686 protein-coding genes, 6 tRNA genes, 1 rRNA gene and 1 pseudogene (1 of these 694 running past the window's edge) are annotated in these 786,110 nt (G+C 67.7%); 378 read left to right on the top strand and 316 right to left on the bottom strand.

Annotated features, from left to right (window positions below; all coding sequences use genetic code 11):
- Together rrf and FBZ87_RS07955 are read left to right on the top strand one after the other, a co-directional pair.
- Window positions 1–92: ribosomal RNA gene (gene rrf / locus FBZ87_RS07960) — 5S ribosomal RNA — on the top strand; the annotation flags it as partial.
- 85 nt (window positions 93–177) lie between these two features.
- Window positions 178–254 (top strand) — tRNA-Met (locus FBZ87_RS07955).
- A gap of 93 nt (window positions 255–347) precedes the next feature.
- On the opposite strand, the gene FBZ87_RS07950 is transcribed toward FBZ87_RS07955, so the two are convergent.
- From FBZ87_RS07950 to FBZ87_RS07920, 7 genes are all read right to left on the bottom strand, one after another.
- On the bottom strand, window positions 348–974 hold the full coding sequence (locus tag FBZ87_RS07950; RefSeq protein ID WP_145609748.1) for an ECF-type sigma factor: 627 nt from the start codon (window positions 972–974) through the stop codon (window positions 348–350).
- A gap of 166 nt (window positions 975–1,140) precedes the next feature.
- Complete coding sequence (locus FBZ87_RS07945; RefSeq protein WP_145609747.1) at window positions 1,141–2,166, bottom strand: helix-turn-helix transcriptional regulator; 1,026 nt, start codon at window positions 2,164–2,166, stop codon at window positions 1,141–1,143.
- A gap of 122 nt (window positions 2,167–2,288) precedes the next feature.
- Window positions 2,289–5,141, bottom strand: a complete 2,853-nt coding sequence (locus tag FBZ87_RS07940) for a protein kinase domain-containing protein (RefSeq protein ID WP_186454638.1) — start codon at window positions 5,139–5,141, stop codon at window positions 2,289–2,291.
- A gap of 16 nt (window positions 5,142–5,157) precedes the next feature.
- Window positions 5,158–7,983 carry a serine/threonine-protein kinase gene (locus tag FBZ87_RS07935; RefSeq protein WP_145609745.1) on the bottom strand — a complete coding sequence of 942 codons (2,826 nt, stop codon included), beginning with the start codon at window positions 7,981–7,983 and terminating at the stop codon, window positions 5,158–5,160.
- Window positions 7,984–8,127: 144 nt separating this feature from the next.
- Window positions 8,128–10,173: an alpha/beta hydrolase domain-containing protein gene (locus FBZ87_RS07930; protein WP_145609744.1), complete on the bottom strand. Its 2,046-nt coding sequence runs from the start codon at window positions 10,171–10,173 to the stop codon at window positions 8,128–8,130.
- A 56-nt stretch (window positions 10,174–10,229) separates the two neighbouring features.
- Window positions 10,230–11,414, bottom strand: coding sequence for an AGE family epimerase/isomerase (locus FBZ87_RS07925; protein WP_145609743.1), 1,185 nt, complete (start codon window positions 11,412–11,414; stop codon window positions 10,230–10,232).
- Window positions 11,415–11,577: 163 nt separating this feature from the next.
- Window positions 11,578–12,804 carry an ROK family transcriptional regulator gene (locus tag FBZ87_RS07920; protein WP_145609742.1) on the bottom strand — a complete coding sequence of 409 codons (1,227 nt, stop codon included), beginning with the start codon at window positions 12,802–12,804 and terminating at the stop codon, window positions 11,578–11,580.
- A gap of 365 nt (window positions 12,805–13,169) precedes the next feature.
- Here FBZ87_RS07920 and FBZ87_RS07915 point away from each other — a divergent pair, with 365 nt between their 5' ends.
- The 4 genes from FBZ87_RS07915 (at window position 13,170) to FBZ87_RS07900 (ending at window position 23,010) form a co-directional block, all read left to right on the top strand.
- Window positions 13,170–18,035: an alpha-2-macroglobulin family protein gene (locus tag FBZ87_RS07915; RefSeq protein WP_145609741.1), complete on the top strand. Its 4,866-nt coding sequence runs from the start codon at window positions 13,170–13,172 to the stop codon at window positions 18,033–18,035.
- A gap of 20 nt (window positions 18,036–18,055) precedes the next feature.
- Window positions 18,056–20,152 (top strand): penicillin-binding protein 1C, encoded by a 2,097-nt coding sequence (pbpC, locus tag FBZ87_RS07910; protein ID WP_246134288.1) that lies wholly within the window; start codon window positions 18,056–18,058, stop codon window positions 20,150–20,152.
- A gap of 72 nt (window positions 20,153–20,224) precedes the next feature.
- Window positions 20,225–21,862: an alpha-L-fucosidase gene (locus tag FBZ87_RS07905; protein ID WP_246134287.1), complete on the top strand. Its 1,638-nt coding sequence runs from the start codon at window positions 20,225–20,227 to the stop codon at window positions 21,860–21,862.
- Window positions 21,863–22,077: 215 nt separating this feature from the next.
- Window positions 22,078–23,010, top strand: a complete 933-nt coding sequence (locus tag FBZ87_RS07900; RefSeq protein ID WP_186454637.1) for a glycosyltransferase family 2 protein — start codon at window positions 22,078–22,080, stop codon at window positions 23,008–23,010.
- 222 nt (window positions 23,011–23,232) lie between these two features.
- Here the strand turns inward: FBZ87_RS07900 and mgrA are convergent, their stop codons facing one another.
- Both mgrA and FBZ87_RS07890 read right to left on the bottom strand, forming a co-directional pair.
- Window positions 23,233–24,276 carry an L-glyceraldehyde 3-phosphate reductase gene (gene mgrA, locus FBZ87_RS07895; RefSeq protein ID WP_145609738.1) on the bottom strand — a complete coding sequence of 348 codons (1,044 nt, stop codon included), beginning with the start codon at window positions 24,274–24,276 and terminating at the stop codon, window positions 23,233–23,235.
- Window positions 24,277–24,424: 148 nt separating this feature from the next.
- On the bottom strand, window positions 24,425–26,113 hold the full coding sequence (locus tag FBZ87_RS07890) for a methyl-accepting chemotaxis protein (RefSeq protein ID WP_145609737.1): 1,689 nt from the start codon (window positions 26,111–26,113) through the stop codon (window positions 24,425–24,427).
- 312 nt (window positions 26,114–26,425) lie between these two features.
- On the opposite strand from FBZ87_RS07890, the gene FBZ87_RS07885 reads away from it, so the two are divergent.
- Entirely contained in the window at window positions 26,426–30,253 is a 3,828-nt protein-coding gene (locus FBZ87_RS07885) for a LamG-like jellyroll fold domain-containing protein (protein WP_246134286.1), read from the top strand.
- A 46-nt stretch (window positions 30,254–30,299) separates the two neighbouring features.
- Here FBZ87_RS07885 and FBZ87_RS07880 read toward each other — a convergent pair whose 3' ends face one another.
- Complete coding sequence (locus tag FBZ87_RS07880; RefSeq protein WP_145609736.1) at window positions 30,300–31,982, bottom strand: methyl-accepting chemotaxis protein; 1,683 nt, start codon at window positions 31,980–31,982, stop codon at window positions 30,300–30,302.
- A 188-nt stretch (window positions 31,983–32,170) separates the two neighbouring features.
- Window positions 32,171–32,662 carry a MarR family winged helix-turn-helix transcriptional regulator gene (locus FBZ87_RS07875; protein WP_145609735.1) on the bottom strand — a complete coding sequence of 164 codons (492 nt, stop codon included), beginning with the start codon at window positions 32,660–32,662 and terminating at the stop codon, window positions 32,171–32,173.
- A 146-nt stretch (window positions 32,663–32,808) separates the two neighbouring features.
- On the opposite strand from FBZ87_RS07875, the gene FBZ87_RS07870 reads away from it, so the two are divergent.
- The 4 genes from FBZ87_RS07870 to FBZ87_RS07855 all read left to right on the top strand — a co-directional run bounded on the left by FBZ87_RS07870 (window position 32,809) and on the right by FBZ87_RS07855 (window position 36,280).
- Entirely contained in the window at window positions 32,809–33,192 is a 384-nt protein-coding gene (locus tag FBZ87_RS07870) for a tautomerase family protein (protein ID WP_145609734.1), read from the top strand.
- On the top strand, window positions 33,189–33,884 hold the full coding sequence (locus FBZ87_RS07865; protein WP_145609733.1) for an SDR family NAD(P)-dependent oxidoreductase: 696 nt from the start codon (window positions 33,189–33,191) through the stop codon (window positions 33,882–33,884). The genes FBZ87_RS07870 and FBZ87_RS07865 overlap by 4 nt, the downstream gene beginning before the upstream one ends.
- Window positions 33,885–34,125: 241 nt before the next feature.
- Window positions 34,126–35,463 carry an LLM class flavin-dependent oxidoreductase gene (locus tag FBZ87_RS07860; RefSeq protein WP_145609732.1) on the top strand — a complete coding sequence of 446 codons (1,338 nt, stop codon included), beginning with the start codon at window positions 34,126–34,128 and terminating at the stop codon, window positions 35,461–35,463.
- Window positions 35,464–35,608: 145 nt separating this feature from the next.
- Entirely contained in the window at window positions 35,609–36,280 is a 672-nt protein-coding gene (locus tag FBZ87_RS07855; RefSeq protein WP_145609731.1) for a hypothetical protein, read from the top strand.
- A gap of 38 nt (window positions 36,281–36,318) precedes the next feature.
- On the opposite strand, the gene FBZ87_RS07850 is transcribed toward FBZ87_RS07855, so the two are convergent.
- Window positions 36,319–37,155: an oxidoreductase gene (locus FBZ87_RS07850; RefSeq protein ID WP_145609730.1), complete on the bottom strand. Its 837-nt coding sequence runs from the start codon at window positions 37,153–37,155 to the stop codon at window positions 36,319–36,321.
- A gap of 136 nt (window positions 37,156–37,291) precedes the next feature.
- Between FBZ87_RS07850 and FBZ87_RS07845 the strand changes: the two genes are divergently transcribed.
- On the top strand, window positions 37,292–38,209 hold the full coding sequence (locus FBZ87_RS07845; protein WP_145609729.1) for a LysR family transcriptional regulator: 918 nt from the start codon (window positions 37,292–37,294) through the stop codon (window positions 38,207–38,209).
- An 11-nt stretch (window positions 38,210–38,220) separates the two neighbouring features.
- Here the strand turns inward: FBZ87_RS07845 and leuA are convergent, their stop codons facing one another.
- The 3 genes from leuA to FBZ87_RS07830 form a co-directional block, all read right to left on the bottom strand.
- A complete protein-coding gene (gene leuA / locus FBZ87_RS07840) occupies window positions 38,221–39,888 on the bottom strand; it encodes a 2-isopropylmalate synthase (protein ID WP_145609728.1) in 1,668 nt (555 codons plus the stop codon).
- 537 nt (window positions 39,889–40,425) lie between these two features.
- Window positions 40,426–42,555 carry a TonB-dependent siderophore receptor gene (locus FBZ87_RS07835; protein ID WP_246134301.1) on the bottom strand — a complete coding sequence of 710 codons (2,130 nt, stop codon included), beginning with the start codon at window positions 42,553–42,555 and terminating at the stop codon, window positions 40,426–40,428.
- A 177-nt stretch (window positions 42,556–42,732) separates the two neighbouring features.
- Window positions 42,733–43,395 carry a TetR/AcrR family transcriptional regulator gene (locus tag FBZ87_RS07830; RefSeq protein ID WP_145609726.1) on the bottom strand — a complete coding sequence of 221 codons (663 nt, stop codon included), beginning with the start codon at window positions 43,393–43,395 and terminating at the stop codon, window positions 42,733–42,735.
- A 77-nt stretch (window positions 43,396–43,472) separates the two neighbouring features.
- Here FBZ87_RS07830 and FBZ87_RS07825 point away from each other — a divergent pair, with 77 nt between their 5' ends.
- A complete protein-coding gene (locus FBZ87_RS07825; RefSeq protein WP_186454636.1) occupies window positions 43,473–44,456 on the top strand; it encodes an MBL fold metallo-hydrolase in 984 nt (327 codons plus the stop codon).
- A 51-nt stretch (window positions 44,457–44,507) separates the two neighbouring features.
- On the opposite strand, the gene FBZ87_RS07820 is transcribed toward FBZ87_RS07825, so the two are convergent.
- From FBZ87_RS07820 to FBZ87_RS07800, 5 genes are all read right to left on the bottom strand, one after another.
- A complete protein-coding gene (locus FBZ87_RS07820; RefSeq protein WP_145609724.1) occupies window positions 44,508–45,482 on the bottom strand; it encodes a hypothetical protein in 975 nt (324 codons plus the stop codon).
- A gap of 43 nt (window positions 45,483–45,525) precedes the next feature.
- On the bottom strand, window positions 45,526–47,559 hold the full coding sequence (locus FBZ87_RS07815) for a S9 family peptidase (protein WP_145609723.1): 2,034 nt from the start codon (window positions 47,557–47,559) through the stop codon (window positions 45,526–45,528).
- 124 nt (window positions 47,560–47,683) lie between these two features.
- Window positions 47,684–49,255, bottom strand: a complete 1,572-nt coding sequence (locus tag FBZ87_RS07810; RefSeq protein WP_145609722.1) for a S10 family peptidase — start codon at window positions 49,253–49,255, stop codon at window positions 47,684–47,686.
- Window positions 49,256–49,504: 249 nt separating this feature from the next.
- Entirely contained in the window at window positions 49,505–51,088 is a 1,584-nt protein-coding gene (locus FBZ87_RS07805; protein ID WP_145609721.1) for a S10 family peptidase, read from the bottom strand.
- 85 nt (window positions 51,089–51,173) lie between these two features.
- Window positions 51,174–52,163: an NAD-dependent epimerase/dehydratase family protein gene (locus FBZ87_RS07800; protein ID WP_145609720.1), complete on the bottom strand. Its 990-nt coding sequence runs from the start codon at window positions 52,161–52,163 to the stop codon at window positions 51,174–51,176.
- Window positions 52,164–52,260: 97 nt separating this feature from the next.
- Here FBZ87_RS07800 and FBZ87_RS07795 point away from each other — a divergent pair, with 97 nt between their 5' ends.
- The 3 genes from FBZ87_RS07795 to FBZ87_RS07785 all read left to right on the top strand — a co-directional run bounded on the left by FBZ87_RS07795 (window position 52,261) and on the right by FBZ87_RS07785 (window position 55,164).
- The gene (locus FBZ87_RS07795) at window positions 52,261–53,160 is read left to right on the top strand and encodes a LysR family transcriptional regulator (RefSeq protein WP_145609719.1); all 900 of its coding nucleotides are present in this window, start codon (window positions 52,261–52,263) and stop codon (window positions 53,158–53,160) included.
- Window positions 53,161–53,263: 103 nt separating this feature from the next.
- On the top strand, window positions 53,264–54,115 hold the full coding sequence (locus FBZ87_RS07790) for a 2,4-didehydro-3-deoxy-L-rhamnonate hydrolase (RefSeq protein ID WP_145609718.1): 852 nt from the start codon (window positions 53,264–53,266) through the stop codon (window positions 54,113–54,115).
- Window positions 54,116–54,336: 221 nt separating this feature from the next.
- Window positions 54,337–55,164, top strand: coding sequence for an NAD-dependent epimerase/dehydratase family protein (locus FBZ87_RS07785; RefSeq protein ID WP_145609717.1), 828 nt, complete (start codon window positions 54,337–54,339; stop codon window positions 55,162–55,164).
- 4 nt (window positions 55,165–55,168) lie between these two features.
- Here FBZ87_RS07785 and FBZ87_RS07780 read toward each other — a convergent pair whose 3' ends face one another.
- From FBZ87_RS07780 to FBZ87_RS07765, 4 genes are all read right to left on the bottom strand, one after another.
- A complete protein-coding gene (locus tag FBZ87_RS07780; RefSeq protein WP_186454635.1) occupies window positions 55,169–57,199 on the bottom strand; it encodes a M13 family metallopeptidase in 2,031 nt (676 codons plus the stop codon).
- 34 nt (window positions 57,200–57,233) lie between these two features.
- Window positions 57,234–58,964: an ankyrin repeat domain-containing protein gene (locus FBZ87_RS07775; RefSeq protein WP_186454634.1), complete on the bottom strand. Its 1,731-nt coding sequence runs from the start codon at window positions 58,962–58,964 to the stop codon at window positions 57,234–57,236.
- Window positions 58,965–59,160: 196 nt separating this feature from the next.
- Window positions 59,161–59,234, bottom strand: a tRNA-Gln gene (locus FBZ87_RS07770).
- A 70-nt stretch (window positions 59,235–59,304) separates the two neighbouring features.
- Window positions 59,305–59,378 (bottom strand) — tRNA-Gln (locus tag FBZ87_RS07765).
- Window positions 59,379–59,805: 427 nt separating this feature from the next.
- Here FBZ87_RS07765 and FBZ87_RS07760 point away from each other — a divergent pair.
- The 5 genes from FBZ87_RS07760 (at window position 59,806) to FBZ87_RS07740 (ending at window position 65,584) form a co-directional block, all read left to right on the top strand.
- Window positions 59,806–60,840, top strand: a complete 1,035-nt coding sequence (locus tag FBZ87_RS07760) for a Ppx/GppA phosphatase family protein (protein ID WP_145609714.1) — start codon at window positions 59,806–59,808, stop codon at window positions 60,838–60,840.
- Between the two features lie 105 nt (window positions 60,841–60,945).
- Window positions 60,946–61,674 carry an RlmE family RNA methyltransferase gene (locus FBZ87_RS07755; protein WP_145609713.1) on the top strand — a complete coding sequence of 243 codons (729 nt, stop codon included), beginning with the start codon at window positions 60,946–60,948 and terminating at the stop codon, window positions 61,672–61,674.
- A gap of 233 nt (window positions 61,675–61,907) precedes the next feature.
- Window positions 61,908–63,383 (top strand): IMP dehydrogenase, encoded by a 1,476-nt coding sequence (guaB, locus tag FBZ87_RS07750; RefSeq protein ID WP_145609712.1) that lies wholly within the window; start codon window positions 61,908–61,910, stop codon window positions 63,381–63,383.
- Window positions 63,384–63,487: 104 nt separating this feature from the next.
- Window positions 63,488–64,879, top strand: a complete 1,392-nt coding sequence (locus tag FBZ87_RS07745; RefSeq protein ID WP_145609711.1) for an RsmB/NOP family class I SAM-dependent RNA methyltransferase — start codon at window positions 63,488–63,490, stop codon at window positions 64,877–64,879.
- 150 nt (window positions 64,880–65,029) lie between these two features.
- On the top strand, window positions 65,030–65,584 hold the full coding sequence (locus FBZ87_RS07740) for a GNAT family N-acetyltransferase (RefSeq protein WP_246134285.1): 555 nt from the start codon (window positions 65,030–65,032) through the stop codon (window positions 65,582–65,584).
- 10 nt (window positions 65,585–65,594) lie between these two features.
- Here the strand turns inward: FBZ87_RS07740 and FBZ87_RS07735 are convergent, their stop codons facing one another.
- The gene (locus FBZ87_RS07735; RefSeq protein WP_145609710.1) at window positions 65,595–66,281 is read right to left on the bottom strand and encodes a GNAT family N-acetyltransferase; all 687 of its coding nucleotides are present in this window, start codon (window positions 66,279–66,281) and stop codon (window positions 65,595–65,597) included.
- Window positions 66,282–66,347: 66 nt separating this feature from the next.
- Window positions 66,348–67,343 carry an alpha/beta hydrolase gene (locus FBZ87_RS07730; RefSeq protein WP_145609709.1) on the bottom strand — a complete coding sequence of 332 codons (996 nt, stop codon included), beginning with the start codon at window positions 67,341–67,343 and terminating at the stop codon, window positions 66,348–66,350.
- A gap of 193 nt (window positions 67,344–67,536) precedes the next feature.
- Here FBZ87_RS07730 and guaA point away from each other — a divergent pair, with 193 nt between their 5' ends.
- Window positions 67,537–69,099, top strand: coding sequence for a glutamine-hydrolyzing GMP synthase (gene guaA / locus FBZ87_RS07725; RefSeq protein ID WP_145609708.1), 1,563 nt, complete (start codon window positions 67,537–67,539; stop codon window positions 69,097–69,099).
- Between the two features lie 312 nt (window positions 69,100–69,411).
- Here guaA and FBZ87_RS07720 read toward each other — a convergent pair whose 3' ends face one another.
- Window positions 69,412–70,995, bottom strand: coding sequence for a carboxylesterase/lipase family protein (locus tag FBZ87_RS07720; RefSeq protein WP_246134284.1), 1,584 nt, complete (start codon window positions 70,993–70,995; stop codon window positions 69,412–69,414).
- Window positions 70,996–71,310: 315 nt separating this feature from the next.
- On the opposite strand from FBZ87_RS07720, the gene FBZ87_RS07715 reads away from it, so the two are divergent.
- The 6 genes from FBZ87_RS07715 (at window position 71,311) to FBZ87_RS07690 (ending at window position 77,159) form a co-directional block, all read left to right on the top strand.
- The gene (locus tag FBZ87_RS07715; protein ID WP_186454633.1) at window positions 71,311–71,763 is read left to right on the top strand and encodes a nuclear transport factor 2 family protein; all 453 of its coding nucleotides are present in this window, start codon (window positions 71,311–71,313) and stop codon (window positions 71,761–71,763) included.
- Complete coding sequence (locus FBZ87_RS07710) at window positions 71,760–73,226, top strand: MFS transporter (protein WP_145609706.1); 1,467 nt, start codon at window positions 71,760–71,762, stop codon at window positions 73,224–73,226. Before FBZ87_RS07715 ends, FBZ87_RS07710 begins: the two co-directional genes overlap by 4 nt.
- Before the next feature lie 17 nt (window positions 73,227–73,243).
- Complete coding sequence (locus FBZ87_RS07705) at window positions 73,244–74,395, top strand: Gfo/Idh/MocA family protein (RefSeq protein ID WP_145609705.1); 1,152 nt, start codon at window positions 73,244–73,246, stop codon at window positions 74,393–74,395.
- Between the two features lie 58 nt (window positions 74,396–74,453).
- The gene (locus FBZ87_RS07700; protein ID WP_145609704.1) at window positions 74,454–75,506 is read left to right on the top strand and encodes a sugar phosphate isomerase/epimerase family protein; all 1,053 of its coding nucleotides are present in this window, start codon (window positions 74,454–74,456) and stop codon (window positions 75,504–75,506) included.
- A gap of 235 nt (window positions 75,507–75,741) precedes the next feature.
- Window positions 75,742–76,752 carry a sugar phosphate isomerase/epimerase family protein gene (locus tag FBZ87_RS07695; RefSeq protein WP_145609703.1) on the top strand — a complete coding sequence of 337 codons (1,011 nt, stop codon included), beginning with the start codon at window positions 75,742–75,744 and terminating at the stop codon, window positions 76,750–76,752.
- A gap of 14 nt (window positions 76,753–76,766) precedes the next feature.
- Window positions 76,767–77,159 (top strand): C-glycoside deglycosidase beta subunit domain-containing protein, encoded by a 393-nt coding sequence (locus FBZ87_RS07690; protein ID WP_145609702.1) that lies wholly within the window; start codon window positions 76,767–76,769, stop codon window positions 77,157–77,159.
- A gap of 68 nt (window positions 77,160–77,227) precedes the next feature.
- On the opposite strand, the gene FBZ87_RS07685 is transcribed toward FBZ87_RS07690, so the two are convergent.
- The 3 genes from FBZ87_RS07685 to FBZ87_RS07675 all read right to left on the bottom strand — a co-directional run bounded on the left by FBZ87_RS07685 (window position 77,228) and on the right by FBZ87_RS07675 (window position 80,724).
- The gene (locus FBZ87_RS07685; RefSeq protein WP_145609701.1) at window positions 77,228–78,610 is read right to left on the bottom strand and encodes an MFS transporter; all 1,383 of its coding nucleotides are present in this window, start codon (window positions 78,608–78,610) and stop codon (window positions 77,228–77,230) included.
- Window positions 78,611–78,634: 24 nt separating this feature from the next.
- Complete coding sequence (locus tag FBZ87_RS07680) at window positions 78,635–79,402, bottom strand: hydroxypyruvate isomerase family protein (protein WP_145609700.1); 768 nt, start codon at window positions 79,400–79,402, stop codon at window positions 78,635–78,637.
- 86 nt (window positions 79,403–79,488) lie between these two features.
- Window positions 79,489–80,724 (bottom strand): MFS transporter, encoded by a 1,236-nt coding sequence (locus tag FBZ87_RS07675; protein WP_246134283.1) that lies wholly within the window; start codon window positions 80,722–80,724, stop codon window positions 79,489–79,491.
- Between the two features lie 299 nt (window positions 80,725–81,023).
- Here FBZ87_RS07675 and FBZ87_RS07670 point away from each other — a divergent pair, with 299 nt between their 5' ends.
- The 3 genes from FBZ87_RS07670 to FBZ87_RS07660 are packed head-to-tail and all read left to right on the top strand — an operon-like array spanning window position 81,024 to window position 85,120.
- Window positions 81,024–82,133, top strand: coding sequence for an LLM class flavin-dependent oxidoreductase (locus FBZ87_RS07670; protein ID WP_145609699.1), 1,110 nt, complete (start codon window positions 81,024–81,026; stop codon window positions 82,131–82,133).
- Window positions 82,130–82,690: an NADPH-dependent FMN reductase gene (locus tag FBZ87_RS07665; protein WP_145609698.1), complete on the top strand. Its 561-nt coding sequence runs from the start codon at window positions 82,130–82,132 to the stop codon at window positions 82,688–82,690. The genes FBZ87_RS07670 and FBZ87_RS07665 overlap by 4 nt, the downstream gene beginning before the upstream one ends.
- A gap of 27 nt (window positions 82,691–82,717) precedes the next feature.
- The gene (locus FBZ87_RS07660) at window positions 82,718–85,120 is read left to right on the top strand and encodes a beta-glucosidase family protein (RefSeq protein WP_145609697.1); all 2,403 of its coding nucleotides are present in this window, start codon (window positions 82,718–82,720) and stop codon (window positions 85,118–85,120) included.
- A 48-nt stretch (window positions 85,121–85,168) separates the two neighbouring features.
- Here the strand turns inward: FBZ87_RS07660 and FBZ87_RS07655 are convergent, their stop codons facing one another.
- A complete protein-coding gene (locus FBZ87_RS07655) occupies window positions 85,169–85,975 on the bottom strand; it encodes a TetR/AcrR family transcriptional regulator (protein WP_145609696.1) in 807 nt (268 codons plus the stop codon).
- 561 nt (window positions 85,976–86,536) lie between these two features.
- Here FBZ87_RS07655 and FBZ87_RS07650 point away from each other — a divergent pair.
- The 3 genes from FBZ87_RS07650 to FBZ87_RS07640 all read left to right on the top strand — a co-directional run bounded on the left by FBZ87_RS07650 (window position 86,537) and on the right by FBZ87_RS07640 (window position 91,214).
- Entirely contained in the window at window positions 86,537–88,825 is a 2,289-nt protein-coding gene (locus FBZ87_RS07650; protein ID WP_145609695.1) for a TonB-dependent receptor, read from the top strand.
- A gap of 62 nt (window positions 88,826–88,887) precedes the next feature.
- Window positions 88,888–89,535, top strand: a complete 648-nt coding sequence (locus FBZ87_RS07645) for a gluconate 2-dehydrogenase subunit 3 family protein (protein WP_145609694.1) — start codon at window positions 88,888–88,890, stop codon at window positions 89,533–89,535.
- Entirely contained in the window at window positions 89,532–91,214 is a 1,683-nt protein-coding gene (locus tag FBZ87_RS07640; protein WP_145609693.1) for an FAD-dependent oxidoreductase, read from the top strand. The genes FBZ87_RS07645 and FBZ87_RS07640 overlap by 4 nt, the downstream gene beginning before the upstream one ends.
- Here FBZ87_RS07640 and FBZ87_RS07635 read toward each other — a convergent pair.
- Complete coding sequence (locus FBZ87_RS07635) at window positions 91,211–91,621, bottom strand: nuclear transport factor 2 family protein (RefSeq protein WP_145609692.1); 411 nt, start codon at window positions 91,619–91,621, stop codon at window positions 91,211–91,213. The two genes, FBZ87_RS07640 and FBZ87_RS07635, sit on opposite strands and share 4 nt — an antisense overlap.
- Before the next feature lie 245 nt (window positions 91,622–91,866).
- Window positions 91,867–92,247: a winged helix-turn-helix transcriptional regulator gene (locus tag FBZ87_RS07630; protein ID WP_145609691.1), complete on the bottom strand. Its 381-nt coding sequence runs from the start codon at window positions 92,245–92,247 to the stop codon at window positions 91,867–91,869.
- A gap of 74 nt (window positions 92,248–92,321) precedes the next feature.
- On the opposite strand from FBZ87_RS07630, the gene FBZ87_RS07625 reads away from it, so the two are divergent.
- Window positions 92,322–93,302 (top strand): SDR family oxidoreductase, encoded by a 981-nt coding sequence (locus tag FBZ87_RS07625; RefSeq protein ID WP_145609690.1) that lies wholly within the window; start codon window positions 92,322–92,324, stop codon window positions 93,300–93,302.
- 82 nt (window positions 93,303–93,384) lie between these two features.
- On the opposite strand, the gene FBZ87_RS07620 is transcribed toward FBZ87_RS07625, so the two are convergent.
- The 3 genes from FBZ87_RS07620 to FBZ87_RS29125 are packed head-to-tail and all read right to left on the bottom strand — an operon-like array spanning window position 93,385 to window position 94,876.
- Window positions 93,385–94,053, bottom strand: coding sequence for a peroxiredoxin-like family protein (locus FBZ87_RS07620; RefSeq protein WP_145609689.1), 669 nt, complete (start codon window positions 94,051–94,053; stop codon window positions 93,385–93,387).
- Between the two features lie 54 nt (window positions 94,054–94,107).
- On the bottom strand, window positions 94,108–94,728 hold the full coding sequence (locus FBZ87_RS07615; protein ID WP_145609688.1) for a glutathione S-transferase family protein: 621 nt from the start codon (window positions 94,726–94,728) through the stop codon (window positions 94,108–94,110).
- Entirely contained in the window at window positions 94,721–94,876 is a 156-nt protein-coding gene (locus tag FBZ87_RS29125) for a hypothetical protein (protein ID WP_186454632.1), read from the bottom strand. Before FBZ87_RS29125 ends, FBZ87_RS07615 begins: the two co-directional genes overlap by 8 nt.
- 115 nt (window positions 94,877–94,991) lie before the next feature.
- Here FBZ87_RS29125 and FBZ87_RS07610 point away from each other — a divergent pair, with 115 nt between their 5' ends.
- Both FBZ87_RS07610 and FBZ87_RS07605 read left to right on the top strand, forming a co-directional pair.
- Window positions 94,992–95,888: a LysR family transcriptional regulator gene (locus FBZ87_RS07610; protein ID WP_145609687.1), complete on the top strand. Its 897-nt coding sequence runs from the start codon at window positions 94,992–94,994 to the stop codon at window positions 95,886–95,888.
- A gap of 90 nt (window positions 95,889–95,978) precedes the next feature.
- Window positions 95,979–96,758, top strand: coding sequence for an enoyl-CoA hydratase/isomerase family protein (locus FBZ87_RS07605; protein ID WP_211106871.1), 780 nt, complete (start codon window positions 95,979–95,981; stop codon window positions 96,756–96,758).
- A 57-nt stretch (window positions 96,759–96,815) separates the two neighbouring features.
- Here the strand turns inward: FBZ87_RS07605 and FBZ87_RS07600 are convergent, their stop codons facing one another.
- Genes FBZ87_RS07600 through FBZ87_RS07590 form a run of 3 tightly spaced genes read right to left on the bottom strand, consistent with a single transcriptional unit; the run spans window position 96,816 to window position 101,579 of the window.
- Window positions 96,816–98,894, bottom strand: a complete 2,079-nt coding sequence (locus tag FBZ87_RS07600; protein WP_145609686.1) for a beta-galactosidase — start codon at window positions 98,892–98,894, stop codon at window positions 96,816–96,818.
- 48 nt (window positions 98,895–98,942) lie between these two features.
- Window positions 98,943–100,556 (bottom strand): alpha-L-fucosidase, encoded by a 1,614-nt coding sequence (locus FBZ87_RS07595; protein WP_186454631.1) that lies wholly within the window; start codon window positions 100,554–100,556, stop codon window positions 98,943–98,945.
- Window positions 100,557–100,562: 6 nt separating this feature from the next.
- On the bottom strand, window positions 100,563–101,579 hold the full coding sequence (locus FBZ87_RS07590; RefSeq protein WP_211106870.1) for a LacI family DNA-binding transcriptional regulator: 1,017 nt from the start codon (window positions 101,577–101,579) through the stop codon (window positions 100,563–100,565).
- 193 nt (window positions 101,580–101,772) lie between these two features.
- On the opposite strand from FBZ87_RS07590, the gene FBZ87_RS07585 reads away from it, so the two are divergent.
- Complete coding sequence (locus tag FBZ87_RS07585) at window positions 101,773–102,117, top strand: L-rhamnose mutarotase (protein ID WP_145609684.1); 345 nt, start codon at window positions 101,773–101,775, stop codon at window positions 102,115–102,117.
- 60 nt (window positions 102,118–102,177) lie between these two features.
- Here the strand turns inward: FBZ87_RS07585 and FBZ87_RS07580 are convergent, their stop codons facing one another.
- A complete protein-coding gene (locus FBZ87_RS07580) occupies window positions 102,178–102,984 on the bottom strand; it encodes an IclR family transcriptional regulator (protein ID WP_145609683.1) in 807 nt (268 codons plus the stop codon).
- A 227-nt stretch (window positions 102,985–103,211) separates the two neighbouring features.
- Between FBZ87_RS07580 and FBZ87_RS07575 the strand changes: the two genes are divergently transcribed.
- Complete coding sequence (locus FBZ87_RS07575; RefSeq protein WP_145609682.1) at window positions 103,212–105,986, top strand: TonB-dependent receptor; 2,775 nt, start codon at window positions 103,212–103,214, stop codon at window positions 105,984–105,986.
- An 86-nt stretch (window positions 105,987–106,072) separates the two neighbouring features.
- Here FBZ87_RS07575 and FBZ87_RS07570 read toward each other — a convergent pair whose 3' ends face one another.
- Window positions 106,073–106,375, bottom strand: coding sequence for a putative quinol monooxygenase (locus tag FBZ87_RS07570; protein WP_145609681.1), 303 nt, complete (start codon window positions 106,373–106,375; stop codon window positions 106,073–106,075).
- A gap of 32 nt (window positions 106,376–106,407) precedes the next feature.
- Window positions 106,408–107,424: an NADP-dependent oxidoreductase gene (locus tag FBZ87_RS07565; protein WP_145609680.1), complete on the bottom strand. Its 1,017-nt coding sequence runs from the start codon at window positions 107,422–107,424 to the stop codon at window positions 106,408–106,410.
- Window positions 107,425–107,515: 91 nt separating this feature from the next.
- Between FBZ87_RS07565 and FBZ87_RS07560 the strand changes: the two genes are divergently transcribed.
- The gene (locus FBZ87_RS07560; protein ID WP_145609679.1) at window positions 107,516–108,442 is read left to right on the top strand and encodes a LysR family transcriptional regulator; all 927 of its coding nucleotides are present in this window, start codon (window positions 107,516–107,518) and stop codon (window positions 108,440–108,442) included.
- Here the strand turns inward: FBZ87_RS07560 and FBZ87_RS07555 are convergent.
- Window positions 108,437–109,066, bottom strand: a complete 630-nt coding sequence (locus tag FBZ87_RS07555) for a TetR/AcrR family transcriptional regulator (protein ID WP_145609678.1) — start codon at window positions 109,064–109,066, stop codon at window positions 108,437–108,439. The genes FBZ87_RS07560 and FBZ87_RS07555 overlap by 6 nt on opposite strands.
- A gap of 124 nt (window positions 109,067–109,190) precedes the next feature.
- On the opposite strand from FBZ87_RS07555, the gene FBZ87_RS07550 reads away from it, so the two are divergent.
- The 5 genes from FBZ87_RS07550 to FBZ87_RS07530 all read left to right on the top strand — a co-directional run bounded on the left by FBZ87_RS07550 (window position 109,191) and on the right by FBZ87_RS07530 (window position 112,535).
- The gene (locus FBZ87_RS07550) at window positions 109,191–109,625 is read left to right on the top strand and encodes a YybH family protein (protein WP_145609677.1); all 435 of its coding nucleotides are present in this window, start codon (window positions 109,191–109,193) and stop codon (window positions 109,623–109,625) included.
- Window positions 109,626–109,783: 158 nt separating this feature from the next.
- Complete coding sequence (locus FBZ87_RS07545; protein ID WP_145609676.1) at window positions 109,784–110,185, top strand: YciI family protein; 402 nt, start codon at window positions 109,784–109,786, stop codon at window positions 110,183–110,185.
- Window positions 110,186–110,283: 98 nt separating this feature from the next.
- Window positions 110,284–110,865, top strand: a complete 582-nt coding sequence (locus FBZ87_RS07540; RefSeq protein WP_145609675.1) for a TetR/AcrR family transcriptional regulator — start codon at window positions 110,284–110,286, stop codon at window positions 110,863–110,865.
- 110 nt (window positions 110,866–110,975) lie between these two features.
- Window positions 110,976–111,464, top strand: coding sequence for a hypothetical protein (locus FBZ87_RS07535; RefSeq protein ID WP_145609674.1), 489 nt, complete (start codon window positions 110,976–110,978; stop codon window positions 111,462–111,464).
- A gap of 147 nt (window positions 111,465–111,611) precedes the next feature.
- Window positions 111,612–112,535 carry an alpha/beta fold hydrolase gene (locus FBZ87_RS07530; protein WP_145609673.1) on the top strand — a complete coding sequence of 308 codons (924 nt, stop codon included), beginning with the start codon at window positions 111,612–111,614 and terminating at the stop codon, window positions 112,533–112,535.
- Window positions 112,536–112,569: 34 nt separating this feature from the next.
- Here the strand turns inward: FBZ87_RS07530 and FBZ87_RS07525 are convergent, their stop codons facing one another.
- On the bottom strand, window positions 112,570–113,016 hold the full coding sequence (locus tag FBZ87_RS07525) for an acetyltransferase (RefSeq protein WP_145609672.1): 447 nt from the start codon (window positions 113,014–113,016) through the stop codon (window positions 112,570–112,572).
- A gap of 98 nt (window positions 113,017–113,114) precedes the next feature.
- Window positions 113,115–114,041 carry an alpha/beta hydrolase gene (locus FBZ87_RS07520; protein ID WP_145609671.1) on the bottom strand — a complete coding sequence of 309 codons (927 nt, stop codon included), beginning with the start codon at window positions 114,039–114,041 and terminating at the stop codon, window positions 113,115–113,117.
- A gap of 153 nt (window positions 114,042–114,194) precedes the next feature.
- Here FBZ87_RS07520 and FBZ87_RS07515 point away from each other — a divergent pair, with 153 nt between their 5' ends.
- Together FBZ87_RS07515 and FBZ87_RS07510 are read left to right on the top strand one after the other, a co-directional pair.
- Entirely contained in the window at window positions 114,195–115,079 is an 885-nt protein-coding gene (locus tag FBZ87_RS07515; RefSeq protein ID WP_145609670.1) for an AraC family transcriptional regulator, read from the top strand.
- A gap of 117 nt (window positions 115,080–115,196) precedes the next feature.
- The gene (locus tag FBZ87_RS07510; RefSeq protein ID WP_145609669.1) at window positions 115,197–116,060 is read left to right on the top strand and encodes an oxidoreductase; all 864 of its coding nucleotides are present in this window, start codon (window positions 115,197–115,199) and stop codon (window positions 116,058–116,060) included.
- Window positions 116,061–116,069: 9 nt separating this feature from the next.
- Here the strand turns inward: FBZ87_RS07510 and FBZ87_RS07505 are convergent, their stop codons facing one another.
- Entirely contained in the window at window positions 116,070–117,764 is a 1,695-nt protein-coding gene (locus tag FBZ87_RS07505; RefSeq protein WP_186454630.1) for a carboxylesterase/lipase family protein, read from the bottom strand.
- Between the two features lie 202 nt (window positions 117,765–117,966).
- Between FBZ87_RS07505 and FBZ87_RS07500 the strand changes: the two genes are divergently transcribed.
- The 6 genes from FBZ87_RS07500 (at window position 117,967) to FBZ87_RS07475 (ending at window position 126,704) form a co-directional block, all read left to right on the top strand.
- Complete coding sequence (locus FBZ87_RS07500; RefSeq protein ID WP_211106869.1) at window positions 117,967–119,226, top strand: Gfo/Idh/MocA family protein; 1,260 nt, start codon at window positions 117,967–117,969, stop codon at window positions 119,224–119,226.
- A 95-nt stretch (window positions 119,227–119,321) separates the two neighbouring features.
- Window positions 119,322–121,955 carry a glycoside hydrolase family 3 C-terminal domain-containing protein gene (locus FBZ87_RS07495; protein ID WP_211106868.1) on the top strand — a complete coding sequence of 878 codons (2,634 nt, stop codon included), beginning with the start codon at window positions 119,322–119,324 and terminating at the stop codon, window positions 121,953–121,955.
- 7 nt (window positions 121,956–121,962) lie between these two features.
- Complete coding sequence (locus FBZ87_RS07490) at window positions 121,963–124,194, top strand: alpha-amylase family protein (RefSeq protein ID WP_145609666.1); 2,232 nt, start codon at window positions 121,963–121,965, stop codon at window positions 124,192–124,194.
- Window positions 124,195–124,225: 31 nt separating this feature from the next.
- Complete coding sequence (locus tag FBZ87_RS07485; protein ID WP_211106867.1) at window positions 124,226–125,167, top strand: VOC family protein; 942 nt, start codon at window positions 124,226–124,228, stop codon at window positions 125,165–125,167.
- A 29-nt stretch (window positions 125,168–125,196) separates the two neighbouring features.
- Window positions 125,197–126,018 carry a biopolymer transporter Tol gene (locus tag FBZ87_RS07480; RefSeq protein WP_246134282.1) on the top strand — a complete coding sequence of 274 codons (822 nt, stop codon included), beginning with the start codon at window positions 125,197–125,199 and terminating at the stop codon, window positions 126,016–126,018.
- 101 nt (window positions 126,019–126,119) lie between these two features.
- Window positions 126,120–126,704, top strand: a complete 585-nt coding sequence (locus tag FBZ87_RS07475) for a hypothetical protein (protein ID WP_145609665.1) — start codon at window positions 126,120–126,122, stop codon at window positions 126,702–126,704.
- A gap of 9 nt (window positions 126,705–126,713) precedes the next feature.
- Here the strand turns inward: FBZ87_RS07475 and FBZ87_RS07470 are convergent, their stop codons facing one another.
- Window positions 126,714–129,737: a ligand-binding sensor domain-containing diguanylate cyclase gene (locus FBZ87_RS07470; RefSeq protein ID WP_211106866.1), complete on the bottom strand. Its 3,024-nt coding sequence runs from the start codon at window positions 129,735–129,737 to the stop codon at window positions 126,714–126,716.
- 280 nt (window positions 129,738–130,017) lie between these two features.
- Here FBZ87_RS07470 and FBZ87_RS07465 point away from each other — a divergent pair, with 280 nt between their 5' ends.
- From FBZ87_RS07465 to FBZ87_RS07455, 3 genes are read left to right on the top strand one after another with little or no spacing between them, the layout of a single operon-like run.
- Window positions 130,018–132,522 carry a zinc-dependent metalloprotease gene (locus FBZ87_RS07465; protein WP_211106865.1) on the top strand — a complete coding sequence of 835 codons (2,505 nt, stop codon included), beginning with the start codon at window positions 130,018–130,020 and terminating at the stop codon, window positions 132,520–132,522.
- A 53-nt stretch (window positions 132,523–132,575) separates the two neighbouring features.
- Entirely contained in the window at window positions 132,576–133,700 is a 1,125-nt protein-coding gene (locus FBZ87_RS07460; RefSeq protein ID WP_145609663.1) for an alpha/beta fold hydrolase, read from the top strand.
- Window positions 133,701–133,734: 34 nt separating this feature from the next.
- A complete protein-coding gene (locus tag FBZ87_RS07455) occupies window positions 133,735–134,412 on the top strand; it encodes a cupin domain-containing protein (RefSeq protein ID WP_211106864.1) in 678 nt (225 codons plus the stop codon).
- On the opposite strand, the gene FBZ87_RS07450 is transcribed toward FBZ87_RS07455, so the two are convergent.
- From FBZ87_RS07450 to FBZ87_RS07435, 4 genes are all read right to left on the bottom strand, one after another.
- A complete protein-coding gene (locus FBZ87_RS07450; protein WP_040849108.1) occupies window positions 134,413–134,961 on the bottom strand; it encodes a DUF4199 domain-containing protein in 549 nt (182 codons plus the stop codon).
- A 104-nt stretch (window positions 134,962–135,065) separates the two neighbouring features.
- On the bottom strand, window positions 135,066–135,560 hold the full coding sequence (locus FBZ87_RS30025) for a helix-turn-helix transcriptional regulator (RefSeq protein ID WP_145609662.1): 495 nt from the start codon (window positions 135,558–135,560) through the stop codon (window positions 135,066–135,068).
- An 87-nt stretch (window positions 135,561–135,647) separates the two neighbouring features.
- Window positions 135,648–136,562 carry a pseudouridine-5'-phosphate glycosidase gene (locus FBZ87_RS07440; RefSeq protein ID WP_145609661.1) on the bottom strand — a complete coding sequence of 305 codons (915 nt, stop codon included), beginning with the start codon at window positions 136,560–136,562 and terminating at the stop codon, window positions 135,648–135,650.
- 8 nt (window positions 136,563–136,570) lie between these two features.
- The gene (locus tag FBZ87_RS07435; protein ID WP_145609660.1) at window positions 136,571–137,677 is read right to left on the bottom strand and encodes a carbohydrate kinase; all 1,107 of its coding nucleotides are present in this window, start codon (window positions 137,675–137,677) and stop codon (window positions 136,571–136,573) included.
- 264 nt (window positions 137,678–137,941) lie between these two features.
- Here FBZ87_RS07435 and FBZ87_RS07430 point away from each other — a divergent pair, with 264 nt between their 5' ends.
- From FBZ87_RS07430 to FBZ87_RS07415, 4 genes are all read left to right on the top strand, one after another.
- Window positions 137,942–140,575 carry a tyrosinase family protein gene (locus FBZ87_RS07430; RefSeq protein ID WP_186454629.1) on the top strand — a complete coding sequence of 878 codons (2,634 nt, stop codon included), beginning with the start codon at window positions 137,942–137,944 and terminating at the stop codon, window positions 140,573–140,575.
- 78 nt (window positions 140,576–140,653) lie between these two features.
- On the top strand, window positions 140,654–141,049 hold the full coding sequence (locus FBZ87_RS07425) for a hypothetical protein (RefSeq protein WP_145609658.1): 396 nt from the start codon (window positions 140,654–140,656) through the stop codon (window positions 141,047–141,049).
- Between the two features lie 240 nt (window positions 141,050–141,289).
- Window positions 141,290–142,795: a S10 family peptidase gene (locus FBZ87_RS07420; RefSeq protein ID WP_088871246.1), complete on the top strand. Its 1,506-nt coding sequence runs from the start codon at window positions 141,290–141,292 to the stop codon at window positions 142,793–142,795.
- Window positions 142,796–142,867: 72 nt separating this feature from the next.
- Window positions 142,868–143,557 carry a DNA-3-methyladenine glycosylase I gene (locus FBZ87_RS07415; RefSeq protein ID WP_145609657.1) on the top strand — a complete coding sequence of 230 codons (690 nt, stop codon included), beginning with the start codon at window positions 142,868–142,870 and terminating at the stop codon, window positions 143,555–143,557.
- On the opposite strand, the gene FBZ87_RS07410 is transcribed toward FBZ87_RS07415, so the two are convergent.
- Genes FBZ87_RS07410 through FBZ87_RS07385 form a run of 6 tightly spaced genes read right to left on the bottom strand, consistent with a single transcriptional unit; the run spans window position 143,554 to window position 149,552 of the window.
- Entirely contained in the window at window positions 143,554–144,618 is a 1,065-nt protein-coding gene (locus FBZ87_RS07410; RefSeq protein ID WP_145609656.1) for an ABC transporter ATP-binding protein, read from the bottom strand. The two genes, FBZ87_RS07415 and FBZ87_RS07410, sit on opposite strands and share 4 nt — an antisense overlap.
- 9 nt (window positions 144,619–144,627) lie before the next feature.
- Window positions 144,628–145,470, bottom strand: a complete 843-nt coding sequence (locus FBZ87_RS07405; protein WP_145609655.1) for a carbohydrate ABC transporter permease — start codon at window positions 145,468–145,470, stop codon at window positions 144,628–144,630.
- On the bottom strand, window positions 145,467–146,354 hold the full coding sequence (locus FBZ87_RS07400) for a carbohydrate ABC transporter permease (protein WP_246134281.1): 888 nt from the start codon (window positions 146,352–146,354) through the stop codon (window positions 145,467–145,469). Before FBZ87_RS07400 ends, FBZ87_RS07405 begins: the two co-directional genes overlap by 4 nt.
- On the bottom strand, window positions 146,351–147,631 hold the full coding sequence (locus FBZ87_RS07395; RefSeq protein WP_145609654.1) for an ABC transporter substrate-binding protein: 1,281 nt from the start codon (window positions 147,629–147,631) through the stop codon (window positions 146,351–146,353). The genes FBZ87_RS07400 and FBZ87_RS07395 overlap by 4 nt, the downstream gene beginning before the upstream one ends.
- Complete coding sequence (locus FBZ87_RS07390; RefSeq protein WP_145609653.1) at window positions 147,631–148,806, bottom strand: PLP-dependent transferase; 1,176 nt, start codon at window positions 148,804–148,806, stop codon at window positions 147,631–147,633. The genes FBZ87_RS07395 and FBZ87_RS07390 overlap by 1 nt, the downstream gene beginning before the upstream one ends.
- A complete protein-coding gene (locus FBZ87_RS07385; RefSeq protein WP_145609652.1) occupies window positions 148,803–149,552 on the bottom strand; it encodes a FadR/GntR family transcriptional regulator in 750 nt (249 codons plus the stop codon). Before FBZ87_RS07385 ends, FBZ87_RS07390 begins: the two co-directional genes overlap by 4 nt.
- A 160-nt stretch (window positions 149,553–149,712) precedes the next feature.
- Between FBZ87_RS07385 and FBZ87_RS07380 the strand changes: the two genes are divergently transcribed.
- Complete coding sequence (locus FBZ87_RS07380) at window positions 149,713–150,090, top strand: DUF427 domain-containing protein (RefSeq protein ID WP_145609651.1); 378 nt, start codon at window positions 149,713–149,715, stop codon at window positions 150,088–150,090.
- 15 nt (window positions 150,091–150,105) lie between these two features.
- Here FBZ87_RS07380 and FBZ87_RS07375 read toward each other — a convergent pair whose 3' ends face one another.
- Window positions 150,106–151,053 (bottom strand): LysR family transcriptional regulator, encoded by a 948-nt coding sequence (locus FBZ87_RS07375; protein WP_145609650.1) that lies wholly within the window; start codon window positions 151,051–151,053, stop codon window positions 150,106–150,108.
- Window positions 151,054–151,299: 246 nt separating this feature from the next.
- On the opposite strand from FBZ87_RS07375, the gene FBZ87_RS07370 reads away from it, so the two are divergent.
- The 6 genes and pseudogenes from FBZ87_RS07370 to FBZ87_RS07345 all read left to right on the top strand — a co-directional run bounded on the left by FBZ87_RS07370 (window position 151,300) and on the right by FBZ87_RS07345 (window position 162,519).
- The gene (locus FBZ87_RS07370; protein ID WP_145609649.1) at window positions 151,300–154,239 is read left to right on the top strand and encodes a TonB-dependent receptor domain-containing protein; all 2,940 of its coding nucleotides are present in this window, start codon (window positions 151,300–151,302) and stop codon (window positions 154,237–154,239) included.
- A pseudogene (locus FBZ87_RS07365) lies at window positions 154,239–155,234 on the top strand (nucleoside hydrolase); the annotation flags it as partial. The gene FBZ87_RS07370 and the pseudogene FBZ87_RS07365, both read left to right, overlap by 1 nt.
- Before the next feature lie 101 nt (window positions 155,235–155,335).
- Window positions 155,336–156,652, top strand: coding sequence for an NCS2 family permease (locus FBZ87_RS07360; RefSeq protein WP_211106863.1), 1,317 nt, complete (start codon window positions 155,336–155,338; stop codon window positions 156,650–156,652).
- 29 nt (window positions 156,653–156,681) lie between these two features.
- On the top strand, window positions 156,682–157,806 hold the full coding sequence (locus FBZ87_RS07355) for an adenosine deaminase family protein (protein WP_145609646.1): 1,125 nt from the start codon (window positions 156,682–156,684) through the stop codon (window positions 157,804–157,806).
- On the top strand, window positions 157,803–159,122 hold the full coding sequence (locus FBZ87_RS07350) for an MmgE/PrpD family protein (protein ID WP_145609645.1): 1,320 nt from the start codon (window positions 157,803–157,805) through the stop codon (window positions 159,120–159,122). Before FBZ87_RS07355 ends, FBZ87_RS07350 begins: the two co-directional genes overlap by 4 nt.
- Before the next feature lie 175 nt (window positions 159,123–159,297).
- Window positions 159,298–162,519 (top strand): VIT domain-containing protein, encoded by a 3,222-nt coding sequence (locus tag FBZ87_RS07345; protein WP_186454628.1) that lies wholly within the window; start codon window positions 159,298–159,300, stop codon window positions 162,517–162,519.
- Here FBZ87_RS07345 and FBZ87_RS07340 read toward each other — a convergent pair whose 3' ends face one another.
- The gene (locus FBZ87_RS07340) at window positions 162,520–163,593 is read right to left on the bottom strand and encodes an SDR family oxidoreductase (protein ID WP_145609643.1); all 1,074 of its coding nucleotides are present in this window, start codon (window positions 163,591–163,593) and stop codon (window positions 162,520–162,522) included.
- A 119-nt stretch (window positions 163,594–163,712) separates the two neighbouring features.
- On the opposite strand from FBZ87_RS07340, the gene FBZ87_RS07335 reads away from it, so the two are divergent.
- The 4 genes from FBZ87_RS07335 to FBZ87_RS07320 all read left to right on the top strand — a co-directional run bounded on the left by FBZ87_RS07335 (window position 163,713) and on the right by FBZ87_RS07320 (window position 165,511).
- On the top strand, window positions 163,713–164,099 hold the full coding sequence (locus FBZ87_RS07335) for a winged helix-turn-helix transcriptional regulator (RefSeq protein ID WP_145609642.1): 387 nt from the start codon (window positions 163,713–163,715) through the stop codon (window positions 164,097–164,099).
- Window positions 164,100–164,338: 239 nt separating this feature from the next.
- A complete protein-coding gene (locus tag FBZ87_RS07330; protein WP_211106862.1) occupies window positions 164,339–164,719 on the top strand; it encodes a nuclear transport factor 2 family protein in 381 nt (126 codons plus the stop codon).
- 49 nt (window positions 164,720–164,768) lie between these two features.
- Window positions 164,769–165,128, top strand: a complete 360-nt coding sequence (locus FBZ87_RS07325) for an ArsC family reductase (RefSeq protein ID WP_145609641.1) — start codon at window positions 164,769–164,771, stop codon at window positions 165,126–165,128.
- 188 nt (window positions 165,129–165,316) lie between these two features.
- Window positions 165,317–165,511 (top strand): hypothetical protein, encoded by a 195-nt coding sequence (locus FBZ87_RS07320; RefSeq protein ID WP_145609640.1) that lies wholly within the window; start codon window positions 165,317–165,319, stop codon window positions 165,509–165,511.
- Window positions 165,512–165,648: 137 nt separating this feature from the next.
- Here FBZ87_RS07320 and FBZ87_RS07315 read toward each other — a convergent pair whose 3' ends face one another.
- Window positions 165,649–166,749, bottom strand: a complete 1,101-nt coding sequence (locus tag FBZ87_RS07315; RefSeq protein WP_145609639.1) for a hypothetical protein — start codon at window positions 166,747–166,749, stop codon at window positions 165,649–165,651.
- 795 nt (window positions 166,750–167,544) lie between these two features.
- Here FBZ87_RS07315 and FBZ87_RS29120 point away from each other — a divergent pair.
- On the top strand, window positions 167,545–167,709 hold the full coding sequence (locus tag FBZ87_RS29120; protein WP_186454627.1) for a hypothetical protein: 165 nt from the start codon (window positions 167,545–167,547) through the stop codon (window positions 167,707–167,709).
- Window positions 167,710–167,774: 65 nt separating this feature from the next.
- Here FBZ87_RS29120 and FBZ87_RS07310 read toward each other — a convergent pair whose 3' ends face one another.
- The gene (locus FBZ87_RS07310; RefSeq protein WP_145609638.1) at window positions 167,775–168,725 is read right to left on the bottom strand and encodes an ROK family protein; all 951 of its coding nucleotides are present in this window, start codon (window positions 168,723–168,725) and stop codon (window positions 167,775–167,777) included.
- Window positions 168,726–168,963: 238 nt separating this feature from the next.
- Here FBZ87_RS07310 and FBZ87_RS07305 point away from each other — a divergent pair, with 238 nt between their 5' ends.
- From FBZ87_RS07305 to FBZ87_RS07295, 3 genes are all read left to right on the top strand, one after another.
- The gene (locus FBZ87_RS07305; RefSeq protein WP_145609637.1) at window positions 168,964–169,677 is read left to right on the top strand and encodes a hypothetical protein; all 714 of its coding nucleotides are present in this window, start codon (window positions 168,964–168,966) and stop codon (window positions 169,675–169,677) included.
- Between the two features lie 207 nt (window positions 169,678–169,884).
- Window positions 169,885–170,199: a hypothetical protein gene (locus FBZ87_RS07300; protein WP_145609636.1), complete on the top strand. Its 315-nt coding sequence runs from the start codon at window positions 169,885–169,887 to the stop codon at window positions 170,197–170,199.
- A 340-nt stretch (window positions 170,200–170,539) separates the two neighbouring features.
- Window positions 170,540–171,610: an OmpA family protein gene (locus tag FBZ87_RS07295; protein WP_145609635.1), complete on the top strand. Its 1,071-nt coding sequence runs from the start codon at window positions 170,540–170,542 to the stop codon at window positions 171,608–171,610.
- Between the two features lie 269 nt (window positions 171,611–171,879).
- Here the strand turns inward: FBZ87_RS07295 and FBZ87_RS07290 are convergent, their stop codons facing one another.
- Window positions 171,880–172,542 (bottom strand): LuxR C-terminal-related transcriptional regulator, encoded by a 663-nt coding sequence (locus FBZ87_RS07290; protein ID WP_004272649.1) that lies wholly within the window; start codon window positions 172,540–172,542, stop codon window positions 171,880–171,882.
- Between the two features lie 617 nt (window positions 172,543–173,159).
- Here FBZ87_RS07290 and FBZ87_RS07285 point away from each other — a divergent pair.
- The gene (locus FBZ87_RS07285) at window positions 173,160–173,882 is read left to right on the top strand and encodes a response regulator transcription factor (RefSeq protein WP_246134280.1); all 723 of its coding nucleotides are present in this window, start codon (window positions 173,160–173,162) and stop codon (window positions 173,880–173,882) included.
- Window positions 173,883–174,142: 260 nt separating this feature from the next.
- Here the strand turns inward: FBZ87_RS07285 and FBZ87_RS07280 are convergent, their stop codons facing one another.
- From FBZ87_RS07280 to FBZ87_RS07270, 3 genes are all read right to left on the bottom strand, one after another.
- Entirely contained in the window at window positions 174,143–174,895 is a 753-nt protein-coding gene (locus FBZ87_RS07280) for a protein phosphatase CheZ (protein ID WP_145609633.1), read from the bottom strand.
- A gap of 71 nt (window positions 174,896–174,966) precedes the next feature.
- The gene (locus FBZ87_RS07275) at window positions 174,967–175,839 is read right to left on the bottom strand and encodes a 23S rRNA (adenine(2030)-N(6))-methyltransferase RlmJ (RefSeq protein WP_145609632.1); all 873 of its coding nucleotides are present in this window, start codon (window positions 175,837–175,839) and stop codon (window positions 174,967–174,969) included.
- A 118-nt stretch (window positions 175,840–175,957) separates the two neighbouring features.
- Complete coding sequence (locus tag FBZ87_RS07270) at window positions 175,958–176,671, bottom strand: transglycosylase SLT domain-containing protein (RefSeq protein WP_186454625.1); 714 nt, start codon at window positions 176,669–176,671, stop codon at window positions 175,958–175,960.
- Between the two features lie 466 nt (window positions 176,672–177,137).
- On the opposite strand from FBZ87_RS07270, the gene FBZ87_RS07265 reads away from it, so the two are divergent.
- Window positions 177,138–178,466 (top strand): methyltransferase, encoded by a 1,329-nt coding sequence (locus tag FBZ87_RS07265; protein ID WP_145609630.1) that lies wholly within the window; start codon window positions 177,138–177,140, stop codon window positions 178,464–178,466.
- A gap of 30 nt (window positions 178,467–178,496) precedes the next feature.
- Here FBZ87_RS07265 and FBZ87_RS07260 read toward each other — a convergent pair whose 3' ends face one another.
- From FBZ87_RS07260 to FBZ87_RS07245, 4 genes are all read right to left on the bottom strand, one after another.
- Window positions 178,497–179,222, bottom strand: a complete 726-nt coding sequence (locus FBZ87_RS07260; RefSeq protein WP_145609629.1) for an LrgB family protein — start codon at window positions 179,220–179,222, stop codon at window positions 178,497–178,499.
- Complete coding sequence (locus FBZ87_RS07255; protein WP_211106861.1) at window positions 179,219–179,656, bottom strand: CidA/LrgA family protein; 438 nt, start codon at window positions 179,654–179,656, stop codon at window positions 179,219–179,221. Before FBZ87_RS07255 ends, FBZ87_RS07260 begins: the two co-directional genes overlap by 4 nt.
- 139 nt (window positions 179,657–179,795) lie before the next feature.
- Entirely contained in the window at window positions 179,796–180,914 is a 1,119-nt protein-coding gene (locus FBZ87_RS07250) for a hypothetical protein (RefSeq protein WP_145609628.1), read from the bottom strand.
- A gap of 61 nt (window positions 180,915–180,975) precedes the next feature.
- The gene (locus tag FBZ87_RS07245; RefSeq protein WP_211106860.1) at window positions 180,976–181,491 is read right to left on the bottom strand and encodes a MarR family winged helix-turn-helix transcriptional regulator; all 516 of its coding nucleotides are present in this window, start codon (window positions 181,489–181,491) and stop codon (window positions 180,976–180,978) included.
- Between the two features lie 88 nt (window positions 181,492–181,579).
- Here FBZ87_RS07245 and FBZ87_RS07240 point away from each other — a divergent pair, with 88 nt between their 5' ends.
- The 13 genes from FBZ87_RS07240 to FBZ87_RS29115 all read left to right on the top strand — a co-directional run bounded on the left by FBZ87_RS07240 (window position 181,580) and on the right by FBZ87_RS29115 (window position 198,034).
- Entirely contained in the window at window positions 181,580–182,719 is a 1,140-nt protein-coding gene (locus FBZ87_RS07240; protein WP_145609627.1) for a serine hydrolase domain-containing protein, read from the top strand.
- 367 nt (window positions 182,720–183,086) lie between these two features.
- Window positions 183,087–184,796, top strand: a complete 1,710-nt coding sequence (locus FBZ87_RS07235) for a DEAD/DEAH box helicase (protein WP_246134279.1) — start codon at window positions 183,087–183,089, stop codon at window positions 184,794–184,796.
- Window positions 184,797–184,878: 82 nt separating this feature from the next.
- On the top strand, window positions 184,879–186,492 hold the full coding sequence (locus tag FBZ87_RS07230) for a peptide chain release factor 3 (protein ID WP_145609626.1): 1,614 nt from the start codon (window positions 184,879–184,881) through the stop codon (window positions 186,490–186,492).
- 136 nt (window positions 186,493–186,628) lie between these two features.
- Entirely contained in the window at window positions 186,629–188,029 is a 1,401-nt protein-coding gene (locus FBZ87_RS07225; protein ID WP_145609625.1) for a flavin monoamine oxidase family protein, read from the top strand.
- Window positions 188,026–188,418 carry a VOC family protein gene (locus tag FBZ87_RS07220; RefSeq protein WP_145609624.1) on the top strand — a complete coding sequence of 131 codons (393 nt, stop codon included), beginning with the start codon at window positions 188,026–188,028 and terminating at the stop codon, window positions 188,416–188,418. The genes FBZ87_RS07225 and FBZ87_RS07220 overlap by 4 nt, the downstream gene beginning before the upstream one ends.
- 170 nt (window positions 188,419–188,588) lie before the next feature.
- Window positions 188,589–189,125, top strand: a complete 537-nt coding sequence (locus FBZ87_RS07215; protein ID WP_145609623.1) for a flagellar basal body-associated FliL family protein — start codon at window positions 188,589–188,591, stop codon at window positions 189,123–189,125.
- A gap of 228 nt (window positions 189,126–189,353) precedes the next feature.
- Window positions 189,354–190,433 (top strand): flagellar motor switch protein FliM, encoded by a 1,080-nt coding sequence (gene fliM / locus FBZ87_RS07210; protein WP_004271642.1) that lies wholly within the window; start codon window positions 189,354–189,356, stop codon window positions 190,431–190,433.
- Entirely contained in the window at window positions 190,430–191,377 is a 948-nt protein-coding gene (locus FBZ87_RS07205) for a DUF6468 domain-containing protein (RefSeq protein WP_145609622.1), read from the top strand. The genes fliM and FBZ87_RS07205 overlap by 4 nt, the downstream gene beginning before the upstream one ends.
- Before the next feature lie 179 nt (window positions 191,378–191,556).
- On the top strand, window positions 191,557–192,339 hold the full coding sequence (locus tag FBZ87_RS07200) for a MotE family protein (protein ID WP_145609621.1): 783 nt from the start codon (window positions 191,557–191,559) through the stop codon (window positions 192,337–192,339).
- Window positions 192,340–192,422: 83 nt separating this feature from the next.
- Window positions 192,423–193,085 (top strand): protein phosphatase CheZ, encoded by a 663-nt coding sequence (locus FBZ87_RS07195; protein WP_145609620.1) that lies wholly within the window; start codon window positions 192,423–192,425, stop codon window positions 193,083–193,085.
- A gap of 64 nt (window positions 193,086–193,149) precedes the next feature.
- Entirely contained in the window at window positions 193,150–193,839 is a 690-nt protein-coding gene (locus FBZ87_RS07190; protein WP_186454624.1) for a flagellar motor protein MotB, read from the top strand.
- Entirely contained in the window at window positions 193,836–194,594 is a 759-nt protein-coding gene (locus tag FBZ87_RS07185; RefSeq protein WP_145609618.1) for an OmpA/MotB family protein, read from the top strand. The genes FBZ87_RS07190 and FBZ87_RS07185 overlap by 4 nt, the downstream gene beginning before the upstream one ends.
- Entirely contained in the window at window positions 194,591–198,034 is a 3,444-nt protein-coding gene (locus FBZ87_RS29115) for a tetratricopeptide repeat protein (RefSeq protein WP_186454623.1), read from the top strand. Before FBZ87_RS07185 ends, FBZ87_RS29115 begins: the two co-directional genes overlap by 4 nt.
- 17 nt (window positions 198,035–198,051) lie before the next feature.
- Here FBZ87_RS29115 and FBZ87_RS07170 read toward each other — a convergent pair whose 3' ends face one another.
- The 5 genes from FBZ87_RS07170 to FBZ87_RS29630 form a co-directional block, all read right to left on the bottom strand.
- Complete coding sequence (locus FBZ87_RS07170; protein WP_145609617.1) at window positions 198,052–198,507, bottom strand: STY0301 family protein; 456 nt, start codon at window positions 198,505–198,507, stop codon at window positions 198,052–198,054.
- Window positions 198,508–198,641: 134 nt separating this feature from the next.
- On the bottom strand, window positions 198,642–199,415 hold the full coding sequence (gene fliP / locus FBZ87_RS07165) for a flagellar type III secretion system pore protein FliP (RefSeq protein ID WP_186454622.1): 774 nt from the start codon (window positions 199,413–199,415) through the stop codon (window positions 198,642–198,644).
- On the bottom strand, window positions 199,412–199,759 hold the full coding sequence (locus tag FBZ87_RS07160) for a FliO/MopB family protein (protein ID WP_246134278.1): 348 nt from the start codon (window positions 199,757–199,759) through the stop codon (window positions 199,412–199,414). The genes fliP and FBZ87_RS07160 overlap by 4 nt, the downstream gene beginning before the upstream one ends.
- A gap of 4 nt (window positions 199,760–199,763) precedes the next feature.
- Entirely contained in the window at window positions 199,764–200,096 is a 333-nt protein-coding gene (locus tag FBZ87_RS07155) for a hypothetical protein (protein WP_145609616.1), read from the bottom strand.
- The gene (locus FBZ87_RS29630) at window positions 200,093–200,506 is read right to left on the bottom strand and encodes an EscU/YscU/HrcU family type III secretion system export apparatus switch protein (protein ID WP_342780896.1); all 414 of its coding nucleotides are present in this window, start codon (window positions 200,504–200,506) and stop codon (window positions 200,093–200,095) included. Before FBZ87_RS29630 ends, FBZ87_RS07155 begins: the two co-directional genes overlap by 4 nt.
- Before the next feature lie 383 nt (window positions 200,507–200,889).
- Between FBZ87_RS29630 and flgB the strand changes: the two genes are divergently transcribed.
- The 8 genes from flgB (at window position 200,890) to recA (ending at window position 208,449) form a co-directional block, all read left to right on the top strand.
- Window positions 200,890–201,297, top strand: coding sequence for a flagellar basal body rod protein FlgB (gene flgB / locus FBZ87_RS07145; protein ID WP_145609615.1), 408 nt, complete (start codon window positions 200,890–200,892; stop codon window positions 201,295–201,297).
- Window positions 201,298–201,370: 73 nt separating this feature from the next.
- A complete protein-coding gene (gene flgC / locus FBZ87_RS07140; RefSeq protein WP_145609614.1) occupies window positions 201,371–201,781 on the top strand; it encodes a flagellar basal body rod protein FlgC in 411 nt (136 codons plus the stop codon).
- A 27-nt stretch (window positions 201,782–201,808) separates the two neighbouring features.
- Window positions 201,809–202,114, top strand: coding sequence for a flagellar hook-basal body complex protein FliE (fliE, locus tag FBZ87_RS07135; RefSeq protein ID WP_145609613.1), 306 nt, complete (start codon window positions 201,809–201,811; stop codon window positions 202,112–202,114).
- Window positions 202,115–202,248: 134 nt separating this feature from the next.
- Window positions 202,249–202,527 (top strand): flagellar biosynthesis protein FliQ, encoded by a 279-nt coding sequence (gene fliQ / locus FBZ87_RS07130; protein WP_004272109.1) that lies wholly within the window; start codon window positions 202,249–202,251, stop codon window positions 202,525–202,527.
- Window positions 202,527–203,288, top strand: coding sequence for a flagellar biosynthetic protein FliR (gene fliR / locus FBZ87_RS07125; protein ID WP_145609806.1), 762 nt, complete (start codon window positions 202,527–202,529; stop codon window positions 203,286–203,288). Before fliQ ends, fliR begins: the two co-directional genes overlap by 1 nt.
- Window positions 203,289–203,301: 13 nt before the next feature.
- On the top strand, window positions 203,302–204,384 hold the full coding sequence (gene flhB, locus FBZ87_RS07120) for a flagellar biosynthesis protein FlhB (protein ID WP_145609612.1): 1,083 nt from the start codon (window positions 203,302–203,304) through the stop codon (window positions 204,382–204,384).
- A 116-nt stretch (window positions 204,385–204,500) separates the two neighbouring features.
- Entirely contained in the window at window positions 204,501–207,068 is a 2,568-nt protein-coding gene (locus tag FBZ87_RS07115) for a hybrid sensor histidine kinase/response regulator (RefSeq protein WP_145609611.1), read from the top strand.
- A 304-nt stretch (window positions 207,069–207,372) separates the two neighbouring features.
- The gene (gene recA / locus FBZ87_RS07110) at window positions 207,373–208,449 is read left to right on the top strand and encodes a recombinase RecA (RefSeq protein ID WP_145609610.1); all 1,077 of its coding nucleotides are present in this window, start codon (window positions 207,373–207,375) and stop codon (window positions 208,447–208,449) included.
- Window positions 208,450–208,538: 89 nt separating this feature from the next.
- Here the strand turns inward: recA and FBZ87_RS07105 are convergent, their stop codons facing one another.
- Window positions 208,539–209,030: a DUF2867 domain-containing protein gene (locus FBZ87_RS07105; RefSeq protein ID WP_145609609.1), complete on the bottom strand. Its 492-nt coding sequence runs from the start codon at window positions 209,028–209,030 to the stop codon at window positions 208,539–208,541.
- A gap of 147 nt (window positions 209,031–209,177) precedes the next feature.
- Between FBZ87_RS07105 and FBZ87_RS07100 the strand changes: the two genes are divergently transcribed.
- The 6 genes from FBZ87_RS07100 to FBZ87_RS07075 all read left to right on the top strand — a co-directional run bounded on the left by FBZ87_RS07100 (window position 209,178) and on the right by FBZ87_RS07075 (window position 218,544).
- Complete coding sequence (locus tag FBZ87_RS07100) at window positions 209,178–210,227, top strand: hypothetical protein (protein WP_145609608.1); 1,050 nt, start codon at window positions 209,178–209,180, stop codon at window positions 210,225–210,227.
- Window positions 210,228–210,445: 218 nt separating this feature from the next.
- A complete protein-coding gene (gene alaS, locus FBZ87_RS07095; protein WP_145609607.1) occupies window positions 210,446–213,103 on the top strand; it encodes an alanine--tRNA ligase in 2,658 nt (885 codons plus the stop codon).
- 154 nt (window positions 213,104–213,257) lie between these two features.
- Window positions 213,258–214,103 carry an AAA family ATPase gene (locus FBZ87_RS07090; protein ID WP_145609606.1) on the top strand — a complete coding sequence of 282 codons (846 nt, stop codon included), beginning with the start codon at window positions 213,258–213,260 and terminating at the stop codon, window positions 214,101–214,103.
- Between the two features lie 211 nt (window positions 214,104–214,314).
- Complete coding sequence (locus FBZ87_RS07085) at window positions 214,315–214,902, top strand: hypothetical protein (protein ID WP_145609605.1); 588 nt, start codon at window positions 214,315–214,317, stop codon at window positions 214,900–214,902.
- A 334-nt stretch (window positions 214,903–215,236) separates the two neighbouring features.
- Entirely contained in the window at window positions 215,237–216,925 is a 1,689-nt protein-coding gene (locus FBZ87_RS07080) for a methyl-accepting chemotaxis protein (protein WP_246134277.1), read from the top strand.
- 140 nt (window positions 216,926–217,065) lie between these two features.
- On the top strand, window positions 217,066–218,544 hold the full coding sequence (locus tag FBZ87_RS07075) for a methyl-accepting chemotaxis protein (protein WP_145609604.1): 1,479 nt from the start codon (window positions 217,066–217,068) through the stop codon (window positions 218,542–218,544).
- 68 nt (window positions 218,545–218,612) lie between these two features.
- On the opposite strand, the gene FBZ87_RS07070 is transcribed toward FBZ87_RS07075, so the two are convergent.
- Window positions 218,613–219,920: an ABC transporter substrate-binding protein gene (locus FBZ87_RS07070; protein ID WP_145609603.1), complete on the bottom strand. Its 1,308-nt coding sequence runs from the start codon at window positions 219,918–219,920 to the stop codon at window positions 218,613–218,615.
- A 284-nt stretch (window positions 219,921–220,204) separates the two neighbouring features.
- Here FBZ87_RS07070 and FBZ87_RS07065 point away from each other — a divergent pair, with 284 nt between their 5' ends.
- From FBZ87_RS07065 to FBZ87_RS29620, 5 genes are all read left to right on the top strand, one after another.
- On the top strand, window positions 220,205–221,398 hold the full coding sequence (locus FBZ87_RS07065) for a vWA domain-containing protein (protein WP_145609602.1): 1,194 nt from the start codon (window positions 220,205–220,207) through the stop codon (window positions 221,396–221,398).
- Window positions 221,399–221,623: 225 nt separating this feature from the next.
- Window positions 221,624–223,075, top strand: coding sequence for an NADP-dependent isocitrate dehydrogenase (locus tag FBZ87_RS07060; RefSeq protein ID WP_145609601.1), 1,452 nt, complete (start codon window positions 221,624–221,626; stop codon window positions 223,073–223,075).
- Window positions 223,076–223,492: 417 nt separating this feature from the next.
- Entirely contained in the window at window positions 223,493–223,852 is a 360-nt protein-coding gene (locus FBZ87_RS07055) for a GcrA family cell cycle regulator (RefSeq protein WP_004272076.1), read from the top strand.
- 161 nt (window positions 223,853–224,013) lie between these two features.
- The gene (locus FBZ87_RS07050) at window positions 224,014–224,289 is read left to right on the top strand and encodes a BrnT family toxin (RefSeq protein WP_145609600.1); all 276 of its coding nucleotides are present in this window, start codon (window positions 224,014–224,016) and stop codon (window positions 224,287–224,289) included.
- On the top strand, window positions 224,273–224,665 hold the full coding sequence (locus FBZ87_RS29620) for a helix-turn-helix domain-containing protein (RefSeq protein ID WP_145609599.1): 393 nt from the start codon (window positions 224,273–224,275) through the stop codon (window positions 224,663–224,665). The genes FBZ87_RS07050 and FBZ87_RS29620 overlap by 17 nt, the downstream gene beginning before the upstream one ends.
- An 85-nt stretch (window positions 224,666–224,750) precedes the next feature.
- On the opposite strand, the gene FBZ87_RS07040 is transcribed toward FBZ87_RS29620, so the two are convergent.
- Together FBZ87_RS07040 and FBZ87_RS07035 are read right to left on the bottom strand one after the other, a co-directional pair.
- On the bottom strand, window positions 224,751–225,974 hold the full coding sequence (locus FBZ87_RS07040) for an NADP-dependent isocitrate dehydrogenase (protein WP_145609598.1): 1,224 nt from the start codon (window positions 225,972–225,974) through the stop codon (window positions 224,751–224,753).
- A gap of 243 nt (window positions 225,975–226,217) precedes the next feature.
- On the bottom strand, window positions 226,218–226,802 hold the full coding sequence (locus FBZ87_RS07035; protein WP_145609597.1) for an LOG family protein: 585 nt from the start codon (window positions 226,800–226,802) through the stop codon (window positions 226,218–226,220).
- A 243-nt stretch (window positions 226,803–227,045) separates the two neighbouring features.
- On the opposite strand from FBZ87_RS07035, the gene FBZ87_RS07030 reads away from it, so the two are divergent.
- The 3 genes from FBZ87_RS07030 to FBZ87_RS07020 all read left to right on the top strand — a co-directional run bounded on the left by FBZ87_RS07030 (window position 227,046) and on the right by FBZ87_RS07020 (window position 229,412).
- Entirely contained in the window at window positions 227,046–227,549 is a 504-nt protein-coding gene (locus tag FBZ87_RS07030) for a c-type cytochrome (protein ID WP_145609596.1), read from the top strand.
- 7 nt (window positions 227,550–227,556) lie between these two features.
- Window positions 227,557–228,246, top strand: a complete 690-nt coding sequence (locus FBZ87_RS07025) for a cytochrome b/b6 domain-containing protein (RefSeq protein WP_145609595.1) — start codon at window positions 227,557–227,559, stop codon at window positions 228,244–228,246.
- A gap of 155 nt (window positions 228,247–228,401) precedes the next feature.
- Window positions 228,402–229,412 (top strand): LysM peptidoglycan-binding domain-containing protein, encoded by a 1,011-nt coding sequence (locus tag FBZ87_RS07020; protein WP_145609594.1) that lies wholly within the window; start codon window positions 228,402–228,404, stop codon window positions 229,410–229,412.
- A 97-nt stretch (window positions 229,413–229,509) separates the two neighbouring features.
- Here the strand turns inward: FBZ87_RS07020 and FBZ87_RS07015 are convergent, their stop codons facing one another.
- Together FBZ87_RS07015 and FBZ87_RS07010 are read right to left on the bottom strand one after the other, a co-directional pair.
- Window positions 229,510–229,818 (bottom strand): hypothetical protein, encoded by a 309-nt coding sequence (locus FBZ87_RS07015; RefSeq protein ID WP_145609593.1) that lies wholly within the window; start codon window positions 229,816–229,818, stop codon window positions 229,510–229,512.
- A 36-nt stretch (window positions 229,819–229,854) separates the two neighbouring features.
- Window positions 229,855–230,319, bottom strand: coding sequence for a hypothetical protein (locus FBZ87_RS07010; RefSeq protein ID WP_040849383.1), 465 nt, complete (start codon window positions 230,317–230,319; stop codon window positions 229,855–229,857).
- Between the two features lie 239 nt (window positions 230,320–230,558).
- On the opposite strand from FBZ87_RS07010, the gene FBZ87_RS07005 reads away from it, so the two are divergent.
- Window positions 230,559–231,818, top strand: coding sequence for an FAD-dependent monooxygenase (locus FBZ87_RS07005; protein WP_145609592.1), 1,260 nt, complete (start codon window positions 230,559–230,561; stop codon window positions 231,816–231,818).
- On the opposite strand, the gene FBZ87_RS07000 is transcribed toward FBZ87_RS07005, so the two are convergent.
- Complete coding sequence (locus FBZ87_RS07000) at window positions 231,815–232,528, bottom strand: helix-turn-helix transcriptional regulator (protein WP_145609591.1); 714 nt, start codon at window positions 232,526–232,528, stop codon at window positions 231,815–231,817. The genes FBZ87_RS07005 and FBZ87_RS07000 overlap by 4 nt on opposite strands.
- 104 nt (window positions 232,529–232,632) lie before the next feature.
- On the opposite strand from FBZ87_RS07000, the gene FBZ87_RS06995 reads away from it, so the two are divergent.
- The 3 genes from FBZ87_RS06995 to FBZ87_RS06985 all read left to right on the top strand — a co-directional run bounded on the left by FBZ87_RS06995 (window position 232,633) and on the right by FBZ87_RS06985 (window position 234,316).
- Window positions 232,633–233,190 carry a DUF5655 domain-containing protein gene (locus FBZ87_RS06995; protein ID WP_145609590.1) on the top strand — a complete coding sequence of 186 codons (558 nt, stop codon included), beginning with the start codon at window positions 232,633–232,635 and terminating at the stop codon, window positions 233,188–233,190.
- A complete protein-coding gene (locus tag FBZ87_RS06990) occupies window positions 233,177–233,686 on the top strand; it encodes a hypothetical protein (RefSeq protein WP_145609589.1) in 510 nt (169 codons plus the stop codon). Before FBZ87_RS06995 ends, FBZ87_RS06990 begins: the two co-directional genes overlap by 14 nt.
- A 126-nt stretch (window positions 233,687–233,812) precedes the next feature.
- Entirely contained in the window at window positions 233,813–234,316 is a 504-nt protein-coding gene (locus tag FBZ87_RS06985; RefSeq protein ID WP_040849387.1) for a hypothetical protein, read from the top strand.
- Window positions 234,317–234,442: 126 nt separating this feature from the next.
- Here the strand turns inward: FBZ87_RS06985 and FBZ87_RS06980 are convergent, their stop codons facing one another.
- Window positions 234,443–235,264 (bottom strand): DUF2189 domain-containing protein, encoded by an 822-nt coding sequence (locus tag FBZ87_RS06980; RefSeq protein ID WP_246134276.1) that lies wholly within the window; start codon window positions 235,262–235,264, stop codon window positions 234,443–234,445.
- A gap of 298 nt (window positions 235,265–235,562) precedes the next feature.
- Between FBZ87_RS06980 and ccoN the strand changes: the two genes are divergently transcribed.
- The 13 genes from ccoN to FBZ87_RS06915 all read left to right on the top strand — a co-directional run bounded on the left by ccoN (window position 235,563) and on the right by FBZ87_RS06915 (window position 247,075).
- On the top strand, window positions 235,563–237,044 hold the full coding sequence (ccoN, locus tag FBZ87_RS06975; RefSeq protein ID WP_145609588.1) for a cytochrome-c oxidase, cbb3-type subunit I: 1,482 nt from the start codon (window positions 235,563–235,565) through the stop codon (window positions 237,042–237,044).
- Between the two features lie 15 nt (window positions 237,045–237,059).
- Complete coding sequence (gene ccoO, locus FBZ87_RS06970) at window positions 237,060–237,785, top strand: cytochrome-c oxidase, cbb3-type subunit II (protein WP_004274100.1); 726 nt, start codon at window positions 237,060–237,062, stop codon at window positions 237,783–237,785.
- Between the two features lie 10 nt (window positions 237,786–237,795).
- The gene (locus FBZ87_RS06965) at window positions 237,796–238,002 is read left to right on the top strand and encodes a cbb3-type cytochrome oxidase subunit 3 (protein ID WP_088871312.1); all 207 of its coding nucleotides are present in this window, start codon (window positions 237,796–237,798) and stop codon (window positions 238,000–238,002) included.
- A gap of 9 nt (window positions 238,003–238,011) precedes the next feature.
- Window positions 238,012–238,905 (top strand): cytochrome-c oxidase, cbb3-type subunit III, encoded by an 894-nt coding sequence (gene ccoP / locus FBZ87_RS06960; protein ID WP_145609587.1) that lies wholly within the window; start codon window positions 238,012–238,014, stop codon window positions 238,903–238,905.
- A gap of 335 nt (window positions 238,906–239,240) precedes the next feature.
- Entirely contained in the window at window positions 239,241–240,791 is a 1,551-nt protein-coding gene (gene ccoG / locus FBZ87_RS06955) for a cytochrome c oxidase accessory protein CcoG (protein ID WP_145609586.1), read from the top strand.
- Window positions 240,792–240,824: 33 nt separating this feature from the next.
- The gene (locus tag FBZ87_RS06950; protein ID WP_246134275.1) at window positions 240,825–241,340 is read left to right on the top strand and encodes a FixH family protein; all 516 of its coding nucleotides are present in this window, start codon (window positions 240,825–240,827) and stop codon (window positions 241,338–241,340) included.
- A gap of 19 nt (window positions 241,341–241,359) precedes the next feature.
- Window positions 241,360–243,768, top strand: coding sequence for a heavy metal translocating P-type ATPase metal-binding domain-containing protein (locus FBZ87_RS06945; RefSeq protein WP_145609585.1), 2,409 nt, complete (start codon window positions 241,360–241,362; stop codon window positions 243,766–243,768).
- Entirely contained in the window at window positions 243,765–243,929 is a 165-nt protein-coding gene (gene ccoS, locus FBZ87_RS06940) for a cbb3-type cytochrome oxidase assembly protein CcoS (RefSeq protein ID WP_004274417.1), read from the top strand. The genes FBZ87_RS06945 and ccoS overlap by 4 nt, the downstream gene beginning before the upstream one ends.
- Window positions 243,930–243,954: 25 nt before the next feature.
- On the top strand, window positions 243,955–244,170 hold the full coding sequence (locus FBZ87_RS06935; protein WP_145609584.1) for a hypothetical protein: 216 nt from the start codon (window positions 243,955–243,957) through the stop codon (window positions 244,168–244,170).
- 55 nt (window positions 244,171–244,225) lie between these two features.
- Window positions 244,226–244,756, top strand: a complete 531-nt coding sequence (locus FBZ87_RS06930; protein WP_145609583.1) for a mismatch-specific DNA-glycosylase — start codon at window positions 244,226–244,228, stop codon at window positions 244,754–244,756.
- A 189-nt stretch (window positions 244,757–244,945) separates the two neighbouring features.
- Complete coding sequence (locus FBZ87_RS06925; protein ID WP_186454621.1) at window positions 244,946–246,172, top strand: GGDEF domain-containing protein; 1,227 nt, start codon at window positions 244,946–244,948, stop codon at window positions 246,170–246,172.
- A gap of 120 nt (window positions 246,173–246,292) precedes the next feature.
- Window positions 246,293–246,595, top strand: coding sequence for a flagellar motor switch protein FliN (fliN, locus tag FBZ87_RS06920; protein WP_186291285.1), 303 nt, complete (start codon window positions 246,293–246,295; stop codon window positions 246,593–246,595).
- Between the two features lie 36 nt (window positions 246,596–246,631).
- Window positions 246,632–247,075 carry a PaaI family thioesterase gene (locus FBZ87_RS06915; protein WP_145609580.1) on the top strand — a complete coding sequence of 148 codons (444 nt, stop codon included), beginning with the start codon at window positions 246,632–246,634 and terminating at the stop codon, window positions 247,073–247,075.
- A 33-nt stretch (window positions 247,076–247,108) separates the two neighbouring features.
- Here FBZ87_RS06915 and FBZ87_RS06910 read toward each other — a convergent pair whose 3' ends face one another.
- The 4 genes from FBZ87_RS06910 to FBZ87_RS06895 form a co-directional block, all read right to left on the bottom strand.
- On the bottom strand, window positions 247,109–253,222 hold the full coding sequence (locus FBZ87_RS06910; protein ID WP_145609579.1) for a beta strand repeat-containing protein: 6,114 nt from the start codon (window positions 253,220–253,222) through the stop codon (window positions 247,109–247,111).
- A gap of 530 nt (window positions 253,223–253,752) precedes the next feature.
- Window positions 253,753–254,445, bottom strand: coding sequence for a Crp/Fnr family transcriptional regulator (locus FBZ87_RS06905; RefSeq protein ID WP_326485930.1), 693 nt, complete (start codon window positions 254,443–254,445; stop codon window positions 253,753–253,755).
- Between the two features lie 199 nt (window positions 254,446–254,644).
- On the bottom strand, window positions 254,645–255,169 hold the full coding sequence (locus tag FBZ87_RS06900; RefSeq protein ID WP_145609578.1) for an isoprenylcysteine carboxyl methyltransferase family protein: 525 nt from the start codon (window positions 255,167–255,169) through the stop codon (window positions 254,645–254,647).
- 9 nt (window positions 255,170–255,178) lie between these two features.
- Window positions 255,179–256,282, bottom strand: a complete 1,104-nt coding sequence (locus FBZ87_RS06895) for a type III polyketide synthase (RefSeq protein ID WP_246134274.1) — start codon at window positions 256,280–256,282, stop codon at window positions 255,179–255,181.
- Window positions 256,283–256,528: 246 nt separating this feature from the next.
- Here FBZ87_RS06895 and FBZ87_RS06890 point away from each other — a divergent pair, with 246 nt between their 5' ends.
- A complete protein-coding gene (locus FBZ87_RS06890; protein WP_145609577.1) occupies window positions 256,529–256,939 on the top strand; it encodes a hypothetical protein in 411 nt (136 codons plus the stop codon).
- Here the strand turns inward: FBZ87_RS06890 and FBZ87_RS06885 are convergent.
- From FBZ87_RS06885 to recG, 3 genes are all read right to left on the bottom strand, one after another.
- Entirely contained in the window at window positions 256,902–257,255 is a 354-nt protein-coding gene (locus tag FBZ87_RS06885) for a hypothetical protein (protein ID WP_145609576.1), read from the bottom strand. The genes FBZ87_RS06890 and FBZ87_RS06885 overlap by 38 nt on opposite strands.
- Before the next feature lie 219 nt (window positions 257,256–257,474).
- Window positions 257,475–258,203 carry a class I SAM-dependent methyltransferase gene (locus tag FBZ87_RS06880; protein WP_145609575.1) on the bottom strand — a complete coding sequence of 243 codons (729 nt, stop codon included), beginning with the start codon at window positions 258,201–258,203 and terminating at the stop codon, window positions 257,475–257,477.
- A gap of 95 nt (window positions 258,204–258,298) precedes the next feature.
- A complete protein-coding gene (recG, locus tag FBZ87_RS06875; RefSeq protein WP_145609574.1) occupies window positions 258,299–260,380 on the bottom strand; it encodes an ATP-dependent DNA helicase RecG in 2,082 nt (693 codons plus the stop codon).
- Between the two features lie 254 nt (window positions 260,381–260,634).
- Here recG and FBZ87_RS06870 point away from each other — a divergent pair, with 254 nt between their 5' ends.
- The 3 genes from FBZ87_RS06870 to FBZ87_RS06855 all read left to right on the top strand — a co-directional run bounded on the left by FBZ87_RS06870 (window position 260,635) and on the right by FBZ87_RS06855 (window position 265,163).
- Complete coding sequence (locus FBZ87_RS06870; RefSeq protein ID WP_145609573.1) at window positions 260,635–260,925, top strand: succinate dehydrogenase assembly factor 2; 291 nt, start codon at window positions 260,635–260,637, stop codon at window positions 260,923–260,925.
- A gap of 37 nt (window positions 260,926–260,962) precedes the next feature.
- Window positions 260,963–264,646, top strand: a complete 3,684-nt coding sequence (gene mfd, locus FBZ87_RS06865) for a transcription-repair coupling factor (RefSeq protein ID WP_246134273.1) — start codon at window positions 260,963–260,965, stop codon at window positions 264,644–264,646.
- A gap of 292 nt (window positions 264,647–264,938) precedes the next feature.
- Window positions 264,939–265,163, top strand: a complete 225-nt coding sequence (locus tag FBZ87_RS06855; RefSeq protein WP_186454619.1) for a hypothetical protein — start codon at window positions 264,939–264,941, stop codon at window positions 265,161–265,163.
- A gap of 26 nt (window positions 265,164–265,189) precedes the next feature.
- On the opposite strand, the gene FBZ87_RS06850 is transcribed toward FBZ87_RS06855, so the two are convergent.
- On the bottom strand, window positions 265,190–265,750 hold the full coding sequence (locus FBZ87_RS06850; RefSeq protein ID WP_145609570.1) for a hypothetical protein: 561 nt from the start codon (window positions 265,748–265,750) through the stop codon (window positions 265,190–265,192).
- Between the two features lie 275 nt (window positions 265,751–266,025).
- Between FBZ87_RS06850 and FBZ87_RS06845 the strand changes: the two genes are divergently transcribed.
- Entirely contained in the window at window positions 266,026–267,318 is a 1,293-nt protein-coding gene (locus tag FBZ87_RS06845; protein ID WP_145609569.1) for an O-acetylhomoserine aminocarboxypropyltransferase/cysteine synthase family protein, read from the top strand.
- 23 nt (window positions 267,319–267,341) lie between these two features.
- Here FBZ87_RS06845 and FBZ87_RS06840 read toward each other — a convergent pair whose 3' ends face one another.
- Window positions 267,342–268,211, bottom strand: coding sequence for a DUF2189 domain-containing protein (locus FBZ87_RS06840; RefSeq protein WP_145609568.1), 870 nt, complete (start codon window positions 268,209–268,211; stop codon window positions 267,342–267,344).
- A 266-nt stretch (window positions 268,212–268,477) separates the two neighbouring features.
- Between FBZ87_RS06840 and FBZ87_RS06835 the strand changes: the two genes are divergently transcribed.
- Window positions 268,478–269,332, top strand: coding sequence for a hypothetical protein (locus tag FBZ87_RS06835; RefSeq protein ID WP_145609567.1), 855 nt, complete (start codon window positions 268,478–268,480; stop codon window positions 269,330–269,332).
- 203 nt (window positions 269,333–269,535) lie between these two features.
- On the opposite strand, the gene FBZ87_RS06830 is transcribed toward FBZ87_RS06835, so the two are convergent.
- From FBZ87_RS06830 to FBZ87_RS06820, 3 genes are all read right to left on the bottom strand, one after another.
- Window positions 269,536–269,949: a VOC family protein gene (locus tag FBZ87_RS06830; protein WP_145609566.1), complete on the bottom strand. Its 414-nt coding sequence runs from the start codon at window positions 269,947–269,949 to the stop codon at window positions 269,536–269,538.
- 113 nt (window positions 269,950–270,062) lie between these two features.
- Window positions 270,063–270,479 (bottom strand): thioesterase family protein, encoded by a 417-nt coding sequence (locus FBZ87_RS06825; protein ID WP_145609565.1) that lies wholly within the window; start codon window positions 270,477–270,479, stop codon window positions 270,063–270,065.
- 63 nt (window positions 270,480–270,542) lie between these two features.
- A complete protein-coding gene (locus FBZ87_RS06820; protein WP_186454618.1) occupies window positions 270,543–271,604 on the bottom strand; it encodes a serine hydrolase domain-containing protein in 1,062 nt (353 codons plus the stop codon).
- Between the two features lie 182 nt (window positions 271,605–271,786).
- Between FBZ87_RS06820 and FBZ87_RS06815 the strand changes: the two genes are divergently transcribed.
- On the top strand, window positions 271,787–272,749 hold the full coding sequence (locus tag FBZ87_RS06815; RefSeq protein WP_145609563.1) for a 3-keto-disaccharide hydrolase: 963 nt from the start codon (window positions 271,787–271,789) through the stop codon (window positions 272,747–272,749).
- Between the two features lie 12 nt (window positions 272,750–272,761).
- On the opposite strand, the gene FBZ87_RS06810 is transcribed toward FBZ87_RS06815, so the two are convergent.
- Both FBZ87_RS06810 and FBZ87_RS06805 read right to left on the bottom strand, forming a co-directional pair.
- Window positions 272,762–273,685 (bottom strand): alpha/beta fold hydrolase, encoded by a 924-nt coding sequence (locus FBZ87_RS06810; protein ID WP_145609562.1) that lies wholly within the window; start codon window positions 273,683–273,685, stop codon window positions 272,762–272,764.
- Between the two features lie 37 nt (window positions 273,686–273,722).
- The gene (locus FBZ87_RS06805; RefSeq protein ID WP_145609561.1) at window positions 273,723–274,385 is read right to left on the bottom strand and encodes a DsbA family oxidoreductase; all 663 of its coding nucleotides are present in this window, start codon (window positions 274,383–274,385) and stop codon (window positions 273,723–273,725) included.
- Between the two features lie 297 nt (window positions 274,386–274,682).
- Between FBZ87_RS06805 and FBZ87_RS06800 the strand changes: the two genes are divergently transcribed.
- The 5 genes from FBZ87_RS06800 to FBZ87_RS06780 all read left to right on the top strand — a co-directional run bounded on the left by FBZ87_RS06800 (window position 274,683) and on the right by FBZ87_RS06780 (window position 280,909).
- Window positions 274,683–275,114 carry a hypothetical protein gene (locus FBZ87_RS06800; protein WP_145609560.1) on the top strand — a complete coding sequence of 144 codons (432 nt, stop codon included), beginning with the start codon at window positions 274,683–274,685 and terminating at the stop codon, window positions 275,112–275,114.
- Window positions 275,115–275,237: 123 nt separating this feature from the next.
- Complete coding sequence (gene gltX / locus FBZ87_RS06795; RefSeq protein WP_145609559.1) at window positions 275,238–276,584, top strand: glutamate--tRNA ligase; 1,347 nt, start codon at window positions 275,238–275,240, stop codon at window positions 276,582–276,584.
- Window positions 276,585–276,641: 57 nt separating this feature from the next.
- On the top strand, window positions 276,642–278,015 hold the full coding sequence (gene cysS / locus FBZ87_RS06790) for a cysteine--tRNA ligase (RefSeq protein WP_145609558.1): 1,374 nt from the start codon (window positions 276,642–276,644) through the stop codon (window positions 278,013–278,015).
- 84 nt (window positions 278,016–278,099) lie between these two features.
- Window positions 278,100–279,539, top strand: a complete 1,440-nt coding sequence (locus FBZ87_RS06785; protein ID WP_145609557.1) for a tetratricopeptide repeat protein — start codon at window positions 278,100–278,102, stop codon at window positions 279,537–279,539.
- A 521-nt stretch (window positions 279,540–280,060) separates the two neighbouring features.
- Complete coding sequence (locus tag FBZ87_RS06780) at window positions 280,061–280,909, top strand: hypothetical protein (RefSeq protein ID WP_145609556.1); 849 nt, start codon at window positions 280,061–280,063, stop codon at window positions 280,907–280,909.
- Window positions 280,910–281,082: 173 nt separating this feature from the next.
- Here the strand turns inward: FBZ87_RS06780 and FBZ87_RS06775 are convergent, their stop codons facing one another.
- Window positions 281,083–282,171: a tetratricopeptide repeat protein gene (locus FBZ87_RS06775; RefSeq protein ID WP_145609555.1), complete on the bottom strand. Its 1,089-nt coding sequence runs from the start codon at window positions 282,169–282,171 to the stop codon at window positions 281,083–281,085.
- 809 nt (window positions 282,172–282,980) lie between these two features.
- Here FBZ87_RS06775 and FBZ87_RS06770 point away from each other — a divergent pair.
- Complete coding sequence (locus tag FBZ87_RS06770; protein ID WP_186454617.1) at window positions 282,981–283,370, top strand: VHL beta domain-containing protein; 390 nt, start codon at window positions 282,981–282,983, stop codon at window positions 283,368–283,370.
- Between the two features lie 64 nt (window positions 283,371–283,434).
- Here the strand turns inward: FBZ87_RS06770 and FBZ87_RS06765 are convergent, their stop codons facing one another.
- Window positions 283,435–285,141 (bottom strand): methyl-accepting chemotaxis protein, encoded by a 1,707-nt coding sequence (locus FBZ87_RS06765; protein WP_145609553.1) that lies wholly within the window; start codon window positions 285,139–285,141, stop codon window positions 283,435–283,437.
- Window positions 285,142–285,566: 425 nt separating this feature from the next.
- On the opposite strand from FBZ87_RS06765, the gene cimA reads away from it, so the two are divergent.
- Window positions 285,567–287,189 carry a citramalate synthase gene (cimA, locus tag FBZ87_RS06760; RefSeq protein WP_145609552.1) on the top strand — a complete coding sequence of 541 codons (1,623 nt, stop codon included), beginning with the start codon at window positions 285,567–285,569 and terminating at the stop codon, window positions 287,187–287,189.
- Between the two features lie 31 nt (window positions 287,190–287,220).
- Entirely contained in the window at window positions 287,221–288,027 is an 807-nt protein-coding gene (locus FBZ87_RS06755; RefSeq protein ID WP_145609551.1) for an RNA methyltransferase, read from the top strand.
- Window positions 288,028–288,039: 12 nt separating this feature from the next.
- Here FBZ87_RS06755 and FBZ87_RS06750 read toward each other — a convergent pair whose 3' ends face one another.
- Window positions 288,040–288,909, bottom strand: coding sequence for an AraC family transcriptional regulator (locus tag FBZ87_RS06750; protein ID WP_145609550.1), 870 nt, complete (start codon window positions 288,907–288,909; stop codon window positions 288,040–288,042).
- Window positions 288,910–289,041: 132 nt separating this feature from the next.
- On the opposite strand from FBZ87_RS06750, the gene FBZ87_RS06745 reads away from it, so the two are divergent.
- From FBZ87_RS06745 to FBZ87_RS06725, 5 genes are all read left to right on the top strand, one after another.
- On the top strand, window positions 289,042–289,992 hold the full coding sequence (locus FBZ87_RS06745; RefSeq protein ID WP_246134272.1) for an alpha/beta fold hydrolase: 951 nt from the start codon (window positions 289,042–289,044) through the stop codon (window positions 289,990–289,992).
- Between the two features lie 62 nt (window positions 289,993–290,054).
- Window positions 290,055–291,749, top strand: coding sequence for an amidohydrolase (locus FBZ87_RS06740; protein ID WP_246134271.1), 1,695 nt, complete (start codon window positions 290,055–290,057; stop codon window positions 291,747–291,749).
- 55 nt (window positions 291,750–291,804) lie between these two features.
- On the top strand, window positions 291,805–292,659 hold the full coding sequence (locus FBZ87_RS06735) for a tetratricopeptide repeat protein (RefSeq protein WP_186454616.1): 855 nt from the start codon (window positions 291,805–291,807) through the stop codon (window positions 292,657–292,659).
- 2 nt (window positions 292,660–292,661) lie between these two features.
- Window positions 292,662–293,426, top strand: a complete 765-nt coding sequence (locus tag FBZ87_RS06730) for a tetratricopeptide repeat protein (protein WP_145609546.1) — start codon at window positions 292,662–292,664, stop codon at window positions 293,424–293,426.
- Between the two features lie 106 nt (window positions 293,427–293,532).
- Window positions 293,533–294,231: a peroxiredoxin-like family protein gene (locus tag FBZ87_RS06725; protein WP_145609545.1), complete on the top strand. Its 699-nt coding sequence runs from the start codon at window positions 293,533–293,535 to the stop codon at window positions 294,229–294,231.
- Between the two features lie 54 nt (window positions 294,232–294,285).
- Here the strand turns inward: FBZ87_RS06725 and FBZ87_RS06720 are convergent, their stop codons facing one another.
- Together FBZ87_RS06720 and FBZ87_RS06715 are read right to left on the bottom strand one after the other, a co-directional pair.
- Complete coding sequence (locus FBZ87_RS06720; RefSeq protein ID WP_145609544.1) at window positions 294,286–294,894, bottom strand: hypothetical protein; 609 nt, start codon at window positions 294,892–294,894, stop codon at window positions 294,286–294,288.
- On the bottom strand, window positions 294,891–295,721 hold the full coding sequence (locus tag FBZ87_RS06715; protein WP_186454615.1) for a MerR family transcriptional regulator: 831 nt from the start codon (window positions 295,719–295,721) through the stop codon (window positions 294,891–294,893). The genes FBZ87_RS06720 and FBZ87_RS06715 overlap by 4 nt, the downstream gene beginning before the upstream one ends.
- 301 nt (window positions 295,722–296,022) lie before the next feature.
- On the opposite strand from FBZ87_RS06715, the gene rpsD reads away from it, so the two are divergent.
- Window positions 296,023–296,637 carry a 30S ribosomal protein S4 gene (gene rpsD, locus FBZ87_RS06710; protein ID WP_145609542.1) on the top strand — a complete coding sequence of 205 codons (615 nt, stop codon included), beginning with the start codon at window positions 296,023–296,025 and terminating at the stop codon, window positions 296,635–296,637.
- Between the two features lie 93 nt (window positions 296,638–296,730).
- Here the strand turns inward: rpsD and FBZ87_RS06705 are convergent, their stop codons facing one another.
- Together FBZ87_RS06705 and FBZ87_RS06700 are read right to left on the bottom strand one after the other, a co-directional pair.
- Window positions 296,731–297,285, bottom strand: a complete 555-nt coding sequence (locus FBZ87_RS06705; protein WP_211106859.1) for a cytochrome b — start codon at window positions 297,283–297,285, stop codon at window positions 296,731–296,733.
- An 18-nt stretch (window positions 297,286–297,303) separates the two neighbouring features.
- Window positions 297,304–299,799 (bottom strand): cation-translocating P-type ATPase, encoded by a 2,496-nt coding sequence (locus FBZ87_RS06700; protein ID WP_246134270.1) that lies wholly within the window; start codon window positions 299,797–299,799, stop codon window positions 297,304–297,306.
- A gap of 247 nt (window positions 299,800–300,046) precedes the next feature.
- Here FBZ87_RS06700 and FBZ87_RS06695 point away from each other — a divergent pair, with 247 nt between their 5' ends.
- On the top strand, window positions 300,047–300,436 hold the full coding sequence (locus FBZ87_RS06695; RefSeq protein ID WP_004272924.1) for a VOC family protein: 390 nt from the start codon (window positions 300,047–300,049) through the stop codon (window positions 300,434–300,436).
- Between the two features lie 476 nt (window positions 300,437–300,912).
- Complete coding sequence (locus FBZ87_RS06690; RefSeq protein WP_145609540.1) at window positions 300,913–301,929, top strand: sulfotransferase family protein; 1,017 nt, start codon at window positions 300,913–300,915, stop codon at window positions 301,927–301,929.
- A 28-nt stretch (window positions 301,930–301,957) separates the two neighbouring features.
- Here the strand turns inward: FBZ87_RS06690 and FBZ87_RS06685 are convergent, their stop codons facing one another.
- The 6 genes from FBZ87_RS06685 to FBZ87_RS06660 form a co-directional block, all read right to left on the bottom strand.
- Window positions 301,958–302,248 (bottom strand): hypothetical protein, encoded by a 291-nt coding sequence (locus FBZ87_RS06685; protein WP_145609539.1) that lies wholly within the window; start codon window positions 302,246–302,248, stop codon window positions 301,958–301,960.
- Between the two features lie 389 nt (window positions 302,249–302,637).
- On the bottom strand, window positions 302,638–302,976 hold the full coding sequence (gene grxD, locus FBZ87_RS06680; RefSeq protein ID WP_004272927.1) for a Grx4 family monothiol glutaredoxin: 339 nt from the start codon (window positions 302,974–302,976) through the stop codon (window positions 302,638–302,640).
- A 218-nt stretch (window positions 302,977–303,194) separates the two neighbouring features.
- Window positions 303,195–303,431 (bottom strand): BolA family protein, encoded by a 237-nt coding sequence (locus FBZ87_RS06675; protein WP_040846404.1) that lies wholly within the window; start codon window positions 303,429–303,431, stop codon window positions 303,195–303,197.
- A 149-nt stretch (window positions 303,432–303,580) separates the two neighbouring features.
- A complete protein-coding gene (gene purL, locus FBZ87_RS06670; protein WP_145609538.1) occupies window positions 303,581–305,800 on the bottom strand; it encodes a phosphoribosylformylglycinamidine synthase subunit PurL in 2,220 nt (739 codons plus the stop codon).
- Window positions 305,797–306,486, bottom strand: coding sequence for a phosphoribosylformylglycinamidine synthase subunit PurQ (gene purQ, locus FBZ87_RS06665; protein WP_145609537.1), 690 nt, complete (start codon window positions 306,484–306,486; stop codon window positions 305,797–305,799). Before purQ ends, purL begins: the two co-directional genes overlap by 4 nt.
- A 202-nt stretch (window positions 306,487–306,688) precedes the next feature.
- Window positions 306,689–307,882, bottom strand: coding sequence for an acyltransferase family protein (locus FBZ87_RS06660; protein ID WP_246134298.1), 1,194 nt, complete (start codon window positions 307,880–307,882; stop codon window positions 306,689–306,691).
- A 289-nt stretch (window positions 307,883–308,171) separates the two neighbouring features.
- On the opposite strand from FBZ87_RS06660, the gene FBZ87_RS06655 reads away from it, so the two are divergent.
- Window positions 308,172–309,563 carry an NAD-dependent succinate-semialdehyde dehydrogenase gene (locus tag FBZ87_RS06655; RefSeq protein WP_145609535.1) on the top strand — a complete coding sequence of 464 codons (1,392 nt, stop codon included), beginning with the start codon at window positions 308,172–308,174 and terminating at the stop codon, window positions 309,561–309,563.
- 59 nt (window positions 309,564–309,622) lie between these two features.
- On the opposite strand, the gene galA is transcribed toward FBZ87_RS06655, so the two are convergent.
- Window positions 309,623–312,169 carry a beta-galactosidase GalA gene (gene galA, locus FBZ87_RS06650; RefSeq protein ID WP_186454614.1) on the bottom strand — a complete coding sequence of 849 codons (2,547 nt, stop codon included), beginning with the start codon at window positions 312,167–312,169 and terminating at the stop codon, window positions 309,623–309,625.
- A gap of 142 nt (window positions 312,170–312,311) precedes the next feature.
- Between galA and FBZ87_RS06645 the strand changes: the two genes are divergently transcribed.
- Window positions 312,312–312,542, top strand: coding sequence for an AbrB/MazE/SpoVT family DNA-binding domain-containing protein (locus tag FBZ87_RS06645; protein WP_145609534.1), 231 nt, complete (start codon window positions 312,312–312,314; stop codon window positions 312,540–312,542).
- A 2-nt stretch (window positions 312,543–312,544) separates the two neighbouring features.
- Here the strand turns inward: FBZ87_RS06645 and map are convergent, their stop codons facing one another.
- Together map and FBZ87_RS06635 are read right to left on the bottom strand one after the other, a co-directional pair.
- Window positions 312,545–313,324 carry a type I methionyl aminopeptidase gene (gene map / locus FBZ87_RS06640; protein ID WP_145609533.1) on the bottom strand — a complete coding sequence of 260 codons (780 nt, stop codon included), beginning with the start codon at window positions 313,322–313,324 and terminating at the stop codon, window positions 312,545–312,547.
- Complete coding sequence (locus tag FBZ87_RS06635; RefSeq protein WP_145609532.1) at window positions 313,324–313,545, bottom strand: ParD-like family protein; 222 nt, start codon at window positions 313,543–313,545, stop codon at window positions 313,324–313,326. Before FBZ87_RS06635 ends, map begins: the two co-directional genes overlap by 1 nt.
- A gap of 187 nt (window positions 313,546–313,732) precedes the next feature.
- Here FBZ87_RS06635 and FBZ87_RS06630 point away from each other — a divergent pair, with 187 nt between their 5' ends.
- The 5 genes from FBZ87_RS06630 (at window position 313,733) to FBZ87_RS06610 (ending at window position 320,526) form a co-directional block, all read left to right on the top strand.
- Window positions 313,733–314,695 carry an ImuA family protein gene (locus tag FBZ87_RS06630; protein WP_145609531.1) on the top strand — a complete coding sequence of 321 codons (963 nt, stop codon included), beginning with the start codon at window positions 313,733–313,735 and terminating at the stop codon, window positions 314,693–314,695.
- Window positions 314,696–314,699: 4 nt separating this feature from the next.
- The gene (locus FBZ87_RS06625) at window positions 314,700–316,397 is read left to right on the top strand and encodes a DNA polymerase Y family protein (protein WP_145609530.1); all 1,698 of its coding nucleotides are present in this window, start codon (window positions 314,700–314,702) and stop codon (window positions 316,395–316,397) included.
- 162 nt (window positions 316,398–316,559) lie between these two features.
- Window positions 316,560–319,820: an error-prone DNA polymerase gene (locus tag FBZ87_RS06620; RefSeq protein ID WP_145609529.1), complete on the top strand. Its 3,261-nt coding sequence runs from the start codon at window positions 316,560–316,562 to the stop codon at window positions 319,818–319,820.
- Between the two features lie 50 nt (window positions 319,821–319,870).
- Window positions 319,871–320,125, top strand: coding sequence for an antitoxin (locus tag FBZ87_RS06615; protein WP_244909402.1), 255 nt, complete (start codon window positions 319,871–319,873; stop codon window positions 320,123–320,125).
- Window positions 320,125–320,526, top strand: coding sequence for a type II toxin-antitoxin system VapC family toxin (locus FBZ87_RS06610; protein ID WP_246134269.1), 402 nt, complete (start codon window positions 320,125–320,127; stop codon window positions 320,524–320,526). Before FBZ87_RS06615 ends, FBZ87_RS06610 begins: the two co-directional genes overlap by 1 nt.
- A 5-nt stretch (window positions 320,527–320,531) precedes the next feature.
- Here FBZ87_RS06610 and FBZ87_RS06605 read toward each other — a convergent pair whose 3' ends face one another.
- Entirely contained in the window at window positions 320,532–321,098 is a 567-nt protein-coding gene (locus tag FBZ87_RS06605) for a MarR family winged helix-turn-helix transcriptional regulator (protein WP_145609527.1), read from the bottom strand.
- A gap of 276 nt (window positions 321,099–321,374) precedes the next feature.
- Between FBZ87_RS06605 and FBZ87_RS06600 the strand changes: the two genes are divergently transcribed.
- The gene (locus FBZ87_RS06600; protein WP_145609526.1) at window positions 321,375–322,172 is read left to right on the top strand and encodes an SDR family NAD(P)-dependent oxidoreductase; all 798 of its coding nucleotides are present in this window, start codon (window positions 321,375–321,377) and stop codon (window positions 322,170–322,172) included.
- Window positions 322,173–322,176: 4 nt separating this feature from the next.
- Here the strand turns inward: FBZ87_RS06600 and FBZ87_RS06595 are convergent, their stop codons facing one another.
- The 3 genes from FBZ87_RS06595 to FBZ87_RS06585 form a co-directional block, all read right to left on the bottom strand.
- Window positions 322,177–323,649 (bottom strand): esterase/lipase family protein, encoded by a 1,473-nt coding sequence (locus FBZ87_RS06595; RefSeq protein ID WP_145609525.1) that lies wholly within the window; start codon window positions 323,647–323,649, stop codon window positions 322,177–322,179.
- Between the two features lie 41 nt (window positions 323,650–323,690).
- On the bottom strand, window positions 323,691–325,994 hold the full coding sequence (locus FBZ87_RS06590; RefSeq protein WP_246134268.1) for a TonB-dependent receptor: 2,304 nt from the start codon (window positions 325,992–325,994) through the stop codon (window positions 323,691–323,693).
- A gap of 298 nt (window positions 325,995–326,292) precedes the next feature.
- Window positions 326,293–328,620 (bottom strand): TonB-dependent receptor, encoded by a 2,328-nt coding sequence (locus FBZ87_RS06585; RefSeq protein ID WP_145609524.1) that lies wholly within the window; start codon window positions 328,618–328,620, stop codon window positions 326,293–326,295.
- 349 nt (window positions 328,621–328,969) lie between these two features.
- Between FBZ87_RS06585 and FBZ87_RS06580 the strand changes: the two genes are divergently transcribed.
- The gene (locus tag FBZ87_RS06580; RefSeq protein WP_145609523.1) at window positions 328,970–329,614 is read left to right on the top strand and encodes a hypothetical protein; all 645 of its coding nucleotides are present in this window, start codon (window positions 328,970–328,972) and stop codon (window positions 329,612–329,614) included.
- Window positions 329,611–329,892, top strand: a complete 282-nt coding sequence (locus FBZ87_RS06575; RefSeq protein WP_145609522.1) for a hypothetical protein — start codon at window positions 329,611–329,613, stop codon at window positions 329,890–329,892. The genes FBZ87_RS06580 and FBZ87_RS06575 overlap by 4 nt, the downstream gene beginning before the upstream one ends.
- 21 nt (window positions 329,893–329,913) lie before the next feature.
- Here FBZ87_RS06575 and FBZ87_RS06570 read toward each other — a convergent pair whose 3' ends face one another.
- The 7 genes from FBZ87_RS06570 to FBZ87_RS06540 form a co-directional block, all read right to left on the bottom strand.
- The gene (locus FBZ87_RS06570; RefSeq protein WP_145609521.1) at window positions 329,914–330,216 is read right to left on the bottom strand and encodes a type 2 periplasmic-binding domain-containing protein; all 303 of its coding nucleotides are present in this window, start codon (window positions 330,214–330,216) and stop codon (window positions 329,914–329,916) included.
- A gap of 68 nt (window positions 330,217–330,284) precedes the next feature.
- Window positions 330,285–330,746: a hypothetical protein gene (locus FBZ87_RS06565; protein ID WP_145609520.1), complete on the bottom strand. Its 462-nt coding sequence runs from the start codon at window positions 330,744–330,746 to the stop codon at window positions 330,285–330,287.
- 23 nt (window positions 330,747–330,769) lie between these two features.
- Window positions 330,770–331,201: a hypothetical protein gene (locus tag FBZ87_RS06560; protein ID WP_145609519.1), complete on the bottom strand. Its 432-nt coding sequence runs from the start codon at window positions 331,199–331,201 to the stop codon at window positions 330,770–330,772.
- Complete coding sequence (locus FBZ87_RS06555; RefSeq protein WP_145609518.1) at window positions 331,202–331,615, bottom strand: hypothetical protein; 414 nt, start codon at window positions 331,613–331,615, stop codon at window positions 331,202–331,204.
- Between the two features lie 132 nt (window positions 331,616–331,747).
- Window positions 331,748–332,179 (bottom strand): hypothetical protein, encoded by a 432-nt coding sequence (locus FBZ87_RS06550; RefSeq protein ID WP_145609517.1) that lies wholly within the window; start codon window positions 332,177–332,179, stop codon window positions 331,748–331,750.
- Window positions 332,176–332,814: a lysozyme family protein gene (locus FBZ87_RS06545; protein WP_145609516.1), complete on the bottom strand. Its 639-nt coding sequence runs from the start codon at window positions 332,812–332,814 to the stop codon at window positions 332,176–332,178. The genes FBZ87_RS06550 and FBZ87_RS06545 overlap by 4 nt, the downstream gene beginning before the upstream one ends.
- A 219-nt stretch (window positions 332,815–333,033) precedes the next feature.
- Window positions 333,034–333,936: a LysR family transcriptional regulator gene (locus FBZ87_RS06540; protein WP_145609515.1), complete on the bottom strand. Its 903-nt coding sequence runs from the start codon at window positions 333,934–333,936 to the stop codon at window positions 333,034–333,036.
- Window positions 333,937–334,165: 229 nt separating this feature from the next.
- Here FBZ87_RS06540 and FBZ87_RS06535 point away from each other — a divergent pair, with 229 nt between their 5' ends.
- Window positions 334,166–335,296: an FAD-dependent oxidoreductase gene (locus tag FBZ87_RS06535; RefSeq protein WP_246134267.1), complete on the top strand. Its 1,131-nt coding sequence runs from the start codon at window positions 334,166–334,168 to the stop codon at window positions 335,294–335,296.
- A 55-nt stretch (window positions 335,297–335,351) separates the two neighbouring features.
- Here the strand turns inward: FBZ87_RS06535 and FBZ87_RS06530 are convergent, their stop codons facing one another.
- Entirely contained in the window at window positions 335,352–337,025 is a 1,674-nt protein-coding gene (locus FBZ87_RS06530; RefSeq protein WP_145609514.1) for a S53 family peptidase, read from the bottom strand.
- A 121-nt stretch (window positions 337,026–337,146) separates the two neighbouring features.
- Window positions 337,147–338,352 carry a citrate synthase family protein gene (locus FBZ87_RS06525; RefSeq protein WP_145609513.1) on the bottom strand — a complete coding sequence of 402 codons (1,206 nt, stop codon included), beginning with the start codon at window positions 338,350–338,352 and terminating at the stop codon, window positions 337,147–337,149.
- 109 nt (window positions 338,353–338,461) lie between these two features.
- Here FBZ87_RS06525 and FBZ87_RS06520 point away from each other — a divergent pair, with 109 nt between their 5' ends.
- The 3 genes from FBZ87_RS06520 (at window position 338,462) to FBZ87_RS06510 (ending at window position 342,106) form a co-directional block, all read left to right on the top strand.
- The gene (locus FBZ87_RS06520; RefSeq protein WP_145609512.1) at window positions 338,462–339,820 is read left to right on the top strand and encodes a CoA transferase; all 1,359 of its coding nucleotides are present in this window, start codon (window positions 338,462–338,464) and stop codon (window positions 339,818–339,820) included.
- A gap of 112 nt (window positions 339,821–339,932) precedes the next feature.
- Complete coding sequence (locus tag FBZ87_RS06515) at window positions 339,933–340,505, top strand: hypothetical protein (RefSeq protein ID WP_145609511.1); 573 nt, start codon at window positions 339,933–339,935, stop codon at window positions 340,503–340,505.
- Window positions 340,506–340,516: 11 nt separating this feature from the next.
- Window positions 340,517–342,106 carry a PepSY-associated TM helix domain-containing protein gene (locus FBZ87_RS06510; protein WP_145609510.1) on the top strand — a complete coding sequence of 530 codons (1,590 nt, stop codon included), beginning with the start codon at window positions 340,517–340,519 and terminating at the stop codon, window positions 342,104–342,106.
- Here the strand turns inward: FBZ87_RS06510 and FBZ87_RS06505 are convergent.
- Together FBZ87_RS06505 and FBZ87_RS06500 are read right to left on the bottom strand one after the other, a co-directional pair.
- The gene (locus tag FBZ87_RS06505) at window positions 342,103–342,564 is read right to left on the bottom strand and encodes an acyl-CoA thioesterase (protein ID WP_145609509.1); all 462 of its coding nucleotides are present in this window, start codon (window positions 342,562–342,564) and stop codon (window positions 342,103–342,105) included. The genes FBZ87_RS06510 and FBZ87_RS06505 overlap by 4 nt on opposite strands.
- Window positions 342,565–342,677: 113 nt before the next feature.
- Window positions 342,678–344,339, bottom strand: coding sequence for a long-chain-fatty-acid--CoA ligase (locus FBZ87_RS06500; RefSeq protein ID WP_145609508.1), 1,662 nt, complete (start codon window positions 344,337–344,339; stop codon window positions 342,678–342,680).
- A 302-nt stretch (window positions 344,340–344,641) separates the two neighbouring features.
- Here FBZ87_RS06500 and FBZ87_RS06495 point away from each other — a divergent pair, with 302 nt between their 5' ends.
- Window positions 344,642–345,934: an outer membrane beta-barrel protein gene (locus tag FBZ87_RS06495; RefSeq protein WP_145609507.1), complete on the top strand. Its 1,293-nt coding sequence runs from the start codon at window positions 344,642–344,644 to the stop codon at window positions 345,932–345,934.
- A gap of 36 nt (window positions 345,935–345,970) precedes the next feature.
- Window positions 345,971–346,414 carry a septal ring lytic transglycosylase RlpA family protein gene (locus FBZ87_RS06490; protein ID WP_145609506.1) on the top strand — a complete coding sequence of 148 codons (444 nt, stop codon included), beginning with the start codon at window positions 345,971–345,973 and terminating at the stop codon, window positions 346,412–346,414.
- Between the two features lie 74 nt (window positions 346,415–346,488).
- Here FBZ87_RS06490 and FBZ87_RS06485 read toward each other — a convergent pair whose 3' ends face one another.
- From FBZ87_RS06485 to FBZ87_RS06475, 3 genes are all read right to left on the bottom strand, one after another.
- Complete coding sequence (locus FBZ87_RS06485) at window positions 346,489–348,138, bottom strand: ankyrin repeat domain-containing protein (protein WP_145609505.1); 1,650 nt, start codon at window positions 348,136–348,138, stop codon at window positions 346,489–346,491.
- Window positions 348,139–348,308: 170 nt separating this feature from the next.
- Window positions 348,309–348,701, bottom strand: coding sequence for a hypothetical protein (locus FBZ87_RS06480; protein ID WP_145609504.1), 393 nt, complete (start codon window positions 348,699–348,701; stop codon window positions 348,309–348,311).
- 31 nt (window positions 348,702–348,732) lie between these two features.
- Window positions 348,733–349,356: a hypothetical protein gene (locus FBZ87_RS06475; RefSeq protein WP_145609503.1), complete on the bottom strand. Its 624-nt coding sequence runs from the start codon at window positions 349,354–349,356 to the stop codon at window positions 348,733–348,735.
- Window positions 349,357–349,803: 447 nt separating this feature from the next.
- Here FBZ87_RS06475 and kdpF point away from each other — a divergent pair, with 447 nt between their 5' ends.
- From kdpF to FBZ87_RS06415, 12 genes are all read left to right on the top strand, one after another.
- Complete coding sequence (gene kdpF / locus FBZ87_RS30195) at window positions 349,804–349,890, top strand: K(+)-transporting ATPase subunit F (protein ID WP_145609795.1); 87 nt, start codon at window positions 349,804–349,806, stop codon at window positions 349,888–349,890.
- A gap of 42 nt (window positions 349,891–349,932) precedes the next feature.
- Window positions 349,933–351,660, top strand: coding sequence for a potassium-transporting ATPase subunit KdpA (gene kdpA, locus FBZ87_RS06465; protein WP_145609502.1), 1,728 nt, complete (start codon window positions 349,933–349,935; stop codon window positions 351,658–351,660).
- Between the two features lie 52 nt (window positions 351,661–351,712).
- On the top strand, window positions 351,713–353,869 hold the full coding sequence (gene kdpB / locus FBZ87_RS06460) for a potassium-transporting ATPase subunit KdpB (RefSeq protein ID WP_246134266.1): 2,157 nt from the start codon (window positions 351,713–351,715) through the stop codon (window positions 353,867–353,869).
- A gap of 16 nt (window positions 353,870–353,885) precedes the next feature.
- The gene (kdpC, locus tag FBZ87_RS06455; RefSeq protein WP_145609501.1) at window positions 353,886–354,497 is read left to right on the top strand and encodes a potassium-transporting ATPase subunit KdpC; all 612 of its coding nucleotides are present in this window, start codon (window positions 353,886–353,888) and stop codon (window positions 354,495–354,497) included.
- Between the two features lie 110 nt (window positions 354,498–354,607).
- Window positions 354,608–357,310, top strand: a complete 2,703-nt coding sequence (locus FBZ87_RS06450; protein WP_186454613.1) for a sensor histidine kinase — start codon at window positions 354,608–354,610, stop codon at window positions 357,308–357,310.
- Between the two features lie 26 nt (window positions 357,311–357,336).
- A complete protein-coding gene (locus tag FBZ87_RS06445; RefSeq protein ID WP_145609500.1) occupies window positions 357,337–358,038 on the top strand; it encodes a response regulator in 702 nt (233 codons plus the stop codon).
- 203 nt (window positions 358,039–358,241) lie between these two features.
- Window positions 358,242–358,745 carry a PTS sugar transporter subunit IIA gene (locus FBZ87_RS06440; protein WP_145609499.1) on the top strand — a complete coding sequence of 168 codons (504 nt, stop codon included), beginning with the start codon at window positions 358,242–358,244 and terminating at the stop codon, window positions 358,743–358,745.
- Between the two features lie 107 nt (window positions 358,746–358,852).
- On the top strand, window positions 358,853–359,641 hold the full coding sequence (locus tag FBZ87_RS06435; RefSeq protein ID WP_186454612.1) for a CBS domain-containing protein: 789 nt from the start codon (window positions 358,853–358,855) through the stop codon (window positions 359,639–359,641).
- A 160-nt stretch (window positions 359,642–359,801) separates the two neighbouring features.
- A complete protein-coding gene (locus tag FBZ87_RS06430) occupies window positions 359,802–360,359 on the top strand; it encodes an EF-hand domain-containing protein (protein ID WP_145609497.1) in 558 nt (185 codons plus the stop codon).
- Window positions 360,360–360,582: 223 nt separating this feature from the next.
- Window positions 360,583–363,012, top strand: coding sequence for a glycoside hydrolase family 2 TIM barrel-domain containing protein (locus FBZ87_RS06425; protein ID WP_145609496.1), 2,430 nt, complete (start codon window positions 360,583–360,585; stop codon window positions 363,010–363,012).
- A gap of 22 nt (window positions 363,013–363,034) precedes the next feature.
- Entirely contained in the window at window positions 363,035–364,435 is a 1,401-nt protein-coding gene (locus FBZ87_RS06420) for an alpha-L-fucosidase (RefSeq protein ID WP_145609495.1), read from the top strand.
- Window positions 364,436–364,499: 64 nt separating this feature from the next.
- Complete coding sequence (locus FBZ87_RS06415; RefSeq protein ID WP_246134265.1) at window positions 364,500–366,776, top strand: glycoside hydrolase family 31 protein; 2,277 nt, start codon at window positions 364,500–364,502, stop codon at window positions 366,774–366,776.
- A gap of 55 nt (window positions 366,777–366,831) precedes the next feature.
- On the opposite strand, the gene gstA is transcribed toward FBZ87_RS06415, so the two are convergent.
- Together gstA and FBZ87_RS06405 are read right to left on the bottom strand one after the other, a co-directional pair.
- Window positions 366,832–367,446: a glutathione transferase GstA gene (gene gstA, locus FBZ87_RS06410; protein WP_145609493.1), complete on the bottom strand. Its 615-nt coding sequence runs from the start codon at window positions 367,444–367,446 to the stop codon at window positions 366,832–366,834.
- A gap of 127 nt (window positions 367,447–367,573) precedes the next feature.
- Window positions 367,574–368,446: an NmrA family NAD(P)-binding protein gene (locus FBZ87_RS06405; RefSeq protein ID WP_145609492.1), complete on the bottom strand. Its 873-nt coding sequence runs from the start codon at window positions 368,444–368,446 to the stop codon at window positions 367,574–367,576.
- A gap of 145 nt (window positions 368,447–368,591) precedes the next feature.
- Between FBZ87_RS06405 and FBZ87_RS06400 the strand changes: the two genes are divergently transcribed.
- Window positions 368,592–369,494 carry a LysR family transcriptional regulator gene (locus FBZ87_RS06400; protein ID WP_145609491.1) on the top strand — a complete coding sequence of 301 codons (903 nt, stop codon included), beginning with the start codon at window positions 368,592–368,594 and terminating at the stop codon, window positions 369,492–369,494.
- Between the two features lie 35 nt (window positions 369,495–369,529).
- Here the strand turns inward: FBZ87_RS06400 and FBZ87_RS06395 are convergent, their stop codons facing one another.
- Window positions 369,530–369,922, bottom strand: coding sequence for a COG4315 family predicted lipoprotein (locus tag FBZ87_RS06395; protein WP_145609490.1), 393 nt, complete (start codon window positions 369,920–369,922; stop codon window positions 369,530–369,532).
- 234 nt (window positions 369,923–370,156) lie between these two features.
- Here FBZ87_RS06395 and FBZ87_RS06390 point away from each other — a divergent pair, with 234 nt between their 5' ends.
- A complete protein-coding gene (locus FBZ87_RS06390) occupies window positions 370,157–371,572 on the top strand; it encodes a DHA2 family efflux MFS transporter permease subunit (protein WP_145609792.1) in 1,416 nt (471 codons plus the stop codon).
- Between the two features lie 246 nt (window positions 371,573–371,818).
- The gene (locus tag FBZ87_RS06385; protein WP_145609489.1) at window positions 371,819–372,202 is read left to right on the top strand and encodes a hypothetical protein; all 384 of its coding nucleotides are present in this window, start codon (window positions 371,819–371,821) and stop codon (window positions 372,200–372,202) included.
- A 39-nt stretch (window positions 372,203–372,241) separates the two neighbouring features.
- Here the strand turns inward: FBZ87_RS06385 and FBZ87_RS06380 are convergent, their stop codons facing one another.
- Window positions 372,242–373,132, bottom strand: coding sequence for an SMP-30/gluconolactonase/LRE family protein (locus tag FBZ87_RS06380; RefSeq protein WP_145609488.1), 891 nt, complete (start codon window positions 373,130–373,132; stop codon window positions 372,242–372,244).
- 238 nt (window positions 373,133–373,370) lie between these two features.
- Here FBZ87_RS06380 and FBZ87_RS06375 point away from each other — a divergent pair, with 238 nt between their 5' ends.
- The 6 genes from FBZ87_RS06375 (at window position 373,371) to FBZ87_RS06350 (ending at window position 379,975) form a co-directional block, all read left to right on the top strand.
- Window positions 373,371–374,597: a TCR/Tet family MFS transporter gene (locus tag FBZ87_RS06375; RefSeq protein ID WP_186454611.1), complete on the top strand. Its 1,227-nt coding sequence runs from the start codon at window positions 373,371–373,373 to the stop codon at window positions 374,595–374,597.
- 304 nt (window positions 374,598–374,901) lie between these two features.
- Entirely contained in the window at window positions 374,902–376,071 is a 1,170-nt protein-coding gene (locus FBZ87_RS06370) for a response regulator (RefSeq protein ID WP_145609487.1), read from the top strand.
- 55 nt (window positions 376,072–376,126) lie between these two features.
- Entirely contained in the window at window positions 376,127–378,832 is a 2,706-nt protein-coding gene (locus FBZ87_RS06365) for a response regulator (RefSeq protein ID WP_145609486.1), read from the top strand.
- A 60-nt stretch (window positions 378,833–378,892) separates the two neighbouring features.
- Window positions 378,893–379,180 (top strand): type II toxin-antitoxin system Phd/YefM family antitoxin, encoded by a 288-nt coding sequence (locus FBZ87_RS06360; RefSeq protein ID WP_145609485.1) that lies wholly within the window; start codon window positions 378,893–378,895, stop codon window positions 379,178–379,180.
- Complete coding sequence (locus FBZ87_RS06355) at window positions 379,177–379,599, top strand: type II toxin-antitoxin system VapC family toxin (protein ID WP_145609484.1); 423 nt, start codon at window positions 379,177–379,179, stop codon at window positions 379,597–379,599. The genes FBZ87_RS06360 and FBZ87_RS06355 overlap by 4 nt, the downstream gene beginning before the upstream one ends.
- Window positions 379,600–379,765: 166 nt before the next feature.
- On the top strand, window positions 379,766–379,975 hold the full coding sequence (locus tag FBZ87_RS06350) for a hypothetical protein (protein ID WP_145609483.1): 210 nt from the start codon (window positions 379,766–379,768) through the stop codon (window positions 379,973–379,975).
- A gap of 21 nt (window positions 379,976–379,996) precedes the next feature.
- Here FBZ87_RS06350 and FBZ87_RS06345 read toward each other — a convergent pair whose 3' ends face one another.
- The 7 genes from FBZ87_RS06345 to FBZ87_RS06315 all read right to left on the bottom strand — a co-directional run bounded on the left by FBZ87_RS06345 (window position 379,997) and on the right by FBZ87_RS06315 (window position 386,668).
- Entirely contained in the window at window positions 379,997–380,227 is a 231-nt protein-coding gene (locus FBZ87_RS06345) for a hypothetical protein (protein ID WP_145609482.1), read from the bottom strand.
- A 109-nt stretch (window positions 380,228–380,336) separates the two neighbouring features.
- Complete coding sequence (locus FBZ87_RS06340) at window positions 380,337–381,482, bottom strand: endo-1,4-beta-xylanase (RefSeq protein ID WP_145609481.1); 1,146 nt, start codon at window positions 381,480–381,482, stop codon at window positions 380,337–380,339.
- Window positions 381,479–381,913, bottom strand: coding sequence for an ATP-binding protein (locus FBZ87_RS06335; RefSeq protein ID WP_145609480.1), 435 nt, complete (start codon window positions 381,911–381,913; stop codon window positions 381,479–381,481). Before FBZ87_RS06335 ends, FBZ87_RS06340 begins: the two co-directional genes overlap by 4 nt.
- Window positions 381,914–381,920: 7 nt before the next feature.
- Window positions 381,921–382,265: an STAS domain-containing protein gene (locus FBZ87_RS06330; protein WP_145609479.1), complete on the bottom strand. Its 345-nt coding sequence runs from the start codon at window positions 382,263–382,265 to the stop codon at window positions 381,921–381,923.
- A complete protein-coding gene (locus tag FBZ87_RS06325) occupies window positions 382,252–383,493 on the bottom strand; it encodes a PP2C family protein-serine/threonine phosphatase (protein WP_145609478.1) in 1,242 nt (413 codons plus the stop codon). The genes FBZ87_RS06330 and FBZ87_RS06325 overlap by 14 nt, the downstream gene beginning before the upstream one ends.
- A complete protein-coding gene (locus FBZ87_RS06320) occupies window positions 383,490–384,827 on the bottom strand; it encodes a DUF3131 domain-containing protein (RefSeq protein WP_145609477.1) in 1,338 nt (445 codons plus the stop codon). The genes FBZ87_RS06325 and FBZ87_RS06320 overlap by 4 nt, the downstream gene beginning before the upstream one ends.
- A complete protein-coding gene (locus tag FBZ87_RS06315) occupies window positions 384,824–386,668 on the bottom strand; it encodes a glycosyltransferase family 2 protein (RefSeq protein WP_145609476.1) in 1,845 nt (614 codons plus the stop codon). The genes FBZ87_RS06320 and FBZ87_RS06315 overlap by 4 nt, the downstream gene beginning before the upstream one ends.
- Before the next feature lie 369 nt (window positions 386,669–387,037).
- Between FBZ87_RS06315 and FBZ87_RS06310 the strand changes: the two genes are divergently transcribed.
- Together FBZ87_RS06310 and FBZ87_RS06305 are read left to right on the top strand one after the other, a co-directional pair.
- Window positions 387,038–387,889 carry a hypothetical protein gene (locus FBZ87_RS06310; protein ID WP_186454610.1) on the top strand — a complete coding sequence of 284 codons (852 nt, stop codon included), beginning with the start codon at window positions 387,038–387,040 and terminating at the stop codon, window positions 387,887–387,889.
- Window positions 387,883–389,187: a DUF3131 domain-containing protein gene (locus tag FBZ87_RS06305; protein ID WP_145609474.1), complete on the top strand. Its 1,305-nt coding sequence runs from the start codon at window positions 387,883–387,885 to the stop codon at window positions 389,185–389,187. The genes FBZ87_RS06310 and FBZ87_RS06305 overlap by 7 nt, the downstream gene beginning before the upstream one ends.
- An 88-nt stretch (window positions 389,188–389,275) precedes the next feature.
- Here the strand turns inward: FBZ87_RS06305 and FBZ87_RS06300 are convergent, their stop codons facing one another.
- The gene (locus tag FBZ87_RS06300) at window positions 389,276–390,856 is read right to left on the bottom strand and encodes a S10 family peptidase (RefSeq protein ID WP_246134264.1); all 1,581 of its coding nucleotides are present in this window, start codon (window positions 390,854–390,856) and stop codon (window positions 389,276–389,278) included.
- 259 nt (window positions 390,857–391,115) lie between these two features.
- Here FBZ87_RS06300 and FBZ87_RS06295 point away from each other — a divergent pair, with 259 nt between their 5' ends.
- On the top strand, window positions 391,116–392,153 hold the full coding sequence (locus FBZ87_RS06295; RefSeq protein WP_145609473.1) for a Tim44 domain-containing protein: 1,038 nt from the start codon (window positions 391,116–391,118) through the stop codon (window positions 392,151–392,153).
- Window positions 392,154–392,175: 22 nt separating this feature from the next.
- Here the strand turns inward: FBZ87_RS06295 and FBZ87_RS06290 are convergent, their stop codons facing one another.
- Both FBZ87_RS06290 and FBZ87_RS06285 read right to left on the bottom strand, forming a co-directional pair.
- Window positions 392,176–395,697 carry a CHASE domain-containing protein gene (locus FBZ87_RS06290; protein WP_145609472.1) on the bottom strand — a complete coding sequence of 1,174 codons (3,522 nt, stop codon included), beginning with the start codon at window positions 395,695–395,697 and terminating at the stop codon, window positions 392,176–392,178.
- Between the two features lie 164 nt (window positions 395,698–395,861).
- Window positions 395,862–398,081, bottom strand: a complete 2,220-nt coding sequence (locus FBZ87_RS06285; protein ID WP_145609471.1) for a methyl-accepting chemotaxis protein — start codon at window positions 398,079–398,081, stop codon at window positions 395,862–395,864.
- 272 nt (window positions 398,082–398,353) lie between these two features.
- On the opposite strand from FBZ87_RS06285, the gene gatB reads away from it, so the two are divergent.
- Both gatB and FBZ87_RS06275 read left to right on the top strand, forming a co-directional pair.
- Window positions 398,354–399,808, top strand: coding sequence for an Asp-tRNA(Asn)/Glu-tRNA(Gln) amidotransferase subunit GatB (gene gatB, locus FBZ87_RS06280; protein WP_145609789.1), 1,455 nt, complete (start codon window positions 398,354–398,356; stop codon window positions 399,806–399,808).
- A gap of 209 nt (window positions 399,809–400,017) precedes the next feature.
- Window positions 400,018–400,109 (top strand) — tRNA-Ser (locus FBZ87_RS06275).
- A gap of 101 nt (window positions 400,110–400,210) precedes the next feature.
- Here FBZ87_RS06275 and FBZ87_RS06270 read toward each other — a convergent pair.
- A complete protein-coding gene (locus FBZ87_RS06270; protein ID WP_145609470.1) occupies window positions 400,211–400,576 on the bottom strand; it encodes a DUF4180 domain-containing protein in 366 nt (121 codons plus the stop codon).
- Window positions 400,577–400,797: 221 nt separating this feature from the next.
- On the opposite strand from FBZ87_RS06270, the gene FBZ87_RS06265 reads away from it, so the two are divergent.
- Window positions 400,798–401,109, top strand: coding sequence for an alkylphosphonate utilization protein (locus FBZ87_RS06265; RefSeq protein ID WP_145609469.1), 312 nt, complete (start codon window positions 400,798–400,800; stop codon window positions 401,107–401,109).
- Window positions 401,110–401,118: 9 nt separating this feature from the next.
- Here FBZ87_RS06265 and FBZ87_RS06260 read toward each other — a convergent pair whose 3' ends face one another.
- Window positions 401,119–402,576 (bottom strand): S41 family peptidase, encoded by a 1,458-nt coding sequence (locus FBZ87_RS06260; protein ID WP_145609468.1) that lies wholly within the window; start codon window positions 402,574–402,576, stop codon window positions 401,119–401,121.
- Between the two features lie 160 nt (window positions 402,577–402,736).
- Here FBZ87_RS06260 and FBZ87_RS06255 point away from each other — a divergent pair, with 160 nt between their 5' ends.
- Window positions 402,737–403,237: a MarR family winged helix-turn-helix transcriptional regulator gene (locus FBZ87_RS06255; protein WP_186454609.1), complete on the top strand. Its 501-nt coding sequence runs from the start codon at window positions 402,737–402,739 to the stop codon at window positions 403,235–403,237.
- A 134-nt stretch (window positions 403,238–403,371) separates the two neighbouring features.
- On the opposite strand, the gene FBZ87_RS29460 is transcribed toward FBZ87_RS06255, so the two are convergent.
- The 3 genes from FBZ87_RS29460 to FBZ87_RS06235 form a co-directional block, all read right to left on the bottom strand.
- Window positions 403,372–403,959, bottom strand: a complete 588-nt coding sequence (locus FBZ87_RS29460; protein WP_211106858.1) for a helix-turn-helix domain-containing protein — start codon at window positions 403,957–403,959, stop codon at window positions 403,372–403,374.
- Between the two features lie 356 nt (window positions 403,960–404,315).
- A complete protein-coding gene (locus FBZ87_RS06240; protein WP_145609467.1) occupies window positions 404,316–404,573 on the bottom strand; it encodes a hypothetical protein in 258 nt (85 codons plus the stop codon).
- Between the two features lie 135 nt (window positions 404,574–404,708).
- Window positions 404,709–406,652: a lytic transglycosylase domain-containing protein gene (locus FBZ87_RS06235; protein ID WP_246134263.1), complete on the bottom strand. Its 1,944-nt coding sequence runs from the start codon at window positions 406,650–406,652 to the stop codon at window positions 404,709–404,711.
- A gap of 117 nt (window positions 406,653–406,769) precedes the next feature.
- Here FBZ87_RS06235 and dapA point away from each other — a divergent pair, with 117 nt between their 5' ends.
- Together dapA and smpB are read left to right on the top strand one after the other, a co-directional pair.
- Window positions 406,770–407,663: a 4-hydroxy-tetrahydrodipicolinate synthase gene (dapA, locus tag FBZ87_RS06230; RefSeq protein WP_145609466.1), complete on the top strand. Its 894-nt coding sequence runs from the start codon at window positions 406,770–406,772 to the stop codon at window positions 407,661–407,663.
- A gap of 22 nt (window positions 407,664–407,685) precedes the next feature.
- Window positions 407,686–408,156, top strand: a complete 471-nt coding sequence (gene smpB, locus FBZ87_RS06225; protein ID WP_145609465.1) for an SsrA-binding protein SmpB — start codon at window positions 407,686–407,688, stop codon at window positions 408,154–408,156.
- Window positions 408,157–408,221: 65 nt separating this feature from the next.
- Here the strand turns inward: smpB and FBZ87_RS06220 are convergent, their stop codons facing one another.
- Together FBZ87_RS06220 and FBZ87_RS06215 are read right to left on the bottom strand one after the other, a co-directional pair.
- Window positions 408,222–408,872, bottom strand: coding sequence for a uracil-DNA glycosylase (locus FBZ87_RS06220; RefSeq protein WP_145609464.1), 651 nt, complete (start codon window positions 408,870–408,872; stop codon window positions 408,222–408,224).
- Window positions 408,873–408,913: 41 nt separating this feature from the next.
- A complete protein-coding gene (locus tag FBZ87_RS06215) occupies window positions 408,914–409,498 on the bottom strand; it encodes a LabA-like NYN domain-containing protein (RefSeq protein ID WP_145609463.1) in 585 nt (194 codons plus the stop codon).
- Between the two features lie 272 nt (window positions 409,499–409,770).
- Between FBZ87_RS06215 and folK the strand changes: the two genes are divergently transcribed.
- From folK to FBZ87_RS06170, 9 genes are all read left to right on the top strand, one after another.
- The gene (gene folK, locus FBZ87_RS06210; protein ID WP_186454608.1) at window positions 409,771–410,262 is read left to right on the top strand and encodes a 2-amino-4-hydroxy-6-hydroxymethyldihydropteridine diphosphokinase; all 492 of its coding nucleotides are present in this window, start codon (window positions 409,771–409,773) and stop codon (window positions 410,260–410,262) included.
- 169 nt (window positions 410,263–410,431) lie between these two features.
- Window positions 410,432–410,815 (top strand): DNA-directed RNA polymerase subunit omega, encoded by a 384-nt coding sequence (gene rpoZ / locus FBZ87_RS06205; protein ID WP_145609462.1) that lies wholly within the window; start codon window positions 410,432–410,434, stop codon window positions 410,813–410,815.
- Window positions 410,816–410,950: 135 nt separating this feature from the next.
- Window positions 410,951–413,131 (top strand): RelA/SpoT family protein, encoded by a 2,181-nt coding sequence (locus FBZ87_RS06200; RefSeq protein ID WP_145609461.1) that lies wholly within the window; start codon window positions 410,951–410,953, stop codon window positions 413,129–413,131.
- Between the two features lie 209 nt (window positions 413,132–413,340).
- Window positions 413,341–413,898, top strand: coding sequence for a DUF2062 domain-containing protein (locus FBZ87_RS06195; RefSeq protein ID WP_145609460.1), 558 nt, complete (start codon window positions 413,341–413,343; stop codon window positions 413,896–413,898).
- A 1-nt stretch (window position 413,899) separates the two neighbouring features.
- Window positions 413,900–414,682 (top strand): pyridoxine 5'-phosphate synthase, encoded by a 783-nt coding sequence (locus tag FBZ87_RS06190; protein WP_145609459.1) that lies wholly within the window; start codon window positions 413,900–413,902, stop codon window positions 414,680–414,682.
- Window positions 414,682–415,149 carry a holo-ACP synthase gene (gene acpS / locus FBZ87_RS06185; protein ID WP_145609458.1) on the top strand — a complete coding sequence of 156 codons (468 nt, stop codon included), beginning with the start codon at window positions 414,682–414,684 and terminating at the stop codon, window positions 415,147–415,149. The genes FBZ87_RS06190 and acpS overlap by 1 nt, the downstream gene beginning before the upstream one ends.
- Before the next feature lie 59 nt (window positions 415,150–415,208).
- The gene (gene lepB / locus FBZ87_RS06180) at window positions 415,209–415,985 is read left to right on the top strand and encodes a signal peptidase I (protein ID WP_040845561.1); all 777 of its coding nucleotides are present in this window, start codon (window positions 415,209–415,211) and stop codon (window positions 415,983–415,985) included.
- A gap of 4 nt (window positions 415,986–415,989) precedes the next feature.
- Window positions 415,990–416,709 (top strand): ribonuclease III, encoded by a 720-nt coding sequence (rnc, locus tag FBZ87_RS06175; RefSeq protein ID WP_145609457.1) that lies wholly within the window; start codon window positions 415,990–415,992, stop codon window positions 416,707–416,709.
- Window positions 416,710–416,821: 112 nt separating this feature from the next.
- Window positions 416,822–417,985: a M23 family metallopeptidase gene (locus FBZ87_RS06170; RefSeq protein WP_145609456.1), complete on the top strand. Its 1,164-nt coding sequence runs from the start codon at window positions 416,822–416,824 to the stop codon at window positions 417,983–417,985.
- Here FBZ87_RS06170 and FBZ87_RS06165 read toward each other — a convergent pair.
- Window positions 417,972–418,808, bottom strand: a complete 837-nt coding sequence (locus FBZ87_RS06165) for an AraC family transcriptional regulator (RefSeq protein ID WP_145609455.1) — start codon at window positions 418,806–418,808, stop codon at window positions 417,972–417,974. The two genes, FBZ87_RS06170 and FBZ87_RS06165, sit on opposite strands and share 14 nt — an antisense overlap.
- A gap of 133 nt (window positions 418,809–418,941) precedes the next feature.
- Here FBZ87_RS06165 and FBZ87_RS06160 point away from each other — a divergent pair, with 133 nt between their 5' ends.
- Both FBZ87_RS06160 and FBZ87_RS06155 read left to right on the top strand, forming a co-directional pair.
- A complete protein-coding gene (locus FBZ87_RS06160; protein ID WP_211106857.1) occupies window positions 418,942–419,709 on the top strand; it encodes a siderophore-interacting protein in 768 nt (255 codons plus the stop codon).
- A gap of 16 nt (window positions 419,710–419,725) precedes the next feature.
- Window positions 419,726–420,364: an MSMEG_1061 family FMN-dependent PPOX-type flavoprotein gene (locus FBZ87_RS06155; protein WP_186454606.1), complete on the top strand. Its 639-nt coding sequence runs from the start codon at window positions 419,726–419,728 to the stop codon at window positions 420,362–420,364.
- Between the two features lie 3 nt (window positions 420,365–420,367).
- Here the strand turns inward: FBZ87_RS06155 and FBZ87_RS29615 are convergent, their stop codons facing one another.
- Window positions 420,368–421,681 carry an SIP domain-containing protein gene (locus FBZ87_RS29615; protein ID WP_246134262.1) on the bottom strand — a complete coding sequence of 438 codons (1,314 nt, stop codon included), beginning with the start codon at window positions 421,679–421,681 and terminating at the stop codon, window positions 420,368–420,370.
- Window positions 421,682–421,923: 242 nt separating this feature from the next.
- Window positions 421,924–422,949 carry a glycerophosphodiester phosphodiesterase gene (locus tag FBZ87_RS06140; RefSeq protein WP_145609453.1) on the bottom strand — a complete coding sequence of 342 codons (1,026 nt, stop codon included), beginning with the start codon at window positions 422,947–422,949 and terminating at the stop codon, window positions 421,924–421,926.
- 426 nt (window positions 422,950–423,375) lie between these two features.
- Here FBZ87_RS06140 and era point away from each other — a divergent pair, with 426 nt between their 5' ends.
- The 4 genes from era to cueR all read left to right on the top strand — a co-directional run bounded on the left by era (window position 423,376) and on the right by cueR (window position 429,129).
- Window positions 423,376–424,263, top strand: a complete 888-nt coding sequence (gene era / locus FBZ87_RS06135; protein WP_244909422.1) for a GTPase Era — start codon at window positions 423,376–423,378, stop codon at window positions 424,261–424,263.
- A 102-nt stretch (window positions 424,264–424,365) separates the two neighbouring features.
- Entirely contained in the window at window positions 424,366–426,855 is a 2,490-nt protein-coding gene (locus FBZ87_RS06130; protein ID WP_145609451.1) for a heavy metal translocating P-type ATPase, read from the top strand.
- 79 nt (window positions 426,856–426,934) lie between these two features.
- The gene (locus FBZ87_RS06125) at window positions 426,935–428,722 is read left to right on the top strand and encodes a tetratricopeptide repeat protein (RefSeq protein WP_186454605.1); all 1,788 of its coding nucleotides are present in this window, start codon (window positions 426,935–426,937) and stop codon (window positions 428,720–428,722) included.
- On the top strand, window positions 428,719–429,129 hold the full coding sequence (cueR, locus tag FBZ87_RS06120) for a Cu(I)-responsive transcriptional regulator (protein WP_145609449.1): 411 nt from the start codon (window positions 428,719–428,721) through the stop codon (window positions 429,127–429,129). The genes FBZ87_RS06125 and cueR overlap by 4 nt, the downstream gene beginning before the upstream one ends.
- Here cueR and FBZ87_RS06115 read toward each other — a convergent pair.
- Window positions 429,114–429,650, bottom strand: a complete 537-nt coding sequence (locus FBZ87_RS06115; protein WP_246134261.1) for a DUF3237 domain-containing protein — start codon at window positions 429,648–429,650, stop codon at window positions 429,114–429,116. The two genes, cueR and FBZ87_RS06115, sit on opposite strands and share 16 nt — an antisense overlap.
- A gap of 157 nt (window positions 429,651–429,807) precedes the next feature.
- On the opposite strand from FBZ87_RS06115, the gene FBZ87_RS06110 reads away from it, so the two are divergent.
- The 3 genes from FBZ87_RS06110 to FBZ87_RS06100 all read left to right on the top strand — a co-directional run bounded on the left by FBZ87_RS06110 (window position 429,808) and on the right by FBZ87_RS06100 (window position 430,978).
- The gene (locus FBZ87_RS06110; protein ID WP_145609447.1) at window positions 429,808–430,200 is read left to right on the top strand and encodes a DUF1801 domain-containing protein; all 393 of its coding nucleotides are present in this window, start codon (window positions 429,808–429,810) and stop codon (window positions 430,198–430,200) included.
- Window positions 430,201–430,370: 170 nt separating this feature from the next.
- Window positions 430,371–430,637 carry a ribbon-helix-helix domain-containing protein gene (locus FBZ87_RS06105; RefSeq protein WP_145609446.1) on the top strand — a complete coding sequence of 89 codons (267 nt, stop codon included), beginning with the start codon at window positions 430,371–430,373 and terminating at the stop codon, window positions 430,635–430,637.
- Complete coding sequence (locus FBZ87_RS06100) at window positions 430,634–430,978, top strand: type II toxin-antitoxin system RelE/ParE family toxin (protein ID WP_145609445.1); 345 nt, start codon at window positions 430,634–430,636, stop codon at window positions 430,976–430,978. Before FBZ87_RS06105 ends, FBZ87_RS06100 begins: the two co-directional genes overlap by 4 nt.
- Before the next feature lie 144 nt (window positions 430,979–431,122).
- On the opposite strand, the gene FBZ87_RS06095 is transcribed toward FBZ87_RS06100, so the two are convergent.
- A complete protein-coding gene (locus FBZ87_RS06095; protein ID WP_145609444.1) occupies window positions 431,123–431,464 on the bottom strand; it encodes a hypothetical protein in 342 nt (113 codons plus the stop codon).
- 32 nt (window positions 431,465–431,496) lie between these two features.
- Window positions 431,497–433,701 carry a putative bifunctional diguanylate cyclase/phosphodiesterase gene (locus FBZ87_RS06090; protein WP_246134260.1) on the bottom strand — a complete coding sequence of 735 codons (2,205 nt, stop codon included), beginning with the start codon at window positions 433,699–433,701 and terminating at the stop codon, window positions 431,497–431,499.
- 222 nt (window positions 433,702–433,923) lie between these two features.
- Between FBZ87_RS06090 and recO the strand changes: the two genes are divergently transcribed.
- The gene (gene recO, locus FBZ87_RS06085) at window positions 433,924–434,709 is read left to right on the top strand and encodes a DNA repair protein RecO (protein WP_145609442.1); all 786 of its coding nucleotides are present in this window, start codon (window positions 433,924–433,926) and stop codon (window positions 434,707–434,709) included.
- Window positions 434,710–434,771: 62 nt separating this feature from the next.
- On the top strand, window positions 434,772–437,021 hold the full coding sequence (gene parC, locus FBZ87_RS06080; RefSeq protein ID WP_145609441.1) for a DNA topoisomerase IV subunit A: 2,250 nt from the start codon (window positions 434,772–434,774) through the stop codon (window positions 437,019–437,021).
- Between the two features lie 80 nt (window positions 437,022–437,101).
- Here parC and FBZ87_RS06075 read toward each other — a convergent pair whose 3' ends face one another.
- Window positions 437,102–439,615 carry a glycoside hydrolase family 9 protein gene (locus FBZ87_RS06075; RefSeq protein ID WP_145609440.1) on the bottom strand — a complete coding sequence of 838 codons (2,514 nt, stop codon included), beginning with the start codon at window positions 439,613–439,615 and terminating at the stop codon, window positions 437,102–437,104.
- Window positions 439,616–439,948: 333 nt separating this feature from the next.
- On the opposite strand from FBZ87_RS06075, the gene FBZ87_RS06070 reads away from it, so the two are divergent.
- Window positions 439,949–440,542, top strand: coding sequence for a CPBP family intramembrane glutamic endopeptidase (locus FBZ87_RS06070; protein ID WP_145609439.1), 594 nt, complete (start codon window positions 439,949–439,951; stop codon window positions 440,540–440,542).
- Here the strand turns inward: FBZ87_RS06070 and FBZ87_RS06065 are convergent.
- The 3 genes from FBZ87_RS06065 to FBZ87_RS06055 form a co-directional block, all read right to left on the bottom strand.
- Complete coding sequence (locus tag FBZ87_RS06065) at window positions 440,539–441,000, bottom strand: hypothetical protein (RefSeq protein WP_145609438.1); 462 nt, start codon at window positions 440,998–441,000, stop codon at window positions 440,539–440,541. The two genes, FBZ87_RS06070 and FBZ87_RS06065, sit on opposite strands and share 4 nt — an antisense overlap.
- A 220-nt stretch (window positions 441,001–441,220) precedes the next feature.
- Window positions 441,221–441,955 carry an arginyltransferase gene (locus tag FBZ87_RS06060; protein WP_145609437.1) on the bottom strand — a complete coding sequence of 245 codons (735 nt, stop codon included), beginning with the start codon at window positions 441,953–441,955 and terminating at the stop codon, window positions 441,221–441,223.
- Window positions 441,956–442,136: 181 nt separating this feature from the next.
- Window positions 442,137–443,282, bottom strand: a complete 1,146-nt coding sequence (locus FBZ87_RS06055) for a flagellar motor protein MotB (RefSeq protein ID WP_145609783.1) — start codon at window positions 443,280–443,282, stop codon at window positions 442,137–442,139.
- A gap of 204 nt (window positions 443,283–443,486) precedes the next feature.
- Between FBZ87_RS06055 and FBZ87_RS06050 the strand changes: the two genes are divergently transcribed.
- From FBZ87_RS06050 to FBZ87_RS06040, 3 genes are read left to right on the top strand one after another with little or no spacing between them, the layout of a single operon-like run.
- Complete coding sequence (locus FBZ87_RS06050) at window positions 443,487–444,347, top strand: alpha/beta fold hydrolase (RefSeq protein WP_145609436.1); 861 nt, start codon at window positions 443,487–443,489, stop codon at window positions 444,345–444,347.
- Between the two features lies 1 nt (window position 444,348).
- Window positions 444,349–445,383 (top strand): YheT family hydrolase, encoded by a 1,035-nt coding sequence (locus FBZ87_RS06045; protein WP_145609435.1) that lies wholly within the window; start codon window positions 444,349–444,351, stop codon window positions 445,381–445,383.
- Window positions 445,384–445,421: 38 nt separating this feature from the next.
- Window positions 445,422–445,811 (top strand): VOC family protein, encoded by a 390-nt coding sequence (locus FBZ87_RS06040; RefSeq protein WP_145609434.1) that lies wholly within the window; start codon window positions 445,422–445,424, stop codon window positions 445,809–445,811.
- 49 nt (window positions 445,812–445,860) lie between these two features.
- On the opposite strand, the gene hemB is transcribed toward FBZ87_RS06040, so the two are convergent.
- On the bottom strand, window positions 445,861–446,883 hold the full coding sequence (gene hemB / locus FBZ87_RS06035; RefSeq protein ID WP_145609433.1) for a porphobilinogen synthase: 1,023 nt from the start codon (window positions 446,881–446,883) through the stop codon (window positions 445,861–445,863).
- A 293-nt stretch (window positions 446,884–447,176) separates the two neighbouring features.
- Here hemB and FBZ87_RS06030 point away from each other — a divergent pair, with 293 nt between their 5' ends.
- The 3 genes from FBZ87_RS06030 to FBZ87_RS06020 all read left to right on the top strand — a co-directional run bounded on the left by FBZ87_RS06030 (window position 447,177) and on the right by FBZ87_RS06020 (window position 449,287).
- Window positions 447,177–448,295 (top strand): enoyl-CoA hydratase/isomerase family protein, encoded by a 1,119-nt coding sequence (locus FBZ87_RS06030; protein ID WP_145609432.1) that lies wholly within the window; start codon window positions 447,177–447,179, stop codon window positions 448,293–448,295.
- Between the two features lie 277 nt (window positions 448,296–448,572).
- Complete coding sequence (locus tag FBZ87_RS06025; protein WP_145609431.1) at window positions 448,573–449,046, top strand: MarR family winged helix-turn-helix transcriptional regulator; 474 nt, start codon at window positions 448,573–448,575, stop codon at window positions 449,044–449,046.
- A gap of 31 nt (window positions 449,047–449,077) precedes the next feature.
- The gene (locus FBZ87_RS06020; protein WP_246134259.1) at window positions 449,078–449,287 is read left to right on the top strand and encodes a DUF6898 family protein; all 210 of its coding nucleotides are present in this window, start codon (window positions 449,078–449,080) and stop codon (window positions 449,285–449,287) included.
- A gap of 116 nt (window positions 449,288–449,403) precedes the next feature.
- On the opposite strand, the gene FBZ87_RS06015 is transcribed toward FBZ87_RS06020, so the two are convergent.
- A complete protein-coding gene (locus FBZ87_RS06015; RefSeq protein WP_145609430.1) occupies window positions 449,404–449,847 on the bottom strand; it encodes a Ros/MucR family transcriptional regulator in 444 nt (147 codons plus the stop codon).
- A gap of 574 nt (window positions 449,848–450,421) precedes the next feature.
- Here FBZ87_RS06015 and rpiB point away from each other — a divergent pair.
- The 12 genes from rpiB (at window position 450,422) to FBZ87_RS05955 (ending at window position 461,508) form a co-directional block, all read left to right on the top strand.
- Entirely contained in the window at window positions 450,422–450,856 is a 435-nt protein-coding gene (rpiB, locus tag FBZ87_RS06010) for a ribose 5-phosphate isomerase B (RefSeq protein WP_145609429.1), read from the top strand.
- Between the two features lie 71 nt (window positions 450,857–450,927).
- A complete protein-coding gene (glyA, locus tag FBZ87_RS06005) occupies window positions 450,928–452,208 on the top strand; it encodes a serine hydroxymethyltransferase (protein WP_145609428.1) in 1,281 nt (426 codons plus the stop codon).
- A gap of 45 nt (window positions 452,209–452,253) precedes the next feature.
- Window positions 452,254–452,715 (top strand): transcriptional regulator NrdR, encoded by a 462-nt coding sequence (gene nrdR, locus FBZ87_RS06000; protein WP_145609427.1) that lies wholly within the window; start codon window positions 452,254–452,256, stop codon window positions 452,713–452,715.
- 77 nt (window positions 452,716–452,792) lie between these two features.
- A complete protein-coding gene (gene ribD / locus FBZ87_RS05995) occupies window positions 452,793–453,911 on the top strand; it encodes a bifunctional diaminohydroxyphosphoribosylaminopyrimidine deaminase/5-amino-6-(5-phosphoribosylamino)uracil reductase RibD (RefSeq protein WP_246134258.1) in 1,119 nt (372 codons plus the stop codon).
- 77 nt (window positions 453,912–453,988) lie between these two features.
- The gene (locus FBZ87_RS05990; protein WP_145609426.1) at window positions 453,989–454,588 is read left to right on the top strand and encodes a riboflavin synthase; all 600 of its coding nucleotides are present in this window, start codon (window positions 453,989–453,991) and stop codon (window positions 454,586–454,588) included.
- Complete coding sequence (gene ribB, locus FBZ87_RS05985; protein ID WP_145609425.1) at window positions 454,585–455,721, top strand: 3,4-dihydroxy-2-butanone-4-phosphate synthase; 1,137 nt, start codon at window positions 454,585–454,587, stop codon at window positions 455,719–455,721. The genes FBZ87_RS05990 and ribB overlap by 4 nt, the downstream gene beginning before the upstream one ends.
- A 29-nt stretch (window positions 455,722–455,750) precedes the next feature.
- Window positions 455,751–456,215 carry a 6,7-dimethyl-8-ribityllumazine synthase gene (ribH, locus tag FBZ87_RS05980; RefSeq protein WP_145609424.1) on the top strand — a complete coding sequence of 155 codons (465 nt, stop codon included), beginning with the start codon at window positions 455,751–455,753 and terminating at the stop codon, window positions 456,213–456,215.
- A 259-nt stretch (window positions 456,216–456,474) separates the two neighbouring features.
- Window positions 456,475–457,032: a transcription antitermination factor NusB gene (gene nusB / locus FBZ87_RS05975; RefSeq protein WP_246134257.1), complete on the top strand. Its 558-nt coding sequence runs from the start codon at window positions 456,475–456,477 to the stop codon at window positions 457,030–457,032.
- A gap of 34 nt (window positions 457,033–457,066) precedes the next feature.
- Window positions 457,067–458,146 (top strand): thiamine-phosphate kinase, encoded by a 1,080-nt coding sequence (thiL, locus tag FBZ87_RS05970; protein WP_145609422.1) that lies wholly within the window; start codon window positions 457,067–457,069, stop codon window positions 458,144–458,146.
- A 159-nt stretch (window positions 458,147–458,305) separates the two neighbouring features.
- The gene (locus FBZ87_RS05965) at window positions 458,306–458,758 is read left to right on the top strand and encodes a flagellar basal body-associated FliL family protein (RefSeq protein ID WP_088871458.1); all 453 of its coding nucleotides are present in this window, start codon (window positions 458,306–458,308) and stop codon (window positions 458,756–458,758) included.
- A 2-nt stretch (window positions 458,759–458,760) separates the two neighbouring features.
- Window positions 458,761–459,249 carry a GNAT family N-acetyltransferase gene (locus FBZ87_RS05960; protein ID WP_145609421.1) on the top strand — a complete coding sequence of 163 codons (489 nt, stop codon included), beginning with the start codon at window positions 458,761–458,763 and terminating at the stop codon, window positions 459,247–459,249.
- A gap of 135 nt (window positions 459,250–459,384) precedes the next feature.
- Window positions 459,385–461,508, top strand: a complete 2,124-nt coding sequence (locus FBZ87_RS05955) for a sodium-translocating pyrophosphatase (RefSeq protein WP_145609420.1) — start codon at window positions 459,385–459,387, stop codon at window positions 461,506–461,508.
- 90 nt (window positions 461,509–461,598) lie between these two features.
- On the opposite strand, the gene FBZ87_RS05950 is transcribed toward FBZ87_RS05955, so the two are convergent.
- Window positions 461,599–462,084 (bottom strand): outer membrane protein assembly factor BamE, encoded by a 486-nt coding sequence (locus FBZ87_RS05950; protein ID WP_145609419.1) that lies wholly within the window; start codon window positions 462,082–462,084, stop codon window positions 461,599–461,601.
- Window positions 462,085–462,331: 247 nt separating this feature from the next.
- Here FBZ87_RS05950 and FBZ87_RS05945 point away from each other — a divergent pair, with 247 nt between their 5' ends.
- The 8 genes from FBZ87_RS05945 (at window position 462,332) to FBZ87_RS05910 (ending at window position 467,990) form a co-directional block, all read left to right on the top strand.
- Window positions 462,332–462,892 carry a ubiquinol-cytochrome C chaperone family protein gene (locus tag FBZ87_RS05945; RefSeq protein WP_186454603.1) on the top strand — a complete coding sequence of 187 codons (561 nt, stop codon included), beginning with the start codon at window positions 462,332–462,334 and terminating at the stop codon, window positions 462,890–462,892.
- A 63-nt stretch (window positions 462,893–462,955) separates the two neighbouring features.
- Window positions 462,956–463,606, top strand: coding sequence for a YceD family protein (locus FBZ87_RS05940; RefSeq protein WP_145609417.1), 651 nt, complete (start codon window positions 462,956–462,958; stop codon window positions 463,604–463,606).
- Window positions 463,607–463,844: 238 nt separating this feature from the next.
- A complete protein-coding gene (rpmF, locus tag FBZ87_RS05935; RefSeq protein WP_081486680.1) occupies window positions 463,845–464,036 on the top strand; it encodes a 50S ribosomal protein L32 in 192 nt (63 codons plus the stop codon).
- A 36-nt stretch (window positions 464,037–464,072) separates the two neighbouring features.
- Window positions 464,073–465,146, top strand: a complete 1,074-nt coding sequence (gene plsX, locus FBZ87_RS05930) for a phosphate acyltransferase PlsX (protein ID WP_145609416.1) — start codon at window positions 464,073–464,075, stop codon at window positions 465,144–465,146.
- 29 nt (window positions 465,147–465,175) lie between these two features.
- Window positions 465,176–466,150, top strand: a complete 975-nt coding sequence (locus FBZ87_RS05925) for a beta-ketoacyl-ACP synthase III (RefSeq protein WP_145609415.1) — start codon at window positions 465,176–465,178, stop codon at window positions 466,148–466,150.
- Between the two features lie 292 nt (window positions 466,151–466,442).
- A complete protein-coding gene (locus FBZ87_RS05920; protein ID WP_145609414.1) occupies window positions 466,443–466,754 on the top strand; it encodes an integration host factor subunit alpha in 312 nt (103 codons plus the stop codon).
- A gap of 48 nt (window positions 466,755–466,802) precedes the next feature.
- Entirely contained in the window at window positions 466,803–467,570 is a 768-nt protein-coding gene (locus FBZ87_RS05915; RefSeq protein WP_246134256.1) for a MerR family transcriptional regulator, read from the top strand.
- 343 nt (window positions 467,571–467,913) lie between these two features.
- Window positions 467,914–467,990: transfer RNA gene (locus FBZ87_RS05910), tRNA-Pro, on the top strand.
- 58 nt (window positions 467,991–468,048) lie between these two features.
- Here FBZ87_RS05910 and FBZ87_RS05905 read toward each other — a convergent pair.
- The gene (locus FBZ87_RS05905) at window positions 468,049–468,381 is read right to left on the bottom strand and encodes a hypothetical protein (RefSeq protein ID WP_246134255.1); all 333 of its coding nucleotides are present in this window, start codon (window positions 468,379–468,381) and stop codon (window positions 468,049–468,051) included.
- A 215-nt stretch (window positions 468,382–468,596) separates the two neighbouring features.
- Here FBZ87_RS05905 and cutA point away from each other — a divergent pair, with 215 nt between their 5' ends.
- Window positions 468,597–468,929, top strand: a complete 333-nt coding sequence (gene cutA, locus FBZ87_RS05900) for a divalent-cation tolerance protein CutA (protein ID WP_186454601.1) — start codon at window positions 468,597–468,599, stop codon at window positions 468,927–468,929.
- Between the two features lie 2 nt (window positions 468,930–468,931).
- Here cutA and FBZ87_RS05895 read toward each other — a convergent pair whose 3' ends face one another.
- Window positions 468,932–469,390 carry a CoA-binding protein gene (locus tag FBZ87_RS05895; protein ID WP_145609412.1) on the bottom strand — a complete coding sequence of 153 codons (459 nt, stop codon included), beginning with the start codon at window positions 469,388–469,390 and terminating at the stop codon, window positions 468,932–468,934.
- Between the two features lie 104 nt (window positions 469,391–469,494).
- On the opposite strand from FBZ87_RS05895, the gene FBZ87_RS05890 reads away from it, so the two are divergent.
- The 7 genes from FBZ87_RS05890 to FBZ87_RS05860 all read left to right on the top strand — a co-directional run bounded on the left by FBZ87_RS05890 (window position 469,495) and on the right by FBZ87_RS05860 (window position 474,755).
- Window positions 469,495–469,992, top strand: coding sequence for a PaaI family thioesterase (locus tag FBZ87_RS05890; RefSeq protein WP_145609411.1), 498 nt, complete (start codon window positions 469,495–469,497; stop codon window positions 469,990–469,992).
- Between the two features lie 285 nt (window positions 469,993–470,277).
- Window positions 470,278–470,739 carry a 50S ribosomal protein L13 gene (rplM, locus tag FBZ87_RS05885; RefSeq protein ID WP_004273148.1) on the top strand — a complete coding sequence of 154 codons (462 nt, stop codon included), beginning with the start codon at window positions 470,278–470,280 and terminating at the stop codon, window positions 470,737–470,739.
- A gap of 3 nt (window positions 470,740–470,742) precedes the next feature.
- Entirely contained in the window at window positions 470,743–471,225 is a 483-nt protein-coding gene (rpsI, locus tag FBZ87_RS05880) for a 30S ribosomal protein S9 (protein ID WP_050898408.1), read from the top strand.
- 226 nt (window positions 471,226–471,451) lie between these two features.
- A complete protein-coding gene (locus FBZ87_RS05875; protein WP_145609410.1) occupies window positions 471,452–472,066 on the top strand; it encodes a hypothetical protein in 615 nt (204 codons plus the stop codon).
- 133 nt (window positions 472,067–472,199) lie between these two features.
- Window positions 472,200–472,967: a Crp/Fnr family transcriptional regulator gene (locus FBZ87_RS05870; protein WP_145609409.1), complete on the top strand. Its 768-nt coding sequence runs from the start codon at window positions 472,200–472,202 to the stop codon at window positions 472,965–472,967.
- Between the two features lie 156 nt (window positions 472,968–473,123).
- On the top strand, window positions 473,124–473,540 hold the full coding sequence (gene arfB / locus FBZ87_RS05865; protein ID WP_246134254.1) for an alternative ribosome rescue aminoacyl-tRNA hydrolase ArfB: 417 nt from the start codon (window positions 473,124–473,126) through the stop codon (window positions 473,538–473,540).
- A 9-nt stretch (window positions 473,541–473,549) separates the two neighbouring features.
- On the top strand, window positions 473,550–474,755 hold the full coding sequence (locus tag FBZ87_RS05860; protein WP_145609407.1) for a BaiN/RdsA family NAD(P)/FAD-dependent oxidoreductase: 1,206 nt from the start codon (window positions 473,550–473,552) through the stop codon (window positions 474,753–474,755).
- Window positions 474,756–474,812: 57 nt separating this feature from the next.
- On the opposite strand, the gene FBZ87_RS05855 is transcribed toward FBZ87_RS05860, so the two are convergent.
- The 3 genes from FBZ87_RS05855 to FBZ87_RS05845 form a co-directional block, all read right to left on the bottom strand.
- Window positions 474,813–475,721, bottom strand: a complete 909-nt coding sequence (locus FBZ87_RS05855) for a sterol desaturase family protein (RefSeq protein WP_145609406.1) — start codon at window positions 475,719–475,721, stop codon at window positions 474,813–474,815.
- A gap of 185 nt (window positions 475,722–475,906) precedes the next feature.
- Window positions 475,907–476,905: an SAM-dependent methyltransferase gene (locus tag FBZ87_RS05850; protein WP_145609405.1), complete on the bottom strand. Its 999-nt coding sequence runs from the start codon at window positions 476,903–476,905 to the stop codon at window positions 475,907–475,909.
- A gap of 37 nt (window positions 476,906–476,942) precedes the next feature.
- Window positions 476,943–477,593 carry a LuxR C-terminal-related transcriptional regulator gene (locus tag FBZ87_RS05845; RefSeq protein ID WP_145609404.1) on the bottom strand — a complete coding sequence of 217 codons (651 nt, stop codon included), beginning with the start codon at window positions 477,591–477,593 and terminating at the stop codon, window positions 476,943–476,945.
- Between the two features lie 535 nt (window positions 477,594–478,128).
- On the opposite strand from FBZ87_RS05845, the gene galU reads away from it, so the two are divergent.
- The 3 genes from galU (at window position 478,129) to pgmG (ending at window position 482,003) form a co-directional block, all read left to right on the top strand.
- Complete coding sequence (galU, locus tag FBZ87_RS05840) at window positions 478,129–478,998, top strand: UTP--glucose-1-phosphate uridylyltransferase GalU (protein WP_145609403.1); 870 nt, start codon at window positions 478,129–478,131, stop codon at window positions 478,996–478,998.
- 263 nt (window positions 478,999–479,261) lie between these two features.
- Window positions 479,262–480,581, top strand: a complete 1,320-nt coding sequence (locus FBZ87_RS05835; protein WP_145609402.1) for a UDP-glucose dehydrogenase family protein — start codon at window positions 479,262–479,264, stop codon at window positions 480,579–480,581.
- A gap of 30 nt (window positions 480,582–480,611) precedes the next feature.
- Window positions 480,612–482,003, top strand: coding sequence for a phosphoglucomutase/phosphomannomutase PgmG (pgmG, locus tag FBZ87_RS05830; RefSeq protein ID WP_145609401.1), 1,392 nt, complete (start codon window positions 480,612–480,614; stop codon window positions 482,001–482,003).
- A 58-nt stretch (window positions 482,004–482,061) separates the two neighbouring features.
- Here the strand turns inward: pgmG and FBZ87_RS05825 are convergent, their stop codons facing one another.
- Window positions 482,062–482,988 (bottom strand): CPBP family intramembrane glutamic endopeptidase, encoded by a 927-nt coding sequence (locus FBZ87_RS05825; protein WP_145609400.1) that lies wholly within the window; start codon window positions 482,986–482,988, stop codon window positions 482,062–482,064.
- Window positions 482,989–482,999: 11 nt separating this feature from the next.
- On the bottom strand, window positions 483,000–484,403 hold the full coding sequence (locus FBZ87_RS05820; RefSeq protein ID WP_246134253.1) for a D-alanyl-D-alanine carboxypeptidase family protein: 1,404 nt from the start codon (window positions 484,401–484,403) through the stop codon (window positions 483,000–483,002).
- A gap of 528 nt (window positions 484,404–484,931) precedes the next feature.
- On the opposite strand from FBZ87_RS05820, the gene FBZ87_RS05815 reads away from it, so the two are divergent.
- The 3 genes from FBZ87_RS05815 to clpA all read left to right on the top strand — a co-directional run bounded on the left by FBZ87_RS05815 (window position 484,932) and on the right by clpA (window position 488,419).
- Window positions 484,932–485,492 carry a phasin family protein gene (locus FBZ87_RS05815; protein ID WP_145609398.1) on the top strand — a complete coding sequence of 187 codons (561 nt, stop codon included), beginning with the start codon at window positions 484,932–484,934 and terminating at the stop codon, window positions 485,490–485,492.
- A gap of 261 nt (window positions 485,493–485,753) precedes the next feature.
- Window positions 485,754–486,098, top strand: coding sequence for an ATP-dependent Clp protease adapter ClpS (clpS, locus tag FBZ87_RS05810; protein WP_040843733.1), 345 nt, complete (start codon window positions 485,754–485,756; stop codon window positions 486,096–486,098).
- 5 nt (window positions 486,099–486,103) lie between these two features.
- A complete protein-coding gene (clpA, locus tag FBZ87_RS05805) occupies window positions 486,104–488,419 on the top strand; it encodes an ATP-dependent Clp protease ATP-binding subunit ClpA (protein WP_145609397.1) in 2,316 nt (771 codons plus the stop codon).
- A 123-nt stretch (window positions 488,420–488,542) separates the two neighbouring features.
- On the opposite strand, the gene FBZ87_RS05800 is transcribed toward clpA, so the two are convergent.
- On the bottom strand, window positions 488,543–488,962 hold the full coding sequence (locus tag FBZ87_RS05800) for a response regulator (RefSeq protein WP_145609396.1): 420 nt from the start codon (window positions 488,960–488,962) through the stop codon (window positions 488,543–488,545).
- 240 nt (window positions 488,963–489,202) lie between these two features.
- On the opposite strand from FBZ87_RS05800, the gene FBZ87_RS05795 reads away from it, so the two are divergent.
- The 3 genes from FBZ87_RS05795 (at window position 489,203) to FBZ87_RS05785 (ending at window position 495,791) form a co-directional block, all read left to right on the top strand.
- A complete protein-coding gene (locus FBZ87_RS05795; protein WP_186454600.1) occupies window positions 489,203–493,090 on the top strand; it encodes a sensor histidine kinase in 3,888 nt (1,295 codons plus the stop codon).
- Between the two features lie 132 nt (window positions 493,091–493,222).
- The gene (locus FBZ87_RS05790; RefSeq protein WP_145609394.1) at window positions 493,223–494,650 is read left to right on the top strand and encodes a M20/M25/M40 family metallo-hydrolase; all 1,428 of its coding nucleotides are present in this window, start codon (window positions 493,223–493,225) and stop codon (window positions 494,648–494,650) included.
- Window positions 494,651–494,792: 142 nt separating this feature from the next.
- Window positions 494,793–495,791, top strand: a complete 999-nt coding sequence (locus FBZ87_RS05785) for a glycoside hydrolase family 18 protein (RefSeq protein ID WP_186454599.1) — start codon at window positions 494,793–494,795, stop codon at window positions 495,789–495,791.
- Here FBZ87_RS05785 and FBZ87_RS05780 read toward each other — a convergent pair.
- Window positions 495,788–496,411, bottom strand: a complete 624-nt coding sequence (locus FBZ87_RS05780; protein ID WP_145609392.1) for a helix-turn-helix transcriptional regulator — start codon at window positions 496,409–496,411, stop codon at window positions 495,788–495,790. The two genes, FBZ87_RS05785 and FBZ87_RS05780, sit on opposite strands and share 4 nt — an antisense overlap.
- A gap of 108 nt (window positions 496,412–496,519) precedes the next feature.
- Between FBZ87_RS05780 and FBZ87_RS05775 the strand changes: the two genes are divergently transcribed.
- Complete coding sequence (locus FBZ87_RS05775) at window positions 496,520–497,953, top strand: MFS transporter (protein WP_145609391.1); 1,434 nt, start codon at window positions 496,520–496,522, stop codon at window positions 497,951–497,953.
- 90 nt (window positions 497,954–498,043) lie between these two features.
- Here the strand turns inward: FBZ87_RS05775 and FBZ87_RS05770 are convergent, their stop codons facing one another.
- Window positions 498,044–498,736 (bottom strand): Spy/CpxP family protein refolding chaperone, encoded by a 693-nt coding sequence (locus tag FBZ87_RS05770; protein WP_145609390.1) that lies wholly within the window; start codon window positions 498,734–498,736, stop codon window positions 498,044–498,046.
- Window positions 498,737–498,963: 227 nt separating this feature from the next.
- Here FBZ87_RS05770 and FBZ87_RS05765 point away from each other — a divergent pair, with 227 nt between their 5' ends.
- The gene (locus FBZ87_RS05765) at window positions 498,964–501,678 is read left to right on the top strand and encodes a DUF3369 domain-containing protein (RefSeq protein ID WP_145609389.1); all 2,715 of its coding nucleotides are present in this window, start codon (window positions 498,964–498,966) and stop codon (window positions 501,676–501,678) included.
- A gap of 162 nt (window positions 501,679–501,840) precedes the next feature.
- Here the strand turns inward: FBZ87_RS05765 and FBZ87_RS05760 are convergent, their stop codons facing one another.
- From FBZ87_RS05760 to FBZ87_RS05745, 4 genes are all read right to left on the bottom strand, one after another.
- Entirely contained in the window at window positions 501,841–502,668 is an 828-nt protein-coding gene (locus tag FBZ87_RS05760) for a ProQ/FINO family protein (protein ID WP_186454598.1), read from the bottom strand.
- Between the two features lie 591 nt (window positions 502,669–503,259).
- Window positions 503,260–503,670 carry a helix-turn-helix domain-containing protein gene (locus FBZ87_RS05755; RefSeq protein WP_044560789.1) on the bottom strand — a complete coding sequence of 137 codons (411 nt, stop codon included), beginning with the start codon at window positions 503,668–503,670 and terminating at the stop codon, window positions 503,260–503,262.
- A gap of 663 nt (window positions 503,671–504,333) precedes the next feature.
- Window positions 504,334–506,229, bottom strand: a complete 1,896-nt coding sequence (locus FBZ87_RS05750; RefSeq protein WP_145609387.1) for a methyl-accepting chemotaxis protein — start codon at window positions 506,227–506,229, stop codon at window positions 504,334–504,336.
- Window positions 506,230–506,416: 187 nt separating this feature from the next.
- Complete coding sequence (locus FBZ87_RS05745) at window positions 506,417–507,658, bottom strand: acyltransferase family protein (RefSeq protein ID WP_211106855.1); 1,242 nt, start codon at window positions 507,656–507,658, stop codon at window positions 506,417–506,419.
- Between the two features lie 173 nt (window positions 507,659–507,831).
- Here FBZ87_RS05745 and FBZ87_RS05740 point away from each other — a divergent pair, with 173 nt between their 5' ends.
- Window positions 507,832–508,701, top strand: coding sequence for a LytR/AlgR family response regulator transcription factor (locus FBZ87_RS05740; protein ID WP_186454597.1), 870 nt, complete (start codon window positions 507,832–507,834; stop codon window positions 508,699–508,701).
- Between the two features lie 245 nt (window positions 508,702–508,946).
- On the top strand, window positions 508,947–509,906 hold the full coding sequence (locus FBZ87_RS05735) for a PAS domain S-box protein (RefSeq protein WP_145609385.1): 960 nt from the start codon (window positions 508,947–508,949) through the stop codon (window positions 509,904–509,906).
- Between the two features lie 17 nt (window positions 509,907–509,923).
- Here the strand turns inward: FBZ87_RS05735 and FBZ87_RS05730 are convergent, their stop codons facing one another.
- Window positions 509,924–511,147 (bottom strand): acyltransferase family protein, encoded by a 1,224-nt coding sequence (locus FBZ87_RS05730; RefSeq protein ID WP_145609384.1) that lies wholly within the window; start codon window positions 511,145–511,147, stop codon window positions 509,924–509,926.
- Window positions 511,148–511,280: 133 nt separating this feature from the next.
- Here FBZ87_RS05730 and FBZ87_RS05725 point away from each other — a divergent pair, with 133 nt between their 5' ends.
- Window positions 511,281–512,195 carry a LytTR family DNA-binding domain-containing protein gene (locus tag FBZ87_RS05725; RefSeq protein WP_145609383.1) on the top strand — a complete coding sequence of 305 codons (915 nt, stop codon included), beginning with the start codon at window positions 511,281–511,283 and terminating at the stop codon, window positions 512,193–512,195.
- A gap of 12 nt (window positions 512,196–512,207) precedes the next feature.
- Here FBZ87_RS05725 and FBZ87_RS05720 read toward each other — a convergent pair whose 3' ends face one another.
- The 3 genes from FBZ87_RS05720 to FBZ87_RS05710 all read right to left on the bottom strand — a co-directional run bounded on the left by FBZ87_RS05720 (window position 512,208) and on the right by FBZ87_RS05710 (window position 515,083).
- Window positions 512,208–512,807, bottom strand: a complete 600-nt coding sequence (locus FBZ87_RS05720) for a hypothetical protein (RefSeq protein ID WP_145609382.1) — start codon at window positions 512,805–512,807, stop codon at window positions 512,208–512,210.
- 99 nt (window positions 512,808–512,906) lie between these two features.
- Entirely contained in the window at window positions 512,907–513,896 is a 990-nt protein-coding gene (locus FBZ87_RS05715; protein WP_145609381.1) for an alpha/beta hydrolase, read from the bottom strand.
- Window positions 513,897–513,907: 11 nt separating this feature from the next.
- Window positions 513,908–515,083: a glycosyltransferase family 4 protein gene (locus FBZ87_RS05710; RefSeq protein ID WP_145609380.1), complete on the bottom strand. Its 1,176-nt coding sequence runs from the start codon at window positions 515,081–515,083 to the stop codon at window positions 513,908–513,910.
- Window positions 515,084–515,395: 312 nt separating this feature from the next.
- On the opposite strand from FBZ87_RS05710, the gene FBZ87_RS05705 reads away from it, so the two are divergent.
- From FBZ87_RS05705 to FBZ87_RS05675, 7 genes are all read left to right on the top strand, one after another.
- Complete coding sequence (locus FBZ87_RS05705) at window positions 515,396–515,824, top strand: VOC family protein (protein WP_145609379.1); 429 nt, start codon at window positions 515,396–515,398, stop codon at window positions 515,822–515,824.
- A gap of 161 nt (window positions 515,825–515,985) precedes the next feature.
- Window positions 515,986–517,071, top strand: coding sequence for a serine hydrolase domain-containing protein (locus tag FBZ87_RS05700; protein ID WP_211106854.1), 1,086 nt, complete (start codon window positions 515,986–515,988; stop codon window positions 517,069–517,071).
- A 129-nt stretch (window positions 517,072–517,200) separates the two neighbouring features.
- Window positions 517,201–517,584 (top strand): YciI family protein, encoded by a 384-nt coding sequence (locus tag FBZ87_RS05695; protein WP_145609378.1) that lies wholly within the window; start codon window positions 517,201–517,203, stop codon window positions 517,582–517,584.
- A 4-nt stretch (window positions 517,585–517,588) separates the two neighbouring features.
- Window positions 517,589–518,863: an RNA polymerase sigma factor gene (locus FBZ87_RS05690; RefSeq protein ID WP_145609377.1), complete on the top strand. Its 1,275-nt coding sequence runs from the start codon at window positions 517,589–517,591 to the stop codon at window positions 518,861–518,863.
- A gap of 103 nt (window positions 518,864–518,966) precedes the next feature.
- Window positions 518,967–519,437, top strand: coding sequence for a VOC family protein (locus tag FBZ87_RS05685; RefSeq protein WP_145609376.1), 471 nt, complete (start codon window positions 518,967–518,969; stop codon window positions 519,435–519,437).
- Between the two features lie 34 nt (window positions 519,438–519,471).
- Window positions 519,472–520,005, top strand: a complete 534-nt coding sequence (locus FBZ87_RS05680; protein WP_145609375.1) for an SRPBCC family protein — start codon at window positions 519,472–519,474, stop codon at window positions 520,003–520,005.
- Window positions 520,006–520,073: 68 nt separating this feature from the next.
- On the top strand, window positions 520,074–520,625 hold the full coding sequence (locus FBZ87_RS05675) for a type 1 glutamine amidotransferase domain-containing protein (protein ID WP_145609374.1): 552 nt from the start codon (window positions 520,074–520,076) through the stop codon (window positions 520,623–520,625).
- Window positions 520,626–520,742: 117 nt separating this feature from the next.
- Here FBZ87_RS05675 and FBZ87_RS05670 read toward each other — a convergent pair whose 3' ends face one another.
- A complete protein-coding gene (locus FBZ87_RS05670; RefSeq protein WP_145609373.1) occupies window positions 520,743–520,970 on the bottom strand; it encodes a hypothetical protein in 228 nt (75 codons plus the stop codon).
- A gap of 451 nt (window positions 520,971–521,421) precedes the next feature.
- On the opposite strand from FBZ87_RS05670, the gene FBZ87_RS05665 reads away from it, so the two are divergent.
- The 7 genes from FBZ87_RS05665 (at window position 521,422) to FBZ87_RS05635 (ending at window position 525,666) form a co-directional block, all read left to right on the top strand.
- Window positions 521,422–522,000, top strand: coding sequence for a sigma-70 family RNA polymerase sigma factor (locus FBZ87_RS05665; protein WP_145609372.1), 579 nt, complete (start codon window positions 521,422–521,424; stop codon window positions 521,998–522,000).
- A gap of 342 nt (window positions 522,001–522,342) precedes the next feature.
- Window positions 522,343–522,498, top strand: a complete 156-nt coding sequence (locus FBZ87_RS05660) for a DUF3309 family protein (RefSeq protein WP_004274473.1) — start codon at window positions 522,343–522,345, stop codon at window positions 522,496–522,498.
- 42 nt (window positions 522,499–522,540) lie between these two features.
- Window positions 522,541–522,831, top strand: a complete 291-nt coding sequence (locus tag FBZ87_RS05655; protein WP_145609371.1) for a hypothetical protein — start codon at window positions 522,541–522,543, stop codon at window positions 522,829–522,831.
- A gap of 28 nt (window positions 522,832–522,859) precedes the next feature.
- Window positions 522,860–523,096 carry a hypothetical protein gene (locus FBZ87_RS05650; RefSeq protein WP_145609370.1) on the top strand — a complete coding sequence of 79 codons (237 nt, stop codon included), beginning with the start codon at window positions 522,860–522,862 and terminating at the stop codon, window positions 523,094–523,096.
- A gap of 341 nt (window positions 523,097–523,437) precedes the next feature.
- The gene (locus tag FBZ87_RS05645) at window positions 523,438–524,013 is read left to right on the top strand and encodes a helix-turn-helix transcriptional regulator (protein ID WP_186454596.1); all 576 of its coding nucleotides are present in this window, start codon (window positions 523,438–523,440) and stop codon (window positions 524,011–524,013) included.
- A 91-nt stretch (window positions 524,014–524,104) separates the two neighbouring features.
- On the top strand, window positions 524,105–524,317 hold the full coding sequence (locus FBZ87_RS05640) for a SlyX family protein (RefSeq protein ID WP_004274585.1): 213 nt from the start codon (window positions 524,105–524,107) through the stop codon (window positions 524,315–524,317).
- A 257-nt stretch (window positions 524,318–524,574) separates the two neighbouring features.
- Complete coding sequence (locus FBZ87_RS05635) at window positions 524,575–525,666, top strand: NAD(P)H-dependent flavin oxidoreductase (RefSeq protein WP_145609368.1); 1,092 nt, start codon at window positions 524,575–524,577, stop codon at window positions 525,664–525,666.
- A 51-nt stretch (window positions 525,667–525,717) separates the two neighbouring features.
- On the opposite strand, the gene FBZ87_RS05630 is transcribed toward FBZ87_RS05635, so the two are convergent.
- The 3 genes from FBZ87_RS05630 to FBZ87_RS05620 form a co-directional block, all read right to left on the bottom strand.
- Complete coding sequence (locus FBZ87_RS05630; protein ID WP_145609367.1) at window positions 525,718–526,137, bottom strand: hypothetical protein; 420 nt, start codon at window positions 526,135–526,137, stop codon at window positions 525,718–525,720.
- Between the two features lie 207 nt (window positions 526,138–526,344).
- Window positions 526,345–529,272 (bottom strand): TonB-dependent receptor, encoded by a 2,928-nt coding sequence (locus tag FBZ87_RS05625; RefSeq protein WP_145609366.1) that lies wholly within the window; start codon window positions 529,270–529,272, stop codon window positions 526,345–526,347.
- 528 nt (window positions 529,273–529,800) lie between these two features.
- A complete protein-coding gene (locus tag FBZ87_RS05620) occupies window positions 529,801–531,417 on the bottom strand; it encodes a carboxylesterase/lipase family protein (RefSeq protein WP_246134252.1) in 1,617 nt (538 codons plus the stop codon).
- A gap of 195 nt (window positions 531,418–531,612) precedes the next feature.
- Here FBZ87_RS05620 and FBZ87_RS05615 point away from each other — a divergent pair, with 195 nt between their 5' ends.
- The 8 genes from FBZ87_RS05615 to FBZ87_RS05580 all read left to right on the top strand — a co-directional run bounded on the left by FBZ87_RS05615 (window position 531,613) and on the right by FBZ87_RS05580 (window position 540,620).
- Window positions 531,613–532,533 (top strand): alpha/beta hydrolase, encoded by a 921-nt coding sequence (locus FBZ87_RS05615; protein ID WP_211106853.1) that lies wholly within the window; start codon window positions 531,613–531,615, stop codon window positions 532,531–532,533.
- Window positions 532,534–532,722: 189 nt separating this feature from the next.
- Window positions 532,723–533,739 (top strand): sugar kinase, encoded by a 1,017-nt coding sequence (locus FBZ87_RS05610; protein ID WP_145609363.1) that lies wholly within the window; start codon window positions 532,723–532,725, stop codon window positions 533,737–533,739.
- A gap of 26 nt (window positions 533,740–533,765) precedes the next feature.
- Window positions 533,766–535,232: a mannitol dehydrogenase family protein gene (locus tag FBZ87_RS05605; RefSeq protein WP_145609362.1), complete on the top strand. Its 1,467-nt coding sequence runs from the start codon at window positions 533,766–533,768 to the stop codon at window positions 535,230–535,232.
- A 196-nt stretch (window positions 535,233–535,428) separates the two neighbouring features.
- A complete protein-coding gene (locus FBZ87_RS05600) occupies window positions 535,429–536,274 on the top strand; it encodes a 2-keto-4-pentenoate hydratase (RefSeq protein ID WP_145609361.1) in 846 nt (281 codons plus the stop codon).
- A gap of 23 nt (window positions 536,275–536,297) precedes the next feature.
- A complete protein-coding gene (locus FBZ87_RS05595) occupies window positions 536,298–537,293 on the top strand; it encodes a TRAP transporter substrate-binding protein (protein ID WP_145609360.1) in 996 nt (331 codons plus the stop codon).
- A 4-nt stretch (window positions 537,294–537,297) separates the two neighbouring features.
- Window positions 537,298–537,822: a TRAP transporter small permease gene (locus FBZ87_RS05590; RefSeq protein ID WP_246134251.1), complete on the top strand. Its 525-nt coding sequence runs from the start codon at window positions 537,298–537,300 to the stop codon at window positions 537,820–537,822.
- Window positions 537,823–537,826: 4 nt separating this feature from the next.
- Entirely contained in the window at window positions 537,827–539,107 is a 1,281-nt protein-coding gene (locus FBZ87_RS05585) for a TRAP transporter large permease (RefSeq protein ID WP_145609359.1), read from the top strand.
- A 196-nt stretch (window positions 539,108–539,303) separates the two neighbouring features.
- Window positions 539,304–540,620: a carbohydrate porin gene (locus tag FBZ87_RS05580; protein WP_145609358.1), complete on the top strand. Its 1,317-nt coding sequence runs from the start codon at window positions 539,304–539,306 to the stop codon at window positions 540,618–540,620.
- An 18-nt stretch (window positions 540,621–540,638) separates the two neighbouring features.
- Here FBZ87_RS05580 and FBZ87_RS05575 read toward each other — a convergent pair whose 3' ends face one another.
- Window positions 540,639–541,667: an oxidoreductase gene (locus FBZ87_RS05575; RefSeq protein WP_145609357.1), complete on the bottom strand. Its 1,029-nt coding sequence runs from the start codon at window positions 541,665–541,667 to the stop codon at window positions 540,639–540,641.
- Window positions 541,668–541,767: 100 nt separating this feature from the next.
- On the opposite strand from FBZ87_RS05575, the gene FBZ87_RS05570 reads away from it, so the two are divergent.
- On the top strand, window positions 541,768–542,691 hold the full coding sequence (locus FBZ87_RS05570) for an AraC family transcriptional regulator (protein ID WP_211106852.1): 924 nt from the start codon (window positions 541,768–541,770) through the stop codon (window positions 542,689–542,691).
- A gap of 86 nt (window positions 542,692–542,777) precedes the next feature.
- Here FBZ87_RS05570 and FBZ87_RS05565 read toward each other — a convergent pair whose 3' ends face one another.
- From FBZ87_RS05565 to FBZ87_RS05545, 5 genes are all read right to left on the bottom strand, one after another.
- Window positions 542,778–544,079: a hypothetical protein gene (locus tag FBZ87_RS05565; protein WP_145609355.1), complete on the bottom strand. Its 1,302-nt coding sequence runs from the start codon at window positions 544,077–544,079 to the stop codon at window positions 542,778–542,780.
- Window positions 544,080–544,216: 137 nt separating this feature from the next.
- Complete coding sequence (kduD, locus tag FBZ87_RS05560; RefSeq protein WP_145609354.1) at window positions 544,217–544,990, bottom strand: 2-dehydro-3-deoxy-D-gluconate 5-dehydrogenase KduD; 774 nt, start codon at window positions 544,988–544,990, stop codon at window positions 544,217–544,219.
- Between the two features lie 14 nt (window positions 544,991–545,004).
- On the bottom strand, window positions 545,005–545,850 hold the full coding sequence (gene kduI, locus FBZ87_RS05555; RefSeq protein WP_145609353.1) for a 5-dehydro-4-deoxy-D-glucuronate isomerase: 846 nt from the start codon (window positions 545,848–545,850) through the stop codon (window positions 545,005–545,007).
- Between the two features lie 84 nt (window positions 545,851–545,934).
- The gene (gene uxaC / locus FBZ87_RS05550; RefSeq protein ID WP_145609352.1) at window positions 545,935–547,353 is read right to left on the bottom strand and encodes a glucuronate isomerase; all 1,419 of its coding nucleotides are present in this window, start codon (window positions 547,351–547,353) and stop codon (window positions 545,935–545,937) included.
- A 166-nt stretch (window positions 547,354–547,519) separates the two neighbouring features.
- Window positions 547,520–548,635, bottom strand: coding sequence for a LacI family DNA-binding transcriptional regulator (locus FBZ87_RS05545; protein WP_246134250.1), 1,116 nt, complete (start codon window positions 548,633–548,635; stop codon window positions 547,520–547,522).
- A gap of 280 nt (window positions 548,636–548,915) precedes the next feature.
- Between FBZ87_RS05545 and FBZ87_RS05540 the strand changes: the two genes are divergently transcribed.
- Complete coding sequence (locus FBZ87_RS05540; RefSeq protein WP_145609351.1) at window positions 548,916–550,268, top strand: pectate lyase family protein; 1,353 nt, start codon at window positions 548,916–548,918, stop codon at window positions 550,266–550,268.
- A gap of 64 nt (window positions 550,269–550,332) precedes the next feature.
- Here FBZ87_RS05540 and FBZ87_RS05535 read toward each other — a convergent pair whose 3' ends face one another.
- The 4 genes from FBZ87_RS05535 to FBZ87_RS05520 all read right to left on the bottom strand — a co-directional run bounded on the left by FBZ87_RS05535 (window position 550,333) and on the right by FBZ87_RS05520 (window position 554,908).
- On the bottom strand, window positions 550,333–550,980 hold the full coding sequence (locus FBZ87_RS05535) for an invasion associated locus B family protein (RefSeq protein ID WP_145609350.1): 648 nt from the start codon (window positions 550,978–550,980) through the stop codon (window positions 550,333–550,335).
- A 216-nt stretch (window positions 550,981–551,196) separates the two neighbouring features.
- Complete coding sequence (locus tag FBZ87_RS05530; protein WP_145609349.1) at window positions 551,197–552,213, bottom strand: 2-oxoadipate dioxygenase/decarboxylase family protein; 1,017 nt, start codon at window positions 552,211–552,213, stop codon at window positions 551,197–551,199.
- Window positions 552,214–552,227: 14 nt separating this feature from the next.
- Entirely contained in the window at window positions 552,228–553,751 is a 1,524-nt protein-coding gene (gene amaB / locus FBZ87_RS05525; protein ID WP_211106851.1) for an L-piperidine-6-carboxylate dehydrogenase, read from the bottom strand.
- A gap of 44 nt (window positions 553,752–553,795) precedes the next feature.
- Window positions 553,796–554,908: a saccharopine dehydrogenase family protein gene (locus FBZ87_RS05520; RefSeq protein WP_040849010.1), complete on the bottom strand. Its 1,113-nt coding sequence runs from the start codon at window positions 554,906–554,908 to the stop codon at window positions 553,796–553,798.
- A gap of 103 nt (window positions 554,909–555,011) precedes the next feature.
- On the opposite strand from FBZ87_RS05520, the gene FBZ87_RS05515 reads away from it, so the two are divergent.
- From FBZ87_RS05515 to FBZ87_RS05485, 7 genes are all read left to right on the top strand, one after another.
- On the top strand, window positions 555,012–555,464 hold the full coding sequence (locus FBZ87_RS05515) for an Lrp/AsnC family transcriptional regulator (RefSeq protein ID WP_211106850.1): 453 nt from the start codon (window positions 555,012–555,014) through the stop codon (window positions 555,462–555,464).
- Between the two features lie 406 nt (window positions 555,465–555,870).
- Window positions 555,871–558,867, top strand: a complete 2,997-nt coding sequence (locus FBZ87_RS05510) for a TonB-dependent receptor domain-containing protein (protein ID WP_246134249.1) — start codon at window positions 555,871–555,873, stop codon at window positions 558,865–558,867.
- 170 nt (window positions 558,868–559,037) lie between these two features.
- Window positions 559,038–560,942 (top strand): tetratricopeptide repeat protein, encoded by a 1,905-nt coding sequence (locus tag FBZ87_RS05505; RefSeq protein ID WP_145609345.1) that lies wholly within the window; start codon window positions 559,038–559,040, stop codon window positions 560,940–560,942.
- 175 nt (window positions 560,943–561,117) lie between these two features.
- On the top strand, window positions 561,118–564,435 hold the full coding sequence (locus FBZ87_RS05500; protein ID WP_145609344.1) for a transglutaminase family protein: 3,318 nt from the start codon (window positions 561,118–561,120) through the stop codon (window positions 564,433–564,435).
- A complete protein-coding gene (locus tag FBZ87_RS05495; RefSeq protein WP_246134248.1) occupies window positions 564,428–566,986 on the top strand; it encodes a circularly permuted type 2 ATP-grasp protein in 2,559 nt (852 codons plus the stop codon). The genes FBZ87_RS05500 and FBZ87_RS05495 overlap by 8 nt, the downstream gene beginning before the upstream one ends.
- Entirely contained in the window at window positions 566,964–567,941 is a 978-nt protein-coding gene (locus tag FBZ87_RS05490; RefSeq protein ID WP_145609343.1) for a transglutaminase family protein, read from the top strand. Before FBZ87_RS05495 ends, FBZ87_RS05490 begins: the two co-directional genes overlap by 23 nt.
- A gap of 45 nt (window positions 567,942–567,986) precedes the next feature.
- Window positions 567,987–568,568: a YdeI/OmpD-associated family protein gene (locus FBZ87_RS05485; RefSeq protein WP_145609342.1), complete on the top strand. Its 582-nt coding sequence runs from the start codon at window positions 567,987–567,989 to the stop codon at window positions 568,566–568,568.
- A 53-nt stretch (window positions 568,569–568,621) separates the two neighbouring features.
- Here the strand turns inward: FBZ87_RS05485 and FBZ87_RS05480 are convergent, their stop codons facing one another.
- The 3 genes from FBZ87_RS05480 to FBZ87_RS05470 all read right to left on the bottom strand — a co-directional run bounded on the left by FBZ87_RS05480 (window position 568,622) and on the right by FBZ87_RS05470 (window position 571,797).
- Window positions 568,622–569,884, bottom strand: a complete 1,263-nt coding sequence (locus FBZ87_RS05480) for a hypothetical protein (protein WP_145609341.1) — start codon at window positions 569,882–569,884, stop codon at window positions 568,622–568,624.
- Between the two features lie 118 nt (window positions 569,885–570,002).
- Window positions 570,003–571,280, bottom strand: a complete 1,278-nt coding sequence (locus FBZ87_RS05475) for a hypothetical protein (protein ID WP_145609340.1) — start codon at window positions 571,278–571,280, stop codon at window positions 570,003–570,005.
- 79 nt (window positions 571,281–571,359) lie between these two features.
- Window positions 571,360–571,797 carry an EamA family transporter gene (locus tag FBZ87_RS05470; RefSeq protein ID WP_145609339.1) on the bottom strand — a complete coding sequence of 146 codons (438 nt, stop codon included), beginning with the start codon at window positions 571,795–571,797 and terminating at the stop codon, window positions 571,360–571,362.
- Between the two features lie 100 nt (window positions 571,798–571,897).
- Here FBZ87_RS05470 and FBZ87_RS05465 point away from each other — a divergent pair, with 100 nt between their 5' ends.
- A complete protein-coding gene (locus tag FBZ87_RS05465) occupies window positions 571,898–572,245 on the top strand; it encodes a TfoX/Sxy family protein (protein WP_145609338.1) in 348 nt (115 codons plus the stop codon).
- Window positions 572,246–572,248: 3 nt separating this feature from the next.
- On the opposite strand, the gene FBZ87_RS29110 is transcribed toward FBZ87_RS05465, so the two are convergent.
- Window positions 572,249–572,806, bottom strand: coding sequence for a hypothetical protein (locus FBZ87_RS29110; protein WP_186454594.1), 558 nt, complete (start codon window positions 572,804–572,806; stop codon window positions 572,249–572,251).
- Between the two features lie 257 nt (window positions 572,807–573,063).
- On the opposite strand from FBZ87_RS29110, the gene FBZ87_RS05455 reads away from it, so the two are divergent.
- The 3 genes from FBZ87_RS05455 (at window position 573,064) to FBZ87_RS05445 (ending at window position 575,621) form a co-directional block, all read left to right on the top strand.
- Window positions 573,064–573,903: an isopenicillin N synthase family dioxygenase gene (locus FBZ87_RS05455; RefSeq protein WP_145609337.1), complete on the top strand. Its 840-nt coding sequence runs from the start codon at window positions 573,064–573,066 to the stop codon at window positions 573,901–573,903.
- 93 nt (window positions 573,904–573,996) lie between these two features.
- Window positions 573,997–574,833 (top strand): nucleoside triphosphate pyrophosphohydrolase, encoded by an 837-nt coding sequence (gene mazG, locus FBZ87_RS05450; protein ID WP_145609336.1) that lies wholly within the window; start codon window positions 573,997–573,999, stop codon window positions 574,831–574,833.
- An 11-nt stretch (window positions 574,834–574,844) separates the two neighbouring features.
- On the top strand, window positions 574,845–575,621 hold the full coding sequence (locus FBZ87_RS05445) for an SDR family NAD(P)-dependent oxidoreductase (protein WP_186454593.1): 777 nt from the start codon (window positions 574,845–574,847) through the stop codon (window positions 575,619–575,621).
- Window positions 575,622–575,773: 152 nt separating this feature from the next.
- On the opposite strand, the gene FBZ87_RS29105 is transcribed toward FBZ87_RS05445, so the two are convergent.
- From FBZ87_RS29105 to FBZ87_RS05440, 3 genes are all read right to left on the bottom strand, one after another.
- Complete coding sequence (locus FBZ87_RS29105; RefSeq protein ID WP_186454592.1) at window positions 575,774–575,914, bottom strand: hypothetical protein; 141 nt, start codon at window positions 575,912–575,914, stop codon at window positions 575,774–575,776.
- A gap of 62 nt (window positions 575,915–575,976) precedes the next feature.
- On the bottom strand, window positions 575,977–576,225 hold the full coding sequence (locus FBZ87_RS30190) for a DUF6265 family protein (protein WP_422394465.1): 249 nt from the start codon (window positions 576,223–576,225) through the stop codon (window positions 575,977–575,979).
- Window positions 576,222–577,247, bottom strand: a complete 1,026-nt coding sequence (locus tag FBZ87_RS05440) for an alpha/beta fold hydrolase (protein ID WP_186454591.1) — start codon at window positions 577,245–577,247, stop codon at window positions 576,222–576,224. Before FBZ87_RS05440 ends, FBZ87_RS30190 begins: the two co-directional genes overlap by 4 nt.
- A 373-nt stretch (window positions 577,248–577,620) precedes the next feature.
- Between FBZ87_RS05440 and FBZ87_RS05430 the strand changes: the two genes are divergently transcribed.
- Both FBZ87_RS05430 and FBZ87_RS05425 read left to right on the top strand, forming a co-directional pair.
- A complete protein-coding gene (locus FBZ87_RS05430; protein ID WP_145609334.1) occupies window positions 577,621–578,421 on the top strand; it encodes a glycosyltransferase family 2 protein in 801 nt (266 codons plus the stop codon).
- Window positions 578,422–578,424: 3 nt separating this feature from the next.
- A complete protein-coding gene (locus FBZ87_RS05425; protein ID WP_145609333.1) occupies window positions 578,425–579,126 on the top strand; it encodes a hypothetical protein in 702 nt (233 codons plus the stop codon).
- On the opposite strand, the gene FBZ87_RS05420 is transcribed toward FBZ87_RS05425, so the two are convergent.
- The 14 genes from FBZ87_RS05420 to dusB form a co-directional block, all read right to left on the bottom strand.
- The gene (locus FBZ87_RS05420; protein WP_246134247.1) at window positions 579,123–581,537 is read right to left on the bottom strand and encodes a S9 family peptidase; all 2,415 of its coding nucleotides are present in this window, start codon (window positions 581,535–581,537) and stop codon (window positions 579,123–579,125) included. The two genes, FBZ87_RS05425 and FBZ87_RS05420, sit on opposite strands and share 4 nt — an antisense overlap.
- A 50-nt stretch (window positions 581,538–581,587) precedes the next feature.
- A complete protein-coding gene (locus FBZ87_RS05415; protein ID WP_145609332.1) occupies window positions 581,588–582,601 on the bottom strand; it encodes a hypothetical protein in 1,014 nt (337 codons plus the stop codon).
- A 112-nt stretch (window positions 582,602–582,713) separates the two neighbouring features.
- Window positions 582,714–583,565: an inositol monophosphatase family protein gene (locus FBZ87_RS05410; RefSeq protein ID WP_186454590.1), complete on the bottom strand. Its 852-nt coding sequence runs from the start codon at window positions 583,563–583,565 to the stop codon at window positions 582,714–582,716.
- A gap of 167 nt (window positions 583,566–583,732) precedes the next feature.
- Window positions 583,733–585,391 carry a chaperonin GroEL gene (gene groL / locus FBZ87_RS05405; RefSeq protein WP_145609331.1) on the bottom strand — a complete coding sequence of 553 codons (1,659 nt, stop codon included), beginning with the start codon at window positions 585,389–585,391 and terminating at the stop codon, window positions 583,733–583,735.
- A 150-nt stretch (window positions 585,392–585,541) separates the two neighbouring features.
- Window positions 585,542–585,829: a co-chaperone GroES gene (locus tag FBZ87_RS05400; RefSeq protein ID WP_145609330.1), complete on the bottom strand. Its 288-nt coding sequence runs from the start codon at window positions 585,827–585,829 to the stop codon at window positions 585,542–585,544.
- Between the two features lie 129 nt (window positions 585,830–585,958).
- A complete protein-coding gene (gene hflX, locus FBZ87_RS05395) occupies window positions 585,959–587,338 on the bottom strand; it encodes a GTPase HflX (RefSeq protein WP_479684993.1) in 1,380 nt (459 codons plus the stop codon).
- A 112-nt stretch (window positions 587,339–587,450) separates the two neighbouring features.
- Entirely contained in the window at window positions 587,451–587,699 is a 249-nt protein-coding gene (hfq, locus tag FBZ87_RS05390; RefSeq protein WP_040843434.1) for an RNA chaperone Hfq, read from the bottom strand.
- A gap of 145 nt (window positions 587,700–587,844) precedes the next feature.
- Complete coding sequence (locus FBZ87_RS05385) at window positions 587,845–588,540, bottom strand: HAD family hydrolase (RefSeq protein WP_246134246.1); 696 nt, start codon at window positions 588,538–588,540, stop codon at window positions 587,845–587,847.
- Between the two features lie 2 nt (window positions 588,541–588,542).
- Window positions 588,543–589,415, bottom strand: coding sequence for a D-amino-acid transaminase (locus FBZ87_RS05380; RefSeq protein ID WP_145609328.1), 873 nt, complete (start codon window positions 589,413–589,415; stop codon window positions 588,543–588,545).
- Window positions 589,416–589,479: 64 nt separating this feature from the next.
- On the bottom strand, window positions 589,480–590,883 hold the full coding sequence (ntrX, locus tag FBZ87_RS05375; RefSeq protein WP_145609327.1) for a nitrogen assimilation response regulator NtrX: 1,404 nt from the start codon (window positions 590,881–590,883) through the stop codon (window positions 589,480–589,482).
- Between the two features lie 17 nt (window positions 590,884–590,900).
- Complete coding sequence (locus tag FBZ87_RS05370; protein ID WP_145609326.1) at window positions 590,901–593,252, bottom strand: sensor histidine kinase NtrY-like; 2,352 nt, start codon at window positions 593,250–593,252, stop codon at window positions 590,901–590,903.
- Window positions 593,253–593,588: 336 nt separating this feature from the next.
- On the bottom strand, window positions 593,589–595,043 hold the full coding sequence (gene ntrC, locus FBZ87_RS05365) for a nitrogen regulation protein NR(I) (RefSeq protein ID WP_004271807.1): 1,455 nt from the start codon (window positions 595,041–595,043) through the stop codon (window positions 593,589–593,591).
- Window positions 595,044–595,046: 3 nt separating this feature from the next.
- Window positions 595,047–596,171, bottom strand: coding sequence for a two-component system sensor histidine kinase NtrB (locus FBZ87_RS05360; RefSeq protein WP_145609325.1), 1,125 nt, complete (start codon window positions 596,169–596,171; stop codon window positions 595,047–595,049).
- Window positions 596,171–597,262, bottom strand: a complete 1,092-nt coding sequence (gene dusB / locus FBZ87_RS05355; protein ID WP_145609324.1) for a tRNA dihydrouridine synthase DusB — start codon at window positions 597,260–597,262, stop codon at window positions 596,171–596,173. The genes FBZ87_RS05360 and dusB overlap by 1 nt, the downstream gene beginning before the upstream one ends.
- A 252-nt stretch (window positions 597,263–597,514) precedes the next feature.
- On the opposite strand from dusB, the gene FBZ87_RS05350 reads away from it, so the two are divergent.
- Together FBZ87_RS05350 and FBZ87_RS05345 are read left to right on the top strand one after the other, a co-directional pair.
- Window positions 597,515–598,690 carry a bifunctional 2-C-methyl-D-erythritol 4-phosphate cytidylyltransferase/2-C-methyl-D-erythritol 2,4-cyclodiphosphate synthase gene (locus FBZ87_RS05350; RefSeq protein ID WP_145609323.1) on the top strand — a complete coding sequence of 392 codons (1,176 nt, stop codon included), beginning with the start codon at window positions 597,515–597,517 and terminating at the stop codon, window positions 598,688–598,690.
- Between the two features lie 4 nt (window positions 598,691–598,694).
- Window positions 598,695–599,198 carry a CinA family protein gene (locus FBZ87_RS05345; protein ID WP_145609322.1) on the top strand — a complete coding sequence of 168 codons (504 nt, stop codon included), beginning with the start codon at window positions 598,695–598,697 and terminating at the stop codon, window positions 599,196–599,198.
- Window positions 599,199–599,205: 7 nt separating this feature from the next.
- Here FBZ87_RS05345 and FBZ87_RS05340 read toward each other — a convergent pair whose 3' ends face one another.
- Complete coding sequence (locus FBZ87_RS05340) at window positions 599,206–599,982, bottom strand: alpha/beta hydrolase (protein ID WP_145609321.1); 777 nt, start codon at window positions 599,980–599,982, stop codon at window positions 599,206–599,208.
- A 207-nt stretch (window positions 599,983–600,189) separates the two neighbouring features.
- On the opposite strand from FBZ87_RS05340, the gene FBZ87_RS05335 reads away from it, so the two are divergent.
- Both FBZ87_RS05335 and FBZ87_RS05330 read left to right on the top strand, forming a co-directional pair.
- Window positions 600,190–601,191 (top strand): MBL fold metallo-hydrolase, encoded by a 1,002-nt coding sequence (locus tag FBZ87_RS05335; protein WP_145609320.1) that lies wholly within the window; start codon window positions 600,190–600,192, stop codon window positions 601,189–601,191.
- A 4-nt stretch (window positions 601,192–601,195) separates the two neighbouring features.
- Window positions 601,196–601,858, top strand: coding sequence for a hypothetical protein (locus FBZ87_RS05330; protein WP_145609319.1), 663 nt, complete (start codon window positions 601,196–601,198; stop codon window positions 601,856–601,858).
- Between the two features lie 216 nt (window positions 601,859–602,074).
- Here the strand turns inward: FBZ87_RS05330 and FBZ87_RS05325 are convergent, their stop codons facing one another.
- The 11 genes from FBZ87_RS05325 to eno all read right to left on the bottom strand — a co-directional run bounded on the left by FBZ87_RS05325 (window position 602,075) and on the right by eno (window position 614,606).
- Entirely contained in the window at window positions 602,075–602,803 is a 729-nt protein-coding gene (locus FBZ87_RS05325) for an SDR family NAD(P)-dependent oxidoreductase (RefSeq protein WP_246134245.1), read from the bottom strand.
- 106 nt (window positions 602,804–602,909) lie between these two features.
- Window positions 602,910–605,063 (bottom strand): alpha/beta hydrolase family protein, encoded by a 2,154-nt coding sequence (locus tag FBZ87_RS05320; protein ID WP_246134244.1) that lies wholly within the window; start codon window positions 605,061–605,063, stop codon window positions 602,910–602,912.
- 138 nt (window positions 605,064–605,201) lie between these two features.
- Window positions 605,202–605,447 carry a hypothetical protein gene (locus tag FBZ87_RS05315; RefSeq protein WP_145609318.1) on the bottom strand — a complete coding sequence of 82 codons (246 nt, stop codon included), beginning with the start codon at window positions 605,445–605,447 and terminating at the stop codon, window positions 605,202–605,204.
- An 8-nt stretch (window positions 605,448–605,455) separates the two neighbouring features.
- Entirely contained in the window at window positions 605,456–605,917 is a 462-nt protein-coding gene (locus FBZ87_RS05310) for a type II toxin-antitoxin system RatA family toxin (protein ID WP_088871565.1), read from the bottom strand.
- A gap of 5 nt (window positions 605,918–605,922) precedes the next feature.
- Window positions 605,923–606,915, bottom strand: a complete 993-nt coding sequence (gene lipA, locus FBZ87_RS05305; RefSeq protein ID WP_145609317.1) for a lipoyl synthase — start codon at window positions 606,913–606,915, stop codon at window positions 605,923–605,925.
- A 237-nt stretch (window positions 606,916–607,152) separates the two neighbouring features.
- Complete coding sequence (lpdA, locus tag FBZ87_RS05300; protein ID WP_145609316.1) at window positions 607,153–608,553, bottom strand: dihydrolipoyl dehydrogenase; 1,401 nt, start codon at window positions 608,551–608,553, stop codon at window positions 607,153–607,155.
- A gap of 120 nt (window positions 608,554–608,673) precedes the next feature.
- Window positions 608,674–609,987 carry a pyruvate dehydrogenase complex dihydrolipoamide acetyltransferase gene (locus tag FBZ87_RS05295; RefSeq protein WP_145609315.1) on the bottom strand — a complete coding sequence of 438 codons (1,314 nt, stop codon included), beginning with the start codon at window positions 609,985–609,987 and terminating at the stop codon, window positions 608,674–608,676.
- 114 nt (window positions 609,988–610,101) lie between these two features.
- Window positions 610,102–611,514, bottom strand: a complete 1,413-nt coding sequence (locus tag FBZ87_RS05290) for a pyruvate dehydrogenase complex E1 component subunit beta (RefSeq protein WP_145609314.1) — start codon at window positions 611,512–611,514, stop codon at window positions 610,102–610,104.
- Window positions 611,515–611,536: 22 nt separating this feature from the next.
- Entirely contained in the window at window positions 611,537–612,550 is a 1,014-nt protein-coding gene (gene pdhA / locus FBZ87_RS05285; RefSeq protein ID WP_145609313.1) for a pyruvate dehydrogenase (acetyl-transferring) E1 component subunit alpha, read from the bottom strand.
- Between the two features lie 207 nt (window positions 612,551–612,757).
- Window positions 612,758–613,129, bottom strand: a complete 372-nt coding sequence (locus tag FBZ87_RS05280; protein ID WP_004272474.1) for an FtsB family cell division protein — start codon at window positions 613,127–613,129, stop codon at window positions 612,758–612,760.
- Between the two features lie 196 nt (window positions 613,130–613,325).
- Window positions 613,326–614,606, bottom strand: a complete 1,281-nt coding sequence (eno, locus tag FBZ87_RS05275; protein WP_145609312.1) for a phosphopyruvate hydratase — start codon at window positions 614,604–614,606, stop codon at window positions 613,326–613,328.
- Window positions 614,607–614,853: 247 nt separating this feature from the next.
- Between eno and FBZ87_RS05270 the strand changes: the two genes are divergently transcribed.
- A complete protein-coding gene (locus tag FBZ87_RS05270) occupies window positions 614,854–615,180 on the top strand; it encodes a hypothetical protein (protein WP_145609311.1) in 327 nt (108 codons plus the stop codon).
- Entirely contained in the window at window positions 615,177–616,538 is a 1,362-nt protein-coding gene (locus tag FBZ87_RS05265) for a DUF6438 domain-containing protein (protein WP_145609310.1), read from the top strand. The genes FBZ87_RS05270 and FBZ87_RS05265 overlap by 4 nt, the downstream gene beginning before the upstream one ends.
- Window positions 616,539–616,607: 69 nt before the next feature.
- On the opposite strand, the gene kdsA is transcribed toward FBZ87_RS05265, so the two are convergent.
- From kdsA to tpiA, 4 genes are all read right to left on the bottom strand, one after another.
- Window positions 616,608–617,447: a 3-deoxy-8-phosphooctulonate synthase gene (kdsA, locus tag FBZ87_RS05260; RefSeq protein WP_145609309.1), complete on the bottom strand. Its 840-nt coding sequence runs from the start codon at window positions 617,445–617,447 to the stop codon at window positions 616,608–616,610.
- A gap of 78 nt (window positions 617,448–617,525) precedes the next feature.
- The gene (locus FBZ87_RS05255; RefSeq protein WP_145609308.1) at window positions 617,526–619,157 is read right to left on the bottom strand and encodes a CTP synthase; all 1,632 of its coding nucleotides are present in this window, start codon (window positions 619,155–619,157) and stop codon (window positions 617,526–617,528) included.
- Window positions 619,158–619,262: 105 nt separating this feature from the next.
- Entirely contained in the window at window positions 619,263–619,670 is a 408-nt protein-coding gene (gene secG, locus FBZ87_RS05250; protein WP_145609307.1) for a preprotein translocase subunit SecG, read from the bottom strand.
- 124 nt (window positions 619,671–619,794) lie between these two features.
- A complete protein-coding gene (tpiA, locus tag FBZ87_RS05245) occupies window positions 619,795–620,544 on the bottom strand; it encodes a triose-phosphate isomerase (protein WP_145609306.1) in 750 nt (249 codons plus the stop codon).
- Window positions 620,545–620,858: 314 nt separating this feature from the next.
- Here tpiA and FBZ87_RS05240 point away from each other — a divergent pair, with 314 nt between their 5' ends.
- On the top strand, window positions 620,859–622,742 hold the full coding sequence (locus FBZ87_RS05240) for a peptidylprolyl isomerase (protein WP_186454589.1): 1,884 nt from the start codon (window positions 620,859–620,861) through the stop codon (window positions 622,740–622,742).
- A 6-nt stretch (window positions 622,743–622,748) separates the two neighbouring features.
- Complete coding sequence (gene trpE, locus FBZ87_RS05235) at window positions 622,749–624,275, top strand: anthranilate synthase component I (protein WP_145609304.1); 1,527 nt, start codon at window positions 622,749–622,751, stop codon at window positions 624,273–624,275.
- 144 nt (window positions 624,276–624,419) lie between these two features.
- Here the strand turns inward: trpE and FBZ87_RS05230 are convergent, their stop codons facing one another.
- Both FBZ87_RS05230 and FBZ87_RS05225 read right to left on the bottom strand, forming a co-directional pair.
- The gene (locus FBZ87_RS05230; RefSeq protein WP_145609303.1) at window positions 624,420–624,623 is read right to left on the bottom strand and encodes a heavy-metal-associated domain-containing protein; all 204 of its coding nucleotides are present in this window, start codon (window positions 624,621–624,623) and stop codon (window positions 624,420–624,422) included.
- 36 nt (window positions 624,624–624,659) lie between these two features.
- The gene (locus FBZ87_RS05225) at window positions 624,660–625,769 is read right to left on the bottom strand and encodes a divergent polysaccharide deacetylase family protein (protein WP_145609302.1); all 1,110 of its coding nucleotides are present in this window, start codon (window positions 625,767–625,769) and stop codon (window positions 624,660–624,662) included.
- 279 nt (window positions 625,770–626,048) lie between these two features.
- Between FBZ87_RS05225 and FBZ87_RS05220 the strand changes: the two genes are divergently transcribed.
- The 6 genes from FBZ87_RS05220 to lexA all read left to right on the top strand — a co-directional run bounded on the left by FBZ87_RS05220 (window position 626,049) and on the right by lexA (window position 631,131).
- Window positions 626,049–626,672, top strand: coding sequence for an anthranilate synthase component II (locus FBZ87_RS05220; RefSeq protein ID WP_145609301.1), 624 nt, complete (start codon window positions 626,049–626,051; stop codon window positions 626,670–626,672).
- Window positions 626,669–627,736, top strand: a complete 1,068-nt coding sequence (gene trpD / locus FBZ87_RS05215; protein ID WP_145609300.1) for an anthranilate phosphoribosyltransferase — start codon at window positions 626,669–626,671, stop codon at window positions 627,734–627,736. The genes FBZ87_RS05220 and trpD overlap by 4 nt, the downstream gene beginning before the upstream one ends.
- Window positions 627,733–628,548, top strand: coding sequence for an indole-3-glycerol phosphate synthase TrpC (gene trpC / locus FBZ87_RS05210; RefSeq protein ID WP_145609299.1), 816 nt, complete (start codon window positions 627,733–627,735; stop codon window positions 628,546–628,548). Before trpD ends, trpC begins: the two co-directional genes overlap by 4 nt.
- A gap of 1 nt (window position 628,549) precedes the next feature.
- Window positions 628,550–629,041 carry a cyclic pyranopterin monophosphate synthase MoaC gene (gene moaC, locus FBZ87_RS05205; RefSeq protein WP_145609298.1) on the top strand — a complete coding sequence of 164 codons (492 nt, stop codon included), beginning with the start codon at window positions 628,550–628,552 and terminating at the stop codon, window positions 629,039–629,041.
- Between the two features lie 15 nt (window positions 629,042–629,056).
- The gene (locus FBZ87_RS05200) at window positions 629,057–630,256 is read left to right on the top strand and encodes a molybdopterin molybdotransferase MoeA (RefSeq protein ID WP_145609297.1); all 1,200 of its coding nucleotides are present in this window, start codon (window positions 629,057–629,059) and stop codon (window positions 630,254–630,256) included.
- 152 nt (window positions 630,257–630,408) lie between these two features.
- On the top strand, window positions 630,409–631,131 hold the full coding sequence (gene lexA, locus FBZ87_RS05195) for a transcriptional repressor LexA (RefSeq protein ID WP_145609296.1): 723 nt from the start codon (window positions 630,409–630,411) through the stop codon (window positions 631,129–631,131).
- A 38-nt stretch (window positions 631,132–631,169) separates the two neighbouring features.
- On the opposite strand, the gene FBZ87_RS05190 is transcribed toward lexA, so the two are convergent.
- Window positions 631,170–633,236 carry a ComEC/Rec2 family competence protein gene (locus FBZ87_RS05190; protein ID WP_186454588.1) on the bottom strand — a complete coding sequence of 689 codons (2,067 nt, stop codon included), beginning with the start codon at window positions 633,234–633,236 and terminating at the stop codon, window positions 631,170–631,172.
- Between the two features lie 390 nt (window positions 633,237–633,626).
- Between FBZ87_RS05190 and gltX (FBZ87_RS05185) the strand changes: the two genes are divergently transcribed.
- The 4 genes from gltX (FBZ87_RS05185) (at window position 633,627) to FBZ87_RS05170 (ending at window position 637,608) form a co-directional block, all read left to right on the top strand.
- Window positions 633,627–635,033 carry a glutamate--tRNA ligase gene (gene gltX / locus FBZ87_RS05185; protein ID WP_145609294.1) on the top strand — a complete coding sequence of 469 codons (1,407 nt, stop codon included), beginning with the start codon at window positions 633,627–633,629 and terminating at the stop codon, window positions 635,031–635,033.
- 112 nt (window positions 635,034–635,145) lie between these two features.
- Window positions 635,146–636,465 carry a citrate synthase gene (gene gltA, locus FBZ87_RS05180; RefSeq protein WP_145609293.1) on the top strand — a complete coding sequence of 440 codons (1,320 nt, stop codon included), beginning with the start codon at window positions 635,146–635,148 and terminating at the stop codon, window positions 636,463–636,465.
- Between the two features lie 19 nt (window positions 636,466–636,484).
- Window positions 636,485–636,709, top strand: coding sequence for a hypothetical protein (locus tag FBZ87_RS05175; protein WP_145609292.1), 225 nt, complete (start codon window positions 636,485–636,487; stop codon window positions 636,707–636,709).
- Between the two features lie 191 nt (window positions 636,710–636,900).
- Entirely contained in the window at window positions 636,901–637,608 is a 708-nt protein-coding gene (locus FBZ87_RS05170) for a 2-phosphosulfolactate phosphatase (RefSeq protein WP_145609291.1), read from the top strand.
- Here the strand turns inward: FBZ87_RS05170 and FBZ87_RS05165 are convergent.
- Window positions 637,593–639,011 (bottom strand): aminotransferase-like domain-containing protein, encoded by a 1,419-nt coding sequence (locus tag FBZ87_RS05165; RefSeq protein ID WP_246134243.1) that lies wholly within the window; start codon window positions 639,009–639,011, stop codon window positions 637,593–637,595. The genes FBZ87_RS05170 and FBZ87_RS05165 overlap by 16 nt on opposite strands.
- A gap of 115 nt (window positions 639,012–639,126) precedes the next feature.
- On the opposite strand from FBZ87_RS05165, the gene FBZ87_RS05160 reads away from it, so the two are divergent.
- Window positions 639,127–640,047, top strand: a complete 921-nt coding sequence (locus FBZ87_RS05160; RefSeq protein ID WP_145609289.1) for a DMT family transporter — start codon at window positions 639,127–639,129, stop codon at window positions 640,045–640,047.
- Between the two features lie 40 nt (window positions 640,048–640,087).
- Here the strand turns inward: FBZ87_RS05160 and lpxB are convergent, their stop codons facing one another.
- The 15 genes from lpxB to rpsB form a co-directional block, all read right to left on the bottom strand.
- Window positions 640,088–641,281 (bottom strand): lipid-A-disaccharide synthase, encoded by a 1,194-nt coding sequence (gene lpxB / locus FBZ87_RS05155; protein WP_145609288.1) that lies wholly within the window; start codon window positions 641,279–641,281, stop codon window positions 640,088–640,090.
- Window positions 641,278–642,108, bottom strand: a complete 831-nt coding sequence (locus tag FBZ87_RS05150; RefSeq protein ID WP_145609287.1) for an LpxI family protein — start codon at window positions 642,106–642,108, stop codon at window positions 641,278–641,280. Before FBZ87_RS05150 ends, lpxB begins: the two co-directional genes overlap by 4 nt.
- Window positions 642,108–642,896 carry an acyl-ACP--UDP-N-acetylglucosamine O-acyltransferase gene (gene lpxA, locus FBZ87_RS05145; protein ID WP_145609286.1) on the bottom strand — a complete coding sequence of 263 codons (789 nt, stop codon included), beginning with the start codon at window positions 642,894–642,896 and terminating at the stop codon, window positions 642,108–642,110. Before lpxA ends, FBZ87_RS05150 begins: the two co-directional genes overlap by 1 nt.
- Before the next feature lie 12 nt (window positions 642,897–642,908).
- Window positions 642,909–643,391: a 3-hydroxyacyl-ACP dehydratase FabZ gene (gene fabZ / locus FBZ87_RS05140; RefSeq protein ID WP_004273206.1), complete on the bottom strand. Its 483-nt coding sequence runs from the start codon at window positions 643,389–643,391 to the stop codon at window positions 642,909–642,911.
- Window positions 643,375–644,415: a UDP-3-O-(3-hydroxymyristoyl)glucosamine N-acyltransferase gene (gene lpxD, locus FBZ87_RS05135; RefSeq protein WP_145609285.1), complete on the bottom strand. Its 1,041-nt coding sequence runs from the start codon at window positions 644,413–644,415 to the stop codon at window positions 643,375–643,377. Before lpxD ends, fabZ begins: the two co-directional genes overlap by 17 nt.
- A gap of 73 nt (window positions 644,416–644,488) precedes the next feature.
- Window positions 644,489–645,022: an OmpH/Skp family outer membrane protein gene (locus FBZ87_RS05130; RefSeq protein WP_186454587.1), complete on the bottom strand. Its 534-nt coding sequence runs from the start codon at window positions 645,020–645,022 to the stop codon at window positions 644,489–644,491.
- A 131-nt stretch (window positions 645,023–645,153) separates the two neighbouring features.
- On the bottom strand, window positions 645,154–647,484 hold the full coding sequence (gene bamA / locus FBZ87_RS05125; protein WP_145609283.1) for an outer membrane protein assembly factor BamA: 2,331 nt from the start codon (window positions 647,482–647,484) through the stop codon (window positions 645,154–645,156).
- 13 nt (window positions 647,485–647,497) lie between these two features.
- Window positions 647,498–648,640, bottom strand: a complete 1,143-nt coding sequence (rseP, locus tag FBZ87_RS05120; protein ID WP_145609282.1) for an RIP metalloprotease RseP — start codon at window positions 648,638–648,640, stop codon at window positions 647,498–647,500.
- 209 nt (window positions 648,641–648,849) lie between these two features.
- Window positions 648,850–650,079, bottom strand: coding sequence for a 1-deoxy-D-xylulose-5-phosphate reductoisomerase (locus FBZ87_RS05115; RefSeq protein ID WP_145609281.1), 1,230 nt, complete (start codon window positions 650,077–650,079; stop codon window positions 648,850–648,852).
- Window positions 650,070–650,963: a phosphatidate cytidylyltransferase gene (locus tag FBZ87_RS05110; RefSeq protein ID WP_246134242.1), complete on the bottom strand. Its 894-nt coding sequence runs from the start codon at window positions 650,961–650,963 to the stop codon at window positions 650,070–650,072. Before FBZ87_RS05110 ends, FBZ87_RS05115 begins: the two co-directional genes overlap by 10 nt.
- On the bottom strand, window positions 650,950–651,687 hold the full coding sequence (locus FBZ87_RS05105; protein WP_145609280.1) for an isoprenyl transferase: 738 nt from the start codon (window positions 651,685–651,687) through the stop codon (window positions 650,950–650,952). Before FBZ87_RS05105 ends, FBZ87_RS05110 begins: the two co-directional genes overlap by 14 nt.
- Before the next feature lie 62 nt (window positions 651,688–651,749).
- Window positions 651,750–652,307 (bottom strand): ribosome recycling factor, encoded by a 558-nt coding sequence (gene frr, locus FBZ87_RS05100; protein ID WP_246134293.1) that lies wholly within the window; start codon window positions 652,305–652,307, stop codon window positions 651,750–651,752.
- A 2-nt stretch (window positions 652,308–652,309) separates the two neighbouring features.
- Window positions 652,310–653,032: a UMP kinase gene (gene pyrH / locus FBZ87_RS05095; protein WP_277907494.1), complete on the bottom strand. Its 723-nt coding sequence runs from the start codon at window positions 653,030–653,032 to the stop codon at window positions 652,310–652,312.
- 383 nt (window positions 653,033–653,415) lie between these two features.
- Entirely contained in the window at window positions 653,416–654,333 is a 918-nt protein-coding gene (gene tsf, locus FBZ87_RS05090; RefSeq protein WP_145609278.1) for a translation elongation factor Ts, read from the bottom strand.
- Between the two features lie 283 nt (window positions 654,334–654,616).
- Entirely contained in the window at window positions 654,617–655,396 is a 780-nt protein-coding gene (gene rpsB, locus FBZ87_RS05085; RefSeq protein ID WP_040843524.1) for a 30S ribosomal protein S2, read from the bottom strand.
- Between the two features lie 257 nt (window positions 655,397–655,653).
- On the opposite strand from rpsB, the gene FBZ87_RS05080 reads away from it, so the two are divergent.
- Window positions 655,654–656,238, top strand: a complete 585-nt coding sequence (locus tag FBZ87_RS05080; RefSeq protein ID WP_145609277.1) for a hypothetical protein — start codon at window positions 655,654–655,656, stop codon at window positions 656,236–656,238.
- A 23-nt stretch (window positions 656,239–656,261) separates the two neighbouring features.
- Here FBZ87_RS05080 and FBZ87_RS05075 read toward each other — a convergent pair whose 3' ends face one another.
- On the bottom strand, window positions 656,262–657,152 hold the full coding sequence (locus FBZ87_RS05075) for a LysR family transcriptional regulator (RefSeq protein ID WP_145609276.1): 891 nt from the start codon (window positions 657,150–657,152) through the stop codon (window positions 656,262–656,264).
- 108 nt (window positions 657,153–657,260) lie between these two features.
- On the opposite strand from FBZ87_RS05075, the gene attM reads away from it, so the two are divergent.
- Window positions 657,261–658,052, top strand: coding sequence for an AttM family quorum-quenching N-acyl homoserine lactonase (gene attM / locus FBZ87_RS05070; RefSeq protein WP_145609275.1), 792 nt, complete (start codon window positions 657,261–657,263; stop codon window positions 658,050–658,052).
- On the opposite strand, the gene FBZ87_RS05065 is transcribed toward attM, so the two are convergent.
- Window positions 658,043–658,957: an alpha/beta fold hydrolase gene (locus FBZ87_RS05065; protein WP_145609274.1), complete on the bottom strand. Its 915-nt coding sequence runs from the start codon at window positions 658,955–658,957 to the stop codon at window positions 658,043–658,045. The two genes, attM and FBZ87_RS05065, sit on opposite strands and share 10 nt — an antisense overlap.
- 110 nt (window positions 658,958–659,067) lie before the next feature.
- Here FBZ87_RS05065 and FBZ87_RS05060 point away from each other — a divergent pair, with 110 nt between their 5' ends.
- The 3 genes from FBZ87_RS05060 to FBZ87_RS05050 all read left to right on the top strand — a co-directional run bounded on the left by FBZ87_RS05060 (window position 659,068) and on the right by FBZ87_RS05050 (window position 662,230).
- The gene (locus FBZ87_RS05060) at window positions 659,068–659,523 is read left to right on the top strand and encodes a winged helix-turn-helix transcriptional regulator (protein ID WP_145609273.1); all 456 of its coding nucleotides are present in this window, start codon (window positions 659,068–659,070) and stop codon (window positions 659,521–659,523) included.
- An 83-nt stretch (window positions 659,524–659,606) separates the two neighbouring features.
- Window positions 659,607–661,421, top strand: a complete 1,815-nt coding sequence (locus tag FBZ87_RS05055; RefSeq protein ID WP_145609272.1) for a DUF4153 domain-containing protein — start codon at window positions 659,607–659,609, stop codon at window positions 661,419–661,421.
- A 191-nt stretch (window positions 661,422–661,612) separates the two neighbouring features.
- Window positions 661,613–662,230, top strand: a complete 618-nt coding sequence (locus FBZ87_RS05050; protein WP_425465726.1) for a hypothetical protein — start codon at window positions 661,613–661,615, stop codon at window positions 662,228–662,230.
- A 6-nt stretch (window positions 662,231–662,236) separates the two neighbouring features.
- Here FBZ87_RS05050 and FBZ87_RS05045 read toward each other — a convergent pair whose 3' ends face one another.
- A complete protein-coding gene (locus tag FBZ87_RS05045; RefSeq protein ID WP_145609270.1) occupies window positions 662,237–663,163 on the bottom strand; it encodes an AraC family transcriptional regulator in 927 nt (308 codons plus the stop codon).
- Window positions 663,164–663,310: 147 nt separating this feature from the next.
- Between FBZ87_RS05045 and FBZ87_RS05040 the strand changes: the two genes are divergently transcribed.
- Window positions 663,311–664,354: an SDR family oxidoreductase gene (locus FBZ87_RS05040; RefSeq protein ID WP_145609269.1), complete on the top strand. Its 1,044-nt coding sequence runs from the start codon at window positions 663,311–663,313 to the stop codon at window positions 664,352–664,354.
- Window positions 664,355–664,394: 40 nt separating this feature from the next.
- Here the strand turns inward: FBZ87_RS05040 and FBZ87_RS05035 are convergent, their stop codons facing one another.
- Both FBZ87_RS05035 and FBZ87_RS05030 read right to left on the bottom strand, forming a co-directional pair.
- Entirely contained in the window at window positions 664,395–665,291 is an 897-nt protein-coding gene (locus FBZ87_RS05035; protein ID WP_145609268.1) for an SDR family oxidoreductase, read from the bottom strand.
- 18 nt (window positions 665,292–665,309) lie between these two features.
- Window positions 665,310–666,203 (bottom strand): SDR family oxidoreductase, encoded by an 894-nt coding sequence (locus tag FBZ87_RS05030; RefSeq protein WP_145609267.1) that lies wholly within the window; start codon window positions 666,201–666,203, stop codon window positions 665,310–665,312.
- Window positions 666,204–666,296: 93 nt separating this feature from the next.
- Here FBZ87_RS05030 and FBZ87_RS05025 point away from each other — a divergent pair, with 93 nt between their 5' ends.
- Window positions 666,297–667,139, top strand: coding sequence for a helix-turn-helix transcriptional regulator (locus FBZ87_RS05025; protein ID WP_145609266.1), 843 nt, complete (start codon window positions 666,297–666,299; stop codon window positions 667,137–667,139).
- On the opposite strand, the gene FBZ87_RS05020 is transcribed toward FBZ87_RS05025, so the two are convergent.
- From FBZ87_RS05020 to FBZ87_RS05005, 4 genes are all read right to left on the bottom strand, one after another.
- Window positions 667,140–668,339, bottom strand: coding sequence for an MFS transporter (locus tag FBZ87_RS05020; protein ID WP_145609265.1), 1,200 nt, complete (start codon window positions 668,337–668,339; stop codon window positions 667,140–667,142). It lies immediately after the preceding gene.
- A 431-nt stretch (window positions 668,340–668,770) separates the two neighbouring features.
- Window positions 668,771–670,366, bottom strand: coding sequence for an ABC-F family ATP-binding cassette domain-containing protein (locus tag FBZ87_RS05015; protein ID WP_145609264.1), 1,596 nt, complete (start codon window positions 670,364–670,366; stop codon window positions 668,771–668,773).
- A 135-nt stretch (window positions 670,367–670,501) separates the two neighbouring features.
- Window positions 670,502–670,589: transfer RNA gene (locus tag FBZ87_RS05010), tRNA-Ser, on the bottom strand.
- A gap of 156 nt (window positions 670,590–670,745) precedes the next feature.
- Window positions 670,746–671,387: an aspartyl/asparaginyl beta-hydroxylase domain-containing protein gene (locus FBZ87_RS05005; RefSeq protein WP_145609263.1), complete on the bottom strand. Its 642-nt coding sequence runs from the start codon at window positions 671,385–671,387 to the stop codon at window positions 670,746–670,748.
- A 179-nt stretch (window positions 671,388–671,566) separates the two neighbouring features.
- Here FBZ87_RS05005 and FBZ87_RS05000 point away from each other — a divergent pair, with 179 nt between their 5' ends.
- A complete protein-coding gene (locus FBZ87_RS05000) occupies window positions 671,567–673,417 on the top strand; it encodes a DUF885 domain-containing protein (protein WP_145609262.1) in 1,851 nt (616 codons plus the stop codon).
- A 565-nt stretch (window positions 673,418–673,982) separates the two neighbouring features.
- On the opposite strand, the gene FBZ87_RS04995 is transcribed toward FBZ87_RS05000, so the two are convergent.
- Window positions 673,983–675,143 carry a hypothetical protein gene (locus FBZ87_RS04995; protein WP_145609261.1) on the bottom strand — a complete coding sequence of 387 codons (1,161 nt, stop codon included), beginning with the start codon at window positions 675,141–675,143 and terminating at the stop codon, window positions 673,983–673,985.
- A 90-nt stretch (window positions 675,144–675,233) separates the two neighbouring features.
- The gene (locus FBZ87_RS04990) at window positions 675,234–676,103 is read right to left on the bottom strand and encodes a LysR family transcriptional regulator (RefSeq protein WP_145609260.1); all 870 of its coding nucleotides are present in this window, start codon (window positions 676,101–676,103) and stop codon (window positions 675,234–675,236) included.
- Window positions 676,104–676,239: 136 nt separating this feature from the next.
- Between FBZ87_RS04990 and FBZ87_RS04985 the strand changes: the two genes are divergently transcribed.
- The gene (locus FBZ87_RS04985) at window positions 676,240–677,430 is read left to right on the top strand and encodes a cupin domain-containing protein (RefSeq protein ID WP_186454586.1); all 1,191 of its coding nucleotides are present in this window, start codon (window positions 676,240–676,242) and stop codon (window positions 677,428–677,430) included.
- Between the two features lie 72 nt (window positions 677,431–677,502).
- Here FBZ87_RS04985 and FBZ87_RS04980 read toward each other — a convergent pair whose 3' ends face one another.
- The 4 genes from FBZ87_RS04980 to glsA all read right to left on the bottom strand — a co-directional run bounded on the left by FBZ87_RS04980 (window position 677,503) and on the right by glsA (window position 680,790).
- Complete coding sequence (locus tag FBZ87_RS04980) at window positions 677,503–677,934, bottom strand: hypothetical protein (protein ID WP_145609259.1); 432 nt, start codon at window positions 677,932–677,934, stop codon at window positions 677,503–677,505.
- A gap of 85 nt (window positions 677,935–678,019) precedes the next feature.
- A complete protein-coding gene (locus tag FBZ87_RS04975; RefSeq protein WP_145609258.1) occupies window positions 678,020–678,481 on the bottom strand; it encodes a hypothetical protein in 462 nt (153 codons plus the stop codon).
- On the bottom strand, window positions 678,453–679,622 hold the full coding sequence (locus FBZ87_RS04970) for a hypothetical protein (protein ID WP_145609257.1): 1,170 nt from the start codon (window positions 679,620–679,622) through the stop codon (window positions 678,453–678,455). Before FBZ87_RS04970 ends, FBZ87_RS04975 begins: the two co-directional genes overlap by 29 nt.
- Before the next feature lie 112 nt (window positions 679,623–679,734).
- On the bottom strand, window positions 679,735–680,790 hold the full coding sequence (glsA, locus tag FBZ87_RS04965; protein ID WP_145609256.1) for a glutaminase A: 1,056 nt from the start codon (window positions 680,788–680,790) through the stop codon (window positions 679,735–679,737).
- A 228-nt stretch (window positions 680,791–681,018) separates the two neighbouring features.
- Here glsA and FBZ87_RS04960 point away from each other — a divergent pair, with 228 nt between their 5' ends.
- Window positions 681,019–682,722: an Hsp70 family protein gene (locus FBZ87_RS04960; protein WP_145609255.1), complete on the top strand. Its 1,704-nt coding sequence runs from the start codon at window positions 681,019–681,021 to the stop codon at window positions 682,720–682,722.
- Complete coding sequence (locus FBZ87_RS30020) at window positions 682,719–684,437, top strand: J domain-containing protein (RefSeq protein WP_145609254.1); 1,719 nt, start codon at window positions 682,719–682,721, stop codon at window positions 684,435–684,437. Before FBZ87_RS04960 ends, FBZ87_RS30020 begins: the two co-directional genes overlap by 4 nt.
- 14 nt (window positions 684,438–684,451) lie before the next feature.
- Here FBZ87_RS30020 and FBZ87_RS04950 read toward each other — a convergent pair whose 3' ends face one another.
- Both FBZ87_RS04950 and FBZ87_RS04945 read right to left on the bottom strand, forming a co-directional pair.
- Window positions 684,452–685,414 (bottom strand): SRPBCC family protein, encoded by a 963-nt coding sequence (locus tag FBZ87_RS04950; protein ID WP_145609253.1) that lies wholly within the window; start codon window positions 685,412–685,414, stop codon window positions 684,452–684,454.
- Window positions 685,411–685,758 carry an ArsR/SmtB family transcription factor gene (locus tag FBZ87_RS04945; protein ID WP_145609252.1) on the bottom strand — a complete coding sequence of 116 codons (348 nt, stop codon included), beginning with the start codon at window positions 685,756–685,758 and terminating at the stop codon, window positions 685,411–685,413. Before FBZ87_RS04945 ends, FBZ87_RS04950 begins: the two co-directional genes overlap by 4 nt.
- Before the next feature lie 182 nt (window positions 685,759–685,940).
- On the opposite strand from FBZ87_RS04945, the gene FBZ87_RS04940 reads away from it, so the two are divergent.
- Window positions 685,941–686,651 (top strand): hypothetical protein, encoded by a 711-nt coding sequence (locus tag FBZ87_RS04940; RefSeq protein ID WP_145609251.1) that lies wholly within the window; start codon window positions 685,941–685,943, stop codon window positions 686,649–686,651.
- A gap of 141 nt (window positions 686,652–686,792) precedes the next feature.
- Here FBZ87_RS04940 and dcp read toward each other — a convergent pair whose 3' ends face one another.
- Complete coding sequence (gene dcp / locus FBZ87_RS04935) at window positions 686,793–688,934, bottom strand: peptidyl-dipeptidase Dcp (RefSeq protein ID WP_422394467.1); 2,142 nt, start codon at window positions 688,932–688,934, stop codon at window positions 686,793–686,795.
- Window positions 688,935–689,152: 218 nt separating this feature from the next.
- Complete coding sequence (locus FBZ87_RS04930) at window positions 689,153–689,560, bottom strand: DUF2000 family protein (protein WP_145609250.1); 408 nt, start codon at window positions 689,558–689,560, stop codon at window positions 689,153–689,155.
- Between the two features lie 13 nt (window positions 689,561–689,573).
- On the opposite strand from FBZ87_RS04930, the gene FBZ87_RS04925 reads away from it, so the two are divergent.
- Window positions 689,574–690,464 carry an AraC family transcriptional regulator gene (locus FBZ87_RS04925; protein WP_246134241.1) on the top strand — a complete coding sequence of 297 codons (891 nt, stop codon included), beginning with the start codon at window positions 689,574–689,576 and terminating at the stop codon, window positions 690,462–690,464.
- A 43-nt stretch (window positions 690,465–690,507) separates the two neighbouring features.
- Here FBZ87_RS04925 and FBZ87_RS04920 read toward each other — a convergent pair whose 3' ends face one another.
- The 5 genes from FBZ87_RS04920 to FBZ87_RS04900 all read right to left on the bottom strand — a co-directional run bounded on the left by FBZ87_RS04920 (window position 690,508) and on the right by FBZ87_RS04900 (window position 696,645).
- Window positions 690,508–691,455, bottom strand: a complete 948-nt coding sequence (locus tag FBZ87_RS04920; RefSeq protein ID WP_145609248.1) for a LysR family transcriptional regulator — start codon at window positions 691,453–691,455, stop codon at window positions 690,508–690,510.
- Between the two features lie 127 nt (window positions 691,456–691,582).
- Window positions 691,583–692,914 carry an amidohydrolase gene (locus FBZ87_RS04915; RefSeq protein ID WP_211106849.1) on the bottom strand — a complete coding sequence of 444 codons (1,332 nt, stop codon included), beginning with the start codon at window positions 692,912–692,914 and terminating at the stop codon, window positions 691,583–691,585.
- Between the two features lie 24 nt (window positions 692,915–692,938).
- Window positions 692,939–695,185 carry a TonB-dependent receptor gene (locus FBZ87_RS04910; RefSeq protein ID WP_186454584.1) on the bottom strand — a complete coding sequence of 749 codons (2,247 nt, stop codon included), beginning with the start codon at window positions 695,183–695,185 and terminating at the stop codon, window positions 692,939–692,941.
- Between the two features lie 207 nt (window positions 695,186–695,392).
- A complete protein-coding gene (locus FBZ87_RS04905) occupies window positions 695,393–695,986 on the bottom strand; it encodes a hypothetical protein (protein WP_145609245.1) in 594 nt (197 codons plus the stop codon).
- Window positions 695,987–696,018: 32 nt separating this feature from the next.
- Window positions 696,019–696,645: a LysE family translocator gene (locus tag FBZ87_RS04900; RefSeq protein WP_145609244.1), complete on the bottom strand. Its 627-nt coding sequence runs from the start codon at window positions 696,643–696,645 to the stop codon at window positions 696,019–696,021.
- 132 nt (window positions 696,646–696,777) lie between these two features.
- On the opposite strand from FBZ87_RS04900, the gene FBZ87_RS04895 reads away from it, so the two are divergent.
- Window positions 696,778–697,161 (top strand): thiol-disulfide oxidoreductase DCC family protein, encoded by a 384-nt coding sequence (locus FBZ87_RS04895; RefSeq protein WP_145609243.1) that lies wholly within the window; start codon window positions 696,778–696,780, stop codon window positions 697,159–697,161.
- Window positions 697,162–697,948: 787 nt separating this feature from the next.
- Window positions 697,949–698,407, top strand: coding sequence for a hypothetical protein (locus FBZ87_RS04890; RefSeq protein WP_145609242.1), 459 nt, complete (start codon window positions 697,949–697,951; stop codon window positions 698,405–698,407).
- 145 nt (window positions 698,408–698,552) lie between these two features.
- On the opposite strand, the gene FBZ87_RS04885 is transcribed toward FBZ87_RS04890, so the two are convergent.
- From FBZ87_RS04885 to FBZ87_RS04870, 4 genes are all read right to left on the bottom strand, one after another.
- Window positions 698,553–700,796 (bottom strand): molybdopterin-dependent oxidoreductase, encoded by a 2,244-nt coding sequence (locus FBZ87_RS04885; protein WP_145609241.1) that lies wholly within the window; start codon window positions 700,794–700,796, stop codon window positions 698,553–698,555.
- Between the two features lie 89 nt (window positions 700,797–700,885).
- Window positions 700,886–701,419, bottom strand: a complete 534-nt coding sequence (locus tag FBZ87_RS04880; protein WP_145609240.1) for a GNAT family N-acetyltransferase — start codon at window positions 701,417–701,419, stop codon at window positions 700,886–700,888.
- 14 nt (window positions 701,420–701,433) lie between these two features.
- Window positions 701,434–701,826: a RidA family protein gene (locus tag FBZ87_RS04875; protein ID WP_004272210.1), complete on the bottom strand. Its 393-nt coding sequence runs from the start codon at window positions 701,824–701,826 to the stop codon at window positions 701,434–701,436.
- 112 nt (window positions 701,827–701,938) lie between these two features.
- The gene (locus FBZ87_RS04870) at window positions 701,939–703,123 is read right to left on the bottom strand and encodes a YdcF family protein (protein ID WP_145609239.1); all 1,185 of its coding nucleotides are present in this window, start codon (window positions 703,121–703,123) and stop codon (window positions 701,939–701,941) included.
- A 270-nt stretch (window positions 703,124–703,393) separates the two neighbouring features.
- Between FBZ87_RS04870 and FBZ87_RS04865 the strand changes: the two genes are divergently transcribed.
- The 3 genes from FBZ87_RS04865 (at window position 703,394) to FBZ87_RS04855 (ending at window position 707,251) form a co-directional block, all read left to right on the top strand.
- A complete protein-coding gene (locus FBZ87_RS04865; RefSeq protein ID WP_186454583.1) occupies window positions 703,394–706,096 on the top strand; it encodes a M1 family metallopeptidase in 2,703 nt (900 codons plus the stop codon).
- A gap of 207 nt (window positions 706,097–706,303) precedes the next feature.
- Complete coding sequence (locus FBZ87_RS04860) at window positions 706,304–706,732, top strand: response regulator (protein WP_145609237.1); 429 nt, start codon at window positions 706,304–706,306, stop codon at window positions 706,730–706,732.
- Window positions 706,733–707,005: 273 nt separating this feature from the next.
- Window positions 707,006–707,251, top strand: coding sequence for a hypothetical protein (locus FBZ87_RS04855; RefSeq protein ID WP_088871635.1), 246 nt, complete (start codon window positions 707,006–707,008; stop codon window positions 707,249–707,251).
- Window positions 707,252–707,473: 222 nt separating this feature from the next.
- Here FBZ87_RS04855 and FBZ87_RS04850 read toward each other — a convergent pair whose 3' ends face one another.
- The gene (locus FBZ87_RS04850; RefSeq protein ID WP_145609236.1) at window positions 707,474–707,869 is read right to left on the bottom strand and encodes an acyl-CoA thioesterase; all 396 of its coding nucleotides are present in this window, start codon (window positions 707,867–707,869) and stop codon (window positions 707,474–707,476) included.
- Between the two features lie 134 nt (window positions 707,870–708,003).
- On the opposite strand from FBZ87_RS04850, the gene parE reads away from it, so the two are divergent.
- On the top strand, window positions 708,004–709,992 hold the full coding sequence (gene parE, locus FBZ87_RS04845) for a DNA topoisomerase IV subunit B (protein ID WP_145609235.1): 1,989 nt from the start codon (window positions 708,004–708,006) through the stop codon (window positions 709,990–709,992).
- 114 nt (window positions 709,993–710,106) lie between these two features.
- Here the strand turns inward: parE and FBZ87_RS04840 are convergent, their stop codons facing one another.
- The 4 genes from FBZ87_RS04840 to FBZ87_RS29100 all read right to left on the bottom strand — a co-directional run bounded on the left by FBZ87_RS04840 (window position 710,107) and on the right by FBZ87_RS29100 (window position 717,865).
- Window positions 710,107–713,493, bottom strand: coding sequence for a beta strand repeat-containing protein (locus FBZ87_RS04840; RefSeq protein WP_145609234.1), 3,387 nt, complete (start codon window positions 713,491–713,493; stop codon window positions 710,107–710,109).
- Between the two features lie 41 nt (window positions 713,494–713,534).
- Window positions 713,535–714,905, bottom strand: a complete 1,371-nt coding sequence (locus tag FBZ87_RS04835) for a tetratricopeptide repeat protein (RefSeq protein WP_246134240.1) — start codon at window positions 714,903–714,905, stop codon at window positions 713,535–713,537.
- Window positions 714,906–715,186: 281 nt separating this feature from the next.
- Window positions 715,187–717,496: a beta strand repeat-containing protein gene (locus tag FBZ87_RS04830; RefSeq protein WP_145609233.1), complete on the bottom strand. Its 2,310-nt coding sequence runs from the start codon at window positions 717,494–717,496 to the stop codon at window positions 715,187–715,189.
- A 204-nt stretch (window positions 717,497–717,700) separates the two neighbouring features.
- Entirely contained in the window at window positions 717,701–717,865 is a 165-nt protein-coding gene (locus FBZ87_RS29100; protein WP_186454582.1) for a hypothetical protein, read from the bottom strand.
- A 754-nt stretch (window positions 717,866–718,619) separates the two neighbouring features.
- Between FBZ87_RS29100 and FBZ87_RS04825 the strand changes: the two genes are divergently transcribed.
- The 5 genes from FBZ87_RS04825 to FBZ87_RS04805 all read left to right on the top strand — a co-directional run bounded on the left by FBZ87_RS04825 (window position 718,620) and on the right by FBZ87_RS04805 (window position 724,711).
- Window positions 718,620–720,257 (top strand): DEAD/DEAH box helicase, encoded by a 1,638-nt coding sequence (locus FBZ87_RS04825; RefSeq protein ID WP_145609232.1) that lies wholly within the window; start codon window positions 718,620–718,622, stop codon window positions 720,255–720,257.
- Between the two features lie 30 nt (window positions 720,258–720,287).
- Window positions 720,288–720,530 (top strand): Lrp/AsnC ligand binding domain-containing protein, encoded by a 243-nt coding sequence (locus FBZ87_RS04820; RefSeq protein WP_004273252.1) that lies wholly within the window; start codon window positions 720,288–720,290, stop codon window positions 720,528–720,530.
- A 284-nt stretch (window positions 720,531–720,814) separates the two neighbouring features.
- The gene (locus FBZ87_RS04815) at window positions 720,815–723,094 is read left to right on the top strand and encodes an LPS-assembly protein LptD (RefSeq protein ID WP_246134239.1); all 2,280 of its coding nucleotides are present in this window, start codon (window positions 720,815–720,817) and stop codon (window positions 723,092–723,094) included.
- A gap of 101 nt (window positions 723,095–723,195) precedes the next feature.
- Window positions 723,196–723,798, top strand: coding sequence for a glutathione peroxidase (locus FBZ87_RS04810; protein ID WP_145609231.1), 603 nt, complete (start codon window positions 723,196–723,198; stop codon window positions 723,796–723,798).
- Window positions 723,799–723,946: 148 nt separating this feature from the next.
- Window positions 723,947–724,711, top strand: coding sequence for a hypothetical protein (locus FBZ87_RS04805; RefSeq protein ID WP_145609230.1), 765 nt, complete (start codon window positions 723,947–723,949; stop codon window positions 724,709–724,711).
- A gap of 62 nt (window positions 724,712–724,773) precedes the next feature.
- Here the strand turns inward: FBZ87_RS04805 and FBZ87_RS04800 are convergent, their stop codons facing one another.
- Entirely contained in the window at window positions 724,774–727,332 is a 2,559-nt protein-coding gene (locus FBZ87_RS04800) for an intermembrane phospholipid transport protein YdbH family protein (protein ID WP_145609229.1), read from the bottom strand.
- A gap of 336 nt (window positions 727,333–727,668) precedes the next feature.
- On the opposite strand from FBZ87_RS04800, the gene FBZ87_RS04795 reads away from it, so the two are divergent.
- From FBZ87_RS04795 to flgH, 5 genes are all read left to right on the top strand, one after another.
- Window positions 727,669–728,145, top strand: a complete 477-nt coding sequence (locus tag FBZ87_RS04795) for a peptidylprolyl isomerase (RefSeq protein ID WP_004272662.1) — start codon at window positions 727,669–727,671, stop codon at window positions 728,143–728,145.
- Window positions 728,146–728,437: 292 nt separating this feature from the next.
- A complete protein-coding gene (gene flgF / locus FBZ87_RS04790; protein WP_145609228.1) occupies window positions 728,438–729,157 on the top strand; it encodes a flagellar basal-body rod protein FlgF in 720 nt (239 codons plus the stop codon).
- A gap of 37 nt (window positions 729,158–729,194) precedes the next feature.
- Complete coding sequence (gene flgG / locus FBZ87_RS04785; RefSeq protein WP_145609227.1) at window positions 729,195–729,980, top strand: flagellar basal-body rod protein FlgG; 786 nt, start codon at window positions 729,195–729,197, stop codon at window positions 729,978–729,980.
- A 25-nt stretch (window positions 729,981–730,005) separates the two neighbouring features.
- Window positions 730,006–731,010, top strand: coding sequence for a flagellar basal body P-ring formation chaperone FlgA (flgA, locus tag FBZ87_RS04780; protein ID WP_145609226.1), 1,005 nt, complete (start codon window positions 730,006–730,008; stop codon window positions 731,008–731,010).
- Between the two features lie 11 nt (window positions 731,011–731,021).
- Window positions 731,022–731,777 carry a flagellar basal body L-ring protein FlgH gene (gene flgH / locus FBZ87_RS04775; RefSeq protein WP_145609225.1) on the top strand — a complete coding sequence of 252 codons (756 nt, stop codon included), beginning with the start codon at window positions 731,022–731,024 and terminating at the stop codon, window positions 731,775–731,777.
- Between the two features lie 235 nt (window positions 731,778–732,012).
- On the opposite strand, the gene FBZ87_RS04770 is transcribed toward flgH, so the two are convergent.
- Together FBZ87_RS04770 and FBZ87_RS29095 are read right to left on the bottom strand one after the other, a co-directional pair.
- Window positions 732,013–733,488: a methyl-accepting chemotaxis protein gene (locus tag FBZ87_RS04770; RefSeq protein ID WP_145609224.1), complete on the bottom strand. Its 1,476-nt coding sequence runs from the start codon at window positions 733,486–733,488 to the stop codon at window positions 732,013–732,015.
- A 284-nt stretch (window positions 733,489–733,772) separates the two neighbouring features.
- Window positions 733,773–733,949, bottom strand: a complete 177-nt coding sequence (locus FBZ87_RS29095) for a hypothetical protein (RefSeq protein ID WP_186454581.1) — start codon at window positions 733,947–733,949, stop codon at window positions 733,773–733,775.
- Window positions 733,950–734,040: 91 nt separating this feature from the next.
- On the opposite strand from FBZ87_RS29095, the gene FBZ87_RS04765 reads away from it, so the two are divergent.
- Window positions 734,041–734,901 carry an AraC family transcriptional regulator gene (locus tag FBZ87_RS04765; protein WP_246134291.1) on the top strand — a complete coding sequence of 287 codons (861 nt, stop codon included), beginning with the start codon at window positions 734,041–734,043 and terminating at the stop codon, window positions 734,899–734,901.
- Window positions 734,902–734,945: 44 nt separating this feature from the next.
- Here FBZ87_RS04765 and dksA read toward each other — a convergent pair whose 3' ends face one another.
- The gene (gene dksA, locus FBZ87_RS04760) at window positions 734,946–735,365 is read right to left on the bottom strand and encodes an RNA polymerase-binding protein DksA (protein WP_004272667.1); all 420 of its coding nucleotides are present in this window, start codon (window positions 735,363–735,365) and stop codon (window positions 734,946–734,948) included.
- 245 nt (window positions 735,366–735,610) lie between these two features.
- Window positions 735,611–736,033 carry a flagellar assembly protein FliX gene (locus FBZ87_RS04755; protein WP_145609222.1) on the bottom strand — a complete coding sequence of 141 codons (423 nt, stop codon included), beginning with the start codon at window positions 736,031–736,033 and terminating at the stop codon, window positions 735,611–735,613.
- Window positions 736,034–736,351: 318 nt separating this feature from the next.
- On the opposite strand from FBZ87_RS04755, the gene FBZ87_RS04750 reads away from it, so the two are divergent.
- The 6 genes from FBZ87_RS04750 to sciP all read left to right on the top strand — a co-directional run bounded on the left by FBZ87_RS04750 (window position 736,352) and on the right by sciP (window position 742,217).
- The gene (locus FBZ87_RS04750; protein WP_338424076.1) at window positions 736,352–737,509 is read left to right on the top strand and encodes a flagellar basal body P-ring protein FlgI; all 1,158 of its coding nucleotides are present in this window, start codon (window positions 736,352–736,354) and stop codon (window positions 737,507–737,509) included.
- The gene (locus FBZ87_RS04745) at window positions 737,509–738,024 is read left to right on the top strand and encodes a rod-binding protein (RefSeq protein ID WP_145609221.1); all 516 of its coding nucleotides are present in this window, start codon (window positions 737,509–737,511) and stop codon (window positions 738,022–738,024) included. The genes FBZ87_RS04750 and FBZ87_RS04745 overlap by 1 nt, the downstream gene beginning before the upstream one ends.
- Window positions 738,021–738,515: a flagellar protein FlgN gene (locus tag FBZ87_RS04740; protein WP_145609220.1), complete on the top strand. Its 495-nt coding sequence runs from the start codon at window positions 738,021–738,023 to the stop codon at window positions 738,513–738,515. Before FBZ87_RS04745 ends, FBZ87_RS04740 begins: the two co-directional genes overlap by 4 nt.
- A 302-nt stretch (window positions 738,516–738,817) precedes the next feature.
- Window positions 738,818–741,022, top strand: coding sequence for a flagellar hook-length control protein FliK (locus tag FBZ87_RS04735; RefSeq protein WP_186454580.1), 2,205 nt, complete (start codon window positions 738,818–738,820; stop codon window positions 741,020–741,022).
- Between the two features lie 25 nt (window positions 741,023–741,047).
- On the top strand, window positions 741,048–741,740 hold the full coding sequence (locus tag FBZ87_RS04730; RefSeq protein WP_145609218.1) for a flagellar hook capping FlgD N-terminal domain-containing protein: 693 nt from the start codon (window positions 741,048–741,050) through the stop codon (window positions 741,738–741,740).
- Between the two features lie 120 nt (window positions 741,741–741,860).
- Window positions 741,861–742,217, top strand: coding sequence for a CtrA inhibitor SciP (gene sciP / locus FBZ87_RS04725; RefSeq protein ID WP_425465725.1), 357 nt, complete (start codon window positions 741,861–741,863; stop codon window positions 742,215–742,217).
- A 48-nt stretch (window positions 742,218–742,265) separates the two neighbouring features.
- Here sciP and FBZ87_RS04720 read toward each other — a convergent pair whose 3' ends face one another.
- From FBZ87_RS04720 to FBZ87_RS04705, 4 genes are all read right to left on the bottom strand, one after another.
- Window positions 742,266–743,474, bottom strand: coding sequence for a hypothetical protein (locus FBZ87_RS04720; protein ID WP_145609217.1), 1,209 nt, complete (start codon window positions 743,472–743,474; stop codon window positions 742,266–742,268).
- 212 nt (window positions 743,475–743,686) lie between these two features.
- Window positions 743,687–745,075: a ribosome biogenesis GTPase Der gene (gene der / locus FBZ87_RS04715; RefSeq protein WP_145609216.1), complete on the bottom strand. Its 1,389-nt coding sequence runs from the start codon at window positions 745,073–745,075 to the stop codon at window positions 743,687–743,689.
- Between the two features lie 12 nt (window positions 745,076–745,087).
- Window positions 745,088–746,518, bottom strand: coding sequence for an outer membrane protein assembly factor BamB family protein (locus FBZ87_RS04710; RefSeq protein WP_246134238.1), 1,431 nt, complete (start codon window positions 746,516–746,518; stop codon window positions 745,088–745,090).
- The gene (locus FBZ87_RS04705) at window positions 746,515–747,171 is read right to left on the bottom strand and encodes a tetratricopeptide repeat protein (RefSeq protein WP_186454579.1); all 657 of its coding nucleotides are present in this window, start codon (window positions 747,169–747,171) and stop codon (window positions 746,515–746,517) included. Before FBZ87_RS04705 ends, FBZ87_RS04710 begins: the two co-directional genes overlap by 4 nt.
- A 537-nt stretch (window positions 747,172–747,708) precedes the next feature.
- On the opposite strand from FBZ87_RS04705, the gene FBZ87_RS04700 reads away from it, so the two are divergent.
- Window positions 747,709–750,156: a Tex family protein gene (locus FBZ87_RS04700; protein ID WP_145609214.1), complete on the top strand. Its 2,448-nt coding sequence runs from the start codon at window positions 747,709–747,711 to the stop codon at window positions 750,154–750,156.
- An 89-nt stretch (window positions 750,157–750,245) separates the two neighbouring features.
- Here FBZ87_RS04700 and FBZ87_RS04695 read toward each other — a convergent pair whose 3' ends face one another.
- Both FBZ87_RS04695 and FBZ87_RS04690 read right to left on the bottom strand, forming a co-directional pair.
- On the bottom strand, window positions 750,246–750,776 hold the full coding sequence (locus FBZ87_RS04695) for a hypothetical protein (RefSeq protein ID WP_145609213.1): 531 nt from the start codon (window positions 750,774–750,776) through the stop codon (window positions 750,246–750,248).
- An 82-nt stretch (window positions 750,777–750,858) separates the two neighbouring features.
- On the bottom strand, window positions 750,859–751,536 hold the full coding sequence (locus FBZ87_RS04690) for a response regulator (protein WP_186454578.1): 678 nt from the start codon (window positions 751,534–751,536) through the stop codon (window positions 750,859–750,861).
- Window positions 751,537–751,799: 263 nt separating this feature from the next.
- Between FBZ87_RS04690 and FBZ87_RS04685 the strand changes: the two genes are divergently transcribed.
- The 3 genes from FBZ87_RS04685 to FBZ87_RS04675 all read left to right on the top strand — a co-directional run bounded on the left by FBZ87_RS04685 (window position 751,800) and on the right by FBZ87_RS04675 (window position 753,410).
- The gene (locus FBZ87_RS04685; RefSeq protein WP_145609211.1) at window positions 751,800–752,138 is read left to right on the top strand and encodes a hypothetical protein; all 339 of its coding nucleotides are present in this window, start codon (window positions 751,800–751,802) and stop codon (window positions 752,136–752,138) included.
- Window positions 752,139–752,253: 115 nt separating this feature from the next.
- The gene (locus tag FBZ87_RS04680) at window positions 752,254–752,571 is read left to right on the top strand and encodes a hypothetical protein (protein ID WP_145609210.1); all 318 of its coding nucleotides are present in this window, start codon (window positions 752,254–752,256) and stop codon (window positions 752,569–752,571) included.
- Window positions 752,568–753,410 carry a class I SAM-dependent methyltransferase gene (locus tag FBZ87_RS04675; RefSeq protein WP_246134237.1) on the top strand — a complete coding sequence of 281 codons (843 nt, stop codon included), beginning with the start codon at window positions 752,568–752,570 and terminating at the stop codon, window positions 753,408–753,410. Before FBZ87_RS04680 ends, FBZ87_RS04675 begins: the two co-directional genes overlap by 4 nt.
- 7 nt (window positions 753,411–753,417) lie before the next feature.
- Here the strand turns inward: FBZ87_RS04675 and pssA are convergent, their stop codons facing one another.
- Window positions 753,418–754,371 carry a CDP-diacylglycerol--serine O-phosphatidyltransferase gene (gene pssA / locus FBZ87_RS04670; RefSeq protein ID WP_145609209.1) on the bottom strand — a complete coding sequence of 318 codons (954 nt, stop codon included), beginning with the start codon at window positions 754,369–754,371 and terminating at the stop codon, window positions 753,418–753,420.
- The gene (locus FBZ87_RS04665; RefSeq protein ID WP_145609208.1) at window positions 754,371–755,063 is read right to left on the bottom strand and encodes a phosphatidylserine decarboxylase; all 693 of its coding nucleotides are present in this window, start codon (window positions 755,061–755,063) and stop codon (window positions 754,371–754,373) included. The genes pssA and FBZ87_RS04665 overlap by 1 nt, the downstream gene beginning before the upstream one ends.
- 357 nt (window positions 755,064–755,420) lie before the next feature.
- Between FBZ87_RS04665 and FBZ87_RS04660 the strand changes: the two genes are divergently transcribed.
- On the top strand, window positions 755,421–755,843 hold the full coding sequence (locus FBZ87_RS04660; RefSeq protein WP_145616127.1) for a response regulator: 423 nt from the start codon (window positions 755,421–755,423) through the stop codon (window positions 755,841–755,843).
- A gap of 1 nt (window position 755,844) precedes the next feature.
- Here the strand turns inward: FBZ87_RS04660 and FBZ87_RS04655 are convergent, their stop codons facing one another.
- Window positions 755,845–756,201, bottom strand: coding sequence for a DUF1428 domain-containing protein (locus FBZ87_RS04655; RefSeq protein ID WP_145609206.1), 357 nt, complete (start codon window positions 756,199–756,201; stop codon window positions 755,845–755,847).
- A gap of 159 nt (window positions 756,202–756,360) precedes the next feature.
- Here FBZ87_RS04655 and hrpB point away from each other — a divergent pair, with 159 nt between their 5' ends.
- A complete protein-coding gene (gene hrpB / locus FBZ87_RS04650) occupies window positions 756,361–758,868 on the top strand; it encodes an ATP-dependent helicase HrpB (RefSeq protein ID WP_145609756.1) in 2,508 nt (835 codons plus the stop codon).
- 43 nt (window positions 758,869–758,911) lie between these two features.
- Here hrpB and bla read toward each other — a convergent pair whose 3' ends face one another.
- From bla to FBZ87_RS04615, 7 genes are all read right to left on the bottom strand, one after another.
- Window positions 758,912–759,919, bottom strand: coding sequence for a class A beta-lactamase (bla, locus tag FBZ87_RS04645; protein ID WP_186454576.1), 1,008 nt, complete (start codon window positions 759,917–759,919; stop codon window positions 758,912–758,914).
- A gap of 99 nt (window positions 759,920–760,018) precedes the next feature.
- On the bottom strand, window positions 760,019–761,125 hold the full coding sequence (gene spbR, locus FBZ87_RS04640) for a SpbR family protein (RefSeq protein ID WP_145609204.1): 1,107 nt from the start codon (window positions 761,123–761,125) through the stop codon (window positions 760,019–760,021).
- A gap of 215 nt (window positions 761,126–761,340) precedes the next feature.
- Window positions 761,341–762,120, bottom strand: coding sequence for a DUF6969 family protein (locus FBZ87_RS04635; RefSeq protein WP_145609203.1), 780 nt, complete (start codon window positions 762,118–762,120; stop codon window positions 761,341–761,343).
- A gap of 15 nt (window positions 762,121–762,135) precedes the next feature.
- A complete protein-coding gene (locus FBZ87_RS04630; protein ID WP_145609202.1) occupies window positions 762,136–762,798 on the bottom strand; it encodes an ABC-type transport auxiliary lipoprotein family protein in 663 nt (220 codons plus the stop codon).
- On the bottom strand, window positions 762,795–763,763 hold the full coding sequence (locus FBZ87_RS04625; RefSeq protein ID WP_040846323.1) for an MlaD family protein: 969 nt from the start codon (window positions 763,761–763,763) through the stop codon (window positions 762,795–762,797). Before FBZ87_RS04625 ends, FBZ87_RS04630 begins: the two co-directional genes overlap by 4 nt.
- Window positions 763,764–763,784: 21 nt before the next feature.
- A complete protein-coding gene (locus FBZ87_RS04620) occupies window positions 763,785–764,540 on the bottom strand; it encodes an ABC transporter ATP-binding protein (protein WP_145609201.1) in 756 nt (251 codons plus the stop codon).
- 66 nt (window positions 764,541–764,606) lie between these two features.
- Window positions 764,607–765,746 carry an MlaE family lipid ABC transporter permease subunit gene (locus tag FBZ87_RS04615; RefSeq protein WP_145609200.1) on the bottom strand — a complete coding sequence of 380 codons (1,140 nt, stop codon included), beginning with the start codon at window positions 765,744–765,746 and terminating at the stop codon, window positions 764,607–764,609.
- Window positions 765,747–765,966: 220 nt separating this feature from the next.
- Here FBZ87_RS04615 and FBZ87_RS04610 point away from each other — a divergent pair, with 220 nt between their 5' ends.
- Window positions 765,967–766,482 (top strand): adenine phosphoribosyltransferase, encoded by a 516-nt coding sequence (locus FBZ87_RS04610; RefSeq protein ID WP_145609199.1) that lies wholly within the window; start codon window positions 765,967–765,969, stop codon window positions 766,480–766,482.
- Window positions 766,483–766,644: 162 nt separating this feature from the next.
- On the opposite strand, the gene FBZ87_RS04605 is transcribed toward FBZ87_RS04610, so the two are convergent.
- Window positions 766,645–767,424 carry an ABC transporter permease gene (locus FBZ87_RS04605; protein WP_145609198.1) on the bottom strand — a complete coding sequence of 260 codons (780 nt, stop codon included), beginning with the start codon at window positions 767,422–767,424 and terminating at the stop codon, window positions 766,645–766,647.
- Window positions 767,421–768,230, bottom strand: coding sequence for an ABC transporter ATP-binding protein (locus FBZ87_RS04600; RefSeq protein WP_145609197.1), 810 nt, complete (start codon window positions 768,228–768,230; stop codon window positions 767,421–767,423). The genes FBZ87_RS04605 and FBZ87_RS04600 overlap by 4 nt, the downstream gene beginning before the upstream one ends.
- A 210-nt stretch (window positions 768,231–768,440) precedes the next feature.
- Between FBZ87_RS04600 and FBZ87_RS04595 the strand changes: the two genes are divergently transcribed.
- The 11 genes from FBZ87_RS04595 to FBZ87_RS04545 all read left to right on the top strand — a co-directional run bounded on the left by FBZ87_RS04595 (window position 768,441) and on the right by FBZ87_RS04545 (window position 776,315).
- The gene (locus tag FBZ87_RS04595) at window positions 768,441–769,076 is read left to right on the top strand and encodes an ATP-dependent Clp protease proteolytic subunit (protein ID WP_416235224.1); all 636 of its coding nucleotides are present in this window, start codon (window positions 768,441–768,443) and stop codon (window positions 769,074–769,076) included.
- A gap of 114 nt (window positions 769,077–769,190) precedes the next feature.
- Complete coding sequence (locus FBZ87_RS04590) at window positions 769,191–769,925, top strand: hypothetical protein (protein WP_145609196.1); 735 nt, start codon at window positions 769,191–769,193, stop codon at window positions 769,923–769,925.
- Window positions 769,926–770,061: 136 nt separating this feature from the next.
- On the top strand, window positions 770,062–771,261 hold the full coding sequence (locus tag FBZ87_RS04585; protein WP_145609195.1) for an MFS transporter: 1,200 nt from the start codon (window positions 770,062–770,064) through the stop codon (window positions 771,259–771,261).
- Window positions 771,262–771,376: 115 nt separating this feature from the next.
- On the top strand, window positions 771,377–772,504 hold the full coding sequence (locus FBZ87_RS04580) for a catalase family peroxidase (RefSeq protein ID WP_145609194.1): 1,128 nt from the start codon (window positions 771,377–771,379) through the stop codon (window positions 772,502–772,504).
- On the top strand, window positions 772,501–773,040 hold the full coding sequence (locus tag FBZ87_RS04575; RefSeq protein ID WP_145609193.1) for a cytochrome b: 540 nt from the start codon (window positions 772,501–772,503) through the stop codon (window positions 773,038–773,040). The genes FBZ87_RS04580 and FBZ87_RS04575 overlap by 4 nt, the downstream gene beginning before the upstream one ends.
- A 30-nt stretch (window positions 773,041–773,070) precedes the next feature.
- Entirely contained in the window at window positions 773,071–773,637 is a 567-nt protein-coding gene (locus tag FBZ87_RS04570; protein ID WP_145609192.1) for a sigma-70 family RNA polymerase sigma factor, read from the top strand.
- Window positions 773,634–774,446 carry an anti-sigma factor family protein gene (locus FBZ87_RS04565; RefSeq protein WP_145609191.1) on the top strand — a complete coding sequence of 271 codons (813 nt, stop codon included), beginning with the start codon at window positions 773,634–773,636 and terminating at the stop codon, window positions 774,444–774,446. The genes FBZ87_RS04570 and FBZ87_RS04565 overlap by 4 nt, the downstream gene beginning before the upstream one ends.
- Before the next feature lie 136 nt (window positions 774,447–774,582).
- Window positions 774,583–775,041: an SRPBCC family protein gene (locus FBZ87_RS04560; RefSeq protein ID WP_145609190.1), complete on the top strand. Its 459-nt coding sequence runs from the start codon at window positions 774,583–774,585 to the stop codon at window positions 775,039–775,041.
- Window positions 775,034–775,372 (top strand): ArsR/SmtB family transcription factor, encoded by a 339-nt coding sequence (locus FBZ87_RS04555; RefSeq protein WP_145609189.1) that lies wholly within the window; start codon window positions 775,034–775,036, stop codon window positions 775,370–775,372. The genes FBZ87_RS04560 and FBZ87_RS04555 overlap by 8 nt, the downstream gene beginning before the upstream one ends.
- 138 nt (window positions 775,373–775,510) lie before the next feature.
- Entirely contained in the window at window positions 775,511–775,870 is a 360-nt protein-coding gene (locus FBZ87_RS04550; protein ID WP_145609188.1) for a hypothetical protein, read from the top strand.
- Window positions 775,871–775,970: 100 nt separating this feature from the next.
- Window positions 775,971–776,315: a hypothetical protein gene (locus tag FBZ87_RS04545; RefSeq protein ID WP_145609187.1), complete on the top strand. Its 345-nt coding sequence runs from the start codon at window positions 775,971–775,973 to the stop codon at window positions 776,313–776,315.
- Window positions 776,316–776,365: 50 nt separating this feature from the next.
- Here the strand turns inward: FBZ87_RS04545 and FBZ87_RS04540 are convergent, their stop codons facing one another.
- Window positions 776,366–777,298 carry a bestrophin family protein gene (locus FBZ87_RS04540; RefSeq protein WP_145609186.1) on the bottom strand — a complete coding sequence of 311 codons (933 nt, stop codon included), beginning with the start codon at window positions 777,296–777,298 and terminating at the stop codon, window positions 776,366–776,368.
- Window positions 777,299–777,629: 331 nt separating this feature from the next.
- On the opposite strand from FBZ87_RS04540, the gene FBZ87_RS04535 reads away from it, so the two are divergent.
- Window positions 777,630–777,959 (top strand): hypothetical protein, encoded by a 330-nt coding sequence (locus FBZ87_RS04535; protein ID WP_145609185.1) that lies wholly within the window; start codon window positions 777,630–777,632, stop codon window positions 777,957–777,959.
- Window positions 777,960–777,995: 36 nt separating this feature from the next.
- Here FBZ87_RS04535 and FBZ87_RS04530 read toward each other — a convergent pair whose 3' ends face one another.
- The 7 genes from FBZ87_RS04530 to FBZ87_RS04500 all read right to left on the bottom strand — a co-directional run.
- Window positions 777,996–779,024, bottom strand: a complete 1,029-nt coding sequence (locus FBZ87_RS04530; protein ID WP_186454574.1) for an agmatine deiminase family protein — start codon at window positions 779,022–779,024, stop codon at window positions 777,996–777,998.
- Window positions 779,025–779,149: 125 nt separating this feature from the next.
- Complete coding sequence (locus FBZ87_RS04525; protein ID WP_145609184.1) at window positions 779,150–779,980, bottom strand: ABC transporter permease subunit; 831 nt, start codon at window positions 779,978–779,980, stop codon at window positions 779,150–779,152.
- Complete coding sequence (locus FBZ87_RS04520) at window positions 779,977–780,888, bottom strand: ABC transporter permease subunit (protein WP_145609753.1); 912 nt, start codon at window positions 780,886–780,888, stop codon at window positions 779,977–779,979. The genes FBZ87_RS04525 and FBZ87_RS04520 overlap by 4 nt, the downstream gene beginning before the upstream one ends.
- Window positions 780,889–780,985: 97 nt before the next feature.
- Window positions 780,986–782,113, bottom strand: coding sequence for an ABC transporter ATP-binding protein (locus FBZ87_RS04515; RefSeq protein ID WP_145609752.1), 1,128 nt, complete (start codon window positions 782,111–782,113; stop codon window positions 780,986–780,988).
- Between the two features lie 363 nt (window positions 782,114–782,476).
- Entirely contained in the window at window positions 782,477–783,559 is a 1,083-nt protein-coding gene (locus tag FBZ87_RS04510) for a polyamine ABC transporter substrate-binding protein (protein WP_145609183.1), read from the bottom strand.
- Between the two features lie 205 nt (window positions 783,560–783,764).
- Window positions 783,765–785,588, bottom strand: coding sequence for a monovalent cation:proton antiporter-2 (CPA2) family protein (locus tag FBZ87_RS04505; protein ID WP_145609182.1), 1,824 nt, complete (start codon window positions 785,586–785,588; stop codon window positions 783,765–783,767).
- Window positions 785,589–785,706: 118 nt separating this feature from the next.
- Window positions 785,707–786,110: the 3' portion of a glutathionylspermidine synthase family protein gene (locus FBZ87_RS04500; RefSeq protein WP_145609181.1), read on the bottom strand. It continues 769 nt past the right edge of the window; the window shows 404 of its 1,173 coding nt (coding positions 770–1,173); its start codon lies beyond the right edge, outside the window; its stop codon occupies window positions 785,707–785,709.

Here is a 786,110-nt window from a genome sequence, read left to right as displayed (position 1 = left end):
TACACCCGATCCCATCCCGAACTCGGCCGTGAAAACCCCCAGCGCCAATGGTACTGCGTCTTAAGACGTGGGAGAGTAGGTCGCCGCCAGGTCTATCAGTCGCACACATCGCGCCCAAGCCGCCCTGCCGCTCAACAGACCCTCATCGCAATGCCCGCCTCCCCCAGCACCCATTCCCGCGGGGTGGAGCAGCCCGGTAGCTCGTCAGGCTCATAACCTGAAGGCCGCAGGTTCAAATCCTGCCCCCGCAACCAAATCCCAAAACCCCCGCCCGCATTGCGCAGGCGGGGGTTTTGCTTTTTTGGCCCCGGGCGATCGCATCGGAACAGGAAACCGGCTGGCGGCGCTCAGGCCGGTTCCAACCGGGCCTTGTCGCCATGGCCGGCGCCCCCTTCGGCATCCATGGACCGCCCGGCATCCATGGACAGGGTGTGCAGCAGCCATGCGCGGGCCTTGGTCCAGTCGCGCCGCACAGTGCGGTCGGTGATGCCCAGGGCTTGGGCGGTTTCCAGTTCGCTATAGCCGGCGAAGAAGCGGCATTCCACCACCCGCGCCAGGCGCAGGTTCAGGGAGGCCAGACGGCCCAGGGCGTCATTCACTTCCAGGATGCGGGCGTCACTCTCGGCAGACCCGTGCGCCAGCAGGTCATCGTCCAGGGGCAGGGCCGCGGCCCCGCCGCCCCGCTTGGCGGCTAAGCGGTCGCGGGCGCGGTTCACCAAGACATGGCGCATGGCCAGGGCGGAGGCGCGCAGGAAGTGGCTATGGTCGTTGAAGCCGGCGGTCCCGCGCAGCTTCAGGTAGGCCTCATGGATCAAGGCCGTGGTCTGCAAGGTGTCGCTGGCCGGCAGGCGCCGCCGTTCCCGTCGTGCCAGGCGATGCAGGTCCTCATAGAACAGCGGCAGCAGGGCGTCGGCCGTGCGGACGACTTCTGGATCATCGCTGGGGACGATCAAATCCTGGAGGGTGTCGGACATGGGGCGGGCGGGGGACATGGGGCGGGCGGGGCGGCGGTGGCGTGGGGTGCGGCGGACGGCCGCCACAGGGCTAGCATAGCCACACTCTACCGCGGTGCACCAACATCCGCGCCCCTTCCGATGGCAGACCCCCGTTTGGTCAAGCCGGCCCCTTGATCCCCCTATCCTACCGCAGACCCCGTCGCCACGCCCCCGGCGGCTTGCCGACATGCTGGGTGAAGACGCGGGTGAGGTGGGACTGGTCACTGAAGCCGCAGACCATGGCGATCTCCACCAAGGGCATCGTGGATTCCGCCAGCAGGCGCTTGGCATGTTCCAGCCGGCAGGCCGTCAGCCAGCGATGCGGCGTCTCCCCCACCGACTGGCGGAAGGCCTGCAGGAAATAGCCCGGGGATAGGCCCAACCCCGTTGCGATTTCCCGCAAGGACCGTCCATCCTGAACGGAGGCCAGCAGCATTTCCTTGGCCAGCCGTTCCTGGCGTGGGCTGAGGCCGCCCCGCGCGCGGACCTGGTGTTCCAATCCACCATAGCGCTGGGCGATGTGGGTGCAGAGCGCGAGGATGACGTGTTCCACGAAGAACGCCCCGCCGGCACCGTGCTCAAGGGCGGGCAGCAGACAAGCACCCAGGCGCAAGGCGTCCTCGTCCACCTTGCCGCCGGGGCAGGCGAGGGTCGAGATGAGCCGGGCGTCATAACGCCGGGACAGCTCGTTCAGCGCCGCCCGGGGCACGCAGATCGCCAGCATGTCGAAGGCGGTGGTCATCAGCCAGCGCGGCCGCTGTTCCAGGTGTACGATGGAGACCCCGCCGGCGGCATAGGCGTTGACGGGCGCCTCCCGTCCCTCCCGCCAGGCGCGGTGGTGGGGCAGGGGGGCCAGTTGCAGCAGGACGAGGAAGGTGTCCTCCGGATCGAACGGCAGGGTGGGACGGTGATCGTCAGCCGGCGAGTGCAGGCGCGTGACGCTGAGGCTGGCGTCGGCATGACGGCAATCGACCGACAGGCGGGGGCCTGCCGGCAGATGAAAGCGCCGCGCCAGTTGGGCGATCTGGCCGCTGGTCTTGTGGCCCCCGAGGCCGGCGCTGTCGCTGACGGACAGGTCCGCGGCATCGTCGGCGCCTCCGTCGGCGGGAAAGGGATGGGGCAGGCTCAAGGCGGCCGCTGGATAATCGGTCTGAAGGGCGGGATACGACATGTCCGGGACTTCCTTCCAGGTGGCGCCGAGGTTCCTTTGCTGGGCACTCTGTTCGGCGGGATAACTCACCCGAAGGAAAACCCGGCGGCCGGATCAAACCGGACAGGGGGCATATAAATTTTTTAATGGGCCTGGTTCTTCTCCTCGGCGGCGGCCACCGCATCGCGGGCCTGGCGGATGAGCGGGCTGTCCGGCGTGTCGGTGCGTTGGGCGTCAGCCAGCGCCGTGGCCGCGTCTCGTGCGGCGCCCGCCCGGTCGCCCGCGGCCAGGCGCACCGCGCTGCGGGTCAGCAGCAGGCTGGTGTGGATGCGGATATTGTGTAAGGCCTTCACCTCATCGTAGGCCGCGAACGCTCGCTCCGTATCCGACATTGCCGCCGCCTTGTCCCCCGACCTCAAGGCCAGGACGGCGCGGCCGGCCCAGGCCAAGGCCACGTTGGGCGAAGCCGGCTGCACCCGCCCCTGCAACGCCAGGATGGCATCGAAGGCCCGGCTGGCGCCGTCCTGGTCGCCGTCCTGTAGCAGGAACCAGCCCAGTCGGCCTTCCGCCTCAAGCAACTCGAAGCTGCCGGGTTCCGCCTCCGCAAAGTCGGCGGCGGCCCGGGTCAGCAGTTCCCGGGCCTCGCTGGCGCGCCCAACCAGGCCGTAGGCCCTGCCCAACTGGGAGCACAGCATGCGCAGCATGCTCTCATCGGTCCGGCGCTTCTCGAAAATGGCGCGCAAGCGCTCCAGGATAGGAATGGCCTGGTCGGCACGGCCCTCATTGGTCAGGGCCTCGGCATAGGCCTGCCACACCATCTCCGGCAGCTGATCGGCGCTCGCCTCCCGTGGCACCACCTTGGTCAGGCTTTCGAACAGGGCCATGGCTTCATCCCGCCGTCCTTCCCGGTGCAGCAGCGTGGCCAAGCGAGCTTGGGCGGTCCAGTAGATGCCGCCTTGCCCCACGGTCTCCAGCGCCACCGCAGCGGCCCGCTCATAGCTCTGTTGGGCCTCGTCCAGCCGGCCCGCAGGTTCCAGGGCGTTGGCCCGGTTGATCAGGATATAGACCAGGGTGACGTTGTCGCCGCTCTGGCTGAAGCGTGCCAGGGCCTTGTCGTATAGGGCGATGGCGCCGGCATAGTCGCCCATCCGTTTGTGCAGAATAGCGGCGCTCTGCAGCGCCGAGGGATAGAAGGGGTGGTCCGGCGCGTGCTGTTCGTAAAGGGCCACCGCTTGGTCGACATATCCACGTCGGACCGCGACGGTGCCGGGGGCGCCATGCAGCGCCTCCGCCTTGCATAGCAGCCAGTAGGCACGCACCGCGGATTTATCCTGAGCGGACGTACGGAGCAGAGTATCCGTCTTGGCCAGCAGGTCGTTTGCCTGGGGCAGGTCGCCGGCCATGATGGCGTTCCACGTCTGCCGCAGCATCATCTCGATGACCAAGGGGTGGCTCTCGCCATAGACCCTGCGCGCTAGCGTGGCCCGCTTTTCCACAACCTGCGCGGTGCGCTCCGGATCGCTCAGCGCGGTATAGAGGTCGCTGGTGATGCCATAGAGTTCCAACGCCAGTTCCGGGTCCTTGGCGAATTCCCGTTCAATCCGATCGACACCCAGGTCCAGCAGCTTTTCCGCCGTGACGTCGCGGCGCTGCTTGTCCTTGGGGAAGCCGGGGTCGTGGCCGGCATAGAGGCTGAGCACGAAGGCCTTGATGGTTTCCGCCCGGGTTACGGCCTTTTGCGCCCGCAAATACTGCCAGGTGACGCCGCCCAAGCCGCCCAGGACGACCAGGGCCAGCAAGCCGGCGGCGGCCAGGGGCAGGCGATGACGTTTCATGAGGCGCCCTAAGACATAGCGCCGAGACCCCGACCGGGCGGTGACGGGCAGGCCGTCGCGCATGCGCTCCACATCCCGTGCCAGGGCGTCGACGGTCCCGTACCGCTGGCCCGGCTCCTTGCGCAGGGCCTTCGCGACGATGGCGTCCAGGTCCCCTGCCAACTTCCTCACTGGCACCGGCGGGGCGCCATCGGACCGCGCGGCGAACTGGGACAGGGGCGGCGGCACCTCCTGCAAGGCGGCGCGGACGGCCAGCGCCAGGGGCATGCCCTCCAGCGTCCAGGGCCGAGCGCCGGCCAGCAACTCATAGAGCAGCATGCCCAGGGCGTAGGCGTCGGTGGCCGTGCTGACCGGGCCGCCCAGAAGCTGCTCCGGCGCGGCATAGCCGGGGGTGAGGGGCGCCAACAGGGTCTCGGGGCTGCCTTCCTCGCCGCTGACGATGCGCTTGGCGATGCCGAAATCCAGCAGCTTCACCTGCCCCTGGGGCGTCACCAAGACGTTGCCGGGCTTCAGGTCCCGGTGGACGATCAGGTTGCGGTGGGCGTAGGCCACCGCGTCGCAGACAGCCAGGAACAGCGTGAGCCGGCCGTCCAGCCCGATCCCGCGATCGCGGCACCAGGCGGTGATGGGCTGGCCCTCCACCAGTTCCATGACCATGTAGGGCTGGCCGTCATGCAGCCCGCCGTCCAGGATGCGGGTGATGGCCGGGTGGTCCAGGGTGGCGAGGATCTGCCGTTCCGCCTGGAAGCGGTCGATATGGTCGATGGCATCCCGCCGGATGAGCTTCAGGGCCACCTGCTGCTCGAAATGGCCGTCGGCGCGTTCCGCGCGATAGACCTCCCCCATGCCGCCCCGGCCGATGACGCCGATGATGCGATAGGCGCCGACGCGCTGGCCCGGCGCCAGGCTGGCGAAAGGCACGGCCGGGGCCGTCCCGGGTGGGTCGAAGTGACCCGGACCCTCAAGCGCGGGCCGGTCCAGCCAGGTCTCGTCACGGACCATCTGGTCCAGCAGTCGTTCCAACTTAGCCAGCAGCCCGGCGTCGCCCCCGGTCAGATGCAGCAGGGCCATCGGCCGCTCGGTTGCGGGGAGGTCCAGCAGATGGTCCAGGGCCGCCTCTATGTGTTCCCAGTCCTGGGTCGCGTTCGTCGACATGTCCATAGGCATTCGCTCCCCCTCACGCCCCGGCCGCGATCACGGCGTTGCGCGCCTGGCGGATGGCGGGGCTGTCCGGTGCGTCGGTCCGCTGGGCGTCGGCCAGCGCCAGAGCCGCGTCCTGCCGAGCCCCTGCCTTGTCGCCGGCGGCAAGGCGCACCGCGCTGCGGGTCAGCAACAAGGTGGTGTGGATGCGCACGTCGTGCAGGGCACGGATTTGCTGATAGGCGGTGAATCCCTGGTCCACCGCGGCCTTCGCCGCCGCGATATCGTCCGAAGCCAACGCCAGGCGGGCCCGGCCGGCCCAGGCCAGCGTTGGCGCGATGGAGACCGTGGCCATCGGGTCCGCTTCGGCCACGATCCCGTCGAAAACCCCAGCGGCGCCGGGATCACCCTGGTCCAGCAGGAACCAGCCCCACCGGCCGCGCAAATCCTGCGCCTCTGGATTGGCGGGGGTGGCGGCGTAGGCGTCGAGGGCCTTCTGGAACTCGCCCCGCGCCTGCCCGGCCCGGCCCAGCTGATCATAGGCCTGCCCCAGCAGGGCATGGACCCGCCGCGCCGTGGCGCCCAGGCCGCCGGTCGTCATCAGGCGTGCTTCAAACTCTTCCAGAAAGGGAAGAGCCTCGGCCGCCACACCTTCAACGATGAAGCGTTCGGCATGGATGAGCCGGGCGATGTTGGAATAGTCCGCCGGCGACGGCGGGTTGCTGGGCAACACCTCCAGCATCTTGGCGAATTGTGCCATGGCCTCGGCCCGCGACCCCCGCAGCTCCAGCATCCGGGCCAGCTGCGCGAGACTCATCCAATAGGGCGCGGAGACGCCCTGGGATTCCAAGGCCAAAGCCGACACCCTTTCCAGGTTCTTGCGCGCGTCATCGAGACGCCCGGTGCGCTGCAACACGCTGACTTGGTTATAGAGCAAGGTGATCAGGGTGTCGTTGTCTTGCTCGGTGGCCGGCAGGGCACTGAAATGGTCCAGGGCTTGCTGGAACAGGGCCGCGGACTTTTCGAAATTCCCGACCTGTGCCTGCGCCAGTCCCGCCGCCTGCAACGCTGTCACATGGAACAAATGGTCGGGCGCGTAGCGTTCGAAGGATTTCAGTGTCTCATCCAGGGCGGCTAGGTGCGCGGCGCTGCCGGCTTCCTGCTTGGACAACATCTGCGCCTTGTTCAGCCACCAGCGCGGGCGGATGTCCTCTGCGCTCTTGCCCGCGGCGCGGAGCAGGACGTCCGTCTTGTCCAAAAGCCGTTGCGCGGAGGCCAGGTCGCCGGCTCGCCATGCGTCCGCACATTGGGCCAGCATGGCGTCGATGACGATGGGGGTCGCCTCACCATACGCCTCGCGGGCGGCGGCGACCTTTTTCTCGATTATTTGCGCCGCCCGGTCGCGGTCATCCAAAGCCTCGTAGAGCTGGGTCGTCAACGTGTACAATTCGAGCTCAAGTTCGGGATCGCCCGCGAACTCGCGACCGATGCGGTCGGCGCCCAGGTCCAGCAGCTTTTCCGCCGTCACGTCGCGGCGGTTCTTGTCCTTGGGGAAACCGGGATCGCGGCCGCTGTACAGGCTCAACACGAAATTCTTGATGGTTTCGGCGCGATTGGCCTGCTGTTGCGCTCGCAAATATTGCCAAGTGACACCGCCCAGGCCCCCCAGGATGGCCAGGGTGAGCAGGCCGGCCGCCGCCATGGGTAGCCGATGGCGCTTAACGAAGCGGCCCATGACATACAGCCGGGATCCGGTGCGCGCGGAGACCGGCCGCCCCTGGCGCATGCGCTGGATGTCGCGGGTCAGCTCGTCGACGGTCTGGTAACGCTGGCTGGGCTCCTTGCGCAGGGCCTTGGCGACGATGGCGTCCAGGTCGCCCGTCAGATCCTTCACGGGGACTGGCGGGGCGCCATCGGACCGTGCGGCGAACTGGGACAGGGGCGGCGGCACCTCCTGTAAGGCGGCGCGGACGGCCAACGCCAGGGGCATGCCTTCCAGCGTCCAGGGCCGCGAGCCCGCCAGCAATTCGTAAAGCAGCATGCCCAGCGCATAGGCGTCGGTGGCCGTGCTGACCGGGCCGCCCAGAAGCTGCTCCGGCGCGGCATAGCCGGGGGTGAGGGGCGCCAGCAGGGTCTCGGGGCTGCCACCGTCACCGGTGACGATATGCTTGGCGATACCGAAATCCAGCAGCTTCACCTGCCCCTGGGGCGTCACCAGCACGTTGCCGGGCTTCAGGTCGCGATGGACGATCAGGTTGCGGTGGGCGTAGGCCACCGCGTCGCAGACAGCCAGGAACAGCGTGAGCCGGCCGTCCAGCCCGATCCCGCAATCGCGGGACCAGGCGGTGATGGACTGCCCCTCCACCAGTTCCATGACCATGTAGGGCTGGCCGTCATGCAGTCCGCCGTCCAGGATGCGGGTGATGGCCGGGTGGTCCAGGGTGGCGAGGATCTGCCGCTCCGCCTGGAAGCGGTCGATATGGTCGATGGCATCCCGCCGGATGAGCTTCAGGGCCACCTGCTGCTCGAAATGGCCGTCGGCCCGTTCCGCGCGATAGACCTCCCCCATGCCGCCCCGGCCGATGACGCCGATGATGCGATACGCGCCGACCCTCTGGCCCGGCGACAGTCCATTAAAGGGAGGCGGTGCGATGCCGTCGGCAGGGCCAAGGGCGGCGGGCCGGTCCAGCCACGTTTCATCCCGCTCTGCCTGCGCCAGCAGGGTGCGCAATTCAGCCAGGACGATGGCGTCATCGCCGGCCAGACGCAATAGGGCGGCCGAGCGGCTGCTCGTGGGCAAATCCAGCAGCTGGTCCAGCGCCGCCTCGATGTGGGGCCAATTGGTCTTGGCGGTCATCGACATGGATATCCCTTCCCGGTGAACAGCGGCAATTTTCCACCATATCCGGGTAGGGATATTGGAATCCCTAGATTATTCCGGGAATGAGCGTTGCGCTCGGCGAAGCGATTTTTCCCACCGGGCGCTCACGTCGCGACCAGGTGCGGCTCAGCCGGGAAAGAGATAGCCGCAGCCGGCATCGGCCGGGTCGTGGGCCATGACGCGGTCGTACAGCGCACCCTGGTCGGCCAGCAGACTGTCCGCCTCCTCCGCCAGCACCCAGCCGGCGGCGACCTCGCGGGCGATGGCGGCCTTCGCCTTGTCCAGGAAATCCTGGCGGGTGGAATAGCGGGCGGCCAGCGACGGCCGAGGATCCTGGGCGGCCGCGCGCTCCGCCTCCGTGCGGGCGAAGGGCACGAAAGACCCATCGAAACGGCCCTGGTAGGCGCCGAAGCCGGTCTCCGGCGCCCGCAGGTTCCAGCCGGTGTGCGTACCCAGCGGCACTTCCAGCTCCACCTGTCGGATGCCGCCCCGATCGTTGCCGTCGGCGTCGGGCGCGGGCACGCGGGTGGGATAGGGCTGGCCCCGCGCCGGGGGCACGGTATCGGCGATGCCCTGCGTATAGCGCGGACCGAAATCCAGGCGCGGCGGCATCAGGGGGCTGAGCGGCGGGGTGAGGCCGGGCACCTTGGCGAAGGCGGCCTTGTAGGCGTCGGCGCTGATCAGGGTGCCGTCCGCCAGCGTGGGCACGGCACTGTCCGGCGGCGCCGCCTTGCCCTGCACCCAGTTGTCCAGCGCCACCACCAGTGCGCGCTCCACCGGATAATGGTTGGTGGTGTTGACGCAGGCGGTGTATGGCCAGCGCTCATGGCTGCGGCCGACGTAATGCTGCGACCCCGCCAGCAGGTAGATGCGGGCGGACGGGTCGATGGCGGCGTCCGCCTCGCCGTCCGGCGTGATGTGCAGCAGGGAGGCGGAGCGGTTCCAGTACTCCGCCGAGGTGTTGGCGAAGATCATCTTGGGCAGCGGCCCTGCCGCCCGCGCGCCGTCCAGCAGGGACCCGGTCTGTTTCGTCACCGGGTCGGTGGAGGGCGTGGTGGTGAAGGGGAAGGCGTCGGAGAAGTAGATCTGCTCCACCAGCGGGCTGAAGTGGCGGGTGGCCATGCCGAAGCGCTGGTTGAAGGCACCCTTGCCGGCGCCGGGCACCTGGGCATAGGCGCCGTCGAAGGCTGGGCGGCCTTCCTCATCCCGGTTCCAGCCATTGTACAGCATGGTATCGATGACGCGCCCGGACTGCGAGATGCCGAAGATCAGGGCGCGGTCCAGCGGCTGCTGCCCGCCGAAGGGCTGGGTCTTGAAGAAGGACAGCAGGTCGCGGATACCGGCCAAGCCCACGCCCACCACGTAGGGATCACGGGAGGGGACGACCACCTCATAGATTTTGCCGGTCTGGAAGCCGCCCTTCATGCGCACCTCCACCGGCAGGCCGCCATCGGGGTTGTCCACGAAGGTCCAGGCGCTGCGCGCGATGGGATGACGCGGCGCGTCCGGTGCGTCCCGCTCGGTCAGCACGGCGTCGGGGGCGCCTTCGGTGGCGAAGGGGTAGGGGACGCCCTTCATGCCGACGTAAGCTGCGGCCTCGGCCGGTTTATCGACGATGAACTCATAGGCCGCCTTGCCCAGGATGGGCTTGCCGTCCTTCTCCCGCGCCACGGGCGGCTTCAGGATGAAGGGCTTGTCACCGGGGCCGCCCGGCTGCACGTCCCAGGTCCAGGCGGACCACAGCAGGGTATAGCCGCGCTTGAAGAAAAAACCGTTGCCGGTGTCGGCCAGGGTGGTGGGGTCGTTGTGCGCCGGACCGTGACCATTGACCTGACCCAGGGCCGCGATGCCGCCCCGGTTGTTGACGTCATAGAACAGGGCGCCGTTGCGGCCGGCCGCGTTGGTGGGGCGCAGCATCAGGAAGTCGGTGGCGAAGACGACATGGCCGTGGCCGTCCTTGGGCGCCAGGCCCAGGTCGGTGATGCGCGCGTTGGCCGGCAGGGCGGGGTCCAGCGCGATCCAGGCCGTGCCCCGGATCTTCTCGTAGGGGCCCACGGTGCCGAAGGGGATGCCATCGGCCAGCACCGTGCGCTCCGTGATCTCCACCCGCTCCACCGCCGCCAGGGCGGGCGTGGCCGTCAGCAGCCCCATCAGGACGATCAAATGCCGCATTGTCACTGCCCCAGTTATTGCTTGTGCGGCGAGGCTAATGCGGTGCTGGGCCGGGATCAACCGGGATAGCCCGCCGTGCCCAGCGCCTGGTCCAGTTCCTGGATGGCGCAGACGATGTGGTAGAAGCTGCTGGCGGGGGCGGCCTCTTCGACGAAGGTGCCGTCCGGGTTCAGGCGGTCGCGCCACAGGCCCTTCACCGGCGTGTCGAAGTATTTCATCAGGCCGCGCCCGCCGTTGGCGGCCATGGTCCAATAGGTGTCGCTGCGGTCGGCGTCGTCGCGGGTGGCCAGGGCGGCCAGCACGGCGCACTTGATGCGTTCCGTCTGCGGCCACAGGCGGGCGACGGGGTCGTGGGGGGTCAGGTCGTCCAGCAGGGCGTTCATGGCCACCTCGCGCGCCGGGTCCACGCCCGGCCCCTCGCCCACGGCGATCATGCGCCAGGCGGCGTCGGACGCCGCCTTGTTGCCGGTCAGGGCGGCCCAGCGCAGCATCAGCCACGACCATTCGAACTGGTGTCCCGGCTCGACGATGCGGCCGGGCGTGCCGGCCTGGGGCCGCCAGTCGCCGTCGAAGAACTCCTTCAGCCCGCCCATGTCGTCGTCGATGAAGCGGGTGAGCGCCAGGCCCACGATCTCTTCCGCCAGGTCGCGCCAGCCGCTGTCGCCGCCCTGCTCCATCCAGGCCAGCGACGCCTCCAGCATGTGCATGTGCGGGTTGGACAGCAGCGGCAGGGTGCGGGGATGGCTCTCCTCGAACCCGCCTTGGGCGTGGTGCAGGGTGTCCAGCAGCCGCTGGCGCAAGGCCACGGCCATCTCCTCCGCCCTGCGGTTCTCCGGCGTGGCGCTCTGCGCGGCGGCGAGCGCGAACAGGGCGAAGGCCTGGTCGTACAGCACCACGGTGTCGTCCAGGGCGGTGCCGTCCGGCGCCACCTTGGTGCGGAACAGGCCGTCGGGCCGGCGGTAATGGTTGAGGAAGAAGGTCAGGCCGTGCTCCGCCGCCTCGCGCACCGGGCCGTTCCAGCCGGACTTGGCGGCGACGGAATAGGAATAGACCTGGCGGGCCTGCACCCGGGCGCGGCGGGCGTCGTTGGTCGGCTTGCCGTCCAGCCCCAGCTTCTCATGGAAGCCGCCGTTCACCCGGTCCGCCCCCACCTCCCACCACAGGGGGTAGGCCTGCTCCACCAGCCAGGCCTTAAGCTGGCCGCGCACGGCGGCGGCGTCGAGGAGAGCTGCTGACGGCATGCGAACACCCTTGGTATGTGGGCCTTTTATTCTCTTTTGCCGTTGTCCCGCACGAGGCAATCGTTACGGCCGGCCACCGAGGCGGACCATAAAGCGGTTCGTTAAAAATTAAAATTGAAATATTAATCTTTTAGATGGTTCAGAGCTGCCCCGCGAGGGCCCATCAGGCGGCGGCCGTTTTCATCAGGGCGGTGCGCGACGGCAGCAGGCGGTCGTTGAAGGGCAGGATGGCGGCCCCCACCGCCGGCGCGTCCATGGCGGTGGCGGCCCGGTAGACCGGGGCAATGACCGGGATGGTGCCGGCATGGGCCTGCAGCCGCTCGGTGATCAGCTGGGCCAGACGGTCCAGCTGGGCGGTGGGCAGGCGCCCGCCCAGGAAGACGGCTTCCGGGTTCACCAGGCAGCTGACGGCGATGATGGGCACGGTCAGCAATTCCGCCGCTAGGTCCAGCCACTGCGCGACCAGAGCCTGCCCGGCGGCGTCCAGGCCGGCCAGTTCGTCCGGCTGGCACAGCGGATAGCCGTTGGCCTTGAGGAAGCCGAACAGGGCCGACAGCGACACCGCCTCCTGCAAGGAGGTCGCCGGCGTGCGGGGGGAGGAGACCGGCAGGAAGCCGATCTCACCGCTGCGGCCCTGGGCGCCGCGGAAATATTGTCCATCAATGACCATGCCACCCCCCAGGCCCCGGCTGATCAGGATGTAGAAGAAGCTGGGATCGCGCAGACCGTGCCCGAACTGCAGTTCACCCAGGGCCGCCGCCGCCGCGTCGTTCTCCAGGAACACCGGCAGGGGCAGGATGGCGGAGAACAGCCGGGCGACGTTGACGGTGTTCCAGGCTTCATAGCTGGCGGGGCGGTTGGGCAGGTTCACCCGCCCCAGGTCGTCGGGCATGGCGACCCCGATGCCGACGATGCGGTCCTGCGGGAAGGTGCCGCCAGCCTGCAGGGCGTCCACCTGTTCCTTGAAAAAGGCGGTCACGGTGTCGGGCAGGGGAAATTCCACGTCCAGGGTGGCGCGATGGCGCACCTGGCCCAGAAGGTCCAGCACCAGCACGGTAACATGGTCGCGGTCGATATTGACGCCAATGGAATAGCAGCCGTCGGGGTTGATGGCCAGGCGCATGGCCGGCTGGCCGCGCGCGCCGTGCAGGCGCCCCACTTCCATGATCAGGCCGTCGTTCAGCAGGCGCTTGGTGATGTTGGCGATGGCCGGCGCCGTCAGGCCGGTGATGGTGGCCAGCTCCGCCCGGGTGATGGGGCCGCTGACGCGGATGGCCTGCAGCATGACCCGCTGGTTGTGATCCCCCGCCCGCTCCAGGTTCGTGCCCGACAGGCTGGCGCCCAGCGACGGGTGCAGGTCGGCGGTGCGGGGGGGCACAGGCGCGGACATCCGGGCAATTCCTTATTTAAATTTACAAGTTTATGGGCCGGGATGGTGGGGCATCGTCCGTCCGGACACAATGCGCATTTTCAAGGATGCCCTCACCGCGACTCCGCCCGGGAAACCAGGATTAGGACAGGCCGCCGCCGTCATCCTTTCCACCCGCCCAGCCCGCTTTGTGACCCCTCAGGTGGGCTTTCACGCGTTCCGGATCGTGGCCCGTGGAATGGCAAGCTGGCTGCGCGTCATAACCCTGATGGCGATGAACGCTATGATTGCGGATCCGCCTTGACGCCGCCACAAAGCCGCCGCAACGATCGACCGGCGCGGCACTTCCGCCGTCCGCATCCTCCCCTCATATCCCGGGGTCTCGCATGAGACGCTGTGCCGCGTTCGCCGCCCGCCTGGTCACCGCCGCCCTGGCCTTGGCCGCCCCTTTTATGTGCGCGCCCGCACTGGCCGCCGGGCCCCTGGCGCCCTCGGGCAACTTGGCGCAAAGCGACACCGACGCCACCGGCGCCTGCGTCTGGTTCAACGGCGCACTGGCCGAGAACCATGGCGACCTATCCGGCTTCGTGGCGGTGGAGCCGGTGGGGGACGTGGCCGTCACCGCCAATGATCGCCAGCTGTGCGTCAGCGGGCTGGAGCCGGGCAAGGCCTACACGGTCACCGTCCGCGCCGGCCTGCCCGCCGCCGATGGCAACACCCTGCCCAGGAACCTCACCTTCCACCTGACGATGCATGACCTGCCAGGCAGCGTGCGCATCGCCGGCACGGGCTATGTCCTGCCGCGCGTGGGCAACGCCGGCGTGGCCGTGGAGACCGTCAACATCGCCCGGGTGACGCTGGGCCTCTATCGCGCGCCGGAAACGGCGCTGGCCAACCTGTCCCTGAACCAGGACCCGACGGGCTGGAGCGTGGAAAGCCTGGTGAACGACAAGGTGCGGCCCGTCTGGACCGGCACCATGGAGACCAAAGGCGCGCAGAATAAGCGGACCATCACCAACTTCCCCCTGGACCAGGTGCTGAAGGACCGCCAGCCCGGCGCCTATCTGCTGGTGGTCGAGGATGAGAAGCTGGCGAAGGACCGCGACAACGCGACCTATGACCAGCGTGAGGCCCGCACCGCGGCACGCTGGCTGGTCGAGACGGACATGGCGCTGACGGCGTTGACCGGGGGTGACGGCCTGACGGTCGTCGCCCGCTCCCTGGCCAAGGCCACGCCGCTGGCTGGCGCCCGGGTGGTGCTGCTGGCGCACGATTCCGGCACCTTGGGCGAGGCCAAGACCGACGGTGACGGCATCGCCCGTTTCCCCATGGGGCTGCTGCGGGGCAAGGGCGGGGCGCGTCCGGCGCTGGTGGAGGCCTTCGCCGGTGGCCCCTCGCTGATCCCCTTCGCCAGCACGCCGGCCGACTTCGCGGCCCTGTCGCTGGAGCGGGCCGCTTTCGACTTCAGTGCCCGCGGGGCCGACGGCCGCCCGGACCCGGGCCCGTTGGACGCCTATGTCTATACCGAGCGCGGCGTTTACCGGCCGGGCGAGACCGTGCACGCCGCTTTCGTGCTGCGCGACGCCCAGATCCGCACCGCCGCCGTGGACATGGTGGCCGCCGTGGTCCGCCGCAGTGACGGGGTGGAGGCCGCCCACCTGACGGCCAAGTTGAGCAGCGGCGCCGGCACGGTCGATATTCCCATCAGCGCCGCCGCCCCGCGCGGCGAATGGACCATCAACCTATACGTCGCCGGCGGCGATGCGGTGGTTGGCAGCGGCACCTTCGACGTGCAGGATTTCGTGCCGGAGCGGCTGAAAGTCGCCATCGGCAAGCCGGCGACTCCAGCGCTGGCGGCGGGCCAGCCGGCCACGATGCCGGTGGAGGCGCGCTTCCTCTATGGCGCCGCCGCTGGCGACCTGCCGGTGGGGGGCGAGGTGCGGCTGGAACGCGATCCCAAGCCCTTCGCCAAATGGTCCGACTTCGCCTTCGGCCGCGATGACGACAAGTTCGAGCCGCAGACGGCCCCGGCGGTCGATACCCACACCGACGGCGCCGGCAAGGCGTCGGTGGAATTCCCGGTGCCGGAGGCCGGGACCGCCACGGCCCCCCTGCACGCCGTCATTACCGCCGCGGTGGTGGAGCCGGGCGGGCGGGTAACGCGCGACCAGATGGCCCTGCCGGTCACCTATCGCGCCGGCTTCGTGGGCATCCGGCCCCTGTTCGCCAACCGCCGGGTGCGGGAAGGGGGCAGCGCCGACTTCGACATCCTGGCGGTGGACGCCGCCGGCGTGCCGCAGGCGGCCAAGGGCGTGCGCTATGTCCTGGCGCAAGCCGACCGCCACTACACCTGGTATCGCAGCGGCTTCCAGTGGTCCTACAAGACCAGCGTGCAGTACCGCACGGTGGCCAACGGCACGCTGGATCTGGACGGCGCCAAGCCGGCGCGCATCAGCCAGCGCCTGGAGTGGGGCGAATATCGCCTGCTGGTGGAGAATCCGGCCACCGGCGCCGTCACCACCCAATCCTTCTACAGCGGCTGGTACATGGCGGGCGCCAGCACCGACGCGCCGGACGTGGTGCCCTCCGCCCTGGACAAGGCGGCCTACGCGGCGGGGGAGACGGCGCACCTGCGCATCGAGCCGCCCTTCGCCGGCCAGATGCAGGTGGCCATTGCCGGACAGGAGGTCCGCATCCTGGCCACGCGCGCCACGGGCGCGGAGCCGGTGACGGTGGACATTCCCGTGAAGGCGGAATGGGGGGCCGGCGCCTACGCCCTCATCTCCTTCATCCGGCCGGCGGACAAGGATGTGGGCCACCAGCCAGTACGGGCCGTGGGCCTGGCCTGGATTCCGGTGGATTCCGGGGCCAAGGCGCTGGCGGTCAGCATCGACGCGCCCAAGACCCTGCGTCCCCGGCAGAAGGTCGATGTACAGGTGACGGCGGCGGGGGCCAAGGCCGGTGCCTACGTCACCGTGGCGGCGGTGGATGAGGGCATCCTGCAGCTGACCCGTTTCCGCAGCCCCGACCCGCTGGCCCATTTCTTCGCCAAGCGCAAGCTGGGGGCGGAGATGCGCGATGATTACGGCCGCCTTCTGGAAAGCCAGGCAGGGCAGACCGGCGTGCTGCGCCAGGGCGGTGACGGCGGTTCACCCGGCGGGGTGGGCCTGCCGGTGGTACCCACCCGCACCGTGGCCCTGTTCTCGGGCCTGGTGGCGCTGGATGACAAGGGCCACGCCAAGGTCACGCTGGATATTCCCGACTTCAACGGCAGCTTGCGTCTGATGGCGGTGGCCCTGGACAAGGACCGCATGGGCATGGCCGAAGGCGCCATGACGGTGCGCGATCCCGTGGTGGCGGAGGTCATCCTGCCGCGCTTCCTGGCGCCCAACGACACCGCCGCCGGTACGCTGTTGCTGCACAACCTGGAAGGGGCGGCGGGCGACTACCGCGTCACCCTGACAGCGGACGGCGCCCTGAAGCTGGCGGGGGATGCGAAGCGCACCATCACGCTGACATCCGGCCAGCGGGTGGTGCAGCCGGTGGCCCTGGCGGGCGGCCCGGCCGGCATCGGCGGCCTGACCCTGGCGGTTGAGGGGCCGGGCGGGGTGAGGCTGGAACGGTCCTGGCCCATTACCATCCGTCCGGCGGAGGCGCCCATCGTCATGGCCGAGCAGCGCCAGCAGGCCCCGGGCGAGGCCTACACCCTGCCGTCCAACCTGCTGGACCTGTTCTTGCCCGGCACGGGCAGCGTCGCCCTATCCTATTCCAATCTGCCCGGCATCGACGTGCCCGGCCTGATGAAGGACTTGGACCTCTACCCCTATGGCTGCACCGAGCAGACCACCAGTCGCGCCTTGCCGCTGGTGGCCTTCCGCGATCTGGCGCGTCAGTTGGGCCTGGAAGGCAACGTCAAGGATCCGGACAACCGGGTGAACACGGCCATCGATCGTCTGCTGCAACGCCAGGACAGCACCGGGGAGTTCGGGCTGTGGTCCGCGGGCGACGGCCTGGGCGGACCCTGGCTGCAGATGTATGTGTTCGATTTCCTCACCCGCGCGCGGGCCGCCGGCTATTTCGTGCCGGACGTGGCCATGCAGTCCCTGGCCGACTGGGTGACGCAAGCGACCGACCGGGGCGTGGACGCGCGGGGGGCGGACGGCGAGGCGATGGTCTACGGCCAGTACCTGCTGGCCCGGAGCGGCCACGCCACCCCGGCCAACCTGCGCTACATCCATGATGTGACGGCGGAGCAGTTGTCCAACGGCCCGCTGGCCTACGCCCAGCTGGGGGCCGCCCTGCTGGCCGCCGGTGATAAGGCACGGGCGGAGGTGGCGTTCGAACGGGCGCGCAAGCACTTGGGCCAGGGCTCGCACGACTATTACAGCAGCCCGCTGCGCGACGCCGCCGCCACCCTGGCGGTGGCGGCCGAGGCGGGAAACGCCCCCCTGCAGGAGGCGGCACTGCACCTCGCGCTGCTGAGCCTGAAGGAGCCCTGGTATTACAACACCAATCAGAAAAGCTGGCTGCTGCTGGCCTCGCAGGCCATCCTGGCCAAGGGGCAGCCCATTTCCCTGACCACTACCGGCTATGCCAAGGCCGCCACCGGCCGCGCGCTCAGCTACAGCCCCACGCCGGCACAGCTGGCCGCCGGCTTCGGCGTCGTCAACAGCGGTACGGCCGCCGTCTGGCGCACGGTGCAGATGCGCGGCGTGCCCAAGGAAAGCCCGGGCCCGGTGTCGGAGGGCATCAGCCTGACCAAGGAGGTCTACACCATGGATGGCAAGCCCGCCGGCACGGACCACGTCGCCCGCAACACGCGGCTGGTGGTGGTGCTGACCGGTGTGCTGCAGCAGCATGTGAAGCGCACCCTGGTGACGGTCGATCCCCTGCCGGCGGGGTGGGAGATCGAGAGCGTGCTGCGCCCGGCCAAGAAGGGCAGGAAGGCGTTGGATTGGCTGAAGAACCTCAGCCGCGCCGCCGTGGCGGAGGCGCGCGACGACCGCTTCGTCGGCGTGCTGGACGCTGGCCAGCCCTCCTGGATCTACCGGGACGAGGATGAGGACGAGGATGGCGGTGGAGAAGCGGACGAGGATACCGGGCCCAGCCAGAATTTCCGCTTCGCCTATGTGGTGCGGGCGGTGACCCCGGGGCAGTTCGCCCTGCCGCCGGCCTCCACCCAGGACATGTACGACCCGGCGGCCATCGCCCGCACCGCGGCCGGCCGGACGGTGGTGGACGCCGTGCCGTGACGCCGGAATGGCGTGCCCGATTGACCCGCTGGGGGCTGGCCCGCCAGGGCTTCGTCCCCTGGGGGACACGCCTGGGCGCCGGGGTGCTGGCGCTCGCCCTGCTGGTCGTGGCGCTGGACCGGCTGTTCCCGCCGGACCTGCGGCGCTGGCAGGAGCGGTCCACCCTGGTGACGGACGAGGGCGGGGAGGTGCTGCGCGCCTTCATCACTGCGGACGGCGCCTGGCGGCTGCCCATGAGTGCCACCGAGGCCAACCCCATCTATTTGGCGATGCTGCTGGCCTATGAGGACCATCGCTTCTATCACCATCCCGGTGTCGATCCGCTGGCCCTGGCGCGGGCGGCGGGTCAGGCCTTGCGTCACGGCCGCATCGTCTCCGGCGGGTCCACCCTCACCATGCAGGTGGCGCGCCTGCTGGAACCGCGTCCCCGAACCGTGGTGTCCAAGCTGGTGGAGATGGCCCGGGCCCTGCAGCTGGAGGCGCACTATTCCAAGACCGACATCCTGGGCATGTACCTGACCCTGGCGCCCTTTGGCGGCAATCTGGAAGGCGCGCGGGCGGCATCGTTGGCCTATTTCGGCCGGCCGCCGGCGGCGCTGACCCCCGGGCAGGCGGCTTTGCTGGTGACCCTGCCGCAATCGCCCACCAAGCGCCGGCCGGATTTGGCACCGGCGGCGGCCCGGGCCGGGCGCGACGCCTTGTTGCGCCGCATGGCGGCCAAGGGTGTGCTGAGCCGGCAGGCGGCGCGCGAAGGCATGTCGGAGCCGCTGCCGACGGACCGCCGGCCGCTGCCGTTCCTCGCGCCCCACCTGGCCGATCGTCTGCGCCGTGCCGCGCCGCCGGGCAGCGTCATCGCCAGCACGCTGGACGCCGGCCTGCAGCGGCGGGTGGAGGCCACGGTGCGGGGGACCCAGGATACGCTGGAGCCGGCGGCGGAGGTGGCGGTCCTGGTGATGGAGATCGGCAGCCGCAAGGTGCGCGCCTATGTTGGGGGCAGCTTCACCGGCCCCTTCGGCCAGGTGGACATGGCGGCGGCGCCACGCTCCCCCGGGTCGGCGCTGAAGCCCTTCCTTTACGGCCTAGGGTTCGAGGCGCTGCCGCTGCATCCCGAGACACGCATCAACGATGTGCCCACCGTGTTCGGCGACTACGCGCCGCGCAATTTCGACGGCGGGTTCCATGGCCTGGTCACGGTGCGCGAGGCCTTGCAGCAGTCGCTGAACGTGCCGGCGGTGAAGGTGCTGGATCGGCTGGGGCCCGCCCGCTTCCTGGGCCGCTTGCGTGAGGTGGGGGCGCAGGTGATGTTGCCCCGGCCGGACGCAGCCCCCGGCCTGCCCCTGGCGCTGGGTGGCCTGGGGCTCAGCCTGGCCGATCTGACCAATCTCTACGCTGACCTGGGCGATGGCGGCCAGGCCCGGCCGCTGGTGCTGACGCCGTCGGAGGCGCCGGGGACCAAACGGCCGGCCAAGCGGCTGATGGGCGCGGTGGCCGCCTGGTACGTGGCGGACATCCTGTCGGGCACGCCCCGGCCGGATGGGCGGGCGGCGGTCGGCGAGCGCTGGGTCGCCTACAAGACGGGCACGTCCTACGGGTTCCGCGATGCTTGGGCGGTCGGCTTCACCCCGACCCATGTGGTGGGGGTCTGGGTGGGGCGGCCGGACGGCACGCCCCGGCCCGGCGCCGCCGGCCGCGACATGGCGGCCCCCCTGCTGTTCCGCCTGGTGGACCTGCTGCCCGACCGGGGCACGCCGCCCGAGCCGCCACCCGGGGTGCTGGAGGCCGGCCCAGGCCACGCCCTGCCGCCGGCCCTGGCCCTGTTCGATCGGGGGACGCCTGGTGGCAGCCTGGCCGCGGCCGCCGCCCCGCTGCGCATCGCCTTCCCGCCGGATGGCGCGGAGGTCGAGCGCACGCCCGGCCGCGACGGCGCGCCCGTGCCGGTGCCGCTGGAGGCTCTGGGCGGTCGGCCACCGCTGCGCTGGCTGGTCAATGGCCTGCCGCTTCCGGACAGCGCGAGCGGGGAGGGGGCGGATTGGATTCCCGATGGCATCGGTTTCGCCGACATCGCCGTCATCGACGCCGCCGGCCAACGGGCCAAGGCGACGGTCCGGGTTCGCTGAGCGGCGCGGATATGCGAGGCTGGCCCGTTTGGTGATGAAGGCCCATTGATGACGCAGGAGGACCACCGACCCATGACGCGCCCCTCCATCCGCTGGCGCCGCTCGTGGCACGCCATCGGCCTGCTGGCGATGATCTGCCTGCCGGCCCCGGCCCTTGCCCAGGGTGTGTCCCCCACCGCAGTCGCGCTGACCCCGGCGCAGAAGGACGCGGCCTGGCGCCAGGGCTCGGCCAAGGCGGCGCATGAGCGCGAGGTTCTGCTGAAGAAGGTGGCGGCGGGCGATGCCGCCGGTCCCTTCCGCCCGGACTGGGAATCCCTGAGGACCTGGCGGGTGCCGGAATGGTATGCGGATGCCAAGTTCGGCATCTTCATCCACTGGGGCGTCTATTCCGTGCCTGCCTTCGGCAGCGAATGGTATTCGCGCCGCATGTACATCCAGGGCAGCAAGGAATACCAGCATCACCTAGCCGTCTACGGCACCCCGGACAAGTTCGGCTATAAGGACTTCATCCCCCTGTTCAAGGCGGAGAAGTACGACCCCCGCGCCTGGGCCGCCCTGTTCCGGGCGGCCGGCGCCCGCTACGTGGTGCCGGTGGCGGAACATCATGACGGCTTCGCCATGTACGCCACACGCCTATCCGACTGGTCGGCGCTGCGCATGGGGCCCAAGCGCGACCTGATCGGCGACCTGGTGCGGGCGGTGCGGGCGCAGGGACTGCACCTGGGCCTGTCCTCACACCGGGCGGAGCATGACTGGTTCTTCGGTGAGGGGCGCAAGATCCCCTCCGACGTGAACGACCCGCGCTACGCCGACCTCTATGGCCCGGCGGAGGCGCGGCTGACGGCGGAAGACACGGGCGATGCCCAGCTGACGGGTGACTTCACCTATGTCTCGCAGGCATGGCTGGACGACTGGACGGCGCGCACGGCGGAGCTGGTGGAGGATTACCACCCCGACCTCATCTATTTCGACTGGTGGATCAGCCACCCGGCTTTTCGCGCCACCCTGCCCAAGTTCCTGGCTTATTATTACAATACCCAAGGGCGGCGCGGCGCCTCGGCGGTGGTGAATTACAAAGAGGGGGCGCTGGCGGCGGGCAGCGGCGTGGCCGACGTGGAACGGGGGCTGATGCCGGACATCCAGCCCCGCGTCTGGCAGACCTGCACCTCGCTGGGCGACTACAGCTGGGGCTATATCGAGGGCGAGCAGTACAAGTCGCCGGAGCGGATCATCCATCTGCTGGCCGACATCGTGTCCAAGAACGGCAACCTGCTGCTGAACATCGGTCCCCGCGCCGACGGCACCATCCCGCAGGAGGCGCAGGACAGGCTGTTGGCCATAGGCGCCTGGCTGAAGACCAATGGCGAGGCGATCTACGGCACCCGGCCCTGGCGCCAGTTCGGCGAGGGCCCCGCCCGGATGGCCAGCGGCTCGTTCAAGGAAGGGCAGACCGACAGGCCTTTCGGACCCGGGGACTTCCGCTTCACCACCAAGGGCGACACCCTCTACGCCATTGAGCTGGGCTGGCCCGAGGGCGGGGAGGCCACCATCCACGCTCTTCCGGCCGGTGTGGCGGTGAAGGCTGTCACCTTGCTGGATGGTGGGGCCGGCCAGGCCCTCTCCTTCCATCAGGATGAGGATGGTCTGCATCTGGCGGTGCCGAAGCGGGCACCGGGTGACTACGCTTTCGTCTACCGCATTGAACGCTAAGTCGGGGCCCGGCCAAGGGCGGGCCGTCGCAAATTTGTCATTATTATGCAATGTGGGTTAGGGCGAAGGGGTGATGGTCCCGCCATTCGGAGGCGACTTATAAAATACCTGGAATAAACCACGCGCGGCGCCCCCGCTTTACAAACAATATGCCAACAATAAAATTTGCGGATGATTGGCAGTGGCGTGGGCAGGCGACACGGATAAGGCAAGGCGTGGATGCAAACCCGCCTCGTGTCACCATTTGCGCCATCGTCAAGAACGAAGGCGCCTTCCTGCTGGAATGGGTGGCGTACTACCGCCTGTTGGGCATCGAGCACTTCGTCATCTATAACAATAGCAGCACCGACGATACGCGCGCCGTGCTGGACCGCATCGCCAGCCGGGCCGGCATCACCGTCATTGACTGGCCGTCCGCGCCCAGCAGCAGCGCCCTGACCCACTTCGAGGCACGGGATCTGGTCCTGTCGCTTTCCGATCTGCGGGAGTTCAACTGGTGGGGCGACATGAGGGTGGGGCCGCAGTTGCGGGCCTACAATCATTTCGTGACCTACTACGCGGCGGAGACGGACTGGGCCCTGTTCATCGACGCCGATGAATTCGTCGTCAGCCGGGCGGGGCTGCCCTTGCCCACGCTGGCGACCTCCTACGGCCGGGATCCGGCTGTGGGGGCGGTGGCGCTCAACTGGCGGTATTTCGGATCCAGCGGTCACCAGGAACCCGATGGGCGCCTGGTGATCGAGCGCTTCACCCGCTGCGCTCCGGCGACGTACCACGGCCATGTCCATATGAAGAGTCTGGTGCGGACCGCGGCGCTGGATCGCATGATCATCCATTCCGGCCGCCTGCGGGATGGTTTCCACTATGTCGATGACGGAGGGCAGCCGATCACGTTGCGCGACGACGGGTTCACCCCCGCCATTTCCCATGACCGGCTCTACATCCACCACTACTCCGTCAAGTCGCGGGCCGAGTTCGAGCGCAAGCGGGCGCGGGGACGCGCCCAGGTGGCCGATGGCCATCCGCACAAGCGGGAACAGTTGGATGACGAGTATTTCCGCCGTCAGGACCTGAACGACGAAGAGGACCGGACGCTGTTACACCAGGCGCCGGCCGTGAAGGTGGAGATGGCGCGTCTCCTGGCCTGACCCTGTGGGCCCGACATGGCGCTCCTTTCAGACAAAATATCCCTGAGGCGTGCAAGAACACCCCCCGCCACCTGAGGTAGCTTTCCCTTGCGGCGACGGGATGTCCCCCACTCCCCATCACCCGTCGCTTTCCTCCCCATGGGCGGTACCTGCGGCCCCCCGCCCGCACCGCCATACTGGATGCCCGCGCCCCGTCTGAGGCGCGGGCATCTCTTTATTTGCTCACTCCGGCGTGCTGGCGTCGGAGGAGCGCTGCCAGATGTTCAGGCCGGTATCGACGGCGTGGGCGTCGATTTCCGCCAGTTCCGCGTCCGTGAACGCCAGGTTGTTCAGGGCGTCCAGGCTGTCGTCCAACTGGGCCACGGTCCGGGCACCGATCAGGGCGGAGGTGACGCGGGGGTCGCGCAACACCCAGGCGATCGCCATCTGGGCCAGGGTCTGGCCCCGCCGCTCGGCGATGGCGTTCAGGGCGCGCACATGCTCCAGCGCCTCGGGGGTCAGCAGGTCTTCCTTGAACGACCCGCCCTTGGCGGCGCGGGCGTCGGCCGGCACGCCGTTCAGGTACTTTTTGGACAGGAGACCCTGCGCCAGCGGGGAGAAGGCGATGCAGCCGATGCCGCTGCCCTCCAGCGTCTCCAACAGACCGCCCTCGATCCAGCGGTTCAGCATGGAATAGCTGGGCTGATGGATCAGGCAGGGCGTCCCCATTTCCTTCAGCAGGGCGGCGGCCTTGGCCGTCATGTCGGCTGAGTACGAGGAGATGCCGACGTACAGCGCCTTGCCCTGGCGCACCACCTGGGCCAGCGCGCCCATGGTTTCCTCCAGCGGGGTGGTCGGGTCCACCCGGTGGGAATAAAAGATGTCGATATAGTCCAGGCCCATGCGGCGCAGGCTCTGGTCCAGGCTGGCGATCAGGTACTTGCGCGATCCGCCGATGCCGTAGGGGCCGGGCCACATGTCGTAGCCGGCCTTGGTGGAAATGATCATCTCATCCCGGTAGGGCTTGAAGTCGCCAGCCATCACCCGGCCGAAGTTCTCCTCGGCCGAGCCGTAGGGCGGGCCGTAATTATTGGCCAGGTCGAAATGGGTGACACCCCGGTCGAAGGCGCGGCGCAGGATGGCGCGGCCGGTTTCGAAGACGTCGGCGCCGCCGAAGTTGTGCCACAGCCCCAGCGAGATGGCGGGCAAATCCAGGCCGCTGCGCCCGCAGCGGCGATAGGGCATGGTTTCGTAACGGTCGTCGGCGGCGCGATAGAGGGACTGCATGTCGTGGGCTCCAGCTATGGGGCGGTAACCGGTGGCACCATACGGGGATCGCCGGCGCCCTCCAAGGCGGGAGTTGGTTAAGGCCACTTGGCCGCAAGCGAAGACGGAAAACCTGAGCCGCGACTGCCGCCCGGCGATTGGGGGTGGACTAAGCCGCCTTCACACCGCTGATGAACGTCGCGATCTCACGGTTCAGTGTTTCCGCCCGGCGGGATAGCTGGCCCGACGCGTTGACGATCTGGCCGGCGGCGTCGCCGGTGGTGATGGCGGCGTGGTTCACGTCGGTGATGGTGGTGGAGACGTCGCCCACGCCCTGGGCCGCCTCGTTCACGTTGCGGGCAATCTCGTTGGTGGCGGCGGTCTGTTCCTCCACGGCCGAAGCGATGACCACGGCGATTTCCGACAGGGTGGCGATGGTGCCGTTGATGTGGTCGATGGCGCCCACGGTGCGGCCGGTCAGGGCCTGGATCTCGGCGATACGGCCCGCGATCTCATCCGTGGCTTTGGAGGTTTGCGTCGCCAGCGACTTCACCTCGTTGGCGACGATGACGAAGCCCCGGCCGGCGTCTCCGGCCCGTGCTGCCTCGATGGTGGCGTTCAGCGCCAGCAGGTTGGTCTGCGACGCGATGCCGGCGATCAGCTGGGCGATGCCGCCGATGCGTTGCGCGGCGTCGGCCAGCTGGGCCACGGTGGTGCGGGTGTCCTCCATCTCCACCTGCGCCTTGTCGGCGATGTCGCGGGAATGGCTGACCTGCTGCGCGATCTCCTTCACCGACAAGGCCAGCTCCTCCGTCGCGGCGGCCACCGTCTGCACATTTAGCGCCGCTTGATGCGAGGCGCTGGCCACGGCGCCAGACCGCTGGTTGGTCTGGTCGGCCAGGCCGGCCATGGATGTGGCCGTGGCCTCCATCTCCGTCGCGGCGCTGGCCAGCAGGTGCACCAGGTCGGCCGACTGCGCCTCGAAATGGGCGACCAGGCCCTCCAGCGCCTCCGCGCGGCGGGCCTTGGCCTGCTGCTCGGTGGCCTGGGCGGCGCGCAGGCGGTCAGCCTCCCGCGCGTTGTTGCGGAACACCAGCGCGGCGCGGCCGATGTCGCCGATCTCATCCCCCCGGTCGGCGCAGGGCACTTCGGCCTCCAGCTTCCCGTCGGCCAGCGCGCGCAGGCTGCCCACCACCAGCGTGATGGGACGCAGCAAGCCGTGGCGGGCCACCAGCCAGCCCACCGCCAGGCCGGCGGCGATGCCCACTGCCGCGAACAGCACCATCAGGCGGGTGGCCATGCGGGCCGCGCGCTGCGCATGCTCATTCACCGCGACGGAGCGCTGCTCCAGCGTATCGACCAGCGCCTTCATCCTGTCCTGCAAGGCGGCGACATGGGCGCGCGAGTCGTGGATGGCGTCCACCAGGCCAGTGCGGGAGCCGCCGCCACCGTCGCGGGCCTGTCGCACCTTGTCGAACAGCGTCGCCATCACCGGGGCGTAGTCGGCATAGGCCGCGCGCACCGCGTCCAGCTGCGGCCGCTCATCCGGGGTCACCAGCTTTTCCAGGGCGTCCAGCCGGCCCTGCAGGGTGGCCGTGGCCACGTCCCTGGCCTTGGCCGCGTCCTCCCATTCCTCCGGCAGGGCCAGTACCCGGTATTCCAGCCGGTTGATGGTCGACAGCTCCCGGCTCATGCGGGCGCTCAGGGTGGCGGCGTTGCCGGCGGCCTGAATCTCGGTGGCGTTGTCCGCCATGGTGCGTAACCCGAGCAGGCCGGCGGCGGCGATGCCGCCCGCCGCCAGGGCCATGGCAGCGACGATGATGACAATCTTCCACAGGATTCGGATGTTGGAAAACATCAAGGGCCTCCGGGTTGTCAAGATGATGTGAAGTATTGGAAGGCGGCCTTAAGCGTTCATTAATTAACGTATTAATGTTGCTTGTTTGCATTGATGCGCGTCCGTTTCTTTCTGGCTACCCCAATAGGCGAGCCTTTTTCTTTGAGCCTGGATGCAGGTGGCGAGGGCTGGGGCGGCACGCCAACCCCTGCGGCGAAGCGACCCGCTTCGGGGCCGAAACCGGTAATTGCCACCGGTGTCAATTATGGCTTAGCCTTGCTTCCGACCAAAAGAAGCCGGCGCCCTGACGTGCCGGGACCCAGGGGAGGGATCATGTCCGGGATGACCAAGGCCAGCCGGGCGTTGGCTGCGTGCCTGCTGTCCACAACTATCCTGCCGCTGCCGGTGCGTGCGGCTGCCGAGGCCGGCGGCCTGCTGTTCCGCGTATCGGCCGACAGCGGCTTCGTCGCCGATGTCGCCGGCGGGCAGGCCGTGCCGAATTTCCAGGACAAGGTGAAGATAGTCCCCACCGGTGTGTCCGGCGGCGCCATCGAGTGGCCGGACGATGGCGTGCTGGCTTGGGACGCGCCGGGCAACATCTACGCCCAGCGCGGCACGCTCTCCTTCTTCTGGCGGTCGCGCTATCCGATGGGGGTGGCGCCCTTCGTCATCTTCCGCGTGGGCTTCGCCGACCACACCAGCTGGGACATGGCCTGGCTGCGCATTGACTGGAACGGCCACGGCTTCGACGCCTTCGTCACCGATGCCAACCTGGCGCGCACCCGCGTCTCTTTCACACTGGACACGCCGCCGGCCCCCGACGCCTGGACCCACATCGCCTTCGCCTGGGATGAGACGACGGGCGTGCGCCTGTATCTGAATGGCAAGGAAGTGGCGCGCCAGGATGCCAAGGGCGATTACGACGTTGGGCTGGACCAGTTCGGCTTGGCCGGACGCACCATTTCCCCCCACCAGGTGCAGAGCCGCTACAGCTTCATGCGCGGCGGCGATGTCGATGAAATCCGCATCTACGACCACATGCTGGCGCCGGCCGACATGGCGGCGTTGGCGCGCAACGAGATGTTGGGCGCGGCACCCGGCCCCGGGCCCGACGCGGCCACGCGCCAGGCCTGGCTGCATCGCTATGGCTGGGAGGACAAGGCGCCGCCCCTGCTGACGGCGCCGGTGACAGCCATCCGCAAGGTCGAGTTCGCGGATGCCAAGGACAAGAAGGAATGGATGTGGAAGGCCACCGACGGCATCAGTGAGACGACTTGGCCGGGTGTCTACAACCGGTCCCGCCTGCCCGGCCGCAATGACTATTTTACCCTGCCGGACTGGAACACCTATGTGGAGGGTGGACAGGCGCTGGACCTGGCGCTTCCCGATGAACCCTTCAATCGTGTGGAGATAAGGGGGGCCGCGTACGGCAGCCTGGACTATGCCGGCGCGGACGGCGCGTTCAGGCCGCTGGCCAAGCGCCGCCAAGGGCCGGTGCGCACGGTGGACCAGTTCGATAGCCGGCGGGGCGGGCGCCTGCGCTTCACCAACGTGGCCCAGGAAACCCCCATCCAGGAGATCTGGGCCTACAACGTGACCGAGGGGGCGGAGCCGCAGGGCACGATGAAGCTGAGCTACACCATTCGCGCCGATGCGGCCCCCGACTATGACAACCTGGCGGCCTTGCGCGGCTACATCGCCGGCCGCTATCCGGCCAACGAGCGCAGCACGGTTGTGGCCCTGCCCAACGAGGCGCCGGTGCGCAAGCGGGCGGCGGAAGCCGGCGCCAGCATGCCCATCGTGCATGTCCTCATCCCCTCCGGCTTCGGCGATCCGCCGGTGGCGCAGCCGTTGATGCGCGCTTGGGCCTATGGCTGGGAGAATATGCACGACGGTCTGGACGGCATCGCCATCGACCTGCCGGCGCTGAGTGTCGCCCCGGGCAAGGACGGGCTGATCCCCCTGAACATTCAGGTCAAGGACCCTATCTGGCCGGATCGCGACTTGATCGATGTGTCGGTCTCGGTCAAGCCGGGCCAAGCGCGCACCCTGTGGCTGGACACGCGCGATCGCATCCTGACCAACGACAGCCTTTACCTGACCGTCGCCTCGGCCGCCCCCGACTTCACCGCCCACAGCCTGGACGGCGCCCGCATCCGCCTGGTGTTCAAGGATCGGGAGCAGGCGAAGGTGGAGCACATCGCCGACCGCCTGAACCAGGTGAAGGACAACTGGGGCTTCCTGGTGGAGGAGCACACCACCTCCAAGCGCCAGCGCCTGTACCGCCGCCTCTTCGGTGATGTCAGCGACCTGCTGCGCGTGGATCCGGACAACCTGCTGGGCCGCTATTACTGGGCGGACATGAGCTATGGCGCGCAGGGCTGGCCCGCCTTCGCCCAGCCACAGGCGCCGGCCGGCGTGCCCCTGTGGGCCTTCCGCCAAGTGGAAGACATGAAGCTGGTGCGCCGCTTTGTCGATTGGTGGATCGATGAGCGCCAGGTGCCCTACGGCGATTTCGGCGGCGGCATCTCCGACGACACCGACCTGACGGAGCAGTGGCCCGGTTTGGCCCTGATGGGCGTGGAGCCGGACAAGATCAACGCCTCGCTGCGCGCCCTGATCGACGCGCAGTACCGCAACGGCATGATCACCAACGGCCTGGGCACGATCGCCACCGATGAGCTGCATTCCTATGAGGAAGGCATCAACAGCAACAGCGAAGCGCTGTACCTGAACTGGGGCGAGCCGCGCACGGTGGAGCGGCTGATGGCCACCACCAAGGCGCTGGCGGAGCGCATCATCCTGCCCAATCCCAACGGCCATGTGCACTTCGCCACCAACTGGTTCAGTGGCACCCAGGCTTACCGTGAGGGGCCGTGGGAGTGGCAGAAGCCCCATTCCTTCATGATCACCCATCCCGCCATCCTCATGGGCATCTACAACGCCAACCCCAAGGCCCGCGCGTTGATCCAAGGGCTGGCCGACGGCTATCTCGCCCACGGCAAGCCGGGTGGCAAGGACGGCACCCTGTCTTTCCCCGCGGAAATCAACTGGCGCACGGATGCGGAGCGGGATGGGGACCTCGCCAAGGCGGTGGGGGAGGTCGGGGCCATGCAAACCTTCTGGGCCAGTTACCGCTGGACCGGTGACGCCAAGTACCTCAGCCCCATCCTGTCGCGCGTGGCCCAGGCGGGACCGCGCGCCATCGATGAGCTGAACGAGAACGCCATCGACGTGCTGGGCCGCCGTGACGACTGGGGCAAAGCCATGACCGCCAAGGCCGACAAGGCCGGGCCGGCGACCCTGCGGGGCGACAGCGGGTTCGCGCCCTATATTGCCTGGCAGATGACGGGTGACAAGCGCTGGCTGGAGGAGTTGCACGCCGCCGCCATCCAGTCCAAGTCGCAGACGATGTACATGAACACCGAAGGGCACTGGTGGTCCGACCGGGTGGACCTGCCCAACGACGTCCTGCAGCGGGAACGCCTGGGCGGCGTGGCGCTGCGCCGCAACTATCTCTACCCTGGCCACACCGTCAGCTGGCGCTTCGCTGAGCCGGATGGGGCGGAGCAGGTGGCGATCCTGCTGCCGGGCGCCACGCGCGACCATTTCAAGGTGGTGGCCTACAACCTATCCGACCGGCCGCAGGCGGCGCGCATGACCACCTGGAACGTCACCGCCGGCCACTGGCGCATGGTCAGTGGTGCGGCGACCGGAGAAGGTGACGCCATCACCGGTGAGGCCACGACCAAGGCGGTGGATCTGGAACGCAGCGCCGGCGTGGACCTGGTGTTCCAGCCGCATCAGACCACGGTGCTGGAGTTCACGCTGGACCAGGCGACCACGCCGGTGGAAACCCGGCCCGACCTGGGCATCGGCCGGGACGATGTGCGAGTGGAAAAAGGCGTGCTGCACGCCACCGTGCACAGCCTGGGCGGGGCCGCCGCGCCGGCCGGCATCCTGTCACTGGTCGACGCCAGCGGCACGGTGGTGGCGACGGCGCCCGTGCCGGCGCTGGCGGCACCCCTGGATCTGGTGCCGCGCACGGCGGAGGTGACGCTGCCCTTGCCCAAGAGCTTCAAGGCGCAGGGTGCTACCGTGCGGGTGGGGCTGGACCAGCCGGAACTGACACTGGCCAATAACGTGGTGTCGCTGCCCTGACAGGTGAACCCGGCGGGGGTGATCGCCCCCCCGCCGGGTTCCGTTATCAAGCCGCCTTGATGGCCGCCAGGAAGCGGCTGACGTGGTCCTGCAGCACGCCGGATTGTTCCGACAGGTCATGGGCGGCGCCCAGCACCTGGGTGGCGGCGGCACCGGCCTGGCCCGCGGCTTCTGTCACGGCGCCCAGCGCATCTGCCACGCCTTGGGTGCCGGTGGCGGCCTGGCCCACGTTGCGGCTGATTTCCGTGGTCGAGGCGCCCTGCTGTTCCATGGCGGCGGCGATGGAGGTGGAGATGCTGTTGACCTCCTCGATCACCGCGCCGATGGCCTGGATGGCGGTGGAGGTGCGGGATGACACCTGCTGCACCGCCGTGATCTGGGCGGCGATGTCCTCCGTCGCCTTGGCCGTCTGGTTCGCCAGGCCCTTCACCTCCGCCGCCACGACGGCGAAGCCCTTGCCGGCCTCCCCGGCGCGCGCGGCCTCGATGGTGGCGTTCAACGCCAGTAGGTTGGTCTGTTCGGCGATGGTCTGGATCAGGGTCACCACTTCGCCGATGCGCTGGGTGGCATCGGTCAGCCCGGCGACGGTGGCCATGGTTTCGCGCGCGTCCGCGCTGGCGCGGCCGGCGATGGCCTGGGCGTGCACCACTTGGCGGTTGATCTCCGCGATGCTGGCCGCCATCTCCTCGGCTGCCGCGGCCACGGTTTGGACGTTGGCGGTGGTCTGGCCCGCGGCGGCGGCGGCACTGGCCGACTGGCGGTTGGTTTCCTCCGCCACGCCGGACATGCTCTGCGCGGCGGTGTCCAATTCGGCGGCCGCACCGCTGAACTGGCGCAGGATGTGGGAGGATTGGCGGTCGAAATCGCTGACCAGGCTGTCGATGGCGGCCACGCGGCGGGCCTTGGCCGCCTCCGTCTCCCGCTGCGCGGCGGCCAGGCGCTCGGCCTCCACCAGGCCGTCGCGGAACACCTGGACGGCGCGTGCCATGGCGCCGATCTCATCCTGGCGGTCGGCGCCGGGGATGGCGGTGTCCAGCTGGCGGTGGCTCAGCCGCGTCATGACGGCTGTCAGCTGACGGGTGGGGCGGCCGGTGGTCAGCACCATGATGGCGCCGGTGGCAAAAGCCACGGCCAGTGCCGTGGCCAGCGCCAGCAGCGTGCCCAGGCGCGAGATGCCAGTGGTGCGGCTCAGCTGGGCGTAAGCGTCCTGTCCGGCGCGGTAGTTCAGGTCCGCCGCCTCGGTCAGCACCTTGACCAGGGCGCGGGTCTGCTCGCGGTTTTCGCCGGCGTACAGCTTCAGCGCCGTTTCCCGGTCGCCTTTGTGCAGGGCGTCGATGACCTGGGTGGAGGAGGCAAGGAACCGCGGCCACAGTTTGTCGAACTGGTCCATCTGCGGCCGCTCGATGGTGATCAGCGGGTCGTAGGCCCGGCGGCCCTTGGCCACGCGGTCCAGTTCCTGGGTCACCGTCTTTTCCTGTTCCGCCCGGGCCGCGTCATCGGTGGACAGCAGCATGCCCTGCTGGAAGCGGCGGGCCTCAAGCACGCCCTGCAGCAATTCATTGCTGGCGACGATGGAGGGCAGGGCGTCGGTTCCCAGGTCGGCGGCGGCCGCCTCGATGCGGGAAAGGCGCTCCAATGCGAACAGCCCCAGGCCCAAGGTCACCAGCAAGACCAAAGCGAAGGCGGAGAATATACGGGTGCGCAAGGAAAGATCGACAAGACGCGGCATGGCGGCTCCTGAAGCGGATTGCGCTGGGGCCCCTGTCCATTTCCCACAAGAGATACCCCATTGTAGGAAGAGGACATGGGGTGCACCTGTCCAATTGCTACCCCCGTTAACCTTGTATCCTGTCGCGCGCCGGCGGCCTGCGGCGTTCTGCCGCTATCTTGCTATCAATTACATGGCATTTTATTCAATCAGAACTGATCGGAACTGGTGGTGTTACTAGGCGCTTCCGACAGTTCCGCCGTTTCCACCTGGCGCAGCACGGCGCGCAGGGTCAGGGCGTTGTCGCCGCCGAAGGCGGACTCAAACCGCGCTTGCGCCGCTGCCCATAGCGGCTGGGCCTGGGCGATCAGATCCTGCCCCTCCGCCGTCAGCACCAGCACCCGGCGGCGCTTATCCGCCGGCGTGATCGTCAGGCGCACCAGGTTGCGCTTCTCCAGCGGGCGCAGCAGGTGCCCTAGGGTGGACCGATCCATGGCCAGCAGGGCCGCCAAATCCTGAATGCTTTTGGGTCCATGGCGGTTGAGGCGGGACAGGATGGAGTACTGATTAATGCCCAACCCCGTGGGCGCCAGGGCGGCGTCATAGAACTTGGTCAGGCGGCGGGAGGCCTGGCGCAGGGCGGCGCAGTTGCACTGCGTGGGTTCGGACAGGTCGGCGGCAAGGGGGGCGGTGTTAGGCATGAATGGTCCTGGTGGAGACGGGCACCAGCGTATCAGGCGCGCCCGCGGCGGCGCTGTCAACGATCATATGGGCAATTACCCATAAATGCGGCATGCTCGTATTTGGGTGTCCCGCTGAGGGCCGCCCACAACCGGAGGAACATCCCATGCCGCTCGCCCGCATCGACTTGGTCAAAGGCAAGTCCGCCGAATACCGCCACACCATCGGCGAGGTGATCTATGAGGCCATGCTCAGCACCCTGAACGTGCCCAAGGATGACCGTTTCCAGATAATCACCGAACATGGTGACAGCGACTTCGTGGCCGACGCCAATTACCTCGGCATCCACCGCACCCGCGACACGGTGATCATCCAAATCACCCTGAACCAGGGCCGGACGCTGGAGGTGAAGAAGGCCTTCTACAAGGCGGTGGCCGATGGCCTGCACGCCCGGCTGGGGCTGCGGCGCGAGGACGTGTTCATCAACCTGGTCGAGGTACCCAAGGAGAACTGGTCCTTCGGCAACGGTGAGGCGCAGTACGCATCATGACGGGGAAATCGGCACTGATTGTTGGCGCGGGCAAGGGCATTAGCGCTTCGCTCGCCCGCCTGTTGGCCAGGGAAGGGTTCCGCGTGGCGCTGGCCGCACGCAACACGGACAAGCTGGCGGACCTGGTGGCGGAGACGGGGGCGCAAGCCTACGCCGTCGACGCCGCCGAACCCGAGGCGGTGGCCCGCCTCTTCGAACAGGTCGACACCGACCTGGGCGTGCCGGAACTGGTGGTGTTCAACGCCAGTGCCCGTGCCCGCGGGCCGGTGCAGGACCTGAACCCTGCCCAGGTCCTGGAATCCCTGCGCGTCTCCGCTTACGCCGGTTTCCTGGTGGCCCAGGCGGCGGCGGTGCGGATGCGCGTGCTGGGCCGGGGCAGCATCCTGCTGACCGGCGCCACCGCCAGCGTGAAGGGCCTGGCGGGTTCCACCCCTTTCGCCATGGGAAAGTTCGCTTTACGCGGCATGGCGCAAAGCCTGGCGCGCGAGCTGGCGCCGCAGAATATCCACGTTGCCCACTTCGTCATCGACGGTGGCGTGGCCAGCAGCTGGTCCAAACCCGGCGAAGACGGGCCGGCGGACAAATGGCTGGACCCTGACGCCATCGCCCGGGAATACCTGCACATCCACACCCAGCACCGCAGCGCTTGGACCTGGGAGGTGGAATTGCGCCCGTGGGTGGAGAAGTTCTGACCTCAGCGTCCCTGGGCCTAGGTCCAGGGACGCTGTAGGCCGCGACGGCGGCCGCCGGAGCATTCTGGGGAGCGGAGCGGACCGGAATGTGAGGACGAGCCAAGGCCACGGATGTGGCCGCCCGACGTTTGAGGGAACACGACTGGTTCCGGCGCCACTCAACGGTCTCATTGAGAAGACTCGTTTGTGTGGCGCCGGTCCCGCCCGGATGCTGACCGCCTTGATTTCAGCGGAGGCGATCATGAGTGCGGGCAAGCAGTTGAAACTGGGTTTCATCCTTCACGGCGTTGGCCGCACCTGGGGTGACTGGCGCCATCCGGACGCCCAGCCCGACGCCAGCACCAACTTCGCCTTCTACAAGCGCCAGGCGCAGGTGGCGGAGAAGGGCAAGTTCGACTTCCTGTTCGTGGCCGACAGCGTCTACATCACCGAGAAGTCCAGCCCCCACTATCTGAACCGGTTCGAGCCGCTGACCATCCTGTCGGCGCTGGCCGGCGCCACCAGCCATATCGGCCTGGTCGGCACCCTGACCGTCAGCTACAGCGAGCCCTATAACGTGGCACGCCAGTTCGCCTCGCTGGACCATATCAGCGGCGGCCGGGCGGGCTGGAACGTGGTCACCAGCTGGCTGGAGGGCAGCGCCGCCAACTACAGCAAGGCCCAGCACCTGGCCCATGACCAGCGCTATCGCCTGGCGGCCGAATACCTGGATGTGGTCCAGGGCCTGTGGGACAGCTGGGAGGATGACGCCCTGGTCCATGACAAGGAAAGCGGCGTCTTCTTCGACCCGAAGAAGCTCAACACCCTGGACCATAAGGGGGAGTTCTTCCAGGTGAAGGGCCCCCTGAACATCGCCCGATCGCCCCAGGGCCAGCCGGTGATCTTCCAGGCCGGCGCGTCGGAGGACGGCAAGAACTTCGCCGCCAGGCACGCCGACGCCATCTTCGTCGGCCAGGATGATCTGGCGGAGGCGCAGGCCTACTACGCCGACGTGAAGGCGCGGGCGGCCGGTTTCGGCCGCGACCCGGAGAAGGTGTTCATCCTGCCGGGCGTGGCGCCGGTGGTGGGCGCCACCGAGGCGGAGGCCGAGGCGAAGTACCAGGAACTGGCCAACCTGGTGTCCATCGAGAACGCCCTGTCCATGCTGGGCCGGCCGTTCAACGACCACGATTTCAGCCAGTACGACCTGGACGCGCCCTTCCCGGACGTGACCGCCGTCGGCCTCAACAGCAACCAGAGCAGCGTGTTGAAGATCGTCAGCGCCGCCAAGCGCGACGGCCTCACCCTGCGCCAGGTGGCCCAGCGCTTCGCCACACCGCGCGGCAACTTCGTCGGCACGCCGGAACAGATCGCCGACAAGTTCCAGCAGTGGCTGGACGCCAAGGCCGCCGACGGCTTCGTCTTCTTCGAGGCGCTGCCCAAGCAGCTGGACGTGTTCGTGGAGACGGTGGTGCCCATCCTCCAGGACCGTGGCCTGCTGCGGCGGGAGTATGAGGGCGAGACCTTCCGCGACAATCTGGGGTTGGAGGTTCCGGTCAACCGCTTCACCGCGCGCAAGGCGGAAAAGGGCGCGGCGTAGGCAAGTGGTGGCGGGCAGGAGGCAGGTTTGCGCGGCGCGACCCAACCCCACCTCATGATCCCACGAAAAGTTGTATCTACCCGGAGATATTGCGCCCCCGCCCTTGGGATGGACATGCTGCGCCATCCATAGAGGGGAGTGGCTTATGGGCAAAGCATATGCTGTCGGGGCTGTTATCGCCGCCACGCTGATGGCTGGTCCAGCCTTCGGACAGGCGACCGCCCGCCCTTGCGGCGTGGAGGAGGCGGCCGGCCCCGCCTGCCTGATGGCCCACCAGAACATCGCCGCCTTGCCGGGGGGCGACATTTATTGGCACCTGGACACCTTCCCCTCCAAGGCGGCGGCGGAGGCGGTGGCCAGCAAGACGGGCAGCGTCGTCGCCGCCTTCGGCAAGGTGTGGCTGTTCACCATCGAAGGGAGAGGATGGCGGCCCCCGCAGGGTGGTACGCACGTGGCGGACATCGGGCCCCTGCCGGTGACCTCCGCTGCCTCCTATTCGGCGGAATATCTGCGGTCGGTCTTCACGCCCGGCATGACGGCGCCCCTGCATGTGCATTCAGGGCCGGAGGCCTTCTATGCGCTGACCGGGGATACATGCCTGGAGACGCCGGCCGGTGCCCGGCAGGAGCGGGGACCGGGCAACAGCCTGGTCATCGAAGGTGGCCCGCCGATGCTGCTCATGGCCATCGGCACGGCGCCGCGCCATGGCTTCGCCCTCATCCTGCACGATGCCGCCCGGCCGCCGACCACCCTGATCCAGGATTGGCAGCCGCAAGGGCTGTGCGCGCAGCAGTTCGCGCGCGATCAGGCGCAATAGCGACGGGGCGGCCCTCCTCGAAGGGTCGCCCCGTCTGCTCACGCGCCGGCCGGAAAGTCGGTGGACAGCGCCACCTTCCGCCACTGCGCCAGTTCGCCGGCCACGAAGGCGTTCTTCTTCTCGATGGCGGCCACCGTGTCGCTGCCCAGTGGCAGGCGCACGGGCGGCTGCGGCGCGTTCACCAGGGCGATGAAGGCCTGGGCCAGGCGGGCCGGATCGCCCGGCTGGGCATGGTTGGCGCCAGCGGCGAAGTCGCGCATGCCGCCCACCGTGGCGTGATAATCCTCGATCTGCGCCTTGGTGCGGGCCAGCGACTGGTCATCCAGGAAGTCGGTACGGAAGAAGCCGGGCTCCACCACGGTTGCATGAATGCCTAGGGGGGCGACCTCCAGCGCCAGCGCCTCGGTCAGGCCTTCCACTGCGAACTTGGTGGCGCAATAGGGGCCCCAGCCGATGAAGGACTGATAGCCGCCGATGGACGACAGGTTGATGATGTGACCGGCGCGCTGGCGGCGCATATGCGGCAGCACGGCGCGGGTCACGGCCAGCAAGCCGAAGACGTTGGTGGCGAACAGGCGTTCCACCTCCGCCCCGCTGGCTTCCTCCACGCCGCCCAGCAGCCCATAGCCGGCGTTGTTCACCAGGATGTCGATGCGGCCGAAGGTCTTGATGGCCTGTTCCACCGCCGCCTGGGCCTGCGCCTCGTTGGTCACGTCCAGCTTGGCGGCCAGCAGGCGGGGAAGGGATCCGAAGCGGGCGGTGACGGTGGACGGGTCGCGGGCGGTGGCGACCACGGCATCGCCGGCGGCCAGGGCCTGCTCGGTGATCAGGGCGCCGAAACCCCGGGACGCCCCGGTGATGAACCAGACACGCATGATGCTCTCCTTTGTTTGGGGGCCGGAGCCCAGTGCCGCCGGCTGACGAAGGGAAAGCTAGCGCCGCGCATCTGATGAATTAATCCAAGGAATTTGCGTTAGCCTGATGAGACAACTTCATCAATAATATCGGCCTATGAAACGCATCGATCCGGCGGAGCTGTCCGTCTTCCTGGCCATCGCCACCCATCGCAGCTTTCGCAAGGCGGCGGTGGAACTGGGCGTGACGCCATCCGCCCTCAGCCACGCCTTGCGCGCCATCGAGGAACGGCTGGATCTGCGCCTGGTCAACCGCACCACGCGCAGCGTCGCCCTGACCGAGGCGGGAGAGCGGCTGTACGTCCGCATCCGCCCGGCCTTCCTGGACATCCATGACGCCATCGAGGATTTGAACAGCTTGCGTGGCCAGCCCGTGGGCACCTTGCGCCTGAATGCCTCGCAGGCGGCGGCGCGGCTGGTGCTGCTGCCCCTCGTGCTGCGCTTCCTGGCGGCCTTCCCCGACGTGCGGGTGGAGATGGTAGTGGATGACGCGCTGGTCGATGTGGTGGCCGGCGGCTTCGACGCCGGCGTGCGCTTCGGCGAGAGCATCGCCGGCGACATGATCGCGGTACCTTTAGGCCCCCGCCAGCGCTTCGCTGTGGTGGGATCGCCCACCTATTTCGAACGCCATCCGGTGCCGGCCACCCCGCACGATCTGCGCGGCCTACCTTGCATCCGCTACCGCTTCCTCAACGGCGTGCTCTATCGCTGGGAATTCGAGCGGGCGGGCGTGGCGCTGGATGTGGAGGTCGATGGCCCCCTGACCCTCAGCGACCAGGATCTGATGGTGGACGCGGCCTTGGCCGGCATGGGCCTGGCCTATGTGTTCGACGCCCGGATAACCGAACTGGTCGCGTCGGGCCGCCTGGTGCGGGTGCTGGAAGACTGGTGCCCCTATTACCCCGGCCTGTTCCTCTACTACCCCAGCCGCCGGCACCTGCCCGCCGCCCTGCGCGCCTTCATCGATTTCGCGCGGGCGCCGGGGCAGGGCCGTCCGCAAGCGGGACGGCCCTGAACCCTGGTTGCTCAGCCCACTCCGTTGGCGGCGCTGAGCACGGCGCGGACGGAGGCGGTGGCGACGTCGGTGTCGATGCCCACGCCGAAGACCTTGCGGCCGTCGCCAGTGCGGCATTCGACGTAAGCCGCGGCGCGGGCGTCGCCGCCGTGGCCGATGGCGTGTTCCTGGTAATCCACGATGTCCAGGTCCACGCCGCAGTCGGCTTTCAGGGCGGCCAGCACGCTGGACAGCAGGCCATTGCCCCGGCCGCTGATGCTGCGTTCCTCGCGGCCCACGCTGATCCGGCCGGCGAACACGCGCTCCTTGCTGCCGGCGGTGCCGGTCTCCTGATAGTCGATCAGTTCGAAACGCTGCAGGCCGGTCAGGCAGTAGGTGTCCTGGAAGATGGACCAGATGTCGGCGGCAGTCAGCTCGCGGCTGGTCTCGTCGGCATAGCCCTGGACCACCCGGCTGAAGTCGATCTGCAGGGGGCGGGGCAGCTTGAGGCCCTTGTCCTGTTCCATGACCCAGGCGATGCCGCCCTTGCCCGACTGGCTGTTGACGCGGATGACGGCCTCATAGCCACAGCCCAGGTCGGTGGGATCGATGGGCAGGTAGGGCACGTCCCAGAATTGATCGTTGCGGCCGGCCTGCGCCGCGAAGCCCTTCTTGATGGCGTCCTGGTGCGATCCGGAAAAGGCGGTGAACACCAGCTCACCGGCATAGGGGTGGCGGGGGTGCACCGGAATCTGGTTGCAGTACTGGACCGTCTGGACGACCGACTGGATGTCGGAGAAGTCGAGGCCCGGGTCCACGCCCTGGGTGTACAGGTTCAGGCCCAGGGTCACCAAATCGACATTGCCCGTGCGTTCGCCATTGCCGAACAGGCAGCCCTCGACACGGTCGGCGCCGGCCTGTACCGCCAGTTCCGCCGCGGCCACGCCGGTACCCCGGTCGTTGTGGGGGTGGACGCTGATGATGACGCTGTCGCGGCGGCTGATCTGGCGGCAGAACCGCTCGATCTGGTCGGCGTAGATGTGGGGGCCCGCGGCTTCCACCGTGGCCGGCAGGTTCAGGATGACGGGCTTGTCCGGCGTGGGTTGCAGCACGTCCAGCACCGCCTCGCACACCTCCAGGGCGAAGTCGGGCTCAGCCGTGCTGAAGGTCTCGGGCGAGTATTCGAAGATCCAGTCGGTCTCGGGATACTTCTCCGCCTGCTCACGCATGATGGTCACGCCCTTGACGGCGATGTCCTTGATGCCCGCCCGGTCCATGCCGAAGACGATGCGGCGCCAGGCGGGGGAGATGGCGTTGTACATGTGGACGATGGCGCGGGGGGCGCCGCGCAGGCTCTCAAACGTGCGCTCGATCAGGTCGCGCCGCGCCTGGGTCAGCACCTGGATGGTGACGTCGTCGGGCACCTTGCCGCCCTCCACCAGGCTGCGCACGAAGTCGAATTCGGTCTGCGAGGCGGAGGGGAAGCCGACCTCGATCTCCTTGAAGCCGATCCTCACCAGCATGTCGAAGAAGCGCTGCTTCTTCTCCGCGTCCATGGGGTCGATCAGGGCTTGGTTGCCGTCGCGCAGGTCGGTGGACAGCCAGCGCGGCGCCCGGGTGATGGTGCGTGACGGCCAGGTGCGGTCGGGCAGGTCGGCGTGGGCGAAGGGGCGGTACTTGGTGGAGGGATCGCGCAACATGGTCAGGGCGTCTCTGCTGCAATGTATTCAGTCGGGGGGTGAATACGGCCAAGGGTACAGCCGCCGGATGGCCGTCAGGCCCGGCGACCGCCGGTAAGGAGCAGGCGCGCGGCGAGGGTCAGCGGCTGGGCGCTGGCGGCGGCGATGCTGGTCTTGGCAGAAGAGCCCCTGGGGGCGACGTGACACGACATGTGGTAAACTCACGAACCTTGCGCAAACTTATGACGAAATCCCCGGTCCTCTCAGGAGGCCGGGTTCATAAGAAGCAGCAGGGTGGTCGTGGTGTCGGTCATGATGCCCAGGATAAAAGCGGCATCGGCCGGGCGTGTCAAGCGAACACGCTCATGAAATTTCAAGGGCAGCCATGCCCCAGCATCAAAGAATCGATGCCGGGGGCGCTGACGACAATCTTTGGTCGCTCGGCCTGTGACCGCAGGCGCCGGAGTGAGCACCGGAGGAGCGGAACGAGGGCGGCCAAAGGCTTGGACGGGCCTGCCGGCGCCCGAGGAAAACGAACAACTCCGGCGCCTGAGGACCTCACAAATCAAGCGTGGCGGAGAAGCGCACCGTGGCCGGCATGCCCGAGTAGAGCGTGGGGCCGCCGGTGGCCCAGTAACGCTCGTTGGTCACGTTGTCGGCGTTGACGCGCAGGGTCAGGCCATTCCCCTGCACCTGGGTCTTGTAGCTGGCCCCCAGGCTCAGCGTCGTGTAGGCGGGCAAGGTGGCGCGGTTCTGCGCATCCGCCGCGCGATCGCCGGTGTAGTAGACACCCGCGTTCAGGCCGACGCCGTCCAGGAGGTCCGGATGGTATTCCGCGAAGATGGAACCGGACCAGCGCGGCGTGTTCTCCACCCGCCGGCCATCCTGGTAGACGCTGCCGGTGTTCTCCTGAAGGGCGTTCAGGTACTGGCCGCTGACCATGATCGACAGGTCGGGCAGCACCTCCCCCTGGACGGAGGCTTCGACGCCCTGATGGATGGCCTGTCCGTTCAGGACGTAGGTGTTGTGGATGTCGGTGTAGGCCAGGCCCCGGTCGATGTGGAACCAGGCCAGCGACATCATGGCGCCGCCCACTTCCATGCGGCCGCCCACCTCCACCTGCTTGCTGACCACGGGGTCCAGGATGGTGCCGGCGTTGGTCGTGCCGTCGGGTGCCGTGCCCGCGCTTTCCAGGCCCTCGATATAGGTGGCGTACAAGCTGGACTTGGGCGTCAGCTTGTAAACCAGCCCGGCGGTCGGGGTGACCGTCTGCACGGCATAGTTTCGGGCGGCGGAGGCGGTGTCGTAATCGACATAGCGGGCGCCGGCGATCAGCAGCCAGTGATCGCCCAGGTGCGCCATGTCCATGACGTAGCCGCCGGTATCGATGTTCACGCTGCCGGCGTTCAGCTTGGTGGTGGTGAACTTCAGGCTGTCATAGGGGATGGTCAGCGGGTCGTACAGGTTCTGCTTCACCGCCGTGTAGGATTGCTGGTGCTGGTCCTCCTGGGTCTGCCGGTTCCGGCTGAAGCCCACCAGCAGTTCGTGGCTGACCGGGCCTGTGTCAAGCTTGCCAGACACCTCCAGCCGCAGGTTCTGGTTGCGATATTCCTGGTCGGGCGTGTACGTCCCGCTCACCGTGCCGGCGCCGGTGGCCAGGTTGATGGACCCTAGGTTGGCGATGGTGCGCTGCCGCCTGGTGGAGGCGACGCCGAATTCCGCGCGGGCCGACCAGTCGTCGGTGATGGCGTAATCGGCGCGGCCCACTACGTTGGTGGCCCAGGTGTTGTAGGGCGCGTTCAGTGGGGCGAAGCGCAGGCTGGGGTCCGGGATGGACGGCAGGATGATGGTGCCCCCGTTGCCGCCCTTGGCACCCACCGCGCTGGGCAGGGTGATGCCACCCGGCTCATCCATCTCACGGCGGTAGTATTCGGTGTCCAGCTTGAAGGTCAGGCGCTCATTGGCGCGCCAGTCAAAGGCGCCGCTCATCAACCAGCGCCGGCCGTCCACATCATTCACCGGCGTGCCGATGCGCGAGGCATAGCCGTTGATGCGGGCGCCGTATTCGTTGTGGTCGCCGAACTCCCGCCCAATGTCGAAGCCGCTGCCGAAACTGCCGTTGTTGTCGCCGTTCAGGGTGAAGCTGGTGACGGGGTCGGACCCCGCCCGCTTGGTCACCACGTTGACGATGCCTGACGGTGTGCTGATACCGTAGTACAGCGCCGACACGCCCTTCAGCAGTTCAACCCGCTGCTTGTTCTCGATGGGGATGGGCCCCAGGTTGATGATGGGCAAGGACCCGTTCAGGCGATAGTTGGTGCGGGCGTTCATCAGCACGCCGCGCGAGACGAAGTTGTTGCTGGTCAGGGGGCTGGTGGACTGCTGCGTCACGCCGGGCGTGTTGCGCAGCGCGTCGTCCAGCCCCTGCGCCCCCTGCGCGTCCAGCAAGGCGCGCGGCAGGATGGCGACGGTCAGCGGCGTGTCCAGCAGCGACTGATTCCGGAAGGCGCCGACCTGCACCACCTCCGCCTTGAAGGAGGGGGCCTGCGTGCCGCTCACGATGATGTCGTCCAGGGTCTTTTCCTGGCCGGCGTCGGTGGCGGCGGCCGTCGTGTCCACGGCAGCGTCCATCGCTTCCGTGGCCTGGGCCCGCAAGGGGGCCTGCATCGCCGCCAACAGGGCAAGCATCGACACGGCGCACTTTTTCATCGTGTTTCCATTATTCAGTCAGGATCGGTCGGCACCCTGATACTGATAATGAGAAACGATCGCAACATCGATTTTAACAAGATCGTTAGGCGCTTTTGGCGGGGGCGGGGATGAACCGGCGCTCGGGACCGATCAGGTCAGGAAGGGATTGGCGCCTCAAGGTTCGTGCGGATTGGAAGCGGGTTGCTCCCTCCCCAACTCCGCAACAGCTTCCCGGGCGGCCAGTTCCGCCCGCCTGCGCATGTCCTGCTCCGACGGAGCCGGCAGCCCAAGCAGCACACGATAGTCATCGAGACCGACCAACCGCTCGAAGAAATCATGGCCGATCTTGCGCCGTCGCTCCGCCGGCACCCCGGATGTCTCGGCCCGAGTTGACAGGAAAGAGTCCAGCCTTTCGACGTGTGCATTGATCAGGCCATCGTATGCCAGCGCACCAAGGTGTGGAAATCGTCGTATCTCGGTCATGACGACCCGGAGCAGGTTGGTCGTCTTCGCGCCACGAATACGCTCCTGGAACATCACGCCGACAAAGAGAAGAATGTCCGCGAGCGACTTCTTCAAAACATCTTCGATCCTGACCGACTCTTCCATATCGGCCGGGTGGCACGCGCTTTCCATTACCGCGGCGAACAGATCGTCTTTGGTTCGAGCATGGCGGTACAGCGTCATGATGGAAACGCCAGCCTCACGGGCGATGCTCTCCATTCCACTGCCCGCATAGCCGTCCCGCACGAACGCCTGCTCGGCGGCCGCCACGATCGCAGCGCGCTTGCGCGCCATCACCTTCGCTCGCGGATGATCGGGGGACCAATCCCTCATGCGTGTTGACTCCTAACGATAGTCGTCATTATCGTTGTAGCGATAATATGCGTTATTGTTACACGAAAGGCAGATCAATGGCTCAAGCTATCGAAGGCGGGAACGCGCTCTTGGCGCGGATGCGCCGCCGCCCGATCAACAGCACGCTGATCGGGCTCGCGATAGTGCTCATGGTGGCGCTGCTTTCGTTCGCCTGGACTTTCGCTCCGATCCGGCTCGACGTGCCGCAAGTCGATGTCGGGGCGCTGCCGTCAGCCACGCCTCCGGCGGCCATGTCGATCAGCGTGATGCCGACAGGGACATACGAAACCCCCGCGGCGTTGGCATTTCGGGGCGGTTCGTGGAGCGAGAAGCGCGCATTCGCCGCGAGCGGCGTGCTCGTGCGGCATCCCAAGGGAAACCTGCTGATCGACACGGGGTTCGGGCGGAATGTCGAGCAGCAACTCAAACTGCTGCCATCGCTCCAACAGTCGCCTCACCACCTTGGCACGCCCATCATCGATCAGTTGGCCGGGGTGCAGGCCGACACGATTACCGCGATCATTCCAACCCATGCACACTGGGACCACATCAGCGGCGTGGATGATTTCCACGGTATACCCGTACTGGTGGATGATGCCGGCCAGCGCTTTATCGACTCGCATGGTGAGGGTACCGAGGTGCTCAACAGCTTCCACGCGGTCAGCTATCAGGCCTATCACTTCGACGGCGGTGCCTATCTCGGTTTCCCAAGCAGCCATGATGTTTACGGCGACGGCTCGGTCGTGATCGTACCGGCGCCCGGCCATACGCCGGACTCGGTCGTCGTCTTCGTCAACTTGCCCTCGGGGAAGCGCTATGCCTTCGTCGGTGATCTCGTTTGGCAGATGGAAGGGCTGGCGCGGCCGGCGGAGAAGCCTTGGATGATGCGGTTCCTGATTGGCGAAAACCGCTCCGAAATACAGACGGCCATCGCGCGCATTCGCGCCGCAACCGCGCTCTATCCCCAGATCACGGCCGTTCCCGCGCATGACGGTCGCGCGTTCAGCTCTATCGCCGTCTATCCGGCGTCAACCCGCTGACGTGGTAAAAGTCGTTTGGCGCGCCGGATGCAGGGGGTGCATCGGCATGGATTATTTCGCCGCGGGTGTCCCGCCGTCTGCGGCGAGGGTGCTGGTCTTGAGGCTGTCCAGCATGTGGGTGGCGATGGTGGCGCGCTGCAGGCTGCCGGTCGCGTCCGGGGCGACGGAATAGAGCCCCTCCAGATAGGCCCTGTCCGCCGGGCTCAGCGACCGGACCCGCTGTGCCGATGGGCAGGCGTCGGAGAACAGGCTCAGGATGCTGGGCAGGGGGTTGCACTGGTCCACGGCGCTGGCCGGCTGGGCCAGGACCAGCATGGCCAGGTAGTCGGCCAGGCTGCCGAACGTCTCTCCCTCGATCTTGGTGGTGTCCACGATCACGACGATATTATCGAAGACGCTGGCCATGTCGTGGGACAGCCGGCTGCCGCCGTTGCCGTGGAACTGGTCCTTCAAGGGATCGTCGGAATGCATGCCTGAGGCGTAATACGGGTCGTCCACCACGGTGACGGCGCCGTCGCGCACGGCGGTCACGTACCATGCCTGGATGGCCTGGGTGACCTTGCTCAACGCCTTGGTCTGGTTGACGAAGTGATAGCCCAGCAGGAATGAGCGTTTATCCGCGACGGCATCCATCACGGCCTGGGGCGTATCGGAGAAGATGATCTCGATATCACGCTTGCAGCCGTCCCGGGTCGGCGCGCCCACTTGGCCCGCCACCGTCTTGATGCGGGTGGTGAGAAATGCGGCCACGTCGGCCGGCACGTTGATCGCCTCTGGACAGACGGGACGTTCCCACCGGGTCAGCTGGTTCAACCGGGGGGAGGGATGACCATGGTCCTGGACGAAACCTTCCGTCGCCTGGGTCAGCGTCTCGACGGTGAAGCGGTTGCCGGTGATGGTGACGGTGGGTGGGCTGTCGGCGGCGGTTTGCGCCGCCGCCAGCAGGGATAGGGTCGGCAGGGACAGGAAAAGAAGCAGGGCCGCCGCCATGCCTACCCGATGCGCCCGCGCCCAACCCCCCGCCATACCCATCACCCCCCCGTGCCCCATTACTTCCCCCGTCACACGCTTACTTGGCCGCCAGCGCCGCCTGCAGTCCCGGCGTGAACTGCGCCCCGTCGGGCACGGTGATGCTGGAGCCCTTGAAGGCGGCGCCGAAGGGCTCCGCCCGGCCGCCCAGGCAGGCGCCCAGGAACTGTTCGGCGGCGGCGTTGAAGGCGATGCTGTTCTCCGGCCGGGCGAAGCCGTGGCCCTCGTCGGGGAACAGGATGTAGGTGACGGGGATGTTCTTCTCCTTCATCGCCTTCACGATCTGGTCCGACTCCGCCTGGTTGACGCGGGGATCGTTGGCGCCCTGGCCGATCAGCAGCGGCTTCTTGATATCCGCCGCCTTGAACAGGGGGGAGGCGTCGTGCAGCAGCTGGCGGCCGTCCTCCGTCGTCGGGTCGCCCATGCGCTTGTAGAACTGCTGCTTGCCCGCCTCCCAATAGGGCGGGATGGTCTTCAGCAGGGTGGCCAGGTTGCTGGGGCCCACGATGTCCACGCCGCAGGCGAAGGCGTCGGGGGTGAAGGTCAGGCCGGCCAGGGTGGCATAGCCGCCGTAGGACCCGCCCATGATGGCCACCTTGTCCTTGGTGGTGATGCCCTGCTTGACCGCCCAGTCGACGGCGTCGATCAGGTCGTCATGCATCTTGCGGCCCCATTGCAGGTTGCCGGCGGTGATGAAGTTCTTCCCGAAGCCGGTGGAGCCGCGATAGTTGACCGACAGCACGGCATAGCCCCGGTTGGCCAGCCACTGGTGATAGCCGTTGTAGCCGTAACCGTCTCGCGCCCAAGGGCCGCCATGCACGAACAGCACCATGGGCAGGGGCTGGTCGGGATGCCCATCGCCCTTGCCGTCGCTGCCCGCCGGCAGGGTGAGGTAGGACACCAGCGTCAGACCGTCGCGCGCCTTGATCTCCACCGGGTGCATGGCGGCCAGGTCGGCACCCTCCAGCTCCGGCCGGTTCACGAACAGCTTGGTCAGGGTGTGGGCCTTGCGGTCGAAGCGGTATGTCGCCGCCGGCGCCGTGACCGGATCCACCACCACGGTCCAGGCGCCGTCGTCGTCGGTGCGGCTGGTGACGTGGATGTCGCCCTTCAGCTGAGACTTCAGGAAGTCCAGTTCCGCGCCGATCTTGGGATCCAGCGCCGTCCATTCCGTGCGCAGATAGTCGATGGCATAGGCCTGGATCACCCCCGTCTTGGGATCGGCCAGGACGTCGCCCACATCGGCCTTGTCGCTTTGGCCCACCACCCGGGTGGTGCCGGTGGCGGCGTCCTGGGCGATCAGCGCGGCGGTGTCGCGGCCGCGGCTATCGATCCAGTACAGCGTCTTGCCGTCCTCGGTATAGCCCAGGGGGTTGGTGGTCAGGCTGTCATCCAGCCCGACCGCACCCAGCGGCTGGGCTTCAACCTTATTGTCGGCCACGCGGAAGAAGTCGGTTCCGCCATCGGGCCGCGACTTGGCCGCCAGGCGCAGCTTCAGGGACTCGTCCGCGACGAAACCGGCATAGCCCTCGTTCTTGAACACCAGGGTCAGTTTGCCCTTGGCCAAGTCCAGGCTGTAGACGTCGAACCACTTGGGATCGCGGTTGTTCAGGCCAACCAGGATGCGGTCCTTGATGTGGTGGCTGGTGCCGATGATGTCGACGCGCGTCTTTTCCTGCGGCGTCAGGGTGCGCTGTTCGCCCGTGGCGACGTTGACGCCGTACAACACGAAATTCTCGTCCCCGCCCTTGTCGTTGACGAACAGGATCATCTTGCCGTCGGGGGACCAAAAATGCTGGCGGATGGGGCGGGTCTTCTCCGCCGTCAGGGCCTTGGCCTTGGTGGGGTCGCTGGCGGGGGCCACCCAAATGTTCAGCACGCCGTCGCGCGGCGCGATCCAGGACAGCCATTTGCCGTCGGGGCTCAGCTTGCCCTGGGTGCGGCTGGGGTTGCCGAAGAATTTGGCGCGCTCGATCAGGGGGGCGGCCGGGCTGGTGGCCGGCGGGGGCGGGGCCGCCGCCGTGAGGGAGGTCGTGCCCAGGATCACGGTCAATGCCAGAACGGCAGCGCGCATCGCTTACCCCAATCGTTGTTGGCCGCCGGCATCCCGGGGGACGTCGGCGGCGGAATGGATCGAAGATGAGGCCAAGCCCATCACCGGGCAAGTGCTTGTTGGGCCAGGGTAAAGCGGTCCGCTCTTATGCGCCGCCCGAGGTAGCCTTATCGTAGAAGGCATCCAGGTCGACGACCAGCTGCTTCAGCGCGTCCGGGTTCAGGTAGATCATGTGCCCGGACGGATAGTACTTGAACGTCACGTTCTTTCGCTGCGCCGGTTCCAGCGCCATGTGGTTGATGTCGTACTCCGTGTTGAAGAACGGCGTCGCCATGTCGTAATAGCCGTTCAGCGACAGCAGCTGCAGGTGCGGGTTCTGGCGCATGGCCAGGCTGAGGTCCAACGCTACGTCCGGCACCTCCAGCTTGCCGACGTTGGGCACCTTGTGGTGCCAGTCCCACTGCTCGTTGGCGTCGTCGGACCCGGCACGATACTCCAGGTCCGTCTTATAGCCCAGGTCGCCCGCCAGATAGGCGCGCAGGCTGGAGATGAAGGCGCTGTTGATGGCGCTGTCGGAGGGGTCGTACTCCGGCCCCTCACCGGCGGCGTCCGTGTCCACGCCCAGGAAGCGGCTGTCGAAGCGGCCCACCGTCTGCCGCTTGTCGCGCAACAGCTCCTTCTGGAAGCGGAACAGGTCGATGCGCAGCTTGGCGCGCTTCAGGTAGTCCGGAGACAGGCCGGTGAAGGTGGCCAGCTGCTTGGCCACGGCGTCCTCTTCCTCCGCCGATATGGTCTGGCCCTTGGCCAGGGCGGCGGCATAGGGGCCGCGCGCGAAGACACGCGCCTGCTGCACGAAGGCGGCCAGGTCGGCCGGCTTGTTGGGGATGCGGTTGTGGTACCAGGCGGTGGCGGCGTAACTGGGCAGGAAGGCGATGTAGCCCTCGTCATAGCCCGGCTGCAGGATGCCGTAGTTCAGGATGGACGACAGCAGGATGACGCCGTTCAGGTCCATGCCATCCTGCTGCAGCCGGTTGGACAGGGCCGCCGACCGCGTGGTGCCGTAGGACTCCCCGAACAGAAATTTGGGGGAGTTCCAGCGGTTGTTGAGGCTGACATAGCGGCTGATGGCGCGGGCGAAACCGTCCACATCCTGGTCCACGCCCCAGAAATCCTTGCCCTTGGCTTCACCCAGGGGGCGGGAATAGCCGGTGCCGATGGCGTCGATGAACACCAGGTCGGTCTTGTCCAGCAGGCTGTCGTCGTTGGCGGTGAAAGTATAGGGCGCGGGGGCGTTGTTGTCCGGGCTGGCCGTGCGCACCCGGATGGGCCCGAAGGACCCCATGTGCAGCCACAGGCTGGCCGAGCCGGGGCCGCCGTTATAGAGGAAGGTCACCGGCCGCTTGGCCGCCGGTGCGCCCTCGGCCGTGTAGGCGACGTAAAAGACGCTAGCCGTGGGCTTGCCGTCATTGTCGCGGATGGTCAGGGTGCCGGCCGTCGCCTGATAGCGGATGCTCTTGCCCTTGATGGTGACGGTATGCGACGTGGTCTTGGCCGTCTCGGTCACGGGTGCCCGGGCGGTGGCCGCCTCGATCTGTTCCGCCACCTTGCCCTTGGGCGCGTCGTCGTCGCCGCCCTTGTCCTTCTTGTCATCAGCCCATCCGGCCACGGCGACGGAGGTCAGCAGCACTGCCGTCAACGCCACGATCGTCTTACGCATCCCCAAGCTCCCTGTTGCGGGTTGTCATCAAATTGTTTGATGTTTGATGGCAAGCCCGCTGTCCAGCCCGTTGCTTGGGGGGCGACATCGTGACCTTATTTTAGTGTTCCCTCATGCGCCGGGCGCCAGCATCCGCTGGCTTGGCTTCCTCGCTGCGCCCTGCGGTGCTCGCTCCGGCGCCCGCAGTCGCGGGCTACCAGCGGCATGGCTCCCATGCCGCTGGCTGGTCGCGGTGCCTCTTGGGAAGCCTTACGGCGCGGCTGGCGCCGCCTTGTCGTAGAAGGCGTCCAGGTCGGCCACCATCTGCTTCAGCGCCTCGGGGTTCAGGTACACCATGTGGCCGGAGGGGTAATACTTGAACGTCACGTTTTTCCGCTGCGCCGGTTCCAGCTCCATGTGGCCGATGTCGTATTCCGTGCCGAAGAACGGGGTGGCCATGTCGTACCAGCCATTCAGCGACAGCAGCTGCAGGTGCGGGTTCTGACGCATGGCCTGCGCCAGGTCCAGGGCCACGTCCGGCATTTCCATCCGCCGGTTCTCGATCTTGTGGTGCCAGTCCCACTGGCCGATGGCGCCGTCGGCGCTGCGGCGATAGTCCAGGTCGGTCTTATAGCCCAGGTCGCCGTTGATGTAGGCGCGCTGGCTGGAGATGAAGGCGCTGGTGACCGCGTTGGAGGAGGCGTCGTACTCCGGTCCCTCGCCGGCGGAATCGATATCCACGCCCAGGAAGCGGCTGTCCAGGCGGCCCACCGTCTTGGCCTCGTCACGCAGCAGTTCCTTGCGGAAGCGCTGCAGGCTGACGCGCAGCTTGGCCTGCTTCAGGAAGGGGACCGGCAGGCCGGTGTAGGCCGACAGCTGCTTGGCGACAGCGTCCTCTTCCTCCGGGGTGATGTCCTGGCCCTTGGCCAGCGCCACGGTGTAGGGGCCGCGCGCGTAGTCCCGCACCTTCTGCAGGAAGGCGGCCAAGTCGGCGGGCTTGTTGGCGATGCGGTTGTGGTACCAGGCGGTGGCGGCGTAGCTGGGCAGGTAGGAGATGAAGATGTTGTCGAAGCCCGGCTGGCGGATGCCGTAGTTCAGGATGGACGACAGCAGCACGACGCCGTTCAGGTCCATGCCGTCCTGCTGCAGCCGGTTGGCCAGGGCGGACGAGCGGGTGGTGCCGTAGGACTCGCCGAACAGGAATTTGGGCGAGTTCCAACGGTTGTTGATGGTGACGTAGCGGTTGATGGCGCGGGCGAAGGCGTCCACGTCCTGGTCCACGCCCCAGAAGTCCTTGTCCTTGGCGTCGCCCAGCGGGCGGGAATAGCCGGTGCCGATGGCATCGATGAAGACCAGGTCGGTCTTGTCCAGGATGCTGTCCTCATTGGCGGAATAGACATAGGGCGCCGGCGGCGTGTTGTCCGGCGCGCTGGTGCGCACGCGCACCGGCCCCAGCCCCATGTGCATCCACAGGCTGGCCGAGCCTGGGCCGCCGTTGTAGAGGAAGGTCACGGGCCGCTTGGTCGCCGGCGCGCCCTCGGCCGTGTAGGCGACGTAGAACACGCTGGCGGTCGGCTTGCCGTTGTCGTCCCGGATGGTCAGGGTGCCGGCGGTCGCCTGGTAGCGGATGCTCTTGCCCCGGATGGTGACGCTGTGGGCGCTGCTCTTGGCCGTCTCCGCGATGGGCGCGCGGGCGGTGGCCGCCTCGATCTGCTCCGCGATCTTGCCCGGCTTGGGCGCGTCTTCGCCGCCCTTGTCCTTCTTGTCCTCGGCCCAGCCTTGGGTCGCCGCGCCGGTCATCAGCACCGCGGCCAGCGCCGCCGCCGCCCATTTCGCTCCTGCCATCTTTTTCATTCCCTGCTCCTGCCCATGGATTTTGTATCCAATAAAAATTTGATGGTGGAAGCAGGTACGTTTGTCCAGCCCGGACCCTGCGCCGTCACGCCGGCACACACCCCAAATCCGTCAGGGCGGCGGCCACCGCCACGTCCAGCGGCGTATGGGGCTCGGCCCCCAGGAAAGCCTTGAGCTTGGCGTTCTCCAGCCGCACCGGCCGCTGCCACAGGTAACGCATCTCCCGCATTTCGCGGAACACGGTGACGAAGGGGGAGGCCAGGGTCACCAGCCACCAGGGGAAGGCCGTGACGGCCGGCCGCGCGCCGCCCCGCGCCACCACCACACGCTGGATGGATGCCGCCATCTCCGCCCCTGCCTCCAGCCAATGGCCGCCGAAGTGAAAGGTCTCGAAGGTCGCCAGCTCGTTTTCCCGCGCCAGCAGGCGGGCCACCGTTTCCGCCACGTCGGGCAGATAGGCCCAGGCGTGGCCGACGGCGTGTGGGCCGGGGTAGGGAATGGACGTGACCGCCTTGCCTGGTTTCACCAGCCCCTGGCCGAACCAGTTGTTGCCGGCGTGGGGCCCGAAGAAGTCGCCACAGCGCAGGATCAGGACGCGGGCACCCTCGGTCGATGCCTGGCGCAGCCGCCGCTCCATGGCCACGCGGATGCCGCCTTTCACCGTGACTGGGTTCTGCGGCGACTCCTCGGTCAGGTCGGGCTGGGCGTCGGGGCCGTAGTTGTACACTGTGCCCGGCAGGACGATGCGGGCGCCCACGGCCTTGGCGGCGGCGATGGTGTTGTCCATCATGGGCAGCACCAGCTTGTCCCAGTCCTTGTAGCCCGGCGGGTTCACGGCATGGACGATGACATCGGCGCCGGCGGCGGCCCGGGCCACGTCGGCGGCGTTCATGGCGTCGCCCTGGATCCACTGGGCGGCGGCCAAGTCCGGCCGTGACCCGCGACCCCCCGCTCCCTGGCCCCTTGCCAGGGCCTTCACCGTCCAGCCATCGGCCAGCAGGCGGGCAGCCACGGCACCCCCCACGCCGCCCCTGGCCCCAATCACCAGAACCGTCTTGCCGTTCGTCGTCGCCATCTTTTCCTCCGTCGGCGTCATTGCGATGCCGGGAAGGTGACGGGTCGGATAGATAAACGGAATTGCGTAAGGCCGTTGAGTTGATATACGTAAATTTATGGCTAAGCACGAACCCGGTTGGGAACTCTACCGCTCCTTCCTCGCGGTGCTGCGCGAGGGCAGCCTGTCGGCGGCGGGGCGCGCGCTGGGGCTGACTCAGCCCAGCGTCGGCCGCCATGTGGAGGAGCTGGAGCGCACGCTGGGCGCCACCCTGTTCACCCGCTCTCCCCAAGGCCTGACGCCGACCGAGACGGCGCTGGAGCTTCGCGCCCATGCCGAGGTGATGGCCGCCGCCGCGGCCGCCCTGTTGCGCGCGGCGTCGGGCCCGGCGGATGAGGTGGCGGGCAGCGTGCGTGTCACGGCCAGTGTGGTGGTGGGGGTGGAGGTGCTGCCCCCCATCCTGGCCGCCTTCCGCCGCGACCATCCCAAGGTGGCGATTGAGCTGTCCCTGTCCAACGAGACGGAGGATCTGCTGCGGCGCGACGCCGACATTGCCGTCCGTATGGTGCGCCCCACGCAAGGCGCGCTGGTGGCCCGGCACCTGGGCGTCATCGCGTTGGGGCTCCATGCCCACCGACGTTATCTGGAAATGCACGGCACCCCGGCCTGCTGGGACGATCTCGCCAGCCACAGCCTGATCGGTTTCGATACCGAAACGGCTGTCATCCGCACCCTGCGCGCCCGGGGGCGGTATTTCGGCCGCGAGCATTTCGCCTTCCGCGCGGACAGCGACGTGGCCCAGCTGGCCGCCATCCGCGCCGGTTTCGGCATCGGCATTTGCCAGGTGGGGCTGGGACGCCGCGACCCTGACCTGGTGCACCTGCTGCCCGGCACCCTGGGCTTCGACCTCGACACCTGGCTGGTCATGCATCCGGACCTGAAGTCCAGCCGGCGCGTGCGTCTGCTGTACGATCATCTGGCGCAGGGCTTGGCGGATTACATCCGCAACGGCCAGTAACGCGGGGGGCGCCATGAAAGGATCGGCATTGCCAGCGGTGTCAGATTGGAAGAAAACTGCGACCGCTAACAGAGCGCCTTTCTAATCAGGGACAGGACTTCCCATGAAGCTGCTGCGTTACGGCCCGGTGGGCCAGGAGAAACCCGGCCTGCTGGATGCCGCCGGCCAGATCCGCGATCTCTCGGGCCATGTGGCCGACATCGGCCCCGCCCAGCTGTCGGCCGGGGGCTTGGCCGCCCTGGCGGCGCTGGACATCGCCAGCCTGCCCGTCGTGTCCGGCAGCCCGCGCCTGGGCGTGCCCTACACCGGGACGCCCAAGTTCCTGGCCGTGGGCCTGAACTACGCCGACCATGCCGCTGAATCCAACCTGCCCCTGCCGAAGGAGCCGGTGCTGTTCACCAAGGCCATCAGCTGCCTGAACGGCCCCAATGACGATGTCATGTTGCCCAAGGACAGCGTGAAGAGCGATTGGGAGGTGGAGCTGGGCATCGTCATCGGCAAGACCGCCCGCTATGTCGACGAGGCCGATGCGCTCAGCCATGTGGCTGGTTACGTCCTGGTCAACGACGTGTCCGAGCGTGAGTACCAGATCGAGCGGGGCGGCACCTGGGACAAGGGCAAGGGCTGCGACACCTTCGGCCCCGTCGGTCCCTGGCTGGTGACGGCGGATGAGATTGCCGATCCGCAGAACATCGACCTGTGGCTGGACGTGAACGGCGCCCGCCGCCAGACCGGCAACACCAGCACCATGATCTTCGGCGTGGCGACGCTGGTCAGCTACATCAGCCGCTTCATCACCCTGCAGCCGGGCGACCTGATCACCACCGGCACCCCGCCGGGCGTGGGCATGGGCGTGAAGCCGACGCCTGAGTACCTGAAGGCCGGCGACGTCATGCGCCTGGGCTCTGACCTGTTGGGCACGCAGCAGCAGACGGTCGTGGCCTGGCGCCGCTGAGCGCCGCCGCGGCGTATAGGTGCACAGCGGCAGGGGGTTGTGACTCATGCCGCTGTAGGCCCCAAGTGGGGCCGCCGGAAGTTTCCGGGGAACGCAGTGGACTGGGAACTGAGGAAGCCTAGCCGACGGATGTCGGCGCCCGGCGATTGAGGGAAACGTTCCTGGTATAGACGGGGGGCGGGGAAACCTGTCCCCCGTTCGCTTTTTGGGGTTCCGCCACCATGCGCGTCCTCGTCACCGGCTCCTCCGGCCCGCTGGGCGCCGCCATCGTCCGCCAGGCGCGGACGCGCGGCTGGACGGCGCGTGGGCTGGACGTTCGGCCCGGCGCCACCACGGATATCCAGGCTGACGTGGCCGATGCCGACGCGTTGGCACGGGCGGTCGAAGGCCAGGATGCCGTCATCCACGTCGCGGCGCTGCATGCGCCCCAGGTGGGGCGGCTGCCGGATGCCGACTTCCACCGCGTGAACGTCCGGGCGACGGCGACGCTGCTGCGCCTGGCGGCTGAGGCTGGGGTGGGGCGCGTCGTCTACACCTCCACCACCTCCCTCTACGGTCACAGCCTGGTGCCGCCGCCGGGTGGCCTGGTCTGGGTGGATGAGGGGACGCCCGTCCGGCCGCGCGACATCTATGACGAGACCAAGCGGGCGGCTGAGGACCTATGCACCCAGGCCGGCCCCCGCTACGCCCGAGGCCTGGCGATCCTGCGCATCGCCCGCTGTTTCCGCGAGGCCGTCCCGGTGCGTGCCGCCCACCGTCTGCACCGGGGGCTCAGCATGGCCGACGCCGCAGCGGCGCATGTGCACGCGGCGGCGGGGATCGTGCCCGGCACCTTCCTCATCTCAGCCCTCACCCCCTTCCAGCGGGAGGATGCCCCGGCGCTGGCGACGGAGGCCGCCGGGCTGATTCGCGCCCGTCTGCCCCGGGTGGCGGCCCTGTTCGACCGCCGGGGCTGGCCGCTGCCCGCGCGGCTGGACCGGGTGTACGACGCCAGCCGCGCCGCCGCCGTGCTGGGCTTCCGCCCACGCTTCGATTTCTCGCGGCTGTGACCGCCTACCAGATCCGCACCCTGTCTTCCGGCCGCAGGTACAGGGGGGCGCCCGGTCCCACGCCAAAGGCCTGATACCAGCCGTCGAGGTTGCGCACGGCCTGGTTCACGCGGCAGGTGTCCGGGGTATGGGGATCGTTGGCGACGTCGTTGCGCAGCGCCTCCAGCCGGCGCTTGCCCCGGCGCAGCTGCGCGAACGCCAGGAAGAAGCGCTGGTTGCCCGTCAGGCCATTGACCACGGGCGCTTCCCCCTCCGCCAGGGCGGCGTGGTAGGCCTCAAAGGCCAGTTGCAGGCCGCCCACGTCGGCCAGGTTTTCCCCCAGGGTCAGGCGGCCGTTGACCGTCAGCCCCGGGGCCACCTGACAGGTGCCATAAAGGCTGACCAGGCGGTCGGCCAGCGCCGTGAAGCGGGCGGTATCCGCCTTGGTCCACCAATCGCGGGCGTGGCCGGCCGCATCGAACAGGCGGCCCTGGTCGTCGAAGGCATGGGTCAGCTCATGCCCGATGATAGCCCCGATGCCGCCGTAGATGACCGCGAGGTCGGCCTTGGCGTCAAAGGCGGGCGGCTGCAGCAGGGCGGCGGTGAACACCACCGTCATGGCCGCGCCGTCGTTGTAGGCGTTCACCGTCTGCGGTGTGATGGCCCATGCTTGCGGGTCCACCGGCTGCGCCAACCGGCGCCGGTCCTGCTCCCAGGTGAAGGCCGTGGCCCGCACCACATCGCCGTACAGGTCGTCCTTGCGCATGACCAGACCGTCGTACCGGTCGCCCGTGGCCGGCGCGCCGATCAGGACGCGGTAGGCGTCCACCTTGCGCGTCGCCTCGGCCTTGGCTTGCCCCGACATCCAGGCGGAGGCGGCGATGCGCTCCTTCACCGTGGCCTTGATCCGGTTGACCAGCGCGGCCAGCGTCGCCTGCGCCGCGTGATCGAACCAGCGGGCGGTATAAAGCCGCCCTACCGCGTCGCCCAGGGCGCCCCGGCTGTGGGCCATGTCCTTCCAGCCGCCGCCCGACACCTGGGCCAAGGCCTGGCGCCAGCGGGGCGGCGGCGCCTTCTTGCCTTCCACCGTGCGGCCATGCAGATCGAACCAGGCGTCGGCATACTCCTTGGCCAGGAACGGCGCCGCATTGTCCACCAGATGGAAGGCGGCCCAGGCGCGCAGCACCGGCAGGGGCGTGACGGCGAACAGGTGCGCCAGGGCCGGCAGGGCGGTCCGCTCCACCACCACGATGCGATCCACGCCGCCCAGGCCGGCGGCCGCCAGGTACGCCGTCCAAGGAAAGCCGGGCGCCATGCGCGCCAGTTGCGCCGGTTTCATGGGGTTGTAGATGGCGCGTTCGTCCCGCTGCTGCGCCGGGGTCCAGCTGGCGGCGGCGATGTTGGTTTCCAGCGCCAGGATGTCCTCGGCCCGCGAGTCCGCCTGCGGCCACCCCGCCAGGGTCAGCAGCCGGGCGATGTAGGCGCGATAGGCCGCGCGCCGGGGTGCGTTGCCTGCCTCCGTATAAAAGGCCCGGTCCAGGCCACCCAACCCGCCCTGGCCCAGGTACAGGGCGTGGCGCGCGGCGTCGCGGCTATCGCGATCCACCGATAGCTGGAACCACGAACCGTGCAAACTGGCGTTGGCTTGGCCCATCACCTCCGCCAGTGCCGTGCGGGTGGCGGCCAGGCGCAGCCGCATCAGGTCGGGGTGCAGGGGCCGTCCGCCCAGCGATTGCACCCGGGCCTCATCCATGAAGGCGGCGTAGTAGGCGCCCACCTGCGCCGTCTCGCCGTCCGCCGGCGCTTCCGCCTGAGCGGCGCCCTCCAGCAGCTCGTGCACCCGGGCTTCGGCGGTTTCGGTCAGCTGGGTGGCGGTGGAATAGCCGGGGCGGTCCGGCGGTATGGCCACCTCATCCAGCCAGCCGCCATTGGCGTGGCGGAAGAAATCCTGTCCCGGGTCGACCTCAGGCGCACCGCCCGGCCAGGGCGACGGCCGGGCGACTGTCGCCGCGGGCATCGCCATGACCAGGCAGAGGACAACAACGGGAAGGCGCATCGGCTGCCACCACAGGCGGAAGGAGGACACCATTCTAGCGAGGGGTCCATTCTTCCGCCGCCATCTCGATCACGTCGGCGGCATCGTCCAGGCCCCGGCGCCGGGCGGCCTCAGCCGGCGTTTGGCCCAGGGGGTTGCGATAGGTGGGATCGGCGCCGAAGGACAGCAGCAGGTCCGCCAGCTCCACCGCCGTCTCCTGGTTATCCGGCAGGCAGAACAGGGCGGGCTCGCCCGGGCGGTCCTGGCGGTTGGCGCGGTCAGGCTCCTCGGTCAGCAGCGTCCGCAGCCGATCAATTTTGCCAGCGAAACATAGCCCTCGGAAATTGCGGCTGTGCCCGGCCAGGAAATCCACCATCTCCCGTTGCCCATGATAGACGGCGTGGGTGAGGGGGCTGCCGCCATAGCGCCCATCGAAGGGATCGACCTCCGCGCCCCGGGCGATCAGCAGCCGCGCCGCCGCCACCGCGCCGGCATGGGCGGCGAAATGCAGGGCGCGGCAGTTGTGGTCGTCGGCCACGTCGGGCGACATGCCCAGGTCCAGCAGGACCTCCACCATGTCGGTGCGGCCGGTGTCGAGGGCGACCTTCACCGGGGCGATGGCCCGCAGGAACTCCGGATGCGCCTCTGCCAGCAGGCGCAGGGTGGCGGTGTCGCCGGTGGCGACGGCGGCCACGAACACCTCGTCCTCGGTCAGTTGCGGACGCCGCGCGCCGTGCCGCACCAGCAGGTCCACCATGGCGCCATGGCCACCCATGACGGCATGCTTCATGACCGGCTGGCGGGAGTAGAAGTTGATGTCGTCTGCCCTGGCGCCATGCTCCAGCAGCCATGCCGCGCGGCGCGGGTGGTTGCTGGCCACGGCATTGCCCAGCAGATAGGCGACGGCGCTGCGGGATTTTTCCCCGCCCAGGGCCTGGGGCGCGGGGCCGGTCCATTTGGCCGTCTCCCCCCGCCGGACCGATCGCGTCCACAGGAACTCTAGCCACCGGATCGAATCCTCGGCCAGCGAGGTGTTGTATAGCGCCTGGGCGGCCAGGGGATCGGCGCCACGGTCGATCAACAGCCCGGCAAAGGCCTCCGCCTGCGGGTGCGGCGCCTGGCCGCCTTCGCCCTCACCAATAACCCCGACCAGGGGCGTGAACTCGGGGCTTTCCGACCAGCCGGCATCCGGGTCGGCGCCGGCGTCCAGCAGCAGGGTGGCGAGGACCAGCGCGTTGGGCTCCACGGTTTCCAGGGGCAGGCGCGCATAGGCCAGGTGGGCCAGGGGTGTCCAGCCGTCGAAGTCGCTGCGGTCTCGCGCCAGGGCGGGGTCCTTGGCCAGGAAGGCGCGCACCGTGTCCAGGTCGTGCGCCACCACCGCGGTGTGGATGCTGGCCCGCGCGATCTCCGGATGCCGCGCCAGCAGGCGGGCGGCCACAACGCCCCGGCTGCCGCCATCGCGCTCATAGTCACCCCATTTCCGGGTGGCGGGATCGGTGCCGTAGCGGTTGACCGCCTTTTCCAGGAACAGGCGGACGCGCTCTTCCATGGTGCGGGCGCGGTCCGCCAGCTCCTGCGTCAGGGCGGCCCAGGTGGGGAAGCCATGCTCCCGCGCCAGCGCGTGCTGCACCTCGCGCAGTTTGGGCGCCGTGGCATGCCCGGGGAACACGATGAGGAAGCGGGCGATGGCGTCGGCCTCGCCGGCGCCTATGGCCTTCAGCCAGCGCTTGGCCTCGCGGCGCAGACCGTCGATGGCCGTGCGGTCAGACAGGGTGCGGGAAGACATGGGACCTTCCTTCCGAAAAACGCCCGATGTCCGCTTCATGGGGCCGGAAGAAGGGATATGTGAGGTACGGTCGAAACCGACTGGGTGGAGGCTAGGCCCCCTTGCCGCGGACAGGTGGCGCCCCAATGCGCACTGGCATTGAGAAGACGTCGAACGCCGCCGGATGTCAACAGGGTGGGAGGACAGCAGAGCCGTTTGGCTGGGGGACTTGGATTCGAACCAAGGTTGACGGAGTCAGAGTCCGTAGTCCTACCGCTAGACGATCCCCCAGCAGGACGGGCCGCGATGGCGCCTGGATCGGCGCCGGTGCTCAGGCAAGCGGAGCTGTCGCGGAAGAGATTGGCTGGGGGACTTGGATTCGAACCAAGGTTGACGGAGTCAGAGTCCGTAGTCCTACCGCTAGACGATCCCCCAGCAGAACGAACGCGGTGGCGCTGGCCACCATGTCCGTCGGACGGCGCGGCTTATAACACCCCTCTTTGGGGATGTGTAGCCCTTTCTTGGAAATTTTTTGACGGTCCGGTCAGGAAGCGGGGCAAGGAGCAGGCTGCAACGGGGTGGGCGCCTGGGAACGGTGAGGCGACGGGGGGATGCAAGGCCCATCCATGGTCGAATTGCGGGGCGCAGACGCGTGCGCGAGGGTGGTGGTGCGGCGACGCTCTCATAGTCTAGAGTGATACCCGTGTGCCGCAGCGGCGCCGGGGCGCCCCCGAAGACCATCCGGTCCAGGGCGGCTGACCGGGTTGCCGGCTTGGCGGCGGTGATGCCCCCGAGGGGCGCATCCAATGGCCGTGCCTGATGGGCGTGTCCGCTGGATGTGAAGGAAAAGGCTGGTTCGGCGATGAGTGAGACGGGCGTTCAGCCCCTGCCGGAAACCCGCACCCCCCGGGGTGCTGGCCCGGGTGAGCCTGTGCGGCGGCCGGTTCTGGCCGCCTTGGACCTTGGCACCAACAACTGCCGCCTGCTGATCGCCCGTCCGGGGCGGGAGGGCTTTCGCATCATCGACGCCTTCTCCCGCATCGTGCGGCTGGGGGAGGGACTCAGCCGCACCAACGCCCTGTCGGACGAGGCCATGGCCCGCACCGTGGCGGCCCTGAAGATCTGCGGCAACAAGATGCGCCGGCGCGGCGTCACCGACGTGCGCGCCGTGGCGACGGAGGCCTGCCGCCGCGCCGCCAACTGCGGCACCTTCATCGACCGCGTGGCGGAAGAGACCGGCATCCGCATCGAGATCATCTCGGCGGAGGAGGAGGCGCGGCTGGCGCTGGCCGGTTGCGCCGCCCTGCTGAACCGTCGCATCCCCCGCGCCCTGGTGTTCGACATCGGCGGCGGCTCCACCGAAATCATGTGGCTGTCCTTCAACCGGGGCCGGCCCACGCTGATCGACCAGGTCTCCGTGCCCCAGGGCGTCGTCAGCCTGACGGAGACCTTCGGCGGCGACCGCGTGCTGCCCGAGGCCTATCGCGGCATGGTGGACACGGTGGGCGCCGCGCTGGCCGACTTCGACGCCCGCAACGACATCCGGCGCGAGGTCGCGGCCGGCCGGGTGCAGATGCTGGGCACGTCCGGCACCGTCACCACCCTGGCCGGCATCCGCCTGGGCCTCACCCGCTATGACCGGTCGCAGGTCGACGGCTCCTGGCTGGGGCTGGACGAGGCGCGGGCGATCAGCAAGTCGCTGCTGTGCCTGGACTATGCCGGTCGTTCCGCCCATCCCTGCATCGGCCATGACCGGGCCGACCTGGTCATCGCCGGCTGCGCCGTGCTGGAGGCCATCTGGGAACGCTGGCCGGTGGAGAATTTGCGCATCGCCGACCGGGGCGTGCGCGAGGGCATTCTCACCGAGTTGATGGCTGCCACGCGCGGGAGAGGTTGAGGTTTCACTTGCCTTTGGCGGCGCCGGCACCAATATGCGCCGCTTCGAATCGATGTCGAGAGATGACGGGGCCGTGGGCCCGGTCCGCCAAACCGGGTGTTCACCATGACCAAGTCCAAAGGCACGGGTAGCCAACTCAGCGGTCGCGGCCTGACCGTGCGCGTGAAGACGGCGGCCAAGCGTTCCGTCTCCTCCGCCCGCTGGCTGGAGCGCCAGCTGAACGATCCCTATGTGGCGGAGGCCAAGAAGCGCGGCTATCGCTCGCGCGCGGCCTTCAAGCTGCTGCAGCTGGATGAGAAGTATCACCTGCTGAAGCCCGGCACCCGCGTGGTGGACCTGGGTGCCGCCCCCGGCGGCTGGACCCAGGTGGCGGTGGAGAAGGTGCGCGGCGCCAAGGTCGTGGGCCTGGACATCCTGGGCATGGAGGACGTGCCCGGCGCCATCACCATGCAGATGGACTTCCTGCTGCCCGAGGCGCCGGACCAGCTGAAGGCGGCCCTGGGCGGCCCGGCCGACGTGGTGCTGTCCGACATGGCGGCGCCCACCACCGGCCATCCCAAGACCGACCACCTGCGCATCATGGCCCTGGCCTACGCGGCCTACGCCTTCGCGGCCGAGGTGCTGGCCCCCGGCGGCGCCTTCGTGGCCAAGCTGTTCCAGGGCGGGGCGGAGCGCAGCCTGCTGGACCTGCTGAAGCGCGACTTCGCCGTGGTGCGCCACGCCAAGCCGCCGGCCAGCCGCGCCGACAGCTCGGAAACCTATGTCGTCGCCACCGGCTTCCGCGGCGCCACCACCCGGCGCGACGATGACGCCGCCGAGGGTGGCGAGGACTAAATCCTTAACCTTTCCACCCCGCGAGGGGTGAGGCGCGCGCAAGTCTGCCATGGCGGATTTGACCCATATGTGGTGGGTTCACAAGCGGGCAAGCGCGTGTATAGTGCATCGAACCTTAAGCCCTGGATGACGCGGCCGGCCCCATGTGTGGGGGCGGACGGGTCGTCCCATACCCGTATCTGACGCCCGGGCCCGCCTACGTCCCATGGCCGGCCCGACTAGGGAGATGGTTCATGACCCGTGCGCTCCAAATCCGCGAAGCCCTGACCTTCGACGACGTCCTGCTGGAGCCCGCGGCGTCCAGTGTGATGCCGGCCGAGGTGGACACCCGCACGCGGCTGACCAAGACCATCGAACTGGGCATTCCCCTGATGTCCGCCGCCATGGACACCGTGACGGAATCGGCCCTGGCCATCGCCATGGCCCAGGCCGGCGGCATGGGCGTCATCCATCGCAACATGGATATCGAGCGTCAGGCCGAGGAAGTACGCAAGGTGAAGCGCTTCGAGTCCGGCATGGTGGTCAACCCCATCACCATCGCGGCCGACGCGACCCTGGCCGACGCCCTGGGCCTGATGGCCCGCTACCGCATCTCCGGCATTCCGGTGGTGGAGAACGGTGGCGCCGGCAAGCTGGTCGGCATCCTGACGAACCGCGACGTGCGCTTCGCCACCAACCCGCACCAGCCCGTGTCGGAGCTGATGACGCACCAGAACCTGATCACCGTGCGCGAAGGGGTGGGCAAGGACGAGGCCAAGCGCCTGCTGCACACCAACCGCATCGAGAAGCTGCTGGTGGTGGACGACAGCTACCGCTGCATCGGCCTGATCACGGTGAAGGACATCGAGAAGGCGCAGTCGCACCCCAACGCCTGCAAGGATGAGAAGGGCCGCCTGCGTGTGGCCGCCGCCACCGGCACCGGCCCGGACGGCCTGGCCCGTGCCGAGGCCCTGTTCGACGCCCAGGTGGACGTGCTGGTTGTCGACACCGCCCATGGCCACTCCAGCAAGGTGGCCGACCAGGTGCGCGCCGCCCGCGCCCTGTCGAACTACACCCAGGTCATCGCCGGCAACGTCGCCACCGGTGACGCCGCCCGCGCCCTGATCGACGCCGGCGCGGACGCCATCAAGGTGGGCATCGGTCCCGGGTCCATCTGCACCACCCGCATCGTCGCCGGCGTGGGCGTGCCCCAGCTGACCGCCGTGATGGACGTGGTGGACGCCTGCCGTGAGCGCGGCATCCCCGTCATCGCCGACGGCGGCATCAAGTATTCCGGCGACCTGGCCAAGGCCATCGCCGCCGGCGCCGACGTCGCCATGCTGGGCAGCATGTTCGCCGGCACGGACGAAAGCCCGGGCGAGGTCATCCTGTACCAGGGCCGCAGCTACAAAAGCTATCGCGGCATGGGCTCGGTGGGCGCCATGGCCCGCGGTTCCGCCGACCGCTATTTCCAGGCCGAGGTCACCAACACCCTGAAGCTCGTGCCCGAGGGCGTGGAAGGCCGCGTGCCGTACAAGGGCCCGGTGGGCAGCGTGATCCACCAGCTGGTGGGCGGCCTGCGCGCCGCCATGGGCTACACCGGCAACGCCACCCTGCCGGAGATGCAGCAGAACTGCCGCTTCGTGCGCATCACCAACGCGGGCCTGCGCGAAAGCCACGTCCACGACATCCAGATCACCAACGAGTCGCCGAACTACCGTCCGGGTTGATTTCCGGCGGCGTCGCGCCTTGATATTCGGAGCCGGCTGCGTTCAATGCGAACCGCAGCCGGCTCTGTTGTTTTTAGACCGCTCCAGAAAGAAGAAGTTCCGCGATGACTCCGACCGCCCGCCTGCAGGCGGCCATCGACCTTCTGGCGGAGGTGCTGGCGACGCCGCGTCCCGCCGATGCCGTGGCCAGCGCCTTTTTCCGCGCCCGCCGCTACATCGGCGCCAAGGACCGCACTGACGTGGCCGAGAAGGTCTACGGCATCTTGCGGCGCTGGGCCCGGCTGCACTGGTGGCTGAGCCGGTCAGGCTATGGCGGAGAGGGCCAGCCGGCGGTGGATGCCCGCGCCCTGCTGATCGCCGATGAGCTGCTGACCCGGGGCCGCAGCGCCTCTTCCGTGGCGGAGCATTTCAACGGCGGCAAGTTCGCGCCGGCACCGCTGGAGGCGCATGAGCGCGCCCTGATCCAGGCGCTGGAAACCCACACGCTGGACCATCCGCAGCAGCCTGATGCCGTGGTGGCGGAGGTGCCGGACTGGGCGGCGGATACCCTGCGCAATGCCCTGGGCGAGCGTTTCGTGCCGGAGATGCAGGCCATGCTGGGGGCGGCCCCCATGGATCTGCGCGTGAACCCGGTGAAGGGCACGCGGGAGCAGGCCTTGGCGGCCTTGGCAAAGGCCGGCGTGCAGGCGGAGCCGACCAAGATCTCCGCCCTGGGCATCCGGGTGCGCAACCGCTTCCCCATCGCCACGCTGAAGGCCTTCCAGGACGGCCTGCTGGAAATCCAGGACGAGGGCTCGCAGCTGGTGGCCTTCGCCGCCAATCCGCAGCCGGGCCAACAGGTGGTGGACTTCTGCGCGGGCGCCGGCGGCAAGACGCTGGCCATCGCCGCCATGATGAACAACAAGGGCCGCGTGGTCGCATGCGACGTGCTGGACGGCCGGTTGAAGCGCGCGCAGGAGCGGTTCCGTCGGGCCGGCCTGCACAACATCGAGACGCGGCCCATCAAGTCGGCCCGCGATCCCTGGGTGAAGCGGCACAAGGGCCGGTTTGACCGCGTGGTGGTGGATGCACCCTGCAGCGGCACCGGCACCTGGCGCCGCAACCCCGACGCCCGCTGGCGCCAGCTGGGCCCCGGTCTGTCGGAGCTGCTGCCCCTGCAGGCGGAAATCCTGGACAGCGCCGCCCGCCTGGTGCGCCCGGGCGGCCGCCTGGTTTACGCCACCTGCTCCCTGCTGCCGGAGGAAAACCAGGACCAGGTGACCGGTTTCCTGGCCGGCCATCCGGACTTCACCCTGCTGCCCATCACCGAGGCCTGGCCCGAGGGCATGGGCACCCCGCCCAGCACCAACGGCATGCTGTCGCTGTCCCCGGCCCGCCATGACACCGACGGCTTCTTCGCCGCCGTCATGGTGCGCAAGGAGGCCGCCGCCGGCGCCGCCATCGCTGACGAGGCGGAAGGGGTAGAGGAGGCGGGCGAGGACGCTGCCGAGGCCTGACACCCGCCTAATCCCGCCCTCTCGCCACCATACTTGTTTCGTTTGGCGTGTCCCCCTCTGGCGGGGCGCGCGCTTCTGCGGCAGGATGGTGGGGACGGTAACGGGAACGAGGGGCGGTGCATGGCTCACGGTCCGGCGGAAATCGGTTTGGTGCGGCCTGCCACCGTGGCGGACGCCGCGGCCATCGCCCGCGTCCATGTCGCCAGCTGGCGCACGACCTATCCGGGGCAATTGCCTGACGATTACCTGGTGGGCCTGTCGCCCGAGGCGCATGCTCAGCGCTGGCGCGGCCTGCTGGCCGGGCGCCAGCGCCGAACCTTCGTCGCCATGGGGGAGAACATCGCCGCGGACGGCCTGCCGGCCACGGGCGTGGTGGGCTTCGCCACCTGCGGCCCCCAGCGTACCGACATGCGCGGGTATGAGGGTGAATTCTATGCCATCTACCTGTACGACCACGCCCAGAACCAGGGCCACGGCCGCCGCCTGATGGCCGCCATGGCGACCGAACTGATGAGTTCCGGCATGCGCTCCGCCTGCGTCTGGGTGCTGCGCGACAACCCCGCCCGCTGGTTTTACGAACGCTTGGGGGGAAGTCGTCTGGCGGAACAGCCCATCACCTTCGCCGGCGCCCGCCTGACCGAGGTCGCCTACGGCTGGCTGGATCTGGCGCCCCTGGCCCGGCTGTCGTCGTACAGCGAGGGGTGAGTGGTTAGGGTCAGAGCCGCCGCAGCACGATGAAGTGCACAGCCCGCCGCACGCGGAAGCCCAGCTTTTCATAGATCCGCTTGGCGCCCTCGTTCTCGGTCTTCACGTGCAGGAAGGGCGTCTCGCCTTCAGCGACGATACCGGCGGCCACGGCGCTGACCAGGGCCAAGGCCAGGCCCCGGCCCCGGAAATCCGGATCGGTGCAGACGGCGCTGACCTCGCGCAAGCCGGGCAGGCGCATGCGCTGGCCGGTCATGGCCATCAGCCGTCCGTCCGGGCTGCGCAGGCCGAAATAGGCGCCCATGCGGATGGTGCCGTCCAGGAAGGGCCCGGGCTCCGTCCGCTTGGCCAGGTCCACCATGTCGGGCACGTCGTCGGCGGTCAGGCGGATCAGCGGCATCGCGGGCTGCGGTGTCAGGGTCTCGCACACCATCTGGTCCACCTCCCGCGCGCGCAGCACCTGCCAGTCGCCGGGCGGGATGTCCAGGGCCGCCGGGCTGACCAGGCCGATGCCCCGGCCCGATGGCACCAGGGCCGCCAGGTCGGCCAGCGCCGCCGCCGTGGGCTCGCCCAGGCCGGCGAGGGGGGAAATGTCGTCCTGATAGCGTGCGGCCAGGCCATGGACCTGCCCAAGGGACTGGTGGGCTATGGTCAGTGCGTTCCAGACGGGATTGTCGAGCGGGCTCAGGTCGGCCAAGGCGGGGTCCCTCAATCGGTTTCGCTATGGATGGGGATATACCTGCCTGGGCGCAAGGGTCGGTTGCTAATTCCCCGGCGCCGCCTTGTGGATGAAACCGGTGATGGCCTCCATCACGCCGGGCGCCAGGGGCAGGGTGGGGTCGGCGTATGTGGCGATGTTGGCCTTGGGCTCGGCCGGTGCTGCCTTCAGCATGTGGTTGGCGCCGGGGATGATCGCCAGCGTGGCCGCCGGTTGCGCCTGGGCCAGCAGGCGGGCGTCATCGACCGTCACCTGCAGGTCGGTGTCGCCCTGCAGCACCAGCAGGGGCACCGTCAGGGCCGCCGCCGCTTGCGTCGGGCTGACGGCCCCTTGGGAGATGACATAGGGCTGGATGGCGGGGCGGTAGAGCATTCGCAGGGCCGGCGGCACATCCTCCACCGTGCGGCCTTCCTTCAGCGCCGCCTCGATCGCCGCCACCTTGTCCAGGATGGCGGGCGGGGCGCCGCGGTCACGGATCTGCTGCAGGCGGATGTCGCCGAAGGGCCGCCCGGCGCCGGACAGCGACAGCACGCCGCAAACCGGCACCTTCTCCTTGGCCAGTTGCGCCGCCGCCAGGGTGGCGATGGTCGCCCCCTCCGAATGGCCCAGCAGCATGACGCAGCGCACCCGGGGTTGACGCGCGAGATAGCGAGCCCAGGCCGCCATGTCATCGACATAGGTCGAGAAACGCAGCTTGTCCTCGCCGGGGCAGGCGGCGGCACTCTTGGCGATGCAGCGCTTGTCAACCCGCAGACTGGCGACACCGTCGGCGGCCAGCCCTTGGGCGATCAGCTTCAGCACATTGCCGCGCACTGTCAGCAGGGTGGAATTGCCGTCGCGGTCCGCGGGGCCCGACCCCGCCTGCATCAGCACCGCCACCCCCTTCCAGTCCGCCGGTCGCATCAGGGAGCCGTAAAGGGATGAACCGCCGCTGTCTTCCAGGCTGACCTCGGTATCGGACGTGTCGGGGGATTGGGCCCATGCCGTCGGCGCCGTGAGGATCAGGGCCGCGGCCAGCAAACGGCGGGGGAAGGGACGCATGAATGCTCCACGGGAGGGTTATGTTTCGTTATTTAGCAAAATAACAAACCAAAGTCCAGCCGGTCCCAATCCGGCCGGTCCGTTCTCCCGCGTTCGGCGCGGGGGCCCCTTGCCTGTCCAACGCTTGCCGTGGCGGGGTGCCTTGGACTAGCGTGCGGCCACCCTCGCAACCCCCAATGATAGGGACAAGCCCATGGCCACAGAGACGACGTCCGATCGGGTCCTCATTCTCGATTTCGGGTCGCAGGTGACCCAGCTCATCGCCCGGCGGGTGCGCGAGGCCGGGGTGTACTGCGAGATCCACCCCTATTCCATGACCGAGGCGGCCATCCAGGCCTATGGGCCCAAGGCCATCATCCTGTCCGGCAGCCCGGCCTCGGTGACGGAAGAGGGCAGCCCCCGCGCCCCCGGCATCGTCTTCACCAAGGGCGTGCCCGTGCTGGGCATCTGCTATGGCCAGCAGACGATGTGCGAGCAGCTGGGCGGCAAGGTCGAGCCGGGGGAGACCCGCGAATTCGGCCGCGCCTTCGTCGATGTGAAGGAGCCCTGCGCGCTGTTCGAGGGCGTGTGGCAGGTGGGGGCCCGCGAGCAGGTGTGGATGAGCCATGGCGACCGCGTCGCCAAGCTGCCGGAAGGCTTCCGCATCGTGGCGACCAGCGAGGGCGCGCCCTATGCCATCATCGCCGACGACAGCCGCCGCTTCTACGCCGTGCAGTTCCATCCTGAGGTGGTGCACACCCCGCACGGCGACGCGCTGATCCGCAATTTCCTGTTCTCCGTCTCCGGCCTGTCGGGCAGTTGGACCATGGCCGCCTTCAAGGCCCAGGCCATCGAGAAGATCCGCGCCCAGGTGGGTACCGGCAAGGTCATCTGCGGCCTGTCCGGTGGCGTCGACAGCTCGGTTGCCGCCGTGCTGATCCATGAGGCCATCGGCGACCAGCTGACCTGCATCTTCGTCGACACCGGCCTGATGCGCGCTGGCGAGGCGGATGAGGTGGTGACGCTGTTCCGCGACCACTACAACATCCCGCTGGTGCATGTGGACGCGGCCGACCTGTTCCTGGGCAAGCTGGCCGGCGTCAGCGACCCGGAGGTGAAGCGCAAGACCATTGGCGCCACCTTCATCGAGATCTTCGATGCCGAGGCCAAGAAGATCGGCGGCGCCGGCTTCCTGGCCCAGGGCACGCTCTATCCCGACGTGATCGAGAGCGTCAGCTTCACCGGCGGCCCCAGCGTCACCATCAAGTCGCACCACAATGTGGGCGGCCTGCCGGAGCGCATGAACCTGAAGCTGGTGGAGCCGCTGCGCGAGCTGTTCAAGGATGAGGTGCGCCGCCTGGGCGTGGAACTGGGCCTGCCCAAGGCCTTCATTGGCCGCCATCCGTTCCCGGGCCCGGGCCTGGCCATCCGCATCCCCGGCGAGATCACGCCGGAGAAGCTGGAGATCCTGCGCAAAGCCGACACGGTCTACCTGGAGGAGATCCGCAACGCCGGCCTGTACGATGTGATCTGGCAGGCCTTCGCCGTGCTGCTGCCGGTGCGCACCGTCGGCGTCATGGGCGACGGCCGCTCCTACGACTACGCCTGCGCGCTGCGCGCAGTGACCTCGGTCGACGGCATGACCGCCGACTACTACCCCTTCAGCCATGAGTTCCTGGGCCGCGTGGCCACCCGCATCATCAACGAGGTGCGCGGCATCAACCGCGTGACCTACGACATCACCAGCAAGCCGCCGGGCACGATCGAGTGGGAGTGAGCGGGGCGTAGGTTCGGATACCTCCGCGGTTCAGATCGCGATATCGGCGGGGTGGTTTTGCCGATAGACACCGATCGATGTCCAAGGAGACGGGGCGGCCCATCAGCCGCACGATACCAAGGTGCAGTGGTACCCATGGCCAGGACCACCGCCCTTGTATGTCGATATCAGTCTTGTCGTGAGACGGCGTGGCGCCGGTGGTTGAACTTCTATAGCCCTCTTCCTTGAGGGCGAGCTTGAGATCAGGCGCTTGCCTGCTTGAACAGCTGGAACATATTTGAGGGCTCCCGCTGTTTTCCGACTTCGACTTGCTTAAAAAAGCGAAAGCCGGCCGCCGGAGGCGACGTAGTCCTTGAATGCCGCGAAGCGCGCCTCGCTGGAGACGCCCAGGCGCGGGCCGGTGGTGTCGCCCAGGCCCATCACCGTCGGCGCGCCGATTGCCACCCGAGGCCACGGGGCACCGGGTAGGGTGGGATCGCCTTGCGTCATGAAGGCCAGCCAGTGGGCCTGGAGCGTCCTTGAAACGGCGCGATCCCGGTCGGTGAAGGTGCGGCCGCCCTTGTCCAGGGCGCCCATTACATAGGGCACCTCGGCGGTGTGGAAGGCGCCGAAGTCCTGGCCGTCGACGGTGGCAGGGTAGGGATGATCATAAAGGTAGGCGTAGACCGTCTGCCCGCCGGCCGCCCGCGCCTGGGCCCACAACACCATGCCGGCCATGTAACGGTCCTGCGCCAACAGTTTGTATGAGGCGCGCGCCTCGCCATCGGTGGCATGGGGGTAAAGCGCCAGCAGGCGCCCGGCGGACGTGCCATAGCGCTCATGGACCAGGGCGGTGAAGTCGGCGGCCGTCAGCTGACTGTTGCCGAACAGGGTGCCCTCGTCGGCGTTGAAGCCGGTCATGACCGGCACCTTGCTCGCCACCGGAGCCGCCGGATTCTCTGGATCCCCGGCGACGACGATGGTGTCCAGGTTGGGGGCGAACACGATGGCGGGTATCGATGGTTTGGCGCCGGGTTTGGGCGGCGGAACGTTGGCGGCCTGCTGCACCGCATCGGCCGGCCGGGAGCGCAGCTCGGCCAGCGACCGGGCGCCCATCTTCTCCGCGAACGAGACGCCTGTCGCCTCCGCCTCGGCCAGCGATGGCATGTGGATGCCCATGGCCGAGCCGCTCTGCGCGATCGCGCGTTGGAACAGGCCTTTGGCAAGCGGTGACATCATCAGGTCATTGACCGAGGCGGCGCCTGCGGACTGGCCGGCGATGGTCACGCTGTCAGGATCGCCGCCGAACTTGGCGATGTTGGCGCGGACCCATTTCAACGCCTCGATCATGTCGAGCAGGCTGTAGTTGCCTGAACTGTGCAGGGCCGATTCCCGGGTGAGGTCCGGGTGGGCCAGGAAACCGAACACGCCGAGCCGATAGTTTATGGTGACGACGACCGCGCCGTTGGATGCCAGGCCGCCGCCCTCGTAAACCGGGACGGTGCCGGACCCGCTGCCGAAGCCGCCCCCGTGTATATAGACCAACACCGGCAGCTTGCCGTGGGCCGGGCGCGGCCTCCAGACGTTCAGGTAAAGGCAGTCCTCCGACACCGGGCCTTGGATCAGGAACTCCGACGTGAAGGGCCCGAATTTGCCAGGCGGGCCCTGGTAGCAGGCCGGCGACGCCTGGGTGGCGTCGCGCACCCCCTGCCATGCCTTGGCCGGCAAGGGATCATGCCAACGCAGGGGGCCCACCGGGGCCTGGGCGTAGGGGATGCCCAGGAATTCGTCGACCACGCCTTTTTCCGCACCGCGGATTTCACCGGAGTTGAGCTGGATGGTCGGCTGGGCCGACGCGGCGGCCGGCAACAGGAACAGGGCGACGGCCGCGCCCGCCAACATCTTGTACGCCCTCACGAGTAGCGCCTCCCGATTTTTATAATGGTGATGGTTTACAACAAGGTGGCTTTCGCGACAATCGATAAGAATAAAAATTCTTATTATGATAGGCATGAACCCCGCGCGGACTTGGCCCTTGGGAGGCGCGCGGGCGGGGAAAAAAAGCCGCCACCTCCCACTGTGGGAGGGGCGGCGGGGGGAATGCTGGGATGGGAGTGAAGGTCGCCAGCCGGATCATGATAGCGCATGTCATATAGAATTATAATCTGAATTCATGTTATGGCTTGTGAAGCGCTGCTGGGCGGCGCCACGACAATAAAGGGGAGGAGCGACATGCGTTGGTACCGGGCCGCCGTGTTCTGCGGGATGGGGATCTTGGGCGTCGCGGCGGCGGCGCAGGCGGCGGACGGGGGTGGTTGTCCCCCCGGCCAGGCCATGAAGCGGGATGATCCTGCGAAACTGTTCCAGGACTTCGCGACCCAGCTGCTGGTGCGCAAGGACGCCCGCGGCGCTTATGAAACCTTCGCCGCCGCCGATATGGTCCAGCGCAACCCGCCGTTCGGCGCCACCCGCGACAGCACCATCGCCCAGTGGGAAAAGATGACCGGCTTGCCGGACTCGCGCTTCGTCATCGAGACGGTGGCCGTGGACGGCGACGTCGGGGTGATTCATTTCCGTGGCAAGCTCAAGGCCGGGGAGGCGGGCGCCGTCATCACGCAGCACGACCGCCTGCGCTGCGGCAAGATCGTCGAGGAATGGGCGGAGTTCAGCGCGGGGGCCAAATGACCGGCGTGGCTTCGGCCGGCCCCCGGCCCAGCGCGGCGTCCGCCATCGATCAGGCCGCCGCCATGTCCCCAGGGCGCCGGAAATCGGCCCTGGTCATCGTCGCCGGCGCGTTCATGATGGACTTGATCGACCTCACCATCGTCAACGTCGCCTTGCCCTCCATCCAGCGCGACCTGGGGGCTGGGCCGGCGGCGATGCAATGGATGGTGGCCGGCTATGCCGTCGCCTTCGCCGTGTTGCTGATCACGGGCGGCCGGCTGGGGGACACACACGGCTACCGCCGTTTGTTCATGGTGGGTGTCGCCGGCTTCACCGTGACATCGCTGCTGTGCGGCGCGGCGGCCAGCCCGGTCCTGCTGGTGCTGGCGCGCCTCGCGCAGGGGGCCGCCGCCGCCTTGATGCTGCCCCAGGTGATGTCGCTGATCCAGGTGATGTACCCGCCGGCGGAGCGTATCGGCGCCCTGGCTATTTTCGGCGTGCTGGGCGGGCTGGCGGCCGTCCTCGGGCCCATCCTGGGCGGCCTCCTGATCGAGGCCGACCTGTTCGGACTGGGCTGGCGGCCCATCTTCCTGATCAATGGCCCCTTGGGTGTGGCCGGCCTGATCGGCGCCTGGCGGGTCCTGCCGCCCGGGCGGTCATCGCGGGCCAGCGGCGTGGACGTCCTGGGCACGCTTCTGATCGCCGCGACCTTGCTGGCCGTCATCCTGCCGCTGATGCAGGGGCGGGAGGCCGGCTGGCCTTGGTGGTGCCTGGTGTCGCTGGCCGTGGCGCCCCTCCTGGGCTTGCTGTTCGTCCGGCATGTCCGGCGGCGATCGACGACGGGAACCGCCCTGGTGGACCCCGGCCTGTTCGCCAACCGGGGCTTCACCGTCGGTGTGTGCATCTCCCTCTGTTTCCAGGCGGTGACGGCGGGGTTGCTGTTCATCCTGACCCTGACGCTGCAATACGGCCTGGGCTGTTCGCCGCTGGAGACGGCCTTGGTGCATGTGCCCTACGCCGTGGGCGCCTCGGTGGCGATCGGCGTCGTCGCCCGGCGGGCGCTGCCGCGCATCGGCCTGCGTCTCATCGGCATTGGCGTGGTGATCATGTTCGCCGGCCTGGTAGCGCTGTTCGCCCTGATTTCGGCGCAGGCGCCCCTGGTGGCGATTGGCGGCGCGTTACTGGTGACGGGAACGGGCATGGGCTTGACCGGCGGTCCGCTGGGACCTGTGACCTTGTCGGATGTCGACGTGGCCCATGCCGGTGCCGCGTCCGGTACCATGAAGGCGGTCCAGCAGTTGGGTGCCGCGTCCGGTGCCGCGTTGATCGGCAGCCTATATTTCGCCCTGGCCCGCGATCTCGATCCCGATCACGCGCGCCGGAGCTTCCTGGCGACCCTGCCCCTGGTGGCGGGGCTGTTGCTGGTCGTGGGCGGGATGGTCACGCGCCTGCCCAAGGATCTGCGGGTTTTCAGCAAGACATGACCGGAAGGGAGGAAGGGATGTCCAATGCCGTTCTGCGCCTTGGCCTCATCGGTGGCGGCCCGGGCAGTTTCATCGGGCCCGTTCACCGCATGGCGGCGGAGCTGGACGGCCGGTTCCGCCTGGTCGCCGGTGCGTTCAGCAGCGACCCCGACCGGTCGCGCCAGGGGGGTGCTGCCTACAGCGTCGATCCCGCGCGGGCCTATCCCAGCTACGCGGCCATGATCGCCGCCGAGCGGGAGCGGGCCGACGGCATCGACGTTGTGGCCATCGTCACCCCCAATCATCTCCATGTGCCGGCCAGCGTCCACGCCCTGCACGCGGGCCTGCATGTCATGTGCGATAAGCCCGCCGCACTTACCCTGGCGGAAATGCGCGACCTGGCGGAGGTCGCCGCCGGCGCGCGCGGCCTTTATGCCCTGACCCACACCTACACCGGTTATCCCTTGGTCCGCGAGGCCCGGGCGCTGGTGGCGGCGGGCCGCATCGGCCGGCTGCGCAAGGTGGTGGTGGAATACAGCCAGGGTTGGCTGTCCACTCGGGTGGAAACCACGGGCCTCAAGCAGGCCGATTGGCGGACCGATCCGGGCCGCTCCGGCGCTGGCGGCTGTATCGGCGACATTGGTGTCCACGCCTTCAACCTGGCGGAATTCGTCACCGGCGCGCTGGTTACCCGCCTGTGCGCCGACCTGTCCATCCTGGTGCCGGGCCGGCGCCTGGATGACGACTGCAACATCCTGCTGCGGTTCGATGACGGCACGCCCACCGGCGTGCCGGGGGTGCTGCAGGCCTCCCAGATCGCCGCCGGCGACCGGAACGGTTTGCGCCTGCGGGTCTTCGGCACCGAAGCCGGGCTCGACTGGTCGCAGGAAACCCCGAACACCCTGACCATCAACGGCCTGGACGGCCGGACCGAGGTGCTGCACGCCGGCGGCGGGGCCGTGGGCGCGGCGGCGCAGGCCGCCACCCGTCTGCCCATCGGGCATCCCGAGGGCTACATCGAGGCCTTCGCCAACCTGTACCGCGATTTCGCCGCCGCCATCCATGCCGGCCGCCTGCCCCCGGACGGCACCTTGCCCGGCGTGGACGCCGGCTTGCGCGGCATGGCCTTCATCGAAACGGCCGTGGCCAACAGCGCCGCCGGCGGCGGCTGGGTTCGGCTGGCCGTCTGAGGGCCTATCTGACGGGACCTGATCTGACGGGACCTAATCTGACGGGAAAGGAAAATCCATGCGAACCATCAAAGGGCCGGGCATCTTCCTGGCGCAATTCGCCGGCGATGCCGCCCCCTTCAACAGCCTGGCCGGCATTGCCGCCTGGGCCGCGGACCTGGGCTTCAAGGGGGTGCAGATCCCCAGTTGGGATTCCCGCCTTTTCAACTTGCGCCTGGCGGCGGAAAGCCGCGACTACGCGCAGGAAGTCACGGGCACGCTTGCCGCCCACGGCTTGGCCGTGACGGAACTGTCCACACACCTGCAGGGGCAGCTGGTCGCCGTCCATCCCGCCTATGACGCGCAGTTCGACGGCTTCGCCGACCCGTCGGTGCGCGGCAATCCGGCGGCGCGGCAGGCCTGGGCGGTGGAGCAGATGCGGATGGCCGCGCGGGCAAGTGCCAACCTGGGGCTCACAGGGCACGCCAGCTTTTCCGGCGCACTGGCCTGGCCTTACCTCTATCCCTGGCCGCAGCGGCCGGCGGGCCTGGTGGAGGAAGCGTTCGCCGAACTGGCGCGGCGCTGGCGGCCCATCCTGGATGCGTTCGACGACGTCGGCGTGGACGTCTGCTTCGAGCTGCACCCGGGGGAGGACCTGCACGACGGCGCCACCTTCGAGCGCTTCCTGGAGGCCGTTGGCCAGCACCCCCGTGCCAATATCCTGTTCGATCCCAGCCATTTCGTGCTGCAGCAGCTCGACTATCTGGCCTTTATCGACCTCTATCATGAGCGGATCCGCGCGTTCCACGTGAAGGATGCGGAGTTCCGGCCCAACGGGCGGTCGGGCGTCTACGGCGGCTATCAAGGCTGGGTCGACCGGCCAGGTCGCTTCCGGTCGCTGGGCGACGGCCAGGTGGATTTCAAAGCTGTCTTCTCCAAGATGGCAGCCTACGACTATCCCAACTGGGCCGTGCTGGAATGGGAATGCGCCCTGAAGCATCCCGAGGACGGTGCCCGTGAAGGCGCGCGCTTCATCCAGGACCACATCATCCGCGTGACCGAGCGGGCGTTCGACGATTTCGCCGATGCCGGGGGCGACAGGGCGCTGAACCGCCGCCTGCTCGGGCTGTGACCGGGCGCATCATTTGCGGGATGATTGATTTTCCAGAATAAGAATAATAATATTGATACCAATATCGTTCTGTGGCGGTCCCTGCCGGTTTTCCGGCGCACGCGGCTGCCATGACCGGGCGACGCGCGCGGGGAGGCGCGGGTTCGCCATCCGGAATCCAAGAGATCGGGCTCTGGCCTGAGACCGCCGTCCAAACCGGCTCCCGGCGGGGCCGCATCTGACAAGGACAGCCTTCATGTCGACGTACGACATCAAGCGGGGCGTCAGCCTCTACAGTTACCAGGAAGAATATTTCCTGCGGCAGAAGTCGCTGGAAGACCTGATCAAGGTGTCCGCCGAGATGGGCGCCAACGGCATCGAGCTCATCAGCGAGCAGACGTTCCCTGATTATCCCAACCCCCTGGACCCGTCCGTCTACGACAACTGGCACGCGCTGATGGCCAAGTACGGCACGACGCCCGTCTGCCACGACTTCATGCTGGACTATAAGAAGTACAAGGACCGGCCGATGCCGTTCGAGGAGCAGGTGGCCTCCTGCAAGGTCGACATCGACCATGCGGCCCGCCTTGGCTGTCCCTACACCCGCGCCCTGGTGTCCATCGATCCCAAGGTGCTGGTGGCGTGCGCCGATTATGCGGAAAGCCGCAACGTGCGCCTCCTGATCGAGGTGCATGCGCCGCTGCACTTCGATCATCCCTGGATCATCCGCCATGCCGAGGCGTTCGAGAAGTCGGGCTCCGACTACCTGGGATTCCTGCCGGACATGGGCATGTTCCTGTTCGCCTTCCCGCCGGTGTGGAAGGAGAAGTTCATCCGCGACGGCGTGCCCCAGCACATCGCCGACTACATCTGCAAGGCCTACGAAGACCGGGTCCTGAGCGAGTACGTGATCCTGGAGGTGGAGAAGATGGGCGGTGTCGGCCCCGCCATCGGCATGGCCACCACCCTGCGCCACAACGCGGCGTTCGAGCCCAAGCGCATGCTGGACCACATGGACCGCATCTGGAACATCCACGCCAAATTCTATGAGATGACGGAGGATTTGGTGGAGCCGTCGATCCCGTATGACGAGATCATCCGCGTGCTGAAGCAGGGCGGCTACAAGGGCTACATCTGTTCCGAATATGAAGGCAACCGCTGGATCCAGGACGCCTTCCCGGTGGACTCCATCGAGCAGGTCCGCCGCCAGCAGGAAATGTTCAAGAAGCTGATCGGTGAGCCGCAGGCCGCCGTCGGCGCCGCGTGAGGGGAGGGGCCACCATGTTCGACAAATACATGATCTGCGAGGACGGTTTCGGCAACGTGGTCGAGGGCGGCCAGGTGGTCGGCTTCACCTTCCTGGCCCGGCTGCCCTACTACCGCGGCATCGGCCTTTCCATGGTCGAGGACATCGGGGTCATCATCGATGGCGAACCGGTTTCCCGCCAGGACGTCCGCTTCTCCGTCCGCGGACGCACCTGGACGCTGGACGAGATGGAGACGGAATACACGGAACGCTGGAACTTCGGTGAGAAGGCGGCGGTGACGGTGCTGCGTCCCGACGGCCTGGCGCCCGGCCGGCATCGCCTGCAGCTGTCGGAGCGTATCCGCGTTTCCTATCTTCCCTTCGTGCCGACCACGCGCGACACGAAGGAACTGGTGATCCCGGCATAGCCCTTCCATTCCATGCCGGTACTGGGGCGCGGCGGCTTGACCGTCGCGCCCCTTTTCTTGCGCCGGTTTCAGGCCTGGGCGCGCTTGGGTATGGCGGGATAGAAGCTGATGCAGATGATCTGCAGCACCAGCACCAGGAGTGCCGGCACATAATACAGCGCGTGCACCATGTGCACGGCCCCGTCGCTGACGGCGGCGGGATTGTAGTCGACCCACGCCAGTCCATAGGCGATGACGGCGCCGCCCAGGGCCATGCCGATCTTGGTCGACAGGCTGATGCCGGCCGACAGCAGGCCCTCATGCCGCACGCCGAAATGGGCTTCGTGATAGTCCACGGTTTCAGCCGCCATGGCGAAGATCGCCGTCATGGTGACGCTGATGAGGACCGAGGCCAGAATGTAGATCGCCAGGAACAGCCAGGGCTGGCCTTCGGCCAGGGGCAGGACCAGGTACAGCCCCGTGGCCGCGATCAGCACCAGGCGGTTGCCCTGGCGCATGCCGAAGCGGCGCAGATAGGGCGGTGCGATCGCTGACCCGATCAGCAGGGTGCCGGAAATGGCCGGCAGCAGGATGGAGATCATCCACGGCTGGTGCAGGACATTCAGGACGAAATACGCCGTCACCGCCAGCACGGCACCGAAGCGGATGAAGTTCAGGATGGTGAACAGGAACACCACCAGCCAGGCGCGGTTGCGGACCATGTTCGCGACGGCGGACAGGGTGGCGGGTGGTTCGTCCCCCCTGTCATGGACGACTTCGCGGCAGTTGGCGAAAAGGTTCAGGATCAGCGCCACCGACACGCCGGCCGCCAGCAGCGCGGTCAAGAGGAAGCCCTGGGCCTTGTCGCCGCCGCCCAGCGCCGTCACCAGGGGCATGGTGCCTGCCGTGGCGAAGATGACCGACAAGGCCGTGCCGGCGGAGCGCAGGCTGCCGACCTGCACCCGTTCCCGCTGGCGCGCCGTCATCATGGGCAGCAGCGCGCTGTAGGGAATGTTCACGACGGAGAACAGCAGGCCCAGGATGATGAAGGTAGCGCCGGCCCAGACCAGCTTGCCGGTGTCTCCCAGGGGTGGAACGTAGAAGACGGCCACCGAGAACAGGCCGAAGGGCACCGCGCCATAGAGGAAATAGGGCCGGGTCCGGCCCCACCGGCTGCGTGTTCTGTCCACCAGAAGGCCGACCACCGGGTCGATCCCGGCGTCCAGCAGCCGTGACAGCAGGAACAGCGTGCCGACGACGCCCACCGGCAGCAGCGCCACGTCGGTATAGAAATAGAGCAGGAAGGCCCCGACCATGTTCCAGCACAGGCCGAAGGCGAAGTCGCCGGCGCCGTAGCTGATCTTGGCGCGCCAGGGCAGGGCGTCGCCCGTGGCGGTCGGGATGGGGGCGTCGCCGGTGGCCGGATGGGCTGGGATCGGGGCGGCGATGCCGCCCCCGGTGTGCGTGGACATCGCCGTTGCTCTCCCCAGGTGAGGTTACAGGCCCAGCGCGGCGCGGGCCGTCGCCAGGGTCTCCAGGGTCGGGCCCTCGGGCTTGTATTCCAGGCCCACGGCACCGGCGTAGCCCAGGTCCCGCAGAACGCCGACATAGCGCGGCCAATCCACCGTGCCGTTGCCCGGCTGATGGCGCCCGGGAACGTCGGCGACCTGGATGTGCCCCACCAGGTGGAAACGGCCGGCCAGCACCTGGGCCGGGTCTTCCCCCATCACGGTGGAGTGGTACATGTCATACAGCAGGCGCAGGTTGGGGCTGCCGACCTCCTCCACCATGTCCAGCCCTTCGGCCGTGCTGTCGAGGAACATGCCCGGATGCTCGACGCGGGTGTTGAGCGGTTCCAGCAGCAGCAGGATGCCGGCCTGTTCGGCCAGGGCGGCCGCCTGCTTCAGGATGCCGACGGCGATGTCATGCTGTTCCTGGCGCGACACGTCCGGCCTCGTGAAGCCGGACGCCACCACCAGGGCCGGCGCGCTCGCTTCCTTGGCGGCGCGCAGGCTGTCACGCACCGCCGCCAGGAATTCCTCGTGCTGGGCGGGGTCGATCAGGCTGCGCCGCGGTTCGACGACCATGCTGGCCAGCCGCACCCCGGTCTCGTCCAGGGCGCGGCGCACCGCCGCCAGGGGTTTGTCCCGCCACAGGTGGAACTCCACCGCCGTCAGCCCCGCAGCCTTGGCGGCATGGATGCGGTCGGGAAAGGACGGGTGCTCGGCGGCGAACAGCCACTCGATGCAGGCGGCCAGGTACATGGGGAAAACTCCTCGGTTGGGAAGGGGCCATCGCGCGCCCCGTCATGGGGCGGCTTCATGGCCGAATTGGTCCGGCGGGGTGCGCGTCAGGGCACCGCGTCCAGGGGGGATGGCTTGGCGCTCAACAGGGCCGCCAGGGCGGCACCGGCGGCGGCGAGGGCCACGAGGCCCATGGTGACGAAAGCGGCCTGTACCGTTCCGTTCGTCAGCGCCTTGGCGCCGGCGACGACGAAGGGGCTGGTGAATTGGCCGAGGAAGAAGCAGGAGGCCCAGATGCCCATGCCGCGCCCGCGATGGGCGAAGGGCAGCACGCCCTGTGCCCAGGCGATGAGGGATGGCACGGTCATGCCGGCGCCCATCTGCTGCAGCAGCAACAGGGCCAGCATGATCCTGTAGTCGCCCGACAGCCCGACGCCGGTCAGGCCCACGCCCAGCAGGGCGAAGAAGCCCGCCAGCTGCAGCGCCGTGGCGCGCTTGCCGAGGTAGCCGAACAGCAGCGTGCCGATGGGGACGCCGATGCTGGCCACTGAGATCAAGGTGCCCACCCTGCTGGGGCTATCGACGCCCACCTCGCGGAACACCAGGCCGCCCTGGATGATGAAGACGTAATAGATCGTGGAGGCCAGCAGGGTGACGGCGCCGTACAGTGCCACGGCACGCACCGGGAAGGAGGGGACGGGCCCGTCACCTTCCGCCGACCGGGCCTGGGGTGTGGTGGACTTTTCCGGCTCGAAAATCAGGACGTACATGCCCAGAAAGATGGGCAGGGCGATGAGGTAGATGAGGAAGACGCCGTTCCAGCGCAGTTCGGTCAGCACACCGGACGCCGCGATCACGGCCGGCGCCAGGGCCGAGCCGGTGACCCCCTGGATGACCAGCCATTTGCGCCGACCCGCCGGGTCGTAATAGTCGGCGATCAGCGTGTTGACGATGGTCAGGATCGCCGCTTCCGCCACGCCCAGCAACAGGCGGGATGCGATGACGGCATGAAGGCCGTCCAGAAAATAGGGCAGGGCGCCCGCGATGCCGTACAGCAGCGTCGACCAGACCAGCAGCGGCCGCCGGCCCAGACGGTCCACCGCCAGCCCGGCGAAGGGGGCCAGCACGGCGATGGCCAAGCCCGGCGCGGAGACCAGCACCGGCACCAGCAGCGACGCGTTCGCGACATCATGGAAGTGGTCCAGGATGGTTGGCACGGCCGGGGCCAGCGAGATGATCGCCAGGATGGGCAGGAACCCGCTGATCACCAGGATGATGCCCTGTCCCAGACCGGCCTTGCGCTGGGCGCCCTCTGTCGGCGCGATGATCGCCCGATCCACCATGAATTTCCTCCCTGCGGCGTCGCACGCCATAACAGAATTATTATTTTGAAAATAATGAGGACGAGGGAACTGTTTTGTCAACGCGGGAGTCGGTCGCGGCGCACCGAAACCGTTTTTTTCCTCGCATGGAGCCATTTTTTCGGAGGGGCGGCCGGTTTCGATTGACGGCAAGCGATTTCGTCGGTTACAGATTAAGAATAACAATTCTAATTTATGTGCCGAGTTCGGCTTGAGGGCCGACGGCCGGACCGCGACGGGACGGTCCCACGCCGGAACAGGGCGACCTAACGGAGGAAACAGTGCGCTTCTCGACCTTTCTGAACGCCCGCTCCATGGGGCCGGAGCAAGACCGCGCCGTGATGCTGGGCATGATCGACCATGCCGAACGGGCCGAGGCGTCCGGTTTCGACGCCGTCTTCCTGCCGGATCATCATTTCACGGGCTACATGCCCATGGCGTCCGATCCCTTCCTGTTCGCCGCCTACCTTGCGGCGCGCCTGAAGCGGGTGCATTTCGGCTTCTCCGTCACCACCGTGCCGCTGCATCACCCCGTGCGCTTCGTGGAACGCATCAACATCCTGGACCAGCTGACCGAGGGGCGGATTCTGGTCGGCGTGGGCAGCGGCACGACGCCGGAGGAGATGATCGGCTTCGGCGTGAACTACAAGGACGCCTCCCGCCTGGCGGAGGAGAACCTGGCCATCGCCGAAACGCTATGGGCCAAGGCCGCGCATGACGCGCCGGTCGTCTTCGACAACGGCCATTACAAGGGCGAGGTGGTGCAGCGGATCGCGCCGGTGGCCTACACCCCGGGCCATGCCAAGCTGATGCCGGTGGCCATGAAGGAGACCAGCGCCCGGCGCGCGGCGGAGCACGGCTGGCCCGCCTTCATTCCGGCGTTCACCCCGCCCCGGATTGGCGGGACGGAGCCCATGGTCCATGTGCGCAAATACTTCACCGCCTATCGCGACATGCTGATGGCGGCCGGCCACGCGCCCGAGGTCGTGGCCCATGCCCTGTCCTGGTCGACGCACACCTACCAGTGCGTGCACGTGGCGGAGACCGACGCGCAGGCCCGCCGCGAACTGGAGGACATCCTGACCGTCTACCAGGAAGCCGTTGACCGCGAGGCGGCGTTCAACGCCAAGGCCGAGGCGACGGAGGCCAACAAGAAGACGGACCGGACCCCCAACGCCCTGACGGAAGACTGGATCGGCACCTGGTGCCTCTACGGCAGTCCCGAGACGGTGATCGAGCATCTGCGGCCCTACCAGGAACTGGGCATCGGCAACATCCTGTGCGGCATGCTGACCGGCCCCCTGACCGAACGGCGCATGGCCTACGCCAACCAGACGCTGGACCTGATGGCCCGGAAGGTCATTCCGGCCCTGAGGGGGGCCGGGCGATGAGCCGGCCGCTGATCGTCGGCTTCGGCGGCACCACCCGCCCGGGCTCATCGGGCGAGCGCATGGTGGCGGCCGTGTTGTCGGCCGCCGCGGCCCTGGGGGCAGAAACCCGACTTTTCGGCGGCGCCGACCTGGCGGCCCTTCCTCACTTCGCGCCGGAGAATCGCCAGCGCACGGCGGAGCAGCGCGATTTCGTCGACGCGGTGCGCGCCGCGGACGGCCTGGTCATTGGGTCCCCCGGTTATCACGGCGGCGTCTCCGGCCTGGTGAAGAACGCCATCGACCTGCTGGAGGACTTGCGTGACGACGACCGCCCCTATTTTGACGGGGTGCCGGTCGGATTGACGGTCACGGCGGCCGGCTGGCAGGCGGGCGGCGTGACGCTGACGGCGTTGCGCGGGATCGTTCACGCGATGCGGGGGTGGCCCACCCCGCTGGGCATCGCCGTGAACACGGTGGCGCAGAAGCCCTTCGATGCCGAGGGGCATTTGGTCGACGCCGGCATCCTGGAGCAGGTCCAGGTCCAGGCCCAACAAATCATGCTGCTGGCTGACCTCTGATCGCCGGCGCCTTGGGGGAATTTTCAAATGTCTGTCGATTTGCCGGATGATCCCGTCGCCATCGCCCCGCTGACGAGTGGCCGTGACATGTGGTCGACGGCCGAACTGCCCGGCATCCGTTCCATCAAGATGGCGGACGGCCCGATGGGCATCGCCTCGGGCCGGGTCGATGAGCGGGACGTGGCGGCCCTGACGCCCTGCGGCACCGCCCTGGGGGCCAGCTTCGACGCCGACCTGGTGGCCCGCGTGGGCGCCATCGTGGGCGATGAGGCGCGGCGCCTGGGCGTGGACGCCGTGCTGGCGCCGAACCTGAACCTGCAGCGCAGCCCGCTCTGCGGCCGCGCGTTCGAGCTGTTCGGCGAGGACCCCTATCTCGCCGGCGCCTTGGGCGCCGCCTGGATCGCCGGCCTGCAGAGCCGGGGGGTGGGGTCCGTCGCCAAGCACCTGGTGTGCAACGACAGCGAGACCGATCGCGACAGCATGAACGCCGTGGTCGACGACCGCGCCCTGCGCGAGGTTTACCTGCTGCCGTTCGAAATGGCGGCGACGGCCGGCTGCGTCGGCATCCTGGCGGCGTACAACCGCCTCAACGGCCATTATTGCGTGGAACATCGCCAGCTGCTGAGGGATATCGTCAAGGGGGACTGGCGCTATCCCGGCTTCATCGTGTCCGACTGGTTCGGGGGCCGCGACACTGTGCGTTCCGCCCTGGCGGGACTGGATCTGGACATGCCCGGTCCCGACCGGGTGCTGGGGACGAAGTTCGCCGCCGCGGTGGCGGCCGGCACGGTGCCGGCGGATCGCCTGGCCGACGCGGCGGGCCGCGTGGCCGGGGCAGTGCGGGCCATCGACGGGCTGCCGCGCGGCAAGGCCGTTGCCGACCCGGACGGCGTGCTGGTCGAGGCCGCCGCAGCCGGCTTCGTGCTGCTGAAGAACGAGGGGGACGTGCTGCCGCTGGCGCCGACCGCCGTGCGGCGGCTGGCGATCATCGGCCCCAACGCGACCAGCCCCTGCCTGCAGGGCGGCACCTTCGCCAAGATCGCGGTGCGTCCCGACTTCGTCACGCCGCTGCGCGCCATCCGCGAACGCTTCGGTGACGCCGTCGAGGTGGTCTATGAGCAGGGCGTGGCGCCGGAATACCGCCTGCCGCCCCTGAGCGTCACCCCCGCCCGAGACTTGGGCGATGGGGCGTCGCGCGGCATGACGGTGGAGTTCTTTGTCGGCGATGGCGACGGCGAACCCGTGTTCGCGGAGACCCGCGACACCAACTCGCTGACATGGTTCGTCGGGCTGCCGGGAACGGATCACCTGAAGCAGGCCGGCCGCATCCGGGCCAGCGGCTGGTACGTGCCGGAACGCGACGGCGCGCATCGCATCCACATTGGCGGCACGGGCAGGCTGCGCCTGGCCGTGGACGGCCGCGAGGTGTTCAGCGGCGGCGGGCCGGTGGCGCCGTCCGACCTCATGGGCATGCTCAAAGGCGGGGACAGCCAGTCGGTGGTGCTGGACTTGGCCGCCGGCACGCCCGTGCTGCTGTCCTTCGAGGTGGCTTACACCCCGGCGCGGGCCCAGGGCCTGTGGTATGGCATGGCCGGCCCGGACCTGCCGGCCGAGATGCTGGCGCGCGCCCTGGCCGCGGCGGCACGGGCGGACGTCGTGTTGCTGATGCTGGGTGAGACGGCGGACGCCGGCGTGGAAAGCAAGGACCGCCCCGGCACGTCCCTGCCGGCCGCGCAGATCGAGCTGCTGCATCGCCTGCGGGAGGTCAACCCCAATATCGTGGCCATATGCAACGTGGCCCACGCCTTCGACCTGTCCTGGGAGGAGAAGGTGAGGGGCCTGATGATCACCTGGTACCCCGGTGAGCAGTATGGGCCCGCCTTGGCCCAGGTGCTGGCCGGCGACCGGGAGCCTGGCGGCCGGCTGCCCCTGAGCATCGCCCGCCAGGACGGCGATTACCCTGCCTTCGGCCTGAAGCCGGAGGCGTCGGGCGACGTGCCCTACCGGGAGGGACATCTCATCGGCTACAAAGGCATGCAGGCCGCCGGCACGGCGCCGCTGTACGCCTTCGGCGCCGGCTTCGGTTATACCCGGTTCACGGTATCCGAGCCCTCGCTGACCCCCACCGCCGATGGCGGCGCCATGGTGGCCGCGAGGGTGCGCAACGTCGGCCCGCGTGCGGGCAAGGCGGTGCTCCAGGCCTATGTCGCCGGGCCGGACGGTATCCGACACTTGCGCGGCTTCGCCAGCGTCGTCGTTCCGGCGGGGGAGGAGGTGCCGGTTCACCTCACCCTGCCGTCGCGCGCCTTCGCCCACTGGGACACCTCGGCGGGCGGCTGGCGGACGGCCCCGGGCCGGCACGACGTGACGCTGGGGTGGAGCAGCCAGGACCTGCCCGTGCGGCTGGTCATCGAGCGGACGACCGCCTGAAAGGCCGGATGGCGGCACGCGCGGCGGCGGGGCACGCGGGATGGGCGTTCAGCCCGCCTTGACCTTAGTGCTGGGCCGGCCGCGCGGCTTGCGCTGGGGAACGGGTGCTGCGCCGTCGGTTCCGTGTTTCATGTCGGCCTGCGGGGCGGGATCGACCGAAGAAGCCGGCTGGCCGCCGTCATGGGCGATTGCCGTGGTGGCGCGGGGCTCGGTCATGAGATAGGCCGCGAAGGAATGGGTGAGGTCGCGCTTCAGCTGTTCCCATTCCCACGCGTCCCCCTGTTCCCGGTTCGACCCCAGTCCCAGCACGCGGGCCAGGGCGGAATACATGATGTTGAACCCCGCCTGCACCGCGCGTTCCGGGTCGGGGTGCGCGATATCATCGCGGTATCTCAGAATCGCCAGCTTGATGTCGGCGATGGCCGCCTGATGGGACATCTTGCCCAAGCGGGCCACCACCGGGTCATGGTTGGCGCGCAACATCATGGCCCTGAGGATGTCCGCATGATGGCGCAGGTGCTCCGCCATGCCCGCGGTCAGCGCCGCGACCAGGTCGTGCAGGTTGCTCGTCTCCAAGGCCACCCGCGCGATCAGTTGTCGCTGTTCGTGCTGGATGTCCGTTTGAACACGCTCCTGCACCACGCGGATCAAATCATCCTTGCTGTCGAAACGGCAGTAGATCGAGCCGACGGACACCTTCCCCACACGACTGACGTCGGTGAGGGTGAATTCATCGTTGCCATGGATCTTCAGCAGCTCCTGCGCCGCCGCCAGCATCCGTTCGTACGAGGCCTTGCTGCGACTTTGCACGGGCTCGCGCTGCGGGCCTGGCTTCACCGCTTTCCGTTCACTCATAAGCTCCGCTTTCCCCAAAAGGCTCGTGGTGATTTGGAATCATAGCGCTGATACCATTTTCGGCCGCCTGCCGGAAACCGCAATGACCTGTGCTCAACCATGCCCGAAAAATGGCGTGGCGGCAAACCGGCCGCGGTTGGCCGCGGTTGGCCATCGCCACCTGGATATCGCAATGGGCGCCGCCAAACCCGCCGTGCGTGGCTCTAAGAATATAATGGTGATTCTGATATGTGCGACGCAGCATAAGTTTTTTGAGAGTGGGGGATATCCTTTACCCTCGCGACGGGTGGTGGCGCCGTGTGGCGGAATATCGGCGGATATTTGGTTCAGTTAATTGATTACATTGCGCTATTTTCTGCGTTTCCACGGTGCGTGATCCCGTGCCCCGGCATCTGCCGCGCCGTGCCCGCCGGCCTGCGATCCGAAGTGTGGCCATTGCGATGGATTGGCCCTGGACAAGAACCATAATCCAGGTTCTAATTATCTCCAACAAATGCGGGGAGGAATGGATGGGCCGGTAAACCGTCGGACACCTTCCCGACATCACAGGGGAGGGTGTCCATGAAACCATCGATCAAATTGCTGCTGCGCGCCTCGACGGCGCTGTTCCTGACGACCGGGGCCGCCATGGCGCAGACCGCACCGGCGTCCACCGGCGCCAACGCCGCCGACACCTCCCTCATGGAAATCGTGGTCACGGCCCAGAAGCGTAGCGAAAGCGTGCAGCAGGTGCCGATCTCGGTGACGGTCATCGGCGCCGACCAGCTGGCTCGCCGGGGCGTGCAGTCGGTGCAGGATCTTTCACAGGCCAGCGCTTCGTTGGAATTCACGGCACCCACCGCCGCACCTGGCGGCGGGGGCTTCGTTCGTGGCATCGGTACCAACCAGGTGGGCAACGCCACGGCCGCCAGCTCCGTCAGCATCGTGCTGGATGGCGTGGTGCTGGGCAACGTGCCGGTTTCGGATATTTTCGATACGGAGCGGGTGGAGGTGCTGAAGGGCCCGCAGGGCACGCTGTTCGGCAGTTCGGTGTCGGCCGGCTTGGTCAACATCACCACCAAGGCGCCCGTCCTGGGTGAGACGTCGGGCTATGTTACCACGGAATTCGGCCTCACCGGCCTGGGCTCGGGATATTCCCGCGACGTCGTGCGCGCCGCCCTGAACGTGCCGGTGACCAGCAATTCGGCGCTGCGCCTGGCTGCGCACTTCTACGACAACTCCGGCCTGACCAACGACACGGTCACAGGCAAGGATGAAGACCAGAGCAACTACGGCATCCGCGCGCGTTACCTGGCCCAGCTGTCCGACAAGCTGACGTTCAACCTGATCGGGGACTACAACAAGACCGACGACAGGGATCCGGGCGGCCTGATCTATCGGGCGGCCACCGCCGGCTCGCCGCTGGCCCAGGCCCTGGACGCGTGCGGCATCGTGCCCTCCGCCTCCAACACCAGCCAATGCAACCAGCAGGGGCTGTATGACCGGGCGCAGATCGGCGGTGTGTCGGGTCAGTTCGATCTCGACCTGGACGGCATGACGCTGACCTCCATCACCGCCGGGCGCCGCCTGCACGACACCACCGCCGTCGACCTCATCGGCATCACGCCGTCGGTGGCGCGCCAATACATGCAGAACTGCAATTTCTCGGACTGTTTCCCGGTGGTGGCGCTCTACGCCGGCACTACGACCACGCCGCAGGTGAACAATCGTTCCCTCTTCTCGCAGGAACTGCGCCTGACCTCCTCGGACAACCGGGACCTGGAATGGGTTGGCGGCTTGTATTACCAGCGCACCGCCCTCGCCGGTTCCAAGCCGGGGTTGCTGCTCATCCACCCGGCGGCCGTGGGCATGGACCTGACGGCGGCCAGCGGCACGCAGGCCATCCGCGCCGATAGTGAGGACTATGCCGCCTTCGGCAACGCCACTTGGTACCTCGAGCCGGGAACCCGGCTGATCGGGGGCTTGCGCTTCACGCATTCCCGCGTTCATGAGGAGGAGGCGGACCCCATCAACGCCGGCGTGCCGGACACCTTCGCCGCGACCGGCTACGCCAACGCCGCCACCTGGCGCGCGGGCGTACAGCACGATTTCGACCGGGACACGATGGCCTACGCCACGGTCTCCACGGGCTACAAGGCGCCGCAGATCAACGACCAGCTGACCACAACCGACCATACCCTGGACCCCATCAAGGCGGAACGGCCCATCGGGTTCGAGGTGGGTGTGAAGAAGACCATGTTCGATGGGCGGCTCTATGTTGATGCCGACCTCTTCTATACCGATGTGAAGGACTTCCAGACGCAGTCGTGTGTTTCGGGCATCAGCGGCCTGAACTGCTCCAACATCAACGTGTCGAGCGTCGTCACCAAGGGCTTCGAGTGGGAAATTTTCGGCCACCCCTTCGCGGACACGACGGTCAACGTTTCCGGTATCGTCAACATCGCCGAATACCCGCAGGGCTTCATCGGGGCCGACGGGTCGGACATGTCCAACAAGCAGCTGAACTACGCGCCCAAGTTCAAGATGACCATCTCGGCCGAGCGGCAGTTCACCCTGTCCGACACCTACAGCCTGGTCCTCGGGGCTGATGCCACCATCCGGACCAAACAATCCATGTATCTGTCGGCGGACCCGACCTACGTCGTTCCGGGCCAGACCATCTTCAACGCCCGGCTGACCCTGAAGTCAGAGGACGACTGGTCGGTGGGCCTGTTTGGCCGCAATCTGGGTGACAAGGTCTATCCGACCCAGCTCTACCCCACGACGGCGTTCGCCAAGGGTGGGCTGTGGCAAGTGATCGACCCCAACGCGCGCCGGGTGGTGGGAATACAGGCGGAAGCCAAGTTCTGAACCCGGGCTCGCGGCGGTACGGGGCTCATCCGCCGCCGCCGAACCCCTCTGGAGGATAGCCCATGGATCAAGGTAAGCGGGATGCACGGGGCACCGGCCGGCGCCAGTTCCTGATGACCATGGCGGCCGCTGGCGCCGCGCTGACGCCCACCACCCTTTGGGCCCAGGTCAAGGCTGGCGCGGACGCGTCCGCCGTCAAGGCCTTGGCGCCCTCTCAGCGGGCGCTGCTGGACCGGGTGGCCGATTTGACGATACCCGACAGCGACACGCCCGGCGCGCTGGCGGTGGGGGTGCCGGCCTTCGTCACCCTGGCGCTGGCCCATGGCCTGGAGGGGGCCGGCGCGCCCGTTCCCGCGGCCCGCTTCACCGGCGGCGCGGCTCCGGACGGCGCCACCGTGCTGGACTGGCTGACGTTCGAGCTGGACCTGAAGACGGGTGGCGCCTTTCTGTCGGCGGCACCCGCCGCCCAGATGCGGGCGCTGACGGCCCTGGATAGCGCGGCCTATGCATCCGGTGGCCCACCCGGTGGCGACGCGTCGCCCTGGCGCCTGCTGAAAGGGCTGATCGTCACGGGATACTACACCTCCGAGGCGGGCGCCTCGCAGGAACTGCAATACGACCTCGTACCGGGACACTGGGACCCGGATGTGCCGGTGGGCCCCCATGCGCGGGCCTGGTCTAACGATTGGACGGCGGTGGACTTCGGATGAGCACTGAGTTTGACGCGATCGTGGTCGGTTCCGGGATCACCGGGGGCTGGGCCGCCAAGGAACTGACGGAGAAGGGCCTGAAGGTCCTGATGGTCGAACGCGGCCGCATGATCGAGCACGGCAGCGGTTATGTGACCGAAACCCTGGCGCCCTGGGAAATGCCTTTCCGGGGGGAGGGCGACGCGGCGCTCTATGCCCGCGATTTCGCCGTCCAGTCCAAGAACCGGCATTTCACCGAGTTCACGCAGAACCATTTCGTGAACGACAGGGACAACCCCTATTCGGTGGCGGAGGGCACGGAGTTCAACTGGTGGCGCGGTTACCAGCTGGGCGGGCGTTCGCTGACCTGGGGCCGGCAATCCTACCGCATGAGCGATTATGACTTCGGCGCCAACAAGAAGGATGGCCACGGCAGCGACTGGCCCATCCGCTATGCCGACCTGGCGCCCTGGTACGACCATGTGGAACGCTTCATCGGCGTGTCCGGCCAGGCGGAGGGCGTGGCCTCCTTGCCCGATGGTGTCTACCAGCCGCCCATGGCCCTGAACGTGCTGGAACGCTACGCCAAGGGGATCATCGAGCAGCGCTGGCCCGACCGCCGCCTGACCATCGGGCGCACTGCCAACCTGACGCAAGAGAAGGAGGGGAGGTCCGCTTGCCAATATCGCTCCATCTGCGCGCGCGGCTGCTCCTACGGCGCCTATTTCAGCACCCAGAGTTCCACCCTGCCGGCGGCCCAGAAGACCGGCAACCTGACCCTGGTGACCGACACGGTGGTGGAGCGGGTGGATTACGACGCCCGGACGCGGCGGGCGACCGGCGTCTCGGTGCTGAACGTGAAGACGGGGGAGCGGCGGCGGCACACCGCCCGCATCGTCTTCCTCAACGCCGGTGCCTTCAACACCAACCACGTGCTGTTGCGCTCACGGTCCGATGCTTTCCCCGCGGGGCTGGGCAACTCCAGCGGCCTGCTGGGCACCCACATCATGGACCATGCGACCACGGTGGGGGCCGTCGCCCTGTTCGACCGCTTCCAGGACCGCACGACCTATGGCAACCGCCCCACGGGCATCGTCATTCCGCGCTTCCGCAACCTGGACCGGCAGGAGGGTGATTTCCTGCGGGGCTACAGCTTCCAGGGCGGCGCCTTGCGTAGCACCTGGACGCGGGCCAAGCGCGAGGCGGGCGTGGGTATGGACTTCAAGGCCGCCATGCGCGGCCCCGGCGGCTGGCGCATGGTGCTGGTTTCCTTCGCGGAAAGCCTGCCGCGGCCGACCAACCGCCTGACGCTGGATCCGGTCAAGACTGATGCCCTTGGCGCGCCGCTGCTCAAGATCGACTTCACCCATGGCGAGAACGAGCGGAAGGCCCTTGCGGATGCCGGCCGCGAGGCCAGCGCCATGCTGACGGCAGCGGGCGGGAAGGTCGTCCTGTCGTTGGACCGCCCCGGCGTGGGCGGCAGCGCCATCCATGAGATGGGCGGCGCCATGATGGGCGACGACCCGCGCGCTTCCGTCACCAACCGCTGGAACCAGCTGCATGACGTGCCCAACGTCTTCGTCAGCGACGGTGCCGCCATGGCCTCATCGGCCTGTCAGAATCCGTCGCTGACCTATATGGCGCTGACGGCCCGCGCCTGCGATGCCGCGGTGCGCCTGTTGCGGGAGGCTAAAATCTAGGGTGTGCCGGCGGATCGCTGAAACTCTTCGGATGTCTCGTCGAGGAAGACGTACAGCGCCGCGATTTGGCCATCGCGGACTGTGATGACATCCCAGCCGGTATAGTCGGGTGTTTCACCGCGCGGCCCTGAGCCCCAGGCCAGCCGCCCGGCATCGTGCAGCACCTGCGCCTTGCCCTGCGGGGTGTAGACATAGTGCGGATGCGTCGCCCGAAGATCACCGGCGAATTTGTTGATCGCCTCGCGCCCGACGATCACGCCGGGTGGCACGTAAAGCACCCCATCCTGTGCCCAGAGCTCGTCGATTGCCGCGCGGCGGCGCGCATCGTCGCCTTCGCCGAAGACCTCCTCGAGGTTCCGGTAAAGCAACGCGCGGATGCGCTCCTCGGATTCATTGGATTGCATCATGACATGTTTCCTTGAGAGGGCGACCGAACCTCGGCCAGGACACCCTTCGCATTCGTATCGAACGTGCGTCGGTGCCGGTAATAGATACCAATGGAACGATGTGACCTATAGTAGGGTAATTTAGCACCCAATGTTTCACGGGCGGAACAATGGCGCGTGAAAACCGCGGCCGGTTGTGTCGTGGCCTGACCGGGTAGATACACGCGACCATCTTTGGACGGGCCGGAACCCAGGCGCTCATCGGTCTAGTCCGCCAATCGGTCCTGGTAGCGCAAGGCCCAATCGTGCAACGCGCTGAAGGTCGGCATGAGGTCGACGCCGGCTTGTGACAACGCATACTCCACCCGTGGAGGCACCTCGGGGTAGGCGGTGCGAATGACGATGCCGTTGCGCGCCAAGTCACGAAGCTGCTCGGTCAGCATATGCTGTGTGATGCCCGGCAGCGCGCGGCGCAGTTCGCCGAAACGCATCGGGCCGGCGACCAGGCTGCAAACAATCTCGATCTTCCATTTGCCGGTAATGGCCCTGATCGCCCGCTGGAAGCGCATGACCTCGATACGCTCCGGTCCCGTGCACCCGTCGCATTCGTCACCGTACGCGCGCGGCTCGATAGTCTGCTTTTCCATATTACCTCTCAAAACCCATCCTACTTGTCCTAATTCATCTGTCTGGCCGAATGTGAGGGCAAGGAGAAGGCGAAATGAGCAAGATTCTTGTCACGGGTGGTTCGGGGTTCCTCGCCGGCCACTGCATAGCGGCGGCGCTGGCGGCGGGGCACGAGGTTCGCACAACGCTGCGCAATCTCGACAAGGCTTCGCAGGTCCGCGCCATGATGGTGACGGCAGGTGCGGATCCCGATCACGGGCTTACGTTTCATGCCGCCGATCTGGGCCATGACGACGGTTGGGATGCCGCCGCCGCAGGCTGCGACTATGTCCTGCACACCGCGTCGCCCTTTCCGCCCGTTCAGCCGGAAGACCCCAATGATCTGGTCATACCGGCACGCGATGGAACCTTGCGCGTGCTGCGCGCGGCCAGCCGCGCCGGAGTGAGGCGTGTTGTCCTCACCTCCTCTTTTGCCGCGGTCGGATATGGCCCAGCACTGCCAGGCCATGTCTATACGGAGGAGGATTGGACCCCCGTTGATGCACCAAACCAACCTTACATTCTGTCCAAAACCATCGCGGAGCGCGCGGCATGGGACTTTGTGGGGGAGGTCGGGACCCCGGAACTGAGCGTCGTCAACCCGACCGGAATATTTGGGCCGGCGCTCGGGCCTCAGCTCTCCACGTCGATGAACATCATCAAGGGATTGCTGGATGGCGCCTTTCCGCCTGAACTGCCGGATATGTGGTTCGGCGTGGTGGACGTGCGCGACGTTGCCGACCTGCACCTACGGGCCATGACCCAGCCAGCCGCGGCTGGTGAGCGCTTCATCGCGGTAAGCGGCGAACCCCTGTCCCTGCTGGAGGTTGCCACCATCCTGCGTGAATGTTTTGGGGCCTCAGCCACCCGGGTCCCCAGGCGCGCCGCCCCTCCCTCTCCCAACGCGAACCGTCGGCGTTCCAGTGGTATCAAGGCGAGACAACGGCTCGGCTGGTCGCCGCGGCCGGGGAAGGAAGCGATTGTCGCCAGTGCTGAAAGCCTGATGCGGCTCAAATTGCTGCGGACATTCGACTAGGACCGCGTTGGGGCCGGCGTGCCTTCGAGGGTTGCTTCCTTGACAGGAAGCAGAGCCGGCCGCTGACCCGGCCGGCATATGCTCAGGCGTTCACGGCGCGACGCAGGGCCGGCACCATGTCCTCGGGCTCGGGCCGGTGGGTGTAATCGGGATTGACCTCGGCATAGAGGATCGTCCCATCCGGCGCGATGACATAGCGGGCCGGCATCGGCAGCGTCCAGCTCTGGTCGCCGTTGAAGGCCGGAAGATCATTCTTCAGGCTCTTGTAGAGATCGACGAGATAGCCGGGCAGCGCGAAGCGAAGGCCGAAGGCGGCGGCCACGTCGTTGTGTGTATCGGACAGAATGGGGAAATTGAGCGCGTTCTGACGGACGGACTTGCGGCTGTTCACCGGCAACTGCGGAGAGATGGCGACGAGGCTTGCGCCCAGCGCCTCGAACGCCGGCAAGGCCACTTGAAGCGCTTGCAGCTCCATATTGCAGTAGGGGCACCACACGCCGCGATAGAAGCTCACCACCAGCGGTCCCCTGGCCAGCAACGCCGCCGATGAGACCGGCTTGCCATCGGGATCGTTCAGCGTGAAGGGGGGCGCCTGATCACCGGCCTTAAGCGCACGGGTGGCGGCGCCGCTGGCGATCAGCTCGGCGGTCGCGCGGTGCATGGTCTCGATCACCGACGGCGGCACGTTGTAGGGCGGCTTGCCGGCTTCGAAGTCCGCCTTGAAGGCGTCGAGCTTGGATTGCAGGGACATGGGACATCTCCGTGAAGCGGGCGGGGCTCATTCCCCGCCGGAATTGAGTGAGCGTCAGGCGGACGGCAGCAGGGCGTTGACGCGGGAGAGGGCACGCTGGACGGCGGGCCGTGCCGCGATGTCGGCGTACCAGCGGGCGACATGGGGCGTGTCCTCCAGCCCGACGCCGGCGAACTCGCGCCGCCACAGCCAGCCGAAATGGGCGATGTCGGCGATGGTGAACGCGTCGCCGGCGGCGTAGCGATGCCGCGACAGCACCCCATCCAGTACGGACACGGTGCGTTTGGCCTCACCCAGGAAGCGCTCTATCGCGATCGGCTGCGGCTCGGCCGCGAAGCGCTGGAAGAAACCTGACTGGCCGAACGCGGGACCCAGCCCCGAGGCATGGAAGAACAGCTGCTCGAACACCCGGGCCCGGCCCTCGCCCGAGGGCGGCAACAGGCGGCCGGTCTTTTCGGCGAGATGGACCAGGATGGCGGCGGACTCGGTCAGGACCAAATCGCCATCGACCAGCACGGGCACCTTGGCGTTCGGGTTGAGTGCCACGAAATCGGGCGCCTTCTGCGCGCCCTGGCGGACGTTGACGGCATGCAGCGCATAATCAAGCCCCAGCTCCTCCAGCGCGATCGGCACCTTGATGCTGTTGGGCGTGGCGAAGGCGTAAACCTCAAGCATGACGGGATTCCTTGTGACGCAGCCCGGCGCGCAGGATCGGCGCGGCCAGCGCGACGAGTGCTGGAACCGGGCTGCCGGTGATTTGAAAGGCGAGGATCCCGTCCAGCAGGGACGGCGCGGCGGCGGTTCCCATCAGCCAACGAACCATGATCTCGATCTCCTCACCCCCTTCGGCCCATCCGAAGGCACGCCATAGGTGCCCGTTCGACACTCGACGGGGCAGTGGGCCCTGGGCGATAAAGCTCATTCCAAGGAGGAATGGCATGGACCGATATCAGGCAATGGCGGCGTTTGTCCGCGTGGTGGAGACCGGGTCCTTCTCAGCCGCCGCACGGCAGCTGAATGTCGGCCAGCCCGCCGTCTCCAAGACGATCGCCCAACTGGAGGACCGGCTTCAGGTCAACCTCCTGATCCGCTCGACCCACGGACTGAGTCCGACCGAGGCGGGACACCGGTTCTATGAGCGGGCCAAGGCCGCCATCCGGGAGGCTGACGAGGCGGACCTGGCCGCCCGCGGTGCGGGGGCGGGGCTGTCCGGTATCTTGCGCGTTTCGGCCGCGACCACCTTCGCCCGCCTGCACATCGTGCCGGTGCTGCCGCGCTTCCTTGAACAGCATCCCGAACTGGAGATCGACGTGATCCTCGACGACCGCGTCATCGACTTGGTGGCCGAGGGCATCGACGTATCGCTCCGGATGGGCGCGCTGCCCGACTCATCCGCGGTCGCGCGCAAGCTGGCGACGGGCCCGCGCTCCGTATTGGCCACGCCGGCCTATCTGGCGCGCCGGGGGGAACCGCAGAGCCCCGCCGACTTGGCCGGACACGAAGCCGTTATCCACAGCCAGTTGCCCAGCGTGTGGTGCTTCACCCGCGACGGCACCGAAGCGTCGGTCTCCATGCGCGGGCGCGTCAAGGTGAGCGCGGCTGAGGGGCAGCGGGCGGCGGTGCTGGCCGACATGGGGCTGACGGTCGCCTCGGACTGGATGTTCGCGCCTGAGCTGGCCAGCGGCGCGGTGCGCCGGGTGCTGGGGGACTGGACCCTGCCCTCCCTGGACCTGTGGGCGGTCTTCCCCGGGGGGCGCATGGCCAGCGCCAAAGCGCGCGAATTCGCCCGCTTCGTGGAAGGGGTGATGGCCGAGCCGTATTCCACGCTGGAATAAGCCATATCGCCCCACGGCCTCGTCCGCCCCGCCGTTGGATGGCTTAGCTAATCCGTCAGGCCGCCGCTTCCGGACGGCTTGAGATCAAGGATGAGCACCATGGCCAAGTTCGAGACCTATCGCGACGCTTTCCCCAACGCCCGGCTGACCCGCAAGGACAATGGCGTTCTGGAAGTCGCCCTGCACACCGATGGCGGCAAGCTCGTCTTCAACGGGCATACACATGAGCAATTCGTCGAGCTGTTCCACCAGATCGGTGAGGACCGGGACAATCGCGCCGTGATCCTGACCGGCACGGGCGACGCCTTCATGGACATGATCAATCCCGAGGGCTTCGACTTCTTCACCCCCCAGGGCTACGACAAGATCCTGCGCGAGGGCCGCAAGGTGCTGTCCAATATCCTCGACATCGAGGTGCCCATGATCACCGCGCTGAACGGTCCGGTCCTGCTGCACAGCGAATACGCGCTGCTGACCGACATCATCCTGGCAACGCCGGACACCGTGTTCCAGGACAAGCCGCATTTCGAGTTCGGCATCGTCCCCGGCGACGGCATGCACCTGTTGTGGCCGCATGTGATCGGCTCGGTCCGGGGGCGCTACTTCCTGCTGACCCGCCAGATGCTGGACGCCCAGACGGCGAAGGACTGGGGGGTGGTCAACGAGATCGTGCCGGCGGACCGCCTGCTCGCCCGCGCCCATGAGATCGCCGACGGTATCGCCGCGCTGCCGCCGCTGACCGGCCGCTACACCCGCATCGCGCTGACCCAGCAGCTCCGCCGCCTGATCGATGAAGGCACCGCCTTTGGCCTGGCGCTCGAGGGCATCAGCGCCGCCGACGTGGCGCGCCGCATGGCCGCCCAGGGCTAGAACCACGGCAGCCGCCCGGCAAGTGCCGGGCGGCTGGTTCCAGCGGCCGCTTCACCTTCAGGGCAGCAGTTCGGCTTCCCAAGGACCCAGAACCAGGGTGCCATCGTAGCGACGATTGCTGACAAGCCCGGTTTTGGCGCCCGTGATGGCGACGTGCTGCGTCTCCCGCGTCGTGTTCACATACAGCGTCCGTCCATCCACGACGCGGGCGTAAACCCCATCCGGGGTCTGCGGCCCCTGATGAACGCCCGCCAGACCATAGGCGTAGGCCAGGACCGGCGCCATGGCGGCGGGGGCAGGTTCTGTCCCCAGGTACAGGGCGGTGCCCTTGCCGAACTTGTTGATGGTGATGGCCGGCGTATGGTCGGGGGTGTTGTCGAAGGTCGCCAGCACCGTCGCCGTCGTCGGCGCCAGCACTTCATAATAATGAGTGGTGGCTGCCGTCGATGACGACCCTAGGCTGTAGCTCAGCGGTGCCTCCGACCGGTAGAACGCGTTGGTCTTCAGCCCGAACACATCGGACAGGCGGCCCGGCAGGGGCGTGTCGAACCATTGCGCATGCTCGTCCACCTTGGCCGAATAGCCGGTCATCAGCACCGTGCCGCCGTTCTGGACATACTCCCGCACGGCCTTCGCCGACGCCGGGTCCATCACATAGTCGGCGGGAATGACCACCAGCTTGTAGGGCGCCAGCGTGTCGTGCCCGACGTTGATGATGGCGGTATCGATGTTGGCCTTGAACAGGGGCTCGAACGCCGCTTGCACCATGTCGCCGTAGGCGCCCTGGAAATACTGCCGGGTGGTGCTGGACGGCCCGTTGGGGTGAGAGGCGATGGCGGATTCGAAGGAATAGGCGATGGCCACCTCGGGACGGGTGTGGCGCGGGAAGCCGTAGCGGGAGAGGCGCTTGAACTCCCCGGCGATGCGGCCGAACTCGTCCACCTTCCAGGACGGCGTGCCGTCGTGATCGACCAGGCCGAACAGGGCCTGCTCCTCCCCGCCCAGGTGACTGTTGAAGGTCCAGGCCAGGATGCCTTGCGCACCCATCAGCAGCCCGAGATAGGCGTACATGCGGCTGCGGCCGGGCGTGCCATAGTCGCCGCCGCCGCCGGCCGTGAACTCGTTGAACCAGATGGGGGTGGGCAGGTCGCCCTTGGTCATCAGCGCGTTGAACGCCCCGCTTATGGGGTCGGCGGGGTAAAACCCCTCCGCGCCGTAGGAGACGTAGGATTTGTAGGTCGCCAGGTAATCGAAGCCGCGCCGTGGCGCATAGTCCCAGAGGTTGGAGATGGTGGGCAGGTCCGGCATGGCGCGGCGGCGGATCGCGTCCAGCTCCCGAAGGCGATCCACGGTGACGTCGGACCAATAGCGGTGCAGGTCGAGGAAGCGTTCCGCCGGGCCGGGGCCATCGGCCAGGGGCAGGTCCACGTCCGAGAAATCGTTGAGGCGGCGCGACCAGCGCTGCGTCGCCCAGGCCTTGTTCAGCGCGTCGATGGTGCCGTACTTGGCGCGCAGCCAGGTGATGAAGCGCTGGCGGTCGGCCTCGGAATAGGACATGAAGCCGTTGCCGATTTCATTGTCGTATCCCACGGCGATGACCGCCGGGTGGTGGGCATAGCGCTTGGTCATCGCCTCGGCCAGGATGCCGGCCTCGCGCACGTAGTCCGGATCGCTGATGTTGTCCATGTAGCGTTCCGCCGGCGGTAGCCGCGCACCCGCCTGGTTGACGATATCGACGCCGGGATAGGTCCGGTGCAGCCAGATGGGGGCGGGCGTCCCGGGGATGTCCAGGATCACCCGGATGCCGGCGGCGTGCATCTTGTCCAGTACGGCGTCGAACCAGTCGAAGGTGAACTTGCCCTGCGCCGGCTCGAACGAATCCCATGACAGGTCGCCCATGCGCACCACGGTGAAACCCGCGTGTTTCATGATGGCGATGTCCTGGTCGATCTGCGCCGGCGTGCGGTCGATCGGCTGGTAGCAAGCGCCGACGAATAGCTGGTTCGGGCCCGGCCAGCTGGCGGGTACCTCGGACTCCCCCGCAGTGGCGGCGGCCATCGATGCGGTGCACAACAGGGTGGTCAGCAGCGCGCGCAGCGCCTGGCGCCGGAAACCGGCTGGAAAACGCGATGTCATCTCTGTCTCACACGATCTGTTCTGGCGCCCGTGCCGTCGGGCCGGCGCTTATCGGATGCGGAAGGCGGGGGTGAAGGTCGGCCGCTGGTCCGGCAGGGTCACGCTGACGCCGTCGTCGGTCTGCTTGAACTCCAGGGCGCCGCCGCCCAGCAGGTCGACGCGCTGGACGGGGCGGGCCGCCGGCGTCAGGGTCCGGATGGTCAGGGACTTCCCGGCCGGCCATTCCTGGGCATAGGCGTAGAGCGTGTCGCCCTTCACCGTGAACCGGATGTCTTCCGCCGTGAAGGGGCGCAGCTTGGCCTCGTTGAACTTGCCGGCGGCCACTTCCGTCGGTCCTTCGCCGTAGGTTTTCCAGGGGCGGGAGTCGAAAATCCCCTCGCTGTTGACCGCCATCCAGCCGACCAGTTCCTCCAGGATGCCGCGTTCCAGCTCATCGATGGTGCCATCGCTGCGGACCGGGACGTTCAGCAGCAGGCAGCCGTTCTTGCTGACCACATCCACCAGGCGCTGCACCACCTGATGCGCGCTGAGGTAGCCCTTGCGTTCGTACAGGGGGCGGCTGTAGTGCCAGTCGCCCAGGCATGTGTCGGTCTGCCAGGGTTCGGTAACGATGTGGTCGGCAAATCCCCGCTCGATGTCGGCCACCACGGCGCGGCGCTGCAGGTCCGTCAGTTCCTTGCAGTTCACGACCACATCCACCGCACCCTTGCGGGCCAGACTCTGGTTGTAATAGTGGGCGGTGGCGCGCAGGCCGTAGTCGCCCAGGGGCAGGCCGGTATCGTCGAAATAGACCAGGTCCGGCTGATAGCGGTCCATCAGATCTTGGCACCGCTTCAGCCAAGTCTCGGCGAAGGCCCGGTTGGGGGGCACAGACTCGTTCCAGATGCCGTCGTGGGACTCGTGCCAGGCGTTCATGGCGGCCAGGTCGGTGATCCCATCCGGGACCACCATGTTGCGTCCCGTATAAAGGTTCTGGGGGTCCAGTCCCTGCCACCATTTCCCGGCCCCATCGGCCTTGGTCAGGCGGAAGGCGTCGTAGCGCTGGCCCGCCCGGGGACCGGTGGCGTCATAGCCGTAGGCCGTCTGGTACCAATGCCAGGCATGGCTCGCGTGGTTGCTGACGCCGAAGCGCAGGCCGTGTTTGCGCGCCGCGGCCGCCCAGCCGCCCACGATGTCCTTGCCCGGGCCCACCCGCGTGGCGTTCCAGGCATGGTGGCGGGAGTCGAAGTTGTCGAAATTGTCGTGGTGGCAGGCCATGGACACCAGGTACTTGGCGCCTGCCGCCTTGTAGAGCTTGGTCAGTTCCTCCGGATCCCACCGCTCCGCCTTCCAGCGGTTGATCAGCTCCATGAAGCCGAATTGCGTGGGGTGCCCGTAGGTTTTGACATGGTGTTCGTAGCTGGGGTCCCCCTGCATGTACATGCGGCGGGCGTACCAGTCGCCAAACTCCGGCGCGCACTGCGGTCCCCAATGGGCCCAAATGCCGAACTTGGCATCGCGGAACCAAGCCGGCGCCTGGTACCCGGCGGCCAGGGAATCCCAGGTGGGCTCGAACGGGCCGGCGTCGGCGCGCGCCTTGGCGGAGGCCGGTGCGGCGGACAAGGTGAGGGCTGAGACCGCGCCAGCATAGCGGACGAGGTCACGACGCGTCGGGCTTACCATAAGCAGCTATTCCTTCGAGAACCGGATGGTGGAGGCGCGCGCCATCAGGCGCGGCGGCACGAGATCGACCTGGGGTGGCGGCGTGGCGTTCTTGCTGCGGGCCAGGCTGGTGGCCAGCTGGGCCACGCGCCGGCCGATGGCTTCGGCGCCCTGGTCGACAGAGGAAAGGGGGATGCGCAGGAAGTCGGCGTAGGAAAGGTTGCCGCAGCCGATGATGGCGATGTCGTCCGGGATGCGCAGTCCCGCCTCCAGCACGGCGCGCATGGCACCCAGGGCGGAGGGGTCGTTGTAGCAGAACAGTCCGTCCGGGCGGGGGGACAGCGCCAGCAGGCGGCGTGTCGCGGCATAGCCGGCCTCCTCGCCCCGGTGGTCGCCCGATGGCCCCAGGTCCATCACCAGATCCGGCGCCGCCGCCAGCCCGTGCTGGGCCAAGGCCTGTCGGTAACCGGACAGGCGCCCCGCCGCCGTGCTCACCTCCGGCCCGCGAAGATGGGCGATGCGCCGGCAGCCTTGCGCGATCAGATGCGCGGTGGCCAATGCGCCCACCGCCTCGTCGTCATTGCCGACGAAATGGGCCTCGGCCCCCGCGAAGCGCCTATCCAGCAGAATGTGGGGCGTGCCCCGCCGCTCGATCTCCCGCAGGCCATCCATCGTCGTCTGGGTGGAGGCCAGCACGATGACATCCACCTGCCGGGCCAGCAGATTCCGGATCTGCTGCCGCTCCGCATCCGGCTCCTCATCGGAGGAGGAGATCAGCAGCCCGTATCCGTGGGCCCGGATGTCGTTGGAGATGGCTTTGGCGATGCCCGCGAAGAAGGGGTGGAGAAGGTCGGGGACGATCAGGCCAATGGTCCAGGTCTGGCCCGTGACCAGCGACCGGGCCATCAGGTTCGGCTGGTATCCCAGCTCCGCCACCCGCTCCAGCACGCGGCGGCGTGTCGCCTCGCCGATGTCCGGGTGGGCGCGCAGCGCCTTGGACACCGTGACGACAGACAGCCCCAGTTCCAGCGCGATGTCTTTCATGCGGGCGGTCAAGATGCGCGCCTCTCCCCATAGCATGCCGGCGCAGCCTTTCGGCCTGTTCGGACGGCAGTTATCGTTAACTTTATCGATTAAGCATATTTATAACAAGTTCATTTTCTGAAAAACTGTTGTCGGCGGCTGGCCGTCATGCGCACTGGTTTCCCGGTGCGGGACTTGAGAGGAAAAGACCTCGATGAACCGTCATGTCCTGATGTTGGATTTGAAATCCGATCCCGTCCTGATCGAGCGCTATCGCCAGTGGCACGCGCCCGGCCAGGTGCCGCCGGCGGTGGTGCGCGCCATCCGCCAGGCCGGCATCCTCGAGATGGAAATTCATCTCTGCGGCGATCGGCTGGCGATGATCGTGGATGTGACGGATGACTACGACCCGGCGGCCAAGGCCGCGGTGGACGCCGCCGATCCGGATGTCCAGGCCTGGGAGGCGCTGATGGACACGTTCCAGCGCCGCTTGCCCTGGGCCAAGGCGGGTCAGAAGTGGGTGCCGGCGGATCGTATTTTCAGCTTGGCCGAACAGTGATACGGGGCCGGCGACGGCCGCTCCCCTGCGGGGCCTCCGTCGTCGGCATTGTTCCCACCGTCAAAGGGAAGGCGTGGGGTCCGGCTTGGCGGGCATGTACCCAAGCGTCGCCGAGATATTGGCGGCGGCGACCCTCAGCAGTCCCTGGGCCGTTTCAAAATCGACCTTCTGCGATCCATCGATCAGCGCCAGGAAGGGAATGGTCAGCGCGCCGACGATATCCCGATCAAACCCGAACACGGGATAGCTGATGTCGGTCACGCCGTGGGTGATCGGGCTCTTGCGATGGTCGAAACCATCCCGCCTGATGATGTCCAACCGCTGGCCTAATTCCTCGCGGTTGGCCGACACGCCCTGCATCGCCTCCGCCTCGGCGACGATGCGGTCGGCCCGTTCCGGCTTGGAAAAGGCCAGGATCACCTGACCCGAGCAGCTCTTGAGCATGTCGATCGCCGCACCCAGCCGCAGCGAAAACCCCCGCGTGCCCGGATTCTCTTCCCGCGCGATGACAAGCCCTTCGCCGCCGTTGGGGACAACGAAATGGCAGGATTGCCCCGTCTCGATCGCCAGCCGCCGCATCTCGGGCAGGGCGGCGTGCAAAAGGTTCTGCGTCGGGGTCGCGCGATAGGCGAGGTCGAGCAGCTTGTAGGCCGCCGTATAGCGGTCCGATTTAGCGGACTTCTGAAGATAGCCCAGCTGTTCCATCACGATGACGACGCGGAACAGCTCACCGACCGAGCGATTGAGGTGCGCGGCCATCTCGCTGACCAATGCCCCGTCGCGATGCTCCGCCAGCATCTCCAGGATTTCAAACGCCTTTTCTATGGCCGGCGCGGCATAGGTGCCTTTAGGGCCCGCTCGGGTCATGTGGTTCCCCCTGATCATCAACGCGGTCGCGTCCCATCGATAGCCCACATTCCGGCGGCTCGAAAGCCTCGGGTTTCCTTGATCCTGGCGCCACGGCGGGCGTCGGCCGCCCAAATCCGAGGGACATCCCCGGCAAAAACACCCTCAAAATTTGTATTGCATATATGATAATTGAATTGTACTGGTGAAAATCATTCCGAGCATAAAAATCATCAGGGAGAACGCACATGTTGCGTGGGCGCCATTCATCGAAACTCGTGCCGCTGCTGGTCGGCTTGCCGTTGCCGCTGGCGTTGATCTGGTCCGCACCCGCCATCGCGCAGACGGCCGCCAGCGGGGCTCCGGCGCAGACGCCGGCCGCCACCGCCGGCACGGCCTCGGCGAACGATCAGGGGGACCTGAACGAGATCGTCGTCACAGGGGTCCGTGCCAGCTTGAAATCGGCGGAGGCGATCAAGCGCGACGCGCCGGAGATCGTCGATTCCATCGTCGCCGAAGACATCGGCAAGCTTCCCGACCGCAATGTCGCCGAAGCGTTGCAGCGGGTCGCCGGCATCCAGATCCAGCGCAATTACGGTGAGGGCAGCTCAGTCGCCATCCGGGGGTTGACCCAGGTGCGTACCGAGTTGAACGGGCGGGATATTTTCACCGCCGGCGGTGTCGATATCCTCAACCTCGAAGACGTGCCGGCAGAATTGCTGGCGGGCATCGACGTCTACAAGAATCCGTCCGCCGAACAGATTGAAGGGCAGCTCAGCGGCGTCATCAACTTCCGCACGCGCAAGCCCTTCGACTTCGACGGCTTCAAGTTCGCTGGCGGGATCACTGGCAATTATTACGACTTGGCCGACAAGACAGGGCCATCGGGCTCGGTGCTGATGAGTGATCGCTGGAACACCGGGATTGGCGAGATCGGCGTGCTGGCCGACATTGCCTACCAGAAGGATTATTTCCGCGACGACCAAATCACGACGGAACCCTTCTACACCCTGAACCAGAGCCGCAATCCTGACGGCAGTTTCGTCAACCCCTCGGATGCCGCGACGGCGGCGGCCATGGGCCGGTCAGGTCAACTTACAACCATTCCGCACGGCGGCGGCCTGAACAAGAATTACGGCAACCGGCAGCGCTTCGGCACGGACGTGGCCTTGCAGTGGAAGCCCACGGACACCTTGGATTTTACGGGCGAGGTACTGCGCAACAACTACAAGTTCAACATCCGGGGCAATGCCTTCTTCGCCACGACCGGGGACGGGCCCATCACACCGCTACCGGGCGCCGACTTCAAATTCGCCAGCAACGGCGATTTCATCAGCGGCACCTGGGAGGACGTTCCCCTGGGGTCCTACGCCAGCCTGACGACGCGCGATTCGACCACGACCGACTATTCCTTGAAGGCGCATTGGACCCCGACGTCGAACCTGGAGATCACAGCGGATGGCCAATACATCCGATCGGACACCAGCCAGAGCAATTTCATCGTCATCACCAATGGCCCGAACACCGTCTTTCACCAGAACATATCGGGTGACGTGGCGTCGTTCTCCACCATTCCGGCCAGCCAGACCACCAATGCCGCGCTTTACTCCAACAACGGATTCCTCGACGACTTCTCCAATTCCGTGGGCGAGGAGAAAAGCGGCCGGCTTGATGTCAAGTACAGCTTCGATACCGGCATTTTGAAATCACTGCGCGCCGGTTTCCGGTACACGGACAGGACGAATTCGACCCGGGACACCGGCTATCGCTATTCCAGCGTCAACGGCCGGGGCGGGCTTGAGAATTACGACTTGAGCGACATCTTCCGCGGCGACGCGAATGTGTTCGGCAGCGTGGTCACCTTCCCACTGGAGACCATCGGCAATTACGCCAACACGCTGACCGCCTTCGGGCTCAACGGCGCGCCGCCCTTCCTGCCCAGCGGCTCAAACGCGCAGAGCCAGCAAACGTATGCGGAATATGGCGCAGCCTATTTCGACGCCAGCCCGCTGTCCATCCCGCTGGACGGCAACATCGGGGTGCGGATCGTCCAAACCAATCTGGGTGTCTCAGGGTACTACCAGCAGGTGCCGCAGATCGCGCAGCCGGACGGATCGACGGCGACGGGCAATCCTCAATACGCCGCCATCGCGTTCCAGGATTCCTATACCAAGGCCCTGCCCAGCCTGAACTTGCGCTATCACCTGACGGATGCCCTGCAGCTCCGCCTGGCGGCGTCAACCAACCTGGCCGCCCCCACCTTTTCGCAGTTGAACCCCAGCCTGACGCTGACCGAGCCTGGGCCGTCGCAACATGCAGAGATCCATACCGCGACCGGCGGCAACCCTTTGCTCAAGCCGATGACGTCACGCAACTTTGACGCCTCGCTGGAATGGTACTTCTCGAGCCAGGAGTATGTGTCGGTCGCCGGCTTCTACAAGAAGATCAACGGGTACATCCAGACGGCGATCACGCCGCGCGACATCACCTTCCCCGACGGCAAGACATACACCTACCAGGTCACGTCCTACACCAACGCGGCCGATGCCGAAGTGAAGGGGGCCGAATTCTCGTTCCAGCAGTTCTTTGATTTCCTGCCCGACCCGCTGGACGGTCTCGGACTCCAGGCGAACTTCACCTATGTCGATTCCCAGGCGCCCAGCCCGGCGACGTCCGGCCCCGTCACCAGCGTGCCGCTCGAGCTGTTGTCGAGATACAGCTACAACCTGATCGGCATCTATGAGAAGGGCCCGCTGTCACTTCGGCTCGCCTACAACTGGCGCAGCAAGTTCGTCGAGACGACGGCGGGTGTGGGCACCGGTAACCTTCCCATCTTCGACCAGCCCTATGGTCAGCTCGACGGCTCCCTGACCTATCAGGTCACCCAGAATTTCTCGCTGGGCGTTGACGCGCGCAATATCAACAACGCGCTCAAGCTGTCGTATTTCGGAATTGCGACGCGTCCCCGCACCGCGACGATCTCGGACCGGCGCCTGAGCTTCACCGCGCGCGTCACATACTGACAAGTTATAAATGGAGGACGGCCCAGTTCGATCCATCAGGACTGATCTGGGCCGTTTCCTTGAGATACGGTCCCTATGACGGGGCATTATCCGTCCAGCAGGGACCGCTCGTTCGCGGCGTCGTATTTTCGGACATCGCCTGTCATCCGGCCCTGCCACTTCCCCACGAACGCCCTCGTGTCGGGGGCGTCGAGGTGGGCGGAGAGGGAGGCCTGGTCGCGCCAGCGTTCGGCAACCAGCAACCGGCCTTCGCTTTGGTCATCCACCGCGACGGCGTAGGACAGGTTGCCCTCGCGCTGCCGGACGGACCGCGAGAGCACCTGGATATCGGCGGCGAACTCCTCCATCGCGGAGGGATCGACCTGAACATGGCCCATCACGATCAGCATGATCGCATACTCCTGGGGTTCCGCTTTCCCGCTCAGGCAACGGTAAGGACGATCTTGCCTTGGATATTGCCGCAGGCGGCACGCTCATGCGCCTGGGAGGCCTGGGCGAGCGGGAAGGTGCTGTCGAGCACGACGCGGACGGTGCCGTTGTCGAGCAGACGGGCGGCCTGAGCCAATTGCGCGCCGCTGGACCGGACCTGCGTGGTCGATACCGTGATGCCCAGCGCTTCCGCTTCGCTGTGGCCGGTGAAGCCCAGGGGATAGACGGGGAAAAGCGCGCCGCCCCGTTTCAGGGTGCGCAGGAAGCGGCCGGTATCGGGACCGCCGACGGTGTCCAGCACCAGGTCCGCGTCGCGCACCACTTCCTCGGCGGGCGTCCGGGTATAGTCTATGAACTGGTCGACGCCCAGGTCGCGCATCAGGCCTTCATTCTTTCCGGACGCCACGGCGATGACGCGCGCGCCCTGCCACTTCGCCAGTTGCACGGCCAGATGGCCGACACCACCGCCGGCCCCGTTGACGAGCACCGTCCGGCCGCGCAACGGCACCGGCTCATGCCTGTAAGGTTGAAACGGGTTCGGCTCGTCGTGCCCCAGTTCGATCAGGAACTGCCAGGCGGTGAGCAGGGACATGGGCGCGCCGGCCGCGTGGATGTGATCGATGCCGGCCGGCTTGCGGGCCAGATCCGATACCGGGACGCTGACATAATCGGCATAGGCCTTGCTGCCTTCCATGACATTATGGGGGAAGCGCACCATGGCATAGACCTCATCGCCCACGTCGAAATCCCCGACATCGCCGGCCACGGCGGCGATGACACCCGATATGTCCGACCCGAGGGTCAAGGGGAAGGTCGGGTGCGGCTGCCATTCGGGGGGAAGGGAACGATAGCCGTCCCGCAGGTACCAATCCGGCGGGTTGAGGCCAACGGCATGGACCTTGACCAGCACCTCGCCGGGCGCGGGCGTGGGACGGGGCGCGTCCTCATAGCGCAGCACCTCGGGCCCGCCGAATTCGTGCAGCCGAACCGCTTTCATCGTGTCGCTCATGACGCATTCCTTTCGTGCTTTCGAAGCTAAGCCATAGTTTGACCCCTAGGCACGAATTGACAATTGGGCTGGAGGTGGCTTCAGTATTTCCATGAAGGAACAAATCGGACTTGAAAGGCTCACCGGGCTGATCGCCTTCGCCCGTGTCGGGTCGCTGGGCAGCTTCACCGCGGCCGCCCGCTCGCTGTCGATTTCACCATCGGCGGTGAGCAAGAGCGTCCAGCGGCTGGAGCAAAACCTGGGCGTCACCCTGATTACCCGGACGACACGCTCGCTGACCCTGACGCCGGAGGGCCGTGACCTGCACGAACGCGCCCTGCGGCTGCTGCGGGACGCGGAGGAGATCGAGCAGGCGGCGAAGTCCGCGCGGTCGGCGCCCTCGGGAACCTTGCGTATCGCCGCGTCCCTGCCCATCGGCATCCATGTGATCGCGCCGGCGCTGCCGGCGTTCCGAGCGCGCCATCCCCAGGTGCTGGTGGACCTGCGCCTGAGCGACCAGTTCGTCGACCTGATCGAGCACGGCATCGACCTGGCCGTGCGGATCGGTGACCTACCGGATACGCGGCTGCTGTCGCGGCGGCTCGCGCCGCACCGGTTCTGCTGCTACGCATCGCCGGCCTACCTGGCCGCCCGGGGAACGCCGGCGCATCCGGACGATTTGGCGCGGCACGACACCGCGGCTCTCCGCTACCAAAGCTCCGGGCAGATGTTGCGCTGGCCCTTCCTGATCGGGGATCGCGAAATCGAGATCGTGCCCGCGTCCGGCATCGTCATGGACGCCAGCGAGGCGCTGATCGCGGCGCTGGTCGCCGGGGGCGGCATCGGCATCAGCGCCGACTTTGTCGCCGCCCCTTACGTGGCGCGTGGCGAGCTTGTGCCGGTGTTGTCCGACTATGCGGTCGAGCGGCACAACATCACCGCCGTCTGGCCGGAAAGCCGCCGCGCGAACCCGGCGGTCCGGGCCTTCCTGGCCCATTTGCAGGATGCCCTGCCGACGGCGGGCGCGGGCGGCTCATGACGGGCGGCGGGACGGCAGAAGCGTTTCCAAGATCATGGATTTGCATTCTATGAGGGCGGAGCCCGTCTTTTCGACGCGCATGCGCAGCAGCGCGCCCTCCCAGCTGTTCAAAATGAACCGTGCCAGGGAGGCTGGCGCCAGACGGCCGTCGATGGCGCCCTGGCCTTGCGCTTCGGCGAGGCAGCCCTCCAGCGCCTTGGTCCAGGCATCCCAGTGCTGGACCAAATGCTCGCGGATCAGGGGGCTGTGGTCGGCGGCTTCGGCGCTGAAGTTGCCCAGCAGGCAGCCACGGGCATAGCCGCCGGCCGTGAACGCCTTAATCCGGTCATCGAAATAGGCGCCCAACCGGGCCAGGGGGGGCAGGTCGGAGTTGGCGAGGAACGCGCGCAACCGTTCCAACCCCAGATCCGAATAGGCGTCGAGGACTTCGGCCCCGAAGGCCTCCTTGCTGGCGAAGTGATTGTAGAAGGACCCCTTTGGGACGTCGGCCCTTTCCACGATGCCCTGGATGCCGGTCGCCGCGAACCCGTCGGCGTGGATGGCCTGCAAACCAGCGCGGATGAGGTTGTCGCGGGTGTCCGGCTTGGGTTTCGGCCCCCGGCGGGCGGATGGTCCAGAGTTCATTGCAGTGCCCTTGATTAATTTAAGACGACCGGTCATATTTTATTTACCGCCCCCCAGCCGGCGCTGTCAAGGCAAGCGCCGCCGCCCGGGGCACAGGTCTAAATCGGAACAAGGAACGAGAACCATGAGCGATCAGCACGGCACACCGGCCGTCAGCGCCGCCGACATTGAAGAGATCCGCGCGCTTTTTCTGCGCCAGGCCACCGCTGAAAACGCCCACGATATCCAGATGATGGACACCGTGCTTGCCCACACCCCGCCCGGGCAGCCGGATCCCGTGAACTTCGTGGCCCGCGCGTATCGCTTCTGGGGGCGGGCGGCGGTCATCGACCATTTCCGCGCGGTCTTCGCCGGAACTTGGCGCTTCGAGCCTGATGAGGATGCGATCCGCATCCTTCCCCTGGGTCCGGACGTGGCCCACATCTATGCGCCCACCCGCATCACCGTTGGCCCCGCCGGTCAGGAAGGGACGACCCACACTTTTCTGGTCAACGAAGTCGCGATCCGCACCGCTGACGGTTGGCGTATCTCCGCCATCGTTCCCGTGCCGGCCCAATGACAGCTCTTGATCCACGCGGTCGGTCGCAGGCTTGAGGCTGGCTCCCGCCGGGCGAGCCTGCCCATGAAAATGTGCCGGACGGTGTCGGCGGCGGGACACGTCATTCGTCGTTTCGATACAAGGCCGGCGGGGCCGGCTCCAACCCCAGGAGGCAGGCGATGCGTGTGATGGTGCTGGTGAAGGCGACCGAAGACAGCGAAAGGGGGCTACCCGCGAAAGAGTGGATGGCCGAGATGATGGCGGCGATGGGAAAGTTCAATGATGACTTGCGCGACGCCGGCATCCTGGTGATGGCCGATGGCCTCAAGCCCAGTTCGCACGGCAAGCGCGTCGCCTTCGACGGTCCCGGCCGTTCGGTGATCGATGGGCCTTTCGCCCCGGCCGCCGCGTTGGTTGCGGGCTTTTGGCTATGGGAGGTCAAGGATATGGCGGAGGCGGTCGCCTGGGTGAAGCGCTGCCCGAACCCCATGCCGGGACCGAGCGAGATCGAAATTAGGCCGCTGTACGAGATGGCGGACTTTGAGGACGCACCGGCGCCGGAGAGCGCTGGGGACCGGTAACCGGGCATTTGGGTTGTTGGACCGGGGAGGGGCATGGTCAGCCACCTTCCCCATCATCAGTGCTTGACGTGCTGCCTACTAGTAGGTAGTTTTGGCGCATGAGCACACCATCCTCTACCGCCGATGAGATTTTAGCCTGCGCGCGGTCGCTGGTCATGGCGGGCGGCTACAACGGCTTCAGCTACGCCGATATCGCCGCCGTCGTCGGCATCCGCAAGGCCAGCATCCACCACCATTTCCCCAACAAGGTGGATCTGGTCCGCACGCTGGTCGCCCGCTATCGGGAAGAGGCGCGGACCGGGATCGCGGACTTGGAACGCCATGTCCCCGACCCTCTTGGACAGCTCCGCGGCTACGCGGGGTATTGGGAGGGATGCATCACCGACGCCAGCGCGACCTTCTGCATTTGTGCTTTGTTGGCCAGCGAGTTGCCCATCCTGCCGGAAGAGGTGGCGCTGGAAGTCCGGGCTCATTTCCGCTTCCTGTCGGCTTGGCTGACCTCAGTATTCGAGCGGGGGGCGCAGCAGGGCCAGCTTCGCCTCAGCGGCACGCCGCGGGCGGAGGCGGAGGCGTTCATGGCCGCCGTCCATGGGGCCATGCTCTCCGCGCGGGCCTACGGCGACCCGAAGATGTTCGGGGTCGTCACGACACCCCTGCTGGACCGGCTTTCCGCCCGATAGGGATGCCGCCCTGATGCCGGGCGGCATCTTTGTGCGTCCAAGGTACCTACCTACTAGTCGGATGTTTTCCGGCAACCGCAATTCCCCTTTCCGAATTCATGGAGATCGACATGTTTGGAATTTCCCCCCTGGGCTGGGTGCATACGCTCGGCAGCCTCCCCGCCATTCCGCTGGCCCTGTACATGTTCGCCCGTCACGGGCGGATCGTGCCGCGGTCGGGGCCGGGCGCCGTCTATTTCGTGTCGATGCTGATTGGGGGGCTCACGGTGTTCCTGGTCGCCCACCAATCCGTCAGTTACGGCATCGCGGTGGTGACCATCCTGCTGTTGCTCGCCGGATATGGGGTCGGGCGCGTTCCCGGCCTGGGGCGTGCCGCCACCTATCTGGAGACGGTTTTCCTCAGCCTGACGGCCTTCCTGCTGATGGTGCCGACGGTCAGCGAAACCCTGCGCCGCGTCCCCGATGGCCACCCCCTGGTCACCGACCTGAAGTCGCCGCTTCTGCTCGGCGCGCAGGCGGGCCTTTTCGCCGCGCTGGTCATCGGCGTGACCGTCCAGGTCATCGTCCTGCGCCGGCAGGGCAAGGCCGCCGTTTCCTGACATCCGCCGCCGCAGCAGCAAAAAGCCGGCAAGGATGGTCCAAACGAAGTATGGGCTTACAATCGGGGGGGCGCGAACCGGTGTAGGGATGGCGCGGACAAATCCGGAGAGGGCTGACGCCCCTCTGTTTCGCGAGGATTACCGCCCATGCTGAAACTGTTCGCCGCGAGTGTGGCCGCCCTGTGCTGCCTGGGCCTTGGGGCCGCTGAGGCCAAGGTCATGCCGTTCCCGCCCCCCTGCCACGCGCGGGAGGTTCCGACCAACGGGACCACCCTGCACGTCCGCGTTTGTGGCGCGGGGCCCGCCGTCGTCCTGGTGCATGGCTATGGCGAGACCGGTGACATGTGGGCGCCACTGGCGGCCGACCTGATGCGCGATCACACCGTGATCGTGCCCGACCTGCGCGGCATGGGCCTGTCAGCGCGGGCCACCAGCGGTTTCGACAAGAAGACGCAAGGCCAGGACATCGCGGGCGTGCTGGACGCGCTGGGTATCGGCAAGGTCGACCTGGTCACCCACGACATCGGCAACATGGTGGGCTACGCCTTCGCGGCCCAGAACCGCGATCGCGTCACGCGGTTCGTGCTGATGGACGCACCCATTCCCGGCGTCGGCCCGTGGGATGAGATCCTGAAAAGCCCCTTGCTCTGGCATTTCCGCTTCGGCGGGCCGGATATGGAACGGCTGGTAGCGGGGCGGGAGCGCATCTACCTTGACCGTTTCTGGAACGAGTTCTCCGCCGACCCGCGCAAATTCGACGACGCCTCGCGCCAGCATTACGCGGCCCTCTACGCCCGGCCCGGCGCCATGCATGCCGGGTTCGAGCAGTTCAAGGCCTTCGACCAGGACGTTAAGGACGACCAGGCCTTCCTGGCGCAGGGGCCGCTCAGCATGCCGGTGCTGGCCATCGGCGGCGACCATTCCTTCGGTCCCACCATGGCCGTGGTGGCGCGCGCTGCCGCCAGCAATGTGCAGGAACTGGTCATCCCCCAGTCTGGCCACTGGCTGATGGAGGAACAGCCGGCGGCGACGGTCGCCGCCATCCGCGCCTTCCTGGACACCCATGGGTGACGCCCAATGTGGCGTCGGGATGTGATCTTGGCCGTCAACCGCCCGATCGCAAATGAATGAGCGGATAGCTCCGCCCCTGGCCATCGAGGGCGGAGCGTCCGGTGGGGCGGAAGCCCAGCCGCTCATAAAAACCCACGGCCTGGCCGTTCTGCTCGTTCACATCGGTGGTGAGCACGGGGTGCAGGGTCAGGGCATGGGCCACCAGCCGCCGCCCGACCCCGGTACCCCTATGGTCGGGATCGACAAACAGCGCCTCCATATGCGCGCCGTTCAGCAGCATGAAGCCGAGGGGCCGGTCGGCGGCATCGACGGCCAGCCATAGCGGGGCCGTTGGCAGGAAGCCAGCCACCTCCGCATCAATGGCTACTTTGTCCGCCGGTGTCAGAAAGTCATGCGTGGCGTCGACCGCCCGGCGCCAGATGTCGAGGACCCTGGCCCCATCGCGGGGTTCGGATGGTCGGATGGTGGTAAGGTTGGTCAATGAATGCCCCCTGGGCCGTCGTGAATGGCCGGGGAGGACACATGCTCCGTCGCTCGGCTGTCGCTGACGGCCGTCACTCCGGCCCAGCGGCGGCGCTATCACAGCCCGCCCTGGCCGGCGAGGTTCCCGGCGAAGAACGCGGAAAGCTTTTCCACCGCCGCCGCGACGGGCACCTCCCTGTCATAGAGGTCAACGTGAGTGGCGCCCTCGATCCAGGCCCATTGCTTGGGTTCCCGCGCCAGGCGGAAGGCCTCCTGCGCCATCCAGGCGGTGACCGCCTCGCTGCCCACCACCAGCAGCAGGGGGCGGGGCGCGATCATGTCGATGAAGCGGAAGGCGTCGAAGGCGGCGATGCGGTCGATGCTGCTCCAGGTCAGGGTCTTGGCGGAGCGGGGGTGCCGGCCGCGGTCGGTGCAATAGTACTCATAGCCCTCAAAGGCGTGCAGTCCCTGCGCCAGGGCCTCTTCCGCCGTGGCGGGGAACAGGGGCAGGGCGCCCACGCTATTGCCCCGCCCTTCCGCCGTGCGGGCCGTGGCGGAGGCGTCCAGCATCTGCCGCAGCACAGCGGGGGATAGCGTGCCGTCGGCGCCGTGGCGGAAATGGCGGCCGATATCCGCGGCGCTGACCGTCGCCACCGCGCGGATACGGGTATCGGTGGCCGCCGCCGCGATGACGTAGCCGCCCGAAGCGCAAATGCCCAGGGCGCCGATGCGGGCCGGGTCGACTGTGTCCAGCGCGCTCAAATAGGAGGCGGCGGCCTTGAAGTCCTCCACCCGTTGCGCCGGGTCTTCCAGGCCCCGGGGCTGGCCTTCGCTCTCGCCCTGGTGGGCGGCGTCGAAGGCCAGGGTGGCGAAGCCTAGGTCCGCCAGGTGACGGGCGTAGAGGCCAGCAGTTTGCTCCTTCACCGCGCTGCCGGGGTGGCCGACGATGATAGCGGGGCGCGGCTGCGCTGTGGGGGCGTCCGGCATGTAAAGGTGCGCCGCGATTTTCAGGCCGGCGCTGGGGAAACTGACATCTTTTCTCATGGCGTTCTCATGGGAAGACTCCATTTCAGCTGCCCCATTAGGATCAGAGAACCAGCTGGGGGCGGTAGAACGGGCCTGCCGGATGAATGCATGATCCTGCCAAAATGGAGAGGATCACACACAGATGTCCGCACATGCGCTATGGTTGCCGGCATGGACCCCTTCCTGCTGACCGAGCTGCAACGGCTGATGACCCGCCATGGCAAACTGGACGCCCCGGCGTTCCAGGCGCTGCCGGGCCTCACCCTCCTGTCGGCCACCGCGCCCACGCCGCCCATCGCGGAGGTCAGCGAACCGGTGTTCGCCCTGGTGGCGCGCGGCGCCAAGCGGGTCTGCCTGGGCGACCGCGTCTTCAGCTATGGCGCCGGCCAGTACCTGATCGTCTCCGTCGACCTGCCGTTGGAGGCGCACGTAGCCGAGGCCTCGATTGAGGCCCCCTACCTGGGCCTGGGCATCACCCTGCGGGCCGAGGCCATCGCGTCGCTGTTGCTGGAGGTGGGAAGCGGGCCGGTGCCCAAGTCCGGCCCGCCCGGCATCGCCGTGAGCGACCTCAGCGATGACTTGGTGGAGCCCGTCATCCGCCTGCTGCGCCTTGTGGATCGGCCGGCCGACCTGTCGGTGCTGGGGGCGGCCATCGAGCGCGAAATCCTCTGGCGCCTGATCAACGGGCCGCAAGGCGCCATGGTCCGCCAGATTGGCCTCGCCGACAGCCGCATGGCCCAGATCGGCCGCGCCATCCGGTGGATTCGCACCCACTTCGCCGAGGCTTTCCGCATCGAGGATCTGGCGCGCTTGGCGGGCATGAGCGTCACCTCCTTCCACCGGCATTTCCAGGGCGTCACCTCCATGACTCCTATCCAGTATCAGAAGCAGATACGGCTGCAGACGGCGCGGTCGCGGCTGATGGCGTCGGCGGAGGACGTGGCCGCCATCGGCTTCGCCGTGGGCTACGACAGCCCCTCGCAGTTCAGCCGGGAATACCGCCGGCAGTTCGGCCAGGCGCCGGGGCGGGACGGGAAGCGGCTGCGGAGGGAGTGATGACAGCGCCGGCAACGAAGTGCCACGGGCCTATGTCGCCTTGGCGGTTGGACGGGGATGGGGGTGCTGCTTTAGGGTGGTGGCCCCTGGTACCGATCCCATTCCGGAGCGACCCACATGGCTGACACCCGCACGCCCGCCTTGGAAACCCCCGTCTGGCTCATCACCGGCTGTTCCACCGGCTTCGGCCGCATCCTGGCGCAACGGGTGCTGGCGCGCGGCTGGCGGGTGGTCGTCACGGCGCGCGACGCGGCGCAGGTGATCGACATCGTGGCGACAGCCGATGACCGGGCCATGCCGGCGGCGCTGGACGTCACCCGGTATGACCAGATCGACGCCGTGGTGGCGGCGGCGCAAGAGCGGTTCGGCCGCATCGACGTGCTGGTGAACAACGCCGGCTACGGTTACCAAAGTGCGATCGAGGAGGGGGTGGAGGCTGAGATCCGCGCCCAGTTCGACACCAACGTCTTCGGCCTGTTCGCCATGACGCGGGCGGTGCTGCCCCTGATGCGGGCGCAGGGCGGCGGGCGCATCCTTAACATCACCTCCGTCGCCGGCCTGGTGGGCTACCCCGGTTCCGGCTACTACGCCGCGTCCAAGCACGCGGTGGAGGGCTGGTCCGACAGCCTGCGGGCGGAGGTGGAGCCGCTGGGCATCGGCGTCACCTGTGTCGAGCCGGGGCCCTTCCGCACCGACTGGGCCGGCCGTTCCCTGCGCCAGACGGCCAGCCGCATCCCGGATTACGCCGACACGGCGGCCAAGCGCCTGGCCGCCACCAAGGACATCAGCGGCACCCAGGCCGGCGATCCCGTGCGGGCCAGCGACATCATGATCGAGATCACGCAGCGGCCGATCCCGCCCCGCCATGTGGTGCTGGGCGCCTGGGGCCAGGATGCGGTGGTGACGCGGCTGCGCCAGCGGCTGGAGGAAATCGAGGGCCAGCGCGACCAGGCGCTGTCCGCCGATTTCCCCAATCCTTGACGCGGGCGCTCACACCCCCATCGCCTGCCACATCTCCCGCTCCCGCCCATCGGGATCCAGGGCCACCTGGCACTGGCTGTTCAGCAGCATGACGGCGCGGTCCTTGGTCTCATACCGGGGCCAGTCCGGCTGGCCGGCGGCGGTGGGCACGCCGCTGCGGGCGAAGCTGGTGAAATAGCCGCTGACGGCCTTGGCGGCTTCCACCAGGCCGGGGCCGTCGCCCTGCAGGTCCGGCATCTCCGTGTTCAGGAAGGTGATGGAGATGTCGATGGCATGCCCGGCCCGCAGCGTCCAGTCCGTGCCCTTGATGGGCACGTTGGACTGGAAGTCGTTGCGGTAGCGGTAGACGGGGGCGCTTTGCGCCGCCTTGCGGTCGGCCAGGGTGGCGGTGCCGGCGCCCATGGACAGGGCGGTTTCGATGGCGATGCCCTGTTCCACCGGCGTGGCGTTGGGGCGGGTTTGGCGGTAGGTGGCCAGGATGCGCTCCGCGTCCGGGCCGAAGCGCTGCTGGGCCCGCGCGGTCAGGCGGGCCGCGTCCATGTGGAAGAACTCCGGATGGTCGCGCTCGAAGAAGGCGGCCTCGTCCCGCATGTTGCCGATCAGCAGGGGAATGCCGGCCACCATCGCGGGTGCTGCCGGGTCGAAGGGGTGTTGGGGCAGGACGGTCCCGTCCACCACCGGGCCCCAGCCGCCGGGCCTGGGCGCGCGGTTGGCCGCCAGGCTGGGCTTGGGCGTGGGATGCCCTGCCTGCCACTCCTTGGTGGCCACGGTCAGGGGGCCCTGGCCCTTCTCCGCCGCCAGCTGCAGATCAATGAACTTCTGCGCCGGCACGTCGTGCAACTTGGCGAAATCCTTCGGATGGATGTCGAAGGCGGCCAGCACGCGGCGCGCCGTCTCCGTCGCCACGTCCTTGGGCAGTCCGCGCAGCAAGGGGCCGCTCTGCATCCCCGCCTTGTGGTACAGGCCCTGGGCGGCTGGCATGCCCATGATGGCGCAGGTCTTGGCGCTGCCCCCGGACTCGCCGAACACCATGACGTTGCCGGGGTCGCCGCCGAAGGTGGCGATATTCTCCTTGATCCAGCCGAGCGCGGCGATGATGTCCAGGATGCCCTGGTTGCCGGAGGTGGCGTAGTCCGTCCCGCCCAGTTCGCCCAGGTAGAGATAGCCCAGCAGGCCCAGGCGGTGGTTGGTCGCCACCACAACCACGTCGTAGGTGGCGGCCAGGCGGGCGCCGTCCTGGATGCGCTGGCCGCCGCTGCCGGTGGTGAAGCCGCCGCCGTGGCAATAGACCATGACCGGCCGCTTGGCGCCATCGTTCACCGCCGGTGTCCACACGTTCAGCACCAGGCAGTCCTCACTGTAGGCCGGCTCATGCTCGCCATACGTCGTGCCGGGGCCCTGCATGGCGGGCGGGCCCAGGCGGGTGGCGTCGCGCACGCCGGTCCAGGGTGTGACCCTGGGCGGGGCCTTGAAACGGTTCCTGCCCGAGACCGAGCCGGCGTAGGGGATGCCCTTGAAGGCCAGGGCGCCCCGGTCGTGCCCGCCCCGGAGTCGGCCGGCCGACGTTTCCACTTCCACGAAGGGGCCCACCGTCTGGGTGAACCAGACGCCATCGTCCGCGCGGGCGGGGATCCAGAAATAAGGGGCGGCGATGGTGGCGGCTCCTGCCTGCAGCAGGGCGCGGCGATTGAGGGATAGGGCCATGATTTTCCTCCCGGTTTTATTCTTGTGCGACTTGGGTGCCTGGGCCGCGTCGAGGGGCCGCGTCGAGGGAAGGTGGCGGGCCGGGGCAGGGGATGCCGCCAGCCGGTCCCTTTTCAACGCGGGGCAATCGGCGTATGAATCTATGATAACGGTAACATAAAAACCGGGAGGAACAATGAGCGTCCGGAGGACAGGACCGGGAATGCCCGCACGCATTCCAGGGGCCGGGACCGATCCCATTTCCCTCGACAGCGCCACGACCGATGGCAGTTCGGGCGCCAGCGAAATCGGTATTTCCCGCCGTCTTCTCATGGGGTTGGGGGCTGCCGGCGCCGGCACGCTGCTGATGCGCCCGGCCATCGCGTCACCCACCGCCGGTCCGGCGGAAGGGGAGGGGGTGGGCTTCGCCGTCGTCGGCCTTGGCCGATTGTCGCAGGGGCAGATCCTGCCCGGTTTCCGCAACGCCAGGCGGGCCAAACTGGCGGCCCTGGTCAGTGGGCATCCCGACAAGGCGGCGCGACTCGCCGCCAAACACGGGGTGGCCAAGGACGCGATCTACACTTACGAGACTTACGACCGCATCGTGGACGACCCGCGCATCCAGGTCGTCTACATCGTCCTGCCCAATGCCATGCATGCGGAGTTCACCATCCGCGCGCTGAAGGCCGGCAAGCATGTGCTGTGCGAGAAGCCCATGGCGACCAGCGTGGCGGATGCGGAGGCCATGATCGCCGCCGCCAAGGCCGCCGGCCGCAAGTTGATGATCGCCTACCGCTGCCATTATGAGCCGCTGAACTTGGCCGCGATGCGCCTGATCCGCTCAGGCAAGCTGGGCAAGCCGCGGGTGGTGGTCACGCAAATGGGGCGCCAGGCCTCGCTCAGCGATCCGGCGGACGTGTGGCGACTGGACATGAAGATGTCCGGCGGTGGTGCCTTGGCCGACATGGGCATCTACGGCATCAACGGCGCCCGCTACCTGCTGAATGAAGAGCCGGTGGAGGTGCGCGCCTGGGCGCAGACTGACCGCAATGACCCGCGCTTCCGCGAGGTGGAGGATCTGATCGCCTGGCAGTTCCGCTTCCCCAGCGGCGCCGTTGCCAACGGGTCCACCAGTTTCGACTACGCCCCCACCATGTCCTACCAGGTGGAGTGCGCGCAGGGGCGGCTGGTGGCGGACCCCGGCGCCTTCTACAACGGCAACCGCCTGACGGTGCAGACCGGCTACCAGTCGCAGGTGCAGGCCATCCATGAGATCGACCAGTTCGCGCGTGAGATGGACTGGATGGCCGACGTGGTGCGGGGCAAGGCGCCGCTGGTCTCCACGGGCGAGGAAGGCCTGCAGGACATGCGGTTGATGAAGGCCATCCTGGACTCGGTCGCCCAGGGCGGCGCCACCGTGTCGACCGCCTTCGGCTACACCCGCGCGGTCGACCCGGCCAAGGCCGTCGATGTACCGGCCTGACCGGCGACCGTAAAGCGTAGCTGTCTTGATGGGGCGGTCATATTCCCAGGACCGTTCCGGACTTAAAATGATAACGCTAACAATGGGAGGGGCGGATGGGTCGTTCTGTGTTCGGGGTCGCCATGCGGGCGGCCCTATTTGTGGTGGCAGGCGCGGGCGGCGTTCATGCGCAGGAGGCGGCCAAGCCGCCCTACCTCGACCCCAGCCTGCCGGTGGAACGCCGGGTGGATGACCTGGTCAGCCGCCTGACGCCGGAGGAAAAGGCGGCGCAGCTGACCAACCAGGCCCGGGCCATCCCGCGCCTGAACATCCCCGCCTACAACTGGTGGAGCGAGGCGCTGCACGGTGTCGCCCGCAATGGCGAGGCCACGGTGTTCCCCGAGCCCATCGGCTTGGCCGCGACCTTCGACCCCGACGCCATCCGCCAGATGGGGGTGGCCATCGGCACCGAGGCGCGGGTGAAGTTCAACCGCGTGGAAAAGGCGGGGGCGGAGCACCGCATCTACCAGGGCCTGGATTTCTGGTCGCCCAACATCAACATCTTCCGCGACCCGCGCTGGGGCCGGGGGCAGGAAACCTATGGTGAGGATCCCTACCTGACCGGCAAGCTGGGAACCGCCTTCGTCCAGGGCATGCAGGGCGACGACCCCAAATATTATCGGGTGATCGCCACCGCCAAGCACTACGCCGTGCACAGCGGGCCGGAGCCGACGCGCCACGAGGTGGACGTGACGGTCAGCAAGCACGATCAGGAGGACACCTACCTGCCGGCCTTCCGCGAGTTGGTGACGACGGGCAAGGTGGCCTCGGTCATGTGCGCCTACAACCGCGTCAACAGCCAGCCGGCCTGCGCCAGTGACTTCCTGCTGACCGACCAGCTGCGCAAGCGCTGGGGCTTCACCGGCTATGTGGTGTCCGATTGCGACGCCATCGCCGACATCCAGCGCGGCCACCATTACACCAAGACCCTGGCGGAGGCGGCGGCCGTGTCGCTGAAGCTGGGCGTGGACAACGACTGCACCCAGTACAACCGCCCGCCGGATGAGCCGGATGATTTCGACCTTTACCGCGACGCCATCACCCAGGGGCTGGTGTCGCAGGACGTGGTGGACACCGCCCTGCGCCGCCTATTCACGGCCCGCATGCGCCTGGGCCTGTTCGACCCGCCGGCCAGCGTGCCCTATGCCCAGGCGGATGACACGCAGCTGAACTCGCCGGAGCATGTGGCGCTGGCCCTGCACCTGGCCAATGAGTCCATGGTGCTGCTGAAGAACAACGGTGTGCTGCCGGTGAAGCCCACGGTGAAGACGATCGCCGTCATCGGCCCGCTGGCCGACCAGGTGGACGTGCTGCTGGGCAACTACAACGGTCAGCCCATCCACCCGGTGACGGCGCTGGACGGCATCCGCGCCGCCTTCCCCAACGCCCAAATCGCTTACGAGCCGGGCAGCAACTTCCTGCGCTCCGCGTCCACCATCCCAGGCAGCGCCCTCAGCGGTCCGGATGGCAAGCCAGGCTTGAAGGGGGAGTACTGGGGCAACCCCGACTTCAGTGGCGCCCCGACCGTGACCCGCACCGACGGCACCCTGAACCTGGACCGCGACATGACCCCGGTGGTGGAGGGCGCCGCCATTTCCGCCCGCTGGACCGGCTTCGTCACCGTGCCGGCGACGGGCGAGTACAACATCGGACTCAGCGGCGCCAACGCCACCCTGTGGGTCGATGGTGTGCAGGCGGTGAAGAACGGCGACCGCCAGCGCACGCCGCGGATGAAGGCCCTGCATTTCGAGGCCGGGCGCCGCTACGCCATTCGCATCGACCAGACGCCGGCCAAGGGCCCCGTCATCCGCCTGGTATGGAACCCTGTGGTGGCCGACCCGCTGAACCGCGCCGTGGCAGCGGCCAAGGCGGCCGACCTGGTGGTGGCCGTGGCCGGCATCAGCTCCGCCCTGGAGGGGGAGGAGATGACGGTGACCGTCCCCGGCTTCAAGGGCGGCGACCGTACCAGCCTGGACATGCCGGCGGAGGAAGAGACCCTGTTGAAGGCGGTGAAGGCCACGGGCAAGCCCATGGCCCTGGTGCTGATGAACGGGTCCGCCCTGTCGGTGAACTGGGCCGCCGCCCATGTCGACGCCATCATCGACGCCTGGTACCCCGGTGAGCAGGGCGGCATGGCCATCGGTCAGACGCTGTCGGGCGTCAACAATCCCTCCGGCCGCCTGCCGGTGACCTTCTACAAGGGCGTGGACGGCCTGCCGCCCTTCGAGGATTACAGCATGAAGGGGCGGACATACCGCTACTTCACCGGCACGCCGCTGTACGCCTTCGGCCACGGCCTAAGCTACACCACCTTCGCCTACACCCCGCCGGCCCTGTCGGCCGCCACGCTGAAGGCGGGCGAGACGCTGGGCGTGGATGCCCAGGTGCGCAACGCCGGCGCGGTGGCGGGGGATGAGGTGGTGCAGCTGTACCTGGGCTTTCCGCAGGTACCGGGCGCCCCAATCCGGGCCCTGCGCGCCTTCGCCCGCGTCCACTTGGCGCCGGGTGAAAGCAAGAAGGTCCACTTCAACCTCGCCCCCCGCGACCTGTCCAGCGTGACGGAGGCGGGCGACCGGGTGGTGACGGAGGGCCGCTACACCCTGACCGTGGGCGGCGGCCAGCCCGGCACCGGCGTGCCCGGTGCCACGGCGGGCTTCACCGTGGTCGGTACGGCCCCGCTGGCGGAGTGAGGGGAGGATGGAGACCAACCGCCGAGAGTTCGCCCTGATGGCCGGGGCGGCGCTGGCTGCCTTGAATGCCGGCACTGCCTGGGCGGCGCCAAGGCCGGGGGCGGGCGCCTACCCGCCCGACGCCTGGCACCAGCGCATGAAGCGCATCGTCCACGTCAATTTCAACGAGCGCGACCCCGAGACTTTCGACGTCGGGAAATGGGTGGACTACCTGGCCTCATGCCAGGCGCAGATGACTTATCTCAGCGGCACCAACGTGGTGGCCTTTTATCCCACGGGCCTGCCCGACCTGCCGGTCAGCGCCTGGCTGAAGGGCCGGGACGTGTTCGGGGAATGTGTGGCGGCGGCCAAGGCGCGGGGCATCCGCGTCATGGGCCGCTTCAGCATCGATATCGCCAAGAGCCAGCTGGCGGACAGGCATCCCGACTGGTTCTGCCGCACCCAGGATGGCGCCCTGGTCCGCCGCTCCCTGGTGGGGGCGCCGGACGACCCGTCGGCCTCGTCGGAGTTCGCGCCCACCTGCCAGTTCAGCGACTATTACACCCAGTTCGTGCCGGCCCTGTTCGATGAGGTGCTCAGCCGCTACCCCATCGACGGCATCTACAGCAACGGTTGGCCCAGCCCGGACGCCGTCGTCTGCTATTGCCCCATCTGCCGCACCATCGGCGACCCGCACAGCCGGGCGTATGAGGATGCTTTCCTGAAGCGGGCGGTGGATCTGTGGGGCCGCTACGACGCCCTGGTGAAGAAGCATGACGCCCGGCTGATCTTCACCGGCAACCTGGGCGGCGGCTTCCGCGGCGGCAACCTGGACCTGTCGGCCCTGGCCGCCACCGCCCCCTGGTTCATGGCCGACAACCAAGGGCGCGGCGGCATCGGCGCCCCCGCCTGGGATGCGAGCCAGCAGACCCGCATCGGCAAGGCGATCGTTGGCAATTCCCCTGCTGGAGAAGGGGGTGACCGCCCCGTCACCAACATCACGGCGGGGTATGAGATCGCCGGCGACATCCGCTGGCGTAACGTCACCGGCAACGCGGTGGAGGTGCGCTCGCGCATCCACCAGACGCTGGCGGCGGGCGGGGTGGTCCATTACCACTGGCTGGGCTATCAGCAGGGCTTCATCGAGGACCGGCGCTGGCAGAAGGTGGGGCGGGAGGTGCTGGCCTGGCAGGCCGCCAACGACCGTCATTTCCACAACCGTCGTTCGATCGCCAGCGTGGCGCTGGTAGTGTCCCAGCGCGGCAACCGCCTGTACGATCCGCCGGCGGGCACGGACGCGCTGGACGCCGTCCAGGGCATGTACCAACTGCTGACCGAGGCGCGCATCCCTTTCGACGTGGTGCTGGATCGTGACCTGAACGCGGCCACACTGGGCCGATACCAGACCCTGGTACTGCCCAACATCGCGCTGATGGGCGACGCCCAGGCCGCTGCCGTGACGGCCTTCGCCAAGGCCGGCGGCAGCGTGCTGGCGACCTTCGAGACCGGGCTGTATGACGAAACCGGGCGGCCGCGTGACGACTTCGCCCTGGGCCCCTTGTTCGGCATGCGGCGCGCCGGCAAGCGCGAAAGTTTCGGCCAGGGGGCCACGCCCAATCAGCCCCGCTTCCCCGGATCCAGCGCCATCCAGCGCATCGAGCGGCGCCATCCCATCCTGGCGGGGTTCGATGAGACGGATTGGATCCAGGGCTCCAGCTGCCGCGTGCCCATCACCATCGACGGCCCGCCCCTGCTGACCCATGTCGCGCAGTATCCCTGGTACCCGACGGAGGGCGTCTACAGCCGCCAGCCGCACACCGACCAGCCCACCCTCGCGGTGCGCCAGGCGGGTGGGGCGCGTCTGGTGTACCTGGCGGCGGATGTGGAGGCCGGCTACTGGCGCTCCGGCGCCGCCGACCTGGGTGATCTTGTCACCAATGCCCTGCGCTGGCTGGCGCCGGCCCCGCCCATCACCGTGCAGGGCCCGGGCTTGGTGGAGGTGTTCGGGTGGGAGACGGAGCCGGGTTACGCCCTTCACCTGGTCAATCACACCAGCCCCGGTTTCCGCGCCACCGCTGCCCGTGGGTTGAACCCGCTGGGGCCGCAATTGGTGCGCATGACCCTGCCGTCACCAAAGCCCATCCGGCAGGCGAGCCTGCTGCGCGCCGGCCAGCCGCTGCCCTTTCGACAGGAGGGGGCGGTGGTGGAATTCACCGTGCCCAGCCTGGACGAATATGAGGTGGTGGCGCTGGAAATCTGATCTTCAACGTAAAACAAAACAGGGAGGAACCATGAAAGGAACCATCATCGCCGCGCTGGCGTTTGCGGGCTTGTGCGGCATGGCGCAGGCGGCCACCCCTGGGGGTGCAGGAGGGGCGCGGCCGCCCATCGTCGCCGTCTCGCATCTGGCGATCTACGCGGCGGACATGGCGAAGTCGGAGGCGTTCTACGTCCACGACCTGGGCGCCACCAAGCTGCCGGATCCGGAAAACCCGGCCGGCGTGCGCTATTACTTCAGCCCCACGCAGTTCGTGGAGGTGCTGCCCCTGCCGGCGGGGTACACCGGCATCAACCGCCTGGCCCATGGCGCCTTCAACACCCCCGACGTCGCCGCCATGCGCGACTATCTGATCGCCAAAAAGATTGCGGTGCCGGGCAAGGTGCAGCAGGGGTCGGACGGCAGCCGCTGGTTCGACGTGACCGATCCCGAGGGCACGGTGATGCAGTTCGTGCAGGCGCCGGCCACGCCGCCCAGCATCCCGCCCAACGCCCTCTCCAATCACATCATGCATTTCGGCTTCATCGTCCATAACCGGGCGCTGGAAGACGGTTTCTACCAGCAGATTCTGGGGCTGCATCCCTATTGGGCGGGCGGGATGGAGGATGACAAGCCCACCTGGATTTCCCTGCAGCTGCCCGACGGCCGCGACTGGATCGAATACATGGTGGTGGGCACGCCGGACACGAAAGGCATCCCGCCCGACCTATCGCAGGCCACCCTGGGCGTCTTCAACCACTTCGCCCTGGCCATTCCCAACGCGGAGGCCGCCTACACCCTGCTGTGGAACGGCGACCGGCTGAAGGGCCAGGACAACCTGCCCAAGATCGGGCGCGACGCGAAGTGGCAGATGAACCTGATCGATCCCGACGGCACCCGGGCGGAACTGATGGAACTGCATGCCATCGGCACGCCCTGCTGCACCCCGTTCGGTGCACCCGATCCCGAGAAGTGAGCGGCGTCCTCAAGATTGGGAAGAACGAGATGAAGCATCGCATGATTGTACTGGCCGCCTGCCTCATGGTCATCCTTCCGGCGGCGGCGCAAGAGGTGCCCGGCACTTCGCCCGCCAATAGCGCGCCCGGCACGCCCACGGCGCCGGACTGGGCCTATCCCGACTATCCCGGCCATCGTCAGGTGGCCCCGCCGGCGGGCTTCCACCGCCCCACGCGCGTTGAGGCCCAGCCCATCGGCCTGTTCGATGGCCAGGCGGACGTGGGCGGCACCCTGGTGCCGGGCCAGGGAACGGTCCAGGACGGCCGCTACACCGTCACCTCGGCCGGCTACAACATGTGGTACGGCCGGGATGAGTTCCGTTTCCTGTGGAAGAAGATGTCCGGCGACGTGTCGCTGGCGGCGGACGTCGCCTTCCCCAACCAGGTGGGCTACGGCGACCGCAAGGCGCTGCTGGTCATCCGCCAGAGCCTGGACGACGACGCGCCGGAGATGGTGGTGGGCCTGCATGGCACCGGCATGTTCCACATCGCCTGGCGTCCGGCCAAGGGGGCCGAGATGGTGGACATGGAATATAAGGTCGGCAGCCGCGGCGCCCTGAAGGGAGAGGCTGTCGCCGGCCTGGTCACCCTGCATCCCCAGCGCATCGGCATCGAGAAGAAGGGCGACGCCTTCACCCTGTGGGTCAGCGAGCAGGGGGAGCCGATGCACCCCTACGGCGCCCCCATTTCCCTGAAACTCACCGAGCCCTTCTACGCCGGCATCGGCTTCGTCTCCCACCTGCCGACCACAACGGACACAGCGGTGCTGTCCCGGGTGGTGCTGGAGAATGCGGCCGGGAAGGTACGTTAGGCGGGCATGCTGGCCCGGATTATCTCGTCAAGGGAGATTCCGGGCCAGGGTGGCCTGTGCCAGGCTGGAGCCAGATTGCGACCATCCCGGAAGGACCGCCCATGACCGCCCTGCTTCCCGCCGAGCTTGCCTGGTACGCCACCGGCCGCTTCTACGGCACCAAGGACGGGGAACTGGCCGACTACGGCTATTTTCTGCACCTTCCGTTCGACGGGGTGCCGCTGTTCGACGGCACGCCGTCGGAGAAAACAGCGCATTTCACCTTCGCCGCCCGGCCGTTCAAGGCGGCGCAGGTCGACAACGGGGCGCTGACGCTGGGCCTGGATCCGGTGGGGGAGTTCTCGCTGTATCTGCAGCGCCGGCCGGCGGCCACCTTCGATAACCCGGCCTCGTTCATGGAGGGCGAGCGTATCGCCACGTTTCGCCGCGCCAGCCTGGCGGTGGGCACCACCGTGGCGGTCGCCGTCGGCGCCACGCCGGCGCCGGTGTTCGCCACCAACGTGTTTTCCGCGCGCCTGGTGGCCAGCGTCCCGTTCGACTTCGCCGGGGACCGCCATGACCTGGCGCATCATATCGGCCGGGGCATCACCCAGTTCGGCACCGCCGCCGCCACACCGGTCACCCCGCCGCCGCCCGGCTATGACGTGGTCCTGCCCTTCACCGGTTCGGCCATCGCCCTGGGCTGAACCCGGCTCTCACTCCGCGGAGCGTGTCATCTCCACCCGGTTGCGGCCGGATTGCTTGGCGACGTACAGGGCGGCGTCGGCGCGGGCGTAGAGGGCGTCCAAATCCTCGCCGTCGCGCAATTCGGCCAGGCCCAGGCTGGCGGTGACGCGGATCGTTGCGCCGCCATCGGTTGCCACGCGTTCGTCGCTGATGGCCTGGCGCAGGCGGTCGGCCAGCAGGCGGGCGCCGTGGGCAGCGGTGTGGGGCATCAGCAGCGCGAACTCCTCCCCGCCGATGCGGCCCACCAAGTCGGTGGAGCGCACATGGCTGGCGAGGACGCGTCCCGTGAGGGCCAGCACGGCGTCGCCGCCGGGATGGCCGTGGGTATCGTTCACGCGCTTGAACTCGTCGAGGTCCAGGATGGCCAGGGTCAGAGGCGTGCCATGACGACTGGCCAGCGCGATCATGTCGTGCGCCCGCTCCATGAAATGGCGGCGGTTGGCGCAGCCGGTCAGCGGGTCGGTGGTGGCCAGGTGGGTCAGGCGGTCGTTGGCGGCGCGCAAGTCCGCGGTGCGGTCGGCGATCTGGTTTTCCAGTTCCGCCTGCCGTCGGCGCAGATAGCTGGTGCGCCAGCGCACCAGCAGCGTCACCGCCACCACCGTCAGCGCCACCGCCAGCAGGCGCAGCCACAGGCGCTGGTACCAGGCCGGCATCACGCGCAGGGGCAGGGTCAGGTCCCGCTCCGTCCACACGCCGTCGCGGTTGCTGCCCCGCAGGCGCAGGGTGTAGTCGCCGGGCGGCAGGTTGGTGTAGACGGCCAGGCGGCGGTTCACGTCCGCCTCGATCCAATCGGCGTCATACCCCTCCAGCCGATAGGCGTAGCGGTTGCGGACTGGGGCGGTGTAATCCAGGGCGGCGAATTCCACCGCCAGGCTGTTGGTCTCGGGCGTCAGCACCAGGGGACCGGTCGCGCCCACCCTGGCCACGGGCATGGGGTGGCCGCCCACCCGCAGATCGGTGATGACCACCGGGGCTGGAAAGCGCCAGGCGGGCAGGCTGCCTGGGCGCACCACGGTCATGCCGCCCTTGGACCCGAACAGCGCCTCCCCCGCCGGGGTGGCGGCGCTGGCGCCCACGAAATAGTCGACCAGGGCGGAACCGTCGGCGCGGCGCACCGCGCGGACCTCCAGCGTGTCGGGATCGATGCGGGCCAGCCCGTCATCGGTGCCGGCCCAAATGACGCCGTCGCCGTCCATGGCCAGGCTGCAGACATTGGCGTGGGGCATGCCCTGGGCCAGACCGAAGTGGCGGAAGCGCGGCCTGCCATCGGCGTCCCGGCCGGTCATCAGCGCCAAGCCGCCGCCGAAGGTGCCGACCCAGAGGCGGCCCTGACGGTCCACCAGCAGGCTGCTGACATAGGGGTCCGGCAGGCCCTGGGGGTCGCCGGGGGCCGGGGGGATGCGTTCCACGGCGCCGGTGGCGATGTCGATGTGGTTCAGGCCATTGCGCGTGCCGACCCAGAGGTCCCGCCCGGCGCCGGACAGCAGGGCGCGGATGGTGCGGTCGGATAACTGGGCCTGGTCGGCCGGCGTGGCGCCGAACACCAGGCGGCCGGGCGTGCCGCCGGGACCGTCCAGCGTGTAGCCGCGCAGCCCGTCCTCCTCCCCGCCTACCCACAGCATGCCGTCGCTGACGATGAGCGACATGGTGGCGGCGGCCGGGTCGCGGCCGCCGGGCAGGGTGACGCGCCGCACGGCACTGGCCGCCGGATCGGCGCGGTACAGGCCCCGTCGCGTGGCGATATAGACGCGACCCGCCTCATCCTGTGCCAGGGAGAAGACGATGTCGGGCGGAAGGGCGTCTTCCGGCTGGCTGGGATCGGGGCGCAGGGCTGCCACCCGACCCGCCATCGGATCGACGACATCGATGCCGCCGTCGAAATAGCCCAGCCACGCGCGGCCATCCCGCGCGGACAGCAGGGCGAACACGTCGCTGGCGCTCAAGCCTTCCCGCCGGCTGCCGCCGAAGACGGTGGCGACCAGGCCGGCGTCGTGCGGGTGATAGCTGAGGCCGCCGGTGCCCCCCACCCAGATTGAGCCGGCGCTGTCCCGCAGCAGGGCCCAAATGTCGTCATGGGCCAGGCTGTTGGGCTGGGCGCGGTCGTGGCGTATGGGGCGCATGGCGCCGGATCGGGTGTCGATGGCGATAATGCTGCGGTTGCGCAGGCCCACCCAGATTTCATGCGGGCCCGAGGCGCAGATGGCGGAGATCCAGCCCGTCAGCTCGGTGGCGGCCGGGTTGACCGCCCGGGGGACGGCACCTGGCCGGTCTATGGTGTAGAGTCCATATCGAATGGTGCCGACCCAGATGCGGCCCTCGCCGTCCTGGAACAGGACCGAGACGTTCGTTTGCGGCGTCTCGCCCAGCGCCACGGCCGTGAAGCCATTGCCGCCGGGCTTGCGGTAGGCCAGGCCTTGCGCCGTCCCCACCCACAGGCCGCCGGCGCCGTCGCGCAGCACCGCCTGCACCCGGCCAGCGGGCAGGCCGCCCGCTTCCGGTGCCCCGGCGCGCAGCACGGTCACCGCCCGGCTGTCGATGTCCAGGTGGCGCAGCCCGTCGTCGGTGCCGATCCACAATCCCCCGGCACCATCGTCGGTGATGGCTCCGATGTCCGGCCGCCCGTTGATGGCGCCCAGGGGGATGGTCTCGAACCGGTCGCCGGCGGCGTCATACAATGACAGGCTGTTGGCACCCACCCACAACCGTCCCTTGGGGTCGATGAACAGGCTTTTGATGAAGTCGCTGGGCAGGCTGCCCGGCACGTCCTGGCTGGCGGTGTAGCTTTTGAAGCGATAGCCGTCCCAGCGGGCGAGGCCGCCCTGGGTTCCCACCCAGATGAAGCCGTCATGGTCCTGCGCCAGGGCGGTGGGCACGGGATGGGGCAGGCCCTGGTCACGGCCGTAATTCTGAAACACCGTTTCGGCCAAGCCGGACCAGCGTTCCGCCGGCGCCGCGCGGGTAAGCGACGGCAGGGCGACAAGCCCAAGCAGCAAGACGACACGGCACAGCCGCAATCCGCTGAGGACCAACCCACTTACGCGCTTAACGCTCAAGATGCTGCCGCCCATCGTCCGTTCGACATCGGAACCATAACAGGTATGACGTGTCTTAGCACCGGCGTGTCGCTACCAACACGCTATCTTCTGGTCAGGAATAATGGATATCCGTCGGATACGAAAAGGTTTTTCAAGGGACTAATTCAGCCAACCCTTGTGTGGTGGCCGCATTTCGGCACATCGTGCGTCCAAACAGGGGACTATTGGGGGACATCCGTTGCGCACGTCATCGCTGGCCGTGTGGGCCGCCGTGTTGGTCTTTTCCACAGCACCCGTCTCCACAGCACCCGTCGCCTTGGCGGCGGTACCTGCCGGGGCGCCGTCCGGGCCAGCCGCGGCCTTGCGGGATCTGCCGGCGCAGGACGGCCTGCTGCCGGTGCGGGTGGACAAGGCCGCGGGCAAGATCTTCCTGACCCTGCCGGCGCCTGCTGCCGACGGCGTGATGGCGCGGTACCTCTACACGCCGGCGCTGCGCACCGGCCTGGGTTCCGCCCCCACCTTCCTGGACCGGGGGCGCATCGGGCAGACGCAGGTGCTGGCCTTCCGCCTGCTGGGCGCCAAGGTCGCCATCCAGTTCGAAAACCCCCGCTTCCGCAACCCCGCGGCGTCCGGCCCCAGCGCCGACTTCGCCACCTCCATCGTGTGGATGGGGGACGTCGTGCCCTTGCCCGACGGGCGGGTGGCGGTGGACATCGCCAAGTTCCTGACCGCCGACATGCTGGGCATTGCCAAGTCGCTGGGGCAGGAGGGCGATGCCATCGGCACCGGTGGCGCGCCGCAGGGGGCGGGCAAGGGCTTCAGGCTGGACGGGGGCCTCAGCGCCGCCGATCCCACCTCGCTCAAGCTGTTCCCTGACAATCTGGAGGTTGACGCCATCCAGACCTACACCTCCGACCATCCGGGAGCGGAGGTGGAGAACATCGCCCCGGACGCCCGGCAGGTCAGCTTCACCGTCCATCACAGTTTCGTGCGCCTGCCGGCCCCCGGCTTCACCCCGCGCGCCTTCGACCCGCGCATGGGCGGCTTCTCCACCCAGGCGGTGGATTACGGGCGGCCCCTGGGCCAGGACGTGGTACACGATGTGGCCAACCGCTTCCGCCTGGAAAAGGTGGACCCGTCCGCCGCCCGCTCCCGCGTCAAGAAGCCCATCGTCTTCTACCTGGACCGCACGGTGCCGGAGCCCATGCGCACCGCCCTGCTGGAGGGCATCAACTGGTGGGCCCAGGCCTTCGAGGCCGCCGGCTACATCGACGCCTTCCGGGCGGAGCCGCTACCCGACGGCGTGGATCCGATGGACGTGCGCTACAACATCGTCAACTGGGTGGACCGCGCCACCCGCGGCTGGTCCTACGGGCAGGAGATCGTGGACCCGCGCACGGGTGAGATCGTGAAGGGCATGGTGGTCCTGGGCTCCGAACGGGTGCGGCAGGACATCCTGATCTTCGAAGGCCTCGTGGGGGCGGACAAGGTGGGGACCGGCGGGCCGAACGACCCGGTCCAGGTGGCGCTGGCCCGCCTGCGCCAGTTGGGCGCGCATGAGGTGGGGCACGCGCTGGGCTTCGCCCACAACTTCGCCGCCAGCACGCAGGGCCGCGCCTCGGTCATGGATTATCCCGCCCCGCGTATCGGTTTGGTCGATGGCCATCCTGACCTGTCGGACGCCTATGGCACCGGCGTGGGCGCCTGGGATAAGGCGACGGTGGATTGGCTGTATGGGACCGCGCCCACCGGCCAGGACGACCAGGTGGCGGCCGATGCCAAGGCCGCGGCGGCGGTGGCCGCCGGCCTGCGCTATGTGCAGGATGACAATGCCCGCCGCCCGGACACGGCCCAGCCTTGGGGCGGCCTGTGGGACGACGGCGCCGATCCGGTGGCGGAGCTGACCCGCCTGATGGGCGTGCGTCGTGCCGCCATCGACCAGTTCGGCCTGAAAGCGCTGGCGCCGGGGGAGGCGGTGGCGGAGCTGCGCCGGCGCTTCGTGCCCATATGGCTGCTGCACCGCTATCAGGTGAACGCCGCCGCCAAATCGGTGGGCGGCGTCACCTTCGCCTATTCGGTGAAGGGCGACGGTCGGGAGGTGTCTGCGCCCGTGCCGGCGGAAACCCAGCGTGCCGCCCTGTCGGCCCTGCTCTCCACCCTGTCGGCCGACCAGCTGCGCGTGCCGGCCGGCCTGTTGCCCCTGCTGTCGGCCGCCCGCAACGGCAGCGACAACCGCCAGTTCGATATCGAGCTGTTCGCCACCGCCGGCGGGCCGGTGTTCGACCCGCTGGTGGCGGCGGACGTCGCGGCCTCCGTCACCCTCAACACCCTGCTGGCGCCCACGCGTCTCGCCCGGCTGGCTGCACAGCACGCCGCCGATCCGCAGGCGCTGGGGCTGGCTGAGGTGCTGGAGCGGCTGACCGCCGCCGTGCTGCCGGACAGGAGCGATGCCGTCAGCCGCCGCGTCGCCTATCGCGCCATCGTCACCATGGCCCAGGTGGCCCGCCGTTCCGGCACCACGCCGGAGGTGGCGGCCCTGCTGGACCAGCGGGTACACGAGGTGGCGGAGACCCTGGCCAAAGGCCGGGGCGATGCCGACGAACGCGCCTGGGCCCTCAGCCTGTCGCGCCGGCTGCTGGACCCACAGCAGGCGGACAAGCTGCTGGCCGACCATCCGCGCTCGGTGGAGGTGCCGCCGGGCGACCCCATCGGTGGGGAAAGCGACTGGATGGATTTGCCCTGACCGGGACCGGCCGCTAGCCTGCACCCCAAAATCTTTGAACGGAGGGGAAGTGCATGCGTGGTCCGAGTCTGAAATCCGTCGCCATCGCGGTGGCCATCGCCACCCTCGCGGTACCGGCCCTGGCGTCCCTGCCGCCCGACACCCGCGCTATCCTGGGCACGGTGGGCAAGGTGGTCTCCGCCAATGGCATCGACGAGGCCAAGGCGGTGGAGATCGGCGGCATCCAGCAATGGATCACCGTGCGCGGCAAGGACAGGCGCAACCCCATCCTGCTGGTGATCCACGGCGGCCCGGCGGCGCCCGAGCTGCCTACCCGCTATCTGTTCGAGGCGCCGTGGACCGACTATTTCACCGTGGTGGAGTGGGACCAGCGCGGGGCGGGCAAGACCTATCTGCTGAACGATCCGGCCAAGATCGCACCCACCTTGAGCGCCGACCGCATCGTGCGCGACGCGGAGGAGCTGGTGGGCTATCTGCGCGCCACCTATGGCAAGCAGAAGGTTTTCGCCATCGGCCACTCCTGGGGCACCATCATCGGCCTGAGCCTGGCCGCCCGGCGGCCCGACTGGCTGTACGCCTATATCGGTGCCGGCCAGATCATCGACACGGTGGCGGCGGAGAAGGTCAACTACGCCTGGGTGCTGGACGAGGCGAGGCGGCGGGGCGACGCCCAGGCGCTGAAGGAGCTTGAGGCCATCGCCCCCTATCCGGAAAAGGACGGCAGCCTGCCCATCGATAAGCTGGGGGTGGAGCGCAAGTGGTCCGTGAAGTTCGGTGGCCTGACCTATGGCCGCGACAATTACGACTATTGGGAAAACGCCGAAAAGATTTCGCCGGACTATTCCGATACCGACTTCAAGGCCATCGACCAGGGCAGCGGCTTTTCCCTGCCCAAGCTGCTGCCCGACCTGGCCGGGGCCAATTTCACCAGTCTGACGAAGCTGGACTGCCCCCTCATCATCTTCGCCGGCCGGCATGACTACACCACGCCGTCGGAGCCGGTGCAGGCCTGGTTCCGCAGGCTGTCGGCGCCGTCCAAGCGCTTCGTCTGGTTCGAGAACTCCGCCCATATGATGTATGGCGAGGAGCCGGGCCGGGTGCTAGTCCACCTGGTGCAGGACGCCCGGCCGCTGGCGGCGGCCGTGGGCGACGTGGCGCCAGAGGCGGATGGCCCGTGAGTGGAGGGGGCCACGAGGTGACGGAGGATGCGCGATGATGCGGCTGAATGACGATCTTGCCGTGCGTACGGCGGTGCATGCCGGTGGCATGGATTGGGTGCCCAGCCCATCGCCGGGCGTGGGGCGCCGTATGCTGTCGCGCATCGGGGATGAGAAGGCGCGCGCCACCTCCATCGTCCGCTATGCCGCCGGCAGCCGCTTCCCCACCCACGGCCACCCAGGCGGGGAGGAGTTCCTGGTGCTGGATGGCGTGTTTCAGGATGAAACGGGCGATTTCCCCGCCGGCACCTATGTCCGCAACCCGCCCGGCACGGCCCATGCCCCCGGTTCCGTCCCTGGCTGCGTCATCTTCGTGAAGCTGTGGCAGTTCCGGGCCGATGATCAGGCCCGCGTCGTCCTCCAGCCCGGCGAGGGGGCGGCGTTGCCCGTCCGCCCCGGCGTTGAGCGCGCCCTGAGCCTGTTCGCCGACGGGCATGAGGAGGTGCGGCTGGAGGACTGGGGGCCGGATGCCGAAGTGCGTGTGACCAATCCGCAGGGCCTGGAACTGCTGGTCGTGGCCGGCGGCTTTATGGAAAAGGGCGAGGCGTTCCACTCCCAGTCCTGGCTGCGCCTGCCCGCCGGCCAGGACCTGGTGGTCCGTACCGGCGGGCAGGGCGCCCGTGTCTGGTTGAAGGCCGGGCCGCTGCTGCACCCCGATGTCTGCGCCTTCTGATCAGGCCAGGACCGGCGCGCGCCGGGCGGGCCAGAAGCGGCTGTTGCGCAGCAGGCCGGCGGAAACCAGCGACACCAGCACGCCGACGGGGAAGATCTCATTGAAGGTCAAGGAGAGGCGGTAGAAGGGGTTGGCGTATTTCGCCCTCATCTTGTCCATCTCCGCCGTCAGGGCGGCCAGGGCCTCGTCCGAGGCGCCCTTGGCCTTCTCCTGGCTGATCATGGCCTGGGCGTAGTCGTTGACATAGTCCATGTGGTTCAGGGCCTGCGTCACCTCCCACGCCAGGGCGTAGATCACCCCGCCGACGACGCTGATGCCCAGGCCCAGGAACAGGGCGGGCCAGAAACGGATGACGCCGCCCAGGGCGGTGTCGCGGTGGCGCTTCACCGCCAGGAAGATGGTGCTGAGCGCCACCAGCATGGTGGCGTAACCCAGGGCCATCTCCACGGCCATGGGCAGGTGGCCGTGCGGAACCGTGGTCAGCACCCCCATGGCCAGGCCGGAGATGAGGCCGGCCGCCAGTCCGTAGGTCAGGATTTTGCGCAGCATGCGAAGGCCCCTTTGGTTGCGTGTGGTCCGTGCCCCTCAGTGCCCCGCGATTCCGGCCGCGGGCAATCGCCCAAACGGGTGATTTGGCCGGAATCACCCGTTATTCAGGGCACTAGACCCAACTCGCGGGCGCGGTTGACGGCGTCGGTGCGGCGTTGGGCGCCCAGCTTCTCGAACAGGCGGGCCAGGTGCGTCTTCACCGTGTTGGGTGAGATGTCCAGCACCAGCGCGATCTCCTTGTTGGAGCGTCCGGCCGCCAGCTCACGCAGCACGGCCATCTCGCGCGCGCTGATGCCCAGGCCGGCCTGGGCCTGGACGTTGCCCTCCGCCGGCAGCGGCGGGGCGGGGCGCATGAGCCGCATCCCAACCATCACGCCCAGGGCCAGGAAGGCCGCCGCGATCAGGAGGATATAGATGTCGTCGGAATGGGCGCGGGCCAGGCGCTGGTAATCCAGCCACTGCAGGACCGCCGTGCCCACGGCCAGCGCCAGGCCGTAGATCGCCACGCGCCGCGCGGCCGGCAGCCAGTCCGCCCGGCGCTGGAACGCCACCCGCACTCGCTGCGGCAACAGGCGCTGCGGCAACACGGGACGGCGCATGGCTTTCCTTCAGGCTGATCGGACCATTCGCCATGAAGGTCCGCCGGGGGCCGCCCCGCTGTCAAGTTGGCCCCTGTCAAGCGGGCCTCAGCCAGCGGCGTAGGCCACGGCGATGCGGGCGGCCAAGGCGGCGTTGTTCTTCACCAGGGCGATGTTGGCCGTCAGGCTACGGCCCCCCGATAACTCATTGATGCGGGCCAGCAGGAAGGGCGTCAGGTCCTTGCGGCTGATGCCCCGGGCTTCGGCCTCCGCCACCGCGTCCGCGATGGTGCCGTCGATGAAGGCGGGGTCCAGGGCGTCGGCTTCCGGGATGGGGTTGGCGATCATGATGCCGGTGCCGCAGCCCAGGTCCCGATGCAGGCGCATGGTGGCGGCGATCTCCTCCGCGCTGTCCAGGCGATGGTCGGCCTTGTGGCCGCTGCTGCGGGTGAAGAAGGCGGGAAAGTCGTCGCTGCCATAGGCGATGACGGGCACGCGCTGGGTTTCCAGGAACTCCAGCGTCTTGGGGATGTCCAGAATGGACTTCACGCCGGCGCAGACCACGGTGGTGGGCGTGCGCCCCAGCTCCGTCAGGTCGGCGGAGATGTCGAAGGTGGCCTCCGCCCCGCGGTGCACGCCGCCCACGCCGCCGGTGGCGAACAGGGGGATGCCGGCCAGGTCGGCGAGGCGCATGGTGGCGGACACCGTGGTGCCGGCGCTGCCCCGCCGCACCATGACGGCGGCGAGATCCCGGCTGGACGCCTTCACCACGCCCTTGGCCTGGGCCAGGTCCTCAAGCTCCGCCACCGTCAGGCCGGCGCGGGCCACGCCCCGCACCACGGCGATGGTGGCGGGCACGGCGCCGTTGGCGCGCACCACATCCTCCACCGCCAGCGCTGTTTCCAGATTGGCGGGATAGGGCATGCCGTGGGTGATGATGGTGGATTCCAGCGCCACCACCGGCCGGCCGGCGGCCAGCGCATCGGCGACCTCGGGGCTGAGGACGGGCTTCAGGAGAGACATCGGGGACCTCAAATCGTCAGGCGGTGCAGGTTGGCGGCCAGCAATTGCGGCGACAGGCCGGGATGGACGCTGGCTTTGCTTTCGGTGGTCAGCGCCCCCACCAGGGCGCCCATCCTGGCGGCGGCCAGCAGGCCATCGCCGGCCACCAAGCGGAACAGGGTGCCGGCGATCATGGCATCGCCGGCGCCGGTGGTGTCGACGGGCTGGGCGGGTATGGCCGCGAAGGTGGCGGCGCTGTCGTCGCCGGCGACGGCCGTGCCCTGGGCGCCCAGGGTGACCACGGCGCCGGCCGCCCCACGGGCCCTCAGGCCATGGGCCGCCGCCTGGGCGCCCTCCAACCCCTCATGATGGGTGCCCAGCAGGGCGTTGGCCTCGTCCAGATTCATGAACAGCAGGTCGATGCCCGCCAGGTCCCGCGGCAGGCGCGCCAGCTTGGGGATGGAGACAGCGTCGATGGCCAGGTGGAACCGGGCGCCCCGCCGCCGCGTGACCAGGGCCGCCACCGTTTCCGCCGGCAGGTTGCAGTCGGCGAAGACCCAGTTGGCCGCTGCCAGGTGTGGCCAGGCGCGGTCCAGCAAGGCGGGGGTGAACAGGTCGAAGATGCGCATGTCGGCTGCGGCCACCGCCAGGTCGCCATCCGGGCCCAGGATGGCGGCGTATTCGGCGGTTGGCGCCTCTGCTGTCGCCGCCGTCTGGCTGACATCCACGCCGAGGCCGCGCAGGTGGTTCAGGATTTCGCGGCCGGCCTCATCCTCCCCCACCAGGGAGACCAGGGCGGTGGGCACCGCCAGGCGGGCCAGGTTCTCCGCCACGTTGCGGGCGACGCCGCCGGGGCTGCGCACGCCGGTCACGGGGTTGGAGGTGGCGGGCACCAGGGGGGCCAGCGCTTGGTACTTGCGGTCCAGCACCGCCCCGCCCAGGCAGACCACGCGGCGCCCCGCCGGCAGGATATAGCCCCGGCCCAGCAGCCGGCCTTTCTGCGTCAGGCTGACCACGTGGGCGGCAATGGTGGAGCGGGCCAGGCCCAGGGTGTCGGCCATGTCCTGCTGGCTGACGAAGGGGTTGGCCTCGATGGCGGCCAATACCGCGCGTTCCTGGTCGCTAAGATCGGTCATGGGGTGTCCGGCTGGCGAGATCACAAGGGGTTATAAACACATGTTCTCAAAAAAACATATGTTTTGGTGCGACCTTGATCATTCCCAGGACCGTGGTGTCAGTTCTCTCAGGTTGAGTATCTCCATTGTAAGAACTCGTTACATAATACCCTCTTGGCCGAACGAGCGGCGGCATCCATACTCCAGGTTGTTAATTTAATTATTAATGCGTTCATGGCGGGTAAATTGCCGGACGCTCTGGAGGGGGACGGGATGCGGCGATCGATGAAGGCGATAGCCCGGCGGGTCAGCATGTGCGCGGCCGTGGCGCTGGGGGTGGGGCTGTCGGCAACGGCCGGCGCGCAGACCGCGGCCGATGGCGCGAGCGCGCAGGTGGAAATCCTGGTCCATGGCGATGCCCGGACGGGCGCGCACTTCGACTATGTTACCTGGGCGCCCAGCCCGACGTTGGTGCGTGTCCGCCCCGGTACCCTGCCGCCGGGGGCGACCGTCACCGTGGTGCTGACCAACGCCGCCGCCCCGGCCGAGGGCAAGGGCCATGTCAACTTCGCCCTCACGGCGGACGAGTACAAGAAGGCGGTGGAGGGCGGCGGCGCCAAGGACCAGATCATCCTGACGCTGAAGGGCGACGGTACGCCCCAGCCCATCGTCGTGGCCGGTGACTTCCCGCACTTCAGCCGCGACGACAAGGACACCGCCATCGTCGCCCACCAGGGCACAGCCACGGGGCCGGTGATGGGTGGCGCCCAGGTCATGGTGCGCGTGCGCCGCAATGAGGAAACGCTGAGCGCGGAGGAGCGCAGCCGCTTCCTGTGGGCCCTGGCGGCCCTGCGCTTCCAGAAATCGCCCGACCCGCGCTGGCGCGACACCTACACCTTCCTGGTCGATATGCATGACATCGGCGCCCGCGGCTTCGCGGAACCGGCGGACATCGGCTATCCGGACCAGGAGCACAAGGCGGCGGCCTTCGTCGCCTGGCACCGCGCCTTCCTGCTGGAGCTGGAGCGGGCGCTGCAGAAGGTGGACCCCTCGGTCACGCTGCCCTACTGGCCCATGTACTACTCGCCGGGCAAGGATGGGGCGACGGTGTTCCATGCCGACTTCACCGGTGCCAATACCGTGGCCGGCGATCCGGACTTCATGGCCACGGACCTGATCCGCTTCGACGCCGGCAACCCGCTGTACGGCTGGAACATGCCGGGCCGCGGGCCGCTGATGCGCTGGCGGCAGGACCGCAACAACGTCAAGCTGTTCAACACGCCGGGCATGCTGCTGGACAAATCCAAGGCGGGGCTGAAGTCCAACTATTCCTTCATGGCCGGTTCTGTCGAGGCCAACCCCCACAACATCGGGCACGGCTGGTCCGGCGTGTGGATGTCCAACTGCATGATCTCGCCCAGCGACCCCATGTTCTGGCCCTTCCACACCTATTTCGACTGGCTGTGGGCGGCCTGGCAGCAGCATTACGACCGCTTCCGCTCCGACGGCGCAGACCCGGCGCAGTACTGGCCCAACGACGCCTATGCCGACGGCAACCCCAGCAACAAGACCAATCCGCTGGGCCACCACCTGCGCGACACCATGTGGCCGTGGAACGAGGAGATTCAGCCCAAGCCGGTTGAAACCTTCAGCGCCCGCCGGCCGCCGCAGACGGTGGGCGGGCCCTTCGCCCCCTCCGGCGTGCCGGGCCTGTGGCCACAGACGCCGGCCAAGCCCACGCCGGGTGAGCTGATCGACTACGCCGGCTATGTCACGCCGGATACCGACGCCGGTGTGGGCTATGACAACCTGCCCTGGTCACCCAAGCAGCAGAGCCAGCCCTTCCAGGGCGACGTGGCGCCCACCGCCACGGCCATGACCACCTTCCTGGCCAAGGACCGCCCGGTGGCGGAACGGGTGGAGCAGGCCGCGCAGGTGGATCTGGCGGCGGCATCCGACGCGTCGGCCAAGTCCGCCATCCAGGCGGTGGCGCTGGCGACGGCCGAGGATGCGGAGGTGCGGGCGGCAGCCCTGGACATCCTGGCCCGCGTCGACACGGCTTACGCGGTGGAGACGGCCTACAAGGTCGAGGGTGACGCCAAGCACCCCACGCTGGCTCATGCGGTGGAACGGGTGCGCGCCATGGAGATGTTTGCCAACCGTCCGGTCGACATGCCGGCGGAAACGGCGCCGCCGCCCGCGCCCAAAACGGTGTCGGTGCTGGACAAGGGTCTGTACGCCACCGCCCGCAACGGCGTGCCCGACAACAACCCGTGCGTCGTGGGCGGCCTGACGGTGGAACTGCAGCACTTCCTGGCCAAGTCCACCGACGCCGTGCGCATCTTCCCGCAGGATGCGGCGGCCTTCGTCGCCTCTACCAACCTGTTCGAGGCGGTGCCGGCCGCCAACAGCCGCCATGTCCATGGCAAGGCCAACGCCAGTTGCGCCACGCCCTTTGACAAGGCGGTGACCCTGGACACCATGCGCCGCCTTCTGAAGGCGAGCGCTACGACGCCCACCAGCGCGGGCATCGACTGGTGGAAAACCAAGGCGCTGGCGGCCACCGTGCTGTCCCACAGCGGCGACGCGGCCACCATCAGCCTGGTGAAGGGGCTGGCGGCGGACGCCAAGGCCACGGTCGATGCCCGCGCCGCGGCCGTCAACAGCCTGCGCCACCTGAACGAAGCGGCCTTTGAGGCCGTGGTGGGCAGCCTGGACCGGGACAGGACGGCCCCGGCGGAGCTGAAGGCACAGGCCATCGCCGCCGTCGGCGCCTATGTCCTGGACCATGGCCGCGATCTGCCGCCGGATCAGCGTGCCCGCCTGGCCCGCCTGCTGGACACCCTGCCGGCGACGTCACCGGCGGAGCAGGCGGCGCTGAAGACCGCGCGGCGCATGCTGACGCTGGCCGCTGGCTGACCCAACCACCCCATCCGGCCGGACGGCGTCGTGACCCGCTTACCTCGCCGCCCGGCCCGCACATGAAGGAACATCCCCATGGCCAACCCGCCGACCTTCGCCGACGTGCAGACCATCCTGTTCACCATCACCGCGTCCCAGGACGATATCCAGGAGCGGATCGAAATCTACGGCCGCCACGATGCCCAAGGCCGCTATAGCTGGGAGACCGAGCCGGAACTGCTGGCCTCCATCGCCAACCCGTACGGAAAAGGCGACGTCCAGCTGATTCCGGACAAGCCTTACGCCACCATGAGCGATGAGCAGATCACCCAGCAGTGTCCGCTTGTGTCCAAGCTGTCACCGGGTACCGACGGCAGTCCACCGGCCATGCCGCCCCTTAGTCCCGCCACCGCCCGGCGCCATGCCACCGCCGATGAGCTGGCGACCATCCGCAACTGGCTGCGCACCATCCCCTATCCGCGTGGCTTCTGAGGCCCGGCGACCGCGACTCACCTGGCCTATTTACGGATACGATATCCCGGGCGACGGCGGGCCGGGCCCCCGCCGGTTGCGCTCGGTGCCGCCATGGGGCCATTCATCAACCCAGGGTCCGGTGTAACTGGCACCCCGATGCCGCAGGGAATGCCACGGGCTTGCGGGGTCGGTGGCGACCATGGTCTAAAAGTCGCCATCAGGCACAAAGATGCCGACCGATCAGGGGGACCATCCTTCATGCGCATCACTACGTTCGTCTCGTGCTTCGCCCTGCTGATGGCCATGGGCGCGCCCACCTATGCCGCCGACAAACCCGCCGACAAGCCGGGCAAGGAGGCGCCGAAGGATGACGGCGAGCTGGCGCCGTTCCCGGCCCCGAAGTCGGTCAAGCAGACGGCCACCATCGCCGGCAAGCGCGTCGAGTACACGGCCACCGTCGGCTCCCTGCCGGTGAAGGACGAGAAGGGCAAGACCATCGGCGAGGTGGTGTACACCGCCTACACAGTGGCCGGTTCCGGCGCCGCCGCGCGCCCGGTGACCTTCGCCTTCAACGGCGGCCCCGGCGCCTCCTCCGTCTATCTGAACCTTGGCGCCATTGGGCCGAAGCAGGTGGCCTTCGGCAAGGCCGGCGACAGCCCGTCCGACCCGGCCATCCTGAAGGACAACGCCAACAGCTGGCTGGACTTCACCGACCTGGTCTTCATCGACCCCATCGGCACCGGCTTCTCCCGCACCAAGGTGGATGAGGAACAGACCAAAAAGGCCTTCTACACGGCCGATTCCGACATCCATTACCTCAGCCGCATCATCTATGACTGGCTGCTGACTAACAACCGCCTGACCAGCAAGAAGTACCTGGTGGGCGAGAGCTACGGCGGCTATCGCCTGCCGCGCCTGGCCTATTACCTGCAAAGCCGCATCGGCGTGGGCGTGTCGGGCATGACCCTGGTGTCGCCCTACCTGGACCCGCCGGCCATCGGTGAGGCCGACGCCCTGTCGCCCCTGCCGTGGATGATCAACCTGACCGCCATGGCCGCCGGCAATTTCGAGCGCCAGGGCAAGCCCCTGAACGAGACCACCATGGGCCCGGTCGAGAAGTACGACCGCACCGAGTTCATGCAGGATCTGATGGCCGGCCCGCGCGACAAGGCCGCCACCGACCGCCTGTCCGCCAAGGTGGCGGAGCTGACCGGCCTGGATCCCAAGCTGGTGCGCCGCATGAACGGCCGGGTGGACATCGGCACCTACCTGCGGGAAATCCACCGCGCCGACGGCAAGGTGGGGTCGGTCTACGACAGCAACGTCACCGCCTTCGATCCGTTCCCCTCCAGCGCCGAGGCCCGGTACAACGACCCGCTGCTGGACGGCCTGATCGCGCCCACCACCTCGGCCATGGCCGACTTCGTCACCAACCAGGTCGGCTGGAAGGTGGAGGCGCGCTACAACGCCCTGTCGTATGAGGTCAACAAGCTGTGGGACCGGGACGACACCGATAATCCCGTCACCGACCTGCGCAAGGCCATCGCCAACGATCCCAAGATGGCGGTGACCATCGTCCACGGCTGGAACGACCTGTCCTGCCCCTACTTCGGCTCGCGCATGCTGATCGACCAGATGCCGACCTATGGCGTGGCGGAGCGGGTGAAGCTGCGCATGTACCCCGGCGGCCACATGTTCTACGCCCGCCCCGACAGCGGCGCCGCCTTCCGCAAGGACGTGATGGCGATGTACGACGCCAAGTAAGATTGAACCTGATGTAAAGTGAACGCCGGCCGGGACACGCTCCCGGCCGGCTTTTCATTTGGGGGGATGGGCATGTCGGATTTCGATGCGGTCGTGGCGCTGGCGGCGGCTCGCCATGGTGGGCTCGAGGCGCTGGAGGCCAAGCTGGCCGACCACCGGTCGCGCACCGCCGATGCCATCGCCGCCATCCCCGACGCCCGCATCCTGGCGGAGATGACGCGCCACCTGTTCCAGGGCGGCTTCTCCTGGAAGGTCATCAACGCCAAATGGCCGGGCTTCGAAGAGGCGTTCGATGGCTTCGACGTCCATCGCTGCGCCGCCATGTCGGAAGAGTGGTTCGACGCGCTGTTGAAGGACACGCGCATCATCCGCAACGCCGCCAAGGTGCGAGCGGTGCAGGTGAACGCCCAGTTCCTGCTGGACCTGGCGGCCGAGCACGGCAGTGCGGCCCACTTCTTCGCCGGCTGGCCCGACGCCGACTTCGTGGGTTTGCTGGAGGTGCTGAAGAAACGCGCCAGCCGCCTCGGCGGGGAGACCGGCATGCGCTTCCTGCGCACCTTGGGCAAGCCCGCTTTCATCATCACCCAGGACGTGGTGACGGCCCTGATCCGCGAAGGCGTGCTGACCAAGGCGCCGGGCGGCAAGGGCGACATGGCCAAGGTGCAGCAGGCGTTCAACACGTGGTCGGCGGAGACCGGCCGCGATCTGACGGCCCTGAGCCGACTCCTGGCGATGAGTGTCGAAAGCGGGCCATACCACTAAGACAGGCGGGCGCCGCTCACCGGATCGAACAGCAGCGGCGCGCCCGGCGGTGCGACCAGGCCCACAACGTCACCTGGCGCCAGTGGGCGCGGGTCCATAGTGAACAGCTTCAGGCGTTGGGGGCCGAGGGCCAGGTGTACCACCCGGCCGGTGCCCGTGGTCTCCACCACGTCAACGCGGACAGCCGTGCCCTCGGTTGGATCAGTCAGGGCCAGGCGCTCCGGCCGCAGGCCCAGGGTGAGGGTGGTCCCCGCCGCCAGACCGGCGGGCGGGGAGACGTGGGCCAGCGTCTGGCCCTCCACCACCAGCGCGCCTTCGGGCGCCAGCGTCGCGTCCAGGAAATTCATGGGCGGGGAGCCGAGGAAGCCGGCCACGAACAGGTTGGCGGGGTTGTCGTACAGATCCTGGGGGCTGCCCACCTGCTGGATGGCGCCGTCGTTCAGGGCGACGATGCGGTCGGCCATGGTCATGGCCTCCACCTGATCGTGCGTGACATAGACGCTGGTGGCGCCCAGCTCACGGTGCAGCTTGCGGATCTCATAACGCATCTGCTCGCGCAGGCGGGCATCCAGGTTGGACAGGGGCTCATCGAACAGGAAGGCCTTGGGGTTGCGTACGATGGCGCGGCCCATGGCCACGCGCTGGCGCTGGCCGCCGGACAGAGCCTTGGGCTTGCGCTCCAGCAGGCCGGTCAGGCCCAGCTTGGATGCGGCGGCCTCCACCGCCGCCTTGATTTCCGCCGGCGGCAGGCGGCGCTGCTTCAGGGCGAAGCTCATGTTCTCCCGCACCGTCATGTGCGGGTAGAGGGCGTAGGACTGGAACACCATGGCCAGGTCCCGGTCCTTGGGCGCCACCTCGTTCACCCGCCGGCCGTCGATGCGGATCTCGCCGCCGCTGGGCTCCTCCAGCCCGGCGATCAGGCGCAGCAGGGTGGACTTGCCACAGCCCGACGGCCCCATCAGGGCCACGAACTCGCCCTCGCGGATTTCCAGGTCCATGCCCCGCAACACCGGGCCGCCGCCGTAATCCTTGCTGACGTTGGAAAGCGTGATGGTGGCCATGGGGTTGGGTCAGCCTTTCACGGCGCCGGCCGTCAGGCCCTGCACCAGATAGCGTTGGATCACCAGGAAGAAGGCGCCGACCGGCAGCAAGGCCAGCACGCCGGCCGCCATCATCTGCCCGAAATCGACCGAGAATTTGGAGACGAAGCCCAGCAGCCCGGCGGGGAAAGTGCTGACGGCAGCGGAGGAGTTCAGCATCAGGCTGAACAGCAGCTCGCTCCACGCCGCGGTGAAGACGAAGCCGCCGGTGGCCGCCAGCCCGGGCAGGGTCAGGGGCAGGATGACCCGCCGCAGGGCCTGGAAGCGGGTGGCGCCGTCCATCATCGCCGCCTCCTCCAAATCCTTCGGAATGGCCTCGAAGAAGGACTGCATGAGGAAGGCGGCGAAGGGGGTGTTGAAGGCGGTGTAGACCACCACAAGGCCCGTCAGGCTGTTGGTCAGGCCCAGCGGCGCCAGCAGGCGGAAGATGGGCGCCACGATGATGACCAGGGGGAACATCTGGCTGACCAGCATCACCCCCACCACCCACGCCTTGCCCCGGAAGCGGAAGCGCGAGAAGGCGTAGCCGGCGGCCGATGCGGCGGCGGTGGCCAGCAGGCCGGTCGCGGCGGAAACGATCAGGCTGTTGCGGAAGAACAGCGGGAACTGGCTGTGGCGCAGGACGGACCCGTAATGGTCCAGCGTCACGCGGGAGGGCCACAGCCGCACGCCCTCGCCATACATCAGATCGTCGGGCGTCAGCGACACCTTCAGCAGCCAGAACAGGGGGAACAGGGCGAAGGCGACGAAGGCCGCCAGCGCCAGGGCGTGCAGGACGCGGGCCCCAATACTGTGGGGGGTGGTCTTGCTCATGGCCGCTCCGTCATCGCGTGGCGCAGCACCATGACGGCGGCGGCGTAAGCCAGCAGCAACAGCAGCAGCACGGCGGCCACGGCGGAGGCGTAGCCGAAGTCCAGGCGCTGGAAGGCCAGGGTGAAGATGTAGCTGGACAGGATCTGGGTGGCGTCGGCCGGCCCGCCCTTGGTCATCACCACGATCAGCTCGGCGAAATTGGCCACCCACACGGTGCGCAACATGACGGTGATGGCGATGGTGGGCGCCAGCAGGGGCAGGGTGACGCGGCGGAAGCGCAGCAGCGGCCCGGCGCCGTCCATGGCCGCCGCCTCATAGATGTCCTTGGGGATGGACTGCAGGGCCGCCAACAGCGTGATGGCGAAGAAGGGGATGCCCCACCAGACGTTGGCGGCAATGGGCCCCCACAGCGCCAGGCGCGGGTCGGACAGGATGTTCTCCGGCGTGGCCAGCAGGCCCAGCCCGTGCAGCCAATGGGGCAGCGGGCCGATCACCGGGTTGAACAGCCAGGCCCAGGTGAGGCCGGACAGGAAGCCTGGCACCGCCCAGGGCAGGAAGACCAGGGCCTGCACCAGGCCGCGCGCCGGGAACGGCCGGTTCAGCAGCAGCGCCAGGACGAGGCCGAAGGTGAATTGCAGCGCCACCGACACCGCCGTCCACACCACCGTGTTGCGCAGCGCCGTCCAGAAGCCGTCGTCGTCCAGCATCTCCCGGAAATGATCCAGGCCGACGAAATCGCCACTCAAGGGGTCCAGCAGGATCAGGTCGTGGAAGGCGTAGGACAGGCCGGTGACCAGCGGCACCAGCATGATGGCGGCGATCAGCAGCAGCGACGGTGCCGTGTAGAAATAAGGTTCCAGCTTCAGGGCCAGGGTGCGGTTCATGGCTTTACACCCCCCAACTGACTTGAAGAGGCCTGCTTGCGCTTGGCCTTGGTCAGGTAGGCGGCCCATTGCTTGTTCATGGTGGCGGGGCTGATCTGGCCCAGCAGGGCCTGCTGGCTGCTGCGCACCACCAGGCTGTCGGCGAAATAGGCGAAGCCCGGCAGGTAGGTGGGCATGAGGGTGGGCACCACGTCCGGATCCGCCAGTTCCGCGAACCACCCCTGATAGATGGCGCCGGCGTACAGCGGGTCGTGCGCGGCGGCGGTGTAGACGGGCAGGGCGCCGGTCTGCTGGTTCCAGGCCAGGTTGCCGGCCGGGTCGTTCAGGGCCGCCACCAAGTCCCAGGCCAAATCCTTCTGGGCGGACTTCTTGAAGATGGACCAGCCGGCGAAGCCCAGGGTGGGATAGGCCTTGCCGTTGGGGCCCTTGGGCCAAGGCGCCACGCCGAAATCCTCCGCCTTCATGCGGGCCTTCAGCGCGATCAGGGCGTCGGGGTCCTGGTCCACCATGGCGCAGGTGCCGGTGTAGAAGCCGGCCACCACCTCGTTGAAGCCCCAGTTGACGCTGTCCCTGGGCGCCAGCCCGTCCTTGTACAGGTCGATCAGCCAGGTGGTGCCGGCCACCCAGCCGGCGTCGTTCAGGGTGCTGGTGCCGTCGTCATGGAAGAAGGCGTTGCCGCCGGCGATGCTGGCCCCGAACATGACCCAGCCGTTCAGGCCGCCCGGCCCGCCGCGCAGGCAATAGCCGGACTTGCCCGGCAGTTGGGCGATCCGGGCGGCGTCGGCGCGCAGTTCCTCCAGTGTCCTCGGCGGCTCGGCGATGCCCGCCTGCCGGAACACCGCCTTGTTGTAGTACAGGGCGCGCAAATAGAAGCCGTAGGGCAGCATATACGCGGTGTCGGCCACGGAGCGCGCCACGGTCAGGGCCCGGTCGTTCAGGCCCTGGGTCTCCGGCCAGCGCGCCAGATAGGGCTCCAGGCTTTCCAGCTGGCCGTTGCCGGCATAGAGGGACAGCCAGCGGTCCGGCATCTCCACCACGTCGGGGATGTCGCCCGCCGCCACCATGGTGGCCAGCTTCTCGAACGCCGATCCCCAGGCCAGGGAGGTGATCTCCACATGGGTGCCGGGGTGGCGGGCCTCGAAACCCGCCACCAGCCGCTTCAGCGTCTCCGTCCGCTCCGGGCTGCTCAACACCTCCACCAGCCGCAGCTCTTCGGCGTGGGCCGTGGCCGCTGGCAGAAGCAGGGTGAGGGTGAGGAGCAGGCGCTTCAGCATCATCAGCGTTTGGCCGCCGTCAAGGCTTGGTCCAGGTCAGCCCACAGCGCCTCCGTCCCCTCCAGCCCGACATGAAGGCGCACCATGGTGGCCGGCACGCCGAAATCGAGGGCGGAGTTGGGGCCGGCGGCCTGGACGTGGGTCACCAGGGCCGGGACCACCAGGCTTTCGTGCCCGCCCCAGCTGACGCCCAGGTGGAACAGGGCCAGCGCGTCGCACAGCGCGGGGATATCGATGCCGTCGTCCACGGTGAAGGAGAACAGGCCCGAGGTGCCGGTCAGGCCCGGCGGCAAGGGGCCCATCAGCGCCGGATGGTGCACCTTGGTGACGTTGGGGTGCTCGGCCAGCCGCCGTGCCAGGGTCAGGGCCGATGCCTCATGCGCTTTCATGCGGATGGGCAGGGTGCGCAGGCCGCGCAGCAGCAGCCAGGCCTCGAACGGCCCCAGCTTGGCGCCGATGTAGGGGCAGATGGTCCGGCGGATGATGCCGGTGAGATCGGCCCGCCCGGCCACCACGCCCGCCACCGTGTCGCTGTGCCCGCCGATGTATTTGGAGGCGGAGTGCAGGACGAGATCCACACCCAGCGTCGCCGGCTGCTGGAAGATTGGGGTGGCCCAGGAGTTGTCGATCAGGCTGACGGCGCCGTGCTTCCTGGCCAGGGCCGCCAGGGCCGCCACGTCGTGCGCCTCCATCATCCAGCTGTTGGGGCTTTCCAGGTACAGCAGGCGGGCGCCGGGCAAGGCGGCGTCCACGGCGGCCAGGTCGGCGCCGTCGACGTAGGTGGTGGTGACGCCCCATTTCTTCAGCAGCGTCTCGAACAGGCGGTAGGCATCCGGGTAGACATGGCGGACGCAGACGATGCGGTCGCCCGGCTGCACCAGCGCCAGCACGGCGCCGGAGATGGCGGCCATGCCGCTGGGGAAGCCGATGGCGTCCTCCGTCCCCTCCAGCGCGGCCATCTTGCGCTCGAACTCCGTCACCGTGGGGTTGGTGGTGCGGGAATAGACGTTGCGCGACCGCTTGCCGGCGTAGGTGTCCGCCATCTCCTGGAAATTGGGGAAGGTGAACAGCGATGTTTGGACGATGCCGGGCACCACCGCTTCATAGGCGTGGGTGATCTCATCATGCGCCACCAAGCGCTGGGCCAGGGCCACGGGGTCTTCGGTAAAGTCGGTCATTGCGGGGAGCCGGTTGTGGGGGACATGGCCTGGATGTCTTCTTCGACGATGGCGAGGATGCCCAGGGTTTTCAGCCGTGCGGCCTCCGGATCGCCGGCGCGGATGGCGTCGAACAGCTCGCGGTGCAGGGCGAAGGATCGGCGGGCGAAGTCGGGACGGTCGAAGGGCTTGTCGAAGAAATGCTCGAACGTCTCGCGGAACTGCTCCAGCAACTGGCGGAACAGTGGATTGTGGGTGGCATCATAGATCGCCAGGTGGAACTGCAAATCCTCCGGCCCGGCGGTGCCCTGGTCCAGGTGCACGCGCTCCATGGCCACCAGCTTCTCCTCCAGGATGGCCAGGTCGGCCGGGGTGGCGCGGCGGGCGGCGGCCTCGCTGGCCGCGACCTCCAGACCCCGGCGGATCTCCAGGGTCTGCAACAGCCGGTCGCGCAGCAGCCCGGCATCTATTGTCAGCGAGACATGGACGGCGCCGGGCGTGATGGCCCGCAGCAGATAGGTGCCGCTGCCCTTGCGCGTCTCCACCAGGCCACGCGCCTGGAATTGGCGAATGACCTCCCGCACCGTGGACCGCCCGACGGCCAGGCGGGCCATCAGCTCCCGCTCCGTCGGCAGGCGGTCGCCCGGCTGCAAGGCCCCCTCGGCGATGAAGGCCGCCAGGGCGGCGCTGACCGCTGCGATGCGGTCGGCGCTGGGCAGCGGCTGCAGGGCCGCGCTGGCGGGAAGGGGGGAGGCGGTCGGAACCACGGCACCTCGGATGTCATGGGTGGGACGCGGCGCTATCCCGACGCCGCCCCAAATTGGTCTGACATCTGATGATCGGTGCGCGGTCAGGGGCTGTCAAGCGGGTCTCGACGCCTGGGACCACCGGCCCCATATCCTTGGAAGCGACCGCAGGAGGCAGCCCATGTCCGACAAGACGATCAAGATACCCGGGCCCGATCATCCCATCACCATCGAGCGCAACCCCAGGCGGGTGGTCGTGACGCTGGGCGGCAAGGTGATCGCCGACACGCGTGACGCGCTCAGCCTGCGGGAGGCGCGCTATCCGGCTGTCCAGTACATCCCGCGCAAGGATGTGGACATGGCGGCGCTGGAGCGCACCGACCACACCACCCACTGCCCCTACAAGGGCGACGCTTCCTACTTCAGCATCCCCGCCGGCGGCGCGCGGGCGGTGAACGCGATCTGGACCTATGAGGCGCCGCACGCCGCTGTCGGGGCGATAAAGGACCACCTGGCCTTCTATCCGGACCGGGTGGATTCCATCGCCGAGAGCGATTGAGGCTGCCGCCGGCGTTCAGGGCAGGCGGTTGGCCGCCAGCTTGTCGCGCAGCTTGGCCGTCAGCCTCTGCGCGAATTCCACGCCGCGCGGATGCTCCTCCCGCAGTTGCGGGCGGTGCAGCAGGCGTAGCTGGCGGCGCACGGTGGGACCGTCCAGGCGGATGCGCCGCAGGCGGTCCTCGGGGAAGCCCAGGGTGTACAGCCAGGGCATGACCCCGATGGCCAGGCCGCTCAGCACCAAGCCGTAGAGCGAGTTGACCTGGTCCACGCGGTAGCGGGTGGACGGCGCCAGATCGTTCTGTTGCAGGGCGGCCGAGGTCAGCTCGCCGATGCTGCCGCCGGCGAAATGCACGATCTCCTGACCGGCCAGGGCGCGCCACGGCAGGCGGTCGTGGGCGGCCAGGGGATGGTCGGCGCGGGCCACCAGCAGCATCTCATCCTCGAACAGGGGCACGCCTTCCAGGTCGTCATCGGGCAGGGCCTGCACGGTCACCACCAGGTCATAGGTGCCGCCGCGCAGGCCGCGGATCAGCTGGTCGGCGCGTCCGTCATGCAGGTGGGGGACGACCCCCGGCATGTCGCCCGCCAACTCGGCCAGCGAGGCGGCCACCGCCTCCATCGCCGTGGGGATGGCGCCGATGCGCACCGTGGCGATCTCCCGCCCCGCGACCTCATGCATGTCGCTGAAGGCGTTGGCCGCCGTGGTCAGCAGGCGCTGGGCGTGCGGCAGCAGCGAGATGCCGGCATCGGTCAGCGTCACCTTGTGCGTCGTGCGGTCGAACAGGCGGACGCCCAGATGCGCCTCGATTTGGCGGATGCCGGCGCTGATGGCCGGCTGGGACACCGACATCTCCTCCGCCGCGCGGCAGAAGTTCCCCGTGCGCGCCAACTCCACGAAGAAGCGGAGCTGGCGCAGCGAGACGGGATTCTTCCAGGCGGGGGGCGCGTCGATGGTCCGGGACATGGCGGTTTTGTAATAAGGCAAAGTTATAAAAACATAAATGTAAAAACTTTCCCCTCTGAGGGGGCGCGCGTCATACTACATTCATAGTTCAGACGGGACGGGCCCAAACAGGGCAAGGAAGGTGGCGGGCAGCCGCCGGGTACCGCACGGACTGGACGGGCGACGGGCGGCAAGCCGCGCGCCACCTCGGGGGAGGAGCCGCCGACCGGGCAAGTGTCGGGCGCGAAAAAATCAGACGGGGGCTCCATGTCTATCAGCAGGAAGGCGCGTGCGCGCGCCGGGTGTTTCACCGCGACCATCGTCGCCATCGCCGCGGGGGCGGCCGGCACAGCCACGGCGCAGACCGCGTCCAGCGACACGGCGCTGACCGAGATCATCGTCACCGGCTCGCGCATCCGCAGCCCCGACGCCACCAGCGTCAGCCCCATCAGTACGGTCAGCGGCGAGGAGTTGCAGCAGCGCGGCGTGACGCGGGTCGAGGACCTGATCAACACCCTGCCGCAGGCCTACGCCGACCAGGGCGCCGGCAACCGCGGCGGCACGGTGGGCGCCAGCGGCACCGCCACCATCAACCTGCGCAACCTGGGCAACCAGCGCACCCTGGTGCTGATCGACGGCCGCCGCCTGATGCAGGGCGACCCGGACCGCACGGCGGCGCAGGCGCCCGATATCAACAACGTCCCGGCGGCGCTGATCGAGCGCATCGATGTGGTCACCGGCGGCGCCTCCGCCGTCTACGGCTCGGACGCCCTGGCCGGCGTCGTCAACTTCGTCCTCAAGAAGGACTTCGACGGCGTCGAGGTCGACACCACCAACGGCTTCTACAGCCATACCAACAACAATCCCATCCGCGCCGTTTCGGCGGCGGCCAAGCAGGCCTATCCCGGCGGGGCCACCTTCGATGGGCCGCAGAACGACGTCTCAATCACCGCCGGCAAGAACTTCGCTGGCGGGCGCGGCAACATCACGGGCTTCTTCAGCTATCGCCATGCCGAAGGGGTGGGGACGTCGGACCGCGACTTCTCCATCTGCGGCTTGTCGGCCGGCGCCAGCGGCTATTCCTGCTCGCTGTCCAGCGCTACATACCCGGCCCAGTTCCAGCCGCTGAACCCCAAGACGGGGGCCGCGCGGGGCACCTACACGCTGGACGGCACCACCGGCAACACCCTGCGCACCTACAAGACGTCGGACGGCTTCAACAACGGCCCCACCTACGACCTGCAGTCGCCGGACCAGCGCTATAACCTGGACCTGTTCGGCCACTATGAATACGCGCCCGGCCACCAGGTCTATGGCGAGTTCATGTTCATGCGGGACGAGGCCGACATCCGACTGTCGCCCACCGCCGTGTTCAGCGTGGCGGAGAAGGTCAACTGCAACAACCCCTACCTGTCGGCGCAGGAGGTCAGCGTCTTCTGCACCACGGCGGGGTTGAGCACCGCCCAGACCGCCAACGTGGTGGTATCGGAACGCGACGTGCAGGCCGGCTCGCGCCACGACTACACCACCCACACCGCCTACCGCGGCGTGCTGGGGGCCAAGGGCGACATCAGTGACGACTGGCAGTACGACGTCTACGCCCAGTACGGCCGCACCAATTATGACTCGCGGCTGACTGGCGACATCTCGCTGTCCAACTTCGCCAACGCGCTGCAGGCCGTGACCAATTCCAGCGGCCAGATCGTGTGCAAGACCGGTGCTGCCGGCTGCGTACCCATCAACATCTTCGCCATCGGCGGCATCACGCCGGAGGCGCTGGGCTATGTGCAGCAGGATTTCTACCGCACCGGCTTCACCCAGGAAGTGGTGGCCAGCGGCGCCGTCACCGGCCAGCTGTCGGCCCTCACCAGCCCCCTGGCCCACAGCCCCCTCGGCGTGGCCTTCGGCACGGAATACCGCCGGGAGTCGATCGGCCTGACGCCGGACAGCCACTATTCCTCCAAGGACGTGGCGGGCAATTCGGGCGGTGAGTTCCCGATCTCCGGCGCTTTCGATGTGAAGGAGCTGTTCGCCGAGGTGACCGCGCCGCTGGTTCAGGACCGGCCCTTCTTCCACAGCCTGTCCCTGAACGCCGGCGCCCGCTATTCCGACTACAGCACCGCCGGCGACACCACCGCCTACAAGGCCGGTGGTGAGTGGGCGCCGGACACCGACATCCGTTTCCGGGGCAGCTTCCAGCGCGCGGTGCGCGCGCCCAACCTGGTGGAACTGTACGGGCCGCAACAAATCACCACCGCCAACCTGACCGATCCCTGCGAAGGCGCCCATCCCACCGCCAGCCTGGCGGCCTGCCAGGCCTCCGGCGTGACGGTTGCCCAGTACGGCAACATCGCCCCGGCGGCGGGGCAGAAGTCCGGCGCCATGATCGGCGGCAACCCGGGCCTGAAGCCGGAAGAGTCCAACACGGTGTCGTTCGGGACCCAGATCACCCCGTCCTTCCTGCCGGGCGTGACGCTTACCGCCGATTATTTCGATATCGATGTGAAAAAGCTGATCTCGACCGTGCCGGCCACGATCGAACTCAGCCAGTGCATCGCCACCGGCACCTTCTGCAACCTGGTGGTCCGCAACCCCACCACCGGCTCGCTGGTCACCAGTGGCTATGTCGTCACCACCTATATCAACGCCGGCTACCTCGACACTTCGGGCGTCGATTTCTCGCTCTCGGCCAAATACGACGTGGCCGACCTGATCGGGGTGAACGGCCTGGGCCGGGTGGGGCTGAACTTCTCGGGCACCTTCACCGACAAGTATGAGATCCAGGTGCTGCCCAACACGCCGTCCTACCGCTGCGAGGGCTATTTCGGCGTCACCTGCGGCATGCCCATCCCCAAATGGCGCCACCGCATGGTGGTGGACTGGACCCTGCCGGACGGCCTGGACCTGATGGCCACCTGGCGCTACATCGGCGGCACCCGTAACGACAAGTCCAGCAGCGCCGTCTACCTGGCTGGCGCCTACCAGCCCTATGACGCCACGCTGCCCAGCGTCAGCTACCTGGACTTGGGCGTGTCGCTGGCCCTGACCGACGACATCAGCCTGCGGATGGGCGTCAACAACGTGTTCGACAAGGACCCGCCTGTAACCGCCAGCACCGGCGGCCAGGTTTCCAATGGCGCTTTCTACAGCGGCATCTACGATGCCCTGGGGCGCTATGTCTTCACCAACGTCAGCGCGCGGTTCTGATGGGGTCATCGATGAAGCTCGTTCATGCCGCGCGCGCCGCCGCGCTGGTGCTCTCCCTGGGTGCTACGGTTCCGGCCGCCGCGTCCGACAAGACCCTGATCTATTTCGACAATGATTTCCTGGGGCCTGGCCAGAGCAACATCCAGGCAATGATCCCGCTGCTGCGGGACCCCAAGGTCGAGCTGTTGGGGGTGGGCGTCGTCACCGGCGATGCCTGGCTGCAGGAGGAGACGCGGCACCTGCTGCGTTTCCTGGAGATCGCCGGCCGGCCGGACGTTCCGGTGGCCAAGGGGGCGGAGATGCCCCTGCTGCGCACCCAGGGCGAGATGCGGGCGTGGGAACAGCGCTACGGCGCCATCCCGTGGAAGGGGGCGTGGAACGCGCCGCGCCCGGACCGGAGCTATCATCCCGACGACCCGGCGCTGGTGCCACCCCTGCCCGAGGGCGAACCCCAGGTCGCGGCGGTGCCGGAAGACGCGGCGCACCTGCTGATCAGCCAGGTGCGGGCCCACCCGGGCGAGGTGATGGTGATCACGGCCGGACCGCTGACCAATATCGCCCTGGCGCTGCGCCTGGCGCCCGACCTGCCGGCGCTGGCCAAGGAGATCGTGATCGAGGGTGGTGGGCTGGATTTGGCGGTGGCCCGGGTCACCGGCAACACCGACTACGCCACCGACTTCAATTTCCTGTTCGATCCCGAGGCGGCGCACATCGTGCTGACTGCGCCGTGGAAGAAGATCACCGTCATGGGCAACGTCACCGGCAGTGTGAAGGTGACGCCGGAGCTGGTGGGGCAGGTGGTATCCGCCGGCACGCCGCTGGCCCGCTATTTCCATGACTACGCCAAGGTCGGCCAGCCGCTGTGGGATGAGCTGACCGCCGCCGTCGCCATCGACCGCTCCCTGGTCACGGAGGAGCTGGTGGCCCGCATGGACGTCGACCTGCTGCCGGGGCCGGCCTATGGCACCGCGCAGATCTGGAAGGACGAATTTGCCCCGCACCAGGGCGAGCAGACGGTGCACATCGTGCAGAAGGTGGACACCGCGCGTTTCCTGTCCGCATTCACCGCCCAGGCCAGGCAATGAGGACCCCGGCGATGAAGGCGCTGCTCGATCGCCGCTTCCACCTCGCGGCGCGCGGCACCAGCGTGGGGCGCGAGGGCGTGGCTGGCCTCACCGCCTTCATGGCGGCGGCCTACCTGATCGTGGTGATCCCGTCGCTGCTGTCCAGTGGCGGCATGGATCGCGGGGCCGCCACCACCGCCGCCATCGTCGTCATGGCCGTGGGCAGCCTGTTCATGGGCCTGTACGGGAACCTGCCCTTCATCGTCGGGCCGGGCCTGGGCGGGTCGGCCATCCTGGGCATTACCCTGGCGCAGACCGAGCACATTCCCTGGCCGGCGGGCCTGGGCATCGCCCTGCTGTCGGGTGTCCTGTTCCTGGTGATGACCCTGACGGGTGCGCGCACCCTGGTGATGCGGCTGGTGCCGGCCCCCATCAAGCTGGGCTTGGGGGCGTCGCTGGGCCTGTTCATCGCCCTGCTGGGCTGCCGCGACGCCGGCATGGTGGCGCTGAACGCCAAGAGCATTTCGCTGTCGCTGGGGGATTTCAGCCAGCCGGGGCCCATCGTGACCCTGACCGGCCTGGGCGTCGCCGTGGCCCTGCAGGCACGCCGGCTGCCGGGCGCCATGCTGGCGGGCATCGTGGCGGCGACGCTGGCGGGCATCCCGCTGGGGCTGACGGTGCTGCCGTCCTCCCTCGTGGCCTTGCCCCGGTCCTTCCAGCCGATCTTGTTCCAGGTCGATATCGCCAGCGCCTTTTCGCTGACGGCCTTGCCCTATCTGTTCGCCTTTTTCGCGGGGGAATTCTTTTCCACCCTGGGCACCACGTTGGCCGTGGGCGCCAAGGCGTCGCTGACCGATGAGCATGGCAACCTGCCGGGCATCGAGCGACCCTTCCTGGTCGATTCCGTGATGGCGACCCTGGGGCCGCTGATCGGCATCCCGTCGGGCACGGCCCTGGTCGAATCCGCCGCCGGGGTGGAGGCGGGGGGCCGCAGCGGTCTGACCTCCGCCTGGGCGGCGCTGTGCTTCCTCGCCACCCTGCTGATCACGCCCCTTGTGATGGCGGTGCCCCGGCAGGCGACGGCGCCGGCCCTGATCCTGACCGGCCTGTCCATGTTCGGCACCATCCGCCACCTGGTGGCCGATGAGACCGCCGACCTGCTGCCGGCCCTGGTCATGGTGCTGGTCACCCTGGTCGCCAACAATTTCGGCACCGGCATCGCCGCCGGCATCCTGGCCTACGTCCTGGTGCAGATCCTTGCCGGGCGGGTGGCCCGCGTGCCCGTCGGGCTGCTGATCCTGTCCGTTCCGCTCGGCTACTACTTCTATGTCGCCGCGACCCGGCATTGAGCCGCCGCAGCGCTTATCATGGGCCTTTCATGACCATTCCCATCACCGACACGCTTGCCACCGTGCCGCCGGCGCGGACCGGCCGCACGGTCACTGAGGCGCAGCGTGCCTTCTTCCGCGCCATGCCCAAGGTGGAGCTGCATTGCCACCTGTTGGGGGCGGTGCGGTCCCAAACCTTCGCCGACCTGGCCGCCAAGCACGGCGCGCCCATGAACGGGGCGGAGATTGAGGCCTTCTACCGGCGCGGGGCCAAGCCGGTGGGCGTCCTGCACGTGCTGCGCGCCCTGGAACGCCACCTGTTGCTGGAGCCGGACGACTTCCGCCGCATCGCCTACGAGTACCTTGAGGATGCAGCGGCGGAGAATGTGCGCCATGCCGAGTTCTTCTGGAACCCCACCGCCACCCTGCGCGACACCGGCCTGGCCTATCATGAGGTGCAGGCGGCCCTGGTCGCTGGTATTGCCGAGGCGGCGGCCGACCACGGCATCAGTGGCCTGCTGATCCCATCCATCGACCGTGAGGCCGACCCGGCCGCGGCGCTGGAGATGGTGGAACTGATGGCCGCCGCCCGCCATCCGCTGGTGCCCGGCATCGGCATCGATTATCGTGAGACGGACCGGCCGCCCGAGCTGTTCGCCGAAGCCTATGTCCTGGCCCGCCGCCAGGGCCTGCGCCTCACCGCCCACGCGGGGGAGTTCGGCACGCCCTGGCACAACGTGGAAACCGTGGTCGACCGCCTGGGCGTGGACCGGGTGGACCACGGCTACAGCATCGTCGACAACCCCGACCTGATGCGGCGGTACGCCGACCGCCGCATGGTCTTCACGGTGGTGCCGACCAACTCATATTACCTGCGTACCCTGCCGCCGGAGCGGTGGGCGGCAGAGCATCCCATCCGCCGCATGGCCGCCGCCGGCCTGGCCATCCACCCCAACACCGACGACCCGACCCTGCACCGGGTGAGCCCGGCGGGGGCGTGGGAGCTGATGTACAGCCACCTGGGTTTCGGCATCCCGGACCTGCGCGGCATGATGACCGCCGGCATCGCCGGCAGCTGGGCCGATGCCGCGCAGCGGTCCGCCTGGCACGCCCAGTGGCCGGCCCTGTTCGACACCCTGGCGGCGGGGCTGGATTGGGAACCTTCGGCCCTATGACCGGCGCGACGCGGCAGGTCATCCGCCTCAGCCGGGACGCCGCCGCGTCGGTGCCGCCCGCGACGGCGGCGATGGCGCGCCGCTGCATCCTGGACTGGTTCGGGCTGGCGATCGCGGGGGCGGACGAACCTGTCTCCCGCACGTTGCGGGCCCTAGCCCTGGCCGAAGGCGGGCGGGCGACAGCTACCGTCATGGGTGGCCGAGGCCAAAGCGTGAGCGTCCGCCAGGCGGCCTTCCTCAACGCCGTGGCGGGCCATGCGCTGGACTATGACGACGTCTCGCTGGCCATGCATGTCCACCCCACCACCGTCATCCTGCCGCCGCTGCTGGCGCTGGCGGAGGAGCGTGGGTTGGGGGGTGGGGCGGTGATGGCGGCCTTCGTCGCCGGATATGAGGCGGCGGGCATGATCGGGTGCTGGCTGGGGGCGGGTCCCTATGATCGTGGGTTCCACATGACCGGCACCCTGGGCGCCCTAGGGGCCGCCGCCGCCTGCGCGCACCTGCTGGGCCTGGATGAGGAGGCGACCGCCCGCGCCTACGGCCTGGCGGCGTCGCAGGCGGCGGGGCTGAAGGCGCAATTCGGCACCATGGCCAAGCCCATCCATGCCGGCCGAGCGGCCGAGGCCGGGCTGTGCGCCGCCCTGTGGGCTGAGGCAGGCATTTCCAGCCGCATCGACATCCTGGAGGCGCCCCAGGGCTATGCCGCCACCCAATCCGCCATCCCCGCCGGCCCCATCATTTGGGACGGCCATGAGCTGAACCGCAATTCCTTCAAGTACCACGCCTCCTGCTTCGGGACCCATGGCGCCATCGAGGCGATCGCAGCACTGCGCGCCCAGGGTTTGGAGCCAACGGATGTGCGGCAGGTCCGCCTGACCGTGGATGCCGGTGCCGACCGGATGTGCAACATCGCCGCCCCGGCGACGGGGACGGAGGCGAAATTCAGCCTGCGTTTCGTCGCGGCCCTGGCCCTGTCGGGCGCGGATACCGGCAGGCCCGGGCTGTTCACCGATGCCGTGACGGCCCGGCCGGGTCTGGTCGCCCTGCGGGACCGGGTGACGGTGGCGTTCGGGCCCCGGGACTGGCCGGCCGACCTGACGGCGGTGGAGGTCACGTTGGCTGACGGATCGCGCCGCGAGGCGCGCTGCGACACCAGCCTGATCGGCGCCGATGACGACCGCCTGCGCGCCAAGTTCCTGCATCTGGCGGGCACGCTGCCGGACGGGCAGGCGCACCGCTTGGCCGACCAGGTGGCCGGCATCGAGGCCGTGACGGACGTGCGGGCGCTGTGCCGCCTGGCACTGCGTGTAGGGTAGCGCAGAGGGCTGGCGCTTTTTCAACGAAGGGGCGAAAGGGGCCTTATGTCCGCCACATTCCGGCGTGCATGATCCTGGCAATCCTGTTCCACGATTCCGGGTGCCAAGTCCCGGGGTGGCGGCCTTGCGCGGTGGGGCGCGGGACCGTTACAGTATTGCATAAATGGGGGATGGAATGCGCGACAGGCTGATCGGGCGCTGGGGCATGGGTCGTGCGGTCTGGGTGCTGCTGACGCTGGCGGTCTTCCTGGGGCTGCTGTTCTGGGCGCGCACGGGTGGGGCAGCACCAGCACCGGCCCGGACCTATAGTCCCGAATTGGTCGCCCGCAATTATATGGCGCCCGGGGGCGCCCAGCCCACCCATGCGCTGACCATCGGCAACCTGGACATCACGGTGAAGATCATCGGCGGGGTGGCGCACACCACGCTGTCGGCCACCTTCGCCAACCCCACCGCAGCGGCCGTGGAGGGCGATTTCACCCTGGACCTGCCGGCGGGCTCCATCGTCACCGGTTATGCGCTGGACGTGAACGGCCAGATGGCCGACGGCGTGCTGGTGGCCAAGCGCGCCGCCACGCTGGCCTATCAGAAGCAGGTGCGGCGCGGCGTCGATCCCGGCTTGGCAGAGGTGACGCGCGACAACGCCTTCCGCACCCATGTCTTTCCCATCTTCCCCAACCGGGGCCGCATCGTGCGGGTTGAGTTCGCCACCCCCATCGGCACGGACCAGCCCTATACCTTGCCACTGGTGACCTTGGACCCGGTGGCCAAGGTCAACCTGCTGGTCATCGATGTGGACGCCGCCGCCGCGCCGGCCCTGGCGGGGCCGGATGGGCTGGACCTGCGCTGGGCCCCCGGCACGGGTGGGTTGGAAGCGCGGGCCAGCGCCAGCGGCGTCACCCTGGGCGGCGCCCTGACCATAGGGGGCATGCCGCCGGTGGCCCCGGTGGTGCTGACCCGGCATCACAGCGGCGATACGTTTTTCGAGGTGAACGCAGCCGTGCCCGGCGGCGTTAATGGCGGCGCCAAGCCCACCGGCCGTGTGCGCGTCTATTGGGACCGGTCGCTGTCGCGGCAGGACGCGGCGCCGGCGGAACTGGAGCTGTTGCAGCGCTATCTGGCGGCGATCGGCCCGAAGGTGGTGGATGTGGTGCTGTTCGCCGACGACACGCCGCGCGTGCTGTCGTTCGGCAGCGCCACGGCGGCGGACGAGGCGATGGGCGCCCTGCGGGCCGTGAGCTACGGCGGCGCCACCTCCCTGCAAGGGGTGCTGAAGGCCGCGCCGGCACCGGCCGACGCCTGCCTGTTCTTCTCCGACGGGCGGGTGACCCTGGATGCCTATCAGGCGGAGCGGGTGAACTGCCCGCTGTTCACCCTGTCCAGCGGCGCCGGTGCCGACCACGGCTTCCTGGCGGCGCTGGCCCGCAAGTCGGGCGGGGAGCATCTCGATTTGCGGGCGCGGGGCGTGGACGCCGTGCTCGCCCGCCTGACCAGCCCGGCCAGCCGCGCCATCGACGTGAAAGCGGCGGACGGCACGGCGCTGGACTACACGGTGCTGCCGGCGGCACCCGATTGGGTGCGCGTCGTCGGCCGGGCCCCGCCGTCGCTGGGAGCCGTCAAGGTGACGCTGGCCGACGGACGCGGCCTGTCCTTCGACCTGGACGATTTGCCAACGGCGGCGGACGACGCCCTGGGCGCCCTGTGGGCCGCCGACCGCGTGGCGGACATGACGGCGTCCGACCGGCCGGACCAGAAGGCGGCCGTAGGCTTCGCCCGGCGCTACGGCGTCGCCGGCGGCGGTGCCGTCTTCCTGGTGCTGGAGCGGCTGCAGGACTATGTCGATGCCGACATCGCCCCGCCCGACAGCCTGGGCAAGGATCTGCAGAACCAGTTCGCCGCGGCGCAGGCCCGTGCCCAGCAGATCAAGGACATCGCCGCCGCCAACCGGCTGGGGCAGGTGGTCACCGCCTGGCAGGAGCAGAAGGACTGGTGGGCCGGCCGCAAGCCCGCACCGCCGCCCGCCCCTCCGCCGGTGCCGGCGCCATCCCACCGAGAGAGCCCGCCGCCGCCGCACATCATCCAGGACACCACCACGGTTCGGTCGCCGCCGCCCGTGGCGAACTCGATAACCACGGCCAAGCCGCCGATTGTGGCGCCGCCGCCGGCCCCCATCGCGGCGCCACCCGCCCCGCCACCACAGGCGGTGCAACCACCGGCTTTCGCACCGCCGGTGGAGGTCAACATCGAGGCACCGCCGCCGCCGGTGATGGCGCCCCTCTCATCGGTCGGGCCCACGCCCAGAGCCCCCATCGCCGGCCGCGCAGCGGACCAGGTGGTCGTTACCGGCAGCCGCGCGAATGGCCAGTCCGGTGGCGGCCAGTCCGGTGGCGACAGCGCCGGCGCCATCGAGGTGGCGCCTTGGGACCCCAACCGTCCCTATATTCGCGAGATTAAGGAGCATCTGGCCGATGCCGAGGAGTTCCGGGCGGCGGTCACTGCCCAGGCCGCCCGGTACGGCAGCCTGCCGGCCTTTTACCTGGATGTGGCGGAGCTGCTGTTCCGCAACGGCAAGGCGGCCGAGGCGGCGTCCATGGCCCTGAGCGCCCTGGAACTGCCCAGTGCCGACACCGGCACCCTGATCATCGTGGCCGACGATCTGATGCGCTTCGGGCAGGAGGACCGCGCCATCTGGCTGTATGAGAAGGTGCTGTACCTGGACGGCGACCGGCCGCAGCCCCGGCGCAGCCTGGCCCTGGCGCTTATCGAGCGCGCGGAACGGGCGGCCAAGCGCGGCGTTCCGGCGGCGTCGGTGCGGGCGGATTACGAACGGGCCATGCGGCTGCTGAACGAGGTCATCACCCGCATCTGGTCGCCGGCCTACAACGGCATCGAGATGGTGGCCCTGATGGAGGCCAACCGCATCCTGCCGCGCCTGGAAAAGCTGGGCGTGCGCGCCATCCCGCTGGACCCGCGCCTGCGGGACAAGCTGGACGTGGATCTGCGTGTGGTCCTGGAATGGAACGTGGACGCCACGGACATGGACTTGTGGGTGGATGAGCCCTCGGGCGAGCGCGCCATCTACAACCATCCCCGCACCGCCATCGGCGGCCGGCTGTCGCACGACATGACCCAGGGCTATGGACCGGAGGAGTATCTGCTGCGCCGGGCGCCGAACGGCGAATACACCATCAGCGCCAACATCTACCGCACCGATCGCCTGAACCCGAACGGGCCCATCACCGTGCGTGCCCATCTCTACCGCAACTACCAGCGGGTGGCGGAGGAGGTGCAGGTGATGCAGATCGAGCTGAAGCCGGGCGAGGATGGCACGCGCGTGGTGGGCCGGGTGACCGTGGGAGGCGGTGGGGCCGCGGTGGGCGCGTCGCAAGGGCCCTGATCAGGGAATCAGCCGGTGGGCCCGCAGCTCGCCGAACAAATCAAAGAAGGCGTCATCCGTGGCCTGGTAGTCGGTGAAGCCCAGGCGCCGGCTTTTGGACATGTCGGTCACCACCTCGATGGGACGGCCCAGGTCGGCGTCCGTGTGCCAGGGACTTGCCAGGCGGGCGAGGTCGGGCTCCACCAAGCCACGGCGCTGGGCCAGCGCGGCCCACAGGGGCGCGTCGTCCGCCATCTGCCGTTCCAGGGGCAGGATGCCGCCCGCGTTCTTTGCCGTAAAGGGCGCGGGTTCCAGCCCAAACCATTGGGCAATGCGGGCCCACATCCATTTCCAACGGAAGATGTCGCCGTTGACAACGTTGAAGGCCTGGTCGACGGCCCCCGGCGTGGTGGCCGCCCACAGCAGGTGGCGGGCCAGAAGACGGGCATCCGTCATGTCGGTCAGGCCGTGCCACTGGACGGGCGACCCGGGGAAGTGGAAGGGCCGCCCCGTCTCGCGGCATAGGGTGGCGTAGGCCGCCAGGGTGGTGCCCATGTTCATGGCGTTCCCCACCGCCTGGCCGATGATGGTGTGCGGGCGATGCACGCTCCAGCGGAAGCCGTCGCGCGCGGCGGCGGCGAACACCTCATCCTCCTGGGCGTAATAGAAATTGTCCACGTCCAGCCGGCCCTGATCTTCCCGGAAGGGTGTCTGGGGCAGGACACCCCTGCCGTAGGCCTCGAACGGTCCCAGGTAGTGCTTCAGCCCCGTCACCAGGCCCACGTGCCGCACCGTCCCGGCGGGGCGCACGGCGTCAAGCACGGCGCGCACCATGGCGCTGTTGACGCGGATATTCTCCGCCTCCGTCGCCTGCCGGCTCCAGGTGCAGAGGAAGACATGGGATGGGCGGATGGAGGCGAGCGCCCGGGTCAGGCCATTCCCATCCCGCAGGTCCGCCGTCACCGGTGTCACGCCGAGCTGGGTGGTCGCATGGCGTGACAGGCCGGCCACCTGCCACCCTTCCTTTACCAGCAGGGACGCCAGCGCCCTGCCCACGATGCCGGTGACACCGACCACCAATGCCGACTGTGTCATGTCCCAAGTTCCGTTTCCTGCGGGCGCGTTTCCTGCTAACGGAAGGCAGGCTAGGCCGATGCGCCCAGGGCGTCCAGACGGCACCAAATGGGGACATAGGCACCAGAAGGTATCCAGCGATGATGAGTGGGACCCCGGAGGACGATTGGCGGGAAGATTGCGCGCCACGTCGCGTGATCGAAATCTTCGCCACCAAATGGACCAGCATGGTCTTGCACACGCTGTACGCCCTGCACGACGGCCGTGCCCGCGCCGGCGTGCTGCACCGCAGCCTGCCCGGCATTTCCAAGAAGATGTTGACGCAGACCCTGCGTGAAATGGAGGAAAGCGGGCTGCTGGAGCGGCGGGTGCACGATACCCTGCCTCCCAGCGTGGACTACGGTTTGACGGCACTGGGCAGCCGCTTCGTGGAACCGGTGGAGATGTTGTACGATTGGGGCCGCCGCAACGCCGACGCGCTGGACGCCCTCAAGCCCCGCGCCACCTCTCGCCGGCGCGCCGGCTAGCGTTTCCCTTTAGCAGCAGGCTGCCGGCCGCACAGGCCAGACATCCATGTACAACACCCCGCCGGCGCCAGCGGCGCCGTTTCCACCTGGGCCATGCCAGTATCCATCCATTGTTGATGATCCCGTCAGAGGCATTTCGAGGCGGGTGGGGAATGGGCGGCATGCCGAATACGGACGACGGACGGACGGCGTGATGCCTGATAAGGATGATCTCATCCTTCTCCTTCAGGAGCGCCACCATGCCCCCGCCCATGTCCTCTTCGACCTTGACGCCCGAGCAGGTGGTGGATGGCCAGTTGCGCGCCTACAATGCCAAGGATATCGACGCCTTCATGGCCTATTGGGCCGAGGACGCGCGCGTCTACCAGCATCCCGATACCCTGCTGGCCCGCGGGATGGATGAGATTCGGGCGCGCCATCTTATCCGGTTCCAGGAACCCAACCTGCACGGTCGTCTGCTGCACCGCATGGCGGTGGGCGGCACTGTGGTGGATCATGAGATGGTGACCCGGGCGTTTCCGGAAGGCCCCGGCACGGTGGAGGTCATCGGCATTTATGAAGTGACGGATGGCCGCATCAGCCGCGCCTGGTTCACCTTGGGAACGCCTGTATTAAGCTGAAAGAATTCCGCATTTCCGCATTACTGCATCAATTAAGGAAACCTGGGCCGTGGCCGTCACCCTCTATGGCATCAAGAACTGCGACACCATGAAGAAGGCCCGCGACTGGCTGGCCCGGCGCGGCATCGACTATGCCTTTCATGACTACAAGGCCGTGGGTATCGACCAAGCCCGGCTGCAGGCGTGGTGCGCCGCGCTGGGCTGGGAAACGGTGCTGAACCGGGCAGGCACCACCTTTCGGGCGTTGCCGGACGCCGACAAGCAAGACCTGGACGCCGTCAAGGCGGTGGCCTTGATGGCGGCCCAACCGTCCATGATCAAGCGCCCGATTCTGGAGCTGGATGGCGTGGTGATGGCCGGTTTCAAGCCCGAGCGGTATGAGGAGGCGTTCGCCCGCGTTGGGCGCTGAACCCATTCCTGGGGGCTTGGGCATGATCCAGCCCCCAGGGATTGAATGTTCTCAAGGCGAGTCCAAAAAAGGAACATGATGAGAACATTTCCGCTTGTGGTTCCTGGAACGTTCTGGCAACACTAAGCCCATGAACAGCCGGGCGTGAAAGTACGCCGGCTCCGGATAGACAAACGGTGGAGGGGTAAATGGCGTACATTGCGGTCCATGACACGATGCACGGTGTCGGCTTTGCCCCGAAATCCACGCTGCTGCGTCGCCGGGCGCTGAGCCGGGCCGGCGCCAATGGCGGCCGTCTGGTGCGGGATTTCCTGGCGCTGGCCAGCCTGTTCGCCACCCTCTATGGCGCCGTGCTGATCCTGGGCGCCACCATGGGCGGCTGACGCCGTCACCCTTTCATGGGCTGCCGTTCCTTGAGCGGCGGTCCAAATGCAAACACCCCGCCCGAGAAGACCCGGGCGGGGTGTTTTCACATCCAATGCTCGCGGGCGCTGAAAGCCGGGGCATAAGCCCCGAGCCTTCAGCGGCGCTGGGCGCGGTGATAGGGGATGGGGATGGGCCGGGCCGCATGTTCTTCCTTGCGGCTGGCCGACATCTCGATCTCCATGCGGGCGATCACCTTGCGCAGCTCATGCAGCGCGTCGGTCAGGCCCTGCATGCCGCCTTCGGGATTGGCCTTCCAGGCGGTATAGGCCTCGGCGCTGCGCTGCGCGGCCGCGATCATGCGCTGGTCGGCCGGTTCCGTCGGCGTCTCGGCCGCCTCCAGGCGGGCGGCGTTGCGCTGCTGCTGGCGGTAGGGATATTCCGAACCCACCGGACGGTCACTGTTGTAGGGGCGGTCCAGCAACTGGTCCATGCTGTCGGTGTCGACCGGCGCGCGGTTGCCCTGGCGATCGCCGTAGGGACGCTGGCCCTGGCTGACGACCGGCGGCTGGCTGCGTTCCTGGGCGGCATTGGCAACGGCGGCGCCGGTCAGGGTGCGGCGCTCCCCCCGCTGCGGACGATCACCGAACCGGTCGCCCCGGGGCTGTTCCCCTTCGGCGCGGTCGCCCCGCGGTTCACGCTCCGGACGGCCTTCGCGGCCCTCGTGGGAACGACCTTCCTGGGAGCGGCCCTCGTGCGAACGAATAGGACGTTCGCCACGGGGGCCGCGCTCGCCGGCGGCGCGCGGGGCGCGCTGCGGCTGCTCGACGACGGGAGCGGCTGCCACGGGGGCGGCTTCCACGGCGGCGGGGGCCGCCTGGGGGGCTGCTGGCGCTTCCGTCACCACCGGCTGCTCCAGCGGCAAGGCCGGGGCGGGAGCCGTGGGGGCCTCCACCTTCGGCGTGCGGGCCGGTTTGGGTGCGGGGGCTGCCTCCACGGCCGGTGCGGGGGCGTCGCCGCCTTCGCCGGGCTGCGCCGTCTCGGCCTTGCGCACGATATAGGAAATAGCGCTGGGCGTGCAGTCGAACTCGCGGGCGATGGCCGACAGCGTGGCGCCGGCGCGATACCGTTCCAGAATGGACGGCCAGGCCGATTGCGGAATGCGACCGCGCCGCTTGGGGGCGTCGCCGTCGGCTTCCTTCTCCACGCCTTCCTGGTTCTGGATATCGCTAGGCTGCCACAGGGGCTCTTGGGTCATGTCTGTCACACATCATTCAAAAGGCCGGCAGCCGAACGATGGGGGGCTGACCCGGCGGTCACGGACGGGTGTTGCAAGGCGCGCCGTCGACACGGGCCAAAGCCGGCCGTAGCGGCACCCCTGATGTCGCCGCCGCTTTTTACAACGACGGGCCACACCTTTTAAAAGCGATATTCAAAACCCCTAAGTATTCCGACGTCTTTTCAAGCAAAGACCAGGATACCGACGCGGCGCCACACGGATTTACGCCCGGAGGGCGACGACGCAAGGTTTATGAAAATCCAGTTGAACTGAAGTGCCGGGTCGCCGTTGCGAATGTCCGCCAGGGCTGGCCGGTGACACCCAAGTCCTGACCTTTATTTAAAAGAAAATCCTTGGACTGCAAGCGTTGATTCCATCGTCATCGCTCTTTTTTAAAAACCTCATTCGCCGACTCGCCAGCGGCCCCCTGGATGACGGTGCCGACGGCTGTGTCGACAGGCCCCCGGCCTAGGCGGAATGGAGGGCGCCTTACCCGGAAAGCCAGAGTCCCCGGGCATTTCGGTGCCGGAGGGAGCTGCACATCGCCGCCACCGTCTTTATTGAGCCCGGTCCCCCGCGACTCAGGCGTCCTATTCCGGCCTGCCTTGCCCTCCGGGGGTGGCGCTGCTATGCCCATGACCCATGACCAAGCGAACCGCACCCTCCCGTTCCGTTGCATCCGCCCGTCAAAGCGGCAGCCATCCGAAGAGCCGCCGCCGCACGGCGGGCTCGGGCTCCAAGGCCCCGCCCGCAGCCCCGCCCGCGGCCCCGCCGATGTCCGTTCGGATCACGCCCCGGGCCCGCTGGCATATGGCGGCCGCCGCCCAGGTGATCGCCGGCGCGGTGCTCATCCTGGCCTCGCCCGCGCTGTGGGCGGCCATCCTCGCCCTGCTGCTGTTCGCGACGGCGGCCGGTACCCTGATCTGGGCACGTCGCTAGGCCTGACCGTCCTCTCCAAAGACGGGCCCCCAACATGCCCCAGGTCGGGCCGGCCGGCGTTAAGGTCAGCGTTGGAGGGGCCAAAGCCAGGCGGCGCCGCGCACGCCGCTGGAGTCGCCATGCCGCGCCGGACGGATGGGTGTGGTGACATCGGGGGAGAAGCACCAAGCCGCCAGCCGCCGCGGCAGGCGCTCATAAAGATGGGCCATGTTGGACAGGCCGCCGCCCAGGATAATGACGTCCGGATCCAACAGATTGACCACGCCGGCCAGCCCGCGCGCCAGCCGGTCGACATGGCGGTCCAGGGCCGCCTGCGCCGGGCCGTCGCCGCTCGCGGCCATGGCGGCCACCTCCACAGCTGCCAGGACGCGGCCGGTGGCGCGGGCGTGGTCGTCGGCCAGCCCGGGCCCGGAGACCCAGGTTTCCAGGCAGCCCCGACGGCCGCAGTAACAGGTGGGGCCCGGCCGTTCGTCCTCCATGCGAGTCCCCAGCCCGGGCTTCTCACCAGGTGCATCCGGCGGCTGCGGCCAGGGCAGGGGACTGTGGCCCCATTCGCCCGCAGCGGCGTGCCGGCCGGTGATGATGTGTCCATCCACCACCACGCCGCCGCCACAGCCCGTGCCGAGGATGGCGGCGAAGACGGTGCGGCAGCCGGCGCCGGCCCCATCGGCGGCTTCCGACAGGGCCAGGCAGTTGGCGTCATTTTGCAGCCGGACAGGCCGGCCGATGGCCGCCGCCAGGTCACGGTCCAGCGCATGGCCGTTCAGCCAGGTGGAATTGGCGTTCTTCACCAGGCCGGTGAGGGGGGACAGCACGCCGGGTATGCCCACGCCAACGCTGGCGGGCACCCGGATCTCCGCATCCAGCCAGGCGACAAGCCCGGCCACCGCGGCCAGGGTGGCGCCGTAATCGTCGCGGGGGGCGGGAATGCGGCGGCGGGCCAGCTCTTCCCCCTGGTCACCCAGGGCCAGCCCTTCGATCTTCGTCCCGCCCAGGTCGATGCCAATACGGGCCATGGCGTTCCTCATTTCCGTGGGACGGTCACGCCTGGACCCCGCCCTTATGGGCTAGGTCGCGCCCGACTCTTGCTCATGGTGGGCATGCAGGGCTAAAAGTACAAGATGTGGTGGATGCGGGGGCCTGATCGCGGGCGTTCCTCCTGGCCTTGACCGGCAAGGGGGATGTCTTCATGGGGATGTGCCGCGCCGCCGCCACGATGCCGATCGTTCCGATACTGATATGGATACCCGCGCCATGACGCGTGCCCGTTTGCTCGCCGCCCCCCTCCTGTCCATTGCGCTGGCCGCCGCCGCTGTAAGCGCGCCGGCCTTCGCTGCCGACAAGACGACCCCGGCCAAGAAGGCCGCGGCATCCAAGAAGGCCGCACCGGAAAAGGCCGCCAAGACTCCCAAGCCGGCCAAGGTGTCGGGTCCCTGCTATTCCCCGGCGGAGTTTGATGCCGAACAGGCCATCCGCTACCACACCCGTCTGATGGTCATCGGCCTGACCTGCCAGCAGCTGGGCGGGAACTACGAAGGCCTCTATGTGCGCTACAAGAAGTTCACGCTGGCGCACAAGGCGCAGATCATCGCTTGGGAAGACTCGCTGATCGCCCACTACCGCAAGACGGCCAAGGGCAACCCCAACCGCGCGCTGGACACCCTGCGCACCCACTTGGCCAACGAAATGTCCCAGCACATCGCGGCCGTCTCCACCGATATCTACTGCGCCCAGCATGCCGACATGCTGGCCCAGGCTGAGCTGATGAGCGACGCCGACGTGGTGAAGACCGTCACCAACGATGCCGTCGTCCGCGTGTCGGAGCTGCCGCGCTGCGACCTGCCGCCGCCGGTCATGACCGCCGCCACGGCCGGTGATCGCATCACCGGCCCCACCCCCGCGGTCGCGATTCCCACTGCCGCCGCCACGAAGGATGCCGGCGGCGCCGCCAGTGGCGCGTCCCACTAACGTCAGCGCCAAAGGTCATAAGGCCCATGCCCGAATTTCCGGGTGTGGGCCTAAGGGCCAGCCCAGGCGGGGGATAACAAAGGGCTGGTGACAAAGTAACGCTATGCCCATAAGCGTGGTGGAAATCGTAATGCTGGGGATTGTTTAATCCGCTCCGCAAGTCGGCGCCCTTCCCGTGAGGCGCGCCTGATGAAAGGAGAATGGGTTATGCCCAATAGAATAGCTCTCCACGAGGCTCTGGATATTATGCCCGCCGGTGGTGAGCCTATTGAATTTACGCCCACGCACGACCACGAAGCGAGCGCCGCGCGCCCGGCCCGGCAGGCGGCCTCGGCGCTGCCTGATCCGATGGCATATGTCATTGAAATCGACGAGGAAGCGGTAGGGTTGGTGACGGTGCATCCCGACGGCATGGCCTTCCACGCGGTTCACATGCGTGCCCAGGCCCTCGATGGGCAAGTCTTCGCCGACGCGGCGGCGGCCCGTGCTGCGGCAGAATCGGCATTTTACGGTCGTGAATGACATTGGGGCTAACTAAAGCCCTAGGACCGTGCAATATGCAAATGGCGGATGGCGCCTCCGCTACTTATGCAAACCGCGCCCCTTGAAAATTCCTGCCTCAGTTTAACCTCATTTCCATCCGATTAACGGCGTGTCCTGACGGGCCGAACGGCGTAGCTCACAAGGCTGGGTTGCTCCCCGTTCGGTGTTGAAGGATTGAATTAACTCAGGACGTTGTCTAACCCTGCCGTTCGGCGGGACAATCAAAGGCGCCACGTCCTGGCGCGAAGGGTAGTCTTAATTCAACCGAGGGTTCCTTTGGGGAGACGTACCCCTCGGTCAGAAGGAGGAGAAACGACGAATGAAACTCCGTCATTCATTACTGTGCGCGGTGTTCGCGCTCGGTCTGCCGGCCACCGCGCTGGCCCAGACCAACGAGGGCTACTACCTCGGTGCCCAGGCCGGTGTGAACTGGGCTGACAAGACCGACCTGAAGGGCCCGGTCTACACCGACAAGGCCGACTTCACGACCTCGCCCACCGGCCTGGTCGAGGGTGGCTACAAGTTCGGCAACGGCGTGCGCGTCGGTGCGGAAATCGGTTACGGTGGCAGCACCGTCGGCGACATCACCGGTGGCGGCCCGGGCCGCGCCGGCGGCGCCGGTGACCTGACCGCCCTGACCTTCATGGCCGTCACCTACTACGAGTTCAACGTCGACAGCCCGCTGCGTCCGTATGTCGGCGCCGGTATCGGTTTCGGCCGCTACAAGTTCGACGGCGTGGGCGACCTGTACACGCCGGGCCTGTCGGTGGAGACCTCCACCACCGCCTTCACCTACCAGCTGGCTGCCGGCGTCGCCTACGCGCTGAGCGACAACCTGGACTTCACCGTCGGCTACCGCTTCATGGGCACGCCGGACACCACCTACGAGCCGTCGAACGCTCCGAAGTTCAAGGCCGGCTACCAGAACCACTCGGTCCTGGTTGGCCTGCGCTACACCTTCGGCGCCCCGCCGGCCCCGGCGCCCAAGCCGACCCCGACCGTAGCTCCGCCGGCTCCCCCGCCGCCCCCGCCCCCGCCGCCCCCGCCGCCGGCTCCGTCCATTTCGCGGAACTTCACGGTGTTCTTCGACTGGGACAAGACGGACCTGTCGGCTGACGCCAAGACCGTGCTGGACAACGCCGCCAAGGACGCTGCCACCGGCCACATCACGAAGATCAACGTGACGGGCTACACCGACCGTTCCGGTTCGGACGCCTACAACCTGAAGCTCTCCATGCGCCGCGCCGAGGCCGTGAAGGCTTACCTGACGTCCAAGGGCGTCGGCGCCTCCATCGCCACCGACGGCAAGGGCGAGTCCGATCCGCTGGTCCCGACCGCGGACGGCGTGCGTGAGCCGTCCAACCGTCGCGCCGTCATCATTTTCCCCTGATCCAGTCAGGGGATCGGTGAGCGGGCCTGGGCGAACCCCAGGCCCGGCTCTCCGACCAGATGAGGACGACGCCTTCCGGAACTCCAGCCTTTGGCTCCCGCCTAAGGGGCCGGAACCGGACGGTGGAAATAAGAAAGGGGCGCCACCCGGCTGGGCGGCGCCCTTTTTCTTTTGTGTCGAAGGTTTCTCGGGCGGCTTGGCGCCATATCAACGGCGTACTCATGCCGCTATGGGAGGCGGATCGCGTCCGCCGCAGGCTGGGGGACTACTTAACTGAGCGGACCGATGCCGCGCTGAATAGCCCAGACAGCGGCCTGGGTGCGATTCTGTGCGCCGATTTTGCGCATCACGTTCTTGAAGTGCATCTTCACCGTGGACTCGGTGATTTCCAGCCGGCGGGCGATGGATTTGTTGGATTGTCCCGCCAGCAAGCAGCCCAGGATTTGAATCTCGCGCCGCGACAGATCGGCGGTGGCCGCCACCAGATCGGCCGGCGTGGGCCCCTGGGGCTGCTGCGCCTGGGCCACCAGGGCGGCGGCGCGCGGCGGAAACACGGCATCGCCAGCCAGGATCAGTTCCAGCGCGTCGCGCAGGGTGGCGACGCCGGATGATTTTGACAGGTGGCCGTCCATGCCCGCGAACAGGCTGGCCTTCAGCACCGAATCACTGGTGTCGGAGGTCAGCACCGCGATGCGGGTCTGGGGGGCGGATGCGCGCAATCGCCGCAGCTCGCTGGCCACGCGCGGCGGGTCTATGCCCCAAGGGTCGACCATGATCAAATCGGGCGCTGCGATGTCCCGCAGCACCTTCATTGCTTCCTCAACCGAAGGGACGGGCGGTAACAGCTGGAAGCTATCTTCCCCCAGCAATGTACCCAGTGCCGCCCCGAACAACTGATCCTGGTCGATCAGAAGAACGCTGCGGCCTGTCATTGCCTATTCCCCCATTGTGATTGCGGTCTCCCCCACCGGAGACTGTTTATTAAAAATTTTACTAACATTGTCGTGGATACTCGTGAAATGTCGACGCTAACCTGTTAACGGCCTATTTGCCCCGTGGCCAGGTAATAGATCGCCAGTTCTATTGCGACAATCCTATGGGAAAGTGACCCCGAACGCCATGTTTCTGTTGCGGCATGTCTGAAAACGGGTCACAGTCTGTCACATCGTGAGGTGGATCGTTTGGCCACCCGGGAAAATCGGAAGCCGCCTAGGGGGTACCACGGCGGAAATGGGGTTCCCGGGGAAAAAAGGTTAGGTTGCCCCATTTTGGCCGTGTTCGAATGGTCATAATGGCGAAGGTGTCGCTAACCAGTCAGGGTCACGCGTTCATCGAAAGTGTCGGTCCGGGGGCCAAAGGTGCCGGAACCGATGGGCGATCATCAGGGACCTGCCACGCGGGGCCCGATGCCGGATGAAGCGTTTTGGATGGCCTGGGCCGGAAGTGGCCGGACTCGAACGTGGGGTTTCAGATGATGAGCATGACCGCGCGTTTTCCCGGGACTGTCAGCAGTCTAGCCGAGGATGGTTTGGAAAACGGAATTGCCGGTGTGGGCGCTTCGCCCCGCCACCGCACTTTTCTCGTCGTGGATGGCCAGGCCCTGGTGCGCCGCGGCGCCGCCCTGATGCTGACCACCCAGTTCCCGGGTGCGTCGGCGCTTGAGGCCGGCACCGTGGAGGAAGCGCTGGCACAGGCCATGTCCGCGCCGGGAATCGATCTCGTCCTGCTCGACCTGGACAGCCTGTCCGGCAGCCGGGTTGAAGCCATCGCGCAGCTGACTTCCGCCCTGGGCTCCGTGCCCGTGGTGGCGGTGTCCGCCGTACAGGAAGGGGATGAGGTCATTGCCTCCATCCGCGCCGGCGCCCGCGCTTATGTGCTGAAGACGGGCCCGACCGAGGTGCTGGAGCGTACGCTGACCCTGATCCTGTCGGGTGAGAATTACGTGGCCATGCCGCGCCAGGCGCTCACCGCCGCCTTGGCGGGTGTGCGCGGCGCTTCGGGCCCGGCCATGGGCCAGGCTCCGGCCAGCCGCGAGGCCGCCTTGGCGGACCGTCTGACCGAACGCCAGCAGGATATTTTCCGCCTGATCCTGGCCGGCTGCTCCAACAAGGAAATCGCCCGCGAACTGGGCGTGCTGGAAGGCACGGTCAAGGTTCATGTGCGCGCGGTGATGCAGAAGCTGGGTGCCAAGAACCGCACGCAGGTGGCTGTCGCCGCCGCGCGCAGTGGCTTCGGCAGCATGGCCTTCATGGCCGGCACCCTGACCAACTAAAAGATCGACGGCATGTTTCGGCCCTCCGGGGACCGATACACGGTGCAGGGGCCCCTTGGGCCCCTGTTGCCGTTTATGGGGCTCACCACCGTGGGCTCGCGCATTACAGAAGGAATATAAAAGAGCGCTCCACCGGCATGAGAATGGTCTCATGCCGCAGTAGGGCGCGACTGCGCCCGCCGGAGTTCCGGCGGAAGCGTGGCGGGCTGCAGAATGAGAATAAGCCAAGTCGGCGGATGCCAACGCCCGCCGCTTGAGGATCAATCAAACAGGGCGTCGATGTCCGCCTGCGAGATGGTCTGGCCGCCGTCCTTGACGGGGCCGTGCAGCTCCAGGCCCTCATCATGCTTATGGATGGAGGGGGGCAGGGGCATGGTCTCGAACTCCTTGGAGTTCCAGAGCGACATCATGGCCTCGACCCGCTCTTCGATGAAACTCAGGGCCTGGACGACCTTGGTGATTCGCTGGCCCGTGAGGTCCTGGAAGTTGCAGGCCTCGAAAATGCGCAGCGTGACCTCATTCAGGTCCTTGAGGCGAGAGTTCTGGTAGCCTTCCGGCAACTGGGAGCGAACCTCATTGGCAATGTCGTCGATCTCCTCGGCCGCCTGAATGATGCTGTTGGTGGCGGCCTCGGTGGAGGCGACGACGGCGGTCAGCTGCTGGCTGGCCTCCATGAAGGTGTCGTCCTTGGCCAACGGATGACGCAGGGCCGCCATTTCGAGCTTCGTCGCCTTGATGCGGCCGGCGATGTCGGCGATCTCCACATGGATCGCTTCGATCTGGGTGTGGTCGGTATTCAGGAAACGGTCCAGCTTCTGACCCAGATGCTGGATCGCCTCCATCACTTCCGACGTGTCCAGGCGAATTTCCTGCGCCGGGGTCAGCGGGGCCAAGGCGGCCGGGTTCAGCGTGGTGGCTGACAGCGACAGGGCGTCAACGGTGCCGGGTTGGTCTTGCGCCCGTCGCTGCCGTTGAATTTCCGCCATGAAAGGCCGCTGACCGTTCTGCGCCATCCGCTGGATCCTCTTTCCCCGTCGTATCCACTGATGTCACTCACAGCGAACCTAACCGAAAGGTTATGTCCTTAGGCAATATGTTCGCCGGCGACCCATTCAACATGGGCGATACCTTGGGTGAAGCCAAGGGCCTCGTGCAGAGCCGGCAGCATTTGCCCTAAAGTTTCATCCAATTGCCAAGGCGGATTAACCAAAATCATGCCGGAGCCGTTCAGGCGATCCATGCGGGCGTCGTCGTTCCAGGTCAATTCGGCTGCCAGGATTTTCGGTATGCCACTGTCCTCCAGCCGCTGGTGCAGGCGCCAGCTTACGGCGCGGTCCTTGATAGGATACCACAGGGCGTAGATGCCGGTGGGCCAGCGGCCGTGCGCCAGGGCCAAGCCGGCCACCAGTCGGTCGAAGTCGTCCGCCGCTTCGAAGGGCGGGTCGATCAGCACCAGGCCGCGTTTTTCCTTGGGCGGCAGGTGGGCTTTCAATGCCGTCCAGCCGTCCATGTGGTGCACCGCCACCTGGCGGTCGCCCCGGAACACGCCTTTCAAGGTCTGTGCGTCTTCCGGATGCAGTTCGGCCAGAATCAGCCGGTCGTTCTCCCGCAGGAAGGCACGCGCCAGGCAGGGGGATCCCGGATAGCTGCTGACAGGGCCCGCGGACTGGCCGGCGGCGGCGCGCACGGCGTCCAGATAGGGGGCCAGCGCTTCGGTCGCGGCGGCGCCCAGGGTTCCCGCCTCGGCGGCTTGCAGCAGGCGCTGGATGCCCATGGCGGCCTCACCGGTGCGTGTGGCCTCGTCCCCGGTCAGATCGTAGCGTCCGATGCCGGCATGGGTGTCCAGCACGGCAAAGGGGGCGGGCTTGGCGGTCAGGCGGGTCATCAGCAGCGCCAGGATGGCGTGTTTCATGACATCGGCCGGGTTGCCGGCGTGGAAAGCGTGGCGGTAGTTCATGGGGCGGGAGCATGCCAGCAAGGGCCGGCACCGGCAATCGCCGTGGCCGCGACCCAGAAAGCGAAAGGCCGCCTCATGGGGCGGCCTGTTCAACGGTGGATCAAATGGGAAGGGCGGATCAGCCCACCGGCTCGGTCGTGGCGCTCTGGTAGACGCGACGGGTGCGCGGGGTGACCGCCGTGCTTTCCTCGTCACTGCAGCCGTTGCCATCGATCAGCGAGGCGTTGACGGAGTTCAGGCTGACCAGGTTGCTGCGGACCTTGCACGCGTAGGCATGGGCGGTCTTGCCGCTGCCGCCGTTGTAGCGGGCCACGGCAGCGGCCCAGCTGCCGGCGGTGGCGCGCAGGCGGGCCAGCATGCGGGCCGCGTACTGCACGTTTTCCTTGGGATCGACGATCTTTTCCACCGGGTGGAAGGCCGCCTTGTGGTCGGACAGCGACAGCTGCATGCAGCCGGCGGTCACGTCCTGGCGCAGGTTGCCCTTGGGATCGCGCAGATACTTGGCGGCGGCGGTCGGCGTCGACACGAAATGGGCGGTGCCCTTCACGTTGACGGCATAGGCCTCCGAGGAAATGGACTGGCCGCTTTCCACCAGGGCCACGGCCAGCAACAGGCCGGACGGCACACCGGCCTCCTTTTCAGCCTGCAGGATGTGATCCAGGCAAGCGGCGTGGGCGGAGGGGGCAGCGGCGACCAGACCCAGGCTGAGGAATAGCCCGGCGATGGCGGTCTTGAAGAGACGGGCAGTGGAGCGGAGGCGGAGGGCGCCTGCGGACTCGGATTCGGACTCCCGGCCTAGAAGGGCGTCGCTCCGGCGGCGCGCGATCTGCATGAGAGTCCTCCATCTATCGTCACTGGCGTCGACGACCTCGCGTCGCGACATCCATCTGGCGTCTGTGCTGGTTCCCCAAAGCACATCCCCGCTCGCGGGCGGGGTATTCCATCAGATCACCGATACTCAGTGCGGTGACCGCTCCCTAACCGAATGGGTCGAATTACCGTTGCCGTCTAACCGTAAGGCCTATATCCATGCAACGGCCGCATAGCAATTGCAGACAAAACGCAGCAGGTCAATAAAAAATATGACCGGAGTGTGGCAACCGCGCCACGCTGCGCCCCTGTCAGCGAGGGCACCATGCCCCATGCGGTCCAGGATTCCAAGCCCTTAGCGTGCGTCATGTTGCCCCCGTGTGAACTGGGGGCCCCTCTACAAATAGCGCCATAGCGCGGGTTGCCCCCCAGGAATGGAGGGGCCATAAGGGGCCCTCGGCCCACGCCCTGAAACTCCGAGTCCGACTATGACCTCCGATAGCTTTCCCGATTATGAACAGCGGATGGCGCAGGCCTATGACGCCCTGGACGCCGGGGACGAGGCCGCGGCGGAGGCGGCGCTGACGGCGGCCGTGACCCTGGCGCCGGAGGCTGCCGAGGCCCGGGGAGCCCTGGGGGCCGTGCTGCGCCGCCAGGGCCGCTTCCTGGAGGCCGCCGCCCAGTTCGCCGCGGCCGCCGCTGCGGAACCTGGACGCACCTCGTGGGCGTTGGACCAAGCGTGCTGCCTGGCCGATGCCGGTGACCATGACGCCGCCTGGGCCCTGGCATCGGCCGCGCTGGCCCGCCGGGCGGATGACGCGGCCGGCCACCGTCTGGCCGCGCGCCTGCAACTGGCGCGCGGCCAGACCGCTGCCGCCTTGGCCCATGCGCGCGAGGCCCGTTTCCTGGCGCCCCACGACTTGAACGGGGCCGCCGAGGTGGGGCAAGTGCTGGTGGACGCCGGCGACCCGCTGACGGCGGTGGAGATGCTGGAGCCGCTGCTGGCCCACGCCCATCCGGCCGACCCAGCCCGCGCCGGCGCCCTGGTGCTGCAAGGCCGCGCGTGGGCCGCTTTGGCGGAGGGGGAGAAGGCGGCGCGCTGCTGGCACCAGGCGCTGGAAGCCGATCCTGAGGATGCCGGCGGCGCTGCCCGGCTGCTGGCGGCGTTGGAGGCCGCCATGGCCACCGGGGGCGCCGACCTGACACCAACGTATGTGAAGGCGCTGTTCGATCGCTACGCCGACCGTTTCGACACCGACCTGACGCAGAAGCTGCGTTATCAGGCGCCGCAGTTACTGCGCCAGGCGCTGGACACGGTGGGGGTTGGGGCTGGGCTGGACATCCTGGACATTGGGTGCGGCACGGGCCTGGGGGGTGTGGAGGTCAAGCCGCTGGCCCGGTTCCTGGCCGGTGTCGACCTGTCACCGCGCATGGTGGAGCACGCCCGCGCCCGTGGCCTGTACGATCGGCTGTGGGACGCCGACCTGATGGGCGCTCTGGCGGAGGCGCCGGGTGCCTGGGACCTGGTGCTGGCGGCCGATGTGCTGGTCTACCTGGGCGATCTGGCGCCGGTGTTCCAGGCGGCGGCCGGGGCGCTTAAGCCCGGCGGTCGTTTCGCCGCGACGGTGGAGCGCTGGTCGGGTGAGGGGCCCTACGCCCTGCGGGAAAGCCGCCGCTATGCTCACGCGCGGGAGCATGTGCTGGCGGCCGCCGGCGGCGCGGGCCTGGATGTGGAGCACCTGGCGCCGGTGGCGCCACGCTGGGAGAAGGGGCGGCCGGTGGATGGACTGCTGTTCATCCTGCGCAAGGGCGCCTGAGGGGGCGCCTGAGGGAAGGGCGCCTGAGGCTCAGAGCAGCAAAGCCAGCAGCAGCGGTACCGCGAGGGCGGTGATCAGGCCGTTCAGGGCCATGGCGATGCCCGCGAAACTGCCGGCCAGCGGGCTCATGGTATAGGAGATGGCGGTGCCCACGCCGTGGGCCGCCATGCCCATGGACAGGCCCTTGGCCCTGTCATCGCGGATCTTCAGCCAGCGCAACAGCAGCGGGCCGAACACCGCGCCGATGATGCCGGTCACCATGACCATGGCGGCCGTCAGCGAGGGGATGCCGCCGATGCTCTCCGAAATGCCCATGGCGATGGGCGTGGTGACCGACTTGGGCGCCAGCGACAGCACCGTTTCCCTGTCCGCCCCCAGCACGTGGGCGACGAAGACGGCCGAGGCGGCGGCAGTGACGGAGCCGGCCACCATGGCGATGGTCAGGGGCAGAGCGCCCCGGCGCACGTCGGCACGGTGGCGCCACAACGGCACGGCCAGGGCCACCGTCGCGGGGCCCAGCAGGAAATGGATGAACTGCGCGCCATTGAAATAGTTGGGATAGGGCGTGTCCGTGACCACCAGCAGGATGACCAGGAACAGGGCCGCCAGCGCCACTGGGTTGGCGAAAGGGTTGCGGTTGGTGCGGGTGTAGATCCGCACGCCGATGAGATAAGCCACCAACGTGGCCGCCAGCCACAGCAGCGGGCTGGCCGACAGGTAGACCCAGATGTCGCCCAGGCCCTTCTTGCTCATCATGAGGCACCCCCGGCTCCGCCGTTCGTATCGGTGTCGAAAGGATCATGGCTGGCGGGGGCCGCCGGTGCCGCCCCCTTTCCGCCGAAGCGCCTGTCCGCCCACAGGAAGGCATAGGCCGTGACGGCGATGGTCAGGATGGAACTGGCGAACAGGGCGGTTACGATGGCCGGTCCCTGGGTCAGGAAGCGCTGGCCGTGCTGCACGATGCCAACGGCCGCCGGCACAAACAGCAGCGACAGGTTGCTGAGGATGACGTCGGCGGTGGTGCCCATGGTCTGGGTCGGGCCGCCGCGCCAGGCGAACCAGGCGACCAGCAGCAGCAGGCCCAGCACGGGCCCGGGGATGGGCAGGTGCAGGCCATGCACCACGATTTCCCCGATGAGCTGGCAGACCACCAGCATGGCAAGGGCGCCGACCATGGCGAACTCCGTCATGTGAGGCGGTCCCCGGGGGCGGAAAGCCTCGGGACGCCTGACGCGGTGGGTTTGGTGGATGTGGATTATCGCGACGCCAAGCTGGACCCTGCGCGCCACCGGGGTCAACCGGCATGGGCGCAGGCGTGGCCCGCGATTTCTACCGGCCGCCGCCGGTATCGGGACCGGTGTCGGGCCCCCCCGCCGGCAGGGCGGCCGGCCGCGCCTCTTGCGTCGTCAGTTCTAGGCCCCGGGTGCCCAGCCGCGCCTCCAGCCAGCGGGCATCCGTCGCCAAGTCGGGCAGCAGGCGGCAAGCTTCCTTCGCCATTGGCGGCGCACCGGGACGCAGATGCACGATCTCCATGGCGGCGGCATCGCGGAAGCGGTCCAGTGCCGGCGTCAGGGTGTCCCTGGCGCTGCTGCCGGGACGCAAGCGGGCCAGGTGGGCGCGCCAGCCGGTGATGGGGGCGCCGGGGCCGCGTGTCAGCACCAAGGCTGCGCGGCAGCCGCGCAACCGGTCCAGCCGCTCCGCCAGCATATCCGGGTCGGCGGCGGCATCCAGCGCCAGCACGCCCAGGCGGTTCAGCGTCAGGCCCTGCACTAGGTCGTCGGCACCGGCCCAGGCGTTCTCTGCCTTGTCCTCCGCCCCCAGCCCTTGGGCCAGCAGGCGGTGCAAGGCGCGGGGGCCCGCCGCCCTGCCATGATGCGTCCCCGGGCCGGTCCAGGCCGCCAGGTGGGGCACGCTGGCCATCAGGGCGCGGCGTTCCGCCTGGGCGGGGCCGGCCAGCGTGCCGTCCGGCGCCAGGCCGCGCGGCACCAGGCCACTGAGCACGAACAGGTGGAACGGCTGCGTCCGATGGCGGGACAGCAGGGCCGACCAGGCGGAGGGGCCTGAGGGGGAGAAGGCAAACGGGGCGTCGTCCCCGGCATCGGCCAGCGCCACGCGCGGCGGCACCGCCATGCCGGGCACGGCGAAGGACCAGGGCCTGCCGAGGTCCAGGAAGCCGTAGTCCGCCCGCCCATCCTGCGCACCCCGGGGCACGGCGAAGTCGTAGCGCCAGGCGGCGCCCTTGCCCTCGGGCAGCTTCCCCAGCCAGCGGGGCGGCACGGGCAGGCCCACGCCGCCGACCGTCAAGTCTGGCGGCTCATCCTCCCCGTCCGTGACGATCACGGCGCTGATGCGCCAGCGGTCGCCCTGGCCACCCCGGGCCAGCAGCAAGGGCCCCAGCAGCAACGCGGGCTGGGCGGGCCGTCGGGGGATGGAGGCGCGGCGTTTCATGGCGGCGGACCATGGACGACGGGGCCGGGCCGGCGCAAGAGTGTAGCGGCTCCCCTATGTCTTATGCCGTCTCCCCGGCCAGATGATCCAGGACCCGCTGGTAGAGGCTGCGGCGGGCCAGCGCGTCCTCCAGCCGGTCGAGGGCCGCGGTCACGGCCTGCGCTTCGGCATCCAGGTCCAGCGCCGCCGCCTCCAGCGCCCGCCACAAGGGACGCAGCCGTTCCACCAGCGCCGTCCCCGCCGGAGTCAGGGCTAGGCGCCGGCGGCGCGCGTCATCCGGATCGGCGGTGGTCTGGGCCAGGCCGGCCTTCTCCAATGAGGCGCGCGTCTGGCTGACGGAGACGTGGGTGATGCGCAGGCGGCTGGCCAGCTCCCCCACCGTCAGGGGGCCGTTCAGCACCAGCTGGTTCAGCACGCCGAACCAGCGCTGCTCGAACGTGACGCCCAAGGCGTCGTAGGTACGGGTGGCGTCGCCGTCTATCGTTTCTGACAGGCGCCGCAAGCGGGCGCCCAGCGCCGCGCCGCCCAGGCGGCGGGAATAATCCTCCGGCGGTGTGATCTCATCGGATGGGGGCACGGGCGACAGGTTCCTTGACAAATATGTAGGCACCTACAGATTATAGGCGGATCGAACCGGGGTGTCCAGAATCAGGGGAGGGGTAAGTATGAAACCGACGCGCCGTCATGTGATCGCCGCGGCCGCGGGGGCCCTGATGGCACGCCCGGCATGGGCCCAAATCCCCGTCCACCTGGACCACGACATCCGCATCACCCTGGCCCAGGCCGGCATTCCGGGGGCGGCGGTGGGCTATGCCCGGGAGGGGCGGGTACGCTTCGTCCGCGGCTACGGTTATGCCGACGTGGCCCGCCGCCGGCCGGTGACGCCGGACACGGTGTTCGCCATCGCCTCCATCACCAAGACCATCACGGCGGCGGCCATCCTGCGCCTGGCGGGGCAGGGGCGCCTGACCCTTGATGACCCGGTGGCGGCCCATCTCGACTTTCCCGTGGTGAACCCGCACCACCCCGATGCCGTCATCACGCTGCGCCACTTGCTGACCCACACCTCCGGCATTTCGGACGAAAAGTACTACGCGGTGGATTTCCGGCACCGGGGCGGCGACACGCCGCTGGCGCTGCGCGACATGCTGGTGGGCTACCTGATGCCGGGCGGCACTTATTATGATGCGAACGGCTGCTACGCCGCCGCCCCGGGGGAGGCCTGGGACTATTCCAATGTCGGTTTCGCCCTGCTGGGTTATGTCGCCGGCCGCGTCGGCGGCTTCGACGCCCGCATGGCCATACGCCAGTTCCTGATGGCACCCTTGGGCCTGCACCACAGCTATTGGACCTTGGGCGAGGTGCCGCCCGTCCTGGCCGCCACACCGTATGAGGATAGCAAGCCCGTTGCCACCATGGGCTTCCCCGACTGGTCGGCCGGCATGCTGCAATCCTCCGCCGCCGATTTCACCCGCTACATCGCCGCCTGCGCCAACGATGGCGCGGCGGAGGGCGCGCGCGTGCTGCCGGCCGGCACGATGGCGCAGATGCTGACGCGCCAGCCGGCACCGAACCTGCCCGGCTGGCTGAGCGGCCAGGGCCTGGGCTGGATGATGGGACCCCTGGACGGCGCGGACCGGTGGGAGCACTGGGGCGGGGCGGAGGGCATCTTCACCGTTGCCTATCTGGATCCCGGGCGCCGCCAGGGTGTCACCATCCTGACCAACGCCACCGCGACGGACGCCGCCAAGGCCGCGGTGAAAAAGGTGGCGGCGCGTTTGCTGCGAGAGGGACCGGATTTATAAGGGGCGACCCTGTGCGTCTGGCGCCACGCTGCGTTGCGTTGCGGCATGTCACGGAATCCTTGGCTTTTGTCGGCCGCCCCCGTATGGTCCGCCTCGCCTGAGTGGCCGAGGGGCCCCCTGGCGCATGGTTATGGTCGTCTCCGCTTTCCAGGGGGCGACGCCAGCGCCGCTTCCATAGCCCCGCTTCTTTCGGGGTTGTGATTGCCGGATAGGTCCGGCTTTCCACACGTTCCGACGTTGCGCCGCTCTTTCGTTGGCTGGTGCCGCCTGCCGTTTGTTCGGCGGGCGCGGTGCCGGCTTGTTTGTTCGCGTGCCTTTCCCGGGCGGGAGGGGCGCGGCGCTGTTTTGCTATGTGAAGGAAAGTCCCTTGGATTTGCCCGTTGCCGCCAATACCGAAGTGACCGAAACCGAAATCCTCGACACCGTCGAGCTGGACGCCGCCAATGACGGCCGCGCCACTTTCGCCGACCTGGGCCTGGCCCCCGCCCTGACCAAGGCGCTGGAAGAAGTCGGCTACCAGTACCCCACCCCCATCCAGGAGCGGGCCATCCCCGTCGCCCTGGCTGGCCGCGACCTGATCGCGTCCGCCAACACCGGTACCGGCAAGACCGCGGCCTTCGTGCTGCCGGCGCTGCACCGCATGGCCACCACCCCGCGCCCGCTGAGCGCCGAGGGCCTGCAGACCTTCGGGCCCCGCCTGCTGGTGCTGACCCCCACGCGTGAGCTGGCGACCCAGGTGATGGACGCCGTCCGCGGCTATTCCAAGTACAGCCGCATCCACACCCTGGCCATCCTGGGCGGCATGCCCTACCGCCAGCAGCTGGAGATGCTGCGCCGCCGGGTCGACCTGGTGGTCGCCACCCCCGGCCGCCTGATCGACCATCTGGAGCGCGGGCGCCTGGATCTCTCCACCGTCGAGATGCTGGTGCTGGACGAGGCCGACCGCATGCTGGACATGGGCTTCCTGGAGCCCGTGGAGATGATCGCCAACGCCTGCCCGGAAAACCGCCAGACCCTGCTGTTCACCGCCACGGTGGACAAGGCCATGGTGCGCCTGGCCGGCAACCTGCTGAAGAACCCGGAGCGCGTTGACGTTGCCGGCGGCAGCGTCAACGTCAGCGCCATCGAGCAGCGCTTCCTGCGGGCCGACGGCCTGGAGCATAAGGAAAAGTTGCTGGCCCACCTGGTGGCCGACCCGTCCATGAACAAGGGCATCGTCTTCGCCGCCACCAAGCGCGACGCCGACCGCCTGGCCGACAGCCTGTCGGAAATGGGCTATGCCGCCGCCCCCCTGCACGGCGACATGCGCCAGCAGGAGCGTAACCGCACCGTCCAGGCCCTGCGCAACGGTCGTGTCCGCCTGCTGGTGGCCACCGACGTGGCCGCCCGCGGCATCGACGTGCCGGACGTGACCCACGTCATCAACTTCGACCTGCCGCGCCAGGCCGAGGACTATGTGCACCGCATCGGCCGTACCGGCCGCGCCGGCAACACCGGCAATGCCTTCAGCCTGTACACCCGTCATGAGTGGGGCCTGGTGCGTGGCATCGAGGGCTACACCCAGACCCGCGCCGTTGAGCACGTCATCCCGGGCCTGGAGCCGCGTGAGCTGCCCAAGCGTCCGGCCGGCGGTCCCGGCGGCACCCCCGGTGGCCGCCCGCGCAAGTCGTTCGGCGGCCATGGTGGCGGTTTCAAGCAGGGTGGCTTCAAGCAGGGCGGCTTCGGTGGCGACCGGAAGCCGGAAGGTGGCTTCCGCGCCGAGAGCCCCCGGGGCGAGGGCCCGCGCGGTGAGCGCGGCGATCGTCCGGAAGGCGGCTTCAAGAAGTTCGGCGGCCCCCGTGACGGTCATCCCCGTTCCGAAGGCCCGCATCGCGGCGAAGGCCATCGGCAGGACCGCCCGGCCCGCGCCCATGGCGCCGGCCACGGCGGCGGCAATGGTGGCGGTTACCACCCGCTGGACGGCGCCAAGCCGGCCCGCGATGGGGCCCGCAAGCATAACAACGGACCGCGCCCGGCCCGGGTGCAGGGTGACGGCGGGACGGGGGGCTTGCGTCGCCCGCGTTCTTCCGCCAATTAAGTCCCGCGTTTGATGACGGGGCCGTCCAGCACCGGACGGCCCCGTTTTCGCCTTTTAAGACTTCAGCCTTACGTTTGGTCCCATGAGCGCGCTCCCCCAGGAAGTCCATAACCGTCGGACGTTCGCCATCATCGCGCACCCCGACGCCGGCAAGACCACGCTGACGGAAAAGCTGCTGCTGTTCGGCGGCGCCATCCAGATGGCGGGCGCGGTCAAGGCGCGCGGCGAGCAGCGGCGCGCCCGGTCGGACTGGATGAAGGTGGAGCGGGAGCGTGGCATCTCCGTCACCGCGTCGGTGATGAACTTCGATTATGCCGACCGCACCTTCAACCTGGTGGACACGCCGGGCCACGAAGACTTTTCCGAAGACACCTACCGCACGCTGACGGCCGTGGACAGCGCGGTCATGGTCATCGACGCCGCCAAGGGCATCGAGGCGCAGACCCGCAAGCTGTTCGAGGTCTGCCGCCTGCGCAACGTGCCCATCATCACCTTCGTCAACAAGATGGACCGCGAGGCCCGCGACCCCTTCGACCTGATGGACGAGGTGGAGCGCGACCTGCAGCTGGAGGTGACGCCCGGTTCCTGGCCCATCGGTTCCGGCCCTGACTTCCGCGGCTGCTATGACCTGATCCGCGACCGGCTGGTCCTGCTGGACCGCCGCCAAGGCGACGTCGCCAGCGAGGGCATCCAGTGCGACGGCCTGGACGATCCCAAGCTGGATGAGCTGCTGCCCGCCGACCAGGTGGCCAAGCTGCGCGAGGACGTGGCCATGGTGCGGGAACTGTGCCCGCCCTTCGACCTGGAAACCTATCGCGAAGGCCACCAGACCCCGGTGTTCTTCGGCAGCGCCATCAATAACTTCGGCGTGCGCGAGCTGCTGCTGGGCCTGGCGGCCTACGCGCCGTCGCCACGGCCGCAGCAGGCCGACAGCCGCACGGTGCAGCCGGAGGAGCCCAAGGTCACCGGCTTCGTGTTCAAGGTCCAGGCCAACATGGACCCCAACCACCGCGATCGCATCGCCTTCTTCCGCCTGTGCTCCGGCCATTTCCGCCGGGGCGTGAAGCTGAAGCACATGCGCTCGGGCAAGCTGCTGGCGGTCAACAACGCTGTGCTGTTCCTGGCCCGCGACCGGGAACTGGCGGAGGACGCCTATCCCGGCGACATCATCGGCATTCCCAACCACGGCACGCTGCGCATCGGCGACACGCTGACCGAGGGCGAGGACCTGCGCTACACCGGCGTGCCCAGCTTCGCGCCTGAACTGCTGCAGCGGGTGAAGCTGGACGACCCCATGAAGATGAAGCACCTGCGCAAGGCGCTGGAGCATTTCGCGGAGGAGGGCGCCAGCCAGGTGTTCAAGCCGCTGATCGGTGCCGACTGGGTGGTGGGCGTCGTCGGTCCGCTGCAGTTCGAGGTGCTGGCCGCCCGCATCGATGCCGAATACGACATCAAGGCCAAGTTCGAATCATGCGGTTATGATTCGGCCCGCTGGATCGAATGCGATGACCCGGTGGTGCTGAAGTCCTTCCTGGACAGCAACCGCTCCGCCCTGGCGGAGGATCACGACGGGGCCCTGGTCTTCCTGGCGCGCAACAGCTGGCAGCTGAACCGCGCGCAGGAGGATTATCCCAAGATCCGCTTCCAGAAGACGCGTGAGCAGAACCGCGCCGTCACCACCTCCGCCCTGGGCTAATGGCGGCTTCCCGCGCTTGAGGACGAAGCCCTTATCCTGAAAGGACGAAATGGCGCATCCGCCGGATGGCGCGGTGACAGGGCCGCTTCCTGGGCGGTATCATCCCCGCCGAAGATGGTAAGTCGGAAGGCGTGACATGTCGGGTTCTTCCCGATCACCGGGTTTCTTGGCAGGCGCCGGGCTGTCGCGGCGCGGCCTGGTTGGCGGACTGGCGTTGGCGCCCTTGCTGACGGGCGGCCTGCCCGGCTTGGCGGGGGCGGTGGCCAGCCGTCCGGCACCTATCCGTCCCGGCCGCACGGTCGTGGTCATCGGGGCCGGCCTGGCCGGACTGGCGGCTGCCGGCACCCTGCGGCAGGCCGGGGCCGAGGTCACCGTGCTGGAGGCCCGCACCCGTGTGGGCGGCAGGGCCTGGACGGAGTCCAAGCCCTTCGGTTTCCCTTACGATATCGGCTGCGGCTCGCTGGAAGCCACGGCCGACAATCCCCTGCGCCGCCTGCTGGATGAGCGCGGCATGGAAACAGTGCCGGACGACGGCGCCGACGACCTGCTGTTCTTCGACGCCAAGGAGGCCGACGCCGACACCGATGCGGCGGCCGCCGACGCCATCGACCGGCTGGAGCGGGCGGTGAAGGAGGCCGGCCGCGCCCAGGTCGACCGCTCGGCCGCCGAACTGGTGCCTGACCTGGGGAACCTGGGCCAGCTGGCCACCGCCCTGGTGGGGCCCCTGGACTTCGGCGTCGAGCTGAAGGACCTGTCCAGCCTGGACGCCGCGCGCCGACCGGATGCGGAGGCGGCGCTGTGGTTCCCGCGTGGCATCGGCACCGCCGTCGCCAGCCTCGCCAAGGACATGGCGCGCGACGTCAAGATCACCCTGTCCAGTCCCGTCAGCCGCATCGACTGGTCGGGCAGCGGTGTGCGGGTCACCACGCCCAAGGGCGTAGTCAGCGCCGATGCCGCCATCATCACCGTGCCCATTTCGGTGCTGGCCTCGGGCGGCGTCACCTTCGACCCGCCCTTGCCGGAGGGCGTGCGCACCGCGTTCGACGGCCTGACCACCGGCTTGGTCAACCGCATCGCGCTGGGCTACAAGCCCGACAGCCTGGATTGCGACCCCTTCACCGCCCTGGACCAGGTGCGCGGCGACGGCCGTGTGCTGGATCTGTGCCTGCGCCCCTTCGGCCGGGAATTGGCCATCGCCACGGTGGGCGGCGACCTGGCCCGCCAGCTGGAAACGGCCAAGGATCAGGAGGCGGTGGACCTGGTGCGCGACGCCGTGGCCGACGTCTTCGGATCGCTCACCCGCCGGCAGGCCACCGCCTGGCACGTCAGCCGGTGGGGCGCCGACCCCTATTCCCTGGGCGCCATGACCGCGGCCAAGCCGGGCCATGCCGAGGCGCGCCGCATCCTGTCGGAGCCTGTGGGCGACCGGCTGTGCTTCGCCGGCGAGGCCTGTTCGCTCACCTGGCCCGGCTGGCTGCCCGGCGCCTATGAGACGGGCGTGGCCGCCGCCCAGCGCGTGCTGGCGCTGCCATCATGACCGCGCGCGCCATCCTGAACGGCATGGCGCCATTCTTCATCGTGCGGGATGTGGTGGCGTCGGCGGCGTTCTACCGCGACGCGCTGGGGTTCACGGTCATGCACATGTCCCCGCAAGAGGCGCCCTTCTTCGCCATCGTCGTGCGGGATGGCGCCATGCTGTTCCTGAAGTCGGTGGAGGTGGAACCGGTGCCCAACCCCGCACGGGCGGCCAACGCGCGCTGGGACTCGTACGTCAATACCGACGAACCGGACGTGCTCGCCGCTGAATTCCTGGGGCGCGGCGCCGTCTTTTCCGTACCGCTGCAGGACACGGGGGACGGCCTGCGCGGCTTTGAACTGAGGGATCCCGACGGCTATACCCTGTTTTTCGGCCGTCCCCTCAGCTGAGGGGGGAGCGAGGCGGGGCGCCTTCCCCCGATTTTGTTGGCCCGATTTTGTTGAAAGGAAGGGTTAACGCCTTCATGATTATATGAACCTGCCCCGTACTGGGGCGGGATGGTGGGCCCTACCCGAACGGCGTTCGAACGGGGCCCGGTGCACGAGCGTTGCGGGGTAGCATGACGGCCATCGAAACGGATGGTGGGGGCGAACAGGAACTGCCGCGAAAGAAATTCAGCGGCAAGAAGATCGTCATGTTCGTGGTGGTGCCGCTGCTGCTCATCGCACTCATCGCCGGTGGCCTGATCTTCAGCGGCCTGCTGGACGGGTTGCTGGGCAAGAAGAAGGCGGAGGAGGTGGAGGAAAAGCCCGCCGCCGCGGAGGAGGCGTTCGATCCCAAGGCGCCTCCGGTGTTCTTCCCGCTGGGCGAATTGCTGATCAACCTGCAGACAAATGAGCGCCGCCCGGCCTTCCTGAAGCTGAAGATCCAGCTGGAGATCTACAAGGAAGAGGACAGGCCCAAGCTGACCCTGGCCACCCCGCGCATCGTCGATACCTTCCAGACCTATCTGCGGGAACTGCGGTTGGATGATCTCAAGGGATCGGCCGGCATTTACCGCCTGCGCGAGGAGTTGCTGCAGCGGGTGAACGCGGCGGCCGCCCCGGTGCGGGTGAGGGACGTGCTGTTTGAGGAAATTCTGGTACAATCACAGTGAGATGAGATGGGGCCTTAAACGGCCTTGTCATCGTTTGGGTGATTGGGTTTGGGTGATTGGGTTTGGGGGCGCCTGCTTGCTGGCATGGATATTGCCGCCCCGCCGATTGTAATATGGCCTGGTACGTGCATGTTTCTGAACATTCGGCGCCCCGCCCGGTTTCCTGATGGGTGGTTCTTGGGGGGCCGGGGGCCCGCATGCGCGTTTTGGACGCTGGAGCGCTGACCGATGCCGGATCCGCAGGAGCTGAGTGAAGAGGAACGCATGGCCGCCGAATGGGCGGCCTTGGCGGACGAGGGCGCCGGCGACAGTGGCTTTGGCGACATGGGCGGCGGGGCCACCCGCGTCCTGAACCAGGACGAAATCGACAGCCTGCTGGGCTTCGACAAGGACGGCGCCGGCGACGGCGACAATTCCGGCATCATGGCGCTGGTCAACTCGGCGCTGGTGAACTACGAACGCCTTCCCATGCTGGAGGTGGTGTTCGACCGCCTGGTCCGCATGATGTCGACCTCCCTGCGCAACTTCACCTCCGACAACGTGGAAGTCAGCCTGGACCAGATTTCCTCGGTCCGTTTCGGCGACTATCTCAATTCCATTCCGCTGCCCGCCATGCTGGCCGTCTGCAAGGCGGAGGAATGGGACAACTATGGCCTGATGGTCATCGATTCGGCGCTGATCTACTCCATCGTCGACGTGCTGTTGGGCGGCCGGCGCGGCACGGCGGCCATGCGCATCGAGGGCCGCCCCTACACCACCATCGAGCGCAACCTGGTGGAGCGCATGGTGCACGTGGTGCTGTCCGACCTGTCGGCCGCCTTCGACCCCCTGTCGCCCGTCACCTTCCGTTTCGACCGGCTGGAAACCAACCCGCGTTTCGCCACCATCGCCCGCCAGGCCAACGCCGCCGTGCTGGTGAAGCTGCGCATCGACATGGAGGATCGCGGCGGCCGCCTGGAACTGCTGATCCCCTACGCCACCCTGGAACCCGTGCGCGAACTGCTGCTGCAGATGTTCATGGGTGAAAAGTTCGGCCGCGACAGCATCTGGGAAACCCACTTGGCCAGCGAGCTGTGGATGACCGACGTGCACCTGTCGGCGGTGCTGGATGAGATCACGCTGTCGCTCTACGACGTGCTGAACTGGAAGGTGGGGTCGCGCGTGCTGCTGAACGTGGCGCCGGACGACACCATCGAGCTGCGGTGCGGTGACGTGCCCATGTTCCTGGGCCGCATGGGGCGCAAGGGCGGCAACATCGCGGTCCGCATCGACCGCGAGGCGCCCAAGCCGGAGACCGCGCCGACATGAGCCTGACCATCCTGCTTTCCCTGGCCTTGGATGTGGTGGTCGGCGGCCTGTTGGTCGCCACCATCGTTTACGCCCTGCGCCTGAACCGCCAGATCGCCCAGCTGCGCGACAGCCGGGGCGAGATGGAGGCCCTGGTGCGGGAGTTCAGCGAGGCCACCGCCCAGGCCGATGCCGGCGTGAAGGGCATGCGCAAGGCCGCCGCCGAGTCCGGCGAGGCGCTGCAGTACCTGATCGGCCGCGCCGACAAGATGCGGGAAGAGCTGGAGCAGATGACCCAGGCGGCCGATGCCCTGGCCGCGCGCCTTGAGGGCGCCGCCGGGCGTGCCCGCGCCAACGCCGCGCCACCGGAGCCGGCGCGCGACAGCCGGCCGGAGCCTCGCGACCTGCCCCGGGCGGAAGCCCTGCGCGGCAGCGTCGCCAGTGGCGGCATGGCCAGTGGCGGGATGGTAGGCGGCGTGAACGGCCACCGGTCCGAGGCGCCGCGCGCCGGTGTCCGAGCAGACGGCGTCCGCCCAGATGGCATCCGCCCCGATCCGCGCCCGCTGCCGGCACGGCTGGAGGGCGAGCGTGGCGGTCAGGAACGGCTCGCTGAACGCTCCATCGCCGAACGCCAGTTGGCCGAACGGATGGCGGCGGAACGCCAGATCGCCGAGCGGCAAATGGCCGAGCGCCTCGCGGGGGAACGGGCTGCTGGCGACCCATTGAATGGCGGGCGCGTGCCCGAACGCGCCTCCCGGCCCGAGCGGCCGGGCGACCGCTATGACAACGACGCCGGCCTGGACGACAACCGCCCCGCGCCGCGCCCGGCGCCCGCGCGCCTGCCGGCACCGGGAGCCGCCGCCGGGGGCGAGGCCGCTGGTGGCCAGGCGGGCGGCACCCTGCCCGAGGCCCGCTCGCGCGCGGAGCGTGAATTGCTCCAGGCCTTGGAGAACATGCGTCAATGACGGCTGAACCTTCGGCTCCCCGGCAAGGCCGGCCAACAGCCGCCCTCGGGACAACGCCTGGGGCACCCCTCACCGGGGCCGTCCCCAAGGCCGTCGCCCCCCAGGTGCCCCGGACCCAGCGTCCGGTGCCGGCAGGCGCGCGCCCGGCGGGAACGCGCGCCACTGCGGGCAAGGGCCGCGTGGCCAGGAAGGACGAGGCCCCCAAGGTTCCGCTGTGGCGGCGCCTGCGCGTGCGCCTGCTGCCGGCCACGATCTTCGCCGCCGTGCTGCTGCTGGGGGCGCGGGCGGGGGACATGTGGTGGACGCTGACCGTGGGCGCCGCCCCGCCCGACGTGCCGGCCGCCAAGGCGCAGAGCCCGGCACCGGAGAAGCCCGCCTCGCAAACGCCTTCTGGCCAGACACCCGCTGCCCAGGCAACCGCTGCCGCCCCGGCGAAGCCGGCGGAAGCACCGGCCGCCAAGCCTGCCGAGGGCGCCGCAAAAGGGGACGCCAAGGCGGAGGGCGGCAAGCCCGAGCCTTCCGGCAGCCCCACCGACGGCCAGACTTTCACGCCCAAGGACGTGGAGCTGCTGCAGCGCCTGGCGGAACGGCGCGAGGCCCTGGACAGCCGCGAGCGCGACCTGGACCAGCGCGAGGCCATGCTGCAGGTGGCGACCCAGCGGCTGGACCAGAAACTGGCGGAGATGCAGGCGCTGAAAAAGCAGCTGGACGGCCTGGTCAACCAGGTCAACGCCGACCAGGCGCAGCAGCTGGACAGCCTGGTGAAGATTTACGAGACGATGAAGCCGGCCGAGGCCGCCCGCATCTTCGAGGCCATGGACGACAAGGTGCTGCTGAACGTGATCAGCCGTATGAAGGAGGCCAAGGCCGCCCCGGTGCTGGCCGCCATGACACCCAAGCGCGCGGAGCAGGTGACCACCATGCTGGCTGACCGCAAACGACTGCCCAGCGTGCCGCAATGAGCGCGCTCGCCAACCGCACCAAACCCCAACCCAGCCGCCACCAGGCCTGATAACCGGCCCCATTTGACGAGACGAGAGCCGCCATGATCCGCCCCGCCGCCGACCCGATCCTTCAGGACCGGCTGGATGCCGCCCGCTCCCAGGCCCGCCAGCCGCTGTCGCGGGAAGAGGTCGCCCAGATCGTCTCCACCGTGGTCGCCTCCATGGGCGGCGACGTGACCCAGCACGACATCAAGCTTTATGGCGAGCTTGAGGGCCTGGCCCGCTTCATCCACAACGCCAAGAAGGAAATCGCGGCGCTGCAGCCCAGCGACATCCACGCCGAACACATTCCCCGCGCCACGGATGAGCTGGACGCCGTGGTGGGCGCCACGGAGGATGCCACCAACCGTATCATGGACGCCTGCGACCAGCTGATGGGCATGGCCGGCGATGTGACGCCGGAGGTGTCGTCCAAGATGATGGACATCACCACCGGCATCTATGAGGCCTGCAACTTCCAGGACATCACCGGCCAGCGCATCACCAAGGTGGTGAAGGCGCTGAAGCATATCGAGGCCAAGGTGGAGGCCATGCTGGTGGCCTTCGGCGAAGACGTGCAGCGCCGTCACCCCGACGGTCCGCCCGCCGCCGACACGCCGGCCGGCGGCGCATCCGACGATGACTTCCTGTTGCATGGGCCCCAGCTGCCCGGCCGGGCCATCGACCAGGATGAGATCGATCGCCTGCTGGCGAGCTTCGACTAAGTCTTCAGAGGGGATGGGCCCAAAGGCGACGGCTATGACGGTTGGGGCGTCCAGGAACCGGCCCATGGCGGGGCTGGTGTCGGGGGGACGGAAGATCGCCCAGGAGGAGGGCGGGGTCTTCGTCCTCTACCTGTCGGTATTCTTCCTGCTGCTGGCGTTCTTCATCCTGCTGACCTCGCTGTCCACCTTCGAGAACCGGAAGTTCGACGCCGTTGTGCAGGCTGTGCAGGACGCGTTCGGCGTCACCCTCACCCAGGGGCCGGCGGCGCAGGCCGCCCTGGCCCGCGCGGATGAGCGCCTGGGCGCCGTGGGCCGCCGCCTGGTGGCCGTGATGCCCGACGCCGTCATCGACCAGAGCGGCAAGGGCGGCACCCTGGCCGCGACCATGCCCACATCCAGCCTGTTCGCCACGGCGGCGGCGGAGGGGGGCGGCACCATCGTCACCGTCCTGCCCGGCCGCGAGGGCGTGTGGCACCAGATGGCCGAGGCCGTGCGCCCGGATGAGGAGACGGGGCTGGAGATCGACCTGGAGTTCCTGGTGGGCGACGGCGGCAATCCCGGCGCCAGCCTGCCCGTGTTCCAGGCCGGCGCCATGGCCCGCACCCTGGCCGCGGCCGGCGTGGCCCCGCGCGCCATGACCGTGGGGGTGGAGAAGGGCAGGGCGGACACGGTGCGCTTCCTGTTCCGCGCCCGGCTGCCGCGTGCCGGCCTGCCGGCGGTTCCGGTGACGCCGGCGGCGGAGACGCGGCCATGAGCGAGCCCGATGCCCTGCCGCCGCCCATCCCGGGCTTCCTGCCGTCCCTGGCGCCCAAGGTCCAGGCGCCCAAGCGCATCTGGCTGATTTCCTTCACCGATTTCGTCTGCCTGATGCTGTCGTTCTTCGTCATGCTGTACGGCATGACGGCCCCGGACGCGCGGCGGGACCAGGTGCTGCAGGCCATCTTCGGCGGTTCCCCTGCCGAGCAGCACGGCAACGGCAACCTGGACCGGGGCAAGGCCACCGACCTGGGCTATCTGGCCCGGGTGATGGAACGCCAGCTGTCAAGCGAGCCGGCCCTGGCCGCCGTCCGCGTCATCCATGCGGGCGACCGTCTGGTGGCCGCCCTGCCGGAGGAGGCGCTGTTCGCCCCCGGGGCCACCACCCTGTCCTCCGCCGGGGCGGCCATCCTGTTCGCGCTGGGCGGGGTGGTCAGCAACGTCGCCAACGCGGTTGAGGTCGTGGGCCATACCGACCTCAACTCCATTGGTCCCGGCTCCAACGCGCCCGGCGCCATCGCCAACGCCGCCTACCCATCCACCTGGGAACTGTCGCTGGCGCGTGGCCGCACCATCGCCCTGGCGCTGGCCCGCGCGGGCTATGCCGAACCCATCACCGTACGCGGCCAGGCCGACGGCGCCGGTCCGGCTGCCCCGGGTGCTGCTACCGACGCCGACCGGGCCACGGCCGACCGCCGCATCGACATCGCCATCCGTGAATACGCCGCCCGGGACGGCAAGCCTCCGTCATGACCGCTTACGCCCCGCTTTTCCGCTCCCTGCTGATGGTCGCCGCCCTGGCGCTGGCGGCGACCCCCGCTCTGGCCGCCGGCCAGGAGACCAGGGAGTCGCCGCCCGCCGCTACCCAGCCCACCGCCATCCAGCCTGCGGCCGCGCAGCCGGCGGAGGCGGGCGCCGCCCTGCCCACGGTGACGGTGCGTGCCGGTGAACATCCCGGCCGCAGCCGCCTGGTGTTCGACTGGGCGGGACCGGTCAAGTCGACGCTGGAGCGCGACGGTGCCAAGCTGCTGATTCATTTCGACAGGCCGGCCAAGGCCGATCTGGGCGCCGCCCGCAAGGCCCGCTCTCCCCGCATCTCGGGGGTGGAAGCGGTGGCGGGCGGTTCCGGCCTGACCGTCGCCCTGACCATCCCCGCCAACGCGACGGTCGAACAGTCCCGCTCCGGCGACAAGGTCGTCATCGACGTGGGCGACGGCAAGCCCGGCGCCCCGCCGGCCCCTGCCAGCACGACCACCAGCATTGGCGCCTCGGGCCCCTCGGCGGAGAGGGCGGCCCCCGCCGCCAAGACGCCGGTGGCGGCGCCCAGCCAGGCTGCCGCCCTGTCGCCCGCTGGGCCGCCCGCAAGCGGCGCCCCGCCCTCGGTGGCAGCACCGCCGGCCGACCCGCGCGCCGTCAAGGAAGGCCAGCCGCTGTACCTGATCCAGCAGCAGGCGGCCAAGGATGCGGCCGCGAAAGAGGCTGCCGCCAAGGCCGTGGCGCAGGCGGCCCCGCCTGCCAAAGCACCAGAGGCCAAGACACCCGAGGCCAAGCCTGCGCCCGCTGGTGAGCATGGCGCTCCCCCGGTGGCGGCGCATCCGCCGGGCGCCTCGGCGCCCGAGGGGGCGCCGGCTTCCGAATCGGCGGCCGCCCAGCCGGGCGCCGACGCACCGCCGGCACCACCGCCTACCCTGGTATTCGATCCCGGCCAGCCCTCGGCGGTGGCTGTGTTCGCGCGGGCCGGCTGGCTGTACGTGCTGTTCGACCGCGCGGTGCCGCCGACCACCGCGCCGACGCAACCCGTCAACCAGCCGGCCGTGCTGGGCCAGGTAGAGCCGGTGGCCTTCACTGGTGGCACCGGCTTCCGCCTGCCGGCGCCAGCCGTGCTGGAGCCCAAGGTGACTGGGGAGGGCGCCACCGGCTATCGCATCACTTTTGACCACGCCCCGACCGCGCCGGCGGACGGCGCGCCGGCGGGCGTGCCGGTGGTGACGGACCCCGACTTCGCGTTGGGCCCCCGCCTGGTGGTGAAGACGCCCAAGCCGGTGAAGGTCTTCACCTTCTCCGACCCGGTGGTGGGCGATACGCTGAAGGTCATCCCCATGAGCCCGGCGCCGCAGTTGATGCCGGTGACGCTGCGCTATGCCGAGGCGCAGTTCCTGCCCACAGCCCAGGGGGTGGTGGTCCGGCCCATCGATGAACGCCTGCTGGTGCAGCCGGCCAAGGAAGGGGTTGAGCTGACGGTGCCGGGCGGCCTGCGCTTGTCGCCGTCCACCGACGTCGCCACCGCCGCACCGCCGCCGCCGGTGGTGGAGCCCGACCGCTTCTTCGACTTCCAGCGCTGGGCCAAGGTGGACCCCAACGGCTTCGTGGCCGGACGCGAGCACGTGATGAACGAGATCGTCAAGGCCCCGCCGGACGATCGGCCCAAGCTGCGCCTGGATCTGGCCCGCTTCTACGCCGGCAACGGCTTCGGTCAGGAAGCGCTGGGCCTGCTGGAGATGGCGCGCAAGGACCAGCCGGATTTGGAGAAGCGGGCGGAGTTCGCGGCCGTGCGCGGCACCGCCCGCATCCTGACCGGCGATGCCAAGGGCGGCCTGGACGACCTGACGGCCCCGGCCCTGCAGAATGAACCGGACGTGGCCCTGTGGCGCGCCTACGCCGCCCACACCACCGGTGACGACGACACCGCCTATCGCCTGTTCCAGAGCCGCCGGGAATTGCTGCGGACATATCCGGAGCCGTTCAACACCCGCTTCAGCCTGGCGGCGACCGAGGCGGCGCTGGCCAAGGGTGACGTGGACACGGCCAATACCCTGCTGGACCGGCTGGTGAAGCGCGGCGCCAACAAGGGGCCGGCCGAGACCGCCATCAACTATCTGCGCGGCGAGGCGGCGCGCCTGGCGGGCGACCATGAGAAGGCCATCGACTCCTACCGCGCGGCGACGGAGGGGACGGACCGCCTCTACCGCACCAAGGCCCGCATGGCGCTGGTGGACGAGGAACTGGCCGCCGGCAAGCTGACCCCCGCCAAGGCGGCGGAGCAGATGGAGAAGATGCGCTTCGCCTGGACGGGCGACGACCTGGAATTGCACATCCTGCGCCGCCTCGCCGACCTGCACATCAAGGCCGGCAACTTCCCCCAGGCCTTCGACACCATGAAGCGCGCCATCACCCTGTTCCCCAATAGCCCCGAGGCGCCGCTGATCACCAAGCAGATGACGGACACCTTCACCGGCCTGTTCGTGCGCAACGGCGCCGACAAGATGCCGCCGCTGGAGGCCTTGTCGCTGTATGAGCAGTACAAGGAACTGACGCCCCCGGGCCCCGACGGCGACACGGTCATCCGCGTGCTGGCGGAGCGGCTGGTGGATGTGGACCTGCTGGACCGCGCGGCCGAACTGCTGGACCGCCAGGTGCAGTACCGCCTGCAGGGGGAGCAGAAGGCCCAGGTGGGCACGCGCGAGGCGGCCATCCGCCTGCTGAACAACCAGCCGGACAAGGCGCTGGCGGCCCTGGACCAGTCGGAGGTGCCGGGCATTCCCGACACCATGGCGGCGGAACGCCGGTTGCTGCGCGCCCGCGCCCTGTCGCGCACCGACAAGGGGCCGGAGGCCGTGGCCCTGCTGAAGCAGGACAACTCCCGCCCCGCCAACCTGATGCGCATCGACATCGCCTGGCATGCCAAGCAGTGGCCGCTGGCGGCCCAGGCCCTGGCCGACGTCATCGGCCCGCCGCCGGCCGCCGGCCAGCCCATCGACCCCACCATTTCGCGCCTGGTGGTGAACCGGGCCGTGGCCCTGTCGCTGGCCCAAGATCTGCCGGGCCTGCAAAAGCTGCGCACCGATTTCGGCCCGTCGATGGACAAGGGGCCGGATTCCAACATGTTCCAGGTGATGACCCGCCCGACCGAGGCCAACGGCCTGCTGGACGCAGCAACCATCCAGAACCAGGTCAAGGAAATCGACCTGTTCAAGAGCTTCCTGGACAGCTACCGCACCCGTCAGACCCAGGGGGCCGCCGTGCCGGGCGATACGACGCCCGCCGCAGCACCGGCGCCCGCCGGCGAAGGGGCGCCCAGCGCCGCCGCGCCGCCGGGTGGTGGTCAACCGGCCGGGAACCCGCCACCCACGGCGTTGACGGCGCCGTCAACGCCCGCCGCAGCCCCGCCAGCGCCGGCAAGCCAGCGGCGCTGAGCGGGTTCTCCAGCGACTTACTGGCAGTTCAGGCCGGCGGCCATGTTGCCGTCGGGCGACAGGGTCACGGTGCAGGTGTGGACACTGGCCGGCATCTTGGACGCGATCATGATGGCGGTGGCGTCATAGGCGCAGGCCATCCACAGGTTCTGGGCCTGGGCCGGCGTGAAATTCCAGGTCAGGGCCGTGCGCGACTGGCTGGCCGGGGGCAGGGGCGGCTGGCCGCCGGGTTCGCCGTTCCAGAACAGGATGGCCGCCAGCGGCAGGGGCAGGGCGCTGCCATCCGGCGCCTTGGGCGGGTTGCCGTCCTGGTAGGCCTTGAAGCCGGCCGGCACGTCCTTGACCGTCTCGGTCACCGGCAGGGTCTTGGGGCACTGCGGGCCGGCCTGGGCGGCCGCCTGGCCGGCCCCCAACCCGGTGATGGCGGTGACGGCAAACAGGGACAGCAGACCGCTGGTCAGAACCTTCTTCATTTTCCTCACTCAGGTCGTGTGGCGTGTGGGGCAAGGCGTTGATCCTAACGCCTTCTACGAATCTAGATGGGAAGAGCCTGCTGAACAGCGGCAAAGCGCCCCACACTTCGTTGCGCCGGCGCCGAGGGGCGGCGCTACCCGAAGCTTTTCACCAGGCTGCCGACGATCAGGTACCAGCCGTCCACCAGCACGAAGAAGATGATCTTGAACGGCAGGGAGATCATGGCCGGGGGCAGCATCATCATGCCCATGGACTGCAGCACCGACGACACCACCATGTCGATGACCAGGAAGGGCACGAACACCAGGAAGCCGATCTCGAAGGAGCGCTTGAGCTCGGACAGCATGAAGGCGGGGATGACCACCTGGATGGGCAGATCCTTGGCTGCCGTCACTTTGTCGATCTTGGCAATGTCGGTGAACAGCTGTAGGTCGCGTTCCCGCGTGTGCTTCAGCATGAAGTCCTGGAAGGGTACGACGGCGTTCTTCAGGCCCGTCAGTTCATCCACCTGTTCATCGATCATGGGCTTGATGCCCGCGTCGTAGGACGCCTGGAAGGTGGGCGCCATGATGAAGAAGGTGAGGAACAAGGCCAGGCTCAGCATCACCTGGTTGGGCGGCACCTGCTGCGTGCCCATGGCGGAGCGCAGGAAGCCCAGCACGATGATGATGCGCACGAAGCTGGTCATCATCACCAGGATGCTGGGCGCCACCGACAGCACGCTGATCAGCACCACCAGCTGGATGATGCGGCTGGTGGAACTGCCCCCCTGCGAGCCCAGGTCCAGGTTCAGGCTTTGCGCATAGGCGGTGCCGGCCAGCAGCGAGGCCGCCACCGTCAGCAGCATGGCCAGGACGGGCCCGCCCCAGCGGAACAGGCGGGAGGGGCGGCTGGGGGTGGTGCTCATGGTACAGGCCCCGGGGCGGGCGCCGGCGGGGCGGCGGCCTCGTTCAGAACGGTCTCGAAGGTGGAGGGGCCGCCCGGCGGTATGGGGCCCTCCAGGTGCAGGTCCTGGGTGCCGCCCAGCAGCAGCAGATGTTCCACCCCGTCGCGCCGGATCAGCACCAGGCGGCGGCGCGGGTCCAGGGCCATGGCCTCCACCACGCCCAGGCGGCGCTGGGCCCGGCCGGGCAGGCGCATCAGGGCGCCGCCGCCGAAGCGGCGCACCAGCCAGCCGGTGACCAGGATGAAGCCCAGCACCAGGCCCAGCATCAGGGCGGCGTAGACGTAATAGGCGGCGGACGTGGTCATGGGGTCAGCCGACATCCGGATCTTCGGCCCGGCGGTAGGCGGCGGCCGCCCGGCCCACCGTGGCCTTGCCCTGCGTCAGCTCGTTGGCCTTCCTCACCACCGCTTCCAGCCGCTCCAGGGCCGCCAGCACGCCCTCCAGTCGCGGCAGGAAGGATCGGGCTTCCTGCGGCGACAACTGGACAACTGCATTGCATAATGCAGTGGCCTCATCCTCCAGGCCGGCGAATTCCACCGCGTCGCCGGCCGCGACAAGGTCGGCGGTGCGGTTCAGGATGGCCAGCAGGTCGTCCATGGCCGTGGCCAAGGCATCCGCTTCGGGGGAAAGGGGCGGGGTCATCTGATCGGCGGTGTTCCGGACGTGGTGCCGGGCCCCGGACCGGGGGCCTGGCCATAAGGGTTGGGGGGCTGGACGGTTCCGGGGGAGGTTGCATCCAGCGGGACGCCGCTGCTGAGGCGGCCGTTGGCACGGTAGACGTGGGCCAGGATTTCCGCCACCGCCGCCAGCGCCTCGATGGGAATTTCGCTGTCGATGTCGATGACCGACAGGATTTCCGCCAGGTCCGCATCCTGCCGCACCTTCACGCCGTTGGCGAAGGCCAGTTCCAGGATCTGCTCGGCCACGGCGCCCTGGCCGGTGGCGACGATGCGCGGCAGGCCCTCGGCCATGTGCTGCAAGGCCACCGCCACCTGGCGGCGGGGCTTGTCGCTGTCGTCCTCGGGGTCTGGGGGCGTGGGGCCGGAGGGCAAAGGGGGATGAGTCCTTCGTTGAATTGAAAAGCGGCCCCGGCCGGCCATATGGGGCCTGGTCGGCACATGCAGGGACGGGGCCAGGGTATATCCCGCCGCCCCCGGACGCAAATGGGCAGCCGCCTGAAAGGGCGTCGCCGATGGGCCCGAAACGCTACCGTCATTGGAAAATGCGGGGGGACGCCGGACCGGTGTCCGGACCCAGGACGTGAAGGCCGGCAAAAAATGCTGGAATCCCATTTGGTTTAGAGCGATTCTCTAGGTAATGGCTTGCAGATTGCATATGACCCATCTATCGCGATAGAGGTGCCTGGGCCTGGCGTTTGGCGCTTTTGGGGACGGTGACCCCCGGTTTGACCCTTATGGGTAGGTGAGTACGGATCATGGACCTGAACAGGCTGGGTATCTTCAAGCTGATGTCGGACAAGATGGCCTGGGACAACCAGCGCCAGGAGGTCCTGGCGCAGAACGTCTCCAATTCCGACACGCCGAACTACCAGGCGCAGGACCTGGTGCCTTTCGATTTCAAGCACCAATTGCGCGAGGCCGGGCATCTGGACCTGGTGTCGACCGATCCGGCCCACCTGTCGGCCAGCAGCACGGGGGCGGGCGGCTTCCGCTCCGCCAAGGAACGCACGGCCTATGAGACCTCGCCCACCGGCAACGCCGTGGTGCTGGAGGACCAGATGACCAAGATTGGTCAGAACGCCATCGACTTCCAGGCGCTGACCAACCTCTACCGCAAGCAGATCGGCATGCTGAAGATGGCCCTGGGCAAGGGGTCCAGCTGAGCGGTTCTGGTTAACGTGTTCTTGATGGTTCGCAGCGTATTTTAGGCTTCAAGGGTTGGGGACGAGGGTTCCGATGGATTTGATGAACGCGCTGAACTTGTCCACCGCCGGCATGAAGGCGCAGGGCGCCCGCCTGCGCGTCATCGCGGAGAACCTGGCCAACACCGACAGCACGGCCGCCAGCCCGGGCGACCTGCCTTACCGCCGCAAGGTGGTGCTGTTCGCCAACAGCCTGGACAAGGCGCTGGGCATCGACACCGTCAAGGTGAAGAAGGTCGACGTCGACCGCGGCGACTTCCAGCGCAAGTTCGATCCCGGCCACCCCAGCGCCGACAGCGAGGGCTATGTGCTGATGCCCAACGTCAACGGCCTGGTAGAATCGATGGACATGCGCGAGGCCCAGCGGTCGTATGAGGCCAACCTGGGCGTCATCGACGCCACCCGCACCATGCTGACCAAGACCATCGACCTGCTGCGCAACTGAGCCGCGAACCGGAGCTGAGTGAACAAGATGGCCATTCCCATTCCGAACGCGATCGCGGCCTACGCCAACACGGCCCGCCAGGGCGCCGGGCCCGGCATGGCGGCCCCCGCCAGCGGCCCCAGCTTTGGCGAGCTGATGAAGCAGGCGGCGGTGGACGCCATCGACACCATGCACCAGGGCGAGCGCATGACCGCCGCCGGTGTGGTGGGCAAGGCCGACCTGACCGACGTGGTGAACGCCGTCAGCAACGCCGAGGTGACGCTGCAGGCGGTGACGGCCGTGCGCGACAAGGTCATCTCCGCCTACCAGGAAATCATGCGCATGCCGATGTGACGCCAGTGCCGGAGGAGCACCCTCCGGGCTGGCCTTGTTTCACATTTGTGGGGCGGGTGGTTCTGGGGCAAGCTGGCCCCGACGGGGCGTCCGCCGCCCCTTTCGCGCCCCTCTTCGCGTCTGTGGACCCGCGCATGAACGAACAGGAAATCATCGAGATCGTGCGCCAGTCGCTGCTGACGGTCATCATCGTCAGCGGGCCGATCATGGCCGTGTCCATGGTGGTGGGCCTGGCCGTCTCGCTGTTCCAGGCGCTGACCCAGATCCAGGAACAGACGCTGACCTTCGTGCCCAAGATCATCGCCATGTTCGTGGCCCTGGTGTTCCTGGCCCCCTTCATGATGCACCACATGGTGACCTTCACCGAAGGCATCATGGACAAGATCGTCGGGGTCGGAACGGGCAGCGAGTGATGTTGCAGACCTTCCTCGTCAGCCAGTTCTACGCCTATCTGATGGTGTTCGTGCGGCTGGGCGCGGCCTTCCTGATCATGCCCACCGTGGGTGAAACCTTCGTCTCCACCCGCATCCGCCTGCTGTTCGGCGTGATGGTCGCCCTGGCGGTGACGCCGGCCGTGGGCGGCACCCTGCCGCCGGAGCCGGCGCAGCCCGCCGACATGGCCGTGCTGATCATCGGCGAGGCCTTGATCGGCATCTTCATCGGCACCATCGCCCGCACCATGATGGGGGCCTTGGAAACGGCGGGCAGCCTGATCGCCAACCACGTCGGCCTCAGCTCCGCCCAGGCCTTCAACCCCGCCATGTCCCAGCAGACGACGGTGGTGAACTCCATCCTGGGCATCCTGGGCATCCTGCTGCTGTTCGCCACCGACATGCACCACATGCTGATCCTGGCGGCGGTGCGCAGCTATGGCCTGTTCCCGCCCGGCGGGGCCATGCCGCTGGGCGACTTCACCGAGCATCTGACGCGCATCTTCTCGGAAAGCTTCATGATCGGCCTGCAGATGTCGGCGCCCTTCGTCGTCATCGGCCTGCTGTTCTTCCTGGGCATGGGCCTGGTGGCCCGGCTGGTGCCGTCCATCCAGGTTTTCTTCGTGACCCAGCCGCTGCAGATCGCCCTGGGCCTGCTGCTGCTGGGCGGCAGCCTGTCGGGGCTGATGGTCTATTGGCTGCGCGCCTTCCAGGGGCAGATGATGCCCTTCCTGTCGTCGTAGGGGGAAGGGGCCCATGTCGGAAGACCAGGATCCAGATTCCAAAACGGAAGAGCCGACAGGCAAACGGCTGTCCGAGGCCCGGGGGAAGGGCAACATCCCCAAGTCGCAAGAGGTGCCGCACCTCTTCATGCTGGGCGCCATCCTGGTGCTGGTGGTGGCCGTGCTGCCCTGGACGTTCGGGCGCATCCATAGCGTGCTGGTTCCCTTCATAGAACGGCCGGAGACCATGCCGGTGGACAGGGGTGGGCTGGGCCATTTGTTGACCGAGTTGCTGGGCCAGGTGGCCGTCGCCATGTCCGTGCCCTTCGCCCTGCTGGTGATCGCGGCCTTCCTCGGCTCCGTCCTGCAGGTGGGTTTCGTCTTCAGCACCGAACGGGTGCTGAGCTTCGACCTCAACCGCTTCAATCCCGTCACCAACCTGCTGAACAAGTTCAAGGTCAGCAACCTGATCGAGTTCGCCAAGTCCGTCATCAAGCTGACGGTGGTGTCGGTCATCGTGCTGCCGGGCCTCATCCCCCTGGGCCACGCCGTGGACCATTTCATCGGCCTGCCGCTGATGGGCCTGGTGAATGAGACCAAGAGCCAGGCGGTGGGCCTTATCTTCCGCGTGCTGATCGCCCTGGGCCTGCTGGCCGGCGCCGACTGGTGGTACCAGCGCTGGAAGTTCATGCGCGACATGCGCATGACCAAGCAGGAAGTGAAGGACGAGCATAAGCAGACGGAAGGCGATCCGCTGATCAAGGGCAAGATCCGCGCCCTGCGCATCCAGCGCGCCCGCAGCCGCATGATGGAGAACGTGCCCAAGGCCGACGTGGTGGTGACCAACCCCACCCACTACGCCATCGCGCTGAAGTACGACCCGCTGACCATGACGGCACCCATGGTGGTGGCCAAGGGCGTGGACTTCATCGCCGCCCGCATCCGTGAGCTGGCGGAGGAGCACGGCATCCCCCTGGTGCCCAACCCGCCGCTGGCCCGTGCCCTGTACGCCACCGCCGAGGTGGACGACGAAATCCCGGCCGAGCATTACAAGGCCGTGGCGCAGGTCATTTCCTATGTCTTCAAGTTGAAGAAGAAGACATTTCCCAAGCGCTGACCTAAAGCGCTCTGCCGGAAGGGTGCCGGCGCCTCCGTTTTATTTCGTTCTTGGCATCTCGTCCCGCGCGGCCGGTGCTGGTAGGATCGGGGCCCCCGATCCAGAGGTGCCTGCCGGTGGCCGTTTCCCCCTCCCGCCCGTCCTCCGCCCCGTCCGCGACCCAGCCGGAAAACCTGGCTGGCGGGGCGGCGCGGGCGGGCCTGGCGCTGGTGGCCGGGGTGCCGCTGCTTGCGGCGGCGCTGTTCCTGGCTGCCGCCCTGTCCTGGTGGGGATTGCCGGACCGCACCGCCAGCTTGGCGGCCATCGCCGCCGCCGGCACCTTTTTGCTGATGGCTTTGCTGGGCGTCCTGTGGCTGCGACAGGCGGCGGCGCGCACCGCCGTGCTGCGCGCGGTGGTGGAGGCGGTGCCCGACGCCCTGGCCGTGGCGGGGGCGGATGGGCGCCTGCTGGCCGCCAACGGCGCCTTCGCCGCGTTGGCCAATGCCGTCGAGGGTGGGCGGGTGGTCGACATCCTGGCCCGCCATTGCCGGGAGGGGGCCGACAGCCAGCGGCTGCACGACCTGGAGGAGGCGGTGCGCCGGGGCGAGGGGGGCGAGGCCTTCGTCGTCTTCGTCGATGACACGTCGGGCCAGGGTGGCGGGGGGCATCCCGCCGGCGGTGTGGGCAGGCCGGCGCCGCGGCTGGTGGTGGCGCGGCCCCTGGTCGCCGCGGACCAGGCCGGAGTGTCGGAATGGCGGGTGCGCAGCGGTGGCGCCATCCCCGTGCCGGGCAGCCACCCCTGGCGTGAGCTGTGGGATCTGGCGCCCCTGGGCGTCATGCTGGTGGATGGGGCCGGCACCCTGCTGCGCGTGAACCTGACGTTGGCCGATTGGCTGGGCCATACCCGCGACCTGCTGGAGGATGGCAGCCGCCACCTGCGCGACCTGCTGGCGACACCGCCATTGGGGGAGCTGTTTCCCGGGCGCCTGGCCGGCATGGCGGAGGTGGAACTGGCGGCGGCCCGCGCGGCCCCCTTGCGCGCCAGCGTGCTGCACGTGGCGTCGTCGTCCGGCGGCAGCCTTATCTTCCTGGGCGACCTCACCCGCGAAACCGCGCGGGAGGAGGAGCTGCGCCGGGCGGAGCAGCGCTTTCAGCGCTTCTTCCAGTTCGCGCCCACCGGCTTTGCCTTTGTGGATGGGGAATTCCGCCTGGCGGAGTGCAACCCCACCTTCCTCGCCATGGCCGACCTGCGCCTGGGCGACGTGCAGGGCGAACCCATCGCCAGCCTGTTCCAGCCGGAACACCGCGCCAACCTGCTGGCCCGCCTGGGCGAGGTGCTGGAGGGCCGGCCGACGGCGGGGGCCGGCGGGAGCATGGGCGGGGGCATGGGCACGCCGGTGGAGGCGCGGCTGCGCGGGACCTCCGGCGCCGTGGTGCATGTCTATTCCCGCCGCTTCGACGGCGACGGCGACGGCGACCGCGGCCTGATCCTGCATCTGGTGGACATGACCGCTCAGAAGAACCTGGAGGCGCAGTTCGTCCAATCGCAGAAGATGCAGGCCATCGGCCAGCTGGCCGGCGGCGTGGCGCACGACTTCAACAACCTGCTGACGGCCATGATCGGCTTCTGCGACCTGCTGCTGCTGCGGCACAAGCCGGGCGACCAGTCGTTCAGCGACATCATGCAGATCAAGCAGAACGCCAACCGTGCCGCCAATCTGGTGCGCCAGCTGCTGGCCTTCTCCCGGCAGCAGACGCTGCAGCCCCGGGTGCTGAGCATCACCGACGTTCTGGCGGAATTGTCCAACCTGCTGCGGCGCCTGATCGGCGAAAACATCGAGCTGCGCATGCTGCACGGCCGCGACACCGGCCTGGTGCGGGTGGACCAGGGGCAGCTGGAACAGGTCATCATCAACCTGGCTGTCAACGCCCGCGACGCCATGCCCAAGGGCGGGCGGCTGACCATCGTCACCGGCAACCTGCACACGACCGAGCCCGTCCGCCATGAGACGGAGGAGATGCCGCCCGGCGACTGGGTGGTGGTGGAGGTGATCGATACCGGCATCGGCATCCCGCCGGAGAACCTGCAGCGCATCTTCGAGCCCTTCTTCTCCACCAAGGAGGTGGGGTCGGGCACGGGGCTGGGGCTGTCCACCGTCTATGGCATCGTGCGCCAGACCGGCGGCTTCGTCTTCGTGGAGAGCAAGCCGGGGGAGGGGGCCAAATTCTCCATCCACCTGCCGCGCCTGGACGAGAAGGCGGCCCAGGCCGCGCCAGCGGAAGAGGCCAAGGACAAGGCCGCCGCCGACCTCACCGGCATGGGCACCGTGCTGCTGGTGGAGGATGAGGACGCCGTGCGTGTCTTCGGCGCCCGCGCCCTGCGCAACAAGGGCTACACCGTGCTGGAAGCCCGCAGCGGGGAAGAGGCGCTGGACCTGCTGCAGGGGGAACGGGGCGGGGACGTGGACCTCATCGTCAGCGACGTGGTCATGCCCCAGATGGACGGCCCCACCATGATCGAGCAGGTTCGCCGATTCCGCCCCGACGTGAAGGTCATCTTCATCTCCGGCTATGCCGAAGACCGCTTCCGCCATTCGCTGAAGGACGGTGCGGTGGTCGACTTCCTGCCCAAGCCCTTCAGCCTGAAACAGCTGGCGGCCAAGGTGAAGGAAGTGATGGAAGGCGCCCCGCGCACGGGGGCGTGAGGCGGCGAATCCGGGGGGCTGTCCCGGGGGCTTGCTAACCCTCTGACCTGGAAGCGAATTGAAGCACGGCGACGAGGCCCCGACCGGGGCCGCCGCAGCATTTCGGGGAACGTAGTGGACTGAAATGCGAGGAAGCCCAGCCGGCGGATGCCGGTGTCCGGCGCCAGAGGGCATCATAACAAGAACAAAAAAGAACAAAAGATCAACAAACCCTCTTTCCAGACCAGAACAGACCATGTACGTTCTCCCTCACCACAGCCGTTGAACGCCCGTTGGCCGTATGCGACAAGAGGGGGACAGCAAGATGTCGGCACCACTTCGTCTGGTAGAAACACCCATGGATAAGCAAAAGGCCCTCGACGCCGCTCTCGGCCAGATCGAACGCGCGTTCGGCAAGGGCTCCATCATGAAGCTCGGCGCCAAGGAGGCGTCGATGGAGGTGGATGCCATCTCCACCGGCTCCCTGGGCCTGGACATTGCGTTGGGCATCGGCGGCCTGCCGCGCGGCCGCATCATCGAGATCTACGGGCCGGAAAGCTCGGGCAAGACCACGCTGGCGCTGCATGCCATCGCCGAGGCCCAGAAGGCCGGCGGCACCTGCGCCTTTGTCGATGCCGAGCACGCGCTGGACCCGTCCTACGCCCGCAAGCTGGGCGTGAACGTGGACGACCTGCTGGTCTCCCAGCCCGACGCCGGTGAACAGGCCCTGGAGATCACCGACACGCTGGTGCGCTCCGGTGCCATCGACGTGCTGGTGGTGGACTCGGTGGCGGCCCTGGTGCCGCGCGCCGAACTGGAAGGCGAGATGGGCGACAGCCACGTCGGCCTGCAGGCCCGCCTGATGAGCCAGGCGCTGCGCAAGCTGACCTCGTCCATCTCCAAGTCAAACTGCCTGGTCATCTTCATTAACCAGATCCGCCTGAAGATCGGCGTGATGTTCGGCAACCCGGAGACGACGACCGGCGGTAACGCGCTGAAGTTCTACGCCTCCATCCGCCTGGATATCCGCCGCATCGGCGCCATCAAGGACCGCGACAACGTCGTCGGCAACCAGACCCGCGTGAAGGTGGTGAAGAACAAGCTGGCCCCGCCGTTCCGCGTGGTCGAGTTCGACATCATGTACGGCGAGGGCGTGTCCAAGGTGGGCGAGCTGATCGACCTGGGCATCCAGGCCGGCGTGGTGGAGAAGTCGGGCGCCTGGTTCTCCTATGACGGCCAGCGCGTCGGCCAGGGCCGCGAGAACGCCAAGCAGTTCCTGCGCACCAACCCGGCCATCGCCAAAGCCATCGAGGAAAAGGTCCGCGCCAACGCCGGCCTGGTGGCTGGTGCCATGATGGTGGGCTCCCCCGAGGCCGACGGCGACGCCGACAGCCCCGAGTGATCGGCGCCTCCGGGACAGGCGAATGAAGGAAAGGCGGGCCGGGGACGGTCCGCCTTTTCCTTGTCTGGGTCATTTGCCTGCGGACAGGCTCAGGGCCCCGCCACCTGGCCCAGCATGGTGCGTACCACCAGGCGATGGAAGGGCATGATCAGGGTGAGGTAGGCGCGGCCCAGCCAGTTGTGGGTGCGCACCACCGTGGTGGCGGTGACTTGGCAGCCGCCGGCATCCTGGCGCACATCGACCACGGCGCGGAAATCCAGGTGCTTGTCCGCCATGCCCAGCACCACCCGGTCCGGCCCGCTGCTCAGGATGGGGAAGATGCCGATGTGGCCGGCGCGCGAGGCCTCCGACGCCGCCGGCGGCCGGGGCGCCTTCAGCCCCAGGGGCGCCACGATGGCGTTGCGCAGGGCCATCAGCCGCCGCACCCAGGCGGGGGAGGTGCCCATCATGCGCTGGGCCGCGGCCGGGGCATCGATGACGGCCCCGCCGGACGGCAGCGTCAGGCGAAAGGCGTCGGCGAACTGGGCGCCGGGCAGCAGGGCCCAGGTGTCGGGCCCGGGGGTGACTTCGTGCACAGTCATGGCGGCACTTCCTCGCGCTCCGTCCGCATTTTACCCGCTCCACCCCCAAAGGTGTAAGGCCGCTTAATTGCAGAACTGAGATCAAAGGCGTATCATCCGAACCGATCGCATGAATGCGAAAATCACGGGACCCAAAATGGGGGGCGGATGATGGTTTCGACCACAGGCGCATACGGCTATTCCCAGGCGCAAAGCCTGGCTTCCTCGGTGACGCAGCAGACGTCGCTGTTCGGTGGCGCGTCCACCGCCAACGCCCCCAAAACCACCGCTGAAAAGGTTGCCGCCGCCCTGCAGAAGGGTGACACCGCCGGGGCCATCGGCGCCTTCGTCGATGAAAAGACCCTGAAGAAGCTGACCAAACTGCAGTCCGACGCCACCCAGTTGGACAAGCAGTTGAAGCAGAAGTCCGCCGACAACGACAAGAAGGCCGCCCAGGATAAGGTCGACAACGCCAAGCGCCAGCTGAAGGCCCTGCGCATGCGCGCGCAATTGGCCGCCGCCATGGGCGACAAGCAAGCCGCCGCCCGCATCGCGCGCGAGGCGGCGGACGTGGCCAAGTCCCTGGGCTCCGCCGCGCAGGAATATGCTGGCGCCGTGAAGGACGGCGCCTCGGTCGGCGCCACCGGCGGCGACTCCTCCGCCGCCACCGGCGCTTCGGGCACCAGCGGGGCCAGCACGGGTGGTGCCGCTACCGACATCGCCGGCGTGGGCAGCGACGCCGCCCAAATCCAGGCCACCGCCGCCGGCACCGGCCAGGCTCCGACCACTTCCACCCAGGCCGCTGCTGCCCAGGCTGCCACCACTCAAGCTGCCACCACGGCCGGCGCCAATGCCACCCTGCAGACGGGCGACGCCCAGGCTGCGGCCAATGACGGCAAGACCGACAAGGCCGGCATCATCCAGGTCCCTGACGGTGAAACGGACCTGGCGGCGCGGAAAGAACGCATGGAGTTCATGGGCAACGTCCGCACCCTGATGGCCCAGGCGCGCAGCGTCTACGCCCAGGCCAGGAATGTCCTGGACCGCAAGCGCAAGCCCGGCGATCCAGAGGATCCCGACCACAGCGCCCAAGACATCGCCGACGCCGCCAAGCAGGTGGACGCCGCCGACCAGTCCCTGGCCGCCGGCACCACCCCCACCGTTCCCACCGCGCCCACGGTCGTCGCCACGCCGAACAACACCTTGCTGTTGGTCTGACGGGCTTTTGCGCAGTTCCATCGATTAACCGGCCCGTCGATTGTCCAGTTGACAGGGGGCGGCGGGGCCCATCGGGAATGGAAAGCGGTGAAAAGCCGCGCGCCCAGGGCATGTCATCGCCCCATCCCATGGACAGCCCCCGTATCCACACGCTACAAACCCTGTCCCGGTGTTTCGCGCCCCGGGGTGTTCCGTCGCATGCTTAAGGCTGTTGCCCGATGAAGACCGCCAACGAGATCCGCTCCGCTTTCCTGGACTACTTCGTGAAGAACGGCCACACGGAGGTGGAGTCCAGCCCGCTGGTGCCGCGCAACGACCCGACGTTGATGTTCACCAACGCCGGCATGGTACAGTTCAAGAACGTCTTCACCGGCAACGAGGTGCGCCCCTACACCCGGGCCACCACCTCGCAGAAGTGCGTGCGCGCCGGCGGCAAGCATAACGACCTGGAGAATGTGGGCTACACCGCCCGGCACCACACCTTCTTCGAGATGCTGGGCAACTTCTCCTTCGGCGATTATTTCAAGGCCGACGCCATCGAGCTGGCCTGGAACCTGATCACCAAGACCTTCGCCCTGCCCAAGGACAAGCTGCTGGTCACGGTCTACCACACCGATGACGAGGCGCACGGCCTGTGGAAGAAGGTGGCCGGCCTGTCGGACGACCGCATCATCCGCATCCCCACGGCCGACAATTTCTGGGCCATGGGTGACACCGGTCCCTGCGGCCCGTGCTCCGAGATTTTCTACGACCATGGCGAGGGCATCCCCGGCGGCCCGCCCGGCAGCCCGGACCAGGACGGCGACCGCTTCATCGAAATCTGGAACCTGGTGTTCATGCAGTATGAGCAGGTGACGAAGGAGGAGCGGGTGTCCTTGCCCCGGCCCTCCATCGACACCGGCATGGGGCTGGAGCGTCTGGCGGCGGTGCTGCAGGGCGTGCACGACAATTACGACACCGACCTGATGCGCGCGCTGATCGAGGCGTCGGCCGATGCCACCAACAGCGATCCGTCCGGCGCGCACGCCGTGTCGCACCGCGTCATCGCCGACCATCTGCGCGCCTCCTCCTTCCTCATCGCCGATGGTGTGCTGCCGGCGAACGAGGGGCGCGGCTATGTCCTGCGCCGCATCATGCGCCGCGCCATGCGCCACGCCCACATGATCGGCGCCCGCGATCCGGTGATGCACAAGCTGGTCCCCGCGCTGGTGCGCGAGATGGGCGGCCACTATACCGAGTTGCAGCGCGCCCAGGCCCTTATCACCGAAACCCTGCGGCTGGAGGAAACCCGGTTCAAGCAGACGCTGGATCGCGGCCTGAAGCTGCTGGACGAGGAAGAGGACAAGCTGGGCGCCGGCCAGCCTCTGCCCGGCGAGGTGGCGTTCAAGCTGTACGACACCTACGGCTTCCCCCTGGACCTGACGCAGGACGTGCTGCGCGGCCGCAACCGCACGGTCGAGGTCGATGGCTTCACCGCCGCCATGGAGCGCCAGCGGGCCGAGGCGCGCAAGGCCTGGGCCGGCAGCGGCGAGGCCGCGACCGAGCGCGTGTGGTTCGAGCTGAAGGATGAGCTGGGCGCCACCGAGTTCCTGGGCTATGACACCGAGAACGCCGAGGGCAAGGTCACGGCGGTGCTGGACCGGCAGGGCAACAAGCTGGACAAGGCGACCGCCGGCCAGGACGTCATTGTCCTGGTGAACCAGACGCCGTTCTATGGTGAGTCCGGCGGCCAGGTGGGCGATAGCGGCGTCATTTTCGGCGCCGGTGGCGTCGAGGTGGCCATCAGCGACACGCAGAAGAAGCTGGGCGCCGTCTTCGCCCACATCGGCACCGTCACCCACGGCACCCTGGCCCCGGGCCAGTTGGTGGAGTTGCGCGTCAACGGCCGCCGCCGGGGCGACATCCGCGCCAACCATTCCGCCACCCACCTGCTGCACGAAGCCCTGCGCCAGCGCCTGGGCGAGCATGTCACGCAGAAGGGCTCGCTGGTGTCGGCGGAGCGCCTGCGCTTCGACATCAGCCAGCCGACGCCGCTGTCGGACGACGACGTGCGCGTGGTCGAGGCGGCGGTGAACGCCCGCATCCTGGGCAACAGCGAGGTCGTCACCCGCCTGATGACCCCGGCCGAGGCCATCGAGCAAGGCGCCATGGCCCTGTTCGGCGAAAAGTACGGCGACGAGGTCCGCGTGGTTTCGATGGGTGGCCAGGACGAGGGCCAGAACCGCCAGTACTCCGTGGAACTGTGCGGCGGCACCCACGTGCGCCGCACCGGCGACATCGGCCTGTTCAAGATCGTGTCGGAGGGGGCCGTCTCCGCCGGCGTGCGCCGTATCGAGGCGCTGACCGGCCGGGGCGCCTTCGAGTACCTGGAAGGGCAGGAGGGTCGCCTGCTGGCCGCCGCCGGTGCCCTGAAGGTTTCCGCCGCGGAGGTGCCGGCCCGCGTCGCCACCCTGGTGGAGGAGCGCCGCCGCCTGGAAAAGGAAGTGGCCGACCTGAAGCGCCAGCTGGCCCTGGGCGGGGGCGGCGGTGCCGCCGCCACGCCGGAAAAGGTGATCAACGGCGTTAAGCTGTCGGCCCGCGTGCTGGACGGCATCGAGGCCAAAGACCTGAAGCCCCTGGCCGATGAGATCAAGGGCCAGATCGGCAGCGGCATCGTCCTGCTGGTGGCCAAGGGCGAAGGCAAGGTGACCCTGGTGGCCGCCGTGACCGCCGACCTGACGGGCCGCTTCAACGCCGTCGATCTGGTGAAGCTCGCGGCGGCGGCCGTGGGCGGCAAGGGCGGCGGCGGCCGCCCCGACATGGCCCAGGCCGGCGGCAGCGAGCCCGACAAGGCCGACGCCGCCGTGGCGGCGGTCGAAGCGGCGCTCGCCGGCTAATCGCTACTCCTCAAGCAGCGGTATGAGAATTTTCTCATGCCGCTGTAGGACGCGACTGCGTCCGCCGGAACTTTTCGGGTAGCGTAGCGGACTGAAAAGTGAGGACAAGCCAAGGGCGCGGATGCGCCCGCCCGGCGCCTGAGGGAACACGACCATGAAATTCCAAGGGACGGAGAATTACGTCGCCACCGATGACCTGCGGGTCGCCGTCAACGCCGCCGTCACCTTGCAGCGCCCCCTGCTGGTGAAGGGGGAGCCGGGCACGGGCAAGACCGTGCTGGCGCAGGAGGTGGCGAACGCCCTGGGCCGGCCGCTGCTGCAATGGCATGTGAAGTCCACCACCAAGGCGCAGCAGGGCCTGTACGAGTACGACGCCGTCAGCCGCCTGCGCGATGGCCAGTTGGGCGACGCCCGCGTCAACGACATCGCCAACTACATCCGCAAGGGCAAGCTGTGGGAGGCGTTCGAGGCCGACGTGGCCCCCGTGCTGCTGATCGATGAGATCGACAAGGCGGACATCGAGTTCCCCAACGACCTGCTGCAGGAACTCGACCGCATGGAATTCTTCGTCTACGAGACGGGGCAGACCATCAAGGCACGGCAGCGGCCGGTGGTCATCATCACGTCGAACAACGAGAAGGAACTGCCGGACGCCTTCCTGCGCCGCTGCTTCTTTCACTACATCCGCTTCCCCGATGCGGAAACCATGGCCCGCATCGTCGACGTGCACTTTCCCAATCTGAAGCGGGACCTGCTGCGCGACGCCCTGACCCTGTTCTATGAGGTGCGCGAGGTGCCGGGCCTGAAGAAGAAGCCCTCCACCTCCGAACTGCTGGACTGGATCAAGCTGCTGATGATCGAGGACATCGACCCGGCGGTGCTGCGCCAGCGCGACGTGAAGAAATCCATCCCGCCCCTGCACGGCGCCCTGCTGAAGAACGAGCAAGACGTGCATCTGTTCGAGCGCCTGGCCTTCCTGGCGCGGCGGGAGCGGGATTGAGGCCAGGCGCCATGCTGCGCTGCGATGTTTGCTTTTAACGCAAATCTCCCCAGCGTTGGGCACGGTTGAATGTGGAAATGGTGGACTTCCAGCCTTCCTGAGGGCAGACGGCGGCACCAACATGTGTGCACTGCAACATTCATCACAGCACAGTCCCATGTGTTTGCGCTATCACTGTTGACATCTCAACAGTGAGCGAAGGATTCCGGTCATGGTTGCCGGTGTCATGCGGCGGTGGATGGTGGCGTTCTTGCTGGGCGGATTGGCGGCGGTGCCCCAGGTCGCCTATGCCGGGGCCGGTTTGGGGCTGGAGATGGTGTGCGCCGACGCGGTGAACGCCGCCCCGGTGGTGGACCGGCTTCCCTCCTTCGCCCGGATGCTGGGCCTGATGCCGGCGCATCCAACGCCGGTGCCCACGGCCACCTGCGTGGCGGGGTATCAGGCGCTGTGGACACCCAAATCGGTGCCTGTCCCTGAAACGCTAGTTGGGGCTGAAACCCCGCCCGGCACGATCCTGGGACTGCAGGCCTTCGATGGCCGGGGCGGGGGGCGGGATCTGGGGCTTTACACCCGCTACGCCGGCGCCCTGCTGGCAGGCCTGCCCGCTGATCTGGCAGCGCAGAGGGATCGGATGCGGACCGCTGCCGTAGCCCGGCTGATCGTCATCGGCCAGAGCCTGGCCGCCAGCGCCTATCGCCCAGTGGCGGCCTTGCACCGCGCCTATCGCGATCCCACCGAACCCTCGCCCGTGCGTATGGCCCGCCTGTTGCGGCCTGAGGCGACCACGCAGAGCCCCTGACATCCTTGGAGGTACGCCGCGGGCTGGCTGCAGGCAGGGGGTCCGTGCATTTTCCGATAATTTATCCTGTATACAATATATTTACTCACCGATGCATTTTGAATTCTCTCGGAGTGCAACCGGTTTCATTTTCGTTTACTTCCGAAATACAAATATATAATGCAGTTATTGCGAGAGAGAGAATAAATAAAGGCTAGAGATTTGGGCTATAATTTTTCCATGTATACTTACGAATATACAAAATTCACTTTGCTTCGTTGTGTGCGTTAGCGTTTCCTTAATGCCTAAGAGGCAATCCTGTCCGCCTTCGGATTAACCCCTCAGGCTCGAAACGATGAACTTACTATCCAGCATGAAGGTCGGGCGGAAGCTGGCGGCCGCTTTCACGATCATCGTCGCCATCACCTTGATCGCCTCGGGCATCAACTACCGGGCGCTATCCACCATTCGCGACACGACGCAGTGGACCGACCATACCTACAAGGTGCTGGAACGGCTTGGCCACGTCATGGCGGCCATGGTCGATCGGGAATCTGGCCTGCGCGGCTATCTGATCGGTGCCGACGCCAAGTTCCTGGAGCCGTATCAGAAGGGTCAGGTGGCATTCGAGGCGGCGTTCGCGGAGGTCAAGTCCCTGACCGCGGACAACGCCGCGCAGCAGGCGCGCCTGGATGAGTTGCGCCGGCTGGAGCAAGCGTGGCGGCAAGAGGTGGCGGACGCGGAAATCGGGCTGATGGCCAAGCCGGAAACCATCGAGCAGGCGCGCAAGCTGGCGGCCAGCGGCATCGGCAAGGTGCATATGGATCCCATCCGCGCCAAGGTGGCGGAGATCGACAAGGTGGAGCGCGACCTGCTGGGACAGCGGGCGACGGTCCAGGCCGACGCGCTCACGACGGCCATGACCGTCGCGCTGGTCAGCAGCGGCCTGTCCATCCTTCTCGCCGTCGTCATGGCTTGGGGACTGACCCGGTCGGTGGCTGCACCCATCGTCGGCATGACCGCCGTGATGCAGCGCTTGGCGGATGGCGACACCCGGGTGGAGGTGCCGGCCCGTGACCGCGAGGACGAGGTCGGCGGCATGGCCCGGGCCGTCGCTGTCTTCAAGGACAACATGCTGGAGGCGGACCGGCTGCGGACGGAGCAGGAGGCACTGAAGCAGCGCGCGGAGAAAGAGCGCCGGCAGGCGATGCTGGACCTGGCCGGCGCCTTCGAAAGCCGGGTGGGTGGCATCGTCAACGGCGTGACGGCCCAGGCCACGGAACTGCTGGCCACGGCGCAGACCCTGAATTCCTCTTCCGGTCATGTGGCGCGTGAGGCGGGCACCGTTGCCGCCGCCTCCATGCAGGCGACACAGAATGTGCAGACGGTGGCGGCGGCGACGGAAGAACTGTCCGCCTCCATCCAGGAAATCACCCTGCAGGTCTCGCGGTCCAGCCAGATGATTTCCAGCGCCGTCGGCCAGGCCGGGCGGACCAATGAGGAAGTGCAGGGCCTGATGCAATCGGCCCAGCGCATCGGCGAGGTGGTGACCCTGATCAACGACATCGCCAGCCGCACCAATCTCCTGGCCCTGAACGCCACCATCGAGGCGGCCCGCGCCGGAGATGCCGGCAAGGGCTTCGCCATCGTCGCGTCCGAGGTGAAGTCTCTGGCCACCCAGACGGCCCAGGCCACGGAGGAGATCCGGGCGCAGATCGCCGGCATGCAGGCGGCCACGGAAACCTCGGCCCAGTCGATCCAGGGCATCGTGGAGATCATCAACCAGGTCGACCAGGCCGCCACCACCATCGCCTCGGCGGTGGAGGAACAGGCCGCCACCACCAATGAGATCACGCGCAACGTCCAGCAGGCGGCCCAGGGGACCAGCGACGTCAGCCAGACCATCTCGCGCGTCAGCGACGCGGCGCAGGAGACCGGGGGCGCAGCCGGGGAGGTGCACACGGCGGCCAACGATCTCAGCAAGAACGGCGAACTGCTCAAGCAGCAGGTTGACACCTTCCTGCGCGAAATCCGCGCCGCGTGAGGTGGGAATGACTTAGGACCAGGGTCCGGGGTGGGAGGCGTTCCTGAATGAACGCGGCCCGCCCCGGCGCATGCACTGCCACGATGCCGACTTCTTGGGCTGGAAAAAAAAGCGGCACAACAGGAAAGCGGGGAAGAGAGATGTTTGGATTTTCAAAAAACAACGGCGCCATCAATCGTAAAATCGCGGCCATTGACGCCCTTCGCGCCAAGGTGATGGTGGCGGACGAGGATCTCAATATCGTCTACGTGAATCCATCCGTGGTCGCCTTGCTTCGGGATGTGGAGCAGGACCTGCGCAAGGAATTGCCGCGTCTGAACGTGGACCGCCTGGTGGGCAGCAACATCGACATCTTCCACAAGAACCCGGCGCATCAGCGGGGCATGCTGGCCAAGCTGGCCAAGCCTCACGCCGCCACCATCAAGGTCGCCAGCCACCAGTTCGACCTGCTGGTCACGCCGCTGAATGAGGGCGGCCGGCGCATCGGCTTCGTGGTCGAGTGGGCGGACGCCAAGGAGCGGCTTGAGAACCTGGATTACGCCGGGCAGATCGCCGCCATCCGCCGGTCGCAGGCCGTCATCGAATTCACCACCGACGGCATCATCACCAAGGCCAACGACAATTTCCTGGCGGTCATGGAGTATCGCCTGGAGGAGGTCGTGGGCAAGCATCATCAGATGTTCGTCGATCGCGACTACGGCGCCACGGCGGAGTACCGCCAGTTCTGGGAATCGCTGAAACGCGGCGAGTTCAAGGCCGCGCAGTTCAAGCGCGTCTCCAAGTCCGGCAAGGCCGTCTGGATCGAGGGTGCCTACAACCCGATCTTCGATGAAAAGGGCCAGGTGACCAAGGTCGTGAAATTCGCTGTGGACGTGACGGCGCAGGTCAACCTCCTGAACAACCTGAAGGTCCTGATCGACCAGAACTTCGGCGAGATTGAACGGGCGATCGGCCAGTCGACGCGCGAGGCCTCGTCGGCCGGGGTCGCGGCGGGCACCACGGCCAGCAGCGTGCAGATGGTGGCGGCCAGCGCCGAGGAGCTGGCGGCCTCCATCGCCGAGATCTCGCAGAGCATGTCGCGCGCCCGCACCGCCACCGACAGCGCGTTCGACCGCACCGTGCAGGTGGGTGAAAGCACCGACCGGCTGGCGGCGGCGGCCCAGGCCATGAACGGCATCGTCGGGCTGATCAACAACATCGCCGGCCAGATCAACCTGCTGGCTCTGAACGCCACCATCGAGGCGGCCCGCGCCGGCGAGGCGGGCAAGGGCTTCGCCGTCGTGGCCAGCGAGGTCAAGAACCTGGCCAACCAGTCTGCCAAGGCCACCGAGCAGATTTCGGGGGAAATCGAAGGGATACAGTCCACCTCCGCCGAGGTCGCGGGCGCCCTGAACGCCATCCGTGAGGCGGTGTCCACCGTGCGTGAGCATGTGTCCGGCACGGCCGCCGCCGTGGAGGAACAGAGCGCCGTCACGCGCAGCATGTCCACCAACATGCACAGCGCCTCCAGCGCCGTCTCCACGGTGACGACCAACGTCACGGCCATTTCCGCCGCCATCAGCCAGGTGGCTGCCGCCATGGACAAGACCAAGGAGGCGGCGCAGGTGCTCGTGCGCTGAGGACAAGGGGGGGCTTGCAGACTGGGTGCCGGCGGTGCCGCCTCGAGATCGCGGCGCCCCTGGCAACCTCAGTGCCCGCCCAACTGCACCGCCCCGGTCTCCTGCGTCCTGGCGTGTTCCAGCTCCGCCAGGGCCGCGTCGATGTCGTACGGCGGGGCCATGAAGCGGCGGAAGATGCGGCCGGCCACCGCGGTCAGCGGCGCGGTGGCGTCGCGGTCGAAGTAGGCGGCGAAGCCGGCCGCATCCTCCAGCACCTGCCGCCCCGCGTTCTCGAAGAAGGTGCCGGCGCCCGCCGGTGCGGGGCCCGTGTCCCTCTGCCCATCGCGCAGCGGTGACACCATGGCGAGATCGGTGTTGAAACGGTCCAGTTCCGCCGTCTCCGCCAGGAAGCGCACGAAGCGCTGAACCTCGGGCCGCGCGGCGGCCCGGGGGGCCACCACCAGCACGTCCTGCGGCGCGTCCTCATAGCGGGGCATGCCGGGGGTCAGTGTGGGGAAGGGAATGAAGCCCACGTCATCGCGCACCAGGGGCGAGAAGTGCATGGCGGCGAACCCGCCCAGCAACAGCATGCCCACCTGCTGGTGATAGAAATAGGGCAGGGTATCGCGCCAGTTGTCCCCGGGCTGGGGCACGTGGAAGTATCCCCGGTCCAGCAGCAGCCTCCATCGCGCCATCACCGCGTGCGCGGCCGGGTCGGTGAAGGGGATTTGGCCCGCCAGCAGGCGACGATGGAAGTCCAGCCCGTTCAGACGCAGGTCCAGGTAGTCGAACCAGGCGAACAGCGGCCAGTTCTCCTGCGCACCATAGGCGAAGGGGGTGACCCCCGCAGCCTTCAGGTGCGCCGCCACGGCCAGCAACTCTTCCCAGGTGCGGGGCGGCGCCAGGTTCAGACGCTGGAACAGGGATTTGCGGTAAAAGAAGCCCCAGGGGTAGGTCGACAGGGGCACGGCCACGACCTTGGCGCCCACGGTGACGGCATCGACGGCCGGCGGGCTGAACCGGTCGCGCACCAGCCGGGCCAGATCCGAGGGCAGGGGCGCCACCATCCGCCGGACATAGCCGTCCCGCAACGCCTTGCCCGAGTCCCAGAACGCGACATCCGGCGCGTCGGGCCCGCCGGCCTTGGCGCCAACCCGCTGCCAGTAGAGGTCCATGGGCACTTCGCGATGGGTGATCTGGATGTCCGGGTTGGCGGCGGCGAAGCGGTCGAGCAGGGCGCTCCAGGCGGTGTGCTTGTCCCGGCTGCCCACCATCATGTCGATGGTCAGGTGGCCGGCCCGTGCCGGGCATGCCAGGCAAAGGACCAGGACCAGACACAGAAGAAGGCCCGCCGTGCCGTCAGACACCCGGCCCTTTCGGCGCGTGACCGCTACCATCCAACGGTCCCCGCCCCGCCTGTCCTATGCCATTTCGATCTCATGCTGGATAACCTTGGGCGGGGGGCTTTTGGCAGGGGAGTCTTTGGGCCGGGGAACTTTTCAACGGCGAACTGGGACCGGAGCGCGAGGCCGGGGAAGGGATGCTACCTATACGGTATGGGCGCCGCCAATCCTACGTGGAAATTCAGGTGGAATGCAGCCGCCCCGCGCGCCCTTGGCCCCACGCCCCCTTGGCCCCGCACCCCCTGGCCCCCGGGCCCGCCGTCGCGTAGACTGGCCCCATGTTCAGCACCTTCTTCTTCCAGCTGCGCCAGGCCCGAATTCCCGTGACCTTGCGGGAGTATCTGGCCTTGATGGAGGCCATGTCCGCGCATGTCGCGGGCTACAGCGTGGAGGACTTCTACCATTTGTCCCGCACCATCCTGGTGAAGGATGAGCGCAACCTGGACCGCTTCGACGTCGTCTTCGGCCAGGTCTTCAAAGGGCTGGAAGGGGCGGTGGCCGGGGATGGTGGCGATGTCGCCGCGCGCGAGTTGCCGGAAGACTGGCTGCGCAAGCTGGCCGAGCGGCACCTGACGGAGGAGGAGAAGGCGCAGATCCAGGCACTGGGCGGCTGGGAAAAGCTGATGGAGACGCTGGCCCAGCGCCTGAAGGAGCAGCACGGCCGCCACCAGGGCGGGTCCAAGTGGATCGGGACGGCCGGTACCTCGCCCTTCGGCGCCTATGGCTACAATCCGGAGGGCGTGCGCATCGGGCAGGAGGGCAGCCGCCACCGCCGCGCCGTGAAGGTCTGGGACCGGCGCGAGTTCCGCAACCTGGACGACACGGTGGAATTGGGCACCCGCAACATCAAGGTGGCGCTACGCCGCCTGCGCAAGTTCGCCCGTACCGGGGCGGCCGAGGTGCTGGACCTGCCCGACACCATCCGCGCCACGGCGGCCAACGCCGGCCATCTGGACCTGAAGCTGCGCCCCGAACGGCACAACGCGGTCAAGGTGCTGCTGTTCCTGGACGTGGGCGGTTCCATGGACGACCACATCCGCCTGTGCGAGGAGCTGTTCTCCGCCGCCAAGGGGGAATTCAAGCATCTGGAGTATTTCTACTTCCACAATTGCGTCTATGAGGGCGTGTGGAAGGATAACCGCCGCCGGCGGACGGAGCAGATGTCGACCGTCGACGTTCTGCACACCTACCCGGCGGACTACAAGCTGATCTTCGTGGGCGACGCCAGCATGAGCCCCTATGAGATCACCCACGCCGGCGGCGCGGTGGAGCACTGGAACCAGGAGGCGGGGCAGGTGTGGCTGCGGCGGCTGCTGGACGTCTACCGCCGCGCCATCTGGCTGAACCCGGTCAGCGAAGGGTACTGGCCCTACACCGCCAGCATCGGCCTAATTAAAAATTTGATGGAAGGCCGCATGTACCCCTTGACCCTGCAGGGGCTGGAGGCGGGCATGCGGGAACTTAGCCATTGATTTATTAACGTTTCTTGGCACCCACCCACGCAAGTGCAGGGGGGCAGGGACGCCCAAAGCACAGTTGCCGCGCCGGGCGTCCCGGCATAGTGTCCGCGCGGGCTCAAAAATTTTGAGCCGGACGCGGGCGGCCTTCCCAGACCGTGCCCCAAACCGCGCCCCCCAAACCGCGCCATGTCCCCCGATGGTTGGGGAAAGGTGCTAGTGCCAAGGATGAAAGAGAAGATGAATTCTCCGACCAAGATCACCATCGCGCGCGGCGACGGTATCGGCCCCGAGATCATGGACGCCACCCTTGAGGTGTTGGCCGCCAGCGGCGCCAACCTCGAGTATGAGGAAATCCAGATCGGCGAGAGCGTCTATCGCCGGGGCATCATGAACGGCATGGAGCCCAGCGCCTGGGAAAGCCTCCGCCGCACCAAGGTGTTCCTGAAGGCCCCGATCACCACCCCGCAGGGCGGCGGCTACAAGTCGCTGAACGTGACCATCCGCGGCGCCCTGGGCCTGTATGCCAATATCCGCCCCTGCGTCTCCTACTCCCCCTTCGTCGCCACCAAGCACCCGTCCATGGACGTGGTCATCGTGCGCGAGAACGAGGAAGACCTGTATGCCGGCATCGAATACCGCCAGACGCAGGACGTGACCCAGGCGGTGAAGCTGATCTCCCGCCCCGGTTCGGAAAAGATCATCCGTTACGCCTTCGAATACGCGCGGGCCAACCATCGCCGCAAGGTGACGGCCTTCGTGAAGGACAACATCATGAAGATCTCCGATGGCCTGTTCCATCGGGTCTTCGACGAGATCGCCGCCGAGTATCCGGACATCGAGGCGGAGAGCATGATCGTCGACATCGGCGCCGCCCGCCTGGCGGACACGCCGGAGCACTTCGACGTCATCGTCACCCTGAACCTGTACGGCGACATCATCTCCGACATCGCCGCCCAGATCACCGGCTCGGTCGGCCTGGCCGGTTCCTCCAACATCGGTGACCAGTGCGCCATGTTCGAGGCCATCCACGGCTCCGCCCCCACCATCGCCGGCAAGGGTATCGCCAACCCCTCGGGCCTGCTGCTGGCCTCGGTCATGATGCTGGTCCACATCGGCCAGTCGGAAGCGGCTGAGCGCATCCATAACGCCTGGCTGAAGATGATCGAGGACGGCATCCACACCGTCGACATTTTCAAGCGCGGCGTCAGCAAGGCCCGCATCGGCACCCGTGACTTCGCCGCCAACCTGATCGACCGCCTGGGCGATCGCCCGGCCACCCTGGTGCCCGCCAGCTACCCGGCCGGCGTCGCCAGCAGCTTCAGCGGCATCGCCCTGAAGGGCGCCCCGGCCCAGACCAAGAAGCTGGTGGGCGTGGACGTGTTCCTGGAGCGCAAGGGCGGCACCGGCGACGACATGGCCGCGCTGTTCCAGCCGCTGATCCCCGCGGGCCTGAAGCTGGTGATGGTGTCCAACCGCGGCCAGAAGGTGTGGCCGGACGGCGCGCCGGAAACCTTCTGCACCGACCATTGGCGCTGCCGCGTCATGGCCGACGGCGCCGATGAGCTGAAGCACGGCCAGGTGGCCGAGCTGCTGGCCCGGGTCGCCAAGGAAGGCCTGGACTTCGTCCAGAGCTCCAACCTCTACACCTTCGACGGCGCCAACGGCTTCTCCGCCGCCGCCGGCCAGTAAGGGGGCGCGTAAGCAGGCGGGCATGGGATCGCTCCCATGCCCGTCGCCATTTTGGAGGGCGCCCGTTCCCTCTTAACTCCCCTTTAATAGGGGATGAACGAGAGTGGGCCCGCTAGGAATAGTGGCTGTTCCTGGGATATACCCACTAAGGGGAGGGGCAGCGGGTTTCCCCAGGTTGCCTGCGGATCTTCGATGTGGATTCTGTATCCGCGGTCAAAAAACGAGTCGGAATCACCTGTTCAGGCTTTGGCAAGTTTGGTAGTGTCACACGCATCTCGATACCAAATCTTGTTGATGGGAAATTTCCCGGTATCGACTGCTGGAGCGGGACGCTCGGCGGTGACGGCATGTTTTTGCGCGCCCGCCGATCTCGGGGGCTAAGGAGCGAGGGCTTCGATGGAAGAAGAAAAAGCGTCGATGAGTTGGACTGACGAGCGTATCGAGCGCCTGCGCCAGCTGTGGGGCCAGGGCATGAGCGCCAGCGAGATCGCCGACCTGCTGGGCAACGTGACCCGCAATGCGGTGATCGGCAAGGCGCACCGGCTGGGCCTCTCGGGCCGGCCGTCGCCCATCAAGAAGAAGCCCACGCGCGGCGCCACCATCCTGTCGCTGAACGAGCGCATGTGCAAATGGCCGGTGGGCGATCCCAAGCACGCCGATTTCCATTTCTGCGGCTGCCCCTCGCTGCCCGGCATGCCCTATTGCCGCGAACACGCGCAGATGGCCTACCAGCCCGCCAAGAAGCGGGATGACGAGCGCAAGCTGGTCATGGCCTGAGACACTGGTCCTCACACGGAATCAAGCGAACCCCCGCCGGCGACGGCGGGGGTTTTGCTTTTGGGGCCCGGTCAGCCGATCATGCGGTGATGGCGGCTTAATCGCTATACGGGATATCCGCACATTGATATGATACCCGCGACTTATGGCTGGGTTCGTTGATGAACTTTGAGATCGACCCGGCCAAGGATGCGGCCAATCAACTGAAACACCGTGTTCCCCTGGCCTTCGGTGCCTTGGTGGTTCTGGACGAGCGCCGGTTGGATGTTGTTGATACCAGGGCCCTATATGGCGAGGTGCGCGTCCAATGCCATGGTCAAGTCGCGGGGCGGGTTTGGGTAGCGGTTTTCACTGAGCGCGATGGCGTCTACCGCTTCATCAGTGTGAGGAAGGCGAATGACCGGGAAACCAGGCGATACCATGCCCATCTCCTTTAAGCGCTTGGCGGATGGCTCCTTCGTGCGCGTCTTCCCCGATGGACGTACGGAACCCTATACGCTTCCCCAACCGGACTTTCAGGCTTTGGACGGTCTGAGCGATGACGAGGTGACGGCGGCGGCCGAGGCGGACCCCGATGCCGTGCCCATGACGGACGAGGAATTCTCTCGCGGCCTTGTCGCCGGCCAAGTCGCGCGCATCCGCAAGGCGACCGGCCTGTCCCAGGACAAGTTCGCCAATCGCTACGGCATCCCCGTAGGTACCCTACGAGATTGGGAACAGGGACGCGCTCGACCTGACGGCCCGACCCTGTCCTACTTGAAGGTCATCGCCGCCATGCCGGACCAAGTGGCCCAGGTGCTCAAGGCCGGCTGAGTCGACGAATACGCCAGCCAAAAGAAAACGCCGGGCGGTGGTGTGCCGCCCGGCGTTTCTGTCACATCGGAACCGTTGAGAGGCCTCAGGCGTCGAAGCCCATGGCCTTGCGCAGGTTCTCGTCCAGCTTGGCCAGGAAGTCCTGGGTGGTCAGCCAGGGCTGGTCCGGGCCGATCAGGATGGCCAGGTCCTTGGTCATGAAGCCGGACTCGACCGTCTCCACGCACACCTTCTCCAGCGTCTTGGCGAAGTTGGTGACCTCCGGCGTACCGTCGAACTGGCCACGATAGGCCAGGCCCTGCGTCCACGCGAAGATGGAGGCGATGGGGTTGGTGGAGGTGGGGCGGCCCTTCTGGTGCTCACGATAGTGGCGGGTCACCGTGCCGTGGGCGGCCTCGGCCTCTACGGTCTTGCCGTCGGGGGTCAGCAGTACCGAGGTCATCAGGCCCAGCGAGCCGAAGCCCTGGGCCACGGTGTCGGACTGCACGTCGCCGTCGTAGTTCTTGCAGGCCCAGACGAAGGCGCCGTCCCACTTCAGGGCGGAGGCGACCATGTCGTCGATCAGGCGGTGCTCGTAGACGATGCCCTTGGCCTTGAACCGCTCGGCGAACTCGGCGTCGAAGATTTCCTGGAAGATGTCCTTGAAGCGGCCGTCATAGGCCTTGAGGATGGTGTTCTTCGTGGACAGGTACACCGGATAGCCGCGCTGCAGGCCGTAGTTGAAGCAGGCGCGGGCGAAGCCGGCGATCGATTCGTCCAGGTTGTACATGCCCATGGCCACGCCGGCCTCGGGGAACTTGAACACGTCGTAGGTGATGGCCTCGCCGCCGTCGTCGGGGGTGAAGGTCATGGTCAGCTTGCCGGCGCCGGGCACCTTGAAGTCGGTGGCGCGGTACTGGTCGCCGAAGGCGTGACGGCCGATGACGATGGGCTTGGTCCAGCCCGGCACCAAGCGCGGCACGTTCTTGCAGATGATGGGCTCACGGAAGACGGTGCCGCCCAGGATGTTGCGGATGGTGCCGTTGGGCGACTTCCACATCTTCTTCAGGCTGAACTCGGCCACGCGGGCCTCGTCCGGGGTGATGGTCGCGCACTTCACGCCCACGCCGTACTTCTTGATGGCCTCGGCCGCGTCCACGGTCACCTGGTCGTTGGTGGCGTCGCGATGCTCGATGCCCAGGTCGAAGTACTTCAGGTCGATGTCGAGGTAGGGCAGGATCAGCTTGTCTTTGATGAACTGCCAAATGATGCGGGTCATCTCATCGCCATCAAGCTCGACGACGGGATTGGCAACCTTGATCTTCTGCATTCTCAATGCCTTCTGCGTATAGGTAATTTTTATGACAGCCGGCGCCGCGTTTGAGCGCGCCTCGATATGCCAGAGCCGTTTCCCGGGTAAGAAACGACCGCGATTGGGCGACCAGTATATCGGACGGCCGGTATAAGAGCCCATTCGGGCCCGGCGATCAAGCAAGCGGGGCGGGGAACCGGCGTGCGGTCCCCGCAACGGTGTCCCCCCGATGAAACCGGGGCCGCGTGCCCTTGAAACCGGCTACAGCCGTTCCACCGCGATCTTCTGCTGGGCGTCCGGCGCGCGGCGCAGGGCCGGCAGGATGGCGTGGACGCTGTCGACGAAGGTGAAATAGCTCTCGATTTCGCCCCGGCCGAAACCGGTGGCGCGGATGTGGGTCAGCAGGTCGCGCAGCGGATCCCAGTAACCGCCGATGTTGGCGATGACCACCGGCTTGTCGTGCAGGCCCAGCTGGCGCCAGGTGATGATCTCGAACGCTTCGTCCAGAGTGCCCAGGCCACCGGGCATGACGACGAAGGCGTCGGACTTCTCCACCATCATGCGCTTGCGCGTGTGCATGCTGTCCACGACGTGCAGTTCGGTCAGGCCGCCGTGGTCGACCTCGCGCACCTGGATGTGGTCGGGGATGATGCCCACCACCTCGCCGCCCGCCGCCAGGGCGGCGTCGGCGGTGATGCCCATCAGGCCCACGCGGCCGCCGCCATAGACCAGCCGCAGGCCGGCGTTGCCGATCAGGGTGCCCAGGTCGTGGGCGGCCTTCTTGTATTCCTCCGACACCTGGCCCGAGGACCCGCAATAGACACAGACGCTACGCACCTTGGACATTCCTCTCATCCTTATGGAACGGGCGGGATGGGCTGTAATCCCCTTATCCCCGCCCGGGATGCCGCCGTCCGCTGACCGCCAGCGGGGCTTGCCGGACGGGTGACGGCCCGTTACACCATCCTTGCGGGCCGACTGCAAGCCATCCGGCAGGCCGTGCAAGGCGGCGGATGGCATTAGGCGACCCGGACGGGTGGCGGGCAAGGCCATAGAGATAAGTGGTTACAATCAGGGCAGGAGAGAAGAATGCCGCGTGCTTTTCGTGATGTCCCGCAAGCCTTTCGCACCGGTTCCGCTGCGCGGGTCGCCGCCGGCCTGGCCCTGGCCGCCGCCCTGCTGGGGGGCAGCGTCGCCCACGCCGCGCTGGACCCGGCCGAAATCGTCAAGGCCCGCCAGCAGGACATGAAGAAGCTGGGCGGCGGCATGAAGGTCTTCATGGGCTACCTGAAGGACGACAAGGGCACCGCCCAGGACGTCGCCGCCGCCGCCGCCGCCATGGAGGCCGTGACCAAGGGCCTGCCCGACCAGTTCACCGAGGGTACGGACGTGGGCGTGGGCGACAGCGAGGCCCTGCCCGTGATCTGGCAGGAGAACGCCAAGTTCCGCCAGGGCTTCACCGACCTGGCCCAGGCGCTGGACAAGATCCTGGCCCTGCCGGCCACCGCCGACAAGGCCGCCATCGGCCAGGCGGTGCAGGCCGTGGGCGGCACCTGCAAGCAATGCCACGAAACCTACCGGCAGAAGAAGTAAGCCGGGCATGACGCCCGCGGGCAAGGGCGGCGTCCCGGTATGGGACCTGCCCATCCGGCTGTTCCATTGGCTGCTGGTCGCCGATCTGGCCGGCCTGTGGTGGACGGCCGCCCATGACAACCTCGCCCTGCATTTCAAGCTGGGCTACGCCGCCCTGGCCCTGCTGCTGTTCCGCCTGTTCTGGGGGGTGATGGGCAGCGACCAGGCGCGCTTCGCCCGTTTCCTGAAGGGGCCGGCGGCGGTGCTGAGCCACCTGCGGCACATGGCGAGCCCCGGCCCGCTGCCGCCGCAGCGGGGGCACAACGCGCTGGGCGGCTGGGCCGTGGTCGTCCTGCTGCTGGTGCTGTTGGCCCAGGTGGGCACCGGCCTGTTCGCCGTGGACGACGACGGGATGGAGGAGGGACCGCTGGCCCATCGCGTCGGCGCCTCAGCCGCCAAGCTGGCGCGGCGGCTGCACCATGCCAACTTCAGCCTGATCCAGATCGTGGTCGCCGTCCACGTGGCGGCGGTGCTGTTCTATCTGGTGGTCAAGCGCGAGAACCTGGTGCGCCCCATGGTCACGGGGTGGAAACGCCTTACCTTCCTGCCCGGCGAGGGGGAGGCGGGCGTGGGCCACGGCTGGGTGCCGCTGTGGCGGGCCGGCCTGCTGGCCGCCGTCGCGGCGGGACTGGTGGCGGGTTTGGTCGTTTTCGCCTGACGCGGCGATCTTCCAGGCTTGATCGCGCGGGCGCCACCGGGCTATTCCGGAACGGCACCCGGGATCGCATCCAGGATCCCATCCAGGATTGCTTGGGGGGCTCATGAACCGGCGGCCGGGGGTCAGCCGCCGGGATAATGACAAAGGAACCGACTGTGACGCAGAACAAGGTCATTGCCGCCGTTGTCGGCGTGGGCGCGCTGGCGCTGCTGGTCTGGGGCTTGTCCCACATGCAGGCCGATCGCACCGCCGGCACGACGCAAACCGCCGCCCCGGCCGTGGCCGAGGCCCCGTCCGGCCCCAGCGCGGTTCCCACCTTCGATGTGGTGCGCGTCAGCCCCGACGGCACTGCGGTCATCGCCGGCCGCGCCATGCCGGGCGCCGCGGTTACCATTTCCGACGGTGACAAGGAATTGGGCACGGTCACCGCCGACAAGCGCGGCGAATGGGTCCTGACCCCCACCCAGGCGCTGACCCCCGGTTCTCGCACCCTGTCCCTGAAGATGAAGACGGCGGAGGGCACCGAGGTCGCGGCAGATGAGACGGTGACCCTGGTGGTGCCGGACGCCAAGCGCGACATCGCCGGCCGCAAGCAGAACGAGACCGGCGGGGCCCTGGCCGTCGTCACCCCGCGCCAGGGCGGCAGCCGCGTGCTGCAAAGCCCGGTCAAGTCCGACAAGTCGCTGGCCGTCGCCATCGACACCATCGACTACAACCGCGCCGGCGCCGTCACCGTGGGTGGCGACGCCCCGGCCAAGGCGGAGGTGCAGCTGTACCTGGACAACACGCTGGTGGGCCACGCCACGGCCGACCTGCAGGGCCGCTGGACCATCACCCCGGAACGCCTGATCGACCCCGGCCGCTACACCCTGCGCGTCGACCAGGTGGGGGCCGATGGCAAGGTGGCGGCCCGCGCCGAGGTGACGTTCGAGCGCCAGCCCATCGCCGACAGCGACAGCCGCGCCGTGGTGGTGGTGGCCGGCAACAATCTGTGGACCCTGGCCCGCCACCTCTATGGCGAGGGCATCCAGTACACCACCATCTTCGACGCCAACCAGGACCAGATCCGCGACCCCAACCTGATCTACCCCGGCCAGATCTTCATCCTGCCGACCACGACCGGCCAGGCGGGCGGGGGGCAGGCGGGCGCCGGCGGGCATCATTGATGGTTTCGAAAGGTCCTGGGGTTGGTTTATTCAGCCCCAAGCGACCAGCCGGCGGCGGTTGATTTTTGGATGCTACGAGCTGCTGTGGTAGGCGGAATTATTGTGAATTCTGTTCGTCCATGGCATCGAGTTTTTTGGTGAACCGGACCAGAAGAAAGACCAGTCCGATAGCCGGTCCGACCGCTGGAATGGCGTAGAGCAATCGGCCTTCGTGACTGGTAAACCAATCTGTGAGGGTGCCGATAAAGTGGTAGGCGCCTAATGCGGCAGCGAAGGATAGACCGAGAGCCACCACTCGTGCGGCACCGTTTTTCAGCACACGAAAAGCTATGAAAAGCAGGGAATATTCCAGCACGATTAAGACCATTGCGATGAGCATAAAGCCGCCCAGCATGATCTCAAGCATGGCGCACTCCGGTCAGGTACGGGCGCCTATTCTTATTCACAGATAGCTGCCGAAGATGCGCAGGTAGGGCCGCGCCTCCTGGATGAACTGCACCGTTTCATACATCAGGTCGGTCAGGCTGACATGGCCCGGCACGTCCTGCTGGCTCAGCACCAGCACCTTCTGCTGTTCATCGACGATGAAGCGGGCGGTGCGCAGGCTGGCCGTGGCGCGCAGGATGGACTGAAGCTTGGCGCGCTTCTCCGGTGCCTCGATGGTGTAGGGCAGGAAGCCGACCTCGGCCCAAATCTGGAACAGGGTGCTTTCATCCTGCGGCGTGATCGAGACGTGGAACAGCAGGCCGTCCAGGTAGAAATGGTGGCGTGAGGGCGAACGGTCGCGGTTGAGCCGCACCGTGCCGTCCTCGCCGAACAGCAGGGCGTCCTTGCCCAGCGGCAGGCCCGCCTGGGCGCTTTGCGCCAAGCCGGCGAGGTTCTGAACGGTGACGATCGCCTGTTCCATTGACTGAACGCCCTCTCAATGCTTTTAACGCCGGTTCGGCAGCAGAACAAACCGGCATCATGCTTACCCTCAGGCGCCGTTGGCCGTCCACCTTAATCCCCGGGCGCACCCCTTGAACTTGTAAAGGCGCCCTATTGCCAAGGTGCGCATTGCGGCGCGCGTGAAGCGGGAGCATATCGGCAGAGAACTAACAAGAAGTAAGCGGCCAGTTCCTGGGAACCGGGTGGGAGGACGCGGACTTGAGCAGCGATATGGATGTGGCGGTCCTGGTGGTGGGGGCCGGTCCCACGGGCCTGGCGCTGGCGGCCATGCTGGGCCGCACTGGCGTGCCCGTTCGGGTGATCGACAAGGCGGCGGGCCGCTCCCAGAAATCGAAGGCGCTGGGCGTGCACGCCGGCACGCTGGAGGCGCTGTCGGACGTGTTCGGCGTGGGCCTGCCGGCCCGCATGGTGGCCACGGGCCAGCCGGTTCGCACCGTGCATTTCCATCTGGGCGACCGGCGTCCCATCCCGGTGGACCTGGGCGGCCTGCCCAGTCCCTATAACTTCGTCCTGGTCTTGCCGCAGGGAGAGACGGAGCGCCTGCTGGCGGAGCAGGCGGCGGCCTTCAACGTCGCCGTCGATTGGAACCATGAGTTGGCCGGCCTGCGGCAGGACGGCGACGGCGTGCAGTGCGAGGTGCGCCGGCCCGATGGCGGCATCGAGCTGGTGCGCGCCGCCTATGTCGCCGGTTGCGACGGCGCCCACAGCGTAGTGCGCCACCAGGTGGGCGCCGGTTTCGCCGGTGGCTCCTATCCCGGCACCTTCCTGCTGGCCGACGTGACGCTGGACTGGGGCCCGGGGCATGGGGATTTGGGCCACGACTCCGTGCGCTTCTTCAGCACGGAGGCGGGGGCCATGGCCTTTTTCCCGATGAAGGATGCGGATCATCCCACGCTGTGCCGCCTGGTGGTGATCCCCAAGGGCGATCCGCCGGTGCCGGAGGCGGAGATCGACCTGGCCGCCTTCAGCACGCTTGCCTGCGCCGTGTCCGGCCTGCCCCTGGTGCTGGGGGAGGCCACCTGGCTGACCCGCTTCACCATCCATCACCGCATGGTGCGGCGGCTGCGCCACGGCCGGGTGTTCCTGGCCGGCGACGCCGCCCATATTCACAGCCCGGCCGGCGGCCAGGGCATGAACACCGGCATCCAGGACGCCCTGAACCTGGGTGCCCGCCTGACGGAGGCGCTGCGCCGGGGCGGGCGAGGGCGGAAGGACGAGGGCGTGCTGGACCGCTACGCCCAGGACCGCCTGCCCGTGGCGCGTGGCGTGCTGCGCGGCACCGACCTGATTTCCCGCGTCGGCCTGCTGGCCGACGGCTGGTGGGGCCGGCTGCTGCGCCGTCACCTCCTGCCCCTGATTATCGGCACCCCCTTCCTGCGGCGGCGCATCGCGCTGACCCTGTCGCAACTGCCGGTGTCGCGCCAGGAACGGCCGGTGCGGCTGGCAGCGCTGGACTAAACCCCGCTGCTGGCCATCTCCCGCGCCGCCGCCTCGCCCTTGGCGCGGCGGAAGTCGGCCAGGCGCTTGCCCGGCTCATCCCGGAACGTCTGGTCCAGCACCTCGGAAGCCCGCAGGCGGTCCAAGCGGAAGCAGCGGAAGTCCGCTTTCAATTCGCACCAGGCGATCAGCAGCCACACAGGCCCGAAAAAGCTGAGCGACAGGGGGCGGACCGATCGCTCGCTCAGGGTGCCGTTCAAGGTTTCATAAGTGATGCGCAGGTACTGCCGCCGCTGGGCGGCGCGCTTCAACTGCAGCAGGTCCACCGCCGGCGGGTGGCGGGTCACCCAGGGGGGCGCCCAGAGGATCTCCCGCGCCGCGCTGTCGCGGGCAGCCTTGGGCAGCACGGCCCGGATCTTGGTCAGCGCCATCTCCGCCTGCGCCGCCAGGGCGCCGTCGCTCCAGATGCTCAGCACCCGGGCGCCGAAGGCTAGGATCTCCGCCTCGTCCTCCGTCAGGGTCAGGGGCGGCAGGAAATAGCCCTGGCCCAGACTGAAGCCGACACCGGCCTCTCCCCGGATGGGGACGCCGGCGGCCAGCAGCGCCTCGATGTCGCGATAGACTGTGCGGGGGGAAACCTCCAGAGCCTCCGCCAGGGTGGCCGCCGTCACCACCGGGCGGCCTCGCAGCAGGTCCAGCAGGATCAACAACCTTTCCGCGCGACGCGCCATCTTGCCACCATGCTGTCAACAGGCTGACCATAGAATGCATGACGGCGCTGGCTCCCGGGAAGACGGTGCGGGTGCCAAAGCCAGGAACAAGAATGGGGGCGGCCATGGCGTCGGTGGAAGACGCGATCGCGACAATGGAACGGAACATCGAGGCGGCGTCGGGGCAGCCGGTGGCCGTGTGGGTGGGACGCATCCGGGCGCAGGGCCTGACCAAGCACGGGGAAATGGTGACTTGGCTGAAAGCGGAGCATGGCTTCGGCCACGGCTATGCCAACCATGTCGCCAAGCGCGCCTTGGCTGACGCGGCACCGCGCTCGGCCGACGATCCCGTGGCGCATTTGTTCGAGGGCAAGGCGGGGCTGCGTCCCCTCCATGACGCGCTGGTCGCGGCGGTGATGGCTCTTGGGCCCGACGTCGAGGTGGCGCCCAAGAAGGCCAATGTCAGCATCCGCCGGCGCAAGCAGTTCGCCTTGATCCAGCCATCGACCCGCACCCGCCTCGACCTGGGCCTGGTGTTGAAGTCCCGTCCCCCGGAAGGCCGGCTGGAGGCGTCCGGCAGTTTCAACGCCATGTTCACCCACCGGGTGAAGCTGGCGGCCGTGGCCGACGTGGATGCCGAAGTGCTGGCCTGGCTGAAGGAGGCGTACGATGAGGCGGTTTGAGCGCGGATTGGCCGCGGCCGCGCTGGCGGTGGCGGCGTTGATGCCCCGGGCGAAGGCGGCGGAGTCGCTGGCGGCCCTCTCCTTCCTGGTGGGCGAGCGCGTCGCCGACCCCGCTGCCGGTGCGCGGCCCAATCAGGGGGGCACGTCGGAGATCAGGCCCGACCTGAACGGCAGCCTGCTGGTGCGCCGCGACCGCACCCACATGGCCGAGGGCGGCGACCTGGACATGGTCATGACCATGTATGCGGAGGACGGACGCCTGCGCGCCGATTTCTTCGACACGGCCGGGCACGTCATCCATTATCACGTGACGGAATTGGCGCCGGGCCGGCGCGTCCAGTTCACCAGTGATCCGGCGCCGGTGGCCCCCACCTTCCGCCTGACATACGAGGGGCTGGCGGGCGGCCGCCTGGCCGTCCGGTTCGAGATCGCGCCGCCGGGCCCACAGCCGTCCTTCACGCTGTTCACCGAGGGGACGCTGTCGCCGGCGCCGTGAGAAGTGCTGCCCGGGCGGCTCCATCCCTCCGCGCATGCCGGCCCGCCCGTCGGCAGCGCTTTGATCCACCGGGTGGCCTGAGTATACAAGGGTGGTGCGGTGCCCTAGCGACAGGATGGCATACCGGTGGTCAGACGCGTCTATTCCCGCAAGGAAGTGGTGGGCCTGCTGGACGCGTTGGAGCGTCAGGCGCGCGAATCCACCCAACTGGCCAAGCAGGCCGAGGCGGCGGCCGCCCGCGACAGCTTCGAGGCCTACAACGCCTTCCGCAACAAGGTGGGGGAGTTCCGGGCCCTGTGCATCCTGGTGGAAGGCCGCCTGCGCAGCATGGACGGCCCCGTGGATGACGTGCGCGAGCGCTACGCCCAGCTGGACACCCTGATGCTGAGTCTGCTGGTGCGGGCCAGCATGCGCTTCTTCTTCGTGCTGTCGGCCAAGACCGTGCTGCCCCTGGGCGCCCGCGAGATCTTCGTGACGGAGTTGCGCAGCCTCTATGAGGCCAGCGAAAAGCTGCGCAAGCCGGAATACGCCAGCCGCTTGAACGAATCCATCCGCAGCGAGCTGGAGACGGCGGAGATGATCCTGGAAGAGATCATCGACAAGGCGCCGTCCATGTTGCAGTTCAGCTGAGCGTGTTCCCTCAATCGCCGGACGGCGGCATCCGCCGCCTTGGCTATCCTCCCTTTTCAGTCCGCTGCCGCTCCCCGAAAAGGTCCGGCGGATGCGGTCGCATCCTAGGTGACGTGAGATTGGGCCTCATGCCTCTGGTGTGACCGGCCTCACTTCCACCGGCAGCCGCACCACGTCGCGGTAGGCGTGCCAGCTGGCGTGCCCGATCAGGGGCAGCAGCGGCACCAGGCCGATGAACAGCGTGACCATGCCCAGTGCCACGGCCCCCGCGATCAGGGCGGCCCACAGCAGCATGGCGCGCGGGCTGGCCCGCACCGCCGTGATGCTGGTGGCGACGGCGGTGAGGACGCCGACGTCGCGGTCCAGCAGCAGGGGCAGGGTCACCACGCTGATGGTGAAGGTGGCCAGCGCCAGGGCGGCGCCCAGCAGGGTGCCGACGATCAGGAAGGGCAGGGCCGCCGGGGTCAGCAGCGCGGCGGCCAAGCCGTCCGGCGGCACATGCACCTCGCCTAGCATCAGGGCGTAGAGCAGGGTGGCCAGCCGCACCCAGAACAGGTGCATCAGCAGCAGCACCACGCCGAAGGCGCCGATGGCGGACAGGTTGCCGCGCCAGGCGTTCAGACAGGCGGCGGCGTCGGGCGGCAACCCCCGCTCGCGCCGGCGCGACGCCTCGTAGAAGGTGACGGACAGCAGGGGCGCCAGCAGCATGAAGCCGCCGGTCAGCGGCAGCAGCAGGGCCAGCCAGCCGTCCAGGATGGCCACGGCCGTGGCGAAGAAGCCCACCGCCGCCAGTATCAGGCCATAGCCCAGGCTGATGGCGGGCGTCGCCACCATGTCGTCCCACCCCAGCCGCAGCCAGTGCCAGGGCCGGTCCATCGGCACCCGCCGGACCGCGGGTGAGGGGTGGGTGAAAACCGGGATCAGGGTCCCGTCCGTCATCGCCGTCATGGCCTGTGCCGCTCCGCCCAGGGGTTGCAACGCCAACCGCGTTCCGGAGGCCTTCTTGCCGGGCCTTCCGTCACTCACCCAACCATACGCCAGGTTGATGGATGGCGGCTTGACGCAGGTCAATGCGGCTGGGTGTGCCCCCCATCACAGTGCCGACGCTGAGGTGCATCGGCCCCGTCGCCCGACGGACACCGCCTGGGAAACCGGGCCCGCCGATGCCCGCAATCGTTGTCTTAAGAGACGAGGTCCGGGGTTCAACCCGGGTCCCTGCCGCTTGAGCCCATATTCGGGGGGTGTCATGAGTGTAGCGGTTTCCGGGGGGGTGCCCATCACGGCGGCCCGCCCCGCCAGCCGGGAAGCCTATGTGGAGGATGTGGTCCGCGCGTTCACCATCGCGACCATGTTCTGGGGCATCGCCGCCTTCACGGTCGGCGTCCTCATTGCCTTTCAGTTGGCGTTTCCCGCGCTGAATTTCGGTTTGGAATGGACCAGCTTCGGCCGCGTGCGGCCGCTGCACACGTCCGCGGCCATCTTCGCCTTCGGCGGCAACGCGCTGCTGGGCACCTCCTTCTTCGTGGTCCAGCGCACGTGCCGCGCCCCCCTGTTCGGCGGCGCGCTGCCGGCCTGGTTCATCTTCTGGGGCTATCAGCTGTTCATCGTGCTGGCCGGCACGGGCTACCTGATGGGCATCACCCAGGGCAAGGAATACGCCGAGCCTGAGTGGTATACCGACCTGTGGCTGACCATCGTCTGGGTCGCCTATCTGATCGTGTTCGCCGGCACGCTGATCAAGCGGCGCGAGCCGCACATCTACGTGGCCAACTGGTTCTACCTGGCGTTCATCATCACCATCGCCATGCTGCACATCGTCAACAACCTGGCGGTGCCTGTCAGCTTCACCGGCACGAAGAGCTACGGCGCCTTCGCCGGCGTACAGGACGCGATGATCCAGTGGTGGTACGGCCACAACGCGGTGGGCTTCTTCCTGACCGCCGGCTTCCTGGGCATGATGTACTACTTCATCCCCAAGGCGGCGGAGCGGCCGGTTTACTCCTACCGCCTGTCCATCATCCACTTCTGGGCCCTGATCTTCCTCTACATCTGGGCCGGCCCGCACCACCTGCATTACACGGCCCTGCCGGACTGGACGCAGACCCTGGGCATGGTGTTCTCCATCATGCTGTGGATGCCCAGCTGGGGCGGCATGATCAACGGCATCATGACCCTGTCGGGCGCCTGGGACAAACTGCGCACCAACCCGTCGCTGCGCTTCACGGTCACCGCCGTCGCCTTCTACGGCATGAGCACCTTCGAAGGCCCGGTCATGTCGGTGAAACCGGTGAACGCGCTCAGCCACTACACCGACTGGACCATCGGCCACGTGCACTCCGGCGCCCTGGGCTGGGTCGCCTTCGTCACCTTCGGCGCCCTGTACTATCTGGTGCCGGTGCTGTGGCGGCGTAAGGGGCTGTGGAGCCAGACGCTGGTCGAATGGCACTTCTGGACCGCCACCCTGGGCATCGTGCTCTACATCACCTCCATGTGGGTGTCGGGCATCATGCAGGGCCTGATGTGGCGCGCCTACGACGACATGGGCTTCCTGCAGTACTCGTTCGTCGAGACGGTGGCCGCCATGCACCCCTACTACATCATCCGCGGCATGGGCGGCATCCTGTTCCTGACCGGCGCCATCATCATGGCCTTCAACCTGATCCGCACCGTGAAGCATGGCCAGCCGCTGGCGGAAGACCGGCCCGCGGGCCTGGTCGCGGCCGAGTGAGCGGAGGGACCGAAAATGAAATTCTCTCACGCCATCGTCGAAAAGAACGTCGTCATCCTGGCGCTGCTGACCCTGATCACCGTGTCCATCGGTGGCCTGGTGCAGATCGTGCCCCTGTTCTCCATCGAAACCACGATCGAGCGGGTGGGCGGGGTGCGCCCCTACACCCCGCTGGAGCAGATGGGCCGCAACATCTACATCCGCGAGGGCTGCTACGTCTGCCACAGCCAGCAGATCCGCACCTTCCGCGATGAGGTGGAGCGCTATGGCCCCTACAGCCTGGCGGCGGAAAGCATGTACGACCATCCCTTCCAGTGGGGGTCCAAGCGTATCGGTCCGGATCTGGCCCGCGTCGGCGGCAAGTATTCCAACGACTGGCACGTGGCCCACCTGAAGGACCCGCGCGCCGTGGTGCCGGAATCGATCATGCCGACCTACGCCTTCCTGGCCAGCCGTCCGCTGTCGGTGCCCAACATCCAGGATCACCTGAAGACCCTGCGCACCGTGGGCGTTCCCTATACGGACGACATGATCGCCAACGCCGCCGCCGACCTGAAGGCCCAGGCCGACCCGGACGCCGACACCAGCGGCTTGCTGAAGCGGTACCCGAAGGCGGTGGTGGGCAAGTTCAACACCGAAAGCCCGGAGCTGACGGAGATGGACGCCCTGGTGGCCTACCTGCAGATGCTGGGCACGCTGGTCGAGTTCAGCAAGCTGCAACCCGAAGACCTGCACCAGTGAGGGGGATGCCATGGAAGAGTTCCACGCCCTGATCTCGCAGGTTTGGCTGCTGTGGTTCGTGGCCTTGTTCAGCGGTATCGGCATCTGGGCCTATTGGCCCTCGCGCCGGCGCCGCCTGGACGAGTGCGCCCGTATCCCGCTGCTGGATGACGCCGACCACCCGCTGCCCGAGCGGCGGCGGCCCCTGCGGCGGACAATGCCGACTATGAAAGGCTGAGGTCCCCCCATGTCGACCCACACTGACAACCATGCCCATGCGGGCAGGGAAAGAGACGCCCACACGGGCCGGGAGACCACCGGCCATGAATGGGACGGCATCAAGGAGTTGAACACGCCGCTGCCCAAGTGGTGGCTGTACACCTTCTACGCCTGTATCGCCTTCGCCCTGGTCTACACCGTGCTCTATCCCGCCTGGCCCAGCCTGCACTCCCACACCAAGGGCGTGCTGGGCTGGACCCGGCGCGACACGGTGAAGTCCGAGCTGGACACCCGTCAGCAGGCGCTGGCGCCCTTGAAGGCCAAGCTGTTGGCCACGCCCATCGGCGACGTCGAGAAGGACCCGGAACTGCGCGGCTACGTGCAGGCCGCCGGCCACATCGCCTTCGCCGAGAACTGCGCCGCCTGCCACGGTGCCGGCGGCGCCGGGGGTAAGGGCTTCCCCAACCTGGCCGACGACGATTGGCTGTGGGGTGGCACGCCGGAGCAGATTCTGCAGACCGTCACCTACGGTGTGCGCAATTCCAACCCGGACTCCCGCGTGTCGGACATGCCGCGCTTCGGCGCCGACGGCCTGCTGACCAAAGAGCAGATCAACGACGTGGCGGAGTACGTGCTGAGCCTGTCGAACACCGGTACGGACAAGGCGGCCGCCGGCCGCGGCGCCCAGGTGTTCGCGGACAATTGCGCCGCCTGCCACGGTGAAAAGGGCGACGGCAACCCCGACGTGGGCGCCCCCCGCCTGAACGACGCCATCTGGCTCTATGGCGGGGACAAGGCCACGGTCGTCCAGACCATCACCTACGCCCGGCGCGGCAGCATGCCGGCGTGGAGCGAGCGTCTGGATCCGGCCACCGTCAAGCTGCTGGCCGCCTACGTGCACACCCTGGGCGGTGGGAAGTAAGGCCGACGGGGGGGTGGGACCCTCCTTCCCCCCATCCCCCTGACGCTTGCCTCCCCCAATACGTGTCACAGGGGGACCCCGCCCAGGGTCCGCACGAGAGAACCCCCGCCGCACCCCATCCGGCGGGGGTTTTTCTTTGCCCAGATCACAGGTGCAGCACTTTGCAAGCGGTTGTTTTCACGGCTGTGACCTGCCGTCGCGGCGCGGCAATGGCCGGCGGGCGGTTGATCTATCGCAAGGCGAGGGGAGCGGTGCGGGCATAGGGTCCGTCCATATCCGCGTTGGTGGCCCAACCGTTAGGGCTGGCCCGCGTATGGTTACTAGGATGGACTCCCATGGAAACCAATCCCCAGGACGGCGGCCTGCTGGAACGCCCGGTCGAACAACGCAAGGCGCCGCCACGTGACGGCCGCCCGCAGTCGATCAAGGCCAGCCGCGACAGCCAGGAAGGCGGCCTGTATGCCGAGCGGGTCAAGGTGTACCCCAAGGCGGTTTCCGGTCCCTTCCGTACGCTGAAATGGACGATTTTGGTCCTGTGCCTGGCGGTCTATTACACCGTTCCCTGGGTGCGGTGGGACCGCGGGCCCGGGGCGCCCAACCAAGCGATCCTCATCGACCTCGCCGCCCCGCGCGCCTATTTCTTTGGCATCGAGATTTGGCCGCAGGAGGTCTACTACATCACCGGCCTGCTGGTGTTGGGGGCCGTTGGCCTGTTCCTGGTGACCTCGCTGGCCGGGCGTGTCTGGTGCGGCTACACCTGCCCGCAGACGGTATGGACCGACCTGTTCATGGCGGTGGAGCGTTGGATCGAGGGTGACCGCGGCGCGCGCATCCGTCTGGATAACCAGCCTTTGAACCGGGAAAAGCTGCTCCGCAAGACGGCCAAGCACGCCGCCTGGCTGGCCATCTCCGTGGCTACCGGTGGGGCCTGGGTGTTGTACTTCGACGATGCGCCCACGGCGCTGAAGGCGCTGCTGACCGGTCACGCCACCATGCGTGAATATTTCTTCGTCGGCCTTTTCACCACCACAACCTATGTCCTGGCCGGTTGGGCACGTGAGCAAGTCTGCACCTATATGTGCCCATGGCCCCGTTTTCAGAGCTCGATGCTGGACGTGCATTCCCTGGTGGTGACCTATGAGGCCTGGCGCGGCGAGCGGCGCGGGCCGCACAAGGCCGGCACCAGCTGGGAAGGCCGGGGCGACTGCATCGATTGCGGCCAGTGCATCGCCGTCTGCCCCACCGGCATCGACATCCGCGATGGCCAGCAACTTGAGTGCATCGGCTGTGGCCTGTGCATCGACAGCTGCAACGAGATCATGACCAAAGTGGGCCGTCCGCCCAACCTGATCCGCTTCGACACCCTGGCCAACCAGGAGACAAAGGCGGGCGGGCAGGCCAATCGCTATCGCCTGCTGCGGCCGCGCGTGGTGATCTACACCCTGGTGCTGGCGATCGTGGCGGGGGTGATGCTGACCGCCCTGGAAACGCGCGCCACCATGGGCATCAGCGTGCTGCGCGACCGGGCGCCGCTGTATGTCACCCTGTCGGATGGCTCCTTGCGCAACGGCTACACCATCAAGGTCATCAACAAGCGGCGGGGCGAAAGCGCCTTCCAATTGGGCGTGGTCGGCCAGCCGGGCGCGACCCTGGTCGTACAGGATGTGGGCGAGGCTCATGGCAGCGATGGCGTGACGCTGCCGGTGCACGGCGACGCCGTCGCCACCTTCCGCGTCTTCGTCAGCCTACCGCGCCAGTCGATGACCCGCGATGGCGGTGCCCAGGGTTCCATCCCCCTGGTATTCAGCCTGACGGAGCAGGGGCCGGCCCCGGCACGCCCCACCTTCTACGAGGGCGTCTTCATGGGCCCCGGCGCCAAGCCCTGATCTGCCAGGCCCTGATCCTGAGGAGTGACCGTCATGACCGTCATCGACATGCCCCGCCGCCAACCGCTCAAGCCCAAGCGCTCCCTCATCCCCTGGATCTTCGTGGGCGGCATGGGCGTGGTGATCGTGGTGAACAGCATCCTGATCTACTACGCCATGCATAGCTGGACCGGCATCGTTACCGCCAAGCCCTATGAACGGGGCATCGAATACAACAAGGTGCTGGAGGCGCAGGCCCAGCAGGACGCCCTGGGCTGGGTGTTCGACGCGGATATCGAGCCGGCCGCCGACAGCGCTAAAGGGACGGGTGTGCTGACCGTGCGCATCACCGACCGCGACGGCACCGTCCTGGACGGCATGGCCCTGACCGGCCGCCTAGTGCGGCCCATCGACATCATGCCCGACGTGCCGCTGACCTTCACCGCCGCCGGCAACGGCCGCTACACCGCTACCGTCACCCTGCCCAAGCACGGGCAGTGGGACCTGAAGCTGAAGGCGGAAAAGGGGGCCAACTGGTACCACCTGACCCGCCGGCTGTTCGTGAAGTAAGGCGGATAGGACGCGCCCCATGCCCTTGGACAGCCTGACGACGCACTGCCGGCATTGCGGCCAGCCCCTGCTGGGGGCGGCGACGGAGCGGGGTGCCTTCTGCTGCCAGGGCTGTGCCGGCGCCTACACCCTGATCCATGACCTGGGGCTGGACGCTTATTACGACCGCCGGCCGGCGGAGGCCGCCGCCCCCGCCGTGGCGGACGACGGGGACGGCGCCGATCCTCTGTTGGGCCTGCCCGACGCGGTGGCGGTGGCGCCGGACGGCAGCTGCCTGCTGCGCCTCAGCATCGACGGCTTGCACTGCGGCGCCTGCCTGTGGCTGATCGAGGCGGCGGTGACCAAGCACCATCCCGAGGTGCGCTCGGCCCGGGCCAACCTGACCACCCGCTGCCTGACCCTGCGCTGGACGGGCACCCCCGCCCAGGCCGTGGAGTATGCCCGGCTGGTGACGGGCCTGGGCTATCGCGTGGCGCCCTTCGGCGGCGCCGGCGCGGGGGGCGATCCGGCGGCGGCGCAGGAACGGGCGCTGCTGCGCCGTCTAGCGCTGGCGGGCTTTGCCGCCGCCAACGTCATGCTGCTGTCCGTCTCGGTCTGGTCCGGCGCCGATGCCATGGGCGACGCCACCCGCACGCTGCTGCACTGGGTGTCGGCGCTGATCGCCCTGCCCACGGTGGCCATTGCCGGGCAGCCCTTCTTCCAGTCGGCGCTGGCGGCGCTACGGGCCGGCCGCACCAACATGGATGTGCCCATTTCCGTGGGCGTGCTGCTGACCACGGGCATGAGCGTGGTGATGACGGCCCAGCATGGGGAGCACGCCTATTTCGACGGCGCCGTCATGCTGCTGTTCTTCCTGCTGGTAGGCCGCTACCTGGACAGCCGGGCGCGGGGCCGCGCGCGGTCGGCGGCCGCCCACCTGCTGGCGCTGAACCAGGCGCCCGTGTCGGTGCTGGGCGCCGACGGCCTGCCCCAGGTCCTGCCCCCCGCCCGCGTGCCCCTGGGCGCCACGGTGCTGGTGGCGGCGGGGGAGCGCATCGGCGTGGACGGCACGGTGGCCGAGGGCGTGTCCGACCTGGACGCCAGCCTGGTGACGGGCGAGACGCTGCCCCTGGCGGTGGCACCCGGCGCCCAGGTCTTCGCCGGCATGATCAACCGCACCGCTCCCTTGCGCCTGATCGCCACCGCCAGTGGCGAGGGCACGCTGCTGGCGGAGATGGTGCGCCTGCTGGAGGCGGCGGAGCAGGGGCGGGCGCGCCATGTCCTGCTGGCCGACCGCATCGCCCGGGCCTACACGCCCGTGGTGCACCTGACGGCGCTGGCCACCTTCCTGGCCTGGGTGTTCCTGGGCCATGCCGCCTGGTACCAGGCGCTGCTGATCGCCGTGTCCGTCCTGATCATCACCTGCCCCTGCGCCCTGGCGCTGGCGGTGCCGGCGGTGCAGGTGGCGGCCAGCGGCCGGCTGATGCGCCAGGGCATCCTGCTGAAGTCCGCCACCGCCCTGGAGCGCCTGGCACCCGTCGACACCGTGGTGTTCGACAAGACCGGAACCCTGACCCTGGGCCGCCCCGACCTGCTGCCCGATCCCACCCTGGCGGCGGCGGAACTGGAACTGGCCGCCCGCCTGGCCCGCGCGTCGCGCCACCCCCTGTCGCGCGCGCTGGCCCGCGCCGCCGGTCCCGGCCCCGTGGCCGATGGCGTGGTGGAGGTGCCGGGCGGTGGCCTGCGCTGGCGGGGGCCGCAGGGCTTCGTTCGCCTGGGGTCGCGCGCCTTCTGCGGCGTGACCGACTTTGTCTATGGGGGTGTGGACGAGGGGCGGGCGGGGCCGGAGCTGTGGTTCAGCCGCTGCGGCCAGCCGCCCCGGCGCTTCCTGTTCGCCGACCGGCCCCGCCGCGACGCCGCCGCTGTGGTGGCGGAGCTGAAGGCCACCGGCTACCGGGTGGAGCTGCTGTCCGGCGACCGCGCCATCACCGCCCAGGCGCTGGCGGCGGAGGTCGGCATCGATATCGTGCGCGCCGACGCCCGGCCGGCCGACAAGTGCGCCCACCTAGCGGCCCTGCGGGCGGAAGGGCGCCGGGTGCTGATGGTGGGCGACGGGCTGAACGACGCCGCGGCGCTGGCCGCTGCCGATGTCTCGCTCAGCCCGGCCAGCGCCGTGGACGTGACCCAGACCGCGGCCGACGTGGTGTTCCAGGGCGATGGCCTGGCGGCGGTGGCGGAGACGCTGGCTGTCGCCCGGCGGGCCCGCGCCCTGGTGCGCCAGAACCTGGCCTTCACCCTGCTGTACAACCTGTGCGCCGTGCCGGTGGCCATGGCCGGCTTGGCGACGCCTTTCGTGGCGGCGGCTGCCATGTCCGGCTCATCGCTGGCGGTCATGGCCAACGCCCTGCGCCTGGGCGGTAGGAAATCCCCCGACGGAGGTCAGTCATGAACAGCCTGCTTTTCCTCATCCCCGCCGCCCTGCTGCTGGGCGGGCTGGGGCTCTGCGCCTTCCTCTGGGCGGTGCGCGACGGCCAGTTCGAGGACCTCGACGGCTCCGCCACCCGCATCCTGTACGAGGATGAAACGCCGCTGCCCAAGCGGCACACCTGATCCGTTTAGCCTGATGGAGTGAGTCATGAAAGCGTCCAACACCCTGCCGGCCGTCATCGTTCATGGCATGGGCATCATCGTGGCCGTGCTGGGCCTGTTCTTCGCCGCCGGTTCCACCGACCTGGCGGGCTACATCGACGGCCTGCTGTTCGTCGCCTTCGGCGTGCTGGTCAACTTCTTCACCATCGCCCGCACCGTCGGCGGGCATACGGACGAACTGGCGCAGCAGCCGGCGGAGTGAGGTCAAGGGGGGGGCGGCACTGGCGCGGGATGGGAACCATCCCTATCTTTGCGCCATGCTGATCCCCGATGTTCTTGTTCCCGGCCTTCACCTGGTGTTCTGCGGCACGGCGCCCAGCCGCGCCTCCATGGCGGCCAAGGCCTATTACGCCAAGCCCGGCAACGCCTTCTGGCCCAGCCTGCATGCCGCTGGTTTCACGCCCACGCGCCTGACGCCGCAGGAATATCCCACCCTGCCGGGGCTGGGCCTGGGCCTGACCGACCTGAACAAGACCCAGTTCGGCAATGACGTCGACCTGGACCCCGCCGCCTATGACGTGGCGGCCTTCGTGGAGAAGATGCGGCGCCATCGCCCCGGCGCCGTCGCCTTCACCAGCAAGACGGCCGCGTCCGTCTTCCTGGCGGGGCACTTCGGCCTGGTCGGGAGCCCGGTGTATGGCCGCCAGGCCCAGGATTTCGAGGGAATCGTCCTGTTCGTCCTGCCGTCCCCCTCCGGCCAGGCGCGGCGCTTCTTCACGCTAGGGCCCTGGCGGGAGGCGGCGGCCTTCGTGGCCCAGCGGCGCACCGCTTCCGCCCGGCTCCCCTGATTTTGCAGATCTGCATTTCCAGGTAGCGCGTGGGCATCGTCCACTCCGGTAACAGTTGTGTGCTAGTATCATCATCGGGTTCCGGTGTCCGGTTGACGGATTTATTTTCGCTGTCCTATCGCGGGCGCCCCGGTCGATTCTATGGGGAATATCCGGCCGTTATCGGTATTGCGCGGCGGTGGAAGTGAAATGCATGTCCTGACACTTCTCGACGTGAATATTCTGCTGCATGTCATCGCCGCCTTCTGTTTGTTTCCCGTCGGTCGTACGCTGAAGGCGGGCAGGGCGGTCTGGTTCTGGGTTTCCTCGAACCTGTTCAATGCAGCTGGCATGCTGATCGTCCTGACGCCCCACGCCAACCGGCCCATACCGGCGTTCAGCTTGATCGGTAACCTCTTGCTGGATTGGGGAACGATGTTGGCTTACGTCGGCATCCTCTCGTTCCTGGACCGGCCCCGGCGCACGCTCTGGCTGTTGCTTCCCGCGGCGGCGCTGTCGTGCGCCAAGATCGGCCTTTTCCTGGGGGTCGGTCTGAACTTGCCCATCAACGTCATCCTGGGTTGCGGTTGCCGCTTCCTGCTGGCGATGGGCTGCGCCTGGCTTCTGCTCCGCCATGCGGAGCGCGATCTGAGGATCGCCGCCTGGACGATGGCGGGATTCAACGTGGCCTGGGCGGCGGTGCTGCTGACCCGCATGGGTTGGGAAGCGTTGATGGTGCTGCCGCACGGCCAGGTGGTGATCGGTGACCTGCGAGATTCCACCACCTCCATAGGGCTGATGCTGCGGGCCGGCGTTACCTTCACGCTGACCCTCGGCTATTTGTGGATGGTGGGGCAGCGGTTGCAGGCGCGCCTGATCCGCCTGGCGGAGCAGGATCCCCTGACCGGCATCGCCAACCGGCGTGTCCTCTGGGAAAAGGGGGAGCGTTTGGTGGCGCGGGCCCACCAGCGGGGCGGCATGCTGGCGGTGCTGATGGTCGATATCGACCACTTCAAGGCCATCAACGACCGGTGGGGCCATGGCGTGGGTGACATGGTGATCACCCGTGTCGCGCAAACCATTGCCGGCGTCGTCCGCGCGACGGACATCCTGGGTCGCGTCGGCGGCGAGGAATTCGCGGTCGCCCTGCCGGACGCCGACATGGCCACGGTGGCCGCCGTGGCGGAACGCATCCGCCAGGCCGTCGCCGACCTGGTCGTGGACCCGCAAACGCCGCTGCGATGCACGGTCAGCGTCGGTCGCGCCAATCTCGCGCCTGGCGTGGGTTGGGCGGCCCTGGTCCATGCTGCCGACCAGGCGCTTTACCGCGCCAAGGCCGGCGGCCGCAACCGGGTGGAGGCGCACCTGTGGGACGAGGCGCCGGGGCGAGGCGCCGACGCGGAAGCCCCTGGGCTGGCCGCGGCCTGCTGGATATAGGCGACCACCGCGAGCCCTTGCCGGAGCATGCATCCAAATCGCTACTCGCTTGGCTGCCGGGTCATGGTAATGTCATGCGGTATCCCACGGGCGGGACTTGCGAATACGGGATCCGGCGACATGAGCAACCAGGACGATATCGATGCCATGTTCGGCGGTGGCGGCGCCACCATGTCGTCAGCGCCCGAACTGTCGGCCATCTATGACACGGTGGTGGAGGTGTCGGTGGTGCTGGGCACCTCCACCATCCGGGTGCGCGACCTGCTGAAGCTGGGCCGCGGCGCCATCGTGGAGTTGGACCGCAAGATCGACGACCTGTCCGACATCATCGTTTCCGGCCGCACCGTCGGCCGGGGCGAGGTCACCATCGTCGAGGACAAGATCGCCGTGACCTTCCGCGAGTTCACGCGGGTGAACGGCTGATGTCGTTCACCTGAGAACCAGGGGAGGGCGGGGCACATGATGGCGGACGGCGGCGTGGTGGAGACAAGTACGGAGGGCTGGGCCCTCTGCCCCGTGACCCCCGGCTTCATCGCCCATATCGGCCCCTTCTGGGAGGGCCGGCCGGCTCGCGGCGGCGGGGATGGCGGCTGGGTCCGCGCCTTCGTCGCCGATGAACGCCACCTGGCCGGCACGGGCCAGATCCACACCTCCGTCCTCTCATCCTTCGCCGAACTGGTCTGCCTGCGCGCCATCAGTGACGAAGGCGTGCCGGAGGGGGAGGCGGTGCTGCTGAACCTGACGCTGAACCACCTAGGCAGCGGCCCGCGCGGCACCCTGGTACAGGGCGAGGCGCGGCTGATCCGCCGCAACTGGTCGCAGCTGGTGACCGAGGTCCGCGTCCATGACGGCGACCGCCCGCTGGTGGCCGGGACCGCCCTGTGGAGCCTGGCCGGCGCCTGAGAGCCGCCCTTCGCCCCCTTTCGGTCCTCAGGCTCAGGACGTGCGGGCCGTCTGCCACGCGTTGGTCTGGTCCGAGGTGAACACGCCCAACTGGTCGCCACTAAAGGCGTTGGCCTGGTCCGACGACATCGCCACGATCAGGTTGGTGCTGAAGCCCGGGATTTGGTCGGTGGTGAACATCGGCACCTGGCTGACCGTGAACTCCCGGATATCGTCCGTGGTCAGGGCGCTGATCTGCGTCGTGCTAAGGGCGTCGATCTGGGTGCTGTTCAGCAGGGCGACCTGGGTGCCGCTCAGCGCCGACAGATTGGTGGAGCTGAGGCCCGCCAACTGCGCCGTGGTCAAGGCCGTCACCTGCGCCGGCGTCAGATTCACGATGCGGTCGGTGGCCAGGGCGTCCAGCTGCGCCGTACCCAGCGCCTTCACCTGGGTCAGCGACAGGCCGGAGACCTGGGTGGTGGTCAACGCTGCCGCCTGGGCGGTGGAGAGGGCCCCGATCTGAGCCGTGCTCAAGCCCGCCACCTGCGTCGCTGTCAGGGTCGACACGTCGTCCGTGGTCAGGCCGGATATTTGACTGGTGGTCAGCGCGCCTAGCTGGCTGGCGGACAATTCGCGGATATCGGCGGTGGACAGCGCCTTCAGCTGGCTGGTGGTCAGCGCCTGGATCTGTGCCGTGGTCAGCACGGTGGCCTGCGGGCCGCTCAACGCCGACAGGTTGTCGGTATCCAGCCCCGATATCTGCGCCGTGGTCAGCGCGGCGATGAGGGTGGGCGACAGGCCCCTGATCTGCGACGTGCTCAACGCGTTCAACTGGTCGGTGCTGAGCGTCTGAATCTGGCTGGCCGACAGGCTGCTCAGCTGCGTGTTGCTCAGCGCCGACAGCACCGTGGTGCTGAGGCCGGAGAGCTGGGCCGTCGTCAGGGCGGCCAGCTGCGTAGCGGACAGCGCGCGTGCGTCGCCAGTCGATAGGGCATTCAGCTGGTCGGTGCTGAGCGTCTTGACCTGGGTGGCCGACAGGCTGGCCACCTGGGCGGTGGTCAGGCCGCCGACTTGGGCGGTGGTCAGCGCGCCGACCTGCGCCGTGGTCAGCGCCGCGGTCTGGGTGGTTGTCAGGGCCCCGACGTGGGCGGTGTCCAGGGCCGCCAGCTGGCTGGTGGTCAGCAGGGCGACCTGGGCCGCCGTGAATTCAGTGACGTCCGATGTGGTCAGGGCGTTCAGCTGACCGGTGCCCAGCGACTGCAGCTGGGCGCTGGTCAGGCTGTTGACCTGCGTGGCGTTCAGGGCCGACAGGTTGTCGGTGCTGAAGCCGGCGATCTGGTCGGTGGACAGGGCGGCCAGCTGGGTGGCGGTCAGGGCGCGGGCGTCGGCGGTGGACAGCGCGTCCAGCTGGTCGGTCGACAGCACCTTGACCTGGGCGGCGGTCAGGCTGGACACCTGGGTGGTGCTCAAGGCCTGTAGGAAGTCGGTCCCAAGGCCGCTCACCTGGTCGGTACCCAGGCTGCTCAGTTGCGTCGCCGTCAGGGCCCGTATGTCCCCCGTCGATAGGGCGTTCAGCTGGTCGGTGCCCAGCGCATGCAGCTGCAGCGTGGTCAGACTTGCCACCTGACCGGTGGTCAGGGTGGACAGGAAGGGGATGCCGAGGCCGCTGATCTGGTCCGTGGTCAGGGCGGCGACCTGGGTGCCGGTCAGCGTCCGCACCGTATCGGTGCCGAGCGCGTTGATCTGGTCGGTGGACAGCACCTTGACCTGGGCGGCCGACAGGCTGGTGACCTGCGCTGTCGTCAACACACCCACCTGGGTGGTGGTCAGTGCGCTGACCTGGGCCGTGGTCAGGCTGGGCACCTGGCTGGTGGACAGGGCGGTCAACTGGTTGGTGCCCAGGGCGGACAGCTGTGCCGTGGTCAGCTGGCCCACCTGGGCCGCGGTGAACTCACGCACGTCGGCGGTGGTCAGGCTGTTCAGCTGACCGCTGGTCAGTGCCTGCACTTGGGCGCTGTTCAGGGTGCCCACCTGTGTGGCGCTGAGCGCCGACAGGGCGTCGGTGCCCAGGGAGGATACCTGGGCCGTGGTCAGGGCCTGGACCTGGGTGGCGGTCAGGGCGCGGGCGTCGGCGGTGGGCAGGGTGTTCAGCTGATCGGACGTCAGTACCTTGATCTGCGCGGCCGACAGGTTGCTGATCTGCGTTGTGCTGAGTGTCGCCAGGAAGCTGGTGCTGAGCTGGGATACCTGGGCGGTGGTTAGGGCCTGCAGCTGGGTCGCCGTCAGGGCGCGGGCGTCGTCGGTGGACAGGGTGTTCAACTGGTCGGTGGTCAGGCTGGCCACCTGCGCGGCCGTCAGGCTGGTCACCTGGGCCGTGGTCAGCACCGACAGGTTGGTGGTGCTGAGGCCCGCCAGTTGCGCCGTGGTCAGGGCCGCCACTTGGGTGCCCGTCAGTGTCCGCACCGTGTCGGTGCTGAGCGCGTCCAGCTGGTCGGTGCTCAGGGCCTTGACCTGGGTGGCGGTCAGGCTGGCGACCTGCGCCGTGGTCAGGGTCGCCACCTGATCGGTCGTCAGGGTGTTCAGCTGGGCCGTCGTCAGGCCGCCGACCTGGGTGGACGACAGCGCCGTCAGCTGGTCCGTGCCGAGGGCGGACAGTTGCGCCGTGGTCAGCTGCCCCACCTGCGTGGCGCTGAGCTCACGGATGTCGGCGCTGTTCAGGCTGTTCAGCTGGGTGCTGGTCAGGGCCTGGATCTGGGCGCTGTTCAGGCTGGGAACCTGGGCGCTGCTGAGGGCTGCCAGGTTGGCGGTGCCCAGGGCCGCGACCTGACCCGTCGACAGGAAGCCCACCTGGGTGCCGGACAGTTCACGGATATCGGCCGTGGTCAGGCTGTTCAACTGGTCGGTGGTCAGCGCGCGGATCTGGGCGGAGGTCAGGCCGGCCACTTGGCTGGCGGACAGCGCGGACAGCGCGTCGCTGCTGAGCGCCGCCACTTGGTTGGTGGTCAGGGCCGTCACCTGGGTGGCGGTCAAGGCGCGGGCGTCGGCCGTGGGCAGGGTGCCCAGCTGATCGGTGGTCAGGGCCTTGACCTGGGCGGCCGACAGGCTGGCCACCTGGGTACTGCTGAGGGCCGTCAGGAAGGCGGTGCCCAGCGCCGCCACCTGGGCGGTGCTGAGGCTGGTCAGCTGCAGGGACGTCAGGGCCCGCGCCTCGGCCGTTGACAGGGTGTTCAGCTGGTCGGTGGTCAGGGCGCCCACCTGGGCCGCCGTCAGGCTGACCACCTGGGCCGTGGTCAGGGCCGTCAGCGTGCCGGTGGCCAGGCCCGCCACCTGCGTAGTGGTCAGGGCCGCGATCTGGGTGCCCGTCAGCTTCTGCAGGTTGGCGGTGGGCAGGGCCGACAGCTGGTCGGTCGTCAGCGCCTTGACCTGGGTGGCCGACAGGGTGACCAGCTGCGCCGTGGTCAGGGCCGTCACCTGGTCGGTGGTCAAGGCCCCCACCTGGGTGGTGGTGAGACCGGCCAGCTGCAGGGAGGTCAGTGCCGTCAGCTGGCTGGTTCCCAGTGCGGACAGCTGCGCGGTGGTCAGCGCCCCCACCTGGGTGGCGCTGAACTCCCGCACATCGGCGGTGGTCAGCGCGTTCAGCTGGGTGGTGGTCAACGCCTGGACCTGGGCGCTGGTCAGGCTGGGCACCTGGGCGCTGCTGAGCGCCGACAGGTTGGCGGTGCCCAGGCCGGACACCTGGTCCGTCGTCAGGCTCGCCACCTGGGCGGCTGAAAACTCACGGATATCGGCGGAGGTCAGGCTGTTGAGCTGATCGGTGGTCAGGGCCTTGACCTGGGCACCGGTCAGGCCCGTCACCTGGGTGGCGCTGAGCGCCGACAGGGCGTCGCTGCCGAGCGCGGACAGTTGTGCGGTGGACACCGCCGCCAGCTGGGTGGCCGTCAGGGCGCGGGCGTCGGCGGTGGACAGCGTGCCCAGCTGGTCCGTGGTCAGCGCCCGCACCTGGGCGGTGGTGAGGGCCGCGACCTGGGCGGTGCTTAGCGCCGCCAGGGTGTCAGTCCGCAGGCCGGCCACTTGGGCGGTGGTCAGGGCCGCAATCTGGCCCGGCGCGAATTCCTTAAGGTCCGCGGCTCCCAGCGCGTTCAGCTGGTCGGTCGTCAGCGACTGGACCTGCGCGTTGGTCAGCTTCTGCACCTGCGCACTGTTGAGCGCGGACAGGGCGTCGGTGCCCAGCGTGGCGATCTGGCCGGTAGTCAGGCCGGGAATCTGGAGGGAGGTGAGGGCGCGCAGGTCCGCCGTGGACAGGGCGGACAGCTGGTCCGACGTGAGGGCGCGCAGCTGGGCCGTGGTCAGGTTGGCGACCTGGGCGGTGCTGAGCGCCGCCAGCGCGTCGCTGCCCAGGCCCGCCACCTGGTCGGTGGTCAGCTGGCCCACCTGCGTGACGGTGAATTCGCGGATGTCCGCGGAATTCAGCGCGTTCAGCTGATCGGTGGTCAGGGCGCGGATTTGCAGGCTGCCCAGGACGGCCACCTGCGCGCTGTTCAGCGCCGACAGGTTGTCGGTGGATAAACCGGCGATCTGCGCCGTGGTCAGCGCCGCCACCTGGGCCGGCGTCAGCTTCTGCACCGATGCCGTGCCCAGGGCGCTGAACTGGTCCGAACCCAGGCCTTTCAGCTGCACGGCCGTCAGGCTGGCCAGCTGGGCGGTGGTCAGGGCCGCCACCTGGCTGGTGCTCAGCGCCGACAGCTGGGTCGAGGTCAGCCCCGTCAGCTGCGTGGTGGTCAGCGCGGACAGGTTGTCGGTGTCCAGGGAGGATATCTGCGCCGTGCTGAGCGCCGTCACCTGGGTCGCGGCGAATTCCCGCACGTCGGCGGTGGTCAGGCCGTTCAGCTGGTCCGTCGTCAGGGCGCGGACCTGGGCGGTCGACAGCTTCTGCACCTGGGCGCTGGTCAGGGCCGACAGGTTGCCGGTACTGAGGCCGGCGACCTGCGCCGTGGTCAGGGCGGCCAGCTGGATGCTGGACAGCGTCCGCACCGTGGCCGTGCCCAACGCGTCCAGCTGATCCGTCGACAGCGCCTTGACTTGGTTGGCGGAGAGGTTCGCCACCTGCGCCGTCGTCAGTCCCGCGACCTGGTCGGTGCCCAGGGCCGCCACCTGGGCGGTGCTCAACGCCGCCGTCTGGATCGTGGTCAGGGCGGCCAGGTTGCCGGTGCTGAGGGCCGAGATCTGCGCGGTGGTGAGGGCCGCCACCTGCAGGCTAGTGAATTCCCGAATATCGGCCGTGGTCAGGCTGTTCAGCTGATCGGTGGTCAGCGCCTTGACCTGGACGGTGGAGAAGGCGGCCACCTGGATGGAACTGAGCGTCGACAGCACGTTGCTGGTCAGGAAGGGAACCTGGCTGGTGCCCAGCGCCGACAGCTGCGTCACCGACAGGGCCTTGGCGTCGGCCGTGGACAGGGCCGACAGTTGGTCCGAGGTAAGCGAGCGGATCTGCGCCGTGGTCAGGCCCGCCACCTGCGCGGTGGTCAGGGCGGCAACGGCGTCCGTCGTCAGGCCGGCGGTCTGGCCGGTGCTCAGGGACGCGATCTGGGTGGCGCTGAATTCCCGGATGTCGGCGGTGGTCAGCGACGCCAGCTGGTCGGTTGTCAGGGCCTTGACCTGGGCGGCGGTCAGGCTGGCCGTCTGCGTGCTGTTCAGGGCTGACAGGTTGTCAGAGCCCAGGCCCGCCAGTTGGGCCGTTGTCAAGCCGCTCAGCTGCGTGACGGTCAGGGCGCGGATGTCGGCGGTGGACAGGGCCGCCAACTGGTCGGTGGTCAGGGCGCCGATCTGCGCCTTGCTGAATTCCTGGATGTCGGCGGTGGTGAGGGCGGACAGCTGATCCGTGGTCAGCGCCTGTATCTGGTTGGACGTGAGGCCGGCGACCTGGGTGGATTTCAGGGCTTTGAAATCGTCCGTACCCAACGCCGTGATGTCGGCTTCGCTGAACGCCTGCAGCTGAGTAGCACTGAACACCATTTGGCTGACCTGGAAGGCCGCCGCCTGCTGCGTCGTCATCGCCTTGATTTGGGCGGTCGTCAGCGCCTGGACGTCCTGAGTCGTCAGCCGCTGGATATTCGTGGTCGTGATGGCGGCGAACTGCGCCGGCGTCAGAAGACCGATCTGCGAAACCATACCCACCTCCGACCGCATCTCTTTGAGACGCTTCGTATTCGGCGTGAACCCACACCCCTTCTGGGTGTCGCCACGGACTGGTGGCGATGACGTCCGCCTTTTCCTCCGCCCCCTACTGGATGCCCGGGAAAAGGTACTGAGACACGGATCACCCCGGCGCCCCTTTGGGGTCGCCATGACCGGGCGACGCGATGCCAATCACACGATTGCATTCAAGGGATGACTGTATCCGTTTTTGTAGTGCTTCGCATCCACGAATGCACGGGGCGGCTTAGTGCCGCGCAAGAGGCGCAAAAGGATGGGATGGTCGGTGGCCGCGGCCGCCGACGGACCAAAAAAAACGCCGGCTGTCTCAGGACAGCCGGCGAAGATGAAGGGAGCCTCATAAGGAGGTTGAAGGCTTGAGAGTGTCAAATCCGTCACGGTCAAGCCCCTCCTATATAGCTCCGACACCGATTGATGAAAAGTTAAAAAACCGTGGCAAGCGTGTCACACTTCAAAAAACTGACCTCATGGTTAACCCCAAAGGCTCAGTCGCCGCGCACTTCCTCCACCATCTCCTCCAATCGGGCGAAATCGCGGACGAGAAGGGAGTTGTCCTGGCGGATGACCAGCTTGTCGCGCGACAGGTCGCCCAGCACCCGGGCGACCGTTTCGCGGGTGGTGCTGACCCGGGCGGCGATGTCGCTGTGAATCGGGATGGGGGAGATGGCGGCGGTGTTGTCGTCCTTCAGGGTGGGTTTGGCCAGGCGCAGCAGCTCGGCATGCACGCGGTTGTTGGCACCCAGGGTCGACAAATCCATGATCCGTCCGGTGGCGGAACGAACGATGCTGGCCAGGCGGGTCATGACGCCCCAGGCAATGGTGGGGTTCTGGGTCACCACCTGCTGGAACAGGCGCGGCGACATGAAGGCGACCATGACCTCGCTCAGCGCGACGATGCTGGCCGACCGCGCCTCGCCGTCGATGGCCGACAGTTCGCCCAGGTAGCCGCCGGCCTCCACATCGTCGAAGGTGACCTCGCGGCCGGAGAGGGAGTAGTTCACCACCCGCACCCGGCCCTCGACGATAAAGCAGACGTCACGGCTGTCCGACGCGCGGTCGATCACCTGTTCCTGCGGATGGAAATGGCGCCAGCTGCACTGCTTGGCCAGGCTGGCGCGCTGGTCCGCCGTCAGGGGGGCCAGCAGTTCGATGCTGTCGAGGGACGCGGCTTCGATCACGGGAATGGGCTCCGGATAGGGTCGGCGCGATGCGGATCCCTCCCGGAATCCGCACCGGCCCCCGAACATTGCGTTCGGGGGCCGATTTAACAGGGGTCCCATTTAACAGGGACTGGGGCCGGACAATAACGGCCCGCGCGCTCGCCGTAAACGGCCCCACGCCTTTTGGTGGCGCCCCCCTTACCCAATGCGCCGCCGTTCAGGCCTGCGGGACCACGCCGCGACGTGGCGCCAGGGCCGCTTCCTCCACCCGGATGCGATGGGTCAGCAACAGGGCGTTGGCGATGGAAAAGGCCAGGGCCAACTGCCAGGCGCCGAAGGCCAGGGGCACGGCCGCGATTTCCGCCACCACCACGCAGTAGTTGGGATGGCGGATCCAGCGGAAGGGCCCGCCCTGGATCAGCGGTGCCTGGGGCAGGGTGATGATGCGCGTTGTCCAGTAGGGCCCCAGGGTGTGGATGACCCAATAACGCCCCACCTGCAGCAGAACCAGCAGCGCCACCAGCGGCCAGACGACGGGGGCGTCCGCCGGGATCAGGAAGAACAGCGCGGCCAGCCAGGCGCTGTGCAGCACGATGAACAGCGGGTAGTGCGCCCGCCCGACCTCGCGCCCGCCCTGGGCCAACAGGCGGCGGGTGTTGCGGTTGGCCACGCGCAGCTCCGCCAGGCGCTGCACGGCCAGCAAGAGGACGACGATTTGCGGAACGCCCAAAGCGAATCCCATGACGCCCTCTCAGAACCGCATCAGGCCGAGCGCCGCGACGAAGCCGGGGCCCAGTGCGGACAACAGCTGCAGGCCGCGCGCACGCTGGCGCAGGCAGCGTTCCAGCACGAACAGCACGGTGACCGCCGACATGTTGCCATGCTGGCGCAGGATTTCCCGGGCGTCATTCAGACCCTCGACGGCGGGCGCGAGAATCTCTTCCAGCGCGTCCAGCACCTTGGTGCCGCCGGGGTGGCAGATCACGCCGGCCAGGTCCGACAGGGTCAGCCGCTGACGGTCCAGGAAGCCTCCCACCACGGCCGGCAGCTTCTCCCGCACCAGGATGGGGATGCTCTGCGCGAAAATGACGCCCATGCCGTCGTCCTCCACCTGCCAACCCATGATGCCCAGGCTGTCGGGCCAGCGATGCTCGGCCGATGCCAGGAAGGCGGGGGCGTCGTCCGGCTCCCGGGGCCCGGCCCGCAGGATGGCCGCTGCCCCGCCGTCGCCGAACAGGGCGGTGGCGATGACGTTGGCCTTGGACAGGTCGCCCCGGCGGAAGCTGAGGGCGCACAGCTCCACCACCAGCAGCAGGACGTTGGCGCCGGGCCGGGCGGTGGCCCAGGTGGCCGCCCGCGCCAGGCCCAGCACGCCGCCGGCGCAGCCCAGGCCGAACAGGGGCATGCGCTCCACATCCGGCCTCATGCCCAGGCGCTGCATGATCAGCGCGTCCAGGCTGGGCGTGGCGATGCCGGTGGAGGAGACGGCGACGATGGCGTCCACGTCGGTGGGCTTGAGGCCGGCCTGGTCCAGCGCCTGGGTGGCGGCGCGGGCCAGCACGTCGACCGCGTGCTCCAGGTACAGGGTATTGCGCTCCGCCCAGCCGTGCGGTTCCAGATACCACTCCAGCGGCACGCAGGAGGCGCGGCCCTCGATGCCGGCATGGGTGAAGACGGGGGCCAGCCGGTCGAAATCGCGCAGCCGGTGGGCGAAGACCTGGCGGGCGCCGGCCAGTGCCTGCTCCTGCGTCAGGCGATAGGGCGGCAGGGCGGTGGCGATGGACAGCAGACGGGCGGGCGCCGGCGGGGTGGACAGCGGGGTATTGGATGTAGGTGCGGCGCTGGCCATGGTCATGTGTGTCCTTCCCCTTGTGTCTGCCTGTCATACGGCCACCGACCGGCGATGGTTCATGTGGCGTTGCCGGGCATGCCCGGACACCATCATGCTAAGGGGAAGGAGCCTCCCCAACATCCGTCACTTTGGCGGGGTGGGTCGTCCGGCAACGGTTGGAATAAAGCCGGGCGCCGCTTCGTCAGGACGTGCCGGAATGGCCGGCCGCGCTATATCGATGCGGGCCATCCCTGCGAAGGACGCCCGCTGGTGAACGTGGAAGCCTCACACCATGTCGACTGTTCCGACATCGGACCGGACGGCTACTACGATTATTATTATGCCTACACCCTGTGGCGCTTTTCCGACGGGGGACCGCGTGTCCTGATCGTGCGGGGCTATGACGACGAGACGGCTGCGACGGTACAGGCATGGGAGAGCGCGGATGGCACCCGGCATCCGGTGGGCGCGCTCGACCTGTTCCATCCCCTGGTCCGCCAGGCCATGGAGTATCTGCGGGGTGAGGGACGTTCGGTCCAGCGGCTCAGCCCGTATGGCATCGTATCGGGCACCCCCGTGCGGGGGTGGGCCAAGGCTTTCATGCTGGGGCTGGGCTATTGGCTGGACTTGCTGGCGATGATCTTCAAATCACCATCAGGGCCGCCAGGCCCACGAAGATGAGGGCCAGAGGCGCCAGGCCGAGGGTAAGCCTCAGCCGGCCGATGGCGCTGGGCTGCTCGGGCGGGATGGAGCGGGCGCGATAAGCCCCGATCAATCCCATGCTCGCCATGCCGCCCAATGCGCCCCCCAGAACGGAGCCGACAAGGGCGCCGCGGCTGGTTGGCAGGTCGTGTCGCATGACGAAAATCACCATCGGTATCAAGCCGAAGCCTAAGCCCAACAAGACGTGCCTGACGACCGTCAGGGTCCGCAGGCTGACCTTATCGGCTGCGGGGCCCGTTGGGGTGGCGGCTGTGGAAGTGGGCGTGGCGACCATGGCGTATCTCCTGAAGGGGAACCCCATGGGACATACGGCGCTGATCCCGCGCTGCAACTGTGCGGAGGAAATAGCCCGGCGGCACAAGTTGGCGGTTGCAGGCGTCGCCCCGGGTGCAAACATTGCCACAACGATGCCGGTATCCGCCGCTCATCGGTGGAGTGACGACGATTTTATGGGCTGGGGCCTTGGCCGCCTATTCGATGGCTGTCGCTTTCCTTATGGACCCACCGTGAGCGACGCGTTAAAGCCGGCCATTATCGCCTGCGAAGAATCAATCTCGTTTTCTTGGTAAAATTTCTCAATATTTTCATCTGTCATGACTGCATCGTCAAATTCTTTGAGTATTTCATAATAATTATCCTCCAGAATAGTTGAAGATGGGTTCAGGTTGGTGATGCAGACGATGCCTGTTGGTGTCGTGTCGACGAGGGTGATGTGCAGGTCTTTTCTATATTTCTTCAATATCGGGATCATTTTCCAGACGTCGCCGGTCCACCACCCGGCATAGTCTTGATTCTTTCGCTGCGGTGCATTGTGCCGCCTTTCGGTCATTTCCGCGTTCACGGGTAGGCAGTCATCCAGCATGATGAGGCTGTGTCGATTGCAGCTTTTTTCGCTATTTATAAAATCTCTCAGTAAATATTCAAATTGATGTAGGCCATCAAGAAACACAACATCAAGCGTGTCGCCTGATATTGCCCTTGCATCATGATCCCTGAAGAATTGGTCGCTTGTCTTTTGATATAGGAAAAGGGACGGCTTCGTGCCGACGGGACTGGAGCTGAACTGAAAATCAGGATCAACGCCAATCGCGGAGCAATCGATCATCGCCAAGGTGGAGCCGTCGCGGACGCCGATCTCCATATAGGTTCTGGCCATTTTCGACTTGACCATTTTTTGTATGAATACCCGGAAATCAACGCCGGCGTGATTGTGGTGATACATGATCACTCCAGATGAAATTATAAATTCAAGTCAATCGGATGGTTCCTGGCTTTCCCAGTCGAGCGCTTTGCGGTGCCGTTCTTCCGCGGATGTTCTCACCCCGACCGCAGCGTCTTGACCGCCTCATCCCGCTGGAACAGGTAAAGCAGGACGCGCAGGGCCTGGCCGCGCGGGGTTTCCAGGTCGGGATCGCGGGCCACCATCAGGCTGGCGTCGTCACGGGCGGTGGCGAGCAGGTCGGCGTGCACGGTGATGTCGGCCATGCGGAACTCCGGCAGGCCGGATTGCCGGGTGCCCAGTACCTCGCCGGCGCCGCGCAGTTCCAGGTCCTTCTCCGCGATGATGAAGCCATCCTCGGTGGAGGTCATGACGTCCAGGCGGGCGCGGGCGGTCTCGCCCAGCGGGGCGGCATACAGCAGCAGGCAGGCGGACGCGCGCTCGCCGCGCCCCACGCGGCCGCGCAGCTGGTGCAGCTGGGCCAGGCCGAAGCGCTCGGCATGCTCCACCACCATGATGGTGGCCTCCGGCACGTTCACGCCCACCTCGATGACGGTGGTGGCCACCAGCACGGACAGCTCGCCGGCGGCGAAGCGGGCCATCACGGCGTCCTTCTCCGTGCCCTTCATCTTGCCATGCACCAGGCCGACGCACCCGCCCAGCCGTTCCATCAGGGTGGCATGCCGCAGGGTGGCGTTGGCGAGGTCCACCGTTTCCGACTCGTCCACCAGGGGGCAGACCCAATAGACCCGCTGGCCGGTCTTGATGGCGGCGGCCACGCGCTCTACCACTTCCTCGATGCGGTCGGCGGCGGCGGCGCGGGTCACCACCGGCTTGCGCCCCGGCGGCTTTTCCGTCAGGCGGCTCACGTCCATGTCGCCATAGGCGGTCAGGGTCAGGGTACGGGGGATGGGGGTGGCGGTCATGACCAGGGTGTCGACGCCACGCCCCTTGGCCGCCAGGGCCAGACGCTGGTGCACCCCGAACTTATGCTGCTCATCGATGATCGCCAACGCCAGATCCTTGAACGCCACGTCCTCCTGGAACAGGGCGTGGGTGCCGATCAGGATGTCGATCTCCCCCGACGCCAGGCGGTCCAGCACCTGCTGGCGCGCCTTGCCCTTGTCCCGGCCGGTCAGCAGGGCCAGGCGGATGCCGGCGGCCTCGGCCAGGTCGGCCAGGCTTTCGGCGTGCTGGCGCGCCAGGATTTCCGTGGGCGCCATCAGGGCGGCCTGGGCGCCGGCCTCCACCGCCGTCGCCATGGCCATCAGCGCCACGATGGTCTTGCCGCTGCCCACGTCGCCCTGCAGCAGGCGCAGCATGCGCTCCGGCTGCGCCATGTCGGCGTCGATCTCCACCAGCGCCTGCGCCTGCGCGCCGGTCAGCTGATAGGGCAATGCCGCCTGGATGCGGGCGCGCAGGGTGCCATTGCCCACCGTGGCGCGGCCGGCCAGCCGCCGCTGGTGCCAGCGCACCAGGGCCAGGGCCAGCTGGTTGGCCAGCAGCTCGTCATAGGCCAGGCGCTGGCGCAGGGGGCTCAGCGGGTTGACGTCCTTTTCCCCCTTGGGGTCGTGCGCGCCGGCCAGCGCCGCCTTCCAGGCGGGCCACCCCTGGCGCTCCAGCCAGGCCGGGTCCTGCCATTCCTCCAGTTCCGGCGCGCGGGCCAGGGCGGCCTGGATGGCGGTGCGCAGCGGCTTGGGGTTAAGGCCCCCGGTCAGGGGATAGACCGCCTCCACCTCCTGCGGCGGGGCGCCTTCTTCCACGGGGGCGAAATGGTCGGGGTGGGGCATCTGCAGCAGGCCGTTGAAGCGTTCCACCTTGCCGCTGACCACCACCATGGTTCCCTGCGGCAGCTTCTTCTCCAGCCAGTCGCCCTTCACGTGGAAGAACACCAGCTCCATCTCCCCCGTATGGTCGGTACAGCGCACGCGGTAGGGGCGGTGGCGCTGCACCGGCGGCATGTGGCCGTCCACCCGCACCGTCAGGGTGACGATGCGGCCCTCCGGCGCCTCGGCAATGCTGGGGGCGTTGGCGCGGTCCAGGATGCCGGTGGGCAGATGCCACAGGATGTCCGCCACATGCGGGCCGGTCAGCCGCTCCGCCAGCTTGCCCAGGCGGGGCCCCAGGCCGGGCAGGCTGGTGATGGGCGCGAACAGGGGATAGAGGACGGGCGGACGCAATGGGGTAGGCTCCAGGACGCAAAACCGTAGGCATATGCCTATATGTTAGCGGGCCGGCTTGTCGACCGGCTACCCCTTGTCGCGAGGCGCGTTTACGATATGTTCTGCCGTGTGTATGGTGCGGCCATGCCGGGCACGCCGCCATTGAAGACGTGACAGCGCCCGGGTCTGCCGTTACTCCAGGGGCTGATGCGGCGTGGCCAGTGTCGCCACCAAGCATCCCAATCGAGTTTTCGTTTCCCAAAGGCCATGCCATGCCCACCGACCTCCTGTCCGATGCCGCCCCCGAAGACGCCCTGGCCGTGCGGCGCAAGCGCCTGATCTTCCGCAGCTGGCATCGCGGGATGAAGGAGATGGACCTGCTGATGGGCACCTTCGCCGAAAAGCATGTGCCGGCCTTCACGGTGGAACAGCTGGACCGGTACGAGCATTTGCTGGATCTGAACGACCCGGATGTCTTCGACTGGCTGCTGGGCCGCGCGCCGTTCCCCGATGACCTGGATGCGGACCTGATGGCCTTGCTGCAAGCCCACCGCGTCGCCTGACCTCGCCCTTCACCGCCCAACGCCTGGCTTGCCCCCCATGCCCGATACCGTCCTGCCGTCCGCCGTCCTTTCCAGCCTGACCCCCGATACGCCGCGCCGCCTGCTGGTCGCCGGCGCGCCGGAGGGGCATGACGCGCGCGTGCTGGCCGACCTGGCGCGGCAGGCGGGGGCCTCGGGCCTGCTGCATGTGGCGCTGGATGACACGCGCATGGCTCGGGTGCAGGAGGCCTTGGCCTTCTTCGCGCCCGATGTGGCGGTGCTGCCCTTCCCGGCGTGGGACTGTCTGCCCTATGACCGCGTCTCGCCCAATGGCGACATCGTGGCCCGGCGCATCGAGACGCTGACCACCCTGCTGGGCAGCCGGCCGAAAGGCCCCTTCGTCGTTCTCACCACCCTGAACGCCGCCTTGCAGAAGGTGCCGCCGCGCCTGGCCTTCCGCAACGCCACCTTCGGCGCCAAGGTCGGCGGCCGCCTCAACGTCGATGAGTTGCAGCGCTTCCTGGCCAACAACGGCTACACCCGCGCCCAGACGGTGCGTGAGCCGGGTGAGTACGCGGTGCGCGGCGGCATCATCGACCTGTTCCCCCCGGCGACGCCGGAACCCCTGCGCCTGGACCTGTTCGGCGATGAGCTGGAAGGCGTCCGCGCCTTCGATCCCATGACCCAGATGACCACGGAAAAGCGGTCGGGCGTGGACCTGAAACCGATGTCGGAGGTGTTCCTGGACGACCCTTCCGTCCAGCGCTTCCGCACCGGCTATCGCGAGCTGTTCGGTGCCATCACCGACAGCGACCCGCTGTATGAGGGCATCAGCGCCGGCCGCAAGATGCCGGGCATGGAACATTGGCTGCCCCTGTTCCACGCCGGCCTGGACACGCTGTTCGACTATGTCCCCGCCGCCATGGTCAGCCTGGACGCCCAGGCGGAGGAGGCGCGCGACGCCCGCCTGTCGCAGGTTGCGGATTTCTACGAGGCCCGCCGCACCTTCCAGGAGGTGGAGAAGAAGTCCGGCACGCCGGTGTACAAGCCGGTGCCGACTGGCGCCATGTTCCTGGATGGCGACGCCTGGGACCGGCACCTGGCCCTGCGCTGTGTTGCCCAGCTGTCGACCTTCGCCGCTGTCGCCCGCGAAGACGAAAAGGGCGGTTCCAACCCCAACCTGGCCGATGCCGGCGGCCGCCGGGGGCGCGACTTCGCCGACGCCCGCGCCAATCCGGACGTGAATGTCTTCCGCGCGCTGGGCCAGCACATCGACCAGATGCATGCCGACGGCCGCCGCGTGGTGGTGGCGGGCTACAGCCAGGGTGCCCGCGACCGCCTGGCCAAGATGCTGAAGGAACACGGCATCGATCCGGCCCTGACCGCCGACACCTGGGCGGAGGTAGGGGCGCAGGAAGCACGGGCCACCGCCGTCATCGTGCTGGGCATCGACACCGGCTTCACCACCGGCGACCTAGCGGTCATCACCGAACAGGATATCCTGGGCGACCGCTTGGCCCGCCCGTCGCAGAAGAAGCGCCGCGCCGCCAACTTCATCGCCGAGGCCGCCAGCCTGTCGCCCGGCGACCTGGTGGTCCACGTCGACCACGGCATCGGCCGCTATGACGGGCTTGAGACGCTGACCGTCACCGGCGCCCCGCACGACTGCCTGCGCATCCTCTACGATGGCGGCGACAAGCTGTACGTGCCGGTCGAGAACATCGAGGTGCTGTCCCGCTTCGGCTCCGAGGAATCGGGCGCGCAGCTGGACAAGCTGGGCGGCGTGGGCTGGCAATCGCGCAAGGCCCGGGTCAAGAAGCGGCTGAAGGACATGGCCGACGCGCTGCTGCGCATCGCCGCCGAGCGCGCCTTGCGCAAGGCCCCGCCCATCGAGGTGCCGGACGGCGTCTATGACGAGTTCGCCGCCCGCTTCCCCTATGCCGAGACGGACGACCAGTTGAAGGCCATCGAGGATGTGCTGGAGGATTTGAACTCCGGCCAGCCCATGGACCGCCTGGTGTGCGGCGATGTCGGGTTTGGGAAGACCGAGGTGGCCTTGCGCGCCGCCTTCGTCGCGGCCATGAGCGGCTTGCAGGTGGCGGTGGTGGTGCCCACCACCCTGCTGGCCCGCCAGCACACCCGCACGTTCGAGAAGCGCTTCGCCGGCCTGCCCGTGCGCCTGGGGCACCTGTCGCGCCTGGTCAGCGCCAAGGAGGCCAACCAGACCAAGGCTGGCCTGGCTGACGGTACCATCGACATCGTGGTCGGCACCCACGCCCTGCTGGCCAAGAGCATCCAGTTCAAGCGTTTGGGCCTGGTCATCGTGGACGAGGAACAGCATTTCGGCGTGAAGCAGAAGGAACGGCTGAAGGAACTGCGCACCGACGTGCACGTCCTGACCCTGACCGCCACGCCCATTCCCCGCACCCTGCAACTGGCGCTGAGCGGCGTGCGGGAGCTGTCGCTGATCGCCACCCCGCCGGTGGACCGCCTGGCCGTGCGCACCTTCGTGCTGCCCTATGACCCGGTGGTGATCCGCGAGGCCATCCTGCGCGAGCATTATCGCGGCGGGCAGAGCTTCTATGTCTGCCCGCGCATCGAGGATTTGCCCAAGCTGCAGGAACGGCTGGCGGAGCTGGTGCCGGAGGTGAAGGTCATCACCGCCCACGGCCAGATGCCGGCGGCGCAGCTGGAGGAGGTGATGACGGCCTTCGACGAGGGCAAGTACGACCTGCTGCTGGCCACCAACATCATCGAAAGCGGCCTGGACATCCCCAGCGCCAACACCCTGATCGTCCACCGCGCCGACATGTTCGGCCTGGCGCAGCTGTATCAGGTGCGCGGCCGCGTGGGCCGGTCCAAGGTGCGCGGCTACGCCTACCTGACCTATCAGCCCAAGACCGTGCTGTCGCAGACGGCGCAGCAGCGCCTGCATGTCATCGAGACGCTGGACAGCCTGGGCGCGGGCTTCCAGCTGGCCAGCCACGACATGGACATCCGCGGCGCCGGCAACCTGCTGGGTGAGGAGCAGTCGGGCCAGATCCGCGAGGTGGGCGTGGAACTGTACCAGCAGATGCTGGAGGAGGCGGTGGCCGCCGCGCGTGGTGGCCTGACGGAGGCGCAGGCGGCGGAGGAGCAATGGACGCCGCAGATCCAGCTGGGCATGCCCGTGCTGATCCCGGAGGACTACGTTGCCGACCTCGGCATCCGCCTGTCGCTCTATCGCCGCGTGGCCGACCTGGTGGACCGGGCGGAGATCGACGCCTTCGCCGCCGAGATGGTGGACCGCTTCGGCACCCTGCCGGGGGAGGTGGAGAACCTGCTGCGCCTGGTGGAAATCAAGCGCCTGTGCCGCGACGCGGGCGTGCAGACCCTGGACGCAGGCCCCAAGGGCGCCGTCATCGGCTTCCGCAACAACGAGTTCAAGAACCCGGCCGCCCTGGTGAGCTTCATCCAGCAGCAGGCCGGCACCGCCAAGATACGGCCGGACCACAAGCTGGTGCTGCTGCGCCCCTGGGACAGCGCCGAGACCCGCATGGACGGCGTGCGCAAGCTGATGAGCGACCTGGCCAAGATGGCGGCGGGTGAGACCGTGAAGACCGACCCGCCGCCGCCGCCACCACCCCCTCCGCCGCCCAAGCCCCAGGGCAAGCCCGTCTCCGCCTGGGGCCACAAGCCGCCGCTGCCGGCCTCCAAGCTCAGCCGCCCGGGCTTCTCCGCCCCGCCGCGCAGCCGGCGGTAGGCGCGCGCGGAAAACGCAAATGGCCCCGTACCCTGGCGGTACAACCAATCCCCGCCTTCCTGATGTCGGCGGCCCGGATTAAGATTCGGGCTGTGTCCGGGAGGGGAGGCGGCTATGGCCGGCATGCTTGATCCAAAAGAGCTTCTGGAACAGGCTACCGCCGCCCGGCGGGCGGGCCGGCTGTCGGAAGCCCTCGACTTGGCCAGCCAGGCGGTGGCCCTGTCGCGTGCCTCCGGCCAGACGGGCGGCGCTGATCTGCCCCAGGCGCTGACGCGGCTGGCGCAGGCACTGCGTGACCTGCGACGCCCCCCTGGAAATGGCCAACGCCGTCCGCGCGCTTGCCTGCAATGCCGAGGGACGCGGTGACCAGCGCGAAGCCGAGGCGCTATGGCGGGAGGCATTGGACCGCTATGCCGCGCTCGATGCCGTGTTCCACGGCGACTTCGGCCTGGCCGACAATCCCGGCGCCAAGGAGGCGCGGACGCGCCTGTCGCGGCTCCAGGCCAGCGCAGTCTAAACCGTTCTGCCCCCCGGCCATGCGGGTTACAGCGCCCCGTGCCGTTCCAATGCCGCACGCAGCAGGCCCTTCATGGGCGCCTGGGGCACGGCGTCCTGTTTCTTCAGCACGGCGGTGAAGGCGGGCGCGCCGCCGTAGGCGGACTCGTAGCGCTCCACCACCTCATCCGCTAGGCGGGACACGGCGTCGGCCGGGACGCGGTTGGGGAACTGGAAGAAGGCGCGGATGGGGCCCAGCAGGGTGCAGCCATCGGCGGTCAGCGCCACGACGGCACCCTTGGGCACCACGATGGGCTGGTCCTTGCGCCGCACCACGACCTCGCCGCCCAGCGCCCAGTATTGGGTGCCGTCCACCTCCGTCCGGCCGAAGACGCGGATGCGATCCCCCAGGCCGGCCTGGGCCAGGCCGGGGCAGCGGCCGGGCAGGGTGTCCGGCGCCTGCTCGAACACCACGGTCTGCGGGTCATAGATCAGGCCGAACACCGGCTCGATCATCTCTTCGGCGTGGGCGTTGCCCGCGATGGTCAATAGGGTGGCGAACAGGCCGACCTTGGCCAGGGAACGCTTGAACAGGGAGACCTTGGGCATTTTCACGCTCCGGCAGCTGAACTGTCTTGAGGCTGCAAGGAAGGGTAGGAGCGGTGTGTGGCCGGAAAAGGGCGGGCCCGGTATCGCGAAACGGTTAGATCGGGAGGCGCGCGGGTGACTGGATCAGCCTAGAGAAAGCGGGCGCACGGTGCGGCCGGCCCCCCGTTTCCCGCCATAAATGAAATAATTTAATAAGCATGCATCGGTGGATGCAATTTCCGAACGGCTGAGGCAACAATCGCCGCACCGACGAATAATGAGCGGAGGATGTCGCCATGGCCGTAGACAGCAAGCACCCCGAGACCCTGGCCCTGCATGCCGGGTATCGCGCCGATCCTGCCACGGGGGCGGTGGCCGTGCCCATCTACCAGACGACGTCCTACCAGTTCCGCGACACGGAGCACGCCGCCAACCTGTTCGCGCTCAAGGAACTGGGCAACATATACACCCGCATCATGAACCCCACCACCGACGTGCTGGAACAGCGGCTGGCGGCGCTGGAGGGCGGGGTGGCGGCGCTGGCGGTGGCGTCGGGCCAGGCGGCCAGTACCTTCGCCATCCTGAACGTGGCCAGCGCTGGCGACAACTTCGTCACCTCCACCGATCTGTACGGCGGGACCTGGAACCTGTTCGCCAACACCTTCAAGCAGTTGGGCATCGAGGCGCGCTTCGTCGACCCGTCGGATCCGGAGAACTTCCGCCGCGCCACCGACGACCGCACCCGCGCCTATTACGCCGAGACGCTGCCCAACCCCAAGCTGCGCGTCTTCCCCATCGCCGAGGTGGCGGCGATCGGCCGCGACTTGGGCGTGCCGCTGATCATGGACAACACGGCCACCCCCATCATCGCCCGCCCGCTGGACCATGGGGCGGCCGTTGTCGTCTATTCCACCACCAAGTATATCGGCGGCCACGGCACCAGCATCGGCGGCGCCCTCATCGACGGCGGCACTTTCGATTGGGAGGCGCACGCCGACCGCTTCCCCCTGCTGAACCAGCCGGACCCCAGCTATCACGGGGCGGTGTGGACCCAGGCGGTGAAGCCGCTGGGCCCCATCGCCTACATCCTGCGTGCCCGCGTCACCCTGTTGCGCGACGTGGGCGCCCCGCTCAGCCCCTTCAACGCCTTCCAGGCCATCCAGGGGCTGGAGACCCTGCCGCTGCGCATGCGGGAGCATAACCGCAACGCCAGCGCCGTCGCCGCCTTCCTGGCGGAACATCCCAAGGTGTCGGACGTCATCCACCCCAGCCGTCAGACGGGGGAACTGCGCCGCCGGGCGGACGCCGTGCTGAAGGGCGGCCATGGCGCGCTGGTGGGCTTCGAGCTGAAGGGCGGCGCCGACGCCGGCCGCCGCTTCATCGATGCGCTGAAGCTGTTCTACCACGTGGCCAACATCGGCGACGCGCGCAGCCTGGCCATTCACCCGGCCAGCACCACCCATTCCCAGCTGTCGGCCGAGGACCAGGCGGCCACCGGCGTCACCCCCGGCTATGTCCGCCTGTCCATCGGCATCGAGCACATCGACGACATCCTGGCCGACCTCACCCAGGCGCTGGCCCAGGCCTAAGAAGGCGCAGGCACCGGCGGGCGTCAGACCACCAGCCGGCGGTAGAGGTGCCAGGTGCTGTGGCCCAGCACCGGCATCACCACGATCAGGCCGACGAAGGCGGGCAGCGTGCCCGCCAGCAGGCTGCCGGCCACGATCAGGCCCCACAGCGCCATCACCCCCGGGTTGCGGGCCACCGCCCGCAGGGAGGTGCCGACGGCGGTGTGCAGCGGCACGTCGCGGTCCAGCAGTAGGGGGAAGCTGATGGCGGCGATGGCCAGCACCACGGCCGCGAAGCAGGCGCCCACGGCGCAGCCCACCGCGATCATGGTCCAGCCGGCGCGGGTGCCCGCCACGTCGGCGGCGAACTGCGCCACCGAGGCCGGCGGCTGCGGGCCCAGCGTGGCGTCATAGATGCCCTGGGCGGCATACAGCCAGGCGAAGTAAATGATGGTCAGCAGGAAGCCCAGGGCCGCGATGGCGGCGATGGCCGGCGACCGCAGGGGGCCGAACGCCTCGCGCCAGCTGGGCTGGGCGCCGCGTTCCCGCTGCCGGCTCATCTCCAGCAGGCCGATGGCCGCCACCGGACCCACCAGCACGAAGCCGGAGGCCAGCGGGAACAGCATCGGCAGCATGTTCAGGTTCACCGCCGCCCGGGCCAGCACGCAGCCCAGGATGGGGTAGATGATGCACAGCGCGAAGACGTCGGTGCGGAAGGCGCCGAAGTCGCGGAAGCCGGCGGCGATGGCCTCGCCCAGGTCGGCCACCCCGATGCGCCGCACCAGGGGCGCCTCCCGTGCCCGCAGGTCCTCCATATGCCCGATGGCCCGGCCGACGGAGGCGACACCCGCCGCCGCCTCGCCCAGCCGTTCCCATGTCCATTCCACGGGATTGCGGATGGTCTCTTGTGTCATGCCCTGATCCTCCTGAACGCGTTGCGGTATCAGGCAGGGGCCCAGAAGTCGCTGGGGCCCAAGGCAAAGGTGTCTTCTTTCTTGGCGCGGTGGGGGGCGCTGTCGCATCCTTCAGTATGCGGAGATAACCTAAAACATTATTTATTTAAGCGCATTCTACGCTCCCAGAATCGGAATGTCGCCAATCATATGGTGAAATTTGAATAGGGGCGCTCTAATATGCCGTATACCAAATGGGATATAATTTTTAAAGTGGAGGTAATGTGGTGAAAAAGATCGGCGATGAAGCCTACTACGAAAGAAGATTGATTGCTGTTTCTAATAAAGCTGTCATTGAAGCGGCATCAAATCAGGAGGAATCGGCGTTAAAAAAGAAAAATGAAAGCTTAGATTGGACTTCTGTTGCGAATGCTGCCCTAAAAATTGGTGGTTTAGAATATTCTCTAGCAAAATTAATAGTTGGTGTTGGAATAGAAGCCTATAAAGCTCTCGATAAAGCACGTGAAAGCGGTGTCCCAATAAGAGATATTTCTTTTGATGATGCAAGTGATTTAATATTCCCTCCAGGTCATCCGCGGGAGGGTGTCGTATATGTGTGCCACCCTGTGCTGCCGAGGGCTTATTGTACTATGGCAGATTTTCATAGAATTGTGTTTGAGCACAAATTCTCGGAAGCTATGCTTCTTCTTATGAGTCTTGGTGCTGAGAGTTTAGAAATTGAGCATGTAACGGGCTGGTCTAACGAGTTTTCGGCAAAAATTTCAGCCAATCTACCAGCTAGAAACATTTCACCATCTCTGGATGGAAAGAAGGAAGATTCTAGCGAGCGTAGAACTTTGTTCTCGGCATCATTGTCTGGTTCTACGGAGCCAAAATTGCCATCTGGATTATCTTGGTACCCACATGAATCAATGTGGCAAAGTATAGCTCGCGGGAGAATAGAATTCGGGTTAAGCGATTTCTCCTTGATTGTTAGCAGCACAGATAATTACGGCATAGACGCCAGAATCAGTGCGTCAGTACTTAAAGCTGGATTGGAGATCGGTGGTAGTTTTGAGGAGCACAAAACGACTGTTTGGCGACTGGTCGGAAAATTTAACAAGCCAAACAACGAAAAATAGAAATTGGATCGTAAGTAATAAAACAGCATAAATATTTATGGAGAATGTTTTTTCATTCCATTCAAGTGTACGCCGCTCGGCGATGAGTGTTAATGGCTGTCGGAATGGAAGACCCGGGACCGGACGTGAGAAGCAATTCCAACGCCCGGTCCAGGCCCATTCCTCCCCAGTCTCGTCGCTGAGACTTACCCCGCCACGTCCGGCTAGGGCTGGGGCGGGAGTTGGGCGGCGTCCAGGAAAAGCGGCTCCCAGACATGGCCATCCGGGTCTTCGAAGCTGCGGCTGTACATGAAGCCGAGATCCTGGCTGGGGTTCACGTCGGCCTTGCCGCCGTGCCGGCTCGCGGTTTCGGCCATGGTGTCCACGGCGGCGCGGTCATCGCAGGACAGGGCCAGCATCAAGGCTCCGCTGGCGTGGGTGTCGGTGATGGGCTTCTGGGTGAAAACCCGCCATTTATCGTGGGTCAGCAGCATCACGAAGATGGTGTCGGAGAACACCATGCAGGCGGCGGTCTCGTCGGTGAATTGCGGATTGTTCACCGCCCCGATGGCGGTATAGAACGCCATCGCCTTGGGCAGGTCCCGCACCGGCAGGTTGATGAAGATTTGCTTGGCCATTGTCCTCTCCTGTCAGGAAGCAGTACCCGAAGGACGGGCCGGGCCATCCGAAACCGACAGGGCGCCCAAAATTTTTCTTTCGGTGAGGGCGCCCGGCCTCCATGTCGGGTTCTTCAGCACGCCGCCTTCTTCTCCACCCGGGCCATGAAGCGGGCGTAGTCGATCACGCCCCGGCTGTGGAAGCCTTCGCCGATCAGGCCGGTGGCATCAACGGCGGCGACCTTGAAGCGCAGGGCGCGGCCATCGAAGGCGATCAGTTCCACGGTGGCGGTGACGGTCATGCCCAAGGGCGTGGCGGCCACGTGGCTGACATCGACATGGGTGCCGACGGTGCGCTCCCCGGGTTCCAAATAGGGCGCCAGGGCCTGCACGCAGGTCCATTCGATGAAGGCCACCATCTGCGCGGTGGCGAAGACCGGCGGCATGTCGTGGAAGCCACCGAAGGCGGCGGGCAGGGCGGGCACCAGCATGCTGGCGTCAACGGTCAGGCTTTCGCTGTGGCGCAGGCCGGGTTGCAGGCAGGATTTCATGGGGCGGCCTCCTCTGTTGGGCGGCCGCTGTTCCTCAGGCCCCAGGGCGTCGGGCCCAGGGCATCAAAATAGGGTCGCCAGAATACCCAACAGGATATCCTGCGACCGCCGCTGGCCATAGCCCTTGCCGTAGGCGCTGGAGGTGATGGCCACCACCAGGTCCAGCGATGGCACCGCGTAGATCTTGTTGCCGCCGTTGCCGGAGGCGAAGTGCACCGGCACGGTCCGGCCGCCACCCGCCGGCTCATCCTTGGCGTACCACATGTAGCCGTAGAAATCGGCGTAGGGGTCGCTGGCGGCGATGGGGTGGATGCGGGCCAGGCTGTCGTCTAGCCAGTGTTGGCTGACGATGCGGCGGCCGCCATGGACGCCCTGGTTCAGCACCATCTGGCCGATGGTGGCGGCGTCGCGAGCGGTGATCGACAGGTTGCCTTGGCCGGTGCCGTGGCCGCCGGGCAGAGTGCGCCAGTCATGGGCCCGGATGCCCAGGGGGGCGAACAGGGCCTCTTGTGCCAGCCTGTCCAGGCTCAGGCCGGTGGCACGCTCCACGATCAGGCCGGTCAGGAAGGCGTTGAGGGAGCAGTACTGGTAGGTGCGGCCCGGCGGTTCCCGCACGGGCACGGCCAATGCTGCGGTGGCCCAGTCGCCGGTCTTTTCCCCCGCCTCGTCCAGCGTGTCCTCGTTGCCGGGGCTGGCGGGGTCGGTGTCGTCGGCCGCCAGGCCGGAGCGCATGGTCAGCAGGTCGCGGATGGTGATCGCCTCCCATCCCGCGGGCAGGGGACCCGGCAGGTAGCGCGCGATGGGTGCGTCCACGCCCGCCACCCGGCCGCGATCAATGGCGATGCCCATCAGCAGGCTGGTCAGGCTTTTGGTGGCGGAGCGGATGTCGTGAAGGGTGGTGGCGTCGTCGCCGTTGTAATAGGCCTCCGCGATGCGCCGGCCATGCCGCAGCACCACCACGCCCTTGAGGTCAGGATGGGGATCGTTGCGCAAGGTTTCGAGTAGGGCGGCCAGCTTGGCCGGGGTGGCATTCTCCGCGCCGGCCATCCTGGGTGTCAGTCCCACCAACGCCGTTCCCGCCAAGCCACCCAGCACCGCCCGTCGGTTGCACCATGCCCCGTCCATACCGCCACTCCCCCTTGGTTGTGGGCGCAGCCTTGCCGGGTCCGGTGATGGGGGCAACGGCCATCCGCGCATGGAGGGGTGGGGCCACTTTGCGTCGGCGGAATGAATTCCCTGACGTTTCGCCTGCATCGCTGATATGAAATCGATAACATCAAGGCAATCACCAAGGTTTGTGAGGCGACATGGCGATACGTGCGGCGTGGGCACTGGTTCTGGCGGTGGGGATGGGTCTGGGCGGCGCGGTCCCGGCCCAAGCGGCGGACAAGGCGCCGGCCAACCCGGCGTTGGAGGCTGTGCTGGCGGGTGATCCGCCGTTTCAGCCGCAAAACCTGCGCCTGGTGGACGTGCCGGCCCCGGCAGGGCCGGCGGTCAGCCTGTTCAACGGCCGCGACCTAAACGACTGGGACGCCTGGCTGGGCTATCCCGACCCGGCCCGCACCTACCTGGCCCAGCCCGGCCAGTCGCCCATCGGCGCCGACAAGGCCGCCATCGCCAAAATCTTCCACGTGGTGATGGAGGAGGGGGAGCCGGCCATCTTCATCACCGGGCAGACGTGGGGCGGCATCGTCAACGGGGGCGACCACGCCAACTATCACCTGCGGCTGGAATACAAGTGGGGCAAGACCCGCTACGCCCCGCGCCTGGACCTGCCGTGGAACAACGGCCTGCTCTATCACAGCCATGGCGCGCCCGGTGCCGTCTATGGCACCTGGATGGCGGCGGCGGAGTTCGAGATCATGCTGGGCTCCGTCGGCATGGTGGTGCCGGTGGGCCCCAACGTGACGGCGGTGACCGAGGTGGGCCGCGACCGCACGCTGATCGATCCCCAGCGCCGCTACATGTTGGGCGGACGCCCGGTCACCGTGCAGCAGCCGGCCTGGAACGTGGAGGCCGGCAGCAACGCCGAAAAGCCGGTGGGGGAGTGGAACGTGCTGGACCTCTATGTCGTGGGCGACCAGGCGGTGCACGTGGTGAACGGCGTGCCGGTCATGGTGGTGCGCGACCTGCGGATGCGGGAGGGCGAGGGCTGGGCGCCCTTGACCCACGGCCGCATCCAGCTGCAATCCGAAGGGGCGGAGACCTATTTCCGCCGCATCACGCTGGAGCCGATCACCAGCCTGCCCAAGGTGGTGCCGCAAGGGTGAAGGACTGATCCCTTACGGGTTCACCGTCTCCGTCCCCAGGAAGTCCAGCAGGAGACGGCCGACCGCCTCCGGCGCTTCGCGCGTCGGGAAGTGGCCAACGTCGGGCAGTACCGACCGGCGATAGGGGCCGGTGAAATGGCCCTCGTTGACCTCCGTCGTGGCGGGCAGGGTGCAGCGGTCGTCCCCGCCTTGTATCATAAGGGTGGGGACGGCGAGGCTGCGGGCGGCGCGCTGGCGCTTTTCCATCTCGGCATAGCGCGGGTCGGGTTTCGCCTCGTCCCAGCGCACGCGGTAGGAATGCAGGGTGATGGCGGCCCAGTCTGGATTCTCGAAGGCGGCCGCCGTCCGTTCGAACGCCGCCTCCTCATACCACCCGGCGGGGCTCCAGCTGTCCCATTGATACCGGGCGAAGGCCTTGCCGTCGTGGCAGATGGTTTCCGCCCCACGCTCCGTCGTCAGGAACCATTGATACCAGTAGCGCTGGGCCTGGGGGAGGGCGGGCGTGGGCAGGCTGCCCGGCTCCCACCCCACCGACAGGGCGGCGATGCGGCAGAGGCGGTCGGGCGCCACGGCGGCCAGGAAATAGGCGATGCGGGCGCCCCAGTCGTGGCCGATGATGCTGAAGCGCTGCCAGTCCAGGGCGTTGGCGAGGTCCAGCGCGTCCTGGGCCAAGGCGGCGATCTGGCCGGAGCGGGTGGTCTGGCTGGACAGGAAGCGTGTGGGACCGAAGCCGCGCAGCCAGGGCGCCACCGTCTTGTACCCCGCTTCCCACAGGGCCGGCGCCACCCGATCCCAGGTGTGGGCGTCGTCCGGCCAGCCGTGCAGCAGCATCACCGGCGGGCCGTCGGCGGGCCCGCCGGCGATGTAGGCCACGTCCAGCAGCGGGGTGGCGATATGGGTGATCTCTGGTTCGGTGGCGTATTCGGTGGGAGGCATGCCGTTTCAACCTCGTTGAGGCGCCGACGGTTCCGGTTCAGCCGGCGGCGCTGGCCACCACGCCCTCCGCCCCCGCCAGGTCCAGCAGGGGCAGGAAGGCGCCCGGTTCCTGGGCGCCCGACAGGGAATAGAGGCGGTTGAAGATGAAGCAGGGCACCGCCTGGATGCCCAGTTGGCGCACGGTGGCCAGCGACTGGCGCAGGGCGTCGCGGTCGGCGTCGCCGTGCAGGAAGGCGGCGGCCGTGTCGGCGTCCAGCCCCACCTCCCCGGCGATCGCGGCCAGCACGGCGCGGTCGCCGATGTCGCGGCCGTCGCGGAAGAAGGCGGCCTGCAGCGCGGCGGCCAACTCCAGGGTGCGAGCGCCCCCTTGGCCATTGGCGTCGGCGTGGCGCAGCAGGCGATGGGCGTCCAGCGTGTTGGGCGTGCGGCGGATGCGGTCCAGGTTCAGGGTCAGGCCCTCCGCCGCCGCCGTCTGTTCCAGCAGGGCGTTCACCTGGCGGATGCGTTCCACGCTGCCGAACTTGGCCAGTTGGTCGATGGTACGGTCGATGCCGCTGGGCGGTGTGTCCGGGTCCAGCTGGAAGGGCAGCCAGCGCACCTCCGGCTGCTGCGTCGGGCGCTGGGCCAGCGCGCGTTCCAAGCGGCGCTTGCCGATGTAGCACCACGGACAGACGAAGTCGGCGACGATCTCGATCAGCATGGGTGTGTCGTGGTGGGGGCCAGGTCGCGAGCGTGGACGGACTATAGGGCGGCGGTGCCGGCCTGCCGAGCCTCATCCGATGGTTTATATACCAAGGATGGTTACAGGGCGGCGGCGGCCCATGGATGCGGCCGGTTTCTTTTCCATTCCGGTTCAGGGCCTCCTGCGCTAAACTTTTCTTATCTCTGCCATATATGGGTATGCCGCCGGCTTCGGTCGATGGCGCCAGGTGGCGAGTGCGCGGCGATTTAGAAAGGCTGGTCCGGCGTGGACCGCCGCCCGGTGGGGGCCCGTTCCATGAGCGAAACCTACGTCACCATGAAAATCCGCGAGGCCATGGCGCAGGCGCAGGGCAGCCGCGCCCAGGCGCAGCGCATCCTGATGGCCTGGGCGCTGGCGGATGAGCAGCTCATGCGCGGCCTGTGCAAGCCTTTCCTCAAGGGCATCACCGGCGCCGCCATCGAGCGTGCCTACCGGGGCGGCCCGGCCGTGCCCGCCATGGCGCCCGCCGCCGCCGTGCCCAGCGGGGGGACCAGCCGACGGGCGCCGGCGCCGCAGCGCCTGACCCAGGCCCAGCTGGACGCCATCGTCGCCCGCATGGGCGGCACCCGCCTGGCCAACCAGCCGCCCATCCTGAACGGCGCCCCGCCGCCCAAGAGCGAGGGCACGGTGAAGCAGGCGGCCTCCGTCAAGGCGCTGGCCGCCGCCTTCCACCGCAAGAAGTTCTGAACGGTCGCTTTGTGGCTGTAGGAACAGGCGGGGCCGGCGGCTCCGCCTTTTGCTTTTCGGCCGCTTCATGGTATCGCTGCCGCCCTTGGTTTCCTTATCGTTTCCTGAAGGTCCGCTTTTCCCATGAGCCCTGTCGCCGTCCGTTTCGCGCCCAGCCCCACCGGCCGCCTGCACATCGGCAACGCCCGCGCGGCGGTGATGAACTGGCTGTTCGCCCGCAAGCACGGCGGCAGCTTCATGCTGCGCATGGACGACACGGACCGGGAGCGGTCGACGGCGGAGTACGCCGCCGGCATCGAGGAGGATCTCCGCTGGCTGGGCCTGGAATGGGACCGTTTCGCCCGCCAGTCCGACCGGCTGGACCGCTACACCGCCGCGGCGGAGCGTCTTAAGGCCGCCGGCCGCCTCTACCCCTGCTATGAGACGCCGGATGAGCTGGGCCTGAAGCGCAAGGCCCAGTTGGCCCAGCACCGCCCGCCGCTGTACGACCGCGCCGCCCTGCGCCTGACCGACGCCGACCGCGCGCGGCTGGAGGCGGAGGGCCGCCGCCCGCATTGGCGGCTGAAGCTGGAACATAGCCCCGTCGTCTGGGACGATCTGGTGCGTGGGCCTCAGCGCTTCCAGGGCCAGGACCTCAGCGACCCGGTGCTGATCCGCGAGGATGGCCAGCCGCTGTACACCTTCGCCTCCGTCGTGGACGACATCGAGCTGGGCATCACCCATGTCATCCGGGGGGAGGACCATGTGGCCAATACCGCCGTGCAGATCCAGCTGTATGAGGCTCTCGGCGGCCCCGTGCCCGCCTTCGGCCATTTTCCCCTGATCACGGACGCCAGCGGCGCCGGCCTGTCCAAGCGCCTGGGCAGCCTGAGCCTGAAGAGCCTGCGCGAGGAATCGGGGCTGGAGCCCCTGTCCATCCTGTCGCTGCTGGCCAAGATCGGCACGTCGGACGCGGTGGAGGCCCGGGGCACGCTGGGGGAGCTGGTGGCCGATTTCGACCTGGCCAAGGTGGGCCGGGGCACGCCCAAGTTCGATGCGGAGGATCTGCACCGCCTGAACGCCCAGATCCTGCACCACATGCCCTACGCGGCGGTGGCGGGCCGCCTGCCGGCCCTGGGCATGGCGGGGGCGGATGAGGCCTTCTGGCTGGCCGTGCGCCCCAACATCACCCATGTTGCGGAGGCCAAGGGCTGGTGGGACATCACCCATGCCCCGCTGGCGCCGGTGGTGACCGATGCCGCCTTCCTGGAGGCCGCCGCCGGCCTGCTGCCCGCCGACCCCTGGGGCCCCGACACCTGGGGCCAGTGGGTGGACGCGGTGAAGGCCGCCACCGGCGCCAAGGGCAAGGCCCTGTTCATGCCCCTGCGCCTGGCGCTGACGGGCCTGGAGCATGGGCCGGAACTGAAGACGCTGCTGCCCCTCATCGGGCGGGAGCGGGCGCTGGCCCGGCTGTCCGGTCAGACCGCTTAAACTGGTTGCCTTTTCAAAGTAGTATTGTCTTTTCCTCTTATCCCGGATCAATCCGTCATGGCACTGCAGTTGTACAATACGCTCACCCGCGCGAAGGAAGTCTTCGTGCCCGTCGACGCCAGCCATGTGCGGATCTATTGCTGCGGCCCCACCGTCTACAGCTACGCCCACATCGGCAACGGCCGCACCTTCACCGCCTTCGACCTGCTGGCGCGGGTGATGAAGCACCTGTACCCGACCGTGACCTACGCCCGGAACATCACCGACGTCGATGACAAGATCATGGACCGGGCCAAGGCCCTGGGGCAGCCCATCGAAACGGTGACGGAGACGACGACGGCCCAGTTCCATGCCGACATGGACGCCCTGAACCTGCTGCGCCCGGATGTGGAGCCGCGCGCCACTGGGCACATCGACGCCATGATCGCCATGATCGAGCGGCTGATCGCCGGTGGCCACGCCTATGCGGCGGAAGGCCACGTGCTGTTCAACGTGCCGTCCATGCCCGACTACGGCCGCCTGTCCCGGCGCAGCCAGGATGAGATGATCGCCGGCGCGCGGGTGGAGGTGGCGCCCTACAAGAAAAGCCCGGCTGACTTCATCCTGTGGAAGCCGTCGGCCGAGGATCAGCCGGGCTGGGACAGCCCGTGGGGCCGGGGCCGCCCCGGCTGGCATATCGAGTGCAGTGCCATGACCGCCGCCCACCTGGGCCCGGTGTTCGACGTGCACGGGGGCGGGCTGGACCTGATCTTCCCCCACCATGAGAACGAGATCGCGCAGAGCCGCTGCGCCCACGGCACCCAGGTCATGGCCAACTACTGGGTCCATGCCGGCTTCCTGACCATGTCCGGCGACAAGATGTCGAAGTCGCTGGGCAACATCTTCACCGTGGCCGAATTGCTGGACGAGGTGCCGGGCGAGGCCTTGCGCTTGGCCCTGCTGCAGGCCCATTACCGCCAGCCGCTGGACTTCTCCAAGGAAGGCCTGCGCCAGGCCAAGGCCACGCTGGACCGCTGGTACGGCGTGCTGCGGGCCGCCGGTACTGTGCCGGCGGCCAAGGTGCCTGATGAGGTTCTGGCGGCACTGGAGGATGACCTGAACACGCCGCTGGCCTTCAGCCTGCTGCATGAGCTGGCCAACCGCTTCCACAAGGAGACGGATGAAGGCGCCCGCCAGGCTGTGGCCGCCGGCTTCAAGGCCGCCGCCAACCTGATGGGCCTGCTGATCCAGGACCCCGAGGCCTGGTTCCGCTGGACGCCCAAGGGGGCGGAAGGCCTGGACGAGGCCGCCATCCAGGCCGCCATCCAGGCGCGCAAGGATGCCCGCGCCGCCAAGAACTTCGCCGAGGCCGACCGCATCCGGAAGGCGCTGCTGGACCAGGGCGTGGTGCTGGAGGACGGACCCCAGGGCACGACCTGGAAGCGGGCGTAGCCGCGACACGATTGCCCCGACGCGCTCAGCGGGTAATACTGCCAGCAAAATCCCCTCGTCGGGGGTGGCGATCCGGGGGAAGGCATGATCAGGGTCACGGCGGCGTTCGGTCTGGGGCTGCTGGCGGCGGCGGCCCTGGGGGGCCCGGCGGGCGCGCAAACGGCGGCGTTGGCCGCGCGGATGAATTTCGACCGGCGGCACTGCGCGGAAGCCCCGGCGGAGGAAGCCATCCCCGCCTGCACCCGCATCATCGAGGCGAAGGGGGAAACGGCCCAGGTCCGGGCCGGCGCTTTGCGCAACCGCGCCTTCCACTTCCATCAGGCGGGTGACCTGGACCGCGCCATCGCCGATTATGGCGCCGCCATCGATTTGCATCTGCGGGCGGGCGAGACGGACGCCAGGCTTTATGTCGACCGTGGCCTGGCCTATGCCGAGCGGGGCGACGATGGTCGGGCGCTGGCGGATTACGGCAGCGCCGTGACGGCGGATCCCAAACTGCTGGCTGGCTACGTCAACCGTGCCGCCCTATTCCTGAAGCGGGGTGACCGTGACGCCGCGTTGGCGGATTTCAGCAGCGCCATCGCGCTGAAGGCGGATGACCCCACGCTCTATGTCAGCCGTGGCGCGCTCTACATCCAGCGCCATGAGGTCGATCGGGCCATCGCGGATGAAAGTGAGGCTATCCGTCTGGACCCGACCGCCGCTGCTGCATGGCGCTTCCGCGCCGTGGCCTATCGCGCCAAGGGCGACGATGCCCAGGCCCAGTCCGACGCGGCGGAGGCGGTACGACGGGACCCCCGCATGGCCGAGGCCTACAGCGACATCGGTTTCAGCCTGCAGGCGGCGGGGGAGGCCGCGGGCGCCATTGCCGAATTCACCAAAGCCATTACCCTAAACCCCCAGGATGCCCGCGCCCTGAAGGCGCGCGGGGACAGCTATCTGGCGGTCGGCGCGCCGGACGCGGCCATTGCGGACTATGGCCAGGCGCTGGCGATCGACCCCGGCTTTACCGACGCGCACAACAACCGGGGGGTGGCCTATATCGGCAAGGCAGCCTGGGATCAGGCCATCGCCGATTTCACCGCCGTCCTGGCCCAGGATCCCATGAACGCGGGTGCGCACCTGAACCGCAGCCTGGCCTTGCAGTCCAAAGGACAGGACGCGGCCGCCCTTGCCGACCTGGATGAGGCCCTGCGTCTGAAGCCCGGCACACCGCAAGCCCTGCTGCGGCGGGCCGCGATCTACCGCGCCCAGGGTCGGATGGCCGACGCCCTGGCCGACCTGAACGCTGCCGTCGCGCTGTCGCCGACCTACGCCGACGCGCTCCGGGCCCGAGGCGCCATTGCGCTGGACCAGGACCGTTTTGAGGCCGCCATCGCCGACATGACCCAGGTTATCGCCCTGCAACCCCGGGACGCGGCAGCGTACCGCTACCGCGCCATCGCCTACGCCGCCCTGCATGACGACGCCCGCGCCACCCGTGATGACGCGGCGGCGCAAGGGCTGGCGCCGGAACAGAAATAAGGCTCACCCCACCGGCGTCCTGGCCCTCGATTTCCGGGCGGCGCTAGAGGTTGGCTCTCAGCCCGCCGCCAACTTCAAGGCCGCCGCCAACCGAATAAGCCCCACCCAACCAGCAACCGGGGTCTGGTTCCGCTGGTTGCCCAAAGGCCCGGGGGGACGGGAGAGGGCTGGACGAGGCCACCCTTCATACGCGCAAGCACGCCTGCGCCGCCAGGAACTTCACCGAGGCTAACCGTATCCGGGACGCGCTACTGGACCATGGCGTGGCGCTGGGGGCAGGGCACGACCTGGGAGCGGGCATAGTTCATGGTTATATCCTTATGGTTAGAGTCCGGGGGTTTGTGCTTGCCGAAGATGATATGTCCTTGCGGCATTCGCCCGCTATGGTAGTGTCACGCAACCGTTAGGTTGGTGCATTTGCCTAAAATTCGTGACGAATTTCCGGTGCCGGTCCAGTAACCGGCGCCGCTGAGGCCTTTCTGCTGTCACTTTACACAGCTCTGACCTGCCAGGAGGAAACCATGAATAAAATGGGTTCTGTCACGATGCTGCTTGCCTGCACGATGATGTCTGGGTGCGCAGCTTATGGTGCGGCGAAGAATTATAGCAATTTTAATAAATTAGATGGCGGATATGACGTTAGAGAAGGGCCATCTAGAATTATAGAGAATAAGGACTTTCCAGTTAGGCTTGGCAATCAAGGAGAATCATACGACTCTATTAGAAAACAATTAAAATTATCTGGTGACGATAAAAAAGACATGAAGGATATATTTTATGCTGCTGCATCAATAATAGATACTGACTGTCATAATTATTTCTCGGCGTTGGATAGACTTTCTCAAGATAAGGCTACTGGTGTTTCTGAAACAAGTCTAATTGGATCAACCACAACTAGTCTCATGGGGGCTTTTAATGCTAGTCATGTGGCGATCGCCACGGTTGCCGCATTATTTGGATTGACTACTCAGACAATTGAGAATGCAGCAAATAATGTTCTATATGATTTGCCTCCTTATGCCACGTATGCTCTTGTAATCAAAGCAAAGCAGACATTTATAACTTACTTACCAATTGAGAAAATAAGTGGTGGCCCACAATTAATAACAGCTCTCAATAGTTACTACGAGCTTTGCACACCAGTTAAAATACGAGGCTTCGTCACAGAAGCTGTTAGAAGTAAAAGCGCAAGTGTAGATAAAATAGATGGCCAAGGTCTTGGATTCTACATACCGATTGTAAATTTTGGCGGTGGGGCAGATTCCTTTGTTAAAGAACAACCGGTCGATGGGGGGGCAAAGCCAGCGCCGGACGCTAAGCCAACGGCTCAGCAACAACAGCAAATTCAGGCTGAGCCTCAAGCTCACTGAAAATTGGAAAGAAGTCTAGGCGCTTAGAGCGGATCGCGGAAAAGCGGAATCGCTTTGCAGCGTGAATCCGCTCGTTGAACAAGCACTTAGAGCCGAGTGCGTTTCTGATTAAACGCACTCGGCTCTAGACTTTAAAATTTCTGAGCTGGTGGCTATTTGAAATAAGTGTCAGTTCACCCCACCGGCGTCCTGGCCCTCAGTTCCCAGGCGCTGGCTTCCTCCGTCCGGCCCAGCTTGCGCAGGCAGGCGGCGCCGGCGGTGAGAGTGGCGGCCAGGCCGGCGGGGTCGCCGTGTTCGGCGGTCTCGGCGGCGTGGCGGTACCAGTCCATGGCCTCGTCGAAGCGGCCCATGCTGGCCAGGGTGTCCCCCACCGCCTGCAGGGCGTGGCACAGGCCCTCCAGGTTCACGCGCCCGGCGGCGTCGCCGTCCTCCACCGCCGTGACGGCAGCCAAGGCCCAGGGCAGGGCGTCGGCCGGGCGCTTCAGGTCCATCAGGCAGTGGCTGACGCGCAGGCGGGCGCGGCCGACGTCGTCGTGGTTGACGGGGGTATCGGGGGCGCCACGCTCCAGCGCCTGGACGCTGCGCTGGAACCAGACGAGCGCGTCCTCGACCAAGCCCAGGGCGTAGAGACAGTCCGCCATCAGGTGAAGGCTGGCGCCCAGGCTGGCGTGGTCCACGCGCGCGGTGCCGTCGCCTTGCTCCTTGGCTGCCACGGCCTGCTGCAGCCAGGGCAGGGCCTGGTCGGGCTGGCCCTGGCGCGCCAGGCAGGCGGCGGCCTGGTGCAGGCTGTGGCCCACAGCCTCGCGGTCCACCCGGCCCTGGGCATCGCCCCGGCTGGCGGCCTCCGCCGCTTGCTGGAACCAGGCCAGCGCCTCCGTATCCCGGCCCAGGCGGGCCAGGCAGGTCCCCACCAAATGCAGGCAGGCGGCCAGGTTGTCGCCGTGCACCAGCCCGTGGGCGTCGCCCTGTTCCGCCGCCGCCACGGCGTCCTGGAACTCCGCCAGCGCCTCGTCGATGCGGCCCAGGTCGTATAGGCAATAACCCACGTCATAGAGGATGCGGCCCAGGCGGTCCGCGTCCACGACCCCTTGGCCGTCGCCTTGCCGGGCCAGCAGGGCCGCGTGCTGGAAGACGGGCAGCGCGTCCTCGGGACGGCCCTGGTCGATCAGGCCGCGCCCCTGCCGATGGAACCCGCGGGAGTCCGGAAAGGCGGGATTCATGAAGGCGGGATCGGCGAAGGGAATTGCGGTGTGCGCCGGCATGCGAGGGGGGGCTTCCTGCGAAGGGGGCCGGTCAAAGGTGGGGACTGCCTCCAGGGCTGTCAACGCGCGGCCGGGGCGGGGGGCCTTCTGGGCAGGGGCGCCGGATCAAGGCTATGGAGGAAGGGATACGGCGCGCGCCATACGCCACCCCACGAAAGACCAAGGGGCCCCTGTAGTCCCCCCGCCGCGGTCCTTTCCCTTTCGATCAGGCTGGGGCGCAACCCGTGCCTCGTCCCTTCTTCTCGTTGACGTCAGGGGGCGCTGTCGCTCCCTCCCATTACGGCAAGAAGCCATCCAGCATAGGGCATGGGCCAGCGTCATCCACCGCCAGTCATGCCAACGTTCGGCCAGGAGAAGGTGGCAGGATAAAATCGATGCGCCGATTCAGCGGAGCCGTTAGCGCACGGTTTATTTTGACAGGAAGGATTCATCAACCGAAATGACGGATTCGGCGTCTCTATTCCCTGTGCAACGAAGGAACGTTAGACGGAAATTAGAATTATAAAGAACCTATACGGATAGAAAATTTCCGATAGCTCGGGTGGCGTGGCTGAATCCTGCCAGCCATCTGGTCTTCTGGGAGCTTCTGGCGTGCTGCTTTTGCGTAGTTGACCGAACTGATGTACAAATCAGTGGAATATGAGTAACTCCCCTATTGTGAGTGCCGTATGGCGGTTCGCTCGACTTGTCGGCATGCTCAATGCTTCAAGCGGATCCAGTAATAAAAAAAATTAGAAATTGGCAGAAGAGTTTCTGTGATCGCTATTTGCTTACGCGTAATGAAAATATCAGTATTGAGGAGATCGATCATGCGTAAATTCGCTTTCTTCTGCGCCCTCGCTTTCCCCCTGCTGTTCGCCTCGTATGCCAGTGCGCAGCAATGTGATAATCAGCAGGAGCCGTCGCCTCAGACGCGCGTGAAGTCCGGCCTGAGCCTGCAGAACACCACCAACAGCCAGATCAACGTGCTGTGGGCGGGATTTGACGGCGTCCTGACCCATTACACCACCCTGCAGCCCAAGCAGACGGCAGACTTCGTCACCTATGTCGGCCACATCTGGTATCTGGAGGCGTTCACGCCCAGTGGCGCCGTTTGCCTGGGCCCCATCCGCCCGGTGCAGGCCTCGGCCTGCAAAATGAAGATCTCCCTGCAGAGCGGCGATTTCGCTTACGAGCAGCAGGGCTGTCAGGTCGAATAAGCAAGCGCCGGCGGGCGGCGTCAGGCCCACAGGTCCATGCCGCCCTCCCATCTTCCCGGCCCCCTCACGCCGCCCGCACCGTCCCCAGAAACCGTTCCACCGCGCCGGTCAGCACGTCGGCGTGTTCCGCCAGCTTGCCGGACGTTCCCTTGATCTGGGTGGCGGCGCTGCCGGTGGTGGTGGCGGCGGCGCTGACCTGGGTGATGTCGCGCGACATGTCCTCGGTGCCGGTGGCGGCTTCGTTGATGCCGCGGGCGACCTCCCGCGTCGCGGCGGTCTGTTCCTCGACGGCCGACGCGATGGCCATGGCGATGTCGGCCATGCCGGTGATGGCGCTCTGCATGCCGGCGATGGCGGCGGCCGTGCGCTCGCTCAAGCCCTGGATGCGCTGGACCTGGGCGGTCACGTCCTCGGTCGCCTTGGCGGTCTGCGTCGCCAGCGCCTTGACCTCGCCGGCCACGACGGCGAAGCCCTTGCCGGCCTCCCCGGCGCGCGCCGCCTCGATGGTCGCGTTCAGGGCCAGCAGGTTGGTCTGCGCGGCGATGCCGGCGATGATTTCAACCACCTCGGTGACGCGGTTGGTGCTGTCCCGCAGCTGGCCCACCACCTCGGTGGAGGCGGCACAGTCGGCGATGGCGTCCTGGGCCTGCAGGCGGGAGCGTTCGACTTGGCGCGCGATCTCCTGCACCGTGGCGGCCAGTTCCTCCGACGCGGTGGCGACCATCTGCACGTTGGCCGAGGTTTGCAGGGCGGTGCCGGCGACGGCGCTGGAGCGGTCGCGGGTGACGCCCGCCGCCTCCGCCATGGACTCCGCCGTGTCCTTCATCTCGCGGGCGGCGGCGGCCAGGGCATCGATCAGGCTGGCCACCTGGGCCTCGAAAGCGTCCGCCACCGCGGCCTGGGCCGCCTTGCGCTCCCGCTCCGCCTGGGTGCGCAGGGCCGTCTGTTCCTGTTCCAGCCGCCGCACGGCCAGGGCGTTGTCGCGGAAGACGGACAGCGCCCGGCCCAATAGGCCGACCTCGTCCCGCCGCTCCTGCCGGGCCAGCACGGCCCCCTCCAGGTCACCGCGCGCCAAGCGGCCCAGCGCGTCCGCCATCGCGGTCAGGGGGCGGGCCACAGTGCGCGACATGGCCAGGATAACCACCAGCCCCAAGGCCAGGCTGGCGGCCAGCGCCCCCAGCACGGCGGTGCGTGCGGCCTCGCGGGTGGCGTTCGCCGTCCGCGCCAGGTCCTGCCCATGGCGGGCGTTCCATTCCAGCGTGTCCGTCAGGGGGCTGATCACGGCGCGGAAAGCGTCCTTCAGCGGGCCGGAGGCGAAGCTCTGCATGCCGGCATCGTCATGCGCGTCGATCAGGCCCACCAGCTTGGCGGTGGCGGCGGTGTAGCGCTGCCAAGCCTCGGTGAAGGTGCGCAGGGCGTGTCCGTCTGGGCTGTCGGCGTTGATGTTGGCGGCGTAATCGCGAATAGCCGTTTCCACCGCCGCCCGGGTCTTGGGGAAATCATCCTCCGCCCCTTTGACATCGCCGGCATCGTGCACGGCGGCGGCCAGTGCCAGACGCAGTTCCAGGCGGCGATAGCGGTTCAGGCTTTCCATCAGTTCCCCCAGCCGCACGGCGTTGGGCAGTGCCTGGCCGGCCAGGGCGTCCGTCGTCCGCCCCAGGCTGGCCTGGGTCCACAAGGAGGTGCCGCCCAGGGCCGCCATGAGGATCAGGACGGCCAGGAAGGAGAGGAGGACCTTGGCGCGCAGCGACAGGTTCAGCCAAAGCGTCATGGGCGGTTTCCTTGGAAAAGGGGACGGATGCCGGAACGGAGCAAATAAACAGCAAGGCGGTGGAGGCGCGGCCGCTCGAGCGAGTAAATTCGATAAAATTTTCGATATTAACTAGGATGGTCTTAGAAATTCCCTATGCAAAAAGTATAGGTGTTGAACAAAAGAACGCAAGAACCCTGTGTAAGGTTTCACCGATTTGATTGGTTAATTCTATTCGGCAGGTGTCGCCGGGTGTCACAGCCAATCACATCCGGAGGCGTCTGGCGGTTTTTACCAATGTCCCTGCGATCCATCTCCCGGTGTCGCCGGATAAAGGCGCACCGCGTCCGACAAGGCCGCCATGTCCGTCCTTGAGGGCTTCCAAGGTTGCTTCGTTGCGTGCGATGGGCCATTGTCGCAACTCCATTACGTTATCTGGCCTGGTTATGACCGATCGCCCCCGCATCTACCTATACGACACCACGCTGCGCGACGGCGCGCAGACCCAGGGCGTGGACTTCACCGCGGCCGACAAGGCGGCCATCGCGCGGGAACTGGATGCGTTGGGCATCGACTATATCGAGGGCGGCTGGCCGGGGGCCAACCCCACGGACGACGCCTTCTTCGCTGATCCGCCCCGCTTCAAGCGGGCGCGGCTGACAGCCTTCGGCATGACCCGCCGCCCGGGGCGCAGCGCCGGCAACGATCCGGGGCTGAACGCGCTGTTCAACGCCACGGACGGGGTGCCGGGCGCCGGTGTCTGCCTGGTGGGCAAGACCTGGGATTTCCATGTCGACGTGGCCCTGAACATCCCGCGCGGGGAAAACCTGGACCTGATCCGCGACAGCGTGGCGGAAACGGCCGCCCGGGGGCGCGAGCCGCTGTTCGATGCGGAGCATTTCTTCGACGGCTACAAGGCCAACCCGGACTACGCCCTGGCCTGCGTGCGCGCGGCATATGAGGGCGGGGCGCGCTGGGTGGTGCTGTGTGACACCAACGGCGGCAGCCTGCCGCACGAGGTGGAGGCCATCGTGGCGGCCGTGGCCCGGATCATCCCGGGCGACCGGCTGGGCATCCATTGCCACAACGACACCGAGAACGCCGTGGCCAACAGTCTGGCGGCGGTGCGCGCCGGTGCCCGCATGATCCAGGGCACCCTGAACGGCCTGGGCGAGCGCTGCGGCAACGCCAACCTCATCTCCCTCATTCCCACGCTGTCCCTGAAGATGGGGTATGAGACCGGCGTGGACGAGGAGGGGATGCGCCGCCTGGTCCATGTCAGCCGACTGCTGGACGACCGGCTGAACCGCGCCCCCAACCGCCACGCCGCCTATGTCGGCGAAAGCGCCTTCGCCCACAAGGGCGGCCTGCACGTCTCGGCGGTGGAAAAGGACCCCACCAGCTATGAGCATGTGCCGCCGGAGGCGGTGGGCAACCGGCGCCACGTCGTGGTGTCGGACCAGGCCGGCCGCTCCAACGTCCTGGCCCGCCTGCGCGAGGTGGGCATCAGTATCGAGCCTGGCGACCCGCGCGTGGGCGCCCTGGTGGAGGCGGTGAAGCGGCGGGAGTTCGAGGGCTACGCCTATGACGGCGCCGAGGCCAGTTTCGAACTGCTGGCGCGGCGCACGCTGGGCACCCTGCCGGACTATTTCCGCCTGATCTCCTTCCGCGTGCTGGATGAGCGGCGCTGGAACGCCCAGGGGCAGCTGGTGACCCTGTCGGAGGCGACCGCCAAGCTGGAGGTGCCGGGTGTGGCCGACGCCCTGATGACGGTGGCGGAGGGCAACGGCCCGGTGAACGCCCTGGACACCGCGCTGCGCAAGGCCCTGATCCCCGCCTACCCGCATCTGGACGGGATGCGGCTGGTCGACTACAAGGTCCGCATCCTGACCCCCCAGGACGGCACCAAGGCGGTGACCCGCGTCATGATCGAAACGCGGATGCCGGACGGCGCCCCCTGGGTTACCGTCGGGGTATCGGCCAACGTCATCGACGCGTCGTTCAACGCGCTGTTCGACAGCATCACCTATTGTCTCTACCGCGCGGGGGCCACCGTCCCCACCGCCTGAGGGACGCCAGCAGTTTCAGGACCCAAGTGCCATGAGTGGAACCGACCGCCGTATGCTCGCCAAATCCCAGGCTGAAGGGACGGAGGAGGGCGCGGGCCCGGCCGTCATCCTGGTGGAGCCCCAGTTGGGGGAGAACATCGGCACCGTGGCGCGGGCCATGCTGAACCATGGCCTGACCGACCTGCGCCTGGTGAACCCGCGCGACGGCTGGCCCAACGAGAAGGCGGTGTCGGCATCGGCCGGCGCCACCCTGGTGCTGGACCAGGCCCGCGTGTACGAGAGCACCAAGGACGCTATCGCCGACCTGCAGAAGGTCTACGCCACCACCGCGCGCCCCCGCTACATGGTCAAGACCGTGCTGACGGCGCGCGAGGCGGCGACGGAGATGCGGGCGCATGCCCAGGTGGGCCGCGGCGTCGGCATCCTGTTCGGGCCGGAGCGCACCGGCCTGGTCAATGACGACATCGCGCTGGCCGACACCATCATCACCATCCCGCTGAACCCGGGCTTTTCCTCCCTGAACCTGGCGCAGTGCGTGCTGCTGGTGGCGCACGAATGGTTCCAGGCGGGCTATGAAGGGCCGGAGCGGCAGCTCTACACCGGCAACTCCCGCCCCGCGACCAAGGAAGAACTGGTCAACCTGTTCGAGCACCTGGAGCTGGAGCTGGACGCCACCGGCTTCTACACCAGCGAGGAAAAGCGCCCCAGCATGGTGCGCAACATCCGCAACATGCTGCAGCGGGCGCACATGACGGAGCAGGAGGTGCGGACGATGCACGGGGTGATCGCCGCCCTCACCGGCCGGCGCAAGGACGGCGGGCCGGTGAAGGGGCACTGATCCCCACGCCCGTCACATGACCACGGGCACGTGGAAATCGATGAAGGCGCCGGGGCGGGTGGGCGCGAATTCGCTGTCGTAAAGCTCGAAGTCCGGGCTGTCCGCCACCCTCAGGCCCGATGCCGGGATCAACTCGCCCCAGATGCGGGCCATGGCCGCCTTGACCTGGGGGTGCAGGGGGCCGCCGTTCAGCGTGATGCGGAACACGGCGTAGGTCGCGGCGGGGATGCGCAGAGTGGTGAACCCCGCCGGCGGCGTGGCGTCCGGGGCGACGCTGACGCCGGCCATGTAATCGAAGCTGCCTTCCGAGCGGTCCGCCGCCCACACCACGCCATAGGTGGCCCAGCTGGGCTCCTGCTCGGCGAAGGGCAGGGCGCCGATCAGCGCCGGCCAGAGCTGGGGGATGGTAGCCTTGGTGGCGCCGTCGAAGCGCCGCGACGGGCCGGCGACGGTGAAGGCGTCCAGGGGGACCAGGTCGGGCAGTTGGATGACATCGACATCGGCGCTGTCGGGCAGGCTCATGGGATATTGTCCTTCAAAGGGGATGGCGGAATAGCCTTGCCGGAACCGGCCGGGCGAGACACCGAACAGGCGCCCGAAGGCGCGGGTGAACGCTTCCTGGGAGTCGAAGCCGCAATCGAACGCCAGGTCGATCAGGCGCGCCTCCGGCTCGGAGGTCAGGCGCCGCGCCGCCTTGACCAGCCGCCGCCCCCGGACATACGCCATGACGCTGCGTCCCATGCGGGCCGTGAACAGGCGGGAGAAATGATAGGGCGATAGCGCCATGCGGTCGGCGATGGCGTCCAGCGTCAGCGGCTGGTCCAAATTGTCCTCGATCCAGGACAAGAGGTCGGCGAGGCGGTCGGGGCGGGGCAGGGTCATGCCGGCACTATGACCAATGCCGACATCTCCGTCCTGACCGGTCTTGCTGTTTTGGGGGAGAGAAAGGCACCCTGTTGTCCTACCGGCCCCGATGGGGTGGCCAACGATGCGGGGAACCCAATGCGGTCAAGGATGATGATACGGGCGGCGATGCTGGCGGCCGCCTTGGCGATGGCGCCCTTTATGGCGCCGGGGGATGGGCACGCGGCCGATGCCGCGCAACCCGCCGCCGCCGGACGGGCGGCGAAGAGCGAGGCGCAGACCATCCAGCTGTTCGGCGCCTCCATCAAATATTACGAGGCGGGGCAGGGCCCGACCCTGGTGCTGGTCCACGGTTTGGGCAGCAGCGCGCAGGGCGACTGGGGCAAGGTGATGGCCGACCTCGCCAAGACCCACCACGTGCTGGCGCTGGACCAGCTGGGCTTCGGCGCCTCGGACAAGCCCATGATCGACTACGCCATCCAGACCTGGGTGGATTTCCTGGGCGAATTCCTGCGGCAGAAGAAGGTGACGGACTTCACCCTGATGGGCGAATCCCTGGGCGGCTGGATTTCGGCGCAATACACCATCCAGGCCCTGGACGGCATCGCCGCCGATCCCGCCTTCGCCCTGCCCAAGCCGTCGCGGCTGGTCCTGTGTGACGCCGCCGGCCGGCATGACACCATGGCCAAGGCCTTTGGCCCCAAGCCGGCGGGCGCCGACGCCCCGCCCCCCGCCGCCTCGCTGGCGGGGCAGAAGGCCATGCTGGGCGCCATCTTCCATGACCCGCGCTGGTCCACCGGGCCGGCGGCCCTGAAGCGCGGCTTCGCCTGGAGCCTGTCCAAGGGCGACGCCTGGACCATCCACGCCGTCTACAGCAACCCGGCGCTGCTGAACGAGGCGGTGGATGGCAGGCTGAAGGACATCACCATCCCCACCCTGGTGGTCTGGGGGGCGGAGGATAAGCTGTTGCCCCCGGCGGATGGCCAGTTCTACGCCGACGGCATTCCGGGGGCCAAGCTGGTCACCATCCCCGACAGCGGCCACGCCCCCATGATTGAGACGCCCAAGGCCTTCCTGGCGGCGGTGGAGCCCTTCCTCTAGAATTTGACCGCAAGAAAATCCCCTGTACCCTTGGCGGCAATGAAACCAAGGGGATGGGGATCATGATGCGAATGGGGCGGGTCGCGACGGCGGTGTCCGCGTTGGCGCTGCTGGCGGGCCAGATGGCGGCTCAGGCTTGGGCCGCGCCCACACTGCTGGTCAACGCCCTCATCCATACCGAGGATGCCGTCCACCCCACGGCCAGCGCCCTGGCCTGGGATGAAACCGGCATCCTGCTGGCGGTGGGCGACACGGCGGACCTGACCCAGCGCTATCCCGGCGCCGCCACGGTGGATGCCGGCGGCGCCCCCGTGGTGCCCGGCCTGATCGACGCCCACGGCCATGTGCAGGAGGAGGGGGCAGCGCTGCTGACCGCCGACCTGTCGGGCAGCACCAGCAAGGCCGAAATCCTCAACCGCCTGAAGGCGCAGGCGGCCAAGCTGCCGCCGGGCGATTGGCTGCAGGGCTGGGGCTGGGACCAGAACCGCTGGGCGGACAAGGCCTTCCCCACCGCCGCCGACCTGGACGCCGCCTTTCCCGACCGGCCGGTGCGGCTGGAGCGTATCGACGGCCACGCCGTCTGGATCAATAGCGCCGCGCTGCGTGTCATGGCGGCGCAACCCAAGGCCAAGAGCCTGGACGGCACCTGGCAGCCGCAGGGCGGCCGCATCGTGCGCAAGGGCAAGAAGGCCACGGGCGTGCTGATCGACAACGCCATGGACCTGCTGACCGAGGCCCTGCCGCCGCGCACCGATGACCAGATCCGCCAGAACTATAAGCTGGCCTTCGCCGAGATGGTGTCGCTGGGCCTGACCGGCGCGCATGAGCCGGGCATCGACCTGCAATCCTTCCGCGTGCTGCAGGACATGGCCGCCAAGGGGGAGGTGCCGGTGCGCCTCTACACCATGGCGGATGGCGACCATGAGGCGCTGGCCTGGCTGTGCACCCAAAACGGCGGCTACACCGACCCCAGCGGCCGCGTGCGCATGCGGGCGGTGAAGCTGTACATGGACGGCGCGCTGGGCAGCCGGGGCGCCAGGCTGCTGCGCCCCTACAGCGACGATCCCGGCAACAGCGGCATCTACGTCACCAACCCCGCCGACTATCCCCGCATCGTGGCCAAGGCTAAGGGTTGCCACCTTCAGGTGGCGACCCACGCCATCGGCGACGGCGGCAACCGCCTGGTGCTGGACACCTACGCCAAGGTACTGGGCGCCGACGCCAAGAGCGACCACCGCTGGCGGGTGGAGCATGCCCAGATCCTGACCCTGGATGATATCCCGCGCTTCGCCCAGCTGGGCGTCATCGCCTCCATGCAGCCCACCCACGCCACCTCGGACATGCCGTGGGCGGAAAAGCGCCTGGGCCATGATCGGCTGGCCGGCGCCTATGCCTGGCAGAGCCTGCGCCACGCCGGCGCGCGCCTGGCCCTGGGCTCCGACTTCCCGGTGGAGAAGGTGAACCCCATGCTGGGGCTCTATGCCGCCGTCACCCGCCAGGACCTGGCCGGCCAGCCCCCGGGCGGCTGGCTGCCCGACCAGAAGCTGACGCGGGAGGAGGCGCTGGCCGGCTTCACCCGCGACGCCGCCTACGCCGGTTTCATGGAAGGGGAGGTGGGCGCCCTGAAGCCCGGCCTGCGCGCCGACTTCGTCATCCTCAGCGCCGATCCCCTGACCGTGGCCCCGCGCCAGATCGCCGACATCAAGCCGCTGTCCACCTGGGTGGACGGCAAAAAAGTGTATGCGGCCGGGAAATAGGATTTGGCGCGCCTCTGGAGTTGCGCCCCTGGTGTGTCGCAATCGTCCTGATAGAATGATCGCCAACGTGCGACGATCGCATGGGATGGGGATGGGGGGAGCGATGCGCGCCGGGGTGTTTGCTGTTCTGTTGATGACGGGTCTGGCCTTTTCGACTGCTTCCGCATGGGCACAGGATCAAGAGACCGCTCCGCCCGTTCAAATCCCCGCCCAAGGCCAGGCGGCGCCAGCACCCGTTGATCCCAAGCCCGCTGATTCCAAGAAGGCTGCGGAAGAGGCTGAAGACCAAGCCATGCTGCGCGTCATCGGCGAAGGGGTGCAACTCATGCGCTCTGGCCAGCCGCGCCAAGCCATCGCGTTCTTCGACCAAGTGATCGCCACTTATGAGGTCCGTTACAAAGACAACCCGGACAGGCTGTACTGCGGTAGCAGCCCTGCCGAGATTCTGGCGTACATGCTATTGGCGGCCAGCCAGAAACCGACGAAATCGGCTCACGCCGTGCCAAACACCTGGGGCGCCGCCTATTTCTTCAAAGGCTTCTCCCTCGTGGAACTGAAAGATCTGGACGCTGCCAAGGCTAGTCTGGAGCGGGCCCGCGACCTGTCACCGTATAACCCTCATTATCTGAACGAGCTGGCCAACATCTATAAGTCGGAGAAGAACTGGCCCCTGGCGTTGGAGACGTATCAAGCGGCGAAAGAGCATTCCGCCGTCTTCGCTCAAAGTAAGGAAAAAGAGGAGCAGGTGGCCCTGCATGGCATCGCCTTCATTTACTCCGAGACCGGCAAGCTGGATGAGGCCGAGGCCATCTACAAGCAGTGCCTGGCGAAGAACCCGCAGGACGCCTACGCCCAGCACGAGCTGGACTATGTGACGCAGCAGAAGGCCAAGCAGGCGCAGGTTCATTGAAGATGCGGGGCGGTACCAGCCACCCCTTGCCGATCCTGGCCCTGCTGGCTTGTGCCGCCTGCGCCGGGCCGCCGGCGGGTGGGACGACCGCCCCGCCAGTCAAAGCACCGTCGGTCGCCCCTTCCTTGCCCACCGCCGATCTGACCCCTGACCCGGTATTGGGCAAGGCCTTGCTGGAGGGGCTTTTGGCGGTGCGGGCGGGGGATGCCCGGCGGGCGGTGGATGGCTATTTCAATCCGGTCATCAACGCTTATGAACGGCGCTACAAGGCGGTGCCGGGGCGCCTCTACTGTGCCCGCAGCATGGAAGAGGCTGCCCGCTACATGAAGGACGCCCTGCGGGCGCATCAGCCGGCACGGGTGGTGGAGGCGGGACTGGTCCTGGCTTATGTCTACCGGGCCCGGGAACTGATGATACTGGATGACCCGGCGGGAGCGCAGGTGGGGCTGGAGCGGGCGCGGGCCCTGTCGCCCGCCAACGCCGCTGTCCTGCTGCAGTTGGGGGCCGCGTACAAGGCCCAGCGCATGTTGCCTCAGGCACAGGAGGCCTACCAGGCGGCGGTGGACTCCGCCGACCTGTCGCCACCGGAAACCAGACCGCAGGAAACGGCCGACGCCTTTTATGGTCTGGGCAGCACCTACGTCGCCATGGGCCGCTTGGATGAAGCCGAGGCGACCTACCAGCGCTGTCTCAAGGTGCTGCCCGGCAATGCCCTGGCAGAGATGGAACTGAAAGAGATTGAGCGCCAGCGGGCCCAGGGCCATTGAGGCGGGCACTTCATCCCGGCCAATAAGACGCTCAAGGATTACTCGGGTTTCTCAAGAGTCCGTCGCTGGCACAGTGGCGGCAACCGTCAAACCTGGGAGCCCGTCCATGATCCAATCCGCCGAACCCACCCTGACCCAGCTGTTCGCCGATCTGCACGCCCACCGGGTGGCGACCATGGATCCGGCCCAGCTGCAGATCAACATCGACCAGCGGCGTGAACTGGTGGAGACGGCGGATCGCAGCGCCTTCGTGCGGCCGGGCGACCGGCTGGTGGGCGAGGTGCTGCAGGATGTGGAGGGCGGCACGCTGCACCTGGGCGCGCTGCTGGCCCGGGGGCCGGTGGCGCTGGTCTTCTTCCGCTTCGCCACCTGTCCCGCCTGTAACATCGCGCTGCCCTACTACCAGCGCCATCTGGAGCCGGGCTTGCGCGCCCTGGGCATCCAGCTGGTGGCGGTCAGTCCCCAGGTGCCGGAGCGGCTGGTGGAGATCAAACGCCGCCACGACCTGACCTTCACCGTCGCCAGCGACCGCGACAACACCCTGGGCCGCCGCCTGGGCATCGTCTTCACCGCCAACGCCGCCTCCCAGGCCAGCCAGTTGGCCAAGGGCACCTCGCTGGGGGAGGTCACGGGCACCGGCACCTGGGACCTGCCCATGCCCGCGGTGCTGCTGCTGGACCGCGACGGGGTGGTGCGCTACGCCGACGTCACCCCGGATTGGCTGGCGCGGACGGAGCCCGGCCCCATCCTGCAAGCCGCGCGCACCTTGGCGTTCCAGGATGCCGCCCGCCGCGCGGCGGAATAGCCAACCGTCCCATCATCCCTGGGCCATCATCCCTGGGCCATCATCCCTGGGCCATCATCCCTGGGCCAGGCGCGCCCTGTCGCCGCGTGGTGACGGGCGCGGCAGATCTTCCATTGCCAGGCGCACGGTGGCGACGGCCAGCGGCGTCACGGCCAGGGTCAGCAGCAGGTAGACGCCGCCGATGGCCAGGGTGTAGCCGGGCATGCTGCCCAACTGCCGTGCGCACCAGCCCACCAGGTCGCCCAGTGGGCCGGGGCCGTTCTCCGCCAAGCTCCAGTTGTTGGCGGCGGCGAGCCCGCGCAGGGCCACGAAGGCCTGGGCATAGGCGATGGCATGCAGGGGGGCGCGGTCCAACCGTCGCCACGGGTTGACGTAGAATCGCAGGAAGGAGCGTCGGGGCCGGCGCAACCAGTGCGGTTCCACGTCATGGGCGTGTGCGATGCCGAAGAGATAGAGTGCGGTCAGGAAGGCGGCGCCCAGGCCGGTGGCGATCCAGGATCGCGCCAGGGCAAGGCCGTCCGGCGACGCCAGGAAGCTGTTGCCCTCATGGACGCCATAGGCGCGCAATGCCAACAACGTCGTCCAGATGTCGGCGCCGCTGGCCAGCAGATAGGCGAGCAGGTATTGCAGGGCGGATAAGGCCAGGCGGCTGCGTCGGGTCATGCTTTCTCTCCCGGCAAGGTCGTGGGCGGCGTGGTGGCCAACGCTTCGGTCAGGAAGGCGAAGGCGGCCGACAGGGGGGAGGCGGTCTGGAAGTCCTGGGCCAGCTGCCGCATGTCGGTTCCGAAGGTGGCGGACAGCGCCTCGCCGTCGGCTTCCCCCACCAGGGCCACGATCTCCCGCCACTCCCGCGCCAGTTCCCGCACGGCTGGTGACGCGGCGGTGTGGTTGGCCTGGCGCAGGCGGTCGGCGGTGGTCAGCGCCTGCGAGATGCGGTGGCGCAAGGTGGGCAGGTCCACGCCCGTGCCCATCAGCCGTTCCGCCATCGACACGCGCAGGCGAGCGATCTCCGGCTCCAGGCCCCGGCCCTCCGCCAACTCGGTCAGCAGGCGGCGCACGTCGTCGGTGGTCAGCGTCTGGGGGGCGGTGGCCTGGCGGGCCAGGTTGATCAGTTCATCCACCGACAGGAGCTCGCCCGCCGCCAGCCGCTGACGGGCGTGCGTCACGGCGTCCAGGCGCTGGCGCAGCGCCGCGATCTGCTTCTCCAGATGGCGGCTTTGCAGGTCCACGATTTGGGCCAGATCGGCGCCATGCCCGGCCAGCACCTCGCCGATCTGGCGTAGCGACAGGCCCAGGCCTTTCAGCGCCAGGATCTGGTGCAGCCGTGCCAAGTCCTCGCGGGTATAGCGGCGCCAGCCGCCGGCCCGCCGTTCGGGCGTCAGCAGGCCGGCGCGTTCATAGACGCGCAACGCCTTGGGCGTGACGCCCAGTTTGGCGGCGACGTCGCCGGGGCCGAGGCCGGCGGTGGCGGGGGGCTTTCTCTGGTCCATAAGGCCAGCGTAGAACCGGACCCAAGGTCCGGTGCAAGCGCCTCTTGCCCTCCTTCCGCACGATCCGCTAAACCGGCGCCGCATGGGCCGCCTGCGGCCGGCGCCGGTGCATGGGCTGCGGTTTCCGTTGACTTGGCCGGCGTCGTGCTTATAGTGCCGGCCTTCCCTTCCCGGGAAGGTGGGTCCGGGGATCTCTCCCCTTGTCCCCGTCCATGGGTTCCGATCCGGATTGTTGCCGGATAGGGGCGCCATGGAACTACCGGGACAACAAGCCGCGACAGCGGCACTCTGGAGCTTAGAGATGAGCAAGCGTTTAGAGTCCAAGTACAAGATTGACCGCCGCCTTGGCGTCAACCTGTGGGGCCGTGCCAAGAGCCCGGTCAACCGCCGCGAATACGGCCCCGGCCAGCACGGTCAGCGCCGCAAGAAGCCGTCCGACTTCGGCCTGCAGCTGATGGCCAAGCAGAAGCTGAAGGGCTACTACGCCAACATCGGCGAGCGCCAGTTCCGCCGCATCTACCAGGAAGCCGTCCGTCGCAAGGGCGACACCGGCGAGAACCTGATCCAGCTGCTGGAGCGTCGTCTGGACGCCGTGGTCTACCGCATGAAGTTCGCGCCGACGCCGTTCGCGTCGCGCCAGATCATCAACCACGGCCACATCCTGGTGAACGGCAAGCGCCTGAACATCGCCTCCTACCGCGTGAAGGACGGCGACGTGATCGAGGTCCGTCAGAAGGCCAAGCAGTTCGCCATCATCCTGGAGGCCGCCGCCTCGGGTGAGCGCGACATCCCCGAGTACGTGCAGGTCGATACCGGCGCGCTGAAGGGCACCTTCGTCCGCGCCCCGAACCTGGCCGACGTGCCGTACCCGGTGACCATGGAACCGAACCTGGTGGTCGAGTACTACTCGCGCTAATCCAGGGTCCTCCGGGAACCGACAAGATCAGGCCGCGCCCCTCGGGACGCGGCCTTTTCTTTTGGCGCGACCCGGCTGGCGCGGCCCGGGCCATCAGCTCCGGTGGCGGAGACGGGGCGTCATGCGGTCCATGATCCGGTCACGCCACAGCACGACATGGGCGGCCACGGCGGCCACGTGCAGGCCGACCAGGAGCAGCAGCACGGTCACCAGGGTTTCATGCACTTCGCCCAAGGCCCGGCCGACGGTGGAGCCCGTGGCCACCAGGGCCGGCAGGTCCAGGATGCCGAACAGGGTCACGGGCCAGCCGCGCCGCGACGCGTCGGCCCATCCGGTCAGCACCAGGGCGAAGACCAGCAGGTACAGCAGGCCGTGGACGGCCGTCGCCGCCCTATGCTGCCAGCGGGGCAGGCTGGAATTGGCCGGCGGCTGGGGCGTCAGCACCCGCCAGGCCAGGCGCAGGGCCATGATCGCGCCGATGGCCACGCCGAAGGACAGGTGCAGGTTGACCAGGCCCTCCGGCGGCATGCCGCGGCGCAGCTCCGGCATGGTCCAGCCCAAAGCGTATTGCACCACCAGCAGGGCCACCACCAACCAGTGGAACCCCTTCATGGCGCCGCCGTACTCGGCCAAGGGTGTGCGATCCATCTGTTTCCTCCTTCCAGGTCAACGGCGCAGGTGATCGGCCCAAAGGGGCTTCACCATCTCCAGGGCCAGCACCATGACGACGGCGGCGGCGAAGGCCACGGCCAGGTCGTCGGCATGCAGGGGCCCGAAGGCGAACAGGGCGGCCGCGGGCGGCCAGGCGAGGGTGGCCGCCATGACCGCGCCCATGACCGCCAGCACCGTCCATAGCGCGGTGTTGGGCCGCAGCAGCGCCGTCAGCGGCGACGCCGCGAAGGAGCGGTTGACCAGCACCAGGCCGAAATTGATCAGCATGAGGGCGACGAAGGCCAGCGCGCGGGCCTGGTCGGCCGGCATGCCGCCGTTCAAGGCCGCCATGAACAGCACCGCCACGACGGCGAAGGCGACGATGCCCTGGGCCAGGCTCCACAGCACCAGCGCGCGGGAAAACAGGGTGCTGCCCGGCGGGCGGGGTGGCCGGCGCATGATGTCCGCCTCCGACCGTTCCGCTTCGAAGACGATGGAGCAGACGGGGTCGATCACCATTTCCAGGAAGGCGATGTGCACGGGGGTCAGCAGCAGCGGCAGGTCCAGCGCCAGCGGCAGCAGCGCCAGGCCGGCAATGGGCACGTGGACCGCCAGGATGTACCCCATGGCCTTGCGCAGGTTGTCATAGATGCGCCGTCCCAGCCGGATGGTGTGGACGATGGACCCGAAGTCGTCGTCCAGCAGCACCAGGGACGCCGCCTCGCGCGCGACATCCGTGCCACGGCCGCCCATGGCGATGCCGATGTCCGCCGCCTTCAGCGATGGCGCGTCGTTCACGCCGTCCCCGGTCATGGCCACGATCTGGCCGTCCGCCTGCAGGGCCTTCACGATCGCCAGCTTGTGCGCGGGGCGGGTGCGGGCGAACAGGGCGGCCCCCCGGATGCGCGCCGCCTGTTCCCGGGGCGGCAGGCCGTCCAGTTCCGCCCCGGTGACCAGGCCGTCGGCCAGGCCGGCCTGGACGGCGATGGCGCGGGCGGTTTCGGGATAATCCCCCGTGATCATCACCACGCGGACGCCCGCCGACAGGCAATCCCGCACCGCCGCCGGCACCTCCGCCCGCAGCGGATCGCTGAAACCCACCAGGCCCAGCAGGTGGCAAGGATAATCGCGGCGGTCGGCGGGCAGGGGGACTGGCGTCTCGCCGCCGGCGACGGCCAGCACGCGCATGCCGTCGCGGGCCAGGCCGTCCACAGCGCGCAGCATCGCCGCATGCGCGTGCGGGTCCAGCCGGCACAGCGCCGCCACCGCCTCCGGCGCGCCCTTGGCCGCCACGATGGCCCCGCCCTGCGGCGGCTGCCAGACCTGGGTCACCGCCGGCAGGCCCGGCTCCAGCCCATGTTCCCGCACCAGGACCCAGGAGGGCTCCGGCGGGTGCAGGCCCAGGCGTTGGCCCAGGTCGCGGAAGGCGCGCTCCATGGGATCGAACGGGTTGGGGGCGCTGGCCAGGATGCCATGCCACACCAGTGTGCGGGTGGCGGCGGCCTCTGTATCACCAGGCGTCAGGCGTCGCGCCAAGTCGCCGGCGTCCCGCATCTCGGCGATGGCCATGCGGTTTTGCGTCAGGGTTCCGGTCTTGTCCGTGCACAGCACCGTGGCGGCGCCCAGCGCCTCGATCGCGGCGGCGCGGCGGGTCAGGACCCGCGCCCGCGACAGGCGCCACGCCCCCATGACCATGAACACGGTCAGCACCAGGGGGAACTCCTCCGGGATCATCGACATGGTCACGGCCAATCCGGCGAGCGCGCCTTGCAGCCAGCTTCCCCGCGCCAGGCCGTAAAGCACCATGACCAGGACGCTGACGGCCAGCCCGGCCACGGCCACGCCGCGGACCAGGCGGCGCGTCTGCCGGTTCAGGCGGGTGGGCTCCGGATGGATGCCTCCAAGGGCCAGACCGATCTTGCCGATTTCGCTGTGACGGCCGGTGGCGACGGTGGCGCCGCAGCCGCGGCCGCGCACCACCAGGGTGCCGGAAAAGGCCAGGGGCAGGTCGTCGCCCCCCGGGGCGGCGGCAGCGTCGTCCGGGCCGCCGGGGCGTTTGCGCACCGGCGCCGATTCCCCGGTCAACAGGGATTCATCCACCTCCAGATCCTGGGTGGACAGGAGGTGGATGTCGGCCGGCACCCGGTCGCCTTCCTCCAGGAACACGATGTCGCCGGGCACGACCTCCCGTCCCGGAATGCGGACGCGCGCGCCATCGCGCAGCACCTGGGCCCGGGGGCTGGTCAGGGTGCGCAGCGTGTCCAGCACCCGCTCGCTCCGGCTTTCCTGGGCGGCGGCGATGCCGACCGACGCGGTGGCGAAGGCCACCAGCATCAGGCCTTCGCGCAGGTCGCCCAGCACCAGGTAGATAAGGGCGCTGGCCACCAGCAGGCCGAACATGGGTTCGGCCAGGATACCCAGCAGGATGCGGAGGAAGGGGCGCCTGTCCGGCCGGGGCAGTTCGTTGTAGCCCTCGGCTGCCAGGCGCCGTGCCGCTTCCGTGGCGGACAATCCGACGGTCGGAACTGGGTCACGCGGCATCATGGCACCGGGGCGGATGCGGTATTCAAGCGGTGGTTAGTGTGCCGCGATGCCGGGGCGGGGGCCTTGATTCAGGTCAGGGCGACGGGGGAATACCCGCCGCCCCGCGCCTCTTTGCCGCGCGGCCATCCGGGGCGTGGCCTTTTCTTTTGGTTGTAGCGATGCGATGCTGCGCCATCACACCAGCAGAGGCCGGCAGGGCCAGCGGGGGAGCGGGATGGAACGGGTCACGGGCATCGGCGGCGTCTTCATGAAGGCGCGGGATGTGAAGGCGTTGAGCGCGTGGTACCGCGACGCCCTGGGCGTTCCGCTCAGCCCGTATTTCGCCGGCGCCAAGTTCAGCTGGCCGGAGGGGCAGCGTCCCGACCGGCCGGGCACCACCGCGTGGAGCCTGTTCCCCGAGGACAGCACCTACTTCGCCCCGTCCACGGCGCCCTTCATGATCAATTTCCGGGTAGACAACCTGGATGCCATGCTGGCGCAGCTGCGGGCCTTCGGCGCCGCCGTGGATGAGCGGGTGGAGCAGAGTGAATTCGGCCGCTTCGGCTGGGTCATGGATCCGGAAGGCAACCGGGTCGAGCTGTGGGAACCGCCCCCCGGCAAATAGTCCTGCGTTCCTTAACCCCGCGTTCCGTCTGCCCGCCGGCGGACTTCTGCGCCTGTCGGCAGCTCGGCCCTGCGCTTGAGAGATGCCTGGGCGGAGGCTGCCCGCCCGCCATTATCCTATCCAAAAAATTAAACCTGCTGGCTTTGCGTTGGCGGACGTGTGCACGCCTGGGTGGAAGGATGTGGCAGCGTTCAGGCCAAGGCCTAGGCCAAATTAAATAATGTTTGCAATATGGATAGTCTTATTTTGTGTGACCTATAACGATGGTCGTGCTTCGTGTATATCTAATGGATGGCCGGGTTACTGGAATCCTAGACGGAAGAATCCGCCCCTTGATCATAAATGAAAGCAGGATCTTTAATTTCCAAACGTAACAGGAAAGTCACGAAGAGAACCTGTGACTTGTGGACGCATCCCAGCCTGGATTGATCCGTGGACGGTGCTGTTCGCCCAATCACTGTAATGGGGATTTGGTCTTGTCGAACGCCTATGCCAAGAATTGGGACAGTCAAAGTCGTGCCGGTGCCCCGGTGTCCCCCCGCGCCCGGCCTGTCCACAGCCAGGTTGGCACGATAGAACGGCTGCGGCGGCGCTTCGCTGATTTGCCGGCGCCGGTGATCGTCTATAACAAGTCGCATTCCGGCAGCCGGCTGCTGGCACAGATGCTGGACGACCAGGGCGTGTTCATCGGCGGCAAGCTGAACGAGTCCAACGACGCCATGGCCATTCTGCCCCTGGTCGAGCGGCTGGTGGAGGACTATTACCCCGATTACCACGCGCTGTGGGATCAGGAATGGCCCACCGACCTGGAGGCCCTGTTCGTCACCGCGATGATGGAGCATCTGGCGGGCTATGACGGGCACTCGCCCTGGGGCTGGAAGCTGTGCGAGACGACCTACATCGTCCCCATCATCGCCGCCGTCTTCCCCGAGGCGCGTTTCATCCACCTGCTGCGCGATGGGCTGGACGTGGCCTTCAGTGACCATGTGCCGCCTCAGGCCCGCTTCTGGCGCAAGGTCTACTTCAATAATGGCGACATCCAGGGCTGGCGCGGCCTGTCCATGACCAACCGCGCTTATGTCCGCCGGCCGCACGTCTATAACGCCCTGCACTGGATGAATTCGGTGGAGGTGGGGCGTACCTACGGCGCCATGCTGCAGGAACGCTACCTGGAGGTCCGGTACGAGGATTTGTGCCAGGACTTCATCCCCACCTCCCGCCGCATCCTGACCTTCATGGGGCAGGGGGCGGACGAGGCCGCGCTGATGAGGCGGTCCGCCTCCGTGCGCAAGGGGGCGATCGGCAAGCACCATCGCCACCGCCGGCAGCGGCGCCAGGTGGTGCGCTTGATCGAGCCCACGCTTTTGTCCCTGGGGTATCTGGAGGCGCCCAGCCAGCCCACCCTGATGTGGCGCCTGCGGGAGCGCTGGTACAGCGTGCTGCGTGAGGCGGGCAAGGCCTGGGACCGGCTGCGGAGGCGCCGCCACGGGTAGGATGCCCGGGTGGGAGGACGGCAGGGGATCAGCTGGCGGCCTTGCTCAGGCGCCGGCGGTTGGCGCGCACCTTGCGGCGGTAATGGGCCAGCACCTTGGCGGCGGCGCCATCGGCGGTGGCGCCCAGGCCGCCGGTCAGCGCCCGCATCTGCAGGTCCAGGCCGGCGGCGATCTTTTCGCTGACCATGCGTTGCGCCTCCGTCTGCGCCGCGGCTCCGCCGGCCGCCAGTTTCATGGTGCGCAGGGTGATGACCTGCAAGGCTTCCATACCCAGCAGCCAACTGTCGAAGCCATTGCGCATCCAGGCGTTCTTCGCCATCGGTGTCTCCGCGATTGGGGGCGAGCCCGACTTAAACGGGGCGCGCCCCATCTTTGTTCCGACACTCTCATTGCCGTCACCTGGAACAAAACCCGGCTTCGCGAGGTTTCAGTCGGCGTTGGCCCAGTCGTGTGGGGCCGCTCTCAAGAACTGAGAGATCGAGAACCAAAATACAAGGAGATCGCGGCGATGCGATATGGGCTGTTATGGCTGCTGGGGGTGCCGTTACCCGTCCTGATCATCATCTATCTGATGTTTCATTAAGGGCCTGGTGTTCCATAAAGGGACGGCGCCGCGACCGCGTCAGGCGGCATTCCAGCGTGCTTAAAGCGAAAGGGCCGCGCCCGGCATCCCGGGGCGGCCCTTCGTCAATTTTCAGCCCTGGGTGATCAGGCGGCGGCCTGGGCGGCGACGCCCTTCTCGGCCAGCAGCTGCACCAGCTCACCCGATTCATACATGTCCCGGATGATGTCGCAACCGCCCACGAACTCACCCTTCACATACAGCTGCGGGATCGTGGGCCAGTTGGTGAATTCCTTGATGCCCTGGCGCAGGGCCGGGTCGACCAGGATGTCGATGCCCTTGAACTTCACGCCCAGGTGGCTCAGCACCTGCACGACGGCGGCGGAGAAGCCGCACTGCGGGAAAACGGGGGTGCCCTTCATGTAGAGCACGACGTCGTTTTCGGTGATGTCGCGGCGGATGCGCTCTTCGACGGTCTTGTCCATGTACGATCGATCCTCTGGTGCCGGGGCCGCCTTCCTCACGCGGGGAAGATGGTCGGCGGTCTAACCAAGCCGGCCAAATGGGGCCGGTGTTGCTGGCGACCATGATACCGCTGGCGGCGGCTTGGTTCACCCAACAACGTGTACCCATCATAAATGAGCGCGCGCCGGGCGTCTGTCCAGAGGGAATAGCCGGCGCATCGCCCCGCGATGTTCGCGGATCAGTCTTGCGTGGCCGCCGTGGTCAGGGCCAGGGCGTGCAGTTCATTGCCCATGCGGCCGCCAAGGGCCGCGTAGACCATCTGGTGCTGCGCCACCCGGCTCTTGCCCTTGAAGGCCGCCGCGGTGACGTAGGCGGCATAATGGTCGCCGTCGCCCCGCAGATCCTCGATACGCACCTCGGCGCCCGGAATGCCTTCCCGGATCAGGCGCTCGATTTCAGAGGCGTCCATGGCCATAAGTTATTTCCTTTCTATGTTCCCTCAGGCGCCGGGCGGCCGCATCCGCGGCCTTGGCTTGTCCTTGCTGCGCCCTGCGGTACTCGCTCCGGCGCCCGCAGTCGCGGGCTACGCTGGCATGAACAAGTTATGCCAGCGCTCCCATTTACTTAGGCGTCGCCGGCCATGTAGCCGGGCAGCCAGCCTTCGTGCACCTCGCGCAGGTCGGCCAGCGCCAGGGCGCCGCCGCCCAGGCCGGTGATGGCGTCGCCGCCTACCGTGCCCAGGGTGGTGACCGGTACACCGGCGGCCTTGGCGGCGTCGGTGACGGCGGCCACATCGCCGGCGGCCACGGTGACCAGGTAGCGGCCCTGGTCCTCACCGAACAGCAGGCCGGCGTCCGCCGCCTCCAGGCCGGTCAGGGCGATGCCCTTCTTGCCGCGCAGGGCCATTTCCGCCAAGCCCACGGCCAGGCCGCCGTCGGCCAAGTCATGGCAGGCGGTCAGCTTGCGGGCCTCGATCAGGCCGCGCACCAGGTCGCCGGCACGGCGCTCGGCCGCCAGGTCGACCGGCGGCGGGGCGCCTTCCTCACGGCCGTGGACCTCGCGCAGGTACAGCGACTGGCCGACATGGCCTTTCGTCTCGCCGAATAACAGGACGGTGTCGCCCGCGTTCTTGAAGCCGCTGCCGATGGCCAGGGCGCTGTCCTTCAGCAGGCCCACGCCGCCGATGGCGGGGGTGGGCAGGATGCCTTCGCCGTTGGTCTCGTTGTACAGGCTGACGTTGCCCGACACGACGGGGAAGTCCAGGACGCGGCAGGCCTCCGCCATGCCTTCGATGCAGCCGGCGAACTGCCCCATGATGCTGGGCTTCTCCGGGTTGCCGAAGTTCATGTTGTCGGTGATGGCCAGGGGCAGGGCGCCCACGGTGATGATGTTGCGGTAGGCTTCCGCCACCGCCTGGGCGCCGCCGCGCACCGGGTCGGCGTAGCAGTAGCGCGGGGTGCAGTCGGTGGTCATGGCCAGCGCCTTGGGCGTGCCATGCACCCGCACCAATGCCGCGTCGCCCCCCGGGCCGATCATGGTGTCGGCGCCCACCTGGCTGTCGTACTGCTCCCAGATCCAGCGGCGGGAGGCGAGGTCCGGCGTGCCCATCAGGGCCAGCAGGGTGTCGCGGGCCGACGCCTTCAGCGGGGCCTCCGCCGCGGCGATCTCGGCCTGCGGCGGGGTGGGCTCCGTCGGGCGGTTGTACAGCGGCGCCTTGTCGAACAGGGGCGCCAGCTCCACGTCGCACCAGGTGTGGCCATGCATGCGGATGACCATGCGGCCGTTGTCCGTCAGCTTGCCGATGACGGCGAAGTCCAGTTCCCACTTGTCGAAGATGCGCTTGGCCTCTTCCTCGCGGCCCGGCTCCAGGATCATGAGCATGCGTTCCTGGCTTTCCGACAGCATGATCTCATACGGGGTCATGCCGGCTTCGCGCTGGGGAACGGCGTCGAGATCCAGGTCGATGCCCAGGCCGCCCTTGCCCGCCATCTCGACGGAGGAGGAGGTGAGGCCGGCGGCGCCCATGTCCTGGATGGCGACGATGGCGTCGGTGGCCATCAGCTCCAGGCAGGCCTCGATCAGCAGCTTCTCGGTGAAGGGGTCGCCCACCTGCACCGTCGGGCGCTTGGCCTCGCTGTCCTCGGTGAACTCGGCCGACGACATGGTGGCGCCATGGATGCCATCGCGGCCGGTCTTCGATCCCACGTACACCACGGGCTTACCCACGCCGGCGGCCTTGGAATAGAAGATCTTGTCCGTCTGGGCCACGCCCACGGTCATGGCGTTGACCAGGCAGTTGCCGTTGTACGCCTTGTGGAAGTTGGTCTCGCCGCCCACGGTGGGCACGCCGACGCAGTTGCCATAGCCGCCGATGCCGGCCACCACGCCCGCCACCAGGTGACGGGTCTTGGGGTTGGCGGGCTCACCGAAGCGCAGGGCGTTCAGGTTGGCCACCGGGCGGGCGCCCATGGTGAAGACGTCGCGCAGGATGCCGCCCACGCCCGTCGCCGCACCCTGGTAGGGCTCGATGAAGCTGGGGTGGTTGTGGCTTTCCATCTTGAAGATGGCGGCCTGGCCGTCGCCGATGTCGATGACGCCGGCATTCTCACCGGGGCCGCAGATGACCCAGGGCGCCGTCGTCGGCAGCTTCTTCAGCCACACGCGCGAGGATTTGTAGGAGCAGTGCTCCGACCACATGACGGAATAGATGCCCAGTTCCGTCAGGGTGGGCGTGCGGCCCACGCTTTCCAACATGCTGGCGTATTCGTCGGGCTTCAGGCCGTGCTCGGCCGCCAGCTCGGCGGTAACCTTCGGTTCGCGGTCAGGGGTGTGGGTGACGCTCACGACAGGCTCTCCAGCAGGCTGGTAAACAGGGCGCGGCCATCGGTGTTGCCGTGCTGCGGGTCAAAGGCGCGTTCCGGGTGGGGCATCATGCCCAGGACGGTGCGCGTCTCGTTGAAGATGCCGGCGATGTTGTTGGTGGCGCCGTTGGGGTTGCCGGCCTCGTTCACCACGCCGGCGGCGTCGGTGTAGCGGAAGGCTACGCGGCCCTCGCCTTCCAGGCGCTTCAGCGTCTCCTCATCCGCCACGTAGTTGCCCTCGCCATGGCCCACCGGGATGCCGATGTGCTGGCCGGGGATGTAGTGGCGGGTGAAGGCGCTGTCGGTGTTCTCCACCTTCAGGTCCACCGTCTTGCAGATGTACTTCAGCGACTGGTTGCGGATCAGCGCGCCCGGCAGCAGCCCCGCCTCCGTCAGGATCTGGAAGCCGTTGCAGACACCGATGACCTTCACGCCCTGGGCGGCCCGCTCCTTCACCACCCGCATGACGGGGGAGTTGGCGGCCATGGCGCCGCAGCGCAGGTAATCGCCATAGGAAAAGCCGCCGGGAACGGCGATGACGTCGACCTCGGGCAGGTCGGTGTCGCGGTGCCAGGCGTGGAAGGTCTTGTGGCCGGAAACCTGTTCCAGGGCCACGGCGATGTCCCGTTCACAGTTGGAACCGGGAAAGACGATGACGGCGGACTTCATGGGGCCGCAAATCCGATCGTTGGAGGCCGGGGAAGGCGGGATGCCCACCGATCTTAAGCCGGCGCAACACCCGTCGTCTTGTGGGGCGGAAGCTAGCCGCGCCGATGGTCGAATGCAAGGCGTGGGGGTGGGGGGCTACCCCGCGCGGATGTGGGGGCGTGGGGGTCGCTAGGCGGAGTACCCAAGGGGGAAGCGCGATGGCCTACTTCGCTTGAAGTACCGGCTGGGCGATGACGGCGTTGCCGGGCGTTGCGTCCAGTCCTGTGACTGTGGCGGAGGCCGGCTGGCGCGTTCCGGATGCCCATCGTTTACATAGGCGCAGGCAAGGGCCTTCGACCAAGTGCCAGGAAATGGCAGAGAAGGCCAGGGCCATCAGCACTGCCACCGCCAAGGCCTTATAGCTGCTGAGCGACGGGTACAGGTCCAGCACCATCTGCTGGCAGACGAAGCCATAAATATAAAGGCCGTAGGAGTAATCGTATTTCGGCCGCAGAAACCTCAGTTTGCGCGAAGCCCCCACTGTCAGCGTGAGATAGGCCAGGGCGATGACAAAGGTCGGGACGGCCAGGACCGTATGGTGCAGCATGGCTGCGATGACAACTAGGGCCGACGCCAGCCACCAGTTTAGGGTGATCTTGTCCTTCAGGGCATAAAACACCATGCCCAGAAAAAAGAATGGCACGGGATAGAAGGAATAGTCTTCCTTGAAGCGGTTGAAAGTATAAAGAAAGATCGAGTATGGGTATTCGAAATTGACGTACGTCCCGAGAAGGTACAGCGCCGTCAGTGCCGCCATCAGGGCCGGCATCAATTTCTTCCGTGACAGCAGGCCCATCACGCCCAAAACCATGACTACGCAATAACATTGCGCTTCCACCGTCAGGGACCACAAGGGGTAGTTGACCGCCGTCTTGTTGCCTCCAGCGTGCATGAACATGTTCTCGATGTTCAGTCGTGCTTCGCCAATGTGGAAGACATTAATGGCCAAGTAATGTAGTGGGGAAAATTCGTTGGCGCTGAAATATTCACCCAGAGTGGCGGCGGTGGAAAAGAAAGGGCCTATTATAAAAACGATGACCAGGGTGTTCAGGGCGAGACCAGGCCACAGCCGGGCGACGCGAAAGGCCATGAAGTTGATAGGGTTTTTGGCACGCTCGAAGCTCTGGTAGATCAGCATGCCGCTAATGGTAAAAAATATGTAAACAGCAAGGCTTCCAGGGTAATCAGTTCCAAGTATATAACGAATATAATCGATATTCCCGGTGGGATTTTGCATGCCATATGAATGCCCAACCATCACCAGAAGGGCAGCAATCAAGCGGACAAGATCGAAATTATTATCTCTCCCCGAGATCACTTCGGACAATGTCCTGCCCTGAGGCGGCCACGGCAGCATGCGCAATTTGAAGACTCCTAGCCAATATGCGTGAAAATGTAACTATATCCTGCATATATCGGAAATGCCTCAGCATAGGTAATCAAAAGCTGGGAAGTCGACCAATCCTTAGCAGTGTCGCCCAATTCCGCTGTCGCCTCCTTCAGGCTTCCGCCCTGGCGGTGACACACACTTGATCTTCGCGCGGCCGCTTGCTCACCCTTGACCCACGTCATGGCCCCTGGCTGACGCTGGTGCTCCGATGGCGTTGGCCGGGACGGTGTGCCGGCCAGCAACGGAGGACGACGCCATGCCGTACGCGACCACCAATCCCTATACCGGTGAATTGCTGAAGACCTTTCCCGACGCCACCGACGTGGAGGTCGACCGCGCCCTGTCGGACGCCCACGCCGCCTTCCTGGCCTGGCGGGAGACGCCCTTCGCCCACCGCGCCGGCGTCATGCAGAAGGCGGCCGACATCCTGCGCGCCGAGGCCGACGCCTACGCCCGGCTGCTGACGCTGGAGATGGGCAAGCTGTTAACCGAGGCGAAGGCGGAGGTGGAGCTGTCCGCCCGCATCTTCGAATACTATGCCGAGAAGGCGGAGGCGCTGCTGGCGCCGGAGAAACTGCCGGTGGCCGACCCGGCGGAGGGCGAGGCCGTGCTGGTGTGCGAGCCGCTGGGCGTGCTGCTGGCCATCGAGCCGTGGAACTTCCCCTATTACCAGATCGCCCGCATCATCGCCCCGCAGCTGTCCGCCGGGAACACGATGCTGCTGAAGCACGCCTCCAACGTGCCGCAGTGCGCCGCCGCGTTCGAGGGGCTGATGCGCCAGGCGGGCCTGCCCGACGGGGCGTTCAAGAACCTGTACGCCACCCGCCAGCAGATCGAGCGCATCCTGAACGACCCGCGCGTCCACGGCGTGGCCCTGACGGGGTCGGAGGCGGCGGGCGCGGTGATCGCGGCCCAGGCGGGCAAGGCGCTGAAGAAATCCACCATGGAACTGGGCGGGGCCGACGCCTTCGTCGTGTTGGCGGACGCCGACATGGACAAGACCGTCAAGTGGGCGGTGTTCGGCCGGCATTGGAACGGCGGCCAGGTCTGCGTCTCCTCCAAGCGCATGATCATCGTGGATGAGGTCTATGACCAGTTCCTGGACCGCTACCTCAACGGCGTCGCCGGGCTGAAGGCCGGTGATCCCTTCGACGCCGCGACCACCCTGGCGCCCCTGTCGTCGCAAGGCGCCGCCGATGAGGTGAAGCAGAAAATCCGCGAGGCGGTCGCCCATGGGGCCAAGGCGATCGAGGTGGGCCCCAAGGTTCCCAACCAGGGCGCCTTCGTCCAGCCCACCATCCTAACGGAGGTGGGGGAGGACAACCCCGCCCGGTACTGGGAATTCTTCGGCCCCGTCTCCATGCTGTTCCGCGCCAAGGACGAGGATGACGCGGTACGCATCGCCAACGACTCCCCCTTCGGCCTCGGCGGCTCCGTCTTCACCCGTGACACCCACCGCGGGGCGGCGGTGGCGGCCCGCATCTCCACCGGCATGGTCTTCGTCAACCACCCGACCATGGTGAAGGCCGACCTGCCCTTCGGCGGCATCCGCCGTTCCGGCTATGGCCGCGAATTGCTGGGCCTGGGCATCAAGGAGTTCGTGAACCACAAGCTGATCGACGTAGTCGACATCGACGCGCCGTTCTGAGCGTTGGGGGGGGGACACCCGGGCGCGGTCTCATGCCGCGCCCGGGTGTTCGTACATCGTCAGGCTGGGCCGACGCTGGGCACCAGCGCCGCCTTTTCCAGCGACAGTTCCACCGTGGCCGGCTTCAGCCCCTCGGCCTTGGCGGTCACGCGCACCGTGCCGGCTTGGCGGCCCGTCTGCACGATGGCGCCGCACAGGCCCTTGAAGGCCTTGCGATAGGGGGCGTGGTCGGGTTCCAGGCTGGTGGGGTCGCCGTTGCCCACGCCCAGCAGGCGGGCGCTACCCTCCAGGGTGAAGGTGACGAGGGTGTCGGCATCGGGCACCAGGCGGCCCTTGGCGTCGACCACGCTGGCCGACAGCACCGCCACGTCGTCACCGTCGGCCAGCAGCGTGACGCGGTCGGCGGCCAGGGTCAGGGCGTGGGCCGGGCCGGCGGTTTCCTGCCGTTGGGTCAGGACGCGCCGGCCGTCCTTGTAGCCGTGGGCCTCGATGGTTCCCGGCTGGTAGGGCACGGTCCATTCCAGGTGGCGGTTGCGGGTCACCTCCTTGCGCCCCACGCTGCGGCCGTTCACGAACAGCTCCACCGCGTCCAGATTGCTGTGGCACCAGATGGCGATGTCCTGGCCCTCCCGCCCCGGCCAGGTCCAGTGCGGGAACAGGTGCAGGTGCGGCTGATCCGGCCGCCACCAGGCGCGGTAGTAGTGGTAGTTGTCCTTGGGGAAGCCGCACAGGTCCAGGATGCCGAAGTTGGACACGGTGTTGGGCCAGTCGATGAAGGGCGTCGGCTCCCCGCGATAGTCGAAGCCCGTCCAGGCGAAGCCGCCGGAGAGGAAGGGGCGGCTGTCATAAAAGGTCCACCACTGTTCCGCCGTGCTGGCCCACTTGGGATATTCGGTGTCATAGGCGGGGACGTAATGGCGGACGTCGTCGTGGGCGTAGACGCCGCGGGTGCAGACGGTGCTGGCCGTTTCCGTGCCGATCATGGGCTGGTTGGGGAAACGGGCGTGGAAGGCGTCGATCTCATCCAGGTAGTAGTTGAAGCCCATGACGTCCAGCACCGGGCTGGCGCCCTGGCCGAACTTGCCGTTGAACGCCTCCGTGACCGGGCGGGTGCCGTCCAGGCGGTACACGGCGCGCTTCATGCTGGCGGCGATGCGGGCCCCCTGTTCCGTGCCGCGGTGGATTTCCTCGTTGCCGATGCTCCACAGGAAGACGGAGGGGCGGTTGCGGTCGCGCCTCACCATGCGCTCCAGCTGGCTCATGCCCTCCGGGTTGCTGGACATCTGGCGGGTTTCCTCCATCACCAGGATGCCCAGCCGGTCGCAGGCGTCCAGCAAGGCCGGCGCCGGCGGGTGATGGGTGGTGCGCCAGGCGTTGGCGCCCATCTCCTTCAGCCGTTCCACGCGATAGGCATGCAGCCGGTCGGGCACGGCGAAGCCCACGCCGGCATGGTCCTGGTGGTTGCAGGTGCCTTTCACCTTCACCGGCCGTCCGTTCAGGAAAAAGCCCTGGTTGGCGTCGAAGCGCAGGGTGCGGATGCCGAAGGAGGTGTGATGGCGATCGACCACCGCCCCGCCCACGCTGACCTCCGTCACCAGGGTGTGGAGGTTGGGCGCCTCCAGCGACCACAGGGCGGGTGAGGGCAGGGTGGCGGTCTGCGTCACGGCGCCCGCTTCCCAGGCGCCCAGCGCCAGGGGGGTGGCCTCCAATTGCAGGACGGCCGTGCCATCGGGGCTCAGCACGGTGCTGCGGACCGTGAGGTCCGCCGCCGGCCCCTCATTGGCCAGCTCGGTGGTGATGGTGAGGTCGGCGCCGCTGGGCGTCACCGTGCTGCGCACGAAGGTGCCCCACTGCGGCACATGGGCGGGGGCGGTCTTCACCAGCCAGACGGGACGGTAGAGGCCGGCGCCCTCGTACGACCAGGCCTCGCCCAGGGTGGCGTCCACGCGGATGACCAGGGTGTTGGCGCCGCCCAGGAGGACGAAGTCGGTGATGTCCACGCGGAAGGGGGCGTAGCCGCTTTCGTTGGTGGCGACGATGAAGCCGTTCAGCACCACCAGGCAGTTGCGGGCGACGCCGTCGAACTCCAGCGACAGGCGCCGCCCGGCATCCGTGGCGGGCAGGGTGAAGCTGCGGCGATACCAGCCGACGCTGGTTTCGGGAAACTGCCGGCCCAGGGGCTTGAAGCCCTGATAGGCCATGGCCTCCCCCGCCTCCTTGCCCGGCAGCCGCGCCTGGGCGAAGGGCAGGTCCACCGCCCAGTCGTGCGGCAGGGTGACGGCGGCCCAGTCCTTGTCGTCGAAATCGGCCTTGGCCACGGGGGCGCTGAGATCGCCGGACTTGGCGTAGGTGCTGCGGTCGGCGCCGAAGCCGAAATCCTGCAGCGGATCGGCGGCATGACCCAGGTGGAAGCGCCAGCCGTCATTCATGCGCAGCCGCTCGCGTGGGGCCAGGTCGGCGGGTACGGGGGCAGGGGATGCCGCCGCGACCTGCGCTGGCGCTGCCATTGCCGACGGGACAGCGGCCGGTGCCACGCCCAGCGCGGTCCCAAGGGTGGGCAGCGTGGCGGCGGTGGCCAGCAGGCGGCGGCGGGTCAAATCAGGCATGGCAAGCGTCCCCAGGGTGCGGCGATTTATAAATAATATATAATATCCAATTTGCGCCGCGTAAAAGCCTTATGACCTTCAAGATGCTTGATCAGCGTCAGCGGCCAGCTGCACGCTGGCGATCTGTAGCGGGGAGGGGGCCATGCGGGTCGTGAAGTGGGGGAACAGCCTGGCCGTTCGGTTGCCTGTGGCGATGGTCAGGGCTCTGGGGTTGAAGGAAGGCGACGAGGTCGAAATCCATGTCGCGGATAGGCGGGAAGTCACTGTCACCCATAAGCCCGGACGGGAGGATTTGTTAATGCGTCTGCGTTCCTTCCGAGGGCGGCTGCCAGCGGATTTCAAATTCGACCGTCACGACGCCAATGCCCGGTAAGATCATCGGGTCTCGGCCCGCCGCTTGCGCTCTTCCGCGCGCAGGGTTAGCACACGCACGCCGGTGGCGGTGACCGCCACGGTGTGCTCGAACTGGGCGGACAGCGTGCCGTCGACCGTCACCACCGACCAGCCGTCGTCCTTGGTCTCCACCTTGGCGCCGCCCTGGTTCAGCATGGGCTCGATGGTGAAGACCATGCCTTCCTTCAGGCGCAGGCCCGTGCCCGGCTTGCCGAAGTGCAGGATCTGCGGTTCCTCGTGCATCTCCCGGCCGATGCCGTGGCCGCAATATTCCCGCACCACGGTATAGCCGTTGCGCTTGGCGTGGCGCTCGATGACATGGCCGATGTCGCCCAAATGGACGCCGGGGCGCACCTGGCGGATGCCGTGCCATAGCGCCTCGTACGTCGTCTGCACCAGGCGCCGCGCGGCCGGCGCCACCGCGCCGATCAGGTAAGTCTTGCTGGAATCGGCGATGTAGCCGTTCTTCTCCAGCGTGATGTCGAAGTTGACGATGTCGCCGTCCGCCAGGATATCGGTGGCGGAGGGCACGCCGTGGCAGACGACCTCGTTGCGGGAGCAGTTCAGGACGTAGCCATAGCCATACTGCCCTTTGCTGGCGGGGCGGGCGTGCAGCTGGTTGACGATATAGTCCTCGACCCGGTCGTTGACTTCCAGGGTGCTGAGGCCGGCCAGGGGCATGTCGTCCAGCATATGGAAGACGCTGGCCAGTAGGCGCCCGGCCTCCCCCAGCTTTTCGATCTCGTCGGGGCGCTTGACCATTATGGGGTAGGTTCCAGCTGGCGGGGTTCCGGTTCCAGATGGACGGAGGCCATCTTCAGCTGGATGCGCAGGATGTCGTTCAGCGACAGGGTGGGGTTGGCCTCCGCCAGCATGCCGATCTTCATCCAGTATTCGGCCTGGGCGTTGATGGACCGGCACAGCACGGTGCTGGCCTTGCGCACCTCCTCGTGCAGGTCGTCGTCGATCTTCACGATGCCCATGGGGCTCTCCAATATACGAAACGTATACGATTCATATATCGAGGGTGACGTCACGTCAACCGGCGCTGTCGATTCCGGATAGTCCGGTTTTGGGGGCTCGACTCATCTTGACCAGACGGCCGACTCCGGATTAGAACATAACAAGAACATCATCCCCACGCACGCGAGAGACCAAGGCAGCATCCCCATGCCCGCCATTCCTTCCCCCATTTCCGCAATCAGGCCAACAGCTTGCCCCGAAGAAGGGCGGGCTGAAGATGTCCTTGAGGGTGCCCTGGACCGCCAGCGCCTGCTGGCGGTGCTGCGGGAACAGGTGCGCGCGGTGGAGGCGCCGGGGACCGGCCGGGGTGTCGTGCCCCTGGGCGTGCCGGCGGTGGACGCCCATCTGCCGGCGGCCGGCCCGGGGGAAAACGGCGCCCACGGCCTGCCGCGCGCCGCCCTGCATGAGGTGGCGGCGGCGGGCGATCTCGATGCCGGTGCCGCCACGGCCTTCACCGCCCTGCTGGCCGCCCGCCTGGCGGAACAGGTGCGCGGCCCCATCCTGTGGATGACCCGGGCACCCGACCTGTACGCCCCCGGGCTGGACGCCCAGGGCGTGGGGCCGGGCCGGCTGGTGGTGGTGCATGCCGCCTGCGAGGTCGATCTGCTGTGGGCGATGGAGGAGGCGTTGCGCTGCCCGCGCGTGGGCGCTGTGGTGGGGGAGGCCGGCGGGCTGGACCTGACGGCCAGCCGCCGCCTGCACCTGGCGGCGGAAACGGGCGGCGTGCCGGGACTGCTGCTGCGCCTGAACGCGGGTAAGGGGGGCGCCATGAAGGGCCTGAAGGGCGCTGGGCGGGGCAGTGGGCGTGGCAGCACCCAGGCAAGTGCCGCCGTCACCCGCTGGCAGGTCGGCACGGCCCCCATCCAGGAAGCCCATGCGGGAGATTGGGGCACCACCGCTTCGGCCTTCACCGGCCCCGCCTGGCGGGTGGAACTGCTGCGCTGCCGGGGCGGCCGGCCGGGGGCTTGGACCCTGTATGAACGCGAGGGGTTGAGGCTGGAGGCGGCAGGCCAGGCGGCCGCGCCGGCGCCGGAGACGCCGCCGCCCGCCTCGGCGGTGGTGCCCTTCACCTCCACCCAACTCACCTCCACTTTGCGCGCGGTGGGCTGATTCCATGCGCCGCATCCTTTCCCTCTGGCTGCCCACCTTCGCCACCGACCGTATCGCCCGGGGGCTGACGCCGCCGCTGCCCGCAGACGACGCCCTGGTGACCCGCCTGTCGGACCGGGGGCGCCTGACCGTGGCGGCGGTGAACGCGGCGGCGCGCGCCAAGCGCCTGGTGCCGGGCATGGGCCTGGCCGACGCCCGCGCGCTGGAACCCCAGGTGCGGGTGGTGGACGCCGATCCCGAGGGCGATGCCGCGGCGCTGGGGCGGCTGGCTGACTGGGCCCGGCGCTACACGCCCTGGACGGCGGTGGACCCCAGCGACCCGCCCGGCTTCGGCCCCAAAGGTCTTGGTGGGGGGCCCGGCCTGCTGATGGACATCACCGGCTGCGCCCATCTGCTGGGCGGCGAGCATGAACTGCTGCTGGACCTGGAACGCCGGCTGGCCAAGGCGGGGTTCGAGGGGCGGGCCGCCATCGCCGACAGCATTGGCGCCGCCTGGGCGCAGGCCCGCTTCGGCGCCCAGCTGGTGGTTCCGCCGGGCGGGGCGGCGGAAGCTTTGGCCGACCTGCCGCTGCCGGCCCTGCGTCTGGGGCCCGACCTGGTGGCCAGCCTGCGCCGCGTGGGCCTGCGCCGGGTGGGTGAGCTGATGCGCACGGCCCAAGGAACAGGGGGGCAAGGGTCCAAGAACCGGGCGGCCCTGGCCGCGCGCTACGGCGCCCAGGTCGCCCTGCGCCTGGACCAGGCCCTGGGCTGGGTGGATGAGCCGCTGTCACCCCGGCGCGCGCCCACCCGCCACACCGCCCGCCTGACGGTGGTCGATCCCATCTCCACGCCCGAGGGCCTGGCCCAGGCGGTGCGCCATCTGCTGGGCCGGGTGGCGGCCAGCCTGACGGCGGCGGGTGAGGGCGCGCGCTCGCTGGAGCTGGAGGCCTGGCGCATCGACGCCGGCCACGACGCCCCGCCGCAGGTGCTGGGCGTGGGCGCCAGCCGCCCCAACCGCGACCCCGCCCATCTCTGGCGCCTGCTGGAACCGCGCATGGACCAGCTGGAGCCTGGGGCGGGCTTCGAGATCATGGCCATTTCCGTCACCCACGCCGCCCCCTTCGATGGCGGCCAGGCGGTGCTGAGCGGCGATGGGCTGGCCGACCTGGCGGGACCGCCGACGGCGAAGGGGGGAGAGGCGGCGGCCGCCGGCAACCCCCTGGTGGCCGATCCGCCCATCGCGGAACTGGTGGACCGGCTGGGCGCCCGCCTGGGGCCTGGCCGGGTGCTGCGGCTGCTGCCCCGGCAAAGCTGGATACCGGAACAGGCGGTGCGGGCGGTGCCGGCCGAGGCGCAGGACAACAGCCCACAAGCGGCCACGCCGGCGGCTGCACCGCTCGCCTGGCCCGCTGACCGGCCGCGTCCCATCCGCCTGCTGCCCCGGCCGGAGGCGGTGGAGGTGGTGGCCCCCATCCCCGACGACCCGCCCCTGCTGTTTCGCTGGCGCGACCAGACCTATCGCGTGGGCCGGGCCGAGGGGCCGGAGCGCCTGCTGCCGGAATGGTGGGAAGGGGGGGAGCGCCGCCCCAACCCGAACCCCGAGGCCCGCGACTATTACCGGGTGGAGGATGCCGAGGGCCGGCGCTTCTGGCTCTACCGCCTGGGGCTTTACCACGCCGGCGGCCCGCCGCCCCGCTGGTTCCTGCACGGCTTTTTCGGGTGACGCCCGCCCCCCACCCCTAGCCGTGACCGCTTGAGGATGCGCCCCGGAGCGCAGCGACTAGGCCGCGACTGCGGCCGCCGGAAGTTTCCGGGGAGCGTAGCGGACTGGAAACTGAGGACAAAGCCAAGGGCGCGGATGCGCCCGCCCGGCGTCTGAGGGAACATGCAAAGCTACTCAGAACTTCAAGTCGCCAGCAATTTCAGCTTCCTGCGCGGTGCCTCCAAGGCCGGTGAGCTGGTGGAGGCGGCCAAGGCGCTGGAGCATCGCGCCATGGCGCTGACCGACCGCAACAGCCTGGCGGGAGTGGTGCAGGCGCATGCGGCGGCGCGCGAGCTGGATTTCCGCCTGGTGGTGGGCGCGCGGCTGGATTTGACGGACGGCCCCTCGCTGCTGTGTTGGCCGACCGACCGCGCGGCCTATGGCCGCCTGTCCACCCTGCTGACGGTGGGCATGCGCCGGGCGCCCAAGGGGCAATGCTTCCTGACCCGCGCGGATGTCGAGGAACACGCCGCCGGCCAGATGATGGCGGTGGTGCCGCCGGACACTCTTGACGCGGACTTCACCGCCGACCTGGCCGATTACCGCCGCCGTTTCGGCCGCACCCTCAGCCTGTGCCTAACCCATCGCTACCAGGGCGACGACGCCCGGCGTCTGGACCGGCTGGCGGCTTTGGCCGAGGCGCATGGCCTGTCGCCGCTGGCCACCAACGACGTGCATTACCACCACCCCGGCCGGCGGGCGCTGCAGGACGTGATGACCTGTATCCGTGAGCATTGCACCATCCAGACGGCGGGCTGGCGCCTGGCCGCCAACGCCGAGCGCCATCTGAAGCGGCCGGAGGAGATGGCGCGCCTGTTCCACCGCCACCCCCGCGCCCTGGCCCGCATTCGCGACATCGTGGAGGCCTGCACCTTTTCCATCAGCGAATTGCGCAAGGATTACCTGTACCCGGCGGAAGTCGGACCGGGGGAGACGCCACAGGGCCGCCTGGCCCAACTGACGGCGGAGGGGGCCCGCAAACGGTACCCGGCGGGCGTGCCGGAAGATGTCGAAAAGCAGATCGACAAGGAATTGGCCCTGATCGGAGAGCTGGGCTACGCCTCCTACTTCCTCACGGTCTATGAGATCGTGAGGTTCGCCAACGAGCAGGGCATCCTCTGCCAGGGGCGGGGATCGGCCGCCAACTCCGCCGTCTGCTACTGCCTGGGCATCACCTCCATCGATCCGGTGGAAAGCGGGTTGCTGTTCGAGCGCTTCATCTCCAGCGCGCGCAACGAGCCGCCGGACATCGACGTGGATTTCGAGCATGAGCGGCGGGAGGAGGTGATCCAGCACATCTACGAGAAGTACGGCCGCGATCACGCCGCCATCGCCGCCACCGTCATCTGCTACCGCTCGCGCGGGGCGGTGCGCGATGTGGGCAAGGCCATGGGCATGAGCCAGGACACGGTGGGCCAGCTGTCGGCCATGATCTCCGGCTGGGGCACCGGCACACCGGAGGAGGAGCGGGCGCGGGAGGCCGGGCTGGACCCCGACGACCCGCTGCTGCGCCAGGTGCTGGACCTGACGGGCCAGATTTCGAAATTCCCCCGCCACCTGTCGCAGCATGTCGGCGGCTTCGTCATCACGCCCAAGCCGCTGGCGACATTCTGCCCCATCATGAACGCGGCCATGGAGGACAGGCAGAACATCGAGTGGGACAAGGACGATCTGGACGCCGCCGGCCTGATGAAGGTCGATGTCCTGGGCCTCGGCATGCTCAGCTGCCTGCGCCGGGCGTTCACCCTGCTGCGGGATCATTATGGCCGCGACTTGACGCTGGCCACGGTTCCGCAGGGCGACGTGGCGACCTACGACATGCTGTGCGCCGCCGACACCCTGGGCGTGTTCCAGGTGGAGAGCAGGGCGCAGATGTCCATGCTGCCCCGCCTGCGCCCCCGCGAGTTCTATGACCTGGTGGTGCAGGTGGCCATTGTCCGCCCCGGGCCCATCCAGGGCGGCATGGTCCATCCCTACCTGCGCCGCCGCCAGGGGCTGGAGCCGGTGGACTATCCGTCCGAGGCGCTGAAGAAGGTGCTGAAGAAGACGCTGGGCGTGCCCCTGTTCCAGGAACAGGCCATGCAGATCGCCATCGTCGGCGCCGGCTTCACCGGGGCGGAGGCCGACGCCTTGCGCCGGGCCATGGCCAGCTTCCGCAAGCTGGGCGATATCGACACGTTCGAGGAAAAATTCCGCAACGGGATGCTGAAGAACGGCTATACGGCGGAATTCGCCGAGCGCTGCTTCAACCAGATCAAGGGCTTCTCCACCTACGGCTTTCCGGAAAGCCATGCCGCCAGCTTCGCCAAGCTGGTTTACGTCTCCGCCTGGATCAAATGCCACTATCCCGATGTCTTCGCCTGCGCCCTGCTGAACAGCCTGCCCATGGGTTTCTACGCCCCGGCGCAGATCGTGCGCGACGCCCGGGAGCATGACGTGGTGGTGCTGCCGCCGGACGTGAACCATTCCGACTGGGACAGCCGGCTGGAGCCGCCGGCGCGGGGGCAGCGTTTCCAGACCCTGCGCCTGGGCCTGCGCCTGGCCAAGGGCCTGAGCGAGGCGGCGGTGCAGCCCCTGCTGGAGGCGCGGGGGCATGAGCCCTTCGCCAGCCCGCATGATCTCTGGCGCCGCGCCCGCCTGGCGCCGCGCACCCTGGAACTGCTGGCGGAGGCCGACGCCTTCCAGTCCATGGGCCTGGACCGGCGCCAGGCGCTGTGGGCGGTCAGCGCCCTGGGCGAACGGCTGCCGCCCCTGCTGGATCTGGCGCTGAACGCGGAGGAGGAGGGGACGGGCGACCCGTGGGCGGAGGACCCGTCCATCGCCACCCTGCCGGCCATGACCCTGGGCGAGCACCTGGTGGAGGACTATACCCGCCTGTCCCTGTCGCTGAAGCGCCACCCCATGAGCCTGGTGCGCGATGACGTGGTAGCCCGGCTGGACCGGTTCGCGGCGGAGCCCAAGGAGAAAATGGTCCGCCGCTATCCCCTGATGCGCATGGAGACGTTGGAGACCCTGGCCGACGGCAGCCGCGTGGCCCTGGCCGGCCTGGTGCTGGTGCGCCAGCGGCCGGGCAGCAGCAAGGGCGTCATCTTCATCACGCTGGAGGATGAGAGCGGCATCGCCAACCTGGTGCTGATGCCCGAAACCTTCACCGCCTTCCGCCGCCACATCCTGGGCAGCCGCCTGCTGCTGTGCCTGGGGCGGGTGGAGAAGGTGATCGCCCCCACCCAGGACCGGGGCCCCAGCGCCACCCCCGTCACCCACGTGCGCGCCGAGCGCCTGATCGATTACTCCGACCTGCTGTCCCGCCTGGACGAACCCACCGGTGCCGTCCCCGCCCGCCGCGCGGATGCGACCTTCCCGGATGGGCGGAATTTCAGGTGAGGGCCGGGCTGCCCTGGAAATTAGCGAGCGAATGACCTATGCTATGGCATATGCCAGATCGTGAGGGCGTCATGTTTCCGGAGCGTCACGTCAAATTATTCAAGAATGGCCGTAATCAAGCCGTTCGCATCCCCCGGGAATTCGAATTACCGGGAGAGGATGCGGTCATGCGCAAGGAGGGGAACCGGTTGATCATTGAACCGGTCAAGCTCAAATCCTTCGTGGCATTGCTGGATAGCTGGGAACCTTTGGACGAGGATTTTCCCGCTATTGACGATCTGCCAGCCGAAGATGTGTCGCTATAGTGCGCTACCTGCTGGATACCAACATCATTTCCCATATGATCCGCCATCCGGATGGGATGGCGACGGAACAGGCTCGTTTGGTGGAGCCTGCGGCCCTTTGCACCAGCATCATCGTGGCGGCGGAGTTGCGTTTTGGCGTTGCCAAGAAAGGGCTCCCAGCCCTGACAGCCAGGGTCGAAAGTGCCCTTGAGATGCTCGATATCTTGCCGTTCGAAGCACCTGCTGATGAATTCTATGCACAGTTACGGGCGCGCTTGGAGGGGATGGGGCAGCCTATCGGGGCCAATGACATGCTTATTGCCGCCCAATGTATGGCCCTCGACTACATTCTCGTGACTGACAACGAGCGTGAATTCGCCCGTATCGAAGGATTGCGGGTGGAAAACTGGCTGCGGGGATAGCGCGCTTATTCCTTCTTCTTGAACGCCGCCGCGAACTCCTCTGACGCCACGATGGCCAGGGCGCGGCGCAGGGCGGCGGATTCCTCCGCGCCGAACAGGGCGTCGAAGCGGCTTTGCGCCACATGCCACAGCGCCAGCCCCTCGGCCTGCTTGGCCTCGCCCGCCGCCGTCAGGCGGGCGCGCTTGACGCGGCGGTCCTTGGCGTCGGGCACCAACTCGACATAGCCGTCGCGGATCAGCGGCTTCAGGGTGTGGCCCAGGGCCGACAGGTCCATGACCATGGCGGCGGCCAGGTTCTGCAGCGTGCCGGCGGCGGGGTCGGACGCGGCGGCGGCCAGCTTCAGGTGGGTCAGCAGGGTGTGCTGGGTGGGCATCAGGCCGGCCGGTGCCGTCACGTCGCCATAGAGCTGGCCCAAACGGCGGGCGGCACGGCGCACGGCGGTGTTGGTGCAATAGTCCCAGCCCCAGCGGTCCGATGGGCCTTCATTCGACGCCGTCGCCGTCGGGGCAGATGCTGTGGGAGCGGCGGCTATGGGGACGGCGGCTGTGGGGGCGGGCTCATCCAACTCCATGATCCTTTCAAAACCGGTATTTCCAAGACCAGCGGGCCAGAATAGGCGCCCCCGGCGGTTAGGGCCATTCCCACCATCACAGGGGGCATCTGTCCCGGCGCGTCGTCATATGGGCCAGCAGCCCGGCGACGGCGCCCGCCCTGCAATGCCCCCGGCGCGGGGCTTGGGGTTCACAAGTCCGATTGACTTGCATGATAATAGTGGCATATACCAGCTTCGTGATCAACGACGCCGATGGCGCCCCACTTCCACCGCTTCTTTCAAAGGGAAACTCCCATGAGCACCAAAGGTACCGCCCTCGTCACCGGCGCCTCCTCCGGCATCGGCGCCACCTATGCCGACCGCCTGGCCCGTCGCGGCTATGACCTGATCCTGGTCGCCCGCAACCAGGGCCGGCTGGAAGAAGCGGCCGCCCGGCTGCGGGCCGAGACCGGCGTCAAGGTCGAGGTCTTGGCCGCCGACCTGGCCAACCAGGCCGACGTGGAGACGGTGGAGCAGCGCCTGCGCACCGACGCCGCCATCACCCTGCTGGTGAACAACGCCGGCCTGGGCCCCAAGGAGGGCTCGCTGGGCAGCGACATCGCCTATCAGGACACCATGATCGCGGTGAACGTCACGGCGGTGAACCGCCTGGCCATCGCCGCCGCCGACGCCTTCGCCGCCAAGGGCGCCGGAACCGTGGTCAACGTCGCCTCCGTCGTCGCCCTGATCCCGGAGATGTTCAGCGCCACCTATGTCGCCACCAAGGCCTTCGTCCTGGCGCTGACCCAGTCGCTGCAGGCGGAAACCGCCAAGGCCGGCAAGGCCGTGAAGTTCCAGGCCGTGCTGCCCGGCCTGACGCGGACGGAGATTTTCGAGCGCGTGGGCAAGTCCTTCGACGACCTGGACCAGAACATGGTCATGGAGGTGGGCGAGATGGTGGAGGCGGCCCTGGCCGGCCTGGACCAGGGCGAGTTGGTCACCATCCCCTCGCTGCCCAACCCGGCGGATTTCGACGCGGTGAACAAGGCCCGCTACGCCCTGGGCCCCAACCTGTCGCGCAACCACGCCGCCGACCGCTACAAGGCTGGCTGATCCGTCAGGGCGTGTCGACGTCCGTCCCGCTGGGCTTGCGGTCCTTGAAGTCCAGCGGGGCGGGCGTCACCGGCCCCAGGCGGAAGACCGCGCGATCGACGTGGCGCCTCAGCACCACGTCGACGTAGGTCGTCTGGTTGGGTTTCAGCGCCACGGCCAGGCCGGCGCCGTCGGTGCGGAACTCCACCGGGGCATAGCCGACGAAGCCGTCGCCGGTGGCGGGCCGCGCCTGGACGCGCAGGCCGAAATGGGCGCCGGGCAGCTGCGCCATGACGTCGTAATCCAGATAGTAGACCAGGCAGTTGGGTGAGACGCTGTTGCGCTGCCGGTCGACGAAGAAGCCCTTGGGCAGGTCGTCGGGGGTGTAGTCCGGGCCGCCCAGCAGGTAGAGGTCGAAATCGTCCACCGCGTCGCCCTGGTCGTCGCGGATGCGGAAGACCAGTTGGCTGTGGCGTTGCCCTTCATCCGGCCTGGCCAGGGCCACGGCCTGCTGCGTGGCGTCGGTCAGGGCCGCCAGCGCCGCCACGCGGGCGCCATAGGCCGCCGGGCTGTCGACCTGCAGGCAGTGCAGGATTTCCGCCACCACAGGCTTGGCGGCGGCGTTCTGGGGCGTGACGCTGCCCATGATGCCCAGGCGGTCGCCGGAATGGCTGGCGTCGGGAATGACGCCAAAGGCCAGGGGCGGCTGCGGCGTCCGGGGCCCGCCGTCGGGGCTGAGCACGGCGGCCGGCTGCCCGTTGAAATGCGGATGCGGGTTGGTCACCGCCGTCGCCATCTCATTCAGCCTCAGGAACAGGCAGTTCAGGTTGGCCCCCGCCACGCGCACCACGCCATCCGACCCTTCCTCCGCCAGGTAGGAATTGAGAAAGTCGTAGAAGTGGGCGTCGATGGTCTGTCCGGTCAGCACGAAAGGGTAGAGGTCCACGGCCAGGGGGTCATAGTCCAGCCAGCGGCCGTTCAGGCGCCACTGGTCTGTGCTGCCCAGGGCCAGCCAGTCCAGGATGCGCTCCCCCGGTTCCACGCCGTTGAAGAAGGCCTTGATGCGGCCCACCCGCTCCTTGCCCAGGGTGGCGAGGGGGGAGCCGTGGTTGGCGGGCGCCAGCATGACCAGGTGGCGCAGCGGCGGCCGTCGCAGCCCCGCGCCACCCCCCGTCCCACCGTCATAAAGGCGGCTCACCCATTCCCGCACCACCGGCCCGCCGGTGGAATGGGTGACGCAGGAGAAGTCGGGCAGGGGCGTCCCCGCCGGGGCGCCGGGCGGCAGCAGCGCATCGCGCAGCGCCCGGTCGAAGGCCCGCACCACGTCGGCCATGGTGACGGCATCCTGGAAGCTGACGTAGCTGCCCAGGTGGATTTGCACCACCGTCAGGTTCAGGCCGGGCGCCGTCAGCGCCGCCTGTACCGCCAGGGCGTCCGGCAGGCCGCCGTAGGTCGCTGTGCTGGTGACGCTCCAGCCATGCACGAAAACCAGGATCATGAGCCCCCCGCAAGCGTCACCCCAGAGCGCAGCATAGCCCCTTAATACGCCACCCGCACCCGCACGCCATACAGGCGGGGCGGGCGGATGCTGGCGGTGTTGTAGCCGGCACCCAGGGCCTGGGCGGGCTGGTAGCCGCTGGTCACCACCGCCTGGTTCTCCACGTTGTTGATATAGCCCGTCAGGCTCCACCACCCATGGTCCGGGGTGTAGGTCAGGCGCAGGTTGGTCATGTGGTAGCCGCCCTGCAGCTGCTGCGGCGCGTAGTCGTACGCGGTCTGGTAGGAGGAGGAGAGGTGCACGTCCGCCGCCGCCGTGACGGTGCCGCCACCGTCCAGGCGGAAGTCATGCTGGTAGCCGACGATGGCGGTCCAGCGCGGGGCATTGATGGCGGGCTTGCCGGCGCAATCCACCGCCCAGATCCGGGCGGCGCCGATGGGCTTGGGCACCGCCGTGGCCGAGGCGTTGGTGTAGGCGCAGCCCACGGCCGGCGAGGCGCCCAGGCCGCTGTAGTAGCGGTAGTGGAAATCGTCGTAGGCGGTGTCCAGGTACTGGCCGCTGGCGGTCAGCAGATCGTCCGCCGTCACCTGCCACTTGCCGTCCACGGCCAGGCCGCGCATGTGCGCCCGGCCGGCGTTCTGCGTCACCAGCAGGGCGGCGTAGGGCGCCAGCGGCACGCCGGTCTGCACCGGGGCGGTATAGGTGATCTGCTGGTCGCGGTATTCGTAATCGAACGCCTCCAGGTTCACCTGGGCCTTGCCGCCCAGAAGGCTGTTCTTCAGGCCCACGGTGTAGGCCGTCAGATGCTCCGGCCCATAGTAGTCGCGCTGGTTGACGGGGGAGGAGAAGAAGCCCCCCGCCTTGAAGCCGGTGGCGACGCTGGCGTACAGCAGGGAGCCGGGGGCCACGTCGTAATCCGCCCCCACCTTCCAGCTGGCGCCGTTCCAGTCGTGCGTGTCCTGGCGGGGCAGCAGGGTGGGAAAGGCGGCGGTGAAGGTATTGCTGCCGAACAGGATGGTTTGCGCCTTTTCCTCGTGCGACAGGCGGCCGCCGGCGGTCAGGCGCAGGTCCGGCGCCACGGCGTAGGTCACCTGGCCGTACGCGGCCTCGGACTCGGTGTCCAGGTCGCCCTTGCCCACGGCGTGCTGGATGTAGTTGTCGTAATACTGGTTGCCGTAGAGCTGCTCATTGAAATAGCTGACGCCGCCCACCCAGCTCAGCGGTCCCTGGCCGTTGGACGTGAGGCGCGCGTCGATGGAGGTGGCGCGGGAGCGGGCGGTCAGGCTGAAGGCGCTGGGCACATAGGCCAGGTAATCCTCATCCATGCCGCGATAGGCCGGGGTGAGGGTCAGGGTGGCGAAGCTGAAGTCCTTCACGATGTCGGCCTTCAGGCCCCACGACCTGTCGTCGATGAAGCCGTCGTTCCGGGCGTTGCGGATCAGCGGGTTCCGGCTGGCCAGCGGCGGCAGGGCGGCGTAATAGGCCTTCACCGCCGCCGGGTCGGACGGGCCGATCCAGGGGTTGTCGCCGTTCACGAAGGGGTATTGCACCTGGGCGTCGCCCTTGCCGCCCCGGTGGGCGTAGTCGGCGGCCAGGCGCACATGCAGGTCGTCCGCCGGCTCCAGCAGCACCTGCACGCGGCCGGCCTGGCTCTGGTCGTCATCATAGCCGTCGGAGAGATAGCCCTTGCGGTCCACCACCTGGGCCGCCACGCGCAACGCCGCCTTGGTCGAGAGTGGCACGTTCAGGGCACCCTCGCCCTTGCGCAAATTGTAATTGCCGAACTCCAGCGAGGCGTGGCCCGACGTCTGGCCCAGCACCGGCACCTCCGGCACGACGTTCAGCACGCCGGCCGAGGCGTTGCGGCCGTACAGCGTGCCCTGCGGCCCGGGCAGCAGCTCCAGCCGCTGCAGGTCATAGAACACCAGGCTGGCGCCGGCCGGGCGGGCGACGTAGACGCCGTCCAGGTTGAAGGCCACCGCCGGCTCGGCATAGCTGCTGATGATATAGGTGCCGATGCCGCGCACATAGAGCTGCGGCGTCCCGCCGGCGGCCGGCGCCACCACCAGGGCGGGCAGGGCGCGGGCCAGGTCGGCGGTGTTGGTCAGGCTGCCGGCCGCCAGGCTGTCGCCGGTCACGGCCTGGACGGCGATGGGGGCGGACTGCAGCGTCTCCATCCGCTGTTCCGCCGTGACCACGATGTCCTTCAGCACGGCATCGGATGCGGCATCCGCCGGGTCGGCGCCATTGGTGGCCCCTGCGGCGGCGGCGAAGGAGGCGGCAAAGGGGGCAGTGGCCAGGAAAAGGGTGGCCATGGCCGTCGCCGGCCGGAACAGTCGGTTCATCTGTGTCCCCAACGCATGGCGCTGTTGGCCGGGCCCTGGCGGGTCCGGGGCGCCGCTTGGGCGGACGCCATTCGTGCCTATGCAGACGGGGGGCAGGAGACAGAAAAGAAGCGTTCCGCGCAACGAAATAATAATACGTTTTTATAAGAATTTGTCACTGATGCGGCGGGAACACACGGGCGAACGGCGCCGCCCCGCCCCCTGACCTTGCCTGGTGGGCGGAAACGGCGCGGTTCCTTCAATCAGTATTTGTGAAACACGGTTTTATTAATGCGCCGGGCCATTCAATACCGGGCCCTCAGTACCGCACGGTGGCGCGGACGCCGTAGGTGCGCGGCGGGCGGATGTTGGCGTAGTTCAGGCCGTTGCCGAAGGCCTGGTTGGGCTGGAAGCTGGTGCTGACCACCGCCTGGTTTTCCACGTTGTTGACATAGCCGGTGACGGACCACAGGTCGTCCGCCGCGTTGTAGGTCAGGCGCAGGTTGGTCATGTGATAGCCGCCCTGCACCTGCTTCGCCAAATAATCGTAGGCGGTGTAGTAGGAGGCGGAGAGGTACATGTCCGCCGCCGCCGTCAGGCCGGACCCATCGGCGAAGCGGAACTCATGCTCATAGCCCAGGTTGGCGGTCCAGCGCGGGGCGTTGGTGCCGGGCTTGCCGCTGCAGTTCACCGAGTAGATGGCGGAGGGTGGGACGGGTGCCGGGCTGGCCCCCGTCGCCACGCTGTAGGGACAGCCGACGGAGGGCGGGGCGCCGAAGTTGGAGAAATAGCTGTAGGTGAAGCTGGTGTAGCGGCTGTCGATATACTGCACGTTGGCGGTCAGCAGGTCCTGCGCCGTGGCCTTCCACCGCCCCTCCACCTCGAGCCCCCGGATGCGCGACCGGCCCACGTTCTGGGTCACGAACACGGGCGCGTAGGGGAAGCTGGACACCCCGGTCAGCGAGGGCGCCAGATAGCTGATCTGCTGGTCGCGGTATTCATAATCGAAGGCCTCGACGTTCAGCTGCACCTGGTTGTCCCAGAAGCGGTTCTTCACACCGATGCTGTAGGCCGTCAGGTGCTCCGGATTGAAGGTGTCGGGCCCGGCGCTGGCGAAGAAGCCGCCCGCCTTGAAGCCGGTGCCGATGTTGGCATACAGCAGCGACTGCGGCGCCAGGTCGTAATCCACGCCCACCTTCCAGGTGGCGGCGTTCCAGATGCGGTCGTCGGCGCGGGTGGACAGCGTGGGCTTGGCCGGGCTGAAGGTGGCGGTGCCGAACTGCGTGTCCTGCGTCTTCTCCTCATGGGTGAAGCGGCCGCCGGCCGTCAGGCGCAGGCTGTCGGTCAGCGCATAGGTCAGCTGGCCGAAGGCGGCCACCGTCTCGTCCGTCAGCGTGCTGTCGATCACCGTTTCCTGGACCCAGTGGTCATAGTCCTGATTAGCCGCCACATCCTCGGTGAAGTAATAGACGCCGGCCAGCCAGGTCAGCGGCCCGCCGTCCCGGGACGCCAGCCGCGCCTCCACCGACTTCTGCTGGGCGTCGCTCTGCACCCGGAAGGCGGAGGGGATGTAGGACAGGTAGTCCTCATGCACCTCGCGATAGGCGGGGATGACGGTCAGGGTGGCGAAGCTGAAATCGTGGTTGATCTCGGCGTGCGTGCCCCAGAACTGGTCGTCGATGAAGCCGTCGCTTTTGGCGTTGCTGATCAGCGGGTTGTGGGCGGAGGCCGCCGGCAGCCCGGCGTAATAGGCGGCGACCTCGCGCGGGTCGGACGGGCCGATCCAGGGGTTGTCGGCATCGGCGTAGGGGTATTGCACCTGGCCGGAGCCCTTGCCGCCCCGGTGGTAATAGTCGCCCGACAGGCGCACCCGCCAGTCCTCCGTCGGCTCCAGCAGCAGTTGCAGGCGCCCCGCTTGGCCCTGGTCGTCGTTGTAGCCGTCGGTCAGGTAGCCCTTGCGGTCGATCACCATGCCGGAGGCGCGCAGCGCCGCCTTGTCGCTCAGCGGCACGTTGACATAGGCGTCGCCCTTGCGCAGGTCGTAATTGCCGATGTCCAGCGTGGCGGCGGCCGACAGCGCGTCCAGCTTCGGCGTCTCCGGCAGCACGTTCAGCGCCCCGCCCGAGGCGTTGCGGCCGTACAGCGTGCCCTGCGGGCCCTTCAGCACCTCCACCCGCTGGATGTCGTAGAAGAAGCCGTTGGCCCCGGCGGGGCGGGAGATGTAGATGCCGTCCAGGTTCACCGCCACCGACTGCTCGGCATACTGGTTGGAGGCGAAGGTGCCGATGCCGCGCACATAGACCTGCGGCACCCCGCCCGCCGCCGGGGCGATCACCACCGAGGGCACGCTGCGCGTCAGGTCCGACACGTCGGCCACGCCCGCATCCTTCAGCGCCGCCCCGCCCAGGGCCGACACGGCGATGGGCGCGTTCTGCAGGCTCTGCTCCCGCCGCTCGGCGGTGACGACGATGTCCTCAAGCTGGTTGGTTTCCGCCGCGGCGGCGGCGCTGGCGCCGGCGCCCTTCGCGGCGGGGGCGGCGGGGGCCGCGCTCTGCGCCACGGCGGTTGAGGAGAGGAGGGCAAGGCCCACGCCAGGCGTCAGCATAAGGGCGACGGCAGCCGTCGCCGGACGCACGATCCGGTGCATATGTGATCACTCCCTGCGCGGCCTTGTTGACCGGCCCATAGCCCCCACGGGGAAAACCCCGTGCTCTTCCAAGGGACTAAGGGCCGGGGCGCCGGTTCCCGGGCGCCTGCTGTGCCGCTACAGGCAAAGGTAGAACGCAATTATGCATTCATCAAATCGATAGGCTGGATAGGGGTGTATCGGGGGAAATGATGAAATTGGCGGTCAGCAATCTTTCACATGAATTGAGTGAAAGACCCCTTCCGCCTACACCTTCCGGACAGCCAGCTTGTCGATCCGCCGCCGGGCCATATTTGAAGGGCGGCTCAGTTTGCTTATCGCATAGCGGGTAAACGGAAGGGAATGAAAGATGGCCGACACCGTCACCGTGAACCATCGTTGGCTTAAGGACGACGCCCTGGCCTTGCTGCTGAACGAAGCGAATTGCGACTTCGCGCTGCTGAACCAGACATCCGATCCACTGAGGGCGCGCGTCCTGGTGGCGGGGCTATGCCTGATCCGCAGAAGCGACACTTTCCGACAAGCATTCGAGAAGGAGCTGGATACCTTCCGCCATAAGCCTGGCTGGGGACCATTCTATTCCTGGATGATCATGACCAAGTTCCAGGTCACCCAAGACCCGGACGAATGGCCCTTCGCTCTGTCGGATCGGGAATTCGACTACTACGCCACCAAGAATTTCGGTGGAAAGATGCCGGACATTCAAGGGATCTACAATCCACCCAGCTTCTACTCCGCCTTGGCGCAGGACATCTTCGCCGTGGGGGCGGGTGTTGTTGTTGGCGCCGCCGTCACGACCATGCTGCCGGAGGTGGCAGGGGCGGCGGCGCTCAGTGGGGCGGCGCTCAGCACCGCGACGGCGCGGGCCACGGTGTCGACCGCCTTGGGCGCCATAACCGGGCATCTCATGCCCGGCGGTTCCTGGGAGGCCGCGCGCCTGGGGCGGTTATGGCCCCGGTATTCGAGTGAGTATAATCGGCGGATGATGAGATGACGCTGGTGACCTTTCGTGGTTGGGTTGGTCGCTATGGGCAGTGGCTGATACTGCTGGGCGGCCTGCTGGCGTTTTTCGCCCAGGCCGACAAGCGCTATGAGGTTGCCACGCTGGGCATGGCCGCCGCGACCATCGGCGCCTGGGGGCTGTTGTTGGCCGCCGACCTGCCCGGGAACCGGTGGAGCCAGCGGCGGCCTTTCCTCAAGATCATGCTGGTGTTGTGCTTCGCTCTGACCTTGCTGGGCGCCGGGCTGGCGATGTCGGGGCATCCGGCCTGACGCCGCCCCTTACTTCTCCGCTCACTCCCGCAAATACCCCCTGAGCCAGATCAGGCCAGGATCGCGGTCGAACTGGTAGTGCCACTGCATCATCTCGGTCAGCACCGGGAACTCGATGGGGGCGGGGAGGACGCGCAGGGGCAGGTGCTGGGCGTAGAGGCGGGCCAGGCGCGTGTGCATGGTGCTGATCATGTCCGTCTCCACCAGGATGGAGGCGACGGAGGAGAAGTCGGGGGCCACGGCGCCGACGGTGCGGGCGTAGCCGTAGCGGTCCAGGAACCATTGCTCGAAGGCCGGGGTGCGCTTGCCGCCGATCGCCACCACTACATGGGCCGTGTCAGGGGCACTTAAGCCATAGGCCGTCGTCCACGGCCCAGCGGGTTGCAGGAGCGCTACTTGCCCCGTCCAAAGGGATGCTGTCCGCAAACGCCGAAGTCGGTCTTGATCGTTTCCGGCTTGGGCGCGTTCGGGCCGGAGTAGAAGATCACCAACAGGGCTTCCTGATTGACGGAGGGATCCGGCGGCAAGGGTTCCATGATCAGGTAGGTCAGCTTGCCGGTGGGGCCGCAGCCATAGGGATCGGCTTTCTGGTTGAGGCCTTTGACCGCGTAGAGGGTGCCCTTGCCGAAGGCCCCGGCTGGCGTCACGTCGTAAGTGACTTTCCCCAGGGTGATCTTGTCCCTCGTCACCTCCAAGGCGCCGATGGGCGCGCGTTGGGGGGAATTGTCCATCCACCTGCCCAGAATCTGGTCGTCGGCGTGGGCCGAGTTCGCCCCGAGCAGGAGCAGGGCCGGCAAGAATAACGGCAAGGGATGGCGGCGCATTGTGCTTGCCTTCTTGAACTGCGCCACCATCACGCCTCGGCGGCCGTCGATGCTTATTCTTTCCGGCCGAAGGGATGCTCGCCGCAAACCGCCATCTCGTTGAGGGTGTCCGGCTTGGGCGCCTCCGGTGCCGCATAGAAGGTCACCACGATGGCGCTGTAGGTGGCGTTGGAGATGGTGGGCTTGGGCCGCACGATGATGTGGCTGAGCTTCTTGGTGGGGCCGCAGCCATTGGGATCGGTTTTCCGGTTCAGGCCGTTGACCGTGTACAGGACGCCCTCGCCAAAGGGGCCGGCCTGGGTCACCTCATAGGTGACCTTCCCCACGGTGATCTTGTCGCTGGTGATGTCAAGCGGGCCCATCGGATTGTTCTTGGGGGCTGAGTCGGTCCATTTCCCCAGGAAACGATCATCGGCCCACGCCGGTGCCGTGCCCATCAGCAGCAGGGGCAAGGACAGCAGCGCCGATGAAATGCCGCGCCTCATCTATTTCCTGTCCCGGGCGAACGGATGCGCGCCACAGACCCACATGTCATTGCTCAGCGTTTCGGGTTTTGGCGCTTCCGGGCCCGAATAAAAGGTGACCCGAAGATACGTTGAAAGGGAACTGGTGTCCGGCGTGTTGGGCTGAAGGATCAGATAGGTCACCTTGTGGGAGGGACCGCAGCCATAGGGATCGGCTTTCTGGCTGAGACCCTTGACCGCGTAGAGGGTGCCGGCGCCGAAGGGTCCGACCGGCGCCACGTCATAGGTGACCTTCCCTAGGGTGATCTTGTCGTTCGTCACCTCCAAGGCGCCGATAGGCGCGCGCTGGGGGGAATTGTCCTTCCACTTGCCCATGATTTGCTCATCCGCCCAGGCGGCGTTCGCCCCGAGCATGAGCAGGGTCACGATGGGCAAGGTGCGGGCAATCCCGTGGTTCAAGCGGGTCTCCTGTCAACGCAGCGCTGGAACTGAGAGCCACTGCCCGAACGCAGGGTGTGCTGTCCGCCCATGATCACTACCACGTGCCATGTCCCGATCGCGCAGGCGCTACTTGCTCCGCCCAAAGGGATGCTGACCGCAAACGCCAACATCACTGTCCAGCGTTTCCGGCCTGGGCGCGTTGGCGCCGGAATAGAAGATCACCAAAATGGTTGCCTGCGGGACGATGGGATCTGGGGGAAGGGGCTTGACGATGAAGTAGGTGGCCGGATCGCTCGCACCGCAAGGGCGGGGATCGGGCTTCGGCGTAAGGTCCTTCACCGCATAGAGGATCCCATTGCCAAAAGGTCCCTTGGGCACGACATCGTAGGTGACTTTCCCCAACTTGATCTTGTCGGTGGTGATCTCCAGGGTCCCCATTGGCCGGCGCTGGGGGGAGTTGTCGTGCCATTTCCCAAGGAATTGATCATCGGCCAGCGCTGCCGTCGGCCCCGCCGCCATTAACATGGTGACGATGGGTAATACGAAACCGAGCTTCAAACGCTCCTCCCCTTTTGGGCCTGGGCACACCGCTCGAACAAGGCCGCTGTGACCTTATTGCGCTCGGCTTGGATGCCGTGACGAAAGCAGCACTTTGCCGCTTTGGCCCAGTCGCCGCTATTGATCGCATGGTTCATGGTTGAATAGGCCATCAGTCCGGCGGCCCGGTGATGGCGGGTTTTGCTGCGCCCAGCGCCCAAATTGTAGATCATGTCGAACAACGCGAGCTTCGCATCGTCCGGAAAATCATCGAACTTGGGATAGATCAGTTTTAGATGGAGATGATCCGAATCCAAGTGGGCGTCCAAAAGGGTGTTGGCGGTTGCTTGGGTGATCCGTAGATCACTGTCATTCTCATAATGCGCCGCCGTGTGTTTTTTGTGGGGCGCGGCGGACTTCTGCTCCTGGTGTCCAATGAACAAGGCGCGCCAAGCGGCTTCGACCTCAAGTTTGCTGGCCGGCTGGTTGTTGCCCTTATGAAGGAAAGGAAGAGCGCTGGCGCTTTCGGCGGTCGCTAACAGGGTGCCACAGCCTACCGTCACCAAGCCCTCACTATCCAAATACATCCAAAGTACCTGATCTTCCCATCTGAGAAGCAGGGTTCTGATGTTCTCTCGCAAGGCTGGGAGGAGCATGGTCGGGACCCTGGACCTTTTCATTAAGACGGCTGCGATGGGGCTTGCAGGCGATGCCTTGCCCCCACGCCAGGGAAATGAAAAGTGGGCCTGCGGTTTCAAGCCCTGCCTGAATGGTAGAACGTCATACCGCTTTCCTTCCCCGAAAGGGCTCATCCCGGCGCGCGCCGGGCGCGCGGTTGAAAACGCCGGCGCCGGTTCTACCAGCGCTCCCCGTCCTCACTCCCCGGCGCATTCCCGCAAGTACCCTCGCAGCCAGATCAGGCCGGGATCGCGGTCGAACTGGTAGTGCCACTGCATCATCTCGGTCAGCACCGGGAACTCGATGGGGGCGGGGAGGACGCGCAGGGGCAGGTGCTGGGCGTAAAGGCGGGCAAGCCTGGTGTGCATGGTGCTGATCATGTCCGTCTCCACCAGGATGGAGGCGACGGAGGAGAAGTCGGGGGCCACGGCGCCGACGGTGCGGGCGTAGCCGTAGCGGTCCAGGAACCATTGCTCGAAGGCCGGGGTGCGCTTGCCGCCGATGATCACCACCACGTGGGCCATGTCCAGGTACTGCTCGAACGTCAGGCTGTCGCCCACGGCCGCGTTGTCGCGCCAGACGACGCAGCTGTGCGTCTCCTCGAACAGGATTTCCTTGGGCTGGTCGCTGGTGAGGTAGGCGTCGGGGGAGATCACCAGGTCCACGTCGGCCCGGTTCAGGCGGTCGTGGATGTCGTCGGCCACGGCGCTGATCTCCAGCCGCAGGCCCGGCGCCTCGCGCCGCAGGCGGCGGATGGCGCGGGCCAGCACCACCTCGGTCACATAGTCCGACGCCACCACGCGGAACACGCGCTGGGCCGTGGCGGGGTCGAAGGTGGGGCGCGCCTCTATGGTGGTCTGCACCCGGATCAGGATGTCGCGCACCGGCTCCACCAACGCCAGCGCCAGGGGCGTGGGCACCATGGCGCGGCCCACCATCACCATGATTTCGTCATCGAAATAATCGCGCAGTCGGGCCAGCGCCCCGCTCATGGCCGATTGGCTGAGGTGCAGGCGGTGGGCGGCGCGCGAAACGTTGCGCTCCTCCAGCAGCACGTCCAGGGCCACCAGCAGGTTCAGGTCGAAACGGCGGAAGCGCATGGGCGCCCATCCTCCCTATTTTATTGTTCGAGGTGATACCTCGCCGCACTTTGGTACGGCAGAACCGATAGATGGATCAGCCGTTCGCTGAGCGCAAGGCCCGTCGAAGGAGGGCGCTGATATCGGCCGCGCCGATGGACGCGCATCGGAAAATACGCCTCAACCGATGCTGCCGGCCGCCGTACGTTGCCGCCATAACAACGCCCATACCAAGCGAACGGGAGGGAGGATGATGGCGCAGCGTGTGAGCCGGGTGCTGATCGTGGGGGGCGGCATCGGCGGCCTGTCCCTGGCGTCGGCCCTGCGCGACCGGGGTCTGGCCGTGGACCTGGTGGAACTGCAGAAGGAATGGACGGTCTACGGCGTCGGCATCATCCAGCAATGCAACGTCGTGCGCGCCATGGCCGACTTAGGCTTGGTGAACCGCTACCTCGACGCCGGCTTCCCGTTCGAGGCGGTGGGCATGTACGCCCCCGACGGCCGCCTGCTGGCCAAGATACCGGGCCAGCGCCTGGCGGGCCCGCAATACCCCGCCAACCTGGGCATCAGCCGCCTGGCCCTACACACGGTGCTGAGCGGCGCTGCGCTGGAGAAGGGCACGGCCGTGCGCCTGGGCACGACGGTGGAGCGGCTGGACCAGGACGACGCCGGCGTGGACGTAACCTTCAGCGACGGCACCACCGGCCGCTATGACGTCGTGGTCGGGGCGGACGGGCTCTATTCCAAGGTGCGCGGCCTGTTGTTTGGAGACGAGCATCGGCCGCGCCACACCGGCCAGTCGGTCTGGCGCCACAACTTCCCGAGGCCGGCGGAGATCGACCATTTGGCGGCCTTCACCGGCGCGGACGGCAATGCCGGCCTCTGCCCCCTGTCCCACGACCTGATGTACCTGTTCGTGACGTCGGAGGAGCCGGGCAACCCCCGCATGCCGGCCGACCAGCTGCACACCCTGATGCGCGACCGGATGAAGGGCTTCGGCGGCCTGATCGGGGCCCTGCGCGACCGGATCACCGACCCGGCCCAGGTGGTCTACAAGCCTATGGAGGTGCTGATGATGCCGGCCCCCTGGTACCGGGGCCGGGTGGTCCTGCTGGGCGACGCCGTGCACGCCACCACGCCGCACCTGGGCCAGGGCGCGGGCATGGCCATCGAGGACGCCGTGGTGCTGGCCGAGCTGCTGCCCCAGGACGCGCCGCTGGGCGACCTGCTGGCCCGCTATATGGAGCGGCGGTATGAGCGCTGCCGCTTCATCGTCGACAGCTCCATCATGGTGGGGGAATGGGAAATGGCGCGGCGCCACGACGTGGACCGCATTGGCCTGGTGAAGAAGATGCTGGAGGTGACGGCCCAGCCCGTGTGAGGGGGCAGCGAGAGGGGGCAGTGTGAAGGCCGTCCCCGCCCTTAACTGGCCCGCCCTAACTGTTCTGCAGGCGGCTGACCAGCTGGGCCACGTTGGGCACACCCAGGCCGGTCACCAGGTCATAGCCGGGGCCGGCGCTATAGGCGCCGTTGCTGCCCTGGGTGATGTCGCGGAAGCAGGGCGTGCCCAGCAGCGGGTAGAGCAGCGGGTTCAGGAAGGGCAGGGCGCCCTTGCCCGCCTTGGTCCGCGCCTCGTTGATCAGGGCGCAGAAGCCGGCCCACAGCGGCGCGCTCCAACTCGTGCCGCCGATCTGCTCCTTCTGGCCGTTCAGGTACAGCAGCGCGCCCTCGTTGGGGTCGGCGGGGCCGGCGACGTCGGGTACCAGGCGCTGCCCGCCCGCCGGCACGCCGTTGCCCACCTGCCAGGCCGGGCGGGGGAAGTCCACGCTCTTGCCCCCGCCGCTGCCCGGCCAGGCCACCTCCGCCGCCACATGGCCATCGGCGCCCAGGCGCAGGGAGGTGCCGCCCACGCCGATGACGCAGGGGTCGCTGGCCTCATACTCCACCTGCAGGGGGCCCTTGGAGGAATGGCCGGTGTCGTCGGGGTTGGAACCGGCGTCGCCGCTGGAGACGAAGACGTTCACGCCGGCCGCCGCCAGCTTCAGGAACTTCTGGTGCTGGGTCGCCATCTCGCCCGAGGGGCCCTGCAGATAGGTCTCGCCCAGCCCCAGGCTGATGGACAGCTGGCGCAGGGCGGGCCGCTGGGCGGCGTCGGCGATGATGCGGTCCAGGGCCTGGTCCAGCGCGGTGAAGGAGAGGGAGCCGCAGGCGTAGACGCGGATGCCGGCGCCGGGCGCGATGCCGCTGGTCCATTCCACGTCCAGGCTTTCCTCCCCCTCCGGCGAGGGCAGGGTGCCGCCGGCGACGTTGATCTTGGTGACGCGGCCGAGGTCGGCGCTGACGCCGTTGGCCCGCCAGAACAGGGTGAGGTCGCTGTCCAGCGGCACGGTGTCGATCAGGATGGCGATCTCCTGCCCCGCCCCCGTCAGGCCCAGCCCGTCGGCGCCGTAGGCCTTCAGGATGGCGGGCACGGTGTAGGGCGGCTGGGTGGGGTCGGCCGCCGCCGGCTTCTTCTTTTTCTTCTTCTGCTTTTGCGGCGCGGCCGTGTCCGTAGGGTCATCGGGGACGCCATCGGGGGGGACGCCATCGGGCGGCGGCTTGTGATGGCTGATGCGATAGTGCTTGTTGGGCCGCAGGAAGGGTTGCAGGCCGCCGATGTGGAACACCGGGCCGCCCACGTCGTCGGGCAGGCTGGGCGTGTCGCAGGCCGCCGTGTAGGCGTGGCCGTCGCGCGTCACCCGCACCATGGTCACGCCCAGGCTGGCCTCGATGGTGCCGGCGGGGGCGGTGGCGTAGACCGTGGTGTGGTCGGGCGTCACCTGGTCGATGGTGTAGCCCTGGGCCGTCAGCCACCGCGCCAGGCGGTCGGCGGCGGCCGGGTCGGCGGCATAGTCCCGCGCCTGCTCCGCGAAGGGGATGACCTCGCCGGCCGCCACCCTGTCCTCCAGTTCTCGCTGCTTGCCCTCGGGCAGGCTCAGGGCGAAGTGCAGGGACATGGCCGCCGCCCGGTGGCGGGGCTCCGCCGGGCTGATCAGCAGGCCCTGGGTCGCCAGGCCCTGGCCGGCGGGCAGGGGGATCACGCTGTCGGGGAAAAGCTTTCTGCCGGGCATCGTCGCCGCCTTCTCGCGAATGGTGCCAAGGGCGGCCCCGGTAAGGGCTCACCCAGGACGGGAAGCGCGCGGCGGCGGCGCCGGTTCCTGCGACAGGATGTAGCGGGGCTGCCGGCGGCCTTCAATCGCCGCGCGGCCGCTCCGGCCCGGGCCGCAGCCCGGTGTAGAGCGCACGCGGGCGGATGAGCTGGGCATCGGCGCGCTGCTCCAGCGCGTGGGCGATCCAGCCCAGCGAGCGGCCCAGGGCGAACAGGCCGAAGGCGGCGCCCCTGGGCAGGCCCAGATGGCGGCGCAGCGCCACCAGGGCGGTGTCGATCACCGGCGGCTGGCCCACCAGGCGCTGGGTCTGCGCCTGCACCACGGCCCAGGTGGGGCGCAGGGGCAGGATGCGGCCCAGCAGGGCGGCGGCGCGGGGGTCACCGGTGGGGTACAGCGGGTGGCCGTAGCCGGGGATGTCCTCCCCCCGCGCCAGGCGCTGGCGCAGGCGGGCGGCGGTCTCGCCGTCCGCGCCCACCTCATCCCACAGGGCTTCCACCCGCGCGGTCAGGCCGCCGTGGCGCGGGCCGCCCAGGGCTGCCAGCCCGCCGATGACGGCCGCCCGCAGGCTGGCGTCGGTGGAGGCGATGCAGCGGGCGGTGAAGTTGGAGGCGTTCAGCTCATGGTCGGCGCACAGCACCAGGGCCATGCGCACCAGCTCGGCGCCGTCCTTGTCCAGCTTCCACGCCTGGGCGCATTGCTTGTGGATGGGGCCGGCGGCGGGGGCTGTGCCCAGCAGGCAGGCCGTCAGCAGCCGCACCAGCGCCGCCGCCCCCTGCGCCAGCCGGCCGGGCGCCCGCTGCCAGGCGGCGGTGTCGGCGTCCTCGCTGGCCAGGGCCAGCAGGGGCAGCAGCGCCTCCTCCGCCCGGCGGCCGTGGAAGGCCGCCTGGGCCACGGCGAAGGCCTGCGCCGGCTGGGGCAGGGGGCCGCCGAACGCCTCCTCCGGCGCCACCCGCCACAGCAAGCCCGCCACCTCCTCCACGCTGGCGCGGACGGCGAGGTCCACGGCGTCGCGACCCCGGTAGTAGAGGTGGCCGTCCTGGATCAGGGTGATAGCCGACTCCAGCACGGGCAGGCCCCAGTCCAGCGTGGCCTTGGCGATGTCCTTCGGCCGGCGGCCCCGGATGCGGGTCAGGGCCAGCCGGTCGACCTCCGCCGCCAGGTAGCGGCTCTCGCGCGTGTCCCCGTCCGGCTGGGCGCGCAGCAGCCCCCGGCTGACATAGGCGTACAGCGTCTGGCGGGAGACGCCCAGCCGCGTGGCGGCCTGGGCGGCGGTCAGCAGGTCGGCCATCGGGCGCCCCCTCGTTGATCGTCTCAATCAATATTGATTTAGTTAATCAACATTGACGATTATTGTCACCGGTTCATCGTCGGGCTGTTCCTAAAGGGAGACACCGACCATGAGCACCCCCGGCCATCATTTCCTCAAGACCATCTGGCAGGCCCTGGGCGGCGCGCCCGACGCGCTGGACCGGGTGCGCTTCACCGGCGCCGGCAGCCTGCCGTCCGTCTTCGCGGTCAGCGACTTGGCGGTCGCCTCGGTGGCCGCCGCCGGCCTGGCCCTGGCCGAGCTGGCGGGCGCGGACGGGGTGGTGGCCGACCGCCGCCTGTCCTCCGCCTGGTTCGGCTATGCCCTGCGGCCCCTGGGCTGGGACCTGCCGCCCGCCTGGGACGCGGTGGCGGGCGACTACCGCGCCGCCGACGGCTGGATTCGCCTGCACACCAACGCCCCGCACCACCGCGCCGCTGCCTTGTCCGTGCTCGGCGTGCCGGCGGACCGGGCGGCGGTGGCCCGGGCCGTGGCGGGCTGGACGGCGGGCGATCTTGAGGCGGCGGTGGTGGCGGCCGGCGGCTGCGCCGCGGAGATGCGCAGCGCCGAGGCGTGGGCCGAACACCCTCAGGGCCGCGCCGTGGCGGCCTCCCCCCTGTTGACCCTGGAAACGGCGGGGCAGGGTGTCGAGGGGTGGCGGCCGGATCCCGTCCGGCCCCTGGCCGGCATCCGTGTGCTGGACCTGACCCGTATCCTGGCCGGGCCCACGGCCACGCGCTTCCTGGCCGGCTGCGGCGCCCAGGTGCTGCGCATCGACCCGCCCGGCTGGGCGGAACCCAACCTGGAACCGGACATGACCCTGGGCAAGCGCTGCGCCCGCCTGGACCTGCAGCGGGCCGACGATGTGGCGACCTTGAAGCGCCTGCTGGCCCGGGCCGACGTGCTGGTCCATGGCTATCGCCCGGACGCCTTGGCCCGCCTGGGCCTGGATGCGGACAGCCGCCGTGCGCTCAACCCCGGCCTGGTCGATATCTGCCTGGACGCCTATGGCTGGGACGGGCCCTGGGCCGGGCGGCGCGGCTTCGACAGCCTGGTGCAGATGAGCGCCGGCATCGCCGAGGCCGGCATGCGCCTGCTGGGCCGCGACAAGCCCACGCCCCTGCCGGTGCAGGCGCTGGACCACGCCACCGGCTACATCCTGGCCGCCATGGCGCTGCGCGGCCTGGCGCTCCGGGCGCGCACCGGCCAGGGCACGGCGGGCCGCACCGCCCTGGCCAGCACCGCCCGCCTGCTGCTGGACGGCGGGGCGGGGGTGATGGACGCGCCCCCTCTGGCGCCCGAGACCGACACCGACTTCAATCCCGCCCTCGAACAGACCGGCTGGGGGCCAGCCCGCCGCCTGGCGGCGCCGGTGACCGTGGCCGGGGCGCCGCTGGCCTGGGACCGGCCGGCGGGGCCGCTGGGCGGCGCCACCGCCGTCTGGGAATGATGTTCGAAGTTGCAATTGCGAATTACTCTTATTTATAGTGCCGGACGCTAAGGGCGCCGGACGGGGACGATCGGCCGGATGCCCGCGACATCCTTGGGATTTGGGCGACGGCATGACGGCGACGATGGGCTTTTTGGGGGGCTTGGCCCTGACGGTGCTGGGCATCGTCCTGCTGCGGCGGGTATGGGCCTCGGCCACGGCCCCGCGCTGGCGTGCCCTGCCGGGCTGGGCCCTGATCGCCGCGGGTTTCGCCGGCTGGCTGGCCGTGGCCGACGCCGACAAGGCCGTCGTCATCGGCTTCCTGGCCTTCTCCCTGGTGGGCTACGGCGTGGTGATCCTGGGCCGGGACCGGCGCCGCCGGCCGCACCGCGCGCCCAAGGCCCCCGTGGCCATGCCGGTGGAACCGGGCCGGCGGGCCTGGGTGACCTTCCTGCGCGGGACGGCCCGCACCCTGCTGGCCGGCCCGCTGGCCGCCGCCACCGGTATGTCGGTGGCCGCCCTGGTGGCGGTGCGCGCCGGTGGGATGGAGGCCGACCGCCTCGTGGCCGCCGGCTTCATCGGCCCTATCGGCTGGGGTATTGCCATGACCTGGGCGCTGGTGGACGCGCGCCTGGCCCGGGTGGGCCTGCTGCTGCCGCTGACGGCCGGTGCCGCCGTGGCGGCCGCCTGGCTGTCCCGCGTCTGAGGGGGGAAGACATGTTGAAGCGCATCGCCGCCCGCGTCCTGGCCCGCCGCAGGGCCGACCCCGCCACTGCGGCCAAGCCCGGCGCCACGCCCCGCGCCCGGGGTGGCGTCGTCCAGTCCTCCCTGGCCGGGCATTCGGCCCTGGGGCTGGGGCTGGGCGCGCTGGTCTACATCGTCTGCCTCAGCGGGGCCGTCGCCGTCTTCGCCGATGATCTCAGCCGCTGGGAATGGGCCGGCACGCCGGAGACCGCCACCCTGGCGCCGGAGGTGGTGGACCAGGCCCTGGCCGCCGGCCTGGCACGCGCGGCCCAACAGGCGGGCGGGGCGGAGAAGGTGACCGGCCTTTACGGCCTGCTGCCCCGGCCGGACTGGCCCCACCTGGCGGTGCGCGCCTTCACGCCGGCCGGCGCTGTCACCTGGCGGGCCGGCGCCGACGGCGTGCTGGCCGATACGCCGTCCGATGCCTGGACCGACTTTATCGGCGAGGTCCACATGGAGTTGAGCCTGCCGGGGGTGTGGGCGGGCCTGGCGGTTGGCACGGTCGGCATCGTGCTGCTGTCGCTGCTGTTCTCCGGCATCCTGGCCCACCCGCGCATCTTCCGCGACGCCTTCGCCCTGCGGCTGACCGGCGCGCGGCGCCTGGGCCTGGCCGACCTGCACAACCGGCTCAGCGTCTGGGGCCTGCCCTTCCACGTCGCCATCACCGTTACCGGCGCGCTGTTCGCGCTGGCCAGCCTGATGATCCTGACCGTGGCCCAGGTGGGCTACAAAGGGGACCTCGCCCGCGCCTACGCCCCCTTGAGCGGCGCCCAGGTCGCGGCCGACGCCGGCCCGCAGCCCTTGCCGCCCATCGCCCTGCTGCAGGCGCAGGTGGCCGACCCCACGACCGGGGCGGCGCGCATCTCCCGCTTCTATTATGTCGAGCGGCCGGGCACCAAGGGGCAGCGCATCCTGCTGGACATGACCCGCCACGACGGTCTGACCCAGGGCGACCGCAACTATTTCGATGGCGAGGGCAAGCTGCTGGCGCCGTTGGGCTTCCTGGACGGGCCCGTCGGCATGCGCGTTTATGGCGCCTCACTGGCCTTGCACTGCGCCACCTACGGCGGCCTGCCGGTGCGCCTGGTCTATGGCGTGCTGGGCCTGGCGCTCAGCATCGTCACCGCCACGGGGTTTTCCATCTTCCTGGCCCGGCGGCGCGATCGGGGCCGGCCGCTGCCCCGGCTGGAACGGGCCTGGGCCGGCGTGACCTGGGGCGTGCCCCTGGCGGCGACCGTCTCGGCCGCCTTCACCCTGGCGCCCGATCTGGCGCGGGAGGCGGTCTATCTCTGGAGCTTCTGGGGCCTGGTGGCGATCCTGCCGCTGTTGAGCTTGGCGGCGCCCACGGGTGAGCGGGCGTCGCGGACCTTGCGCCTGCTCCTGGGGGCCGCCTTGGTGCTGCTGGCCGGTGCCCATGCCGCCCGCCATGGCACGGACCTGCCGGCGGCGGCGTTGGTGGTGGATCTGGTGCTGGCCCTGGCCGGCGTGGGCTTTGTCTTCAGCACCGGCCTGGCCGGCCGCCGCGCCCGGACCCTGGCCGCCCAGGCCAACCCCGCGCCTTAAGCCTTTTCCGCCGGCGCCGCCACCATGGTGCGCAGCACGGCCGCCACATCCTCCGGAATGGGGGTGGGGCGGCGGGTGGCGTTGTCGACATAGACATGGACGTAGTGCCCGGCGGCGGCCGGCGCATCCTCGTCATTGCGGAACAGCGCCAGTTCATAGCGCACGCTGCTGCGGCCCATGTGTGCCACCCGTACCCCCACCGTCACCCGGTCGGGGAAGGTGATGGGCGCGAAATACCGGCACTGCGTCTCCACCACCAGGGCAATGGCGGTCCCCCTGTCCGGCGCCAGCACGCCCTTCTCGATCATGTGCTGGTTCACCGCCGTGTCGAAGTAGCTGTAGTAGACCACGTTGTTGACGTGGCCGTAGGCGTCGTTGTCCGCCCAGCGGGTGGTGATGGGCTGGAAGTGGCGATAGTCGGCGCGGCTTTCCGGAGTGTTCGTGGCCGGGGTGCTCATCAGGATTCCTCGGGAATACGGGGCGGACGCGCCTCAGGACATACCCGCGAAGACGGCGACGGCGCCACCGGTTTCGCCGGGGCGCCGTTCCGTTTCAGGGCATTGCTCGGTGCTTACTCCGCCGCCGGCGCCGCCACCTTTTCAGGTCCCTGGGCGGCCTTGGCGCGTTCCTCCGCCACCAGGGGCTGCTTCCACAGCTTGCCCACGGCGGTCTTGGGCAGGATGTCGCGGAACTCCAGCGCCGCCGGCAGCTCGTGCCGGCCCAGCTTGTCGGCCAGGAAGGCGCGCAGTTCTTCCAGGCTGAAGGGGGTGGCGTCCGGGCGCAGGGTGACGAAGGCCTTGGCGCTTTCGCCGCGATAGCTGTCGGGGATGCCGATGACGATCACCTCCGCCACGGCGGGGTGCTCATAGATCGCTTCCTCCACCACGCGGGGATAGACGTTGTAGCCGCCGGACAGGATCATGTCCTTGCGCCGGTCGACGATGAACATGAAGCCGTCATCGTCCAGGTAGCCGATGTCGCCCGTGCGGAACAGGCCGTCGATGAAGGCCTCGCGCGTCTCCTCCGGCTGCTTGTAATAGCCCTGGGTGACGTTGCGGCCCTTGATGCAGATCTCTCCCTTCTCGTTCGCGCCCAGGGTCTTGTGCGGGTCGGTCAGGTCGCGGATTTCGATGGTGATGCCCGGCATGGGGATGCCGGCGGAGCCGACCTTGCGCCTATGCGGCGGGGTGATGGTGCCGGCGGGGCTGGTCTCGCTCATGCCCCAGCCTTCCAGCACCGGCTTGCCGGTGGCGGCCTCGAACTCGTGCGCCAGTTCCACGGGCAGGGGCGCGCCGCCGCTGCCCACGAACTTCAGGCTGCTGAAGTCGATGTCTTTCACCCGGGGGCTGGAGGCGATGGCCCGGTGCATGGTGGGCACGCCGGCGAACAGGGTGGGCCGGTGGTCGCGGATGCTGTCCAGCACGGCATCGGTGTCCCAGCGGGGATGCAGGATCATGCAGTAGCCGTTGCGCATTGCCCGCACCATCAGCGTGTCCAGCGCGTAGATGTGGAACAGGGGCAGCACCACCATCATGCGTTCCTGGCCCGGCGTCAGCCCCATGAATCGGCTGAACACGTCATAGGCCCCGGCCGAGGCGCTGAGGTTCTGGTGGGTCAGCATGGCGGGCTTGGGCAGGCCGGTGGTGCCGCCGGAGAATTGCAGCGTGGCCAGGTCGTCCAGCGCGCGCTTGGGCCAGCCGGCGGCCGGCGGTTCCGTGGGCGCCAGCAGGGCGGTGTAGGGCAGGGCGCCGCTGGGCAGGGCCTCCGCCGGCACGCCCTGGCCGGCGAAGTCGGTGGGGCCGGCCACCACCAGGCGCACGCCCTCGGCCAGGGGCAGCTTGTCCGCCAGGCCGGCGAAGCTGATGACCAGGCGGATGTCGGCCTTGGTCTGCTTGTGCGTCAGCTCCCGCTCCGCATCCAGCGGGCTCAGCGGAACGACCACGCCGCCGGCCTTCAGCACGGCGTAGAAGGCCAGCACGAAATGGGGTGTGTTGGGCAGGTGCAGGCCGACGTGCACGCCCGGGCCCACGCCCAGCTTGGCCAGGTTGGCCGCCACGCGGGCGCACAGCGCACCGAAGGTGGCGAAATCCATGGTCTGGCCCATGCAGATCAGGAAGGGATTGGCGGGCCAGGTGGCGACGGCGCGGTCCAAATCCTCCACCAAGGTGGGCAGGGGCGGTTCGCTGTTCCACTCGATGCCCGGCGGATAGGACTTTTCCCACAGCATCGTCATGCGCTGGTCTCCTCCCATTATGTGCCCGCCTTCATGCCGAGGCGGGGTTAGTGGGCACTATGCTTTCACACCAGATGGGCGTTTGCCAAGGGTGACGGATGACGCGGTCACATTGTTCAACAATGGGGGTAGGCGGCGCTAACCGTTAGCCCCGGGGGAGGACGGCCCCGGGTTGGCAGGTTGAATAAAGGCTTTTTGATTTTCGATCCCCGGCTTTCACATCGAACTTTAAGGCGGCGTTGACGTCTCTTGGCGTCCAAGCCGGCACCCCGCCGGCCAAGAAGATCAAGAGATGCCTTCCCATGTCGCATTCCATCCAGTCCACCATTCCCCGCCGCCGCACCGCGCTGCGCGTCGCCTCGGCCACGGCCGCCTGCGCCTTGATGCTGGGCGCGGCCGCTGCCCGCGCGGATGAGGACGCCGCCGCTGCGCCCGCCCCCGCCGGCATCACCGTCAGCGGCCTGGTGGAGGCCGGCATCACGGCGGCGGACCATGGCGCCGACCGCGGCCCCAACTATGGGCACCTGTTCACCGACCGCACCGACCAGCTGGTGCTGAACCAGGCCGTGGGCACCATCGCCAAGGACGCGGGCTCGGGCGACGACTTCGGCTGGGGCTTCAAGCTGCAGGGCATGTACGGCACAGACGCCCGCTACACCCACTTCCTGGGTGAGCTTGACCGCACCATCGGCGAGCGCACGCAGCTGGACATCGTGGAGGCCAACGTGACCTTCCACGTCCCCGACGTGGCGGGCGGCAGCCTGGACCTGAAGGTGGGGCAGTACGCCTCGCCCCTGGGCGCCGAGACCATCGTGGCGTCCAGCAACCCGCTGTACAGCCACAGCTACATCTTCAACTTCGGCCTGCCGTTCAAGCACACCGGTGCCTTGGCCACCCTGCACCTGTCGGGCGGCATCGACCTTTACGGCGGCGTCGACAGCGGCGTGAACACCAGCCTGGGCAAGGATGGCGACAACAACGACGCCTGGTCCGGCATCTTCGGCTTCGGCTACGCCAATGCCGACAGCACCGTCACCCTGGTGGCCCTGACCCATGTCGGGCCGGAGAATGCCAGCACCAAGGCTCCCCTGGGACTTAAGAACGCCAATGACGAGGCGCGCTGGATCAACGACGCCGTGCTGACGGTGAAGGCCAGCGACGCCCTGACCCTGATCACCGAGCTGAACTACGTCCGCGACGACCTGGTGAAGGCGGAGGCGTTCGGCGCCGCCCAGTACGCCACCTGGAAGTATAGCGACGCCGTGTCGCTGACCCTGCGGACTGAGCTGTTCCGCGATGTCCAGGGCTTCTACGTTTCAGCCTATCAGGGCAACCAGGACTATGTCCTGGCGGAGGCCGGGCAGCCCACGCGCGCGCCGGTGTTGTCGGCGGGGCAGGGGGCGACCTATATGGCGCTGACCGCGGGTGTGACGTGGAAGCCGGCGGCCACCCTGGGTTGGGACGCCCTTCCCGACGGCCTCGCCCTGCGGCCGGAGGTGCGCTACGACCGCTCGCTGGGCGACGCCCGGCCCTTCGCCGGTGATCAGGGACAGACCACCTTCGGCCTGGACGTGCTGATTCCCTTCGGCGGCTAAGCCCCGACCCATTTCAACAACGACGGCGAGAGTCCCATGAGGACGCAGCTATGGGGTTGCCTAGCCTTGGGTGCCGGGCTGGCGCTTGCGCCGGCCTTGGCCCTGGGGAACACCACGACAGGGGATGACCACACCCAGGTCGGCAAGGCCAGCTGGTACGGGCGGGAGCATGCGGGCCACCGCACCGCCAGCGGCGAAGCCTACGACCCCGAGGGACTGACCGCCGCCCACCGCACCCTGCCCCTGGGCACAGTGATCGAGGTGTCGGCCCACGGCCAGGTGGTGCAGGTGCGGGTGAACGACCGGGGCCCCTTCGTGAAGGGCCGGGTGCTGGACCTGTCGGCCGCGGCCGCCCGGGTCCTGGGCCTGGATCGCACCGGCACGGCCGTGGTCAACATCCGCCCCACCGGCGCCGTCTGTCCCGCCAACCGCGCGTGCGATGCTGCGCCGCAACTGGTGGCGGAGGCGGGATCGCCTTGACGCTTGGATGGGCACTTGGCAATCCCCACCTTGATGAGGGCCGGCATGATGCGCGCCGGCCCTTACTTTCCTTTTCAGGTGATGGCGGCCAGCAGGACCTCCGTCACCTCTTCCGAGAACCACTTCCTCTGGCCATCGATCAGGACACCGCCATGGCCGTCCGCCGGTGCCTTGGCCACGGGCATACCGTGGGCCAGCAAGGCCTGGGCGCAGGCCACCCAATCCCCGCTGTCCTCCGGCTGGTTGAGCGTCGCCCAGGACAGGGTGCCGCTGACATCGTCGCCGTAGCCGTGCCTCTCCGTCCAGCGGGCGCCGTGGTCCAGCAGGAAGCGGGTGAGGGCGGCGTCCCCCCGGAACACGGCATGGTTCAGGGCGGTGGCGTTCCAGTCCCCGGCCTGCACGGTCAGGGGCCAGCCCAGGCGGACCATGACGGCGATGGCGTTGTCGCAGCCCCCCTGCGCTGCCAACTCCGGCAGCAGGCACCGCTGCCGGTCCGACAGGCTGGCAGGCAGGTCCGGCCGCTGGGCCTGGAGGGCGCGCGCCGCCGCCTCATCCCCGGTGGCACAGGCGGCGACGAACTGGTCCTCCAGCGACAGCGCAGCACCTCCGCCCGCCTGGCGCAGCACCTCCGCCACATCCGCCATGCCGAAGCGCAGGGCGACCGTGTAGGCGCTGGTGCCGTCCGGCAGGCGGGCGGCCGGGTCGGCGCCCGCCGCCAGCAGGGCCGCGATGTGCGCGGCGGAGCGGCGCCGGTAGATGGCCCACAGCAGCGGCGATCCCCAGTCGGAGATGGGACGATTGCGCGCCGGTTCATTGGCGTCGCCGCCGTGGGCCAGCAGCAGCCGAAGCACCGGCAGATTGTCCAGGTCCAGCGCCCGGTACAGGACGTTGGTGCCCGCGACAACGGCGCCGGCCTTCAGCAGCAATTCCACGCAGGCTGTGCTTTCCAGGGCATGATACAGGGACTCCCCGTCATTGGGATCGGCCCCGGCGTCCAGCAGCAGGGCGGTGAGGACCGGGTCATGGTTCTGCCCGGCAGCGCCGTAAAGGGCCGACAGCCGTTCCGTTTCCGACGGCTGGGCCACGCTGGCGGGCGGCCAGCGGTTGCCCACCGCCTGGTTGGGATCAGCGCCTGCCGCCAGCAGGGCCCGGGCGCAGGCGTGCAGGCGCCCGGCGATCTCCGGCACCCGCGCCAGGCTGGAGTGGGCGACCGCCACCAGAGGCGGCAGCCGCAGCGGGCCGCCGGCGCGGTTGACCCAGGCGGGGTCTTGGGCGATGGCCTGGCGCACGCGGTCCACATCGCCGATGGCGCAGGCCAGGATGGGGTCGCCCGTCGCGACATCCGGGTTCTCCGCCAGCAGGCGAAGGGCGGCGGCTGGCCGCGGACGGCGCATGCTGCCGCTGATGTCACCGGGATAGACCAGGCGCAGCCATTCCAGCCGGGCCTCCGCCCTGTCGGCCGAGGTGGCCCGCCGGCTGGCCACGAAGGCGTCCAACTCCGCCCAGGAGGGGAAGCCATATTCGCGCGCCAGGCAGGATTGGGCATCGTGCAGGCGCAGGGTCAGCGCCGCCAAGGCCGCGTCATCCTTGCCTTTGGCCGCCGGCAGGCTGGCCCGGAAGCGGGCGAGGGCGTCGGCGTCACCGCGCCGGTAGGACGCCAGCAGTTCCTTGGCCTGGCGCTTCAACTGGTCGATATGGGGATGGTCGGGAAGGGATCGGGTCATAAGCGAACCTCCGTGCATGAGGCGCCGACGACCCGCAAATCCGGCTGCACAAAGGTCGGGTGTGACCGCGCAGGATAGGGCCAGTGGGCTCAGCCCTTCCCGCGGGTCCGGTGGCGGCTTGGCAACCGCGCAATCGGACGATAGGGGAGGGCCGTCCAAGGGTCAATGCGTCAGGTGGGCGACATTGCTTTCGCCAACGGGCCGTCCTTGCTTGCCAGGACCGACCATCCGGGGGCGGCACCGTCAGCGACCCGAGCCAATATTTCTCCCCGCAAGAAAATCAAAGCGCCCGCATCATCCCACGTCACGGAGAACTCTTCAGGGGAAGTGGGGAGACCGATTATCCTGGCTGCGCAAACATAGGCTGCGGAGTTGGCAAACGGCGCCCTTTCCCGATTATGCCACTCGGGTTCCTTTGGCGCGGTGCAGCGGTTGTAAAGCCATACATCTCCCCGGATGCGGTCATCCGCGTCCAGAAAGTAGGCATATCCAACGCGGCCATCATCCTCGATGACAATGGACTGCCCACCTTCAGGGGCGGTCAGGCGCACCATGAATTCCATCGGGACATCCATCGGAGTCAACCACCACACATCAACCACCGCCCACCGGCAGCGGCTCACCCAGGCAATGCTCGATGGCGCGGGTGTCGTCGCAGCGGGGGGCGCCGGCGCGCAGGCGCTGGGTCAGGTCGCGCAGGCAGGTGGCGATGCCGCCGGCGCGGATGGCCAGGGGCGAGTCCAGGAAGGCGCGGTCCTTGTCGTGGGCGGCCAGGGCCAGGCCGAAATCCAGCTCCTGCTCCAGGCTTTGCGCCAGGTCGCCCGCCAGGCGGTCGCTGCCCACCGGGTCGCAGCGCTTGCCGCCCTTCTTGCGCGCCGCCGCGTGGGCTTGCACCACGGCGCGCCAATGGGCGTCGCTGGCCATGACATAGGCGTAGGCCAGGGGGCTGTTGGGGTAGGCGCTGCTGTAGGCGGCGTAGGCCTTGCCATACTCGCCCCGGCGATAGGCGCGGTCCCCCTGCGCCGTCAGGGCTCGCGCCGCCTTCACGTCGGCCGGCGTCTGCCGCTGGCGGGCGGCATCGGCCTGGGTCAGGCGGTCGGCCCTGGCGGCGGGGGTGCCCGCAGGCGTGCTGGCGGCGGGTGGGGCATCGGCGGCCTGGGCGCCGCCGGCCAGCATCAAGGCGGTCAAAGCGGCCAGCCAGCGAAGGCGTGTCGTCATGGGTTCTTTCCCGCAGCGCTGGGGTGTCGCTCCCGTTTCCGGGGGATCTTATCCGCAGTTTGCCGGGAATTGCCAAAGGGATTGCGGCAGCTCCGTTCCGCCGCCCTTTATTCACCCCCATGCCGGATTTTCCATACATCCAATCGGAATAGGTGGTCAACCCATTGAGGTCGGGGCGGTTTTGCCCGTCAGCCCGCACCTTCCGCGCCGGCCGCCGTTAAAATCCTTTTATTTCCAGCCCCCGGCTTTGTCATCGAATTTTGATGGCCATCGGCTGTCTCCTCAGCATCGACCCATCCCGCCCGGAAAGCGCCCCGTCGAGGGCCGTCCGGGTTTCGTTCGTGAGGAACATCCGCATGCTCGACGTCATCCTGCTCGCCCTGCTGGTGGGGCTTTTCGGCCTGGGCGTGGCCTACGCCTACGCCTGCGAAAGGCTGTGAGGGGCCCATGTTCGACCTGATCCTGGGCGCCGCCGTCTCGATCGGCCTGACCCTTTACCTCGTCTACGTCCTGATCCGGCCCGAGCGCTTCTGAGCGTGGCCGCAGGCCCCCTGCGCGTATGCGGAGACTTTCCCCGTGACCTTCAACGGCATCCTACAGATCGCGCTGTTCGCGGCGATCATCCTGGTCCTGACGCGGCCCCTGGGCGGCTTCATGACCCGTGTCTTCAATGGTGAGAACACCCTGTTCGGCCGCGTCTTCGGCCCTGTCGAGCGCGGCATCTACCGCATCTGCGGCGTGGATGAGACGGCGGAGCAGCACTGGCTGACCTATGCCGTCGCCATGATGCTGTTCAACCTGGTGGGCGCCCTGGTGCTGTACGCGCTGATGCGCTTGCAGGCCCTGCTGCCCTTCAATCCGCAGGGGCAGGCGGCGGTGGCGCCGGACCTGTCCTTCAACACCGCCATCAGCTTCGTCACCAACACCAACTGGCAGGCTTACGGCGGCGAGACCACCATGGGCTACCTGGTGCAGATGGCGGGCCTGACGGTGCAGAACTTCATGTCCGCCGCTACGGGCATCGTGCTGGCGCTGGCGCTGGTGCGCGGCTTCAGCCGCCGCGGCGCCCGCACCATCGGCAACTTCTGGGTCGACCTGACCCGCGCCACCCTCTACGTCCTGCTGCCCGCCTGCGTGGTCCTGACCCTGTTCTACGTCTGGCAGGGCGTGCCGCAGAACCTGTTGGCCTATACCGAGGCGACCACGCTGGAAGGGGCCAAGCAGATCATCGCGCAGGGCCCCGTGGCCTCGCAGCTGGCCGTCAAGATGCTGGGCACCAACGGCGGCGGCTTCTTCAACGCCAACTCCGCCCACCCGTTCGAGAACCCCAACGCCCTGGTCAATCTGGTGCAGATGCTGAGCATCTTCGCCATCGGCGCCGGCCTGACCAACGTCTTCGGCCGCATGGTGGGCAACGAGCGCCAGGGCTGGGCCATCCTGGCCGCCATGGGCGCCATGTTCATCGTCGGCGTCGGCGTCTGCTACTGGGCCGAATCCCAGGCCAACCCCTTGTTCGCCAGCCTGCCGGTGGATCAGGCGGTCAGCGCCCTGTCGCCGGGCGGCAACATGGAGGGCAAGGAGGTGCGCTTCGGCATCGCCAACACCGCCCTGTTCGCCACCATCACCACCGATGCCTCCTGCGGCGCCATCAACGGCTGGCACGACAGCTTCATGCCCCTGGGCGGCATGGTGCCCCTGGTCAACATGCTGTTGGGCGAGGTCATCGTCGGCGGCGTGGGCGCCGGCCTCTACGGCATCCTGCTGATGGCGATCATCGCCATGTTCGTGGCCGGCCTGATGGTGGGCCGCACGCCCGAGTACATCGGCAAGAAGCTGGAGGCCAAGGAAGTGAAGATGACGGTGCTGGCCATCCTGGCCATGCCGCTGGTCATCCTGGTGTTCAGCGCCATCTCCTCCGCCATTCCGGCGGGTGTCGCCGGTATCGCCAACAACGGCCCGCATGGCTTCTCGGAAATCTTCTACGCCTATTCCTCCGGTGCGGCGAACAACGGCAGCGCCTTCGGCGGCCTGTCGGCCAACACGCTCTGGTACAACGTGACCCTGGGCGTGACCATGTTCGTGGGCCGCTTCTTCATCATCATCCCGGCCCTGGCCATCGCCGGCGCCCTGGCCGCGAAGAAGTCCGTGCCCGCCTCCGCCGGCACCTTCCCCACCACCGGCCCGCTGTTCGTCAGCCTGCTGGTGGGCGTGATCCTGATCGTGGGTGGCCTGACCTACTTCCCCGCCGTGGCGCTGGGGCCGGTGGTCGAGCACCTGCAGATGATGGCCGGCACCACCTACTGACCCCCGGGTAGAAGCCTTGCATTGGCGTCATCCGTTCTTCGGAGATTTTGAGATGTCATCCCCTTCCATGTTCCACCCGGGGCAGCAGCCGGCGGCCCCCCAGCAGCCGGACGCACCGACCCGCCGGGGCACCAAGTCCGCCCTGCTGGATCCGGCCATCCTGGGCCCGGCGGTCAAGGCCAGCTTCACCAAGCTGAACCCCGCCACCCTGGTGCGTAACCCCGTCATGTTCCTGGTGGCGGCGGTGGCGCTGCTGACCACCGTGCTGCTGGCGCGCGACCTGGCCACCGGCGCCCAGGGCACCGGCTTCTCCTTCCAGATCGTGCTGTGGCTGTGGTTCACGGTGCTGTTCGCCAACTTCGCCGAGGCGGTGGCCGAAGGCCGCGGCAAGGCCCAGGCCGACAGCCTGCGCAAGACCCGCACCGAGACGGTGGCCAAGCGCCTGACCGGCCCCATGGTCGCCAGGGGGGCGGCCGTCACCAGCTTTCAGACGGTGGGGGCCGCCGACCTGAAGGTGGGCGACCACGTGGTGGTCGACGCCGGCGACATCATCCCCAGCGATGGCGAGATCGTCGACGGCATCGCCACCGTGGACGAGTCCGCCATCACCGGTGAATCGGCGCCCGTCATCCGCGAAAGCGGCGGCGACCGCTCGGCCGTCACCGGTGGCACCCGCGTGCTGTCGGACCGCATCATCGTCCGCATCACGGCAGCGCAAGGCTCCACCTTCCTCGACCGCATGATTTCGCTGGTCGAGGGGGCGGAACGGCAGAAGACCCCCAACGAGATCGCGCTCAACATCCTGCTGGTGGGCATGAGCCTGATCTTCATCCTGGCGGTCGTCACCATCCCGGGCTTCGCGGCCTACGCCGGCGGCACGGTGTCGGTGGTGGTGCTGGTGGCGCTGTTCGTCACCCTGATCCCCACCACCATCGGCGCGCTGCTGTCCGCCATCGGCATTGCCGGTATGGACCGCCTGGTGCGCTTCAACGTCCTGGCCATGTCCGGCCGCGCGGTGGAGGCGGCGGGCGACGTCGACACCCTGCTGCTGGACAAGACCGGCACCATCACCCTGGGCAACCGCCACGCCGCCGAGTTCATCCCGGTCTCTGGCGTCACCGACAAGGAACTGGCGGAGGCCGCCCAGCTGTCGTCCTTGAGCGACGAGACGCCGGAGGGCCGCTCCATCGTCGTGCTGGCCAAGGAGAAGTATGGCCTGCGCGGCAAGGACATGGGGGCCCTGAACGCCCGCTTCGTCCCCTTCGCGGCGCAGACCCGCATGAGCGGCGTCGACCTGGCCAATGAAAACGGGGAGGGCGGCATCCAGATCCGCAAGGGCGCGGTGGACGCCGTGCTGCGCCACGTGACGGCCCTGCGGGGCAGCCAGCCCGTGCGCCATCCGGAGCTGGAAGCCATCACCGAGCGCATCGCCAAGGCCGGCGGCACGCCGCTGGCCGTGGTGCGCAACGACCGGGTGCTGGGCGTCATCTATCTGAAGGACATCGTCAAGGGCGGCATCCGCGACCGCTTCGCCGAACTGCGCCGCATGGGCATCCGCACGGTGATGATCACGGGCGACAACCCGCTGACCGCCGCCGCCATCGCGGCCGAGGCGGGCGTGGACGACTTCCTGGCCCAGGCCACGCCGGAGGACAAGCTGGCCCTGATCCGCAAGGAACAGGCCGAGGGCCGCCTGGTCGCCATGTGCGGCGACGGCACCAACGACGCCCCGGCCCTGGCCCAGGCGGACGTGGGCGTGGCCATGAACACCGGCACCCAGGCCGCCCGCGAGGCCGGCAACATGGTGGACCTGGACAGCGACCCCACGAAGCTGATCGAGATCGTGGGCATCGGCAAACAGCTGCTGATGACCCGCGGCGCCTTGACCACCTTCTCCATCGCAAACGACGTGGCCAAGTACTTCGCCATCATCCCGGCGATGTTCGCGGGCCTCTATCCGGCGCTGAACGCGCTGAACATCATGCACCTGGCCACACCGCAGTCGGCCATCCTGTCGGCCATCATCTTCAACGCCCTGGTCATCATCGCGCTGATCCCGCTGGCCCTGAAGGGCGTGCGGTACCGCGCCCTGCCGGCCGCCAGCCTGCTGTCGCGCAACATGCTGGTCTATGGCCTGGGCGGCATCATCATCCCCTTCATCGGCATCAAGGCCATCGACATGGTCGTGACCGCCGTCGGCCTGGCCTAAAGGAGGCCCGAGAGCCATGCTCAAGCAAATCCGTCCGGCCATCTCGCTGGCCGTCTTCTTCACCGTCGTCTGCGGCCTGATCTATCCCCTGGGCATGACCGGCATCGCCCGCGTCCTGTTCCCGCGCCAGGCCAACGGCAGCCTGATCACCGCCAAGGACGGCACGGTCATCGGGTCCACGCTGATCGGCCAGAACTTCACGTCGGAGAAGTACTTCTGGGGCCGCCCGTCGGTGACCACCGACACCGACCCCAACGACAGCACCAAGACGGTGGCCGCCCCCTACAACGCCGCCAACTCCATGGGCTCCAACCTGGGGCCCACCTCCAAGGCGCTGGTCGACCGCATCGCCGGCGACGCGGAGAAATACGGCGCCACCAAGGACCACCCGGTGCCGGTGGACCTGGTGACCGCCTCGGCCAGTGGCCTGGATCCCGACATCTCGCCCGCCGGCGCCTATTACCAGGTGGCGCGCGTGGCGAAGGCCCGGGGGATGACCGAGGCCGCCGTGCGCGCCCTGGTGGATGCCCATGTCGAAGGCCGCCTGCTGGGCCTGATCGGGGAGCCGCACGTGAACGTCCTGGCGCTGAACCGCGCCCTGGACGCCGCGCACCCGTCAGGTAACTGATTGTCTTAAAGGGAAAAGCTCGCCGCTTCGGATCCGTTGGCGCTATTGTCGGCCAACGTTCCGGGGCGGCGGCTTTTGCCGTTTGCGCTTGGGCCTTCGAAAGACCACCCGTGACCAACGCCGACTACACCAACCGCCCGTCCCCCGACGCCCTGCTGAGCCAGGCTATGCAGGAGCGTCGCGGCAAGCTGCGCATCTACCTGGGGGCCGCCCCGGGCGTGGGCAAGACCTACCAGATGCTGGAGACGGCGCGACAGCTGAAGGCCGAAGGCGTGGACGTGGTGGTGGGCGTGGTGGAAACCCACGGCCGGCGCGAGACCGAGGCCATGGTGGCCGGGCTGGAGGTCGTGCCCCGCCGGGTGCTGGAGTACAAGGGCCGCACCCTGGAGGAGATGGACATCGACGCCCTGCTGCGCCGCCGTCCCCGCCTGGCCCTGGTGGATGAGCTGGCCCACACCAACGCCGCCGGCAGCCGCCACGCCAAGCGCTATTCCGATGTGGAGGAGCTGCTGGCCGCCGGCATCGACGTGCTGACCACCCTGAACATCCAGCATGTGGAAAGTCTGAACGACGTGGTGGCGCAGATCACCCGCATCCGCGTGCGCGAGACGGTGCCGGACAGCGTGCTGGAAATGGCGGACGAGATCGAGGTCATCGACCTGCCGCCGCAGGACCTGATCAAGCGCCTGAACGAGGGCAAGGTCTATATCCGCGAGCAGGCGCAGCGGGCGCTGAAGCACTACTTCTCCCCCGGCAATCTGACGGCCCTGCGTGAGCTGGCGCTGCGGCGGACGGCGCAGCGGGTGGACGACCAGATGCTGTCCTACATGCAGCGCCACGCTATCCAGGGCCCCTGGGCGGCGGGCGACCGCGTGCTGGTCTGCGTGTCCGAGGACAGGACCGCCGGCGGCCTGGTGCGCTACGCCAAGCGCCTGGCCGACCGGCTGAAGACCCGCTTCACCGCCCTGTACGTGGAAACCGCGCGCACCCAGCGCCTGACGGAGGCGGCGCGCGACCGCATCGCCGACACCCTGCGCCTGGCGGAGCAGCTGGGGGGCGAGGCCATCACCGTGCCCGGCCGCACCATCGCCGCCGATGTGCTGGGCTATGCCCGCGCCAACAACTTCACCCACATCATCATCGGCAAGTCCGAACGGCCGCGCTGGTTCGAGATTGTGCACGGCTCGGTGGTGCATGAGCTGGTGCGCAAGGCCGGCACCATCTCCGTGCACGTCATCGCCGGCGACGCGGTGGAGGCGGATGAGATCCCGCCCAAGATGGTGCGGACGCGGCCGGAATCCAGCGGCCTGGCGTGGCAGCCCTATGGCGTCGCCACCTTGATGGTGGCGCTGGCCACCGTGGCAGGCAGCCTGCTGGGCAACGCCATGGATGTGCGCAACCTGTCGCTCGTCTACATCGCCGCCGTCCTGGCCAGCGCCATCCTGCACGGCTACGGCCCCTCGCTGTTCGCCTCCTGCCTCAGCGTGCTGGCCTACAACTTCTTCTTCCTGCCGCCGCTGTACACCTTCACCATCCGCGACCCGTCCAACGTGGTGGCGCTGGTGTTCTTCACCATCGTCGCCGTCTTCACCAGCCGCCTGACGGCGCGGGTGAGGGAGCAGGCGACCATCGCCGCCAACCGCGCCCGCATCACCGCGCAGATGTTCTCCTTCGCGCGCAAGCTGGCCGGCATCGGCGAGATGGAGGATTTGCTGTGGGCCACCACCCACCAGGTGGCGCTGCTGCTGAAGGTGCGCGTCGTGCTGCTGATGCCCGACGACCATGGCGCGCTGGAGGTGAAGGCGGGCTACCCGCCGGAGGACCAGGTGGGGGAGATGGATCTGGCCGCCGCGCGCTGGGCCTATGACAACGCCAAGCCGGCAGGGCGCGGTGCGCCCACGCTGCCGGGAACCCAGCGCCTGTTCCTGCCCGTGCGGACGGAACGGGGCGTGGTGGCGGTGGTGGGCGTGGACACCGACGACCCCGGCCCCATCCTGACACCCGACCAGCGCCGTCTGCTGGATGCCATCATGGACCAGGCCGCCGTGGCCATCGAGCGGGTGAAGCTGGTGCAGGACATCGACAAGGCCCGGCTGGAGGGGGAGACGGAGCGCCTGCGCTCCGCCATGCTGACCTCGCTGTCCCATGATTTGCGCACGCCGCTGGCCGCCATCATCGGCACCGCCACCACCCTCAAGGCGGAGGGGGAGGGGCTGGAGCGCGCCACCCGCGCCCAGCTGACCGGCGACCTGCTGGTGGAGGCGGAGCGCATGGGACGCTTCGTGCGCAACCTGCTGGACATGACGCGGCTGGAGGCCGGGTTGGACATCCGCCGCGAGCCGACGGATCTGGTGGACGTGGTGCATACCGCCACCCAGCGGGCCAAGCCCATCCTGGCCGGCCGGCCGCTGGACCTGGATTTGGCAGCCGATCTGCCGCTGGTGCGCACCGACTACCTGCTGCTGGAACAGGTGCTGTTCAACCTACTGGACAACGCTGCCAAATATTCCGGGCCCGAGGCGCGGGTGGCGGTGTCGGCGGCGCGGCGGCACAACCATGTCGTCATCCGGGTGATGGATGAGGGCGTGGGCATCCCGCCCGACAGCCTGGAACGCATCTTCGACAAATTCTACCGGGTGGAGGCGCGGGACCATCGCCAGGCCGGCACCGGCCTGGGTCTGGCCATATGCCGCGGCTTCATGACCGCCCTGGGCGGCACCATCAAGGCTGCCAACCGTACCGACAAGACCGGCGCCGTCTTTGAACTGACGCTGCCCACCGATGATGCGCTAGATGCCTGGGTTCTCGGGTAAGAGCATGTTGGAATAGAGTTGAGATCATGAGCAAACCCCATCGCATCCTGGTGATCGAGGACGAGGTGGCCATCCGCCGCCTGCTGCGCGCCGTGCTGGCCCCCCAGGGCTGGACTTTGGTGGAAGCGGCGACGGCGCAGGAGGGGCTGGTGCAGGCCCGCCTGCCGGGCGTGGACCTCATCCTGCTGGATCTGGGCCTGCCCGATGGCGACGGCCTGGACCTGGTGGGCAAGCTGAAGGCCGAACGCCCCACGCCCATCATCATCCTGTCCAGCCGAGACCAGGAGGAGGACAAGGTGGCGGCGCTGGACCTGGGTGCCGACGACTATGTCACCAAGCCCTTCGGCACGGCGGAACTGATGGCCCGCATCCGCGCGGCCCTGCGCCACGCCGTGCAGCAACAGGGCGGCCGGTCGGTGGTGAACGCCGGCGGGCTGGAGATTGACCTCATCAACCGGCAGGTGACGCGGGGGTCGGAGAAGCTGCACCTGTCGCCCACGGAGTTCGACCTGCTGCGCTTCCTGGCGGCGCACGCCGGTAAGATTCTGACCCACCGGCAAATCCTCAAGGAAGTCTGGGGACCCGCCAAGGAAGACGAGGTGCAGTACTTGCGGGTCTATATCCGCATGCTGCGCCAGAAGATTGAAAACGACCCCAACGCGCCGGGAATCATTCAGACGGAACCCGGCATCGGCTACCGCCTGGTCATTAGTGAGGAATCTCTTTGATTCAATAGGGATCTTAAGGAAACGAATCGTGGACGGGCATCCATACCCTGCGGGCAGGCGCGTTATGCTGTCGCAGTTGGGGCTTCCCAAAGGCCCCGAGATCGCTTATTTGACGGCCATCGGTCACCAGTACGGTTGTTTTCATGCTCCGCTCCAGCGTGGCGTCCCGATGGGCCTTCGCCGCTCCCAAGGTCGCTGACGTCATGGCGTCGATCGCATCCGATCCGTCATCTGCCCCTTCCGGCACCGGTTCCTCCCTGGCGCCGTCCTCCGTCGGGCTGGGCCTTTCGGTGGCTTCCAAGGACGCCGTCCTGAAGGAAATCGCCCTGCGCATCGCAGCCGCCGGCGCGCTGGATGTCGGCGCCGTCCTGGACGATCTGCGCGCCCGTGAGGCGCTGGGCTCCACCGGCGTTGGCGCCGGCATCGCCATCCCCCACGCTCGCTTCAGCAGCATCACCCGCCCCATCGGCGCCTTCGTCCGCCTGGCCAAGCCGGTGGAGTTCGAGGCCATCGACGGCGCGCCCGTGGATCTGGTCTTCGGCCTGCTGACCCCCGTCCATTGCGGCAACGCCCATCTGCAGGCCCTGGCCCGCATCAGCCGCGCCCTGCGCACCCCCGGCCTGGCCGCCACCCTGCGCGCCGCGCCGGACGCCCTGTCCTTGCACGCCCTGGTCGCCCCCATCCTGGATGCAGGGGCCGCCTGCTGAGGTCACCGTTTTTTCCAGGATACATGCGGCCGCTGAATTGAGCCGCATCAAGGACGCGTGCCGGTCTTAAGCCCACTATGGCGGCATCCCAACCGGAGGATGCCGTCATGGCCGCGCCCGCCCCGACCTTAGAGATTTTCAAGCCCACCGCCGTCCGCCAGATCATGACGCCTGGCGTCCTGACCGTGCGCCCCGAGACCCCCCTGGTCGATGCCCTGCGCCTGATGGTGCGCAACCGCGTCAGCGGCCTGCCCGTGGTGGAGGATGACGCCGCCGCCGACGGTGGCGGCTGCCGCGTCGTCGGCGTCCTGACCGAGGGCGACCTCATGCGCCGGGCCGAAACGGGGACCGAGGTCCACGACCGCTGGTGGCAGCGCATGTTCACCACCCCGGGCGACCAGGCGGACCAGTACAGCAAGATGCATGGCCGCCGGGTGGAGGAGGTGATGACCCGCGACGTCCTGACCGTGGACGTGGACGACGACATCGCCACCGCCGTCGCCCTGATGGACCGCCACAAGGTGAAGCGGCTGCCGGTGCTGGCTCACGGCCACCTGGCCGGTGTCATCAGCCGCGCGGACGTGGTGCGGGCCCTGCTGCACACTTTCGACCTGGCCACCCCTCGGGGGGAGGAGCCGCCGCTGCTGGACGCCGAAATCCGCTACCGTCTGCTGATGGAACTGGCTGATAAGCGCTGGTGGGCCGACAGCCGGGTGGATGTGGTGGTGGAAAACGGTATCGTCACCCTGACCGGTGCCGTCTACGACGCCCGGGTGGCCCAGGCCTTCCGCGTGGTGGCGGAGAACGGCCCCGGCGTGCGGGAGGTGCGCGACCACCTGGTGGTGGCCGAGGGCCTGCCCGGCTGGGCCGGCGTCGACAACGCCTTCGTGGCGTGAGGCAGCTTTCGCCGGCATGCCCGGCAGATTTTGACCGGCGGCACCCGCCCTTTCCGGTGCCGCCGGCGGACGATAACCCGGGAATCAAGGGCTTGTCCTTGGCTTAAAAGTTGCATGTTTGTCGTCCGTCACCCATCGATAGATTTGCGGGAGGGGAGCGATGAACATGATGCCTGTCATCAATCGCGGGGTCGCCACCGGTGTCAACCACCTGGGATCGCCCGGCGATGACACCGCCGCCAGGCAGTCGGCGCTGGGCCAGATTTTTGAGGTCAGTGACACTGACAAGGATGGCGTCCTCGGTGCCAAAGAGGTGGAAGCCGCCGTCGCGTCCGGCCAAGGCGGCACGGCCGATGCCGACGCGCTGTATGGGAGATTGAGCGCGGATGGCGCCCAGGCGGCGGACCGGCAGCGCTTCATGTCCAGCTTCCCGGGCGGCAGCCTGATCGGTCCCACCCTGTATCTCCTGGCCCAGACCAAGGACATGACCGATCATGGCTATGTCCAAACCATGCATCTGGTGTCCCTGGTCAATCCGAAAACGGGGGAGGAGGACGGCGGCGAATACCCCTGGATACCGCCGGAGAAGACCGACCCCGGCGGCCCTGTCGCCCGCGCCAGCCTGGACATGATGTACGGCGCCTTCGGTCAGGTCGTGAACGAGGCCGGCAAGGACATGCTGAAGCAAATGCGGGATAACCAGGCCTTTCTGCCGTGAGCCGTACGGGTGGGGGCGTCGTGCCGGCGCGCCCCCATCATTCCGTGCCCTGTTGACATAAAGCTGATTACTCAGACAAATGGATATGGATGTTAGCGCTATCACAGGCGCGGTCCACCCGGCCTGCCGCACGGCGAGCCGGGCGGCCGCGGCTGCTGGTGGCGCCACAATAAGCAAGGGCCCGCCGTGACACAGGGATGCGGGTCCCAGGGAGAACAGCGTGATGCCACGAAGCTGCGGCCGCGTCCTGGCGCTGACGGCGCTGGTCGCCGTCCTGTCGACCACTGTCCGAGCGGAACAACTGCCCCTGATCTCAGGCTGGCGGGTCCATCGGGGCGAGGCGGCGGGCGCCGAGGCCGTGGCGTTCGATGACAAGGACTGGCGGCCGGTCACCGTTCCCCATGACGCCTCCATTGATGATCGTGCCGACGGCACGCCGCCGTTCGACGCGCAGGCGGTCGCCGGGCAGGACTCCGGCTACCTGCCGGGGGGGCAGGCCTGGTACCGCCGGCACCTGGTGCTGGACGCGGTTCAGGCGGCCCGCGTCATCCGCCTGAATTTTGAAGCTGTCTACATGGATGCCGACATCTGGCTGAATGGCCAGCCGCTGGCGCGGCATCGCTATGGCTACACCGCCTTCAGCCTCGACCTGACGGGCAAGGTGCGCCCCGGCGACAATGTCATCGCCGTGCGGGTCAACCATCCCGATCCGTCGTCGCGCTGGTACGCCGGCACCGGCCTGATCCGCCCCGTCAGCCTGGACATTCTGGACCCTGTCCATCTCGACCCGGTGGGCACGGCCATCACCACGCCCGTGGCGACGGCGGAGCGGGGGCAGGTGGCGGTGCGGTCGGCGGTGGTGAACCGGTCGGCGCACTCGGCGACGGTCGAGCTGCGGTCGCAGGTGGTGGCGGCCAACGGCGCCGTGGTTGCCCAGGCGCGGCAGGTGCGGCCGGTGGCGGCCAATGGCCGTGCGGATCTGGAGCAGCCGCTGGTGGTGGAGCGGCCGGCGCTGTGGTCCCCCGACGCGCCCAATCTCTACACCCTGGTGCAGCAGGTGCGCGTGGGCGGCGCGCTGAAGGATGAGCGGCGCACCCGCTTCGGCATCCGCACCATCACCGTCGATGCGCGCCAGGGCCTGCGCATCAACGGTCAAAAGGTGGTGCTGAAGGGCGGCAACATCCATCACGACAATTACATGATCGGGGCCGCCGGCCTGCCCGATGCGGACGTGCGCAAGGTGGCGCTGATGAAGGCCGCCGGCTACAACGCCATCCGCAGCGCCCACAACCCCGCCAGCCAGGCGACGCTGGACGCCGCCGACGCGCTGGGCATGCTGGTCATCGACGAGGCGTTCGACGCCTGGGACAAGCCCAAGCGCGCCCAGGACTACGCCCGCTTCTTCGCGCAGGATTGGGCGGCCGATCTGGACAGCCTGGTGGTCAGCGGCCGCAACCATCCCAGCGTCCTGTTCTGGAGCATCGGCAACGAGATACCGGAGCAGGGAACGCCGGAGGGGGCGGAGACGGGCCGGCGGCTGGCGGAGCGCGTGCGCCGCCTGGACCCCAGCCGCCCCGTGACCCAGGCGGTCAGCATCGACGGGCCCGACAACGCCCGCCAGTTCGCCGTGCTGGATGTGGCGGGCTACAACTACCGTGCCCACCTGTTCGGCCCCGACCATGTCCAGTTCCCCGACCGGGTCATGTTGACCACCGAGTCCACGCCTAAGGACGCCTTCCAATATTGGCGGCCGGTGGAAACCATGCCCTGGGTGATCGGCGATTTCGTCTGGACAGCGGTCGATTACATCGGCGAGGCCGGTATCGGCTGGATGGGCTACAGCCAGGATTGGCAGAAACTGGCGCCCTATCCCTGGACCCTGGCCTATTGCGGCGAGATCGATGCCACGGGACGCAAGCGGCCGGCGGCCTATTACCGCGAGGTGCTGTGGAGGACGGGCATCGATCCCATTTCCGCCTTCGTGCGCCAGCCGCCAGGGACGGAGGATTTGCCCGACCGGCATTACTTCCCCATCCAGCCGCCGCACCTGGACTGGTCGCTGGATGACGTCCACCCCAGCTGGACCTGGCCGGGGCAGGAGGGCAAGCCGCTGGAGGTGGTGGTCTACTCCGAATTCCCGGAGGTGGAGCTGTTCCTGAACGACCGCAGCCTGGGCCGTCGTCCGGTGGGCGTGGACAGTGAATACAAGGCCACTTTCCAGGTCCCCTACGCGCCCGGCCGCCTGGTCGCCGTGGGCTATCGCGATGGCCAGCCGGCGGGGCGGTGGGAACTGCGCACCGCCGGCGCGCCCGTCCAGGCGCGGCTGTCACTGGACCGGCCGACGGTGCGGGCCAATGGCGCGGATTTGGCCTATCTGACGGTGGAACTGGCCGATGCCGATGGCACGCCCGTCTATGCGCGGGACGCCGATCGCCAGGTGACCGTGTGGGTCGCGGGGGCTGGCGCGCTGGCTGGCATGGGCAACGGCGACCCGCGCGACGCGGGCAGCTTCCAGGCCGGTGAGCGGCGCACCTTCCATGGGCGGGTGGTCGCCGCTGTGCGGGCCGGCACCCAGGCCGGCGCTATCACCGTGGATGTCGCCCTTCCCGGCCTGCCGCCGCAACGTGTCACGTTGAACGCCGTCGCCCCCTGAGGTGGCGGGAACAGGGGTGCTCATGCGCATTCGACGCTTCCTGGCATTGTCCTTGTTCTGTGGCGGCATCCTGGCCGGCGAGGAGACGGCCGCCGATGTGACCTTGCCGCCGCCGCCCTTTGGTCTGTCCGACGTGCGCACCGGGCCCGTGGCCGACCAGCGCGTGGCATGGTGGCGGCAGGCCCGCCTGGGCATGTTCATCCACTTCGGCGTCTATTCGGTCCTGGGTCATGGCGAATGGGCCATGTTCAGTGAGCACATTCCCAGGAACGACTATGCGAAGCTGGCGGATGACTTTCATCCCGATCCCGCGGCTCCCGCCGAGTGGGCGAAGGTCGCGCGGCGGTCGGGCATGAAGTACATGGTGCTGACGGCTCGCCACCACGATGGCTTCTCTTTATTCGCCTCGCGATCGAATGATTTCAACGTCGCCACCCATAACAACGGGCAGGACGTCGTCAAAAGCTACACGGATGCGGCCCGCCGCGAAGGGCTGCGTGTCGGACTATATTATTCGCCCTTGGATTGGCGATTCCCGGGGTACTTCATGCCGGACCTCTATCTGGATTCGGCGGAGGCCATGCGCGACCAGTATCATCGCGAGGTTGAGCAGCTGGCGACGGACTACGGCAAGATAGATCTGCTTTGGTATGACGGCGGCGGCGAGCAGTGGCTGGGCTTCGGCGGCCTGGAGTTCGACGGGGCCAAATGGGGCTCACGCGACCGGGGCAAGCCCTACACGGGTCGATTTTCCTGGCGGGACGGGGAGGTCGACCAGCGTTTGCACCAACTGCAGCCGGACATCCTGGTCAACGATCGCACATCGGTTCCCGGCGATTGGCGGACCCGTGAAAACCCCGTCAACCTGGGGGGCTTCGACGATGTCCAGCCCTGGGAGTTGTGCATAACCCTGGCCGGCACCTGGGGCTACCAGCCGGGGGCGAAGCCGCGGTCGCTGGATGACCTGATTCGCCTGCTGGTCCAGACCGCGATCCGTGACGGCAACCTTCTGGTGAACGTCGGCCCGGCGCCAGATGGGCACATCCCCCCGGACCAGATCGCGCGTCTGGGGGAACTGGGCGCGTGGCTGCAAAAACATGGCCGGGCCATATACGGGACGCGGGGCGGGCCCTTCCTGCCGACGGCGACCATGGGGTCCACCCGCGCGGACAGCACCGTGTTCCTGCATCTGCTGGGCGGGGAGGGCGACCGCCTTCCCACGATCATCACGGTTCCAGAGTTCCCCGGCGGGCCCGCGCTGTTGCGGGCGCGGCTGGTCGGGACGGGGGCCAGCGTGACGGTGCACAAGGGGAAGGGCGGTACGGACATCGGCATTCCCCCGGGGGCGTTGCGGAATGGCGTCGCCATTGTCGAGCTGTCCTATGACGGCCCGGTCATGGGGCTGGCCCCACGGCCCCTGTGACCCCCGCTTCTCCCATGAACAAACAACGACAGGGATGGCCATGCGCTCACCATTGAAGGATTTCATGTCCAGGCGTTTCCTGCCGGCGGTCGGCATGGCGCTGGCTCTCACGTCGGCGGCCCAGGCCGATACCGTGGTGCGAAGGCTGGACGACACCGGCGCGCTGGCCTTGCGCACCGAGCGCGGCGTCCTCACCCTCGAACCCTGGCAGGACGGCATCGTCCATGTCCGGTTCGGAACGCCCGGCTATCATGGCAACTACAATCCCGCCGTCATCGCCCAACCCGGGACTGCCGCCTTCCATGTGGATGAGACACCCGACGCCTATGTGCTGACGACCGCGCGACTGCATGTCCGCGTCGCCAAGCGGACGGCGGCGGTGACCTTCCTGGACGCCAAGGACCATGTGATCCTGGAGGAGGGTGACCGGGACGCCGGAGTGGGGGCCACCCAATGGTTCAAGACCGCGACACCGGTCTACGGGCTGGGGCAGCACCAGAACGGGCTGCTGGACTATAGCGGCCACACCATCCACCTGCAGCAGGCCAACACCGACGTGGGGATTCCCATGCTGGTGTCGCCCACGGGCTTCGGCCTGCTGTGGAACAACGCCTCCGTCACCGATGTCGATGTTGGCACCGGCAAGGCGCCGCTGGGCATCCGGTCCGAGGCGGGGCCGGGCATTGACTATCATTTCATCCTGGGGCCCAAGCTGGACGATGTGGTCGCCGGCTATCGCGCGCTCACCGGGGATGTGCCCCTGATGGCCCGCTGGACCTGGGGCATGTGGCAGTCCAAGGAGCATTACAGCACCCAGGATGAACTGGTCGCCATCCCGCGCCGGTACCGGGACATGGGCGTGCCCATCGATGCCGTGGTGCAGGACTGGCAGTATTGGGCGGCGGGCCAGTGGGGCAGCCACCGGTTCGAGGCGTCGCGCTATCCCGACCCCAAGTCCATGGTCGGGGCGATCCATGACATGCACGTCCACACCATCATCTCGGTATGGCCGCGCTTCGACCTCGGCACCGCCAACCTCGCGGAGCTGGACCAGGCGGGCGCGGCCTTCCCGGACGCCTTCAACAATGTCTTCCCCGTTGGCTTTGGCCGCTGGTACGACGCGTGGAGTCCGAAAGGCCGGGAGATTTACTGGTCGCAGATCATGCGGAACCTGGGCGTCCTCGGCTTCGACGGCTGGTGGCTGGATGGCGATGAGGCCGAGCTGGGAGGCCAGACCGGCGAGATGCGGGAGCAGCTGACCGCCGCCGGTCCCGGCATCGTCGTCAACAACAGCTTCCCCCTGCTGCACACCGGTGGCGTCCATGACGGCATGCGGCGGGACCAGCCGGACAAGCGGGTGTTCATCCTGTCCCGCTCCGCCTATGCCGGCCAGCAGCGCAACGGTGTCATCACCTGGTCGGGGGACACCCACGCCAGTTGGGAGACGCTGGCCAAGCAGATCCCGGCCGCGCTCAATTTCTCGCTGAGCGGCGAGCCCTACTGGTCGGCGGACATCGGCGGCTTCTTCAGCCCTGACCCGGCGAAGGACAAGGCCTATGCCGAGCTGTTCGTGCGCTGGCACCAGTTCGGCGTCTTCAACCCCATGTTCCGTATCCACGGCGCGGGGCAGGGCAAGGAGATCTGGAACTTCGACCCGGCGATCCAGAAAATCCTCATCGACGACGTCACGCTGCGCTATCGCCTGCTGCCCTACATCTATTCCCTGTCCTGGGATGTGCTGAGCCATCGCGGGACGATGATGCGGGCGCTGGCCTTCGACTTCCCCGACGATGCCGACGCCCTGCGCGTCACCGACCAGTACATGTTCGGCAAGGCGTTCCTCGTGTCACCCGTGCTGCAGGCGGGGGCCGTGACGCGCAGCGTCTACCTGCCGGGCGGCGGCCGGTGGTTCGACTTCTGGACGGGGGCGTCGCAGCCGGGCGGGCAGCGGGTGGAGGCGAAGGCGGACCTGGCGACGCTGCCGCTGTTCGTGCGCGCGGGCAGCATCGTGCCGCTGGGCCCCGTCAAGGCCTATGCCGATGCCCCCAGTGACGAACCGCTGGAACTGCGCGTCTACCCCGGCCGCGACGCCGCGTATGAGTTGTATGACGATGAGGGCGACGGCTATGGCTACCAGGCGGGCAAGCGCGCGGTCATTCCCATGGCTTGGTCGGACAAGCAGCGCCGGCTGACAATCCAGGCGCGGGATGGCACTTTCCCAGGCATGTCCCCGTCCATCAGCTTCCGCGTCGTCTGCGGTGCCACGCCGGGGGCGGAGGACGCCAAGACCGTCGTTTACACGGGCACTGCCGTCACCGTTCCCCTGCCGCGCTGCGAGTGAGGAGGGTATGGAAGGGCCGCCCGGCGGAGACGGCCCTTCTCTTCATGGGGGGCGCTCAGGCGGCCAGCAAGCCCTCGGCCTTCAGTGCCACCTGCACCTTGGGGCGCTGGCCCACGCGGGTGACGAAGGCGGCGACCTTGGGATGGGTGGTGAGATCGATGCCCACCTGGGCCGCCCAGGTCAGCACCACATAGGCATAGGCGTCGGCCACGGTGAAGGTTTCGCCGGTCAGATAGCTGCGGCCGTCGGCCAGCGTCCGCTCCAGGTGGGCGAAGCGGCGGTCCAGGTTCTGCTTGGCCATCGCCTTGACCTCATCCGGCGTGGCGGGGTTGAACAGCGGGCTGAAGCCCTTGTGCAGCTCCGTGGCGATGAAGTTCAGCCACTCCTGCACCTTATAACGCGCCCCGCTGCCGGCGGCGGGGATCAGGCCGCTGGCGGGGGCCTGGTCGGCCAGGTATTGCACAATCACGGCACCCTCGGTCAGCAGGCTGCCGTCGTCCAGGATCAGCGCCGGGACGGAGCCCTTGGGGTTGGTTTCCAGGAAGTTGGCGCCCGTCTCGGTCACCTTGGTCTTCAGGTCCACCGCCTCGATACCGATGTCGAGGCCGGCCTCCAACGCCACGATGTGCGGGGAGAGCGAGCAGGCGCCGGCCTTGTAGTAGAGCTTCATGGAATTTCCTCTGCCATTTCTGGGCCCTGGGTCCAGGGCCGCCCTTGGGAAGTGGGACATGGGGGTCCATTCCTAAGGGCGGCGTTGCCGGATGCCAAGCGGCGAAATGGCCGCGCTCACCGCCCCCTTATTGCCCGGAATCACCCGCCACCAGGGCGGCGACGACCTGGGCCAGCGGGGTTTCCCCCTTCAGGGCGTGGGATCCTGCGTCGCGGAACTCGATCCAGCCTTCGTTGAAGCCGTCCAGCATGCGCATGCGGGGGCCGGGGTGCCGCATGCCTTGGGCACGGAACTGCGCCTCCCAGGTCGATCGCGGCACGGCCTGGGCGGTCACCGGACGGCCCAACGCCTGGGCGAAGGCCTGGGCCAGGTCTTTGGGGGAAACCCGGGTGGGGCCCTCCAGATCCACCACGCGCAGGCCGGCCCACGCCTCCTGCAGCAGGCGGGCGGCGGTGCGGCCCACATCCTGGGTGGCGACCATCGGGAAGGGATGGTCCAGCGGCTGCAGGTGGCTGTGCAGCACGCCGGTTTCACGCGCCGCGGCCACGTCCCAGGCGGCGTTTTCCATGAACCAGCCGGGGCGCAGGAAGGTGATGGGCAAGCCCAGGGCCGCCAGGCGCCGCTCACTCAGCGTGTGCTGGCTTAGCAGGTTGTCGTGCGGGGCGTCGGCGCCAATGGTGGACAGGCTGACCACCCGCTGCGGCTGGGCCGCCGCCAGCGCCGTGGCCACGGACTCGATGAGGCCCAGCGTGGCGGGATAGCCCGGCGCCGGGTCGAAGTTGGGCGGCAGCAGGACGAAGACGGCGGTGGCGCCGGTGAAAGCCTGGGTCAGGGCGGCGGTATCCTCCATGGTCGCCTGGGCGACCTCGCAGCCCTTGGCCGCCCAGGTCGCCCCCTTGGCGGCATCGCGTACGACGGCGCGGACCGGCTGGCCCGCCGCCAGCAGCGCCTCGGCTACCGCGCCGCCGACCTTACCCGTGATGCCGGTGATGACGTACATGGTCCTTCTCCTTTATCCAGTGTCGGCCGTAGGCGGCCCGTGGCCTGGTTTTAGGCGGGAGGGGGATTTGAATCAGGCGCATCCTTGTCAGCTGAAGGATGATCTATAGTCACCTTGGCTTGGGCGGTGGGAAGGAGGGAAGGCGATGGGCTTCGACGCGCGTCTGTTGACCGGAATCGGCGTGCTGGCCGCCGTGGTGGAGGCGGGAAACTTCGTGCGCGCGGGTGAGGTGCTGGGCCTGACGCCGTCGGGCGTCAGCCGCGCCGTCGCCCGGCTGGAGGCGCGGGTGGGGGTGCGCCTGTTCGACCGCAGCCCCCGCGCCGTGACCCTGACGGAGGAGGGGCGGCGCTTCCACGCCCAGGTGACGCCCCTGTTGGCCGGGCTGGAAGAGGCGGCGCTGGACGCGGCCGGGGCGGCGGCCACGGTGGACGGGCGCCTGCGCGTCTCCGTCGATCCCTGGTTCGCCCGCATGGTGCTGGCGCCCCGCCTGCCGGACTTCACGGCCCGCTATTCGGGCCTGGTCCTGGACATGACTGTCAGCAATCACCGGGAGGAGATGATGGCCGGCGTGGACGTGGCGGTGCGTTTCGGCCCGCCGGACGTGGCCTCCCTGATCGCGCGCAAGCTGCTGGAGACGCGGGTGCTGACCTGCGCCTCGCCGGATTATCTGGCGCGGCGGGGAACGCCGGTAACGCCGCAGGACCTGAAGGGGCACGAGGGCGTGCTGTTCCGCAACCCGCAGACGGGCCTGCCCTTCGGGTGGGAGTTTCACCGCGGGATGGAGCGGGTGACGGTGGCGGTGGCCGGCCGGGTGGTGATGGACGACCCGTCCGTGGCCGTCGCGGCCTGCGTCGCAGGGCAGGGGGTGTTCCAGAGCTTCGAGCTGGGCCTGGGCCCCTGGCTGGCGTCCGGCCAACTGGTGCAGGTGCTGCCCGACTGGGCGGAGGAGCGCTATCCCCTCTACGCCTACCATCCCAGCCGCCACCTGCCACCGGCCAAGGTGCGGGCCTTCCTGGATTTCGTGCAGGAGGTGGCGGCGGGGGCCTGACACCCCGCCGCCCCCGCATATCCTTCCCGCGCGCCTTACGGTGTCGCCACGTGCCAGGCACCGTTCGCCAGGCCGTCGCCGGTGATGTCACCCGGCTTCCCGTCCTTCACGAAGGTGTAGAGCGGCTTGCCCTTGTAGGCCCACTGCTTGGACCCGTCGTCGCGGGTGATGATGGTCCAGTCGCCCTTGGCCCCGGCGTCGGCGGTAGCCGGCAGGGCCGGCCAGTTCTTGGCGCACGCGGCGATGCAGTTGGACTGCCCGCTCATGTCATGGTCGAAGGTGTAGAGGGTCATGCCCTTGGCATCCACTAGGGTCTTGCCCTTGGCGGTTTCCGCTACCGTGGCGCCCGCTGGACCTTGCGCGGAGGCGGGCACCGAAAGGGCGATGCCGACGGTCAGCAGGGTGGCTGCGATGATCTGTTTCAGCATCTCTGGATTCCTCCCGTGGTCGAGCCATTGGTCGGTGTGGGACCGCTCGGTTGACGCATTCGACCGAAGCCTTATTCCGTCGGTCGCCGAATTTTTACGCGTGCCGAACAGATGTGCAGGCATGACGGTCAGCCATGCCCGGGCGGCACTTGTCAGGGGCCCGGCTTTGCCCAGATTCTCAAACGGCAGGTAGCGATTTCCTGCCGCCCCCGGATGAAAGGCACTGTGACGACGATGCTCGTCGCCCTCATCATATCGTGCGCCCTGTTCATGGAGAACCTGGACGCCACCGTCCTCGCCACGGCCTTGCCGGCCATGGGGGAGAGCCTGGGCGTCAGCCCCATCCATCTCAGCCTGGCCATCACCGCCTACATCCTCAGCCTGGCGGTCTTCATCCCCATCAGCGGCTGGGTGGCCGACCGCTTCGGCTCCAGCCGCGTCTTCCGTGCTGCCATCGTGCTGTTCACCCTGGGCTCCATCGCCTGCGGGCTCAGCCAGTCACTGCCGCAATTGGCCCTGGCCCGGCTGCTACAGGGCGTGGGCGGCGCCATGATGGTGCCGGTGGGCCGCCTGGTGCTGCTGCGCACGGTGCCCAAGGACCAGCTGGTCCGGGCCATGAACTATCTGACCACGCCCGCCATGGTGGGCCCGCTGATCGGCCCGCCCATCGGCGGCCTGCTGACCACCTACCTGTCCTGGCGCTGGATCTTCTTCATCAATATCCCCATCGGCCTGCTGGGTCTCTACCTCTCCTGGCGCTATATCGCCGATCATCGGGAGGAGGCGGTGGCCAAGCTGGACGGCTGGGGCTTCGTGAATTCCGGCGTGGCCCTGGCCGCCTTGATGGCCGGGTTCGAGTCCATCGGCCGCGACGGCGTGGACTGGCGCGTGGCGCCGTCGCTGCTGGCCCTCGGCGTGCTGGTGGGCATCGTCGCCGTGCGCCACTCGCGCCGCCATCCCCACCCGCTGGTGGACCTGGACCTGCTCAAGACCGCCACCTTCCGCATCAGCGTGCTGGGCGGTTCCCTGTTCCGCATCTGCATGGGCGCCATCCCCTTCCTGCTGCCGCTGATGCTGCAGGTGGGCTTCGGCATGACAGCCTTCGTCTCCGGCCTGCTGACCTTTGCCACCGCCGCCGGCGCCCTGGTGATGAAGATGACCGCCGGCCCCATCCTGCGCCGCTACGGCTTCCGCCAGGCGCTGGTGATCAACAGCGTGCTGTCGGCCCTGCTGACTGGTGCCATTGGCCTGTTCCGGCCGGACACGCCGGTGCCGCTGATCCTGCTGGTGTTGCTGGTGGGGGGCTTCTTCCGGTCCCTGCAGTTCACCGGCCTGAACACCCTGGCCTTCGCCGACGTGCCGGCAGCCCGCATGAGTGCGGCCACCAGCCTGTCGTCCATGGTGCAGCAGGTGTCGCTGGGCATGGGGGTCGCCACCGGCGCGCTGCTGCTGCACACCACCCTGGCCCTGCATGGCGGCGCCCAGTTGGTGCCGCACGACTTCATGGTGGCCTTCCTGACCGTGATGGTGATCGGCCTGGCTTCGTTCCTCTTCTTCATCCGCCTGGACCCGGATGCCGGCGCCGAGGTGAGTGGCCACCATAGCCACCCGCTGCGGCCAGCGACGGAGCATGCCGCAGGGGACGACTGAGGTCGGACGCGCCGACGGGCCCGTCTCGCCGTGGGGGTGCGCCTGTGACAGGGCGAGTGTCCCGAGGCCGACCATCCATCCTGAAATTCCTATTTAGGATCTTCCTTCACCGACGCCTTCAAGCGATCGAGGCGGGCGCCCGTTTTCACGGATGGCCGCCACGGAAGCATGGCGGCTATCTGCGAAAGTATCTAGTGATGATATTGTTTATTCGTCACTAGACACTCATCTTAATGAGGCAGCTTGATGCTGCTCCCGCCCCGTGACGGGGCGGGCTGGTTTCAGCAGATGAGACAGATGATGGTCGCCTCGATCCATGGGAAGTTGCGTGCGCCGGTCACAGCCTTGGTTTTGTCTGGGGTTCTGTTTAGCGTCATGTCCGGTTCGGCGCTTGCTGCGACGGACCCGGATCCGGCAAAAGCCTTCATCGCGTCGCTGGCGGGGAAACAGGAACCTGTCGCGCAGGCCATCGTCACCCCGTCCTTGGCCCAGCCCCTGGACGATCCGGCCCGGCTGTTCATCGATCGCCTGGCGGGCAAGCATGAGGGCCCGTCCCACGCCGTGTCGGCGGACGCGGACACGCACCCTGATCAGGACTTTATAAATCGCCTGGGCGGTCGGTCATTCTAGGGGGAGCGATCGGCGGGGTGCGATCGACGGTGCCGGGCGTCATCCCCCGTACGTGTGCTCCGGCAGGCCCGGCACGTCGACGCGGAAGCTGAAGATGCCGCCCGACTGCGGGTGGCGGGCCAGTTCGGCCTCATCCAGCTTCTGGCGGGCGGTGGTGACGTAGGCGGTCTTCAGGTCGGGGCCGCCGAAGGCGATCATGGTGCACAGGCGGGCGGGGATGGCCACCTGTTCCAGGATGTCCCCCTGGGGCGACAGGCGCACCACCCGGCCGCCGTCGTACAGCGCCGTCCAGTAGCAGCCCTCCGCATCCACCGAGGCGCCGTCGGGTCGGCCCAGGCCGTGCGGGAACTGGTGGAAGACGCGCTGGTTGGCGATACGGCCCGACGCCAGGTCGAAATCGTAGGCGTAAATGACGTGGTTGGGCGTGTCCGACAGGTAGAAGGTGCGGTCGTCGGGCGAGAAGGCGATGCCGTTGCTGGTGAGGAAGCCGGTGGCGACGTCCGTCACCTGGCCGTCCACGTCCAGGCGGTAGAGGGTGCCGTTCCGGTGCTGCTTGGTGCCGTCCAGGGTGCCGGACCAGAAGCGCCCCAGCCGGTCGCAGCGGCCGTCGTTGAAGCGGTTGTCGGGCCGCGCCTCCTCCACCTGGGCGCCCAGGGGCGCGGGCTCGGCGCTGAAATCCGACAGCAGGGCAAAGCCGTCCTTCATGCCCAGGGCGAAGCCGTGGGCGCCATGGCGGGCGAGGCAGGCGGCCGGCTGGGTGAAGCCGCGCTGCACGTCCTGGCCGGTGGCGGGGTCGAAGCGGTGCAGCGTCTTGGCGGGGATGTCCACCCAGTACAGCACGCCGCCCCCGGCGTCCCCTCCGTTCGGGTCCCAACGCGGGCATTCGCCCAACTGGGCCTGGGCGTCCAGAACGCAGCTGACTTCACGCATCGTTCGTCCTCGTTAACCTGAGCTCGTGACCGGCAGGCACCATACCGGCAGCGAGCCGGCCAAGGCCAGCGCGTCAACATGCGGGCGGGTTAGACAGGGGGGACGGATTGGACAGAATGACCGGCGGCGTTTTCGGGACTCCCCGCCGCCGGGCAAAAGGATTAAGGGTAGACCCTGCAAAGAACGACCAACTCATCCCGGCGCCCGCAACGCCGGGGTTCCAGTTCCGGGCCTGACCATGACCGCATCCCCCACGCCGCGCCGTGCCGCGCTGGCCTTCGTTTTCGTGACGGCACTGCTGGACGTCCTGGCTCTGGGCATCGTCATCCCGGTCCTGCCTGATCTGGTGAAGGGCTTCGTTGGTGGCGACAATGCCCAGGCGGCGCATATGGTGGGCCTGTTCGGCACCCTGTTCGCCGCCATGCAGTTCCTGTTCTCCCCCCTCATCGGCGCGCTGTCCGACCGGTTCGGCCGGCGGCCCATCCTGCTGGTCTCCTGCTTCGGCCTGGGGGTGGACTATTTGCTGATGGCCGTGGCGCCCAGCCTCGGCTGGCTGGTCGTGGGCCGCATCGTCTCCGGCATCACCGCCGCCAGCTTCACCACCGCCTCGGCCTACATCGCCGACGTGACCCCGGCGGAAAAGCGCGCCGGCGCCTTCGGCATGCTGGGCGCCGCCTTCGGCCTGGGCTTCATCGTCGGCCCGGCGGCGGGCGGCTTGCTGGGCGGGATCGAGCCGCGCCTGCCGTTTTGGGTGGCGGGGGGCTTGAGCCTGCTGAACGCCTGCTACGGCCTGTTCGTGCTGCCGGAATCGCTGCCGGCCGACCGGCGCGGCGCCTTCTCCTGGCGGCGGGCCAACCCGTTGGGCGCCTTCGCCCTGCTGCGCGGCGCGCCCGGCCTGCTGGGCCTGGGGGGCATCGTCTGGCTCTACTATCTGGCGCATGAGGTGCTGAACAACACCTTCGTCATCTACGTCAACGACCGCTACGGCTGGGGGCCGGAGTCCGTGGGCCTGACCCTGGCAGGGGTGGGCGTATGCAGCACGGTGGTGCAGGGCGGCCTGGTCGGCCGGGTGGTCAAGCGCCTGGGCGCGCGGCGTACCATGATGGTGGGCCTGGTGGCGGGTGCCGCCGGCTTCACCACCTTCGGCGCCTCCCCCGTGGGCGCGGGCCTCCTCTGCGGCATTCCCCTGGTGGCGCTGTGGGGCATGGTCGGCCCCTCGGCCCAAAGCATGATGTCGGCCCAGGTGGCGGCGACGGAACAGGGGCTGTTGCAAGGCACCCTGGTCAGCATCCGCGGCATCACCGGCATGATCGGCCCCCTGCTGTTCACCAGCGTACTGGCGGACAGCGTCGGCCCCTTCGCCATGCTGCCCCAGGGATCGCCCTTCATGCTGGCCGCCGTGCTGCTGGTGGCGGCGCTGGCTTTGGCCTTTGTCGTCACCCGGCCGCAGCGGGCGATGGCATGAAAGGGCGGCCTAATATTGGCCCCCTATGACGCGCCGGCGCGCTGAGCAATTGAATAAAAAGCGACCGATCTTCTTCATAATTAAAGTGTAATCTTTTGCAAACCGTCATCTAAAAGAAATATACGGCCTATACAAAAGAGAGATGTCACGCGGGTGCCGGGCGCCCGACGGCGTTTCCTACGGCGTCCCGAAAGCTGGATAGCGGGGCGGCCGTGCGCCCAAGAGCCCGCTGTGACAGGAAAAATCCCAGGCTCCCCTCAGGTGGGGGCGCCAGCGGGGGCACCTCTCGAGTGGGCGACGGCCGATGTGGGAAGACAATAGTCCCGTGATTGCGGAGAAGACGCGGCCGCAAATACTGGTCGTCGATGACACGCCTGACAACCTCAAGATCATGAGCGGCCTGCTGAAGGACGATTACCACGTCCGTGTGGCCAATTCCGGTGAGCGGGCCCTGGCCGTGACCGCCGCCCACCCCAGCCTGGACCTGATCCTGCTGGACATCGTCATGCCCGGCATGGATGGGTATGAGGTCTGCCGCCGGCTGAAAGCCAATTCGGCCACGCGCGACATCCCCGTTATCTTCCTGACCGCCCGCAACGAGGTGGCGGATGAGGAGCGGGGCCTGGCCCTGGGCGCCGTCGACTACATCACCAAACCCATCAGCCCGCCCATCGTTCTGGCCCGCGTGAGCGCCCATCTGCGGCTGAAGGCCATCGCCGACCTGCTGCGCGACAAGGCCGACTTCCTGGAGGCCGAGGTGGCCCGGCGCACGCGGGAGGTCATGGCCATCCAGGACGTGACCGTCATGACCCTGGCCTCATTGGCGGAAACCCGCGACACCGAAACGGGCAACCATATCCGCCGCACCCAGTTCTACGTCCGTGCCCTGGCCATCCGGCTGCGCCACCATCCGCGCTTCGCCGGCTACATCACCGACAGCCGCATCGACACCCTGTTCAAGTCGGCGCCGCTGCACGACATCGGCAAGGTCGGCATCCCCGACCGCATCCTGCTGAAGCCGGGCCGCTACGTGCCCGAGGAATTCGAGATCATGAAGCGGCACACCACGCTGGGCCGCGACGCCATCGAGGCGGCGGAGGACGCGCTGGGCGCTCCGGTCGAGTTCCTGACCTGCATCAAGGAAATCGTCTATTCCCACCATGAGAAGTGGGACGGCAGCGGCTATCCCGAAGGGCTCTCGGGCGACGCGATCCCCATCTCCGCCCGGCTGATGGCCGTCGCCGACGTCTACGACGCCCTGATCAGCCGCCGCGTCTACAAGGACGCCATGCCGCACGAGCAGGCGGCGGCCATCATCGCCGACGGTTCGGGCAGTCATTTCGATCCCGATATCGTCAAGGCGTTCCTGGAGATCGAGGACGAGTTCCGGGCCATCGCCGAGCGCTTCGCCGACCAGGACGGATTCCTGGACGGGAAGCGCGACTATCTGGCGATGGCGGCCGAGGGCCGGTGAAAGAGCACGAGTGAAAAAGGGATCGGGGAGGCCCGGCTTAACGCAGGGGCTGCACATGGACACTGCGGGCGCGGATAGGATGGCGACGGATGAGGCAGCGGCGGCGGTGCCGGTGGTTTATCGCGCGCGCGACATCCTGCAGCCCGCCCAGGGCATCAGCGAGCGCACGCCCTGCGGCGATGTCGTGCAGATCTTCCTGGGCGCGCCGCTGCTGCCCTGCGTTGCGGTTGTGGACGACTTGGGCGGGGTGCTGGGGCTTATCGCCCGCGAATTCCTGTTGTCCACCTTCGCCCATCAGATCAAGTCCGAACTCTACCGCCGCCGGCCGGTGGCCTTCATGCTGGGCCGGCCCTACCTGTGCGTGGATGTCGATACGCCGCTGGATGACGTCAGCGCCATGATCGCCAGCGACCATCCCAAGGCGCTGACGGAAGGCTTCCTGATCACCGACCAGGGGCTGTACGCGGGCGTGGGCACCGGTGTGGCACTGCTGAGCCGCATCGTCGCCATGACCCGTACCCGCGCGGTGGAACTGGACGCGGCCCGCCATACCGCCGAGGCGGCGTCCCAGGCCAAGGCGGACTTCCTGGCCAACATGAGCCACGAGATCCGCACGCCGATGAACGCCATCATCGGCATGAGCCACCTGGCGCTGAAGACCGAGCTTACCCCCCGCCAGCGCGATTATCTGACCAAGATCCAGCGGTCCAGCCAGCACCTGCTGGGCATCATCAACGACATCCTGGATTTCTCGAAGATCGACGCCGGCAAGCTGACCATCGAGCAGGTGGAGATCCGGCTGGATGAGGTTCTGGACGGTGTCGCCAACTTGGTGTCGGAACGGGCGGCGGCCAAGGGGCTGGAGTTCGTCTTCGACGTGGACGCGGCGGTGCCCGGCAACCTTATGGGGGACCCGCTGCGCCTGGCGCAGATCCTCATCAACTTCGCCGGCAACGCCGTCAAATTCACCGAGACGGGCCGCATTTCCATCAACATCCGCGCCATCGAGGAGGATGAGGCCTCGGTGACCCTGCTGTTCCAGGTGGCGGACACCGGCATCGGCATGACGGCGGAACAGCAGGCCCGACTGTTCCGCAGTTTTGAGCAGGCGGACACCACCACCACCCGTCGCTTCGGCGGCACGGGCCTGGGCCTGGCCATCTCCAAGCGGCTGGCGGAGCTGATGGGCGGCGCCGTCGGTGTCGACAGCGACTATGGCAAGGGGTCCTGCTTCTGGTTCACGGCCAAGCTGGGGCGGGTGCCCACCAGCCAGCCGCTGCTGCCCCGGCCCGACTTGCGCGGCCGCCGCGTGCTGGTGGTGGACGACAGCCGCAACGCGCGCCGGGTGATGTCGGCCATGCTGACCTCCATGTCCTTCCGCGTCGACGGGGCGGGGGACGGTCGCGCCGCCATCGCCGCCATCAAGGAGGCCGCCGCCGCCGGGGCGCCGTATGACGTGGCTTTCCTCGACTGGCAGATGCCGGACCTGGACGGCATGGAGACGGCGCGGGGCATCGGCGCGCTGGGCCTGGCCCATCCACCGCACCTGATCATGGTGACCGCCTACAGCCGCGAGGACGTGCGCCGCGCGGCGGAGCAGAGTGGCATTGAGGACGTGCTGATCAAGCCGGTGAACTCCTCCGTCCTGTTCGACGCCGTCATCCGCGCCATCGCCGGCACTGAGACGGTCGAGCCCAAGACCAGGGCCGGCGACCTGCCCGCCGACTTCGAAGCCTTGCAGGGCCTGTCCGTCCTGCTGGTGGAGGACAACGACTTCAACCAGCAGGTGGCGATCGAGCTGCTGACCGACGTGGGCGTCGGCGTCGAGTTGGCGGAGAACGGCGCCATCGCGCTGGAGAGGATCGCGGCGCGGCGCTATGACGCCGTGCTGATGGATGTGCAGATGCCGGTCATGGATGGCCTTACGGCCTCGCGCCGCATTCGGGAGATGGGCGAGACGGCGCTGCCCATCATCGCCATGACCGCCAACGCCATGGCCTCGGACCGGGAGCGCTGCCTGGCCGCGGGCATGAACGATTATGTTTCCAAGCCCATCGATCCCGACCAGCTGTTTGCCGTCCTGGCGCGTTGGGGACAGGGCAGGACCGAGGTGGCGGGGCCTCGCCCCCTGCCGCTTGTCCCCCTGCCGCTTGTTATGGGGAAGCCAGCTGAGCCGGTGCCGGAGCGCGCCATCGACATCCCCGGCATCGACGCGGAGGAGGGGCTGCGGCGGGTGCGCGGCAAGCGGGCGCTGTACGCCGACATCCTGAAGAAGTTCGCCGCCAACCAGCGGGCCACCCCCGCCGCCATCCTGGACCGCTGGCGCAGCGGCGACGCCGCCACGGCGGAGCGGCTGGCCCACACCCTGAAGGGGGTGGCCGGCACCATCGGCGCCGGTGAGGTGCAGCGCGCGGCGGCGGCGGTGGAGGCCGCCTTGCGCAGCGGTGCCGCGCCGGAACGGACGGTGTCCATCCTGACCCCGCTGCTGGAGGATGTGGCGGCCGGGATCGAGCGCTGGCTGGCCCAGGACGCACCGGCCCCGGCGCCAACGGCCTCGCCGGATGCCGACCCGGCCAAGGCTGCGGCCCTGTTGGCACGTCTGCGCGACCTCCTGGCCGACAACGACCCCGAAGCCGAGGAACTGGCCGAAAGCAACCTGCACCTGCTGCGCACCGCCCTGCCGGCCCCCCGCGCCGACGACTTCATCCAGTCGGTGCGCGGCTTCGACTTCAGCCGCGCGCTGGAGTTGATGGAGCCGTGACTGGCTTGGTTCTGTCCATCTTGATATAATAGTCAGACCGACCAGTTTTCCGAGGTGGACATGACGCGAGAAACACGTGGGGCGCCAAAGCTTGATGATCGCTGGCCTTTACAGGATGCCAAGGCGCGTTTCAGTGAGCTGGTGCGTCGGGTCAAAAGCGATGGCCCACAGCATGTCACGGTGCACGGTCGCGACGAGGTGGTAGTTATTACGGCGGAGGAGTTCCGCCGGCTGAAGGGGAGCCTTTCCGGGCAGGCCTTGGTGGACGTGCTCCAGGCGTGTCCACATCCGGATGTGGAGTTTGACGTCGAGCGCATGGTGATGCCAGTGCGTGATGTCGTTCTATGACGGGCTGGTTGCTCGACACCAATGTCTTGTCCGAACTCCGTCGGCCCAAGCCGGACAGGAAGGTCGTTGCCTTCGTGGCTGACCAGCCACTTGATACTCTTTTTATCAGCACCGTGACGCTGGCGGAGATTCGCTTTGGCATTGAGCAGGCAGCCGATGCCGGCAAAAGGTCGGAGCTGACGGCTTGGCTGACGCACAAGCTGCGGCCAATGTTCGATGGCCGCGTCCTGCCTATTAGTGAAGACGTGATGTTGAAGTGGCGCCTGCTGGTAGAATCAGATCGACAAGCGCGGCATACTTATACGCAGCCTGATCTGATCATCGCCGCGACGGGGTTGCACTATGATTTGACGGTGGTGACACGCGACGTGACGGATTACGCCCGCACGGGCGTGTCAATCCTGAACCCGTGGCTTTGATGATGATCCCGAAAAACGGAAGCCATGTGACGGCGCCCTTCGTCAGCCGCTACCTGATCGCCCACGCCTGTTTCGCCTGCCGGCGTTCCTGGAAACTGCCCGTGCTGTTTGGTGGCGTGGGGGAGGGTGGGCGATCTTGTCCCGCATGCGGCGGGGTCTATGCCTGATGGGGCGCTCATTCAAGGCGCCGAAACGCACTGACGTCGCCCAAGTGGAAGCGCTGTGGCGGCGGGGTTACCGGTTCTGGAGCTATCGCTCGCATCCCGGGGCGGAGCCGCTGCCGGCCACGCTCAAGGAGGTGTCCGGATTCCTGCGGCGCAATCCGGATCACCCTATGCGCCTGAAGCCGGCCCGCGCGGCGGCGGGGCGGCGCTGACGGCCCCGCCGGCTCCCCCTCCTACTCGCTCGCCCCCGGGGCGGCCGCCTTCACGAAGTGGCGGACGTCGTCTGTCAGTTTGTCCAGGGCGGCACGGTTCAGGTACATCATGTGCCCGGCCTCGTACCAGCCGCCGGCCAGGAATACCTTCAGCTTGGGGTTCCGGCGCATAGCGCCGCCGTACCAGGGCGCCACGTTGGCGTAGCCGCCGCCCTCGTCGCCCCAGGTCTTCCAGTCCCAGTTCTTGCCCACGTCGCCGCTGGTCGGTACTCCCGGTCCATCTTGCTGTTCAAGTCGCTCAACAGGTAGCTCTGCAGCGTGGTGGCGAAGGCGGTGCCGATGCCGTAACGGGCCGACCCGCTTAGCCCTTCGGCGCCTGGAACAGCGGATGCCGTGCCGGGGCGGCGTCGATGGCGGCGGCGATGGCGCCCCAGGCGGCCTTGCGGCGCATCGCGGTGTCGTAGGGCAGGGGGCGGACGGGCAGTCCATCCCGGCGCGGCCGCATCGCTGACAGCCAGCTGTGGCGGTCCGACAGGCCCCAGGTCATGACCACCGTGGTCGCCGGCTCGGCCAGCACGGCCTCGAGTGCCGCGCGGTAAGTGGCCGCCACCGCCGCGTCGCGGGCCTCCGTATCCGCCGGCGCGAACTGGTCGGAAACATCCAGTTCGGTCACCATCACTTCCAGCCCGAGGTGCGCGACCTCATGGCAAAGCCGCTCCAATGCCGGCCCGTCAAGCGCCTCTGGCCCCTCCGTTCCGACGTGGATTTGCACACCCAGCGCGTGGACCGGCACATGCGAGGCCAGCAGGCGGCGCAGCAGTGCCAGGATGGCGGCGCGTTTGGCGTCGCCGCCCGGACCGCGACGCTCCAGCCCGTTCTCATTCAAGGTCAGGCGGGCAGCCGGGTCGATCTCACGCGCCTTCCAGAAGGCGAAGTCGATATAACCCGGCCCGATCGCGTCCAGAAGCGGTGAGACCCTGAGCCCGTTCCGGCCGGTCGGGCCGAGGTCGATCGGCTCATTGACCACGTCCCAGGAATGCACGCGCCGGGCATAGCGGCCGACCAAGGTTCCGATATGACCGGCCACCAGATCCTCGGCGGCGATACGGGAAAGCCCCGGCGTCAGCCATACGGGCAGGCGCTCGGGCCAAAGCAGCGTGTGACCGCGGAACATCATGCCATGATCGCGCGCGAAAGCGAACCGGCGGTCCGCGCCGCGCAGGTCGTACAGCCCCGATTCCGGTGCCACGTCTGGCCATTTCAGCTCATATTCGGGGACGATGATGGTGCAGTCGGCCACGGTCGCCGCACGCAGGTCGCGATCCTCATCCAGGGCGGGGCCCACCGCCGTGCCGAACAGCAATCCCTTGCGTTCCGCCCGGGCACGCAACGAGACGGGATCGTTCTCGTACCAGGCGGCGGCCTCCGCCGGGCGTGCGGCCGCCAGCAGGCCGCCGACGCCCAGCGCCAGCACGGCGCGGCGGTGCGGGCCGCCCGCCACCGTCACGGCCCGATGCGCTTGAAGAGGCTGAGCCGGTTGCGGTCGCCGGCGCGCTCATAGACGACCCGGTCGAAGCTGGACTGGATCAAGGAGAGGCCCATGCCCGATTCCGGCAGGTTGGCGAGGTCAGTGGGATCGAAGTCGATGCGGGCCTCGGCCAGCCGCGCCGGGTCCAGGGGCGGGCCGTCATCCTTCAGCTCGATCACGATCTCCCCTTCGGCCAGGGTGACGGCCGCTTCGATGGGGCCGGCATCACCGCCATAACCATGCTCGACGATATTCGTCACCGCCTCGACGATGCCCAGTTCGATGGCGGCCAGCGCGTCGGCGTCGAGATCAGTCAGGCCGCAGACCGCCTGCACCGCCCGCCCGATCAGGGCGACCTGCTCCAGCCCGCCATCCACGGTCAGCACGATATGGGGGACGGGCATCGCCATGATGGTCTTACTCGCCGCCGGGGGTGAGCGCGGCCACGGCCGCGTCCGTGTCGGGGAAGGTCTTGAAGACGCGATCCAAACGGGTGGTCTGCAAAAGCCTCTGGACAGGGGACTGAATCCCGGCCAGCACCAGGTCGCCGCGCGTGCCGATGAGCTTGAGGCAGCCCACGACGCTGCCGAGCCCGCTGGAATCCATGAAGCTGACATCAGCCAGATCCAGCACGATGCGCTCCGCCCCGCCCTGGATCAGGTCCACCATCCGCGCCTTGAAGGCGGGGGTGATGACGGCGTCCAGCCGCCTGACGGTCACCCGCGTGATCAGCACGCCGCCGCGCTGCTCAGTCTCGATCATCTTGCCCCTCCGCGGCCTCGGCCGCCGTCTTCTCCAGGATCAACAACGATACATCATCGAAATGCGCGTCGGCACACCAGTCGGCGAACCGGCGCCCGACCATGGCGATGGTGTCGGCCAGCGGCAGTGCCGCCGCCTCGGCCAGGCAGCGCGCCAGCTCCCCGTCGCCGAAGGCCCGTTCCTCGGCGTCGACACAGTCACTGAGGCCATCCGAGTGCACGATCAGCCGGTCGCCGGCCGCCAGCGTGAAGGGCAGTTCCTCATAGTTGACCGATGGCAGCATGCCCACCGGAAAGCCGCTGTCGCCCAGTGTCTCCAGGCGCCGGCTGGCGGCGCGCCAGACCAGGGGCGGCGGATGGCCGGCCAGGGTCAGGACGCCCTCGCCCGTGCGCCGGTCGATGACGCCGTACAGCATGGTGAAGTAATCGTCGTCATCGCTGCGCTGGGCGCGCCGGTTCAGTTCCTCCACCACCGCCACCGGCTGCGTCGCCCAGCCGGTGGTCCCGCCGGTCTCGGCCAACTGGCGCAAGGCAGCGCCCGACAGCAGGGATTGAAGGTTGAAGGACGACAGGGCGGCGGGCACGCCGTGCCCCGCCACGTCGATCTGGTAGAAGACGGTGACGGGTGAATCCGGGCGATGGACCACGTCCAGGATATCGCCGCCTATCATGTCGGAGGGTTCGAACAGCCAATCGAAGCGCAGCCCATCCAACTCCGCCGGCCTTGGCAGCTGCCGGCGCAGGCTGTCGGCGGCGGCCTGCAGATCCTTGCGGATGTGCTCATAGGCCTTTTCCAGGCTTTGGTGGGCACTGGCCAGCGTGCGGTTGCGCTGCTCCAGCTGGCGTTGCAGATCGATGATGCGGATGCCGGCCTTCAGCCGGGCCCGCAATTCCGCGAAGTCCGGCGGCTTGACGAGGAAATCATCCGCACCCGCCTCCAGGCCTTGCACCACACTGCTGTCGTCGATCTGGGCGCTCAGCATCATGACGTAGAGGTAATGGTCCGGGAAGGAGGCGCGGATGGCGCGGCAAAGGGTGATGCCGTCCATCTCCGGCATGTGCCGGTCGGTGATGACGAGGTCGATGCCGCCGCCGGCCAGCACGTCCATCGCGGCCACGCCATTGGCCACCGTCACGACATCGTAGCCCAGCGCGCGCAGTACGATGCCCAGCATTTGCTGGGTGGTCGGCTCATCCTCGACCAGAAGGATGCGGCGGGGTTCGCTCATGATGTTTCCGCCCGTCGGCCGAACAGCACGGCGGGCCGCAGCGGCCCGTCCCGGCGGGCGGCCATTGCTTCCAGCACCAGGGCGTTGGTTTCCAGGGTCAGCACCTTGTTGGTCGTGCCGTCGACTTCGTAGAAACCGGCATACCAGCCTTGGGTGGCATCGGCGCGGTCGGTCAGGGCGGCGCGCAGCCGGGCGGCATAGTCGGTGGCGAACAGGGCGTCCCAGCCGAACGCTGCCTTGGTCGCGACGGTCCGCAGGGCCGCGGCCTCACGGTCGGCGTCATCCAGGGTGCGCCAGGGTTTGCCATTGGCCTGCACGGTCGCCTGGGCGAACCAGGGCGCGCGGTCCAACGGGCCTTCGCCGGCCCCGGTGAGCTGGCCGCTATGCTCGAACCGGCGCTCCTGCGCCAGGAAGGTGCGCCATGCGAGCTCACGCGAGGTGCGATCGAAACCGTATTCCAGCCCGTCGAACATCCAGGGTTCCGACAGGGTGTGGGTGCGCGTGCCGGCCCCCATGGCCCGCCGGTCGACGGGCACTTCCACGCCGTCAACCTCAACCCATCCCAGGGTCGGTCGCAGGTCGGTCGCCTGGGCCAGGTCGAAACCGAAGAGCTGAAAGCCCTTGGCGGCGTACTGACCGTAACCGAGGCGCCCCTCCTGATGGAATTCCGGCTTGCCGCTGCCGTTCATGATCGAGGCGCGCAGCGCCCTGTCGGCCACCGCCGCGTCCAGGCGCCAGCCGGCCAGCAGGTGGGCGATGGCGGGAGCTTGCCGGGGATGCGCCCGGCCCCAGAGGTCGAGCGCGTTCAGCAGCCGCCCCAGGTCAACGGCCGACCAGCCCAGATCTTCCCGCTCGGTGGGCCGTCCGTCATGGGTTACAGGCTGTAGCGTCTCCGTGTCGAGAAAGCGCGAGGGCAGGGCGCCGTCGAACAGGGGCACCCGGGACAGGGCTGCCAGGACACGGTCGATCCGCGCTTCCGCGTCAGTGGCCGTCACGAGATCCAGGCGCTCGGCGGCCAGGGTGCCCAGGATCTGCGACCCCACGTTCCACAGCGTCGCCGCGCGGTTGCCGGCGGCCGGATCGACCAGTCCCGTCGCGGCCCGCGTATGCGCCGTCAGGTAGGTCCAGGCGATGGCGGCGGCGGCCTTGTCCTCCGCCGTCAGCGGCGCCGGCTGGCGTTCGGGGATCTGGGAACTATAGGGAATCTCGGCGTAGAGATGCGTCGGGTCCCGTTCCCACTGCTCGATGCGGACGATGAGCGCGGTGGAAAGCAGCAATCCGACCAGGAAGGCAATGTGGCTGCGCCCGGCGATAAGCCCGTCGCGGAAAGTCATGCCGGCACTCCTTCGGCGGCGGCGTCCGCCGGCGCATCGTCATCAGGCGACCAGAAGGCGGCGGAGACGATGCCCGACAGGGCGAAGATGTTGTTGGCGCACCAAAAGACGTTGGCCAGCAACCCGCCCCAGGAAAAGGGCGAGTCTCCCAGCCAGAGCCGAATCCCGGCATAGGCCAGGCCGGCGACCGACAGGACCATGACCAGCAACTGCCAGCGCACGAGGCGCAGGAAATTGCCCTCCTGCCGGTCCTTGGGCGTCACCGGGAATTTGATCTGCTGGTGGCGCAGGACCGACCAGAGGGCGCGCAGATTGATCGGGAAGAAGCTCAGCCAGGAACGCTTGCCTTGGTAGCCGGGCACCCCCCAGCTGCCGATCATGAAGGCGAGTTCATTCAGCATGAGGAAGGGGATGATGTGCTTGAAGAAGTCGAAGCTGTAGGTCCTGACCGGGGCCACACCCGTGGTCAGGTAGATGATGGGGGCCGCGAAGAAGACCACGTTCCACAAGGCGCCCAGGTATGAATAGAAGGTCGCCGCGTACATCAGCTTCTGCCAGATGGTCAATTCACCCCGCAGCAGCGGATTGTCGTGGAACAGGATGTCGAGGCTTCCACCGGCGTATTTGAAGCGCTGGATGCTCCAGGACAACAGGTCCTGGGGGCTGAGCATGCGGGTCTCGACCTCGGGATGCAGCACCGACCGCCACCGCCGCTCGCTGTCCGAATGCAGTACGATGGAGGTGTAGATGTCCTCCGAGACATGGAACTTGTAAGGCGTCAGCTCTTCCGCCAGCGCCGCCTCCTGGACCAGCGCCGCCTCAAGGCCGGCGTCCAGCGTCGACTCGCCGGTCAGCTTCAGCGCCTCGCGGGCGCGGGCGTCGACGTTGCGCGCCACTTCCCGGGTGTAGGATTTCAGGGCCGCCTGCATCACGGCATCGCGGCGGTGGATGGAGGATGCCCCGCAGCAGAAAGAGGCGTTGGCCCAGTTGCGCCGCCGTTGCAGCACGTCGAAGAACATCTGGCTGTCATTGACGAAGGGGTCGCGCCCGACATGGATGGGCCCCGCCACCGCCTCGACACACCGGCCGAGGAAGCGCCCGGCGGCGCCGAGGCGTCGGCCCCAGGCCACGGGCAGGCGGCGCCCTTCCGGCAGGTCATAAAACCAGTGCGGCGTTTGCACCCAGGCGACGGTGGGATCGCGGAAATATCCCAGCGTATGCTCGATCATGGTAGGGAAGGGCCGCGTGTCGGCATCGCAGATGACGATGAAGTCGCCGCTGGTCTGCTCCATCGCGTTACGCAGGTTGCCGGCCTTGAAGCCGATATTGTTCGTGCGCGTGATGTAGTTGCACCCTTCCTCCTCGGCCACGCGGCGCATTTCCGGACGCCGTCCGTCATCCAGGACGTGCACCGCCAGGTCGATCGGGTGCGGGTAGGTCATGGCGCGCGCCTCCCGCAGGCCCAGGCGCACCAGCTCCGGATCTTCATTATAGGTGGCGAAGAAGACGTCAACCGACACCGGGCGGTCAGGCACGTCCGTCTCCTCCACGCAGTCGGCGATACGCGCGGGCGGGGGCGGCCGGGGCGGATCCTCGGTCCGCCACAAGTTCACGGTGAAAAGGACGAGGCCGAGGAAGGCCATGGTCTCCGCCGCCGCCAAGGGAATGGCGAACCAGAGCGCGTCCGGATTCAGCGACTGGGTCCAGCGCCAATGCAAATACCAGAGGCCCACCACCAAGTTCGCAGTGCCGAGGACCTGCCAGAGGAACTCCCGCGCGGCCGAATAGGGGATCGGCGGCGGCGGGCGGCGCGATTCGAATCGGTCGAAGTAAAATCCCATCGGATATGACATCTCGCGGTGGAACGGACGTAACGATATCGCGTGTGCGGGGCCTTGCCTAGATGATTACGATTCTCATCATAGACAATCGACAGACGAACCTATCCGAATGGTTAATCGCAACTCAGCCATGGAATGCGATTTCATCGTCATACCGCACGGTTCTTGCCGTCAACATCATGGGCGCGGGATGGATTGGAAAATCGAGAGGGATGGTCGACGTATTCTTGCGGGGGGCGTCTAGCGCGCCGACCGTACCGCAGGTACAATTAAGTGTACTGGAGAACCGATCCGATGACAAATCGTGCGGAACGTAAACGATGCCGGCTTGGACTGGGGACGACGGTGGCCGTGGTTCTGGCGCCGTCGATGGCTGGTGCCGTCGAGTGGACCTGGTCCGACATCGATGCGGGCCTTGCCAGCTCCTTCGATCTGCCCTTCTCCCGAGAGAAACGCACGCCGCTGGAAGGATTGACCCTCGGCACCGGCGTCACCGTTCCCATGACCCGGTCGGAGCAGAGCGGACCCACGGGCAGCGGCCAGCAGGGAGCCCACGTGACGGGCAGCCCGACGGTGGACGCCCTCATCCGCTATGAACCGCTGCCGGGCTGGTTCGCCATGACGGATTTCCACCGCTACGTCCAGGGCAGCCGCCAGGCGCCGTGGAATCCGGACTTCGATTACGGCTTCGGCTTCGACAACGGCGCGCCGTTCTCGCTGCACCTCACCTATTTCAACTATGCCAGCAACCGCCTGGACCCATCGGCGGAAAAGGGTGAGAACGTCACGCGCTTCAACCAGGGCACCTGGAGCGCCGGCTGGCGTTTCCCCGTGCCGGAGGCGCTGGCGACGCCCATGCTGCTTGACCCCGACCTGGCCATCGACTGCACGGTCGACGTCAATGTCAGCCCACGCTTCTACGACCAGGCCAGCGCCGCCAACCGCAGCTGGAAGCAGAGCCTGTCGCTGGGCTGCCATTATCCGGTCGTGGCCGGCATCTATGTGGAGTGGAAGGCGTTCGCCTATCCCCAGCATCGCGACCAGCAACCTTGGGACCCGGACTTCACCTACGCCGTTGGCTGGAGCTGGGGCTATCCCGGCACGTTCTCGCTGCGCTATGGCAACTATTCCGGCAACCGCTGGCCCGGACGCGACGCCGGCCCGGCCCAGGGGCGCTTCGTCGACGGTGCCATCACCGCCTCCTGGAGCCAAGCATGGTGAGCCGCCGCATCTTCCGCGCCGTCGCGATCCTGACCTCCGCCGTAGGCCTGCTGGCGCTGTCGGGCTGCGGCCTCGCCTACCGGGCCGCGACCGGGCAGCCAGAGCGGGCGGGGGCGCCCGCTCCGCCTGCGCCGTTGACGGCGGAGGAAAAGGCGTGGGCGCGGAACGCCTGGCGCTATTTCGCTGAAAACGACAATGCGGCGACGGGCCTCGTCAACTCCGTTGATCAGTACCCGACGGCGACGGCCTGGGAGATGGCGGACACCATGGCGGCCCTGATCGCCGCCCGCGACCTCGGCCTGCTGCCGGCCGCTTCGGCCCAGGAGAGGCTGGCGCGGATCCTCGCCTTCGCCGGCCGCATGGAACTGGCCTATGGGCGGTTGCCCAACCGGGTGTACAACGCCGCCACCGGCGTCGCCGCGATCGATGCGGATCACCCCGGCAACGCCGGCTGGTCGGCGGTGGACACGGGGCGGCTGCTTGTCTGGCTGCGCGCCCTGGCGGACCGGGAGCCCGCGCTGGCGTCGGCGGCTCGCGCCGTGGTCGCCCGGTTCGACCTGTGCGCCGCCATTGGCGCCGATGGCGGCCTGACCGGCGGCGCGCCCGCCGGCCCGGCGCCGGCCCGTTACCGTGAGGCCGGGCGCGGCTATGAGGATTACGCCGCCGCCGGCTACAGGCTGTGGGGGATGCCCGCGCGGCCGCCCCGACTGTCCGACCCGGTCGTGAAGGTGGACGGGGTGGGGTTCGTCAGCGCGGTACCGGACCACGCCAACGAGTTCACCCCGGTGGTGACGGGCGATTCCGTGCTGCAGGGGCTGGAGTTCGGCTGGGCCGCGCCGGCCACCGGCGACATGGCGAAGCGCGCCCGCTCGGTCGAACTGGCGCAGCGCACCCGGATGCTGCAGGAGGGGGTGGCCACCGCCCGCAATGACTACCTGCGCTCCACAGCACCCTATTTCCTCTATGGCACGGTGGTCGCGTCGGGCCGTCCCTGGGCTGTGCTGACCCCGGAGGGAACCGAAACATCCAGCCTGGCGCTGGTCTCGGCCAAGGCCGCGCTGGGATTATGGGCGTTCTGGCCGGAGCGCTGGAACGATCTTGTCGCCCGGCTGTCGTCGCTGTCCACCGCACGTGGCTGGCAGGAGGGGATCTACGAGGCCAGCGGCAAGGCGGAGACGGTGCTTTCCGCCAGCACCAATGCCGTCATCCTGGAGGTCCTGGCATATCGTGCGCGCGGACCGCTGCTGACCGCGCTGTCGTCCGAGCCGGCCCGGACCTGTGCGGCCTCCGCGCCCTGAGACGCGCACCGCCAGGATGCGGGTGATGCCAGAATCCGCGTGTAGAAAGCCGGCGGGGCGGCGCTGACCGCCCCGCCGGCTCGCGGTCCTACTCGCTCGCCCCCGGGGCGGCCGCCTTCACGAAGTGGCGGACGTCGTCGGTCAGTTTGTCCAGGGCGGCACGGTTCAGGTACATCATGTGCCCGGCCTCGTAATAGCTGAAGGTCACCCGGTCCGTGGGCACGCCGTTGGCGTTCATGGCGTTCTCGTTTGAGAAGAAGGGCACGGACAGGTCGTACCAGCCGCCGGCCATGAACACCTTCAGCTTGGGGTTCTGGCGCATGGCGTCGCCGTACCAGGGCGCCACGTTGGCATAGCCGCCGCCCTCGTCGCCCCAGGTCTTCCAGTCCCAGTTCTTGCCCACGTCGCCGCTGGTCCGGTACTCCCGGTCCATCTTGATGTTCAGGTCGCTCAGCAGGTAGCTCTGCAGCGTGGTGGCGAAGGCGGCGCCGATGCCGTAGCTGGACGGGTCGCTTTCCACCTGATCACCCACGGAATCGTACTCCTGGCCGGTGTAGCGGCCATCGTAGATGCCGGTGATCTTGCCCTGGTCGCGCAGCAGTTCCTTGGCGAAGCGCACCTCGCGGATGCGCAGGTTGGTGTGGTCCAGGTAGGCGGGCGACAGGCCGGTGAACCGCGCCAGCTTGTCGATCACGCCCTTGCGCTCCGCCGGGGTCATGCGGTTTCCCTTCAGCAGGGCCACCGGATATTCCTCCACCGCGAACTTGCGCACCTGGTTCATGAAGGCGTCGAACCCCATGGCGGTGTCGGCGATCTTCTTGTGGTACCAGGCGATGGCGGCATAGCTGGGCAGGAAGGCAGGGTAGGGCAGGTCGTTGCCGCGGTTGAACTCGAATGCGCCGTAGTCGACGGCGCCGGAGATGACGATCAGGCCGTTCAGGCCCACGGGCGCGCCATTTTCCAGCAATTCGGGGAGCAGCGCGCCGATGCGCATGCCGCCGTAGCTCTCACCGCCGATGAAGACGGGGGAGTTCCAGCGCTTGTGCTCGGTCAGCCAGCGGCGCATGAACTGCGCGATGGAATGGGCGTCCTGCTTCACGCCGTAATAGTCCTTCTCCTCCCCCTTGGGCAGCAGGCGGCTGTAGCCGGTGCCCACCGGATCGATGAACACCAGGTCGGCCACGTCCAGCAGGCTCTGCGGGTTGTCCTTCAGGGGGTAGGGCGGGCTGCCGGCGCTGGTGGCGTCGCTGGGCACGTCCACGCGCTTCGGGCCCCAGGCGCCCATGTGCAGCCACAGGCTGGCGGAGCCGGGTCCGCCATTGAACAGGAAGATCAGCGGGCGCTGGGTCGCGTCCTTCACGCCCTTCTTCAGGTAGGCGGTGGAGAAGACAGTGGCCGCGTCCTCCTCCTTGTCGTTCACCAGGTGGGTTTCGCCGGCCTGCACCTGGTAGTCCACGCGCTTGCCGTTGAAGGTGCCGCTGCGGTCGGCGGTGAAGTGCTTGGGCGTCCAGTCTTTATCGGCTGACGCCTTGTCGTCGCCCTTGGCCTGATCGACTGCCGGCTTGTCGCCGGCGTTGGCGGGCGTGCTGGTGATGGCCATGTGCGTGGTCAGCAAGACCATGGCCGTGCCGGCCAGCAGGGCCGCCAGCTTCCACTTCGGTGCAGGCATGTGTAGTAACCCCCATAACCCCTGGTTTCGTTGTTGCCCGGCGTCCGATGCTTCCCCGCAGTGCCGGCCCGGGCTTGGGTGCAGTCTAGACACGCGGAAGGCCTGCGGGCAAAGGTCCCATCTGTCGCGGGCCGCCGAAAAGCGGTATGGCGTGCCGATGCGGCAGTGGCCCTCGCAAATTTGCAAAGGGGCCCCACATTAGGGTGGCCACATTTGGGTGGGACCGAAAGATCGGTCCCATTGTTTAGGGGGAGAGAGAATGTTCGGTCGGTTTGGTTCGCGTGCGGTCGCCGCCGTGCTGGCGGTGTCCCTGGCCTTGGCGCCCCTGGCTGCCGACGCCCGCCCGGGCCGCAGTTCCAGTTCCGGCAGCCGCGGCAGCCGGACCTACACCACGCCCGCCACCCCCTCGGTGACGGGCCAGCCCATCCAGCGCAGCATCACCCCGCCCCCGGCGGCCGCGCCCGCAGCACCCGCCGCGCCGGCTTACCAGCCGCGCCCGGCCTTCCAGCAGCCGTTCGCCCAGCCGGGATTCGCCCAGCCCAGCTTCACCCAGCGCCATCCCTTCCTGTCCGGCATGATGGGCGGCTTCCTGGGCGCCAGCCTCTACAACTCGCTGTTTGGCCATCACGGCTATGGCGTGGGCGGCGATTACGGCAGCGGCTCGGGTGGGGCCTTCGGCGGCTTCCTGCGTCTGCTGATCATGCTGGGCATCGCCTACCTGATTTACCGCCTGGTGCGCATGGCCATCAGCGGTCCGCGCACGGCCCCGGCGTCGGGCATGACGTATGAGATGTACCCGCCGCAGGACGCGCCTTACCAGGCCATGCCCTTCGGCGGCGGCTACACCCAGGGGGGCGCGTCGGTGCCGCCGCCCGCGCCGGTACCCGCCATCGGCGTGCAGATGCAGGGCCAGGACCTCTCGGCGTTCGAGCAGATCCTGACCGGCGTCATGGACAGCTGGAGCAAGGGCGACCTGACGGCCCTGCGCCGCCACCTGACGCCGGAGATGCTGTCCTACTACGGCGAAGAGATGACGGAGAACCAGAGCCGGGGCGTCCGCAATCTGGTGGCCGACGTCCATCTGGTGAAGGGCGACGTGGTGGAAAGCTGGCACGAGGACGGCCGCACTTACTGCACCGCCCTGCTGCGCTGGCGCGCCCGCGACTGGACGGTGGATGAGAACACCGGCCGCGTCGTGTCCGGCGACGACCGCCACGCGGAGGAGGTGCAGGAACTCTGGACTTTCGTGCGCGCGGACGGCGGCCGCTGGCTGCTGTCGGCCATCCAGCAGGTTTGATCCACAGGCGCTGCGGCGGCCGTCAGCTCACGGCCGCCGCCAGCTTGCCCATGGCTGTGGCCAGTATGTTGAGGCTGGCATCCCATACCGCCCAGTTCTCGTGCGCCAGCGCATGTTCCGCCACCGCCACGGCCGAGACCACGCCAAGGGCGGCGATCTGGCTGGCCGTGCCACGCAAGGTGTGAAGCATGCGAGCCGCGTCGGCGGGCCGGCCCTCCGCCACCGCCCGGCGCAGTTCCTGCGCCGCGCCGGCGAATTCCCGTACAAACCGCTCGACCAGGCTGACGTAAAGATCCTCGCTGTCTTGCAGGCCCATGGCTTCAAGCCGCTGGTCCAAATCGGGCAGGATGGCGCGCAGGCGCGCCAGGGCGCTGGGCGACGAGGTGGGCGCGGCCGCCACCCGACCCCGGCGTGGTGCCGCCACCTTCGGCGCGTGGCGCAGGATGGTGGCCACCACCTGGTCCAGGTCGAACGGCTTGGTCATGAAGTCGGTGATCCCGGCCGCGTAGGCGCGGCTGCGTTCCGCATCCAGGACGCCGGCGGTCAGGGCCACGACCGGCAGCGTGGACAGGCCCGGTTCCTCCCGGATCAGCCGGGTGGCCTCGTAACCATCCATCACCGGCATCTGCATGTCCATCAGCACCAGGTCCACGGAACCGGGCTGGGCGCGCAGCCGCGCCAAGGCCTGCGCGCCGTGGGCGGCAACGGTGACGCTGGCCCCCTCGCGCTCCAGGATCTGCCGGCCTACCTCCTGGTTGATGCTGTTGTCCTCCACCATCAGCAGGCGCAGCCCCTTCAGCCGCTTCGGCCGCCGCGACCGGGGGGCGCTCGCGGCGGCGTCCGGCGGCGGCGCGGCCAGGATCGCCTGGCCCGCGGCGTGCCCCGGCGACGCCACGTCCAGGGGCACGATGAACCAGAAGGTGCTGCCGGCGCCGGGCTGGCTTTCCACCCCGATCTCGCCCCCCATCAGGGTGACCAGGCGCTTGCTGATCGCCAGCCCCAGGCCGCTGCCGCCATAGCGGCGGGTGGTCGAGCTATCGGCTTGGGTGAAGGCGCTGAACAGGGTGGGGATGGCATGGGCGGGAATGCCGATGCCGCTGTCGGTCACCGAGAAACGCAGCGACACCCGGTCCGGCCGGGGCCAGGCGACGGCGCGGATATCCAGCATCACGCTGCCGACTTGGGTGAACTTGATGGCGTTGCCCAGCAGGTTCAGCAGAATCTGCTGCAGGCGCAGGCGATCGCCCACCACCGTCGCCGGCGTGTGGGGCGCGATGGTGGCCGCCAGGGCGAGTTTCTTCTCCTCCGCGTTGACCGACACCAGCGACACCAGCCCGTCCACCAGGTCGGGCAGTTTGAATTGGGCATGCTCAAGGTCCAGCCGCCCCGCCTCCACCTTCGAGAAATCGAGGATGTCGTTGATCAGCGCCATGAGGCTGCGGCCGGCCGAGGAAATCTTGGAGATGAAGTCCCGTTGCTGCGCGGACAGCCGGGAATCGGCCAGCAGCTGGGTCAGGCCCAGGACGGCGTTCATCGGGGTGCGGATTTCATGGCTCATGTTGGCCAGGAAGTCGGTCTTCGCCCGGCTGGCCGCTTCGGCGGCGGCCTGGGCCGCGACCAGGGCGGCCTCACGGTCGCGCACCTCGGTGATGTCCCAGTTCACGCCGATGACACGGATGGGCCGGCCGTCGGCGTCCCTGTCGGTGATCGAGGCGCCCTTCACATGGCGTATGCCGCCGTTGGGCCGCACCACGCGGAATTCCGTATCCAGGTCGGCGCCGCCATCCAGCACGCGCCGGAACTCCGCCGCCAGGCGCGCCGCGTCGTCCGGCTGGCAATGCGCCTGCCAGATGGAAAAGCAATCCCCGCCGTCGCGCTGGGCGCCGTAGAGCTGGAACATCTGCTCGTCCCAATCCAGGCGGCGTGTGGCCACGTCGTATTCCCAGATGGCGATGCCGCTGGCCTTGGTGGCCAAGGCCAGGCGAGAGGAGGTGGCGCGCAGGGCCTCTTCGGCCCGCAGCTGTTCGGTGACGTCGCGCCCCGATCCGCGATAGCCGACGCAAGTGCCCGCGGCGTCCAGGATGGGGGTGCCGCTGATGACGATATGGCGCAAGGCGCCGTCATTGCCCATCAGGTCATAGCGCAGGTCGCGGAAGGGCTGTCCGCGGCGGACCAAATCCTCATATTGGTCCAGGCGCGGGTCCGGGGCACTGGCCGACAGCTCGCGCCGCGTCTTGCCGATCAGGCTCCGGTGATCCTGCCCGATGCGGGAGACGCCCTGCGACATGGCGGTGAAGCGGCCCTCGGCGTCGGTTTCCCAATACCAATCGGTGGACAGCTCCGTAAGCGTCTTGAACCGGACCTCCCGTTGCGCCAAGTCGGCCGTGCGCGCCTTGACCTCCCGCTCCAGCATGTCCGTCTGGCGTGCCTGCTCCCTGCCGGCGGCAAGCCGGCGGGCGCGGTTTGCCATGTAGAGGTGCGACAGTAGGGCCAGAAGGACGCCGGCGACGCTGACGCGGCCTGCCGCCAGCAGGGGCGGCGTGAGGTTCAGGGCCTGCCGCAGGACGGGCGTCGCCTGGTAATGGATCAGCCACTGGCGGCCGAATATGGACAGGCGATCATCGTGGACCAAGCCATCGACGAAGCCTATGGCGGGGACGGGGGTTTGGTAGAAAGGGAGGGCGTCCGCGCCGTCGGTCACGTCGCTCAGGGTGAAGCCGACGTCCGCCCGCATCAGCTCCGACCCGACGATCATCTTGCTGATCAGGAAGGGGGTATAGGCCCATCCCACCGTCGCGGTCCCGCGCGTGTCGGGCGTGGTGAGATCCGCCCCTTGCCGGTAGATGGGCAGCAGCAGCAGGAATCCGCTGTTGTCCCCCGGGGCCTGCACCAGCGAGATGGGCGCGGTCAGGCGGGGTTCGCCCGACCGCATGGCGGCCATGGCGGCCGCATGGCGTGCCGGTTCCGAGGCGATATCCAGGCCCACGGCGGTGGCGTTCACGCCTTCCGGCTCCACGAACTGGATGACGGCGTGTTCGCCATCGTGCGGCTTGAGTTCCCAGACGCGGAATCCGGGACGGCCGCCATGGCGCTCCCGCTCGACGAAGGCTTCCTCTTCGGCGATGGGCACCCGCCGCACGATGCCGAAACCCGTAGCTCCCCTGAATTCCGTTTCCAGGGAGCGTGTTTGGCTGTAACGGCGGAACTGCTCAACCGTCAGGGAATCCAGGCCGGCAACGACTGCCGCACCGCGTGCGCCGCGCAGGCCGTATTGGTACAGTGTCAGTTGCTGGCGCAGGTCTTCCGTCATTTCGCCCGCGCGCGCCGACAGGCTGTCGGCGGCCAGGGTGCGGTTATGGGCATCGGTGAGCCGGGCGACCACTGCGCCGCCGACCAGCGCTAATGCCAGGACCAGCAGGGGTAAAAGCAGGGCAAGGCGGCTGGAGCAGACAAGCACCCCATCGGCGCCCGGCAGCCGCCAGGGGAAGGGGGCGGGGCGGATATCGCCGCTGCTGGAGAATGACGGCGAATTTTGAAAACGCATCCCGGCCTCACGATTCTTCAGCGGCCATCTTTGCCAGTTTGCCTGAAGAAATCGTTAGGATTAACCCCACATCCCCAACTCTATACTTATAGGTATTGAATTGCCGCTTGTTTGGACTCCGGTGATTCGGCGTCCTATCTTTCACGGTCTTAAAATACACCCGATCAGGCGGCGGCCCGGTGTCGGGCCACCAGGGCGTCCACCGCCTGGGCGGCCTCATCGGTCAGGCGGAATTGGACGCGCGTGGTGTCGCCCTCCTGGGCGGTGACGCGTCCCCGGAAACGGCGGCCATCCACGTCGATCTCGACCTCATGGCCGGCGCCGCCGATGGCAGGGCCGCTCACGGCGCAACCACCCCGGCCGATATTGACCAGGCGATGCGTCGCGGGACCGGAAAGGGCGGCGCCCGGCGCCCCCACGCGGGCCGGCAGGTCGATGTCGTGGCGGTCGAACTGGCGACGATCCTCGGCCGTCTGCATGGCGACCAGGAAATGTTCCACGTCCGTGCGCAGCTGCTCCGACTGCCGCGACAGCTCGTTGGCGGCGACCAGCAATTGCCCAGAGGCTTCCTTGGTGAATTCCGCGCTATCCCGCACCAGGGTCAGGGATTCCGTCACCTCCTGCGTGCGCGCGGCGGCCTCCGCGACGTTGCGGCTGATTTCGCTGGTGGCGGCGCTCTGCTGGCTGACGGCCGCGGCGATGGCGCCGGAATTGCCGTCAACGACGCCGATGGTGGTGGCGATGCGGTTGATGATGCCGATGGCGTTGTCGGCCGCGGCCTTCACACCGCCGACCCGCGCCTGGATGTCTTCCGTCGCCTGTGCCGTTTGGTTGGCCAGGCTCTTGACCTCGGTCGCCACCACGGCGAACCCCTTGCCGGCCTCGCCGGCGCGTGCCGCCTCGATGGTGGCGTTCAGCGCCAGCAGGTTGGTTTGCGCGGCGATGGTCTGGATGAAGCGCACCACCTCGTTCACGCTCTCGGCCACTGTGGCCAGTTCATCCACCACGTTGCGGGCATGCTCCGCCTCCTGCACAGCCGTCTTGGTGGTGGCGGCGGTCTGCTCCGCCTGCGCGCCGATCTCGTTGCTGCTGGCGGCCAGCTGCTCCGTCGCCGCCGCCACCGTCTGGGTGTTGGCCGTGGCGCGGGCGGCGCTGTCGTCGGCGGCCTGGGTGCGGGCGGCGGTGTTGTCGGCTTGGCTGGCCAGCGAGCCGGCGGTGGCCTCCAGTTCCGTGGCGGCGGCGGCCATGCCCCGCAACTCGGCGCTGATGGCCAGCTGGAAATCCTTGGTCAGGGTTTCCAGCGCCTGCTGGCGGCGCAGCCGCTTTTCCTGTTCCAGGGTCTGCGCCGCTTCCAGCGCATGGGTGCGCTGGGCATTCTCCTTGAAGACGACCAGGGCGCGGGCCATGGCGCCGACCTCGTCCCCATTGTCGGCGTGGGCGATGCTGGTATCCAGGCGGCCTTGCGCCAGGCCCGACATGGCGCCGGTGAGGTCGCTCAGCGGGTTGATGACAAAGCGGCGCACCACCACGTAGACGGCGCCGCCGGCGACCGCGAACAACGCCAGCGAGATCAGCAGCACGCGCAGCTGCGTCGCCTTGAAACCGCTGATCCGCGCGTTCAGCAAGCGCTCCAGGTCGGCCGACGCGACGGTGTACAGCGCGTCCTGCGTCTTCAGCGCCGACAGCGTGTCCGCGTCGGCCACGCTGCCCTTCTCGGCACCGGCGGTCAGCGTGGCGGCGGCTTTCTGCAGGGCGCCGACCGGGGCCTCCAGGGCCTTTTTCACGCTGCCGTCGGCATTGCCGCCGTAAGCGGAGGTTGCGGAGGAATCGACGCCGGACAGCAGGGACTTGACCCCGCCCAGGGCGACGAACAGGTCCACCTTGTTGTCCCCCGCCTGATGCGTCACCGCCCGCAGGCCCGTGGTCTGGTCCTGCAGGTCGGGCAGTTTGACCAGGACAATGTCCATGACATAGAAGCTGTCCAGGTCCGGATCCAGGATCAGGTTGGACTTATCACCGATCTGGGCGATCAGCGCGCGCAGGGCCGTCCGGGCGGCGGCGGCGTCCTTCTTGCCCAGGGCCGCCAGCAGCTCGTCGGCCTTGCCGGCGCTCTCCATGTCCTGGCCCCAGGTGGCCTGCAACTGGCGCACGGTGGCAGCACTGCCGGCCGTATCCACAGCGGCCCCGCCCGTTTCCGCGGCGGCCAGGCGGGCCTGCACGGTCTGCAGCCCCCTCAGATAGGCGGTGCCGGCCAGTTCCTTGGCCGCGAAATCGATGGAAATCTGCTGCTGTGTGATCAGGGCGTACAGCAGGTAACCCACGGGAACCAGGAAAAGCAGGACGGCCAGGCCCAGCTTGTGGGCGATCTTCAGGGACTGGAGCATCGTGGCAATCCTGTTACGAAAAGGGTTAGGCCGTAGGTACTAGATGAGAGGTTGATGATGTCTTAATTTCCGCGCTGAATTTCCATGCTTATTTCACCATTGAAAATAAAATAATGGTTCTCAAACTTCAACTTTTAGTGGGTAACCCGTCGCGGGGGCGGCAGCGGCCCTGATGGGCGCCGGGCTGCACCGGCGCCCAAGCCGGTTGCGTTTTCACGCGATTCCGGCCATGAAAACCCCTCACTCCATGATTGGACTTGATGGCGAAGACGATGGCTTATCGGATTGCAGGCGAGACGGGCGAATGGGAAGTGGTGATCGGGCTGGAGGTCCATGCCCAGGTCGTCTCAAATGCCAAGTTGTTCAGCGGGGCGGCGACCGCCTTCGGCGCCGCGCCCAATAGCCAAGTCAGCTTCGTGGACGCGGGCTTTCCCGGCATGCTGCCGGTGATCAACGAGGTCTGCGTGGAGCAGGCGGTGCGCACGGGCCTGGGTCTGAAGGCGCAGATCAATCTGCGCTCGGTCTTCGACCGCAAGAACTATTTCTATGCCGACCTGCCCTCCGGCTACCAGATCAGCCAGTTCCAGCAGCCCATCGTCGGCCATGGCACCATCGTGCTGGATCTGGCGGACGGCTCCACCCGCGAGGTGGGCATTACCCGCCTGCACCTGGAGATGGACGCGGGCAAGAGCCTGCACGACCAGAACCCGACCAAGACCTACATCGACCTGAACCGGTCGGGTGTGGCCCTGATGGAAATCGTGTCGGAACCCGACATGCGCACACCGGAGGAGGCCGCCGCCTACCTGCGCAAGCTGCGCACCATCCTGCGCTATCTCGGCACCTGCGACGGCAACATGGAGGAAGGCTCCATGCGCTGCGACATCAACGTGTCGGTGCGCAAGCCGGGTGAGAAGTATGGCACCCGGACGGAGACGAAGAACGTCAACTCCATCCGTTATGTCCAGCAGGCCATCGAGTATGAGGCCCAGCGTCAGGTGGCGCTGATCGAGGACGGCGGCGTGGTGGTGCAGGAAACCCGCCTATGGGACCCGAACAAGGGTGAGACGCGGTCCATGCGCTCCAAGGAGGAGGCGCACGACTACCGTTACTTCCCCGATCCGGATCTGCTGCCGCTGGAACTGGACGCCGCCTGGGTCGAGGAGATCAAGCGCACCCTGCCGGAACTGCCGGATGAGAAGAAGGCCCGTTTCATGGCCGACTACAAGCTGCCGGTCTATGACGCCGGGGTGCTGGTGGCCGAACGGTCGCGCGCCGACTTCTATGAAGAGGTGGCCCGGGGGCGCGATCCCAAGATGGCGGCCAACTTCGTCATCGGCGATCTGCTGGGCGCCCTGAACAAGACGGGCGCCGATATCGACAGCTCGCCCATCAACGCCGCGGCGCTGGGCGGCCTGATCGACCTGATCGCGGACAACACCATCTCCGGCCGCATCGCCAAGGAGGTGTTCGCCGACATGCTGGAGACGGGCAAGCCCGCCGCCCAGATCGTGGAGGAGAAGGGACTGCGCCAGGTGACCGACACGGGCGCCATCGACCAGGCCATCGCGGCCGTGATGGCGGCCAACGCCGACAAGGTGGCGGAGTTCCGCAGCGGCAAGGACAAGCTGTTCGGCTTCTTCGTCGGCCAGGTCATGAAGGCCACCCAGGGCAAGGCGAATCCCGCCCTGGTGAACGAGATCCTGACCGCCAAGCTGAAGGGCTGAAGCGCAGGCTTAAGGTGAGGGCCGGGCCCTTGCGCCTTGGTCCGGCAGGAAAAAAAGGGTGCCGCACCGGGGACATCCTGGGTGGGGCGTGGGCAGGGGGGCCGGTTGGTCCCCCTTTTCATTTTCCCGCGATTTTTCCTCACCGTTATCGTTGACAAGGGGGCCGCCGCCCGAGTACATACGCGAACCGCCGACGACAGTCGGTGGACGGAGGGGTGGCCGAGTGGCTGAAGGCAACGGTTTGCTAAACCGTCGTACCGGGAAACTGGTACCGTGGGTTCGAATCCCATCCCCTCCGCCATCATTTAGCGCAAGCCACATCATGGGCTAAGTGAACGGACAAGCCGCCCCTTGGGGCGGCTTTGTCGTTTCTGGTTCCGGCCGCGTGACGATGCCGGCCATTCAAGGCGCCAGCCGCCGTTCCAGGGCCGCCAGATCGTCCACGAACCATACGACTTGGCCCCGGTTGGCCTCATAGATGAAATCTCGCAGGGCCCCGCTGCTGGCCATCCAGGCGCTGACGTCGCCCACGATGACGGGGCGCAACTGGTAGGTGGCGAACTTCTGGATGACGGCCCCCGCCTGGCCCGTAGCCAGCGTCAGGAAGCCGGCGCCCAAGCGGCTGAGGGGGATGGCCACCAACCGGGCACCATGCTCCCACGCCAGGCCGATCAGGGGCACGGCGTCCTGGTCGCCGGTCAGCAGCGGCCCCTCCGCCGCGCAGACCAGCACCCGCGTGCCCTGGAGATCCTGGGGAAGGTCGGTCATGAGGTGAGGCTCCCGAATGAAGCAATGCCGTTGTGCGGCCAGTGTAGCACCGCCGGGGCTTTCAGGCGTGACGGCTGCCGGTCTGTCCGCTACCTTCCCGGCGGCGGCGTGCCGGCGCCCCGATCCACCGGCCCAATGATAGGCACACCCACGCTACCGCGCCCGCGCCATCTCGGCGTCACCGGGCGACGGTGGCTCATACCCAGAGATTGAGGTTCCCGATGAATAGTTCGTCCGATGAAGAGTTCGTCTATGACGAGGCCAGCGGCGAATGGATCCCGGCCAGCCAAGCGGCGGCCAACGCGGCGGCTGCCAGTACAGTCGAGGTGCGGGATTCCGTGGGCAACCTGCTGGCCGACGGCGACAGCGTCACCCTGATCAAGGACCTGAAGGTCAAGGGCGCCAACCAGGTGCTGAAGCGCGGCACGGTCATCCGTTCCATCCGCCTGACCGGCGACGCGCAGGAGATCGACTGCCGCCACGACACCATCAAGGGCCTCGTGCTGCGGGCGGAGTTCGTGAAGAAGGGTTGAGCCGGACTTTCAGTGCAGGGCTGGGTCCGTGGCGGCGATCTCTGCCGCGCGCTGAAGCATGGCGTCGTCGGGCGTTTCGATCAAAGGCGCCGGGATGGCGATGTCTGGCGTCACCCCCCGGGGCCGCGTGTCGCCGTTGGGCCGCACGATGTGCGCCTTGGGAAAGCCCACGGTGATGCTCGTGATGGGCAGTGTGAACCGTTCCATAGCGCCATAGGCGGTCGCCATGTCGGTGGTCGCCTCCCCCAGGACCTTGCCGAACCCATAGTCCTGGATGGTGGCGGCAACGGCCACCCCGTTGGAATAGGTGTGCCGATCAATCAGGGCGTACACCGTGCCCTGGAACCGTCCGCCCGGATTGGGCTGCGTTTCCGGAAGGGTGAAGTCCACGACGGCGCCGGGATGGGCAGTGGCATACAAGTCGGCGAAGCGGCGGGAGATGGGGCCGGCCGCGACCGCGTCGTGCAGGATGCGGTCCTGGTTCGCCGTGACGGCGTCGGCGCTGACCCGTATCTTGAACGATGAAAAGAAGCGATAGGGCCGGTCGGCGATCCAGGAGACCATGACGTCGCTGAACAGGCTGTCGCCGCCGGGATTGCCGCGAAGGTCGATGATCAGACGGTGCACGTCCTTGGCCGCGAACATGCCGAAGGCGTTGTTGATGAACGTCCGGAACGCTGTCACATCCCACTCGTCCGCGCCGGTCTTGGCGGCCTCATTGTAAAACGGGCCGGGGCGCAGATAGCCGACGCCATTGGCCAGGATTCGGGCGTCCCGCAGGGGATGCTCCAGGTCCAGGCGCGGCGGCTGCCGGCTGGCAGCCGCCGCGATTTCCGATGCCGTTCGCGCGGCGACCTCAGTGTCGAACGCGCCGCCGTCGGCCGCCTTCACGCGGACCATGAAACCGGACCGGGCGCCGGCCTCCACCCAGAGGCACATGGGGAAATCATATTCCAGGATGCTGTCCGCCAGCGCCGTTGTCTCGGCCGAGATATGAGCGCGCGTGCGCTCCAGCCAGCGTGCCGCCGGCACCCCGTCGATGGCCAGGATCTCGGCGCCCCGGGGCAGATGTGGAACGTCGCTGAGGTTGGCGGCGATATGGAGGCGGCCATCGCGGATGCGGACCATGAAGGGAAACGCGCGTCCCCCTGCCTTCCGGTAGGCCGCCCAGGCGCCGTAGACGCCCTCGACCCGCGCATGCCCCTGGTGGGCCATTGCCGCGAGGCGTTGGAAGCGCGCCTCGACCTCGGTGCGCGTCATAGGCCCCGTGATCCCCGCCCGCAGCGTCTGGTGGAGGCTGTCCATCTCCGCTTCAGGGGTGAAGGCGTAGAGGTCGAAGGCGTCGGCCTTCAACCGCTGATACAGCATGTCCAGGTCCGTCAGCACCTGGTCGGGGGAATAATTGGCCTGGGCGGCGGACTGCGCGGTTGCCGGGAGAGGGACGAGCGCCAGGACGCCCGAGGTCAAGACACAAAGAAGCGCCAAGGCCCGAACACGGCGCCCCATCGGCATGCCGGAAGCGTGTCGCATGATCCCCCCTTCGCTGTTTTCGCATCCAGGTGATATGCAATCCCGGATGGCGTTGATATTAGTTAGGCGCCTATGTAAATACAAGTGCGAGGAACCGATGGCAACGGATCACACCCGCAAGCGCGGCCCCCTGGCCATCGGCGGCCGCCTGCGCCGCCTGGTTGAACGCATGGACCAGGACGCCGGCCGGGTTTACGCCGACCTGGGGGTCGTGTTCGAACAGCGGTGGTGGGGGGTGATGGAACACCTGGCCGAGCAGGGGCCGGCGTCGGTGGCGGAACTGGCGCGGGCCCTGGGCATCACCCAGCCGTCCGTCAGCCAGACGCGCCGCTCCCTGGAGGTGGCGGGCCTCATCCAGGCGCAATCGGACCCCCGCGACGCGCGCAGCCGGCGGCTTGACCTGTCCGACCAGGGGCGGGCGCTGTACCGCCAACTGGCGCCCGTCTGGGCGGCGATGGACGTGGTCGCGGTGGAACTCAACGCCGAGGTGGCGGACGTGATGTCGATGCTCGACAGCCTGGACGCCGCCCTGGCGCGCACCTCGCTTTACGAGCGGATACGCCGGGCAATGGATGGGCCGCAAGGAGGGAAGGGTTAGGCGGCTTTGATCAAGCTGTATTGAAGTCGATCATGTCCAATTGCCTGAATTGAGACGAAACGGGCGCGGCAGTTGCCCGCCGCGCCCGTCTTCGACCTGAAGCCGTCCCCATGAAGGGATCGTGTGCTGGCGCCTTACGGGGGCGTGGGAGCCGACTTGCCGCGCTTGGGCGCCTTGGCCGCTTTATACATGTCGGCGGGGTCCCAGACGGCGCCGCGGCGCCGGCGGGCGGGCTTGGCGTCGCCGCCGGCGTCTTCCTCGCTGGAGGCGGCGGTGGAAGGGGCGACCGGGGCGGTTTCGGCCCCGTCATCGTCATGCGACACGGCGCGCAGCAGGCCGGCGACGCAGTCGGCGATGTCCGCCGGCGCGTTGCGCCAAGCGCGCAGCAGGTCTAGGTCGCGGCGCGACAGCAGCGGCGAGCCCTCATCCGGTGCGCTGAAGCTGGTGGGGGCGGGGCGGTCGGCGCCACTCTCCAGGTCGTCGAAGAAGAAGGTCAGCGGCACGTCCAGGATTTCGGCCAGGCGATACAGCTTGCCTACCGAGACGCGGTTGGAGCCCCGCTCATATTTCTGCACCTGCTGGAAGGTGATGCCTAAGGCGCGGGCCAGATCCGACTGGCTCATCCCCAGAAGACCGCGGCGCAAACGGATGCGGCTGGCGACGTGGTTCTCAATTTTGCCTTCAAGTTCGGCAACAACCGTGTTCTTAGTCCTACGGGGCATGGGCACTACTCCAAGTCGATGACGCGCCATCTGAGATCATCGGATGGGACGACAGCATAACCTACTAAGGTAGGAAGCCTGAATTGGGGCGAGAGTATGGAGGCGCCTTGGCGCTGACAACTGGCATTGTCTCCCCACACTCAACCTTTCCCCGCTGTTTCCTTCTTTAAAGCTGTTTAGCTGAGAGAATACAATAGTATTCATCTTTTCAGTCCCCGTAACAATCTCGGATACCGGCGGACGGCAGTGATCTCGGGGGTTTCACGGCTGAAAAGTTCAGGCGCGGACGGGTATGCGCGCCGACTCGCGCCACTCTTCCGTGGGTGCCGAGGCCCGGCACCTCCTAATCACGTAGCTTAGGGCAGATTGGCTGGCTCCATCCCCGTCGGCGTCCCTGCCGGCGGGGGGATTACGGCGTCCGGTCCGTAAACGGCGAGCTGGGCCTTCAGCACGTCCAGCAATTCATTGAGGCTGTCGCGGGCGTAATCATCGCGCTGACGCGCCAGTTCAGTCCGCGTCAGCTGAATGAAGGCGTCGACCAGACGATGATGAATGACGGCTGCCCGCAGCAGGGCGGCGGGAAGCGGCTGAGGAGCCAGGGGAACAGAGGCCATGGCACATACCTATCGGGAACTGTTTACCCGGGTAGGATATGGCGTTCGTTATTAATCGCAAGTTAACATTGGGTCTGAGGGTTTTCCCCCTAACCTTTTGCGCGAATTAACCAAAATAGTGTTGCCGATTGGCCATTAACCGGCCGTGCCCCGCTTCAAATCGGTGGTCATGGGCATTTGGCGGCCCCCCATGCGGATACGGTAGACGTGCAGGTTCTCCAGCACGCGCTGGACATAGTTGCGCGTCTCGTAGAAGGGCAGCGTCTCGATCCAGTCCACCGGATCCACCGCCTCGATGCGTGGGTCGCCATAGTCGCGCAGCCAGTTGGCCACCCGGCCGGGGCCGGCGTTGTACGCGGCGATGGCCAGGATGTAGGAGCCGCCGAAGCGGTCCAGCAGATCCTGCACGAAGACGCTGCCCACGCGGATGTTGAAGTCGGGGTCGTGGGTCAGCTTGGCGACCGTGTATTTCATGCCCTCGCGCTTGGCAAGTTGCTGCGCCGTGGGCGGCATCAGCTGCATCAGGCCCAGGGCGCCGGCGCCGCTGGCCGCGTCCACCTTGAAGCTGCTTTCCTGGCGGATGAGGGCATGGATCAGCGCCGGATCTGGCTGGGCCGGCAGGTGGCTGGAGACGATGGGATAGCCCGCGTCGGCCAGCACGATGCCCTTGTTCAGCGACAGCCGGCTGATACCCACACCCAGGTCGCGGCGGTGCATTTCCAGCGCCGCCTTGGCCACCAGCACGAAGTCGTCCGGCGTCTTGGCATCCTGTGACAGCTTGCGCAGGAACAGGTCCACACGGTCGTCGTCCTCGGTCAGAACCTTGTCCAGCAGGCGGGCGGCGCGCGCCAGCTCGTTCTTTTCGAACTTGGCGCGGGCGTCGGCGGAGGGCGTGGGGGCGATGGGGATGGCCTCCGCCTGGCCCAGCTTCTCCTGGGCCATCATGCCGTAGAAGGTGCTGCCGTAGCGGGCCCCCAGTTCATACCACTGGCGGGCGCGCTCCGGGTTGCCCAGCTTCTCACAGGCGCGGCCGGCCCAATAGGCACCGCGCGACTGACCGACGGGGGAGGACACGCCCTCGTACAGCCGGGTGAAATGCTCCAGCGCCTGTTCCGGCTTGTTCAGGAACTGCAGCGACAGCCAGCCGGCCAGGAATTCCGCCTGGATGAAGCCAAGGCCATCGGTCACGCCGTGGTTGGCCGCCAGGCGGTAGGCGCGCTGCATCTGCCCCTGGTCCATCAGGTGGCGCGCCAGGATGTGCCGTTCCGTCCACCAGGCCTCGGGATGGCCCAGTTCCTTCCCCGCATCCTTGGGCAGGTTCTCAACGATCTCCAGCGCGCCGGCGTCCATCTCCTTGCGCCGGCGCCAGCGCAGCCGCTCATAGGTGATGCCGGGCTCGCTCATCAACGGCGCGGGCACCTGCTGCAGCAGGCGTTCCACGCCCGGGTCCAAGTCGGCCATGGCCAGGCGGGCCAGCGCCACGGCCTGGTGGCCGGGGTCGACGATGGGCAGCATGCGCCGCGCGTCCTCTTCGTCGTTCTCCCACAGCAGGCGGTCCAGGCGGGCCCAATGGTCGGCGGGGCGCAGGATGGCCACGTACTTGGTGCGGAACGTCCGCTCGTCCACCACGCCGAAGTTGCCCTTGATGTAGCGGTCGCGAATCAGACCGATGGCCTTCTCGCTGTCGCCCAGGTTCAGCAGGCTGTCGGCGTAACGCATGAAGCCGGCGGTGGTCAGGGGCGGGTGCTTGTCGAACCAGTCGCGCGTCGGCGTGTCGCCGAAATTGGGCATGCGAATTTCGGCGTTGCGCCGCAGGGCCGCCAGGCCGGGCCAATCCGGATTCTTGTCGATGAAGTCTGCCAGCTCCTGGAAGCTGGCGTCGGTGTCGGCGCGGCCGAGATCCATCCAGGTCAGGACCTTGTCGGCCAGCGGGTCATGCCCGCGTTCGGCCAGCTTGTGGGCGTCGGCCCACTTGCCCCTGTCCGCTGCCTTGAAGGCGGCGCGGTAGGTGCTGATATCGCTGGAGGACTGGGCCATGGCCGCCATCGGCGCACACAGCAGGGAAAGCGGCAGGATCAAGGCGGCCAGCCCTCGCCGGAACGGGGGCCAGGGGGCCTTTTCTCGTCGCTTGTCACCTAGGTGCGGGGCCGCTAAGGTTCGCGCCTTTCGGGTCGAATGCCCACGGAGATTGCAGAGATGACCACCGCCACGCCCGCCCTCGCCGGTTCCCTCGTCGCCCTGATCACGCCGTTCGCCGACGGCAAAGTGGACGAGCGCGCCTTCCAGGCCCTGGTGGACTGGCAGGTGAAAGAGGGCACGCACGGGCTGGTCCCCTGCGGCACCACCGGCGAGTCGCCGACGCTGAGCCATGAGGAACACCGCCGCCTGGTCGAACTGTGCGTCGAGGTGGCCGACCGCCGCGTCCCCGTGGTCGCCGGCACCGGCAGCAACTCCACGGCGGAGGCCATCAGCCTTACCAAGCACGCCAAGGCCGTGGGCGCCGACGCCGCCCTGGTGGTGACGCCCTACTACAACAAGCCGACGCAAGAAGGTCTCTACCAGCATTTCAAAGCCATCCATGATGCGGCCGACCTGCCCATCATCATTTATAACATCCCCGGCCGCAGCGTGATCGACATGTCGATCGCCACCATGGCCCGTCTCGCGGCGTTGCCTAACATCGTTGGGGTGAAGGACGCCACCGCCGATTTGGTGCGGCCGTTGCGCACACGGCTCGAAGTCGGCGCCGACTTCATCCAGCTGTCGGGCGAGGATGCCACTGCCACGGCCTTCCTGGCGCAGGGCGGGGTGGGGTGCATCTCCGTCACGGCCAACGTGGCGCCGCGCCTGTGCGCCGAGATGCAGAACGCCTGGGTGCGCGGCGACCTGGCGGAGATGGCCCGCATCCGCGACCTGCTGATGCCGCTGCACCACGCCATGTTCGTGGAGACCAGCCCGGCGCCGGTAAAGTACGCCGCCAGCCTGCTGGGCCTGTGCCGTCCGGAACTGCGCCTGCCGCTGGTGGAAACCACGTCGGCGACTCAGGAGCTGGTGCGCGCAGCCCTGGTCCACGCTGGCCTGCTGAGCTGAGGGAAAGGGCCGGATAGCCGCCATGGCACGCGCCGACGAACATAAATACGCCGCGCAGAACCGGCGCGCCCGCTTTGATTATTTCATCACCGAAACGATCGAGGCTGGCATCATGCTGACCGGGACGGAGGTGAAGTCGCTTCGCGCCGGCCGGGTCAGCATCGCCGAGTCCTACGCCGGCGAGCGGGATGGGGAGTTGTACCTGATCAACGCCCATTTCCCGGAGTACCAGCTGGCCGGCCGCTTCTTCCAGCATGAGCCCAAACGGGCGCGCAAGCTGCTGGTCCGCCGCCGCGAGATGGACAAGCTGTTCGCCTCCATTCGCCGCGACGGCGTCACCCTGATTCCGCTGTCGATCTATTTCAATGACCGCGGCTACGCCAAGGTCGAGATCGGCGTGGCCAAGGGCAAGAAGAAGGGCGACAAGCGCGAGGCGGAGAAGGAACGCGACTGGCAGCGCGACAAGGCGCGCCTGATGCGGGCCAAGGGCTGACAGCAAGGCCGCCCAGAGATGCAAAAGGCCGGGGCGTTCGCTCCGGCCTTTTGTCTGGGTGGGCTTTATTCCGATGCGTCCAGGTACTGGCGCACGGCCTTGAACACGTCCTCGAACATGGTGTCGGTCAGGCGGCCGGTGTTGGTGTTGTAGCGGGAGCAGTGGTAGCTGTCGAACAGCGTCACTCCGCCGCCCAGGTCGTGCCGGGCGCCGTGGCCGAAGGGATGGGCCGCCTGGCGCAGGCCGAAGGTACGGATGACGCTGGTGTGGGAGACGGAGCCCAGGGCCACCACGGCCTTGAGCCTGGTCATCGCTTCCAGTTCCGCCACCAGGAAGGGGCGGCAGGTGTGCGATTCTTCCGGCGTGGGCTTGTTCTCGGGCGGGACGCAGCGGACCGCGTTGGTGATGCGCGCGTCGATCAGGGTCAGGCCGTCATCCGGCCGCTCCAGATACTGGCCCGTGGCGAAGCCGAACTTCAGCAGGGTGGCGTACAGCAGGTCGCCGGCGTAGTCGCCGGTGAAAGGACGGCCGGTGAAGTTGGCGCCGCGCAGCCCGGGGGCCAGGCCCACCACCAGCAGGCGGGCGTCCAGGCCGCCGAAGGACGGCACCGGCCCGTTGAATTTGTCAGGGAAGGCCGCGCGGTTGCGCAGGCGATAATCCACCAACCGGGGGCATAAGGGGCAGTCATGCCCCGGCGGCGTCAGGTTCTGGGTCATGGGATAAGGGCGCCCGTTACGTGTCGTGTGGGCGCCGGATATCACTCCACCGGCGTGGTGTCGAGATTCTGGGCATGCTCCACCGCCGGGCGAGGGGCATGGGCGCGGGCGATGTCGGGTGCCAGATCCATCAGCTCGATGAAGTTGTCGGCCTGGCGGCGCAACTCGTCGGCGATCATGGGCGGGGTGGAGCGCACGGTGCTGATCACCGAGACGCGCACGCCCTTGCGCTGCACCGCCTCCACCAAGCGGCGGAAGTCGCCATCGCCGGAGAACAGCATGATGTGGTCCAAATGCTGCGCCATCTCCATGACATCGATGGCCAGTTCGATGTCCATATTGCCCTTGATCTTCCGGCGGCCGGACGCGTCGGTATATTCCTTGGTCGGTTTCGTGACCATGGTATAGCCATTATAGTCCAGCCAATCGACCAGCGGGCGAATTGGGGAATATTCCTGATCTTCAACCAGCGCGGTATAATAGAAGGCGCGGATCAGGCGCCCGCGCTTCCCACAAAAATTCAACAAACGCTTATAATCGATATCGAAATTCAGGGCGCGCGCGGCGGCGAATAAATTGGCGCCATCGATGAAGAGGGCGAGCCGTTCCTCGGGATAATGCAACATTTTATATTCCTTTAAATATCATTTGGGAGGGTAATGCAGAGGATTCAATTATCAGTAGCGTGCCGTCTTTATAGCGCGCTGACAAGCGTCTACATAAAGTGAATGGGTTAACGCGTTCAAGCAAGATATGGTCGCAGCCGGTGTATTTAAAGTCGCATCCTCCTTCTGGGGATATCGCCCCCGGGGGCGGGCACGATATTTAGGCCTTAAGGGTAGATGCTGGCGTCATCCCGCGCGATGCGCGCCGGAAGGGCGAAGTAGGGGTGAGGTGAATGATTCTGGTGGGGGTGGGGTCGAACCTGTCGGTTCCTGGCGTCGGCGGCTCGCGCGATGTGGTTGCTGCGGCTATGCGAGCGCTGGCTGGCGAAGGAGTGGCGGTGGCGGCGGTGTCGCCATGGTACCGCAGCGCCCCGGTGCCCGCGTCCGACCAGCCCTGGTACGTCAATGGCGTGGTGCGGGTGGAAACGGACCTGGACGCCCCGGCGCTGCTGGCCGTCCTGCATCGGGTGGAGGCCGCGTTCGGCCGGGTGCGGCGCCAGGTGAACGAGGCGCGGGGGCTGGACCTGGATCTGCTGGCCTACCATGACGACGTTCGGGATGAGGCACCGGTACTGCCTCATCCCCGCCTGCACCAGCGTGCGTTCGTGCTGCTGCCGCTGCGCGACCTGGCGCCCGGGTGGCGGCACCCGGTGACGGGGATGAACGTGGCAAGCCTGGTGGCGGACCTTCCGCCAGGCCAGGTGACGGAGCGCATCGACGACTAGAGGGGCGGGGCAGGCCCGTCCCCCGGCCGTTCTTCACGACCGAAACGCAGGAATGCGGCGGATCGGGTGTCGCCTTCCTTGCAACCGCGAAAACAGGCCCTTATAACTATGGGATGGTGTTCAGTGCCCCTATTCCCGGCACCCGTTTCGTTGTTGGAGTGAGCAAGGTATGGCCCGCGTTACCGTTGAAGATTGCGTCCTGAAGGTTCCGAACCGGTTCGAGCTGGTGATGATGGCGGCCCAGCGGGCGCGGGACGTGGCGGCCGGTGCGCCGCTGTCGGTCGATCGCGACAACGACAAGAACCCGGTCGTCGCCCTGCGCGAGATCGCGGACGAGACGGTGGTGCTGGACAGCCTGAAGAACTCCCTGATCAAGGGGCACCAGCGCGTCCAGGAGCAGGACGAGCCCGAGGAAGATATCATCGAGCTGATGGCCGGTGAGCAGGCTTGGGCCGTGCAGGGCGCCGCCGGTGAAGATGACGACCTGGGTGGCGAGGATGCCGCCGAGGATGCGGCGCAGGGTGACGACCTCGGCGACGACGAGGGCCTCTGAGCCGGTGGTGGGGCAGGCCGTGGGTAAGCGACCCGTCCCCCTTGGCTATTGTTTCATGGACAGCGCCCTGAACGGACAAGCCGCGCTCGCCGCGGATCGCCGCGCGCAACAGGCCTGGGGCCGGGCAGGGCATCCATGATGCGCCAGTACGAACTGGTTGAGCGGGTCCGCTCCTACGATCCCAATGCGGACGAGGACAAGCTCAATCGCGCCTACGTCTTCTCCATGAAGGCGCACGGGTCGCAGAAGCGCGCGTCGGGCGACCCCTACTTTTCCCACCCGCTGGAGGTGGCGGGGCTGCTGACCCAGCTGAAGCTGGACGGCGCCTCCATCATCACGGCCCTGCTGCACGACACGGTCGAGGACACGCTGACCACCTTGGAAGAGGTGCAGCGCCTGTTCGGGCCGGAAATCGCGCGCCTGGTGGATGGCGTGACCAAGCTGTCGCGCATCGAGCTGCAGAACCTGGAAAGCGACCAGTCCAAGCAGGCGGAGAACTTCCGCAAGCTGGTGCTGGCGATGTCGGAAGACATCCGCGTCCTGCTGGTGAAGCTGGCCGACCGTCTGCACAACATGCAGACGCTGCACTACCTGTCCAAGCCGGAAAAGCGCAAGCGCATCGCCCGCGAGACGCTGGAGATCTACGCGCCTCTGGCCGAGCGCATCGGCATCCAGCGCTGGAAGGACCAGCTGGAAGAGCTGTCGTTCAAGGAACTGAACCCGGACGCCTACGACAGCATCACTAAGCGCCTGCAGGATTTGGAAGAGCAGGGTGCGGGCCGCGTCGACCGCATCATCACCGAACTGGTGGACACCCTGCACGAGAACGGCCTGCCCCAGGCCACCGTGTCGGGCCGGCGCAAGGCGCCCTATTCCATCTGGCGCAAGATGCAGCGCAAGAACGTGACGTTCGAGCAGCTGTCCGACGTCATGGCCTTCCGCATCACCGTCGAATCCATCGAGCAGTGCTACCAGGCGCTGGGCGTCATCCACGCCCGCTATCCGGTGGTGCCGGGGCGCTTCAAGGACTACGTCTCCACACCCAAGCCCAACGGCTACCGCTCGCTGCACACCACCGTCATCGGCCCGGAGCGCCAGCGCATCGAGGTGCAGATCCGCACCACCGAGATGCACGAGGTTTCCGAACTGGGTGTCGCCGCCCATTGGGCCTACAAGTCCGACGGCAGCAGCCAGCCCAAGACCGAGGGGCGGCAATACCGCTGGCTGCGCGAGCTGCTGGACATCCTGGAGCATGCGGTCCGGCCGGAAGAGTTTCTGGAGCACACCAAGCTGGAGCTGTTCCAGGACCAGGTGTTCTGCTTCACGCCCAAGGGCGACCTGATCGCGCTGCCGCGCGGCGCCACGCCGGTGGACTTCGCCTACGCCGTGCACAGCCAGATCGGCGACACCTGCGTCGGCGCTAAGATCAACGGCCGCATCCAGCCGCTGCGCAGCCAGCTGCAGAACGGCGACCAGGTCGAGGTCGTCACCAGCAAGGCACAGACGCCGTCGCCCGACTGGGAAAACTTCGTCGTCACGGGCAAGGCCCGCGCCCGCATCCGCCGCTACATCCGCACCCAGCAGCGCGCCCAGCATATCGAGCTGGGCCGGGCCATGGTGCAGAAGATCTTCCGGCAGGAAGGCTACGACTATTCCGACAAGGCGCTGGAAGGCGTTCTCAAGATCTTCCAGTACCAGTCCGCCGATGACCTGATCGCCGCCATTGGTGCCGGCCTGGCCGGCGCCCGCGACGTGTTCAACGCCGTCTTCCCCGGCCACAAGGTGGTGCAGCAGATCACGCCGGACGAAAAGATCGTCCAGCTGACCCGCGGCAAGACCAGCAAGCCCAAGGGCAAGGACAGCCCGCTGCCCATCAAGGGCCTGATCCCGGGCATGGCCGTGCATTACGCCCGCTGCTGCCACCCCCTGCCGGGTGACCGCATCGTCGGCATCGTCACCACCGGCAAGGGCGTCACCATCCACACCATCGACTGCGAGACGCTGGAAAGCTTCCACGACAGCCCGGAACGGTGGATCGACGTCTCCTGGGACAACGAGGCCGACGGCGCGGACGAGAAGGTGGGCCGCATCACCGTGGTGGTGGCGAACGAGCCGGGCAGCCTGGGCACCGTGTCCACGGTGATCGGCAAGAACGGCGGCAACATCACCAATCTGAAGATCACCCACCGCACGACCGACTTTTTCGAGATGTTGATCGATATCGACGTGCATGACGTGAAACATCTGACCAATATCATCGCCGCGCTGCGGGCCACGCCGGTTATCAATTCCGTTGACCGGGCGCGGGGCCGCTGACGCGGTGTCCTCAGTCGTCGTGCCGCCGCATGGCGTGCTAGGGATAGACATAGGGGAGGAACCGATCGGTCCGCGGGGCGTGCGGCACGATCGGCCTAGACGAAGGTCATACGGCGCTGGCGTGGCGCCGTGCCCAGGTCTAGAACAGTGCAAGTTTGTCGGGGGGCCGACACCCATCGCCCAGAGACTCACCCAGGGGCAGCAGGCTTATGTTCCGCCGTCGTGAAAAAAGGCCGTTCGCCGAAGCCGTGAAGCAGACCTTGTGGCCCCGTATGGGTTGGCGCCGCGCCGGTCGCTATTGGATGCACCGCATCGGTCGCGTGCCTGGCACGCCCTATGGCATCTCCGCCGGGTTCGCCAGTGGTGTCGCCATGGCCATGACGCCCTTCATGGGGGTGCACTTCCCCCTGTCCATCGGCCTGGCCTGGCTGCTGCGCGGTTCCATCGCGGCCTCGCTGCTGGGCACGCTGTTCGGCAACCCGGTGACCTGGCCCTTCATCTGGCTGGCCACCTACCGTTTGGGCTGCTTCGTCCTGCACATGCACCCCGGCCACGGCCCCATGGAGCTGTCGTGGAGCGTGCTGCGCCACAGCGCCTGGCAGGTGGTGGCACCCATGACCGTCGGCGGCTTCCTGTCCGCCGCCCTGACCTGGCCCCTGGTTTTCCTGGTGCTGCGCCCCCTGATCGCGCGCTACAAGCACCACCGCATCGCCGCCAGCCATCATCACCCGGTTCTGGGCCATGAGCCCAAGCCGGCCGGAGACTGACATGACGTCTGAAACCCAGAGCCAGCGCTTGCGCCTGGGCGTCAACATCGACCACGTGGCCACCATCCGCAACGCCCGCGGCGGCGTGCATCCCGACGTGCTGCGCGCCGCCCACCTGGCGGCCGATGCCGGTGCCGACGGCATCACCGCCCATCTGCGCGAAGACCGCCGCCACATCCGCGACAGCGATATCGACCGGCTGATGTCGGAAATCTCGCTGCCCCTGAACCTGGAGATGGCGGCGACGGAGGAGATGCTGGCCATCGCGCTGCGCCACCGCCCGCACGCCGCCTGCCTGGTGCCGGAGCGCCGGCAGGAGCGGACGACCGAGGGCGGGCTGGACGTGGTGGGCGGCTATGACCACCTGGCCCCCATCGTCGGCCGCCTGAACGACGCCGGCGTGCGCGTGTCGCTGTTCATAGCGCCGGACCGGGCGCAGCTGGACGCGGCCAAGCGTATCGGCGCCCCAGTGGTCGAGCTGCATACCGGCCGCTATGCCGATGCCGAGAACGCCGCCGAGCTTGAGGCCGAATTGGCGCGCCTGACCGCCGCCGCCGCCCATGCCGGCCAGATCGGCCTGGAATGTCATGCGGGCCACGGCCTGCGCTTCGACAACGTGATGCCGGTCGCGGCGCTGCCGCAGGTGCGGGAGCTGAACATCGGCCACTTCCTGGTGGGCGAGGCGGTGTTCGTCGGGTTGGAGGCCGCCATCCGCCAGATGCGGGCGCTGATGGACCAGGCCCGTCCCGCCGGCGCCCATTCTACCGGCACTGTGGCGCCATAATGTCCTTTGGCGCTTTTCAGCCCGGCAGTGTCATCCTGGGCATCGGCAACGATCTGATCGACATCACCCGCATCGAGAAGACCCTGGCGCGCTTCGGCCAGCGCTTCGTCGAGCGGGTCTTTACCGACATTGAACAGGCGAGGTCCGACCGGCGCGCCAAATCCAACGGCCGCGCCGCCAGTTATGCCAAGCGCTACGCCGCGAAGGAGGCCTGTTCCAAGGCGCTGGGAACGGGTTTTCGGCAGGGTGTGTTCCACAAGGACATGGGCGTCATCAACCTGCCGAGCGGCCAGCCGACACTATGTCTCACCGGCGGCGCCCTGGAGAGGTTGCGGGCGATGACGCCGCCGGGCATGGTGGCGCAGATTCATCTGACGCTGACGGATGAGCCGCCCATGGCGGAGGCCTTCGTCATCATCACGGCCACGCCGGCCCCGGCGGGCGACGCCGCCAACGGTATTGCTTGAAAATCCCGGTGGGCCCGCTAGATCGGTGCCACCCACTCTCACTGAGGTTGTTTCGTTCCATGAGCCAGCAGAATGATCGCGTCAGCCGCGCGGCCCCCCAGCCCCAGGCGGAAAGCTGGGGCGACGTGGTGCGGACGGTCATCTACGCCCTGATCATCGCGCTGGGTGTGCGGACCGTGGCGTTCGAGCCCTTCAACATCCCCTCGGGCTCCATGATCCCGACGCTGCTCATCGGCGACTACGTCTTCGTGTCCAAGTTCAGCTACGGCTACAGCCGCTTCTCGCTGCCGCTGGGCCTGCCGCTGTTTCACGGCCGCATCTTCGGCAGCGTGCCGGAGCGGGGGGACGTGGTGGTCTTCCGCCTGCCCACGGACACCAGCCAGGACTACATCAAGCGCGTGATCGGCCTGCCCGGCGACCGCATCCAGATGATCGACGGCATCCTGCACATCAATGGCGAGCCGGTAAAGCGTGAGCGGGTCGAGGATTACACCATGGAGACGCCGTTCGGCCGCCAGAGCGCCGTGCCGCGCTACATCGAGACCCTGCCCAACGGCGTGAAGCACACCATCATCGAGATCATGGGCGATGACGGCGGGCTGGACAACACACCCGTCTACACCGTGCCCGAGGGCCACATCTTCTGCATGGGCGACAACCGCGACAACAGCCAGGACAGCCGCGTCCTGAACGTCGTCGGCTACGTCCCGCTGGAGAACGTGGTGGGCAAGGCCCAGTTCAAGTTCTTCTCGCTGGAGGAGGGCGTGCACTTCTGGGAATTCTGGAAGTGGCCGACGTCCATCCGCTTCGGCCAGATCTTCAGCAAGGCGCACTGACGCCATGGCCACGTCCGCTGGCCCGCTGGACACCGGCGGCGCCGACATCGCCACCCTGGCCGAGGCCCTGGGACACACCTTCGCCGAGGCCCGCCACCTGCTGGAGGCGGTGACCCACCCCAGCGTGGCCGGCATCGGCCGCGGGCCCCGCGCCGCCACCGGGCATTATGAGCGGCTGGAGTTCCTGGGTGACCGGGTGCTGGGCCTGGTGATCGCCCAGTGGCTGCTGGAACGCTTCCCCGAGGAGAATGAGGGCGGCCTGGCCAAGCGCCACACCGCCCTGGTGCGGGCTGAAGCGCTGGCGGGCGTGGCCGAAAGCTTGGATCTGGGCCGCTACCTGCGCCTGGCCCCGGGCGAGGCGGACGCGGGCGGCCGCACCAAGCCCGCCATCCTGGCAGACGCCTGCGAGGCGGTGATCGGCGCCCTGTACCTGGACGGCGGCCTGGAGGTGGCCGGCGCGTTCATTCGCAAGCACTGGGCCGGCCGCATCGACGCCGCCGAGTTGCCACCGGTGGAACCCAAGACCGCCCTGCAGGAATGGGCGCTGGCCCGGGGCCTGCCCCTGCCGGTCTATGAGCAGGTGGGACGCACCGGCCTAGACCATGAGCCGGTGTTCACCGTGCGCGTGGCCGTGCAGGGCAAGGGCAGCGAGGCTGCCAGCGGCCCGTCCAAGCGCGCCGCCGAGAAGGCCGCCGCGCTGGAGATGCTGAAGCGGCTGGGCTGAGCCCTCCGGACGTTTGATGGTGGACGATTGACCGCGGGCGATTGACGACAGGCGGTTGACGGCGACGCGTTGTGCGGCATCCTGCGGATATTCCATACCGTCAGGGGCCGCCATGCTTCGCCGCCGTCTCGCCCAGGTCCTTGTCGCCAGCGGAGTTCTGGCCGCCGCCTTCGGCGCCAGGGCGGAGCCGGATGCCCATTCCATCACCCCCTTGGACATCCGGATCCTGCGCCCGGCCAGCGTGGTGCCGGCCACGGACGGCCGCCATCTGGTGTTCGAGGCGCTGATCAGCAACTTTTCCCCCGTGCCCATGACGTTGGCGACCGTGCGGCTGGGCACGGTGGCACAACCGGCCGCCCTGGCGCGATTCGAGGGCGCGGCCCTGACGGATCTGCTGTCGCGGCCCGGCCGTCCGCCCGGTGACGGCCAGCCGCCGGTGACGGTCATACAGGGCAATACCTACGCCGCCGCCCTGTTCGACGTGCATCTTGGCGATGATGCCGAGGTGGCGGATCTGCGGCTGGCGCTCACCATCGCGCCGTTCAAGCCTGACTTGCCCGACACCACGCTGAACACGGCGGTCGCCGTCCCGCTGGGCCGGGCGCCGCCCGTCGTCGTCTCCGCCCCCGTCGCCGGCACGGGATGGGTGGCCTTCAACGGCCTGTCCGCCGCCTCTATACACCGGACCACCGTGATGGTGGTGGACGGGCAGGCGCGGGTGCCAGAGCGCTACGCCATCGACTTCATGAGGCTGACCGCGGACGGGCGGGAGTTCGGCGGCGACCAGGCGCGCAACGAGTCCTGGCCCGGCTATGGCCAGGCGGTGCTGGCCGTGGCCGACGGCGTCATCGAGAGTGTGCGCGACGGGTTTCCGGATAACGTGCCCGGCCAGCCGCCGGCGCAGAAGGTCACGCTGGACACCATTGCCGGCAACCAGGTGGTCCTGCGTATGAAAGGGGGGGCGTACGCCTTCTATGCCCATCTCATCCCGGGCAGCATCCCCGTGCGGCCGGGCCAGGCCGTGCGCAAGGGCGAGGTGCTGGGCCGGCTGGGCAATTCCGGTCAGTCCGACGCCCCGCACCTGCATTTCCAGGTGGGGGATGGTGGGCATATCGCCGCCAGCGACGGCCTGCCGTTCGTCTTCGACGCCTTTACCCTGGCGGGCGTGATCCCGGACACTGCCACCGCCGACGCCGGCGCCGCCTGGCGTGCTGACCAGCCGCCGGAAACGCGCCGCCGGCAGCTGCCCACTGAAAACGCCGTTATGGGTTTCTGAGGGGCTCGGCACCCCGTTGCCGTGCCATATATTGCGCGGGCGGGCTGCCCAGGGCCTTGCGGAACATGGTGACGAAGCTGCTGGCGCTCTCATACCCCAGGTCCAGCGCCACCTGCTGCACCGGCGCCCCCTCCGCCATGCGCTGCAGGGCCAGCATGAGGATCAACTGCTGGCGCCACTGGCCGAAGCTCATGCCGGTTTCGCGGGTCAGCAGGCGGGCCAGGGTACGCTCGCTCATGCCCACGCGCTTGGCCCACTGCTCCATGGTGCCGCGTTGGCCCGGGTCGGCCATCATCAGGGCCACCAGCCGGCGCAGCCGCGCGTCCGTGGGCATGGGCAGGTGCAGCCGTTCCTCCGGCGCCGCCGCGATCTCATCCAGCAGGACGGTGACCAGGCGGGCGTCCGGCCCGTCCTCAGGATAGAGCTGCGGCAGGCTGGCCGCCCGCATCAGCAGGGCCGTCAGCAGTGGCGTCGCCGAGACGGTGCAGCAATGCGCCGGCAGGATCGCCGCCACGGCGGGGTCGATGAAGGCGTTGTAGCCATCGACCGTGCCCGACACTTTGAGGGAATGCAGCGTCTCCGCAGGGATCCACAAGGCACAGTTCGGCGGCACCAGCCACAGCCCGCTCTCCGCCTCGCAGGTCAGGACGCCGCGCGGGGCCAGCAGCAGCTGCGCCTTGCGGTGGCGGTGGGGCGCCAGTTCGATGCCGTTGGTGAAGCCGATGATGCCGAAGGCGGCGATGGGCCGGGGCACGTCATCGGGGTCCATCAGGTCGCCTGGCCAGTCCTGATCATTGGAGGGCAGCTCTCTCAGGATGGGCATGGGGCCTGGCTCCGGTCCCTCAGATGCGGGTTGGCAGATTTTCGAAATTGATTGTCATGATTGCCCAATGACGCCAATCCGCCAAGAGGCTAGCTAAGTCAGGCCGCGCACATGCCGGGCTTGGGAGAGAGTGATGGACAGTCAAGATGTGGATCGGGTGACGGAGAATGCGACCCCTGTGGCCGCAGGCCCGGTGACGCGGACCCTGCTGCGCTGGTTCATGCGCCCGGCCCGCGTGGCGGCGGTTGAGCGCCTGTCCCCGCGCTTCCGGCGCGTCCGGCTGGAGGGGGAGGCGCTGCGGGACGTGCTGTGGGCGCCGGGGCAGAAGATACAGGTGGCCATGGGCATGGGCCTGGCCGCCCGCACATATACCCCGGTGTCCTGGGACGTTACCGGGGGCGCCACCCAACTGCTGGCTTTTTCCCATGGTGAGGGGGCCCATGGCGGGGGGCCGGGCAGCCGCTGGATGGCCGGCTTGAAGGCTGGCGATGGCTGCCAGTTCTTCGGCCCGCGCCGCTCCCTTGACTTCACCGATCACGCGGGCCCTTGGGTACTGTTCGGGGACGAGACGTCGTTCGCGGTGGCCCTGGCCTGCCGCATGGCGCTGGGCAGCGGCTTCCGCTGTGTATTCGAGGTGTCGGACCTGGCCGAGGCGCGATCCGTGCTGGACGCGGTGGGATTGAGTGACGCCATGCTGATCGGCCGCCTTGCCGGCGAGGGCCACCTGGCGGGGGTGGTCGACGCGCTGTCGCATGCCGGTGGCGACGCGGCACATTTCGCGCTGACGGGCAGGGCGCCTGCCATCCAGCAGATCACCCGAGCACTGAAGGAGCGGGGTGTGGCCGCCTCACGCCGCAAGGCCAAGGCTTATTGGGCGCCGGGCAAGAGCGGCCTGGACTGAGATCATGGAGATGCCGATGGCCCCCCAAACCCTGGGACACGATCCCCTGGACCTGGACACGCTGTACGATCCGCCGGCGGAGCACATCCGCCAAGCGGTGATGCCCGAGTTGATCGACTTTCATATCCGATATCTGGAAAAGGCGACCTTCTTCTGCCTGGCAACGGGCCGCGGCGACGGACGCGACGGCGGGCTGGACGCTTCGCCACGTGGCGGGCCGCCCGGCTTCGTGCGAGTGCTGGACGCCAAGACGGTGGCCTTCGCCGACTGGCCGGGAAACAACCGCATCGAATCCATGCGCAACCTTCAGGCGGACGACCGCCTGGGCATGCTGTTCCTATTCCCCGGCCTCGATGTCTTCCTGCGCCTCAATGGGCGTGGCCGCGTCACGGATGACGCCACCGTGCGCAGGGATCTGGCCGAGGGGGGCAAGGCGCCCAAGACGGCGATCATCGTGACGGTGGATGAAGTCCTGTTCCACTGCGGCAAGGCCTTGAACCGGGCCCGCTTTTGGGACCCGGCCTCAAGGCTGGCGCGCGGCAGCCTGCCGACGCCGGGCCAGATGCTGGCCGCCATGACCCGCAAAAGCACGGCGGAGGCAGAGGCGATCGATGCGCATTACGATCACGCCATGCGCACCGACCTCTACGGCTGAAGCTCAAAGGTTCTCGTGCGCGCCCGCCTCGCCACGCAGCCAATAGCCGGACGCCCGCATCCATTGCGCCGGGTGCTTGCGGTCCTCCAGCACATAGGCGCGCAGGGCCTTGGCCACGGTGGCCTCGGCGGCGATCCAGACATAGCCGTCGCCTGGCGGCAACTGGATACCCTCGACCGCCCGGCGCAGGGTGGCGGCGTCGTCCGTGCCATGGCTGTCGCGGGTGACCCAGTGGGCGGTCCAGCGCGCCTTGGTCTCGATAGCCTGAATCTCCGCGGCGCTGTCGACGGCCACCACGGTGTGGACCGGTACGCCCGGGCGCAGCTCCTCCAGCCGGCGGCCGATGGCGGGCAGGCCCGTCTCGTCGGCGACCAGCAGGTACCAGTCGAAATCATCCGGCACGATCATGGAGCCGCGCGGGCCGCCGATCTCCAGCGTGTCGCCCACCTTGGCGCCCAGGGCCCAGGCCGTGGCCGGGCCGGCGTCATGCAGGGCGAAGTCCAGGGTCAGGGTGCGGTCCGCCTGGCTGAAGGCGCGGGGGGTGTAGTCGCGCATCAACGGCTGGCCATCCGGGCCGGAGAAGAACAGCTTGATATGGTCATCGGCGCCGCGGCTGTCGAAGTCCGCCAACTCCGGCGAGGTCAGGACGACGCGCAGCATCTTGGGCGTCAGGTGCGCCACGCTGGTCACGGTCAATGTGCGCCGACGGGTGTCGAAGCGCATACGGCCGATCTGGTGGCGGGGGGTGTCGGTCATTCGGTCACCTAGGTCAGGTCTGTCGGGTTGAGAGGCGGGGACGGTTGCCCCGTCGTCATTCAAGGAGGAGGGAGTCAGAATCTCCGCCGTGGCGCGCCGCAGGATGGCGGCCAGGCGCCGGGCCTCGGCGGCATCGCAGCCGCGCTTGCCGTAAAGGGCGGATTTCAGGGCGTGGCGCGCCTGGTGCAGATCTTCGGACGCCGCGGGATCGGCGTCGGTGACGCCGGCGAAGGCCTCGCGCACCTGCTCCATCCGGCCGCCGATGCGGCGCAGGCCCTCCAGGATGGCGACGGCCGTGCCGCGGTGGCCCTCCAGGTGGGCGCGTCCGCTGTCGGTGATGCGGTAGAGCTTGCGGTTGCCCTCCGGCTCCGCTGCCGCGTAGCCGATCTCCGCCAGGAAGGTCAGCGCCGGGTAAATGACGCCGGGGCTGGGGGTGTAGAAGCCGCCGGACTGTTCTTCCACGGCGCGGATCAACTCATAGCCATGGGCCGGCTTGCGCTCCAGCAGCGCCAGCAGCAGCAGTTCCAGGTCGGCGGACGACAGCTTGCGGCTGCCAGGCATGCCGCCCCCGCCACCGCCCCAGAAGCCGCCGCCCCCGCTGAAACCGCCGCCGTGCTTCCAATGATGCCACCCGCCGCGCCCGCCCATGGCCAGGTAAGGGGGATGGGATGTCGTTTGATCGGAAAACATATCGTACGATATAGCGAACGATATGAAACCGACAAGAGGAAGCTGAAAAGAAAACGCCCCGGCGGGAGAACCCGGCCGGGGCGTGGCGGAAAGAGGGGAGAGAGGGGCCTAGCTCAGTGCTTCTTGCCCGGCACGGCCTCGACGGGGAAGGCCTTGGGCAGGGCGATGCCCTTGGCGGCGGCCGCCTCGCGCAGCAGCACCGGCTGGTCGGAGATGATGCCGTCCACGCCCATGTCGATCAGCTTGGCCATGTCCTCCGCCTTGTTCACCGTCCAGGGGATGACGGTCAGGCCCAGGCTGTGCGCTTCCTGCACCAAGCCGGCGTCGATGTCGGTGTGGAGCGGCGACCAGACCTTGCCGCCGGCCGCCTTCACCGCCTTGGGCACGCTGCCGCCGTGGTCCACGGGGTCGAAGCCGGCAGTCCAGGGCAGCTTGGCGGTCAGGCTGACCGAGGGCTCGCGCGGATCCTGCTCCGTCAGGTAAACGGTGGGAATGGCGGGGGCCTTTTGCTGCACCACCTGCAGGGTGCGCCAGTCGAAGGACTGGATCATCACCCGGTCCTCGAACTTCTCGGCCTTCAGCACGGCCAGCACTGTGTCCACGAAGACCTCCGGCGTGGGGCTGTCCTCGGGATGGCTGGGGTCGATCTTGGTCTCGATGTTCATCTTCACGGTCTTGTTGCCCGACCGCTTCACCAGGTCGATGACCTCTTTCAGGGTGGGGATGGGCGTGCCGGGAATGGGGCGCTGGTCGGGGAAGTGGCTGCCATAGGCGCTGCCCGGGCGCAGCTGGCCGACGTCGTACTTCTTGATCTGCTCCAGCGTCAGGCTGAAGAAGGCCGGGGTGGGGGCGGTGACGTAGGCGCCGTCCGGCCCCTTGGCCAGGTCGGGGTTCAGGTGCCGCTCATGCGAAATGATGACGGTGCCGTCCTTGGTGATGTTCATGTCCATCTCCAAGGTGGTCACGCCCAGCGACAGGGCGTGGGCGAAGGACTGCAGCGTGTTCTCCGGCCACAGGGCGCGGCCGCCGCGGTGCGCCTCGATGTCCAGGTCGCGGGCCTGGGCGGGAAGAATGACAGCTGAGGCGAGCGCGGCGGCGAGCGCCAGTTGACGCGGGGCCAGGCGGTGCGGCAGGGACATCGAAGCGGGCTCCTGGTAGACTGGGACCGTGTGCCGGCCGAAGCCGGCGCGGTCGAGCTATAGCCCGGGCATCCCCTAAGCCCTTGTTAAATTTCCGAGGCGGTGCTGTGCGCCGGCCGCCTGCGCAATCCTTGGATGCCGTGCCGCCGCTGGTGCCGGCGCGCGGTCTGTGTCATGAAGCCGCGCATGCGGCGGCGGGCGGATGCCAAAGGGTGTCCGGGCCCGCCGTTCCCTTTGAGGATGTGAGTGATGAGCGACGTCGAACACGGCCAGGACGGCCTTCCCCCCGATGAGGACACGGTGGCCGGTGCCACGGGCCCCGAGCACGAGGCGCAGGAGGCGCCCGAGGGTGAAGACCAGTACCTGGACGATGAAGACGACTATGAGGATGACGAGGAGGAGGGGGACGGCACGCCGCTCGCGCCCATGCGCTGCGGTTTCGTCGCCCTGGTTGGCGCGCCCAACGCCGGCAAGTCCACCCTGCTGAACGCGGCGGTGGGCAGCAAGGTGTCCATCGTCAGCCCCAAGGTGCAGACCACCCGCTCCCGCGTGCTGGGCATCGGCATGCACGACCGCGCCCAGATCCTGTTCGTCGACCTGCCCGGCATCTTCACGCCCAAGAAGCGGCTGGAGCGCGCCATGGTGGCCGCCGCCTGGTCGGGGGCGGAGGAGGCGGACCTGGTGGCCGTGCTGGTCGACGCCTCGCGCCGCGTGGATGATGATACCAACGGCATCATCCAGCGCCTGAAGGACAGCAAGCGCCAGGCCATCCTGATCCTGAACAAGATCGACCTGATCCCCTATGAGCGGCTGCTGGAACTGGCGGCGCGCTTCAACGAGACGGGCGTGTTCACCGACATCTTCATGATCTCCGCCCTGACCGGCGACGGCCTGAAGGACTTCCTGGACAAGCTGGCCGCCCGCCTGCCGGAAGGCCCCTGGCTGTTCCCGGAGGACCAGCTGTCCGACATGCCGCAGCGCCTGCTGGCGGCCGAGATCACGCGCGAGAAGCTGTTCCTGCAGCTGCACCAGGAACTGCCCTACGCCGTGGCGGTGGAGACCGAGGCGTGGGAGGAGTTCGAGGATGGCTCCGTCAAAATCTCCCAGATCGTCTACGTCCAGCGCCCCAACCAGAAGGCCATCGTGCTGGGCAAGGGTGGCAGCAAGATCAAGTCCATCGGCGCCGCCGCTCGCGTGGAACTTGAGGAAATCCTGGACCGCCGCGTGCACGTCATGCTGTTCGTGAAGGTGCGCGAGGACTGGGCGGAGAAGCCCGACAGCTACAGCCAGTGGGGGCTGGATTTTAACGCCTGACACGACAGGGCGTCAGCCCCGCGCTGCCGTCATGCCGCCGCCCTTGACCCTCCCATCGTGGGAGGGTCTATCTATACGGGACATCTCGTCGAGGAGACTGAAATGTCCCATGTCGCCGCCGTTCCGCCCGCCGCCCCTGGTACCATCGACATCCCCATAGCCGGCATGACCTGTGCCGGCTGCGTGCGCCGGGTGGAGAAGGCGATCGCCGCCGTGCCGGGCGTGGCCGCCGCCACCGTGAACCTGGCGGCGGAACGCGCCCATGTGGAACTGGCCGAGGGCGGGCGCCTGCCTGACGTGATCGAGGCCATCGCCAAGGCCGGTTATGACGCCGGCACCCACACCGTAGAGCTCGCCATCCAGGGCATGACCTGCGCCGGCTGTGTCGCGCGGGTGGAGAAGGCGTTGCGCGCGGCGCCGGGCGTGGTGGAGGCCACCGTGAACCTGGCGACGGAGCGGGCCAGCGTGGTGCTGGTCGATGGCGCGGATGTCGCCGCTGTGGCGGGTGCGGCCACCAGGATCGGCTATGAGGCGAAGCCCTTGGGGCCGGAGGATGCGGCCGCGCAGACGGACCGGGAGCGCGAGGCGCGGGCGGCGGAGATCGATGCCCTGAAGCGGGCCGTGGCGCTCGCCGCCATCGCCACCGTGCCCCTGTTCGCGGTGGAGATGGCGCGGCACTTCATTCCAGGGGTCCACCATTGGCTGGTGGGCGCGGTGGGGGAGCAGCCCTGGCGCTGGGTCAGCCTGGTGCTGGCGGCCTTCGTCCTGGCCGTACCCGGCGGCCGCTTCTTCGCCAAGGGCGTGCCCAATCTGGCGCGGGCCACGCCGGACATGAATTCCCTGGTCGTGCTGGGGGCGGGTGCCGCCTTCCTCTATTCCACCGTGGCCACGGTCGCGCCGCATCTGTTGCCCGCCGGCACCGACAACGTCTATTTCGAGGCGGCGGCCGTCATCGTCACCCTGATCCTGGTGGGCCGCCTGTTCGAAGCGCGGGCCAAGGGCCGAACCAGCGAGGCCATCAAGCGCCTGCTGACCCTGCAGGCCAAGACGGCGCGGGTGGAGCGGAGCGGCCAGACCCTGGAACTGCCCATCGCGAGCGTGGTGGTGGGCGACATCGTCCTGGTGCGCCCCGGTGAGCGCGTGCCGGTGGACGGCAGCGTGCTGGACGGGTCGTCCTTCGTCGATGAAAGCATGATCACCGGGGAGCCGCTGCCGGTGGAGAAGGGACCCGGCGCGTCGGTCGTGGGCGGCACGGTCAACAAGACCGGGTCCTTCCGCTTCCGGGCGGAGAAGGTGGGGGCGGCCACCCTGCTGTCCCAGATCGTGCGCATGGTGGAGACGGCGCAGGGTGCCAAGCTGCCCATCCAGGCGGCGGTGGACCAGGTGACGGCCTGGTTCGTGCCGGCGGTCATGGCGGCGGCGCTGCTGACCTTCGCCGCCTGGTACTTCTTCGGGCCGGGGCCGCAGCTCAGCTACGCCCTGGTCAACGCCGTGGCAGTGCTGATCATCGCCTGCCCCTGCGCCATGGGCCTGGCGACACCCACCTCCATCATGGTGGGCACGGGCAAGGCGGCGGAGCTGGGCATCCTGTTCCGCCAGGGCGACGCCTTGCAGGGCCTGCGCGACGTGCGCGCCGTGGCCTTCGACAAGACCGGCACCCTGACCCTGGGGCAGCCGGCGCTGACCGACCTGGCGGTGGTGGAGGGGTTTGCCGAGGACGAGGTGCTGCGCCTGGTGGCGGCGGTCGAGGGGCGATCGGAACACCCCATCGCCCAGGCCATCGTGGCCGGGGCCCGGGCGCGCGGCCTCACCCCGCCGGCGGCGGACGGCTTCCGCGCGGAACCCGGCTTCGGCGCGCAGGCTACGGTCGAGGGCCGCGTGGTGGCCGTGGGCGCCGACCGCTACATGACCCGCCTGGGCATCGGCGTGGCGCCGGTGGCGGAGGCTGCCGCCCGGCTGGGCGGGGAGGGCAAGAGCCCGCTCTACGCCGCCATCGACGGCCGGCTGGCCGCCATCCTGGCCGTGGCCGACCCGGTGAAGCCCGAGGCGGCCGAGGTGGTGCGCACGCTGCACGGCGCCGGCCTGACGGTCATCATGGTCACCGGCGACAACCACCGCACGGCGGAAGCCGTGGCCAAGACGCTGGGCATCGATGAGGTGGCGGCCGAGGTGCTGCCGGAGGGCAAGGTGGCGGCGGTGGCGGAATTGCAGCGGCGCCACGGCCGCGTCGCCTTCGCCGGCGATGGGGTGAACGACGCCCCGGCCCTGGCGACGGCGGATGTCGGCCTGGCCATGGGTGCGGGCACCGACATCGCCATCGAGGCGGCCGATGTGGTGCTGGTGCGGGGCGACCTGCGCGGGGTGGCCACGGCCATCGCCCTCAGCCGCGCCGTGCTGGGCAATATCCGCCAGAACCTGGCCTGGGCCTTCGGCTACAACGTGGTGCTGATCCCCCTGGCCGCCGGGCTGCTCTATCCCGTCACCGGCTGGCTGCTGTCGCCCATGGTGGCGGCCGGCGCCATGGCGCTGTCCAGCGTCAGCGTGCTGACCAATGCCCTGCGCCTGCGCCGCTTCCAGGTGCCCGGTTCGTGACGGTCCGCCGGAGGCGCGTGCTTCGGACCAGGCGCCTGGTGTACGGTTTCAGCCTCTGGATGACGTAGGAAAGCGACGCATGCCCACCGTGGGAGAGGTCTTGGCCGTGGCCCTGGACCATCACCAGTCCGGCCGCCTGGATCAGGCGGAGGACTTGTACGGCCAGATCCTGCGCGCCATGCCGGACTGCGCCGACGCCTTGCACCTGCAAGGCGTGCTGTTCGTCCAGACCGGCCGTGCTGTGGCGGGTGAGGGCCTGATTGCCCAGGCCATCGCGCTGGACGGCGGCAATGTCGACTATCGCGCCAACCTGGCCCAGGCCCAGCGCCAGCGGGGCGATCGGTTGGCCGCCCTGGCGACCTATGGCCAGGTCGTGGCCCTGGCGCCGCGCCATGGCCCGGCGCACCTGGCCCGCGCCCAGATCCTGGAGGATTTGGGCCGGGTGGAGGAGGCCGCCGACGCCTACCGGCTGCTGACCCGCTTGCCCAACCAGCTGGCCCAGGCCCAACTGGGCCTGGGCCGCTGCCTGCTGCGCCTGGACAGGAAGGAGGAGGCGGAGGCCGCCTTCCGTGCCGTCCTGGCAGTGGCGCCGGATGAGGTGGTGGCGCTGGTCAATCTGGGGGATCTGCTGCGCCAGCGGGGCGGTCATGAGGCCGAGGCCGCCCGCCTGCTGGACCATGCCCTGCGGCTGCGGCCCGGCCTGTTCGAAGCGGCGGCCAGCCGGGCGGAGCTGCATGCGGCGAGGGGGGAGATGGCGGTGGCGGCCGAGATGGCGCGCGGCCTGATCGCCGCCCATCCCACCCGGCCGGAGCCCTACGGCATCCTGGCCCGCGCGCTGCGTTACCAGGGGTATACGGCCGACGCGCTGAAGGTCGGCGCCCGCCAACTGGCCCTGACACCGGATGATCCAGAGTTGGCCATGAGCATGGCGCACTGCCACCTGCGCCTGGGCGATTACCGCGCTGGCTTTCCCCTGTATCGCCGGCGCTGGCATCTGACGCCCCTGCCGCGGCGCCACCAGGGTGTGCCTGAGTGGGACGGCCGCGCCCTTCCCGGCAAGAGCCTGGTGGTTTGGGACGAGCAGGGCGCCGGCGACACCATCAGCATGCTGCGCCTGCTGCCCCAGGCGGCGGCCCGGGTGGGGCGGCTGCTGTTCGAATCCCCGCACGCGCTCTCGGTGCTCTGGCCACCCGCGCTATGGCCCGGCCAGCGGCCGGGGGACGTGGTGCTGCGCGGCCAGCCCTTGCCGCTGGCGCCCGATTATCAGATCGCCATGATGGATCTGCCGGAGGCCCTGGGCCTGACGGTGGACACCATCCCGTGGAATGGCCCCTATCTGAGCGCGGCGCCGGAGCGGGTGGCGGCGTGGCGGGCGCGCCTGGCGGACGTGCCCCGCCGCCGCGTGGGCCTGCTGTGGGCGGGCAATCCCCAGTTCCCCGTCGATGCGTGGCGCTCACCGGGCCTGCGGGCGCTGCTGCCCCTGCTGGAGGCACATCCCGACGTGACCTTCATCGGCCTGCAGCGGCCGGAGGGCAGGGGCGCCGTCGATGGGCTGACGCCGCCGCCCAACCTGCTGGACCTGGCGCCGGAGGTGCGCGACTGGGCGGACACCGCCGCCATCATGACCCTGCTGGACCTGGTGATCACCCCGGACACCGGCCCGGCCCATGTCGCGGGCGCCCTGGGCCGCCCGGTATGGACCATGGTGATCACCGACGCGGACTGGCGCTGGATGGACCAGCGGGCGGACACGCCCTGGTACCCCAGCATGCGCCTGTTCCGCCAGGCGACGCTGGGGGATTGGACACCTGTGGTGGCGGCCATGAGCGCCGCCCTGGCGACCTTCAAAGGGGGCCACGCGTCATGAACATAGGCCAGGCCTCCAAGGCATCCGGCGTCAGCGTCAAGATGATCCGCTATTACGACGAGGTCGGCCTGGTACGTCCCTCCAGCCGGTCGGAGGGCAATTACCGCGAATACGACGCCCGCGAGATCAATGAGCTGCGCTTCATCAAGCGGGCACGCAGCCTGGGCTTCGACATGGCGGAGATCGCCCAGCTGCTGTCCCTGTGGCGCGACCGCGAGCGTTCCAGCCGAGAGGTCAAGGCCATCGCCCAACGCCACCTGGCCGACCTGGACACCCGCATCCGCGAGATGCAGGCCATGGCCGACACGCTGCGCCACCTGGCCCATTGCTGCGCCGGCGACGACCGCCCCGACTGCCCCATCCTGGAAGACTTGAGCGGGACGGGGGCCGCTCAGACGACCTTGTAGACGCGGATCAGGACGGCGTGCCGCTCGGGCGGCAGGCCATGCACGGTGCCGACGAAGATGCCGCGGTTCAGCCAGGCGTGCGGCCCTTCCGGGGCAGTAAACTCCAGGACGGAGTACGCGTAGGGGGGCTGGCCCGGCGGCGTGTCGATGAGCGCCCGGTTGTTCACGGTGATGATGGCGCCGTCATCCGTCTTCAACTCATAGAGGGCGTTCAGCAGCAGCACGCCGTCGGACCGGACCAGCTGCCGGTCGGCGCCGCCGCCCAGAACCGTGCCCTTGATGCGCGGCCCCTGGAACATGCCACCGGTGATGGGCACCATGCGCCGTTCCCCCAGCGGGGACCGGCCCAGGGTGATCATGGGCTCCAGGTCCACCACCGCCTCATAGGTGAATTCCGTGGCGGGCAGTTGCAGGGGCACGGTGCTGAGCGGGGTCGGGGGCGCTGCCGGGGCGGCGGCCTCCGCGCGATCCGCCACGATCGCCCCGGCGATGCCGGCCGTCGCCGCGGCCTGCAAAAGCATCCGCCGATCCATGGTGCCCACCGTGTCCATCCCCATCTCCATTGTTTATTGACCTTAACAGTTATGAATAAACATGGTTGTCGATGCAATGGGGGTGAAAGCGGGGCCGCCGGCGTGCCCGCCTCGACATTTCCAGCCGGCCTGCCAAACTGCGCCCATGGACGCTCTCTTCCTCCTGCCGGGCGCCGTGCGGCGCGATCCCGAGGTCGACGCCTGGTTCGCCCAGGGTGATCCCCTGCGCCTGATGATCCAGCCGTGGTTCGAGGCGCTGCGCGGCTGCGGTGACGATGTGCGGGAACTGATCCACGACCGCCAACCTATGGCATGCGTGGGTGACGCGGCCTTCGCCTACGTCGGCGCCTATACGGCGCATGCCAGCGTGGGCTTCTTCCATGGCGCCGACCTGGACGATCCCGCCAGCCTGTTGCAGGGCACCGGCAAGCGCATGCGCCATGTGAAGCTGCGCTGGGGCCAGGCGCATGATACCGCAGCGCTCACGGCGCTGATCGCCGCCGCCTACCAGGACATGCGGCGACGCCTTCAGAAATAGCGCCGCCCGGCTGGTCCCAAACAGTGCGCCTGGGCGTCGGCTGCTGCACGATGCGCGAACAAAGGAGAGGGACAGGAGCCCGGATTGCGATTCGATCGGGCGCCAAAATTTGACAAATTTTGGCCATATCGTACCATGGCGCTGTTGGATCTGGAAGGAGCGGCCTTGAGATGAGCACCCTGAACGTTTCCATGCCAGAGGCAATGCGAGCGTATGTCGAAAAACAGGCGGCAGAGGGCCAGTACAGCGCCAGCGAATACATCAGACATTTAATCCGCGAAGACCAAAAGCGCCAGGAAGAACAGGCCCGTAAGCTATTGGGTGACTACCTGGTCTTGAGTGCACAGCAGTTGGATGAAGATGATCTCTCGGACGCATCTGTCGAAAGCCTGCTTGCAGAAGGCCGTGCTCGCCGGGAAGGCCAGTCTTCCCGATGACGAAGCAGAGCTATGTCCTTTCCCATGAAGCGGGATTGGATCTAGTCGAAATCGAGGACTACACCGCCCGGGAATGGGGCGATGCCCAGGCGGAATCTTATATTCGAGCGCTATTCCTGGCGTTTGAAAAATTGGCGCGCAACCCACAACTGGGGCGCCGCCGTGCCGATGTTCCCGGGCCATTTCTGGTCTACAACGTTGGCAGGCATTTGATCGTCTATCGCTTCCAAGAGGTGCGTGACCGTCTGGAAATTCTCAACATTCTACACCCGTCAATGGATATTGCTGCACGGATGAAGCAGGCACTAAACCGACGGAAGCAGCGTTTGACCAAGCAATAAGCACTACCGCCGCGCAAGCTGATCCAAGCTCACCGCGCCTTGGGCGGCAGCCCCCGGAGCGCCGACAGTCCTTCCAGCACTTGACGGCTGCGGCTTCAAAAGCGGGGGTGTCCGCCGGAATAGGGTGATTGACGCAACAATGTGTTAGCTGAAGTCCCACTTAAGTTTGTGGGCATCTACGACATCAGCGCCCATGTGGCGGATGAATATGTCGCGAAGCGCATCTTTATGCGGCTGCCATTTCGACACATCTTCCAACAGGTCTATACCCTCGGCCAAAAATAGCCAGTCGACGAATTGATCGGCTGTCACCGGGCCACTTTCCGGAATGAACATGCTGACATGACGCGGTTGATTGTCAACTACGCTTCCGCACCATCCACGACCGACGCAGACCTCATGTATGAGGGCGTTAAACCCCGGCTTTTGAGGCTCCTGCTCCTCATCGGGGGAAGGCGCTATTTCAAAATAGACTTTCATGCTCACCTTTGGCGGTTCCGCATTGTCACCTTGGGCGCTCACCGCCCCTTGGGTGGCAGCCCCCGGAGCGCCGACAAGCCCTCCAGCACTTCACGGCTGCGGCGGCGCGCGTCCATCAGGTCTTCCACGGCCTCCTTGGGCAGGGGCGGGGCGAAGTGGAAGCCTTGGCCGAACTGGCAGTGCAGGCCGCGCAGGAAGTCGGCCTCGGCCTCCTTCTCGATGCCCTCGGCGATGACCTCCAGGTCCAGGGCCTGGGCCAGCAGGGTGATGATGCGGGCGATGGCGCTGCGGCGGTCGCTTTCGCCGGCGGCGCGCACGAAGCTGCGGTCGATCTTCAGGGTGCCGATGGGATAGCGGTGCAGGTAGCTGAGCGAGGAGAAGCCGGTGCCGAAGTCGTCCAGCGACAGCTTCACGTCCTTGCGCTTCAAGGCCTCCATGATGCCCAGGCAGCGGCCGGGGTCGTCCAGCAGCAGGCTTTCGGTGATCTCCAGCTTCAGCGTGCCGGGGGTGATGCGGTGGGTGTCCAGCGTCTCCGTCACCGCCGCCACCAGGTCGTCCTCCATGAGCTGGCGGCCGGAGACGTTGACGCTCATGAACAGGTCGGGGCTGAAGCGGCCTTGCCACTCCGCCAACTGGCGCGTGGCCTCCACCAGGGCCCAGCGGCCCATCTTCAGGATCAGGCCCGTTTCCTCCGCCAGGTGGACGAAGTCGCTGGGCGGGATCATGCCGCGCTCGGGATGGAACCAGCGCATCAGCGCCTCGAACCCCGCCACCGAGCCGTCCGCCAGGCGCACGATGGGCTGGTAGAACAGGCGGAACTGCCGGCCCTCGATGGCGTGGCGCAGATCCGATTCCAGGCGGAGGCGGGTCAGCGCGCGCTCGCGCAGCGCGTCGTCGAACATCTCCACCCGGTTGCGGCCGCTGGTCTTGGCGCGGAACATGGCCAGACCCGCGTCGCGCAGCATGTCGCCGGCCGACGCGTAGCCGGAGCCGGACAGGGCGATGCCGGCGGTGACGTTCATCACCACCTCCTGCCCGTTGGACAGGGTCAGGGGCTCGGCCACCGCTGACGCCAGGCGCTCGGCCGCGTCCACCGCCGCCTTCACGTCCAGCACGCCGTCCATCAGCACGCCGTACTCGTCAGCGGACAGGCGGGCCACGGTGTCGCCGCTGCGGCGGGCGCCGTCCAGCCGCTGGCCCACGGCGCACAGCACCTCATCCCCCACCAGGGGGCCCAGGCTGTCGTTCACCGTCTTAAAGTGATCGATGTCGAAGATCATCACGGCGAACTGCGCCTCTTCCGGCCGTCGCCGGCGGCCCAGCGCCTGGCCGATGCGGTCGAGCAGCAGCATGCGGTTGGGCAGGCGGGTCAGACCGTCGTGGAAGGCGTCGAACAGCAACTGCTGTTCCGCCCGCTTGCGCGCCGTGATGTCGGTCATGGAGCCCGCCATGCGGATGGCCTCGCCCTCCTCATCGCGGATGGCCACGCCGCGGATCAGCACCCACAGCTCCGCCCCGCCGGCGTGGCGGGTGCGCACCTCTTCCTCCAGGTGCGCGCTGCCGCCGGCCAGGTGGGTGTCCACCGCCGCGCGCAGGCGGGGGCGGTCCTCGCCGTCGATCTGGGCGTACCAGTCCTCCATGGTGCTGGTGCGCGCCCCGCCGCCGATGCCCAGCATGGCCGTCCAGCGGGGGGAGCAGTAGAGCTGGTCCGAGGCCACGTGCCAGTCCCACAGCCCGTCGTTGGCGCCCTGGGCGGCCAGGGCATAACGCTCCTCGCTCAGGCGCAGCTGTTCCTCGGCGTTCTTGCGGTCGGTGATGTCGCGCTGGGCGCCGACGATGCGGATCGGCTCCCCCTCATCGTCCAGCACGACGATGCCGCGGCACATCATCCACAGCACATGGCCGTTGCGGTGGGTGATGCGGTATTCGATCTGAAAGGGCTTGCCGCCGGCGCTGGCCTGGGCGTCCAGGGTGGCCTGCAGCCAGATGAGGTCGTCCGGGTCCACCCGTTTCAGCCATTCGTCGGGCGAGGTGCCGATCTCATCCTCGGCATAGCCCAGCAGCGCCTTCCAGGTCTCACCGTAATAGACTTGGTCGGTGCGCAGGTCCCAGTCGTACAGCCCCTCATTGCTGGCCGCCGCCGCTAGGCTGTACCGCTCCAGCGTCAGGCGCTCGCCATCGCTCAAGGCCGGTGCAGCGGCGGGGGAGGGACCCTTCAAACGGGCGGGCTTGCTCACGTTCATGTCAACACCGGCGGCGTGACAAGCACCATGACCAGTCCGCGCGGTGAACCAGCCCTCATAGTCCAATGATTGCCAGTAGATGGGCTGTGCACGCGGGCGCTCGGTTCCAGGGTTATTAATGCAGGGTATACTAAAAAACTCAGCAGTGACACCGTTGGCCTAAACGACGGCACGAGAGCATTGGCATACACCGTCCGGGGCGCAATCTGCTAGAAAGCTTCCATGGAATGGACTGACGACGCCATCGTGCTTTCGGCCCGGCCGTTCGGCGACACCGCCGCGCTGGTGGTCATGCTGACGCGGGAGCATGGCCGTCACGCCGGCGTGCTGCACGGCGGGCAGTCGTCACGCTATCGCGGCGCGCTGGAACCGGGCGCGCAGCTCACCGCCCGCTGGCGGGCCCGCACCGCCGACCAGCTGGGCACCTGGACGGTGGAGCCCGTGCGCTCCGCCACCGGCCTTTACCTGGACGACCCCTTGCGCCTGGCTGCCATCGTCGCGGCCACCGCCTTGATGGACGCCATGCTGGCGGAGCGCGAGGCCCACCCCGGCCTCTATGATGCCACCCTGGCCCTGTTCGCCGCCCTGGACCTGGACATTTGGCCCGCCGTCTACGTGCGGTGGGAGGTGGGGCTGCTGGAGGAAGTGGGCTTCGGCCTGGACCTGACGCAATGCGCCAGCACCGGCCAGCCCGTCGGCAACCCGAACGACCAGCTGGCCTACGTCAGCCCCCGCACCGGCCGCGCCGTGTCGGCCTCGGCGGGGGAGCCCTACCGGGACAAGCTGCTGCCCTTGCCGGGTTTCCTCATCGGCCTGGGCTTCCAGGGCGGCGGGGAGGAGGATGTGGCGGCCGGCCTGCGCCTGACCGGCTATTTCCTGGAACGGCATGTCTTCGCCCAGCGCCATGCCGAGGTGCCGCCAGCCCGCCAGCGCCTGGTGGAGCGTTACTTGCGCACAAATGGCCTTTCGATCCCCGGGACGGATGGGGGGGAGCCGCAGGAAACGTGACCTTTCTACGGCTGCACCATGTCTGGCAATCGGCCCACCATATCTGGTAGTGTCGCCGCACCATGACCGATGCCACCGAGATTCTCGATAAGCCCCTGGCCGATGCGCTGGGCGAGCGTTACCTGTCCTACGCCCTGTCGACCATCGTGTCGCGGTCGCTGCCCGATGTGCGCGACGGGCTGAAGCCGGTGCACCGCCGCCTGTTGTTCGCCATGAGCCAGCTGAAGCTGGAACCCACCACGCCGCCCAAGAAGTCGGCCCGCGTGGTGGGCGATGTCATCGGCAAGTTCCACCCCCACGGCGACGCCTCGGTCTATGACGCGCTGGTGCGCCTGGCCCAGGACTTCGCCGCCCGTTATCCCTTGGTCCAGGGCCAGGGCAATTTCGGCAACATCGACGGCGATAACGCCGCCGCCATGCGATACACCGAGGCCCGCCTGACCGAGGTGGCCAAGGCCCTGCTGGACGGCATCGATGAGGACGCGGTCGATTTCCGCGCCACCTACGATGGCGACGGCGAGGAGCCGGTGGTGCTGCCGTCGGCCTTCCCCAACCTGCTGGCCAACGGCTCGGCCGGCATCGCCGTGGGCATGGCCACCAGCATCCCGCCGCACAACGCCGGCGAGATCTGCGACGCCCTCAGCCTGATCATCGACCGGGAGCTGCTGGTGCCGGAAGATCGCCGCCGGCCGGTGACGGTGGATGAACTGGTCACCCTGATGCCCGGCCCCGACTTCCCCACCGGCGGCGTGCTGGTGGAAAGCCGCGATGCCGTGCGCGAGGCTTACCGCACGGGCCGCGGCGGCTTCCGCCTGCGCGCCAAGTGGGAGAGCGAAAAGCTGGCCCAGGGCACCTGGCAGATCGTCGTCACCCAGATCCCCTACCAGGTGCAGAAGTCCCGCCTGGTGGAGAAGATCGCCGAACTCCTCATGGAGCGTAAGCTGCCCCTGCTGGAGGATGTGCGCGACGAGTCGGCGGAGGATGTGCGGCTGGTGCTGGTGCCCAAGAGCCGCAATGTCGACCCGGCGGTGCTGATGGAACAGCTGTTCCGCAACACCGACCTGGAAGTGAGAATTCCGCTGAACATGAACGTGCTGGACGCCGACCAGGTGCCGCGCGTCATGACCCTGCATGAGGTGCTGCGCGCCTATCTGGACCACCGCAATGTGGTCCTGGTGCGGCGGTCCCGCCACCGCCTGGCCAAGATCGACCATAGGCTGGAGGTGCTGGGCGGCTATCTCATCGCCTACCTGAACCTGGATGAGGTCATCCGCATCATCCGTGAAGAGGATGAACCCAAGGCCGAGCTGATGCGCGCCTTCGGCCTGACCGACGTCCAGGCCGAAGCCATCCTGAACATGCGCCTGCGGTCCTTGCGCAAGCTGGAAGAGATGGAGATCCGCAAAGAGCACGACAGCCTGACCGCCGAGCGGTCGGAACTGCTGTCCCTGCTGGACGACGACGGCAAGCGCTGGACGGCCATCGCCGCCGAGGTCGCCGCCACCAAGAAGCGCTTCGGCCAGGCGACCGAGCTGGGCGCCCGCCGTACCAATGTGGGCGACGCCCCCACCGACGTGGTGGTGCCGGTGGAGGCCATGATCGAGCGTGAGTCGGTCACGGTCTTCCTGTCGGAGAAGGGCTGGATCCGCGCCGTGAAGGGCCACCTGCCGCCCGCCGAGACGGCGGAGGCCAAGTACAAGGAGGGCGACGCCGAGCGCTTCGTCCTGCATGCCGAGACGACGGACAAGCTGCTGGTGTTCTCCAGCACCGGCAAGTTCCACACCATCGGTGTCGACCGCCTGCCGCGCGGCCGCGGCTTTGGCGAGCCGGTGCGCCTGATGGTCGATCTGGGCGACGCCGACATCGTCACCGTGCTGCCCTACCGCCCGGGCAAGCGCCTGCTGGTGGCGTCCAGCGACGGCCGCGGCTTCCAGGTGGATGCGGACGAGGTGGTGGCGCAGACCCGTGCGGGCAAGCAGGTGCTGAACGTGGGCGACGGCGCCACGGCGCTGGCCTGCGTGCCGGTGGAGGGCGACACCATCGCCGTCATCGGCAACAACCGCAAACTGCTGGTCTTCGCGCTGGAGGAACTGCCCGTCATGGTGCGCGGCAAGGGTGTCGCCCTGCAGAAGTACAAGGACGCCAGCCTGTCCGACATCTGCGTGTTCGAAAGCGCCAAGGGCCTGTCGTGGAAGATGGGCGGGGCCGGCGACCGTACCCGGGTGGAGACCGACCTGTCACCCTGGCGCGGCGCGCGCGGCACCCAGGGCAAGCTGCCACCCAACGGCTTCCCGCGTAACAACCGGTTCTGATCCATCCGGTCAGGACCCAAGGAAAAACGCCGGAGTGGCGACCACTCCGGCGTTTTCATTTTGGGCGGGGCGATAAGGTTTTACTGCCCCTTGGTCACCATGATCCCGGCGTTGGCCGCCAGGATGTAGGAGGTGGTGGTGGCCACGGTGGATTCGTTTTCGAACCACAGGAAGGGCCAGGCCACCTTCTGCTCCGGGAAGTCCGGCTTGATGACCAGCACGCCCGGCACCATGGCGCCCGGCACGGTGGAGTAATCCGCCCGGTTGTGGGTGTAGGCGATCATCTTGGATTCCGTGCCCACGGTGGAAACCAGGGACAGGTTGGTCGCCGGGTGGCGGCCCAGCACATAGTCCAGGGCGTCCAGGGTGTACTGGGTGCCGATGATGCCGGGGAAGGCCTTGTGCAGCAGGTACATGTTGGTGCCGAAGCCGGCCACCTGGCCCGAACCGGCCCAGGTGCCCATGGCCACCGGCACGCCGAAGGGCGTCTTGGCGGCCTCGGCGTCGATGGCGGCCTTGGCCTCCGTCACCGCCTGGGTCAGCTGCGCGCGGTAGTCGGCATCCATGTAGGGCAGGGCCAACGTCGCCATGCCGCCCAGGAAGGCGAAGCGCTGCTTGATGGTGGGCAGCAGGGACTTCAGCTTGTTGGTGTACAGCGGATCGGCGCCCTTGGTGGTGATCACCAGATCCACGGTGGCGGAAAAGGCGGCCATGTCGATGAGATCCGCAGGGTTCCAGTCACCCCGTTCCGGCCGGTCCAGGCGGTCGCTGGGATCCTGCTGGTTGGCCCACATCACCTTGGCGGCGGCCAGTGCCTGGGCGGCCAGGTCGGGATCGATCTCCCCCAGCACGCGCGAGGCGGCAGCCAGGGCGCCGGCCACATGGTAATCGTCCGCCGGCACGTCGGAGGTGAAGGCCCAGCGGTCGTCGGGCACACCGGAATAGGTGCCGTTGCTCTCGTTTGGACCCAGTTTGGGATCATAGATCAGGCGGTCGGTCTGCGATCCGGCGTCGCCCAGGTGGGTGTACTGCTTCAGGGTCGGCTCGATGATGCCGACGATGGCATGGCCGAAGACCTTGTACTGCGCCAGCAGCTGCAGGGTGCCGTGGCGGATCTGCTGCAGCACGTCGGGGATGCCGTCGGGCTTGCGGATCTCCACCTGGCGCGCCGCCTCGTCGATGGTGTCCTCATCCCAGTCCATGCCGAACAGTTCCCGCGCCCGCACCAGGTCGCGCACCACCCAGGCGTTGTCGGAGGTCTGGATGTCATAGTCGCCGGCATCCTGCCACCCGCCCACGTTCAGGCCGGGAATGTGCTCCCCCGGCTTGAAGGGTGAGTCCAGGTGCGGGCCCATTTTATATCCGTCGAAATGGTGGATGTTGGGGGCGGCCTGCCGGGCGTCGTCGATGTGGGACAGGCCCTGCCACGCCCGGTACTGCTCGCGTACCGCGATGTGGTCCATCTGCTCCGCCAGATAGGTGTCCAGGGACGGCTGCCAGATATGGTCGTAGGCATCGGGGGCGATGCGGAAGGGATTGAACAGGTGCCCGGCGTAGGAGATGGCGTAGATGCCGGGCGTGCGCACCGAGGAGAAGTCGAAGGTGGCGTAGTCGTAGCGCAGCCACTTGCCCCAGGGCTTGATGGTGCCCTTCAACGCCACGGTCTGGCTGCCGTCGGCGCCGATGCGCACCAGCTGGATGTCCTTGGGCGCCTTCATGTGCGGGTCGAGTTCGACGGTCGCGACCTTGGCCCGGTCGGGCGTGTAGCCCGCCTGGTTGAAGGCGACGACGGGATCGCGCACCCAGTTCTTGATGACGTTGGGATGGACATGCCAGACGATGGCGTCCGTGGTCTTGCCCGCCGGGATCAAGGCGCGCACCACGAACCAGCCATTCTGCGCCCGGTTGCGGGCGTCGTACAGCGCCAGGGGCGACGTGTCGGACGTGATGGCCACCCGCGTCAGGGGATCCTCCGGCGCCAGCACGATGGAAGACCCGCCCGAGGCCAGCGGCAGCGGGTCGCCCGAGCCGTCCTTGGCCATGGGGCCGGCGGGATTGCGCGGGAACAGGCCCGAACTGTCACCCAGCACATAGGTCTTGCCGAAATAGCTGGTGGGCAGGAAGTCCAGGCTGAAGGCGGCTTTGCCGACATACTCCGCCGGCAGCGGCTGATCCATGTTCACCGCCACGCGGAAGCCGGTGCCCTCCGGCGTGATGACCAGGCGGTAGCTGAAGCCCTGTTCGGGGAAGTTGCTGTACACCGTCAGCTGGTCGGGGCCGGGGCCGCGCTCGCGTTTCACGAAGGCGGGGACGGGGTCCCACTGTTCCGGCGTGGGGTTCAGGCGCACGGCGCCGTCGGTGGCGATACGCTCGCCATGCAGCACGATCTGGATGCCGGCGTTCTTTTCGTCGCGGAATACCGGATGGAAGTGCATCTGGTCGACGATGACGCTAAGGCCCTGCATCTCCAGGGTCTCGTTCGGGCTGACGGTCAAGCCCGAAGAGCCGGCGATGGCCGGCGGCGTGGCGGCAAGACATGATTGGATAAGCCATGGCTGAATAGCCAAGGCGGCGGCGAACCAGACTGCCCGCATGGATGTCCCTCCCGTTAGCGTTAACATTTTTATGTTAACGGTACCATTTTGCCCACACTGTGCGGCAAAGCGGGCGCGGACACAACCCCCAAGCGCCAGGTGCCGTCGCGGCGCATACGGGCCTGGAGGAACATCCATCTGGCCCCGCGCTTCCGTCTCCGCCGGCCTCTCGCCGCCGGCTGCCTGAATCGGGGACAGCGGATGGCCGTCTTCCTGCTTTTCGTGGTGCTGGCGCTGGTTGCAGTCTGGACACCGTGGCACGCCTGCGCCTTCGCCGCCTTCAGGTCCGGTGGGGAAGGGAGCGCGCGCCGCGCTTTCTTCAGGAAATGGGTGATGACCAGCCTGCTGCTGTTCGGCGGCGGCACGCTGGGGGCGCTGGCCCTGCTGGGGCGCCTGCGCCAGCTCTGGGACCTGCCGCCGGAGTTCGACTCGCTGGCGGCGCCGGCACGGGCCATGGGGGCCACGGTGCTGGTCGCCGCCGCCACGGTGGCCGTCGCGGCCTGCGCGGTGGTCGTGGTGGCGGTCGCCTGTCGGGAGCGGGGACGGCTTCTGCCGGCTGTGTTCGGCGATGTCGAGGCCTTGCTGCCGCGCGATGGCGCGGAGGGGGCTTGGGCAGCCGTCCTGTCGCTGAACGCCGGCCTGACCGAAGAGGCGACGTTCCGCCTGCTGCTCCCCCTGCTGATCACCCTGGCGGTGGGGGATGCGCCCTTGGGCATGGCCGCCTCAGCCCTGGTGTTCGGTCTGGCGCATCTGTATCTCGGATGGCGCGGGGTCGCGGCCACGATGATGGCGGGGGTGTTCCTGTCCCTGGTCTACCTGGCGGCGGGCAATCTTCTGGTCCCCGTCGCCGTGCATGTGGCCACGGACTGGGTCGGCCTGCTGGCGCTGCCCCGGCTGGTGGGATGGCGGCGGCTTGGCCAGCCTTAACGGGCGCGAACCGTGATCGTGACGGTATCGCTGAAAAAGCCGCCATGACGCACCGTCTGGCGCGGCAGGCTCAGCAGGATGCTGCCGGTGCGCAGATCCGTCTGCGGATCCAGGCGGTTGATCACCTGCGGCTCGCTCAGCGGGCGGCCATCCACTTGGTCGTAAGAGATGGTGTAGGGGATCTTGTTGCCGCTGGCGTCGACAAGGGCGCCGCCGTTGTTGGACGACAGCACCACGGTGTAGCCGGCGGACTCGTTGCAGTGCTCACCCAGGTCACCCAGCATGACGTTGCCGCCGTCCGTCGACAGGCTGGTATCGCCGGTGGAAACGGACACGAAACAGTTGGACTCCACCACCCCCTTCACGGCGATGTTCAGCGCCATCGCCGACTTCACCGCCGGCAACGCCAGAACCAAGGCCAGGAACGCAGGGCGGATGAAACCGCTGACCGCACGCATGGAACGCAGGCACCCTTTTCTCAAGATCCTGGCGCGGCACCCCCCATGGGTACCGCTATCAAGCATATCGCAACACAGCAATATACATGCCGTTAATTCAGCGGCGATATGGCGCTGCCGACTCGCGTTTCGATGGGAGCCTCTTGCTCAATGAAAGAGGCTTTTGCATTGTGCAATGAATTTTGGAAATGTGACGGCGTGTGATGGCAAAAAACCGCTGTCAGGACGCGGGATCCAGCGGCAGCCAGCCGTCCCGGCCCAAGGCCTCCAGCGGCTGGAAGCGCCGCTTGTAGTCCATCTTGCGGCTACCCTCGATCCAGTAGCCGAGATAGACGTGGGGCAGGCCCTCACGGCGGGCTTGATCCACCAGGGTCAGGATCAGGTGGGTGCCCAGGCTGCGTTCCGGCATGTCGGGATTGTAGAAGCTGTAGACGGCCGAAAAGCCGTCATCCAGCCGGTCGGTCAGAATCGCGCCCATCAGGGTGCCGCCGCCGTCGCGCAGGGTGTACAGCCGGCTGTCGACCTGGCCTTCCTCGATCATGGCGGCATAGTCGGTCATGCCCATGCGGCTCATGTCGCTGTCGCTGTGCCGCGCGGCCTGGTAGCTGGCGAAGACCTGGAACTGTTCCGCCGTGGCGCTGGCCGGCTGAACGCCCGCCACCAGGTCGGCATTGGCGCGCATGACCTTGCGCATGGTCTTGTTGGGGCTGAAGGTGGCGACGGGGATGCGAACGGGCACGCACGCGGCGCAGCCGCTGCAGACGGGGCGATAGACGATGTCGTGGCTGCGGCGGAAACCGGCGCGGGACAGGGCGGAATTGACCCCGCTGGCCTGCTGACCCACCAGGCGGGTGAACAGCTTGCGCTCCATGCGCCCGGGCAGATAGGGGCAGGGCATGGGGCCGGAGCGGTAGAATTGCTGCAACGGCCGGGAATGGGGGGGGATGACGGACATCCGCGCCTTTCGTGAACGGTCAGGGCCCCTGGGACATCGCCCCGAGGGCAAGGGAGCGAATACTGGGCCTACTCAAGAACCATGCCGGCCAAAACGATATCCGATGTCGTGGACAGGATGAACTTTACCGGGAGATGTAAGGCCATACCAGAGGCATTCCCTTTGGGGGTAACCGTGTTCTTCAGTGTCCGCCGCCTTCCGGCCGGCTGGTGACCGAGGGGGGCGGGGGCGGCACGGGCTGGCCGGCCGGGGTGGTGGGGACGCCTGAGGGCGTGGTGGCCGCGCCCCGTGGCGTGGCCGTTTCCGTCAGGGGATGTTCGCGCAGCACGGTGATGCTGATGCGCCGGTTGCGCGGCGACTTGGGATCCTCAGGGAAGAGCGGGTCGCGGTCGGCCAGCCCCACGACGGAGGCGATGCGGTCCTCGGCCACGCCCGCGGCGGCCAGGGCGCGTCGGCTGGCATTGGCGCGGTCCGACGACAGTTCCCAGTTGCCGTAGTTGCCGCTGCCGTTGTTGGCGAAGGGCGTGTTGTCGGTGTGGCCGGTGATGGACACCTTGTTCGGCAGCTTGGCCACCGCCTGCGCCACCAGCGACAGAAGCTGGGCCGTCTGCGTGTTCATCTTGGCGCTGCCGGACGGGAACATGGAATAGCCATCCTGGTCCACCAGGTTCAGCCGCTCCCCCTCCGGGGTGCGCTGCATGATGACGTTCTGCTGCAGGGCCTTCAGCTCCGGCACCTGCTGGATGGCCTGGCGGACCTCTTTCTCGATTTCCTTGAACTGCTGGTCCTCATGCTGGGCCAGGGCCTGCTTCAGCTCCTGCTCGTCCACCTTGCCGTCGCCGTTCTGGTCCATGTCCAGCCGGCCGTCGCCCGACTTGCTGCCGTCGCTGCGCCCGCCGTTGTTGTCGGTGGTGCCGCTGGTCTTCTCATCCTTGCCGTCCGGCTTGCCCTGGGCCTCGTCCGTGGCATCCTCCACCGACTGGAAGGCGTTGGAGGCCTGGGGACGGGAGGGCAGCGGCACCGCCACCGAGGTGGGGGAGCTGTTGTTCATGGCGGCACCGTTGACCGTGATGGTCTTGCCGCCCAGCACGCCGCCGGCGCCGCTTTCCTGCTTGGACGGGGTGGCGGGGCTGAAATAGTCGGCCAGGCCCAGCTTCTGTTCCGCCGTGGTCACGCTCAGCAGCCACAGCAGCAGGAAGAAGGCCATCATGGCGGTGACGAAGTCGGCGTACGCCACCTTCCAGGCGCCGCCGTGGTGCCCGTCGCCGCCCTTGTTCACCTTCTTGATGATGATGGGCGCCTTCTCGTCGCCCCCCGCGCTGGCCAAGCCGGTATCCCCCATGCCTTCCGTGGGCGACCAGTGTAACCGGGGGCGGGGGCGGCGCGACAGATCCTAAATGGCCCGGCCGCGATGAACGCCCCTCCACGGTCCTACCCGGAACGATCGGTCGCGGGCGGCATATGGTCATGGCGCCGCTGCTGGCCAAGGGTGGGCTTTCCCCGGGCCGGGGCCCATGGTATCGCTTTGCCCATGGCGACCATGACCGAACATACCCTTCGGGGTCTCTCCGCCCTGGGCTTCCACCGCCTGGCCTACACGCAGTGGAGTCCGGAAGGTGTGCGCCCCGGACGCACCATCGTTTGCTGCCATGGCCTGACCCGCAACGGCCGCGACTTCGACGTGCTGGCGGCGGATTTGGCGGACAGCCTGGGCGCCCGCGTCGTGTGTCCCGACGTGGTGGGCCGCGGCAAGAGCGGCACGCTGGCCAATCCCGACCTCTACGGCTACCCCCAGTATCTGGCCGACATGGCGGCCCTGATCGCGCGCCTGGATGTGGAGAGCCTGGACTGGGTCGGCACCTCCATGGGCGGCCTGATCGGCATGATCCTGGCGGCCCAGGGCGACACCCCCATCACCCGCCTGGTGGTGAACGATGTCGGCCCGCTGGTGCCCAAGGCGGCGCTGGAACGCATCGGCACCTATGTCGGCACCAGCCCTGTCTTCCGCACGGTGGAGGAAGTGCAGCGCTACCTCAGCCTGGTCTACGCCCCCTTCGGCGACCTGACGGAGGCGCAGTGGCGCCACCTGGCCGAGCACGGCTATTGGACGCGGCCCGATGGTACGTTGGGCCTGGCCTACGATACCGGCATCGCTCGCGCCTTCCAGACCCAGCCCATCACCGATGTCGATCTATGGCCGGTGTGGGGCATGATCCGCTGCCCCGTGCTGGCCATCCGTGGCCTGCAGTCCGACCTGCTGACGGCGGAGATCGCGCAGGCGATGACGGAGCGGGGACCCAAGGCCACGCTGTTCGAGGTGGCGGACGCCGGCCATGCCCCGGCGCTGATGGACCCGGCGCAACTGGCGGCCGTGCGCGACTTCCTGCGTTAAGGTGCCGTCCGCCGTTCCGCCCTTGCCCCCGGGCTATCCGCCCTTCCAGCCGCGCCTGCCGTGGCTGGGCCCCGACCTGCAGACCCTGCGCAATACCCTGCGCCGCCCCCGTCACGCCCTGCCGGTGGGCGAGGTGCTGGTCTTCCCCATGGGCGACGGCACCGGGGACAGCCTGGCCGGCACGCTGCATCGCCCGGCGGCGCCGGCCGCCGCTCGTCCATTGGTGGTGCTGATCCACGGCTTGGCGGGGGCGGAGGACAGCCCCTACATCCGCGCCGCCGCCGGGGCGGTGCTGGCGCGCGGCCATGCCGTCCTGCGCCTGAACCTGCGGGGCGCCGGTCCCTTTGTCGGCCGGACGCGCCAGCGCTATCACGCCGGCCGCACGCAGGATGCCCGCGCCGTGCTGGCGCACCTTGCCGCCACCCTGCCGGACCTGACGGCGGCGGGTGTGGTGGTGGTGGGCTATTCCCTGGCCGGCAACATGGTGCTGAAGCTGATGGGGGAAGTGGATGTGCTGCCGCCCATGGTGCGCGGCGGCGTGGCCGTGTCGGCGCCCATCGACCTGTCCGCCACCTCCCGCCGCTTCCTGAAGGCGCGCAACCGCCCCTACCACCTGTGGCTGTTGCGCCAGATGAAGGCGGAGACGCTGGCCACGCCGGCCGAGCCCGGAACCGCCGAGGCGGAGCGCCAGGCGGCGGTGCGCCGCGCCCGCACCATCTACGACTTCGACGACGGCTATGTGGCGCCGGCCAACGGCTGGCGGGACGCGGAGGAATACTATCGCGTCAACAGCGCGCTCCAGTTCCTGCCCGCCATCACGCGGCCCACCCTGGTCATCCACGCGCTGGACGATCCCTGGATCGCGCCGGAGCCCTATCTGGCCTTCGACTGGGCGGCGCACCCGGCGCTGGTGCCCTTGATCGTGACCAAAGGGGGGCATGTCGGATTTCATGCCGCGGCTGAGGGGTGGGGCGCTATTTTAGGTGGTGGATGGCTCGATCGATGCCTGGTGCGTTTTCTGGAAACGCTGGCATGATGGGCACGCGATAATAAACATATGGGAGGGTCATTCCTGTGCTGGATCACATCGGCTTCTCGGTCGCCGACTTCGCGACGTCCACCGCCTTTTACGACCACGCCCTGGCCCCATTGGGCATCACCCGCCTCATGAACATCACCGCGGAGATGACCGGCGCCGGTGCCCACGCCGGCTACGGCAGCGACGGCAAACCCTATTTCTGGATCGGTACGGGGCGGCGTCTGCAAGGCGGCGCCCTGCACGTCTGCTTCGCCGCGGCGGACCGCAAGACGGTCGACGCCTTCCACGCCGCGGCCCTCGCCGCGGGTGGGCGGGACAACGGCGCACCTGGCCTGCGCCCGCACTATCACCCCAACTATTATGGGGCCTTCGTGCTGGATCCCGACGGGCACAATATCGAGGCCGTCTGCCACGATCCCGAATGACGAAAGGGCGGCGCGGACCGGATGCGCGTCCGGTCCGCGCCTTGCCCGGTCAGTGGCCGGCCCGCAGCAGGCGGGCGGCGTCGATGGCGCCATAGGTCAGGATGGCGTCGGCCCCGGCGCGCCGGAAGGCCAGCAGTGTCTCCAGCAGCGACTTCTCATAATCCATCCAGCCGTTCTGGGCGGCCGCCTTCATCATCGCGAACTCGCCACTGACCTGATAGGCGAAGGTGGGCACGCCGAACTCCGCCTTCACCCGGTGGACGATGTCCAGGTAGGGCAGGCCCGGCTTCACCATGACCATATCGGCACCTTCCTCCAGGTCCAGCTGCACCTCGCGCAGGGCCTCGTTGGTGTTGGCGGAATCCATCTGGTAGGTGCGCTTGTCGCCCTTCAGCAGGCCACCGGTCTTCACCGCGTCGCGGAAGGGGCCGTAGAAGGCGGAGGCGTACTTGGCGGCATAGGCGCATATGCGGGTCAGCTCATGCCCGCTCTCGTCCAGCGCATCGCGGATGGCGCCGACGCGCCCGTCCATCATGTCGGACGGGGCGATGATGTCGCAGCCCGCCGCCGCCTGCACCAGCGACTGCTGCACCAGCACGGCCACCGTCTCGTCGTTCAGGATGCGGCCGTCGGTGACGATGCCGTCGTGGCCGTGGCTGGTGTAAGGGTCCAGCGCCACGTCGCCCAGGGTGCCGATGTCCGGCACCTCGCGCTTGATGGCGCGCAGGGCCCGGCACATCAGGTTGTCGGGGTTGGTCGCCTCGCTGCCCATGGGATCCTTCTGGTCCGCCGACAGGCAGGGGAACAGGGCCACGCAGGGAATGCCCAGGTCGCGCGCCTCGGCCACGGCCGGCACCAGCAGGTCGATGCTGAGCCGCTCCACCCCCGGCATGGAGGCCACGGGCTCCCGCTGGTTCTCACCATCCACCACGAAGACCGGCCAGATCAGGTCATCGACCGACAGCCGGGTTTCCGCCACCAGCCGGCGCGTCCAGGCATCGACGCGGTTGCGGCGCGGACGCTGGCGGGGATCGCCGCCGAAACGGCGGGGCAGGGAGGCATGATCAACCATGAAAGGTCTCCAAGTCCTTGAGACGTTTGGGAATGACGTTGGGTAAGGAACCGGTGACGGAATGCTACGCCTGGGTTCCCCGCCCCTCAAGGGCGCGGACGAGGGCGGGCCGCCCGCCCAGGTCAACGCTGCCCTGCCCGGGGGCGGGGCAGGGGGTGGCGATGGCCGCTGGGCTGGTATTGCCCGGTGCCGCTCCCTATGATCTCCGGCAACGGGCGGGGTTCCTGCCGCCGCCCCCACAGATAAATTCCGCGGCCCTCGAGGGGGCGTGGCGAACTTCAGGGGATGAGGGAATGAACGAGACCGTGGACCTGGGGGCGGCGGAACAGCCCCACGTCATCTGCACCGTGCGCGGCGCCATCGGCCATGTGCTGCTGAACCGACCCAAGGCGCTGAATGCGCTGACCTTGGACATGATCCGCATCATCGATCCGCAGCTGGCCGCCTGGGCCCGGGACCCAGCCATCAAGGCGGTGGTGATCCAGGGAGCGGGGGATCGCGCCTTTTGCGCCGGCGGCGACGTGCGCGCCGTGTGGGACAGCGGCAAGGCCCTGCAACGCGGGGAAGGCGATGGCGCCATCGCCCGCGACTTCTTCCGCGAGGAATACCGGCTGAACCGCCGCATCAAGCGCTACCCGAAGCCCTACATTGCGTTGCTGGACGGCATCACCATGGGCGGCGGCGTAGGCCTGTCGGTGCACGGCAGCCACCGGGTGACGACGGAGAAGACCCTGCTGGCCATGCCGGAGACGGGCATCGGCCTTTTCCCCGACGTGGGCGGCGGCTACTTCCTGTCCCGCCTGCCGGGGGAGCTGGGCACCTACCTGGCGCTGACCGGCGCCCGCCTGGGCGCCGCCGATGCCGCCTATGCCGGAATCGCCACACACCACGTCCCCTCCGCCCAGCTGGGTGCGCTGGTGGACGAGTTGGCCGCCGCCAGCTATGGCGCGCATGCGCACGCCACCGTCGATACCCTGCTGGCCCGCCACGCCACCTTCCCGGGCGAGGCGCCGCTGGCCGCCCACACGCCCTCGATCGACCGCAGCTTCAACGCCGAGACGGTGGAAGAGATCCTGGCCTGCCTGGGCGATGAAACGCAGGGCTTCGACGACGCCTGGGCGTCGGCCACGGTGAAGACCCTGTCGCAGATGTCGCCCACCAGCCTGAAGGTGACCTTGAGCCAGCTGCGCCGGGGCGTGTCGCTGGAGATCGAGGATGTGCTGGTCATGGAATACCGCATGACCCAGGCGGTGATGGCCGGCCATGACTTTTATGAAGGCATCCGGGCCCAGTTGGTGGACAAGGACCGGCAGCCGAAATGGCGGCCGACGACCCTGGCCGAAGTATCCGAGTCTGAGGTGGAACGGCATTTCCAGCCGGTGCCCTCGGGGGATCTCACCTTCACCGATTGACGTACGCCGGAGCGGTAGGCCGGGCGGACTCGGCCCGGCTTATCCCTCCGGAAGATATACGCCGGACAAACGGATGGCCGACCTACCCTTTAGGGGTAGGAAGGGGTCGACTTGACCGCCAGATTCTGAGCATTTCTTACATTATCGGGTCGATTACCCGGGGGCGATGCGTTAAAGTCTTGTCCGTCCAATGGAATCTACGTATCCCAAATGGTTCATGCCGGTTTACTTGCCGGCGAACACTCTATGTCGTCGGTTCAGTGTGAAGGAGAGGGCTTTGAAGCAACCTTACTACGACAGCATCCTGTTGATCGAAAGGCTGCATCGGCACTTTCTGGAAGTGCTGAAGGTCGAACTGGACCGGCAAGGTGTGCAGGACATCAACAACGTCCAGAGCTTGATCCTCTACAACATCGGTGAGGATGAGCTGACGGTGGGGGAACTGACCGCGCGGGGCTACTACCTGGGGTCGAATGTCTCCTACAACGTCAAGAAGATGCATGAGAACGGCTATCTGACGCAGGAGCGGTCGGCCCATGACCGCCGGTCGGTGCGCGTCCGCCTCTCGGACAAGGGCATCGCGCTGCGCGACAAGATCAACACCCTGTTCGAGCGGCAGGTGGGTGCCCTCGGTGAAGCGGGCCTGTCGACGGATGAGCTGAACAAGGCCAACGAATTGATGCGCAAGCTGGAGCGATTCTGGACTTCCGCCCTGGACTACACCAACTATCCTGCAAGTTCCGCCGCCTAAGCGCCGGCGTTTATTCAAAGCAGGGTGCCGGATGATGGCCGGGAACGACGAAGTCTATGTCGAATACCATCGGATCGGTCAGATCGTGAAAGCGACCGCCATCGACGCCAATACAGGCGTCGAGGTGTCGATTCAGGGGCCGGCCAATCTGCCACAGGAACATTTGCGCCGCGTGGTGGTGGCCAAGCTGCGATACGTCCTGGCGAAAAGGCGCAACAAGCCGCGCGGCATACTGGTCTGAACCACCGGCCACGTTTTATCTGGGGCCTAAAATGAAAAACCGCCGCTCCTCATCGGGCGGCGGTTTTCATTTGGCTTGGGCCCGGCCCCGGAAGGGCTGGGCCGTCATCCGGTGACTCAGGACGCGCGGCGGCGCGGCTGGTCGGCCGGGGCCTTGCCCAGGCCAATCTTCTTCGCGAACTCCGACCGCTGGGCGGCGTAGTTCGGGGCGACCATGGGATAGTCGGCCGGCAGGCCCCACTTGGCGCGGTATTCGTCGGGGGTCATGTTATAGGTCGAGCGCAGATGCCGCTTCAGCATCTTCAGCTTCTTACCATCTTCCAAGCAGACGATGTATTCGGGGGTGACCGACTTGCGCACGGGCACGGCGGGACGCTGCGGCTCCGGCTGAGCTTCGACCTGCGGCATGTCGAGGCCGGCCAGAGAGCTGTAAACCGTGCTGATGATCTCGGGAATCTGCTGGGCCGGCAGGGCATTTTTGCCAACATAGGCAGAGACGATTTCCGACGTCATCTGGAGAAGTTGAGACGCGCGCAGGTCGCCGTCCTGTTGTTCAATCATTTCAACTGCCTTGACACATTGGACCGAAGTGTGTGTACACCTCGCACAGTCATAATGTTATGTCAATGTTAATTCGGCTTGTCCTATCGACGTAGGGCTGGTCTTCATGCCCTTCGTCAAGTGTTTAGCCGTGTTGACTTGGGCGGGGATAGTTGGGCCAGATCCCATTGATTGTGACGTCCATCACATGTGGACAATTTTAGACGGATTGCGGGCTTCACCGTTGAGTAGCTGCATTTCGGGGCTATTGCGGACGCGGGTGGTTCTACTCGACGTTGTCGGGCGGCCGCCACAACCACCAGCGCGTACGGGGCCAGCACCTGCGGACCGGCGCCCCCACCGTATTCGCCGACGCGCCGGGTTTAGATCGGCGTGCCGGGCATATCCTGGCTGCGCCGCCAGCGGATCCGGGAACTGGTGCGAACGGGGCGCATCTGGTAGTGTCCACACGGTTTTTAGCCCCCACTTCTTGTGGCGCCGCACTATTCGCGGTGTGCGGGGACTGGGGCGGCGCCGGGGGCGGGCCATAGGGGCGCGCGCCCGGTTCGCGTGTTCACGAAATGGGTTGGGCCTCATGACCGCCAAGACGTTCGCCATCGCTTCCGATCACGCCGGCACCGAGTTGAAGGCCGCGCTGAAGACGCTGCTGGAAGAGCAGGGCGTGAGCGTCCTGGACCTGGGCACCGATGGCCCCGCCAGCGTTGACTATCCCAATTTCGCCGACGCCGTGGCCGCCGCCCTGGCCGACGGCCGGGCCGAGGCCGGCGTGCTGATCTGCGGCACCGGCATCGGCATCAGCATCGCCGCCAACCGGCACCGCCATGTCCGCGCGGCCCTGTGCCACGACATTACCACCGCCCGCCTCTGCCGCCAGCACAACGACGCCAACGTCCTGGTGCTGGGCGCCCGCATCGTCGGGCTGGAGGTGGCGCGCGATTGCACCTTGGCTTTCCTGTCCACGCCGTATGAAGGGGGACGTCACGCCCGGCGCGTTGCCATGCTGGGCTGAGGCGCTTCCGGGACCGGCGCCCCGGCGCGGGTCCAGACGACATGGGATCCGCATCATAGAGGGTTGTCAGAATGGCTTTTACTCAAAGCGCCGGTTTCTTCAGCGACACGCTCGCGGCGGCCGATCCCGAATTGGCCCGCGTCATTGGTGACGAGCTGCGCCGCCAGCAGGACCAGATCGAGCTGATCGCGTCGGAGAACATCGTTTCCCGCGCCGTGCTGGAGGCCCAGGGCTCCGTCCTGACCAACAAATACGCCGAAGGCTACCCGTCCAAGCGCTACTACGGCGGTTGCGAGTATGTCGACGTGGCCGAGCAGCTGGCCATCGACCGCGCCAAGGCCCTGTTCAACTGCGCCTACGCCAACGTGCAGCCGCATTCCGGCGCGCAGGCCAACCAGGCGGTGTTCATGGCCCTGCTGAAGCCGGGCGACACCTTCATGGGCATGGATCTGACCCACGGCGGCCATCTGACCCACGGCTCCGCCGCCAACCAGTCCGGCAAGTGGTTCAACGTCGTCAGCTATGGCGTGCGTCCGGAAGACCACCGCATCGATTACGAGGCGATGGAGGCCAAGGCCCGCGAGCACAAGCCCAAGCTGATCATCGCCGGCGCCTCCGCCTACCCGCGCGAGATCGACTTTGCCCGCTTCCGCGCCATCGCGGATGAGATCGGCGCCTACCTGATGGTGGACATGGCCCACTATGCGGGCCTGGTCGCGGCCGGCGTCTATCCCAGCCCGCTGCCGCACGCCCACATTGTCACCACCACCACGCACAAGACGCTGCGCGGCCCGCGTGGCGGTATGATCCTGTCCAATGACCTGGATCTGGGCAAGAAGATCAACTCGGCGGTGTTCCCCGGCCTGCAGGGCGGCCCGCTGATGCACGTCATTTCCGCCAAGGCCGTGGCCTTCGGGGAGGCGCTGAAGCCCGAGTTCAAGGAATACGCCGCTCAGGTGAAGGCCAACGCCCAGGTGCTGGCCGACGTGCTGATCAAGGGCGGCCTGGACATCGTGTCCGGCGGCACCGACAGCCACATCGTGCTGGTCGACCTGCGTCCCAAGAAGCTGACGGGCCGCGACGCCGAGGTCAGCCTGGAACACGCCGGCATGACCTGCAACAAGAACGGCGTGCCCTTCGACCCGGAAAAGCCGATGGTCACCTCCGGCGTCCGCCTGGGCACCCCGGCCGCCACCACGCGTGGCTTCGGCACCGAGGAGTTCCGCCAGGTCGGCGAGATGATCATCGAGGTGCTGGACGCGCTGGCCAAGTCCAACGGCGACAACTCGGCCGCCGAGGCGCGGGTGCGGGAAAAGGTTCAGGCGCTCTGCCGCCGTTTCCCGATTTACTGAAACAAGGCTGGTTGAACGGCCTTACACGGAGGGGGACCAGGAGTAATGCGCTGCCCGTTTTGTGGTAACGACGACACCCAGGTGAAGGATTCTCGGCCCACCGAGGATAACTCCGCCATCCGCCGCCGCCGCTTCTGCCCCTCCTGCGGCGCGCGGTTCACGACGTTCGAGCGCGTGCAGTTGCGCGAGTTGACCGTGGTGAAGGCGACCGGGCAGCGCGAACCCTTCGACCGCGAAAAGGTCTTGCGGTCGATGCGGGTCGCCCTGCGCAAACGGCCGGTGGATGCCGACCGCATCGACCGGGTGGTGAACTCCATCGTTCGCCAGCTGGAATCGTCCGGCGAGACGGAAATCCCGTCCAAGCAGATCGGCAGCATGGTGATGGATACGCTGGCCCAGTTGGACCAGATCGCCTACATCCGCTATGCCTCGGTCTATAAGGACTTCCGCGAAGTGGCGGATTTCAACGAGTTTGTCGGCCATCTTAAGACCGAACCCGAGGTCTGACGGCTTCAAAGTTATTATAGGCGGGGCTTGAACGGGTCCCGCCTAACGGCCCATCCTACGACCTGAGGAGAGGCCGCATGACCCATATCCAATTCACTGCCGATGATGTCGCGCACATGCGCGCGGCCCTGTCGCTCGCCTCGCGCGGCTTGGGGCGCTGCTGGCCCAACCCGGCGGTGGGCTGCGTCATCGTCAGGGACGGCCGCGTCGTGGGCCGCGGCTGGACCCAGCCCGGTGGCCGCCCCCATGCCGAAACCGTGGCGCTGGCTCAGGCCGGCAACGCGGCGGAGGGGGCCACCGCCTATGTCACGCTGGAACCCTGCAGCCATGTCGGCAAGACGCCGCCCTGTGCCGACGCGCTGGTGGCGGCCGGCGTCACGCGCGTAATCGTCGCCATCGGCGATCCGGACCCCCGCGTCTCCGGCCGGGGCATCGCCCGCCTGCGCGACGCCGGCATCACCGTGGACGTCGGCCTGCTGGAGGATGAGGCGCGGCTGGTGACCGAGGGCTTCCTGCGCCGCGTCACCGAGGGCCGGCCTATGGTGACCCTGAAGCTGGCCACCACGCTGGACGGCCGCATCGCCACCAAGGCGCATGAAAGCCAGTGGATCACGGGGCCCGTCGCCCGCTCCTGGGGGCATGGCCTGCGCAGCACCCACGACGCCATCATGGTGGGCATCGGCACGGCCCTGGCCGATGATCCGGAACTGACCTGCCGTCTGCCCGGGCTGGAGGACCGATCCCCCATCCGCATCGTGGTGGATAGCCGCCTGCGCCTGCCGCTGACCAGCCGCCTGGTGAGCGACGCCCGCCGCGTGCCGGTGTGGGTGGCGACCCTGGCCGGCGGTGATGCCACCCGTCGCCGCGCCTATCAGGACTGCGGGGTGGACGTCATCGAGATTCCGGCCGACGCCGACGGCGTCATGCCGCTGGCCGACGTGCTGGCGGCCCTGGGCGCCCGGGGCCTGACCCGGGTGCTGGTGGAGGGCGGGGCGCAGCTGGCCGCCTCCCTCTTCAAGGACGACCTGGTGGACCGCCTGGAATGGTATCGCGCCGCCAAGGTCATCGGCGGCGACGGCCTGCCAGCGGCTCATGGCTTCGGGCTGGAGCGGCTGAACGCGGCCCCGCGCTTCACGCTGGTGGACGTGCGTCCCGCCGGCGATGACAAGGCCGAGAGCTATCGCCGCACCGGGTGACCGGTTTGCGGTTTTGCGCAAGAAACGCCGCCATTTTCCACTCGCCAGCCGGGGCGCCCGGGCCTAGTTTGTCGCCCATGTTTACCGGACTCATCACGGATGTCGGGCAGGTCACCGCTGTTGAACGGCGTGGCGATACCCGTTTCACCATCGCCACCGGGTTCAACCTGGAGGCGGTCGCCATCGGCGCTTCCATCGCCTGCAACGGCGTGTGCCTGACCGTCGTGGAGAAAGGCCAGGGTCAGGAAGGCGGCTGGTTCAAGGTGGACGTGTCCGCCGAGACCCATTCCAAGACCACCACCGGCGGCTGGCAGGCTGGCACGCCCGTGAACCTGGAGCGGTCCTTGCGCCTGGGCGATGAGCTGGGCGGCCACCTAGTCTACGGCCATGTCGACGGCGTGATCGACATCGTGGACGTGCAGCCGGACGGTGACAGCCAGCGCTGGTGGTTCGACGCGCCGCCGCACCTGGCGCGCTTCATCGCCGCCAAGGGTTCCGTTGCGCTGGACGGCGTGTCGCTGACCGTGAATTCGGTCGAGGGCACGCGCTTCGGCATCAACATCATCCCCCACACCCAGGAAAAGACCACCTTCCAGCACCTGAAGGCTGGCGGCGTGATCAACCTGGAAGTCGATATGCTGGCGCGCTACGTCGCCCGTCTCGCGGAAACGAAATGATGAGCAACACGCCGGTCTCCGTGGCCCTGTCCACCCCTGAGGAGCTGATAGAGGAGGCCCGCGCCGGCCGTATGTTCATCCTGGTGGATGACGAGGATCGCGAGAACGAGGGCGACCTGGTGATCCCGGCGGAGTGCTGCGACGCGGCCGCCGTGAACTTCATGGCCCGCCACGGCCGCGGCCTGATCTGCCTGTCCATGGACACGGCCCAGATCAACCGGCTGAACCTGCCGCTGATGTCGCGGGACAACGCCTCGCGCCATCAGACGGCCTTCACCGTGTCGATCGAGGCGCGGGAAGGGGTCACCACCGGCATTTCCGCCCCCGACCGCGCCCGCACCATCGCCGTCGCCATCGACCCCAACAGCGGACCGCAGGACATCGCCAGCCCTGGCCACATCTTCCCGCTGGTGGCGCGCGACGGCGGCGTGCTGGTCCGCGCCGGCCACACGGAAGCGGCGGTGGACTTCGCCCGCCTGGCGGGCAAGCTGCCGGCCGGCGTGATCTGCGAGATCATGAAGGACGACGGCACCATGGCCCGTCTGCCGGACCTGCTGCCCTTCGCCGCCGAGCACGGCCTGAAAATCGGCACCATCGCCGACCTGATCGCCTATCGCCGCCGTACCGAAACGCTGGTGGAGCGCACCTACACCACCGCCATCGAAAGCCGCCATGGCGGCCACTTCACCGTGCACGTCTACAAGAACCGCATCACCGGGGCGGAGCATCTGGCCCTGGTCATGGGCGACGTGGACGACGGCCGGCCGGTGCTGGCCCGCATGCACGCGCTGGAGGTGGTGCACGACCTGCTGGGTGACGTGCGGCGCCAGGGCGCCGGCGACCTGGACATCGCCATGTCCACCGTGGCGCGTGAGGGGCGGGGCGTCATCGTCGTCATCCGCGACGCGCAGCCCTTCTCCCTCCTGGACCGGCTGCGGGCGCTGGACGGCGCCGGCACGCCCGACGGCGGCCAGTTGCGCGACTATGGCGTGGGCGCGCAGATCCTGCTGGACCTGGGGGTCAAGGAACTGCATCTGCTGACCAACAATCCCAAGACCCTGGTGGGGGTCGAGGGCTACGGCCTGACCATCCTCAGCCAGCGCGCCATCCCGCCGCGCCCCCCGGTCGCCTAAACCCAGATCGCCTGAAGGAGAGCCGGTCCTTGGCCGAAGCCCCCCACATCATGATCGTCGAGGCCCGGTTCTACGAGGACATCGGCGAGGAACTGGTGCGCGGGGCCGTGGCCGAGATCACCCGGGCCGGCGCGACGTACGAGCATTTCCAGGTGCCGGGAACGTTCGAGCTGCCGGCGGCCCTGCAGTACGCCGTGAAGTCCATGGACTTCTATTCCGGCCGCCGCCGGTTCGACGGCTATGTGGCGCTGGGCTGCCTCATCCGGGGCGAGACCACGCACTACGACACCGTGGCCGCCGAATGCGCCCGGGGCCTGAACGAGCTGGTGCTGCGCCACACCCTGGCGCTGGGCTACGGCGTGCTGATGGTGGAAAACCGGGAACAGGCCTGGGCCCGCGCATCGGTTGCGCAGAAGAACCGGGGCGGGGAGGCGGCCCGCGCTTGCCTCGACATGATCGAGCTGAAGCGGCAGTTTAGATTGAACACGCGCTAATGCGCGATGCCCTCAGGCGCCGGGCGGCCGCATCCGCGGCCTTGGCTATCCTCGCTGTGCCCTGCGGTGCTCGCTGCGGCGGACGCGGTCGCATCCTACAACGGCATGGATGCCGTTGGTTTTAATTGTGGGTTTCGGCCGCTTTACGGGCAGGCCGGCTATGCCGGATGATTTTTCGGTTGGCCGGCGGGCCCGGCTGCCGCATCTTTCCCTACTTTCCGATTCCCCTTCCTTCCTGGCGAAAAGCGTTCCCGACATCATGGCTCCCCGCAAAAAGGTCACCACCCCCACGCCCACGCCGGAAGTGAAGCTTCCCACGCCCAAGCGGGCCGGTTCCGCCAAGGCACGGCGCAGCGCCGCCCGCCTGAACGCCGTGCAGGCGCTGTACCAGATCGAGCTGACGGAAAGCTCGCCCGAGATGATCATCACCGAGTACGCCAATTTCCGCCTGGGCCAGGAACTGGACGGCGACCGCTACGTCTCGGCGGATGGGGAACTGTTCGCCGCCATCGTGCGCGGCGCCACCTCGCGCCAGCATGAGATCGACCCGGTGCTCAGCCAGGCGCTGGACCGCCAGCACCTGGACCGGCTGGAGCTGCTGCTGCGCGCCATCCTGCGCGCCGGCGCGTGGGAGTTGCTGGCCGGCGGCGACACCGCCGCCCGCATCGTCATCAACGATTACATCGACGTGGCCCACGGCTTCTTCGCCGGCCGGGAACCCGGCATGATCAACGGCGTTCTGGACAAGGTCGCCCGCATCGTCCGCCCGGATGAGCTGGCGTCCCGCGCCAGCGGCACTGAGGGCGCCCAGGGCTGACGCCCGCCCCGACCGTGAGAGGTTGACCCAGCGGATGGTGGACACGGGTACCGATCCCTGCGCTCCGGCGCTCGCCGCCGTCGCCAAGCCGGACAAGGCCGCCGACCAGCCGCTGGGGGAATTCGACCGCATCGCCCGCTATTTCCGTCCGCTGGCCCAGGGCTTTCCCGGGGCGCAAGGGCTGCGCGACGATGCCGCCTATGTCACCGTGCCGCCGGGCAAGGAACTGGTGGTCACCACCGACGCCATGGTGGCCGGCGTCCATTTCTTCCCCGAAGACGCGCCCGGCCTGGTGGCCGGCAAGCTGCTGCGCACCAACCTGTCCGACCTGGCGGCCAAGGGGGCCGAACCCCTGGCCTACAGCCTGGTCACGAGCCTGCCGCGGACCCTGCCCGAGGATTGGCTGGCTGGATTCGCCGGCGGCCTGGCCGCCGACCAGGCGGAATTCGGCATCCACCTGCTGGGCGGGGACAGCACCGTCACCGATGGGCCCATCACCCTGGTCATCAGTGCCCTGGGCCTGATCGACGCTGGCACCGCCGTCCGCCGCGTCGGCGCCGGGCCGGGCGACCTGGTCTTCGTCACCGGCACCATCGGCGACGCCACGCTGGGCCTGGCCCTGGTCCGCCAGCGCAAGGGGCCCGTGCCCGAGGATGACCGCCAGTTCCTGCTGGACCGTTTCTACCGCCCCCGGCCGCGCCTGGGCGTGGGCCCGGTGCTGCGCGCCGGCGCCACGGCGTCGGCCGACGTGTCGGACGGCCTGCTGGCCGACCTGGGGCACATCGTCCGCGAAAGCGGCCTGGTGGCGGTGGTGGAGGCCGGGCGCATTCCTCTGTCGCCGCCCGCCCGCCGCATGCTGGCCGGGCATGCGTGCACCATCGCCGACCTGGCCACGGGCGGCGAGGATTACGAGGTGGTGTTCACCGTCCCGCCGGCCAAGCGCGCCGCCGTCATGGCGGCAGCGGCCAAGGCCAAGCTGACCATCACCGAGATCGGCAGCCTGCGCCCCCTGGCGGCCGGCGGCGGCTTCACCGACGGCACCGGCCCCGCCCGGCTGGTGGACGCCATGGGCCGGGACATCACCCCCCGCGCCGCCGGCTGGCAGCACTTCTGATCCTGGTCTATTGTGCCAAATGAGGCATCCCCTTTGGGGGAGCCTTGCCCTTGGCTGGGCACGGTTTTTTAACGCCCTGGCGTCAGGATGGCGCCGGAGGGTGGGAACTCCGCCCCGTCGCGTTCTTTCCCCTGATGCTTATCCCCTGGATGCTTGTTAATGAAGAAAATCCTTTTCCTGGTGGTGGCGCTGCTGGCCCTGATCGGCGCCGGCGTGGGCGGTTACATCTTCCTGGTCCACAAGGACGGTCAGCCGAAGGTGGAGGAGGAGAAGAAGAAGCCCGTGGGCCCGCCGCAGTTCGTGGACATCGGCCCCTTCGTCCTGCCCGTCATGGGCGACAAGCAGATCGAGCAAAACCTGCTGCTGCAGGTGCAGATCCAGGTTGCCAGCGACGAGGCCAAGGACAAGGTCAAGGAACGGCGCTACATCCTGCAGAACGCCTATATCGAGACGCTGTACGGCAAGCTGGGCCAGCAGCAGATCAAGGCCGGGCAGGTCATCGACGTGGTGGCGGTGCGCCGCTGGCTGATCGAGGCCACACCCAAGGTGATGGGCGAGGGCGTGGTCGATGACGTGCTGATCCAAGCCGTCAACCAGCACCCGGCCTACTGACGATGGCGGACGTGGTCATCCGCCCCTACCGCCCTGGTGACGAGTCGGGCATCGCCGACCTCATCGTCCCCATCCAGCGGGAAGAGTTCGATATTCCCATCACCTATGCGGAACAACCGGATCTGCGCGATATTCCAGGCTTTTACCAGCAGGGCGCCGGGGAATTCTGGGTGGCGGTGGAGGGGAGCCGCATCGTCGGCACCATCGCGCTGAAGGACATCGGCGATGGCGCGGCCGCCTTGCGCAAGATGTTCGTGGCGGCCAGTCACCGGGGCGCGCCACACCGGCTGGCCGCCCGGCTGCTGGCGGTTTTGCTGGCACATGCCAGGGATCGGACGCTCCGATCCGTGTATTTGGGCACAACGGCTAAGTTCCTGGCGGCCCATCGATTTTATGAAAAAAGCGGTTTTTCGCAGATTACCCCCGATGAGTTACCCCCATCCTTTCCCCGCATGGCGGTCGACACCCGGTTTTACTTTCTGACCCTTTAGACGCCACCTTGCGGGGCGATTGCTTAAGCCCTGTTTCCATGTCACTTTTTTCAGGCTGAAACGGCGACCGACACCCAGCGTTCAGAATTGGGGCGGCGCCGGCTCTGGGAAACCAGTCTGGGAAAAGGAAACGACATGACAGGAGTGCTTCCCTTCGTGTGGGGGTGCGGCGCCTTGGCCGTGCTCTATGGTCTTTTCACCGCCAGGTCCGTGCTCTCCGCCAGCCCGGGCAATCCCCGCATGCTGGAAATCGCGGCGGCCATTCAAGAGGGGGCGGGGGCGTACCTCAACCGCCAGTACCGCACCATCGCCGTGGTCGGCGTCGTCATCGCCATCCTGCTGTACGTCACCCTGAAATGGTACGTGGCCCTGGGCTTCGTCGTGGGCGCCGTGCTGTCGGCGGCGGCGGGCTACATCGGCATGAACGTCTCCGTCCGCGCCAACGTGCGTACGGCGGAAGCATCGCGCCACGGTTTGGCGGCGGGCCTGTCCATCGCCTTCCGCTCCGGCGCCGTCACCGGCATGCTGGTGGCGGGCTTGGCGCTCCTGGGCGTCTCCGGCTATTTCGGACTGCTTTCCCAACTGGAGATCACGGGGCGGCCGCTGGTCGATGCCCTGGTGGCGCTGGGCTTCGGCGCCTCCCTCATCTCCATCTTCGCGCGCCTGGGCGGCGGCATCTTCACCAAGGGGGCGGACGTGGGCGCCGACCTGGTGGGCAAGGTCGAGGCGGGCATCCCCGAGGATGACCCCCGCAACCCCGCCGTCATCGCCGACAACGTGGGCGACAACGTGGGCGACTGCGCCGGCATGGCGGCCGACCTGTTCGAGACCTATGCCGTAACCACGGTGGCGACCATGGTGCTGGCCTCCATCTTCTTCGCCGGAACCGACCTGCTGGCGCCCCTGATGCTGTACCCGCTGGCCATCGGCGGCGTCTGCATCATCACCTCCATCATCGGCACCTACTTCGTGCGGCTGGGCGCCAGCGGCAACATCATGGGGGCGCTGTACAAGGGCCTGATCGCCACCGGCGTCCTGTCCCTGGCCGGCATCTGGGCCGTCACCTACTGGGTGCTGCCCGACCATCTGCAGACGGCCTTCTCCGTCAACGGTAAGGAGTTCACCGGCCAGACGCTGTACTGCTGCGCCGTGGTGGGCTTGATTGTCACGGCGCTGATCGTCTGGATCACCGAATACTACACCGGCACCAACTACCGCCCGGTGAAGTCGGTGGCGCAAAGCTCCACCACCGGCCACGGCACCAACGTCATCCAGGGCCTGGCCATTTCCATGGAGTCGACGGCCCTGCCGGCCGTCGTCATCTGCGCTGCCATCCTGGTGACCTTCCTGATGGCCGGCCTGCTGGGCATCGCCATCGCCGTCACCAGCATGCTGGCGCTGGCCGGCATGATTGTGGCGCTCGACGCTTATGGCCCCGTCACCGACAACGGCGGCGGCATCGCGGAGATGGCGGACCTGCCCGGCGACGTGCGGGTGACCACTGACGCGCTGGACGCCGTGGGCAACACCACCAAGGCGGTGACAAAGGGCTACGCCATCGGCTCGGCCGGCCTGGGCGCCCTGGTGCTGTTCGCCGCCTATAACGAAGACCTGCACTACTTCATGGCCAATCCGACCGACTATCCCTACTTCGCCGACTTGTCGGGCAAGCTGGACTTCGGACTGGACAACCCCTTCGTCGTCGTGGGCCTGATCCTGGGCGGGCTGCTGCCCTTCCTGTTCGGCGCCATGGGCATGACGGCGGTGGGCCGCGCCGCCGGTTCGGTGGTGGAGGAGGTGCGTCGCCAGTTCCGCGAGAACACCGGCATCATGGCCGGCACGTCCAAGCCGGATTACGGCCAGGCGGTGGACCTGCTGACCCGCGCCGCCATCAAGGAGATGATCATCCCCTCGCTGCTGCCGGTGCTGGCGCCGGTGGTGCTGTACTTCATCATCAACGCCATCGCCGGCAAGGGGGCGGCATTCTCGGCGGTGGGCGCCATGCTGCTGGGCGTCATCGTCACCGGGCTGTTCGTCGCCATCTCCATGACCTCGGGCGGCGGCGCCTGGGATAACGCCAAGAAGTACATCGAGGAGGGCCACCATGGCGGCAAGGGCTCGGACGCGCACAAGGCAGCCGTGACCGGCGACACCGTGGGCGACCCTTACAAGGACACGGCCGGGCCGGCCGTGAACCCCATGATCAAGATCACCAACATCGTGGCGCTGTTGCTGCTGGCCATCCTGGCCCACGGCTGACGCGCGCCATTCGAGTCCCAAGCAAAAACCCCGGGGCGAACGCTCCGGGGTTTTCCTTATTCCGTGAAGGTCTGAGCAAGGGGCGGGGCCTTAGCTGCCGCCGCCCTTCTTCTTCTTGTCGTCCTTCTTCTTCTGGCGGTTGAGATTGCCCATCAACTGCTCCAGGAAGGTGACCTCGTGGCCGGCCGTCGGGGTCTCGCGATCCTCGGGGCTGATGTCCTGCTGCTGGGCCAGGTCCACGTCGCCGATGGCGCTGACCACGCCCTGGTCGTTGAAGCTGACCTGCAGCACCCGCTGCTGCACGATGTCGGGATCGAAGAAGGCTTCGTTCTCGGTGATGGCGCCGATGTAGTACCAGACGTTGGCGTCCAGCGTGCTGGTGGTGCTGGGCGACCCTAGCGCCTTCTGCACATCTTCCTTGGTGCTGGTCCCCGGATGGACGTCGGCCAGGCGGCGGTCTTCCACCAGATTGCCGCGGTTGTTCACCGTGGGGGTGCAGGCCGTCAGCCCGATCCCGAGCAGGCCCACGCCAATCAGGCCGGCGGGAGACAGCAACTTAAGGGTCTTGTTCGGCATGGTCTAAGACGTTAATCCCAAGAACGTTGATCGCGGGTCGGCCCCGTTCCACGATTGAGGCACCGCCCGTCCGTCGCGGGGGGTGCGATAATCCGGAGATTGAGGACCAACCGGCCCGGGTTCCGGGCCATCCCCGTCCGGCGCGGCGTCCCTCGTCGCGCTTGACCGGTGGACGACCACCCCCCATCTGGCCGGTGACAATCGCACCAGCCGCTTTGTCCTGTCAACGAAAGCCGGGTTACGCGCCGTGATCGCCTTGCTGAAGTCCCTGTTCAGCCGTAACCGCCACCAGGCGGCCGTGTTGCGTCTCTATGCCGGCATCGTCGACCAGGCGCGCCAGCCTGGATTCTATGCTGCGGTGGCAGGCGAGGGGCGCGGCGTGCCCGACACGGTGGAGGGCCGGTTCGAGGTGGTGGCCCTGCACGCCTGGCTGGTGATGCGGCGGCTGGCGGCCGAGGGGCCGGATCTGGCGGCCCTTAACCAGGCCCTGTTCGACCATATGTTCACCGACCTGGACTTCAGCCTGCGGGAGCTGGGCGCCAGCGAGATGGTGGTGGGCAAGAAGGTCAGGGATTTGGGCACGCACTTCTACGGCCGGGCCGACGCCTACGAATCGGGCTTGAAAGGCGGGGCGGGGGATCTCGAAGCGGCGCTGGACCGCAACCTCTTCGGCTCCACCCTGCCGGACGGACCGGAGGTGGCGGCCGTGGCCAGCTATGTCCGAACCTGCGCCGACCGGCTAGGCGCCCTGCCGGCGGCCGACCTGCTGGCGCGCGGGCCCGCCTTCGCCCCTGCGCCCCTATTTTGATTTCTTAGGTCCGGTTTTGACTTCTTAGCCAGTTTGACGTCCTAAAGTGTGGAGTTGCGCGTCATGGCCGACATGGCCCCTGAATTTTCCCGACCCGTCATCGCTGATAAGGTGTCCGCCCGCGAGAGCGTGGAGAAGATCACCGCCACCCCGGCGGAGCGCGCCGCCTTGGCCAGGCGCCTGGATCTCGTGTCACTGGACAGCCTGACGGCCCTGGTGCGCCTGCGCCGCATCCGGGGGGGCCAGATGGTGCGGGTCACCGGCGAGCTGGAGGCCGAGGTGGTGCAGAGCTGCGTGGTGACGCTGGAGCCGCTGCCGGCCCAGGTGCGCGACACCTTCCAGGCCCTGTTCGCCCCGGCCCACCTAGTGCCCAAGGACGAGGATGAGCTGGACAACCTGGGCCTGGACGACGAGGCCGACCCGCCCGAGCCCATCGAGAACGGCCGCATCGACATCGGCGAGCTGGTGGCCCAGCATTTGTCGCTGGCCCTCGACCCCTATCCCCGCAAGGCGGATGCCGAGCGCTTCGTTCATGTGGAGGATTGGGAGGGTGAGGGCGAATTCCCCGACGCGCCCAACGAGCCGCCGCCGGACATGGACGGTGGCCAGGACGCTGAGTCGCCTGCCAGTGGCACGCCGCCCGCCCAGGACGCCGACGGCGGGGAGAAGCCGAATCCCTTTGCCGCCCTTGCGAAGCTGGTGCCTAAGACTTAATTTGGTCTTTGGCGCTTGCCCTTGCCGGGGATTTCGAGTACTTAAGGCGCCCTGTTTGATCCGGTCCAGGGTTGGGCCGGGTTCGTTGTCGTTTGACCCCATATCGTTTTCCGCAAGCCCGTCCCCAGCAAATTGGGGGTGGGAAAAGGATGACGGTTTCGCTAAAGCATGGGGCCTGACGATGGTTAGCAAGACGGCACATGAGTGGTCGTCTTAATCGAGTAGAGAGTAGACGATCATGGCCGTTCCTAAGAAAAAGACCTCCCAGTCTCGCCGCAACATGCGCCGTTCGCACCACGCCATCAGCGCCGGTGCGCACCACGAGTGCAGCAACTGCGGTGAACTGACCCGCCCGCACCACGTCTGTGGCTCCTGCGGCCACTACGACGGCCGTGAGGTCGTCGTCGATACTGCTACCGCTGCCGCCTGATCCGGTTCGCCCGGTGCTTGAGGAGGTCGCCGTCCGGTGAGCACACGCCTGCGAATCGCCCTGGATGCGATGGGCGGCGATCATGCCCCGGACATGGTGGTGGACGGCGCGGACATCGCGCGCGAACGCTGCCCCAATGTCGACTTCCTGTTCGTCGGTGACGAGCAGCGCATCAGCGCGCTGCTCGACTCCCGGCCGGCACTGAAGGCGATCTCCCAGGTTCGCCATACAGCTGACGTTGTGGCCATGGACGCGAAACCGTCCGTGGCCCTTCGTTCTGGGCGCGGCTCCAGCATGCGCCTGGCGATCGACGCCGTGGCGTCGGGGGAGGCGGCCAGTGTCGTCTCCGCCGGCAACACCGGCGCGCTGATGGCCATGGCCAAGTTCGTGCTGAAGACCCTGCCGGGCATCGACCGGCCGGCCATCGCATCCATGCTGCCCACCATGCGGGGCGACTGTGTGATGCTGGATCTGGGCGCCAACCTGGAATGCGACGCTGACAACTTGGTGCAGTTCGCGGTGCTGGGCACCGTGTTCGCCCAGACGGTGCTGGGCCTGCTGGAACCCACCATCGGCCTGCTTAATGTGGGATCGGAGGAGCAGAAGGGCCATGAGGCCATTCGCACCGCCGCTTCCGCCCTGCGCGCCACGCCGCTGGCCCGCAACTTCCACGGCTTCGTGGAAGGCACCGACATCGCCGCCGGCACGGTGGACGTGGTCGTGACCGATGGGTTCACCGGCAACGTCGCCCTGAAGACGGCCGAGGGCACCGGCAAGCTGTTCGGCGAGTTCCTGCGCCGCACCTTCCAATCCTCCCTGCTGGCCAAGCTGGGCTATCTGCTGGCCCGCACCGCCTTCAACAAGCTGCGCCAGCGCATGGATCCCCGCCGCTACAACGGCGCGATGTTCCTGGGTCTGCAGGGCGTATGCGTGAAAAGCCACGGCGGCACCGACGGGCTGGGCTTCGCCAACGCCATCTGCGTGGCGGTGGATCTGGTCCAGCACGGCTTCAACGAGAAAATCCGCAAGGAGCTGGCCCTGCTGCAGGAAAGCCTGCAGGCGGCGTCCGCCGCCGCTTCCGGTTCCGACCCCCAGGCCGTCGCCCAGTGACGGCCCATCCCCTGATGGCTGGTTGAACGATGGTAATGCGCTCCGTGATCGTGGGCTGCGGCTCTTACCTGCCCGCCCGCGTCGTGACCAACGACGACTTGGCCAAGATGGTCGACACCTCGGATGAGTGGATCACCCAGCGCACCGGCATCCGCAGCCGCCACATCGCCGCCGAAGGCGAGATGACATCCGACCTGGCGCTGGCCGCCGCCAAGGCCGCCCTGGCCCACGGCAACGTCGCGGTGGATGAGCTGGACCTGATCGTCCTGGCCACCGCCACCCCCGACCAGACCTTCCCCGCCACCGCCGCCAAGGTGCAGGCCGCCCTGGGCATGACCCGGGGCGCCGCCTTCGACGTGCAGGCCGTCTGCTCCGGCTTCATCTACGCCCTGTCGGTGGCCGACAACTTCATCAAGGCCGGCCAGGCGCGCACGGTGCTGGTGATCGGCGCCGAGACCTTCTCCCGCATCCTGGACTGGACCGATCGCGCCACCTGCGTGCTGTTCGGCGACGGCGCCGGCGCCGTGGTGCTGCGCGCCGAGGAAGGCGAGGGCACGGCCGCCGATCGCGGCATCCTGTCCACCCACCTGCATTCCGACGGCCGCCATCACGACCTGCTGTATGTCGACGGCGGCCCGTCCTCCACCCAGACCGTGGGCCATGTGCGCATGGCGGGGCAGGAGGTGTTCAAGCACGCCGTGGTCAACCTGGCCGAGGTGGTGGGCGAGGCGCTGGAGGCCAACGGCCTGACGCCCGCCGACCTGAACTGGCTGGTGCCCCACCAGGCCAACCGCCGCATCATCGAGAACACCGGCCGCAAGCTGAAGATGGATCCCGCGCAGGTGGTGATGACTGTGGACCACCACGGCAACACCTCCGCGGCCTCCATCCCCCTGGCGTTGTGCGAGGCCGTGGCCGATGGTCGCATCCAGCGGGGCGAGCTTGTCCTGCTGGAGGCCATGGGCGGCGGTTTCACCTGGGGTGCCGCGCTGGTTCGCTTCTAGGCCGGGCCTGTCAGCGGCGGCTCACGCCGGCCGGCAAATCCGGTTACCCAAATCCGCTTACCGACGTATTCAAGGGGCGTCCCGCTGGGGCGCCCCTTTGCCATTGCGCCGACGGCCGTCCCGCTTTCGCGGCGCACCATTCTTGGGTGCTCTGCAGCAGCCGTTTCGCCCTGACGGATGGTCTAGCCGAATCTGACAAAACTTTGGCAAACCTTTGGAATTGACGGCTTTCCCGGCTGGCATTACCGTTCCCGCAGTTGGCGAAGGGGCCACTGGTTGAGGGAGGGCACCCATGGGAGATCACACCGTCACGCGCGCTCAGCTGAGCGAGGCCGTCTACCAAGAGGTAGGGCTGTCGCGGAATGAGTCCGCCGATCTGGTGGAAAGCGTGCTGGATGAGATCGCCTCCGCCCTGGGGCGGGGGGAAATGGTCAAGATTTCTTCCTTCGGGAGCTTCTCCGTGCGGTCCAAGGGCGAGCGCATCGGCCGAAACCCCAAGACGGGTGAAGAGGTGCCGATCCTGCCCCGCCGCGTCCTGGTGTTCCGCGCCAGCCATGTGCTGAAGAACCGCATCAACGAAGTCCTGTCGGCCAACGGGCACTAAGCCATGTCCGGCATGCCCACGCCTGAGCCCCGGATACCGGCTGAAGACATGTCGGCTGATGATGTCGAGACCGGGGACGATCTCGTCGCACCCGACATGACGGACGCGGGCGACGGGGCGGGGGCGGATGCCGGCGCTGAAGCCGACATGGCGGATGACGCGGGCCCGGATGACGCGGCAAACGAGACGCCGGTGGCTGATCGCGGCCGCGCCGGGGCCAAGTCGCCCACCGCTTTCCGCACCATCAGCGAGGTGTCGGCGGAGTTGGATGTGCCGCAGCATGTGCTGCGCTTCTGGGAAACCAAGTTCCCCCACATCCGTCCGCTGAAACGCGGCGGCGGCCGGCGCTACTATCGCCCGGACGATGTGGAACTGCTGCGCCGCATCCAGGTGCTGCTCTACAAGGAAGGGTACACCATCAAGGGCGTGCAGCGTCTGCTGCGCACCGGCGGTGGTCGCACGTTGCCCGCCAATGGCCCCATCAGCGAATCCGCCGTCGGCGCTGAAGATGCAGCCGAGGCTGCGGATGAGAGCTGGGTCGAACCGGCACCGCCATCCCCGCCCCCCGCGCCCCGCCCGCAGCCGGAGGAGAAGCTGCGCATCATCGGTCTGTTCGACCACGATCCCGAGGCGGATCCCGAATGGTCGCGCACGCCGCCTTCGACGCCGGAGCCTGCGGCCCCGCGCGCCCATGAGCCGCGCCGGGTCTCCACGGAAAAGGTGGAGAAGGGCCTGTCTGCCCCCAAGCGTGAGGCGCTGGGCCAGGTGCTGGCGGACCTGGAAGAGATTCGCGACCTGCTGCGTCGCGTGCTGTAAGCGCTCCGCCCACTTCTACAAGTAACTCCCGTATCGGTCCCGTCTTGGCGATGTCGCCCACGCGGTGTTCCTGCGCGTCGTCCGTCGCTTTGCGCAAGCGGGATGACGAACAGCATCGTCAAGCCGGCCCGGGAAAGGTGATCCGGCCAGCCCCCCAAACCCGTTTTGGTGGTCCAATGGTTTTGGATCGTGCCAAAGCGAGTCGCTAAAGTGTTGATTTACAAATATAAAATAAGAAAATTCATTTTTTTGACGTTTAGGCGTCCAACGCCGTTGCATCTGGTGAATCTCGTGGCTATAGTCCGCGCCCGAACCGCAGCCCACTACGGTTCACTCGAGAGGTCGGAGCGTAGCGCAGCCTGGTAGCGCATCAGACTGGGGGTCTGGGGGTCGCAGGTTCGAATCCTGTCGCTCCGACCATCTCTCGATACCATGAAGACGGCGCCGGTCCCGTGAAGGACCAGGCGCCGTTTCCATTTCAGGCGCTTGTTTCGCCTGTGGCTGGCAGTTCGTCCGCCTTCTTACGCGCCGGTGTTCTGCTGCATACGGCGCGGCCGGCATCCGTCAGGCGGCAGACCAGCCAGTCGGGCTTCAGCGGGTTGCTGAACCAGGGGGTGGCCCAGCCGGCCTCCAGGCAGGCCTTTACCGTGGCGGCGGTCACCTTGCTGCCGTCCGCCCAGAAAAGGGGCAGCTTGCCGCCGGCCTGGTCCAGGCCGCGCCGCAGCCAGCGTTTCTGCACGGGCGTGGGAAGAAGCGGGGGCGGGGCCTCGTGCGTCGGTGTTTCAGGAACAGCTTCCTTGCCGCGCGCCATGCCCAGTCTCCCCCGTCAGTTGGGCGCCATCGTCCACCGGCCCATTCTATGGGCCCATTTGGAATCGCCACGCCCTTTGGGCCATGGCGCGGGGCCTGCCGGTATCTTACGCTGACGGGACCGGGCGTCAAACGGCCCCCTGCGTCAGGTGCTTGCGGCACCGGACCGCTGGCGGCTGCGTCCGGGCGGAATATCTTCGAACCGAGAGGTGGGTGATGGCGGCGTTCCTGGTCTATATGACGGCGGCCTCGAATGAGGAGGCGGAGACCATCGGCCGGGCGCTGGTGGAGGAGCGGCTGGCCGCCTGCGTCAACATCCTGGGGGCCAGCCAGTCCATCTATCGCTGGAAGGATGGGGTGGAAACGGCGGCGGAGGTGGCCTTCATCGCCAAGACGCGCGCCGACCGGTTCGAGGCCCTGACCAAGCGGGTCAAGGCCCTGCACAGCTACGACACGCCGTGCATCGTCGCCCTGCCAGTGGTGTCGGGCAATCCGGGCTTTCTGGAATGGATCGCGGCGTCGGCGGCACCCGACGCCAGCGACGACTAAAGTCAGCCGTCCGCCCGGGGACCGCGATCAGGCCAGCCGCCGGGAAACAGGCGGGGCAGGTCGATCTTGGGGCAGCGGTCCTGGATGACCGTGGCGCCCAGGGCCCGCGCCTGGGCGGCCGATTCCTCATGGCTCACCCCCAGCGGCATCCAGATGTAAGGGATGCCCCGCTGCGCCGCCTCCACCACGAAGGGCGCGATGGCCGGGGCGGCGCGGAAGATCTCGACGAAGTCCACGCCGTCGGGCAAGTCGGCCAGGGTGGCCACCACCGGTTCCCCCAGGATGGTGGTGCCGACGTGAGCCGGGTGCACCGGGATGATCTTGTAGCCGTATTCCTGCTGCATGAAGGCCGGCACATAGTGCGAGGGCTTGGCCGGGTCGGGCGATATGCCCACGATGGCCACCGTCTTGGTTTTCAGGAAGACGTCGCGCAGCACGTCATCGGTGATCTTCTCGCTCATGGCTCATGGGTCCTTATGCGATAGGCAGCCACGGCAGGGTGTGCAGGGCGCCTGGGGACGGGTATACCGGACACCATAAATGGGATGAGGGGAGGGGTTTGGGAATGACGGATGAGATGGACATGGCGGCAGATACGCCGGCGTCCGACACCAAGCCGGACGACAAGCTGGCGGCCATGGGCAAGGCGCCCGTCTTCACGCCGACGGATTTCGACCGCTTGCTGGAAAAGGGATTGCCCCAGGCCCATCGCGCCGGCATCCGGACGAAGGAGATGGGGCACGGCACCATCACCCTGACCATGCCGGTGTCGGAAGACTTCCTGCGGCCGGGCGGCACCGTCTCCGGCCCTACCATGTTCGCACTGGCCGACGTGGCGCTCTATGGCGCGGTGCTCAGCATGGCGGGGCACATCGTGCTGGCCGTCACCAGCAACATGAACATCACCTTCCTGCGCCGCCCGCCGGCCAAGCCGCTGCTGGCCTACGCCCGCATCGTGCGCATGGGCCGGAACTTGGCTTATGGCGAGGTCACCATCCATTCCGAGGGCGAGGACGATCCCGTGGCGCACGCGACGGGCACCTATGCGATTCCGCGGGGCTGAGAGGCGCATCAGGTGGCCCGCCGGAATGGTTCCGCCAATGTCCTGGATTCATTGGGGAAAACGGAAACGGCGCCGTTTCGGCGTCTCTTGAAAACCCAATAGAATCAATGGGTTTGAGTTGTGGGTACTATAATACCGCAGCGGTAAGCATTTGATGGATGGTGTCTTTTTCCCGTTGACACCCGACCGTCACCGACATAAAAACCGCCCACTTCGGTGCCGGTCCCAGGAGCGGTGCCCCTGGGGCCCATTTGGGCCCGGACCTCATTTTGAGTGAGTGCGCGGATGAAAACCTTGTCTCTCAAGCCGTCTGAGATCGAGAAGAAGTGGCTTCTCATCGACGCCGACGGCCTCGTGCTGGGCCGCCTGGCCAGCATCATTTCCATGCGCCTGCGCGGCAAGCACAAGCCGACCTACACCCCCCACATGGATTGCGGTGACAACGTCATCGTCATCAATGCGGAGAAGGTGAAGCTGACCGGCAACAAGCGCAGCGACGAAATCTTCTACTGGCACACCGGTTACGCCGGCGGCATCAAGCAGCGCAGCCTGGGCCAGATCCTGGACGGCAAGTACCCGGAGCGGGTCATCGAGAAGGCCGTCGAGCGCATGATCACCCGCGGTCCGCTGGGCCGTCGCCAGATGGGTAACCTGCGCGTTTACAAGGGTCCGACGCATCCTCACGAAGCGCAGAACCCCGAGGTGCTGGACGTCGGCGCCCTGAATCCCAAGAACAAGGGGGCCTAATCCATGGCTCAGACCATCAACAGCCTGGCCGACCTGAAGCAGGGCGCCGCCGTCGTGACGACCGAGGCCGCCGAGCCGGCTCAGCCGAAGATCGACGCCCAGGGCCGTTCCTACGCCACCGGCAAGCGCAAGGACGCGGTCGCCCGCGTCTGGATTAAGCCGGGCAAGGGCCAGGTCACGGTCAACGGCCGTGACATCACCGTCTACTTCGCCCGCCCCGTGCTGCGCATGATGATCAACCAGCCGTTCCAGATCGTCGGCCGGGTTGAGCAGTACGACGTGGTGTGCACCGTGTCCGGCGGCGGCCTGTCCGGCCAAGCCGGCGCCCTGCGCCACGGCATCTCCAAGGCCCTGACCTACTTCGAGCCGGCCCTGCGCCCGCCGCTGAAGGTCGCCGGCCTGCTGACCCGCGACCCGCGCGTGGTCGAGCGTAAGAAGTACGGTAAGGCCAAGGCCCGCCGGAGCTTCCAGTTCTCCAAGCGCTGATCCCTCAGCCGTCTGGATTACCGAGGAAAGGCGCCTTCCCCCTGGGGAAGGCGCCTTTTCCTTTTGGTGTTCCGCGCATTCGTGCGAGAAGGCTCTACAAAAATGCCACCAAGTGGACCTTGCGCATCAGGTGGGCCCCGGCCCACCGTCGCGGGGTCATGGGTCCATTTTCAGGTCCAGGGAAGGGCAGGCCTGGGGAAGGCCAGGCCCAGGGAAGGATAGACGGATGCCGGATCAGAAGCCGCACGGCCGCGTGCACCGCGCTTTGGGATGGCGGCCCAGCCCGCAAGCCCGCCTGTGGCTGCGGCGGCTGCTGACCCCGCTGGCGGTGATCGCGGCCTTGGCGTACGTGCTGGTCGACGTCTGTTTCTTGCCCCTCGTGCGGCCATTCGCCAACCGCATGGGGCGGTGGTCGCCCTTCCAGGCGCTGGGCCGCTTCATTGATCGCCTGGGGCCGCGGACCACCCTGGTGCTGTTCCTGGTGCCGCTGGTGGTGCTGGAACCGGCGAAGCCGCTGGGCGCCTTCCTGATCGCCCAGGGGAAGACCCGCCTGGGCATCCTGCTGATCGTGGGGGCGGAGGTGCTGAAGCTGCTGACGGTGGAACGCCTGTTCCAGCGCAGCCGGCACAAGCTGCTGACCATCCGGTGGTTCGCGCGAGTGCATGGCTGGATCGTCGGGTGGATAGACCGGCTGACGGCGCTGCCCGCCTGGCGGACCGTCGTGGCCTTGGCCAAGGGGATACGGGCGATCCTGGCGCCGGCGCTGTACGCCGCCTGGCGCCAGGCGGCGCGGTCGGCGGCCTTGGCCCGCGAACGCCGCCGTTATCGGCGCGGCGGATAGGATATTGGAACGTTTCCAAACGGTGCGTATCCAAAAGGCCTAAGGCAAAGGCTCGACTATTGGGGGTCTGCCGTAGGGCATAAGGTGGCCGCCCGCCTGGGGGTCGCCCGACAGGCAAGATGGGGTTGGGTGGATGACTGTGGATGTGACGAAGGGCGGTGCCGTGGGTGGTGCGGCGGCCCGGGGGATCGTGAATGAACTGGCGTCGGTGGCGGCCTTCGCCCGCCTGGCGCCGGACCTTCTGTCCTCCTTGGCGGCAGCATGCCACATCCAGGATCTGGGCGCGGGCGACTTGGCTGTCCGGCAGGGAACTCGCCTCACCGATATCCACATCCTGTTGTCCGGCGCCGTGATGCTGGTCGCCGGCAATGCCGAGGTCGGGCAGCGGCGGGGACCGGAAACCACCTTCCTGCTGCCGGAGGCGCTGACCGGTGCCGCCGCCCCCGTCACCCTGCGTGCGGTGGATGGGGTCCGCCTGCTGGTCCTGCCGCTGGCGGCGTTGCGTGCGCGCCTGGGTGAGGGGGCCGACCTGGCCCTATCGCTGATGGCGGGGCAGGCGGCACGGGAACAGGTTCTGGTGGAAACCGTGGCCGCCTTGCAGGACCTGTCGCTGCCCCAGCGCCTGGCAGCCCATTTGCTGAAGGAACACAACGACCGCCGCGCCGGCGGCCGGCTGGACCTGGACATGGGCGCCCTCGCCGCCGCCCTGGCCGCCACGCCGGAGGATGTGGCCTGGACCTTCACCGACCTGCGCCGCCACGGTGTGGCGCTGGAGGGCACCACGGCTGTGCTCAAGGATTTCGACGCCCTGCGCGCGCTGGCCACCCCGGGCCCGCTGCGCCGCCGCCAGGCGGAAGAATGGCCCGTGGCCATGTGGGACGTGGACGCGCCAATCTCCTGACGGCGCGTGACGGAGGCGACACGGCGCCTCAGCCATACGGGGCCATCGTTAGACAAGGGGGGCGGGGCCGTTTAGGATCGCGAGCCTTCAGTCCCTTGCTTTTCGTTCCGTGCCATGTTGCCACCGTCTTCCCCGCCGCCGTTCCAGGGCCCGACCGTGCTGGTCGCGCCGGGGATACGCCTGGCCGAGACGGAGCTGCAGGAAAGCTTCCTGCGGGCCGGGGGCCCCGGCGGGCAAAACGTGAACAAGGTGGAGACGGCGGTGCAGCTGCGCTTCGACGCGGCCGCCTCGCCCAATCTGCCGCAATGGGTGAAGGACAAGTTGAAGACCCTGGCGGGCCGCCGGTGGACGGGTGACGGCGTCATCGTCATCACCGCCCAGCGCCACCGCACCCAGGAGCTGAACCGTGAGGACGCGCGCGAGCGGCTGTTCGAGCTGATACGCGAGGCCACGGTGCGCCAGGCCGTGCGCCGCGCCACCCGGCCCACCCTGGGCTCGCAGAAGCGGCGGCTGGACGCCAAGGCCACGCGCAGCGGCGTGAAGCGCCTGCGCGGTTCCGTCGATATCGATTAAGAAACCCGCATGACCGTTTCCAGCAGCCCCGACGTCATCGTCATCGGCGCCGGCGCCGCCGGCCTTTTCACCGCCATCGCCGCCGGCAAGCGCGGCCGCCGGGTGGTGGTGGTCGACCACGCCCCCGAGGCTGGCGCCAAGATCCTGATTTCCGGTGGCGGACGCTGCAACTTCACCAACGTGGATGCGCAGCCGGCGCGTTACCTGTCGGCCAATCCGCACTTCTGCATCTCGGCGCTGCGCCGCTACACGCCGCGCGACTTCCTGGACCTGGTGGAACGCCACGGCATCGCCTGGCATGAGAAGAAGCTGGGTCAACTGTTCTGCGACAACTCCGCCCGGGACATCCTGAGCATGCTTCTGGCCGAGGCGGCGGACGCCGGCGTGGAGCTGCGGCTGGACTGCCCGGTACGGGACGTTCAGGGCACGGAAGGCGGCTTCGTGCTGGACACGGCGCGGGGCCAGATGATGGCGCCCAAGCTGGTGGTGGCCACGGGCGGCCTGTCCATTCCCAAGATGGGCGCCACCGACTTCGCCTATCGCCTGGCGAAGCAATTCGGCCTGAAGGTCGTGACCCCGCGGCCCGGCCTGGTGCCCTTCACCTTCACGCCCGAGGACCTGGCGCGGACCCATGGCCTGTCGGGAGTGGCGCTGGACGCTGTCGTCAAAGCCGGAAAATCCGCGTTCCGCGAAGCCCTGCTGATCACCCATCGCGGCCTGTCCGGTCCCAGCATCCTGCAGGCGTCCAGCTATTGGCAACCCGGGCAGCCCGTCACCGTCGATCTCACGCCCGACCTGGACCTGGCCGAGCATCTGAAGGCGGCCAAGCGCGCGCGTCCCAATGCCGAGCTGAAGACCATCCTGGGCGATGTCCTGCCCCGCCGCTTCGCCGAGCGCCTGTGCGGGGACGGCGGCGCCAATGGGGGAGAGGTGGAGAGCCGCCCCTTGCGCGACCTGTCGGACAAGGCCCTGGCGGCGGTGGGCGAACAGCTGCGGCGCTGGACCGTGGTGCCGGCCGGTACCGAGGGCTATCGCACGGCGGAGGTAACGGTGGGCGGCGTCGACACCAACGACCTGTCGTCCAAGACGCTGGAGGCCAAGGCCGTGCCCGGCCTGCACTTCGTGGGTGAGGCCGTGGACGTCACCGGCTGGCTGGGCGGCTATAATTTCCAATGGGCCTGGTCCTCCGGCTGGGTCGCCGGCCAGGCTCTTTAGTATCCCCTCAGGTGGCGGGCAGCAGCCTAAGGGCGCATCAGACTGGAGGTCTGAGGGTCAGTCTCCCCCCGCCTCGGCCCGCGCTTCCATTGCCACCGGCGCCTCCAGGATGGGGGCGGCCCTGTGGCGGCGGAAGGGGAAGGCCAGTTGCCCCAGGAAGGTCAGCGGCACGGCATCGGCGGTGCCGATGTCCACCGGCGGGCGCCGGTCCGACGGCAGGTAGCGGGTGCGGAAGATCACGTCCCAGAGAAGCAGATTTTCACCATAGTTGGTGTTGCCCTCGGCCGGGATGCGGCTGTGATGCCAGCGGTGCAGGTCCGGCGTGTTGAACAGCCAGTTCAGGCCGCGGCAATCCATGTCCACGTTGCAGTGGGTGAGGAAGCCGATGTAGGTGGTGATGACCAGCACCCAGACGATGACCTCCTTGGGCGCGCCCACCAGCATGCCCAGCGCCAGGGCGAATCCGCTGCTGAGCAGGCTGTCCACGAAATGGAACCGGCCGGTGTTCACCACCCACAGGCGGGTGACGCTGTGGTGCACGGCGTGATAGGGCCATAGCCACGACACCTCATGGCAGAGGCGGTGGGCCCAATAGAGGCCGAACTCCGCCACCACCAAACCCAGAACCACCTGGGCGGCCATGGGCCAGTGGGCGGGCCAGATCCCCCCCGCAGCGGCCGGCGCCACCTCATTGGCGCCGATCACGGCGGCGAGGCTGGCCAGGAACTGGCCGATGCCCTTGTTCAGGGCGGTGTGGCTGATGTCCTGGCGCATCTGGCCATCGCTCTTGGCCCACGCCGCCTCGTAGGGCATCAGGCGCTCGAGCAGCAGCAGGGCGGCGGCCATGCCGAAATAGGTGATGTTGTAGGTCAGGATGGGATGGCCCAGCGCGTTCCCATAGGCATAACCGGCAATGCACAGGGCCAGCAGCCCCGGCCACGCGATCCAAGAAAACACCCGGCGCATTCGTCACCCATCGCGAGGCGCCCCGATGGTCATCGAAGGCGCAGAACGGTAGCGGGGCCTGGCGAAAACCAGCCTCTGGTGTGATCCAGTTTAAGACCGATCCCCCATACGACCAGGACCGCCCCGCTATCGTTTTGCGCTCAGACCGGCCCCCGGCGCAAGGGTCTGCGTCACAGCGGAAACGGCTAATTCGCTGATGTTTCGGGCGCCAAATAAATCCAGGTCAGCTCATGCTTGTTGTGCGACAGATGCAGCAGGCGGGAGCCCGGAATGGCGGCGAAGGCGCGGGCGCTGGCGTGGTCCGTCTCCCCCTGGAACTTCAGGGTGCAGATGAAATTGCGGGCGTGGCCGCCGTCCTTCCACTGATGAACCAGGCGCAGCAATCGTTCCGGATAGCAAATGACGTCGCTGCACAGCCAGTCGACCGGCCCTATCGTGGCCGGATCCAGGCCGAAGGCGCTTTCCCGCCGCACGGTGACGCGGGGCAGGCTGGCGATGCGCGGATCCAGCGGCGCCTTGTCGATGGCGGTGACGTCCGCGCCCAGCGACTGCAGCACCCAGGTCCAGCCGCCGGGGCAGGCGCCCAGGTCCAGGCAGCGATCGCCCGGGCCCGGCAGGCGCCCGGCCAGCGTCAGCGCCTCCCACAGCTTGAGGTAGGCGCGGTTGGGCGGCGTCGCCTTGTCCTCCACGAACGCCACTTCACCGTTGGCGAAGGCGCTGCTGCACAGGGGGCTGGCCAGGATGGTGCCTTCATCCAGCAGCGTCCAGGCCCCTAAGGGGGCGGTGGGGGCAGGGGCGGGGAAGACCAGCGGCTTGGCCGAGACGTGCGGCAGTTGTTCCTGGATCAGCCTGGCCCGGCGGTGGTGGCCATGCTCATAGACCGCCCAGTTGCGCTGGATGGCCCGCAGGCTGCGGGCACCGTCCTTGATGGACGCGATGGCGATGCGGCGGGGCTGCAGCCAGGTGTTGATGGACCAAGCGGCCGGCCGGGGCGGCGCCCGGGTGATCACCAGGCGGCCATGCACCGTGGCTGTCGAATCGGCCAGTTCCTCCAGCAAGGGCTCAAGGAAGCCGTCGGCGGCAAGGTAGGCGGCGCCGGCAGCGGGCGACTCGCCGCCGTCAAAAGACGGCGCCCCGGGAGCTGCGCTCGCCGGGGCGTTGGTTCCATCCGGATGACCGGTCATGTCGGTACTTCTAAGGTCGGAAAGCGATGTCCTGCGTTTAGGGCAGAATGTCGGCCGACGCAATAACCGCCTGGGTACGGTTGCGCACGCCCAGGGAGCGCATGACGGCGGTCACGTGGATCTTCACGGTGCCTTCCGACAGGCCCAGCTCATAGGCGATCTGCTTGTTGGACTTGCCCTCGCGCAGACAGCGCAGGACGTCCCGCTGGCGCTGGGTCAGGGAGGGGCTGTTGCCGCCGCCGCCGCCGCCGCTGGCCACGCCGCCACCGCTGCCCGCCGGGGCCGTGCCCTCACCGTGAATGGCGGCCGGAGGCACGTAGATGCCGCCGGAGAACACCAGGTTCAGGGCGCTCAGCATGATCTTCACGCTGGAGGACTTGGGGATGTAGCCGGACGCGCCAGCGTCCAGCGCCGCGCGCACGTCCGCCTGGCTTTCGGAGGCGGAGACGATCACCACCGGCGTGCCGGCCTGGATTTCACAGATTTCCTGGATGCCGGAGAATCCCGGCCAGTTGGGCATTTGCAGGTCCAGAAGGATCAGATCGAATTCCTGCTCGCCCTGCGCGAACTCCAGCGCCTCGTTGAACGTGCCCGCCTCGGTAAAGGTGGCATCGGCGCTGAGTTGGGTCAGCAGCCGGCAAAGGCCTTCGCGGAACAGCAGGTGGTCGTCACCGATCAGGATGTTCATGTCCGACTCTCGTTCAGAGGTAGTAGGGAACCAAGGTTGCCAGCGAACCCAGACGATTATGTTGTTTACGTGCGGTGGGCATGTCTGCGGCGGCTTTAGCTTCTGCGCGGTGGCAAAAACCAGCCGCCGTATGGATGAACAGACCCGGTTCGGGAATATTGGGGCGCCAAACTTTAAGCTAAACTACTACAAATTCCGCCCGGCCCTGTCACGCTGATTTGACTTGGGTTGGTTAATTTAAGCAACGGATTTAGGTGTGATTGAGGCGAAAGTTATCGTTTGGAGGGGCGATTCATCCAACCAACGGGCGCCGACCCCGACCATGGATATAGACACCGGCATAGGCCATCATGGGCTGGAATGGCGCTTTTTCTTGCCACGAAAGCGTCAGAAAGTCTCATCAGCTTGATTGCGTGCCTGGATGTCGATGTGGCAGAAGGGCCGAACGGACGGGACTGTCCGGAATCGGGCGTCCCACCCACCAATTCCAATAATCCCCCGGGTGATCCGGGGCTTGAACTCCAGGGGTCGGTCTATGGTCAAGCGCGTACGCAAAGCGGTGTTTCCGGTTGCTGGTCTGGGCACGCGGTTCCTGCCGGCGACCAAGGCCATACCGAAGGAAATGCTGCCGCTGGCCGACAAGCCGTTGATCCAACACGCGGTGGATGAGGCGAAGGCGGCCGGCATCGAAATGTTCTGCTTCGTCACCAGCCGGGGCAAGACCCCGCTGGAAGACCATTTCGACCTGAACTATGAGTTGAACCAGACGCTCAAGAATCGCGGCAAGCTTGACCTTCTGAAAGTGGTTGAGGACATCCAGATCGACAGCGGCAAGATCGCCTACGTCCGCCAGTCCGAACCGCTGGGCCTGGGCCATGCCGTCTGGTGCGCCCGCGAATTCATCGGTGACGAGCCCTTCGCCGTGCTGCTGCCGGACGAGCAGGTGCTGGGCGACCGCCCCTGCCTGGCGCAGATGATGGACGCCTACGGCCAGGTCGGCGGCAACCTGCTGTCGGTGTTCGAGGTCCCGCGCGAGCAGACCAACAAGTACGGCATCCTGGACATCGGCAAGGACGATGGCCGCCTGGCCGAGGTGAAGGGCCTGGTGGAAAAGCCGGATCCGGCCGCCGCCCCGTCCACCCTGTCCATCCAGGGCCGCTACATCCTGCAGCCGGAGATCTTCCATCACCTGGAACGGTTCGAGACCGGCGCCGGCGGCGAGATCCAGTTGACCGACGCCATGGCCAAGCTGATCGGCACGCAGCCCTTCCACGGCTTCCGCTTCGAGGGCAAGCGCTTCGACTGCGGCGACAAGCTGGGCTTCGTCCTGGCCAACGTGGCCTATGCCCTGGAACGCCCCGACATGGCGGCCAAGGTGCGCGCCGCCCTTAAGGAAATGCTCTGAACATGGGATGGCCCGGGTTAGTCGCCCGGGCCATTGATTCACGGCGGCCCGACAGAAATCCGGGGCCCGTCCCGGGGCTTTAATTCAAATCGGAAAGACCCTAAAAGGTCACATGCGCGACACAGCCATGTCGCCTTAAATAAGGGCGCGGTCCGGCCTAGTCGCCGGCGCCGCCCCTGATCCCGATGCCCCCTGCCTGTGGTGCCCCCACACGGCCTATACTGGGTGCGGGAAACGGGACTACGTGACGATAGGGGATCGGTATGCGCATTGCGGTGATCGGAACAGGCTACGTCGGCTTGGTCTCGGGCGCCTGTTTTTCCGAGTTCGGCGTGACCACGGTCTGCGTCGACAAGGACGCCAGCAAGATCGAGCGTCTGAACCGGGGCGAGATCCCGATCTTCGAGCCGGGGCTGGATGATCTGGTGGCCAAGAACGCCAAGGCGGGCCGCCTCAGCTTCACCACGGATCTGGCCGCCGCCGTCAAGGGTGTGGACGCCGTCTTCATCGCCGTGGGCACGCCGTCGCGCCGGGGCGACGGCCACGCCGACCTGTCCTATGTCTACGCCGCCGCCCAGGAAGTGGCGCTGGCGCTGGATCCCGACCGCTACACGGTCATCGTGACCAAGTCGACGGTGCCGGTGGGCACCGGCCGCGAGGTGGCGCGCATCATCGGGGAGACGCGGTCCGGCCTGGACTTCGACGTCTGCTCCAACCCCGAGTTCCTGCGCGAGGGTGCCGCCATCGCCGACTTCATGCGCCCCGACCGCGTGGTCATCGGCGCCGAATCGGATCGCGCCCGGGCGGTGATGAAGGCCCTGTACCGGCCGCTCTATCTCATCGAGACGCCCATCGTCATGACCAGCCTGGAAACGTCCGAGCTGATCAAGTACGCGGCCAACACCTTCCTCGCCACCAAGATCACCTTCATCAACGAGGTGGCGGATCTGTGCGAGAAGGTGGGCGCCAACGTCCACGACGTGGCCAAGGGCATCGGCCTGGACGGCCGCATCGGCCGCAAATTCCTGCACGCCGGCGCCGGCTATGGCGGCTCGTGCTTCCCAAAGGACACGCTGGCCCTGGCCCGCACGGCGGCCGACGTCGGCTCGCCCCTGCGCATCGTCGAGACGGTCATCGACATCAATGACAAGCGCAAGAAGTCCATGGCCGGCCGTATCGTGGCCGCCGCCAACGGCACCGTGGAGGGCAAGCGCATCGGCATCCTGGGCGTGACCTTCAAGCCCAACACCGACGACATGCGCGACGCGCCGTCGCTGGACATCATCCCGGAACTGCAGCGCCTGGGCGCCACCGTCCAGGCCTACGACCCCGCCGGCATGCAGGAGGCGGAGCATCTGCTGCCGGGGGTGGTGTGGTGCGCCGACGCCTATGCCGCCATCCAGGATGCCGACGTCCTGGCCATCATCACCGAATGGAACGAATTCCGCGCGCTGGATCTGGACCGGGTGCGCCGGTCCATGAAGGCCCCGGTCCTGGTCGACCTACGTAACATCTACAATCCTGACGATATGAGCGCCGCCGGTTTCACCTACACGTCCATCGGCCGTCCGGCGCGTCGATAAGTCAAAGCAGCAAGGGAGCAGGTGCAAGTCATGACCGCTAATCATCGGTTCCACCCCACGGTGCTGCGCGAGTACGACATCCGCGGCGTCATCGGCAAAACCCTGGGCCCGGACGACGCCCGCGCCATCGGCCAAGGCTTCGGCACCCTGGTGGTGCGCGCCGGCGGTACCCGCGTGGCCATCGGCTATGACGGCCGCCTGTCCTCGCCGGAGCTGGAGCAGGCCTGCGTCGAGGGCCTGATGTCCACCGGCCTGGAGGTCATCCGCATCGGCCTGGGCCCCACGCCCATGCTGTACTTCACCGTGCGGCACCTGGAACTGGACGCCGGCGTGATGATCACCGGCTCGCACAACCCGCCGGACTACAACGGCTTCAAGATGATGCTGGGCAAAGGCCCGGTCTATGGCGAGCAGATCCAGGAGATCGGCCGCCTGGTCCACGGCAACGACCTGGCGACGGGCGCCGGCTCCTCCCGCAAGCTGGACGTCAGCGAGGATTACATCAACCGCTTGGCCAAGGATTATGACGGTACCCGCGACCTGACCATCGTGTGGGACGCCGGCAACGGCGCCGTGGGCCATGTCCTGCGCCGCCTGACCGACAAGCTGCCGGGCAAGCACATCCTGCTGTTCGAGGAGGTGGACGGCAATTTCCCCAACCACCACCCCGACCCGACCGTGCCGGAGAACCTCGAAGACCTCATCCACGCCGTCCACACCCACAAGGCGGACATCGGCATCGGCTTCGACGGCGACGGCGACCGCATCGGCGCCGTGGACGAGCATGGCGAGATCGTCTGGGGTGACCAGCTGCTGGCCATCTATGCCGCCGACGTGCTGAAAAGCCACCCGGGCGCCACCATCATCGCCGACGTCAAGTCCAGCCAGACGCTGTACGACGACATCGCCAGGAACGGCGGCAAGCCCCTGATGTGGAAGACCGGCCACAGCCTGCTGAAGGCCAAGATGGCCGAGACGGGCTCCCCCCTGGCCGGTGAGATGAGCGGCCACATCTTCTTCGCCGACAAGTACTACGGCTTCGACGACGCGCCCTACTGCGGCGTGCGCCTGGCCGGCCTGGTCAGCCGCGAAGGCAGCCTGGCCAAGCTGAAGTCGGTGCTGCCGCCCGTGTTCAACACCCCGGAAGTCCGCTTCCAGGTGGATGAGGAACGCAAGTTCAAGGCGGTGGAGGAGATCGTGGCCCGCGCCAAGGGCCTGGCGGGCAAGGGCGTGGAGGTCAACGACATCGACGGCGTCCGCGTGAAGACCGAGGACGGCTGGTGGCTGCTGCGCGCCTCCAACACCCAGGACGTGCTGGTGGCCCGCGCCGAAGCCTTCAGCGAAGCCGGCCTGGAACGCCTGAAGGGCAGCATCCGCGACCAGCTGAGCCAGAGCGGTATCGAGGCGCCGGAAGGGTTCTAATCTCAAGCATGCGCGTTTAGGAAAGGGCTGCGATCCTGGTGGGTCGCGGCCCTTTTGTTTATTTCCGTACCACCCAGCCCCGGCGCACGCCCAGATACCAGTATAGGCCCGCCAGGACGCCCATGGTTGCCAGGACGCCAGCCACGTCCTCGACGCCGGCGGGTTTGTTCTCCGGCGCGCCCACGCCCAGCAGGGAAGGGAAGGGTGGGCCCAGCACGCCCATGACATAGATGGCCATCAGGTTCTGGCCCAAATGGATGCCGATAGCGGCCTCCAGCCGGCCGGCGCGGGCCGTCACCGCCGACAGCAGCAGGGAGATGATGAAATACAGCGCGCGCTGGTCCCACACGGCGTTGCCCCAGGATTGGGTGTGCAGGCCGGCGAACAGCAGGGCGACGGGCAGGGCGGTGACCCACGCGCTGCCGGTCACGACGTACAGACCCTGGCTGATGTAGCCGCGGAACAGCGCCTCCTCCGCCGTGACCTGCAGCACGACCATCCAGCCGGTGGCGGTCGCGAAGGCCAGCACCTGGGGCCAGGGCTGGCCGCCGGGGGCGAAGGGCTCCCCATTCCAGACGTCGAGCAGGCCGCTGGTCACGACGGCCAGCAGCACCAGCCCGCCCCACAGCAGGGCGGAGCGCAGGGCCAGGCCCACATCCAAGCCGGGCAGGGGCGACAGCAGGCTGCGCAGCGGGCGCCCGTGCAACCAGCGCACCGCCAGGGCCAGGGGAAACAACGCGGCGGCGACGCTGCCCAGCATCGTCAACAGTTCGACGACGGCGCGCAGCCCCTCATCATGCTTCATCGTCCGGTCCAGATGGGCCCACTGCGGCACCTTCACCAGCACCACGGCGATGAGGATGGCGCCCAAGACCACGATGATGAGGCCGCCGAGAAAGGCCCACCACGGCTCGCGCCGCTGGCGGGCCAAGGCCAAGACGGATGGGGCGGCGTCACCGCCCGCCACAGAAGAGGCTTGCGACACGGGGGACGGGATCAGCTGGCGCCGGGGGCGATGGTGATGCAGCCCTGGCCCTGGCGACGCAACTGGACACAGGCGGCGCGGGCATTCTTCTCGCTCAGGCCCGCCAGGCGGGCACGGAACAGGGTGGACTTGGCGGATGATACCTCCACCACGTTGGGCACGGCGGCATTCAGCAGGCCCTTGCCCTTCTGCGTGGCGCGCGCGATGGCGGCCTGGGTAGCGGCGCGGTCGTTGTAGGCGCCCACCTGGATGCTCCACCCCGCCGGGATGGTCTTGCCCTTGGCACCTGTGGCGACCGCTGGCGCCGCCTCGGCCGGTGCCGCCAGCAGCGTGTGGTCGGCGACGCTTTCGGCCGCCTTGCCAACGGCCTTGGCGGCCTTGCCGGCGGCGCTGGCCAGCCGGACACCGGTGCTGGCCTTCGTGGCCTTGGGCGCCGGGGCCTCATCCGCCTCGTCCTCATCGCCCTGGGAAGTGGCGCCGTCTTGGCTGTCAGCCGTATCGGCGCTGGCCATTTGCACGGCGTCGCGGCCGCGCGGGGCGCGGATGGGCGCCTCCGCCGTCAGCACCTCGCCGGGCCTAGTGGCAAATCCCTCATCCAGAAGGTCGGCCATACGGTTGTCGCGCCACACAGCGCTGCTGCCGCCCATGACCACGGCGATCAGGCGGCGGCCGTCATGCACGGCGGAGCCCACCAGGTTGAAACCAGAGGCGTTGATGAAGCCGGTCTTGATACCGTCCATGCCCGGATAGCGGGACATGAGGTGGTTATGGTTGGCCATGGTCTCACCGTTGTAGGTGAAGCTGGCCGTCTTGAAATAGGCGTACTGCTTGGCGTGATCGTGGATCAGCGCCTGGGCCAGGCGGGCGAGGTCACGGGCCGTGGTGACCTGGCCGGTGTTGGGCAGGCCCGAGGCGTTGCGGAAGGTGGTGCGGCTCATGCCCAGGGCGCGAGCCTTGGCCGTCATCATCTGGGCGAAGCGCGGCTCGCTGCCGCCCAGGTTCTCGCCCACCGTCACCGCCACGTCGTTCGCGGACTTGGTGACCAGCGCCAGGATGGCGTCGCGCACGCGGATGGTGTCGCCCGCGTCCAGGCCCAGCTTGCTGGGCGCCTGGGCGGCCGCGTGGGCAGAGACCTTGAAAGGCGTATCCAAGGTGACGCGGCCGGTGTCCAGCGCGTCGAACAGTAAATACAGCGTCATCATCTTGGTCAGGGACGCCGGATAATTCTGGGTATCGGCACCGGCGGCGTGCAGGACCTGGCCGGTCTCCGCATCCACGACAATGGCAGCATACTTGGCGAAAGCGCTCACCGGCGCCAGGGCCCAGCAGGCCAGGAGGGCCAAGGCTGCCCAGCGCAGGCGCCGGGCGGCAAAACCCGGGCGTCGCGCCAGGTTCGAGCGATTCCAATGGGTCACGGTGAACTGCCCCTTCCGCCGATGCCACGTCGTTGGTGACGACAAAAGTAAAGGCACGATGATTCGCTGTCCAGTATTGAAAATACGGTTAAGGGCGAAGGATGCACGGTTTTTGACTGCCGCCTTTACATGACACGCCGCGACTCCGGGTCGCCCGCTACCCCGGGCGGGGAAGAGGTGTTTATTCATATGATATATTGCGCCGCAACATACACCTGCCTTCCGGCGCGACAGTGACTAGCCGGTTTGGCCTATGAAGGGCGATTTCACGTTTGAAAGCCACGAATTACCCCCGTATGCGGGGCACCAATCCCATGTGACGAAATTTTTGCGGTGCACAAAAACGGGTTGACAAACTCCTTTTCCGGGTCCAGATAAGGCATCGTGCTGCGACGCAACATGACGGTGCCGCGAAATGGGCCGTCCGCCGCAGGCACGCCACCCGGCCGATGCCGGTTTGCCTGACCCGGGTACGGGCCGCATCGGGCGGCCGATGGATCATTAGCGATCATTGGAAGGAGCACTGATATGACCACCGCGAATACTACCGCCCCCACCGCTACCGTTGCGCGCGCCAAGAAGGTCGTCACCGACGCCGCCGTGGACACCGCCGCTGCCACGAAACAGACGGCCGAGACCACTGTGGCCGCTGCGCAGGACACCGTGACCAAGAATTACGAGCAGGCCGTCGCCCTCACCAAGGAGCAGGTCGAAAAGGCCAGCAAGAAGGCCTTCGAGGCGTATGAGGAACTGACCGCCTTCAACAAGGAGACGGTCGACGCGCTGGTCCAGTCCTCCACCGTCCTGGCCAAGGGCCTGGAGAGCCTGTCCAAGTCCTTCGTCGCCTACGCCCAGTCCTCGCTGGAGAGCAGCGTGTCGGCCACCAAGGCTCTGCTGGCCGTGAAGACCCTGCGCGAGGCTGTGGACCTGCAGTCCGAATTCGCCAAGACCAGCTTCGACACCCTGGTCAGCGAGGCCACCAAGACCTCCGAGATGTCGGTGAAGCTGGCCAACGAGGCCATCGAGCCCATCTCCGCCCGCGTCAACGCGGTCGTGACCAAGTTCGGCAAGCCGCGCCTGGCGGCCTGAGTGACGGCCCGGGCCGCGCCCGTGCGGCCCGGCGACATCGCCGATGCTGACGAACCCGGTGGGCCCGTGCCCGCCGGGTTTTGTTTTGCCTGCTGTGATGGCTGCCGTTGCGGGGCGCACGGTTCGCTTGCGCCCGCGTGATTTCCGTGCGGCAATCGCACCCCAGGCATGAATAAGGTTACCAGGGGTCTTCCAACGGCCCGCCGCGATCTCATATTATTCCTGGGATGACCACCCCGAGAGACACGTACCTGGAAGGCCATGACGGAGTTCGATAGTCAGGGAAATGAGGGCGGCACTGGCGGCGACGGCACCAACACCGGTGTCGTGGTCAAGGCCAAGCCCAAGACCAAGAAGCCCTCCATGTACAAGGTCCTGATGTTGAATGACGACTACACCCCCATGGAGTTCGTCGTTCACATCCTGGAGCGTTTCTTCTCGAAGAATCGGGAGGAAGCGACGCGGATCATGCTGCATGTCCATCGCCGCGGCGTCGGCGTGTGCGGCGTGTTCACCTACGAGGTGGCGGAAACGAAAGTTACCCAGGTGATGGATTTCGCGCGCCAGAACCAGCATCCCCTGCAATGCACCTTGGAGAAGGATTAGTAGGCATGCTCTCGCGTAATCTCGAGCAGACGCTGCACCGGGCCCTAGCTTACGCCAATGAGCGTCGGCACGAGTACGCGACCCTGGAACACCTGCTGCTGGCTCTCACCGAAGACCAGGACGCCCTGGCCGTGCTGCGCGCCTGCGGCGTGACCGTGGAGAAGCTGCGCGTCGAGCTGGGCGAATACCTGGACAATGAGCTCAGCAACCTGATCTCCAGCCGGTCTGAGGACGCCAAGCCCACCGCCGGCTTCCAGCGGGTGCTGCAGCGCGCCGCCATCCACGTCCAGAGCTCCGGCCGGGAGGAGGTGACGGGCGCCAACGTGCTGGTCGCCCTGTTCTCGGAGCGTGAAAGCCATGCCGTCTATTTCCTGCAGGAGCAGGAGATGACGCGATTCGACGCGGTCAACTACATCTCCCACGGCATCGCCAAGTCCCCTGGCCGGTCGGAGACGAAGCGCGTCGCCGGCGCCGAAGAGGAGACGCCCGCCGGCGAGAAGGCGCCCAAGAAGGGCACCGAGGCGCTGGAGGCCTATTGCGTCAACCTCAACAAGAAGGCGCTCAGCGGCAAGATCGATCCCCTGATCGGCCGTGGGCAGGAGGTTGACCGCACCATCCAGATCCTCTGCCGCCGCTCCAAGAACAACCCGCTGTACGTGGGCGACCCGGGCGTGGGCAAGACCGCCATCGCCGAGGGCCTGGCGCGCCGCATCGTCCATGGCGAGGTGCCGGAGGTGCTGCAGAACGCCACCATCTTCGCATTGGACATGGGCGCGCTGCTGGCCGGGACCCGCTATCGCGGCGACTTCGAGGAACGGCTGAAGTCCGTGCTGTCGGAGCTGGAGGCGGTCGAGGGCTCGGTCCTGTTCATCGACGAGATCCACACGGTGATCGGTGCCGGCGCCACCTCGGGCGGCGCCATGGACGCCAGCAACCTGCTGAAGCCGGCCCTGGCCAGCGGCGCCCTGCGCTGCATCGGCTCCACCACCTACAAGGAATACCGCAGCTACTTCGAGAAGGATCGCGCTCTGGTCCGCCGCTTCCAGAAGATCGACGTCAACGAGCCCTCGCTGGACGACGCCGTGAAGATCCTGGAAGGCATCAAGAGCTATTACGAGAAGCACCACAACGTCCGCTACACCCGCGAGGCCATCCGCTCGGCGGTGGAGCTGTCGGCCAAGTACATCGGCGACCGCAAGCTGCCGGACAAGGCCATCGACATCATCGACGAGGTGGGTGCCGCCCAGATGCTGCTGCCGCCGGGCAAGCGCAAGAAGACCATCCAGGTCAAGGATGTGGAGGCGGTGGTCGCCAAGATCGCCCGCATCCCACCGAAGAGCGTCAGCCGCGACGACCGCGAGGTGTTGCTGAACCTGGAGCGCGACCTGAAGACCATGGTGTTCGGCCAGGACAAGGCCATCGACACTCTGGTCAGCGCCATCAAGCTGGCGCGCGCCGGCCTGCGCGATCCGGAAAAGCCCATCGGCAACTACCTGTTCTCCGGCCCCACCGGCGTGGGCAAGACCGAGGTGGCGCGCCAGCTGTCGCGCACCCTGGGTATCGAACTCACCCGCTTCGACATGTCGGAGTATATGGAACGGCACACGGTGAGCCGCCTGATCGGCGCGCCCCCGGGCTATGTCGGCTTCGACCAGGGTGGCCTGCTGACCGACGCCATCGACCAGCATCCGCACTGCGTGCTGCTGCTGGACGAGATCGAGAAGGCGCACCCGGATCTCTACAACATCCTGCTGCAGGTGATGGACCACGGCAAGCTGACCGACCACAACGGCAAGACGGTCGACTTTCGCAACGTCATCCTGATCATGACCACCAACGCCGGTGCCGCCGACCTGGCCAAGCCCGCCTTCGGCTTCGGCCGGGAGCAGCGCCTGGGCGAGGACGAGGAGGCGATCAACCGCCTGTTCACCCCCGAGTTCCGCAACCGCCTGGACGCCATCATCGCCTTCTCCGGCCTGTCGCCGGAAATCATCGGCCGGGTGGTGGACAAGTTCGTCATGGAGCTGGAGGCGCAGCTGAGCGACCGCGGCGTCACCATCGAGCTGACGGACGAGGCCCGCGAGTGGTTGTCGAAGAAGGGCTACGACCCCCTGTACGGCGCGCGCCCCCTGGGCCGTACCATCCAGGAGTACATCAAGAAGCCCCTGGCGGAGGAACTGCTGTTCGGCAAGCTGGTGAAGGGCGGCGCCGTCCGCGTCACCGTGAAGGACGACGCCCTGTCCTTCGACTACGTCGCCGGCGGCACCCGCCCGCCGCAGGCGGAAAAGCCGGAAGAGAAGGTGCCGGAACTGGTCAACTGAGCCGGCGTCTCGAACGCGTTGGAAATGGGCGGGCCTCCAGGACATTCCTGGAGGCCCGTGCCGTTTTGGAACGCTGGCGCAGAGGGCAGTGAAGGCGGCAGGACGCGGGCTGGAAAGGGGACCTCAGGACAAAGCGACCAGCCGCTTGATCAGGGCGTCCAGGTCGTTCCAGGCCAGGGGCTTGGCGACGTAGCCCGAGAACAGGCCCGTGGTCAGGTGGTCGATGACATCGGTCTCCGCCGTCATCAGCACCAGGGGCACGGGCCGATCGCGACCGGCAGGGATGGGGCGGCCGTGCAGGTCCCGCGCGGCCTCGGCCCCGCCGACGCCGGGCATGTTGAGATCCAGCAGCACCAGGTCGAAGGGTGTTTCGGCGGCGTCGAACAGGGTGATGGCCTCCGCCCCATCGGCGGCGCCCGTGGCCTGGTACCCCAGGCGGCGCAGAACGGCCAGGATCAACTCCCGATTCACCCGGTTGTCCTCCGCCACCAGGACGCGGAGGCCGGCGGCGGCGTCTCCGGCGCCGGTATTTTGGATACTCATTACGGTTGGCCCCTCGGCTCCTCGCAGTAGGCGCGCCCTGGGGCGCAAGCCTGTGTTGCCGCCACAATAGGCCTGTTCCCCACCATCGCACAGTCCCTTTGCCGCAGGACGCAGTGGAACCGGTATCGTTGATTTTGTGGCGCGGCGCCGCCTTTCCTATAAAATCCAGGATTGTTCGGGCCACCCGTATCGGTGACTCCGGCGATTGCCGTCACCCTGGTGGTTGTGCTGATGCGCGTAGTGTCATTGTTCGTTGTGGTATGGCTGGCCGCCTTGGGGGCCGCCTGCGTCCCGTGGGGCGCGGCGCGGGCGGAGCCTGGACCATGGCAGGCGCTGGGGCAGACGGCATTCGAGCATATCGACCGCAGCCGGGGTTTGCCCAGCGATACCATCTTCTCCCTGGCGCAGGACCAGCGCGGCTTCATCTGGATCGGCACCACCAACGGCCTGGCCCGCTTCGACGGCTATCACATGCGGGTGTTCCAGCCGGATCCGGACGTGCCGGGCTCGCTGCCGGACGGCGTCATCCGCGCGCTGCATGTCGATCCCGCCGGCCGGCTGTGGATCGGCACCCACGTGGGCGGTCTGGCCCTCTACGACCCGGTGACGGAACGCTTCCGCACCATTGCCCCCGGCCCTGGGGGCGTCAGCGCCGCCACCATCTATGACATCAGCGACGACGGCGACGGCGGCGTCTGGGTCGCCACCCGCGGCGGTATGGATCACCTGAACGGCGATGGTCGGGTGCTGGAACGCTTCCGCCACGCCGACAAGGACGTGAAGGACAGGGCCCCCGGGGAACGGGCGCCAGGCGACGACGCGCTGCCCCACAGCACCGTCTTCACCGTGCACCAAGACCGCACCGGCGCCCTGTGGGCCGGGACCGCCAAGGGCCTGGTGGTGCGCGCGGCACGCGGCGACCGCTTCGCCCCGCCGCCGGTGGCGACGCCATCCCCCGCCGCCGTCGCCCTGTTGGCCGACAGCGTCTGGCAGATCGAGGAGGGGGCGGACGGCCGCCTATGGCTGGGCGGTGACCGCAGCGGCCTGGGCGTCTACGACCCGCGCGACCATTCCCTGACCGTCATCCGCCCGCAAGGCGAGGGGGAGCCGCCGCTGGCGGCCGTCACCATGCGGGGCGCCGTGGAGGTGCGCCCGGGGGTGCTGTGGGTGGCGACGCTGGGCAACGGCATCGCCGAGGTCGATGTGGCCAAGGGCGTCTACCACACCATCCGGCATGAGCCGGACATCCCGGCCACCCTGTCCAGCAACGCCCTGCGCGCCATCCTCAAGGACCGGTCCGGCCTGATCTGGACGGGCGGCGACTCCGGCCTGGACCTGCACAATCCCACCAACGCCGCCCTGGTGACGCTGTTCACCGGCAACGGCCGGCCGCCGCTGGGCGATCTGCCCACCATCAAGAGCGTGGCCGTGGCCCCTCAAGGCACGCTATGGCTGGGCGGCGATGGCGCCGTGCTGGTGTTCGATCCCACGACCCGCCAGGTGCGCCGCATCCTGGCCGGCGGCGCGCAAGCCGATCCGGAACACAGCCTGCCGCAACTGGACGTGCTGGCCATGACCCGGCACGCGGGCGGAGACGGCGCCGCACCGGGACACATCTGGGCGGGCACGCCCCGCGGCCTCTACCGCGTGGGCGAGGTGACGGGGACGGTGGACCGGGAGGCACTGCCCACCGCCAACCCCTATCCCTACATCTCCCGCGTGATGACGGCGGGCGGGACCACCTGGGTGGGTACCTTCTCCGGCCTGGTGCGCGTCGATGCCGATGGCGCCAAAACGCTGTACCGGCACGACCCGGCCAATCCCGCCAGCCTGGTGGACGACCGCATCATCGCGTTGACGGTCGACCATACCGGGGCGGTGTGGGCCGGTACGGAACACGGGCTGAACCGCCTGGATCCGGCCACCGGCGCGGTGGAGCGCCTGGCCCATGACAAGAACGACCCCGGTTCCCTGCCGCATGACTATATCAACAGCCTGGCCGAGGATGGGCGGGGCCGGCTGTGGGTGGGGACCGCCCAGGGCGGCATCGCCATCCTGGAAGGGCGTGACGGTGGCGGCAAGCCGCGCTTCCGGACCCTGGACCGGCAAAACGGGCTGCCCAGCCTGCGCGTCAACAACCTGACCTATGACGGTCACGGCCATGTCTGGGCCACCACCGCGGACGAGCTGGTCAGCATCGATATGGACAGCCTGGCGGTGCGTGTGCTGGGCCCGGCGGAGAACGCCCTGATCCGCCGCTACTGGGAAAACGCCTCCGCCGTGACGCCGGACGGAAAGCTGCTGTTCGCCGGCGATGGCGGCATGACCATCGTGTCGCCCGACGCCATCACCGACTGGCGCTTCGCCCCGCCCCTGGCGGTGACCGACGTGCGGGTGGGGACACAGAGCGTGCCGCCCGCCGCCATCGAGGGCGTGCCCCTGGTCCTGCATCCCGGCGACCGGGGGTTCGAGGTGGAGTTCACGGCGCTGGACTTCTCCGCCCCCGACCGCAACCGCTATGCCGTCATGCTGGAAGGCTTCGACAGCGGCTGGCTGGACAAGGACGCGCAGCGGCGCCGCGCCGTCTACACCAACCTGGCGCCTGGCCGCTACCGCCTGCTGGTGCGGGGCAGTAACAAGGACGGGCAGTGGAACCCGCAGACCCTGTCGCTGCCCGTGACGGTGCTGCCGGCTTGGTACCAGACCTGGTGGTTTCGCATTCTGGCGGGGGCCAGCGTCATCGGCGCCGTGGCCCTTGCGGTCTGGGCCCGCCTGGCCTGGCACCGCCGCCGCCAGCGCGAGCTGGAGGAGCTGGTGGACGCGCGCACAGCGGACTTGGCGGCCTCCGCCGCCACCCTGCGGCGCGTGGGCGACGCGGGCCGTGACCTGTCGGCCTCGCTGGAGCGCGAGGCCATCTGCCGCGCCCTGCATGCCCATGTCGCGGAGCTGATGCCGGCTGCAGCCCTGCGCGTGGCCCTGTTCACCGAGCCCGAAGCCTCCAGCCTATCCCTGGTCTACGCCGCCGGCACGCCGGATACCGACCTGGGCCCGCTGTCGCCGGAAGACCCGCTGTACCGGCGCGCGGCCGAGGGCGCTTCCACCAGCAGCGGACCCGACGATACCGCGCTCTACGCCCCCTTGCGCGTTGGCGGCCGCCGCCTGGGCGTGGTGGAGGTGCGCATCAGCCGGCCGGAGGCGGCGCTGCCCCGCCATGTCGAGGCCTTGCGCTCCATGGCCGCCTTCGCCGCCGTGGCCATCACCAACGCCGCCGCCTTCCGCGAGGTGGAGCAGGCGCGGGAGGAAACGGCGCAGACCCTGGCCAACCTGGAGAATGCCCTGACCCGCTTGGTGCAGCAGGAAAAGCTGGCCTCGCTGGGCAACCTGGTGGCGGTGGTGGCGCATGAGATCAACACGCCGCTGGGCGTCTCCGTCACCCTGGGCTCGCAGTTGCAGGGGGAAGTCGAGTCCCTCGCCGACGCCGTGGCGGAGAAGCGCCTGCGGCGGGGCGACCTGGACGAATTCCTGTCCCAGGCCCGGGATGAGTGCGAGATACTGAACCGCAACCTGCGCCGCGCCGCCGACCTGGTGCAGAGCTTCAAGCAGCTGTCGGTGGACCAGACCAGTGAGCGGGCGCGCGCCATCCCCCTGACGGAATACCTGCGTGAGACGCTGGTCAGCCTGGATCCCTTGCTGAAGGGCCATGGGGTGACGGCCACGGTGGACGGGCCCGCCGGCCTGATCGTGCCCACCAGGCCGGGGCAGCTGGCCCAGGTGCTGACTAACCTGGTGCAGAACGCGGTGGTCCATGCCTTCGACGGGGTGGACCAACCGGCCATCCATATCCAGGTGGCGGGCACGCCGGGCGGCCAAGCCACCGTCACCGTGTCCGACAACGGGCGGGGCATGACCGCCGACCTGGCGGCCCAGGCGTTCGAGCCCTTCTTCACCACCAAGCAGGGTGCCGGCGGGTCCGGCCTGGGCCTGCATATCGTGCACAACCTGGTGACCGGCCCCCTGCGGGGGGAACTGACCCTGGACAGCCTGCCGGGCGAGGGGACGCGCATCCACATTGCGCTGGGCAGCTTCCAGCCCAGCGAAGCGCCGCCGGTGCTGGAACCCAGCCTGTAAAAACACATGTCATTGTGACAACTGGGTGGTGGCCTTTCGGGCTCACGCCGTGGCAGTTTCCTAATCCAATGACGGACGGGGGCAATGGCGGGGGGCCGCTTCCGGGACGTTGCGACGGATGGGAGACAGGGCGTGTTGGGATTGAAGAACAAGGCCTTGGGCACGGGCGTTGCCCTGGGCGTTATCGCGGGCCTTCTGGCCACCGCGGCGTGGGCCGACGCGGGGCCGGCCACCATTCCGGCTTCGGCGCTCAGCAGCGTGAAGGAACTGCAGAAACGCGCGCTGGCCGGCAGCGGCGCCTATGAGGTGGTGGAATCGCTGACCACCCAGGTCGGGCCGCGCCTGCCCGGCACGCCCAACGACGCGGCCGCCGTGGCCTGGGCGGTCAAGGCCATGAAGGACATGGGCCTGCAGGACGTCCACACCGAGGCCGTGCCCATGCCCGGCTGGCGGCGCGGCCTGGAACGCGCCAGCATCATCGCCCCCATGCCGCAGCCGGTGGCCGTGGCGGCGCTGGGCGCCAGCGTGGGCACCGGGCCGGAGGGCATCGAGGCCGAGGTGGTGCGCTTCGCCAGTCTGGCGGACCTGAAGGCTGCACCCGCCGGCTCGCTGACCGGCAAGATCGCCTACATCGCCCTGCCCATGGCCCGCACCCAAGACGGCAGCGGCTATGGCGAGGCCGTGGCCATGCGCATCGCCGGCCCGGCGGCGGCGGCCAAGAAGGGCGCGGTGGCGGTCATCATCCGCTCCGTCGGCACCGACGCGCATCGCACGCCCCACACCGGCATGACGCGGTATGAGGACGGCGTGGCCAAGATCCCGGCCGGCGCCATCTCCACCATCGACGCCGGCCAGCTCGACCGCCTGCTGGAGCGTGGACCGGTGAAGATGAAGCTGGTGCTGGATGTGGGCCCGCTGGATCCCATCACCACCTACACCGTCGTGGGCGACCTGAAGGGCACGGAGAAGCCGGATGAGATCGTGGTGATGGGCGCGCACCTGGACAGCTGGGACCTGGGCACGGGCGCCATCGACGACGGTGCCGGCGTGGCCATCGCCCTGGCCTCTGCCAAGCTGATCAAGGGCCTGCCGGAAAAGCCCAAGCGCACCCTGCGCATCGTGCTGTTCGCGGCGGAGGAGGAGGGCACCTACGGCGCCGCCGCCTACGGCAAGGCCCACGCGGCCGACGCCGCGCATTATGTTCTGGGTACCGAGGCCGACCTGGGCATCGGCCCCGTCTGGCAGTTCAAGCTGAAGTCCAACGCCAATGCCGAGGGCGCCATCGCCGCCATGGCCGCGGCCCTGAAGCCCTTGCGCGTCATCCAGGGTGCCGATGGGGAGGGTGAAAGCTCCGATCTGGGCCCCATGGCCGAGGCCGGCATGCCGGTGGCGGAACTGTCGCTCGACGCCACCACCTACTTCGACATCCACCACACCGCCGACGACACCCTGGACCGGATCGACCGTCCCACCATCGACCAGTCCACGGCCGCCTACGCCAGCGTGCTGTGGCTGGCCATGCAGGCCGGCGGCACCTTCCGCGCGCCGGGGGGCAAATAAGCGCGTGAAACGGGGCGGGGCTATCCGGCCCGCCCCCATTTTCCATCAAATGACGATATTGCCGGAATAGCCGGTGCCCTCCTTCCCACCCCCTCCACTACGGTTGCCCAGACCGTCTGGGATGAGGGGGGAGGGACAGGGCATGGGGTTGGGCCATTTCTTTCGGCGTGCGGGGCAGGCATTACCCGTTCTGCTGGCGCTGGCGGCCGGGGCGGCGCAAGGGGCCGATACCCGCTTGGGATTCGCTCCCTATGTCGACCTGACCGGCGACCCCGACCTTGCCGCCTGGGCCAAAGCCACCGGCCAGAAGGGCCTCACGCTGGCCTTCTTCAATGCCCAGGGCGCCTGCCAAGGCGGCTGGCCCATTCCCGAGGCGCGGCTGATGGAACGGGTGGCCGCCTTCCGCGCCGCTGGGGGCGCGGTGATCCTGTCCAGCGGCGGCTGGAACGCCGACGACCTGGCGGAGCGCTGCACCGGCGCCGACGCCATCGCCGACCAGTATGACGCGGCGCTGACGCGCCTGGGCATCGACCACCTGGACATCGATGCCGAGGATGGCGACGTGCATGACAATCTGCGTCCCGCCATCGTCGCGGCGCGTACCCAGGGATTACGCCGCCTGCAGGACCGTTGGGATGCGGCGGGCAAGGTGCTGCGCCTGTCCTTCACCCTGGCCGTGCGCCCGGACCTGGGCATGCGCCCCGTCGATCTCGCGGTGCTGCGGTCGGCGGTGGCGGCCGGCGTGCGCTTCGACGTCGTCAACCTCATGACCATGGACTACCGCGACGGCAAGTCCGCCGGCCGCATGGGCCTCCGGTCGGTGGAAGGGCTGGTTCACGTCCGCCAGCAATTGGAAACCCTGCTGCCCGGCCGCGCGGATGCCCAATACTGGAGCATGATCGCGGCCACGCCCATGATCGGCCAGAACGACGCGGGGGATGAGGTCTTCACCCTGGCCGACGCCGCCCTGCTGCGCACCTTCGCCGACCAGCACGGCCTGGCCGGCCTGTCGTTCTGGCAAATCGAGCGGGACAGCGGCGCCTGCCCCGGCGACGGCAAGGCGCGCAACGACTGCAGCGGCCAGGATCAGGCGCCGAACGCCTATGCCCGAACGTTTTCCGGATTTGCTGGGAAACGCTAGGGGACGATCCGATACGCACAGCGCCGTGCGCCATTCGGAACGTGTTCCGTCCGCTCCACCTGAGCGCCCAGCGCGGCACGGAAGGTTTCCAGTTCCGACCGGCAGAAGCCGGCGCAGGCCGTGGCGGCGGCGCAGATGGGGCAGTGGTTCTCCACCAGCAGCCAGCTGCCGTCATCCAGCATCCAACTGTCGGCCATATAGCCTTCCGCCGAGCGGATGGCAGCCAGACGGCGGACACGCTCGGCCAGGTCCGGGGCATCCGCCAGTTCGGCGCGATAGCGGGCGAGGGTCTCCGCCTCCCGCGCGGCGATGACGGCATCCAGGGCGCCGGCGCCCAATTCCGCCACCAGGGTGGACAGCAGGGTGGTGGTCAGCGCTGCATGGCCATCCGGAAACTGGGCATGGCCCGCCGCCGTCAGGTGCCATAGCTGGCGGGGACGGCCGCGGCCGGCCGCCCCTTCGCCGACGCTGACCACCAGGCCATCCTCGGCCATGCGCGACAGCTGCTGGCGCGCCGCCTCGCCGGTGATGCCCAGCGCGGCGGCCAGGGTCGCGGTGGCCTGGGGCCCTTCCGTCTTCAACAGCAGCAGGATGCGGTTCACGGGTGACTGGCGGGTCATATTCCAAGTTTCAGCTTGCTTAAATCTAGGCCGGACATATTTTCCAATTAATAACTTGGAAAAAATCATCCGACAGGTCAAGGATAAGCCCGCGAGGAAAATCACCCCATGTCCGTGAACCCCCGACCCGAGCCCGCCGAGGCGCCCCGGCCCCCCGCCGTCTCGGTCTTCCAGCTGTTCTCCCCCAGGCTGTTGCCCGCCACCCTCATGCTGGGCGGCGGCGTCACCCTGTTCGCGGTGGAAACCTATGTCACCGCCACGGTGGCGCCCTCCGTGGTGCGCGACATCGGCGGGCTGGAGCTGTTCGCCTGGGTCACCACGCTGTATGTCGCGGCGGCGGTGCTGGGGTCATTGTTCGTGGCCTTGCGGCCCCGGGCGTTGGGCCTGCGCGGCGTCTATACCGTGGGTGCCCTCGTGTTCAGCGCCGGCAGCCTGGTCTGCGGCCTGGCGCCGTCCATGCCCGTGGTGCTGCTGGGGCGTACGGTGCAGGGCCTGGGGGCCGGCATGCTCTCGGGGCTCGCCTACGCCTTCATCCGGCATGTCTACCCTGAGCCGCTGTGGCGCAAGGCCTCGACCCTCTATGCCGCCATCTGGGGGGTGGCAACCTTTCTGGGCCCCACCGCCGGCGGCCTGTTCGCCGATGGCTCCGCCTGGCGCTGGGCCTTTTTCATCCTGCTGCCGCCGGCCTTGATCATGGCGCTGTCCGCTCCGCGCCTGCTACCCCGGGTGGCGGATGAGCGTGCCGACGCCCGCGCGCCCCTGGCACAGATCGGCCTGCTGCTGGCGGCGGTGCTGCTGGTCAGCACGGCGGGAACGGAGGAGCGCGGGGACCTGAAGGCCGGGCTGCTGGCGGGGTCGCTGGCGCTGTTCGCCGCCATGCTGGTGGTGGAACGCCGCGCCCCTCTCCGCCTGCTGCCCCAGGGGGCGGTGCTGCTGGGCCAGCCTATCGCCCGGCTATACCTCATCATGTTCGGCCTGATCGTCACCGTCTCCAGTGATGTCTACATCCCCTATTTCCTGCAGACCCTGCACGGTGTGGCGCCACTGGCCTCAGGGTATCTGGTGGCGCTGGTGGCGCTGGGTTGGACGCTGACCGCCTTTTTCACCGGCACGCTCAGCGGCGGACGGGCGGTGCTGGCCATCAGCGCCGGCTGCGCGCTGGAAGCGGGTGCGACGCTGGCCCTGGCCCCCGTGCTGGGTGGTTCCGGGGTCTGGGACCGCCCGGTGGCCCTGCTGCCCGCGATCCTGGCCATGCTGGCCATGGGCGGCGGCGTGGGCCTGTGCTGGGCCCATTTGGTGGCGGGCGTCCTGAAGCGGGCGGGGGAGGCGGAGCAGGACAAGGCGTCGGCCGCCATCGCCACCATGCAGTCCCTGGGCGGGGCCCTCGGCGCCGCCTTGTCCGGCGTCATCGCCAACAGCGCCGGCCTGGTCGACCCGGGCGGCATCATCGGCGGCCAGTCGGCCGCCCACTGGCTGTTCCTGTTGATGGCGGTGCCCGGCGCCATCGCCTGCCTGGTGTCGCTGGTGCCCAACCGCGCCTAGGTGACCCACACACAAATAAATAAAAACGGCGGCGGATCCCAACGATCCGCCGCCGTCTTCATTCACCTGGTCCCAACCGTCCGGTCAGGATCAGTTGGCGTCGTCCGGCAGGTCCGGCGGGGGCGGCATGTCGCCGTCGTCATCGCCGTCCGGGCCGGGACGGCCGGGACCGCCGTGCATGCCCTGGTCACCGGGACCGGGGCCACCGAAGCGGCCGCCGCCGAAGCCATGATGGCCGCCGAAGCCGTGCGGACCATGATGCGGGCCGATGGCCCGCGCCAGCAAGGTGTCTGCCTTTTCCTTTTGTTCCGGGGTGAAGCTGGCGTACAGCGGCGCCAGCACGGCCTTCATCTCGCTGATGTGCTTGGCGTGTTCGGCCGCCATCTTCTCGGCGCGGTCCAGGCGGTCGGTCAGCGAGGGCGGGGCGGGGCGCTCGACCGGCTGACCGGCCTTTCGGGCGGCCTCGATCTGCTCCCAACGCGCCTTGTGCTCGGCCTCGAACTTCTCGGCCTTCTGTTTCATTTCCTCGGCGTTGGCGCGAACGACGGCCTCGAACTTCTTCCACTGCCCTTCCTGGGCGGCAGTGATTTTCAGTTCGGCCTTCAAGAAGGCCAGTCGGCCATCCACATGTTCCCACGGACCGCCGCGATGGTGCTCATGCGCCATCGCCATCGGGGCCGGAGCCGGATGGGACGTGTCCTGGGCGAAAGCGCCTGCCGCCACACCGATGGCAAAGACACCGACCGCCAAGGTCGAAAGGAGTTGGGTACGAAAGCGGGACATGGATCTACAAGCCTCGTCAGGTTCGTCTTCGCCGTTCTAGAACCGGCTAAGCGGATATACGGACCAACATGGAAAAACTGTCGCCGAACGCTGATGAAACCTTAAGAGGAATGTCCCGATTGGGGTATCTGCGTTAGTCTGATGTGACAAGCCATCTCGCAATACAGGGGTGGCGCATAGGGGGACCGCCGGCAGAAAGGCGTGTTTCCCCAAGGGGAAGAGGGCCGATGCAGGGTATGGACGAGGAGCCCATGTGGCGGGACGAGGATGACGGCGGAGCCAACCCACGGCGGCCGGACGTCTTGCCCCCCTGGAAGATCCTTGTCATCGACGACGACGCCGAAGTCCACGCCCTGACCCGCATGGTCCTGAACCGTCTGCGCTTCCGCGACCGCAAGGTGGAGATCCTGTCCGCCCATTCCGGGGCGGAGGGGTTCCGGATACTGGCGGAGGTGCCGGACATCGCCGTCGTGCTGCTGGACGTGGTGATGGAAACCGACGACGCCGGCCTGGTGCTGGCCCGCCGCATCCGCCGCGATCTGGGCAACGAGGCGACGCGCATCATCCTGCGCACCGGGCAGCCGGGCATGGCGCCGGAGGAACAGGTCATCGTCGATTACGACATCGACGATTACCGCCCCAAGGCGGACCTCAGCGCCGCGCGCCTCACCACCACCATCATCACCGCCCTGCGGTCCTATGGCCACATCATGGCGCTGGAGGAGAATAAGCGCGGGCTGGAGCGCATCATCGACAGCGCCGCCACCCTGTTCCAAATCCGGTCCATGCGTGACTTCGCTACCGGTGTCCTGACCCAGGTGGGCAGCTTTCTCAGTTGCGGTCCCCTGGGCGTGGTCTGCGTGCACGCGCTGGAGGGGCAGCCCCTGAGCGTGCTGGCCGCCAGCGGCGTCTACGCCTACCTGAACGGCCAGGCGAACGCGCCGATCCCCGGCGCCGAGCTGATCGAGCGGGCGCTCAGCACCAAACGGTCCCTGTTCGTGGACGACCTCAGCGTGCTGCACATTTCCAGCCGCGAGGTGGGGCGCACGGTGGTGTTGATCAAGGCGCAGGACCCGCCTTCCAACATGGACCAGCGGTTGCTAGAGCTGTTCGCCACCAAGATCCCGGCCGGCTTCGACAATGTCAGCCTGCTGGAAGGGCTGGAGGGCGACGTGGCCCGCCGCACGCGGGACCTGAAGGCCACCAATGCCATGCTGACGGAGAAGCAGGAGCGGCTGGAGCGCCAGGCCCATGACCTGGCGGTGCTGGCCCGCGACCTGGATCGCGCGCGCGTCCAGGCCCAAGCCGCCAGCCAGAGCAAATCGGAATTCCTGGCCAATATGAGCCATGAGATCCGCACCCCCATGAACGGTGTCATGGGCATGGTGCAGCTGCTACTGGACACCCCGCTGAACGAAGAGCAGCGGGGATTCACCCAGGCCATCCGCGAAAGCGCCGAGGCCCTGCTGGGCGTCATCGACGACATCCTGGACATCTCCAAGCTGGAGGCGGGCAAGGTCGACCTGGACATCGTCGACTTCTCCCTGGGTGGCCTGCTGGACGGTGTCGCCACCATCCTGGCGCCCCGGGCGCGGGAAAAGGGCCTGGCCTTCCGCACGGAACTGCTGGGGGGCGATGATCAGGGCGGCGATCTGGACGCCGGCGGCCGGCTGGTGCTGGTGCGGGGCGATCCCACCCGCCTACGCCAGATCCTGGTCAACCTGGTGGGCAACGCCATCAAGTTCACCCTGCGCGGCGAGGTCAACGTCAGCCTGACGCTGACGCCGCAGGCGCGGGCCAACGGCCGTGCCGGCCTCAGCCTGCGGGGGGAGGTGAGGGACACCGGCATCGGCGTCAATGCCGAGCAGGCGGCCCGCCTGTTCGAAAGCTTCAGCCAGGCCGACACCTCCATCACCCGGCGCTTCGGCGGCACGGGTCTGGGGCTGGCCATTTGCCGCCAGCTGGTGGAACTGATGGGCGGCACCATCGGCGTGTCCAGCCAACCCGGCACCGGCAGCACCTTTTGGTTCACGGTACCGCTGGAACCGGCGGAACAGCCCTTTCAGGAGGGGTTCACGGCGCCCTTGCCCGCCAGCCGCCCGTCGCCCGCGGTCTGGGGCGGCAGCGGCGCACCGCCCACGCCGGCGGAAGGCCGCGGCGTGGGGCGCTGTGTCCTGCTGGTGGAGGACAATCCCGTGAACCAGGAGGTGGCCAGCCTGATGCTGGCCAAGGAAGGGTTCGAGGCGGTCCTGGTGCAGGACGGGGTCGACGCGCTGGAGGCAGTGCGTTGCCGGCGCTTCGACCTGGTGCTGATGGACATCCAGATGCCGCGCATGGACGGCATCGAGGCCACGCGGCGCATGCGCGCCATGGGCGCCCGCATGCCCATCATCGCCATCACCGCCAACGCCATGGCGGGCATGCGCGAGGAATACCTGGCCGCAGGCATGGACGATTATGTCGCCAAGCCCTTCGACCGGGGCCATTTCATCGGCAAGGTGGTGCACTGGGCCTGCGGCCAGGCCGCCGAACCGGAGACTCCGCCGGAACCCGTGGCCTCGGTGCCGCCCCTGTTCGGCATCCTGGCAGAGGACAGGTTGGGTGAATTGGCCGCCATGGCGGCACGCCCGGACTTCATCCGCATCGTGAGCGGCTTCCTCACCCTGGGCAAGCAGCGGGTGGAAACGCTGGCGGAGGCGGCACGCAACCGCGACCTGAAGGCCTTGCGCGCGGAGTCGCACGACCTGATGGCCACCGCCGGCACCTGCGGCCTGATCCGCCTGCAGGATCTAGCCATGGCCCTGCATGAGGCCTGCGTGGCGGCGGACCTGGACCGCGCCGTGGCCGTCGCCCAATCGGCAGTGGAGTTCGGGCGGCAGGATTGGGAACTTCTGCGTGAGCGCTTCCTCTCCGACGCCGAAGACCAGCCGCCACCCATCTGACGTGTGCCCAACCGGCCGGCCCCGAACCGTCTGGCCCCGAACTGTCTGGCCCCGAACTGTCTGGGCCCGAACTGTTTGGGCCGTCGCGCGAACAGAAACGGCCTCCCCGGGGATCGGGGAGGCCGTTGTCATGAGGCCGGGATGCCTTGGCAAAGAAGGGGCTTACTGGAACGTCGTGTCCAAGGCGCGCAGGGTCCACAGGGCCTGCTCGCGCTCCTCGGGCTCGATGCGTTCCGCCCGGCCGCCATCCAGGGTGACGCGTCGGGTGTTGCGCACCACGGCGGCCAGATAGGCCGGGTGGGCGCGATAGACGAACAGGAAGGACTCGGCGGCGGCGATCAACTCGGCGTCACCCAGGGCGCGGGCCAATTCCTTTTCCACCGTCAGGCTCAGCGGCACCGGATCCTCGGGGAAGGCCTCGGGGAAGCGGCGGCTCAGCTGGGCATGGACGTTGGCCAGGTCTTCCGGCAGTTCCAGCGCCGTGCCGGCCACACGGGGCAGCGAGATGGTGGCGCCGTCGAAATCGTTCACCACCACGCGCGGCGGCCACAGGACGTGCGGCCGGTCGCTGGCGTCATCCTCACGGCCGCGGCCGCCATGGGCGGGGCGCCCGCCGGGACGGCCGCGCTGCTCACCGCCGTGGGGGCGGCTGTCGCGGTTGTCCTGGTAACGGTTCTCCAGGGCCCGGTAGTTGGGGCGGAAATCGCTGTCCGGCCGCTCATAATCATGATGCGCAGGACGGTAGGGCGCGTCGCCGCGGGACTGGCGGCGCTCCCCGAACTCCTGGTCCGGCTGGCGGTCGCCCCGGTCGAAGCGACCGGTGTCACGATCGGCGTGACCGCCGCTGCGGCTACGTACCGGCGTAGGGGCCCGTTCCAGGACGACGACGCGTTTTGTTGCGCCGCGGTCACCGACGGTGCCGCGCTGCGCGGCGTCGAGAGTCAGTTTAGTTTCAAAGCCCAGCGGCTTCTTGAGAGATAAAGTTGTCATGGCATCCATCCCGGCTCAAGGCAACGATACCAGCTTTTTGCTGCGGTGCCGCAACCAGAAAGTCAGTTCCAAGCCCTCGTTTGGTGCAGCCTTGATTTAACCAGCGTGCATGACCCGAGCCTTCGCGTGCCAAGGTCGCGCCATCCGGTCGCCATCCGCCCCACCGCAGGGGCGGAGGCGGACGAAAACGTTAATGAAACCGGAGACGAAACGAATAACGGCATGGAAGTGGCTGGTGGCGACCCCTGTTCGGTATCGTCGTGCCCCATGACCATCACTATCTGCCCCAGCGGTTAAAGAAAGTTTTACAAGGCTCACGTGTAACGGCAGGCCCCCGCAGTCTTCCTGTTTTCTGCCTGCATGTCCGCTGCGCGCGCGTTGCAGGGCGGGCAATGGTCCCTGGCCTTGGTCAACCCTTCGCGCAAGCCGGGCGAAGACATCAGCCAGGAAGGCAATCCCAAACAAAAAGCCGGACGATGACGGTCGAGTCATCGTCCGGCTTCTTCAATTGATCCGCACCGTGGATGGTTCCGAACCATGCCGCAATGCAAAACGGATAGGCTTAACGGCCTTTGAAGGCCGCCTTTGGCATCAGCCGTTATGGTTGGCCAGCGACTTGGCCAAGGCCATGATGCTGTCGCGCACCGAGCTTTCGGTGATACGGGAATAGGCCCGCACCAGTTCCAGGGTCTCGCGCCGCTCGCTGGGCGGGCGGCCACCTTCCACCGCCGCCTCGATGGCCGGCGCCGGGATCTGCCCCTGGGGCCCCAGGCCGTCGAAGAAGAAGCTGATGGGAACGTCCAGCACCTGGGCGATCTTGTGCAGCATGGAGGCGGAGATGCGATTGGCGCCGCGCTCGTATTTCTGCACCTGCTGGAAGGTCAAGCCGATGGCCTCGCCCAGCTTTTCCTGGCTCATGCCGATGAGGGTGCGGCGCAGGCGCACGCGCCCGCCGACATAACTGTCCACGCTGGTGCCGGTCTCTTCCTCGGCCGCCAGCATGGTGCGCTTGCGGGTCTTGCCCCGGCCGGTGTTCGGCTTGTCCGTCGTCGTCATTTCCTAAATCCTATCGCTCGTGAGGGGGCGAGGCAGTCTCCCCAGGATATCCACGGGAATTGTGGCCATCTTGGGGACTTGGCCTCTCTGACCACCGCCATCAAGGGCCGATACACGGCACCCCCAGCACGGGATCGTCGCCAATTTCGCCGCCCGGGTCCGCTACCCGCCTCCGCCATCCGCGCTCAGCCGTACGGGAAAGGCGACGCCGCGAATAAAGGAAGGGGCCGAACCGGGGCAGTCCTTATAAAGACATCGTAAACAAGTTTACATACGGTAAATAAGGGAATTCCCCTATTCCTGATAGACTACAAAGTAGGGGATAGGGGCCCCGCCGGCATCCCTGTCCTGCAGAGGTAGTTCTTTCCCCCGCCGGCTGCGGGTCCCATGACCACACCCCCGCGAAAAAGGTGCAGCACATCGCCGCGCGTGCGCGGGCAAAGGGTATAGGCCCCGCCGGACGGACAGGGCGCCGAACAGCGCCCAAACTCCAACGGGGCCCAAACGCCAACGGGGCGCGACCTTGGCCGCGCCCCGTCCCGACTCGCAAGATATGAGGTGATGCCGCCCCCGGGCAGAGGCGGGCGGAGGGCGGGCGGCGGCTGTGGCTCAGGCCGCGACGATGGCCGACAGGAAGTCGGATACGGCGCGCTGCAGCTCCTTGGCCTGCACCGACAGATCGCTGCTGGCGGTGAACACCTGGTTGGTGGCCAAGCCCGTGTCGTTCGCGGCGCGGGCCACGGTGCCGATATCGCCGCCGACGCGGGTGACGCCCTGCGCCGCGTCCGTCATCGTGACGGCGATGGCCTGGGTGGCGCGCGCCTGGTCGGTAATGGTGCGGGCGATGCCGTCGTTCACCTGGTCGATGCGCATCACCGCCGCCACGATCTCACGGAAGGCCTGCACTGCCTGGGCGATGGCGGCCTGCATGGCAGCGATCTCCTGCTGAATGTCCTGGGTGGCCTGGGCGGTCTGGCCGGCCAAGCCCTTGACCTCGCTGGCCACTACGGCGAAGCCGCGGCCGGCCTCGCCGGCACGGGCTGCTTCGATGGTGGCGTTGAGCGCCAGCAAGTTGGTCTGTCCGGCAATGGTCTGGATCAGGGCCACGACATCGGTGATGCGGCGTGAGGCCACCGTCAGCCGCTCGATCAGCTCACTGGTGCCCTTGGTGCTGTCGGCGGTGGTGCGGGCCAACTTGGCGGCCTCGGCGACGCTTTCCAACACATTGGCCGTGGTGGCGCGCAGCTGCTCGGCCGCGTCCACGGCCCCCTGGATGGTGCCGTTGGCCGATTGGGCGGCCGTCTCGGCGGCGCTGGCAGCGGTGGACGCGCCGGCGGCGGTGCGTGACACGGCCCGCGCCGTTTCCACCAGGCCATGGGCGGCCTCGGTGACCGAGCCCAGGATTCGGCCGGCCTTGGTCTCGAAGGTATGGGCTGTGTTCTCCAGGGCGCGGCGGCGCATTTCCTCGGCCCGCGCGCGCTCCTGGTCGCGCTCCACGTTCAGGCGCTCCACGGCGCGGGCGTTATCACGGAAGACGGACAGGCTGTCCACCATCTCGCCGATCTCATCCTTGCGGGCGGCGGGCAAGGCCACGTCCAGCCGGCCGCCGGCCAGGTCCCGGGTGGCGCCGGCCACAGCCAGCAGGGGCGAGAGCACGCCGCGCATCAGGAACACGGCCGCCAGGCCACACAAGACCAGGCCCAGCGCAGTGCTGGCCTGGATGCCGTGGTTCAGGTCATCGATGACGCCCAGGGCCGTCTGATTGCCCGTGCGCACCTGTGCCTGGTCGCCCTTGGCCACCAGCTTCATGGCCTCCGCCATGCGGTCCAGATGGTCGTTCAGCCCGTCGACCTGGGCCGACAGCTTCAGCAGCTGGTCCGCCGGAGCCGAGCTTTTGCCCGCCAGCGGCTTCAGCGCCATGGCGGTTTCCTGCAGGGCGTCGAATTGGGTCTTGGCCATCTGCACCTTGGTCGCCACGTCCCCCAGCGGGTTGTTCTCGGCAGTGCCGCCCGCGCGCTCCCGCGCGGCGACGCGGCGCACCTCCTCCAGGCCGGCGGCGTAGGTGGTGGCGATGGCCCGCAAGGAGTTGTTCAGCTCCGCCGGTTCCGCCACGGACAGGGTCCCCATCAGCGTCTGGGTCAGCAGCACCTGCACCTGCATGTTCTTCAGGGTGGCGGCCAGCCCCAGGTCGGCCATAGCGCCGTCGGTCTGGGCGGTGGTGCCTTCCAGGATGGCGCGGGACTGACGGGCGATGCCGATGCCGATCGCGCTTTGCAGCAGGACTAGGAACAGCAGCGTGCCGCCCACGGCCATGAACTTGGACCGCAGCCGGGTGGCGCGCGGCACCATGCGGCCCAGCAGTCGCCCGTAACGCGCCAGGACGGGGGCCACGGCCGCGCCAGCCCGGCTGTTCAGCAGGGCGGCCAGGGGAGCGGTGACGGCGGTCTTAAAGGCGGTAAAACGGGCGGCAGTGGCGGCGAGGCGGGCGGGTGACGTCTGGCGCATGGGGGCGGCCATCCTGGCAGGGGCAAGGGTGCCCAAAGGCCGGGGAAGGGCCTGGGCGGGACCACCTTACAAACCGCCCCGGTCACCGGATAATCACAGCTCTGTTAAATTTGGGTTTAAACTTTGCGACAGACGAAGAAAGTTTTCAGAAAAAGCAATCCTATCTTGAGGATAGCTTATCCAATGATCACGCCTGCGCCGGTTGTGTCTGGCTTTGCGTCTGCACCTCACCAGTCTCCAGGGCGATCTTGGATGGCGGTGGCAGGCGTTTGAGACCAAACCACGGCCGCAAGAAATTGACGCGGCGGACGATCTCATAAGTGGCGAAGCAACCGGTGAAGGTGATGACTACCAATATAGTCGCCTCCACGCCCTGGGGCAGGCCCAGGGGCGCCAGGTTATGACCCGCCACCACGGTGATGGTCTGGTGGACCAGGTAGAAGGGGAAGACCGCCTGCACCAGGTACCGCAGCACGGGGCCGTCACGGTTCAGGTGGCGGGCGCCAAAGCCCAGCGCGGCAACGATGGCTCCCCACTGCTGGGCGGCATAGACGAGGCGCATCGCGGCGCGGATGCCCAGCGGGGCGGGCGGCGCGCCGAAGGGGTAGACCCAGGTGTAATAGGCCACCACGGCATAGGCGGGCACGGCCAGGGCCAACCCCCACCAGCGCCAGCGGATGAAACCATCCCGCAGGGGGAGGGACTTGGCGATCAGGAAGCCGAAGAGGAAGGCGGTGAACGACAGGGTATGGTTGTACCAGTCGTGCAGCATCCAGTGGGTGATGGGGAAGCGCAGCTGCAGCATGTCCAGCGCGCACAGCGCCAGGAAGGGCAGAGCCATCAGCCGCCAGCCCGCCAGCCGCGCCTCCAGCTGGACCCCCGCCGCCCGCAGCCGCTCCCCCGCCAGCCCCAGCAGCACCGAAAGCCCCAGGCTGTAGGCCAGCAGGTAGGACACGAACCACATATGGTTATAGGTGGGGGTGGTCAGGCAATCGTTGACCCGGCACCAGTGGCCCGTGCCGCTGAGGTACTTCAGGTAAAAGGCCGGATAATAGGTCTCAACCGGCGTCACCGCCTGCTCGATCACCTGATAGTAGGTCTGCGGCGGCACCAGGACCAGCACGGCGAAGACCAAGGGCGGCACGAGGCGGGCCAGCCGCGCCTTGGTCAGGGCGGCCACCGTCATCTTGTCGGCCATGAAACGGGTCGCGGCCCCCGACACGAGGAACAACAGGCTGAGACGCCAGGGGCTGGTCGCCATCAGCACCGGCGCCATGGCCGGTACCTCGTGCGGGCTTTTCACATGCCATTCCCAAGGCCCGTAGAACATGCCCACGTGGAACACGATCAAGGTGAAGAACGCCAGAACCCGGATCCAGTCCAAGTCGGGACGGCGGGTGACGGCTGGCGCAGGACGGGAAGGCATCATGTTCTTTCGGCCCCTGGTCGTAAGACATGTGGCGACTGCCCGCGCCACTGCCCTAGGCTGACCTTAAGGAGGGGAGCCGGCCATTTCCCTGACGCGAGCGGCGGGTTTTCCGGGGCCGATGGGGACGGATGGTTGGCTGACAGGGCCAAGCGGATGAAAAAATGAGACCGGCGGTGGATCGTTTATCAGTCTTCTGGAGTACGCCCAGCCTCAAGGCCTGGGCCCTTGTGTGGCTGGGTTTCGCCTTCCTGCCCACCACCATCAACGCCTTCGCGCTGTTGACGGAATATCAGCGGACCAACCAGGACATCCCCGCCTGGGAACCCTTCCTGCGGGAATATTCCAGCGGCGTGGCCCTGCTGCTGGTGCTGCCCCTGGTGCGCTGGTCCATCAACCACACGCCCGGCTGGGCGGAGGCGCCGCTGCGCTGCGCGGTCCAGTTCCTGGGTACGGCCCTGGCCTTCAGCACGCTGCACCTGGCGGCGATGACCGTGCTGCGCATGGCCGCCTATGGTGCCCTGGGGCAAAGCTACGCCGTGGACGACCTGCGGGACGACCTGCCGTATGAGTTCCGCAAGGATCTGCTGACCTATTTGCTGATCGTGCTGGTGGTGGTGGGTGTGCGCCACCTGATCCGCCTGTCGCGGTCGCTGGCCCTGGTGGAAGCGGCGGCGGCAAGCGCGGCCGCCCAGGCCATGGAGGGACAGGCCCCACCGGCAACGGCGGCGGAACCGGCGCGCATAGAACTGAAGGTGGGATCGCGACGGGTCTACCTGGCGCCGGCGGACATCCTGCTGGTGCGCTCCGCCGGCAATTATATCGAGGTGGTGACCGCCGGAACCGTCCACCTGGTGCGCCGCACGCTGGCGGATTTCCAAGCGGAATTGCCGTTGCCGGACTTTGCGCGGGTCCACCGCTCCCATGTGGTGAACCGGGGCGCCATCGTCCGTATCGATAACCGGCCCTCCGGCGACATGGACTTGACGTTGACCAACGGCATCACCATCCCAGCCAGCCGCCGCTATAAATCAGAGCTATTCTAGAATAGATGTATGCCCAAGCGATTATCTGCCGCGGCACCGCGCCAGCCGGGGGTATAGGTCTAAGGTCCGTTTGAAGTGTGGCCATGCATTGGGCCAGACTGCCGACGTCGACGGGGACCTACTTTTCTAGCGGGTTTCACACCTTGCTCAAAAGTGTCCACGGCGACGGGCGCCTGACATCCGGCCCAGCCGGCGTTGGTCGGCGTTAACCTTGTTTTTGGGTTGGTTGGAGGCACTGCCGACCGATGGAAGCCTTGTCCCCGCACGCCATTCTGGCCGCGATCGTCGACTCGTCGGACGATGCCATCATCAGCAAGACGCTGGATGGCACCGTCACCAGTTGGAACGCGGCGGCGGAGCGTCTGTTCGGTTACACCGCCGATGAAATGATCGGCCGCAACATCGCGGTGCTGGCCCCCCCTGGGCGCGAGGCGGAGATGCCCAGCATCCTCGCCCGCCTGAAACAGGGGGAGCGCGTCAGCCATTTTGAAACGCTGCGCCGCCACAAGGATGGCCACACGCTGGAAATCTCGCTGACCGTCTCGCCGTTGCGCGACGCTGACGGCAACCTGATCGGCGCGTCCAAGATCGCCCGCGACATCTCGCAGAATCGCCGCTCTGAACGCCAGATCTCCTTCCTGATGCAGGAGGTCGATCATCGCGCCAAGAACGCGCTGGCGGTGGTGCAATCCATCCTGCGGCTGACGCGAGCGGAGTCAGTAGACGATTTCGTCGCCCTGGTGGAGGGGCGCATCTCCGCGCTCGCCGCCATACACAGCCAAGTCGCCAGCCGGCAGTGGGTGGGCACCGACATGGACAGCCTGGCCCACATCTCCTTCGATCCCTTCGATCCCAGCGGCGCCCGCGTCACCCGCAGCGGGCCGCAGACGGTGCTGGGCCCCCAGGCCTCGCAGGCGCTGGGCCTGGCGCTGTACGAGCTGGCGGGCAACGCCGCCCGCTACGGCGCCCTGAATCATCCGGACGGCCACGTCGATCTGTCGTGGCAGAGCGACGACAACGCGCTGTCGGTCAACTGGCGCGAATGGGGCCTGCACGACATCCGCCCACCGATGCGCAAGGGCTTCGGCCTGACCGTGTGCCAGCTGTTGCTGGCGGGGCAGTTGGGCGGGCGTCTGGACTTCGACTGGCAGGAGGGCGGTCTGGCCCTGGGCATCAGCCTGCCGCGCGCCAACCTGTTGAACTGACGTTCCCGGGTCGGGCCTTAGGCCGCCTGCGCTTGTGCCTCCAAGCGCCCGGCCGGTGTGGGCTTCAGCCCGAACCAGGGCCGCAGCGGGTTCACACGCCGCACCGCCTCGTAGACGGCGAGGCAGGTGGCGAAGGTGCCCAGGATCAGCAGCGGCGCCTCCAACCCCTGGGGCAGGCCCGCCTTGGCTAGGTAATGGCCCAGGACGACGGTCGCCGTCTGATGCACCAGATAGAAGGGGAACACGGCCGGCACCAGATAGCGCAGGGCGGCGCTGTCACGGGTCAGATGGCGGGCGCCGAAACCCAGCACGGCGGCGATGGCGGCCCATTGGTCTGCCGCATAGACGAAGCGCATGACGGCGCGCAAGGCCTCGGGCGGCACCGCATCGTCCGCGCGGTAGGCCCAAGCGTAGGTGGCGAAGATGGCGTAGGCGGGCAGGGCCACCAGCAGCGCCGGCCAGCGCAGGCGTAAGAAGCCCTGGCGCAGCGTTTCCGACTTCGCCATCAAGAAGCCGAACAGGAAGGCGCTGAACGACAGGGCGTGGTCGTACCAGTCGTTGACGATCCAGTGCGTCATGGGGAAGCGGTCCAACAGGGCATAACGGATCAGGCCCAGGAACAGGAGGGGCAGCACCAGCAGGCGCCAGCCACCCAAGGCCCATTCCATGCCGCGCTCCAGCCGCCTCAGCAGTTCCCTCCCGACAGCCAGCAGGCCGCACAGCACCAGGGTGTAGGCCAGCAGATAGGCCACAAACCACATGTGGTTATAGGTCGGGGTCGCCAGGCAGTCCGTCCCCCGGCACCAATGGCCGCTGCCGGTGACGTATTTCAGATAAAAGGCCGCGTAGGGCAGGGCCTGATCCGGCACCTTCTCCACGATCTCGAAAAAGCTCTGCGGCGGCACGATGACGAAGATGGCCAGCAGCAGGGGCGGCAGCAGCCGGGCCACCCGGGCACGGGTCAGCGCCCCCACCGCCATCTTGCCGTCCATGACCATCTTGTCCGCCAGGAAACGGGTGGCGGCACCGGAAACCAGGAATAGCAGCGTCAACCGCCATGGGCTGGTCAGCATCATGATGGGTTCCAGCGCCGGAACCGTATGCGGGCTTTTCACGTGCCAGTCCCACGGCACGTAGAACATGCCCACGTGATAGAGGATCAGCAGGAAGAAGGCGATGACGCGGATCCAGTCCAGGTCATACCGGCGTGTCGAGAAGGGGGAAGAAGCGGAAACGGACATCGGCGTCGCATCCTCATGATCAAGCTGGCCGGGGCACCGGCAATGGCGCTACGCTGGCACCCGACCGCCGGCGCCCCCAAGAGGCGAGGGTGCGGGCGGCGGGATAAAGGGCGCGGATGGGGATTGAACGGCGATGTCCACGGCACCAGCGGCGGAAGGAACGGCGCAGGCGGTGATGCTGCCGGGATGGCGGCTGTCGGCGCGCGCCACCTGGGCCTTGGTGTGGCTGGTCTTCTATTTCCTGCCGACCACCATCAACGTGCTGTCCGTCCTGTCGGAGCATAAGCGGGACGGCCGCCCCATCGCCGCGTGGGAACCGATGTGCTGGGAATATTCCAGCGCGCTGGGCGGCCTGGCGGCGCTGCCGCTGGTGTATCTCGGGATCAGGCGGGCGCCGGGCTGGGCGCGGGCACCGCTGCGCACCCTGGGCCTGCACCTGCTGCTGATGATCGCCTATGGCGTCGTACACATCAGCCTGATGATGGGCCTTCGTGTCATCGTGTACGCCCTGGTGGGCGGCCACTATCACAACGCCGGCAGTTGGGCCGACATCTTCCTCTACGAGGTCCGCAAGGACGCGCTGACGTATCTGATCGCCGCCGCCATCCTGACCATGGGGCGGCAGTTGGTACGGCTGTCGCGCGTGGTGGCGCTGGTGGAGGCGCAGCAGGCCGCGGTGGTTTCAGCGCCGATCGCACCCCCGCTCCCCGAACCGCCGGCCCCCGAACCGCCAGCCCGCCTGGAATTGAAGGTCGGCACCCGCCGGGTGTTCGTGGCACCGGAGGAGATCATCCAGGTCAGCGCCGCCGGCAAGTATGTCGAGGTCATGACGAGGGAACGGGTGCACCTGGTCCGCCGCTCCCTGGCCGACATCCAGTCCGACCTGCCGCCCCATCTGTTCGTGCGCGTCCACCGCTCCCGCCTGCTGAACCGCGCCACTATCCAGCGCGTGGACAGCCGCCCCTCCGGCGACCTGGACATCACCCTGACCACCGGCCTGACGGTAACCGCCAGCAGGCGCTACAAGGCGGAGCTGCTGGAGGTTTGATGGCCGGTGTCCTCAGCTGTCAGAAGCGGTTTTCTTCCTCGGCAAGGGGCAATGGTCCAACGTATCGCGTGTCCAGCGCAGATGCGCTGGATGCTCACCAGGTAGGGCCGGGCAGGCGATATAGCCGTGGCTCGCCGCCGCCTTCTCCACGATGCCGGTGGTGATGGGGGACGCCAGGAATGCCAGCACGATCCCCAAAAACGCCACCCCCAGGCAAATCACCGGACCATTAATGTGGCTGGCTGGTTGCTTGGTTCTGCTCCGGTCGCGTCTGGCAGGATCAATCTTAGGGGCTCGGAACAGCGTCATCGCCGCGAAGGCGAAGAGCGTGACAGCCAATGGCAGACCAGTGGCATCTCGGGGCGCTAGGGTGATCAGAGGGGCGTCCGCGCCAAGATCGTGAGCGATGGGAAGCAGGCTGAATAAAGCCAGACACAATAACCCGCCGCCCACTGCGGCGAATCCCAGGAACACCGGAGCGGCCCTCAGCCGTTCGCGCAAAGCGGACATTTCCATCACCAATGCGCCAACTCCCACCGTACCCAGTCCGCCCGGCGACTCATCAGGCTTATAGAGGCCATCGCTGACCACTATTCCAGCGGCGAGAGCCATAAGGAACGGCCTGCAAGCGAAACTGCCAACGAGGGCAAGACTTACCACCGAACTCGATATAACTTCTCCAGGAAGGGAAACCCGCTCCTTCGACTTAAATCATGGACCACCCGCCCCATTCCCTCGCACGAAGCGCACGATGGCGCTGGTGATGCCGGGGTTGATGGCCAGACCGGGGTCGGTATAGGTGGCCAGGTTGCCGGCGCGGTCGTTCAGAGGCGCGTTCTTCATCATGTGGTTCACGCCCTCCAACCGCTCCAGCCGCACGCCTTGGCGGGCCTGGGACAGGCGTATGGCGTCGGACATGTCGATCTGGATGTCGTTGGTGCCCTGAAGCACCAGCACGGGTTGGCTGGTGCGGGCCAGTTCCGCCGCCGGGTCTATGGTCAGTTCCGAGATCAGGTAGGGCTGGATGCTGGGGCGGAACAGGCTCATCAGCGGCGGCGGAACCTTGGTGACCGGCCGGCCTTGCTCCAGCTGGGTGATGGCGTCCAGCGCGGCCCGCTGTACGTCCAGGGCCAAGTCCGTACGCGGCAGCTGCTGGCGCATCATGTCGCCGTACGTGCGGCCGGGGGTGGCCACCAGGATCAGGCCCGCCACCGGCGCCTGTTCGGCCAGCAGGATGGCGGTCAGCCCGCCCTCGCTATGGCCCAGCAGGAAGATGGGGCCGATGCCCGGCTGGGCGCGCAGGAAGGCCAGCCACTGGCCGGTGTCCTGCACATAGGTGTTCAGCCGCAGGTCCTCCTCCCGCGCCAGGGCGGCCTTGCTGGCGCCCACACCGCGCTTGTCGATGCGCAGGCTGGCGATGCCCTTCAGGGCCAGGGACTGGGCCAACTGGCGCAGGGCGTCGGTGCGCAGCGACGGGCCGTTGCCGTTGCGGTCTACCGGACCGGAGGCCGGCACCATCAGCACGGCGGGGATGGGCCCGGGCGGGGCCGTGTCCGGCATCTGCAGCGTGCCGGCCAAAGGACCGGGGCCGCCGTTGACCGTGACCTCCTGCTCCATTGCGCCGGCCCGGCCCGTGGTGAGCCCCGTAGCGAACAGGGCGACCAGCAGCAGAACCCCTTTCCAATGCCGTGCGCGCATCATCCATCCTCCGCTTACCGTCCGCCATCCCGGCGCGGAACCGGCAGGGGGGTCACCAGGCCAAGGTAGAGGTCGCGCATGCGCCGGCCCACCTCAGCCTCGCCGAACTCCGGGTCCACCACCCCGCGGCTGGCCAGGCCCAAGCGGCGGCGCAGGGCCGCGTCCTGCGCCAGGCGGGCCAGCGCGGCCGCCAGCGCCGCCGGATCGCGGGGCGGGGCCAACAGGGCGTTGCGCCCCTCCACCGCCACCTCGCGGCTGCCCGGCACGTCGGTCGCCACGATGGCGCGGCCGCAGGCTGCCGCTTCCAGCAGGCTCTTGGGCACGCCTTCGCCGCCCCGCGAGGCCAGCACGGCGATGCTGGCGCGGGCCCAGACGGTGCGCACGTCGCTGACGGCGCCCAGCCATTCGATGCCGGACTCTACCGCCCAAGCGTCCAGGGTCGCGCGGGGGATGGCGGCCGGGCTGTCGGTGTCGGGCGCGCCGGCCAGGATCAGGTGCAGATCGATGCCTTGGGCGCGCACGAGACGCACGGCGGCCACCAGATCCTCTACCCCCTTCAGGGTCAGCATGCGCGAAACCTGGGCGCAGGTGACGGGTCCCAGGGGCTCCGCCAGTTCCTCATAGTGGGTGAGATCGACGCCGGAGCCGCGGATCAGGCGCGCCGTCGGCGGCCGGGGCCAGCCGGCGGCCAGCAGGGCGGCGTCGTCGCCGTTCTGCACCACCAGGGCCTGGCTCCGGCGCCAACCGGCGGCGTTCAGCGCCAGGCGCAAGAGCACCCGGCCCAAGCCCGCCTTGGTTCCCGTGCCCGACAGGCCCAGGCCCAGACCGGCCAGGGTAGCGACCACCCGGGTGTCGCGCAGGCCGGCCAGGAACAGCGCGAAGCCGCCCAGCACCGTGGGCTTCACCGCAATATGGTGGATGATGGTGGGCCGTTCCCGGCGGTAGAGCCGCGCCAGGCGGCGAATGTCGCCCAGGGCGTTCAAGGGGTTGAAACTGCCGCGCCGCCAGGGCAGGGCGATGACGCGGAACCCCTCCGCCGCGATGGCCGGCCCATCCTTGGCCACCCGGCAGGCCACGGCGACGTCGAACCCGGCGTCGCGAGCCGCCCGCGCTGTCGGCAGACGGTGGGACCGGAAATACCAGTCCTCCGTCACGACGAACAGCAAGGTGGGGCGGGGGGCGTCAGGCATGATGACCAAGGCAGCGTCCACTAATGTGATGGCAGGGAACAGGGAGCGAGTTCTACCGATTTTCCGACTGCCTGTCGTATACGTCCTGTCGGATAGGCGAACCTGTCCCTAGCAGGGCGCACAACCGGCGCTGGTTCGACCGCGCCTTGGGCCTGACCGATCTGATGTACTATTTTGCCGGCAAGAACGGCATGTACCGCATCGACGCCACGGTGCTGGATGCGCCAACCTGAAGCGACATCTAACGTGTGATTTACTGAACAAGCTAATGATTTTATTCCATAATAATCAATCCTGAGAAAGTGGATGAAGATGACGCAGCGCCCACGTTTCCACCTGGCTTTCCCCGTTCATGACCTGGCCGCCGCCCGCGCCTTCTATGGGGAGCTGCTGGGCTGCCCCGAGGGGCGCAGCTCGCCGGAGTGGGTAGATTTCGACCTCTATGGCCATCAGATCGTGGCCCACCTGGTGCCGGGCAAGGCGGCGGCGCCCAGCGACGATCACAACCCGGTGGACGGTCACGAGGTGCCGGTGCCCCACTTCGGCCTGATTCTGGCCTGGGACGACTGGACCGCCCTGGCCGATCGCCTGCGCGACGGCGGGCAGACCTTCGTCATCGAGCCTTATGTCCGCTTCAAGGGCCAGGTGGGGGAGCAAGGCACCATGTTCCTGTACGACCCCAGCGGCAATGCCTTGGAATTCAAGGCGTTTCGTGATGAATCCCTAATCTTCGCCAAGTAGCCGACCGTAACAAGTAACCGCCCGTAACCGGCGGCGGCCTTTGTTGCAGGGCCAGGGAAAATTGCTACGGCATTGCAACACTTGCGTTTCTTGGGCTTCCCGGTGCCGCCGCCCCATGATGTCCTGTTCCCACACGGCCTTTCTTAAGGTGGGGAGTGAACATGAGACGGACGTTGTGGGGGGTGCCGGTGATGGCCGCCGCCCTGGCCCTGGGCGGCGGCGCCCCGGCGGCGGAGCCCAAGGACATCCGGGCGGCCCTGGACCAGGCGGTCCCCGGCTTGTTGGCGGGCGCCAAGGTGCCCAGCGTTTCCATCGCCGAGATCGAGGATGGCAAGGTCGCGCTGACCGCCGCCTATGGAGAGCAAAGTCCCGGCGTGCGCGCCACGCCGGCCACGCTGTACAACATCGCCTCGCTGACCAAGCCCATCACGGCGGAGGTGGTGCTGCGCCTGGCCGCGCGGAAGACGGTGTCACTGGACGCGCCCATGGCCGACTACTGGACGGATCCCGACATCGCCAGTGACGACCGCCGCCAGCTGCTGACCCCGCGCCTGGCGCTCAGCCACCAGACGGGCTTCCCCAACTGGCGGGGGCAAGGCAAGCCGCTGGCCTTCCAGTTCACGCCCGGCACCTCCTACGGCTACTCGGGGGAGGGCTACCAGTACGTCGCCCGCTATGTGGAGAAGAAGACGGGGCAGGATTTCGAGAGCCTGGCCCAAGCCGTCCTGTTCAAGCCGGCGGGCATGAACGACACCGCCAGCGGGCACAAGCCCTGGTTCGACGGCCGCGTCGCCGTGCCCACGGACGCGTCCGGCAAGGCGCTGCAGCCGGGCTACGCCACCACGTACAACGCCGCCGACCTGATCTACACCACGGCCGGCGACTACGCGCGCTTCATCACCAGCGTGATGAGGGACCAGGATTTGACCACAAGCCTGGCTGCGGACCGCCGCCATATCCAGGTCAGCCAGAGGACGGAGATGTGCGCCGGCGCCAAGGCCGCCACCTGCCCGGCCGAGGCCGGCTTCGGCCTGGGCTGGCAGGTGCTGGAGTTCAACGGCGAGACCGTGATGATGCACACCGGCCGGGACGAGGGGGTTGCCACCTTCGCGTGGTACAGCCCGACCACCCGGAAAGGGGGGGTGTTCCTGACCAACAGCGACAACGGTTTCCAACTGGTGCTCCCGGTGTTCGAGGCCCTAGGCGCCAGCCCCACCTTCCTAGCCTACCTGCGCGGGCAGTCCTGACCGGCACGGGGCCTGAGGCCCGCATTACACCGAAGATTTTTCCGGCGGCGGTGTCGGATCCGGGCATACTCGGCCGTCCTGGGGAAGAACCGGTTTCAAACCGGCCGTCCCGCCGCTGGAGGATCACCCATGCTGTACGCCATCCTGTGCTATCACCGCGAAGACGTCGTCGGTTCCTGGACCAAGGAGGAGGATGACGCCGTGATGGCCAAGCTGTCGGTGGTGCATGAGAAATTGGCGCGCGAGGGCCGCCTGGGCCCTGTGGCTCGGCTGCTGCCCACGACGGCCGCCACCACGTTGCGCAAGGACAGCGACCCGCCGCTGGTGATTGACGGCCCCTTCGCCGAAACCAAGGAACAGCTGCTGGGCTTCTACCTGGTGGAAGGCGAAACGCTGGAGCAGATCTTGGACACCGCCCGCGAGCTGGGCCGTGCCAACCCGGGCGGCAGCTACGAGATCCGCCCGGTGGGCCTCTACCACCCGGCGCCGGCGACCGTTTCCACTGGGGCGTGAGATCATGGCCGAGGCCGCGGACATGGCCTGGATCAACACCGCGCTGACGGCCGCCCGGCCCCAGGCGATGGGGGCCTTGCTGCGCTATTTCCGCGACCTGGACACAGCGGAGGAGGCATTCCAGGAGGCATCCCTGCGGGCGTTGAAGGCATGGCCGCGCAATGGTCCGCCGCGCGATCCCGCCGCCTGGCTGATCTTCGTCGGACGGAACGCCACCCTGGACACGGTGCGCCGCCTGGCGCGCCAGCAACCCCTGCCGGACGAGGACACGCTGGCCGATGGCGATGGCGGGGAGGGGGATGCCGAGGCCGAACTGGCGGAACGCCTGGACGGCGCCGGCTACCGCGACGACATCCTGCGCCTGCTGTTCATCTGCTGCCCGCCGGACCTGCCGGCCACGCAGCAGATCGCCGTGGCCCTGCGCATCGTCTCCGGCCTCAGCGTGGCGGAGATCGCGCGCGCCTTCCTGGTCAGCGACAGCGCCATGGAACAGCGCATCACCCGGGCCAAGGCGCGCATCACCCGGTCGGGCGTGCCCTTCGAAACCCCCGGCGCGCCGGAGCGGGTGGCCCGCCTGGGCGCCGTCGCCGCCATGCTGTACCTGCTGTTCAACGAGGGCTATTCCGCCGGCGGCGACACGACGGAACGCCGGGCACCCCTGACGCATGAAGCCATCCGCCTGGCCCGCCTGCTGCTGCGCCTGTTCCCGTCGGAACCGGAGATCATGGGCCTGCTGGCGCTGATGCTGCTGCAACAGGCGCGATCCGCCGCCCGCTTCGACAGTGAGGGCAACCTGGTGCTACTGGAGGACCAGGACCGCGGCCGCTGGAACGCCCCCATGATCGCGGAGGGCCTAGCCCTGATCGACAAGGCCATGCGCCACGGCCAGCCCACCCCCTACCTGGTGCAAGCGGCCATCTCCGCCCTGCATGCCCGGGCGGCCACGGCGGCCGAGACGGACTGGACGCAGATCGACCTGCTGTACGCCACGCTGGAACACATCCAGCCCTCGCCGGTGGTGACGCTGAACCGCTCCGTCGCCACGGCCAAGGTGCGGGGGCCGGCGGCGGCCCTGGCCATGATCGAGCCCCTGGGCGAGCGGCTGGCGGGCTACTTCCACTTCTTCGGGGTGAAGGGCGCCTATCTAACCCAGCTGGGCCGCACGGCGGAGGCGCGGGTGGCCTTCGATCGCGCCATCGCCCTGGCCCACACGCCGGCGGAGGCCGCCCACATCCGCCAGCACCTGGACCGGCTGGTGCGGGATGCCGCGCCGTCCTGAAAAAAATTGCGGTCCCCTGTCGGGACGGGAATGCGGCCGCCGTCCTTAGGGCAAGCCCGCGTCCCCGCGTGGCCGACGCAGTTAAAAACGGGAGAGCACAACCATGTCCGATACGGTTCAGCCCATTCAGCAGGGCGTCATCCCCCATCTGGTGGTCGCCGACGCCAAGGCGGCGCTGGCCTTCTACGTCCAGGGCCTGGGCGCGGAGGAGGTGTTCCGCATGCCGGCCGAGGACGGCCACCGCTTGCTGCACGCGGAAATCCGCGTGAACGGCGCCCGCCTGTTCCTACGCGACGACTTTCCCGAATACCGGGCGGAGCACGGTGGTACCAGCGCCCCGCCGGATCTGCTGAAGGGCACCAGCGCGGTCCTGCATCTGGAGGTGCCCAACTGCGACGCCGCCATGGAGCGGGCGGTGGCCGCGGGCGCCACGGTCACCATGCCGGCCATGGACGCCTTCTGGGGCGCCCGCTACGGCCAGGTGGCCGATCCCTTCGGCCACCTGTGGAGCTTCGCCCATCCGTTGGCGGCACCCGGGGAGCCGTGCCCGCTGGCCGCCGGCCAAGCCGGCTGACGCCCGACCTACGATAGCATAGGAACCCGGCACCATGACCGAGATGCCAGAATTCCGTATTTCCCGCCGCTTCGCCGCCAGCCCCTGCCTGCTGTGGTCCGCCTATACGGAGCCGGAGCGGTTGCGTCTGTGGTGGGGCCCCAAGGGCTTTACCTGGGTGCGCGGCGATCTGGACCTGCGGCCCGGCGGGACCTTCTTCTACGGCATGAAGCCGCCGGCGGGGGCCGGCGATTTCACCATGTGGGGCAAGTGGACCTTCCGCGACATCACGGCGCCCACACCATCGACGCCAGGCTTGATGTCCTTCCTCGTCTCCTTCACCGACGCCGATGGCACGCCGGTGCGCCATCCCATGAGCCCCACCTGGCCCCTGGAGATGCTGAGTACCACGGCCTTCATCGTGGACGAGGGCGGCACCCGCCTGGACTGTACCGCCGTGCCGGTCGACGCGACGGCGGAGGAGGAGGCGACCTTCGCCGCCGGGGCCGAGAGCATGCGCCAGGGCTGGGGCGGCACACTGGACCAGTTGGACGATTATCTGGCGCGGGCGCAGGCGATGCCCCAATAGGCGGGGAACCGGTGGGGACGGGCAGGGGTTGTTCGGGCGACACCCCCTCAGCAAAAGGAACGCCGGTTATGGCCGATATCCACGACGCCCGCATCCTGATTCTGGCCGCCAACGGCTTTGAGCAATCCGAACTGACCGTCCCTCGGGATGAGCTGCGCAAAGCCGGTGCCAAGGTGGACGTGGCCACCCCGGACGGCAAGCCTATCCGCGGCTGGGACCATACCGACTGGGGCGAGACGGTGGAGGCCGACCTGCGCATCGCCGACGCCAAGGTGGAGGATTATCAGGCCGTGGTGCTGCCCGGCGGCCAGATCAATCCCGACCTGCTGCGGGTGAACCCGGACGCCATGAGCCGCGTCACGGGTTTTCTGGACAGTGGCAAGGTGGTGGCGGCCATTTGTCACGGCCCTTGGCTGCTGGTGGAGGCCGACGCCCTGCGCGGCCGCCGCGTCACCTCCTACAAGTCCATACGCAAGGACGTCGAGAACGCCGGCGGCGACTGGGTGGACGAAGAGGTGGTGGTGGACAACGGCGTCATCACCAGCCGGTCCCCGGACGACCTGCCGGCCTTTGTCGCCAAAATCATCGAGGAGGTGGGTGAGGGCCGGCATACACGCTGAGCCCGGCCCGATACCCCCGGCCCGATACCCCCTGCCCAATACCCCAACGTGAAAAGGCCGGCCCCCGCGACGGGACCGGCCTTTCGGTTTTCAGGAGCCGCCGGGGTAAGGGACGGCTCAATGCAGCAGGGTTTTCCCCTGCAAATGGGCGAGCAGGGCGTGGATCTCGGGCGGCAGGGGCTCGGCAACGGCGTCACAGAACATCTCCCGGATCCGTTCATCCACCGCGTCTTGGACGATGTCGAGGGGGGTGGCATAGGCCGCCGCCGTCGAAAATCCCGCCGCCACAACGGGGGTCAGAGCCGGAGTGCGCTGAAACTCAATGCTTTTCTGCCGCTTGGTCATGACATCCTTCCCAAAAGCCTGGGCCTATGCCCTTCGCACCATGACTAAAGCGGCCAGCGGCGGCTTTGTTCCAATGTGGCAACGGGATAGCCGCCCTTCCCGTGTAAGCCGGGCGGCAGGCGACTGCGGCGATGGACGTAGGGCAGGGGCCAGCCGGTACCGCAAAATTTCCCTTCCCCTCCTTTGAACAGACTAGCCCAGCCCTTATCAGGGCGGCATGTTGCATAATCGGATGGTCATAGCCCATCCGTTAAGTAGACCGAATAAATACAGCGATAAACCTAGGGATTTTCCCGAAATACGGAGAGACGTTGGCGGCGGCATTTGCTTATAGTGACCCAAGAAGACAGACGAATTCGGGGAATTACCGAACCCATTATCGCCTGCATCCACATGCGATTTCTTTAATAAGAATAAAATCGCAGCGGGCTTTCACAAAAAGGTGTGACCCATGCCATCCGCTGAGACATCGCCCACCTTTCGTGACGAACTGGTCAAGCTGATCCCCGCCATGCGGGCCTTTGCACGGTCGCTGACCAACAACGCCGCCGACACCGACGACTTGGTGCAGGATGCCATCGTCCGCGCTTGGTCCCATGCGGGCCAGTTCACCCCAGGCACAAATTTGCGTGCCTGGCTCTTCACCATCCTGCGCAACCGCTACTATTCCGTCGCCAAGCACCAGCAGCGCGAGGTGGGCGACCCGGACGGTATCCATACCGCGCGGCTGACCATCAGTCCGGCGCAGGAATGGGGCATTGCCGGCCGCGAGCTCAAGGCGGCGCTGATGAAGCTGCCCGTGGAACAGCGCGAGGCGCTGGTCCTGGTGGGCGGCGCCGGCGCCAGCTACGAAGAGGCGGCCGAAATCTGCGGCTGTGCCCTGGGCACCATCAAAAGCCGCGTGAACCGTGGCCGGGCCCGGCTGGCCGACATCATGGGCATGGACCCGGGCGACACCGGCCTCGGCGCCCCCACGGGCATGGCCACCTCCAGCGCCTGGGATGCCAGCCATCCGGTGAGCAGTCACTGAGATACGAAGCGAAATCAATTACTTGGCATAAGGATTTAGGTGAAGTGCCTGACAGGAAACCTTGGTCAAGGGATGCCGACCAGTGGAAGCGCATGTCCACCCAGTGGCTGGCGGCCCAGCGACCCGCTCCCCTCCGCCTAGCCGAGCGCCGCGCGCATGCCCACCCGGTCGCGGACGGAGCCGGGGAGGGCGGTTGGGCGCCGCATCCGGCGCTCTCCCTGCCAGCGCCCTCCCTGGAGATCTTGGCCTCCCATCAAGCCTCAGTACCCCCTATCGCCGCCTGACGGACCTGCCCCCGGCAAGAAGGGCAAAAACAGTCTGTCCCTAACGGAGGATCACCCAATGCTCGGCACCATCCTGCTTGTTGTCCTGGTCCTGCTGCTGCTGGGGGCCATTCCCAGCTGGCCCTACAGCCGCGGCTGGGGCTACGGCCCCAGCGGCCTGTTGAGCATCGTGCTCATCGTCGTTCTGGTGCTGGTTCTGACCGGCAGGGTGTAGCCGGCCGGAGCTTTCCTTGAATGCCTTGAAAGGAGACGCATCATGACCGCCGTACATGAGGCCCTTCCAGATATCGACACGCTGCTGGGCGACGTGTCCCGTTATTTCGAGACACCGCACGACCTGGTCGTCACCGACCGCCTGAACCGGGCAGAAAAGATCCTGCTGCTGCGCCATTGGGAACATGACCTTCAGCTGCTCATGGTGGCGAGCGAGGAGAACATGACCACCGATTTACCGCCGACGACGGCCCACCAGCTGTCCGAGGTCAAGTCGGCCCTGGTGGCGCTGGGCGACGTGTCCGTACCCTCGGGGCCGGCCAAGGTCGGCTGACGCCGCCTTATCAAGGAAGGATTATCCCATGGCCAACCGCAATGAAGGCGAGGGCAACCGCACCGCGACCCGTGCCTACAACAAGCACGCCCGCGACTTCGTGGCGACGGGCCAGGTGGCGGAAAAGGCCCGTGCGGCGGCCGACGCCGTCGATGGCCCGGAAGGCCGCGACCTGGAACAGGCCGAGGCGCGCGGCAAAGCCCACGCACGGGAAGAAGACAGGCTGCTGCGCCCCAGCGTTTCCAAGCAGGATTCCGAACACTGACGGTGTCGTTGATGAGCGACCAAGGGCGCCGGTCATTTAGGCCGGCGCCCTTGGTCTGTCTGTTCCTCGTCACCCAGCCCATCACCAACCTCCCAGCCGGCACCACCCAACCGGAAGACTGACACTTCTACTTTGCTCTGGACTGACAGTTTAACTTTGCGCCTACATACCAAAAACCGATAATGAAGATTATGGAAATTGTATGGAATAGGGGCTGAGCCTTACAGGATATGGCCAGTGGCGTTCGGCTGCCGTCGGCTTGCACCGATTTGCACTCATTTATTCGACAGCGGCCGGCAAAAGTGCCGACAATGGTCCGGGATCAATCCGGGGATGAAATCATGCTGACCGTCGTACCGGGGCCCGCCACCGCTTGCGCGCGGCGCCGGGATGAGATTTCCATCTTGCTGCGCAACGCCCTGACTCTCCTGGACAATGACAGCGCCGCCGCGGCCACCTGCCTGCAGCGGGCGGCGGATATGCTGCGCGACCTGACGGTCGATGCGCCGCCGCTCGCCGGCAGCTTGGTGCCTTGGCAGACGCGCCGGGTCGAAACCTACATCCATGACCATTTGGCCGCGCCCATCCGCATCCGTGACGTGGCGGTGCTGGTCCGCCTCAGCACCAGCTATTTCTCGCGCGCCTTCCGCATCACCTTCGGTGTGCCCTTCACCCAATACGTCATCCATCGGCGCATGGAACAGGCCAAGCACCTGATGACGAGCACGACGGAACCGCTCTCCCACATCGCGCTGACCTGTGGCTTGGCCGACCAGGCGCACCTGACGCGGCTGTTCCGGCAGACCATGGGGGTGACGCCGGCAGCCTGGCGGCGTCGCGTGCAGCAGGAATACCCCGATCAGCGCCCTGATCCGCGAGCCGACGCGACGGCAACCGGCGAACCGCAGGCCGCCTGATCGGCCCATCCGACACCGGCAAAATAATCTCGAGAGGTCCCGGGGCCCGTGGTGCTATAGAGGCGCCATCATCCCTTTAGGACCCACCCCTATGGATTCCGTCGAACAGCGCCTTATCGACCTGGAGATGCGCATCACCCACCATGAGCGCATGGCGGAGGAACTGTCCCAAGTGGTGGCGGACCAGGGCCAGATGATCGACATGCTGACCGCCCGCGTGCGCCGGCTGCTGGCCCGCCTGCAGGAGGCGGAGGGAGGCTGGCGCCCTTCCCCCCAGGACGAAAAGCCGCCGCCGCATTACTAAGACACGTTACTGGCAGGGCGCTAAGTACGCTAGGCCCAGGCGCGGTGTACCGCTTTACGCCGGAAGCCCATGTGGCGGAGATCGCCGGCCTCATCCGCCGCGTCTTCACGCCATTGTCTTGAGGATATCCAACCGATTTCGCCGCCGACGGCCACCTCATCCATGGCAAGCTGACGGCGGAAGCCATACATGCTTGGGGACACAGGCTTGGGGCCCACATCCCGGGCATGTCGCCACCGACCGAGGGAGCGTGCCCCATGACCGCCTGGCCCGACCGCCGTATCCTGGACCTGTTCGGCATCGATCATCCCATCCTGCAGGCGCCCATGGCCAACGCCAGCACGCCGGCCATGGCGGTGGCAGTCAGCGCGGCGGGCGGGCTGGGCGCCCTGCCCGGCGCCCAGTACACCCTGGACGGCCTGAAGGCCGCGGTGGCCGAGGTGCGGCACGGCACCAGCCGGCCCTTCAACCTCAACTTCTTCTGCCACACCCCGCCGGTGCCGGACCCGGCCCGCCTGATGGCCTGGCGCGCCCGGCTGGCACCTTATTATGTCGAGTTGGGCCTTGATCCCGCCGACACGCCTCCGGTCGGCGGCCGCACACCCTTCGACGCCGATTTCTGCGCCCTGATCGAGGAGGTGAAGCCGGCGGTGGTCAGCTTCCATTTCGGCCTGCCCGGCAAGCTGCTGGTGGAGCGGGTGAAGGCCACCGGCGCCAAGGTCATCGCCTCGGCCACCACGGTGGCGGAGGCGCGCTGGCTGGAACATCACGGCGTCGACGCCGTCATCGCCATGGGACTGGAGGCCGGCGGCCACCGGGGCAACTTCCTGTCGGACGACATGGCGACGCAAGTCGGCACCTTCGCCCTGGTGCCTCAGGTGACGGACGCCGTCTCGGTCCCCGTCATCGCCACCGGCGGCATCGCGGATGCGCGCGGAATCGTGGCCGCCCTGGCCCTGGGCGCCTCCGCCGTGCAGCTCGGCACCGCCTATCTGTTCTGTCCAGAGATCAAGATACCCGAGGTGCACCGCCAGGCGTTGGAAAGCGCCACGGATGACGGTACCGCCCTGACCAACCTGTTCACCGGCCGCCCCGCGCGCGGCCTCATCAACCGCCTGATGCGCGAGGTCGGTCCCCTGTCCGCCGCGCCCACCGCCTTCCCCACCGCCGGTGGCGCCCTGGCACCCTTGCGCGCCCGGGCCGAGGCGGCCGGGTCCGGCGACTTCACCAACCAGTGGGCCGGCCAAGCGGCGCGCCTGGGCCGCGCCCTGCCCGCCGGCGACCTGACGCGGGCGCTGGCGGCGGAGGCGCTGGACCGCCTAGGCGCCCACCAGATCAGCGGCCGCTGAGCGTCAGCGGGGTCGTCAAGCTGAGCGTCAGCGAGAGCGTCAAGACGACCGTCAGCGGCATGTCAGAACATGGTCCCGGTTGATTTTGCAGGGGTGCAGCAGGCTGCCCAGGTAACGCTGGTCCAGTGTCGAGCCGGTGTTCATCTCCGGCAGGCGCAGATATTTGTCCTCCTTGTCCGCGCCCAGATACGTTTCCATGTGATTGAAACGCCAAGTCTCCGCCTGTTCCCGCAGGAACTGCTCCTGTTCCAACGGATCGGGCAGGACGAAATGCGGCGCCTGGATGACGATTTCAGGGGGGGACGGTTCCGAAGACCTGGAGGCCGGTGCCGGCTGCGGGCCGGCCTTGGGCACCACGGGCGTCAGGGTGATTTGCGGCTGGGGTGCCACCGGCTGGGATTGCGCCAGGACGGGGTCCGCCACGGACATCAGCAGGACACTCGCGAAATACCGCCACCGCGCATGCCGCATGCCCCGCCCCATCCGCCGCCCATTCTTGTGGCCAGTGAACCATGACGGCCAAGCCCGCACAACCGATGGCGCGCCGGCGGCAAAGAAAACGCGCGCCGTACGCGTGCCGGCGCGCGTCAGGGAGGTGGAGCACAAATGAAGGTCTCATGAGGCTGGGGGAAAGAACCGGGACGCCGCCTCACCCGCGCCCCGGCTTTTAAAAAGCACTCAGTATTTGAAGGAGAAGCCAGCCTCATAGATGCGGCCGGTGCAGTTGTAGTAGTTCAGGCGGTTGACCGAGCCGACATACTGGTCATTGCACTCGTTCGTCAGGTTGATGGCATTGAACATAAAGGTCAGGCGCTCATTGACGGCGTAGGAGGACGCGAAGTCCACGTTCATGGTGGAGTTGGTGCCTTCCACGTCGTTGCCATTGCGGCCCGGCACCTGGGTCAGGTAGCCGCTGCGGTAGGCGGCGGAGATGCGGGCGCTGAACACCTTGTCGTCGTAATAGAGCGTGCCGTTGTAGGCGTTCTTAGACAGGCCCACCAGATCGGCCAGGGTGGTGGTGGTCGAGGTGGCCGCCAGCAGGTAATTGATGCGGCTTTGCACGTAGGTGTAGTTCAGCAGGATGCCGAAATTGCTCCAGAAGTCCGGCAGGAAGCTGAACGGCTGCTGGAAGTTCACCTCCAGGCCCTTCAGGTCGCCGCCCTTGGTGTTCACGGGCGTGCTGAAGGTGAACACCTCGTTGCCGGTCAGGCCGGTGCCGTTCAGCAGGCTCAGCGGCAATCCTGAGCTGTTGTAGACCTTGTTTTCGCTCAAGGTCTGCACGTAGCTGTTGATGTCCTTGTAGAACAGGCCCAGCGAGATCAGGGCGCCGGGCTGGTAGTAATATTCGAAGGACAGGTCGGCGGTGTTGGCGCGGATGGGCTTCAGGTAGGGGTTGCCCGAGGTCACCGTGCGGTTGGTACCGGCCACATTGACGCTGCCGCCCGGGTTCAGGCCGCTGAGGTCGTTGCGCACCATCACCTTGGCCAAAGCCGCACGGATCAGGAAATCATCCGTGACTTCGCCCACCAGGTTCATCGACGGCAGCACGTCATGATAGTCGGTGCCGACGGTCACCCAGTTGGGGGTGCCGCCCACCGCCTGGTAGCCGGACGAGGTCTGGTCGGTGGTGACGAAACGCACGCCGATATCGCCACGAATGGGCAGGCCCAGCCGGTCGGTCTTGAAATTGGCCTGGGCGTAGCCGCCGTAGTCCTTTTCCTCCACCGCGTAGTTGCTGCCCAGCGAGCCGGTGCCCGTCTGACTGACGGAGAAGGTGCCGGTCTTGCTGTAGATGTTCAGCGCGTTGGCGAAGGCGTCGATGTCGGCCACCAGCCAATTGGTGGGCGTGCCCGCCGGGGCGAAGCCGCCAACGCCGCCACCGATCTTGGTCAGGCTGGCCAGGCTGACGCCCGCCGGCAGGTTGGGAACGGCGATTTCCGAGGCGCGGGTCTTGTTGTAGGTGGAGAAGGTGAAGTCCTTGAACTGGAAACCGGCCTTCAGCGTCAGCTCGTTGCTGATGTCGTATTCGAAATCCAGATCGCCGTTGCCATAGGTGTTCTGCGTGCCGTTGGGGCGCAGGCGGATGTTGGACAGGCCATTCACCAGGCTCCAGTTCGCCGGGTTGGTGACGTCGAAGCCATAGGACAGTACCGGCAGGCGGCTGTTGGCGCGATAGTCGTAGGAGTAGCCGTTGCTGCCGGTGCGATCCAGGGTGATGGTCGTCTGCACCGGGTTGTTGAAGGCGGAGACGGAGTAGCCGCCCAGCGCGTTCATGCGGAAGCTGGGGGAGAAGCTATGCTTGATGTTCAGCGTTTCCTGGCCGAACTGCGTGCTGAGCACGTCGTAGCGCGCCTCCGACCGGATGCCGACATTGTTGAAGGTGCCGGCGACCAGGTTACCGTTGGCGTCCAGGGTGCCCGAGGTGATCTGCATGACCGGCTTGCCAGTGGTAATGCTGCCCACCTTGGTGCTGGCCTGGCTGAAGCTGATCGCCTCCAGGTCGTTTTCCGTGCGGGTGCCCCAAAGGTCGGAGAACACGCCGTCCAGGCTGATCTCGGTATCCTCGTCCGGCTTCCACTGCAGCGAAGTCACCAGGCCGGCACGGCTCTGGTTGTAGTCATAGACGCTGTAGCGCGGGATGCGCGGCATGAAGACGTTGGGGCCGTTGACGGCCGACAGCGAGGATGGCGCCGTGACACCACCGTTATAACTGCCCGACGCGTTGGAGGCGTTGGACGCCCAGCGCGTGGTTTCGGAGCTGAGCTGCTGCGTATCGCGCCTGGAATAGGACAGGCCGACCAGGAAGCCCAGCTTGCCGTCGGCGAAGGTGTCGCTGACCAGCACGGCGCCATTGGGCTCCTTGCTCTTGTTCTGATCGTTGTAGGTGGCCTTGCCATTGATGGCCAGCTTGAAGCCGCCGAAGTCCAACGGATGGGGGCTGGACAGATCGACACCGGCGCCCAGCGAGCCCTCCTCCTGGTCCGCCGACTGCGTCTTGTGGACGGTCAGGTTGCTGAACAGGTCGGAACCGAAGACGTTGAAGTCGAAGGCGCGGGAGCGGTTGTTGCCGCCCTGGGCGTCGGAGCTGCCGGTGGTGGCGATGGCGTCCATGCCGTTGATGCGCACGCGGGTGAAGGCCGGCCCCAGGCCGCGCACCGAAATCTGCCGCCCTTCGCCCGCGTCGCGGGTGATGGCGATGCCGGGGATGCGTTGCAGGGATTCGGCCAGGTTCTTGTCGGGGAACTTGGCGATGTCTTCCGCCACGATGCTGTCGACAACGCCGGAGCTTTCACGCTTGGCCTGCAGGGCCACGTTCAGGCTGCGGCGGAAGCCGGAGACGATGATCTCCTCCAACCCGTCACCACCGCCCGGGGCGGCGGTTTCGCCCTGGGGCGCCGCTTGGGTCCCCGGCTGGGCCGCCTGGTCGGCTGGCGCGCCCGTCGGGGTCGCGGTCTGGTCGGCCGCCGGCGCCGGGGGCTGTTCCGCCACCTGGCCGGCAGCATGGGCGACACCGCTTCCCCCCGCCGCCAAAGCCAGCAGCAGCGCCACCCGGGACACGCGGGTGGACAGTGTGTGACGCCGCGCCCGGCTCATGCTCTTGAGCATTTGACGTAATCCTCCGTTCAACCTTGTTGTTTTGCTTTGCCGGTCCAAGTGTCCCGGGACGCATCTGGCCGGTTGTTCCCCGTTCCGAGTGTTCCCAGAAAAACCAGACGTTGTCGCCTGGTCATGCCACCCGTCCGATCTCCCCGTCCGTCCGGCCCTTTATTGGGACCGGTGTCAATTTTAATGCGACGGAATTGCCCTGCCGCGCCGTGATGGTTGGTAAAGGGCCAGCCGTCGACGCGTGGCGTCAGCGCCGCGCCGTTCCCCGGTATAAAGTCCATACTTTGGGAAAAATTGATCGGGCGCGGCAGCCGCCAACGGCGCCCCAGCCCATGCCTCTGCGTGATGGCATCCCATACCCTCCCATTATGTCGGCGTCATTGGGGCCTGTGTGGCCATCGCCGTTGCCCCTAAAATGACACCGGTTACCGACCGATGCAAGCACCAAGAGTTGTTTGCGCGGACATCTTGTGTCTGAACGGCTGTTCCTAGCGGAAATGCCAGGGAACGTGTGGATTTTGCGGGGGCTCAGGTCCCCTGCTGAGTGAAGGGAACCCGGGCGAAGAGACGACGTTCGGCGCCGCGCGGGTCCTGTTCCAGACGCGAGTCCAGATCGAAGACCATGGTCTCGCGGCCCGCCAGGGTATAGGGCGTCCAGCGCGGCGCGCCGGCAGTGTTGGGGTCGCCTGTACGGGCGAAGGCGATGAAGGCGTCGCTCATCCGCTCCGCCATGCGCCGCGCTTCCGGGCTGTCGGTGGACAACGAATCGGGCACGGCGGTGTTGTCGAACACCAAGGGGATGTCCAGCGTGTGGGGCGCCCGCCACTTGCCGCCATCCTTAGGAGAGCCCCAGTTAAGCTGATAGGCGTAGGTGGCTGCGGCCCCTTCCCCCAGCGCTTGAGCTTGGGCGGCGCGCGCCTCCGCCTCCATCACCGCAGCGCGCCAGGAGCGGCCGGCCGTGGTGGCGGCGAAGAAGACGTCGCTGGGGCTGTAGTCCGGATAAAGGCGGCGGTATTCCGCCACCACCAGGTCGGGGTTGATGTCCACCCGCATGTGCCTGGCCAATAGGGCCGGCACCTGGTCCCAGGCCAGGGTGAAGGTGGACGGATCGCTCCCGCCGATCAGCAGCCGTGTCTCGTCATGGGTGTTGCCGATGATCATGGGGATGCCGGCCGACTGCGCCGGGGCGTCCGGATAGAAGGGATGGCGGGCCAGCACCTGGTCGTCCAGCACGGGGCCCCAGTAGAGCCCGCCCATGCCCTGCCCAGCCACGCCGTGGATGGGATCGGCGGCGTTCAGGGCCGACAGCAGCCTTTCCACCGGCAGTGTGGCCGCCTCGGCCGCGCGCTCCGGCGCCAGGCCTAGGGCTTCCAGATAGGTCTTGGCGCGGGCGGTGGCGTTCAGCGGACCAGAGGCGGTGACCTGCTGGCCGCTCATGGTGGCGGCGCGATGGAACAGGCCCTGGGCCGCCGGCGTGCCCATCAGGGTGGCGATCTTCGCGCCGCCGCCGGACTGGCCGAACAGCATGACGCGGCCGGGATCACCGCCGAACGCGGCGATGTTGTCGCGCACCCAGTGCAGGGCCAACACCAGATCCAGGATGCCGACATTGCCGGACTGGGTGTAGGCCGGTCCGGCCAGACGCCCCAGATACAAATGGCCGAAGGCGTTCAGGCGGTGGTTCAAGGTCACCACGACCACATCGCCCCGGTGGGCCAGGCGCGTTCCGTCATACAGCGCGTCGCTGCCGGAACCGTGGGAATAGGCGCCACCGTGGATATAGACCATGACCGGCCGGTTGCCGCCGGCCTTGGCCTCCGGCGTCCAGACGTTCAGGAACAAGCAGTCCTCGGACTGCGGTTCATCGAACCGGGTCTGGGGACACGCGGCGCCATAGGCCAGGGCGTCCTTGACGTCGCGCCAGGGGGCCGGCGGCTGCGGTGCCTGGAAACGGCGGGGGCTGGTGTCCGCGCCGTAGCGGATGCCCTTGAACACCTGGATGCCGTCGTGGCGGGTGCCGCGCACCCGGCCATGGACGGTGGTCACCACCGGGTCGGCGGCGGCCCAGGCCCGCGCCGGCAGGGTCAGTGCCGCGGCGGCGGCCATACCCAATCCCAGCACTTCGCGGCGATCAAGTGATGACAAGGAAACGCGACTTTCCGCTTGGCGGAACGGTCGAGCCGGGTTCATGCTTCCTCCCACGTCCTTTTATAGCCGAAGATCAAGAACAGGGAGGACACCATGGATGCCACCCGTCCGAACCTCGGACCGATATATGACACCGGTTTCCATGCTTTTGTGAAGAGGGCTTTTGCGGCGGGCGCCGTTTGGGCTGTCCTGGTGACCGTGCTTCAGGGTGCCGCCCTGGCCGATGACCTGCCCACCCCCTTCCCCATCTGGCCCGCCGGCGTTGGGCCGGGCTCCGAAGCTCTCACCGTCCAGGAGACGGTGGTGGAGCGTAGCGCCGATCCCGCCACCCTGCACGACCGCTACACCGTGGGCATCACCCGGCCGCACCTGTCGCTCTACCGCCCCGCCCACCCCAACGGCACCGCCCTGCTGGTGATGCCGGGCGGCGGCTACCTCCGGGTGGTGGTGGACAAGGAGGGCGATGAGATCGGCCGGCGCCTCAGCGCCGCTGGGATCACCGTCTTCGTTCTGACCTACCGCCTGCCGGGCGACGGTCACGTCCATGCCGCCGACGTGCCCTTGCAGGACGCGCAGCGCGCCCTGCGCCTGATCCGCGCCCGGGCGGTGGAATGGGGTATCGACCCGCGCAAGGTAGGCGCCATGGGCCTGTCGGCCGGTGGCCATGTGGCGGCCAGCCTGGGCACCCGGTTCGACGCGCCCGCCTACGTCCCTCAGGACGCGGTGGACCGGCAGAGCGCCCGGCCGGACTTCCTGGCCCTGGTCTACCCGGTGGCCAGCATGGATCCGGCCATCGCGCACAAGGGATCGCGCGCCCAACTGCTGGGCGACAATCCCACCCCGGCGCAGGACGCCGCCTACTCCACCGAGCGCGCGGTCACCGCCCAGACCCCGCCCACCTTCCTGCTGCACGCCGACGACGACCCGGCGGTGCCGGTGGAGAACAGCCTGCGCTTCTATGCCGCCCTGCATGCCGCCAAGGTCCCGGCCGAACTGCACATTTTCCAGAAGGGCGGCCACGGTTTCGGCATCCGCGGCGTCACGGGGTTGCCGGCCGCGGCGTGGCCGGACCTTTACATCGCCTGGGTGCGTGGCCTAGGGATGATGCCGTGATGGTCCTTCCGCGCTGGAAGGCCACCTTTATTGTCACCGGTGTCAATTGGTCATTGATCCGGCCGGGCCCCGCTGGCACAGTGCGTGGCGCAAGCCCGCGTGACAGACGGGCCCGGGAGGACGCGTGGGACGGCCTTGGTCCCCCACGGCAGCGACCAGGATGGATGAACGAGAATGAGCGGGCCTGTGATGCGTGGTCATGTCGTGGTGTTCGGGGAATTGCTCCTGCGCCTGGCCGCCCCCGGTCATGAGCTGCTGCTGCAGAGCCCCAGCCTGACGGCCCTGTTCGGCGGGGCGGAGGCCAATGTCGGCGTCGGCCTGGCGCACCTGGGCCACACCGTCCGCGCCGTCAGCACCCTGCCCGACAACGCCATCGGCCGCGCCTGCGCCGGTGAGCTGCGCCGCCACGGCGTGGGCACCGACGGCATCCGCTACGCCGATGGCCGCATGGGGCTGTACTTCCTGTCCGCCGGCGCCGTGACCCGCCCGTCGGACGTCATCTACGACCGCGCCCGTTCCGCCTTCGCGGAGACCGATCCGGCCGCCTATGACTGGCAGGCGCTGCTGGCAGGGGCCGACTGGCTGCATATCTGCGGCATCACCCCCGCCGTCAGCCCCCAGGCGGAGACGGCGGCCCGCGCCGCCTTGCAGGCCGCCCGCGCCCTGGGCCTCAAGATCTCCTTCGACTGCAATTATCGGCAAAAGCTGTGGACGGCACGCGGCGGCAACGCCCCGGCCATCCTGCGCGGCTTCATCGAGCAGTGCGACCTGCTGTTCGCCAATGAACGCGACGCCGCCCTGCTGCTGGACCTGGATGTGGACAAATTGGAAGAGGCGGCGCGCTTCCCCGCCGCGGCCCAGGCCCTGTTCGACGCCTGCCCCCGCCTGCAGACCATCGCCACCACCGTGCGCAGCCACCACGGTGTGGACCAGCAGGACTTCTACGGCAAGCTCGCCACCCGGCACAGCCTGCATCAGAGCCGTACCCACGCGCTGGCCGGCATCGTCGACCGCATCGGCAGCGGCGACGCCTATGCCGCCGGCCTGCTGCACGGCCTGATACGCGGATGGGAGCCGGATCAGGCCCTGTCCTTCGCCGTGGCCGCCGCCGCGCTGAAACATTCCATTCCCGGCGACGCCCTGCCCCTGCCCGAGGCCGACATCCTGGCGGCCCAGGACGCCGCCGGGCTGGACGTCCGCCGCTGATACCCGCCTTCCGGAGCCTGAGCCTGATGACCGCGCGCCTGTCCCCCGATACCCTGCCGACCCTGCCCCAGACCGTGGCCCGGCCCGGCTATGACCGGGCGGTGTGCGGCATCGGCATCGTCCATTTCGGCCCGGGCGCCTTCCACCGCGCCCACCAGGCCGTCTACACCGACGACGCCCTGGCGCTAGAAGGGGGCGATTGGACCATCAGCGCCGTGTCACTGAAAAACCCGGGCGTACGCGACGCCCTGGTGCCGCAGGATGGGTTGTACACCCTGGTGACGCTGGACCGCGCCATCGGCCACCGGGTTATCGGATCGATCCGTGAGGTGCTGTGCGCGCCGGAGGCGCAAAGCCACGTCCTGGCCCGACTGGCGGCGCCCGCCACCCGCATCGTCACCATCACCGTGACGGAAAAGGGCTATTGCCTGACGGCGGCGGGGGAATTGGACACCACCCACCCCGACATCGTCCACGACCTGGCCCACCCCGAAACGCCGGTCAGCGTCATCGGCTACATCGTGGCCGGCCTGCGCCGCCGCCGGGCGGCGGGATTGCCGCCCTACACGGTCATCAGCTGCGACAACATGACGGACAACGGCCGCCGCCTGGGCCGCGCCACGGCGCAGTACGCCGCCGCCCTGGACGCCGAGCTGGGCGCCTGGGTGCGCGACTACGTGGCCTTCCCCAGCACCATGGTGGACAGCATCACCCCCGCCACCGACGACGCCCTGCGCCAGCGGGTGCTGGACGTGACCGGCGTCGCCGACGCCTGGCCCATCCAGCGCGAGGCCTTCACCCAATGGGTGATCGAGGATCGCTTCTGCAACGGCCGCCCGGCCTGGGACAAGGCGGGCGTGATTCTGACCACCGACGTTGGCGCCTTCGGCCGCGCCAAGTTGCGCCTGCTGAACGGCCCACACTCCGCCCTGGCCTATCTGGGCGGCCTGGCGGGCGTGGAAACCGTGGCCGACGCCATGACCACGCCGGAACTTGCGGGCTTCCTGGAGCGGCTGATGCTGCAAGACGTGCTGCCCACGGTAACGCCGCCGGCGGGCTATGACTTGGGCGTCTACGCCAGCCAAATCCTGGAGCGCTTCCGCAACCCGGCCATCCGCCATCTGCTGGCACAAATCGCCTGGGATGGGTCGCAGAAGCTGCCCTACCGCCTGTTCGGGGTGATCGAGGACCGGCTTGTCCAGGGCCTATCAATCGCCCGCCCCGCCCTGGTGGTCGCCGGCTGGATGCACTTCGTCCGCCGCCGCGCGGCGGAGGGGGCCGGCCTGACCGACCCCTTGGCCCCCACTCTGCTGGACATCGGTAGCCGCTGCGACGGCACGCGCGCCGACGTGGACCGCTTCCTGGCGCTGGAGGTGATGTTCGCACCGGCGCTGGCCACCGACACCCGTTTCCGCGCCGCATTGGCCGAAGCCTATGCCCGCCTGGGCGATGGCGGGCGCGACGCGGTGCTCGCCGCCGTCGCGGCGCTGTGAACCTGCAATAGCAACCTGAGGTCGGACGAAACTCATCCGGCCTCAGAGTTGGCTTGTAAATGACACCGGTTTCCTTTAGACACGATGGACAAGAAATGACGGGATCCCAGGGAGGGTCGACCATGGCTCGGCGTGCCGTGCCTGCCGCTGCGGCAGCCATCGTCCAGGGTAAGAATTGCATGCGCGGGGTGCGGTCATGACCGCCGACTATTCCCCCACCGACGCCGCCGCCGCCTTCGTCGCGGCCCGCCGGGCGGCACGTTTCCTGCCCGGCTATCCGGGGCCCGCGCCCATAGACCTGGCCCAGGGTTACGCCGCGCAGGAGGTGGCGATTGGCCTGTGGCCCGACCGCATCGCCGGCTGGAAGATCGGCCGCATCCCCCCCGATTGGGAGGAGACGCTGGGCGAACCCCGCCTGGCCGGCCCCATCTTCGCCCGCAACGTCTGGCGGGTCGAGAGTGGCGCCGTGACGCCCTTCCCCACCTTTGTCGGCGGCTTCGCGGCGGTGGAGGCCGAATACGTCTTCCGCCTGGGCGCCGACGCGCCGGCCGGCAAGGCGGCGTGGACGGAGGATGAGGCAGCGGACCTGGTGGCCGCCCTGCACATCGGCATCGAGCCGGCGGGCAGCCCGCTCGCCACCATCAACGATCTGGGGCCGCCCGTGGTGGTATCGGACTTCGGCAACAATGCCGGCCTGATCCTGGGTCCGGAGATCGCTGATTGGCGCGCACGCGGCTGGGACAGCATGCGCTGCGAGACTGTCATCGATGGTGTCCGCGTGGGCGTGGGTGGCGCGCCATCCATCCCCGGCGGCCCTTTGTCGGCTTTGCGCTTCCTGGCCAGCCATCTGGCGGCGCGCGGGCGCCCGCTCAAAAGCGGCGACCTGGTGTCAACCGGCGCCACCACCGGCATCCACGATATCGTGGCCGGCCAAACGGCCAAGGTGGACTTCGGCCCCGATGGTGTCCTGCACTGCCGGGCAGTGCCGGCGACGCCCCTTGGCGGGCCCCCTGACGGCGCAACGACACCGCCAGGGTCATAAGAATAAGCGAACGGGAGGATGGATTGATCAAGCGCCGACAACTGCTGGAGGGCATGGCCGCCGGTGCTGCCGTAGCGCTCGCGGGCGGCAAGGCCCGGGCCGGCGCCCCGCCGCCCGGCACCTTCACCGCGTCCGACGTGCACGTGCAGGACTACCCCACCGTCCAGGCCATCCAGTGGATCGGGGAGCAACTGGCCAAGGAGACGGGCGGGCGCCTGTCCATGCGCGTCTACCACTCCGGCCAGATCGGGCGGGAGAACGACACCATAGACCTGACCCGCTACGGCGCGCTGGACTTCACCCGCGTGAACTTCGCGGCGTTGACCAACATCTTCCCCGTCTCCGGCGTGCTGACGCTGCCCTACGTGTTCGACGACGTGGGGCACATGCGCCGGGCGCTGGACGGCGCGGTGGGCAAGGATTTGCTGGCGGCCCTGAGTCAGCGCGGCCTGGTGGCCGCCTGCTTCTACGACAGCGGCGCAAGGTGCATCTACAACGGCCGCCGGCCGGTGCATGAGCCGGGCGACCTGCGCGGCATGAAGATCCGGGTGCCCCTGTCCGACATCTTCATGTCCATGGCGCAGGCCATGGGCGCCAACCCGACGCCGCTGTCCTTCGGTGAGGTGTTCACCGCCCTGCAGACCCACCTGATCGACGGGGCGGAGAACAACTGGCCCAGCCTGGACTCAACCCGCCAGTTCGAGGTGGCGCGCCACTGGGCGGAAACCCACCATTCCATGTCGCCGGAACTGCTGTTCATCTCCGAGCGCAGCCTGCGGGCTCTGGCCCCGGCCGACCGCGATCTGGTGCTGGATCTGGCCACCCGTTCCGTCGCCGTGATGCGTGATTTGTGGGACCGGGACGAGGCCGCCGCCAGGGCCCACTGCATCGCCAACGGCGTCCAGGTGACGGAGGTGGACAAGGACGCTTTCCGTCGCGCCACGGAACCGGTGCTCAAGACCTACCTGGCCGACCCCGACCGCAACCGGTTCTATCGCCGCATCCGGCAGGAGGCCTGACCCCATGCACGCGACCCAAGCCGTACCTGCCCCCACGGGCCTCGCCGGCACCCTTCTCACCGGCTTGTCCCATGCCGCCACCGTCCTGGCCGCCATCGGCATGGTGGGAATGAGCCTGGCCGAGGGCTGGCAGGTCTTCGCCCGCTATGTCCTGAACGACAGCCCCGGCTGGACCGAACCCCTGACCCTGCTGTTCATGACCACCACCGCGCTGATGGGCGCCGCCGTGGCCGTGCGGCGGGAAATGCACTTCCGCTTCATCGCCCTGGCCCAGGTGGCGCCGCCCCGGGTACAGGTCCTCCTGAACGCCTTCGCCCGCCTGGTCGTGCTGGCCATCGGCGCCGCCTTGGCCATCTGGGGCTGGGACCTGATGGCCGACAACTGGTCCATCGCCATGCCCGGCACGGAACTGCCGGAGGGGCTGAACTACCTGCCGCTGTCGCTCGGCGGGGCGCTGATCGCCCTGTTCGCGGCCGAACGGCTGGTGGTGCCGCTACCCACCCCCGATCACATGGTTGTGGAGGATTGAGCCCATGGATATCGCCGTCCTCTTCGGTGCCTTCGCCGTCCTGTTGCTGCTGGGCGTGCCGGTGGGCTTCTCGCTCGCCGCCGCGTCCGTCGCCGCCATCGCCACCCTAGGCCTGCCGCCCATGGTGTTGGTGCAGCAGATGACCTCGGGCATCAGTTCAACCGCCATGATCGCCATCCCGCTGTTCATTTTCGCGGGTGAACTGATGATGCGCGGCGGTATTTCCGAACGGCTGATCGGCCTGGCCGCCGCCCTGGTGGGCCATCTGCGGGGGGGATTGGGCCAAGTGAACGTCCTGGCCTCCGCCTTCTTCGGCGGCGTCTCCGGCTCCGCCATCGCCGACGCCTCGGCCATCGGCGGTACCATGATCCCGCAGATGGTGGCGCGCGGCTTCGACCGGGACTACGCCGTCAACGTCACCATCACCTCCGCCCTGGTGGCGCTGATGGTACCGCCGTCGCACAACATGATCCTTTATTCCGCGGCGGGCGGCGGCGGCATTTCCATTGCCGATCTGTTCGCCGCCGGCATCCTGCCCGCCGTGGTAATGGCCGTCGCCTTGATGGTCACGGCCTACCTGATCGCGGCCAAGCGCGGGTATGCGGTCGAGCCCTTCCCCGGCATGGCGGCGGTGGTGCGGCGCCTGATCTCGGCCAGCCCCGGCCTGCTGCTGGTGGTGCTGGTGTTCGGCGGCGTGCGCGCCGGCATCTTCACGGCGGTGGAGAGTGCCGCCATCGCCGTGGTCTACGCCGTCATCGTCACGGTCGCGGTCTACCGCCGCCTGGGCTGGGCCGACTTCAAGGAGTGCTGCGCCGGATCCGCCCACACGACCGGCATCATCCTGTTCATGATCGGGGCGGCCAGCGCCTTCGGCTGGCTGATGTCCTACCTGCAGGTGCCGGCGGCGGCGGTGGATGCACTGAAGGCCATGGCCGGCACCAAGGTGATGGTGCTGCTGATCATGAATGTCATCCTGCTGGCGCTCAGCACCTTCATGGACATGGGGCCCAAGATCATCATCTGCACCCCCATCTTCCTGCCGGTGGCCAAGGCCTTCGGCATCGACCCGGTGCAGTTCGGGGTCATCATGATGCTGAACGGCGGCATCGGCCTGATCACCCCGCCCATCGGCTCCGTCCTGTTCGTGGGCAGCGCCATCGGCAAGGTGCCGGTGGGCCAGCTCATGCGGTCCATCTGGCCGTTTTACTTGGCGGCGGGCGTAGTGCTGATGCTCGTCTCCTACATACCCTTCCTGTCGCTTTGGCTGCCCAATGCTATGAAATAACGTCACTAACGTTATGAAATAACAGAACAATCGAGAGACGCTGCGACAAAACGCCCGACTTGCCCAAACCTTTGTATGGGCGCATACCGCCCGCCGAAACCGTATAACAACCACGCTTCCCATCGCAAATCCGTAACGGAACTTTGCCAAAGGAACGCGGTTGTTGAATTCATGCTCCGGCGGGCGAGTTATTTAAATGAAAACGCTTCTCACCATCACGCCTATCCTTGCCTTGACCTGCGGCGCGGCACTGGCCGCCGAGGCGGACATACCGGAGGCGGAAAGCTGGAGCCTGCACGGCCAGTTCACTTTGGTGGAGCAGTACCACCCCAGCTTCAGCTCCCCCTACCGGGGCGCCAACAGCCTGGATCCGGGCGCGCGCGGCAATGAGACGACGGACGCCACGCTCTATGCCGGCGTCCGCCTGTGGCCGGGCATGGAGTTCTACGCCAACCCGGAAATCGACCAGGGCTTCGGCCTCAGCAACACGCTGGGCGTGGCGGGCTTCCCCAGTGCCGAGGCCTACAAGGTGGGCGAGAGCGAACCCTACATCCGCCTGGACCGCGCCTTTTTCCGCCAGACCTTCAATCTGGGCGGCGAGGCGCAGCCGCTGGAGGCCGCCGCCAACCAGTTGGGCGGCAGCCGCACGGCCGACAACATCGTCATCACCGCCGGCAAATTCTCCGTCACCGACATCTTCGACGCCAACACCTATGCCCACGACCCGCGTAAGGACTTCTTGAACTGGACCGTGGTGGACAGCGGCGCCTTCGACTATGCCGCCGACGCCTGGGGCTACAGCTATGGTGCCGCGGCGGAGTGGACGCAGAGCTGGTGGACCCTGCGCGCCGGCCTGTTCGACCTGTCGCGCAAGCCCAATGACAAGGCGCTGGTGCGCGGTTTCGGCCAGTATGAGCTGGTCGTGGAGGCCGAGGAGCGGCACCAGCTGATGGGCCGCGACGGCAAGGTGAAGCTGCTGGTCTTCCAGAACCACGCCAACATGGGCGGCTACGGCGACGCCGTGCGTCTGGCAGCGCTGACCGGTGGCACACCAGACACCAGCGATGTCCGCCGCTACGCCACCCGCGCCGGCTTCGCCCTGAACGCGGAACAGCAAATGGGCGACGACTGGGGCCTGTTCCTGCGCGCCAGCGCCAATGACGGCAGCAAGGAGGCCTATGAGTTCACCGACGTGAATAAATCGCTGTCCGTCGGCGCCTCCCTCACCGGTGCCTCCTGGGGCCGGGACAAGGACACCGCCGGCCTGGCCGGCGTGGTGAACATGCTGAACGCCGACGCCCGCGACTACCTGGCGGCCGGCGGCCTGGGCATCCTGGTGGGTGACGGCCGCCTGAGCTACAGCAGCGAACGCATCATGGAGGCCTACTACAGCGCCGCACTGTGGACCGGCATCAACCTGACGCTGGACTACCAGTTCATCGCCAACCCCGCCTACAACCGCGACCGGGGCCCGGCAAATGTGCTGGGCCTCCGGTTCCATGCGGAGATTTGAGGGACGGAGACTGGAGGGTCAGACCGGCCGGAAGGTAATTCCCAGCAGCCGTTCGCTGAGATCCCACAGCTGGTCGGCCGCCGCCGGATCGACAGCATAGGGCAGCACGCCGCCCATGACGGCGCCGGGACGGCGGGTGGTGGGGGTGCCCTGGGCGGCTTCTTCCCCCGGCTGCAGCAGTTGGGCGATGTCGCAGTTCTCGCAATAGGCGCCGCCGTGGTCCCGCAGCTGCGGGCTGGTGGCGCACCAGACCGTGGTGGCCGCCCCCTGCGCCGTGGTCTTCATGTTGCGGGACGGGTCATGGATGGCCTTGCCTTCCGCGTCAAACACGCCAAAGGCGATCAGTTCCTCCTGCGTCATGTAACGCTTCAGGTCCGTGTCCACGATGGTGCCGGGATGGACGGAAAAGGCGTGGACGCCGTGGGCGCCGGCGCGCGCCTCCAAACCCAGGGCGAACAGGATGTTGGCGGTCTTGGACTGGCCATAGGCCGACCAGCGATCATAGTCCCGCCGCTCGAAGTTAGGGTCCTCAACCACGACCGGGGAAAAGCGGTGGCCCAGCGAGGACAGCGAGACGACGCGGACGCCCCCTGCGGCTCCCGCCTGGCGCAGCGCCGGCCACAGCCGCGCCGTCAGCTGGAAGTGCCCAAGGTGGTTGGTGGCGAACTGCGCCTCATACCCGCGCGCGTCGCGGGTCAGCAGGTGAGCCATGATGCCGGCGTTGTTGATCAGCAGGTGCAGGGGCCGGCCGCTGTTCAGGAAAGCGGCGGCAAAGGCGTCGATGGAGGCTGGGTCCATCAGATCCAGGGTGCCGATCTCAACGCCGTCCAGGCCGGCCAGCGCGGCCTGGGCCTTGGGCAGATCACGGGCGGGGACGACGACGGTGGCGCCGGCGGATCGCAGCGCCCGCACGGTCTCCAGCCCGATGCCGGCATAGCCGCCGGTGACGATGGCGACCTTGCCCGCAAGGTCGATGCCCTGGATGACATCCAGGGCGGTGGAGGCGGCACCAAAGCCGGAGTGAATGGGTTCCTGGCGAACAGGCATGACGGATACCTTTGATGAACGAAGGGGGCCCCTAAGGTAGGCATGCGATCCCGAACGATGAATGCTTGTCCGTCCGCCTTACTTGCGTGAAAATCCGGAAATGAACTCAGCGCCGCTAGACCCCTTCTCCGACCTGCTGAAATTCGCCGACGCCCAGACGGTGGTGTCAGGCGGCTTCACCGCCGGTGGCGCCTGGTGCATCCGCTTCCCGCCGCCAGGCAAGATCAAGTTTTTCGCCATCCTGCGGGGCGGCGGCTGGCTGGACATCGAGGGAGAGCCGGCACCGCATCGCCTTGAGGCCGGCGACGTGTTCCTGCTGCCGGCGCAGCGTCCCTTCCGGCTAGGCAGCGACCTGGCGTCGCTCCCCCTGGACGCCAAGGTCGTCTTCGGCCCCAGCAGCGGCATCCGACATCTGGGCGGGGGCGAAGACTTCTTCCTGCTGGGCGCCCATGTGGTGCTGGATCCCGCCTGCGGCTGGCTGCTGGCCGATATCCTGCCGCCGGTGATCGTGGTGCGCCACACGGCGCCGGAGGCCGAGGGCCTGCACTGGCTGCTGGACCAGTTGCGGCGCGAGCACACTGCCGACCTGCCAGGCGCTGGCCTGGCGGCCACCCAGCTTGCCCACCTGCTGTTCATCCGCATCCTCCGGGCCCATCTGGCGACAGGACAGCCCCTGCCCGCCGGCTGGCTGCGCGCTGCTACCGACGCCCGCCTGGCCCCGGCCCTGCGGCTGATGCACGGCGACCCCGGCCGTGCCTGGCAACTGGGCGAACTGGCCAAGGCCGCCGCCATGTCGCGCACCACCTTCGCTCAATATTTCAAGGCGGTGGCCGGCATTCCGCCACTGGCCTACCTGACGGCCTGGCGCATGCGCCTGGCGGAGCGGGCCTTGAAGGAACAGGAGGCGCCCATATCCGAACTGGCCCACCGCCTTGGTTATGCCTCAGAAAGCGCCTTTAGCAACGCCTTCAAACGGGTGACCGGGGTAGGTCCACGGCGCTATCGCGGGACCGTAGGCTCATAGACAATGGCCCCGAATGGCCCCGAATGGCCCTGGGGGATTTGAGAACGCGACCGACGCCGTTTCCCCAATAAGACCGCCCGCCGGCCTCAGTGCTTGGTGAGCACCATGTTCCAACCGGGGCTGGCTTCCGGGAAGGAGATCTGGGTTCCCGGCGGAGCATTGTCGAAAGCCTCCACCGCTTGGTGATAGGCCTCGAACGTGCCGCTGCGCGTCGGGTACAGCCAATCCGCCCACACCCCTACCATGAAGACGCACAGCAGGGCGCAAGCGGGAATGCGGAACTTGGCCGGCGCCTTGCACGCCAGGATCAGGCAGGCGATGAAGAAGATCAGGATGGGAATGACGAAATAGCGGCCACCGTATCCCAGCATGCCCAGCAGGGCCCATTGGTCACCCACCGGGGAGCCGGCTGGGCTTACCAGGGCGCAGGCCAGCAGGATAAGCCCGGCAAGGCAGAATTTACGGAAGCTCGACGGCCCCTTCACCAGCGCCAAGGCAATGATGGACAGGCCCGCCAGGGCGATGCCCCATGCCATCGCAGGCTGCTGCCATAGTGCGCCCTGCTTCAGGACGCCGACGTTGGCGGTGCCCAACACGCCGCTGAGGAATACCTGATCCGTCAGCATGCGCGCCAGCCGCGCGGCACTGGCACCCAGCACCAGGCTCTGACGCTCCCCCGCGCCCAGGGTGAGCAGGCACAGGACCTGGATCAAGGCGGTGGCCCCGATGACCGCCGCCTGAATGAAGGCATGACGCCGCTGATCCGGGGCCGCACCCAACCATTGCCACAGGGCGGCAGGGGCCAGGAACAGGCAGAACGGCCCCGTAAGCCCGCTGACCAGCAACACGCCATACTGAAGCGCCCGCCAGCCCCACCCCTGCGGCGCCGGCAGCACCAGCATCAGGAAGGACAGGAGCATCAGGTGCCATTGGGCATTGGTCAGGTTCAAATGGATTTCGTAGGAATTGGGAACGCCCAGATAAAAGACCGCGAGCGCCCCTCGCGCCCAGAGGGAGGGAACAAGCGGCGCCCCCCGCAAAAGCAACAGAACGGCGGGCGCCACCTGGGCGACGAAGCCGCCAGCCATCATCCACCCCGGCAGCCATCCCAGCGGCAGGGCCCGGGCGGCCAGGGCCATGGCATAGGGGAAAAGGTTGATGTATCCGGCGCTGGGCATGACCAGCACCCTGAGGCCCTTGGTATAGGCGTTCTGGAACCAGATGACGCCATCCTCAGCCCACAGGGTCGGATGCATCACCCAGTCCGCGTCGCGGCTGACCAGCAACGCGGACAGGACAACGACGGCCAGGATCTTGACGACGAGGGAACCGGCCAGACGCCGCCCGACGGCCGGTCGGCTGATCAGCGGAAGAGGCGTGTCGGTCACGGTCGAGGCTCACCTGATAGTATCGCTGTCGCGACCTGCAATCGACCATACCTACCGCATCAGCCGGTACCATGGAACTTTTTCGGCCAGAATTTCCGACAGGCGCCCTCACTGGCCCCGGCGCCCGCGTGCGGGGATCACCGGGCCAGCCACCCCCCGTCGACCGCCAGGACGGTGCCGTGCACATAGTCGGCGGCAGCGGAGGACAGGAACACCGCCGCCCCGCCCAGATCCTCCGGGCGCCCCCAGCGGCCGGCGGGGATGCGGGCCAGGATGTCGCGGTTCCGCGTCTCGTCGTTGCGCAGCGCCTCGGTATTGTTGGTGGCGAAGTAACCGGGGGCGATGGCGTTGACGTTGATGCCCTTGGCCGCCCACTCGTTGGCCAACAGCTTGGTCAATCCCGCGATGCCGCTCTTGCTGGCGGTATAGGACGCAACGCGGATACCGCCCTGGAAGGACAGCATGGAGGCGATGTTGATGATCTTGCCGCCCCCGTGGCCCCCATTTCCCTGGTCCACCATGCGGCGCGCCACGGCCTGGGCCAGGAAGAAGGGCGTCTTCAGATTCACGTTCATCACCAGGTCCCAATCGTCCTCGGAGAATTCCAGGGCGTCGGCCCGGCGGATGGTGCCGGCGTTGTTGATCAGGATGTCGATACGGCCGAAGGCGGCGACGGCTTGGTCCACCACCTGCTGCACCACGCCGACACTGTCGAGATCGGCATGGACGAAGTGGAAGCGGGCGCCCACCTCCTTGACCGCCGCCTCGGTTTCCGTAGGCGTGCTGCGGCCGGCGGCCACGATGTCGGCGCCGGCCCGGGCCAGCGCCACGGCCAGGCCCTGCCCCAGGCCGGTGTTGGCGCCGGTGACCAGGGCCACGCGGCCCGTCAGGTCGAAGGGGTTATAAGCCATGGGATCACCCTCCCTCAGCGCAGCTGGCAAATGTCCAGGACCTTCATGTCGGTGTAGTCGAGGTTCTCCCCGCCCATGGCCCAAATGAAGGAATAGTTGGCGGTGCCGGAGCCCATGTGGATGGACCAGGGCGGCGACACCACGGCCTCCTCATTGGCGACCACGATGTGGCGGGCCAGCTCCGGCTCACCCATGAAATGAAAGACGCGCTGGTCGTCCTTGATGTCGAAGTAGAAATAGACCTCTGACCGGCGGTCGTGCAGGTGGGGCGGCATGGTGTTCCACACGCTGCCCGGCTTCAGCATGGTCAGGCCCAGCAACAGCTGCGCCGACTGGCAGGTCTGGGGCACGATGTACTGGTAGATCGTGCGCTCGTTGCTGGTCTCCAGCGCCCCGCGCTCCAGCGGCACGGCTTGGTCGATGGATATCTTCACCGTCTTGAAACGAGCGTGGGCCGGCGTGCTGGCCAGGTAGAACTTGGCCGGGTGGGCGGCATCGGCCGAGGCGAACACCACCGCCTCCGTCCCCATGGGTACATACAGGCCGTCGCGCGACGCCAGCTCGTAAACCGTGCCATCCACGGTGACCGTGCCGGGGCCGCCGACGTTGACAATGCCGAGTTCCCGCCGTTCCAGGAAGGGCTTGCCAGCGGCCGAGGCCGGTTCCGTCTGCAGGGGCAGGTTTATGGGGGCGTCCACCGGGGCGGCGCCGCCGATGATGAAGCGTTCGTTATGGGAATAGTTCAGGCTGACCTCACCGGCCACGAACAGGCCGGTAATGAGATAGCGGTCGCGCAGCTGCTGGTTACGGGCGCCATCCATCATGTCGGGATGGGTCGCCTGATAAACCTTCTTGAACATGGCCATTCTCCCCGTTTGTTTGTGGTTTCCCCGTCTGGGGAAGAGGTGCGGCGCGGATGTCATCTTCCCCGCCACACTCCATCGTCAGTCCAGCTTGTAGGCGCGCTTGGGCAGGCGGTAGGCCAGGTCCACCGCCACCTCCGCCGCGTCGTCCTCATCGATGCGGTGTTCCGCCACCAGGCGGGCCAGGAAGGCGCAATCCACCCGGCGGGCCACGTCGTGGCGGGCGGGGATGGACAGGAAGGCGCGGGTGTCGTCGTTGAAGCCCACGGTGTTGTAGAAGCCCGCCGTTTCCGTCGTCTGCTCGCGGAAGCGCATCATCCCCTCCGGGCTGTCGTGGAACCACCAGGCGGGGCCCAGCTTCAGCACCGGGTAATGGCCGGCCAGCGGCGCCAGCTCGCGGGCATAGACCGTCTCATCCAGGGTGAACAGGATGACGGACAGGCGCGGATCGTTGCCGTAACGGTCCAGCAACGGCTTCAGCGCATGGACATATTCGGTGCGCAGCGGGATGTCGGCGCCCTTGTCGCGGCCGTAGCGCTGGAAGATCTGGTGGTTGTGATTGCGGAAGGAACCGGGGTGGATCTGCATGACCAGCCCGTCCTCCAGGCTCATGCCCGCCATCTCGGTCAGCATCTGGGCCCGGAACAGCTCGGCATCCGCCGCCGTGAAGGTGCCCTTGACCACGCGGGCAAAGAGGGCCTCGGCCTCGGTCGGGGACAGGTCGGCGGTGGCGGCGGTGACGTGGCCATGGTCGCTGCTGGTGGCGCCTACGGCCTTGAAGTCGGTGCGACGCTTCCGATGGGCGTTCAGATAGCCCCGCCAGCTGTACACATCCTCACCGGTGATGGCGGCGAACTGTTCCATGGCCGGGCGAAAGTTCTCGTGCTCCGGATCGATGACGGCGTCCGGGCGATAGGCGGTGATGACCTTGCCCTTCCAGCCGCTGTCGCGGATGGCCTCATGATGGGCCAGCGTGTCCACCGGGCTTTCCGTGGTGGCGATGACCTCGATGTTGAACCGCTCGAACAGGGCGCGGGGGCGGAATTCCTCCGTCGCCAGCTTGGCGGTGATGGTGTCGAAGTACAGGTCGGCGGTCTCGGCGCCGAGCTTCACATCCAGCCCGAAGACCTGGGTGAACACATGGTTCAGCCAGGTGGAGGACGGGGTGCCCCGGAACAGGTGGAAGTTCCGGGCCAGCAGGCGCCAGGCCTCGCGCGGGTCCACATCGGGAGCCGGCTGGCCGGCGGCCGGAATGCCCAGCTGCTCCAAGGTCACGCCCTGGCTGTAGAGCATGCGGTAAAGATAGTGGTCCGGCTGCAGCAGCAGGGCGGTGGCGTTGGGAAACGCCTCGTTGCCGGCGAACCACGACGGGTCGGTGTGGCCGTGCGGGCTGATGATGGGCAGGCCCTTCACCAGGGCGTACAGGCGTCGGGCGATGGCGCGAACCGCCGGGTCGGCGGGAAACAGGCGATCGTCGTGCAGGGTCAGGTTCTGGGCCATCCGGGCCTTCCTTCACTATCCGCCAAGATGCGGCAAACGTTGTTGCAGGAACGGCGTCCGGATGTCCGGTGGGCCGCTCTCCTCCCACCCCATTTGGTAACGATCTTGGTAACCGGTGTCAATTTCGCATCGCTTACCCGGCGCCAAAACAGGCGCAAGGTTTGGATCAGCCCCGGGGCGGCACGGAGGACTCGCGCACCACCATGCGGCTGACAACGCCGGTGGCGGTGTGCCCCTCCTCCTCATCGCTGGAGATGCGGATGATCAGCTTTTCCGCCGCCAGCCGCCCCAGATCCTTGGCCGGCAGGCGCACGGTGGTCAGCGACGGCCACAGCCGGGTGGCGATGGGGCTGTCGTCGAAGCCCACGATGGTCAGGTCCCGGGGGATGCTGATGCCCAGGCGCTGCGCCGTCTTGTAGACACCGGCCGCCATCTCGTCGTTGCTGGCGAAGATGGCGGTGGGCCGGGGCTCCCGCGTCAGCAGCCGGGTGGCGCAGACCTCACCGGATTCGAAGGTGTAGGCGCCCTCCTCCACCATCTCGGGACGCAGGGTGATGCCGTGGCTTTTCAGCGCGCCGACGAAGCTCTCCCGGCGTTCATGGGCGGAGCGGTGACGCGACGGGCCGGCGATGAAGCCGATGTCGCGGTGGCCCAGGGCGGCCAGATGCTCCGCCACCTCCGCCGCCCCTTGCCGGTCGTTGTAGACCACCATGTTGGCGGCCTCGTCCAGCGACACGGCGGACAGGCGGACATAGCGGCAACCCAGGTCCCGCAGCACCTCGACCAACTGCGGGTTTTCCGACGCGGGCGGCACGACGATGACGCCGTCCAGGTTCTGGCGCTGCACGAACTGCTTGGCATCGTTCAGGAAATGCGGGCTTTTCTGGTCGCAGGGATGCACCACCAGTTCGAACCCCGCCAGGCGGCAGGCGGCCAGCACGCCTTCCTGGATGTTCACGATGAACTGGGCGTTGGGATTGTCATAGACCAGGCCCAGCAGGAAGGACCGCTGAAAGGCCAAGCCACGCGCCTGGGGGCTGGGCACGTAGCCGATCTGCTCGATGATGCCGTTGATGATGGTGCGCGTCTCTTCATTCACGAAGGGCGACTGGTTGATGACGCGCGACACCGTCTTCTTGGACACGTGCGCCAGACGGGCCACGTCGTTGATGGTGGGCGGCCGGTCCAGGGTCCAGGTCACGGCCTCCACGGCCACGGTCTGGATGGCGGCGGCACGTCCCCGCCGGGGGCGCCCCTTACGCGGCGCGGCGTCCTGGGTCATCGCTGGTCTTCTTCTCGTTCTTCTTCAGGACTTCTTTTCGAAGTGCCTGTTTCCACGACCCTACCATGCCGCGTCCCGCGCGCCGCCGCAAAAGGGATTTGTTGCCGCCGGCCGGCCCTTCTTCCTGGCCCGGGCGTCATTCCGCCGCACCTCGGGATTTGCACCCTTGCCCCTTTAGGAAACCGGTGTCATTTATTGACGCCGAGAGCGGGGTCCAGCACGCTTGACGTGTCGCGGCCCGCCCGCCATCGCCATAACAAACATCTGGGAGGATAGACCGTTGATCAGACGTATTCTGGCCACCACCGCCCTGGCCACGCTGCTGGCCGCCGGTGGCGTGGCTGTCAGCAGCGCCGGCGCCGCCGAGAAAGCGGACCAGCTGGCCTTTCCCGGCGCCGTGGGCTGGGCGGCGCACACGCCCGGCGGGCGCGGCGGCAAGATCATCAAGGTGACCAACCTTAACAATGAGGGGCCCGGCTCCTTCCGCGAAGCCATCGAGACCAAGGGCCCGCGCATCATCGTGTTCGAGGTCGGCGGCGTCATCGACCTGAACCAGAAGACCATCAAGCTGGATGAGCCCTTCGTCACCATCGCCGGGCAGACCGCCCCCTCCCCCGGCATCACCCTGATCCGCGGCGGCATGGATGTCAGCGCCCACGACGTGGTGATGCAGCACATCCGCATCCGCGTGGGCGATGCCGGCGCGCCCAAGAAGAGCGGCTGGGAGGAGGATGCCTTCAGCACGGTGAAAGCCGCCTACAACGTCATCGTCGACCATTGCAGCCTGACCTGGGCGACGGATGAGAACCTGTCCGCTTCCGGCCCCCGCTTCAACGGCAACACGCCAGACGAATGGCGCGAGCACACCTCGCACCGCATTACCTATTCCAACAACATCATCGCCGAAGGGCTGGCCCGCGCCACCCACCTGAAGATCGAGCACTCCAAGGGCTCGCTCATCCACGACAACATCACCGACATCCTGATCGTCGGCAACCTGTACGCCCACAATGTGGAGCGCAGCCCCCTGTTCAAGGGCGGCGTCCACGGCGTCATCGTCAACAATCTGATCTACGATCCCGGCCAGCGGGCGGTGCACTACAACCTGCAGGCCGAAGAGTGGGGCGACCATCCCTATCAGGTCGGCCAGATGGCGGCGGTGGGCAACGTGCTGCGGGCCGGCCCCTCCACCCCCACGCCGCTGGCGTTCCTGGAGATCGGCGGCTATGGCGACCTGGAGTACTACGGCAAGGATAACATCGCCGTGGACCGGGCGGGCGAGCCCCTGCCCCTGATGGGCCGCTACACCACCTCGCCCGCCAAGGTGATCGAGATGGACAAGCCGCCGTTGTGGCCGGAAGGCCTGACAGCCCTGCCGGCGGCCGAGGTGCAGAAGTCCGTGCTGCACAACGCCGGCGCCCGCCCCTGGGACCGTGACTACGACGACGTGCGCCTGTTGGCCGACGTGGCCGAGGGCCGGGGTGAGATCATCAACAGCCAGGATGACATCCACGGCTATCCCACTGAGAAGCCCAGCACCCGGCCCTTCAACCCGGCCGATTGGAACCTGGACGACATGACCCCCCGCACCGCGACGGCGCTGGACGCCAAGTCCAAGGCCCGGGGAACCTGATCCCCAAGGAAAAAGGGCGACGCCCGCATGAGACGCCGCCCTTTTTCCTTGATCCGGACCCGGCTTATTTCTTCGGCTGGTCCGCAGGCTTGTCGGTGGGCTTGTCAGCCGGCTTCGGGGCCGGCGGCGGCCCCAGGCTCTGCAGCGCGGGCGCCAGACCGCCCAGCTGCACCGGGACGTCCATGGGTGTCTTGTCCGGCTTGGCATAGCGCACCATCAGCACCTTGCCGGTGGTGAACTGCTTCAGCACGTCCTGGTCCAGGTTGGCGGAGGCGATGCAGCCGCCCTGCTGGCACAGGGTCAGCGGCAAGGGGATGGGCTTGGCGCCGTCCAGCGTCAGTTGCAGGCCCGGCTGCACCGGCGTGCCCAGCGGCACGGTGATGACCAGAACCGGCTTGCCGTCGGCCGACATGTAGCCGATCTGGACGTGCAGCACGATGGCGTTGCCCGGGTTGGCGATGGCGAACTGCTCGACATAGCAAACGTCACCGCCATTGGCGTCCTTGGCGCAATTCTTGGCCCAGGCCGGTCCCGCCGGCTTCTGCGCCTCGGCCGCGGTGGACTTGGCCGAGCTGGCCTTGTGATGCTGGTACAGCATGATGCCGCCCACGGTCAGCAGCCCCAGCAGCAGCAGCAGGCCGATCACGATGAGGGGGGTGCGCGAACCGCCGGTGGATGCGGTGGCGGGCGCGGGGTCCTCTTTATTGGTCATGGATATGCTTTTTTCTGTTTATGGCGCGAGACCGCCGGAGCCCGGATTGCCCCAGCCCCCGGGGCAGCAATGATCAGACACGGGATTGTGGGGAGAACCCGGTATCCGGTCAACCTCTCGCTCCACCGGCGACGGGCTCGAGCGCCCCATATCACATCCCCCCCGCCCCACCCTGTTCATAAGGATGGGACCGGGCGCGCGTACCGTCACAAATGGTCAGCAGGCAGAGGCCGCCGCCGTCATCTTGAAGATGCCCTGGGCATTGCCGCTGTCGAATCGCAGGTCCAGCCGGCGGCCTGCTTCGGTGTCGATGAGGTCGCGCGAAATGAACTCATAGAACGATCCCGGCACCACGCGGCTGACCGTGTCGCCCCGGGCGTCGACGAACGGCCGTTCCACCATGGCCGCCCGCAGCGCCGTCTGGCGGACCGTGCCGTCGCGCGATACCTCCACCTTGGGCTTCATCTCATAACCGCGGGCCTTCAGCTCCTCCGCCAGCGCCTCCACATCCGGCACCCGGTCGGTGGCGTGGTTGAAGCGATTGCCCTCGGTGGCAATCCAGGCAAGCTCCGCCGATTCCGCCAGCAGCGTCTCGTATTGCGCCAGGGTGGGCACCGGGTGGTGCCGGTCGAACAGGCGCGCCAGCTCGCCCACCAGGCCGGTCGCCTCGTCCAGGCTCAGCGTGCCGCCGGCGGCCAGGCGGTCCAGCAGGCCCTTGGCCTCGGCGGCCAAGGGGTCCACCTTTACCTGGAACACCTGCTGCGCCGCTGCCTGCACCTCGGGTGAGAAGCGGTCGGGAAAGATTTCACTGACGAAGAACTGGGCGATGTCGTCGGGATAGTCGCGGTGGGTGTAGGCGTAGCCCATCATGCGCAGCCGCTCCAGCGGGTAGGTCCCGCCGACGTGATAGCCCAGCGGCTCCAGCACCCGGGCGAAGGCGGCGTGGCCGGGCGGCAGCGCCCCCAGGCCGGGGGCGTTCACCGTGCGCAGGGCGCCGTGGTCGAACACCATGCGCCCGCCCTGCTCCCGCACATAGCGGGCCCCCTCCGGCACCTCGCGCAGCAGGCCCCGGAACAGCAGCATGGTCAGGGCCTGGGCCAGCGCGGCGCGCGGCACCGCGTCGCCATGGTCGGCCAGGAAATCGGGATGCAGGGCCAGCATCTCCATCAGCCGGCCGGCCTCCTCCGAGCCGACCAGCCCCTGGGCGATCTTCTGGACGGTGGGCGTCTTCATGGGACGGTCCCTCCTCAACCGATGTCGAACTGCACGCCCTGGGCAAGCGGCAGTGATCTCGAGTAATTGATGGTGTTGGTGGCCCGCCGCATATAGGCCTTCCAGCTGTCCGACCCGGCCTCGCGCCCGCCGCCCGTCTCCTTCTCGCCACCGAAGGCGCCGCCGATCTCGGCGCCCGACGGGCCCAGGTTGACGTTGGCGATGCCGCAGTCGGAACCGGCCGGGCTCATGAAGGTCTCGGCCTCGCGCATGTCGGTGGTGAAGATGCTGGAGGCCAGCCCCTGCGGCACGCCGTTCTGCAGCGCAATGGCCTGGTCCAGGTCGCGGTAGCGGACGACGTAGAGAATGGGGGCGAAGGTTTCTTCCAGCATGGGGCCGGCCTGGTCCGGCATGACCACCAGCGCCGGGCGCACGTAATAGGCGTCGCCCGAGCCCACATCCACGCGGTCGCCGCCGATGACGGTGCCGCCGGCGGCCTTGGCGGCGGCCAGTGCCTGGACCATGCCCTCGTAGGATGCCTTGTCGATCAGCGGGCCCACCAGGGTGCCGGCCTCGCGCGGGTCGCCCACCTTGACGCTGCGGTAGGCGGCCGCCAGCCGGTCCAGCAAGCGGTCGGCCACGGCCTCATGCACGATCAGGCGGCGCAGGGTGGTGCAGCGCTGGCCGGCCGTGCCCATCGCGGCGAAGGCGATGCCGCGCACCGCCAGTTCCAGGTCGGCCGACGGCGCCACGATGGCGGCGTTGTTGCCGCCCAGTTCCAGGATGGCGCGGGCGAAGCGTGCCGCCAGGCGGGGCGCCACGGCCCGGCCCATGCGGGTGGAGCCGGTGGCCGAGACCAGCGGCACCAGCGGATGGTCCACCAGGGCCTGGCCCACGTCGGCATGCCCCTGTGCCAGGATGGACAAGCCGTCCGGAGCGGAGCCGAACTTGGCGGCGGCGCGGTCGAAGGCCGCCTGCACGGCGATGGCGGTCAGGGGCGTCTTTTCCGACGGCTTCCAGATGACGCTGTTGCCGCAGACCAGGGCCAGGGCGGCGTTCCACGACCAGACCGCCACGGGGAAGTTGAAGGCGCTGATGACGCCGCAGACACCCAGCGGATGCCAGGTTTCCATCAGCCGATGGCCCGGCCGCTCCGTGGCGATGGTCAGGCCGTACAGCTGGCGGGACAGGCCGACCGCGAAGTCGCAGATGTCGATCATCTCCTGCACTTCGCCCAGGCCTTCGGACAGGATCTTGCCGGCCTCCAGCGTCACCAGCAGGCCCAGTTCGGTGCGTACCGCGCGCAGTTCCTCGCCCAGCAGGCGCACCAGTTCACCCCGGCGGGGGGCCGGCACCACGCGCCAGGCCAGGTGCGCCGCATGCGCCTTGCGCACCAGCGCATCGACATCGGCGGCCGACAGGGCCGTCACCCGCCCCGCTTCGCCGCCATCGATGGGGCTGCGCGCCACGATGTCGCCGCCCGCCAGCACGGCCCGGTCCACGCCCAGCCGGTCCAGCACCGCCAGAATATCACGCCGGGTTTCGCCCACTGCCGTCATCGCTTCTTCCCTCATGCTGCTTCTTGCTTAAACGGTTGGCCCGATCAGGCGACGCGCGCCACCACCTGGTCCACCGGGTTCGCCCCCTGATAGGCGCGGCCGAAGCGATTGGCCAGGAAATCATCCAGGGCGATGTCTTCCTGGCGGATGAAGCCGTGCGACGGCAGGCGACCGTCGGCCAGCATGTCCAGCACGGCGCAGATGCCGGCGGCGGTGGTCGTCTGGATGGCGGTGCGCTGCCGGCCATGGGCATAGTCGCCGAAGACGCGGCTGGAATAGCTTTCCTGGGTCAGCTGGCCGTCCAGCATGCCGCTGACGGTGACGAAGATGACCACCACGTCCTGCATGGTGGCGGGCAAGGCCCCCTCCAGCACCGTCTTGAACAGGTCGCGCCGGTCGCGCAAGCGCAGATCGTTCAGCAGGGTCTTCATCAGCTGGCAGTGGCCGGGATAGCGGATGGTCTTGTAGTTCAGGGTGCGCACCCGGCCCTTCAGCACCTCCGCCAGGCTGCCCAGGCCGCCGGAGGTGTTGAACGCCTCATATGGCACGCCATCCAGCCAGAACTCCTCCCGCTCCTCCAGCGCCGGTACCTCGCGCAGCGCGCCCTCCACGATGGCCTCGCAGGGCTCGCAATACTCGTTGATGACGCCGTCGGTGCTCCAGGTCAGGTTATAGCCCAGCGAATTGCTGGCGTAGCGCGGCAGGGCGCCCACGCGCAGGCGCACGGCCTCCAGCGTGTCGAACTTCTTGGCCAGGCTGCCGGCGACGATGGAGATGAAGCCGGGCGCCAGGCCGCACTGGGGGATGAAGGCGTTGGGGGCGTTGGCCGCCAGTTCCTTCACCCGGCGGGTGGTGGCCACGTCCTCCGTCAGGTCCAGGTAATGGCATCGGGCGATGGCCGCGGCCTCCGCCACCTTGATGGTCAGGTGATAAGGGGCGGCGCTCAGCACGGCGTAGGCCCCGGTCAGCGCCTCGGTAAGGGCGGCCACGTCGCTGATGTCGACCTCGCGCCGTTCGATGGGCAGGCGTTTGGAGACGCCTTCGAGCGCCTTGGCCGACCGGTCCAGCACCGTCACCAGGAAATCGCCCGACCCCGCCAGGTTCTCCGCGATGATGGACCCGATCTTGCCCGCCCCGACGACGACGATGCGACGCATGTGTGCTCTCCCGTTCAAAGTTCCCTGTTGGAACGACTGTCGGGCAAACCCTTGACGGAATGAACAGTCAATGCGACCAATCTGACGGAAAATGGTGGGCAGAATGATCAGTCAGACCGACAGTTTTCAACCTGACGACCTGGATATCGCCCTGCTGCGCCTGCTGGAGGGGGACAGCCGGCTGCCCACCGTGACGCTGGCCAAGCGCCTAGGCGTGTCCCGCACCACGGTGCAGGCCCGGCTGGAACGCCTGGTATCACGCGGCGTCATCACAGCCTTCACCATCCGCCTGGATGAGGATTACCTGGCACGCCGCATCCAGGGCCATGTCGCCATCACCCTGTTGCCCAAGGCGGCGCGCCAGGTGGAAACCCGGCTGAAGGCCATGCCCCAGGTGCGCCAGCTCTACGCCGTCAGCGGCCCTTTCGACATGATCGCCGTCGTCTCCACCGAATCCATCGCCGAGATGAATAGGGTGATCGACGACATCGGCGCGGTGGAGGGGGTGGAGCGCACCAACTCCTCCATCATCCTGTCTCAGCGCCTGGCCCGCTGACCCCAGTCCCGCAGCCGCCTGCGGGGCTCCCTGAGTCGCCCCGCGGCCCTCGCGGGCGGCCCCGCCCTGTTTTTCGAAGATTACCCGCAAGGGCCTAGACCGTTCGAAAAGTGGCGCGAGTCGGTACTGCTTTTGTCTATTCCGTTCGATCTAAGCAAAACTGCCGGTAATTATGTTTCTGATTCATTTCAGGAATGCGCACGACTGTTACACAGCAGTTACACTCCGGAGTGAAACCGGTTGCTGAAATCGTCAATTTTGCGACGCAGCATTGACGAGCATAAATTATCCAAAATAGCCTTTCCCCGTTGGCCCCGATCACAAGGGGACACGGTTTCAGAAGAGATTTGTCTGGTTGGGGCCAGCAATATCAACAATCTCCAGAACAGCGGGGAAATCCATGGGCATGCCAAAATTCGGGCGGCGCGCATTGCTGCTGTCCTCGACCATGCTTGTCGGCGCCTTGGCGGTGGCGACGGATGCTGCGGCGCAACAGTCGGCCAGCGCCAGCACCGACATGCAGGAAATCGTCGTCACGGGCTCACGCATCAAACAGGCCGCGAACCTGACCAGCGACAGTCCACTGACGACGGTCGACAGCATCGAGATGAAGCTCCAGGGCACGACCAACGTCGAAACGATGCTGAACAACCTGCCCGGCATCACCGCGGCCCAGACCAACGCCCAGTCCAACGGCGCCACCGGCACCGCCACCATCAACCTGCGCAACCTGGGCGAAGCACGCACCCTGGTGCTGATCGACGGGCGCCGCATGCCTCTGGGCGACCCGACCTATCCATATGCGGACGTCAATTTCATTCCCGGCGCGCTGGTGGAAAGCGTGGACGTGGTCACCGGCGGCGCCTCGGCCGTCTATGGCTCGGACGCCGTGGCCGGTGTGGTGAATTTCAAGATGAAGCGCGACTTCGAAGGGGTGAAGGTCGACTACCAGTTCTCCGCCGCCCAGCACAGCAACGAGAACGATGATGCCCAGAAGGTCCTGAAGAGTTCCAAGTACCCGGTCACGGTCCCGGGCGACCGCTTCGACGGCTTCGTCCGCGACAGCTCCTTCGTCATGGGCGTCAACTCACCCAACAACAAGGGCAACGTCACCGCCTACGCCACTTATCGCTGGACCGAACCGGTGACGCAGGCCACCCGCGACTGGTCGGCGTGCACCATGGCCACCACCAGCAGCAATGAGGACGCGCTCGCCACCCAGGACAACCAGCGCTATTGCTCGGGCTCGTCCAACAGCGCCTATGCCCGCCTACGCACCAACGGCTCGGGCACCGGCTATTCGCTGAACCCGGACGGCTCCGCGTCCTTCGTGAAATACAACAGCGCGCTGGCCTTCAACTACGGCCCCTACAACTACATCCAGCGCCAGGATGAGCGGTACACCGGCGGTGCCTTCGCGCACTATGAGATCAGCCCGGCGTTCGACGTCTACACCGACTTCATGTTCATGTCCGACCACACCAAGGCGCAGATCGCGCCGTCGGGCTTCTTCAGCGGCACCACCTATTCCATCAACTGCGACAACCCGCTGATGTCGGCATCCGAGGCAACGACCCTGTGCGGCGCCAACGCCGGCAGCGCCACCGCCACCTGGAAAGGCTATGTCGCCTATCGCTTCACCGACAACAACGCGCCCCGCTACGATGACCTGCGGCACACCGACTACCGCTATGTCATCGGCACCAGGGGCGATCTGGGCGGCGGCTGGTCCTACGACGTTTACGCCCAGCATTCGGCGGTGATCTACAACGAGACCTATCAGAACGACGTTTCCATTGCCAAGCTGCAGAACGCGCTGCTGGCGAAGAACGTCAACGGCGTCGCCACCTGCGAATCCGTCATCAGCGGCACGGACACGGCCTGCGTGCCCATCAACATCTTCCAGCTGGGGAAGATCAGCAGCGCCGCCTACAACTACGTCTACACCACCAGCTTCAAGGAAGGCAGCACCACCCAGGACATCGTCAGCGGCACCGTCTCCGGCGACTTCGGTGCCTGGGGCGTGAAAAGCCCCTTCGCCAAGGATGCCGTGGCCGTCGCCCTGGGCAGCGAGTGGCGCCGCGACGCCATCGACCTGAAATACAGCGAGAACGTGCTGTCCGGCGACCTGTCGGGCTCCGGCGCCGGCACCACCCAGCCGGCCGTGGGCGCCACCGAGGTGAAGGACATCTTCGGCGAATTGCGCCTGCCGCTGGTGTCGGACCAGCCCTTCATCAAGGATCTGTCCATCGACGCCGGCTACCGCTGGTCGGACTACAACCTGGCGGGCAAGGCCAACACCTACAAGGCCAGCCTGAACTATGCCCCCATCAGCGACGTGGCCCTGCGCGGCGGCTACAACCACGCCGTCCGCGCGCCCAACATCATCGAGCTGTTCCAGACCAACACCTCGGGCATCGGCGGCGCGCTGGACCCCTGCTCCGGCTCCAACCCGTCGGCCTCGCTGGCCCAATGCGGCCGCACCGGCGTCACGGCCGCGCAGTACGGCAACATCTCCGAATGCACCTCCGTCGACGGCTGCAACACGCTAAGCGGCGGCAACAAGGCGCTGAAGCCGGAAACGGCCGACACCTATACCGCCGGCTTCGTCTTCACGCCGACCTTCATGCCCAACTTCGCGGCCACGGTCGATTACTACAACATCAAGATCCAGGATCTGATCGGCACGGTGCCGACCTCGCAGATCATGTCGCAATGCCTGAACACCGGTAACTCCTATTACTGCGACCTGATCCACCGCGGCGCCTCGGGCAGCCTGAATTCCAGTGACGGCTATTTCATCACCACCGACATCAACGCCGGCTATCGCCAGCAGGCGGGCGTCGACGTCTCCGGCACCTACCGTCAGGACCTGGAGGATCTGGGGATCAAGGACCTGGGCGGTGTGACCCTGAAGTTCATCGGTTCCTGGACGCAGTTCAACCGCTACCAGCCGCTGCTGCATGAGGCCAAGTACGACTGCGCCGGCCTGTACGGCAGCACCTGCGGCCAGCCCACGCCCCACTGGCGCCACCAGTTCCGCGTCACCTGGAACACGCCGTGGAATGCCGACCTGTCGGTCAACTGGCGCTACATCGGCGGCACCAGCCTGGACAACAACAGCACCGATCCCAGCCTGAACTCCGGTTCCGGCATCTACAACAACATCGACGGCAAGATCGCCGCCTACAATTACTTCGACCTCGCCGGGACCATCAACCTGATGGACCACTACACGCTGCGGTTCGGCATCAACAACCTGTTCGACAAGGACCCGCCCATCCAGTCCGCCAACGACGACTATGTCAGCGTGCTGGGCAGTTACGGCAACGGCAACACCTACCCCGGCATCTACGACACGCTGGGGCGGACGTTCTTCCTGGGCATCACCGCCGATTTCTGATCGGCGTGGGGGCATCACCGCCGATTTCTGATCGGCGTGGGAGCATCACCGCCGATTTCTAATCGCCGACTCCCGGAGCGGCTTATCGTATAATCTCGACACGCGGCGGGTCCCTACCCCAGGGGCCCGCCGTTTCTCACTCCCGTTCACGACGCATCGGCGCACGCCTCATGACCACCGGCCAGTCCCCCTTCTCCATCCCCGTCACCCCGTCCGTTCCGGCGCCCCAGCGACAGCGCATCCAGACGCTGATTCAGCAGGCCCTGACCTTCCAGACGCGGGGCCAGCTGCACGAGGCGGAACAGATCCTGCTGCAGGTGCTGGCGGTGGACGCCTCGGAACCGGACGCGCTGCAGCTCATGGGCCTGATCGCCAAGCGCAACGGCAAGCTGGACCAGGCGGAACAGCTGCTGCGCCGCTCGCTGGTCGTGAACAGCCGCCAGCCGCATGTGAACTACAACCTGGGCAACCTGCTGAAGGACACCGGCCGCCCGGCCGAGGCGCTGCCCTTCTACGAAAAGGCCATCCTGTACAAGGCTGACTATGTCGAGGCCTACACCAACCGCGCCGAATGCCTGGCCGCGCTTGCCGGGACGGAAGCGGGCAATGCCCGCTCGCTGCTGGAAACGGCCCTGCCGCTCTACCGCCGCGCCTTGCAACTGCAGCCCGACTTCGTCCCGGCGCGCGTGGGCATGGCCGAGGCCTACCTGCAGCTGGGTGAGCCGCCGCACGCGGAAGAGGTGCTGCGCGCCGGCCTGACCCGGTTGCCCAACGACTTCTACCTGAACAACAGCCTGGGCACGGCGCTGCGCCGCCAGCAGCGGTTCGAGGAAGCCGCGCCCTACCTGAAGCGCGCGGTCGAGCGGGCCCCGGACCGCTGGCAGATCTGGCTGAACCTGGGCAACACCTTCCTGGCCCTAGGCCAGATGGACGACGCCATCGTCTGCTTCAAGAAGGTGGTGGTGCTGGATCCCGCCAACTACGCCGCGCAAAGCGCCCTGAACCAGGCGCTGTGGGAAACAGGCCAGCACACCCAGTTGCTGAACTCCTATGAATGGGCCAAGGAACGCAAGCCCAACGACCCTGAACTGCTGAAGATGGCGGCGGAGGCCTACATCCTGTTCGGCCGGCATGAGGAGGCGGAGGCCAATATCGCCGCCGTCGCCGCCCTGGAGCCCGACGCCCCCGCCCTTCCCCGCCTGCGCACCACCCTGCTGCTGGCCCAGCAGCGGGTGGAGGAAGCGCTGGACGCCGCCCGCCAGGGCCTGGCCACCGCGCCGGACGACCAGTTGCTGCTGCATCGGGTGGCCGAGTCCGCCCTGCGCCTGAACCGGCCGGCCGAGGCGCTGGAGGCCGCCCGGCGCCTGGACGCTGTGGCGCGGGACAGCCAGTTCGCCGCCGCCTTCCAGGCAACGGCCTATCGCCTGCTGGGCCAGCCGGATCCGCGCGGCCTCTATGATTACGACCGGTTCATCCAGTCCATCGACCTCGCGCCGCCGGCAGGCTATGCCGACCTGACGGCCTTCCACGCGGATCTGATGGCGGCGCTGGACGCCCAGCACGTGGCCACGCACGAACCCATCGAGCAGACGCTGCGCAACGGCACGCAGACGCGGGAGAATTTGTTCACGCGCGTGGGCGCGGCGCCTGTCATCCAGGCGCTGCGCGACAGCATCCTGGCCGCCACTCACCGCTATATCGCGGCCTTGCCGGACGATGCCGGCCACCCCTTCCTGCGGCGCAAGGGCCAGTCCCTGGTGTGGGCCGGATCATGGTCCGCCCGCCTGCGCGACCAGGGCTATCACACCAACCACATCCATCCCGAGGGCTGGATCAGCGGCTGCTATTACGTGGACATGCCCGACGTGGTGAAGGATGCCGAGGGCAAGCAGGGCTGGATTACCTTCGGCGCCTTCGCCCAGGGCACCGGCGCCACCCTGCCGTGGGAACGGGCCATCCAGCCGCGCCCCGGCCTGCTGGTGCTGTTCCCCAGCTACATGTGGCACGGCACCATCCCCTTCCACAGCGCGCAGACCCGCACGACCGTCGCGTTCGACATCGGCGGCCGGGCCTGACCGGCGGGGGTGGTCTGTAGGCGGCGCTATTGGGGGCGGCGCGTTGCCTATTTTTTGCGCTGCCCAAAAAACATGCTGCAATGCACTTTAACGCTTGCGGGCATTGATGGTACCGTGACCGGGTCAGGGCACCGGGGGCTATGGGTCGCCATCGCTTCCGCGAACAGGGGAAGTCATGAGCATCCACGTCGCCATCAATCACAAGACCAGCTACCGCTACGACCGGCTCATCAATCTGGGGGCACAACTGGTGCGCCTGCGGCCGGCGCCGCATTGCCGCACGCCCATCCTGTCGTATTCGCTGAAGGTCACGCCCAAGCAGCACTTCCTGAACTGGCAGCAGGACCCGCAGTCCAACTGGCTGGCACGCCTGGTCTTCCCCGACAAGACGGAGGAATTCACGCTGGAGGTGGACCTGGTGGCCGACATGGCGGTCATCAACCCCTTCGACTTTTTCCTGGAGCCGGCGGCGGAGAAATTCCCCTTCACCTATGAGCCGTGGCTGGCCAAGGACCTCAAGCCCTTCCTGGAGGCTGACGAGCCCGGCCCCCTGGTCAAGGCACTGCTGGCCGATGTCGACCTCACGCCCACGGGCACCGTCGCCTTCCTGGCCGATCTGAACCTGAAGCTGCAGCAGCGCATCGGCTATGTCATCCGCCTGGAGCCCGGTGTGCAGACGCCGGAGGAAACGCTGCAGCTGGGCACCGGTTCCTGCCGCGATACCGCCTGGCTGCTGGTGCAGATCCTGCGCAACCTGGGCCTGGCCGCCCGCTTCGCCTCCGGCTACCTGGTGCAGCTGGTGGCCGACCAGAAGCCGCTGGAGGGGCCGGACGGCCCCACGGCGGACTTCACCGACCTGCACGCCTGGACCGAGGTCTACCTGCCCGGCGCCGGCTGGATCGGGCTGGACCCCACCTCCGGCCTGTTCGCGGGCGAGGGCCACATCCCGCTGGCCTGCACGCCCGACCCCTTCTCCGCCGCCCCGGTCACCGGCGGCCTGGACATGTGCGAGGTGACGTTCGAGCACGAGATGTCGGTCACCCGCATCCGGGAGCAGCCGCGCACCACCAAGCCCTACACCCCCGACCAGTGGGGCGCCATCGACCGGCTGGGCCAGCAGGTGGACCGCGAGATCGTGGACGGCGACATCCGCCTGACCATGGGCGGCGAGCCCACCTTCATCTCCATCGACGACATGGAGGGGGCGGAGTGGAACACGGCCGCGCTGGGCCCCACCAAGCGCCTGCTGTCCGGCGACCTCATCCGCCGCCTGCAGGCGCGCTACGCCCAGGGCGGCCTGCTGCATTTCGGCCAGGGCAAGTGGTATCCCGGGGAAAGCCTGCCGCGCTGGGCGCTGCAGCTGTTCTGGCGGCGCGACGGCGACGCCCTGTGGACCCATGCCGAATACCTGGCCGATGAGCGCCGGCACTATGGCTATGGCCTGGCCGAGTCCGAGCGGTTCATCCGCCGCCTGGCGGAACGGCTGGGCATCAATCCCGACTACGCGCGGGGCGCCTTCGAAGATCCCTGGCACTACATCCGCAAGGAACGCGAGCTGCCGGTAAACGTCGACCCGTTCGACAGCAAGCTGGAAAACGCGGAGGAGCGGGCGCGCCTGGCCAAGGTGTTCGACACCGGCCTGGGCACCGCCGTCGGCTACGCCCTGCCCATCAGCCGCCGGCATGAGGCCAGCGGCCCCGTCTGGCTGTCCAGCGCCTGGACCACGCGCAGCGATCGGCTGTTGCTGGCCCCGGGCGACAGCCCCATCGGCTATCGCCTGCCCCTGGGTTCCCTGCCCTGGGTCGACACCATCGACCGCGTCTATTCCTACGAGCAGGATCCCTTCGACAGCCGGCCGGACCTGCCCTCGCGCGAGGACCTGGAACGGCAGATGGTGCTCCGCAAGGGCCAGACGGAACCCTTGAGCCAGCGCGCCATGGCCGATGTGCGCGACCAGGTGCCGGAAAAAGGCACCAGCGCTTGGTGGCTGGTTCGCACCGCCCTGTGCGTTCAGCCGCGCGACGGCCGCCTCTACATCTTCCTGCCGCCCACCAGCTATCTGGAGGACTGGATCGAGCTGGTCACCCAGATCGAGGCCACCTGCGTCGACCTGGACCTGGCCGTCGTCCTGGAGGGCTATCCCCCGCCCCGCGACCCGCGCCTGAACAGCATGGCCGTGACACCGGATCCGGGCGTCATCGAGGTGAACATCCACCCCTCGTCCAACTGGCAGGATCTGGTCTACACCACCACCACCCTGTATGAGGACGCGCGCCAGACCCGCCTGGGCACGGAGAAGTTCGCGCTGGACGGCCGCCACGTCGGCACCGGCGGGGGCAACCATGTGGTGGTGGGCGGCCCGACGGCGGCGGACAGCCCCTTCCTGCGCCGGCCGGACGTGCTGCGCTCTCTGCTGGCCTATTTCCAGAACCACCCCAGTCTGTCCTACCTGTTCAGCACCATGTTCATCGGCCCCACCAGCCAGCACCCCCGGGTGGACGAGGCGCGGCACGAAAGCCTGTATGAACTGGAGATCGCCTTCAAGGAGCTGGATCGCGCCGGCCCCAACCCGCCGCCCTGGCTGGTGGACCGGGCGCTGCGCCACCTGCTGGTGGACGTGCAGGGCAACACCCACCGCTCCGAATTCTGCATCGACAAGCTGTACAGCCCCGACAGCTCCACCGGCCGGTTGGGCCTGGTGGAACTGCGCAGCTTCGAGATGCCGCCGCACGCGCAGATGAGCCTGGTGCAGCAATTGCTGTTGCGCACCCTGATCGCCTGGTTCTGGCGGGAGCCCTATCGCGCCGGCCTGGTGCGCTGGGGCACCAAGCTGCACGACCGCTTCCTGCTGCCGCAGTTCGTGACCCAGGACATCCAGGACGTGGTGGCGGAGCTGCGCGAGGCCGGCTACGCCTTCGAGGAGTCTTGGTTCGCCCCGCACCTGAACTTCCGCTTCCCCAAGATCGGCAGCGTCAGCCAGCGCAGCCTGACCCTGGAACTGCGCACGGCGCTGGAGCCCTGGCACGTGCTGGGCGAGGAGCCGGGCGGCGGCGGCACCGTGCGCTATGTCGACAGCAGCCTGGAACGCATCCAAGTCCGCATGACGGGCATGGTGGGCGACCGCTACGCCGTCACCTGCAACGGCCGCCGCCTGCCCCTGCACCCCACGGGCACGGAGGGCGAATATGTGGCGGCCGTCCGGTATCGCGCCTGGCAGCCGCCCGGATGCCTGCACCCGACTATCCCCGTGCATACGCCCCTGGTCTTCGATATTTTGGATCTGTGGACGGAACGGTCCGTCGGCGGCTGCACCTATCACGTCGCCCATCCAGGAGGGCGCAACTTCACCACCTTCCCGGTCAATGCCAACGAAGCGGAGGGGCGCCGGCTGGCGCGCTTCCATCCCTTCGGGCATACGCCGGGGCCCATGGCCATCCCGCCGGAAACACGGAACCCGGACTATCCCATGACCCTAGACCTGAGACTTGGCTGAACAGGATTTGGCGGAGCCCGTTTCCCAACAGCCGCCCGAGCAGCCTTCGCTGTTCAGCGACGCCGGCGACCTCGGTTATGGAACCGGTCCCATCTTTGACGAGATGGTGACCGGCACGGGGCAGTTGCGCGCGCACTGGCAGCAGTTCTTCGCCGCCCATGGCCCGTTCACCCCGGAGCAGATGGCGGCGCGGTGGGCGGCGGCGCGCCAGCGCCTGTTCCTGAACGGCGTCACCTTCAACTCCTACCGTGATCCGCAGGGGACGGAACGGCCTTGGCCGCTGGATCCCGTGCCCCTGCTGCTCTCGGCCCGGGAATGGCAGGCGATCAGCGCCGGGCTGGTGCAACGGGCCACGCTAGTCGAAAAGGTGCTGGAGGACTTTTACGGTCCCCAGACCCTGCTGTCCGACGGCGCCATCCCTCCCAGCCTGCTCTATGCCGATCCTGGCTACCTGCGCGCCTGTCAGGGCATGGAGGTGCCGGGCGGCCGGCGCCTTGTGCTGTTCGCCGCCGACCTGGTGCGCGACGGCGACGGCCAGTGGCGGGTGCTGACCTGCCGGACGGAGGCGCCCACCGGCGTGGGCTATGCCCTGGAGAACCGGGCGGTGCTGAGCCAGACCCTGGCCGACCCGTTCCGCGCCTGCAATGTGGAGCGGCTGTCGCCCTTCTTCGAGGCCCTGCGCGCGGCCGTCGCCCGCGCCGCGCCCCAGCATTCCGGGGTGGATGGCCATCCCCGCGCCGTGCTGCTGACACCCGGCCCCTTCAACGAGGCCTATTTCGAGCACGCCTACCTCGCCCGCCATCTGCGCATGACCCTGGCGGAGGGGGCGGACATGGTGGTGCGCGACCAGGCCGTCTACCTGAAGACCCTGGCGGGCCTGGAACGGGTGGACGTCATCCTGCACCGCGTGGACGACGCCTTCTGCGACCCGCTGGAATTGCGCGTGGACAGCGCGCTGGGCGTCCCCGGCCTGCTGCAGGCGGTGCGCGCCGGATCCGTCGCCGTGGTCAACGCCCTTGGGTCCGGCATGGCGGAAAGCATGGCATTGCTGTCCCATATGCCGGCGCTGAGCCGGCGCCTGCTGGGCGAGGATCTGCTGCTGCCCAACGTGCCGACGTATTGGGGCGGGGATACGGAACAGCGAGAGGCGCTGCTGGCGCAGCTGAACCGCATGGTGATGCGGCCGGCCTTCTCCAGCCTGCCCGGCCACGTCGCCAATGGGCCGGACCTGGATGAGGCCGCGCGCGGGGACCTGGCCGCGCGCATCCGCGCGCGGCCGCAGGACTGGGCGGGCCAGCTGCCGGTCGCGCCCTCCACCGCGCCGCTGTGGCGGGACGGCCGGGTGGAGCCGCGGCCCCTGGTCGTGCGCGCCTTCCTCTGTGCCAGCGGCGACGGCGGCTGGACGGTCATGCCGGGCGGCCTGGTGCGCATCAGCGCCGACGCGCGCCATGCCGCCGTGTCGCTGCAGGAGGGCGCCGGCTCCAAGGATCTCTGGATCGTCGGGGCGGAACCGCCGGGCACGATCCGCCGCCTGATCAGCGCGCCCGACGGCGCGCGCGAGCCCAGCCCCGTGCCGGGCAACCTTCCCAGCCGCGCAGCCGACCATCTGTTCTGGGTGGGCCGATACGCCGAGCGCGCGGCGTCGGCCGTGCGCCTGCTGCGCGGTGCCACCCTGCGCCTGTCCGACGACAGCCGGCCGGCCGCGCGGGAGGAACTTTCGCCCCTGTTGCGCCTGATGGGCCGCGCCACCCTGATCCCGCAGGAAATCGCGCAGCTGCCCGACAGCGACGCCGTGCGCGGCATGCGCCAGGCGCTGGAAATCGCGGTCGATCCCGCCAACCCGGGCAGTCTGGTGGCCACCACCGGCCGGCTGCGCCGCGCCATGGGCAGCGTGCGCGATCGCTTGCCCCTGGACAGCCGCCAGATCCTGGGCCGCCTGGACGTGCTGGGCACCCGCCTGGCCAAGGCGGACCGCGCGGCGCTGGCCGTGCTGCTGGGCGACTTCAGCCAGGTGCTGGCGGCGCAGACGGGGCTGGAGCTGGACAGCATGCCCCGTGGCGCTGGCTGGCGCTTCCTGGTGCTGGGCCGCCGGCTGGAGCGCGCCATCGACGCGGTGGAGCGGCTGCAGGCCAGCGGCATCGCCCATGAGCGGCCGGACGCCGCCACGCAGGAGGTGCTGCTGGAACTGGCGGAGGCCGGACCCGCCTACCGTGAGCGCTTCCCGGTGGGGGTGCAGCGCGAGGCGGCGCTGAGCTTGCTGCTGACCGATCCGGAACACCCGCATTCCCTGCTGTTCCAGCTGGAGACCATCCGCCGCCAGGTTTCCCGCCTGCCCTCCCTGCCCGCCTTCGGCGCCGCCGGCGGCGCGGATCCGCTGATGCGCCTGGCGGACCTGGTGGCGCAGGCCAGCTATCGCGTGCAGGATCTGGCGCTGACCCGGGACATGGGGCTGTTGAGCGCCACCCTGTTCCAACTGGGCTGGGCGCTGCCCGACATGTCCAATCTGTTGTCACAAGCCTATTTCAGCCATGTCCGCGCCCGTGCCGCCTGACCAGCCCCGCCCAGCGCCCGTCCGCTACCGCTGCCGCCACACCACGCGTTACAGCTACACGGTGCAGGTCGTCTCCTCCCAGTTGATCGCCCACCTGGGGCCGCGCGACGTGGCCGGCCAGCGGGCGCGGGTGGTGGCGCTGACGGTGGAGCCCGAGCCCGCCGTGGTGGCGGACCGCCTGGATTGGCTGGGCAACCCCACCAGCTATGTCGCCATCGACACGCCCCACCTGGACCTGTCCATGACGGTGGAACTGGACGTCATCCTGTCGCCGCGGCCGGTCCCGGACTTGGAAGCGACACCGGCGTGGGAGGCGATCGCGGCCGAGGCGCCCCGCCGGCTGGCGGTGGCGGAGTTCATCGAGGCCTCCCCCCGCCTGCCCCAACCCAGCCCGGATCTGGCCGCCTTCGCCGCCGACAGCTTCCCGGCCGGCAGGCCGGTCGGCGCCGGCGCCCGAGACCTGGCCCGCCGCATTCACGATGGCTTCGCCTTCGATGCCGCTGCCACCAGCGTGACCACGCCCGTGCTGGAGGCGCTGGCGCTCAAGCGCGGAGTCTGCCAGGACTTCGCCCATGTCATGATCGGCGCCCTGCGCGCCCTGGGCCTGCCCGCCCGCTACGTCAGCGGCTATCTGCGCACCCTGCCGCCACCCGGCCAGCCGCGCCTGCAAGGGGCCGACGCCAGTCACGCCTGGGTGCAGATATGGTGCGGGCCCGACGCCGGCTGGATCGACATGGACCCCACCAACGACACGCTGATCGACCGCAACCACATCACCTTGGCCTATGGCCGCGACTATGACGATGTCTGCCCCCTGCGCGGCGTCATATTGGGCGGCGACACCCACGCCCTGTATGTCAGCGTGGACGTCGAAGAGATGGGGGATGAACCGCCCGCCGTGCGGCAGGCGCAAATCCAGGATGGCCAGGGCCAAAGCCAGTCACAGACGCTCTGACCCGTACAATAAAGATAATCAAAGATAATCGGTCGGGAGGACCGCATGACCCATCCCAAGGTCGACGCCTATGTGGAGAAGGCCGGCAAATGGCGCGAGGAAGTCGCCAAGCTGCGGGCCATCGCGCTGGATTGCCCGCTGGTGGAGGACTTCAAGTGGGGGCACCCCTGCTACACCTCAGACGGCGCCAACATCGTCCTGATCCACGGCTTCAAGGAGTATTGCGCCCTGCTGTTCTTCAAGGGCGCGCTCATGACGGACCCAAACGGCATCCTGATCCAGCAGACGGAGAATGTGCAGGCCGGCCGCCAGATCCGCTTCACCAACAGCGGTGAGATCGCCCAGTTGGCGCCAACGCTGAAGGCCTACATCCTGGAAGCCATCGCCGTGGAAAAGGCGGGCCTGAAGGTGGACTTCAAGCCGACCAGGGAATTCGCCGTGCCCGAGGAATTCCAAAGCCGGCTGGACAGCGATCCCGCGCTGAAGGCGGCGTTCGACGCCCTGACGCCCGGCCGGCAGCGGGGCTACCTGCTGCACCTCTCCTCCGCCAAGCAGGCCAAGACCCGGTTGGCGCGCATCGAGAAATGCGCGCCCCAGATCCTGGCCGGCAAGGGACTGGACGACTAGCGTGGTCGGTTCAGGTGGCATCACCTGAACCGTGAAGCACGCGACAATCGAAATCAGTCCGCGACGATGCGGGCGCGCAGGTCGGCGTGGGTGAAGCGCAGCGCGTTTTCCGGCACCTCCGACCACGGGCCGATGAAGTCACCGGCCATATAGTGAAAGCCGGCGCCGTCGGCGTAGGAGGCCATCAGGCTGGTGTCCACGCCCTCCACGCCTGCATGCACGCGCAGGCGCAACGCCTCGTGCGAGAAGCGTGACAGCTCCGGTCCCCAGCGCTTGGGCGAGGCGCCGGGCGGCAGCAGCATGGTGACGATGTAGACGCCGGCCGCCGCCAAGGCCGGCAGGTCCTGGCAGCCGCTTTCCACCACGGCGATGACCACCCGGCTGAACTGTTTCAGGAACGCCACCATCTCGGTCGCCCGGCTGACCGGCACCCCTTGGGGGAAGCCCACGACATGGAAGGCCAGGAACGCCACCAGTTCCTTGGGAATGGCCTGCAAGGCCGCCAGGTATTCGCGCCGCCGGGCTATGCCGGCCAGCGTCTCGAAATGCACGGGCACGGACAGGAAACAGCGGAACTGGTTGCGATACAGTTCGCCGTAGACCTCCATCGTCTGGCGCAGCACATCCAGGTCCAGGCCCAGGATCTGCTGCATGTCCTGCGGGTCGGCGGCACAGTCGTAGCCCCAGAGCGGCAGACGCCCCCGGCGGGGCCGCATGGCCCGGGCGAGGTAAATGGACAGCACCTCCTTGCGCACGTCCCAGATGGGGCGGTAGACGACCTGCAGCGGCTCTTCCTGCGGGGCGGCGTGGGCCCACCAGGGATTGGCCTTGTCGGCGCTGGTCTCCGCCGCGACCGCGGCCCCCGCCAGCGAGGCGGCGCCCGCCAGCATTTCATGCAGGCTGCTGCTCTGGAACAGCAGTTCCCCATCCATCTCATGCACGGCGGAATGGACGCGCACGGCGGCGGTGTCGACATCGCCCAGCAACAGGCGTTGCAGCTGCTCCACCACCTTGGCGCAGACCAGGCCCGCTTCCGTCCGGCCCAACTGGTGGAAGACGACGATATAGCCCTCCTCCCCATGACGGAACCAGGCGTCCCTGGGATTCAACAGCTGCCGCAACAGGCGTTCCGCCAGCATGTGCACCCGGTCCGCCACCCGCGGCCAGCGGTTCCCCAGCCGCGCGCGCAGACTGTCCAGCCCCACCATGTGCAGGCTGCCGGCGGCGGCCTGAGTCTGGGCCTGGAAAATGGCACGCAGCTTGGGCGCCGCCTCCGTGAACTGTCCTGTCTGTTCCCGCTGAACCAAACCATCCATGACCGGCAATCCCAAAACTCCCCATCCCTAGGGCTTCAGATTGCCGGCCGGGTGGTTAAGAAGGGGTTGCCGCCAGCATCAGCTGCGGCCAGGCAACCAAAAATTGATCGTGTCAGCATCACGGTCCCCGGCTCGCGTCCATGCGGGCCTTCAGGTCGGTGCGGGTGAACCGCAGGGCGTTTTCCGGAACTTCGGACCAGGGGCCGATAAAATCGCCGGCCATGTATTGAAAGCCGGCCTCATCGGCATAAGAGGCCATGATGGCGGTATCCACCCCCTCGACGCCTGCGCGCAGGCGCAGGCGGGTGGCCTCCTGCGAGAAGCGCTTGAGTTCGGTTCCCCAATGCTTGGGCGAGGCACCGGGCGGCAGCAGGATGATGGCGATGTGGACGCCCGCCGCCGCCAAGGCCGGCAAATCCTGGGAGCCGCTCTCCACCACGGCCGTCACCACCCGGCTGAACTGTTTCAGGACACCGACCATCTCGGCCGCGCGGCTGGATGGAATGCCCTGGGGGAGGCCGACCAGGTGGAAGGCGAGGAAGGCAAGCAGCTCCCGGTGAATGCCCTGAAGGGCGGCCAGATATTCCCGCCGCCGTCCCACGCTGGCTAGCGTTTCGAAATGAACCGGCACCGAGAGGAAGCAGCGGAACTGGTTCGCATACAGCTCCCCGTACACGTCCATGGTCTGCCGCAGCACCTCAAGATCCAGCGCCAGTATCTGCTGCATGTCCCGGGAATCGTTGATGCAGTCATATCCCCATAAGGGCTGCCGCCCACGGCGCGGCCGCATGATGCGCGCCATGTAGATCGACAGCGCCTCCTTGCGCACATCCCAGATGGGCCGATAGACCACCTGCGCCGGCTGTTCCTGCAAGGCGGCATGGGTCCACCAAGCGCTGGCCTTGCCGGTTTCCACCGCCGTCGCGTCCGCCGTGGACTGCGCCGCCTGCGCCGCGGCGCCCACCAGCATTTCGCTCAGGCTGTTGCTTTGGAACACCAATTCGCGGCCCACCTGATGAACGGCGGAATGGACGCGCACAGCGGCGGTATCAACATCCCCCAGCAGCAGGCGCTGCAATTGCTCCACCACCTTGCCACACACCAAGCCGGCCTCGCGCTGGCCCAGCTGGGCGAAGACGACGATGTAGCCCTCCTCCCCATGGCGGAACCAGGTATCCTTGGGCGTCAGCAATTGCCCCAGCAGGCGCTCCGCCAACATGTGCACGCGGTCCGCCACTCGTGGCCAGCGGTTCCCCAACCGCTCGCGCAGGCTGTCCAGCCCGACCATGTGCAGGCTGCCGGCACAGGCTTGGTTCTGCGCGCGGAAAATGGCGCGCAGCTTGGGCGCGGCCTGTAGAAACTGTTCGCTCGACGGTTCCAGTTCCAAGCCATCCACAAAACACCCCCCCGTTGAAAATTCTTTATTTTTGTCGCCATAGAATGGTGTGGAAACCGTTAAGAAACCCTTATCCATCTCAGCCGCGCCAGGCCACCAGCACGGCGCCCAGGGCGATGAAGGCCACGCCCAGCCAATTGGGCAGGCTGAGCCTTTCGCCCAGGAACAGCACGCCGAACAGCGCCACCAGCACCACGCTCATCTTGTCGATGGGAGCGACCCGCGCTGCCTCGCCCAGCTTCAGCGCCCGGAAATAACAGAGCCAGGATCCGCCGGTGGCGAGACCGGACAGCACCAGGAACAGATAGCTGCGGGCGGACACGCTGCCCGGCGGCTGCCACTGCCCGGTGATGGGCAGCAAGGCGACGATGACCAGCAGGATCACCGCCGTGCGAACCAGGGTGGCGAAGTCGGAATTCACCCCCTCCACCCCCACCTTGGCCAGGATGGCGGTCAGCGCCGCGAACAAGGCCGACAGCACGGCCCAGAATTGCCAGGTCAGTTGGGGGGAGTTCATGACAGGATCACCTTCGCCGGAATGGGGCGACCATCCTGCCAGCACCTGTCACGCCCGGGATGCTAAATTCCCCGTTACAAACCTAACGGCAGGGACCCTTATGGCACACGACCCAAAGAAACTTCAGGCCGTCATGGCAGCGGCGGCGCCGGACCTGGAACTGACCTACAAACCCATGTTCGGTGGCATCCTGGCCTATGCCGGGGGCAAGCCCATCGCCTCGCTCTCCGACGTCGGGCTGGCGCTGAAGCTGTCGGGGGCGGACCAAACGGCGCTGCTGGCCCTGCCGGGCGCCAAGCCGCTGCAGTATGGGCCGGACCAGCCGGTCAGCAAGACCTACGTCGTGGTGCCCGACGGCCTGCTGGCCGATGCACCGACCTTGCGCGACTGGGTGCACAAGGCGGCGGCGCAGGCGGCCAAGGCACCGGCCCGGAAGAAGACGGCCTGAGGCTTATTTGCGCCGCGTCACGTCGCCCTCGGCCACAATCATATAGCCGGGGGCGCCGAGGGGCAGCATCTCGAACTTCACGTGCAGGGTGCCCGCGTCCCGCCTGGTATAGCCCAGGCGGAAGCCCGGTGTGGCGGGCGTGGCGTCCGCCAGGAAGGTCACGCTTTCCCCGGCCGTCACCTGGGCGCTGGTGTAGTGGATGGTGTGCTGGCCATCCAGATAATCGGCATGCAGGGTGCCGTCCTGCGGATAGATCAGCATGATCTGGTCGAAACCGGCGCCCGGCACCGGCTTGCCATCCTTGCCCATCAGGTCGGTGTGGTCCTGGCGGAGCAGCCCACCGCCGCCGGCAACAGCCCGGATGGTGGAGGTGCCGCGCGCCGTGCCGCCATCCGCCGTCTTGCCCCCGCCGCTCCAGTCGCCCAGCAGAAAGCCCAGCGGCGCCAGGGCGGGCGCCAAGGTGGGCGGGTTGGGGGTGGGCGGGTTGGGGCTGGGCGGGTTCTGCTGCGCCAGGGCGGCGGTGGAGGCCAGCATCAGCGCGGCGGCCGGAAACAGACGCATGAGGGACCTCCGGATAGGGCACCGCAACTTCACCATACCCCTGCAAAAAACGGAAACACTCTCCAACATCTGGGTGGTTGACGTCGGGCCGCCAGCCTGCTGATAGTCGCCGAAATTCGACATGGCTGCCCGCGGCCGGCCTTGATCCTTAAAACAGTCCCTGGCCCGCGGCCCGGGGGCGGATGTAACGGCGTCCGCAAACCTCCCCGCTGTCTCGCGGAGCATTGGAGGCGGACGGGCGCCATCAGGGAACACCCATGTTCGATATCGCCAGTGTTGATTGCACCGAGTCCACGGCCCCGGCCGAGTTCGTGCGTTCCATGCACGAGACCGGCTTCGCCGTGCTGCGCAACCACCCCATCGATCCGGCGCTGATCGACCGCCTGTACAAGGAATGGGCGGCGTTCTTCGCGTCGGAGTCCAAGGTGGACCACCTGTTCTCGCCCGAGACGCAGGACGGCTATTTTCCCTTCCGCTCGGAAAACGCCAAGGACAGCCCCATCAAGGACCTGAAGGAATTCTATCACGTCTATCCCAACCGGCCCCTGCCGGCGGGCGTGAAGGAAGCGACCGAGGCCATGTACGCCGCCCTGACCCAGTTGGGCGCCGACCTGTTGGGCTGGCTGCAGCAGCACACGCCGGACGCGGTGAAGGCCCGCTTCTCCGTCGCCTTGCCGGACATGATGGTGGGCAGCACGCAGAGCCTGTTCCGCGTGCTGCACTACCCGCCCCTGGCGGATGGCTTCGAGCCGGGCGCCGTGCGCGCCGCGGCGCATGAGGACATCAACCTCATCACCCTGCTGGTCACGGGCAGCGAGCCGGGCCTGCAGGCCAAGGATACCGCCGGCAACTGGTACGACGTGCCCTGCGACGCCGGCATGATCGCCGTCAACGGCGGCGACATGCTGAAGGAGGCGTCCGGCGGCTACTTCCCGGCGACCACCCACCGCGTGGTGAACCCGCCGCCGGAGCACAACGTCTCGCGCTATTCCATGCCCATGTTCCTGCACCCCCGGCCGGACGTGCGCCTCAGCGACGCCTACACCGCGGGTGAGTACCTGGACCAGCGGCTGCGCGAGATCGGCCTCAAGAAGTGATGCCCATGCCGCCGGGCCGGTGGCCTCGGGCGCATGGTTCGGTGTAGGAAGGGGGGCCATCCGGCTCCCCTTTCGCCTTTCCGGGACCAGCCCATGACCGACCGCCCGTCCGCGACCGCCCCCATCGACCGCCTGCTGGCCATCATGGCCAAGCTGCGCGATCCCGACGGCGGCTGTCCCTGGGACCTGGAACAGGACTTCCCCACCATCGCCCCGCACACCATCGAGGAGGCGTATGAGGTGGCCGACGCCATCGAGCAGGGCGACATGGCGGCGCTGAAGGAGGAATTGGGCGACCTGCTGTTCCAGGTGGTGTTCTACGCGCAGATGGCGAGCGAGCGGGGCCTGTGGGATTTCAACGACATCACCACGGCGCTGAGCGACAAGATGGTGCGCCGCCACCCCCATGTGTTCGGTGAAGAGGTCGGCGCCGTGGCCGACGCCACCGACCAGGTGAAGAATTGGGAAGCCCAGAAGGCGGGGGAGCGCGCGGCCAAGGCCGCCGCCAGCGGCGCCAAGGCCTCCGCCCTCGACGGCGTCATCGGCGGCCTGCCGGCCCTGACCCGGGCGGTGAAGCTGCAGAAACGCGCCGCCCGCGTGGGTTTCGACTGGACCCAGGCCAAAGAAATCCTGGACAAGATCGAGGAAGAGATCGGCGAGCTGCGGGCGGAGATGGAGCATGCCGCCCCCGAACAGGCCCGCATGCAGGATGAGCTCGGCGACCTCGTGTTCGCGCTGGCCAACCTGGCCCGCCATATCGACGTCGACCCGGAAACAGCGCTGCGCGGCACCAATGCCAAGTTCGAGCGGCGCTTCCGCCAGATCGAGGCTTGGCTGGCCGAGGGTGGCCGGGGGCCCGGTGACGCAACCTTGGAAGAGATGGAAGCCCTGTGGCAGAAGGCCAAGGGCCTGGAACGCCAAAGCACATAAGGAGGCAGTCGATGAGTTACGCCCCGCCCCACATCCCCGGCATCGTCCTGATCTCAGGTGCCACCGGTGACTTCGGCACCGCCTTCGCCCGCCGCTTCGCGGCCCTGGGCAGCCGGCTCATCCTGACCGGCCGCAATACGGAGAAGCTTAAGGCGCTGGCCGACAGCCTGGACGTGCCCACGCACACCCTGGCCTTCGACGTACGCGACCGCAGGGCCATGGAGGCGGCGGTGGCCAGCATTCCGGCGGACTTCGCCGCCATCGACCTGCTGATCAACAACGCCGGCCTGGCCCTGGGGATGGAACCCGCGCAGAAGGCCAACCTGGACGACTGGGAGATCATGGTCGACACCAACGACAAGGCGTTGGCGATCATGACCGGCCTGATCCTGCCCGGCATGGTGGAGCGGGGGCGCGGCCATATCATCAACCTCAGTTCCACCGCCGGCAGCTACCCCTACCCCGGCGGCCATGTCTATTGCGCCTCCAAGGCCTTCGTCACCCAGTTCAGCCTCAGCCTGCGGGCGGACCTGCTGGGCACCGGCGTGCGCGTCACCTCGGTGGAGCCGGGCATGGTGGAGACCAGCTTCAGCCTGGTGCGCTTCAAGGGCGACGCCGAGAAGGCCGCCAAGGTCTATGCCGACACCACGCCGCTGACGGCGGAAGACGTGGCGGAGTCGGTGACCTGGGCCGCCACCCTGCCCCCGCACTTCAACGTCAACCGCGTGGAAATCATGCCCACGGTGCAGGCGCCCGCCGGCCTGGCTGTCCACCGGTTCAAGAAATAAGTTTCCTCAAGCGCCGGGCGCCCGCTTCCGCGGGCAGGGCCTCATTCCTTTCCGCTGCACCACGTTCTGCGGAAAGGTCCGGCGGACGCGGTCGCGTCCTACAGCGGTATGAGAAAAATCTCATACCGCTGTTCCAGTGCTGGAGCGGCAGCCTAGCGGTCTTGCTGAAGGCGATAGCTCCATTGATCGAGCGCGCTGCCATCGATCTTCATGATCTCGACATGGATGACGTCGCCGACGCGCCAATAGTGGATGCGCTGAGGATAGCTGTTCGCGGGGTTTTCGAACGTCATGCCCGAGGGTTCGCGGGCAGTCTCGGTAAATGGGACCGGTGCGCGGCCATTCACGAAAACGTTCACCTGGCTTTGGGCCCGTCCACCGCGATCGTGACAAGTTCGATCGTGCGGCTTTTGCCATCATGAACGGTCTGCGAGGTCCCGACCTTGACCCCGCCAAGCGCGGGTCCCCAGACTTCACAGGTCTGCTCCGGCTTACCCGCCTCCGTGCACCAGCGGCCATTGAACCAGGCCAGCGGATCAGTGTCCTGCGCAAGCGCGGGCGAAGCTAGCAACGCGGCGACCGCGGCGATGAGGGGCGCCCTCACTTCGACACCGCGCGAACAACGTCGAGAACCGCGTCGATAACAGCCTGGGGCTGGTTCAGCTGGACCAGATGTCCCGAACCGTCGGCCACGCGCCGCTCTCCACGCCGGGAAAGCGCAGCAAGCGCCTTGTGGCTGTCAGTCCAGTCCGCCTGCAGCGCCGGATATTCCTCCTTGGCTTCCGGGGCCCACAGGCCTGGTTCACCCGCGCTGACCACGATCAGGGGCAGATCGCCATAGGTCCTGTCATTCTTCACGACGCGTTCTCCATTGGGCTCATACTCCTCGAAAGCCGAAGCTTGGGTGCGTAGCCGTGCGGGATCGGCATCGAGACGGGCCAGAACCGACTGCGCCTTTTCCGGAATTTCCGGGAAATAGATAAAGCACGGCGGCGCCGGCGCGCCGGTCTTGACGCGTCCGCTCTCCACGCCGCTCGCGCAATCGCGCAGTCGCTGAGCCTCGCCGGCGAGATAGGCCCGATCCGCGGCGGCGGCCTTGGGGCCGACGCCGGCTTCACGCGCGAGATCGTGAGGCCGCACCGGATCGACCAGGACGATCCCGACGACATCGCGCGGATGACGATCGGTAAAGGTCAGGACCTCGTGCGCTCCGGCTGAATGGCCAACCAGCACAAACGGCCCCTTCACATCCGCGACCTTCAAGGCGCGCTCAAGATCGTCGGTGGTCTGGCCGACGGTCTGCGGTGCCTTGGCGTCGGCGTCGCTGAGCCCGAAGCCCGCACGATCCCAGGCGCAGGCGCGCGTCACCTTGGCGACCTCGGGCTGCACCTTGGCCCAGGTGGCCGACCACCCGCCCAGGCCCGCCGTGAACACCACGGTGGGCGAGCCCTGTCCTAGGCACCGGAGATGGACACGCCGCGCGCCGTCGACAGGAACCAGGCCCTCGGGCGCGACATAGTCGGCCATCGCCTCGACCACCGGTACATCCTTGATGACTTGCGCGCGCGCATTGACCGTAAGGCCAGCGAGACCCAGTCCTATGGCGGCGCCAACAATAGCTTTCATGCTTCCTCCTGAAGCGTTGCAGGGCATCAAAGCGAGAACTGCCCAGACGCCGCATGTAAAGCCTGGGCCTGGACTCATAAACACTGGCACCAAATTCTGGCCGCGCCGGGCTTAACGGCAGCCAGGAAGTTTTCGGATCGTTTATCGTAGGGCGTTGCGATGCCACGCAACTGTTTTGATCCGGTTGAAGATCCCTTCCACCGGGTTCCTGCGTCAATAGACCAAAGCCAAGCGGATTTATGAGTTCACGGCCTAAATCGATAAGCGATCAGGCCCGCCTTGGCATCCCAACGCCAGTCTGAGAAACTGGCGCCAGGGTCCGGGGCGGGCCGTTTTCATTCCAGGTGTGTTCTTTCGGAATTTGGGGGGCCTGATGGCCGAGCTGCCGTTCTTTTCCGTCATCGTGCCCACGCACAAGCGGGCGTCGCTGCTGCGCCGGGCGCTGGCGTCCATCAACGCCCAGCGCGAGGGCGTGGGCGGGGTGGAGATCCTGGTGGTCTCCGATGCTACCGATGGCGATACCGACGCCGTCTGCGCCGAGCTGCTGACCCCCGCCGACATGTATGTCCGCCGCAACGGGGCGCCTGGCCCCTCCGCCAGCCGCAACATGGGCCTGAGCCTGGCCAAGGGCAGTTACATCCTCTTCCTGGACGATGACGACGCCTGGTACGAGGGCTTCCTGGCCGCCTTGAAGGACCAGCCGGCGGTGCGCCAGGGCCTGCCCGTCTATTTCAACTGCGTCATCGTGAATGAGCGCCGGGGTGCCGACGCCGCCATCCTGTCGGAGGGGGGCGTCGATATGGCCGGCCGCCTGACCGATGAGATTTACCTGAAGAACCAGATCCCGGTCTGCTGCTTCGCCTTTCCCCGTGCCCTGCTGGCCGGGCTGAAGTTCGACGTGCACATGCGGGCGTACGAGGATTGGGAATTCATGCTGGCGGTCTATGCCCGGCAGAAGGCCCAGCACGTGCCGGTCATCGGCGCCCGCATCTTCAAGGACAGCGGGGCGGAATCCGAGCGTCGCGGCATCAGCCAGCAGTCCCACGACTACAACGCCGTGTTCGACTATCTCTACGTCTACCGCCGCCACAAGGCTCCCGACACCGAGTTGGGCCAGCGGCGCGCCGCCCTGCTGAACAGTTTCAACATCCCTGTCACGCCCGAGATGGTGTGACCCGTGCCGCACGACCTGGACGCGCTGGAGAACCGCACCCTGTTCTGCCTGTGGACGGGACATGAGGCGATGTCGGACGACCGCCTGCGGGCGCTGTGGACCATCTTCCGCACCACCGGCTGCGCCGTCGCCTTCCTGAACCGGGAGACGCTGTACGACTGGGTGAAGCCGGCGCATCCGCTGCACCCCGCCTGGCCCTACCTCAGCGCCACGCACAAGGCGGACTATCTGCGCTGCTATCTCATGCACCACTACGGTGGCGGCTACACCGACATCAAGCCCACGGCCAAGGCCTGGGGCCCGTTCTTCGACCAGTTGGCACGGTCGGACAAGCTGGCCCTGGGCTATCAGGAGCTGGCCAACGGCGTTGCCCCTGTCGAGGGGCCGCTGGGCGACGAGTTGCGCCGGTCCTACACCGACCTCATCGGCCTCTGCGCCTTCATCTTCCGCCGGGGCACGGCCCTGACAGCCGCCTGGTTGCAGCGGACGGAGGCGTTGCTGGACCGGAAGCTGCCGGATCTGCGGCGCCATCCCGCCATCCACCCGCTGGACCGCCAGGGCATTCTGCTGCCGGACGGCACACCGTCACCCTACCCGCTGAAATGGACGGAGCTGCTGGGCGACATCTTCCACCCCCTGGTCTATGAGTTCCGGGGGCAGATCCTGCAGGCGCCGCTCCAGCCCAGCTTCATCCGTTACCGCTAGCCGTTACCGCTGGCTGGCGGCACGACCGCCGCCGTGCTGGTGCGGGCGTTCCAATCGGGCGCGTCGGCGCCGCCCAGCGCCTTCAGGAAAAATCCGTACTGCTTGCGCAAGGCATAGCGGATGGGCCCGGTGGAGCGCCCGGCGGAATGTCCCTCGCCCGGCACCACCAGCAAATCGAAGGTCTTGTCCGCCTTGATGAGGGCGTTCACCACCTGCATCGTGGACGACGGATCGACATTGTCGTCCAACTCGCCCACCACCAGGGCCACCTGGCCCGTCAGCCGGTGGGCGTTGTCGACGTTGGACGACTGGGCGTAGCTCTCATCCACCGGCCAGCCCATCCACTGCTCATTCCAGCTGATCTTATCCATGCGGTTGTCATGGCAGCCGGCGTAGCAGAAGGCGGCTTTGTAGAAATCGCCGAAGAACAGCAGGGCGGCCAGGGAACTCTGCCCGCCGGCGGAACCGCCGTAGATGCCCACGCGGGCAATGTCCAGTTGCGGGTACTGCGCGGCGGCGGCCTGCCACCATTTGATGCGGTCGGGGAAGCCGGAGTCCTTCAGGTTCTTCCAGCACACGTCGTGGAAGGCCTTGGACCGGTTCATGGTGCCCATGCCGTCGATTTGGGCCACGACGAAGCCCATCTCCGCTTGCGCCTGCATGCCGATGACCTTGTCGCCCCCGGAATGGAAGCCGAAGGGCCAGAAGGTCTTGGGCACGAAGCTGTCGTGCGGGCCCGCGTAGATGTTCTCGATGACCGGATAGCGCCGCGCGGGGTCGAAGGCCAGGGGACGGACGATGACGCCCCAGATGTCCGTCTTGCCATCGCGGCCCTTGGCCTTGAACACCTCCGGCGGGCGGAAACCGGCGGCCAGCAGGCGGCTGATGTCGCCACGCTCGATCTCCGCCACCAGCGACCGGTCGGCCGTGCGGCGCAGCTCCATGACCGGGGCCATGTCGACGCGGGAATAGGTGTCGACATAGTAGGCCATGTCATCGGACAGGCTGACGTCGTGATAGGCATCGGCGGTGGTCAGCGGCATCAGGTTCCGGCCGTCGAAATCCACGCGGTAGAAGTGCTGGAAGTACGGATCTTCACTTGGGCGCATGCCGCTGGCGGCGAAGTAGATCCGGCGGCGCTCATCGTCCACCTTGGTCACGTGGCGCACCACCCAGTCGCCCTTGGTGATCTGGGTCTTCACCTTCCCCGTGCGGCCGTCGATGAGATAGAGGTGGCTCCAGCCATCCCGTTCCGACAGCCAGATGACCTCCGCGCCGTCCTTCTTCACGTCATGGCGGAAGCGGCGCTCGTTGTTCACGAAGGTGGCGGCCGTCTCCGTCACCACGGCGCGCGGAGTGCCGGTGGTGGCGTCGATCTCGATCACCCGCACCATCTGATGGCCCCGGCGGGTGTATTCGAAGACCACGGTGGCGCTGTCGGCCCGCCACTCGAAATCCGTCATCAGGTAGGGGTTGGGGAACAGGGCGGCATCGATGTCCAGCTTCCGGCCCGGCGCACCGGTGCGGGGCACATGGAACAGCACCGGCTGCTCCTGGTCCACGGCGTCACCCGGCTTGGGGTAGAGCTGGGTGTGCAGCTTGGGCTCGATCTGGTCCTTGGGCGAGGATTCCACCTTGTGCACGTCCCGCCGGAATCCAGGACGTACGCGATAAATCGCCAGCTTCCGCGAGTCCGGCGACCAGGCGATGGTCTCGCCATCATAGAAATCGCCCTCGCTGCCATCGGTGCTCAGCGGCGTCACGGTACCGGTGGCGACCTCGCGCAGCGCCAGGTTCTGGTTCAGGATCAACGCCTCCCACCGTCCGTCGGGCGAGGCCTTGGGGCCATTGTCGCCCGGCTGGGTCAGGTCGCGCACCACGCCGAACCCCCGGGGCCGGCGGCCGCCCTCCTCCGGCTCCCGCTTGCAGGCATAGTCCGACAGCCGGCAGGACCATTCGGCCTCCTCCCACTCGAAGGTCAGGGTCTGGCCGTCCTCGCTGAAATGCGCGCGCTCGAACGGCAGATGCAGGCCGGTAAAGCTTTGACCAGCCGCCTTGCCGAACTCCGCCGCCAGCCGGTCGTGGTCAAAGGCCGGCTCCTTCCGCAAGGTGGCGGCATCGACCATTGTGAACTGAAAACCGCCCGGCACGGTCTTGCGGTACAGCAGGCGTTCGCTCTTGCCCACCCAGCGCGCGGGCCAGGCCACATTCTCCGTCAGGCCGATCCAGCGGTCGCGTAAGGAGAGCGCGCGCTCGTAGTCCGCCTCCGTCGGCACCGGCCCGGCAGCCGGCGCTGCGCCCGTGGGAAGTGGCGCGGCCGCCCCAGCCGCTTCCGCTGCCGCGCGGGCACCCAGGGCATGGGCCGCCGCGGCCGCGACAGGCAGGGCGGCGATAAACGAACGACGGCGCATGAAAGGCTCCCCCATGATCGAAGAAGCCATTTAAGAATTTATACAATATCCTATTCAAGGGATTTTTGAGTGTCGGCTAGTCTGTCGCGCACAGCGCCAATGAATTCCCGGGGCTCGTCGACGGCGAAGGCCAGCCTGCTCACGGTCAGGGCGGACCGCAGGAAGCGACGGCGCGCCTCCGGCACCGCCAGGGTCAGCGCCACATTAGGGGCAACCAGCCGGCTGAGGTTCTCCGACCCGCGCCGTTCCAGACCGTCGGCGGCACCGATGTGCGCGATGGCGTCATAGGGGATCAGCCGGTCGGCCAGAAGGCCGAAGCGTATGCGAACGCCCTGCGGTGTCAGCAATACGGGATGCAGGCGAAGGGACTTCGTCAGCCCCAGCAGATAGATGAAGCCGATATCCCCCACGGCGAATAGAATCAGCGCCGCCGTGCGGTGATGGATGCCCAGCGCCACATCCACCACCACGATTTCCATGACCTGGGCCGCCAGCAGGCCCCCCATCAGGGGCATCAGGTCGCGATGGTAGCTGTAGGCTTGGCAGCCCGGCGGCACGTCCGGCGGCGAGCGCCAGCGAAACAAGGCCAGATGCAGCAACGCCAATTCCTTGGCCACAAGCTGGGCGAGCGGTGGTGGAACAAGGCAGGCGACGGCGGCCTCCAACTTCGCCACACCGGGCCGGCGCAGCACGGCCCAGGCCCCGGCCACCCCATAGAGAAGGTGCCCGCCAACCAAGGCCGCCACCACGGCGACGGCCCAGGGCATGTCCGCCAGGGCTGACCGCAAGGGCGGTGTGAGGCCCAGCACCCCAACGACCAAGCCGAGGGCGATGGCGGCCAGCACTACCCGCACCGCCGGCGGCCGGCCTAAACGCATCCGCTCCGCCACGATCAAGCTGGTGGCCAGGCTGTCCGTCGTGATCCACAGGAACAGCAGGGCCGCCAGGCCGGCGTGCGCCGCCGCCCACGGTGTGCGAATGGCCAGCAAGGCCACGGCGATGATAGGAAGGAGCGCCAGCCGCAGAAACGGGGCGACCGCCGGAAAGAGGGCTCGGGACGTCATGATCACAGGGCCTTCCAGTCGGAATATCCAGCCCAGGATATCATGGTTGACATGCCGGGTCGGGGGGCCTGGTGGATGACCGTGGCTGCGGCCGGGACATCCGGCCCAGCGATCACGCGTCGAACAGCGCCGAATACAACGCCTGCCAGCTGGCAGGGTCGGGGCCCATCAGCAGGCCGCCGGTACGATCGGTGGGATTGTACGGGCTGGCGTCCAGCTTGGCCGCGTGGCCGCCGGCCTCGGCAAACAGGAACGCGCCCGCCGCGTGGTCCCAGGGCTTGATCATGTTGTTCAGGCTGAAGTGCGCCTGGCCGGTCAGCAGGTCCAGGTAGTCGTGGGCGGAGCAGCGCTGGGTGTAGGCCTCCGCCACCCGCTCCCGCCGCTGGGTCAGCTGGCGGCGCATGTCGCTATCGAAGAAGCGGATGTTGGCGATGCCGCGCATCTGTTCCACCGCCACGGGCGGCAGGGCGACGCAGCGTGTGCCGGCCTCGCCGGCGTCGGCCCCCACCAGCCAGGCGCCCTGCCCCAGCCGGCCGCGCACGGTGCGTCGGCCCACGGGGTCGTGGATCCAACCGGCCACGGTGCGACCATGGGCGGCCAGGGCGACGATGACGCCGAAGCGCGGCTTGCCGGCCACAAAGTTGGCGGTGCCGTCGATGGGGTCGACGATCCAGACGGGATCAGCGCCCAGCAGGCGATCCAGCACGGCGGGGTCAGCCGAAACGGCCTCTTCCCCCACCACGGTGCTGCCGGGCAAAAGCGCCGTCAGCCGGGCGGTCAGCGCCCGTTCCGAGGCCTCATCCGCCACGGTCACCAGGTCGCCCGGTCCCTTCTCCCGGATATCGCCGCCGTCCAGGTGCTGGAAGCGGGGCAGTATTTCCGTTTCGGCCACGGAACGAATGAGGGCGTCGACAACGGCCACATCAATGGCGGGGATGTCGGTCGCAGGCAGGGGCGCGGTCATGGGGGACATCTATGGTTGGCGGCGGCGGTGGTGCCCCCTAGGAATAGAATCGATAGGCCAAACCATAAAGCCCCAAAAAGAAAAGGGACCGCCCCCTGGACGAACCAGCAGGCGATCCCCTCCTTCAAACCAGGCAGGAAAGCCGGGCGTCGGGATGACGCAAGGGCTTAGAAGCCCATGCCACCCATGCCGCCCATGCCACCCATACCGCCGCCCATGCCACCTTCCGGCAGGGCCGACTTGGGCTCGGGCTTCTCGGCGACCATCGCCTCGGTGGTGATCAGCAGGCCGGAGACGGAGGCCGCGTGCTGCAGGGCGGTGCGGACCACCTTCGTCGGGTCGATGACGCCGAAGGCGAACATGTCACCGAACTCACCGGTCTGGGCGTTGTAGCCGAAGGCCGCGTCGTTGTTGTCCAGCAGCTTGCCGACAACGATGGAACCGTCGGTGCCGGCGTTGAAGGCGATCTGACGGACCGGCGACTGCAGGGCCTTGCGGATGATGTCCACGCCCACGCGCTGGTCGTCGTTCACCGGCTTCACATTGGCCAGCGACCGGGTGGCGCGCAGCAGGGCGGTGCCGCCGCCGGCCACCACGCCCTCTTCCACCGCGGCGCGGGTGGCATGCATGGCGTCGTCAACGCGGTCCTTGCGCTCCTTCACCTCGACCTCGGTGGCGCCGCCGACGCGGATGACGGCAACGCCGCCCGCCAGCTTCGCCAGACGCTCCTGCAGCTTCTCACGGTCGTAGTCCGAGGTGGTCTCCTCGATCTGCGCCTTGATCTGGCCGATACGGGCCTCGATGTCGGCCTTGGCGCCGACGCCGTCCACGATCGTGGTCGCGTCCTTCGTGATCACCACCTTCTTGGCGGTGCCCAGCATGTCCAGCGACACGTTCTCAAGCTTGATGCCCAGGTCTTCGGAGATGACCTGGCCGCCGGTCAGGATGGCCATGTCCTCCAGCATCGCCTTGCGGCGGTCGCCGAAGCCCGGGGCCTTCACCGCGGCGATCTTCAGGCCGCCGCGCAGCTTGTTCACCACCAGGGTGGCCAGCGCCTCGCCTTCCACGTCTTCCGACACGATCAGCAGCGGACGGCTGCTCTGCACGACGGCCTCCAGGACCGGCAGCAGGGGCTGCAGGCTGCCCAGCTTCTTCTCGTGCAGCAGGATGTAGGGGCTTTCCAGCTCAGCCGTCATCTTCTCGGCGTTGGTCACGAAGTAGGGCGACAGGTAGCCGCGGTCGAACTGCATGCCCTCGACGACTTCCAGCTCGGTGTCGAAGCTCTTGGCCTCTTCCACCGTGATGACGCCCTCGTTGCCCACCTTTTCCATGGCCTTGGCGATCATCTCGCCGATCTCGGCCTCGCCGTTGGCGGAGATGGTGCCGACCTGGGCGATCTCACCGGAGGTGGAGACCTTGCGCGACTGGCCCTTCAGGTCGTCGACGATGGCGGTCACCGCCAGGTCGATGCCGCGCTTCACGTCCATCGGGTTCATGCCGGCGGCAACGGCCTTCACGCCTTCGCGCACGATGGCCTGGGCCAGCACGGTGGCGGTGGTGGTGCCGTCACCTGCGACGTCGTTGGTCTTCGAGGCCACTTCGCGCACCATCTGGGCGCCCATGTTCTCGAACTTGTCGGCCAGCTCGATCTCCTTGGCGACGCTGACGCCGTCCTTGGTGATGCGCGGGGCGCCGTAGCTCTTGTCCAGGACCACGTTGCGGCCCTTGGGGCCCAGGGTCACCTTCACCGCGTCGGCCAGGATGTCCACGCCGCGCAGCATGCGATCGCGGGCATCCGTGTTGAACTTCACGTCCTTGGCAGCCATTTTTAGTTCCTTTATCGTTTTCCCTCAGGCGCCGGGCGCGGCCATCCGGCCGCTTGGCTTATCCTCGGTTTCCCGTCCGCTGACGCTTCCCGAAAACCTCCGGCGCCCGCAGTCGCGGGCTACGGCATGGGGTTTCCCATGCCGATGATTTTACTCGAGGATGCCGAGCAGGTCGGACTCGCGCATGATCAGCACGTCCTTGCCGTCGATCTTGGCCTCGGTGCCGGACCACTTGCCGTACAGCACCTTGTCGCCGGCCTTCACGGACAGGGCGACGATCTCGCCCTTGTCGTTGCGGGCGCCGCTGCCCACGGCCAGGACTTCACCCTGCTGGGGCTTTTCCTTGACGGTGTCGGGGATGATGATGCCGCCGGCGGTCTTCTGATCCTGCTCGATGGGCCGGATCACCACACGGTCGTGCAGGGGCCTGAAACTCATTTGGAACCTCCAGGAATGGGCGCCGGCCCCTTCTCTTGAAGCGGACCGGCGTCGGGTGGCCGGCACCTTACCCCAGCCGCCGCGGCGGCCGGAAGCGCAGATGCGCGGGCGCGGTACGAATGGTGGGGGTCAGGACGCCTGGGCCTGCCTGTCCGGGGCAATCCGTTCGGCAAGCGGTGGCGTTTCCGTCACAGTACAAGCAGGGAAACGATCGCGGAAACGGGCCACGTCCGCCGGCTCCAGCGCCACCGTCAGGTGGGCGTTGTCGTCGTCGTCCTCGCGCTCCGTCACCTCGCCCTTGGCGTAGAGCCAGGCCATGGCGGCGCCGTCGCTGACCGGCACGCTGACCTTGACCACGTCGCGGCCCGCCACCATGCGGCGGTCCAGGACGTTGAACAGGCTTTCCAGCCCGTCGCCGGTCAGGGCCGACACGGCCACCAGGCCATCCGGCCGGCGGCTCTGGCGCATCAGGGTCTCGCGGTCCAGGGGCGGCAGCTTGTCGATCTTGTTCAGAACCTCGACCACCCGGGGGTCGGTCTCCGCCTCAATGCCCAATTCGGCCAGCACCGTCTCCACGTCCCGCTTCTGCGCCTCGCTGTCCGGATGGGCGGCGTCACGCACGTGCAGGATGATGTCGGCCGCCAGCACCTCCTCCAGGGTGGCGCGGAACGCCTCCACCAGATGGTGCGGCAGGTCGGAGATGAAGCCCACCGTGTCCGACAGGATGATCTTGCGCCCCGACGGCAGCACGATGGACCGCATGGTGGGGTCCAGCGTGGCGAACAGCAGGTCCTTGGCGAACACGTCAGCCCGCGCCATGCGGTTGAACAGCGTGGACTTGCCGGCGTTGGTGTAGCCGACCAGCGCCACCACCGGATAAGGCACGCGCTCGCGCGCCTTGCGGTGCAGGCCGCGGGTGCGCCGCACCTCCTCCAGCTCCGCCTTCAGCTTGATGATGCGGTCGCCGATGAGGCGGCGATCCATTTCCAGCTGGCTTTCACCAGGGCCGCCCAGGAAGCCGAAGCCGCCGCGCTGGCGTTCCAGATGGGTCCAGGACCGCACCAGGCGCGAGCGCTGGTAGGTCAGCGCCGCCAGTTCCACCTGCAGCTGGCCTTCACGGGTACGCGCACGCGCCCCGAAAATCTCCAGGATCAGGCCGGTGCGGTCGATGACCTTGGTCTTAAGGTCGCGTTCGAGGTTGCGCTGTTGCACAGGCGACAGCGCGTGGTCGACGACGACGAGGCCGATACCCAGATCGGCGACGCGCTTGGCCGCCTCTTCCAGGTAGCCGCCGCCCAGCAGGGTGGCGGGCTTGGGCCGGGTGACGCGCACGCACTCCGCCGCCACCACGTCCAACTCGATCGCGGCGGTCAGGCCAACGGCCTCTTCCAGCCGCGACTCCGGTGGACGTTTGTCATCGAGTTCTTCGCGCAGGATGGGGTGGATCACCAGGGCGCGCCGGGCGGATTTCTCCGCCGGCGGCGCCTCCGGCGACCCTTCGGGATTCAGGGAAGTAAGCAGGGCGGGCTCATCCGCCGGACGATCCGTCACAGCGCCGCCATCCTTCCCGTCAACCGGCCGGACCATCCCCTGACGGGGGGCCGCCGACTGTTTACACTCATCAATCGTGGTCGCCTTCCTTGGCCGATTCGAACAACTGGATGGGGTGGGCCGGCATCACGGTCGAGATCGCATGCTTGTAGACCAGCTGCGAATGGGCGTCGCGGCGCAGCAGCACCGAGAAATTGTCGAACCAGGTGATGATGCCTTGCAGCTTCACGCCGTTGACGAGGAAGACCGTCACAGGGGTCTTGTTCTTCCGCACGTGGTTCAGAAACACGTCCTGAACGTTTTGCGACTTTTCGGACATTGCATGCCTCGCTCTTTATTGGGGCCCTCTATGGAGCGCCCGGGGTTGCCTTTCCGGCGGTTATGGAGCCGTGCGTGAAAGTGCCGGCGGCCCCGGGCACATCCCAAGGCGTCCGCCATCCTAGCACAGGAAGTGATATGGGGTGCTAGAGCCCATCCACCAAGGTGCAAAGTTCGTCACAGCCGGCAAAGCGGCGATGCGGCGGGTAAATGCTCAGCGCCCCTTCCCCATGCGGGGTGGCCCCCACCATCAGGGGTACGCAGCCCGTGCGGTGGGCGACTTCCATATCAACGTCGGCGTCGCCCACGAACCACACATCCGGCCCCGGGGCCAAGCCCGCCGGCTGCAGCGCCAGATGCACCGGCGCCGGATGCGGCTTGTCGGCCTCGGCGTCACCGGCCCCAACCAGGGCGCCGCACCAGCGGTCCCAGCCCAGGGCCCTGGCCTCGGTGCGCAGGAAACGGCCGGTCTTGTTGCTGACCACGCCGACATAAACGCCGCGCGCGGACAGCGCCTCCAGCAACTGCCCCGCCCCCGCCAGCGGATCGAGGTAGTCCAGGTGGTGGGTCTCGAAGTGGGCGTAGAAGATGTCCCGCGCCCGCTCCCACCCGTCCCCGAACAGCACCGGAAAGGCGTCGCGCAGGCTCTGGCGTACGCGGGTGTAGCTCTCCTCCAGCGTCCAAGCAGGCATGCCGAAAGCCTCCAGCGCCGCGTTGGTGGCGGCATGGACGCAGCGCCAGTTGGTGATCAGGGTGTTGTCCCAATCGAACAGCACCGCCCTTGGTAACGTCAGGGGCGGCAGAGCCAAGGCGGGGGCTTCCAGGATATCGCTAGCGCTCACGGTCACAGCTTGGTCACCACAGGGTCATCCACCCCCACATGCGCCAGGTAAGCCTGGCGCAAACGCCGCCCCAGGGGACCTGGCACCCCATCGCCCACCGGCTTGCCGTCGATGCGGGTGACCGGCACGCAGAAGGTGCTGGCGCTGGAGATCAAGGCTTCCCGCGCAGCGTACGCATCTTCCACCGTGAACGCCCTCTCCTCGAACGGGATACCCGCCGCCTCGGCCTCGGCCAGCAGCGACAAGCGGGTGATGCCGTTCAGGATGCGGGTGCTGGCGGCGCGGGTGACCAGCACGCCCTCATTGGTGACGATCCAGGCGTTGCTGGAGCAGCCCTCCGTCACCGTGCCGTCGGGGTCGACCTGCCACGCCTCAAAGGCGCCGGCCTCGGCCGCACGCTGCTTGCCCAGCACCTGGGGCAGCAGCGCGACCGACTTGATGTCGCGCCGTGCCCAGCGGATGTCGGGGATGGTGATGACCGAGACGCCCTTTTCCAGCTGCTGCGGCGCGCTGAACTTGGTGGAACGGCAGGTGACCACCAGCGTCGGCGCCGGGTCCACCGGGAAACGGAAGTCGCGGGGCGCCTCACCCCGGGTGATCTGGACATAGACCAGTCCGTTGCGCACCCGGTTGCGGCGCGCCACCTCGCGCATCACGAAGCGCAGGCTCATGGGGTGCATGGGCCAGGGCAGATCCAGCTCGTTCAAGGAGCGGGACAGGCGGGCCAGGTGGCCGTCCTCGTCGGCGAAGACGCCATCGACCACCGACACCACTTCATAGACACCGTCGGCGAACTGGAAACCCCGGTCCTCGATATGGACATGGGCGTCGCCATGGGCCACGTAGCGACCGTTGACATAGGCTGTCCGCGGCATGGATGAACCTCACCTAAAGTCTCAAGATGCGGCAAAATTCACTGATTTATCAGCTGATTGCCGCTCATTCCTCACCCTTCCCCTCGCCGCGCTCGTTGCCATGCACGCCCAGGGACTTCAGCTTGCGGTGCAGGGCCGAACGCTCCATGCCCACGAAGGACGCGGTGCGGGAGATGTTGCCGCCGAAGCGGGTGACCTGGGCCAGCAAATATTCACGCTCGAACACCTCGCGGGCGTCGCGCAGCGGCAAGGACATGATCTCCCCGCCCTTTTCCCAGCGCAGCACCGTCGGGGTGATGGAGCCGATCTCCGGCGGCAGCATGTCGGCGCGGATGGGCTCATCCGGGTCGCCCGGCACCATGATCAGCAGCCAGTCCATGACGTTGCGCAGCTGGCGCACGTTGCCCGGCCATTCATAGGCCTGCAGGGCGGCCATGGCGTCCTCGCCCAGGACGCGCTGCGGCAGACCCGACGCGGTGGCGGAGCGCTGCAGGAAATAGCGCGCCAGCAAGGGGATGTCTTCCCGGCGTTCCCGCAGCGACGGCACCTTCAGCGGCACCACCGCCAAGCGATAGTACAGGTCCTGGCGGAACTGCCCCGCCTCGATCTCCGCCGCCAAGTCGCGGTTGGTGCTGGCGATGACTCGGACATCCACTTCCACCCGGGTGCTGCCGCCCACGCGCTCGAACGTCTGCTCCTGCAGCACGCGCACGATCTTGCCCTGGGTTTCCAGCGGCATGTCCGCCACCTCGTCCAGGAACAGGGTGCCGCCGTGCGCCTGCTCGAAGGTGCCGACCTTGCGGCCCGCCCCGTCGATGGGATGCTCCGTCCCGAACAGCTCCACCTCCAACCGGTCGGGCCGCATGGTCGCGCAGTTCAGCGCCACGAAGGGGCCGTCGGCGCGGCGGGAGTGTTCATGGATGATGCGGGCCACGATCTCCTTGCCGCTGCCCGGCGGGCCGCTGACCAGGACGCGGCTGCCCGTGGGCGCCACCTTGTCCAGCGACTGGCGCAGCTGGTTGATCATCAGCGAGCGGCCGATCAGCTCAACCTCGCCGCCGGCACGCAGGCGCAGCTCGCGGTTCTCGCGGCGCAGGCGGGCGGCCTCGATGGCGCGCTCCACCAGCAGCAGCAGGCGGTCGGACTTGAACGGCTTCTCGATGAAGTCGTAGGCGCCCTTCTTCAGGGCCGCCACCGCCGTCTCGATGGTGCCGTGGCCGCTGATCATGACCACCGGCACGTCGGGATGATCGCGCTTCATCTCATCCAGGATCTGCAGGCCGTCCAGGCGGCTGCCCTGCAGCCAGATGTCCAGGATGATCAGGCTGGGCCGGCGGGCGGCGACGGCGGCCAGCGCCTGGTCGGCGTCCGCCGCCTCGCGGGTCTTCATGCCTTCATCTTCCAGGATGCCGGAGATCAGCATCCGGATGTCGGCCTCGTCATCGACGATCAGAATATCATGCGCCATGGGTCAACGCCTTTGGGTCAAACGCCTTTGGAGGCACTGGTCCCGGCCACCAGGGCCGGGGTGGCAGCCGTTTCCGCGTCCTGCGGGGCGGCCGCTTGCACAAGCGGTAGGATCAGGGTGACGCGGGCGCCGCCACCGGGGTTGTCGTCCAGCCCCAGGGTGCCGCCATGGTCTTCCAGGATCTTCTTCACGATGGCCAAGCCCAGGCCGGTGCCCTTGGCCCGGGTGGTGACATAGGGTTCCGTCAGCCGGTCCCGGCCCTCAGCCGGCAGGCCCCTGCCGTTGTCGGCGATGGTCAGAACGATGTGGTCGTCCAGGGCCTCCACCTTCAGGGAGATATGGCCCGGCGGGGAGTCGTGGCCCTCAGCCGCATCCTCCTCCATCCGTCCCTCGATGGCTTCCACCGCGTTCTTCAGCAGGTTGGTCAGGGCCTGCGAGATCTGGCGGCCGTCGCACTCCACCTCCACCCGCTCAGGCGGCAGAATGCTGTCGAACTTGATGCCGGACTGGGCGGTGGCCTGCAGAAACACGGCCTGGCGGCACAGCTCCTGGATGTTCTGCGGCTTCATCACCGGCGTGGGCATGCGGGCGAAGGCGGAGAACTCGTCCACCATGCGGCCGATGTCGTCCACGTGGCGGACGATGGTGTCGGTCATGGCCTTGAAGGTTTCCGGATCGCTCTGGATTTCCTTCAGATACTTGCGCCGCAGGCGCTCGGCCGACAGCTGAATGGGGGTCAGCGGGTTCTTGATCTCATGCGCGATGCGGCGGGCGACGTCGGCCCAGGCGGCCTTGCGCTGCGCCGACAAGAGTTCCGACACGTCGTCGAAGGTGATGACAAAGCCGCGGATGCCGTTGCCGCTGGTGTCCGCTGCCACCCGCACCAGCAGGGTGCGCTGGGTGTTGCCGCGGCGGATCTGCACCTGCCCCTCCACTAGGCGCGACGGGCGCCGGCGGATGGCGGACATCAGCTCCTCCAGCTCCGGCACCACCGCCAGGATGTCGCGCCCCATCATCTCGTGCACGTCGGGGATGTCCAGCAGCTGGGCCGCCGACTGGTTGGGCAGGTTGATGAAGCCCTGCTCGTCCAAGCCGATAACGCCGGCCGACACGCCGGCCAACACCGCCTCGGTGAAGCGCCGGCGCAGGTCCAGCTGGCGGTTGGCCTCCACCAGGTCGCTGCGCTGCGACGACAGCTGGCTGGTCATGCGGTTGAAGGCGCGGCTGAGCGAGGTCAGCTCATCCTCCGGTCCCGGCAGGGTCTCCGGCACGCGCGCCGTCAGATCGCCGGTGCGGATGCGCTCCGCCGCGATGATCAGCGCGCTGATGGGCGTGATGAGGGTGTTGGCGAAGTTCAGGCCCGCCCAGATGGCCACCAGCAGCAGCAGCAGCGAGACGATGATGAAGATCAGCGTCATCTTGGTCTGCAGGCCGAAGCGCTGGCCCTCCAGCTCGGTATATTCCCGCACCGCCGTCTGGGCGGCGTTCAGGTGCTCCATCACCTTGGCTTCCACCGGGCGGCCCAGCAGCAGGAAGATGTCGAAGTCCGGATCCAGGCGGATCAGGGCGGTGACGCGCTTCTCCTTCTCATTGAATTCGAAGTCCACCTCGCCCTTGCGCGCCCGCTCCAGCCGTTCCTTGGGCATGACATCGGGCTGGAAGACGGAGCCCAGGGTGTAGCTGCCGTACTGCCGCCCCTGCCCGTCGAAGATCACCGCCTCGGTGAAGGAGCGCTGGAAGGATTCGTTACGCAGGAAGGCGTAGATGAACAGCGGGTCCAGCGTGACCAGCGGCCCCTGGCGCGCGGCCAGCAGGTCGTTCGCCACCCACGAGGCGTCGTTGCGGATGGCGATCTGGTGTTCGTCCAGATAGGCCTGGGCCACCACCAGGCTTTCATTCACCGCCGTGCGCACCCGGTCGCTGAACCAGGACTGCAGGCCCAGGTAAAAGAAAAAGGCGGAGAAGGCGGCCATGACGATGGCGGGCAGCACCGCCAGCAGGCTGAATACCGCCACCAGCCGCACGTGCAGCCGCGACCCGGCCAGGCCCCGGCGCCGCTCGATCCACAGGCCGACGATGCGCCGGGCCATGAGCGCCAGCAGCATCAGCAGCAGCGCGCCGTCCAGCGTCAGCAGCAGGCTGACCGTGTTGGGGCTGTTGCCGAAGGGCGGCTGCTGAGTCAGCGCCGCATATGTCGCGAAGCCCGACAACACAGCGGCGAAGGCCAAGGCCACCGCCAGCTTGTTGCCCAGGCCCAGGCGGGCCGACCAGACGGACAGACGCCGCCACCAGCTGTCGCTTTTGGGGGGGACTTGCGGCGGAACCGGGGAGCTGGGCGGTGTGATCAGCGCCGGAGGAACCTCGGTCATGGCAAAGACATCCGGACCACCGCCGCCCCGGACACCGTCAGAGGCGCGAAGATCAAGGCCGGCGCCAAGGTGGGCGTCGCTACGACGGGGGATGATACCGCTTGAAAGGCGAAACGAAGCACGGTTCCTGCCAGGCCGGTGGTTTGCACGGCGCAAACGCCACCCCCGGCGCGGAGGTGGTGCGGACAACATCCGTCAGGCGACGCCCGTTCGGCCAAAGCCGGAAGGGTATCGCCCGGCAGGGGCTGCTGTTGCCCGGGCGCCCACCTCTGTTACCAGAATGCAACGCGTGTTTCCAGCCGTCCGTCTTACGCCCGTTGGTAGAGGTGCCCCCTGTTACTTCAGGCCACGGACCACCTGGATGTCCAGGTCGCGGATCTTCTTGCGCAGAGTATTGCGGTTCAGGCCCAGCATATGCGCGGCCTTGATCTGGTTGCCACGGGTGGCGATCAGCGACAGCGACAGCAGGGGCCGTTCCACCTCGCGCAACACACGATCATAGAGGCCGGCGGCCGGCACGCCGTCCTTATGGGCGGCGAAATAATCCTTCAGGTGCCGCTCCACCGCGGCCCCCAAGCCTTCGTTCTGCGGCTCCTCCGCCGGTGCGGCGGCGGGCGCGAAATCCGCCAGTTCCTGCTCGATGACATCGATGGTGATGACTTCCTGGGTGTACAGCGCGGCCAGACGCCGCACCATGTTCTCCAGTTCACGCACGTTGCCGGGCCAGCGATGGCGGCGCAGGCGGTCCAGGGCGGCGTTGTCCATGCTTTTCAGCGGCAGGCCCTGCTGGTTCACCAGCCCGAAGAAATGGCGGACCAGCGCCGGAATGTCCTCCGTCCGCTCCCGCAGCGGCGGCAGGCGTATGGGCACCACGTTCAGGCGATAGAACAGATCCTCGCGGAACTGGCCCTGGCGGATCAGGGTGCGCAGGTCGCGGTGGGTGGCGGCCACGATGCGCACGTCGGTCTTGATGGGGGTGCGGCCGCCGACCGTGGTGTACTCCCCCTCCTGCAGCACGCGCAGCAGGCGGGTCTGGGCGTCCAGCGGCATGTCGCCGATCTCGTCCAGGAACAGGGTGCCGCCCTGCGCCTGCTCGAACCGGCCGGTGGAGCGCACAGTGGCGCCGGTGAAAGCCCCCTTCTCATGGCCGAACAGCTCGGACTCGATCAGTTCGCGTGGGATGGCGGCCATGTTGACCGCCAGGAAGGGACCGTTGCGCCGCTTGCCGTAGTCGTGCAAGGCGCGGGCCACCAGTTCCTTGCCGGTGCCCGACTCGCCGGTGATCATGACCGTCAGATCCGTGCCCATCAGGCGGGCCAGGACGCGGTAGATCTCCTGCATCGCCGCCGACCGGCCGATGAGGGGCAGCGCCTCCTCTTCGGCCTGGGCCGCCGCGGCGCCGGCGGCCGCCGGCGGGGCCGGCTGGGGCGTGGACAGCGCGCGCTCCACCATGCCCATCAGGTCCTTCAGGTCGAAGGGCTTGGGCAGATAGTCGAAGGCGCCGCGCTCCGCCGCCTTCACGGCGGTCAGCAGAGTGTTCTGCGCGCTCATGACGATGACGCGCAGTTCGGGGCGCAGCTTCTTGATGCGCGGCAGCAGGTCCAGGCCGTTCTCATCCGGCATCACCACGTCGGTGATGACCAGGTCCCCCTCCCCATCCTGGACCCAGCGCCACAAGGTCGCGGCATTGCCGGTGACCCGCACGTCATGGCCCAGGCGCAACAGGGCCTGGTTCAGAACGGTACGGATGGCCCTGTCGTCGTCAGCGACAAGGATGGTGGATGGACCCATGGATTAAACGCCCCCCTCTGACGCCGTGCGCCCAGGGGCGACCGGCAGCGACACCTTGAAGATCGTGCGACGCGGCACGCTGTCGAAATCGATGACCCCGCCATGGTCGCCGATGATCTTGGCGACGAGCGCCAGGCCCAGGCCAGTCCCGTTCATCTTCGTGGTGACGAAGGGATCGAACAGGTTGGCCCGCAGGTCCTCCGGAATGCCGTCGCCATTGTCCTGCACGCTGATCAGCAGCGGCAGGTGCACCCGGCTGTCGGACCCCGGTACCGCCAGGCGCACCCCATGCTGGTAGGCGGTGGACAGGACGATTTCCCCGCCCTTTTCCGGGCAGGCCTCGGCCGCGTTCTTCACCAGGTTCAGGAAGACCTGGATCAGCTGATCGCGATTGCCCAGCACCGGCGGCAGCGACGGGTCGTAGCGCTCAATGAAGCGGATGGCGCGGCCGAAGCCGCTTTGCGCCACGCGGCGCACATGCTCCAGCACGCCATGGATGTTCACCGCCGTCTTTTCCAGCGGCCGGCCGTCGGTGAAGACCTCCATGCGGTCCACCAGGGCCACGATGCGGTCAGCCTCATCGCAGATGAGGCGGGTCAGCATGCGGTCCCCCTCCGACGCGTTCTCTTCCAACAGCTGGGCCGCCCCCCGGATGCCGGACAACGGGTTCTTCACCTCGTGCGCCAGCATGGCCGCCATGGCGACGACGGACCGCGCGGCCCCGCGGTGGGTCAGCTGGTTATCGATCTTCCGGGCGATGGACCGCTCATGCAGCGACAGCACCACCAGGTCCGGCGGATCGGACAGGGGGGCCGCCTTGGCCGTCAGGAAATGCAGGCCGATGCGCGGCGTCTCCAGCATGATGCTGTAGTCCGACACGCTGCCGCCCGTCATCCGCGCCTGGTCGATCAGGGAGTGGACGGGGCTGTCGCCCGGAATCAGCGTGTCCAGCTGGCTGCCCACCAGCAGGGCGGCGCTGGCGTCGAAGAATTCCTCCGCCTGCAGGTTGGCGAAATGGATGCGGCGCTGCCGGTCGATGACCAGGATGGGTTCCGGCAGCGCGGACAGGATGGCCGTGGGATCGACCATGCCGTTCGCCGGGGCAGGCAGGGCCGCCGTCCGCCCCATCAGGCCGCCACCTTCTTTTCGCCGGCGGTGTCGTCGTCATCAACATCGCAACCGGCCTCCGCGGTCAGGCCCCGGCCGGACAGGTCGCGCCCCACGATGCCCCGGTCCAGCAGGTCCTGGTACCAGCCGCGCACGAAGTCCTGCACCAGTTCCGCCTTCTCGATGGTGTTGACCTTCGCGCGGTACTCGGCGGAACCGGGCAGGCCCTTGGAATACCAGGCGATGTGCTTGCGCCCGATCTTCAGGCCGGCGTCGGTGCCGTAATGCTCCAGGATGGCGTCGTAATGCTCCAGCACCAGGTCGCGCTGTTCCACCAGCGTGGGCTCGGCCGGGGCGGCACCGGTGCGCAGCATCTGGATGACCTGGTTGATGAACCAAGGACGGCCATAGGTGCCGCGGCCGATCATGACACCGTCGGCGCCGCTCTCTTCCAGGCAGCGGGTGACATCGGGGAAGTCGACGATGTCGCCGTTGGCGATGACCGGCAGCGACACGGCATCCTTCACCTGGCGGATGAAGGCCCAGTCAGCGACGCCGTTGTACATCTGGTTGCGGGTGCGGCCGTGCACGGTGATCATGCGGATGCCGCACTCCTCCGCGATCCTGGCCAGGCGCGGCGCGTTCAGGTTCCGCTCATCCCAGCCCTTGCGCATCTTCAGGGTCACGGGCACGGACACGGCCTTGACCACGGCGTCCAGGATGCGGCCGGCCAGCGGTTCGTCCTTCATCAGGGCGGAACCGGCATAGCCGTTCACCACTTTCTTCACCGGGCAGCCGAAGTTGAGGTCGATGATGGAGGCGCCCCGGTCCACGCACAGCTTCGCCGCCTCCGCCATCACCTCGGGCTCGCAGCCCGCCAGCTGAACGGACAGCACGCCTTCCTGGGCGTTGGGGTCGATCTTCTTTTCGGACTCGCGGGTGGCGCGGATCATCGCCTGGCTGGCGATCATCTCGGAAACGACCAGGCCCGCGCCGGCGCGCTTCACTAGGCGGCGGAAGGGCGTGTCGGTCACGCCCGACATGGGCGCCAGGATCACCGGATCCTGAATGGTGACGGGACCGACCTGAATCGGCGCTAACTTACTGCCCATTTCCTAGGCGCTTTCCATGACTGCTACAAAATTAGGCGTTCAAGCTATCATGAGCCCCCGCCAAAGGGAAGCGACGCCGCCGAAGACGGCGGATGCGACTATGGTATGGCGCGGTGGCATGGCAGATCGTGGGCGCCGGCGGACAAACAAGCCTAGCGGCAAGGTCTTAAGGGGGGATATCTCTCGTCGGGAAATGGGGATAAGTGTCACCATCCCTCGCCCGCCTTCCTTTTCATGGTGTTTTGACCAGCCATGCCGTCCTGCCTTGCCCTGATTGTCGCCGCCGGCAGCGGTTCCCGCTTCGGCGGGGACATGCCCAAGCAATACCTGTCCCTGGCCGGCCGCCCCGTCCTGGCCCGCACCGTGGCCGCGTTCCAGAACCATCCGGAGGTGACGGCCGTGCGGGTGGTGATCAATCCGGCCCACCGCGACCTCTATGAGGCGGCCGTCACCGGCCTGGACCTGCCCCCGCCCGTGGCCGGGGGTGCGGCCCGCCAGGACAGCGTGCGCAATGGGCTGGAGGCCGCGGCGGCCGACGGCGGCTATGACCTGGTGCTGATCCACGACGCCGCCCGGCCCCTGGTGGACGCCGCCAGCATCTCCGCCGTCATCCGGGCCCTGGCCGAGGTGCCGGCCGCCCTGGCGGCGGCCAATGTCAGTGACACCCTGAAGCGTGCGGACAGGGAGGGCGCCGTGGCCGCCACGGTGGACCGCACCGCCCTGTGGCGGGCACTGACCCCTCAGGGCTTCCGCTTCCCCGACATCCTGAAGGCGCACCGCGACCTGGCGGGCCAGGAACTGACCGATGACGCCGCCGTGGCGGAGAAGGCCGGTTTCCCCGTGCGCCTGGTGCCCACCAATCCCGACAACCTGAAAGTGACCCATGCCGAGGATCTGGCGCGGGCGGAGAAGATCATCATGAACGAGTTGGGCGACGTCCGCGTGGGCCACGGCTATGACGTGCACAAGTTCACGGAAGGCGACCACATCGTCCTCTGCGGCCTGAAGGTGCCGCACACCCACAAGCTGGAGGGTCATTCCGACGCCGACGTGGGCCTGCACGCCCTGACCGACGCCATCCTGGGCGCCATCGGGGCCGGCGACATCGGCAGCCACTTCCCGCCCACGGACGAGCGTTGGCGCGGCGCCGATAGCGGCAAGTTCCTGCAGCACGCCGCCAGCCTGGTGACGGCCAAGGGCGGGGCCATCGCCCATTGCGACATCACCGTCATCTGCGAGCGCCCCAAGGTGGGCCCCCACCGCGAGGCCATGGTGGCCCGCGTGGCCGACCTGCTGGGGATCGCGCCCGACCGTGTCTCCGTGAAGGCCACCACCACCGAGGGCCTGGGCTTCACCGGCCGGCGCGAGGGCATCGCCGCCATGGCGACCTGCACCGTGCGCCTTCCCTGGCCGACGTCGAAGGTCTAACCCCATGTTCCCGGCGGAGATCACACGCGCGGCCGAACGCCTGCTGGCCGCCTGCCAGGCCAGCGGCCTGTGGCTGGCCACGGCCGAATCCTGCACCGGCGGCCTGATCTCCGCCAGCCTGACCGCCATTGCCGGCTCCTCCGCCGTGGTCGACCGGGGCGTGGTCACCTACAGCAACCAGGCCAAGATCGACCTGCTGGGCGTGCCCGATGGCCTGATCGCCCTGCACGGCGCCGTCAGCCGCGAGGTTGCGCACGCCATGGCGGAGGGGCTGCTGGCCCGCTCCCGCGCCGACATCGCCCTGTCGGTCACCGGCATCGCCGGCCCCGGCGGCGGCAGCTTGGAGAAGCCGGTGGGCCTGGTCTACCTGGGCTGCGCGCGCCGGGACCGCCCGGTGGCGGTGGAACGCCACGTCTTCTCCGGCGACCGCGAGGCGGTGCGTCTGGCGGCCGTGGCGCGGGCGCTGGCGATGGGCCTAGCCGCGGCGGGTGGTGGCGCAACGGCCTAGGACATACTCAACCGGGTCCCAACCACCAGTCCAGGGCGCTATCCACCACCTCAGGCGGCATGACATGCCCGCCATCGAACACCCGCAGTTCCACCAGGAAACCCCGCCGCTTGAACGCCGGTGCGGTGGTGCGCGCGGTCTCTTCCAGGGGCAGCACGCGGTCGGCCTTGCCGTGGCTGATGAAGACTCGCGTCTGACCGCCGCCGGGCGGGTCCCCTTGGGTATGCAGCGGCGCAATGCGCCCAGGGGAAAAGGCAATCAGCGCGGTAAACAGGTCCAGGTTTTCCGGCCCCAGCGACAGGGCGTAGGTCGCCCCATCGGAAAAGCCCGCCAGCGCCACCCGGGACGGGTCCACAGCGTAGCGGGCGAAGACCTGGGCCAGGAAGGCATCGATGCGCGCCGGATCGGTGCCATACCGGGGGCCCCAGCGCTCATCCGCCTCATGCTTGCGCGCCGCCAGCATGTCCCAAGTGTAATCCCCGGAGTCGGGGGCCGCGATGATCACCCCACGGGCCTCCGCCACCGGCGCCAGGCGGGCCACCATGTCGGCGCCGCGCTGACTGGCGCCATGTAGCATTACCAGCAGCGGCAAGGGCTGGCCGGGCCGGTAGGAACCGGGAATGAGAACGATGCCATCACCCAGGCGCGCAGGCCCGACGGTTCCCCCCGCCACCGGGGGCGGAACCTGCGGCCGGGCCGCAAGATGGACCAGGTCGTCCGCCCGCGCCACCACGGTCTTGAACAGCAGCAGGCAGACCAACACCCCCACGACGCGCCCGCGCATAACGCCCCCCGGCCCGCTTTCCCCACCCAACAGCTTGGGGGATGGATGGAACCCGCGTCAACCAACGCGCCAGGACATCTGACCGCAGGGAAAGAGTGGTGTCGGCGCGCCGCCTGGGTTGCGCGCCGGAGAAACTGGGGCATAGTCTGGCGCCCTGTGCCGCCCCCAAAGCCCCGCTTTATGGGCCCCGCCTTCCGGAGTTCCTTCATGTCCTTGCGTTCCCTCAGCCTGGCCCTGGCGCTCGCCGCCGCCCCACTGTCGCTGTCCCTGGTGGCCCTGCCCTCTACCACCCGCGCCGCCGCACCCCAGGTGAAGACCCAGGCGCCGGGCTATTATCGCCTGATGCTGGGCGATTTCGAGATCACGGCGCTGAACGACACGGTGGCCACGCTGCCCATCGACACGCTGATGACCAACACCACGCCGGAGAAGGTGCGGGCCGCCCTGGCGCGCAACCACCAGCCCAGCCCGACCCCGACCTCGGTCAACGCCTTCCTGATCAACACCGGGTCGCAACTGATCTTGGTGGACACCGGCGCCAACGGCCTGCTGGGCCCCAAGGCCCCCAGCAACCTGTTGGCGAACCTCAAGGCCGCCGGCTACACGCCCGATCAGGTGGACGCGGTGCTGATCACCCATATGCACGGCGACCATATCGGCGGCCTGACCACCGACGGCCACATGAACTTCCCCAACGCCACCGTCTATGTCGACGCGGCAGAAAAGGGCCATTGGCTGAGCGCGGAGGCCGAGGCCAAGGCGCCAGCCGACAAGCGGGGCGGCTTCGCCGCCGCCCACAAGCTGCTGGACGTCTACGCCGCCGCCGGCAAGCTGAAGACCTTTGACGGCGTTACCTCGCTGTTCCCCGGCATCACCGCCCTTCCCGCCCATGGCCACACGCCCGGCCACACCACCTACGCCGCCGAGAGCAAAGGGCAGAAGATGGTGTTCTGGGGCGACCTGATGCACGTGGCGGCGGTGCAGTTCGACACCCCGGCCACCACCATCCAGTTCGACAGCGACAGCCCCGCCGCCTACCAGCAGCGCGCCAAGGCCTATGCCGAGGCCGCCAAGGACGGCTATTGGGTGGCCGCCGCCCACCTGTCCTTCCCCGGCATCGGCCACGTCCGGCCCAAGGACGCAACCGACGGCAAGGCCGATCCCAAGAGCTATGTCTGGGAACCGGCACAGTACAGCCTGGGGGAATAAGACCATGACGCGCACCGGCATCGCCACCGCCCTCGCCCTGTTCCTGACATCAGGCACGGCCCTGGCCGATGACCAGGCCAACACGGCCAGGCTGTTCGCCGATTCCGGGGTGCGGCAGATGACCCTGGCCACGGCCCAGCAATCGGCCGTGGTCATGAACGAGCCCTGCCCCAGCGCCCAGGCCACGGTGTCGACCGACGTGGCGGTGTTCCAGCCCCTGGTGTTCGACACCACCGGCCAATTGCAGACCGGCATCTGGCGCCAGCAGGTGACCTTGGCCGGCTGCGGCATCACCCGCACCTTGAACGTCATCGGCTGGAAGCAGGCGGGCCAGGCCATCGGCATGGGCGCCCTGCTGCCCGGCGGCACGCACACCGACGTGCTGCTGCAGCGCGACGCCATCCAGCAGGTGGATCAGCTGGTGAAGATCACCCCCGGCGCCACCGAGGAGGGATGCGCCCGCGAGTATGTGGCTGACACGCGGTTCGTGGACCGCGAGGCACTTCCCGCCCCTGGCGGCAAGTCGCCGCCCTGGCGCGAGGTGTGGACCCTGCGCACCTGCACCAAGCAGATCGAGGTGCCCATCCGCTTCATCCCCGACGCCACCGGCACCACCATCACCGCCGGCCCGCAGAAGGCGGTCAAGGTGACGACGGTGGGCAAATAAGGAGCAGGCCGCCTGCCCCAGAAAGCGGCAGTCCCGAAAGCGCACCGCGCCCTGACCGACAGCGCACAGCCCCTGCCGCAGCCTGTCGGAAGCCGGCCGCACCCTGTTCAGCGCGTCGCGCACCCGCCGCGCGTCATCAAACGACGCCGACCGGCTCAGGAAATACCTGCAGCGGTTCGGGTTGGAGTGGGCGGCCCTGGTGGCGGCCTGAGCCCGTCACCACGGCAGCTCCCGCCCGTCGTACGCCCAGAAGCGGCCGGTGTCATCGGGGGTCAGGCGGTCCAGCATGTCCAGGATTTGCGATGCCGCCCGGTCCGGCTTGCGCACCTCCAAGCCGGTTTTGGCGAAGGGGGCCGACAGGGGCGTGTCCACGGTGCCGGGGTGGACGGCAACGCAGAGCGACAGGGGGCGGGTTCGGGCCAACTCGATGGCCGCAGTGCGGATGATCTGGTTCAGCGCGGCCTTGCTGGCGCGGTAGGCGTACCAGCCGCCGGCGCTGTTGTCGGCGATGGAGCCGACCTTGGCGGACAGGGCGGCGAAGACGCAGCGCCGGCTGGCTGGGAATAGGGGCAGCAGATGCTTGGCCAGCAGCGCCGGGCCGATGGCGTTGACGGCGAAGGCATGGGCCAGATGGGCGGGGTCCAGCTGGCGCCAGGTCTTCTCCGGGGCGAAGGCCTGATAGGGCTCCGGCCCCGGCCCGTGCAGGAAGCCCGACGCGACGATGACGGTGCGCAGGGACAGGCCCGTGTCCCATACCCGCTGGGCCAGGGCGGCCACTGCGCGTTCGTCGGTGATGTCGCAGGGCGGGTCCTCCCGCCTGCCGGTCAGGATCACATGGGCATGGGCGCCACGTTCCTCCAACGCGACGGCCAGGGCACGGCCCAGCCCCCCTGCCCCGACAACCACGGCGCATCCGTCCGGCGCCAGACCGTTGTAGCCCATCATTCCATCACCCTCGCGCATCCCGACCACGCCACCATGCCGCCATCCTGGATGGACTGGCGACGGTGGGCGATACGCCTGAGGCGGCGAAAAGGATCAGTCCCTAGCCTTAAGGTGAGGTCGCTTGCAGGTACTTGGCCAGCCAGTCCCCCACCTCCTGGTAGAAGTGGCGGCTGTCCTCGGGCTTGGTGATCCAGTGCCAGGCGTCGGGCCAGACCAGCAGGCGGCTGGGCACGTGCTGGTGCTGCAGCACCGCCCAGGCCTCCAGCGTGTTACCCAGGGGCACGCGGTAATCGCGCTCGCCGATGCTCATCAGCATGGGCGTCTTCCAGTTGGCCGCATAGGTGATGGGGCTCTGCTCGCGCCAGATGGCGTTGCCTTCCCAGGGCGGGCCGCCGTTGTTGACCTCGCGGTTGTAGATGCCGTCGCTCTCGCCCCACTGGGTCAGCAGATCGACCTCACCGGCGTGGCTGACCAGGCAGCGGTAGCGGGTGGTGGTGGCCTCCAGCCAGTTGGTCAGGTGGCCGCCGTAGCTGGCGCCGCCGGCGCACTGGCGGCTGGCATCGATGAAGGGGAAGCGCCTGATGGCCTCATCCGCCGCCTGGTTGATCTCATCGGCCGGGGTCTTCAGCGGGTCCAGCTTGATGGCCTGGGCGAAGGCTTCGCCGAAACCGGTGGAACCGGTGTAGTCCGTCATCAGGATGACGGTGCCGCCGGCGCTGGCCGCCAGCAGGTGATAGTTCCAGCGCAGGCCGATCTGATCCGGGTTGTTGCTGGCCGCCCCGCCGTGGATGAAGACGAACAGCGGGTATTTCATGTTGGGATCGAAATGGGGCGGCAGCACGATCATGCTGTGGATGGTCCGCCCCTTGGCCGAGGTGAAGGTGAAGTGCTGCGGCGGCTGCCAGTCGATACCGGCGGCGATGGCGGTGTCGATATTGGTCAGGTTGGTATGTCCACCCTTCTCGCCTTCCATCCCGCTGGCTTTCCCATTGGGATCGATCCTCACGATTTCTGCCGGGTTCACCGAACTGCCGTACTGGGCGATCAGCTGCAGCTTGCCCGACTTGGGCAGGGACAGCGCGGTGTAGCCGCCGACCTTGGGCTGCGCCACCAGGGCAGGTTTGCCGCCCTCGGCCGGCACACTGTACAGGTTTTCCGACGCGCCGTCGGGCGCCAGCAGATAGACGGTGCGGCTGTCGGGCGATAGGGCGTACTGCGTCGGCTGGCGGTCGAAGTCGCGCGCCACCAGGGTGGCGGCACCACCGGCCGGCCAGGCCACCCGCGACAGACGCGGCAGGTTGTAGACCTCATCGTTCTGCGGCATGTAGGTGAAGTAGAGATTCTTGCCGTCCGGGCTGAAGGCCGCGTGGCCATAGCCGCCGGGCGCCGCCGTGACCTCCCGCGGTTCCGCGCCGCCCGCCGCCGGGATGCGGTAGAGATGGTAGGGCACGTGGGCGAAGGCGGCGTTCCAGCGCGCCTGCGTCGCCTCGAAGACGATCTCGCCGCCGTCCGGGCTCCAGATGGGGGACAGCGAGACGCTGCTCTCCCCCTGCATGCCGCTGAAGCCGTCGGTGTGGGCGAAGGCCGTGGACGACAGGATGTCCCGGGCCACGGCCCCCGGCTCCAGCCCCTGCACCATCACCGTGGGCTGCCGGTCATCCAGCCATTCGTTCCAATAGCGGACAGGGAAGTGCTCATAGGTGCGGACGTTGTATTTCCGCGCCTTGCGCTCCGCCGCGATCTTCTTGTTGGCCTCATCGTCCGTGGCGCCGGGGAAGACGCGGCTCTCGAACAGGATGGCCTTGCCGTCGGGGCGCCATTGCGGGTGGCTGGCGCCGGTGGAAACGGTGGTGACGCGCCGCGCCTCCCCGCCCTGGGCCAGGTCCAGCACATAGATCTGCTCGACTTCATCGCCCTCGCGCTTGGCGGCGAAGGCGATGCTGCCGCTGTCAGGCGACCAGACGGGGTCGCTCTCGCCGCCCTTGGTGTTGGTCAGACGCCGGGGGGCGGCGCTGCCGTCGGTCGGCACCAGCCACAGGTCGGTGACCGACTTGTCCTGCTCGTACGAGGGCTCGACCATGGAGAACAGCACCCACTTGCCGTTGGGGCTGGTGATGGGCGCACCCACGCGCTTCATCATCCACAGGGTCTCGTGCGTGAGGGGCTTTTTCTCGACCGCCTGCGCCGAGGCATCCAAAGCGGTGAAGGCGCAGCCGGCCAACAGCGCGCCCGCCAGCACGCGCGTCACAGAATGCCTCATTCCTATCCCTGCCCTATTTATGGTCCCCACGTTGGGGGTAACCATACCAGGGAGGTGGGGCGGCATCAAAATTTAAGCCGGGCTTAAACGCCGCAGTGCCACCCGGTGAAGCAATGGACTGATGCGCGCCCCGTTTTCCTAACGGGCACCTGGATGCCGCAGCCAAGGAAACTCGGCGAAGGCCTCCCGCTCAGCCAACAGCGCCGTCTCATACAGGCTGCTGGGCTCGGGTAACGGAGCCCACCCTTCCGCCACCAAGGTGCCTTCCCAGACGTTGCGATAGTGGTATTGCGGACGCAGCGCGTAGAATCCATCGGGGCGCCGGACGACCAGAACGCGTCGCGCCGGATTGGAACCCGAGAGGATCTTCACGGCCTCGACCATTGGCGGTTTCACACCGCTCCCACCGGCCGGCCGCCGGGCGCGCCGTACAGCTGGTGCGCCCGGGCCTCGAAGGCGGCGACCATGCGGCGCACGGCTTCGCCGAACAGGGCGCCGATGATCTTCTGCAGGATGAGGTTGCGGAACTCAAAATCCACGTAGAAGTCCAGCAGACAGCCGTCGGCGTGCGGCTCGAAGATCCAATGGTTGTTCAGGTAGTGGAACGGGCCCTCGGTATAGGCCACGTCGATGCGGCGGCCGGGCTCGCTCAGCACCACCTTGGAGGTGAAGCGCTCGCGCACCATCTTGAAGCCGATCACCAAGTCGGCCCAGAAGGTATTGCCCTCGCGGCGGCGGATACGGGCCGCCACCGCCCAGGGCAGGAACTCCGGATACTTCTCCACGTCCGCCACCAGCTGGAACAGCTGTTCCGGCGTGTAAGGCAGGACGCGCTTCTCGGCGTGCGTGGGCATGAGGCTTACTCGGCGGCGGCTTCGGCGGCGGTCGCCCCCGAAACCGTCTGGGACGACAGCGGGCGACCGGCCAGCTTGGCCTCGCGGGCTTCGCGCAGCTTCACGAAATCGTCGCCGGCATGGTGGCTGCTGCGGGTCAGCGGGGAGCTGGACACCATCAGGAAACCCTTGCCCCGGGCCATGGTTGCATAGCTGGCGAACTCATCCGGCGTAACGAAACGGTCCACCGGCGCATGCTTGGGCGTGGGCGCCAGGTACTGGCCGATGGTGATGAAGTCCACATCCGCCGCGCGCAGGTCGTCCATGACCTGGCCCACCTCCTCCTTGGTTTCGCCCAGGCCGACCATGATGCCGGACTTGGTGAAAATGCTGGGGTCCAGCTCACGCACCCGCGACAGCAGGGACAGCGAGGTGAAATAGCGGGCGCCGGGGCGGATGCCCGGGTACAGGCGCGGCACCGTCTCCAGGTTATGGTTGAACACGTCGGGGCGGGCCTCCACCACCGTCTCGATGGCGCCCTGCTTCTTCATGAAGTCGGGCGTCAGCACCTCGATGGTGGCCTCTGGCGCCTCGCGGCGGATGGCGCGAATGGTGCGGGCGAAATGCTCGGCACCACCGTCGGGCAGGTCGTCGCGGTCGACGGAGGTGACCACCACGTGCTGCAGCTTCAGCCGCGCCACGGCCTCGGCCACGTTGTCGGGCTCATGCGGGTCCAGCAGGTCGGGACGGCCGGTGGCCACGTTGCAGAAGGCGCAGGCGCGGGTGCAGACGGCGCCCAGGATCATGAAGGTGGCGTGGCGCTGCTTCCAGCATTCCCCGATGTTGGGGCACGCCGCCTCCTCGCATACCGTGTTCAGCTTCAGGCCGCGCATCAGGTTGCGCGTCTCGTTGAACACGCCGCCAGCCGGGGCCTTCACCCGCAACCATTCCGGCTTGCGCTGGATGGGGTTGTCCGGGCGGTTTTGCTTTTCCGGATGGCGGATCTTGTCGGCGGTCATGGGCGTGCAGCCTTTGAAACGAATGTTCCTGAAACATAAGGGGGCCGGAGCGGAAGGCCAAGTGCGCCGGGCGAACCCCACGCATGCATCGCTCCTCCGTTCCGACCCCGATATCGCCCCAGCACCTTACCCCTCAACTCTAACCAGGCTGGCGACCGCCAGCCCCGCAGCGAGTACCGCAGGGCACAGCGAGGAAGCCAAGCCCGCGGACGCGGGCGCCGGCGCCTGAGGGAACGCTTAGTAATGAATCGCGCGGCCGTAGGCGGCCAGCACCGACTCATGCATCATTTCCGACAGGGTCGGGTGGGCGAAGATGGTGTGCATCAGCTCGGCCTCGGTGGTTTCCAAGGTCTTGCCGACGACGTAGCCCTGGATCAGCTCCGTCACCTCGGCTCCCACCATGTGGGCGCCCAGCAGCTCGCCGGTCTTGGCGTCGAACACCGTCTTCACCAGGCCCTCGGCCTCGCCCAGGGCGATGGCCTTGCCGTTGCCGATGAAGGGGAAGCGGCCGACCTTGACCTCATAGCCGGCGGCCTTGGCCTTGGCTTCGGTCAGGCCGACGCTGGCCACCTGCGGGTTGCAGTAGGTGCAGCCCGGGATGTTCAGCTTGTCCATCGGGTGGACGTCCTTCACGCCGGCGATCTTCTCCACGCAGATCACGCCTTCATGGCTGGCCTTGTGCGCCAGCCAGGGGGCGCCGGCCACGTCGCCGATGGCGTAGACGCCCGGCTCGTCCGTGCGCAGGTAGCCGTCGGTCACGATGTGGCCGCGGTCCAGCTTCACCTTGGTGTTCTCCAGGCCGATGTTCTCGGTGTTGGCCTGGATGCCGACGGCGGTGATGACACGCTCCACCGTCAGGGTCTCCACCTTGCCGCCCACCTCGACATGGGCGGTGACCGTGGTGGCACCCTTGTCCAGCTTGGTCACCTTGCCGCCGGTGATGATCTTCATGCCCTGCTTTTCAAACTGCTTGCGGGCGAAGGCGGAGATTTCCTCATCCTCCACCGGCAGGACGCGGTCCATGACCTCGACCACCGTCACCTCGGCACCCAGGGTGCGGAAGAAGCTGGCGAATTCGATGCCAATGGCGCCGGAACCGACCACCAGCAGCGACTTCGGCATGGTGTCGGGGACCAGGGCCTCCTTGTACGACCACACGAACTTGCCGTCCGGCTCCAGGCCCGGCAGGGAGCGGGCGCGGGCGCCGGTGGCGATGATGATATGCTTGGCCGCCAGGGTCTGGCTGGCCCCGTCCTTGGCGGTCACGGTGACCTTGCCGCCGCCGGCCAGCTTGCCGGTGCCGTCGAACACCGGCACCTTGTTCTTCTTCAACAGGCTCTTCACGCCGGCCGACAGCTGGTTCGCCACCTGGCGGGAGCGCTTCACCACCTTGGGCAGGTCGAAGCCCACGCCGCTGACGGTCAGGCCGTAGGCGTCGGCGTGCTTCATGTAGCCGTAGATCTCGGCGGAGCGCAGCAGAGCCTTGGTCGGGATGCAGCCCCAGTTCAGGCAGATGCCGCCCAGGTGTTCACGTTCCACCACCGCGGCCTTCAGGCCCAGCTGGGCGGCGCGGATGGCGGCGACATAACCGCCGGGGCCGGCGCCCAGGACCAGCACGTCGAATTCGGTATCGGCCATTTCGGTCTGTTCCCTTCAAAAGGCGCCGGGACCGCCCAACCCGTGGGGCGCTCGCCCTGCGCTTTTGGTCAACGACAGGAGAAATCCCCGGAAGCGGCGGGCGCTTCCGGGGATGCGGCATCACAGCATCAGCGTGATGGGGTCCTCGATCAGCTTCTTCAGGACCTGCAGGTACTTCGCACCCACGGCGCCATCGACCGAGCGGTGGTCCACCGTCAGCGTCAGGCTCATGACGGTGGCCACGGCCAGGGCATCGCCCTTCACCACCGGCCGCTTCTCACCGGCACCCACGGACAGGATGCAGCTCTGCGGCGGGTTGATGATGGAGGTGAAGCTCTTGATCCCGAACATGCCCAGGTTGGACACGCTGAAGGTGCCGCCCTGGAATTCCTCGGGCTTCAGCTTGCCTTCCTTGGCCTTGGCGGCCAGGGACTTCACCTCGGCGGAGATGGTGGCCAGGCCCTTCTGGTCGGCGTTCTTCACGATGGGGGTGATCAGGCCGCCGTCGGTGGCCACGGCCACGGAGACGTCCACGCCCTCGTACTGCAGGATGCCGTCCTCATGCCAGGAGACGTTGGCCTCCGGCACCTTGCGCAGGGCGACGGCCACGGCCTTCACGACGAAGTCGTTGACCGACACCTTCTCGCCCGACTTCTCGTTCAGCTGGGCGCGCAGCGCCAGCAGGGCGTCGATCTCGCAATCGACCTGCAGGCCGAAGTGGGGAATGGTCTGCCAGGCCTCGGTCAGGCGCTTGGCGATGGTCTTGCGCATGCCGCTGTTGGGCAGGACCTTGTACTTCATGCCCAGCTTGTCGGCCAAAGCCTTGGCGTCGATGCCCTTCGGAGCAGCGGCAGCGGCCGGAGCCGGAGCGGCGGCGGCGGTGGGAGCGGCGGCGGCCGGGGCGGCCTTGGCAGCACCACCCTTCAAGGCGGCCTCCACGTCGGCCTTCACGATGCGGCCGGACGGGCCGGTGCCGGAAACCTTGGCCAGGTCCAGGCCGGACTGGGCGGCCATGCGGCGGGCCAGCGGGCTGGCGAACACGCGCTTGCTGTCATGCGCCGGAGCGGCGGCGGCCGGGGCGGCCTCGCTCTTGGCCGGGGCCGGAGCGGTGGCTTCGGTCTTGGCCGGCGCGGGAGCCGGCGCCGGAGCGGCGGCGGGCTTGGGCGCCGCGTTCAGGGCGTCGGCGCTCTCGCCTTCCTCCAGCAGGACGGCAATCTTGGCGTTCACCGCCACGCCCTCGGTGCCCTCGGGCACCAGGATTTTGCCCAGCGTGCCCTCGTCCACGGCCTCCACTTCCATGGTGGCCTTGTCGGTCTCGATCTCGGCGATGACGTCACCGGCCTTGATCGTGTCGCCTTCCTTCTTCACCCACTTGGCCAGCTTGCCCTCGGTCATCGTGGGCGACAGGGCCGGCATCAGGATATCGATCGGCATGGGTTTGATCTCCCCCAGGGGGCCGTGGCGTCAGGCCAGGCGCCCCAAATCTCTGACGGATGCGGCAGAAGGCGCCCCTTCTCATGACAGGGTCGGGGCGCCTTCCCGGCCGGTTCAGCGGTACAGCACGGCCTTGGCGGCGGTGACGACGTCATCCACCTGCGGCAGGGCCAGCTTTTCCAGATTGGCGGCGTAGGGCATGGGCACGTCCTTGCCGTGCACGCGCACCACGGGCGCATCCAGGTAGTCGAAGGCGTGTTCCATCATCACCGCGGACATTTCCGCGCCGATGCCGGCGAAGGGCCAGCCCTCTTCCACCGAGACCAGGCGGTTGGTCTTCTTCACGCTTTCCACGATGGTGTGGACGTCCAGGGGACGGATGCTGCGCAGGTTGATGACCTCGGCGCTGATCCCCTGCTCCGCCAGCTTGTCGGCGGCGGCCAGGGCCATGCCCACCTGCAGCGAGAAGGCGGTGATGGTCACGTCCGTGCCCGCGCGCTCGATCTTGGCGCGGCCGATCGGGATGATGAAGTCCGGATCGGTCGGCACCTCGAAGCTGTGGCCGTACAGGATTTCGTTTTCCAGGAAGACCACGGGGTTCGGGTCGCGGATGGCCGCCTTGAGCAGGCCCTTGGCGTCGGCGGCGCTATAGGGCGACACCACCTTCAGGCCCGGGATGTGGGCGTACCAACTGCTGTATTCCTGGCTGTGCTGCGCGGCCACGCGGGCGGCGGCGCCGTTGGGGCCACGGAACACGATGGGGCAGCCCATCTGGCCGCCGGACATGTACAGCGTCTTGGCGGCGGAGTTGATGATGTGGTCGATGGCCTGCATCGAGAAGTTGAAGGTCATGAACTCCACGACCGGGCGCAGGCCGCCGAACGCCGCGCCCACCGCCAGGCCGGCGAAGCCGTGCTCGGTGATGGGGGTGTCGATCACGCGGTCGGGGCCGAACTCCTGCAGCAGGCCCTGGGTCACCTTGTAGGCGCCCTGGTACTCGGCCACTTCCTCGCCCATGACGAAGACGCTGCCGTCCTTGCGCATTTCCTCGGCCATGGCGTCGCGCAGGGCCTCGCGCACCGTCATGGTCTGGGTGTTCTTGAAGAAGCGGTCCTCGTCCGACGGCGGCGGGGCCACCGGGGCCTTCACCGCCGGGGCGGCGGGGGCGGCCTTGGACGCCTCCTCCTTCGGGGTTACGGCGGCCTCGCCCTGGGCGGGCTCGGTCTTGGGCGCGGACGGCGTGTTGGAGGCGCCCTTGGCGGCGCTCACGTCGCTGGCGCTCTCGCCTTCACCGGCCAGCAGGGCGATGGCGGTGTTCACGGCCACGTTCTCGGTACCTTCCGGCACCAGGATCTTGGCCAGGGTACCTTCGTCGACCGCTTCCACTTCCATGGTGGCCTTGTCGGTCTCGATCTCGGCGATGACGTCACCGGCCTTGATCGTGTCGCCTTCCTTCTTCACCCACTTGGCCAGCTTGCCTTCGGTCATGGTGGGGGACAGGGCCGGCATCAGGATATCGATGGGCATTTTCTTATTCTCCGGCCAGCGATCAGGCTTCGACGAGGATATCGGTCCACAGCTCCGACGCGTCGGGCTCGGGGCTGGTGGTCGCGAAGTCGGCGGCCTCGGTGACGACGGCCTTCACATCGCGGTCGATGACCTTCAGGCTTTCCTCGTCGGCGTAGCCCTTGGTGAACAGCAGCGACTTCAGATGGTCGATGCAGTCATATTCCGACCGCATCTTGTTGACCTCTTCCTTCGTACGGTACTTGGCCGGGTCGGACATGGAGTGGCCGCGGTAGCGGTAGGTCTTCATCTCCAGGATCATGGGGCCGTTGCCGCCGCGCACATAGGCCACGGCCTCGTCGGCGGCCTTCTTGACCTCCAGCACGTCCATACCGTTGACCTGCTTGCCGGGGATGCCGTAGGCGCTGCCGCGCAGGTACAGCTCACCCGCGGAGGCGCGCTGCTGCGAGGTGCCCATGGCGTACTTGTTGTTCTCGATGACGTAGATCACCGGAAGCTTCCACAGGGCGGCCATGTTGAAGGACTCATAGACCTGGCCCTGGTTGACGGCGCCGTCACCCAGGTAGCAGACGTCGATGCAGCCGTCCTTCTTGTACTTGTGGGCGAAGGCCAGGCCAGTGCCGATGGGCGTCTGGGCGCCGACGATGCCGTGGCCGCCGTAGAAGTTCTTCTCGCGCGAGAACATGTGCATCGAGCCGCCCTTCCCCTTGGAATAGCCGCCCGCGCGCCCGGTCAGTTCCGCCATCACGCCCTTGGCGTCCATGCCGCAGGCCAGCATGTGGCCGTGGTCACGGTAGCTGGTGATGACGCTGTCGCCCGGCAGCTGCGCCGCCTGCATGCCCACCACCACGGCCTCCTGGCCGATGTAGAGGTGGCAGAAACCGCCGATGAGGCCCATGCCGTACAGCTGACCGGCCTTCTCCTCGAAGCGGCGGATCAGCAACATCTCCTTGTAGTAGTGGAGGAGTTCCTCCTGGGTCGGCTCCGGCGCTGCGTTCTCAGCGGGCTTGGCACGGCGTCTCGTGGTCGTGGCCACTGGCGTCTCCCTTCTCAAGCGTGGGCGTTTAGCGTCGCAATTCCCTGGGGGGCAGCCCCGGGGGCATTCCGGGCCGGGTCGGCCGGCACGGCATCACTGCTAACCACAAGTGCAGCGCAACGCAAGGAGTGTGCACTGCAAAACATTGCTTCAAAAGGATTATTTACGATTAACAGAATTCAGGTTAATCGAAGGATTATCAGCGGTTTACGGCGTTTTCGCCGGCGCGTCCTTATCTTCATGCGGGGCAGGCTTGCCCGGGAGAAGGATCACGAGGTCATCCGGACGGGAGAAATCGAGCACCTTGCGGGACTCTTCCTCCAGCATGTCGGGGTCCAGATTGTCGGGGCGCAGCAGGCGGGCGCGGCGCTCCATGGCCTCGCGTTCCGCGCGAACCTGGTCCAGCTGGGCCTTGGCCTGGGTCACCTGGGTCTGCAGCTGGGTCAGCGCCATCAGCCCGCGTTCGCCCTGCACCGTGTGATAGGCGAAGTATGCGACAACGGACGCCCCCACCACCGGTGCGACCACCTGGCGTAGGGCGCGGTTCAATGCGGTGCGGAAAGAACGGGCGCCAATCATGGGCGCCATGGTTCCACAAGGGTTCCGCAACCGTCAAATGGAAAGCGGCGTCTAGTCTGTGCGCCGTATTTAATTCATGTGAATACCAACCGCCGGTCGGCGTTGAATCACGACTTCACAAAGAAAAAGGGGTGGAAGCAGCGCCTCCACCCCCACTTTCCGGCTATTCCGGACGATACCGGAACGATGCCCGGTTTCAGCCGCGCTTCAGGGCGCCACGGCCCGGGAACACCGCCGCCAGGTCCAGCGCCTCTTCAATCCGAATCAGCTGGTTGTACTTGGCGATCCGGTCGGAACGCGACAGCGAGCCGGTCTTGATCTGGCCGCAGTTGGTGGCCACGGCCAGGTCGGCGATGGTGGCGTCCTCGGTCTCGCCCGAGCGGTGCGACATCACGGCGGTGTAACCGTTGCTCTGGGCGATGCGCACGGCCTCCAGCGTCTCTGTCAGGCTGCCGATCTGGTTGACCTTCACCAGGATGGAATTGGCCACACCCTTCTTGATGCCATCGGTCAGGCGGGCCGGGTTGGTGACGAACAGGTCGTCGCCCACCAGCTGCACCTTGGACCCGATGGCGTCGGTCAGGGCCTTCCAGCCGGCCCAGTCATCCTCGGCCATGCCGTCTTCGATGCTGACGATGGGGTAGCGGCCCACCAGGTCGGTCCAGTAACGCACCATGGCGTCCGGATCGAGGGTCTTGTTCTCGCCGGCCAGCACGTACTTGCCGTCCTTGAAGAACTCGGTGGAGGCGGCGTCCAGCGCCAGCACCACGTCGTCGCCGGGCTTGTAGCCGGCGGCCTCGACGGCCTTCATGATGAAGGACAGGGCCTCGTCGGTGGAGGCAAGGTTGGGAGCGAAGCCGCCCTCGTCACCCACGGCGGTGTTGTGGCCGGCGTCCTTCAGCTTCTTCTTCAGGGCGTGGAAGATCTCGGCGCCGATGCGGATGGCGTCGGCGCAGCTCTCCGCGCCCACCGGCATCACCATGAACTCCTGGATGTCGATGGGGTTGTCGGCGTGGGCGCCGCCGTTGATGATGTTCATCATCGGCACCGGCAGGATGCGGGCGTTGGTGCCGCCGACATAGCGGTACAGCGGCAGGTCCAGCTCGGCCGCCGACGCCTTGGCCACGGCCAGCGACACGCCCAGGATGGCGTTGGCGCCCAGGCGTGCCTTGTTGGGGGTGCCGTCCAGCTCGATCATGGCGGTGTCGATGGCCACCTGGTCGGTGGATTCCAGGCCGCCGATGGTGTCGAAGATCTCGCTGTTGATCGATTCGACCGCCTTCAGCACGCCCTTGCCCAGGTACTTGCTCTTGTCGCCATCGCGCAGCTCAACGGCCTCATGGGCACCGGTCGAGGCGCCGGAGGGCACGGCGGCGCGGCCGAAGGCGCCGGACTCCAGCCGAACGTCAACCTCGACGGTCGGGTTGCCCCGGCTGTCGAGAATCTGGCGGCCCTGAATATCGATGATCGCGGACATGGGTTCTTCCCTTTATGCGTCGTGACGGCGGATGCGTCGTGGCGGGACGGTGCCCGTCATAGCCTTTAGGGCCGGCCCCAGGCAAGACCGGCAGGCGCGGTATCGCCTATGACGATTTGAAGGCTGCGGTTGTGGGACGGCCCAGCCCCTACCCCGCTTGCCTGGGCAGGCTCTTTCTTACGGGAAGATTGGATGTTTTATACCCGTTATGGCAGAGTTGCCATGACTTCGCCGTTGGGAGTCCGCCTTGCCGCAAGCGCCGCGCCGTGTCGCCCGTCTACTGGTCGCCGCCCTGCTCCCAATCCTCGGCGCCTGCGCCCTGAACCGTGGCGCTGACGACGCCATCGGCCTCAGTTCCACGGCGTTCTTCGGTCGCCTGACCAACCAGGCGGACATTCGCGAGCCTTCCTTGGCGGAAGCGACCACCGTCGAACTGCAGGTGCGGGCCAGCCCGGAGGGGCGCGACACCGACGGTCGCACCCTCTCGGACCGAGTGGCGCGGTATGGAATGCCAGCCACCGCGCGCTGGCTGGCGGCGCACGGACAAGCGACGGCCTTAGGCGGCAGAACATGAAACAATTACCCAGGGTCTCCGCCTTGCCGTTCCGATGGTTCAGCGCGGCCGGGCTATTGCTCCTGGCCCTGGCTGGCATACCTGCGCGGGCGGCTCCCGAGCCGCAGCCGTTTCCCGCTTTGGATGCTGGCAAGCTGCGGATAACCTTAACCCGCCTGGGCTGTGGCATGGGACGATGCCCGCAATACAGCGTGGTGATCGAGGGCTCTGGCCGTGTCATCTTCGACGGCGGCGGCGACCTGCCACCGGGCCAGCGTTTCCCCACCGTCGCCTATCGCCGCCCGCCCTTCTTTTCTTCCGACGTGCTCGTGCCCGGCCGGCAGGAGGACCGTGTGCCGCGCGAGGCCGTGGCAGCGCTGGCGCGCCGCTTCGAAGATGCCCATTTCTTCGACCTGGCCGACAGCTATGTCGCCATGGTCAGCGATCAGCCGCGCCACAGCCTGACCTTGGAAACGGATAAAGGCACCAAGCACATCGAGGATTATGCCGGAACCATGGTGGGCATGCCGGCCGTGGTCAGAACGCTGGAGGATGAGGTTGATCGCGTCACCAACACGGCACGCTGGATCGAAGGGGCGCCGGGGCTGGTGGAGTGGCTGGCCGCCACCGGGTTCGACTTCACGTCCGTATCCGCCGCCGCCATCGTCCTGCACGGCCCCGATGTTCCGCCCACGGAAACACTCTTGGACATGATCGACCGCGGACTGCCGCTGGAGGCTGTCACCAAGGGGCGCGACGGCCAGTCTGACAGCTTGCTCGGCCTTGATTTGCTGCGTGATGCCATGGAGGAAGGGCGCGCACCGGTCTTCAAGCGACTGACCGCCGCCGGTTGGCTGGCCCGGTTGCGACCCGGTGAAGCCAATCATCTGTTCGCACGATGGGCCGCCGCGTGTGACCCAGCCCTGGCTGAAGCCGCAGTGGAGGCGGGGATCAACGTTGATGCCGTCACAGTGACAGAGCCAAGCCGGCAAATGGTTGGCGGTCAGACGGCGCTGGGCTCCCTCCAACGCTTCCGATGGAAGCCTCACGACGCTTGGTTGGCCACAGCCAAACGGCTCCTCGCCCTCGGGGCCAACCCCAACCATCGTGACGGGCGGGGCCGCACTCCACTGTTCGAGGCAGACGATTTGGACATGGTGGAGACACTGCTGGCCAACGGCGCCGATGTCACGATCCGGGACAAGAACGGCCTGGCGCCCGTCTTCGCAACTTGGAACGACGCTATCGCTGTACGCCTGCTGCAGGCGGGCGCCAGCCCGGAGGGGCGCGACGAGGAGGGTCATACGCTGGCCCAGCGCGCCAAAATCTATGACATGCCCGCCACCACGCGCTGGCTGGCGGCGCACGGCATCCAATAACGAAACACCGGCGGCAGGTCCCCCCGCCGCCGGTGTCCATCCTTCAAACGCAGGAACCGAAGCCGCCGATCAGAAGATCGGGTTGGCCTTGGCGATGCGGTCGATGGCAACCATGGTTTCCAGCAGGGCCGGCAGGTCCTTCAGCTTGACCATGTTGGGGCCGTCGCTGGGGGCGCAATCGGGGTTCTCATGGGTTTCCATGAAGACGGCGGCAACGCCCACGGCCAGGGCGGCGCGGGCCAGCACCGGCACGAATTCGCGCTGGCCGCCGCTGGTGGTGCCCTGCCCGCCCGGCTGCTGCACGGAATGGGTGGCGTCCATCACCACCGGATAGCCCGTCTGCGCCATGATGGGCAGGCTGCGCATGTCGCTGACCAGGGTGTTGTAGCCGAAGCTGGCGCCGCGCTCGCACAGCAGGATGTTCTCGTTGCCGGTGGAGGCGATCTTGGCCGCCACGTTCTTCATGTCCCACGGCGCCAGGAACTGGCCCTTCTTCACATTGATGACCTTGCCGGTTTCGCCGGCGGCCAGCAGCAGGTCGGTCTGGCGGCAGAGGAAGGCCGGGATCTGCAGCACGTCCACCACCTCGGCCACGGGGGCGCACTGCTCCGCCGTGTGCACGTCGGTCAGGACGGGGCAGCCGAACGTCTCCCGCACCTCGGCCAGGATGGGCAGGCTCTTTTCCATGCCCAGGCCGCGCGCGGTGCTGACCGACGTGCGGTTGGCCTTGTCGAAGCTGGTCTTGTAGACGAGGCCGATGCCCAGCTTGGCGGTGATCTCCACCAGGGCCTGGCTCATCTCCAGCGCGTGCGCGCGGCTTTCCAGCTGGCAGGGGCCGGCGATCAGCATGAAGGGCTTGTCGTTGGCCACGTCCAGGTCACGGATGCGGACAGTGCGGATATCGGTCATCTCTCGGTGCCTCTTTAAAGCGAAAGGGCCGCCGCTCGTGATGCGGCGGCCCCTCGCGACTTTTACGGGCGTTGCTGCTTAAACCAGCCGGCTCTGCGCGATGGCGGCGCTGATGAAGCTGGTGAACAGCGGGTGCGGCTCGAACGGCTTGGACTTCAGTTCCGGATGGAACTGCACGCCGATGAACCAGGGATGCGACGGGATCTCGACGATTTCCGGCAGCTCGCCGTCGGGCGACAGGCCTGAGAACTTCAGGCCCACCTTCTCCAGCTGGTCCTTGTAGGTGATGTTCACCTCATACCGATGGCGGTGACGCTCCTCGATATGGTTGGCGCCATAGACCTCCGCAACCTTGGTACCCGGCAGCAGCTGGCAGGGATAGGCGCCCAGCCGCATGGTGCCGCCCAGGTCGCCCTCGGCGCCGCGCTTCTCCATCTCATTGCCCCGCACCCACTCGGTCATCAGGCCGACCACGGGATGCTTGTACTTGTGCCCGAACTCGGATGAGCCCGCGTCCTCCAGGCCCGCCAGGTGGCGGCTGGCTTCGATGACCGCCATCTGCATGCCGAAGCAGATGCCGAAATAGGGCACGTTGCGCTCACGCGCGAACTGGGCCGCGCGGATCTTGCCTTCGGACCCGCGCTCGCCGAAGCCGCCGGGAACCAGGATGCCGTGCACCCCTTCCAACCGCTGCACGGCGCCGCCGCCCTCGAAGATTTCGCTATCGATCCAATCCAGCTTGACCTTGACGTTGTTGGCGATGCCGCCGTGCGTCAGGGCCTCGGCCAACGACTTGTAGCTGTCCAGCAGGCTGGTGTACTTGCCGACCACGGCAATGGTGACCTCGCCCTCCGGCTGGCGGACGCGGGCGGCGATCTCCTTCCAGCGGGAGAGATCCGGCGCCTCGTCGGCCGGCAGGCCGAAGTAGCGCAGCACCTGCTCGTCGAAGCCCTGCTCGTGATAGCTGACCGGCACGTGGTAGATGGTGTCCACGTCCAGGGCGGCGATCACCCGCTCCTGCCGGATGTTGCAGAACAGGGCGATCTTGCGGCGCTCGTTCTCCGGGATGGGACGGTCGGAGCGGCACAGCAGGATGGACGGCTGGATGCCGACCGACAGCAGCTCCTTCACCGAGTGCTGGGTGGGCTTGGTCTTCAGCTCACCCGCCGACGGGATGTAGGGCAGCAGGGTCAGGTGGATGAACAGCGCCCGCTCCGGCCCCAGATCGTTGCCCAGCTGGCGGATGGCCTCCAGGAACGGGGTGCTCTCGATGTCGCCGACGGTGCCGCCGATCTCGCACAGGATGAAGTCCTCATCCTTCACGTCGCCCAGGATGAACTCCTTGATGGCGTCGGTGACGTGCGGGATCACCTGCACGGTGGCGCCCAGGTAGTCGCCGCGGCGCTCCTTGGCGATCACGTTGGAATAGATGCGGCCGGTGGTGATGTTGTCCGTCTGCCGGGCCGAGACGCCGGTGAAGCGCTCGTAATGGCCCAGATCCAGGTCGGTCTCCGCACCATCGTCGGTCACGAACACCTCACCATGCTGGTAGGGGCTCATGGTGCCGGGATCGACGTTCAGGTAGGGGTCGAGCTTGCGCAGGCGGACCTTGTAGCCACGGGCCTGGAGCAAAGCACCCAGAGCGGCCGACGCCAGTCCCTTACCCAAGGAAGAGACCACGCCGCCGGTGATGAAAATGAAGCGCGTCATGGAAGCCTAGTTTAGCTAAAGGCCGCATGTCGGGCCAACGCGAATGCGCCGGCCCCCCGAATTGAAAGAGGCGGCTTTCGCCGCCTCCGTTAGTGTCGCCCGCCTTTACTGGCCGGTCGGAACTTTGGGCTCGCCAGAGGTGGGAGCCGGGGAGGTGGTCGCCGGTGCCGGCTGCTGCGCCGCTGGCGCGGCCGGCTGGTCGCCGGAGGGCACGGCACCGGGCGCAGGCGTGGCCGGGGCCGGAGCGGCGGCGGCCGGCAGCTTGTCGAACACCGAATCGTGGTGCGTGGCCGCACGGTTCAGCAGGGCCAGCACCAGGCTGGTCACCAGGAAGGCGCCGAAGAGGATGGAGGTGGTGCGGGTCAGCAGGTTGGCGCTGCCCCGGGCCGTCATGAAGCCGCCCATGGTGCCGCCGCCCATGCCCAGCCCGCCGCCTTCAGAGCGCTGGACCAGGACGACACCGACCAGCGCGATGCCGATCAGAATGTGCAAAACCAGGACGACGGTGGACATCGAAGCAGCAATCCTATCCAGCAGGCCAAACAATGGTTATGGCAAAACATGAAATAGCCGGCCGCCCCGTCCGGGGGCGGCCGACCTGCTCGCGCATCTCTTTACCCAGTCCGAACCCGGGGCGCTAGCGGCAAGTTTCCGCGATGGCCCAGAATTCGTCCGCTTTCAAGCTGGCGCCGCCAACCAGGGCCCCGTCCACATCGTCGATGTGCAACAGGCTGGCCGCGTTGTCCGGCTTAACGGAACCGCCATATAAGATGCGCACCGCGTCCGGCTGATCAACCAGCGTTGCGAGACGGCGCCTGATCATGGAATGCATGGCTGCCACGTCCTTGGGCGTGGGCGTGCGCCCCGTGCCGATGGCCCAGACGGGCTCATAGGCCACCACGGTGTTGGCCGCCGTGGCGCCTTCGGGCATGGAATCGTCCACCATGCGGGCGATGACGTCCATGGCGCGGCCGGCGTCGCGCTCCGCCTCCGTCTCACCCACGCAGACGATGGCGACCAGGCCGGCGCGGTGGGCGGCGGCGGCCTTGGCCCTCACCTCCACGCTCTGCTCGCCATGGCCCTGCCGCCGCTCTGAATGGCCGACGATGACGTACCGGCAGCCGGCGTCGGCCAGCATGGGGGCCCCGATGTCCCCGGTATGGGCCCCCGAATCCTTGCCATGGCAATCCTGGCCACCGACGCTGACCGGCGCATCGGACACGGCTTGGACCACGGTGTGGATCAGGGTGGCGGGCGGGCACAGCAGCATGTCGAAGGCGACGTCACCCGCCCCCAGCATGCGGCCGGCGAGGTCGGAGGCCAATGCCGTCCCCCCTTCCCTCAGGCCGTGCATCTTCCAATTACCGACAATGAATTTGCGGCGCATTTCCTTTGTTCTCCCCGAGTTTAACGCACTCAAAAGGGAAGCATCCGCGCGGGGGCCTTTTAGGTTTGGGTGGCCCGCCTTGTCACGGTTGTCCCTGTCGTCATGCTGTAACAGTCATGGGCCGGCATTTCCATGATTCAGGCCGTGACAAGACCGTGAGTCGGCACGTCCGGCCCATGCGCGTCGCCCGCCCAACCATCTATTGCCGCCCCCGCCCCCTGCTTCTATGATGCCGCGCCCTGATGGGAGGGTGGGATATCCAGGGCCCAGGCCCCGTTCCCACTGACAAGCAATTCGCAAGACGCAGCAGGCACATGCTTCAGTTCATCCGCAAATTCTCGGGCTCGTGGTTCTCCAAGATCCTGTTCGTGTTCCTGATCATCAGTTTCGGGATCTGGGGTGTGGGCCGGGTGGGCACCACCGTCAGTGACCAAGCTGTGGCCCGGGTCGGCGACACCGAGATCACCCCGCAGGATGTGGACCGCGCCTTCCGCCAGCAGGTGAGCCGGCTGCGCCAGACCATGGGGCCGGAACTGACGGCCGAGCAGGCCAAACAGATGGGCCTGATGCGCGCGGCGCTGCAGGACGAGATCCAGCGCGCCCTGATCAAGCAGGCGACGCACGACTTCGGCCTGCGCGTCTCGGAACAGGCGGCGGCGCAGAAGATCGCCGAGATGCCGGTGTTCAAGGACAAGTCCGGCCAGTTCGATCCCCTGCTGATGCGGGCCCTGCTGCGTCAGAACCAGCTGACCGAGGAAGAGATCGTCGGCGAGGTGCGCGAGGACATGGCCCGCACCGAGGTGACGGAGGCCCTGGCCGCCGGCATCCGCGTGCCGCAGACCCTGGCCCGCGACCTGGTGCGCTATCGCGGCGAGCAACGCGGGGCGGAGACGCTGTTCGTGGCCGACAAGGCCATGCCGGACCCGGGCACGCCCGACCAGGCGACGCTGGAGGCTTTCCACAAGGCTCAGGCCGTCCGCTACACCGCCCCGGAATACCGCGCCCTGACCGTGGTCACCCTGTCCACCGACGCCATCGCCAAGACCGAGGAGGTCAGCGACGAGGACCTGAAGAAGGCCTACGACGCCCGGTCCAAGGAATTCGTGAAGCCGGAACGCCGCGACCTGGACCAGGTGCTGGTCGACACGAAGGAACAGGCGGAAAAGGTGGCGCAGGCCGCCGCCGGCGGAAAGTCGCTGGCCGATGCCGCCAAGGCCGCCGGCGTGTCCATGCTGCCGCTGGCCAACATCACCAAGGCGGATCTGCCGGCCGAGTTGCAGGACATCGCCTTTTCCCTGCCCCAGGGCAAGGTGTCGGAGCCGGTGAAAAGCGGCTTCGGCTGGCATGTTGTCGCCGTCACCAAGATCGTCCCCGGCAGCACCCAGACCTTGGACCAGGTGAAGGCCCAGCTGGTGGAGCAGGTGAAGGCCGAGCGCGCCACCGACCAGCTGTACGACCTGTCGAACAAGCTGGACGATGCCATTTCCGGCGGCGCCTCGCTGGAAGAGGCCGCCAAGAAGGTGGACGCGGCGGTGACCAAGATCGCCGCCGTGGACCGCGAGGGCAAGGACCCCGCCGGCAAGCCGGTGACCGGCCTGGCCGTTCCCATCGCCAAGATGGTGCAGACCGCCTTCGGCCTGGCCTCGGGCGACAACAGCAGCACCACCGAGGGCGAGCGCAACAAGAGCTATTTCGCCGTGCGCGTGGACAGCGTGCAGGCCCCGGCCCTGAAGCCGCTGGACCAGGTGAAGGATCAGGTCATCGCCGACTGGAAATCCTCCAAGCGCGACGAGGCCGCCAAGGCCAAGGCCAAGGATATCGTGGAGAAGCTGAAGGCCGGCGCCACGCCGGAGCAGGTGGCCAAGGAGACGGGTGCCGTCTACACCCGCCAGCCGCCCGTGGGCCGCACCGTGGGCAAGGACAGCCCCCTGACGCCGGAACTGGTGGACGCCCTGTTCACCCTGAAGCCGGGCGAGGTCACCACCGGCGCCGCCGCCGACGGCCAGATGGTGGTGCGTCTGGCGGCATTGGTGCCCATGCCGGAGCCGCTGCTGGCCGACCGCGCCGGCGTGGCCGCCAAGCAACTGCGCGACGGCGTGGCCGGCGACCTCTACGTCCAGTTCCTGGACGCCCTGCGCCAGCGCTATCGCATCACCGAGAACCGGACGCTGCTGCAGCGCCTTGAACACCAGGAGTAAGGCGTCGTGACCCCCTTCCCCGATGAGACGGCCTTCGGCACGGCATACGCCGCGGGCCAGGCGCAGGTCGTCTGGACGCGGCTGGTCAGCGACCTGGAGACGCCCGTCGCCGCCATGCTGAAGCTGGCGCAGGGACGCCCGTTCTCCTTCCTGCTGGAATCGGTCACCGGCGGCTCCGTCCGCGGCCGCTATTCCCTGATCGGGCTGAAGCCCGACCTGATCTGGAAGAGCAAGGGGACCCAGGCCTGGATCAACCGGCGCGCCGCCACCGACCTGGCGTCGTTCGAGCCCTTGTCCGCCGCCCCGCTGGACGCCCTGGCCGACGTGCTGGAGGAGAGCCGCATCGACCTGCCGGCCCACCTGCCGCCCATGTCGGCCGGCCTGTTCGGCTATCTCGGCTACGACATGGTCCGGCTGATGGAAAAGCTGCCGGAGAAGAACCGGGACGCGCTGGGGGTGGAGGACGCCGTCCTCATCCGCCCCACCATCATGGCCATCTTCGACAGCATCGAGAACGTGGTCACCCTGGTAACCCCGGTGCGCCCCCAGGCCGGGGTGTCGGCGGAGGCCGCCTACCTCGCCGCCAAGGAACGCCTGGCCGACGCAGTGGCCGACCTGGACCGGCCCTTGCCGGTGGGGCATGACGCGGTGGGTGAGATCGAGGCCCTGCCCGACCCCTCCTCCAACATCAGCCGCGCCGACTACCACGCCATGGTGGAGAAGGCGAAGGAGTACATCCGCGCCGGCGACATCTTCCAGGTGGTGCCCAGCCAGCGCTTCTCGGTTCCCTTCGCCCTGCCGCCCTTCGCGCTGTACCGCGCCCTGCGCCGCATCAACCCCTCGCCCTTCCTGTTCTTCCTGGATTTCGGGGACCTGTCGGTCGTGGGCTCCAGCCCGGAGATCCTGGTGCGGCTGCGCGACGACACCGTCACCATCCGCCCCATCGCCGGCACCCGCCGCCGCGGCAAGACCCCGGCGGAGGACAAGGAGCTGGAGGCCGACCTGCTGGCCGACCCCAAGGAGCTGTCAGAGCACCTGATGCTGCTGGATTTAGGCCGCAACGACGTGGGCCGGGTGGCCGAGGTGGGCACGGTCACGGTGACCGAGCGCTTCACCATCGAGCATTATTCCCACGTGATGCACATCGTCTCCAACGTTGAGGGCAAGCTGGACAAGTCCCGCTTCAACGCCATCAACGCCCTGGTGGGCGGCTTCCCCGCCGGCACGGTCTCCGGCGCGCCCAAGGTGCGCGCCATGGAGATCATCGAGGAGCTGGAAGGCACCCGCCGCGGCATCTATGGCGGCTGCATCGGCTACTTCGCCGCCAACGGCACCATGGACACCTGCATTGCGCTGCGCACCGCCGTCATCAAGGACGGCGTCATGCACGTCCAGGCCGGCGGCGGCGTGGTGGCGGACAGTGATCCGGAAGCCGAGTACCAGGAGACCGTGAACAAGGCCAAGGCCCTGTTCAAGGCCGCCGAGGAAGCCGTGCGCTACGCCCAGGAAAAGCGCTCGACGCGGAACATCTGAGCTTGGAATCTGACAAAGCCGCCGGCGGGAGACACCGCTGGCGGCTTTGTCATGTCAGCATTCCCCCGCGTGCACCCTCGTCATGGTGCGGGTTGGATGGTTTGGATATGCATGACGCCGCTCAACCGAGCTTTATGAACACACTCAGGCAGGGCCGACGAAGTCGAAGCCGGCATCCTCGACGGCCCCCCTCACCTGGGCGCCGTCGGCGGGACCGGTGACGGTCACCACGCCCGCCTCCACATCCACGGCGACCTCGGCCGACGGCGCCACGGCCTGGATGGCCTTGGTCACCGAGCGTGCGCAGCCCTGGCAGGTCATGCCGTCGATTCGATAAGAAGCACTCATCTCACTCTCCAACTGCCACCGGTCAGTTAATGATCTTTATGTGCCGCCGGGCGTGGCCGCTATGACGGCCGTCAATGGCACCAGGGTGAAACCCTTGGCGGCCAAGGTGGGCAACCAATGCTCCAAGGCGGTCAGGGTCACGTCATGCGGATGGCCGATGGCGACGGCGGTGCCGTGGCGGCGGGCCACCTCCTCCACCTTGGCCAGCATGGCCTGCACCGCCTTGGGCGACTGGTCGTCGTCCAGGAAGACGTCGCGGCTGACCAGCGGCAGGCGGTAGCGCGCTGCCAGTTCGGGCCCCTTGGTGTCCGGGGTGGTGCGGCTGTCCAGGAACATCAGGCCCCGGCGCGACAGCTCCGCCAGCACGATGGCCAGCTTGCCCTCGTTCGCGGTGAAGCGGCTGCCCATATGGTTGTTGATGCCGACGTAGCCGTCGAAGGACGCCAGGTCGGCTTCCAGCCGGCGCTGGACCTCCTCGTCACTCAGGTTCACCGTCAGGGCGCCCGGGCCGGGATCGGCCTTGCCCACCGGCTCCATGGGCACATGCACGATCAGCTCATGCCCCGCCGCCCGCGCCGCCCGGGTCTGGTCGGCCAGGTCGTGGGCATAGGGCAGCCAGGCGGTGGTGACCGGGCCCGGCAGCGCCACGGCGCGGGTGGAGCGCGGCCGGTCCACGCCCAGGTCGTCGATCACCAGCACGATGCGGGCATGCGCCGCCCCGGGCGCCGGAGCAGCCATCTGGGGCGGCGGCACGGCGTTACGCCGCCAGGCGGCGCCCCCCTTGCTCGGCTCCACCTTCGGCGGTTCCGTCTTGGAAGGAGGGACCGGCGGCAGCGTCACCGGTGCTTCGGCATGCTGCTCCGGCGGCGGCACGGGGGGAACCGGCGGTGCGCTGGGTAAACGGGGGTTCGTCTTGCCCGTCCCCGATGGCGACGGTGCCGTCGCCACCGTGGGCTTGTGCGGATGGCGGTTGCCCATCACATAGGCGCCCAACAGGGCCACGATGGCCGTCAGGCCGACGATACCTGCCAGCTGCGCCCGGGTCAGGCTGATCCTGGCGCCCTTGCGCCGCCGGGCAGACGCGCGCTTGGGGGCCTTTTGTCCCGGCCGCCCCAAGGGCGGCGGCGGGGTGACGCGGCGGGGCATCAGCGGGACCGTCTGCTGTGGGAAACGGATGTGGTGGAAACGGTCATGACTGTCCCCTTCGCGCGCGGCCGGTTGTGGTTGTGGGCCGGCCATCAGTACTGCTACAGCCCCGCTGATGCTGGCAATCTCCTAGGTGGGGTATGCCGCCTATCACACCCACATGTCGGCATATGCCGCTTATCGGACCCGCGCCCAATCCGGTTGCCCTGCGCGCAGCCTCGGGACTAGTGTAGGCCACCTTTGGCCACGTCCAATTCCCCCCAAACGGGTCCCCAGATCATGCTGCTGCTCATCGATAATTACGATAGCTTCACGTACAATCTCGTCCATTACGTCGGCGAGCTGGGCGCCGACGTGGCCGTTTGGCGTAACAACGCCCTGAGTGTGGATGACGCCCTGGCCCTGAAGCCGGAGGCCATCGTCCTTTCCCCCGGTCCCTGCGATCCCGACAAGGCCGGCATCTGCCTGCCGCTGATCACGGCCGCCGCGGAACGGCGCATCCCCCTGTTCGGCGTGTGTCTGGGCCACCAGGCCATTGGCCAGGCCTTCGGCGGCCGCGTCATCCGCGCGCCGGTGCCCATGCACGGCAAGGTCAGCCAGGTCACCCACCAGGGCGAAGGCGTCATGAAGACCCTGCCCACGCCCTTCGCCGCCACCCGTTACCATTCCCTGATCGTGGAGCGGGAGACCCTGCCGGCGGAGCTGGAATCGGTCGCCTGGATTGAGGGAGGCAGGGAGGACCAGATGATCATGGCCCTGCGCCACCGTACCCTGCCCATCCATGGCGTGCAGTTCCATCCCGAGAGCATTGCCTCCGACCACGGCCACCAGATCCTGGCGAACTTCCTGGATTTCGCCGGCGTGGCACGCAAGGCCGTCAAGAAGACCGGCCTGGCGGCATGAGCGGTGACATCGGTGACATGAAGGCGCTGCTCGGCCGGGTGGCCGAGGGCAAGCGCCTGTCGGAGGATCAGGCCCTGGCCGCCTTCGACATCCTCATGTCCGGCAACGCAACCCCATCCCAGATGGGGGGCTTTCTCATGGCGCTGCGCGTGCGCGGCGAAACGGTGGACGAGATCACAGGCGCGGTGCGGGCCTTGCGCGGCCGCGCCGCCCGTATCGACTGCCCGCCGGGTACCATCGACACCTGCGGCACCGGCGGCGACGCCAGCGGCACCTACAACATCTCCACCACCGTGGCCTTCGTGCTGGCCGCCTGCGGCGTGCCGGTGGCCAAGCACGGCAACCGCGCCCTGTCGTCCAAATCCGGCGCCGCCGACGTGCTGGGCCAGCTGGGCGTGAACGTGGAGGCGGAGCTGGAGGCCGTGCGCACCGCCCTGTGGCAGGACGGCATCACCTTCCTCATGGCCACCCGCCACCACGGCGCCATGCGCAACGTGGGCCCGACGCGGGTGGAACTGGGCACCCGCACCATCTTCAACCTGACCGGCCCCCTGTCCAACCCGGCGGGCGCCAAGCGCCAGCTGATGGGCGTGTTCGCCGAGCGCTGGGTGGAGCCGCTGGCCCAGGTGCTGAACCGCCTGGGCACGGAGGTCGCCTGGGTAGTCAGCGGCGAGGACGGGCTGGACGAGATCACCACCACCGGCGCCACCCACGTGGCGGAGCTGCGCCACGGCGCCATCCGCCGCTTCCAGGTGACGCCGGAGGACGCCGGCCTGCCCCGCGCCCGGCCCCAGGACATCCGGGGCGGCGACGCGGCGGAGAATGCCCGGGCCCTGCGCGCCGTGCTGGCGGGGGAAAAGGGCGCCTATCGTGACATTGTGCTGATCAACGCCGCCGCCGCCTTGATCGTCGCCGACAAGGCCACCACCTTGCCTGACGGCGTGGCCCAGGCGGCCCAGGCATTGGACGATGGCCGCGCCGCCGCCAAGCTGGCGGCCCTGGCCCATCATTGCCCCCTGCCACCCCCGGTGGCCGAGGAACACAGCGAAGGAACCCGCGCATGAGCGACGCAGCAGACGTCCTGGCCCGGATTTGCGCCGACAAGCGTGAGCATATCGCCGCCTGCAAGGCCGCCCGCCCCCTCGCCGAGGTGGAACAGGCCGCGCGCGAGGCCGGCCCCACCCGGGGCTTCGCCCGCGCCCTGCAGGCCAAGGTGGATGCCGGCCTGTACGCCCTCATCGCCGAGATCAAGAAGGCCAGCCCCAGCAGGGGCCTGATACGGGAGGATTTCGATCCCCCCGCCCTGGCCCGTGCCTATCAGGAGGGTGGTGCCGCCTGCCTGTCGGTGCTGACCGACGTGCCTTATTTCCAGGGGGCGGACGAGTACTTGGTGGCGGCCCGCGCCGCCTGCGACCTGCCGGTGCTGCGCAAGGACTTCATGCTGGACACCTACCAGGTGGCCGAAGCCCGCGCCCTAGGCGCCGACTGCATCCTGCTGATCATGGCGGCGCTGGACGACGCCCAGGCGCTGGAGCTGTATGACGCCGCCACCGGCTGGGGCATGGATGTGCTGGTCGAGGTGCACGACTTGGAGGAGATGCGCCGTGCCCTGGCGCTGCCCGGCGGACTGCTGGGCGTGAACAACCGCAACCTCAAGACCCTGTCCATCGACCTCGCCACCACCGAGATGCTGGCCGGGATGGTGCCGCCGGGCCGCCACCTGGTGGCGGAGAGCGGCCTTTATCATCCGCAGGATCTGCTGCGCATGGAGATCGTGGGCGCCCGCCGTTTCCTGGTGGGTGAGTCGCTGATGCGCCAGGCCGATGTCGCGGCCGCCACCCGCGCCCTGCTGGGCCTGGACCAGGCGGTGGCCTGAGATGGCCGAGAACAGCGGCTTCACCCATTTCGACGCCGCCGGCCAGGCGGTGATGGTCGATGTCTCCGACAAGGCGGAGACGGAGCGCCTGGCGACCGCCCGCGGCCGCGTGGTCATGAAGGCGGAGACCCTGGCCCTGATCCAGGCGGGCCAGATGGGCAAGGGTGATGTGCTGGGCGTGGCGCGGCTGGCCGGCATCATGGCGGCCAAGCGCACGCCCGACCTCATCCCCCTCTGCCACCCGCTGGCTCTGACCAAGGTGACGGTGGACCTGACCTGCCTGCCTGAGGACAACGCCGTGGAGATCGAGGCCACGGCCAAACTGAAGGGCCGCACCGGCGTAGAGATGGAGGCGCTGACGGCCGTCAGCGTCGCCGCCCTAACGCTGTACGACATGTGCAAGGCGGTGGATAAGGGCATGGTCATCGCCGACATCCGCCTGATCGCCAAGGATGGCGGCAAAAGCGGCCCCTATCGCGCGGAAACCCCCTGAACCGCAGGTCCTGCCATGATCCCCGTTGACGAAGCGCTGGCCCACATCCTGGCCCAGTTCCAGCCCCTGGCCGGCGAACTGGTGGGGGTGGGCGAGGCGGCGAGCCGCGTGCTGGCCGCCGATGTCGTGGCGCGGGTGACGCAGCCGCCCGCCGCCGTCTCCGCCATGGATGGCTGGGCGGTGCGGGGATCGGACCTGGGCTCCCTGCCCGTCACGCTGGCCCGCATCGGTGAGGCGCCGGCCGGCCGGCCCTTCGCCGGCACGGTGGCCCCAGGCCAGGCGGTGCGCCTGTTCACCGGCAGCGTTATCCCCGACGGCGCCGACACGGTGGTGCTGCAGGAAGACTGCGACGACCTGGGCGACGGCGTGCGGGTGCGCGAGGGGACGCCTGGCCGCTGGGTGCGCGCCGCCGGCCTGGACTTCACCGCCGGGACCGTGGGCCTGAAAGCCGGCCGTCTCCTGACCGTACGCGACGTGGCCCTCGCCGCCGCCATGAACCACCCCTTCCTGACCGTGCACCGCCGGCCCCGCGTCGCCATCCTGGCCACGGGCGATGAGGTGGTGATGCCGGGGGAGCCGCTCGGCCCCGGCCAGATCGTCAGCAGCAACGGCCTGGCGCTGGCGGCGCTGGTGCGGCGCCACGGCGGCACCCCGGTCAACCTGGGCATCGCCCCCGATGACGCCGATACCCTGGCCACCCTGGCGCGGGGGGCGGCCGGGTGCGACCTGCTGGTCACCACCGGCGGCGCCTCCGTCGGTGAATACGACCTGGTGCGCGACGCGCTGGGCGGTCAGGGTTTGGACCTGGATTTCTGGAAGATCGCCATGCGACCGGGCAAGCCGCTGATGTTCGGCCGCCTGGGTGGCACGCCCCTGCTGGGCCTGCCGGGCAATCCCGTCTCCAGCCTGGTGTGCGCCGCCCTGTTCCTGGTGCCGGCGCTGCGCCGGATGCAGGGGCTGGCCCGGGCGGAGTTGCCCCGGGCGCAAGCCGTGCTGGCCAACGCCCTGCCCGCCAACGACCGGCGGCAGGACTATCTGCGCGCCACCCTGACGGCCAGCGATGGCACCCTGCCCGCCGTCGCGATCTTCACCCAGCAGGACAGTTCCATGCTGAGTCGCCTGGCGGCGGCGGATTGCCTGATCATCCGCCCACCTCACGCCCCCGCCGCCGAGGCCGGCACCGTGGTGGACATCGTCCCGCTGGACGGAATTTAAGGCCCATCCCCCGTCGGCCGCCCTAAATCTGTCATCGTCCGGTGGTTTTTCATTGCTAACCCTTGACGCGAGCCGTGAACCAAAATAGAACATGGCAAGTACGTTTAGGGTTTGTTCCATATCTAGCGGCTCGACACAGCGAAGGGGGCGATATGCTGACGCGGAAGCAACAGGAGCTGCTGCTGTACATCCACCAGCATCTGGGTGAAGGCGGCGTCTCTCCCTCATTCGATGAGATGAAGGATGCCTTGGGCCTGAAGTCCAAGTCCGGCATCCATCGCCTGATCACCGGGCTGGAGGAGCGGGGCTTCATCCGCCGCCTGCCCCACCGCGCCCGCGCGCTGGAGGTGTTGCGCCTGCCGGAAACGACGCCCGCGCCCAAGAAGGCCGCGGCGGCCGCCCCGGCGGAGGTGGAACCCCGCTTCAAGCCCAATGTCATCAAGGCCGATTTCCAGGCGGGCCTGCCCGGCCGGGATGCCGGCGATGCCATCGGTGCCGTCAGCCTGCCGCTGTACGGCCGCATCGCCGCCGGTTTGCCCATCGAGGCGCTGCGCGACAGCGGCAGCACCATCGACATTCCTGTCTCCATGCTGGGCATCGGGGAGCACTATGCCCTGGAAGTGGCCGGCGACAGCATGGTGGACGCCGGCATTCATGACGGCGACACCGTCATCATCCAGCGCTGCGAGACGGCGGAGAACGGCGCCATCGTCGTCGCCTTGGTCGACGCCGCCGAGGTGACGCTGAAGCGCCTGCGCCGCAAGAACAACTCCATCGCCTTGGAACCGGCCAACCCCTCCTACGAGACCCGGGTGTTCGGCGCCGACCGCGTGCGTGTGCAGGGTCGCCTGGTGGGCCTGTTCCGCCGGTACTGACCAGAGCTGCCTTGGACTGAGCAACGGCCCTGGCGACCTTAGTCCCAGGGCCGTTTGCTTTGCGGATCGTGTACCGTCTCGATGCGTACACCGCCGCGCTCGAAGTATAGGGCGTGTGCGCCACGGGCGGCCAGCACGTCGGGGCCGATGACGCGGGGAGCATCACAGCCCGCCGCCGGCACGCGGGAGATCACCAGGTCGGCATTGTCGCAATCCTCCGCCAGGGCGTCGCGGGTCCAGGCGATGGCGACCAGGCGCCCATCCGGGGCTGCGGGATCGCGCCGCTCCGGACGGTAAAGGTCGGGATGGTAGAGGCAGCCCAAGCTGTCGCAACGCAAGCTGCCGTCATCCGTGCCCACGGTGGGCCAGGCGGGCGGGCGCCCTTCCCCGCCATCGCGCTTGCCCCAGGTCTCCACCTCAAAGCCGCCGCCGCGCGAGGATGACAGCCACAGCTTGCCGCCGCCATCGCGCACCGCAACCATGGTGCCACCACCCGACACCACCATGTCCGGCCGGGGCGTCAACGGGGCCAGCACGCAGCCCAGCGCGATGGGCGCCAGGCCGGCCAGGCGCCAGCGGCGGCGCCACAGCATCAGCCACAGGCCACCCACCACCAGCAGGCCGAAAGCCAGGTCGGACAGGGCCGCCCCATGCAGGGCGGCGCCAGGCAAGGCGGCCGTGATGCGCGCCGTCCACAGGATGCCGTCGCACCCCCAGCCGATCATGTCGATGATCCAGCCCTCCAGATGGAAGGGCATGGCGACATAGGCCAGCAGGCACAGCGGCATGATCCACAGTTCGGTGATCGGAATGCCGATCAGGTTGGCCAGCACGCCGTAATTGGCCACCTGCTGGAAGTGGTAGAGGCAGAACGGCATGGTGGCGATGGTGGAGATGATGGACGTCAGGCACAGGCCCCCCACGAACAGGGCGGCGCGGCGCAGCCAGCCCCCATCCTTGCGCCAGCGGTTCAAGGGGCCGCGCAGCACCTCATACGCGCTGATCAGCGCCAGCACGGCGCCGAAGCTCATCTGGAAACTGGGGCCCGGCAGTTGCTCCGGCTGGTACAGCAGGCAGAGGATGCCGGCGACGGCGATGGCCCGGGGGCTGAGGACCGAGCGGTCGGCCAGGATGGCCACCATGGCCAGCGCCGTCATGAGGACGGAGCGCAAGGTGGGCACCTGCGCGCCCACCAGCATCATGTAGGCCAGGGTCGCCAGGATGGCGAAGGCGGCGGCCCACTTCTTGATGGGATAGCGCAGCGCCACCCCCTCCCACAGGGCCAGGGCCGCCCGGGCGAAGAAGTAGAACAGCGCCGCCACCAGGCTGATGTGCAGGCCGGAGATGGACAGGATGTGCTGTAGGCCGGAAACGCGCATGGCCTGCAGGTCATCAGGCGGAATACCTGTCTGTTCCCCGTTCAGCAGCGCGATGGCGATCATGGCGGGCGCGCCGCTGAGGCGGGCGGCCACGCGGTCGGCGATCAGCTCACGCAGGGCCACCACGCGGTCGTTGATCCAGCCGGCAATACCCACCGGTGCCGGCGCCACCACCTCGGGCGTCTTGAAGGCGAAGCCGACGGCGCCGATGCCCTGGTAGAAAGCGGATCGGCGGAAATCATAGGCGCCCGGCTCCGGACTGTCGGGCGGTGGACGCAGCGCCGCGAGGATCCGCACCCGCGTGCCGGCCGGCGGCGCGGTATCGGTCGGCCGCAGACGTATACGTACGGCGGGCGGCGTCAGGTCGGGGGCCAGGCGGGGGATGTGCGGATCGGCCAGGGTGACGCGTACGCCCTTGTCCAGCCGCTCCACATTGGCCACGCGGCCCTCCACCGGCACGGGTCCCAAGGGACGCTGCAGGATAGGGGTTCTGAGCCAGGTTGTGCGGGCTTCCACCGCCGTGAAGCCCACGCCCAGAGCCAGCAGGGCGCCCAAGGCCAGCCGCAGGGGCAACCGCTCTCCCGCCAGCAGGTAGAGGCCGAAGACCCCTAGGGTGAAGAGCAGGCCCGACCAGGGCGGCGGCTCCCCCGGCATGGCAAAGTACAGGGCGATGCCGGACCCCAGGAAGACGGGAACCCAAAGGACCCAACGTTCGCGCTCTTCCACCAAATTGACATACGCAGATGCGACAATGCTGGCTAACGCGGCGAGCGCACGATGTGTGATCCGCATCACATCTGAAGGAGGTGGGTCGGCGCCAAATTCGCTCCGCCCAGTAGCCAAATAGGACCCATTCGACAAGTACGGGGCCTCACGGTCCCAGTCCTCTCCAGCGGGGTCTGCCTCAGGGTGCATCTTCGTTCCGGGTGTGCTATCTCAGCGGCTTCCGCATCCTGGTGATGCGCCCCTGGCGGTTATTCTGCCGCCGGACCTGATCACCAGCTATCTCGATATTCGCGTGGCGCCGTCAACCTCTGGATGCGTCCCTCCCAAAGCGACCTCTCCAGACGCCCCGACGGTGCGCCACCCGCCCGCATGCCGGAGAGTGCGTTTCCCATGAGTGTCGTCACCCGCTTCGCCCCGTCCCCCACTGGCTACCTGCACATCGGCGGTGCTCGTACCGCCCTGTTCAACTGGCTGTACGCCCGTCACCATGGCGGCACCTTCCTGCTGCGCATCGAAGATACGGACCGGGCGCGGTCGACCCAGGCGGCAGTGGACGCGATCATCGACGGCCTGAGCTGGCTGGGACTGACCTGGGACGGCGACGCCGTCAGCCAGTTCGAGCGGCGCGAGCGCCATGCCGAGGTGGCGCGTACCATGCTGGCCCAGGGCCATGCGTATTATTGCTACTGCTCACCGGAAGAGCTGGAAGAGATGCGGGAGCAGCAGAAAGCCGCCGGGCTGCCCATGCGCTATGACGGCCGCTGGCGCGACCGCGACCCGTCGGAGGCGCCGGCCGGTGTGGCCCCCGTCATCCGCCTGAAGGCCCCGCGCGAGGGTGAAACCGTTCTGCAGGACAAGGTGCAGGGCGAGGTGCGGGTGCAGAACAGCCAGCTGGACGACATGGTGCTGCTGCGCGCCGACGGCACGCCGACCTACATGCTGTCGGTGGTGGTGGACGACCAGGACATGGGGGTCACCCAGGTGATCCGCGGCGACGACCACCTGACCAACACCTTCCGCCAGCTGCAGATCTATCAGGCCATGGGCTGGACGCCGCCCGACTTCGCCCACATTCCCCTGATCCACGGCCCCGACGGCGCCAAGCTCAGCAAGCGCCACGGCGCCTTGGGGGCCGAGGCCTACCGTGACCTGGGCTACCTGCCGGAAGCGCTGCGCAACTACCTGCTGCGCCTGGGCTGGAGCCACGGCGATGATGAGATCATCAGCACCGAGGACGCCATTTCCTGGTTCAACCTGGAAGGCATCGGACGGTCCCCGTCGCGCATGGATTACGCCAAGCTGGACAATCTGAACGGCCATTACATCCGGCTGGCGGACGACGGCCGGCTGGTGGATCTGATCGGCCCCCGATTGGTCACAGCCCTGGGGCGTGAATTGAGCGACGCTGACCGCGACCTGCTGCGCCGCGCCATGCCGGGCCTGAAGGCCCGGGCCAAGACCCTGGTGGAACTTGCGGCGGCCGCACAGTTTTATATCACGGCGCGCCCCCTTCCGCTGGACGACAAGGCTTCCCAACTTCTGACAGAAGACGCGCGCGCCCAGCTGGCGGTGATCGCCACCCGCTTCGCGGAGGCCCCCGACTGGACCGCGGCGACCCTTGAGGGGGTCGTACGCGCGTACGCCGAGGAGACGGGCCTTAAGCTGGGCAAACTGGCCCAGCCATTGCGCGCTGCACTCTCCGGTTCCACGGTCTCGCCACCGATCTTCGAGGTGGCGGAAGTGCTGGGCCAGGCTGAAACCCTGGCCCGTATCAGTGATGTCGCAGGGGGTGCGTGAGCCCTCCTGGCGTCATTGCCTTCGGCGGTGCGGAACACTACACTCCGCACCGCGTCATAAAGACCAATAAGGGGCAGAGGGCCCCGCTCCGTATAAACAAGGACGTGCCGAAATGAGCGATACGACGACACCGGCGGCCGGAAAGAAAACGGTCACCCTCACCGACAACCAAACCGGTAAGTCTTACGAATTCCCCGTCATGCACGGCACGACCGGCCCTGACGTGATCGATATCCGCAAGCTCTACGGCGACACCGGGTACTTCACGTACGACCCGGGCTTCACCTCGACCGGCAGCTGCGAGTCCAAGATCACCTTCATCGACGGCGACAAGGGCGTCCTGCTGCACCGCGGCTACCCCATCGAGCAGCTGGCCGAGAAGAGCGACTTCATGGAAGTCTGCTACCTGATGCTGCACGGTGAGCTGCCGAACGCCAAGGAGAAGAGCGAGTTCGAGCGCTCCATCACCTATCACACCATGGTGCATGAGCAGCTGTCGCAGTTCTTCCGCGGCTTCCGTCGCGACGCCCACCCGATGGCCGTCATGTGCGGCGTGGTCGGCGCCCTGTCCGCCTTCTACCACGACAGCACCGACATCGAGGATCCGCGCCAGCGCATGGTGGCCTCGCACCGCCTGATCGCGAAGATGCCGACCCTGGCCGCCATGGCCTACAAGTACTCGATCGGCCAGCCCTTCGTGTATCCGCGCAACGACCTGGGCTATGCTGAGAACTTCCTCAACATGACCTTCGGCGTCCCGTGCGAGCCGTACAAGATCAACCCGGTCATCGCCAAGGCGATGGACAAGATCTTCATCCTGCACGCCGACCACGAGCAGAACGCCTCCACCTCCACGGTGCGTCTGTCCGGTTCCTCCGGCGCCAACCCCTTCGCCTGCATCGCCGCCGGCATCGCCTGCCTGTGGGGCCCCGCCCACGGCGGCGCCAACGAGGCGGTGCTGAAGATGCTGGGCGAAATCGGCCACAAGGACCGGATCCCCGAGTTCATCGCCCGCGCCAAGGACAAGAACGACAGCTTCCGCCTGATGGGCTTCGGCCACCGGGTCTACAAGAACTACGACCCGCGCGCCAAGGTCATGCAGCAGACCTGCAAGGAAGTCCTGGCCGAACTGGGCATCAAGGACGACCCCCTGCTGGACATTGCGGTGGAGCTGGAGCGCATCGCCCTGGAAGACCCGTACTTCATCGAGAAGAAGCTGTACCCGAACGTCGACTTCTACTCGGGCATCATTCTGAAGGCCATCGGCTTCCCCACCAGCATGTTCACCGTGCTGTTCGCCCTGGCCCGCACCGTGGGCTGGATCGCCCAGTGGCAGGAAATGATCGCCGACACCTCGCAGAAGATCGGTCGTCCGCGCCAGCTGTACACCGGTGCCACGACGCGGGATTATGTCCCGGTCGAGCAGCGCTAAGGCATAGGCGGACGGGACGATGGCGGAGCGGGTTCATCCCAGCAATGGCGATAACGGGGCAGGCGGCAGCCGGTCCCACCCCCGCGCCCGCATCCTGCCCGCTCGTTCTCTGGAGGGCCACTTGCCGGCCAATGACAACCCCGTGCCCCCAGGCCGGCGGTTGAAGCGGCTGGCATGGATAACCTTCGCCACCCTGGGCGTGGGCCTGGGCATCGCAGCCACCGTGGTGTCCCTGCTGCACTGAGGGACAATGGCAAACATCTTCCCTGCTTCTGGAAAGGCCGTCCGGGTAACTGGACGGCCTTTTTCTTCATATCGTGCCGACCCACGTTTATCGTCATGCACTGCTGGCGTTGCCATCAGCGCATGCAATCGAAGCCCCCCGCAACAAAATCTGTCGCGCCGATGGCCGGAGCGTACGTCGAAGGTACAATCATGAGCCAAACCGTACACAGCGAATGGGGCTTGGCCGGCGTGGAGGCCTTGCGGGATCGGGTGGCGGTGCTGGTCATCGTCGATATCCTGTCCTTTTCCACGGCCGTCGATATCGCAACCAGCCGCGGCGCGGCCATCCTGCCCTTTCCCTATGGCGACACGGTGGCGGCCCAAACCGCCGCTGATGAGGCGGGCGCCGTGCTGGCGGCCCCGCGCAACGCCGGCGGCCAACTCAGCCTGTCGCCCCACTCCCTCACCACCATCACGTCCGGTACCCGACTCATGCTGCCGTCGCCCAATGGCTCCCGGCTTTCCCTGGCAGGCGACACAGCGAAGGTGCTGGCGGGCTGTCTGCGCAATGCCGCAGCCGTCGCACGACACGCCCACATGATGGCCGAGGGCGGCGACATCGCCATCATCCCGGCGGGTGAACGCTGGCCGGACGGCAGCCTGCGGCCGGCGGTGGAGGACCTGCTGGGCGCCGGCGCCATCATTGCTGCGCTGAACCTGTCGACCTCCGCGGAGGCCCGGGTGGCGCGCGATGCCTACAGGGCGGCTGGGCCGGACCTAGCCGACATCATCCGGGGTGGCCGGTCGGGCCGGGAACTGGCCGGCTGGGGCTACGCCGATGATGTGGACCTTGCCGTTGAGGTGGACGTCAGCGCCACGGCGCCGGTCTTGTGCGACGGCGTCTATCGGGCGGCATAGGCCCCCTCCATCGCCTGGGCCAACACCTCGAAGATGCGGGGGCTGTCGCACTGGGCGACGTTGAAACGCAGGAAGCCGTCGGCGGTATTGGTCAGGCTGAAGACGTCACCGGGCGCCAGCACCACCCCGCGCTCCAGCGCCGCGCGGGCCAACGCCACCGACGACACGCCCGGCGGCAGGGCCGCCCACAGGAACATGCCACCCCGTGGCTCAACCCAGGGCTTGAGCCCCAAGGCCTCCAGCTGGCGAACCGTACGTCCCATGGCGCCGGCCAGACGCGCGCGTACACCCTCCATATGCCGGCGATAGCTGCCGTCGGTCAGCAGCTGGTGGATGATGCGTGGATTGGTGGTGGCGTTGCCGAACGCCGTGGCCAGCTTCACGTCGGCGATGCCTTGGATCCAGTCATCCCGCGCCACGACATAGCCGCAGCGTACCGCTGCCGACAGCGTCTTGGAAAAGCTGCCGATGTGGATCACCCGCTCCAGCCCATCGAAGGCGGCCAGCCGGGGCGACGGCTCCGCCTCGAAATCGCTGAAGATGTCATCCTCGACGATCAGGATGTCGTGGGCCGCCGCCAGGGTCAGCAGCTTGTGCGCCACCGGTGCAGTCAGGCTGGCCCCGGTGGGATTGTGCAGGGCGGCGTTGGTGATGTAGAGGCGCGGCCGATGGGTCGCCGCCGCCTGGGCGAAGACCGCCAGATCCGGCCCGGTGGGGGTGTAGGGCACCGGCACGGCGCGGGCACGGTGGGCCGCCACCACGGTCTTGAAGTTGTAGTAGCAGGGGTCATCCAGCAGCACGACGTCGCCCGGTTCCAGCAGGTAGCGGCACACCAGGTCGATGGCCTGGCTGCCGCTGTCGGTCAGCAGTATTTGCTCCGGCGCCGCTGCGATGCCGCGAGCCGTGAAACGGTCGGCCAGATGGCGGCGCAGGGCCGGATAGCCCAGGGGGTTGTCGTAGTCCAAGAGGGCTGCCGATGGCGCCCGCGCCAGGGCACGGAAGGCGCGACGAATGGCCTGTTCCGGCATCCAATCGGCCGGCAGCCACCCGCACCCAGGCTTCAGCACGCCCTCGCCCGGCTCGAGGGCCTGGCGCATCAGCCACAGGGGGTCCACCGCCCGGTCCGGTGGCGGCTCCGCCCCGGCGAGCGCCGTGCCCATGAGCGCCAACGGCACCGCTCGCTTGGCGACGTAAAAGCCGGAGCCTGGGCGCGCCAGCAGCACGCCCTCCGCCACCAGGCGATCGTATGCTTCCACCACCGTGGACTTGGACACGCCCAGCCGCTCCGCCAGCACGCGAATGGAAGGCGCCCGGGCACCGGCCGCCAGCAGCCGACCATCCACCCGGGCATGGATCTCGGCCATGACCGTCTCCACCAAGGTCATGCCGGCAGAGGTTTCCATCGACTGTATCGCCATTTGGATCAGTACAGTTTGGTTGAACCGTACTGCACCATACCTTGTGGCCAGCCCCGGCGGAAGGCAGCATCGGCATCGTCACCAACCAGGATGCCCCGCCATGACGGACACCACCGTCCCCACGCCCCTTACAACGGCAACGCGGCAGCCGGCCGCAGGCTTCGTCTACGGCCTGATCGGCGTCATCATCTTCAGCGGCAGCCTGCCGGTCACGAAGATCGGCTTGGCCGGGCTGGACGCCAATTTCCTCAGCTTGGCGCGGGCGGCCCTGGCCGGCATCGTCGCCGCAAGCCTGCTGGCTGCGCTGCGTCCCCGGCGGCCCTCGGCGCGCGACCTGCCTGGCTTGGCGGTGGTGGCCGGGGGCGCCGTCATTGGCTTCCCCCTGCTGTCGGCCCTGGCCCTGCACTGGATGCCCAGCACGCACGCCGTCGTCTTCAGCGGCCTGTTGCCCATCTCCACCGCCGTCTTCGGCGCGCTGCGCGGCGGCGACCGGCCCCGGGCGGCCTTCTGGCTGTTCTCTTGTGCGGGTGCGGCGGCCATCGCGGCCTATGCCTTGGCGCCCGCCATCCTGGCCGGCGGCTTTCACCTGGCGCCCGGCGACGGGCTCATGATCCTGGCCGTGATCGTCTGCGGCCTGGCCTATGCGGAAGGGGCCCGGCTGTCGCGCCACCTGGGCGGCTGGCCCGTCATCTGCTGGGCGCTGGTGCTGTCCCTGCCCCTCATGGCGCCGTTAGCCTGGGCCACCTTCCCCGCCGACTGGCAGTCCGTACCGGCGAGCGCTTGGGTGGCGCTGGGCTATGTCACCCTGTTCAGCATGCTGATCGGCTTTTTCTTCTGGTATCACGGCCTGGGCCTGGGCGGCACGGCGGCGGTGGGACAGATTCAGCTGCTGCAGCCCTTTTGCAGCTTCGGCCTGGCGGCCCTGCTGCTGGGCGAACCCGTGGGTCCGGCCATTCTGGGCACGGCCTTGGTCGTGGTGCTGTGCGTGGCCGGCGCCCGGCGCGCCGCCCGGAGGGGTTAAGCATACTGGCATGAGCTTGGCTCATGCTGGCGATGGTGCGTCAGAGCCCTGTCTGCTCCGCCTCGCGCGCGCGGGTGTGGATCACCCGCATGACAACCTCAGCCGCGCGGCGGCTGGGCGGCGTATCACCTTGGCCCAGCCAGGCAGCCACTTCGGCCACGCCCTCGATCTGTTCCTGGCGGGCGGCGGGATCGTCCAGCAGGCGGCCCAAGGTCTCCGCCAGGCGCGACGGCCGGCATTCCTCCTGCAGCAACTCCGGCACCAGCATGCGGTTCAGCATGATGTTGACCAAGTTGACGAAGCGCACCTTGATCAGGCCGCGATAAAGCCGATAGGTCAGCGGGTGGATGCGATAGGCGATGACGGCGGGCAGCCGGGCCAGCGCCAGTTCCAGCGCCACCGTGCCGGACGCGGCCAGGGCGGCCTCGCTGGCGGCGAAGGCGTCGTACTTGTCCTGGTCGCCCTCCACCACCACGGCGGGCAGCGGCCAGCTTTTCACCGCCTCCTCCACCAGGGCCCTGGTGGCCGGCACCGTGGGCACGGCCGCCACCACGCGCGGCAGGCGCGGCGCCAGGATATCCAGCGCGCCCTTGAAATCAGGCAGCAGCTTGGTCACCTCGCTGCGGCGGCTGCCCGGGAGGATGGTGACGATCCGGGTGTCGGATTCCAGGTCGTGCTTGGCGCGAAAGCGGTCGGCGTCGCCGGCGTCGGCGCCGCTCTCCACGATGGGGTGGCCCACGAAGCTGCAGTCCAGGCCAGCCTTCTCGAAATAGGGGGGTTCGAACGGCAGCAGCGCCAGCAGATGGTCCAGAAACTTGGCGATCTTGGCGGCGCGCCCCGGACGCCAGGCCCAGACGGTGGGCGCCACGTAATGGATCAGGGGAATGTCCGGGTTGGCCTTCTTGACCCGGCGCGCCACGCGGAAGCAGAAGTCCGGCGCGTCGATGGTCACCACCGCCGCCGGCTTCATGTCCAGGATGGCCTGTTCCGTCTGCTTCATACGCCGCAGCAGGCTGGGCAGCTTGGGCAGCAGTTCCGCCAGGCCGAACAGGGCCAATTCCTCCATAGGGAACAGGCTTTTCAGGCCTTGCGCCTTCATGCGCTCCCCGCCGATGCCGGCGAAGCGGATGGCGCCAAATGTTTCCTGCTTCAGGGCCAGCATGAGCCGGCCGCCCAGCACGTCGCCCGACGGTTCCCCCGCGACGAGGAAGACCAAAGGCACATCCTCGTTCATACCGCCTCCGTAACGATACCGGTGACAAACAGGCCGGCGGCATCCGCCGCCTGGGCCACCTGTTCAGTGCCCAAGGTCAGGGTGCCGCCAGCCTCCACCGCGATGCCGCGGAAGCCATGGGCCGCCGCCTTCTGCACCGTTGTAACGCCGATGGTGGGCAGATCCAGGCGGATGTCCTGCTGGGGTTTGCGCATTTTGATCAGGATGGGGCCAGGCCCCTCGCGGCGCAGCCCGCCGCAGCGTTCGATCAGGGCGTCGGTGCCCTCGATGGCCTCAACCCCCAGCACCAAGCCCTGCTGCACCACCACCGCCTGGCCCACGTCCAGCAGGCCCAGGGTGCGGGCCACGGCCACGCCGTGGTGGATGTCGGCCTCGGCAGCGGCGTCAGGCGCCAGGGCGCCCATGGGGCCGGCGGGGCTCAGCAGCCCCTGCACCAGGGTTTGCACGGCCACGACGGCGAACCCCTCCTCCTCCAGCGTCGCCACCAGGGCGCGCAGGATGCCGTCATCGCCTAACGCCTTGGCGCCGATGCGGGCGAAGAACTTGGCGGCGAACCAGTCCGGCCGCATTTCGGCCAGGCTGGGCCGGCGCACGCGGCCGGCCAGCACGATCTCCCCCACGCCTTCGGCGCGCAGCCGGTCCAGGATGGCGCCGGCGGCGCCGATGCGGAAGGTCGCCTGGGGCACGTCAGGGGGCACGGTGGCGCCTTGGCCGTCGAGGGCCACGACGAAAACCGGGCGCCCCAGGGCGCGGCAGGTGTCGACCAGCCGGCTGGGCAGGTCGCCGCCCCCCGCCAGGATCCCCAGTTTTACGGGGGTGTCCGGCATCAGCGCGGCTGGCACAGGGCGCGGCCGCCACGGCCGCGGATAAAGGCCAGCACTTCCCCGACCACGGGCGTGGGGTGCGCGCTTTCCACCGCCGCCATGCGGTCGGCCAGCGTGCCTTCATGGCCGAAGATGCCATCAAAGGCGGTACGCAGGGCGTTAACATCCTCGCGGGTGAAGCCGCGGCGGGTCAGCCCCACCAGGTTCAGCCCCGCCAGGAAGGCGCGATCGCCCTTCACCAAGCCATAGGGAATGACGTCGCTTTCCACGCCCGACATGCCGCCGATCATAGCGTGGGCGCCGATGCGCACCCACTGGTGCACGGCCGAGAGCCCCCCCAGGATGGCGTTGTCCCCCACCTCGACATGGCCGCCCAGGGTGGCGTTGTTGGCCAGGATGACGTTGTCGCCCACGATGCAGTCGTGCGCCACGTGGGACGAGGCCATGAACAGGCAGCCATCGCCCACGCGGGTGACCATGCCGCCGCCTTCGGTGCCGATGTGCATGGTCACATGCTCACGGATCCGGTTGTTGCGGCCGATGATCAGCTCCGCCGGCTCCCCCTTGAACTTCAGGTCCTGGGGGGCGTGACCGATGGAGGCGAAGGGATACATGACGGTGCCGGCGCCCACTTGGGTGCGGCCTTCCACCACCACATGGCTTTTCAGATCGACGCCGTCCCCCAGCGTGACGTGGGCACCGACCACGCAGTAGGGGCCGATCTTGACCCCGGCGCCGATCTGGGCGCCGGCATCGACCACGGCGGTCGGGTGGATCACGGTCTCGCTCATCACGGATAAGGCCTAGCTGTCCATCACGATCATGGCGGCGTAGGTGGCCTCGGCGCACAGCTGGCCATCCACCCAGGCCTCACCCTTGAACTTCCACACGTTGCGGCGGTTCTGGATCTTCTGGACCTTGATCTCGACGCGGTCGCCCGGCACCACCGGGCGGCGGAACTTTGCCTCTTCGATGGACATGAAGTAGACCAGCTTGCCTTCCGCCGACTCACCCAGCGTGTGCATGACCAGCACGGCCGAGGTCTGGGCCATGGCCTCCACGATCATGACGCCCGGCATGACGGGCTTCTGCGGGAAGTGGCCGGTGAAGAACGGCTCGTTGATCGTGACGTTCTTGATGCCCGTGCAGCTCTCACCCGTGATGATGTCGACGATCTTGTCGATCAACAGCATAGGATAGCGGTGCGGGATCATCTGCATGATCCGCAGGATGTCCAAATCGGGTACCTTGCCAGGAACCTTCTGCTCTTCAGTCGTCACGTCCATCACCTTCATTCCTACCCCGCACCAGGCGGCCCAGCGCCGCTACCTGGCGCAACCATTGCCGCATGGGCACGGCCGGCGAACCGCCGACCTTTTCCCCCGGCCCCACGTCCCGCATGACACCGCTTTGTGCCGCGATCTGCGCGCCGGCGCCGATCTTCAAATGCCCCGTCACGCCGGCCTGTGCCGCCAGCACGACATGATGATCCAGCTTGGTGCTGCCCGATATCCCCGCCTGGGCCACGATGACGCAGCCGGCACCGAGGTGCACGTTGTGCCCGATTTGCACCAAATTATCAATCATACAGCCCCGTCCAATGACCGTGTCGGGCCCGGCCCCCCGGTCCACCGTGGCGTTGGCACCGATTTCCACGTCATCCTCGATCAGCACCCGGCCCATCTGGGGCACGCGCACGTGGCCGGCCAGGTCCATGGCGAAGCCGAAGCCGTCCTGGCCGATGCGGGCGCCGGGATATATCGTGACCCGAGACCCCAGGATGCAGTGGGTCAGCGAGGCATTGGCGCCGATGACGGTGTCGTCCCCCAGCCGCACGTTCACGCCGATGGTGGCGTTGGGGCCAATGCGGCAGCGGGCGCCGATGACGGCCCCCGCCTCCACCACCGCGCCCGCCGCGATGTCCGTCCCCTCACCCACCTCGGCGCTGGGATCGACATGGGCGCCGACGCTGATCGTCCCTGACGGGGCGGTCGCCGGATAGAAGGCCTGGGCGCACAAGGCGTAGGCCTTGTAAGGGTTGCGCGACAACAGCAGCGCCACGCCCGCCGGCGCCTTGGGCGCGAGCGCCGGATGCACCACCACCGCGCCCGCCCGCGTGGCGCTGAAGGCGGCCACGTATTTCTTGTTGTCCAGGAAGCTCAGCTGGCCCGGCTCCGCGGTATCCAACGCGGCGACGTCATTCAGCATCAGGTCCGGGTCGCTGCCCGGCGCCACCTCGGCGCCGGAGCGCCGCGCCAGCTCGGCAAGGGTATAGGGCCCGGCCCGGTTGAAGAAACGGGGATCGGCCATGGGAACGGCACCTTTCAACGGCAGCGACCGCGCCCGGACGCGCCATCCCGTCGAGAGGGCGCCCGGGTGCCGGTCAGTTCGGAACGTTGACCGTGATCTGCGGCAACGTGGCGTTCAAACGTGACAACACGGTGTTGGTGATGTCCAGCGCGTCGTCCGCCATGTAGATGATGTTGGAGCGCGGAATGACCAGCGTGAAGCCGTTCTCGCGCGCCACCTCGCCCACCACGCGCACCATGTTGTCGCGCAGTTGGGCGCTGGCGGCGGCGAAGGCGTTGTCCAACTGGCGCTTGCGTTCCTGCAGGCGCCGCTGCACCTCTGCCACCTGCTGTTCGAAATCCTTGCGCTTGGCGTCGAAGTCCTCCTGCCCCAGCTTGGTCCGCTGGCTGGCCAGTTCCTTTTCCGCCTGCCGCAGGAACTGTTCCTGCTGCGACTGCTCCGCCTGGAACTTCTGCGTCTGCTCGCTGTCCTGTCGCTTCATACTCTGCATGGCGGAGCACTTTTCCAGCAGGAACTGCACGTCGACCACGGCGATGTTCGTCACCGGCTTCTGCTGGCTGTCGCTAGCCACGGGCTTGGCCGCCGCCTTGGCCGGGGCTGCCGCCAAGGCGGCCTCCAAGGGCGCCAAGCCCCCAAAACCAAGAACGAGGGCCGCCAAGGCGGCCCTCGCATGGGAAAGGCAAACGGCCGGGGGTGTGGTGCGGCGTGCGAACGCCATCTTGTCCCGTCCCTTCGTTCTTAGAACTGCGAACCGAAGCTGAAGCGGAACTGCTGAATGCGGTCGTAGCTCTTCTTCATCCACGGATAGGCCAGGTCGATGCGGATGGGGCCGAACGGCGACTTCCACGACACGCCCACGCCCGAGGAGGCGCGGAACGCGAACTCGTCATGGAAATCGTCACCCGGCAACGGCGACTCACCGCTCTGGTCCAGGGCACCGATATCGGTGAAGACGTGGAAGTCCACGCCCAGTTCCTCCGGCAGGCCCAGCGGGAAGGTGACTTCCGATGTGCCGCGCACCAGCCGCTTGCCGCCCAGGGCGTCGTTGCCGCCGTTGCTGCTGAAGGCGCGGGGGCCGACGCCGGCCACCTGGAAGCCGCGCAGGGTATCGCCACCCAAGAAGAAGCGGTCCTGAATGCGCACGAATTCGCCGCCCAAGCCCAGGATGTAGCCGATTTCACCTTCGACCTTCAGCACGACATTGCTGAACAGCGGGAAGTAGATGCCCGAGGTCAGACGGTTGCGCAGGAAGTGCACGCTGCCACCCAGGCCCGCCACCTGGTTGGTGACGGTGAAATAGTAGCCGGAGGTCGGCTTCAGGCGGCTGTCACGGGCATCGAACGTCAGGGCCGACTGGACGGACGAGGTGGTCGTCGCGCCCACCTGCTCCTGCACAAAGCGCGTGGTTTCATAGGTGATGTCGCTGATCCGGGTGTGGGACAGCGTGTAGGTCACCAGTTCGCGCAAGCGGTCGGAGATGGGGAAGCCGGCACGGATGTCGAAGCCCGTACTGGACATGTCGTAGCTGTAGGACTCTTCCGTCGTGTTGGCGTTGCGGTCCGTGCGGAACAGGTCCACGCCCATCGCCAGATCCCGGTTCATGAAATAGGGATCGGTGTAGGAGATGGTGAATTCCTTGGAGTAATAGGACCACATCGTCGAGAAACGGATGTCTTGGCCCGTACCCAGGAAGTTGCGCTGGCGGATCGAGAAATCGATCAGCGCGCCTTCGGTGGTGGAGTAACCCAGGCCCACCTGGATTTCGCCGGTGGACTGCTCGCTGAGGTCGACGGTCAGCACCGCCTGGTCGGGCGTGCTGCCTTCGCTCGGCTTGATCTTGACCTCGTCGAAGAAGCCCAGATCCTTCACGCGCTGCTCGGAGCGCTTGACCTTGGAGGCGTTGAAGGGGTCGCCTTCGGCCAGCAGCAGCTCGCGCCGCACCACCTTGTCCAGGGTGATGAGGTTGCCGTTAATGTCGATGCGCTCGACGAACACGCGCGGGCTGGGGTTGATCTCGAAGTGCAGGTCGACGGTCTGCGTGTCGGCGTGGCGTTCCTCATTGGGATCCACCTGCACGAACGCGTACTGCTGGTCGCCCAGCTTGTCCTGCAGCTTGTTGATCGTGCTTTCGATCTTGTCGGCGTTGAACCAGTCGCCTTCCTTGGTCTCGATCACCTCCCGCAGGGGGGCCAGATCGATGTCCTTGATGGCGCTGGTCAGTTCGATCTTGCCGAACTTGTAGCGCTTACCCTCGTCCAGAGCCATGGTGATGAAGAACTTGTCGCGCGACGGCGTCAGTTCCGCGACCGACGACATCACTCGGAAATCGGGGTAGCCGTTGCGGAAGTAGAAGCGGCGGATCTGTTCCTTGTCATAGGCCAGACGATCGGGATCGTAGGTGTCGTCGCTGGACAGGAAGCGCCACCAACGCGATTCCTTGGTCACCATGACGTCACGCAGTTCGCTGTCGTCATAGATGTTGTTGTTGATGAAGCTGATCAGCTGCACGCCGGTCAGCGGGCCTTCGTCGATCTCGAACACGAGGTCGACGCGGTTCTGTTCCAGCTGGACGATCTTGGGTTCGATGCGCGCGGCGAAACGGCCGTTACGGCGGTAGACGTCCAGCATGCGCTGCACGTCCTGCTGCACGCGGGACCGGGTGAACACCAGGCGCGAGCGCAGCTGGACTTCGGACTGCAGGTCCTCGGTCTTGACGCGCTTGTTCCCTTCGAAGACCACGCGGTTGATGATCGGGTTCTCGACCACGGCCACCACCAGGGTGTCGCCGTCGCGGCGCAGGGTCACGTCGGCGAACAAGCCGGTGGCGAACAGGGCCTTCAGCGATTCATCGATCTTGTCCGGATTGAAGGCATCACCCTGCGACACGACCAGGTAAGAGCGGACCGTGGCCTGCTCGATACGCTGGGTGCCTTCGACGCGGATGTCCTTGATGACGCCACCGGACAGGATCTCCTGAGCCCAGGCACCGGACGAAAGAGCGACAGCTGACGTTGCGGTGGTGCCGGCGATAGCCAGGCACAGCGCCGCTACTCTCGAAACCGAACCCAATTATTTCCCCCGGTCAAACTTTGGAAATCAGAGACTTAACGAAGCTGCCCACGCCAAAGTGGATCAGATCGTTCCAAGTGGCGAAAATCATGAGACTAAGTACCAAAGCCAGGCCGATCCGGAAACCATATTCCTGAGCGCGCTCGCCCAGGGGACGGCCCCGCAAAGCTTCCAGGCCATAGTACATAAGATGCCCGCCGTCCAGCATGGGGACGGGGAAGAGATTGATCAGGCCCAGGTTCACCGACAGCACGGTCATGAACCAGATGACCTGGACCAAGCCCAACTGCGCCATCTGCCCGGACATCTGCACGATGCGCAGCGGCCCGCCCAGATCCTCGGTGCCATGGCTGCCCGCGATCATTTGACCCACGGCGTCCAGCGTGCCGGTGATCAGGGCCCAGGTCGCCTTGCACGCCGCCCACACGGCGTTCAGCGGGTCGCGGCGGTGGTATTCGTCCTGCCCGCGGATGACGCCCAGGCGGCCGATGCGGCTCTTGTTGCCGAAGCGGTCTTCCGATTCCACGGCGCGCGGCGTGACGCGCAGATCCATCTGCGCGTCGCCGCGCTGCACCTTCACATCCAGCGTCACATCCGGATTGAGGGCGATGATCTGCTGCAGATCCTCGAACCGCTCGATCTTGTGGCCGCCCAGTTCCAGCACGCGGTCGCCCGCCTGCAGGCCGGCCACCGCGGCGGCGCTGTCGGGCTCCACCTGTTGCAGCACGGCGGGCGTGTAGGGCTGGCCGTAGAACATAAACAGCAGCGACAGGGCCACGATGGCGAACAGGAAATTGGCCATGGGGCCCGCCACCACGATGGCGGCGCGCTGGCCCACCCGCTTGTAGTGGAAGGATACCGCGCGCTCTTCCGGCGTCATGGAGCGGGTCTCGGCGCCGGGCCGGCTGGCGGCATCGGCGTCACCGAACATCTTCACGTAGCCGCCCAGCGGGATCAGGCTGAACTTCCAGCGCGTGCCGGCGCGGTCGTTGAAACCCCAGATTTCCGGACCGAAGCCGATGGAGAACACATCCACCCGCACGCCGTTGCGGCGCGCGATGTAGTAATGGCCGAACTCGTGCACGAACACGAGGACGGTCAAGACCACCAGGAAGGTGCCCCCATAGGTGCTGGCGTAGTTCACGATCTGATGCATCGTCCCAAACTCCAATAACACCCCCTCCTTCAGGGCTTCCCCGCCTCAACCCGCCTTACGGCGCGAAAAACTGGGACACGCATGAGAAGAGGGCCTGTTTGCCTGGTCGCGATGGTGCGCCGCGTTGGTGAACAAAACGTCACCGGCAGCGGCTTCGCAACCTGGCCGGCAGGCCCCGGTCATCCTTGAACGGCCGGGACCCCCGTTTCCTATCGCGCCTGAATCGCTTCAGCCGCAACCCGCCGCGCAACGGTATCGACTTCGCGCACATCGTCCAGTGAATTAAGGCGGGAATGCGGCACCGTCGTCATCGCGTGCTCGACAATACGCTCGATATCCAGGAAGCCGATGCGGCCATCCAGGAAAGCGGCCACGGCCACCTCATTGGCGGCGTTCATGACACAGGCGGCGCAGCCGCCGGCCCGCATGGCCTCGCGCGCCAGGCGCAGCGCCGGGAACTTCTCCGGATCGGGCGCGTAGAACTCCAGATGGCCGGCGGTCACCAGATCCAGGCGATCACCCGGGGTGGCGATGCGGCGCGGCCAGCCCAGGGCCACGGCGATGGGCGTGCGCATGTCCGGCGTGCCCAGCTGCGCCAGGACGGAACCATCGACATATTCCACCAGGCTGTGCACCACCGACTGCGGGTGGACCAGCACGTCGATCTTATCCTCGGGCATGCCGAACAGATGGTGGGCCTCGATGACCTCCAGCCCCTTGTTCATCATGGTGGCGCTGTCGACCGAGATCTTGGCGCCCATGTCCCAGGTGGGGTGGGCCACCGCCTCCTTCACCGTGGCACGGGCCATGTCCTCGCGCGTCTTGTTGCGGAAGGGGCCGCCCGAGGCGGTCAGGATCAGGCGGCTCACGCCCTCCACCCGCTCGGAGTCGAAGACCTGGAAGATGGCGCTGTGCTCGCTGTCCACCGGCAGCAGGGTGGCGCCATGGCGCTTCACCTCGGCCATCATCAGCGAGCCGGCGCAGACCAGCACCTCCTTATTGGCGAAGGCCACGGTGGCGCCGCGGCGGGCGGCGGCCAGCGTCGGCTCCATGCCGGCGGCGCCGACGATGGCGGCCATGACCCAGTCCGCAGGCCGCGCGGCGGCTTCCACCACCGCCTGGGCGCCGGCGGCGACCTCGATGCCGGTGCCGGAGAGCGCGTCCTTCAAGGCCGCGTAGTGGGCCTCATCCGCCACCACGGCGGCCTTGGCGCGCAGCTCCTTGGCCTGGCGGGCCAGCAGGTCCACGTTCTTGCGGGCGACCAGCGCCTCGACCTGGTACTTCTCCGGATCGGCCGCGACCAGCTCGACCGTGTTGCAGCCCACCGAGCCGGTGGAGCCCAGGATGGTCACCGTGCGCGCGGCGGGAACGGCGGCGGCCGCCGCCTCCGCTGCCCCCCTCTTGGGCGCCGCAACGGCCTGCAGGGAACTCACCACCATGACCCATTCTCCCCAATCAGGGCGTGGAACAGCGCGAACACCGGCGCCGCCATGACCAGCCCATCAATGCGATCCAACAATCCGCCATGCCCGGGGATCAGCGAGCCGCTGTCCTTCACGTCGCACCGGCGCTTCATATACGATTCGAACAGGTCGCCTGCCTGGCCCACCACCGCGATGACGGCCGCCACCAGGGCGCCGGCGCCGGGCGAGGACACGGTGGCCAGCGGCGACAGGGCCAACCCTACCAAAGCCGCGGCCGCCATGCCGCCCAAAAGGCCCGCCCAGGTCTTCTTCGGACTGATGCGTGGCGCCAGCTTGGGGCCCCCGATGGTGCGGCCGGCGGCATAGGCGCCGATGTCGGTGGCCCAGATGGCCAGCAGCAGGAACAGAAACAGCCAGGGGGCGTCAGGGCCCGCCCGGTTGCGGATCCAGTCCAGAGCCAGACAGCCGCCGCCGACGTAAGGCACGATCAGCGCGAACAGGATGGGCGCCGGCAGCCGGCCGGCCTCCCCCCCCTCGTTGGCCCCCGCGCCCTCCGCCTCCGGCACGCGCGGATGACCGCCAGCGGCGGCCCACCACAGCAGCGCTGTCTGCGCCGCCAGCAGAACCAGGCCGTACAGCGGCCCGGCCACGAACTCGCCACTGAGGGTGACCAGGATGGTCATCAGCCCCATGGTCGTGGCCCAGGGCTGGCGCCCCGGCACCACCAGGCGCAGCCATTCCAGACCGGCGATGACGGCGACCGCCACCAGCACCAGCTGGAAGACGATGCCGCCCAGCCACACGGCCACCAGGACCGGGGGCCCCAGGACCAAAGCGGAGAAGATACGGGTCTTCAGATCACCCGGCAGCTTGGCCAACAGCCCTTCAGCGCGTTCCAACCGTTGCCCCATACCGGCGGTCGCGCCGATGGAATTCCTGGATGGCGTCATCCAATTCCTGGCGACCGAAATCCGGCCACAGCGTTTCCACGAACACCAGCTCCGCATAGGCCATCTGCCACAGCAGGAAATTGCTGATGCGCTTTTCCCCGCTGGTGCGGATCACCAGGTCCGGATCGGGGATGTCCTGGGTATAGAGCGAGGCGCCCAGGCTTTCCACCGTCACCTGGTCGGCCGCCATGCGCCCGGCCTTCACCTCTTCCGCCAAATGGCGGGCGGCGTTGGCGATTTCCTGGCGCGAGCCGTAGCTGAGCGCCATCACCAACGTCAGGCCGGTGTTGTTGGCCGTCAGGGCCTCGGCGTTCTGGATCAGCGTGACGATGTCGGGCGCCAGGCGCGACCGGTCGCCGATGATGCGCAGCCGCACGCCGTTCTTGTGCAGGGTGGCGATCTCCCCCCGCAGGTAGAACCGCAGCAGGTGCATCAGTTCGCTGACCTCGCCCTCGGGCCGGCTCCAGTTCTCGGACGAGAAGCTGAACAGGGTGAGGTAGGACACGCCCAGTTCCCGCGCCGCCTCCAGCACACGCCGCACCGCCTCCACACCCTTTTTGTGGCCGGCGGTGCGGGGCAGGCCCCGGCGCGTCGCCCAGCGCCCATTGCCATCCATGATGATGGCGATATGGGCGGGCGGGCGGACGTTCAGGGGCACTGCGGCACCGGACATGGGACTCTCGAAGAAACAGGAACCGGGACGGGTAGAAATGAAAGCGAACCTGGGACGCCACCTCAGATCTGGGTGATGTCCTTTTCCTTGGCTGCGAACGCCTCATCGATCTTCTTGATGTGCGCGTCGGTCAGGGCCTGCACCTTGTCCGACCACGTCTTGTGCTCGTCCTCGGACAGGTCACCGTCCTTCTGCAGCTTCTTCAGGTGGTCCATGCCGTCGCGGCGCACATTGCGCACGGCGACGCGGGCCTGCTCGGCATACTTGTTGGCCACCTTCACCAGTTCCTGGCGGCGTTCCTGGTTCAGGTCCGGGATCGGCACGCGGATGGTGTTGCCGTCGGTCTGCGGGTTCAGGCCCAGGCCGGCCTCGCGGATGGCCTTCTCGGTGGCCTTCACCATGCTGCGGTCCCACACCTGCACGGTGATCAGCCGGGGCTCAGGCACGCTGACGGTGGCGACCTGGTTCAGGGGCATGCTGGAGCCGTAGGCCTCCACCTGCACCGGATCCAGCAGGTTGGCCGACGCGCGGCCGGTGCGCAGGCCGGCAAATTCCTTGCGCAGGTTGTCAACGGCGCCATCCATGCGCCGGCTGATGCCATCGATATCGGGGGCGGCCACGTTCAAGCCTCTTCTTCCGTAATGATCGTGAAATGACCCCTTCCATCCATGACTTCGGCGAAACCGCCTTCCTGATGGATGGAAAAGACGAGAATAGGAATGTTGTTCTCACGCGCCAGCGAAATCGCCGTCGCGTCCATGACCTGCAGGTCGTTGGACAGCACGTGTAGGTAGCTCAGGGAACTCAGGCGCTCGGCCGTGGGATCCTTCTTGGGATCGGCGGTGTAGACGCCATCCACCTTGGTGCCCTTCAGCAGGGCCTCGCAGCCCATTTCCGAGGCGCGCAATGCCGCGGCCGTGTCGGTGGTGAAGAAGGGGTTGCCGGTGCCGGCGGCGAAAATCACCACCCTGCCCTTTTCCATGTGGCGCACGGCGCGGCGGCGGATGAAGGGCTCACACACGCTGGCCATGGGGATGGCGGACTGCACGCGGGTGGGCACGTCGATGCGCTCCAGCGCGCTCTGCATGGCCAAGGCGTTCATGACGGTGGCCAGCATGCCCATGTTGTCGGCCGTGGCGCGTTCCATGCCCGACGCGGCGCCCGAGACGCCACGGAAAATGTTGCCGCCGCCGATGACCAGGCAAACCTCGACACCCATCTGGACGACGGTCTTCACCTCGTTGGCGACGCGGTTGACGACCTTCTGGTCGAGACCGAATTCACGGTCCCCCATCAGCGCCTCGCCCGAGATTTTCAATAGCACGCGTTTGTATCGGGCAGCCACGGGGTCAGGTCCTCTCGCCAGTTGGTGGGCCCGGCGGCAAGCCGGGTTGGGAAGCCACGAGTGTCCGGGGTCAGATCCGGGTTAGCTCTACTGCAAACTTGCCCCCGCCGCCAAGTCTGGCGTTGCGGGAGGGCAGCACAACAGAGCCCCGAATTGTGCCGTCAAAATGACGCCGGGTCCGAGGCACACGAAAGAGCGGCGCGGACGATCACGCCGGCGGCCACTCTACTCACCTGGAATTGTCAGGAAAATCGCCATCCGGGGCTGACACAGAAATGGTGCCGGGGATGGCCGGGGGGCGCCGCCATGGTGGGAGCACCCAAGAAACCGGCGCGCCCATCACTGGACGCGCCGGTCATACTCAACTCAAGTCGGCTGTGGGATCAGCGCGCCATCGAGGCCACTTCGGCCGCGAAATCGCTCTCTTCCTTTTCGATGCCGTCGCCCAGCACGAAGCGCACGAAGCCGGTCAGCTTCACCGGGGCGCCCACGTCCTTGGCGGCATTCTCGACGACCTTGCGGATCTTGGTCTCCTGGTCGATGACGTAGGTCTGCTCCAGCAGCACCACTTCCTCGTAGTACTTGCGCAGGCGGCCTTCCACCATCTTCGCGATGATGTCCTCGGCCTTGCCGGAGGCGCGGGCCTGGTCGGCCAGCACGTTGCGCTCACGGTCCAGGGCGGCGGTGTCGACGTCGGCGATGTCCAGGGCTTCCGGACGGGCGGCGGCGATGTGCATGGCGATCTGGCGGCCCAGCTCCTGCAGCTTGGCCTTGTCGCCGGTCGACTCCAGGGCCACCAGCACGCCGATCTTGCCCAGGCCGCCGGTCAGGGCGTTGTGGACATAGGTGGCGACGACGCCGTCGGTGACCGACAGGCGGGCGGCGCGGCGCAGGTTCATGTTCTCGCCGATGGTGGCGACCAGGTGGGTCAGCTCTTCCGCGACGGTGCGGCCGTTACCGAAAGCCTGGCCCTTCAGGGACTCGACGTCGGCATCGGCCAGCGCCAGCTTGGTCACGCCGGACACCAGGGCCTGGAACAGGTCGTTGCGGGCGACGAAGTCGGTCTCGGCGTTGATCTCGACGGCGGCGCCGACGGTGCCCTGGGAGGCGACACCGACCAGGCCCTCGGCGGCGACGCGGCCGGCCTTCTTGGCGGCGGCGGCCAGACCCTTCTTGCGCAACCAGTCGACGGCGCCCTCGATGTCGCCGGCGACCTCGTTCAGGGCCTTCTTGCAGTCCATCATGCCGGCGCCGGTCTTTTCGCGCAGCTCCTTAACGAGCGCAGCCGTAATCTCAGCCATCTTCGCCTCTCTCATCGCGTCAGGGCGGACGGGCGTCCGCAGGGATTTTGATCAGGGATCGGAGGGACGTCGCCGTCCGCATCCGGAAATTCGTGGGGTCGCCACCCCGGCGGGGGGCCACCCATATGACAGCCGCCCCGAAGCGGGGCGGTGGTCGGCCGGGGGCGGGATGGTTTGACGCACCCCGGGGACCCGGACAGTCCAAGGGCACCGCCCCCGGACAGCAAGCCGGCCGGACCGGACCCCCGTGAACGGAGCCCCGGCCCGGCCGTTCGCTTAAGCCTTAGGCCTCGGCCGCGACTTCGGCTTCCTCGGCGGGGATCTCTTCCACCGGGGCCTCTTCCGAAGCGCCGACGTCGATGCCCGACGCGGCCATCTCAGCGTGCAGGCCATCCAGCACAGCGCCGGAGATCAGCTCGCAGTACAGCTCGATGGCGCGCAGGGCGTCGTCGTTGCCGGGGATGGGGAAGGTCACGCCGTCGGGGTTGCTGTTGCTGTCCAGCACGGCCACCACGGGGATGCCCAGCTTGTTGGCTTCCTGAACGGCCAGCGACTCCTTGTTGGTGTCGATGATGACCAGGATGTCCGGCAGGCCGCCCATCTCCTTGATGCCGCCCAGCGCCCGCTCCAGCTTGTCGCGGTCACGGGTGCGGTTCAGCAATTCCTTCTTGGTCAGGCCGGCGATCTGGCCGCCCAGCAGCTCATCCATCTCGCGCAGGCGCTTAATGGACTGGGAGATGGTCTTCCAGTTGGTCAACATGCCGCCGAGCCAGCGGTGGTTGACGTAGTACTGGCCGCAACGACCGGCAGCCTCGGCCACCTTCTCCTGGGCCTGGCGCTTGGTGCCGACGAACAGGACGCGGCCACCGCCGGCCACCACGTCACGCACGGCCTGCATGGCGCGGTGCAGCATGGGCACCGACTGCTCCAGGTCGATGATGTGCACGCCGTTGCGCACACCGAAGATGTACGGGGCCATCTTCGGGTTCCAGCGACGGGTGTGGTGACCGAAATGCACGCCGGCTTCCAGCAGCTGGCGCATGGTAAAGGTAGGCATAGCCATGAAACGGAACCTTTCTCCGGTTTGGCCTCCGTGGGCAATGCCCCTCGGCCACCTGGCCTTGAGACACCGGAAGCGGACCGCCCAGATAATAAGGACGCCCCGCAAGCCCACGTGTGGGATTGACGATGGCCGGTGTGATACTCCGCCGCCCCGGCGATTTCAACCCCGAAGCGCGGGCGCCCGCCCTGCGGGAACGAAAGGGGTCCCCCGCGCCGGGCGCTTGGCAGTGCCGGGCCCCCACGCCTATGGTGCGGCCCATGTTCGCCCCCACCGACCTTCCTGCTGAGCCCCCCCTGGCGGAGGCCCGCGCCGCGCTGGCCCTCAGCTATGCCGACCTGGGCCTGGCACCGCCGGCGATCACTGCCGTCGCCGCCGACGCCCTGCCGGACGTGGTGCGCCCGCGCCTGGACCATGTCGACGGCATGACCGCGGCCCTGGCCCGTCACGCCGGCGGCCCGGTCAGCGTCAATGTCCAGGCCCGCACCCGCGACCAGGGCCCCGGCCTTGATCGCCTGCGCAGACTTGTCATCCTGGCGGCGCGCGCCGATGGCCGCCCGCTGGCCCTGGGCCTGCTGAGCGTCGACATGCTGGCCCTGCCCCCGCCGGTGGCGGCGGAGGCGCTGGCGGAAAAGACGCCCTTCGGCACCCTGCTGTCCGATGCCGGCCTGCCCTTCCTCAGCCGGCCGCGGCTGTTCTTCACCCTGGCGGCCGACGCGGCACTGGTCCGCCTGCTGGGCGGGGCGGAAGGCGAGGCGCTCTATGGCCGCCTAGCCCACCTGGCCCTCACCCTGCCCGGCGCCGAGCGCCCCGTGGCCCGGGTGGTGGAAATCCTCAGGCCCTGAAAATCCTCAGGCCCTGAACAGAGTCACAGCAGCGCCGGCAGTTCCTGCCGCAGCAGGTCCAGCACCATCCGCACCTTGGGCGGCACCTGCCGGCTGACGGGATAGAGCGCCTGCAGGTCGAAGCCCGGCACCGTATACCCGGGCAGCAGCGGCACCAACCGGCCCGCCGCCACATCCGCCGCGCACACCGGCGCCTGCAACACACCGATACCGGCCCCGCCCAGCAGCAGGGCGTGCGCCGGCCGCCAGTGGCCGAGGCTCATGCGTATCCGTATCGGCGCGGCGATGGCGGTCCCGTCATCGACCACCAGGGGCAGCCGGCCGTTGGCGAACAGGCCGCCGACCCGCACGAAGTCATGACCGCCCAGGTCCTGCGGCCCCGCCGGGGCGCTGTGGCGCGTTATATATTCGGGCGCGGCCACCAGCAGGCGGCGGACATGGCCCAAGGGCCGGGCGACGAACCCGCCCTCCCCGCTGTCCCCCAAGCGCAGGGAGAGGTCCACCCCCTCCGTCACCGGGTCCACGACGCGATCATTCAGCACAAGATCGATGTCGAGTTCGGGATGCGACTGGCGCAGGCGCAGCAGGATAGGCGGCAGCAGCACCTCGCCCACGCCATGGGGTGCCGCCAGGCGCAGGGTGCCGCGCAAAGGCTGGTCCCGGCCCACCGCGGCGACCGCGTCGGCCGCCGCCTCCAGGGTCTGCCGCGCGCGTTCATAGAAGACGGCGCCGGCATCGGTCATGGACAACGAGCGGGTGCTGCGCAGCAGCAGGCGGCTGCCCAGATGGGCCTCCAGCCGCTCAATGCGTTCGCTCACCGCCGGCTGGCCCATGCCGAAGTCGCGGGCGGCGGCCGACAGGCTGCCCCGCTCCACCACCCGAACATAGACGCGCATGGCCATCAGCAAATCCATGGAGACCATTCTATCGGATTTTCCGATGAAAATAATCAGAAGACCGCGCCTACCGACCAATATGCCGATGGCCGACACAAGGGAGCCCTACATTCCAAGGACTTCCCCATGAGCGATATCCGCCTCTACTTCTTCCAGTCCGGCACACAGCACTGCAAGACGCACGACATCCGCATGAATCAGGGCGGCGGCGCTGACTATGAGATCCCGGTGCCCTGGTTCCTGCTGACCCACCCCAAGGGCAACGTCCTGCTGGACGGCGGCCTGGCGGCCGAAGGGCTGCCGGATCCACGCGGCTACTGGGGCGACACGGTCGACCTCTTCCGGCCGGTGATGACGCCAGAACAGGGATGCGTCGCCCAGCTGGCGGCGCTGGGCCTGGCCCCGGGCGGCATCCGTTATGTCGCGCTGTCGCACCTGCATTCCGACCACACCGGCGCCATCGGCCGTTTCCCCCACGCCACCCACATCGTGCAGCGGCGGGAATATGAATACGCCTTCACCCCCGACTGGTTCGCCGCCGGCGCCTATGCCCGCCGGGATTTCGACCGCCCCGGCCTGGACTGGCGCTTCCTGGAGGGCGACGCCACCGATGGCCTTGACCTGTTCGGCGATGGGACCTTGCGCCTGGTGTCGACCCCCGGCCATTCGGTGGGCCACCAATCCTTCCTGGTCACCCTAACCCACAGCGGTGCCTGGCTGCTGGCGGCCGACGCTGTGTACACGCTGGACCATTGGAACGAGAAAGCGCTGCCGGGCTTCCTGGCGTCGGCCGTGGACACCGTCCGGTCCGTGGCCAAGCTGCGCGCACTGGCGGAGCGGACCGGCGCCACGCTGGTGCCGGGCCACGACCCGGAGGTGTGGCCCCGCTTCCGGTTGGCGCCGGGCTATTACGACTGACGCAGGAAATCGGCGATCAGCCGGGCGATCAGGTCCGGCGCGTCCTCCAGGCAGTAGTGGCCCACGCCGGGTAATTCATGCACGGCGGCGGCCGGGAACAGGTCGCGGAACAGCGGCAGGAAGTGCGCCCCCTGCAGGGTGCGGTCCGCCATCCCCCAGATGGCCAGCGCCGGCCTGGCGCGAATGGCGCGGATGGCGGCCGCGTCCGGCGCTTCGAACCGGTGCGCGCCGGTGGCGAAGCCCTTGGCCCAGCCGATGGCACCCAGGCAATCCGCCGGCGTGGCGAAGGGCGCGCCATAGGCTGCCAGCCAGGCATCGGTGATGAGGCTGTGGTCCTCGAAGCCGTTGAGTTTCAGCGTGCTGAGGATGGTGTAGCCCAACTGGCCCAGCACCGTTTCCAGGCTGCCGTCCGCCTGCGCCTTGAGTATCCACTGGAACCAGGGCGCCGTCGCGGCATTGGCCAACAGCCGGTCAACCTGGTCGGCTTGGCCGAAGGACACGGGGCCGTTGGTCGAGATCACCCGCTTGATGCGATCCGGATGGCGGGCGGCCAGCCCCATGCCCATCGGCCCGCCGAAATCGTGCAGCACCAGGGTGATGTCGCGCAGGTCCAGCGCCAGGACGAAGCGCTCCAGATTGTCGATATGATCCTGCAGCCAATAGCTGCGGTCCGGCGGCGTGGCGCTTTTGCCGAAGCCCATGTGGTCGGGCACCACCACGCGGTGCGTGGCGCTCAACGCGCCAATCAGATGGCGGAACAGGTAGCCCCAGGTGGGCTCCCCATGCAGGCACAGCACCACATCACCCTGCCCTTCGTCCACGTAGTGCATGGCGAAGCCCGGGGCGTCGGTGACATGGGGGGCGAAGGGAAAGGTGCCGTCGAAGGTGGCATCGGCGGGAATCATGGTGGTCGCTCCGATATGGTTTCAAGTTAAAACCATACGAGGCATAACGCTTGAGGTTTTAACTTGCAACCTCTATATCCGAACCATCATCGGCAGGAGGGAAAACCGCCATGGTCAAGCGTACCAGCCACCAGGACTCGCTATGCGGCGTCGCCCGGCCGCTGGACGCCATCGGCGACGGCTGGTCGCTGCTGATCATCCGCGACGCCTTCGACGGCCTGCGCCGCTTCGGGGAGTTCCAGAAGAGCCTGGGCCTGGCCAAGAACATCCTGGCCGCCCGCCTGCGCACCCTGGTGGACCATGGCATCCTGCAGGCGGTGCCGGCTGCCGACGGCGGCAGGCATCAGGACTATGTGCTGACGGCCAAGGGGCGCGGCCTGTTCCCCGTGCTGGTGGCCCTGCGCCAATGGGGCGAGGATCATTTCTTCAGGGCCGATGAGCCCCATGTGCGCCTGGTGGACAAGCGCGCCGGCCTGCCCCTGCGCCGCCTGGAACCCCAGGCCCATGACGGCACCCCGCTGGCACCGGAGGACACCGTGGTACGCTTTCCGGGGGAAAATCCCTAAACCCTGCATCGCTTCTGCACAAAAGGCCGCTTAAGCTGCGGCAACGACGAGGCGATGGGGTGGACATGGCGACGGACGGCACAATGGCGGCGACCGCACAGACGGCGGACCGCGTCCCAAACGTTTTCCTGATCCGCCTGGTGGTGGCCCTGGTCCAGGCCGCGGGCCTTTACCTGCTGGCGGAGGCGGCGACCAAGCCGGCGACCTGGCCCGCGACCGTGCCCGACCTGTTCACGCCCCTGCTGATGGTGTTCTCCCTGGTCCCCCTGCTGATCCTGCTGGGGGCGGGCCAGATCACCCGGCGGCCGCTGGCGCTTTGGATCCTGGTCGCGACCGTGATCGTCGCCGGCCTCGGCTATCATGCCGCAGCGCGCTTGCAAAGCTCCCTGCCCGCGATAGGTATGTCCCTGCTGCTCGGAAGCCAATTCGATTTGATATACGTGGCCGGCGGCCTGTTTATCGCCCACACGCTGGTGGTGGACGCCATCATCGAGCGGCGTTGGCGTCCCAGCTATCCGCGCCATTTTGACACGGCCTGGAAGCAAGGGGTACAGGCGGCCCTGACCGTGGTCTTCGTGGCTGTGTTCTGGGGTGTGCTTTATCTCGGCGCCGGCCTGTTCAATCTGCTGAAGATCACCTTCTTCGAACGGCTGATCCAACACGACTGGTTCGCCATCCCCGCCACCACCTTGGCCATCGCGGGCGCCGTGCACATCACCGACGTGCAGCCCGCCCTGATCCGGGGTGCCCGCGCCCTGGCGCTCACCCTATTCTCTTGGTTGCTGCCGCTGCTGGCGGTTATCGTCGTGGGTTTCCTGGGCAGTCTGCCCTTCCTGTCCCTGCAGCCGCTGTGGCAGACCCATTTCGCCACCCGCCTGCTCATCATGGCGGCGATACTGCTGATCTTCCTGATCAACTGCTGCTACCAGGATGGTGCGGTGGAGCGCACCGCCATCGCCGCCAAGCGCTGGGCCGGCACCGTGGGAGCGCTCGCGCTTCTGCCCCTGGTGGCGCTGGCCGCCTGGGCGCTGGGCTTACGGGTCGGACAATACGGCTGGAGCGTGCAGCGCGTGGTGGCGGCGGCCCTTATCCTGGCCCTGGCCGTCTATACCGCCGGCTACGTCCTCGCCGTGGTGCGCGCGCCCAATCCGCGCGGGGCCCAGTGGCTGCGTTTGCTGGAGATCACCAACCATGTCTCCGCCCATTTGGTACTGATCCTGCTGCTGGCCCTGCTGACGCCTGTCGCCGATCCCGCCCGGCTGATGGTGGCCGACCAGATGGCTCGCCTGCGGGCAGGCACCCTGCCCCCTGAGAAGCTGGATCTGGTCGCCTTACGCTTCGACGGTGCCCGTTGGGGCCAGGCGGCGGTGGAATCCTTGCGCACCGCGACCGACAGCCGCTGGAGCGACGAGCAGCGGGAATCCCTGCACTCCGCCGCAGCAGCCGTGCTGATCAGGAAGGACCGCTACGCCGCCCACGGCGACCGGCCGTCGACGGCAATGGAGCTGCGCCAGTATGTAACCGTCTATCCGGCAGGCCGTACCTTGCCTGCGGGCTTCATCAGCGCCTATATGGCAAGCGGGCACGTCCGCAACGGCAACGGGTGCGCCCGTGGGGATGCCGAATCCTGCAACGCCTTCCTGGTCAGGCTGCAACCGGATCTGCCTGAGGCTGTGATCATGCAGGAGAACGGGTACAGCGACGCCCTCCTGTATCAACCGGACGAGGCGGGTACCTGGCATCTCACCGGCAATCTCATGCTCGCCCCTGGTTGCCGATCCATGCGCGATGCATTGAAAAATGGCCAGATCACCCCGACACCCCATGTCTTGCCGGACCTTATGGTGGGCGGCATCCGCCTGACCATCACGCCGGCCAGCAACAAATGCCCCGAATAGGGACTGCTGGCTGACGGGTCAGGAACATCCCCGCCGCCAATCCGCTTCTGACAGGGGGCGGCAACAGAGAGCTGGCAACCGGGGAGGCGTCGCTGCGCAATATCGACTTCAGCTCCTGGCAGAACGTCGTCGTCACACTGCTGGGCCTGGCGCTGGTCACCCTGATCGGCGTGGGCATCCGGCTGGTGGTGATGTCCACCGTTCAACAGCGGCGGGAGCGCATGAACCGCCAGATCAATGAGCGGCTGCGCACCCTGATCGCCGCCTATCGCACCCTGGGCGGGTCCTTCACCGGCGATCTCTCGGTGAATCCGGCCCATCTGCGCGACCTGCGGCCGCCCCCGCCGGTACGGGTGCCGGCGGACGGCGACAAGGCGGCCGCCGTACTGGACCTGACGCCGGAGAACGCCGGCGGGTCGGACCGGGCGCGGCGCATCCGCGACGCGGTGGAGGCCGCCCTGGCCGACATCCTGCTGCTGGGCACGCAAGAGCATGTGCGTCTGGCGGAGCGCGCGGCACGGGAACTGGTGGCCGGCCATCTGGTCCATACCCAGGAACTGGTCGTCTCCCTGCGCGCCTTCATCCGCCAGGCCCTGGACCTGGACCCCATTCCTCCTGGCCTCGACATCCCTATGCAGGGCCCGGCCCGCCCCTCCGGCAACGGCGGCAAGAACAAGGACGACCGCCAGGGTGACAAGGCCGGCGACAAGAACGGCGGCGGCATGGGGATGGGGATGGGGATGGGCGGCAGCGGTGGGGGCGGCGGCTTCAGCTTCAGCGCCCCCGAGGAGCACGAGCACCCCACGTGACCCCGTTTAAGCCGGAATGCGGACGGCATCCCGGTAGGCCTTGGGCGATGCGCCGGTCACGCGCTTGAAGGCGGTGCTGAAGGCGCTTTCGGAGCTGTAGCCCAGCGACTGCCCGATCGTCGCCACGGGGGCGGCCCCCTCGCGCAACGCGCGTTCGGCCAGGCGCATGCGCCATTCGGTGAGATAGGTCAGCGGCGCCACGCCCGCCACCGTCCTGAAATGCAGCGCGAACGTCGTCCGCGACATGGCGCAAGCCTTGGCGAGCTCATCGAGATGCCAGGCGCGGGCGGGCTCACCATGCATCAGCCGGAGGGCGGGCGCCAGGCGGGGGTCGCCCAGCGCGCGCAACCATCCGGCCGGCATGGGCCCGGACGTCTTGAGATGGGCCCGCAAAATCTGGATGAACAGCAACTGGGCCAGTTGCGCCGTCACCAGTTGCGTGCCCGGCAGGTCGGCGCGCCGCTCCGCCACCAAGTGGTCCAGCAGCCAGCGGAAGGTCGTCGCCTGCGGTGAGGCCGCCGGCACGTGAATCCACGGCGGCAGGACATCCGCCAGCAGCCGCCCGCTGGCCGGGTCGAGCAGGACATGGCCGCCGATATGGGCGAAATCATCGCCCTCACCCACCGTCACCGGCGTCGTCCTGTCGGTGCGGGAAAACAGGCTCATGGCATCGACAGGCGCGACGTCCAGGTCACTGGCCAGCACGAAGGACCGTTTGGCCGACAGCAGGCCCACGTCGCCGGTCTCGAAATGAACCGGCGCCGCCTCGCCCTCGATACGTACCCAGCAACGGCCCTTCACCACGGCGAAGAACTTGATCTTGTCCGGGGCCGGGAACCGGATGGCCCATGCGCCGCCGCCCGTGAAGCCGCCGGTCACCAGCGATTCCGCGTTCGTGAGTTTAAGGATGTCGGAGAAAGGGTCGACGTTCATTTCCGAACTATTGCGAAAGCATTGCGTACTTTCAAGCATTCACAGTCCGGATGCTGCCCCCTACCTTGTGGGGGAAGACGGAGGGCGCCCGTTGGCTGGGCGTCGTTAAATCACCGCCCTCATCATCAGGCCCTCTCGGAAATCGACATGAATGACCAACTGATCCTCGTGACCGGCGGCACGGGTTTTATCGCCCAGCACTGCATCCTGGCGGCGCTGTCGGCCGGATACCGCGTGCGGACCACCGTCCGCTCCCTGTCGCGGGAGGCCGAGGTGCGCGCGCACCTCAAGGTCGGCGGGGTCGAGGCGGGCGACCGTCTGACCTTCGTCGCCGCCGATCTCACCGCCGATGACGGCTGGGCGGAGGCCGCCGCCGGCTGCGCTTACGTCCTGCACGGCGCCTCGCCCACGCCGACGGGTGAGCAGGTCAGCGAGGACGATTGGGTCAGGCCGGCCGTCGAGGGCAATTTGCGGGTCCTGCGCGCCGCACGGGACGCCGGGGTCAGGCGGGTGGTGCTGACCTCAGCCTTCGGCGCCATCTGCGCCGGGCACAAGGCCATGGGCCGGCCGTTCAACGAGACGGATTGGAGCGACCTGACGGGCACCGTCTGGCCCTACCAGAAGTCGAAGACCCTGGCCGAACGGGCCGCCTGGGATTTCATCGCGCGGGAGGGGCGCGGGCTGGATCTGTCGGCGGTGAACCCAACCGCCGTCCTCGGCCCCGTGCTGGGCGCCGACTATTCCCACTCCATCGGCCTGATCCGGAACATGATGAACGGGCAGCCGGGGTGCCCGAAGCTCAATTGCGGGATCGTCGATGTGCGGGACGTGGCGGACCTGCACCTGCGCGCCATGACCCATCCCGCCGCCAACGGCGAGCGCTTCCTGGCGATATCCGGTGAAAGCCTGTGGATGATCGATATCGCCAGAGTGTTGCGGCGTCGCCTGGGGGCCGCCGCCGCCAAGGTGCCGACGCGGGTGCTGCCCAACTGGCTGGTCCGCCTGATCAGCCTGAAAAATCCGGTGATGAAGGGCGCGGTCACCCTGCTGGGCGTCAACCTGAACGCCACCAGTGAAAAGGCGATACGACTGCTGGGCTGGGCGCCCCGCCCCGCTGAGGAAGCCATCGTCGCAACCGCCGAAAGCCTGATCCGGCTGGGCCTGCTTCCCAGATTGAAACAGGCGGCGTAGGGGCGGGAACGGACCGCCCCCCTGCGCCGCCCTATCCGCGTCAGTGACCGGGCAATTCCAGCCGCTCCAGGTCGCTGATCAGTCCGGGCCCGGTGGGGTGCCAGCCCAGCACCTCGCGCGTCCAGGCGCTGGAGGCCGGCATGTCGAGGCCGGCGAACATGGACAGCCAGCCGAAATGGGCCGGCGCCTCCTCCTGGGAAATGGACTTGACCGGCAGATCCAACCGGCGGCCGATGGCCGACACGATATCGCGGATCGCCACGCCCTCCTCCGCCACCGCGTGGTACTTCGCGTTGGGCTCGGCCCGCCCCACCACCAGCCGGTACAACCGGGCAACGTCCAGCACGTAGGCGGACGGCCAGCGGTTCAGGCCATCACCGACATACACGCATTCCCCCTTCTGTCGGAACATGCCGATGAGGGGAGTGATCAGACCCTGCGTCACCGGGTCGTGCACCTGCGGCAGGCGCACCACCGACACGTTGATCCCCTCCGCCGCCAGGGCGGCGGCCGCTTCCTCCGACGCAGCGCGGGGGTGGACGTTCGAGCCGACGATGGCGTTGCCCTCCTTCGCCGGCTCACCCGGCACCGTGTTGGCGATGGGGGTGCCGGAAGTGATGACCAGGGGGCGGGCGGATCCGGCCAGGGCCGAACCCAGGGCCCGGATCACCCGGCGGTCATCCTCGCAGTTGGCGACGAAGCGAGAGAAGTCATGGTTGAAGGCCAGATGGATGACGCCGTCGCACTGGGCAGCGCCGTTCATCAGGCTGTCCTCATCCTCCAGCGATCCGCGCAGCACCTCGGCACCGGCGGCGGCCAGGCCCGCAGCCTTCTCCTCCGACCGGCAGAGACCCAGCACCTGGTGGCCGGCCGCGATCAGATCCTTCACCACGGCAGAACCGATGTTGCCGGTGGCACCCGTCACAAACACACGCATGGTCCGAATATCCTTATCTTAAACGGTGAAATAGGCGGGATGGTCGAGATCGGCCAGCAGGCCGGGCTGAGTCGGCGCCCAGCCCAGCAGGGCACGGGTGTGGGCGCTGGCGGCCGGGCAGTCGATGGCGGCGAAACGGGTGAACCAGCCGAAGTGCTGAGCCGCCTCCTCCGCCGTCTGGGAAACGACGGGAACGTCCAGCCGCCGGCCGATGACCGCCGCGATGTCCCTGAACGGCACGCCCTCTTCCGCGATGGCATGGAACGGGCCGCCCTCGGCCCCGCGCTCCAGCGCCAGGCGGAAAACGCGGGCCGCGTCGACGCGGTGCACGGCCGGCCAGCGATTCAGGCCATCGCCGATATAGGGGGAGACACCTTTTTCGCGCGCCAGTTGGATCAGGCGCGGAACGAAGCCATGATCGCCGTGTCCATGAACCGAGGGGGCCAGCCGTACGGCGGTCACCTGCACGCCGCTGGCCCTCAGCGCGGCCGCGGCCGCCTCCGGATTGCGGGGGAAGGCCTCGGACTCCGGCCGGGTTGGGGTCTGCTCCGTGGCCAGGGTCCCCGGCGCCAGCAGGGCGACACCCGAGGCGACGACCAGTGGCCGGCCGCTACCCACCAGCACCTCACCGATGGCGGCGATGGCGCGCCGCTCGTCCGCGCCATTCTGCGCGAAGTTGGTGAAGTCGTGGTTGAAGGCCAGGTGGATGACGCCATCGGCCCGTTCGGCGCCGCGCTTCAGACTTTCCAGGTCTTGCAGGCTGCCGTAGTGAACCTCGGCACCGGCCGCGGCCAAGGCGGTTGCCTTGTCGGTCGAGCGGCACAGGCCCAGCACCTGGTGCCCCGCCGCGATCAGGTCGGCCACCACGGCGGCGCCGACCCAGCCCGTGGCGCCCGTCACGAATACACGCATCTGCGTAGTCTCCAAGTTTCGCTGAAGACAACTCTCGACGCCTGGCCTATCCTGGTAAAGTAGTGACCTTATCATAGTAAGATGGCTAACAGGATGAGTGAGCCGCTAACCGCCGACAGTCCGGGTGGCAACAGGCTGGGTGACTACCTGCGCGACCGGCGCACCAAGCTGGACCCCGCCGCCTTGGGCTTTCCGGCGGAGCGGCGGCGCACCGCCGGCCTGCGCCGGGAGGAGGTGGCGCAGCGCGCCAACATCAGCCCCACCTGGTACACGTGGCTGGAACAGGGCCGGGGCGGCGCCCCTTCCGCCGATGTGCTGGACCGCATCGCCCGCGCCCTGATGCTGACGGAGGCGGAGCGGGAGCATCTGTTCCTGCTGGGCCTGGGCCGCCCGCCCGAGGTGCGTTACCGCCGGAACGACAGCGTGACGCCCCGCCTGCAACGCGTGCTGGATGCGCTGGACCCCAGCCCCGCCCTGATCCGCACGGCCACCTGGGACGTGGTGGCCTGGAACCGGGCGGCCACCGTCATGCTGACGGATTACGGCGCGCTGCCGCCGGAGCGGCGCAACATCCTGCGCATCCTTTTCCTGGACCCGCGCGCCCGCGCCGTGCAGTACGATTGGGAAAGCGTGGCGCGTTTCGTCCTGGGCGCCTTCCGCATCGACGCCGCGCGGGCGGGGGCCGCCGCCGAGGTGGCGCCGCTGGTGGAAGAGTTGTGCCGCCTCAGCCCAGAGTTCGCCACCCTGTGGCGTGAGAACGGGGTTGTCAGCGCGCCGCATGAGGCGGTGAAGCACATCCGCCATCCCGTCATCGGCCCCCTGGCCTTCGAATACACGGCCTTCGCGGTGGACGGCCGGACAGACCTCACCATGACGGTCTACAACCCCGCCACGGAAGAGGACGCCCAGCGCATCCAATCGCTGATGCGGTCTTGATCACGCCGTCCCGGCCACCCGCGCCCGCCGCAGGTAAAGCGACAGGGCGACACCCAGCCCCGCCGCGGCCCCGCCCACCAGGAAGACGCTGCCATAGCCGGCGCGGTCGGCCAGGAAACCGACCAGGGGGCCCGTCAGGCCATAGGCCAGATCCTGGAAGGCGGTGAAGCCGCCCAAGGTCGTGCCGCGCAGGTGCGGGGGCACCAGGTGCACCACCTCCCGCCCCATGGACGGGAAGATCATGGAGCAGCCCAGGCCGGTCATGAAAGCGCCGGCCAGCGCGGGGATGGGATCGTGCGCGCTCCACACCAGGACCTGGCCCGCGGCCTCGACGGCCAGCGAGCCGGTGGCCACCAGCAATCCGCCGATGCGGTCCGGCAGGTGGCCAAACGCCACCCGCATCAGGACGAAGCCGCCGCCGAACGCCGTGAGGCCCAGGCCGGCGTGGTCCCACATCCGGTTCAGAAAATAGAGGGCGAAAAAGGCGCCGATAGCGGCGAAGCCGATGCCCTGCAGGCAGACGATCAGCCCGTGCAGCCAGATACGACCCATGACACCCAGGAAGGACGGGCAGGCGGCCTGGGGATGCGGGGCGATGCCGGCCAGGGGCCAGATCGCCAGCAGCCCCAGGCAGGGCAACACGGCGCTCACCGCCATGGCACCGGCGAAGCCGGCATGGTCCAGCAGCGCCAGGCCGATGGGCCCGCCCACGGCCAATGCGCCGTAGATGGCGGCACCGACAAGGGACAGGACCTTGCCCGTGCGCTGTGGACCGGTGATGCCGATCCCCCAGGCGACGACACCGACCCCGGCGAAACTTTCCCCCAGGCCCAGTAGAACACGGCCGGCCAACAGGGTCAGGAAGGCCGCCACCGGCCTGTGCTGCAGCAGGCCCGCGCCCAGGGACACCAGGCCGCCCACCCCGTAGAGGACCAGGCCGCGCACCACGGCCGCCTTGGCGCCCCGCCGGTCGGACAGGCCGCCCGCCGGCCCCCGGCTGAGGATGGCGGTGAGAAAGGTCATGCCGGTGCCGAGGCCAGCCCAGGCATTGTTCAACCCCAACTGCCCGGTGACATAGACGGGCACGGCCGGAAGGGGGATGGCGACACAGAGGTAGGACAGGAAGAGGACGGCCATCAGCAGCGGCAGGCGCCGCTGCGCCGGATCAGGCGACGGATCACGCGATGAAATGGATGCCATGGGAATGCTCCGGGCTTTTGTCCCGGCCGGCGGCGCGTGCAAGGCAACGCACGCGCCCGCCCGGTCGGGGCGGTCGGTGCGTTGGTTGACGTTGAACGCTTACGGCCGCCTTGCGAGCGGCATCAGAATGGGCACGTCGCCGTGCCTTGGGGAAAATACGACGACTTCGTCGCATTCCCTAGTCGCATTGGCGGTGCGCCCTAAGCCTCCCCAAACAACCTTTTGTTTCCACTCTAGAAAAAGGCCTCCACCGCACGGCTGCCCGATGCCCTGCCACACCTGTTACGCAGCCGGTATTCAGCTTTTCGGAATGGGCCCCTGAGCTTCTGCCTCAGGGGTGTCCTACCCAAGCATCATCACAACGCCCCTTCATCAAAAATATTAGAAAATCTTCATAGATCATTGTTATATAGCGATATTTTTCATGCCTCTCATCCAGTTTCTGAAGCGCCCAAAGCCACCCGTCGACTGATGCCGATGGCCTCCAGGAAGGCCGGATCATGGCTGACCACCAGCAGGGCGCCGTCATAAGCGCGCAGGCCGGCTTCCACCACCTCGATGGCGTCGATGTCCAGGTGATTGGTGGGCTCATCCAGAATCAACAAGGGTGGCGGCACCTCGCCCCCGAGCACGCAGGCGAGACCGGCACGCATCAACTCGCCGCCGCTGAGGCTGGCTACCCCTTGCAAGGCGGCATCAGCCCGGAAACGGAACCGGGCCAGGGCGGCACGGCAGGTGTTCTCGGTGGCCCCAGGGTTCAGGCGGCGGAAGTTTTCCAGGATGGACGTGGCCGGTTCCAGCAGGCTGACCCGCTGGTCCAGCAGGGCCAGGGCGGTGTGGGTGCGCACGGCTCCGGACCAGGGGGCCAGGCAGCCGATCAGCACTGCCAGCAGGGTGCTCTTGCCCGAGCCGTTGGGCCCCACGATGGCCACGCGCTCCGGCCCGGTCAGCATCAGGGACAGGCCATCCAGGATGGGGCGCCCGGTCTCATAGCCCGCCGTCACCCCCTCCAACGCCAGCACCACCTTCTGGGCCGGAAGGCGGGTGGAGGCCAGCGTGATCGACAGGGGCTGCAGCACCTCGATACGGGCGCGGGCGGCTGTGGCGGCATCCGCCGCCTCGGCGCCACGGGCATCGGCCAGGCGGGCACCCGCCCCGGCGCTGCGTTCGGCGTTGTCCTGACGCATGCCCAGCAGCAGGCGCGGCATGTCGCCCTTGTCCGCCTTGCGCCGGCCAGCGCCATCGCGCCGCGCCTGGCGCTCCAACGCCTCCTGCGCCCGCCGGGCGGCGTCGGCCACGCGTTTCTGCGCCTCATCCAGGTCATGCCGGGCCGCCGCCAGTTCCTGGGCCTTCAGGGCGCGGTAACGGCTCCAGCCCCCGCCATAGCGGGTGGCGCCCAGGGAGGTCAGCTCGACAATGGCATCCATGCGTTCAAGCAGGTCGCGGTCATGGCTGACGACGATGGCGCCAGCCTTCCACCCGGCCAGCAACGCCGCCACGGCGGCGCGCCCCTCCGCGTCTAGGTTGTTGGTGGGTTCGTCCAGCAGCAGGAAGTCCGGCTCGGCGAACACCAGGGCCGCCAGCGCCACCCGGGTGCGCTGCCCGCCTGACAAGATCGCCAACGGTGTGTGTGGCCCTACGTTCAGGCCCAGGCGCGCCAGCGCCGCGTCCAGCCGGGTCTCCAGGGTCCAGTCGGCCTCCGCCAACTCCTCCACGCCGGCCACCCCCTGCTCCGCCCGCCGCAGCAGCGCCAAGCCATCGGCCACGCCGAACAGATCAGCCACGGTCTCGTCGGCCCGCAGGTGCGCGCCCTGGCGCAACACGCCCAGGGTGCCCGACACGGTCACGGCACCAGCCTGCGGCGGCACCGCCCCGGCAATCAGCGCCAACAGCGTGGACTTGCCCACGCCGTTGCGCCCGACAAGGCCGGTGCGCTGGGCCCCGAAACTGAGGGAGAGATGGGAGAAAAGCGGGCGCCCGTCAGGCGTGGCCCAGCTGAGATCGGCAAGCGTGATGGTGGCAGGCATGATGGATATCCCCGAAAACGGAACGAAGGCTCGTCGTGTTCGGGCGGGAATCCATGAAGCACCATCCAGCTGGTTTGCACTGGCCACAACCCTAAGGATGGCAAAGCGCGATTTCAAGACCGGGTGTGGAAGGGATGGCGGATGGGGTGGGATTCGAACCCACGGTGAGTTGCCCCACGGCGGTTTTCAAGACCGCTGCCTTAAACCACTCGGCCACCCATCCGTCTTCTTCGCCAATGGCTTACCGAACGCCCCTCAGCCGAAGCGAGAGATTTTTCCATCCGGTTCCACCGACGGCCCGGGCCCTCAGACACCGGGAGGCCCATCGTCTAGCATTCCCTCGCGGCCCGCGTCCACACGGTTGCGGGGGGTGCCGCCATTATTCCTGGCCGCCGGTCCGCCAAGCCCGCACCAGGTTGCAGCATTTCTGCGCCAGCTGGATGCGGCGGAGCGGTTCGGCCGACAGCGCCGGCGGGAACAGGTGCGCCAGGGCCGGGGTGGCGTCGACGTCCAGGGCCAGGACGACGCGCTGTTCGGGCGCTGGGTTCTCGACCTGATGGGGGATGGAAAAGTCACCCGCCCAGGCCTGCCCGGGGGGATAGGCGGCCGCCTGATGTCCAATCCAGGTGACGGCAGCGGGCGGGACGGCGATGGGAATGAGGATGCGAGCCTCTTCCAAGTGCAGGGCTTGGCCATCGTAATGCCATTTCAGGATCTCCCCCGGCCCCTGCCGCAGCAGGTAGCAGCCCCGCACCCGCCAGTCCGCGCGCGCCAGGAGTGCAGCGACGGACGGCATCAAGGCCAATGCCGGCATCGCCACCGGCGCCCCATCCAGGCGCCGGTCCAGCAGCGGCACGGATGTCCAACCGTTGGTGCCCCCGAAACTGCCGCGCGCCTCGGCCGGCAAATCCCGGTCCAAGGTGGCGAAGTCCGCCTGAAGCGCGGCCACGTCCATCGCCATGGCCAACGGGCCGTGCAAGGTGAGCCCGCTGTCGCGCGTCAATTCCTGCCAAGGATGCAAGCCTGCCCCCGTCCCCACGCCGTCCGCCACCTTCCTGTTTAGCGGTTAAGCCGTCCGCCCGCCATGAGACAGGTCATCCGCCGGCACGCCCCCCGCGCCGGGCGATTTCCCCCTCGCGCCCCGCCCCGGGGCCGGGTACAAGCGGATCAGGCAGTTGCATACAATATCGGGAGCGAGACATGTCGGATATCAGCCGCCGCGCGTTGCTGGCGGGCGCCTCGGCCGTGGCCACCAGCCTGGCCCTGCCCTTCCCCGTCTGGGCCGCGGAGGCCACCTCGGCGCCGGGCGACGCGGCCGCGGAAAAGCTGCTGGCCGACATTGCCGAGCGGCTGCTGGCGGAATATCCGGAAAACGCCACGGCGCTGGGCATCGACAAGGACGGGCGCGCGGCCCTGCACGGCCGCCTGACCGACCGCTCCGCCGCCGCCGACCGCGCCCGCGCCGCCTGGGCCAGCGAGACGCTGAAGACCCTACAGGCGGTGGACCGCGGCGCCCTGTCCGCCCCCCAGGCCCTGAACGTGGACGTGACGGAGGAGGCCTTCCGCACCGCCATCGAAGGCTGGCGTTTCCCCTTCGGCGATGTGGGCACGCTGTCCGGCCAGAATAGCTTCCGCAACACGCCCTATTCGGTGACGCCGCTGGGCGGCGCCTATGTCGACATCCCCACCTTCCTCGACACCCAGCACGCGGTGGAAACCGCCGCCGATGCCGACGCCTATCTGGCGCGGGTGGAGGCCTATGCCGGCGAACTGGCGGCGGAGGCCGAGCGCCTGGACCATGACCGTGGCGTGGGCATGGTGGCACCGGACTTCGTGCTGGACATCATGCTGGGGCAAATGGTGCCGGCGCGGGCCGAACCCATCGCCCAATGGGGCTTGGTGGAATCGCTGCGGCAGCGCGCCGCCAAGGCCAGGCTGCCGGAGCGCTACGCCAAGGAGGTGGAGGCGCTGTGCGCCACCAAGGTGGCGCCGGCCCTGGACAAGCAGATCGCCGCGTTGAAGGCCCAGCGCGCCGTGGCGGTGGCGGAGCCCGGGGTGTGGCAGCGGCCGCAGGGCGAGGAGTATTACGCCTGGGCGCTGAAGGCCGGCACCACCACCACCCGCACGGCGGAGGAGATGCACGCCCAGGGGCGCGAGCAGATCGCCCAGATCCAGGCGGAGATGGATACCCTGCTGAAGGCCCAGGGCCTGAGCCAGGGCACGGTGGGGGAGCGCATGACGGCGCTGAGCAAACGCCCGGACCTGCTGTTCACCAACGACGATGCCGGCCGCGCCAAGCTGCTGGAATACCTGAACGGCCGCATCGCCGACATCCGCACCCGCCTGCCCCGCGCCTTCGCCACCCTGGTGAAGGGCAATCTGGTCATCCGCCGGGTGCCGCCCGCCATCCAGGACGGCGCGCCCAACGGCTACGCCTCGGCCGGCAGCATCGACGGCAGCGTGCCCGGCTACTATTACATCAACCTCAAGGACACGGGCATCTGGCCGCGCTACTCCCTGCCCACGCTGTGCTATCACGAGGGCATTCCCGGCCACATCTGGCAGGGCGAGTACGCCAACCAGCTGCCCCTGATCCGCACCCACTTGGCCTTCAACGCCTATTCCGAGGGCTGGGCGCTGTACGCCGAGCAGCTGGGCAACGAGCTGGGCGCCTATGACGGCGACCCGCTGGGCAAGCTGGGCTTCCTGCAGTCCATCGGCTTCCGCGCCTGCCGCCTGGTGGTGGACACCGGCATTCACGCCAAGCGCTGGGGCTTCCAGCAAGCGTTGGACTGGTTCCACGCCAACACCGGCATGCCGGTGGCCCAGCTGCGTAGCGAGCTGAACCGCTACTGCGCCATGCCGGGCCAGGCCTGCGGCTACAAGATGGGCCACAACCAGATCAACATGCTGCGCAAGAAGGCCGAGGGTGCGCTGGGCCAGCGCTTCGACCTGAAGCGTTTCGACGACGCCCTGGTGCTGTCAGGCAACGTGCCCCTGACCCTGCTGGAACGCATCGTCGACCAGCACATCGCGGCGATGAAAGGCTGAGGCTGGACGGGCGGCGGCTGGAGAAACCTGGCCGCCGTCCCAGCTAGGCACGCCATTGGCTCAAGTCACACGCACATGACCAAAGAACGAGCCGTGGGTGATTGAAAAAGTGATCCGAATAAGGGCTTCCTAGTCAGATTTATTGACGTCACGCACAAGATACAGATCCATGCAAATCTGAAAATAGTATCCAAGTATGGCCATGCGCGATCTGGCCGCCGTCTCATAATCCCCCGCTATTTCGACGTCATCCATCTCCATGACATGAGAGAGCATATCGTTCATGCTCATTTCCCTTGGATCGCACGTCCCTAGCGCACCTAACGCCCTCAACAGATCCTGATTGGCCCGACGATAGTCTTGGTGCCCGAACGACATTCTAGCCCAACTCCAGTACTGCATGATCCGCTTAAACTGGGCCGGATCTATCGTGGGAATGGTGGGATCATCTCCCCGATGTGCGTCCCCGTCAGCGCTGCAGCTTGGCCCACCGCCACCTGCCGACGCGCCGCCCGTTGGCTGGCAGATAAGGGGCAGGGCCATGATAGCAGACCACAAGGCTGCTTTAGCGGACTTCCGGATAGATGCGGCGCAAGACGCCATGATCACCCTCATAATAAGAAAGACCATAGTTTTTGGCAGCCTCAACATTCGCTATCCTATTGGCTGTATCACTAGGATATCCAAGCTCATTCATCAAATATTTTACTGTGTCATCTTGATATTTTATCACATTTTCATAACTATCAGATCGGCGCGTCTGTTTTGTTTTTAGGAACATGAACTGTTTGTCGCCACTTTGAACAAGGGAGAAATTGATCGGGTTGTCGAGAAGAACCTGCGTATCGCCGCCGCTGAATGATACCCCCACCCTTCCATCGTCATACGGGTGGGTATGGGTTGTTCCGAGAAGGCTGTAATGTGTCGGGTCCTTGACCTGAAGGTCTGGCCTGAAATCCCGACAAGTGACACCCTTCCCGTCCTTGTTCTGAAATTCCAGTGCTCCATCTTGCCGGGCCACCACAGTGGCGCCGTGCTCCCTGACCTTTTCGCCTGTTTCTAAACACCGCGGCGCATTTGGCTGTGACAGAGGCGCCAAGCTTTCCTGCCAAAGCGAATTGTTCGCCTGCTCAATGTCATCGGCGAATCTGAACACCGGCGGGGCGTGATACGGGTTCGCTGGAATGGCGAAATCGGACGCGGTCGAAACAGGCGGAAGCGCCTGTGCTTTGGGAATGTCCGCGTCCCTCTTCTTCGGCTTGGTTGCCGCTTCCCGCCCGCTCGACGCGGCTGGCTTTGCCTCGACCGGCCCACCCGCCTCCCGCTCCCCACCCTCGCCGTCCGCCCAGCGCCCATGCCAGTCGCGGGGTTGGTCGGGGCTGTACTTCGCCAGATTGTCATTGGCCCGGGCAAGGCGAACGGCGGCATCCCAGTCCAGTTCCGGCAGGCGCAAGTGCACCGCACGGATCATGGCCTGAACCAGGTCGCCCCGGTTCAGCGCGTCGGCGATCTTAACCAAACTGGGCAGCACGGCGGCGTGCGGCCCGATGCCGGCACAGGCACGCTTCAGGAGAACCGACACCTCCGCCACCGGGCGGGCCTGGAAGCCGCCGGCGCCCTTGGCCAGCAGGGGCACACCGGCCAGGGCGAGACCTTCCGCCGTGCAACTGACGCCCAGGCCACCCGGACCGTTGCTCAGGCGGTACCGACGTTGCCAACCATCCATGCCCGCTCTCCCGGTTGATGGAAAAGCATCGTATGTTCCTATTTTGTTCATGTCAACCAATGCGCGAGCGGACCGGAGAAAAACCGCCCGTCACGCCGCCGGTGGCAGCGCCATCTCCGCAGCCGCTTTGGCACGGATGGCATCGGACATTTCCGTCAGGAAGCGGCGGTCGCGCGCCTTCCTTTCCAGGATGACGAACTCCAGGGCGCCCAGGGACGGCAGGCGGGGATCGGGCGCACAGGCCTGCACGCCGGCCGGCAGCAAGCGGCTGGAATGGGCCATCATGCCCACCCCCATGGACGTGGCCGCCGCCAGGCCGTTCAAGTCGCCGCTGGTGCAGGCGATGCGCCAGGGCACGGCCGACCGCTCCAGCGCCGTCAGGGCCATGAAACGGGTGATGCTGGGCGGCGGGTACAGCACCAGTTGCGCCTCGTCATGGCGGAACACCGGCGCCGCCGTGGCCGAGGCCCACACCACCTGGTCGCGGAACACCAGTTCCCCCCGATCACCGTCCGGCCAGCGCTTGCACAGCACCATGTCCAGGGCGCCGTCGTCGAACATCTCCGTCAGCGTGCGGCTGAGGGCGATGGTGAAGTCCAAATCCACCTCGGGATGGCCGACCATGAAGCAGCGGATGATGTCGCGCACCCAGCCCATGGCCAGATCCTCGCAGGCGCCGAAACGGAACAGCTGGCGCTTGGTCGACTGGGTGAAATGGCGCCTCGCCCGCTCGTTCACCTCCAGGATGGAACGGGCGAACTCCAGCATGGCGCGGCCATGCTCGGTCAGGGCGTTGGAATGGGTGTCGCGCTGGAACAAGCGCTGGCCGGCGAACTGTTCCAGTCGCTTCACATGCTCACTGACGCTGGATTGCGACAGGCCCAGCTGGCGCCCCGCCTCCGAAAAGCTCTTCACCTCGGTGATTGCGACAAATGTACGCAGGTGAAGGGGGTCCAGCATGGCGCCTCATCGGGATTTTCGATCACCGTTATCTAATCATCAGAATTCCGATTTACCGATCCCAAGTCAATAGTGAGGTCGCGAATACAAATCATCGCCTGGCGAATACCGGGCGTATGGTAACGGGAGGATATTGATGTCTACGAACCGGCGCGGTTTTCTGGGCGCCGCGGCCTTGGGCGCCAGCGGCATGGTCACGTTCCGCAGCGTGGCGGAAGCGGCGGACAAATTCATGGCCAAACCCGGCGACGGCGGCTTCGGCCGCAACGCCGTGCCCCTGCCCCCCGGCGACACCGTGGCCTACCACGACCCGCAGGACGTGGGCGCCATGCCAGACTTCAAGTTCTCGCTGGACGGCAACAAGCCCAAGGTGACGACGGGCGGATGGGCCAAAGAGGCCACCGTCCACCAGTTCCCCATATCCAAGGGCATCGCCGGCGTGCACATGTTCCTGCAGCCCGGCGCCTCGCGCGAGTTGCACTGGCACGCCATCGCGGCGGAATGGGCCTTTGTCATCGAGGGCCGCTGCCAGACGGTGGTGATCGACCCCTCCGGCGCCAGCGAGATCAATAATTTCGAGCCGGGCGACCTGTGGTACTTCGCCAAGGGCCACGGCCATTCCATCCAGTGCATCGGCGACAAGCCCTGCCACTTCATCCTGTCCTTCGACAACGGTGCCTTTTCCGAGCACGGCACCTTTTCCATCACCGACTGGGTGGACGTGACGCCGAAGGAAATGCTGGCCCTGAATTTCGGTCTGCCCAAGGACGTGTTCGACGCCTTCCCCAAGGGCGAGACCTACATCCAGTCCGGCCCCATCCTGCACGCGGCCGACGCGTTGGAGGCCCCCTGGCCCAAGGAATCCACCCACAAGTTCCGCCTGCTGAAGGACCCCAAGGCGGCGCGCGACTTCGACGGCGGCACCTTCCGCCTGGCTACGGTGGATGAGTTCCCCGCCTCCCACACCATGTCGGGCGGCTACATGATCCTGAAGCCCGGCGGCATCCGCAAGCTGCACTGGAACGTCAACGCCAACGAATGGCACTACTACCTGCGCGGCCGGGCCCAGGTGGCCCTGTTCGGCTCCGGCGGGCGCGGCAAGGTGGCGGAGTTCGGCCCCGGCGACGTCGCCTACATCCCCATGGGCTTCGGCCACGCCATCCAGAACGTGGGCACCGAGGACGTGGAGATGATCCAGACCTGGGACAACGGCAAGTTCGAGGAGATCGACCTGGACAAATGGGTCCAGTCCAGCCCGCGCTACCTGCTGTCCAACAACTTCACCGGCGTGCCCGACAAGACGCTGAGCCGCATGAAGCAGACATGAGGGGCGGGAATTTCACCTGACGACATTGGATGGGGCGGTTCCGGTGGGGCCGCCCCCTTGCCTTATGCGGCATTACCGATATTTCGGCTCGACCTCGCACAGCGCAAGCCGTCGTTCCAGGGCGTTCTCATAAAGCAGGGCGGCATTTCGCACATTCCCCACCCGTTCATCATCCTTCGCCAGCATTATCCTTTCATCACTGTGGTCTAACAAGGTAGCGTAGCCATAATCATTGTAAGATTCACCGAGAACTTCTATGCTTGACTTAAAATCCTGAAGCGCACTGTCGTATTTTTCAATTGATATATCCCGCTGCCCTTGAGCCTGCAGCCGCTTCGCGCCTAGATATTCATCCCGCGCCGCACATGGCGTCTGTATTTTTTCCCATATATCAGCGGCAATGTTCAGCCAAGGCCCACGGTGCTGATGCACCTGCACCAGCACCACGATCGTCACCGCGACACAAAAAAGGCCGCTAAGGATAAACGCGATGAAGCGTACCATTGCGCCCCTCAGAATAAGCGAAACCATATTTCGCAGTTGCAGACGGCGGGGCGATTTCGAGGGGCCACCCCGCCCAATACCCCATTCACTGACTCTCCGCGCCCTGGGGAGGGTCCCGATTCTCGGTTTGCCTAAGGAAATCCTCCATACAGTCACCAAAGTAGCTTTCAAGAAGCCCCATTCTTATTCTGGCGGCCATTTCAGATTTCCCTTTTTTCTCGACATCGTCGGCTTCCATCTCGTGGAATACAGAATCATCCTCGACAATTTCATACTTACTACAGGTTCCTAGAGCACCCATCGCCCTAAGCAATTCCTGATTTGCGCCTCGATAGGCTTTGTGCCTCATGGCGGTTCTGGCCAGGCGCCAATACCACATCACCCGTCTAAATTGTTCCGGATAAATTGTGACGCCCTTAACACCTCTTGTCGCATCAACACCGGGATATGCCCAACAAAAATCTCTTGCATGGGCCTGTCCGATTAAGACCATCATGATGGCTATACTTGGAGCCATCTTACGGATAAACGCGAGATAGCTTGCCATTGCTTCCCTCATAATAAGCGAGATGATATTCCCTTGCTGCTTCCACGTTCGCGATGCTGCTGGCCCGCGCCATGGAGAGGCTTGGATTATCCTGTCTCAACTGGTGAATTCTCTTATCTTGATCATTTATAACATCGTAATGATTAAATAACTTTGGCGTCTGCTTTGTTTTCAGAAGCAAAAACTGACTTTCTCCACTTTGCAAAAATGAGAAGTTAATCGGCTCACTCATCAAATAATTAACATCATTACCACTAAATGAAGCGCCTGTGGCACCACTATCATAGGGATGCGTGTGCGCAGTACCCAGCAGTATATATTTATCTGGCTCTTTCAAATTGAGATCCGGCCGAAACTTCCAATCCAAAACATCTTTTCCTCGTGGCAGACCGCCTTCATTCTGAAACTCCAGGATGCCGTCGTCTTTCCTGGCAACGACGGTGGCTCCTTCCTCAACGACCCACTCCTTCCTGCCGCCAGGGGGCTTGGCGCCATGCGCAGCCAACAAAGGCGCCAGGCTTTCCTGCCAATAAGCATGGACCCCGTCGTTGAAGCTCTGCGCAAATGTAAAATCTTTAGGTGCGGCTGCCGGCGTCGCCGGGATGGCAAAATCGGGCGCGGTGGAAACGCGGAGAAGCGGTTGCGCTGTGGGGGCATTCGCCTCCTTTTTGCCAGGCTGGACAGGCGTTTCGTGCCCGTCGACATCCCTGGGCTTCGCCTCGATCGGCTCCCCAGCCCCTGCCACACCGCCCCCAACCGTCCAGCGCCCATCCTCATCGCGGGGCTGGCCAGGGCGGTACTTGGCCAGGTTATCGTTAGCCCGCGCCAGGCGGACAGCGGCGTCCCAATCCAATTCCGGCAGGCGCAAATGCACGGCGCGGATCATGGCCTGGGTCAGGTCGCCCCGGTTCAGCGCGTCGGCGATCTTGGTGAGGCCGGGCAAGACGGCGGTACCCGGCTCCGCGCCGGCGTAGGCGCGCTTCAACAATACCGCCACCTCGGCCGCCGGCCGGGCCTGGAAGCCGCCGGGGCCCTTGGCCAACAGGGGGACACCGGCCAGGGCCAGGCCCTCGGCCGTGCAACTGACGCCCAGGCCGCCAGGGCCGTTGCTCAGGCGATACCGACGCTGCCAACCATCCATGCTCGCTCTCCCTGTTGCTGGAAGAGCAGCATGCGTTCTTTTTTTGTTCACGTCAATCTAAAGGCGAAGGGGCCGGCCGTTCTCGCGTTACGACCGCCCCTCGCCCTCTCGCCTACTTGCCCGCCGCGAACAGGTTCAGACCCAGCGCCTCGGCGATGGATTGCGCCGCCAGCTGGCCGCGCACGCTGTTGCCGGCGGCGTCCAGGCGGGAGGAATAGATTCCAATGGCCAGCTTGCCGGGCGCCACCGCCAGGATGCCGCCGCCCACGCCGCTCTTGCCCGGCAGGCCCACCTTGAACAGCCACTCGCCTGAGGTGTTGTACAGACCGGCGGTGGCCATGACGGCCAGCACGCGGGCGCTGGTGGCCGGGTCCACCGCCGCCTTATGGCTCACCGGATTGGTGCCGCCGTTGGCCAGCGTGGCGCCCATGGTGGCCAAGTCCACGGCGCTGACGTTGTAGGAGCATTCGCGGGTGTAGAGGTCCACCGTCGCCGCCGGGTCGGCGTAGAGATGGTCATAGCTTTGCAGCAGCAGGGCGATGGCCTGGTTGTGCTGGTTGCCCGCCATTTCCGACTGGTAGACGTCCTGGTTCAGGGCCAGCGACCGCCCGGCGAAGGCGGAGGCCGTGTCCAGCACCGTCTTCCAGCGGGCGTTCAGATCGGCGCCGGGCACCAGGCTGGCGGCGGCGATGGCGCCGGCGTTGACCAGGGGATTGCCGGCCGGCGGGCTGCCCGTCAGCTTGTCGTTGTTCAGTTCGATGGCCAGGACGGAGTTGAAGGGCTGACCCGTGGCGTTCACACCGATCTTGGCCATCACCGCGTCCGGCCCCTGGTCCTTCAGCACGCGGGCCAGCGTGAAGACCTTGGCGATCGATTCCACGGGGAATTCCTGGCCCGCGTCGCCGGCCTTGAACACCCGGCCGTCCGCCGTGACCACGGCGATGCCGAACAGCTTGGGATCGGCCTTGGCGAGATAGGGGATGTAACTGGCGTTCTCCCCCTCCATCACGCCCTTGAACTTGGCGTAGGCCTGGTCCACCGCCTGCTGGATGGCCCTGTCGCCGGGCGGCGCCTCGCGCGCCGGCGCGGCGCCGGCGCTCAGCAAGGTGAGCGACAGCGCGACGGCGGCGCCCCAGGCGCGCGCCCGCTGGGTCAAACCGGACTTCATCACATAATCCCCCTCGTTCAGGCTGGCCGGCGTGCCGGCGCCGGTGTTTGGCGTCACTGTAGCGGGGCGGCCCGTCCGCCAAGAAGCCTTAATCGTGGCCGCATGAATCTTGGCCACATGCTGGCATCCGCCCCTTCCCCCTGGCCCTCCCGGCGGCTAGAACGGTGGCGTAATGATGCGTACTTCCGGTTGGCGCTGGGCGGTTGGTGTATCAGGAGGGTCGTTGGGTTGATCGTCGGCATCGATTTGGGCACCACCAATTCCGCAGTGGCCGTCTGGCGGGACGGCAAGGCGGACCTGATCCCCAACAGCCTGGGCCACCGGCTGACCCCCTCCGCCGTCAGCCTGGATGACCAGGGCACGGTGCTGGTGGGCCTGCCGGCGCGCGAACGCCAAGCCACCCACCCAACCCTGACCGCCACCGCCTTCAAGCGCCTGATGGGCTCGCAGCGCGTCACCCGCCTCGGCAAGCGCGATTTCCTGCCGGAGGAGCTGTCGGCCCTGGTGCTCAAGGCCCTGAAGGCCGACGCGGAGGCCTATCTGGGCCAGCCGGTGACCGAGGCCGTCATCACCGTGCCGGCCTATTTCAATGACAAGCAGCGCAAGGCCACGCGCCGGGCGGGCGAGCTGGCCGGCCTGAAGGTGGAACGGCTGCTGAACGAACCCACGGCGGCGGCGCTGGCTTACGGCATCCACCAGTTGGAGGCGGAGACCCAGTTCCTGGTGTTCGACCTGGGCGGCGGCACCTTCGACGTCTCCATCCTGGAGATTTTCGAGGGCGTGATCGAGGTGCGCGCCACCAGCGGCGACAACCGCCTGGGCGGCGAGGACTTCAACGAGCTGATCGTGGACGACCTGCGCCAGCGTTTCGCCGCCGACTGGGGCCGCGACACGCGTGAGAGCGACGCCCTGTACCAGCGCCTGCGCGCCGCCGCCGAACGCGCCCGCCGCGCCCTGAGCGAGCAGGCCGCCACGCCGGTGCGCGTGGTGTGGAAGGACAAGACTTATGAGTACGAGCTGACGGCCGAGGCCTTCGAGACCAGGGCCGAGGGGCTGCTGAACCGCCTGCGCGAGCCGGTGCTGCGGGCCCTGCGCGACGGCCAGCTGGAGGCGCGGTCCCTGCGCGAGATCGTTCTGGTGGGCGGGGCCACGCGCATGCCGGCGGTGCGCCGCGCCGTCACCCGCATGTTCGGCCGCTTCCCCGCCCATTCCGTGCACCCGGACGAGGCGGTGGCGCTGGGTGCCGCCGTCCAGGCCGGGCTGAAGGGCCGCGACGCCGCCCTGAACGAGGTGGTCATCACCGATGTCTGCCCCTATTCCCTGGGGGTGGACGTGGCGGAACGCAACCCCGACGGCAGCCTGCGCACGGGCATCTTCTCCCCCATCCTGGAGCGCAACACCGTCATACCCGCCAGCCGGGTCAGCAGCTTCCACACCCTGCAGGCCAACCAGAAGGCGGTGACCTTCACCATCTACCAGGGGGAGTCGCGCGACGTTCAGGACAACGTCGCCCTGGGCCAGGTCAGCATCCCCGTGCCGCCCCGGCCGGCCGGCGCCGTCAAGGTGGACTGCCGCTTCACCTATGACATCAACGGGCTGCTGGAGGTGGACGTCCACGTTCCGGAAACGGGGGAACAGCGCAATCTGGTCATCACCGACGAGGAGGCAGCCAAGCCCGATGATCTGGAGGCCCGGCGCCAGGCGCTGGCGGCCCTGAAGGTCCACCCGCGCGACACCGAGGCCAACCGCGCTGTCCTGGCCCGCGCCAACCGCTGCTATGAGGACTTCCTGGGCGACAAGCGCGCCTATGTCGCCCACCTGCTGGCCCAGTTCGAAGGCATCCTGGAGGGCCAGGAGCCCCGCGCGATCGAGGCTGCGCGCCAATCCCTGAGCGAGGCATTGGACCAGCTGGAAGGCGAGACATACCTGTGAGCCCCTGGGACATCCTGGCGCTGGAGCCCACTGGCGACCAACTGGCCATCCGCCGCGCCTATGCCCGGCGTCTGAAGGTCACCAATCCGGAGGATGATCCGGACGGGTTCCAGGCGCTGCGCCAGGCCTATGAGCAAGCCCTGTTGCATGCCCGCCGGCAGGCGCCGGACGACAGCGTGACGGCGGTGGCAGAAACAGCCGAGGCGCCGCCGCACGCCGTCGACGGGACGACGGAGGTCCCCACCGAACCGGCGCCGGCGGAGGCCCCGCCCCCGGAATCCACGGTGGATGAGGCGGTGGTCCGCCATGTCGCGCTGTGCAATCAGCTGGGCGACCTGCTCTCCGCCAAGAGTCCCGCCGACCCCGCCGCGCTCAAGGACGCCTTGGCGGCCGTGCTGGCTTCCCCCGCCCTTGCCCACATCGATGTGCAGAACCGCACGGAGGATTGGCTGGCCCGGCTGCTGCTGTCCACGGCCCCCCGGTCGGACGCACTGGTCCCCGTCGCCAGCGCCCATTTCCGCTGGGACGCGGCCAAGGCCGGCGTGCAGACGCCCCTGCTGGCCGCCGTGCAGAAGCGCGGGCGCGACCTGGCCTTCCTGGCCAAGCTGCGGGGCCGGGATCACGCCTACGCCGCGGCCTATCGCTTGCTGCAGGCGCCACCCCGCCGGTACAGCCCGCGCCTGCGCCTGTCCCTGCCGGACCTGACCAAGGACGTCCGCGGCCTGATGACCCTGATCCGCAACGACTACCCCTCGCTGCGGGCCAATTTCGACACCGACGTGCTGGCGGCGTGGGAGGCTTATTTGGCCGCCGAACCGGTCAGCGCCGGCCTGGCGTGGCTGCTGCTGGCCACCCCCCTGTTCCTGGCCGCCTACGTCTACCTTCAGGCCAGCCTGTCACCGGAGGATCTGGCGGCCTGGCCCGCGGGCTTCCTGCTGATACCGCCCCTGCTGGCCGCCGCCGGCCTGGCCTACCGGCTGGGCGTGCGCATGCCGGCGCGATGGCTGCGGCAGCGCTGGGCCCGGGACGCAGGGCCCGCGGTCCGTCTCGGCTGGGCCCCTCTCAGCCTGGCGCTGATCCCCCTGGCCCTGGCCTTGCCACCCTCCGCCGGCATCCCCGTCACGGCGGCGGCGGCCACCCTGGCCCTATGGTGGGCCGGCCTGTTTCAGATGGTCTATGCCAACGACACCAGTCGCCAGGCCGTGCGCATCCTGCTGGCCAACAGCATTCCCTTGGTGTTCTGGCTGTTCTGGATCGGGCCCCTGCTGCCGGCTGCGCGGGTGCCGGCCTTCGCCGTGGCGGTGGCGGGCGCCCTGCTGGCCACCAGCATCGGGGCCGGCCTGCTGACCCGCTGGTGGTATGCGGAGGTTGAGCAACCCCGGCGGCGGCGGATCCTGGGGGGCCTGGCGCTGGCGGCCATGCTGACCGCGGGCCTGCTGTTTGCGGCCGACGCCACGCCGGGCCTGCTGCCCTGGGCCGTGGCGGCGGTGACCCTGGTGCAGATCCTGGAGCGCGTCCCCTCGCTCGCCCTCTCCGGAGAGGCGGCGAAGCGGCGCTATTACGCCATCTGGGGCACGGGCGTGGCACTGCGCGTCGCCCACACCATGGCCGGCGCGGTGGACACCCACGACGTTTTGCTGATCGGCGGCCTGGTGCTGATGGCCAGCGTGCTGGGCATGATCGCCTACCAGCTGAAACGCCCCCAGGCCGCCTGATCCGCTCGGCTGTTTCAGTCCTTCAGCGAGGCGCCCAGCCGGTCCATCAGGAAGCCGGTGCCGTGCTCGCGGGAGCCGTTGTCCTCATAGCCGTCCAGGAAGGCCCCTTGCTCGGTGATCTTCAAGGTGGTGCGGCCGTCACCCGCCGGCTTCAGCTCCATGGTCGCCAGCGAGACCGAAATCTTCCGCTCATCCAGGTGCATGACATAGCTGTAGACGATGCGCTCATTGGGAACGATGTCGAGGTAATGCGCGTCGAAGGTGGAGGTCATGCCCCCCTGCCAGCGGCCCTTGGCCCGCTCCGTGCCGCCGACGCGAAAGTCCATGGTGCGCTCCAGCGATTCCCACTGGCCGGGGTCGCCACCGAACCACTTGGACTTGGCCTCCATGTCCGACAGGGCGCGCCACACCCGGGCCACCGGCGCGTCATAGGTCCGGTTCAGGCTGAAAATGGCGTGGACGACGGAACGCTCGGCGGGAAGCTCCCCCGTTCGGCCGTCCATATGGCCGGCGTGCATCGCCAGCTTGTCCAGGGTCTGGGACCATCCCTCCGGCGCGCCGCCGATGGCGCCCAGCATGGCGGGATCGTAGACGGTGTAGGTCTGCACGATGTCCAGCTGCGTGCCGCAGGTGGCGTCGGAGAAGGTGACCTCCGTCCAGGCGGTGAACAGCACCTTGCCGTCGCCGCCATCCACCCGCAGGTCCAGCACCAGGCGCTGGTTGGGCGTGACCTCGGCGACGCTGCCGCGCGTCCAATGCTGCGTGCCGTCCGGGGCCTGCATGCACACCTCGAACGGGCCACCCACCCGCAGGTCGACGGTGGCGTGGGGCACGGTGTAATGCGCCGGCGCGAACCAGTGCTTCACATGCTCCGCCTTGCTCCACGCCTTGAACACCGTCTCGCGTCGCGCCGGGATGCTGCGGGAGATGCGCACGGGCTCGGGCCGCAGCACGTCGGCCGTCTCAACTTGGGTCATGATTCCTCTCCGTCTTCGTCTTTTAGCGTTTCCAGATACTGGCCCAGCCGATCCAGGCGACTGACCCATTCCATGCGCCGCTGATTGATCCATTGTTCCGCCAGGCTCAGCTGGGCGGCGTCGATCCGGCAGGTCCGCACCCGCCCCACCTTTTCCGAGCGCACCAGGCCGGAACTCTCCAGCACGGCCAGATGCTGCATGACCGCCGGCAGGGACATTTGCAGCGGCTGCGCCAGTTCACTGACCGACGCCGGCCCCCGCACCAGCCGCTCCACCAAGGCACGGCGGGTCGGGTCGGCAAGCGCCTGGAAGGTGAGGTCGAGGGGGGATGATTGGTTAAGCATATGCTTTAGTAACGCCGCGAAGATACTTAAGCAAGAAGTTTAGTGTCTAGGTGGCGAATTGAGATGGGAAGCTTCCGAGATAGGAGCACTCAACCATTGAAGGCAATGCTCATCGCCATTTCACATTTACGTCGCGACAAAAATAATCCATATTTATGTCGCGACTTAAATCGAGGTGTACCATGAATGGCTGGAAACGGTATCAGACGGGCCTGCATGGCGTGGGTCCGCACTGGGTGAGAATTTTTGGCAATAGCTTGAGCGGAACCGCATTCGAAGACCCGAATGCCGAAGGTCGTTTTGCCTGGTACGTAGCCGACCGCTCTCGGCAGGGGGCGAAGACGTTCAGGCATGGGCTCGCTGATAGCGTTAAGGAGGCAAAGCTCGCGGCCGACGCAGCCGTCTTGGACAGGAAGCGCGGCCGGACCGCCGCCGTGGAAGGCGAACCGACAAGCAGCACCGACCGGAACCGACGGCGAGTTGACCGGCTATTGGCCTCGGAAACCCTGGCCCATGGCCTAATTGATGATCTCACCAATTTTCACAAAGAACTCGTGACAGCTGGCGATCTAAAAACAGCGGATCGAGTTGCAGCCTCGATACGGCGTGCAGCACTCGGCGCCCTGGCAGACTATATGCGCCGCACTGCGGCGTTTCGAGCTCGGTCAGGCGCCAACATGGCGTCGCCTGAAACCATGAAAGCCGAGGAGGAGACTGTTTTGGACATCGCGGACCAACTCGATCAGATGGCAGACGATCCCCAAGCTACCGAACAGCTTTTCGAAGCGCTCACGGACAAGCTCCGCCAGTTGGGCGTGTTTCCTGATGGTGACCTGAATTCGGCCGTAGTGAACGGATTCTTCCTGGAGAGCCTTACGAAATCATCCGAATAGGCCTGGGCCATTTGATCGGCACCCCGACTATCTGCCAGTCGCCGGTCGATAAACATAAACCCCGGTGGCCCGCGTATGAAAAAGGGCCGGCGGCATGTGCCACCGGCCCCTCTCATATCCAGCCAACCCCAGCGGGGGAGCTTACTTGCCTTCCGGCGCCAGGCCGCGATTCTGCAGCATGGGGCCGATGTCCGGGTCCTTGCCGTAGAAGGCGCGGAACATGGGGCCGTAGTCCTCGGTATGGCCCTTGGACAGGATCATCTGGCGGAAGCGCTCACCGTTCTCCCGCGTCAGGCCGCCATGGTCCTTGAACCAGGTGTAGCTGTCGTCATCCAGCATCTCCGTCCACAGGTAGGCGTAGTAGCCGGCGGCGTAGCCGTTGCCCCAGATGTGCAGGAAATAGCTGGAGCGGTAGCGCGGCGGCACGTCGTCCACGTCCAGGCCGGTCTTGGCCAGGGCTTCCTTCTCGAAGGCGTCGACATCCTGCTTGGGCGCGTCGGCCGGCAGGCTGTGCCATTCCAGGTCCAGCATGGCGGCGGCGACAATCTCACCCAGGGCATAGCCCTGGTTGAAGGTGGCGGCCTTCTTGATCTTCTCCACCAGCTCGGCCGGCATGGCCTCGCCCGTCTGATAGTTCTTGGCGTAATGGGCCAGGACCTTGGGGTCCAGCGCCCAATGCTCGTTGAACTGCGACGGGAACTCCACGAAGTCGCGCGCCACGTTGGTGCCCGACAGGGTCTCATAGGTCTGGTTGGCGAACAGGCCGTGCAGGGCGTGGCCGAATTCGTGGAACATGGTGGTGACGTCGCTGAAGCTGATCAGCGCCGGCTGGCCCGGGGCGGGCTTGGTGAAGTTGCAGACGTTGTAGACCACGGGCTTGGTGCCCAGCAGCTTGGACTGCTGGACGAAGTTGGACATCCAGGCCCCGCCCGACTTGTTGTCGCGCTTGAAGTAGTCGAAGTACATCAGGCCCAATGCCGAGCCGTCCTTGTCGATCACGTCGTAGACCAGCACGTCGGGCTGGTAGACGGGGATGTCGGTGCGACGCTTGAAGGTCAGGCCATACAGCTGGTTGGCGGCGTAGAACACGCCCTCCTCCAGCACGGTGTGCAGCTCGAAATAGGGCTTCAGCGCGCCCTCATCCAGGTCGTACTTGGCCTTGCGCACCTGCTCGGCGTACTTGTCCCAGTCCCAGGGCTTCAGGGCGAAATCCTGGCCATCCTTCTTGATCTGCGCCTGGATCTCCGCCGCCTCGCGCTTCTGCTCCGCCGCCAGGGCGGGAACCATGCGCTTCATGAAGCCTTCCGCCGCATCGGGCGTCACCGCCATCTGGTCGGCCAGGACATAGGCCGCGTAGTTGGGAAAGCCCAGCAGCTTGGCCTTCTGCGCCCGCAGGTTGGCGATGTCGGAGATGGTGGCGCGGGTGTCGTTGGCGTCGCCCTTCTCGGCGCGGGTCCAGCCGCGCTCGAACAGGGCCTGGCGCGTGGCCCGGTCGTCGAGGGAGGACAGCGCCGGCTGCTGCGTGGTGTTCTGCAGCGGCACCAGGTACTTGCCCTCCAGCTTGCGGCCCTTGGCGGCCTCGGCGGCGGCGGCGATGGCGCCATCGCCCATGCCGGCCAGCTTGGCCTTGTCGTCCACCACCAGACCGCCTTCCTTGGCCGCGGCCACCAGCTTCTGCTGGAAGGCGGTCTCCAGCGACGACAGCTTGGTGTTGAGATCGCGCAGCGTGGCCTTGTCGGCGTCATTCAGCATGGCGCCGGCATGGATGAACTGCTGGTAATAGACCTTCAGCAGCTGGGCCTGCTCCGGCTTCAGCTTCAGGCTGTCGCGCTTGTCGTACAGCGACTTCACCCGCTGGAACAGCTTGTCGTTCAGGTAGATGGCGTCATTGTGCTGCGACAGCAGGGGCGACACTGTGGTCTGCACCGCGTCCAGCGCGTCGTTGGTGTTGGCCTGCACCACGCCGGAGAAGGTTTGGCCGACCCGGTCCAGCATGCGGCCGGACTTCTCCATCGCCACCAGGGTGTTGTCGAAGGTAGGGGCCGCCGGGTTGTCGGCGATTTTCTTGATCTCGGCCAGCTGGATCTTCATACCCTCCTCGAAGGCGGGCAGATAATCGGCGTCCTTGATGATGTCGAAGCGGGGCGCCTCGAACGGCAGGGTGCTGGCGGTGGCGAAGGGATTGGCGCCAGCCATGGCCGGCCTCTCCGCCAGCGCCGGGGTGGCGGCGAGCGTCGCGAGCGCCAGCGCGCCCACGGTTCCAAGCAGAACAGTACGTGTCATCGGGTTCCCCTGACAGTCTCTTGTTTCGTTTCCCCACCCATCGACGGCCGTCGATCAACAGGGGTGACCAGGCGGATCCCCCCCGCAGGGTCCCGCCGAAGGGGGAGGTTGTATCACGTCTGGCGAAGGATCGTTGCCCCTTCCGTGGCGGCACCGCGCTGGAACCTGCGACATTTTCAATCCCGCCTCACCGGGTGCGTGAGGCGGTGCCCGAACCTTCAGGGATGCATGCGGGCTCCCTTGGTGACCTTGTCCACCAGCTTCTTGTCGGCACGGATGCCGATGCCGACCACCCGCGCGTCCTCAGGCCCGAATTCGGCGAAGACGGCGCGGTTGGCGGCGTCGTGGCCGGTGTGGAACATCTCTTCGATATAGAGTGAGGCGCGCATGCCCCGCTCCAGGGTGCGGCGATGGATGGCGGTGATGGTCGCCGCGTCGGCGGCCAGCACGATCACCGGCTGCACCGACAGCGGGTTGTAGACGGTGCCGGAGCGGTCACGGTAGGGTTCGCCGATGATCTCCGGGAACTGGGCGACGATACCGCTGGTCAGGAAGGCGGTGACGTTCAGCGCCTGCCAGGCGGCCAGGTCTTCGCGCAGGACGAGGGCGATTTTGGTATCGAACATCAAGACGGGGTCCTTGAGGCTGGAGAAGGCCCCGACTGTGGCGAGCGCCGCCGGCGCCAGTCTTGGACGTTCGTGCGAGCCGACCGGCGACGGCGCGGCCGACGGCATCACTGCCGCACCGGCTTTCCCCGGTATCGAGCGAATCGAGGCGCGCTTCCATGGCGACGCCTTCAGTCCCCACCGCCACGACACCTATGGCCTGGGCGTGACGTTGCACGGCGTCCAGACCTTCCACTACCGGGGCCAGCGACGCTATAGCCAGCCTGGCAACGTCATCATCCTGCATCCGGATGAGGAACATGACGGCGGTGCTGGCACGGATGAAGCCCTGCGCTATCGCATGCTGTACCTGGAACCGGCGCTGCTGCGCCGCTGCCTGGACGCTGATGGACAACCCGGCGCCGCCCTGCCCTTCGTCGGCCAGCCGGTGCTAGCGGATGCCGAGCTGCGCCAGGTGCTGCTGCCGGCGCTCAGTTCGCTGGACGAGGGGCTGGAGGATCTGGCGGTGGACGACCTGCTGGTCCGCCTCGCCCGCTGCCTGGCCCGCCATGCCGGCGCCAAGGCCAAGCCCCTGGGCCTGCTGGCCCAGCGCCAGGCCCACCGAGCGCGGGACTACCTGGAGGCCAACGCCCTGGCTCCAGTGCGGTCAGAGGATCTGGAGGCGGTGACGGGCCTGGACCGTTATGCCCTCGCGCGCCACTTCCGGGCCCTGTTCGCCACCAGCCCCCACCGTTTCCTGGTGATGCGCCGGCTGCAGCACGCCCGCCGCATGATCACCGAGGGCGAGCCGTTGGCCGAGGTGGCTGCCGCCACCGGCTTCGCCGACCAGAGCCACCTGCACCGCCATTTCAAGAAGGCCTTCGGCATGACGCCGGGGCGCTGGGCCGGTCTGGTGGGCGCATAAAACGGGGTGACATCTCCAGAACCCAGTCCGCCACCCGACGACATCACCCCACCGACAGCATCGGCGCGTCCGGGCCCAGGTCCAGCGTGTCCTTGTCTTTCAGGCGCCGCATCTGGTCCAGCAGACGCTGGATGGCCGGGGTCATGATGAGGTCGGAGCGATAGACGACGCAGACGGTGATGTCCGGCAATTTTTCCGTCAAGGCCAGGGCGGTGATGTTCTCCCCCAGCACCTTCAGCTGCAGCTTCATGGCATTGGGCGCCAGGCCCGTCCACATGGTGACGGTGTTGGGCCGGGCCGCCAGCGCCAGCACCAGGAAAGTGGATTCACAGCGGGTGAAGGATGGCAGGCGATCCACCCCCGCCTCGGCGAAGGCGCTGCGGAAATGATGGTCGAAGCTCTGTTCGGATTCCGCGAACAACCATTCCGCTTGCGTAAGGTCCGCCAGGGACCGCGCCTTTTCCAATGGATCGCCCTTGGCCACCGTCAGCACCGTGGGCAGACGCAGTAGGGGCTCGAACCGCAGGCCGGTCCCCATCTCCTCCAGGTTGTCCGGCAGGGTGGCGATGACCAGGTCGAGGGTGTGGCTGTACAGCTTTTCGAATAGCGGGCGTCGCGATCCGCCCAGCACGGTCCAGCCGGTGTCGGGATTGCGCTTCTTGAAGTCGACCAGGGTGGGCGTGACGGCCACGCTGGCCGAGGTGGTGAGGCCCAGGCTGACATGCTCACGCGGGCCGGAGCCGGCGAACTCCTGCTCCGCCCGGGCCACCTGGTCCAGGATGCCGCGGGCGCGGCGCAGCAGCGACACGCCGTCCGGCGTCAATTGCGTGCCGCGCGAACTGCGAATGACCAGTTGGCGGCCGGCCCAGATCTCCAGCTCCCGGATGGCCTTGGCCACCGCGGGCTGGCTGACGAACAGCAGGCGCGCCGCCTCATTGAAGCTGTGGGAGTCGGCGACCGCGACGAACGCCTTCAACTGATGGATTTTCATGGGGAAATAACAACCGGTGCCGGGTGAGGTTGACTATACAACCTTCACCTCAAAGCACCAAGGATGGAAGGAGACGGCGGTTGCGTCAGGGCCCCCGCATTTCCTTTTCTATACGGAAGAGACTCATTCACCCCGCGGGTTGCAGAGCCGCCATCACCGCCAGCGTCATGGCGGCGACACCGGTCTTGATGCTGGGCTCCGGCGCCGGGGCGAACAGGGGGGAATGATTGACCGGCGGTTCCTTGCCGGCGGCCTTGAAGCCCGCCAGCTGCTGCGCGTCATAGCCGCCGATGGCGAAGTAGAGGGAGGGCACGCCCGCCCGCACGAACTCCGAATAATCCTCGCTGGCCGCCCCGGGGGCTGGCAGCCGCACGGCACGGGGGCCGAAGGCCGCCTGGAACACGGCCGCCGTGCGGCTGGTGAGGGCGTCATCGTTGATGACCGACTTGCCGCCCGGCACGATCTCCACCTCCGGGGCCGGCGCGCCGGACATCTCGGCCTCCGCCGCGGCGACGCGGTTGATGCCGGCCAGGATCTTGTCGCGCACGCCGTCATCGAAGGTGCGGACGGTGCCGCGCAGCAGGGCGCTGTCGGGGATGATATTACCCGCGCTGCCGGCCTGGATGGCGCCCACCGTCACCACGCCGAACGCGGCCGGGTCTTTCTCCCGGCTGATGACGCCTTGAACATCGACGACGAAGCGCGCCGCCATCAGCACGGGATCGATGGACTGGTGCGGCATGGAGCCGTGTGCGCCCTTGCCGTGGAAGGTCACCGACAGGCTGTCTGAGGTGGAACTGAGCACGCCCGCCTTGTACAGGATGGTGCCGGCCGGGGCCGGCGCCACATGCAGGGCGAAGCCCAGGTCGGGCTTGGGGAAGCGGGTGAACAGGCCATCGTCGATCATGGCCTTGGCGCCACTGACGTCCTCCTCCGATGGCTGGCCGATGAACATCAGCGTGCCGTGCCATTGGTCCTTCAGAGCGACCAACGCCTTGGCCGTGCCCACCCAGGCGGCCATGTGGATGTCATGGCCGCAGCTGTGCGCGACGAAGGTCTCCTTGCCGTTCCAGGTGGTCTTGGCCGTGCTGGCGTAGGGCAACCCGGTCTTCTCTTCCATGGGCAGGGCGTCCAGTTCGGTCCGCACCATCACCGTGGGACCGGCGCCGTTGCGGTATATCGCCACGATGCCGGTTTTGCCCACATGCTCGGTCACCTCGAAGCCCAGGGCCTTCATCTCCTTGGCCAGGCGGGCAGCGGTCCGCACCTCCTGATAGGCCACCTCGGGGTGGCTGTGGATGTCCTTGTACAGGGCGTCCAGGTGGCCGTAGTCGGCGCCCACCTCCGCCTCCACGGCGGTCTTGGTCTGGGCGGCGTCGAAGGCCAGGGCGCCCGGGGCCACGCCGGCCAACAGCAGGCCGGCCGCCAACGCCAGGCGGTAACGCGATGTCGTCTTCATGCGATTGGGTCCCATCGGTCAGGATCAGAAGGAGATGCGGCCGTTCAGGCCGAAGGTACGGGGCGTGCTGCTGTAGACCAGGCGCGTGTAGCCCAGATTGCTGTTGGCGCTGACGATGCCGTCGGCGTCGGTCAGGTTGTTGACGAAGGCGTACAAGCCCCAGCCCTCGCCTTCCACGCCGATCCGGGTGTTGACCAAGCTGTAGTGGCCGTACTCGTTGAAATAGACGTAGCTGGGCCGGAAGGTGGACACCATGTCGCCGGTGTAGCTGTAGTCCACCCGCACCATGCCGTTCAGGCGGGCGGTCAGCGGGACCGTGTAGGTGGCGGACGCCGAGGCCGTCAGGTCCGGCGTGTTGGGGATGCGGTCGCCCTTCAGGCCGGTCGAGCCGGTGGCCAGCACGGCGGCGTTGGCCTGGTCGCTGGTCAGATGGCCATCCTGATAGCCCAGCGATCCCGTCAGCACCAGTCCCGCCAGGGGCCGGGCGGTGATCTCCAACTCCCCGCCCCGGATGCGGGCGGAGCCGACGTTGGTGATGAAGGAGTAGAGGCCGTTGCTGGTGACCGTGCTGGTCTGCATGTTGGTCCAGTCCACCTGGAACAAGGCGGCGTCCACCGTCAGGTGCCCACCCATCCAGCTGGTCTTCAGGCCCGCCTCATAGTTCCACAGCTTGTCTGGGGTGTAGGTCACCAGGCCGCTGGCCAAGCCGGGGATGTTGTTGGCGCCGCCGGGGCGGAAACCTTGCGAGGCGGTGGCGTAGGCCATGGCATCCGGCGTCAGCTTATAGCTGACGTTGGCCTTGCTGACCCAACCCTGGGCATCCGCCTTCACCGCCGAGTAGGCGGTTGGCACGGACGCGGTGAAGGCCGAACCCAGCAGCGCCTGGCCGGTGGTGGTCTTGGTGTAGTCGTAATGCCGGGTTCCGGCGGTCAGCGTCAGGTCGCCGATGGGGCTGTACGACACCTCCCCGAACTCGGCCGTCTGTTTGGTGTAGGTGTTGATGTAGCGGTAGGACAGATCCTGCAACGGCTGATAGGTCAGGCCGGTCGCCGGGTCGGCCGTGGCCGTGTTGCTGTCGATGTGGTCGTGGCGGTCCTCCAGATAAGCACCTGCCGTCCAGGTGAACGGCCCCTCACCTTCCGAGCTCAGGCGCAACTCGTCATTGCGGCTGTCCAGCGTAGCCGGCTGGTAGCCCACGGTGGGTGTCTTGGAGAGGCCGGTGGCGGTATAGGTCTTCTTCTGCGCCGCGGTGCAGGCTACGGCCTGGCCGAAGTACAGCGGGCACAGCTGATTGACGTAGGCCGCCGCAGTCGACAGCGCCTGGACGCTGGGCGTGAAGTCGATGCTGCGCAGGATGTTGAAATTGTAGAAGGAGGTGCTGGCCGTCAGGGTCGCGAAATGCAGGTCCCAGGTGCCGACCAGGTTGTACAGCGTCATCTCATTGTCGTAGGGCAGCTGGACCGGCGAATTGGTCTGATAGCGGCCCTGCGCCTGGTACCAGCCCAGCTGGTCGTCGGCGGTCTGCTTCTGGTAACTGATGGTGCCGGTCAGGGTGATGTCATCCGTGGGCGTGAAGCCCACCAGGGTGCGTACGCCCCGGGACTTGCCGTCGTTGACGTCCTTCAGGTTCAGCCTGGTGTCATCCACATAGCCAGGCGTCGTCTGGTAATAGCCGGAGACGCGCACCGCCAGCCTGTCGGTCACCACCGGCACGTTGACCATCTGCTTCACGAAGCCGGCGCTGGCCCCGTCGGCGTTGGTGTATTCCACCTCCGACGCGGCGGCGAACTTCTGGCTGTCCGGCTTCCTGCTGATGACGCGGATGGTGCCGCCCATCGAGCCGCCGCCGTACAGGGTGCCCTGCGGCCCGCGCAGCACCTCAACCCGCTCCACATCGAACAGGTTCAGGTTGGCGGTGGTGCCGCCGGGGTCCTGGGTCGTGCCCGAGGGGCCGGTGACGGGCGTTTCGTCATAGTATAGGCCGACGGTAGCCTCGCCCGCGCTCTGTATGCCGCGTATGGTGAGACGGCTGGATCCCAACTGCGCCTGGGTCAGGTTGACGTTGGGGATGGCGCGGAAATAATCCTCCATCCCGCTGGCCCCCATTTTCTGCAGCGTGTCGCCGTTGATGGCGCTCAGGCTGAGGGGGGTGTCTTGTAAAGAGGTCGACCGCTTCAAGGCAGTGACCACGATTTCGGTCAAATCTTCACCGTCGGCCTGGCCGGACCCGGCTGAAACGCTTTGCGCATAGGCGCCACCGGCAATCGACACGACGGCAGCACCCAACATCAAGGCCGGCAATACTGCCGCCCTTCCCCAGAACTTAGCCTCCATGAAAACCCCGTTCTTGAATTTGTTTTAATTTTGTTAGGGGCTCAGGATTATTTTTGTGTGTCGCGCCGCACAATAAAATTTTCGATTAGCGCTGTAACTGGAAGTTAGAGCGACCGCAGGGTCGCAACACCGGCGCAGCAGGCGTCACCTGGGATTATAGCGCGTGGCCGAAAGGGTGTCGGACACGGCGCTGATTTTGGTGTCCATGAAACCGGCGGCCCGCATCCAGGCGCGCACCGGCGTCTCACCGAACGGGGTCTTCGGGCCCTTGCCGTGGACAATCCACAGCGCGGCCCCTGCCGGCAGGGCGGCGTGCGCAGCCACCGCCCGCTCCAGGTCGGCCACGCCCCGAACCACGGCCAGCGCCAGGCGCGCTTCCGTCGGTGTGGCGGCCACGGCCCCCTTCAACGCCGCCGCCAAGGCGGGATCGTCCGCCGTACCGATGACCAGGACCGGCGCGGCCCGGCCCACGCCCAGTTTCTGCGCCAGGGTGGGCGGCGGGGTGGTCAGTTTCCGAGCCCAACGGGTGGCGGCGTCGGCGCCCAGGGTCAGAATCAGCGGACCGTCCGGCGTGGCCAAAACCAGATCGTCACCCTCGACCGCCACGGCGGTGATGGTAGCCACCGGCACGATGCGCCGGACCTCGCCGCGCAGGATCAGTTCCCGGCTTTCCAGCAGGGCTTTCACCTCGCCCGCCCCGCCTTGCCATGTTGCGGGACAGACGGCCTCCAACCCCATGATGTGCCCCCATTCGCGGTGGCGGGCGGCCCTCAGCGCTGGGCCGTCGCCAGTTTGATCGCCAGGCCGATGAACACCACGCCGGCGATGCGGTTCAGGATGGTTTGCGCGCTGCTGGATCGGGCCAGCCAGCGGTTCAGGCCGCCGGCCAGCACGGCAATGGTGGAGAAGCAGGCCAGCGCCACGGCGGCGAACACCGCCCCCAGCAGGAAAATCTGCACGGTGACGCTGCCGTGCTCGGGGGCTGCGAACTGCGGCAGGAAGGCCAGGAAGAAGATCGCCACCTTGGGGTTGGTCACGTTCATGACGATGCCCCGGCCGTACAGGGCCAGGTGACGGTCGGCCCCCGCCTTAGCGCCGCCCAGCGCCTCCGGCGACGCGCGGAAGGACTTGTAGGCCAGGTACAGCAGGTAGGCGGCACCGGCGGCCTTCAGCAGGGTGAAGGCCAACTGCGACTGCTGGAAGATGACGGCCACCCCCAGCGCCACGGCGGTCGTGTGCACCACCAGGCCGGTGCACAGGCCCAGCGTCACCATCACCCCGGCCCGCCAGCCCCGCGCCGCCGACAGGGTCAGCACGAACAGATTATCCGGCCCCGGCACGAAGGCCAGGATGGCGGCGGCCGTGATGAAGGTGAGCAGGGTTTCCAAGGGCAGCATGGGCGCGATCTCAAGGTCTTGGCGGAAAAAGTGTTCAATCACCGATCCTTCCAGACTTTTACCGTCCCGGCCACTGTCCTTATCGCGTCCGGCCGGTATACTGCCCGGACCCTACCCGCATTGAGAGCTGCCTTGCCCGCTCCTCCCCACCTGACGGTCTGGTACAATACCAAATGCCCCGTCTGTAATGCGGGCATCGACTGGCAGACCAACCGCCTGGTACGGGCCGCCCGCGCCGGTGTCATCGCCTTCCGCGACATCAATCTTGAGCCGGAGGCGCTGGCCCGCTTCGGCGCGGATGTGGAGGCCGTGCGCCGCCGCCTGCACGGGACCGACGCCGACGGCCGCCTGCTGGTGGGTGCGGACTGCGCCATCGCCATCTGGCGCCACACGCCGGGCGACGCCTGGCTGGCAGCATTGCTGGGCAACTGCGTCATCCGCCCCCTCACCCGCTTCGCCTATGACCGCTTCGCGGATGTCCTGTACGGCTGGAACCGGCGGAAGGGGCATTGGTGATGGCCCCTAAAGCCCCATCAATCCGAAAAGCGATCGAAGCATAATGACCAAAGGCCGACTACCATTCAGATTTTGCACCAAGTCCGCATTAATGTCGTGCCATTCCAATTCATTAAATTACGGACCAGGACAAAATGCGGTCAGATAAAAACGCAAAGCATTATATGAACGCTGCGCCACCCTTGGTGGCGCAGCCCCGCAGTGCGAACAATTGGGATTGCAGATAGGCTTTCAGCTAACGTATTTTTGCGCTCCATTCGAGTCTTGGTGCAAGTGTGGCAGAGCCTTCAAATTTCCAATATCAAATCGTTCCGATTAAGCTCTTCCCGAATGAGGCGGTCCTATGCGCGATCCGGGATGATCGGCTATCGGAATTAGCCGGCTTAGGTATGATGGGTAAGATCGTTGAAGCCGATCAAATAATGATAAAAGGAGCAGTTTTTCTTTGTCCTACAGCTATTTACCGAGGACTTAAACGTCCAATGAGTGTCCAAGGTGCTCCGGATTGGTATGCGCAGGACCAGGTAATCGTAGCTGTAGCCCAGCCAAACTTTGGAGCCGAACTGCATCAGGGAAGCGCCCGCCTAACGCAGGCGCCTGCCTCAAGCGTGTTCGTTGCATACCTGAGAAGGGTTGGAGACTCGGGGCAGCGTGACCAAATCAGACGCGTCCTTGCATCGGACCATAGCAAGGTGTACTTAGCCTACCACTGGGAATGGGTCATATGTGACGATCAAGTTCCGTCGTTGCCAGATGACCATAGTTCACGATTTGAGGAGAAATTATCTTGGCCATAGGGCAACAGAGCGGTGACCTGTTCGCTCGGCTTTATGCGAGTGCGGCTGAGTTCGCGCCGACCGCATATTTCGATCACGAAATGGATCAACTTATTTACGTTAGGACAAGCGACTCATATCGCGCCGACCGCGTTGATGAATGGTTAACGCTACTTTGGCAAGCGGATGACATGAAGCTTGTTGGCGTAAAGATCAAGGGCTTTCGCAGCCTATTTGACAAGGCAATGGCGGCTGGCCTTGTAGAGGAAAAGCATTTTATTCCTCTTTGTAAAACACTAAGCTTGATACTTGAGGCCTCTATCAACCCTCAAGATGAAAGCCCCGACATGCATTACCGCAAGAAGGTTTATCGGCAGGCCGAGGCGATTGTCGGTGATTATAGAGTTGACGAGCGCAAAATCCTTAGCCTATCAGGCGATAGGCACTCAGGCGCCAGCTCTTTGGCATAGGGAATATTGTGCGCCCCTAACATCAATAGGGGCGCCCATTTGAGATATGGATTTTTGCTTATTGCGCCTGAAATCAGACTTCATATATCTCATTTAATTGAATATCGAACTAGATTTCTGACAGATACTTGGAACTAGTTTGTATTTACTCCGCCGCCTGGATCGCCGGCAACGGCACCGGCTCCAGCGTCACTGGCACGCCGCTCAGCACGGCGTTGCCGGACAGCGGATCGCGCAGGGTCTCATCCAGCAGGGCATTGAGGTTGGCGCCGGGGCGCTGGCTGGCCAGGCCCAGGCGGGCGCCATCGGCGTCGTGGCCCCAGCCGTGGGGCAGGCTGACGACGCCGGGCATCATGTCGGCGCTGACGGCCACCTGCACCTCGATCGCCCGACCGGCGCGGGACAGGCGGGCCCTGCCGCCGTGCACCACGCCGTGGCGGCGGGCGTCATCCGGGTGCACTAGCACCGTGCAGCGGAACGGCCCCTTGGCCAGGATGGGCAGGTTGTGCATCCAGCTGTTGTTGGAGCGTAGATCGCGACGGCCAATGATCACCAAGTCCGGCGCCGGCTGGTCCAGCGTCGCCACGGCGCGGGCCAGGTCCGCCACCAGGATGTTGGGCGCCAGCTCGATGCGGCCGCTGGGGGTGCGCAGCACCTCCGGAATGCGGGGCTGCAGGGCGCCCAGGTCGATGCCGCCGACGCTGTCCGTCACCTTGGCCAGGGTCAGTCCCTCCGGCTTGCGGCCGAAGCCGTCGCCATAGGGGCCGCCGCGCAGGGCCAGATCCAGCAGGCGTTCCGGCCCCGTCCAGCGCGACACGGCGGCCAGGACGGCGGCGGTGTGTTCCCCCGCCCAGCGCCCCACCTCCGCCGCCACCATGGCGTCGTCCAAAGCCGCCGGGTCGGCGTCGGCGCCCTTGCCTTCCGCGATGGCCGCCAGCTTCAGCAGCACCTGCCATTCCGCCAAAACGCCCTCACCTCGGGGCAGCAGCGCCGGGCTGTAACGGGCATGGTTGCGGTAGGACAGCTGGGGGAAGGCCACGTCGTAGTGGCTGTCCTGGAAGGGCGACACGCCGGGCAGGATGACGTCGGCATGGCGGGTCGTCTCGTTCAGGTAGATGTCGACACTGACCATCAGGCCCAGCTGGTCCAGGGCGCGCGCCAATTGGTCACCGTTGGGGGAGGACAGGACGGGGTTGCCGGCCACGGTGAACAGGGCCCGCACCTGGCCCTCGCCGGGCGTCTCGATCTCCTCCGCCAGGCATCCCACCGGCAGCTCACCGAACACCTCCGGCGCGTTCGACACGCGGGAGCGGCGGCGGCCCAGCGGCACGCCGCGCCCCGTGCCGCCCTTCCCCACCGTATTGGCGGCGAAGGCGGCGGCCTTGGGGAACATCGCCCCGCCGGGCGCATCCAGATTGCCGGTCAGGACATTGACGACGTCGACCAGCCAGCTGGCCAGGGTGCCGAATTCCTGGGTGCAGGTGCCGATGCGGCCGTACAGCACCGCCGGCACCGAGCCCGCCAGGTCCCGCGCCAGGCCGCGGATGGTGTCGGCGGGGATGGCGGTGTGGGCGGCGGCCCGTTCCGGCGTGAAGGGGGCAACGGCGGCACGCAGTTCCTCAACACCCGTCACATGGTCCGCCAGCCGGCCCAGCCGCACCAGGTTCTCCTGAAATAGGGTGTGGACCAGGGCCGCCAGCAGGAAGACATCGCTGCCGGGACGGATGAAGTGATGCTCATCGGCCAGGGCCGCCGTCTCCGTCCGCCGGGGGTCTATCACGACCAGCCGGCCGCCCCGCGCCTTCAGATCCAGGGCCTTGCCGCGGAAGTCGGGCACCGTCCACAGGCTGCCGTTGGACGCCATGGGGTTGCCCCCCAGGATGACCATGAGCTTGGTGCGCTCGATATCCGGCACGGGAATGCTCAGCCAATGGCCGAACATCAGGCCGCTGGACAGCTGCTTGGGCATCTGGTCCAGGGTGGAGGCGGAGTAGATGTTGCGCGTGCCCAGCGCCCGCGCCAGCACCGGCGTATAGAGCAGCAGGCCCATCTTATGGGCGGCGGGGTTGCCGATGTAGGTCGCCGCCGCGTCCCGGCCGTGGGCTTCCAGCAGAGGCGTCAGCCGCCGCTCGATCTCGGCAAAGGCCTCTTCATACGTGGCCTCAACGAAGCGGCCGTCGCGCTTGATCAGCGGCGTGCGCAGCCGGTCGGGGTCCTCATGCAAATCCTTGAGCGCGACACCCTTGGGGCAGATGTAGCCGTGGCTGAACACGTCCGCCTCGTGCCCCCGGATGCGGGTGACGGCGCCGTCCACCAGCGTGACCTCCAGGCCGCAGCACGCCTCGCACAGCGGGCAGATGCGGTGGGCGATGGTTTCAGTACCAGTCACGGGCGGGCCTCCCAGATTATTGTGGCCCAACTATCGGCGGTGACCGTGTCGCTGTCCAGTATGGACGCTAGCGGTCGCTAGCCCGTCCCTCAGCCGTCCATCCATTCCGGCGCGTACTGCACCATGCCTTCAACGCCGCTCAGGCCATCGGGCGTCAGTGCCAGGACCATGCAGTTCCGCGCCGGCACCGTGAAGGGCACGGCGATGGCATGGTCCGCCATGGGCCGGTAACCGAAGCGGGGATAATAGTCCGGGATGCCGACCAGGACGACGGAGCCATAGCCCAAGTCCCGTGCCCGCTGGTGCGCCGCCCTCACCAGGCGGCCGCCCACGCCACGCCCCTGCCATTCCGGCACGACCGACAGGGGCGCCAGGGCCAAGGTCGGGGTGGAACCTCGGGCCCCGCATATGGCAGCCCGGGTCAGCAAGATGTGCCCCACCACCTGGCCATCCTCCTCCGCCAGCAGCGACAGCGCCGGTATCCAGGCGGCGCTGCCGCGCAGGCGGGCGATCATCAGATGCTCACGATGATCGCTGTAGGGCACGTCGGCGTAGGCCCGCCGCACCGCCGCCGCGATGGCGGCGGCGTCATCCGGGCCCTCCTGCCTGACGGTCAGCGCCATGCCCCGCACCAGCCTTACGGCGCCAACGAGGCCGTGGCGCTGATCTCCACCAGCAGGTCGGGCGAGATCAGCGGCCCCACCTGCACGATGGTGGTGGCGGGCTTGGCCCCGCCGAAGACGGCGCCGTGGGCACGGCCCACATCCTGCCAAGTCGCCATGTCGGTCAGATAGATGCGGGTCTCCACCACATGCTCGGGCCCGGCGCCCAGCTCGGCCAGGGCGGCCACGATGCGCTCCAGGATCACCTTGGCCTGGCCGCCGGCATCGCCGGGGTGGAAGGCCTTGCCGTCCGGGCCGCCGCTGGCGGTGGTGCCGGACACGAAAATCAGGTCGCCGGCCTTGACCGCCCGCGAATAGCCAATGGCCTCGCCCCAGGCGGACGCCACCTCAACCTTCTGCCTACCCATGATACAGTTCCCTATTATTCGCCGGGCTCAATGCTGGCGCAGTTTAATTGCGCGCACACCATAGCCGTCGTTGGATTGTTAGCCAGCAGCGGGAAAGCAGGGCTGATGCGCTTCAGGGATCCAGCGGGTCGCCGGCATCCAGCGTCAGGGCCGACAGGGTGGGCAGATAGGCCACGTCGAAGGGCGACACCCGCTCCAGCCCGGTGAAGGGGACATAGCCCAGGTCCTCCTGGTTGCGGGTGGCGAAGCGGTCCTCGGTGATGTAGCTGCTTTGGCCGATGTCGGTGACCACCAGGGCCTTGCGGTCCATGGGTATGCCGTAGCGATAGATCAGGCGGTCGGCATTGCGCACATTGGTGGTGGTGTGGCGGGCGTGCGGCTCCACCAGGATGGCGTCGGCCGGTACGCCATAGTCCTGGACCAGGGCCTTCTTCATCTCTAGCGCCTCATTATAGGGCGTCTGGTTGGGATGGACGTTCCCGCCGCTGACGATGATGACCGGCGCCTTGCCGTCATGCCAGCGCCTGGCCGCCAGCTGCACCCGCAACAGGCCGGGCGCCGACAGGGCCACGCCCGCCGTCTCCGGCCCATAGCCCGGCACCACCAGGGCGGTATAGGGATAGTTGGCCCAGTGGACGGTCTTCAGGCGGGCCACCGCCGCCTTGTTCTCGCCCGCCTCCATGGGCTCGAACCGACCGGCCTCATCCCGGCGATTGATCTGCAACAGCAGCAGGGCGAAGGCCTCGGTCGGCTCAAAGAACGGGCTGTCGTCCACCAGACCATCCACCAGGACGGAGACCGCACTTTTCACCAGCGTGCCATAGGCCGGCGTGGCCACGTCATAGGCGGGGCCGTCGATGGCAGGGCCTCGTGATTTCTCGCCAAGGCCGTAGACCACCAGAATGTGGTGGGCGGTGGTCGCGGCCTGGGTCCAGGCGCGGACGACCACGTCGGCGTCCTGGCCCGGCATCGCCGGGTAGAGGCCGCTGGCGTCCAGGGCAGCCGCCAGACGTCGCGCGGCCTCCGGACGTGTCTTCAGGGCGGATGCCAAAGCCTGGCCGGCGGCCGCCACCTCCGCGTCCGACCAGTCGAAGCCGCGGATGTAACAGCCGGTGTCGCCGCCACAGGCCTCTATCGCCCCGCGCGCCCGGGCACGGCGCTCCGCCGCCAGGCGGTTCAGTTCCGGCGCGGTCGCCACGGCCGCCAGCGCCTGCGGGTCGCGGGACAGCAGACTCAAGCCATAGAACAGCTTGTCGCGCAGGGGCTGTCTATAGACCAGCGGCTTGGCAGCCGGCATCGTGGGCTCCGCTGCCCGCGCCGCCCCCGTCCACGCCATTCCGGCCATCACCGCAATCGCCGCCGCACGCGCCCAGCACCGCATATTTCCAAGCCTTCGGTCCGTTAAAGTCGCGACACCCTACACGGGAACAGCGTCGCTTGCATGACCATGCGCGGGTGCCACCCCTTTCCCGAAGCCCTAGCCGCATCGGGACGTTGCGCGCTGTGGAACCTCACGGTCATAGTGCGCGGCACTCGACGACCGCCCAGCCAGGAAACACCGACCACCTTGCCCGCCCTGCCCCGCCTCACGGTCCTGTTCCTGGCCCTGGTCCTCGCGGCCCTGCTGCCGCCCCGGGCCGACGCCTGGGCGGCCAAGCCCAAGCCCTTGAAGGCGCAGGGCGATACGGAAGAGGTGGTGCCCACCGTGCGCCTGCCCGATACGGCGCGCCCCTTGCGCTACCGCCTGAACCTGACCATAGACCCGGACCAGACCGAATATTCCGGCCAAGTGGAGATCAAGGTCGCGCTGAGCAAGGCGGCGGACCATATCTGGCTGAACGGCCGCGACCTGGACATGGCGTCCGCTGAGGTGGTGACGGCGGCAGGGGAGCATCTGCCCGCCACCTGGGACCAAGTGACACCGGACGGCGTGGCCCGCATGGGCTTCCCCCGGTCGCTGGCGCCGCAGACCCTGACCCTGCGCTTCACCTACACCGCCCCCTTCGACCCTTCGCTGGATGGCCTCTACCGCGTCAGCGAGAAGGGGCTGAACTACGCCTTCAGCCAGTTCGAAGCCATCAGCGCCCGCCAGGCCTGGCCCTGCTTCGACGAGCCGCGCTTCAAGACGCCCTATGACATCACGCTGACGGTGAAGGCGGGGGATGAGGCGGTGACCAACACCCTGCCCGTGCGGGAGGAGGCGGTGCCCGGCGGCGGCCGGCGCCTGACCTTCGCGCCCACCCGGCCCTTGCCCACCTACCTGCTGGCCTTCGCCGTGGGGCCGCTGGACATCGTGAAGGGCCCGACCATTCCGCCCAGCGGCGCCCGCCGCCGGCCCATCCCTCTGCGCGGCGTGGCCCTGCACGGCAAGGGCCCGCGCCTGGCCTATGCCCTGTCGGTCACGCCCGGCCTGTTCCTGACGATGGAACGCTACTTCGGCATCCCCTACGCGTACGGCAAGCTGGACCTGATCGCGGCCCCCGACTTCGACGCCGTCGGCATGGAGAACGCCGGCACCATCATCTATAGCGAGCAGCGCCTGCTGGTGAAGGCCGATGACACGGTGGACGCGCGCCGCCGCTTCCTGGTGCTGCACGCCCATGAAATCGCCCACCAATGGTTCGGCGACCTGGTGACGCCGGCCGGCTGGGAGGACATCTGGCTGAACGAGGCGTTCGCGAGCTGGCTGGCACCCAAGGCGGTGGATGCCTGGCAGCCGCGCATGCTGACCGCCCGCGTGGTGGAGCAGGAGGCGCTGGAGGCCATGGATCTGGACTCCCTGGCCTCCACCCGCACCATCCACCAGCCTATCGCCACCACCAGCGACATCGAAACCGCCTTCGACAACATCACCTACCGCAAGGGGGCCGGCGTGCTGTCGATGATGGAGGGCTATATCGGCCCCGACGCCTTCCGCAAGGCGGTGGCAACGCACCTGCGCCGCCATATCGACGGCGTGGCGACGGCCCAGGATTTCTTCGGCGCCCTGGCCGACACGGTGCATGACCCGGTGCTGGTCGACTCCTTGCGCTCCTACATCAACCTGCCGGGCGTGCCGCGCCTGTCGCTGGGCTGGACCTGCCCCCGCACCGGGCTGCAGGTTCTGACGGCCCAGCGCCGCTACCGCCCCCTGGGTTCCGAGGCCGCGACGGCGGCGCACTGGACCCTGCCCCTGTGCGTGCGGCCGGGCGCGGGCGGCGCCACCACCTGCATGATGGTGACCGCCGCGCGCCAGGCCCTGCCCCTCAACCAATCCGCCTGCCCGGCGGTTCTGATCCCCAACGCCACCGGCAGCGGCTATTTCCGACTGTCGCTGACGACCGAACACTGGCGCCGGCTGCTGGCTGTGCTGCCGCGCCTGCCGGCGGCGGAGCAGCTGGCCCTGCTGGAAAGCCTGTGGGGCGAAGTCGCGGCCGGCCACCAGCCCCAGTCGCTGTACCTCACCGCCGCCGTCAGCCTGGCCACCGTGCCGGCCTGGGACGTGGCTTCCGCGCCCTTCCCCCGGCTGAAGCAGTTGCTGGAGCAGGCGCCGACCGACAGCGACCGCGCCGCCCTGCGCCTGTTCCTGCTGCAGGCCTGGCGGCCGGTGCTGGCCCGCGTGGGGCTGATACCGGGCAAGCTGGACCGGGTGGCGCCGGAAAACACCGCCCTGCTGCGCGACAGGCTGGTGGCTTTCCTGGCGCTGGAACTGCGGGACGAGGACGTCCGGGCCCGCTTGATGGCTTTGATGCGGGAGTCCGATACCCAGCCGCCGGCGGAGATACGGGCCACGGGCATGGCGGTCATGGCCCAGGAACTGGGCCGTCCCTACATCAACGCCCTGGTCGATCAGCTGCGATCCTCCACCGACGCGGAAGAGCGGGAAATGGCGCTGGACGCCTTGAACCGCGTGACCGACCCCACCCTGGCGGCGGAGGTGCGCGACATGGTGTTCGCGCCTTGGCTGAAACTGAACGAGGTCAACATGCTGATTCGCGGCCAGGGGCGCGAATCCAGTCACGTTCCCGCCTATTGGGCCTGGGTTCAGGCCAATATGGCCCATCTGCGCGCCCGCGGTTCCTCCGCCACCTTGGGCGCGCTGACCCTGCCGCTGGAGGGGTTGTGCAGCGCCACGGCGGCGGACCAGGTGGAGGGCTACTTCCGGCCCATGGCCGCCGAGTTGGAGGGCGGCGGGCGCACGGTGGATCAGGCGGTGGAGCGCATCCGCCTGTGCGCGGCCCAGCGGTCCGGCCCGCCGCCCCAAACGCCAACGCCGGGACAAAAGCAATAATCCCTAAAGTGTAACCCCGAAAGTTTCGATCATCTGGCTGAATTGTTTAGGCTCATGGCTTGCTGTACCTACTGAAGGAACAGTGTTGCAATGGGGCCTTGGGTCCTGACCTGGCCATTAGGCCTGGGCATGAGGATATGCGTGGGGCGCACGCCGGGGGGCGGCTTCCACAAGGCATCGCGTTGGGGATGACCAGTCAGGGGAAGCATGAGTCAGGCAGAAATCAACCGGGACGCCGACAACGGCGATGACGCCGCAGTCCGTTTGATGATCGTGGAGGATGACGCCCTGGTGGCCTTGGGCATTCGCCTGACGGTCGAGGATCTGGGCTATTATGTCTGCGGCATCGCGGCGTCGGAACCCGAAGCCATCGCGCTGGCCGCCAGCAGCCATCCCGACTTGGCCCTCATGGACATCCGCCTGAAGGGCACGGTGGATGGAATCGACACGGCCCGGCGACTCAGAAACGAATTCAGCCTGCGATCGGTCTTCCTATCGGCCTACACGGACGAGCAGACCATGGCCCGGGCCAGCCTGACCTATCCGTTGGGCTTCGTGCAAAAGCCATATTCGGCGGGACAGTTGAAGTCGGCCCTGGACTTGGCGTTGCGGCGGCTTGCCGCACCCAAGGACTAGACGGAAATCCCCGTTGAGTGGCGCCCGCCCCCGGGTCAAAAAGGCTTAGGACGAATTCCTGCTTGGAATGATGTCCAGACTGGCGTGTTATCAAGGCGGTAGCGTTCCGTCGTGGTTAACGCGCCGGCACGGTTTCCCGCATTGGCCGGCCGCGTTGCCTTAATTCCGCCGGAAGGTGCTGCAAAATCATTGTCGTGGCTCGGGAGCCTCCGGCCACGACGTCAAGACGTGCGGAACCAATCCGCGCGTAAAGACGCATAGAAGGAGAGGAATATGCGCTTTAAAGCCCTGATGCTCGCCCCGGTTCTGTTGGTTGGCCTGGCTGCCTGCGACAAGCACGACGCCCCGGCCCCTGCCAAGACCGAAGCCCCGGCTGCCGCCCCTGCGGCGCCCGCCGCCGAACCGCCGGCCGCCGCCCCGGCTGACAGCACCGCCACCCCGGCGCCGGCCCCGTCCGACGCCACCCCGGCCCCGGCCACGCCGGAGCCCTCCACGACCGAACCCCCGAAGGGCAACTAAGCACTTCGTCGGGGCTTTGGCCTAGCGTTCACAGGCCCGTTCCGTATCGGAACGGGCCTGTTTTCGTTTGTTCGTTTGCCTCAGGCGCCGGCGGGGCATCCGCCCCTTGGCTATCCTCGCTGCGCGCCCCTTTCCCGTATACGGCGGTGCTCGCTGCGGCGGCCCCGGTCAGGGCCTAGGGGTGCTTTTGCTGGGGGTGATTTTGCTGGCCCGGGAGTTAAATCACTCCGCCTCAACCGGGCGTGGGCGGCCGTCTTCGCCGATGGCGACGTAGGTGAAGACGCCTTCGGTCACATGCACCGCCTCGCCCGTGGCGCCCCGACGCACCCAGGTGTCGATGCGCACGCGGAGGGAGGTGCGGCCAACGGCCAGGATCTCGGTGTAGCAGTTCAGCTCATCGCCAACGGCCACCGGGCGGTAGAACTTCATGGCCTCGATGCCCACCGTCGCCACCCTGCCCCGCGCCCGCCGCACGGCCTTGGCGGCGCCGGCGAGATCCATCTGCGACAGCACCCAGCCGCCGAAGATGTCGCCGTTGGCGTTGGTGTCTGCCGGCATGGCGAAGGTGCGCAGCGCCGGCGCCGTGGAGAAATCGGGGGCGGGCGGTTGGTCGTTCATTGTTCATGCTCCGGACCACAGGACCCCCGATGTGGGAGGGTGCCGTGGCCATCCTTACAAAATGTGGTGGTTATCGGGGTCGATCCGCAGCCCCGGTCCTTGAACTGCGGCGATGCCCACTCCTATAATGGGGTATGAGCGACCTGTTTCAGAATACCGCCCGCAAGCAAGACAGCTATTCCGCCCAGGACATCGAGGTCCTGGAGGGGCTGGAGCCTGTCCGCCGCCGCCCTGGCATGTACATCGGCGGCACCGACGAACGCGCCCTGCACCATCTGGTGGCCGAGGTGCTGGACAACGCCATGGATGAGGCGGTGGCCGGCCACGCCACCCGCATCGACCTGGAACTGGCGGCCGACGGCACCGTGTCCATCCGCGACAACGGCCGCGGCATCCCGGTGGACGACCACCCGAAATACCCGGGCAAGTCGGCGCTGGAGGTCATCCTCACCACCCTGCATTCCGGCGGCAAGTTCAGCGGCAAGGTCTACGCCACCTCCGGCGGCCTGCACGGTGTGGGCCTGTCCGTCGTGACCGCGCTGACCGACCAGCTGACGGTGGAGGTGGCGCGGGACCGCACGCTGTACACGCAAAGCTACAGCCGCGGCGCGCCCCTGACGCCCTTGGTGAACGCCGGCCCGGTGAACAACCGCCGCGGCACCCTGGTGCGCTTCCACCCCGACGCCCAGATTTTCGGCGAAGGCGCGCATTTCAAGGCGGAGCGGCTGTACCGTATGGCGCGGTCCAAGGCCTATCTGTTCCGGGGCGTGGAAATCCGGTGGAGCTGCGATCCCTCGCTGCTGGCCGACGACAGCCCCGTGCCGGCGGCGGAGACCCTGCACTTCCCCAACGGGCTGCTGGACTATCTGATGTCGGCCCTGAAGGACCGGCGCACCGTCACCCCCACCGCCTTCGCCGGCCAGGCCGACTTCCCCAACCAGGCCGGCCGGGTGGAATGGGCCGTGGCCTGGCCCGAGGATGACGAGGGCTTCAGCCATACCTATTGCAACACTATCCCCACCCCCCAGGGCGGCACCCATGAGCAGGGTCTGCGCCAGGCGCTGACGCGCGGCCTGAAAGGCTATGGCGAGCTGGTGGGCAACCGCAAGGGCCCGTCCCTGACGGCCGAGGACGTGGTGGACGGCGCCACCATCCTGCTGTCTGTCTTCATCCGCGATCCGCAATTCCAAGGCCAGACCAAGGAAAAGCTGGTGAGTGCGGAGGCCGTGCGCCTGACCGAGGCGGCCATCAAGGACCATTTCGACCACTGGCTGTCGGCGTCCCCTGACGCCGCCAAGGTGCTGCTGGACCGCCTGGTGGAAAAGGCGGAGGAGCGGGCGCGGCGCCGCGCCGCCAAGGACATGGCGCGCAAGGCCCCCACCCGCCGCCTGCGCCTGCCCGGCAAGCTGGCCGACTGCTCGCGCCAAAGCTCCGAAGGCACCGAGATCTTCATCGTCGAAGGTGACAGCGCCGGCGGCAGCGCCAAGCAGGCGCGCAACCGCGAGACCCAGGCCATCCTGCCCCTGCGCGGTAAGATCCTGAACGTGGCCTCGGCCAGCACGGACAAGCTGCGCGGCAACCAGGAACTGAGCGACCTGGTGCAGGCCCTGGGCTGCGGCGCCGGCAAGGAGTTCTCTGCCGAGCGGCTGCGCTACGAGCGCATCGTCATCATGACGGACGCCGATGTCGACGGCGCCCACATCGCCTCGCTGCTGATGACCTTCTTCTACCGCGAGATGCCGGCGCTGATCGAGAACGGCAACCTGTTCCTGGCCCTGCCCCCGCTGTACCGCCTGTCCCAGGGCAGCAACGTCCGCTACGCCCGCGACGACGCCCACAAGGACGAGCTGTTGGCGAGCGTGTTCAAGGCCAACCAGAAGGTGGAGATCAGCCGCTTCAAAGGCCTGGGCGAGATGCAGCCCAGCCAGTTGAAGGAAACCACCATGGATCCGGCGCGCCGCACCCTGCTGCGCGTGACCGTGCCGGACGTCCGCGACCCCGAGCAGAAGGACGACGCGGAAAACACCGCCAGCCTGGTGGAAAGCCTGATGGGCCGCAAACCGGAGCTGCGCTTCAAGTTCATCCAGGAAAACGCCAAGTTCGCGCAGGACCTGGACGTTTAAGCGCCGGCTGAAAGCTTAGGCGAGCGCCCGGACGGGAGTCTCCGTCCGGGCGTTTTGGTTTTCAGCCTGTGGAGGATGGGCGGCCCCCAGACATCTCGGGGAGCCGCCCAACCGTCAGGACTTCCAGGAGTTGAGCAGCACGCTGTCGCTGGCCCCGGTGTGAGAGGTGCTGAACAAGTTGGTGATGCTTGCGCTGGATAGCGTGACGCCGTCGCTGGCCTTGATCGTGGCGACCTGATGATCATAGGTCCCACCAGGACTTTGAAGGAACCAGTCCTTCAATGTCACGTCCTGGGTTCCATTAACTTGATCAATAATCAGGTCATTGCCCGACTGCTGCAGCCAGACTTGGTCATGGGTCACAAACAGATCCAGTTCACCGCTGGGGCCGACGCCGTTGGTGGAGAGGGCGACGGTGGTGTTGGCGCCTACGGTGGAGATGAGCTCATTTTTACCGCTTACCGTCGCGCCGACACCCGCATAGAGCGTGATAGCATTGTTATCCCCGTTGATCGCCGTCTGTGAGCCGCCCACAAAGACAGAGCCATTGCTGATATTGGCCGTGTTGCTGGCACCACTGATCCAGAGTCCGTCACCAGAACCCGTAGCCGTCAGAACGTTATGGCTGCCATCCACACCGAGATTGTCGTTGTTCCCCAGCGTCACCTGATTGCCGGAACCGGTCAGATTGGCCCGTGCGTGCTGCCCCAGGATCAAGGTGCCGTTGGAAAGTGTAACGGTATTGGCAGTCGCGAACTCGCCCCCGCCGGTGATGGATATCGTCTCACCCGCAATCATACCCACGGTATTGCCACTGCCCGACAGCGTCAGCTTCCAGTTGCTGTTCATGTTGATGGTGTCGCCGTTGCCGGTGACGGTCAGAACATCCACCGTACTTTGCGTGTTGGCGTACACATAAATGGTATTGCCGCCGCCGGTGTCGCTAACGGTAACCGTCGAGCCGCCACCAGCGGCACCACCAACGAAGATGCCGCTGCCGGAGGCCGTCGCCGTGATGGTGTTTTGAGTTCCGCTGACAGCGACATTCACTGTCCCGGTGATGGTGACCTGGTTGGCATCACCCGTCAGGTCGGCCCGGCTATCCTGATCCAGGGTCACCGTGCTACTGGACAGGGTGACGGTATTGGTGGCTGCCACCCAGCCACCGCCGGTGATGTGCAGCGCGCTGCCCGAGGCCATCGTGACAGTGTTGCCGTTGCCGTTCAGCGTGGCGCTGGCATTGGCCCACAGCGAAATGGCGACATTGCTGCCATTGATTTGAGCCTGGGTGCTTTGGACAATGACCGTGTCATTGCTGCCGGTGATCCAAAATCCATCGCCGCTGCCCGTGGCGGTCAGCGTGTTGTTGTCACCTGCCACACCGACATTGTTATTGCTGCCCGATGTCACATGGTTGCCGGAGCCTGTCAAGTTGGCCCGTGCGTGTTGCCCCAGGATCAAGGTGCCGTTGGAAAGTGTAACGGTATTGGCAGTCGCGAATTCGCCCCCGCCAGTGATGGATATCGTCTCACCCGCAATCATACCCACGGTATTGCCACTGCCGGACAGCGTCAGGTTCCAGTTGCTGTTCATGTTGATGATGTCACCGTTGCCGGTGACGGTCAGAACATCCACCGCACTTTGCGTGTTGGCGTATACATAAATGGTGTTGCTGCCGCCGGTGTCGCTAACTGTTACCGTCGAACCGCCACTGGCGGCACCTCCAACGTAGATGCCGCTGCCGGAGGCCGTCGATGTGATGGTGTTTTGGGTTCCACTCACAGCGACATTCACCGTCCCGGTGATTGTGACCTGATTTGCACTGCCCGTCAGGTCGGCACGGCTGTCCTGATCAAGGGTCACCGTGCTACTGGACAGGGTGACGGTATTGGTGGACGCGACTCGGCCACCGCCGGTGATGTGCAGCGCGCTACCAGAAGCCATCGTGACGGTGTTGCCGTTGCCGTTCAGCGTGGCGCTGGCATTGGCCGAGAGCGAAATGGCAACACTGTTGCCATTGATTTGGGCTTGGGTGCCTTGAACAATGACCTTGTCATTGCTGCCGGTGATCCAAAACCCGTCGCCGCTGCCAGTGGCGGTCAGCGTATTGTTGTCACCTGTTACACCGACATTGTCGTTGCTGCCAGAGCTCACATGGTTGCCGGAGCCTGTCAAGTTGGCCCGTGCGTCCACGGTCAAGGCCATGATGCCGTTGGAAAGAGTCACTTCGTTGGCGGTGTTTTGATAGCCGCCCCCCGCAATCGTAACGTTGGCGCCGTTTGCCGCGCTGACTGAGTTGCCACTACCAGAGAGGGTAGCCGACTGGCTGGCGCCCAGAGTAATGGTGTCGGTGCCGCCATTTACGATCACACTGCTGATGCCGATGAGGGCATCCGACGTGGAGGAGTTGGAAGCCGTCGCATGACCAGTCGATAGATTAATGGTCATATTGCTGGCGTCATAACGGACCTTGGCCGAACCGCCAGTCACCTTGAGCGTCGCCCCGCTGCCGGAACCAACCAGCACCGACGTGCCCGCCGCAGCGATAAGTGTGCTGCTGCCGCTGGCCACCAAGGTGTTGCTGCCACTGCTGTTAACGAGCGTGCCGCTATTCATCGTCACCGTCTCGCTACTGCCGATCAGCGACACCTGATTTCCGCCGCCCACAGTAAAGGCCTTGCCAGTGTCCGTAACGGTCAAAACAGTGGTGGCCGCAGTGGCATTGAGGGTGAGATTAGCGGCAATGCCGCTCAACGTCGCCTGCGCACCAGCTAACCACAGAATGTTGCCAGAGTCGTTGACAGTCACTGTACCGCTGGTCGCAATTGTACCGCTGCTGGCAGCGATGGAGTTGAGGGTCCCTGCTCCATTGACAGTAACGGTGCCGCTGCCCGTTGTTGTTTGGACTTTGACTGTGTTCCCGGAAACGCCAGAACTTAGATTGACCGTAGAATTTCCACCCGTAAGGGAAATGGTATTGCCACTAGAATTCAGATAAAGTGTATCATAGGAACCCATGGTTATTTTGTTTCCGGCAGAATTCCCCACCAGAGCATTCACGGTCAACGCGACCGAATTCGACAAAATAAGATTGTCGCCGCCGCCAGTGAACGTCTGGTAGGCAATCGATCCTTGATTTACTTGATTAGAAAGCCTACCGAATTTAATTGTATCTCCACCGCTAGATAATTGACCATATACCGAATTGTCCCCAAGAACGGTAATGGAATTTATGTCACTAATATAATTCGAGAGATAGATATAATCAGTGCTGGCACTTATCGTATCATTTGATCCAGATATTGTTATTGTATTCAGTACATAATTGTCCGTTATACTGTCATTTGATCCAGCAATCGTAATGTTTCCATGAGACGCACTCCTATTGAAAATCACCGACCCACTATCAGATCTAATATAGTCGTTGTTTCCAGAAACAAAAACCGTAGGATCAGCCGAATTTAAGGTGTAGGACACCCCATCCTGGGTCACTGAAGCCATAATATTCCTCATTTTTAGTTGTCGTCACGCAAATCGAATTTTTACATCTCCAGAATCCGCGTCCTCAACGTCAGCTCCAGCGAGGCTCGGTCGAAGACGTGGTCCCAGTCGCCTTCGGCGCGGGGGCGGAACAGGCGCATGGTCGGATACCAGGGGCAGTCGGCACGGCCGGGCAGCCACAGCCAGTGGGCAACATCGCCCAGCAGAACCCATACCTCCTTGCCCAGGGCACCGGTCAGGTGGGCGACGGCGCTGTCGGTCATGATGACCAGGTCCATCTGTTCCACGAAGGCGGCGGTGTCGGCGAAATCGCCCAGGTGAGGGGCCAGGTCGATGATGGGGCCGCCCCGGGGCAACTCGCTCAGCGCCTTCTCCGGCGTCCCCTTCTGCAGGCTGTAGAGCTGGACGCCGGGCAGGGCGAAGGCCTGGAAGAAGCGCATCAGGGGCTGGGCCCGTTCATGGTTGCGCTTGAAGCTGGTGTTGCCCGACCAGACGACACCCACCCTCAGGCGGCCGTCGCGCGGTCCCAACACCTGGGCCGCTTTGGCGCGGCGGTCCACCGGCGCCCGCAGATAGGGCTGCGCCGGGATGGTGGCCAGGTCCTGGGTGAACAGGCCGGGCAGACTGCACCAATGGGCGTGGAGATCGGCCTCGGGCAGAGGCTCGCCCCAGGGGATCAGGCGATCCGCGATCCCCAGATCCGCCAGCAGGGGAATGAGCTCCCGCTGGCACTCAACGGTCAGTTCACCGCCCAACGCCTTCACGCGAGACAGGTAACGCGCCGCCCATAGCGTGTCGCCGAACCCTTGTTCACAGAGCAGCAGCAGGCGCCGGCCGGCGTAGGGCTGCCCATCCCACTTGGTGCTGGCCAGGTCCCGTGCGGGCACTTGGCCGCTGATGAGCCGCACCTCGTAATCGGGCCAGGCCTGCCGATAGTTGGCGAGATAGAGATAGCTGCGCCCCCGGTCCCATCGCGCCTTATGGAATTCCGGATTGAGTTCCATCGCGCGGCTGAAGGCCATGACAGCCTCGCCATGGTTGCCAGCCTCCGCCAGCGAGGTCCCTAAATTGTGATGGAGAAGCACGTCGTTCGGCGCCAGCTCGATGGCCCGGCGGTGGGCGTTCACCGCGCTCTCCAGGTACTTCAGCTTGGTCAGGGCATTGCCCAGATTGGTCCAGATGCCCGATCCGCGTGGATTGGCAGCCACGGCGTCTCGGTAACACCACAGTGCGTCCAGGTGGCGTTCCATCTGGGCGAACATGACGCCACGGGCATTCAGCAGGTCGGCATTGCCGGGGTCCCGGGCCAGGGCGCCGCTGATCAACACCTCCGCCTCGGCGTATTCGCCTTGGTCGTGCAACGCCGTGGCCCGGCGCAACGTCTCGGAACTGGACAGGGGCAAAGTGATCATACCAGCAGCGGACACAGACACGGGGACACCTGTTCCAGCAATAAGGAACGGGGCGTCAGGTCGTCGCGCTTGCACGGTCACATCGTCGTTGCTTCCCCACGGGTCGGCGCAGGTCCGAAACATGATCACGATTAAGACTATCGATTCACATGCCACGCCCCGATGGCGCCTCCATCTAAGATACCTGATCGCACATCAGCAAATGATTTTTCCGCGAATCGATGGCGGGAATGTAAACAGTACGCCGTGCGGGTACGCCCCAGTAACCAAGGCTACGGCCCTCAGCTGTGCCAGACGCCGTTCAGGGCACCGGCGTAATAGCTGTTGCCGGTACTGCTCTGGCTGGTGGTCAGCGGGTTGAAACCCGCGTGGCCGTTGGTGAAGGTGGTCATCTTGCCCAACAGGGTGGTCACGTCCGCAGGCGTCAGCAGCACGCCATCGCTGGCCTTGATGGTGGCGACCTCGGCGCTGGTGCTGGCGAACCAATTCGCCAGGCGCGCCGCCTGCCCCGCCCCCAGCTGCTCCACCACCAAATCGTTGCCCGCGCGCTGCAGCCAGACCTTGTCATGGGTGACGAACAGGTCCAGCTCACCGCTGGCGCCCACCCCGTTGCTGGACAGGGAGACGGCGGCACCGCTGCCGGCCATGACGATCTTGTTGCCGGTGCCGGTCAGGTTCAGCGTGTCCCCGCTGCCGGTCAGGGTGACGGTGTTGCCGGCCCCCGTCATCTTCAGGCCGCCCTGGGCGCCGACCGTGATCACGTTGCCGGAACCGTTGACCGTGTTGCTGGACTTGGCGGCCAGGGTGATGGCGTCACTGCCCGCCGTCACGCTATTGCCCGTGCCGTTGAGGGTCACGGTTTCGCCGGCGACCGTCAGGGCGATGGCGGTGCTGGTGGCGTTGACCGTCTCCGCCGCGCCAATGGGTGCCGCCACCGTCAGCGTTGCGTCGGAAGCCGTGATGGTATCACTGCTGCCGGTCACCGTCAGGCTGGCGCCGCTGGCGATGGTCGCGGTGTTGCCATCACCATTGAGGGTGGCGCTGGCCTTGGCGGCCAGGATCACGCTGCCGCCCGCTGCGGTGGTCACCTGATTGCCCGTGCCTGCCAGGGTTAGCGTATCCCCCGTCCCCTGCACCAGGATGCTATTGCTCGTGGCGCTGATGCTCTCGGCACTGTTGCTGGCGGAGATGGTGATGGTCGCGCGGCTGGCGGCGCTGCCCACCACGACGTCGCGTCCGCCGGTCAGGGTGACCTGGTCGCCCGTGCCGGTCAGCGACAGTGTGGCGCCGCTGCCCGCGATTAGCGTGTCATTGTTGCCGGTAGCCAGCAGGATGCCCACGTTGGTCAGCGCATCGACCTTGCTGCCGCCGGTGACCGAGGCGCGCCCGCTGACCAGGTTGATGGTCATGCCGCTGGCGTCGTAGCGGATGGTGGCGGCGGCCGAGCCCGAGAGCGTCGCGCCCGTGGCGTTGCCCACCACCGTCGTGGCGGCGGCCGTCGCGGCCACGGTGGCGCCACCCAGGGCGGTGACGATATTGCCGGCGCCCTGCACGACGGCCCTGCCGCCATCGCTGACGGTGACGATGTTGTTGGTGCCGCTGATGGTGGCGGCGGCCCCTTGCGCCACGGTGACGGTGTTGGCGGCGCCGGAGATGAGGTCGCCGGTCCCGGCCACAGCGATGGTCCCGCTATTGCCCAGCACGGTTTGGCCATTGGCCGCCAAGCTGACGTTGAACCCCGGCCCGGCGGCGGTGAGCGTTGCGCCGCGGCCCAGGATGGTGGTCGGGCTGGCGCTGGCCGGGCCGGTCAAGGTGGCGCTCCCGCCGGACAGGAAGTTCAGCGAGGTGCCGTCGCCGTTCAGCGCCAGGTCGGACTGGGTAGTGATGGTGCCGGTACCGGCGTAAAGGCGGTTGGCCCCCTTCTTCGAACCGGTCACGGTCACGTTGCTGGCGCCGGCCAGGACATGGATGGTGTTGCCCGCCGCCTGGACCACCATGTTGCTGCCGCCCACCCACAGGGCGTTGCTGGCGTAGTTCAGGAACACGGTGTCGCCCGTGCCCGTCACCGTTTCCACCAGGTTGGTCGCGGCCAGGACGATGGTGGAGTTGCCGCCCAGGTCGGTGACGGAGTTGCCCGAGGTGTTGAGGTTCAGCGTGCCCGAGCCGTTCATGGTGACCTGGTTGCCGGTGCCGTTGACCGTCAGGCCGCCGCTTTTGGCGATGGTCAGGAAATTCAGACTGCCGGTGAAACTCGAGGCGAAGCCGTTGAAGGACACATGGTCGCCGGAATAGCTGTCGACGACGGTGTTGTTGTTATTGATGTTGACGATGTTGCCGCCGCCGATGAGGGTGATCACATCGGCGGTGGCGGTGACGGAAATCACCCCGCCCCCCACGGCGATGGTGTTGCCCGCGAAACTGTCGACGATGGTGTTGCCGCCGCCAACGATGCTGGTCACGCCGTTGATGATCGACTGCAACAGGGTGATGGTGTTGCCGGACCCGACGATGGTGTCGCGGTTCCCTTGCACGACCAGCGTGCCGCTGTTCGCCAGCGTCGAACGATTATTTGCGGTGACAATAGTGGCCATCGTGCGTTCCCCAACAAACACGCAAGGTGGCCATATGGCGATCACCCGGAGGGTTGTACACCGCGCATAAGATTATATCGGGGCTCAGCTTGGTCGCGGCCAAGAAAAAGGCCGCATTGCTGCGGCCTTTTTCAAACAAACCGGATGTTCGGCCAGGCTGCCCGCCTAGCGCCGCCCATCACCGGAAATCGGTAGTGGAGAAGCTCAGTGGCCGTGGCCGCCGTGACCGTGGCCGCCGTGATTATGATCGTCATGGCCGTGTCCGCCATGCCCATTATGGGCATTCGCTTCGGCCGGCTTCACGGCGGCGATGGACAGCGCGGCGAGCAGGCTGAGGCCGAGGAAAGCAGCGATGCCGATGGTGACCATGGATATCGTCCTTATGAAGCAAGGGGCGGTTGAGCCAACAAGGGAAGCCTAGACCAGTTCTCGCGGGCTGCGCAACCGGCCAGGTGACAAAGTCGTGTCATCTATTGATGATGATGGGGCTTCCGCGGGCCAAAACAAGGGCCGTCCGGTGCTCAACATCCGCCTGGCGCCGCCTCAGGTCACGCCTAGCCATTCCCATATGAGACTTGTCGTTGCCGCTCACCGGTCCCCGGGGTGGCAGATGGGGCAGCAGATGGGGCGACAGATGGCCGCACCGGCTGGTGACCGTCAGGCGGGCGCGGGGATGGCCTCCGCCATCGACTCGGCGGCGGCCAGGCTGGGCACCCGCCCTCGGTTCGGTCGTCAGCTGCTGCATCCGGAGGACGCGACGAGGGCACGTCGCACAATCAACCCGGCGGCAGGATAAAAACCGGCTTCCCTTTTACCCCGGACTCGGGCGCGGAAGATGACACAACAGTTGACATTAAAGGAAATCCTTGCCCTTGCGGGCTGGAATTGATATCGAACGCGCGACCCTAGATCATGCCGCGACTTCCGCCAAGTCGCGCGTGGTTCCGGTATAGGCGGCGCCGGGCCGCCATGTGCAGGCCTGGATGCGGCCCCGATCCCGTTTGAAGACGGGCTTGGCGTGGGATGGCGGCCCCGCCGGCCCGGCACTTGATCCAAAGGGGGGCGCGGCGGTTCCGCCGGGTCCCGTCCTTTAACGACGCACATCATACAGATACAAGGTCGCATGCTTTTCTCGGAAATTGGGCTAGGCCCGGAAGTCCTTCGCGCGGTTGAAGACGCGGGCTATAGCCAGCCGACCCCGATTCAGGAAAAGGCGATCCCCTGGGTGCTGCAGGGCCGCGACGTGCTGGGCTGCGCCCAGACCGGCACCGGCAAGACGGCGTCGTTCACCCTGCCCATGATCGACATTCTGGCGTCCGGCCGTGCCCGCGCCCGCATGCCGCGCTCGCTGATCCTGGAGCCGACGCGCGAGCTGGCAGCGCAGGTGGCCGAGAACTTCGAGATCTACGGCAAGTACCACAAGCTGAACATGGCGCTGCTGATCGGCGGCGAGTCCTTCGGCGACCAGATCAAGAAGCTGGAGCGTGGCGTCGACGTCCTGATCGCCACCCCCGGCCGCATGATGGACCTGTTCGACCGCGGCAACATCCTGCTGTCGGACATTAAGATCCTGGTGATCGACGAAGCCGACCGCATGCTGGACATGGGCTTCATCCCGGATATCGAGCGCATCGTCGGACTGCTGCCCAAGATGCGCCAGACGCTGTTCTTCTCGGCCACCATGCCGCCGGAGATCCGCCGCCTGGCCGACGCCTTCCTGATGAACCCGCGCGAGATCACGGTGGCCCCGCCGGCCTCCCCCGCCGCCACGGTCACGCAGGCGGTGGCCATGGTGCGCAATGAGGACAAGCGCGAGGCCCTGCGCCATCTGCTGCGGACGGAAGAGGTGAAGAACGCCTTCATCTTCTGCAACCGCAAGCGCGACGTCGCCGTGCTGCACCAGTCCCTGACCAAGCACGGCTTCAACGCCGGCGCGTTGCACGGCGACATGGTCCAGTCCAAGCGCACCGAGACGCTGGAGCAGTTCCGTCAGGGAGAAATCTCGCTGCTGTGCTGTAGCGACGTGGCCGCCCGCGGCATCGACATCGCCGGTGTCAGCCACGTGTTCAACTTCGACGTGCCCCACCACGCCGACGACTACGTCCACCGCATCGGCCGCACCGGCCGCGCCGGCAAGACCGGCCGCGCCTTCATGCTGGCGACGCCGGACGACAGCCGCACCCTGGGCGCCATCGAAAAGCTGATCGGCCGGGAAATCCCGCGCATCATGATCGACGGTCTGGAAACCCCGGACATGTCCGAGGGCGAGAGCGAGGGCGGCCGCCGCCGCCGTTCAGCCCGGAGCGCCAGCCCGCGCGGCGAAACCAAGGGCCCCCGCCGCCGCGGTGGCAGCCGGGGCGATGCCGCCTCCGAACCCCCGCGCGAGGTCCAGGCCGAAGCCGCGACCGTGGCGGAGGAAACGGTGGAGGCCCGCAGGCCGGAGCGCCCGGAACGGCCTGAACGGCCGGAGCGCCAAGACCGTCCGGAGCGGGGCGGCCGTGACCGTGACCGCAACCGGAGCCGCGACAACCGGGGCGAAGCCCGCGAGGGCGGCCGGAGCGAGGGGGGCCGCAACGACACCCGTCCCCCGCGCCAGGATGACCGGGGCGAACCGCGCCGCCGCTGGCGGGACGAGGACGACGGCCCGACGGTCGTCGGCTTCGGCGACGATGTGCCGGCTTTCATGCTGCGTGTTGCCCGTCCCCTGGCCCGCGCTGTTCCACCGGAAACTTTTGACGGTTCCGACACGCCCGAGGCGTGACGGCGAACGGCGGAGGCTTGGAAGCATCCCATGCAGACCATCTTCGTGCAGATCAAGTGCGAACTGGGCAAGGCCTACGACGTGGCCGATTCGGCCGTGGAGACCCTGGAAGAGGTCTCAGAGGTCCATTCCATCTCCGGTCAGTACGACCTGATGATGAAGTGCTATCTGGGTGACGAGGCCGACATCGGCCATTTTGTCACCCAGCGCCTGCAGACCCTGCCGGGCGTCAAGGACACTTTCACCATCATCACCTTCAAGGCCTTCACCTGACATTCCCGCCGTCCCCTTGCGGGGCTGGTGCCGCCGTGGCGTTTCCCAGGATGGTGTTTCCGGGTCACGCGCCGACGATATCGGGAGATGAACCCGTGGAACGGGCCAGCCGTGTTGACTTGGCCCACGGCATGGGCAAGAAGGTGATCCATGAAGCGGAGCAAGGACATCGGCCACATGGCCCGGAACGGCGGCATCCCCACCCCCAGCCCCTGCGTACGCCCGGGCGAACTGACGGGGAGTGCGACGCGTTGAATCCCCGTCCCCTGACTGCGGAGCCGCCCATGGCCGCCACGCGGCGGCGTGCCGCCATCGCCGCCGCCCTGATGGTCGGCCTGATGTCCAGCACGGCGCTGGCGCAACAGCAGCCCACGCCGCCCTCCAGCGGAGCGGCCGCCGCCCCTGCACCCACCCAGGCTGCCCCCCCGCAGGCCGCACCGAAGAAGGATCAGCCACCCGTCCTGCTGGAGGCCGACCAGGTCGACACGGACAATGAGCTGGGCATCACCACCGCGACCGGCAACGTGCAGCTGTCTCAGGGCGGCCACGTCGTACTGGCCGACACCATCAGCTACAGCGAGCGGTCCAACGTCATCACCGCCAGCGGCCACGTGGTCATGATCCAGCCGGATGGCGAGGTGATGTTCGGCGACTATGCGGAATTAACGGAGGACCAGAAGCAGGCCTTCGTCGACCAGTCCCGCATGCTGCTGCAGGACAACAGCCGCCTGGCCGGCTACCAGGCCGAACGCATCGATGGCCGCTACACCCGCGTCACCCGCGGCACCTACAGCCCCTGCAAGCTGTGCGAGGATGATCCCACGCGGCCGCCCACCTGGCAGATTCGCGCCAAGCAGGTGACGCACGACAATACGTCGCACGACATCTACTTCCGCGACGCCACCATCGAGGTGGCGGGCGTGCCCATCACCTACCTGCCCGCCTTCTCCATGCCCGATCCCACGGTGGACCGGCGCAGCGGCTTCCTGACGCCCACCATCGGCTACAACACCAATTTGGGCATGTTCGCGCGGGTGAAGTATTACTACGACATCTCGCCGGACAAGGACCTGCTGTTCGATCTGCTGCCCAGCGCCAACGACGGCCTGCTTCTGGGCACGAAATATCGCCAGCGCTTCACCAACGGCTACCTGGAACTTCAGGGGGCCGCCACCTACACGCAGAACCCGCAGGCGTCGTCCACCGGCACCATCAGCCCGACGGAACTGCGCGGCTGGGTGCAGGGCATTGGCCGCTTCGACATCGATGATTCCTGGCGCTGGGGTTTCGACCTGAACCGGGTCACCGACAACAACTTCCTGTTGCGCTACAACTACAGCGCTGAGCAGCTGCTGACCAGCCGCCTCTATACCGAGCACTTCGCTGGCCGCGACTACTTCAACGCCGGCATCTACGGCTTCCAGGATCTGCGCCCGTCCAACACGTTGGAAGAGCCGGTAGCCCTGCCGCTGATCACCTACAGCGCCCTGGGCGAGCCGGGCGATACGCTGGGTGGCCGCTGGTCCTTCGACGCGCAGTACCTGGACCTGTGGCGCGAGCAGGGCGTGCGCTCCCGCCGGGCCTCGCAGGTCGCGGGCTGGCAAGGCGACTACACCAACAGCCTGGGCATGGTCACCACCGTCAACGCCCTGCTGCGGACCGACGCCTACGCCATCGGCAACCTGAAGGACGCGGCCAATGGTGGCCCCCGGGACGACTTCACCCGCTTCCGCGTCTTCCCCCAGGGCCAGATCATGACCCGCCTGCCCTTCGTGCGCGAGGACGGCACCGTGTCGGAGATGATCGAGCCCATCGTGGCCTTCACCGCCGCGCCCAACTACCACAACAGCCGCGATCTGCCGAACGAGGACAGCGAGGATATCGAGTTCGATTCCACCAACCTGTTCCGCCTCAGCCGCTATCCCGGCGTCGACCTTCTCGATGGCGGCCAGCGCGTGACCTACGGTGTGCGCGCCGGCGTCTACGGCAATGGCGGCGGCAGCAGCACCCTGTTCTTCGGTCAGAGCTACCGCCTGCAGCACAACACCGACTTCGCGGTCAATTCCGGCCTGTACAGCCGCCAGTCCGATTATGTCGGCCGCCTGGAACTGACCCCCAGCCCGTGGATGGACGTCAGCTACGGTTTCCGGCTGGATCCGACCAGTGGCGCCCAGCGCATGCACGATTTCACCGGATCGTTCGGCCCGTCCATCTTCCGCGTGTCGGGCAGCTACCTGTACATCAACAAGCTGGAACTGCAGAACGGCACGACGGCCGACACCACCGCCAACCTGCAGGAAGTCAGCGGCGGCGTGACCTCGTCCTTCCTGAAGTACTACACGGTGGGCCTTTCCACCCGGTACAACCTGGCCGAAGGCGGCGGGCCCGTATCCACCAGCCTGACCACCACCTATCAGGACGACTGCTACACCTTCTCGCTGATCATGGAGCGAGATTATGCCCAGCGCGTCGGCCTGGCGTCGGGCAACCGCATTTACTTCCGCATGATCTTCAACAAGCTGGGCACGTTCGTCAGCCCGGCCTTCACCGGCACCTCGCATTAGTTTTGCAGGTAACCCGGTTACTGGGTTTATAGTTCGATATCGCGACCAGGCGGAGCCCCCAGGCAGCGTGGGCCCGCCACCGATATCCGAGGAAGAACCCCATGCCCGCGTCCCTGTTGACCCGCCGCGTCCTGTTCCGGGGCCTGGCCATGGCCGCCTTGGCCGTCGCCGGCTTGGCCGCCGCCCGCCATGTCGATGCCGCCACCCCGTTGCCCAGCTCCGCCGCGGGCTCGGCATATGATTACAAGTTCACCTCCATCGACGGCGATCCGTTGCCCCTCAGCCAGTTCAAGGGCAAGGCCATCCTGGTGGTGAACACCGCGTCCCTCTGCGGCTTCACCCCGCAGTACAAAGGCCTTGAGGCGCTCTACACCGCCTACAAGGACAAGGGCCTGGTGGTGCTGGGCGTACCCGCCAACGATTTCGCCGACCAGGAACCGGGCAGCAATAAGGAGATCAAGCACTTCTGCGACGCCAACTTCGCCGTCGACTTCCCCATGACGGAGAAGGAGACGGTGACCGGCGACAAGGCCCATCCTTTCTACAAGTGGGTCAGCAGCGCCAAGGGCGCGCCAAAGTGGAATTTCCATAAGTACCTGATCAGCCCCGAGGGCGCGCTGATCGCCGCCTTCCCCAGCAAGGTGGAACCGGAATCGCCGGAACTGAAAGCCGCCATCGACGCGGCGCTGTCGCACAACGGTTGAGAACCGACGTGGCCGCGGCGGCGGCGGGGTGTGCCACCGCCCGTGCCATTGGCCCGTAGTGCGTATAGGCCGACAGCCGCTTGAGTTTGGCAGGCGGCCCCGCTAGGGTCAGGCCCGGGAGGCTTTGTTTCCCGGGCTTACTAATTCCTTGTTCTCCCTGACCTATCTGCTGGGTGTTGGCGCCACCATGAGTTATGGCCTCTATGATCACAGCCGCCGGGCCCGCCGCCGTTTCTGGGGGCGTCTGGGCAAGTTCCTGCTGCTGGCCGGTGTGGTCGGCGTCGCCTGCGCCTTCAGCTATGAGGTGGGGCAAGAACAATTGATCCGCCGGGAACAAAGCCTGCAGACGCAACTGACCCAGGCCCAGTCCGCCAAGGAAGAGACCGAGCGCAAGGTCGCCCAGCTGCAAGCGGCGCTGCAGACCGCCGAGGTGCGCGTCAGCGAGCTGCAGGTGCGCTATGACCGCGACGTGCCCACGGGCGACCTGGGCCGGTTGAAGGACCTGCTGGCCAAGAAGATGGTGGAGGGCGTCGACGCCGGTCGCCTGGCCCTGATCATCGAGCAGACGGGCACCCCCCGCTCCTGCGGCAAGGCGGAGACCAAGCGCTTCGTCCTGTCGACCTCGCTGTACAAGGGTCCCAACACCTCGGCCGGCTTCGCCGACGGCGCCATCACCGTCTCTGGCGAGGGCGCCACGTCGCGCAGCCCCGATGGCGCGCCGCAATCCTGGTTCGACCCGGCCAAGCCGGTCACCCTGAAGTTCACCGACAAGAACGGCAAGGAAACCCAGACCACGGGCATGCTGCCGCTGCAGCATTCGGTGATCATCGACGACACCGAATACCGCTTCAAGATCAGCCCCGGTTCACGCTCCTTCGTGGACGTGGTGGGCGATCACTGCCCGTTCCCCTAATGCACAGCCCTTGGTCGATCACGATCAGGGGTTCCCAAGCGCCGGGTGATGCCCAACATCCCTTACTGCCGTCGTTCTGAGGCACCGGTGGCCGACAGGTCACCGGCGTCCAGTTCCAGGTCCAGGTCGACCGGATAGCCGCCATAGAACCCCGGGTTGACGCCGCGCAGCAGCAGGCGGGCGCGGGGGTCGGTCAGGATGGGGCCCTTGGGCTCCAACGTCAGGGCCTGGTAGTCGTAATCGGCCAGCGCCCGGGTCACCAGCGCCACCTGGCCATTGTGGTCGGGGTTCAGCACCACCGGCACACCGGCGCCGGTCGTATCCGCATAGCCGATGTGGCCGGGCGCTTCCGCCTGCAGGCCGCCATAGGCCAGCACCGGCGCCATGCCGTCGAAGCGTCCCAGCAGGCGCCCAGCCAGCTTTCCTTGCAGGGTGTAACCGGCCGCTGCCCATGCCGGCAGCGCCTGGGCCAAATCCACCTCCGCCACCGTGGCGCTGAAGCCGCCGCCCTCCTCCGGCGACAGATGCACGTGGCCGCCGGCCCAGGCCAAATCGCCGCCTTGCAGCAGCACCCGGCCATCCGCCAGCTGGAAATCCAACCCGACGTCCTCCAGCGCCAGGGCGGCACGCACGGCCTTGGCCTCGATATGCTGGGCAGGCGGGCTGTGCAGCGGGAACAGCCCGTCCAGCGCCACCGCCCCCTTGAGGCCGTCGATGGCCAGCGATGGGCCGGCGAGGCTGACGGCATCGGCCCGCACCTCCCCCGACCCGGTCAGATGCCCCTGCTCCCACGACAGATGGGCGCGGCCCACCACCGTGCCCAGGCCCTGGATCGGTCCCGCCAGGCCGGCGCCAGGCAGCAGGCGGCTGAGATCCGGCACGTTGGACAGCGTCAGCGGCTCCAGCACCGCTGCCGCCTCCCCCCGCTTTTCCACCCCTGTCCAATGCCCGCTCAGCCTCAGGGTCAGGGGCGTGCCCAGTCCCCGGGCCTGGCCCGCCAGGGTCAGCGTGGCGGCCGGATCGCCGGACAGGGTGACGGCCAGGGCCAGGGGCGGCAGCATCGTGCCTGCCACACGGCCGCCATCCAGGGTCAGCTGCCAGGGATTGGCGCGGTTGGCGCGATCGAAGCCGGCGGACAGATGGGCCCCTTCCAACCTACCGCCCAGCAGCACCGGCGCCTCCACCGACGCGGCGGACGCCTCCAGGGCGCTCAAGCCGCCGGCATCCCAATCGGCGGCGATATGCAGGCCGGTGGTGCCACCGGCGATGAGGGGCGCGGCAGACGGCCCCAGGCGCCCCACCAAGGCGCCCTGCGCCTCGGCATGCCCCCGGCGGTCCTTGCCCAAACCGCCGCGCCAGGTCATCACCAGGTGGCCGTCGGCACCGGGGTCCCAGCCCAGGCTGACCGGCGTCCCCTGGCCGTCCCGCAACCGCCCCCCTGCCTGCGCTGCGCGGGTCAGGTCCAGGCGCCAGGCGCCATCGCCTTCCGGCGTCAGGTTTCCGCCGCCGTTGAGGAAGGCCGCCATCAGCGGCAATTCCGGCGCCGTCATCCCCTCTGCCGCGACGGTCACGGCCAGGGCGCCCCCCTCCGCGGTGCCGGCCACGGTCAGCAGCCCCTCGCCGCTCCAGGTCCCCACCCCCCGGGCGCGCAGGGTAATGCCCCACGGCGCAGCGGGCATGGTGGCCTGTATGCCGGTGCCCTGAATGCCAGTCCAGGGCTTGGCTCCCTCCAGGGCCAGGTGGGCGTTGGGCGTCTCGGCGGTGGCGCTCACGGTCCAGCGGTCACCGCCGCCCTGTGCCACCAGATGGGCGGAAATGGGGCCTCCCCAATCGCGCACGCGCAGGTCCGTCACCGTCAGTTCAGCCTTGGCCGTTCCCTTGGGGCCGGCAGCCACGGTGCCCGACACCATCGGGGTGGCGCCTGGCGCCGCGACCAGCCGCAGCGCGGGGCCATCCGCCGTCCTGGTCAGGCTGACGGTCACGGCGAGCGCGGGCCAGCCGGCCGCCGGCTCCATCACCGCCTGCCCTTGCCACGCGCCCGCTTCTACCCCGTCCCCCGCCCTGTGATCGAGCGTGGCGTGCAAGGCCAAGGGCATCGACCAATCCCCGTGGATCAGCTGGGCCGATCCAATGTCCACATGGTCGATGGGCAGATCGGTCAAGCGCGCCAGCGCCTGCCCATCCAGATGGCCGGCATCCAGGCTGACCCCGGTCAGCGCCAGGCGCGCCGGATGGCCCCAGGGTACCAGGCCGGCGAAGGTCACCAGCGCGGTGTCCGCCTCCAGCCCCGGTTGCAGGCGCACCCCCGCCTCCAGCCAACCCCAGCCGGCGTGCCGCACCGTCACCTGGGCATCGGCGAAGCCAGCCTCGACCAGGGCCGCCTTCAGCCTCTGTTCCGCCGTGGCCGGCAGAATCAGCCGGCCGGCCAAAATGCCCCCCGCGATGGCCAGGGTGACAGGAACCAGGCCCCACAGCCAACGGGCCCCCCACGGCGGCAGCCCGGCCTTGAACGAGATCGGCCACCGCCACCCCGGCAGCGCGGCCCGCCACGACGGCAGGCGCCACGCGCCGGGCGTCACGCGACGCTTGGCCTTGGGGGCGCGCAGGTGTGGGGGCCGCATTCCGGGCGGCGGCCGTAACGGCGGCATGGACATGGGGTGTACAAGTCCCTTCCCGGCCCCGGTGGTACCCGAAACCGTGGTGGAGAGTGGCAAGACCGGCGACGGACCACAAGCAGCAGCACAGCCCCCTGTGCGCAGCAAGGTCCAGTCACCGACCTTGATCGCTCCCTCATGCAAGTCGCTTGCCGATTTTGGCCCCCCAACCCGCGAATTTTGCCGCGGGCGGGAAGCGGCTGCGCCAGAAGGGCGGTTCAAATCGGGCGGCGGGGGCGCTATGGTCCGCCGACCGGCAAAGCCGGACACGGACGCGCCCACCACAAGAACGAGCTTCCCAAAATGGATCTTGAGAACACCCTGTATCTCGACCTGCCGGCCGGCCGCGTCGTCATCGCGCTCCGCCCCGACCTGGCCCCCAACCATGTCGCCCGCATCAAGGAACTGGCCCGCGACGGCTTCTACAACGGCCTGAGCTTCCACCGTGTCATCGAGGGCTTCATGGCCCAGGGCGGCTGCCCCATCGGCGACGGTACCGGCGGTTCGGGCAAGAAGCTGAAGGCGGAATTCTCGGCCGAGCCGCATGTGCGCGGTGTCTGCTCCATGGCCCGCGCCATGAACCCGGACAGCGCCGACAGCCAGTTCTTCATCTGCTTCGACGACGCCACCTTCCTGGACCGCCAGTACACCGTCTGGGGCAAGGTCACCGAGGGCATGGAATTCGTCGACGCCCTGAAGAAGGGCAGCCGCCGTGACAACGGCAGCGTCACCGACCCCGACAAGATCGTGAAGATGCAGGTCGCGGCCGACGCCGCCTGATCCTGGCATCTCTCATCCGATTCAAGGTTCGACCGCCCGCCCCCTAAAGGGGCGGGCGGTCGGCTTTTGGAGACGGTACCGGATCGGGGGGTAAAAACCGCCGCCCGGAACCAGCTTGGCCCCCCTGGTCCGGCAGAAACTGCCGCAAGGGGAAGCCCCTGCCGTCCTTGCCCACCCCGCCCCAAGCTAAGTCATTGATTTCCATTGATCCCGAATGTTGGCACACCCCCTGCATATAGGGAGGCGACTAACAAGCGGCCGGCATCGACCGGCAGCGACGTTCGAGGCGAAAATGGAAAACCCGATTTACGTGGCGCTGTCCCGTCAGGAGGCGCTGTCCCGGCAGCTGGATGTGGTGGCGAACAACATCGCCAACATGAACACGACGGGCTACAAGCAGCAGCGCATGCTGTTCCAGGAATACCTGGAGAAGCCGGCCCGCGGCGAACGGGTCTCCTTCGTCCAGGACTACGGCCTGATGCGCGACACCCGCGCCGGCGCCCTGCAGGTGACGAACAACACCCTGGACCTGGCGCTGAAGGGCGACGGCTACTTCACGGTGGAGACGCTGTCCGGCCCGCGCTACACCCGCGCCGGCAATTTCCAGCTGAACGACCGTCGTGAGATCGTGGACCAGAACGGCCTGCCCGTGCTGGACACCAACGACAACCGCATCACCGTCCCCGACGGCACCACCGACCTGAAGATCCAGGGCGACGGCACCGTGATGGCCGACCGCGCCCAGTTGGGCAAGCTGAAGATCGTCAGCTTCGACGACCAGCAGCAGATGCAGACCTTGGGCGGCGGCCTGATGACCACGACCCAGACGCCGCGCCCCTCGGCCAACCCGCAGGTGACGCAGGGTGCGGTCGAGGCCTCCAACGTGCAGGCCATCGTCGAATCCACCGCGATGATCGACGTGCTGCGCCAATACCAGATGACCCAGAAGCTGGTGGACGAGGAACACGATCGCATCCGCAACGCGATCAGCCACCTCGCCAAAGCCCAATAACGCCCTCGTGACGCCGAAGAAGTAGGAGAAACAGATCATGCGCAGCCTCTCCATCGCCGCCACGGGTATGCAGGCCCAGCAGACCAACGTCGAAGTCATCTCGAACAACATCGCGAACATGACGACGACCGGGTTCAAGCGCCAGCGCGCCGAATTCCAGGACTTGCTCTACCAGAACATGCGCCGCGTCGGTTCCAACTCCTCCGATGCCGGCACCATCGTCCCGACCGGCATCCAGATCGGCGCCGGCGTGAAGACGGCGGCCGTGTACCGCATCAACGAGCAGGGCAACATCACCACCACCGGCAACAGCCTGGACCTGGCGATCAACGGCAACGGCTTCTTCCAGGTGACGCTGCCCAGCGGCCAGATCGCCTACACCCGCGCCGGCTCCTTCTCGCTGAATGCCAACAGCCAGGTCGTCACCTCCGACGGCTACCTGCTGAACCCCGGCTTCACCATTCCGCAGAACGCGGTGGACATCTCGGTGGACGCCTCGGGCCAGGTGCAGGCCAAGATCGACGGCCAGGTGAACCCGGCCATCGTCGGCCAGCTGACCTTGGCGAACTTCCCCAACGCGGCCGGCCTGGAAGCCATCGGTGACAACCTGCTGCTGGAAACCCCGGCCTCGGGCCAGCCGGCCACGGCCGTCCCCGGCTCCACCGGCTTCGGCCGCATCACCCAGAACGCGCTGGAAACCTCCAACGTCAACGTCGTGACCGAGATCACCAACCTGATCCAGGCGCAGCGCGCCTACGAGATGAACTCGCGCGTCGTGACCACGACGGACCAGATGCTGCAGTCCATCACGAACATGAAGTGATGACGGCGGATAGCGGAGAACAGTCATGAAAGCCTTGGCCACCATCCTGCTGGGCACCAGCATCCTTTTCAGCGCCGGCGCCGCCACGGCCGCCGACCTGCACGGCGATGTGGACGTCAACGCCGACACCATCCACCTGGGCGACCTGTTCGACGCGCTGGGCCCCAACCAGGCCACCATCGTCATCGGCCAGGCCCCGGCGCCCGGCCACCGCATCACCTACGACGCCTCGGTGCTGGACCGCATCGCCGCCGCCAACGGCGTGGCTTGGAAGTCCACCGGTAACGAGCGCGTGATCGTCAGCCGCCCCTCGGTGGACGTGACCGCCGACCAGATCCAGGCCGCCTTCACCAAGGCCCTGGCCGACGCCGGCGCGCCGGCCGGCATGGAAGTGCAGCTGGACAACCCAGGCACCGTCCTGCGCCTGCCGGCCAACAGCGACAGCAGCATCGGCTTCACCAACGTGAACTACGACGCCGCCCGCGGCCGCGCCACCGGCGACCTGGTGATCCCGGCCAAGGGCGAACCCGTCATTCGCCAGAGCTTCGGCGCCCGCGTGGCCGTCATGGTCACCCTGCCGGTGCTGAACCGCCGCGTGGCCCCTGGCGAGACCATCGCCGCCAGCGACGTGGAATGGACCAAGGTGCCGCGCACCCGCATCAGCGGTGACGTGGTGACCGAGGCGCGCGACCTGATCGGCCTGACCGTGCGCCACGGCGCCAGCCCCTACCAGCCGGTGCGCACCGATGAGGTGCGGGCGCCGGTGGTGGTCACCCGCGGCGCCCTGGTCACCATGATGCTGCAGTCCGGCAACATGACCCTGACGGTCCAGGGTCGCGCCCAGACCGAAGGCGGCGTCAACGAGATCATCCGCGTCACCAACACCGCCAGCAACCGGACCATCGATGCCCGTGTCGCCGGCCCCGACCTTGTCATGGTGCAGCCGACGGCCCAAGCCCCCATTGGCCAGGCCCCCCAGGGGCAGTTCAACGCCGCCGCGACCCGCACCACCCGTACCGCCCTGAATTGAGGAGAGACATCATGCCTGTGCCTTCCACCATCCGCGCTCTCCTCATCGCCACCGTCGCCGCCGTGGCGCTCAGCGGCTGCGGCGCCGTCGACCGCATCAACAACATCGGCAAGGCGCCGGACATGAGCACCCTGTCCGACCCCACGACGCAGAAGGGCTACCAGCCGGTGCGCATGCCCATGCCCACCCCGCCGGTGCTGGAGCGCCAGGCCAACTCGCTGTGGCGGCCGGGTGCCCGCGCCTTCTTCAAGGACCAGCGCGCCAGCCAGACCGGCGACATCCTGACCATCGCCATCTCCATCAACGACAGCGCCGACGTCTCCAACGAGACCAAGCGGTCGCGTGCCAATTCCGACAGCATGGGCATCCCCAACTTCTTCGGCCTGGAGGCCCAGATCCCGAAGGTGTTGAACTCCGCCACCTCGGCTTCCAGCCTGGTGTCGACCACCAGTGCCAAGGCTTCGGACGGCAAGGGCACGGTCGCCCGCTCCGAAAAGATCGACCTGAAGATCGCCGCCCTGATCACCCAGGTCCTGCCCAATGGCAACCTGGTCATCCAGGGCAAGCAGGAAGTGCGCGTGAACTACGAACTGCGCGAGCTGACCATCCAGGGCATCATCCGGCCCGAGGACATCGACAACACCAACGCCATTTCCTACGAGAAGATCGCCGAAGCCCGCATCTCGTACGGTGGCCGCGGCCAGATCACCGATGTGCAGCAGGAACGCTACGGCCAGCAGCTGCTGGATGTCCTCCTGCCCTTCTGATGACCACCTGACCACCATCCTCTGACAGCGGCCCGGCGGAGCCCCCGCCGCCGGGTTTCCCCACAACCTTTCGGCCGACGCGGCCGCAGCGGATCACCCGAGTTCCATTTTCGCCTGTTAGTCCCCCGCGTCCACGGGGCCTCTGTGGACCTTTGTTGACCTCGAACAAACTGAAAAGGGCCGGTGTCGCGTGCACCGGCCCTTCTTTTATCCAGGTACTGACAGCCCTTGAAAACTAACGAGCCAGGACGCGGGCGGCTTCCTTGGTCCGCCCCACCGCTTCGCCCACCTGCTGATTGGCGGCCGAGATGCTGGACAGGCTGCGGGTCACCGTTTCCACGGCACCGGCCGTCTTCTGCATGTTCGACGACATGTCGCGGGTGACGGCGCTCTGCTCCTCCACGGCGCTGGCGGTCGATGCCACGAACTCCCGCACCGTGCTGATGGATTGGCGGATAGCGTCCAGCGAGCCGACCACGTCACCGGACACGGCCTGCATGCCCTCGATCTCCTCCGAGATCTTCTGGGTAGCCTTCGCGGACTGGTTGGCCAGGTTCTTGACCTCCGTCGCCACCACGGCGAAGCCCTTGCCGGCGTCCCCTGCCCGCGCTGCCTCTATGGTCGCGTTCAACGCCAGCAAATTGATCTGTCCGGCGATGGTGCGGATGACGTCAACCACGCCTTCCATCGATTTCGCGACCTCAGCCAGGCGCTGGGTGGCCGCGTCGGCGCGCACCGCCAGTTCGGCGGTATTTTCGGCCGCCGACCGGGACTGGGTCATGCTCTGCGCGATTTCGCGGATGGAAGCGGCTAGTTCCTCCGCGCTTGACGCCATCATCTGGACCGCGCCGGACGTCTCGCCCGCGGCCTGAGCGGCATCCTCGGACTGCTGGGCCGACTGCGTCACGGCTTGATCAATCTCACCGAAATTCCGATCAATGAGGGTCTTCAGATCCGCCATCGTCTGGACATGGGCGGTGATGTCGGTCGCATACTTCACCACTTTGAACGGCTTGCCGTTGAGGTCGAGAATGGGGTTGTAGGAGGCCTCGATCCAGACCTCCTTCCCGCCTTTGCCGAGGCGCTTGAATTGCGCCGCACGGAATTCACCCCGTCGTAGGTCTCGCCAAAAAGCGTGATAAGCGCCGCTGTCCCGCGTCTCCGCATCGACAAATAAGCTGTGGTGGCGGCCCCTTATCTCATCAAGCGAGTATCCCATGGTCCGGAGGAAATTCCCGTTGGCCGTAAGGATCGTCCCATCCATCGCGAACTCGATCACCGCCTGGGATTTATTGATCGCCTCAACCTGGCCGCGCAGGTCGACATATTCCATCTTTTGCGCCGTCACATCGGTGGCGAATTTGACGACCTTGAAAGGTCGCCCGCTGCGGTCGCAGATCGGATTGTAGGACGCCTCGATCCAGACCTCCTTGCCGTTCTTGCCGATCCGTTTGAACTGCGCCGCCTGGAACTCCCCCCTTCGCAGGACGTCCCAAAACCGCGCGTACTCGGCGCTTTCCTTGAGCCTCGGCTCCATGAACAGGCTGTGGTGACGGCCTTTGATTTCATCCCAGGTATAGCCCATGACCTTCAGGAAATTGGCGTTGGCCGCCAGGATCGTGCCATCGAGGGCAAACTCGATGATGGCTTGAGACTTGTCCAAGGCCGCCAGCTTCCCGGCCATTTCACGGCTGTGACGCGTTTCGAACATTGGGCACCTCCATGTATTTACGGCTGATCTGGCGGACGTCGACAGCGTATTGCTGCCAGGAATCGTCATTGCCGATCCACACAATACTGATTTAAAGCATTATTTGTTAATTGACTGTTAATAAAGCCAACTTCTTTATAATATAAAGGATATATACCAGTCGACTCGTAATGATGTTATGTTGTTATAGCTGAACTAAATTTTCCTATATTTGTTGGCAATGCGACATTTTATCCTAACAATCTTATGGATTTTTACTTGTCGTACGGCGCCAGAGCTTGGCGTCAAGCGCCAAATCCGGAGATCATCGGGTTAGGTTTGATCTCGCTCAGTGGCTTCGCCACCTTGGAGATGGTACGAATCGACGCCAGCACGAACATCGTGTGACCTGAGCGCGAGGACGACAGGACATTGGCCGCAACACGCACGGACGCGGGAACAGCCGCCTTACCGCTGTCCAATCACTTGTCCTTCAACACGTCGAAGACGGACGAAGCGGTAGCGTTCGCCGAGAGCCGCCTTGCCGCCACGGTAGTGCGAGGGCCTGTCTCAATGCCGACCTGCGACACCCGGGCGAACCATTGCCGCCTGCCGGGAAGTGACCTCTGGTTTTGTTCTTATGGCTTTCCCGTCACACTGAACTTTAGTGAAGGGACATACATGAGGCTGCAAATCCCTTGGACGGGTAGCGGCCAGACAAGCACCGCCGGTCAGGCTGTCGCCTTGGCCCCAACCATGGCCTGCGTCTCCTCCGCCGATGCGAAGATCGATTTTCATCAGGGATTCCAGCAATTCGCCTGGCGCGTGCCGGTTGCCATGTTGACCCGAAAACTCGCCGCCCTGACCGGCGAGGCCATAGATGGCCCGTTGAACTTCAAAGCCGCGCTGGACCTCCAGACCCCCAACGGGCGCGCCTTGAGGGAGATCCTCTCCAACTTGGCCAACGCCGCGAACAACTTGCCCGGGCCCGCCGCCCGTCTGGTTCTGGCGGAGTTGGAGCAGGCGCTGACGACCTCTTTGCTGGTCACCGGCACGCATGACTACCGGCCCATCCTCGACGGCCCTGTTCGTGGGATCGCGCCGTGGCAAGTCCGACGGGCAGAAGACTTCATCGAAGCCCACGCCGACGACCCCCTGACGATCGAGGATATCGTCAGGGCCACCGGAGCCAGCGCGCGCAGCGTCTTTCGCGCGTTCGCCGAACACCGCGGTTATTCACCCATGGAGTTCCTGAAACGGACGCGACTGAAACGCGCGCGCCTGATGGCGGAGAGCGGACTGCCCGCGCTTACCGTCACAGAGATCGCCCTTTCCTGTGGTTACAGCGATCTAAGTCGTTTCAGTAAGGATTTCCTGGCGGCGTTCGGCGAAACGCCATCCACCGTTCTGCGCCGGCACCGGAACATATACTGAACTGCGACGTGACGGCCCCAAGGCCGCCACGCCCAGCTGCGGGTTCAATCGTCGCGCTGCGTGCGCTCCATCCGCTCATGCCGTTCCTGGGCTTCCACCGACAGGGTGGCGATGGGGCGGGCCTCCAGGCGGCGGACACCGATGGGCTCCCCCGTCTCCTCGCAATAGCCGTATTCGCCCAGTTCGATTCGTTCGATGGCCTCATCGATCTTGCTGATCAGCTTGCGCTCCCGGTCCCGGGTGCGCAGTTCCAGGGACCGGTCGGTTTCCGCCGAGGCGCGGTCGGCGATGTCCGGTTCCTGAATGCCGCCATCCTGGAGATTGACCAGGGTTTCGGTGGACTCCTTCAAAAGCTCCGCACGCCATTGCAGCAGCTTCTGACGGAAGTACTCCGTCATCACGGGGCTCATGTACGGCTCATCCTCGGACGGGCGGTAATCCGGGGGAAGTATCGGAGACGACATATGTTTTGGTCCGAATCCAGTGTGATCGAGACGGCGCGGAGTATAGGGAGACGCAACGCAACCCGCAATACTGCGCGCAGCATCGGGATGCGATGTTTAAGCCACTGAAATGGATGGGAATTGTGCCCACTCCCGCCCAAAGCGAGAAGGCGGCCGGCCATTCGGATTACAGGTATAAGCGTATAAGAATAGGACGGCTCTCCGTCCGCGGGCGGCCGCGTTGCGCCACCCCTCTCCCCCGCGCCTCAGCGCGACGCCGATTCGAACTTGGCCAGTTCCACCTGCGCGCGCAGGTCGATCTCATCCAGCACTTCCTGCAGGCGGGGGTCGGCCACCGTCTCGCGCCGGCTCTGCACCATGCGCACCAGATCCTGCAGCCGTTCGCGCGGGAAGGTGCCGGCCAGCAGGCCCAGCCGCAGCTCGTCCAGCTTGTCCAACAGATTTTCCGCCCGCTGGCGGGCCTTGCGCTTGGAGTTCAGCGCGTCGTCGACCTCTTGCAGGGCCAGCAGCGGCGTGATGGCCATCGCGGTCTGCGCGCCGGTCATGGACTTCACGCCCTCATCACCGTCGCCTTCGGATACCTGGGTGCGGAAGCTGTCGCCGCCGGCCCGTTGCGTTTTGCGCGTCTGGCTGGAGGGAAGGGAGGAACCGGGACCTTGGATCTTCATGTCGTGCCGCCACCGCAATCTGGGCCAGCCGCCCGGTACACCCGGACCTCATCACCCGTTCTCCCCCGACAGGGCCGGAAAAAGGGGGCGATTCCGCCGGTTTGGCGGGCCTGCGGCCTGTCTTATTGTTACCACCCGCAGGGAAGACGCGCATAGGGCAATTTTTGCCGGGGATATTCGGCCGCTTCCGGTCATAACCGGGGGCTGGCGGCCCTGGTTCCGGCGGCTGCCCCTGGGAAACCGCCGGATTTGGGCGCATGCTGCGGTTGGCATGAAGTTCGCTTGGGGAGCGGCATCTGATTCAGGGAGTATCCCCCCGTGTTCACGAACGCCCGCATCCGTTCCGCCACCACCCTGGGTCGCGCCCTCAAGCGCGCCGCCATCGTGCTGGCCGCCGCCGTCCTGGTCCTGGGTGCCGCCCAGCCGGCCGGCGCGCAGTCGCGCCTGAAGGACATCGTGGATGTGGAGGGCGTGCGCGACAACGTCCTGGTGGGCTACGGCCTGGTCGTCGGCCTGAACGGCACCGGCGACACCATCAACAACGCCCCTTTCACGCAGCAGAGCCTGTACGGCATGCTGGAACGCCTGGGCGTGAACATCCGCGGCACCACGCTGACCACCAAGAACGTGGCGGCCGTCATGGTCACCGCCACCCTGCCCCCCTTCGCGGCGCAAGGGACGCGCATCGACGTTCAGGTCGGCACGCTGGGTGACGCCAAGAGCCTGCAGGGCGGCATCCTGGTGGGCACGCCGCTGCTGGCGCCCGACGGCGACGTCTACGCGGTGGCTCAGGGCCCCGTGGCCATTTCCGGCTTCACCGCGCAGGGTGCCGCCGCCAGCGTGACGCGCGGCGTTCCTACCGCCGGCCGCATCGCCGCGGGCGCCCTGGTGGAACGCACCGTGGACTTCCGGATGTCCGACATGCAGGCCCTGCACCTGGCCCTGCACAATCCCGACTTCACCACCGCCAAGCGCATCGCCGACGCCATCAACGCCGCCATCGGCATGGGCACGGCCATGGCCATGGACCCGTCCAACGTGACGGTGAACGTTCCGGCCGGCCGCAAGGCCGACCTGGTGGGCTTCATGCGCGACATCGAGCAGCTGAAGGTGGCCCCCGACAACCCGGCCACCGTGGTCATCGATGAGGCCTCGGGCGTGATCGTGATGGGTGAGAACGTGCGCATCAACACGGTCGCCATCGCCCAGGGCAACCTGACCATCAAGATCACGGAGACACCGCAAGTGTCCCAGCCCGGCCCCTTGAGCAACGGTACCACCACCACCGTGCCCCGTACCAACATCCAGGTGGATGACGGACAGGGTAAGAAGCTGGCCATCCTGCCCTCCGGCGTGTCCCTGCAGGATCTGGTGCAGAGCCTGAACGCCCTGGGCGTCAGTCCCCGCGACATGATCTCCATCCTGCAGTCGATCAAGGCCGCCGGCGCCCTGCAGGCCGAACTGAAGGTGATGTGATGAGCGACGACATGAAGCTGTCGCCCCCCGGCTACGACGCCAAGGCGCTGATGGACGCAAAGGGAACGCCCAAGCCGCAGGCCGGCTCCGGAAACGGCATGAAGGACGACGCGGCCATCGAGAAGGCGGCCAAGGAGTTCGAGTCCGTCTTCATCAGCCAGATGCTGCAGCACATGTGGGAAGGCGTGAAGGTCGACGAGAACTTCGGCGGCGGCCATGCGGAAGAGATGTTCCGCGGCATGATGATCGAGGAGCAGGCCAAAGCCATCACCAAAGGTGGCGGCCTGGGCATCGCCGACGAGATCAAGAAGGAAATGATGCGCATGCAGGAGAAGGCGGCCGGCGCCGACCCGCTGCACCGCCCCCAGAACGCCGCCTCAGGGGCCGCGGCGCCCAAGAACGCCCCCAAGAACGCCTATGCCCAGGCGCAGGCCACGCTGGCCCAGCACCTGCCGCTGGACGCCGCCGCCAGCCCCCCCATCAGTTCCGACGCCGCATCGGATGACACGCCATGACCCCCAGCGACGCCCCCACCCTGCCCCCGCCCGCCCCGGCCATGGCCAGCCCGGCCGAAGCCCGCGCCCTGTCGCTGATCGCCGCCATGGAGCGGCTGATGGCGCTGTACCAGGAAGAGACGGCGCTGCTGAAAAAGCGCGACATCAAGGCCATGCTGGCCCTGGTGGAACGCAAGCACCTGCTGACCAAAAGCTATGAGGATGCGGTGCGCATCATCAGCCTGGACATGGTGGGCTTGCGCGCCCTCAATCCGGAACTGAAGGCGCGCATGAAAAGCCTGGCCGAGCTGTTCCACAAGGAATCCATGGAGAACGCGACCACGCTGCGCGCCGCGGCGGCCGTGGCGCAGTCGGTGGTCAACATCATGGTCAACACCATCAACAAGCAGCGCAACCAGGAACAAGGCTACGTCGCCAAGCACGGCGCCGCCCGTCCGGCGGGCTATCGCCGGGCCGGCATCCCGCCCCTGGCCGTGAACCAGTGCCTCTGACCTGATCCGCCACATCCCCGGCGTGCGCTCCCACCCGCCCCGGCCGCTGCGCCGGCGGCGGGCGCTGGCGCATGGGGGCGCCCACGGGGCGGCAGATTCTGCCCCATGCGGCAAGAAGCTCCCATCCCCGGCAGACCTTTTCCCAGCCGCCCGGCTGTTCCACCCCTGAAACCCTTGGAAAACCTTGGCTGGGACCTTTCCGACGCCTGGCACGTCGATTGCTTTCCCAGGCGGTGGGCGTTTTGCCCGCCACCGTCCCCGCCATCCGGCGATGGACACGCCCAGGCCCGAGGAAGCGACACATGACCGGTTTCCAGTCCGTTCAAAGCCTGTTCCCCACCCAGGGGACCACCGCGTCCGGTCTGCTGGGCGGCACGGCGGCGGGCGGCGAGGCGGCGGACCTGTTCACCCAGTTGCTGAGCGGCATGGTCGACGCCAGCACCGTCAACAGCCAGTCAGCGGGCCAGAGCGGCGCCTTTCTCACTGCCGGTCAGGGCACGGGCGGCGCCAACGGCGCGGCGACCACCTCGCCCTTCACGCCGTCCACCATTCCCTTCGCCCTAGGCAAGGGCGGCGTGCAGGCCAAGGGCGGCCCGGTTCCGGCGAGCACCACCACGGGCACGGCCGTGACCGCCCTGATGACCGGCATCACCGCCAACACACCGTCCGCCCTGCAGCCGGCCACTGGCTGGACGCAAACCCACTGGTCGGCCAAGACCGTCATGGCCGATGTGGCCGACGGCGCCACCGACGGGCAGACCGCCACCGATACGCAGGACAGCACCGCCACCGACACCACGCTGGCGGCACTGGCCACCGCCATGGGCGGACAGCAGCAGCCCACCCCTCCCGTTCCGGCCGCGCAGACCGCGGCCGGCCAGATGCCGTCGGACGCCATCAAGGCAGATGCCGCCACGGACGCGACGGCCGCGAGCCAGGCCGTTGCCGGTCAAACGGTCGCCCAGGCCGGTACCGCCCAGGCGGACGCGATCCAGGCCAACACCGCCAAAACCGATGCGGTCCAGATCGGCGCACCCCAGGCGGGTGCGTCTCAGACGGGTGCGATGCAGATGGGCGCGTCCCAGGCCGGCATGGCACTCCCGGGCATGACGCCGGTGGCCGAGCCCACCGCCGCCGACGCGGCGCTGGCGGCCCAGGCCATACAGCCCAGCCCAGCCCAGACCGCCAAAGGCAGCGCCGCCTCCGCGGCTGCCTCCAGCCTGGCCGTGGCCGACCAGAAGGCTGCGGCGCTGGCCGCCGGCACCCCGCCGGTCACCAGCCGCGCATCCACCGCCGCTCCGCCCGCCAACGGCGCCCCCACCCAAGTCCAATCAGCCCAGGTACAGGCCGTCCAAACCCAGGCGGCCCAGACCCAGGCGGCCAAGGCCCAGACCGGCACCGTGGCCGATGCCACCGCGCTGGCCGCCACGGCCGCCGCTACGGCGACTGACGGCGCCACCAAGACGGGCAAGGCCGACGGCGTCGCCGCCTCGGGCTCCGGCCTCAAGACCGGCGCGCCCAAGGGTGCCAAGGGCGACATGGGGAAGCCGCAGGGTGCCACCGTGACCGCCACGACCCTGCCCGACCAGAAGTCCGGGGCCACCACCGCGGACCAGGCCCGGCAACAGACGGCCGACAGCGCCACCGACGACAGCAGCAGCAACGGCGTTCTGGCGGCACCTGCCGACAACGGCATGATCTACGCCGACGCCCATGCCGCCGCGGCCCCCCTGGCCAAGGTGGGCGACGCGGCCACGCCGGCGGCGACTGCGCCCATGGCGGCATTGGCCAACGCGGCCGGCAACGGCAACGCGGCCGCCAACACCGCGACCTCGGCCCAGGCCACCTTGCAGGCGCTGCTGCAACAGCAGCAGGCCGGGCGGACCAACACCGCCAGCAACGGCCTGCTGGCCACGACGGAGAACGGCCTGCTGCCCGCCGCCACGGACGGCACCAGCGGCTCGGCCTCGGCCAGCGACGCGGCACTGAACGCCAGCGGGTTCATGGGCCTGGTCGATGGCCAGCACACCTTCCCCACGGGCTTCGCCGCCCAGATGGCCGGCACGGCCCAGGCGGCCCGCCCGGCGCAGTACCCGCCGGTGCTGCAGCAGGTCACGATGGGCTTTCAGAAAGCCGCCAGCAACGGCATGGACAGCGTCACCATCCAGCTGACCCCGGACGACATGGGCAGCATCGACGTGAAGCTGGACTTCCACAAGGACGGCAAGGTGCGGGCCAGCGTGACGGCGGACAACGCCAAGACGCTGGACCTGCTGCAGCGCAACTCCGACGACCTGAAGACCGCCCTTCAGGATGCCGGCTTGCAGACGGACAACGACAGCCTGTCCTTCAACCTGAAGGACGACAGCCAGGCCCAGCAGCAGCAGGAACGCCGCGGCGGGCAGAACGGCGCCCAATTCTCCATGGACGACACGGCCGCCCCCGAGGAGGCCGCGTCAGAAGACACCATCATCCCATCGCTCGGCCGCGTCGACGTGCGGATCTGACGATAGATTTGAGGGAGTAGCGATCATGACCGATGCCGTCAGCGGTTCCAGCAACACCAACAACGTCAACCCCAGCGGTTCGTCGGGCAGCAACACGCCGGCCAGCAACCCGCTGAGCGACCTGACGAACAACTACACGACGTTCCTGACGCTGCTGACCACGCAGCTGAAGAACCAGGATCCGACGTCGCCCATGGATACCAACCAGATGACCCAGCAGCTGGTGCAGATGAGCTCGGTCGAACAGCAGATCGAAGCCAACAACCAGCTGAAGTCCATCCAGTCGACGCTGGCCGGGGGTCAGTCCAGCCAGGCACTGAACTACCTGGGCAAATATGTGGAGATGCAGGGTGACCAGTTCCCGCTGCAGAACAGCACGGCGAACGTCTCCGTAACCTATGGCGGCACCGCCGCCTCCGCCACCATGTCGGTCTATGACAGCACCGGCGCCCTGGTCAGCACCACCGACGTTTCCGGCGCCGCCGGCACCCACAACTATTCCTGGGACGGCAAGGACAGCTCCGGCAAGGTGCTGCCCGACGGCACCTACAGCGTGAAGGTCACCGCCACCGACAGCAGCGGCAAGCCGGTGAACACCACCGTGAAGGTGGCGGGCAAGGTGACCGGCGTCGACATGTCCGGCGCCACCCCGACGCTGCAGATGGGCGACATGACCGTGAACATGAGCGACGTCACCAGCGTGCTCGCCGGCGCGTAAGCGCGAAGGGGCACCTGCCTGAAAGTAATAGGACGTTCAGTTCTTCTTAACGTCCCCGCCCTTATGGTGCTGCAGGCCCTGGTGGAGTCCAGGGCGCATAGGCACTGTATGAGGTAAGGCATGTCGGCACAGGACGCCGGACGCGGCCCCCGCGCGCTGTTGAACGGGGGGATGGGTCGTAATGCGGCCAAAGCCGCCGCGCAAGGCGCCGGCTTGACCCTGGACGACCTTCCGCCGCCCGACACCAAGCGATGGGTGATGCGGCGCAAGGCGCAGGTGGTGGACGGGGTGCGCAGCGGCCTGCTGACCATGCAGGAGGCCTGCGCGCGTTATACCTTGTCGGAGGAAGAGTTCCTGTCGTGGCAGCGGCTGATCGACGCCCACGGCCCCAGGGCCCTGCGCACCACCCGCCTGCAGGATTACCGCCGCAGCATGGGCGGCGCCGACGACCAGGATCCCCTGGCGGCCGTGGGCTGAGCGCCCTTCCCGAAGGCGCCTCTCCTGGGCGCCTTTCGGCTGCCTGCGTCAGTTCGGCTTGAGGCTATCGGCGATCATATGCAGGCCCTCGCCGCGCAGGGTCTGCTGGCGCTGGATCAGGCGGCGCGCCGCCAGCGCTTGTTCCACGACCTCCCCCCCGACAATGGCGCCATCGGCCGTCAGCGCCACAGCGACGCGGGTAAGCTCGCTGCCTTCGCTCTTGGGGTCGTGACGGTTCAACGGATGCTCGCTGGCCAGCTCCGTGGTCAGCCATTCCAGCAACACTTCCCGCCCCTCCGGCAGTCGGTCACCGGCCAGCAGCAGGGCCAGCATGCCCATGGCCGTGGGCACCTTGCTTTCAGCCTCGGCCTTGGCCGCCACGGCCGCCGGGTCGCGCAACAGGTCGATCAGCGCGATCAGAAAATCGGACAGGCAGCGCTGGTTGCCGAACAGGTCCTGGATGACGTCGGAAAAACGCAGGAGGTCGGCGGCGATGCCGCCCAGCATTTCCTGCAGCCGCCAAGGCGTTTCCGGCGTGGCCAGCCGCATCACCTCCTCCAGCTTGCCACCCAGGGTGCGGATTCCCGCCAGGCGCACGGTCAACAGGCTGTAAAAGGCATGGTCATGGCCTTCCGGCCCCACCAGCCGTTCCACCGCGGCGCTGAGCTCCGCCGCATCGCCGTTCAGGGGGACGGACCATTTGCGGCTGTTCGCCTGGAAGTCGCGGGCCTTCTGGGCGACGACATCGACATACCGGTCCAGGTCGGCGATACGGGCGCGGGTATTCTGGCCCGTCACCTTGGACTGCACCGTGGCGGCCTTGTGCAGGGCCGCCTGCAGCATGGCGCCGGTATCCTGCAACCGGCGGAGGTGGGTGGCCCCGTGCAACAGCTCTGTCGGGCTTATCTGCTGGCGCGTCAGGTAATCCCTCAAGATCAGCGCGATGGCCCGGCGCGACTGGCGTCCGTACAGGTCCTCCGGCGAAGAGCAGAGCGGTGTGCCATCCGGCGCCTCCCGCAGCACGGTGGGCTTCACCACCTCGGGCGCGGTCTTCTCGAACACCAGGGTGCCGGTGGGGAAGGCGTTCATGACCGTGCGCACGGCCATGACGCGCACGGCCTTCAGCTTGCCCTGGGCCAGGCGGCGGTTGGCCTCGGTCACCGCCATTTCCTCGGTGTCGCCAATGAAAAGGATGGTCCAGCGGCCCTCTTCCAGGCCCAGCAGCTCAAACTTGCAGCTGCGGAATTTCAATCCCATGTCCCAGCCCTGCGTCCCCAGCCTCGCGACCCGGCGGCCCGGATTCGACTTCCAGTAACACTATAGGCGATCGCCCCCATCCCCAGAAGAAAATAGAAAAGCCCCCGCCTTCCGGATATTCGAACAAAAAAGGGGAAGCGAATGACCGCTTCCCCTTTTGCGATAGGCAATCAATCCCAATAACCGGGCCATAAGACCTGGCTCCCGCCCGTTCAGTCGAACGGGTTGTCGCTGCCCTTGCGCAGCAGGAAGCGTAAGGGAACAGCCGGCAGCTTGAACGTCTCGCGCAGGCCGTTGATCAGATAGCGCGTGTAATGTTCCGGAATTTCCACCGGGCGGCTGCTGAACAAGGCGAAGGTCGGCGGGCGGGCCTTCACCTGGGTCATATAGCGGATCTTCAAGCGGCGGCCGTCCACCAGGGGCGGCGGGTGCGATTCGAGCATGCCCTGCAGCCAGCGGTTCAGCTGGGCCGTCGGGATGCGGCGGTTCCACAGGCGGTAGACCTCGAACGCCGCGTCCAGCAGGACGTCCAGCTTTTGCTGCTTCAGGGCGGAGATGGTGATGGTGGGGATGCCCCGCACCTGCGGCAGCGACGTCTCCAGCCGGTCGCTCAGCTGCTGCAGGGCCTCGGCCCGGTTGGCCACGGCGTCCCACTTGTTGACGGCGATGACCAGGCCGCGGCCTTCCTCGATCACCTGGCGGGCGATGGTCAGGTCCTGCTTGTCCAGAATGGCGTCGGCATCCAACACCAGCACCACCACATGGGCCATGCGCACGACCCGCAGGGTGTCGGCCACCGCCAGCTTTTCCAGCTTGTCTTCCACGCGGGCGCGGCGACGCAGGCCGGCGGTATCGACCAGCTTCACCGGCCGATCACGCCAGGTCCACTCCGCTGCGATGGCGTCGCGGGTCATGCCTGCCTCGGGGCCGGTCAGCACGCGCTCCTCGCCCAGCAGGCTGTTCAGCAGGGTGGACTTGCCCACGTTGGGCCGGCCGACGATGGCCAGTTGCAAGGGCTTGGCATTGTCCCGGGCCTCGGCCGCCTCGTCGTCCAGGGGGCCCTCGGCCTCCTCCTCCTCTTCCTCCGGCTCATCGGGAGGCAGGTAGGGGGTCAGGGCGTCCACTAGGTCGGCCATGCCCTCGCCATGCTCGGCGGACAGGGGCACCGGATCGCCCAGACCCAGCTCATAGCACTCCATGAGCCCGGGCTTACCGGCGTTGCCTTCGCACTTGTTGGCCACCAGGATGATGGGCGTTTTGCCCTTGCGCAGCCAGGCGGCGAAGTGGCGGTCCAGGGGCGTGATGCCGGCCCGGGCGTCCACGATGAACAGGCCGACGTCGGCCCGTTCGATCGCACGTTCCGTCTGGCGGCGCATGCGCGCCTCCAGGCTGTCGTCGAACGCCTCTTCCAGGCCGGCGGTGTCCACCACCGTCAGCTCGATGCCGGCGAGGTAGCCGTCGGCGGATCGCCAGTCCCGGGTGACGCCCGGGGTATCGTCGACAATGGCCAGCTTCTTACCGGCAAGTCGATTGAACAGAGTCGACTTGCCGACATTGGGCCGGCCGATGATAGCGACCGTCAAGCGGCGGGGACTCGCCATAACTAAAACGCCTTATCGATACGCGAAGAGATCGCCGTCGTCCGTCAGCACAAACAGGGTGTTGTTGACCACAATGGGGGCAACGCTGATCGGGTCGTCGAACTCCATCTTGTTGAGGATGTCGCCGTTGGTGGGCGACGCTTCCACAACCTGCCCCAGGCTGTTGGCCATAATCAAGCGTCCACCGGCTGCAATAGGACCAACCCAGTTAATCGGATCCTTGCGCTTCTCCGGATTCTCCCAGCGTTCCAGTTGCTTGATCCAGCGGACACGGCCGGTGTCGCGCGTCAGCGCGACCAGCTGGGCCTCGTTGTTCACGACGAACACCCAGTCGCCGACCACCGCCGGCTGGTTCTGGCCGCCCACGTCCTGTTCCCAGACGTGCTGGCCGGTGCGCTGGTCGATGGCCACCATGCGGCCGGAATAGCTGATGGCATAGACAAGCCCGCGATCCACCACGGGCAGGCCCTTGATGTCCGCCAGGTTGGCCAGGTTGGCGCCCCGGCGCGAGGACGCCAGGTTGTCGCTCCATGCCGGATGGCCGTTGTCGACACGCAGGGCGTACAGCTCACCCGAGGAATAGGGGATGATGGTGACGTCATTCTCGACCGCGGCGCTGGCACCGCCCAGCAGGGCCGCCGGCTCCGGGAAACCGGCGTGCGTCCACTGCAGCACGCGGTTGTTGGAGGCCAGGACGATGCACTGGTTGTCGATGGTCACGACGAACACACGGCCGCCGGCCACCGTGGGGCCAGAGCGGATGGGGGCGGCGATGCGCTGCCGCCACGTGACCTTGCCGTCCTTGGGATCGACCTTGATGGCCTCGCCGTAGCCGGTGGTGACGAACACCGCGCCGTCGCCAACCGCGACGCCGCCGCCCATCGCGGAGCCTTCCTGCTCCGGCCGCTTCATCTCGCTGTCCCAGATCTTCTTGCCGGTGGCCTCATCGAAGGCATGCAGCACGAAGTCGGTGTCCAACAGATAGACCTTGCCCTCGGAAACGACCGGACCGTCCAGCAGCCGGTTGTCGCTGGAGGAGCCCTCGATGCTGACCTTCCAGGCCTCTTTCAGGGTCTTGGGCAGCGTGACGTGACCCGGATTATGGGCCGCGTTGCCGCCAGGCTGGGCCCAGTCGGTGTTGGTCACCGCGTCCGGCAGGGTCACCTGCTTGGCCTGGGCCTGGCTGTCCGGCTCGATCTGCTGGTCCAACTGCAAGACCGAGATGCGATTGCCCGCCAGCTTTTCCTTCGGCTTGTTGTCATCGCCGAAACCCAGCCAATCGAACATGCCGCAGCCGGTCAGCAGCATGCAGGCAACCAGCGCGGTGCTGAGGCCGACGGCGCGGCGGACCCGCATGGGGCGGGCGGACGGCGACCGGGCGGCGGGGGCACGGGCGAAGGCCTCGGTGGAGGGCAGGCCGGTGACGGCGTTCTTGTTGGTCATTTCTGCTCGGCGTAGAGGGCGACGAGATCGGCGGCGCGGGCGCGGACGCCCTGGGGTGCGGCCGGATCGACGGACAGGGACTGGAAAATCTCCCTGGCCTTGGCCAGGTCGTTGGCACGCAGATACAGCAGGCCCGACAGCTCCTGCGCGGTGTAGCGCCACGGCCCCTTGGTCAGGCCCGAGATGCGGGACTGCAACTGCGCGGGGTTGCCGGTGTCCACCTGCTGCATCACGGCCAGGATCTGCGCCAGGTCGCGGAACAACGGATCGTTGTCGGCGCTGCCGGCAATCTGGTCATAGATGGCGATGGCGCCGGCGGCGTCGCCGCTGGCGGCCTTCAGCCCAGCCTCCTGCAGGCGGGCCAGCGTGGCCGGCGCGCCCCCCAGCTTAGGCGTCACCGCCGCCAGGGCGGCCAGCGCGTCCTTGGCGTTGCCGCTCTCAATCGCGGGGGCCACCTTCTCCGTGGCGGATATCAGGGCGCTGGTGCGCTCGATCGCCTGGCGGGTGCGGTACTGGTCCCAGGCCACATAGGCGGCCGTGCCCGCCAGGATGGCCACGGCCCCCGCCAGCAGGTAAGGGCCCACCTGGCGCCACAGTTTTTCCAGTCGTTCACGGCGAAGGTCGTCATCGACCTCGCGAAAAATATCGCTCATCAGCTCACTCTTCGACACCGAGGCCGGCACCATAACAGCAATCCGCGCCGATACCAGAGGGGCGCGTGACGGTCAAGGAAAGTCCGGGTCGAATGTCCCCCAATCCCCCTGCCCGCCGTCCCCTGAAGGCCAGTGGCGGCGCCCCGCCAATCGCGGCCGGGCGGGCAGCATAGATTAAATCAGTCGCCCTTGGCACGGGCGGAGAGGGCATTTCCTATCGGTCCGTTGTTTTTGCTTCGCGAAATAATCCGCCCCTGTGGATAAGTCTGTGGAGCGACCCACGGAAAAACGTTCCTCCCCTGCCCAAAAGAGAAAGGCCTGACGGGACGGTGCCCCAGGAATAGTGGCGGGTGGCTTGAAACGGCCACGGGTAGCGCGAGGGCGACCGGCCCGATTCCCCTGCCCGAAAGGTGGATAAGCCCCGCCCAAGGGAATAGGCGCAGCAAAGACTGGCGGTCGCCGCCGCGGCGCGGTAATGAGCCTGGGCCCCCGTCCGGGGACACCTGCCGCTGCCACCACGCCTGATTCAAAGCCGCCATGACCGATACCGCGCGCCGCATCGTCGGCCTTATCGCCACCGAACTATCCGCCCGCCCCGAACAGGTGGCAGCGGCGGTCGCCCTGCTGGACGAAGGCTCGACCGTGCCCTTCATCGCCCGCTACCGCAAGGAGGCGACCGGCGGCTTGGATGACACGCAGCTGCGCACCCTGGATGAACGTCTGCGCTACCTGCGCGAGATGGAGGAGCGGCGCGCCGCCATCCTCAAATCCATTGAGGAGCAGGGCAAGCTGACGCCCGAATTGCAGACCCAGATCGCCACCGCCGACACCAAGACGCGGCTGGAGGATCTGTATCTGCCTTACAAGCCCAAGCGCCGGACCAAGGCCATGATCGCGCGGGAAGCGGGGCTGGAGCCTTTGGCCGACCTGCTGCTGAACGACCCGACTTACGATCCGGAAACCAGCGCCGCCCCCTACGTCGATGCCGAGAAGGGCGTGGCCGACGCCAAGGCGGCCCTGGACGGCGCCCGCGCCATCCTGGTGGAGCGCATGGGCGAAAACGCCGAGCTGCTGGGCTTCCTGCGCGGCTATTGCCAGGAACACGGCCGCATCGTCTCCACCGTCGTGGAGGGCAAGGCCGAGGAGGGCGCTAAGTTCTCCGACTATTTCGACAAGGCGGAGCCCCTGGCCAACCTGCCCTCGCACCGCGCCCTGGCCCTGTTCCGCGGCCGCGCCGGCGGCATCCTGGACCTGGCCATGAAGGTAGGCGAGGATCCCGCTCCCGGCCAGCAGCACCCCTGCGAGGCGGCCATCGCCAACCGATTCGGCATCCAGGACCGGGGCCGGGCCGCCGACCGCTGGCTGCTGGACACCTGCCGCTGGGCCTGGCGCACCAAGATCGCGCTGCATCTGGAACTGGATCTGATGGGCACGGTGCGCGACCGGGCGGAGGATGAGGCCATCGCCGTCTTCGGCCGCAACCTGAAGGGCCTGCTGCTGGCGCCGCCCGCCGGCCAGCGCGCCACCCTGGGGCTGGATCCCGGAATCCGCACCGGTGTGAAGGTCGCCGTGGTGGACGCCACCGGCAAGCTGCTGGAGACCACAACCATTTACCCGCACGAGCCGCGCCGCGACTGGGCGGGCTCGGTCGCCACGCTGGCGGCCCTGGCCGGCCGGCACAATGTCGGCCTGATCGCCATCGGCAACGGCACGGCGTCGCGCGAGACGGACAAGCTGGCCGCCGACGTCATGGCCCAGTTCCCCCAGCTGAAACTGACCAAGATCATGGTGTCGGAGGCTGGTGCCTCGGTCTATTCCGCCTCGGAAGTGGCGGCCAAGGAATTCCCCAACCTGGACGTCAGCCTGCGCGGCGCCGTCTCCATCGCGCGCCGCCTGCAGGACCCGCTGGCCGAGTTGGTGAAGATCGACCCCAAGTCCATCGGCGTCGGCCAATACCAGCATGACGTCAGCCCCACCAAGCTGGCCCGCACCCTGGACGCCGTGGTCGAGGATTGCGTGAACGGCGTGGGCGTGGACCTCAACACCGCCTCGGTGCCCCTGCTGGCCCGGGTGTCGGGCCTGAGCGACAGCATCGCCCGCAACATCGTCGACTACCGTGATGCGCACGGCGCCTTCCGCAACCGCCGCCAGTTGCTGGACGTGTCGCGCCTGGGCCCCAAGGCCTTCGAACAGGCGGCCGGCTTCCTGCGCATCCGCGACGGCGACACCGCCCTGGACGGGTCTGCCGTGCACCCCGAGTCCTACGCCGTGGTGGAGCGCATCCTGGCCAAGACCGGGCGCACCCTGGCGACCCTCATCGGCGACGTGCCCTTCCTGCGCAGCCTGGACCCGGCCGATTACGCCGATGATCGTTTCGGTATCCCAACGGTTGAGGATATCCTCAAGGAACTGGAGAAGCCCGGCCGCGACCCACGCCCCGAGTTCAAGACCGCCGCCTTCAAGGACGGTGTGGAGGAACTGAAGGATCTCCAGCCCGGCATGGTGCTGGAAGGCGTGGTCACCAACGTCACCGCCTTCGGCGCCTTCGTCGATGTGGGCGTTCACCAGGACGGCCTGGTGCACATCAGCCAGCTGGCCGGCAAGTTCGTGAAGGACCCGCACGCCGTCGTCACCGCCGGCGACATCGTCAAGGTCAAGGTGCTGGAGGTGGACCTGAAGCGCCGCCGCGTCGCCCTGACCATGCGGCTGGAGGAACAGGCCGCGCGTCCGGCCAGCGGTCCCCGCCAGGACGACGGCCGACCGGGGCACCGCAATGACAACCGCGCCCCCGGCGGCAGCCGGTCCCAGAACGGTCCCAAGAATGACCGTCCCCAGGGCGGCCAAGGCGACCGCAAGCCGGGCGGCGGCCCCCGCCCCAACCAGGGCAGCGTCGGCAAGACCCAGGAATCGCGCGGCGGCAGCTTCGGCAACGCCTTCGGCGGCGCCCTGGCCGACGCCTTCGCCCGCGCCCGCAAGGACAAGTAATCAGGCAAGAACGCCTACAGCCGCATGAGGCCAATCCTCATGCGGCTGTAGGATGCGGCTGCGTCCGCCGGGCGCCCGAGCGGGCCCCGTTACCGCTTATGAATCAGCTTGGCGCGGGCCAGGGCCAGCGATTTGGTCAGGGCCTGCCCCAGCTCGCCGCCGTCGCCCTTGATGTCGTCGCGCACCACGACATGCATGGCGTCGATGTGCAGGCCCACCACCGTCAGCAGGGCATCGGTGGGGTTTTCCAGATCCACCAGGAAATGGTTCATGGAATTGGCGAAATCGGACAGCAGGTTATAGCCGAAGGTCCGGCCCAGGGTCATGATGCCGTCGGAAATCTTGTAGACCTTGCGCAAATGCTGGACGCGATGCTCCACATCGCGCTTGGCCTGTTCGAAGGCGGCCTGCAGCGTGGTCAGGTCGATGCGGGTCTGGGCCTGGTGCGCCTCCGCCATGCGGGCCACGTGGCGGCTCGCGCGATCGATGGCCGCAGGATCGATCTGCCCGGGCTTGCCCACGGCCCCGCCTACCTTGGCGCGCAGCTTGTTCGGCAACTCGATGATCTCCACCACCCGGGTGCCTTTCCCGGGCAGGCCTTTATCGGACTTGTCCGTCATACCCGTCCCTCCCATAAGGCCCGCCCCTCCTATAAGGGGTCACAACTTTCCAAAAGCCGGTCAGCCTGTCCCACCATCGGTGTTAGTCCACAGTTTCCGACGAGGGGGGAGCCGCCTCCGCCCCGACAGCCCTGCCCACCTCCTGGGCGGCCACCTCGGGCACAGCCTGGCCGACGGGCGGCAGCGCCTCATCCTCGATGGGCGCCTGGGCCCCGTCCAGCGTCACGCGGTGGCCGGTCATCACGCGGCGATCCTCCCCCGCATAGGGCAAGGTCTGCCGCCGCCGGTCAGGCCCGATATAGCCCGGCGCGCGAATGAAGGGCCGCGGCTTGTCGACGATGGCCACCAGGCGCGAGGCGACATTGGCCACCGACATGGGCTTGGCCAGGTATTCAGTGACTCCGCCGTCGCGCGCCATGCGCACGGCGTTCTCATCCGCCTCGCCACTCATCATGATGTAGGGCATGAACTTCAGCTTGTCGTGGTCGTGCTCACGCACCCACTTCAGCAACTCCAGCCCATCCACCGGCGCCATGAGATGATCGGCGAAGACGATGTCGATGTCGCTGGCCCCCTGGATTTGCGTCGACACGTCCAGGATGGCGGTCGCCTCCTCGCCATTCTCCGCCTGCAGCACGCGGCCGACGCCCAGGCCCCGCAACACCGTGACCAGAATGGTGCGCACGAAGCGGTTGTCGTCGGCCACCAGAACGCTCAAGCCGTCCAGGCGGTAGTATTTTCCGGACTTTGCTGATGCCATATCGCCTGATGCCAGCCGACCCCTGTGTGGCCGGCAGTGTAGCCCCTTCCTTTGTCTCGCGCGCGGGGTTAATGCGGCAGGAACCATACTGCGCGCCGCATCCAATCTTCACCCTATCCCCTCGCACAGTGCGGCATGCGCGTCGTTCTCGCGCAGTTAACGGTTTGGTGACGAGCGGCGGCCTATGGTTCGCTCATCCCCGGATGGATCCGCCGCACGTGGGTCCTGGTACCGGGCAGGTGTTGATAAGGAGCGCCAGTCCCATGTCCCGGCCTATCCCCCAGAACAACCTCATCGAACGCACGTCCGTCCTGACCTACACGCTGATGGAACAGCTGCACGATGTGCTGAACACCCCCAGCGCGCCGGACGACGTGACCCTGGGCATGCTGATGGGACTGTCCATGTTCCTGGATGACCAGATCGGTCCTTTTCGCATGACTCAGCTGCTGCAGGCGGCACCCGACATCATTCTGCGTACGGACGCCCACGTCACCCGCGACCAGATCGACCGCTTCCTGCCGGTTCTGCGCGCCTTCGGTGACAAGCTGGCCGCCCTGACGTCGGAAACCGTGGCCGAGCCCACGACCAGCCTGTCATGAGGCGCGGCCGCACACGCGGCCTTTTCACCAGACGGTGCCACGCTTATTTGTAGAAGAGGTCACCGCCCCCTTCGACCGCCGCCCCTGAACCCGCGGCCGCCATGGTTGAACGCACATGTTTTCGCAGTTGGACAACGCCCACCCCGCCCTGTTCCTGGTCTTCGCCTGCGCGGCCGTTCTGGCCGCTGCCGGCATGACCATCGGCTATGTCTGGCGCCGGCTGGGCCGCCTGGCCGTGCGCCAGTCGAACCTGGCCCGCACGGCCTCGGACCACCTGACGCGGCTGCAGCGCGACCTGACCGACCTGGCCGGCCAGGTCGAGCGGCTGGGCGAGTTCAACCAGCGCCTCACGGAAGAGGTGGACATGCTGCGTCACCGTCTGGCCGATGGTGGCTATGAGCCACAGGATCATTACCCCCGGGTCCTGCATTGAGCGCCGGCGGCCCTCCGGCCGCTGACCCGCATCCCGTTCGCGAACGGGAGATTCGCCGCTGGCACGACAGCGGCCAGGCGTGGGACCGCTGGGCCGACAGCATGGCGGATCCCGCCGCCCGCCTGAACCAGCCGCTGCTGGCCGCACTGGCCCTGCAGCCGCACCACACCCTTCTGGATTTGGCCAGCGGCGCCGGTGAACCGGCGATCACCGCGGCCAAGGGCATGAATCCGGCACAGGGGGGACGCGTGCTGGCCAGCGACCTCGTGCCCGCCATGCTGGCCGGTGCCCGCCGGCGTGGGGCCGGCGTCGCCACCCTTTCCTTCCTGGCGGCCGACATGACCGCCCTGCCCTTGGCCCCGGCCAGCGTGGACCGGATCAGCTGCCGCTTTGGCCTGATGTTCGTCCCGGATGCGGCCGCCGCCGTGGCCGAGATGCATCGCGTCCTGCGGCCGGGCGGCATCGCGGCCTTGCTGTGCTGGGGCCCGAAGGCCGGCAATACGCTGTTCCGCCTTCTGGATGAGGCACTGGGCGGCGTGCCGGAGTTGGCCGTGCTGTTCCGCTTCGCCGAAGAGGGCACGCTGGGCCGCCTGTTCCTGGAGGCGGGCTTCGACACCGTGTCGGAAACCGCGCTGGAGCAGTCAGCCCTGGCCGACGCCGCCAAGCCCTTCTGGCGCCCCACCCTGGACATGGCCTTCACCCCCGCCTTGGCACGGATGTCGGCCGAAGCGCGCGCGGCGGTGGAAGATCGCATCACCGCCGCGGTGGCGCTGGAAACGAAAATGGACGGGAAAATACCCGTCCATCTCCACGCCCGGCTGCTGGTGGCTCACAAGTAGGGGTTGGTCAGGGCTGCGGCGGCGTCCCGTCGGTTGGCGGCACCGGCGGTTGGCCGGCCACCGGGTTCACCACGCTTTCCGACGCCATGGCGCCCTCCGTCATCGTACCCTCCGTCATTACGCCCTCTGGCCCTTCCGGCTCCGCACCGACCAGCGATTCCGCCTGCGTCATCAGGCGTTGGTACTGGCGCACGCTGAAGGGCAGCGTGACGAGGTAGCCCACGCCCAGGATCAGCAGGGTGGTCCATGGCGCGCTGACGACACCGGCCGCCAGCAGCACCAGGCCCAGGAAAATGAAGACGACATAGCGCGGGTGGATGCGCAGCCCCTTCAGGGAAAAGGTGGGGATGGCGCTGATCATCAGCGCCGCCATGCCCACGGTCCACACCACGACGAAGGCCGGGTGGCCCACGACCGTCCTCCCCATCTCGAAACTGGCGACGATGGGCAACAGGGCCAGACCGGCGCCGGCCGGGGCCGGCACGCCGGTGAAGTAGTTGTAGGCCCACACCGGCTTCTGCGCGGCCGACCCCAGGGCGGTGTTGAAACGCGCCAGGCGCAAGGCGGCGCAGGCCCCGAACAGCAGGCAAGCGATCCAGCCGAAGCTGCGCGCCTCGTTCAGGCCCCACATGTACAGGATCATGGCCGGGGCCACGCCGAAGCTGACCACGTCGGACAGGCTGTCCAGCTCCGCCCCGAACTTGCTCTGCGCGTTCAGCAGGCGGGCGATGCGGCCGTCCAGCGCGTCCAGCACGGCCGCGACCACGATGGCGACGACCGCGTGTTCCCAGCGCTGCTCGGTGGCGAAGCGGATGCCCGTCATGCCGGCCGACAGGGCCAGCACCGTCAGCATGTTGGGCAAGAGCTTGTTGATGGTGAGGCCACCCAGGCGCGGCGGCCGGATGGCCCGGCGCCGCCGTCCCAGCGCGCCCCCGCCTGTCCTCGGGGGACGTTGCACCATCAGCGCACCACGCCCTGACGCTGCGGCTCGGCGCTGGCCAGGTCGGCCAGGATGGTTTCGCCGCCCAGGGCCTTCTGTCCCACGACCACCAGGGGCTGCACGCCATCCGGCAGGTAGACGTCGGTGCGGCTGCCGAAGCGGATCAGGCCGTAGCGCTCACCAGTGGACACGCTCTGCCCCGGCTTCAGGGTACAGATGATGCGGCGGGCCACCAGGCCGGCGATCTGCACAAAGGCGATCTCGCGCCCGTCGGGCATGGCCAGGCGGATGCTCATGCGCTCGTTCAGGTCGCTGGCCTTGTCCAGGGCGGCGTTCAGGAACTTGCCCGGGTGGTATTCAGCGCGTGTCACCGTGCCCTCGATGGGGGTGCGGTTGATGTGCACGTTGAACACGTTCAGGAAAATGCTGATGCGGGTCAGCGGCTCCGGCCCCATGCCCAGCTCCGGCGGCGGCACCGCCTTGGTGATCATCTGCACCAGGCCGTCGGCCGGGCTGACCATCAGGCCGGGGCGGGTGGGCACCACACGGTCGGGATCGCGGAAGAAGTAGGCGCACCATGCCGTCAGGATCACCCCGATCCAGCCCAGGAAGGTGGAGAGCCAGAACAGGATGAGGGTGACCACGGCGAAGGCCAGGATGAAGGGCCAACCGGCGCGGTTGATCGGCACGATGACGGTGCTGAGAGCGGACATTTGCACTTTCCAAAGGCGGCCCCGGGGATGGGTCCGAGGGATATGGGCGGGCCCCAGGGAGATGGGTAGACCGGCGCAGTGTAGACAGGGCCGGTCCGGATTTTAAGTGTCAATGCATATCGTTCGGGTTAACGGAAAAGCCGTTCCAGCTGTTCAAGGCCTTTTTTGGCCATACGCCAAGGTCGGCAGCTGCACACTGCGCTCCACCCTGTGAACTATGACAGGTTGCCTACCGGTCTCTTCCGCAAAGGCGGATACCCTTTCACATCGTTTTGCGGAAAAATGTAGTCAATCTGGGTCAGCCTCTGGCAACGGCGCGCCCTGGTGTTTCTTGCGACGTTGACAGGTTGCTGCGCTGTGCGTGCCGAACAGACAATCGATCGGGAACTGACCCAGCGGTCCTCCACGGCCCGTCATCCCCGTTATCGCATCGTGGTCGTTGAGGATGAGGCGCTGATCGCCCTCGGCCTCCAGCAAATCCTGTTGCAGCAGGGCCACGAGGTCTGCGCCGTCGCCGCGTCAGTGGAAGAGGCGGTCGAGGCGGTGGACCATCATCGTCCCGACCTGGTGCTGATGGACGTGATGCTGCGGGGGCGTGACGACGGCATTGAAGCGGCGGAGCGCATCTGGAAGCGCTTCGGCATCCGCAGCCTGTTCACCAGCGCCGTCGATGCCAACATCCTGCGCAACCGCACCCATTCCATCTCCCTGGGCTTCATCACCAAGCCCTATCGGGCGGAGGACTTCCAGCGCAGCCTGGAAGCCCTGAGCCTGGCCTGAGTTATTCGCGCCCCATGACATGCAGCGGGCTGAAACAGCCGTAGATCAGCCGCTTCGCATCGAACGGGATGTCACCAGGAATATTGAAGCGCGTATCGTCGCGCATCTTCTCCTCGGCCGCGTCCAGCGTCTCCTTGTCCGGCCACACCTGCCAGGAAAAGACAATCTTCTCCCCCGGCTGGGCCGCCACCGCCCGGCGCATGTCGGTCTGCTTGCCGTCCGGGACGTGGTCCTCCCAGGACTCGACGATTTCCAGGCAGCCAAATTCCTTGAACAGCACGGCGCTGTTTTTCGACCAGGCGCGATAGGCGTCCTTCTTGTCCCCCGGCACGGGAATGACGACCCCGACGATATACATGACCCAGCCCCCCTTTGGATGACGCGTGGGTTCGCATGATACCAGAACGCCGCCGGCGCGGATCGCCCAGAGGGGGAATCACCTTTGGCGCGACGCCGCGCACGGGCAACCTCGGCTATAGGGGTGGCAGCGGGCACGGCCGCGCGCTATGACGGCACCATGCCGCCCATCGACCAGACCGACCTTCCCATCGATGCCGTGCTGCCGGACTTGTTGCGGGTTCTGGCCGGCACGCCCAACGCCGTGCTGCAGGCCGCCCCCGGCGCCGGCAAGACCACGCGCGTGCCCCTGGCCCTGCTGGACCAGCCCTGGCTGGCTGGCCGGAAGATCATCATGCTGGAACCCCGGCGCCTGGCCGCCCGCGCCGCCGCCAAGCGCATGGCCGACACCCTGGGCGAGGCCGTGGGCGGGACGGTGGGATACCGGGTCCGCCTGGACACGCGCGTCGGGCCGGCGACCCGCATCGAAGTCGTGACGGAGGGCCTGTTCCTGCGCCAGTTGCAGGGCGACCCGTCGCTGGATGGCGTGGGTGCCGTGCTGTTCGACGAATTCCATGAACGCAGCCTGGACGCCGACCTCGCCCTGGCCTTTTGTCTGCAGGCCCAGGGCCTGTTGCGCGAGGATCTGCGCCTGCTGGTCATGTCCGCCACTCTGGATGGCGCCGCCGTAGCCAGACTGTTGGCTAACGGGGGACAGGACGCGGCCCCTATGGTGACCAGCGAGGGCCGCGCCTTTCCGGTGGAAACGCGCTGGGTGGAGCCCGCGCCCACCGACCGGCTGGAGACGGCCGTGGCCCGCGTGGTCAAGCGTGCGCTGATGGAGGAGCCGGGCAGCGCCCTGGTCTTCCTGCCCGGAACAGGCGAAATCCGGCGGACGGAAAAGGCCCTGGCCGATCTGGGCCTGCCCCGCGACGCGGTGGTCGCCCCGCTCTATGGCGACCTGGCGCTGGACCAGCAGGAGGCGGCCATCCGACCGGCGCCGGCCGGCCAGCGCAAGGTGGTGCTGGCCACCGCCATCGCTGAAACCAGCCTGACCATCGACGGCATCCGCATCGTCGTCGACGCCGGCCAGGCCCGCCTGGGCCGCTTCGATCCCGGCAGCGGCATGAACCGGCTGGAAACGGCCCGCGTCTCCCGCGCCTCCGCCGACCAGCGCCGGGGACGCGCCGGCCGCCTGCAACCGGGCGTCTGCTATCGGCTGTGGAGCGAACAGGCTGACCGGGCGCTGACGCCCTATGCCCCACCGGAAATCCTGCGGGCCGACCTGGCCCCCCTGGCGCTGGAGTTGGCGGCCTGGGGGGTCGATGACGTGACCGCCCTGCCCTGGCTGGACCTGCCGCCGGCGGCCCCCCTGGCTCAGGCCCGTACGCTGCTGAGCCAGTTAGGCGCCCTGGACGACGCGGCCAGGATCACCCCCCACGGCCGACGCATGGCCACGCTGGGCATGCATCCGCGCCTGGCCCACATGGTGCTGGTGGGCATGGATCTGGGCCTGGGCGCGGCCGCCGCCCACCTGGCGGCCCTATTGGAGGAGCGCGATCCCCTGCGCGGCATTTCGCGGGATGCCGATCTGCGCCGCCGGCTGGATCTGCTGTCCGGCCAGGACGGTGGCGCCGCTGATCGCCACGCCCTGCGCCAGATCCGGGAAAGTGCCCGCCAGACCATGCGCCAGTTGCGCATCACCGACCGGTCGTTCACGGGGGAGGATGCCGGCCGCCTGCTGGCGTTGGCCTATCCCGACCGCCTGGCGCAGAAGCGCCCCGGCGGCCAGGGCCAATACCGCCTGGCCAATGGCAAGGGCGCGGTGCTGGACAGCGCCGACGCCCTGTCCCGCCAGGATTGGCTGGCGGTGGGCGACCTGGACGGCGACGCACGCGAGGCCCGCATCTACCTGGCGGCCCCCGTCACGCGGGAAGAGATCGAGGAGGTCTACGCCGACCGCATCGTGACGGAAGAGCTGGTGAGCTGGGACGGGCGCGAACAGGCGGTGCTGGCCCGCCGTCGCCGCCGCCTGTTCGGCCTGGTGCTGAAAGACGAGGCGCTGAGCCAACCCTCGGCCGAGGCCATGGCCGCCGCCATGATGGCCGGCATCCGCGAGATGGGCCTGACGGCGCTGCCCTGGACCAAGGCGCTGGAGGCCTGGCGGGAGCGCGTGCGCTTCCTGCACCGCTCCGGCGGCGCCGACACTTGGCCCGACCTGTCGGACGAGGCGCTGCTGGCCACCATGGAGACCTGGCTGGCCCCCTACCTGCCGGGCATCAGCCGCGTCAGCCATTTGCCGCGCCTGGACCTGCACAGCGCGCTGACCGGCATGCTGGACTGGGCCCAGGGACAGGAGCTGGAGCGTCAGGCGCCCACCCATATCGACGTGCCGAGTGGATCGCGCCTGCCCATCGACTATTCCGGCGAAATCCCCACCCTGGCCGTGCGTCTGCAGGAGCTGTTCGGCCTGCCGCAGACGCCGACGGTGGCGGGCGTGCCCGTGCTGCTGCACCTGCTGTCGCCCGCCCATCGCCCCATCCAGGTCACCCGCGACCTGGCCTCCTTCTGGGCCAACACCTACCGCGACGTGAAGAAGGATCTGGCGGGCCGCTACCCCCGCCACTATTGGCCCGACAACCCGCTGGAGGCGGAGCCGACGGCCAGGGCCAAGCGACGCGGGACTTAGTTTCAGCACCCCTCAAACGCCGGCCCGACCGCGCCTTCGCCGCTTACGGCTTCCAGCTTTCGACCACCGCCCGCGCCACGCCGGCGATGAAGGCATCCGCCCGCTCCCGTGGGCCTTGCACACTGGCGACGTAAACCGCCACGGCGTAGCGGTGGCCATCCGGCGCCGTCATCAGGCCCACGTCGTTGTTGGCCAGGGTCACGCCTTCGACAGAAGGCCCTGCTCCCGGCTTGTGCGCCACGGTCCAGCCTGCCGCCAGGCCGGCCTTCAGACGGTTGGGCTGGGTGGTGGTGTGGTCCAGGATGTCCAGCAGGCGCCGGGTGCTGGCCGGGCTCAGCAGCTCGCCCTTGTCCAGCCGCTCAAGCAGCAGGGCCATGGTGGCCGGCTGGGCCGTGTCGCGCGGGTCGCTGAGATAGGCCTCACGCTTGGCCAGGCGGGTGGCGACTGGCACGGCGTCGGCCGCGGCCTTGAACGCCGCCGGCTCGACATAGGCGTCCTTCCAGGTGAGGCCCAGGATATCGCTTTGCAGGTGGCGCTCATCGCGGTCCACGCGGATGCCGTCCAGCCCCCGGGCCGTCAGCGCGGCCTGCACCACCGCCGGCCCGCCGATCAGGCGCAGCACGGTGTCGGCGGCGACGTTGTCGCTGTCCGCCACCATGCGCGCCATCAGATCGTCCAGCGTGGTGGTCCAACCGGCGGGGGTAATGTTCTTGGCCAGCGGCTGCCAATAGACGGAACGGTCCCGGGGGTAGAGCGTGACCTTTTGCGCCAGGTCCATGCGGCCGTGATCCACCAGATCCAACAGCGCGATGGCCACCGTCAGCTTGAACACGCTCTGCTCGGGAAAGCGCTCCCGCGCCTTCACCCCCGCCTCGGCACCGGTGAGCCCATCGCGCACAGCGATGCCCGCCCGGCCGGGGAATTCGTGGGCCAGCCGGTCCAGGCGCGCCTGCAGCACCGGCATGTCCAGGGAACCGGCGCCGGCGGGTTCTGCGACGGCAAAGCAGAGGGCGGCGGCGGCGCAGGCCGCGCGCAGCGTCGATGTCAGCATTGGAAAGGTCCCCATCCCTCTCGGGCCTGCCGAAGATCGGCTGCCACGGAGGAGTGCCCGGAAACTATGGTGGAAGCGTGGCGGCCAAGCCGACCAGCATCAGACCTTGGTGGTCAGGTCGGTCAGCTTGCTCAGCAGATAGTCCAGATCGTCGCTGGCCATTTCCTCGAACTGGGTGAGGATGCGTTCCAGCATCTTGCGGCGATGGCGCTCCAGGTCATGCTCGCCGCCGTCGAACTCCGTCTCGTTGGCGACGTCCAGCGCCACCTTGATGGCCGGGTAGATCGACTGCGGCATGCCGGTGCGATCGAACAGCGCCTTCATGCCCAGCTTGCCGGCATCGTGGATCAGCATGCGGGCGTTGGGCGTGGGGATGCGGGCCAGCTGGGCCAGCGCCACCTCGAAGAAGGCCACGTCGCCCATGCACAGCGACCGCAGCAGCAGCGACGGCGACAGGCGGCCGTTGCGGTACAGCTGTTCCACCAGCGTTTCCAGCTGGGCGTCGGTGGCGACCCCCACCAGCTCATAGGTCGCCTTTTCGCGGCCCTGCAGGACGATGTCGCTGGCGACGTCGGCCGGCAGTTCATGCCGTTCCACCAGCCGCTCGCGCAACTGTTCCGACACCATGGTCACCAGGCGCTCGGCAATGGTGACGGGCAGGCTGCCCCGCTCGATCATCGGGGCGTGGACGGCGTCGCTCTTGGGGAAGCGGTTCAGCACGCGGGTCAGCGCCGCCTCATTCACCTTGGCGGCCTCGTTGGCCATCAGGGTGGCGACGGCGGTCTCGGCGCCATTATCCACCAGCGCGTCGGCTACCCCCTCCGACACGTCGGGACGCTTGGCCACGGCCGATTGTTTGGCCTCCGAACCGGTCTTGATCAGTTCGATCAGGTCGGCGTCGGTCAACACCGACGACAGTTCGATGAAGGGCAGCGACACCTCTTCCACGTCGCGCGCCAGTTGCAGGGCGACGTCGCGGGGAATCGCGGGGTAGGTCTTCAGGCTCTCCGACAGGGCGGAACGGACGCGCACGGCGGCGTCGCGCGCCATCAGGCGGACGATGTCCTCGGCCAAGGCCCGTTCGGAAGGGGAAAGCTGATCCGCGCCGAACTGGGCGGCAACCTTGGTGGCCATTTCGGCCCGGGTCGTGGCGGATGGATCGGCCAGAAGCCGTTGCACATCCTGATGCGTCAAGGTCTCGGACATTGGCAGGGCAACCCGCTCCCTTCGCTACCGACCGGCCACCTGGCTTTCCATCCCCACCCCTCGGCCGTCATGCGCGGCCGGACCGGGGGTACCAGGCTTCACCACCATTAAGGTTCCCGATGCACGCCGGGTAACCATTGCCCAGTAATAATACAGCCTTCCCCGTCTTGGCCAACGCCATTTGGGTGATATTCCCCGCCTATGCCCAGGGGCTGCTACGCGGGATCCGCCATAGGGGATTGCTGACGGTTGCGCCGACGCAGCGCGCGCTCCAGCTCCTGGATGCGGCCGTCCACGTCCACCAGCCGTTCCGATGTCACTTCGAGATCGCGGTCCTCATAGACGTAACTGCCGGGGCGTTCCGCCTGCCAGCGACCGACAGTTGCATCTCTTTCTTGCAAAAGCTCAATAATTTCATAGCGGTACAGATTAACGACCGCGGTGATCCAGCGGTTCAGCGGCCAGGACGGCCGGGCGTGGTCGATCTGGAAGCCTTCCAGCATCCGCACCACGTCGGCCGCCGCGTACCAGGTTTCCCCTGTCACCCAGCGGTTGGTGGTGAACAACCGTGTCACCCGGCCCATGCCGTCGATGGAAATCCCCACCAGGTGGCTGAGCGCGGCGTTGCCGTCGGAGTCGGGCTGGAGATCGGGCAAGGGCGCCGGCGCCACCCCATCCGGCATGCCCAGGGGCCTCATGAAGGTGTGAAAATGCCCCATCTCCTCACCAACCAGTTCCGACTCCGGGTGGGCGTGGAAGTAGTATTGGGCGTGGTATTCGCTGTCGTAGACATCCCCCGGCGGATGATGGTGCCAGGGGTCCAGCGGCGGCACCACGTCGCGCAAGACCTCGCTCAGCACAGTGTCGCCGGTCTTGGCCAGCACCCGCGTGCATAGGCTGACTTCGCGCGCGGCCTCCACCAGCCGGGTCAGGGTCTCGTATGGCAGGCCATCGACAACGGAACTGCCGCGCGCGGGGCCCCGGAGGAAGGGCATGGCCGTTCCCTTCCCTTAGACGCCGCCGCCGGCGCGCCGCCCGGGCTGCAAGGCCCATTCGGCCACCTGCCGGGCCAGCGTGTGGAAGGCCTCGTCATAAGCCGCCAGCACGGCGGGGAAGCCCGTGGACTTGGCCGGCACCCGGATTTCGAAGCCCTGGCTTTCCTGGATGGTGCGGCGGGGCAGCGTCACCATCTTGCACTGGACACGGACATGCACGGTGGGCACGTCCTCCACCGTCGCGTGGGGATATTCCGCCTGGAAATCGCGGATATCGGTCAGCAGGACATAGTCGGCGCGCAGGCCCGACCCCTCGCGTCCCACACCCGAGATACGGCCGGAATATTCGAAGGACTCGATCAGCAGGCCCTGCACCATCTCCGGCATCGGGTCCTGCCACTCGGCATCAAAATAACCGAAGTCCCCCTCCAGGCGGCGCAATGCGATTCGCGTGGTGTTCAGCACCGAGGTGGTGGTGGGCACGCCCACCAGCAGCTGCCAGCCCACGGGCGGAGCCGGCGAGAACTCGCGCGCGGCCGTCAGCCGCACCACGTGCGGCGGGCTGTCGAACACGGAACAGGCGGGCAGCGCCCCCAGCGCCAGGCCGCCGCCCATCACCCCCATCCCGCGCGCCAGCAGGCGGCGCCGGCTCATCGTACCCTTGTGGGCCCCCCTCATTTCACCTCCACCCCACGCTGCCGGCCACCGAACAAGAAGCCGGACGGATCGTTCTCGATACGGTTGGTCACCCGCGACAGGTTGTTGCTGAGCGTGCGCAGGTCACCGATCAGCTGGGTCAGGTCATAAAGGCCGCTGGAGGTGAAGTCGCGGATGGGCCCGCGATTCTCCTCCACCATGCCGCGCAGCTGCTCCACGGTCTGGTTCAGGTTGCGGGTCAGGACCTTCACGTCCTCCGCCGACTGGTTCAGGTTGCCGCTGATGCGCTTGGCGTCGCTGCCCACCGTGTTCACGGTGGTGCGGGTATCGACCAGCAGCGCCTCGGTCTGCTTGCTGATCTCGCGCACACTGCCGCGCAGCTCGTTCACAAGATGGCCTGCGTCCTGCACCGTGCCGTTGGCGGCCCCGGCGGTGGACGCCAGGTTGGCCAACATGGAGGCGAAGGCCTTCTGGTTGTCCGGCGTCATGAAACCCGCCAGGCTGTCAGACAGCTTGATCAGGTTTTCCAGCAGGTGGGGCGCCTCCTGCAGCAGTGAGGCGATGTTGCTGGGGCGCGAGGGGATGACGGGCACGTCGACGTCGTTCTGCGTCTCGCGCAGCAGCGGCGCCTCCTGGCTGCCGCCGGCGATCTCGACATAGACGCCGCCGGTAACGCCCACCGGCTCCAGCGAGGCCACGGCGTCGGACTTGATGGGGGTGTCCTTGGGCACCTCCACCTTCACCTCGATGCGTTCCACGTTGCCGGGATCGATGCGGATGTCGGTGACGCGGCCCACGGCCACGCCGCGATAGCGCACGGGGCTGCCCGCCACCAGGCCGGTGACGGAGCCTGAGAAATAGATGCGGTAAGGGGTCGACGCCTTGTCGAACTGGACCTTGGCCAGCCAGACGATGGCGATGAACAGGGCCGCCGTCAGTGCCAGGATGAACCCGCCGACGAGCGCGTAGCTGGCGCGCGTTTCCATGTGAATTCAGCCCCTAACTGCTCAGCTCTTCACGGCCGCGCGGCCGCGCGGTCCATGGAAGTAGTCATGGATCCAGGGATGCGTGTCCGCCAGCAACATGTCAATGGTTCCCACCCTCATCTTACGGTCGACCAGCACCGCGATGCGATCGCAAATGGCATAAAGGCTGTCCAAATCATGGGTAACCATGACGACGGTCAGGCCCAAGCTGCGCTGTAATGTCCCAATCAGCTCATCGAAAGCCGCGGCACCGATGGGGTCCAGGCCGGCCGTCGGCTCATCCAGAAACAGGATTTCCGGATCCAGCGCCAGGGCGCGGGCCAGGCCGGCGCGCTTGCGCATGCCGCCCGACAGCTGGGACGGGTATTTGGAGCAGCTGTCCGGCGGCAGGCCCACCATGGAAATCTTGATGCGGGCCAGTTCCTGGATCAGACAGTCCTCAAGATCCGTGTGCTCCTTCAGCGCCACCATGACGTTCTCCGCCACGGTCATGGAGCTGAACAGGGCGCCGTCCTGGAACAGCACGCCCCAGCGGCTCTGGATAGTGCGACGGGCGGCGCTGTCGGCCGTCCACATGTTGGTGCCCAGCACCTCCACCCGGCCGGCGGTGGGGCGCAACAGGCCGATGATCTCCTTCAGCAGCACGGACTTGCCCGTGCCGGACCCGCCGACCACGCCCATCACCTCGCCCCGGCGCACATCCAGATCTACCCCGTCATGCACCGTCTGGCGGCCGAAGCGGGTGACCAGGCCGCGCACCTGGATGACCGGCGTCATGTTGTCTCCCACCGGGTCTCCCACCAGGTTGCCCCCCTCTGAGTTGCCAAGGCTCATCGGCGTCCCTCAGATCTTGAGATAGGAGAAAAGGATGGAGAACAGCGCGTCGAGCACGATCACCAGGAAGATGGATTCGACCACCGACCGGGTGGTCAGCTTGCCCACGCTTTCGGCGCTGCCGGTCACGTTCAGGCCCTCGAAGCAGCCGACCAGCGAGATGACCATGGCGAAGACCGGCGCCTTGATCAGGCCCACCAGCATGGTGGTCGGGCTGACCGCCACCTGCAACTGCCGCAGGAACTGGCCCAGCGTGATGTCCAGCGTGCCGTAGGACATGACCGCGCCGCCGAACAGCCCCACCACGTCGGCGTAGAAGCTGACCAACGGCAGGGCCACGAACAGGGCGGCCAGGCGGGGCAGCACCAGCATCTCGATGGGGTCCAGCCCCAGCACCTGCATGGCGTCCACCTCCTGGTTCACCTTCATGGTGCCGATCTGCGCGGTGAAGGCGGAACCGGAGCGGCCGGCGACGATGATGGAGGTGATCAGCACCCCCAGTTCGCGCAGGATGCCGATGCCCAGCAGGTTGACGACAAAGATTTCGGCGCCGAATCGCCGCAGCTGATCAGCACTCTGATAGGCCAGCACCACGCCGATCAGGAAGGTCAGCAGGCCGATGATGGGCAGGGCGTTCAGGCCCACCTGTTCCAGGTGGAAGAAGAAGGCCGTCCAGCGGAAACGGCGCGGATTACGGGCTACGCGGGCGATGGTGATGAACACCAGCCCGAAGAAGCTCAGCAACTGGAACGCGTCCTGCGCCAAGCTGAAGGCACCCTTGCCCACCCGCTCCAGCAGGTCGTGAAAGGGCCGGTGCGGCGTGGTGACCTCGGGATGGCGCACCACGGCGCGACGCACGTCGCGCAGCAGGGTGCACTGGGCCGGCGTCGCGCCGACCACGGCTACCGTCTCCCCCTCCGCCCGCAGGCGCTCGATCAGGCGGTCCAGCACCAGGGCGCCGGCGGTGTCCATGCCCGACAGGCCGGACAGGTCCAGCAGCACCTGGCCCGGCTTGCGCTCCGGCTTCAGGCGGGTCAGCGCCGTGTCCAGATGCTCCGCCCCCGCCAGATCCCAACGGCCCAGTGCGGCCAGCAACCAATGGTCGCCGTCCCATGCCGTCTTGATCACGCCGCTGCCTGCCGCCGCCATCTCGCCCCTTCGCCGTCCCCGCCCCCTCCTGACGGGGGCGCCGGGCGGCCTTGCTCGTCCTTCACTTGACAGAAAGGCCCGCTGCGGGTCAACAGCAGCGGCCGCGAGGTGTCCATTGGGCGGTTGCGGCACGGCTTGGCGCTGGCATGCCGGACCAGCCTCCCCTATGATTTCGCGCCCCGGGACCGGGGCGTTTCCGTTTCCCCCGAGGCCTTTCCCCATGGACCTGAAGAGCCACATCCGCGGCGTCCCGGACTATCCCAAGCCCGGCATCCTGTTCTACGACATCTCGCCGCTGCTGGCGCACGCCGACGCCTGGGCCGTCGCCATGGGCCGCATGGCCCGACTGATCCAGGAAACGGGCATCGATTTCATCGTGGGCATCGAGTCCCGCGGCTTCCTGATGGCCGCCCCCCTGGCGCTGAAGTTGGGCCTGGGCTTCGCCATGGTGCGCAAGAAGGGCAAGCTGCCGGGCGACGTGGTGCGCCACTCCTATGATCTGGAGTACGGCAGCGACACGGTGGAGATCCAGGCCGACCTGGTGAAACCCGGCCAGCGCGTGGTGGTGGTGGACGACCTGCTGGCCACCGGCGGCACCATGACCGCCGCCATCAAGCTGTTGCGCGACGTCGGCGCCGACGTGCGCGCCGCCGCCTTCCTGATCGAGCTGGACTTCCTGGAAGGCCGCAAGAAGCTGGATGTGCCGGTGCTGTCGCTGCTGAACTACGACAAGTAGGTCAGCAGACCCTCAGACGCCGGGCGGGCGCATCCGCGCCCTTGGGCTTATCCTCGCGTTTCAGTCCGCTACGCTCCCCAAAACGCTCCGGCGGCCCCCCATTTACGTAAACAGGGCCGTGGCCTACCAGGGCATGAGGCTCCTCCTCATGCCCTTGGTACATCACGAGCGGCTTGCCTCGCTGTCGTGCCACCGCCGGAGCGCCAGGCGCTGCACCAGAGACAGCAGCGCGAAGATGGTGATGCCCAGCAGGGAAAGCAGCGCCAGGGCCGCGAACATGCGGGGCGTGTTCAGGCGGTTGCTGGCATCAACGATGCGCCAGGCCAGGCCGCTACCCGTCCCCGACCCCGCCACGAACTCCGCCACCACGGCGCCGATCAGCGCCAGCCCGCCCGAGATCTTCATGCCGGCCAGCAGGTAGGGCAAGGACGAGGGCAGCTCCAGCCGCCACAGCACTTGCCACTTGCTGGCGCCGTACAGCCGGAACAGGTCGCGCAAGCCCGCGTCGGCGGAGCGCAGGCCCAGGGTGGTGTTGCCCAGGATGGGGAAGAAGGCGACGATCCAGGCCAGGATCAGCTGCGCCAGGTCCACCCGCTCATACCCCACCCAGACCAGCAGCAACGGCGCGATGGCCATCACCGGTGTCACCTGCAGGATGACGGCGTAGGGATAGAGGGCGGAGGCCAGCAGCGGCGACCGGGTGAACAGAATGGCCAGCGCCACCCCGCCCACCACCGCCAGGGCGAAGGCCTGTAGGGTCACGGTCAGCGTGAACCACAGCGACAGGCCCAACGTGTTGGGATCGGCCAGCAGCGCCGCCACCACCGCGCTGGGCGGCGGCAGGACGAAGGCGGGGATGGCCAACAGGCGCACCAGTCCCTCCCAAGCCGCCAGGACGATCCCGCCCAGGATGACGGGGGCCACGCGACGCACCGTGTTCATGCCGCACTCTCCCCCGATGGCCGCCCCGGTGGCCGCATAGCCTCCGCCAGAGCCAAGGAAACCGTGCGGCACGCGGCGGCGTATCGGGCGTCGGTGCGCAGGGCCTCGTCCCGGGGATAGGGCAGATCCAGCGGGATGTCGGCATGGATGCGTCCCGGCCGGGGGGCCATGACGATGGCGCGATTGGCCAGGTACACGCCCTCATAGACGCTGTGGGTCACGAACATGGCGGTGAAGCGCTGCTCCCGCCACAGGGCGAGCAGGTCGTCGTTCAGCTTCTGCCGCGTGATCTCATCCAACGCCGCGAACGGCTCATCCATCAGCAGCAGGCGCGGCCGGGTGACCAGGGCGCGGGCGATGGAGGCGCGCATCTTCATGCCGCCCGACAGCTCACGCGGATAGGCCCGGGCGAAATCGGCCAACCCCACCTGGGCCAGCAGGGCGCTGACGCGGGCGTCGGCTTCGGCGCGCGGCACCTTGGCCAGGTCCAGCGGCAGGCGGACATTGTCCTGGATGCGGGCCCAGGGCATGAGTGTCGGCTCTTGAAAGACCATGCCTATCCCACCTGGGCCGATACCGCCGGTGGCGGCCGGCTGGGCCCAGGCGATGCGGCCGGACGTGGGTGCCACCAGGCCGGCGACATGGCGCAGGATGGTGCTCTTGCCGCAGCCGCTGGCGCCGACGATGGCCAGGAACTCCCCCGCGCCCACCGCCAGCGAGATGTCGGTCAGCGCCAGCGTCCCGTTGGGATAGCGCTTGGTCACGCCCTGCAATTCCAGGAAGGGTGCCGGCCCCTGCCCCATCATGTGATCCCGTCTCCAGCCGATGCGGCCTTAACCTTTACCGATGCCGAGAGCGGCGCGCCACCCTTGCTAGACCGGCCGGGGTAGCCGATCATGGTAAAAGCCTTCTGTCACGGGCGGGTTGAATGGGGCGGCGAATCCCGCTACCTGATAAGGGTGCGCGGATGGGCCGCCGGTCTGGCCCCCGCCTTGTTCGTTCCCAAGGAGATCCTGGTGACCCTGCCGATCCGCTTCGACGACGAAGAACCCGACGCCCCCGAGTCCGCTCCGGAAGGCGGCAAGGAGGAGAAGTCCAAAGGCGCGCCCTTCTCCCCCGTGGCCCAAAGCCTGTTCAAGAGCCGCACCATCCTGCTTTTCGGTGAGATCAACCAGAAGATCGCCGAGAGCACGGTCGCCCAGCTGCTCGCCATGGCGGCCGAGAGCGACGACCCCATCCGCCTGGTGATCAACTCCCAAGGCGGCCATGTCGAAAGCGGCGACAGCATCCACGACGTGCTGCAGTTTATCCGCCCGCGCGTCCTGGTCCTGGGCACCGGCTGGGTGGCCAGCGCCGGCGCGCACATCTTCCTGGGTGCGGCCAAGGAAAACCGCTACTGCCTGCCCAACACCCGCTTCCTGATCCATCAGCCGATGGGCGGCACCGGCGGCCAGGCCACCGACATCGCCATCGAGGCGCGCGAGATCGTGAAGATGCGCAAGCGTCTGAACAGCATCATCGCCCGTGAGACCGGCCAGCCGCTTGAGAAGATCGAGCAGGACACGGACCGTAACTTCTGGATGTCGGCGGAAGAGGCCAAGGATTACGGCATCGTCACCCACATCATCAGCAAGGCCGACGACCTGAAGTAAACCCTTGAGCTTCAGAGACCCGATGCCTTGATACGTCGATCAAAGCCGCCCGCGCCCCCGGCGCCGGCGGCTTTTTTCTTGGCCCCGATCGCCCCTTCTGGTCCGGAGTTCCGCATGCCCGACACCGCCGCCTTCCCCCTGTTCTACCCCACCTACCAGCCCTTCATGGGGGAACGGTGGGAGATGCGGCTGGCGGCCCTGGTCATCTGCCCCGGCTATTGGTCCGGGCCGCGCATGGTGGAAAACATGGCGGCGCTGATCCGCCACGACAGCGGCAACACCCGCGCCTGGATGTCGATGACGCCCATGGAAACGGAAAGCCAGGAGATCGGCTGTCAGCTGGCCAGTGGTCGTACGGTGGTGATGGGCATGGGCATGGGCTGGGCCGTGGCCAACGCCGCCCTGAACCCCGCCGTCACCGCCGTCACCGTGGTGGAGTTCGATCCGGAAGTGCTGGCGGCGGTGGAACAGTCGGGCATCTTCCGCCAGTTGCCGCCCGAGGCCGCCGCCAAGATCACCATCCACCAGGGCGACGCCTACACCTGGACGCCGGTGGACGACCAGCCCTTCGACACCCTGCTGGCCGACATCTGGCTGCCGCTGCACGGCCTGGACCGTGAGGCCCAGGTGCGGACCATGGCCGCCAACACCGGCGCCACCCGGATCTATTTCTGGGGCCAGGAGATGAACATGGCCTGGCGCCTGAAGGAACTGGGCCTGCCCGTGGACGCGGCCGGCATCGCCCGCGTGGTGGCGGAATGGGGCCTGCCCCTGCTGGGCCCGGACCAGCCCGGCTATGCGGAACGGGCGGCGGCGGCGGCCGAGCGCTGGCTGCGCGCGCCCGAATAAGCGACCTTCACAAAGTTCCCGGACCGCCATCCCGTAGCGTCATGCCTCCTGCTGCAACGCAGCATGACAGCGCTTACCTATTTTCGGCGATGCTAAGGGCATCCCCGACAGCGTCGCCGATTCCGGAGTGATTCCAGTGCCATTGCCCCTGCTCGCCCTCGCCATCGCCTCCTTCGGTATTGGCACGACCGAGTTTGTGATCATGGGCATGCTGCCGGATCTGGCGCAGGATCTGCGCGTCACCATCCCGCAGGCCGGCATGCTGGTCACCGCCTATGCCTTGAGCGTGGTGGTGGGCGCCCCCATCCTGGCGGTATCGACCGCGCGGCTGCCGCGCAAAAGCGCGCTGATCGGTCTGATGGGCATCTTCATCTTCGGCAACTTCTGCTGCGCGGTGGCGCCCACGTACGGGCTGCTGATGGCGGCGCGCATCGTCACCGCCCTGTCGCACGGCACCTTCTTCGGCATTGGCGCCGTGGTGGCGGCTGGCCTAGTGCCGCGGCACAAGCGGGGCCAGGCCATATCCCTGATGTTTTCCGGCCTGACGCTGGCCAACGTGCTGGGCGTGCCCCTGGGTACGGCGCTGGGGCATGAGCTGGGCTGGCGCGCCACCTTCTGGGCCGTGGTCGCCATTGGCGTCATCGCCGCCGCCGCCCTGACCCTGTGGCTGCCGCGCGGCTTGCCGGGCAGCAGCGGCGGCAGCCTGCTGGGCGAGTTCCGCGTGCTGGGCCGCCCCCAGGTCGCCATGGCCATGATGATCAGCGTCATCTCCTCCGCCAGCCTGTTCAGCGTGCTAACCTACATCACCCCGCTGCTGGAGCGTGTCACCGGCTTCACCCCCGATCAGGTCACCTACGTCCTGCTGTTATTCGGCGTGGGGTTGACGGTGGGCAACCTGGTGGGTGGGCGCCTGGCCGACTGGAAGATGATGCCCGTGGTCATGACCACCTTCGGCATCATCACCCTGATCCTGGTGGCCTTGGTATGGACCAGCGCCACGCCCCTGGGCGTCGTGCCCACGCTGGTGCTCTGGGGCATCGCCGCCTTCTCCGTCGGCTCCCCCTTGCAGATGCGGGTGGTGGACCAGGCGCGCGGCGCGCCCAACCTCGCCTCCACCCTGAATCAGGGCGCCTTCAACATGGGCAACGCGCTCGGCGCCTGGTTCGGCGGCATCGCCATCGACCATGGCGTAGCCTACGGGAATTTGCCCTGGCTGGGCGCAGGCCTGGCCGTCTGCGCCCTCAGCCTGACCGCCATCGCCGCCGCCACGGACAAGGGCGGCACGCAGGCGGATGGCGTGCAGGACGACGACGCTTGCCCCGGCTTCGCGCATTGACGTCGCTTCAATAGAAAAAATTTCGCCCCGTCTGGAATAATCCGCCGGCGGCGGCGTCAATGGGGGGTGCGGCCCCCTTGGGGGCCCGTTTCCAAGGCCGAAAGGGACCCCGCCCATGCCTGGCTATCGAGTTCAGGACATCCTCAGCCGCCGCAGCCTGGTGTCGCTGCTGGCCATCGCCGCCGTCGCGGGCGGGGCCACCGCCGCCTTCGCCTATGCCGGCGGCTGGCTGTCGCCCGGCCGGCTGCAGCCGGCCCAGATCGTGAACGCGCTGGAGGGCCATGACGGCAAACATGACGGCTTCCGTCGCGCCCATGCCAAGGGGCTATGCGTGGTCGGCCATTTCGACGGCAACGGCCAGGGCCTGGCCCTCAGCAAGGCCAGCCTGTTCCGCCAGGCCACCACCCCGGTCATCGGCCGCTTCTCGCTGGCCGGCGGCGTGCCCAACGCCGGTGACGGCCGCGTCACCTTCCACAGCCTGGCACTGAAGTTCGACCTGCCGCAGGGCGAACAATGGCGCATGGCGCTGAACCACGTGCCCGTGTTCCCCGTGGCCACACCGCAGGCATTCCTCGACTTCCAGCTGGCGACCACGCCCGACCCCGCAACGGGTAAGCCAGATCCGGCCAAGGTGCAGGCCTACATGGCGCAGCATCCGGAAACCAAGGCCTTTGCCGACTATATGGCCAAGGCGCCCCTGCCCAGCAGTTTCGCCAACGCCAACTACAACAGCGTCAACGCCTTCCGCTTCACCAACGACCGGGGCCAGACCCGGGTGGTGCGCTGGATCTTCACCCCCGAGGCGCCGTTCGAGGAGCTGGACAAGGCGACGCTGGCCGACCGGCCGCGCGACTTCCTGTTCGATGAGGTCGCGGGCCGCCTCGCCCAGGGCACGCTGGTTTGGCATCTGTCCGTCATCCTGCCCAACGCCGGCGATCCCACCGACGACGCCACTAAGCCCTGGCCGGACGACCGGCAGCGGGTGGAGGTCGGCACGCTGACCATCGACCGCGCGGTGGCCGAGGATGACGGCCCCTGTCGCGACGTGAACTTCGACCCCACCATCCTGCCCGCCGGCGTGTCGCCCTCCGACGATCCGCTGCTGGCCGCGCGTTCCTCCGTCTACGCCGTGGGCTACACCCGCCGCACAGGTGAACCCGCGGCTGCCAGCGCGCTGGCGGCCGACAAGGCCTTCCCCGCCCCCGCTTCCAGCCAGCCCGCCGCCAAGGAGTCCGCGCAATGAAATCGACCACGTTCAGCGGCGCCGCCCGGCTGCTGCATTGGCTGATGGCCGTTCTGATCATCGCCATGCTGTTCATCGGCGTGGGCATGGTCTCCACCGTCGGGGCCAGCCACGACTGGCTGGTGCCGCTGCACAAGTCGGTGGGCGTCACCCTGCTGCTGCTGGTGCTGATCCGCCTGGCCGTGCGTGCCGCCAAGGGCACGCCGCCGCTGCCGGCGGACATGCCGGCGCCGCAGAAGGCCGTCGCCCACCTGTCACACCTGGTGCTGTACGCCTTGATGATCGCCCTGCCGCTGGTGGGCTGGTCCATGCTGTCGGCCGGCGGCTACCCCATCACCGTCTGGGGTGCTGTGCACCTCCCGCCGCTGCTGTCGCCGGACAGGGGGCTGTACGCATCCCTGCGCCACCTGCACACCTATCTGGCGTACGCTTTGTTCCTCACGGTGATCGCCCACTTGTCCGCCGCCCTGATGCATGGCCTCATTTTCAAGGATGGCGTGTTCCAGAGCATGGCGGCCTGGCGCACCCGTCGCTGACGGTGGACCCCGGACCGAGGGATGCGTGCCATGAACGACATGATGCTGCTGGTCGAGCCGCTGATTCCTCCACTGCGCCGTTATGCCCGGGCGCTGGTGAAGGATCACGCCACGGCGGACGATCTGGTGCAGGATTGTCTGGAGCGGGCCATCACCCGCTGGCACCAGCGGCGGCAGGACGGTGACGCCCGCACCTGGCTGTTCACCATCCTGCACAACCTGGCCGTCAGCCATATGCGCCAAAACCGGCGGCGCGGCAGCCATGTCACCCTGGACGACGGTGTGGACGAGGCCATGATCGCCCGGCCGGCGACGCAGGAGGACGCGCTGCACCACGCCGATGTGATACAGGCCCTGCAAAGCCTGCCGGAGGACCAGCGCAGCGTGCTGTTGCTGGTATCGGTGGAAGACCTGACCTATGCCGAGGCCGCGCGGGTTCTGGACATCCCCATCGGCACCGTCATGTCCCGCCTGGCCCGGGCGCGGGAAAAGCTGTTGCAGAAGATGGAGGGCGCCCCCGCGCAGGAGGCTGCGAAGGGCGGCGCCACCATCCATCGCCCCGTTTTCGGCGCTGGAATTTTCAGGAGAGTGAAATGAACCCCGGCCGCCCCATCACCGAAGAAGACTTCCAGGCCTACGTCGACCACGCCCTGGACGAGCGGCGCCAAGAGGAGGTTGAGGAGTACCTGTCCACCCACCCCGACGCCGCCCGGCGGGTGGCCGCCTACGCCGCCCAGCGTCAGGCCTTGCGCGCCGCCCTGGCCCCCATCGCGGAAGAGCCGGTGCCCGACCGCCTGAATCTGGCCCGCCTGATCGAGGCGCGGCAACACCGCCAGGCGCACTCGTGGCTCTCTGCTCCGGGGGCCGGCCTCTGGCGCAACATCGCCGCCGCCGTGGCCCTGGTGCTGATCGGCGGGGCCGGCGGCTGGTCCATGCACGGCATCACCGCCGGCAAGGCGTCGATGAACCCTGAGAGCATGCTGACTCAGGAGGCCATGGACAATTACCGCGTCTACGCCGCCGACGCGGTGCGGCCGGTGGAGATGCATGCGGGCGAGCAGGAGCAGCTGCTGCGCTGGGTGTCGCAGCGGCTGGACCGCAAGGTGGCGGTGCCCGACCTGTCGGCCTCCGGCTACCGGTTCATGGGCGGGCGCCTGGTCGCCACCGCCCACGGCCCGGGCGCCATGTTCTTCTACGACGACAGCAGCGGCAACCGCATCGCCATGCTGGTGCGGCCCATGAAGCAGGACGGCGACGCCCCCATGACCGAGCACCAGAAGGACGATGTCGGCGGCGTCACCTGGTGCAACCGCGGTATGGGCTACAGCTTGGTGGCCGACGCCTCGGCCCAGGCGCTGCACCCCCTGGCGGACGAGGCGCGTCGGCAGCTGCGTACCAAGATTTGAGCTTTCGCGGGCATGGCGGCGAACCAAACGTCGTCCCCGCGCTTGTACAGATCGGTTACTGGATTAAAACGGCAACCACTAGGTTGCCGTTTTTGTTTGGGCAGGCTATAAAACAGCAACCAGGAGGTTGCGCAAAATGTCCGATCATATTCGCAAGTATATCGAGTTGAAGGCCCCCATCTCCCGGGTGTGGCGCGCCCTGACCGACCATGAGGAATTCGGCACCTGGTTCAGGGTCAAGCTGGACGGGCCCTTCGTCCCGGGCCAGGACGCGACCGGCCGTATCACCCATCCCGGCTATGAGCATGTGAAGTGGCGAGCCACCGTGGTGCGGATGGAGGAACCGCACCTGTTCTCTTACACCTGGCATCCCTACGCCGTGGATCCGGAGAAGGATTATTCCAGCGAAACACCGACCCTGGTGGAATTTAAGCTGGAGGAGCGGGACGGTGGCACCCTGCTGACCATCACCGAAAGCGGCTTCGACACCCTGCCCGACCATCGCCGGGTCGAGGCGCTGCGCATGAACGAGGGCGGGTGGACAGCCCAGGCGCACAACATCCGCGCCCATATCGAAGGGCCGATGAATGACTGAGGCCGTCGCGGCCAACCCCGCCGCCAACCCCGCCACGGTCTTCGCCGCCCTGGGCGATTCCACCCGCCTGTCCCTGCTGTCCCGCCTCAGCGATGGGCACGCGCGGTCCATCGCCGCCCTGTCGGCCGACACCACCCTGACCCGCCAGGCGGTGACCAAGCATCTGCACGTGCTGCAGGATGCCGGCCTGGTGGCCTGCGTGCGGGTGGGCCGGGAAAGCCGCTTCGCCTTCCAGCCGGAGCCGGTGGCGGCGGCGCGCGGCTATCTCGACGCCGTATCGGCACAGTGGGACGACGCCCTTTCCCGCCTGCGCGCCTTCGTGGAAGGCTGAGTTTTCCGCCTCTCAAAAAAAATTCAAAAAAATTTTCGTGCCCGGGAATAAAGCGATCTGGCCGGCGTCTTATTGGCATTCCCAGCGCGGGAAAAACAAAACCCCTCAACGCGATGTCAAATTAAAGGAGCTTAGGCCATGAACACCCGGACTCTGTCTGCGTCGATCAGGATCACCGTCGCCGCCGCCTTGACGGGCGCCGCCACCCTCGCCGCCCCGGCATTTGCCGCCCCGGTCGCCGCCCCCGAGGCCACCACCATCCAGCACACCTGCGAACAGACCCTGGGCCTGACCGTCAACGACAGTGGCTACGCGGCCTGCGTCGCCACGCTGGCCCAGGCGCGCGCCGCTGGGATACACGCCGCCAGCACCCAGCCGCAGACGGCCGCCAACACCGCCTGCGCGGACGTGGGCCTGGCCCCCGGCAGCGCCGACTATGGCCGCTGCGTCGCCAACCTGGACGGCGCCCTGACCCAGGCCCAGCTGTCCGCGAACTGAGCCTCCGCCCGCTCTCGAAGCGGGCATCCTTTAAAAATCCGCTCTTAAAAACCGACCTTCTCAACATGGAGTAAAGGCCATGAACACTCGGACTTTGCCGATGCTTATTAAAACCGGCGTCGTCGCCGCCCTGCTGGGTGCCAGTGTCGCCGCCCCGGCCTTCGCGGCCGCCCCGCTGACGGTCACCGTCACGGCCCCCGGCACCGCCACTGTCCAGCATGCCTGCCAGTCGACCTTGGGACTGACCGTCAACAACACCAATTATGCCGCCTGCGTCGCCACCCTGAACCAGGCCGTTGCCGCCGCCCAGCCCCAGAATCATCGCCCGGCACCCACCGGCAACGCTTGCGCCGAGGTGGGGCTTACGCCTGGCACCAACGGATTCGAACGCTGCGTCGCCAACCTGGACGGCGCGTTGAACCAGGTGCTGCTGGCCCCGAACTGACCGCCCCCTTTCGGCCCCGCGCCCTATCCCAGGGCGCGGGCCGCCGGCGGTCACATCAGCACGTGGCCCTTGGGCTGCGGCAGGGATGGCAGGTCCGTCTCCCCCAGCGCCTCGCGCAAATTGATCTCCATGGTATCAGCCAGGGCCTCGATGGGCAGGGCGTTGAGCCGGGTGCCGAACGGCTCCTCCAATTCGTCCCCCAGGGCGTCCAGGCCGAAGAAGGTGTAGGCCACCAGCCCGGTGATGAAGGGCGTGCCCCAGTGCAGGACGTCGGCGAAGCCGAAGGGCAGCAGGAAACAGAATAGATAGGCCGTGCGATGCAGCAACAGGGTGTAGCCGAAGGGCACCGGCGTGTTGCGAATGCGCTCGCACGCCGCCAGGACGGCCGACATGCGGCCCAGCGTGCTCTCCAGCACCGTGTACTGGATGTCGCTTACATAGCCGCCAGCCAGCAGCTCTGCCAGGACTTGGCCCATCTGGCGCAGCAGGAAATCCGGGCGGTTGCGGCTGGCCTCGAAGCCCGCCAGCTGGCCAGCCGACAGGAAGCGGCGCGGCTTGGTGGCGTCGCCGCCGGGCCGCAGGTGGCAGACCAAGGCGTGGCCAAAGGCCATGGCCAGGCGCAGCAGCTGGCGGCGCGCGGCCTTGGGCTCCTTCCCGCCCTGGCCCTCCCGGTCCAGCACCAGCGTCTGCCGGCCCAGGTCGCGCACGGTGTAGAGCAGCTGGCCCCAGTCCTTGCGCGCCTCCCACCAGCGGTCGTAGCAGGCGTTGTTGCGGAAGCCCAAGAACACCGACAGGGCGATGCCCAATAAGGCGAAAGGCGCGCCATTGAAGGCGGGCACCCAGCCCGGATGGGTGGCACGCGCCCATACCACGCCCGCTGACAACACGAAGATGACCAGCACCTGGGGCAGGATGCGCAGAACGATGGAGCCGCGCAGGATGAAGAACAGCCGCAACAGGCCGGGCCGGTCCCGGACGATCATGGTGGAGCTTCCGTCTGACAAGGACCGCGGCCTTCGGGGTGATGGCGACCGGCGGTTTTTCGGACGATGCACCCACCGTCGCCCCGAATCCAAACGCAAAATCAGGCGGCTGCCATCCGTTTCCTTAGCAGTGCGCCCTTAACTGCACCCAAACTGGCACAAATATAAAAAGAAGGTTGGATTGTACAAATATTCATAAAAATAACATCAGTGATTGTTCCATAAACAACTGAATTGTCCAATCCAGTAGATGCTCCCACCCTTATAAAACACCCATACACCGATAGCGTGCCGGACATTTGGCACGCCGACCCTTGAAGGAGATCATGCTATGTTGAAGTCTTCCGCCGCCGTCATCGCCACCCTGTTTGCCCTGGGCGCCCAGCCGGTCCTGGCCGCCGACGCAATGCCGACCGTCACCGTGCACCCGTCGATCGACCGCGCCTGCCAGGACGCCTTGCACGTCAGCCCCGCCGACACCCAGTACGCCGCCTGCGTCGCCAGCCTGAAGGAGACGCTGTCCATGACCAAGAAGATGCATGAGCAACGCAGCAAAACCGCCTGCGCCGAAGCCGGCCTGACCGCGGGCACCGAGATCTACGACCGCTGCGTCACCAACCTGAGCGGCGCGCTGCAGCAGGCCCAGACGACGGTGAACTGATGAACGACGCCTGCCCACGCAGCAGCCGCGCCACTCTCAGGGGCGAGGCTGTTGCTGGGTGATGCAATGGATGCCGCCGCCGCCGCGCACGATGTCCAGCGCCGGGACCTGCACGATCTGGCGGTCGGGGTAGAGGCGGCTGAACAGCTTGGCGGCCTCCGCATCCATCGGGTCTTCGAAGGCGGGCAGGACAACGCCGCCGTTGGCCAGGTAGAAGTTGGTGTAGGACAGGGTCAGGCGCACGCCCGCCTGTTCCTGCCGCGCCGGCGTGCGCAGGGTGACGATATCCAACTCCCGTCCCTGGGCGTCGGTCGCCATGGACAGCCGCTCGATATTGTCCTGGAAGGTGTCGAAGTTGGGATCGTCGGGATCGTCCGTCGTCATGGCCAGCACCAGGCCGGGGCGGATGAAGCACGCGATTTCGTCGATGTGGCCGTCGGTTTCGTCCTGCTCATACCCCCGGCCCAGCCAGATGATCTGGCGCACACCGAGGAAATCACGCAGATGCCCCTCGATCTCCCCCCGCGTCAGGCCGGGGTTGCGGTTGGGGTTCAGCAGGCATTCCTCGGTGGTGATCAGCGTGCCCTCGCCATCCACATGGAAGGAACCGCCCTCCATGATCAGCGGCGCCTTGAAGCGGGGAACATCCAGGCCCTTCAGGATTTCCGCCGCCACCTGGGTGTCGGCCTCGAAATCATCGTAGTTGCGGCCCCAGGCGTTGAAATCCCAGTCCACCCCGCCGATGCCGCCCTTGCCGTCGATGACGAAGCTGGGGCCGTTGTCGCGAATCCAGCTGTCGGACAGTGGCACCGGGATGACGCTGACCGGCGCGCCCGAGCACAGGATGGAGGCGTCGGCCACCTCCCCCGGCGAAGCCACGATGGTCACCGGCTCGAACTGCGCGATGGCCTTGGCCACGGCCGCATAGGCCTGGCGGGCGGCGTCCAGCCCATTGGGGAAGGTCTCCGCTCGGTTGGGCCAGGCCATCCAGCAGCGGTCGTGCGGGTGCCATTCACCGGGCATGACGAAACCCGCCGCAGCGGGGGAACCGGGGGTGTAGGTCATGGGCGCACATCTCCGCCACCGCCTGGGCCAGGCGGCATGTATCCGAAAAAGACAGTATCCAGCCAGGGTTACGGCCTGGCAATCAGCGCTTTGGACAAGTCCGCTTCCGAACCGCCGAGGAGACGTCAGGCCTTGCCGGCCTGGCTTTCCTCACGCTCGCGGATGCGGGCGCGGCGGGCCTCCAGAAAACCCGCCAGGCCGATGCCGGTGGCGACCACCGCCACCACGATGGTGGCCAGCGCGTTGATCTCCGGCTTCAGGCCCAGACGGATGGAGGAGAAGACGATCATCGGCAGGGTGGTGGAACCCGGGCCGGAGACGAAGCTGGTGATGACCAGATCGTCCAGCGACAGGGTGAAGGCCAGCAGCCAGCCCGAAACGATGGCCGGGGCGATGATGGGCAGGGTGATGACGAAGAACACCTTGGCCGGACGCGCGCCCAGGTCCATCGCCGCCTCCTCCAGCGAGGCGTCCATGCTGACCAGGCGCGACTGGATGACCACGGCCACGAAGGACATGGTGAAGGTGATGTGCGCCAGGATGATGGTCAGCACCCCACGTCCCGCCGGCCAGCCGATCAGCTGTTCCGCGCTGACGAACAGCAGCAGCAGCGCCAGGCCCATGATGACCTCGGGCATGACCAGGGGGGCGGAGATCATGCCGGCGAACAGGGCCCGGCCGCGGAAGGCACCGAAGCGGGCCAGCATCAGGCCGGCCACCGTGCCCAGCACCACGGCCCCGCAGGCGGTGGCGAAGGCGATGCGCAGCGACAGCCACGCCGCCTCCAGCATCTGCCCGTCCTCGATCAGCTCGTGGTACCAGCGCAGCGAAGCGCCGGTCCAGACGGTCAGCGAGCGGTTGTCGTTGAAGGAATAGACCACGAGAAGCACGATGGGCAGGTACAGGAAGGCCAGGCCCACGCCCAGCAAGACCATCGGCAGGCGGGACTTTTTCATCGGGCGGCCCCCTTGTCCTGGTCGCGGCCCTGGAAGTGCTGGAAGATCATGATGGGGCCCACCAGGAAGGCCAGCAGGGCGATGGCGACGGCGGAAGCCGAGGGCCAGTCACGGCTGTTGAAGAACAGGTTCCACAGCTCACGCCCGATCATCAGCGTATCGGATCCGCCCAGCAGCGAGGGGATGACGAACTCACCCACCGCCGGGATGAACACCAGCAGCGAGCCCGCGACGATGCCCGGCAGCGACAGCGGCAGGGTGATGGTCAGGAAGGACTTCCACGGCCGGGCGCCCAGGTCCGCCGCCGCCTCCAGCAGCGTGTGGTCCATCTTCTCCAGCGTCGCGTACAGCGGCAGGATCATGAAGGGCAGGTAGGAATAGGTGATGCCGATATAAACCGCGAGGTCCATGTACAGGATCTTCAGCGGCTCATGGATGATGCCGAGGCTGAGCAGCAGGTTGTTCAGCAGCCCCTCGTCCTTCAGGATGCTCATCCACGCGTAGACGCGGATGAGGAAGCTGGTCCAGAACGGCAGGATGATCAGCATCAGCAGCGGCCCGCGCCGTTTTTCCGGCGCCGTGGCGATGGCGTAGGCCATGGGGTAGCCGATGAAAAGGCAGCACAGCGTCGAGACGAAGGCGATCTTCAGCGAGTTCAAATAGGCCAGCAGGTACAGGTCGTCATCGAACAGCGCCTGGAAACCGCTGAAGCGGACGTGCACGTCCAGCCCGCCGTCCACCCACTCGATCAGCTTGGTGAAGGGCGGGATGCCCACCGCCGGCTCCGCCACGCTGATCTTGAGCACGATCAGGAAGGGGATGAAGAAGAACAGGACCAGCCAGGCGTAGGGGCCCAGGATCACGCCCCCCCGGCCGGTGAGGCCCAGGCGTCGGGTGACGCGCAGCACGCGGTCCTTGAGGGTGCGCGGCGCCACAGGCGGCAGGATGCCGGACGGCTGCGGTGCGGCGGAAGGCGACGGTACGGCCAAGGCGGGTCCCCTTCCCTCAGTCCGTCAGGACGACGCCGGCGAACGGGCGCCAGCTCAGCCAGACCTCATCGTCCCAGGTGATGGGCAGCTCGGTCCGCCGGGTCACGTTGGGCGCCGTCGCCCGCACGCGCTTACCGGAGGCCAGGTCGATCTGGTAAATGGAAATGTCGCCCAGATAGGCGATCTCGCGCACCACGCCGCGCGTCACGTTCCGGCCACCGTCGGCCTCCGCCGGCTTTTCCTTGGTGATGCTGACCTTCTCCGGCCGGATGGCGACCCAGCAGTGGCTGCCCGCCGCCAGATGGGCGGTGTGGGTGACATAGAGGTCACAGCCGGCCTCCACCGAGCGGATGAGGGAGTGGTCGGGCTCCGATTCCACGATGTTGCCCTCGAACATGTTCACCGACCCGATGAACTCCGCCGTGAAGCGGCTGTTGGGGTATTCGTAGATCTCGGTGGGCGTGCCCACCTGGGCGATGGCGCCATGGTCCATGACCGCGATGCGGGTGGACATGGTCATGGCCTCCTCCTGGTCGTGGGTCACGACCACGAAGGTGACGCCCAGCTTTTCCTGGATGTTCACCAGCTCGAACTGGGTCTGCTCGCGCAGGCGCTTGTCCAGGGCGCCCAGCGGCTCATCCAGCAGCAGCAGCTTGGGCTTCTTGACCAGGGAGCGGGCCAGCGCCACGCGCTGCCGCTGGCCGCCGGACAGCTGGTGCGGCTTGCGTTTGGCAAAGGGGGTGAGCTTCACCAGTTCCAGCATCTCCGCCACGCGGGTGCGGATTTCATCCTTGGGCACGCCGTCCTGGCGCAGGCCGAAGGCCACGTTGTTCTCCACCGTCATGTGGGGGAACAGGGCGTAGGACTGGAACATCATGTTGACCGGCCGGTCGTAGGGCGGGATGCCCGCCATGTCGACGCCGTCGATGAAGATGCGGCCCTCGGTCGGCTGCTCGAACCCCGCCAGCATGCGCAGCAGCGTCGTCTTGCCCGATCCCGACCCGCCCAGCAGCGAGAAGAATTCGCCCCGGTAGATCGACAGGCTGACATTGTCCACGGCCGTGAAGTCGCCGAAGCGCTTCGTCACCTTCTCGATCCGGATGTACGGCTTGGCGGCCGGATCATGCCAGGGCTCGAACTTCACGGCCGGTGATTTGGCGGCCGGCGATTTGCCAATGGGACCGGTGGCGGCCGGCCGGGGACGAGGGTCGGGGGCGTCGGACATGAGGCGGCGGATCACGATGTTGGAAGTGGGCCCGATGGCGGACGTCCGATGGGCGCTTCCTGAATGAGGGAACCGCCTGCCCGGAATAGCGTTCCGAACCTGCTGAATGCCAGGGCGCGCCCCCGCTGTCCACAGGAACTATGGGGTCTGCGGCCCTGGGCCGCGCGTTTTTTCGCAGGTGCGATTTCGCGCAAAAATGCCAGGAATGAGGGGCGGCCAAGGCTCAAGAAAAAGGGCGCCCCGGCAGGCGGCGCCCCTGTTCCCTGACCCCGGCCGGGCGGCCTAACGGCCGGTCTTGATGCGGGTCCAGGTGCGGTTGCGCTCCTGCTCCGCCCGCTGGGCCAACTGCTTGATGGTGAACAGCTTGTCCATCACGTCCTTGGGCGGATAGATGCGCGGGTTGTCCTTGATCTCCGGCTTCAGCAGGGGCAGTGAGGCCGGCACGGCGTTGGCGTAGGAGACGGCGTTGCTGATGCCGGCCATCACCTTGGGGTCCAGCATATAGTTGATGTAGGCGTAGGCCTCGGCCACGTTCGGCGCCCCGGCCGGGATGGCCAGGGTGTCGAACCACAGCTGGGCGCCTTCCTTCGGGATGGCGTAGTCGATCTTGACCTTGCCGCCGGAGCGGGCCTGCGCCTGCAGCACGTCGCCGGAATAGCCGATGGCGACACAGGCGTCGCCGCTGGCCAGCGGATCGATGACGGACGGAACGAAGGTCTTGATGTAGGGGCGGATGCTGGACATCAGCTCGCCCGCCTTCTTCACGTCGTCCGACTTCTCGCTGCTGGGCGGCAAGCCCAGATAGTTGAGGACGGAGGGTAGGATGTCAGCCGGGCTGTCCAGCACGACGATGCCGCAGCTGGCCAGCTTCTTGGCGCTTTCCGGATCGAACACCTGCTTCCAGCTGTCGATGGTGGCGGTGCCCAGCGCCGCCTTCACCTTGTCCGGGTTGTAGCCGATGCCGACGGTGCCCCACTGGTAGATGGCGGCGTATTCGTTGCCCGGATCCACCTCCGCCAGGCGGGCCATCAGGACGGGGTCCAGGTTCTTCAGGTTGGGGATCTTGGACTTGTCCAGCTTCTGCACCGCTTGCGCCTGGATGAACTTGCGCAGGGTGGGCTGAGCCGTGGGGACGATGACGTCGTAGCCGGAATTACCCGTCAGCAGCTTGGCTTCCAGGGTTTCCAGGTCGGTGTAGACGTCGTACTTGGTCTGGATGCCGGTAGCCTTGGTGAAATCGGCCAGCGTGGTCTCGCCGATGTAGTCGGTCCAGTTATAGACGTGGACCGTCTTGCTCTGCGCCCAGGCGGCACCGGCCACCGCCACCACCAATCCCGCCAGCAGCGGCACCAGCTTCTTTTTCATCCACGTCCCCGTTCTTGGAAATCGGCCGGGCCCCATCGGGCATCCCGTTGCAGGCCCTGGTCGGCGGCATTTGCACCCCATGCGACAGGCCCTGTCAAGCAGCGGGGACGGCCTGTCGCCTATTTGTACTACACCCTGCGCGCAGGTCCGCGCCCTGTGGGACAAGCTGCGGAAAATACTGGCACCTTTGCCCACCCGCCCGGCATCAGGTCGGCGTGCCCCGCGCCGCGATCTCCCGCGTCTCCGGTGTGAGCGGCCGCGCCTCCTTGCCGGCCTGGAACAGGGGCATGGGCTTGGGCTCCTTGGGCCGGAACTGGTTGAAGCCGGTCAGTTTGCCGCTGGCCTGTTCCAAGGCCACACGCTCCTGATCACGCCGCCGCACCTCATCCGCCGTCTCGCGCGCCTCTTCCTCGGACAACCCCAGGAATTCCAGCGCGCCCTGGCCGAAGGCCAATGCCGATTCCAGGGTTTCGCGCACCTGCAGGTCCACGCCCGCCGCGATCAGGTGCAGGGTGTGGCGGCGGTCGTAGGCGCGCACCAGCAGGCCGGCGTGGGGGAAGCTGGACTTCACCAGATCCACGATCTTGTTGGCGGTATCCTTGCCGTCCACGCACACCGCCACCGCCCGGGCCCGCCCGGCGCCGGACGCATGCAGCACGTCCAGGTTGGTGCCGTCGCCGTAATAGATCTGGAAGCCGAAGCTGGCGGCCGCCTGGATCATCTCCACATCCGTGTCGATGATGGTGACATCCAGTCCGCGCGCCAGCAGCGTCTGGCTGACCACCTGGCCGAAACGGCCGAAGCCGATGATCAGCACCGCGCCGTCGAGGCCATCCGGCCGCGCCAGGCCGGCGGTGTCCGGCGCCGGTTCGGGCAGCAGGCTCCACACCAGGCGCACGGTCATGGGCGTCAGCACCATGGACAGGATGACGGTGGCCGTCATGACGGCGTTGACCTGCCCATCTAGCACGCCGACGCCCATGCCGGCGCCATAAAGCACGAAGGCGAACTCGCCCCCTTGCGCGAACAGGGTGGTGCGCTGGACAGCCTCCCGGCAGTCGGCGCCGGAGACGCGGGCCACGGCGTAGATGCCCGCCGCCTTGGTCACGACGCAGCCCGCCAGCACCAGCAGCACCATGCGCCATTCCGCCGCCACCACCGACAGGTCCAGCGACATGCCCACGGCCATGAAGAACAGGCCCAGCAGCAGGCCGCGGAAGGGCTCGATATCCGCCTCCAGCTGGTGGCGGAAGCCGGAGCCGGACAGCAGCACCCCGGCCAGGAAAGCGCCCATGGCCATGGACAGGCCGCTGCTTTCCATCAGCAGGGCCGCCCCCAGCACCACGGCCAGCGCCGCCGCCGTCATGGCCTCACGCACCCGGGACCCGGCCAGCAGGCCGAACAGCGGGTTCAGCACCCAGCGCCCGGCCACGATGACCACGGCCACGGCGGCGGCGGCCACGGCCACACCCACCCAGCTGCCGCGCAGATCGTGGCTAGCCTCCGGCGCCAGCAGCGCAACGATGGCCAGCAGGGGCACCACCGACAAATCCTCCAGCAGTAGGATGGACATCGCGCGCTGACCGAAGGGGGTCGACATCTCCCCCTTCTCCTCCAGAGTCTGGATGATGGCGGCGGTGGAGGATTGGGCGAAGCCCATGGCGGCGACGAAGGCCACGGCGGGCGGAAAGCCGGCCAGCACGCCGGCGATGGTCATGAGCGCGCCGCAGACGGCCGCCTGCGCCACGCCCAGGCCGAAGATCTGGCGCCGCAGGGTCCACAGCTTGGCCGGCCGCATCTCCAGCCCGATGAGGAACAGGAACATGACGACGCCCAGCTCGGCGAAATGCAGCACCGCCGCCGGATCGGCCAGGATGCGGAAGCCGAAGGGGCCGATGGCCAAGCCGGCGGCCAGATACCCCAGGATGGCCCCGAAACCCAGCCGCTTGAACAGCGGGGCGGCCACGACGCCGGCGCCCAGCACGGCCACGATCTGCATCAGGTCGACGCCGGACGACGTGTCGGTCACGCGGGATACCCCCAAGCTTGCCCCAATGGTCCCCGCCCGAATGGTTCGGGGCCCGATGGGCTGGACCCTAACAAGGATGCGATGACCGGAGCAAGGCGGCCCCGGTCATCGCATCCGATTAGCGGAAGTAATGCGGTAGGAAGCGTGAGGTACCGGTGATGATGGGCCCTGGATCCTCGCGCACGCACAGGCCGGCGGCCTCGTCCCCTACCACCCAGGCGCCCAGCACCACATGCCGGCCGTCATCACGGGCCAAGTCCACCGCACGCTGGTAAACCACGGGCCCCTGGCCGTAGGCGCCGGGGGTGCGCACTACCTCCCGGCCGTCCCGCACCAGGCGGATGTTGGCGCCCTCGCGCGCCTGCATGGGCTTGGCGATCCAGTCCGGCCCCACGGCCTCGGCGGTGAAGCCGGCGGGCAGCAGGTTGGGATGGTCGGGGAACAGGTCCCACAGCACGGTCAGGATGGCCTTGTGCGACAGCAGCATCTTCCACGGCGGCTCCACCACCGTCAGGTTGGCGG

Source organism: Nitrospirillum amazonense (assembly GCF_007828035.1).
Lineage (GTDB): Bacteria > Pseudomonadota > Alphaproteobacteria > Azospirillales > Azospirillaceae > Nitrospirillum > Nitrospirillum amazonense.
This window is presented reverse-complemented; position numbering and strand designations above follow the sequence as displayed.

What these genes read in the sequence shown, in the direction of transcription:
- FBZ87_RS07400 (WP_246134281.1), bottom strand. Translation starts at nt 146,354, where the DNA reads ATGAACCGCACCCTGGCCCTGAAGCTGGAACCTTATTTCTACACGGCA.
- FBZ87_RS05290 (WP_145609314.1), bottom strand. Translation starts at nt 611,514, where the DNA reads ATGCCCATCGATATCCTGATGCCGGCCCTGTCCCCCACCATGACCGAA.
- FBZ87_RS06580 (WP_145609523.1), top strand. Translation starts at nt 328,970, where the DNA reads ATGGCCGACACCGTCACCGTGAACCATCGTTGGCTTAAGGACGACGCC.
- rplM (WP_004273148.1), top strand. Translation starts at nt 470,278, where the DNA reads ATGAAAACCTTGTCTCTCAAGCCGTCTGAGATCGAGAAGAAGTGGCTT.
- FBZ87_RS06685 (WP_145609539.1), bottom strand. Translation starts at nt 302,248, where the DNA reads ATGGCGAAGAACGCCTGGATGCGCAATGGCTTCGACAGTTGGCTGCTG.
- ribB (WP_145609425.1), top strand. Translation starts at nt 454,585, where the DNA reads ATGATGAGCAACACGCCGGTCTCCGTGGCCCTGTCCACCCCTGAGGAG.
- FBZ87_RS06720 (WP_145609544.1), bottom strand. Translation starts at nt 294,894, where the DNA reads ATGACCCGACGCAGCCGCCTGGCCTTATCCGCCCTGCAATACCTGCTC.
- FBZ87_RS07540 (WP_145609675.1), top strand. Translation starts at nt 110,284, where the DNA reads ATGAGCACACCATCCTCTACCGCCGATGAGATTTTAGCCTGCGCGCGG.
- FBZ87_RS05905 (WP_246134255.1), bottom strand. Translation starts at nt 468,381, where the DNA reads ATGGCGCGCGGCAAGGAAGCTGTTCCTGAAACACCGACGCACGAGGCC.
- FBZ87_RS07615 (WP_145609688.1), bottom strand. Translation starts at nt 94,728, where the DNA reads ATGCTTGAGGTTTACGCCTTCGCCACGCCCAACAGCATCAAGGTGCCG.
- lexA (WP_145609296.1), top strand. Translation starts at nt 630,409, where the DNA reads ATGCTGACGCGGAAGCAACAGGAGCTGCTGCTGTACATCCACCAGCAT.
- FBZ87_RS05400 (WP_145609330.1), bottom strand. Translation starts at nt 585,829, where the DNA reads ATGAGTTTCAGGCCCCTGCACGACCGTGTGGTGATCCGGCCCATCGAG.
- FBZ87_RS05655 (WP_145609371.1), top strand. Translation starts at nt 522,541, where the DNA reads ATGACCGCCGTACATGAGGCCCTTCCAGATATCGACACGCTGCTGGGC.
- kdpB (WP_246134266.1), top strand. Translation starts at nt 351,713, where the DNA reads ATGTCATCCCCTTCCATGTTCCACCCGGGGCAGCAGCCGGCGGCCCCC.
- FBZ87_RS04735 (WP_186454580.1), top strand. Translation starts at nt 738,818, where the DNA reads ATGACCGGTTTCCAGTCCGTTCAAAGCCTGTTCCCCACCCAGGGGACC.
- FBZ87_RS05675 (WP_145609374.1), top strand. Translation starts at nt 520,074, where the DNA reads ATGGCCGATATCCACGACGCCCGCATCCTGATTCTGGCCGCCAACGGC.
- FBZ87_RS07620 (WP_145609689.1), bottom strand. Translation starts at nt 94,053, where the DNA reads ATGTCCCTGCAATCCAAGCTCGACGCCTTCAAGGCGGACTTCGAAGCC.
- FBZ87_RS07935 (WP_145609745.1), bottom strand. Translation starts at nt 7,983, where the DNA reads ATGTCGATGACCGCCAAGACCAATTGGCCCCACATCGAGGCGGCGCTG.
- FBZ87_RS07545 (WP_145609676.1), top strand. Translation starts at nt 109,784, where the DNA reads ATGCGTGTGATGGTGCTGGTGAAGGCGACCGAAGACAGCGAAAGGGGG.
- FBZ87_RS05625 (WP_145609366.1), bottom strand. Translation starts at nt 529,272, where the DNA reads ATGCTCAAGAGCATGAGCCGGGCGCGGCGTCACACACTGTCCACCCGC.
- FBZ87_RS04550 (WP_145609188.1), top strand. Translation starts at nt 775,511, where the DNA reads ATGAACACCCGGACTCTGTCTGCGTCGATCAGGATCACCGTCGCCGCC.
- FBZ87_RS06240 (WP_145609467.1), bottom strand. Translation starts at nt 404,573, where the DNA reads ATGGCCTCTGTTCCCCTGGCTCCTCAGCCGCTTCCCGCCGCCCTGCTG.
- FBZ87_RS07835 (WP_246134301.1), bottom strand. Translation starts at nt 42,555, where the DNA reads ATGCTTGCCCTGTTGGCGGCGATGCAGGCCCCCTTGCGGGCCCAGGCC.
- FBZ87_RS05415 (WP_145609332.1), bottom strand. Translation starts at nt 582,601, where the DNA reads ATGACGTCCCGAGCCCTCTTTCCGGCGGTCGCCCCGTTTCTGCGGCTG.
- dusB (WP_145609324.1), bottom strand. Translation starts at nt 597,262, where the DNA reads ATGGGCAGTAAGTTAGCGCCGATTCAGGTCGGTCCCGTCACCATTCAG.
- FBZ87_RS06075 (WP_145609440.1), bottom strand. Translation starts at nt 439,615, where the DNA reads ATGCGGGCAGTCTGGTTCGCCGCCGCCTTGGCTATTCAGCCATGGCTT.
- FBZ87_RS07060 (WP_145609601.1), top strand. Translation starts at nt 221,624, where the DNA reads ATGAATTCTCCGACCAAGATCACCATCGCGCGCGGCGACGGTATCGGC.
- FBZ87_RS06995 (WP_145609590.1), top strand. Translation starts at nt 232,633, where the DNA reads ATGGCGTCGGTGGAAGACGCGATCGCGACAATGGAACGGAACATCGAG.
- FBZ87_RS05105 (WP_145609280.1), bottom strand. Translation starts at nt 651,687, where the DNA reads ATGTCCGGTGCCGCAGTGCCCCTGAACGTCCGCCCGCCCGCCCATATC.
- FBZ87_RS07055 (WP_004272076.1), top strand. Translation starts at nt 223,493, where the DNA reads ATGAGTTGGACTGACGAGCGTATCGAGCGCCTGCGCCAGCTGTGGGGC.
- FBZ87_RS07710 (WP_145609706.1), top strand. Translation starts at nt 71,760, where the DNA reads ATGACCGGCGTGGCTTCGGCCGGCCCCCGGCCCAGCGCGGCGTCCGCC.
- FBZ87_RS07585 (WP_145609684.1), top strand. Translation starts at nt 101,773, where the DNA reads ATGAACCGTCATGTCCTGATGTTGGATTTGAAATCCGATCCCGTCCTG.
- FBZ87_RS05440 (WP_186454591.1), bottom strand. Translation starts at nt 577,247, where the DNA reads ATGAAAGCTATTGTTGGCGCCGCCATAGGACTGGGTCTCGCTGGCCTT.
- FBZ87_RS05745 (WP_211106855.1), bottom strand. Translation starts at nt 507,658, where the DNA reads ATGATGCCTTCCCGTCCTGCGCCAGCCGTCACCCGCCGTCCCGACTTG.
- FBZ87_RS06065 (WP_145609438.1), bottom strand. Translation starts at nt 441,000, where the DNA reads ATGCGTGCGGTCAGCGGTTTCATCCGCCCTGCGTTCCTGGCCTTGGTT.
- FBZ87_RS04975 (WP_145609258.1), bottom strand. Translation starts at nt 678,481, where the DNA reads ATGGCAAGCTATCTCGCGTTTATCCGTAAGATGGCTCCAAGTATAGCC.
- FBZ87_RS07270 (WP_186454625.1), bottom strand. Translation starts at nt 176,671, where the DNA reads ATGCAGATCGCGCGCCGCCGGAGCGACGCCCTTCTAGGCCGGGAGTCC.
- FBZ87_RS06495 (WP_145609507.1), top strand. Translation starts at nt 344,642, where the DNA reads ATGTCGCATTCCATCCAGTCCACCATTCCCCGCCGCCGCACCGCGCTG.
- FBZ87_RS06630 (WP_145609531.1), top strand. Translation starts at nt 313,733, where the DNA reads ATGCCCGCCATTCCTTCCCCCATTTCCGCAATCAGGCCAACAGCTTGC.
- FBZ87_RS07305 (WP_145609637.1), top strand. Translation starts at nt 168,964, where the DNA reads ATGACGCGTGCCCGTTTGCTCGCCGCCCCCCTCCTGTCCATTGCGCTG.
- FBZ87_RS06015 (WP_145609430.1), bottom strand. Translation starts at nt 449,847, where the DNA reads ATGATTGAACAACAGGACGGCGACCTGCGCGCGTCTCAACTTCTCCAG.
- FBZ87_RS07225 (WP_145609625.1), top strand. Translation starts at nt 186,629, where the DNA reads ATGTCGGGTTCTTCCCGATCACCGGGTTTCTTGGCAGGCGCCGGGCTG.
- acpS (WP_145609458.1), top strand. Translation starts at nt 414,682, where the DNA reads ATGTCCTTTGGCGCTTTTCAGCCCGGCAGTGTCATCCTGGGCATCGGC.
- FBZ87_RS04770 (WP_145609224.1), bottom strand. Translation starts at nt 733,488, where the DNA reads ATGTTCGAAACGCGTCACAGCCGTGAAATGGCCGGGAAGCTGGCGGCC.
- FBZ87_RS07250 (WP_145609628.1), bottom strand. Translation starts at nt 180,914, where the DNA reads ATGAAACGCCGCGCCTCCATCCCCCGACGGCCCGCCCAGCCCGCGTTG.
- FBZ87_RS07065 (WP_145609602.1), top strand. Translation starts at nt 220,205, where the DNA reads ATGTTCAGCACCTTCTTCTTCCAGCTGCGCCAGGCCCGAATTCCCGTG.
- FBZ87_RS07290 (WP_004272649.1), bottom strand. Translation starts at nt 172,542, where the DNA reads ATGACAGGCCGCAGCGTTCTTCTGATCGACCAGGATCAGTTGTTCGGG.
- FBZ87_RS06325 (WP_145609478.1), bottom strand. Translation starts at nt 383,493, where the DNA reads ATGAGCGAACCCCGCCGCATCCTTCTGGTCGAGGATGAGCCGACCACC.
- FBZ87_RS05835 (WP_145609402.1), top strand. Translation starts at nt 479,262, where the DNA reads ATGCGCATTGCGGTGATCGGAACAGGCTACGTCGGCTTGGTCTCGGGC.
- FBZ87_RS05060 (WP_145609273.1), top strand. Translation starts at nt 659,068, where the DNA reads ATGGTCAAGCGTACCAGCCACCAGGACTCGCTATGCGGCGTCGCCCGG.
- FBZ87_RS06285 (WP_145609471.1), bottom strand. Translation starts at nt 398,081, where the DNA reads ATGCTCCAGTCCCTGAAGATCGCCCACAAGCTGGGCCTGGCCGTCCTG.
- FBZ87_RS04995 (WP_145609261.1), bottom strand. Translation starts at nt 675,143, where the DNA reads ATGGATGGTTGGCAACGTCGGTACCGCCTGAGCAACGGTCCGGGTGGC.
- FBZ87_RS04620 (WP_145609201.1), bottom strand. Translation starts at nt 764,540, where the DNA reads ATGACGCCGGTCATCCAGGTGCGCGGCCTGGTCACCCGCTTCGGCCGC.
- FBZ87_RS06730 (WP_145609546.1), top strand. Translation starts at nt 292,662, where the DNA reads ATGCGGGGCGGTACCAGCCACCCCTTGCCGATCCTGGCCCTGCTGGCT.
- FBZ87_RS06435 (WP_186454612.1), top strand. Translation starts at nt 358,853, where the DNA reads ATGGCCGCGCCCGCCCCGACCTTAGAGATTTTCAAGCCCACCGCCGTC.
- FBZ87_RS05870 (WP_145609409.1), top strand. Translation starts at nt 472,200, where the DNA reads ATGACTGTGGATGTGACGAAGGGCGGTGCCGTGGGTGGTGCGGCGGCC.
- FBZ87_RS05605 (WP_145609362.1), top strand. Translation starts at nt 533,766, where the DNA reads ATGACCGCGCGCCTGTCCCCCGATACCCTGCCGACCCTGCCCCAGACC.
- FBZ87_RS06600 (WP_145609526.1), top strand. Translation starts at nt 321,375, where the DNA reads ATGAGCACCAAAGGTACCGCCCTCGTCACCGGCGCCTCCTCCGGCATC.
- FBZ87_RS07425 (WP_145609658.1), top strand. Translation starts at nt 140,654, where the DNA reads ATGGCCAACCCGCCGACCTTCGCCGACGTGCAGACCATCCTGTTCACC.
- FBZ87_RS07590 (WP_211106870.1), bottom strand. Translation starts at nt 101,579, where the DNA reads ATGAAAGACATCGCGCTGGAACTGGGGCTGTCTGTCGTCACGGTGTCC.
- FBZ87_RS06500 (WP_145609508.1), bottom strand. Translation starts at nt 344,339, where the DNA reads ATGACGATGCTGTGGGAAAAGTCCTATCCGCCGGGCATCGAGTGGAAC.
- FBZ87_RS06775 (WP_145609555.1), bottom strand. Translation starts at nt 282,171, where the DNA reads ATGCCGGCGCACACCGCAATTCCCTTCGCCGATCCCGCCTTCATGAAT.
- FBZ87_RS04655 (WP_145609206.1), bottom strand. Translation starts at nt 756,201, where the DNA reads ATGTATATCGTCGGGGTCGTCATTCCCGTGCCGGGGGACAAGAAGGAC.
- ccoO (WP_004274100.1), top strand. Translation starts at nt 237,060, where the DNA reads ATGAAATTCTCTCACGCCATCGTCGAAAAGAACGTCGTCATCCTGGCG.
- FBZ87_RS07350 (WP_145609645.1), top strand. Translation starts at nt 157,803, where the DNA reads ATGACCGGCGCGACGCGGCAGGTCATCCGCCTCAGCCGGGACGCCGCC.
- mgrA (WP_145609738.1), bottom strand. Translation starts at nt 24,276, where the DNA reads ATGCAGTCCCTCTATCGCGCCGCCGACGACCGTTACGAAACCATGCCC.
- FBZ87_RS05845 (WP_145609404.1), bottom strand. Translation starts at nt 477,593, where the DNA reads ATGAACATCCTGATCGGTGACGACCACCTGCTGTTCCGCGAAGGCCTT.
- FBZ87_RS05255 (WP_145609308.1), bottom strand. Translation starts at nt 619,157, where the DNA reads ATGACGCGCTTCATTTTCATCACCGGCGGCGTGGTCTCTTCCTTGGGT.
- FBZ87_RS07000 (WP_145609591.1), bottom strand. Translation starts at nt 232,528, where the DNA reads ATGGCGCGTCGCGCGGAAAGGTTGTTGATCCTGCTGGACCTGCTGCGA.
- cutA (WP_186454601.1), top strand. Translation starts at nt 468,597, where the DNA reads ATGGCGGCGTTCCTGGTCTATATGACGGCGGCCTCGAATGAGGAGGCG.
- FBZ87_RS04575 (WP_145609193.1), top strand. Translation starts at nt 772,501, where the DNA reads ATGAAATCGACCACGTTCAGCGGCGCCGCCCGGCTGCTGCATTGGCTG.
- FBZ87_RS07170 (WP_145609617.1), bottom strand. Translation starts at nt 198,507, where the DNA reads ATGAAGAAGGTTCTGACCAGCGGTCTGCTGTCCCTGTTTGCCGTCACC.
- FBZ87_RS07035 (WP_145609597.1), bottom strand. Translation starts at nt 226,802, where the DNA reads ATGTCCAAGGTGCGTAGCGTCTGTGTCTATTGCGGGTCCTCGGGCCAG.
- FBZ87_RS07565 (WP_145609680.1), bottom strand. Translation starts at nt 107,424, where the DNA reads ATGAGCGACACGATGAAAGCGGTTCGGCTGCACGAATTCGGCGGGCCC.
- der (WP_145609216.1), bottom strand. Translation starts at nt 745,075, where the DNA reads ATGGCGAGTCCCCGCCGCTTGACGGTCGCTATCATCGGCCGGCCCAAT.
- FBZ87_RS06925 (WP_186454621.1), top strand. Translation starts at nt 244,946, where the DNA reads ATGCATGTCCTGACACTTCTCGACGTGAATATTCTGCTGCATGTCATC.
- FBZ87_RS04665 (WP_145609208.1), bottom strand. Translation starts at nt 755,063, where the DNA reads ATGTCCGCTCTCAGCACCGTCATCGTGCCGATCAACCGCGCCGGTTGG.
- flgF (WP_145609228.1), top strand. Translation starts at nt 728,438, where the DNA reads ATGGAAAACCCGATTTACGTGGCGCTGTCCCGTCAGGAGGCGCTGTCC.
- FBZ87_RS06635 (WP_145609532.1), bottom strand. Translation starts at nt 313,545, where the DNA reads ATGGGCATCGTGAAGATCGACGACGACCTGCACGAGGAGGTGCGCAAG.
- ntrX (WP_145609327.1), bottom strand. Translation starts at nt 590,883, where the DNA reads ATGGCGCATGATATTCTGATCGTCGATGACGAGGCCGACATCCGGATG.
- sciP (WP_425465725.1), top strand. Translation starts at nt 741,861, where the DNA reads ATGTCGGCACAGGACGCCGGACGCGGCCCCCGCGCGCTGTTGAACGGG.
- cimA (WP_145609552.1), top strand. Translation starts at nt 285,567, where the DNA reads ATGACCGATCGCCCCCGCATCTACCTATACGACACCACGCTGCGCGAC.
- FBZ87_RS29620 (WP_145609599.1), top strand. Translation starts at nt 224,273, where the DNA reads ATGCCCATCTCCTTTAAGCGCTTGGCGGATGGCTCCTTCGTGCGCGTC.
- FBZ87_RS04625 (WP_040846323.1), bottom strand. Translation starts at nt 763,763, where the DNA reads ATGGAAACGCGCGCCAGCTACGCGCTCGTCGGCGGGTTCATCCTGGCA.
- parC (WP_145609441.1), top strand. Translation starts at nt 434,772, where the DNA reads ATGACCGATGCCACCGAGATTCTCGATAAGCCCCTGGCCGATGCGCTG.
- FBZ87_RS07100 (WP_145609608.1), top strand. Translation starts at nt 209,178, where the DNA reads ATGATGGTTTCGACCACAGGCGCATACGGCTATTCCCAGGCGCAAAGC.
- FBZ87_RS06155 (WP_186454606.1), top strand. Translation starts at nt 419,726, where the DNA reads ATGGCCCCCCAAACCCTGGGACACGATCCCCTGGACCTGGACACGCTG.
- FBZ87_RS07080 (WP_246134277.1), top strand. Translation starts at nt 215,237, where the DNA reads ATGAACTTACTATCCAGCATGAAGGTCGGGCGGAAGCTGGCGGCCGCT.
- FBZ87_RS07495 (WP_211106868.1), top strand. Translation starts at nt 119,322, where the DNA reads ATGGGTCGTTCTGTGTTCGGGGTCGCCATGCGGGCGGCCCTATTTGTG.
- FBZ87_RS05875 (WP_145609410.1), top strand. Translation starts at nt 471,452, where the DNA reads ATGCCGGATCAGAAGCCGCACGGCCGCGTGCACCGCGCTTTGGGATGG.
- FBZ87_RS06585 (WP_145609524.1), bottom strand. Translation starts at nt 328,620, where the DNA reads ATGCACCGGATCGTGCGTCCGGCGACGGCTGCCGTCGCCCTTATGCTG.
- FBZ87_RS07050 (WP_145609600.1), top strand. Translation starts at nt 224,014, where the DNA reads ATGAACTTTGAGATCGACCCGGCCAAGGATGCGGCCAATCAACTGAAA.
- FBZ87_RS05115 (WP_145609281.1), bottom strand. Translation starts at nt 650,079, where the DNA reads ATGGTGGTGAGTTCCCTGCAGGCCGTTGCGGCGCCCAAGAGGGGGGCA.
- FBZ87_RS07850 (WP_145609730.1), bottom strand. Translation starts at nt 37,155, where the DNA reads ATGCGTGTCTGGTTCATCACCGGGGCGTCCCGGGGTTTCGGCGCCCTG.
- FBZ87_RS07500 (WP_211106869.1), top strand. Translation starts at nt 117,967, where the DNA reads ATGCCCGCACGCATTCCAGGGGCCGGGACCGATCCCATTTCCCTCGAC.
- FBZ87_RS07800 (WP_145609720.1), bottom strand. Translation starts at nt 52,163, where the DNA reads ATGGCGACGACGAACGGCAAGACGGTTCTGGTGATTGGGGCCAGGGGC.
- FBZ87_RS06645 (WP_145609534.1), top strand. Translation starts at nt 312,312, where the DNA reads ATGCGGGTCGTGAAGTGGGGGAACAGCCTGGCCGTTCGGTTGCCTGTG.
- FBZ87_RS29100 (WP_186454582.1), bottom strand. Translation starts at nt 717,865, where the DNA reads ATGGTCACCATCGGCATCGCTGCTTTCCTCGGCCTCAGCCTGCTCGCC.
- FBZ87_RS07430 (WP_186454629.1), top strand. Translation starts at nt 137,942, where the DNA reads ATGAAGGCGATAGCCCGGCGGGTCAGCATGTGCGCGGCCGTGGCGCTG.
- FBZ87_RS06515 (WP_145609511.1), top strand. Translation starts at nt 339,933, where the DNA reads ATGACGGCGACGATGGGCTTTTTGGGGGGCTTGGCCCTGACGGTGCTG.
- FBZ87_RS04830 (WP_145609233.1), bottom strand. Translation starts at nt 717,496, where the DNA reads ATGGCCACTATTGTCACCGCAAATAATCGTTCGACGCTGGCGAACAGC.
- rpmF (WP_081486680.1), top strand. Translation starts at nt 463,845, where the DNA reads ATGGCCGTTCCTAAGAAAAAGACCTCCCAGTCTCGCCGCAACATGCGC.
- FBZ87_RS05050 (WP_425465726.1), top strand. Translation starts at nt 661,613, where the DNA reads ATGTCCACCGTTCAACAGCGGCGGGAGCGCATGAACCGCCAGATCAAT.
- FBZ87_RS05860 (WP_145609407.1), top strand. Translation starts at nt 473,550, where the DNA reads ATGACCGTTTCCAGCAGCCCCGACGTCATCGTCATCGGCGCCGGCGCC.
- FBZ87_RS05045 (WP_145609270.1), bottom strand. Translation starts at nt 663,163, where the DNA reads ATGAACGTCGACCCTTTCTCCGACATCCTTAAACTCACGAACGCGGAA.
- clpS (WP_040843733.1), top strand. Translation starts at nt 485,754, where the DNA reads ATGACGGAGTTCGATAGTCAGGGAAATGAGGGCGGCACTGGCGGCGAC.
- FBZ87_RS05455 (WP_145609337.1), top strand. Translation starts at nt 573,064, where the DNA reads ATGTTCGATATCGCCAGTGTTGATTGCACCGAGTCCACGGCCCCGGCC.
- galU (WP_145609403.1), top strand. Translation starts at nt 478,129, where the DNA reads ATGGTCAAGCGCGTACGCAAAGCGGTGTTTCCGGTTGCTGGTCTGGGC.
- FBZ87_RS06320 (WP_145609477.1), bottom strand. Translation starts at nt 384,827, where the DNA reads ATGACTTTCCGCGACGGGCTTATCGCCGGGCGCAGCCACATTGCCTTC.
- ntrC (WP_004271807.1), bottom strand. Translation starts at nt 595,043, where the DNA reads ATGGGTCCATCCACCATCCTTGTCGCTGACGACGACAGGGCCATCCGT.
- FBZ87_RS06400 (WP_145609491.1), top strand. Translation starts at nt 368,592, where the DNA reads ATGGGCTTCGACGCGCGTCTGTTGACCGGAATCGGCGTGCTGGCCGCC.
- FBZ87_RS07185 (WP_145609618.1), top strand. Translation starts at nt 193,836, where the DNA reads ATGAGCGAGCCCGATGCCCTGCCGCCGCCCATCCCGGGCTTCCTGCCG.
- FBZ87_RS06385 (WP_145609489.1), top strand. Translation starts at nt 371,819, where the DNA reads ATGCTGCTCCCGCCCCGTGACGGGGCGGGCTGGTTTCAGCAGATGAGA.
- FBZ87_RS07845 (WP_145609729.1), top strand. Translation starts at nt 37,292, where the DNA reads ATGAAACGCATCGATCCGGCGGAGCTGTCCGTCTTCCTGGCCATCGCC.
- moaC (WP_145609298.1), top strand. Translation starts at nt 628,550, where the DNA reads ATGGCCGAGAACAGCGGCTTCACCCATTTCGACGCCGCCGGCCAGGCG.
- FBZ87_RS06100 (WP_145609445.1), top strand. Translation starts at nt 430,634, where the DNA reads ATGACGAAGCAGAGCTATGTCCTTTCCCATGAAGCGGGATTGGATCTA.
- FBZ87_RS05895 (WP_145609412.1), bottom strand. Translation starts at nt 469,390, where the DNA reads ATGAGCGAGAAGATCACCGATGACGTGCTGCGCGACGTCTTCCTGAAA.
- FBZ87_RS06480 (WP_145609504.1), bottom strand. Translation starts at nt 348,701, where the DNA reads ATGGAATTCATGGTGCGCCTGACCGCCCCTGAAGGTGGGCAGTCCATT.
- FBZ87_RS05710 (WP_145609380.1), bottom strand. Translation starts at nt 515,083, where the DNA reads ATGCCTGACGCCCCCCGCCCCACCTTGCTGTTCGTCGTGACGGAGGAC.
- FBZ87_RS07905 (WP_246134287.1), top strand. Translation starts at nt 20,225, where the DNA reads ATGACGCGCCCCTCCATCCGCTGGCGCCGCTCGTGGCACGCCATCGGC.
- FBZ87_RS07885 (WP_246134286.1), top strand. Translation starts at nt 26,426, where the DNA reads ATGTCCGGGATGACCAAGGCCAGCCGGGCGTTGGCTGCGTGCCTGCTG.
- FBZ87_RS06850 (WP_145609570.1), bottom strand. Translation starts at nt 265,750, where the DNA reads ATGCCCAAGGTCTCCCTGTTCAAGCGTTCCCTGGCCAAGGTCGGCCTG.
- trpD (WP_145609300.1), top strand. Translation starts at nt 626,669, where the DNA reads ATGAGCGGTGACATCGGTGACATGAAGGCGCTGCTCGGCCGGGTGGCC.
- flhB (WP_145609612.1), top strand. Translation starts at nt 203,302, where the DNA reads ATGTCGGAAGACCAGGATCCAGATTCCAAAACGGAAGAGCCGACAGGC.
- FBZ87_RS05685 (WP_145609376.1), top strand. Translation starts at nt 518,967, where the DNA reads ATGTCCGATACGGTTCAGCCCATTCAGCAGGGCGTCATCCCCCATCTG.
- FBZ87_RS05175 (WP_145609292.1), top strand. Translation starts at nt 636,485, where the DNA reads ATGGCGGAGCGGGTTCATCCCAGCAATGGCGATAACGGGGCAGGCGGC.
- FBZ87_RS07550 (WP_145609677.1), top strand. Translation starts at nt 109,191, where the DNA reads ATGAGCGATCAGCACGGCACACCGGCCGTCAGCGCCGCCGACATTGAA.
- FBZ87_RS05765 (WP_145609389.1), top strand. Translation starts at nt 498,964, where the DNA reads ATGCAGGGTATGGACGAGGAGCCCATGTGGCGGGACGAGGATGACGGC.
- flgH (WP_145609225.1), top strand. Translation starts at nt 731,022, where the DNA reads ATGCCTGTGCCTTCCACCATCCGCGCTCTCCTCATCGCCACCGTCGCC.
- FBZ87_RS05380 (WP_145609328.1), bottom strand. Translation starts at nt 589,415, where the DNA reads ATGCCGCGGACAGCCTATGTCAACGGTCGCTACGTGGCCCATGGCGAC.
- fliQ (WP_004272109.1), top strand. Translation starts at nt 202,249, where the DNA reads ATGAACGAACAGGAAATCATCGAGATCGTGCGCCAGTCGCTGCTGACG.
- FBZ87_RS04800 (WP_145609229.1), bottom strand. Translation starts at nt 727,332, where the DNA reads ATGCGGCCCCCACACCTGCGCGCCCCCAAGGCCAAGCGTCGCGTGACG.
- FBZ87_RS06490 (WP_145609506.1), top strand. Translation starts at nt 345,971, where the DNA reads ATGAGGACGCAGCTATGGGGTTGCCTAGCCTTGGGTGCCGGGCTGGCG.
- FBZ87_RS05960 (WP_145609421.1), top strand. Translation starts at nt 458,761, where the DNA reads ATGGCGGACGTGGTCATCCGCCCCTACCGCCCTGGTGACGAGTCGGGC.
- FBZ87_RS07075 (WP_145609604.1), top strand. Translation starts at nt 217,066, where the DNA reads ATGTTTGGATTTTCAAAAAACAACGGCGCCATCAATCGTAAAATCGCG.
- FBZ87_RS06355 (WP_145609484.1), top strand. Translation starts at nt 379,177, where the DNA reads ATGACGGGCTGGTTGCTCGACACCAATGTCTTGTCCGAACTCCGTCGG.
- FBZ87_RS07510 (WP_145609669.1), top strand. Translation starts at nt 115,197, where the DNA reads ATGGCTGACACCCGCACGCCCGCCTTGGAAACCCCCGTCTGGCTCATC.
- FBZ87_RS05915 (WP_246134256.1), top strand. Translation starts at nt 466,803, where the DNA reads ATGTCGGCTGATGATGTCGAGACCGGGGACGATCTCGTCGCACCCGAC.
- FBZ87_RS06945 (WP_145609585.1), top strand. Translation starts at nt 241,360, where the DNA reads ATGCCCTTGGACAGCCTGACGACGCACTGCCGGCATTGCGGCCAGCCC.
- FBZ87_RS07730 (WP_145609709.1), bottom strand. Translation starts at nt 67,343, where the DNA reads ATGCGTCCCTTCCCCCGCCGTTTGCTGGCCGCGGCCCTGATCCTCACG.
- fliR (WP_145609806.1), top strand. Translation starts at nt 202,527, where the DNA reads ATGTTGCAGACCTTCCTCGTCAGCCAGTTCTACGCCTATCTGATGGTG.
- FBZ87_RS07640 (WP_145609693.1), top strand. Translation starts at nt 89,532, where the DNA reads ATGAGCACTGAGTTTGACGCGATCGTGGTCGGTTCCGGGATCACCGGG.
- groL (WP_145609331.1), bottom strand. Translation starts at nt 585,391, where the DNA reads ATGGCTGCCAAGGACGTGAAGTTCAACACGGATGCCCGCGATCGCATG.
- FBZ87_RS06395 (WP_145609490.1), bottom strand. Translation starts at nt 369,922, where the DNA reads ATGCTGAAACAGATCATCGCAGCCACCCTGCTGACCGTCGGCATCGCC.
- FBZ87_RS07755 (WP_145609713.1), top strand. Translation starts at nt 60,946, where the DNA reads ATGACCAAGTCCAAAGGCACGGGTAGCCAACTCAGCGGTCGCGGCCTG.
- FBZ87_RS29615 (WP_246134262.1), bottom strand. Translation starts at nt 421,681, where the DNA reads ATGCCTGGCAGCCGCAAGCTGTCGTCCGCCGACCTGGAACTGCTGCTG.
- FBZ87_RS05815 (WP_145609398.1), top strand. Translation starts at nt 484,932, where the DNA reads ATGACCACCGCGAATACTACCGCCCCCACCGCTACCGTTGCGCGCGCC.
- FBZ87_RS07475 (WP_145609665.1), top strand. Translation starts at nt 126,120, where the DNA reads ATGACCGCCCTGCTTCCCGCCGAGCTTGCCTGGTACGCCACCGGCCGC.
- FBZ87_RS07580 (WP_145609683.1), bottom strand. Translation starts at nt 102,984, where the DNA reads ATGACCCGAGCGGGCCCTAAAGGCACCTATGCCGCGCCGGCCATAGAA.
- FBZ87_RS06510 (WP_145609510.1), top strand. Translation starts at nt 340,517, where the DNA reads ATGTTGAAGCGCATCGCCGCCCGCGTCCTGGCCCGCCGCAGGGCCGAC.
- FBZ87_RS07535 (WP_145609674.1), top strand. Translation starts at nt 110,976, where the DNA reads ATGTTTGGAATTTCCCCCCTGGGCTGGGTGCATACGCTCGGCAGCCTC.
- FBZ87_RS06380 (WP_145609488.1), bottom strand. Translation starts at nt 373,132, where the DNA reads ATGCGTGAAGTCAGCTGCGTTCTGGACGCCCAGGCCCAGTTGGGCGAA.
- FBZ87_RS07405 (WP_145609655.1), bottom strand. Translation starts at nt 145,470, where the DNA reads ATGAGCAAGACCACCCCCCACAGTATTGGGGCCCGCGTCCTGCACGCC.
- FBZ87_RS05150 (WP_145609287.1), bottom strand. Translation starts at nt 642,108, where the DNA reads ATGCCGGACACCCCCGTAAAACTGGGGATCCTGGCGGGGGGCGGCGAC.
- FBZ87_RS07680 (WP_145609700.1), bottom strand. Translation starts at nt 79,402, where the DNA reads ATGTACCTGGCCGCCTGCATCGAGTGGCTGTTCGCCGCCGAGCACCCG.
- rpiB (WP_145609429.1), top strand. Translation starts at nt 450,422, where the DNA reads ATGACCGCCAAGACGTTCGCCATCGCTTCCGATCACGCCGGCACCGAG.
- FBZ87_RS05610 (WP_145609363.1), top strand. Translation starts at nt 532,723, where the DNA reads ATGCGTGGTCATGTCGTGGTGTTCGGGGAATTGCTCCTGCGCCTGGCC.
- FBZ87_RS05480 (WP_145609341.1), bottom strand. Translation starts at nt 569,884, where the DNA reads ATGGATGGTTTGGTTCAGCGGGAACAGACAGGACAGTTCACGGAGGCG.
- FBZ87_RS07950 (WP_145609748.1), bottom strand. Translation starts at nt 974, where the DNA reads ATGTCCGACACCCTCCAGGATTTGATCGTCCCCAGCGATGATCCAGAA.
- gstA (WP_145609493.1), bottom strand. Translation starts at nt 367,446, where the DNA reads ATGAAGCTCTACTACAAGGCCGGCGCCTGCTCGCTCTCCCCGCACATC.
- FBZ87_RS06540 (WP_145609515.1), bottom strand. Translation starts at nt 333,936, where the DNA reads ATGCGCTTCCGCCGTTTCGACCTGAACCTGCTGGTGGCCCTGGACGTG.
- FBZ87_RS06125 (WP_186454605.1), top strand. Translation starts at nt 426,935, where the DNA reads ATGCCCACCGTGGGAGAGGTCTTGGCCGTGGCCCTGGACCATCACCAG.
- FBZ87_RS07555 (WP_145609678.1), bottom strand. Translation starts at nt 109,066, where the DNA reads ATGAACTCTGGACCATCCGCCCGCCGGGGGCCGAAACCCAAGCCGGAC.
- FBZ87_RS05485 (WP_145609342.1), top strand. Translation starts at nt 567,987, where the DNA reads ATGACCCATCCCAAGGTCGACGCCTATGTGGAGAAGGCCGGCAAATGG.
- dksA (WP_004272667.1), bottom strand. Translation starts at nt 735,365, where the DNA reads ATGTCGTCTCCGATACTTCCCCCGGATTACCGCCCGTCCGAGGATGAG.
- FBZ87_RS05075 (WP_145609276.1), bottom strand. Translation starts at nt 657,152, where the DNA reads ATGGATTTGCTGATGGCCATGCGCGTCTATGTTCGGGTGGTGGAGCGG.
- FBZ87_RS07635 (WP_145609692.1), bottom strand. Translation starts at nt 91,621, where the DNA reads ATGATGCAATCCAATGAATCCGAGGAGCGCATCCGCGCGTTGCTTTAC.
- FBZ87_RS04710 (WP_246134238.1), bottom strand. Translation starts at nt 746,518, where the DNA reads ATGACCAACAAGAACGCCGTCACCGGCCTGCCCTCCACCGAGGCCTTC.
- FBZ87_RS06290 (WP_145609472.1), bottom strand. Translation starts at nt 395,697, where the DNA reads ATGCGTTTTCAAAATTCGCCGTCATTCTCCAGCAGCGGCGATATCCGC.
- FBZ87_RS05065 (WP_145609274.1), bottom strand. Translation starts at nt 658,957, where the DNA reads ATGATTCCCGCCGATGCCACCTTCGACGGCACCTTTCCCTTCGCCCCC.
- FBZ87_RS06030 (WP_145609432.1), top strand. Translation starts at nt 447,177, where the DNA reads ATGAACGAGACCGTGGACCTGGGGGCGGCGGAACAGCCCCACGTCATC.
- FBZ87_RS07505 (WP_186454630.1), bottom strand. Translation starts at nt 117,764, where the DNA reads ATGGCCCTATCCCTCAATCGCCGCGCCCTGCTGCAGGCAGGAGCCGCC.
- ccoP (WP_145609587.1), top strand. Translation starts at nt 238,012, where the DNA reads ATGTCGACCCACACTGACAACCATGCCCATGCGGGCAGGGAAAGAGAC.
- FBZ87_RS06545 (WP_145609516.1), bottom strand. Translation starts at nt 332,814, where the DNA reads ATGCTCCTCCCAGCCTTGCGAGAGAACATCAGAACCCTGCTTCTCAGA.
- FBZ87_RS04530 (WP_186454574.1), bottom strand. Translation starts at nt 779,024, where the DNA reads ATGACCTACACCCCCGGTTCCCCCGCTGCGGCGGGTTTCGTCATGCCC.
- FBZ87_RS05770 (WP_145609390.1), bottom strand. Translation starts at nt 498,736, where the DNA reads ATGTCCCGCTTTCGTACCCAACTCCTTTCGACCTTGGCGGTCGGTGTC.
- FBZ87_RS06020 (WP_246134259.1), top strand. Translation starts at nt 449,078, where the DNA reads ATGATGGCCGGGAACGACGAAGTCTATGTCGAATACCATCGGATCGGT.
- FBZ87_RS06590 (WP_246134268.1), bottom strand. Translation starts at nt 325,994, where the DNA reads ATGAACCGACTGTTCCGGCCGGCGACGGCCATGGCCACCCTTTTCCTG.
- pgmG (WP_145609401.1), top strand. Translation starts at nt 480,612, where the DNA reads ATGACCGCTAATCATCGGTTCCACCCCACGGTGCTGCGCGAGTACGAC.
- hrpB (WP_145609756.1), top strand. Translation starts at nt 756,361, where the DNA reads ATGCCGCCCATCGACCAGACCGACCTTCCCATCGATGCCGTGCTGCCG.
- map (WP_145609533.1), bottom strand. Translation starts at nt 313,324, where the DNA reads ATGGTCAAGCGCCCCGACGAGATCGAAAAGCTGGGGGAGGCCGGGCGC.
- FBZ87_RS05510 (WP_246134249.1), top strand. Translation starts at nt 555,871, where the DNA reads ATGCCAAAATTCGGGCGGCGCGCATTGCTGCTGTCCTCGACCATGCTT.
- FBZ87_RS05990 (WP_145609426.1), top strand. Translation starts at nt 453,989, where the DNA reads ATGTTTACCGGACTCATCACGGATGTCGGGCAGGTCACCGCTGTTGAA.
- ccoS (WP_004274417.1), top strand. Translation starts at nt 243,765, where the DNA reads ATGAACAGCCTGCTTTTCCTCATCCCCGCCGCCCTGCTGCTGGGCGGG.
- FBZ87_RS06935 (WP_145609584.1), top strand. Translation starts at nt 243,955, where the DNA reads ATGAAAGCGTCCAACACCCTGCCGGCCGTCATCGTTCATGGCATGGGC.
- FBZ87_RS05430 (WP_145609334.1), top strand. Translation starts at nt 577,621, where the DNA reads ATGGCCGAGCTGCCGTTCTTTTCCGTCATCGTGCCCACGCACAAGCGG.
- FBZ87_RS05020 (WP_145609265.1), bottom strand. Translation starts at nt 668,339, where the DNA reads ATGGCATCCATTTCATCGCGTGATCCGTCGCCTGATCCGGCGCAGCGG.
- fliE (WP_145609613.1), top strand. Translation starts at nt 201,809, where the DNA reads ATGGCCATTCCCATTCCGAACGCGATCGCGGCCTACGCCAACACGGCC.
- alaS (WP_145609607.1), top strand. Translation starts at nt 210,446, where the DNA reads ATGAAGACCGCCAACGAGATCCGCTCCGCTTTCCTGGACTACTTCGTG.
- flgC (WP_145609614.1), top strand. Translation starts at nt 201,371, where the DNA reads ATGGATTTGATGAACGCGCTGAACTTGTCCACCGCCGGCATGAAGGCG.
- attM (WP_145609275.1), top strand. Translation starts at nt 657,261, where the DNA reads ATGAGCGATATCCGCCTCTACTTCTTCCAGTCCGGCACACAGCACTGC.
- FBZ87_RS07240 (WP_145609627.1), top strand. Translation starts at nt 181,580, where the DNA reads ATGAAACCGACGCGCCGTCATGTGATCGCCGCGGCCGCGGGGGCCCTG.
- FBZ87_RS04695 (WP_145609213.1), bottom strand. Translation starts at nt 750,776, where the DNA reads ATGACGGACAAGTCCGATAAAGGCCTGCCCGGGAAAGGCACCCGGGTG.
- FBZ87_RS05640 (WP_004274585.1), top strand. Translation starts at nt 524,105, where the DNA reads ATGGATTCCGTCGAACAGCGCCTTATCGACCTGGAGATGCGCATCACC.
- FBZ87_RS07685 (WP_145609701.1), bottom strand. Translation starts at nt 78,610, where the DNA reads ATGTCCACGCACACCGGGGGCGGCATCGCCGCCCCGATCCCAGCCCAT.
- FBZ87_RS06195 (WP_145609460.1), top strand. Translation starts at nt 413,341, where the DNA reads ATGTTCCGCCGTCGTGAAAAAAGGCCGTTCGCCGAAGCCGTGAAGCAG.
- FBZ87_RS05410 (WP_186454590.1), bottom strand. Translation starts at nt 583,565, where the DNA reads ATGACCGCGCCCCTGCCTGCGACCGACATCCCCGCCATTGATGTGGCC.
- recA (WP_145609610.1), top strand. Translation starts at nt 207,373, where the DNA reads ATGTCGGCACCACTTCGTCTGGTAGAAACACCCATGGATAAGCAAAAG.
- FBZ87_RS06705 (WP_211106859.1), bottom strand. Translation starts at nt 297,285, where the DNA reads ATGGATCGCACACCCTTGGCCGAGTACGGCGGCGCCATGAAGGGGTTC.
- nrdR (WP_145609427.1), top strand. Translation starts at nt 452,254, where the DNA reads ATGCGCTGCCCGTTTTGTGGTAACGACGACACCCAGGTGAAGGATTCT.
- tpiA (WP_145609306.1), bottom strand. Translation starts at nt 620,544, where the DNA reads ATGCGCCGCAAATTCATTGTCGGTAATTGGAAGATGCACGGCCTGAGG.
- FBZ87_RS07760 (WP_145609714.1), top strand. Translation starts at nt 59,806, where the DNA reads ATGAGTGAGACGGGCGTTCAGCCCCTGCCGGAAACCCGCACCCCCCGG.
- FBZ87_RS07925 (WP_145609743.1), bottom strand. Translation starts at nt 11,414, where the DNA reads ATGCCGTCAGCAGCTCTCCTCGACGCCGCCGCCGTGCGCGGCCAGCTT.
- FBZ87_RS04880 (WP_145609240.1), bottom strand. Translation starts at nt 701,419, where the DNA reads ATGGCGCTGACCGTCAGGCAGGAGGGCCCGGATGACGCCGCCGCCATC.
- thiL (WP_145609422.1), top strand. Translation starts at nt 457,067, where the DNA reads ATGGTGGACACGGGTACCGATCCCTGCGCTCCGGCGCTCGCCGCCGTC.
- FBZ87_RS06200 (WP_145609461.1), top strand. Translation starts at nt 410,951, where the DNA reads ATGATGCGCCAGTACGAACTGGTTGAGCGGGTCCGCTCCTACGATCCC.
- FBZ87_RS07040 (WP_145609598.1), bottom strand. Translation starts at nt 225,974, where the DNA reads ATGCAGAAGATCAAGGTTGCCAATCCCGTCGTCGAGCTTGATGGCGAT.
- FBZ87_RS05890 (WP_145609411.1), top strand. Translation starts at nt 469,495, where the DNA reads ATGACGGATGAGATGGACATGGCGGCAGATACGCCGGCGTCCGACACC.
- FBZ87_RS04535 (WP_145609185.1), top strand. Translation starts at nt 777,630, where the DNA reads ATGTTGAAGTCTTCCGCCGCCGTCATCGCCACCCTGTTTGCCCTGGGC.
- FBZ87_RS29105 (WP_186454592.1), bottom strand. Translation starts at nt 575,914, where the DNA reads ATGACGTTCGAAAACCCCGCGAACAGCTATCCTCAGCGCATCCACTAT.
- FBZ87_RS06270 (WP_145609470.1), bottom strand. Translation starts at nt 400,576, where the DNA reads ATGACCGACCTTCCCCAGGATCTCCAGGGCACGCGGGTGCTGGTCTGC.
- FBZ87_RS05735 (WP_145609385.1), top strand. Translation starts at nt 508,947, where the DNA reads ATGGAAGCCTTGTCCCCGCACGCCATTCTGGCCGCGATCGTCGACTCG.
- FBZ87_RS06070 (WP_145609439.1), top strand. Translation starts at nt 439,949, where the DNA reads ATGACCAGCCTGCTGCTGTTCGGCGGCGGCACGCTGGGGGCGCTGGCC.
- glsA (WP_145609256.1), bottom strand. Translation starts at nt 680,790, where the DNA reads ATGAAGTCCGGTTTGACCCAGCGGGCGCGCGCCTGGGGCGCCGCCGTC.
- FBZ87_RS05575 (WP_145609357.1), bottom strand. Translation starts at nt 541,667, where the DNA reads ATGCCTGTTCGCCAGGAACCCATTCACTCCGGCTTTGGTGCCGCCTCC.
- lipA (WP_145609317.1), bottom strand. Translation starts at nt 606,915, where the DNA reads ATGACCGCCGACAAGATCCGCCATCCGGAAAAGCAAAACCGCCCGGAC.
- FBZ87_RS06815 (WP_145609563.1), top strand. Translation starts at nt 271,787, where the DNA reads ATGGCGATACGTGCGGCGTGGGCACTGGTTCTGGCGGTGGGGATGGGT.
- FBZ87_RS05265 (WP_145609310.1), top strand. Translation starts at nt 615,177, where the DNA reads ATGAAACAATTACCCAGGGTCTCCGCCTTGCCGTTCCGATGGTTCAGC.
- FBZ87_RS04930 (WP_145609250.1), bottom strand. Translation starts at nt 689,560, where the DNA reads ATGTTCGATACCAAAATCGCCCTCGTCCTGCGCGAAGACCTGGCCGCC.
- leuA (WP_145609728.1), bottom strand. Translation starts at nt 39,888, where the DNA reads ATGTTGCGCGATCCCTCCACCAAGTACCGCCCCTTCGCCCACGCCGAC.
- FBZ87_RS07345 (WP_186454628.1), top strand. Translation starts at nt 159,298, where the DNA reads ATGCGCGACAGGCTGATCGGGCGCTGGGGCATGGGTCGTGCGGTCTGG.
- FBZ87_RS05720 (WP_145609382.1), bottom strand. Translation starts at nt 512,807, where the DNA reads ATGGCTCTCGCCGCTGGAATAGTGGTCAGCGATGGCCTCTATAAGCCT.
- FBZ87_RS07560 (WP_145609679.1), top strand. Translation starts at nt 107,516, where the DNA reads ATGAAGGAACAAATCGGACTTGAAAGGCTCACCGGGCTGATCGCCTTC.
- FBZ87_RS07815 (WP_145609723.1), bottom strand. Translation starts at nt 47,559, where the DNA reads ATGCGCGCTGCCGTTCTGGCATTGACCGTGATCCTGGGCACGACCTCC.
- FBZ87_RS07275 (WP_145609632.1), bottom strand. Translation starts at nt 175,839, where the DNA reads ATGAACTACCGCCACGCTTTCCACGCCGGCAACCCGGCCGATGTCATG.
- FBZ87_RS04590 (WP_145609196.1), top strand. Translation starts at nt 769,191, where the DNA reads ATGCCCGACACCGCCGCCTTCCCCCTGTTCTACCCCACCTACCAGCCC.
- gltX (WP_145609294.1), top strand. Translation starts at nt 633,627, where the DNA reads ATGAGTGTCGTCACCCGCTTCGCCCCGTCCCCCACTGGCTACCTGCAC.
- FBZ87_RS06735 (WP_186454616.1), top strand. Translation starts at nt 291,805, where the DNA reads ATGATCGCCAACGTGCGACGATCGCATGGGATGGGGATGGGGGGAGCG.
- FBZ87_RS06695 (WP_004272924.1), top strand. Translation starts at nt 300,047, where the DNA reads ATGGAACGGGTCACGGGCATCGGCGGCGTCTTCATGAAGGCGCGGGAT.
- FBZ87_RS04740 (WP_145609220.1), top strand. Translation starts at nt 738,021, where the DNA reads ATGACCCCCAGCGACGCCCCCACCCTGCCCCCGCCCGCCCCGGCCATG.
- FBZ87_RS05320 (WP_246134244.1), bottom strand. Translation starts at nt 605,063, where the DNA reads ATGAGGCATTCTGTGACGCGCGTGCTGGCGGGCGCGCTGTTGGCCGGC.
- FBZ87_RS06840 (WP_145609568.1), bottom strand. Translation starts at nt 268,211, where the DNA reads ATGACACAAGAGACCATCCGCAATCCCGTGGAATGGACATGGGAACGG.
- FBZ87_RS05310 (WP_088871565.1), bottom strand. Translation starts at nt 605,917, where the DNA reads ATGCCCACGCACGCCGAGAAGCGCGTCCTGCCTTACACGCCGGAACAG.
- FBZ87_RS04555 (WP_145609189.1), top strand. Translation starts at nt 775,034, where the DNA reads ATGACTGAGGCCGTCGCGGCCAACCCCGCCGCCAACCCCGCCACGGTC.
- FBZ87_RS07340 (WP_145609643.1), bottom strand. Translation starts at nt 163,593, where the DNA reads ATGACACAGTCGGCATTGGTGGTCGGTGTCACCGGCATCGTGGGCAGG.
- FBZ87_RS07605 (WP_211106871.1), top strand. Translation starts at nt 95,979, where the DNA reads ATGAGCACCATGGCCAAGTTCGAGACCTATCGCGACGCTTTCCCCAAC.
- FBZ87_RS07390 (WP_145609653.1), bottom strand. Translation starts at nt 148,806, where the DNA reads ATGACCGACTTTACCGAAGACCCCGTGGCCCTGGCCCAGCGCTTGGTG.
- FBZ87_RS05600 (WP_145609361.1), top strand. Translation starts at nt 535,429, where the DNA reads ATGACCGCCGACTATTCCCCCACCGACGCCGCCGCCGCCTTCGTCGCG.
- cueR (WP_145609449.1), top strand. Translation starts at nt 428,719, where the DNA reads ATGAACATAGGCCAGGCCTCCAAGGCATCCGGCGTCAGCGTCAAGATG.
- eno (WP_145609312.1), bottom strand. Translation starts at nt 614,606, where the DNA reads ATGTCCGCGATCATCGATATTCAGGGCCGCCAGATTCTCGACAGCCGG.
- FBZ87_RS06485 (WP_145609505.1), bottom strand. Translation starts at nt 348,138, where the DNA reads ATGACCCGATCCCTTCCCGACCATCCCCATATCGACCAGTTGAAGCGC.
- dapA (WP_145609466.1), top strand. Translation starts at nt 406,770, where the DNA reads ATGACCACCGCCACGCCCGCCCTCGCCGGTTCCCTCGTCGCCCTGATC.
- FBZ87_RS07915 (WP_145609741.1), top strand. Translation starts at nt 13,170, where the DNA reads ATGAGACGCTGTGCCGCGTTCGCCGCCCGCCTGGTCACCGCCGCCCTG.
- FBZ87_RS04915 (WP_211106849.1), bottom strand. Translation starts at nt 692,914, where the DNA reads ATGAAGACGACATCGCGTTACCGCCTGGCGTTGGCGGCCGGCCTGCTG.
- FBZ87_RS07860 (WP_145609732.1), top strand. Translation starts at nt 34,126, where the DNA reads ATGAGTGCGGGCAAGCAGTTGAAACTGGGTTTCATCCTTCACGGCGTT.
- FBZ87_RS05730 (WP_145609384.1), bottom strand. Translation starts at nt 511,147, where the DNA reads ATGTCCGTTTCCGCTTCTTCCCCCTTCTCGACACGCCGGTATGACCTG.
- FBZ87_RS05635 (WP_145609368.1), top strand. Translation starts at nt 524,575, where the DNA reads ATGACCGCCTGGCCCGACCGCCGTATCCTGGACCTGTTCGGCATCGAT.
- FBZ87_RS07645 (WP_145609694.1), top strand. Translation starts at nt 88,888, where the DNA reads ATGGATCAAGGTAAGCGGGATGCACGGGGCACCGGCCGGCGCCAGTTC.
- FBZ87_RS05445 (WP_186454593.1), top strand. Translation starts at nt 574,845, where the DNA reads ATGAGTTACGCCCCGCCCCACATCCCCGGCATCGTCCTGATCTCAGGT.
- FBZ87_RS04920 (WP_145609248.1), bottom strand. Translation starts at nt 691,455, where the DNA reads ATGAAAATCCATCAGTTGAAGGCGTTCGTCGCGGTCGCCGACTCCCAC.
- gatB (WP_145609789.1), top strand. Translation starts at nt 398,354, where the DNA reads ATGGCTTATCGGATTGCAGGCGAGACGGGCGAATGGGAAGTGGTGATC.
- FBZ87_RS06725 (WP_145609545.1), top strand. Translation starts at nt 293,533, where the DNA reads ATGATCCAATCCGCCGAACCCACCCTGACCCAGCTGTTCGCCGATCTG.
- FBZ87_RS04970 (WP_145609257.1), bottom strand. Translation starts at nt 679,622, where the DNA reads ATGGATGGTTGGCAGCGTCGGTATCGCCTGAGCAACGGCCCTGGCGGC.
- FBZ87_RS04635 (WP_145609203.1), bottom strand. Translation starts at nt 762,120, where the DNA reads ATGCCCTTCCTCCGGGGCCCCGCGCGCGGCAGTTCCGTTGTCGATGGC.
- FBZ87_RS05545 (WP_246134250.1), bottom strand. Translation starts at nt 548,635, where the DNA reads ATGACCCAGGACGCCGCGCCGCGTAAGGGGCGCCCCCGGCGGGGACGT.
- FBZ87_RS06140 (WP_145609453.1), bottom strand. Translation starts at nt 422,949, where the DNA reads ATGTCCCTGCCGCACCGCCTGGCCCCGCGTCAACTGGCGCTCGCCGCC.
- FBZ87_RS06505 (WP_145609509.1), bottom strand. Translation starts at nt 342,564, where the DNA reads ATGAGCACCCCGGCCACGAACACTCCGGAAAGCCGCGCCGACTATCGC.
- ribD (WP_246134258.1), top strand. Translation starts at nt 452,793, where the DNA reads ATGACCCATATCCAATTCACTGCCGATGATGTCGCGCACATGCGCGCG.
- FBZ87_RS05665 (WP_145609372.1), top strand. Translation starts at nt 521,422, where the DNA reads ATGCCATCCGCTGAGACATCGCCCACCTTTCGTGACGAACTGGTCAAG.
- FBZ87_RS05200 (WP_145609297.1), top strand. Translation starts at nt 629,057, where the DNA reads ATGATCCCCGTTGACGAAGCGCTGGCCCACATCCTGGCCCAGTTCCAG.
- FBZ87_RS04525 (WP_145609184.1), bottom strand. Translation starts at nt 779,980, where the DNA reads ATGAAAAAGTCCCGCCTGCCGATGGTCTTGCTGGGCGTGGGCCTGGCC.
- FBZ87_RS06390 (WP_145609792.1), top strand. Translation starts at nt 370,157, where the DNA reads ATGCTCGTCGCCCTCATCATATCGTGCGCCCTGTTCATGGAGAACCTG.
- FBZ87_RS07570 (WP_145609681.1), bottom strand. Translation starts at nt 106,375, where the DNA reads ATGCTGATCGTGATGGGCCATGTTCAGGTCGATCCCTCCGCGATGGAG.
- FBZ87_RS07790 (WP_145609718.1), top strand. Translation starts at nt 53,264, where the DNA reads ATGAAGCTGCTGCGTTACGGCCCGGTGGGCCAGGAGAAACCCGGCCTG.
- FBZ87_RS05535 (WP_145609350.1), bottom strand. Translation starts at nt 550,980, where the DNA reads ATGACCAATAAAGAGGACCCCGCGCCCGCCACCGCATCCACCGGCGGT.
- FBZ87_RS07370 (WP_145609649.1), top strand. Translation starts at nt 151,300, where the DNA reads ATGTCTATCAGCAGGAAGGCGCGTGCGCGCGCCGGGTGTTTCACCGCG.
- kdsA (WP_145609309.1), bottom strand. Translation starts at nt 617,447, where the DNA reads ATGACCGATATCCGCACTGTCCGCATCCGTGACCTGGACGTGGCCAAC.
- grxD (WP_004272927.1), bottom strand. Translation starts at nt 302,976, where the DNA reads ATGGACAAGACCGTCGAAGAGCGCATCCGCCGCGACATCACCGAAAAC.
- FBZ87_RS05335 (WP_145609320.1), top strand. Translation starts at nt 600,190, where the DNA reads ATGTCCTTGCGTTCCCTCAGCCTGGCCCTGGCGCTCGCCGCCGCCCCA.
- kdpC (WP_145609501.1), top strand. Translation starts at nt 353,886, where the DNA reads ATGCTCAAGCAAATCCGTCCGGCCATCTCGCTGGCCGTCTTCTTCACC.
- guaB (WP_145609712.1), top strand. Translation starts at nt 61,908, where the DNA reads ATGACCCGTGCGCTCCAAATCCGCGAAGCCCTGACCTTCGACGACGTC.
- FBZ87_RS05570 (WP_211106852.1), top strand. Translation starts at nt 541,768, where the DNA reads ATGAACTCAGCGCCGCTAGACCCCTTCTCCGACCTGCTGAAATTCGCC.
- FBZ87_RS07655 (WP_145609696.1), bottom strand. Translation starts at nt 85,975, where the DNA reads ATGAGTGAACGGAAAGCGGTGAAGCCAGGCCCGCAGCGCGAGCCCGTG.
- FBZ87_RS06475 (WP_145609503.1), bottom strand. Translation starts at nt 349,356, where the DNA reads ATGACGACACGCCTTCGCTGGCTGGCCGCTTTGACCGCCTTGATGCTG.
- FBZ87_RS07195 (WP_145609620.1), top strand. Translation starts at nt 192,423, where the DNA reads ATGATCCGCCCCGCCGCCGACCCGATCCTTCAGGACCGGCTGGATGCC.
- FBZ87_RS05345 (WP_145609322.1), top strand. Translation starts at nt 598,695, where the DNA reads ATGTTCCCGGCGGAGATCACACGCGCGGCCGAACGCCTGCTGGCCGCC.
- FBZ87_RS05170 (WP_145609291.1), top strand. Translation starts at nt 636,901, where the DNA reads ATGAGCCAAACCGTACACAGCGAATGGGGCTTGGCCGGCGTGGAGGCC.
- FBZ87_RS04700 (WP_145609214.1), top strand. Translation starts at nt 747,709, where the DNA reads ATGACCGATACCGCGCGCCGCATCGTCGGCCTTATCGCCACCGAACTA.
- fliP (WP_186454622.1), bottom strand. Translation starts at nt 199,415, where the DNA reads ATGAGCACCACCCCCAGCCGCCCCTCCCGCCTGTTCCGCTGGGGCGGG.
- FBZ87_RS05515 (WP_211106850.1), top strand. Translation starts at nt 555,012, where the DNA reads ATGATCAGTCAGACCGACAGTTTTCAACCTGACGACCTGGATATCGCC.
- FBZ87_RS07930 (WP_145609744.1), bottom strand. Translation starts at nt 10,173, where the DNA reads ATGCGGCATTTGATCGTCCTGATGGGGCTGCTGACGGCCACGCCCGCC.
- FBZ87_RS06900 (WP_145609578.1), bottom strand. Translation starts at nt 255,169, where the DNA reads ATGGGATTCGCTTTGGGCGTTCCGCAAATCGTCGTCCTCTTGCTGGCC.
- FBZ87_RS04835 (WP_246134240.1), bottom strand. Translation starts at nt 714,905, where the DNA reads ATGATCACTTTGCCCCTGTCCAGTTCCGAGACGTTGCGCCGGGCCACG.
- ccoG (WP_145609586.1), top strand. Translation starts at nt 239,241, where the DNA reads ATGGAAACCAATCCCCAGGACGGCGGCCTGCTGGAACGCCCGGTCGAA.
- FBZ87_RS05420 (WP_246134247.1), bottom strand. Translation starts at nt 581,537, where the DNA reads ATGCGCCGTCGTTCGTTTATCGCCGCCCTGCCTGTCGCGGCCGCGGCG.
- galA (WP_186454614.1), bottom strand. Translation starts at nt 312,169, where the DNA reads ATGCCTGATTTGACCCGCCGCCGCCTGCTGGCCACCGCCGCCACGCTG.
- lpxB (WP_145609288.1), bottom strand. Translation starts at nt 641,281, where the DNA reads ATGAACGAGGATGTGCCTTTGGTCTTCCTCGTCGCGGGGGAACCGTCG.
- FBZ87_RS07880 (WP_145609736.1), bottom strand. Translation starts at nt 31,982, where the DNA reads ATGCCGCGTCTTGTCGATCTTTCCTTGCGCACCCGTATATTCTCCGCC.
- rseP (WP_145609282.1), bottom strand. Translation starts at nt 648,640, where the DNA reads ATGCATCAGATCGTGAACTACGCCAGCACCTATGGGGGCACCTTCCTG.
- FBZ87_RS06090 (WP_246134260.1), bottom strand. Translation starts at nt 433,701, where the DNA reads ATGAACGTGAGCAAGCCCGCCCGTTTGAAGGGTCCCTCCCCCGCCGCT.
- FBZ87_RS06910 (WP_145609579.1), bottom strand. Translation starts at nt 253,222, where the DNA reads ATGGTTTCGCAGATCGGTCTTCTGACGCCGGCGCAGTTCGCCGCCATC.
- FBZ87_RS07610 (WP_145609687.1), top strand. Translation starts at nt 94,992, where the DNA reads ATGGACCGATATCAGGCAATGGCGGCGTTTGTCCGCGTGGTGGAGACC.
- FBZ87_RS06825 (WP_145609565.1), bottom strand. Translation starts at nt 270,479, where the DNA reads ATGAAATCCTGCCTGCAACCCGGCCTGCGCCACAGCGAAAGCCTGACC.
- guaA (WP_145609708.1), top strand. Translation starts at nt 67,537, where the DNA reads ATGGCCACAGAGACGACGTCCGATCGGGTCCTCATTCTCGATTTCGGG.
- glyA (WP_145609428.1), top strand. Translation starts at nt 450,928, where the DNA reads ATGGCTTTTACTCAAAGCGCCGGTTTCTTCAGCGACACGCTCGCGGCG.
- FBZ87_RS06595 (WP_145609525.1), bottom strand. Translation starts at nt 323,649, where the DNA reads ATGATCCTGGTTTTCGTGCATGGCTGGAGCGTCACCAGCACAGCGACC.
- FBZ87_RS05370 (WP_145609326.1), bottom strand. Translation starts at nt 593,252, where the DNA reads ATGACCGAGGTTCCTCCGGCGCTGATCACACCGCCCAGCTCCCCGGTT.
- FBZ87_RS07230 (WP_145609626.1), top strand. Translation starts at nt 184,879, where the DNA reads ATGAGCGCGCTCCCCCAGGAAGTCCATAACCGTCGGACGTTCGCCATC.
- FBZ87_RS06780 (WP_145609556.1), top strand. Translation starts at nt 280,061, where the DNA reads ATGAATAAAATGGGTTCTGTCACGATGCTGCTTGCCTGCACGATGATG.
- FBZ87_RS30025 (WP_145609662.1), bottom strand. Translation starts at nt 135,560, where the DNA reads ATGCGCCGTCCCGTGTTGCCGCAGCGCCTGTTGCCGCAGCGAGTGCGG.
- hemB (WP_145609433.1), bottom strand. Translation starts at nt 446,883, where the DNA reads ATGGTTGATCATGCCTCCCTGCCCCGCCGTTTCGGCGGCGATCCCCGC.
- FBZ87_RS05580 (WP_145609358.1), top strand. Translation starts at nt 539,304, where the DNA reads ATGAAAACGCTTCTCACCATCACGCCTATCCTTGCCTTGACCTGCGGC.
- FBZ87_RS07105 (WP_145609609.1), bottom strand. Translation starts at nt 209,030, where the DNA reads ATGACTGTGCACGAAGTCACCCCCGGGCCCGACACCTGGGCCCTGCTG.
- FBZ87_RS06440 (WP_145609499.1), top strand. Translation starts at nt 358,242, where the DNA reads ATGGCGTCGATCGCATCCGATCCGTCATCTGCCCCTTCCGGCACCGGT.
- FBZ87_RS04820 (WP_004273252.1), top strand. Translation starts at nt 720,288, where the DNA reads ATGCAGACCATCTTCGTGCAGATCAAGTGCGAACTGGGCAAGGCCTAC.
- FBZ87_RS07575 (WP_145609682.1), top strand. Translation starts at nt 103,212, where the DNA reads ATGTTGCGTGGGCGCCATTCATCGAAACTCGTGCCGCTGCTGGTCGGC.
- FBZ87_RS04605 (WP_145609198.1), bottom strand. Translation starts at nt 767,424, where the DNA reads ATGAACACGGTGCGTCGCGTGGCCCCCGTCATCCTGGGCGGGATCGTC.
- trpC (WP_145609299.1), top strand. Translation starts at nt 627,733, where the DNA reads ATGAGCGACGCAGCAGACGTCCTGGCCCGGATTTGCGCCGACAAGCGT.
- FBZ87_RS07485 (WP_211106867.1), top strand. Translation starts at nt 124,226, where the DNA reads ATGAAAGGAACCATCATCGCCGCGCTGGCGTTTGCGGGCTTGTGCGGC.
- FBZ87_RS06215 (WP_145609463.1), bottom strand. Translation starts at nt 409,498, where the DNA reads ATGTTGCATTATCCCGAGGAACGGCTCGCCCTCTTCATCGATGGCGCC.
- FBZ87_RS07775 (WP_186454634.1), bottom strand. Translation starts at nt 58,964, where the DNA reads ATGTCTTCCCGCACCCTGTCTGACCGCACGGCCATCGACGGTCTGCGC.
- FBZ87_RS07795 (WP_145609719.1), top strand. Translation starts at nt 52,261, where the DNA reads ATGGCTAAGCACGAACCCGGTTGGGAACTCTACCGCTCCTTCCTCGCG.
- FBZ87_RS07490 (WP_145609666.1), top strand. Translation starts at nt 121,963, where the DNA reads ATGGAGACCAACCGCCGAGAGTTCGCCCTGATGGCCGGGGCGGCGCTG.
- FBZ87_RS06295 (WP_145609473.1), top strand. Translation starts at nt 391,116, where the DNA reads ATGTTCGGTCGGTTTGGTTCGCGTGCGGTCGCCGCCGTGCTGGCGGTG.
- FBZ87_RS06965 (WP_088871312.1), top strand. Translation starts at nt 237,796, where the DNA reads ATGGAAGAGTTCCACGCCCTGATCTCGCAGGTTTGGCTGCTGTGGTTC.
- FBZ87_RS07695 (WP_145609703.1), top strand. Translation starts at nt 75,742, where the DNA reads ATGTCGACGTACGACATCAAGCGGGGCGTCAGCCTCTACAGTTACCAG.
- FBZ87_RS05690 (WP_145609377.1), top strand. Translation starts at nt 517,589, where the DNA reads ATGGCCGAGGCCGCGGACATGGCCTGGATCAACACCGCGCTGACGGCC.
- rpsB (WP_040843524.1), bottom strand. Translation starts at nt 655,396, where the DNA reads ATGGCTATGCCTACCTTTACCATGCGCCAGCTGCTGGAAGCCGGCGTG.
- FBZ87_RS07415 (WP_145609657.1), top strand. Translation starts at nt 142,868, where the DNA reads ATGTCGGATTTCGATGCGGTCGTGGCGCTGGCGGCGGCTCGCCATGGT.
- FBZ87_RS05470 (WP_145609339.1), bottom strand. Translation starts at nt 571,797, where the DNA reads ATGAACTCCCCCCAACTGACCTGGCAATTCTGGGCCGTGCTGTCGGCC.
- FBZ87_RS06420 (WP_145609495.1), top strand. Translation starts at nt 363,035, where the DNA reads ATGCGCATTCGACGCTTCCTGGCATTGTCCTTGTTCTGTGGCGGCATC.
- gltA (WP_145609293.1), top strand. Translation starts at nt 635,146, where the DNA reads ATGAGCGATACGACGACACCGGCGGCCGGAAAGAAAACGGTCACCCTC.
- FBZ87_RS05755 (WP_044560789.1), bottom strand. Translation starts at nt 503,670, where the DNA reads ATGCTGGCGGCCGAGGAAGAGACCGGCACCAGCGTGGACAGTTATGTC.
- FBZ87_RS07665 (WP_145609698.1), top strand. Translation starts at nt 82,130, where the DNA reads ATGAGCCGGCCGCTGATCGTCGGCTTCGGCGGCACCACCCGCCCGGGC.
- FBZ87_RS07705 (WP_145609705.1), top strand. Translation starts at nt 73,244, where the DNA reads ATGTCCAATGCCGTTCTGCGCCTTGGCCTCATCGGTGGCGGCCCGGGC.
- FBZ87_RS07855 (WP_145609731.1), top strand. Translation starts at nt 35,609, where the DNA reads ATGGGCAAAGCATATGCTGTCGGGGCTGTTATCGCCGCCACGCTGATG.
- FBZ87_RS04565 (WP_145609191.1), top strand. Translation starts at nt 773,634, where the DNA reads ATGAACCCCGGCCGCCCCATCACCGAAGAAGACTTCCAGGCCTACGTC.
- FBZ87_RS07785 (WP_145609717.1), top strand. Translation starts at nt 54,337, where the DNA reads ATGCGCGTCCTCGTCACCGGCTCCTCCGGCCCGCTGGGCGCCGCCATC.
- FBZ87_RS04900 (WP_145609244.1), bottom strand. Translation starts at nt 696,645, where the DNA reads ATGCTGCCCTTGGAAACCCTGCTCACCTTCATCACGGCCGCCGCCATC.
- rpsI (WP_050898408.1), top strand. Translation starts at nt 470,743, where the DNA reads ATGGCTCAGACCATCAACAGCCTGGCCGACCTGAAGCAGGGCGCCGCC.
- FBZ87_RS04855 (WP_088871635.1), top strand. Translation starts at nt 707,006, where the DNA reads ATGCGCTTTAAAGCCCTGATGCTCGCCCCGGTTCTGTTGGTTGGCCTG.
- FBZ87_RS06315 (WP_145609476.1), bottom strand. Translation starts at nt 386,668, where the DNA reads ATGGGATTTTACTTCGACCGATTCGAATCGCGCCGCCCGCCGCCGCCG.
- FBZ87_RS06770 (WP_186454617.1), top strand. Translation starts at nt 282,981, where the DNA reads ATGCGTAAATTCGCTTTCTTCTGCGCCCTCGCTTTCCCCCTGCTGTTC.
- FBZ87_RS07700 (WP_145609704.1), top strand. Translation starts at nt 74,454, where the DNA reads ATGCGAACCATCAAAGGGCCGGGCATCTTCCTGGCGCAATTCGCCGGC.
- FBZ87_RS05315 (WP_145609318.1), bottom strand. Translation starts at nt 605,447, where the DNA reads ATGGTCGAGGCCGTGAAGATCCTCTCGGGTTCCAATCCGGCGCGACGC.
- FBZ87_RS07395 (WP_145609654.1), bottom strand. Translation starts at nt 147,631, where the DNA reads ATGATGCTGAAGCGCCTGCTCCTCACCCTCACCCTGCTTCTGCCAGCG.
- FBZ87_RS05785 (WP_186454599.1), top strand. Translation starts at nt 494,793, where the DNA reads ATGGGGTTGGGCCATTTCTTTCGGCGTGCGGGGCAGGCATTACCCGTT.
- FBZ87_RS06115 (WP_246134261.1), bottom strand. Translation starts at nt 429,650, where the DNA reads ATGCTTTTGCAGGCCGCGGCGACGGCCGGCATCGCCGGGGCGATCGTG.
- FBZ87_RS06830 (WP_145609566.1), bottom strand. Translation starts at nt 269,949, where the DNA reads ATGGCCAAGCAAATCTTCATCAACCTGCCGGTGCGGGACCTGCCCAAG.
- FBZ87_RS04730 (WP_145609218.1), top strand. Translation starts at nt 741,048, where the DNA reads ATGACCGATGCCGTCAGCGGTTCCAGCAACACCAACAACGTCAACCCC.
- pssA (WP_145609209.1), bottom strand. Translation starts at nt 754,371, where the DNA reads ATGGTGCAACGTCCCCCGAGGACAGGCGGGGGCGCGCTGGGACGGCGG.
- FBZ87_RS07830 (WP_145609726.1), bottom strand. Translation starts at nt 43,395, where the DNA reads ATGAGGGATTGGTCCCCCGATCATCCGCGAGCGAAGGTGATGGCGCGC.
- FBZ87_RS04825 (WP_145609232.1), top strand. Translation starts at nt 718,620, where the DNA reads ATGCTTTTCTCGGAAATTGGGCTAGGCCCGGAAGTCCTTCGCGCGGTT.
- FBZ87_RS06370 (WP_145609487.1), top strand. Translation starts at nt 374,902, where the DNA reads ATGTGGGAAGACAATAGTCCCGTGATTGCGGAGAAGACGCGGCCGCAA.
- FBZ87_RS06930 (WP_145609583.1), top strand. Translation starts at nt 244,226, where the DNA reads ATGCTGATCCCCGATGTTCTTGTTCCCGGCCTTCACCTGGTGTTCTGC.
- FBZ87_RS07660 (WP_145609697.1), top strand. Translation starts at nt 82,718, where the DNA reads ATGTCTGTCGATTTGCCGGATGATCCCGTCGCCATCGCCCCGCTGACG.
- FBZ87_RS07030 (WP_145609596.1), top strand. Translation starts at nt 227,046, where the DNA reads ATGCCGCGTGCTTTTCGTGATGTCCCGCAAGCCTTTCGCACCGGTTCC.
- FBZ87_RS29125 (WP_186454632.1), bottom strand. Translation starts at nt 94,876, where the DNA reads ATGGTTCGTTGGCTGATGGGAACCGCCGCCGCGCCGTCCCTGCTGGAC.
- FBZ87_RS06615 (WP_244909402.1), top strand. Translation starts at nt 319,871, where the DNA reads ATGCCAGATCGTGAGGGCGTCATGTTTCCGGAGCGTCACGTCAAATTA.
- FBZ87_RS04560 (WP_145609190.1), top strand. Translation starts at nt 774,583, where the DNA reads ATGTCCGATCATATTCGCAAGTATATCGAGTTGAAGGCCCCCATCTCC.
- FBZ87_RS05850 (WP_145609405.1), bottom strand. Translation starts at nt 476,905, where the DNA reads ATGACCGGTCATCCGGATGGAACCAACGCCCCGGCGAGCGCAGCTCCC.
- FBZ87_RS06675 (WP_040846404.1), bottom strand. Translation starts at nt 303,431, where the DNA reads ATGGCCATGGACGCCTCTGAAATCGAGCGCCTGATCCGGGAAGGCATT.
- FBZ87_RS05325 (WP_246134245.1), bottom strand. Translation starts at nt 602,803, where the DNA reads ATGATGGGCTACAACGGTCTGGCGCCGGACGGATGCGCCGTGGTTGTC.
- FBZ87_RS06060 (WP_145609437.1), bottom strand. Translation starts at nt 441,955, where the DNA reads ATGTCCGTCATCCCCCCCCATTCCCGGCCGTTGCAGCAATTCTACCGC.
- FBZ87_RS07155 (WP_145609616.1), bottom strand. Translation starts at nt 200,096, where the DNA reads ATGACCCCGCCCCTTTCCCCCGAAGCGGATGCCTTGGCCACGGCCATG.
- FBZ87_RS07330 (WP_211106862.1), top strand. Translation starts at nt 164,339, where the DNA reads ATGCCCCCGCCCATGTCCTCTTCGACCTTGACGCCCGAGCAGGTGGTG.
- FBZ87_RS06425 (WP_145609496.1), top strand. Translation starts at nt 360,583, where the DNA reads ATGCCACGAAGCTGCGGCCGCGTCCTGGCGCTGACGGCGCTGGTCGCC.
- FBZ87_RS05490 (WP_145609343.1), top strand. Translation starts at nt 566,964, where the DNA reads ATGTCCGCGCCCGTGCCGCCTGACCAGCCCCGCCCAGCGCCCGTCCGC.
- FBZ87_RS07675 (WP_246134283.1), bottom strand. Translation starts at nt 80,724, where the DNA reads ATGGTGGATCGGGCGATCATCGCGCCGACAGAGGGCGCCCAGCGCAAG.
- FBZ87_RS06265 (WP_145609469.1), top strand. Translation starts at nt 400,798, where the DNA reads ATGAATAGTTCGTCCGATGAAGAGTTCGTCTATGACGAGGCCAGCGGC.
- amaB (WP_211106851.1), bottom strand. Translation starts at nt 553,751, where the DNA reads ATGACGGCAGTGGGCGAAACCCGGCGTGATATTCTGGCGGTGCTGGAC.
- FBZ87_RS07015 (WP_145609593.1), bottom strand. Translation starts at nt 229,818, where the DNA reads ATGCTTGAGATCATGCTGGGCGGCTTTATGCTCATCGCAATGGTCTTA.
- FBZ87_RS05680 (WP_145609375.1), top strand. Translation starts at nt 519,472, where the DNA reads ATGACCGAGATGCCAGAATTCCGTATTTCCCGCCGCTTCGCCGCCAGC.
- FBZ87_RS07070 (WP_145609603.1), bottom strand. Translation starts at nt 219,920, where the DNA reads ATGGTAGCGGTCACGCGCCGAAAGGGCCGGGTGTCTGACGGCACGGCG.
- FBZ87_RS06255 (WP_186454609.1), top strand. Translation starts at nt 402,737, where the DNA reads ATGGCAACGGATCACACCCGCAAGCGCGGCCCCCTGGCCATCGGCGGC.
- FBZ87_RS05025 (WP_145609266.1), top strand. Translation starts at nt 666,297, where the DNA reads ATGAGTGAGCCGCTAACCGCCGACAGTCCGGGTGGCAACAGGCTGGGT.
- FBZ87_RS04610 (WP_145609199.1), top strand. Translation starts at nt 765,967, where the DNA reads ATGGACCTGAAGAGCCACATCCGCGGCGTCCCGGACTATCCCAAGCCC.
- FBZ87_RS07450 (WP_040849108.1), bottom strand. Translation starts at nt 134,961, where the DNA reads ATGCTGCGCAAAATCCTGACCTACGGACTGGCGGCCGGCCTCATCTCC.
- FBZ87_RS07160 (WP_246134278.1), bottom strand. Translation starts at nt 199,759, where the DNA reads ATGACCACGTCCGCCGCCTATTACGTCTACGCCGCCCTGATGCTGGGC.
- FBZ87_RS06375 (WP_186454611.1), top strand. Translation starts at nt 373,371, where the DNA reads ATGACCGCATCCCCCACGCCGCGCCGTGCCGCGCTGGCCTTCGTTTTC.
- FBZ87_RS06160 (WP_211106857.1), top strand. Translation starts at nt 418,942, where the DNA reads ATGGACAGTCAAGATGTGGATCGGGTGACGGAGAATGCGACCCCTGTG.
- FBZ87_RS06130 (WP_145609451.1), top strand. Translation starts at nt 424,366, where the DNA reads ATGTCCCATGTCGCCGCCGTTCCGCCCGCCGCCCCTGGTACCATCGAC.
- FBZ87_RS06350 (WP_145609483.1), top strand. Translation starts at nt 379,766, where the DNA reads ATGGGGCGCTCATTCAAGGCGCCGAAACGCACTGACGTCGCCCAAGTG.
- FBZ87_RS06605 (WP_145609527.1), bottom strand. Translation starts at nt 321,098, where the DNA reads ATGGAGTTGGATGAGCCCGCCCCCACAGCCGCCGTCCCCATAGCCGCC.
- FBZ87_RS06405 (WP_145609492.1), bottom strand. Translation starts at nt 368,446, where the DNA reads ATGTACGTCATCACCGGCATCACGGGTAAGGTCGGCGGCGCGGTAGCC.
- FBZ87_RS04690 (WP_186454578.1), bottom strand. Translation starts at nt 751,536, where the DNA reads ATGGCATCAGCAAAGTCCGGAAAATACTACCGCCTGGACGGCTTGAGC.
- FBZ87_RS06765 (WP_145609553.1), bottom strand. Translation starts at nt 285,141, where the DNA reads ATGACGCTTTGGCTGAACCTGTCGCTGCGCGCCAAGGTCCTCCTCTCC.
- FBZ87_RS05225 (WP_145609302.1), bottom strand. Translation starts at nt 625,769, where the DNA reads ATGCCCCGCCGCGTCACCCCGCCGCCGCCCTTGGGGCGGCCGGGACAA.
- FBZ87_RS06950 (WP_246134275.1), top strand. Translation starts at nt 240,825, where the DNA reads ATGACCGTCATCGACATGCCCCGCCGCCAACCGCTCAAGCCCAAGCGC.
- clpA (WP_145609397.1), top strand. Translation starts at nt 486,104, where the DNA reads ATGCTCTCGCGTAATCTCGAGCAGACGCTGCACCGGGCCCTAGCTTAC.
- FBZ87_RS06190 (WP_145609459.1), top strand. Translation starts at nt 413,900, where the DNA reads ATGACGTCTGAAACCCAGAGCCAGCGCTTGCGCCTGGGCGTCAACATC.
- FBZ87_RS06750 (WP_145609550.1), bottom strand. Translation starts at nt 288,909, where the DNA reads ATGACCCTGCCCCGCCCCGACCGCCTCGCCGACCTCTTGTCCTGGATC.
- fliM (WP_004271642.1), top strand. Translation starts at nt 189,354, where the DNA reads ATGCCGGATCCGCAGGAGCTGAGTGAAGAGGAACGCATGGCCGCCGAA.
- rnc (WP_145609457.1), top strand. Translation starts at nt 415,990, where the DNA reads ATGGCCACGTCCGCTGGCCCGCTGGACACCGGCGGCGCCGACATCGCC.
- FBZ87_RS07820 (WP_145609724.1), bottom strand. Translation starts at nt 45,482, where the DNA reads ATGGCGGGGGGTTGGGCGCGGGCGCATCGGGTAGGCATGGCGGCGGCC.
- FBZ87_RS05940 (WP_145609417.1), top strand. Translation starts at nt 462,956, where the DNA reads ATGGCCGACATGGCCCCTGAATTTTCCCGACCCGTCATCGCTGATAAG.
- FBZ87_RS04905 (WP_145609245.1), bottom strand. Translation starts at nt 695,986, where the DNA reads ATGGGGTTGGAGGCCGTCTGTCCCGCAACATGGCAAGGCGGGGCGGGC.
- FBZ87_RS06715 (WP_186454615.1), bottom strand. Translation starts at nt 295,721, where the DNA reads ATGGACCAGAGAAAGCCCCCCGCCACCGCCGGCCTCGGCCCCGGCGAC.
- FBZ87_RS06430 (WP_145609497.1), top strand. Translation starts at nt 359,802, where the DNA reads ATGAACATGATGCCTGTCATCAATCGCGGGGTCGCCACCGGTGTCAAC.
- mfd (WP_246134273.1), top strand. Translation starts at nt 260,963, where the DNA reads ATGCCCGATACCGTCCTGCCGTCCGCCGTCCTTTCCAGCCTGACCCCC.
- FBZ87_RS06885 (WP_145609576.1), bottom strand. Translation starts at nt 257,255, where the DNA reads ATGGTCGCCACGCCCACTTCCACAGCCGCCACCCCAACGGGCCCCGCA.
- FBZ87_RS05520 (WP_040849010.1), bottom strand. Translation starts at nt 554,908, where the DNA reads ATGCGTCGCATCGTCGTCGTCGGGGCGGGCAAGATCGGGTCCATCATC.
- FBZ87_RS07435 (WP_145609660.1), bottom strand. Translation starts at nt 137,677, where the DNA reads ATGACCGATCTTAGCGACCAGGAACGCGCGGTATTGGCCGCCATCGAG.
- FBZ87_RS05030 (WP_145609267.1), bottom strand. Translation starts at nt 666,203, where the DNA reads ATGCGTGTATTCGTGACGGGCGCCACGGGCTGGGTCGGCGCCGCCGTG.
- FBZ87_RS05280 (WP_004272474.1), bottom strand. Translation starts at nt 613,129, where the DNA reads ATGATTGGCGCCCGTTCTTTCCGCACCGCATTGAACCGCGCCCTACGC.
- FBZ87_RS05725 (WP_145609383.1), top strand. Translation starts at nt 511,281, where the DNA reads ATGTCCACGGCACCAGCGGCGGAAGGAACGGCGCAGGCGGTGATGCTG.
- rpoZ (WP_145609462.1), top strand. Translation starts at nt 410,432, where the DNA reads ATGGCCCGCGTTACCGTTGAAGATTGCGTCCTGAAGGTTCCGAACCGG.
- FBZ87_RS05530 (WP_145609349.1), bottom strand. Translation starts at nt 552,213, where the DNA reads ATGAAGACGCCCACCGTCCAGAAGATCGCCCAGGGGCTGGTCGGCTCG.
- FBZ87_RS06105 (WP_145609446.1), top strand. Translation starts at nt 430,371, where the DNA reads ATGAGCACCCTGAACGTTTCCATGCCAGAGGCAATGCGAGCGTATGTC.
- FBZ87_RS05965 (WP_088871458.1), top strand. Translation starts at nt 458,306, where the DNA reads ATGAAGAAAATCCTTTTCCTGGTGGTGGCGCTGCTGGCCCTGATCGGC.
- FBZ87_RS04580 (WP_145609194.1), top strand. Translation starts at nt 771,377, where the DNA reads ATGCCTGGCTATCGAGTTCAGGACATCCTCAGCCGCCGCAGCCTGGTG.
- FBZ87_RS04810 (WP_145609231.1), top strand. Translation starts at nt 723,196, where the DNA reads ATGCCCGCGTCCCTGTTGACCCGCCGCGTCCTGTTCCGGGGCCTGGCC.
- FBZ87_RS04745 (WP_145609221.1), top strand. Translation starts at nt 737,509, where the DNA reads ATGAGCGACGACATGAAGCTGTCGCCCCCCGGCTACGACGCCAAGGCG.
- FBZ87_RS07460 (WP_145609663.1), top strand. Translation starts at nt 132,576, where the DNA reads ATGCGTGGTCCGAGTCTGAAATCCGTCGCCATCGCGGTGGCCATCGCC.
- FBZ87_RS06810 (WP_145609562.1), bottom strand. Translation starts at nt 273,685, where the DNA reads ATGCCTCCCACCGAATACGCCACCGAACCAGAGATCACCCATATCGCC.
- FBZ87_RS07595 (WP_186454631.1), bottom strand. Translation starts at nt 100,556, where the DNA reads ATGGTAAGCCCGACGCGTCGTGACCTCGTCCGCTATGCTGGCGCGGTC.
- FBZ87_RS06520 (WP_145609512.1), top strand. Translation starts at nt 338,462, where the DNA reads ATGAGCACCCCCGGCCATCATTTCCTCAAGACCATCTGGCAGGCCCTG.
- FBZ87_RS04850 (WP_145609236.1), bottom strand. Translation starts at nt 707,869, where the DNA reads ATGAACGACCAACCGCCCGCCCCCGATTTCTCCACGGCGCCGGCGCTG.
- flgA (WP_145609226.1), top strand. Translation starts at nt 730,006, where the DNA reads ATGAAAGCCTTGGCCACCATCCTGCTGGGCACCAGCATCCTTTTCAGC.
- FBZ87_RS04870 (WP_145609239.1), bottom strand. Translation starts at nt 703,123, where the DNA reads ATGCCGGCTGCCAAGCCGCTGGTCTATAGACAGCCCCTGCGCGACAAG.
- FBZ87_RS07530 (WP_145609673.1), top strand. Translation starts at nt 111,612, where the DNA reads ATGCTGAAACTGTTCGCCGCGAGTGTGGCCGCCCTGTGCTGCCTGGGC.
- FBZ87_RS06625 (WP_145609530.1), top strand. Translation starts at nt 314,700, where the DNA reads ATGCGCCGCATCCTTTCCCTCTGGCTGCCCACCTTCGCCACCGACCGT.
- FBZ87_RS06170 (WP_145609456.1), top strand. Translation starts at nt 416,822, where the DNA reads ATGCTTCGCCGCCGTCTCGCCCAGGTCCTTGTCGCCAGCGGAGTTCTG.
- FBZ87_RS07825 (WP_186454636.1), top strand. Translation starts at nt 43,473, where the DNA reads ATGGCTCAAGCTATCGAAGGCGGGAACGCGCTCTTGGCGCGGATGCGC.
- lpdA (WP_145609316.1), bottom strand. Translation starts at nt 608,553, where the DNA reads ATGGCCGATACCGAATTCGACGTGCTGGTCCTGGGCGCCGGCCCCGGC.
- FBZ87_RS04765 (WP_246134291.1), top strand. Translation starts at nt 734,041, where the DNA reads ATGCCGACCTGCGACACCCGGGCGAACCATTGCCGCCTGCCGGGAAGT.
- parE (WP_145609235.1), top strand. Translation starts at nt 708,004, where the DNA reads ATGAGCGACCTGTTTCAGAATACCGCCCGCAAGCAAGACAGCTATTCC.
- FBZ87_RS05660 (WP_004274473.1), top strand. Translation starts at nt 522,343, where the DNA reads ATGCTCGGCACCATCCTGCTTGTTGTCCTGGTCCTGCTGCTGCTGGGG.
- FBZ87_RS04940 (WP_145609251.1), top strand. Translation starts at nt 685,941, where the DNA reads ATGAATGGCTGGAAACGGTATCAGACGGGCCTGCATGGCGTGGGTCCG.
- FBZ87_RS05950 (WP_145609419.1), bottom strand. Translation starts at nt 462,084, where the DNA reads ATGCCGAACAAGACCCTTAAGTTGCTGTCTCCCGCCGGCCTGATTGGC.
- FBZ87_RS06660 (WP_246134298.1), bottom strand. Translation starts at nt 307,882, where the DNA reads ATGCTGCCGTGGCCGCCTCAGGGCAGGACATTGTCCGAAGTGATCTCG.
- FBZ87_RS29460 (WP_211106858.1), bottom strand. Translation starts at nt 403,959, where the DNA reads ATGCCCCGTAGGACTAAGAACACGGTTGTTGCCGAACTTGAAGGCAAA.
- FBZ87_RS07355 (WP_145609646.1), top strand. Translation starts at nt 156,682, where the DNA reads ATGACCATTCCCATCACCGACACGCTTGCCACCGTGCCGCCGGCGCGG.
- FBZ87_RS07805 (WP_145609721.1), bottom strand. Translation starts at nt 51,088, where the DNA reads ATGAAAAAGATGGCAGGAGCGAAATGGGCGGCGGCGGCGCTGGCCGCG.
- FBZ87_RS06880 (WP_145609575.1), bottom strand. Translation starts at nt 258,203, where the DNA reads ATGTATCACCACAATCACGCCGGCGTTGATTTCCGGGTATTCATACAA.
- FBZ87_RS06300 (WP_246134264.1), bottom strand. Translation starts at nt 390,856, where the DNA reads ATGCCTGCACCGAAGTGGAAGCTGGCGGCCCTGCTGGCCGGCACGGCC.
- FBZ87_RS07380 (WP_145609651.1), top strand. Translation starts at nt 149,713, where the DNA reads ATGTCCGACAAGACGATCAAGATACCCGGGCCCGATCATCCCATCACC.
- FBZ87_RS07315 (WP_145609639.1), bottom strand. Translation starts at nt 166,749, where the DNA reads ATGACCCAAGAGCCCCTGTGGCAGCCTAGCGATATCCAGAACCAGGAA.
- FBZ87_RS07715 (WP_186454633.1), top strand. Translation starts at nt 71,311, where the DNA reads ATGCGTTGGTACCGGGCCGCCGTGTTCTGCGGGATGGGGATCTTGGGC.
- FBZ87_RS05925 (WP_145609415.1), top strand. Translation starts at nt 465,176, where the DNA reads ATGGTAATGCGCTCCGTGATCGTGGGCTGCGGCTCTTACCTGCCCGCC.
- FBZ87_RS06820 (WP_186454618.1), bottom strand. Translation starts at nt 271,604, where the DNA reads ATGGACGGGGCATGGTGCAACCGACGGGCGGTGCTGGGTGGCTTGGCG.
- FBZ87_RS07920 (WP_145609742.1), bottom strand. Translation starts at nt 12,804, where the DNA reads ATGTCCGCGCCTGTGCCCCCCCGCACCGCCGACCTGCACCCGTCGCTG.
- FBZ87_RS05650 (WP_145609370.1), top strand. Translation starts at nt 522,860, where the DNA reads ATGGCCAACCGCAATGAAGGCGAGGGCAACCGCACCGCGACCCGTGCC.
- FBZ87_RS06870 (WP_145609573.1), top strand. Translation starts at nt 260,635, where the DNA reads ATGCCCACCGACCTCCTGTCCGATGCCGCCCCCGAAGACGCCCTGGCC.
- FBZ87_RS04875 (WP_004272210.1), bottom strand. Translation starts at nt 701,826, where the DNA reads ATGGGTAGGCAGAAGGTTGAGGTGGCGTCCGCCTGGGGCGAGGCCATT.
- nusB (WP_246134257.1), top strand. Translation starts at nt 456,475, where the DNA reads ATGGCTCCCCGCAAAAAGGTCACCACCCCCACGCCCACGCCGGAAGTG.
- FBZ87_RS06575 (WP_145609522.1), top strand. Translation starts at nt 329,611, where the DNA reads ATGACGCTGGTGACCTTTCGTGGTTGGGTTGGTCGCTATGGGCAGTGG.
- FBZ87_RS07085 (WP_145609605.1), top strand. Translation starts at nt 214,315, where the DNA reads ATGGTTGCCGGTGTCATGCGGCGGTGGATGGTGGCGTTCTTGCTGGGC.
- FBZ87_RS06745 (WP_246134272.1), top strand. Translation starts at nt 289,042, where the DNA reads ATGATGATACGGGCGGCGATGCTGGCGGCCGCCTTGGCGATGGCGCCC.
- FBZ87_RS05715 (WP_145609381.1), bottom strand. Translation starts at nt 513,896, where the DNA reads ATGATGCGCGCACGGCATTGGAAAGGGGTTCTGCTGCTGGTCGCCCTG.
- folK (WP_186454608.1), top strand. Translation starts at nt 409,771, where the DNA reads ATGATTCTGGTGGGGGTGGGGTCGAACCTGTCGGTTCCTGGCGTCGGC.
- gltX (WP_145609559.1), top strand. Translation starts at nt 275,238, where the DNA reads ATGAGCCCTGTCGCCGTCCGTTTCGCGCCCAGCCCCACCGGCCGCCTG.
- smpB (WP_145609465.1), top strand. Translation starts at nt 407,686, where the DNA reads ATGGCACGCGCCGACGAACATAAATACGCCGCGCAGAACCGGCGCGCC.
- FBZ87_RS07310 (WP_145609638.1), bottom strand. Translation starts at nt 168,725, where the DNA reads ATGGCCCGTATTGGCATCGACCTGGGCGGGACGAAGATCGAAGGGCTG.
- FBZ87_RS06445 (WP_145609500.1), top strand. Translation starts at nt 357,337, where the DNA reads ATGAGCAAACCCCATCGCATCCTGGTGATCGAGGACGAGGTGGCCATC.
- FBZ87_RS05080 (WP_145609277.1), top strand. Translation starts at nt 655,654, where the DNA reads ATGTTCGCCCCCACCGACCTTCCTGCTGAGCCCCCCCTGGCGGAGGCC.
- FBZ87_RS05295 (WP_145609315.1), bottom strand. Translation starts at nt 609,987, where the DNA reads ATGCCGATCGATATCCTGATGCCGGCCCTGTCGCCCACGATGACCGAG.
- FBZ87_RS04980 (WP_145609259.1), bottom strand. Translation starts at nt 677,934, where the DNA reads ATGGTACGCTTCATCGCGTTTATCCTTAGCGGCCTTTTTTGTGTCGCG.
- lpxD (WP_145609285.1), bottom strand. Translation starts at nt 644,415, where the DNA reads ATGGCCGATCCCCGTTTCTTCAACCGGGCCGGGCCCTATACCCTTGCC.
- FBZ87_RS07090 (WP_145609606.1), top strand. Translation starts at nt 213,258, where the DNA reads ATGAAATTCCAAGGGACGGAGAATTACGTCGCCACCGATGACCTGCGG.
- FBZ87_RS04540 (WP_145609186.1), bottom strand. Translation starts at nt 777,298, where the DNA reads ATGATCGTCCGGGACCGGCCCGGCCTGTTGCGGCTGTTCTTCATCCTG.
- FBZ87_RS07890 (WP_145609737.1), bottom strand. Translation starts at nt 26,113, where the DNA reads ATGTTTTCCAACATCCGAATCCTGTGGAAGATTGTCATCATCGTCGCT.
- FBZ87_RS04815 (WP_246134239.1), top strand. Translation starts at nt 720,815, where the DNA reads ATGGCCGCCACGCGGCGGCGTGCCGCCATCGCCGCCGCCCTGATGGTC.
- FBZ87_RS07190 (WP_186454624.1), top strand. Translation starts at nt 193,150, where the DNA reads ATGGCGGGGCTGGTGTCGGGGGGACGGAAGATCGCCCAGGAGGAGGGC.
- FBZ87_RS04840 (WP_145609234.1), bottom strand. Translation starts at nt 713,493, where the DNA reads ATGGCTTCAGTGACCCAGGATGGGGTGTCCTACACCTTAAATTCGGCT.
- FBZ87_RS06800 (WP_145609560.1), top strand. Translation starts at nt 274,683, where the DNA reads ATGAGCGAAACCTACGTCACCATGAAAATCCGCGAGGCCATGGCGCAG.
- FBZ87_RS04720 (WP_145609217.1), bottom strand. Translation starts at nt 743,474, where the DNA reads ATGGGATTGAAATTCCGCAGCTGCAAGTTTGAGCTGCTGGGCCTGGAA.
- FBZ87_RS06785 (WP_145609557.1), top strand. Translation starts at nt 278,100, where the DNA reads ATGATCAGGGTCACGGCGGCGTTCGGTCTGGGGCTGCTGGCGGCGGCG.
- FBZ87_RS05705 (WP_145609379.1), top strand. Translation starts at nt 515,396, where the DNA reads ATGACGCAGCGCCCACGTTTCCACCTGGCTTTCCCCGTTCATGACCTG.
- FBZ87_RS06755 (WP_145609551.1), top strand. Translation starts at nt 287,221, where the DNA reads ATGAGTGGAACCGACCGCCGTATGCTCGCCAAATCCCAGGCTGAAGGG.
- FBZ87_RS05920 (WP_145609414.1), top strand. Translation starts at nt 466,443, where the DNA reads ATGGGAGATCACACCGTCACGCGCGCTCAGCTGAGCGAGGCCGTCTAC.
- FBZ87_RS05000 (WP_145609262.1), top strand. Translation starts at nt 671,567, where the DNA reads ATGTCGGATATCAGCCGCCGCGCGTTGCTGGCGGGCGCCTCGGCCGTG.
- FBZ87_RS05160 (WP_145609289.1), top strand. Translation starts at nt 639,127, where the DNA reads ATGACGGACACCACCGTCCCCACGCCCCTTACAACGGCAACGCGGCAG.
- FBZ87_RS07745 (WP_145609711.1), top strand. Translation starts at nt 63,488, where the DNA reads ATGACTCCGACCGCCCGCCTGCAGGCGGCCATCGACCTTCTGGCGGAG.
- FBZ87_RS04945 (WP_145609252.1), bottom strand. Translation starts at nt 685,758, where the DNA reads ATGCTTAACCAATCATCCCCCCTCGACCTCACCTTCCAGGCGCTTGCC.
- FBZ87_RS06525 (WP_145609513.1), bottom strand. Translation starts at nt 338,352, where the DNA reads ATGGCCGACCTGCTGACCGCCGCCCAGGCCGCCACGCGGCTGGGCGTC.
- kduD (WP_145609354.1), bottom strand. Translation starts at nt 544,990, where the DNA reads ATGGCTTATAACCCCTTCGACCTGACGGGCCGCGTGGCCCTGGTCACC.
- FBZ87_RS07810 (WP_145609722.1), bottom strand. Translation starts at nt 49,255, where the DNA reads ATGCGTAAGACGATCGTGGCGTTGACGGCAGTGCTGCTGACCTCCGTC.
- tsf (WP_145609278.1), bottom strand. Translation starts at nt 654,333, where the DNA reads ATGGCTGAGATTACGGCTGCGCTCGTTAAGGAGCTGCGCGAAAAGACC.
- secG (WP_145609307.1), bottom strand. Translation starts at nt 619,670, where the DNA reads ATGTCCACCGTCGTCCTGGTTTTGCACATTCTGATCGGCATCGCGCTG.
- FBZ87_RS07515 (WP_145609670.1), top strand. Translation starts at nt 114,195, where the DNA reads ATGGACCCCTTCCTGCTGACCGAGCTGCAACGGCTGATGACCCGCCAT.
- FBZ87_RS07295 (WP_145609635.1), top strand. Translation starts at nt 170,540, where the DNA reads ATGAAACTCCGTCATTCATTACTGTGCGCGGTGTTCGCGCTCGGTCTG.
- FBZ87_RS05015 (WP_145609264.1), bottom strand. Translation starts at nt 670,366, where the DNA reads ATGCCTGCCACCATCACGCTTGCCGATCTCAGCTGGGCCACGCCTGAC.
- FBZ87_RS05760 (WP_186454598.1), bottom strand. Translation starts at nt 502,668, where the DNA reads ATGACAACTTTATCTCTCAAGAAGCCGCTGGGCTTTGAAACTAAACTG.
- FBZ87_RS06845 (WP_145609569.1), top strand. Translation starts at nt 266,026, where the DNA reads ATGGCCGTAGACAGCAAGCACCCCGAGACCCTGGCCCTGCATGCCGGG.
- FBZ87_RS06220 (WP_145609464.1), bottom strand. Translation starts at nt 408,872, where the DNA reads ATGACCCAGAACCTGACGCCGCCGGGGCATGACTGCCCCTTATGCCCC.
- FBZ87_RS07650 (WP_145609695.1), top strand. Translation starts at nt 86,537, where the DNA reads ATGAAACCATCGATCAAATTGCTGCTGCGCGCCTCGACGGCGCTGTTC.
- FBZ87_RS06305 (WP_145609474.1), top strand. Translation starts at nt 387,883, where the DNA reads ATGGTGAGCCGCCGCATCTTCCGCGCCGTCGCGATCCTGACCTCCGCC.
- FBZ87_RS07335 (WP_145609642.1), top strand. Translation starts at nt 163,713, where the DNA reads ATGATGAGTGGGACCCCGGAGGACGATTGGCGGGAAGATTGCGCGCCA.
- FBZ87_RS05645 (WP_186454596.1), top strand. Translation starts at nt 523,438, where the DNA reads ATGCTGACCGTCGTACCGGGGCCCGCCACCGCTTGCGCGCGGCGCCGG.
- FBZ87_RS05505 (WP_145609345.1), top strand. Translation starts at nt 559,038, where the DNA reads ATGACCACCGGCCAGTCCCCCTTCTCCATCCCCGTCACCCCGTCCGTT.
- FBZ87_RS07865 (WP_145609733.1), top strand. Translation starts at nt 33,189, where the DNA reads ATGACGGGGAAATCGGCACTGATTGTTGGCGCGGGCAAGGGCATTAGC.
- FBZ87_RS06530 (WP_145609514.1), bottom strand. Translation starts at nt 337,025, where the DNA reads ATGCCCGGCAGAAAGCTTTTCCCCGACAGCGTGATCCCCCTGCCCGCC.
- FBZ87_RS06335 (WP_145609480.1), bottom strand. Translation starts at nt 381,913, where the DNA reads ATGGCGATGCCCGTCCCCCATATCGTGCTGACCGTGGATGGCGGGCTG.
- FBZ87_RS29115 (WP_186454623.1), top strand. Translation starts at nt 194,591, where the DNA reads ATGACCGCTTACGCCCCGCTTTTCCGCTCCCTGCTGATGGTCGCCGCC.
- FBZ87_RS07265 (WP_145609630.1), top strand. Translation starts at nt 177,138, where the DNA reads ATGACCTCCGATAGCTTTCCCGATTATGAACAGCGGATGGCGCAGGCC.
- FBZ87_RS05220 (WP_145609301.1), top strand. Translation starts at nt 626,049, where the DNA reads ATGCTGCTGCTCATCGATAATTACGATAGCTTCACGTACAATCTCGTC.
- FBZ87_RS07320 (WP_145609640.1), top strand. Translation starts at nt 165,317, where the DNA reads ATGGCGTACATTGCGGTCCATGACACGATGCACGGTGTCGGCTTTGCC.
- FBZ87_RS05500 (WP_145609344.1), top strand. Translation starts at nt 561,118, where the DNA reads ATGAGCATCCACGTCGCCATCAATCACAAGACCAGCTACCGCTACGAC.
- FBZ87_RS05955 (WP_145609420.1), top strand. Translation starts at nt 459,385, where the DNA reads ATGACAGGAGTGCTTCCCTTCGTGTGGGGGTGCGGCGCCTTGGCCGTG.
- FBZ87_RS04795 (WP_004272662.1), top strand. Translation starts at nt 727,669, where the DNA reads ATGGATCTTGAGAACACCCTGTATCTCGACCTGCCGGCCGGCCGCGTC.
- FBZ87_RS07520 (WP_145609671.1), bottom strand. Translation starts at nt 114,041, where the DNA reads ATGAGAAAAGATGTCAGTTTCCCCAGCGCCGGCCTGAAAATCGCGGCG.
- FBZ87_RS29120 (WP_186454627.1), top strand. Translation starts at nt 167,545, where the DNA reads ATGTCCGTTCGGATCACGCCCCGGGCCCGCTGGCATATGGCGGCCGCC.
- FBZ87_RS05630 (WP_145609367.1), bottom strand. Translation starts at nt 526,137, where the DNA reads ATGCGGCATGCGCGGTGGCGGTATTTCGCGAGTGTCCTGCTGATGTCC.
- FBZ87_RS29110 (WP_186454594.1), bottom strand. Translation starts at nt 572,806, where the DNA reads ATGCGTCTGTTTCCGGCCGCCGCGCTGATGCTGGCCTCCACCGCCGCC.
- FBZ87_RS07280 (WP_145609633.1), bottom strand. Translation starts at nt 174,895, where the DNA reads ATGGCGCAGAACGGTCAGCGGCCTTTCATGGCGGAAATTCAACGGCAG.
- FBZ87_RS05040 (WP_145609269.1), top strand. Translation starts at nt 663,311, where the DNA reads ATGAATGACCAACTGATCCTCGTGACCGGCGGCACGGGTTTTATCGCC.
- FBZ87_RS07870 (WP_145609734.1), top strand. Translation starts at nt 32,809, where the DNA reads ATGCCGCTCGCCCGCATCGACTTGGTCAAAGGCAAGTCCGCCGAATAC.
- FBZ87_RS04630 (WP_145609202.1), bottom strand. Translation starts at nt 762,798, where the DNA reads ATGAGGGGGGCCCACAAGGGTACGATGAGCCGGCGCCGCCTGCTGGCG.
- FBZ87_RS05340 (WP_145609321.1), bottom strand. Translation starts at nt 599,982, where the DNA reads ATGCGCGGGCGCGTCGTGGGGGTGTTGGTCTGCCTGCTGCTGTTCAAG.
- FBZ87_RS07690 (WP_145609702.1), top strand. Translation starts at nt 76,767, where the DNA reads ATGTTCGACAAATACATGATCTGCGAGGACGGTTTCGGCAACGTGGTC.
- FBZ87_RS06980 (WP_246134276.1), bottom strand. Translation starts at nt 235,264, where the DNA reads ATGACGGCGATGACGGACGGGACCCTGATCCCGGTTTTCACCCACCCC.
- FBZ87_RS07300 (WP_145609636.1), top strand. Translation starts at nt 169,885, where the DNA reads ATGCCCAATAGAATAGCTCTCCACGAGGCTCTGGATATTATGCCCGCC.
- FBZ87_RS06915 (WP_145609580.1), top strand. Translation starts at nt 246,632, where the DNA reads ATGATGGCGGACGGCGGCGTGGTGGAGACAAGTACGGAGGGCTGGGCC.
- FBZ87_RS07410 (WP_145609656.1), bottom strand. Translation starts at nt 144,618, where the DNA reads ATGGCCACCATCACGCTTTCCAACGTCAGCAAGGATTACGGCGGCGGC.
- FBZ87_RS04990 (WP_145609260.1), bottom strand. Translation starts at nt 676,103, where the DNA reads ATGCTGGACCCCCTTCACCTGCGTACATTTGTCGCAATCACCGAGGTG.
- FBZ87_RS05035 (WP_145609268.1), bottom strand. Translation starts at nt 665,291, where the DNA reads ATGCGTGTGTTTGTGACGGGTGCCACCGGCAACATCGGTTCTGCCGTG.
- FBZ87_RS05750 (WP_145609387.1), bottom strand. Translation starts at nt 506,229, where the DNA reads ATGCGCCAGACGTCACCCGCCCGCCTCGCCGCCACTGCCGCCCGTTTT.
- flgG (WP_145609227.1), top strand. Translation starts at nt 729,195, where the DNA reads ATGCGCAGCCTCTCCATCGCCGCCACGGGTATGCAGGCCCAGCAGACC.
- FBZ87_RS05360 (WP_145609325.1), bottom strand. Translation starts at nt 596,171, where the DNA reads ATGGGGCGGACGGCGGCCCTGCCTGCCCCGGCGAACGGCATGGTCGAT.
- FBZ87_RS05230 (WP_145609303.1), bottom strand. Translation starts at nt 624,623, where the DNA reads ATGAGTGCTTCTTATCGAATCGACGGCATGACCTGCCAGGGCTGCGCA.
- FBZ87_RS07780 (WP_186454635.1), bottom strand. Translation starts at nt 57,199, where the DNA reads ATGCGCCTTCCCGTTGTTGTCCTCTGCCTGGTCATGGCGATGCCCGCG.
- FBZ87_RS06990 (WP_145609589.1), top strand. Translation starts at nt 233,177, where the DNA reads ATGAGGCGGTTTGAGCGCGGATTGGCCGCGGCCGCGCTGGCGGTGGCG.
- FBZ87_RS07215 (WP_145609623.1), top strand. Translation starts at nt 188,589, where the DNA reads ATGACGGCCATCGAAACGGATGGTGGGGGCGAACAGGAACTGCCGCGA.
- FBZ87_RS06565 (WP_145609520.1), bottom strand. Translation starts at nt 330,746, where the DNA reads ATGGTGGCGCAGTTCAAGAAGGCAAGCACAATGCGCCGCCATCCCTTG.
- FBZ87_RS05700 (WP_211106854.1), top strand. Translation starts at nt 515,986, where the DNA reads ATGAGACGGACGTTGTGGGGGGTGCCGGTGATGGCCGCCGCCCTGGCC.
- FBZ87_RS06165 (WP_145609455.1), bottom strand. Translation starts at nt 418,808, where the DNA reads ATGCCCATCCTGAGAGAGCTGCCCTCCAATGATCAGGACTGGCCAGGC.
- FBZ87_RS04860 (WP_145609237.1), top strand. Translation starts at nt 706,304, where the DNA reads ATGAGTCAGGCAGAAATCAACCGGGACGCCGACAACGGCGATGACGCC.
- FBZ87_RS06620 (WP_145609529.1), top strand. Translation starts at nt 316,560, where the DNA reads ATGCAAAGCTACTCAGAACTTCAAGTCGCCAGCAATTTCAGCTTCCTG.
- FBZ87_RS05330 (WP_145609319.1), top strand. Translation starts at nt 601,196, where the DNA reads ATGACGCGCACCGGCATCGCCACCGCCCTCGCCCTGTTCCTGACATCA.
- FBZ87_RS07940 (WP_186454638.1), bottom strand. Translation starts at nt 5,141, where the DNA reads ATGGACATGTCGACGAACGCGACCCAGGACTGGGAACACATAGAGGCG.
- FBZ87_RS06415 (WP_246134265.1), top strand. Translation starts at nt 364,500, where the DNA reads ATGTCCAGGCGTTTCCTGCCGGCGGTCGGCATGGCGCTGGCTCTCACG.
- FBZ87_RS07360 (WP_211106863.1), top strand. Translation starts at nt 155,336, where the DNA reads ATGAAGGCGCTGCTCGATCGCCGCTTCCACCTCGCGGCGCGCGGCACC.
- era (WP_244909422.1), top strand. Translation starts at nt 423,376, where the DNA reads ATGCGCTGCGGTTTCGTCGCCCTGGTTGGCGCGCCCAACGCCGGCAAG.
- FBZ87_RS07025 (WP_145609595.1), top strand. Translation starts at nt 227,557, where the DNA reads ATGACGCCCGCGGGCAAGGGCGGCGTCCCGGTATGGGACCTGCCCATC.
- FBZ87_RS07010 (WP_040849383.1), bottom strand. Translation starts at nt 230,319, where the DNA reads ATGGAACAGGCGATCGTCACCGTTCAGAACCTCGCCGGCTTGGCGCAA.
- FBZ87_RS06365 (WP_145609486.1), top strand. Translation starts at nt 376,127, where the DNA reads ATGGACACTGCGGGCGCGGATAGGATGGCGACGGATGAGGCAGCGGCG.
- lepB (WP_040845561.1), top strand. Translation starts at nt 415,209, where the DNA reads ATGAGCCAGCAGAATGATCGCGTCAGCCGCGCGGCCCCCCAGCCCCAG.
- FBZ87_RS07455 (WP_211106864.1), top strand. Translation starts at nt 133,735, where the DNA reads ATGATGCGGCTGAATGACGATCTTGCCGTGCGTACGGCGGTGCATGCC.
- FBZ87_RS05585 (WP_145609359.1), top strand. Translation starts at nt 537,827, where the DNA reads ATGGATATCGCCGTCCTCTTCGGTGCCTTCGCCGTCCTGTTGCTGCTG.
- dcp (WP_422394467.1), bottom strand. Translation starts at nt 688,934, where the DNA reads ATGACACGTACTGTTCTGCTTGGAACCGTGGGCGCGCTGGCGCTCGCG.
- FBZ87_RS07625 (WP_145609690.1), top strand. Translation starts at nt 92,322, where the DNA reads ATGAGCAAGATTCTTGTCACGGGTGGTTCGGGGTTCCTCGCCGGCCAC.
- FBZ87_RS07255 (WP_211106861.1), bottom strand. Translation starts at nt 179,656, where the DNA reads ATGACGGAGTTCGCCATGGTCGGCGCCCTTGCCATGCTGGTGGTCTGC.
- FBZ87_RS04570 (WP_145609192.1), top strand. Translation starts at nt 773,071, where the DNA reads ATGAACGACATGATGCTGCTGGTCGAGCCGCTGATTCCTCCACTGCGC.
- fliN (WP_186291285.1), top strand. Translation starts at nt 246,293, where the DNA reads ATGAGCAACCAGGACGATATCGATGCCATGTTCGGCGGTGGCGGCGCC.
- FBZ87_RS06360 (WP_145609485.1), top strand. Translation starts at nt 378,893, where the DNA reads ATGACGCGAGAAACACGTGGGGCGCCAAAGCTTGATGATCGCTGGCCT.
- FBZ87_RS05775 (WP_145609391.1), top strand. Translation starts at nt 496,520, where the DNA reads ATGTCCGTGAACCCCCGACCCGAGCCCGCCGAGGCGCCCCGGCCCCCC.
- FBZ87_RS07420 (WP_088871246.1), top strand. Translation starts at nt 141,290, where the DNA reads ATGCGCATCACTACGTTCGTCTCGTGCTTCGCCCTGCTGATGGCCATG.
- FBZ87_RS05350 (WP_145609323.1), top strand. Translation starts at nt 597,515, where the DNA reads ATGCCGTCCTGCCTTGCCCTGATTGTCGCCGCCGGCAGCGGTTCCCGC.
- kdpF (WP_145609795.1), top strand. Translation starts at nt 349,804, where the DNA reads ATGTTCGACCTGATCCTGGGCGCCGCCGTCTCGATCGGCCTGACCCTT.
- FBZ87_RS05855 (WP_145609406.1), bottom strand. Translation starts at nt 475,721, where the DNA reads ATGCGCCGGGTGTTTTCTTGGATCGCGTGGCCGGGGCTGCTGGCCCTG.
- FBZ87_RS06330 (WP_145609479.1), bottom strand. Translation starts at nt 382,265, where the DNA reads ATGATCGAGACTGAGCAGCGCGGCGGCGTGCTGATCACGCGGGTGACC.
- FBZ87_RS06050 (WP_145609436.1), top strand. Translation starts at nt 443,487, where the DNA reads ATGGCGACCATGACCGAACATACCCTTCGGGGTCTCTCCGCCCTGGGC.
- FBZ87_RS05590 (WP_246134251.1), top strand. Translation starts at nt 537,298, where the DNA reads ATGCACGCGACCCAAGCCGTACCTGCCCCCACGGGCCTCGCCGGCACC.
- purQ (WP_145609537.1), bottom strand. Translation starts at nt 306,486, where the DNA reads ATGAAGTCCGCCGTCATCGTCTTTCCCGGTTCCAACTGTGAACGGGAC.
- cysS (WP_145609558.1), top strand. Translation starts at nt 276,642, where the DNA reads ATGGCACTGCAGTTGTACAATACGCTCACCCGCGCGAAGGAAGTCTTC.
- FBZ87_RS07480 (WP_246134282.1), top strand. Translation starts at nt 125,197, where the DNA reads ATGAAGCATCGCATGATTGTACTGGCCGCCTGCCTCATGGTCATCCTT.
- FBZ87_RS04510 (WP_145609183.1), bottom strand. Translation starts at nt 783,559, where the DNA reads ATGAAAAAGAAGCTGGTGCCGCTGCTGGCGGGATTGGTGGTGGCGGTG.
- fabZ (WP_004273206.1), bottom strand. Translation starts at nt 643,391, where the DNA reads ATGGACGTGACGACTGAAGAGCAGAAGGTTCCTGGCAAGGTACCCGAT.
- FBZ87_RS05695 (WP_145609378.1), top strand. Translation starts at nt 517,201, where the DNA reads ATGCTGTACGCCATCCTGTGCTATCACCGCGAAGACGTCGTCGGTTCC.
- FBZ87_RS07945 (WP_145609747.1), bottom strand. Translation starts at nt 2,166, where the DNA reads ATGTCGTATCCCGCCCTTCAGACCGATTATCCAGCGGCCGCCTTGAGC.
- FBZ87_RS05800 (WP_145609396.1), bottom strand. Translation starts at nt 488,962, where the DNA reads ATGAGTATCCAAAATACCGGCGCCGGAGACGCCGCCGCCGGCCTCCGC.
- recO (WP_145609442.1), top strand. Translation starts at nt 433,924, where the DNA reads ATGGAATGGACTGACGACGCCATCGTGCTTTCGGCCCGGCCGTTCGGC.
- FBZ87_RS05780 (WP_145609392.1), bottom strand. Translation starts at nt 496,411, where the DNA reads ATGACCCGCCAGTCACCCGTGAACCGCATCCTGCTGCTGTTGAAGACG.
- FBZ87_RS06805 (WP_145609561.1), bottom strand. Translation starts at nt 274,385, where the DNA reads ATGCTGATCGAGATCGTCGCCGACTTCGTCTGTCCGTGGTGCTACATC.
- mazG (WP_145609336.1), top strand. Translation starts at nt 573,997, where the DNA reads ATGACCGACCGCCCGTCCGCGACCGCCCCCATCGACCGCCTGCTGGCC.
- FBZ87_RS06655 (WP_145609535.1), top strand. Translation starts at nt 308,172, where the DNA reads ATGCCGTACGCGACCACCAATCCCTATACCGGTGAATTGCTGAAGACC.
- flgB (WP_145609615.1), top strand. Translation starts at nt 200,890, where the DNA reads ATGGACCTGAACAGGCTGGGTATCTTCAAGCTGATGTCGGACAAGATG.
- FBZ87_RS06110 (WP_145609447.1), top strand. Translation starts at nt 429,808, where the DNA reads ATGGACGCTCTCTTCCTCCTGCCGGGCGCCGTGCGGCGCGATCCCGAG.
- spbR (WP_145609204.1), bottom strand. Translation starts at nt 761,125, where the DNA reads ATGTCCGAGACCTTGACGCATCAGGATGTGCAACGGCTTCTGGCCGAT.
- FBZ87_RS04685 (WP_145609211.1), top strand. Translation starts at nt 751,800, where the DNA reads ATGTCCCGGCCTATCCCCCAGAACAACCTCATCGAACGCACGTCCGTC.
- rpsD (WP_145609542.1), top strand. Translation starts at nt 296,023, where the DNA reads ATGAGCAAGCGTTTAGAGTCCAAGTACAAGATTGACCGCCGCCTTGGC.
- FBZ87_RS04755 (WP_145609222.1), bottom strand. Translation starts at nt 736,033, where the DNA reads ATGAAGATCCAAGGTCCCGGTTCCTCCCTTCCCTCCAGCCAGACGCGC.
- FBZ87_RS07260 (WP_145609629.1), bottom strand. Translation starts at nt 179,222, where the DNA reads ATGATGAGCAAGAAGGGCCTGGGCGACATCTGGGTCTACCTGTCGGCC.
- FBZ87_RS06895 (WP_246134274.1), bottom strand. Translation starts at nt 256,282, where the DNA reads ATGACCATGGCCAGCGCCGCACCTACATCCAATACCCCGCTGTCCACC.
- FBZ87_RS05465 (WP_145609338.1), top strand. Translation starts at nt 571,898, where the DNA reads ATGGCACACGACCCAAAGAAACTTCAGGCCGTCATGGCAGCGGCGGCG.
- FBZ87_RS04705 (WP_186454579.1), bottom strand. Translation starts at nt 747,171, where the DNA reads ATGAGCGATATTTTTCGCGAGGTCGATGACGACCTTCGCCGTGAACGA.
- FBZ87_RS06560 (WP_145609519.1), bottom strand. Translation starts at nt 331,201, where the DNA reads ATGAGGCGCGGCATTTCATCGGCGCTGCTGTCCTTGCCCCTGCTGCTG.
- FBZ87_RS05670 (WP_145609373.1), bottom strand. Translation starts at nt 520,970, where the DNA reads ATGACCAAGCGGCAGAAAAGCATTGAGTTTCAGCGCACTCCGGCTCTG.
- hfq (WP_040843434.1), bottom strand. Translation starts at nt 587,699, where the DNA reads ATGTCCGAAAAGTCGCAAAACGTTCAGGACGTGTTTCTGAACCACGTG.
- FBZ87_RS07440 (WP_145609661.1), bottom strand. Translation starts at nt 136,562, where the DNA reads ATGTCTCTCCTGAAGCCCGTCCTCAGCCCCGAGGTCGCCGATGCGCTG.
- FBZ87_RS04985 (WP_186454586.1), top strand. Translation starts at nt 676,240, where the DNA reads ATGTCTACGAACCGGCGCGGTTTTCTGGGCGCCGCGGCCTTGGGCGCC.
- ccoN (WP_145609588.1), top strand. Translation starts at nt 235,563, where the DNA reads ATGAGTGTAGCGGTTTCCGGGGGGGTGCCCATCACGGCGGCCCGCCCC.
- bla (WP_186454576.1), bottom strand. Translation starts at nt 759,919, where the DNA reads ATGCTGACATCGACGCTGCGCGCGGCCTGCGCCGCCGCCGCCCTCTGC.
- FBZ87_RS05240 (WP_186454589.1), top strand. Translation starts at nt 620,859, where the DNA reads ATGCTTCAGTTCATCCGCAAATTCTCGGGCTCGTGGTTCTCCAAGATC.
- FBZ87_RS05055 (WP_145609272.1), top strand. Translation starts at nt 659,607, where the DNA reads ATGGCGGCGACCGCACAGACGGCGGACCGCGTCCCAAACGTTTTCCTG.
- FBZ87_RS04950 (WP_145609253.1), bottom strand. Translation starts at nt 685,414, where the DNA reads ATGACCCAAGTTGAGACGGCCGACGTGCTGCGGCCCGAGCCCGTGCGC.
- kduI (WP_145609353.1), bottom strand. Translation starts at nt 545,850, where the DNA reads ATGTTCAAGAAGGTTTATCAGGCGACCCATCCCGACATGATGGATGGC.
- FBZ87_RS06310 (WP_186454610.1), top strand. Translation starts at nt 387,038, where the DNA reads ATGGCTGGTGCCGTCGAGTGGACCTGGTCCGACATCGATGCGGGCCTT.
- FBZ87_RS04545 (WP_145609187.1), top strand. Translation starts at nt 775,971, where the DNA reads ATGCTTATTAAAACCGGCGTCGTCGCCGCCCTGCTGGGTGCCAGTGTC.
- FBZ87_RS04600 (WP_145609197.1), bottom strand. Translation starts at nt 768,230, where the DNA reads ATGATGGGGCAGGGGCCGGCACCCTTCCTGGAATTGCAGGGCGTGACC.
- FBZ87_RS05165 (WP_246134243.1), bottom strand. Translation starts at nt 639,011, where the DNA reads ATGGAAACCTCTGCCGGCATGACCTTGGTGGAGACGGTCATGGCCGAG.
- FBZ87_RS07220 (WP_145609624.1), top strand. Translation starts at nt 188,026, where the DNA reads ATGACCGCGCGCGCCATCCTGAACGGCATGGCGCCATTCTTCATCGTG.
- FBZ87_RS07375 (WP_145609650.1), bottom strand. Translation starts at nt 151,053, where the DNA reads ATGTCCCGGACCATCGACGCGCCCCCCGCCTGGAAGAATCCCGTCTCG.
- uxaC (WP_145609352.1), bottom strand. Translation starts at nt 547,353, where the DNA reads ATGGCCCAGAACCTGACCCTGCACGACGATCGCCTGTTTCCCGCCGAC.
- FBZ87_RS04615 (WP_145609200.1), bottom strand. Translation starts at nt 765,746, where the DNA reads ATGGCGGCGGCAGGCAGCGGCGTGATCAAGACGGCATGGGACGGCGAC.
- FBZ87_RS06535 (WP_246134267.1), top strand. Translation starts at nt 334,166, where the DNA reads ATGATGGCGCAGCGTGTGAGCCGGGTGCTGATCGTGGGGGGCGGCATC.
- FBZ87_RS04680 (WP_145609210.1), top strand. Translation starts at nt 752,254, where the DNA reads ATGTTTTCGCAGTTGGACAACGCCCACCCCGCCCTGTTCCTGGTCTTC.
- lpxA (WP_145609286.1), bottom strand. Translation starts at nt 642,896, where the DNA reads ATGAGCGAGACCGTGATCCACCCGACCGCCGTGGTCGATGCCGGCGCC.
- FBZ87_RS07600 (WP_145609686.1), bottom strand. Translation starts at nt 98,894, where the DNA reads ATGACATCGCGTTTTCCAGCCGGTTTCCGGCGCCAGGCGCTGCGCGCG.
- FBZ87_RS07875 (WP_145609735.1), bottom strand. Translation starts at nt 32,662, where the DNA reads ATGCCTAACACCGCCCCCCTTGCCGCCGACCTGTCCGAACCCACGCAG.
- FBZ87_RS07205 (WP_145609622.1), top strand. Translation starts at nt 190,430, where the DNA reads ATGAGCCTGACCATCCTGCTTTCCCTGGCCTTGGATGTGGTGGTCGGC.
- FBZ87_RS06740 (WP_246134271.1), top strand. Translation starts at nt 290,055, where the DNA reads ATGATGCGAATGGGGCGGGTCGCGACGGCGGTGTCCGCGTTGGCGCTG.
- FBZ87_RS07630 (WP_145609691.1), bottom strand. Translation starts at nt 92,247, where the DNA reads ATGGAAAAGCAGACTATCGAGCCGCGCGCGTACGGTGACGAATGCGAC.